This is a genomic window from Lentzea nigeriaca (assembly GCF_016907955.1).
Taxonomy (GTDB): Bacteria; Actinomycetota; Actinomycetes; order Mycobacteriales; family Pseudonocardiaceae; genus Lentzea; species Lentzea nigeriaca.
In genome coordinates, this window is the sequence record NZ_JAFBCX010000001.1 from 171,502 (window position 1) to 1,094,247 (window position 922,746).

Genomic DNA, 922,746 nt, shown 5'->3' on the forward strand with positions numbered 1-922,746 from the left:
GATCGACCGGGTCGTCGTGGTGTGCGAACAGGACGAGCCACCGTTGCCGGGTCTCGGGATCAGGTGCACCAGGGTGTCGGGCCCCGACGAGCTCAACGCGGTGAAGGACGAGCTGACCGCCGAGAGCGTGGTGATCGTGGCACCCGGACCGGGACGACGCGTTGGTGTGGCGGCGTTCCAGGCATCCTGGCTGCTGCTGCGCGTGGCCGCCACGATGGCGCGGTGGGACGGCGGACCACGGCTGTGGTGCGTCACCCGCGGTGTGCTGGAGTCCGAAGAGGACATCGCGCTGAGCCATTCGTCCCTGTGGGGCGTGGGACGCGTGCTGGCGACCGAGCATCCCGACCGGTGGGGCGGGCTCGTCGACCTGCCGCCGCACGACAACAGCGGACTGCTGGACGTCCTGCGCGGTGGCGCGCGGGAGGACATCGTCGCGGTGCGCCACGGCACGGTGCTCACCCCTTCGCTCGTGCCGGCGCCCGCACCGCGGGAGCGCGCCCCGCTCACGTGCCGGCCGGACGGCACCTACCTGGTCACCGGAGGGCTCGGTGCCCTGGGCAGGGAGGTCGCGACGTGGCTCGCGAGCCGGGGCGCGCGCAGGCTCGTGCTCGTCAGCAGGCGGGGCCTCCCGCCGCGGGAGCTGTGGGACGAGGTCGCCGATCCCGAGGACGCGACCCGCATCGAGTGCATCCGGTCGCTGGAGTCGGCCGGTGTCACGGTGCGCACGGTCGCGGTGGACATCACCGACCGGGTGCAGGCGCCGAAGTCGCTGGACTGCGCGGAACTGGGCCTGCCGCCCATCCGCGGCGTCGTGCACGCGGCCGGAGTGCTCGACAGCAGGATGGCCGTCGACGTCGACTCGCCGTCGTTGATCAGGGTCATGCGGCCCAAGGTCGCGGGAGCGTTGCTGCTGCACGAGATGTTCCCGCCGGGCAGCCTCGACTTCTTCGCGCTGTTCTCGTCGGCCGGCCCGCTGCTGGGCCTGCCGGGACAGGCGAGCTACGCGGCGGCCAACGCGTTCCTCGACGCGCTCGCCACCCGCAGACCGGACATGATCAGCTTCGGCTGGACGTCGTGGCGCGGCCTGGGGATGAGCACGAGCGCGGACTCGATCGACGCCGAGCTGCGGGCCCGCGGCACGGCCGCCATCACCGCGCAGGAGGCGTTCGACTGCTGGGACGACCGGGCGTCGGACACCGGCCACGTGGTCGTGCTGCGCACGATCGGGCAACTACCCGGCATGCGCCGGCCGCCGCTGCTGCGCGAGCTCGAAGCACCGGAGGAGGAGCAGGAGCCGGCCGGGCGGCAGTGGACCGACCTGGCGGCCGAGGTGACCGCGGTGATCAGCCGGCAGCTCGGGACCGAACGGCTCGACGTGCACCAGCCGCTGACCGAGCTGGGTGCCGACTCCGTGCTGGTGCAGGCGATCCGGCGCGACCTGGAACACCGGCTGGCGATCAGCCTGCCCGCGAACCTGTTCTGGAGCGCGCCCACGGCACACGCCATCGCCGAACACCTCACGACATTGCTGGAGGATTCCGCATGAAGCGTGACGGAACTGTGCCGTGGCCGCCGGAAGCGGTCAAACGGTACGTGGCGGAAGGATATTGGAGGGGGCGGCCGCTGGGTGACTACGTGTGGGACTGGGCGGAGCGCTCCGGTGACCGGGTCGCGATCGTCGACGGTGACGTCCGGCTGACCTACCGCGAGCTCGCCGAGCACGTCGACGCGCTGGGCGAGAACCTCGTCGGGCTCGGGCTGCGCGACGGCGACAACGTGCTGGTGCAGCTGCCGAACTGCTGGGAGTTCGTCGTGTTCTTCCTGGCGTGCCAGCGGATCGGCGTGGCGCCGGTGCTCGCGTTGCTCGCCCACCGCGAGCACGAGCTCGGTCATCTGGCCGAGCTGGCCGACGTCGCGGCGATCGTGGTGCCCGACCGGTGCGGCGACTTCGACCACCAGGCGCTGGCGGCCACGCTGGCCGCGCGGCGCGACGCCCAGGTGATCGTGCTCGGTGCTGAGGTCCACAGTGGACACGCGTCGCTGCGGTCGTTGTCGCGGCGGCAGGGAGATGCCGAGGAGCGGCGGATCCGGATGATGCGGTACGCGCCGCACTCCGGTGACGTGGCGCTGTTCCTGCTCTCCGGCGGCACGACCGGCGTTCCGAAGATCATCGCGCGGACGCACGACGACTACGAGTACAACGCCAGGCGCAGCGCCGAGGTGTGCGAGTTCGACGAGGACACCGTCTACCTCGTGACCCTGCCGATGGCGCACAACTTCCCGCTGGGTTCGCCGGGGCTGCTCGGCGCGCTGATGCACGGCGGGAGGGTGGTCATGGCTCCCAGCCCGCGGCCGGAGGTGACCTTCGAGCTGATCGAACGCGAGCGCGTGACCACGTCCCCGCTCGTGCCCGCCGTCGCCCAGCGCTGGGTCGAGGCGGCAGCTACGACCACGGCCGATCTCTCCAGCCTGCGCACTGTGCAGATCGGTGGGTCGGTGCTGCCGGAGGGGTTCGCCGCCACGCTGGCCGGCGCGTTGAAGTGCCAGGTGCAGCAGGTCTACGGCATGGCAGAGGGACTGCTGAACTACACCCGGCTCGACGACCCGCCGCACGTTGTCGAGACGACGCAGGGCAGGCCGATCTCCGACGCCGACGAGTACCGGATCGTCGACGAGAACGGCAGGCCTGCCGGTCCGGGCAAACCGGGCGAGCTGCTGACCAGAGGCCCGTACACGCCGCGCGGATACTTCCGGGCACCCGAGCACAACCAGCTCGCGTTCACCCCGGACGGCTGGTACCGCACCGGTGACGTGGTCGTGGTGCACCCGAGCGGCAACTTCGTCGTCCAGGCGCGCATCAAGGACCTGGTGAACCGCGGCGGGGAGAAGGTCTCCGCGCCGGAGGTCGAGGAGCTCGCGATGGAGCTGCCGCAGGTGCGGCAGGCCGCCGTCGTCCCGGTACCCGATCGCGCGCTCGGCGAACGGGTCTGCCTGTGTGTAGTCCTCCACAAAGGGCACCGGCTGGACCTCGCGGACGTCCAGCGGGAGTTCCACGCCCGCGGCGTGGCCAAGTACAAGATCCCGGAACGGCTCGAGGTCGTGCGGGAGCTGCCGTTGACCCCGATCGGCAAGGTGGACAAGAAGATGCTGCTTCAGGTGGTGACGAGCGACCCGCGGCAGCTGGTCGCGGGCGCATGAGCACGACCGCCCGGCAGGGCCTCTCGAACTGGCAGCTCAGGACCGTGCTCGTCGTGCTGCTGTCCGGGCAGCTGCTGTCGGCACTGGACCAGACGATCGTCGGCACGGCGCTGCCGACGATGGTGAGCAGACTCGGTCTGGTCGACGACTTCTCCCTCGTCGTCACGGCCTACCTGCTGACCTCGACGGTGTCGACCGCGTTGTACGGCAAGCTCGCGGACCTCTACGGCGCCAAACCGATGTACCTGGTGTCGATCGGCATCTTCACCGCTGGTTCGGCACTCGTCGGCGCGAGCCAGGACATGACGCAGCTCGTGGCGTTCCGAGCGCTGCAGGGGATCGGCGCGGGCGGGTTGGTGGTGCTCGCGTTCACCATCTCGTCGAGCGTGGTGCCGCCCCGGCAGATCGGCCGCATCCAGGGCCTGGTCGGCGCGATGTACGCGCTGGCGTCGCTGGCCGGCCCGCTGGTGGGCGGCGTGTTCACCGAGTACCTGTCGTGGCGCTGGTGCTTCCTGATCAACGTGCCCATCGGCGTCGCCGCGCTGCTCGCGGTCGGCACGCTGCTGAAGCTGCCGGTGCGCCGGCGCGAGCAGTCGATCGACTACACCGGTGCGGCGCTGCTCACCGCCGGCGTGACGACACTGGTTCTCGCGACCGTGTGGGGCGGCGGCACATACGCGTGGTCGTCACCGATGATCATCGGGCTGCTCGGCACGACCGTCGTTCTCGGCGTGCTGTTCGTCGTCGTGGAACGCCGGGCCCCCGAGCCGCTGGTCCCGCTGAACCTGTTGCGGGATCGCGAGATCGCGGTCGCGATGGTGGTGACTTTCCTGGTCGGTGCCGCGGTGATCGGCGGCTACTTCTTCCTGCCGGTGTACCTCCAGGTGGTGCGGGGCGACGATCCCGTGGCCGCCGGTCTGCAGCTGTTGCCCTTGATGATCGCGGTGATGATCGGATCGGGCGTCAGCGGCTGGCTGATCGCCTCCGTGCTGGGGAGGATGAAGCCGGTCGTCGTGCTGGGCACGGCGATCATGACGGTGGCGACCTGGTTGCTGAGCCTGCTCGACGTGGACACGCCGGTGTGGCAGCTGTGGGGCAGCGAGGCGGTGCTCGGCATCGGCATGGGCATGGTGATCTCGAAGCTGATCGTCGCGGTGCAGAACAGCGTGCCGCGCGAGGACATGGGCACGATCACCGCTCAGGCCGCGTTCTTCCGCACGATCGGCTCGTCGATCGGTGCCGCGGTGTTCGGCGCGGTGATCGCGGCCGCGGTGGGCAGGGGACAGGTGCTCACCACGTCTCCGAGCGAGCTCGCCGCGGCGGGCTTCGCCGACGGGCTCCAGCTCGCGTTCCTGGCCGGTGTGCCGATCATGATCGTCGCGCTGGTGCTCACCCTGTTGCTGCCCAACACGCCCCTGCGCGAGGACGTCAGCCCGTGGGGGGAAGAAAGCCACTCGGAACCCGAAAGCTCTTCTGCGCAAGGGAAGTGAGACATGTCTGTCACCTCGTGGGGCGACAACACCAACGGCCAGCTCGGCGACGGCTCTACCACCGCGCGCCCTCTTTCATCCACTGTGGACGGCCTGGGTGACGTCCGGCAGATCGAGGCCGGCAGCGGCCACGTCGTGGCGGTGCTGCGCGACGGCACCGCGGTCGCGTGGGGCCGCAACATCTTCGGCCAGGTGACCAACGGCACCACCGAGAACCAGACCAGGCCGGTACCTGTGCTGGGGCTGCCCGGCCCGGTGCGGACGGTGTCACTCGGCGGCGGGCACAGCATGTTCCTGCTGGAGGACGGCACCCTGTACGCGAGCGGCGCCGGGTTCTTCGGCTGCCTCGCCGAGGCGAGCAGGCAGGTGAGCCCGGTGCCGGTGCGCATAGAGGGCCTGCCGGGCCCGGTGCGGTCGATCGCGGCGGCCGGCGGCCACAGCCTGGCGTTGCTGGAGGACGGCTCGGTGTGGAGCTGGGGCCGCGACGACTACGGCCAGCTCGGCGACGCCGGTGAGGAGAAGCCCGGCCGGGTGATCCAGGAACACGCGGGCAAGCAGTACCCGTGCCGCTTCGTCCCCGCCCGCGTCGACGGCCTGCCCGAGGTGGCGTCGATCGCGGCCGGCGGCGGCCAGAGCCTCGCCCTGCTGCCCGACGGCACCGTCCTGGCGTGGGGCTTCAACGACTGCGGCCAGCTCGGCGACGGCACCACCACCCACCGCGACACCCCCAGCAAGATCGACGCGCTGAGCGGCGTCACCCAGCTCGCCGGCGGCTACCACCACACGCTGGCCTTGCTGTCCGACGGCACCGTGCGCGGCTTCGGTCTGAACGACCGCGGCCAGCTCGGCAACGGCGAGACCACCAACAGCCCACTGCCCGTCGAGGTCCGCGGCCTGAGCGGCGTGCGGTCGATCGCCGCCGTCGGCGGCGGTTCCGACGCGGAGCCGGGCAACGCGGGCCACAGCATCGCCGTTCGCGAGGACGGCACGGTGTGGGCGTGGGGCTGCAACGACCACGGCGAGCTCGGCGACGGCACCTTCACCAGCCGCTCGGTTCCGGTGCAGGTCAAGGGGTTGAGCGACGTCGTCGCGGTGACGGTCGGAGGCGAGGTGCCGCAGTTCCGGGAGAATCCGGGCGGCGGGTACTCGCTGGCGTTGCGGGGAGGTGCGTGATGGACGTGCACACGTGGCTCACGGACACGGCGATCCCGTTGCCCAGCACCGATGCCGAGGCGGCCGCCGAGCTCGGCCCCCTCGGCGCCCTGATCGGTGACGCTGTCGTCGTCGGCATCGGCCCCTCGACCTACGGCGCCCACGAACAGTTCACCCTGACCGCGGCGGTGATCCGGTACCTGGTGGAACACCACGGGTTCCGCACCGTCGCGACCGAGGAGGACTGGGACGTCGCACTGGCGCTGGACAACTACGTGGTGCGGGGCGAAGGCGACCTCGACGACCTGCTCGCGACGACCGGGATGCCGTGGCGCACAGGAGAAACCCGCGAACTGCTGGAGTGGCTGCGCGACTACAACACCACGCAAGCCGACCCGGTGCGGTTCGTCGGTGTCGGGGTGATCGACACCAGGGCCGAGGTGTACGACCTGGTGAGCGCACACGTCGGCAACGTCGCCACGGAGGAGTTGCCCGCTCTGCTGCGGCACTTCGCGCAGATCCGCCCGATCCGGCCGGATCACGTGCGGTGGTTCTTCACCGAGGCACCGGACCGCGAGGCGCTGGTCGAACACGCCCGTGCCGCGCTGGCGATCGTGGAACGGGTCGCGAAGGCCGACCTGGTCGTCCAGCACGCCCGCCAGATCGTGGCGTTCTACGAGCACTACACCCATCACGTGGTCGAAGACGGGTACCGCGACGAGAAGATGGCGGAGAACCTGCGGTGGTGGCACGACCACACCGGGCACCGCATCGCCTACTGGTCCACCAACGCGCACAGCGTGCGCAGCGAACGGCTCACGATCTCCATTCCCCCCAAGGGAAAGCTGGAGTTCACGCCGACCGGCGCGCACCTGGCCAAGGCGTTCGGCGACCGGTACTTCTCGCTGGGGCTCACGTTCACCGAGGGTGAGGTGATCTCCGGCTGGGGGCTGCCGCCGTTCGGCCGGCGACCGGTCTCCGCGCCGCGCCAGCCCGGCGACTTCGCCGAGACTCCCTTGTCGGCCGTGGATCTCCCGCAGTTCCTGGTGGGGTTGCGCGGTGGTCCGGGTTCCTGGCTCGACGAACCCGCGAAGGCACGGGTGATCGGTTCGATCTACGACCCCGGCCAGCCGCCGGAGGAGTACTGGATGACGGGCGGTTCGCTGGCCGACTGGTTCGACGCCCTCATCCACACCAGGACCGTCACCCCCACCACGGATCTCTAGAGATCCAGGCGCATCAGTTCGCGGCGTGAGGTGATTCCGAGTTTCCGGAACACCTTGCGCAGGTGGTAGTCCACCGTGCGCGGGCTGACGAAGAGCTGCGCGGCCACCTCGCGGTTCGTCGCGCCGAGGCTGACCGAGCGGGCCACCTGCAGCTCCTGCGGGGTGAGCTCCGCGGTGCGGCCCGGTTCCTGGCGGCGGGCGGTCTCGCCGGTGGCGCGCAGTTCGACGCGGGCGCGTTCGGCCCACACGGGCGTGCCGAGGCGGGTGAACGTGTCCATCGCGGACCGCAGGTGCCGGCGCGACTGGGTCCGCCGGCGTTCGCGGCGGAGGAACTCGCCGTACAGCAGTTCGGTGCGGGCGTGGTCGAACGGGCGTTCCGTGGTGGCGTGCAGGCGCAGTGCCTCGGCGTAGTGGGCGTCGGCGGCGTCGGGATCGGTCGCGAGCAGTGCCAGGGTGCGTTCGGCGAGTGCCTGCAGCTCCACCGACGAGACCGTGTCGACCCACGTCAGGTAGCGGTCGAGCAGGCCCGTCGGGGTGAGGCCGGCGCGGACGGCGGCCTCGACGTGGTCGGGGATCGCGCTCACCGCCATCACCGGGCTGCCCGGTTCGGGGCCGGAGCCGTCGAGTTTGGCGAAGACCGCCAGCGCGTCCTCGTGCCGACGGTCGGCGAGCGCCATCAGGCCCAGCGCGCGCTGAGCGGTGTCGGCGACCTTGACCAGGCTGCGGGACACGGCCTCGGTCATCGTCTGCTCGGCCAGCGCGACGGCCTCCGCGGTGCGGCCGCGCAGGCCCGCCAGCATGCTGAGGAACGCCTGGTGCAGCGATGCGCTGTTGCGCCTGCCGGTTTCCACGGCGAGCCGGAACCCCTCGTCCGCGAACGCCTCGGCGGAGGCGAAGCGGCCGCGGCTGATCTCGTCCGGCACGACGTACTCCAGCGTCAGTGCCAGGGTTCCCGCGGCGCCGGCGGCACGGGCGCGGGCGACCGCCTTCTGCCGCAGCCGGGCCGACAGCGCGTACTGGCCGACCGCCCACGCCATGCCGCCCGCGGTGAGCAGCAGCTCCGGGTCCTCGAACCGTTCTGCCTCGGCCAGCAGGTCGGCCACCTCGACGGCCTGCTCGTGGTCCATCCTGGTGCCGATGAACGCGCGCAGCAGCCGCGCCAGCAGCCGATCCGTCTCGTCGGTGAACTGGGGCAGCTGCGCCAGCCGGGAAGCCAGCGCGTCGAGCACCTCCGGCCGCACGGCCGTGTAGGCGGCCTCGCGGGCCAGCGTCACGATCTGCAGTGTCCGGTGCGGATCGGAAGCGGCGAGTGCGGCGGACACGAGCAGCGCGACCGCGTCGGACGGCGAGCCCGCGCGCAGCTCGATGGAACCGCGCAGGTACAACACCTCCGCGGAGTCCTCCACCCGGTCGAGCGAGTCGAGCGCCGACGTCGTGTCACCGCCTCGCCACCACGCGTCGGCCGCGGCGACCAGCCGGCGTTGGGTGTCCTCGGTGGACGGACTGAGTTCGGCGGCCCGTTCCAGCGCGGCGGCGGCCGCGAGGTGGCCGGACCGGCGGATCGCCTGCGCCGCACTGGACTCCAGCGCCGCCGCGACCTCCTCGTCCGGTCCTTCGACGGCCTTGGCGCGGTGCCATGCCCAGCGGTCGGTGCGCTCGGTGTCCGCGTCGGCCAGTGCGCGGTGCGCGGCCAGGCGATCGGCCGCGGCGGCGCCGTGGTAGACCGCCGACCGCATCAACGGGTGCCGGAAGTCCAGGTCGTGCAGGATCTGCCCGGCCTCCGGCGAGTCGAGATGGCGGTCGACGCCGAGCTGCGCCGCCGCCGTGCGCACCAGCTCGCGACCGGCGGGCCCGGCCGCCGCCGCCAGCAGCAGCACCGTGCCGAGTTCGGGGCCGAGCTTGCGGATGCGCGCGAGGAAGACCTGTTCCAGCCGGCTGGCCAGCGGCACCGGTGCCTGCATCACCTCGTGCGGCGAGAGGTCCGCCAGCTCGATCAACGCGAGCGGGTTGCCGCCGGTGCTCGTCACCAGCTGCTCCAGCAGCAGCGGGCTCACCCGGTCGCCGAGCAACGTCCGCGCCGCCGCCAGATCCAGCCCGCCCAGCCGCAGTTCCGGCACACCTGCGGCGTCGATCGTCCTGCCCTCGTCGTCCCGCACCGCCACCAGCAGCGCGATCGACTCGGCCTCCAGCCGCCGCGCCACGAACAGGAAAACGTCCAACGACGCCGCGTCACTCCAATGGGCGTCGTCCACCACGCACAGCACCGGTTGCTCGTCCGCCAGGTCCGACAGCAGCGTCAACGCCGCCATCGACACGAGGAACGGCTGCAGCTCGTCACTGCCGCCGCGACCGAACGCCGCCCCCAGCGCCGCCGCCTGCGGTTCCGGCAGGCGGTCCACCCGGTCCAGCACCGGGGACAGCAGCTGATGCAACGCGGCGTACGCGAACTGCGACTCCGACTCGACGCCCACCACTCGCAGCACCCGCAGGTCGCGAGCCTCCGCGTACGCGCGCCCGAGCAGCGTGGACTTGCCGATGCCCGCCTCGCCGCGCACCACCAGACCGCCGCCGCTGCCGCCTCGAGCGCGGTCGATCAGCCGGTCGATCACGGCCAACTCGGCGTGCCGACCAACGATCATGGTGTGGATCCTAGTAGAGCGTCGCGGCTTGGTTGTGCTCCGTTGAGTCGGGCCGGGGAGTGGGCGGTCTGTGCTCATCGCCGAAAGCCCGGATGGTCGCGCTCTCATGCACGTCGCTGCCGAGATGGCGGTAGAGAAATGCCGACGCAAACGTTTTCTGATCACCCCGACTGCTGCCAACCGTGCACCGCGGCACGCCCCGCCGAGCCCGCCGATTTGCGGTACGGATCCTGGCGACGAGCACTGGCGACTTGCGTGGTGCGATGCCGGTGCCGTCCTCCCTAACGTCTGTGGTGCGCGCAAAGGATGAGGAAGCTCCCGATCACTCCCCCCAGTCGGGGCTTTCCACGTGGGCCAGGGCAGCCACTCGGGTTGGTGACTCCGGCCGCCCTGGCCCGCCGCGCGGGAAGGGAGAATCATGAACCAGGGGAACAAGGTCGTGCCGCCCCCGTTGGAGCGGCACGTACTGGTCGTCGCGGGAGTGGTCGCGCTCGGCGCGATCATGACCGTGCTCGCGACGACGGTCATCAGCGTGGCGATTCGCACGTTCGCCGACGAGTTCGGCGCGCCGCTGGCCACGATCCAGTGGGTGTCGACCGCGTACCTGCTGGCGCTCACGGTCGTGATCCCGTTGACCGGCTGGGCGGCCGACCGGTTCGGGGGCAAGCAGCTGTGGATGTGGTCGCTGGTGCTGTTCCTCGTCGGGTCGTTGCTGTGCGCGCTGGCGTGGTCGGTCGAGAGCCTCATCGTGTTCCGGGTGATCCAGGGGCTCGGCGGTGGCCTGGTGCTGCCGGCCGGGCAGGCGCTGCTCGCGCAGATCGCCGGTCGGGAACGGATCGGCCGTGTGATGAGTCTCGTCGGCATCCCGCTGTTGCTGGGCCCGATCTTCGGCCCGGTCGTGGGTGGCTGGCTGATCGACGCGTTCTCGTGGAGCTGGATCTTCTACATCAACCTGCCGATCGGGCTGATCGCGCTGCCGTTGTCGTGGAAGCTGATCGACGAGACGGCGAAGCGTCCAGCGCAGAACGTCGACCTGCTCGGCCTGGTGTTGCTGTCGCCGAGCCTCGCGTTGCTGGTCTACGGGTTGTCCAACCTGGTGGCGGGTTCGCCGTCGGCCGTGACGATCGGAACGCTCGTCGCCGGTGTCGTGCTGCTCGCGCTCTTCATCGCGCACGCGCTGCGCAAGAGCAACGCGCTGCTCGACCTGAAGTTGTTCGGCGACCGGCAGTTCCGGGCCGCGAACCTGGTCAACGCGCTGTCCGGCGCGTCGATGATCGGCGCGATGTTCGTCCTGCCGCTGTACTACCAGACGTTGCGGGGCGAGTCCGCCCTGATGGCGGGCCTGCTCACGGCACCGCAGGCGATCGGCGCGGCGCTGTCCATGCGCTGGGGCGGCGGCCTGGTCGACAAGGGCCGGGCCGGTGTGTCGGTGCTGTCCGGTGCGGTCCTGATGGCGGTGGGTTACCTGGCCTTCGTCATCCCGGACGCGGACGCGAGCTACGTGCTGCTCTCCGCCGCGTTGTTCGTGGTCGGCGTCGGTGCGGGCCTCACGATCACGCCGGCCATGTCGGCGGCGTACCGGACGCTCGACCAGCGGTCGATGCCGCAGGCCACCGCGCTGCTCAACATCGTGCAGCGCATCGGCGGCCTGCTCGGCACCGCGCTGTTCGCCGTCGTGCTGCAGGCGAACCTCGGCCCGCAGGGCCTGCGCGGCACCGTGACCCCGGAGGCGTTCGCGTACACGTTCTGGCTGCCGCTGGCCTGTGCCGCGCTGGCGCTGCTGCCCGCGCTGGTCCTGCCGAGGTCGCCTGACCGGACGGCTGCGCCGGTGACTAGTTAGCTCGGGCAATGCGCGGCGGGAGGCTGCGGTAGCCGGGATGCACGCCAGGCGTGAGTCCCGCCTCCTCGGCCACCCGCCGCAGCAGTTCGTGCAGCTGCGCGCGTTCCTCGGCGGACAGCGGCGCGACGATCTCCTCCTCGTGCTCCCGCATCACCTCGCGCACCCCGCGCAGCACCTCCTGGCCGCGATCGGTCAGCTCGACGATGCGCACCCGCCGGTCGGTGGGATCCGGCCGGCGCTGGGCGAGGCCCTGCTCCTCGAGCTCGTCGACGAACGTGACCACGCGGCTCGGCTGGATGTCGAAGTGCCGCGCCATCGCCTGCTGGCTGTTGCCGGGCGACTGGGCGATCCAGCGCAGCAGCCCCACCTGCGGAGGACTCACCCCGAGCGCGGCGATGCGCTCGGCGAACCGGTTGGCCGCGTGCGTGCCCAGCTGGGTCAGCAGAAATGCGGCGTTCACGTTCTGTTCCACGACCGAATCATAAACCAGCGATAAAGTACTGCTGGGTGAATGATTCTATGGTATGAACGATATAACGACATGTACGGAACGAGGCAGGGGAAGACATGAGCCAGGAGACCGCCGCGGCCCTGCAGACAGCCGGGTTCGCAGGCCCCGTGTACCTACCGGGCCAGGAGGGCTACGACGCCGCACGGCTGCCGTGGCGGCGCAACCTCGATCCGAAACCGCTGGTGGTGGCGGAGGCGACGAACGCGCACGACGTGCAGATCGCCGTCCGTGTCGCGCGTGAGCTGGGGCTTCCGTTCGGCGTGCAGTCCACCGGGCACGGCGCCGTCGTCCCCGCGGACGACGGGGTGCTGCTCAAGACGTCGCGCATGGCGGACGTGCGGGTCGATCAGGAGCAGCGGACCGTCACGGCCGGGCCGGGCGTCATCTGGAACTCGGTCATCGAGGCCGTCGACCCGCTCGGTCTCGCGCCGCTGTCCGGCGCCATGCCGTGGGTGGGCCTCGCCGGCTACACGCTCGGCGGTGGCACCGGCTGGCTGAGCCGCAAGTTCGGGTTCGCCGCCGACAGCCTGCTGCGCGCGACCGTGGTGACCGCCGACGGCGAGCTTCGCACCGCGTCCGAGAACGAGAACCCGGACCTGTTCTGGGCGTTGCGCGGCGGCAGCGGCAACTTCGGTGTCGTCACGGAACTCGAGCTGCGGCTCTTCCCGGTCGAGCAGGTCTACGCGGGGCTGCTGTACTTCCCGATCGCCAAGGCCACCGACGTGCTCACCCGCTACCGCGAGTGGGCGCTGGAGGAGCCGGACGAGCTCAACACAGGCCTGGTGATGCTGAAGATGCCCGACATCGACCAGATCCCGCCGCCGGTGCGCGGCAAGAAGGTCATCTCGCTGCGGGCGTGCTACATCGGTGACCCGGACGACGGTGACAAGCTGCTGGCCCCGTTGCGCGAGGCGGGCGGTGAGCCGTTGATGGGCGGCCTGCAGACCATGACCTACGGCGGGGTCCGCCGGTTGACCGGCCCGCAGCCGATGCCCCGCGCGTCGCTGGAGCACGTCGACCTGTTCCGCGCGCTCGACGACGAGGTGATCGAGACGATCGTCGGTGCGGCGAGCGGGGACACGCCGTTGTCGGTGGCGGAGATCCGGCACTGGGGCGGCGCGATGGCGCGCGACACCGGTACCCCGGTCGGGCACCGGGACGTGCCGTTCTCGATCGTCGCCGAGATCGACCTGTCCGACGGCACACCGCCGGACGAGGCCAAGTCCTTTCTGGACGGTCTCGGGAACAGCCTGCGGCCGCATGCGACGGGTGGCACGTTCCTCAACTTCATCAACGACCCGGCGCTCACGGAGACGGCGTTCTCGCCGGCCAACTGGCAGCGCCTTCGTGAGGTGAAGAAGACGTACGACCCGTCGAACTTCTTCCACTGCAACCACAACATTCCGCCAGCGTCATGAGCGGCGCGGAGGTGAAGCTGGTCCGGTGGCCCGCCGAGGCGGCCTCCCTCGCGCGCTACCGCCAGATGAACGTGCTGCGCCTGCTCGTCGTCGAGGGCAAGGCCGAACCGCCGATCACCGCCGACGTGAAGGAGGACTGGGTCAGGCCGCCGGTCAGCAGGGCCGATCTGATGGCCCGCATCGCCGCGCTGCGCGCCCGGTCGGACGTGTACGCGGTGCCGCACGTGGATCCGGCCGGGCTGCTGCGCTACGGCTCCCGGTCGGTCACCGTGTCCACGATCGGCGCCGCGTTGCTGGCAAGGCTCGCCGACGACTTCTCCGACCTGGTCGAGCGGGAGGAACTGCTGGACCTGCTGCCCGGCAACGACGGCGACCGCAACGCGCTCGACCTGCAGATCATGCGGCTGCGCCGGCGCATCGGGCCGCTCGGGCTCGGGATCCAGACGGTGCGGGGCCGTGGTTACGTGCTGGTGCCGCTGGAAGGAGCTGCCTGATGGCGACACTCGTCTCGTTCCACGCACATCCGGACGACGAAAGCATCGGCACGGGTGGCGTGTTGCGCAAGGCGTCCGAGGAGGGGCACCGCGTCGTGCTCGTCGTGGCCACGAGCGGCGAGCACGGCGAACTGGTGGAGGGCTTCACCCTGGCCGAGGGTGAGTCGCTGAGCACTCGCCGGGTCCGGGAGACCCACGAGGCCGCCGAGATCCTGGGCGTGCACCGCGTCGTGTTCCTCGGTTATCGCGACTCCGGGATGATGGGCTCGCCGGCCAACGACAACCCTGCCTCGTTCTGGCGGGCGGACGTCGAAGAGGCCGCGGTGGTGCTCGCGGGCATCCTCACCGACGAACGGGCCGACGTGCTGACCGTGTACGACGACAACGGCGGCTACGGCCATCCCGACCACATCCAGGTGCACCGCGTCGGCATGAGGGCAGCGGAGATCGCGGGAACCAAGAAGGTGTACCAGCAGACGATGAACCGCGACCGGATGCGCCGCGGCCGCAAGGCGTTCGCCGCCCGTGCCCGCGAGGCGGGCATCGAGATCCCCGGCGGCGCCGAGAACGACCACGGCGCGTTCGGCAAGCCGGAGGCGGAGATCACCGCCGCGGTGGACGTGAGGCCGTACCTCGCGTACAAGCGGCGCGCCATGCGGGCGCACGCCAGTCAGATCGGCGAGGGGTCGGTCTTCCTGGCGATGCCGGAGGAGGGTTTCCGGTTCGGCTTCGGCACCGAGTGGTTCATCCGGGAGGGGCAGGGACCCGGCATCACCGAGACGGACCTCTTCGAAGGGCTCGGCTAGTGGTGTGTCGCAGCTATCTCTTGGGATGTGACAGTGAGAGTGATGCCGGCAGGCAGCCGCGCTTCGATCATGAAGATCGCGCTCTCATGGCTGCCAGCTGCACGGTTGGCAGTAGTCGGGGTGATCAGCAAACGTTTGCGTCAGCATTTCTCTACCGCCAACTCGGCAGCGACGTACGTGAGAGCGCGACCATCCGGGCTTTCGGTGACGAGCACCGGACCACCCAGCCCCCTGCCCGACTCAACGGAGCACAACCAAGCCGCGACGCTCGGCTAGTGGCGTTGCTCGCAACGGCGCCGGTGGAATTCGCGGTCAGGCGGGCGGATCGTGGTGCTGCCCCACGTCCTCATCCTGGTTGGCTGTGGGCGTGGGGGCGGTGCCGCGAGGCGTCCTGCTGAGCGTGAATTACGCCGCCGACGTTGCGTGACGCGCCACCAACCAGGTCCCCGGCGGAGGGTCCGCTCCGGAAATCCCAGTGATACCGGGACATCTGCCCCACGACGACCGGACTCGCCATCTGCCACGGTGGCAGCAGGAATCGAGGGAGGACGCTAGTGAATCCGGATCGGACGTTGCTCTTCGTCGGGCACCCGACCGAGGCCGTGCGCAAGGCGAAGGCGGTCGGGCTGGACGTGATCCTCCTCCAGCACCCCAGCAAGTTCGAGCAGGAGCAGGCCGAGCTCGCCGAGGCCACGTTCCTCGTCGACTACATGGACTGGTCGATCACCGAACCGCTGGCGGATCTGGCCAGGCAGCGCTGGGGTTTCGCCGCGGCGGTGTCGCTCACCGATCCGGGCCTGGAGGTGACCGGCCGGATCAACGACAAGTACGGCCTCGGTGGCACCGGCTACGAGGTGAGTCACGTGTTGCGCGACAAGTGGGCGATGCGCCGCAGGCTCGCAGAGGCCGGCGCGCGCACGATCGGCGCGGCACCGGTCGCTGGCCGGGACAGCATCCTCGATTTCGGGGAACAGCACGGGTTTCCGTTCATCCTCAAGCCGATCGACCTGGCCGGCGGCTTCGGCGTGCAGCGCGTCGAGAGGCCGGACGACGTCGATCGGGTGTGGGCCGAGGTCGAACGGATGCGGCGGGTCGGCGTGGACCGCGGGCCCGCCGCGTTGTTCACCGTGACGGACTTCCTGATGGAGGAGTACGTCAGCGGTCCCGAGTTCAGCATCGAGTCGTTCAGCTTCCACGGCAACCACATCGTCGTCTCCGTCACCGAGAAGATGATCGACGAGCGGCACTTCGCCGAGCTCGGTCACACGGTGCCGGCGCGTATCGACGCGGACACCGAGCACGCCATCGTCACGGAGGTCGTCGACTTCCTCGACGTGGTGGGGCTGAAGGACGGCCCGAGCCACACCGAGGTGCGCCTCGGGAAGGACGGGCCGGTGGTCATCGAGGGCCACAACCGCATCGGCGGCGACCGGATCATGGACCTGGTGCGGTCCGCGTACGACTTCGACTTCGTCAGCTACTCGGTCGCGTGGCCGTTCGGGCTCGTGCCCGAGCTGACCGAGCGTCCTCCCGCGCGCGGCGGCGCGTGCGTCCGGTTCCTGCACGGACCGGCCGGCACCGTCAAGTCCGTGTCCGGCATCGAGGAGCTGCGGGAACGGCCGGAGGTGATCGCCGCGGACCAGTACGTGCAACCGGGCGCGAAGGTCGGCCCGTTGCGCGACGACTTCGACCGGCTCGGGCTCGTCGCCGTGTCCGGACCTGACAGCGAGGCGGCCGTGCAAGTGTGCGAGGAACTGATCGAGTCCACTGTGGACATCGAGATCGAGGCGTCATGACCGTCGTGATCCTGGACGGCCGCACCGGTCCGCTCGCCCCGTACCACGAGTGGCTGGACGGTCGCGATCTCGTGCTGTTCACCGGTCGCCCGGTGGAACTGGGCGGCTACACCGACATCCGGGTGTTCTTCGACTACGCCACGACCGCGGCGGTGGAGCTGGCGGTGCTGGACCTGGCGGCCCGCACTCCCGTCGAGGCGATCGTCGCCACGTCGTTCACGGACCTCGTGCGGGCCGGAGCGCTGCGCGACCACCTCGGGCTCGACGGACAGGGCCGGGACGCGGCGATCGCGCGGGTCGACCTGGAGGACCAGCGGGTCCGGCTGTGCGCGGCCGGGGTGCCCACCGTCCACTCCGGACCGGTCGAACGCGCGAGCGATCTGCACTGGTACGCGCACAGATGGGGCTATCCGCTGCGGCTACGGCGGCAGCGTGCGGAGGGCTGGCCGGTGGTGGCGCTGCTGGACGACGAACGCGCGGTCACCGAGTTCAGCGCCGCCACGTTCGAGCCGGACCTGTGGCGCAAGCCGGGTCTCGTCGCGGAACCCGTCGTGGCGGGCGAACGGCGCCGGGCGCGTGGTGATCTCGCTCGTGCGGCGCTGGCCGCGTTGCCGGACGACACGGACGGCGTCGTGGAGACCGTGGACGGGCTGGTCGACTTCGTGGGCATCGAGGCGGACCTGCCCAGCGCCGTCCGTGCGCAGGCGGGGCTGGAGGTCGTCCGATGACGGTCGTGATCCTGCACCTGCGCGGTTCGCTGAAGGACGCGCCCTATGACCAATGGCTCGCCGACTACGACGGCGATCTGATCCTGCTGGCCTCGCGCGAGCACATGGACCTGCTCGGCGAGGAACTGCCCGCGGAGCACGGTTACCTGATCGCCGAGACGATCAGCGGCTACCAGGCCAGTGGCGCGGTGGAGGCCCGTGTGCTCCAGCTCGCCCGCGAGCACGACATCAAGTACGTGATCTCGCCCCAGGAACAGGACCTCGACCGCGCCGCACGGCTGCGCGAGATCCTCGACCTGCCCGGCCAGCGCACGGACAGCGTCACGCCGTACCGCGACAAGATCCTGATGAAGCGGACCGTGAGCGCGGCCGGCGTGCCGGTGGCGATCCACCGCGACGTCGAGACCGCGGTCGACCTGGTCGCGTTCGCCGAGGAGCACGGGTTCCCGATCGTGGTGAAACCCAGGGACGGCGCCGGATCGTTCGGCGTGCGGATCCTGCGGTCGCGCGAGGCGCTCGACGACTTCCTCACCGGCGGGCTCGAGCTGTACGGGCCGTTCGGCTCGAACCTGATGGTGGAGAAGTTCGTCTCCGAGACGATGTGCCACGTCGACGGGCTCGTCGTGAACGGCCAGGTCGTCTACATGTGGCCCTCGCGCTACCTCTACGCGCTCGCGGTCTACGAGAAGGACCGCAGCGGCCGGATGGACGTCACGCTCGACCCGGACGACCCGCTCACCCCGCGCCTGGTGGAGCTCACCGAGAAGGTCATCGCCGCGCTGCCGTCACCGCCGGACTTCGCGTTCCACGCGGAGATCTTCCACACTCCCGACGACGAACTGGTGCTCGGCGAGATCGGCTGCCGGTTCGGCGGCGCGGCGCAGCGGCCCATCCAGCGCACCGCGTTCGGGCTCGATCCTGCGGAGTGCTCGATCCGCGCGCAGCTCGGCCTGCCGCTGCCGATCGAGCCGGGTGAACGCTTGCGTCCCAGGACGCTCACCGGTCAGCTCGCGTTGCTCAAGCGGCCGGGCAAGGTGCTCGGCCTGCCCGGCGAGGCGCCGTTCCCGTGGGTGGTGCGCACCCAGCTCTTCGTCCGCCCCGGCACCGTGATGGGGGAACCAGGCTTCGCCGCCGATTTCATGGTCATGTGGGTGATCTCGGCACCGACGCGCGCGGAGAGCGTGCGGCGGATGGAGCAGCTCAAGAAGTGGTTCCTCGACAACCTGGAGCTCGGCGAGGCGGACGGCCCGGTCGACCGGCGCCAGGTCGACTACGCCGGCATGACGGAGGGAACCGGCCGTGGGCACTGACGTGCTGACCTTGCCCGACTCGATCGAGGGCCTCATCGGCAACACCCCGTTGCTGCGGCTGAGGCTTCCCGACGTGCCGGAGACCGTGCGGGTGCTCGCCAAGCTGGAGATGTTCAACCCGCTGTCCAGCGTGAAGGACCGGCCGGCCCTCCACATGCTGCGTGCGGCAGAGGAGTCCGGCGAGCTGGACCCGGCCGGCGGCGTGGTCGTCGAGTACTCCTCCGGCAACACCGGCATCGCGCTCGCCGGCCTGTGCGCGAGCCGCGGTCACCGGTTCATCCTGGTGATGCCGGATAACGCGACCGCCGAACGCAGGCGGATCGTGACCGCGCTGGGCGGCGAGATCGTGCAGACCCCGCACCAGGACGGCCTGCCGGCCGCGATCGCGAAGGCGCAGGAGATCACCGCGGCGACACCCGGTGCGTGGCTCGTCAACCAGGCCTTCAACCACGTCAACACGATCGCGCACTACGAGACCACCGGCCCGGAGATCTGGCAGGCCTGCGGTGGCGACATCGACGTGCTGGTCAGCCCGGTCGGCACCGGCGGCACGCTCACCGGCGTCGCCCGCTACGTCAAGGAGCGCACGGAGCTGCACGTGGTGGCGGTCGAGCCCGCCGCGTCACCGGTGCTGTCCGGCGGCTGCCACAGCCCGCACCGCATTCCCGGCATCGGCCCCGGTTTCGTCGCCGAGGTCACCGACACGGCGTGCATCGACGAGATCGTCACCGTGTCCGATGTGGACGCGGGACTCGCCACCCGCACGCTCGCCGCGACCACCGGGTTGTTCGTCGGGGTGTCGTCCGGTGCTGCCGTGCACGCCGCGCACCTCGTGGCCCGCAGGTTGACCGGCGGCACGATCGTCGCGGTGCTGCCGGACTCAGGGGAGCGTTACCTGTCGATCTGGGAGACGTTGGGGGTGCGGTGATGGGCTTTGTGGCCATGTCACCGGGAGCGGACGAGTGGCGTATGTCCATTCAGGACACATTGGGGGATCCGTGACGGACTTCGCGGCCGCGTTGCGAGCCAGGCAGCCGATGATCGGCACGTGGGTGGTGACCGACAACCCGATCGCCACCGAGAGCATTGCCGGGCTGGGCTTCGACTTCATCTGCGTGGACGGCCAGCACGGCCTCTACGGCGAGGACGGCTGGATCTCGGCGATCACCGCGATCACCGCGGGTGGCTCGTCCGGAATCATCCGGGTGCCCGCCAACGATCCCGCGGTGCTGGGCCGCGCACTCGACTCCGGCGCCGCCGGCGTGGTCGTGCCCATGGTCGACAGTGCGGCGGACGCGGCACGGGCCGCGCACGCCTGCCGGTACGTCCCGCGTGGCGGCCGCAGCTACGGGCCGATGCGCACCGCATTGCGCATGCCCCCGGCCGAGGCCAACGACCGCGTCGCGTGCCTGGTGATGATCGAGACCGCCGAGGCGCTCGCCGACATCGACGCGATCTGTGCGGTGGACGGGCTGGACGGGGTGCTGATCGGCCCGTTCGATCTCACGCTCGCCCTGGGCGGCAAGGGTTTTGGTGATCCCGCGGTGGCGGCGGAGCTCGAGGACGCGCTGGCGGCCGTCGCGGCGGCCGCGGCGCGTGCGGGCATCGCGGCCGGGGTGCACTGCCCGGACGGTGGCACGGCCGCGAAACGGCTCGCCGGCGGCTTCACGTTCGCCATGGTCAGCTGCGACCTGTTGCTGCTGGAGGAGGCCGCGACGTCCCAGTTGCGCCTCGCCCGCAGTTCCTAGAAAGGATTCCATCGTGTCTGGTTTGGACATTCGCAAGATCGGTGGCCGGATCGGCGCCGAGGTCGTCGGCGTGGACATCGCCGCCGGTCTGTCCGACGCCGTCATCGCCGACGTCAACGCCGCACTGCTGGAGCACAAGGCACTGGTCTTCCGCGGCCAGCACCTCGAAGAGGAAGGCCAGCTGGCGTTCGCGTCCCGCTTCGGCCCGCTCACCCAGGCGCATCCGACCGGCATCCCGTCGGTCGACGGTCAGCCGCAGGTGTTGCCGATCGACGGGGACGACCACCGCGCCAACCACTGGCACACCGACTGCACGTTCGTCCGCACGCCACCGAAGGCGAGCACGTTGCGGGCACTGGTCATGCCGTCCTACGGCGGCAACACGCTGATCGCCAACCAGGCAGCGGCGTACCGGGACCTGCCTGCCGAGCTGCGCGACTTCGCCGACACGCTGTGGGCGGTGCACAGCAACGACGCCGGCCAGCCGAAGCTCGACACGGAACGCGCCGACGAGTACCGCAAGATCTTCCTGTCGAAGATCTACCAGACCGCGCACCCGGTGGTGCGCGTCCACCCGGAGTCGGGCGAGCGGAGCCTGTTCATCGGGAGCTTCGCCCAGTCGATCGTCGGCCTGTCGCTCAGCGAGTCGCGTGCGATCCTCGACATGCTGCAGAAGTACGTCACCAGGCCGGAGAACGTGATCCGCGTCCAGTGGACGCCGGGGGACCTGGTGCTGTTCGACAACCGCAACACCCAGCACTACGGCCCGGACGACTACGACGACCAGCCGCGCATGCTGCACCGCGTCACCATCGCCGGTGACGCCCCGGTCGGCGTCAACGGCAAGCAGAGCTACCTGATCCAGGGCGACGACGCGTCGCACTACACCCCGGCGGTGGCATGACGAGTTTCACCGAACGGCTCGCACTCCCGTCGTTCCGCGGCCACGGCGGCCTCGTTGCCGCACTGGCCGTGGACAGCATCGGTACGGGCCTGTTCCTGCCGTTCGGCGTCGTGTACTTCCTCTACACCACGTCGCTGCCGCTGCCGGTGATCGGCGCGGGCCTCACCGCGGCCAGACTGCTCGCGCTCCCGGCCTCGATCGTGGCCGGGCCGCTGATCGACAGGTTCGGCGCCAGGACCGTGCTGGCGGCGGGCAACCTGGTGAGCTGCTTCGCCTTCGCGGGCTATCTGTTGGTGAGCAACACTTGGCAGCTCGTGCTGGCGGCATTCCTCGCGAGCGTCGGCCAGACGACGTTCTGGACCGCCTCCCGCGCGCTGGTCGGCGCGGCCATCCAGCCCGACCAGCGCTCGTCGTGGTTCGCACTCCAGACGATGACCCGCAACGCCGGTTACGGCCTCGGCGGCCTGATCGGTGCCGCCGCCGTCGGTTCCGGCAGCCGCTGGGTGTACCTGGCGTTCGCCGCGGCCAACGCGCTGAGCTTCCTGCTCGCCGCACTCCTGGTGCTGCGCTGGAAGATGCCGGCGGTCGCCACCGCCTCCACCGGCGCGCCACCAGAACGCTCCGGGTACCGCCAGCTCTTCCGCGACCGCGCCCTGCTCCTGGTCACACTGGTGAACCTGGCGTTCGTCATGTGCGCCAACGTGCTGACCGTGCTGCTCGTCGTCTACGTGACGACCGTGCTGCACCAACCAGCCTGGCTGGGCGGCGCGCTGTTCACCGTGAACACGATCATGGTGTCGACGTTGCAGACCATCACCACGCGCAGCGTCCGCAAGGTGAGTCACGCCGGTGTGCTGCGCGCCGCGGCCCTGTGCTGGGCCGCATCCTTCGTGCTGCTGTGGGGTCTGACCGCATTGTCGGGCCTGGTGGTGATCATCGGCCTGTTCGTGGCGATCGTCGTGTTCACGATCGCCGAGATGCTGCAGGACCCGATCATCAACACCCTCGTCGTCGACATCGCGCCCCCGCACCTCACCGGCCGGTACGTCGCGGCCTACCAGCTGTCGTGGAGCGCGGGCAACGCCGTCGCGCCGTTCCTGCTCACCGCTCTGCTCGCGCAGGGAGTCGCGCCGTCCTGGATCGTCATGGTGACCGTCTGCCTGCTCGCGGTGGTGACGATCGGCCGGATCAGGCCGGCGCGCTCGGTCACCGAACCCGCTTCGTGACCCGCTGCCGCGGCAGGTCGGCGGTGGTCTCGTCGGCGGGCAGCCAGGCACGACGGAGGCGCTCGCGGGCCTCATTCACGGACAGGGAGGTAGTGGGCTGCCCGACCGTGTGCTGATACTTGGCGTCATAGGCCCTGGCCCAGACGCCTGCAGCCTGCGGCCGCGGAACCAGTGCCGAGAGGTTGTGGCGGTCACCGGTCCGGGCCGCTCGCGCTCACTCCCCGCGGCGCGCTGTCCGCTGTCGTGCGGAGACTGCGGTGCGCCGCCATCCGCACCGGCGCGTTGACGGAGCCGATGCCGCGGTAGCCGCCGACGCGTTGCGTGACCTCGAAGAACACCCGTGATCCGATCATGGGTGTGGAGAAGTGGAAGAACTCGCCGCCCTCGTCGCGGTCGTAGAGCAGGTCGAACTCCCGCAGCTCCGCGAGCAGCTCCTCGGGCAGGGCCAGCCGCGCTTCGAGATCGTCGTAGTAGTTGTCCGGAATGGACAGTGCCGCGCCACCGCGGGCGCGGAACGCCTTGGCGGTGGCGAAGATGTCGTCCGTGGCGAAGGCGATGTGCTGCGGGTCCGGCACGTGTGGCGCCCACTCGCCGCGCCGCAGCAGCGGCCGGGTGAGCACCAGGTGCACGCCGCCGTTTCCGAGTGAACGGCTGCGCACCAGGCCGAACGGAGCGGCGTACTCGGTGTCGTCACGGGGGCGCAGCCCCAGGACGGACCGGTAGAACAGCGCCACCTCGTCGAACCGGTCGAACGGCTGGGCGAGTGCGATGTGGTCGATGCCGGTCAGTCCGATGCCGTCGTCCTCCGCCTCCACGGTCGGCAGGAACGCTGTCAGCCACTCGTCGCCCTGCGGGCAGAACGCCACGGACAGTCCGTCCGGGTCGGCGACCGCGGTCGTGCCCGTGCCGACGTCCGGAGACAGTTGCGGGGCGAGCAGGGCGACGGCGCGGCGCGCGGACGCCGCCGGATCCGTGCTCTCCAGACCCAGCCCGCTGATCTCGGCGCCGCCCGGGGTGGTGGCGGTGGACGAGACCAGCAGGGTCGCGGCACCCTGCCGCCACATCCGCACCGGGCTGGTGCGGTGGTTGGCATGATGGGTGAAACCCAGCGCTGCCAGGGATTCGGCGACCTCGACCGCGGAGTCGTGGTGCACCGCCAGCCGGGCGAAGGCGGTCGCGGTCAGCCCGGCCGCCGCCGGGAGCACTGAGCTTTCCCCACCGGCGCAACGGTCCTGCAGGTCGAGCAGGGAGCGCATGGCGTCCACGGCCGTGCTGCCGGGATCGGCCTGGCGGTACACGTCGTTGAAGACCTCCAGCGAGATCGGGCCTTGGTAACCGGTGCGCCACACGAGGTTCGTGAAACCGGTCAGGTCGAAGGCGCCCTGGCCGGGGAACAGGCGGTGGTGCCTGCTCCACTGCAGCACGTCCATGTCCAGGTGTGGTGCGTCCGCCAGCTGGACGAAGAACAGCTCGCGCCCCGGCACTTCGGCGATGCCGGTCACGTCCGGGGTTCGTGACAGCACGTGGAAGCTGTCCAGGCACAAGCCGAGTGCGGGGTGGCCGGCTGCGCGCACGATGCGCCAGGAGTGCTCCCAGGTGTTGACGAACCGGCCCCAGGCCAGCGCCTCGTAGGCGATGCGGATGCCGTGCTGTGCCGCCCGGTCGGCCAGCGCGTGCAGTTGCTCGGCGGCGAGATCGTCGTCGTCCAGAGCGTCGGGGGACACCGACGAGCAGACCAGGAGCAGGTCCGCGCCCAGCTCGCCCATGAGCTCGAACTTGCGTTCCGCCCGGCGCAGGTTCGTCGCGAGAACCTGCGGCGGGACGGCTTCGAAGTCGCGGAACGGTTGGTACAGCTCGATCGACAGGCCCAGGTCTGCGCACCGGGCCCGGATCTCCGAGGGTGACCACGGGCTCGCGATGAGGTCGTTCTCGAAGATCTCCACGCCGTCGAACCCGGCCCGTGCCGCGGCGGCGAGCTTCTCCTCGAGGGTTCCGGACAGACAGACGGTGGCGATTGAGCGCAAGGCGGTGCTTCTTCCTCGGTCAGGCGGACACGGCGGTGCGGAGCCGGTCGTACTCCTCGCGGGCCAACGGTTCGGCGGTCTTGACGCCGAGGTCCTCGGTGCGCAGCCGGTAGGTCTCGCGCGCGCTGAACGCGGCGATCGCGGCGATGACCGCGCAGCCGAAGGTGAAGCTGCCGACGATGAGGGGCACGTTCGCTCCGGGCGGCGCGACGACGGCGTAGAGGGTGGGCAGGAACGCCGTGATCGCGGTGCCGAGGTTCTGGGAGACCGCGAACCCGGTGACGCGCGTCTTCGCGGGGAAGAGTTCCTGGTAGAAGGACGGGAAGACCGCGTTGTAGCCCTGGTAGACCATTCCCCACATGAGCATCGCGAGGATGAAGCTGAGGGTGGTGTTGCCCTCGCTGATCGCCCAGAGGTAGGCGTAGGACAGCGCTCCGGAGCTCAGGGCACCGACGATGATGCACGGCCTGCGGCCGATCTTGTCGGACAGGTTGCCGACGAACGGGATGAGCGCCACGGCGACGGCGTTGCCGGCGACGGAGATCCACAGCAGCGTGGTGGTGCTCATGCCCACGCCGTAGGCCTTGCTGGTGGCGTAGGTCGCGCCGAACACCGTCGTGGCGACGGGGACGACGTTCATCAACGCCATGCAGACGACGCGCAGCATGTCGGAGCCGTTCTCCCGCACCGCGAGCACGATCGGCGCCTTCGGGGTGGCGTCGTGCGCCTTCTCCTCCTGGAACACCGGCGTCTCGTCGACCCGGCGCCGGATCACGTAACCGGCCACGACCACCACGACGCTGAGCAGGAACGGGATCCGCCAGCCCCACGACTCGAAGTCCGCCTTCGGCAGGATCGCGGCCAGCGGCAGGAACACCGCGGCGGCGAGGATCTGCCCGGCCTGCACGCCCTGGAGCGCGAAGCTCGCGTAGAAGCCGCGGCGGCCCGGCGGGGCGTGCTCGCCGATCATCGTGCTGGCGCCGGAGATCTCACCGCCGACGGCGAAGCCCTGGATCAGCCGCAGGACCACCAGCAGCGCGGGCGCGAGGACGCCGACCGAGGAGTACGTCGGCAGCAGGGCGACGAGGAAGGTCGACAGGCCCATCATCAGCATGCACAGGATCAGCACGTTCTTGCGTCCGTGCCGATCGCCCCAGTGACCCAGCACGAAGGCGCCGATGGGCCGGGCGACGTAGCCGACGCCGAAGGTGGCGAGCGAGGCGACGATGGCGACGGTCGGGTTGCCCTTGGGGAAGAAGATCGACGGGAACACCAGTGCCGCTGCCTGGGCGTAGATGAAGAAGTCGTAGTACTCCAGCGCACTGCCGAACCACCCGCTCGCGGCGGCTGCGCGCGGCGCTCGTTTCGTGGCGGCGGGCGAGCTCGATGTCGAGGTTTCCACGGGCTTCTCCTTTGAAGCGCGGTCGATGTACCTGTGCTTGTGCGCTATGCGCACGAACGTTTTTGATGCGCATGCGCACGGTAGGTTGCGTTCTGCCTCACAGTCAACAGTTAGAATCCTGGTAGTTGACCATGCGTCCGACGCCCTACCGCACTTCTCGGGGTAGCCGACCAGCTCTCGAGAGTGCAGAATCTAGGGAGATTTGTGCGCATAGTGCTCATGAGTGCGCATGGCGACGAAGGGAAGTGGTGCGGTGAAGGCCGCTGCGTTGGTCAGTCCGGGGCACGTGGAGATCGTCGACATCGAAGAACCGCGCTGCGGCGCGGACGACGTGCTGGTGCGCATGCTCGCCGTCGGCCTGTGCGGGTCCGACCTCACCGTTCACTCGGGCACCAGGACGGTGCCCGCGACGCCGTGGGTGCTCGGCCACGAGGGTGTCGGCGAGGTTGTCGCGGTGGGTGAGCGAGTGCGCGACCGCCGGGTCGGGCAGCGAGTGGCGATCGAACCCAACTACTGCTGCTTCACGTGCCCACCGTGCCGTGCCGGTTTCACCTCGGCGTGCACCGACCGGGTCGTCATCGGGATCAACACACCGGGGTTGCTCGCGGAACGCGTCGCCGTCCCCGCCGAGTTCACCTTTCCCGCCGCCGCGCACGTCACTCTCGCGGACCTCGTCTGCGCCGAACCACTGACCGTGGCACGGGCCGCGATCCGCCGTTCCGGTATCGCGGCGGGGGACTCGTGCCTCGTCGTCGGCACCGGCTCGCAGGGCTTGTTCCTGTGCATGGCACTGTCGGACCTAGGCATCACGCCGCACGTGCTGGAGCCACATGAGGGACGCCGGGACCTCGCCGTGTCATTGGGAGCCGTGGTCGCCGGCGATTCGTCGGCGGGGTTCCGGTTCCTCTTCGAGACCTCCGGCGTGCCGGAAGCCCTGCCCCCTGCCCTGGAACGGCTCGCGCCAGGCGGCACCGCCGTCCTGATCGGCCTCAGCGCCCGGCCGCTGGGCGTCGCGATGTCCGCGGTCGTCTACCGCCAGCTCACCCTCATCGGCTCGCTCATCTACGACCACCCGTCCGACTTCGCCGGCACCGTCGCCGCACTGGAGAACGGCAAGGTCACGCCGTCCCTCGTGCTCGGCGCGGCGTTCGGGTTCGAGGAGACGGGAAACGCCTTCGACGCCGTCCGTTCGACTCCCGGCAAGTGCTGGATCGACCTGACCGCGTGATCAGGCCAGTCCCATCATGTCGGCCTCGATCATCCGGACCGTGCGCAGGATCGCGGGCACGTACTCGCGCTCGACCTCCTGCGGCGTCATCCGGCCCGCGTGCACCGAGACGTTGGCCGCGGCGATCACGGCGCCGGCCCGGTCGCGCACCGGGGCGGCGGCTCCGCGCAGGCCCGCTTCCAGCTCGGCCTCCACCAGGGCCCAGCCCTGCTCCCGCGTCCTGTCGATCTCCTGCCGCAGCGCGTCGACCGAGCGCACCGTGCGGTCGGTCTTGCTCTCCAGGCGCAGCCGTGCCAGGTAGTCCTCGAGCTGCTGCTCCGGCAGACCGGCCAGCAGCACGCGCCCCATCGAGGTCGGATACGCCTCGAACCGGGTGCCGATGTTGATGCGCACCGTCGCGACGCGGGAGCTGGGGATCAGTGCGACGTAGACGATCTCGTCGCCGTCGAGCACGGCGAGCGCCGCGGTCTCGTTCAGATCGCCCGCCAGCTTGCGCAGGTGCGGCAGTGCGATCTCCGGCAGCGACAGGCCGGACAGGTAGGCGTAGCCGAGCTCGAGCACGCGCGGAGTGAGCTGGAAATCGCGTGCTTCCGCCCGCACGTAGCCGAGATCCGCGAGGGTGAGCAGCAGGCGTCGTGCGGTCGCCCGGTCCAGGCCGGTCGCCCGCGCGACGTCCGCGAGCGACTGCGATGGACGATCAGCGCTGAAGGAACGCATCACCGACAGCGCCCGCGCCACCGACTGGACGAAGTGCGGCCCGCGATCCTCTCCGGTCGGCCGCTCGCTTGTGCGCATAGCGCACACTAACACGACAGCTGATCAGATGGCTTCGCTGGCCGTGCGTGAGCAGACCTGTTGGTAGTAGATACGCGCTCGATGATCATGAGTTGGTAGTACTTGCAGACGCCCAACGCCGAGGGCTGCAGCCTGTGCAAACTCCCTGACGACCGGCATTGCGCCTACCCCAGTCCCGCCCAGGCGCTCCCGGTCAGGCTCGGCATCCGGGCGGCCTGGCGGCCCAGCGCGATCGCCGCGGTCCGGACGGCCGGGCCGAGCGAGGAGACGTCCACCTCGCCCAGTCTCGTGCTGATCGACAACCCGGCGATCGGCTTGCCGGTGAGGTACCTGACCGGTGCGGCGGCGCAGGCGACGCCCGGTCCGGATTCCTCTGCCTCGTAAGCGATTCCGGTCTCTCGGATGGTGTCCAGTTCCTCGCGCAGCCGCCCCGCGTCAGTGATCGTGCCCGGCCCCAGCGGGCGCAGCCCGGTCTCGACGACCCGGTCGACGGCCTCGGCGCCGGCGAAGGCCAGCAGCGCCTTGCCGACAGCCGTGGCGTACGCGGGCAGCCGGCCACCGACCCGCGAACCCAGCGGCGGGGCGGTGCGGCTGCGCAGCTTGGTCACGTAGACCACGTCGGTCCCGTCGAGCACGGCGAGGTGCACGGTCTGCCGGGTGGCGCTGCGCAGGTCGGACATGCTGGCCAGGGCCAGCCTGCGCAGCTGCTGCGGTCGGGCGGCACGCTCGCCCAGTTCGAAGAACCGAAGGCCGATCCGGACGTCGTTCCCGGCGGGCTCGAGGAACTTGTACTCGATGAGCTCCCGGACGATGCGTGAGACGGTCGACGTGGCCAGCCCGGTCCGGCGGCCGAGTTCGCGGATACCGAGCCCGTCGTCGTCCGGCCCGAACGCCCCGAAGATCAGCGACACCCGCCCGACCATCGACGGCGGGGTGTCCCGCTCACTGGCACACATGCTAGGGACCCTGCAGGTCAGGGCCGCAGGATGTCAACCGAAGACCAGCCACCCCAGGGAGATCTCACGTGAGCGCACAGCTCGGCCCCGGTGAGCGCGCGGACGCCGCCCGCCTGCTGCTGAAGGCCTACGAAACCGGAGTGCCGGTTCCTCCGCTGACCGCCACCCATCCCGGCCTGACCGTCGAGGACGCCTACGACGTGCAGCTTCGCCAGGTCGCGGAGTGGACCGCGGCGGGGCGGAAGATCGCCGGGCACAAGGTCGGGCTGACCTCCGCGGCGATCCAGCGGCAGCTGGGCGTCGACTCTCCCGACTACGGCCACCTGTTCGCCGACATGTTCCACCTGGACTCGCAGCCGATCCCGGCGGGGGAGTTCCTCAGCCCGCGGATCGAGCCGGAGATCGCCTTCGTGTTGCGCAAGCCGCTGACCGGGCCGGGCGTGACGGTCGCCCACGTGCTCGACGCGATCGCGTACGCGATCGCGTCCCTGGAGATCATCGACTCGCGGATCGAGGACTGGAAGATCACCCTGCCCGACACGATCGCCGACAACGCGTCGTCGGGCGGGGTCGTCCTCGGTGCGACGCCGGTTCCGCTCGACGGGCTCGACCTGCGCACCTGCGGGGTCGTGCTGCGGCGCAACGGCCGGATCGTGCAGACCGGCGCGGGTGGCGCGGTCCTCGGCTCGCCGGTCAACGCCCTGGTCTGGCTGGCCAACACCGTCGGCGCGCTCGGCGTGACGCTCGAAGCCGGTTCGGTCGTGCTGCCAGGGGCGCTGACCGCCGCCGTCGACGTCGGTCCCGGTGACACCGTGACCGCCACCTTCGCCCACCTCGGCAGCGTCACCGCGACGTTCGCCGCACTGTCCGAGGAGGACTGAGATGTCCCGCCCCACCGCCGCGATCGTCGGTCCCGGCAACATCGGCACCGACCTGCTGGTCAAGCTGCAACGCCGCGGGGTGTTCGACGTCCGGTACATGGTCGGCGTCGACCCCGCCTCCGCCGGTCTGGCCCGTGCCCGCGCCCTCGGCGTCGAAGCCAGCGCCGACGGTGTCGACTGGCTGCTCGCCCGCCCGGAGCTGCCTGACTTCGTCTTCGAGGCGACCGCCGCGAAACCGCATTCGGCCAACGCCCCGCGCTACGCCGAGGCGGGCATCCGCGCGATCGACCTGACCCCCGCGGCCGTGGGCCCGTTCGTGTGCCCCGCGGTCAACCTCGGCGCGCACGCGGACGCGCCGAACATCAACATGATCACCTGTGGTGGCCAGGCCACGATTCCCATCGTGCACGCGGTCTCCCGGGTCACCGAGGTGCCCTACGCGGAGATCGTCGCGTCGATCTCGTCCCGCTCGGCCGGACCGGGCACCCGTGCCAACATCGACGAGTTCACCGAGACCACGTCGCACGCCATCGAGTCCGTCGGCGGAGCGGCCAAGGGCAAGGCGATCATCGTCCTGAACCCCGTCGAGCCGCCGCTCGTCATGCGGGACACGGTGTTCTGCGCGATCTCGCCGGACGCGGACCGGGACGCGATCACCGAGTCCATCCACGGGATGGTCGCCGAGGTCCAGGCCTACGTGCCCGGCTACCGGCTCAAGTCCGACCCGCAGTTCGACGACGCCCGCGAGCTGTGGCACGGCCAGGCCAGGGTGGCCGTGTTCCTCGAGGTCGAGGGCAACGGCGACCACCTCCCGCCGTGGGCGGGCAACCTCGACATCATGACCGCCGCCGCGGCCAGGGCGGGCGAGCTGCTCGCCACCGGCGCGGCCCAGCCGAAGGAAGCGGTGTCGCGATGACCGCCGTGCGCCTCACCGACACCACCCTGCGCGACGGCAGTCACGCCGTCCGCCACCAGTTCACGATCCCCCAGGTCCGCGCCGTCGCCGGGGCACTCGACCGGGCCGGGATCGAGGTCATCGAGGTGACCCACGGTGACGGGCTCGCCGGGTCTTCGTTCAACTACGGGTTCTCCCGCGTGCCCGACGTCGAACTGGTCGCCGCCGCGGCCGACGAGGTCACCCGCGCGAAGATCGCCGTCCTGCTGCTGCCCGGCGTCGGGACGGTGGCGGACCTGCGCGAGGCCGTCGCCGCCGGTGCGCGGGTCGCCCGCATCGCGACGCACTGCACCGAGGCCGACGTCAGCATCCAGCACTTCGGCGCGGCCAGGGAACTGGGCCTGGAGACCGTCGGGTTTTTGATGCTGTCGCACCGGAACTCGCCGGAGGGCCTCGCCGGGCAGGCCCGGATCATGGCCGACGCGGGCTGCCAGTGCGTCTACGTGGTCGACTCCGCCGGCGCCCTGCTCCCCGACGACGTCACCGACCGCGTCACCGCGCTGGTGCAGGAACTCGGGGACGACGCGCAGGTCGGCTTCCACGGCCACCAGAACCTGTCGCTGGGGGTGGCGAACTCGATCGCCGCGTACCGGGCGGGCGCCCGCCAGATCGACGGCACCCTGCGCGCTCTCGGTGCCGGGGCGGGGAATTCTCCCACCGAGATCCTGGTGACCGCGTTCGACGCGCTGGGCGTCGAGTCCGGTGTGGACAGTGAGCTGGTCCTCGCCGCCGCGGAGGAGGTGCTCGCGCCGATCGTCCCGCGGATGCCCGTCGCCGACCGTGCCGCGATCGTGCAGGGCCGTTACGGCGTCTACAACTCGTTTCTGCTGCACGCCGAGCACGCCGCCGAGCGGTACGGTGTGCCCGCGTACCAGATCCTCAAGCGGGTCGGCGAGCGCGGTTACGTCGGTGGGCAGGAAGACATGATCATCGACGTGGCGATCGGGCTGCGGGGCGAGCTGGGCGTGAAGGAGAACGCGTGAACTGGGACATCGACACCGCCGCTGCCGTGCTGCTCGAGGCGGAGCGGCAACGGCAGGACCGGGGCCCGCTGACCGACGAGTGGCCGGAACTCGACCTCGGCACGGCCTACCGCGTGCAGAAGCGGCTGATCGAGAAGAAGGTCGAGGCGGGCGAGAAGGTCGTCGGCGTCAAGCTGGGCCTCACCTCCCGCGCCAAGCAGGAGCGGATGGGCATCACCTCGCCGCTGACCGCGGTGCTCACCGACGGCTACGTCCTCGAAGCCGACGTGCCCATCCCGCTCGCCGAACTCATCCACCCGCGGGTCGAGCCCGAGATCGTGTTCGTCATGGGCAAGCGCCTCGAAGGGCCGGGCGTCACCGCGGCCACCGCGCTCGACGCCGTCGAGAGTGTCCACGCCGGACTCGAGATCATCGACTCCCGGTACGTCGACTTCAAGTTCACCCTGCCCGACGTCGTGGCGGACAACGCGTCCTCGGCGCGCTTCCTGGTCGGAGGGAAGGCGTTGTCGCCGAAGAACCTGGACCTCGCGCTGGAAGCCTGCGTGCTCACCGCCAACGGCACTGTCGTCGCCACCGCCACGGGCGCGGCCGTGCAGGGCCACCCGGCGGAAGCGCTCGCACTGGCTGCCAACGCGCTGGCCGCCCGCGGCGAGGCGATCGAAGCCGGGCAGCTCGTGCTGACCGGCGGCCTGACCGACGCGGTGTTCGTCCACGCCGGTGACCAGATCGGCGCGGAGTTCACCAGTCTCGGCTCGGTGTTCGTCACGGCGGCCTGAGCGTGGAAGAGCGGGCACCTGGACGTTCTGTCACCAGCAAGGTGGTCGCTCTTCTCGACGCGTTCGGCCCTGATTCGCCGGAGCTGACCCTCAACGAGCTCAGCGCGCGCACGGGGCTGCCGCTGTCGACCGCGCACCGGCTGGTCACCGAGCTGGTGGAATGGGGCGGGCTCGAGCGGTGCGAGGGGGCCGGGTACCGGATCGGGCTGCGGATGTGGGAGCTCGGCTCGCTCGCTCCGCGCGGCGAGTCGCTGCGCGATGTCGCCCTTCCCATGATGCAGGACCTCTACGAGGGCACCAAGGAGAACGTGCACCTGGCAGTCCGGCAGGACACCCAGGCGCTCTACCTCGACAAGATCCACGGCCCGGACGCGCTCCCGGTCAAGTCCCGGCGCGGCGGCCGGCTTCCCCTGCACGCCACCGGTGTCGGCAAGGTGCTGCTCGCCTACGCGCCGGACGACCTGCGCGCCCGCGTGCTGAGCGGGGAACTGCCCCGGTTCACCCGGCACACCATCGTCGAACCCGGCCGCCTCGCCCGCGTGCTCGACGAAGTCCGGGACACCGGCATGGCGTTCGCCTACGAGGAGCTCACGATCGGCTCGCTGTCGGTCGCCGCGCCCATCCGTGACGCGTCGGGTGAGGTCGTCGCCGCGCTGGATGTCGTTCTGCACACCGCAGGCGGGCGCCCCGACCGGCTGGCGCTCGCGGTCCGGACCGCGGCCATCTCCATCTCCCGGGCCCTGCGTGACCGGCAGGTCAGCCGGCGCGGATGACATCGCGGCGAGCGTTCCCGTTCAGCGGGAACGCGGCCTTCTTCCGAAGCGGTGCCGGCTGTGACAGTAGCCACACCAACGACGGGAAAGGCCAGCGATGACAAGCACTGCCAGCCCCGGGCCCTCGGCGGAACAGCAGGCGGAGATCGACCGTTACCTCGGGACCTACCGCGAGATGGCGGGCTTCGTCCCGCCCCGGATCCAGGCCCGGTTCGAGCGGCTCGGCCGGACGAACCCGGAGCTCCTGCTGGCGCAGGAGAAGGTCCGGAACCTGGTGACCTACACCGAGGTGCTGGACCAGAAAACGGTGCAGCTCATCCTGTTCGCCGTGCTCTCGGTCCAGCTGCGGGACGCGGCGAAGATCCACGGCCACGCCGCGCGGCGGGCCGGTGCGAGCTGGGAGGAGCTCCAGGCCGCGATCGACCTCGCCTACCTGTTCGGTGGCGTGTCGATCGCGAACCACGCACCGTCCATCCTGGACGGTGTCGCGGAGCTGGAGGCCAAGGCGGCGGCGGAAGAGGGGACGACCCGGTGATCGACCACCCGGAACCGGTCTACGACATCGCGCAGCTCGGGCACACCGAGCTCCACACCCCGGACCTCGCGGCATCGGTCGCGTTCTTCACCGAGATCTACGGGCTCACTCTCGTCGGCGAGACGCCAGGGGCCGCGCACCTGCGGGCCTGGAACGACGACGTCCTGTCCTCACTGACTCTCACCGCCCACGACGAACCCGGTCTGGGCCACCTCGCCTGGCGGGCGACGAGCCCTCAGGCGCTGCACCGGCGTGTCGCGGCGCTGGAGGAACACGGCGTGCGGGGTTGGTGGCACGACGGCGACTTCGGGCACGGTGCGGCGTACCGGTTCGTCGGCGTCGGCGGGCATCTCCAGGAGATCTACTTCGACACCGAGAAGTACGTGCCCACCCCGGACACCACACCGGCCCTGCCCAACCAGCCGCAGAAGTTCGCCCCGCGGGGCGCCGCGGCAGCGCACATCGACCACATCAACCTGCTGGTCCCCGATGTCGCCGCGGCCTCGCGCTTCCAGCAGGAGACGCTCGGGTTCAAACTGCGTGAGCGGCTCGTCCCGGCGGGGAGGGACGAGGTCGGCGCCTGGCTGTCGGTCATGACCAAGGCCCACGACCTGGCCCTGACGAAGGAGCCCGCGCCCACACAGGGCCGCCTGCACCACCTCGCCTACTCGGTCCCGGAGACCTCGGACGTGATCCGCGCGGCGGACATCTTCCTCGAGAACGACGTCTTCATCGAGTTCGGCCCCGCCAAGCACTCGCGCACCCAGGGCTTCTTCCTCTACGTCTACGAGCCGGGTGGCAACCGCATCGAGGTCTTCACCGGTGGCATCCACATCTTCTCGCCGGACTTCGAGACCGTCACCTGGGACACGGAGTCGCAGGGCAGGGGGACCGCCTGGGGCATGCCGGTGCCCGAGTCCTTCCACAGCCACGCCACACCCCCGTACGTGCCGGCCGGTGCCGAGGTGACCGCATGACCGGGCTGACGGCGAGCTACGTCACTCTGCACGGGGGAGGGTTCACCGATCCCGCCCGTACCTCGTTCGCCGGCCGTGCGGCCGCGGCAGCGATTGCCGGGTTCACCGGGATCGGGGTGCAGCTCGCGGATCTGGCTCGCACCGGTGGCGCGGCCGTGCTCGGGGATCCGGCGGTGGCCGTCACCGAGGCCGAGTTCCTCGGCGGCTGGGTCCTCGCCGAGGACCTGGAGGTGCCGTCGCCGTCCGAGGAGCTGCTCATCGAGGTGGCCCAGGTCGCCGGGCCGCTTCGGGTCACGTCCGGGGAGTTCGCGGCCGGGCCCGCCGATCCGGGCCGCGCGGCGGAGAGTCTCGCGGTGCTCGCGAACAGGCTCGCGCCGCACGGCATCACCCTTGCCGTCGAGGCCTTCGCCTGGGGCGCGATCTCCGACTACCCGACGGCGCTGGAGATCGTGCGGCGCAGCGGTGCCGCCAATGCCGGGCTCATGATCGATGTCTGGCACTGGTTCGCCACCGGCGCGGACGTCGCTCTGCTCCACGACGTCGACCCGCACGAAATCGCCGGCGTCCAGCTCAACGACGGTCCCCTGACGCGCAGGGACGATCCCGAAATGCTGCACCGGGCACGCACCACGCGGTGGTTGCCCGGCAAGGGCGAACTTCCGGTGCGGGAGCTGGTCGGCGCCCTTCATTCGGCGGCCTACACCGGCCCGTACTCGGTGGAGGTCAACTATCCCGGTTTCCGGGAGCTGCCCGTCGAGGAGGCCGCGCGCCTGGCCCACGACGCCTCGATCGCGATCCTGAACGGCCGCTGAACGGCATTCCCCGCCGAATCGCTCGACACCTCGAACACAAAGGAGTGTTTCGTGTCGCATGCCCAGGAAACCGGAAAACCAGGACAGACACCGGGCAAGGCCGCACTGGCGTCCTTCCTCGGCAGCCTGGTGGAGTACTACGACTTCTTCATCTACGGATCGGCCTCGGCGCTGGTGTTCGGCCGCGTCTTCTTCCCTGGCGCCAGCGCCGCGGCAGGTACGCTGGCCGCACTCGCGACCTTCGCCGTGGCCTACGTCGCCCGCCCGATCGGATCGTTCTTCCTCGGTCACTTCGGCGACCGGATCGGCCGCAAACGAGTCCTGATCTTCACCCTCGCGCTGATGGGTGGCTCGACGTTCGCCATCGGCTGCCTGCCCGGCTACGACACCATCGGCGTGGCCGCGCCGGTCCTGCTCGTGGTCCTGCGGATCGCACAGGGCCTGTCCGCCGCCGGTGAGCAGAGCGGCGCGAGCTCGATGACGCTGGAGCACTCGCCAGAAGGCAGGAGGGCGTTCTTCACCAGCTTCACGCTCTCCGGCACGCAGGCCGGTCTCGTCGTCGCGACGCTCGTGTTCATCCCGGTCGCCGCGCTGCCCGAGTCCGCCCTCTACAGCTGGGGCTGGCGGATCCCGTTCTGGGCCAGCGCGATCATGGTGGTCGTCGCGATGGTCGTGCGCCGGACCCTCGACGAACCGCCCGCCTTCGAGCAGCTCAAGCAGGAGCACGAGGTCGTCAAGTTCCCGCTGGGAGTCTTCGTCCGGCACTACTGGCGGTCGTTCCTGCGGATCGTGCTCTGCCACTTCTACGGCACCATCTCCACCGCCGTCACCGTGTTCGGGCTCGCCTACGCGGTGAACACGTGGCACATCGCGCGGTCGTCGATGCTGTGGACGATCGTGATCGCCAACCTCGTCCAGGTCGCCACGATCCCGATGTGGGCGAAGCTGTCCGACCGGATCGGCCGCCGCCCGGTGTTCGCGGTTGGAGCAGTGGGCTGCGCGGTGTCGGTCTTCGCCTACTTCGCTGCGCTCACCACGTCGAACTGGGTGCTGGTCGCCGCGGCATCGGTGCTGCTCAGCTCGGTCTGCTACGCGGCGCCGAACGCCGTCTGGCCGGCCATGTACGCGGAGATGTTCGACGCAAGGGTCCGCTACACCGGGCTGGCCGTCTCCACCCAGTTCGCCAACCTCGCCCTCGGTTTCCTGCCGTCGGTGGCCGCGATCCTGATCGGCACCGGGACCTATGGCTGGCTGTCGATCGCGGTGCTGCTCGCCACGCTCTGCCTGATCGCCGCCGCGGCCGCGTTCGCCGGCCGGGAGACGGCGCACGTTCCGCTGCGGGAGCTCGGACGTGCTTCCCGCACTTCCGGCCTCACCACGCCCGCGCCGGTCGCGCCCAGCATCCCCTGAGTCCCTTCGGAAAGGTTCCACCATGCGGCACGGCCGTCTCCTGATCATGAACGGTCCGAACCTCAACCTGCTCGGCACCCGCGAGCCAGGGCTCTACGGCGTCGACACCCTCGCCGACGTCGAGCGGATCGCCGGTGGCAGGGCCGAGGAACTCGGCTACGAGGCCGACTTCTTCCAGAGCAACTGGGAGGGCGCGCTGATCGACCGGCTGCACGAGGCACGTGGCGGCACCGATGGCGTCGTCCTCAACCCCGGTGCGTTCACGCACACCTCGGTGGCCCTGCGGGACGCGCTGCTCGCCACTGAGCTGCCGGTCGTCGAGGTGCACATCAGCAATGTGCACAAGAGGGAGGAGTTCCGGCACCGTTCCTACATCTCCGACATCGCCGAAGCCGTCATCGTCGGAGCGGGGATCCGGGGATACGTGTACGGGGTCGAATGCCTCGACCGGGCACTGCGGCTCCACGACGCGAGGAGCGCGGTGTGAACGCCCCGCTGCGAGTCGGTCTGATCGGCCGCGGCATAGGACCGTCCTTCTCGCCCGCGCTCCACGAACGCGAGGCCGCCGCCCTCGGCGTCTCCTATCGGTACCGGCTCTGGGACCTCGATGTCCTCGGCACGACTGCCGAGGACATCCCGAAGCTGCTCCGGCGTGCTCGCGACGAGGGGTATCGCGGGCTCAACATCACCCACCCGTGCAAACAGCTCGTGATCGGGCACCTCGACCGGCTCTCGCCCGATGCCGAGGCGATCGGGGCGGTGAACACCGTCGTTCTCGACGAGGACGGGATGACCGGGCACAACACCGACTGGCAGGGTTTCCGCGAGGGTTTCCTCGAGGGCCTGCCGGAGGTCGCGTGCGAACACGTCGTGCTCCTCGGCGCCGGTGGTGCGGGTGCGGCCGCCGCGCACGCCCTCCTTTCGCTCGGCACGGCCCGCCTCGACGTGCTCGACGTCGAGGCGGGGCGGGCGGATGCTCTCGCCGCCGCGCTCACCGCCCGCTTCGGGAGCGGACGAGCCGTGGCCGGGCACCCAGGCGATGCCGCCAAGCGCCTCCGTTCGGCGGACGGCCTGGTGCATGCGACCCCGACCGGCATGGCGGCACATCCCGGACTGCCACTCGAAGCGCGCCTGCTCCGCCCGGACCTGTGGGTCGCCGAGATCGTCTATATGCCGATGGAAACCGAACTCCTCCGCAACGCCCGCGCCATCGGGGCCCGGCATCTCAGCGGGGGCCGCATGGTCGTCCACCAAGCCGCGGAGGCGATGCGCCTCTTCACCGGTCTGGCACCGGACGCGAGCCGGATGCTCCGTCACCTGGCCGAACTGCTGCGTCGTTGAACGGGTGGGGCAGGTCAGGGTGTGGCTCAACTGGAGGGCTTGGAGCGAAAGCGGAGCACCGCAGGGAGTTGAACGTCGCCGAACGGCGTGCAACGCCACTCAACGGCAGTCAACGGCTTGAGGCGGGCGAGCCGCATCCGGCGTTTCGTGATGAGGAGACGGCGGGTCGGCCGACCTGGGTTGCCCTGTGTACTGTACTGATCACGGTTGGTGGCGTGTGCGGGCGCCCGGTGGGCGAGCTGCATCACACTCGTTTGCCGGCCTTTGAAGTTTCAATTATTTGGCCTGAGGGCTGGATTCGAAGAGTTCGCTGATCGCGGCTGTGGAGCGATCCGGAACTGAGTGGACGGGCCGGCTTCGCGCTTGCAGGAGGGCTCGGGGGTGTCAGCGCCGTGTCAGCGGGGCTGGTGAGGATCGCCCGCATGGATAGCCCCGCCGCCTTCGCACGTCTGCGAGACGATGCTCGCAACTGGACTTTGGTCGGAATGTCGTTGGTGTTCCTGGTCAATCTGCTGATCATGTGGAACACGGAGACCGTTCCCGCGGTCGAGGCCGCACTGCCCGATGTGGACCCTGGTGTGCCTGTCGTGTCGGCGGGTCTGGCGGTGCTGTTGCTGGTGTGTTCGCGTTCGAGCGTGCGGGTTCAGCGCGCTTGAGCGGACCAAGGGAGTACATCACCAGGGAATGGAATTGCAGGGGAGGTGGCCGATGACGGTCGACCACAGCATTTCCCACAGGTCACTCGTCCCGCACATGCCTGGTCGGCGCGCGCCGGTGTTGACGATTCCGGCGTTCGCGGACCTCAAGTACCGGTTGCTGGGGCCGGTTGCGGTGGTTGGGGCTGATGGGCCGGCTCGGCTTGGTGGGCCCAAGCAGCGGACTGTGCTGGCGGCGTTGTTGCTCAACGCCAATCAGGTCGTGTCCGAGGACCAGCTCATCGACCTGTTGTGGGAGGACCGGCCGCCGGCCAGTGCTCGGGGGCAGTTGCAGGTTCGGGTTTGGGAGCTGCGGAAGTTGCTCGGCCGTGAGGTGATCGTGCGGCGCGAGCCCGGGTACCTGATCGAGGTCGGCGCCGGTGAGTTGGACGTCGAGGTTTTCGACGACATCACCAAGGATGCCGGGCGGCTCATCGGGTGTGGCGAGCCGCGCCTCGGCGTTGACCGGCTGCGCGCTGTGCTCGAGTTGTGGCAGGGGCCGCCGTTGGGCGGTACCACCGACATGCTTGTTCGGCGCAGCGGTCAGGTGCTCGCGGAGCAGAGGATGGCGGCGCTTGAGACGTTGTTCGACGCCGAGCTCGCGATCGGGCGGCACACGCACGTGTTGCAGGAGCTGCGTCGGTACGTCAACGAGTACCCGTTCGGGGAGCGGCTGCAGGAACAGCTGATGCTGGCGCTGCAGCGGTCCGGGCGGACGCCGGAGGCGTTGGAGGTTTACCACGAGACCCGCGAGCGTCTCGATGCCGAGCTCGGGGTCGAGCCGGGCAAGCGGCTGCGTGCCATGCACGTGCAGGTGCTTCAGGGTGATGGCGACGAGCCGGAGACCGTTGCCCCGCAGGCGTTCGAGGTCGTCGCACCGCCGCCGCCCGCAGAGCTGCCCCGGGACGTGCGCGGGTTTGCCGGGCGGACCGAGCAGCTGGCGCGGCTGGATCGGCAGCTCGCTTCCTGGGGGGCTGACCGCACGTCGGACGTGTGGGTCGTGCACGGCATTCCCGGTGTCGGCAAGACCGCGTTGGCGCTGCACTGGTCCCATCGCGTGCGGGATCAGTTTCCTGACGGGCAGCTGTACGTGAACCTGCGCGGGTTCGACGCCGACCGCGAGCCCATGGAGCCGACGGTGGCGCTGGCCCAGCTGTTGCGCGCGCTCGGCGTCGACCCGCAACGGGTTCCGGAGGAGGTCGACGCGCAGGCCGGGCTCTACCGGTCGCTGCTCGCGGATCGCCGGGTGTTGCTGGTGCTCGACAACGCGCGGAGCGCCGAGCAAGTGCTGCCGCTGCTGCCGCCCACGGGAACTGTGCTGGTCACCAGCCGGCATCGGCTCGGGCGGCTGGTGGCCGAGCTCGGTGCGTTCTCGCTCGGTCTGGGGCCGCTCACCGACGAGGACTCGCGGGCCCTGCTCGGAGGGCTGCTCGGGCAGGGACGGATGGCCGCCGAGGCTGAGGCCGCGGGCGAGCTCGCGCGGTTGTGCGGGCATCTGCCGCTGGCGCTGCGCATCGCCGCCGCGAACATCGCGACGAGCCCGGACAGCACGGTCGCGGCGATGACCGCGGGCCTGGCCAAGGGCGACCGGCTCAACGAGCTGATCCTCGACGACGCCGACGAGAGCGCGGTGACGCGGGCGTTCGCGGTCTCCTACGAGGCGCTCGCGCCGGAGCTGCGGCGGCTGTTCCGGTTGCTGGGCCTGGTCTCCTGTCCCGACTTCACCGCCTCCGGTGCCGCGGCGCTCACCGGTGACCCGGTCGACGTGGTGGTGCGTCAGCTGCGTCAGCTCGCCGCCGCGCACCTCGTCGAGCAGCACGTGATCGGTCGTTACCGGCTGCACGACCTGTTGCGGGCCTATGCGCTTCGGCAGGCCTGCGCGGACGAGCCGGCCCAGTCGCGGGCCCAGGCGTGGCAGCGGTTCATCGCGCGGTACCTCTCCGGTGCCGACGCGGCCGAGCGCAGGTTCGGCCGCAAGCACGAGACCCGGCTGCCGCGCGAACCCGTCGTGGTGCCGGACAACCCGATCTCCTTCGCGGACTCGGCCGAGGCCGCGGCCTGGCTCGAAGCCGAACACGAGAACCTGTCCGCCGTCGTCACGCAGGCCGTGACCGAAGGGCCGTACCCGGTCGCGTGGTACCTCGCGGACGCCGTGCGCGCGCTGTTCTACCACCGCGGCCGGCGGGTGGAATGGGTCGAACTCGCGACCACGGTCCTGGCCGCCGCGCGCCGGCACCACGTCCCCGCGGTGGAGGCGGTCACGGCGCAGAGCATCGGGCTGGCGTTCGTCCACCGGGAACGCCACGAGCAGGCGATCGAGTGGATGACCGAGGCACTGCGCGTGTTCGAGAAGGTCGACTGGCCGGAGGGCAAGGCCTCCGCGCTCAACGCGTCGGCCATCGCGTTGCGCGTGGCGTGCCGGTTCGACCTGGCGGCCGAGCAGTTCGAGGGTGCGCTGGCGCTGCAACGGTCGTCCGGCCACCGGCTGGGGCAGATGATCGCGCTCAACAACCTCGCCTCGGTGCACCGGCAGCGGAGCGCGCTCGGCGCGGCCCGTGCCTGCCTGGACGAGGCACTGGAGCTCGCGGCCGCCGAGCACTACCAGCTCGGCACGGCCGCGGTGCTCGTCGGGATCGGGCTCGTGCAACGGTTGCAGGACGATCTGCCCGGCGCACGGCGTTCTCTGACCAAGGCGTTCGAGCAGCACCTGGCGCTTTCCCATCCGTACGGCCAAGCTTCGGCGTTGTGCGGGCTGAGCCTCGTGTCGAACGATCTCGGCGACTTCGCGCAGGGGCGCGCACAGGCGTCGCAGGGACTGGAGATCGCCCGCCACGAGCAGAACCGCGAGACCGAGGTCGGGGCGCTCAACGCACTGGCCGCCGCTGAGGCGGCACTCGGCGAGACGGAGTCGGCGGTGCGCCACCAACAGGAAGCCGTCGACGTGGCACGGCACTGGGGTTCGCCCTGGCACGTGGCGGAAGCGCTCTCCGGGATGGCGACGGTTCTAGGCACCCGCGGTGACCACGACGAGGTGCTGCTGGTCGGCGCCGAAGCGTTGCAGCTGGCGCGGAACGACAGGTTGCGGCAGATCGAGGTGCACTGCCTGCTGGCACTGGCGCGGGCGCAGGCGGGTCTGGGCGACCGGGGCGTCGCGCAGGGTCTGTGCGCGGAGGGGCTGACGCTCGCCGAGGGCCTGCCGGCGCTGGAACGCCGTGCCCGGGAGGCGCTCGCACAGTTCTGAGGTCGCGGGAAACGGGGCGGTCCGAGCACGTTCGGGCCGCCCCTTCTCGGCTCTCCGGTACGTCACGGAACGCATCACTTCCGTTGCGAGGAGTCACTTTCAGGTGCGGGGAAGTTGGTGGAAGCGAGCGGCAAGCCGTCCTTCCTAGCTTTCGGAGATACCGAGGGCACAACGGCGAGGAGGGCTCATGCCGCAGGGGATCGCGATCATCGGCCTGTCCTGCCGGCTGCCCTCGGCGGAGGACCCGGCCGGCTTCTGGGCCTTGCTGCGCGACGGTCGTCGCGCGATCGGCGAGCCGCCCACCGGCCGGGCCACCGTCCCCGGTGCGCCACCCGCCGGCTATCTCGACCGGGTCGCCGACTTCGACCCGGCGTTCTTCGGAATCTCGCCGCGAGAGGCCGCCGCGATCGACCCGCAGCAGCGGCTGATGCTCGAACTCGCCTGGGAGGCCGTGGAGAACGCCGGGATCAGGCCGTGCGCGCGGACCGGTGTCTTCATCGGCGCGGCGTCCGACGACTACGCCACCCTGCTCGACCGCGCGGGTGAGGACGCCGTCACGCAGCACTCCATGGCGGGTGTCCGGCGTGGTCTGATCGCGAACCGCGTCTCTTACGCCTTGGGGCTGCGCGGGCCGAGTTTTGTCGTCGACTCCGGGCAGTCGTCGTCGCTGGTCGCCGTGCACCAGGCCGTGGAAAGCCTGCTGCGGGGGGAGTGCGCGGTCGCCGTCGCCGGTGGTGTGCACCTCAACCTCGTGCCGGAGGGCGCAGTCCTGGCCGAACGCTTCGGCGGTCTGTCGCCGGACGGGACCGCTCGCGTCTTCGACTTGCACGCCAACGGATTCGTGCGCGGTGAGGGCGGCGCGGCCGTCGTCCTCAAGCCCCTCGACCAGGCGCTCGCCGACGGTGATCTCGTGCACGCGGTGATCGCGGGCAGTGCGGTGGGCAACGACGGTGGCGGGGCTGGACTCACCGCTCCGGACGCCGACGCACAGGCTGAAGTGCTGCGGCTGGCTTACGACCGCGCCGGGATCTCGCTGCGGGACGTGCAGTACGTCGAGCTGCACGGGACCGGTACCAAGGCCGGTGACCCGATCGAGGCCGCGGCGCTGGGGCAGGTCTTCGGCCGGTCGGTGGTCGTGGGTTCCGCGAAGACGAACGTGGGTCATACCGAGGCTGCTGCTGGTGTCACGGGGCTGGTCAAGGTCGTTCTCGCACTGCGCAACAGGAAGCTGCCGGCCAGCCTCGGGTTCGAGACGCCCAATCCGGTGGTGCGGGATCTGGGGCTGCGGGTGCAGACGACGTTGGCGGACTGGCCTGAACCCGATGCACCGCTCGTCGCGGGCGTTTCGTCGTTCGGCATGGGCGGCACGAACTGCCACGTCGTCGTGCGGGAGGCTCCGGCGAGGGAGCACGCGGCCGCTGCTGTGCCGACCGCGCTTCCCTGGTTGCTGTCGGCTCGCACGCCGGAAGCTCTGCGTGACCAGGCTGCCCGGCTTCGGGCGTCCGAAATGGATGCGGTGAACACCGGGTTCTCCTTGGCGGTGGGCCGGAAGCATCACGAGCACCGGGCTGTTGTCGTCGGTCGCGACCACGAGGCGTTGTCGCGCGGCCTGGACACCCTGGCCGGTGGTGGGCGAGCGCACGAGATCGTCCGCGGCCGGGTTTCCCCGCGCGGCTCGCTCGCGTTCCTGTTCAGCGGTCAGGGCAGCCAGCGTGCCGGGATGGGTGTGGAGCTCGCGTCGGACTTCCCGGTGTTCGCGGAGGCTTTCACCGCCGCGTGCGCGGCGTTCGACGGGCTGCTCGACCGGCCGGTCGCCGAGGTCGTTCGTGAGGACGGAGACGACCTCCACCGCACCGAGTACACCCAGCCCGGCCTGTTCGCCTTCGAGCTGGCTCTCTTCCGGCTGTTCGAGAGTGCCGGGGTGCGGCCGGACTTCGTGGCGGGGCACTCGGTCGGTGAGCTGGTGGCGGCACATGTCGCCGGGGTGTTCTCGCTCTCCGACGCAGCGAAGCTGGTTGCCGCTCGCAGTTCTTTGATGCAGGCGTTGCCCGCCGGCGGCGCGATGGTCGCGGTGGAGGCTGCTGAGGAGGATGTCCGTCCGCTGTTGGGCGACCAGGTTTCGCTTGCCGCGGTGAACGGGCCTGCGGCTGTGGTGCTGTCCGGTGACGAGGACGCGGTCCTTGCCGCTGCGGAGGAACTGGCCGCGCGGGGGCATCGGACCAAGCGGCTCACTGTCAGCCACGCGTTCCACTCCGCCCGGATCGAGCCGATGCTGGCGGAGTTCGGCCGGATCGCCGGTGAAGTGTCCTATTCGGACCCACAGCTGCCTGTGGTGTCGACGGTCACCGGACTTCTCGCGACCGAGCTGGGGACCGCGGGGTACTGGGTGCGTCAGGCCCGTGAGGCCGTCCGGTTCGCCGACGCCGTGCGCACTCTGGAAGCCGGTGGGGTCACGGACTTCGTCGAGATCGGCCCGGGCGGGGTGCTCACCGAGCAGGCCCGCGCGACGGTCACCGGGGCCGAGGTCGTTCCGGCTCAACGCGGTGCCCGGTCCGAGACCGCCGCGCTGTTGCGGGCGTTGGCGGCACTGCACGTGACCGGTCGTGAGGTCGAGTGGGGCGCGGTTTTCGCCGCGTGGCACGGAAACCGGGTGGAACTGCCGACCTACCCGTTCCAGCGGGAGACCTACTGGCTGTCGGACCAGCCGCGGGAGCGCCACGAGGTGCGGGTGGAACCCGCACTCGGCATCAGTGATCTCGTCGGCCAGCTGGACCTCGTCCTCGCCGAGGTCGCGGCCGTCCTCGAGCACCGCTCCCCGACCGACGTCGACCCGGCCAGGACGTTCCGCGACCTGGGCGTCGACTCGCTGACCGGCCTCGAACTGCGCGACCGGCTCGCGGAGGCGACCGGCCGCACGCTCCCGGCGACGCTGCTGTTCGACCACCCCACGCCCGAGGCGGTGGCCGCGCACCTGGTCGGCGAGACCGAGACCGAGGCACCCGTGGTGTCCGGGACGTCGGACGAACCCATTGCCGTGATCGCCATGGCCTGCCGGTTTCCCGGTGATGTCGAGAGCCCTGAGGATCTGTGGCGGCTGGTCGCCGAGGGGCGGGACGCGGTGGGCCCGCCGCCTGCCGACCGAGGCTGGGACAGCGCGGCGGTCCGCGACGGCGGGTTCCTCAGCGGTGCGGCCGAGTTCGATCCCGCGTTCTTCGGCATCAGCCCACGCGAAGCCCTCTCGATGGATCCCCAGCAGCGGCTGGTGCTGCAGGCCGTGTGGGAGGCCTACGAACGCGCCGGCATCCGGCCGGAAACCGTTCGCGGTCACCGTGACGGTGTCTTCCTCGGTGCCACCCAGCACGAATACGGCCCGCGGTTGCACGAGGCCGCCGAGATGTCCGAGGGGCACCTGCTCACCGGTACGACGACGAGCCTGATCTCGGGCCGCGTCGCGCACGTCTTCGGGCTCGAAGGCCCGGCCGTCACCGTGGACACCGCGTGCTCGTCTTCGTTGGTGGCGCTGCACATGGCCGTGCGATCGCTGCGCACGGGGGAGTGCGGGCTCGCGTTCGCCGGTGGTGTGGCCGTGATGTCCGGGCCGGGGATGTTCGTCGAGTTCGCCAAGCAGGGCGGCCTTTCCGACGACGGCCGCTGCCGTGCGTTCTCCGCCGACGCTTCCGGTACCGGCTGGGCGGAAGGCGTGGGTGTCGTGCTGCTGGAGCGGCTGTCCGACGCGCGTCGCCACGGGCATCCCGTGCTGGCAGTGGTCCGCGGCACCGCGGTGAACTCCGACGGCGCGTCCAACGGCCTGACCGCGCCCAGCGGTCCCGCTCAGCGCAAGGTGATCCGCCAGGCCCTGGCCGACGCCGGTCTCACCGCTTCGGACGTCGATGTCGTCGAGGCGCACGGCACCGGGACCGTGCTCGGCGACCCGATCGAGGCGGGAGCTCTGCTCGCGACCTACGGCCAGGACCGGGAGACCCCGCTGTGGCTGGGGTCGCTGAAGTCGAACATCGGGCACGCGCAGGCCGCCGCCGGCATCGGCGGTGTGCTGAAGCTGGTGCTGGCGTTGCGGCACGGTGTCGTGCCGAAGACCTTGCACGCGGAGGTGCCGTCGCCGCACGTGGACTGGTCCGCGGGGGACATCCGGCTGCTGACCGAGCCCGTCGCGTGGCCGGCCGGGGACCGGGTCCGCCGGGCGGCCGTGTCGTCGTTCGGGATCAGCGGTACCAACGCGCACGCGGTGCTGGAGGAGGCACCCGCGGTCGATGCGGGCGCCGCGGCCGGAGACGACCTGGCGCCGTGGCTGCTCAGCGCGAAGACGAAGGACGCACTCGCTGCTCAGGCCCGGCGGCTGCGGGACCACCTGGTCGCCCGACCGGACCTGCCGCTCGCCGGTGTCGCCGTGACGCTGGCCGCGCGGACCCGGTTCGAGCACAGGGCCGGTCTCGTCGCCGCCGATCGCGACGGGTACCTGTCCGCGCTGGAAGCGTTGGCGGAGCGCGGAACCGGCATCGGGCAGGCAACCCATGGCGCACTCGCGTTCCTCTGCACCGGCCAGGGTTCTCAGCGTGCTCGGATGGCGCACGACCTGTACGAGACCTGCCCGCCGTTCGCGGCCGCGCTCGACGACGTGTTCGCCGCGCTCGACCCGCACCTGGACCGTCCACTGCGGACGGTGATGTCCGCGGAGGACTCGGCGCCGCTCGACGACACCCGCTACACCCAGCCCGCGCTCTTCGCCGTCGAGGTGGCGTTGTTCCGGCTGTTCGAGCACTGGGGCGTCCGGCCGGACTTCCTCGCCGGCCACTCGATCGGCGAGCTCGCCGCCGCGCACCTCGCCGGAATCCTCGACCTGGCCGACGCCGCCCGGCTCGTCGCGGCTCGGGGCGCGCTGATGGCCGCGTTGCCGGCCGAGGGCGCGATGACCGCGGTGGAGGCGACCGAGGACGAGGTCGGTCCGCTGCTGAGCGACCAGGTTTCGCTCGCCGCGGTGAACGGGCCGACCTCTGTCGTCGTCGCCGGTGCCGAAGAGGCGGTTACGAGCATTGCCACGCATTTCGCGGAACGCGGTCGCCGGACGCGACGGCTCAACGTCAGCCACGCCTTCCACTCGCCCCTGATGGACGGGATGCTCGACGCGTTCCGCGAGGTCGCCGAGTCGGTCACCTATCGCCCGGCGCGGATCCCGCTGGTGACCGACGGAGATCCCTGCACCGCCGGCCACTGGGTCCGGCACGTGCGCGACACCGTCCGGTTCGCGGCTGCGGTGGGCAACCTGGTCGAGGCAGGCGTCACCACGTTCGTCGAGATCGGTCCGGGCGGCGTGCTGAGCGCGATGGCCAGGGACTGCCTGCCGGAGGGCGACTTCGCGGTCCTTCCGACGTTGTGGGCCGAGCGCGACGACTTCCAGTCCGTGCTCACCGCCTTGGCCGGGGTGGCCGTGCGCGGTGTGGACGTCGACTGGTCGGCGGTTGTGCCAGGGGCTTCTCCTGTCGATCTGCCGACGTACGCGTTCGAACGGCAGCGGTTCTGGCTGCCGCCGCGCTCGTTGCGCGCTGATGTCGCGGCCGCCGGGCTCACTCCGACCGGGCATCCGTTGCTCGGCGGTGGCGCGGAGATCGCGGGTACCGATGGCGTGCTGTTCACCGGTGTGCTGTCCGTGCGGACGCAGCCGTGGCTGGCCGAGCACGTGGTGCTGGGCGCGAACCTGTTGCCCGGCAGCGCGTTCGTGGAGCTGGCGCTGCTCGCGGCCGGGCAGGCGGGCTGCGACCGGCTCGACGAGCTCGTCCAGGAGACGCCGCTCGTGCTGCCCGCCGACGGCCGGGTCCAGCTCCAGGTCGCACTCGGTGCGCCGGACCGGTCCGGCCGGCGCACGATCGTCGTGTCGTCGCGGCCCGACCAGCCTTCGGTGACCGCGGGCTGGACCCGGCACGCGGCCGGGTTCGTCTCGGCCGGCGGCGAGGTGCCGTCGTCCTCGGAGGTCTGGCCGCCCGCGGATGCCGAGCAGGCCGACCTCACCGGTCGGTACGACGAGATCGCCGAGGCCGGGTTCGCCTACGGGCCTGAGTTCCGGTGCCTGCGCGCGCTGTGGCGGCGGGGCGACGAGCTGTTCGCCGAGGTCTCGTTGCCGGAGCATCGCGTGGCCGAGGCCGCGGGCTACGGGCTGCACCCGGCGCTGCTGGACGGTGCGGTGCAGGTCGTCGCGTTCGGCGACCCGGTCGGTGCGGGGCGGATCCCGTTCACCTGGAACGACGTCCGTCTGCACGCCACCGGTGCGAGCACGATCCGCGTCCGGTACACCCCGGTTGCCGATGGCTTCTCTCTGTCCATTGTGGATGCCGCGGGTGCGCCGGTCGCCTCTGTCGGCGCGCTCGTGCTGCGGCCGGTCACGTCTGACCAGTTGACGGCCATGGTCGCCCAGGACGATCTTTACCGGATCACGTGGACGCCGGTGCCCGCTGCGGAAACCTCGTCGGGCTGTGTGGTGACCGCTGACCTCGATGCGCTCGTCGAGGTGCCCGACTTCGTCGCTGTGCGGCCGGAAACCGGCTCCGGTCCGGTGCCGGAGCAGGCGCATGCCGCTGCAGCACACGCGTTGGGGCTTGTCCGCGCGTGGCTCGCCGATCCCCGGTTCTACGGTGCCCGGCTCGTCTTCGTGATCAGCGAGCTCGCGCACGCGACCGTGCGCGGCCTGGTCCGTTCGGCGCAGACCGAGCACCCCGGCCGGTTCGTGCTGCTGGAGACCGAAGATGAGCTGACGCCGGGCGAGATCGCCGCTGCGGCGGCCACCGGCGAACCGGAGGTCGCGCACCGCGACGGTGCGGTGTTCGTGCCGCGGCTCGTCCGGGCCACCGTGCCGGACGTGGCGCCGGCCGCGGACCCGGACGGCATCGTGCTGATCACCGGCGCCACCGGTGGGCTCGGTCGTGAGCTGGCCAGGAGGTTGGCAGGTCAGGGATACCGGCACCTGCTGCTCGTCAGTCGCCGCGGCCGGGCCGACGACCTGGTCGCGGAGTTGGGAGAGAGCGTCACGGTGGCGGCCTGCGACGTCGCCGACCGCGACGCGCTCAAGGCGTTGCTGGACGGGCTTTCGCGCCCGCTGACCGCTGTGGTGCACGTGGCCGGTGTTCTTGCCGACGGTCCTGTGGAAGCACTGTCGGTCGAGCAGCTCGACGACGTGCTGCGGGCCAAGGTGGACGCCGCCTGGCACCTGCACGAGCTGACCTCCGACCTCGCCGAGTTCGTGGTGTTCTCCTCGGTCGCGGGCACCCTGGGCACGGCGGGGCAGGCGAACTACGCGGCCGCCAACACGTTCCTCGACGCGTTGGCGCAACATCGGCGTGCTGCGGGACTTCCGGGCACCGCGCTGGCTTGGGGTCTGTGGGAGACCGCGGGCGGCATGGGTGGCGGGCTCGCCGCCCAGGACCGGATTCGGATGTCCCGCACCGGTGTCGGCGCGCTGCCGACCTCGGACGGACTCGACCTGTTCGACCGGTGCCGTGGTGCCGAGGACGCCGTGCTGGTGCCGTTGCGGCTCGACGAGGCCGGGTTGCGGGCCGCGGGCGCGGTGCCGCCGATGCTGCGGAGTCTCGTCCGCCTGCGCGCGGGCAGCACGAAGGTCCGGACGAGCGGGACGATGTCGCGGGAGGCGCTGACCGAGCTCGTGCGCGGTGAGATCGCGGCCGTGCTGGGGCTCGCGAACCCGGCGGCCACCGCGCCGGACCGCGCGTTCAAGGAGATCGGGTTCGACTCGCTGACCTCGGTCGAGTTCCGCAACCGGCTCGCGGCCGCCACCGGGTTGCGGCTGCCCGTCACGCTGTTGTTCGACCACCCGACCCCTGCCGCGGTGGTGGACCGCCTGCACGAGGAGCTGGCCGGTCCCGCCGAGAGCGCGGACTCCGCCGCGCCAGCCGAGGTCTCCGGCGATCCGATCGCGATCGTCGCCATGGCGTGCCGCTTCCCAGGTGGGGTGACGACTCCGGACGAACTGTGGCGGCTGGTCGTCGACGGCCGGGACGCCATCACCGAGTTCCCCTCCGACCGCGGCTGGGACGTCGAGGCGCTCTACGACGCCGATCCCGACCGCCCCGGCCGCACGTACACGACGCGCGGCGGGTTCCTGCACGACGCGGGCCTGTTCGACGCGGAGTTCTTCGGCATCAGCCCGCGTGAGGCCGTCGCCATGGACCCGCAGCAGCGGCTTTTGCTCGAAACCTCCTGGGAGGCCTTGGAGAACGCGGGGATCGATCCGCACGCCCTGAGGGGCAGCCGCACCGGTGTGTTCGCGGGTGCGATGTACCACGACTACACCGCGCGTCTGGCCCCGCTGCCGGAGGAGGCCGAGGGGTACTCGTTCACCGGCGGTTCCGGCAGCGTCGTCTCCGGTCGCGTCTCCTACACCTTCGGTTTCGAAGGTCCCGCGGTCACGGTCGACACGGCGTGTTCGTCGTCGTTGGTGGCGCTTCACCTGGCCGCACAGGCGTTGCGTGCGGGTGAGTGCTCGCTCGCCCTCGCTGGCGGTGTCGCCGTGATGGCCACGCCGGGCTCGTTCGTCGAGTTCAGCCGTCAGCGTGCGTTGGCGCCGGATGGTCGGTGCAAGCCGTTCGCGGCGGCGGCCGATGGCACCGCCTGGGCGGAAGGTGCCGGAATGGTGCTGCTGGAACGCCTTTCCGACGCGCGCCGCAACGGGCACCCGGTGCTCGCGGTGCTGCGCGGGTCCGCGATCAACTCCGACGGCGCCTCCAACGGCCTCACCGCTCCGAACGGGCCTTCCCAGCAACGCGTGATCCGCCAGGCGCTCGCGGCCGCCGGTCTGTCCACTTCGGACGTCGATGTGGTCGAGGCGCACGGTACCGGCACGCCGCTCGGTGACCCGATCGAGGCACAGGCCCTGCTGGCGACCTACGGCCAGGACCGCTCGGACGGTCCGCTGCTGCTGGGATCGCTCAAGTCGAACATCGGGCACGCCCAGGCCGCCGCCGGTGTCGGCGCGGTCATCAAGATGGTGCAGGCGATGCGGCACGGTGTGCTGCCGAAGACGCTGCACGTCGACGAGCCGTCGCCGCACGTCGACTGGGCCTCGGGCGCGGTGGAGCTGCTGACCTCGAACTCCGGGTGGCCCTCGGTCGCGCGGCCGCGGCGTGCGGCGGTGTCGTCGTTCGGGATCAGCGGCACCAACGCTCACGTGATCCTGGAAGGCGTTCCGGCGCCGGCACCGGCTCCGGTGGTGCAGGAGCCGGTGCCGTGGGTGCTGTCGGCCAGGACCGAAACGGCGCTGCGGGACCGGGCGCGTCAGCTCCTGTCGTTGGCCGACGGCGATGTCGCCGGTGTCGCACGTGCGCTGGTGACGCGGTCGCGGTTCGAGCACCGCGCTGTCGTCGCGGGTGACCTTCGCGCGGGTCTCACCGCGCTGGCCGAGCAGGGCAGTGGTGCGGGGGTGGCTCGGGCCGGTCGGCGGGTCGTGTTCGTGTTCCCCGGTCAGGGCGCGCAATGGGCGGGCATGGGGCGTTCGCTGCTCGGCTCGTCCCCGGTGTTCGCGGCGCGGATGGCGGAGTGCGCGGGCGCGCTCGCGTCCTTTGTGGACTGGAATCTGCTGGACGTGCTCGACGACGCCGACGCGTTGGCTCGGGTGGACGTGGTGCAGCCGGCGTTGTGGGCGATGATGGTGTCGCTGGCCGAGGTGTGGCGTTCGCACGGGGTCGAACCCGCGGCCGTCGTGGGTCACTCCCAGGGCGAGATCGCCGCCGCCGTGGTCGCGGGTGCGCTGTCCGTCGAGGACGGTGCTCGGGTGGTCGCGCTGCGCAGCAAGGCTTTGCTCGCGCTCTCCGGGCGTGGCGGCATGGTGTCCGTTGCCGTTCCGGTGGAGCGGGCTGCCGAGCTGATCGGGCCGTGGGGCGAGCGGCTCTCGGTCGCGGCGGCGAACGGAGCGTCGTCCACCGTGGTGTCCGGTGACGCCGACGCCCTCGACGAGTTGCTGGCCGGTGCCGGTGACGTGCGGATGCGGCGGATCGCCGTCGACTACGCCTCGCACTCGGCGCACGTGGAGCTGATCGAGGACGAGCTGGCCCGCGTGCTGGCACCGGTGCGACCTCGTTCGGCCGCGATCCCGTTCTACTCGACCGTGACGGCCTCGCAGACGGACACCGCGGACCTCGATGCCGCTTACTGGTACCGCAACCTGCGACAGCCGGTCGAGTTCGCGCGCACCACCGAGACGCTGCTGGCCGCTGGCCACGACGTGTTCGTCGAGTGCAGCCCGCACCCGGTGCTCGTCAGCGCGCTCGCCGAGTCGTTCGACGACGTGTCCGACACCGCCGTCGCAGTGGGGACTTTGAAGCGGAACGACGGTGACCTGGCTCGCGTGCTGAACGCCGTCGGCGAGGCACACGTGCACGGTGTGCAGGTCGACTGGGCGTTGCCCGCCGGTCCCGCGGCGGTGCTGCCCGCGTATCCGTTCCAGCGCGAGCGGTTCTGGCTCGACGCTCCGGAGACGGTGCCGGGTGTCACCGGATTGGGGCTCGACGCCGCGGGGCACCCGCTGCTGACCGCGTCGACCCGGCTCGCCGACCCGGACGTCCGGCTGTTCACCGGCAGGCTGTCGTTGCGGACGCTGCCGTGGCTCGGCGACCACGCCGTGCTGGACACACCTTTGTTGCCGGGCACCGCGTTCCTCGATCTCGCCCTGCACGCCGCGCGCGAGGCCGGCCTGGCCGTCGAGGACCTGACCGTCGAGGCGCCGCTCGTGCTGCCGCGTCACGGTGCCGTGCTGGTGCAGGTCACGGTTGCGGAGGGGCGTGAGCTGCGGGTGCACGCCCGTGCCGAGGACGGTGACGCGCCGTGGACCCGGCACGCGTCCGGCACCATCGCCGCCGCGTCGAAGGCTCGACCGTCGCTGGAGTGGCCGCCGGTGGGTGCGGTCGAGGTGGACGTCGAGAAGTTCTACGTCGCCGCGGCCGAGGACGGGTTCGACTACGGGCCCGCGTTCCAGGGGTTGCGGCGGGCGTGGAGGTCTGGGGACTCGGTCTACGCGGAGGTCGAAATCGAGGCTGATGCCGGTGCCTTCGTCGTGCACCCGGCGTTGCTCGATGCCGCTGCTCAGGCTGTCCGGCTGGGTGGGTTCTTCGCTGACGACGCGCCGCGGCTGCCGTTCACCTGGTCTGGCGTGACCGCTCATGGCACTGGTGGTCAGCGGCTGCGCGCGAGGCTTTCGCCCGCGGGGCCGGACACGGTGTCGCTCGCGGTCGACGACGAGCACGGCCGGCCGGTGCTCACCGCGGACGCGTTGACGCTGCGGCCGTTCTCGCCCGCGCAGCTCGCCGCCGGGTCGAACTCGTTGTACCGGCTCGCATGGCAGCCGGTGGAGATCACCGGGGTGCCGTCGCAGGCCGACGTCGTCGTGCCCGCGGGCACTGGTGATGTTCGCGAGGTTCTCCTCGAGCAGCTGGACCACGTGCGCGAGTGGCTGGATCGTCCGGGCGACGAGCGCCTGGTCGTGCTGACGCGCCACGCGACCGGCGATGACGCCACCGACCTCGCTGGCGCGGCGGTGTGGGGGCTGCTGCGGTCGGCACAGGCCGAGCACCCCGGCCGGATCGTCCTGGCCGACCTCGACGACGACCCGCGGTCACTGGAAGCACTGCCGGCCGCTCTCGGTACCGGCGAAGGACAGCTGGCGTTGCGCGCGGGCACGGCCTACATCCCGGCGCTGGCCCGCGCGGAAGTCCGCGCTGCCACCGAACCGTTGCTCGACCCGGATGGGACCGTGCTCATCACCGGAGCACTGGGCACGTTGGGGCGACTCGTCGCGAAGCACCTCGTGCTCGCACACGGCGCCCGGCACCTGCTTCTGCTGAGCCGTCGTGGGGCGGACGCCGAGGGTGCGGCCGGGCTCGTCGCCGAACTCGCGGAACTCGGTGCGGCGGCTCAAGTCGTCGCCGCGGACGCCGCTGACCGCGCACGGCTCGCCGAGGTGATCGCCGGAGTCGAACGTCCGTTGACGTCGGTCGTGCACGCCGCCGGCGTTCTGGCCGACGCGACTTTCACCGCTGTGACGCCGGATCTGCTCGACACCGTGCTGCGGCCGAAGGTCGACGCCGCGCGGCACCTGCACGAGCTCACCGCGGACCTGCCGTTGCGCAGCTTCGTGCTGTTCTCGTCGGTCGCGGGCACCCTCGGCACGGCGGGGCAGGCCAACTACGCGGCGGCCAACGCGTACCTCGACGCGCTGGCACGGCATCGCCGGAACCTCGGCCTGCCCGCCGTGTCGCTGGGCTGGGGGCTGTGGGCGGAGGCCAGCACGATGACCAGCGGGCTCGACCGCACGGACCTCGGGCGGCTGGGGCGCACGGGTGTGCTGCCGTTGTCGAACCGTCAGGGGCTCGACCTGTTCGACGCGGCCTGGGCGGCCGGGGACGCGGTGCTGTTCCCGGTGCGGCTGGAGACGTCCGCGGCGCGGCTCGGTGAGGTTCCGCCGTTGCTGCGCGGGCTGGTGCGCTCGCCGGTGACCGCTGCCAAGAATCAGATCCGGTTGAGCGAGGTGCCCGCGGCCGAGCTGCCGAAGGTGCTGCTGGAGCTGGTGCGCGGCGAGGTCGCGGCGGTGCTCGGGCATCGGGGGACGGCCGCGATCGATCCCGGCCAGCCGTTCGCCGAGATCGGGTTCGACTCGCTGACGGCGGTCGAGCTGCGCAACCGGCTCACCGCGGCGACCGGCGTGCGGTTGCCCGCGACGCTGGTGTTCGACCACCCGACGCCGGCCGCCGTCGCCGCGCACCTGGAGCGCGGGCTGGTGTCCGAACCGGCGCGGCCGGTGGTGCTCGACCACGTGGACCGGCTGGAGGCGGCGCTGGCAGAGTCCACTGTGGACGATGCGGTGCTGGCGGCGGTGGCGGCTCGGCTGGACGCGCTGGGGGCCCGGCTGCGGCGCCCGGAGCCCGTGCCGGACGACCCGGCGCTGCGGCTGCGGACGGCCTCCGCCGACGAACTTCTCGACTTCATCTCCAAGGAGCTGGGCAACCATGGCTGAGCACGACGACCGGGTGCTCGAGAACCTGCGCTGGGTCACCGTCGAACTGCACCAGGCGCGGGAGCGGCTGAAGGCGGCGGAGGAGCCGATCGCGATCATCGGCGCCGGCTGCCGGTACCCCGGCGGCGTCACGACGCCGGAGGACCTGTGGCGGCTGCTCGCCGACGGCACCGACGCGATCACCGAGTTCCCGTCCGACCGAGGCTGGGACGTCGACGCGCTGCACCGGCCGGACGCGCCTGGGCACTCCAGCACCCGCCACGGCGGGTTCCTCGCCGAGCCGGGCGCGTTCGACGCCGGGTTCTTCGGCATCTCCCCGGCCGCGGCCGAGGTCACCGATCCCCAGCACCGCCTGCTGCTCGAAGTCTCGTGGGAGGCGATCGAGCGTGCGGGCATCGACCCGGTGTCGTTGCGCGGCAGCAAGACGGGCGTGTTCGCCGGAACGATGTACCAGGACTACGGCACCGGCGCGGCCGACGCCGACCTCGCCGGCCGGGTGCTGATGGGGACGTCCGGGTCGCTGGCGTCGGGCCGGGTCGCCTACACGTTCGGCTTCGAGGGCCCGGCGCTGACGCTCGACACCGCCTGCTCGTCGTCGCTGGTCGCCGTGCACCTCGCGGTGCAGTCGCTGCGCCGCGGCGAGTGCACGCTCGCGCTCGCGGGCGGGGCGACGGTGCTGGCCACGCCGTCGGTGTTCGTCGAGTTCTCCCGCCAGGGCGGGCTTTCCGCCGACGGGCGCTGCAAGGCGTTCGGCTCCGGAGCGGACGGGACCGGGTTCGCCGAGGGCGCCGGTGTCCTGGTGCTGGAACGGCTTTCGGACGCGATTCGGAACGGGCACCCCGTGCTGGCCGTGGTGCGCGGCTCGGCGGTGAACTCGGACGGCGCGTCGAACGGGCTCACCGCGCCGAACGGTCCGGCCCAGCAGCGGGTCATCGCGGCGGCGCTGGCCGACGCGCGGCTCACTCCGTCCGATGTGGACGCTGTCGAGGCGCACGGCACCGGCACCGCGTTGGGGGACCCGATCGAGGCTCAGGCCCTGTTGGCGGCCTACGGCCAGGACCGGCCATCGCCGTTGTGGCTCGGTTCGGTGAAGTCGAACCTCGGGCACACGCAGGCCGCGGCCGGGGTGGCCGGGCTGTTGAAGATGATTCTGGCTTTGCGTCACGGCGTGCTGCCGAAGACGTTGCACGCCGACGAGCCGTCGCCGCACGTGGACTGGACGGCGGGTGCGGTGTCGCTGCTGACCGAGGCACGGCCGTGGGCTGCGGGGGAGCGGCCGCGTCGTGCCGGGGTGTCCTCGTTCGGTGTCAGCGGCACCAATGCCCACGTCATCCTCGAAGAAGCGCCGGCGGTGGCCGAGGAGTCGTTCGGGCCGGACGACGTCTCCGTGCCCTGGGTGCTCTCCGCCCGGAGTGCGGCCGCGTTGCGCGGGCAGGCGGCTCGTTTGTCCGTTGTGGACGAGCGTGCGGTCGATGTCGCGCATTCGCTGGCTTCGCGGAGCTTGTTCGAGCACCGCGCGGTCGTGCTCGGCCCGGACCGTGCGCTCGCGTCGCTCGCGGCCGGTGAGGAGTCGGCCACCGTCGTCACCGGGGTCGCCGATGCGGGACCGGACGCGGTGTTCGTCTTTCCGGGCCAGGGTTCGCAGTGGGCCGGGATGGGGCGGGAGCTGTTGGATACGTCACCGGTGTTCGCCGCGCGGCTGGTGGAGTGCGCGGCGGCATTGGCGCCGTTCACCGACTTCGACCTGCTGCGCGTGTTGCGTCGTGGCGACGAGCTCGACCGTGTCGACGTCGTGCAGCCCGCCTTGTGGGCGATGATGGTGTCGCTGGCCGCGTTGTGGCAGTCCCACGGTGTTCGCCCGGCGGCTGTGCTCGGGCACAGCCAGGGCGAGATCGCGGCCGCGTGCGTTGCCGGTGCACTGTCCCTTTCGGACGGTGCGCGGGTGGTGGCGCTGCGCAGCCGGGCGTTGGCCGAGCTGTCCGGTCGTGGTGGCATGGTGTCGCTGCGGCTGCCGGTTGACGAGGTGGAAACGCTGCTGGCGGAACGGCCGGGGATCTCGATCGCCGCGATCAACGGGGCCGCGTCTGTCGTCGTTTCCGGGGAACCCGACGCGTTGACCGAGCTGGTCGAGCGGTGCGGTGAGCACGCCAAGCGGATCCCGGTGGACTACGCGTCCCACTCGGCGCAGGTCGACTCGCTGCGGGAGCGGCTGCTGACCGACCTCGCCCCGATCCGGCCGCGCCCGGCCGAGATCCCGTTCGTGTCGACGGTCACCGCCTCGGTCTTCGACACCACCGGGCTGGACGCGCGGTACTGGTTCACCAACCTGCGCGAGCCGGTGCTGTTCGACCGGGCGATGCGGATGCTGGTGGCCGAGGGGCAGACCGCGTTCGTCGAGCTGAGCCCGCATCCCGTGCTGACACCGGGCATGCAACAGACCGCACCGGACGCCGCCGTCGCCGGGGCGTTGCGTCGCGGCGAGGGCGGTCTCACACGGGTTCGGCTGTCGTTGGCCGAGCTCGCGGTGCGCGGGGTCCGCGTCGACTGGTTGCTGCCGGCGGGGCGGCGGATCGACCTGCCCACGTACGCGTTCGACCACCGGAACTACTGGCTGACCACTGCCGGGCCGGCGGCAGGTGCCCAGCCGGAGGTTCAGCAGGACCTGACAGGGCAACGGTCGTTGGTGCAGCTCGTCCGTTCCGCCGCGGCGGCCGTGCTCGGTCACGCGACACCGGAGGACGTCGAGCTCACCGGGTCGTTCCGCGAACTGGGCCTCGACTCCGCGTCGGCCGTCCAGCTGCGCAACCGGCTCGCCGCCGCCACCGGGCTGGAGCTGCCGGTCACGGTGGTGTTCGACCACCCGACGGTGTCCTCGCTGGCCTCGCACCTGCAGGCCGCGCTCTCGGGATCGGCCACCGACCTGGACCGCCACCTCGACGCCGTCGAGTCGGGCCTGCGCGACCTGGACGGCGAGGCCCGCGCCCAGGTGCTGACCAGGCTGCGCACGCTGATCGCGACCGGCTCCGGCACCACGGCTGATCTGGACTCCGCCAGCGCCGACGAGATGTTCGCTCTGCTCGACCAGGAACTGGGTGCCGCGTCGTGACGAACGAAGAGAAGCTCCTGGACTACCTCAAGCGCGCCACCGGCGACCTGCGCGAAGCCCGCGGCCGCGTCCGCGAGCTGGAGGACCAGGCGCACGAGCCCGTCGCCGTCGTCGGCATGAGCTGCCGGTACCCCGGCGGCGTCACGACGCCGGAGGACCTGTGGACGCTCGTTTCCGAGGGACGCGACGCCGTCACGGAGTTCCCTGCCGACCGGGGTTGGGACCTGGAAAGGCTCGATGGTGAGGCGGCCGGGTCCAGCTACGTCCGGCACGGCGGTTTCCTCGACGACGTGGCCGGGTTCGACGCCGAGCTGTTCGGCCTCAGCCCGCGCGAGGCCCTCGCGATGGACCCGCAGCAGCGCCTGCTGCTGGAGGCCGCGTGGGAGGGGTTCGAACGGGCCGGCATCGCCCCGGACTCCGTGCGCGGCAACCGGGTCGGCGTCTTCGTCGGCACCAACGGCCAGGACTACGGCCCACGGCTGCACGAGGCGCCCGAGGAGGTCGAGGGACACCTGCTCACCGGTCTGGCCGCCTCCGTCCTTTCCGGACGGATCGCGTACACCTTCGGGCTGGAGGGCCCTGCGCTCACCGTCGACACCGCATGTTCGGCGTCGCTGGTCGCTGTGCACCTCGCGATCCGGTCGTTGCGCGCGGGGGAGAGCACGCTGGCTTTGGCCGCCGGTGTGTCGGTGATGAGCACTCCCGGCGGGTTCGTGGAGTTCAGCCGTCAGCGCGGGCTCGCACCGGATGGTCGTTGCAAGTCCTTCGGGGCAGGGGCGGACGGCACGGGCTGGGCTGAAGGTGTCGGCGTTCTGGTGCTGGAGCGGCTGTCCGACGCACAGCGCAAAGGTCACACCGTGCTGGCCGTGCTGGCCGGGTCGGCGGTCAACTCCGATGGTGCTTCCAACGGGCTCACGGCTCCCAGCGGTCTGGCACAGCAGCGGGTGATCCGGGCGGCGCTGGCGGACGCCAGGCTGGTTCCGTCCGATGTGGACGCTGTTGAGGCGCACGGCACGGGCACCGTTCTCGGTGATCCGATCGAGGCCGAGGCCCTGCTGGCGACCTACGGGCAGGATCGTCCGGCCCCGCTCTGGCTGGGGTCGCTCAAGTCGAACCTCGGGCACGCCCAGGCCGCGGCCGGTGTCGGCGGGATCATCAAGATGGTCCTCGCGATGCGGGCCGGGGAGCTGCCGCGGACGCTGCACGCCGACGAGCCGTCGCCGCACGTCGACTGGTCCACCGGGTCGGTCTCGCTGCTCACGGAGCCGCGGGCGTGGCCTGCTGGGGACCGGCCACGTCGGGCCGGGGTGTCGTCGTTCGGGGTCAGCGGGACCAACGCGCACGTGATCGTGGAGGAAGCTCCCGTTCTGGTCGATGGTGTCGTGTCGGCTGAGCCGCCCGGTGCTTTGCCGTACTTGCTGTCGGCGAAGTCCCCGGCCGCGCTGCGCGCGCAGGCGAGCAGGTTGTCCGAAATGGACATCGATCCCCTGGACGCGGCCTACTCGTTGGCGACGAGCCGTGCGCACCTCGAACACCGGGCGGTGGTCGTGGCGGGGCCTGACGGACTTCGGGCCGGGCTGAACGCCCTTGCCGCCGATCTGCCTGCCGCTGGTCTTGTGCAGGGCAAGGCTCGTGGCGAGACGAAGCTCGCGTTCCTGTTCACCGGACAGGGTTCGCAGCGTGCGGGGATGGGGCGGGAGCTGTACGCCGCGTTCCCGGTGTTCGCTGCCGCGTTCGACGAGGTGTGCGCGGAGATCGACGCTCGTTGGCGCGATGCGCCGTCGCTCAAGGACGTGGTGTTCGCCGAGTCCGATGCCCTGCTCGACCGCACCGACTACGCGCAGGCCGGCCTGTTCGCGGTCGAGGTGGCCCTCGCGCGGCTCGTCGAGTCGTGGGGTGTTCGCCCCGACGCCGTGGCCGGGCACTCGCTCGGCGAGATCACCGCCGCCCACCTGGCCGGCGTCCTCGGTCTGGCCGACGCGGCGGCCCTCGTGGCCGCGCGAGGCCGGTTGATGGCCGCGCTGCCCGCCGGTGGAGCGATGGCCGCGATCGAGGCGAGCGAAGCCGAGATCGCCTTGCCCGAGGGCGTTGACCTCGCCGCCGTGAACGGGCCGTCCTCGGTCGTCGTTTCCGGTCCCGAGGACGCCGTCGCGGACGTCGTCGCCCACTGGGCCGGCCAGGGTCGCCGGACCAAGCGCCTGGTCACGAGTCACGCCTTCCACTCCGCGGCCGTGGACCCTGTGCTCGCACCGCTGGCGGAAGTGGTGCGAGCGCTGGACTTCCACGCGCCGGCCGTGCCACTCGTGTCGACCCGCACCGGGCACACAGCCGACCTGTCGAACGCCGACCACTGGACCGGACAGATTCGCGGCCCCGTGCGCTTCGCCGAAGCCGTTGCGTCGCTGGAGGACCAGGGGGTCACGGCCTACCTGGAACTCGGGCCCGACGGCGTGCTGACCGCGTTGGCACGGGGGCTCACCGACGCCACCACGGCCGTGGCGATGCGCCCGGACCGGGACGAGGCGACGACACTGCTGACCGCGGTCGCGACCCTGCACACGCACGGAGTTCCGGTCGACTGGGCCGCGTTCTTCACCGGGTCCGGCGCGCGCCGGACCGACCTGCCCACCTACGCCTTCCAGCACGAGCGGTACTGGCTCACGGTGGGGAGCAACGTTCCCACCGCGTCGCGCACGGAGGTTCCCGCGTTGCGGGGGCGGACCCTCGGCGAGCTGACCGAGCTGGTGCGCGCGCAGGCCGCCGCCGTGCTGGGGTACGCGGAGGCGCTCGACGACGACCGCGCGTTCGCCGACCTCGGGTTCGACTCGCTGACCGCCGTCGAGCTGAGTTCCCGGCTGGGCAAGGCGATCGGATCGGCACTGCCGCCCACGCTCGTCTTCGACTACCCGAACCCCGCCGCGCTGGCCGCGTGGCTCGTGGGTGAGGCATCGACGGAGGCGACCGTCGCGCACGCCGGATCGGACGACCCGATCGTCGTCGTCGGCATGGGGTGCCGTTATCCGGGTGGGATCACGTCACCGGCGCGGCTCTGGGAGGTCGTGCGAGACGGCGTCGACGCGATCACGCCGTTCCCCGCGGACCGCGGCTGGGACCTCGACGGGATCCACGACCCGGAGCCCGGCCGGCCGGGCAGGACCTATGTGGCGCACGGTGGTTTTCTCGCCGACGCGGCCGGGTTCGACGCCGCGTTCTTCGGCATCAGCCCGCGTGAGGCGCTGGCGATGGATCCCCAGCAGCGGCTGCTGCTGGAGGTCACCTGGGAGACGTTCGAGCACGCGGGCATCGACCCACGGGCGACGCGCGGAGTCGGCGTGTTCGCCGGCACCGCTTCGCAGGACTACGGACCGCCGCTGCACGAGGCGCCTGAGCACGTCGGGGGCAACCTCGGCACGGGTACGGCGGCCAGCGTGCTGTCCGGGCGGATCGCTTACACCTTCGGGTTCGAAGGGCCGACGCTGACCGTCGACACCGCGTGCTCGTCGTCGCTGGTCGCTCTGCACCTCGCGGCGCAGGCGTTGCGGTCGGGGGAGTGCACGCTCGCGCTCGCGGGTGGCGTGACGGTGATGTCGAGTCCGGGTGCGTTCGTCGAGTTCAGCCGTCAGCGCGGGCTGGCGCCGGACGGGCGGATCAAGTCGTTCTCCGACGCCGCGGACGGCACGGCGTGGGCCGAGGGCGCGGGAATGTTGTTGCTGGAGCGGCTCTCGGACGCACGCAGGCACGGGCATCGGGTACTCGCCGTGGTCGCGGGATCGGCGGTGAACTCCGACGGGGCGTCGAACGGGCTCACCGCGCCGAACGGGCCGTCCCAGCAGCGGGTGATCCGGCATGCGCTGGCCAACGCCGGTCTGTCCACTTCGGACGTGGACGTCGTCGAGGCGCACGGCACCGGAACCGTGCTGGGTGACCCGATCGAGGCGCAGGCCGTGCTCGCGACCTACGGGCAGGACCGGGAGACCCCGCTGTGGCTGGGGTCGCTGAAGTCGAACATCGGGCACGCGCAGGCCGCGTCCGGGGTCGGCGGGATCATCAAGATGATCGAGGCGATGCGCCACGGCGTGCTGCCCAGGACGCTGCACCTCGGCACACCTTCCTCCAAAGTGGACTGGACGGCCGGTGCGGTCGAGCTGCTGACCGAGGCTGTGCCGTGGCCCGAGACCGATGTCCGGCGGGCCGCGGTGTCGTCGTTCGGTGTCAGCGGCACCAATGCGCACGTCATCCTCGAACAGCCGGCGACGACCACGGCGCCGGACCGCGAGTTCGCCGGACCCGTGCCATGGCTGTTGTCGGCGCGCACAGAGGCCGCACTTCGGGCGCAGGCCGAACAGTTGCTGGACGTCGACGCCGACGCGGTGGAGGTCGCACGGACGCTCGCGAACGGGCGGGCGATGTTCGATCACCGGGCCGTGGTCGTCGCGACGAACCGTGAGGAGCGCCTCGCCGGGTTGGCGGCGATCCGTGACGGTCGCGGAGCGATCACCGGAACCGCGGGCTCCGGCCGGACGGCGTTCCTGTTCACCGGCCAGGGTTCTCAGCGCGCGGGGATGGGGCGCGAGCTGTACGAGACGTACCCGGAGTTCGCGGCGGCGTTCGACACCGTGTGCGCGTGCCTCGACCCGCGGGTGCGGGAGGTCGTCTTCGAGGGCGGACCGGAGCTGGACGGCACGGAGTTCGCGCAGCAGGGCATCTTCGCCGTCGAGGTTGCGCTCGTGCGACTGCTCGAAGCCTGGGGCGTGCGTCCGGACGTCGTGCTCGGCCACTCGGTCGGAGAGGTCGCCGCGGCGCACGTCGCCGGAATCTTGAGCGCAGAGGATGCGGCCACGCTGGTCAGCGCGCGTGGACGGTTGATGCAGGCGCTGCCCGCCGGTGGCGTGATGATCGCCGTGCAGGCCGCGGAGGACGAGGTGCTGCCGCTGCCGGAAGGGGTGTCGCTCGCCGCGGTCAACAGCGGGGACGCCGTGGTGCTGTCCGGCGACGAGGACGCGGTCACCCGGCTGGCGTCGAAGTTCGCCAAGACCAAGCGGCTCAACACGAGCCACGCGTTCCACTCGCCGTTGATGGCGCCGATGCTCCCGGACTTCCGGGCCGTGCTCGACGACCTCACGTTCAGCACGCCCACGCTGCCGCTGGTGACCACCGGCGGGACGGCCGACCCGGCGACGGCGGAGTACTGGGCAGGGCAGGTCGAGGCGACCGTCCGGTTCGCGGACGGTGTCGAGGCCCTGCGTGCCGACGGCGTCACGAGGTTCGTCGAGATCGGCCCGGACGCCGTGTTGTCCGCGCTGGTCGACGGTGCCGTGCCGGTGCTGCGGGTGGACCGGTCCGAACCGGAGACGCTGCTCACCGCGCTGGCTCGTCTGCACGTCGAGGGCAAGAGTCCACAGTGGACGAGGATGCTCGGGGAAGCGCGGATCGAGCTGCCGACCTACCCGTTCGAACGCGAGCGGTACTGGCTCGCTCCCGGCACGCCGCCGGCGGCCGACCCGGCGGGAGACCGGTTCTGGGCCGCTGTCCGCGACGGTGACGTCACCGGCCTGGCGGACGCGCTCGCCGTCGACAGCTCCACTGTGGACAGTCTGCTGCCCGCGCTGGCCCGGTGGCGTGCCGAGGCCGACGGCGGGACCACGAACTGGCGCTACCGCGTGACCTGGCAGCCGATCGACGGCCAGGAGGCGCCGCAGGGCAGGTGGCTCGTCGTCGTGCCGGAAGGCGGTGCGGCAGAACAGATCGTCGAGAACTCCACGGTGCTGGAGATGCCCGCCGGGATCAGCCGGGCGGACCTCTCCGCGCTGCTGCCGGAGACCGACGGCGTGCTGTCGCTGCTCACCGACGTCAGCCAGGTGCTCGTGCTCGTCCAGGCACTCGGCGACGCGGGCCGCGAGGCACCGCTGTGGTGCGTGACCCGCAACGCCGTGCAGGTCGAGCCGGGAGAACCGGTCGACCCCGCCGCGGCGGGGATCTGGGGTCTCGGCCGCGTGGTCGGCCTGGAGCATCCGCGCCGCTGGGGAGGGTGCGTCGACCTCGGTGGCGACGTCGATCTGGTGCTCGGCGGTACCGAGGACCAGATCGCGGTGCGGCCGTCCGGGGTGTACGGGCGCCGTCTGCAGCGGGTGTCCGGCTCGAAGAAAGCACGTGACTGGCGGCCCCGCGGCACCGTCCTGATCACCGGCGGCACCGGCGCGCTGGGCGGTCAGGTGGCGAGGCGACTGGCGGCCGGCGGCGCCGAGCACCTGGTGCTCACCAGCCGCCGGGGGCAGGCGGACGCCGGGCTCGTCGACGAGCTCACCGCGCTCGGCGCCCAGGTCACGGTTCGTGCGTGCGACGCCGCTGACCGGGAAGCGCTCGCCTTGCTGCTGAACGAGTTCCCGCCGTCGGCGGTCGTGCACGCGGCTGGAGTCGGCGATCCGGACTACCTGGTGGACACCACGGTCGCCGAGTTCGACCGCGTCCGGTCGGCGAAGGCCGGCGGCGCGATCAACCTCGACAGCCTGCTCGGAGACACCCCGCTCGACGCGTTCGTGCTGTTCTCGTCGATCGCGGCCACCTGGGGCAGTGGCGGCCAGGGTGCCTACTCGGCGGCCAACGCGGCGCTCGACGCCCTCGCCGAGTCCCGCCAGGCCCGCGGCCTGACCGCGACGTCGGTCGCCTGGGGTCCGTGGGCCGGACCTGGCATGGCGGAAGGCGAAGCCGGGGTCCAGATGGCGCGGCGCGGCGTCGCCGGGCTGCCGCCGGAGAAGGCCGTCGCGGAACTCGTCGCGGCCGTCGAGCGGGACGAGCCGGTGGCCGTCGTCGCGGACGTCGACTGGACCCGGTTCGTGCCGGCGTTCACCGCGCAGCGCCCGAGCCCGTTGCTCGGCGACCTGCCCGAGGTGCGCGCAGCGCTGGCGGCGGAGCCGGTGGCCGGTGGCGCGGTCGCCGAGATCCTCGGCACCGCCCAGGGCCCCGAGCTCGACCAGCTGCTGCTCGACATCGTGCGCGGCGAGATCGCCGTGGTGCTGGGGCATTCCGCGCCGGGCTCGGTGGACGTCCACCAGCCGTTGCGCGATCTCGGCCTCGACTCGCTCGCCTCGGTCGAGCTGCGCAACGGCCTGTCCAGGGCGACCGGGCTCGTCCTGCCCAGCACGCTGGTCTTCGACCACCCGACGGCCGCCGCGGTCGCCGCCCACCTCAAGACCCTGGTGGAGCCCGCGACCGACCGCCTCACCGACGACCTGGACCGGCTCGAGACCGGTCTGGCCGCGGCCGGTGCGCAGGACCGCGGCCGCGTCCTCGCCCGCCTCGAAGTCCTGCTCGCCCAGTGGCGTGACGGGGCGGAGAGCGAGTCGATCACCGACCAGCTCGACTCCGCCACCGACGACGAGATGTTCCGGCTGCTCGACACCGAGTTCGGAATCTCCTGATGCGCCAACCGACCCACCGCTTTCCGAGGACCTCCCATGTCGAGTGAAGACAAGCTCCGCTACTTCCTCAAGCGCGTCACGGCCGACCTGCACGACGTGCGGGCCCGGCTGCGCGACGCCGAGGAGAAGGCGGGCGAGCCGATCGCGATCGTCGGCATGGCCTGCCGCTACCCGGGAGGCGCGACGACGCCTGAACGGCTGTGGCAGCTGGTCGCGGACGAGGTCGACGCGATCTCCGAGTTCCCCGTCGACCGCGGCTGGGACACCGCCCGGCTCTACCGCCCCGGTGAGCCCCGACCTGGGCACAGCTATGTGCACCAGGGCGGCTTCCTGCACGAGGCCGCCGACTTCGACCCGGAGTTCTTCGGGATCTCACCACGGGAAGCGCTCGCGATGGACCCGCAGCAGCGGCTGCTGCTGGAGGTCGCGCACGAGGCGTTCGAACGCGCGGGCCTGCCGGTCGACGGTCTGCGCGGCAGCCGCACCGGGGTGTTCGTCGGTGGCATGGCCCAGATCTCCGGTCCGTCGGAGGAACAGATCGAGGCGCTGTCGGGATATCTGCTCACCGGCAGCGCGGCCAGCGTGTTCTCCGGCCGGATCGCCTACACCTTCGGTCTGGAAGGGCCGGCGCTGACCGTCGACACGGCCTGTTCGTCGTCGTTGGTGGCGATGCACCTTGCGGCACAGGCGCTCCGGGCGGGCGAGTGCACGCTCGCCCTCGCCGGCGGGGTCACCGTGATGACGACGCCGGAGGGCTTCGTCGAGTTCAGCCAGCAGGGTGGGCTCGCGGCCGACGGCCGGTGCAAGGCCTTCTCGGACGCCGCCGACGGCACGGCCTGGGGCGAGGGCGTCGGCATGCTCGTCCTGGAAAGGCTTTCCGAGGCCCGCCGGCTCGGTCATCCGGTGCTGGCGGTGCTGCGCGGCTCGGCGGTCAACCAGGACGGGGCATCCAACGGCCTGACGGCGCCGAACGGCTTGGCACAGCAGCGCGTGATCCGTGCGGCACTGGCCAGTGCGAGGTTGGCACCGTCCGATGTGGACGCTGTCGAGGCGCATGGCACCGGCACGACGCTGGGGGACCCCATCGAGGCCGAGGCTCTGCTGGCCACGTACGGGCAGGACCGTGAGCGGCCGCTGTGGCTGGGGTCGTTGAAGTCGAACGTCGGGCACACGCAGGCGGCGGCCGGTGTCGGTGGCGTGATCAAGATGGTCGAGGCGATGCGGCACGGCGTGCTGCCCGCGACCCTGCACGCCGCCGTTCCGTCGTCGCACGTGAACTGGACCTCCGGCCAGGTCCGGCTGCTCACCGAAGCTGTGCCGTGGACGGGGGAGTCCCGGCGCGCCGGGGTGTCGTCGTTCGGTGTGAGCGGGACGAACGCGCACGTGATCATAGAGGCGGCTCCCGTCGAGGACGAGGAGTCGACTTCTGAGCTGCCTGTGGTGCCGTGGGTGTTCTCCGCCCGGACCGGGGAGGCGTTGCGAGACCTCGCCCGAGCGCTCCGCGCCAACCTCGACGACGACCCGGTCGACGTCGGGCGCGCGCTGGTCACCACGCGCTCGGCGCGGGAGCACCGGGCCGTGGTCCTCGATGCCGCCGGGCTCGACGCGGTCGCCGACGGTGTCAGTGAACCGGCGAACCCCGGTGACGTCGTCTTCGTGTTCCCCGGTCAGGGTTCCCAGTGGGCCGGGATGGGGCGTGCGCTCCTGGCGGCCTCTCCGGTGTTCGCGGCGCGGATGGCGGAGTGCGCTGCCGCGCTGGCCTCCTTTGTGGACTGGGATCTGCTGGACGTTCTCGCCGACGAGGAGGCGTTGAGCCGGGTCGACGTGGTGCAGCCCGCGCTGTGGGCCGTGATGGTGTCGCTGGCCGAGGTCTGGCGTTCGCACGGCGTCGAGCCCGCTGCCGTGGTGGGTCACTCCCAGGGTGAGATCGCTGCCGCCGTGGTGGCGGAGGGGCTGTCCCTCGAGGACGGTGCGCGGGTCGTCGCTTTGCGCAGCAAGGCGATTCTGCGGTTGTCCGGTCTGGGTGGCATGGTGTCGTTGGCCGCCTCGGTCGACCGGGCGCGTGAGCTGATCACGCCGTGGGGCTCGCGGATCTCGGTGGCGGCGGTCAACGGTCCTTCGTCGGTCGTGGTGTCAGGCGAGGCCGAGGCACTGGACGAGCTGCTGGCCTCGGTGGAGGTGCGGGCTCGCCGGATCGCGGTCGACTACGCGTCGCACTCCGCCCAGGTCGAGGCGCTGGCCGACGAACTGGCCGAGGTGCTGGCCGACGTCCGGCCGGTGGCCGGGCGGATCCCGTTCGTGTCCGCCGTGACCGGTGAGGTCGTGGACACCGCCGAGCTGGACGCGGTCTACTGGTTCCGCAACCTCCGCGAGCCCGTCCGGTTCGACCGGGCCGTCACGACCCTCCTCGCGAACCGCGCGACCGTCTTCGTCGAGTGCAGCGCTCACCCGGTGCTCACCGTCGGCGTCGAGGAGACGATCGAGCACGTCGGCGCTTCCGCCGCCGCTGTCGGCACCCTCCGTCGTGACGACGGCGGCCTCGACCGGCTGGTCACCTCGCTCGGTGAGGCTTTCGCCCGTGGCGCCGAGGTCGACTGGGCCGGATTCTTCGCCGGTACCGGTAACCGCCGCGTCACCCTGCCGACCTACCCGTTCCAGCGTGAGCGCTACTGGTCGGGGCAGACCGCGGCGCGGGTCCGCACGTCCGTCGACGACCTGAGGCACGAGACGACCTGGCGGCTGGTCGCCGCCGAAACCCCTGCTGTCGCGGGCAGGTGGGTGGTGTGCGGCGCGGACGGTCTCGCCGACGACATCGCGCAGGGGCTCGCGCGCCACGGCGCCGGCGTGATCCGCTCGGCCGAGCCGGGTGATCTGGCCGATGTTCGCGGAGTCCTCCTGGTCGCTCCGACCGGTCGCACTCCGGGCCATCCGGCAGTGCCGGCGGGGTTCGCCGCCGCTCTCGCCGCGGTGCAAGCGCTCGCGGACCACGAGATTCCTTTGTGGACCATCACGTGCGGTGCGGTCTCCACCTCCGGCACCGACCCGGTCACCGACCCCGAGCAGGCCCTCGTCTGGGGTCTCGGCCAGGTGGTGCGCAAGGAGCAGCCCGCCCGCTGGGGTGGGGTCGCGGACCTGCCCGCCGACGCGGACGACGCCACGATCGACCTGTTCCTGGGTGCTCTCACCGGCTCTGAGGACGAACTGGCCGTGCGGCCGGAAGGTGTGTTCGCGCGGCGGCTCGTCCGGTCCGCCGGTGGGCGTGCCCGGCGCAGCTGGCGCCCGGACGGCACTGTCCTGATCACCGGTGGCACCGGCGCACTCGGAGCCCACGTGGCGCGCCGGATGGCCGCCCTGGGAGCGCCGCACCTGCTGCTCGTCAGCCGCAGCGGACCGGATGCCGAGGGTGCCGCCGAACTGGAAGCAGAGCTGACCGCGCTCGGTTCGGGAGTCACGATCGCCGCGTGCGACGCCGCCGACCGGGACGCGCTCGGCGCGGTGATCGCCGCGCTGGACGTGCCGCTGCGGGCGGTGATCCACACCGCCGCGGTCCTCGACGACGCCGTCCTCGACGAGCTGGGCCTCGACCAGGTGAGCCGCGTGCTGCAGGTCAAGGCCGAAGCGGCGGTGGCCCTGCACGAGGTGACCGCCGGTGTGGACCTCGACGCGTTCGTGCTCTTCTCGTCGCTCGCCGGCACGTACGGCGGGGCGGGGCAGGGCAACTACGCGCCGGGCAACGCGTTCCTGGACGCCTTCGCGCGCTACCGCCGTGGCCTGGGACTGCCGGCCACGTCGATCGGCTGGGGGCACTGGGCGGGCGGCGGCATGGCCGACGGCGGCCTGGAGACCCGGCTGCGGCAGCGCGGTGTTCCGCCGATGCCGCCGGAGCTGGCCCTCGACGGCCTGCAGCGCGTCCTCGACCTCGACGACACCGCCGTCGTGGTCGCCGACGTCGACTGGACGGCGGACCTGGTGCCGAGCCCACTGCTCGCCGATCTGCCGGAGCTGCGCGACCGATCCGTGCGTGCGGAGGTCGTCGCCGATCTGACGCCGGGGCGGTTGCTGGAGATCGTCCGCGCCCAGATCGCCGCTGTGCTCGGGTTCGCGGAGCCCGGCCGCATCGATCCCGCCCGTGCCCTGCGCGACCTCGGCTTCGACTCGCTGACCGCGGTCGAGCTGCGGAACCGGCTCGGCGCCGCGGTCGGGCTGAAGCTTCCCGCCACGCTGGTCTTCGACCACCCCAGCCCGGACGCGCTGGTCCGCTACCTCGCGGAGCGCTTCACCGGTGCCACCGCCGGCACCGAGGTCGTCGAGCGGGGTGCGGCCGACGAGCCGATCGCGATCGTGGCGATGAGCTGCCGGTTCCCCGGTGGTGTGCGCTCGCCGGAGGACCTGTGGGAGCTGCTGGCCGCCGGTCGTGACACCGTCGCGCCGTTCCCCTCCGACCGCGGGTGGGACGTCGAGGGTGTCTACGACCCCGATCCCGAGGTGCCGGGCCGTTCCTACGTCCGGCACGGGTCCTTTGTGGACGACGTCACCGGGTTCGACGCGGCGTTCTTCGGGATCTCGCCGCGCGAGGCGCTGGCCATGGACCCGCAGCAGCGGTTGCTGTTGGAGACGTCGTGGGAGGCGTTCGAACGTGCCGGGCTCGACCCGGTGTCGTTGCGCGGCAGTCGTGTCGGAGTGTTCGTCGGCACGAACGGCCAGGACTACGGCACGCTGCTGATGAACGCACGCGAACAGGTCGAGGGCTATCTGGGCACCGGCAGTTCGGCGAGCGTCTTCTCCGGTCGCGTCGCTTACACCTTCGGTTTCGAAGGTCCGGCGGTCACGGTGGACACGGCGTGTTCGTCGTCTTTGGTGGCCCTGCACCTGGCAGCGCAGGCGTTGCGTGCCGGTGAGTGCTCGCTCGCGCTGGCGGGCGGTGTGACGGTGATGTCGACTCCGATCGGGTTCGTCGAGTTCTCACGGCAGCGCGGCCTGGCGGCGGACGGGCGGTGCAAGCCGTTCGCGGACGCCGCCGACGGCACGGCCTGGGGCGAGGGCGCCGGGTTGCTGCTGGTGGAACGGCTGTCCGACGCTCGCCGCCTCGGTCATCCGGTGCTCGCCGTGCTGCGCGGTTCCGCGGTGAACTCCGACGGCGCGTCGAACGGCCTGACTGCGCCGAACGGTCCTTCGCAGCAGCGGGTGATCCGGCAGGCTCTCTCCGCCGCGGGGCTGCGACCGTCCGATGTGGATGCTGTCGAGGCGCACGGCACCGGCACCCGGCTCGGTGATCCGATCGAGGCGCAGGCGATCCTGTCGGTCTACGGGCAGGACCGGGAGTCTCCGGTGTGGCTGGGCTCGGTGAAGTCGAACCTCGGGCACACCCAGGCCGCCGCCGGTGTCGCCGGCGTGATCAAGATGGTGGAGGCGCTGCGGCGCTCGGTGCTGCCGAAGACGTTGCACGTCGACTCGCCGTCGTCTCATGTGGACTGGTCGGCTGGGGATGTCCGGTTGCTGACCGAGGCCGTGCCGTGGCCCGCGGGGGAGCGGGTTCGGCGGGCCGGCGTGTCGTCGTTCGGGATCAGCGGGACCAACTCCCACGTCGTGCTGGAGGAAGCGCCGGTTTCCGAGCCGGCGCCGGTGGAGACGTACTCCGGTCCGGTCGTGCCGTGGCTCGTCTCGGCGCGGTCCGAGGCCGGGTTGCGGGCGCAGGCCGCGCGGTTGCTGGAGTCCGTCGACTCCGATCTGGTCGTGATGGCCAGGACACTCGCCACGGCCAGGGCTTCGCACGACCACCGGGCCGTTGTGCTCGCCGGCGATGCCGACGGGTTCCGGCGCGGGCTGACCGCGTTGGCCGAGGGGCGGTCGGTCGAGGGGGTCGTCCGTCGATCGCCCGGTGGGAAGACGGCGTTCCTGTTCTCGGGTCAGGGATCGCAGCGGGTCGGTATGGGCCGGGAGCTGTACGAGGCGTTCCCGGTTTACGCGGCGGCGTTCGACGCGGTGTGCGAGTTGCTGGATCCGCGGCTTCCGGAGGTGCTGGGTTCGCCGGAGCTGGACCAGACGGAGTTCGCGCAGCAGGCGATCTTCGCGCTCGAGGTCGCTTTGTTCCGGTTGTTCGTGTCCTGGGGTGTGCGGCCGGACTTCGTCGCCGGGCACTCGGTGGGGGAGATCGCGGCGGCACACGTTGCCGGGATCTTGACACTCGAGGATGCGGCTGCGCTGGTTGTCGCGCGCGGGCGGCTCATGCAGGCCTTGCCTCCCGGTGGCGTGATGATCGCGGTGCAGGCCGGTGAGTCCGAGGTGTTGCCGTTGCCGGACGGGGTTTCGCTGGCCGCGGTGAACGGGCCGTCGTCGGTGGTGCTGTCCGGTGAGGCGGACGCTGTTGCCTCGGTGGCCTCGCGGTTCGCCAAGACCAAGCGGCTCAACACGAGCCACGCGTTCCACTCGGCGCTGATGGAACCGATGCTGGACGAGTTCGGTGACGTCGTCGCCGGGCTGACCCACACGGCGCCGGTGTTGCCGTTCGTGTCCACTGTGGAAGCGGACGCGGCGGTCACGCCTTCCTACTGGGTGCGGCAGGTGCGCGAGCCGGTGCGGTTCGCTGACGCCGTCGATCGGTTGCGTGCCTTGGGGGTCACCGAGTTCGTCGAGCTCGGTCCCGACGCGGTGCTGACGCCGATGGTCGAGGAGGCCGTGCCGGCGCTGGCCGCTGGCCGCGCGGACTGCGTCGGCGCACTGGCACATCTGGCTGCGGCCGGGGTGCCGGTCGACTGGCCGCGGGTGTTCGGTCCTGGTCCAGTGCGCACGGATCTGCCGACCTACGCGTTCCAGCACGAGCGGTTCTGGCTGGACGGGGCCGCGGCCGGCGACGTCGACGCGCTCGGTCAGGCCGCCACCGGGCACCCGTTGCTCGGTGCCGCCGTGGAGCTGCCTTCGGGCGGGTGGGTGCTGACCGGCGCGCTGTCGACGCGGACTTCGCCGTGGCTGGCCGGGCACGCTGTGCACGGCACGGTCATCCTGCCCGGTACGGCGTTCGTCGAACTCGCCTTGCGGGCTGGGGCCGAGGTCGGCTGTGCGGTGCTGGAGGAGCTGACCATCGCGGCGCCGCTCGTGTTGTCCGAGACCGTCCGGGTGCAGGTGGCGGTTGTTCCGGTCGACGATGGCCGGCACGAGGTCACGGTCCACTCGCGCGGTGCCGACGACTCGCCGTGGACCCTGCACGCCACCGGCGTGCTGACTGGTTCTCCGCCCGTGGCCGGGGAACTGGGCGAGTGGCCGCCGGTTGGTGCGTCCGAAGTGGACGTCACGGAGCTGTACGCCGGGTTCGAGGACCGGGGGTTCAGGTACGGCTCGGCGTTCCAGGGGCTGACCGCGGCCTGGTTGCTGGACGGGTCGGTGTTCGCCGAGGTGGCGTTGCCCGTCGCCGATCGCGACACGGCGGCTCGGTTCGGACTGCACCCCGCGTTGCTGGATGCCGCGCTGCACGGGCTGGGGCTCGGTGAGCTGTTGCCCGACGACGGGCAGGGGCGGTTGCCGTTCACGTGGTCCGGTGTGGCCCGGTACAGCGAAGGTGCCGCGTCTTTGCGGGTCCGACTGACTCCGGTCGCCGACGACACCGTTGCCCTGACGGTGGCTGATGGTGCCGGGCGGCCGGTTCTGTCCGTGGAGTCGTTGGTGTTGCGGCCGGTGGCGCCGGACCAGTTCGGTGGTGTTAGGGATGCGTTGTTCCACGTCGAGTGGGTTGAGGCTCACGGAGAGGCGGAGATCGAAGCCGTCCTGCATCAGGTCGCTCCCGCCGATGTTCACACGACGACCGCGACCGTGCTCTCCGCGATCCAGTCCTGGCTTGCCACGCCTTCGGACGCCGAGCTGGTGTTCGTCACGCGTGGGGCGGTGGCGGCGGCTGACGGCGATGGCGTGCCTGACTTGGGTGCGGCCGCGGCTTGGGGGCTTGTTCGGTCTGCGCGATCCGAGAACCCCGGTCGGTTCCGCTTGGTGGACATCGACTCGGGCGCGGAGATTCCAGCGCTTCCCGCCGACGAGCCGGAGGTAGCGGTGCGCGGTGGCCGAGTCCTGGTTCCCCGGATCGTCCGGGGAACCACGCCGGGCATCGAGCTCCCGTCCGGCGACTGGCGGCTGGAGGTCACCGCACCCGGCACGGTGGACGGCGTCACGGCCAGGCCGCACCAGGTGCAACCGCTTGCCCCGGGCGAAGTGCGGGTCGCCGTCCGTGCGGCGGGCGTGAACTTCCGCGACGTCCTCAACGCCCTCGGGCGGTACCCCGGCGGCCCGGTGCCGCTCGGTCAGGAAGCGGCCGGTGTGGTGACCGAGGTCGGCGCCGGTGTCACCGGGCTCGTCACGGGGGACCGGGTGTTCGGGCTCTTCCCCGGCACGTTCGGCTCGCACGCGGTCACCGATCACAGGCTCCTCGCACCGATCCCGGCCGGCTGGACGTTCGCACAGGCGGCGACCACGCCGGTCGCGTTCCTCACGGCCTACTACGGCCTGGTCGAACTCGCCGAGCTGAAGCCCGGCGAAACCGTGCTGGTGCACGCGGCCGCCGGTGGTGTCGGCATGGCCGCGGTCCAGCTCGCGCGGCACCTCGGTGCCGAGGTGTGCGCGACCGCGAGCCCCGGCAAGCACGCCGTTGTGCGCGAACTCGGCGTCGAGCACCTGGCTTCGTCGCGCACCCTCGAGTTCGCCGAGCGCTTCGGTCGCGTGGACGTCGTGCTGAACTCGCTCGCGGGCGAGTTCGTGGACGCTTCGCTGTCGTTGCTGGCGGACGGCGGGCGGTTCCTCGAGATGGGCAAGACCGACGTCCGCGAGGTGGCCGGTGTCGACTACCGCGCGTTCGACCTCGCGGAGGCGGGGGCCGAGCGGCTCGGCCGGATGCTCGCGGAAGTGCTGGCGCTGTTCGCCGAAGGGCACCTGCGGCCGTTGCCGGTCGCCGCGTGGGACGTGCGGCAGGCGCCGGCCGCGCTGCGGTTCCTGAGCCAGGCCCGGAACGTCGGAAAGCTCGCGCTGACCGTCCCGCACCGGCCCGACCCAGAAGGCACCGTGCTGATCACCGGCGGTACCGGAGCGTTGGGTGCCGCGCTCGCACGGCACCTGGTCCACCACGGCGCCAGGAGTCTGGTGCTCACCGGTCGCCGTGGTGCCGAGGCTCCCGGCGCGGCCGAGCTGGCCGCGGAACTCACCGCTGCGGGAGCGGAGGTGACGATTGCCGCGTGCGATGTGGCTGATCGTGCCGCGGTGGCCGAGCTGCTGGACGGGCTGGAGCTCACCGCTGTGGTGCACGCGGCGGGTGTGCTGGCGGATGCCACCGTCGACCGGCTCGGCACCGAAGATCTCCAGGCGGTTCTGGGGCCGAAGGCCGATGGCGCGCGTCACCTGCACGAGCTGACGCGCGACGCAGACCTCGCCGCGTTCGTGCTGTTCTCGTCGGTGTCCGGGCTTGCGGGCACGGCGGGGCAGGGTGCTTACGCGGCTGCCAACGCCTACCTCGACGGCCTCGCGCACCAGCGCCGGAAGGCAGGGTTGCCGGCGGTCTCGCTCGCCTGGGGTGCGTGGGACGCGGGCATGGCGGGGACCCTCGGCGAGACGGACCGCCGTCGGATGAGCCGGTCCGGGCTGTTCGCGCTGTCCATTGAGGACGGCTTGGGATTGTTCGACGCGACTGCCACCGAGGCGGGGTTGCTCGTGCCGATGCGCCTCGACCCGGCGGCGCTGCGAGGTGACGACGTGCCGGCGTTACTGCGGGGGCTGGTCAAGGCGAAGCCCAAGCGGGCGGTCGCGCCGTCCGATGCGGCGGACCTGACGCGGCGACTGGCCGGGCGGACGACGGCCGAGCAGGACGCGATCGTGCTGGAGCTGGTGTGCGAGGCGATGGCCGCGGTGCTCGGGCACGCCGACGCCACCGGTGTCGAGCCGGGACGCGGGTTCCTGGAGGTCGGGTTCGACTCGCTGACCGCCGTGGAGCTGCGCAACCGGCTGGCCGCGGCGACCGGGCTGCGGTTGCCGTCGACGCTGGTGTTCGACCACGCCTCGCCCGCGGGCCTCGCGACCTACCTGCGCGGTGAGCTGTCCGGCTCCGCACCGGCCGCGGACCGGCTGCTGTCCGAAGTGGACGGACTGGAGGCGCGGCTGCTGGCCGCCGACCTCGACGACGCCGACCGCGCCGCGCTCGGCGGGCGGCTGCGGACGTTGCTGGCCAAGTGGTCCGGCACCGCCGTGGTCGAAGTCCCGGACAGCCTCGCCACGGCCACCGCGGACGACCTCTTCGACTTCATCGACAACACATTGGGGAACTGACGGTGTCCAACGAGGACCGGCTGGTCGAGTACCTGCGGCGGGTGACCGCCGACCTGCAGCGGACGCGCACGCGCCTGCAGGAGATCGAGTCCGGCGAACCGGAGCCGATCGCCGTCGTCGGCACGAGCTGCCGCTACCCCGGTGGCGTGGCGTCGCCGGACGATCTGTGGGAACTGGTGCGGGACGGCCGTGACGCCGTCACGTCGTTCCCCACCGACCGCGGGTGGGACCTCGCCGCCCTGACCCAGGACCCCGAGGGACGCGGCGCGAGCTACACCGCCGCCGGCGGGTTCCTCGACGACGTCGCCGGGTTCGACGCGGAGTTCTTCGGCATCTCGCCGCGGGCCGCGCTGGCGATGGATCCGCAGCAGCGGCTGTTGCTGGAGTCGTCGTGGGCGTTGTTCGAGGACGCCGGTATCGACCCGGCGAGTCTGGGCGGCGGGCGGACCGGTGTGTTCGTCGGCGCGTCCTCGTCGGGGTACGCGACCGGTTTCCCGGTTGCCCCGGAAGGACTCGAAGGCCACCTGCTGACCGGTAACGCGGGCAGCGTGATCTCCGGGCGGCTCGCGTACCAGTTCGGGCTGGAGGGGCCGGCCGTCACGGTCGACACGGCGTGTTCGTCGTCGCTGGTGGCGTTGCACCTGGCCGCGCAGGCGCTGCGGGCGGGGGAGTGCTCGCTCGCGCTCGCCGGCGGCGTGATGGTGCTCGCGTCGCCGACGTCGTTCGTCGAGTTCAGCCGGCAGCGCGGGCTCGCGGCGGACGGGCGCTGCAAGTCGTTCGCGGCGGCCGCGGACGGCACCGGCTGGGCGGAGGGCGTCGGGCTGGTCCTGCTGGAGAAGCTGTCCGACGCGCAGCGCAACGGCCACGAGATCCTCGCGGTCGTCCGCGGTTCCGCGGTCAACCAGGACGGCGCGAGCAGCGGGCTGACCGCGCCCAACGGCCCTTCGCAGCAACGGGTGATCCGCGACGCGCTCGCCGGTGCCCGCCTCGCACCGTCCGATGTGGACGCCGTCGAGGCGCACGGCACGGGAACCCGGCTCGGTGACCCGATCGAGGCGCAGGCCGTGCTCGCCACGTACGGCGGCGAGCGGCGGGAACCGCTGTGGCTCGGTTCGCTGAAGTCGAACATCGGGCACGCGCAGTCCGCCGCCGGTGTCGGTGGCGTGATCAAGATGATCCAGGCTCTGCGGCACGGCGTGCTGCCGAAGACGCTGCACGTCGACGAGCCGACGCCGCACGTCGACTGGGCGGCCGGCAACGTCCGGCTGCTCACCGAAGCGATGCCGTGGCCGGAGACCGGCCGGCCGCGCCGTGCCGGTGTGTCGTCGTTCGGGATGAGCGGCACGAACGCGCACGTGATCCTGGAGCAGGCTCCGGCCGCCGAACCCTCCGCGGCACCCGTTCTGCCCGTCGTGCCGGTGCTTCTCTCCGCCCGCACGGCATCCGCACTGCGCGAGCAGGCGGAGCGGCTGTCCACAGTGGAGCACGAGCTCCCGGAGCTGGCGGCCGCGATGGCCACGCGCGGCGGGTTGGAGCATCGCGCCGCCGTCGTCGCCGCGGATCGCGACGCGCTGCTGGCCGCGCTGCGCGAGTTCGACGTCATTCAGGGGCAGCCTGGTGGGAAGACCGCTTTCCTGTTCTCCGGTCAGGGTTCGCAGCGGGCCGGCATGGGCCGCGAGCTGTCCGAGGCGTTCCCGGCCTATACGAAGGCGTTCGACGAGGTCTGCGCACACCTGGACCCGCGGCTGAAGGATGTGCTGGATTCACCGGAGCTGGACCGCACGGAGTTCGCGCAGCAGGCGATCTTCGCGCTCGAAGTGGCCTTGTTCCGGTTGCTGGAGTCGTGGGGTGTCCGCCCCGACTTCGTCCTGGGCCACTCGGTGGGCGAGATCGCGGCGGCTCACGTCGCCGGAATCCTGACCCTCCAGGACGCGGCCGCGTTGGTGACCGCGCGCGGGCGGCTCATGGAGGCGTTGCCCGAGGGCGGCGCCATGATCGCGGTGCAGGCCGGTGAGTCCGAGGTTTTGCCGTTGCCGGACGGGGTTTCGCTGGCCGCGGTGAACGGGCCGTCGTCGGTGGTGCTGTCCGGTGAGGCGGACGCCGTCGCCGCGGTGGCGGCGAAGTTCGTGAAGACCAAGCGGCTGAACACGAGCCACGCGTTCCACTCGGCGCTGATGGAACCGATGCTCGCCGAGTTCGCGGCGGCGATCAGCGGGCTGACCTTCGCCGCACCCGTGCTGCCGATCGTGTCCACCGTGGAGGAAGCGGCGGAGTGGAACGCGGACTACTGGGTCCGCCAGGTGCGGCAGCCGGTCCGGTTCCACGACGGCGTCGAACGGCTGCGCGCCCAGGGTGTCACGGTCTTCGCCGAACTCGGCCCCGCCGCGGTGCTCACCCCGCTCGCCGACGGCGCCGTTGCGTTGCTGCGGGCCGACAAGCCCGAACCCGAGACGCTGATCCGCGGCTTGAGCACGTTGCACGTCCGCGGCACCTCCGTCGACTGGCCGGCGTTCTTCGGCGGCACCCGGCGGCTTTCCCTGCCGCACTACCCGTTCGAGCACGAGCGGTTCTGGCTCGCCGCGCCCGCCGCGACCGGTGACGTCGGCGCCGCCGGACTCACCCACCTCGACCACTCGCTGCTGGGCGCCGCGCTGGCTCTCGCCGACGGGGACGGGTTCCTCTGCACCGGCGTCCTCTCGCCGCGCTCGCACCCGTGGCTCGCTGATCACGTCGTGCTCGGCTCGACGCTGGTCCCCGGCACGGCCTTCGTCGAACTGGCCCTGCGCGCGGCGGAACAGGCCGGGTGCGACCGGATCGACGAGCTCACCCTCGAAGCACCGCTGACCCTGCCCGACGGCGGCGCCGAGATCCAGATCGCCGTCGGCGCCCCCGGCTGGGACGGCGCCCGCAGCCTGCGCATCCACGCACGCCCAGCGGGTTCGGCGTTCGACGAGCCGTGGACCAGGCACGCCACCGGCACGGTGTCCGCGGGCAGCCGGTCCGCCGCGGGATCGGCCGAATGGCCGCCCGCGGGAGCCGAAGTCCTGGACGTCGACGACCTCTACGCGCGGTTCGGCGACCGCGGGTTCGACTACGGCCCGGCGTTCCAGGGCCTGCGCGCCGCCTGGCGACGCGGTGCCGAGGTCTTCGCCGAGGTCGAGCTCCCGGACTCCGCCGAACGGTTCGCGCTGCACCCCGCGCTGCTCGACAGCGCGTTGCACGTGATGGCGCTCGGCGTGCTGCCCGACACCGGTGCGGGCCGGGTTCCGTTCAGCTGGACCGGCATCACGGTGCCCGTGCGCGGCCGGTCGGCTCTGCGCGTCCGGATGTCGGCCACCGGACCGGACACCGTCACGCTCACGGCCACCGACCTGACCGGGCAGCAGGTCGTCTCCGTCGAGGGACTGACCGTGCGCCCGGTGGCGGTGCCCCGGCAGTCGCTGTTCGCCGTGGACTGGCCGCAGTCGCCCCCTGGCGGCACGGCCGAGAACATCCGGCCGACGATCCTCGCGGTCGACGGCGGCACCGAACCCGAGGCCACGCACGCCGCGACCGCGCGGGTGCTGGTCGCTCTGCAGGAGTGGCTCGATTCCGAGCCGGCGCCCGACGAACGGCTCGTGGTCGTCACGAGCGGTGCGGTCGCGGTCGAGGACGAGGTCGTCACCGATCTTGCCGGTGCGGCCGTGTGCGGGCTGGTGCGGGCCGCGCAGGCCGAGCACCCCGACCGGTTCCTGTTGGTGGACACCGACGACGTGGCCGGCCTGACGCGGTTCCCGGCGGGGGAGCCGCAGTTCGCGGTTCGCGACGGCCGCACGTTCGTGCCCAGGCTGACCAGGGCCGCCGCGCCCGCCGGTGGTCCGCTGGACTGGGACACGGTGCTGATCACCGGTGGCACCGGCGCGCTCGGGTCGGCCCTCGCCCGGCACCTGCTGAACCGAGGCACCCGGCGGGTCGTCGTCGCCGGCCGCCGGGGCGGGCCTGCCGAACCCGGCGTCGAGGTCGTGGCCTGCGACGTCACCGACCGGGACGCGGTCTCGGCGTTGCTCGGCTCGTTGCCCGGCCTCAGCGCCGTGGTGCACCTGGCCGGCGTGCTCGACGACGGCGTGCTCGGCTCGCTGACGCCGGAGCGGCTCGCCACCGTGTTGCGCCCCAAGGTGGACGCGGTTTGGCTGCTGCACGAGCTGACCCACGACGCCGGTCTGTCGGACTTCGTCGTGTTCTCCTCGGTGGCGGGTGTCTTCGGTGCCGCGGGGCAGGCGAACTACGCCGCCGCCAACGCCTACCTGGACGCGCTGATGGCGCATCGCCGGGCCGGCGGACTGCCCGGCACGGCGATGGCCTGGGGCGCCTGGGAGACCGGCATGGCCGCGAACACGCCACGCGGCGGAGTGACGGCACTGTCCATTGAGGACGGACTCGCGCTGTTCGACGCCGCCCTGGCCGTGGACCGCGCTGTCACCCTGCCGGTCACGCTGGACCTCGCCGCTTTCCGCGCGGGTCCGGTACCGGCGCTGCTGCGCGGCCTCGTGCGACAGACGGCTCGACGTGCGCAGACGGGGTCGGTGTTCGGTGCACGGCTGGCCTCCGTGACCGCGGCCGACCGTGAGGCGCTGTTGCTGGAGCTGGTCCGGACCGAGGCCGCGGCCGTGCTGGGCCACGAGACCGGCGCCCGGATCGACGTGGGCAAGGCGTTCAGCGACATCGGGTTCGACTCGTTGACCGCGGTCGAGCTGCGCAACCGGCTCGCCGAGGCGACCGGGCTCCGGTTGTCGTCGACGCTGGTGTTCGACCACCCCGGCGCGGCGGCGTTGGCCGCACACCTCGGGGCCGAGCTGCTGGGCACCTCGGTCTCCGTCGCTCCGACGACCGTCGTGGCGGCCGACGAGCCCATCGCCATCGTGGGCATGAGCTGCCGGTACCCCGGTGGCGTCACGTCGCCGGACGACCTGTGGCGGCTGGTGGAGGAAGGTCGCGACGGCGTCGGGGAGTTCCCGTCCGATCGCGGCTGGGACGTCGAGTACGACCCGGACCCTGGGCGGTCAGGCACGACCTGCACGCGGGAAGGCGGGTTCCTGTATGACGCGGCGGAGTTCGACGCGGCGTTCTTCGGGATCAGCCCGCGTGAGGCGCTGGCGATGGATCCGCAGCAGCGGTTGTTGCTGGAGTCGTCCTGGGAAGCCTTCGAGAACGCCGGTATCGCTCCCGACTCCCTGCGAGGCAGCCGCACTGGTGTCTTCGCGGGCTTGATGTACCACGACTACGGCGCCCGGCTCACGAGCGCGCCCGCCGACGTGGAGGGGTTCCTGGGGATCGGCAACTCCGGCAGTGTCCTTTCCGGACGGATCGCCTACTCGTTCGGGCTGGAAGGCCCTGCGGTCACTGTTGACACGGCGTGTTCGTCGTCGTTGGTGGCGTTGCACCTGGCGGCGCAGGCGTTGCGTGCCGGGGAGTGCACGTTGGCGCTCGCCGGTGGTGTGACGGTGATGGCGACCCCGGCGACGTTCGTCGAGTTCTCCCGTCAGCGCGGGCTGGCGCCGGACGGGCGGTGCAAGTCGTTCGCCGCTGCCGCCGACGGCACCGGGTGGGGCGAGGGTGTCGGTGTCCTGGTGCTGGAGCGGCTGTCCGACGCCCGGCGCAACGGGCATCGCGTGCTCGCCGTGGTGCGTGGATCCGCGGTGAACTCGGACGGCGCGTCGAACGGCCTGACTGCGCCGAACGGACCTTCGCAGCAGCGGGTCATCCGGGCGGCGTTGGCCACCGCGGGATTGGCGGCGTCCGATGTGGACGTTGTTGAGGCGCACGGTACGGGTACGCGGCTCGGTGACCCGATCGAGGCGCAGGCGGTGCTCGCCACCTACGGCCAGGACCGCGAGACACCGCTGTGGCTCGGTTCGGTGAAGTCGAACCTCGGGCACACCCAGGCCGCGGCCGGTGTCGCGGGTGTGATCAAGATGGTGCAGGCGCTGCGGCACGGTGTGCTGCCCAGGACGTTGCACGTCGACGAGCCGACCCCGCACGTCGACTGGACCGCCGGCGAGGTCCGGCTGCTGACGGAACCCGTCCCGTGGCCAGGCGGTGACCGGGTCCGCCGTGCCGCGGTGTCGTCGTTCGGGATCAGCGGCACCAACGCTCACGTGCTGCTGGAGGAAGCGCCGGACGCGCCCGTTGTGGCGGCCGAACGCACGTTGCCCGCGGTGCCGTGGGTGTTGTCGGCCAAATCGCCGGATGCTTTGCGTGAGCAGGCACGGCGCCTGCTGGCTGCTGCGCCGGACCTGCCGGTGGCTGTGGTGGGGCGGGCGCTGGCCGGGCGTGCGGCGCTGGATCACCGCGCGGCCGTCGTCGGCGCTGACCGTGCAGAACTGCTGGACGGGCTTTCCGCGCTGGCCTTCGGGACCGCCGGTGCCGGTGTCCACACCGGACGCGTTGGTGCCGGCAAGGTCGCGTTCCTGTTCACCGGTCAGGGTTCGCAGCGCGCCGGAATGGGCCGCGAGCTGTACGAGGCGTTCCCGGCTTATGCGTCGGCGTTCGACGCGGTGTGTGCGCGGCTGGATCCGCGGGTGCGCGAGGTCGTGTTCGAGGGGCTTCCCGAACTGGACGGGACGGAGTTCGCGCAGCAGGGGATCTTCGCGGTCGAGGTGGCGCTGGTCCGGTTGCTGGAGTCGTGGGGTGTCCGGCCCGGGCTCGTGGCCGGGCACTCGGTGGGCGAGATCGCCGCGGCGCACGTTGCCGGGATCCTGTCACTCGAGGACGCCGCTTCGCTGGTCAGTGCTCGCGGGCGGTTGATGCAGGCGTTGCCCGGCGGCGGCGTGATGATCGCCGTGCAGGCCGGCGAGTCCGAGGTTTTGCCGTTGCCGGACGGGGTTTCGCTCGCTGCGGTGAACGGGCCGTCGTCGGTGGTGCTGTCCGGTGAGGCGGACGCCGTCGCCGCGGTGGCGGCGAAGTTCGTGAAGACCAAGCGGCTGAACACGAGCCACGCGTTCCACTCGGCGCTGATGGAACCGATGCTGGCCGGGTTCGCGGCGGCGATCGACGGGCTCACGTTCGCGGAGTCCTCGGTGCCGTTCGTGTCCAGTGTGGACGAATCGATCCCGGTTTCGCCGGAGTACTGGGTGCGGCAGGTTCGTGAGCCCGTGCGGTTCGCCGACGCCGTCGCGCGGTTGCGTGCTCTTGGTGTCACCGAGTTCGTCGAGATCGGGCCCGACGCCGTCCTCGCCGCGATGGTCGAGGGCGCCGTTCCGCTGCTGCGGGCAGGGCGTGCGGAGGTGCCCGCGGTGATCGCCGCGCTGGCCAGTCTGCACGTGCGCGGTGCCGAGCCGGACTGGGCCGAGGTGTTCGCGGGTACCGGAGCGGCGCCGGTCGACTTGCCGTCCTACGCCTTCGAGCGCAGCCGGTACTGGCTCGACGCCGTTCCGGCCGCGGACGTGACCTCGCTCGGGCAGTCCGCGCCAGGCCACCCGCTGCTGGGTGCCGCTGTCGAACTGCCGGACGGCGGGGCGGTGTTCACCGGCACGTTGTCGGCCACGTCCTGGCTCGCCGAGCACGAGGTGCTGGGTGAGGTGTTGCTGCCCGGCGCCGCGTTCGCGGAGCTCGCGTTGTGCGCGGGGGCCGAGCTCGGGTGCCCGGTCGTCGAGGAGCTCACCCTTGCTGCGCCGCTGGTGCTGCGAGGTCAGGTTGCGCTGCGGGTGACCGTCGGGCCGCCGGCCGAGGGTCGGCCGGTGGCCGTTCACTCGCGGTTGTCCGATGACTCCTGGGTTCTGCACGCCACCGGTGTGGTGAGTGCTTCCGACGTTTCTGTCGACGACCTGACGGAGTGGCCGCCCGCTGGGGCGGTGGCGGTGCCGGTCGAGGATCTTTACGACCGGGCTGCGGAACAGGGATTTGGTTACGGGCCGGCGTTCCAGGGCGTGCGGGCGGCCTGGCGGGACGGCGAGGCGGTGTTCACCGAGGTCGAGCTGCCCGGGGAACGGGTGGCGGAGGCTGAGGGCTACGGGCTTCATCCGGCGTTGCTCGATGCGGCCTTGCACGGTGTCGGGCTGGGTTCGTTCGTTCCCGCTGGTGCGTTTGTGCCGTTCTCCTGGGCGGGCTTGTCCTTGGCCGCTGCGGGCGCGGCGTCATTGCGGGTTCGGATTCGGCCCGCAGGGCAGGGCTCGGTCGGCTTGACGCTGGCTGATGCGACCGGCCGGGGTGTCGCGAGCGTGCGAACGCTTGCGTTGCGGCCGGTGGCGGTGGATCGGGTGGCGGCGCGGCTGGATGCGTTGCACCGGTTGGAGTGGGTGCCGACGGGGGAGACCGGTGTGCAGCCGCTGGCGGTGGCCGGGCTTGCTGATCTCACCGTCCCGGTGCCCGCTGTCGTGGCGGTCGAGTGGGCTCAGGGCGAGCTGGGTGATGCCGTCACCCGTGCCCTCGATCTGGTCCAGAGCTGGGTCGCCGACGAGCGGTTCGCTCATTCCCGCCTGGTTCTCGTCACCCGCGGCGCCGTCGCCACGCGCCCCGGTGAGGACGTCACCGACCTCCCCGCCGCGGCGGCCCGAGGCCTGCTGCGGACCGCTGCCCAGGAGTACCCGGGCCGGTTCGGCCTGGCGGACCTCGGCCCGGACGACGAGCTCCGCACCCTGCCCGACGAGCCGGAAGCCGCAGTCCGCAACGGAACTGTCCTCGTGCCGAGGCTGGTCCGAGCCGCCGGCGGTGAGCCCACGAGCATCGCCGATCCCGATGGCACCGTCCTGATCACCGGCGGCACGGGTGCGCTCGGCGCCGCCGTCGCACGGCATCTGGCCGAGCAGGGAGCCGGGCACCTGCTGCTCACCTCACGCCGAGGCCTGGAGGCCGAGGGCGCGAAGGCTCTCGTCACCGAACTGGAAGCCGCGGGAACCCAGGTCACCGTGGCGGCCTGCGACGTCGCCGATCGCGGCGAACTCGCCGCATTGCTCGAGAAGGTCCCGGTCACCGCGGTCGTCCACGCGGCCGGTGTGCTCGACGACGGGTTGATCACTGCTCAGGACCCGGCGCGGCTCGCTGCCGTGCTCGGCCCGAAGGCAGACGCGGCAAGGCATCTGCACGAGCTGACGCGCGACGCCGGGTTGACGGCGTTCGTGCTGTTCTCGTCGGTGGCCGGGGCTTTCGGCAGCGCGGGGCAGGCCGGGTACGCGGCCGCGAACGCCTACCTCGACGCCCTGGCCGCTCACCGGGTCGCGAACGGGCTGCCCGCGCGCTCGCTCGCCTGGGGGCCGTGGCTGGAGGGCGGCATGGCGGCCGGGCTCGGAGACGCCGAGCGGCGCGCGATCGAGCGCACCGGGCTGCGGCCGATCGACAGCGAGACCGGCCTGGCCCTGTTCGATGCCGCGCTGGCACACGACGAGCCGGTGCTGTGGCCCGTGCGGCTCGACCACGCGGTGCTGCGCGCTCAGGGGGAGCACCTGCCGGCGATCCTGCGCGGGCTCGTCCGGGTTCCCGTGCGGCGGGCGGCCAAGCGGGTCGCCGACGACCGCAAGGCGTTGCTCGACCTCGTGCGCGCGGAGTCCGCGGCCGTGCTGGGGCACGCGTCGGCCGCCGCGGTCGAGCCGGACCAGGCTTTCAGCGAGATCGGGTTCGACTCGCTGACCGCCGTGGAGCTGCGCAACCGGCTCGACGCGGCCACCGGGCTCCGGCTCGCGGTGACCGTCGTGTTCGACTACGCGACGCCCGCCGCGTTGGCGGAGCACCTCGAAGCCGAGCTGACCGGCGAACGGGCCGACCAGGCGGTGGCGACGACGCGGGCCGTGGACGAGCCCGTCGCGATCGTCGGCATGAGCTGCCGGTACCCCGGTGGCGTCACGTCGCCGGACGACCTCTGGCAGCTCGTTCTCGACGGGCGCGACGCCATCGGGGAGTTCCCCGCCGACCGCGGCTGGGACGTCGAGTACGACCCGGACCCCGAGCGTTCCGGCACTACTTGTGCACGTGAGGGTGGCTTCCTCTACGACGCGGCGGAGTTCGACGCGGCGTTCTTCGGGATCTCGCCGCGTGAGGCACTTGCGATGGATCCGCAGCAGCGACTGCTGCTGGAAGCGTCGTGGGAGGCGTTTGAAAGTGCGGGAATCGACCCTGGTTCCATGCGCGGAAGCCGCACCGGTGTGTTCGCCGGCCAGATGTACCACGACTACGGTGCCCGGCTGACCGACGTGCCGGAAGGGGTCGAGGGGTTCGTCGGCATCGGCAACTCGGGAAGTGTCCTCTCCGGACGCGTGGCCTACTCGTTCGGCCTGGAGGGGCCCGCGGTCACCGTCGACACGGCGTGCTCGTCGTCGCTCGTGACCCTGCACCTCGCCGCGCAGGCGCTGCGGCAGGGCGAGTGCTCGCTGGCTCTGGCCGGTGGTGTGACGGTGATGGCCACGCCGGCGACGTTCGTCGAGTTCTCCCGTCAGCGCGGGCTGGCGCCGGACGGGCGGTGCAAGCCGTTCGCGGCGGCCGCCGACGGCACCGGGTGGTCGGAGGGCGTCGGTGTCCTGGTCCTGGAGCGGTTGTCCGACGCCCTGCGCAACGGGCACCGCGTGTTCGCCGTGGTCAAGGGCTCCGCGATCAACTCCGACGGCGCGTCGAACGGCCTGACCGCGCCGAACGGGCCGTCCCAGCAGCGCGTCATCCGCGCCGCCCTGGCGAACGCCGGGCTCGAACCGTCCGATGTGGACGCTGTCGAGGCGCACGGCACCGGCACCCGGCTCGGTGACCCGATCGAGGCGCAGGCGGTGCTCGCCACCTACGGCCAGGACCGCGAGACACCGCTGTGGCTCGGTTCGGTGAAGTCGAACCTCGGGCACACCCAGGCCGCGGCCGGTGTCGCGGGCGTGATCAAGATGGTGCAGGCGCTGCGGCACGGTGTGCTGCCCAGGACGTTGCACGTCGACGAGCCGACCCCGCACGTCGACTGGACCTCGGGGGACGTCCGGCTCCTCACCGAACCGGTCGAATGGCGCGCAGGGGTCCGGCGGGCCGCCGTGTCGTCGTTCGGCATCAGCGGTACCAACGCTCACGTCATCCTCGAAGCCGTTCCCGAGCCGGTGGACACCGTCGTGCCGACGCACCCGTGCCCGCCCGTCGTTCTCTCGGCCAGGTCACCGGCCGCTCTGCGGGCGCAGGCGACCCGGTTGCGGGAACACCTGATCAGCCGTCCTTCGCTCGAACTCGCTGCCGTCGCCAGGGCTCTGGTCACCGAACGACCGCAGCACGCTCATCGCGCCGTTGTCGTAGGTGACGTGGAGGCGGGGCTGGCGGCGCTCGGCCGTGGTGAGCCCGGTGCCGTGACCGGAGAGGTCGTGCCGGACGGCCGGACCGCGTTCCTCTTCACCGGCCAGGGTTCGCAGCGGCCTGGGATGGGCCGCGAGCTGTACGAGACGTTCCCGGTGTACGCCGAGGCGTTCGACGCCGTCTGCGCGCACCTCGACCCGAGGCTGCGGGTGGTCGTCCTCGACGGCGAGCCGGAGCTGGACACCACCGAGTTCGCGCAACAGGCGATCTTCGCGCTGCAGGTCGCGCTGTTCCGGCTGCTGGAGTCGTGGGGCGTCGAACCGGACGTCGTGCTGGGCCACTCGGTCGGCGAGATCGCGGCCGCGCACGTCGCCGGGGTGCTGAGCCTTCCGGACGCGGCCACGCTGGTCGCCGCTCGGGGACGGCTCATGCAGGCGCTGCCCGCCGGTGGCGCGATGATCGCCGTGCAGGCGTCCGAAGAGGACGTTCTGCCGTTGCCGGACGGTGTCTCACTCGCCGCGGTCAACGGTCCGGACTCCGTCGTGCTGTCCGGTGCGGAAGAGGCGGTCACCGCCTTCGCGGCGGCCTGGGCGACGAAGAAGCGGCTCAACACCAGTCACGCGTTCCATTCCGCGTTGATGGAACCGATGCTCGACGAGTTCCGCGGCGTCGTCGAGGGTTTGACCTTCGCCGAGCCGGTGATCACCCTCCTGTCCACAGTGGAGGACGGCGACCCGGCCACTGCGACGCACTGGGTTCGCCAGGTGCGCGAACCGGTCCGCTTCCACGACGCGCTGCGCGCCGCCGAAGGCGTCACGGACTTCCTGGAGCTCGGCCCGGACGGCGTGCTGACCGCGATGGTCCACGAAGACGTGGAAGCCGTCCCGGTGTTGCGGGCTGGCCGGCCGGAACCGGACACCCTGATCACCGCACTGGCCAGGTTGCACGTGCGGGGACGCCGGGTCGACTGGGCCGCGGGCTTCGGGCCCGGCGGTCACGTGGACCTGCCGACCTACGCGTTCCAGCGGGAGCGGTTCTGGCTCGCCGCCGCCGCGAAGGCCGGTGACGTCACCGCCGCCGGCCTCGTCGCGACCGGTCACCCGCTGCTCGCCGCGGTCGTCCCGCTGGCAGGGGAGGACGGTGCGCTCGGCACGGCGAGGCTTTCGCCGCGGACACACCCGTGGCTCACCGAGCACACCATCGGCGGCACCACGGTGCTGCCGGGGACCGCGCTGGTGGAGCTCGTGCTGCGGACCGCGGCCGAGACCGGCTGCGACGTGGTCAGCGAACTGACCCTGGAAGTGCCGCTCGTGGTGCCGGACCAGGGCGTTCAGCTCCAGGTCACCGTTGGTGCCGGGGAGGACGGGGAACGCCCGGTGCGCGTGCACGCTCGCCGGGACGACACCGAACCGTGGACCCGGCACGCCACGGGCACGGTCGCCGAAGGCTCCAAGCCCGCCGTGGCCCTGACCGAGTGGCCGCCCAGCGGAGCGGAACCCGTGGCAGTGGACGATGTGTACGACGGGTTCGCCTCGGCGGGGATCGCCTACGGCCCCGTGTTCCAAGGTCTGCGGGCTGCTTGGGCCCGTGGCGAGGAGCTCTTCGCGGAGGTCTCGCTGCCCGAGACCACCGCGGGGTTCCTGCTGCACCCGGCGTTGTTCGACGCGGCGCTCCACACGGCCGCGCTGAGGGGCGACCGCACGGCGCAGCTGCCGTTCTCCTGGTCCGGTGTGCACCTCTCGGCACCGGGTGCGACCAGCCTGCGGGTCCGGCTCACCCCGGCGCCGGAGGGCTTCGCGCTGGCTCTGGCCGACGGGACGGGCGCACCGGTCGGAATCGTGGACTCGTTGACCCTGCGGCCTTTCTCGGCCGAGGCGCTCGGGGTGCGGGACGCGCTGTTCCGCGTGGACTGGGTGCCGGTCTCGGTATCCGAGCACACTCAGGACGTCACCTTCCTGCCCGTGCCAGAGGCTGGGGTGCACGAGACCGTCACATCAGTGCTCGAAGCCGTCCGGGAGTGGTTGGCGGGCAACGGGGAACGGCTGATCGTGGTGACTCGCGGCGCGGTCTCGACCCGTCCCGGTGAGGACGTGCCGGACCTGGCCGCCGCGGCGGTGTGGGGCCTGCTGCGCTCCGCCCAGGCCGAGCACCCCGGCCGGCTCGCGTTGCTCGATCTCGACGACCCCGCCGCGGTTCCCGTCGCTGTCGACGAACCGCAGGCGGCGATCCGCTCGGGCAAGGTGCTGACTCCCCGGCTGACTCGTGTCCGGGTCGGGGAGGACACGGTTCCGGCGATCTCGGGAACCGTGCTCGTCACCGGCGGAACCGGAGCGTTGGGTGCCGCTGTCGCCCGGCACTTGGCGGCGAACGGCGCGCAGCACCTGGTGCTCGCCAGCCGCCGGGGTGACGCGGCGCCCGGTGCCGCCGAACTGGCCGAGGAGCTGCGTTCGTGCGGCGCGGAGGTCACGCTCGCCGCGTGCGACCTCGCCGATCGGGACGCGGTGGCCGCGCTGCTGGCCGCGCATCCCGTGACCTCGGTCGTGCACACCGCCGGTGTGCTCGCTGACGGCGTGGTGGAAACGCTGACGCCGCACCAGGTCGAGACCGTGCTGAAGGCCAAGGCCGACGCGGCCTGGTACCTGCACGAGCTGGCCGGTGACCTCGACGAGTTCATCCTGTTCTCGTCGGCCGCCGGCACGCTCGGCACGCCCGGCCAGGCCAACTACGCGGCCGCCAACGCGTTCCTCGACGCGCTGGCCGCCCACCGCCGGGCCGCGGGTCTTCCCGCGCAGTCCCTCGCCTGGGGCCTGTGGGCCGAAGGCATGGGAGACGCGGAGAACCGCGGCGCGGTCAAGGCTCTGTCCACTGAGGACGGGCTGGCCCTGCTCGACGCCTCGCGTGCCGATGGTGGCGTGGCGCTGGTCCCGATGCGGCTCGATCTCACGGTGCGGGGCGAGGTGCCCGCGTTGCTGCGCGGCCTCGTCCGGAGGCCGTCGCGGGCGGCCGTGCCGGATCAGCTGGCGCACCGTCTCGCGGCGGTGCCGGAAGCCGACCGCCACGACCTGCTCGTCGGGTTCGTCCGCACCCAGGTGGCCGCCGTGCTCGGGCACGCCGACCCGGATGCGATCCCCGCCCGGCAGTCGTTCCGCGACCTGGGTTTCGACTCGCTCACCGCGGTCGAGCTGCGCAACCGGATCGGTGCCGCGACCGGGCTGCGGTTGCCCGCGACGCTGGTGTTCAGCTACCCGGACGCGGCCGCGCTCGCCACGCACCTGGAGTCGGAGCTGCACGTCGAACCGGCGGAGCCGGACCTGACCGCGGTGCTCGCCGCCATCGGGGTGGACCGGCTGCGGGCGGCCGGACTGCTCGAACCCCTGCTGCGGCTGGCGGATCCCGATTCCGTCGCCGCACCCGCCGAAGCCTCGATCGACGCCATGGACGTGGACGACCTCGTCTCACTGGCGCTCGACCCCTCCTGACCTGATCGCGGAGACCCAGCATGGCCACCACACCGGACAAGATCGTCGAAGCTCTGCGCGCGTCGCTCAAGGAGAGCGATCGGCTGCGGGAGCTCAACAAGCGCCTCGAGGCGGCGGCGGGGGAACCCATCGCGATCATCGGCATGAGCTGCCGCTACCCCGGTGGCGTCGGCTCGCCGGAGGAGCTGTGGGATCTCGTCGCCCGCGGCGGTGACGCCATCAGCGGTTTCCCGACCAGGCGTGGCTGGGACCTCGACGGCCTGTACGACCCGGACGCCGACGAGCCGGGTAAGGTCTACACCCGCGAGGGCGGGTTCCTGCACGACGCCGACCAGTTCGACCCGGCGTTCTTCGGCATCAGCCCGCGGGACGCGCTCGCCATCGACCCGCAGCAGCGCCTGCTGCTGGAGGTCTCGTACGAGGCGTTCGAACGGGCCGGGCTGACGCTGGACGCGGTGCGCGGCAGTCGCACCGGTGTGTTCTCCGGCGTGATGTACAACGACTACGCGGGCCGGATGTACCGGGTGCCGGAAGGCTTCGAAGGCCTGCTCGGCAACGGCAGCGCGGGCAGCGTCGCGTCCGGCCGGGTCGCCTACACCTTCGGGCTGGAGGGGCCCGCGGTCACGGTGGACACGGCGTGCTCGTCCTCGCTGGTCGCCGTGCACCTGGCCGCGCAGGCGCTGCGCCAGGGCGACTGCACCCTCGCGCTCGCCGGCGGCGTGTCGGTGATGGCGACGCCGTCCGCGCTGGTCGAGTTCAGCCGGCAGCGCGCGTTGGCGCCGGATGGGCGCTGCAAGGCGTTCGCGGCCGCCGCCGACGGCACGAGCTGGGCCGAGGGCGTCGGGGTGCTGTTGCTGGAGCGGCTTTCCGACGCCGAGCGCCTCGGGCATCCGATCCTGGCGGTGGTGCGCGGTACGGCCGTGAACCAGGACGGTGCTTCCAACGGCATGACCGCGCCGAACGGCTTGGCGCAGCAGCGCGTGATCCGTGCCGCGCTGGCGAATGCCGGCCTGACAGCGTCCGATGTGGACGTTGTCGAGGCTCACGGCACGGGTACCTCGCTGGGTGACCCGATCGAGGCCGAGGCGCTGCTGGCGACCTACGGGCAGGGCCGGGAACGGCCGTTGCTGCTCGGGTCGTTGAAGTCGAACATCGGGCACACGCAGGCAGCGGCCGGTGTCGGTGGTGTGATCAAGATGGTCGAGGCGATGCGCCACGACGTGCTGCCGAAGACCTTGCACGTCGATGCGCCCTCGCCGCACGTGGACTGGTCGGCCGGGTCCGTCGAGCTGCTGACGGAAGCCGTGGAGTGGCCTTCGACCGGTTCCTCGCGCCGAGCCGGTGTGTCGTCGTTCGGTGTCAGCGGGACCAACGCACATGTGATCTTGGAGGCGCGGCCGCGGCCCGAAGCAGTGGCCGGCACGGCCTCGGATGTCCCGTGGGTGCTTTCTGCCCGCTCCGAACCGGCTCTGCGCGAGCAGGCGCGCAACCTCCTGTCCCTCGTGGACGGTGATGTCGTGGCCGTCGGCGCCGCGTTGGTCAAGTCCCGTCAGCTGTTCGAGCACAGGGCGGTCGTGGCCGGTGATCTGCGGGCCGGGCTGACCGCGTTGGCCGAGCAGGGCGTGGGTGCCGGGGTGGCCCGCGGTGTGCGCCGGGCCGTGTTCGTGTTCCCCGGTCAGGGGTCGCAGTGGGTCGGCATGGGGCGTGAGCTGCTGGACGCGTCTCCGGTGTTCGCGGCGCGTCTTCGGGAATGCGCCGACGCGCTTTCGTCCTTTGTGGACTGGGACCTGTTCGATGTGCTCGGCGACGCCGATGCGTTGCTGCGGGTCGATGTCGTGCAGCCCGCGTTGTGGGCGGTGATGGTGTCGCTCGCTGAGGTGTGGCGTTCGTACGGTGTCGAGCCTGCGGCTGTGGTGGGTCACTCGCAGGGTGAGATCGCTGCCGCTGTGGTGGCCGGGGGATTGTCCCTTGAGGACGGTGCTCGGGTGGTCGCACTGCGGAGCAAGGCCCTGTCGGCCCTGTCCGGCAAGGGCGGGATGGTTTCGCTCACCGCGTCGCTTCCGCGCGCGGAAGAGGTGATCGCGCCCTGGGGTGAGCGGCTTTCGATCGCCGCGGTCAACGGTGAGTCCTCGGTCGTGGTCTCCGGTGACGCCGACGCACTCGAAGAGCTGCTGGCGCAGGACCTTCCGGTCAAGCGGATCGCCGTCGACTACGCGTCGCACTCCCGCCACGTCGAAGCGGTCGAAGCCGAGCTGCTCGCCGTCCTCGGCTCGATCCGCCCGCGCACCGGTGACGTCCCGTTCTACTCGACGGTGACCGGTGAGGTGCTCGACACCGCCGCACTGGACTCGGCGTACTGGTACCGGAACCTCCGTGAGACCGTCCGGTTCGACCAGGCCGTGGCACAACTTCTCGCCAGCCGTCCGGTGTTCGTGGAGTGCAGTCCGCATCCTGTGCTCGTCACCGGTCTCGACGAGGCCGTCGGCACGCTCCGCCGTGGTGAGGGTGGCCAGTCGCGGCTGCTCACGTCGCTCGGCGCGGTCTTCAGCCAGGGCGTGGCCGTCGACTGGTCCGCCGAGTTCGACGGCGTCGATCCCGCGGGCGTCGAGCTCCCGACCTATCCGTTCCAGCGTTCGGCGTTCTGGCTCGACGCGCCTGCGCCGGTCGGCGATTCCGCTGGTCTGGGCTCGGCCGGCCACCCGATGCTCGACCAGGTCGTCGCGCTCGCCGATGGCGACGGTCACCTGTTCACCGGGCGGCTTTCCCCGCGCTCACACCCGTGGCTGGCTGATCACGTCGTGCGCGGCACCGTCGTGGTGCCCGGCACGGCGCTGCTCGAGCTCGCGGTGCGGGCGGCGCAGGAGACCGGTGGCCGGGCGGTGGAGGACCTGGTCCTGGAGGCACCGCTGGTGCTGCCGGAGGACGGCGCGGTCGAGGTGCAGGTGTCGGTCGGCGCTCCCGACGGCAGCGGGCGGCGTGCGGTCGCGGTGTACAGCCGTGCCGCGGACGACAGCTGGACCCGGCATGCCGGCGGTGTACTCGGTGGTGCGGAGCCGGCGGGCGCGGACCTGCTGATCTGGCCGCCCACCGGCGCCGAACCCCTCGAGGTCGACGGACTGCACGACCGGTTCGCGGCTCAGGGCTTCGCCTACGGGCCGGCGTTTCGTGGCCTGCGGGCGGCTTGGCGACTGGGCGAGGAGATCTACGCCGAGGTCGCGCTGCCTTCCGGCATCGCCGCCGAGGCGGCGCGGTTCGGGCTGCACCCGGCGTTGCTGGACGCGGCGCTGCAGGCCGCGGCGCTCGGTGGTGGCGATCGTGCGCTGATGCCGTTCGCCTGGTCCGGCGCGGTTCTGCGGACCGGTGGCACCGCGGCGGCGCGCGTGCGGATCAGGCCGGCGGGGGAGGACGCGGTGGCGCTGGACGTCGCCGACGCGTCCGGGGTTTCGGTGGCCACCGTGTCGTCGCTGGTGTTGCGGCCTGTGGTGGCACAGCAACTCGTCGCCGACGCATTGTTTCGTCCGGAATGGACGGAGGTGGTGGTGCCGGACACGGCTTCCGGCGTCGACCTCGAACTGGTGCGCGTCACCGGTGATTCGTCCGACGTCGCAGGCAGTGTCCGTGCGGTGCTGGGCCGTGCGCTCGAACTCATCCGCGACCACCTCGCCAAGGACGACGGTCGCCTCGTGTTCGTCACCTCGGGTGCGACGACAGGTGAAGACCTTGCCGCGGCGGCGGTGTGGGGCCTGATCCGCTCGGTCCGCATCGAGCACCCCGACCGGTTCCTGCTCGCCGACACCGACACCGGCGAGACGGCTCCACTCGTCGCGGTCCTGGCCGCGGGAGAGGAGCCGGAAGTCGCGTTGCGCGACGGCTCTGTTTTCGTGCCGCGGCTGGCACGTGTTCAGGTTTCCGACGAAGCGCCTGTGTTCGATGTCAGCGGCACTGTCCTGATCACCGGTGGCACCGGCGCGCTCGGGTCGTTGCTGGCTCGGCATCTGGTCACCGCCCACGGCGCTCGCCGTCTGTTGCTGACGAGCCGCACCGGTGCCGGGCATCCCGACCTGGCAGGGCTCGACGCCGACGTGCGGGTCGTCCAGTGCGATGTCACCGACCGCGACCAGCTCGCGGAACTCGTTGCCGGTGAACAGATCAGTGCTGTCGTGCACGCGGCGGGCGCGCTCGCGGACGGTGTCGTGGAGTCGTTGACGACCGACGACTTCGAGAAGGTCCTGCGGGCCAAGGTGGACGCCGCGCTCGCGCTGGACGAGCTCACCGACGCCGCGACGTTCGTGCTGTTCTCGTCGGCGACCGGCACGTTCGGCAGCGCCGGCCAGAGCGCTTACGCTGCCGCGAACGCCGTGCTCGACGCACTGGCCGTGCGGCGGCGTGGTGCCCAGTCGCTGGCGTGGGGGCTGTGGGCGCGCGGCGGCGGGATGACCGGCGCCATGACTGACATCGACCTGCGGCGGATGACGCGCGCCGGGTTCCCGCCGTTGTCCGACGAGCAGGGGCTCGCGCTGTTCGACACCGCCCGGACGCTGGCCGACGCCGTGCTGGTGCCGGTCAAGCTGAACGTCCCCGCTCTGCGTGAGCAGTCGGTGCCGCCGATGCTGCGCAGGCTCGTCCCGGCACGCGCGGTCGCCGCGGAGGACAGCGGCCTGCGGGCGCGGCTGGCCGGGCTCGACGACGCAGGACGCGAACGTGTGCTCACCGAGATCGTGCGCACCCAGGTCGCGGTGGTGCTCGGCCACGCCGACGTGTCGACAGTGGACACTTCGGTCGCCTTCCGGGAGCTGGGGTTCGACTCGCTGACCGCGGTCGACCTGCGCAACCGGCTGTCGGCGACGACCGGGCTGCGGCTGCCCGCCGCGCTCGTGTTCGACCACCCGACCCCGGCGGCGCTCGCCGCGTTCCTGAAGACCCAGCTCGGTGGTGACGCGGCGGTTCGGCAGGTCGTGGGTGTGACGACCTCGGACGAGCCGATCGCGATCGTCGGGATGAGCTGCCGGTTCCCCGGCGGGGTCGCTACTCCCGAGGACCTCTGGCGGTTGCTCGCCGATGGTGGTGACGCGATCACCGAGTTCCCCGCCGACCGCGGCTGGGACGTCGAGGCGCTGTACGACCCGCAGCCTCGGCCGGGGAAGACCTACGTGCGCGCGGGCGGGTTCCTCGACGGCGCCGCCGACTTCGACCCCGCCTTCTTCGGCATCTCGCCGCGCGAGGCGCTCGCCATGGACCCGCAGCACCGGCTGTTGCTGGAGTCGGCGTGGGAGGCGTTCGAGCGGGCCGGGATCGACCCGGCCACCGTGCGCGGCAGCCGCACCGGCGTGTTCGCCGGCCTGATGTACCACGACTACGGCGCGCGGCTGTCCGGTGGACCTGACGACGTCGAGGGATTTCTCGGCGTCGGCAACTCCGGCAGTGTCGCCTCCGGGCGGATCGCCTACACGCTCGGGCTCGAAGGCCCGGCCGTCACGGTCGACACCGCCTGCTCCTCGTCGCTGGTCGCGCTGCACCTGGCGGTCGGGTCGCTGCGCTCCGGCGAGTGCACCATGGCGCTGGCGGGCGGCGCGACCGTGATGGCGACGCCCGGCACGTTCGTCGAGTTCTCCCAGCAGCGGGGGCTCGCGCGGGACGGCCGCTGCAAGGCGTTCTCCGCCGACGCCGACGGTGCCGGCTGGTCCGAGGGCGTCGGCATGCTGCTGGTGGAACGGCTTTCGGACGCCGAACGCCTCGGGCATCCGATCCTGGCGGTCGTCCGCGGTACGGCGGTGAACCAGGACGGCGCGTCCAACGGCCTCACCGCGCCGAACGGTCCGTCCCAGCAACGCGTCATCCGTGCTGCCCTGGCGAACGCCGGGCTGGCACCGTCCGATGTGGACGTCGTGGAGGCGCACGGCACCGGCACGTCGCTCGGTGACCCGATCGAGGCGGACGCGCTACTGGCCACCTACGGGCAGGACCGGGCACGGCCGCTGCTGCTCGGCTCGGTGAAGTCCAACATCGGGCACGCGCAGGCCGCGGCCGGTGTCGCGGGCGTGGTGAAGATGGTGCTCGCACTGGGCAACGGTGTGGTGCCGCGCACCCTGCACGCCGACACACCTTCTCCGCACGTCGACTGGTCGTCCGGTGCGATCGAGCTGCTGTCGTCGGCGCAGCCGTGGCCGGAGACCGGGCGGGCGCGGCGTGCGGCGGTGTCGTCGTTCGGCATCAGCGGCACCAATGCCCACGTGATCCTCGAAGCCGGTCCTGCTCCTGTGGTGGCGCCGGTGGAACGGACTGTGCCCGCGGTGGTGCCGTGGGTGCTGTCCGCGCGGTCCGAGGAGGCGCTGCGGGCCCAGGCGGCCCAGGTGCCGTCCGGTGAGCCGGTGGACGTCGGGTTCTCGCTGGTCAGCACGCGTGCGCTGTTCGAGCACCGCGCGGTGGTCCTGGGTGGGCACTCGGAGGCGGCGCGGGCTTTCGCCGATGGTGGCGCGCCCGCGGACGTCGTCAGCGGGATCGCCCGGCCTGGCCGGCGGGTCGCGTTCGTGTTCCCCGGTCAGGGGTCGCAGTGGGTCGGCATGGGGCGTGAGCTGCTGGACGCGTCTCCGGTGTTCGCGGCGCGTCTTCGGGAATGCGCCGACGCGCTTTCGTCCTTTGTGGACTGGGACCTGTTCGATGTGCTCGGCGACGCCGATGCGTTGCTGCGGGTAGATGTCGTGCAGCCCGCGTTGTGGGCGGTGATGGTGTCGCTCGCTGAGGTGTGGCGTTCGTACGGTGTTGAGCCTGCGGCTGTGGTGGGTCACTCGCAGGGGGAGATCGCTGCCGCTGTGGTGGCCGGGGGATTGTCCCTCGAGGACGGTGCTCGGGTGGTCGCGTTGCGGAGCAAGGCGATTCTGCGGTTGTCGGGCTCCGGTGGCATGGTGTCGTTGGCGGTCTCTCCGGAACGGGCCGCCGAGTTGATAGCGCCCTGGGGTGGCCGGATTTCCGTGGCGGCGGTCAACGGGCCGTCTTCGGTGGTGGTCTCCGGTGAATCCGGTGCACTGGACGAACTCGTGGCCGCCGCGCAGGACGCACGTGCGCGGCGAATCGCGGTCGACTACGCGTCGCACTCGGCTCAGGTGGAACTGCTGGCCGACGAGCTCGCGGTGTCGCTCGCCGATGTCTCCCCGCTGGCCGGGCGGATCCCGTTCGTGTCCGCGGTCACCGGTGAGGTGCTGGACACCACCGAGCTGGACGCGGGGTACTGGTACCGGAACCTGCGCGAGACCGTGCGTTTCGAGCAGGCCGTTGCCTGGCTGCTGGCGGACGGGCACACGGCGTTCGTCGAGTGCAGTGCGCATCCGGTGCTCGCCGCGGGTGTCGAGGGGACGGCCGACGCCGCGGAGCGCGAGGTCGTGGTGACCGGCACGCTGCGCCGCGACGACGGTGGTGCCGACCGGCTCGCGCGGTCGCTGGCCGAGGCGTTCGTGGCGGGTGTGCCGGTCGACTGGGCGGTGGCTTTCCGGGACACCGGTGCCGTGCGGGTCGGGCTGCCGACCTATCCGTTCCGGCATCGCCGGTTCTGGCCCAGCGAGCCCGAAGTGGCGCAGGGCGCGGCGGATCCGGTCGACGCGCGGTTCTGGACCGCGGTGGAGCGGGACGACCTGGCCTCGCTCGCGGACGACCTGGGGGTCGACGGCGAGCAGAGCGAAGCGCTCGGCGCGGTGTTGCCGGCGCTGTCCTCGTGGCGCCGGCGGCAGCAGGAGAAGTCCACTGTGGACCGGTGGCGGTACCGGGTGACCTGGAGGGCGCTTGCGCCGGCGGCGGTGAGGTTGAGCGGTCGTTGGCTGATGGTGGTGCCGGAGATCGGCGCCGGATGGGCCGAGGCCACGGCGGCGTCGTCGACCGAGGCCGGGGCCGCGGCGGCAGCGTTGGCCGACGGCGGGGCTGGTGTTTCGGCGGCGTCGTCGATCGATGCCGGATGGGCCGATGTCCTCGAGAAGTCGCTGACCCGTCAGGGCGCGGAGGTCGTCCGTCTCACCGTCGACCCGTCCGCCGATCGCGCCGCGCTCGCCGCGCAGCTGGCCGGCCACGGCGTCGCGGGCGTGCTGTCGCTGCTCGCCGGTGCCCGCGGCCGGCACCCCGAGCACCCGGCCGTGCCACTGGCCCACGCCGCGACGGTCACGCTCGTCCAGGCCCTCGGCGACGCCGAGATCGACGCCCCGCTCTGGGTGACCACCTTCGGCGCGCTGAGCACGAGCCCCGCCGACCCCGTCGACGACCCGGAGCAGTCGCTCGTCTGGGGCCTCGGCCCGGTCGTGGGACAGGAACACCCCGGCCGCTGGGGCGGCCTGATCGACCTCGCGACCACCCCGGATCCCGCGGCGGCCGACCGCGTGAGCGCCGTGCTGGCCGCACCCGGCGGGGAGGACCAGCTCGCGGTCCGCGGTGGCGGAGTGCTGGCACGGCGGCTGGCCCACGTGGTCGACGGTGAGGTGAGCGACACCTGGCGCCCGTCCGGAACCGTGCTGGTCACCGGCGGCACCGGTGCTCTCGGTGCGCACGTGGCACGGTGGCTCGCCCGCGGTGGCGCCGAGCACATCGTCCTCACCGGTCGGCGTGGCCTCGAAGCGCCCGGTGCGACGGACCTCGTCGCCGAGCTGGAGGAGCTGAGCAGCGCGGTCACCGTGTCCACTGTGGACCTCGCGGACCGTACGGCTCTCGCGGAGCTCATGGCCGGTCTGCCCGGCGAGCTGACCGCGGTCGTGCACACCGCCGCGGCGCTCGACGACGCCCTCCTCGACGACCTGACCCTCGACCAGGTCGAGCACGTGCTGCGGGTCAAGGCCGAGGCGGCCCTCAACCTGCACGAGCTGACGCGTGACCTCGACCTGAGCGCGTTCGTGCTGTTCTCGTCGTTCGGCGGCATGTTCGGCGCGGCCGGGCAGGGCAACTACGCGCCCGGCAACGCTTTCGTCGACGCACTCGCGCGCCGGCGGCGGGAGGAAGGCCTGCCCGCGACGGCTGTCGTGTGGGGGCACTGGGCCGCGGGCGGGATGGCGACCGGTGCGGTCGAGGAGCGGATGTTCTCCCGCGGCGTCCCGGCGATGGACCCGGACCTGGCGATCGCGGCACTGCAGCGCGTGCTCGACCGCGGCGAGACCAGTGCTGTCGTGGTCGACATCGACTGGGCCCGCGTGGTCGCGGTGTCCGGCACGCCGAGCCCGTTGTTCCGCGAGATCCCCGAGGTGCGCAGGCTTGTCACCGAAGCGGTCGCCGAGCCGGTGAAGGACCTGCTGGGTGTGGTGCGGGCACAGGTCGCGGCGGTGCTCGGGTACGACTCCGGTGGCGACGTCGACGCCGATCGCGCGTTCAAGGACCTCGGGTTCGACTCGGTCACGGCGATCGAGCTGCGCAACCGGCTGCAGGCGGCCACCGGGCTGCGGCTGCCCGCGACGCTGGTGTTCGACTACCCGAGCCCGGAGAACCTGGCGCGTCACCTCACCGCCGAGCTGGGCGGCGAGTCCGAGCAGGTGCAGACCGTCGCCGTCGCGAGCTCGGACGAGCCGATCGCGATCGTCGGGATGAGCTGCCGGTTCCCCGGTGGCGTGCGGTCGCCGGAGGACCTGTGGCGGATGCTGGAGGCCGGCGGCGAGGGGATCAGCCGGTTCCCCTCCGACCGCGGCTGGGACCTCGACGGGCTGTTCGACTCCGACCCGGACGCTCCCGGCAAGTCCTACGTCCGCGAGGGCGGGTTCCTCGACGGCGTCGGCGACTTCGACGCGGCGTTCTTCGGGATCTCGCCGCGTGAGGCGCTGGCCATGGACCCGCAGCAGCGGTTGCTGCTGGAGGCGTCGTGGGAGGCCTTCGAGGCCGCCGGGATCACGCCGGACACGTTGCGCGGCAGCCGGACCGGTGTGTTCGTCGGCGCCGGCACGTCCTCCTACGGTTCGGGACTGGCCGAGCCGCCGGAGGGCACCGAGGGACACCTGCTCACCGGCACCTCGATGAGTGTCGCGGCCGGGCGGCTGGCGTACGTGTACGGCACCGAAGGGCCGGCCGTCACGCTCGACACGGCGTGCTCGTCCTCGTTGGTGGCACTGCACATGGCCGGGCAGTCGTTGCGCACCGGCGAGTCGTCGCTGGCGCTGGCCGGTGGTGTCACGGTGATGGCGTCGCCGGCGCCGTTCGTGTTGTTCAGCCGTCAGCGCGGGCTTGCGAAGGACGGACGTTCCAAGGCGTTCTCCGCCGCCGCGGACGGGATGGGCATGGCCGAGGGCATCGGCATGGTGGTGCTGGAGCGGCTTTCCGACGCGCGGCGCAACGGGCATCCGGTGCTCGCGGTGATCCGCGGCTCGGCGGTCAACTCCGACGGCGCGTCGAACGGCCTCACCGCGCCGAACGGCCCGTCGCAGCAGCGGGTGATCCGCACCGCCCTGGCGAACGCCGGGCTGGCAGCGTCCGATGTGGACGCTGTCGAGGCGCACGGCACGGGCACGTCGCTCGGTGACCCGATCGAGGCGCAGGCGCTGCTGGCCACCTACGGGCAGGACCGGGAAGTCCCGCTGTGGCTGGGATCGGTCAAGTCGAACATCGGGCACACGCAGGCCGCCTCCGGGGTCGCCGGTGTGATCAAGATGGTGCAGGCCCTGCGGCACGAGGTCCTGCCGCGCACGTTGCACGCCGACGAGCGCTCGACGCACATCGACTGGACGGCGGGCTCGGTGGAGCTGCTCACGTCGCAGCAGCCGTGGTCGCGGAACCACAACCCGCGCCGCGCCGGTGTCTCGTCCTTCGGCGTCAGCGGCACCAACGCCCACCTGATCCTGGAGGAGGCCCCGCAACCGGCACCCGCGGCCGAGCCCGTCGCGCCGCCCGCGGTGCCGTGGGTGCTCTCGGCGCGCACCGCCGAGGCGCTGCGGGAACAGGCCGCCAACCTGCTCGCTCTGGAGGAGAACCCGGTCGACGTCGGGTTCTCGCTGGCGACGACGCGGTCGGAGTTCGCGCACCGGGCCGTCGTCATCGGCCGGGACGCCGCCGAACTGCGCGGCCGCCTGGAGGCGCTGGCCGGGCCCGGCGTGACGGAGGGTGTGGCGGGCACTCCGGGGAAGGTCGTGTTCGTCTTCCCCGGCCAGGGTTCCCAGTGGACGGGCATGGCGGCCGACCTGCTCGACGCGTCGCCGGTGTTCGCCGGGCGGATGGCCGAGTGCGCGGCGGCTCTGAGGTCCTATGTGGACTTCGACGTGCTCGGTGTCGTGCGGGAGCGCGAGCCGATCGAACGGGTCGACGTCGTGCAGCCCGTGCTGTGGGCGATCCTCGTGTCGCTGGCAGCGGTCTGGGAGTCGCTCGGGATCAGGCCGGACGCGGTGCTCGGGCACAGTCAGGGCGAGATCGCCGCGGCGTGTGTCGCGGGCGCGTTGTCGCTCGACGACGGCGCGAGGGTCGTGGCCCTGCGCAGCCAGGCGATCCGGGAGCTCGCCGGGCGGGGCGGGATGGTGTCCGTCGCGCTCGGTGCCGATGCGGTGCGGGCGCGGCTCGAGGACTACGTGGACCTGGCGGTCGCCGCGGTCAACGGACCGCAGTCCGTGGTCGTGTCCGGTGGTGCCGACGAGCTGACGCGGTTCTACGAGGCTTGTACGGCCGACCGGGTGCGTGCTCGGCGGATTCCGGTGGACTACGCGTCGCACTCCGCGCACGTCGCTCGCATCGAGGAGCGGGTGCGGGAGTTGCTGGCTCCGGTGTCGCCGGTCGCCGGCCGCGTGCCGCTGTACTCGACGGTGACCGGTGAGCCGATCGACACCACCACGCTCGACGCCGGGTACTGGTACCGGAACCTCCGGCAGACCGTGGAGTTCGAGCAGGCCACGAAGGCGTTGATCGAGGCGGGCCACGGCGTGTTCGTCGAGTGCAGCCCGCACCCGGTGCTGACGACGGCGATCAGCGAGACGGCCGACCGGGCCGAGCGTCAGGTCGTGACCGGCGGCACGCTCCGGCGCGATGCCGGTGGTTACGACCGGGTGCTGCTGTCCGCGGCCGATCTGTACGTGCTCGGCCTGCCGGTCGACTGGGCCGCGGTCTTCGCCGGTACCGGTGCCCGGCGGGTCGGCCTGCCGCTGTACCCGTTCCGGCACCAGCGGTTCTGGATCGACTTCCAGCTGCCCGCGGCGGCGTCGGAGGACGCCGGGTTCTGGGCCGCCGTCGAGAACGGCGACCTGGCCGCTGCGCTCGACGCCGACCCCGAGGCCGTGGCCTCGGTGCTGCCGGCGCTGGCGCGGTGGCGTGCCGACCGCGCAGAGCAGTCCACTGTGGACGCGATGCGGTACGGCGTCGAGTGGGAGGCCGTCGCCGAACCGGTCGCGGGCGAACCTGGACGGTGGCTGGTCGTCACCGCGGACGGTGCCGACGCGGGGCTGGTCGCGGCGTTCGTGGAGCAGGGCTCGGAGGTCGTGACCACCGGCGCCGGTGCGGACCGCGAGCAGTGGGCGGAGCAGCTCCGCACCGACACGTCGTTCGACGGCGTGGTGTCGTTGCTCGCGTTCGACCGGACCGAACTGCGGCCGGGCGTCACGGCAGGCCTCGTGGCGAACCTCGTGCTGTCCCAGGCGTTGACCGACGCCGGGATCACCGCACCGCTGTGGTGCGTGACCAGCGGTGCCGTCAGCGTCGGGGACGACCTGCCGCCGGACCCGGTGCAGGCGCAGACCTGGGGCCTCGGCCGGGTGCTCGGCCTCGAACAGCCGCGGCGCTGGGGCGGGCTGGTCGACCTGCCGGTGGAGCCGGACGCGGAGGCGTTGCGGCGCTGCCACGCGGTGCTCACCGGGGAGTTCACCGAGGACCAGGTCGCCCTGCGCGGCAGCGGGGTCTTCGGCAGGCGGCTCGTTCGTGCCGCGAGGCCGGACGCGACGCCGGCCACCTGGCGGCCGCGCGGCACCGTGCTGGTCACCGGTGCGACCGGTGCGCTCGGCCCGGTGATCGCGCGGAAGCTCGCCGGGGACGGTGCCGAACACCTGGTGCTGACCAGCCGCCGGGGCGACAAGGCCTCGGGAATGGCCGCGCTGACCGCCGAACTCACCGGGGCCGGGGTCGGCGTGACCGTCGCCGCCTGCGACGTCGCCGACCGCGAAGCACTGCGGGCGCTCGTCGAGGAGGTCGAGGCGGAACACGGGCCGATCCGGTCGGTGGTGCACGCCGCCGCGCTGATCAGGCTCACCGCGCTCGCCGAGTCCACTGTGGAGGAGTTCGCGGACATCCTCGCGGCCAAGGTGGCGGGCGCCGCGCACCTCGACGAGCTGTTCGCCGACCGGGACCTCGACGCGTTCGTGCTCTTCTCCTCGATCGCCGGTGTGTGGGGCAGCGGCGACCACGGCGCGTACGCCGCTGGATCCGCCTACCTGGACGCACTCGCCGAGCGGCGCCGGGCAGGCGGCCGCACGGCGACGTCCATCGCCTGGGGCGTCTGGGACGCGCTGCACGTGATGGACGACGGTGTCGTGGTCGAGGACCTGATGGACCTCAACCCGGAGTGGCACGGGCTGTCACCGATGGCCCCCTCGGCCGGTATGCGCGGCATGCAGCGGGCGCTCGACCTCGACGACACCTTCGTGGCCGTCGCCGATGTCGACTGGGCGCGGTTCACCGCCGCGTTCACCTCCGGCCGCCCGAGCCCGCTGCTGAACGGGATCGAGGACGTCCGGCGCCTCGTCGCCGCGGAAGCGGAGGCGGACGCTGCGGCGCTCGGCACGCTCGAGGCGTTGCGGGAGCGGTTGACGGCCATGGGCACGGCGGAACGCAGGCGGACCGTGCTGGACCTCGTGCGCCGCATCGCCGCCACCGTGCTCGGCCATGAGTCACCGGCCGCGCTCGACCCGGCGCAGGCGTTCCAGGACCTCGGGTTCGACTCGCTCACCGCGGTCGACCTGCGCAACCGCCTGGCCACGGCGACCGGCCTGCGGCTGCCGGCCACGCTCGTCTTCGACCACCCGAACGCCCAGGCGCTGGCCGACCACGTGCTCGCCGAGGTCGTGCCGGGCGACCGGGCACCGGGCCTCACGGAGCTCGACCGGCTGGAAGCGGTGCTCGTCGACGGCGTCGACGAGGGCCCCGTCCGCGCGGAACTCGCCCTGCGGCTGGAAACCCTGCTGCGCCGGCTCGGCCCGGCCCAGCCCCTGTCCGAGGACCGCGACCTCGGTTCGGCGACCGACGACGAGCTGTTCGACGTCCTCGACGGCCTGCGCACCCCCTGACCTCTTTCGCACCAAGGAGCACCACCATGGCCACGCCCGATGCGCAGAACGTCGAGAAGCTGCGGGACTACCTCCGCTTCGCCACCACGGACCTGCGCGACACCCGCAAGCGGCTCGCCGATCTCGAAGACCGGGCGCACGAACCGATCGCTGTCGTTGGCACAGGTTGCCGCTATCCCGGCGGGGTACGCTCGGCAGCCGACCTGTGGCGGTTGGTCGCCGAGGGCGGCGACGCGGTCGGCGAGTTCCCCGCCGAGCGCGGCTGGGACGTCGAGGCGCTCTACGACCCGGACCCGGACAGCCAGGGCACCACGTACGCCCGTGGTGGCGGCTTCTACCGCGACGCAGGGAAGTTCGACGCGGGCTTCTTCTCGATCAGCCCGCGTGAGGCGCTGGCGATGGACCCGCAGCAGCGGTTGCTGCTGGAGATCGCCTGGGAGGCCTTCGAGAACGCGGGCATCGACCCGGCGTCGATGCGCGGCGAACCAGCGGGCGTGTTCGTCGGCGGCGGCTTCTCCGACTACGGCGGCCCGATGCAGTCCGCACCCGAGGGCGTCGAGGGCCACCTCGTGACCGGCAAGGCCGGCAGTGTCCTTTCCGGACGGATCGCCTACACGCTCGGCCTCGAAGGGCCCGCGGTCACCATCGACACGGCGTGCTCGTCGTCTTTGGTGGCCCTGCACCTGGCGGTGCAGGCGTTGCGGCGTGGTGAGTGCACGGCGGCGCTCGCCGGTGGTGTGACGGTGATGTCGACGCCGGCCGTGCTGATCGAGTTCAGCCGCCAGCGCGGTGTCGCTCCGGACGGGCGTTGCAAGGCGTTCGCGGCCGCGGCCGACGGCATGGGGCTGGCCGAGGGCGCCGGGGTCGTGCTGCTGGAACGGCTGTCCGACGCGCTTGCCAAGGGGCGGAACGTACTCGCGGTGATCCGCGGCTCCGCGATCAACCAGGACGGGGCGTCCAACGGCCTGTCCGCGCCCAGTGGTCCGGCGCAGCGGCGGGTGATCCGGCTGGCGCTGGCGGACGCGCGGCTCACCCCGGCCGAGGTCGACGTCGTCGAGGCGCACGGCACCGGGACCGAGTTGGGCGACCCGATCGAGGCGCAGGCGTTGCTGGCGACGTACGGCCAGGCGCGGGCGGGTGCGCCGTTGTGGCTCGGATCGGTGAAGTCGAACATCGGGCACGCGCAGGCGGCGTCCGGGGTCGCCGGTGTGATCAAGATGGTCGAGGCGTTGCGGCACGGTGTGTTGCCGCGGACGTTGCACGTCGACGCGCCTTCGCCGCACATCGACTGGGCTTCGGGTGAGGTCGAGCTGCTGACCGAGGCCAAGCCCTGGGCAGTGCCGGACCGGCCGAGGCGGGCCGGGGTGTCGTCGTTCGGGGTGAGCGGGACGAACGCGCACGTGATCCTGGAGGAGGCGCCCGAGGCCGCGGCGAACCCGACATCCGGTGCGGCGGGAGTCGTTCCCTGGGTGCTGTCCGCCAAGACCCAGGCCGCCCTGCGCACCAAGGCCGAGCAACTGGCCGGACTCGACGCCGACCCGGCCGACGTCGGCTTCTCGCTCGCCACCACCAGGACCGCGCTGGAGCAGCGCGCGGTCGTGTTCGGCGGCAGCCGGGACGACCTGCGCCGCGGCCTCGCCGCACTGGCCGCGGGCGAGCCGGACCCCGGGGTCGTCGAGGGCGTGCCGTCCGCCACCGGTGGCGCGGTCTTCGTCTTTCCCGGCCAGGGTTCGCAGTGGACCGGCATGGGCAGGGAACTTCTGGAATCCTCACCGGTGTTCGCCGCGAGGATGCGCGAGTGCGCGGACGCGCTGAAGTCTTTTGTGGACTGGGATCTGCTCGACGTGCTGTCGGACGAGGTCGCGTTGCGGCGAGTGGACGTCGTGCAGCCCGCGATCTGGGCGATGATGGTGTCGCTGGCCTCGGTGTGGCGGGCGCACGGGGTCGAGCCCGCCGCCGTGATCGGCCACTCCCAGGGTGAGATCGCCGCCGCGTGCGTCGCGGGCGCGCTGTCGTTGGAGGACGCCGCGCTCGTGGTCGCCATGCGCAGCCGCGAGCTGGCGAGCCTCGCCGGCGCGGGCGGCATGGTGTCGGTGGCCGCACCCGCGTCGGAAGTGAACGTCCGCATCGCCGGTACCGGGCTGTCGCTCGCCGCGGCGAACGGGGCCAGGTCCGTGGTCGTCTCCGGAACGCCGGACGCGCTGGAAGAGCTCATCAACGGGTGCACGGCGGACGGCATCAGGGCGCGGCGGGTCCCGGTGGACTACGCGTCGCACTCCGGGCAGGTCGAGGCCATCGAGGAACGGCTGCTCGAGGTCCTGGAGCCGGTGCGCCCGCGGGCGGGGGAACTGCCGTTCTACTCGACCGTCACCGGCCGCCCCGCGGACACCAGCCAGCTCGACGCCGGTTACTGGTACTGCAACCTGCGGCAGACCGTCGAGTTCGAGCAGGCGACGAGGGCTTTGCTCGCCGACGGGCACCGCGTGTTCGTCGAGTGCAGTCCGCACCCGGTGCTGACGACGGCGGTGCAGGAGACCGCGGAGGACGCGGACCGCGAGGTCGTCGCCGTCGGGTCGCTGCGGCGCGACGACGGTGGCTCGGAGCGGTTCTCGCGCTCGGTTGCCGAGGCGTTCGTGCGCGGGGTTCCCGTCGACTGGGCGAACGCTTTCGACGGCGCGAACGTCGTCGCGCTGCCGACGTATCCGTTCGAGGGCGAGCACTACTGGCTCCCGGCTTCGACCGGCGTCGCGGACCTCGGTTCCGCGGGTCTCACCGACGCCGGGCACCCGCTGCTCGGTGCGGCGGTCGAGCTTCCGGACGACGGCGGGTTCCTGTTCACCGGACGGCTTTCCCCGAGGTCGCACCCGTGGCTGGCCGAGCACTCCGTCCACGGCACGGTGCTACTGGTGGGCACGGCGTTCGTCGAGCTCGCGTTGCACGGCGCGGCCGAGGCCGGGTGTGCCGAGGTGGAGGAACTCGCTCTCGAAGCACCGCTCGTGCTGCCGCGGGACGGCGCCGTGCAGATTCACCTGACCGTCGGTGCGGCCGCGGAAGACGGTCGCCGGGCCATCGCGCTGCACTCGCGGCCGGAGGACGACCCGCTCGCCGAGTGGACGCGGCACGCGGCCGGGTTCGCGGCGCCGGGGGACACCGGCCCGGCCTCGGGGCTCGTCCTGTGGCCGCCGGTGGACGCCGAACCGGTGCCACTCGACGACGTCTACGGGCGCGCGGCGGAGCGCGGGTTCGAGTACGGGCCGGTGTTCCAGGGGCTGCGGGCGGTGTGGCGGCGTGGCGACGAGGTGTTCGCCGAGGTCGCGTTGCCGCGGGAGCACCACGGTGAAGCCGCGCGGTACGGCGTGCATCCGGCGCTGCTCGACGCGGGTCTGCACGCCATCGCGTTGGGCTCGCTCACCACCGAGGGCACCGGGCGGCTGCCGTTCTCGTGGACCGGGGTGCGGCTGCACGCGGCCGGGGCGACCGCGTTGCGCGTGCGGCTCGTGCAGGCGGGCGAGACGTTGAGCGTCGAGGTCGCCGACGAGTCCGGGTCTCCGGTCGCGGCGGTCGACGCGCTCGTCTCGCGTCCCGTGGTGGCGGGCCAGGTGCGGGCGGCCAGGCGGTCAGGTCCGCTGTTCCGCGTCGACTGGGTGCCGGTGAACGGGACCGCGGCGCAGTCGGACGCCGAGTTCGTCCGCGTCGTCGGGGACGACGTGCGTGCGGTGCTCGGTGCGGTGCTGGCGGAGATCCAGGCATCGCTCCGCGAGGATCGGCGGCTCGTGTTCGTGACGTCCGGTGCGACGGCCGACGAACCCGATGTCGCCGCCGCGGCCGCGTGGGGCCTCGTGCGCTCGGCCCAGGCGGAGCACCCCGAGCGGTTCGTGCTGCTCGATCTCGAACAGCCCGGCGATCCGCTCCCCGCTCTGCCGGCGGACGAGGACCAGCTCTCCGTCCGAAGTGGACGGATCTGGGTGCCGCGACTGGCTCCTGTGCCCGCCGAGGCCGCCGAGCCGTGGACCGTCGAGGGCAGCGTGCTGATCACCGGCGGCACCGGGACGCTCGGCCGGCTCGTCGCGGGGCACCTCGCCCGCAACGGCGCTCGCCGGCTGGTCCTGGTGAGCCGCCGCGGGTACGCCGCGCCCGGTGCCGCGGACGTCGTGTCCGGCCTGACCGAACTCGGCGCGGAGGTCACCGTGGTGGCCTGCGACGTCGCCGACCGCGCGCGGCTCGCCGAGGTTCTCGCCGCGGTGCCGGATCTCGCTGCCGTGGTGCACACAGCGGGTGCGCTCGACGACGGTGTCGTCGAGGCCCTCACACCGGACCGGATCGACTCCGTGCTGCGCGCGAAGGTCGACGCGGCCCTGCACCTGGACGAGCTGACGCGAGAACGTGAACTCTCCGCGTTCGTCCTGTTCTCCTCCGCGGCAGGCACTTTCGGCACGCCGGGCCAGGGCAACTACGCCGCCGCCAACGCCTGCCTCGACGCGCTGGCGCGGCGCCGCAGGGCCGCTGGACTGCCGGCCCAGTCACTCGCCTGGGGCCTGTGGGCCGACACCAGCGAGCTGACCGGAACCCTCGGCCGGACCGGTCAGGACCGGTTGCGCCGCACCGGATCCCGGGCGTTCACCGCCGAGGACGGCCTGGCGGCGTTCGACCTTGCTCTCGCGGTGGGCGAGCCGGTGCTGGTGCCGGTGCAGCTCGACCCGGCGGCGCTGCGCCCGCGGGCCGACCAGGTCGTGCCGCCGTTGCTGCGCGGCCTGGTCCGCACGCCGGTCCGGCGCGGCGCTGCCGGCGGCGACGCCTCGTTGCGCCGCCAGCTGGCAGGCCTGACGCCGGACGAGCGAGACCGGGTCCTGCTCACGCTGGTGCGGGCCCAAGCCGCGGCGGTGCTCGGCCACGCCGGGCCCGGCGTCATCGAACCCGGCCGCGGTTTCCTCGACCTGGGCTTCGACTCGCTGACCGCCGTCGAGCTGCGCAACCGCCTGCAGACCGCCACCGGCCTGCGGCTGCCGGCGACGCTGGTGTTCGACCACCCGACGGCGAACGCGCTCGCGGCGTTTCTCGCGCAGCGGTTCGGCACGGAGGACGGGCCGGCGTTCGCCCCCGCACTGGCCGAGCTCGGCCGCCTCGAAACCCTGCTGTCGCCGTTCGCGGGCGACGGCGCTGCCCGCGCAGCGATCACGTTGCGTCTCAAGGACTTGCTGTCGCAGTGGAGCGACACGACCGTGGCCGACGACATCGACGCGGCCTCGGACGACGAGCTGTTCGGCGTCCTCGACGAGCTGCGGATCTCGTGAGCCACCCCGAACCCAGGAGCGACCGGATGTCGAACGAACAGAAGCTGCGCGACTACCTCAAGCAGGCGGCCAAGGACCTGCGTGAAGCCCGCGGCCGGGTGAACGAGCTCGAGGAACGCGACCACGAGCCGATCGCGATCGTGGGGATGAGCTGCCGCTACCCCGGCGGCGTCTCCTCGCCGGACGACCTGTGGCGGCTGGTCGCCTCCGGTGCCGACGCCATCTCGGACTTCCCGGGCGACCGCGGCTGGACCGCCGACGACGTCTACGACCCGGATCCTGACAAGCCCGGCAAGTCGTACGTGCGGCAGGGCGGGTTCATGTCCGGTGCCGCCGACTTCGACCCCGGCTTCTTCGACATCAGCCCGCGCGAGGCCCTGGCGATGGACCCGCAGCACCGGCTGTTGCTGGAGACGTCGTGGGAAGCGTTCGAGAGCGCCGGGATCGACCCGGCGACCGTGCGCGGTCACAAGATCGGCGTCTACGCGGGCGTGATGTACCAGGACTACGCCGCGCGGCTCACGTCGGTGCCGGAGATCGTCGAGGGCTACCTCGGCAGCGGCAACGCGGGCAGCGTCGCCTCTGGGCGCGTGGCCTACACCTTCGGCTTCGAGGGCCCGGCGATCACCGTCGACACGGCGTGTTCGTCATCGCTGGTGGCGCTCCATCTGGCTGTGCAGTCGCTGCGCCGCGGCGAGACCACCATGGCATTGGCCGGTGGCGTCACGATGATCGTGACCCCGGCCGGGTTCATCGAGTTCAGCCGTCAGCGCGGGCTCGCACCGGACGGCCGCTGCAAGTCGTTCGCCGAGGCGGCCGACGGCACCGCGTGGGCAGAGGGCGCCGGGATGCTGCTGGTGGAACGGCTTTCCGACGCGCGCCGCCTCGGGCACCCCGTGCTCGCCGTGGTCCGCGGTACCGCCGTCAACCAGGACGGCGCCAGCAGTGGGCTGTCCGCGCCGAACGGGCCCGCGCAGCAGCGGGTGATCCGTGCGGCGCTGGAGAACGCGGGTCTGCTTCCGTCCGATGTGGACGCGGTGGAGGCGCACGGCACCGGGACGGTGCTGGGTGATCCGATCGAGGCACAGGCGGTGCTGGCGGCCTACGGGCAGGGCCGTGAGAGGCCGTTGTTGCTGGGGTCGTTGAAGTCGAACATCGGGCACACGCAGGCGGCGGCCGGTGTCGGCGGCGTGATCAAGATGGTCGAGGCCCTGCGCCACGGCGTGTTGCCCAAGACGTTGCACGTCGACTCGCCCTCGCCGCACGTGGACTGGGAAGCGGGCGCCGTCGAGCTGCTCACCGAGGCCGTGGACTGGCCGGAGACCGGTCGCCCGCGCCGTGCCGGGGTGTCGTCGTTCGGTGTCAGCGGCACCAACACGCACGTCGTGCTGGAACAGGCGCCGGACGAGGAGGTTCCGCCGATCGGCGAGTCGCCCGCGGTGTTGCCGTGGGTCCTTTCCGGACGGACCGAGGCCGCCTTGCGCGCTCAGGCCGCGCAGCTGCTGGAAGTCGACGCGGATCCGGTGTCGGTGGCCGCTTCGCTGGCGCTGCACCGGGCCGCTTTCGGTGAACGAGCGGTCGTGCTCGGGGAGAACCGGGACGACCTGGCCGCGGGGTTGCGGGCGATCGCGGCCGGGGAGCCGTCGTCGTCGGTCGTGCGGGACGCGGTCGCGCCGGGCGATGTCGCTTTCCTGTTCACCGGGCAGGGTTCGCAGCGCGCAGGAATGGGACGTGAGCTGTGTGCGGCGTTCCCGGTGTACGCGCGGGCGTTCGACGAGGTCTGCGCCGGCTTCGACCCGCGGGTGCGGGAACTGGTCCTCGACGGCGGGGCGGAGCTCGACCGGACCGAGTTCGCCCAGCCGGCGTTGTTCGCCGTCGAGGTGGGCTTGTTCCGGCTGTTCGAGGCCTGGGGTGTGCGGCCGGGCTTCCTGCTGGGGCACTCGATCGGGGAGATCGCGGCCGCGCACGTCGCCGGGGTGTTCTCTCTGGGGGACGCGCAGAAGCTCGTCTCGGCGCGTGGACGGTTGATGCAGGCGCTGCCCGAGGGCGGCGCGATGGTCGCGGTCCGGGCGAGTGAGGAAGAGGTGCGGGCGGCGCTGACCCCGCGCGTGTCGATCGCCGCCGTCAACGGTCCGCGATCCGTCGTCCTGTCCGGCGAAGCCGACGCGGTGGCGGAGGTCGCGGCCGCGTTCGGGAAGGCCAAGGCGCTCACCACCAGCCACGCGTTCCACTCGGCGCTGATGGACCCGATGCTCGGCGACTTCCGTGCGGCCATCGAGAAGATCTCCTTCGCGGAGCCGCGGATTCCGCTCGTCTCGAACGTGACCGGCGCGCTCGTCACACCCGGCCTGGTCACCGACCCGGACTACTGGGTGCGGCACGTCCGGGAGGCCGTCCGGTTCGCCGACGGCGTCACCGCGTTGCACACCGAGGGCGTCCGCACGTTCCTCGAGCTCGGACCGGACGGCGTGCTGAGCGCGCTCGCCCAGGACTGCCTGCCGGACGGCGCGGCCGTCGCGGCACTGCGCGCCGGACGGTCCGAAGTGCGGTCGGCCGTCGCCGCGCTGGCCCGTCTGCACACGCGGGGCGTCAAGCCGGACTGGGCCGCCTACTTCGAAGGGAGCGGGGCACGTCGCGTCGACCTGCCGACCTACCCCTTCCAGCGCACGAGGTTCTGGCTGGAGGCCACCGGTTCCGGCACGTTCGTCGAGCCCGCCGCGAAGCCGGAACCGCGGCGGGCGGCCCTGCGACTGGGTGGAGGCGAGCGGATTCGCGAGCTGACCGACCTGGTCCGCGGGCACGCCGCCGTCGTGCTCAACCACGAGAACGCCGACGAGGTGCGGGCGGACCGGCCGTTCAAGGAGCTGGGCTTCGACTCGCTCACCGCCGTCGAGCTGCGGACGTCGCTCGCCACCGCGCTCGGCCGCGAACTGCCCGCCACCCTCGTCTTCGACCACCCGACCCCGGCGGCGCTGGCGGCGTTCCTCGACGCCGAACTGTCCGGCGTGGACACCGCGGTCGCCGAAGAGACCATCGTGGCGAGTGATGAACCCATCGCCATCATCGGGATGAGCTGCCGGTATCCGGGCGGGGTGAGCTCGCCGGACGATCTCTGGCGGCTGGTCGCCACCGGCACCGACGCGATCTCGGTGTTCCCCGGCGACCGCGGCTGGGACGTCGACGCGGTGTTCGACCCCGACCTGTCGCGGCCCGGCACGACGTACTCGATCGAGGGCGGGTTCGTCACCGGCGCCGCCGAGTTCGACGCCGGGTTCTTCGGGATCTCGCCCCGCGAGGCGCTGGCGATGGACCCGCAGCAGCGGTTGCTGCTGGAGGCGTCCTGGGAGGCGTTCGACCACGCCGGCGTCGATCCCACGGCCCTGCGCGGCGCGAAGGTCGGCGTGTTCGCCGGGACCTCGGCGCAGGACTACAGCTCGCTGCTCGCCACCATCCCCGCCGAGGCCGAGGGGTACGTCGGCACCGGCACGGCGTCCAGCGTGATCTCCGGCCGGATCGCCTACAGCCTCGGTTTCGAGGGCCCCGCGCTCACCGTGGACACGGCGTGTTCGTCGTCGCTGGTGGCGCTGCACCTGGCCGCACAGGCGCTGCGCAACGGCGAATGCTCGATGGCGCTGGCCGGCGGCGTGACCGTGATGTCGACGCCTGCCGGGTTCATCGAGTTCAGCCGTCAGCGCGGGCTCGCGCCGGACGGGCGTTGCAAGTCGTTCGCCGCGGCCGCCGACGGCGTCGGCTGGTCGGAGGGCGCCGGCATGCTGCTCGTGGAACGGCTGTCCGACGCCCTGCGCAACGGGCACGAGGTCCTCGCCGTGGTGCGGGGTTCGGCGGTGAACCAGGACGGCGCGTCCAACGGTCTCACCGCGCCGAACGGGCCCGCGCAGCAGCGTGTGATCCGAGCCGCGCTGGCCAACGCGAGCCTGGCACCGTCCGATGTGGACGTTGTGGAGGCGCACGGCACCGGCACGGTGCTGGGTGACCCCATCGAGGCGCAGGCGGTCCTGGCGACCTACGGCCAGGATCGTGATCGGCCGTTGTTGCTGGGGTCGTTGAAGTCGAACATCGGGCACACGCAGGCCGCCGCCGGTGTCGCCGGTGTGATCAAGATGGTCGAGGCGATGCGCCACGGCGTGCTGCCCAAGACGCTGCACGTCGACGCGCCTTCACCGCACGTGGACTGGACGGCGGGGTCGGTCGAGCTGCTGACCGAGGCCGTGGACTGGCCGCGGACCGATCAGCCGCGCCGCGCGGGGGTGTCGTCGTTCGGCGTCAGCGGCACCAACGCGCACGTCGTCATCGAGGAGCCGCCCGCGGTCGCCGGCACCCCGGCCGAGTCGTTGCCCGTCCTGCCCTTCGTGGTGTCCGGGCGGGACGCGGAAGGGCTGCGCGCGCAGGCGGCGAAGCTCCGGGACGGGATCGGCCCCGAGCTCGCGCCGGCCGACGTCGCCCACACGCTGGCCACCGGGCGAGCTGCTCTGGAGCACCGGGCCGCTGTGCTCGCGGCGGATCGCGACGAGCTCCTGGACGGCCTCGACGCCTTGGCCGAGGGCCGTCCGCACCGTTCGCTCGTGCAGGGTCCGGCGGTGAGCGGGGGTGTCGCGTTCCTGTTCACCGGCCAGGGTTCCCAGCGCGCCGGGATGGGCCGGGAGCTGTACGAGCAGTCCGCGGTGTACGCGGCGGCGTTCGACGAGGCCTGCGCGCATCTCGACCCGCGGGTGCGGGAGGTCGTGTTCGGCGGTGCCCCGGAGCTGGACGGGACGGAGTTCGCGCAGCAGGGGATCTTCGCGGTCGAGGTCGCGTTGTTCCGCCTGCTGGAGTCGTGGGGCGCGCGGCCGGACGTCGTGCTCGGCCACTCGGTGGGCGAGATCGCGGCGGCGCACGTCGCCGGGATGCTCACGCTCGAGGACGCGGCCACGCTGGTGGCCGCACGGGGCCGGCTGATGCAGGCGCTGCCGGAGGGTGGCGTGATGATCGCCGTGCAGGCGTCGGAAGAGGACGTCCTGCCGTTGCCGGACGGTGTTTCCCTGGCGGCGGTGAACGGTCCGAACGCGGTCGTGCTGTCCGGTGAGGAGAGCGCGGTCACCGAGATCGCCGCCCGGTTCGCGAAGACCAAGCGCCTCAACACGAGCCACGCCTTCCACTCCGCGCTGATGGAACCGATGCTGGCCGAGTTCGCCGCGGCCGTCGACGGGCTCACCCCCGCCGAGCCGGTGATTCCGTTCGTGTCCACAGTGGAGGGACGCGGTGACGGCTCTGTGGCGTACTGGGTGCGGCAGGTCCGCGAGTGCGTCAGGTTCGCCGACGCCGTTGCGGCGGCACGGGAACGCGGTGCGCGGACGTTCGTCGAACTCGGTCCGGACGCCGTGCTCTCGGCGATGGTCGAGGACGCGATCCCGGTCCTGCGCGCCGGTCACGACGAGTTCCGCACCGCGCTCGGCGCGGTGGCGCGGCTGCACGTCCGCGGCGTCACGCCGGACTGGGCCGCGGTGGTGACCGGCAGGCGGGTCGGGCTGCCGACCCAGGCGTTCCGGCGCGACCGGTTCTGGGTGGAGCCGTCGCAGGCGGCGGCGGACGTGACCGCCGCGGGGCTCGCGGCGGCGGAGCACCCGCTGCTCGGCGCGGCCGTCGAGCTGCCGGGTTCCGGCGGTTGTGTGCTGACCGGGTCGCTCTCCGTCAGGACGCACCCGTGGCTCGCCGACCACGCCGTGCAGGGCACCGTGATCCTGCCCGGCACCGCGTTCGTCGAACTGGCGCTGCGCGCCGCCGACGAGGTCGGCTGTGCGGCGATCGAGGAACTGACCCTCGCCGCACCCCTGGTCATCCCGCCTCGGGGCGCGGCACGGGTCCAGGTGGCCGTCGGTGCGGCCGACGACCTGGGCAAGCGGTCGATCACCGTGCACTCGGCCACCGATGACTCCTGGAGCCTGCACGCCACCGGGACGCTCACGCCGGAGGAGCCCGGTCTGGTGGCCGGTCTCGCGGTGTGGCCTCCGGAGGGCGCCGACGTCATCGACGTCGCCAGGCTCTACGACGGCTTGCAGGACAACGGGTTCGGTTACGGTCCGGCCTTCCAGGGGCTGCGGGCGGCCTGGTCGCTCGGCGGCGCCGTCTTCGCCGAGGTCGCGTTGCCGGAGGGACAGCGGGACTCGGCCGGGCGGTTCGGGTTGCACCCGGCCCTGCTCGACGCCGCGCTGCACGCCGTCGGACTCGGCGACTTCGTCAGTGCGAAGGGACACGGACACCTGCCGTTCTCGTGGTCGGGGGTCGCGCTGCGCACGTCCGGTGCGGCGAGCCTGCGGGTCCGGTTGGCGCCGGTCGGGCCGGACACCATCAGCCTGACCGTTGCCGACGGTGCGGGACGGCCGGTCGCCTCGGCCGATTCGCTGTTGTTGAGGGCGATCTCGGCGGCGGGCATCGAGGCTCGGCGGGAACACCACCGGTCGTTGTTCCAGGTGGAGTGGGCGCCTGCTGCTACGGCGACCACTTCCGCGACGACCTGCGTGGTCGTTGGTGACACCGCGTTGGCGGAGGCGTTGCGCGGCGCGGGAGCAGTCGTCACGTCCCACGACACCCTGGCCGATCTCCCGGCCGAGCAGACCCCGGACTTCGTGTTCCTGCCGGTCGTCGGGGGCAACATCCACCAGGTCACCACCGACGTTCTCGCGAGCGTGCTGGACTGGCTCACTCGCCCCGAAGGCCGCCTGGTCGTCGTCACCCGAGGCGCGGAACGGGAGGTCACCGACGTCGCGGCCGCCGCGGCCTGGGGCCTGGTCCGCACGGCTCAGGCCGAGAATCCCGACCGGTTCACGCTCTTCGACCTGGACGGCGAACCCGACGGCGCGGCGATCCTCGCGGCCCTCGGCGGCGGTGAACCGCAGGTGCTGCTGCGCGGCGGCGAGCTGCTCGCCCCTCGGCTGGCACGGGTCGCGGTCCAGGAACCGTCGCCGCGGCTGTGGAACCCCGACGGCACCGTGCTGATCACGGGCGGCACCGGCACCCTCGGCGGCCTGCTGGCCCGCCACCTCGCGGCCCAGGGCGTCCGGCACCTCGTGCTCGCCGGACGCCGCGGTCAGGACACGCCGGGCATCGGTGAGCTCGTGTCCGAACTGGACGCTCTCGGCACGCACACGTCGGTCGTGGCGTGCGACGTGTCCGACCGCGATGCCCTCACGGTGCTCCTGGCCGGCATCCCGGCGGAGCACCCGTTGACCGCGGTCGTGCACACCGCCGGTGTCCTCGACGACGGCGTGCTGGCATCGCTGACCCCGGAGCGGTTCGCGACCGTGCTGCGGCCCAAGGCGGACGCGGCGTGGCACCTGCACGAGCTGACCCGGCACGAGGACCTCGCCGCGTTCGTGATGTTCTCGTCGGCCGCGAGCACGCTCGGCAACGCGGGCCAGGCCAACTACGCCGCGGCGAACGCCGTCCTGGACGCCCTGGCCCGTCATCGGCACGCGCGCGGTCTGCCCGCGACGTCGCTCGCGTGGGGTCTGTGGGAGCAGTCGAGCGGGCTGCTCGGCGAGCTCACCGACGTCGACCGGCGGCGGATGAACCGCGGCGGGTTCGGCGCGCTGGCCTCAAAGGACGCGCTCGCCCTGTTCGACACCGCGCTGGGCCTGACCCAGCCGGTCCTGCTCCCGATGGAGCTGGACATCGCGGCGATGCGGACGCGGATCGGCGGGGGCACCGTGCCGCCGTTGTTCCGCGGGCTGATCCGCGCGGCGAGGCGTCCGTCGGCTGCTCCCACCGACGACGCGCTGCTGGTCGGCGTGCCACCGGAGGAGCACGAGGCGGTGCTGCTCGAGCTGGTCCGGGCGCAGGTCGCGGCCGTGCTGGGACACGCGTCGGGCGACGCGGTCGACCCGGAGCGGGCGTTCAGCGACTTCGGGTTCGACTCGCTCAGCGCGGTCGAGCTGCGCAACAACCTGGCCGCGGCGACGGGACTCCGGCTGCCCGCGACGCTGATCTTCGACTACCCGAACCCCGTGGTTCTCACCGGCTTCCTCCTTTCGGAACTGAGCGAGCCCGCCACGGTGGCCGCCGACCCGGCGCTCACAGCGTTGGCGCAGCTCGAAGCGGGTCTGGCCGCCGCTACCCCCGGCGAAGCGACGCTGACGGTTCTTAGAACCCGTTTGGAAGTGCTGCTTGGAACCCTCTACCCGCAGACCGGTGACCAGGACGGCGCAGTGACCGGTGGAGACCTCGGCACCGCCACGGACGAGGAGCTGTTCGCACTGATCGACCAGGACGTCGAGGTCCGCTGAGCGGCCGTCCGCCGACCCACCGATCCACCCCGAGGAGACGCCCCGCAATGGCGAACGAAGACACCCTCCGCGACTACCTGAAGCGGGCGACGGCAGACCTGCAGCAGACGCGGCAGCGGCTCGGCGCGACGCGCTCGCAGCTGGCCGAGCTCGAGGCGAGGGCCAGGGAACCGATCGCCATCGTCGGGATGAGCTGCCGGTACCCCGGTGGCGTCGCGGACCCCGACGGGCTGTGGGACCTCGTCGACCAGGCTCGGGAGGGCATCACCGAGTTCCCCGACGACCGCGGCTGGGACCTCGGCAAGCTCTACGACCCGGACCCGGACAACCTGGGCACGTACTACGTGCGGGAGAGCGGCTTCCTGCGCGGTGCCGCCGACTTCGACCCGGCTTTCTTCGGCATCTCGCCGAGGGACGCGCTCGCGATGGACCCCCAGCAGCGGCTGCTGCTGGAGCTGTCATGGGAAGCGGTCGAGTCGGCGGGCCTCGCGCCGGCGTCGTTGCGCGGCAGCAGGACCGGTGTGTTCGCGGGTGTGATGTACAACGACTACGCGGCTCGGTTGCAGCCGGTGCCCGATGGTTTCGAGGGATTCATCGGCAACGGCAGCGCCGGCAGCATCGCGTCCGGTCGCGTCGCGTACACGTTCGGGTTCGAGGGCCCGGCGCTCACCATCGACACTGCGTGCTCGTCTTCGTTGGTGGCACTGCATTTGGCCGTTGCCGCACTGCGCCGTGGTGAGTGCAACCTGGCGTTGGCCGGCGGTGTCACCGTGATGTCCACGCCCACCGCGTTCATCGAGTTCAGCCGCGCCAGGGGCCTCGCGCCGGACGGCCGCTGCAAGTCCTTCGCCGCCTCCGCCGACGGCACCAGCTGGGGCGAGGGCGCCGGCATGCTGCTGGTGGAACGGCTCTCCGACGCGCTCGCGCTGGGCCACCCCGTGCTCGCCGTCGTGCGGGGCACCGCGGTGAACCAGGACGGCGCGTCCAACGGCCTCACCGCGCCCAACGGGCCGGCCCAGCAGCGGGTGATCCTCGAAGCGCTCGCGGCCGCGGGACTGGAACCGTCCGAAGTGGACGCGGTGGAGGCGCACGGCACCGGCACGGTGCTGGGCGACCCCATCGAGGCGCAGGCGGTTCTCGCCACGTACGGCCAGAACCGGCCCCTTGGGAAGGATCGGAAACCGGAGCCGCTCTACCTGGGCTCGCTGAAGTCGAACATCGGCCACAGCCAGGCCGCCGCCGGTGTCGGCGGTGTGATCAAGATGGTGCAGGCGATGCGTCGCGGCGTGCTGCCGAAGACCCTGCACGTCGACGAGCCGAACCCGCGGGTCGACTGGACCGCGGGCGCCGTCGAGCTGCTCACCGAGGCCAGGCCGTGGCCGGAGACCGGACGGCCGCGCCGCGCCGGTGTGTCGTCGTTCGGTGTCAGCGGCACCAACACCCACGTCGTCCTCGAACTGCCCGAAGCGGAGGCGCCGGCCGACCGCGTGAGCCCGCCGGTGCTGCCGTTGCTGATCTCGGCACGCAGCCGCGACGCCGTTGCGGCCCAGGCTTCCGCGCTGCTGGACCACCTGGAAGGTGAACCGTCCCTTGTGGACGCCGCTTTCACCACGACGACCCGCGCGCGGCACCCGCACCGCGCGGTCGTGCTCGGCCGCGACCGCGAGGAGCTGCTGGCGGGGCTGGCCGACCTCGCGGCCGGAAAACCCACCGCCGTCACGGAAACGGCCGCGCCGGGCAAGACCGCGTTCCTGTTCTCCGGGCAGGGCGCGCAGTACCAGGGCATGGCCACCGAGCTGTACGAGACCTACCCGGTGTTCCGCGCCGCGCTCGACGCCGCACTGGCCGAGCTCGACCCCGGCGTGCGGACGGCGGTGTTCGACGGCGACCGGATCGACGACACCGAGTTCACCCAGCCCGCGCTGTTTGCCGTCGAGGTGGCGCTGTTCCGGCTCCTCGAGGCCTGGGGCGTGCGGCCGGACTTCCTGCTGGGGCACTCGATCGGCGAGATCGCGGCCGCGCACGTCGCCGGTGTGCTCTCGCTGGCGGACGCGGTCACGCTGGTCACCGCCAGGGGCAGGCTGATGCAGGCGTTGCCCTCGGGTGGCGTGATGATCGCCGTCGCGGCGGCGGAGGGCGAGATCAGCCCGACGCTGCCGGACGACATCGCGATCGCCGCGGTCAACGGGCCGGGCTCGGTGGTGCTCGCCGGTCCTGCCGAGGCGGTCACGGCGGTCGCCGCGGCCTGGGCGGACAAGGGCCGCAAGACCCGCGAGCTCACGACCAGCCACGCGTTCCACTCGCCGCTGATGGCGCCGATGACCGAGGAGTTCCTGACCGCGATCTCGGGTCTTTCCTTCGGCACGCCGGCCATTCCGATCGTGTCCACGGTGACCGGGAAGCCGGTCACCGAGTTCGGCCCGGAGTACTGGGTCGCGCACGTGCTCGCCACCGTCCGGTTCGCGGACGGCGTCGCGACGCTGCACGAGTCGGGCGTGACGACGTTCGTCGAGGTCGGTCCCGGCGGCAGGCTGGCGGCGCTCGTCGGTGAGTGCGTGCCGGACGAGGTCGCGGCCGTTGCGACGCTGCGACCGGAGCGCTCGGAACCGCTGACGTTCGCGGCCGCGGTCGCCCGGCTGCACACCCGTGGCCGTGAGGTGGACTGGGCCGCGTTGTTCGACGGTGCCCGGCGGATTCCGTTGCCGACGTACGCGTTCCAGCGCGAGCGCTACTGGTTGGACGCCAAGGAGACCGACGGCGACGTGGCTGCGGTCGGCCTCGGCGCGACCGGGCATCCGCTGCTCGGTGCCGCGGTGTCCCTCGCCGCCGGTGAGGGCTTCCTGTTCACCGGCGTGCTGTCGCGACGGGCGCACCCGTGGCTCTCCGACCACGCCGTGCTCGGCACGGTGCTGCTGCCGGGGACCGCGATGCTCGAGCTCGCGTTGCGGGCGGGGGAGCAGGCGGGCTGCGACCGCGTCGAGGAACTGACCCTCGAAGCCCCGCTCGTCCTCGGCGACGACGGTGTCCAGGTGCAGCTGTCCGTCGGCGCGCCGGACGCGGACGGCCGCCGGACCGTCAGCCTGCACTCTCGGCCGGAGGACGCCGCGTTCGACGAGCCGTGGGTGCGGCACGCCACCGGTTTCCTGGCTCCGGGGACGGCCCCGGCCGGACCGGACCTGACCGTGTGGCCGCCCGCCGGGGCCGAGCCCGTGCCGGTGGACGGGATCTACGACGCCGTCGAGGCCGCGGGTTTCCACTACGGGCCTGCTTTCCGCGGTCTGCGCGCGGCCTGGCGCAGGGGCGCGGAGGTGTTCGCCGAGGTCTCGCTCGACGAAGAGCACGCCGCCGCGGCGGAGCGGTTCGGTGTGCACCCCGCGCTGCTCGACGCGACCCTGCACGCGGCGGGCCTGGCGTCCGACGAGGCACCTCAGGGGCGGTTGCCGTTCGCGTGGACCGATGTCTCGTTGTTCGCCGCCGGTGCCTCCGCGGTCAGGGTCCGGTTGGTTCCTGCTGGAACCGGTGCCGTGTCGCTGACCCTCGCGGACCCCGCGGGCAAGCCCGTTGCCACGATCGGTTCGCTGGTCTCGCGGCCGGTGGCCGCCGACGCGCTGAACGCCTCCCGGAGTCTGCGTGACGCGCTGTTCCGCCCGGACTGGCAGCCTGCTCCGGCCGGGGACTTCGCCGGAGGAGTCGAGGTGGTGCGACTTCCTTCCGTTGCGGGGGCGGTGCCCTCGCAGGTCCGTGAGACGACCGCAACGACTTTGGAGCGGCTGCAGGACTGGCTGTCCGGTGATCACCCGGCCGATGCCCGGCTCGTGTTCGTGACGCGTGGCGCGGTGGCGGTGCACGACGGCGACGACGTGCCCGACCTGGCCGCGGCCGCCGCGTGGGGCCTCGTGCGGGCAGCGCAGTCGGAGAACCCCGGCCGGTTCGTGCTCCTGGACGTCGACACCGACGACCTCGCCGACGACGTCCTCGCGGCGGCCGCGGCCACCGGCGAGCCTCAACTGGCCTGTCGTGGCGGGGAACTGCGGATGCTGCGACTGGTTCGCGCTGACGAGTCCGATGTGGACGTTTCCCTCGACGGCACCGTGCTGATCACGGGTGGTCTGGGCAGCATCGGTGCGCTGGTCGCCCGGCACCTGGTCGAGCAGGGCGTTCGCCGGCTGGTGCTGACCGGCCGTCGCGGGCTGGACACCCCGGGAGCCGCGGAACTCGTCTCGGAGCTGGACGCTGACGTTTCCGTGGTCGCGTGCGACGTCGCCGACCGGGACGCGCTGTCCGCCGTGCTCGACGGCATCCCCGACCTCACCGCCGTCGTGCACGCGGCGGGTGTGCTCGACGACGGCGTGGTGGAATCGCTGACACCGCAACGGTTCGAAGCCGTGTTCCGGCCCAAGGTCGACGCCGCCTGGGCACTGCACGAGCTGACCCGCGACCGGCCGCTGTCCGCGTTCGTGCTGTTCTCCTCCGCCGCGGGTGTGCTCGGCGGCGCGGGGCAGGGCAACTACGCCGCCGCGAACGCGTTCCTCGACGCGCTGGTGACCCACCGCCGCGCGGCCGGTCTGCCGGGCACCGCGATGGCCTGGGGTGCCTGGGCCACGGGCATGGCCGCGGACCTGGCCGACGCCGACCTGCGCCGGATGAGCCGCGGTGGCATGGTTCCTCTGTCCACGGTGGATGGACTCGCGCTGTTCGACGCCGCCCTGGCGGGTTCCGCGCCGGTGTCGGTTCTGAGCAGGCTCGACCTGGCCGCTCTGGGCAGGCAGGCGGCGGCCGGGATGCTGCCCTGGATGCTGCGCGGCCTGGTCCGCACACCGATGCGGCGCGCGGGCGAAGCGGTCGACGACGCCCTCGCGCTGCGCCTCGCCGGTCTGGACGAACCCGCACGGCGGGAGGTGCTCGCGGACGTGGTGAGCACGCACGTCGCCGCGGTGCTGGGGCACGGTTCGGCCGCCGCGGTGGACCTCGACGGAGCGTTCAAGGACCTCGGGTTCGACTCGCTGACCGCGGTCGAGCTGCGCAACCGCCTCGGTGGCGCGACCGGTCTCCGGCTGCCGGCCACGCTGATCTTCGACTACCCGAGCCCCGCCGCGCTGGTCGAGCACCTCGTCGCGGAACTGGGCGGGGCGGCGGCGCCGGTCACCTCGGCGCAGGTGTCCGCGCCGGTCGACGAGCCCCTGGCGATCATCGGCATGAGCTGCCGTTACCCCGGCGGCGTGAGCTCGCCGGACGAGTTCTGGGACCTGCTCACCGAGGGCCGCGACGGCATCTCGGGGTTCCCGGCCGACCGCGGCTGGGACCTGCCCGACACCGACTTCGTGCCGGAGGGCGGGTTCCTCTACGACGCCGACCGCTTCGACCCGGAGTTCTTCGGCATCTCACCGCGCGAGGCCATGGCCATCGACCCGCAGCACCGGCTGCTGCTGGAGACGGCGTGGGAGTCGTTCGAACACGCGGGCATCGACCCCGTTTCCCTGCGGGGCAGCAGGACCGGTGTCTTCGCCGGCCTGATGTACCACGACTACGTCTCGCGGCTCACCTCCGTGCCCGACGACCTCGCGGGCTACCTCGGCAACGGCAGCGCGGGCAGCGTCGCGTCCGGCCGGGTCGCCTACACCTTCGGGCTGGAGGGGCCCGCGGTCACGATCGACACCGCGTGCTCGTCCTCGCTCGTCGCCCTGCACCTGGCCGCGCAGTCGCTGCGGTCGGGGGAGTGCTCGCTCGCGCTCGTCGGTGGTGTGACCGTGATGTTCACACCGACCGCGTTCCTCGAGTTCAGCCGCCAGGGCGGTCTGTCGGGCAACGGGCGGTGCAAGTCCTTCGCCGCGTCCGCCGACGGCACCGGCTGGGCAGAGGGCGCGGGAATGTTGTTGGTGGAACGGCTTTCCGACGCACGCCGCCACGGCCACCGCGTGCTCGCGGTCGTGCGCGGCACCGCGGTGAACCAGGACGGTGCGTCGAACGGGCTCACCGCGCCGAACGGCCCGGCGCAGCAACGCGTGATCCGCGCCGCGCTGGCCGCCGCCCGGTTGTCCCCGTCCGATGTGGACGCCGTGGAGGCGCACGGCACCGGCACCGCGCTGGGCGACCCGATCGAGGCTCAGGCCCTGCTGGCGACCTACGGCCAGGACCGTGCGGAGGAGCCGTTGTGGCTCGGTTCGGTCAAGTCCAACATCGGGCACACGCAGGCGGCGGCCGGTGTCGCGGGTGTGATCAAGATGGTGCAGGCCATGCGGCACGGTGTGCTGCCGGCGACGCTGCACGTCGACGAGCCGTCGCCGCACGTCGACTGGGCCGCGGGTAGGGTCGAGCTGCTCACCGGCGCTCGGGAGTGGCCGGAGACCGGGCGGCCGCGGCGGGCCGCGGTGTCGTCGTTCGGGGTCAGCGGTACCAACGCGCACGCGATTCTGGAAGAGAGCCCGGACCCGGTCGCGCACAGCCTGGCACGCCCCGCCGCGGTCGTCCCCTGGGTCGTCTCGGCACGGTCCGAGGCCGCCCTGCGCGGCCAGGCCGAGGCGCTGAAGGCCGTGACCGCCGGCCCGGCGGACATCGGCTGGTCCCTGGCGACCACGCGGGCCACCTTCGACCACCGGGCCGTGGTGATCGGCCGCGACGCCGCGCAGTTCACCGCCGGTCTGAACGCCGTGACAGCAGGTGTGCACCCGTTGCGCGGCACGGCGACCCGGCCGGGCAAGGTCGTGTTCGTCTTCCCCGGCCAAGGCTCGCAGTGGCGGAGCATGGCGGCCGAGCTCCTCGACACCTCACCGGTGTTCGCGGGCCGCATGGCCGAGTGCGCCGCCGCGCTGTCGTCCTATGTGGACTTCTCCGTCGTGGACGTGCTGCGCGAGGGACGTGACCTCGGCCGCGTCGACGTGGTCCAGCCGGCGCTGTTCGCGGTGCTGGTGTCGCTGGCAGCGGTCTGGCGCGCTCATGGCGTCGAACCCGCCGCGGTCGTCGGGCACAGTCAGGGTGAGATCGCCGCCGCGGTCGTCGCTGGTGCGCTGTCGCTCGACGACGGCGCCAGGGTGGTCGCCTTGCGCAGCAAGGAGATCCTTGTGCTGAACGGCGGCGGGATGGCCTCGGTGTCGCTGTCGGCGGAGGCGGCGGGGGACCGGTTGACGGAAGGGCTCTCGCTCGCCGCCGTCAACAGCCCGTCCTCGGTGGTCGTCTCGGGAGACGCCGGTCCGCTGGCCGAGCTCGTCGACGCGTGTGTGGCGGACGGCGTGCGCGCCAAGCTGATCCCCGTCGACTACGCCTCGCACTCCGCGCACGTCGACCGCATCCACGAACGCCTCCTCGACGTGCTGGCGCCGATCACGCCGCGCACCTCGGAGATCCCGTTCTGCTCGACCGTCACCGGCGACTTCCTCGACACCACCGCACTCGACGCCGCCTACTGGGCGCGGAACCTGCGGGAGACCGTCGAGTTCGCCGCGGCCACGGAGAAACTGCTCGACTCGGGCCACGGTGTCTTCATCGAATGCAGCCCGCATCCGGTGCTGACGATGGCGATCGAGGAGACGGCGGAGAAGCCGGTCATCGCCGTCGGCACGCTGCGCCGCGAAGACGGTGGGCAGGTGCGGATGCTGACCTCGCTCGCCGAGGCGTACGTCAGGGGTGTGCGGGTCGACTGGACCGAGGCGTTCCACGACGCGCAGCGGGTGGACCTGCCGACCTACGCCTTCCAGCGCGAGCGCTACTGGCTCGAATCGCCTGCGGGAGCAGGAGATCTCGGGTCGGCCGGACTGGAGGCCGCCGACCACCCGCTGCTCGGTGCGGTGGTGGCGCTGCCGGACGGCGGCTACCTCTGCACCGGCGCGTTGTCGCTGCGCACCCACCCGTGGCTCGCCGACCACACGCTGCTCGGCACGGCACTGGTGCCTGGCACCGCGCTGGTCGAGCTCGCGCTCCAGACAGGAGCGCACGCCGGCGTTCCGGTGCTGGAGGACCTGACGCTGGAAGCGCCGATCGTGCTGCCCGCCCAGGGCGGGATCCAGGTGCGGGTGACCGTCGGCGCCGACCGTGCCGTCACCATCCACTCGCGTCCGGCCGGTTCGGAGGAGCCGTGGACGCGCAACGCCGCCGGGCTGCTCGGCACCGGCGAGGCCGCCGGGACGTCGCTGACCGACTGGCCGCCCACCGGTGCCACCGAGGTCGAACTGGACGGCGCGTACGACGCGCTCGCCGAGCGCGGGTTCGGGTACGGGCCGGCGTTCCAGGGCCTGCGGGCGTTGTGGCGGCGCGGCGAGGACATCTTCGCGGAGGTCGCCGTCGAGGCGGCCGACGCGGATCGGTTCGGCCTGCACCCCGCGTTGCTCGACGCCGCTCTGCACGCGGGCATGGTGGCCGGCGACGCGAACGGCGGTGCCCGGATGCCGTTCGCGTGGACCGGTGTGAGCCTGCATGCCGTTGGTGCGGCGGCGATCCGGGTCCGGATCACCCCGGCGGGCGAGGACGGTCTGCAGCTCGACATCACCGACGGCACGGGTGCGCCCGTGCTCACGATCGGGTCGTTGGTGACGCGACCGGTGTCGGCCGAGGCGCTGAACGCACGGCGTGACCCGCTGTTCCGCGTGCAGTGGACGCCGGTGGCCGTCGCCACCGGTGCTGAGTCGGCTGTTCTCTTCGAAGTCACCTCGCCCGACCTCCATGCGGCCACCGCCCAGACTCTCTCGCGGCTGCAGGAGTTCCTGGCGGACAAGGGTTCCGAGCGCCTCGCGGTCGTCACCCGCGGCGCCGTCGCGGCCGTGCCCGGCGAGGACGTCCCCGATCTGGCCGCGGCAGCGGTGTGGGGCCTGGTGCGGTCCGCGCAGACCGAGCACCCCGGCCGCTTCGCGCTGATCGACGCGGAACCCGGGACACCGGAGCAGCTGCTGGCGAGCCTCGCCGCGAGCGACGAACCGCAGACCGCCGTGCGAAACGGGCAGATCCTCGCACCGCGCCTTGCCCGTGCCGCCGGACCGGAGACCGAGGCGGCCGGGTTCGACCCGGCCGGCTCGGTGCTCGTCACCGGCGGAACCGGTCTGCTGGGCGGTCTGGTGGCGAGGCACGTGGCGAACGCCGGCGCCGGGCACCTCGTGCTGACCAGCCGCCGCGGTCGCACCGCGGACGGGGTCGACGAGCTGATCGCGGACCTCGAAGCAGCGGGAGCGAAAGCAACGGTGGTGGAGTGCGACGCGTCCGACCGCGACGCGCTGGCCGAGGTCATCAACGCCATCCCCGCGGAGTTCCCGTTGCACGCCGTGGTCCACGCGGCCGGTGTGCTCGACGACGGAATGCTCGACGGCCTCACCCCGGAGCGGCTGGCCGCGGTGCTCGCGCCCAAGGCCGATGCGGCGTGGCACCTCCACGAGCTGACCCGTGACATCGAGCTGACGGACTTCGTCCTGTTCTCCTCCGCGGCCGGTGTCCTGGGCAACGCGGGACAGGCCGGCTACGCCGCGGCCAACGCCTATCTGGACGCGCTGGCCACGCACCGGCGGGCGGCGGGCCTGTCCGCCACGTCGCTGGCGTGGGGTCTGTGGGACGAGGCCAGCGACCTGACCAAGAACGTCGGCCGGGACAAGGTGAACCGCGCCGGTCTGCGGCCGCTGTCGTCGGAAGAAGGCCTGCGCCTGTTCGACGCCTCCCGCGGGACGGACGAACCGGTGCTGGTGCCGATGCACCTCGACGTCGCCGCACTGCGGGCGCAGTTCGGGGCGGGTGGTGTGCCGCCGTTGCTGCGCAGTCTCGTCCGGCCCGCGGCGCGCAAGGCCGCGACCGCCGAGGACGCCGCGTCACTCGCGGAACGACTGGCGGGGCTCACCGGCGACGCACGCGAAGCCGTGCTGCGGGACGTGGTCCTGACCCAGGTGGCCGGCGTGCTCGGCTTCGCGGGACCGGACGCGATTCCGCACGGTGTCGGCTTCCCGGAGCTGGGCTTCGACTCGCTCACCGCCGTCGAGCTGCGCAACCGGCTGATCGGCCTCACCGGGCTGCGCCTGCCCGCGACGCTCGTGTTCGACCACCCCACGGCGGACGCGCTCGTCTCGTACCTGAGCGGCGAGCTCGTGCCGCGGGAGGAAGTCGCAACGTCCACAGAGGACGCTGTGGAGGAGTTCCAGGAGACCGGCTCCATCCAGCTGCTCTACCGGAAGGCCTGCGACGAGGGGAAGATCGCCGAGGCCGTCGAGTTCATCAAGGCGGCGTCCCGGCTCAGGCCGTCGTTCGACCGCATCGATGAAGTGAAGCAGCTGCCGGAGCCGGTGCGGCTCGCCCGCGGTGACCGGACGCCGGACCTGCTCTGCTTCGCCGCACCCGTCGCGATCACCGGGGCCCAGCAGTACGCGCGGTTCGCCGCCGGGTTCCGCGGCGAACGCGAGGTCACCATGGTGCCCGCACCGGGCTTCCGGCCGGGCGAACTGCTGCCGGCGTCGGTGGAGGCGACCGTCGAACTGCAGGCGGAGCTGGTCTGGAACCGCGCGGGCGGCACGCCGTTCGTGCTGCTCGGCCACTCGTCCGGCGGCTGGCTGGCGCACGCGGTGGCCACCCACCTGGAGCGGCTCGGCTCGCCGCCGGAGGGCATCGTGCTGATGGACACCTACCTGCCGCAGAGCGGGCAGATCGACCGGTTCAAGAGCACCTTCGTGACCAGCGCCCAGGACCGCGAGGAGGCCGTCGGCGGGATCGACGACCTGCGGCTGACCGGCATGGGCTGCTACTTCCGGGTGTTCGCGGACTGGGAGCCGGAGGACACGACCGTGCCGACGTTGTTCGTGCGCGCCACCGAGTCCCTGCAGTCGGTGAGCGGTGAAGGGGAGTCCGGCGACGCCTGGCGGCCGAACTGGACCGCGCCGCACGTCGGCGTGGACACCCCCGGCAACCACTGGTCGATGATGGAAGGTCACGCCGCGGCCAGCGCCGACGCCGTTCGCACGTGGCTCGAACAGCTTTGATGCCAAGGAAGAGGAAGAAGATGACCGAGTTCGTCATGCCCGCGTTCGACCCCGCGCTGCTGCCCCCGTCCGTCCGGTTCGGACTGTCGGACACGCTGCCGTGGCTGGGCCGCATGCGCGCAGCCAACCCGGTGCTGCGCGACCCGTTCGGCATGCACCACGTGTTCACCCACGCGGAGGTCCAGCAGGCGCTGGCCGACCCCGGCACGTTCTCCAGCGACCCGTCGCACGTGATGCCGCAGGCCGCCGCCGAGCTGTCCGCCGGCATGCTCGCGGTGATGGACCCGCCCGCGCACACCAAGGTCCGCCGGATCGCGAGCGCGGCGTTCACCCCGAAGCGCGTCAAGGACCTCAACGAGCGCATCTCGGGCATCGCCGAGGAGCTGCTCGACGCCGCGCCGGAGGACGAGTTCGACTTCGTCACGGCGTTCTCGCAGTACCTGCCGCTGGTCGTGGTCTCGGAGCTGCTCGGCATCCCGAAGACCGACCTGCCGCAGTTCATCACCTGGACCGAGCAGCTGCTCCAGGTCACCGTGCCGAACCCGAACGACGCGGCCGAGATGGACGCCGCCCTGCAGGCCGCCCTGTTCGGCCCGCTCGTGCAGATGCAGCAGTACATGTCCGGCCTGTGCGCCGAGCTGCGCGCGAACCCGCGTGACGGCTTCATCAGCGACCTGCTCCAGGCCGAAGTGGACGGTGAGCGGCTCGCCGACCACGAGGCGGTCAACCTCGCCATCCAGCTGCTGCAGGCAGGGCACATCACGTCGGCGTCGGTGCTGGCCAACTCCGTGCTGAAGCTGGCCGAGAACCCGGAGATCGAGGCCAGGCTGCGCGCCGACCATGCCCTGATCCCCGCCGCGGTCGACGAGGTCCTGCGGTTCACCCCGCCCGTGCCGCGCCTGCAGCGGTTCACCACCAAGGACACCGAGCTCGGCGGCGTGCAGATCCCGGCGAAGAGCATGGTCTTCCTGTCGCTGCTCTCGGCCAACCACGACGAGGCCGAGTTCACCGACCCGGACACGTTCGACATCGACCGCGGCGCCTCCCGCAACCTCACGTTCGGTCACGGCATCCACTACTGCTTCGGCGCGGCGCTGGCCAAGACCGAGGCGAAGCTCGGCCTCGCCGCACTGCTCGACCGCTACAGCGCGATCGAGGTCGTCACCGACGAGCCGGTCGAGTTCTACGAGAGCGAGCTGTTCACGCCGAAGTCGGTCCGCGTCCGGGTGAAGCGGGCGTGACCGGTTCACTGTCCACTGAGGACATCCCTTCGGCGCGGTTCGGCCTCGCGGACCAGCTCGCCTGGCTGCGGCGCATGCGGGAGCGGGGCGAGGTGCACGTCGACGCGTTCGGCAACCACCACGTCTTCTCCTTCGCCGACGTCGAGCGGGTCACCAAGGACCCGGCCACGTTCTCCAGCAACCCGGCCCACGTGCTGCCGGCGGACGTGCCGAACATGACCGAGGGGATGATGCTCGTCACCGACCCGCCGCAGCACGGCAAGCTGCGGCGGCTCGCGGCCCAGGCGTTCACGCCCCGCAAGATGCGCGACCTCGTCCCGCGGGTCGCCGAGATCGCCGACGAGCTGCTGGATCGCGCGCCGGCAGGCGGTTTCGACGCCGTCGAGCACTTCACCGTCGACCTGCCCGCGATCATGATCGCCGAGCTGTTCGGGATCCCCGCCGCCGACGCGGGCGCGTTCCGGACGCTGGTCGAGCAGATCATGGACATCGAACCGCCGAACCTCACGGACTCCGCGGCGGTGCGCGCGGCCGCGGACAACGCGCTGGGCGGCCCGTTCCTCGAACTGATGGGCTACCTGCTGCAGCTGTGCGCACGGCGCCGCGCCGAGTCCGCACCGGGCCTGATCAACGACCTGGTGCGGGCGGAACTGGACGGCCAGCGGCTGACCGACCCCGAGGTCGCCAGCCTGGCGGTGCAGATCCTGCAGGCGGGCCACCTCACCACCGCCGCGGTGCTCGGCCATGCCCTCGTGCTGCTCGCCGAGCACCCGCAGGCGCAGGCGGCCGTCCGGACCGACCGCTCACTGATCCCCGGCGCGGTCGAGGAGGTGCTGCGGTGCCGTCCGCCGTCGACGCGCCTGCAGCGCTACACCACGGCCGACACCGAGATCGCCGGGCACCCGATCCCGGCGGGCGCGGTCGTCGTGCCGTGGATGCTCTCGGCGAACCACGACGACGCCGTGTTCGCCGAACCGGACAGGTTCGACATCCACCGCAGCCCGAACCGGCACCTGACGTTCGGCCACGGCATCCACTTCTGCCTCGGCGCGACGCTCGCCCGCGTGGAGGTGGCCGGCGCGCTGAACGCCCTGTTCGACCGCGTTCCCGTGTGGACGGTCGACGACGTCGTCGAGTACCGGGAATCCCATCTGCTGTTCGCACCGAAGCGGGTCCCGCTGGTCGTCAGCACCACCACAACCGATCGGAGAGATCCGGCATGACCGACACCCTCGACAACACGACCGCGCTGCCGGCTTTCCCGCTGCCGCGCGGCAAGTGCCCGTACCAGCCGCCCGCCGGATACGCGGAGCTGCATCGGACGGCACCGCTGTCCAAGGTGAAGCTCGTCGACGAGAAGACGGCCTGGGTCGTCACCGGCTACGCGGAGGCCCGCTCGCTGCTCGCCGACCCGCGGTTGTCCGCCGCCCGCTCGCACCCGGACTTCCCGAACAACGCCAAGATCATGCCCGGCACGGGCATGCCTCAGCCGGTGCCCGAGGGCGACGCGCTGACGTTCGCGCAGCTCGACGACCCCGAGCACAACGCCCAGCGTCGACTGGTGATCCCGAGCTTCACCATGCGGCAGGCCAAGCTGATGCGTCCGAGGATCCAGCGGATCGTCGACGGGCTGATCGACGGCATGCTGGCCGGCGGCACCAGCGCCGACCTGGTCTCGCAGTTCGCCGTGCCGTTCCCGTCGATGATGATGGCGGAGCTCTTCGGCGTGCCCGAGGAGGACCGCGGGGTCTACACCGAGCACGTCCAGTACCTGGCGACGCGGCCGGACATGATGATCCCGGCGATCTACACCCTGAGCGACTTCTACACGAAGCTCTTCGACCGCAAGCGCGCGGAGCCGGGTGAGGACCTGGCCACGCACATGGTCACGAGCTTCGACGAACGGCCGGGCGAGATCGGCTTCCAGCAGCTGCTGAACTCGGCGATGCTGGTGACGGTGTCCGGCAACGAGTCGACCATGACGATGATCTCGCTGGGCGCGTTCGCCGTCCTGAACAACCCGGCACAGGCGGACATCCTGCGCGAGGACCCGGTCGGCGCCGCACCGCGCGCCGTCGAGGAGCTGCTGCGCTACATCTCCGCGGGCGACATCATCTCGCGCCTCGCCACCGAGGACATCGAGGTGGGCGGCCAGACGATCCGCGCGGGCGAGGGCGTCATCCTGGCCACCCCCGCGGTCAACCGCGACCCCGAGGCCTTCCCGTCGCCGGACGAGCTGGACCTGCGCCGTGACGACAAGACGCACCTGACGTTCGGCCACGGCCCGCACCAGTGCGTGGCCATGAACTTCGCCACCGCCGCCCTGGAGGTCGTCTTCTCGACCCTGTTCGCGCGCCTGCCCGGCCTGCGCCTGGCCGTGCCCGCGGAAGACGTGCCGCCGGGCGGCCTGGGCGTGTACCGCGTGGCCGAGCTGCCGGTGACGTGGTGATGGAGAACGCCTGGTTCCGGCGCTTCCACCCGTCCGCGGCACCCGGCGCACGCCTCGTGTGCCTGCCGCACGCGGGCGGCTCGGCGTCGTTCTACTTCCCGGTGTCCCGAGCCCTGGCCCCGGACGTCGAGGTCCTGGCGGTGCAGTACCCAGGCCGCCAGGACCGCCGCCACGAACCGTTCGTGCCGACCATCGGCGAGCTGGCCGACCAGATCACCGCCCTGCTGCGGCAGGAGTCCTCGCTGCCGACGGCCCTGTTCGGCCACAGCATGGGCGCAATGGTGGCCTACGAGGTGACCAGGCGCCTGGAAGCGGCGGGCGCCGCCCCGGAGGTCCTGTTCGTCTCGGGCCGCCGCGCCCCCGACCGCTACCGCGACGACCGCGTCCACACCCGCTCCGACGAGGGCGTGATCGCCGAGGTCCGCCGTCTGAGCGGCACGGACACCGACCTGCTGGGCGACGAGGAGGTCGTGCGCATGATCCTCCCGGTGCTGCGCAACGACTACCGCGCAGTAGAGACCTACCGCCACGAACCCGGCGCACTGCTCTCGACGCCCGTGGTGGCCTTCACCGGCACCGAGGACCCGGTCGCACCGATGCCGGACGTGGAGGCGTGGACCGAGCACACCACCGGCGGCTTCGAGCTGATCCCGTTGCCCGGCGGGCACTTCTTCCTGACCCGCCACCAGGACGTGCTGCTGCGGACCATCACCGGACGGCTGGCGGGCGCAGTCAGCGCCTGACCACGCCAGGAGGTCCGCTGGCCGCACTGTGCCCTGGCCGGCGGACTTCCGGCAGCCCGAGACCGCGTTCCTCGCTCAGGCAGGTTCTCGTTCTCTCAGTGCCGTCTCGATCGCCTTCACCGCGTCGAGTGCGACGTGCCGGAGCAGGTGGCCGTAGATCTCCGTTGCCGTCGACAAGGTCGAGTGACGCAGTGTCCTGGATGCCATGGCCAAAGGAACTTGCGAGCTGAGCATCGTGGTCGCGACGAGGTGACGCAGGTCGTGCCCATCGAGCCGGACAGCCCTTGGTGTGCGAGGGCACGGACGAACCTTTCTCGACAAGGAGGAAGGTTCGCGGCCACGGCAGCACGATCGACAGAAGCCGATCGTGACCGCTCACCCAGCTGCTCGCAGGTCGTGCTTGTCCAGCCAGGAAACGATGGCGGTGGCGATTGCTTCGGGCTGGTCCTCCGGGGTTTGGTGGCCGGAGGCGAGATCGTGCGCGGCGATGTCGAGACTGGCGATGTTGGCGGCGCACCAGTCGATGAGCTCCGGGGTCATCATCGCGCCGAAGAGGGGCTGGAAGGTGATCAGCAGCTTGGGCACGTCGTTACTGGCCGCGAGCCACTCGTCGTAGCGATCGACCCTGGCCACGACGTCGGCAGGCTCGCCGTCCAGCGGCATCGATCGTGCCCAGCGCAGCAGCGGTCGGCGGCTGGCCGGCGTGGGGTACGGCTTGCGATAGGTTTCGAAGTCCTCATCGGTGAGCCTGGCTGTCATGCTGGGCAGTGACTCGATGAACGCGTTCTGGTCCAGCATCATCGTCTCGCCCACCCCAGGCGTCTTGATCGACCGGAACAGGTCACGGCCGGCCTCCGGGAATTCCTGCCAGGACATCGGCTTCACGATTGTCTCGGTGAACGCGATGCCCCGTACGCGGCCGGGATGGCGTGCGGCCCAGTCGAAGGCGAGCGCGCCGCCCCAGTCATGACCGACCAGTACGACGTCGTCGAGGCCAAGCGCGTCGAACCAGGCGTCCAGATAACGGGCGTGATCGTCGAAGGTGTAGTCGATGTCCGGCTTGCCGGAGTCACCCATGCCGATCAGGTCCGGCGCCAGTCGTCTGCCTGGGTCGCCGACGGCCGACATGATAGGCACCCACCCGTACGACGACGTGGGATTGCCGTGCAGGAAGACGATCGGCGACCCGGTTCCGGTCTCTCGATGGAACATCGTCGAGTCGAGAACATTCTTGGTAGGCATGAGAAATTCCTCTTGTCGCGTTGAGTGAGCGTCAGATGTCGAGACCCAGCGGGCGGTCCATCGCGATCTCGATCAACGGCTTCGCCTTCCCGCGGGTCACTTGACGGCAGCGATCTTGCGCGCCGAACATTCGGCGACCGGCTCAGGCAGGGCGTGTTCCCTGTCGCTCCGGCTACCACGATCATGTTCGCTCTCGAGTCCGAGGTCGTTTTCTGACTCGGCCAATTTACTGTCGAGGAGCTAGTAGGTACCCAGAGGAAAGTATTGGGAACCAGGGTGAAAGTGACCGAGCTCACCGAGATCGATCCCGGAGCAGGCCTGCTCGATCACACCCGTGGTCGACATCGGGTTCGGGCGACAGAGGCCAACGATCAACGACCCCGGAAGGAAGCATCACCAGCAGTAAGGAATGTGTGACGACAGCTGGTTTGCGCTGATGACTGCGCCTGCCTCGCCGTCGGGCGTGCACTGGACTCACCGGGATGATGCGCCGCGTCGGCGAGCATCATGGTCGGGATCTTCCTGATGGTCTCGACCGTGCTGCCGGCGAGGCCGTTCTTGCGGCCGATCCGCGATGACGACCGGATCACCCTGTGCGGCCGCGGCCAGGGTCGCAAGTGGACCAGCGACGACGGGCGGCTCGTGGTCGAGGGCTTCCGCCCGCGCGGTCGCCAGGCGGGTCCGGACGTTCACGGTCACACCGAGATGACGACCTTCGCGCGGGCGTGCTCGATCTCGACGTAGTCGATGGCAGACGCCGTTTCGCTCAGCGGATAGGTGCGGTCGATGATCGGGGTGACCTGACCGGCCTCGATGAGTTCCCGCAGTGCGGCCAGGTTCGTCCAGCTGGGCGTCTCGGAGTGCACGACCACGCGTCGGCGGGCGAACGGCGCCAGCAGCTTCGCCCTGATCACCAAGCCCACCGGGCCGAAGAGGCTGCCGCCGCGGGAGACACCACCGCCGGCGATCATCAGGAGTCCCGACGGGGTCAGCGCACGGCGGAGCGACCGCAGCGAGTGGTTGCCCACCAGGTCGAAAACCACGTCGTACCGTTCGTGGGCGCGCGTGAAGTCCTGCTGCGTGTAGTCGACGACGTGGTCGGCGCCCAGATTCCGGACCATCTCCACGTTTCGCGTGCTGCACACCGCGGTCACGGTGGTACCGAAGGACTTCGCGAGCTGCACGGCGAACGTGCCGACCCCGCCCGACGCTCCGTTGATCAGAACCCGTTGTCCCGGTTGGACCTTCGCGACATCGCGGAGTCCCATGAGCGCGGTGTTGGCCGCGAGCGGGACCGCGGCCGCCTCGCCGAAGGTCAGGTTCACCGGTTTCCGGTCGGCCTGGCCTTCCGGGACGGCCACGTACTCGGCGAACGCGCCTTCGAGCCGGCCGAGGTCGCCGTACACCTCGTCGCCCGGTCGGAACCTCGTGACGTTCCTCCCGACGGCCGTCACCGTGCCCGCGAAGTCCCTGCCCCGGATCCGGCGCTTGGGGCGGCGGATTCCCATCGTCAAGCGGGCGAGGTACGGGTCGCCTCGCATCACGTGCCAGTCCCAGGCGTTGACCGAGGAGGCCCGCACCTCCACCAGCACGTCGTCGTCCCCGGTCACCGGGACGTCCGCGGTCCCGAACTCCAGCACGCCGTACCGGTCCTGCACGATCGCCTTCATCTCTTCTCCTTGAGGTTGAGCCATTCCGCGACGGCGAGGTTGATCACCCAGCCGGCTATCAGCAGCAGTTCGCCGACCAGGGCGCCGGGCGTGCCGACGGCTGCGAACCAGACCGCCGTGACCACCGCCTGGGTGCCCGCCCCGGCGCCGATCGCATAGGCGCGGCGCATCCACGCCTGGTGGGCGATCACGTTCCGGCGGCGGATCGCGGTCAGCCCCAGGACGAGCGAGGTGGCCATGCCCGAGCCGAACACCAGGCGGAAGGCGTTGATCAGGTCGCCACCGGGGTTCGGGAAGAACACCGTCAGCCACAGGCCGGCCAGGGCTGCGACGAGTCCACTGAGGACGACCACGCGTCCGGCGAGCCGATGCCAGGCGCGGCGCCGCAGGCCTGGCACGAACTGGAACGCGCCGAGCACGCAGAACGTGGTCGCGCCCACGATATGCAGCAGGACCGGTACGGGCGCGGCGAAGAACCTGGCGTTCTCCGCCGTGATCCGCGCCCCACCGGTCAATTGTGCGACCCGGAAGGCACCGGCCACCACCGGTACCGCGCTGAGCAGGATGAGCAGGGCCGGTACCCGCCACTGGGGTCTGGGCCGCGTTCGCGTCGTGGTCATGCGCACAGCGTGCCGGTCGGAACCCCTGCGGCTCATCGGAAGTTGGGCCGCGGCCGTGTCGTCCTAAGGTCCGGTGGCGGTGTCGTACTTTCGGCCGGTCTCGTAGGCCCACATGGCGATCTCGACCCGGTTGCGTGCGCCGAGCTTCGTCATCAGGCTGGTGATGTGTGACTTGACCGTGCTGAGCGTGATGTAGAACTCGCCGGCGATCTCGTTGTTGGTCCGTCCTCTGGCGACGGCGGCGAGGATCTGTTCCTCCCGGTCCGTGAGCGGGTCGACGGGTTGCGGCGGCGGCGCGGCGGGCCCGGCGGCGGCGAAGGTCGCCAGCAGGCGCGCGGTGACGCTGGGTGCGATGAGCGCGTCACCGGCCGCGGCCGCGTGTACGGCCTGCGACAGCATGTCGGCGCCCGCGTTCTTGAGCAGGAAACCCAGCGCGCCGGCACGCAGTGCGGCGTAGACGTACTCGTCGAGGTCGAACGTGGTGATGACGACCACGGCGAGCGGGTCCTCGACGCCGGGCCCGGCGAGCCTGCGGGTCGCCTCGATGCCGTCCAGCTCGGGCATCCGGATGTCGAACAGGCACACGTCCGGTCGCAGCCGCCGGGCGAGTTCGACGGCCTCCCGCCCGTCCGCGGCCTGACCGACGACCTCGATGTCGGGTTGTGCGCCGAGAATCATCGCGAGGCCTGTTCGCACGATCTCCTGGTCGTCGGCGACGATCACTTTGATGGTCATCTCGGCAGCACGGCCGTCACGGTCCAGCCCTGTCCCGCGTTCGGACCGGCCTCGCACGTGCCGCCGAGCAGGCTGGCGCGTTCGATCATGCCGACGAGTCCGTACCCCGGTGAGCCGGCGGGGCGGAGCTGGCCGTCGTCGCTCACCCGAAGGCGCACCGCGCTCTCGTCGACCTCGACACGCACCTCGATGCGCGTCGCGTGTTTCGCGTGCCGTCGGGCATTCGTGACCGCCTCCTGCGCGAGGCGGTAAACGGCGGCGCTGACCGGTGACGGCAGACCACCGGCGTCCCCGACGATCGCCACGTCCACCGGCGGCCGGGAACGGGTGGCGAGCCGTTCGAGATCGGCGACGCGGGGGCCGGGGGACAGGTCGGCCTCGGTGCGCAGAAGCCGCACCATGCCACGCATCTCGTCCAGCGCGCTTGCTGCCTCGGCGTCGATGAGGCGCAACGCGTCGACCGCGGCGTGCGGATCCGAGTCCGCCATCGCGATCCCCGCCTGCGCCCGGATGGCCATGGCCGAGACGTGGTGCGCGACCGTGTCGTGCAGGTCGCGGGCCAGTTGTTCCCGCTCGAGCAGCTTCACCTGGTCCAGTTCGCGAGTCCGGGCCCTTGACCGGAACCGGAACGCCGTACCGAGCGCCATCGCGGAACCCAGCACGACAACACCGCCGAGCGCGTCCGTCGGGAGCAGATGACCCAGAGTCGCGGAGAGGCCGATCTTGCCCAGCATGACCCCGACGCCGAGCACCGCCTCGCGCCCGGATCCCCAGCGGAACAGCGCGTACGGCAGCAACACCTGGTGGACCAGCGCGTACTGCTGGGGGAACTCGGTACCCACCACCAGCGACGACAGCTCACACACACCGAACGAGACGACCACCATCAGCAGCGGCCTGGACCGTCGCCACAGCAGCGTCGCCACCAGCCCTGCCGTCACGGCTATGGAGAGCGGCCGCCACTGGAGATCGGGTCGAAGCAGGCCTTCGAGCACCGCGGCCGGCACCAGCACGCCGACCAGCACCCAGTCCCGCCACACCCGCGTCGGCGCAGGGGCGGGCCGGGGTTCCAGCCAGACAGAACGAACAAGGGCGAGCACCCGCCCATGGTAAGAGCAGCCCCACCCTCGCAGATCAGCCGAAAGTACGCAGCAAAGGCCCTGAACTCCCGAGTCTCTCGTCCGGCCCCGGCCAAGGAGGTGTGCTGGGGCCGCCGATTTCCGGAAGCTGAGGTTGATGACGTTGTCGGGCGGCGACGAGCCGTGCGGACAGGACCCGGCCAGTGCGCCGGCACCACCGACCGCGAGGAAGAGCCCGAGTGCCGCGGCGGACAGCCCGAGTTCGCGCACGAACACCACGGGCCGCATCGTGTTGATCATGATGATCGAGATCGTGGTGCACATGCCGGAGGCGAGGTGTGGACGACGACCAGCACCGTCCGCTCGGTGGGCACGGTCCGCCAGCGGGGGACCGTGCGGTTCGAGCGGCACCTTCAGCCACCGGCTTGACGACACGATCTCACTCCCGCGGATGTTCGAACCGGCGCGAGCTCGCGGCGATCGAGCGCGACGCCAGACGAGCGGAACGTCAGCTCGGCACGCTCGCGAAGGTCTCCTCCACCCAGTCGGCGACGAAGTCCCGGACGTATGGCAGGTGGTCCAGTCCGATGTGCTCCGCGCCGCCCTCGGCGCCGGTGAAGATCCGCAGCTCGCGCTTGGGGCTGTTGACCGCCTGGTCGTAGGAGCGGTGTGCGTAGGCGAGAGGGATCTGCCGGTCGTTTTCGCCGTGGCAGATCAGGAACGGCACGGTGATCTTCTCCACGACTCCGTCGAGGTGCACGTCGTCGGCGTAGGTGAGGAAGGAGTCGAGGTCGTCGAAGCCCCACACCCACAGGACGTGTTCCCAGTAGTGGGGGACCGGACGTTCGCCCTCGCGTTCGACGCGGCGGCGCTGCACCGCGCCCCAGTCGTGGTTGGCGCCCCAGGCGACGACGAGCGCCAGGCGCTTCTCGAACGCGGCCGCTCGTGGGGCGTAGTAACCGCCGAGCGACCATCCGGCCAGGCCGATTCGTCGCGGGTCGACGTCGTCGCGGGTCTCCAGGTGGTCGACGCACGCGGCGGCCCACACCTCCGTCTCGATCCGTGACGTCAGGCCGCCCAGGCGCAGCGCCTCGCCGGAGCCGGGGGTGTCGACCATGAGGGTCGAGATGCCGCGTGCGGCGAGCTCGTCGGAGATCCCGGACAGGTAGATGTGCTCCTTCGTGCTGTCCAGGCCGTTCCACATGATCATCACGGGGGCCGGGCCGTGGTCGGCCGCGGGTGCCTTGGTGAAGTAGGCGGGCAATGTGGTGTCCCCGAAGGGGATGGAGACCCGGCTGGTGCGGGGATCCGCCAGAGCGAAGGACTTCTGCATGAGGTCGAGGCAGCGCTCGTAGGTGGTGATGCGGACGGGGGAGGACGCGCTCTGCATGCGTTCGGCCTGCACCAGGTAGTTCGTCGCCCGCGCGTAGAGGCGGCCAGCGTTGCGGGTTCGGCCGGCTTTCTCCGCCGCCTCCGCCTGGCTGACCAGGGTGTCGGCCAGCTGTGTCCACGCATGGAGGAACTCGGCGGTGCCGGCGTCCTCACCGCGTCCGGCCGCCTCGCGGATCGGCCGGCAGGCGCGGTCGACCTCGTCGATCAGGCCGCCGCTGTTGAGCGTTGCCACGACGCTCAGGTTCCACACGTAGTTGCCGGGGAAGTACTCGAACACGGTCGATCCTTTCGTGCGGGTGTCAGGGGCGGAGGGCGTCGCTGATCGACTTCACTCCGCCGTGGGCGGTCAGGCCGCCGTCGACGGGGATCTCGGCGCCGGTGATGAACGAGGCGTCGTCGCTGATCAGGAACACCACCAGCGGCGCGACCTCGTCGGCGGATCCGGTGCGGCCCAACGGTGTCTCGGCGATGTTCGCGTCGCGGAACGCCGGGGACGCCGACGCGGTCATGGGTGTCTCGATGTAGCCGGGATGCACGGCGTTCACGCGGATGCCGCGACCACCGAGCTCCAGGCAGGCGCTTTTCGTCAGTCCTCGCACGGCCCACTTGCTGGTGGTGTAGGCGAGCGGGTAGTGCCCGGTCAGCGCCGCCGCCGAGCCGAGGGTGACGATCGAGCCGCCGGCGCTCATCAGCGGCAGCACGGACTGGACGGCCAGCAGCACGCCGCCGACGTTGATCGCGTGGACGCGGGCGAGGTCCGCCGGATCGAGGTCGCCCAGCCGCGGGCGCAGGGTGATGCCCGCACTGGTGACCAGGCCGTCGATCCGCCCGTACCGCCGGGCGACGTGGGCGGCGAGATCGGACCAGCCGTCCGGGTCGGTGACGTCGAGGCGGTGAAAGTCCACATCGGACTCCTCGGAGGTGCCGAGGTCGACGCCGATCACCTCGGCGCCTTCCGCGACGAGCAGACGTGCCACCGCCGCGCCCAGCCCACGACCGGACCCGGTGACGAGCACGACCTTCCCGACCACCCGGCCGGTCACCGGGCACGCGTCCGGGAACGGGCAGCGCGGACCGGCGGCAGTTCGATCCCCGCGACGACCCGGTTGCGGATGGTCCCGATGCCCTCGACGGTCATCTCGACGACGTCACCTGGCCGCAGCGCAGGCGGGTCCTGCTCGCCGCGCCTGCCCCACAGCTCAGCGAGGCAGCCGCCGTTGCCGCAGGTGCCGGACCCGAGCACGTCGCCCGCGCGGACCCAGGTGCCGCGTGAGGCGTAGGAGACCAGCTCCTCGAACGGCCACCCCATGTTCGACAGCAGGTCGTGGCCGATCTCGACGTCGTTGACCGAGACCCGCATGTTCAGCGCGAGAAACCCTTCCTCGTCGCGGAACGGCTCGAGCTCGTCGGCCGTCACGAGCCACGGGCCGAGCGTGGTGGCGGAGTCCTTTCCCTTGGCCGGGCCGAGGTTCACCTTCATCTCGCGGCGTTGCAGGTCCCTGGCTGACCAGTCGTTGAACACGGTATAGCCGAAGATCGCGTCACGGGCCTGAGCAGGCGTCAGCGAAGACCCGTCGCGGCCGATGACCGCCGCCACCTCCAGTTCGAAGTCGAGCAGTCGCGAGCCTGGTGGTACCGGGACGTCGTCGTGGGCGCCGATCAGGGCGTAGGGGTTGGTGAAGTAGAACGTCGGCGCTTCGTACCACTCCGCGGGTACTCCCGAGCCGCCGGACACGCTGGCGACGACGCCTTCCACGTGCTCCTCGAACGCCACGAAGTCACGGATGGTGGGCGGTGCCAGCGGGGGCAGCAGCCGGGCGCGGCCGAGGGGTGCGGGCGGGCCGGTGAGCGCGGCGGCACCGGCGGCCAGTGCCGCCGGCAGTCCGGCGCGAACGAGGTCGAGGACGGTGGTGCCGGGAGGCAGAGCGTGCAGGCCGTCGTCCGCGACCACACCCGCGTGCACCGAGCCGTCCAGCTCATAGGTGGCGAAACGCATCGGGACTCCTCACACGGGCGGTGCGACGAACAGACCCTTGTCCGGGTCGTTGAACGACTTCTGCGCGACGAACTCGTTCATCGCGTTGGCCGTGCCCCACTGGTCGGAGACCTCGGGCCGGCTGAAGTCGTAGAGGTGCGGGTGCCAGGTGTCCTCGTCGACCAGTTCCAGTTCGGTCGTGTACTCGACGGTGTTGCCGTGCGGGTCGAGGAAGTAGCTGAAGGTGTTGTTGCCCGCCAGGTGCCGGCCGGGACCCCAGATCTTCTCCACCCCTGCCCGCAGCAGACGGCCGGTGCCTCGCATGTACTCGTCGAGGCCGCGCAGCTCGAAGGACGCGTGGTGCAACGACGGGTGCGGGCCGCGGGCGATGGCCATGCTGTGGTGCCATGAGTTCACCCGCATGAACCACATCATCTCGCCCATCCGCGGGTGCATCAGCGTGTCGGACAGGCGGAAACCCAAGTGACGCTCGTAGAACGCGACGGTGCCCTCCGGGTCGGCGGAGTTGACGACCACATGGGACAGTCGCACCGGGACGGGCTCGCCCTCCTCCACCTTGCGGTGCTTGCGGATCGCGACGTCGGCGCTCACCTCGACGGTGCGGCCCTCGTTGTCGAAGAAGCGGAACCCGTAGCCGCCACCGGGAGTCTGCAGCACGCCTGGCTCGCTGACGAGGGTGACACCCGAGACGGCCAGTCGTGCGGCGAGGGTGTCGACGTCGGACGGGCCGGCTGCGCCGAAAGCGATCAGGTCGATCCGCTTGTCGGCGGCCTGGCGCAGCCGGACCACGTACTGCTCCGGCGAGCCTTCCGCTGCCAGGAAGGAGATGCCGGTGTCGCCGTGCTCGGCGGTCAGCCCCCAGGCACCGGTGAAGAAGTCCTGCTGGCGGGCGAGGTCGGGCACGGCGAGGTCGACGTGCCTCAGGTGGGTGATCAGGCGGTCGGTCACGGTGATTCCTCCAGTGCGATCACGCGGGGGTGGACACGAGGCCGGCGATGCGGCGGATGAGACCGGGCGCGTCGCCCTGCTCGCGGTCGAACAGCCACTGGGCGAGCTGGTTCGACGCCGCCACGACCTCTGCGGCGCGGCCGTGGCGGCGCGCGGTGAAGGCGTCCCACAGGGTGTCGTCCAGGGCGTCGCCGTCGATCAGCAGCTCGGTCAGTACCGTCGCGTCCTCCAGTGCCTGGGCACCGCCCTGCGCGAGGGTGGGCGGGCACGAGTGGGCGGCGTCGCCGATCAGCACGACCCGGCCGCGGTGCCACGGCGCCGGGAGCAGGTGGGTCTCGAAGTTGGTGTGGTTCACCCGGCTCGGATCGGTGAGCGCGGACCGGATCTCGTCCCACGGTCCGTGGTACGCGGAGGCGAGCTCACGCACTCTTTCCAGCCGTTGCGCCGGCGTCAGTCCACTGTGGTCGCCCGCGTCCTCGACGACGTAGGCGTAGAGCGAGTCCTCGCCGGTCGGGGTGTACCCGGCGAGGTAGCACGGACCGCCGTAGTACAGGTCGGTGCGGGTCACGCTCGCCGGGCGCGGGCCGAACACGCGCCAGATCCCCATGCCGGTCGGCTTCGGTTCCAGCTCGATACCGACCATCCGGCGGGTCGCCGAACGGATGCCGTCCGCGCCGACCACCAGGTCGTACCGGCTCCTCGAGCCGTCGCTGAGAGTGACGTCGACACCGGTGCCGTCCTGCTCCAGGTTGGTCGCCATGAGCCCGAAACGGGTCTTCACCCCGGTCGCGGCCGCCTGGTCCAGCAGAATCCGCGCCAGCAGCGGGCGGGGCATGCCCACCGTGGCCGGCAGGTCGGGGCCACCGCTGCGCACGTCCGGCAGCTCGACGAGCAGGGTGCCGTCGCGGTCGGGTGCGCGCAGGCCGAGGCTGTCGTACGCGTACCCCGCCCGGCTGACCCGCTCCCACACCCCGAGCCGCCGCAACTCGCGCAAGGCGTTGCCCTGCAACGTGATCCCGGAGCCGATAGCGGCGATGTCGGGCTTGGCCTCGATGAGATCGACGGCCACACCGTGGCGCGCGAGCTGGATCGCCGTGGCCGTTCCGGCGAGACCACCGCCGATCACGAGCACGTTGTTCACCGCGGGCATGAGGACTCCTTCGTCCGTGCGGTCTACTTGACTGCGACCTACTTGACTGCGATGGGGGCGACCGGGGCGCCGACCGCGCCCGTCACCGGCAGCGGGGCGGCGGTCAGCCAGAACTCGTGGACGCCGTCCGCGGCACAGTCCTCGGCTAGCGCGTCGAGGTCCCACATCTCGCCCAGGAACAGGCCGATGTGCGGGATCGCCACCTGGTGCAGCGGCTGGAACGCGCCGTCGAACTCGTTGGGCCTCACCTCGAGGCCCCACGTGTCGGTCGCGATCCCGGCGATCTCGGTGTCGTGCAGCCAGTCCAGCGTGGTGAAGGACAGGCCGGGGGAGTCGCCGCCCGCGTAGTCACCCCAGCCCTCGCGCCTGGCCCTGGTCAGCCGTCCCGTCCGCACCAGCACGAGGTCACCCCGGCCGACCCGCGCACTGGGTCCGTGCGCCGCGATCGTGGCTTCCAGGTGCTCGGCGGTGATGGCGAAACCGTCGGGCAGCTCACCGTCCACTCCGGACACACGTCCGACGTCCAGCAGCACGCCACGCCCGGCGATCAGCCCCGCCGTGGTCTCGATGCCGGTGAACCGGTCGCCCTCGCTGGTCACGACGTCACCGGCACGGCGGCCGTTGTAGGCCAGCCCGTGGTCGAAGATGTGGCCGAGGCCGTCCCACTGCGTCGAGGCCTGCAACGGCATGAAGATCACGTCGTCGGCGCCGCCGATGCCGTGTGGGAAGCCCTGCGTGCCGCGTTCGGCGTCCACGCCGGTGTCGAGCATGGTGTGCACCGGGTTGGTGCGCCGCCGCCAGCCCCGCTGCGGGCCGTTCGCGTCGAACCGTTGGGCCAGCGAGAAACTCGCACCCCTGCGGACGAGCGCCGCGCCTTCCCTGCGCTTGGCGTCGGTGAGGAAGTTCAGGGTGCCCAGGACGTCGTCGGCGCCCCAGCGGCCCCAGTTGGAGCACCGCTTGGCCGCCGCCGCGATCGCGCCCTCGGGATCGTTCCGGTCCATGACCAGACGATCGCGGTCAGCGTGCGCATCAGGGAAGCCGAATTCGTCTATGTGCGGTATCACTGCCATTGATACCGTTGCGGTTGTGAACCTCGCGCGCCTCGACCTGAACCTGCTGGTGGCGCTGGACGCGTTGCTGCAGCAGCGCAGCGTCACCCGTGCCGCCGAGCAGATGGGACTCAGCCAGCCGGCGGTGTCGGCCCAGCTCGCCCGTCTGCGCCGGCACTTCCACGACGACCTGCTGACCAGGGCGGGCAACCAGTACCGGCTCACCCCGCTCGCCATCCAGCTCAAGGAACGTGTGCGGGTGGTGCTGTCCGGTGCGGAGCGGGTGTTCGCCGCCGAACCGGACTTCGACCGGGCGTCGTCGGCCCGCGAGTTCTCTGTGCTGATCAGCGACTACGCGGTGGCGACCCTCGGTTCGGCGGTGGCGGGGCTGCTCGCCGCGGAGGCGCCGCGGAGCAGGCTGCGGATGGTCTCCAACACGACTGCGCTGGTCGACGACGCCCACAGGACGTTGGTCAACGCCGATCTCATGGTCATCCCGCACGGGTTCGTCGAGGACCTGCCCCATCGCGACCTCTACCGCGACGAGTGGGTGTGCCTCGTCGCGGCCGGCAACGACGAGGTGGGTGACGCCCTCACCGTGGCGCAGCTGGCGACCATGCCGTGGGTGGTCACCTACCACGGGCCTACCGCGTACACGCCCGCAGTGCGGCAGATGCGGATGTCGGGCATCGAGCCGCACATCCAGGTGGTCACGGAGACGTTCCTGACCGTGCCGGGTCTGGTCCGCGACACCGGCCGGGTCGCCCTGCTGCAGCGGCGCCTGGCGGACCGCGTGCCTGCCGAGCTCGGCGTGCGCGTGCTGCCGTGCCCGGTCGAGGTCAGCCCGCTGGTGGAGGCCATGTGGTGGCATCCGATGCACGACGACGACCCCGAACATCGTTACCTGCGCGACCTTTTCGTGCGCGCGTCCGCGGTGATGACCGGCGAGGAGATCCACATCGACGGCACGGATAGTCCACTTAGGCAGAAGTGATTTCCCTGGCCGTTCACGGCTGCCGACACTTCGGCGTGACGCAGGTCATCGAGGACCGGCGCCTACCCCCGGAGATGCCCGTGTCGGACCACACGCTTTCAGCGCACCCCGTCGCCGCGTCTGCCCAGAACCCGGCCACCGGCAGACCCGCCGGCAGGGCCCAAGCCGTGGTGCTCCTGCTGTCCAGCTGCCTGTCGGTGCTCGGCGCCGTGCTGCTCGCACCCGTTCTCCCCGCCATCCAGAACGCCTTCGCCGGCACCCCCGGCGTCGCCACACTCACGCCCGTCGTCTTGACCGTGCCCGCCCTCGTCATCGGTCTCACCGCGCCCCTGGCCGGCCGCATCATCGACCGCCTCGGGCGCAAGCGGCTGCTCGTCGGCGCCCTGCTCGTCTACGCCGTCGTCGGCACCGCGCCGCTGTGGCTCGCTTCCCTGCCGCTCATCGTCGCCAGCCGCGTGCTGGTCGGCCTCACCGAGGCCGCGATCATGACCTGCTGCACGACCCTGCTCGCCGACTACTTCCACGGCTCCCAGCGGCAGCGCTACTTCGGGCTCCAGGTCGTGTACACCACCGTCGCGGCGACCGTGTTCTTCGCCGTGGGAGGACTGCTCGGCGCGAACGGGTGGCGCACCCCTTTCTGGCTCTACGCGGTCAGTCTGCCGCTCGCGTTCCTGGCCGCCCGCCACATCTGGCAGCCGCCTGCCCAGCCGCGAGCGAAGCTGCCCGCGCTGCCGTGGCGGACGCTGCTGGTCCCGGTCGGCGTAAGCCTCGTCGGTGGGCTCGTGTTCTACGTCCTCATCGTCGAACTGTCCTATGTGCTCGATCGCATCGGCGTCACGTCCACCGCCACCATCGGCGCGGTCAGCGCCATCGGCTCACTGGCCACCGCGATCGCCGCCGCCGTGTACGCCCGCGTCGCCCGCCTCGGTCCGGCGACCACCGTCCCGGCAGCGTTTGTCCTTTGTGGACTCGGAATCCTCGGCCTCGCACTCGCCGGCACCCTGCCGATCGCCGCCGTCAGCGCGGTGATCGCCGGACTGGGCAACGGCCTGATGCTCCCCGCGCTGCTCACCTGGGCGCTGGGCTCCCTGACCTTCGAACAACGCGGCCGGGGAACGGGAATCTGGACCTCGGCCGTGTTCATCGGCCAATTCGCCTGCCCGCTCGTCGTGCTGGCTCTCGCCGGCGCCCTCGGTGGCCTGTCCGCGGCCTTGCTCGCGGTGGGAGCCGTCGCCCTTTTCGTGGCCCTGGGCGTCCGGGTCCTCCGCATTGCCTGAGGGTGGCTTACCGAAAGCCGTGGACAGGTTCCCGTGGATGAAGCCGGTGCCGGTGTTCCCGTCCGCGACGGGAACACCGGCCGCTGGTCAGCTCCAGGGAGACGCGGTGAGCCAACTGGTGTCCTGGGCCCATGACGTCGTGGAATCCCAGGTGTTGGTACCGCCGTTGCTGGCGATGTAGGCCGTGTAGTTGTAGTGGCGCAGGTACTTCGTCGGGAAGTTGACCGACTGGAACGAGTTGCCGGTGCCGCTGTTGCCCGTGGTGGAGCAGAAGGTGGCGTCCTGTGCGAACGCGCTGCCGCCGTCGTCGGCGTTCAGGTTGAGCTGGTAGTTGTAATGGCGCAGGAACTGGCCGGGCTTGTTCGCGGATTCGAAGGACAGGCAGGAGGTGTTGGCCAGGCCGGCGCGGACGATCCAGGTGGCGTCGGCCTTGTCGGTGGCCGAGCTCGAGGAGTTGATGGAGGAGATGACGACCTTGGTGTCGGCGTCGTTGTGGCGGAGGTAGTGCGAGGTGCAGCAGGGCGCGGTGGTGGCCCGCAGGGAGATCCGGGAGCCGGGGGTCAGTGAGCCGGTGCTGGTCGATCCACTGCTGTAGCCGGCGGCGGTGATGTTGGCCTGGACGGCGTTCTCGGTGGCGTCCGAGGGGTAGCCCGAGGTCATGACGCCTTCGTAGAAGGTGCCGCGGCCGGTGTTGCTGTTGTCGCCGCCGATGCCGAGGATGATCGCGCCTTGCTTCTTCATCGGGTTGTAGCCGCCGACGGTGGGGCGAATGCCGTTGTAGAAGGTGGACAGGCTGCCCGACTGGGCGTTGCCGCCGCGGATGGCCCACTGGTTCGGGCCGCCCTTGAGGGTGGCGGTCAGGAACCGGTGGTTGACAGTCGGGTCGCCCGCGTTGAACCCGCGGTTGACTCCGGAGAACAGGCCGTTCTCCAGGTCGGCCATGACCCACGGGCCGTTGCCGCTGCCCCAGCCCCAGCCCTTGCTGTTGCCGAAGTAGAGAGCCTCCATGGTGCCGTTGCCGTCGTCGTTGCCGGTCGTCTCGGCGTTGCCGTAGTCGAAGCAGCAGCCGCCGTTGTAGTTCGTGCCATCGAAGATCGCGTACATGCCTTCCGGCTGGTCGCCGGTCGCGATGCCGTTGGTGTTGTTGTTGCGGTAGCCGGTGCCGGGGGCGACGTAGACGCCGTAGGCCTTGTGCCCGCCGACGGTGATCGGCGCCTCGAAGGCGTTGGCCAGGTTGTCGTTGCCGCCCTCGGCCGGCCCTGGCCAGTAGCCCCTGAGCGCCTGGGTGAGCTTGTTGCCCTTGCCGGACTGGTCGTAGATGACGGTGATGACGCAACTGGTGCCAGCGCAGAAGGAGTCCTGCGCGGCGGCGTCGGCGACACCTCCGGCGTTCAGCAGGCCGATGTCCTTGGTCGTGTTGTCGGAGGCGCGCTTGATCTGGTACAGCGGGCCGTTGTAGGCCCCGTACAGGGCGCGGGTGGTGCTGTGCGCGGCCACGCAGGGGGTGTTGCCCGCGGCGTAGATGTCGCACGGCCCCTGGGTGGCGGCCTGCGAGGTGGCCGTGGAGGTGAGCAGTCCTGCGGCGAGCGCGGCAGTGGCACCCGCGGCGAGGAGCGCACGCTGGGCGCGGCGCGGTGGATTGATCACGAGAACTCCTTCTCTGTCGAGTCAGCTCGTCACGCGGAAGGTGGCGTCACCGCGGCCGGTCGCGGTGGTGATCGGGTCGAGCTTCAACTCGTAGGCGTAGTGCCGGATGTAGTGATCGGGGTGGTTGTAGGACTGGAAGGAGCTCCACGACGACGACGCCAGCCCTGGAACCTGGCGGAAGGTCGCGTCGGCCTGGAACTGTGCGGTGCCGTCGTAAGGGGCGAGCACGAAGTCGTAGTTCTGGTGCCGCAGGTAGTAGCCGGGGTAGTTGACGGACTGGAACGACACGGCTGAGGAGTCGGCCAGGCCGGGCATGATCCGGAACTGGGAGTCCTGGACAGGGCTGACGTTCGCGTCGATGCGCACGTCGAAGTTGGCGTGGCGGACGAAGCGGTCGGAGAAGTTGAACGACTGCAGGCGGTTGATCGGCCTGCTGACGCCGTACTTGCCCAGTACGCGGCCTTCCTCGGCGGCGGTCAGGCTCATGATCCCGCCGTGGCGCTTGCGGTTGGTGCCGAGCGCGTAGTCCGACACAGTGCGGAAGTTGTTGGTGCTGCCGAGGTTCGCCGACGTGATCGGCATGTACCCGCGGCCGGTCTTGAACTGGTCGAGCCACAGGGCCCACTCGGTGCGGTCGTTGAACTTCATCCACATCGGACCCTCGACCACGTTGCCGCCGGTGGCACCGTTGGAGATGCCCATGTGGGACAGGTCGCCGATCCTCGTCCACGAGCCGAGGATCGAGTTGCTGCCCTCGATGGTGATCTGCCCGTCGGCGGAGGCGCGGTAGTAGCGGAAGCCGCCGACGCTGGTGGGCGACTCGACGATCTGGGTGTCGATGGTGAACTGCGTGCCCGGCCGGTCGATGTAGACGGCCGGCGCGCTGACCGTGCGGAAGTCACGCGTGCGCGTGTAGTAGATCCGGTGCTTCTTGATGCCGTTGAGCGTCGCGTTCGTCGCCCAGTAGACGATGTAGTCGCCCGAGGCCGGGTCGAAGATCGCCTCGGGTGCCCACGCGTCGCCCGCGCCCGGGATGGCACCGGCCACGTTCAGCAGTCGCGGCGCCGACCAGTTCACCAGGTCCGCTGACTCCCAGACGACGAGGGAGGTGCTGCCGCGGTTGACCGCGTCGTCCCACGACTCGCCGCTGCTGGTGTGCAGGTCCGTGGCGATGATCCAGTACTTGTCGCCCGCGGGGGAGCGGACGATCGCGGGGTCGCGCACACCCTTGGTGCCCACAGTGGACAGAAGTACCGGGGCACCGTCGTTCAGGTCGGTCCAGTGCAGGCCGTCCTTGCTGTGGGCGAAGTAGATCTGTTCCCCGATCGTGCCCTCGGTGAAGTGCGCCATGAGGTAACCGGTGAGCGGGTCCGCGGCAGACGCACGGTCCACCCCGACGAGGATGTGGGCGGTGAACAGCAGCAACGCTGCGAGCAGGGCGGAACCCAGGCGTGACAGGGTTCGTTGCACGGTTTTCCTCCTGCGGATCAGAGGGTGGGGACGATCGGGGCGATGGTGCCGTCGGCGTTGAACGTCATGCGGTCGACGGTGACCTCGCGGTTGGTGCCGTTGCCCCCTGGCACGGCGAAGCGGTGGTAGGCGATGTGCCAGGTGTCGGTGCCGGGCACCTGGACCACCGAGTGGTGGCCGGTGCCCTTGATGCCGAGCTCGAGGCGCTTCTGGAGCACGACACCGCGTTTGGTCCACGGTCCGAACGGTGACGGGCCGGTCGCGTAGGCGACCTGGTAGTTCTCGTCACGGGTGTCGTTCTCGGACCACATGAAGTAGTACGTGCCGTTGCGCTTGAACACGAACGAGCCCTCACGGAAGTTCGGTGTGGTGATCGTGCGCACCGCCGCCGGGTCGAACGAGACCATGTCGGCGTTCAGCGGTACGACATGCGCGGCGCCGCTGCCCCAGTACAGATAGGACTGCCCGTTGTCGTCGGTGAACACCGCCGGGTCGATGGCCTGACCGGAGTAGGCGCCTGCCCGGACCAGCGGCTTGCCCAGCGCGTCGCGGAACGGGCCGGTGGGCGAGTCGGACACGGCGACGCCGAGGTGCTTGGCCGTGTCACCGGAGGCGGCACCGCCGCTGAAGTACAGGTAGTAGCGGCCGTTCTTGGCGACGACTGCCGGCGCCCACGCCGAGTTGTCCGCCCAGGACACGTCCGGCCCGTGGTCCAGGATCACGCCGTGGTCGGTCCAGTTGACCAGATCGGTCGAGGAGAACGCCTTGTAGTAGGGGGAGGACCAGCTCGCGTAGCCGTCGGTCGTCGGGTACAGGTAGTACCGGCCGTTGAAGTACGTGATGTGCGGATCGGCGAACAGGCCGGGGATGACCGGTCCCTTCGTGCTCTTCGGTGTCCACGGAGCGGTCAGCCGGAAGGAACTGTCCGCGCGGAACCGCTCGGTGTCCTGGAAGGTCTCCACCCACAGCTCGAAGTCGCGGTGCCGCAGTCGCCGGTCCGGGAAGTTGAACGACACCAACGACACCGAGCCCGCCACCGAACCGTCGGTTGGACAGAACGTCGCGTCTTCGCGGAACACGGGTGTGCCCGTGTTGGCTTCCAGGCGCACGCGCAGGTCCCTGTGGCGCAGGAACATCCCGTTGGCGGCCTGGAACGAGTAGCACGACGGCGACGCAAGACCGTTGACGACGGTGAAAGTGGCGTCCGACTTGGTCTGCGCCGAGCTGCCAGAGGTCACCGGGTCGAGCCGGCCCAGGTAGTCGGCGTGCCGGAGGAACCTGCCGGGGTAGTTCACCGACTCCAGCGACCGCGCCCCGGTGGGCAACGTGGCTGCGGACGCCGACGGTGGCAGGGTGATCGCCGAGGCGAGGACGAGAGAGGACACCGCGAGCAGACGCGCTCGTCGGTCCATGATGTGCTCCGATCTTCGTTGAGCGGGGCGATGGAGATGTTGCAGGGACTGCCGAAGTGAGCGTTAACATCCACTGTTCAGGCGAAGTGCGATGCAACCGCAGCGGGTCTCGACGTGCCGATCGGTGATGCCATGCCTGCTCACTCCCTGCGTCTTTGCAGCGGTAGCTCGGTCGATGGAGGGTTGGGCTCACGGGTCGCCGTGGTCGAGTCAATGGCTGCGGACCAAAATTGTGAGCGCTAACATTCGCTGGCCGAGCTAGATGAAAACATAGCGGCAACTTTCACGTCAATGGCTCGTGCTCATCCGTGCGGCCCTCCGGGGCGTCGTGAGCAAAGGTTTGCCCTGGTAGCTGTGGCGGCGAAGGTCGTACAGGCGGCCGTGCCATCCACCGAGAGCGCCTGTCGTCGTGGAGATTCGAGCCGAAGCTGGCTCTGTTAGCGCTAACAGGCTTGACACGTTTCAGGTGACATGTCCTCGGAATCGAACTGTTGACAACGCGTCAACGTGGAGGTTACCTATACGCCACACCACGATCGGGCACCGACCTGCCACGCAGAGCAAATTGTTAGCGATAACATCCGTTTGATCGGTGGTGAGAGAACTGGTGCGACCCCGACGGAGAGGTTGTCCACGATGCGATGCACCCTGCCGCTCCTCGCACCAGACCGGTCACCGGGCCACTGCCCTGGTGAGAGCAGGGCGGTCGCCTTCTCACTGCTGGTGTCCGCAGAGGTGACACCCAGGTCGGCCGCCCGACGCTGACCGGCACGGCGCCCTCGTGCCCCGAACGCGGAGTCGGGCGCCGGTCTGCCGCCTCCGATCGACACGGACGTCCGTCGTCGATCACTTCATGTTGACGAGCCCAATAGGTGTGCCCGCGGCTGTGCGTGCAGCGGCGGCAGTCGATCCAGGAGCACCATGTCATCCTCAGCCCTGAACCGCCGCAGGCTGCTGCAGGCCGCGGGCGTCGCCGCACTCGCGACCACCGTGCCCGCTCTGGTCCCCTCGTTGACTCCGGTCGCGGGGGCCGCGGTGGTGCCGCCGGTGCGCGACGACATCGGCGTGTCGGCGTTCGCGTTCGACCTCGGCCAGGTCCGGCTGACGCCGAGTCGTTGGCTGGACAACCAGAACCGGACGCTGGAGTACCTGCGGTTCATCGACGTCGACCGGCTGCTGTACAACTTCCGCGCCAACCACCGGCTCTCCACCAACGGCGCGGTGGCCTGCGGTGGCTGGGAGGCCCCGAACTTCGACTTCCGCACCCACAGCAACGGGCACTTCCTCAGCGCGTGGTCCAACGCCTGGGCAGTTCTCGGTGACACCACGTGCCGGGACAAGGCGAACCAGATGGTCGCGGAGCTGGCCAAGTGCCAGGCCAACAACGCCGCGGCGGGCTTCAACACCGGTTACCTGTCGGGGTTTCCGGAGTCGGACTTCGACCTGCTCGAGGCGCGCACGCCCAGAGGTGTGCCGTACTACTGCCTGCACAAGACCTTGGCCGGTCTGCTGGACGTGTGGCGCTACATCGGCAACACCGAGGCACGGGACGTGCTGCTCCGGTTCGCGGGGTGGGTGGACTGGCGCACCGCTCGGCTGAGCACCGCCCAGATGCAGGCCACGCTGCAGACGGAGTTCGGTGGCATGAATGCCGTTCTCACCGACCTGTACCAGCAGACGGGCGACTCCCGGTGGCTGACGGTGGCACAACGGTTCGACCACGCCGTCGTGTTCGATCCGTTGGCCGCCAACGAGGATCGGCTCAATGGTCTGCACGCCAACACCCAGGTGCCCAAGTGGGTCGGTGCGGCCCGCGAGTACAAGGCCACCGGCACCACCCGCTACCACGACATCGCCCGCAACGCGTGGGACATCACGGTCGGCGCGCACACCTACGTGATCGGCGGCAACAGCCAGGCCGAGCACTTCCGCGCCCCGAACGCCATCGCCGGCTACCTGGCCAAGGACTCCGCGGAAGCGTGCAACACCTACAACATGCTCAAGCTGACCAGGGAACTGTGGTTGCTCGACCCGAACCGCGCGTCGTACTTCGACTTCTACGAGCGGGCGCTGCTCAACCACCTGCTGGGCCAGCAGGATCCCGGCAGCAGCCACGGCCACGTCTGCTACTTCACCGCGCTCAACCCCGGCGGCCGCAGGGGCGTGGCGGGCCCCGGGGTGGGCGGCGGCAGCTTCAGCACCGACTACGGCACTTTCTGGTGCTGCCAGGGCACCGCGCTGGAGGTCAACACGCGCCTGGCCGACTCCGTCTACTTCCACAACGGCACCACGCTGACCGTGAACCTGTACACGCCCTCGGTGCTCAACTGGGAGGCCCGTGGGATCACGGTCACCCAGACCACGAGCTTCCCGGTCGGCGACACCACTACGCTGACCGTCACCGGCAGTGTGGGCGGCTCGTGGACCATGCGGTTGCGCATCCCCGCGTGGACCAGTGGCGCGACCGTCAGCGTCAACGGCGTTGCCCAGAACATCGCTGTCACACCAGGCACTTACGCGAGCCTGACCCGGTCGTGGACGTCAGGTGACACCGTCACCGTGCGCCTGCCGATGCGTGTGGTCATGCAGCCCGCCAACGACAACCCCAACGTCGCCGCGATCACCTACGGCCCGGTCGTGTTGTCCGGCAACTACGGCGACACGGTCTTCAACACACTGCCTGCCCTCAAGCCCGCCTCCATCACCCGCACCAGCCCGTCGGCGCTGACGTTCACCGCTTCGGCCGACGGGGCGAACGTCAACCTCGGGCCGTTCTACGACGCCCACGGCTTCAACTACACCGTCTACTGGAACATCGGGAACAGCTCCAACGCCGGCTACCGCCTGTTCAACGCCGCCAGCGGTCTGGTGCTCGGCATCCGCACAATGTCCACGGCGGACGGTGCGGACGCCCTGCAGTGGGGTGACAACGGCACCGCCGACCACAACTGGGAGCTGGTGCCCGACGGCACCTCGGTCCGGCTGCGCAACCTCAACAGCGGCAAGGTTCTGGGCGTGGACAAGATGTCCACCGCGGACAACGCCCGCGTGTTGCAGTGGGCGGACAACGGCACCGCCGACCACCTCTGGACGATCATCGACAACGGCGACGGCACCCACAAACTCCGCAACGCCAACAGCTCCAAGATGCTGGGAATCCTCGACGGTTCCACCGGGCAGGGCGCGCAGGCGGTCCAGGACCCGGACAACGGCAGTGCGGACAACAACTGGCGGTTCGTGCCCACCGGCGCCCGGCGCATCCAGAACATGCGCAGCGGTCTCCTCCTGGGCGTGCAGGGCATGTCCACTTCGGACGGTGGTCTGGTGATCCAGTGGGACGACAACGGCACCGCCGACCACCTGTGGACCGCCGTCCTCGACTCCGACGGCTACTTCCGGCTGCGCAACAGCAACAGCGGCAAGGTTCTCGGCGTCGAAGGCGCGGCCACCGGCAACGGCGCCCGCGTCCAGCAGTGGACCGACGACGGCGCCAACGACCACAAGTGGCGCCTCCGCTACGGCACCGGCGGCTACTTCCGCATCCAGTGCGCCAACGGCGGTCGGGTCCTCGGCGTCAACGGTGCGTCCACCGCGCGAGGCGCGCAAGTGGTGATCTGGGACGACAACGGCACCAACGACCACCTCTGGCGTTTCGTCTGATCCCGTGGGCCGGTCGCCCGATTACCTACCTGGCCAGTCCCACATGGATGCTTGCACTGTCCATGTGGGACTGGCCACCTGGTGCACCTCGAAGTCCATTTAGGACGTATAATTGCGACCCTGCTCTCCGGCGGGACGGCACCGGCGTGGGCGTACTACCTGGTGGCTGTCTCGACGCGCTTTCCGTTGACGGACCGTGCGCCGACAGGGGCCCCGCGGGAGCAGATCAGGCGTCGCGGCCGGCCTTGACCCTCTCGGCGATCGCGTCGTCGAGGGTGACGCGGACCAGCGCGGCGGACAGCCGGGCGAGGTCGCCTTCGTCGACCAGACCTGCCAGGCGTTCCGGTGTGCCGGGGAGTCCGAGTGACCGGGCGCCCTTGAGCGTGCGGCGGTCGAGGTACGGCCGCAGTTCGGGCCAGACCAGCTGGGCTTCCCGGCAGAAGATGTCGGCGCCGACAGGTCCCAGTCGCGGCGTCTTCTGCAGCAGCTTGCGGATTCCGGATGCCTTGCCGTCCGCCTCCTCGCGAAGCCGCCGCAGGTCGCCGCGGTACTCGTCCAGCAGCAGCCTGGCGCCTTCCCCGAGCGCTGTCGCCGTGCTTTCGTCGTACCTCACGTAGTGGGCCCTGCCCAGTGCGTCGACGCGCTGTTGCCAGGTCGTCCCGAGCGTTCGGCGTGCCGTGGTGCAGCCAGCCTTCGCCAGCTCACGGGCCGCGGCCACCGCGATGTCCGCGCGGATCCGCGTCGAGAGCAGCACGCTGAGCACCAGCAGGCGGTACAGCGGCGACGGCGAGTTCGTCAGCCGAATGCCGGCCTCACTCGCGTACGTGCGTCCGGCCTCGTCGAGCAACCGTCGCACGGTGTTCTTGTCGGTGGCCATGAGGTGGGGATACCCCGGCTGTTCGGCGGCTCACCGGACCAGGTGGGACGGCGTGGTTGATCGGTCGGCAGTTGGTCAGACGGCGTGCGGGTAGCTCTGCGGAACCTCGCCGGTCTCCCAGCGAGCGGTGCGGTCGAGTGGTTCGAGGGCGGTGGTCTCGTCGATGTGGATGACGGTGTCGAACTGGTCGGCCAGGCGAGCCTGGAAGTAGTGGCTGACGCGTTCGGTGCGCGGCCGGTAGATCACGCCGATGGCGCGTTCGAGCCGGGCCGAACCGAGGACGTCGGCCGCGCTGGGCGCGGTGGCCAGGTGCAGGAGGAACTCCCTGCGGCCGGTGTCGTGGAACAGTTCCTCGACGCTGCCGGGCAGTGCGGGCCGCACCTGCTTGCGGTCAGCGGGAGCACCCCAGTCGTCGGCCGCGGTGACGGTGCCGGTGTAGGTGGTGAAGCCGATCAGCCGGCTCTCCCCGGGATGGCGTTCACGGACCAGCTGCCCGACGTTGAACTCACCGTGGGCGGAAACCTCGGTCGCCAGGGCGTCGCCGAGGTGGGAGTTGTGCGCCCACACCACGATCTTGGCGGGCTCGCCGCGCTGGGTTTCGAGATGGTCGCTCAGAGCGTCGAGGGTCTCGGCCATGTGCAGATCACGCTGGTTCCACGACGACACGCGGCCGCGGAACATGGTGCGGTAGTAGCGTTCCGCTGCCTGCACCAGCCGGGCGTTGCGCTCGGCGTGGAACGCCTCGTCCTCTGCCAGCAACCCGTCGCGCCTGGCCAGATCATGCGCGTGTCGTTGCAGCTCCAGCAGCTGCTCGACGACCTGCCGTTCGCACTCGTCACCCGCGCCGAACGCGGCTGCGCGTCCGTAGGCCTGCCCGTCGCCACCGTGATGATCCAGGCAGGAATAGCGTTCACGTGCGACGTCGGCGGCCTGCGGGTCGACGGACCGCAGATAGGAGATCACCTCGTCGGCGGAGCGGTGCAGGCTGTACAGGTCGAGGCCGTAGAACCCGGCCTTCTCGCGTTCGGCGACGCGGTCGTTGTGGTCGCGCAGCCAGGCCACGAAGCCGAGCACGTCGGTGTTGCGCCACATCCACGCGGGGAAACGCTCGAACCCCCGCAGTGCCTCCTCGGCGGTGCGGTCGTCACCTCGTGCCCGGACGAAGCGGTTGACGCGGTAGGCGTCCGGCCAGTCCGCTTCGACCGCGACCGCGCGGAAGCCGTGACGTTCGACGAGCTGCCGGGTCATCTCGGCGCGCGCGGCGTAGAACTCGTGCGTGCCGTGCGTGGCTTCCCCGATCAGCACGAGCCGCGCATCGCCCACGATCGCCGACAACGCGTCCTGTGACGGCACGCCGTTCTCGACCGGGACCGCCTCGGCGCGGACCACCTCCGCCGGCGACGCGCCACCCGCACCCGGTCGCGGGCTCGCCAGCAACCGGCGGACCTCCTCGTCGCTGGTCTGGCCGAAGCCCCAGTACGCCTGGGCCACCGCGTAGAACGGTGACGGCGTCGTCGCGCAGACCACCTCGTCGACCTCACGCCGGAACTCCGCGCAGGTGGACGCGGACGCCGCAGGCACCGCGACCACGATGCGCGCGGGCCGCGACGTGCGCACCGCCTGGACCGCGGCGCGCATGCTCGCGCCGGTCGCCAGACCGTCGTCGACCAGAATCACGATCTTGCCGGCCAGGTCGATCGCCGGCCGGTCGTCCCGGTAGGCGCGTTCCCGCCTCGCCAACTCACGTCCCTCGGCCTCTGCGACCTCGTGGATGACGCCGGGAGGCACGTCGTGGCCGCGCACGACGTCGTCGTTGAGTACCGTGACGCCGCCGCCGGCGATGGCGCCCATGGCGAGTTCGGGGTGTCCGGGCAGGCCGAGTTTGCGCACCACGAACACGTCCAGCGGCGCGCCCAGAGCGACGGCCACCTCGTAGGCGACCGGTACACCTCCGCGGGGAAGTCCGAGGACGATCACGCCGTCACGGGCGTCGTAGTGGCCGAGCAGGCCGGCCAGTACCCGGCCCGCGTCGCCGCGGTCGCGAAACAGACGAGCCATACCGACGACTACCCGCCACCCGCGGTGGAAAACGGCACTCACCGAACGGTCGGCGCCAGGTTGTGGAGGAACCAGCCCGCCGCCAGTTCGCTCACCTGCCGCAGCGCGCCGGGTTCCTCGAAGAGATGGGTGGCCGCGGGCACGATCGTCAGCTGGACCTCGGCGTTCATCCGAGCCATGGCCTGCCGGTTCAGCTCGGCCACCTGGTGGTCTCGCTGTCCCACGATCAGCAGGGTCGGCGCCAGGACGGACTCCAGGTGGCCGCCCGCGAGGTCGGGCCGTCCACCCCGGGACACGACCGCCGCGACGTCCTCGGACCGCTGGTCCGCGGCGATGAGCGCGGCAGCGGCGCCGGTGCTGGCACCGAACAGCCCCACTCCGAGCCCGGAGGTGTCCACGTTCTCGACGGTCCAGTCGACGAGAGCGGACACCCGTGCACCAAGCAGCTCGGCGTCGAAGCGGAACCGCCCGGTGCGCGCGTCGACGCGTTCCTCGTCGGCGGTGAGCAGATCGGCGAGCAGCGTGGCGAATCCAGCCTGCTGCAACACGGCGGCGACCTCGCGATTGCGCGGGCTGTGCCTGCTGCTCCCGCTGCCGTGCGCGAACAGCACCGCGGCCCGCGCCGCATCCGGCACCACCAGGTCGGCCTCGAGCTCGACGTCCCCGGCCGGGATGTGCACGCTCCGCAAGGCTCACACCTTGCCGTGGAAGGTGAACTGGACCGTGCCGTCCACGTCCTTGCGCACGTCGAGCATCTTGTCGGTCAGATACAGGGCCGCGGCCGGCTCGATGAACACCTTCGCCCCGGTACTGGCCCTGATCAGCTGGTCGTCCGGACCGGACTGCTCGGTGACCGCGGCCTCCAGCGCGGCACCCGCGTCGGTCTCGGCGGTGATCCGGATGCGCAGTCCCGCGCCTTCGGCGGAACCGGTCAGCTCGTCGATCGCACTGGCCGCAGCGCTGCTGATCTCAAGCATTTCGCTCTCCTTGTTCGGCTCAGCGTTGTGTGGGTACCCGGTACTCGGTTTTCGCACCTTCGGCGTTCGGTACGAACGGATGCCCAACGCCTGCCTGAACGCCTCCCAGGTCAGCGGGCCAGGCGGTCGGCCAGGGCTGTGCCCACCGCGTAACCGCCGGTCAGCGCGGGGCCCAGCGTGCCGCCCGAACCCGGATAGCCCGGCCCGAACACGCCCGCGGAGATGTTGCCGCACGCGTAGAGGCCCGGAATCGCCGTGCCGGACGATGTGAGCACCTCGCCGGACGTGCTGGTGACCGGGCCGCCCTTGGTGCCGAGTGCGCCGGGCACGATGCGCACCGCGTGGAACGGTGGCGTGACGAGTTCGCCGAGGCACGGGTTGCCGGGATGGCGCGGGTCGCCGTAGTAGCGGTCGTGGGAGGTTTCGCCGCGGTGGAAGTCCGGGTCCACGCCGGCGCGGGCGTGGGCGGAGAAGCGGTCGACGGTCTTAGTCAGCTCCGCGGGATCCACGCCGATGGCCTCGGCCAGGGCGGCCGGGGTGGCGGCGCTGGTGAGCCAGGAAGGGGCCGGGTCGCGGGGGGAGGCGGGGCCGACGGGGTAGCTGGTGCGGAACTTCTCGTCGAACACGAGCCACACCGGCAGGTGGGCCGGCTGGTGCCGGTCGGCGTCGAAGTTGAACAGGACCCTGGTGATGTCGTGGTAGTTCACCGCCTCGTTCACGAAACGGCGGCCGTGGCGGTCGACCATGATCGAGCCCGGCAGGCAGCGTTCGCCCACGAGGTGGCGGGTCAGCGGTGCGCCGTCGTACTCCTCGGGCACGCCGTGCAGGGCGGGCACCCACCACGCTTGGCTCATGCGTTCCACGGCGGCGCCCGCGGACATCGCCATGCGGAGGCCGTCGCCGGCGTTCACCGGCGGGCTCACCGGGACCACCGGGACGTCGCCGAGGAACGCGCCTGCCGCCGGGTCCCACTCGAAGCCCCCGTTCGCCAGCACGACGGCACGGCCGGTGAACTCGCGGCCGTCCTCGCAGCGCACGCCAGCCACGGCGTTGTCGTTGTGCAGCAACGACTTGGCGCGCGCCCGCGTGATGAACTCGACCCCTAGGTCGTCGCACGCCGCGACCAGCGCTGCGACCAGTGCCGCGCCCACGGTCAGCACGCCCTCGGCAAGTCGTTGGGCCAGAAGGGAAGCGTCGGGGCCGGTGAAACGGGAGCGGTGGCGCTCGTCGTAGGTCAGCGGCGGGAACTGCGGACCCCTGCGCACCCGCTCGAGCAGGCCGGGGCGTGAGGCGGTGGGGAACGGCTCGTTGTCCAGGCAGCGGCCCACGTCGACGGCGCCGGGCCAGTCGGAGTGGTAGTCCGGGCGGTCGATCGGGAAGAACCGCGCTCCGGTGTGCTCCAGCAGCCAGTCGATCATCTCCGGGGCGGTGCGGACGTAGTGCTCCAGCCGCTCGCGTGCGACGGTGCCTTCCACGACCTGCTCGAGGTACCGCAGCGCGTCCTCGGCGGAGTCGGGCAGGCCGGCTCGCTTCATGACGGAACTGTTCGGGACCCACAGCATGCCGCCGGAGACCGCGGTGGTGCCGCCGAGCACGTCCGAGCGCTCGAGCACGACCGCGGACAGACCGGCCGCCGCTGCCCGCGCGGCGGCGAGCAGACCGGCACCGCCCGAGCCCACGACGACGACGTCGTACCTTTTCTCGCTCACTTGAAACCCTTCCCCGATAACTCGACGGCGGGACCGTATTCGTCACGCCCGCGCGCGGGCAAGGGCAATGATCCGCTACAGCGCATCACTCGAATGGAGCACCCTATTTGTACTCTTGGTGACGGCGGTGCCGTTGCGGGCGGGTTTGTTGATGTCAAGTCGGCGTGCGAGCGAATGTGATGGATCTGGCAATTTCCAGCAATCTATGTGATGTGGAGATGTGGGATCGGCTTGGCCGCACGACTGCGGCGGAAGCGGCGTGCACGCGTGTGTACTGCGACGACGGCACCGTCCGTTGATCTTGTCGAGCCTTGCCGGTGCGAGGCGTCCGGCCAGGAGGTGAAATCTCTGTGTACGCGCAACGACCGGCAATTACTTTTCTGGATCATTGGTTCAGTTGCCAATTCCGGACCACGCGGGTTTACTGGCCAGCGGCCACTGGGGCGGGGTCGGCACGAGGCGGCCCGCGGACGGTGCCCCGAAAACCAACAACTCTGTGGGGGTTGACGCATGCGCTCCGGCGCTTATTCGTCCTCGGCGACGACAGTTGGCTATCAATTGTCCGGAATGGACTTGACGGGTCTTCCGTCCGAGCTCGTAGCGACCGCGCAGGCTGCGGAAACGGCAGGGGTGGACTACCTCGTGCTGCCCGACCGCACGGCCGCGCGGCCGGACGGAGCGAGCCCTCCGACCGCGCTGATCGCCGCAGCCTTCCTGGCCGCGCGCACCGATGAGATCGGGATCGTCGTCACCGCGGCGACGGCCTACCACGAGCCGTACAGCCTGGCACGCCAGGTCGCCTCACTGGACCACATCGGCGCCGGGCGCGTCGGCTGGTTCGCCGACAGCACCACCGATGCGGCCTCCGACGCCAACCACCGGCGTGAGGGCCACGACCCGGCCCGCAACGCCGCGGCACGTGCCCAGGAGTTCGTGCCGTTGGTCCGCGACCTGTGGGACAGCTGGGAAGACGGCGCGTTCGTGCACGAGAAGGACACCGGCAGGTTCGTCGACCCGGCCAGGATCCACGCCGTCGACCACGTCGGAGCGGTGCTCGCGGTGCGCGGGCCGTTGAACGTCATCCGGCCGCCTCAGGGTCAGCCGGTCGTCTTCGCGCGGGCGGCGGACACCCCGGTCGCCGACCACGCCGACGTGCTTGTTTCCGGTGTCCCGCAAGCAGATCACGCCTTCGCGGTCGTGCCGTTCGTCGCCAGGGACGAAGCCGTGGCGCGCGAGCTGCACGCGGCGGCGGGCAGCCCGGCGGGCGACGCGGACAACGCTGTCATCGTCGGCACCCCCGAGCAGGTCGCCGCCCAGCTGAGGCACCCGCACGTCCTGGTGCGGTTCACCACGCGGGGCCAGCTGGCCGCGTTCACCGAACTCGTGCTGCCGTTGCTGGACAGGAGCGCTCCTTCCGGGCCGACGCTGCGCGCGCGGTTCGGCCTGCCGGCAGCACCCAACCGCTTCGCCCCGACCCAGGACAAGGAGCTCACCGGCAATGCCCGCTGACCGCGAACTGCACCTCGGCCTGATGTTCTGGGCCACCGGCACGCATCAGGCCGGCTGGCGGCACCCGGACGCGTGCGCCGACGCGGCCTACGACATCGAGCTCATCCTGGAGGTGAGCCGCACCGCCGAGCGCGCCAAGCTCGACTTCGTGTTCCTCGGTGACCGGCTCGCCTGCGATCCCTCGCTCCAGCACAGCAACCCGGCGCAGATCTCCCGCCTGGAGCCGTTCGCCGCGGCCGCCGCGATCGCCGCCGCCACCACCCACATCGGGGTCGTCGTCACCGCGAACCCGACGTACTCCGACCCGTACGGCGTAGCCCGCAACCTCGCCTCGCTGGACCACATCAGCTCCGGTCGCGCGGCGTGGAACCTGGTCACCGGCGCGGATGCCGCCGCGGCCCTGAACTACAGCCGCGACCAGCACTGGGACACCCAGAAGCGGTACGACTGGGCAGAGGAGACCCTGCTGATCGCCCGCGCGCTGTGGGACGCCGGTGACGAGCCGATCAACCACCGCAGCGAGTACTTCTCGATCGACGGGCCGCTCGACCTGCCGCGCCCGCCGCAGGGCCACATCGTCCTGCTCAACGCGGGCACCTCGGACCAGGCGCGGGAACTGGGCGCGCGGTACGCCGACATGGTCTTCGCGGGTCCGCAGCCGACGCTGGCCAAGCGCAAGGAGTACTACGCGGACATCAAGTCCCGTGCGGCGAAGTACGGCCGCGAGCACCACGTCACGGTGGTGCCCGGCCTCACCCCGATCGTCGCGCCCACCACGGAGGAAGCCGTCGCGCTGCACGACCAGCTGAACTCGCTGATCCTGCTCGACCCCGAGGTCGAGGTCAGCGAGCTGGTGCGGGCAGGCGGCATCGGCGAGGGCTTCAAGCGCAACCTCACCTCGGCCTCCGCCGCGTTCGGCGTCGAGCTGCGCGGCAACGACCTCGACGCCGTGGTGCCGGCGGAAACACTGGCGCGGGTGTCCGACGACGGCCGCAGGCGGCTCGCCGAGATCACCCGGCTCACCCGGCGCACCGCCGACGGGCCGGACCGCATCACCTACGCGGACCTCGTGCACGCCACGCCGCAGCAGCTCTCGCACGTCGTCGTCGGCAACCCCGAGGAGATCGCCGACGAGATCCAGCTCTGGTTCGAGGACGGGATGGCCGACGGGTTCAACATCTACCCGGCGTACGTGCCGGGCTCGGTCACCGCGTTCACCGAGCTCGTGGTGCCCGAACTCCAGCGGCGAGGGCTGTTCCGCAAGGACTACCGGGGCCGCATGCTGCGCGACCACCTCGGCCTGGAGGTGCCGGGCATGCGCTGATGGCTGTCCGGCAGACGCCGATGTCGTCCGTCCACCACACGGCAGCTCCCTGCCGTGGTTCGAGCATGCGTCCACTGTTGGGGGAGACAGTTGTCTGTGCAGCTGCTGCACGAGGAAAGCACGCCCTGGGCCGTCCAGGAGGCCCCGAGCTGCGTCACCGTTCCGATCTCGTTGCTGGGTGAGGCCGACACCCCTCGGCAGACCGGTGTCAACGCCGAGCACGTGCGGGTGCTCAGCGGTGTTGACGACCTGCCACCGATCCTGGTGCACCGCCGCACGATGCGCGTCATCGACGGTGTGCACCGCGTCCAGGCCGCGCTCGCCCGCGGCGAGGACACCATCCAGGTGATGTTCTTCGACGGCGACGAGGCGGCGGCCTTCGTGCTCGCCGTCGAGGCGAACGGCGGGCACGGCCTGCCGCTCACCCTCGCCGACCGCAAGGCCGCCGCCGCACGCATCGTGCGGACCTACCCGGAGTGGTCGGACCGGCGGATCGCCGCTGTCGCGGGCATCTCGCCGAAGACGGCGGGTGCGCTGCGGGCGCGGATGTCAAGTGAGGAAATTCCTCAGTCGCGGGAACGGGTGGGGCTCGACGGACGGGCGCGGCGGGTGGCACCGCCCCGCACCGCACCCGCGCGCACCGCCGAGCCGGAACGGGTGCGGGCGCCGGTACCGCCGCCGGCACAGCCGAAACCACAGCCCGCCGGTCGCACCAACCACGGGGCGGCGATCTACGCGCTGCGGCGCGACCCCTCGCTGCGGTTCAGCGAGAACGGGCGAACGTTGTTGCGGTTGCTGGACCTGCACAGCGTGTCCCAGTCCGGGTGGAGCGGCATCACCGACGCGGTGCCGGCGCACTGCGCTTCCGTGGTCGCGGACCTGGCGCGCGAGTGCGCCGAGGCGTGGCTGCAGTTCGCGGACGCACTGGACGAGAAATCGGCCTAGAACCTCGTTCGCCCGCCGACACGCTGCTCCTGGCGCGTCGGCGGGCGAAGAGGCGTCAAGCGATCAGGCGGTCAGGCGAACCTGGTGAGCCGGAACGGTTCTGCCAGCGGGTCCGGGTCACCGAGCAGCTCGCGCGCCGCGATCTCGCCGAGCAGTGGTGCCAGGGTCAGGCCGCTGTGCGTCGCGATCACGTACACGCCGTCGCGGCCCGGCACCGGGCCGACGATCGGCATCCCGTCGCGCGGCACCGGCCGCACGCCCACGAACACGTTCTCCACCTCGGCGTCCGTCGCACCGGGCAGCACCTCGGGGAGCCGAGCGATCACCTGCCGCGCCAGTGCTTCCCCGTCATCGGACTCGGTGAGCGCGTGGTCGAGGTCGTGGCAGTGCAGCACCAGGCGCCTGCCGGTGTGCGGCCGGATGCTCAGGCCCGGCGCGTGGACGATCCGGGTGACCGGTGCGGAGACCGGCGTGGTGCGCACCAGCAGGCCCCTGGTCAGCCGTTCCGGGGCGCCGGGTGGCAGCAGCGGGAGATCGGGCAGCAGGCCGGCGTTGCCCCGGCCCGCGCAGCACACCACCACGTCGGCGTCACCGCGGACCGCGTCCAGTGACTCGATCCGTTCCCCGACACGCACTTCCACCCCGGCCGCGCGGGCTTTGTCCAGCACGGCGGGCAGCAGCACGTCGCCGAGCACGTGCACGTCGCGCGGGTAGAAGTAGACGGGCCCGGTGACGTTCTCCAGCGCCAGTCCCGGTTCCAGGTCGCGGACGACCTGCTCGGGCGTCATTTCCTCCACCGGGTACCCGAGTTCGCGGTAGCCGTCGGCGATGGCCCGTTGCGCGGCCGCGCTCGCCTCGTCCCTGCCCCAGTGCAGGTTCCCCTGCCCGAACAGCCACCGCTCCGGTGCCGCGACGTCCGCTACCAGCCGCTCCTGCGCCGCCAGCGCCTCGATGCTCAGGTTGTAGTAGTCGGTGTTCTTCTCGTCGATGGCGTTGGCCCAGCCGAAACTGTGCGCTGACAGGGTGTCGAGTGGTTCCTCACGCGACACCACCGTCACCAGGGCGCCCGCCTCGGCGAGCCGCAGCGCGACGCACGCGCCGATCGCCCCCGCGCCGATCACCAGGACCTTCATGCTCTCTCCTTCGCCGACCGCGTCGATGCGGCTCCACGATGGGTGTTCCGGTGTCCGGGACGCAAGAAGTCCTTTGTAGACAAGCCTTTGATGGTTTTCGAGATCGCGTGGTTGACTCGCGGTCGTTGTCAGCAAGCAGAAACCGGTACGAGGGCAGTGGAGGGTCGCTTGAGCAGCCGCAGCGTCCTGTTCGTCAATCTGAGGCGCATCAAGCGCGAGGGCTTCGAGTCACTGGTGGCCGCTCGTCGTCTCGGCTACCGGGTCGTGTTGCTCGGCCGTGCGCTGCCCGAGTTCGCGCAGCCGTTGGTCGACGAGTTCCACCAGGTCGACACCTACGACACCGAGCTCGCGCTGAAGACCGCGCGGGAGATCGCCGCGGCCAACGACATCGCCGGTGTCGTGAACTTCACCGAGATCGACGTCCAGCTCGTCGCGGCGATCGCCGCCGAGCTCGGCCTGCCCGGCATGTCGCAGGAGGCGGCGGTGCGGGCGCGCAACAAGCTCGCGATGAAGGAGGCGCTCACCGGAATCGACGGCGTGCTGCCGAAGTTCGCGCGTGTCGGCGATCTCGACGAGTTGCGTGCCGCCGTCGCCGGCATCGGTTTCCCCTGTGTTGTCAAGCCCACCGGCGCGTCCGGGTCCAAGGGGATCTTCGAGCTGCACTCCGAGGCCGACCTCGAACCCGCGATGGCGGAGTTGCGGCGCATCGCCGACCCCTCGTTCGACGCGGTGTTCCGCCAGTTCGGCGCGGAGTTCATCGTCGAGGAGTACCTGACCGGTGAGGAACTGTCCGTCGAGGGCTTCGTCGCGGCGGGCACCGTGCACCACGTGCTGCTGACCGACAAGGTCACCACCGTTCCGTTCCACCTCGAGGTGTCGCACCGGCTTCCGAGCGTGCTCCCCGCGACCGCGCAGGAACAGATCCGGGCGCGCACGGAGGAAATCGTGCGCGCGCTGGGGTTCGACAACTGCGCGTTCCACCTGGAGGCCAAGTGGGACGGCGAGCGCATGCGGTTCATCGAGGTGGCCGCGCGGCCTGCCGGTGACTACATCGCCTCGCACCTGGTGAAGGCCGCGACCGGCATCGACTTCTTCGCAGGCGTCATCCGGGTCGCGACCGGGGAGCCGTTGGAGCTCACCCCGGACCGCGACCTCCACGCGGGCCTGCGGTTCGTGTTCGCCGAGAGCGCGGGCACGTTCGAGGGGCTCGACGGCGTCACGGAGCTGTTCGAGGAACCGGGGTACGACCACGTGTTCACCGAGGTGCCGCCCGGCACCCAGGTCGCGCTGCCTCCCGCGAACTTCGGCACGCAGCGCGTGGCCGCGGTGTGCGCCAGGGCGAGCGACCGCGCCGGGCTCGACGCGCTGCTCGACACCGCCGGCAAGTCGATCAGGGCCCGGATCGGCTAGCGCCACGCGGACCGAGTACGGGTCGAAGGCCGGCACGACCGGAGCACACGGGAGGGGGAAGCGTGCGGCTGACGTTGCTGGGATGTGGCCGGATGGGGCGCGGGGCGGGTTACGCGCTAGCCCGTGATCCGCGCACGACGTCGATCACGCTCGTCGACCGCGACCACGACCGTGCGGAGGAGCTCGCGAGCTGGCTTTCCGGCCACGCGGCGTGCGCGGTCCGAACCGGGGACACCGACGCGATCGCGGGCAGTGACGCGATCGCGGTCGCCCTGCCGTGGGCGGGGACGCGCGCGGCGATCGAGCTCGCCGCCGCGGCGCAGGTCCCGGTCGCGAGCATCACCCGACCGCCCTACGAGGAATCGTCCACTGTGGACGAGATCGCGCGCGGTGCCGGCATTCCGGTGCTGCTGCCGGTCGGCCTCGAACCAGGACTGACCGAGCTGGCCGCCGCGGACGTCGCGCGCAGGCTGACCGAGCTGACCGGAGGTGTGCGCACGCTGGAGGTGTTCTGCGGCGGCGTGCCCGCCGTTCCGCGCGAGCCGTGGGGCTACACCGCGTTCTTCGGCGGCGAGCTCGCGAACCACCTGCCGATCGCGCAGCGCTCCTCGCTCGCCGTCGAGCACGGCCGGATCGTCCACCACCCGCGTTTCTCCGGGGTGGAGGAACGGTACGTGCCCGGCGTCGGAGTGCTGGAGGCCTATCACGACGGCATGGTGCCGTGGCTCGTCGAGCACCCGGCGCTGCGCGACGCCGACTGCACGCAGAAAACCCTGCGCTGGCCCGGTTTCGCCGACGCCGTCACGGGTCTCGCGAACCTCGGGTTGCTGGACGAGTCACCGGTCGCGGTCGACGGTGTCGCCGTGGCCCCGAAACGCGTCGTCGAACACGTGCTCGCGCCGCAGCTGCGCGCGAAGTCCGACGACGAGGACGTGGTGGTGCTGGAGGTGTGCGGGACCGGCCTGCCTGCCGCGGACGGCAGCACGCTCAGCGTCAAGTCGCTGCTGGTGGATCACGCCGACCGGGACACGGGGCTGGCCGCGATGACCCGCACGACCGGATTCACCCTGGCCGCCGCGGTCGCGCTGCTGGCCGACCGCACGGTCGACGACGCGGGCTGGCTGCGTCCGCACCTGGCGTTGTCGGCCCAGCACTTTGCCCGCATGAAGGCCGACCTGGCCGCTCTCGGCGTGCGGTGGACCGCCGACGGAGAGGGCCGACACACGCCGCCCCGATCACCGCGCGGGGCCGGTCGCATCGAAAGGCACTGACTGATGAGTACCGGACACGACGTCCTGGACGTGGTGGGGATCGGCATCGGACCGGCGAACCTGAGCCTGGCCGCGTTGCTGGCCGGCGAGGGCAGCGGCCTGAAGGTGGCGTTCCTCGACCGGAAGAAGCAGTTCGGCTGGCACTCCGGCCTGATGCTGGCCGACGCGCAGATGCAGGTGCACTACCTCAAGGACCTGGTGACTCCGGTCGACCCGACGAGCCCGTTCTCGTTCCCGGCGTTCCTGGTGGCGACCAAGCGCTTCTACCGCCTGCTCGTCACCGGCCGCACGAAGGTGCCGCGCCGCGAGTTCGAGCAGTACTGCCAGTGGGCGGCGCAGCGGATCCCGAACCTGCGTTTCGGCGTCGAGGTGCGCGAGGTGACGTGGAACGGCGAGCTGTTCGTCGTGCACACCGATCAGGGCGACCTGTTGGCGCGCAACGTGGTCAGCGGCACCGGCCTGGTACCCCGGCTGCCGTCGTTCGTCACGGGGTTCGACCCTGAGGAGGTGTTCCACGCGTCGGCGCTGCTGGACGTGCCGAGGAAGTTCGCCGGGCGCCGCGTCGCGGTCGTCGGCGGCGGGCAGAGCGGTGCCGAGGTCGTGCACCACCTGCTGACCTCACCGGACCGGCCGGAGTCGATCGTGTGGGGCACCTCGCGGCCGAACCTGCTGCCGCTGGACGACAGCCCGTTCGTCGACGAGCTGTTCGTGCCGAACTACAGCCGCTACTTCCACAGCCTGCCGGCCAAGCGCCGGATGGAACTGGTGGAGGAGCAGAAGATGGCGAGCGACGGCGTCTCGGTGAACCTGCTGGAGGCGATCTACCACCGGCTCTACGACCTGGAGATGCTGGACGGCGAGACGCGCCCGTGCCGGCTGCTGCTCGGTCACTCGCTGACCGGGGTGGACAAGACACCGACCGGACTGCTGACGCGGTGGATGCCGGGCGCCGGCGACGAGGTCACCCACGAGACGGACGTCGTCATCTGTGCCACCGGTTACCGGCACGGGCTGCCACGGCCGTTGCACGGCCTGCCCCGGCACCTGCGCGAAGCGATGTGCGGCGACGACGGCGAGATCACCGTGCGGCCGGACTTCAGCCTCGCCTGGGACGGTCCGCAGGACCGGCGGGTGTACGTGCAGAACGCCGCCAGGCACAGCTTCGGTGTCGCCGATCCGAACCTGAGCCTGCTCGCCTGGCGCAGCGCCACCATCGCGAACAGCTTGCTGGGCTACGAGCGCTACGACGTCGGCGAGGTGGGCGCGGTGCTCGACTGGCCCGTGGCCGAGGACTCCGACGTCGCGCTGACACTCTGACCGAACAGGACCAGTTGGATGATCGTCAGTGAAATCCCCCGTGAGCTCGCGGACCTGGCGCGGGCGGACTTCGTGCGCAGTGCCGCCCCGGCATGGGCGGAGCCGGCAGGGGCACCGTTCAACGTGCGCCGGGTGACGTTGCGGCCGGGCGAGATCACCGCGGAGCACAACCACCACGACCTCGAGGTCTGGGTGATGCTCGACGGTGTCGGCGAGGTCGGCTGGGACGGCCGGACCCGCGTGATCACCGCGGGCGACAGCGTCTACCTGCCTCCTCTCGCGCCGCACACGCTGCGCAACCTCTCCGAAGACCGGCCGCTGTCGTTCTTCTCGATGTGGTGGGAGAGCCTGCCAGCGCTCGCCTCTGTCCACACAGGACGCGAGCAGCGGCAGGCCGCCGAGCGGCAGGGTCGTCCGGTGCTGCTGCTGCCGTCGTTCCCCACGCCGAACGGTGAACTGCACCTCGGGCACCTGTCCGGGCCGTTCCTGGGCGCCGACGCGTGCCGGCGAGCGTTGCTGGCGGCGGGGGAGCGGGCACACCTGCTGCTCGGCACCGTCGGGCACCAGAGCCAGGTGTCCGCGGCGGCGCTGGCGGAAGGACTGTCGTTCCACGAGCTCGCCGAACGCAACACCGACGCGATCGTCGAAGGCCTGGCGGCGGCGGGCATCGGCTGGGACGTGTTCGTGCGCCCGTCGGAGCCCGCCTACCCGGCGATGGCGACCTCGGTGTTCGAGACGTTGCGGGACAAGGGAATCCTCGTCCGGCGGACGGAAGAGACGAACTACTGCGAGCCGTGCGGGCGGTTCCTGCTGGAGGCGTTCGTCGCCGGGAGCTGCCCGCACTGCGGGTCGGACCAGACCGCGGGCATCGAGTGTGAGCTGTGCGCGTTGCCCTACAACGACCGCGATCTGGTGGACCCGTCGTGCGCCACCTGTGGTTCCGTCGCGACCCAACGGCCGCTCACCCGGTACTTCCTGCCGCTGGAACCGCTGCGCGACACGCTCACCGGCTATCTGCGCGGCGCGGCGATGCACGGCAGGCTGCGTGCCTACACCGAGCGCGTGCTGGCGAAGCCGTTGCCGGACCTGCCGGTGAGCATCCCGGCCGAGCACGGCATCCCGGTCCACGTCGAGGACGCGGAGGGCCCCGCCGAGCAGCGGATGTACTCCGCGTTCGAGCTGACCGCGCGGTTCCTGGTCGCCCTCGACGCGTTCGCGGGCGGCTGGGAGGCGTATGCGCGGCAGGAGAACCCCCGCACGGTGCTGTTCTTCGGCTTCGACAACGCGTTCCTGCGCGCCTTCGCGTTCCCGGCGGTGCTGGGTGCGTTCACCGACGCGCTGCCGCTGCCCGAAGCGCTGGTGTGCAACGACTTCTACCTGCTCGACGGGGAGAAGTTCTCCACCGGCCGCAAGCACGCGGTGTGGGCACGGCAGGCCGTCACCCCGGCCAACGCCGACCAGCTGCGGCTCTACCTCGCGGCCACCGCGCCGGACGTGCGCAGGCGCGACTTCACCGCTGAGGGCTACGCCGAGTTCGTGACGGACGAGCTGATCGGTACGTGGCAGCGCCGGCTCGACAGCGTCGGCGCACGCGTGGCCGAGAACTTCGGTGGCGTCGCGCCGGAAGCGGGCGGCTGGCACGCCGAGGCCGAACGCTTCTACGGTCAGGTCAAGGAGTTCGCGTCGTCGGCGACGCTGGACTACCTGCCCGGCCGCTTCAAACCACGCGCGGTGATGGCGGGGGCCCGCGCGCTCGTCCGGCACGCCGAGGACTTCGCCGAGGTGAGCGCCGACGCGACCCCCGGCTCCGGCATCGCCCGCACGTGCGTGGCACTCGAGCTGATGGCGGTGCGCACGCTCGCCATGGCCGTCGGGCCGCTGGCCCCCGAATTCGGCAGGCGGATCGCCGCCGCTCTCGGTGAGGACGTCATCGCGCTGGAACCCACGCCGCGCTGGGTGCGACCGGGCGTGGAGATCAAGTTCGCCACCGACCACTTCAGTCCCGACACGACCGTCGCGGGCCGCTGAGCCGTGAACCGGCTGACCAGGGAAAGACAGGAAGGACTATCGTGAGCGCTCCGACCTACGAGTCGATCACCACCGCGTCCAGGGACATGTACGCGCGCGCCAGGGCCGTGCTGCCCGGCGGCAACAGCCGGACCGCCGTGTTCAGCTCGCCGTACCCGATCTACGCGGCGTCGGGCAACGGCAGCCGCGTGGTCGACCTGGACGGCACCGCCCGCATCGACTTCCTCAACAACAGCACCACGCTCGTGCACGGACACGCGCACCCGGAGATCGTCGCCGCGATCGCCGACGCCGCCGCGCGCGGCACCTGCTTCGGCCTGCCGACCGAGTCCGAGGTGCTGTTCGCGGAGGCGCTGTGCTCCCGCAACGAGGCGTTCGAGCAGGCCAGGTTCACCAGTTCCGGCACCGAGGCCGTGATGATGGCCGTGCAGGCCTCCCGTGCCCACACCGGCAAGGCGAAGATCGCCAAGATCGCGGGCGCCTACCACGGCGCGTACGACTCGGTGGCGGTGAACAACGACGGCTCGAACTCGTTGCTCAGCCACAGCCACACCGCGGGCATGCCCGCCGAGGTGATCGCGAACACGATCGTCATCCCGTTCAACGACCCCGAGGGGGCCGTTGAGGTCCTGCGCCGGCACGTGGACGAACTGGCGTGCGTGCTGATCGACCCGGTGCCGTGGCGCATCGGCCTGGTGCCCACCAGCACGGAGTACCTGGCCGCGCTGCGGGCGTTCTGCGACGAGACCGGCGTGCTGCTGGTGTCCGACGAGGTCGGCTCGTTCCGCATCGGCTACGGCGGCGCGATGGGCGCGCTGGGCGCGGTCGCCGACCTGACCGTGATGGGCAAGGTGATCGGCGGCGGCATGCCGATCGGCGCGGTCGCCGGCAAGGCCGAGGTCATGTCCGTGTTCGACCCGAGCAATGGCAAGCCGAAGCTGCCGCACTCCGGTTCCTACAACGCCAACCCGGTGAGCATGACCGCGGGCGTCGCCTCGCTGCGGCTGCTGACCGAGGAACAGATGCGGCGCATCGGTGTGCTCGGCGAGCAGGTGCGCGACGCGATGCGCAAGACGATCGAGGCCAACGACCTCGACTGGCAGGTCAACGGCATGGCGTCGCTGTTCCGGGTGCTCACCGGCACCGTGCCCGGCTCGTCCGCGACCCCGGCGAAGCTCGGCCACCTGCTGTTCCAGTCGTTGCTGGAGAACGGCATCCTCATCGGCGACAGCGGCCTCGGCTGCGTCTCCACCCCGATGATCGAGGCCGACATCGACGAGTTCGGCGCGGCGTTCGACACCGCCGTCACCGCGACCATCGACAGGGCCCGCGCCGAGGGCTGATCGGCCACCACGACCTGGGAGGTAGGAAAGGCATGCGCGACACCGTTTTCGACGCCACCGAGCTGGCGGGCGTGGTGGAGGAGAGGGAAGCGGACATCACCGGCCGCAGCAAGAGACTGTGGCTGGTGCGCGACGACCTGTGCGTCGTGAAGCTCATTCCCAGCCTGCGCAGCTTCACCTACGACCGGGACGAACTGGTCGACGAGACCGGTCCGCTGCGGCTGGACTTCTACGAGAAGGCGGCGGCGCGGTTGTCCGAGGCGGCCGTGGAGTGTGCGTTCCGCGCCCGCCTCGGACCGGACACCTACCTCGCGGACTACCGGCCCCCGCCGCCGTTCGAGGTGATCGTCAAGAACGTGGCGACCGGCTCGACCACGCGCAAGTATCCCGGTCTGTTCCCGGACGGCGAGCCGTTGCCGCGGCCGGTGGTGAAGTTCGACTACCGCGTCGACCCGGAGGACCAGCCGATCGGCGAGGACTACCTGCGGGTGCTCGACCTGCCCGTGGACCTGATGCGCGAGCAGGCCCTGCTGGTCAACGACGTGCTGCGGACGTGGCTGAACCCGTTGCAGCTGTGGGACTTCTGCGTGATCTTCGGCTTCTCCGCCCACGGCGAGATCAGCCTGATCTCGGAGATCTCGCAGGACTGCATGCGGTTGCGTTCCGCCGACGGTTCGCCGCTGGACAAGGACCTGTTCCGCAACGGCGCGTCGCCGGAGGAGCTCGTCGAGCAGTGGAAGAGGGCGTTCGATGGGCTCTGAGTCCCCTGTCGCGCTGGTCACCGGCTCGAACCGGGGCAGCGGGCGTGCCATCGCCGCGCGGCTGCACGAGCGCGGGTACCGGGTTTTCTCGTTGAACCGCACGGTGTCCGGAGAGGACTGGCTGGGTGAGCGGGAGTGTGACCTCGAGAGCCCGGCGTCGCTCGCGTCCGGGGTGGCCGGGGTGCTGGCCGATGCCGGCCGGCTGGACGTGGTGATCGCCAACGCCGTGGACCGCGTGCTGGAGCCGATCGAGAAGATGTCCGAAGCAGACTGGGACCGGCAGCTGGAGATCAACCTGTCCTCGGTGTTCCGGCTGGTGAAGCACGTGCTGCCGGCCTTGCGCCGATCCCGCGGGCTGTTCCTGGTCATGGGCAGCCACGCGGGGTCGCGCTACTTCGAGGGCGGGGCCGCGTACTCCGCCACCAAGGCCGCGCTCAAGGCGTTGGTGGAGACGCTGTTGCTGGAGGAGCGCAACAACGGTGTCCGGGCGTGCCTGGTGGCTCCCGGGGCGATCTCGAACCTCGACGGTGACGAAGCGCCGACCAAGGTCAGCGTCGAATCCGTCGGCACGTGCGTGGCGAGCATCGTCGCGGACTGGCCTGCCGATCTGGTGGTGGGGGAGCTGGAGTTCCGTCCCGCGCTGATGCCGGAGCCGCCGGTGACCGGCATCGACCGTCTGCTGCACGTCTGATGTTCTTCGTCGCCACCGATCTCGACGGCACGCTGCTCACCAGCGACCGGCTGGTCACCGAACGGGCGAAGAGCGCGCTGAAGAAGGTGCGCTCGTCCGGTGGCGTGGTCGTGCTGGTCACCGCGCGGCCGTTGCGCGACGCGATCGCGATCGGCCAGGAGGTCGCGGCGGACTTCCTGGTGTGCTCGGGCGGTGCGGTCCTGTACGACCCGGTGCGCGGCGAGCTGGTCCACGCGACGACCCTCGGCGCGCGCCGGGCGACGGACCTCATGGCGTTGCTGCGCCAGACGTTTCCCGGTATCCGGCTGGGCGTCGACCACCTGGACCGGTGCGACCTCGACCCCGGTTTCCACGTGGGTGCGCCGGGCGTCGCGGACCGGCACGCGCCGCAGCCGTTGCGGCACATCGCCGAACCGGCGGTGAAGCTGATCGCCCAGTCCGACGAGCTGCCGGTCGACCGGCTGGCGCAGGCGATCAGGGCGCTGGCCGGGCCGTCGTACTCGGTGGCCGTGCCGTGCAGCTTCTTCGTCGACGTGCTGCCCGCCGGAGTGCACAAGGCCGCCGGGCTCGCCGAGTTGCGCGGACGGCACGACCGCGTTCTGCGGTCGGTCGCGTTCGGCGACATGCCGTCGGACCTGCCGATGTTGCGGTGGGCGGACATCGCCGTCGCCACGGCGAACGCCCATCCCGCCGTGCTGGCGGTGTGCGACCACGTCACCGCGCATCACGACGCCGACGGCGTCGCCGTCTTCCTGGAAAGCCTGATCAGCACTGGGGGATGAGAAGATGGTCACTCTCGCGCTACCCACCGGATCGTTGCAGGAGCCGACGCTGCGCCTGTTCGAGGCGGCGGGTCTGACCGTGCGCCGCTCGTCACCGCGGGCGTTGCGCGCCCGCATCGACTTTCCCGGCATCGACGGGGTGGTGTTCGGCAAACCCCGAGAGATTCCGGGTTTCGTCGCCGACGGCACCTTCGACCTCGGCCTGACCGGCACGGACTGGATCGAGGAAAGCGGCACGAAAGTCGAGGTGGTGCACGAGTTCCCGTACTCGAAGACCACCGGCACCGGCTGGCGGGTCGTGCTCGCCGTGCCGCTGGACCACCCCGCGCGGACCGCGGCGGAACTGCCCGCCGGCATCCGCGTCGCCTCGGAGTACCCCGCCATCGCGCGGCGCTACTTCGAGGAGGAGCTGGGGCAGGACGCGCGGATCGTGCACTCGTACGGGTCGACGGAGGCGAAGGTGCCCGATCTCGCGGACGCGGTGCTGGAGGTCGTGGAGACCGGGGCGTCGTTGCGGCACAACGATCTGCGTGAGCTGGTGACCGTGCGGCACTGCGGGGTGCAGCTCGTCGCGGGCACGCAGGCGTGGGCGGACCCGGCCGTGCGTGCCGTGGCGGAGAAGGTCGCGATGCTGCTCGAGTCCGCACGGGCGGCGACGGAGAACGCGCTGCTGACCGTGGTGACGCCCGCCGACCGCTGGGACGAGGTGCGGCCGGAGCTGCCGCGGTGCTGGTGGCTGCTCGGCGGCGGTGAGGGAACCGTGGTGGCGCAGGCGACCTGCGAGCTGCAGGGCGTCGCGGAAGCGGTCGCGCGGCTCACGGGGGCGGGCGCGGTACGGGTCGTGGAGACGCCGATGCGCAAGCTGGTCGTGGGGGGGGGGGGGCGGGCGGGGGGGGGGGGGGGGGGGGGCGCCCCCCCCGCGGGCCCCCCCCCCCCCCCCCCCCCCCCACGACGGTCAGCCGCCGAGCAGTTCCTTGCGGCGCAGGTCCGCCTGCTGCCACGCCTGCGGGTTCAGCGCGCTCGGCGGCATCTCGCCATTCAGCGCCCCGAGCAGCTTCGTGGCCGCGGAGAACGCCAGCGCCGTCTTCGTCTGCACGGTGAAGTCCGCGACGTGCGCGCTGAGCACCACGTTGTCCATCGTCAGAAGCGGGCTCGCCGGGTCGAGCGGCTCGTCCTCGTACACGTCCAGCGCGGCGCCGGCGAGATGACCGCTGCGCAGCGCCCGCACCAGGGCGTCGGTGTCCACCACGCGGCCGCGCGAGGTGTTCACGAAGTACGCGCCCCGCTTCATCGCGGCGAAGTTCTCGTCACCGAACATGTGCTCGGTCTCGTCGTTGAGCTCGGGGTGGCAGGTGACGAAGTCGCACTGCGCCAGCATTTCCTTGAGGTCGTCGACCTTGGTCGCGCCGTGCTCCGCCATGACCTCCGCGCTGACGTACGGGTCGTAGCCGAGCACCTTCATGCCGAAGCCGCGCGACGCGCGGTGCGCCATGTTGCTGCCCACGTTGCCGATTCCGATGATGCCGAGCGTGCTGTCCACCAGCTCCACCCGGTGCGTGGTGAGCCTGCGTTCCCAGGCGCCTTCGATGCCGTGCCGCGCCACGGCCGTGAGGTCGCGGCTCACCGAGATCATCAGGCCCAGGGCGTGCTCGGACACCGGGCGGCCGCCGAGGCCGGGGTTGTTCGCGACCACGACACCGGCCTCGGTCGCGGCGGGGATGTCGATGTTGTCCGTACCGCGACCGCTGGACAGCACGGCGACGAGTTTCGGTGCCGCGGCGAGGACTTCCGCGGTGATCTGCGCCGGGTACTTGGCGATCAGGCCGTGTGCGGAGGCCAGCGCCCCGGTCAGTGCCGCGGAATCGTCCGGGTCGACCCGCACGACTTCGGCGTGCTGGGCGATGTGGTCTTCCGCGGCGGGGTCGTAGAGCGAGCCGAGAAGGACGACGGTAGGTCGCATGTGCGGTGGCCTCCGGGAGAAAGTTCTTGTGGTGCAACGCCGTTCAGGGTTGCGAAGCTCGGCCGTGCGCACAAGAGGGTGCAAAGGTGTTGTCCTGGCCCGGTTTCTGTCATGGTTGCGCGTAGTCCACTGCGGTGAGGAAGGTTTTCGATGGCCACCAAGTCCATGAACGAGACTCTGACTCGAGTCGGCAGGGGAACGCCGATGGGCGAGCTGCTGCGCGAGTACTGGATGCCGGTGATGCGGTCCGAGCGCGTCGTCGCGGGTGGTGAGCCCGTCGCCGTCGAGCTGCTCGGCGACCGGTACGTGATCTTCCGCGGCGACGACGGCACGGTTGCCTGCTTCGACGAGGCGTGCCCGCACCGCGGCGCGTCGCTCGCCTTGGCGCGCAACGAGGACTGCGCGCTGCGCTGCATCTACCACGGCTGGAAGTTCACCACGGACGGCCGCACCGTCGAGACGCCCTCCGAGCCGGAGGACGGCGGCCGGTTCGCGTCGAAGGTGAAGCTCAACCACCACCCCGTCGTGGACGCGGGCGGCGTGATCTGGGTCTGGGTGGGAGGGACCGGTCGTGAGCCGAACCCGTTCCCGCGCTTCGCCTTCACCGACCTGCCGTCCTCCCACGTGTTCGGCATCGTGGCGATCCTCGAGTGCAACTGGATGCAGGGGCTCGAAGCGGACATCGACTCAGCGCACGTGTCGCTGCTGCACGAGACCGAGGCCGCGAAGGGTCCGCTGAAGGACCTGCTCGACGACCGCGCACCGCGCGACGAGATCGACAGGACCTCGTGGGGCATCCGGTACGCCGCCATCCGCCAACTGTCTACAGGGGACAGTCTGGTGCGGGTGAAGCCGATGGTCATGCCCTGGTACACCATCGTGCCGGAGCTGCCCAACGGCGACCGCCTCTGGCACGCGTGGGTGCCGATCAACGACCATCGCACCATCTTCTGGTACCTCTGGTACAACGAGGACCAGCCGGTCGACCCCGGCTACTTCGCCGACCAGTTCGGCCTCGACCTCGAGAACATGAACAAGGACAACTTCCGCGAGGGCTACTCGCGGGACAACATGTGGGGTCAGGACCGCGCGGCGATGCGCGCCGGCACCAGTTTCTCCGGTATCACCGGCCTCGCCGCACAGGACATCGCGGTGCAGGAGAGCATGGGCGCGATCGTGGACCGCTCCATCGAGAACCCCGGCAAGAGCGACACCGGTATCGTCCGGGCACGCCACTTCCTGCTCGACGCGATCAAGGACAAGGCGGAGGGCCGCGTGCCGGCCGGGCTCGGTGCGGACATCGACTACCGCAAGATCGCGTCGGCGAACGTCGTGGTGAGCCAAGGGGACGACTGGCGCCACCTGGTGGTGTAGCGCCTGCGCAGTGAGGGGAGAACTGAGATCGTGCTTTCTGCCGTGGTGGGCCTCAACTGGGGCGACGAGGGCAAGGGCAAGATGGTCGACGCGATCACCGGTGACGTCGACTACGTCGTGAGGTACCACGGCGGCGGCAACGCGGGGCACACCGTCGTCGTCGACGAGGGCAAGTTCAGCCTGCACAACCTGCCCAGCAGCGTGTTCCGGCCCGGTGTGGTGAGCGTGCTCGGGCCGGGCATGGTGGTCGACGTGGAGAACTTCGTCGCCGAGGTGGAGTTCGTCGCCGCGAACGGGGCCGACCCGGCGCGGATCCTGGTCGCCGACACCGCGTCGGTGTGCTTCCCGTTCCACCGCGACCTGGACGCGGCCGAGGAGATCAGGCTGGGCAAGGCCGGCTACGGCTCGACGCGGATGGGCATCTCGCCCGGCTACGGCGACCGCGTGATGAAGAAGACCCTGCTGGTGCGGGAGCTCTTCGACACCGAGCACCTCGACGCGCGGCTCGCGTCCGTGCTCGACTGGGCCAACGCGAGGCTGACGACGATCTACGGTGCCACCGAGATCAGGTTCGACGACGTGCGGGAGTGGGTGGACAAGCTCACCGACCGGCTGCGCCCGCACGTGGTGGACGTGACGTCGTTGCTGCGCGAGGCGTTCGACGAGGGCAAGCACGTCCTCGCCGAGGGTCAGCTCGGCGCGTTGAAGGACATCTACTTCGGCATCTACCCGTTCACCACCTCGTCCACCTGTCTCGCGGCGCACGCGCCGGTCGGCATGGGCGTGCCGTGGGCGAAGCTGGACCGGGTGATCGGCGTGTCCAAGGCGTTCTCCAGCTGCGTGGGCGCGGGGCCGTTCGTCAGCGAGTTCGACGAGGAGACCGCGGACCACCTGCGGGAGAAGTGGGGCGAGTACGGCGCGACGACGAACCGCCCGCGCCGGCTCGGCGCGTTCGACGGCGTGGCCACCGCGTACGGCGTGCTGATGCAGGGCGCGGACGAGGTGGCGCTGACGAACCTGGACCAGCTCACCGGCATCGGCGACCTGAAGATCTGCGTCGCCTACGAGTGCGACGGCGTGCGCACGTCGTCGTTCAGCTCCGACCCCAACGTGCTGGAGCGCTCGACGCCGGTCTACGAGACCTTGCCGGGCTGGAACGACGACATCACCGGGGTGCGCTCGTACGACGAGCTGCCCGCCGCCGCACGCGCCTATGTGGAACGGATCGAGCAGCTGCTGGGCGCGCCGGTGCGGTACGTGTCCGTCGGCGCGCACCGCGACGCACTCATCGACAGGGGAAAGGATCTGTGATGCTCGCCGTTCTGGGCGTCAGCGACAAGAGGAACATCGACGTGCTGGCCGGGGGCCTGCTCGACCTCGGCTGGGACGTCGTGGCCACCGAGGGCACGCACCGGCTGTGCGCCGACGCGGGACTGAAGGTCGGCAGGGTGGCGGACCTGGCCGGAGTGCCGACGCTGCTCGGCGGCCGGGTGAAGACGCTCACGGTGTCGGTGATGGCGGGGATCCTCGCCCGTGACACCGAATCCGACGTGGAGGAGCTGGCGCGCTACGACATCACCAGGGTGGATCTCGTGGCGTGCAACTACTACCGGCTGCCCGCCGGCCCGGTGCCGTTCGCGGACTTCCGGGAGAAGGTCGACATCGGCGGGCCGGCGATGCTGCGGGCGGCAGCGAAGAACTGCGCGCACGTGGTCCCGCTGTCCGACCCGGACGACTACGCGGGCGTGCTGGAGCAGCTCGCCGCGGGCGGCGGCACCGCCGAGTCGGTGCCGATGCCGACGCGCTTGGCGTTGGCGGCCAAGGCGTTCCGCATCAGCGCCGACTACGAGGAGGCGGTCGCGGAGCTGTACGCGGCGGCCTCGGCCTAGTAGCGTGTCGCAGCTATCTGCCGCGCTTCGATCATGCAGATCGCGCTCTCACGGCTGCCAACTGCACGGTTGGCAGCAGTCGGGGTGGTCAGCAGACGTTTGCGTCAGCGTTTCTCTACCGCCATCTCGGCAGCGACGTGCATGAGCGCGGCCATCCGGGCTTTCGGTGACGAGCACCAGACCGCCCAGCCCCCAGCCCGGCTCAACGGAGCACAACCAAGCCGCGACGCTCTACTGGAGCCGCGGCCACCGGCTCTGCCCCGTGTCGTGGCGCCCGGTACGACACACCGGCCGCCGCGTTCTGCTGATCAGGGCGCGGCGGGCTCACGGCTACCGGCCCCCGCGCCCACAGCTGGGGCGCGGGGGCCGCGCTGTGCCGCGCGCCGCTGCGGCTGTGTCAGCGCGGTTCGGCCGCGACGGCGGGGCGAGGTGTCATCCTGCCCGGCATCGCGCGAACCGTCCCGGCCGTCACGACGACGGTGATCGCCGGTATGTCGCCGATGCGCATCGCGTCCGCCGCGGTGGCGGCCTGGGAGCCCGCGGGCGCCGCGAGTACCAGCAGGTCCGCTGGCGCGCCGGGACGCACCCGTCCTTCCGGCAGCCGCCACACGTCGGCCACCGTGCCGGTCGCGAGCGACCACGCCACCTGCGGCTCCAGGCCGCCGAGCGCGGTCAGCTCCAGCACCGTCTTCAGCACCGCCAGCGGCATCACACCGAACCCGGACGGCGTGTCCGAGCCGACCACCACGCGGCGCAGCTCGTCGCGGGACGCCGCGTGCTCCACGATGCGCAGCGCCGCCTTGAGGTTGCCGGCCTGCACCACCTGCAACGCCATGTCCGTCTCGGCGAACAGCGCCTCGACCTCCGCGAACGGCAGCGCGGTCGGCCCGCCGTTCGCGTGCCCGCACACGTCCGGCCGCAACGCGAGCAACGCCTTGCCTCCCAGCGAGGCTCCGCCCGCGGCGCTCGCACCACCCGCGTGGCACATCACGGTCAGCCCGGCCTCCCGCGCCCACCGCACGTGATCGACGCCGTCCGTCGGGTCGGTGAACGCGCCGAATCCGTACTTCGCGAGCCGTACCCCGGTGGCGGCGAGCTCCTGGAAGTCCTCTTTGGACAGTGTGGGCTCGATCAGCACGGCGCCCGCCCGCACCCGCATGCCGCCGGGCCGGTACTCGCTGAAGCACCGCTGGGCCGCGATCGCGAGCGCCTTCACCCCGGCCGCGTCGCGTGGTCGTCCCGGCACGTGCACCTCGCCCGCCGACACGGTGGTCGTGATGCCGCCCTGAACGTATCCGGCGAGGTAGTCGACCGCGCGCTGCCGCGGGCTGTAGTCACCGAACGTCACGTGCCCGTGCGAGTCGATGAGGCCCGGCGCGATGGTGCCGCCGCGCAGGTCGATCACCTCCCCGGCGGCGTCGAGCTCGTGCGCCAGCTCGCTCGCCCTTCCCGTGGCGTGGATCAGGCCGTCCCGGCAGACCACGGTGTCCGCGTCGAGCAGCGGTGCCGTGAGATCGCCGGAGAAAACGGTTGCCGCGCCGGTCAGCACGAGCGTGCCCATGCGTCCTCCACATCGGATTTCCCGCTGGTTCCAAGGGAAAACTCCCTCGCACAGGTTTGATAGCATCCAGCGGGTGAGTGCGACAGAGTCCGCCAAGGTCTTGATCTTCGACGCCGACGACACCCTGTGGGAGAACAACGTTCTCTTCGAGCGGGTGATCGACGACTTCCTCGACTGGATCGACCATCCGACGCTGGGCCGCGAGCAGACCCGCAAGGTGCTCGACGACATCGAGGCCGCGAACGCGGTCACGCACGGTTACGGCGCGAAGATGTTGCTGCGCAGCCTCCACGACTGCTTCGAGAAGCTGAACGAGCGGCCGGCCACCGAGCAGGAGCGCGCGAAGATCGACGATCTCGCAGGCAAGCTCGTCCGCCACGAGGTCGAGCTGATCGCGGGCGTCACGGACACGCTCGACGCGTTGCGCGGCCGGTACCGGATGTTGTTGCTCACCAAGGGAGACCTGGAGGAGCAGCAGCGCAAGCTAGACGCCTCCGGTCTCGCGCCGCACTTCGACAGCATCCACATCGTGCCGGAGAAGAACACCGACACCTACCTGGCGCTGATCGCCGAGCAGGGCATCGAGCCCGACACGGCGTGGATGATCGGCAACTCGATGAAGTCCGACGTCGGCCCGGCTCGGGCAGCGGGCATGAACGCGGTCTACATCCCGAACGAGCACACGTGGGTGCTGGAGTTCGACGACTCGGTGAACCGCGAGGACGAGCGGGTGCTGTTCGTCGAGGCGTTCCCGGACCTGCTCAAGCACTTCTGACGCAACGAGAAGCCCGTTCGCCCGGCATCGGGCGAACGGGCTTCCCTTCCGTTCTCAGGCGGCTGCGGCTGGTTCCTTCTCCGGCACGAACAGCCGGTAGCCGATGATGACCATCGCCAGGCAGAACAGCGCGCCCGCGCCCGCGTGCGCCGCCGCGAGGTGCAGGTCGTCCCTGTCCAGCACCGGGCCCACCAGCGCCGCGCCGAGTGAGCTGCCCGCCGCGAAGAGCGTGACCAGCCACGCGAACGCCTCGGTGACCGTGCCGCGCGGCGCGAGGTCGCCGATCAGCCCGAACAGCGACGCGAGCATCGGCGCCAGGAAGAACCCGGTGAGCAGCATCAGCCCTGCCATCGGCAGCGGCGACGGCACGGTCGCGAGCATCCCGTACCCGACCAGCAGCCCGGCCGCGAAGAACACGATCCTGGTCCTCGGCTGGATCCGCCACGGGATCATGCCGTAGATCAGCACACCGACCAGTGACGCGAAGGCGTTCAACGTGAGCAGCGTCGGCGCCCCGCCGAACACCTCGAAGCGCTCGGCGTAGCTCACCACCAGCACGTTCAGCGTGCCGATCGCGACACCCGTGCCGACAGGGGCGAGCAGCAGGATCAGCAGGCCGCGGTGGCGCAGCGGGCCGAGCCAGTGCCGGCGTTCCACCTGCTCCGGCGTCCACCGCCTGGCCGGTGGCGCGGTGGCGAACGTCGCCACGCCCACCAGCGTGAGCAGCGCCTGTGCCCACAACGCGCTCACCGGCGCGAACACCACGAGACACAGCGACACCACGAGCGGACCGAAGACGAACACCAGCTCCTGGGCCGCCGAGTCGACCGCGTAGGCCTTCTCCAGCTCGTCGTCGGCGACGATGCCCGGCCACAGCACGCGAAGGCACGGTTCCAGCGGAGGCGTCAGCGCGCCCGCGAGGATGGCGCCGGCCAGCACCAGCGTGTGGTTGGCGGGAGCGAGCGCGATCGTGATGAATCCGGCGGCCGCGAGCAGGCCGGTCGGCACGAGCACCCGCACCTGACCGACCCGGTCGACGATCCGGCCGATGATCGGGGAGCCGATGGCGGACGAGATGGCGAAGCTGCCCGCGACCAGTCCGATGAACACGTAGTCGGCCCCCGCGTCGCGCAGCGCCAACGGGATCGCGACGGCGGCCATCGCCATCGCGAGCCTGCCGACCCAGCTGCCGAACAGCACGCGGAACACGTGCTGCCTGCGCAGGATGGACCAGTACGTCACCAGAGCCTCCCCAAGTCCTGACGGCGCGTCAAAGTCGTGACTCCGAAGCGTAGCCGACCGCCTCCGGGAAGCGACCGGCCAGCTCGGCCACCCTCTTGCCGATCTCGGCGATCTGGTCGCCCGCGACACCGGTGAACGGGGTCCGGTCGGCGAGCAGCTCGGTGAGCTGCGCGGTGTCCAGCGGGAACCGCTCGTCGGCGCCGAGCGTGGCCAGCAGCGTGTTCTCCCGCCGCCCGTCGCGCAGGGCCGCCGCGGCCTTCAGGGCGTGTTCCTTGATCAGCTCGTGTGCGGTCTCCCTGCCCTGGCCCGCGCGCACCGCCGCGACCAGCAGCTTCGTCGTGGCCAGGAACGGCAGATACCGCTCCAGTTCCGCCTCGATCACCTTCGGCGAGACGAAGAAGCTCTCCAGCACCGACAGCGTGGTCTGCAGCAGCCCGTCGAGCGCGTAGAACGCGTCGGGCAGCGCGACCCTGCGCACCACCGAGCACGACACGTCGCCCTCGTTCCACTGGTCGCCGGCGAGCTCACCGGCCATGGAGGCGTAGCCGCGCAGCACGACCATCAGGCCGTTGATCCGCTCGCAGTTGCGCGGGTTCATCTTGTGCGGCATCGCGGACGAGCCGACCTGGCCCTCCGCGAAGCCCTCCGACGCGAGCTCGTGGCCTGCCATCAGCCGGATCGTCCTCGCCAGTGCCGCGGGACCGGCCGCGATCTGCACCAGCGCGGTGATCACGTCGTAGTCCAGCGAACGCGGATAGACCTGGCCGACGCTCGTGAACCGGCGTTCGAAGCCGAGGAACCCGGCGATCCTCGCCTCCAGCGCGGCGACCTTCTCCCGGTCGCCGCCGAGCAGGTCGAGCATGTCCTGCACGGTGCCGACGGGGCCCTTGATGCCGCGCAACGGGTACCGGCGAAGCAGGTCCTCCAGCCGCTCCACCGCGATCAGGAGCTCCTCGGCGACCGTGGCGAAGCGCTTGCCCAGCGGCATGACCTGGGCCGGCACGTTGTGCGTGCGCGAGGCGATCATGGTGCCCGCGTGCTCGGACGCGAGCTCGGCGAGCCGGGCGAGCACGGTGACGCAGCGCAGCCGGATCAGCTCCAGGCTCTCGCGCACCAGCATCTGCTCGACGTTCTCGGTGAGGTCGCGCGAGGTCATGCCCTTGTGCGCGTGCTCGTGGCCGGCGAGCGCGTTGAACTCCTCCAGCCGCGCCTTCACGTCGTGCAGCGTCACCTGCTCCCGGCGGGTGATCGACGCGAAGTCGACCTGGTCGACCACCGCCTGGTAGTCGGCGATCGCCTCGTCGGGGATGTCGGCGCCCAGCTCGCGCTGTGCGGTCATCACCGCGATCCACAGCCTGCGCTCGGCGATCACCTTGTTGCGCGGCGACCACAGGGCCACCAGCGCCGGTGAGGCGTAACGGGTGGCGAGCACATCGGGCACGGTTTCGTCGTAGACGGTCATATCTTCCTCGGTCACGGGACGAAGCTGGTGGTGATGCCGGTGTTGCAGGCGTTGGTGAACCAGAAGTCGCGCACGAGCCCGCGTTCCTTCAGGTTCTCGGCCCAGCGGGTGGCGGCGGCCGGGTCGCGGGTGAACGCGAAGCACGCGGGGCCGGTGACGCTGAGCGCGATGGCGTCCACCGACTTCTCGGTGCCGCCCTCGTCGAGCAGGTCGATCATCTCCTGACCCTGGAAGCGGATCTGTTCGCGCTTGAAGTGGCTGCGGAAGGTGATCTCGTTGACCGCGTCGCAGAAGCCGTCGTAGTCGTGCTCGGCGATCGCGGGCGCGAGACCCATGAACACGAGCTGCGCGGTGCGGGCGGCCTCGGCAGGCGGGATCGGCGTGACCGACTGGAACCACGCGAGCTCCTCGGTGCCGCCGAGGTGCCTGCCGTTGGTCAGCAGGATCAGGATCGGCCACTCCGGGAACGGCAGCCGCACCACGGGTTTCGGCGGCGGCACGGACTGCGCGAACCGGCTGGGACGCAGGAACTGCTCGGGTGCGCTGTAGAACTCCGGCGGGTTGCGGTGGCCTCCGTCGACGAGGAACCCGCCGCCCGCGGCGAGCCCGGTGCTGGCTCCGGACGTGCGGCCCCTGCCGAGCAGGCCGGACAGCTCCCGCAGGTCTGTCGTGCGGCCGCACAGCACGCTGTACGCGTGGCCGATCGCGAGCAGCGACGACGTCTTCGACCCGAACCCGCTGTGCTGAGGCAGCGGCCTCGTCACCTCGACGTGCGCGCCGGGGCCCTGCCACAGCTCGCGCAGCTTCGTCAGCCCCTTCACGAGGTCGCGGGTGGTCTCCTCCTCGGTGCCGGCCACCTCGATCTCGCCTGCGGGCGTGACCCTGGCCGTGATGCCCGGTTTGCGCACGGCCAGCGCGGCGATTCCGTTGCGGCGCAGCGACTCGCCGTCCAGGTTGATCAACGTGAAGCTCAGCCTGGCGGGAGCGGTGACCTCGACGGCCCAGCCGTCGGGTCCGAACTGCGTGTCGGTGCTCATTTGCCTCGAGTTCCTCCGTCTACAGGCCTGTGCGGTCGCCGAGGTCGGATCCGCACGTCCTCTTGAAGTCTTCGATCGCGGTCGTCAGGCCGGTGAGCGCGGCGCCGTTCCACACCGCGGCCAGCTCCGCGTACACCGCCGCCGCGGCGGCGACGAGCTCCGGGTCCAGGTTCGGCTGCACCGGCCAGTCCTCACGCGGCACGCGGCGGGCGACCAGGTCCTGCACCACTTCCCGCAGGCCGGGATGCAGGTAGCGCAGCAGTTCCTTGCATACCGGCACACCCCGGAAGTAGAAGCGGTTCTCGTCGGGCGTGCCGGCGTGGTCGATGAGAATCGGCTGCCGGTCGCCGTCGTACCCGAACTCCGCCTTGCCGTCCACGAGCGTCAGCCCGACGTCCTGGCAGTGCTCGTCGAGCACCTCGGCGACGCGTTCGGCGAGTCCGGCGAGCTCCGCCAGATCGCTGTCGCTCACCGCGCCGACACGGGCCGCCTCCGCTCGGCTGACGAACCTGTCCGTCTCCTCGTACTTGGTGGTGAACTCCACCATCGGCGTTGCCAGCCAAGGAGCTTCCCGGTACGGCGGCACCGTGCTCGCGTCCAGCGTGCCCTGCCGGGCCCTGCGGTGCACCGACGACTCACGGGGCAGCGCGAGCCGGTAGATCACCTGCAACGGCACGGTGCGGCCAGGACCCGTGGGTCCCTTGGAGCCGTCGGTGTCGATGTCGAGCAGCTGGATGCGGATCGCGTCGTCGGCGACCTGTTCCAGGAAGTGCGTGCGGACACCCGCTTTCTCGAACAACGCGAACGAGCGCACCGCCATCGCGCACGAAGCCGCGCCCTTGCCGGGAATCCGGTCGGCGAGCACGCCGTAGTCGAACACCGAGTAGCGGTCGCTGAACCGCATGATTCCTTCGCCGGGCTTGCCGTGCGCTGGAGGACGGACGACCGTCAAGTCCTTTGTGGACCATTGTTTCACGAATGCCCCCTCGGTGCGTGAACGGATCGGAAGCTAGCACGAGGTTTCTGAACCGACCAGCATCGCGGGAGGGGTGGAAAGCGCTCGCCGATTTGCCTAGGTTTGGGAACCTGTACTGGCGGCGGAAACTGGGGAATGGTTGATGTTCGAGTCTCACCGGCGACCGGTGCTGATCGGCACGGTCGCACTGGACTTCCTGCACGAGGGGCCGCTGGGCAAAGGGCTGCCGCCCGCGACGTTGCGCTGGGGTGGCGTGCTGAACAACGTCGCGTGCGCACTCGGCGCTCGCGGTCGCGACCCGTTGCTCATCACCGCCGACTACACCGGTGAGCTGCGTGGCGCCGTGGCGGCGCACTTGGCTGACAACAACGTCACGTGGGCGCCGGCCGCCGTGCGGTCGCCGTTACCGGTGTTCCACGCCGAGCTGGTCGACGGATCGGTGGCGGACATGCACTTCCTCGGCCAGGAGGCGCTGGACTCGCTCACTCCCGAGGTGCTGGGAGAGCAGCTGGCCGCCGAGCTCACCAAGGCGAGCGTGGTGGTCGCGGCGACCGACGGTGAGATCGACACGCTGGCCTGGCTCGCCGAGGTCACGGGCGACGTGCCGTTCTGGCTGCTGTCGGCGGATCCGCGCGAGGTCGGCAAGCTGGTGCCGCGCGGCCGTCGTGCGGACCTGGTGGCGCTCAACCTGCGTGAGCTGTCCCTGTGGGCACAACGCGACCTGTCCGGCCGCTCGGCGATCGAGGAGGCGGCACGCGAGCTCGCCGGGCCGTCCGGGCACGTGGTCGTCACCCTCGGCGCGGACGGCGCACTCGTGGTCGGGCCGGACCTCCTGGTGCGGCACGAGCTCGACGAGGCACTCGGCGACGTCCTCACCGTGGGCGCGGGTGACGTGCACTTCGCCTGCCTGCTCGACAAGTGGCTGAGCGGCGCCGACTGGGAGTCCGCGGCGGCGGAGGCGGCGGCGCGCACCACGGCGTACCTGAACGCCTTGCAGGACAACGAACACCCGTACGCGAGCCTGCGCGGTGAGAGGGGACCCCTTCCGGCCCGCGGTCGTCTGATCTCCTAGACTCGGTCCGCATGGGGACTGCCGAGCGCACCGCCGCCACGCTGCTGGACGCCTACCGGCCGGCCGACGACACCGAGGCCGCCGACGTGGCGAAGCTCGTCGAACTGATCAAGACGGCCGACGACCCGTGGTCGCGTGCCCTGCCGTTGCACCTCACGTCCTCGGCGCTGGTCGTGCATCCCGCCTCCTGCCGGGTGCTGCTGCGCTGGCACGAGAAGATGGGCGGCTGGCTGCAGATCGGCGGGCACGGCGACCCCGGCGAGACCGACCCGTTCGACGTGGTGCTGCGCGAGGGCAGGGAGGAGACGAACCTCGCCGACCTGCGCCCGTGGCCCACCGCCGAACTGACGCACGTGGTCGTCGTGCCGGTGCCGGAGTCGCCGAAGGAGCCCGCGCACGACCACGCGGACCTGCGCTTCGTGCTCGCCACGGACACGCCGGAGCAGGCGCGGCCGGAGAAGCCGACCGCGCCGCTGAAGTGGCTCACCCTGCCGGAGGCCCTGGAGCTCGTCGCCGAGGACAACCTGCGTGAGACGTTGTCGCGGGTCGAGCGCCTGTTCTGAGCACCTTGCCACAGATCTTGTCCGCAGCCCGCTTGCCGGGCGCGTGGTGAGGTGGAGGAAGTTTCCCTTCCTCCACCTCGCCAGACGGCGAGTCGCGAACACGACTTCCGGCTACCTGCTCAGTGAACCGAGGTCCAGCGCCCCTGGTGCCGCACGAGCGGTGGAACCTCCCGCGCGGACCTGATCTCCACCGGCTCGCCGACGAGTGCCACGTGGTCTCCGACCGCGATGTGCCGCACGGCCCGGCACCTCATGCGAACCGGCGCGTCGAGCAGGTGCGGCACGCCTTCGTCGTCGGGTTTCCACTGCGTGTCCGGCCCGAACCGGTCCGCACCGCTGCGGGCGAACAGCTCGGCCAGGTCGCGCTGGCCGGTGCCGAGCAGGTGCACCGCGAAGAGCGGCGCCGCGCTCAGCGCGGGCCACGCGGACGCCTTCGCACCGATCCACGCCACGACCAGCGGTGGACGCATGCTCGCCGAGCCGAACGAACTCACCGTCAGGCCGACCGGCCCGTCCGCGCCCTCGGCCGTGATGATCGCGACGGCCTGCGGGTGGTGCCGCAGCGCGGACCGCAGCTCGTCGGCGATCACGACGCCACCAGAGCGTTCAGCGCGTCCGCGTCGATCAGGTCGACGAGCGCGGCCGTGAGCTCGTCGTCCTCGACGGCGAGCGCGGACTCGTTGAGGAAGATGCCGCGACCGGGCACCTGACCCCCGAGCTCGACGACCAGCGGCCGCAGGTGTACCTCCACCGCGAGCGCGTGCCGGTCCGACGCCGCGATCTGCAACGGCAGCACCGCCTTGCCGCGCAACCAGTTCGGCGGCGCCTGGTCGAGCACCGCCTTCAGCAGCCCGGTGTAGGTCGCCTTGTACGTAGGGGTCGCCACAATGAGCACGTCCGACCGTGCGAGCTCCTCGAGCACGGCGCGCGTCTTCGCCGAGTCGAACACCTGGTGCGCGAACTCCGCCGCGTCGACGGTCGGTCCGGTGACGGGATCCTTGAGCACCTGCCGCGCCGCCTCGCGCAACGCGAGCGCGGCCCGCAGCGTTCGGGAGGCGGGACGCGGATTTCCTACCAGTACACCGATCGCAGTCATGCTCTCACCTTCCGGCAGCCTGCCGCCTCCGTCGAACTCCGGTCCTCAGTGGACGGTCGCAGGGCAGTGGATCGAGTGCCGCGGAACTGGTCTATCGCATACGATGTGCACAATCCTCGGTGTACCCAGGCCATTTGTTCATTTCGCTGAAACCAACGGGGTGCCCCCGTTGACATAGTGTCTCGTCATCATTGACGAGATTGATCCTTTCATCGGAACGGCTGCCACCTCACTGCCTGCGGCGCAGGGGCTGGCGGCCACTTGGTGGTGGCCGAAAGCGCAGGTCGGCAACACTCACCCCGGCGCGACGTCCCCGCTCGGCATGGTGTCCGCCTGCGCCTACTCCGGTGCCTATCCGACCGGATACGGCCTCTACGCGAAGAACACCGAGGGGCAGCCGGACGAGCTGTTCGACCAGCTGCAGGCGTCCGGTTTCACCCATTTTCAACAGTCCGGTACCGGCGCGATACGCAAGTATTACAACTACGTGCGCGTGACCCCGATGGTGCAGCAGCTCGACGTCCTCGGCCACGCCTGGCCGCTGCACGACGAGACCGCTGAAGCCGGGTACTACGCCGCGACTCTCGACACGGGCATTCGATGTGAGGTCACTGTCGGCGCCAAGGTCGCCGTCCACCGGTACACCTTTCCCGAGCATCGCAGCGCACGGATCGTCATCGACCTGTCCTGCGGCGGGCTGGCCATCGACCTCGGCCGCACCGTGCCGCTGCGGGCGCACGTGGAGAGCCTCGGCAACGGCCGCGCCCAGGGAACGGTGGTCGTCGAAGGCGTGCCGCTGTCGGTGTACATCAAGGTCGACAGTCCGGGCTGGCGGCAGATGCTCTGGCACGACCGCCGGCTGATCGAGGGTGGCACGCGGCTCGACTTCGACCGCATCAGGCAGACCACGTTGCGCCCGTTCGGGATGCTCTACATGGGCCCCACCACCGCCGGGCAGAGCGTCGAGATCCAGATCGGGTTCTCCCTGCGCGGCTGTGAACAGGCCAGGGAGAACCTGTACCGCGAATGCGGTGAGGGAGCGCCGGCGTTCGACACCGTCCGGGCGCGCACCAAGGCCCGGTGGGGCGACCACGTGGGCCGGGTGGAGGTCGAGGGCGGGTCACCCGCCAGGCGGCAGGTGTTCGCGACGGCCCTGTACCACTCCCTGATCAAGCCGTGCTTCGCCGACGACGAGAGCCCGTTCTGGCCGTCGTCCGGGCCGTTCGTGTTCGACATCTGCACGATGTGGGACATCTACAAGACCCAGCTGCCGTTGCTCATGGCCATCTGCCCGGACCGGGCGGTCGATCTCCTGGAGTCGCTGATCCGGGTCTGTGAGGAGGAAGGCAACTTCCCCATCGGATACCGGATGGCTCGTGGCGCGGACAGGTTCTTCCGGCAGGCGAGCGCGCTGGTCCACACCGCGCTGGCCGACGTGCACGCCCTCGGCCTCGGCGACCTGGACTGGACCTGGGCGCTGGTGCACATGTACGACGACCTGCGCCGGATGTACGGCGAGGATTTCTACGAGCACGGCGTCGTGCACCCGATCTCGCACACGCTCGACCTCGCCTACGCCTGCCACTGCACCTCCGGCGTCGCCAGGAGCCTGAACGACGTCCAGCTCGCCGACGACCTCGACGCGCGAAGCCGCCTGTGGTCAGGCGCGTTCGACCCGGACACCGGCCTGCTGGTCGACTCGTCGTTCTACGAAGGCGGCAAATGGAACTACTCGTTCCGGCTGCTGCACGACATGGCCGCGAGAATCGCGATGGTCGGCGGCAACGAGGCTTTCGTCAGCATGCTCGACGCGTTTTTCGGCTACGGCGCCCCGCGCGTGGCGCAGCCCGGCAAGCGGCCCGGCTCGGCGGAGATGTCGGCCGGCTACCTGCTGAACCGGTTCGAGGGGCTGAACAACGAGCCGGACATGGAAGCGCCGTGGTCCTACCACTACGCGGCTCGGCCGGACCGCACGGCCGAGATCGTGCACGCGGCGCTGACCTGGCAGTTCGGCACCGGTCCCGGCGGCCTGCCGGGCAATGACGACTCGGGCGGGCTGAGTTCTTGGTACGTGTGGGCCTCGCTCGGTCTGTTCCCGGTCGCCGGGCAGAACCTGTTCCTCGTCAACGCGCCTGCCTTCAGCCGCGCCACCCTGCACCTCGGGGACCGCGACTTCGTCATCGAGACGCGTGGCCACCGCGAGACGTCCATCAGCTCCGACGGGCTGGAGGAAAACCCGCCGCCGCAGTACGTGCAGTCCGCCCAGCTGGACGGCAAACCACTGGAGGCGGCGCACCTGCGTGCTACCGACGTCCACGCCGGTGGCCGGCTGCTGCTCGAACTAGGCCCGCACCCCTCGGAGTGGGGACGCAAGATCCTGCCGCCATCAGTGTCCGACCCGCTCGGAAAGGGGGCTCGCACATGAACAGGCCAAGCCGTCGTCTCGTCATCGTGGTCCGGGCCGACCCAGTCATCTGCGGTCACTCCGGTGAAGCCCGCAACCTGGCCGAGGTCGCGCTCACCCGCGGCTTCGACGACGTCCGGTTGCTGACCTGGCCGATACCCGTGCTGCAGGCGGCAGGACTGCCGCTCAAGCCGCTGGACCGGATCATGCCCTACAGCGAGGGCATCACCGTGGAGCGGCCGGAGCCGGTCGGCGACTACCGGGTACCCGACGGCCGCTATCTGGCCGGTCTCACGGGACGCCTGGTCGAGCTGCTCGCCGAGCAGGTCCCGACCACGTGCGTGTCGATGTACCTGGCTCCTCACGACGCAGTGGTGCGCGACGCCGTCGACGCGGCCCGCGCGGCCGGCTACGCACCTGACGTCCACACCATCGCGAAGGCGGTCGGCTCGGACGTCACCAACGTGATCCGCTCGTGCCTGCGCGAGGGGCGGTTCGGGGCAGCCGTGGTCCTGTTCACCCGGTTCCTCGCCAACGACCAGGTGATCGCCGTGTCGGAGTACACCAGGCAGGAGATCATCGCCTGCGCGGAGGCTGTCGACGCGCACTGCGGCACCCGGTTCGCCCGCCAGTGCGTGCGCCGGCTGTCGGTCAGCTACCCGCCGATCGACACCTCGGCGTACCTCGACCTCGATCCGGCGCTCGTGGACGCCGCCCTGACGCGACGCGGCCTGGAACGCGACGGGTACGTGTTGTTCCTGTCCAGGGTGACCCGGGCCAAAGGCATCTACGACCTGGTGGACGCGTTCGCCCAGTGCCAGGCGCGGTCACGGCTGAAGCTCGTGATCGCCGGCAACGGCCCCGAACTGGAGCACCTCCAGGCGATCACGCGGCACAACGACCGGATCGTCTTCCTCACCGACGTGGAGGACGAGGAAAAGCCGCTGCTGATGAACGGCTGCGCCGTGTACGCGCTGCCGACCAAGCCCGAACCGGACTTCGTCGAGACCTTCGGCATCGCGCTGACCGAGAAGATGCTCGCTGGCGGCGGGCCGGTGATCACGACCACCACCGGAGGCGTCGGCGAAGCGGTGGGCGGGACGGCCATCATCGTCGAGGCCGGGAACGCGGACCAGATCGCCACTTCGATCGACCGGGTGGTGTTCGACATGTCAGCCGAGGAACGGCAACTCATGGCGGACCGAGCACGCGAGCACGCCCTGTCCTTCGACCGTGTCCGCGTGTTCGACGGCCTCTTCGCCACACCCAACCCGGCTGTCGCCCTGACGGGATGAACCCGTGATCGCCTGCACGCGGTGACTGTTCTCCTTCGTCGGTTGCCGGAACACCACTTGGCGCGGTTGCGCTGACCTCGGGCCGTACCGCGCGCATCGCGTCGCCAACGAGTCGGCCCTGGGACTCCGCGCCGTCGCTGTCGAGCCAGAGCGCGTTGGCCGCGTTCAGGCAGGCTCATGCGTGCAGCGACGAGCGGGGTCGGCAGTTCCTGCCAGCGCAGCTGCTGTTCCAGCCGGCCTGCTCGCAGTGCGGGGGACGTGCCGGCCACCTCGGTCCGATATGGACAGTTCGGATCTGTGCATAGTGGACTCACGGGAGGCGTCGCCGGACGAGCCGGGCGCGGGAAGGATCCCGCGCCGGTCACCGCCAGATGGACCGGTGTTCGGCTGCGTCGCGGACGCGTGCCTGTCTGGGTTCCTATCCCGTCCACATCGGACACTCCGGCCGACCGCTGCCTGGAACGGTGACAAGCGAGCACGAGGTGCCGGTAGGGGGACTACCGGCACCTCGTGGGTGATCACTGACCGATCAGAAGTGGAGCATCCACTGGAAGTCGGCCTGGGCGTTGCTCACGTGGACGTTCTTGCGGGTGCCGTAGGCGAGCGGGTTGTTCCAGTTGTACTCCTCGACGTCGAACGAGCCGTCGGAGTGGACCGCGTTGACGTAGGCGACGTGACCGACCCTGTGAACGTCGTTGACGGCGATGGCGCCGACCTTCGGGGTCTTGTTGACCGTGACGCCGACGCGGCGGGCGGCGTCGTCCCAGGTGCCGGCGTTGCCCCACGTGGTTCCGCCGTAGGAGTTGCTGAAGCTGGGAACACCGAGCCTGCTGGCGATCCGGTAGGCCGCGAAGGCGGTGCAGTTGTTCTGGGCGAACCCGCGGGGACGGCCGTCGTAGTCGTTGGTCGGGCTTTGTGAACCGCCGCCGCCCCCGGTGAGGAACTTGTGGCTGGCGTTGTTGTTCTTCAGCGTGGCGTTGAGATTGCCGGCCGCGCCGGGCGCGAAGTCCTGGTGCGCTCCGCCGAAGTCGCTGTTGAAGTACACCCGCACCGTGTGGCTGGTGCGGTTGCGCACTGATGCCGCGTTGTTCTTCGTGCACACGCCTTTGCCGGCGCCGTCGCCCTTGAACTCGTAGCAGGACGGCTGGGTGGCGCCGAGATCGCTGATCGAGCCGGTGAAGTCGGAGATCGAGCCGGCCTGGTTGCTGTTGTAGTAGTAGCAGAACTCTCCGCTGTCGCAGTCCCCGTCCCGGCTCGCGGCGAACGCGGGCGAGGCGGTGGCGGCCATGAGGGGCGCGACCAGGGCCAGTGCGGCCCCGGCGACGGCGAGCGTCAGGCGTGCGATTTTCACGGGTTTCCCATTTCGTGAGGTGTCAATGATCGGGGTGGCGTCCGGGCTTCCGGTCAGTGCGCGCGCTGGTAGTCCTCCCACGTCTTGATCGGGACGCGGGGACCGTCGTCGGGGCGGCGGTTGCCGAGGCCGTTCATGCCGAGGTAGTAGTCACCGACCTGGTTCTGGGCCTGGGTGGACTGGTCGGTGTCGTTGATCGCCACCGCGTGGATGTGCCACGGCCACTGGCCCTGGGCCGGGCTGCGGACCCAGGCGGCGAAGCCGACCTGGCGCAGCGCACGGGCGACGGCGGTGCGGGTGTCGGCGGACATGCCGTCGACGTTGATGTCCACGACGCCGCCGCCGTCGTGGGTGCCGGCGGAGGTCGGGTCGCCACCGGGGTTGTAGGAGCCCTGATCCAGCTTGAGGCGGCGTCCCAGCACACGCTCGGCCTCGGTCAGCATCGCCTGGGTGCGGGTGTTGACGACGTACCCGTCACGCTGAACCTTCGAGCCCGGCTTGATCACGTGGGAGACCGTGAACCGGCCCTGCCCGAGCGAGGCCAGCGAACTCGCGCCGGGCAGGCCGTTCGCGGCCAGTCCGGTGTATCCGAGCGAACGCTGGTAGGCCGCGTACGCCTTGATGGTCGTGGTTCCGAAGTAGCCGTCGACCCACTGGGCGTCCAGCAGATTGCGTGCCTGGAGTGCCTTCTCGACGGCCAGCACGGAATCCTTGGCGCCAGGGGTCAGCGTGTCGTCGGCGCGCCGGGGATCGATCTGGGCGGCCAGGACGGTGGCTTCCATGTTGACGACGGGCGCGGCGGCAGCCTGCGTCGCGTTCAACGTCAGGCTGCCCAGGACCGCGAAGGTCGCCAGCGCCGTAATGGCGCCCTGGGTCTTCATCTTCGTCTTCATGCGGTGTTTCTTTCCGTTCGGTCAAAGCCTGGCCACGGCCTCGGTCCAGCGCCGGGAATCGTGTGCGTGCGGCTTGTCGTGGAGGTGCGTTTCCCGCGGCCAGGGGTCAGCAGGCCGTCACACCGTTGGACGGTGTGACCGTGTTCTGGCAGTGGGACGGCGCGAGCGCAGTGCCTTGGGACAAGGCTCGGACATGGCGCTGACAAAGCTCTGACAACGATCGCTGCGCCTGACAAAGCTCTGACACGGCGATGCGCAGTTTCGAGGCCTCGCCCGCACTGGCGACCGCTCGTTCGTGTACGGCGCCGCGAGTAGGCTTGGGGGACATGGTGTTCGACTCGGCCCGGTTCGACATGCAGCCCTATGTCGGTTTCGAGATGGATCGCTTCGTCCGGCGGACGTTCTGCAGCTGGGAGGACGCGGGCTGGCGCTCCCTGCTGGTGCAGCGGTTCGAGCACGTCCCGGTCGCGGAGGACCTGGCCTTGCCCGGCGCGGCCGACCTGCACCTGGTGCTCCCGATCTCCGGGCTGGCCGAGATGGAGACGCGGGACGGCGGCCGCGCCGTGCACGATCGGTGGCGTCCTGGCCGGCTCCAGCTGGGCCTCCCGCACCAGGCCACCGTCCGCCGCTACCGCGGGGACGCGGACATGCGCAGCGTCCAGGTGCACATCCCGCGCGACATCGTGGATTCGGCGGTGGCTCGGCTCGGTGGCGACGTTCCGGACTTCGAGGCCATGGCAGCGTCGGTCGGCGGCGACCCGCTGATCGAGGAAATGGTCCGGGCGCTCGGCTCCGCTGGCGCAGCCGATGACCTGTACGCCGAGACCGGGGCCGCTTTCCTGACCATGCACCTGCTGACTCGGCACGGGCGGCTGCGAGCTGACCGGCCCCCGGCTCGGGAGGACGCCCGCGTGCGCGCGGCCGTCGCGTTCCTGCGTGAGCGGCTGGCCGAACCGGTCACGCTGGCCGACGTCGCCGACGAGGTGCACCTGTCGGTCTATCACCTCGTCCGGGTGTTCCGGGCCGCGACCGGACAGACCCCGCACCGGTTCCTCACCGGGCTGCGGGTCGAGGAGGCGAAGCGGTTGCTCCGCGAAACCGATCTGCCGCTGGACCGGATCGCGCCGCGGTGCGGCTTCACCAGTCCCGGCGCCCTCTCGGCCGCGTTCGTGCGCCACACCGGAATCCGCCCGTCGGCCTACCGCAATTCCTGACCGGTACACCGCAATTCCCCGCCTGGGCAGGGGTTCAGGCCCGCCATAGCCTGACTTCATGACCCAGCAGTCCTACGACGTCACCGCCGAATCCGCGGCACCGCCCTCGGCGGTATGGGCACTGTTGCTCGATCCCCACAGCTGGCCGGCCTGGTCCCGCGTCGACGCCCTGGAAACCGCGCAGTCGGCCGGCCTCTCTTCCGACGGCCGGGACGGTGTCGGCGCGGTGCGCGCGTTCCGGACCGGAAAGGTCGTCACCAAGGAACGCATCACCGCGCTGGAGCCGGAACGCCGATTCGCCTACGAGGGCACCGAAAACCCGCAGCTGACCGACTACCGGGCGGAGGTCGAGCTGGAGGAGTTGCCTGGCGGCGGAACGCGGATCCGGTGGCACGGCACCTATTCGGCGCGCTGGGGAATGCGCTGGTTCCTCCGGCGATACCTGCGCCGCTTCATGCGGGACATGGCGGCCGGGCTGGCCGGCCACGCCGCCGGGGTGCGGGCGGCGTGAACCCCTTATGTGTCAAGTAGTGCTGGGACGAAGATGTCCTCGCACGTCAGCAGGCGCTGCGACAGGCCCTGTTCGTGGTGGTAGCGCAGGAACGTGTCCACGGCCGCGCGGTTGGCTTTCACGCCGTAGGGCCACCAGTCGTCCCCGAGCAACCGTTGGTTCTCCGCGAACAGTTCGCTGAACCACGGGGTCATGATGGCCATGTGCTGCTTCACCGCGCCCTCGCGGTACCGGCGGACCGTGATCTCCTTCGCTTCATCGAAGGCCCGGTAGACGGCGGTGAGCAGGTCCGGTCGCGCCGCGAGTTCCTTGCGCACCGCGATGGTGTGCATCATCGGGAAGATGCCGGTCCGCCGGTAGTACGCGCGCTCGACCGTCGGGTAGTCGGGGAACAACCGCGCGACCTTCGGAGATCCGTCGAGCAGCGCCTGCGGAACGTCGACCGAGATCAGGGCGTCGATCTCACCCGACTCGAGCAGCGCCCCCAGCGTCTCGCCGTCGGTGGTGTGCCGGATGTCCACGCCCGGGGGCACCGGCTGGGGGATCCAGTCGAACGACGGCAGCGGGTGGTTGGTACCGCCGACGACCCAGCGGCACTGGTCGGGCGTGACACCGTACTCGTCGGCCAGGATGCCCTTGGGCCAGATGCCGGCGTCGTGGCCGTACAGCGCGAACTCACCGATGGCCCTGCCCGCGAGATCCTGCGGCCCCTCGATGCCGCTGGAGGTGTTGACGAAGATCGCCGAGTGCCGGAAGTTCCGGTTCGGGAAGATCGGCAACGCCAGGAACGGCGGATCATCGAGGTCGAACAGGCGCAGCAGGTAGGTCAGCCCCAGTTCCGCGACATCGAAGTCCCCACGCACCATCCGCTGGAAGAGGTCGGACACCAGCGGTGCCGTCTCGAACGTGGCGTCCACGTCCTCGATGGTCACGGTCCCGTCGAGCAGCGCCGCGGTGTGCTCGTACTGGTAGACGCCGACGGTCAGCTCGGTCATCCGTTCAGTATGGCCAGCCCGGAACGTTGAGGCGAATGCCGTACAGGCCGAAGTTTCCGGTGTTGCCGCCGGCGGACGCGGTACCCGACGTGATGTAGAGGGTTTTCCGGTCAGGGCCGCCGAAGGCGACGTTGGTGGTGTTGCGGCCCGCGGAGATCGTGCCGAGCTGCTTGCCTGCCGGGGAGTACACGTGGACCTTGCCGTCGTTGTAGGAGGCCTGGTACAGGTTTCCCGCGCAGTCAACGGTGCCGCCGTCGCTGCCGTCGAGTGACGCGAAGTCGCCGCGCTGCCCGGTGCTTCCGTCCGCGTTGACGGGATACCGGTAGATCTTGCCGGTCGCGTTGCCGCCGACGTAGAGGGTTCTGCCGTCCGGGGAGAGCTCGATTCCGTTCGGCTGGCGGATCGTGTCGTCGATCAGGGTGACGACACCGTTGGTGACGCGGAAGACGCCGGTCCTGCCCGACATCTGGTCGGGCCGGTTCGCGCGCTGGAAGTTCGGGTCGGTGAAGTAGACCGTTCCGCTCGCGGACACGGTGAGATCGTTGGGAGAGTTGAACATCCGCCCCTGGTAGTTCGCCGCGTTCGTCGTCCGCCGCCCGGTGGCCAGCTCGTACGAGGACACGGTGCGCTGGTCGTGGGTCGCCGCGAGGACGGACGTGCCGTCACGGCTGATCGCCAGGCCGTTGCTGCCCGCGTTCTTGACGAACGTGGTGAACGTGTTCGTCGAGGGGCTGTACCGCAGGATGTCCGAGGGCTGGACGTTCTGCGGGCCGGTGCCGTCGTACATGTTGCTCAGCAACAGGGTTTGCGTCGCCGCGTCCCAGGTCGGGCCCTCCAGGAAGTTGAACCCGTCCTTGATCTTGGTCGCGGTCGGGTTCGGCGAGGGCAGCGGAGTGCCGAACGGCCCGCCGGGGCACGGTCCTTCCGCGGCCGAGGCGCTGGTGACGCTCGCGGTGGCCAGGCCCAGGACGATCGTGGCCGCCGCGATCCTTCGTTGCCGTGCTCCGATGTTCATGCCGGTGCCATCCCTGCTTCCGGTTGGGCTTGTCTCAGGAGCAGCCGATCCGTGACGGTGCCATCACGACATCGTCGAACCAGAGCGTGTCGTCGCCGTTGCCGTAGCTTTCCCAGCCGAGCCGGAAGTTCGCCAGGGCGGGCCGCCATCCGCCGCGCCGCAGCCACTGCGCGTCCACGTCCGGCGTGGGCGTGCCGTCCGCGTGCAGGCCCGACACTTCGGTGCCGTTGAGCCAGGTTCGCAGTTCGGAGCCGGTGATCCCGAACTCCACGCAGGCCCACTGGTTCACCGCCAGCGGGACGCTCTGGGCGACCCCGGCCGGGCTCTGCTCCGGCAGCGTGGCGTCGTCGGACTCGCGGTTCCATTGCAGGGCACGGTTTTGCCCGCCCATGCGCAGGTCCTTGCCGCCGTCATTGGTGTCCTTCATGGCCACGAAGGTCACGTGCGACTCCGGCAGCGCGGTGGTGTGCCGCACGAAGAACCGCACGTACTGGCCGGATGTGCTCATTCCTCTGGACGTCGCGAGGAACACGTGGTTGCAGTAGCCGGCACGGCCGTTGATCCGGACCGACCTGGTGCCGCTGTGCGCCGTCGAGCTGTCGACGGTCGCGGTGCCGGACCCCTGGCAGTTCGGGAACATCAGCGACCAGTCACCGGCCGGCGTCGTCCCTGTCTGGTTCTCGAAGCCGTCGCAGAACGCGCCGCTCGGACAACCGGGTGGTGGCAGTTGTGGTGTCGTCGTGGTTGTTGTCGGTGGCGTGGTCGTTGTCGTCGGCGGGTTGGTGTCGTTGCACCGCACACCGTTGAGTGCGAAGTCCGTTGGTGTGTCGTTGGTGCCCTGGAAGGTCGCCTGGAACCCGAACTGGACGGAAGCGCCGGTGGCGATGCCGCGGTTGAACTCCTGGTTGCGCGCGGTCACGGCCTTGCCGGACTGCGTGACGCCCGCGCTCCAGCTGGACGTGACGCGCTGGTCGCCCGCGAAGGTCCACGTCAGGGTCCAGCCGTCGACGGCAGCGCCGTTGTTGGTCACCTTCACCTGACCGACGAAGCCGTTGTTCCACTGGTCGACGTGGTAGTCGACCACGCACGCGGGAACGTCGGCGGAGACCGGGTTCACGATGATCACCGCTGCTGCCGCGGTCGCGAGTGCGGCCATGGTCAAGGCACCGCTCGTCTTCCAGCGCATGTGCTCTCCTGCGGGCTGGTGAGTTCTGAACACCCCAGGCCGGACCGGCCTGGGGTGCACCTGCGTCAGGCGATCAGCGTTGCAGTGTCAGCACACCCGGCCGGTAGGGCAGCAGGCCGTAGTCGGTGCCGTCGGAGCTGGGGCTGCGGCCCTGGTAGAGGAGCTGGAGGTTGCACGGGTCGATGGTCTTGGTCTGGTCGGGGTTGGTTCGGATCAGGTCGCCGTGGCTGATGTCGTTGGTCCAGGTGGCGCCGCTGTTGGCCTTGCCGGCGAACGGGTTGCTCTCGGTGGCGGCCTGCGGAGTCCACGAGCCGTTCAGGCTGCTGGACGTGAACGAGCGGAAGTAGCGTCCACGTGCGCCCATCGCCTCGACGATCATGAGGTACTGGTTCTGGCCCTGGACCTTGTAGACCTCGACCGCCTCGAAGAGGTTCGCCGTGGTGTCGCTCATGATCGTCGTGTAGTTCGAGCCGAAGTTGCCGGGGAAGTTCCCGATCGGCATGCTCGCGCGGTAGATCTTGCCGTTGTCGCCGGCGAAGAACAGGTACATGGTGGTGTCGTCACCGATGAGCGTCTGGTCGATGGGACCCGTGCCGGAGTTGGGAATGCTTCCGGTGAAGAGCGTCTGCTGCGCCGACCATCCGTTCGCGTTGGTGGGGTCGCTGGAGGTCCGGTAGCTGAAAGCGGTCCCGCCCCACTGGTAGGTGAGCACCCAGATGTTCTTCGGCGCGAAGTAGAACAGCGTCGGTGCGACGGTGCCGCTGTTCATCCCGTTCTGCGGGGCGGAGGCCATGTCGGACCAGTTCGTGAAGGTCCCGAAGTTCATCGAGCCCCACTTCGAGCCGAAGTCGTGCGTCGTCGCGTAGACCAGGTGCTTGCCGTTGTACATGACGTGGGTGAAGTCCTTGAGCGAGACCCAGCCCGACTTCGGGTTCGCCAGCGAGCCGGTCGACGACCAGCGGTACGTCGACGGAAGCGAGCACGTGCCCGGCGGGTTGCTCGTCGTGGTGGTGGGATCCGTCCCGCCGCCGACGCGGACGAGCTGCCACTGCTGGTTCGCGCCACCCCAGTCGCTGTACTGCACGACGTTGCCGCCATCGGCGGTGGAGGCTCCCTGCACCTCGACGGCCTTGTTGCTGTTGCGGTTGATCAGGCGCACGTAGCCGCCGTCGGAGTCGGCGAGGCGGAACTGCTGGTTGGTGCCGTTGTTGTCGCTCCACTGGACGACGCTGGCGCCGTCGGCGGTGGAACGCTGGTAGACGTCGAGGACCTTGCTCGACAGCCGCGACTTCAGCCGGTAGTAGCCGCCGCCGGAGTCGACGAACTGCCACTGCTGCTGGTTGCCGTCGTTGCGGGCCCACTGGGTGATGCGCGCGCCGTCGGTCGTGACGGAGTTGTAGACGTCCAAAGCCTTGCCGCTGTTGCGGTTGACCAACACGTACCAGGCGCTGGTGTCGACGGTCGCCGCCGACACGGGCGCCGCGTTGACGGCCGCCACCAGCCCACCGAGCAGCACGGTGACGGCGGCGGTGAAACCGGCCACACGACGCCTGCGCGTTCGTGGGATGGCGGTAGGTGAGTGGGGGCCTGATCCGGCCATTGGGCGTTCTCCTCTTCGGCGAGGTGGGCGAACCGCGGCACGGGCAATGAACTCACGATTACGTCAGCCGTCGGCAATGCGAGGACTGAAGACGGGCGCACGGACAGACGTGCCACTGCCGCGGGCGCCGATCGCGTCCATCAAACTGTGAAGGATGATCTCGGCGCGGTCAAGACGCAACGAAAAGGCTTCCCGCAGGGCGCTGGAGCGCATTGTGGATTGCTAAAGTTCATGCGAATTCTTTAGCTCGTGCGAGCGGTGGTCGGTCGTGTCTGATCGGTGCCTTGACCAGCGCAGACTGCGTCTGGCTAGCCGTGTGGCAGGGCTCCCCGGGCGGGTGGGTGAACCTCCGGTTCAGGCTGCGGCCGGCGGGCGCTGTCATATACCTGCCTCGCGTGCACGGCGATTCGACAGTCGAATCGAGTGGCAGTTCGATGAATTCGACGAGCGGGCCGTCGGGGGGCGAATTGTTCGCGCGTGGATGCGGAAAACCGCCTCTCGCGCGGCTCAGCGCGAGGATTGCGACCGGGCGACCAGGATGCGCTGCCGCGACGCCTCGTACAGCACCGCCGTGGCCGCGTTCGCCGCGTTGAGGGAGCTCGCGCTGCCGGTCATCGGGATGCTGACGACGTGGTCGCACAGCTCCCGCCACGCGGTGCTGAGGCCTGAGGTCTCGTTGCCGATCAGCAGCAGGGTCGGCTGGGTGAGGTCGAAGTCGAAGATGTCGGCCTCGCCGTGTTCGTCGGTGCCGACGACGACAACGCGGTTGCCCTGGGACCTGTGCCCGTCCAGCCACTGCGTCACCTCGCGGTGCGAAGGCACGCGGACGGCCGGGAGCGAGAACAGGGAACCCGTGCTGGCGCGGACCGACTTCGAGTCGTACACGTCCGCGGCGTGGCCGGTCACGATCAGGCCGTGCGCGCCGAAAGCGTCTGCCGAGCGGATGATCGAACCGATGTTGCCTGGACTGGTCGGGCGGTCGAACAGCACCCCGAGGAAGTCTTTACCTACTCGGATGCGGTCCAGGTCGTCGTCCGGGATCTCCATGACGGCGATGACCTCGGGAGCGGCCTCGTTCTTCTCGCCCAGTTCGGCCAGGAGCTCCGGCTCCATCGCCACCTGCTGGGCGCCCGACGTGCGGAGCAGTTCCCTCGCCCACTGGGACAACGGGCGCTTGGCGTCGAAGAGGAGCGTGCGGATCGGCCAGTCGTGCTCGACCGCGATGGTGATCGGGCGCACGCCCTGGACCAGGAACTCCCGTGCGCGGGTGCGCTTGTTGCGGTTCGTGAGCAAGGACTGCCACTGCTGGAAGCGGGCGTTGCGGGAAGTGATCCGCTGAACCGCAGCCACTGCTCCTCCAGGTGAACCGACGTGCGGCGGCGATCTTATCGTGCTCGCTCATGGTCGGTGGATCACCATCAGGCCGTCGTGGACGCGGTAGGTGACGCGCCAGGGAGACCAACAAGAGGTGCCGGGCACCGGAACATGGCGGTGCGATGATCGAATCGAGTCAGCTCGCCCGAGCGGCGCAGGGCGCGGGAGGTATGTCCGAAATGGAACGACGGGTCGCATTGGTCACCGGCGGAGCTTCGGGCATCGGCGCCGCGACGTGCGTTGCGCTGCACGAGGACGGGTTCGCCGTCGCGGTGCTGGACCGCGACGGCGACGGCGCCGCGGCCACGGCGGAGCGTTGTGGCGAAGCGCTGGCGTTGACCGCGGATCTCCGCGACGAGCAGGCCGTGCGCGAGGCCGTCGCGGACGTGATCGCGTGGCGTGGACGGCTCGACGTGGTGGTCAACGCCGCCGGAGTGCTGCACCGGACCGGTTTGGCCGACACCGACGCCGAAACCTGGGCGAGGGTGCTCGACATCAACCTCACCGGCGCCTTCCGCGTGTGCGAGGCGGCGCAACCCCACCTGCTCGACGGTGCCGAGGACGGAACCAAGAGGATCGTCAACATCGGCTCGTGCGCCGGTGAGATCGGCTACGCCTACCCCGCGTACACCGCCTCGAAAGGCGGGATCATCGCGCTGACCCGGCAACTCGCCGCGGAGCTCGCGCCGCACCGGATCACCGTCAACGTCGTGAATCCGGGGTTCATCCGCACCCCGATCAACGACGACGCCTTCGCCGACCCCGCCCAGGAGCGGCGCGTCGCCGAGCGCATTCCGCTGGGCCGCATGGGGGAGCCCGAGGAGGTGGCCGCGGTGGTCCGCTTCCTCGCCTCGCCGGCGGCCGGGTACATCACCGCCGAGACGATCCGGGTCGACGGCGGCCAGACCGCGATCGGCGCGGTCGCATCCCCGAAATAGGGCAACTCACTTCGCCTGGAACCCGCCGTCGATGTTCAGGATCGTGCCCGCGACGAAGGACGCCTGATCCGACAGCAGCCAGTGGATGCCCGCGGCGATCTCCTGCGGCTTGCCCATGCGGGCCATCGGGTGCATGTCGATGATGGTCTCCTCGTCGTACTGACCGAGCGAGATGGCGCGCGCGATGATGTCGGTCTTGATCGCGCCGGGGGCCACCGCGTTCACCCGGACACCGCGTGAGGAGTACTCGATCCCGGCCGTCTTGGTGAGGCCGACGACGGCGTGCTTGGTGGCCGCGTACGGGCCGCTGTAGGGGATGCCGTTCAGCCCGGCGATGGAGGCGAGGTTGACGATGGCGCCGCCGCGTCCGCTCGCGAGCATCTCCTTGATCTCCCGCTGCAGGCACAGGAACAGGCCCATCACGTTCGTCGAGAGCATCTCCTGGAACTTCACCGGATCCGCGTCGACGATCGAGGCGGTCTCGTGGGCGAGGCCCGCGTTGTTGACCGCGTAGTCCAGGCGGCCGTGTTCGGACAGCACGGAGTCGAACAGGCTCTGGATGCTCTCGGGTGAGTCCATGTCCGCCGCCAGGAACGACGCGCTGCCGCCGTTCGCGGTGACCTCGGCGACCGCGTCCTCGCCAACGTCCTTGCGTCGCCCGCTGATCACGACGTGCACGCCGTCCGCGACCAGAAGCCGTGCGGTCTCCTTGCCGATGCCGGTAGCGCCGCCCGTGATGACCGCAACCTTCTTGTCGGTGCTCATGATGACCTTCCTCGTTGAGTCGTTGTTGCCCTGTGTGCGAGAACGACTGTAAGAGACCGTCGGTCTTTTAACAACAGACCGGCGGTCTTTAGAGACCGGAGTCACTCTCCTCTGGCGTCGCGAAAGTTCTGATCCGCGTGGTCGGTTCGCTAGAGACCGGCAGTCCGGTAACCGGCGCCGGTAGGATGACCGCGTGGCCGAGACGTTCCAGCGCGCCCGCAGCGAGGAGCAGCGCGCGATCCGCCGTTCCACCATCCTCGAGACCGCCTCGGCGATGCTCCGCGAGACGTCGGTCTCCGCCGTGACGCTGAACGAGCTCGCACGCCGTGCGGGCCTCGCCAAGTCGAACGTGCTGAGGTACTTCGAGTCGCGCGAGGCGGTCCTGCTCGACCTGCTGACGTCGGAACTCGACGAGTGGCTGCTGGCCGTCGGGCAGGACCTCGGACGCCTCGGCCGCGCCTCCGTGAACCGCCGCCGAGCACGTGTCGTCGCGGTCGTCGTCGGCAGCCTCGAGCAACGGCCGGTGTTGTGCGACCTGCTCAGCGCCCAGGCCGCCGTCCTCGAACGGAACATCTCGGCCGACGTGGCGGCGCGGTACAAGCGCAACATGATCGACGATCTCAACGTGCTGGCCACGATCGTCAGGGGCCATCTCCCCGAACTCAGCACCGCCGGCGCGCAGCAGTTCGCCGCGACCGTGCTCATGATGGCGGGAGCGGTCTGGACGCACGCGCTTCCGTCCGAGGCGATGAGGGAAGCCTATGCGCGTGATCCGGAGCTGGCGTCCCTCGCGATGAACTTCGCTCAGTCCCTGACGAGCATGCTGGACGCCCTCCTCAGCGGTCTGCTGGCGTCAGCCGCCGGCTAGCAGCTGCCCTCCGCCGAACCGTGAAGCCGGGAGCGCAGGCAATCGGCTGCCCGGTGCTGCGCCTGGATCTCCTGCAACGCGACCTGCAGGGCCTGCTCGTCGAGGTCCATGATCGCGCGCATGCAGTGCGCTCCCGCCGTGCCCGCGGCTTCCACGAACGAGTCCCACCGGTCCTGCATCCACGGGTCGTCGACGCGGAAGAAACCCTGCCCGTCGCGCGCGGCGCGGGTCACCTCGGCGCAGTGGCGTGCGAGTGTGGGCGTTTCGACTTGGCCTTGCACGCGGTCGATGTAGTCGAACAGGTTCGTGGCGGCCATGCCGTAGTTGATGAGCACATTGCGTGCGCCACGGCCGGCCCAGTGCGCGAGGTTCAGGCGTTCGGCGGGTTCGGGCACGGTGGTGTCCGGCGTGCCTCCCCGTGCCACGACGTCGAGTCCGGTGCGCAGGGCGGTCGCCGCGGCAGCGGCCTGGCGGGCCCATGCGAGGCCTGTCTCGACGTTGTCGGTACAGGTCGTTCTGGCACGGCCGGAGCGCGTGACGACGGTCTGCCACAGGGGAACGAGACGGTGGTCGGGCACGCGGAGGAACGCCGCAGCGTCCGTCGCGGCGGCACTGGCGGCATCGCAGGTCGTGGCGCTCATGAGGTGGTCGAGGAGGGTGCGGCCGCCGACCCGGTTCCAGGCCGTGACCTGCATCCGCGTGGTGGCTGCGGAGGGCGTGGCCGTCGATGTGGTCTTCTGGACGAATTCGGGGACATGATCGGACGTCGCCGCACCTGCGATCTCGGCTCCGGCGACGCCCAGCGCGGAGATGGTGAGCACCGCGATGGCCGTGCGGCGCTGACGCACCCGAGCGCGGCGGGGTGCCGTGGCGGCCGGACGCAACCGGCCGAGGCGATGGGCCAGCGCGCGGACTGCGGCGACGGCAACGGCGATCCCGGCAGCGGCGACCAGGCCCGGCGTGATCATCGGTTCCAGCACGGACCAGGACCGGATGAGCGCACCGCAGGCGATGGTGGTCAACGCGGCGATCTGCGCGCCGGCGAGGGTGGTGGCGAGGCGGTGGGTGCTCGGCGCGACGAGTGCGGCGAGCAGCGCCGCAGCGGCGGCCGCGACGAACGTCGTGGCGATGTACGCCAGCTCGTCCAGATCGCGCTCCACGAACGGGGCCACGGTGGCCGCCAGCCCGGCGATCAGGCCGGGCAGCACGACGCGGCGAAGCGCGGGCAGCGGCAGCGCGGGCGGCGGCAGCGCGGGCGGTTCCGGGACGTCGGGGACGGCCTCGTGCACCCAGCGCAGCAGCCCCGGCCTGATCGTCCATGCGAGCAGCGGCACCACCCAGGTCAGCGCCACGGCGACGAGGACAAGAGGCACGTGGTGCAGCGTCGCCAGCAGCGGCACGGTGCTCAGCACGATCCGCGACACTCGACCGGTTCCTGCGCCGGGGAGGCCGCGCTGGAACTCGTCGATCAGGTCGTCCGTGTTCAGCAGCGAGCCGACCACCAGCAGCGGGCCACCGCCGCCGAGCCACCACACGAACCAGGACGACAGCACCACGCCTCCGGCCAAGAGCGCCAGTAGCATCGGCGCCCGCAGCGTGCGTCCACGCCAGGTGCCCGCCCACAGCCGGGCGTTCTGGGCGATCCACCAGGTGAACGCCACCCCGGCCGCCACGAGCACCACCATCGCCCACCACCGGGCGGGCACCCAGTCGTGGTCGACGTGCTGCCCGGCGACCAGTTCCCCGGCCACCAGTCCCAGCCCGAGCCACATCCCGGCCCGCACCCCGGTCGGCCCGCTGATGCCGGTCAGCCGCGCGTGCACCACCGCGCGCCACAACGCGATGCCCGCGACCCCGGTGACGAGCGCGGCCGCGACCAGCGTGATCACCTGGTGCTGCCACCCGTCGTGGATCCGGTACTGCTTGAGGTACTGGAAGGCGGCGTTGTTGATCAGTGCCGCGCCCGCCCCGGTGAGGAACATCGGCAGTGCCCGCACACCGAACAGCGGTGCCGGGTCGTCCAGCGAACTCCGCCGCAGGTCCCAGCGCGGGTGCGTGCGCCACAACTCGGCGAACGCACCGCCGGACGAGCGGTCGGTCGTCTCCCAGCCCCGCCGGTCCGCACCCCATCGCAGCGCGGTGAGGTCGGCGTACACCTCGCGCGTGCGCAGGACATCCGCCCGCGCGAGCAGCACCAGCAAAACCATCACGACCGCGAGCACGACACCGCGGACGAGGCCCGGCAGGTAGGACGACGACAGCGGCGAGGACGGGCCGAACAGCAGCTGCAACACCAGCCACGCGGTGTCGGGCAGCAACGCCAGCGCGAGAAACGTCCGCCACAGCGCGACGGTCGCGTAGGTGAGGGTGATGTCTCGGTTGTGGACGTGTGCCAGCTCGTGCAGTACCACCACCCGGAACCCGCCGGGGTCCTTCTTGCGCTGCACCAGGAGGCCGACGTCCAGGCGCACCACCGGTTTGCGGTCCCGTCCGAACGCGACGGCGCCCTTGGTGGACGTGGCGATCGGGTCGACGACGAACGCGGGCGCCTGGTCGAGCCCGGCGGTGGCCACCAGATCGCGGAGGATCTCGTAGACATCGCTATCTGCGGGTTCGACCTCCGCCAGCGGCACAACGCGCCGCGACTTCCGCGCCCCGATCGCGAAGAACACGATCGCCGCCACCCCGGCCAGCACGACGGGCCCGAGCAACGGCAGCCACCACGCGGGGCGCGGCGCGTACTCGTCGAGGCACGCCTGGAAGGCGTGGGCCTGCTGGGTCGGTCCGCCGGTCAGCGCGGCCAGATCGCCGGCATCCGGGTCCCAGCCGGCGGCCAACCGGCAGGCCCAATCGAGTGACTCGGTGGTGCGGCCGGCGAAGTCCGACGTGAACGCCACCGACGCCACCACGAACAACACCAGCAGCAGCGCGAACCGAACCGTCGTTCCCGGCCCGAGCACCCGTTCGTCGACCCTGGACAACACTATTCCGCATCGCCGAGCGCCAGCCGCGCGATTATGGCGTCGGCGATCTGTGCGCACTGCTCCGGCGTCAGCCCTTGCCGCGCACCGGTTTCCAGCACCTTCTCGCGCAGCTCGGCCATCTGTTCAGGAGTCAGCGCCACCCGCCGCGGTATTGCCTTGCGGCGGAACAACTTCCGCAACCGGTCGGCGATCTTCTCGGCGGCCGTGTCGCCCAACCGCCCGGCGAAGTGCTCGACCGTTATCCACACCACGGGTGTGATCGTCACGAGCAGGTCGCCCAGTCCGAACCCCAGTGGATCACGCGCCGTGCGGGCTCTCTCCAGCCGTCGTGCCGCGACAGCGGGTTTGAGCGCGGCGAGCGCGTTGACGGCAGGCATCTCGTCCGGCGCCAGCTTCTCGACGACATCGCGGACGACATCGGCCACCTCGACGGATTTCACCGGCGACGTCACTGGTTCCACCTCCACGGTGCTCACACACCTCGAACGCCCAGTAGAGCGATCATGTGCAGACGGCAGGGACGAGGCAGGTCGAATGCACCCGAACGGACCAGTGGACCCCAGGCTGGCTACTACCTTGCGATGCAAGGTACCTTGTGTCCGTGACAACAGATGCCCAGTTGCTCGCCCAGCTTCGCCGCGGGGTGATCGAGCACTGCGTGCTGGCCTTGCTGGAACGTGGCCCCCGCTATGGCTTCGACCTGGTCCGCGAGCTCGCCGCGGTCGAGGGTCTGGGCACCAGCGAGGGCACGATCTATCCGCTGCTGTCGCGGCTGCGCAAAGACGGGTTGCTGGAGACCAGCTGGCAGCCGTCGGACCAGGGCCCGCCGCGCCGCTACTACGAGCTGACCGCGCAGGGCCGAACCGCGCTGGAAGTGTTCCACCGTCATTGGCGCAGCTTCCGTGCCGCGGTGGACGAGGTTCTCGAGGGAGACAAATGAACGCCGTGAAGCATTCCGCTGCCGCGGAGTGGCTGGCGCGCTTCGACCGCGCCGCTGCCGCCCTGCCGCAGCCCCGCCGGGGAGAACTGCGGCAGGAGCTGGTCGAACACCTGGACGCGCTGATCGCCGAAGCCGCGTCCGAGGAGGAGCTCGCCGCGGCGGTGGCCCGGCTGGGTGATCCGGCGGAAACCGTTGCCGCGGAAGGCCTCCCGCCGGTGTCGCGGGCCCGCGCCCGTGCCGCCCTCGGCCTTCTGCTGTTGCCGCTGACCGGCCTGCTCTACCTGACCCCGGCGCTGCCGCCCGGTCTGCCCAGCATGGCGCTGATCGTGCTGGCGTCCGTGGTCGTGCTGACCCTGGTGCTGCGTGCGGAGGCCGCGGCGGGCACTCGCGCTCTGGCCGTGCTGGGGGCGCTCGCCCCGCCGCTGGCCGGGCTGGGCGGCATCCTCGACAAGGTGTTCCAGGCCGGGCACCCGTGGAGGAACGAACCCGACGGGTCCCAGTACGTCTGGGCGAGCGACTCCTGGGTGGTGGTGCTCGGCCAGCTGGCGATGCTGCTGCTGGGCCTCGGCCTCCCCGTGCTCGCCGGACTGCGCCTGCGCCGCGCGGAGACGGCGGGTCTGTCCCTCGACGTGCTCGCCCTGCTGCTCACGCCTGCCGTCGGCCTCGCCACCGCGCTGCTGCTGTCCGGCTCCCGCCTGGGCACCTCGGTCGGGACCATGCTCGACGGCCCGCTGCTGGTCGTCGCCCTGGTGTGCGCCGCGACGCTGCTGGCCGCCGGCGGACTGCTGCTCGCCCGGCCAGGACTGGCCGTGCTCACCAAGGCTCTCGTCCTCGCCGCGGTACTGGCCGCGCCGGTCGGTGTGGTGCTGCTGGCCCAGCACGAGACCCGGCTCGCCGGAACGGTGTGGGACGCGGGAGCCGAGCCGCCGCGCGACATCGCAGCCGACCTGACGCGGGCTGTACCCGACTCCGTGCGCGCCCCTGCCCCGGCGTGGGTTCCCGACGACCAGAGCACCCGGCTGGGACTCGGTTTGCTGTTCGTGGTCGTGCTCCCGCTGGCGGCGGCTTGGCGGGTCCGCGGCCGCGAGCTCTGAGTCTTCACGTGGGGGAGTGGCCGCGACCAGATGGCTGGTCGCGGCCCTACCGGCTCCGTCGCGGCTCAGTCGGCGATGCGGCGGATCACGCTGATCGGGCCGATCGAGTCGATGTCGGCGATCTTCACCGGCACGTTCTCGGTGGAGGCGTGCACGGCGCGCACGCTGTCCACCGCCATGGCCACGTGGGACTGGCCGGAGTAGTAGACGATGATGTCGCCGGGCTTGACCTCGCCGCGGCTGACCGCGCGACCCTCCTTGGCCTGTTGGTAGCTGGTGCGGCCGATGGACACGTTCGCGTAGCGGTAGGCGGCCTGGATGAGCGAGGAGCAGTCCCAGGCGTCCGGGCCGGTGGCGCCGTGGACGTACCTGTCGCCGCGCTGCGCCAGCGCGAACTCCAGTGCCTTGCCGGCGGTTCCGGGTGGGGCCTTGATCGGTGACATGTCGCCGGCGTTCTTCAGGGTGTTCCTGGTCGAGGCGCTGAGCGAGTTGTACTGAGTGCGGGCCTCGTTCATCTGCTTCTGCAGGTCGGCGTTCTTCTGGTCGAGTTCGGCGAGCAGCTTCTTCGACGCCTCGGTCGCTTCGTCTGCCGTCCTGGTGGCGGCGTCCGCGGCGGTGACGGCGTCGGTGAGCTTCTTCAGCGCCTCGGCGTTGTCCGCGGCGAGGAGGTTGAGGGCGGACATGCGGTTGAGGAAGTCCTGCTGCGAGTCGCTCACCAGCAGTGCGGAGATCTGGTTGAAGCTCGCGCCCGAGTAGGTGGCCTCGGTGAGGAGGTCCACCTGGCCGCGCAACGAGTTCGCGGCCTGCTGGGCAGTGGCCAGGTCGCCCTTGGCCCTGTCCAGTTCACCCTGCTTGGCGGCGAGGTCGCCCTGCGCCTTCAGCTTGTCCTGGTTGAGCTGGGAGGCCTTCTCGGACAGCTCGTTGTACTTCGCGAGCGCGTCGGCGGCGGAAGGCTGTGCGTTGCCCGGCGTCGCGGGGAGCACGGCCGCGACCACTGCCGCCGTCGTGACGAACGCTCCGCGCACGGCGCGGCGTGAGGGGTGCGACACCACGTCGCGGTCCTCCTTCTTCGTGTGCCTGGCGCACTCAGACGGTGACGCCTCGATCGTTGAGCCAGGGGAGTGGGTTGATCTTCTCGCCGTCCGGGTTCCAGACCTCGAAGTGGAGGTGGGAGCCGGTGGACTCGCCGCGGTTGCCCATGCGGGCGATCTGCTGGCCGGCCTGGACCCGTTGGCCTTCGCGGACGTTGTAGCTGTCGACGTGGCCGTAGACGGTGATGGTGCCGTCGGCGTGCACGAGGCGAACCCATTGGCCGAAGCCGGAAACGGGGCCGGCGTCCTTCACGACGCCGTCGGCGGCAGCGAGGATCGGGGTGCCGATGGGGCCGGCGATGTCGATGCCGCGGTGCATCCTGCCCCAGCGAGCGCCGAAGCTGGACGTGAACTGCCCGACGGCGGGGCACGCGAACTTCGCGCGCCTGGTCTCGGCCTCCGCCGCCTCCCGCCGCGTCGTGATCTGCTGGCTGCGCAGGAGTTTCGCGGCTTCGGCTGCACCTTCCGGCGTCGTGCGGTGAGCCGCGAGGACGTGCGGGGCGTACCGGGTGTCGCCGCCCGTTCCGCTGAACGTCGCCGCGCCGTCGGTGTGGTTCGCGAGCTGGACGTTCCTGCCGTCCTTGGCGGCGGCCTGCAGGGCCTGGCCCACACCCGCCGTGGCGAAAGCGCCCGCTGCGACCGCGGCGACGACGATGCGTCCGCGCAGCGCCGACGGTGGCGGGGGAAGCCGGTGCGCGGGGGTTCGCATGTCGGCGAAGATTCGGGCAGGGTTGTTAAGAACTCGAGTAGATGATGTTCAGGTTTCTTCGCGGGGCAGCCGGATCGTGAACGTCGTGCCCTCGCCCACCTCGCTCGTCACGGTGATCGTTCCCTTGTGCGCCAGGACGTAGTGCTTCGCGATCGCCAGCCCGAGGCCACGTCCGCCGGTGGCGCGAGCGCGGGAACGGTCGGCCCGCCAGAACCGTTCGAACACGTGCGGCAGGTCGTCCGCCGCGATGCCGTGCCCGGTGTCGGAGACGGTGAGCACGACCTCGTCGCCCTCGACGCGGCCGCCGACCGCGACCCTCCCGTCCGCGGGGGTGTGCTGCACGGCGTTGACCACGAGGTTGCGCACCACCTGCCGCAGCCGCACCGGGTCCGCGGTCAGCCGCAGCTCCTGCCCCGCGGGCACGTCGAGGTCGACCTGGTGCGCGGCGGCGATCCCGGCCAGCAGCTCGGCGGCGTCCATCGGTTCCGGATGCAGGCTCAGCGCACCCGCGTCGGCGGCGGCCAGCTCCTGCAGGTCCTCGACCAGCTGCTGCAACACCAGCGTCTCCTGGAGCAGCAGTTCCAGCAGGTCGGCGTCCACCTCGGCGACACCCTCCTGCGCGGCGACCAGCCACCCGCGCATCGTGCCCAGCGGCGTGCGCAGTTCGTGCGACAGGTCGTTCACCATGTTCTTGCGCAACGTCTCCGCCCGCGCGAGGTGCTCGGACATGTCGTTGAACGCCGCCGCGACCTCCGAGACCTCCCAGCGTGCGGTGACCTCCGCCCGCGCTGACAGGTCACCCGTGCGCATCCGCCTGGCCGCCTCGGTGAGCACGGTCAGCGGCCGCAGCACGCGACCGGCCAGCAGGAAGCTCACGGCGATCGCGAACACCAGCACGAGCGACGCGGCCAGCGCGATCTGCGCGACCCCGGCGGCGGGCAGTCCCACCACGGTGTGCCGGACCACCGGTTGCCCGACGAACAGGAACGCGGCCGGGGCCACGTGGGACGTGAGCACCGCGCGCCGGGCAGAGGCCAGGCACTTCTCCTGCACCTGCGTGCCCTCCTCCGACAGCATCTGCAGTGAGCCGTCCGCACCGAGATACACCGGACGGTAGGACGTCCCGTTGCGGGTTTGGCACTGTTTCAGGTGCTCGTTGATCTGCCGCAGCGCACTTTGTTGCGCGGGGCTGTTCAGAGCCAAGGACAGGCAGCCGTCCGTGGCGGGCCAGGAGTACGAGCGCCCGGCCGCGCTCGTCCGGATCTCGGCCGCGACCCCCTGACGGCGGGCGCACGCGGCGTCGTTCTCGGCTTGCGCCTTGGAGATCCGCTGCTCCTCGGCGGTGAGCAGGAACGGCCCCAGTGCGCGCGGGTCGATGCGGTCCTGCGGAGTGTCCGGACTCAGCTCGAGGTCGACGTTGAGCGGATCGACCACCGCGGCCGGCTGGTTGGCCCCCCGCACGTCGTCCGCGTCGAACGTGCCACCGATGGGGGTCCGCTCCGTCGTGGTGAGCTGGATGTGCAACCCGGTCTCGCCACTGAGGTCCTCGAGCAGCGGTGTGATGCCCGACCAGTCCGGGTGCTCGGCCCCGTACCCGAGCACCGCGTCGTAGACGCGGGCCAGCCCCGCCTGCTCGCGACCTTGCTCAGCCCGCAACGTCTGCGTCGTGCTCTGTACCGACAGCCACGCCGTCGCCGCGATCGAACACGCCGACACCAGCACCGTGCCCGCCAGCAACAGCAACCGCAGCCGGCGAGGCCTACCGGCCACGACCACTCCCGTCCGAGATCTTGTACCCGATCCCGTAGACGGTGAGCAGATACGCCGGGGCAGCCGGGTCGGCCTCGATCTTGCGCCGCAGATTGCGCACGTGAACGTCGATCGTGCGCTCGGTGATGAACCCGTCCAGCCCGTACGCGTCCTCGAGCAGCTGCGCCCGGCTGAACACCCGACCCGGCTCGGCGGCCAGCACCGCGAGGATGCGGAACTCGGCAGGCGTGCATGCGACCAGCCGGCCCGCGACCCGCACCTCGTGCCGCATCGGCTCCAGTTCCAGCTCGCCGACCCGCAGCGCCCGCCGCGCGGGAGTGCCGGTCGTGCCGGAACGGCGCAACAACGCCCGCACCCGTGCCATCAGCTCACGCGGGTCGTACGGCTTGGCGAGGTAGTCGTCCGCGCCGAGATCGAACCCGAGCAGCTTGTCGTCGGCCTCCGCCCGTGCGCTGATCACCAGGACCGGCAGGTCCGCGTCCTCGCTGCGAACCGCCCGGCAGACGTCCCAGCCGTCCACGCCCGGCAGCATGAGGTCCAGCACCAGCAGGTCCGGGCGTCGGCCCCGGATCTCGTCGAGCGCCTTGCGTCCGTCGTCCACCAGCAGGAACGAGTGGTTCTCCCGGGCCAGGAAGCGGCCGATCAGTTCCGCCTGTCTCGGTTCGTCTTCTGCCACCAGGACATAGGCGCACATGGCGGCCATGATGCCAGCAGTTCGCTTACGGAGTGCGCGCTCCCGACTGATCGCCGAGTGGGGTTACCCGGACGTTGGCTTGGTCATTTGTGACATGCCGTCGGGTGGCCACGACGCCCTCATGCTCGAGTACTCAGAGGCGGGGCCCGAGGGTGAACCTTGCGTCGTCCACGTGGACGAAGACCGGGTGCCCGACTCGTTCGGCCGGTTCGTCGCCAATCTCGTTTCATGCGAGCGTTTCAGCGATTCCTAGTCAGGTCAGCGCGTCGATAGGTGCGATCGTCACCAGCTCCTTCACCGCACGGGCGAGTCTTTCGTCAAGTGTGACGAACGCGTCCGCTTGGAGCTGGGTCAGGGCGACGTACTCGGCGACGAAGGTGTCGGGCCACCCGAGCTGGTCCGCGACCTTCCAGGCGGTGGCCTGCAGGACGCGGTCGCCGAGCAGCCGGATCCGCAGCCCGCGCAGGTGGTCGAGCCGTCGCTCGGCGTCCTTTTTGGTCATCTCGCCGCGGTGTACTTCTTGGTGCAGAAGGGACAGGGTCTGCGAGCGGAGCAGCGTCGGGGCCAGGAGCTGGTGTTCGGCGTCGATCACGGCCCGGTCCTGGGCCAGGCGGATGGCCACGTCCGGGCCGATCACGTACTTGGTCATGGGAGATCCGCGTTTCAGGCCGTGGCGGCCGCGAGGAGACGGGCGAGTTCGGCCGGCTTGGTGTGCATGGGCCAGTGGCCGGAGTCGATGTCGACGAAGTCGAGGTGCTTGGCCTTGGCGAGCTCGGGCACGTCGCCCGCGTTGATCCACTCCTGGGCCTGGGCCGGGGTGAACTCGGGGCAGACGACCACGGCCGGGACGTCGAAGCGTCGCTCGTCGGTCAGCCGTACGACACCGGTGGCCACGGCCTGGGGGACGGGGAGGGCGGCAGCGGCGAAGGCGCGCTTGGTCTCCTCGTCGAGGTCGGCCGAGTCGGGGCCTTCGAACGGCTCCCAGCCGGGGAAGGGCATGACGCCGTCCCGCAGTTCGAAGAAGTCGGCGTAGGGCTTTCCGTCGCTCGTCGGGAAGCCGCCGATGAAGACCACCTTGGAGATCCTTTCCGGGCGAGCGTCCGCGGCCAGCCAGGCCAGGGTGCACGCGGCCGAGTGCCCCACCACCACGGGTTTGCCGGGGGCGGCGTCCACGGCGGCGAGCACGGCGGCCAGCTGATCGTCGAGTGTGGCGGAGGTGGATCCGTCGCCCTGCCCCGGCAGGGTCAGCGCCACGGGACGGTGGCCGAGCGATCGGAGCGTGGACGCGACATCGGACCAGGCCGATCCGTCGAGCCACAGGCCGGCGATGAGCAGGATGTCCACAGTTCTCCCTCTGCTGCGCGATCAGTGCATCGTCACGCTAGAGCCAATTCCGGACGATCTGCTTCCGGTTCGTTTACCCTGCCCGAGTGTCGAGTGATCTCAGTCCGACCGCGCGGGCACTGCGCGCCCTGGAGATCCTTCAGGCGCGTCCCGGCACGACGGCGGACCAGCTCGCCGAGAGGCTGGGCGTCACGGAGCGTGCGGCGCGCCGGTACGTCGGAATCCTGCGAGAGGCAGGAATTCAGGTCGAGTCGAGCCGCGGCCCGCACGGCGGGTACCGGCTCCGGCGCGGCACGAGGCTGCCGCCGATCGTGTTCACCCAGGCCGAGGCGCTGGGGCTGGTCATGGCGGTGCTCGACGGACAGCCCGCCGCGACCGAGGCCGACGACCCGGTCGGCGAGGCTCTCGGCAAGGTCATCCAGGCGCTACCGGAGAACGTCGGCCGGCAGGCGGCCGTCCTGCGCGAACACGCCAAAGCCGCGCCCGACCGGCACTCGGCGCGCCCGGACGCCTCCATCACCAGCGCGCTCGTCGCCGCCGTCGCGGCCAGGCATCGGGTGCTGATCACGTATCAGAGCGAGGCCGGTGCCGCGTGGAAGGCGGAGGTGGACCCGTGGGCGGTCGTCGTCCGCCACGGACGCTGGTACCTGCTGTGCCATTCCCATCGGGCGGACGCGATCCGCACCTATCGGGTCGACCGTGTTCGCGCGGTAGGGCAGACCGCGCACGAGTTCGAGCCGCCCGGCGATCTCGATCCGGTCGCGCTGCTGGAGGAGCACCTGGGCACGGGCTGGGAGTTCCCCACCCGCGTCGTGTTCCACGCGCCGCCGGCGGAGGTGGCGCCCTGGATCCGCCCGCCCATGGGACGGCTTCAGCCGTTGGGGAACGGGTGCGTACTTGTTGGCAGCACAAGCAATCCGGCGATGTACGCGCAGGAGTGGTTGGCTGCCGTGCCGTTCGACTTCCGCGTCGAGGGCGGAGACGAGCTGCGTGCCGCGGTGGCGGCGGTCGCGACGCGCTTCGCCGCGGCCGTGGTGCCGCAGGACGGGCGTTAGTCAGTTCCCGGCCGGAACCGGTTCACGTCGAGTCTCCAGTTGCGTTCGAGCGAGTGGCCCACCGACGTGGTCAGGTCTGTGCCCGTTGGGGCTTTCGGCGGCTTGGCGCGCCTCTTGTCGTGCGGTACGAACGAATCTCGGCACCGTCATGTGCCGCGAACAGGGGGATTCATGAAGCGAAGAAGGTTGGTTCAGCGCGCCGTTTTTGTGCCCGTGCTGGCCGTCGCGCTGGCGGTGTTCACCGCCGGCTACGCGTCGGCGCAGCCGGTCACCGACGGTTCGGTCGACTTCTCCGGTGATCCAGGGGACTGGATCACCGGCGGTGGTTCCTACAAGTACACCAAGGCGGCGGGCGATGCCCTGACCGTCGAGACCAACGCCAACCGCACGTTCCTCTCGGTGGACATCAACGGTGCGAACGGCGACTGGTGGACCATCTCGCTCGCTGCCCCGAAGGACGACGTTCTGTCCGCGAAGACCTACGAGAAAGCCCAGCGTTACCCGTTCCAGGGCGCCGGACCCGGTCTGAGCCTGAGCGGCAACGGCAGGGGCTGCAACGAGCTGACCGGCTCGTTCACGATCAGGGAGATCTCCTGGGGCCCGCAGGGCTACCTGCACAAGCTCGACGCGAGCTTCGAGCAGCACTGCGAGGGCGGCAGTACAGCCGCACGCGGCAACATCTTCATCAACAACCAGCCGCCGCCGCCCGAGCTGAAGCTCGAGACCACCATCGCGGCCCAGGGCAAGGCGAACACGGTCAACGGCAAGGCGCTGGTGAACGGCACCATCTCGTGCACGACCAACGCCGCAGTGCAGATGACCGGCACCGTCACGCAGGTCAAGAACAACGTGATCATCCGGGGGAACTTCTCGACCAGGGTCGAGTGCAAGGCCGGCGCCCCGGTGGCGTGGAACGCGGCGGCCGACCCGACCGGCACGACGCCGTTCCAGCGGGGCAAGGCCGAGGTCCTGACGCGGTCCACCGCGCAGGACCCGAACTATCCCGGCCAGGCGATCAGCGAGAAGTCCGCCATCGTCGAGCTGAAGCGGTACACGCCTGCCGCGTGACCTGACAGAAGGGGCGGCGACCCGCTGGTCGCCGCCCTCGGCGGCAGGCGCGCCACTCAAGGCGTCTGCCGTTGTGCCGGTCTCGATCGCGTGTCGGAAAGCGCTTACCTGCCACCTGTGATCACCGCCACAGCCGCTCGACGGCAAGGCGCGACAACCCGGTCCACCGGGGCCGCGTTTCCTCCCTTGCGGACCGCGGACGTCCGCCACGGCGTTTGCTCACTGGGGAGTGTTCACTTTGTACAGACAGAAGCGTCGAATCCTGGCCAGCATGATCGCCGCGGGTTCGATGGCGGCGGCGGTGTTCGGTGCCGGACAGCCGGCCGCTGCTTCCACCGACGTGACCGGTGACCGGCCTGCCACCTCCACCGTGGTCGAGGTCTTCACCACGCCGCCCGCGACGCCGGACCAGTACGCCGACGACGTGGCGCAGGCGTTGGAGACGGCCGAGGCGCGTGCCGAGGCCGACCCGGCGGACCTCGCTCCGCCCTACGTCGACTCTGCCACCGGGCGGATCGTCGCGGGTGTTCGTGCCGAGGCCGATTCGACGAAGGTCGCTTATGCGGCGGCCGGTATCGCCGTCAACGCCTCCAATGACGACGACGGGAACGACGATCCGACGCAGGGTGGCGTCGAGTCCGGCAAGACCGAGGAACCCGCGGCGTCGGCCACGAAGTCCGAGCAGGTCGTCATCATCCCGCGGATGTTCTACCCGAGCACGCCGAAGGCCAAGTACAGCCTCGCCGACCTCGACGCCGTGAAGGACGCGGTGCTGGAGTCCGACGTGCCCGGTGTGCAGAACATGTACGCCGCGTCGGTCGATGCCGAGCGCAACCGGGTCGTGGTGCGCACCTCGGCGCTCACCGAGGAGACTCGTACGGCGCTGGCCGGCCGGTTCGGCGCCGACAAGGTCGCGGTGCACCTCACCCCCGGCGCGGACCTGGGCGCCGAGTACAGCCGGGACGACGACGCCAACCCGTTCTTCGGCGGTGCCACCACCAACACCAGTGCGTATACCTGCACGATCGGATTTTCCTGGACGCACGAGGGCGCGAGCTACTTCCTCACCGCCGGGCACTGCACGGGTGCCAACACCGACGTCCGGATGCCGCGCTACGGCAGCCAGAAGGTCGGCAAGGTCGTCAAGGACAACTGGAACAACAACACCGGCTCGGTCAAGCTCAGCGGTCAGTCGTACTACAGCGGTGATCTCTCGCTGGTGAAGATGAACGGCAGCTGGAAGACCGCGGGGAAGATGTACGTCGGCGGAGAGAACTCCAGCACGCACCGGGTGGTCAAGGGAGTCGCGAGCAGGTCGCCGAAGGTAGGCGACAAGTACTGCACGGGCGGCACCACCAGGGGTGAGCTGTGCGGCTGGAAGGTCTCCGACGTCAAGGCGAACGTGCGGTACCGGACCGGCCACCTGGCGCGCAACGTGAACCTGGGCAAGAAGGGCGGCACGTGCACCGCCCCCGGCGACTCCGGTGGCCCGATCTACACGGTCAGCAACGGGAAGATCGTCGCGAAGGGCATCCACAGCGGCGGTGGCAGGGACGGCAGCTGCCTCGAAGTGTTCACCGACGTCCGGTTGGCCGAGAAGGCGTTGCCGGGCATCGTGAAGAAGGGCTGACGAGCTCCGTCCTCAACCGGCGACGAGAACGGCAAGGCGTTCGGGCGCGTCCGCCAGCACGAGGGCGGCCGCGCCCCGCACGCCCGCGCTGTCGCCGAGCGCGCCCGGTACGACGCGCAGTTCGGTGGTGTGCCAGCTCATGGCGTTGCGCTGGACCGCCCGGCGGATGGGCGCCACGAGAACGTCGCCCGCCGCGGCCAGTTCGCCGCCGATGACGACCAGTTCCGGGTTGACGATCGTGACCGCCTGGGCCAGCGCGCGGCCCACCGCGTCGCCTGCGTCCTCGATCGCCCGGATCGCACCGCGGTCGCCGGCGCGCACCAGGTCGATCAGTTCGGCGGTGGAGGCGGGGCCACCGGCGGACAGGAGCCTCGCGATCGCGGCCGGGCTCGCGACGGTTTCCAGGCAACCCCTGTTGCCACAGCGGCAGATCGCGCCGGACGGCTCGACGATGACGTGGCCCAGTTCGCCCGCCAGCCCGCTCGCGCCGAGCAGCAGCCGCCCGTCCGAGATGACGCCGGCGCCGATGCCGGTGGACAGTCTGATGTAGACGACGTCGCCGCACTGCTGCGCGACGCCGTGGCGGTGTTCGGCCAGTACGGCGGCGTTGGCGTCGTTGACCAGCCGCACCGCGAACCCGGTCCGCTCCCGCAGTTCGTCGGTGGGGCGCACGCCGATCCAGCCGGGCATGATGCCCTCGGCCAGCAACGTGCCGTGGCGGTCTATCGGGCACGCGATGCCCATGCCGACGCCCAGGATCCGTTCGGTGGGAACGCCGGTGGCCCGCCGGGCCTGCGCGATCAGGTCCGCGGTCTCGGTGAGCACGGCGGCGGAGTCGTTGTCCACCAACCGGTGCAGGTCGCGGTCCCACACCGGTTCGCCGAACAGGTCGCACAGCACCACCCGGACGTGATCACGGCCGATGTCCACGCCCAGCGCGTAGGCGGCGTTCCGGTTGAGTGACAGGGTTCGCGCCGGTCTGCCGGTGCGCAGGCCTTCCGCCGGGCTCGCGTCCTCGTCGGTCACGATGCCCGCCCGGATCAGGTCGGCGATCACCGAGCCGACGGTCGCGCGGGCGAGACCGGTGCGGCGCATGAGATCGGGCCGCGACAGCCGCCTTGTTCCCGCCAGCGCCTCCAGCACGCGCACCCTGCCGAGGCTGCGCAGGTTCACCGGCGGATCGGGCGTCGGCCGGACAGCGGGCACGGGGCGCGGCATCCGGTCACGGTAGCAGGCCAGTTTGGCCGACTTTGACGTTAAGTGACGCCCGGCAGCCCCCCGAATGGACCTTGCTTACTGTCCAAGACCGGCGAACTCTGTGGTCCGCACCAGCCGCTGCCGCCCAACAGCGTCGAAACGACGAGAGCCACCTGCGATGTCGGAGGTACTCATGTCCCCAGTCCCAACCGGTCGCCGGCGGGGGTGGGCGGGCGTAGTCGCGGTGCTGGTCGCGGCACTGGTGGTGCCCACCGTGCCGGCCAAGGCCGCGAGCGAGCGACCGATCTACCTGGACACCAGGCACACCTTCGCCGAACGGGCCGCCGACCTGGTGTCGCGGATGACGTTGAGCGAGAAGGTGTTGCAGCTGCGCACCAACAGCGCGCCCGCCATCCCGCGGCTGGGCGTCCAGCAGTACACGTACTGGAGTGAAGGCCAGCACGGGCTGAACCTGCTCGGCGCCAACACGAACGACGGCGGGGTGAGCGGCGGCGTGCACGCCACGAGCTTCCCGACCAACTTCGCGAGCTCCATGTCGTGGGACCCCGGCCTGATCTACCAGGCGACGACGGCGATCTCCGACGAGGCCCGCGGCGCGCTGGACAAGTCGCTGTGGGGAGTGGGGCAGAACAACATCGGTCCGGACAAGGCGAACTACGGCTCGCTGACCTACTGGGCTCCGACCGTGAACATGGACCGCGATCCCCGCTGGGGCCGCAACGACGAGGCGTTCGGCGAGGACCCGTACCTGGTCGCGCGGATGGCCGGAGCGTTCGTCAACGGCTACCAGGGCCAGGCACCCGACGGGCGGCCGATGTCGCGGTACCTGAAGGTAGCGGCCACCGCGAAGCACTTCGCGCTCAACGACGTGGAGAACAACCGGCACGCGGACAGCTCGGACACGACCGACGCGAACATCCGTGACTACTACACGGCGCAGTTCCGCAGCCTGATCGAGAACGCGCACGTCTCCGGACTCATGACGTCCTACAACGCGGTCAACGGCACCCCGGCGCCCGCCGACACCTACCTGACGAACGCGCTGGCGCAACGGACCTACGGCTTCAACGGCTACACCACGTCCGACTGCGGTGCCGTCGGCGACGTGTACGCCCCAGGCAGCCACAACTGGGCGCCGCCCGGCTGGACCACGGCCACCGTCAACGGCACGGCCGTCTGGACGAACACCGCGACCGGGGCGAAGGTCTCCGGGGCCGCGGGTGGCCAGGCGTACGCGTTGCGCGCGGGCACCCAGCTCAACTGCACCGGCGCCGAAGCGACCGTCGCCAGCATCCAGGAGGCGATCAACGCCGGAGTGCTCAGCGAGGCCGTCATCGACAACGCGCTGGTGCACGTGTTCACCACGCGCATGCGGACCGGCGAGTTCGACCCGCCGGGCAGCGTGCCCTACACGAAGATCACCAAGGAGGAGATCGAGCACCCGTCGCACCAGGCGCTGGCCGCCAAGATCGCGGCGAACTCGTTGGTGCTGCTGAAGAACGACGCGGTGCCCGGCACGAGCGCCAAGCTGCTGCCCGCCGACCCCGCGAAGCTGAACAACGTCGTGATCGTCGGCGATCTGGCCGGAGTGGTCACCCTGGGCGGCTACTCCGGTGACCCGTCGCTCCAGGTGAGTCCGGTGCAGGGCATCACGTCGGCGATCAAGGCAGCGAACCCCGGCGCCACCGTCACCTTCGACGCCTGCGGCACGTCCACGACGGCGACGACTCCGGCGAACTGCTCGGCGCAGACCCTGGCCGCGATCTCCTCAGCCGACCTGGTGATCGTGTTCGCCGGTACCGACACGAACCTCGCGACCGAGGGCAAGGACCGCACGACCATCGCCATGCCGAGCGCCTACCGGTCGTTGATCGACCAGGTCAAGGCGGTCGGCAACCAGCGGATGGTGCTGGCGATCCAGGCGAACGGCCCGGTGACCGTCGACGACGTGCGGGGCGCCTTCCCCGCCATCGTCTTCAGCGGCTACAACGGGCAGAGCCAGGGCAGCGCGCTCGCCGACGTGGTGCTGGGCAGGCAGAATCCGAGCGGGCACCTGAACTTCACCTGGTACAAGGACGACACACAGCTTCCGGACGTGAAGAACTACGGGCTCACGCCCTCCCAGACCGCCGGTCTCGGCCGCACGTACCAGTACTTCACCGGCACCCCAACGTATCCGTTCGGTCATGGCGGCAGCTACACCACGTTCGCCTACTCGCACGTGACGACGAACGCGCGGACGGCCACCGCGGACGGCCGCGTCACCGTGCACGCCGACGTCACCAACACCGGCTCGGTACCGGGCGCCACCGTGGCCCAGGTGTACGTGGCCACGCCGTTCACCGTGCCCGGCGTGGAACTGCCGCGCAAACGACTGGCGGGCTTCCAGAAGACGGCCGTGCTGAAGCCCGGCCAGACGCAGCACGTCGCGGTGCAGGTGCGGATCAGCGATCTGGCGTTCTGGGACCAGCAGCGGCAGAGGCAGACCGTCTACAACGGACAGTACGTGTTCGGGGTGGGCGCGGACGCCGAGCACGTCGTCACCTCGCGTCCGGTGGCGGTGACGGGGACGATCAAGCCGCAGGTCCGGTACGTCACCGTGCAGCCTCCCCAGACGGTGTTCGCACCCGGCCAGAGCATCGACCTGACCGCCAAGAACCCGTGGATCGCCGACACCACAGGACGTCCCGCCGAGCACGTGGTCGCGGACCGGATCGTCGAGGCCGTCAACAACGACGAGTCGTTCGTCGACCTGACGAAGGCGAACGTCACCTATCGAAGCAGCGACCCGAAGGTGGCCACGGTCAGCAGGACCGGGCAGGTCACCACGGTGGCGCCCGGTGTCGCGACCATCAGCGTCACCGTTGACGGCGTGACCGGCACGACGCCGGTCGTGGTCAAGCAGCCGTTCACGCTCACCGCACCGGAACGGGTCTCACCGGGCTCGGCCTTCACCGCCACCACCACGGTGCCCAACCCGGCGAACGCCCGGCCGTTGCGCGACGTCGCGATGACGCTCACCGCGCCGAGCGGCTGGACCGTCCAGGCCACCACGCCGTCCACCTTCGCCACCGTCGCACCTGGACAGACCGTGCGCACCACCTGGCAGGTGACCGCGCCCGCCACGACGCAACCCGGCAAGTTCGGGGTCTCGGCCCAGGCGACGTTCACGTCCGCCAACGGCCGTGGCACCTCGAGTGACTCGGCGGTCCTGATCCTGCCGCACGCCCCGTACCCCTCGCTGGCGGCGGCTTTCGACAACGTGGGCATCACCGACGACGCCAACACCGCTCCCGGCAACTTCGACGGCGGCGGAGCCAGCTTCTCCGCCCAGGCGCTGGCGAACGCCACGCCCAGTCTCACGCCCGGCGCCACGTTCGTCCACAACGGACTGAAATTCACCTGGCCGAGCTCGCAGCCCGGCACCAAGGACAACGTGGTGGCCGGTGGGGCGGCCGGTGGCCAGATCATCGAGATCTCCGGCTCCGGCAGGACTCTCGGCCTGATCGGCGCCGGTGACTACGGCAGCCCGTCGGGAACCGCGACGGTGACCTACACCGACGGCACCATCCAGTCCCACACCGTCTCCTTCGCCGACTGGTGGGCCAACGCGGCCACCGGTGGCGACATCGTCGCGACCGTTCCCTACCTCAACACCAGCACCGGCAGGCAGAACCAGCAGGTGAGCATGTACTACGCGCCGATTCCGTTGCAGGAGGGCAAAACGGTGAGGTACCTGACTCTGCCGGACATCAGCAACGGTGCGAACAAGGGGGAGGCGGCGATGCACATCTTCGCCATCGCCATCGGCTGACCACCAACGCTCAGTTCCGGTTCCGGTTCCGCCGGCGCACCAGAAACACCAGAAGCACAAGTGCGATCAGCAGCACGAGTGCGCCGGCGGCCGAGAACCACCACAACGACCCGGTCGAGGCGTGCGATGTCGTGGCGTCGGCCAGGTCCGTGCCGGAACCGCCCGTCAGGGCGACGTCGTTGCCGTCGCCGCCGTGGTAGGTGAGCCGGAACGGGCCGACGGCAGCACCTTCGGGCAGGCCGTCGAAAGTACCGCTGACCTGAGCGCTTCCCTGGTTGTCGATGATCACGCCGGGACCGCGCTGCGGGCCCGGTTCGAAGGTGCCGGCGAGCGTCACCGCGCCGGTGACGCTCATCCGGGTCGCGGTCAGCCGTGCGCCGGGCCGCTGGGTGTAGGCGCCGCGCACGGCCAGGCCGTCGGCGTCGACCCTTCCGGCGTTGTCCACCGCGCCCTCCACCGTGCCGGTGGCCCGCAGCGTGCCGGTGGGTTCCACACCGAGTTGCCGCGCCTGCACGGACTTCGTCAGCGCGAGCGTTCCCTCCCGGACGGTCCAGGTCGCGTCCGGGGTGGTGTGCGCACCGGTCAGCGTGAGCGTTTCGGGACCGGTCTTGGCGACACCTTCGGCCGCGGTCAGGGTGCCGCCGAACGTCGTCGCGGCCGCGGCGCGGACGGTCAGAGCGCGGCCCGTCACGGTGCTGCCCTCGGCGCCGGAGAGGTTGTTGACCGTCTGGTCGCCGGCCTTCGCGAGGTCCAGCGTCGCCCCGGCCGCCGGCAGGTCGACCGCGGTGCTGGCGGCGAGGGTGCCGCCGATGACCGCGAGCGTGCCCGCCTTCACCGTGGTCCTGCCGGTGTAGGTGAGGTCGCCGGTCAGGGTGGTGGCGGCCGGGCCGGCCTGGGTCACCGAACCTGTGCCGCTGATCCGGGCGAGTTCGGCGCCCTTCGTGGCGTTCTGCAGGATCAGTTCGCCGTTGTCGACGATCTTGCCGGTCCGCAGCAGCGAACTGTCGCCCTGCGGGCTGCCGTCGCCCAGCCGCAGCGACGCGCCGGCACCGATCGTCGTGTCACCGTCGTAGTTCTGCGGCGCGGTGAAGGTGACCGCGTTGCCGCGGGTGGCCGCGATGACGACGTCGCCGCGGCCGACGTCCGCCATCGTGTCGTGGTACCTGCCGCCGGAGATGGGCGCGTCCAGGGTGACGGGGCCGTTGTAGTCGAACGTCAGCACGCTGCGGGCACCGCGCCCGTCCGCGTGCATGTTGATGTAGACGGTGTTCTCGTTGCCGGGCAGGAAGAAGCGGTTGTGCGTGCCGTCACCCCACGTGACCGTGGCGCCCTCGATGTTGATGCCGCGCTTGTTGTCGCGGTGCGGCACACTGGCGAAGTTCCGGGACGGGTCGCTGAGCGCGGGATCGGAGTCCGATCCGTTGTCCGACCAGCTGTACACGCCCGACATCCGCACCACCCCGGAACCCCAGGTGTGGAAGTTGATGTCGTTGCCGTAGTACTGCGAGTAGATGTCGGCGGCGTCGGTGACGACCTCGCGGTCGGGCGCGTTGTGGATGAACGACCCCTGGTTGACCACCTTGCGCACCTTCGGCATGGAGGTGAGGTAGTGCAGGCTGCCGTAGTCCGCGCCGGTGCCGACGTAGAGCGTGCCCGAGAACGGGTGCGTGCCCGGCAGGTCGATGCCGGGCCAGGTGCCCCTGCGTTGCTTGACGAGGCCGGATCCGCTGATGACGCCCATGTTCACCCGTCGGCGCAAAGCCAGGTCCAGGGTGCCGTCGATCTGGTGGTTGAGCGAGTTCAGCGGCACCTCGGGCGCCTGGGTGACGTGCACGATGGCGCCGTCGTCGCCCGATCCGTCGCCGTACTGGAGAGTTGCGCCGCGTTGGACGATCACGGCGGGCGGGTCGGGGTTGTCGATCGTGGTGACCGGATGGTTGCCGCCCACGGTGACGAGCTTCTGCCGGCGGCGGTTGGCGGGCAGGATGAAATCGCTGTTCTTCAGCAGTACCAACGTGCCGGTGCCACCGACGGTGAAGGTTCCCTCGCCGGTGATCACGCCCGCGTAGGTGGTGACGCCACCGGGGAGCCGCACGATCGCGTCCCCGTTCAACGTGATGTTCCGGTTCGCGCGAATGTCGGCGGTGACGTCCCCGGCACCGGGTTGCGCGACCGCGTTCGGTGCGCCGGTGACCGCGAGGAGGAACGCGGTCACCCCTGCGGACAACCGGTAACCAGCACGCACGCTCGACCTCACGATGTTAGCGATCACATTTTCGGCGCGCTCAGTGTTCGTGGCCGATCCGACCGTGTCAACCGCTGTCTCAACGCGCGCTGTCTCGACACGATGAACGGCGCATTTGTCCACCTCAGGTGAACAAATGCGCCGTTCATCCACATCAGCGCTGAAGTGTCAGCACCGCCGGCCGCCAGGGCAGGGAGTTGTAGGGCTTGCCGTCGGACGCCGGGTCGCGCCCCTGGTAGAGGAGCTGGAGGTTGCAGGGGTCGATCGTCTTCGTCTGGTCTGGGTTGGTGCGCACCAGGTCGCCGTGGCTGACGTCGTTGCTCCAGCTGACGTTGCTGTTGGCCTTGCCGGCGAACGGGTTGCTCTCGGTGTCGGCCTGCGGGGTCCAGGAGCCGTTCAGGCTGGTGGCGGTGAACGAACGGAAGTAGCGTCCGCGCGCGCCGATCGCCTCGACGAGCATGAGGTACTGGTTCTGGTCCTTGACCTTGTAGACCTCGACCGCCTCGAACAGCTTCTCCCGCGTGTCGGTCATGATCGTCGTGTACGACGTGCCGAAGCTGCCGGGGAAGTTCCCGATCGGCATGCTGGAGCGGTAGATGCTGCCGTTGTCACCGGCGAAGAACATGTACATGTTCGAGCCGTCGGCGATCAGCGTCTGGTCGAGAGCACCGCCGCCGGGGATGTTCCCGGAGAAGAGCTCCTGCGGTGCCGACCAGCCGTTGGCGTTGGTCGGGTCGCTCGTGGTGCGGTAGCTGAACGTGGTGGGGCCCCACTGGTAGGTGAGCACCCAGATGTTCTTCGGCGCGAAGTAGAACAGCGTCGGCGCGACGGTGCCGATGTTCATCCCGTTCTGCGGGGCCGAGGCCATGTCCGACCAGTTGGTGAACGTCCCGAAGTTCATCGAGCCGTAATGCTGGCCGGTGTTGTCGACCGTCGAGCCGTAGACCAGGTGCTTGCCGTTGTAGACGACGTTGGTGAAGTCCTTGAGCGAGACCCAGTCGGACTTCGGAGTCGCCAGCGGGCCCGTCGACGACCAGCGGTAGGTCGACGGCAGCTGGCACGCTCCGCCGGGCGGGGCGTCGCCCACGCGGACGAGCTGCCACTGCTGGTTCGAGCCGTTCCAGTCGCCGTACTGCACGACCGCCGCTCCGTCCGCGGTCGACAGGCCGGTCACCTCCACGGCCTTGCCGCTGTTGCGGTTGATCAGCCTGACGTAGCCGCCGTCGGAGTCCGCGAGCCGGAACTGCTGGTTGGTGCCGTTGGAGTCCGTCCACTGCTGGACTTTTCCGCTGTCCGCAGTCGACCAGTTGTCCACGTCGAGCACCTTGCCGGAGTTCTTGGACTTCAACCGGTAGTAGCCGCCCCCGGAATCCACGAACTGCCACTGCTGGTTGGCCGCGTCGTGCCGGGACCATTGCTGGACCGCCGCGCCGTCGGCGGTGGAAGCACTCGCGACGTCCATCGCCTTGCCGCTGTTGCGGTTGACCAGCACGTACCACGCGTTCGTGTCGACGGTCGCCGCCGACGCCGCACCGGTGTCGAACGCGACCGCCGTGGCAGCCGCGACGACGGTCGCGAGCACGGCGCTCAGCGCGGACCTCCACCGGCGGCGCCGGGTGCCGGCCGCACGCCCTCCCAGCGGGACATGGCCCATCGAATCCACAGTGATTCTCCTTCAGGGTCGAGGCCGCATCGGGCCCGGTGTGCGCAACAGGGAGGCCGACCCCGCGCTCTCACGGCCCGATCCGCGAAGAGTGCGTGGACGCCATCAGTCACTTGCGGCATTTCCGTTGTTGCGCAGGACGGCTTTGCCGCTGTTGCAATCGGTGCCCGTAATGTGCCGACGCTTTCCGTCGGCACGCGGTCCTGCTCGGACTGGCAGTGTTAGCGCTAACATGCGAGTCCGCTTCGTGAAGGTGCCAGATTCCTTCCCGGCGTTCAAGGGGTACTGCCCGGTAACACCGGTTCGACCTGCGGTGTTGTCGAATGGCATTCGACAGGGAGCTGTCGATCCGCCGCGTCTCAACGGGTGCCGAGTCGTTGACCGTCTCACGCGCAGGCGGTTACATTGACTGAAATCGCGACGACGGGGAACATCGCGAATAACGTGACTCGAAATGCGCTCCGCGCTTGTCGCGAAAGTCATTCTGTCCACTTGGGGCAATCGAATTCGCGAGTGCCGTATCAGGTGTGCTCCCTGCTGTCCACCCGGTACTGCTCGGTATCTTTTCCACGTGATCTCGAATGTGATCCAGGTCTCCCGGGCCATCACCCGATCGGCCCTAACGACTCAATAACGGCCGCCACGAGACTTGGGCCGCGAAGTCATCTTCGCGATCCGAGGGTGCCTCCGAGCGTCCTGGATTTAACAATGTAAATGGGGGGTGAAAAAATGAAGGTCAAGGTTGCCGAGAAGCAGGACACCGTCCGCACCACCACGCCGTACGTTGCCGGCTGAGGTGAGTCATGAATTGGGGGCCCGAGGGTGCTCGGGCCCCCACTTCCTGCTTGGCCCAGGCGTCTGACCACGCGAAACAGCTGGTGTACGTCCTCGGCCGGGGCGTTGAGGGGGCGGGCCCCTCATGGTACGGTCGCAAACAGGGGCGCGCCGCCGGTCATTGTGCGGTTTTTGGGGGGAAGTTTGTCGAAGATTCATTCATCAGCGGCCGGACGGGTGGCGTCAACGCTCTCGGCGGCCGTCGCAGTCATGGCCCGACAATGCGGCTGAGCGGAAATCCAGCAACTACGGAAAGCGGAGTCCAACAGTGACCGCTCATTACTCTCGCGTCCGCCCCGCGTTGTTCGCCGCGCTGGACGGTGCTCGCAGTCAACTGGATCCGGAAAGCCCGGACGCACCTGTGTTCATTCTGGTGACGTCGCCCGACGGCGCGGGCAAGGCCGACACCGTGCGCGCCTGGCTCGACGCGGCCGACGCGGACCAGGTCGTGTTGCAGGCCAACGGTGACAAGCTGACGCACGGGTACTTCGCCGGCTGGCAGGCGCTGTTCGACCACGCGCTCGCCGACGCGGAGAAGAACGCGCCGGAACTGGTCGCCGCGGCCGAGCAGTCCATCAAGCGCCTTTTCCCCCACCGCGAATCGGCCGCCTTCCAGGTGCCGCGGGATCTCACCGGCGTGGCGAACAGGGACGAGCGGACTCGCTTCTACTTCCACGAGTACCAGGACAAGCTGCTCAACGGGGTCTACGAGTTCCTCGACAGCTACCTGGCCGCCGCGGCCGCGCCCCACACGCTGGTCATCGACAACGCCGAGCGGTTGTCTCCCACCGCGATGCGGATGCTCGACATCGTCGCCCGCCGCCGCACTCTCTGCCGCCGGTTGACGATCGTCCTGCTGGTCAACGGTGAACCCGACATCGTGCTGGCCGAGCACGCGGCCCAGGTCGCTGTGCCGCCGCTGACGAAGAAGGAGGCCCGCGATCTCGTCGCGGCGTGGGGATTCGCGGCTCCGACGGCCAAGCAGTCGGACAACCTGTGGCGGCTCGCCCAGGGGCGGCCCGCGCGCCTGGCCGCGCTGATGCGCTGCACCGGCGAACGCGTGTCCATGCCGGACTACCTCACCTTCGACACTCACGTGGACCTCTACCTCAGCCTGCTCGGCGAGCGCAGCAGGTACGACATGCTGGAGCGCTACATCGGCGACCACTGCGCGGACGACGATCCGATCGCGGTGCGCAACTACGAGACGTTCGACCCCGGCACGAGGGAACGCGTGCACCGCGCGGTGCTGGCCGGCCTGGCGGGTGATCCGGCCGAGGTACTGCACCCCGTGCACCACCTGAGCCTGAACAACGTCTCCGACCAGATGGTGGCACTGGCCCCGCTCTCGATCTCGCTGCAGGAGATCGGCCTCTACGACACGTGGTTCGACCTGTTCTCGCGGTACTGGGCCGACTCGCAGCTGCGCACGCTGCCCGGCGGCGGGCAGGAGCACAACCTGGTCTACCTGCGCATGGCGTTCGTGCTGTACTCGCTGGGGCTGGCGCACGTGTGCATTCCGTACCTCGACGTGTTCTACCAGCACTTCCCGCAGAGTCTCTACACGCCGACGGTGCTCTACTCGCAGAGCATGGCGCACGGCCGGTACCAGGTGCCGCCCGACCTCGTCACCGCGGAACGCTTCGCGCTGCTCAACCTGGAGAAGATCGAGAGCGAGTTCCAGGACCACCCGAAGCACGAGTACATCAAGGTCTTCGCCGAGAACGCGCTGGCCTACATCCGGGCCCGGCAGGGCCGTCTGGACGAGGCTCTCAAGCTGTGCACCGAGGGCATGGACCGGATGCAGAAGATCTACGGCGACGAGAAGTACGCCCTGCACCAGTCGATCCTGGTGTACAACACGGCGCAGATCTACGAGATGGTCAAGGACTTCCCGCGGGCGTACGAGGTCTACCAGCGGACGATCAGCCTCGACCCGAACTACGGCGAGTACGCCAACGACCTGGCCAACATGCTGCAGCGCACCGGCGAGTTCGACGAGGCTCTGGAGTACTACGAGCGCGCCATCAAGCTGTGCCCGCCTTACTACGAGGCACACCTCAACCGGGCCCGGCTGCACGTGCAACGGGGTGACTCGGCGGCGGCCGAACGCGACTTCCGCCGCGTCGTCGAGCTCAAGCCGGCGGAAGCCAGGGCGCATCTGGGTCTCGGGGTGCTCCTGTTCAAGCAGGGCAACCACGCGGAAGCACTGCAGAGCCTGGACGCCGCCGTCTACCACGACCCGAAGAACGCGCAGGCGTGGTCCAACCGCGGTCTCGTGCTGGCCGAGCTCGGCCGCCAGGAGGAGGCCGAGGAGAGCCTGCGCACCGCGGTGAAGGCCGGTCCGAAGCTGGCGGAGGCGTACAACAACCTCGCTCAGGTGTTGTACGCGACCGGCCGGCCGGAGGAGGCCCTGCCGTTCCTCGACGACGCGGTCCGTCTGTCCGACGATCCCGACTACGCCTACAACCGGGCGTTCCTGCGGCTCGAGCTCGGCGACCTGGCCGGCGCCGAGACCGACCTCGACCTCGCCGCCCAGCACGGTGCCGATGCCGATGAACTGTCCGATCTGCGGGCTCAACTGCTCAGCGCGGCGAACGGAACACGTTGACCGACATGGATCAGCCGCGGCAGGACCAGGCGCGGGACCGCTCGCTCCGGGTGCTGCTGTCGGCGTACGCGCTCAGCCAGCTGGGCAACTGGTTGTTCCGCACCGGTGTCGTCTTCTTCGCCTACAACCAGAACAACGGCTCGACCGCGGTGCTCACCACCGCGATCGTGCTGGTGTACCTGCCGATCCTGTTCGGTTCCAGGCTGCTGGCGCCGCTGGCGGACCGGCTGGACACCCGGCGGACGCTGATCGGTCTCGACGCGGTGCGCGCCGTGCTGCTCGCCGTACTGCTGGTGGTCGTCTGGATCGGCGTCGGCTCCACGTCGGCGGCGACCATCGGAGTGATGGCGCTGCTCAGCGTGCTGACGCCGTTCTTCACCGCGTCGCAGACCGCGTATCTGCGGCGGGTGCTGCCGTCCGAGCGCATTCCCGGTGCGCTCGCGTCGGTGTCGCGGATCGACTGGTCGACGTTCGTCCTCGGCACCGCCGCGGCGCCGTTGCTGCTGCAGTTCAGCGATCTGCCGATGCTGATCATCCTGGACATCGTCACGTTCGTCGTCTCCGGTTCGCTGCTGATGCGGCTGATGCTCGCCCCCAAGCCGGCGGACGGTCCCGGCGCCGGCCAGGCCGGTTCGTGGAAGCCACGACTGACCCTGAGCAGCAAGTGGTTGCTGGTCAGCGTGTTCGCCCTCAACGCGGGCGCCGGGCTGATCAACGTCTATCCGAACGTGGTCGCCAGGGACTTCCTCGGCGGTGGCGCAGGCTGGCTGAGCGCGATCAACCTCGCGAACGGTGTCGGTGGCGTGATCGGCGCGACGCTGGCCGGGCGGCTGCGCGAACGCGGCGGGCTGCGGGCCGGGGTGCTGGCCGCCGTGGTCGTCGCGGTGTCGTTGGCGGGGATGACGTTCGTGACGACCGCGTGGATCGCTATCCTGGCCAGCTCGCTGATGTTGCTGGCAGGGCAGGTCTTCGCGGTGACCTTCCAGTCGAGGATCCTGGCCGACGAACCGGTCGCGGTGGCGGGGAGAGTGTCCGGTCTGTTCACCCTGTGCACCTTCGCCGGGGTGACCGCGAGCATGTTGCTGTTCATCGGAATCACCAGCAGCGAGTCGATGCGCGGTTCCTTCACCGCGCTGCTGGTCCTCGCCTCGGTCGTCGCGCTGGTTTCGGCGGTGGTCGGCTTCACCGCCCTGCGCCGCTACGGCGACCGGTCGGCCGACCCCGTCCTGGCCGCTGAACCCGCCCCACTCGACGTACGGAGCGAGCGACTGTGACGCCGATTTATCCACCAGCGCCGCGTGAGTCCGTTGTGGACACCGTGCACGGGCGGCAGATCCCGGATCCCTACCGCTGGCTGGAGGACGCGCAGGCCGCCGCGACCCGGGAATGGGTCGCCGCGCAACGCGTGCTCTGCGAGAGCGTGCTCGACGCGCTTCCCGGACGCGACGCTCTGCGGGACCGGATCACCGAACTGCACGGCACCGGCAGCGTCACCGCCCCGGTCTGGCGCGGCGGGCGGCAGTTCTTCACCCGCCGCCTGCCCCATCAGGAACGCGCGGTCCTGCTGACCGTCGGCGCGTCCGGAGCGGAGCGGGTCCTCATCGACCCGATGGCGCTCGACCCCACCGGCAACACCACGTTGGACTCCTGGCATCCGGACGCGGAAGGTCGCCGGCTGGCCTACAAGATCTCCAGCGGCGGCAGCGAGGAGTCCCTGCTGCACGTGCTCGACGTGGCGACGGGAGAGGTGCTGGAGGGGCCCATCTCGGGCACCCGCCACTCCGCCATCACCTGGATCCCGGGCGGCGACGCGTACTTCTACGTGCGCCAGTTGCCCACCGCGGGCAGGCGGATCTATCTGCACCGCGTCGGCACCGACGCCGATCTCGCCGACGTCCTGGTGTTCGGCGAGGGACTGCCGGACACCGCAGACTTCGGGCTCCTGATCAGTCAGGACGGACGCTGGCTGAGCGTCGGCGTCGCCTCCGGCACGGAGAACCGCAGTGACCTGTGGCTCGGCGACCTCGCGAACGGCCCCGACAAGCCGGAGTTCCGCCCGATCCAGGTCGGCGTGGACGCCGACACCGGCCTGTACATGTGGCGCGACGGCAGGGCGTATTTCTTCACCGACCGGGACGCGCCGCGCTCCAAGCTCTGCGTCGCCGATCCGTCCGATCTGGACCACACGGCCTGGCTCGACCTGGTGCCAGAGGCACCCGACGCGGTGCTCACCGACTTCGCCATTCTGGACGGTCCCGAGCTCGACCGGGCGCGCCTGCTGGTGACGTGGACGCGGCACGCCGTCAACGAGATCACCGTGCACGACCTGAAAACCGGCGATCTGCTCGGCACCGTGCCGACGCCGGGAGTCGGGTCGGTCGGCGGCCTCTTCGAACGGCCGGAAGGCGGCCACGAGGCATGGTTCTCCTACACCGACGCCACCACACCGCGGACGATCCTGCGCTACGACGCCCGCGACGCCACCACGAGCGTGTGGGCGACGGCGCCGGGCCTGGTCGGAGTGCCGGAGGTCCGCAGCTCGCAGGTGAGCTTCTCCTCCGCGGACGGCACGACGGTGCGGATGCAGGTCGTCGAGCCGGTGGACCGGGACGGGCCGCTGCCCGCGATCCTGTTCGGCTACGGCGGTTTCGGCTCGTCCATCGTTCCCGAGTACGACCCGTCGGTGCTCGCCTGGGTCGAGGCGGGCGGGGTCTACGCGATCGCCAACGTGCGCGGCGGTGGTGAGGAAGGCGAGGAGTGGCACCGGGCCGGCATGCGCGAGCACAAGCAGAACGTGTTCGACGACTTCCACGCCGCGGCGCAGGCCCTGATCGACGGCGGCTGGACCACGCCCGCGCAGCTCGGCAGCTACGGCGGCTCCAACGGCGGACTGCTGGTGGGTGCCGCGCTCGTCCAGCGGCCCGATCTCTGCCGGACGGTGGTCTGCGAGGCGCCGCTGCTCGACATGGTGCGGTACGAGCGTTTCGGCCTGGGGCACCTGTGGACCGCCGAGTACGGCACCGCGGACGATCCGGAGCAGCTCGGCTGGTTGCTCGGATACTCGCCGTATCACCACGTGGACTCCGGCGTCGACTATCCGGCCGTGCTGTTCACGGTGTCGGACAACGACTCGCGGGTCGATCCGATGCACGCGCGGAAGATGTGCGCCGCCCTGCAGCACGCGAGCAGCGGCAGCGGTCCGATTCTCCTGCGGGCCGAGGCCGAGGCCGGTCACAAGGGCAGGTCGGCGACGAGAGCGGTGTCGCTGGCCGCCGATACGCTCGCCTTCCTCGCCCAGCACACCGGGCTGAAGCTGCCGAACACCACCTTGGGGCCGCGGTATGAGTGACAAACCGGTCGTCGCGATCGTCGACGCCTACTCCAGCGCGCGCTATCTCGCGCCCGCGTTCCAGGAGCGCGGCTACGACTGCCTGCACGTGCGCAGCGTCGCCGACCCGAACCCGGCCTACGCGCGGAGTTACCGGCCGGACGACTTCGTCGCGGAGATCGTGCACGACGGTGACGTCGAGGTGACGGTCAAGGCCATCGCGCAGTACGCGCCGGTGTGCCTGATCCCCGGCACCGAGAGCGGTGTGGAAATGGCCGACGTCCTCAGCGAAGCGCTCGGCGTGCGGAGCAACGGCACCGAACGCAGCAGTGCGCGCCGGGACAAGCACCGCATGCTGGAAACGGTGCGGGCCGCCGGTGTGCCCACCGCGAGGCAGTTGCTCGCCACCGACCTCGACGCCCTGATGGACTGGTACGGCGACGCCGGCGGCAAGGTCGTGCTGAAGCCGCTGAGCAGCGCCGGCAACGACGGCATCCACTTCTGCGACACCGCGGACGAGGTGCGCGCCGCCTTCCACGCGTTGATCGGCACCGACAGCGCGCTGGGCGAGGAGAACCGGGCCGCACTGGCCCAGGAGTACCTGGTCGGCGGCGAGTACCTGGTGAACACGGTGAGCCTGGACGGTCAGCACCACGTCACCGACATCTGGCGCATGCACCACATGTCCGCCAACGGAGTGCACGACCTCGGTGCCAGCGCCCAGCTGCTGCCCCGGCACGGCGCGGACCAGGACGCCCTCGCCGACTACACCTTCTCGGTGCTCGACGCACTCGGCCTGCGCAACGGTCCCGCGCACAGCGAGGTCAAGCTCACGCCGAACGGCCCCCGTCTGATCGAGACCGCGGCCCGGATGTGCGGTGCGGATCTGCACCTCCCGGTGGCGGCGGCGATCGGGAGCAGCCAGGTGGAGTGGACCGTCGACGCCTACGTCGAGCCGGAGCGTTTCCTCGAGCGGTGGGCGTCGGGCTACGAACTGGTGCGTCACGCCGGGCTGGTCAACATGTCGTGCCCGGCGGAGGGCACGCTGCGCGCATATCCGAAGATGGCGGAACTGCGCGGCATGGACAGCTTCCACGACCTGTTGCTGAACGTGCGGCCCGGTGAGCGCATCCACCGCACGATCGACGACTGGACGTATCCGATGCGCGTCTATCTGGTGCACGAGACGGAATCGGTCGTCCTGCACGACATCATGACCGCTCGTTATCTCGACGGGGACGGCTTCTACGACGTCGAGAGCTGAGTGCACGTACCGATCAGCCTGGGGAAGGGGAGTTCGATGACGCCGGAAACCCTGCGTGATCTTGACGGGGGCGAACACGTCCTGCGGACTCGGGCAGTCCCACACCTCATCGATCACGACGGTCGACGCGAGCCTGCCGATCTTCTCTGACCAGGGTTTTTGGTGTGGTGCAGGACTTGGTCGTCGCTGACCCCCGCGCGGACGGGCGCGGGAGGCGGTGAGAGAATCGCACGAGTGTCGGAACGAACTGGTGACACCCGGAAGGCGGCCGAGGTGCTCCGCGCGGGAGGCCTCGTGGCCTTCCCCACCGAAACCGTGTACGGGCTGGGCGCGAACGCCGAGGACCCGGTCGCGGTCGCGCGCATCTTCGCGGCCAAGGGGCGGCCGCCGTCCCACCCGCTGATCGTCCACATCGGTGGCGCCGAGCAGCTTCCCGACTGGGCCGACGAGGTGCCCGAGACCGCTCGCCTGCTGGCCGAGAGCTTCTGGCCGGGGCCGATGGCGCTGGTGCTCCGCCGTGGCCGTCGGGTGCCGTACGAGACGACCGGTGGCCTGGAGACGGTGGCCGTGCGGGTGCCCGACCATCCCGTTGCCCTCGAGCTGCTGGCTGCGTTCGGCGGGGGTGTGGCGGCGCCGTCGGCCAACCGGTTCGGCTCGGTCAGTCCCACCACCGCCGATCACGTCCGGGCCGAGCTCGGTGACGCCGTCGACTTCGTGCTGGACGGCGGCCCCTGTCAGGTTGGCGTCGAGTCGACGATCGTCGACGTCACCGGGGACGTGCCCGCTGTTCTGCGGCCCGGTGGGGTGACGCGGGAGGACCTGGAGGCGGTGCTGGGGTTCTCGCTCGCGGTGCCCGAGACGAGTCACGTCCGGGTCCCGGGGCAGCATCCGTCGCACTACGCGCCGCGGGCGCGGGTCGTGCTGGTCGAACCCGAGAAGGTCGTGGTCGAGGCGGGGCTCGCGCAGGAGTCGGGGCACCGCGTGGGCGTGTTCCTGCCGCCGGACTTCGACTCGGTCGACGCGCACGCCGTGGTGCGGGTGCCCGAGTCGATGGCCGCGTACGCGCGCGGGTTGTACGGCTATCTGCGCGAGCTCGACCAGCAGGGGTGCGACCTGATCATCGCGTCCCTGCCGGTGGAGGCAGGGCTGGGGCTGGCGATCGCCAACCGGCTGCGGCGCGCGGCCGGACCCCGCGACTGACCGTCTACAGTGGACATCTGCCGTGGTGGGCCGGGCCGGTTCGCTTCAGCAGCCGGGTGGCGAGCACTTCGGTGGCCACGCCGCGGCCGATGGTCAGGCCCGCCTGGTTGCTGAACTCGAAGTGCTGTCCGCCGAACACCCGTGACCTGCCCGCCTCGGCCGCGGCGGCGGAGAAGCTCGAGTAGGTGCGGGACTGGCCGCCCGGTGCGCTGTCGGTGGTGTGGGTGAAGCGGATGTCGTCGGCGCAGAAGAAACCGGCCAGGATGGTGGCCGCGGCGCCGCTGTAGGAGCTGTGCCCTGACGGGTACTCCGGGGATCCGCCGACGCTGCCGGCGCGCGGGACCCAGGCCGGACTCGGCTGCGTCCAAGGGTTTCCGTCGGTGTCCGCCTCGCGGATCGCCGTGGCCGGACGCCAGTGGCGGTAGGTGAACTTCGTGCCGACGGTGGCGACCGTGGTGTCGGCCAGCGTCATCGACAGCAACGCCAGGAGACGCGCCGAGGACGCCAGCGACAGGTCGTGGGACACGGTCAGCGCGATCTTGACCCACTCGCCGGGTGGTTGGGCGGAACCCGTTGGCACCGACCAGAACTGGAAGGTGGCGAGCTTGTCGGGAGCGGGGATCGCGGCGTCGCCCAGGAGCGCGACCTCGGCGGAGGCGGCGGCGTAGTCGAGGCTGTCCAGGGCCGGTGGCGGGCCAGGTATGTACGCGGCGGGGCTGGTGACCGCGAACGGACGGACATTGCGGTACTGCGTGCCGGACCACTCGGCCCGGAACACGCCGGGGCCCGAACCGGCGGGCTGGCTCTGCACCGGCGTGGAGCCGTCGTCGGCGCGGGACGTCACCACGCGTTGGGCGACCTCACGTCCCCAGCGCACGCCCTCGTCCCGGCGGTGGCCAGGGCGCAGAGCGGCCAGGTCGGCTTCCAGTTGCCTGTCGTAGCTGGAAGTTCTGTCGGGATCCAGCCGCACGAGGACGGTGTGTGCCGCGGCGACGGCCGCGGCTCGGGGATCAGCGCCACCAGGGCCTGGGCCGGGCACCATGGCGGGAGTGCGTGCCGGGGTGGTCAGTCCGTTGACCGCGTCGTAGACGGCCACGTTGAGCATCGCGTAGGTGCGGGCCGCGTCGGCGTCGGTGGCACGGGTCGCACGCACCGCGGCCAACGCGAACTCGTTCCACACCCGCACGCCGTCCGACCGCGGCACCGCGTCAGCGGGTGCGCTCAACGCGGCTCCGGTCAGGCCGAGCACCACGACCAGGGCGATCTTCTTCACCGGCCTCGCCTCCCAGGCCCATCGTGTCGTGGTTCCGGCGGGGATGCGACGGCTGATTGAAGCAGCGACGACGGCGAACGTTGCTCCGTTCGAAGCCGGGTCCCGACGGACCCGGCTTCGTCGGGTGATCAGCTGGTGGGACCGGTCCAACCGGCGGTGATCTTGGCGACGCGGACGCGCTGCGGGTGGTCGCCGACGGGCACCGAGACGGTCTTCTGTCCGGTGCCGAAGTCGATCGCCGTGATCTGGTCGGCGCCGCTCTCGGAGATCACGCACTGGCGGCCGTCACCGCTGACCGTGGCCCAGTACGGCTTGGAGGCGGTGACGAGCGGGCCCTGCTGCAGGGTGCCGCGATCGACGACGGTCGCGTAGTCGTCCATGGTCCCGGCGACGCACAGCTTGCTGCCGTCCGGGTTGATGGACAGGCCGTGGTGGCGCGAGTCGTTGACGAACGTGGTGCGGTCGTCGCTCGTGTTCTGGTTCTTCGGGAGGGTCTTCACCTTCGTGATCGCGTCGGTCGCGACGTCGTACTCGAGGAAGCCGTTGAAGAACGACACCTGGAAGTACAGCTTCGAGAAGTCGGGCGAGAACACCGCCGGCCGCACGGCGTTGGACAGGTCACTGCGGCCGAAGGCGTTGAGGCGGCTGCGCATGTCGATGGTCTTGACGACCTGGTAGGTGCTCGCGTCGACGATGGTGATGTGCCGGTCGCCCTTGAGCCAGTCCTGGTCGGGAGCGTCGAAGTTGTTGTTGACCTCGCCGATCGACATGTTCCAGATGTACCGGCCGCCGTTGGTGAAGATGTTCTCGTGCGGCTTGTCCCCGGTCTTGAACGAGCCGAGCTCGCGGCCGGTGTTGATGTCCAGCACGTGCACGGTGTTGGAGGTCGACGCCGAGACGGCGATCTTGGTGCCGTCGGGGGAGACGGCCATGTGGTCGGAGCGGAAGCCCGACACCGGGAAGCGCCACTTGATCTTGCCGGTGGCGAGGTCGATCGACACGACGTCGGCGAAACTCGGCCGCGAGGCGACCATGGCCGTGCCGTCCGGTGTGGCGTACATGTCGTCGACGAACTGGTCGTGGCCCTCGCCGGGGCCCTGCCGGATGCCGAGGAAGAACGCCAGCTTGATCGGGTTGAGGTAGATCTCCGTCAGGCGCTGGGTCTTGTCGGGGATGACGTTGAGGCGGCCGATCCTGGCGAAGTCGCCGGTGGACTTGACGACATCGGCGGTGCCGTCCCAGTTGTTGCCGACGAACATCACCTCGCGCAGCTCGGCCGCCGCGGAGGTGGCCGGTGTGGTGACGCAGGCGGTGAGGATCGTCGCCGCCGCGGCGGCTCGGCTCAGGCGGCGCGTGAAAGCGCTTCCGGAAAGGGTTTTCCGCGCAGGGGCGGACGAGGCGTTCATCGCTGCTTCTCCGTTGAAGTAGGCGCCATGCGAACGGGCGGAACGCGGGACCGGTCCACATCCCGGGAGGGATTGGGCAGGGTCTCCTGGGAGGGACGTGGCCCCAAGGGGTCTTACCTACTGGATAGTAGGCTCGCGTGATGGCGGCCACAAGATCGGTCATCCGCCCCACAGTGGCGGCCGTAGGCCCGCAAGACGTGACGAACACTCTGTTTCTGCTGGTCACAAGCCCTTTGTGCTAGGCCGTTCGAGTGGTGTTACCGACCAATCGCTGTGGTCCGTTCGCGCCTTGTGCTTCGCTCCGTCTGCCGTAGAGCCAGGGGGAAACGCTCTAACGACCCAGGGGGAGTCGTCGTGGCTTCAGCACGTTTGCGCATCGGCGCGTTAGCCGTGATCACGGCTTTGGCAAGCACGCTCCTTGTCCCATCCGCACACGCGGAACCAACACCGGCACCGCCACCACCGGACACCACCACCCAGCCCGCACAGCCGGCTCAGCACCCCGCGGTGACCGAGGACAGACTCGGCGCGCAGGCGACGGCGACGCCTCCGGCGGCACCGGGTGAGCTAGGCCCGATCGATCCCGGCAGGGACGGTTCGCCGAACATCGAGAACGAGCCTTCGAAGGCGCAGCCCATCGCGCCGTTGCCCGCGCTGGACCCCGGACCCGACGGGCGGGTGCCGATCGACCGCGTGCCGATCACGCCGAACCCTCCGGTCACACCGTCCAAACTGGACTTGCCGCTACGGCCGGGTCAGGAGCTCGTCGACGCCACCACGGCCGAGGCGCTGGCCACGCTGGCCAAAGCCGGTCGCACCACACCGGACGGCAAGCCCGTGCTCGACGCGAACGCGCTGCAGCCGCAGGTGCGTTCCGCGCAGGTCGTCGACCCCGGCAGGCGGGCCACGCTGCGGGAGCTGATCGACGCGTTGACGTCGGGCAACCTGCCGCCGCCGTTGCCAGTCGACCCGCTCGCGTTGTTGCAGCAGCTGCCCGACGGCATCCCGAGGATCACCTACCGCGTCTGCTCCGAGTCCGCGACCAAGCAGGTCTCGTGCTCGCTCACCCTTCCGCTCGGTGTGCCCGCTGTCGTCGACGTCACCGGTGACCGCACACCGGACGTGCTGACCGACCTCGTGCCGCTCGCCGCGCCGGGCGACGTCGTCGGCGCGGTCAGGGAGATCGCGAACGTCGAGCGCGAGACCGCGATCGCCACCGACCGGCTCAACGTCGTCAACGAGCTGCTGAAGGACCCGCTCAACGTCATCCTGCACCCCGAGCTGCTGGTCGAGAAGCTGAACCTCGAGAAGTTGTTGCGGGACCTGGGGGACACGCTCCAGGCCAAGATCGAGGCGCTGCTCAACCTGGTGCACCTCGGCCTCGGGTTCGTCAACCTGCGGCTGCCCACCAGCGAGTTCGCCGGACGTGACCTGCCCGCGCACGTGTGGGCCGTCTACGACCTCCCGACGCACAAACGACTTTCCGTCGGCTTCGACGGCTACCGGCGCGGTGCCGGTCTGCCCACGGCCGCGATCGGCGTCTACACCTTCGCGCCGCTGCAGGTGTTGCGCGGCATCTTCGACATCAAGGCGAGCGTGCTGCAGGTCGGTGCGGCGAGCTCGCTCGCGGTGACCGCGGGCCTCGCGAACGTCACCGACGACAACCAGGGCCTGCCCTACGACCCGACCGTGGCGAGCGCGCGGTTCGAGCCCGTGCCGGGTGTCTTCACCGCCCACGCGTTCATCGATCCCGGTGCGAGCGACCGGGATCAGCGCGTGACCGTCGACGCGCAGGTCAGCTCGCGGTCCACACTGGACGTGCAGGTGCTGTCGAACTCCAGCGCCGCCGACAGGTTCGACCAGCTCGTCGTCGACCAGCTGCCGAACAGGGTGTCGGCCGCGCTGATCCGCCCGCGCGACGGCGGCGACGACATCGTCGACTACTCCGCGAGCGACTCGATCAACGACGTGCTCTTCGCCGACTTCGTCTACGCGGGGGAGCAGCTCGACGCGTCCGTCCGCGCCGCGGCGAAGAACCTGCCCACCCAGTGGCGTGGCGCGCTCAACTCGGCGAACGACCGGGTGACGCTCGACTACGACGCCGCCGGTGCACTGTCCAGTTTGGATGTCTCGTTCTTCGACCGATTGCCTGCCATCGTGCTGCGCGGTGCGTTGCGCGAGCTGCCGACCGTCGTCAACGTGGACGCGAACCTGCCGGGCAGGCACGTCCTGTTCGACGCCAACACCCCGCTCGGCTCGGCCGAGGTGTTCGTGTCGAAGGAGCTCGGCGACTACGCGCCGCTGCAGGGCGACCACGCGACGGCGGTGCTGAGCGGGACGAAGCTCGGTGCCAGTGCCCGCGTCACCGGCCTGCGCAAGATCGACGTGTACTTCGACCAGCATCCGCGTGGTGGCACCGAGTTCACGCCGGGCGGTCAGCCGTTCGTCGCGGCCGGGGTGGTGGACGGCAGGCAGAAGGCGCGTCTCGACGTGTCGAACCTGCCTGCCACGCTCGGGTTCGACCTCGACACCGCCGCGCGGCGCGTGCAGTTCAACGCGAGCTCCGTGGTGCAGCGGGTGAAGGCCGCCTACGTCGACACCGCGGCGGGGCCGAGCGCGGTCGCCGCGATCAACGGGCTGCCGCAGACGGTGGACGTGCGCTACGACCTCGGCGACAAGCCGAAGGTGAGCTACCGGGCGTCGAGCGCGGTGCCGAGGGCCGAGCTGTTCGTGAGCCCGCAGGGGGTCGAGCAGCTCGATCCGACCGGCCACCACTACCTCTCGGCCGCGCTCACCGATCTGCCGACCGAGGTCGACGTGCTGGTCGACCTTCCGGCACGGCACCTGGACGGCACGTCGTCGGCGCCGCTCGGCACGATCGCCGCGGTCGCGCGGGTGCCGTTCGCCGGCCGCGACTTCCTCGCCATCGGTGAGCTCACCGATGTTCCCGCCCGGTTCGACGCCGACTTCGCCGACGGCCTCATGCGGTTCCGCGGCCTGTCCGGCGCGCTCGGCGCGGCACGGTTCTCCGTCACGAACCACGGCGGCGCGACCATGCCCGCGGGACAACACGTTTCGGCGCACTACCGCCAGGTCACCGGCGATTTCGACGGCAGCGTCGGCATTCGCGACCTCACGCTCGCCGAGTACGCCCGCGGCCCGGCGAAGCAGGTCGCGAACCTGCAGCTGAACACCGACGGCCAGCCGGTGTTCGTCGACGCCGACGTCGTGCTCGCCGCGAACGGCGCCGACGACACGCGCCTCGCGGTGACGTCCCGCATCGACCACCTGCCGACGAACCTCACGCTCACGATCGATCTCGCCGACGGCAAGCTCACCTACACCGGTGACAGGTCGATCGGACTGCTCGCGGACGTGCACGTCGGCAAGGTCTCCGCGCTGAACGGGCTCGGCGCGCCGTTGTTCGAGAACGGCGTGGCGGTGCGGGCTCGCGGCTGCGCCGAGGGCGCGGGCTGCGCGAAGGACACCACGCCGATCTGCACCCTGTTCGGCCGGTGCCTCGGGCTCGTGGGCACGGTCCGGTTGCCCGGCCTGCCGACCGCGCTCGCGATCGACCTGGTGGGCAAGAAGATCGAGCTCACCGGGTACACCGCCACCGCGCCGCTGACGGCGTACCTGGAGATCAGCGGTCTGCTGGCGAACCTGCCGAGGCTCGAAGGCCAGGTCAGCCTGGACGGGCTGCCGTCCAATGTGGACCTTACCGTCGGCCCGATCACGGTCGACGGCAACCCGGCTCGTGTCGACGTCGGCTACCGCGCGTCGGCGCCGCTCGGGGTGCTGCGGGTCGCGGCCGAGGCCGACACGCAGTCCTCGTTCGGGACGCTGAGGGCGCGGGCGTCGATCGACAAGCTGCCCGCGACCGTGCACGTCGTCGGCACGTTCGACGCGCGCACGACGCTGGGGGTGCACAACTCGGCTCCCATCAACGAGATCACGGCAGCACTGTCCGGAGTGGACGCGGGCTACCTGTCCGCGTCCGCGAACGGCGTGCCGGCTGATCTCGACGTGGTGGTGGACGCCCCGGCGAAGCACTTCGAGTCGTCGGCGTCCGCCGCGCTCGGCGGCATCACGTTCCGCGCGGCGAGGGTGCCGTTCGCCGGACGCGAGTACCAGGCGTTCGCGCAGGCGCTGGACATCCCCGCGAAGATGACGGCGGACTGGGCGGACGGCAACTTCAGGTTCCAGGGCACGTCGGGAGCGATCGGATCGGCGGCGTTCGCGGTGACCAACCACGCGGGCGCGACCGCGCCACGCGGTCAGCACGTCGCCGCGCACTACAACCAGGGCAACGGTGATCTCGACGCCAGCGCCGCGGTCGGCTCGCTGTCGCTGGTCGCCGTGGCGCCCAAGCCGGACGGCGTCGGGTTCGACATGCGTTCCGGCGACGGCACGTTCGCGTTCGACGGCGACTTCCTGCTCGCCGCGGACAACCGGTACACCGCGTTCGGCAAGGTCAGCCTGCCGAGCTCGCTCGACGTGCGCTACGGCGACGGGAAACTGAGCTACCGCACCGACCGCCCGGTCGGCCTGCTCGCCGAGGCCAGGGTCGGCAAGGTGGCGGCGCTCGACGCGATCGGGCAGGTCCCGTTGTACGAGCACGGCATCGCCGCCGAGGCCAGGTCGTGCGCAGGCGCGGGCTGCGCACGTGACGACGGGCCGATCTGCTCGTTGCTGGGCAGGTGCTTCGGCCTGGTGAGCACGGTGTCGTTGCCGGGCCTGCCCACGGTGGTCGAGGTCGACATGGCGGCGAAGAAGATCGACGTCGTCGGCTACCGGCCGCCCGCCGGTGTGCCGCTCAACGCCTACGTGCGCCTCGACGGCCTGTTCGAGGTCGCGCCGTACGCAGCGGCGAAGGCCACCCTGCGCGGCCTGCCGTCGCCGTTCGACCTGCACATCGGGCCGTTCGGGTTCGACCAGACCGATCCGAAGCGGGCACACGACCTACAGGTCCAGTACACCGCGTCCGGTGGCATCGACGTGCTGGAGCTGCGGGCGGAGGCGAACACGACCCAGTACGGGAACCTGCGTGGAGCGGCGGACGTGCACGGCGTGCCGTCGAGCCTGCAGGTGACGGGGGAGTTCGCTGACAACAGCCATGTGCGGGTCGCCGCGAACAGCGCGATCAGCATGGTGAACGCCCACGTGACGGGCATGTACCAGGGTGGGCCCGCGTCCGCGCGTGCCCGGCTCACGGACATCCCCGCCTGCGACGCCGGACCGAACGCGCCCTGCGTCGACGTCGACATCAAGGGCACCGACAACCAGGGCAACGCGCTCAAGGTACCGGTGATCACGGTGGTGTCGGCGGCACCGGGAATGGACGCCGAGGCCTTCGTGCAGGGCAAGTTCGCCGTGGAGAACAACGAGAGCGGTCTGCGGTTCCAGACCAACGACGTGTTCGCGAAGCTCGTCGACCTCGGCGAGAAGGTCAGCGTCACCGTCGCGGAGAACGACCTCGGCACGTTCAGCACGCGGTTGCGCTCCGAACCGGGTCCCACCGGCTCGATGCTCGTCGGCGGAGCGTTCGAGCTCCAGCAGAGGGACCCGTTCCCGATAAAGTCGTTCGAGCAGGACATCGTGTCCTGCATCAGCATCCCGATCCTCACGCTGCACGTGAACGACGGCCACATCCAGGCCCCGAACGTGCGCATCGGCGGCGTGTACGTGGTCGTCGACGGGGTGCGCGACATGACGATCCGGCCGGGCAAGGCCTACGTCGCCCTCGGTGTCGAGGGCACGTACGACCGGTTCAGCATGGTCGCGCCGCAGGTGCGCGCCCAGCTCGACATGGACCTCAGCCTGCGCATCGAGAAGTTCGACCAGCCACTGTTCCCGTTGTACGAGTGGGCGTTCAAGACGAACCCCGACGACGTCTACAGTGGACTGCGCTTCCACGTGTTCGACATGAAGAAGCGGACGAACGCCGAGTTCCAGGTCCTGATCGGCCCGGTACCGGTCGGGGTGTACGCGGACGAGTCGAGTCCCGGCAAGCTGGGCTACCAGATCCCGGCCGATCCGCGCATCTCCGGCATCACGGTGCTGCCGCCGCCGGACCTGGGCGACCCGAACACGCGGAAGTTCGTGTTCAGCATGATGGATCCGGGCAAGGTGGTGAACGGTCAGATGCAGTACCTGGACGGCGAGTCCGCCCAGCTGCTCGACATCGCCGTCTCGCGGGCGTTCAGCCCGTTCCCGGCGGAGGGCGAAAGCGGAGGCGGTCCTTGCTGAGGAAGACCCGTGCGGCGGCGCTGGCACTCGTGCTGGCGTCGCCCGCCGCCGTCACCGCGTGCGGCGGCTGCGGCTACACCCTGAGCGTCGCGCCGGTGACGGCGCGCGGATCGGACTTGAGCCTCACCGCCCGGCTCACGGGTGACGGTCCGGTCGAGGGCGTGAAGATCGAGTTCTCGGCGCTGGGACCCGACGGTGTCGTCCTCGGCACGGTCCCGACGGGCGCCGACGGCGTGGCGAAGCTGGAGTCCCGCAACTCGATCGGGCCGGACTCCGTCAACGGACGTGCGGTGACGGGGTGGACCGAGTACCGCGCCAAGGTGTGGTACCTGCAGGACTCCGACCGGGCGGCCGACGCGGTGTGCGCCGAGCCCGCCACGGCGTCGTTCCGCTACGAGCCCAGCTAGGGTCTCCGGGATGGAGAAGCTGACTCGCGCGGAGATGATCGCGCTGGTGGAGCGGATCATGCAGCCCGACTTCCCCGAGGAGGAGGACGAAACGGCCTTCGACGCGCTGACCCGGTCGACGGGCAACCCGCACGTGTCCAACCTGATCTTCTACCCCGAGCCGGGGAAGGAGAACCTGACCGCGGAGGAGATCGTCGACCTGGCGCTGGCGTACCGGCCCATCGCCCTCTGACGGGAGACGGTCAGCCCGCCAGCGCCTCGGACACCGTGCCGTACAGCTCGATCATCTCGTTCAGCGTGGTCGCCCGCAGCGCTCGCAGCACGCTGCCCGCCGGCGCCACCACCCGCAGCGGCGTGCCCTCGTCGACGCCGCGCGTGTGGTACTCGACCAGCACGGACAGGCCGGACGAGGCCAGGAACGACACGCCGGTCATGTCGAGCACGACCGCTCTGCCCGCCGCCTCGGTGAACACCTCGGCCAGGTGGTCGTGCAGGAGCGGCGCGGTGTAGGAGTCGACCTCGCCGGTGACCCGCAGGATCACCGCGTTCTCGCGCCGCTCGGCCTCCGTCTGCAGTGGTGTCACCCTGCCTCCCGTCGGTCGTCCCCCAGCTTGGCAGGGCGGGCGGCCGTTGTCGATCATCGACGCGCGGGTCAGTCGTCTCTCGGTTTGGGTGCCCAGGCGATGAGGTTCGCGAACATCGCGCCGAGGATCACGACGCCCAGCATGCCGCCCACCACCCAGTGCGCCTCGTCGTTGTCGGCCAGTGCGGCGTCGACGACCTTGCCGATCTCCAGGTCGTAGCGGACCGTCACACGATCGCCGGGGTGGCGGGCCGGTCCGTTCTCCGACAGGGTCGCCACCTGCTTCGTGCCGTCCGGGAGCGGGTACTCGACCTTCACCGAGTAGCTCTTGCCCGACCGCAGGCGTTCCCGCACGGTTCCCTCGGCACTGGCCCAGGACTTCTGCTCGGACGACGACCGGATCACGAACGCCAGGCCCGCGATCGCGCCCACCAGCACGATCCCCGCCACGATCCGGCCTGTGCTCGACTTCAGCGATTTCGCCACCACGCCCCCCTTCGCACACGACATCGCTGTATCGGTCCCGAATGTGACAGCGGGGCACGTGCCGATCGGCACTCCTTGCGGCATGACCTCTGGCGTCCGAAGTGGCCGGTCGGGACTCGGGAACACGGTGGCCTGGCTCCTAGCGTCGGCCGGCGTGACTGACAACTTCTCGTCGAGGTTCGGTGCGGTGTGCGGGGTTCTCCTCGCCTTGTCGATCGGGGTGCCGGGGGCTGTCGAGGCCTTCACCGGCGAAACGGCCGCGACCAGTCTGGTGATCGGGCTGGGGACGGCGTTCGGCGCGCCCGCCGTGGTGGCGTTGCACGGGCGCCAGGCGTACGCGTCGGGGCGGTTCGGGGCGTTCGCGTACGCGGCGAACATGTTGGGGCTGGGATTGTTCACCGGGGTGGCGTTCGCGCTGAACGTGGTGATCTTCTTCCAGGACCAGGTGGCGCCGGTGACGTCGCTCGTGCTGAAGGCGGCGTCGCTGGTGTTCGTGCTGGGCACCGTGCTGTTCGGGGTGTCGATGGTGCGGGCGAAGGTGTTCCCGGCGGTTCCGGCGTGGGGCTACGCGATCGTTTTCACGGTGCTGGCGGTGTTCGCGGCGCTGCCGGACACGCCGTGGTCCGCGCTGGCGCACGTCGCGTGTGCGGCGGTGCTGATCTGGCTGTCCGCGGCCTTGTGGCCACTAGCCTGAGCGGCATGCACACCTGGGTTTCGCTGGTGCTGTGCGCCGCGGTGCTGGTCGCCGGGGTGTACGCCGCGGTGCTGGGGCTCGGCACCACCACGCTGCCGCTGCTGGTCGGTGGGCTGGTGCTGCTCGTGGCGGTGGACGTGATCGAGGCCCGCCGTTACCCGGTACGCACGCCGAAGCCGGTGGCGGCGGCTCTGCTCGCGTCGCGGGCCGCCCTGTACGCAGGCGTGTCCTTTGTGGACGGATCCGGGCTCGCGCGGGTGCTGCTGGTGCTCGTGCCGTTCACCGCGTACTTCGCTTTCGGGCAAACGATTGCGGTGTGGCTGGCCGCCGTGTGCCTGGCGGTGGCGGTGGTGAGCACGCCGCAGTGGTACGCCCACGCGGAGCGGGCGTCGGACCTGGTGATGTTCACCGTCGGGCTGGTGCTCGCGGTCGCGACGGCCGCGGTGGCGGTGCGCGAACGGGACGGGCGGATCCGGTTGCAGGAGTCGCATCGGACGGTGGCGGAGCTGTCGGCGGAGGCGGAACGGGCCAGGGTGGCCAGGGATCTGCACGACGACCTCGGCCACCACCTGACCGCGATCGTGGTGCAGCTGGAGAAGGCCGCCGCGTTCCACGACCACGAACCCGGCACCGCGAAGGCCGCCGTCCTCGACGCCGAGCGGTCGGCGCGGCGTGCGCTGAACGAGGTGCGCGAGTCGGTGCGGTCGCTGCGCTCGTTCCACCTGATCGCCGCTCTGGACGACCTGGTCGCGGGTCAGGACGACGTCACCCTCACCGTCAGCGGCTCACCGGAAGGGCACGACACCGGCGCCCTGCACGCGCTGTACCGGGCCGCGCAGGAGGGCATCACCAACGCGCGCAGGCATTCCGGCGCCACGTCCATCGCGGTCGCGGTCGACCTCGACGCCTCGCCGGTCCGGCTGACCGTGGCCGACGACGGACGTGGCATGGGCACGGCGCCGGAAGGGTTCGGGCTGCTCGGGATGCGGGAACGGGTCGCGCTGGCCGGTGGGCGGGTCGATCTCGCCAGCTCGTCGTCCGGCACGATGCTGACCGTGACGATCCCCGCGGCGAGGACCTGGTGACGCGCGTGCTGGTCGTCGACGACCAGCGGCTGATCCGCGAGGGCATCGCGTCGTTGCTGGGCCTGCAACCCGGCATCGAGGTCGTCGGCACCGCCGCCGACGGGCAGGAAGCCCTGGAGCAGGCGGTGCTGCTGGCGCCGGACGTGGTGCTGATGGACGTGCGGATGCCGGGGATCGACGGGGTCGAGGCCGTGGCGTTGCTGCGTCGTCGTGCTCCGTCCTGCCGGGTGGTCATGCTGACGACGTTCGACGACGAGGATTACGTCGTGCGCTCGCTGCGCGCGGGCGCGACCGGTTATCTGCTCAAGGACCTGCCGTCCCAGGAGCTGGCGGCCGCGGTCAAGCTCGCCGCGGCGGGCGTGGCCCAGTTCGACCCGGCCGCCGCGGCCCGGCTGGCCGCGGTGCTGGACAGGTCCGGTGGGCAGCGCGAACCGTTGACCGTGCGGGAGGTCGAGGTGCTGCGGCTGGTCGCGGCCGGTGCGACGAACCGGGAGATCGCCGAGCGGCTGCACCTGTCGGAGGGCACGGTGAAGAACCACCTCTCCCGGATCCTCGGCAGGCTCGGGTTGCGGGACCGGACCCAGGCCGCCCTCTACGCCCAGTCGCACGGACTGGTGTGACTCAGCGGTCCAGGTACTTCCGCACCCGGTCCGCTGCCGCCTGCGCGTCCGCGATCACGCGTTCGGTGTCACCGACCGCCCTGCCGTTCTTCTTCAGCGCCACGCCGTTCACGAACACCCACTGCACGTTCACCGGCTGCGTGTTGAAGACCAGCTGGCTCGTCCAGTCCACCTTCGGGGCGAAGTTCAGCGCCTGCGCGTCGATCACCTGCAGGTCGGCCTTCTTGCCAGGAGTCAGCGACCCGATCTGCTTCTCCAGTCCCAGCGCTTCCGCTCCGCCCAGCGTCGCCATCCGCAGCACGTCCGCGGGAGTGGGGTAGCGGGCAGGGTCCGCGGACTGCGCCCGTTGCAGGCCGACGGCCGCGCGCATGTCGTTGAACATGTCGGACGTGTCGTTCGTGCCACCGTCCAAGCCGAGGCCCACCCTCAGGTTGCGGGCCTTCATGTCCGGCACCCGCGCGACGCCGGAGGCCAGGCGCATGTTGGACAACGGGTTGTGCGCGATGCGGACGTCGTGCGCCGCGAGCTCGTCCAGTTCCGCGTCCGTCGCGTGGACGACGTGGTTCGCCAGCAGGCCGGGACGCAGCGCTCCTGCCCTGCGCAACACTCCCATCTGGTCGGTCGCCGGATCCGCTTTGGACTCCAGCAGGTGCACGTTCAACGGCACGTCCAGCTCTTCCGAGAGCTTCTCCGCCGCCTCGACGTCCGCCACGTTCCAGCTCGCCGGGTGCGTGCCGATCATCAGGTGCGCCAACGGGCTCCGGTCGATCACATCCTTCTTCACCCGGCGGACCTCCGGTGCGACCCACGAGTCCGCGCTCGCCATGAAGGCGAAGACGAAGCGCTGCTTCGAATCCGTCAGCGCCCGCAGGTTGCCGCGGGCGAAGTCGGGGTTGAACGCGTGCGACCAGTCCGTCACCGTCGTCACACCGGTGGAGATGGAGTCCAATGTGGACAGGCGGGTGCCCGCGTAGGCGTCGGTGCCGTCCACCGGTGAGCCCCGCAGCGGCAGAACGCAGCCGTTGAGCCACCCGTTCAGCTCCTTGTCCGTCGCGCAGCCGCGGATCAGGGACTGCCACAGATGCGTGTGCAGGTCGACGAAGCCGGGCATGACGATCTTGCCCTTGCCGTCGATCACCTTGGCGCCCGCGGCGGACATCCCCTTGCCGACGCTCGCGACGTGGTCGCCTTCGATCAGCACGTCGGCGTCTTCGAGCGTGCCCAGCGCGCTGTCCATCGTGAGCACCATGGACGCGTTGCGGATCAGCGTCCTACCGGTCTCGTTGTCCCTGCCGAGGTGGACGAGGAACACGCTGCCGAGGATCAACGCCAGCGTCAGCGCGAACAGTCGTTTCTCCACACGGGCGACGGTATCGGCAACCGCGCCACGACTCCTACCACTGTTCCGATCCGGCGCAATGGTGCGACTCGACGTGCGGCGGCGGTCCGAGGTGGAGGTCGTCCACGTGGTCTTGTCCTTTTATCGGCTCCTAGCATCAGGTTTCCCTGCATTTCTTGCCTGCAACGGCGGAGGCGATCACATGCGATTGAGGAACGCGTTCCTGGCACTCGCGGCGGCGACGGGCCTGGCCGCGACCGGCTTGACGATGTCGATGGCGGCGGTTCCGGCGCCACAGCCCGGCACCCTCGGCGGCTACGACATCACCGGCACCTACGTCAGCGGCCTGTCGTCCGGCGGCTTCATGGCCAACCAGCTCCACGTCGCGTACTCCGGCCTGTTCCAGGGCGCCGGCATCTTCTCCGCCGGCGCCTACGACTGCGCCCAGAACAACGTGAACACCGCCCTGTACGCGTGCATGGACACCTACCAGCAGCGCAAAACCCCGGCAGAGCTGGAACAACTCACCAGGAACCGGGCGGCGGCCGGCACGCTCGACTCGCCGCAGAACCTGTCCGGCGACCCGGTGTGGCTCTTCCACGGCAGCGCCGACGACACGGTCGACCGCGCGGTGAACGACGACCTCGCCACCTACTACCGCGATTTCGGCGCGAGGGTCGTCTACGACAACACGTCCGCGGCCGGGCACGCCTGGGTCAGCCCGATCGGCCCGAACAGCTGTAACGCCACGTCGTCCCCGTACGTCAACAAATGCGGCACGACGGACCCGGTGAAGGAAATGCTGAGCCACCTGTTCGGCCAGGTGAACGCGGCCGCCTCGACGTTGTCCGGCAAGCTCGTCCAGTTCGACCAGAGCACGTACGTGCCCGGCGGCAACCCGGCGTCGGTGAGCATGGGCCGGGAGGGTTTCGCTTACGTGCCGACGGCGTGCGAGTCTGGGCCCTGCAAGCTGATGGTGACGCTGCACGGCTGCTACCAGTACTACGGCCTCGTCGGCAACGCGTTGATGGACAAGGCTTATCTCAACGAGTACGCCGACACCAACAACATGATCGTGCTCTACCCGCAGGCCACCACGATGGCCGGAAACCCGCGCGGCTGCTGGGACTGGTGGGGCTACCAGTCCGCGCAGTACCCGCTCAAGACGGGCCCGCAGATGACGGCGGTGGTGAACATGGTCAAGGCGATGTCCGGTGCGCAGCCGACCACTCCGCCCACGACGACCACGCCGATCTCGGACTGCGTGACCGCGAGCAACTACGCGCACACCACCGCTGGTCGTGCGTATGCCGTTGCGGGGCAGACCTATGCGATGGGGTCCAACCAGGCGCTCGGGCTGTGGAACACCTTCACCAGCAGCAGCATCCGCCAGAGTTCTCCGAACTACTGGGTGAAGTGCTGAGAAAAGCCCGGACCCTTCTGCCGTTACGTGCGCGCGGGCAGTCTTTTCTGCCCGCACGGTCGTTGCCGTTCACACTGCTGCCCTGAGACGGTCGAGGGGGCGGAACGCACGACAGCTTGGAGACCTCGCATGCGGACTCGGCTGGAGAACCCCGCTGCCCGGCCCGCGCCGCGCACTCCGGCCGTCACGGTATTTCCGGGTGGTCACAGCGTTCTCGAGCTGCAGCGAGCCGCGGGCAACCGCGCGGTCGGCCGGCTCCTGTCCCAGACGGTCCAGCGATGTGGACCTGTTCCGTGCGACTGCACCGACGAGGAGCGGCAGGCCAAGACGGTGCAACGGCAGACCGTGCAACGGCAGCCCGCGCGGCGTCGTCAGTCCACCCCCGTGCTGACGGTGTGCTGGGCCCCGATCGGCATGCTGGGTCTCGGCAGGGTCGGCGGCATGCACGGGATCATCAACGTCGGTGCGCACGGACGCAGGCAGCACCTCGAGGTCGATCCGACGCAGCACCAGGCAGGCTTGCCCCTGCACAGCCATGTCGTGGTCCGCAACGGCTGGCGCACGACCGGCACGTGCACCACGACCGCGATCACCGTCGCCCAGGCCGACGCCATCATGGCGGCCGGTGCCGAGTACGAGGGCGTCGACGTCCGGTACGACCCGGTCAGCGGCCCGAACAGCAACTCGTTCGTGGACTGGACCCTCACCCGAGCAGGCGTCCCGTCGTCCGCGCTCGGCAGCCCGCCGGCGGGTGCGCTGCAGTGGGACTACTACGCGCAACACCCCGGCGAACGCGGCCGGCCACCCGGTGTCGGCCGCCCGGTGGCACCCACGACCGCCTCCTGCACCCGGCGTTTCCGGCCGACCTCGACGATGGCCGGCTACGTCGATCTGCTGCGCCACGCCGAACTCGCCCTGATGGACTGCGGCCGCGCCGGTCTCGAGGACCGGCTCATCCTGCTGAGCGGCATCTACTACGGAACGCTCTGGAGCCGCGACTACGCGACCGAGCACGATCTGGGGCGCAACGCGGGCTTCAGCGTGTACACCGCGCACGTCACCGCCGCTGCCGCGGACGACCCGCGGTTGTGCCTGCGCTGCGGGTTGTTCGAAGCGTTGCGGCAGAGCCAGGACGTCACGGGTCCGGCCGGGCGGGTGGACATGGGACACGTGATCACCGGCCTCAACGCAAGGATGCGCACGGCCTCCCGGTCGGTTCCCCTGCCGCTGCAGGGCGCCACCGGGATGGAGTCCGTCACCTGGGCCGGCGACCTCGGTGGAGCCACCGGACGACTGGCGATGGACCGGGCGACGAACCCTTCGGCGGCTCCCGGCCGCTATTTCCGGGGTACCGACTACGGCGCGTCCAGCAATCTCGAGGGAGACGTCGCCGCGTTCGTCGTCGGCACCGGACGCCCGCGCAGGGTGGAACCTCTCACCGTGCCGACACCGGGCACGGTGGCCGATCTCCTGCAGAGCTACTTCCTGTCCCGCCGGGGCAGCGGCGATCACCACCGCCACTTCCTGGAGCTCTACGGCGCCCAGTTCGACAGCGGCGGCCGCCTCCTGAACCGCGCGGACGTCGAGACCACGTTCGCGGACAAGCTCGCGAGCTTCGGACGCTTCTACGTCGTGCAGCGCTACGGAGTGGCCGCCTGGTCCCGTGCCGCAAGCCTTTCCGACGCCGGCCGCGACGTCGCCCGCGTGTTCGTGGACTGGCTGCTCGACAGGATGAGAGCACGCTGATCCCGTCGCCCAACCGGTCAGTAGTCTCCAGACCCGGAGCTCACCATGAGAGGGTTTGGGCGATGCCTGGCGTGTTCGTCAACTACCGCACCGGAGACGGTGAATGGGCTGCTGCCCTGGTCAAGCGGGAGTTGGGTGCGCGCTTCGGTGCTGACCAGGTGTTCTACGCGAGCCAGTCGATCCGCCTCGGCGAGGACTTCTCCCGCGAGATCCTGAGCGGCCTGCGCCGGTGCGAGGTGCTGCTCGCGATCATCGGGCCACGCTGGTCAGCCGCCGTCGACCGCGAGGGCGTCCGACGACTCGACAAGGCCGACGACTGGGTCCGGCGCGAGATCACCGAGGCCTTCCAGTGCGGGCTGCGCGTCATCCCCGTGCTGATGGACGGCATCGACCCGCTCAGCGAGGCCGACCTGCCGGACCCGCTGAAGCGGCTGGCGCGGTGCCAGTACCTGCGCATCCACCACCGCAGCGACGACCTCGACCTGCCCCGGCTGGTGGACGAGCTGGTCGAGCTGGTGCCGGAACTCGTCACCGCGAAGGCGCCGCCGGTGCCGCGTCCCGACCGCCCGGCCGAGGGCGAGCTGCGCAGCACCGTCACGGAGTTCCGCCAGGCGCTGGCCGAACCCGTGGGCCAGACGGTGAGCGACCGCGTCCGCGCCGCGTCCGCCGCGGCACTCGACCTGCTGGCGGAGACGCGCTACCCCGTCTCCGGTCACCTGGACGAGAACGATCTCCCCGCCGAGCTGGAGAAGCGGCTCACCGGCTACGAGCACGACATGGCGCCGTTGCTGCGGCTCGTCGCCATCGGTGTCCGGTCCGGTGATCGCCGGCACGACGACCTGTGGGTCACGCTGGTCGAGCGGTTCCTGCGCCCGTCGCCACACGACCGCGGCGCGCGGGAAGTGTGGGTGAACGCCTCGGCCTATCCGGCGTTGCTGCTGGTCTACGTGATCGGCGTGGCGGCGGTGGAGGCGGACCGGGAGGACCTCGTCCACCGCCTGCTGTGCCAGACCTCGATCATCGAGGCCGACGGCCGGTCCACTCCGGTGCTGCGTCTTCTGGCTCTGCGCAACGTCGTCGACCCACGGCACGCCGCGGCGCTGCCCGCGTGGGGTGGCGTGCCTCCGCACCAGGCGTTGAGTGTGCAACTGAGGCAAGTGTTGAGCAGGGTGTTCTTCAATGTCGTCGACGGCAGCGCGTTCGAGTGGGCGTTCGCGGACTTTGAGTTCCTGCGCAGCCTGCTGGAGCTGCACGACGGCGCGTTCTCCTCGCTCGGCGAGTTCGCGGTTCGGCTCGACCGGGTCGACGACGTGATCTACGAACGCAACCTGGCGCGCCTCAACGCGGACTCGGCCCTGCTGCGGGCCGGGGCGTTCGGCGGTGATCCCGATCGGGTCGCGGCGGCCTGGCGCGAGCTGCGCCAAGCCACCAGAGCCCGCTACTCGTAGCCGTCATTCGATGTCTTCCAGCAGAACCAGGCTGTAGTACCAGCCGGCGGCGACGGCCAGCACGCCGTGGTTGTACGGGGGCGGTACCGATGCCTCGCCGTGTGCGTTGCTGCCCCAGCCGACCACGGAGCCGTCCGTCTTCAACGCCAGGTTGTGCGTGAAGTTGGTGGCGAACGAAGCGACACCGGCCTGGGCTGCGGGCGGCACCTCGTACTCGTCGTCCGCCGTGCTCACTGCGGCAGGCCATCCGGGTCGGCCCCAGGAGATCACCTTGCCACCCGGCTTCAGGGCCAGGCTGTGGCCCGTGCCGGCGGCGACCGCGGTGACGCCGCTGAGGGCCTCCGCCGGAACGCTCGACTGACCGGCCCAGTTGGCGCCCCAGGCGATGACGGATCCGTCCTCCTTCAACGCCAGGCTGTGGCTGCCGCCGGCGGCGATCGCGGTGACGCCGCTCAGGGCCTGCGGAACGTCCAGCTGACCGGCGAAGTTGTCGCCCCACGCGATGACGGAGCCATCCGCCTTCAATGCCACGTTGTGGACGCCGCCGGCCGCGATCGCGATCACGTCGTGCAAGGCCTGCGGTGGAACGTCCGTCTGGCCGAAGCTGTTGTCGCCCCAGGCGATGACGGAGCCGTTCGCCTTCAGTGCCATGTTGTGGCGGTCGCCGGCGGCGATCGCGGTGACGCCGCTCAGTGCGTCCTCTGGAACGTCAGTCTGACCGGCGGAGTTGTCGCCCCACGCGATGACGGAACCGGCCGCCTTCAACGCCAGGCCGTGCTCGGTCCCGGCATCGATAGCGACCACACCGCTCGAGGCGGTGGGCGGAACCTCCGTCTGGCCCATGTTGTCGAGACCCCACGCCTTGACCGCGCCCCGGGAGACCCTGAGCTGACGGGACGACTGCGCGGTGCGCGTGCCGCTCGTGACGGTGAGGGAGACGGTGTAGACGCCGGGTTCGGCGAACCTGTGGTCGAACTCCGCGGTGTCCGCGGTGATCAGGGGAGTGGTCGTGCCGGGCTTGCTCACGGTCCAACGCCGGCTGTCGAGGCGACCGGTGGTGTCCGCGCTGAGGTGCACCGACTCGCCGATCACCGGCCGTGGCCGTCGGACGTCGATCCGGGTGATGCCAGGAGGCGCCTCCGCCGGGACGACGGTCACCACCGTTTCCGGCTCCACGCTGCTCCCGTTGCCGAGGGTCGCGGTGGCGCGGACGGTGAAGCTGCCCGGTTGCTGCCAGCGGTGACGGACGGTGGCGCCGACCGCCTCCGTTCCGTCGCCGAACGACCAGTGGGTGGTGGCGGTGCCGGCGGGCCGGAGCAGGACGGTCAGTTCGAACTCGTCTCCGACCACACCGCGGTTGCCCGGCCGGACCACGATGGACGCCGTGGCCTCCTGCGCCCGCGGTGGCGGGTTCGGCTGCGGCGTCGAGCTGCTCCGGCCGGGGAGTCCCTGTCCGGGTTGCTGCATCCTGTGGTCGATCTTCGTCGCCTGTGCCAGCGGATCCGGCGCGGGCGTGGCCTCGTCCGCCGTGGGGCCTTCCGTGTACTTGGTGATCGTCTTGACGTCGCCTGCCAGGTCCAGCACCCCGGCCGTGCTGCCGTTCGGGTCGTTGAAGAAGACGATGCCGTCCCTGGCGATCAGCTCGAACCGGACCGGCCGGTCGAACAGCTGGCGCTGCGCGACCATCCTGGAGGTGGCGAGATCGACGATCGTGGCCTGCCCGGTGGAGTGGTCGGGCACCACGGCGTCCCTGCCGACCTCGACCGGGCTGCCGAGCTCCGCACCCGCGGAACTGACCTGCACGGGCTCGGTGCAGCCGGTGTCGAACGCGCACGAGATCAGCTCGCCCCGGCTGCCGGTCGCGATGAGCACCCCGGCCCGGTCGGCGGACCCCGTGATCACCGTCGTGTCGTCGGTGTGTGCGTCGAGCCGCACCGACCGCGCGACCGCACCGGTCTCGGGGTCGAGCAACTCGGCCGTGCCGTGTTCGGAATCCACCAGCACCGGCCGGCCCTTGCTCATCGTCAGGTGACCGCTCCTCGTTGCGGCGGAACGGGTTCGCCGATGTCCCCGGTCCAGCCAGACCAGGTCGCCGGTCGTGTCGTCGATCGCCCACACCCGGCCCTGCTCGTCGACCCCGGCGCTGCCCGGCCTGATCGCCTCCGCCAGCCGTCGCGGTTCGCCTCGCGGCGCGAGCGCCGCCGGGTCGACCACGGCCGTCATTCCACTGTGGACATCGACCACGTGCAGTGCGTCCGGACTGGGCAGCACCACCAGCCCGTCGCTCGCCGGGAGCACCGGCACCGGCGGGGTGGCCCGTTCGGTGGCGCTGTCGACACCGCTCACCCTGCCGGTCTTCCGGTCGAGCACAACGGCTCCGCTGCCCAGCTGGGCGACGGTCAGCTCCGTGCCGGCCTCGGCGACCGGCACGTGGGCCGTCACCTCGGCGGCAGCGCCGTCCACCAGGGTTGCCTCGCCGGTCTGGCCGGACGCCAGCCAGACCGTGCCGGAACGCATGCGCACGTGCGAGGTGTGATAGCCCGGTCCCACCACGAGAACGGCCGCGGTGGTCGCGGCGACGGCGGCGAGGGCGGTCAGGAACCGGGTGCGCCGGGTCAGCCGTGTCATCGGTCAGTCCGTCCCTTCCACGAGGATCAGGCTGAAGTCGTTGCCCGCCGCGACGGCCAGCACGCCGCTGCTTCCTGGCGGTAGCGGGTCCGTGTCGTAGCTGACGAGACCCCATCCGAACGCGGTGCCGTCCGCCTTCACCGCCAAGGCGTGCTGGCGGCTGAGGTCCATCGCGACGACACCGCTGCGCGCTTCCTCCGGCACCCAGGAGGTCTTCTCCTTCCGGCTGCCCCAGCTGATGACCGAGCCGTCTTCCTTCAACGCCAGGCCGACGCTGCCGCCCAGGGCGAGTGCGCGCACGCCACCGGAGATGGTGGGCGGACTTGTTCCCTGAAACGGGCCTTCGCCCCAGACGAAGAGGGAGCCGTCGGCTTTCCGCACCAGACTGGTTCCGTCCCCGGCGGCGATCGCCACCACGCCACTGGACGCCTCCGCAGGGGTTGTCGCCTCCAGACCGGAGCCCCAGGCGACGACGGAGCCGTCCGACTTCAACGCCAGGCTGTGCCAGTACCCGGCGGCGACCGCGACCACACCGTGCCGGGCCTCTTCCGGTACGGCCGATTCCCCGCTGTGGCCGCCCCAGGCGATGACGGAGCCGTCCGCTTTCAACGCCAGGCTGTGCTGGCCGGCGGCAGAGATCGCGATCACGCCGGTGGTCGCCTCTTGAGGCACGTCCAGCTGTCGATCGTCGTTCGCTCCCCATGCGATCACGCGACCGCCGGCTTTCAACGCCACCGCGTGACTTTCCCCAGCGTCGATCGCGATCACGCCGCTCTCGGCCGCCTGCGGAACGTTCATCGGCCAGTCCTCCCGGCTCAGGGCCTTGACGGCGCCTCGCGCCACGGTGAACTGGCGGGACGACTGCGTGGCCTGGGATCCCTTGGTGACGGTGAGCGCGACGGTGTACCGGCCGGGTGTGGCGAACCTGTGGTCGAACCCGGCTGTCCGCGCGGTCACCTCGGGTGCCGGCTGACCTGACCGCGTGACCGTCCACTCCCACCTGTCCGGCTCACGAGTGGTGTCGGCGCTGAAGTGCACCTGCTCGCCGATCACCGGCTTCGGCCGGCTGACGGCGAGTGCGGTGATCCGCGGCGGCGCTCCCCGCGGCACCACGGTCACCGTGGTTTCCGCCTCTGCTCGCCTTCCCGTGCCGAAGGTGGCGGTCGCGCGGACGGTGAAGACACCCGGCTCGAGCCAGGCGTGCCGGACAGAGGAGCCGGAGGCGTCGGTTCCGTCGCCGAACGACCATCGGATCATGGCGTCGGCGGCGTGCTCGACCACGAAGGTCAGCTCGAACTCGTCGCCGGCCACACCGCTGTCGCCGGGCTCGACCACGATGGACGCGGCCGGGCTCGAGACCGTCAGGTCCGGCCGGCTGTTCTGGTGGGGTCGCCCCAGCCCGATCCTCTGCTTCTCCTGGCCGGTCTTCCTCACCTCGTCCGCCCGCACGGACCGGTCGGGTGTCGGTGTGGGCTGGTCCGTGGCAGGGTTCTCGGTGTACTTGGTGATCGTCCGGACTGCGCCCCACAGGTCCAGAACGCCGGCCTTGTTGCCGTTGGGGTCGTTGAAGAAGACGATGCCGTCGCGGGCGATCAGCTCGAACGCGGTCGGCCGCTCGAACAGCGCGCGCTGGGCCACCACGCGCGACGTCGCGAGATCGATGATCGTCGCCTGCCCGGTGGAGTGGTCGGGCACCACCGCGTGATCGTCGACCTCGACCGGTGCACCGAGATCGGCACCCGCGGAACCCACCTTCACGGGTGTGGCGCAGGTCCCGGTGCCGAACGTGCACGAGATCAGCTCGCCGCGGGTGCGCACCGCGATCAGCAACCGGGACCGGTCGGCGGAGCCGCTGACGACGACCGCGTCGCCTGCACGGAGATCCGGCCGCAGGGAACGCAGGACAGCGCCGGTCTCGGGGTCGAGCAGCTCCGCCGTGCCGTGCTCGGGATCCACCAGCGCGGGCAGGCCCTGCGTGATCGAGAGGAGACCGCTCCTGGTCGCCGTGGCACGGGATCGTCGTCGACCCCGGTCCACCCAGACCAGGTCGCCTGTCGTCTCGTCGATCGCCCACACCCGGCCCCGTCCGTCGGCGACGACGCTGCCCGGCCTGACCGCGCCGGCCAGGTGCTCGGGTTCGCCCTTCCGCGCGAGCGTGGCGGGATCGACGGCGGCGACCGCTCCACTGTGGACGTCGACAGCGCGCAGCCCGTCCGGCGAGGGCAGCAGGACCAGGCCGTCGCTCTCCGGGAGCACGGACGCCGGGCCGGAGACCTGTTCGGTCGCGCTGTCGATGCGGCTCAGCGCACCGGTCTTCCCGCTCAGGACGACGGCGGCGCCGTCCTGATGAGTCACGCTCAGCGCGGTGCCCGCGGCGGCGACCGGCACGTGGGCCTTCACCTCGGCGGAAGCACCGTCCACCAGCGTCGCCTCCCCGACAGGGCCGGACGCGAGCCAGACCGCGCCGGAGAGCATTCGCACCTGTGGGGGCTCATAACCCGGCCCCGCCACCAGAACAGCGGCGGCGATCACGGCGACGGCGCCGAGCGCGACCCTGACGTGTGCCGGTTTCATCGGTATCGCCCTGTCTCGAGGCTTTCTCCCGCGTGCCGCCTGCGCCGCGCGACGCTCCACGAGGTCCACAGTGGACGCGGGTCCAGCGCGGCGCGAAGGCGTGCCGCGGACAGGCGACCGGGATAGAGCTCGGCGTTCAGCCGTGCCACCAGTTCCCAGGCCTCGTCGGCGTCGTGACGGTCGAGGTGCTCCGGCGCGTAGATCGCCTTCGTCGCCAGTTCCGCGGTCGCGGCGATCGGGTTCGCCGCGCCGCCGAGGCTGCCGCGCACGTGCTGCGCCACCTCGTGGAACGTGAGTGAGACCGGTGGTGAGACACCGCGTTCGACCAGCCGGTCGAGCTGTTCCTGCCACGCGCCGAGCACCCGCGCCGCGTGATCGGGATCGCGGCGCCGCCGCCTGCGGCGATGAGCCTTGCCGAACACCACGAACCCCGCCGTGAGCAGCACGAGCAGAACCACCGACGGAACCAGCACCAACGTGCCGTTCAGGACGTTGTCCCAGTGGAACCCCCGCTCGTCCGGCGCATCGGCGGGCGGTGAGTCCGCCCGCGGCGCGGGCACCGGCGCGGTGGTCGCCGGGGAGGGCTGCGGCGGGACCACGCGGGGTGCCTCCGGCGGTGGGTTCCGCGTGATCCCGTCATTGGTGCGGGTGGGGTCGTACGCGACCCAGCCGTACCCCGCGAAGTGCACCTCGGGCCACGCGTGGGCGTCGGCGGTGGTGACCTGGAAGACACCGTTCTCGGCGGGGCGCAGGCGATAGCCGACCGCGACCCTCGCCGGATACCCCCACATCCTGGCGATCACCGTGAACGCCGCGGCGTACTGCTCGGCGTACCCGCCGCCCGCGTCCCCTTCCGCCAGCGCGCGGGCGATGGCGGCGTAGGAATGCCCCGGTGGCCGGTTCGGCCGGTGGTCCAGGGTCAGCAGAGCGGCTTCGAGGGAGCGGAGACGGTCGCGGGGAAGGGTGCCGTTCTGTTCCGCCACCGACGCGGCCAGCGTGCGCACCGCTTCCGGAACACCGGCGGGAAGCGGTGGCGAGTGGGTCGTCGTCGTGGTGGCCTGTGCCAGGTCACCGTCCCACACGTAGACCTCGCCGGTGACGTCGTAGCTGAATCCCGCCGAGGTGGGGCCGGTGCTCACCACCACGCCCGAGCCTGGGTCGAACCCGAACCGCCCACGGGTCTCGCCGGGCCCGTCCAACCGGGACGGCCAGCCGATGACCGGCAGGTACGGGCCGGCGAGTCCCTGCAGTTCGATGCGCGCCGTCACCGGCTTGCGGTGCTGGAGTGCGGGGTCGACGGTGAGATGGCTTCCCGCCACGCGGTAGGTGTCGGTAGCGGTCCACGTGGTGCCGTCGAACGTGTCCAGCGCGGCGGTGCGCACCCGGTCGACGGGCATGGCGCCGTCGGGGCCCATCCGCACGGTGAACAACGGGCGGGGCGGGGACTCGTTGAGCTGTTTCTTCAGCAGGGACAGCGGGGTGAGGGCGTCGGTGCTCGCGACCGGTGGGGCGAGCAGGTCACGTGGGTCGAAGCGGTGTCGGCCGGATGCCAGGGGTGACACCTGGCCGCCTGCCACGCCGAACAGCGCGCTGGCGGCGACCGTCGAGCCCACGACGACGAGGGCGACGACCGGTCTGGACGACTGGCGTTCGACGCGGACCGTGCCGTCGCCCGTGTGGCGGTGGGTGCGGATCGCGATCACGACCAGTGCCGCGGCCAGGAACGCGACGGTGGCGAGCAGGTGTCCGCCTGCCTGGTTGCCCACGGCGAAGAGGGCGAACAGGAAACCGGCCAGCGACGGTGCGAGCGGTGCCAGAGCGTTCCGCGTGCGCAGGACGAGCAGAACCGACGAGAACGTCGCGGCCCACACCACCAGGGCCGGTGCCGCGAGCAGTTCGCCCCACGTGTCGGCGGGCGCGGTCACGGTGAGCAGGCGGTTCCAGCTGCCGCGCAGTCCACTGAGGACGGCGGAGGCGTCGCCGCGGAACACGCCGTAGACCATGACCAGGGTCAGCCCCGCGCCCGCCAGGATCGGGGTGACCCAGGCACGCCGGTGGCCCAGCGCGGCCGCCACGCCGCCGGCGAGGCACGCCGCCGCGAGCACGACGAGGTAGTCGTGCGTGGCGAAGAAACGGTGGTACACCAGGGCTCCGGCCGCGGACGCCACCATCGCCGGCACCACCTCGGCGAGCCGGGCGTCCGGGGTGAACCTCCGCCAGGTCATCGCAGCACCAGCCGGTTCCAGCTGGCGGCGAACTGCTCGCTGGTGGGGGCGGCGACCGCGAGCACGCCGCGCGGCCGCGCCGGCAGGGCGGAGTCAGGGGCGACGAGCTGGGCGAGGTTGACCGAGAGGAACCTGTGGCGCAGCCGCATCAGCAGTTGTGCCGCGTCGGTGCCCACGCGGCCGGTGACGACGGTCAGCGCGACGCCCTCCGTGTCGGAGACCACGTCCCGCACGAGGTCGGAAAGACCGGCGAGGCCAGGGTCGGTGGCAGCGCAGTCCACTATGGACAGAAGTTCCAGTGCGGTCTCGCTTGATTCCCTTTCCACACCACGGGTCGTGCGCAGGCGCAGCGGCAGCCCGGATCGTTCGGCGGCGACGCAGAACGACGCGGCGACGCGGACCGCGTCCTCGAACAGCGAGCCGGGGTAGGGCGCGGAGCTGGTGTCCAGCACGACCAGCTGGCGCGGCTCGTCGGGCACCACCACGTGGCGGGTCATGACCGTGCCGGTCCGAGCCGTTGCGCCCCAGTGGATGCGTCGCCAGTCGTCGCCGGGCACGTACTCCCGCAGGCTGTGGAACGCCACGCCGCCCAGGGGAGCGCTGCTGACCGTCTGGCCTTCCGCGTCCTGGGGGCCGCCGGTCGCGATCGTGGCCAGCAGGTGCACGCGGGGGTAGACGTGCACGACCAGCTCACCGCCGCACGGGCGGCCGCGGTGCAGCAGACGCAGCGGGTCGGAGTGCCCGAGCCGCACCGGTGGGATCACGTAGCGCCCGCGGCGGGCGACCGGGAGCGGGTAGCCGACCGTGCAGCTGTGGCCCGCGGCCAGCGCGGGCACCGCGACGGTGGTGCGGTGCCCGCCGACCGTCTCGGCGATCCTCAGCGGAGGGCTGCCGCGCCTGCCCACGTTCGTCACGGTCAGCGTGGCCTGGGCGGCGCCACCGGCGAACACGCGCCTCGGCCGGACCTCCCGCACCACCGTCAGCCGGGGCGTCGCCACCAGCCAGGCCACGGCCACCAGCAGGGCGCCCGCCGCGGCGAGTCCGAGCGTCACCAGTTCGGGATAGTCCGCCCACCCGCCCAGGGCCACGAGGGCCACGGCGGCGCAGGCCATCGCCGCTCCGGATCTGGTCAGCACAGCGCTCACCGGCCTGCCGGTACCGGCGCGGCGGCCAGGACGTCGGTGAGGACGGATTCGGTGGTGTGGCGCTGGATCCGGGCTTCCGGAGTGAGCAGCAGGCGGTGGTTGAGGACCGGGACGGCCACGGCCTTGACGTCGTCGGCGGTCACGTAGGGGCGGCCCGCGGCGAGGGCGTAGGCCTGGGACGCGGTCACCAGGGCGATGCCGCCTCGCGGGCTCACGCCCAGTTCGACGTCGGGGTGGACCCTGGTCGCGCGGACCAGGCGGGCCACGTACTCGCGGAGGTTGTCGGCCACGCGCTGGTCGCGGACCGCGCGGATCATCAGGCGGAGGTCGTCGAGCTCCATCACGGACTTCAGCTCGTCCGGGCGGCGGCGCGTGACGCCGTAGGACAGGACGCTCACCTCGTCGGCGAGGTCCTCCGGGTAGCCGATGCTGACGCGCATCATGAACCTGTCGAGCTGCGCCTCCGGCAGCGCGTAGGTGCCCTGGTGCTCCACCGGGTTCTGGGTGGCGATGCACAGGAACGGGTAGGGCACCGGGATCGGGCGGCCGTCGACGGTCACCTGGCCCTCCGCCATGACCTCGAGCAGCGCGGACTGGGTTTTCGGTGATGCTCGGTTGATCTCGTCGCCGAGCAGGATGTGGGTGAAGACGGGGCCCTGGCGGAACTCGAAGCGCGACCGGCCCTGGTCGTAGACCTGCACGCCGGTCACGTCGGACGGCAGCAGGTCGGGGGTGAACTGGATGCGCTTCACCTCCGCGCCCGCGACCGAGCGGGCGATCGCCTTCGCGAGCGACGTCTTCGCCACGCCCGGTACGTCCTCGATCAGCAGGTGGCCCTCGGCGAGCAGGCACACCAGTGCCAGCCTGACCACCTCGGGCTTGCCGCGGATGAAGTCCTCGACGTTCGCCGCCAGCGCCTCGAACCTGCGCTGGAAGATCGCGGCATCGGACACTTCATCGCCCCCATCGTGCGTACATCAGCAGTCGGTCCGGTCGGTCGTGGTTCAGGCAGGCCCAGATGCCGCGGAGGTCGACGCTGGTGACGCGCTCGAAGTTCTCGACGGGCTCGTCGGCGGCGTCGGTGGGCGGGACCTGGCTGCCTGTCAGTGAATAGGGCTGCGCAGCGCGGCGTTCAGGCGGGGGTGGACCTCGCGGACAGTGGCGTGGTCGCGTTCGCGGCCGAGCAGGCGGGCCAGGCGTTTGAGGTCCTGCCGGACGGTGGCCGAGTCGACCAGGTCGGCGGCGTCGAGGACCTTCGCGGTCAGGGTGCTCGCGTGGTCGATGTCGCCTGCCGCGGCGTAGGCGAGGGCGCGGCGGGCACCGAAGCGCGCATGGGTGCGGTGGGCCGTGTCGGGCACCAGGGACAGCTGCCGGTCCAGCACGTCGGCCGCTTCGCGCGAGCGGCCGAGGTCGTGCAGGCACCAGGCCGCGACCAGGCTGTTCAGGTCGGCGCCGCTCACGGAGGCCGAGCCGATCACCATGCCGTTCGACGTGTCGGCCTTGTCGAGCAACGCGGCGGCGCGGTCGAGCGCGCGCCGGCAGTTGTCGTAGTCGCACGCCAGCGCGTGGCCCTGCGCCTCGCGCAACGCGGCGAGCCCCTGCACCCGCGGCGACGTGCCCGGTGCCGCCTGCGCCCGCTGGGCGAGGTCGATCGTGCCGACGGCGTCGTCGCGGTAGAGCGTGATCAACGCCTGCCTGATCAGCGAGTACGTGGCGAGCTCGGTGTCGCCGGCCGCGGCACCCATCTCGACGGCGTTGCGGGTCCACCACATCGCGGCCCTGTCGTCACCGGCCTCCTGTGCCATCCACCCCGCGTACTCGCTGTAGCGCGCGGCCAGCCCGAGCAGCTCCTCGCGGATCGGCGAGGGCGCGCCGTTCGCCATCCCGCGCAGGGTGTGGGTATGCACCGTGACCATCGGCAGCACCACGCTCGGGCTCGTCGTCTGTCCCAGCTGCCTGACCTGGGTGAACAACGATCGGAACGCCGCCAGCGTGCCGTCGTGGGCCGCTGCCGCCGAGGCACTGCGCGGCGCCCCCAGCGTCAGCCCCAGCAACGAGGCCGCGCCTGTCGCGATCGCCTCCCGCCGAGGCATCGGAACCATCCAGCTCGATCCGTCCGGAGCCATGCTCATCACCCACACTTCGCCGTCGCCATCGGCCGCGACGGCTGCCGGCGGGCTCGCGGGAGCGGGCTGGTCGACCAGACTGGCCAGACGTCCACCGGCTCCGAGTACCGCGTCACAGCGCCGGGCCAGATCAACACCTGGTTGTTTGATGCCAGTCTCGATCTTGCCCAGATAGCCCTTGCTGTAGTGGACCCGCGCCGCGAGGCTCGCCAGCGACAGGCCCGCCGCGGTGCGGAGGCGCCGCAGTTCCACACCAAAGGCATCCGACTGCTCAGCCATGAGTCCCGCCCCCAGCCGCCGCTCCAGGCATCGTGTGCACGGCGGCGGACCCCTCAGTACCGCCGGGCTGAGCCCGGCGACCAGTGAATCGACCGTTGCAGACTACTGAGCCTCCTGGCCGAAGGCCCAGACCCGAAGCGCCGGTGAGGGCTTGTCGTCTGGCTGCACGATCCGAGTCTGGAGGGCCCTCCCGCCGATTCCCAGGCGTCTCCCGTCGCCTGTGCCGGTGGGAGACGGGAGACCCCTGCCATTCCGCGGCAGGTGGCCTGATGCTGGTCTCACGACGGAGACGCCCAGTGCGTCACGGTCGGGTTCTGGGGGGTGGCAGCAGGACCGGGTTCTACCCAGTGGCTCGAGTCCTGCTGCCACAGCACCACGCGAATGAGGGGGAAACGACGTGAACAGGGATTGGACAGGTGCGCCCTCCTGAGGCGCCTTGACCTCGCTCAACCTGTGCGGGCGCTGTGGTCGTCGGGGCGACCACAGCGCCCGTCTCTTTTCGCCCAAGGCCTGAGCTCGGCACGACTCCCACCACTGGGTTCACGCAGGTTGTCACCGCGAATTTACGAATAACTTATGGTGACGGAAAGCGACGATTGGCCCCACTCCGCTCTCCGCTTAGAAGACTCCTCACGTTCTGTCAAGTGCGCGCCAATAACCAGTGCGTTTGTCGGGTTCGGTTCGAGAAAGACCTGTCGGGTCCAGGCCGCCCGCAATGACCTTCCGTGACCGATCTACCTGCGAGAGTGCGTTCGCGCACCACAACACCGGTTCACCGGCTGGGACCGGAACCGGGGGCGGGGGTGTTGCGGTGGTCATCAGACTGAGTAGTCTCTACGGGCCCCCAAGATCATCGCTGTTGATCATCTCGATCGCGCGATGCTATCTTTCCGTCGCCAATTCGCGTGGTCGTGGAGCGTTGTGAAGCTGAAGACCGTGCCTGAGACGAATTACAGGACAATTCGTTCTCGGCTCACCGGTGTCGTGGTGGTTCCCAGCATCGTCCTTCTGGCCATGTGGGCGCTGTTCTCGTCCTATACGGTGTTCGAAGGCCTGTACCTTCAGCTGGTCGCCTCCGGTGTGAAAGAAGCGTCGATTCCCGCTGTCCAGTCGTTCTCGTCGCTGCAGAAGGAACGCGAACTCAGCATGACGAGCCTGAGCCGGCCCGGCTCCGGCACGTCCGCGTTGATCAAGCAGCAGCAGGAGACCGACAAGGACCTGAGCACGATGAAGGCGGCCTTCACCGAGCTCGCCTCCCAGGCGCCGAAGGAGGTCGTCGACGGGATCGGCAAGCTCAACGGGCTGCTCGACCAGCTGCCGCAGCAGCGGGCGGCGCTCGAGGCCGGCACCGCGTCGAAGGCCGAGATCTACCGCTACTACAACAGCGTCCTGGACGCCGGTGCCGCGCTGTTCAACACGCAGGCCCGCATCGTGCCCGACGCCGAGACGGTGCAGGGCGCGCTGGCCGCCGTCCAGTACTTCCAGGCCGCCGACGCGATGTCGCGGTCCGGTTCCGTCGCGGCAGGAGCGCTGGCGGCGGGGAAGTTCACGCCGGAGGAGCACCGCGAGTTCGTCTACCTCGTCGGCGCGTACCGGTCGTCGCTCAACTCGATCGAGCCCTACGCCCTGCAGAACGTGCGCGACCACTACAAGACGATCACCGGCAGCGCCCAGTGGCAGCAGCTGGTGACCTTCGAGAACCGCCTGCTGCAGAACGCGGAACGGCCCATCGGGGCGTCGGTCGGGCTGGCCGACTGGGAGACCGCGAGCCGCGCGGTGTCGAACGAGCTGACCGTGCTGGTGCAGGAGCAGTCCAACGGCGCCGTGAACGTCGCGATGTCCAACGGTGAGAGCAAGTTCACCAGGGTGCTGATCGGCAGTCTGGTCGCCCTCGTCGCGGTGATCGTCGGCATCTACGTCGCCATCCGCATCTCCAGCCGCCTGGTCAACAAGGCGTTGATCGTCCGCCTGAACGCCCTGAAGAGCGACTCGCTCAAGCTCGCGCACGAACGCCTGCCCGACATCGTCGAGCGGTTGCGCGACGGCAAGCACGTCGACGTGGCGCACGAGGTGCCCGCGCTGGACTACGGCAACGACGAGATCGGTCAGGTGGCCGACGCGTTCAACGCCGCGCAGTACACGGCCGTCGCCGCGGCGGTGAAGGAATCGCAGACCCGTGAAGGCGTCAACCGGGTCTTCCTCGACATCGCCCGCCGCAACCAGGGTCTCGTGCACCGGCAGCTGAAGATCCTCGACAAGCTGGAGCGCGAGGAGGAGAACCCCGACCACCTCGACGCGTTCTTCCAGCTCGACCACCTCGCCACCCGCGCGCGGCGCAACGCCGAGAACCTGATCATCCTCACCGGCGAGCAGCCGGGACGGCAGTGGCGCAAGCCGGTGCGCATGCTCGACGTGGTGCGCGCGGCCGTCGCGGAGACCGAGCAGTACGCACGGGTGAAGGTGAACCCGGTGCCCGAGGTGGCTTTGGCCGGCGCCGCCGTCGCGGACGTCATCCACCTGATCGCCGAACTGGTCGACAACGCGACGTCGTTCTCCTCGCCGCGTTCACAGGTCGAGGTGCACAGCAGCGAGGTGCCGCAGGGTCTCGTGATCGAGATCGAGGACCACGGTCTCGGCATCAAGCCGGAGGACCGCGAGCTGCACAACCAGATGCTGGCTGCGCCACCGGACTTCGAGGCCATGCGCCTGCGTGGCGAGTCCCGCCTCGGCCTGTTCGTCGTCGCCCGGCTCGCCGCCCGCCGCCACATCAGGGTCGAGCTGCGCGACTGCCCGTCCGGCGGCACGATCGCGCTGGTGCTCGTCCCGTCCGAGCTGATCGTCGGCGAGGCGGGCGCGGCGGAGTCGGCCGAGTCCGTGCAGATGCCGAAGCCGACGTTCCGGCAGCAGACGCTCGCGCAGGCCAACCGGGCCACCCTCCCGCACGCCGAGGACGTGGTGCTCGACGCGAGGCCCAGCTCGGAGCTGAACGACTTCTGGGCAGGGGCAGGGGGAGGAGTGGGAAACGGCCGGGACTCCCGCCGGGACACCGATCCCGACAGCGGGAGCATCGGCGGCGTGCTGCCCGCACCCGACCTCCCGGCGGGCCCCTGGCCGGCAAACGACCCAAAGGAAGGTGAGGTGCGGCAGGACACCCGGCCGGAGCTGCCCCGCCGCCGGCGCCAGCAGCACCTCGTGCCCCAGCTCGCGAACGACGACCACCGGTCCGTGCCCGATCCCGCCGAGTTCCACTCGGAGGAACGCGCCGAGCGCACTCGCGACGGCATGTCGGCCTTCCAGCGGGGTACGCGTGATGCTCGTGAGGCGGAGGGCGGTGTGGAGCCGTGATGACGCCGAGGAATTCCGTATGTGCTCGCGATGGCGTGACACCGATGAGCACCGTACGCGCTTGCGACGGCATGTCGGCCTTCCAGCAGGGCGCGTGTATGCCCGCAAGGCCGACGGCGCCGTCGAACCGTGACCACACCGACTGACACCGAAAGGGTTATTACGTGGACGACGACCTGACCGGCGGGCACCCCGAGCTCAACTGGTTGCTGGACGACCTCGTCGCCAGAGTGGTCGGCGCGCGGCACGCGGTGGTGCTCTCCGCGGACGGCCTGCTGCTCGCCCGTTCTCCCGAACTGTCCAAAGACGACTCCGACCACCTTTCCGCGATGGCGTCGGCCTTCCAGAGCCTCGCCCGCGGCACCGGACGGCATTTCGGCGGCGGGCAGGTCCGCCAGACCATCGTCGAGATGGAGCGCGCCCACCTCTTCGTCACGGCGGCGGGGCAGGGCGCCTGTCTCGCGGTCGTCGGTGACGAGGACGCCGACATGGGCATGATCGCCTACGAGATGAACATGCTCGTGAAGCGCGTGGGCAGCTACCTGTCGACAGCGCCTCGAACACTCGCCTCGCCGCGGCTCCCCAACGCGCTCGGACTCTCATGAGCACCCGGTCGTCGGACTGGTGGTACGACGAGGCGGCGGGCCCGCTGGTCCGCCCCTACGCCCTGGTGAGCGGCAGGACCAGGCCCACGTGGGGCCGGTTGGACCTCGCGACCCAGGTGCGGTCGATCCGCACGTCGACCGATCCCAGCTCGCTGTCCGTGGAGCACCAGGAGATCATCAGACTGTGCCGCACGCCGCTGTCCGTGGCGGAGGTCGCCGCGTACCTGCACGCACCGCTCGTGGTGGCGAAGGTGCTGCTGAGCGACCTGATCCAGCGCGGTGACGTCATCACCAGCGATCCGTCGCGCCTGGCGACAGGGCCGGACCTGAACCTACTGCAGAAGGTGCTCGATGGTGTCCGTGCGATCTGAGCAGAGAGAAGAACTGCTCGTCCCCTCCTCCGTGAAGATCGTGGTGGCGGGCGGGTTCGGCGTCGGCAAGACGACGTTCGTCGGCGCGGTCAGCGAGATCACGCCGCTGCGCACGGAGGAACTGCTCACCGAGGCCGGTACGGAGATCGACGACCTGGCCGGCGTCGAGGGCAAGAACACGACGACGGTCGCGCTCGACTTCGGCCGCATCACGATCAACCCCGAGGTCGTGCTGTACCTCTTCGGAACGCCGGGCCAGGACCGCTTCTGGTTCATGTGGGACGAGCTGTCGTACGGCGCCATCGGCGCGGTCGTCCTCGTCGACACCCGCAGGCTGGACAGCGGTTTCGGGGCGATCGACTTCTTCGAGCGCCGCGGAATCCCTTTCCTGGTGGCGGTGAACTGCTTCGAGGGCAGCCACTCCTACACCGAACAGGAGCTGCGGCACGCGCTCGACGTCACCGACAACGTGCCGTTGGTGCTGTGCGACGCGCGGGACCGCGAGTCCTGCAAGGCGGTGCTGGCCGGCGTGATCGAGCATGCGATGAGCAAGCTCGACCACGCCGCAATGGCCTAGCGCACCTGTTCCAAACGGCAGCGGAACGGTCGCAGCATGGCGGGTGCCTCGGTGAGCCGGTAACCGGGCACCTGCTCCGGGTTCTTGGCGATCCCCGCGAGCGTCTCGGCCACGTACTCCAGGTGGCTGCGCGTGTAGACGCGTCGCGGGATCGCCAGGCGCACCAGCTCGAACGGTGCCGGCGTGATCAGTTCACCCGACTCGTCGATCTCGCCGAGGTAGAGCGAACCGAGTTCGGCACACCGGATTCCGCCCGCGAGGTACAGCTCTGACGCGAGTGCGTGGCCGGTGAACCGGTGTGGCGGGATGTGCGGCAACAGCTTGCCCGCGTTGAGGTACACCGCGTGCACACCCGTCGGCTGCACACTGTCCACACCGGCCTGACGCGCGCACTCGGCGAGGTAGGCGGTGGCGTCGGCCCGCTCGCGCAGGTACAGCGGGTCGGTGACCTCCATCAGGCCCTGTGCGCACATGTCGAGGTCACGACCGGAAAGCCCGCCGTAGGTGCGGAATCCTTCGGTGGCGATCAGCAGGAGCTCGCACTTCTTGGCCAGCTCCTGGTCGTTGAGCGCCAGCAACCCTCCGATGTGGACGATGCCGTCCTTCTTCAGGCTGGCCACGCAGCCGTCGGCGAGCCGGAACGCGAGCTTCGCGACGTCGCGCGGGCTGTGGCCGCGGTACTTCTCCTCCCGCTGTGTCACGAGCCAGGCGTTCTCGGCGAACCTGGCGGCGTCGAGGATGAACGGCACCCCGTGGCGGCGGCACAACGCGCTGGCGGCCTCGATGTTCGCCATCGAGACCGGTTGCCCGCCACCGCCGTTGTTGGTGATCGTCATGAGCACCAGGCCCACGTCGTCGGGCCCGGTGAGCGCCTCTTCGAGTGCGACGAGGTCGATGTCGCCCTTGAACGGTTCGTCGCTGTCGAGGTCCTTCGCCCGCGGGCACGGCAGGTCCCGCACGACGCCGCCCGCCAGCTCCACGTTGGCGCGCGTCGTGTCGAAGTGCGTGTTGCTGATGGAGATCTGGCCGGGCTTCAGCAGCGCGCTGAACAGGATCCGTTCCGCGGCACGGCCCTGGTGGACCGGGAAGATGTACTCGTACCCGGTCAGCTCCTCGGCCACCGCGCGGAACCGGGAGAACGACCGCGCGCCCGCGTACGTCTCGTCGCCGCGCATGCCGGCCGCCTGCTGCTCGGCGGACAGGGCGCCGGTGCCGGAGTCGCTCAGCAGGTCGATCGTGACGTCGTCCGCGGTGAGGTTGAACTGGTTGTAGCCGCCCTCGGCGTACCGGCGTTCGCGGTAGTCGCGGGTGGTGATGGGAATCGGTTCGACGACCTTGATCCGGTAGGGCTCCACGGACTTGCCTTTCTCAGAGCGACATTGCTTTGGTGCGCGGGGGCGTCACGTCGTACGCCTCGGACGACAGGTAGACCGTCACGCCGGGTCTGGGCGGGCCCAGCCGCAGCGAGACGTGGGCGATCAGCCCGACGCCGTCGGCGAGCGGTCTGCGGACCATGCCGGCCAGCCCCATGACGAACGGCGCGGTGTCCAGCCCGCACCTCGCCATGATCGCGAGGACGCGCTCACACGCCTCCAGGTCGTCCCGCACGTAGTCCCGCACGGGGATGTAGAGCGAGTAGCCGCTCGGCCGGTCGGTGTCGCCGGACATGAACGTGTAGCTGGACATCAGCGGCCGCCGGTCGAACGGTCCGGTGCCGCCACCGGCCAGTGCGACCACGTCCGCCAGGAGCTCGGGGTCGACGCCGGGCGCCGCGGCGGCCGCGCGCATCACGTCCGGTATCTCGGCGGCGTCGTGCGACACGTAGGTCTTCACCCGCGCGCGCTCGGAGTCCATCAGGTCGAGGGCGAAGAACGAGAACCGGTCGAGCCCCTCGCGCCGCAACGCGTGGTCGGCCACCGTCGGATAGGCGGCGCCGAGCCCGAGCCGCCGCAGCGCCTCGCTGACCAGCGAGGTCGCGCTCTCACGGCCACGTACCTCGGGGTTGAGGTAGACCTTGATCGCGGGTGCCGCGTCCCGGTGGACGATCAGCGAGTACCAGAACGCGAACGCTCCCTGCGGGTCCTCCGGCAGGAACAGGTCGCGCACCGCGTCGAACCGCCGCAGGTCGAGCTGGTGCTCGGCGGTCAGCCGGTCGAGCACGCCGAGCGCCGCGGCGAGGTTCGTGCGCGGGTCGGGTTCCTCGGCGAGCGACTCGACGATCATGCGGACGGCGGGCGGTTCGTTTTGAGCCAAAGCCACCGAGAATTCCACAGGCGTGTGGTCGTCGGCGACGAAAGACGGCCAGTGTGGAACTGCGGTGAGCGGCCGCCGACAGCCGGGGCCCAGCGCCTCGGCCAGCAGCTTCATCGATCTCTCTGCGGAATCAGTTAATCCGACCGCGCGGAGCAGGGTCTGCAGTTGCGCAACGGCGAAATCGCGTATTGAGACATCGGGCACGCTCAAGATGGGCTCTCCTGATCGGCCAGTAATCGTGGGCAGGGTGCAATCCGGTTGGGGTGGAATGGCGACATGAATTCTCTCAACCAGCTACATGGCCTGGTCAAGGGCCAGTGGGGTAGCGTGCGGCACTCTGGCCTGTGATGAAGATTGCACTGCACGGCCTATTGACTGAGACCGAATTCGATGATGAGTGAGACATTCCGGGGGTTGTGAATGGTGGCCTAACGTGCGCAATTGCGCGATTGCCCGCACGTGTGCTAGAGAACCGGTTGTTGTAGTTTCAACCACTGCTTATTGTGTGCCAAATGAGTTTGTGGTAGGGCGTGTCGTTCGAATCCGGCTCCGCGGTGCGAACCTGTGTGGCCCTCAATTTCCGGCCGCCGGTCGTTCTCGGGGCGGTGCGGTTGTCTCCGCCGGGTCGACCATCCCGATGGCGGACGCCGCCGGCTCGTCGTGCGGACGAGCAAAGCCTCGTCCTGCCCGGTGGGCGTCTTCTTCCGGTACGGGAGGGTGGCACGGTGATCCGCCGAACGGGGCAGCGCGAGTCCGAGGGTGTCCGAGAACGTCCGACTCGGCTTCCGTTCCCGGTCGCGGCCAGCCAGCGTGGGCGGCGTCCAAGTTGATCAACTGGGAGGAGCGGACCATGAAGCGTTTCGCACAGCTGGCCGGTGAGAAGCTCGTCGGACTGGTGCTGCCGAAGGTCGATGCCGGTGCCTGCGTGCCGGAACACGGGCAGTGTTGCAAGAGGGGCTACCGCTTCAACTGCAACGGCATCTGCTCGTCGGCCAGCAGCAGCTGCCACTGACGTGCCGAGGGTGCCGGCGGGACTTTCCCGCCGGCACCCGCGCATCCGTTGGGGGAGGCCAGAAATGCTCGACCTGTTCGCTCGCGTGGTGCTCGCCGCTGTCTTTCTCGCGGCGGTCGCCGGCAAAGTCCGCACCCGGCAGGGGTTTGCCGAGTTCCGCGACTCCATCGCCGCTCTCGCGCCGTGGCTGCCTGCCCGGCCGCTCGCTCTCGTGGTCCTCACCGGTGAGGCGCTTGCCGTTGTGCTGCTGGCGATTCCCGGCACAAGTCTCGGCTACGCGCTCGCCGTCGCGTTGCTGGCGGCGTTCTGCGGCGGGATCGTTCTCGCGATCCGTAGCGCGAAGTCCGTGCGCTGCAAGTGTTTCGGTGCGGGCGGGGACGTCCTCGGACCCAAGCACCTCGTGCGCAACGCGGCGCTGATCGCCGTCGCCCTCGTCGGCGCGTTCGTGACGCCACCAGCATCCTGGGAGGAACCGATGACCCTGCTCACGATCGCCGTCGTCCTGCTCGCCGTCGTGGTCGCGGTGCACGTGCTGTTCACGTTCGGCCTGGTGGCGAGGGTTCGTGAGCTGCAGGAGCGGTCGGGGCCGCCGCGCAACCAGAACCTGCCGCAGCCCGGCACGGTGATCCCGTCGTTCTCGGTCACCGACACCGACGGGATGTCGTTCACCGAGGCCGACCTCGACGGTCCGGTGCAGGTCGGGTTCTTCTCGGTCGGCTGCGGGCCGTGCCGTTCGCTCACCGACGCGCTGCTGGCCGACCCGCCCGCAGCCCGGTTCGTGTCCGTTGTGGACGGTGACCCGACCGATCCCGAGGCCACCGCCCGGCTCGTGGAGAAGGTCAGCGCGCTGGGACGGGTCGCGGTCATCGGTGCGGACGACCCCGTGTTGTCGGCGTTCGGCGTCATGGCGTACCCGACCCTGCTGCACACGCACGGCGGGGTGGTGACCGCGTCGGGCATCAAGCTGAGCGACTTCGCCGGCGTTCCGGCGCCGGTGGCATGATCCGCAACGCCCTGGCCGCGCTCGCACTGCCGTTCCGGGCCACACCGCTCGTCGCCACCGTCACGCTGGTGCTCACGGTGCTCGCCGGTGCGGCACCGGCGAGCGGCGCCTGGCTGACGATGCTGCTCGTCGACGAGCTCACCTCGGGCACGGCGAGCGCGGGCAGGGCTGCGTTCCTCGCGGTCGCGTCGGCGCTCGTCGGCGGGCTCGCGATCGCGGTGCTGTACCTCGGCGGGCACCTCGGCGAGGTCGTGCACCAACGCGTCACGCTGACCGTGGAGAGCAGGCTGTTCCGGCGGATCGCCACGCTGCCGGGGCTGCGGCAGATCGAGGATCCCGCGTTCCACGACCGCTTGCGGCTCGCCGAGCAGGCGGCGCAGGAGGCACCCGGCACGATCTCGCAGTTCACGCAGGAGCTCGTCAGGTCGGTCGTGCTGCTGGTGAGCTTCACCGGCGCGTTGCTGGTCGTGTGGCCTCCGATGACGTTGCTGCTGCTCGCTTCCGTGGTGACGGCGGTGTTCGCACGGCTCGCCACCGCACGGCGTGAGGCGGCGACGGAAGAAGCGTGGGTGGCGACCGACCGACGGCGCCTTTTCTACCGCGCGCTGCTCACGGATGTGCGGGCGGCCAAGGAGATCCGGCTGTTCGGGCTCGGGGAGTTGTTGCACACCAGGATGATCGGCTCGCTGGCGACGGTGTCGGGCGCACGGCTGGCGGCGGCGCGGCGGGGAACCCTGGTGCAGAGCGCGTTGGCACTGCTCGGGGCCGTCGTGGCCGGCGCGGGAACCGTTGTGGTGGCGGTGAACGTGGTGTCCGGCCGGTCCTCGGTCGGCGATCTCGTGCTGTTCCTGGGCGCGGTCGCGGGCGTGCAGACCGGGCTGTCCGGCGTGGTGCTGCAGCTCGGCGAGGCAGGACGCGCGGTCAAGCTCTTCGGCCACTACCTCGACGTCGTCGACACGCGTGACGACCTGCCGGCGGGAACCCGCACACCCGCCGAGGCGACGATCGAGCTGCGGGACGTCTGGTTCCGCTACTCCGACGACGGCCCGTGGGTGCTGCGCGGCGTGAACCTGACGATTCCCGCGGGTGCGGCCGTCGGCCTGGTCGGCGTGAACGGCGCGGGCAAGAGCACGCTCGTCAAGCTGCTGTGCCGGTTCTACGACCCGCAGCGGGGCACGATCACGTGGGGTGGAACCGACCTCCGCGAGCTGGACGTCGAGGAGCTGCGCAAACGGATCGGCGTGGTGTTCCAGGAGTTCATGACCTACGACCTGACCGCGGCGGAGAACATCGGCATCGGCCAGGTGCGTGATCTCGACGACCGGCCGCGAATCGTTGCGGCCGCTGAGGTGGCGAGGGTCGCGGACACGCTCGAAGCGCTGCCCAACGGCTACGACACGGTCCTGTCCCGAACGCACGCGGACGACGAACGGACGGGCGTCACGTTGTCCGGCGGGCAATGGCAACGGGTCGCGCTGGCACGCTGCCTGATGCGCGGCGATGCCGAGCTGATGATCCTCGACGAGCCCACGTCCGGCCTGGACGCCGAGGGGGAGCACCGCGTCCACGACACGCTGCGGCGGCACGCGGAGGGACGCACCAGGTTGCTGATCTCCCACCGGATGGCGGCACTGCGCGGTGCCGACCTCATCGTCACGTTGGTGGACGGCCGCATCGCCGAACAGGGCAGCCACGACGAGCTGATGGACGCCGACGGCGAATACGCCCGGCTGTTCCGCCTGCAGGCGGACGGATACCAGGATGCGAGGGTCGGTTGATGTGGATCAGGGTGACGGTGCGCGGCAACAGCATGGCGCCGACACTGCACGACGGCCAGAAGCTCGTGGCGCGCAGGCTCCTCCGCCGGAGCCCGCGCCGCCGCGAGGTGATCGTGTTCCGGGTGCCCGACCCCGAGCTGCCGCACCGGATCAAACGCGTCGCGGCCGTCGCCGGTGACGCCGTTCCGGACTGGCTCGCCCCCACGTTGCCCGGCACCCCACACGTGCCGGCCGGTTTCGTGGCCGTGGAGGGCGACAACCCGCGGTCGCAGGACTCCCGTCAGCTGGGACTCATCGACTGCCGCGACATCGTCGGCACCGTGCGCGGCGCCTGAGCGCGTTTGCAGGCCGCCACCCACCGCTGCCGCCAGCCCATCGGGTCGCCACCGCACGCCTGCGCGATCGCCAGAACCGTGTCGAGCTTGGGAAAGCGGCGGCCGGTCAACGCGTCGTGCAACGTGCTGCGGGCACACCCGGTGCGGCGCGCCAGCTCGCGGTAGGACAAGCCGACCAGCAACCGCAGCTCGTCCAGGTCGACGCCCAGCTCTGCCCTGCCCCCTGTGATCATCCAGACTCCTGTGTCGAAGGTCCTCCGTCCCTCTCCTCAGCCCACTGCATGGTTACCCGAGCCCGATCGAATTCGCCACTTTGCTTTTTGCGGCTTCGTTCGGACGGCGCGTGAGCACCAACGGCCCGTCCTCGGTGATCGCCACGGTGTGCTCGGAATGCGCCGTGCGCGACCCGTCCGCGGACCGCAGCGTCCACCCGTCGTCGTCGAAGACGATCCGGTCGGTCGTGGCGGCCAGCCACGGCTCGATGGCGATGGTCAGGCCGGGGCGCAACTTCATGCCGTGCCCGCGCCGCCCGTTGTTCGACACGTGCGGCGCCTCGTGCATGGTCCGCCCGATCCCGTGCCCGCCGAACTCGAGGTTGGGCGTGTACCCGAACTCCGCGGCCACCTCCCCGATCGCCGCCTCGATGTCCCCCATGCGGTTGCCGGGCCGCGCCGCCTCGATCGCGGCCTCCAACGCCACCTCGGTAGCCCGAATGAGGTGCAGATCCTCGTCACGCGGAGTACCGACGATGATCGACACGGCGGAGTCGGCCACCCACCCGTCGACGCTGACGGCGATGTCCATCGTCAGCAGATCCCCGTCCTGCAACACATGGCTCTTCGGCAACCCGTGCAGCACCGCGTCGTTGACCGACAGGCAGATGACGTTGCGGAACGGCCCGCGCCCGAACGAGGGCGAGTAGTCCCAGTAGCACGACTCGGCGCCGCGCTCCTCGATCATCCGGCGCGCGTGGTGCTCCAGGTCGAGCAGGTTCACGCCGACCGCGGCCACCGTCGACAGCTCGTCGAGCAGCTTCCCGACGAAACGACCGGTGACGTGCATGCGCTCGATCTCGGCTGGCGACTTGAGTTCGATCAACGTGTTCCTCCGTAGGCTGGCACCGGTATAACTATACCGGGCCTGTCCTGGAGGCCGCGCGAGCGGCTGAACAACGTCACCTGGGTGGGCGACCTGGTTTGCTTTGACCCGCACCCGTCTCCACAGTGCCGGGCATGAAGCAGGTGCTGCAGCGCAGGATCGACTCGACGTTCGCCCACTACGACGTCAACCGCAACGGGGTCATCGAGCTGGCCGACATCTACGCGCTGGCCGATCGGCTGCTGCGGGCGTTCGGCGAGCCGGCGTCGTCCGAGCGTGGCCGGGAGCTGGTCGACGCCCACGACCGGTTCTGGGAGTTGCTGGTCGAGCACTGCGACGCCGACCGCGACGGGCGGATCGGGCCTGAGGAGTACCGGGCCGCGATGATCTCGACGTTCATCGAGGACGGGTCGTTCGACGCGGACTTCCTCGAGGTCGTCCAGTCGTTGCTGGACATCGCGGACACCAACGGCGACGGGCGGGTCGACGCCGGCGAGTTCGGGGTGTTGCTGAAGGCGCGGGGGCTCAGCGAGGAGGAGTGCGGGCTGGCGTTCGCGCACCTCGACACGGACGGCGACGGGGCCATCAGCGTGCAGGAGTACGTCACCGCGGTGCGGGACTTCTACACCAACCCGGCCGACAACACGCCCGGCAGCTGGCTCTACCCGGCGTCGTTGCAGCTGACGTAGGGGGGAAAGGGGGCAGGGCAGCCCCCTTTCCCCCTCAGGCGCAGCGGAAGCTCGACGCCAGCTTCGGGTCGCCGCCGCGGTACCGCGAGAACCGCGGCAGCGGGCACAGGTCACGAGTCGCGTCGGCCGACGCGCCGGGCAGCACGGCGGGAGCCTTGCCGTGCTCCACCCAGTCGACGAGGGCGCCGAGCGGGTCGACGGGCGCGGCGCCGTTGCCGCCGAAGCAGTGGTCGACGCCGGGGGCGAGGAACAGGCGGTAGAAGTCGTTCACGTAGCCCATGCGCCGCTCCACGTCCTCGCGGTACTTCAGCGTGCCGCCGGGTGGGATGAGCTGGTCGTTGGTGCCGATGAACGTGATCAGCCTGCCACCGGAACGACGGAACGCCGAGAGGTCGGGGTTCGAGGTGCCGATGATGTCGTCGTACTCCCGGACCGACTGCCGGAACAGGTCGCGGTACTGCTGGTAGGTGAGCTTCGAGGTGTCGAAACCTGGCTGCTTGAGCAGGAAGCTCTGCACCCACGCCACGGCCACCGGGAAACCGGGTCCGGGATAGGTGGGCAGCGTGCCCGCGAGCCAGAGTGGGTCGGCGCCCTTCGGCAGGCCCGGCCACAACGGCTCGCCGCGCTCGTCGGTCGGGCCGTTCCAGATCTTGCGCATCACGTCGGCGTCGGCGGTCGTGACGGTGACTTCCTTGCCGTCGCAGACGACGACCTTGCCGACGAGGCGGCGCGGGTCGTAGCCGCAGCGGTCGGGGCGGTCGACGATCTGGTTCCGCACGCCGTCCGACGCGTCGCAGGCCTCCACGGCGGCCTTCCGGAACTCGGCCAGCACGCAGTTGCCGACGATGTGGCCGTCCTGGTTCTGCACGATCTGCGGCCACAGGGTCGCCACCGCGAACCGGGTCCAGTTCACGGCCGGGGCGTTGGCGAGGATGCCGTCGTAGTCGTCCGGGTGGTTCTGCGCCTCGGAGTAGCCCTGGCGGCCGCCCGTCGAGCAGCCGTTCCAGTAGGAGTACGACACCGAACGCCGGTAGTGCTTGCGCACCACGTCCTTGGCGATCACCGACGACTCGTGCACCGACCGCGTCGCGAAGTTGGTGAGCAGCGTCTTGTTCACCTGGCCTGCCGACGTCAACGCCCAGCTGGTGTCGAGGCCCGTCAGCACACCGGCGTCGGTGGTGACGGCGGTGTAGCCGTCCTTCACGGCCTGCACGAGCGGGGCGCCGGTGTCACCGGCGGCGTACGCGCTGCCGCCCACGCCCTGCAGACGGCCCGACCAGCCGGTCTCCGGGAGCGCGACCACGATCTTCACGTGGTCGTCCTGGTGGGTGAGCGTGACGGTGAGCTCGCAGTACGCGGGCACGTCGTGGATCGGTGGTGGTGCGGACAAAGGGGTTTGCGGGAACGTGACGGTCCCGCCCGGACGGCGCACGGCGTCCACGGACTCGATCTTCGCGCCGGCCGGGGCCGTGACCGGCACCGCGGCGCAGGAAGGGCTGCTCGCCGACGCCGGCGCGAGGGGCGCCAAGCCGGTCAGGAGCAGGGTTGTGGCCAACAGCTTCGTCAATCGTCTCACGCGGCGCGACGCTAGGTGCCGTAGCTGAGTCGTCGCGCCCGTCAGGTGACGCTACCCGTGTACGTCACCGTCACCGGACCGGGTGACGGCGCGGGGTGATCGGCTGAGAAACTTCCCGCCATGCGCGAGGTGGGCAACAGACGCTACCGGCTGCTCCGCGAGCTGGGGCGTGGCGGCATGGGGGCCGTGTGGCTCGGCAAGGACACCGTGCTCGGCCGTGACGTCGCGGTCAAGGAGCTGTTGCTGCCGGGCAACGTTCCCGTCGCCGAACGGGTCGTCTACCAGGAGCGGGTGCTGCGCGAGGCCAGGATCGCGAGCCAGCTCAGGGATCCGGCCGTGGTCACCGTGTTCGACCTCATCACGGAGGACGACCAGACGTTCATCGTGATGGAGCTGATCGACGCTCCGACGCTGGACGAGCTGGTCGACCTCGACGGCCCGCTCGACGTCAAGGCCGCGGCCACGCTCGCGCAGCAGCTGCTGAACGCGCTGGAGGCCGCCCACGAGTCCGGTGTCGTGCACCGGGACGTCAAGCCCGGCAACGTGATGGTGCCCGGCAGGGGTACCGCGAAGCTCACCGACTTCGGCATCGCCCAGTCGATCGACGACCCCCGCCTGACCGCGACCGGGACGTTGATCGGCTCGCCCGCCTACATGTCGCCGGAACGTCTCGCGGGCGGGCCGGCGACGCCCGCGTGGGACCTGTGGGCGTTGGGCGCGACGCTCTTCTACGCCGTCGAGGGCAGGGGCGCGTTCGACCGGCCCACCACCTCGGCGACGATCCTCGCGGTGATGAGCGAACGGCCGCAGCCGCGGGTGTCCGGTCCGCTGGGCGAGCTGATCACCGGGCTGCTCGAGCCCGATCCGGAACGCCGGTTGGGTGCCGCGCAGACACATCGGCTGATCGAACGCGCGTTGCACTCCGAGCCCGGAGCCGCGTTGACGCAACAGGTTCCGCCCGCGCCACCGATTCCGTCCGCGCCACCGGTCGTGCTCCCCCCGACCCCTCGCAAACGGCGCCCGATCGCCCTGATCCTCTCGGCGACGCTGACCCCGCTGTTCCTGGTCGGCGCGCTGATCTCGTTGTACCTCACCGTGTTCAAGCCGATGCTGGACAACCTGCAGGCCGGTGACCGGCAGGACGGTCCGGTGAGCACGGTGGCGATGCAACCGGTGCTGACCAGGGGACCGGGCGGCGACCTCGGGGAGGACACGCTGCGCGTGGTGACCAGCAGCGGGTGCCTGACCTGGACCCCGGCCAAGGGCGCCCCGAAGATCGACTCCAAGAACCGGGTCGGCTGCTACGCCGAGCACGACACCGAGTTCCTGTACTCGACCCTCGCGAACACCGAGACCGAGAAGGACGTGCCGTACCCCGGTACCGAGGAGCTGACGAAGATCGGCGGTACCAGGTGCGCGCGCATGTTCCTGTCGGACAAGGTGGCCGGCCAGGACAAGGAGAAGACGCTGCGGTACTGGGTGATCATCCCCACCGCGGAGGCGTGGAAGATGAAGACCGAGAACGGTTACCGCAACTCGGACCGCCTCATCCACTGCTTCGTGGGCAAGGCGGACGGCTCCAAGCTGACCGAACCGATCGTGAAGAGCTGACGGACCTGTCACATCCGCGCGGGCGATTGTGTCTACTCCACAGGAACCCACGAAAGGATCAAGAGAGTGTCCTACCCAGAGAAGGTGTACTTCGGCGAGTCCGGTGAGGTCAGCGCGACCTTCCGCCCGGCGAGCACCCCCGTCGACACCGGCCGGCCCGACAGCGGCATCCACTACCTCGCGACCACCGAGACCACGCGCGGCGAGTTCGGGCTCTACCGGGTCATCATGAAGCCGAGGGCGGGCGGACCGAGTACACACTTCCACCGCACGATCTCGGAGTCGTTCTACGTCCTCGACGGCACCGTGCGCATCTATAACGGCGACCAGTGGATCGACACGAAGCCGGGTGACTTCGTGTACGTGCCGCAGGGCGGTCTGCACGCCTTCCGCAACGACGCCGACGTCTCGGCCGAGATGTTGCTGCTGTTCACGCCGGGCGCGCCGCGCGAGGAGTACTTCGAGAAGCTCGGCACCGTCTCGAAGGACGACCTCACCGCGTTCCGCGAGAAGCACGACTCGTACTTCCTCGACTGAACCCGCACGCGGCGCGCCCTGCACTCAGTCCTTCACGAGGATGGCGGACGCAGGGCACACCGCCGCCGCGTGCCGCACGTCATCCGCGCGGGCCTCCGGTGGGCTTGCGTCCAGCAAATCCACCAGGCCGTCGGAGTCCCGCTGGTCGAACACGTCGTCCGCGGCGAGCACGCACTGCCCGGCGCCGACGCACTTCTCCAGATCCACCTCGACCTTCACAGCGACCTCCACGTCACGGGCAGCTCGGCGACACCACCGGTGAGCGTCGTGCGCACCCGCAGCTCGTCGAGGTCCTTCGCGAGCCGCAGGCCGGGCAGCCGGTGGGCCAGGGCCGCGAACACGACCCGCAGCTCGGTGCGGGCCAGCGAGGCGCCGATGCAGAAGTGGGCGCCGTGGCCGAACCCGAGGTGTGTCCTTTCCGGACGGTCGGGGTTGAACGCCTCGGGGTCGGAGTACACCTCGGCGTCGCGGTTGGCGGCGTTGACGGACAGGACCAGCGCGTCGCCGCGCCGGATGTCCACGCCCGCGATGGAGACGTCCTCGCGGGCGTAGCGCAGCAGGCCGAGGTCGCCGGGCGCGCCGAGCCGCATGATCTCCTCGACCACCGCGTCGACGCGACCGTCCGGATCGGCGACCAGGGCTTCCCAGCGGGACCGCTCGGTGAGCAGGAACAGCACGCCGAGGCCGATGCGGTTGACCGTGGTCTCGTGGCCGGCGAACAGCAGGCCGACGCAGAGCCGCACCATCTCGGCGTAGTCGTACGTCGGGTCCTCGCTCTGGGCGCGGATGAGGTCGGAGATCACGTCCTCGCCGAGCTGCGGGCGCTTGGTCTCGACGAGCCCGATCATGTAGCGGAGGAACTCCTCGCGGGCCTGGTGCGCCTCCTCGCCGATGGTCGTGTTGGCCATGCGCTCGGACAGCCTGCCGAAGAGCTCGTGATCGGACTCCGGCACACCGAGCAGCAGGCAGATCATCGCGACGGGCAACGGGTAGGCGAGCGTGGAGTGCAGGTCGGCGACACCGTCGGGGGACGCGTCGTGCTCGGCGACCAACCGGTCGAGGTAGCCCTCGACCAACCGTCCCATGTGGTCGGACAGCATCCGCATCCGCTTGGCGGAGAACGCGGGCGTGAGCAGGCGCCGCATGCGCGCGTGGTCGGCCTCCTCGGTCTCGAACTCGCCGGTCGGACCGTCCAGCACGGCGGCGGTCGTGATGCGCGAGGCGCGTTCGGGTTCGTGGTGGGAACGGCCGAAGCGCTTGTCGCCCAGCAGGAGGCGGACCTCCTCGTGCCGGGTCACGAGCCAGGCGGGGTCGCCCGCCGGCGTGGTGACGGGGGTGATCGGCGCTTCGCGGCGCAGGACTTCGTAGAGCGGGGCGAGCTCCAGGACGTTCGGCCTGGGCAGCGGCAGCTGGAGTCGTTCGGTGGCAGTGCTCATGGCTCGACCGTAGCGATTAATGGCACTCTCTGCCACTAAATGACCCGGCTGGGTGACGTGATTGAATCGCCCGATGACGGACGTTGTGTCAGAAAAGCCCCGCCGCGGCCGGCCGCCGGTGAGCGCCGAGCAACGTCAGCAGCAGCGCCTGGACATCTCCCGCCACGCGGTGCGGCTCTTCGCCGAACAGGGCGTCGCGGCCACCTCCGGTGAGCAGATCGCCCAGGCCGCCGGCGTCTCCGAGCGCACGTTCTGGCGCTACTTCCCGCAGAAGGAGAGCTGCGTCGAGCCGCTGCTCACCAAGATGATCGACGCCTTCTGCGCGGTGCTGCGCGCCTGGCCGCCCGAGCTCGAGCTTATCGACCACCTGCGCGCGACGTACTCACCGGTGCCGGACACGTCCTCGGACGAGGATGTCGAGTCCGTCCTCGAAGTCGTGCGGATGACCCACCAGGAACCGGCGTTGCGCGCCGCCTACCTCGTGCTCCGCGAACGGGCGGAGGACGCATTGGCGGACGTGCTGGCGAAACGGCTGGACCTGCCGCTCACGGCCGTCGAGGTGAAGATCCAGGCCGCCGCGATGAGCGCCGTGCTCAAGGTGGCCACCGACGACGTCGCCCACGCCTCGGTCGAGGGCGTCACGACGGAGGCCCTGGAGGGACACCGGGAGCAGATGGCGAGCGCGGTCAGCCGGGTGTTGCGCGGCCTGTCGCAGCTGCGGTGATCAGGCGGGGTTCCAGTTCGCGAACGCCCACACGAACACGACCACCAGGACGATCACGACCACCAGACCGGCGGCACCCGCCCAGGCCAGTCCCGCGCCCAGCGACCGCCACGGACGCGGCGTGGCGGCCCTGACCACCACGCCGGCCAGCGCCGAACCGAAGGTGATCCAGAGGAACGTGTAGGCGTACTCGCCGCCCCGCCAGCCGAGCGGCCGCATGAGGTCGTTCAGGAAGGCGAACACGGTCAGCACGAGCAACGCCACCGGGACGGCGAAACCGGCCAGTGCGGCGACCCGGCCGCGGTCGAGTTCGGTCATGCTTCGAGCTTGCGCGCAGCCCGACGGCTCCGGCATCAGTACAACTACGCAGGCTCGGCCTCGCACCGTGGCCCGATGCCACCGCTTCCGGAGGGTTACCGCACTTGCGCCTGCCGAAGTAGCCGCGGCGAACGCGTATCAGGAGCCTCTCCGCACGCCCCTCTGCAGGTTGAGTGCAATTCGCAGCGGGGTAGGGGTGGTCCGGTTGAGCGAGAAGTCGGTGGACCTCGTGCTGGAAGGCGGGGGAGTGAAGGGCATCGCGCTGCTCGGCGCGGTGCTGGTGCTGGCCGATGCGGGCTGTCGGTTCCAGCGGATCGCCGGGACGAGCGCGGGCGCGATAGTGGCGGCATTGGTTGCCGCCTACCAGAAAGAGGGGAAGAACCTGGCGGAGCTCGCCGACGTCATGCGCGACGTGGACTACCGCCGGTTCGCGGACGAGCCCTGGCCGCAGCGGGTGACCGGTGTGGCAGGCGATGCCCTGGCCGCCTTCGTGCACGGCGGATCACACGGCGGTGACTACCTCGTGGAGTGGTTGACGCCGTTGCTCGAGGGCGTCGGCGTGCGCACGTTCGCCGATCTGCGCTGCCCCGACGAAGGTGGTTCGCTGCAGGACCACCAGAAGTACTCGCTCGTGGTGCACGCAAGTGACCTCTCGCGCCGCGCTCTCGTACGCCTTCCTTGGGACTACGCGCTGTACGACCTGAACGCGGACGACCAGAGCGTCGTGGACGCGGTGCGCGCTTCGATGGCGATCCCGTTCTACTTCCGGCCGGTCCACGTCGCGACGCGGCGGGGAACCTGCACGTGGGTCGACGGAGGTCTGCTCGCCAACTTCCCGATCACGGTGTTCGACCGCACCGACGGCGCGGCCCCCAGGTGGCCCACCTGGGGCGTCAAGCTCTCCGGCCGCCCGGTGGCCGGTCAGGACCGGCCCGTCCGCACGGTGCCGGGCATCGCGGTCAACTGCCTGCGGACGCTGACCGGTGACTGGAACCAGTACCGGCTCGACAGCGAGGGCGTCGGCCGCCGGACGATGTTCGTGGACACGATGAACGTCTCGGCCACCGACTTCGGCATCTCCCGCGCCGAGCAGGAGAAGCTGTTCGAGAACGGGCGGCAGGCAGCCCGCGAGTTCCTGGACGTCCAGTCCTCCGCCCGACGGCTCGCGGGGTGATCGACGTGAACGGATCCGCTGTCGCCGGGGACGTCTTCTCCTCGCGGGACGAACGGGGTGGTTTCCGGACACACGCGGCGCTTCTGCTCGTCGTGGTCAACATCGGGCTGCTCGTGGCGGGTGTGGCTTCGTCGTTCTGGTTCTTCGGCGCGAGCATCGGAGTCGCCGGACTCGCGGTCGCGTTGCCTGCCACCAGCCTGTGTACGTTCATCGTGCTCTTCACCGACCACAAGGACATCAGAACCGCGGTCATGGGCGCGTTCACCGTGCTGTACCTGGGTTTCGTCTCGGCGACCTTCAACACCGAGTTCATCACGATGATGAACGACCAGAACGGCTTCGGCCGGCACGTCTACGACAGCTTCAACACGTTCATGCTGGTGATGCTCGGGTTCTACTTCGGTGGCAAGGCAGTCGAACGGGTCATGACCAAACGGCCTGCCGGCAAGTCCAACGATCAGACTGCGGACTGACCGAGTCGGATGATGTGCACACGGTCGCGCAGGGCGTGTGCGACGGAGTCGAAACCCTTCTTCACGTACTCGCCCTGGGCCGCGAACACGGCCTCGGCGTACTTGCCCGTGAACGTCTCGAACGTGTGGTAGCCGCACCGCTGGGGCCCGAGCGGCGTGATCACCTGGTCACGCGTGCCGAGCAGCCCCGGGAACGTGTCGCCGGTGTCGTAGCGCAGCAGGCGCGGCGCGTCGACGACGCGGATGTACTCGCGGCTGACCCACGTGCCCTCGCTCCCGTCCGGCATGGGCAGTGTGAGGTCGATCGGCGAGCCGACGGCCAACGTGGTGTCCACGGCCATGGTGTACGGATTCCACTGTGGATAGTTCGGGTAGTCGATCAGCACGCTCCACACGAACTCGGCGGGCGCGTCGATCTCCACGGTCACCGATGTGATGAGACAGCTCATGCCGGCATGTACTCCCCACCGTTGACGTCGAGCACCGCACCGGTCACCTCGGAAGCCAAGCGGGACAACAGGAACAGCACCGCCCCGGCGCACGCCTCGTCGGTCGGGATGCGGCCGAGCGGGTTGCGCGCGGCGATCTCGTCGTAGACGTCCTGCTCGCTCACCCCGCGCGCGTCCGCGGTGAACTCGAGGTAGAACCGCACCCCCGGTCCGTCCAGCCAGCCCATGATCGCCTGGTTGGCACGGATGCCGTGCTCGCCGAGTTCCAAGGCGAGGAACCGGGTCGCTGTGGCCATCGCTGCCTTCGCCACCGCGTACCCGGCCTCGCCCCGCATCGGCTTGCGGGCCGCCATGGTGCCGATGTTGACGATCGAGCCACCCCCCGCGGCCTGCATGCGCGGCACGACTTCGCGGGTCACGTTCAACGCGCCGAACAGGATGATGTCCATCGACCTGCGGATCGCCTTCTCCGGCGTCTCCAGCAGGTCGAAGAAACCGGGGTGGCCGAACGCCGAGTTGACCAGGCCGGTGATCTTCCCGAACTTCTCGACCGCGGTCGAGACCAGGTTCGCGACCTCCTCCGGCCTGCGGACGTCGCACTGCACACCGACGGCCTCGCCACCTGCCGCCGCGACGTCCTTCTCCACCTGCTTCATCACGTCGGCGGACCGGGCGGCCATCACGACCTTCGCGCCCTCGGCGGCGGCGCGGACGGCGAGCTTCGAGCCCAGGCCGGGGCCGACGCCGGTGATCAGCACGACCTCGTCTTGCAGCATCACAGGTAGACCTCCGAGTAGAAGGTGAAGTCGCGGCGCAGCTGGTCATCGGACAGCCCGAAGTCCCCGGGCGTGTAGGAGTGCGAGCCGTGTCGTTCGGTGCGGTTCTGCGCCAGGTAGGTCTCGAACGCCGCGCCGTCGGCGGGACCGGCGGGCAGGCCCAGCGCGTCGAGCACCCGGCGGGCGACCTCCACGGGTCTGCTGACGGTGTCGGCGAACCGCACGTCCACGAACCGATCGGGACGGGCCTCCCGTGCGGAGGTGAAGTCCTGCAACGTCCTGGCGAACCGGCGCGACCAGTACCGTCCAATGCGGACCGGATCGACGCTGTCGCTGTACTGCGACGACATCGCGCGGACCATCGAGGCGTACGACGGCACGGCGTTGACGGGCGAGCGGTGCGTCATCACGATCTTGCAGTCGGCGAACGTGTCGAACACGGTGCCGACCGCGGTGAGGTGGTGCGGTGACTTGAGCACCCAGGGCCGGTCGCGGCCGGGGTTCTGCCACTGCAACACCTGCAGCCACTCGCGCAGCTCGGCATAGGCCTTCGACTGGTCGGCGGAGCGCAGCCAGTCGCCGTACGTCGGCACCCAGTAGAACGAGTCGTAGCTCATCGACACGAACGTCCGGTCGAGCAGGAGCACGTCCTCCTCCGGCCCGTCCCACACGACCGTGTGCAGGTCGCCGAAGTCGGGGGTGAGCTGTGCGAACATCTCCATGCGCTCCTGGGCGCGGCGTTTGCGCACCGCCGCGTCCTGACCCTCGCCGGGGAACGGGATCGGGTAGGCGACCTCCCACGACAGTGTCGACGTGACCTGGGGCGACGCGGACAACAACCGGTGCAGCAGCGTCGATCCGGTGCGCGGCAGACCGCAGATCTCCGCGGCCACGCGCACTTCCTCCTCCAGCACGGCCGGGTGTTCCCGTTGCAGAGCGCGGAGGCGCAACCGGTCGGCGAGCAACGCGGTCAGCCGGTGCCTGGTCAGCTCGAAGCCCAGCGGTGACAGCGCGGCCTCGGTGTTGAGGCTCGTCACGAGAACGTCGAGCGGCTCCCGGAACCAGTCGTCGCCGAAGTCGGAGAGTCCCGTCTTCGCGCAGGCCTTCTCCATCAGCTCCGGCACGTTCAGCGCGGTCGTCACCGTCATCGCATCTCCTCCAGGGAAACCACGCGGCACTTGGGAATCGGGTGCTCGGTCGCGCCGAGCCAGCGCAGCAACGCGGTGCCCGAGCCGTGCCCGCAGGTGTCGATCCAGTTCGCGACGCCCGGATCCCGTTCCGCGACCACGATCGTGAGCCGGCCGTCGGAGTCCAGGACGGCGGTGTGCTTGTTCACGGTGATTTTCTTGTGACTGTGGTCGAGCGACTCCATCCACCAGTTGTCGAGCTGGAAGTTCCAGTACGGGCAGTCCGGCACGTCGGTCTCGATCACCCACGCCTCGCCCGGCCGCAGCGACCAGTACCCGTGCAGGTAGAAGATCTCCGGGTCGCCGCCCGCGCGCTGGAACATCTCCTGGCCGAAGTCGGGGAGCTCGTTGGGGCGCGCCATGAACGTCCGCGTCCAGTGCGCGAACGTCGCCGCGGTGCCGTGCACCGACAACGCCGCCCGTTGCAGCGCTTTGGCCAGGAACTCAGGGGTGAGCTCAGCGGGTTCGGCGGGGCCGCCGATCTGCTCGATGTGCCACTCGCCGGGCACTTCGGCGGTGCGGTCGAGGTACGTCTGGCGCACCACCAGGCCGGTCGAGTCGGGAGCGAGCGGAAGCCAGTTGGTGCCTTGGCGTTCCGCGCTCGCGATGATCTCCACCGTGCCGTCCGGCGCGATCACCAGGTCGCCGTCGGACAGCTCGCCGGTCGACGCCATCGTGCCGTCCTTGGCGTACCGGTTGGCCTTGGAGCCGATGCTGAAGTACGCGATGCTGCCGCGCGTCCCGGTGATCCGGTAGGTCCTGTCGCCGCGGATGTTCGCCGAGAGGTACACGTTGTCCGGGTTGTCCGCGCCGATCTTCACCAGGTCGAGCTGGTGGAAGCGCGGGAAGTCGGGATCGGCGTTGTCCAGACAGGAGTACAGCATCTCGCGGGTCAGCCGGGCGAGGTAGCGGTAGCCCTCCGCGCGGTCCAGCGGGGTGTCGGGACCGGAGGAGATCACCTCACCGGCCTTCTCGAGCGCCCGGCAGAACTGCGACCACGCCTGATCCGGCACGGAACCCTCCCGAATTTAGAACGTGTTCTAGCTGAACATACCCGATTCTGGACAACGTTCAACAGACTCCGAGCGCACGCAGCCGTGCCACCACGACCTCGGCGGCCTGCTCGGGGCTCAACGCCGTGGTGTCGAGCCGGACCTCGGGGTTCTCCGGTGGTTCGTAGGGCGAGTCGATGCCGGTGAAGTTCGCCAGCTCACCCCGCCGGGCACGGGCGTAGAGGCCCTTGGGGTCGCGCCGCTCGGCGACCTCCAGCGGCGTGTCCACGAAGACCTCGCAGAACTCGTTCTCGCCGACGAGCTCCCTGGCGAGCGTCCGCTCGGCGCGGAACGGCGAGATGAACGAGACCAGCACGATCAGGCCGGCGTCGACCATCAGCGCGGCCACCTCGGCGATGCGCCTGATGTTCTCGACGCGGTCGGCGTCGCTGAACCCGAGGTCGGAGTTCAGCCCGTGCCGCACGTTGTCGCCGTCCAGCAGGAACGTGTGCCTGCCGTCGGCGTGCAGGGCCTTCTCGACCAGGTCGGCGATCGTGGACTTGCCCGCCCCGGACAGCCCGGTCAGCCACACCACGCACGGCCGGTGCCCGTTGCGTGCGATCCGCGCCTGCTTGTCCACGGTCAGCGTCTGCCAGCGCAGGTTCGCCGACCGCAACGCGCAGTCGATCATCCCCGCGCCGACCGTGGCGTTGGTCAGCCGGTCGAGCACCACGAACGAGCCGAGATCGCGGTTGGTGCGGTAGCTCTCGAACGGCACGGGCGTGTCGAAGTGCACGCTGTCGACGCCGATCTCGTTGAGCTGCAACGCCTTCGTGGCGGTGAACCCGACGGTCCTGGCGCCGATCTTGGCCAGGTACTGCCTGCCGGGCAACAGGCCGTTCTCGTTCAGCCACACCAGGTGCGCCTGGAACGCGTCCGCCACACCCGGTGGATCAGCCGCGAACGCCAGCACGTCACCGCGGCTCGCGTCCACATCGTCCGCGAGCACGACCGTGACCGACGATCCCGTTGGCGCTTCCAGGAGATCGCCGTCCATCGTGACGATCCGATCCACAGTGGACTTGCGTCCTCCCGGCAACACCCGGACCTCGTCACCCTGGCGCAGGGTTCCGCGCAGCACCCGCCCGGAGAAGCCGCGGAACGTGGCGTCCGGCCGGTTGACCCACTGCACGAGGAACCGGGACGGGCCGTCCTCCTCGGCGTCGACGACGACCGTCTCCAGCCACTGCAGCAGCGTTTTCCCGTCGTACCACGGAGTCAGCTCGCTGTGGCCGACCACGTTGACGCCCTCGGTCGCCGACATCGGCACGCACGTGATCTCCGCGAAGCCCAGGTCGGCGGCGAACTCCGTGAACTCGAAGCAGACCCTTCCGAACGCCTCCCGCGAATAGCCCAGGAGGTCGAGCTTGTTCACGGCCAGCGCGACGTGCCGAATGCCCAGCAACGACACGATGCGAGCGTGCCGACGAGTTTGGCTGAGCACGCCTTTGCGTGCGTCGAGCAGGATCACCGCGGCATCAGCGGTGGACGCCCCGGTGACCATGTTGCGGGTGTACTGCTCGTGCCCCGGAGTGTCTGCGACGATGAACCGCCGCGCCTCCGTGGCGAAGAACCGGTAGGCGACGTCGATCGTGATGCCCTGCTCGCGTTCCGCCGCCAGCCCGTCCACGAGCAGTGCGAAGTCCAGCTCGCCACCACGCGTGCCGACGCGCTTCGAGTCGGCCTCCAAAGCTGCCAGGTGGTCGGCGTACAGCAGTTTCGACTCGTACAGCAAGCGTCCGATCAGCGTGCTCTTGCCGTCGTCGACGCTGCCGCACGTGATGAACCGCAGAAGTTCCATCAGAAGTAGCCTTCCCGCTTCTTGCGCTCCATCGAGCCGCTCTGGTCGTGGTCGATCAGCCGCCCCTGCCGCTCGGACGTGGTCGCGGCGCGCATCTCCTCGACGATCTCCTGCACGGTCCGCGCCTCGCTGCGCACAGCGCCCGTCAGCGGATAGCAGCCCAGCGTGCGGAACCGGACGAGCTCGTGCCGCGGTGGCTCGGTGAGCGGCATCCGATCGTCGTCCACCATGATCAGCATTCCGTCGCGGTCGACCACGGGCCGCTGAGCCGCGAAGTACAGTGGCACAACAGGAATCCGCTCGCGTTCGACATAGCGCCACACGTCCAGCTCCGTCCAGTTGGACAGCGGGAACACCCTGATGCTCTCGCCGGGCGCGACCCGCGTGTTGTAGAGCCGCCACAGTTCCGGCCGCTGGTTCTTCGGGTCCCACCGGTGCTGCGCGGTCCGGAACGAGAACACCCTTTCCTTGGCACGACTGGCTTCCTCGTCGCGCCGCGCCCCGCCGAACGCGAGGTCGAACCGGTGCTCGTCGAGCGCCTGCCGCAGCCCCTGGGTCTTCCACAGGTCGGTGTGCCGCGCGGAACCGTGGTCGAACGGGTTGATGCCGAGCGCCACGCACTCCGGGTTGCGGTGCACGATCAGCTCCAGCCCGAGCTCGGCCGCCGTCCGGTCACGGAATTCGATCATCTCCCGGAACTTCCACGTGGTGTCCACGTGCAGCAACGGGAACGGTGGCTTCGACGGATGGAAAGCCTTGCGCGCCAAGTGGAGCAGCACCGAGCTGTCCTTGCCGATCGAGTACAGCAGCACCGGTCGCCCGCTCTCCGCGACCGCCTCGCGGAAGATGTCGATGCTGTCGGCTTCGAGCCGGTCGAGGTGGTCCACGCACCGACGGTAGCAACCAAACCGAACAACGTTCAATATGCTTCTGAACGTTGTTCAAAGTAGGATTCCGGGGTGAGCACCGAGCAGACGGCGTGGGGTGACGCGGAGGGCAGGCGGCGGGACATCCTGTCGTCCGCCGAGCTGATCCTCGAACAGAGCGGCTACGCGGGCCTGACCATGCGCGCGATCGCGGTGGGGGCCGGCGTCAGCTCCGGCACCGTGTACCAGTACTTCTCCGGCAAGGAGGACGTGTTCGCGGCGCTGATGGAACGGCGCCTGGAGGAGCTGCAGCGCACGCTCGCGCAGGTCGATCGGAGCCTCGGGATCGCCGGTGTGCTGCGCCGGATCGAACCCCAGGTCACCGAGCTGTGGCGGCGGTTCGGGAGGTCGGCCGCGCAGTGGGAGGCGAAGGTGCTCTCGGGGGGCCGCCGGGGCAAGGAGGTCGCCGGGTCAGCGCAGGACTACCGCAAGACGATCAAGGCGCTCGCGAAGGCGTTGACCGAGACCGCGGCGGCCAGCGGTCAGACGCTCATCGACGACCCGGCGCTGCCGCACTGGGTGTGGGACTCGCTGATCGGGCTCGCGGACGACCTGCTGCTGCAGGGCGCGCGGTCGAACCGCGTCAAGCCCGCGCACCTCGTCGAGTTCGCGACGGCCGCGATCGAGCGGGGCGTCATTTCCCGGTGACGAGCGAGTCCAGCGTGGCACCGGTGTGTTCACCGCAGTGCTTGCGGGACGCGTCGAGCGTGGCCTGCTTGTCGGCCTCGTCCTCCTTGCCGGCCTCCCCGAAGAGCCGCCGCAGCAGCTCGGCCTGTTCGTCGAGGCCGACCCGCAGGAAGTCGCTGCAGGTCGAACGCACGGTGAGCCGGCCGTCCTCCGGCATCAGGTCCACCGGCCCGACGACGAACAGCAGCGCCACGATGATCGCCAGGCCGAACGCGATCACCGCGCCACCCGACGAGCTCTTCCGCGGCGCGAGCCAGTTCTGAGCCTGCTCCACGAACGGGTCCGGCTCGCTCAGCTCGGTGTCGATCCAGAACTCGAGGCTGTCGCCGCCGACCAGGTCGAACTGGACATGACCCGCGGCGAACATGATGCGCACGACCTGTTTGCGCTGGTACGCCCCGGTCCAGAACGGTTCTGGCCGCACGAGTACGAGCCGGTCGGGCAGCAGGAACACCACGTCGCGCTCGCCGCGGGCGAGGCGTTCGGTCTGGCCAGGCTGCACGACGGTGCCCGCCAGCCGTGCCAGTACCTGGTCGTGTTCGTGCTCGTCGAGGGCCGCGGCGGCCGTCGACCACAGATCGGGTTCCACGTCCCTGCTATCGCTCCGGCCGTGGACCTTGGTTAGCCACTGCGGCGATGTTGGTCTTAATGGCTCTCATCACGTGGCTTCGGCACGACCGGAAGGTCGTACCTGCGCCGGATGCTGGTGCCGAGCACGCCGATGTCGGCTCCGTAGACGTGGATCGAGATCGCCACCGAGTCCGAGTGGTTGCAGACCTTGTGGATGTCGCCCGGCGGCACCAGGTACGACGCCACACCCTGTGGCGTCCGGTTCACCTGCAACGGGATCAGCCGGTCGCCCACGAGCCGATAGGTGGTCTCTTCTTCTTCGCCGACGTACGTGCCCACCACACACCACGACACGTGGTCGTGGATGCACGTCTCCTGCCCTGGCAACCAGACCAGGGCGACGACCGAGAAGCTGCCGTCGGGCTCCACGTGCAGGACGTGCTGGCGGTAGTGGTGCGGGTCGGGTTCGCGGTGTGCGGGGTCGAGCAGGTCCTGGTCGGTGAGGTGGCCGGTCAGGGCTCTGGCGACCCGTGCGGCGACGGCGGTGTCGTCACCACCCGAGGTCACGGCGGTGCGGATGTCGCCGACCAGGAGGGCGGCGGTGGGGGAGAGCAAACGAGGCATGGCGGTGACTCCTTCGCTGGGTCACGTGATCAGAAGAGCGCCCGTCAGCGCGACCGCGGCGATCAGGACCGTGGAGAGCAGGCCCAGTACCAGCGCGGGCAGGCCGGAGCGGACGAGGGAACGCAGGCGCACGGCCGTGCCCAGGGCGAACATGCCGGCGGCCAGCAGCAGGTTGTCCACGAACGTCGCGAACGACAGCACCGCCTCCGGCAGCAGACCGGTGGCGCGCACGGCGGCCGCGGCGAGGAACCCGACGACGAACAACGGCACGATCGGCGGCCGGGTGCCCGTGAACTTGCGGCGCTCGGCGATGCTCACCGCGGCGAGCATCGGCGCCAGCAGCACGACCCTGGTCAGCTTCACCGCGACCGCGATGGCGAGCGCTCCGGCGACCGGCCCGGCGGCGGCGACGACCTGCGCGACCTCGTGCACGCTTCCACCGGCCCACACGCCGTACCCGGCGGGGGACAGCCCGGTGAGCGGGTGCAACGCGGGCAGGCTGAACATCGCCACGGTGCCGAAGAGCGTGACGAGGCCGAGCGCCCTGGCGACGTCCTCCTCGTCCTGCTCCCGCACACCGTTCATCGCGGCGACGGCCGACGCGCCGCAGATCGAGAACCCGGTCGCGATCAGCAACGACAGCCCTTCGCCCACACCGAGCACCCGTCCGAGCCAGCGGGTCACGACGAACGTCACCACCACGGCGACGACCGCGAGTGCCAGCACCTCGTACCCGAGCGCCAGCACGTCCCTGACCACCAGCTTCAGCCCGAGCAACACGATGCCGACGCGCAACAGCCGCCGTCCGGCGACCTTGAAGCCGGGCGCGAGCGACGCGGGCAGCCGCACGACGTTGGCCACGACGGCACCCAGCAGGACCGCCACGGTCAACGCGCTGACAGAGGGCAGCACCCAGGCGGCGAACATCGCGACCGCGACACCACCGGCGACCACGGCCAGACCGGGTACCGGTGAGTCGATCGCGCGCGGCGTTGTCCGGATGCTGCCCATGACAGCAACCATCACCCCGCTGGGCTATGCGCAGAAGATGGCCGTTCCTTGGGTGGGTATAAGCCAGCGTTATGTGTCCAGGATGGTCAGCTCGCGGGCGTCGCGGCGGTGGTCCATTGGCCCCCCGTCACGCAGTCGCGGCCGCCGTCACCATCGCGTCCACCGTGGCACGCATGAGCGGCAACCGAATCAGATCCGGCCACGTGTAGAGCGCGGTCTCCCGTTCCGCACTCGATTCCACCTCGACCGTCGTCAGCCCGGGATGCTGCAGGAACGACAACAACAACCGGGGCACCAACGCGACCCCGAGCCCAGCCGTGACCAGACTCTGGATCGCCAGGTTGTCGTCCGTGGAACAGGTGATGTCCGGCGTGAACCCGGCCTCGGCACACGCGTCGTGCAGCGCCCGCTGGCAACGCGGGCACCCGGCGATCCAGCGCTCACCCTCGGTCTCCGCGAGCGACACCCTTCCGCGGCCCGCGAGCCGATGCCCCGCGGGCAGCAGCAACGCGAGCGGCTCCCGCATCAGCGGCACCCGCAGCATCCCGGCGACGGCCGCGTCGTCCTGCGGTTCGCCGTGGTAGCTGAAGCTGATCACCACGTCTGCCGTGCCGCTGCGGAGCAGGGCGAACGAGTCCGGCGGCTCCTCCTCGACCAGTTCGAGCCGCAGCTGAGGGCGTTCCTTCGCGAGGATGGCCGCCGCCACGGGCACGAGCGAGACGTTGGCGCTCGGGAACGCGCAGATGCGGATGGTACCGATGTCGTGCGTCGCGATCGCGCTGATCTGCTGGTGCGTCGCGGCCAGCTGCTCCAGCAACACCGTGCCTCGTTCGGCGAGGATGCGGCCTGCCTCGGTGAGGTTCAGCCCGCGGCCGGTGCGGACGAACAGCGGTCCGCCCACCTGCCGTTCCAGTGCCCGCATCTGCTGGCTGATCGCCGGCTGGGTGCAGTGCAGCTCCCGCGCGGCCGCGCTGAACGAGCCCGTTCTGGCGACGGTCGCGAACATTTCGAGCTGGCGGGTATCGAGCACTTTCGCACCATATGCCTGATCGGCCGTCCGCGATGGACGGCCGATCAGGCGACACGATCTAGAACGTGAGCTTCCAGGAGTTGATGTAGCCCGTGTCGACGGCGGCCACGTCCTGCACCTTCAGCTTCCACGTGCCGTTCGCGACCTCGCTGGAGGCGTTGACCGTGAACGTCTGCACGATGTTGTCGGCGCTGTCGTTGCTGGAGTTCTGCAGCCGGTACGCCGTGCCGTCCGGGGCGATCAGGTCGACGACCAGGTCACCGCGGTAGGTGTGCACGATGTTGACGTCGACCTTGAGCGTGGCCGGGGCGTTGCCCGCCACACCCGTGACCGTGATGGAGCTGGTCACGGCCGCGCCGTTGTCCGGGATGGCGACGTCGGTGGTGTTCTCGAACGACGTGCCGGGCGTGCCGGTGCCGACGGCGGCGAGCGCGTCGACGCGGCCCTCGCCGAAGAAGTTGTTCTTCGCGGTGGTGCCGGAGCAACGGCTGTCGGTGCAGCTCAGGTCGTCGGCCTGGGTGGCGAGCAGCTGACGCAGCTGGGCAGGGGTGGCCGTGGGGTTGGTCGACTTGAGCAGCGCTGCCACACCCGCGACGTGCGGGGAGGCCATCGACGTGCCGGACTTCAGGCCGTACCCGCCGCCGGGGACGGTCGAGTAGACGCTGTCGCCCGGCGCCGCGATGTGGATCTTGTCGGTGCCGTAGTTGGAGAACGACGACTTGCTGTTCGACGAGGTGATCGACGAGACGGTGACGACGCCGGAGGCCTCGGTCGGCATGCTCAGGCACGCGTTGGTGACGGTGCGCTGCACGGCGGTGGAGTCGTTGGGGCTCGTCGAGTCGGTGGTCTTGTTCGCGAGGTTGTAGTTCTCGTTGCCCGCCGCGGCCACGTTCAGCACGCCCTTGCCCTCGGCATAGGCCACGGCCCGCTTCACACCTTCGAGGATGGCGTCCTGGTCGGCGTTGTCCGGGCAGTTGAACAGCCACGGGTCGGTGTAGTAGCTGTTGTTGGTCACCTCGAACCCGCGGTCACCGGCGAAAACCATGGCGCAGATGGTGTTCTCGGCGAAGAAGAACGCGGTATCCGGCTCCGCGATGCGCACCGAGGCGATCTTCACGCCCGGCGCCACACCGACCATGCCGCGCCCGTTCTTGGCCGCCGCGATCGTGCCCGCGACGTGCGTGCCGTGGGTGTCGACGTCCCGCCACGCGCCGGCGCGGGTGTCGAGCTTGCCGTAGGCGCACGACGCGGAGTTGGCCGCGTCGAAGTTCGTCTTGAGGTCGTCGTGCAGGTCGTCGACACCGGTGTCGAGCACGCCGACCGTCACGTTCGCCGAGCCCTGGTTGACCGCCCACGCCTTGTCGGCGCCGATCTGGGTCATGTCCGAGCGCACCGGCTCGCTGGTCGCCGGCGTGGACTGGGGCTTCGCGGCGGGGATCGCCGGGTTGGCCGCGGCGGCGGGGACATCCGATGTGCGGGTGGCACCCACTTTCTGCACACCGGTGACGGTGCGCATGCGGCTCGCGAAGTCAGTGGCACCGGAATGGGCGACGATGACGCCGATCGCGTCGTACGTGGCCCAGACCGTGCCGCTGTTGCTCGTGATCGCCGACGCGGCACCGCTGGTGGCACCCGGCGCCGTGATGACCAGGTACGCGCGTGTGCCCGCGAGAGGCGCCGCGGCGGCGGGGGTGACCGCCGTCAGGACACCGGCGCCCACGGCCGCGGCGATGACCACGGTGCGCAGGCGTGATCGTGAACGCAAGAACACTGTTCCTCCAACACTCCCTAGCGGGCGATGCCCGCGCACGTGCGCGCGGGTGCAGGGGCCCGTCAACGGCATTAGAGGAGGTCAGCCCGGAATCGGGACGCGCCGTCGCGGAAATGCTCCGTTCGGTTCAGGCCGAACGTCGCACGTCAAACGCGTCAGCGGCGGGTGATCAGCCCGACGAAGTGGTTCATGTCGGCCTGCACGCACGGCTCCTCGGCGTGCTTGCCGGTGCACCCCGGCGCCCAGCCGCTGCCGTCGCCGTAGTCGGAGAAGTGGAACGGAATCCCCGCGGCGGTCAGCTGGGAGGCGGTCACCAGTGCCGTCTCCCTGGCCCGGTTCTCGAGCACCGCCTGGATCGGGTTGAGCGTCAGGTCACCGCCGTTACCGGTGTAGAGGGCGACGCCCATGCCGCGCAGCGACGCGACGTGCTGGGCAGGGCTCTGGGCGTTCCACACGCCGTCGAACGGCCAGATCGGCGGGCCGAAGATCGCGTCGGCGCCGACGGTGGGGGAGCCGGAGCCGGGGTTGAGCTCGCTCGCGACGACGGCGGCCCGCACCTCCGAGTTCCGCAGGTCGAGGCCGCCGGAGAAGCTGCCGACGTAGTTGAAGAGGTCGGGGCGGTGCTCGGCGTAGTGGAACGCGCCGAAGCCGCCCATCGAGTGGCCGACGATCGCGCGGCCGTCCCTGGTGGCGATCGTGTTCAGGTTGGCGTCCACGAACGGGATGAGCTGCTCCAGGTGGAACGTCTCCCAGTTCTGCGGGCCGGCGGCGCCGGGGTTGACCCAGTTCGAGTACCAGCCGCGGCCACTGCCGTTGGGCTGCACGGTGATCAGCCCGGCGCCGCGCGTCGCGTTCTCGACGACGCGCTGGTTCCACGCCGCGTCCGGCCGGTCGGGGTGGCCGTGCAGGTAGTACTGCACCGGGTAGCGGGCCGTCCGGTCGTAGTTCTCGGGCAGGGTCACGACGATCGCGTGCCTGCCGAGCTCCTGACCCTCCAGCAGGGTCGGGGCGGGCACCTGGTTCGTGGAGACGCTGAGGACGAACGTGCGCTGCTTGTCGTCGACCCACTTCGGCTGGCTCGTCACCACCAGACCGAACCCGTCGGCGAACTGCGGAGGTGTGGCTTCGGCGGCGCTCGCGGGACTGCACAGTGCCAGGACGGCGATCACCGCGGCGGAAAGTCGGATCATGGCCTTGATCATGGTGCCGGGGCCGGTCGGAGAACAGGCCATTGACCGGCCATTGCTGGCCTGATCAGCGCGGAAGGTGTTCGGAGACCTCGCGCAGCGCGGCTGTGGCCCGCTCCAGCACGTCGGCGGGGATACCCGCCAGCACCTCGTCGTGCGCCTTGCTGTTCGCGATCACGACCTCCTCGGCGAGCGACCGGCCGCGCGGGGTGAGGCGGACGTAGGTGCTGCGGCCGTCGGTCTCGTCCGGCTCGCGCTCGACCAGCCCGCGGCCCACGAGCCGGTTCACCACGTTGCTCGTGCCGCCGGTCGACAGCAGCAGCGAGCGGCTGAGCTCGTTCGCCTTGAGGCGGTACGGCTTTCCACTGCGGCGCAACGCGGCCAGCACGTCGAAGTCCGCGCCGGTGAGGTCGAACCTGGTCACGGTCGCGCGGGTGGCCTCGCCGAGCAGTCCCGACAGCACCATCACGCGCTTGCCGAGCTCCGAGCTCGCGACGAGGGCTTCCGGGAGTTCCGCCCGCCACCTGTCCAGGAGTTCTTCCACGCGATCCGTCACAGGTCAGAGCCTATTGCACACCGTGATAGCTTTTAAGAAAGCTTTCGAGTGAGGGGGATTCGATGGACTTCGTGCTGCGCAACGCGCTGGTGATCGACACCGACCCGGTCGTGGCTCTGCCCGGCACCGACGTGCTGATCACCGACGGCCGGATCGCCGCGGTCGGCGAGGGGCTGACCGCCGGGACGGTGATCGACTGCACCGGCCGGATCGTGCTGCCCGGTTTCGTCGACACGCATCGACACCTGTGGCAGGTGCTGGTGCGGTCGTTCCTGGCCGAGATGTCGCTCGGCGAGTACCTGGAGAAGATCCTGCGGCCGGTGCAGGCGGTGCTCTCCCCGGAGGATCTGGCGATCGGCACCCTCGCCGGCGCTCTCGAATGTCTCGCGTCCGGCATCACGACCGTGCAGGACTACTCGTTCGCGCCGACCTTCGACCACGCCGAGGCGGCCGTGCAGGCGCTGCGCGAGTCGGGCATCCGCGCGATGTACGGCTATGGGCAGCCGGTGTTCGGGCCCGCCTGCTCGGAGGAGGACGTGCGGCGTGGCGCCGGGCTCGGCGGCGGCCTGGTCGACATCGCGCTCGCACCGCTCGGACCGTCCTTTTCGGACATCACCGTGGTCGAGCGGGAATGGCGTCTGGCCAGGTCGCTGGGGTTGCGCGTGGTCACCCACGTCGCCGGGCACGACAACCCGATCTCGGCACTGCGCGACCGCGGCCTGCTCGACGCGAACACCACCTTCGCCCACGGCAACGACCTCGGCGACGACGAGCTGAAGCTGATCGCCGAAGCCGGTGCCGGCCTGTCGCTCGCGCCCGCCGTCGAAGCGGCGATGGGGCACGGCAAGCCGATGGTGCGCCGCACTCGTGCGTTGGGTGTGCCGACCGGTCTCGGTGTGGACTCGGTGACGGTCGTCGCGGGGGACATGTTCTCGTTGATGCGCGCGACCCTGCTCTCCGCGCACCTGAGCGAGGGTGCGCACGTGACGCCCGCGGACGTGCTGCGGATGGCGACGATCGAAGGTGCGGCGGTGATCGGGATGGCGGATCGGGTCGGATCGCTCGGCGTGGGCAAGCAGGCGGATCTGGTGGTGCTGCGGGCTGACGACCTCAACCTGCTCGGCGCTCACGACCCGATCGCCGCGGTGGTCTCGGCCGCACACCCCGGCAACGTCGAGAAGGTGTTCGTGGGTGGTGTGCGGAGTCAGCGGCAGGACGTGCGGCTCCAGCTCGACGGACTCAGCTCGGCGGCGAAGAGCCGCATCAGGCCCGGCAACCGGTAGGTGTCGCCGTCACTCCATTCGGCGAGCCCGAGATCCACCAGGTGGTCCAGCGCCGCCTCGGTCTCCAGCACGTCCGCGCCCAACGCGCCGGCGGCGGTGACGGCGTCACACACCTCGTACCGGCCCAGAAGCCGGAACGCGGAGGCCGCCAGCGGGTCGTCGACGGCACCGAAGGCGGTGGCGCAGGCGGCGCGGACCGACTCGCCGCCGAAGCTGAGCTCGGACAACGGATCGGCGGCCAACCGGCGGGCCAGCCAGGCCAGCGGTCGGGTGGGACGGTGCGCGAGGATCGCGCCCGCGATGTGCAGTGCCAGCGGAACCCCGTGGCAGCACTGGACGATCCTGGCCGCCGCGCCGGGTTCGGCCTCGGCCCTCGGCACCAGTCGGGTCAGCAGCTCCACTCCGTCCACATCGGACAACAGGCCGAGCCTGAGGTGCTCGGCGCCGTCGAGCAGGAGAGGCGCCCGGCTGGTGATCAGCACGGCGCACGGGCCGGTCGCGGGTAGCAGTTCGCGCAGCGGTGCGGGATCGGTCGCGCTGTCGAGCACCACGAGGACCGCCCGGTCCGCGAGTCGTGATCGCAGCAGGGCGGCGGCCTCGTCCGCCGCGTGCGGCACCTCGGACGCACCGAGGTGCCGCAGCAGCCGGTGCGGAACTCTGGTCGCCTGCCGCAGGTCGACGTAGAGCTGGCCGTCGGGGAACATCGGTGCCGCGCGGTGCGCGACCTCCAGTGCCAGCGCGCTCTTGCCGACCCCGAACTGGCCGTGCACCACGGCCACGGCGGGCGTGTTCCCGCACAGCAAGGCCTGCAGCCGTGCCGCTTCGGGTCCGCGACCGGCGAACGAACGGCAGGGCGCGGGAAGCTCCTTCGGTACCGGAGCGGAACAAGCGCGCACGGTCACGGCCGCGGTCAGCCCGGGATCGCGGTCGAGCACGGCCTGGTGCAGCTTCACGAGCTCCGGTGACGGTTCCAGGCCGAGGCGGTCGGCGATCACCCTGCGGTAGTCGGTGTAGACGGCCAGGGCTCCGGCCAGGTCGCCCGACCTGTACAGGGCCGTCACGAGATGCGCTCGCGGCCGTTCCCGCAACGGGTGCTCCGCCACGAACTCGCGCAACGGCGTGATCAGCTCGCGGTGCTCACCGAGGCCCAGCCGCGCGTCGAAGTGGTCCTCCGTCACCGCCAGCCGCAGCTCCTCGACCGGTGCGATCGACGCCGCGAGCGCCTCGCAGCCCGCGAGGTCCTCGAGCACGGCTCCCCGGCACGCGGACAGCGCCTCGCCGAGGTGCCGCGCGGCCGTCGCGTGGTCGCCGCGGGAAAGCGCTGTCCTGCCCGCGTCGGCGCGTTCGGTGAACAGGTGCAGGTCCAGCTCGCCCGGTCGCACAGCGAGCTCGTACCCGGCCTGCCGTCCGGTGATGCGCTGTGCGCCATCGGGAAGCAGCTGACGCAGCCGATTGGCGTACGTGCGCAGGTTCGCCACCGCGGACATCGGCGGCTCGTCGGGCCACAACGTCCTGACCAGCCTGCGGATCGGCACCGTCCGGCCGGGGTTGAGCAGCAGCGTGGCGAGCAGGAGGCGTTGCTTGAGCGAGCCGAGCGCGACCGTCGTGCCGCGGGCGCGCACCTCGAGCCTCCCCAGGACCCTGAACTCGACTGACACGCCGGTGATCCTGACTGTGGCCGCTGACACACCGCCGACACGGCCTACACGCGGCCGTGTATGCGCGCTGGCCGTCGCTGTGTACGCGCCTTTCCTACGTTGGCGCCACCGACGCCACCCGGCGCGGAGGAAGTGAGGGAGCGCGACACATGCGCAAGACGTTGGAGTCGCTGAGCGACAAGCTGCTCGGCCTGTTCGTGGCCAAGGCCGAGGTGGGCGCGGCCTGCCCGCCGGACCCGTACTACAAGCACTGCTACTGCCGTGAGCGCAGCGACTTCCGCCGGCGCTGTTCGACCAACGGCGCGTGCAGGGAAATCTGTGGCCCCTGCGTGGTCTTCCGGACCTGCGGCCCGTGATCAGACGCCGTGAGTGGCGACGCGTCTCGCCACTCACGGCTTCCCGTTCCCTCTAGCTTCGGAGACTTCCCATGTCAGTGCTGACCGCCGCGGTCGTGGTCGTCGGAATCCTGTGCGTGCTGGACCTGCTGCTGAGCTTCGGCATCATCCGGCGGCTGCGCGAGCAGAACGAGGCGCTGCGCGACCTGCGGGAGAAGCAGGCTGCGGCCGAACCGGACATCATGGCGCCCGCCGGTTCCAGGATCGAACTGTCCGATGTGGACGTTTCAGGTGCGCTGGTCGGCTTCTTCTCCCCGAACTGCGAGCCGTGCAAGGAACGCATGCCGCAGTTCGTCGAGTACGCGACCGGCCATCGCGGCAAGGTGATCGCGATCGCCGCCGGAGACGCCGACGAGGTCGCCGACATGGTCGTGCGGCTCGGCGAGGTGGCCGAGGTCGTCGTCGAGGAGATGGGCGGCCCGTTGCACAACGCCTTCGGCACGACCGGCTACCCGGCGGTGTGCCTCGTCGACGACGACGCGACCGTGGTGGCGAGCGGCTGGGAGATGTCCGCGCTGCCGGTCCACGCGACCCGGTGACCAGCGATCTCGGCGCCCGCCGAGTGCTCTCGCTCCTGGTCGGCGCGTTCAGCCTGACGAGGGCGGCCGCACCGGCGGGCACACCCCTGTACGCGGTGCTCTGCCTGCTCGGCGGCGTCGTGCCGCTCGCGGTGGCGTGGTGCACCAAGATCCTGCTGGACGGCCTCGCCGCTGGCGACGGCTGGACGACGCTGGTGCCGTGGGCTGCCGCGCTGGCGTTGACCGGCCTCGTCAGCGGCCTTCTCCCGGTCGCGACGGAGTACCTCAAGCAACGGCTGGACCGTGCCGTGGCGGTGCTGACGATGGACCGCCTGTACCAGGCGATGGGCCGCCTCGCCGGCCTGGCGCGCATGGAGGATCCGCGGTTCCGCGACAAGCTCCAGCTCGCCCAGCAGACCGGCCGCAGCGGTCCCGGCCAGTTCGTCGACGACGGCCTGTGCGCGGTGCAGGCGGCCGTGACGACGGGCGGGTTCCTCGGGACGTTGCTGGTGCTCGACGTGGGCATGGCGGTGATCGTGCTGCTGGCCGCCGTGCCCGCGTTGATCGCGCACCTGCGGCTGAGCAGGGCCAGGGCCGAGGTGCTGTGGTCGATCACCCCGGCCGAGCGCCGCGAGGTGTTCTACGCCGAGCTGCTGTCGAGCCTCGACGCGGCGAAGGAACTGCGGCTGCTCGGCCTCGGCGACCTGTTCCGGCGCCGCATGCTCGTCGAACTGACCGCGGCCCACGCCGTCGTGGAGGGCCAGGACCGCCGTGACGCGCGAGCACGCGGCCTGCTCGCCGGCCTGACCGCGCTGGTGTCCGCGGCCGGGCTGGTGTGGTCGGTGTGGCTCGCCGCGACCGGTTCGCTGTCGATCGGTGACGTCGCGATGTTCGTGGCCGCCGTCGCCGGCGTGCAGGGCGCGTCGCAGAGCCTGGTGCACAACCTCGCCTCCGCACACCACTCGGTGCTGCTGTTCCACCACTACCAGGAGATCGAGTCGCAGTCTCCCGACCTGCCCGTCGCCGTTGCCGCGCAACCGGTTCCGCCGCTGCGCCAGGGCATCGAGCTGCGCAACGTGTGGTTCCGCTACGCCGACGACCAGCCGTGGGTGCTGTGCGGGGTGAACCTGACGATCCCGCACGGCCGCGCCCTGGCGCTGGTCGGCCTGAACGGCGCGGGCAAGTCGACGATCGTCAAACTGCTGTGCCGGTTCTACGACCCGTGCCGCGGCGCGATCCTCTGGGACGGAGTAGATCTGCGTTCGTTCGCTCCCGAGGACCTGCGCGCCCGCATCGGCGCGGTGTTCCAGGACTACATGCGCTACGACCTCAGCGCCGCCGAGAACATCGGACTCGGTGATGTGTCCGCAATGGACGATCGCCCGCGGATCGTGGCGGCGGCTGAGCGCGCTGGTGCGCACAACGCGGTGACGGCGTTGCCCCGCGGCTACGACACGTTGCTGTCGCGCATGTTCTTCGACGAGGCCGACCGTGAGGACCCGGAGACCGGCGTGCTGCTCTCCGGCGGCCAGTGGCAGCGGCTTGCTCTGGCGCGCGCGTTCCTGCGCGACCGCAGGGACCTGATGATCCTCGACGAGCCCAGCTCCGGCCTGGACGCGCAGGCGGAGCACGAGGTGCACAGCAGCCTGCGCATGCACCGCGAGGGCGCGACGAGCGTGCTGATCTCACACCGGCTCGGCACCATCCGGGACGCGGGCGTGATCGCGGTGCTCACCGGCGGCCAGATCTCGGAGCTCGGCACGCACGACGAACTTCTGGCTCTGGGCGGCGACTACGCGCGGCTCTTCCGCCTGCAAGCTTCTGGATACGACGAGGTGGTGGCTGGATGATGTTCGTGTCGCTTGGCGGCGGTCGTTCGCGGTCTTGGCGCCTTCTGGCTTCGAAACATGACGTGGTGGTGGCCCGATGATCTGGCTCGCTGTTCGAGGCCGAGGGCACCGACGAGGAAGTGCGGTGACTCGACTCGGCTTCCGCCCCCGCGTGGTGATGTGCCTGCGGGCTTCGGGACACGATCGGGTGGTGGACGGATGATCTGGCTGGTGGCGGCCGTTGTCGCGGCCCTTGTGGCTTGGGTGCTCGTGCTGCGCAGCCGCTTGCTGGTGGTGACCGTCCGCGGCGTGAGCATGGAACCGACCTACCACTCCGGTGACCGGTTGCTGGTCCGGAAAGCCCGCCTGGACCGCGTCCGCGCGGGCCAGGTCGTGGTCGTGCAGGTGGACAGTTCCACACCGGACGACCCGACCGGCGGCCGCATGGTGAAACGCGCGGTGGCGGTGCCCGGCGATCCGGTGCCGCCGCAGATCCCGGTTCCCGGGCCGCGCGTGCCGGTCGACCGCCTGCTGGTGCTCGGCGACAACCTCGCCCGCAGCAACGACTCCCGGCGACTCGGCTACCTTCCCGCAGCCGCGCTGATCGGCATCGTGCTGCGACCGATCGGACAGAGGTGACTCCCATGCTGACCACAGCCGCTGTCGTCTTGTGCGGGCTCGTCCTGCTGGTCTCCGCGGCGAGCAAGCTACGCAGCAAATCCGACTACGCCGAGTTCGTCGCGTCCGTACCGGCCTTCGGGATTCCGGCCCGCTGGACCCGCCTCTTCGCCGTGCTGACGGTCGTGGCCGAGTCCGCGACCGCCTTGCTGCTGCTCGCATCAGTGTTCACCGGCTACTGGCCAGCCGTCACCGGCCTGGTGCTGGCGGTGGGCCTGTTCGGTGTCCTGACCGCCGTGGTGTGGCGCGCGGTGTCACGGCGGTCCGGCGCGGTGTGCCGGTGCTTCGGGCGTGCCCGCATCACGCTCGCGCACCGGCACATCGTCCGCAACGCGTTCCTCCTGGCAACAGCCGCACTCGGCCTGGTCGCACTGTCCGTTGTGGACGCGACCGCCGATCCCGCCGCCCTGTGGCTGGCAGCGGCCGTCGGGGTGGTGGGCGCGGTGCTGATCGTGCGGTTCGACGACCTCGCCGACCTCGTCGCAGGTCCGGTCTAACCGAGACGCGTTGGGAGGCTTTCGAATCCGCGCAGGATGCGGGTCGGCCGGCGTCGCGCACCGGCCAGCGGTCGCAGGTCCGGGAACCGGTCGAAGATCGACCGCAGCCCGATCTCGCCCTCCATCCGCGCGAGCTGCGCGCCGAGGCAGTAGTGCCGACCGGCACCGAACGACACGTGATCGCGGGCGTTGGACCGCGTGACGTCGAACGCCAGCGGGTTCTCGAACACCTCCGGATCGCGGTTGGCTCCGGCGAGCACGGTGGTGACGAGCTGGCCGCGCCGCACCGGAACGCCGGCGACCGTCGTGTCGCGCGAGCACATGCGGCCGGTCAGCAACACCGGCGGGTCGAAGCGGAGGACCTCGTCGACGGCGTTGCTCCACAGTTCCGGCCGGGCGCGGAGGGTCTCCAGCTGGTCAGGATGCCCGGTCAGCAACGCGATGCCGTTGCCCAGCAGGTTGACCGTGGTCTCGAAGCCCGCGGCGAGCACGAGGCCCGCGGTCGCCTTGAGCTCGCGCTCGGTGAGCCCGACGCCGTCCTCGCGCGCGGTGATGAGGCGGCTCAGCAGGTTGTCGCCGGGGTTCGCGCGCAGGGCGTCGAGGTGTCGGCTCAGCCAGGCGTCGAAGGTGCCCAGGGTGGTTTCGACGCTGCGGAACACGCGCCACGGCAGACCCAGGTCGAGGCTCGGGGCGGCTGCGGCGCCGAGAGCCAGGACGGTCGCGCGTTCCTGCGATGGCACACCGAGGATCTCGCTGATGACGGTCACCGGCAGCAGACCGCAGTAGGTCTCGATGAGGTCGACCGGGTTGGCGGGATCGAGGCCGTCCAGCAGTTCGTCGGCGATCGCCTGCGTGCGCTCGCGGAGCTGTTCCACGGCACGGGCGGTGAAGACGCGCGTGACGAGCTTGCGGTAGCGGGTGTGCGCCGGCGGTTCGACGACGAGCAACGACGGCGGCTGCACGGGATGCGTCACGTCCGTGGCCGACCAGGCGGCGAGCTTGCCGAGGATGCCCGCGCCGAAGCGCGGCCGCGTCGTCACGAACGCGTCGTTGGTGAGGACTTCCTTGACGATCGCGTGCCGGGTCGTGGTGTGGCCGATCTTCGTCGCGGCGAGCGGGCCGCGGCGGCGGATCTCGTCGAACAGCCCGGTGAGGTCGGCGCCCGTGGACGCCTCGACGGTGATGCGGCCCTGTAGATCGCCGCGACGTGCTGCCAGGCGCAGCACCGCCCGCGGCAGCGCGTGGCCGATGCCCCAGCGCACCGCCGGCTTGACGTGCTCCTCAGCCAGAGTTGACCCACTCATCTCCTTCCGCAGCGTTCCTCCTGCACGGCTACGAGTCAAGGGTGGGCCGTCCGGCGGAACGGTATGTCCACTTCGGACCAGCGAGTGGCCTGCCGCGCCATGGAGTTGGCTCGTCGTTGGACGAAATGGTGATGTGACATCCGACGACGCTGCGGTCCACCTCGCCGCGACCCGCCACCCGCACCCGGCGGTGCGCCGCGTGGCCACGAGCAGGTTCCGCGGCGAGAAGGCCCTGCGCCATGCCCGCGAACTGCTGCCCGTGCAGGCGGACGAGGATCACCACATAAAGGCAGGAAGCGTTGGAAAACTAGGCCCGGATGACGGGCACCTCCAACGCCTCCACGATTACGTTGTCCGCATCCGTGACCACCCCGGCGACCTCGCTGAACGGCAGCACCCCGAACCGGGACGCGGTGCCGATCTTCTCCGAGCTCGCCAACACGTACGTGTCCGCGGCCTGGTGGGCGAGCGCGCGCTTCATCGCCGCCTCGTCCGCGTCTCCTGTGGTCAGCCCTGCCTCGGGATGCACGCCCGTGACGCCGAGCAGGAACAGGTCGGCGTGCACGCCCCGCGCGGCCTCCACGGCGGCGGCACCACAGGCGACCATCGAGTGCTTGAACAGCCGGCCACCGATGACGTAGACGTCCACGTTCCGGTGTTCTTCCAACGCGCTGGCGATCGTCGGGCTGTGCGTGACGACCGTGGCTTCCAGGTCGAGCGGCAGCGCGCGCACCACGGCGAGGGTGGTCGTGCCGCCGTCGAGGATCACCGTGGCGCCGGGCTCGATCAACGCCGCTGCTGCTCGTGCGACGCGTTGTTTGCCGTCGACGGACACCTCCTGCCGTGTGGCGTAGTCGGCGATGGCGGGGGATACGGGCAGAGCGCCGCCGTACACGCGTTGGCAGAGGCCCGCCGCCGCGAGGTCGCGCAAGTCGCGGCGGATCGTGTCCTCGGAGATGCCGACTTCGGCGGCGAGGTCCTTGGCGACGATCCGGCCGTCGGTGCGCAGGCGGTCGAGCAGCAGGTCACGGCGTTGGGCAGCGAGCATGCACGTTTCTCCTTGTTTATGTCGAGTGTTGCACGTTATGGTCGCGAGCATGATGATTCTGATCGCGGGGCCCTACCGATCGGGCACCGGGGACGATCCCGAACTGATGGCGCGCAACCTCGAACGACTGGAAGAGGCCGCGTGGCCGATCTTCCGCAGTGGGCACGTGCCGATGATCGGCGAGTGGGTGGCGCTGCCGGTTCTGCGTGGTGCGGGCGGCAGTTCGCCGGTGGACCCGGTCGCCTCGGAGATCATGTACCCGACCGCGGAACGGTTGCTGGAGCACTGCGACGCGGTGCTGCGGCTGCCCGGGGAGTCGACCGGCGCGGACCAGGACGTGCGAATCGCCAGGGAACGCGGGTTGCCGGTGTACGACCGAGTGGAGGACATTCCGGGCTACCGTTCCGCCTGACGAATGGCACGCCCGGCAACCGTTCCCTCACCGGCGCGGACCACGCCGCTCAGGGTTGGAACATCGACGGCCCCACGAACCCTGCGGTGTCCGCCCTTCTGCGCAGCCTGGGCGGCCACGCCGATCACGGGGGAGTGGTCGGCGCAGTTCCGCGACCACGACTACGAACCGCCCTGCTGATGGCCTCAGCCGCGGGCGGCGGCCACGAACTCGCGCATCCTGCCGTGATCCTTGACACCACGGCTCGACTCGATGCCGCTCGACACGTCGACGCCCCACGGCGCGGCCACGCTGATCGCCCCGGCGACGGTGTCCGGCGCCAGCCCGCCCGCCAGCACCCACTTGCCGGTGGGCCGGTTGTCCTCGAGCCGCGTGATGTCCCACTGCTCGCCCGACCCCGCGACGGGCGAGTCGATCAGCAGCAGCTCCTCGCCGAACGCGCCGGTGCGCACGTCGGTGTCCGGGCCCAGCGCGGTGGCCCTGACGAGCTGGAACGGCTGCCCGGCCAGCTCGTCGAAAGCTTCCTTCGGGTAGTCGCCGTGCAGCTGCAGCGCCGCAACCCCGGTCTTGAGCGCCATCTCGCCGGCTTCGGCGGCCGTGATGCCGCGCACGACGGCGACGGTGAGGACGTGCTCCGGAACCTCCGCGACGAGCCTGCGCGCCAGGTCGACGTCGACCTGACGGGGGCTGGTGGTCAGCACGAAACCTACGGCGTCGGCACCGGCTTCGACCGCCACGGCGACATCGGACTCGCTGCGCAGACCGCAGAGCTTCACGAACACATCCCGCATCCTATGCCGCGCGGCTGGATCCCTCGCTGCAGGTGAACCTGGTGTGGGCCGGCCCCGGCCGGGTCGATCGCGAGGAGATCCCCGCGGTGCGGGAGGAGATCGCGTCGTTGATGCGAGATGTCGACACGGTCGGCAAGTTGGTCGAATGACCGGGCGTCGGAGGCGGGAGCACCGGTACGACGCCCGATGCCTCGGCGAGGATCTCGACCTCCGGATGTCGCAGAAGTTCCCTCATACCAAGGAAGACAGGAGACAGCGGCGATCTGCGGCAACCTCGCGGGAACGATCTTCGCGCCACCCGCGTCCAAGGTTTCCCCGTTGAGAGGAAAACCGTTGTACGACGAAGCGTGGCCCGAGTCGGTGGCAGGGTGGGAGCTCGCCCGCCACGGCCACCACGAGAACTACCGCAAGCGCATGGCCAACGGCATCACCGTCTTCGCGAGATGGGACGGCCGTGAGCGCAGCGGCGAGGTCGAGGCCCGCGTCGATCCCACCGGCATCGGCCGCACGCTCACCAGCAGCCGCAAGGTGTTCCGCGACAAGGACGACTTCTGGACCGCCGCCCGCCTCGTCGTGGACATGGCCGCGAACCTGCCGTCGATGCGCATGGGCAACGAAAGCCCGGCGGACTCCGTGCTGTTCGGCGAGGTGGCCGGTCACGTCGAGGCGATCCCCGGCTCCAACGGGGTCCCGGAGGCCGAGTTGACGTTCACGCTGACCGACGGCCGTTCGGTCACGCTCGTCATGAGCGAAGAGCAGGCGGACGCGATGACGTCGAGCATCTACTCGCTCGGCAAGCACGTCTGGTCGGAGTACGAGGACGACGATGAGGACGACGACACCTACGACCCTGAGGACGTCGAGGTGCCGGATGTCAGCGAGGTCGACGCGGGCCCGGACACCGGCCACGAGCTGATAACCGTGCTGGAGGAGCGGTTCGGCGTCACCGAGGACTACCTGATGGCGCACATCGACTGGTCAGCGGTGATCGTCGTCGGCGAGCCCGCGGTCAGCACGCTCCTCGACCGCGCGGACGAGCTGACCGCTGCCATCGCGCCACGCTGGTATCCGAGTGCGGTGGAACGGCCCGGTGAGATCTGGATCGGGCTGCACCGGGTGTTCACGAACTGACCTGTCTCGATCGATCAACGGCAGCTCTATGGAACCGAAGCGGTCGACGTTTGACTTCGGACAGGTCAACCTGCCGGCGCCGGGGGTGTTGTGGCCCTGGTGGCTGGCCGCCACCAGGGCCCCGGAAAGGGAGGCGGTCAGCAGCGCCTGACCCGCACCAGCCCGCGGCTCGACTCCACGATCGCGAAGTTCAGCCGCTCCTGGTCCGCCGACCCGAGCGTCACGCGCACCTCGGCGTTGACGTTGATGTTGCGCGGTGATCCGCACGGCGACCACTGGGTCTCCGCCGCGCTCGGGCGGTAGTAGGTCTGCCAGTCGTCGCTGAACGGGCCGGTGAACGGGTGGTTCACCGCGGCGGTGGGCGACGTGCCCTGCAGATAGGTGCTGACCCGATTGAGGGCCGTCGCGCCTTCCTGCAGGTGTGTGTAGCCCTGGTACGTGGCGCGCGCCAGGCCGTAGGTGTAGCCCTCCGGCACGGACACGCGGATGTTGATCTGGCAGTTCTTGCGCATGTCGGTCGGTGCCGAGCCGCCTCCCGCCCGCGCGAGGAATGTGTGGTAGCCGATCGTGAAGGTTCTGTCGGAGGTCTGCACGTCGGCGTCACCGGCGGGACAGCCGGATCCGTTGACGGTCACGACCTCGAGGGTGGCCGTGGGTTCTTCCTCCGCCGCGTCCGCCGGTGCGAGGACGGACAGAGCTACGAGTGCTGCCGCTGCCGTGTTCAGCATGAGGAACCTCTCCAGGGTGTCCGTGGCGGCGGCCTTCGACGGTAGCCGCGATCCACCTGACGTTTCCCTGACGATTCACAGCGGCGATTCACAGCGGCGATTCACGGCTTGAACGGCAGCAGTTCCTCCTCGACTCCGGGCCGCACGACGACGCACGTGGACTCCGGCACCTCCTGCCAGGCACCGACCAGGTCGGCCAGCGGTTCGGACACGATCAGCCGCGAGTCGTCGGCCACGTTCTGCAGCGCGGGGTTGTCCGGGTACTGGCGCCGCAACGTCGACACGTCGGTGCTGTGGAACAACGTCCGCGACTTGCCGCGGCTCGAATACCGGAACGCCCAGGTCGTCGAGCCGTCCGTGGTCGCGACGGTCATCTGGATCGGGTACTCGACGCCCGCGCGCCTGCCGACCTCCTCGACGAACTCGACCATGCGCGCCATGGCGCCGGGCGGGTCCTGGGAAAGCCCGAAGCTCACCGCGAGGTAGAACATGATCTCGGAGTCCGTCGAGCCCTCGATCAGCGGGAACAGCGCGGGATCGATCGCCAGCGTCAGCTCGCGGCGCACCAGCGGGAACTTCGCGATCAGCCCGTTGTGCATCCACAACCAGTTCTTGTGCCGGAACGGGTGGCAGTTCGACCGCTGCACCGCGCCGCCGGTCGACGCCCGCACGTGCGCGAAGACCCGGTCGACGGTGATCTGCGCAGACAGCTCGCGCAGGTTGCGGTCGTTCCACGCGGGTTCGGTGCTCAGGAACAGACCGGGCGTGCTCGTGCTGCCGTACCAGCCGATGCCGAAGCCGTCCCCGTTCACCGCCGTCGCGCCCAGCTTGGCGTGCTTCGACTGCATGACCAGCGAGTTCTCCGGCGCGTAGAGCAGTTCCTCCAACAGCACCGGCGAACCGGAATACGCGAGCCACCGGCACATGACGACCTCCCTTTGCCCAGCGACTACATGGGAACACGGTCCGTCCGGGAAAGGCGACGTTTGCGGCGGCGCGCCCTCCTCGGGCAGCATGCAGAGCGTGACGGTTCCTCCCGGCGTGCGACCACCGGCCTACTCGCAGCACTTCGAGACGATCGAGACGCGCGTGCCGGCCGAGCGGATCGAGTCGGCCGAGCCCCCTGCGGACCGCGCCGACATCGCCGTGATCGGCCCGATCGCGGCGCTCGTGCTCGCGCTGACGATCTCCACGCTGGTCCTGGAGCACCCGGCCGCGCGCACCGTGGCCGCGGCGCTCGCGACGCTCGGCCTGATCGTCGCCGTCACGCTGATGCTGCTGGCCAAGCGCCCGGAGCGGGGGCGGCACGTGGCGCGCCACGGCACCGAACGCCGGCCGGAGTAGCTCGCGCGAGGCCTGCTCGGGCGTACTTCTAGTCCAGGTCACCGCTCGGCGCGTTGCCGAGTTGGTGGCTGCGGTGCGGAGGATCGCTGAACGTCTACACGGGACCACGCCGATTCGGCCGCGTCGCGCTGGTCGTCTTCGGGGAATCAACTGACAACCAGTTGATCTCCCGCGCGTCCTGACTTGTGGAGAGGTTTCACAAGAAGGGGGCAGGACGTTGGTTGTTGACCGTCGCTCGGTTCTGGCACTGGGCGCGGGTGCCGCGCTGGCCGTTGCGGTGCCCGCGCAGGCACAGGCGTCGTCGATCAGCGGCAAGTTGCGTGACCTGGAACAGCAGCACGCCGCACGTCTGGGCGTGTTCGCCACCGACACGGGCACCGGCCGCACGGTGCTGCACCGGGCGGACGAGCTGTTCCCGATGTGCTCGACCTTCAAGACCCTCGCGGCCGCGGCGATCCTGCGGCGCGACCACGACGGTTCGTTGCTGGGCAAGGTGATCCGCTACACGCAGGACGACGTCACCAAGTCCGGCTACGGCCCGATCACCGGCAAGCCCGAGAACCTCGCGAACGGCATGACCGTCTCGGCCCTGTGCGAGGCGACCATCACCTTCAGCGACAACTGCGCCGCCAACCTGCTGCTGCGCGAACTCGGCGGCCCCACGGTCATCAGCCGCTTCTGCCGCTCGATCGGCGACCCGGTGACGCGCCTCGACCGCTGGGAACCGGAGCTGAACTCGGCGGAGCCGGGCCGAACCACCGACACGACCTCACCGCGCGCCATCGGCCAGAGCTATGCCCGCCTCACGCTGGGCCACGCCCTCAACCGCACCGACGCCGACCAGCTGACGAAGTGGCTGCTGGCCAACACGACCGGCCCGAACCGCATCCGTGCCGGGCTGCCCTCGGCCTGGCGCTGGGGCGACAAGACCGGCACCGGCAAGTACGGCACCACCAACGACGTCGGCATCGCGTTCCCGCCCGGCCGCGCGCCGATCGTGATCGCGGTGCTGTCGACCAAGGCGGTGCAGGACGCCACGGCCGACGAGCCGCTGCTGGCCAAGACCGCGGAGCTGGTGGCCGGGGCGTTCCACTGATCGTGCGGATCAGCCGCCTTGCGGAAGCCGATCGCGCGGACTGGCGTCAGCTGGTCCGCGCGTTCCACAACCACTTCAACGGCGAACTGGCCGATGACGTCTACGACCAGACCTGGCTGCGGCTGCTCGACGGCGCCGAGATCCGCGGGATCGCCGCCCGGCTGGACGGCAGGATCGTCGGCTTCGCGCACTACTACTTCCACACCAGCGTCTGGTCCGCCGGCGACTCCCGCTGCTACCTCCAGGACCTGTTCGTCGATCCGGAAACCCGGCGGCGAGGCATCGCGCGTGCGCTGATCGACTGGGTCGCGAGCGATGCCCGGCAGCACGGCGCCACGCGACTCCATTGGCACACAACGGAAGACAACACCACCGCACGGGCGCTCTACGACAAGCTGACCACGTACAAGGGCTACATCGCCTACGGCTGGAAGCTCTGAATCCCCGGCAGAACGGCTCCTCATCTGGTCAGATGGGCGGCATGAGCACCTGGGGGAGATCACTCGTGCTCGCGTTCGCGCTGCTCGCCACCCTTGTGGCCCCAGCGCACGCGAGCAACCGAATCAGCGTGTCGGCGGCGGAGGTCACGCTCGCACCCGGCGAGAACGCGGCCTCTGTCGGCGTCAGCTGGTCCACCGACGGCAACCAGGCCGTCCAGATCTGGATCCGCGAGACAGGCAAGGCCGCCAAGCTGTGGCGGCAGGAGGTCAACGGCAGCGCCACCTGGCCGTACCTCCGCACCGACACCACCACGACGTTCGAGCTGCGCGGCGGGCCGAACTTCGCGACCTTGCTGGGCACCGCGAGCAGCACGGGACGACCGCCGGGCCGGTTGAGCGCCGACCGCACCCACCTCGCGCTCGCACCGGGCGCGACCGGCACGATCGACCTGGCGTGGGCCACGGCGCTGGGCGACGCGCAGGTGTGGGTGTCGCACAACGGAAGCCCACAGAAGCTGTACGCGCAGGGGCCGTCCGGGAAGGGCCGGATCACCTGGATCAGCCGCGGCACCACCGTGTTCACGCTCTGGGCCGGCGTCAAACAGGACCACCTGCTCGACACCCTCGTCGTCACCGCGGACTCCGGCGCGACGGTCTCGTTCGACCGTCCCGTGGTCAGCCGGAACGAGACCGCCACGGTGCGCTGGACCGGCGGCGAGGCGCGGCTCGTCAACGACGACGGCACCGAGACCGTGCTGAGCGGCGGGTCGGCCGCGATCAGCACGCAGGGCGCGGATCGCAAGGTCGTGCGGATCTACGAGGGCAGCCAGGTCGTCACGCACGCGAGCGTCACGATCCTGCGGGACGGGCGGGGCTGGGCGGGCTTCAACTACCTGCCGGAGCACGAGAAGCGGTACCAGGAGTACCTCGACGACGCGGTGTGGCCGCAGGTGCGCGACCAGGTGGCGCACGACTTCGACGTGATCGCCGCCACCGGCGGCACCGTCGCGAGGATCGTGCTGTGGCCCGAGAAGACCACGGACACGCAGCCCCGCAACCTCGCCGACCTCGCCGGTATCGCTGAGCAGCGCGGCGTCCGGCTCGTCATCGCGTTCGCCAACAGCTGGCTCACGAACCCGAACTGGGACGACAACGGCCCCACGAAGTGGGCCGAGTTCGCGGTCTCCGGCGCGACCTGGATGAACACCTTCATCACCGCTCTCGAACCGACCGACGCGGTCCTGTACTACGACCTGCAGAACGAGACGTCCGGCGTGCGCGGGAACCAGCCGAACCTCCAGAGTGCCTACCTGGCAATGGTGTACGACCGCACGGCGGCGCCGAGGGGCAAGCGCGGCGTCTCGGTGATGCACGCGGCGGTGGACGGTCCGGAGCTCGCCGCCGCGCTCGTGGGCAAGCCGATGGACTTCGTCGACGTCCACGGCTACACCAGTCTCGACGTGCTCGACGGTGCGGTGCGCGGCCTGCGGGAGAAGTTCCCGGTCAGCACGGTGATCGTCGGCGAGATCGGGCAGAGCGCGCCGAACGAGCAGGCGGAGCGCGACCAGGCCGACTACACCAGCAAGACGCTCGACAGCGTGCAGGTGCCGCTCACCATGGCCTGGGAGCTCTACGACGACCCGCGCACGCCACCGCATCCGAACAGCATCGCTTTCGGTTACCTCGCCAGGGATCGCGCGAAGCCGGGTTACGGCGTGCTGTGCTCGCGCTGGAGTCTCGTGTCCGACTGCGGCACCCTCCGCGAGGCCGCCGCTGCGCAGCCGACAACCTTGGAGGTGAGCGCGAACGTCCTGGCACGGCCCGGAATCCTCACGTCCAACGCGGTCCTGCGCGGCGACGGCACAGTCCGGCTCGTGATCACCGAGCTGAACGAGGCAGGCGCCGAGGTGGCCACCACGCTGACCGAACCGGTCGCCGTCGGCAGTGAAGGCCTGAACTACTTGCGGCACAAGCAATCCGACGTGCGGCTGCGCGACGAGACCAAGAACGTGCGCATCACCGTTCGCGCAGAGGGGGCGACGCGCCTGCGGGTGGACGCGCTGACCGCGAGCATCAGGTGACCGGCACCCAGAGCTCGATCACGGTGTGCCGCCGGTAGAACTCGACGAGCGGCCTGGAGGAGTCCCAGGGCCCAGCGGCTTTGAGCTCCTCCATGGCCGGTCCGATCCGCCCGTACAACTCCGGCGGCTCGCCTTCCAGGACCGCGCGCCGGTAGCGCCCGCCGCGCAGCACCCCGACCGCCAGGTCGAACGAGTCGCCGGGCTTGCGCGGCGTGCAGACGGTGTAGGTGCCCGCCGTCTCGTCGATGCGCGCGAACATCTTGCGGCCCTTGAGCCCGACGAGGTTCTCGAACCAGTCCCACGCCTCGCTCATCGCGGTGAGCTCGTCGGCGACGGTGTGTTCGAGCACCTCGACGTCGTCACGAGTGATCAGAGCGGTCACGGAAAGCGCCTTCCGAATCAGGCAGTCGAATACGTCGAACGCGCTCCCGGACCCTAGCCCAACGCGAATTCACCGGCTACCGTGCAACGCGAATCTCGTTCATGTTCGGCAAAGGTGGCGGCGATGCGGCGAGCGGTGCTCCTGACGGTCTTGTTCCTCCTCTCGTTCGTGATCACTCCGGTGCACGCGGAGTCGTTCGACGGCTCCGAGCTCCGGGTGTCGGGCGGGGTGTTCCGCGACGAGCACGGCCGCGAGGTGGTGTTGCGCGGCTTCAACGTCTCCGGCACCGCCAAGCTCGCCGAGTACCGCGGCCTGCCGTTCGCGAACACCGCCGACGCCCGCAAGTCCGCCGTCGCGATGAAGCAGCTGACCGGTGCGAACGCGGTGCGGTTCCTGCTGACGTGGGCGTGGATCGAACCGCAGCGCGGTCAGATCGACCACGCCTACCTCGACGGCGTGACGGCGCAGCTGCGCGCGTTCACCGATCAGGGAATCCGCGTCTACCTCGACTTCCACCAGGACCTGTACTCGCGCTACTTGTTCAACTCCGGCAGCTGGTACACCGGCGACGGCGCCCCGGCTTGGGCGGCAAGCGGTTACCCCAAGGAGTCGTGCGGCCTCTGCTTCCACTGGGGCCAGAACATGAAGAACAACAACGCCGTCACCGCGGCCACCTCCGACTTCTGGCACAACCGCAACGGCGTGCAGGACTCGTTCCTCAACGCGGCGGCCGAGTCGCTCAAGCACGTCAAGAACGCCTTGCCCGCCAACGAGTTCAAGCTCGTCGTCGGTGTCGACCCGCTCAACGAGCCCTACGCGGGCAAGTACGACAGCGGCCAGAACTCGCAGCAGTGGGAGCGCGATCTCCTGATGCCGTTCTACCAGCGCTTCCGCACCAAGATGGACGAGGCGGGCTGGGCGTCGAAGCCCGCGTTCGTGGAACCGCTGGTGTTCTGGAACCAGAACGTGGACTTCTTCGCCGAACCCGGTGGCCTCGCGCTGGTGCCGTCGCTGGGTGAGCGGTTCGTGTTCAACGCGCACTTCTACGACGGCAAGGCGCAGTCCGGGATCCTGATGCCGGGCAAGGCGGGCGACGGTCAGTACACCCAGGCGTTCCGCACGATCCGCGACCGCGCGACCGCGCTCGGCACCACGTCGATCGTCTCCGAGTTCGGCCACCCGGTCTCGGGCAACACGTCCGACAAGACCCCGTCCGTGCTCAAGGCGATCTACCAGGGCCTCGACTCGGCCGCGCAGGGCTCGCGCTGGTGGTCGGCGCCGCGTGGCAGCGCGATCTCGGGCAGCCAGTGGCACTGGGACATCAACTACGGCCGTCACCACGAGCTGATGAACGACAACCCGAACAAGGTCATGACCGACGGTGACGCGATGAACGAGGAGCACTTCTCGGCGGTCAAGCTCGACGCGTCCGGCACCCCGGTGCTCACCGTCGACCGCGCCCTCGTCGACCGCGTCTACCCGCAGGCCGTCGCGGGCACCACGCTCGCGTTCACCTACGAGGACCGCGCTTACCAGACCTGGCAGCAGATCCCGCTGGCCAATGTGCGGACTTTGGTCGGCAACGCACCGTTCGCGGTCATCGTCTGGGACTCCAACGGCGGCACCGCACCGACCGAGCTGCACCTTCCCGAGTCGCTGCGCTCTCCGCTCGTCGTGAGTTCGGCGTCGTCGACGGTCAACGGCGACAAGCTCCTGCTCCGCGGCGGCGCGGGACGGCAGTTCGCGCTGGTCACGGCCGCGTCGGGCGGCAACGTGGCGGCGGCGGAGGCCGAACTGCGGAACTGGTACGTAAGCTGGTGAAGTGCGAACTAGGCCGACCCTGACTTGGTCTCCTTCAGGCCCGTCGCTGCCGCGCACCACCACCCTCACCGACGTGATCCCGATCGTCGACGGCGGCGGCGTGCTGGTGCTCAGCGGCGCGGGCCTGTCCACGGAGTCCGGCATCCCGGACTACCGCGGCGAGGGCGGGTCCCTGCGCAAGCACACCCCGATGACCTACGAGGAGTTCACGACGAGCCCGGCGGGCAGGCAGCGCTACTGGGCCCGCAGCCACGTCGGCTGGCGCACGATCGCCCGCGCACACCCCAACGCGGGCCATCACGCCGTCACCAGGCTGGGCTCGAAGCTGTACGGCGTGATCACCCAGAACGTCGACGGCCTGCACCAGGCCGCGGGCAGCCAGGACGTCGTGGAACTGCACGGCGGCCTCGACCGCGTGATCTGCCTGGACTGCGGGATGCTCTCGCCGCGCGTCGAGCTGGACCGCCGCCTGCGCGAGGCCAACCCGGACTTCGCCGCCACCACCGACGAGATCAACCCGGACGGCGACGTCTTCCTGCCGGAGGACCAGGTCCGCGGCTTCGAGGTCGTCGGCTGCCTGGAGTGCGGCGGCGTTCTCAAGCCGGATGTCGTCTTCTTCGGCGAGAACGTCCCGCGTCCGCGCGTCGAGCAGTGCTACTCGCTCGTCGACAACGCGCGTTCGTTGCTCGTCCTCGGCTCCTCGCTGACGGTCATGTCCGGCCTCCGGTTCGTCCGTCGTGCCGCGGAGTCCGGCATCCCGGTCGTGATCATCAACCGCGGCGAGACGCGTGGCGACGCGTTCGCCTCCATCAGGGTCGACCTGCCGCTGGGCAAATCGCTCACCGAACTGGCGGACACCGTTCTACAGTCCGGGAATGGTGACCTTCCCGGTCGATGACGTCACGCCCGTCACCGATGCCCTGCCGGCCAGCCCGTTCGCCGATCAGTTCCCGGACGCGCTCGTGGTCGGTGGCGGCGCGGAGGTCCTGGCCCCCGACGGTGTCCACCCGCTGCTGAGCGCCGTCTCCAAGGCGTTCGCCGAACACCGTCCACTCGTGCTGAGCCCGGACGCGATCTGGCTGACCATCGCCCGCGGCATCGCACAACACGTGAAGTTGCACGCCGAGGAACTGCGCCGGCTGCTCGTGAGCCACAGCGGCAAGAAGCGCCTGGAAGTCGTCGTCGACGGCCCGATGCCCACCGACGCGCAGTCGTGGGTGCACGTCGTGGAACTGTTCGCGAAGCAGATCGGCGACACGACGTTCGAATGCGACTTCAGCACCAGCACTGACGTCGAACGCCTGGCAGGCCGAGTCGCGCTGATGGACGCCTACTCGCCGTACTACGCCTACTGGCTGATGTGCGTCTGCGGTATCCCGTCGATCACGCTGACCGGCACCGTCGACGACTGGCGCAAGATCCGCGCCCGCGTCGACGACCTGGGCGTTCTCGGCCTGGACAAGTGGGTGCGCTCGCTCGCGCCGATCATGGACGAGTTCGTGAGCGCCGCCTCCGGCACCGTGCGCCGCGAGTTCTGGCAGCGCATCTACAACCCGGCCGACGCGTACGGCGGTGAGATCGTCACGGGCTGGATCACCCGGTTCTACCCCTACCTGGCGATCGACGGCACCAACGGCAAGCCCAATCCCATGCTCGACCTGCGCCTCGGCGAACCCCGCGACCGGACCGACGTCGGCATCAGAACGGAGACGGTCCCCGCCACGCTGTGTCGCGCCACGATCAACGTCAACGATCTCGGCACACTCCGCGTGGTGGCCCTGGACGCGGGCCTGGTCGGGGTCGCCCAGGACGACGACGGCGCGCTCCGCCCGGTGGCCGGATGGGTGCTCGCCGATGCGCCACCGGCCATCGACGAGGTACTCGACCGCCTCGTCGCGGAACACGAGACGACCCCGCCGGTGGAAGGCGACGTGTTCGGACCGTCGGGCGGCGGCGAGGCGATCGCCCTGTACCACCGGATCGGCTCGGCCTCGCTGTTCGGCGGCGCCTGGCGACTGCGCCCGCACACCGAGAGGGCTTCCGTGTGGTCGGGCGACCACTACGCCGAAGAACTGATCGAGCTCGCGGACGGCAGGAGGATCGCCGAGACCGAGGACTCGCACTGGATCGTGCTGCGCGACGGCGACGACCCCGCGACCGTGCCGGTGCTCGGCACGTCCCTGGCGCACCTGCTGGACGCGGCCATGGACTCCGGCGGCGACATCGCGCACCTCGAGGTGAAGAAGCTGGCCGACCTCTAGCCCTGCGACCGGAAGCGGTCCAGCACGCGCCGTTCGCGCTTGGTGGGCCGCCCCGCGCCCCGGTCCCGCCGCGCGATGGGGATGTCCGGTGGTGGCGGGGGAGTGCGGTCGATGAAGCACGTGGCCGCGTCCGCCGCGCCGACCCGTTTCTGGATCACCCGGACGACCTCGACGATCCGGGTCTTGTCGCCGACCCGTGCCCGGACGTGGTCACCCGGCACGACGATCGTGGACGGTTTCGCGGGCTTGTCGTTGATGCGCACGTGACCGCCGCGGCACGCGGCGGCGGCGTCCGGGCGTGTCTTCGTCAGCCGGACCGCCCACAGCCAACGGTCGATGCGCGTGGACTCCACCCCGCCATCATGGCACCCTCTGGAGATCATGAAGACGCTGGCGGTAGCTCTCACCCTCGCCGCATCGCTCACCCCTCTGGGTCCGCTCGGTGATCTCACCGATCTCGCGGTCAAGCGCGTCCAGGTCGCGGACCTGGTGGCAGCGGCCAAGTTCGGCACCACGCAGCCCATCGACGACCCGGCCCGCGAACAGCAGGTGCTCGACACCGTGCGCACCAAGGCCGTGCAGCTGAACCTCGACCCCGAGAACGCGGCACGGTTCTTCCGCGCCCAGATCGAGGCGAACAAGCTGGTGCAGCGCGGCCTCTACGCGCGCTGGACCGAGCATCCCGAGGAGGTGCCGTCGAGGCGCCCCGACCTCGGCACCGAGGTGCGGCCGGTCCTGGACCGCCTCACCACGGACATCCTCGCCGAGCTCAAGGACACCGAGCAGCTCCGCAAGCCCACGCTGAGGTGCGAGATCCACGCGACGATCGCGGAACGGTCGGCGGTCGTGCTGCACCATCTCGACCGGTTGCACGAGGACGCGCTGGCCGAGGCCATGAGCACGGTCTGTTCGAAGTAGACGGTCAGAACCCCGGCAGTGGGTGGGCGCCTTCCGGGCGCAGTCCGTCGAACAGGATCGCGAGGTAGCGCTCCCACAGTTCGGGCGGCGCGTCCGGCAGGTGCTTGACCACGTCCTGCGGCACGCACATCAGCAGCATCACGTCGGTGCCGGTGACATCGGGCCGCAGCGCGCCCTGGGCCCGAGCGCGGTCGACCAGCGCGGTGATCGCCCGCGCCATCCTCTGCTGCGCCTCGGCCACCTCGGAGCCCAGATCTCCGGACAGGAACGACAGGTCGAGCTGCTGCCGTTGCCTCGCCGCGAACCGCATGAACTCCAGCACGGCGGCGCCCGCGTCGTCGGCCTCGGCCAGCTCGGTCGCCAGCTCGGTCAGCCGCGTGATCCGGTCCAGGACGATGGCCGCGACCAGGTCGTCCTTCGTGGGGAAGTGGCGGAACACCGTGCCTTTCCCCAGTCCCGCCCGGCGTGCGATCGCCGACACCGGCGCGTCGACGCCGTGCAGGGCGAACTCCTCGATGGCCGCCGCCAGCAGCAGCGAACGGTTCCTGGCCGCGTCGGCACGCAAAGACACGTCGCCCAGGCTAACAAGTTGACCGCGCGGTCCGCTTCGTGCACGCTAAGGTGACCAAGCGGTCCGTTTAGCAGGGGGAAGTGTGAAAGCAGTTGTCGCGACGGACTACGGTCCGCCGGAGAACTACGTGGTGGCAGACGTCGCGGTGCCGCGGCCAGGACCTGGACAGATTCAGGTCCGCATCGCCGCGGCCTCGATCAACCCGGCCGACGTCGTCCTGCCGGGAGGCCAGTACCGGGAGATGACGCCGCTGGAGTTCCCGCATGTGCCAGGCAACGACTTCGCCGGCACTGTCACCGAGGTCGGCGACGGCGTGACGGCGTTCAAGGTGGGCGACGAGATCTTCGGGCAGGCCGTGCCGCGCGTGCTGAAGGCGATGGCGGGCGCGACCAGGCCGTCGCTCAGCACCGGCTCGCTCGCCGAGTACGCGGTGTTCGAGGCGGACACGCCGTTGCTGGCGCACCGGCCACCAGGCCTGGACGTGGCGGACGCGGCCGCGCTCGCGACGACAGGGCTGACCGCGCGAGCGCTCTTCCTGACAGCGCAACCGAAAGCGGGTGAGACAGCACTGGTCGTCGGCGCGACCGGCGGGGTCGGCACGGCGCTCGTCCCGTTGCTCGCCGCGGCGGGAGTCGACGTCATCGCCACGGCCACCGCGGCGGACGTCGCCCTGCTGCACGACCTCGGCGCCGCGCGCACCATCGGCTACACCGACGCCTACCCGCGAGGGGTGGACGCGGCGTTCAACCTGGCCGTACCCGGTGACCGGCTGACCAGGATCGAGCAGGCCGTTCGCTCCGGCGGCCGCGTACTCACCATCACCTACCCGCTGCCCGCGAAGGAACGGCACGACATCGACCTGGAGTTCGTGCTGGACCTCGACGGTGAACTGGGCGGCATGCGGGAAGTCGCCGAGGCGGCCGCGACCGGTGCGCTGCGCGCGACGATCAGCCGTCGCTACACCCTCGACGAGGGGCCGAGGGCGTGCGCCGACTTCGTTCGTGAACACACGACGGGCAAGCTGGTCATCCTGATGCGACGGGGCTGTCCATTGAGGACTTGAGGCCGAGCATCCTGGCGAGGCCCGACAGTTCGAGCACCCGTGTCACCTGTGCGGACGCGGCGGACAGTCGCAGCCCTCCCGCGGCGGCCGAGGCGCGGGCGTGTCCGCGTACGAGCGCGGACACGCCGCTGGAGTCGCAGAAGGGAACGGCGGAGAGGTCCAGGGCGACGTAGCGGTGACCCTGGTCGAGGAGGCGGTCGAGCCGGGCGAGCAGTCGTTCCGCGCCGGAGGTGTCGAGTTCCCCCGAAACCACGAGGGTGGTGGAGGCAGGCGTCGACTCGGTGACCGTGACAACGAGCATCCCGCAGTGGTACCCGCGCAGCCTGCGGCGAAACGCGGTCTGCTGACCGGTTTTCAAGTTGTCCAGTCAACGACATCAGGAGTTCTCTCGCAGCCGCCGCCGGTGTTCGTGACGCACGCGGGCTACAGCGTGCGTGGGGCGCTGACCGCCGCCAAAGTCGAAGATCTCGAAGCGGGTCCGAGCGTCGGCGTGAAAGGCCTGACCGCCGACGCGCTGGCCGAAAAGATCAATTGGTTCTCGGCGCGAACGCGTACCACGACACAGCTGAGACATAGGCGGGGGAGATGGCGGAACTGCCGGTGTTCGCGAATTTCGGACCATCTCGTATCCACTGGGTGACGACGTTTTGGTTGTGACCAAAACCTTCGACGGTAATTTCGTCCGTCTGGAGACTTGGCTGTGGGGCAGGTGCTTGTTGGGGAGAACAGGTTGCCTGGAAGAGGGGATACAGGGGGATTATATGAAGAGGCACGTACGCGACAGTTTCTTCGTCGTGGGCGAAGGTGTGCTGGAAATCGACGACAGAGGTGAGGCCACCACGCGTCAGCCCTCCACGGCGGAGGAGTTGCGCAGATTCCGGTTCTCGCGACTGGGGCCGAAGGGCCCGCGAACGGACGAGGAGACGCGGGTTGCCCTCGCGACCGCGATCACCTCGAACGTCCCGCAGCCCGACTCGGCGGATCCCGCCGTCCCGGCCGGGTTCACCTACCTCGGTCAGTTCGTCGACCACGACCTCACGATGGACCGGACCGAGTCGCAGCTCGGCCAGGACGTCAACCTCGACGAGCTGATGCAGGGCCGGTCACCGGCGCTGGACCTCGACTCGGTCTACGGCCGCGGTCCGCGCGACAAGGACGACCAGGTCTTCTACGCGGAGGACGGCGTGAAGCTCAAGGTCGGCACCACCACGCCGGTGCCGTTCCCGGACGAGGGCACCAACGTCCCGTTCGAGGGCTTCGACCTGCCGCGCCGCGGCGGGACGGCCGGCACCGCGGCGGATCGGCGGCTCCCGCTGATCCCGGACTCCCGCAACGACGAGAACCTCGTGGTGGCGCAGACGCACCTCGCGTTCATCCGCTTCCACAACCGCGTGGTCGACGAGCTCGCGCTCACCGGCCTCACGGGTGAGCGGCTCTTCCGCGCCGCCAAGGAGCTCGTGGTGCGGCACTACCAGTGGATGCTGAAGACCGACCACCTGCCGCGGATCATCGACCCGGCCATCGTGGACGACGTCTTCACCAACGGCCGCAAGTTCTTCGAGGTGCCCGGCAAGCACCACGGCCGGGACAACACGCCGACGATGCCGATCGAGTTCTCGGTCGCGTCGTACCGCTTCGGCCACAGCCAGGTCCGTGGCGCGTACCAGTGGAACCGCGTGTTCAACTCGACCGGTCCCGGCGGGATCGCGTCGTTGTTCCTGCTGTTCACCTTCACCGGGGTGAGCGGCAACTTCGACCCGAGCTCCGCGACGCCCGCCGACCTCGACGACGTCAACCGGGGCCCGCTGTTCACGTTGCCCAGCAACTGGATCGCGGACTTCCGGCGGCTGTACGACTTCACCGAGGCGGAGCGCGACGACCTGGTTCCGCCCGCCGAGTTCGGTGGCGGCAACGTCACCAAGCGGATCGACACGCTGCTGGTCGACCCGCTGACGCAGCTGCCGGCCGGCACGTTCGGCGGCCGCGGCACGGCGTTCCGGGAGATCGAGCGCAACCTCGCGTTCCGGAACCTGACCAGGGCCTCGATGATGGAGCTCGCCAGCGGGCAGCAGATCGCCGAGCTGTTCGGCGTCGAGCCGCTCACGGCCGAGCAGATCCTGGTCGGCAACGGCGGCGCCGTCGTCGACGGGCTGTCCGAGGAGCAGCAGGCCAGGCTGGTCGAGGCGACCCCGTTGTGGTTTTACATCCTGCGCGAGGCGGAGATCGGCAACGGACGCATGGGCCCGGTCGGCGGGCGGATCACCGCCGAGGTCTTCCACCGCGCGATGGAGGGCAGCCGGATCTCGATCGTGCGCTCGCCGTACTGGCGGCCCACGCTCGGCCCGGACTCCAGCACGTTCCGCATGGTCGACCTGCTGCTGTTCGCCTTCGAGGGCAAGGCCGACCTGCTGAACCCGCTCGGGGACCCGCAGCCGGCGCCCGGCAACTGATCTTCCTCGCTCCTCCTGTCTGGCTGGGTGGTGGCAGTCAGACAGGAGAGGGAGATCGATGTTGCGTCCGGAAACCACACGCCGCGAAAGCACGGAAGAACGCATCACCCGTTTCGCGAGTGACGCGGGAATTCCGCTGCTTCGCATCGGACTGGGGATCGTGTATCTCTGGTTCGGCGTGCTGAAGCTCTTTCCCGGTGGCAGCCCTGCCCAGGATCTCGTCGAACGCACGGTGTCCGCGCTGACGTTCGGGATCATCCACGGGGATTTGGCGAGATTGAGTGCCGCGATCACGGAAATCGGGATCGCACTGGTTCTGCTGAGCTTCCGCGCACCACGACTGTGCGCGGTCCTGCTGATCGGTCACGTCGTGCTGGTGTCGACACCGCTGGTGTTGTTCCCCGGCGAGATGTGGGCCGGTCCGCTGCAGGCGTCCTTCGAAGCCCAGTACATCCTGAAGAACCTGGTGACCGTCGCCGCCGCGGTGGTCATCGCCTCTTCGCACCCGAGGGTGCGATAGCGCGGGAGCCGCTCGACCCCCAGGCCGGGCGGCTCCCGCTGCGGTACGTTGCGGTTCATGGGGGATTCTTTTGCGCCATTGGCGCATCCAGCTTTTCGGTGGCTGCTCACGGCCCGTGTGACGAGCACGGCGGGCAGCTCGATGGCGCAGATCGCGCTCGTGTTCGCGGTGCGGGACGTGACCCAGTCCGTCACGACGCTCGGTGTCGTCGTGGCGACGCGTTCCATCGCGAACCTGGTGTTCCTGCTGTGGGGCGGGGTCGTCGCGGACCGCCTGCCCCGGCAGTTCGTGCTCGTGGGGTCGTCCGCGGTGTCCATGGCGAGCCAGGGTCTGCTCGCCGTCCTGGTGCTGACCGGAAACGTGTCCGTACCCGCGTTCGTCGTGCTTTCGGCGGTCAACGGCATGTCGAGCGCCTTCTCGTTCCCCGCCTCCGCGGCACTGGCCCCACAGACGGTGCCCGCCGACCTGCGGCAGGCGGCCAACGCCCTGCAGCGCCTCGCCCAGAACTCCTCGATGATCGCGGGCGCGTCGCTCGGCGGTCTGCTGATCGCGTTCGCAGGGCCGGGATGGGGCCTGGTCGTCGACGCGGTGTCGTTCGGCCTGGCCGGTCTGGCGTTCTCGTTCGTCCGCGTGCCGGCCACCCGTGTCGCCGCCGAGCACAAGCCGGGCGTGCTGAGCGAGCTGCGGCTCGGCTGGACGGAGTTCATGTCGCGAACCTGGGTGTGGTTCGTCGTCCTGGCGTTCTTCTTCGTCAACGCGGCGTACGCGGGCGGCACGATGGTCCTCGGCCCGGTCATCGCGGACACCGTGATCGGCCGCGAGACGTGGGGTCTGGTGCTGGCCGCCCAGACCGCGGGCATGGTCGTCGGAGCCTTCGTCGCGATGCGCCTGCGCGTGCGGCGCGCGTTGCTGCTCGGCGTGGTGTGCATCGCGGCGTTCGCGGGCCTGCCGCTGGCGCTCGCCCTGCACCCGGCGCCGTGGCTGCTCATGGTCGCCTCGTTCGCCTGCGGCGTCTGCATGGAACTGTTCGGCGTCGCCTGGGAAACCTCGCTGCAGCACCACGTTCCGGCCGAGCGGCTGGCGCGGGTCTACTCCTACGACATGCTCGGGTCGCTGGCGGCGGTACCGCTGGCCCAGCTCGTGGTCGGGCCGGTGTCCGGTGCCGCCGGTGTCACGGCGACCCTGGTCGGTTGTGCGGTGATCCAGCTGGTCGCCACCGCCGCGATGGCCGCCTCGCGGTCGGTGTGGTCGGTCGAGAACGCCCCCTTGGTGCCACAGGGGAAAGCGCTTGCTGGTTAGGATCTCCGCTGCAGAGTACAACCGTGTCAGATCCACTCGACTGGGGAAGTGAATGAAGCTCAAGCGGTTCACCGTGCTGTGCACCGCGCTCACGCTGACAGGTGCCACCGTGGCACCGGCGGTGGCTGCGGAAGACAGCCACCTCAAGCTGGCGGAGCGGCTGCGCGAGGCGATCGTCGCGCAGAACTTCAAGGACGTCATCGACCTGACCCCGCCGGAGTCCACTGTGGCTGCGGCGACGGCCAGGTCGGCAGGACCTCGGGAGAAGTACGACCAGACCCCCGCCGAGCTGATGAAGCGGGCTCAGTCGCGGATGGCGTTGTCGGCGGAGGCGGCGGGCAAGCCGTTGCACCAGACGCCGAACATGGACGCGGCGATCATCGAGCTCGACCCGATCGGCCGGCCGAAGTCAGTGGCGAACGTGCTGCTCAGCCCGCAGTACCCGAACGGCGTCGTCGTGCCGGTCAAGCGTTCCGGTCTGTCGACCGACCAGGTCCGGTACCGCTGGTGGGACGACACCGAATGGGACGTCAACGGTGGCAAGGGCACGCGTGACGTGCTGGCCGGCCGGGAGAACGCGCCGGTCGACTTCTCCTCGCCGTACCCGGCGTCGGTGCTGAAGCTGATGGTGGGCTTCGGTGTGCTGCGCCTGGCGGACCAGGGCAAGGTCAACCTCGACGCGGACTACACCTACGACCCGAACCCGGTGCGCGCGGCGTGCGGCGGACCGTCGGTGAAGAAGATCCGCCAGCACTTCGACGAGATGATCACCAAGTCGCAGAACGAGTCGACCTGCGCGCTGATCAAGATGATCCACGACCTCAACGCGTGGGACGCCGTGAACCAGTCGTTCGTCGACCTCGGCATGCCGACGCTGATGGTCACCGGCACCATTCCCGGCAACGGTGGCCGCTGGATCGGCTCGAACATGAGCGGCCTCGACACCGCGAAGCTCCTGCTGCTCGTCAACGGCGGCCCCGGTGTGCTGTGGACGACCGACAAGGGCAAGCAGATCACCAGGAACGAGCTGTCGACCTCCTCCCGGAAGTTCTTCCAGGAGACGCTGCTCGGCCAGGGCCACAACGAGATGCTGTCCACGCCGAACTGGTGCGGCCGCGACTACCCGGTGCAGGGCCTGCCGCAGCAGGTGCCGTCGCGCTGGATCCAGCCGGACGGCACCGTGAAGGTCGGTGACGCGATCTACGACCGTGACGTCCGCCCGTGCAACGAGGCCGCCGAGGTGACCTTCGCGCACAAGACCGGCTGGGTCGACACCACCGGTTCCGACGCGGGCATCGTGAAGTCGTTCCGCGGCAAGGACAAGCGCAACTACATCGTCGTCGTGTTCTGCAACCTCGGTACCGACTACGTCGACGCCAACCGCCCGGCCGACCCGCCCGGCGTGTACCCCGTGCTGTACACCCAGAAGTACGCGCAGCTCGGCAAGGCGATCGACAACATCATGAAGAACGTGTAGTTCGGCCCGGGCCGCCCCCACTCCGTTGGGGGCGGCCCCTTTTCACACCGCTGCCGTGCCGATCAGCCCGTTGCGCGTCACCTTGCTGGCAAGCTCCTCTTCGGACAGGCCCTCGGTGCCCTCCGGTCGCCGCGGCAACACCATGTACCGCGTCTCCGCGTTCGCGTCCCACACCTGGATCTCGGTGTCGTCCGGCAGCTCGAACCCGAACTGCTTCAGCACCTCACGCGGATGACTCACCACCTTCGACCGGTAGGCCGGACTCTTGTACCAGGTGGGCGACGGCCCGAGCAGCGCGATCGGATAGCAGCTGCACAACGTGCACACGATCACGTTGTGCACCTTCTCGGTGTTCTCCACCACGCGCAGCCGCTGCACCTGCAGCCCACCGCCCATCGACAACCCGATCGCCGGCAACGCCGAGTTCGCGTCGTCGAGCAACCTCGCCTTGAACTCCTCGTCCACCCACGCCCGCGCCACGATCCGAAACCCGTTGGCAGGCGTGGCCTTGTGCGCGAACGCCTCCAGCGCCCGGTCGAGCTCCGCCGAGTCCAGCAGCCCCTTCTCCTCCAGGACCGCTTCCAGCTCTCGCACCCGTGCTGCGATCGGCGAGTCGTCGTGATCGTCACTCATCGCTGAGGTAATCCTCCCAAAGGGACAGTGTCACCGTGTGATCCCCGTGCCCGAACAGTTCCCGCGCGGTGAACCGCACCACGTAAACCGGCTGCGGCCGCTCAACCCCTTGCGCCCTGAGGTCCGCCAGCGGCTGCACCCCATCGCTGTCGACGACGGTGCCCACCCGTCCACGCACGTAGTTCGGCAGCCGCGTGTGGTGATCAGGGTCCACAGTGGACGTTCTCACCCGATCGCCCACCCGGAACCGCTCAGACATGCCCCTTCTCCTCGAGAAGCGTCTGGATCGCCCGGAACCAGTTCTCGTAGTACGACGACTCGTGCGACATCGTCCGCTCCACCGCGTCCCGGAACTCGTCCAGGTTGTAGACTCCGCGCCCGATCAGCGCCCGGTTCATCGCGAACACGTGCGCCTCCCAGTCCGCGTGGAACGCCGGCTCGTCCAGCTCCTCGACCACCGGCCCGAACCCGTCCATCCCTCCGACGTCGTTGATCCTCGGCATCTCACCTCCTGCGCTCGACCAGATTCTGCGCCGCAGCCCCCCACTTCGGAAAGTGGAACTCGAACCCGGCCTCGTTGAGGCGCCCAGGAACGACCCTGCGACTCTTGAGCAGCAACTCGGTGTCACTCCTGATCGCGAACGCCCCGATCTCCGCCATCCACCGCGTCGCGGGCAACCCGACCGGCCTGCCCCAAGCCTCCCGCAGCTCCCGCATGAAATCCTTCTGCGGCAACGGCTCCGGCGCCGCCAGGTTCACCGCCCCCTCAATAGGTTCCCTGATCAGCAACGCGACCGCCCGCACGAAGTCGTCGTCATGAATCCACGACACGTACTGCCGCCCACCCGCAACGGCCCCACCCAGCCCGAGCCGAGCCAGCCACGACAGGTAGTCGAACACCCCACCCCGGTCCGGACTCATCACCATCGCGGCCCGCATCGCGACCTTGCGCGTGCGCGGAGTGTCCGCCCTCTCGAGCTCCGCTTCCCAGTTCTTCGCGATCTCGACGCTGAACGCCCAATATCCCGGCACGCCTTCTTCGTGGCCGCCGATGACCCCGGTCGCCTCGTCGTTGGGCGCATCGAACCGATGCGCATAAATCGTCGCCGTACTCATCTGCAGCCAGACCTTCGGCGGCTTGCCTGCTCGCGCGATCGCCTCCCCGACCACCCGCGCCGACTCGACCCGCGACCGCATCATCTCGTCGAGGTTCTCCCTGGTGTACCGACAGCTCACGCTCCGCCCGGCCAGGTTGATCACCACGTCCGCACCGTCGACCTCCTCGGCCCACGCCCCGATCGTCCGCCCGTCCCAGCGCACCCCGCTGCTCCTGCCGATGACCACCACCTCATGCCCAGCCGCCCCCAACGCCCTGCGCAGCACGCCACCGACCTGACCTGTACCGCCCGGAATCACGATCTTCATCTCGCCCCCTTCGGTGCCGACGCTAGCCCCGCAAAGCTGAGAGTCCGAGTGATGCCGACAGGCAGCCGCGCTTCGATCATGAAGATCGCGCACTCATGGCTGCCACCTGCACGGTTGGTAGCAGTTGGTGTGATCAGCAAACGTTTGCGTCGGCATTTCTCTACCGCCATCTCGGCAGCGACGTGTGTGAGAGCGCGACCATGCGGGCTTTCGGTGACGAGCACCGACTCAACGGAGCACAACCAAGCCGCGACGCTCTACTACAAGTGCATCCCCACACAACTGCCAGTCCCCAACAACAGCCCCTCAAGCCGGATGCCGAGCAATCAACACCATCGCGTCAAGCATCCGCCACCAATCCTGTTCCCCGGCCTCCACCACCGCCCCAACCGCAGCCAACGCAGCCACGACATCCGCCGGATCGGCCCCAATCTCGGCCACCACCCGCCGAAACCGCTCAGTGCGCCGCACCCGTACCAGCGAAGCAGGCACCGGCACAGGCTTCTCCTCCCCATCTCCGAACGAGATCCGCAGCTCGGTCCCCAGCGCACTCGCCAACCGAGCAAGGGCACCGGTAGTCGGATTCCCCCGCCCGTTCTCGAGGTTCGCGATGTACGGCACAGAAAGCCCGGCATCAGCGGCGACCGAGGCGACGGTGCGACCGCTGGCCTGACGAAGAGCGCGAAGCGCAGGTCCGAGTGAGTCCACGACCGCTATCTTGACAGAACACAGCCGAGCTGTCTCTATCTTGTCAGTATGAGTGTTCGGGGGGACTTCCGATTACTGTGGAGCGGACGGACGATCAGCCTGCTCGGTTCGTGGATGCTGGTCGTGGCGGTACCGGCTCACGTGTTCGAGCTGACCGGCTCGGTGTTCGCGACCGGGATGACGCTCGCGGCCGAATACCTGCCGGCGTTGGTGCTCGGTCCGGTGGCCGGGATGCTCGTCGACAGGTGGGACCGAAGGCGGGTGATGATCACGGCCGACCTCTTCCGCGCGGGGGCGGTCGCGGCGATGCTCATCGGCACACCGACCGCGATCTACGCGGCGGTCGTCGCGGAAAGCGTTGGGGCAGTGGCGTTCAGGCCCGCGGCTCAGGCGCACGTCCCGGCTGTGGTGGGCACGGGAACAGCCCTGACCAGAGCCAACTCGTGGAACGCCGTCACCGACGGGGTCGTGCGCTTGGCCGGACCGCTGCTCGGCGGAGTTCTGTTCGCGTGGGCCGGTTTCGAAGTCCTCATAGGACTGGACGTGGCGAGCTACCTGATCTCCGCCGCGGCGATCGCCTGCACGAGAAAAACCTCCGCCCCGAAAGCCGACCGGCAGAAACTCGCGCCAAAAACCTTGGGGCAGCTGGAAAGAGTGCTGCTGCCGCTCACCGGGGTGTTCCTGGCAGCCAACGCCGCACTGAGCGCGTTGCTGGTGCCGTTCGGCATGAGGAACCTCGGCGGCAGCACCCAGGTCGGTGTGGTGTTGTCGGCGCTCGGCGTCGGGTTCCTGGGTGGAGCGGTGCTCGTGCGGTGGTCGGATCGGCTTCAGCTGAGGACTGTGCTGGCGGGCGCGCAGTTGGCGACGGCGGGTGGGTTCGCGGTGCTGTTCAGTGCGCGCGAGCTCGGGATTGCCGCGGCCGCCGCGGTGGTGATCGGGGCGTTCGGGTCGGTCACGGTGGTGGCGCCGCAGACCGCGGTGCAGAGGAGCACGGACAACGATCAGCTCGGTCGGGTCAGTGCGGTTTTTCTGACGGTGGAGGCGGTGGCGACGCTCGTCGGGGCGATCGTCGGGCCTTGGGTGGCGGAGAGTGTTTCGATGCACTTCGCGGCCATGGGCGCGGCTGTGGTCGCGGCGGTGGGGGCTTTGGTCGGCGCTGTGACCGTTCCTCGGGCCTCGCTCCCGGCAAGACGCTCAAACGAACAGGCGGACTTCCATGCGTGAGCCCCATGAGGTGCGACGCCGCGGTCACGGTCCTCAACGGCACCATCAGCGAGATCGACTGGGACGCCTGCGTCGACGAGGTGCTCAGGGCGACACTGGATCGGGGTAACGCGGTGCCGATCACGTCGATGTACCGATGTGCGCATCACCCTCCTCGCCGCCGCCGCCGTGTTCCTGCTCGCCGCCTGCACCTCCACCCCGGAGGCCGCCCCGCAGCAGACCCCCACCACCCCGACCACCGCCGACCAGACCCCTGGCAACGGCCCGAACTGCGCCAACGCCAACTCGTCCGTCGTCGGCAAGGCGCTCGGCCTGCGGTTGCAGGGGCAGCAGGAGTCCGTCGAGAAGACGGTCACGACCTGCACGTACGTCGGCTCGGGCATGCCGGTCGAGGTGCGGTTCACGACGAACGCCACCGCCGCGTCGTTCGCCAAGAGCAAGCCGGAGAAGGCCAAGGCCATCACCGGCTTCCAGGACGAGGCCTACGAGGTCACTGCGGGCGGAGCGGAGACCGCCCAGCACACAGTCGCCGCACGCAAGGGCAAGACCCAGATCGAAGTGATGTCACCGGCGGGCGTGGAGCCCGCGAAGAAGCTGATCACCGATCTGTTCGGCCGGATCTAAACGGGTACGTCGAAGAACGAGCGCACCCGCGCACCCGGCGCGAGCCACGGCCGCAGCAAGTCGTGCGCCCGCTCCGGCTCGCGGTGGAACGACCCGACCCGCACGGCGAAGACCAGGTCGAACCGGCGGTCGCCGAGGTTCATGTCCTCCAGCGACGCGATGAGGAACTCCGCCCTGCCCGACGCCACGTGGACGGCGTTGCGGCGGGTGGCGGCCTCGACCATCTTCGTGGACCGGTCGATCGCCGTGAGCGTGCCGGTGGACAGCAGCTGGCACACCATGGTGGCGGCCACGCCCTGTCCGCAGCCGATCTCCAGCACCCGGTCGCAGGGCTGGATCGCGAGTTGGTCGACCACACCGCGCAGACGCTCGCTCATGGTCCACATGATGCGTCAGCGCGGCGGGCGGGGCCACCACCACGGCCCCGCCGTCGCCAGGTCAGGCCTGTGGCGTGCTGAGGTTGACCATCCAGGCGATGCCGAACTTGTCGGTGAGGTCGCCGTACTCGTCGCCCCACATCTGCTTCTCCAGCGGCGTGCCGATCTTGCCGCCGTCGGCGAGCTGCTCGAAGTACGTGCGCAGCACGGGGTCGTCGCCCGACAGGGAGATCGTCATGGTGTCGCCGGGGTTGTACGACATCCCCGGCGGCGTGTCGGAGGCCATCAGCGTGTAGCCGGCGTCGGTCTCCAACTGGGCGTGCATGATCTGGTCGGCCTGCGGCGAGTCCTGCATGCCGAAGTCGGCGAAGGTGTTGATCGTGAGGTTGCCGCCGAGAACCGACTGGTAGAACTCCATCGCCTGACGCGCGGAGCCGTCGAAGCGCAGGTACGGGTTGAGGCGAGTGGCCACCGGAATCGCTCCTTCGGGAAGAGACGGACCCGCATACTCGCAAACCCTTGGGAGGCCTACAACTTGAACCTGTCCAAGGGGAGTTCTACTCCGTTACTCCGGGATCACCCTGTGCGACCTTGCCCGCGTACACGAGTGTGGCTTCCGGGGTGAGCGGGTGAAATGTTCCGGCGCGGACGTCGCGGTAGGCGCGTTCCAGCGGCGAGCGCTTGAAGAAGGACCGTCCACCCAGGACCTCCATCGCGAGGTTGACGACCTCGACGGCCTCGACGACGGCTTGGCGCTTGGCGAGCATCACCGTGATGAGTGACTGGGCATCGGCCGTGTAGTCGTCGCCCAGCTCCTCGATCGAGCCCATCAACGACCACCACGCGGTGCGCAGCTTGTAGTCCATCAACCCGATCTGCCGCACGGCGCTCTTCGACGTCGACCTCACGGCCACGTCCCGCGCACCCGCCGCGATGCCGAAGTACGTCGCCCCGCACACCGGCGCGAAGTGAACCGTCGCGGCGAAGAGAGGCGCGCCGAACTCCCCGTACGGGCGGCGGGCCGCGATCTTCTCGGCCGGGATGAACACGTCCTCCATCACGACGTCGTGGCTCGCCGTGCCGCGCATGCCGAGCGTGTCCCACGTTTCCTCGATGCGCACGCCGTCGGCGTTGAGGGGCGCGCTGAAGTGCAGCACCTCCTCACCCAGGACCGCTGACGTGGCGACGACGTTCGCCCGCGGCGACTGGCTGCAGAACGCCTTGCGCCCGCACACCAGGAACCCGCCGTCCACCGGCGTCGCCGTCGTCGTGGGCCACAGCCAGTCCGAACCGCCGCTCGTCGCGATGACCAGGCCTTCCTCGGCCACGCGCCGCAGCACGCCTTCCGCGTCCGGGGCTCCCTTGCGGCGGCGATATCCCTGCATCAGCGTCAGGTACAGGTGCATCGTGACGGCGAGGGCGGTCGCGCCGTCGTGCCGGGCGAGCTCGGCCTGCGCGTAGCAGACCTGGCGCATCGTGGCGCCGAGACCGCCCAGCTCCTCGGGTACGGCCAACGCCAGGTAGCCCTCCTCGCGCATCACCTCGTACGCCTCGGTCACGAACGTGGCGTCACGGTCGTGTTCTTGCGCGTGGGCTGACGCGACCTCGCCGATGCGGGCGGCCATTGCCACGAACCTCGTGTCGTCGTGTCTGGTGGCGGTCGGGAACGTGCCGGTCACCCGTGGTGTCTCAAGTGTTGTCATGCGACGAAGGTAAGAACGCGCAAGGCTCGCAGGTAGTTCTGAAAGTGAACCGGACGGCGGTAACGAAACACCCGTCGCGGCGGAGACTTCCGGTGTGAGGACGTGTGCACTGTGCGGTCGAGCGCCTGGAGACGTTCTCGGTGAGCGGAGGTCGGACCGGTGAGGATGTATGCACTGTGCCGTCGAGCGCCCGGAGACGTTCTCGGTGAGCGGAGGTCGGACCGGTGAGGATGTATGCACTGTGCCGTCGAGCGCCCGGAGACGCTGTCGGTGAGCGGAGGTCGGACCCGTGAGGACGTATGCGCAGTACTGCCCGATCGTCCGCGCTGTAGAGGTGCTGGGCGACCGGTGGACGTTGCTGATCGTGCGGGACATGCTCATCGGTGCCTCGCGCTTCAACGAGATCTCCCGCGGCCTGCCGGGCCTCTCCCGCGCCCTGCTGTCCGGGCGGCTCAGGCAGCTCGCGACCGCCGGCCTGGTCGAGCGCACCGGCGACGGCTACGCGCTCACCCCGGCCGGGGAAGCGTTGCGTCCATTGGTGTTCGGCCTCGCCGACTGGGGAGCGCGGTACGCGTTCGGCGACCCGCGCGCCGAGGAGCTCGACCCGGAGCTGCTGATGTGGTGGATGCACGGCCGCATCGACACCGGCACGCTGAGCCGCCGCGCGAACATCGAGATCCGCATCAACGACCGGCGCCGCACGTTCTGGCTCGTCGTCGAACCCGGTGAGGCCTCGGTCTGCTACACCGACCCCGGCCTGGAGGTCGACGCGGTGCTGGCGTCCGACATCGCGACGCTCTACCGCGTGTGGGAGGGCGAGTTCGGCCTGCTCGAAGCCGTGCGCGCGGGCACCGTCGAGCTGACCGGCCCGCGCTGGGTGGTGCGCGGCCTGCCGGACTGGCTGAAGCTCAGCCCGGTCGCCGAGATCGTCAGGGCAGCTCGCGTCCAGTGACCCTCTGACCAGCGCAAACGACCCGAGGCGAAGCTTTTGAAGATTTTCTGGGCTCGTTGTCGATCCGGGGTGGTGGCCGTTCGACGCATCAGTGGAAGGACACGAGAGCCCAGGAGGAAAGCATCATGGCCACCGTTACCGCCACCCAGACCCGCAAGTTCGCCATCGGCCGTTACGCCACGATCGTCACGCGCGTGCTGACCGGTCTGCTGTTCGCCACGACCGGCCTGAACGGGTTCCTGATGTTCATGCCCGCGCCGGATCCGAGCACGATGGCGCCCGAGGGTGTGGCGTTCAGCGGTGCGTTGTTCGCGACCGGGTACATGCTGCAGCTCGCGTCGGGTGTGCAGCTGGTGTCCGGTGTGCTGCTGTTCGTCGGCCGGTACGTCCCGCTGGCACTCGCGATGCTGGCTCCGATGGTCGTGAACATCTTCCTGTTCCACGTCTTCCTGGAGCCGAGCGGCATCGTCATGGCCGTCCTCGTGGTCGCCGCCGAGATCGGGCTGGCGTGGACGTACCGCGACAGGTTCCGCCCGATGCTGCAGGCTCGCTAGACCCCACAAGCGAAATCCCCCGCGGGCACCGTGCCCGCGGGGGATTTTTCGTTGCGCAGCCGGTTTTTCTGCTCGGCATGTCGAAACGGCGGTCGGTGGTTCGACGTAGTTGTGAAGGGAAAATCCTTGGAAGGGAACGGAAATGTCCACCACCCGCTGCGCCACCGTCATCACGCGAGTGCTGGTCCGCAGCCGGTTCGCGCCCGCGGCCCTGACCGCCCTGAACATCCTGCTCGACACCAGCCACCTGGTCACCGCGCTGCTCGTGGCACTGGCCGAGATCGCGGTCGCGCTCGGCTCGCAGCCCAGGACGGCCACCAGCATCAGCCAGACGAGGACCTCGGACCAGTCCTACCGCGCGACGAACGCCGCCAGCAGCGCCTGCACCTCGTAGACGTCGACGCCCTTGCCGAACTGCTTGGAGATCGGCACGTCACTGCTCGACACCCAGATCTTGAGCTCGGCGTCCAGGTCGAAGTGGCCGGCGGTCTCCACCGAGAACTGCGTGATGGCCCGGTACGGCACCGAGTGGTATTCGACCTTCTTGCCCGTCATGCCCTGTTTGTCGACCAGGATCAGCCGCCGGTCGGTGAACAGGAACGAATCGCGCACCAGCTGATATGCCGCGTGGAGCTGTTCCCCCTGCGCCAGCAGCCGTCCGAACTCACTCGCGGCCGCCCTCGGGTCGAGCTTCGACGCGTTCCCCATCATTCCGCTGAGAAGTCCCATACGTCCACGTTTACCAGGCTTTCCGAAAGCTTGTACCCGCCTTGCACTTCTCCTGCCCGGACGCTTCCGCGCGTTACCCGAAAGTGGTTGTCAACAGCCACACGATCGGGAAGGGCACAACGATGCGTAAGCAGATCGCCGGAGTCGCGGCGCTGGCCGGAGTCGCTCTGCTGGTGACCGGGTGCACCGGCAACGCCGCCGAGGCGCCGAAGCAGGACGCGATGCCGACGACCGAGCAGATCAAGGCGCTGTTCGCGGACTGGAACGCTGCCCTCGCCACGGGTGACGCCCAGAAGGTGGCCGACCGTTACGCTCCGAACGCGGTCCTGTTGCCGACGGTGTCGAACAAGGTGCGGTCCAACCGCGCCGAGATCGTCGACTACTTCGAGCACTTCCTGCAGAACAAGCCGAGCGGCACGATCCTCGACTCGCACGTCGCCGTGCTCGACGCCGACGACGCGATCGACGCCGGCACCTACCGGTTCGCGCTGACCAGGGACGGCAAGCCGACCACTGTGGACGCCCGCTACACGTTCGTCTACGAGAAGATCGACGGCAGGTGGCTCATCGTGAACCACCACTCGTCGGCTATGCCGGAGAAAGCGTGATCCGCACGCACAACCCGCCACCGGCCGCGGCGTCCAGCGAGACCGTGCCGCCGTCGTCGGTGACGAGCTGCTTCACGATCGCGAGGCCGAGCCCCGAGCCGCCCTTGCCGGTCAGGCCCTGACCACGCCAGAACCGGTCGAAGGCCCGCGCCCGCTCGGCCTCCGGCAGGCCCGGCCCGGAGTCGATGATCTCCAGCAGCCCCGGCCGGGTGGTGCGGACGAGGATCGTGGCGCCGTCCGGGGACACCTCGAGCGCGTTGGACAGCACGTTGTCCAGCACCTGCTCCAGGTGCCCCGGCGTCGCGAGCACCCGGATGTGGGCCCCCTCGGACACCAACGAAATCGACCGTTCGTCGGCGGCCGCACGCCACGCGGTGAACCGTTCGGCGACGACGTCGAGCACCTGCACCGGTTCGGGGTGGGCGACGTTGGCCTCGGCCCGTGCCAGTGCCAGCAAACCGTTGACCAGTCGGGACATCCGCACAACCTCGGCGGTCGCCATCTCGACGTCCTCGCGGACGTGCGGGTCGTCGACGCCGTCGGCCACGTTGTCCAGCGACAGCCGCAGCGCCGTCAGCGGCGTGCGCAGCTGGTGCGACGCGTCACCGATGAACGCACGCTGCGACCCGACCAGCGTGTCGATCGTCTCGGTCGCGGTGTTCAGCGTCCGCGCCAGCGTGCGGGTCTCCGGCGGACCGGTCTCCTCCGCCCGCGCGGTCAGGTCGCCGTCGCGCAACCGCGCCGCCATCCCGGTCAGCTCCCGCAACGGCCGGGTGACCCGCCGGGCGAGCCACAGCCCGAGGAACGCGGCCACGATCAGCACGCCCACGGCCAGCGCCGCGCGGAATCCCCAGATCTGCCAGAGCCGGTCGACGATGGGACCGTCCGGATAGGACAGCCGGATCGCGCCGACCACCGTGCCGTCGGGTTTCTTGGCCTGCACGACGAGCTTCAGGCCCTCGGAGTCCCAGTGCTTGCCCTCGGGCACGTCAGGACCGAGGACGTCGATGCGGCCGGGCGTCTGCCGTTCGTACGCGTCCACGAGAGCGTTCAACGACCGGATGTCACCGGAAGCGAGCAGCAGGGCGGCGGTCGTGGCCTCCCGGCCCGCGATGTTCTCCGCGTCGCCGTAGAGCTGCTCGTTCAACGTGAACGCCACCGGCACCGTGAACGCCGCGATCGCCACCGTGACCAGCAGCACGTAGCTCCAGACGAGTTGGCGGATCACGTGAGCACCAGCCGGAAGCCCACCCCGCGCACGGTTTCCAGCGACGCCGCGTCACCGAGCTTGCGCCGCAGCACGCCCACGTGCACGTCCAGCGTCTTGGTGGGGCCGAACCAGTTCTCGTCCCACACCGCCTCCATGATCTGCTCGCGGGTGAACACCGCCCCGGGCTCCTCGGCGAGGAACACCAGCAGGTCGAACTCCTTCGGCGTGAGGTCGACCTCGGAGCCGTCGAGGTGCACCCGCCGCCCGCGCCGGTCGATCCGCAACCGCCCGTGCTGCTCGTCCGGCTCAGGTTCGGACCTGGCGGGCTGAACGCGCCGCAGCACCGCGCGCATGCGTGCCACGACCTCCCGCACGCCGAACGGTTTGGTGACGTAGTCGTCGGCGCCGATCTCCAGCCCGACCACCCGGTCGACCTCGTCGGACCGCGCGCTGATCACGATGATCGGCACGTCACCGCGGGCCCGCAGCTCCCGGCACACGTCGAGGCCGTCCATGTCGGGCAGGCCGAGGTCGACCAGCACCAGCGCGAAGTCGCCCGCGTCGAGCGCCTCGGCCCCGGTCCGCACCCACCGCACCTCGAACCCGTACCGCGACAGCCCGCGTGTGAGCGATTCCGCGATCGGCTCGTCGTCCTCCACCAGCAGCACCCGCATGGGCGCAGATCATCGCACCCGCCGGGGTAGAGCGTTCCTCAGCCTGATCCCGCTCCACTCGAGCGAGCTGACCGTGACCGCGTCCCAGAACGGCCACAGGTTCGGCAGCACGCGCAGCGCGATCCCGGCTTCCTCGTGCAGCGCGAAGAGGTCGCCGACCCGTTCCGCCGGTCCCAGCGGCACCACCGGTTCGGTCGCGACCATCGCGACGCCGCGCCCGTCTCCGTCCTCTCCGAACGGCCGGAACGGTCCCGCGTCGAACCGGTACGCGTACAGCTCCACCGTCCGCATGCGCTCCAGCCACCCGTACTCGACGGCGTGCACCCGCGTCCCGCAACCGGGACCGATGATCCGGTCGCGGTCGGCCTCGGACGAACCGCGGATCGTCCACGCCATCACCCGCGGGCACTGCCGGGGGAACCAGTAGTCGGGGGAGCGGCCGTGATCCACCGCCCAGACGTACTCGCCCGGCTGCTGCGCGGTGGCTGCGAGGTGCGGCACGAACGTCTTGATCGTCGGATCCTCCGAAAAGTGCAGTACCTGACCAAGTTCGGGACGCATGTGGTCATACTGGCCCGCATGCGGAGGCTGACGCTCGCGGTTTTGCTGGTCCTCACCGGCTGCTCCTCAGGCACCGGAGACACGGTCGGTTTCGCCGCCGTCGATCTCACGGCCACACCGGAAGTGCTGGCCACGCACAACGACATGCTCGTGGTCGGCACCCGCCCGGCCGACCACCCGGAACTGCTGACCCGTGCGAAGGACGGCACGCTGAGCAACGCCAGGCTGACCCCGGCGACGCCGTACGGCAAGGAAGCCCACTGGTACGGGATCACCTCCGACGGCACCACCATCACCGGTGTCGGCGGCGAACGCGGCGGCGCGCACGGCAACGTCCGATGGAGCGCCTGGACCGGCGACACCCGCCAGATCACCGAGAAACCGCAGGCGTTCAGCACGTTCGGCGGCTACGGCGCGGGCGAGCTGATCGGCCCGGTCCGCACGAAGCAGGGTCCGTTGATCATCGGAACCTGGCAGAGCGACAAGGCGGGCCTCGACATCGCGGTGTGGACCTACGCCGCGGAAACATGGAGCCGCCAGCCGTCCCTCGGCACCGTCCTGGAGAGCTCGCAGGAACTCCTGCGCTTCCCCCTCGCCGTCACCCCGAACGGCGACGGCGCGCTCGTCGTCGGCTGGCAGATCGCCAAGGGAACGGTGAGCGCGGCCGTCTGGCAGTTCGACGGCAAGACCTGGACCACCGCGACGCTGCCGGACGGCGACGCCGCGCTGGCCGCCCGCTGCTGGGACGGCACGTGCCACGTCGTCGGCCGCAGCAAGGGCAAGCTCGCCTGGTGGTCGGGTCCGGAGTGGAAGAAGCTGACCACGCCGGACATCCCCGTCGGCGACGACCAGAACCTCGCGGCGCCCGTGCCCGTCGACGGCACCCCGACGCTGTTCGTCGACCACGACGGGGTCAAGCTGGTGTCCGAAAAGGACGAACGGCCCGCTCGAGGTCCGGCCGGCGCGGTCAAGGCGGCCGAGGTGGCAGGTGGTCAGGTGTTCGTGATCGCGGGCGACCGGCTCTGGCGCCTCACCTAGCGAGCAGCGCCCGCAGCGTCTCCAGCCCGTCCAGCACCGCCTTGCGCTCCGCGGGGGCCGAAGCTTCCAGCGCCTTGGTGAGCCGTCCGTACGGGCCGTCCGCCAGGTCCTGCCTGTACTGCCGCACCGGCGCGGTCACCTGCACCCGCGTGTAACGGCGGTCGTTCGCGTCCTGCTCCCGCGACACCAGCCCGCGCGCCTCCAGCCGGTCGACGATCCCCGACGTCGTGGAGTGCGACAGGCTCAAGCGCCGCGCCAGCTCCGTCACCGTGGCCGGGCCGACCGTCAGCAACGAATGCACCGCGCTGATCTGCGGCGTCGTCAGTCCGCTGCGCGCGCGGTCACCGGTCGGCTCCATTGACGTCGTCAGCAGCTCCTGCCGCAATGCGCGCAAATGCGCCATCACGGCCTCCGCGTCCTGGAAAGCGGTGTTGTCGACCATGACAGAAGTGTACGTTGGATACGACGCGTCGCATACGACGGATCAAGGGGAGTCCACGATGGCGATCAAGCGCGTACCCACACCGGCAGGAGACGAGGCCTGGCTGGTCACCGGCTACGACCAGGTCAAGGCGTTGCTGGCGGACCGCAGGCTCGGCCGCGGCCACGCCGATCCCGACAACGCGCCGAGGTTCGTCGACTCGGTGGTGCTCGGCAGGCCGCACCAGGCCACGGAAGAAGAGGAGAACGAGCGCCACGCCTGGATGCGCAGGATGCTCGCGCCGTCGTTCTCCGCCAGGAACATGGAGTCCCTGCGCCCACGCGTACGGCACCTCGTCGACGGTCTGCTCGACGACCTCGTCACGCTGCCCCAGCCGGCGAACTTCCACGAGGCCGTGTCGTTTCCGCTGCCGGTACTGGTGATCTGCGAGCTGCTCGGCGTCCCGTACGAGGATCGCGAGACGTTCCGGGGCTGGTCAGAGGCCATGAGCACACTGAACAACCCGCAGAAATCCCAGGAAGGCTTCATATGCCTGTGGACCTACATGGGCGAGTTGATCGAACGGAAGAAGAAGGAGCCGGGCGACGACGTCATCACCCGCCTCATCGAAGGCACACCACCCGGTCAGGACGAGTCGATCGCCCAGCTCAGCGCCGGTCTGCTGTTCGCGGGCCACGAGACGACGGTCGCCGCCATCGATCGCGGCGTCATGCTGCTGAGCCTCAACCCCGGCCAGTGGGACGCACTGCGCGAAAACCCCGGGAACATCCCGAACGCCGTCGAGGAGATCCTCCGTCACCGCTCACCGGTGACGACGAGATCAGGTGACTCCGGCATGCCGAGGTACGCGATGTCCGACATCGAGATCGAGGGTGTCCACATCCCGGCAGGTGACCTCGTCCTGCTCGACATCGGTCAGGCCAACCACGACGAGGTCCGCTTCCCGGACCCGGCCGCCTTCACGCCACGCGAGTCCAACCCGCACCTCACGTTCGGCCACGGACCGCGGTTCTGCATCGGCGCCCCGCTCGCCAGGGTCGAGCTGACGGAGGTCTTCACCGCCCTCGTGACCCGCTTCGCGACGTTCGGCCTAGCGGTCGACGTGGCGCAGCTCACCCCCAGGGCGCAACAGCTGGTGGGCGGGGTGGCCGAGCTGCCGGTGCGCTGGACGGCCCCATGACCTGGTCCGCATCGATAAAGTAACCCTGCACGTTCGAGGCGCTCCTCAGCGTGATGCCCGGTTTCGGATCGCATTGCGCTGCTTGTCCCACATCTTCCGGTGATTGCATTCACCCGGATGCGTCATGCGTCGACAGAACTTCACGGTGAATACAGCGATCCGGACGCACAATGGTCACGCTTGGACACACAATTGCCGAGAGTCAACTGTTGATGTGGCTGTTCGCCAGTCCATTCCGCCACGCATGGGTGACTATGTCCCGGTCAGTGGGCCCCTGCGTAATGGTGGGGGTGGGCGGCGGTCCGCCAGATCGGCGGTTAATCTCTTGCACCTCGTCCACTGCAATCCAGTGCGCCGACGTCGCAACCACCGGGGAGAGGACTGAACACGGGTGGCCGGATTTCTGTTGCGGCGGTTGGTCAACTACGTGGTGCTCGCCCTCGTGGCGACGTTCCTCGCGTTCACGTTGGCCTCCGTCACGTTTGACCCGATCGGGTTGTTGCAGCAACGCAACCCACCGCCCCCGGCCGCCTCGATCGAGGCGAAGAAACGAGACCTCCACCTCGACCAGCCGATCCCGCAGCGGTTCGTGACCTGGATGGGCGGAGTGGTGCAGGGCGACTTCGGCCGGACGGTCGCCGACCGCCCGATCACCGACGAGCTCGGCAGGCGCATCGGCGTCAGCCTGCGGCTGTTCCTGCTCGGCATCACGATCGGCATCCTGTTCGGCGTGCTGATCGGTGTCGTGAGCGCGATCAGGCAGTACAAGTTCAGCGACTACTTCGCGACCCTGTTCTCCTTCATATTGCTGTCGACGCCGGTCCTCGTGCTGGGCAACCTGCTCAAGATCGGCGCGCAGAGCGTCAACAACTCGATCGGCAGCAACGTGCTGATCTTCGTCGGCGAGGAGACTCCCGGCTTCCAGGGCAACTGGTTCGAGCACCTGGGCGACCGGATGCAGCACCTGATCCTGCCGACCCTCGCGATCGCGCTCGGCCAGATCGCCTACTACAGCCGCTACCAGCGCTCGTCGATGCTCGACGTGCTGGGCAGCGACTTCCTGCGCACCGCGCAGGCCAAGGGCCTGACCCGGCGCAAGGCATTGATGAAGCACGGCCTGCGGACCGCGCTGATCCCGATGGCGACGCTGTTCGCGTTCGGGTTCGGTCTGCTGGTGGTCGGCGGCACGTTCACCGAGCGGATCTTCACCTGGTACGGCATGGGTGACTGGCTGGTGACCGGCATCTCGGCGCAGGACACGAACATCACGGCCACGGTGACGCTGTTCGTCGCGGTGTGCGTGCTGTTCTCCGGCTGGCTCGCCGACGTGCTGTACGCCGCGCTCGACCCCCGAATCCGTGTGAACTAGGCAAGGTGACGACGTGACCGTGATCCTCAACGAGGGCGACTCCGCGGGAACCGCCGGCGCCGCCCAGGGCAGCCCCGTCGACGCCGCGCCCGAACCGGACAAGGCGATGACGCGTGGCCGGCTGGTGCTCATCCGCTTCATGCGCAACAAGCTCGCGCTGATCGGCCTGATCATCATCGTGGCGATGTACCTGCTGGCGTTCGTCGGCCCGCTGCTGTCGCAGTGGTCCTATGAGGACCGCGACTACAGCGCGTTCCTGCAGCCGCCCTACGCCGACCACATCTTCGGCACCGACAACATCGGTACCGACATGTTCGCGCAGACCATGCGCGGCCTGCAGAAGTCGCTGATCATCGGTTTGCTGGTGGCGCTGATCTCGACCACCGTGGCCGCGATCGTCGGCGCGACGGCCGGCTACTTCCTCGGTGTCGCCGACAAGGCGCTCATGTGGGTGGTCGACCTGCTGCTCGTGCTGCCGTCGTTCCTGATCATCGCCATCCTCAGCCCGTGGTTCCGCGGCAAGTCGTGGTGGCTGCTGGTGCTGATGCTGGCGGCGTTCCAGTGGATGATCACCGCGCGCATCGTGCGCGGCATGACGCTGACGCTGAAGGAACGCGAGTTCGTGAAGGCGGCCCGGTTCATGGGACAGCCCGCCCGCACGATCATCGCCAAGCACATCGTGCCGAACATGGCGTCGCTGCTGATCATCGACGCCACCATCAACGTCGCTTCGGCGGTGCTCGCCGAGACCGGCCTGAGCTACTTCGGGTTCGGCGTCCAGTCTCCCGACGTCTCGCTGGGCACCCTGATCGGCAACTTCGCCACGTCCGCGACGACCTTCCCGTGGCTGTTCCTGTTCCCGGCGGGCTTCCTCGTCGTGTTCGTGCTGGCGGTGAACTGGGTCGGCGACGGACTGCGTGACGCGCTCGACCCGACCTCCACGCGCGTGCGCCGCAAGGAGAAGAAGGACACCAAGGAGAAGGCCGCCTGATGACCAGTTCGGAAATCCTGTTCGACTCGCCGGCCGACCCGGTGGTCGAAGGGCCGGTTCTGCAGGTCGAAGACCTCCACGTGTCGTTCCCCAGCGAGGCAGGGCGCGTGCAGGCCGTGCGCGGCCTGAGCTACGAGGTCTCGCCCGGTGAGGTCCTCGGCATCGTCGGCGAGTCCGGCTCCGGCAAGTCCGTGTCGTCGCTCGCCGTCATGGGCCTGCTGCCCGAGTCCGCCCGCATCAGCGGTTCCATCAAGTTCCAGGGCCGTGAGCTCATCGGCCGCACCGACGCGGAGCTGTCGAAGATCCGCGGCCGGCGCATCTCGATGGTGTTCCAGGACCCGCTGTCCGCGCTCACGCCCGTCTACACCGTCGGCGACCAGATCGCAGAGGCGATCCTGGTGCACCGCGGCGGCGCCGTGTCCAAGCAGGCCGCGAACAAGCGCGCGGTCGAGCTGCTCGACCTCGTCGGCATCCCGAACGCCGCCGAACGCGCCAAGGCGTTCCCGCACGAGTTCTCCGGCGGTATGCGGCAGCGCGCGGTGATCGCGATGGCGATCGCCAACGACCCCGACCTGATCATCGCCGACGAGCCGACGACCGCGCTCGACGTGACGGTGCAGGCCCAGGTGCTGCAGCTGCTCGAGACCGCGCAGGAGGTCACCGGCGCGGGCATCGTGATCATCACCCACGACCTCGGCGTCGTCGCCGGGTTCGCGGACCGGCTGATGGTCATGTACGCGGGCCGCGCCGTCGAGACCGGCAAGGTCGACGAGATCTACCAGCAGCCGCGCATGCCGTACACGCTCGGCCTGCTCGGCTCGATCCCGCGCCTGGACGTCGGCGAGAAGCAGGCGCTCGTCCCGATCGTCGGCCAGCCGCCGTCGCTCACGGACCTTCCCCCAGGATGTCCGTTCGCGCCGCGCTGCCCGATGGTCGTCGACGCCTGCCACACCGCGGAACCGCCGCTGATCGACGTGGACGGCTCCGCCGAGCACAGGGCCGCGTGCATCAGGACCGGTGAGATCGCCGCGACCGAGACCGAGGGTGCCGAGGCGGCCGCCGAGATCTTCGGTGCCGAGGTCATCGAGGAAGCCGAGATCGCCAAGGTGCCGCGCGAGCAGCGCGAGACCGTGCTGGAGCTCGACGGCCTGGTCAAGGAGTACGCGGTCAACAAGGGCGTGGTGTTCAAGCGCCGCGTCGGCACCGTGCACGCCGTGGCCGGCATCTCGTTCGACATCCGCGAGGGCGAGACCCTCGGCCTGGTCGGCGAGTCGGGCTGCGGCAAGACCACGACGCTGATGGAGATCCTCGGTCTCGAGAAGCCCATGGGCGGCGAGATCTCCGTGCTCGGCACCAACGTGTCCTCTTTGGACTCCAAGCGCCGCTTCGAGATCCGGCGCGACATGTCGGTGGTGTTCCAGGACCCGATGGCGTCGCTGGACCCGCGCCTGACGATCAACGACGTCATCGCCGAGCCGATGCAGGTGCACGGTTACAGCAAGGCCGACATCAACCGGCGCGTGCCGGAGCTGATGAAGCTCGTGGGCCTGCGTCCCGAGCAGCTGTCGCGGTATCCGGGCGAGTTCTCCGGCGGCCAGCGGCAGCGCATCGGCATCGCGCGGGCGCTCGCGCTGGAGCCGAAGCTCGTCGTGCTCGACGAGCCGGTGTCCGCTTTGGACGTCTCGATCCAGGCTGGTGTCATCAACCTGCTGGAGGAGCTGAAGTCCAAGCTCGGGCTGGCCTACCTGTTCGTGGCCCACGACCTGTCGGTGGTGCGGCACATCGCGGACCGGGTGGCCGTCATGTACCTGGGGAAGATCATCGAGATCGGCGAGGTGAACCGCGTGTTCGACGCGCCGCGCCACCCGTACACGCAGGCGCTGCTGTCGGCGATCCCGATTCCCGACCCCGTCAAGGAACGCCAGCGGGAGAGGATCATCCTCACCGGCGACCTGCCGAGCCCGGCGAACCCGCCGTCCGGCTGCCGGTTCCGCACCCGCTGCTTCCTGCACGCGTCGCTGCCTCCGGAGAAGCAGCGCGTGTGCATCGAGGTGGAACCACCGCGCGAGGTGCAGGCAGAAGACCACGAGGCCGCCTGCCACTTCGCCCAGATCCGTCAGGTCCTCTGATGCATCCGTCGCCTCAGACGAGACCTGCGAGCACGAAGGAACAGTGTCCCCGGCAACTGGTGTCCGGGCACGAGGGAGGTTCACGACAGTGAGTCGACGTACCAAGGTGGGAGTGACCGCGCTGGTCGCGGTCGCCCTCACGCTTACCGCGTGTGGGGGGCCCAGCAAGACCGACTCCGGCCTGAAGGGCGCGGAGAACACGGTGGGTCAGGCGGACATCAACCCGCAGGACGCCTCCAAGGTCAAGGACGGCGGGGAGTTCCGCTGGCCGGTTGACCAGCTGCCGGACAACTGGAACTACAACCAGCTCGACGGCACCAACGCCGACGGTCGCCGCATGATCGACACGATGATGCCGAACCTGTACAAGCAGCTGGCCGACTCGACGATCGAGATCAACAAGGACTACCTGGAGGACGCGAAGCTCGCCTCCAAGGACCCGCAGGTCCTCGAGTTCAAGATCAACCCGAAGGCCAAGTGGTCGGACGGCACTGCCCTGTCGTGGCAGGACTTCGAGGCCATGTGGAAGTCGCTGAACGGCACCAACAAGGACTACTCGGTCGCCGGCACCACCGGCTACGAGGACATCGAGAAGGTCGAGAAGGGCGCGACCGACCAGGACGTCAAGGTCACGTTCAAGAAGAAGTTCGCCGAGTGGAAGGGCCTGTTCTCGCCCCTCTACCCGAAGTCCATGTCGTCCTCCGTCGAGGAGTTCAACAAGGGCTGGGCTGACAAGCCGAAGGTGACCGCCGGTCCGTTCAAGATCGGCACGATCGACCTCACCGGCAAGGTCGTCACCGTCGTGCGCGACGACGCGTGGTGGGGCGACAAGCCGAAGCTCGACAAGATCACGTTCCGTCAGGTCGACCGTCCCGCCGTCGCGGACGCGCTCGCCAACGGCCAGATCGACTTCTTCGACATCGGCTCCAGCATCGACAACTTCACCAAGGCCCGGTCGATGCAGGGTGTGACGATCCGCCAGGCGATCACGCCGGACTACTCGCACATCACGTTCAACGGCGCGGACTCCTCGATCCTCAAGGACGCCAAGCTCCGTGTCGCGCTGATGCGCGGTATCGACACCAAGACCATCACGCGGGCGCTGCTCGGCCAGATGCTCAAGGGCGACGCGCAGGTCACCGGTAACCACTTCTTCCTGCTGGGCACGAAGGAGTACAAGGACAACTCGTCCATCGCGTCGTTCGACAAGGAAGCCGCGAAGAAGCAGCTCGACGAGCTGGGCTGGAAGCTCGAGGGTGAGACCCGGAAGAAGGATGGCAAGGAACTCGTCATCCGGTACGTCATCCCGACGCCGAACCCCGTCTCCGACCAGATCGCGAAGCTCGTGCAGTCGCAGCTGAAGGAGGTCGGCGCCAAGATCGACATCCAGGCCGTGCCGTCGACCGACTTCTTCAAGCAGTACGTCAACGTCGGCAACTTCGACATGACCGGCTTCCGCTGGCTGTCCTCGGCCACGCCGATCTCGGACGGCAAGGGCATCTACTACCTCGACCCGACCAGCACCAACCAGAACTACGGCCACATCGGTTCCGAGGAGATCAACAAGCTGCTCGACCAGGCCAACGGTGAGCTCGACGACGCCAAGCGCGCCGAGATCACCAACGAGATCGACAAGAAGATCTGGGAGATCGGCCACCAGCTGCCGCTCTACCAGCTGCCCGGCGCGGTCGCGGTGAAGAGCAACGTGGCGAACTTCGGTGCCGTCGCGTTCGCGAACCGCCCGTACGACTACATCCACATGGGCTTCACCTCGTGACGTGTAGTTAGCTGACGAACGGCCCGGCGGGTCCTCCTGCCGGGCCGTTCGTCTCTTCTCTGGAGTTGTGTTGTCGCGTTCCCCGGTTCGTGCGCTGCGCCACGGTGTTCTCGCCACGGCGATCGTGTTGTTCGTCTGCCTCGTCGTCGCGTTCTTCTCGTGGCTGTCCTATTCGGACGATCGAGACCTGTTGTCGTCCATGACCTCGCGCGAGGTCGGCAGCGTCGTGTCGTTCGACGGCGGTGCGGTGCAGGTGCGGTGGCCGTCCGGGTCGGCGCGCGTCCCGTACGAGGACGGCGACCGGATCGTGGGCAAGCAGACGCAGGTGGCGTTCGACCCGTCCGATCCTTCCCGTGCGGTGATTCCCGGTGCGGACCTGTTGCTGGAGACCGATCGCGCGCTGGGCGGCGTGACGTTCTCGATCGCGGTGGCGTTGCTGGTGGTTCTCGCCGGTCTGGTGCGGCTGTTCCTGGCCGTGCGGCCCGCGCGGGCCGAGCCGGTGACGGTGTCGTTGCGGCGGATCCGGCTGCAGTCGGGGCTGATGGTGCGGTCGTGGCTGGAGATCGACGGCCCGGTCGAGCGCTGGCTGCCCGTCTACTACGACCCGGTGCTCGTCACGCTGCCGTCGCCGGTCGACGTCGAACTGCGCGGCGGACGGGTCGCGGTGGCCGACGGCGTGACCATCTACCCGTCGGGTCGTCCGGTGCGGAAGCACCCGCGCGGCCGGCGGGTCGACAACCCCGCGCGGCCCGATCCCGAGACGCGGGCTCCACGCGGCCTGCTCGCCCAGCTGCGGGTGGACGCGGTGTTCCTGGTGCCCGCGCCGATCGTGGGCCTGTTCTGGGCCTACGTGGACGCGAGTGGTTTCACGGGCTGGATCACGGCCACGGTGATCGCCGCCGCGCTGGGCCTGTGGTGGGGTGCGTTCCGGGGCTCCGACCCGTCGTAATGCTTTCGGCCGGATGAGCGACCTCCTTCGATAGGAGGCCGCTATGACCGACGTCACACTGCGCGTCCACGAGGACGGGGCCGACGACGAGCGCATCGAGCAGCTCACGACTTTCCTGCGGGCTGAGCTGCGGGAACTGGTGCCGGTGTCCAGCGTTGCGGGTGAGGCCGCCGAGGGTGCCAAGGCGCTCGACCCCGCCGAGATCGGTGCCGTGCTGACGACCATCTCCCAGTCCACGGTCCTGGCCGCGTTGATCAACGCCGTGTCGTCGTGGCTGGGCCAGCGCCGCGAGCGGTCCGTGACGGTCGAGGCCGACGGCGACACCCTGGAACTGACCGGCGCACCCTCGGACGCCGAGCGGGCCCTGGCCGCGCAATGGCTGGAACGACGCCGCCTCAAGCGCTACGCGTTGATCATCGCGAGCTACGAGTTCACCGATCCCGGCCTGTCCGCGCTGCGCGCCCCCGCCCACGACGCCGCCCGCCTCGGCGAGGTCCTGGCCGACCCGCGCATCGGCGGTTTCGACGTGCGCACCCTGATCAACTCCTCGGCCGCCGAGGTGAACGAGGCCGTCGAGGACTTCTTCGCCGACCGCGAACCGGACGACCTCCTGGTCCTGCACTTCTCCGGCCACGGCGTGAAGGACGAGGCGGGCGAGCTCCACTTCGCCACGTCCGGCACCCGGCTCAACCGCCTGGCCGGCACCGCCGTCTCCGCCGACTTCGTGGCGCGCCGCATGACCCGCTCCCGCTCCCGCCGCATCGTGCTGCTGCTCGACTGCTGCTACTCCGGCGCGTTCGGCCGCGGCATGGTCGCCCGCGCCGGTGGCTCCGTGGGCATCGAGGAACAGTTCGGCGGCAGCGGCCGGGCCGTGATCACCGCCTCCTCGTCCATGGAGTACGCCTTCGAGGGCGCTTCGGTCGCGGACACCTCCGTCGGCGAACCGTCGGTCTTCACCTCGGCCCTGGTGGAAGGCCTGGAATCCGGTGACGCCGACCGCGACCAGGACGGCCACGTGGGCCTCGACGAGCTCTACGAGTACGTCTACGACCGCGTCCGCCGCGTCACCCCGCACCAAACACCCGGCAAGTGGATGCTCGACGTGCGCGGCGACCTGCGCATCGCCCGCCGCGCCCGTCCGGTCTCGGTCCCCGCACCCCTGTCGTCGGACCTGCAGGAAGCCATCGACCACTCGCTGCCCGGGGTGCGGGCGGGGGCGATTCCGTCGCTGGTGCGGATGTTGTCGGTGGCGCACGAGGGGCGGGTGCTGGCCGCGCGGCTCGCGTTGCGGCGGCTGGCGGAGGACGACAGCCGGATGGTGGCGACGGCGGCGGCGAAGGCCCTGGCTGACGACGAGAGCCGGAAGACGGCGGTCCTGGATGAGGAGGCCGGGCGGCGTGGAGCGGCGGTGGTGGCCTCGGGTGAGGGGTCCGGGCGGCGTGGAGCGGTGGGGGCGTTGCGTGAGGAGGCCGGGCGGCCAGGACCGGCAGCGGCCGATCGTGCGGCGGAGAGGCGTGCGGGCGGTCATCCGGCGACGGAGGGGCGCACAACGTCCGGTACGTCACGCGGGCGCGCACCGACCTCGCTGATCGCCGGGCGGGAGGGTGCGGACTCCGCAACCGGTGCGGGCCAGGCTCACGCGGGCGTCCCCCTGGATCGGGAACCCCCGCTTTCCACGGTACTCAGCAGGTCTGACAGTCCGGCCGGGTTCGACCGTCCGGCCGGGTCTGACAATCCGGTGGCGTCCGACGGTCCGGCAGGGACAGCCGTGAGCGGCGAACAGGCGGCCCAGCCTGACGAGCGTGGCAGCGGGCCGAGACGGTCGTTCCTCACCGCGTCGGGAGCAGGCTCGGCCGCGTCGGGAGCGATCCCCAGCCGGGTACCGGACTTCGAAGCGGCGACGTCCGGGCCGATCGCAGCAACACCCGAAGGTGGTTCCGCGATCGGGCCGGTGAGCATCGCGGCCGCGCTGCCCCGCCTGGCCGCGGGCCTGGCGCTCGTCCTCCTCGTGATCGGCCTCATGACAGTCACCGGCGGCCTGACCAACCACCTCGGCGACACCATTCCCAACACCTTGCTGTTCGCCACCGTCTGGCCGTGGGCGCTAGTCGCCACCATGTTCGCGTTGACCTGCCGCGACCACCCGTGGCTGCCCGGCGCCGCCCTCGGTCTGCTGGCGGGCACGACCGGCCTCGTCGGCGGCAGCGGGGCGACCTACCTGCCGTTCCAGCTCGGCATGGCCGCGACGGTGGCGGCCACAGCGCTCCTGGCGAGTCCCTGGTGGCTCGCGGCCGTGAGCGGAGTGCTCGGCGCGGTCGGTGTGCTCGCGGTCGCGGCCTCTGCCGACGCCCTGGAATCGTTCACCGGCGACGCGACGGACCTCACGTTCCTGGCCGTCGCGCTCGCCCTCACCGGTCTCGCTGCCTACCGGATGTGGCGGGCACGGGCCTGGTTCACCGCGATCGCCCCGGCGTTGCTGGTCCTGGACGCGGCCCTGCACCTCACCGGTGTCCCGCTGTTCGTCCTGCACGCGAGCTTCGCGGGCCTGGTCGTGGTCCCGCTGATCGCCACCCTGACCAGCGGCAGGGCGAGGTTCGCCGGCTACGTGACCGTCGCGGCCGGGCTGCTGGTGCGCGCCAACGAGTACGTCGCCGCGTCGGAGCCGACGTTCACCAGCGTCTCCCACGTGGCTCTGCCGCTGGCCGCCGCGATCGCCGCCTACTTCTCCCGTTCGCGCTGAGCCTTGCGCCGCTTGCCCTCGTGCATCGCGACGACCCGCGCGACCGGGATGCCGTGCCCTTCCTCCACCAGGGCGTCGGGCAGGCGTTGCGGCGCGGGCATCAGCGAGGTCCACGGATCGCCGTCGAACCTGCTCTTCACGGTGAAGTCGGCGGGGACGACGTCCTTCAGCGAGTCCCACGGCACCGGGAACGAGATCGGCAGGTCCTCCCGCAACCGCGGGCTGTAGGCGGCGACGACGGTGGCTCCCCAGGCCCGCGTCGAGTCGAGGAACACCTTCCCGCCGCGGTCGTCCCGGATGTACGCGGTGGTGGCCAGGTCGGGGTTGAGCTTCTCCGCCCGTGCCGCCACCGCCCGCGTCGCCGCGGCCACGTCGTCGGGATCGTGCTTCTCCAGCGGCACGAAGATGTGCACGCCCTTGGCGCCGCTGGTCTTCACCGCACCTTCCAGCCCCGCCTGCGCCAAAGCTTCCCTGATCAGGAACGCCGCCCCGACCACGACGTCGAATCCGGCACCCTCCGGCGGGTCGATGTCGAGCACCATGTGCGTCTGGTGATCGCCGAGGAACAACGGCACGTGGTACTCGACCGCGCGTTGGTTCGCGAACCACATCAGCGTCTGCTTGTCGTCGCACAGCGCGTACTTGATCTGCCGGTGCGACGTCTCCGCCCAGACCTCGACCGTCTTGACGAACGACGGCGTGTACTTGGGCACGTTCTTCTGCATGAACGGCTCCTGGCCGCGGAGAACTCGCCACACGGACAGCGGCCGCCCCGCCAGCACCGGCACGAACCGGTCGGCGACGAAGTCCAGGTACTCCACCAGGTCGCCCTTGACCGCGCCACCGAAGAGCGGCTGGTCGAGGCTCGAGAACTTGATCTCACTGCTCATCGGGAACCTCGAGTTCGTCTCGGGCGGCCCACTCCAGCAGCGGCTCGATTCCCCACACCGCGTCGTCGATCCCGGCGTGCAGGTCGCCCAGTTCGGCGTAGCGCTTCGGCACGGTGGCGATGGTGAACTCGCGCGGGTCGACGTCCGGGACCTCGTCCCAGCGGATCGGCGTCGACACCGTGGCCTCGGGGACACCGCGCACCGAGTAGGCCGACGCGATCGTCCGGTCGCGCGTGTTCTGGTTGTAGTCCACGAAAACGAGCGACGGGTCGCGGTCCTTGCGCCACCACGTGGTCTCCACGTCGTCGGGTGCGCGGCGTTCGACCTCGTGCGCGAACGCCAGAGCCGCCTTGCGCACGTCGTGGAACCCGTAGTCGGGCTTGATCCGCACGTAGATGTGCAGGCCTTTGGACCCCGAGGTCTTCGGGAACCCCACCGCGCCGAGCTCGGCCAGCACCTCCTGCACCACGCCCGCGACCCGGCGCACCCGGTCGAACGTGCACGTCGGACCGGGGTCGAGGTCGATGCGCCACTCGTCGGGCTTCTCGGTGTCCGCTGCCCGCGAGTTCCACGGGTGGAACTCCACAGTGGACATCTGCACGGCCCAGATCACGTCGGCGATGTGCGTGACGCAGAGTTCGTCCGCGTGGCGGTTGTAGCGCGGGAAATGCACCCGCACGGTCCGCACCCACGGCGGTGCGCCGTGCGGAAGCCTTTTCTGGTGCACTTTCTCGCCGCTCACGCCCTCGGGGAAGCGGTGCAGCATGCACGGCCGTTCCCGCAGCGCGCGGACGATTCCGTCACCGACGGACAGGTAGTAGTTCGCGAGATCCAGTTTCGTCTCGCCGCGCGCGGGAAAGTAGACGCGGTCGGGGTTGGAGATCCGCACGACGCGGTCCTCCACCTCGAGCTCCACAGCCGGGGACTTGCCCATGCCGTTCAACCTAACCGTTTCCAGGCGTTTCCTCAGCTCGAACGGTGTTTGCATCGACGCCGTGGACGCCGGTCTCTGGTTTCGGCGGTTCTGCGAGGCCCCGGACGGCGCGCCTCGGCTGGTGTGCTTCCCGCACGCGGGTGGCGCGGCGAGCTGGTACCAGCCGTTCGCGCAGGCCTTCCAGGGCCGGGCCGAGCTGAACGCCGTCCAGTACCCCGGCCGGCAGGACCGCAGGTCAGAGCCCCTGATCGACGACATCCGCCGGCTCGCGGACGAGATCGCGCCCCGGCTGACCCGTGACAGGCCGCTGCACCTCCTCGGGCACAGCATGGGTGCGATGATCGCGTTCGAGGTGGCGCTGCGGCACGAACCCGACCACCTGTTCGTCTCGGGGCGGCGCGCGCCGCAGATCGTCCGCGACGACCGCGTGCACCAGCGGGACGACGCCGGCCTCATCGCCGAGGTCAGGAAGCTCGCGGGCACGAACGCGCAAGTGTTCGACGACGAGGAGCTGGTGCGGATGGTGCTGCCCGCCATCCGCGCCGACTACCGGGCCGCGGAGACCTACCGCTACCGCCCTGGACCCCCTCTCGGGTGCCCGCTGACCGCGTTGACCGGCGACGCCGACCCGAAAGCCTCGGTCGACGAGGTGGAGCGGTGGCGGGAACGCACGACCGGGCCGTTCGCGCTGAAGGTGTTCCCCGGCGGCCATTTCTTTCTGTCGGACAACAGAAGTGCCGTTACCGCCGTCGTTTCCGGCGAAACCCCTAGTGCCTGAACCCCTAGTTTTGCAAGGGATTCGGGTCCGTCCCGTTGCGGACCTTAGGGTGATGAGAGGAAACGGGATGACCAAGCGGGCACTGATCACCGGGATCACCGGGCAGGACGGGTCCTACCTCGCCGAGCACCTGCTCAAACAGGGCTACCAGGTGTGGGGGCTCATGAGGGGGCAGGCGAACCCGCGCAAGATGCGGGTGTCCAGGCTGATGTCCGAACTGTCCTTCGTGGACGGTGACCTGATGGACCAGGCGTCACTGGTGTCCGCTGTGGACCTGGTGCAGCCGGACGAGGTCTACAACCTCGGCGCCATCTCGTTCGTGCCGATGTCGTGGCAGCAGGCCGAGCTCGTCACCGAGGTCAACGCCATGGGCGTGCTGCGCGTGCTGGAGGCCATCCGCATCGTCTCCGGCCTGTCCAGCAGCCGCCACAACGGAGCCGCGGCCAAGAACATCCGCTTCTACCAGGCGTCGTCGTCGGAGATGTTCGGCAAGGCGGCCGAGACCCCGCAGCGCGAGACCACGATCTTCCACCCCCGCAGCCCGTACGGGGTGGCGAAGGCCTACGGGCACTTCATCACCCGCAACTACCGCGAGTCGTTCGGCATGTACGCGGTCGGCGGCATCCTGTTCAACCACGAGTCGCCGCGTCGTGGCGCCGAGTTCGTGACCCGCAAGATCTCCCTCGGCGTCGCGAAGATCAAGCTGGGGCTGCAGGACAAGCTGGCGCTCGGCAACCTGGACGCGTTGCGCGACTGGGGTTTCGCCGGCGACTACGTGCGCGCGATGCACCTGATGCTCCAGCAGGACGAGCCGGAGGACTACGTCGTCGGCACCGGCGAGATGCACTCGGTGCGCGACGCCGTGCGCCTCGCGTTCGACCACGTCGGCCTCAACTGGGAGGACCACGTCTACATCGACCCGGTGCTGGTCCGCCCGGCCGAGGTCGAGATCCTCTGCGCCGACACCACCCGCGTGCGCGGTGAGCTGGGCTGGAAGCCCGAGGTCGACTTCTCGTCGCTGATGAAGATGATGGTGGAGGCCGACCTCAAGCACGTCGCCACCGAGCACGAGTACGGCGACCTGCTGGCCGCCGCCAGCTGGTAGTTCCACCTGCCGCGAATCCACAGCCGCTGTAGTTTTGCGGCTGTGGATTCTTTTTCGCTTGCCCTGGGGTCGCTTCTCGAGGCGGTCGGCGAGCTCACCGACTCCGACTTCGCCCAGCCGTCGGGCTGTCCGGGCTGGCTGGTGCGGGACCTGGTGTGCCACTTCGCGATCGACGCGCAGGACGTGCTGATCACCCTGGTGACGCCCACCCCGGACCCGGTGACGCACGACTCGGTGACCTACTGGAAGGTTTCGCACGAGCCGTCCGACGACCCGTTGGCGGCGCTGACCGTCCGGCTCGCCGCGGCCTACGGCGAGCCGTGGATGCTGAAGCACCACGTCGACGACCTGGGCCAGGCGGCGCTGCGGGCGGCTCAGCTGGCCGATCCGACGTTGAAGGTCAGCACGCAGGACATGGTGCTGTGCACGGCCGGCTACCTGGGCGCGTACGTCTGGGAGTGGACGCTGCACCACCTCGACCTGGTCGCACACGTGCCGGGCAAGGCAGGTCCGCCGGCATCGTCGCTGGCCAGGTGCCGCGAGATGCTGGAGCAGATCGCCGGCGCGTTCCCGGCGTCGTGGCCGGACGAGGACGTGCTGCTGGTGGGAACGGGACGGCGCGCCCCGACCGAAGCGGAGCGCGCCGAGCTGGGAGACCTCGCGATCCCGTTCGTCCTGGGCTGAGCACCGGTCCTAGGCCGAGTACAGGCGGGCGTAGAAACCGTTGGCGGCCATGAGTTCCTCGTGCGTGCCGCGTTCCACGACGGCGCCCTGGTCCATCACGACGATGAGGTCGGCGTTGCGGATCGTGGACAGCCGGTGCGCGATCACGAAGCTGGTCCGCCCGGCCCGCAGCGACGTCATGGCCTGCTGGATCAGGACTTCGGTGCGGGTGTCGATCGACGACGTGGCCTCGTCCAGCAGCAGGATCGCCGGCTGGGCGAGGAACGCGCGCGCCAGCGTGATGAGCTGCCGTTCGCCCGCGGACAGCCCGCCGTGCTCCTCGTCGAGCACGGTGTCGTAGCCGTGGGGGAGCGCGCGCACGAACCGGTCCACGCACATCGCCTGCGCGGCCGCGATGATCTCCTCGCGGGTAGCACCGGGTTTGCCGTAGGCGATGTTCTCGGCGATCGTGCCCTCGAACAGCCACGTGTCCTGCGAGACGAGTCCGATGGCCGACCTGAGGTCCTCGCGGGTCATCGCGGTGATGTCGGTGCCGTCCAACAGGATCCGGCCGCCGTCGAGGTCGTGGAACCGCAGCAGGAGGTTGCCCAGCGTCGTCTTGCCCGCGCCGGTGGGCCCGACGATGGCGACGAGCTGCCCCGGCGCCGCCGTGAGCGACAGGTCGTCGATCAGCGGTTTCTCCGGCACGTACCGGAAGGAGACGCGGGAGAACTCGACGTGCCCGCGCACCGGTGAGACGGTGGCGGGTCGGGAGGGTGCCGGCGATTGTTCCGGCTCGTCCAGCAGCTCGAACACCCGCTGCGCGGACGCGATGCCGGACTGGAGCTGGCCGGAGAAGTTCGCGACGTCGATGATCGGTCGGGAGAACATGCCGGAGTACTGGATGAACGCCTGCACGTCACCGATGGACACGCTGCCACTGGCCACTCTCAGCGCGCCGACCACGGCCACCAGCACGTAGTTGAGGTCGGTGATGAACCTGGTCGCGGGCCCGATCAGGCCGGAGATCGCCTGCGCGCTGAACGACGACCGGTACATCGTCTCGTTGCGCTCGGCGAACTCCCGCGCCGCCTGGTCCTGCCGGCCGAACGCGGTGATCAGCGCGTGCCCGCTGTACATCTCCTCGACGTGCGCGTTCAGTGCACCCGTCGACTGCCACTGCTCGGCGAACTTCGGCATGGCGCGCCTGGAGATGTACGCGGCCAGCACCAGCGCGATCGGCACGCAGATCAGCACCAGCACGGCCAGTTCGACGGAGATCACCAGCATGATCGCCAGGACACCGACGACGCTGACGACGCTCGTGAGCATCTGGCCGATCGACAGCTGGACGGTCCGCTGCAGGTTGTCGACGTCGTTGGAGACACGGGACAGCACCTCGCCGCGCGGGTTGCGGTCGAAGTACGCCAGCGGAAGACGGGTGAGCTTCGCGTCGATCTCCTCGCGCAGCCGGTAGACGGCGTGCTGGACGATGTTCGCGACGATCCGGCCCTGCACCAGCATCGACACCGACCCGATCAGGTACAGGCCGAGGATCACGAGCAGCAGCTGGCCGAGCGACGGGAAGTCGACGCCCTGGCCGGGGACGACGTCGACGGTGCTGATGACGTTGGCGAGCGTGTCCTTGCCCTGATCGCGCAGCTGGGCGAGGATCTGCTCCTCGGTGGCGCCGGCGGGCAGGGTGCGGCTGACGAGGCCGGTGAAGATGAGGTCGGTGGCGCGGCCGAGCAGGATCGGGCCGAGCAGGTTGAGCCCGATCGACACGACCGCGAGCAACCCGATCACGACCAGCTTGCCCCGGTACGGCAGCAGCAGCCCGAAGAGGCGTTTGGTGGTGCTGGGTTTACGTTTTTCCGTTGCCTGCGCGGGTGCTTCCGGAGCTGCGAGCAGTGTCATCGGACGGCCCGTCCCACAGGCTGGGAGAGGGCGATCTCCCGGTAGGTCTGGTTGGTGCCGACGAGCTCGGCGTGCGTGCCGGAGCCGACGACCTGGCCGTCCTCCAGCACGATGACGCGTGACGCCGCCTCGACGGTGCTGATCCGCTGGGTGACCAGCAGGATCGTCGCGTCGCCGAGCTCGCGGGCCAGTGCGGCGCGCAGCCGTGCCTCGGTGCCGAGGTCGAGCGCGGAGAAGCAGTCGTCGAGCAGGTAGATCTCGGGGCGCCGCACCAGTGTGCGGGCGATGGCGAGCCGTTGTCTCTGTCCACCTGAGACGTTCGAGCCGCCCTGCGTGATCGGGGCGTCGAGGCCGAGCGGCCGGACGAACTCGGCGGCCTGCGCGATCTCCAGCGCGTGCCACAGCTCGTCGTCGGTGGCGTCTTCCTTGCCGTAGCGGAGGTTCGACGCGATCGTGCCGCTGAACAGGTGTGCCTTCTGGGGCACGTACCCGACGGCCTGGTGCAGTGCCGACGGGTCGAGGTCGCGGATGTCGACACCGTTGATCCGCACCTCACCGCTCGTGACGTCGTAGAGCCTCATGGCGAGCGAGAGCAGTGTCGACTTGCCGCTGCCCGTGCTGCCGAGGACCGCGACCGTGTCGCCGGGCCGTGCCACCAGGTCGACGTCCCGCAGCACCGGTTTTTCCGCGCCGGGGTAGCCGAACGTGGCTTGGCGCAGTTCCAGGTGGCCGCGCGTGTGCATTGCCGTGATCGGCTTCTTCGGTTGCCGGATGCTGGATTCCGCTTGCAGCACCTCGTTGATGCGGTCTGCTGACACGGCCGCGCGCGGGGCTTCGGTGAACACCAGCATCGCCATGATGATCGCGACGATGATCAGCGTGACGTACGACAGCAGCGCGAGCAGTGCGCCGAGCTGCATGGTGCCGTCGTCGATGCGGTGCCCGGAGAACCAGATGATCGCGACCGTCAGCACGTTCATGACGGTCATGACCATCACCGGCAGCGCCGCCATGATCCGCCCGACCCGCAGCGTCGTGCCGTACAGGTCGCGGTTGGTGGTGTCGAAGCGGTCGCGTTCGTGCGGGTCGCGGACGAACGCCCTGATCACCCGTACGCCGGTGATCTGCTCGCGCAGCAGGTGGTTGATGCGGTCCAGGAACCGTTGCATGGCCTCGTAGAACGGCGAGAGCCGCTTCAGCATCAGCGTGAGACCGATGATCACGACGACGACCAGCGCGATCAGGATCGTCGACACCGGCACGTCCTGCGCCAGCGCCAGCGCGACGCCGCCGACGCACATGATGACCGCCGACACCGCGACGTCGGCGGTGGTCAGCACGATGCTCTGGACCTGTCCGACGTCGTTGACCGTCCTGGTGATCAGCGACGGCGCGCCGATCTGGTCGACCTCGCGGGCAGACAGGCTCATGACCTTCCCGAACACCTTCGCGCGCAGATCACGTCCGAGACCCGCGGACAGGCGGGAGCTCAGCAGCATCGCGCCGCTCGCGGTGAGGATCTGCGCCACGGCCACCCCGAGCATGGAGGAGCCGGTGACCCAGATGTAGGCGGCGTCGCCGAGGAGCACCCCGTTGTCGATGATCCGCGCGTTGAGCGTGGGCAGCAGCAGGGTCGCGGCCGTCTGGACCAGCTGCAGTGCCACCAGGAGCAAGAGTGGTCCCCGGTAGGGCCGGAGGTGGGTGTTCAGAAATCCGATGAGCACACGGTCCAGCAGACCGCAGTTTCTTGCGGGCATTCCCTAGCGTCTGTGCTCCTACCGTGGAGGGCATGAGCGAGATCCTGAGCGCCATCGAATCCGACGACGCGGTGGCGCGGGACTTCGAGGCGTTACCGGTGCCCGAGAGCTACCGCGCCGTGGTCGTGGAGGAGAGCGACGCGGAGATGTTCGCGGGCCTGCCGACCCGGGACAAGGATCCGCGGCGGTCGCTGAAGGTCCGTGAGGTGGCGACGCCGGAGCTCGCGCCCGGTGAGGCGCTGGTCGCCGTGATGGCGTCCGCGATCAACTACAACACAGTGTGGACCTCGATCTTCGAGCCGCTGCCCACGTTCGGGTTCCTGCGGCGGCTCGGTGGCAGGCACGATCTGCCGTACCACGTGGTGGGGTCGGACCTCGCCGGTGTCGTGCTGCGCGTCGGCCCCGGTGTGACGGTGTGGAAGCCGGGCGACCGCGTGGTCGCGCACTGTCTGGACGTGCCGCTGGAGCACCCGGACGGCCACAACGACACGATGCTCGACCCGCGGCAGCGGATCTGGGGTTTCGAGACGAACTTCGGCGGTCTGGCCGATCTGGCGCTGGTCAAGGCGAACCAGCTGATGCCGAAGCCCGAGCACCTGACGTGGGAGGAGGCCGCCTCCCCCGGTCTGGTCAACTCCACCGCCTACCGCCAGCTGGTGTCGGTCAACGGCGGCAACATGAAGCAGGGCGACACGGTCCTGATCTGGGGTGCTTCCGGCGGACTCGGTTCCTACGCCACGCAGTTCGCGTTGAACGGCGGCGCGACTCCGGTCTGTGTCGTGTCGTCCCCGGACAAGGCCGAGATCTGCCGGTCGATGGGCGCCGAGCTGATCATCGACCGCTCCGCCGAGGGCTACCGGTTCTGGAAGAACGAGCACGAGCAGGACCCGCGCGAGTGGAAGCGGTTCGGCGCTCGCATTCGCGAGCTGACCGGCGGTGAGGACCCGGACATCGTGTTCGAGCACCCCGGCCGCGAAACGTTCGGCGCCAGCGTTTTCGTCGCGCGCAAGGGCGGCAAGATCGTCACCTGCGCGTCGACGTCCGGTTACCTGCACCAGTACGACAACCGCTACCTGTGGATGAACCTCAAGCACATCATCTCCTCGCACTTCGCGAACTACCGCGAGGCCTGGGAGGCGAACCGGTTGGTGGCCAAGGGGAAGATCCACCCCACACTGTCCAAGGTGTACTCACTCGACGAGACCGGGCAGGCCGCGTTCGACGTGCACCGCAACGCCCACCAGGGCAAGGTCGGAGTGCTGTGCCTGGCACCGTCCGAGGGCCTGGGCGTGCTGGACCACGAGCTGCGCGACAGAAACATCGGCGCGATCAACCGATTCCGCACCTCTCACTGAAGGTTCTCCCGATGACGGAAGAAGTAGTCGCGCCGGCTCCGGCGTGCCCGTTCCCGTTCGCCCGTGACCCGCACCGCCCACTGGACCTTCCGCCGGAGTACGCGCGGCTGCGCGCCGACCGGCCGGTGCAGAAGGTGACGACACCGGCGGGCGACACGGCCTGGCTGGTGTCCAGGTACGCCGATGTGCGTGCTCTTCTCGCGGACACGGACCGGTTCTCCGCCGAGGTGATGAACCCCGGCTACCCGCGGTACCTGTTCCCGGTGGACCCGCAGCCGGGCGCGTTCGTCACGGTCGACCCGCCGGACCACACCCGCTACCGGCGCATGATCATGTCGATGTTCACCAAGAAGAAGGCCGAGGAAGTGCGTCCGTCGGCGCAGAAGCTGGTGGACGAGCGGATCGACGCGATCCTGAAGCTACCGCAGCCGGTCGACCTGGTCACGCACTTCGCGCGCCCCATCCCGTTGACCGTCGTCTGCGAGCTGCTGGGCGTTCCCTACAAGGACCGTCTCGCGTTCGGCCGCTGGATCAACACCCTCGTCGAGACGACGTCGTCGCAGGCCCACCGCAACGCGGCGGCGGGTGCGCTGTTCGGCTACCTGACGAAGCTGGTGGCGCAGAAGGAGAAGGAGCCCACCGACGACGTACTCGGCCGGCTGGTGTCGAACCAGATGGCCGCGGGCGAGCTGAAACGCGAAGAAGCCGTCGTCATCGGCATGATGCTGCTGTCGGCGGGCTACGACACGACGGCGTCGTCGATCGCGTTGAGCATCCTGACGCTGCTGGAGCACCCCGAGCAGCTGGTGAAGCTGCGCGAGAACCCGGGCCTGATCGTCGGTGCCGTGGAGGAGTTGTTACGGCACCAGAACGTCATGCAGTGCGGTGTCGGCCGGGTGGCCAAAGTGGACCTGGAGATCGCCGGCCAGCCGATCAGGGCGGGGGAGGGGATCATCGCGCTGCTGTCCTCCGCGGACCGCGACGAGTCGGTGTACTCCGATGCCGACACGCTCGACATCACGCGGAAGGACTCGACGCCGCTGGCGTTCGGGCACGGCATCCACAGCTGCATCGCGAAGTTCCTGTCCCGCGTGGAACTCCAGGTGGCGCTGCTGACGTTGATCACCCGCATTCCGACGCTCGCATTGGCGAAACCGGCCGACGAGCTGCGTTTCCGGGACGGCGCGATCGTCTACTCGCTGCGGGAGCTCCCGGTCGTCTGGTGAAAACCGGATGCCGGCCGCCCGGAGGGATCCCTACCCTCCGGGCATGGATCTTCGCGAGGAACTCCCGAGTGACGAACAGTCCGTGCGTGACGTCCACCTCCAGGCCTTCGGGCGCGGCCATGCGGTAGGTGATCTGGTCGGCAGCCTGCGGGACACCATCACGCCGCAGAGCGGCCTCTCACTGCTCGCCGAGCTCGACGGGCAGGTCGTCGGGCACGTCATGTTCACCCGCTGCCTGCTCGACGCCCCAGCGCGGCTGGTCGACGTGCAGGTCCTCAGCCCGGTGGGCGTGCTGCCCGAGTTCCAGCGCCGCGGCATCGGCTCGGCGCTGATCAGGCACGGCCTGGAGACCCTGGCGGAGCGGGCCGTTCCCGTCGTCTTCCTCGAGGGAAACCCGGCCTACTACTCGCGCTTCGGCTTCGTCCGCGGTGAGGATCTGGGCTTCCGCAAGCCGTCGCTGCGCATCCCGGACGGCGCTTTCCAAGCCATCACGCTCCCGGCGCACGAGCCGTGGATGACGGGCACGCTGGTCTACTCGGAGCCGTTCTGGAGGCACGACGCGGTCGGTCTCCGCAACCCAGACTAGGCGTATGCCAGGCACTCGGACGCGAGGATTCCTGACAGGTCGCGTCTCGAGATGGGTTGAGGGATGGACAACGAACAGAAGCTCCGGGACTACCTCCGCCGGGCCAGCACGGACCTCCAGCGCACCAAGCGGCGCCTGCAGGACCTCGAAGCGGCCGCGACGGAACCGATCGCCGTCGTCGGCATCGGCTGCCGCTTCCCCGGCGGGGTGCGCAGTCCCGAAGATCTGTGGCGGATGGTCGTCAACGGGGAACACGGCATCCGCGCCTTCCCGACCGACCGCGGCTGGGACCCGGAGATGCTCGCCCTGTCGTCGAGCGACCAGGGCGGCTTCCTCGAAGGCGCGGGCGAGTTCGACGCCGACTTCTTCGGCATCTCGCCGCGCGAGGCCCTGGGCATGAACCCGCAGCAGCGCGTGCTGCTGGAGGTCACCTGGGAGGCCCTGGAACGCGCGGGCATCGACCCGCACGCGCTGAAGGGTTCCGCCACCGCCGTCTTCGCGGGCGCGATGAACCAGGACTACCAGCTCGGCCCCGGCGAGGGCGGCGAGGGCATGGTCCTGCTGGGGTCGTCGAACTCCGTGATCTCGGGCCGCATCTCCTACACCCTCGGCTTCGTCGGCCCGTCCGTCACGCTCGACACTGCCTGTTCTTCTTCTTTGGTGGCAATGCATCTGGCGATGCAGTCACTGCGCGCGGGCGAGTGTTCGCTGGCTTTGGCCGGTGGTGTCACGGTGATGGCCAACCCGGCGACCTTCGTGGAGTTCTCCCGCCAGGGTGGCCTGTCCTCCGACGGCCGCTGCCGCTCGTTCGCCGACTCGGCCGACGGCACGGGCTGGTCCGAGGGCGTCGGCATGCTCGTGCTCGAACGCCTCTCGGACGCCCGACGCAACGGCCACACCGTTCTGGCCGTGCTGCGCGGTTCCGCCGTCAACCAGGACGGCGCCTCCAACGGCCTGACCGCCCCCAACGGCCCGTCACAGCAGCGCGTCATCAAGTCGGCCCTGGTGAACGCCCGCCTGACCAGCGACCAGATCGACGTCGTCGAGGCCCACGGCACCGGCACCGTCCTGGGCGACCCGGTGGAGGCCCAGGCCCTTCTCGCCACCTACGGCCGCACCCGCTCCCCGGAACGCCCCCTGCTGCTCGGCTCCGTCAAGTCGAACATCAGCCACACCCAGGCCGCCGCCGGCGTGGCGGGCGTGATCAAGATGATCATGGCCATCCGCGAGGGAGTGGTCCCGCAGACCCTCGGCGTCGACACCCCGTCCACCCACGTCGACTGGGATTCCGGCGCCGTCCGGCTGGTCACCTCCAACACCCCGTGGCCCGTCACCGGCCAGCCCCGCCGAGCCGCCGTCTCCTCCTTTGGCCTGTCCGGCACGAACGCCCACACCATCATCGAGCAAGCCCCCACCCCCGAACCTGTGGACAACTCGGCCCCTGTGGACAACTCCGCCGCTGCCGATCTTCACCCACAGAATCCGTCAGACCCCCGTGGGACGATTGGAGTGGGGACCTCGTTCTCCCCCCAGGGGGGCCAGGCGGGATCGATTCAGCCGGGCGCGGTGCCGTTCCTGGTGTCGGGCCGGTCGCGTGAGGCGTTGCGCGCGCAGGCCGAGCGATTGCTGTCCGTCGCCGGCACCGAGTCGCTCGACCCGGCAGGCGCGCTCGACCTCGCCTACTCGCTCGCCACCACCCGCGCGTCGTTCGACCACCGCGCCGCGATCGTCGGCGACCTCCGCACCGGCCTCGAAGCTCTCGTGAACGGCACCCCCGCCCCCGGTCTCATCCAGGGCACGGCGGCGCGCGCCAAGCAGGCGTTCCTGTTCACCGGCCAGGGCGCCCAGCGCATCGGCATGGGCCGCGGCCTCCACGCCCGCTTCCCGGTGTTCGCCGAGGCGTTCGACGCGGTCCTGCAGCACCTCGACCCGCAGCTCAAGGACGTGATCTGGGGCGATCGGCCGGAAGTCCTCGACCGGACAGAACACACCCAGCCCGCCCTGTTCGCGATCGAGGTCGCCCTCTACCGCCTCGTCGAGTCGTGGGGTCTCAAGCCCGATTTCGTCGGCGGCCACTCCATCGGCGAGATCGCCGCCGCGCACATCGCCGGTGTGTTCAGCCTGGAAGACGCGGCCACGCTGGTCCGTGAACGCGCCCGCCTCATGCAGGCACTGCCGAGCGGCGGCGTGATGATCGCGATCCAGGCCACCGAGGACGAGATCACGCCGCACCTGACCGACGGCGTCTCCATCGCCGCGATCAACGGTCCCACCAGCATCGTCATCGCCGGTGTTGAACAAGAGGGACGTAGGATCGTTGAACAATTCAACGATCGCAAGACCAGGCAGCTCAGTGTCAGCCACGCCTTCCACTCGCCGCTCATGGAGCCGATGCTCGCGGAGTTCCGGGCCGCACTCGAAGGCCTGACGTTCGAGGCGCCGATCATCCCGCTCATCTCCAACGTCACCGGTGAGCAGGCCCGCGTCGAGCAGATCACGTCGCCCGACTACTGGGTGTCCCACGTCCGCGAAGCCGTCCGGTTCACCGACGGCGTCAAGTGGCTCACCGCCCACGGCGTCACGCGGTTCCTGGAGATCGGCCCGGACGGCATCCTGTCCGCGATGGCGCAGGAAAGCGCCGACCACATCACCGCGATCCCGGTGCTGCGCAAGGACCGCGACGAGGTCGAGACGATCACGTCCGCACTGGCCGGCCTGCACGTCCGCGGCACCAAGGTCGACTGGAACGCGTTCTTCGCGCACACCAGCGCAAAGCGCGTCGACCTGCCCACCTACGCCTTCCAGACGAAGCGCTACTGGCCCAAGGGCGGCGGCACCTTCCACGACCCGCGCGCCGCCGGTCTCGGTGCGGCGCACCACCCGTTGCTCACGGCGACCGTCTCGTTCGCCGACCAGGACGGCGCGCTGCTCACCGGCCGCCTCACCCGCCAAACCCACCCGTGGCTCGTCGATCACGCCGTGCGCGGCACGGTTCTGCTGCCCGGCACGGCCTACCTGGAGCTCGCGATCCGCGCCGGCGACGAGGTCGGCTGCGACCGCGTCGAGGAACTGACGCTGACCGCTCCGCTGGTCGTGCCCGAGAAGGGCGGCGTGCAGGTACAGCTGTGGATCGGCAACGCCGACGCGAACGGCCGCCGCACCGTCAAGATCTACTCGCGTGCCGAGGGTTCCGACGACGAACCGTGGACACAGCACGCGATCGGCGTGCTCGGTGCGCCCGCGCGTGAGGTCGCGTTCGACACCGCGGTGTGGCCGCCTGCCGGCGTCGCTGCCCTGGACGTCGAGGGCTGCTACGAGAACTTCGCCGCGATGGGCTTCGAGTACGGGCCCGTCTTCCAGGGACTGCGCCAGGTCTGGCGTGGTGACGACGGCGTCGTCTACGCCGAGGTCTCGCTGCCGGAAGGTGTCGACCCGGCCGGATTCGGCCTGCACCCGGCACTTCTGGACGCCGCGCTGCACGCCGCGCTCGTCTCGGGCGACGGGGACGCCGGTCTGCCGTTCTCGTGGGAAGGCGTGTCGCTGCACGCGTCCGGCGCGACCACGCTGCGGGTGCGCCTGACCCGGTCCGGCGACAACGCCTACGCCATCGCGGCCGTGGACGGCGCCGGTGCACCGGTCGCGTCGATCGACTCGCTGGTGGTGCGCGCGGTCGCGGCCGAGTCCACTGTGGACCGCGACTCGCTGTTCCAGGTCGACTGGGTGCCGGTGACGGTTCCGGCGGACGGCACCGCGTTCACCGTGCTGGGCGAGGACGTCCTCGGCCTCGGCGGCACGGACACCTCGGACGTGCTCGTCGTTCCGGTGCTCGGCAACGAGGACGTGGTCTCCTCGGTGCACGAACTCACCGAACGCGTTCTCGAACTGCTCCAGGAGGAACGCGACGAGCGGCTCGTTTTCGTGACGAGCAGCCAGGATCTCGCGTCGGCCGCGGTGTGGGGCATGGTGCGGTCGGCGCAGTCCGAGTCGCCGGGCCGGTTCTCGCTGATCGAGCTGGACGGCACTCCCGCATCGCTGGCCGCGTTCGCCACCGCCGTCGGTTCCGAGGAGCCGCAGCTGGCGTTGCGCGACGGCGAGATCTACGCGCCGCGCCTGGCCCGTGCCGAGATCGAGGAGAGCCCGGTCGACTGGGGCGCGAAGGTCCTGATCACCGGTGGTACGGGCGGTCTGGGCAAGGTTGTCGCCCGCCACCTTGTCGCTGAGCACGGCGTCCGCGACCTGGTGCTGGTCAGCCGTAGTGGCACGGGCGACGTGTCAGAGCTGGAAGCGTTGGGCGCCAGCGTCTCCGTCGTCGCGTGCGATGTCGCCGACGCTGGAGCCGTGGCGGATCTGGTTGCCGGGCACGAGTTCTCGGCCGTCGTGCACAGCGCCGGGGTGCTGGACGACGGCGTGATCTCGTCGTTGACGCCGGAACGCCTGCATTCGGTGCTGCGTCCCAAGGTCGACGCGGCCTGGAACCTGGCCCAGGCGCTGCCGGACGTGCCGCTGGTGCTGTTCTCGTCGCTCGCGGGCACGTGGGGCACGGCCGGTCAGGCGAACTACGCGGCAGGCAACCACTTCCTCGACGCGCTGGCCGAGTACCGGCCCAACACCGTGTCCCTGGCGTGGGGTGCGTGGGCGGTCGAGGGCATGCTGTCCGACGCGGACGCCGAACGCATGACGCGTACCGGCATGCCGCCGCTGACCGTCGACCAGGGCCTGGCGCTGTTCGACCGCGCGGTGGCGTCCTCCAGCGCCGCACTGGTTCCTGCCCGCCTCGACCTGGGCACGCTGCGGCAGCGCGGCGACGTGCCGCCGTTGCTGCGCGGCCTGATCCGGATGCGGACACGACGCGCGGCCTCGGGTTCGGAGACCGCGGACACGTTGGTCCGCAGGCTTTCCTGGCTGGGTGCGGAGGAGCGGTCGGACGCGGTGCTGGAACTGGTCCGCGGCCAGGTCGCGGCGGTGCTCGGCCACGCGTCCGGTGCCGAGATCGAGCCCACGCGCCAGTTCCAGGACCTCGGTTTCGACTCGCTGACCGCCGTCGAGCTGCGCAACCAGCTGACCGCGGTGACCGGGCTGAGGCTGCCCGCGACGATGGTGTTCGACTACCCGACACCCGTCGCGCTCGCCTCACACCTGCTGGACGAGCTGTTCGACGCCGACGTCGTCGTGCCGTCCGAGGTCAGGGCCGCCGTCGCGGACGACCCGATCGTGATCGTCGGCATGGGCTGCCGCTACCCGGACGGCATCGGGTCGGCCGACGACCTGTGGCGGCTGGTGTCCGAGGGCGGCGACGCGGTGTCGGGCCTGCCGTCGAACCGCGGCTGGGACCTCGAGAACCTCTACCACCCCGACCCCGACCACCCCGGCACGACCTACTCGCGTTCGGGCGGTTTCCTGCACGACGCCGGCGAGTTCGACGCCGGGTTCTTCGGCATGTCTCCCCGCGAAGCCCTCGGAACCGACTCGCAGCAGCGCATCCTGCTGGAGGTCGTGTGGGAGGCGATCGAACACGCCGGGATCGACCCGGTGTCGTTGCGCGGCACGCAGACCGGTGTGTTCGCGGGCGTCATGTACAACGACTACGGCGCGCGGCTCGGCGGCGGCGACTTCGAGGGCTTCCAGGGCTCCGGCACCTCACCGTCCATTGTGTCCGGACGCGTTTCCTACACGCTCGGCCTGGAAGGCCCAGCGGTCACGGTCGACACGGCGTGTTCGTCCTCTCTGGTCGCCATGCACTGGGCGATGCAGGCTCTGCGCGCGGGGGAGTGCTCGCTCGCGCTGGCCGGTGGTGTGACGGTCATGTCGACGCCGACCGCGCTGATCGAGTTCTCCCGGCAGCGCGGCCTGTCGCCGGACGGCCGCTGCAAGGCGTTCTCCGACTCGGCCGACGGCGTGGGCTGGTCCGAGGGCGCCGGTGTGGTCGTGCTGGAACGCATGTCCGACGCCGTGCGGAACGGGCACCCGATCCTCGCCGTGATCCGCGGCTCGGCGGTGAACCAGGACGGCGCCTCGAACGGCCTGATGGCACCGAACGGTCCGGCACAGCAGCGGGTGATCCGTGCCGCGCTGGCCAACGCCGGTCTGGCTCCGTCCGATGTGGACGCGGTCGAGGCGCACGGCACCGGCACGACGCTGGGCGACCCGATCGAGGCGCAGGCGCTGCTCGCGACCTACGGCCAGAACCGCTCGGAACCGCTGCTGCTCGGCTCGGTGAAGTCGAACATGGGCCACACACAGGCCGCCGCCGGTGTGGCCGGTGTGATCAAGATGGTGCAGGCGATGCGGCACGGCGTGCTGCCGCAGACCCTGCACGTCACCACGGCGTCCTCGCACGTCGACTGGACCGAGGGCGCGGTCGAGCTGCTCACGTCGCCCCGGCCGTGGCCCGCGGTGGACCGGCCGCGCCGTGCGGGTGTCTCGTCGTTCGGCATCTCCGGCACCAACGCCCACGTGATCATCGAGCAGCCGCCCGCTGTCGACGTTCCTGCCTCCGTGTCTTCGGACGGCGTCGTTCCGGTGGTGTTGTCCGGTCGCACCCGGCGTGCTGTGCGGGGTCAGGCCGCGCGGCTGCGCTCGTTCGTCGAGTCTTCTGACGTTTCGTTGCGCGACTTGGCTTTCTCGCTGGCGACGACGCGTTCGGCGTTCGAGCAGCGGGCCGCGGTGGTTGCCGCCGATCGCGAGTCCTTGCTGCGTTCGCTGGGTGCTCTCGCGACGGAGAACGCCGACCCCGCCGTGGTGGAGGGTGGGGTCGCGCCGGGCAAGGTGGCGTTCCTGTTCTCCGGCCAGGGATCCCAGCGCCTGGGCATGGGTCGCGACCTCTACGAGCGGTACCCGGTGTTCGCCTCCGCTCTCGACGAGGTGCTCGAGCGGCTTGCCGTTCGTGACGTGATGTGGGGGTCCTCCGAGGAAGACCTGCAGCAGACCGGCAACGCGCAGCTCGCCCTGTTCGCGTTCGAGGTCGCGCTGTTCCGTCTCGTCCGGTCGTGGGGCGTGAAGGTCAGCGCGGTGATCGGCCACTCGATCGGTGAGATCGCCGCCGCCCACGTCGCCGGTGTGTTCTCCCTCGACGACGCCTGCACGCTCGTCTCCGCGCGCGCCCGGTTGATGCAGGCGCTGCCCGCGGGTGGCGCGATGGTCGCCCTCCAGGCAAGCGAAGCCGAAGTCGCCCCGCTGCTGACCGACGGTGTCTCGATCGCCGCGATCAACGGCCCGGCCTCGGTGACGATCGCCGGTGTTGAACAAGAGGTTCGTCGGATCGTTGAACAATTCAACGACCGCAAGGCGAAGGAACTCGCGGTCTCGCACGCCTTCCACTCACCGCTGGTGGAGCCGATGCTCGACGAGTTCCGCGCGGTCGTCGACGGCCTTTCGTTCAACAATCCCACGATCCCGTTGTTCGCTGGTGGGATTGTTGAACGATCCTCTGATGCGATTGTTCAACAATCCGACTACTGGGTGCGGCACGTCCGGGAGACCGTCCGGTTCCACGACAACGTCGAGGCGGCGCGGGCTGCCGGCGTGACTACGTTCGTGGAGATCGGCCCGGAGGGTGCCCTGTCGGCGCTCGTCGAGGGCGCGATTCCCGTGCTGCGCAAGGATCGTTCGGAAGAGGAGTCGGTCGCGCTGGCGCTGGGCCGCCTGTTCGCGGCGGGCGTGTCCGTGGACTGGAAGACCTACTTCGGCCCCGCCCGCCGGGTGACGCTGCCGACCTACGCGTTCCAGCACGAGTACTACTGGCCGCTGGGTTCCACCGCTCCGGCCGTCACGGACGCGGATCCGGCGGACGCCAAGCTGTGGGCGGCGATCGAACGTGGTGACGCCCGCGAGCTCGCGGCGTTGCTGCGGCTGGGGGAGGAGCAGCGTTCGTCGCTGGACTCGCTGATCCCGGCGCTGTCGTCGTGGCGTGCGGGCAACCAGGAGAAGGCGCTGCTCGACTCGTGGCGGTACCGGGTCCTGTGGGCGCCGGTCCGCGTCACGGGCACGCCGGTGCTGTCCGGCCACATCGTGGTGGTGACGACTCCCGCTGTCGACGCCGAGCCCTACCGCGCGGCGCTCGCGGCTCACGGCGCCGACGTCACGGTCGTCACCTCGGTCGCGGACGTGCCCGTCTGTGATCTCGTGGTCTCGTTGGTGGCGCTGGACGAGTCGCCAGCCTCGGTGCTGACGACCGGCCTGGAACAGTCGATCCTGCTGGTGAAGTCGGTCGAGGCGCCGATCTGGACCGTGACCTCTGGCGCGGTGGCCGCGGAGACCGCGGACTCGGTGCGGTCCGCCGCCCAGGCCGCCGTCTGGGGCTTCGGCCGTGCCGCCGCTCTCGAATACCCGCAGCGCTGGGCCGGTCTGATCGACCTGCCCGAGGTGCTGGACGAGAACTCGTTGCGCCGCTTCGTCTCCTGCGTCGCCGGCCTGAACGGCGAGGACCAGCTGGCCGTCCGCTCGTCCGGTGTCATGGGCCGTCGTCTGGCTCACCGCCCGGTCGACGCGTTGCCGTCCGACTACACCGCCCACGGCACGGTGCTGATCACCGGCGGAACCGGTGGGCTCGGTGCGACGACTGCGCGTTGGCTTGCCGAGCGCGGTGTTTCGGGTCTGGTGCTGACGTCGCGCCGCGGCATGGACGCTCCGGGCGCCGAAGAGTTGAAGGCGTCGCTGGAGGAACTGGGGCCGCGCGTCTCGATCGTGGCTTGCGATGTCGCCGACCGCGAAGCGTTGGCGGCTGTGGTCGCGGACATCCCCGATCTGTCCGGTGTCGTGCACACCGCCGGTGCCGCCCAGCACGCGCCGCTCGAGCTGACGTCGCTGGACGACTTCGCGGAGGTGTTGTCGGCCAAGGTGATCGGCGCCGCGAACCTCGACGCGCTGGTCGGGGAGGTCGACTTCTTCGTGCTGTTCGGCTCGATCGCGGGCGTGTGGGGCAGCGGCGGCCAGGCCGCCTACGGCGCCGCCAACGCCTACTGCGATGCCCTGGCCGAGTCCCGTCGTGCCCGTGGCCACCGGGCGACGTCGATCGCGTGGGGCCCGTGGGCCGAGGTCGGCATGGCCACGCACGAGGCCATGTCCGACAACCTGGCGCGCCGCGGCCTGACGTTCCTGCGGCCCGACCAGGCCGTCGTCGAGCTGAACCGCGCCGTGATGCACGACGACACCTGCGTCACCGTCGTCGACATCGACTGGGACACCTACTTCCCGCTGTTCACGTCGGTCCGCCCCTCCCCGCTGCTGTCGGATCTCCCCGAGGTCAGGGCTTTGACGGTCGTCGAGGAGGTCCGCCGCGACGACTCCGAGTTCGCCCGCAAGCTCCGCTCACTGTCCGAAGAGGACCAGAAGCGCAGGCTGGTCGACCTGGTGCGCGCCGAGGCCGCCGCCACGCTGGGTCACAGCTCGGTCGAGGAGGTGGGGGAGAACCGCGCGTTCCGCGACATCGGCTTCGACTCGCTGACCGCCGTCGAGCTGCGCAAGAAGCTGTCCGACGCCACCGGTCTGCCGTTGCCCGCGACGCTGGTCTTCGACTACCCGACCCCGGCCGTACTGGCCGACCACCTGCTGGCCGAACTGCTCGGCGCCGCCGCGGACCAGGCCGTCTACTCGGCTCAGATCGACTCGGACGAGCCGATCGCGATCGTCGGCATGAGCTGCCGCTTCCCCGGCGAGGCGAACACGCCGGAGGCGTTCTGGGAGATGGTGCTCGCGGGCACGGACGCGATCACGGAGTTCCCGGCGGACCGCGGCTTCGACATGGCGCAGCTGTACGACCCGGACCCCGACCGCCCCGGCACCACCTACACGACCGCCGGCGGCTACCTGCCCGGCGCGGGCGACTTCGACCCGGCGTTCTTCGGCATCTCGCCGCGTGAGGCCACGGGCATGGACCCGCAGCAGCGCCTGCTCCTGGAAACCACCTGGGAGGCCGTCGAACGCGCGGGCATCGACCCGGCGGCGTTGCGCGGCAAGAAGGTCGGCGCGTTCATCGGCTCCTCCTACATCGAGTACGGCGGTGGTGACGGCGGCTCCGAGGGCTACCAGGTCACCGGCACCTCACCGTCGGTGCTGTCCGGCCGCGTCGCCTACGTGTTCGGTTTCGAGGGCCCGGCCGTCACGGTCGACACCGCGTGCTCTTCCTCTTTGGTGGCACTGCATCTGGCGTGCCAGTCGCTGCGCACGGGCGAGTCCGCGTTCGCCGTCGCCGGTGGCGCGACGGTCATGCCGAACCCGAAGCCGCTGATCGCCTTCTCCCGTCAGCACGCCCTGGCCCGTGACGGCCGGTGCAAGTCGTTCTCCGACTCCGCGGACGGCATGATCCTTTCCGAGGGCATCGGCATGCTCCTGCTGATGCGCCAGTCGGATGCGGTGGCTGCCGGCCACCGCGTCCTGGCCGTGATCCGCGGCTCGGCCGTGAACCAGGACGGCGCCTCCAACGGCCTCTCCGCCCCGAACGGCCCGTCGCAGCAACGCGTGATCATGCAGGCGCTCGCCAACTCCGGTGTGACGCCGAACGACATCGACGCCCTCGACGCCCACGGCACCGGCACCTCCCTGGGCGACCCGATCGAGGCCCAGGCCCTGTTCAACACCTACGGGCGCGACCGCGACGCCGACCGCCCACTGCTCCTCGGCTCGGTGAAGTCGAACATCGGCCACACCCAGTCCGCCGCGGGCGTCGCCTCCGTCATCAAGATGGTCATGGCCCTGCGGCACGGCGTCCTGCCCCGCACCCTGCACGCCGCCGAACCCTCGACCCACGTCGACTGGAGCCCCGGCACCATCGCGCTGCTGCAGGACACCACCGCCTGGCCCGACACGGGCCGCGCCCGCCGCTGCGCCGTGTCGTCGTTCGGCATCAGCGGCACCAACGCCCACGTGATCTTGGAGCAGGCCGCGACCGCACCGGAACTGTCGGTGCCGTCTGAGACGATTGGGATGGGGGGTGAATCCCCCCAGGGGGCCGGCGAATCCGTATCGATTCCGTGGCTCGTGTCCGCGAAGTCCGACGCCGCCCTGCGCGCACAGATCGCCGGACTCGCCGCAGTCGACGCGAGCAGCAAGGACATCGCCTACAGCCTCAGCCTCCGCCCGGACTTCGACCACCGCGCGGTCCTCCTCGACGGCGTCGAGATCAGGGGCGTCGCGGACCTCGAGCGCAAGGTCGTGTTCATCTTCCCCGGCCAGGGTTCGCAGTGGGTCGGCATGGGCGCGCAGCTGCTCGACGAGTCCCCGGTGTTCGCCGCCCGCATGGCCGAATGCGCCGCCGCCCTGAAGCCCCACACCGACTGGAACCTCCTCGACGTCATCCGCGGTGCGGGCAGCCTCGACCGCGTCGACGTCGTCCAGCCCGCGAGCTGGGCGATGATGGTGTCGCTCGCCGAGGTCTGGAAGCACTACGGCGTGACGCCCGACGCCGTCATCGGCCACTCCCAGGGCGAAATCGCGGCGGCCGCCGTCTCCGGAGCTCTCAGCCTGGAGGACGCCGCCAAGGTCGTCGCCCTCCGCAGCCAGGCCATCGGCCGCGTCATGTCGGGCCGCGGCAGCATCGTGTCGATCGGTCTGTCGGCGCAGGAAGTCCAGCCACACCTGGAAGAGTGGGGCGACCGGCTCAGCCTCGCCGCCACCAACGGCCCCCGCAGCGTCGCCGTCTCCGGTGACCTGAAGGCGCTGGACGCGTTCTGCGGGAAGCTGATCGAGCACGGTGTCCGCGTCCGCCGCATCGAGGTCGACTATGCCTCGCACTCGGCCCAGGTCGAGGACCTCCGCGACGACATCCTCAGCGACCTCGCGGGCATCACCCCGCTGACCCCGCACACGAAGTTCCTGTCCACGGTCACCGGCGAGTGGAACGACACCACCACCGACGCCGAATACTGGTACACCAACCTCCGCCAGACCGTGCACCTCAACGAAGCCGTCGAGCAGCTCATCGGCAGCGGGCACCAGGTGTTCGTCGAGGTCAGCTCGCACCCGGTCCTCACGCCGGGCGTGCAGGACGCCCTCGAAGGCAGGCGCGGTGTCGTCACCGGCACGCTGCGCCGTGACGTCGGCGGCCTGCACCGCGTCCTGACGAGCCTCGCCGAGGTCTGGGTCCGCGGCGTGCCGGTCCAGTGGCACCTCGACGGCACCCGCGTCGACCTGCCCACCTACCCGTTCCAGCACGAGCGCTTCTGGATCGGCCCGCCCCAGCACCCGGTCGCCGCGCAGGACCCGGCGGACGACGCGTTCTGGCAGGCGGTCGAGCAGTCCGACCTCGCCACCCTCACCCGCAGCCTGCACCTCGACGAGGCCACGCTCGCCGCCGTCCTGCCCGCTCTCACCACCTGGCGGCAGACCAGCCGCGACCAGTCCACAACAGCCTCCTGGCGCTACCGCACCACGTGGAAGCCGTTGCGCGGCCTGGACAACGGCAAGCTCACCGGCACCTGGGCCGTCGTCACCACCGACGCCATCAACGACACCGACGTCGTCAACGCGCTCGGCGACGTGCAGCGCATCGTCCTGGACGCCGACGACGACCGCGCCGCCGTGGCCGCGAAACTCGTCGACGCGGACGGCATCGTCTCACTGCTGCCCACCGACGAACGCCCCGGAACCCTCGGCCTGCCAACAGGTCTGCTGCTCACCGTCAACCTCGTCAACGCACTCGGCGACGCCGGGATCGACGCCAAGGTCTGGAACGTCTCCCGCAACGCCCTGTCCACCGGCCGCGCCGACACCGTCGACCACCCGGTCCAGGTGCAGGCCATCGGCATTGGCTGGACCGCCGCACTGGAGCACCCGCAGCGCTGGGGCGGCTCCATCGACCTGCCGGAGGAGCTCGACCAGCGGGCCGCGCAACGGTTCGTGTCGGCCCTGGTCAACGCGGGCGACGAGGACCAGCTCGCCATCCGCGCGTCCGGCACCCTCGCCCGCCGCGTCGTGCGCGCCCCCTCCCGTCCCGGCACCACGGACTGGACCCCGCGCGGCACCACGATCATCACCGGCGGCACCGGCACGCTCGGCCCGCACGTCGCCCGTTTCTTCGCCCACAAGGGCGCCGAACACCTCGTGCTGACCAGCCGCCGCGGCCTCGACGCGCCCGGCGCCCGTGAACTCGTGGCGGAGCTGGAAGAAATCGGCACAACCACCACGGTCGTCGCGTGTGACATCGCGAAACGCGACGACGTCGAACGCATGCTGAACGACCTGCGTGCGGAAGGCCGTGACATCCGCTCGGTCATCCACACCGCCGCGGTCATCGGCCTGCATTCCATCGACGGGTCCACTGTGGAGGGTCTGAGTGAGATCCTCGCCGCCAAGGTCGACGGCGCCGCCCATCTGGATGCGCTGCTGACCGAGGACCTCGACGCGTTCGTGCTGTTCTCCTCGATCTCCGGCATGTGGGGTTCCGGCAACCACGCCTCCTACGTCGCCGGCAACGCCTTCCTGAACTCCCTGGCCGCCAACCGCCGCGCACGGGGCCTCAGGTGCACCTCGGTGTCGTGGGGCATCTGGTCCGACGACATCGGTCTCGGCCGCGTCGACACCGACCAGATCCGCCGCAGCGGCCTCGAGTTCATGAAGGCACGCCTGGCACTCGCGGGTCTGCAACGAGCGATCGAGGACGACGAGACCGAGATCGCCATCGCCAACATCGCCTGGGACCGCTACTACCCGGTCTTCACCGCGATGCGCCCGACCATGCTCTTCGAGGAACTGCCGGAGGTCCGCGCACTCGCGGTCACCGCCGAGCAGACCACGACCTCCGACGGCTCGGACTTCGCGGCACGGCTGCGTGCTTTGCCGCCCGCCGAACGCGAACAGCAGCTGCTCGACCTCGTCCGTGCCGAAGCCGCCGCCGTGCTGGGCATGGCCTCGACCGACGCCCTGACCGAGCACAGGGCGTTCCGCGAGGTCGGCTTCGACTCGATCACCGCGGTCGACCTGCGCAACAAGCTCGCCGCCGCAACAGGTCTGACGCTGCCCACCACGATGGTGTTCGACCACCCGAGCCCGCTCGCGCTCACCGAGTTCCTGCTCGGCGAGCTCCTCGGCGCCGACGTTCCGGTCGCAACCCAGGTCGTCGCCTCGGCCGTGTCCGACGAACCGATCGCGATCATCGGCATGGCCTGCCGTTACCCCGGCGGCGTCAGTTCCCCGGAAGACCTGTGGAACGTCGTGATGAACGGCGTCGACGCCATCTCCGGCTTCCCGGCGGACCGCGGCTGGGACGGCGACTCCCTCTACAACCCCGACCCGGACGCCCCCGGCGGCGCCTACTCGGTGCAGGGCGGCTTCCTGCACGACGTCGCGAACTTCGACCCCGGCTTCTTCGGCATCAGCCCGCGCGAGGCCCTCTCGATGGACCCGCAACAGCGCCTGCTCCTCGAAACCGCCTGGGAGTCCATCGAACGCGCCGGCATCGACCCGCAGTCGCTCAAGGGAACCCTCACCGGCGCGTTCATCGGCGCCTCCTACCAGGACTACTCCGCCGGCGGCTCCGACCAGCCCGGCGACGAGGGCCACATGATCACCGGCACGCTCTCCAGCGTGCTGTCGGGCCGCGTCTCCTACCTGTTCGGACTCGAAGGCCCCGCGGTCACCCTCGACACGGCCTGCTCGTCGTCACTGGTGGCGCTGCACCTGGCCTGCCAGTCGTTGCGCGACGGAGAAAGCACCCTCGCCCTCGCCGGCGGCGTCTCGGTCATGGCAACCCCAGGTGCCTTCGTGGGCTTCTCCCGCCAGCGCGCCCTCGCGAAGGACGGCCGCTGCAAGGCCTACTCCGATGCCGCCGACGGCATGACCCTCGCCGAGGGTGTCGGCCTCGTGCTGCTGGAACGCCTCTCCGACGCCGTCCGCAACGGCCACCGCGTCCTCGCCGTCGTCCGCGGCTCCGCGGTGAACCAGGACGGCGCCTCCAACGGCCTCACCGCCCCGAACGGCCCGTCGCAGCAACGCGTCATCCGCCAGGCCCTCGCCAACGCCCGCCTCGAACCGTCCGAAGTGGACGCCATCGACGGCCACGGCACCGGCACGGCCCTGGGCGACCCGATCGAGGCCCAAGCCCTGCTCGCCACCTACGGCCAGAACCGCGAACGCCCGCTGCTGCTCGGCTCCGTGAAGTCCAACATCGGCCACACGCAGATGGCCTCCGGCGTCGCCTCCGTCATCAAGATGGTGCTGGCCCTGCGCGCCGGTGTGCTGCCCCGGACCCTCCACGTCGACCAGCCGTCGACCAAGGTCGACTGGTCCTCGGGCTCCATCAAGCTCCTCGCCACCGAGGAACCGTGGCCGGAGACCGGCCACCCGCGCCGCGCCGGCGTCTCCTCGTTCGGCCTCTCCGGCACGAACGCCCACGTGGTGCTCGAAGCGGCCCCGGAATTGTCAGACCCGTCTGAGACGATTGGGATGGGGGGCAGCTCCCCCCAGGGGGCCGGTGAACCCGAATCGATCCAGCCCCGATCGATCCAGCCCGGCGCGGTGCCGGTGCTGCTGTCGGCGCGCGCCGACGAGGCGCTCAGGCAGATCGCGGGCAACCTGATCGAGGTCGACTCGGACCTGGTCGCGCTGGCCGCGAGCCTCGCCACCAAGCGGTCCACGTTCGAGAAGCGCGCGGTCGTCGTCGCGAGCGACCGCGACGAACTCGTGCGCGGCCTGACCGCGTTGCGCGACGGCGAGCCCGACGCGTCCGTCACGCGAGGCCAGACCACGCGCGGCCGCACCGCGTTCCTGTTCACCGGCCAGGGTTCGCAGCGCCTCGGGATGGGCCGTGAGCTCTACGAGCGCTACCCGGTGTTCGCCGACGCGTTCGACGCCGTCTGCGCTCACCTCGACGCGGACCTCGACCGTCCGCTGCGCGACGTCATGTGGGGCGACGACGCGGAAGCTCTCAACCAGACCGGCTACGCGCAGCCCGCGATCTTCGCCGTCGAGGTGGCCCTCTACCGGCTCGTCGAGTCGTGGGGCGTCACGCCCGACTACCTGGCGGGCCACTCCATCGGTGAGATCGCCGCCGCCCACGTGGCGAACGTCCTCAGCCTCGACGACGCGTGCACCCTCATTTCCGCCCGTGCGCGCCTCATACAGGCGTTGCCGACCGGCGGCGCGATGGTCGCCATCCAGGCCACCGAGGCCGAGGTGACACCGCACCTGACGTCCGGCGTGTCGATCGCCGCGATCAACGGGCCGTCCTCGGTGGTGGTCGCGGGTGTTGAACACGAGGTTCGTAGGATTGTTGAACGATTCGACGACCGCAAGTCGAAGCAGCTCGCGGTCAGCCACGCGTTCCACTCGCCGCTGATGGAACCGATGCTCGACGAGTTCCGCCAGGTCGTCGAAGGGCTTTCGTTCACCAATCCGACGATCCCGTTGGTGACTGGTGGGATTGTTCAACAACCCGGCTACTGGGTGCGGCATGTGCGCGACACCGTCAGGTTCGCCGAGGCGGTCAGCCAGCTGGAGAACAAGGGTGTGCGGGCGTTCCTCGAGTTCGGCCCCGACGGCGTGCTCACCGGCATGGCGCAGGACTCGCTCACCGAGGAAGCGGTGCTCGTCCCGGCACTGCGCCGTGACCGCGGCGAGGTCGTCACGCTGCTGACGGCGCTGGCCGGCCTCCACGTCCGCGGCACCACCGTCGACTGGTCCGCGTACTTCGCGGGTGCCCCGGCGGACGTCGAGCTGCCGACGTATCCGTTCCAGCACCAGCGTTTCTGGCCGGAGCCCGTCACGGCGACCGCATCCGGCGGCGACTTCGTCGACGACGAGTTCTGGGCGGCGGTCGAACGCGAGGACTTCGCCGCGCTGGCGCGGTGGCGTTCCCGCAAGCAGCAATCCACAGTGGACTCCTGGCGGTACGCGGTCACCTGGAAGCCGATCACCGCCCAAGCCGCCCTCACAGGCCCGTGGCTGGTGCTCACCAACGACGACGCGTCCGCCCTGATCGACGCGCTGGGCGTCGAGACCGTGGTCGTCGACGCCGCCCACACCCGCCAGGAACTCGCCGAGCAGCTCAAGGGCGACTACGCGGGCGTGCTGTCGCTGCTCGCGCTCAACACCGGCGCCGAGGACGCGCTGGTCCGCACTTCCGTTGTGGTGCAAGCACTCGGCGACGCCGGAGTCGACGCTCCGCTGTGGGTCGCGACGCGCGGCGCGGTGTCGGTCGGCGGCGGCGAGCAGATCACCAATCCCGACCTGGCGACGGTCTGGGGCCTCGGCCGCGTCATCGCGCTGGAGCACCCGCAACGCTGGGGCGGCCTGATCGACCTGCCCGGCACCCTCGACTGGAACACCGCACGCCGCATCCCGGGCGTCCTGGCGGGCACGGGCGAGGACCAGGTGGCGGTGCGCCCGTCCGGCGTCTACGGCCGCCGCCTCGTCCACAGCACGCCGAGCGCGCTGCACCGCGACTACCGGCCGGGCCGCGTACTCGTCACCGGTGGCACGGGCGCGATCGGCCGGCAGGTCGCGCGGTGGCTGCTCGACAACGACGCCGAACAGGTGATCCTCGTCAGCCGCACCGGAACCGCCGACTTCGACGACCCGCGCGTGATCGTCAAGTCCTGCGACGTCGCCGACCGCGACGCACTCGCCGCACTCCTCGCCGAGCACCCGGTGACGTCGGTCTTCCACGCGGCGGGTGTCGTCGAGGACGGCCTCGTCGAGTCGATGGACGCCACATCGTTCACGAACCTGTTGCGCACCAAGGTCCACGCCACGCGCACCCTGCACGAGCTGACGCGGGATCTCGACGCGTTCGTGCTGTTCGCCTCGACCGCGGGCGTCATCGGCGGCGCGGGTCAGGGCAACTACGCCGCGGCCAACGCGTTCCTCGACGCCTTCGCCGAACACCGCCGCCTGCAAGGACTTCCGGCCACCTCGGTGGCGTGGGGCCCGTGGGGTGAGGCCGGTATGGCCGTCGGTGTCGCGGAACGCCTGAAGCGCGGCGGTTTCACACCCATGGAGCCCGCGCTCGCGTTGCAGGCGCTCAAGAAAGCCATCGAACACGGCGACGCGGCCGTCCTGGTCGCGGAGATCGACTGGGAACGGTTCCTGCCCGCACTGGCCGGACTGCGCCCCGCGCCGTTGGTCGGCGACCTGCCCGAGGTCAAACGCTTTCACACCACCGAAAAAGTCGTCGAAGCGGAACAGCCGCAGTTCCGCAGGGCACTCGCGGGCCTGTCGAAGACCGAACGCGACCGCGCGGTCCTGGACCTGGTGCGCGGACAGATCGCCGCGGTTCTCGGCCACGGCAGCGCTTCCGACGTCGACCCGGACCGCGCGTTCCTCGACCTCGGCTTCGACTCGCTGACGACGCTGGAACTGCGCAACCGCCTGCAGGCCGCGACCGAACTGACGCTGCCCGCGTCCCTCCTCTACGACTACCCGACTCCCCACGACCTGACGGACTTCCTGCTGGGCGAGGTCGGCGACGTTCCCGCCGAGGCCGTCGTGGCGCGCGTCGACGACGACCCGATCGCGATCGTCGGCATCGGCTGTCGTTTCCCCGGCGGCGTGACGTCACCGGAAACCTTCTGGGAGCTCGTTTCCTCCGGCGGCGACGGCATCAGCTCGTTCCCGTCCGACCGCGGCTGGGACCTCGCCGCACTCGGCGCCGGTGCGTCGGCGTCACTGGAAGCCGGATTCCTCAGCGGTGTCGCGGACTTCGACGCGCACTTCTTCGGCATCTCGCCGCGGGAAGCGCTCGCGATGGACCCGCAGCAGCGCCTCGTCCTCGAAACCGCCTGGGAAGCCCTCGAACGCACCGGCATCGACCCGCTGTCGTTGAAGGGCAGCACGACCGGCGTGTTCGTCGGCACGAACGGCCAGGACTACGAGAACGTGCTGCGCCGCTCGCTGGACCCCGACATCCAGGGCTACCTCGCCACCGGCAACACCGCGTCGGTGATGTCCGGCCGCCTCTCCTACGTCCTCGGACTGGAAGGCCCCGCGGTCACCATCGACACAGCCTGCTCGTCGTCGTTGGTCGCCATGCACTGGGCGATGCGCGCGCTCCGCTCCGGCGAGTGCTCTCTCGCCCTGGCCGGCGGTGTCAGCGTCATGTCGAGCCCGGACTCGTTCGTCGAGTTCACCACCCAGGGCGGCCTCGCCCCTGACGGCCGCTGCAAGGCTTTCGCCGACGCCGCCGACGGCACGGCGTGGTCCGAGGGCGCGGGCATCCTCGTGCTGGAACGCCTGTCGGACGCGCGACGCAACGGCCACGAGGTGCTTGCTCTGGTGCGTGGCTCGGCCGTCAACTCCGACGGCGCCTCCAACGGTCTGACCGCCCCGAACGGCCCCTCGCAGCAGCGCGTCATCCGCCGCGCTCTCGCCGACGCCGGTCTGTCCGTGACCGACATCGACGCCGTGGAAGCCCACGGCACAGGCACGACGCTGGGCGACCCGATCGAGGCCCAAGCGCTTCTGTCGACGTTCGCCGACCGCTCCGAGCCGCTCTACCTGGGTTCGGTGAAGTCGAACATCGGCCACGCGCAAGCCGCCGCCGGTGTCGCGGGCGTGATCAAGATGGTCGAGGCGATGCGCCACGGCGTGCTGCCCCGCACCCTGCACGTCGACGCCCCGACCAGCCACGTCGACTGGACCTCGGGCCCGGTCTCACTGGTCACCGAGAACACCGCCTGGCCCACCACCGGCCACCCGCGCCGCGCGGGCGTCTCCGCCTTCGGCCTCTCCGGCACCAACGCCCACGTGATCTTGGAAGCCGCGTCGGGGATCCCCCCGATTTCCAGCGTACCGACCGAAACGCCTGCTCAAGCGGCCGCGCCGGAATCTGTGGACAACTCGGCGCCTGTGGACAACCCGGCCGTTGTCGATCTCTCCGCGCCCGCACTGTCGGCGCCGGGTGAGACGATTGGAGTGGGGACCTCGGTCTCCCCCAAGGGGGCTCCCGTCGTTGTCTCGGCGAAGTCCTCCGATGCTCTGCGCGCTCAGATCGATCGTATTCGCGCGGTGGAAGCGAACCAGCTCGACCTGGCGTTCTCGGCGGCGACGACGCGCGCGCAGTTCGCGCATCGGGCGTTGCTGATCGACGGCGCCGAGGTGGTCAGCGGCGTGGCGCGCAAGGCGGGGACGACGGCGTTCCTGTTCACCGGCCAGGGCTCGCAGCGCCTGGGCATGGGCCGCGAGTTGTACGCGCGGTTCGGCGTGTTCCGCGACGCCTTCGACGAGGTCCTGAACCACCTCGACCCGAACCTCAGGAACATCATCTGGGGCGAGGACGCCGAGGCGCTCAACCAGACCGGCAACACCCAGCCGGCGCTGTTCGCGATCGAGGTCGCGCTCGCCAGGCTCGTCCAGAGCCTCGGCGTCGTGCCCGACCACGTCGCCGGCCACTCCATCGGCGAGATCGCGGCCGCCCACATCGCGGGCGTGCTGACCCTCGAAGACGCCGCCACCCTCGTGACGGCCCGCGCGAACCTCATGCAGGCGCTCCCGGCGGGCGGCGCGATGGTCTCCGTCCTCGCCACCGAAGCCGAAGTCGCGAAGCAGATCGGCAAATCGAAGAAGGTGTCGATCGCGGCGGTCAACGGACCTGCGTCCGTCGTCATCTCCGGCGACAAGGCCCAGGTCCAGAAGATCGCCAAGAGGTTCGAGAAGACCAAGCAGCTCACCGTCAGCCACGCGTTCCACTCGCCGCTGATGGACCCGATGCTCGACGACTTCCGCGCGGCCATCAGCACCCTCAGCTTCAGCCCGCCACGCATCCCGATCGCGACCACCGGCGACGTCACCACCGTCGACTACTGGGTCGGCCACGTCCGCGACACCGTCCGCTTCCACGACAACGTCCAGAGCCTCAGCGGCGTCGACACGTTCGTCGAGATCGGCCCGGACGGTCTGCTGGCGGCCATGGTCGACGGTGCCGTTGCGACACAACGCAAGGACCGCGACGAGGTCAGCGCGTTCGGCCTCGCGCTCGGCACGCTCCACGTCCGGGGCGCCGACGTCGACTGGCCTCAGTTCTTCGCGGGCACCGGCGCACAACGCATCGCGTTGCCCACGTATGCGTTCCAGCGCGAACGCTACTGGCCGACGACCACCCCGAAGTCGGTGACCGACGACTGGCTGTACGAGGTCGTGTGGGAGCGGCACAAGGTCAGCACCACCACCGACGGCACCTGGCTCGTCCTCGGCGACGCGTCGGGCTTCGCTGGCGAAACCGTCACCGACCTGGTGCCGGGCGACTACGCCGGTGTCATCTCGGTGGGCGGCACCAGCCCGTTCGAAGTCCTGAACACCTTGCGGCAGAACGACATCACGGCGCCGCTGTGGTGCGTGAGCAGCGAGCCCGCCGTCTGGGGCGAAGGACGCGTCGCCGCACTGGAGCAGCCGGAACGCTGGGGCGGCCTGATCCGCGTCGACACCGACACGTGGGCCGTCCCGCAGGGCGAACAGGAAGTCGCCTTCCACGACGACGGCACGTTCGTCCCGCGCCTGCGCCGCATCGAAGCCACCACACCGTGGACCCCAACCGGCAAGATCCTCCTCGCCGGTGCCGAAGGACCGATGGGTGAGCAGCTCAAGCAGGCATTCGAGAACACCACCGACACGCTGACCGACGACGTCACCGCGGTGATCTACGTCGGCGAACACGCGGGCCTCGAGACCCTGCACCAGCTCGACGAACAGCTGGGCGACCGCGAGCTGGAAGCGTTCGTCGTCTTGGGATCCGTCGCCGGCACGTGGGGCTTCCGCGGCCAGCAGCAGCAAGCCGCCTACTCCGCGATCGTCGAGGAGTTCGCACGGCAACGCCGCAACCGCGGCCTCAAGGCGACTTCCATCGCCTACGCGCCGTGGGAGGGCACGACCGACGAGAGCATGACCACGCACCTGCGGGTGAGCGGCATCCCGGTCCTCGACGCCCCGAACGCCATCACGGCCCTGCGGCAGGCAGTCGCGAGTGGACGGACGAACGTCGTCGTCGCGGACGTCAAGTGGGACACGTTCCAGCAGCCCAACAAGCTGTTCGGCAACTTCGTGCAGACCAAGCCTGAGCCCGCTCTCAAGCAGTCGCTGGCCAAGCTGCCCGACTACGAGCGCCACGGCGCGTTGCTCACCCTCGTCCGCGAGAAGGCGGCCCTCGTCCTCGGCCACAGCGGGACGAACGCCATCGAGCCCGACGTGCCGTTCCGCGACCTCGGCTTCGACTCGCTCACCGCCGTCGACCTGCGCAACCAGCTCCAGGCGGAGTCCGGGCTGCAGCTGAGCGCGACGCTGGTGTTCGACTACCCGACGCCGGACGAGCTCGCCGGACACCTGCTGACCGAACTCCTCGGCGGCGAGGACGAAATCCAGGTCATCACCAGGGCGACGACCGACGAGCCGATCGCGATCGTCGGCATGGCCTGCCGCTACCCCGGTGACGTGCGGTCGCCGGAAGACCTGTGGCAGCTCCTGCTCGACGGACGTGACGCGATCGGCGAGTTCCCTGCGGACCGCGGCTGGGACCTCGCCACACTCTACAGTGGACAGAGCGTCACCCGGCACGGCGGATTCCTCTACGACGTGCCGAACTTCGACCCGGACTTCTTCTCGATCTCGCCACGTGAAGCGCTGGTCATGGACCCGCAGCAGCGCATCGTGCTCGAAACGGCCTGGGAAGCGCTGGAACGCGCGGGCGTCGACCCGGCCACGCTGCGCGGCAGCGTCACCGGTGTGTTCGTCGGCGGTGGCAGCGGCGAATACCGGCCGTCGCCGGAGGAAACCGGCCTGGAATGGCAGACGGCGCAGTCCGCGTCGCTGCTGTCCGGCCGCCTCGCCTACACCTTCGGTCTGCAGGGTCCGACGGTCTCGGTCGACACCGCGTGCTCGTCGTCGCTGGTGTCGCTGCACCTCGCGGCTCAGGCGCTGCGCGCGGGTGAGTGCGAGATGGCGCTCGCCGGCGGTGTCTGCGTGATGTCGACGCCGGTAGGGTTCATCGAGTTCAGTGCCCAGGGCGCGCTCTCGCAGGACGGCCGCTGCAAGGCGTTCTCCGACAACGCCGACGGCACCGGCTGGGCAGAGGGTGTCGGCATGCTGGTGCTCGAACGGCTCTCGGACGCGGTGCGCAACGGCCACGAGGTGCTCGCCGTCGTGCGCGGTTCGGCGATCAACTCCGACGGCGCGTCCAACGGCCTCACCGCCCCGTCCGGACCGGCCCAGCAGCGGGTCATCCGGCAGGCGCTGGCCGCGTCCGGGCTGCGTCCGTCCGATGTGGACGCCGTCGAGGCGCACGGTACCGGCACCAAGCTCGGCGACCCGATCGAGGCCCAGGCGCTGCTCACCGTCTACGGGCAGGACCGCTCGGCGCCCCTGCTGCTCGGCGCGGTCAAGTCGAACATCGGCCACACGCAGGCCGCGTCCGGTGTCGCGGGGGTGATCAAGATGGTGATGGCGATGCGGGCGGGCGAACTGCCGCGCACCCTGCACGCCGAGACGCCGTCCTCGCACGTCGACTGGAGCAGCGGCGCCGTCCAGCTGCTGCAGGAGCGCACCACGTGGCCTTCGGTCGGCCGCGCGCGCCGGGCCGCCGTGTCGTCGTTCGGCGCCAGTGGCACCAACGCCCACGTGATCTTGGAAGGCCCGTCGGGGATCCCCCCGATTTCCAGCGTACCGGATGAAACCGCTGGTCAAGCCGGTGAGAAGCAATCTGTGGACAACTTCGCGCTGCTGCCGGTGCTGGTCTCCGGCCGCACACCTGCCGCGTTGCGCGACCAGGCCGCGCGCCTGCTGGAGGTCGACGCGGACCTGCTGGACATCGCGCGTTCGGCGGCGACCACGCGGGCCTCGTTCGACCAGCGCGCGGTGGTGCTCGCGAGCAGCCGCGAGGAGCTGACCGACGCTCTCGCCGCGATCGCGTCCGACGTGCGCAACCCGCTGGTGGTCAAGGACGAGGTGGCGCGGTCCGGCAAGGTCGCGTTCCTGTTCGCCGGTCAGGGCTCGCAGCGCATCGGCATGGGCCGCGAGCTGCACGCCCGGTTCCCGGTGTTCCGAAGCGCTTTCGACGAGGTCCTCGACCACCTCGACCCGAACCTGCGGACGATCATCTGGGGCGACGACCAGGAAACGCTGAACCTCACCGGAAACACGCAGCCCGCGCTGTTCGCGATCGAGGTCGCGCTGTTCCGCCTCGCCGAGTCGTGGGGCCTCAAGCCGGACTTCCTGGCCGGGCACTCGATCGGCGAGATCGCGGCGGCCCACGTCGCCGGTGTCCTCAGCCTGGAGGACGCGGCGAAGCTCGTGACCGTGCGGTCGGCGCTGATGCAGGCGCTGCCCGAGGGCGGTGCGATGGTCGCGGTGCAGGCCAGCGAGGACGTCGTGCTGCCGCACCTCACCGGCGGTGTGGTGATCGCGGCGGTCAACGGCCCCGAGTCGGTCGTCATCGCCGGACCGGAAGACGCGGTGGTCGCGATCGCGGAACGCTGGAAGGCCAAGCGTTTGCGCGTCTCGCACGCGTTCCACTCGCCACTGATGGACCCGATGCTGGACGAGTTCCGGTCCACTGTGGAGTCGCTGACGTTCGAGCGGCCGCGGATTCCCGTGGTGGCCGAAGGCGACGTGACCGACCCCGAGTACTGGGTCCGGCACGTGCGGGAAGCGGTGCGGTTCGCGGACAACGTGCGGACCCTCACCGATCGCGGCGTCACGACGTTCGTGGAGCTGGGCCCGGACGCGACGCTGTCCGGTCTGGTCGACGGCGGCATTCCGGTGCTGCGCAAGGACCGCGGCGAGGAGCAGTCGATCGTCACGGCGCTCGCCCGCCTGCACACCCGTGGCGTGAAGGTGGACTGGGCCGGGTTCTTCGGCTCCGCCGGCCGCAGGATCACGCTGCCGACGTACGCGTTCCAGCACCAGAGGTTCTGGCCGTCGATCACTCCGGCGAAGCCCGCCGCTCAGACGAGCGACGACGCGGCGTTCTGGGCCGCGGTCGAGGGCGAGGACTTCGGGTCGCTGCAGAACGTGCTGAGCGTCGACACCGACGCGTTGTCGCAGGTGCTGCCCGCGTTGCTGGACTGGCGCAAGCAGCGCACCGACCTCGCGCTGGTCGACAGCTGGCGTCACCGCGTCATCTGGAAACCTCTGGACACCACCAGGTCCGGCGAGCTGACCGGAATGTGGCTCGTGGTGACCGCCGGCGAGGACGACTGGAGCGACGCGGTCGTCGACGCGCTCGGTGTGAGCGTCGTGCGGGTGACGGTGCAGCGGCCGGACCGTGAGGCCATCGCGGCAGAGCTGCGGTCGCTGGGCGGGTCGTTCGCCGGTGTGCTGTCGCTGCTCGGCCGTGCCGACGTGGGGGAGGGGAGTGCGCCGGCCGGCGTGCTGCTGACCGCCGCGCTGATCCAGGCGCTCGGCGACGCGGGCATCACCGCGCCGCTGTGGTGTGCGACCCGTGACGGGGCCGCCGTCAACGGCACGGCGTTCGAGGACCTGACGCAGGCCGCGATCCACGGTCTCGGCCGGGTCGTGACGCTGGAGCACCCGGAACGCTGGGGTGGTCTGGTCGACCTGCCCGCGGTGATCGACGACAGGGTCGCGAACGGCCTCACGTCCGTCCTTTCCGGACTCGACGGCGAGGACCAGGTCGCCGTGCGGTCGAGCGGCCTGTTCGGCCGGCGGCTGGTCGCCGCCCCGGCACCTGTCCCGGCGCAGGACTGGCAGCCGCGCGGCACGGTCCTGATCACCGGCGGCACCGGTGCGCTCGGCGGTCACGTCGCCAGGATGCTGGCCCGCTCAGGAGCCGAGCACCTGGTGCTGGTGAGCCGCAGCGGACCCAAGGCCGACGGCGCTGCCGAGCTGCGGGCCGAACTCGTCGGCATGGGAGTCGGCGTCACGATCGCGGCGTGCGACGTGGCGGACCGGAAGTCGTTGCAGGCGGTGCTTTCCGCGATTCCCGCGCCGTTGACGGCCGTCGTCCACACCGCGGGCGTCATCGACGACGGCGTGCTGGACAAGATGACGCCGGAGCGGTTCGAGGCGGTGTTCCGCAGCAAGGTCACGTCGGCGCTGCTGCTGGACGAACTGACCTCCGACCTCGACGCGTTCGTGCTGTTCTCGTCCGCGTCGTCGTCGGTCGGCAGCCCCGGCCAGGCGAACTACGCGGCGGCCAACGCCATGCTCGACGCACTGGCCGATCGGCGGCGCGGCCACGGTCTCGCGGCGACGTCGATCGCGTGGGGTGCGTGGGGCGGCGGCGGTATGGCCGACACCGCCGACGCGCTCGCCAACGCCAAACGCGCGGGAATCGCTTCGATGGACCCCGTCCTGGCGTGTGTCGCTCTGCGGCAGCTCGTCGGAGAGGGACTGCCCACCGCGGTCGTGGCGGCCGTGGACAAGGGCAGGTTCTCCGGCGGGTTCCGCCCGAACCCGCTGCTCCGCGAGCTCGCCGCCGACGTTCCCGCCGAGGCGCCGACGGCGGACTTCCGGGACACGCTGCTGGCCCTGCCCGTCACGAAACGGTTCGACGAGGTGCTGGAGCTGGTGCGGACACGGGCAGCCGAGGTGCTCGGACAGGCCGACGTCGACGCCGTGCGCCCCGATCGGCCGTTCCGCGACCTCGGGTTCGACTCTCTCGCGGTGGTCGAGCTGCGCAACCAGCTCAACGCCGCCACGGGCCTGTCGCTCGCCTCGACGCTCGTGTTCGACCACCCGTCACCGGCGGAGCTCGCGGAGCACGTGCTGACCGAGCTGATCCCGGACGCCGCTGTAGTCGACTCGGACGAAACGGAGATCCGCGACCTGCTGGCACGGGTGCCTCTGGCGCAGCTGCGGGAGATCGGCGTGCTGGAGCCGTTGCTGCAGCTCATCGGCAGGGGAACCGAGGCGCAGGCCGAAGGTGACATCGACGGGATGAGCGTCGACGACCTGATCCAGGCCGCACTCGACGGCCAGGCGGACTGATCGGTTCCAGGCGGCCGGTCGCCCTCCCGAGGGTGGCCGGCCGCTCGGTTTTTCTGAGGAAATCGCTACCGCTCTGGCTGTTGGAATTGCTGACGGGAAGACCGTGTCCGGCTGGACTGACGGAGCTGATGAATGAGTACCTCCAGCGAGAAGGTTGTCGAGGCTCTCCGCGCCGCGATGAAGGAGGCGGAGCGGCTGCGCAAGCAGAACAGGCAGCTCGTCGCGGCCGCCACCGAACCGATCGCCATCATCGGGATGGCGTGCCGCTTCCCCGGCGGCATCAGCTCGCCGGAGGACCTGTGGGAGCTGGTGTCTTCCGGCCGTGACGCGATCACCGGCTTCCCCGCCGACCGCGGCTGGGACGTCGGCGCGTTGCTCGGCAGCGGCGTCGACGAACGCGGCCACAGCGTCTCGGTGCAGGGCGGCTTCCTGCACGGCATCGCGGACTTCGACCCTGCCTTCTTCGGCATCTCGCCCCGCGAGGCCGTGACGATGGACCCCCAGCAGCGCCTGCTGCTGGAGACGTCCTGGGAGGCCATCGAACGGTCGGGCATCGATCCCTCCTCGTTGCGCGGTTCGCGCACCGGTGTTTTTGTGGGCACCAACGGCCAGGACTACGAACATCTGCTGATCCGCGGCCTCGACGACGCAACAGGTGACGTCGGCACAGGGATCGCGGCCTCTGCCGAGTCCGGTCGCATCTCCTACGCCCTGGGCCTCGAAGGCCCCACGCTGACCGTCGACACGGCCTGCTCTTCTTCTTTGGTGGCAATGCACCTGGCCGTGCACGCGTTGCGCGCGGGAGAGTGCGGTCTGGCGCTCGCCGGTGGTGTGAACGTCATGTGCACGCCCGGCTCCCTGGTCGAGTTCTCACGTCAGGGCGGTCTTGCTCGCAACGGCCGATGCAAGGCTTTCTCCGACGACGCCGATGGCACGGGCTGGTCCGAAGGCGTCGGCGTGCTCGTTCTCGCCCGCTTGTCCGACGCGTTGTCTTCTGGCTACCCGGTTCTGGCCGTGGTGCGCGGCTCCGCCGTCAACTCCGACGGCGCCTCCAACGGCTTCACCGCCCCGAACGGCCGCGCCCAGCAACGCGTCATCCGTGCCGCCCTCGACCGCGCGGGCCTCGCGCCGTCCGATGTGGACGTCGTCGAAGCGCATGGCACCGGCACACCTCTCGGTGACCCCATCGAGGCGCGCAGCCTGCTCGCCACCTACGGTGCCGACCGCTCATCCCCGCTGCTGCTCGGTTCGGTGAAGTCGAACATCGGCCACACCCAGGCCGCCGCCGGTGTCGCCGGCGTCATCAAGATGGTCCAGGCGATGCGGCACGGCGTCGTGCCCGCCACCCTGCACGTCTCCCGCCCGTCCACCCACGTCGACTGGACCGCGGGCTCCGTGGAACTGGCCACCACGGCAGTCTCCTGGCCCTCCTCGGACCGCGCCCCTCGTGCCGCCGTCTCGTCGTTCGGCGTCTCCGGCACCAACGCCCACGTGATCTTGGAAGGCCCGCCCGAGTCGGCTCCCTCCGGCCAGGAATTGTCAGACCCGTCTGAGACGATGGGAGTGGGGACCCGATCCCCCCAGGGGGCCGGCCAATCCGGATCGATTCCGTGGCTGGTGTCGGCGAAGTCGGAGGCCTCTCTCGCGGCGCAGATCGAGCGGGTGCGCGCGCTCGACGGCGACCCGGTGGACATCGGGTTCTCGTTGGCGACCACGCGCGCGTTGTTCGAGCATCGCGCGGTGTTGCTGGACGGTGCCGAGATCGCCACCGGGCTGGCGCGGCGGACCGAGCCGGCATTGCTGTTCTCCGGGCAGGGTGCGCAGCGCGTCGGCATGGGCAAGGGGCTGTACGAGGCGTTCCCGGTCTTCCGCGAGGCGTTCGACGAGGTGCTGCAACACCTCGGCCCCAACCTCCGCGAGGTCATGTGGGGCGACGAGGAGGCGCTGAACCAGACGGGCAACACCCAGCCCGCCCTGTTCGCGTTCGAGGTCGCCCTCTACCGGCTGCTGGAGTCCTTCGGCGTCACCGGCGCGCACGTCACGGGCCACTCGATCGGCGAGATCGCCGCCGCACACGTCGCGGGCGTGTTCAGCCTGGAGGACGCGGCGAAACTCGTCCGAGCACGCGCCACCCTCATGCAGGCACTGCCCGCGGGCGGCGTGATGATCGCACTGCAAGCCACCGAGGACGAGGTCACCCCATACCTGACACCAGGCATCTCGATCGCCGCGGTCAACGGGCCCGACTCGGTCGTCATCGCGGGCGTGGAGACGGAAGCCCGTGCGCTCACAGCGAAGTTCGACGGGCGCAAGACGAAACAGCTGCCCGTCAGCCACGCGTTCCACTCGCCGCTGATGGACCCGATGCTCAACGACTTCCGCGCAGTCGTCAGCGGCATCACGTTCCACAGCCCCGCGATCCCGATGACCGGTGACGTCACGAACCCGGAGTACTGGGTACGCCACGTCCGCGACGCCGTCCGCTTCCACGACGCCGTGACCAGCCTGGGCGACAAGACGTTCTTGGAGGTCGGCCCCGACGGCGTGCTCGCGGCGCTGGTCGACGGCGCCATCCCGGCACAGCGCAAGGACCGCGACGAGCGCACGGCGTTCATCACCGCGCTCGCCCGCCTGCACGTCGCGGGTGTCGCGGTCGACTGGAAACCGTTCTACGCCAACGGTAAACGCGTTGACGTGCCCACCTACGCGTTCCAGCACGACCGCTACTGGCCGTCGGTGTCGGTCAGCGCGGGCGACGCTGCCGGTCTCGGCCTGACCCCGGCCGGCCACCCGCTGCTCGGCGCCGCGATGACGGTCGCTGGCTCCGGCGAGCTGATCCTCACCGGCACGCTGACCAGGACGTCATGGCTCGCCGATCACGTCGTGTTCCCGACGGCGGGTGTGCTGGAGCTGGCGTTCCGCGCCGCCGATCTCACGGGCTACGACCGCGTCGAGGAGCTCACCCAGGTCACGCCGCTGGTGCTGCCGGACAGCGGTGCCGTTCAGGTGCAGTTCCAGGTCGGCCGGGACGGTGGTTTCCGGTTCCACGCACGGCGCGGCGACCAGGAATGGGTCGAGCATGCGCACGGCGTTCTCGGCCGAGAAGTTCCGGCACCGACTCAGAGCACCGAATGGCCACCGAAGGGCGCGACCGTCGTCGACCTCGACGGCTTCTACGACGAAACGCCTTACGGGACGGCGTTCCAGGGCCTGCGCGCGGCGTGGCGGCGGGGCGAGGAGGTGTTCGCCGAGATCGCGTTGCCCGTCGACGCGAAGGGATTCGGTGTTCACCCGGCGTTGCTGGACGCGGCCACCCACGCGGCGGCGTTCCTCGGACTCGAAGGTGTCCCCGCCGACTGGCGCGGTGTCTCCCTCCACGCGGACGGAGCGGAAGTCGTCCGCGTCCGACTGTCCGCTGTGGACGGTGGGATCGCCTTGACCGCGGTCGACGTGACCGGCGAGCCGGTGCTGACGGCCGAGTCCGTGAGCATCGAACCGCTCGGCGAACTGGCGACGCAGAGCCGTGTGAACGGGCTGTTCCGCCTCGACTGGGTGCCCGTCACCTACACGCCCGGCGAGGCGACGCTCGTGCACGTGGCGGGCGAACAGTCACCGGCGTCCGCGCACGTGCTGGCCGCGGAAACGCTTGCCACGCTTCAGACAGCCACCGGGAAGCTGGTCTTCGTCACCCGTGGCGCGGTCACCGGTGACGATGTCGCGGCCGCCGCCGTCTGGGGCTTGGTGCGGTCCGCGCAGACCGAGAACCCCGGCCGTTTCCTGCTCGTGGACCTCGACGACGCCCCCGAGTCGGAGGCGCTGCTGCCTGGCCTCGGCGGGCTGATCGACGCAGGCGAGACCCAGGTGGTCGTGCGGTCGGGCGAGGTGTTCGCGGGCAGGCTGGCTCGCGCCGAGGAAAGCGTTGCGGGGGACTGGGATACGTCCGGAACGGTCCTGATCACCGGCGGAACGGGCGGCCTCGGCGCCGTCATCGCCCGTCACCTCGTCACTCGCGGCCAACGCAAGCTGCTGCTGGTCAGCCGCCGTGGCCTCGACGCGCCCGGCGCCACCGACCTTCGCGACGAGCTGATCGCTTCGGGCGCGGACGTCGAGGTGAAGGCCTGCGACGTCACGGAACGCGCCGCCGTCGCCGAGCTGCTGGACGGCGTGGACCTGACCGCCGTCATCCACACCGCCGGTGTGCTCGACGACGGCGTCATCGGTTCCCTGACGCCCGAACGGCTTTCCGCCGTGATGCGCCCGAAGGTCGACGCCGCGTGGCACCTCCACGAACTCGCCGGCGACGCGCAGCTCGTCCTGTACTCGTCGGTGTCCGGCGTCATGGGCGCCGCCGGACAGGGCAACTACGCCGCCGCCAACGCGTTCCTCGACGCCCTCGCCGCGCATCGCCACGGACTCGGTCTGCCCGCGATCTCGTTGGCCTGGGGCGCCTGGGACACCGGCATGACGTCCACTCTGGACGAAGGCGACCTGCGCCGGATGCCGATGCTGTCGGTCGAACAGGGGCTCGCGCTCTTCGACGCGGCCGTCACGTCCGCCGAACCGCTGCTGGTTCCGCTCGCGTCCGGTGGCGGCACGGCGCAAGGTGACGTTCCCGCGATCATGCGCGGCCTCGTGCGGGCGGGTCGCCGCACGGCCGCACGCGAAGCCGGCGGCGGACTGCTCGTGAAACTCGGCGGCCTGCCCAACGCCGAACGCGTGCGGATCATCGTCGACGTCGTGCGCGCCGAGGCCGCGAAGGTCATCGGCTACGCCAACGCCGACGCGGTGGGCGCCGAGAAGGAGTTCCGCGCACTCGGGTTCGACTCGCTGACCGCGATCGAACTGCGCAACGCCCTCACGGCGGCAACTGGTCTGACGTTGCCCGCGACGTTGATCTTCGACTACCCGACACCGCTCGTCCTGGCCGAACACCTGCTGGCGGAACTGACCGGTGAAGGCGCGGACCTCGACGTGCCGGCGCAGGACGTGGCCGACGCGGACGACCCGATCGTGATCGTCGGCATGGCCTGCCGGTTCCCTGGCGGCGTCAAGAGTCCCGAGGACCTCTGGCGGCTGCTGGCCGACGGCACCGACGCGATCGCGAGCTTCCCGACCGACCGCGGCTGGGAACAGGACGCCCTCGCGGCAGGCGGCACGGTCGAAGGCGGCTTCCTCTACGGCGCGGCGGAGTTCGACCCGGCGTTCTTCGGCATCTCGCCACGTGAGGCACTGGCCATGGACCCGCAGCAGCGCCAGCTGCTCGAGGTCGCCTGGGAGGCCGTCGAACGCGCCGGTATCAACGCCGCGACGCTGCGCGGTTCGAGGACCGGTGTGTTCGTCGGCACGAACGGCCAGGACTACACGAACCTCGTGCTGCGGGCGCGCGGCGACATCGAGGGTCACGCCTCGACGGGCCTCGCCGCCGCGGTGATCTCCGGCCGTCTCTCCTACACGTTCGGCTTCGAGGGCCCCGCGCTCACGGTCGACACCGCGTGTTCCTCGTCGTTGGTGGCGCTGCACCTCGCGGCGCAATCGCTGCGATCCGGTGAATCGTCGCTGGCTCTGGTCGGCGGCGTCACGGTGATGTCCACGCCGATGAACTTCGCCGGCTTCAACGCCCAGGGCGGCCTCGCCGCGGACGCCCGTTGCCGCGCCTTCTCCGACAACGCCGACGGCACCGGCTGGGCCGAGGGTGTCGGCGTGCTCGTCGTCGAACGCCAGTCCGACGCTCTCCGCAACGGCCACCGGGTCCTGGCCGTCGTGCGCGGCTCCGCGGTGAACCAGGACGGCGCCTCCAACGGCCTGACCGCCCCGAACGGCCCCGCGCAGCAACGAGTGATCCGCCAGGCCCTGGCGAACGCCGGTCTGTCCACTTCGGACGTCGACGCCGTCGAGGCGCACGGCACGGGCACGCGTCTCGGTGACCCGATCGAGGCCCAGGCCCTGCTCGCCACCTACGGTCGCGACCGCTCCGGCGCCCCGCTCTACCTGGGCGCGATCAAGTCGAACCTCGGCCACACCCAGGCCGCCGCGGGTGTCGCCGGCGTGATCAAGATGGTGCTGGCGTTCCAGCACGGCCTGCTGCCCCGCACGCTGCACGTCACGGCCCCCTCGTCGCACGTCGACTGGTCCGCGGGCGCCGTCGAGCTCCTCACCTCCAACACCCCGTGGCCCGCCACGGACCGCCCGGCCCGCGCCGGCGTCTCCTCGTTCGGCCTCTCCGGCACGAACGCCCACGTGATTCTCGAGGCGCCAAAACTGTCAGACCTCCCTGAGATGATTGGGATGGGGACCTCGCTCTCCCCCAGAGGGGGGCCAACCGGGATCGATCCAGTCCAGGTCGGCACAGCCCAGATCGATACGCCCGAGATCGATACGCCCGAGATCGATACGCCCGAGATCGATACGCCCGAGATCGATACGCCCGAGATCGATACGCCCAGGATCGGTACGGCGCCATCGATCCCGTGGCTGGTCTCGGCGAAGTCCGCGGCGGCGTTGGAAGCGCAGATCGAGCAGGTTCGCGCGGTTGAAGCTGATCCGCTCGATGTCGGGTACTCGCTGCTGCACCACCGCACGTTGTTCGAGCACCGCGCCGTGCTGGCCGACGGCGAGGTACTGGCCAGTGGTGAGGCGTCGGGGCAGACGCTCGCCATGGTGTTCTCGGGGCAGGGCGCGCAGCGGCTCGGCATGGGGCGGGAGCTGTATGAGCGGTTCCCGGCGTTCGCCAGGGCCCTGGACGAGGTGTTCGAGCACCTCGACGTGCGGTCGGTTATGTGGGGCGACGACCCGGAGGCGCTGAACCAGACCGGCAACACGCAGCCCGCGTTGTTCGCGATCGAGGTCGCGCTCTACCGGCTGGTGGAGTCGTTCGGCGTCACGCCGCGCCTGCTCGCCGGACACTCGATCGGTGAGATCGCGGCCGCCCACGTCGCAGGTGTGCTGAGCCTCGAAGACGCGGCGAAACTCGTCCGAGCACGCGCCGAGCTCATGCAGAACCTGCCCGCGGGTGGCGTGATGATCGCGCTGCAGGCCACCGAGGACGAGGTCACCCCGCACCTGACGCCAGGCGTCTCCATCGCGGCGATCAACGCGGCCGACTCGCTGGTCATCGCCGGTGTGGAAGAGGAGGTGCGGGCGGTTGTCGCGGGCTTCGCCGGCCGCAGGACCAAGCAGCTCGCGGTCAGCCACGCGTTCCACTCGCCGCTGATGGAGCCGATGCTCGACGACTTCCGCGCGGCGATCCGGGACCTCACCTTCACCGAGCCGGCCGTCCCGATCGCGACCACGGGCGATGTCACAGACCCCGAGTACTGGGTCAGCCACGTGTGCGACACGGTCCGGTTCGCCGACAACGTCGCGCGGCTGGAGGAGCAGGGCGCGAACGCGTTCCTGGAGATCGGGCCGGACGGGGTACTGGCGGCACTCGTCGACGGCGCGATCCCGGTGCTGCGCAAGGATCGCGGCGAGCACCGGGCGTTCCTGACGGCCCTCGCGCGGCTTCACGTCAGCGGCGTCCACGTCGAGTGGTCGAGCTATTACCAGGGTGGGCGCGGAGCCGACCTGCCCACTTATCCGTTCCAGCACGAGAGGTTCTGGCCCGAGCCGGCAACGGGTGCGGCGGCAGACCCTGTGGACGCGGCCTTCTGGACCGCTGTCGAACAGGAGGACGTCGCGTCGCTCGCCGCCACGCTCGACCTCGACAGCGAAACGCTCGCGGCAGTGCTGCCCGCGTTGTCGGCGTGGCGGGGCAAGCGCAAGGCACAGTCCACTGTGGAATCGTGGCTGCACAGGGAGAACTGGCAGCCGATCACCGGCCTCACCGCGCAGCCCGGAAAGTGGCTCGTGGTCGGGCCGATCGACGACCTTCTCGTCAACGCTCTCGGCGATGTCACCGTGCTCGCCGCGGACCAGACCGACCGCGAGCACCTGGCCGAGCGGCTCGCGGAGTTCGCGCAGGTGCCGTTCACGGGTGTGATCTCCTCCCTGGCAGCGGGCGAACTCGAGCTGATCACCGGCACCGCCGCGCTGATCCAGGCGCTCGGCGACGCCGGTGTCATGGCACCACTGTGGATGGTGACGCGTGGCGCGGTGTCGACCGGACGCGCGGACGCCGTCGGCAATCCCTGGCAGGCCGGCGTGTGGGGCCTCGGCCGGGTGGCCGCGCTGGAGCACCCGAACCGCTGGGGTGGCCTGATCGACCTGCCCGCCGAGCTGGACGAACGCGTGGCGCAACGGTTCGCGGCCGTCCTGGGCGGCGACGAGGACCAGGTCGCGGTGCGGGCATCCGGGGTGTTCGGGCGGCGGATTCTCGTGGCGCCACGGACATCCCAGGAGTGGCAGCCGAGCGGCAAGATCGTGATCACGGGCGGCACGGGCGCGCTCGGCCAGCACGTCGCACGTGACCTCGTCGCACGCGGCGCGGAGAAGGTCGTGCTGCTCAGCCGTCGCGGCCTGGACGCCCCCGGTGCGGCGGAGATCGTGGCCGAGCTGGGTGTCGAGGTCGTCAAGTGCGACGTCGCGAACCGCGCCGAACTGGCCGAGGTGCTGAAGGACGTCAACGCCGTCGTGCACGCGGCGGGCGTGCTGGACGACGGTGTGCTCGACGGCCTCACCCCGGACCGGTTCACGGACGTCTTCCAGTCCAAGGTCACGTCGGCGTTCCTGCTGGACGAACTCACGCGTGAGCTCGACCTCGACGCGTTCATCCTGTTCTCGTCGGTCGCGGGCGCGATCGGCAACCCCGGGCAGGCCAACTACGCGGCCGCCAACGCCGTGCTCGACGCCATCGCGACGCGGCGCCGTGAGCTGGGACTTGCCGCCACGTCGATCGCGTGGGGTGCGTGGACCGGCGACGGCATGGCGGGAGAGGACCGCGTCGCGCAGACGATCAAGTCCGTCGGTGCCTCCACTTTGGACCCATCGCTCGCGGTCGCCGCGATGCGGGGCGTGGTGGCGGAATCCTCACCGACCGCCGTGATCGCGGACATCCACCAGCCGCAGCTGCTCAGCGCGTTGCTGAGTCTGCGGCCGACCCCTGTGCTGGCCGAGCTTCCCGGCGCCCGTGACGTGCTGGACGAACTGGCCGCCGCGCGGCGCGACAGCGAGTCCGCGGCCACGGAACTGCGTCGTAGCCTGCGCGAACTGCCTGCGGCGGACCGTCTCGGGCCCGTCCTGGACCTGGTGCGCACCCGCGCGGCCGGGGTGCTCGGCCACTCGGGCAAGGACGCCGTCGCGCCGGACAAGGCGTTCCGCGACATCGGGTTCGACTCGCTGACCGCGGTCGAGCTGCGCAACCAGCTCACCGAGATCACCGGCCTCGCACTGCCCGCCGGACTGGTGTTCGACTACCCGTCGCCGCGCGTGCTGGCCGAACACCTGCTCGCCTCGTTGCTGGGTGAGGCAGGCGACGACAGCGACGTGTCGGTCGTGCGGACCACCGACGACATCGCGATCGTCGGCATGGCCTGCCACTTCCCGAACGGCATCGACTCGCCGGAAGACCTGTGGCGCCTGCTGGTCGCGGGCGAGGACGCGATGTCCGACTTCCCCTCCGACCGCGGCTGGGACCTCGCCTCACTGCAGAGCTCGACGCTGCGCGGCGGCTTCCTGACCGGCGTCGCGGACTTCGATCCGGCATTCTTCGGGATCTCGCCCAGGGAAGCACTCGCGATGGACCCGCAGCAGCGCCTCCTGCTGGAGACGTCGTGGGAAGCCGTCGAACGCGCCGGCATCGACCCGTCGTCGCTGCGTGGTTCGCGAACCGGTGTGTTCGTCGGCACGAACGGTCAGGACTACCAGCACGTCGTCATGGCCTCCAACGAAGACCTGGAGGGCCACGCCGGCACCGGACTCGCCGCGTCGGTGATCTCCGGCCGCATCTCCTACACCCTCGGCCTGGAAGGCCCCGCCGTCACGGTCGACACGGCGTGCTCGTCGGCACTGGTGGCGCTGCACCTCGCGGCGCAGGCGCTGCGCGGCGGCGAATGCTCGCTGGCGCTGGCCGGTGGTGTCACGGTGATGGCGACGCCGACGTCGTTCTCGGGCTTCTCGCGGCAGGGCGGGCTCGCACCGGACGGACTGTGCAAGGCGTTCTCCGAGTCCGCCGACGGCACGGGCTGGTCCGAGGGCGTCGGCATCCTCGTCGTGGAGCGGCTATCCGACGCCGTCGCCGCCGGGCACCCGGTGCTCGCGGTGGTGCGCGGCTCGGCGTTCAACCAGGACGGCGCCTCCAACGGTCTCACCGCCCCGAACGGCCCGTCACAGCAACGGGTGATCCGTCAAGCACTTGCGTCGGGCGGGTTGTCACCGTCCGATGTGGACGCTGTCGAGGCGCACGGCACCGGCACCGTGCTGGGCGACCCGATCGAGGCGCAGGCGCTGCTGACCGTGTACGGGCAGGACCGCGTCGACCCGCTGTGGCTCGGCTCGGTGAAGTCGAACCTCGGCCACACGCAGGCGGCGGCCGGAGTCGCGGGCGTGATCAAGATGGTGCTGGCGTTCCAGCACGGCCTGCTGCCGCAGACCCTGCACGTCACGTCACCCTCGTCGCACATCGACTGGTCGGCGGGCGCTGTCTCCCTGCTCACCGCCAACACCCCGTGGCCCGCCGTCGACCGGCCGTGGCGCGCGGGCGTCTCGTCGTTCGGCATCTCCGGCACCAACGCCCACGTGATCCTGGAAGCCGCAACCCCGTCCTCCCGATCTGTGGACAACTCGCGCCCTGTGGACAACCCGGCTGTTGTCGATCTTGCCGACCCGGAACCGTCGGTCGAGCGTGGGACGATTGGAGTGGGGACCTCGGTCTCCCCCTGGGGGGCCCAAGCGGGATCGATTCCGAACGGCGTGGGGGTCCCTGCGAAGTCCGCGGAGTCGGCGGTGTCAGCGGGGTCGGCGGTGCCGTTGGCGGTGTCGGCCAAGTCGGCGGCGTCGTTGCAGGCGCAGGTCGAGCGGATCAGCGCGGTCGAGGCGGCCGAGGTCGACGTCGCGTACTCGCTGGTGAAGTCGCGGGCGTTGTTCGAGCACCGGGCGGTGCTGTTCGACGGCGTCGAGGTCGCTCGCGGGGTCGCGGGGGAGCACACGCTGGCGGTGCTGTTCTCCGGGCAGGGATCGCAGCGGATCGGCATGGGGCGTGAGCTGTACGCGCGGTTCCCGGAGTTCGCGGACGCTTTCGACGACGTGCTCGCACACCTCGATCCGGAGCTGAAGAGCGTCATCTGGGGCGAGGACGAGGAGAAGCTCAACCAGACCGGGTACACGCAGCCGGCGTTGTTCGCGTTCCAGACGGCGCTCTACCGGCTGCTGCAGGCGTTCGGGATCAAGCCCAGCTACCTGGCCGGGCACTCGATCGGTGAGATCGCGGCGGCGCATGTCGCGGGCGTGCTGAGTCTGGAAGATGCCGCGAAGCTCGTCAGTGCGCGCGCGAGCCTGATGCAGGCGTTGCCGCAGACGGGCGCGATGGTCGCCGTGCAGGCGACCGAAGAAGAAGTGAGCAAGCACCTCACCGGCAAGGTGTCGATCGCGGCGATCAACGGGCCGAGCTCGGTCGTGATCGCGGGCGACGAGACAGAGGTCGAGGCCATCGCGAGCCGCTACGAGAAGACCAAACGGCTCAAGGTCAGCCACGCGTTCCACTCGCCGTTGATGGAGCCGATGCTCGACGACTTCCGCACGGCGATCCAGAACCTCGCCTTCACCGAGCCGAAGATCCCGATCAGCGCGACCGGTGACGTCACCGACCCCGAGTACTGGGTCAGCCACGTGCGGGACGCGGTCCGGTTCACCGACAACGTCGCGAAGATCCCGGCTACCAGGTTCCTCGAGGTCGGACCGGACGGCGTGTTGTCCGCACTCGTCGATCAAGCGATTCCCGCACAGCGCAAGAACAAGACCGAGGAAGCCGCACTGGCCACCGCACTCGGCCAGGTCCACGTCGACGGCATCAACGTCGACTGGACGCCGTGGCTCGAGGGCGGGCGGCTCATCGCCCTGCCCACCTACCCGTTCGACCACGAGCGGTTCTGGCCCAAGGCCACCGTCGGCGGGCGCGCGGGAGATCCCGAGGCCTACGGGCTCAGGCCGGGCGGGCATCCGCTGCTCGGTGCGGCGGTCGCCGTCGCGGGCACCGACGAGCTCGTGCTCAGCGGACGCCTCAGCCTCGCGACGCACCCGTGGATCGCCGACCACGTCGTCGGCGGCGCTGTGTTGTTCCCCGGCACCGGATTCCTCGACTTCGCGATCCGCGCGGGCGACATGGTGGGCTGCGACCGCGTCGACGGGCTCACGATCGTCGTGCCGCTGGTGCTGCCCGAACGAGACGCCGTCGCGGTTCAGGTTCGCGTTGGCGCACCGGACGAGCATGGGCGCAGGCCCGTCGGCATCCACTCGCAGTCGCCCGGCTCCGACGAGTGGATCCAGCACGCCGGCGGCACGCTCGCCGAAGGTCCGCACCAGACCGGGTTCGACACCGCGGAGTGGCCGCCCGCACAAGCGGAAGAGCTCGGCCTCGAAAGCTTCTACGAGACGCTCGCAGAGGGCGGGCTGGCCTACGGGCCGATCTTCCGGGGACTGCGGAAGGCGTGGCGGCACGGTGACGAGGTGCTGGTCGAGGTCGCGCTGCCGGACAGCGTCGACGACGCCGCGACGTTCGGCGTGCATCCCGCCCTGCTCGACTCCGCGCTGCACGCCATCACGTTCGTCGACGGGGCAGGCCAAGGACTTCCGTTCGAGTGGAACGGCGTGTCCCTGCACGCCATCGGGCCGTCGCGGCTCCGGGTCCGGCTCAAGCACACCGGTGGCGACGCCGTGGAGGTCACCGCCGTCGACGTCGAGGGCGCACCCGTTCTGTCGGTGAAGTCGCTGGTGGTCAGGACTCCGTCCACGGCAGCGCCCAGCAACCCCGTGCAGGACTCGCTGTTCCGCGTCGACTGGGTGCCGGTACAGGTCGGCGAGGCGACCGAGATCAACGCGCAGGTCGTGGAGCTGACCGGAGGACCGGACGCGGCGGCCGCACACGAGACGACGAAGCGTGTGCTGGAGATTCTGCAGAACGCCGAAGAACGCGTTGTGTTCGTGACACGTGGAGCCGCGGCGATCGGCGACGAACCGATCACCGATCTCGGCGCCGCGGCCGCGTGGGGCCTCGTGCGGTCCGCGCAGGCGGAGAACCCCGGCAGGTTCCTGCTCGTCGACCTGGACGAGCACAGCGACCTGACGCCCGGCATGCTGGTCACGGAGGAACAGCAACTGGTCGTGCGGAACGGCACCGTCCACGCTGGACGGTTGGCGCGCCTGGCTTCCGGGCCGACGCTCGTGCCGCCCGCCGGAACGTCGTGGCGTCTCGACACCACCGCGAAAGGCAGCCTCGACAACCTCGTCCTCGCACCGTGGACGCCGGAACCGTTGCAGGGCAGGCAGGTCCGGGTCGCGATCCGGGCGGCGGGGCTCAACTTCCGCGACGTCCTCAACGCGCTCGGCATGTATCCGGGCGAGGCCGGCTCGTTCGGCGCGGAGGCCGCCGGTGTGGTGGCCGAGGTCGGACCGGACGTCGAGAACCTGAAAGTCGGCGACCCCGTGTTCGGCATGCTGTTCGGCGGTATGGGACCGGTCGGTGTCATCGAAGAGCCCTACCTGACCAGGCTTCCGGACGGCTGGACGTTCGAGCAGGGCGCCTCGGTGCCGCTGGTGTTCCTCACGGCCTACTACGCGTTGATCGAGCTCGGCGACGTGCAGCCGGGGGAGAAGGTGCTCGTCCACGCCGGCGCCGGCGGTGTCGGCATGGCGGCGATCCAGGTCGCCAAGCACCTCGGCGCGGAGGTGTTCGCCACCGCCAGCGAGGGCAAGCAGGACGTGCTGCGCGGGCTCGGCCTCGACGACGACCACATCGGCTACTCCCGCGACACCGGCTTCGAGCAGAAGTTCCCGCAGGTCGACGTCGTGCTGAACGCGTTGACCGGCGAGTTCATCGACGCCTCGCTGCGGCTGCTCGGCGAGGGCGGGCGGTTCCTGGAGATGGGCAAGACCGACCTGCGGGAGGACGTGCCCGGAATCTTCTACCGGCCGTTCGACCTCGGCGAGGCGCACCCCGACCACCTCCAGCGCATGCTCGTCGCGCTCGTGGAACTGTTCCAGGACAACGTCCTGCAGCCGCTGCCGATCTCCGCGTGGGACGTGCGGCGGGCGCGGGACGCGTTCCGGTTCATGAGCCGCGCCAAGCACATCGGCAAGATCGTGATCACCGTGCCGGCGGGCTGGGATCCCGACGGCACGGTGCTGATCACCGGTGGCACGGGCGGCCTCGGTGCCGAGCTCGCACGGCATCTGGTCGGACGTGGCGTCCGGAAGCTGTTGCTGCTCAGCCGTCGCGGGCTCGACTCGCCGGGCGCGGCGGAGCTGGCTCAGCTGGACGCCGACGTGACGATCGCGGCGTGCGATGTCGCTGACCGGGACGCGCTGGCGTCCGTCCTGAGTGGACATGACGTGACGGCCGTCGTGCACACGGCCGGTGTGCTGGACGACGGCGTGATCGCCTCGATGACGCCCGAACGGCTGGAGAAGGTGTTGCGTCCCAAGGTGGACGCCGCCTGGAACCTGCACACGCTGCTGCCGGACGCCCAGTTCGTCCTGTACTCGTCGGTGTCGGGCGTTCTCGGCACGGCCGGTCAGGGCAACTACGCGGCCGGCAACGCGTTCCTCGACGCGCTGGCGCAGCATCGGCGATCGATCGGGCTTCCCGCGGTGTCACTGGCCTGGGGTGCGTGGACGTCCGAGGTCGGCATGACCAGCACGATGGACGCGGCGGCGCTGGAACGGCTGGAGAAGTCCTCGATGCCGCCGATCTCGCTGGAGCACGGGCTCGCGCTGTTCGACGCCGCGATCGGCGTCGACGAACCACTCGTCGTGCCCGCGCGGATCATCACCGGGGCCAGCACGACGATGGTGCCGCCGCTGCTGCGCAACCTCCTGCGCGGCGGCCGCCGGACCGCCGCCCGAACGCAGGGAACCGTTGAGCTGCAGGACGTCCGACCGGCCGAGCGCGTGCGGACGTTGGTGGACCTGGTGCGCGGTGAGGCCGCGGCGGTGCTCGGGCACGCGTCGGCCGACGCGATCGACGCCGATCGCGAGTTCCGGCAGCTGGGCTTCGACTCGCTGACCTCGGTGGAACTGCGCAACCGGCTCGGGACCGCGACCGGGCTCACGCTGCCCGCGACGCTCGTGTTCGACTACCCGACGCCACAAGCGCTGGCGGAGCACCTGATCGCCGAGCTCTTCGGCGGCACCGCCGAGGTCGAGGACTCCGTGCGGGTCTCCGACGAGGCCATCGCGATCGTCGGCATCGCCTGCAGGTTCCCCGGCGGGGTGTCCTCGCCGGAGGACCTGTGGGAGCTGGTCCTGGGCGGGCGCGACGCGATCAGCGGGTTCCCGTCGGACCGCGGCTGGGACGAGAACCTCGTCGGCGACGGCGCCGGGCGGTCCGTCACCGGGCAGGGCGGGTTCATCGAGGGCATCGCGGCGTTCGACCCGGCGTTCTTCGGGATCTCGCCGCGCGAGGCCGTGTCGATGGACCCGCACCAGCGGCTCGTCCTGGAGACGTCATGGGAGGCGCTGGAACGCACGGGCATCGACCCGCTGACGTTGCGCGGGTCGCGGACCGGTGTCTACGTCGGCGCGTCCGGGCAGGACTACGCGCACCTTATGCTCGCGTCCGAGCAGGCGCTGGAGGGCTATTCGGGCACCGGCACCTCGCCGAGCGTGATCGCCGGCCGGCTGTCCTACGCGCTGGGGCTCGAAGGGCCGTCGATGACGATCGACACCGCCTGCTCGTCCGCACTGGTCGCGCTGCACCTGGCCGTGCAGGCGCTGCGCAACGGCGAGTGCTCGCTCGCGCTGGCCGGTGGTGTGCAGGTGATGTCGGCACCTGGTGCGTTCATGGAGTTCTCGCTCCAGGACGGCCTTGCGCGCGACGGCCGTTGTAAGCCGTTCTCGGATTCTGCCGACGGCACCGCATGGTCTGAGGGCATCGGTGTGCTCGTGGTGGAACGTCTGTCCGATGCCGTCGCCGCCGGGCACGACGTTCTTGCCGTCGTGCGTGGCTCCGCGGTCAACCAGGACGGCGCGTCGAACGGCCTGACCGCGCCCAACGGACCGTCGCAGCAGCGGGTGATCCGGCAGGCCCTGGCTTCGGCCGGTCTCAAGTTCGCCGACGTCGACGCGGTGGAGGCGCACGGCACCGGCACGACGCTGGGCGACCCGATCGAGGCGCAGGCGTTGCTGGCGACGTACGGCCAGGACCGCTCCGAACCGCTGCTGCTGGGGTCGATCAAGTCGAACATCGGCCACACGCAGGCCGCCGCCGGTGCCGCCGGCGTGATCAAGATGGTGATGGCGTTGCGGCACGGACTGCTGCCGCGCACGATCAACGTCACCGCACCCACGTCGCACGTCGACTGGACCGCGGGCTCGATCTCGCTGCTGCAGGAGAACACCCCTTGGCCAACGGTGAACCGCGCGCGCAGGGCAGGCGTCTCGTCGTTCGGCATCAGCGGCACGAACGCGCACGTCATCCTCGAGGCCGCCCCGACCGCTCCGGAATTGTCAGACCCGCCTGAGATGATTGGAGTGGGGACCTCGCGTCCCCCCAAGGGGGCCCCGCTCGTTGTTTCGGCGAAGTCCCCCGCTTCGCTGCGCGCCCAGGTCGAACGGATCAAGGCGCTGCGGGCCGACGCGTTCGACGTCGGGTTCTCGCTGGTCAAGAGGTCGCGGTTCGAGCACAGGGCGGTGCTGCTGGACGGGGCCGAGATCGCACAGGGGCAGGCGACCAGGCGCACGCTCGCGGTGCTGTTCTCCGGGCAGGGGTCGCAGCGGCTCGGCATGGGACGGGAGCTGTACGAGAGGTTCCCGGTGTTCCGGCAGGCGCTGGACGCGGTGCTGGAGCACGTCGACGTTCGCGACGTCATGTGGGGCGAGGACGGGCAGGCGCTCGACCAGACCGGCAACACACAGCGGGCGTTGTTCGCCGTCGAGGTCGCGTTGTTCCGGCTCGCCGAGGCGTTCGGTATCGAACCGGACTACGTCGGCGGCCATTCGGTCGGCGAGATCGCGGCCGCGCACGTCGCCGGAGTGCTGAGCCTCGAGGACGCGGCGAAGCTGGTGAACGCACGGGCCACGCTCATGCAGGCGCTCCCCGCCGGCGGGGCCATGATCGCGGTGGAAGCCGCGGAACACGAGGTGGAAACGACCGGCGCGGTGTCGATCGCGGCCATCAACGGGCCGAGGTCGCTGGTGCTCGCCGGTGAGGAGGATGCGGTCCGCCAGATCGCCGACGGGTTCGCGGCCCAGGGGCGCAAGACCAAGCGTTTGGCGGTCAGCCATGCGTTTCACTCGCCGTTGATGGAGCCGATGCTGGACGACTTCCGCGCCGCGGTCACGGCGCTGGAGTTCGCCGCGCCCCGGATTCCCGTGGTGTCCAACGTGACCGGCCGCATCGCGGGCGACGAGCTCGCGCAGCCGGAGTACTGGGTGCGGCACGTGCGGGAGACCGTGCGGTTTGCCGACGGCGTCGCGGCACTGGAAGCGGCGGGCGTCAACGCGTTCCTGGAGATCGGGCCGGACGGGGTGCTGTCGGCGCTCGTCGAAGGCTCGGTTCCCGCGCTGCGCAAGGATCGTGACGAGACCACCGCCTGGCTGACGGCCCTCGCGCGGCTGCACGTGCAGGGCACCGACGTCGACTGGGCGCACGCCTTCGAAGGCACCGGGGCGAAGCGCGTCGACATCCCCACCTACGCGTTCGACCACGGCCACTACTGGCCGACGCCGATGACCCGGGCGGCGGACGCGTCCGGGCTCGGCCTCGGCCCCGCCGACCACCCGCTGCTCGGCGCCGCGATGACCGTGGCGCAGGAAGACGCCGTGGTGTTCACGAACCGGTTGGCGGTGGCGTTCCCGGAGACGGCGTTCGCGGAGATCGCGTTCCGGGCCGCGGACCAGGTCGGCTACGGCACGGTCGAGGAACTCGCGGTCACCGCACCGCTCACGCCCGGCGTGCTGCAGGTGTGGGTCGGCGCACCGGACGACGGGAAGCGCTCCCTGACCGTCTACACGCGACAGAACGACGAGCAGCCGTTCGTCCAGGTCGCGCACGGTGTTCTGGCGGAAGGTGAGTACCGGGCCGAGTTCACGGTCAGCGAGTGGCCGCCGAAGGGCGCGACGGCGATCGGCGAGCAGCTCTGGCAGGCGGGGGACGCCGTGTACGCGGAGGTCACGCTGCCGGAAGGCACCGCGGACGCCCAGTTCTACGGCGTCCACCCGGCACTGCTCGACTGCGCGACCAGGGTCGTCGAGGAAACCCTGGTGCCGGTTCAGTGGCACGGCGTGAGCCTGCACGCGGTCGGCGCCGGCACTCTGCGGATCCGTCTGCGCGACGGCGAGTTCGCCGCGGTCGACACCAACGGTGCACCGGTCGTGTCGGCGCGCAACGTCGTTCTCGGGGCCCCGCTCGCCGCGCAGCAGCACCAGGACTCGCTGTTCCGCCTGGAATGGGTGCCCGCACCGGAAACCCAGCCGGCCGCCGACGTCCGGGAGATCGCGGTCGCGGGCGACGGCGATGTCGTGCGGCAGGCGCACGAACTCGCGGCCACGGCGCTGAAGCTGGTGCAGCAGTCCGACGACCGGCTGGCGTTCGTGACGAGCGGCCTGGCGAGCGCGACCGTCGAAGGCCTCGTCCGCACGGCGCAGTCGGAGAACCCCGGACGTTTCCTGCTCGTCGACACCGACGGCAGCGCGCCGCTGCCGACCGGCCTGCTCGACGCGGGGGAGACCCAGGTCCGCGTCCGTGACGGCCAGAGTTACGTGCCCCGCCTCGCCCGTGTCACCGACACGGTCGAGACGACCGAGTGGGATCCGGACGGCACCGTCCTGATCACCGGCGGCACCGGCGGTCTGGGCGCGGAACTGGCCAGGCACCTCGTGGCGGAGCGCGGTGTCAAGCGGCTGCTGCTGATCTCCCGCCGTGGGGGTGACGCACCGGATGCCGTTGCGCTGCAGGCGGAACTGACCGCGCACGGTGCCGACGTCACGATCGCCGCCTGCGACACCACCGACCTCAAAGCACTCAAGAAGGTCGTGCAGGGCGTCAAACTCACCGCTGTCATCCACACCGCCGGCGTGCTCGACGACGGCATCATCGGATCACTCACGCCGGAGCGGCTGAGCACCGTCCTCAAGCCCAAGGTCGACGGCGCGTGGAACCTCCACGAGGTCACGAAGAAGCAGAAGCTCAAGGCGTTCGTGCTCTACTCGTCGGTGTCGGGTGTGCTTGGCAGCGCGGGCCAGGGCAACTACGCCGCGGCCAACGCCTTCCTCGACGCACTCGCCGAACACCGCCGTGCACAAGGGCTGGTGGCAACGTCACTCGTGTGGGGTCCGTGGGCGCAAACCGGTGGTATGACGGCACAACTGCAGGACGGCGCGATGGACCGCATCGGCCGCACCGGCATGCCACCGTTGTCCGTCCGGCAAGGCATGGCACTGTTCGACGACGCCACCTCCCGCGACGACGCGGTGCTCGTCCTCGCCCGCATCACCACCGGCCGCACCAACGGGCCTGTCGCGGCGGTGCTGCGAGGCCTGGTGCGCGGTGGAAAGCGCGCGGCAGGCAGCGGCGAAGCATCCACTGCGGACTTCACGGCGACGCTGAACGCGTTGCCGGCAGAGGAACGCGCCAAGTACCTCGTCGACCTCGTACGCGGCCACGCGGCGGGCGTCCTCGGGCACTCGTCGCCCGCGGCCATCGACAGCGACAAGCAGTTCCGCGACCTCGGCTTCGACTCGCTGACCGCCGTGGAGCTGCGCAACAGCCTCGCGTCCGCGACCGGCCTGAAGCTGCCCGCGGGGCTGGTGTTCGACTACCCGACGCCGGACGAGCTGGCCGCGTACCTCGCCGGTGAGATGCTCGGCGACGACGCCGGGCCGTCGATCACCGGCGAGCTCGACCGGCTGGAGGCCGCGCTCGCCGCGAGCTCAGCGGAGGACCTGGCGCGCGACGGTGTCGCCGCCCGCCTGCGCAACCTGCTCGCCCAGTACGGCAGCGCCAGGACCGAGGAAGCCGTGAGCGACCGCATCAACTCGGCGAGCGTGGACGACGTGTTCGCCTTCATCGACAACGAACTCGGCCGCCGCACCGAGCGCTGACCCCATTCCAGACAGCAGACGGAAGGTTTCCGGCGATGCCGAACGAAGAGAAGCTCGTTGAGTACCTGAAGTGGGTCACCGCCGATCTCGCCCAGACCCGCCGGCGGCTGGAGGAGGCCGAGTCCGGCAAACACGAACCCGTCGCGATCGTCGGCATCGCCTGCCGCTTCCCCGGCGACGTCCGCTCCTCGGAAGACCTCTGGGACCTGGTCGCGCAGGGCCGTGACGCCATCACGGGCTTCCCGACCGACCGCGGCTGGGACCTCGGCACCCTCGCCGGCGGCACCAGCGCGACGCTGCAGGGGGGATTCCTCTACGACGCAGCCGACTTCGACCCCGGCTTCTTCGGCATCTCGCCCCGCGAGGCCCTCGCCATGGACCCGCAGCAACGACTCCTCCTGCAGACCACGTGGGAAGCCGTCGAGCGCGCGGGCATCGACCCGACGACGTTGCGCGGCTCCCGCACCGGGGTTTTCGTCGGCACCAACGGCCAGGACTACGGCCACGTCCTGATCGCCTCCCAGGAGGACGTCGAGGGCCACGCGGGCATGGGCACCGCCGCCAGCGTCATCTCCGGACGCGTCTCCTACACGTTCGGCTTCGAAGGCCCCGCCGTCACGATCGACACCGCGTGCTCTTCTTCGTTGGTCGCCCTGCACCTCGCTGCTGCTGCGCTGCGCAACGGCGAGTGCTCTCTGGCGGTCGCGGGCGGCGTCACGGTCATGGCGACGTCCTCGAACTTCGCCGGATTCACCCGACAGGGTGGCCTCGCGACTTCGGGCCGTTGCAAAGCGTTCTCGGACGACGCCGACGGCACCGGCTGGTCGGAGGGCATCGGCGTGCTGCTCGTCGAGAAGCTCTCCGACGCCCAACGCAACGGCCACCCGGTGCTCGCCGTCGTCGTCGGCAGCGCGGTCAACCAGGACGGCGCCTCCAACGGCCTCTCTGCCCCGAACGGCCCCGCCCAGCGCGAGGTGATCAAGGCCGCGCTGGCCTCCGCGGGCCTGTCCGCATCCGATGTGGACGCTGTCGAAGCACACGGAACCGGCACCGTGCTGGGAGATCCGATCGAGGCCGAGGCCCTCCTCGCCACCTACGGCCAGGACCGCGCGACCCCGCTGCGGCTCGGCGCGATCAAGTCCAACATCGGCCACACCCAGGCCGCGGCGGGCGTCGCGGGCGTGATCAAGATGGTCGAGGCGCTCCGCCACGACACCCTCCCGCCGACCCTCCACGTCACCGCGCCGTCGTCCCACGTCGACTGGTCCGCGGGCAACGTCAGCCTCCTCACCGAGACCACCCCGTGGCCGCGCGACGGCAAACCCCGCCGGGCAGGCGTGTCCTCCTTCGGGGTGAGCGGCACCAACGCCCACGTGATCATCCAGGAGGCTCCGGCCCCCGACGCCGCGCATGAACGGTCCGCTCACGACCCGACCACGCCAGAACTGTCAGACCCCTCTGCGACGATTGGAGTGGGGACCTCGGTCTCCCCCGGAGGGGGGCCAACCGGGATCGATCCAGCCGGGACCACCGCGGCGGCGGCCCGGCAGGGGGCAGTCGGGCAGGCGGCGTCGATCCGGGGCCTGGCGGGCAGGCACCCGTTCGTCGTCTCGGCGAAGTCGCCGAACGCGTTGAAGGCACGCATCGAGCAGGTCAAGGAGCTCGAAGGCGAGCAGCAGGACATCGCGTACTCGTTGCTCACCACGAGGCCGACGACGTTCGACCACCGCGCGGTGGTGCTCGACGGTGACGTGATCGCGACCGGTGTCGTGGCGCGCAAGCCGGTCGCCGCGTTGTTCTCCGGGCAGGGCGCGCAGCGCGTCGGCATGGGCAAGGAGCTGTACGAGGCGTTCCCTCAGTTCAAAGAAGCCCTCGACGCGGCACTGGAACATCTGCCCGGCGACCTCGAGCAGGTCATGTGGGAGGACGAGGCGAAGCTCGACCAGACCGGCTACACCCAGCCGGCGCTGTTCGCGTTCGAGGTCGCGCTGTACCGGCTGCTGGAGAGCTACGGCTTCAAGGCGGACAAGGTCGCGGGCCACTCCATCGGCGAGATCGCCGCCGCCCACATCGCCGGAGTTCTCAGTCTCGAAGACGCGGCCAAGCTCGTCCGTGAACGTGCGCGCCTCATGCAGGCGCTGCCCGCGGGCGGAGTGATGATCGCGATCGAGGCCACCGAGGACGAGATCACCCCGCATCTCACCGACGGCGTCGCCATCGCCGCGATCAACGGGCCCACGAGCGTCGTCATCGCCGGTGTTGAACAAGAGGCACGTAGGATTGTTGAACGATTCGACGATCGCAAGAGCAAGCAGCTCAGCGTCAGCCACGCGTTCCACTCGCCGCTGATGGAACCCATGCTCGACGACTTCCGTCAGGCCATCCAAGGCATATCGTTCAACAATCCGACGATCCCACTGATCGCTCGTGGGATTGTTCAACAATCCGACTACTGGGTCGGCCACGTCCGCGACACCGTCCGCTTCACCGACAACGTCGAGGAGATCGGCGACGCCACGTTCGTCGAGATCGGCCCGAGCGCCGTCCTGGCCGCCCTCGTCGACCGCGCCATCCCGACGATGCGCAAGGACAAGGACGAGGTCACGGCGTTCATCACCGCACTGGCCAAGCTCTACACCACGGGGACCAAGATCAGCTGGCCTAAGAGCGGCACCAGGATCGACCTGCCCACCTACCCGTTCGACACCGAGCGCTTCTGGCCGCGGAGCACCATGGCGCCAGGCACCCAGCCGAACGCCAGCCGCCCGGCGCTGTACGAGGTCACCTGGGTCAAGTCCGCAGTGGACGCCCAGGTCATGACGGGCGCGCGCTGGGCCATCATCGGCGGCGACGAGTTCGACCTCGCCCACGTCCTGTACGCGGCGGGCCAGTCCGTCAGCGGCTACGGCGAAACCCTCACCGAAGCCGCGCGGCAGGCCACGCCCGACGTGTTCGTCGTGGCGGTGACCGGCGACAACAGCCCGGAAAGCGTGCACGCCGAAACCCAGCGCGCACTGAGCATCCTGCAGGAGGCGAACAAGTTCGAGAACTCGCGAGTCGTCTTCGTCAGCCGGGGCGCGGCGACGGGCGAGGACCTGGCCGCGGCGGCCGTGTGGGGCCTGGTCCGCACCGCCCAGGCCGAGAACCCCGGCCGGTTCCTGCTCGTCGACAGCGACGGCCTCGACGTCTCCGGCGCCCTGCTCACCGAGCTCGTCAACGGCGACGAACCTCAACTCATGGTCCGCGAGGGCAGGATCAAGGTCGCTCGCCTCAACGAACTCCCCGAGAACCCCGAGGCCAGGCACGAGTGGGCCGAGGACGAGACGGTCCTGATCACCGGCGGCACCGGCGGCCTCGGCGCCGAGCTCGCCCGCCACCTCGTCACCCGGCACGGCGTGAAGCACCTGCTGCTCGCCAGCCGCCGCGGCGAGGAGGCACCCGGCGCGCGGAACCTCAAGCGGGAGCTGGAGAACAAGGGCGCCACCGTCACCATCGCGGCCGCCGACGTCACCAACGCCGACGACGTCCAGACCCTCTTCGCCGCCACGGACCACCCCCTCACCACCGTCGTCCACACGGCGGGCGTGCTGGACGACGCCCTCGTCGACGCACTCACCCCCGAGCGCCTCACCAGCGTCCTCACGCCGAAGGTCGACGCCGCGCACCTGCTCGCCCGGCACGACCTGAAACTGCTCGTCCTCTACAGCTCCGTCGCCGGCGTCCTCGGCGCGGCCGGCCAGGGCAACTACGCCGCCGCCAACGCCTACCTGGACGCACTGGCCGCCAGCCGCGAGAACACCATCAGCCTCGCCTGGGGACCGTGGGCGCAGGACGGCGGCATGACCGCGGGCCTCAGCGAAGCCGCCATGGACCGCATCACGCGCTCCGGCATGCCCCCGCTCGCCGCCGAACAGGGCCTCGCGCTGTTCGACGCCGCCCTCGCCGCGAACAAGAACGCCGTCGTCCCCATGCACGTCAACCGCAACCAGCAACGCGTCGCCCCACTGCTGCGCGACGTCGTCGACGAGCAGACACTGCCGCAGCAGAGCCAGATCGCCGCCGTCACGGTCCTCGACCGGTTGCGCGACACCGACCCGGACGAGCGTGCGGACGAGATCCGCGGCCTGGTCATCGGCACCTGCGCCGCCCTCCTCGGCCACAGCGATCCGTCCACAGTGGACCCGGAGAAGAACTTCCTGGAACTGGGCTTCGACTCGCTCATCGCCGTCGAGTTGCGCAACCAGCTCAACGACATGCTCAACCTCAAGCTCCCCGGCAGCGCCGTGTTCGACAGCGGCACCCCCGCGGCACTCGCCACCAGGGTCGACACCGAGCTCGGCACCATCGCCGGGCCCGCCACGAGCAACGGCATGACCGTCAACGCGAACGACACGGTCTTCGGCCTGTTCATGGAGAGCGTCACCAGCGGCAAGGTCGTCGAAGGCCTCAGGATGCTCAAGGCCGTCGCCAACCTGCGCCCCATGTTCGACAGCCCCGCCGAACTCGAGGACCTGCCCGGCCCCGTGACGCTCGCCGACGGCCCCCGGCTCCCGAAACTCGTCTGCGTCAGCGCCCCCGGCGCCACCGCGGGCGTCCATATGTACGCGCGGCTCGCCGCACATCTGCGCGGCAAGCGGCACGTTTCCGCGTTGCCGCTCATCGGTTTCGGCGACGGCGAAGCACTCCCGCGCACCACGGAGGCCGCCGCCAGGTTCGTCGCCGAAAGCATCCTCAACGGCACGGACGGTGATCCGTTCGTCCTGGTTGGACACTCCTCCGGCGGCACCCTCGCCTACTTCGCCGCGGCCGTGCTGGAAGAGACGTGGGGCATCACACCGGAAGCGGTGATCATGCTCGACACCCTGAGCATGAACTACAACTCCAGCGAGGGCATGGACTTCGACGCCGTCACGACGAACTACTTCAACACCATGGACTCGCCCGCGGTGAACATGAACAGCACCCGCCTGTCCGCGATGGCGCACTGGTTCCCGCTCATCATCGACACCGGCCTCCACACGACGGTTCCCAAGCTGCTCATCCGCTGCGCCAACGAGGTCAAGGGCACCGACCTCGTCACCACCGACCAGGACGTCGACGTGCCCGCCGACGAGATCCGCGTCGTCGCCACCGACCACATGGCGATGGTCAAGGAGGACGCGGGTGCCGTCGCGCAGGTGATGGAGGACTGGCTCAGCACCCGTATCGAGAAACTGGAAGGCGTCCGATGACCACATCGCAGGAACTGCCCCTGATCGGGGTCGAACTGCCGTCGATCCTGACGTTCAGCGAACTGCGGCTGCAGTTGCAGGAGCAGGCGCCGGTGTGCCGCATCCGGACGCCCGCGGGAGACGAGGGCTGGCTCGTCACCCGCCACGCCGAGGTGAAGTCGCTGCTGCAGAACAACAAGCTCGGCCGCAGTCACAAGGACCCGGCCACCGCGCCGAGGTTCATGCGCAACCCCATGCTCGACATGCTCGTCACCAGCGACGACATCGAGGTCGAGAAGGAGCGCCACGAGAAGAAACGCGTCCTCTACACCAGGAGCTTCGCCGCCCGCCGCGTCATCGAACGCAAAGAACGCGTCGAGGCCATCGCGAACGCCAAGCTCGACGCCATCATCGCCGCGGGCCCGCCGGTCGACCTGCACGAAGCCTACTCGATGGACTACTCGCAGCAGGCGTTGTGCGACATGGTCGGCATCCCGGAACAGGACCGCCGCCGGCTCCTCGACATGATGGACACCGTCGGCGCGTCCGACCAGCAGCACGCCGAGTCCGGCATGGACCCGCTGTTCGGCTTCGCCGCCGAGATCGGGCAGAAGCGCCGATCGGAGCTCGGCGACGACGTCATCTCCCGTTTCGTCGAAGCCGGCCTGAGCGACGAGGAGATCGGCCTCCACGTCGTCACGCTGCTGTTCACCGGTCTCGCGGGCCTCGCGAGCCACCTCGACTTCGGTGTGCTGCTGTTCCTGCGCAACCCCGACCAGCGCGAGAAGGCCATGGCCGACCCCACGGTCATGGCCCAGGCCGTCGACGAGGTCATGCGTGCCACGATCAGCTCGCCCGTCCTGCCCCGCTACGCCAGCGAGGACATCGAGATCGGCGGCGTCACGATCAAGGAGGGCGACCTCGTGATGCTGGACTTCAGCCTCGCCAACTTCGACCCGCGCGCCTTCGACGACCCGCACCGGTTCGACGTCACCCGAGCGCCCAACCACCACTTCACGTTCGGCCACGGCATGCGGCACTGCACCGGCGCCCCGCTCGTCCGGATCATCCTCGCCGTCGCGTTCACGACCCTGTTCGAACGCCTGCCGACGCTGCGGCTCGCCGTGCCGGAGTCGGAGCTCGAGTCCCACCCCGGCGGCCGCCTCGCCGGTGGCCTGGAGAAGTTCCCGCTCACCTGGTGACAGGCGTCACCTGTCAGCACCGTGTCAGCGCGCGCTGACACGGTGCTCAACCATGGCAACGAAGTTGAAGAGCGTTGTGCTCACCGTGGGCCTGGCCGCCGGTATCGCGCTGCTCGGCGGCACCCCGGCGACCGCGGAGACCGCGCCCGGCTGCTCCCGTGTCACGCAGATCGGCGCGACCAAGATCGTCAAGGACAACCGCGGCAACACCGTCATGTCGGTCAAGCAGTTCCTCGGCTGCGACAAGAACTACGGCTACACCTGGGTGTGGGAGTCGTGGGCGAGCACACATCGCGGCTTCACCGCGGGCGCCGGCCTCTACGTCGAGGGCGTCCTCAAGGGCTACAACGTCGACCCGGCGAACGACCGCGAGGTGTGGTCGGACGGTCTCCACACCGTCGACAAGTGCACCAAGGGTTACGGCGCGGCCGGCCGCGGCGGCGACGTGACCTGGGCGGGCGAGACCGAAAAGCGCTGCTAGGCCTCGTCGGCTTCGAGGCGCGCCTTCTCCCTGAGGCGCGCCTCTTCGGCCTTGAACTCCTTGTAGGTCTCGCGCTCGCGGACCAGCCAGTCCGGGTTCTCGTCCTTGATCGCGTTGATCTGGTCCGTGGTCAGCGCCTCGGTGATGCCCGCGCGCACCAGGCCGGACGTCGAGATGCCGAGCTTCTGCGCGATGAGCTGCTTGGGGTGCGGCCCGTTGCGGCGCAGCTCGCGCAGCCACTCCGGCGGGTTCGCCTGCAGCTCGTTCAGCTCGTCGCGCGACACGACACCCGCCTGGAACTCCTCGGGCGTGGCCTCGAGGTACACGCCCAGTTTCTTGGCGGCGGTGGCGGGCTTCATGGTCTGCTCGGACTTCATAAGCGCCCAGAGTAGTGCCACACAGCGTAACGGCTGCGTCCGGTAGCCTCAGCACGTGACCGGATCGTTCACGCTCGCGTACGTCCCAGGTGTGACGCCGGGCAAGTGGGCACGGGTCTGGCAGGAGCGCCTGCCGGAGACCGAGCTGACCCTCGTACAGGTGACCGTCGCCGAAGCCGCGGCCAGGGTGCGCTCCGGCGAGGCCGACGCCGCGCTGCTCAGGCTGCCCGGCGACCGCGAGGACCTGCACGCCATCCCGCTCTACACCGAGACCACCGTCGTCGTGTTCCCCAAGGACCACGAGTTCGCCGCCGCCGACGAACTGTCCCTTGAGGACCTGAAGGAGCACGTGCTCTGGCAGCCGCTCGACGACACGCTGCAGTGGGACGAACTCCCAGGGCAACCGCCCGTCGAGCGGCCGGAGACCACGGCGGACGCCGTCGAGATCGTGGCCGCCGGGGTCGGGCTGCTGGTCGTGCCGCAGTCGCTGGCCCGCCTGCACCACCGCAAGGACCTCAAGTACGTGGCGCTCGCAGACGCCCCGCAGTCACGGGTGGCGCTCGCGTTCCCGATCCGCGACGAGAACCCCGAGCTGGTCGAGCACATGATCGGCATCGTCCGCGGCCGCACGGTCAACAGCACCCGCGGGCCCGCACCCGAGCCGGTCGAGAAGAAGCAGCCACCCAGGCAGCAGCAGCGGCGAGGTCCCGCGCCCGCGCAGCGGAAACAACCCGCCAAGCGCGCGAAACCCCGCCGCGGCCGTTAGTCGTGCACGGTGATCGCCTGCGCCGGGCAGATGCCACTGGCCGTGCGCGCGGTCGCCTCCGCCTCACCTGACGGCGTGGAGTCGAGCACGGTGACGAACCCGTCGTCGTCCTGGTCGAACACGTCCGGCGCGGCCAGCACGCACTGCGCCGAGCCGATGCACTTGCCGGTGTCCACACTGATCCGAGCCATCGAAGTCCTCCAAGAATTACCAGCGCACAGGTAGCGCGTGGAGTCCGAAGAGGACTCCGTCGTACTTGAACCGCAGCTCCTCCAGCGGCACCGCGACCTCCAGCGTCGGGATCCGCCGGAACAGGCCGCGGTAGGCGACGTCCATCTCCAGCCGCACCAGGTTCTGGCCGAGGCACTGGTGCACGCCGTACCCGAACGCCACGTGTCCCGTGGCCGAGCGGGACGGGTCGAACTCGTGTGGCCGTTCGAACATCTCCGGGTCGTGGTTCGCGCCGGCCACGAGCGGCACGATGCCCTCTCCTGCCCGGACCAGCTGCCCGCCGATCTCGACGTCCTCGATCGCCACGCGCAACGCCACCAGGTCGGCCACCGAGTGGTAGCGCAGCAGCTCCTCGATCATCCGCTCGTCGCCGATCCACTGCTTCTGCTGCAGCAACGTGACGACACCGAGCGAGATGTTGTTCGCCGTCGTCTCGTGCCCCGCGATCAGCAGCAGCATCGAGACGCCGGAAAGCTCCTGGGGCGTCAGCAGACCGCCCTGCAGCAGCCTGCTGATCAGATCGTCACCTGGGCGCTTGGACTTGATCGTGATCAGCCGGTTGATGTAGCGCAACAGATGTTCGGACGCCTTGTCCCGTTCCTCGTCGGTCGACGTCAGCGTCACGAGGACCTTCGTCTTCTCCTCGAAGAAGTCGCGGTCCACTTTGGGCACTCCCAGCAGGGACGAGATCACCAGCGACGGCACCGTCAGGGAGAAGTCCTCGACGAGCTCGGCCGTGTCACCGCGAGCCAGCATCTGGTCGATCGCGCGGTCGACGATCTCCTCGACCGCCGGGCGCAACGACCTGATGCGGCGCACCGTGAACTCGGGGATCAGCGCCTTGCGGAACCTGTTGTGGTCGGGCGGGTCCAGCGACACGAACCAGCCGGGCACCTCGTCGGCGGACGGCGCGCCCACGGTGCGCGACGGACGTGGAAAGCCCTCGTGCGTCGGGTTCGAGCTGATGCGCGGGTCGGTGAGCACCGCGCGCACCTCCTCGTGCCTGGTGACCAGCCACACGGTCTCACCGGACGGCAACGCGGCCTTCACCAGGCCGGGTTTGGTGCGGAACTCCTCGTACTCGGGGGGAGGGAAGGGCGCACCAGGACGGCGCAACATGAAAGGGACCAGTTCGGCGGCGTCAGTGCTCATGTCATCCCTCGTAGAACTGGCGGACTTGCCCCACGATGTAGTCCTGGTCGTCTTCGGTCAGCTCGGTGTGGGTGGGGAGGTACAACCCGTCCTCGGCGAACCGGTTCGCGTTCAGCGACGGCCACACCGGGTCGAGATAGCCGGGCTGCCGGCTCATGGGCTTGAAGAAGAGGCGCGTCTCGATGCCCTTCTCCGCGAGGAACCCCCTGAGCTCCTCACGGCGTTCCGCGCGCAGGTCGTACATCCACAACACGTCACGCGGCGGCATGAGGGTGATCCCTTCGATGCCCCGCAGTCCCTCGTCGTACCGCTTCTCGATCTGTGCGCGCGTCGCGATGATCTCGTCGAGACGTTCCGTCTGGGCGAGCGCGACCGCGGCCTGCAGGTTCGTCATCCGGAAGTTGTAGGCGAGCTTCTTGTGCAGGAAGCTGTGGTCGCGCGTGAACGCCATCCCGCGCAGATGCGCCATCTGCCGCGCCAGGTGCGGATCGTTCGTGAGGCAGACACCGCCCTCGCCGGACGTGATGATCTTGTTGGCGAACAGCGAGAACGCCGCGATGTCACCGGTCGGCTTCACGCCGTGCGCCTCGGCCGAGTCCTCGACCACGCGCAGGTTGTACTCGTAGGCGAGCTCGAGGATCGGCTCCATGTCGCACTGTCTGCCGTAGATGTGCACCGGCATGATCACCTTGGTGCGCGGGGTGATCTTCTCCTCGATCTTCGTCACGTCGATGTTCAGATCGTCCGCGCAGTCGACGAACACGGGCGTCGCACCGGTGTAGGTCACGGCCCACGCGGAGGCGATCATCGTGAACTCCGGCACGATCACCTCGTCGCCGGGACCGACTCCCAACGCGCGCAACGCGAGCGTCAGCGCTGTCGTGCCGGACGAGCAGGCGACGCCGTACTTCACGTTGTTGTAGGCGGCGAAAGCCTCCTCGAACTGCGGCACGTAGGGGCCCTGCGAGGAGATCCAGCCGTCCGTCACGGCCTTCGTCGTGTACTCGAGCTCGTTGCCGCGCAACGAAGGCATCGAAACGGGGTAGCGGTAGCTCATCGTCAACTCACTTCGAGGACAGCGCGGGAAGGGAGAGGATCAGGTCGGCGGCGGTCTTGCGGCCACCGGCGGCGTGCTGCAGCGCGGCGAGACGTTCGGCGTTCTCGCGGAACGCCGGGTCGCCCAGGACGCGGGTGAGCTTGTCCACGACGTCGGCCGGGTCGACGGTGTGCGGCTTGTCCAGCGTCAGCCCGACACCGAAGCTCTCCGCCCGCACGGCCTGGTCGTAGCAGTCGACCCACAGCGGCCGGGACACCATCGGCTTGCCGAAGTAAATGCTTTCCGTGTAGGCGTTTCCGCCCGCGTGCGTGAAGAACAGCTTGACGCTCGGATGCGCCAGCACGTCCAGCTGCGACGGAACCCACGTCTCGATCCGCAGGTTCGGTGGGAGCTGTGCGGGCAGGAACTTCTGCTGGTCGCGCGGCAGCTTCCACAGCACCGAGTGCGTGCCCTCCAGCCGGCGCGCCACCTGGACGAACGCCTCGACCTGGGCGCGGGTCAGCCGGGTGATCGTGCCGAACCCCATGTACACCACGGACTTCTGCGCGTCCAGCCACTCGCCGAGCTCACCGGGCTCCGCCTGCGGCAGCGGCGGCACCAGCGCGCCGACCGTGCGGATCTTCTCCGGGAGGTCGAACGGGTAGTCCATCTCCGGGATCGAGTAGCACAGAACCAGCTCGGACTTCTCGACCCGCGCGAACTGGCCGAGCGCCTCCGGCGAGATGCCGAGCTCGGCGACGACCTTCCCGTTCCGCGCGTTGCGTTCCTTGTTCTCCTTCGAGAACGCGGTCGCGAGGGTGCGCCAGCCGAAGAGCCGGTTGGCCCAGCGCTGCGTCCACGACATGTCCGCGGGCAGGCCGGTGTGCGGGCGCGGGAAGTCCTTCGGCGTGTAGGAAGGGCCGATCGGTACCGCCGACGTCACGAGGTTCGACGGCACGAACGGGTCGCTGAGCACGTACGGGATGCCCTTGGTGATCGCGACCTCGTAGCCGAACATGCACATCGACTCGACGACCATCAGCGCCGGCTGGATCTCGTCGACGAGCTCGGCGAGCCTGCGGTACTTGGGGATCCGCAGCTCCGGCCGATGTGTCTGCTCGATGACGGCTTTGCGCGCCTTGAACCGCGACCGCTGCGTCACCTTCGCGTAGACGTCGTCCGGCCAGGTCACCGACGACATCTCCGGGATCACCTCGCCCAGCGAGAAGAACTCGATCGGCGAGCCGACGGCGGCGGCCTCGACCTCCTCGCGGGCCTTGTCGTCGGTGGCGAACCACAGGTTCTCGACACCGCGGCGCGACAGTTCCTCCGCTAGCACGAGCATCGGGTTGAGCAGGCCGCTCTCCGGCAGGCTGACGAACAGGATCGGCCGCTGGCTCATGGACTTCACCCCTCGGGCTGACACCTAGTGAGAGCGAGCCTGCCGGACGGCGCGGGCGTGTGTCCCGGGTGACGCCCCACCTCCAGGAGAACACCTAGAACCGGCGCGTATCGATTTCATGAGGATGTGTACACCTGCGACGCTCGTGTCCGACTCGTCGTGGCGAGAGGTACATCATCATGACCAGGACGTCCGACAACAGCATCAGCAGGGCGAGGCTCGCGGGACTCATCGAGCGCGACGACCAGTGGGCCTCTCTGGAGACGCTGTTGACGGACTCCCTGTCAGGATCCGGAAGGGTCGCGCTGCTCACCGGTCCGGTGGCGAGCGGGAAGACCGAGCTGCTGCACGCGTTCGGCGAGGCGTCCGGCGTCACCTTCGTGAAGGCGACCTGTTCGGCGTTCGAAAGAGATCTGCCTTTCGGTGTGGTCGGCCAGATCTTCCACCCGCTGGACGTTCCGGCGGAGGTGGGCGAACTCCTCGACGCCGCCGCACGGTCCAGCGACGGCCCTTCGGCACGGCAGCTGCACGCGCTGTGCATCGCGCTGCTGGACCTCACGGCCGAGACACCGCTGGTGATCGGCATCGACGACGTGCAGCACGCCGACTCGTCGTCGATGCACTGGCTGCTCTACCTGATCCGGCGGCTCGGCCAGGCCAAGGTGCTGCTGATGCTGACCGAGACCGCGTCCCCGCGCGCCGCGCACACCCCGCTGCACACCGAACTCCTGCGGCATCCGCACTGCCGGGACGTCGGGCTGGCCCCGCTCGGTGCTCTGGACGAGCTGTTCGAGGCGCCTCGGCACGCCGCGGACGCGATGAGGCTGACAGGCGGCAACCCGTTGCTGGTCCGGTCGCTCCTCGACGACCAGCGGCTGTGCAAGCCGCGCGACGACGGCGGCCTCGTCATCGGCCCCGGCTACCGGCGCGCGCTGGTCAGCTGCCTGCACCGCTGCGACCACCACGTGCTGCCGGTCGCGCGGGCACTGGCCGTGACGGGCGAGAACGCGACGCGCGAGTCGTTGAGCCGCTTGGCCCGTGTCGACGCCGAGGCCGTCGACTCCGCGCTGGACGTGATGAACGAGGCCGGTCTGGTGTCCGACGGCTGGTTCCGCGACCCGGCCGCCCGCGGCGCGGTCCTGGACGATCTGTCCACTCAGGACCGCAAGGAGATGTACCTCGGGGCGGCGCTGCTGCTGCACGACGAGGGCGCGCCCGCGACCGAGGTGGCGCCCTACCTGGTCATGGCCGACCACTCCGAGAACCCGTGGATGGTGCCGGTGTTCGAGGAAGCCGCCGAGCACGCGTTGCGCGACGAGCAGATCGACACGGCGTTGCGGTATCTGGAACTGGCGCATCGGGCGTGCGTCGAGGTGCACGGGCGGGCGGCCATCGCGGCGAAGCTCGTCCGGGTGGAATGGCGCGTCAACCCGTCCGCCGCCGGACGCCGGCTCGGCACGGTGGTGCCGGCGATGCGGGCCGGGCAGCTCTCCGATCGTGACGTGACGTCGCTGGTGCAGCCGATGCTGTGGAACGGCCAGGTCGACGAGGCCACCGAGGCCATGGACCGGGTCCGGCGGTCGTCCGGCAACGGCGTGCGGGCGATGGAGCTGTGGCTGGCCTGCTCGCATCCGACGCTGGCACGGCGTCCCCAGGCGGAGCCGGTGAAGGCGCGGACGGTCAGCCTGACGTCCGGGCCGATGCTGAAAGCGGTCACCGCACTGGCGAACGTGCTGACCTACGGCCCCAACGACGAGTCCGCGACCGATGCCGAGCACGTCCTGCAGGCCGCGCGACCGTCGGACAGCGGGTCGTGGGGGCCGGAGTCGGCGATGCTCGCGTTGCAGGCCCTGGTGTACGCGGACCGGCTCGACGTCGCCGCGCAGTGGTGCGACCGGCTGCTGGAGGAGACGCGGGCCAAGAACCTCGTGGTGGCACAGGCGTTCTTCTCGAGCGTGCGGGCGGAGGTGTCGCTGCGGCGCGGCGATCTCGCCTCGGCGTTCGACCACGCGCAGAACGCGCTGGACCTCATGCCCGCCGGCGGCTGGGGTGTGGCGGTGGGCATGCCGCTGGGCATCCTGATCAACGCCGCCACGAAGCGGGGGCGGCACGAGGAAGCCGCGGCGCTGCTGGAACAACCCGTGCCCGAGGCGATGTTCCAGTCCCGGTACGGGCTGTACTACCTGTACGCGCGCGGCCACCACTACTTGGCCACGTCACGGCACTACGCGGCGCTCGCGGACTTCCTGTCCTGCGGCGAGCTGATGACCTCGTGGGGTGTGGACCAGCCGGGAGTGGTGCCGTGGCGAACCTCGGCAGCGGAAGCCTGGCTGTTGCACGGCGCCAACCGTGACGAGGCCAAGCGGCTGATCAACGAGCAGCTGGCGCGGCTCGGACCGGACGCCTCCCGCACTCGCGGCGTGGCGTTGCGGTTGCTGGCCGCCACCAACCAGCCGCACAACCGGCCGCAGCTGTTACAGGACGCCGTGGCGGTGCTGGAGGAGTACGGGGACCAGTACGAACTCGCCCGCGCTCTCGCCGACCTCTCCAAGGCGCACCAGGCTCTGCGGGAGCACCGGCGGGCGTGGACGGTGGCTCGCCGTGCCTGGCACGTCGCGAACGTCTGCGACGCGGCCGAGCTGTGCGAGGAGTTGTTGCCCTCCAGGGGAAAGGGCGACGCCGAGGACACGCCGGCCGAGGACAAGCCGGTCGATCCCATTGCCACGCTGACGGATGCCGAACGACGGGTGGCGGCGCTGGCGGCCGTGGGATACACGAACCGGGAGATCGCGTCGAAGCTGTACATCACGCCGTCGACGATCGAGCAGCACCTGACGCGGGTGTACCGGAAGCTGAACGTCAAGTACCGCAAGGATCTGCCGGCCGACCTGCACTCGTACCTGCCGAGCACGGCCTGAGTATCCCGGGCACGACTGCGCCGATCTGGCCGCCCGCTCCGCCGGGCGGCGGTGACCTCGGCGAACGCCCGTTGTCAGACCTGCCTGGAGAATGAGAAGCAGGGGTCCCCTGGCCGGGCAGGGCCCCGGCAAAGTCGCCCTGCTGGGCTTGGCGTCTGCAAGTACCACCAACTCTTGATCGAATCGCCGCCAGTTACACCCAACTGGTTCGTCCTCTGGCGGACCTTCGGTGCGCCGGTGCGGCCGATGCACCGCGAGTTGGCGGTGGAAAAGTGCTGGTTGATCTTGAGTTGGTGGTACTTGCAGACGCCGTTGGCGAAGCCGGGAGCGGCTGCCGGAAGCAGGGCCGGTGCCGGTTCGCCAACCTGATGGTTGTGCTCTCACGGACGTGAACAGGCAAGTTGGCTGTAGTTGGGGTGTTCTGACCAGATCAGAGGGGTGTTGCGACGACCTATTGACGCCAAGACGATGTCATCGGCGCTTATCTACAACCAACCTGGTGCGGCCAGCACATCAGAGCGTTTCCGCAGCTTCCTCGAATTGGCGGCCTCGTCGCACCGTCAGGATTCGCCGACGGAGTCCTTGCAGACGCCATCAGCCGGCCGGACACGACTTTGCCGACACCCTGTCCTGGCCGGGGTACCCCTGCGTCAGCGTGGCGGCTCAGAGCAGCGGTAGCTGCGCCTTCAGTTCCCGCACCAGCTGGGGCAGGTCCGCGCGGTCCTGCGCGAACCCGAACACGTAGTAGTCCGGCCGCACCAGCGCCGCCACCTTCCGGTGCCCGGCCAGCCAGGGCAGATACAACCGCTCCACGTCCACGACCTCGTGCGCCCGAGCGATCTTCGGTGGAATCCCGGCGGGCATCACTCGCACCAGGTGCGTCCCCAGCGTCTTGAGGAAGTCGAGCTCGTCCTCACCCAGCGCGTCGTACGGGTCCAGCGTCGTGATCAGGTGCCAGCCGCGTCCGACGACCTCGTCGAACCGGTCCCGCACCGTCCCACGCGCCACCACACCCTGCGGCGACAGTTCGCCGTGCGGCAACGAAATCCCGTCGGCACCCCGCCGAACTACGCCGTCTTCCAGCGCGTAGGCGGACGGAGCGAGATCGACGCCCTCGGGCTTGGCCTGCATGGCGAGCAGGAACGCGTCGCGACGCGCGGCGGCGACGGGGTCGAGCTCGGACACGATCTTGCCCACCTCGATGGACATCTCGATGGTGTGCCGCACCTGCAAGGCGCGTTCGGCCTGGTACGCGTCGAGCAACGTGTCGTCGGCGACGTCCCGCAGCACGAGGTCGAGCTTCCACGCCAGGTTCGCCGCGTCCCGGATGCCCGAACACATGCCCTGCCCGGCGAACGGCGGCATGAGGTGCGCGGAGTCGCCGGCCAGCAGCATCCTGCCGTCGCGCCACCTGTCCGCCATCGCGGCCTGGAACGTGTAGACGATGTTGCGGGTCAGGTCGGCGTTGTCCGGCGTGACGTCGTAGGGCTTGAGCAGCTCCCACATGCGTTCCACAGTGGACAGTTCCTCGATCGACTCGCCGGGTAGCCGCATAAACTCCCACCGTCGGTGCCCGCGGCCGGACGCGACGATCGTGGTGGGCCGGGCCGGGTCGCACACCTGCACGTCGTTGGGGCGGAACGCCCGCTTCTCGTGGAAGACCACGTCGACCAGCAGCCAGTCGTGCTTGAAGTTCAGGTCGATCATCTTCGTGCCCATGACGTCGCGCACGAAGCTGTTCGCGCCGTCGCAGCCGACGACCCACGACGCCGTGACGTCGCCCTCGTGATCAGGTCCGGGGGCGGTCAGCGAGACGTGCGTGCCGTGGTCGGTGATGGCCTCGACCTTGTGCCCGAACAAAGTCGTGATGTTCGGCAGCGTGGCGACGTGCTCGCGCAACGCCTTCTCGAACGTCGGCTGGTGCATGACGGTCGCGATCGGCCAGCCGTCGCGGCCCGGCTCGTACGGTGCCTCGAACGAGAACAGCTCGCGGCCCTCGGCGTTCTGGAACATGTACTGCCCCAGCGGTTCGCCGAGCTCCATCAACTGGGCGCCGATGCCGGCGGAGGCGAACGAACGCGCGGTCTCCCCGTCGAACGCGACGACGCGCGGGAACGGGTACTGGCCGCGGTACTTCTCCAGGATGACGACCCGCCATCCCTTGTGCGCGAGGAGGATGGACAGAACGAGGCCGACCGGGCCGCAGCCCACCACCGCGACGTCCGCGGTGGTGGCTGCAGCCCGGCCGGTCGGCTGCGGTGACGTCATCTGTCTTCCCTGTCTGCGGGTCAGAAAACCGAGTCGATCACTCCGAGTGCCTGAGCGGGGTTCAGCCGTGGGTCGCAGAGGGTCTCGTAGCGCTCGGAGAGAGCCTTCTCGTCGGGGACAGGCCCGCCGACGCACTCCGTCACGTCGGTCGCGGCCATTTCCAGGTGCAAGCCGGCCGCGTGCGCGCCCTCGGTCTCCAGGATGTGTCGGAACGCCGTGGCCTCCTCGATGATATGGCTGACATGTCGAGTCTTTCGCCCAGACTCGGTCGTGACCGTGTTGCCGTGCATGGGATCCGACAGCCACACGACGGGGTGGCCCGCGCGCTGCACGGCCCGCACGATCGGCGGCAGCGCGACGTGGATGTCCTCGCGTCCCATGCGCACGATCAACGTCAGCCGGCCCGGCGTGTGGTGCGGGTCGAGCAGCTGGCACAACCGCACGACGGTCTCCGGGTCCGCGGTCGGGCCGATCTTGCAGCCGATCGGGTTCGCGATCGCCGCGAACATGCTGACGTGCGCGTGGTCGAGCTGGCGGGTGCGTTCACCGATCCACGGGAAGTGCGTCGAGGTGAGGAACTGCTCGCCGGTGCGTTCGTCCGTCCGGATGAGCGCGTTTTCGTAATCCAGCACCAATGCCTCGTGAGCTACCCACGGGCCACCGGACAGTTCCTCGACACTTCCCGTCCAATGGGTGCGCACTTCTCGGATGACGGCGGCCGACGCGTCGTAGGCCATCAGCATTCGTTCGGGGTCGTGCCGCCGGGCCTCATTTTCGGTCTCGAACGAATTGACCAGCTCACCGCGGAACGACGGCAGATCGACCCCGCCCACCGTTTCGAAGTTGTTCGAACGAGGCTTCGCGTACTGGCCCGCCATGCGTCCGAAACGTGCCACCTCCTGGCCGGTGCGTTCCGCCAGCCGGGAAGCGATCGCCTGGATGTTGCGCACCTTTCGGAAAGTTGTCACCGGGTCGGCGTCGGAAAAGGACTCGGCGCAGTCGCCGAGCTGCAGCACACGCGCCTCGCCGAGCGCGGCGAGACCGAGCGCGCGCTTCGCCTCGCGAATTTCGGAATGGGCGACCAGGGGCAGTGCGCCGGACAGTTCGGCCTCGATCAGGTCGTACTCGGGGTGGTGGTGCCAATGGGGCTGCTGCGTCGCGGGCAACGTCATCCACGGGGCGGCGGTCCGGGTGTGCGTGAACTCCGTCAGCTTCACCGTCTGAGGCATTGTTCTCGCTCCTGTAGCTGGTTCCGCTGGACGTTTCAGGCGACGATGCCCTCGATCTCCACGAGGAGATCGGCGCGGCACACGTCGACGTTCAGGTACTGGATGCGAGCGTTCGGGGAGAAACGCTCCTCGCACATCTCGCGCACGGCCGGGATGTCGGAGCGGTGACGGACGTAGACCTTGATGTTGTCGAGGTTCAGCAAGGAATTGCCCTGGACGATCTCGTAACCGGCCAGGTTCTCGTCGGAAATGAGGTGCTCGATGTTGTCCAGCGACAGCTTCACCTGTGCCGCGATGTCGCCGTGGTGCAGCGTCTCGTGCCCGCGGATACTGGCGGTGCCGGCCACGTAGATCTGCCCTGACCTGCGGTCGGTGTGCGTGGTGGCGAGGTAGGTGGCCCGCGCGAACTTGGGCGGGCGCGGGCCGTACTGCCGCGGGTAGTGGTAGGCGGCCATCTGCTTGGAGTTCTCCACCGACGTCAGCGCGGCGGAGCGGGAGGCGAGGAAGTAGAACGCGATCCCGCCGCCCAGCGAGCCGATTCCGGTCGCGCTCGGCACCTCCGAGTCGCCGAAGCAGAAGAGCTCGAACGCCTCCGCGCGGCCCTTGCAGAAGTCCCGGTAGATCTCGAGGCCCTCGGCGTTGTCGGCGTTGATGTCGTTGATGAAGTTCCACATGCGGAAGCAGTTCTTGTAACCGAGGGTGTCCATCAGGTCCAGCGCCGCGACGTAGGCCGCGCGGGTGTCCTCGGTGTAGCGGCCCGTCGGGGCGATGCGGCCGGCGACGAGCAGGTACTCGCCGTCGTGGGCGTAAACGATTCCGTGGTGCTCGCCCGTCTCGACCGGGCGGCTGGTCGTCCACACCTCCGCGAATGCCTCGCCGAGGTCGGCGGCCATGTGCAGGTTCAGCGTCAGAAGGCCATTTTCCACACGCGGGTCCGTGCACTCGGTGGTGTAGTTGACGACTCCGAGAACGTTTTCGGTGGCCGCGATCTCGCTGACTTCGGTCAGGCCGGTGAACACGGAGCCTGGGAGGTCCACCGTCTGCTGCGCCTGAGTCATGGGAATGCCCCTCCGAGGAGTACGTAAAACGTGTGGCGGAAAAGAACCGGCTTTTGTGCGGGCTTCTCTGCCGGGCCGGTGGTCAAAGATTAGCCACCGGTGCTGCTCCGCAAAACTCCTCGACCGGGGGAAAGGACTTCAGGGCGCGAGGATAGGGGGGTCCTAGGGGGGTGCTAGGGGATTTCCTACTTACTGCGCAGATGAGGCCGAGGCTAGCATCGCTCGAGGTGCACGTCGTCGCCGGTAAATAGGGAGCGCTGTCGGGATGTTTCGAACCGAGCTGATCCGGCCGTTGTCCGACCTGCTGCGATACCACGCCGCGAACGCGCAGGAGAAGGTCGCGTTCGCCGACTCGCGGCGCGCGGTCACGTACGCGGAACTGGAGCGGCGGACCCGGCGGCTCGGCGGGCACCTCGCCGGGCTGCGGCTGCAGCCGGGTGACCGGGCCCTGATCTTCCTGGGCAACAGCGTCGACATCATCGAGAGCTACCTCGGCGTCACGCGCGCGAACGGGGTCGCGGTGCCGTTCAACCCGCACTCCGCCGACGCCGAGCTCGCCTACGTGCTCGACGACAGCGGCGCCCGTGTCGTGATCACGGACTTCGCGCACCTCGACCAGGTCCGCAAGCTGCTGCCGGGCCGTCCCTACCTCCAGATCGTGGTCAGCGGCGACGAACCGCTGCCGCGCGGCGACTCCCTTGTGTCGTACCAGGAACTGATGTCGAAGGATCCCGCTGTTCCGGCGCGCGACGACCAGGGCCTCGACGACGTGGCGTTCATGCTCTACACCTCCGGCACCACGGGAAAACCGAAGGGCGTGCTGTCGACCCAGCGCAGCTGCCTGTGGTCCGTCGCCGCCTGCTACGCGCCGGTGATCGGCCTGAACCACGACGACAAGGTGTTGTGGCCCTTGCCGTTGCACCACTCGCTCGCGCACGTGCTGTGTGTCGTCGGCGTCACCGCCGTCGGCGCGACGGCCCGCATTCTCGACGGGTTCGCCGCCGACGAGGTGCTGACCGCGTTGGCAGGCGACGACTACACGTTCCTGTGCGGTGTTCCCGCCATGTACCACCATCTTCTGGAAGTCGCGCGCACACGTGAGGTGTCGTCGAGCGCGCTGACCCGGTGTCTCACCGCGGGTTCGCCGTGCCCGGCGGCGTTGCGCGTCGAGTTCGAGGCGCTGTTCGGGGTCGCGCTGCTCGACGGGTACGGCAGCACCGAGACGTGCGGCCTGATCGCGGTGAACTGGGCGCACGGCACCAGGATTCCCGGCTCGTGCGGCCTGCCGGTGCCGGGCCTCGCGGTGCGGCTGGTCGACCCGGACACCGGCTCGGACGTCGACGCGGAGGCCGAGGGCGAGGTGTGGGTGCGCGGACCGAGTCTCATGGCGGGCTACCACAACCAGCCGGAGGCGACGGCGCAGGCGATGCCGAACGGCTGGTACCGCACCGGTGACCTGGCGCGCCGCGACCTGTACGGCTACCTGACGATCACCGGCCGGGTCAAGGAGCTCATCATCCGCGGCGGCGAGAACATCCACCCCGGCGAGGTGGAGGAGGTGCTGCTGCGCGTGCCCGGTGTCGCGGACGCCGCGGTGGTCGGCAAGCCGCACGACATCCTCGGCGAGGTGCCGATCGCGTTCGTCGTGCCCGGCGAACAGGGCCTCGATCCCGTGCGCCTGTACGACGCCTGCCGCGAGCAGCTGTCGAACTTCAAGGTTCCCGAAGAGCTGTACGAGATCGACCACATCCCGCGCACGACGTCCGGCAAGATCACGCGGCACGTGCTGCTCGACCGCCCGGCCCGGTTGCGGGCCGCGAGTGGTGGGCAGCACGAGTCGTTGCTGCGCATGGACTGGGCGCCGATGCCGTCGGTCCGCACGACCTCGCTCGAACTGGCGAAGCGCTGGGCGGTCGTCGGCCCGGACATGTTCGGCCTGACCGCTTCCCTTGCCTCGTCCGGTGTTCACGTCGCCACCTACCCCGATGCCGCCGCTCTGCACGTGTCCGTTGTGGACGGCGAACCCGCGCCGGACGTGGCGGTGCTGTGCTGCCCCGACGACATGGACACCGGCGGCAAGCTCACCACGGCCGCGCAGGAGGCGTTGCGGAAGGTCGCCGGCGTGCTGCGGACCTGGGTGAACGACGACTGGTTCGCGCACTCCCGGCTCCTCGTGCTGACCCGTGGCGCGGTCGCCGCCGGTGTCGAGGACGTGCGTGATCTCGTGCACGCGCCGGTGTGGGGATTGCTGCGGTCGATGCAGGTCGAGTTCCCGAACCGGTTCACGTTGATCGACATCGACGATCTGCCTTCCTCCACGGGAGTTCTGCCGCTCGCGGTAGCCGCTGATGAGCCGCAGCTCGCGATCCGGTCGGGGATAGCGCTGATGCCGCGGCTCAAGCGGGTGTCGGCGTCGGTCGACAGCGACGAGGTGCTGCGGATCGACCCGAAGCGCACCGTGGTCGTGACAGGCGCGGACGGCACGATGGGTGCCGCGCTGACCAGGCATCTCGTTGCGGCCTATGGCGCACGGCACCTGTTGCTGATCAGCCCGCGCGGCCGTGGGGACACCGCGACCGCGCAGCTCGAGTCGGAGCTGTCCGAGCTGGGGGCACGGGTCGCGGTGGCGGCCTGCGACGTGGCGGACCGCGCCGCGCTGGCCGAGGTGCTGGGCAGGTTGAAACGGCCGATCACCGCAGTGGTGCACAGCGAGGGCGAGCACCCGGCGAAGCCGTCGCTGTCGCGGGACAAGAACGTGTTCCGGTCCGTTGTGGACGGTGCGGTGAACCTGCACCAGCTCACGAAGAGCGGTGACGTGTCCGCGTTCGTCATGCTCTGCACGGTCGCGGGTGCCCTGGGCCTGGTCGGCTCGGGAGAGCAGGCGGCCGCGAACTCGTTCCTCGACGCGCTGGCCCGCTACCGCCGCAAACGCGAGCTCGCCGCGACGTTCCTCGCTGTCGGGTCGACGGACGCGCCGACGACGGCGTCGCGGGTCGGTGAGCTGTCGACGCAGGAGTTCGCCGCGATGTTCGACGTCGCGACCTCGGCGGGGCTGGCGCAGGCCGTGATCATGCGGATCAACAGCGCGGCGTTGCGGGAGCAGACGTCGTCGACCGAGGTGCCCGCGTTGCTGCGCGGCCTGATCGACGTGTCGGCGCGGCTCGCGACGCCGGACGAGCGCGACCTCGCCGCGTTGCGGCAGCGGCTGGTGGCGATGTCGCCGGAGGAACAGGACATCTTCCTGCTCAACCTGGTGCGCACCGAGGTCGCGGGCGTGCTCGGGCTGACCGGTGCGGAGCGGGCGGAGTCGAAGAAGACGTTCCGCGAGCTGGGCCTGACCTCGGTTACGGCCGTTGACCTGCGCAACCGCCTGACGGCGGCGACGGGTCTGCACCTGTCGGCGCCGGTGGCGTTCGACTACCCGACCCCGGCGGTGCTGGCGCGTCATCTGCGCGCCGAACTGCTGGGTGAACGCACTGCCGTAGCGCCGTTGGAGATGGTGCGGGCGGTGCCGGACGAGCCGATCGCGATCATCGGCATCGCCTGCCGGTATCCCGGTGGAGTGGCGTCGCCGGAGGACCTGTGGCGGCTCGTCCTGTCGGGCGCGGACGTCGTGTCGCCGTTTCCGACGGACCGCAACTGGGACCTGGAGAAGCTGTTCGACGGTGCCTCGCACACGCGCTCGGGCGGGTTCCTGCACGACGCCGCCGAGTTCGACGCGGAGTTCTTCGGGATCTCGCCGCGGGAGGCGCTGGCGATGGACCCGCAGCAGCGGTTGCTGCTGGAGGTGTCGTGGGAGGCGCTGGAGCGCGCGGGCATCGACCCGGTGTCGTTGCGTGGCACCAACGGCGGTGTGTTCGCCGGCGTGATGTACCACGACTACGGCGCCGGGCTGCTGGACGCGCCCGCCGGCACCGAGGGTTATTGGACGACCGGCACCGCGGGAAGTGTGGTGTCCGGCCGTGTCGCCTACACGCTGGGCCTGCAGGGGCCGGCCGTCACCGTGGACACGGCTTGTTCTTCGTCGCTGGTCGCGTTGCACTGGGCGGCGCAGTCGTTGCGGTCGGGGGAGTCCTCGATCGCGCTGGCGGGTGGTGTGACGATCATGTCGACGCCGCAGACGTTCGTGGAGTTCTCACGTCAGGGCGGGCTGTCCGCCGACGGCCGCTGCAAGGCCTTCTCCGACTCCGCCGACGGCACGGGCTGGTCAGAGGGCGCCGGTCTCGTGGTGCTGGAGCGGTTGTCCGACGCCCGCCGCAACGGGCACCAGGTGCTGGCGGTGCTGCGGGGGTCGGCGATCAACCAGGACGGCGCGTCGAACGGGTTGACCGCGCCGAACGGCCCGTCGCAGCAACGGGTGATCCGGCAGGCGCTTGCGTCCGCCGGTCTGTCCACTTCGGACGTGGACGTGGTGGAGGCGCACGGCACCGGGACGACGCTGGGTGATCCGATCGAGGCGCAGGCGTTGCTCGCGACCTACGGCCAGGACCGCGACGTGCCGCTGTGGCTGGGATCGGTGAAGTCGAACCTCGGTCACACGCAGGCCGCCGCGGGTGTCGCCGGTGTGATCAAGATGGTGATGGCGTTGCGGCACGGCGTTCTGCCGCGCACGTTGCACGTGACTGAGCCGTCCACGCACGTGGAGTGGGGGACTGGCCGTGTCGAGCTGCTGACGTCGGATCAGCCGTGGCCCGCGGTGTCGCGGGAGAGGCGTGCCGCGGTGTCGGGTTTCGGTGTCTCCGGCACGAACGCGCACGTGATCCTGGAGGAGGCTCCCGAGGTCGAGGTGACACCGGAGGAGCCGACGTCGGTGCTGTCCGTTGTGCCGTGGGTGGTGTCGGCGAAGACTTCTCCCGCGTTGGACGCGCAGCTGGAACGGGTGCGGTCGGTGCAGGCACCCGCTCTCGACGTGGCCGCGTCTCTGGTGTCGACGCGGGCGCAGCTGGAGCACCGCGCTGTCGTGGTGGACGGTGCGGAGATCGCGCGTGGTGTGGCGTCGGAGCGGATGCTGGCCGTGCTGTTCTCCGGGCAGGGCTCGCAGCGGCTCGGCATGGGGCGGGAACTGTACGAGCGGTTCCCGGTGTTCGCGGCCGCGTTCGACGCGGTGCTGGAGCACCTGGACGTCTCGCTGCGGGACGTGATGTGGGGACACGATGCCGATGCGCTGAACGCGACCCGGTACACGCAGCCCGCGTTGTTCGCGATCGAGGTGGCGCTGTTCCGGCTGGTGGAGTCGTTCGGTGTGCGGCCGGACTTCGTCGGCGGCCACTCGATCGGGGAGATCGTCGCCGCACACGTGGCCGGGGTGTTGCCGCTGCAGGACGCGTGCCGGTTGGTGGACGCGCGGGCGCGGTTGATGCAGGCCCTGCCCGCCGGCGGTGCGATGGTCGCGGTGCAGGCGACGGAAGAGGAAGTGCTGCCGCTGCTCGGGCCCGGCGTGTCGCTGGCGGCGGTGAACGGGCCGCGGTCGGTCGTCGTCGCGGGCGCGGAGGACGCGGTGCTGGCGGTCGCCGGCCGGTTCGCGGACCGCAAGACTAAGCGTCTCCCGGTGAGCCATGCGTTTCACTCGCCGTTGATGAACCCGATGCTGGACGACTTCCGCGCGGCCGTCGAGGGCCTGTCGTTCTCCGAGCCGCAGATCCCGGTCGTGTCGAACGTGACCGGGCAGCTCGCCGTGCGCGAGCAGCTGACCTCGCCGGAGTACTGGGTGCGGCACGTGCGTGAGGCCGTGCGGTTCTCCGACGGTGTGCGGGCGCTGGGGCGTCAGGGCGTGTCGGCGTTCCTGGAGCTCGGCCCGGACGGTGTGCTGTCGGCGCTGGTGGCGGAGATGACCGAGACCGGTGCCGTTCCCCTGGACACCGCTGTCGTGCCGGTGTTGCGCCGCGACCGGCCTGAGGAGGTTTCCGCGGTGTCGGCGTTGGCGCGCCTGCACGTCACGGGGGTGTCCGTCGACTGGGCTCGGCTGTTCGAGGGCACCGGAGCGGTGCGGGTCGACCTGCCGACGTACGCGTTCCAGCGTTCGCGGTTCTGGCCGGAGCCCGAGGTTGTGGCCGGCGCGGCGGATCCGCTGGACGCGGCGTTCTGGCAGCTGGTGGAGAACGACGAGCTGGCTTCGGTGCTGGACCTCGATCCCGAGGTGGCGGCGGTGGTCGTGCCCGCGTTGTCGTCGTGGCGGACCCGGCAGCGGTCGCAGTCCGTGGTGGACTCGTGGCGGTTCCGCGAGTCGTGGACGCGGCTGTCCCTGTCGGGTGCTTTCTCCGGATCCTGGCTGGTCGTCGTGCCACCGGGGGAGCAGGACACGTGGACGCGGGACGTCGTCGAGATCCTCGGCGGGGTGGCGGTGCCGTTGGACGAGATCGCCTCTTCGGCCGGTCGTGAGTTCACGGGTGTCGTGTCGCTGCTCGGTGTCGCCGACGACTCGGGTGACGTGCCTTTCCCGTTGTCCGGAACCCTGGAGCTGTTGCAAAGCCTGAGCATTGACGCTCCTCTGTGGACTGTCACGCGCGGTGCCGTGTCGACCGGGTACGGGGACATCGTGACGTCGCCGGTGCAGGCCGCGTTGTGGGGCATGGGCCGGGTGGCGGCGCTGGAGCTGCCGCGCCGGTGGGGTGGGTTGATCGACCTTCCGGGCAGCGTGGACACCCAGATCGCGCAGGGCCTGCAGGCCGCGTTGACGAACTCGCTGGGCGAGGACCAGATCGCGGTGCGCGGCAACGGCGTGTTCGCCCGCCGGCTGGTGCCCGCGCCGCGCGGCGAGCACGGCGAGGACTGGACGCCGTCGGGCACCGTCCTGATCACCGGCGGCACCGGCGCGCTCGGTGGTTTCGTGGCCCGTTCCCTTGCAGCCAGGGGAGCTTCGCACATCGTTCTGACGTCGCGTCGTGGCCCGCTGACGCCCGGCGTCGAGCATCTCGTCGCGCAGCTGGAGGGGTTCGGTGCCGAGGTCTCGGTCGAGGCCTGTGACGTGGCCGATCGCGCCGCGCTTGCGGAGCTGTTGCAGCGGCTGCCTTCCCTGTCGGCGGTCGTGCACTGCGCCGGGATCGACTCCGGTGACGCTCCGCTGACCGAGCTGTCGAGTGATCAGCTGGGGGAGTTGTTGCGCGCCAAGATGGTGTCGGCGCGGAACCTGCACGAGCTGACCTCGGACCTGGACGCGTTCGTGTTGTTCTCCTCAGGAGCGGCGGCGTGGGGCAGCGGTGGCCAGCCCGCGTACTCGACCGCGAACGCCTACCTGGACGGCCTGGCGCAGTTCCGCCGCGGCCAGGGGCAGGTGGCGACGTCCGTGCAGTGGGGCGCGTGGGCCGAGGCGGGCATGGCGAGCGATCCCGAGACCTACGACCAGCTGCGCCGCCACGGCGTGCTGCCGATGGACCCGGAGCTCGCCCTCACGGCGATGGTGCAGGCGGTGTCGGACGGCGACACGGTGCTGACCGTCACCAACACCGACTGGGCCCGTTTCGCGCCCGGTTTCACCGCGTCCCGGCCGTCGCCGCTGCTCTCGTCGATTCCCGAGGTCGCCGCCGCGCTGTCCGCGGAGGCCGATTCGTCCGGCGCAGAGGTGGCGTTGCAGGAGAAGCTCGCCGGCCTGTCGGAGGCGGACCGGTCGCGCGTACTGCTGGACCTGGTGCGTTCGGAGGCCGCCGCCGTGCTGGGCCACGCGGGGGTCGAGTCGATCAACGCCGAGAAAGCGTTCCGCGACCAGGGCTTCGACTCGCTGACCGCCGTGGAGATGCGCGACCGCCTCAAGGCCGCGACGGGCCTGCCCGTGCCGTCGGCCCTGGTCTTCGACTATCCGACGCCGCGCCTGGTCGCCGAGCACCTGCTCGCCGGACTGTCGTCCTCCGTGGACGGTTCCGCGCTGGCCGAGCTCGCCCGCTTCGAAGCCGCGCTGGCCTCGGCCCCCGACACCGACCACGACGCCATCCGGGAGCGCCTGGAGAAGGTGCTGGCGCGCCTGCGCAAGCCCGCGTCCACTTCGGACGACGACATCCGGAACGTCTCCGTCGAGGACCTCCTGACCATCATCGACGACGAGTTGCTCGACCTCTCGTAGAAGCAGTGTTTGCCCGCACGAAATGAGGACGGACCAGTGCAGGAAGAGCAGCAGGACAAGGTTGCCGACTACCTGAGGCGAGTCACGGTCGAGTTGCGCCGGACTCGTGAACGCGTCCTCGAGCTGGAGCAGAAGCACAGCGAGCCCATCGCGATCGTGGGCATGTCGTGCCGCTTCCCCGGCGGGGTGGTCACTCCCGAGCAGCTGTGGGACGTCGTGTCCTCCGAACGCGACGTGGTCTCGCCGTTCCCCTCGGACCGCGGCTGGGACCTGTCGGCATTGCGCGCGGGTGCTTCGCTGGCTTCCGAGGGCGGCTTCCTTTCCGACCTGGCTTCGTTCGACGCCGACTTCTTCGGCATCTCGCCGCGCGAGGCCCTGGGCATGGACCCGCAGCAGCGCATGATGCTGGAGCTCACCTGGGAGGCCCTGGAGCGTTCGGGCCTCGACCCTTCGGCTCTGCGCGGCTCGCCGACCGGCGTCTTCGTCGGCACGAACGGCCAGGACTACGCGGACCTGGTGTCGGTGGACGGCGACGGGCACGCCTCCACCGGCCTCATCGCGTCCGTGCTCTCCGGCCGTCTCTCCTACACGTTCGGCTTCGAAGGTCCCGCGGTCTCCGTCGACACGGCCTGCTCTTCCTCCTCCGTCGCCATGCACCTGGCCATGCAGGCGCTGCGTTCGGGCGAATGCTCTCTCGCTCTGGCCGGCGGCGTCACGATCATGGCCACGCCGCACGCGTTCGTGGAGTTCACACTGCAGCGCGGTCTGGCCGCCGACGGCCGCTGCAAGGCCTTCTCCGACTCCGCCGACGGTGTCGGCTGGTCCGAGGGCGCGGGCATGCTCGTCCTCGAACGCCTCTCCGACGCGGTCGCGAACGGCCACCACGTCCTGGGCCTGCTGCGCGGCTCTGCCGTCAACCAGGACGGCGCCTCGAACGGCCTGACCGCCCCGAACGGCCCGTCGCAGCAACGCGTGATCCGCGCGGCCCTGGCGTCGGCGGGTCTGTCCCCTTCGGACGTCGACGCCGTCGAAGCCCACGGCACCGGCACCACTCTGGGCGACCCGATCGAAGCCGCGGCGCTGATCGCGACCTACGGCCAGGACCGCTCGGTTCCCCTGTACATCGGCTCGATCAAGTCGAACATCGGGCACACGCAGGCAGCGGCGGGCGTGGCCTCGGTGATCAAGGCCGTGCAGGCGATGCGGCACGGCGTCCTGCCGCGCACCCTGCACGTCACGGAGCCGTCCTCCCACGTCGACTGGTCCGCGGGTGCCGTCTCCCTGCTGACCTCCGCCACGCCGTGGCCCGCGGTGGACCGGCCGCGGCGGATCGGCATCTCGTCGTTCGGCGTCTCCGGCACCAACTCGCACCTGATCGTGGAGGCCCCGGCTCCGGCCAGCCGGAATCTGTCAGGCCCGGAATCAGCAGACCCGGAATTGTCAGACCTGCCTGAGATGATTGGGATGGGGGGTGTTTCCCCCCAAGGAGCCGGCCAATCGGGATCGATTCCGAGCATGCCGTCGCCGGACTCGGCCATGCCCATACCGTGGCCGGTGTCGGCCAAGTCGGAGAAGGCGCTGGACGGCCAGATCGCCCGGCTGGCGGACGTGAGCGGCGACCCGAAGGACATCGGCTACTCGCTCTCGTTGCGCGCGCAGTTCGACCATCGCGCCGTGCTCCTCGATGGCGCCGAGATCGCGCGCGGCACCGCCACGGAGAAACCGCTCGCGATGCTGTTCACCGGCCAGGGCTCGCAGCACCTCGGCATGGGCCGCGAACTCTACGAGGCGTTCCCGGCGTTCCGCGAGGCGTTCGACGAGGTCGCCCAGCACCTGGACGTCCGACCAACCATGTGGGGCGACGACCCCGAAGCGCTGAACCAGACCGGCGCCGCGCAGCCCGCGATCTTCGCACTGCAGGTCGCCCTCCACCGTCTCCTGAAGGAGTTCGGCGTCAAGGCCGACCACGTCGCGGGCCACTCGATCGGCGAGATCGCCGCGGCCCACATCGCGGGCGTGTTCAGCCTCGAAGACGCCGCCAAGCTCGTCCGCGAACGCGCCCGCCTCATGCAGGCACTGCCGCGGAACGGCGTGATGATCGCGCTGCAAGCCACCGAAGCCGAAGTCACCCCGCACCTGACCTCCGGCGTGTCGATCGCCGCGATCAACGGGCCGAGCAGCGTCGTCATCGCGGGCGTCGAAGAGGAAGCCCGAGCCGTCATCGCGAGGTTCGACGGCCGCAAGACCAAACAGCTCCCGGTGAGCCACGCCTTCCACTCGCCGCTGATGGACCCGATGCTCGACGACTTCCGTGCGGCCATCGCGGACCTGACCTTCACCGCCCCCACCATTCCCGGCCTGGGCGACGTCGCGAACGCCGAGTACTGGGTCCGCCACGTCCGCGACACCGTCCGCTTCCACGACACCGTGACCGGCCTGGGTGACAAGCGGTTCCTGGAGATCGGCCCCGACGGCGTGCTGTCCGCGCTGGTCGACGGTGGCATCCCGACGCTGCGCAAGGACCGCCCCGAACCCACCGCCTTCCTCACCGCACTCGCCCGACTGCACGTCGAAGGCACCGCCGTCGACTGGACGCCGTTCCACGAGGGCGGCCACCGGATCGACCTGCCGACGTACGCGTTCCAGCGCCAGCGTTTCTGGCCGTCGACCGTGAAGAACGCCGACGCGTCCGGCCTCGGCCTCACCGCCGTCGGTCACCCGCTGCTCGGCGCGGCGGTCGAGCTCGCCGACGGCCAGGGCGTCCTGTTCACCAGCAGACTGTCCAGCGCCACCCAGCCGTGGCTCGCGGACCACGTCGTCGGCGGCCGGACCCTGTTCCCCGGCACGGCTTTCGTCGAACTCGCGTTGCGCGCGGCCGACGAGCTCGGCCTGAACCGCCTCGACGAACTGACGCTGTCGGCACCGCTGGTCCTCAACGATCCGGTGCAGCTCCAGGTCGCGGTGGGCGCGCCCGACGACACCGGACGCCGTTCCATCGCCGTGTACTCACGCCTCGACCCCGACACCCCGTGGCTCGAGCACTGCACCGGCTACCTCGCGTCCGGCCCCCTTCACCCCGAACCCGACACCGCCTGGCCGCCCGCCGGTGCGGAACCGGTTGCGCTGGAAGGATTCTACGACCATCTCGCGGACAACGGTTTCACGTACGGACCGGCGTTCCAGGGCCTGAACGCGGCCTGGAAACTCGGCGACGACATCTACGCCGAGGTCGCCGTCGCCGAGGAGACGGACCGCTACGGCCTGCACCCCGCACTGCTCGACGCCGCCCTGCACGCCGCCGACCTCAGCACGTCCGATGGTGGCATGCCCTTTGCGTGGCAAGGTGTCTCTTTCCACGCCACTGGCGCTTCCGCACTGCGCGTGCGCATCCGCCCCCAAGGGGAGTCGTTCGCGGTCACCGCCACCGATCCCAGCGGCACACCTGTCATCTCCGTCGACTCGCTCGTCACACGCCCGATCTCCACCGACTCGGGCATCACGCGCGAGGCGTTGTTCCACGTGGACTGGACGCCCGTCGCACTGCCCGCAGAGACCGCCGAAGCCGAGGTGGAGCACGTCGTCTCCACCGGCTCGCCGATCGAGTCCGCGCACGCCCTGACCGCGCAGGTCTTGGAGCGCCTCCAACAGTGGATCGCCGACGAACGTCAAGATCGGCTCGCGTTCGTCACCCGTCCCGGCGACCTGGGTGCCGCGGCCGTGTGGGGCCTTGTCCGGTCGGCGCAGACCGAGCACCCCGGCCGGTTCGTGCTGGTCGAGTCCGACGGCGACGTCCCGGCGGAGGTCTTCGCGCTGGACGAGCCGCAGATCCGCCTGCGCGACGGCCAAGCCCTCGTGCCGCGCCTGGCCCGTCTGGCCCCGGCCACCGGATCCTCCTGGCAGGGCAGGGTTCTCATCACCGGCGGCACCGGCGGCCTCGGTCTCGTGATCGCCCGCCACCTCGTCGCCGCGCACGGCGTTCGCGACCTCCTGCTCGTCTCACGCCGCGGTGAGGCCGACGTCACTGAGCTGGAAGCGTTGGGCGCCGACGTGATCGTCGAGGCGTGCGACGCCGCCGACCGCGCGGCACTGGAATCGTTGTTGTCGCGCCACGAGGTCCGCGCCGTCGTGCACACCGCGGGCGTCCTCGACGACGGCATCGTCGAGTCCCTGACGCCCGACCGCGTGGACACGGTGCTGCGCCCCAAGGTCGACGCCGCCTGGCACCTGCACGAGCTGACCGCGGGCCTCGACGCGTTCGTGGTGTTCTCCTCGGTCGCAGGCACGATCGGCACCGCGGGCCAAGCCAACTACGCCGCCGCCAACGCGTTCCTCGACGCCCTGATGGAACACCGCCGCGCGAACGGCCTTCCCGGCACGTCCCTCGCGTGGGGCCCGTGGATCGCGGGCATGTTGTCCGGCGCCGACGCGGAACGCATGGCACGCACCGGAATCCCCGGCATCACCGTCGAGCAGGGCGTCGAGCTCTTCGACGCGGCCGCCGGCACAGGCAACGCCGTCCCGGTCCGCCTCGACCTGCCCGTGCTACGCGCCCGCGGCGACATCCCGCCGATGCTGCGCGGCCTGATCAAGACCCGCCCGCGCCGCGTGGCCGCCGACACCTCGCTGACGAACCGCCTCGCGCGCCTCGACGAGAACGGTCGCCTGGAAGCGTTGCTGGACCTCGTGCGCGGCCAGGTCGCCACCGTCCTCGGCCACGCGGGCACCGACGAGATCGACCCCGGCCGCGCGTTCCAGTCCCTCGGCTTCGACTCGCTGACCGCCGTGGAACTGCGCAACCAGCTCACCACCGTCACGGGCCTGCGCCTGCCCGCGACCCTGATCTTCGACTACCCGAACGCGGGTGTCCTGGCGGGCTACCTCCGCGACGAACTCTTCGGTTCGGACAAGGCGATTCCGTCCACCGAGGTGCGCTCCGCGGTCTCCGACGACCCGATCGTGATCGTCGGCATGGCCTGCCGCTATCCCGGAGGCGTGTCGTCGCCGGAAGACCTGTGGCGCCTGGTCGTCGACGGCGTCGACGCCGTGACGGACTTCCCGGTCAACCGCGGCTGGGACGTCGACGCGCTCTACCACCCGGACCCCGACCACGTCGGCACCTCCTACACCCGCTCGGGCGGCTTCCTGCACGACGCCCCGCTGTTCGACCCGGCGTTCTTCGGCATGTCCCCGCGCGAAGCCCTCTCCACCGACTCGCAGCAGCGCCTCCTGCTGGAAACCGCCTGGGAGTCCCTGGAACGCGCCGGCGTCGACCCGGTCTCGTTGCGCGGCAGCGACACCGGCGTGTTCGCCGGCGTCATGTACACCGACTACTCGGTGGTGATCAGCGGCAGCGAGTTCGAGGGCTACCAGAGCATGGGCAGTGCCGGCACGTTCGCGTCCGGCCGCGTCTCCTACACCTTCGGCTTCGAAGGCCCTGCCGTCACCGTCGACACGGCGTGTTCGTCCTCTTTGGTCGCTCTGCACCTGGCGGCCCAAGCTCTGCGCAACGGCGAATGCTCCCTGGCCCTGGCCGGCGGCGTGACGGTGATGTCGACGCCGTCCACGTTCGTCGAGTTCTCCCGCCAGCGCGGCCTTTCCGCCGACGGCCGCTGCAAGTCCTTCGCCGATGCCGCCGACGGCGTGGGCTGGTCCGAGGGCGTGGGCCTGCTGGTCCTGGAACGCCAGTCCGACGCCCTGCGCAACGGCCACCAGATCCTGGCCGTTGTCCGCGGCTCCGCGATCAACCAGGACGGCGCCTCCAACGGCCTCACCGCCCCGAACGGTCCCTCCCAGCAACGCGTGATCCGCTCGGCCCTCGCCTCCGCGGGCCTGGCGGCGTCCGATGTGGACGTCGTCGAGGCCCACGGCACCGGCACCACGCTGGGCGATCCGATCGAGGCCCAGGCCCTGCTGGCCACCTACGGCCAGGACCGCTCGACCCCGCTGCTGCTCGGCTCCATCAAGTCGAACATCGGCCACTCGCAGGCCGCCGCGGGCGTGGCAGGCGTGATCAAGATGGTCCACGCGATGCGCCACGGCCTGGTCCCCGCGACCCTGCACGTGGACGAACCCTCCACCCACGTGGACTGGGACGCCGGCGACGTCACCCTCGTCACCTCCACCACCGCCTGGCCTTCGGTCTTCCGTCCGCGCCGCGCCGGCATCTCCTCCTTCGGCGTCTCGGGCACCAACGCCCACGTGATCCTCGAGGCCCCGGAATTGTCAGACCTCCCTGAGATGATGGGGATGGGGACCTCGGTCTCCCCCGGAGGGGGCGAGCCGGAATCGATCCAGGCCGGTGTGCCGTGGCTGGTGTCGGCGAAGTCGGCCGCGTCGCTGGACGCGCAGGTCGACCGGGTGCTGGCGGTGGACGGCGACCCGCGCGACATCGGGTACTCACTCGCGTTGAAGACGGTGTTCGACCACCGGGCCGTGGTGCTCGACGGGCAGGTCGTCGCCAAGGGCATGGTGAGCGGGAAGCCGCTCGGCTACGTCTTCTCCGGACAGGGGTCGCAGCGGCTCGGCATGGGGCGGGAGCTGTACGAGGCGTTCCCGGTGTTCGCACGCGCGTTGGACGAGGTGCTGGCGCACCTCGACGTTCGTGACGTCATGTGGGGCGACGACGCCGAGGCGCTGAACCAGACCGGGAACGCGCAACCCGCCATCTTCGCGATCCAGGTCGCGCTGTTCCGTTTGCTCGAGTCGTTCGGCGTGCGGCCCGTAAAGGTCGCCGGGCACTCCATCGGCGAGATCGCTGCCGCTCACGTCGCCGGGGTGCTGACGCTTGAGGATGCCTGTCGGCTCGTTGGCGCGCGGGCGTCGTTGATGCAGGCGTTGCCCGCGGGCGGCGCGATGGTGTCGGTCGTCGCGTCCGAAGAAGAGGTGCGCCCGCATCTGACCGATGGCGTGTCCATCGCTGCGGTCAACGGGCCTCGGTCTGTGGTGATCGCCGGTGTCGAAGAAGAAGTGCTCGCGGTCGCCGCGAGGTGGAAGAACAAGCGCTTGAAGGTGTCGCACGCGTTCCACTCGCCGTTGATGGAGCCGATGCTCGACGACTTCCGCGCGGCGATCGCGGACATCGAGTTCCGCGAGCCGGTTGTCGGAATGTCAACATCCGGACGAGTGGACACCGTCGACTACTGGGTCAACCACGTGCGTGACGTCGTGCGTTTCCACGACAACGTCGCTCGGCTGGGTGACATGACGCTGGTCGAGGTCGGGCCTGACGCGCAGTTGACGGCGATGGTTGACGGGTTGATTCCGACGTTGACGCGCGTCAAGTCTGATGTTGAATCAATGTTGACTGCACTCAGTCAAGTACACGTTGACGGAATCAATGTTGACTGGACGCAGCTGTACACCGGCGGTCGACGGGTCGACGTGCCCACCTACGCGTTCGACCACCAGTCGTTCTGGCCGGAGAACATCGGGAAGTCGGACGTGCGGTCGGCAGGGCTGGGCGCGGTGGAGCACCCGTTGCTCGGCGCCGCGGTCGAGCTGGCCGGGGGAGCGGGCTACCTGTTCACCGCGCGGCTGTCGCGCCGGTCGTGGCTCGCCGACCACACCATCCACGGCGCGGTGCTCGTCCCCGGCGCGGCGCTCGTCGAGCTGGCGTTGCGGGCGGCGGACGAGGTCGGGCTCGACCGCGTCGAGGAGCTGACGCTCGCGGCGCCGCTCGTGCTCCCGCAGACCGGTGGCGTCCAGGTTCAGGTGATCGTCGGAGTCGACGAGAACGGCCGTCGGTCGATCTCCGTCTACTCCCGGCCTGAGACGGCTGTCGACGAGCCGTGGACGGAGCACGCCACGGGTGTGCTCGGGTCCGGGGGGAGTGTCGCCGAGATCGGTGAGTGGCCGCCTCGCGCGGAGGCGATCGATGTCACGGACGCCTACGAGCGGTTCGCGGAGAACGGGTTCGAGTACGGGCCTGCGTTCCAGGGGCTGCGGGCGGCGTGGCGGGACGGCGACACCGTGTTCGCCGAGGTCGCGCTGCCGGAAGGCGTGGCCGCGAGCGGGTTCGGACTGCACCCCGCGCTTCTCGACTCGGCGCTGCACGCGGCGTTGCTCGCCGACGAAGGAGCCGGGTTGCCGTTCTCGTGGGAAGGCGTGTCGCTGCACGCGACCGGTGCGACGGCGTTGCGCGTGAAGCTGGCCCGCGGCGGCAGCAGCATCGCGATCGCCTTGGCGGACACCACTGGGGCTCCGGTCGCGTCGGTGGACGCGTTGATGGTGCGCGAGGTGTCCGCCGAGCAGCTCACGACGGTGGATCTCGATTCGCTGTTCCAGCTCGACTGGGTCGAGGTCGAGGTGCCCGCCGAACCGGCGGCGGACGTCGTGGTGGAGCACGTCGTCGCAGATGGCGAGGTAGTTGAGGCGACGCATGCCCTTGTCGCGCAGGCGTTGGAGCGGCTGCAGGAGTGGATCGCCGACGAACGGCCCGAGAAGCTGGTGTTCGTCACCGGCATGGGGTGCCTGGCGGGCGCGGCGGTGCGTGGTCTGGTGCGGTCGGCGCAGACCGAGCACCCCGGCCGGTTCGGCATCATCGACACCGACTCGGGCGTGCTCGTGCCGCGGGCGTTGGGCATCGACGAGCCCGAGCTGATCATTCGTGACGGCGTGGTGAAGGCCGCGCGGCTCGCGCGGGCGACCGCCGTGCGCCGCGAGGTCACGTGGCAGGGGCCGGTGCTGATCACCGGCGGCACCGGCGGACTGGGTGGCGTCATCGCGAAACACCTCGTCACGCAAGGTGTCGAAGAGCTGGTGCTGGTCAGCAGGCGCGGCGAGAAACCGGAGTGGGCCGACGAGCTGGACGCGCGCGTCACCGTCGCCAAGTGCGATGTCGCGAACCGCGAAGCCGTGCGGAAGCTGCTGAAGAAGCATCCCGTGAAGTCGGTCGTGCACGCCGCCGGTGTGCTGGACGACGGTGTGATCGAGTCGCTTGCTCCGGAGCGTCTCGCGACCGTGTTGCGGCCCAAGGTCGACGCCGCGTGGAACCTGCACGAGCTGTTGCCCGAAGCGAGGATCGTGCTGTTCTCGTCCGTCGCCGGCACGCTCGGCAGCGCGGGCCAGGGCAACTACGCGGCCGCCAACGCGTTCCTCGACGCGCTCGCCCGGCTTCGGCCGAACACCGTGTCGCTGGCCTGGGGCGCCTGGGGAGGCGGCATGGCCGGGCGACTGTCCGAAGTGGACGTCGAACGCATGCGCCGCGCCGGCCTGCCCCCGATCTCGGTGGAGCAGGGCGTCGAGCTGTTCGACGCGGCCGTCGCGCACGGCGGTGCCGCGCTCGCACCGTTCCGGCTCGACCTCGCGGTGCTGCGCGCGAAGGGCGAGGTGCCGCCGGTGCTGCGTGGCCTGGTGCGGACGCGCTCGAAGCGTTCCGCGGCGGGCTCCGACACCGCGGTCACGCTCGTCTCGCGGCTTTCGGCGTTGCCGGAGGCTGATCGGCTGGAGGCGTTGCTCGACGTCGTGCGCACCGAGGTCGCGGGCGTACTCGGCCACGCCGGCGCGCACGCGGTCGACCCGGCGCAGCAGTTCCGCGACCTCGGCTTCGACTCACTGACCGCCGTCGAACTGCGCAACCGCCTCACCGCCGCCACGGGCATCCGCCTGCCCGCGACGTTGATCTTCGACTATCCGACCTCCGGCGCACTGGCCTCCTACCTGCGCGACGAGCTGCTCGGCGGTGTTGCGGCGACACCGAACCTGCCCGCACCCGTGTCCACTCCGGACGACCCGGTCGTGATCGTCGGCATGGCCTGCCGCTATCCCGGTGGCGTCACGACGCCGGAAGAGCTGTGGCAGCTCGTGATCGACGAGGTCGACGCCGTCACCGGGTTCCCGGCCGATCGCGGCTGGGACCTGGAAGGCCTCTACCACCCGGATCCCGACCACATCGGCACCTCGTACACGCGGTGCGGTGGCTTCCTGCACGACGCGGCCGAGTTCGATCCGTCGTTCTTCGGCATGTCGCCGCGAGAGGCGCTGGCGACCGACACCCAGCAGCGCCTGCTGCTCGAAACCGCCTGGGAGGCCCTGGAACGCGCCGGGATCGACCCGACGTCGTTGCGGGGCAGCGCGACCGGTGTGTTCACCGGCCTGATGTACAACGACTACCAGTCCGTCGTCGGTGGCGGCGACATGGAAGGACACCAGGGCCAGGGCAGCGCGGGCAGCGTCGCGTCGGGCCGCGTGTCCTACGTCTTCGGTTTCGAAGGTCCCGCGGTCACCGTCGACACGGCGTGCTCGTCGTCGCTCGTCGCGATGCACTGGGCGATCCAGTCGCTGCGGTCGGGGGAGTGCTCGCTCGCTCTCGCCGGCGGTGCGACGGTGATGTCGACGCCGTCGACGTTCGTCGAGTTCTCCCGGCAGCGCGGTATCTCCGAGGACGGCCGGTCGAAAGCGTTCTCCGACTCCGCCGACGGGGTGGGCTGGGCCGAGGGCATCGGCCAGGTCGTGCTGGAACGCCAGTCCGACGCGCTGCGCAACGGCCACCGCATCCTCGCGGTGATCCGTGGTTCCGCGGTCAACCAGGACGGCGCCTCGAACGGCCTCACCGCACCGAACGGCCCCTCGCAGCAACGAGTCATCCGCGCGGCGCTGGCCTCGGCGGGCCTCGCAGCGTCCGATGTGGACGCTGTCGAGGCGCATGGCACCGGCACCCCGCTCGGCGACCCGATCGAAGCACAGGCCCTGCTCGCGACCTACGGCCAGGACCGCGCCGAACCCCTGCTGCTGGGGTCGGTCAAGTCGAACATCGGCCACTCGCAGGCCGCCGCGGGTGTCGCATCAGTGATCAAGATGGTGCAGGCGCTGCAGCACGGCGTCCTGCCGCGCTCCCTGCACATCACCGAGCCGTCGTCGCACGTCGACTGGGAGGCGGGCTCCGTCGAGCTGCTGACCTCAACGCGGTCGTGGCCTTCGGTGGACCGCCCGCGCCGCGCCGGTGTCTCGTCGTTCGGCGTCTCGGGCACCAACGCCCACGTGATCCTCGAAGCCGCGACCAAGTCCCCGACCCAGGCGGGATCAGGCCAGGCCGGTGATGTGCCGTGGCTGGTGTCGGCGAAGTCGGCCGAGGCGCTGGCGGCCCAGGTCGACCGGGTCAGGGCGGTGGAGGCCGACGCGGTGGACGTCGGGTTCACGCTGGCGGCGCGGGCGACGTTCGACCACCGGGCGGTGATCATCGGCGACGACGTGGTCACCGGCCGGGTCGCGACCGCGGGCAAGACCGTGTTCGTGTTCCCCGGCCAGGGTTCGCAGTGGGCCGGCATGGGGCGCGAGCTGCTGGCGGGCAACGAGGTGTTCGCGCGCCGGATCGCGGAGTGTGATGCGGCGCTGCGGCCCTTCGTCGGCTGGTCGCTGATCGATGTGCTCAGGGATGAGCAACCGCTGGAGCAGGTCGACGTCGTGCAGCCCGTGCTATGGGCGGTCATGGTGTCGTTGGCCGAGGTATGGCGCTCTTACGGGGTTGAGCCGCAGGCCGTTGTCGGGCACTCGCAGGGTGAGATCGCGGCGGCGGCGGTGGCCGGGGCGTTGAGCCTGGCGGACGCGGCGCGTGTGGTGGCGTTGCGGTCGCAGGCCGTCGACGAGGCGTTGTCGCGGCGGGGTGGCATGTTGTCGGTGCCGTTGCCGGTGGACGAGGTCCGGCCGTTGATCGCCCGGTATGAGGACCGCGTGGCGGTGGCCGCGGTGAACGGGCCGCGTGCGACGGTGGTCGCGGGTGAGGTCGAGGCGCTCGCGGAGATCGTGGCCGCCTGCCTCGAACAGGACGTGCGGGCGCGCATGATCGCGGTGGACTACGCCTCGCACACACCGCAGGTCGAGGCGATTCGGGAACGGGTGCTGGCAGACCTCGCGGACATCGAGCCGCGCACGAGCGCGATTCCGTTGTACTCCACGGTGACCGGCGAACCGATCGACACGGCGATCATGGACGCCACCTACTGGTACACGAACCTGCGGCAGACGGTCGAGTTCCAGAAGGCCACGAGTGCGTTGCTGCGGGACGGGTTCCGGTTCTTCGTCGAGCCGAGCGCGCACCCGGTCTTGACGTTCGGCGTTGAGCAAACCGTCGAGGACATCGACGCTGTGGTGCTCGGGACGTTGCGGCGCAACGAAGGCGGTCCCGGGCAGCTGGTCAGGGCGTTGGCGCAGGCGCACGTCAACGGCCTGGAAGTCGCGTGGGACGAGTTCTTCCGCGGCGGGCAGCTGGTCGATCTGCCGACGTATGCGTTCCAGCGGCAACGGTTCTGGCCGGCCGGGGCGAACGACCCGTTGCTCGGCTCACCGGTGAGTGTCGCGGGCAGCGAGGACGTGCTGTTCACGTCGACGTTGTCGACGCGTTCTCATCCGTGGCTCGCGGATCACGCGGTCGGCGGCACGATCCTGATGCCTGGCACGGCGTTCGTCGAACTGGCGATCAGGGCCGGGGACGAGGTCGCGTGCGAGACGCTCGACGAGCTCACGATTTCGGCACCGCTCGTGCTCGACGGGCCGGTGCAGCTGCAGGTCGTGGTGCGGGGCGAGGACGCGAACGGGCGCCGCGCGATCACGATCTACTCGCGCACCCATGACGACGCGCCGTGGACCGAGCACGCTTCCGGCACGCTGTCGACAGGCAGCGCTGCCAGCGACTTCGACGCGACGACCTGGCCGCCGAACGCGGAAAGGGTTGACGTCGAAGGGGCTTACGAGCGGTTCGCGGACATGGGCTTCGAGTACGGGCCCGCGTTCCAGGGACTGCGCGCGGTGTGGCGTGACGGCGACGACGTCTACGCCGAAGTCGCGACGACTGAGAACACCGCGGGCTTCGGGCTGCACCCGGCGTTGCTCGACTCGGCACTGCACGCCGCGCTGCTCGCCAAGGACGGCGCAGGACTGCCGTTCTCGTGGGAAGGCGTGTCGCTGCACGCCACCGGAGCGACGCGGCTGCGGGTCCGGCTGCGCTCCCGCGGTGACGCGATGGAGATCGCGGTCGCCGACACGACCGGACAGCCGGTCGCCACGATCGAGTCGCTCGTCGTGCGGCCCACGTCGCTGCCTCAGAACGAGATCGACCGCGACTCGCTGTTCCGGGTCGAGTGGACGCCGGCCGCGTTGCCTGCTGAGGCAGCGGAGAACGTGGTCGTCGAGCACGTCGTCGGCGACGGCAACGTCATCGAGGCGACGCGGGCGCTGACGTCCCGTGTGCTCGCCAAGCTCCAGGAGTGGATCTCCACCGAACGCCCCGAGCGGCTCGCTTTCGTGACGAGGGAAGGGGATCTCGCCGGTCAGGCGGTGTGGGGCCTGGTGCGGTCGGCGCAGACCGAGCACCCCGGCCGGTTCGTGCTGGCCGACATCGACGACGACGCCCTTCTGGCACAAGCACTCGCCACCGACGAACCACAGGTGCGACTCCGGCGGGGCCAGCTGTTCGCGCCACGGCTGCAGCGCGTTGCGGGAACCCAGGAGATCACGTGGGAAAGCCCGGTGCTGATCACCGGCGGCGGCGGGCTCGGTGGTGTGATCGCGCAGCACCTCGTCGCCGAGCACGGGGTCACCGAGGTCATCCTGGCCAGCCGCAGCGGCCGCAAGCCCGACTGGGAGGTCGACGCGACCGTCAAGGTCGTCAAGTGCGATGTCAGTGACCGCAAGGCGTTGCAGCGCCTGCTGAAGAAGCACCCCGTGAAGTCGGTCGTGCACACCGCGGGCGTGCTGGACGACGGCGTGATCGAGTCGCTGACGCCCGAGCAGCTCGACACCGTGCTGCGGCCCAAGGTCGACGCCGCGTGGCACCTGCACGAGTTGTTGCCGGAAGCCAGGATCGTGCTGTTCTCGTCCGCCGCGGGCATCCTCGGCGGTGCGGGACAGGGCAACTACGCCGCGGCCAACGCGTTCCTCGACGCGCTCGCCCAGCACCGGCCGAACACCGTGTCGCTCGCCTGGGGCACCTGGGAAGCCACGGTCGGCCTGACCGGTTCGCTGACCGACGCGGACAGGGAACGCCTGGTGCGCGCCGGAATGCCGCCGATCACGCCCTCGCAGGGCACCGCGTTGTTCGACGCGGCGGTCGCGTCCGGCGAAGCGGTGCTGCTGCCCGCTCGCCTCGACCTCGCGACGCTACGGGCCCAGGGCGACGTGCCTCCGTTGCTGCGCGGGCTGATCCGGACTCGCACGCGGCGCACGGTGGCCGGTTCCGACGCGGCGACCGGCCTGGCCGCGAAGCTGCGGCCGATGGGTGACGCCGAACGTCTCGACGCGTTGCTCGACCTGATCCGCACGCAGGTGAGCGCGGTGCTGGCGTTGGAGAGCTTCGACGCCGGGCGCGCGTTCCGCGACCTCGGCTTCGACTCGCTCACCGCCGTCGACCTGCGCAACCGTCTCACCGCCGTCACCGGGCTGCGGTTGCCCGCGACCCTCGTGTTCGACTACCCGACCGCCGCGGTGCTGGCGGCGTTCCTGCGTGACGAGCTGTTCGGGGCGGACGGCGGCGATGCCGTTGCCACGCGGGCAGTCTCGGACGACGACCCGATCGTCGTCGTGGGCATGGCGTGCCGGTTCCCCGGTGGTGTGACGACACCAGAAGAACTGTGGCAGCTGGTGCTGGACGGCACGGACGCGATCTCCGAGTTCCCGTCCGACCGCGGCTGGGACCTCGACGCGTTGTTCTCCGGCGACGACATCGGCACCTCGGCGACGCGGCTCGGCGGCTTCCTGCACGACGCGGGCGACTTCGACCCGGCGTTCTTCGGGATGTCGCCACGGGAAGCGCTCGCGACCGACTCGCAGCAGCGCCTGCTGCTGGAGACCGCGTGGGAGGCGTTCGAACGCGCCGGGATCGACCCGATCTCGTTGCGGGGCAGCGACACCGGCGTGTTCGCCGGCGTCATGTACAACGACTACGCGCAGCTGCTCGGCGGCGAGTTCGAGGGCCACCACGGAACCGGGTCGTCGCCGTCGGTCGCGTCGGGACGAGTGTCCTACGTGCTCGGTCTGGAAGGCCCGGCCGTCACGATCGACACGGCCTGCTCGTCGTCGCTCGTGGCGATGCACCTCGCCGTGCAGTCGCTGCGGACGGGAGAGTCGTCGCTGGCACTCGCCGGTGGTGTCGCGGTGATGTCGACGCCAGCGACGTTCGTCGAGATCTCGCGACAGCGCGGTGTGTCCGCGGACGGGCGGTGCAAGGCGTTCTCCGAAGGCGCGGACGGCACCGGTTTCTCCGAAGGCGTCGGTCTGCTCGTGCTGGAACGGCAGTCGGACGCCGTGCGTCACGGCCACAACATTCTCGCGATCGTGAAGGGCACCGCCGTCAACCAGGACGGCGCCTCCAACGGCCTGACCGCGCCCAACGGCCCGTCGCAGCAACGCGTGATCCGCGCCGCCCTGGCCGCGGCGGGACTCGCTCCGTCCGATGTGGACGCCGTGGAGGCGCACGGCACGGGCACCTCGCTGGGCGACCCGATCGAGGCGCAGGCGCTGCTCGCGGTCTACGGGCAGGACCGCGAGGAGCCGCTCTACCTGGGGTCGATCAAGTCGAACATCGGCCACACGCAGTCCGCCGCCGGTGTCGCCGGCGTCATCAAGATGATCATGGCGTTGCGCCACGGCGTGCTGCCGCAGACCTTGCACGTCTCCGCGCCCTCCTCGCACATCGAGTGGGACGCGGGCTCCGTCGAGCTGCTCACCTCGTCACGTGAGTGGCCGTCCGTCTCCCGTGCGCGCCGTGCCGGTGTCTCGTCGTTCGGCATCAGCGGCACCAACGCCCACGTGATTCTCGAGGCTCCGGAATTGTCGGACCTGCCTGAGATGATGGGGATGGGGACCTCGGTCTCCCCCGGAGGGGGCCCAAGCGGGATCGATCCAGCCGGGGTCGGCCCAGCAGGGAACGGCCCAGCAGGGAACGGCCCAGCAGGGAACGGCCCAGCAGGGATCGGCACAGCAGGACCGGTGCCGTTGGTGGTGTCGGCGAAGTCGCCCGCGTCGCTGCGGGCCCAGGTCGAGCGGATCAAGGCCCTCGTCGACGGCGGGCACGACCCGGTGGACGTCGGCTTCTCACTGGCCGCACGCAGCAGGTTCGAGCACCGGGCGGTGATCGTCGGCGACGAGGTCGTCGACGGTGCCGTGGTGGAGGCGGGACCGGGTCCGGTGTTCGTGTTCCCCGGTCAGGGCAGTCAGTGGCCCGGTATGGCCGTGCGGTTGCTCGACGAGGACGAGACGTTCGCCCGGTGGATGGCCGAGGCCGACCGGGCCATCGCGCACCACGTCGGCTGGTCCGTCATCGAGGTGCTCCGGGGCGACGCCGAGCTGCTGGACCGCATCGAGGTCCTCCAGCCCGCGCTGTTCGCGATCATGATCTCGCTCGCCCAGACGTGGCGCGAGAACGGCGTCGAACCGGCGGCGGTCGTCGGCCACTCGCAGGGCGAGATCGCCGCCGCCTACATCGCCGGGGCGCTCAGCCTCGAGCAGGCCGCGAAGATCGTCGTCAAGCGGTCGCAGCTGTTCGCTGACGAGCTCGTCGGCAACGGCGCGGTCGCCAGCATCGCGCTGCCCGCCGAGCAGGTGCGGAAGATGCTGCCGGGCGAACTGGCGATCGCGGGTATCAACAGCCCGCATGCCTGCACGGTCGCCGGAGCGATCCCGGCGCTGGAGAAGTTCGTCGCGAGCTGTGTCGCCGAGGACATCCGGGCCCGCGTCATCGGGTCGACCGTCGCTTCGCACTGCGCCCAGGTCGACCGGCTGCGTGACCGGATCCTGGAGCTGTTCGCGGACATCACGCCGCAGACCGGCAGCGTGCCGTTCTACTCGACCGTCACGGCCGAGCGGATCGACACCGCGAGCCTCGACGCCGAGTACTGGTTCCAGAACGCCCGCCGGCCCGTCAGCTTCGCCAAGACCGTCGAAAAGCTCGTCGAGGACGGCCACCGCGTGCTGATCGAGTCGAGCGCGCACCCCGTGCTGATGCTGCCCGCCCAGCAGACCGCGGAAGCCGTCGGCACCGAGGTCGTCGCGATCGGCTCACTGCGCCGTGACCAGGGCGACCAGCGGCGGTTCACGATCTCGCTCGCCCAGGCGTGGGTCGCGGGACTCGACGTCGACTGGCGTTATCCCGGCGGGCGCAGGATCGCGTTGCCCACGTATCCGTTCGACCGTCAGAGGTTCTGGCCGGAACCGCTGGTCAAGGACACGTCCGATCCGGTCGACGCCGAGTTCTGGGAGCTCGTCGACAACGGCGGGCTCGAGGACATCGGCGTCGGGCAGGACGTCGCGCAAACGCTCGCGCAGTGGCGCAGCCGCCGCAAGTCCGAATCCACAGTGGACACCTGGCGCTACCGCGACCAGTGGACCCCGGTCACCGTCACCGGCACGCCGACCGGCACGTGGCTCGTGGTCACGTCCGGCACGGATGCGCAGGACGTGATCACCGCGCTGAACGCCGTGCACGTCGACGTCGACGAGCGGATCAGCCGGGACGACCTCATCGCACGCCTGCCGGAGACGATCGACGGCGTCATCGCGATGACCGGCCTGCAGGCCACGATCACGCTGGTGCAGGCCCTGGCCGAAGCCGGTGTCAGCGCTCCGGTCTGGGCCGTCACCCGCAAGGCCGTCGCGGTCGGCGACGAGGAGGTCGACCCGGCCCAGACCGCGATCTGGGGTCTCGGTCGCGTCGCCGCACTCGACCTGCCCCGTCGCTGGGGCGGCCTGGTCGACCTGCCCGACACGCTGGACACCAAGGCCGCGCAACGGTTCGCCGCCGCGTTGACCGGCACCGAAGACCAGGTCGCCATCAGGCACAACGGTGTGTTCGCCCGCCGTCTCGTCCGCGCGAACGCCCGCCACAGCCCCGAGTTCGAGGCGTCCGGCACCGTCCTGATCACCGGCGGCACCGGGGCGCTCGGCGGTCACGTCGCCCGCTGGATGGCCGAGGCGGGCGCCGATCATCTCGTGCTCACCAGCCGCCGCGGCCTCGATGCACCAGGTGCGCGCGAACTCAAGGCGGAGCTGGAACAGACCACCCGCGTCACCATCGCGGCCTGCGACGCGGCAGACCGTGCAGCACTGGCAACGCTGCTGGACGGCATCGACGACCTCACCACGGTCGTGCACGCGGCGGGCATCGGCACGGGGGACGCCCCGATCGACGAACTCCGGTACTCCGACGTCACGGCGTTGCTCGACACGAAGATCACCGCCGCTCGGCACCTGCACGAACTCGCACCGCAAGCGCGTTTCATCCTGTTCTCGTCGGGTGCGGCGAGCTGGGGCAGCGGTGGCCAGCCCGCTTACGGGGCGGCCAACGCCTACCTCGACGGCCTCGCCCACCTGCGCAGGTCGCAGGGCCTGAAGGCGACGTCGATCGCGTGGGGCGCGTGGGCGGACGCCGGCATGGCCGCCGATCACGGCATGTATGAGGCGCTGCAGCGGATCGGCATCGGATCGATGCCGCCCGAGCTCGCGATGCGGGTGCTGCGCCAGGCCGTCGCCGACGACGAGACCCAGCTCACCGTCACCAACATCGACTGGGCCAGGTTCGCGCCGAGCTTCACCGCCGAGCGGCCGAGTCCGTTGCTCAACGGCATTCCCGAGGTTCGCGCGGCATTGGCCGAAGAGCCCGTCGAGGAGTCGGAGCTCAAGCAGCGCCTCGCCCGGCTCACCGAGGCCGAACGCGACCGCGCGCTGCTCGACCTGGTCCGTGCCGAGGCCGCGAAGACGCTGGGCTACGCGGAAAGCGACCAGGTTCCGACCGGCAGGGCGTTCCGGGAGCTGGGCTTCGACTCGGTCACGGCGGTCGAGATGCGCAACCGCCTCAAGACCGCGACCGGGCTGGCGCTGCCCGCGACGCTCGTCTTCGACTACCCGACCGCGACCACGCTCTCGCAGCACCTCCGCGACGAGCTGTTCGGTGGGGCGCAACAGATCGAGGCCCGCGCGGCCACGAACGTCACCGGCGATCCGATCGTGATCGTCGGCATCGGCTGCCGTTACCCCGGTGGCGTGACGACGCCGGAAGCGTTGTGGGAGCTCGTGTTCGAGGGCCGTGACGTGATCTCGCGGTTCCCGGCGGACCGCGGCTGGGACATCGAGCGGCTCGCCAGTTCGACCTTCGAGGGCGGATTCCTCGACGCCGTCGCCGACTTCGACGCGGGCTTCTTCGGGATCTCGCCGCGCGAGGCCGTGGTGATGGACCCGCAGCAACGCCTGCTCCTCGAAACGTCGTGGGAGGCCCTGGAACGCGCGGGCATCGACCCGACGACCTTGAAGGGCAGCTCGACCGGCGTCTTCGTCGGCACCACGGGGCAGGACTACGAGTCGCTGCTCAACCGGTCGCTGGAGGAGACCGGCCCGTACGCGACGACCGCGTTCTCCGCTTCCGTGCTGTCCGGCCGCATCTCCTACCTGCTCGGGCTGGAGGGCCCCGCGGTCACGATCGACACGGCGTGCTCGTCGTCACTCGTGGCCATGCACTGGGCCGCGCAGGCGCTGCGCAACGGCGAGTGCGATCTCGCTCTGGCCGGTGGTGTCGCGGTCATGACCACGCCCAACGCCTACTCCGCGTTCACCGCGGCGGGCGGGCTCGCACCGGACGGGCGGTGCAAGGCGTTCGCGGAGGCCGCGGACGGCACCGGCTGGTCCGAGGGCGCCGGTGTGGTGCTGCTCGAACGGTTGTCGGACGCGCGTCGCCACAGCCACGAGGTGCTCGCGGTCCTGCGCGGTTCCGCGATCAACCAGGACGGCGCGTCGAACGGCCTGACCGCGCCGAACGGCCCGTCACAGCAGCGGGTGATCCGGCAGGCGCTGGCGAACGCCGGGTTGCGGCCGTCCGAAGTGGACGCCGTCGAGGCGCACGGCACCGGCACCACGCTGGGCGACCCGATCGAGGCGCAGGCCGTGCTCGCGACGTACGGGCAGAACCGGTCGACGCCGCTGCTGCTCGGGTCCATCAAGTCGAACCTCGGCCACCCGCAGTCGGCGGGTGGTGTCGCCGGCGTGATCAAGATGATCATGGCGCTGCGCAACGGTGTGCTGCCGCAGACCCTCCACGTCGACGCGCCTTCGTCCAATGTGGAGTGGCAGTCGGGCAGCGTCGAGCTGCTGACGGAACGCCGTGACTGGCCGGCGAACGGCCGTCCGCGCCGCGCCGGTGTGTCGTCGTTCGGTGTCTCCGGCACGAACGCGCACGTGATCATCGAGGAAGCGCCCGAGTTCACCGCCGCGGTTCCCGAGGTGACCACCACTGCGTCGGTGGTGCCGCTGGTGGTGTCGGGCAGGTCCGAGGAGGCGCTGGCCGATCAGCTCGCGCGTCTCGGCTCGGTCGAGGCGTCGCAGCTCGACCTCGCCTACTCGCTCGCGGTGTCGCGCAGTGCGTTCGAGCACCGGGTCGTGCTCGTCGACGGTGTCGAGATCGCCAGGGGAGAGGCGGCCGAGCGGGATCTGGCGGTCTTGTTCACGGGCCAGGGGTCGCAGCGGCTCGGCATGGGACGGGACCTGTACGAGCGGTTCCCGGTGTTCGCGGACGCGTTCGACGCCGTGCTCGCCCATCTCGACCCGGCGCTGCGGTCGATCATGTGGGGCGACGACGCGGAGGCGCTCAACCAGACCGGCGCCGCGCAGCCCGCGATCTTCGCGCTGGAGGTCGCGCTGTACCGGCTGGCCGAGTCGTTCGGGATCAAGGCCGGCAGGCTCGCGGGCCACTCGATCGGCGAGATCGCGGCCGCGCACGTCGCGGGTGTGTTCAGCCTGGAGGACGCGTGCACGTTGATCTCCGCGCGCGCCTCGCTGATGCAGGCGTTGCCCGCCGGTGGCGCGATGTTCGCGATCGAGGCGGGCGAGGACGAGGTCACGCCGTTGCTCACCGACGGCGTCTCGATCGCGGCGGTGAACGGGCCTGATGCCGTGGTCATCGCCGGTGCCGAACAAGAGGCTCGCAGGATTGTTGACCAATTCGACGATCGCAGGGTCAAGCAGCTCAAGGTCAGCCACGCCTTCCACTCGCCGCTGATGGAGCCGATGCTGGACGACTTCCGCGCGGCCATCGCCGGAATTTCGTTCAACAATCCGACGATCCCCCTGTTGACTGGTGGGATTGTTCAACAATCAGAGTACTGGGTGCGGCACGTGCGGGAAGCAGTCCGGTTCCACGACACGATGCGCGCGCTCGACGGCAGCACGTTCCTGGAGATCGGCCCGGACGGCGTGCTGTCCGCGATGGTCGGCGGCATCCCGTTGCTGCGCAAGGACCGCGGCGAGGAGCAGGCCTTCGTCACCGGGCTCGCCCGCCTGCACGTCAGCGGCGCGACGGTGAACTGGAGCGCGTTGTTCGAGGGAACGGGCGCGCGACGGGTGGACCTGCCGACCTACGCGTTCCAGCACGAGCGTTACTGGCCGACCGTCCTCGACGTCGCGCCGGTCGACCATACGGCCTCCACTGTGGACTCGTGGCGCCACCGCGAGTCGTGGGAACAGGTCAGTCCGCGTGGCTCGGTTTCCGGCACCTGGCTGGTGCTCGGTGCGGAGGACGACTTCGCGCGCGACGTCGCGGCGGCCGTGGGCGGCACGGTGGTGCAGGAGGTGCCCGCGACGCCGTTCGACGGGATCGTGTCGCTGCTGGCGTTGGACTCCGCTGTGGACGAGAACGGCGTGCCGCACGGTGTGATCGCGACGATGGAGCTGATCCAGTCGTTGGCGCGCAAGGGCGTCAGCGCTCCGGTGTGGGTCGTGACACGAGGCGCGGCGACCAGCGCGACGCAGAGCGCGGTCTGGGGTCTCGGTCGCGTGGCGGCACTGGAACTGCCTGCTCAGTGGGGTGGTTTGGTCGACATCACCGGTGACGTCACGCTGCTGGGCGCGGTGCTGGCCGGTGACGAGACCGAGGTCGAGATCCGTGCCGAGGGCGTGTTCGCGCGACGTTATGACGCCGCCGCGCCTGCCGATGCGATGTGGGAGCCACACGGCACCGTCATCGTCACCGGCGGCACGGGAGCGCTCGGCACGCACGTCGCCCGCGACCTGAAGCAGCGCGGTGTCGAGAAGATCGTGCTGGTCAGCAGGCGCGGTCTCGACGCGCCGGGTGCCGCGGAGCTGCGTGACTCGCTGGGCGCGGAGATCGTGGCGGCCGATGTCGCGGACCGGGCGGCGGTGCGGCGGCTGCTGGAGGAGTATTCGCCGAACGCCATCGTGCACACCGCCGGTGTGCTGAGCGATGGCGTGCTGGAAGGCCTCGCGCCGGAACGGTTCGCGGACGTGTTCCGGTCGAAGGTCGCGTCGGCGCTGGTGCTGGACGAGCTGACGCGGTCGCTGGAGCTGGACGCGTTCGTGCTGTTCTCGTCGGTCGCGGGTGCTCTCGGCAATCCCGGTCAGGCCAACTACGCGGCCGCCAACGCGGTGCTCGACGCGATCGCGCGGGACCGGCGTTCGCTTGGCCTGCCCGCGACGTCGATCGCGTGGGGTGCGTGGGCCGGCGCCGGAATGGCCGAAAGCGTTGACGCACAGGGCATCACGATGCGGCCGGACCTGGCCGTGGAATCGATGTGGCGTGCGGTCGCGGAGGACGCGCCGACCGTCGCCATCGCGATCCTGCCCGAGAAGCCCAAGGCACGGAAGAAGATCACTGTCGGCGGCGACGTGCTGGAGATCGTGCGGACCGCCGTCGCGTCGGTGCTCGGCTACGCCGGCCCGCACGCGGTGGGCGTGGACAAGGAGTTCCGCGACCTCGGGTTCGACTCGCTCACGGCGGTCGAGCTGCGCAACCAGCTGTCGGCGGCGACCGGACGGACGCTGCCCGCGTCCCTGGTCTACGACTACCCGACACCACGCCGTCTCGCCGACCACCTGCGCGGCGGTGCGACTGACTCGTCCGACACCGTCGTGGCGCACAACGACGAACCGATCGCCATCGTCGGCATGGCATGCCGCTTCCCCGGTGACGTGAACACGCCAGAGGAACTGTGGCAGCTGCTGCTCGACGGACGTGACGGCATGGGCGCGTTCCCGGTCGACCGCGACTGGGACGTGGAGTCGGTGCTGTCGACGTCGATCACCCGCGAGGCGGGGTTCCTCACCGGGACCGCGGACTTCGACCCGGCGTTCTTCGGGATCTCACCGCGTGAGGCTCTCGCGATGGACCCGCAGCAGCGGTTCCTGCTGGAGACGACGTGGGAGGCCCTGGAGCGCGTTGGCGTCGATCCTCTCTCGTTGCGCGGTTCGCAGACCGGTGTGTTTGTCGGCACGAACGGCCAGGACTACGCGACTCTGCTGACGTCGTCGGAGGAGGACACCGAGGGACACGCGGCCACGGGTCTCGCGGCTTCGGTGATCTCGGGCCGGCTGTCCTACACGTTCGGCTTCGAGGGGCCCGCGGTCACCGTCGACACGGCGTGCTCCGCCTCTCTCGTCGCCATGCATCTCGCCGTGCAGGCGTTGCGCGGCGGCGAGTGCTCGCTCGCGGTGTCCGGTGGCGCGACGATCATGACGACGCCGCACGCGTTCGCCGAGCTCACACGCCAGGGCGCTCTGGCGGCGAACGGCAGGTCGAAGGCTTTCTCCGACGACGCGGACGGCGCCGGCTGGTCCGAGGGTGTCGGCATGGTCGTGATGGAGCGGCTGTCCGATGCGGTGCGCAACGGGCACCGGGTGCTGGCGGTGATCCGCGGTTCGGCGGTGAACCAGGACGGCGCATCCAACGGCCTGACCGCTCCGAACGGTCCGTCGCAGCAGCGGGTGATTCGTGCTGCTCTCGCGAACGCCGGTCTGTCCGTTGGTGACGTCGACGCCGTTGAGGCGCACGGCACCGGTACGGCCCTGGGTGACCCGATCGAGGCACAGGCCCTGATCAACACCTACGGCGCCGAGCGTTCGACGCCGCTGTGGCTGGGTTCGGTGAAGTCGAACATCGGCCACACCCAGGCGGCCGCCGGTGTGGCGGGCGTGATCAAGATGGTGCTCGCCCTGCAGCACGGCCTGCTCCCGCAGACCCTGCACGTGGCCGCGCCTTCCTCGCACATCGACTGGTCCGCGGGCACGGTCGAGCTGCTGACGTCGGCGCGCGAGTGGCCCGCCACCGGTCAACCGCGCCGGGCCGGTGTCTCGGCGTTCGGCATCTCCGGCACGAACGCGCACATGATCCTCGAGGAGGCTCCCAGCGCCCCGGAATTGTCAGACCTCCCTGAGATGATGGGGATGGGGGGCGAATCCCCCCAGGGGGCCAGCCAATCGGGATCGATTCCGCAGGTGGGGGCGGTGCCGCTGGTCGTGTCGGCGAAGTCGCCGGCGTCGCTGAAGGCTCGGATCGAGCAGGTGCGCGCGCTCGACGCGAACAAGACGGACCTCGGCTTCTCGTTGCTGACGACGCGGTCGGTGTTCGATCACCGTGCGGTGCTCATCGGGGACGAAGAGATCCACGGCGTCGCTCAAGAGAGTGCGCCGGTGTTCATCTTCCCCGGTCAGGGGTCGCAGTGGCACGGCATGGCCGTCGAGTTGCTGGACGAGGACGAGACGTTCGCGCACTGGGTCCGCATGTGTGACGAGGCGATCGGCAAGCTCGTCGGCTGGTCGGTGATCGACGTCCTGCGAGGCGAGGCCGAGCTGCTGGAACGGATCGAGATCCTGCAGCCGACGTTGTTCGCGGTGATGGTGTCGCTGGCTCAGACGTGGCGGCAGAACGGGGTCGAGCCCGCGGCGGTCGTCGGCCACTCCCAGGGTGAGATCGCCGCCGCCTACGTCGCCGGGGCGCTCAGCCTCGACGACGCGGCGAAGATCGTCGTCAAGCGGTCACAGCTGTTCGCGGACGAGCTCGTCGGCAACGGAGCCGTGGCGAGCGTGGCACTGCCCGTCGAGGAAGCACGGCAACTCATCGAGCGGTGGCCGGTGCTGTCCATCGCGGGCATCAACAGCCCCAACGCCTGCACGGTCGCCGGAGCTCTGCGAGAGCTCAACGAGTTCGTGGAGCTGTGCCAGGCCAGGGACATCCGCGCCAGGGTGGTCGCCTCGACGGTCGCCTCGCACGGTCCGCAGGTCGAACCGTTGCGGGAGAAGCTGCTGGACCTCCTCGGCACGATCACGCCGCGTTCGAGCGACATCGCGTTCTACTCGACGGTCACGGCCGACCGCATCGACACCGCGACCCTCGACGCCGGCTACTGGTACGAGAACGCACGCCGGCCCATCGAGTTCGTCGCGATCACCAGGAAGCTGATCGAGGACGGCTACCGCGTGTTCGTCGAGGCGAGCCCGCACCCGGTGCTCACGATGTCCGCGCAGGCCACGGCCGACGCGGACGGCGCGGAACTCGTCACGATCGGCTCACTGCGCCGCGACCAGGGCAACAGCCGCAGGTTCACCACCTCGCTCGCCGAGGCGTGGGTCGCGGGACTCGGCGTCCAATGGCGCTACCCCGGCGGACGCAAGATCGATCTGCCGACGTATCCGTTCAGCCGCAGCAGGTTCTGGCCCAAGGCGGGCGCGAAGACCGTCGCCGCCGGGGACAGCGCGTTCTGGCAGCTCGTCGAGAACGGCGGCCTCACCGAGGCGCTCGGCGTGGACACGAACGACATCCTTCCCGCCCTCAGGGAATGGCGAGCGCGGCAACAGGCCCAGTCCACAGTGGACGGCTGGTGCTATCGCGATTCGTGGCAGCTCCTGCGCGGCGTCCAGGCGACCGGCATCACCGGCACGTGGCTCGCGGCGGTCCCCGAGGAGACCGACGAGTGGACCGAGGCGGTGCTCCGGACGTTCGGCAACGACCTCGTGCGGATCACCGTGCGGCCCGACGCCGAACGCGCACTGCTCGCCACGGAACTGACCGGCATCGAACCGGTCGGTGTGATCTCGTTGCTCGGCACCGAGAACGCGCCGCACCGGGAGTTCACCTCGACGCCGCTCGGTCTCGCGCTGAACGTCCTGCTCCTGCAGGCCCTCGCCGACGCCGGCAGCACCGCGCCGTTCTGGGCCGTCACGAAGCAGGCGATCTCGACCGGCGCCACCGACCACGTCACCAACCCCGGCCAGGTCGCGCTGTGGGGCCTGGGCAGGGTCGCCGCGCTCGACCTGCCTCGCCACTGGGGCGGCCTGGTCGACCTGCCGGAGACGATCGACGGCCAGATCGAGCAGGGCCTGGTCGCGGCGATCACCAACGGCGGCGGCGAGGACCAGCTCGCGGTCCGCGGCACCGGCGTCCACGGCAGGCGGCTCGTCCCGGCCCAGCGCGCACCGAAGCCCACCGAGTGGACGCCGCGCGGCACGGTTCTGATCACCGGCGGCACCGGCGCGCTGGGCGGCCACGTCGCCCGCTGGGTCGCCGGCCGCGGTGCCGAGCACGTGCTGCTCACCAGCCGTCGCGGTGATCAGGCACCGGGAGCGCGGGAACTGCAAGCGGAACTCGAAGCGCTCGGGGCCCGCGTCACCATCGCGGCGTGCGACGTGTCCGACCGGCACAGCCTCAAGTCCGTGATCGACAGCGTTCCCGATCTTCGCGCCGTCGTGCACGCGGCCGGCATCGTCGAGGGCAACGCCTCCACCGACACGCTCGGCATCGACCAGCTGGACCGGTTGCTCAAGGCCAAGATGACGAGTGCCTGGCTGCTGCACGAGCTGACGAGCGACCTGGACGCGTTCATCCTGTTCTCGTCCGGCGCGGCGAGCTGGGGCAGTGGCGCGCAGCCCGCGTACGCGGCCTCCAACGCCTACCTCGACGGCCTCGCGCACTTCCGCCGGGCACAGGGCCTCAAGGCCACCTCGATCGCCTGGGGTGCGTGGGCGGACTCCGGAATGGCGTCGGAGAACGAGGAAGGCGCGGAACAACTGCGCAGGCGCGGCGTCCACACGATGAAACCCGACCTCGCGATCACCGCGCTGCAGCAGGCGGTCGAGGACGGGCACACGTCGCTGACGATCACCAACATGGACTGGGAGAAGTTCGCGCCGAGCTTCACCGCGTCCCGGCCGAGCCCGTTGCTCATGGGCATCCCATCGGTCCAGAAGGCCCTGGCAGAGCCGGAGACGACGGATTCCGGGCTCAAGGAACGGCTGCTGGCGTTGCCGGAAGCCGAACGCGCCAGGACACTGCTCGACCTCGTCCGCACGGAAGCCGCCGCGACACTGGGCTTCGAGAGCGCGGAGGCGTTCGGGCCGGCGAGGGCGTTCCGCGACGTCGGCTTCGACTCCGTGACGGCCGTGGACCTGCGCAACAGGCTCAAGTCGGTCACCGGTGTGGCGCTGCCGGCGACGCTGGTGTTCGACTACCCGACACCCGCGGCGCTGGCCCAGTTCATCCGCACCGAGCTGCTCGGCGAGGCCGCGAGCGCGGACGACGACCCGGAAGCGCACATCCGCGAGACGCTCGCGTCGATCCCGGTCAGCCGCCTGCGCAAGGCCGGTCTGCTGGACCTCGTTCTCCAGCTCGCGCAAGACAGTGGGGAAAACAACAGCGCCGGAGATGTTGTGCTAGCAGCCGAGGCGGAATCGATCGACGACATGGACGGCGAAGCCCTCCTGCGTCTGGCGATCGGGGACGCCATGAACTAGCGGGCGATCCGAGAAGGAAGCGCGATGACCACCTCTGGTGACCAGTACGTCGAGGCTCTGCGGTCGTCACTGAAGGAGATCGACCGGCTGCGCAGGCAGAACCAGCAGCTGATCGCGGCAGCGGTGGAACCGATCGCGATCGTGGGCATCGGGTGCCGGTACCCGGGAGGGGTGTCGTCGCCGGAGGACCTCTGGCAGGTCGTCGCCGAGGGCAGGGACGTGATCGGCGCGTTCCCGACCGACCGCGGCTGGGACGTGTCCGAACTCGACACCGCCACGATCGAAGGTGGCTTCCTCGAAGACCCGGCGTCGTTCGACGCCGGGTTCTTCGGCATCTCACCCCGCGAAGCCGTCGTCATGGACCCGCAGCAGCGGCTCCTGCTCGAAACCGCCTGGGAGGCACTGGAACGCGCCGGGGTGAACGCGCAGTCGTTGCGCGGCACCAAAACCGGCGTGTTCATGGGTACCACATCGCAGGACTACGCCGACCTGCTCTCCCGCTCCGGCGAGGACGTCGGCCTCTACGCCACGACCGCGTTCGCCGCCTCGGTGCTGTCCGGCCGCATCTCCTACCTGCTCGGCCTCGAAGGCCCTGCCGTCACGGTCGACACCGCCTGCTCGTCGTCGCTGGTGGCACTGCACCTCGCCGCCCAGGCCCTGCGTGGCGGCGAGTGCGACCTGGCGCTGGCCGGTGGTGTCGCGGTCATGACGACGCCCGCCGGGTTCGCCGCCTTCACCTCGCAGGGCGGGCTCGCCGGAAACGGGCGCTGCAAGGCGTTCTCCGACGACGCGGACGGCACCGGCTGGTCCGAGGGTGTCGGTGTGCTGGTGCTGAAACGCCTCTCCGACGCGCAGCGCGCCGGCGACAAGATCCTCGCCGTGGTCCGCGGTTCCGCCGTCAACCAGGACGGTGCCTCCAACGGCCTGACCGCGCCGAACGGCCCGTCGCAGCAGCGCGTCATCCGCCAGGCGCTGCAGAACGCCGGTCTCGCACCGTCCGATGTGGACGCCGTCGAGGCGCACGGCACGGGAACGACGCTGGGCGACCCGATCGAGGCGCAGGCGATTCTCTCGGTGTACGGGCAGGATCGCGCCGAGCCGCTCTACCTCGGGTCGATCAAGTCGAACATCGGTCACCCCCAGGGCGCGGCCGGTGTCGCCGGTGTGATCAAGGTCGTCATGGCGTTGCGGAACGGACTGCTGCCCAAGACCCTGCACCTCGGCACGCCGTCCACCCGGGTCGACTGGACCAAGGGCAACGTCTCGCTGCTGCGGGACGCGCGGCCGTGGCCGTCCGTCGAGAGGCCTTGGCGCGCCGGTGTTTCCGCGTTCGGTGTGTCGGGCACGAACGCGCACGTGATCATCGAGCAGGCTCCCGCCTTCGAGTCTCCGTCGGAGGTTTCCGCTCCCGCTGTGCTGCCGTGGGTCTTGTCCGGCCGCACTCCAGGGGCGCTGGAGGAGCAGCGGGTTCGGCTGCAGTCGGTCGTGGATGCCTTGTCGCCACTCGACATCGCGTTCACGCTGGCGACCGCGCGTGCGTCGTTCGAGCAGCGTGCTGTGGTGTTGCCGGACGGCACGGAGCTCGCGCGCGGCGTGGCTGCCGACGAGCACACGCTCGCGTTCCTGTTCTCCGGTCAGGGATCGCAGCGGCTCGGCATGGGGCGTGAGCTCCACGCAAGGTTCCCGGTGTTCGCTTCCGCCTTCGACGAGGTTCTCGCGCACCTCGACCCGTCGTTGCGTTCGGTCATGTGGGGCGACGACGCCGCCGTGCTGAACCAGACCCGCTACACGCAGCCCGCGCTGTTCGCCTTCGAGGTGGCGATGTTCCGGCTGCTGGAGTCGTTCGGCCTGGTGCCGGAGCAGGTGGCGGGGCATTCGATCGGCGAGATCGCGGCCGCGCACGTCGCCGGTGTGCTGTCCCTCGAAGACGCCTGCACGCTGGTGACGGCGCGGGCATCGCTCATGCAGGCGCTCCCCGCGGGCGGCGTCATGATCGCCTTGCAGGCCACCGAGGACGAGATCCTGCCGCATCTCACCGGCGGCGTCTCCATCGCCGCCATCAACGGCCCGCGCTCGGTCGTCATCGCCGGTGTTGAACAGGAGGCTCGTAGGATCGTTGAGCAATTCAACGACAGGAAGGTTCGACAACTCGACGTTTCTCACGCCTTCCACTCGCCGCTGATGGAGCCGATGCTGGACGAGTTCCGCGCGGCCATCGCCGGCATCTCGTTCAACGATCCGACGATCCCGCTGCTGACTCGTGGGGTCGTTCAACAATCCGAGTACTGGGTGCGGCACGTCCGCGACGCCGTGCGCTTCCACGACACGGTGGTCGCGATGGGCGACAAGACCTTCGTGGAGGTCGGCCCGGACGGCGTGCTGGCCGCGATGGTCGACGGCGCGGTGCCCACTTCGCGCAAGGACCGCGGCGAGGAGCTCGCGTTCGTGACGGCCTTGGCGCGCCTGCACGTCGCCGGTGTCCCGGTGGACTGGGCCCGGCTCTTCGAGGGCTCCGGTGCCGTCCGGGCGGACCTGCCGACGTATGCGTTCCAGCGGCAGCGGTTCTGGCCCCGGCCGAAGACGCAGTCCGGTGACGTGCGCGGCGCGGGCCTCGGCTCGGTCGGGCATCCGCTGCTCGGCGCGGCCGTCGAGCTGGCGGGCACGGCGGGGCACCTGTTCACGTCGCGGCTGTCGCTGGCCACCCATCCGTGGCTCGCTGATCACGTGGTGATGGGGCGGGTTCTGTTCGCCGGTACCGCGTTCCTGGAGCTCGCGGTCCGTGCCGCGGACGAGGTGGGATGCGAGCGGGTCGAGGAGCTGACGCTCGCCGCGCCGCTGGTGCTGACGCCCGATGCCGCCGTTCAGGTGCAGGTGTCCGTTGGGGCGGTGGACTCCGAGGGGCGCCGTTCGGTCGCGATCTTCTCGCGGCCAGAGGGAGCTGTTGACGCGCCCTGGCTTCAGCACGCGTCCGGTGTGCTCGGGTCTGGTGCGTCCTCGGTGTCGTTCGACGCTTCCGTGTGGCCGCCCGCTGGTGCCGAACCGGTGGACATCTCCGGTTCCTACGAGCGCTTCACCGGCATGGGCTTCGACTACGGGCCGGTTTTCCAGGGCCTGCAAGCGGTGTGGCGCGGCGGCGACGGCGTCGTGTACGCCGAGGTCGCGTTGCCCGACGGGGTCGACGGGTCGCTGTTCGGGCTGCATCCGGCGTTGCTGGATGCCGGCATGCACGCCGCAGGGTTCGGCGACCTCGGTTCGATCAGCAGGGGCGGGCTCCCGTTCTCCTGGCAGGGCGTCTCACTGCACGCCGCGGGTGCTTCCGCGGTGCGGGTGCGGTTGTCGCGGGGCGAGGACGGCTCGATGGAGATCGCCGTCGCCGACACGACCGGCGCTCCCGTCGCGTCCGTCGAGGCCCTGCAGACGCGGCCGGTTCCCGTGGACGAACTGGGTTCCGGGGTGGAGCGCGACTCGCTGTTCCGCATCGAGTGGGCGCCGGTCGAGCTGCCGGCCGGCTTCGCGGAGCAGACCGTCGCGGTGCTCGGCCCCGACGTGCTGTCGCTGGCCGCGGGACCGGTGGTCGACTCGCTCACCGACGCCGGCCTGACGCTGGTTCCCGTTGTCGGCACCGACGTGCGGGAGACCTGCTCGCGGGTGCTGGCGCTGATCCAGGAGTTCGTGGCGCGACCAGAGGGACGGCTCGCGTTCGTCACGCGCGGTGCGGTGGACGGTGACGACCTCGCCGCGGCCGCCGCACGTGGTCTGGTGCGGTCGGCGCAGTCCGAGCACCCCGGCCGTTTCGTGTTGGTGGACCTGGACTTCTCGGAAGCCTCAGCCGGCGCGGTGCTGCACGCTCTGACGACCGACGAGCCGGTGCTCGCGGTCCGCGACGGCGTCGTTCTCGCGGCCAGGCTGGCCCGAGCAGCCCTGCCCGCCGAGCGGGTGTCGTGGTCCGGTCGCGTGCTGATCACCGGCGGAACCGGCGGTCTCGGCCAGCTGGTGGCCCGGCACCTCGTCGAGGAGCACGGAGTCCGGGAGCTGCTGCTGGTGTCGCGCAGTGGTTCCGCGGACGTGTCGGCGTTGCGCGAGCTGGGTGCTGACGTGATCGTCGAGGCGTGCGACGTCTCCGATCGTCCGGCGCTGGAATCGTTGCTGTCGAGGCATTCCATCGGTGGCGTGGTGCACACCGCCGCGGTGCTCGACGACGGTGTGGTCGAGTCGCTCACCGAGGCACGGCTCGACACCGTGCTGCGTCCCAAGGCCGACGCGGCGTTGCACCTGCACGAGCTTCTCCCTGACGTGCCGTTCGTTTTGTTCTCGTCCGCCGCGAGCACCTTCGGTGGTGCGGGCCAGGCGAACTACGCCGCTGCCAACGCTTTCCTCGACGCTCTGGCCCGCGTGCGCCGTGCGTCCGGGAAGCACGCTGTCGCGCTGGCTTGGGGCGCATGGGAGCAGACGTCGGGCATGACCGCCGCGATGTCCGACGCCGACATGCGGCGCATCGCCCGTTCCGGCATGCCTCCGCTGAAGGTCACAGAGGGGCTGGCCCTGTTCGACGCCGGTGCCGCCGGTTCGGACGCTTTCCTGCTGCCGCTGCGGTTGGATCTCCCGGCGCTGCGGGCTCAGGGCGCGCCGCCGCCGCTGCTGCGTGGCCTGATCAAGACGCCGAAGCGGCTTGCTGCCGCCCAGTCCGTCGCGGCGGAGGGCCTTGCCGCGCAGTTGTCGCGTTTGGGGTCCGACGCGCGCCTGGAGGCGTTGCTGGATCTGGTCGCGGCCGAGGTGGCCGCGGTGCTCGGCCACGGCAACGCGTCCGAAGTGGACCGCACGCGCACGTTCCAGGGCCTCGGTTTCGACTCGCTGACCGCCGTCGAGCTGCGCAACCGCCTCACCGCGTCCACCGGTATCCGCCTCCCGGCCACCCTGATCTTCGACTACCCGACCGCGGGAGCCCTGGCCTCCCACCTGCTGGACGAACTGTTCGGCGCAGACGACTTCGTGCCGGAAGCGGCTTCCGGCGCGGTGTCCGACGACCCGATCGTGATCGTCGGCATGGCCTGCCACTACCCGGGCGGCGTGTCGTCGCCGGAAGACCTGTGGCGCCTGGTGTTCGAGGAACGCGACGGCGTCACCGGGTTCCCCGTGAACCGCGGCTGGGACCTCGACGCGCTCTACGACCCGGACCCGGACGCCGCCGGCAAGACCCACGTGATGCAGGGCGGCTTCCTGCACGACGCCCCGTCGTTCGACCCGGACTTCTTCGGCATGTCGCCGCGCGAGGCCCTGGCCACGGACGTCCAGCACCGCCTGCTCCTGCAGACCGCCTGGGAAGCCTTCGAACGCGCGGGCATCGACCCGGCGTCCGTGCGGGGCTCCAAGACCGGCGTGTTCGCGGGCGTGATGTCCAACGACTACTCGACTCTGGTGTCCGACGACATCTTCGAGGGTTACCAGGGCACCGGCACCGCGCAGAGCGTGCTGTCCGGCCGCGTCGCCTACACCTTCGGCCTCGAAGGCCCCGCCGTCACCGTCGACACGGCTTGCTCGTCCTCGTTGGTCGCTCTGCACCTCGCGGCTTCCGCGCTGCGCAACGGAGAATGCTCGCTGGCCCTCGCCGGTGGTGTCACCGTCATGTCGACGCCGGGCTCCTTCGTGGCCTTCTCGAAGCAGCGCGGCCTGGCGATGGACGGCCGCTGCAAGTCCTTCGCCGACGCCGCCGACGGCACGGGCTGGGGCGAGGGCGTCGGCCTGCTGGTCCTGGAACGCCGATCGGACGCCCTGCGCAACGGTCACACCATCCTGGCCGTCGTGCGCGGCTCCGCCGTCAACCAGGACGGCGCCTCGAACGGCCTCACCGCCCCGAACGGCCCGTCGCAGCAGCGCGTGATCCGCGCGGCCCTCGCCTCGGCAGGCCTGTCCACGACTGACGTCGACGTCGTCGAGGCTCACGGCACGGGCACCACCCTGGGCGATCCGATCGAGGCCCAGGCGCTGCTCGCCGTCTACGGCCAGGACCGCCCGTCGCCGCTCCTCCTGGGCTCCATCAAGTCCAACATCGGCCATACCCAGGCCGCCGCCGGTGTCGCCGGCATCATCAAGATGGTCCACGCGATGCGCCACGGAGTGGTGCCCGCGACCCTGCACGTCGACCAGCCCTCCACCCACATCGACTGGAGCGCGGGCGACGTCTCCCTCGTGACCAGCGCGACGTCGTGGCCTGACGTGTCGCGCCCCCGCCGCGCTGGCGTGTCGTCGTTCGGTGTCTCGGGCACGAACGCCCACGTGATCCTCGAGGCTCCGGAATTGTCGGACCTGCCTGAGATGATGGGGATGGGGGCCTCGGTCTCCCCCGGAGGGGCCCCAACCAGGATCGATCCAGCCGCGATCGACGCCACCGGGATCGACGCCGCCAGGATTGATGTGGCTGGGATTGATGCGGCTGGCATCGATGCGGCGGGCCCGGTTCCCCTGGTCGTGTCGGCGCGGTCGGCTGACTCGCTGGCCGCGCAGGTCGAGCGGATCAAGGCGTGGCCGGGAGATGCGGCGGACATCGCGTTCTCGTTGCTGACCACGCGTGCGTTGTTCGACCACCGGGCCGTGGTGCTCGACGGCGAGGTGCTGGCGAGCGGCGTGGCCAAGGCCGGGGAGCTCGCGTTCCTGTTCAGCGGGCAGGGATCGCAGCGGATCGGCATGGGACGGGAGCTGTACGAGGCGTTCCCGGCGTTCGCCGAAGCGCTCGACGCGGTGCTCGTCCACCTCGACCCGGCCGTTCGCGAGGTCATGTGGGGCGACGACCAGGAGAAGCTGAACCAGACCGGGTACACGCAGCCGGCGCTGTTCGCGTTCCAGGTGGCGCTGTATCGGCTGTTCGAGTTCTACGGCGTGACGCCCGATCACATCGCGGGTCACTCGATCGGGGAAATCGCTGCCGCACACGTTGCCGGGGTCCTGAGCCTGGAGGACGCCTGCCAGCTCGTCACGGCGCGGGCCTCGTTGATGCAGGCGTTGCCCGCCGGTGGCGCCATGGTGTCGGTGGTGGCGTCCGAGAAGAAGGTGCGTGAGTACCTGACCGATGGCGTGTCCATCGCTGCCGTCAACGGGCCACGCTCCGTGGTGATCGCCGGCGTCGAAGAAGAAGTGCTCGCCATCGCCTCGAGGTGGAAGAACAAGCGACTGAAGGTGTCGCACGCGTTCCACTCGCCGTTGATGGAGCCGATGCTCGACGACTTCCGCGCCGCAATCAGCGGACTGACGTTCGCGGCGCCGAATGTCCGAATGTCAACAACCGGACAAGTCGACACCGTCGACTACTGGGTCGACCACGTCCGCGACACCGTCCGGTTCCACGACAACGTCTCGGCGCTGGGTGACGTGAAGTTCGTCGAGGTCGGACCCGACGGCGTGCTGTCCGCGATGGTGGACGGCTGCGTGCCGGCGGTGCGGCGCGATGTTGACGAAGTCAAGTCCATGTTGACGGCATTGAGCCGAATCAATGTTGACGGCGTCAATGTTGATTGGAACAAGTTCTGTCAACATGGCCGCAAGGTCGACCTGCCGACGTACGCGTTCGAGCAGCACCGGTTCTGGCCCGAGGTGTCGACGAAGGCGGACGTCCGGTCGGCCGGGCTCGGCGCGGTCGAACACCCGCTACTCGGCGCCGCCGTCGAGCTCGCAGGGGGAGAGGGCCTGCTGTTCACGAGCAGGCTGTCGCTGCGCACGCACCCGTGGCTGCGGGACCACTCGCTGCACGGCAAGGTGCTGGTGCCCGGAGCGGCACTGGTCGAGCTCGCACTGCGGGCGGCCGACGAGGTGGGCCTCGACCGCGTCGACGAGCTGACCATCGCGGCACCGCTCGTGCTGCCCGACTCGGGTGCCGTTCAGCTGCAGATCAGGGTTGGTACAGAGGGCGACCGCAGGGCGGTGGCGATCCACAGCCGCCCCGAGGACAGCGATCTGCCGTGGACCGAGCACGCCGCCGGTTTCCTGACTGGTGGCACCACGACCGCGGACTTCGACGCTTCCGCGTGGCCGCCGGCCGGGGCCGAGGCAGTGCAGGTCGAGGGTGTCTACGAGCGGTTCGCGGAGCTCGGGTTCGACTACGGGCACGCGTTCCAGGGGCTGCGGGCCGCGTGGAAGCTCGGTGACCAGGTGTTCGCCGAGGTCGAGCTGCCCGAGGACGTGACCGCCGCCGGCTTCGGCATCCACCCCGCGCTGCTGGACGCGGCGCTGCACGCCGTGGCGTTCGCGGATCAGCGGACCGAGGGAGCGGTGCCGTTCTCGTGGGAAAACGTCGCGCTGCACGCGGTGGGCGCGACGGCGCTGCGCGTGCGGCTGCGGACCACCGGCGACAGCTCGATGGAGATCGCCATCGCCGACACCGCCGGTGCGCCGGTGGCGACGGTCGGGTCGCTCGTGACGCGGGCCGTCTCGACGAGCCAGCTCAGCGCGGCGCAGGAGGCGTTGTTCGGGCTGGACTGGGTGCCGATCACGCTCACGGAGGCGGTTCCGGCGGCGCACGTCGTGGAGCACGTGTCGGCGGAAGGCTCGCCGGTCGAGGTCGCGCACGCGGTGACCGCCTCTGTACTCGCCAAGATCCAGGAATGGATTGCCACCGAGCGGGCGGAAAAGCTCGTTTTCGTTACGCGGCAGGGTGATCTGGGTACGTCGGCGGTGTGGGGCCTGGTGCGGGCCGCGCAGTCGGAGCACCCCGGCCGGTTCGCGCTGGTCGAAACCGATGGCGACCTGCCCGACGCGGTGCTGGCGAGCGCGGAGCCGCAGCTGCGGGTGCGGGGCGGTGAGGTGTTCGTGCCGCGTGTCGGCAGGGTCGCGGCTGGAGACAGCGTTGTGCTGGAAGGGCCTGTGCTGATCACCGGCGGCACCGGTGGGCTCGGTCAGGTGATCGCGCGGCATCTCGTTGCCGCGCATGGTGTTCGTGACCTGGTCCTGGTCAGCCGCCGCGGTGAGACTCCGGACTGGGTTGCCGAGCTGGACGCGTCGGTGGCGGTCGTGGCCTGCGATGTCACCGACCGGCACGCCGTCGCGAACCTCTTTGCGGGACACCGGATCCGTTCCGTCGTGCACACCGCCGGCGTGCTCGATGACGGTGTGATCGAGTCGCTCACGCCCGAGCGTCTCGCGAACGTCCTGCGGCCCAAGGTCGATGCCGCGTGGAACCTGCACGAGCTCGCCGGTGATGTGTCCGCGTTCGTCGTGTACTCCTCCGGTGCGGGGATCTTCGGTTCGTCGGGGCAGGGCAACTACGCGGCGGGCAACACGTTCCTCGACGCGTTGGCCGAGTACCGGCGGGCGCAGGGTCTGCCGGGTGTGTCGCTGGCGTGGGGAGCGTGGGCAGGGACGGGCATGCTGTCCGGCGCCGACGCCGAACGCCTCGCCAAGTCGGGAATGCCGCCGATCACGCCCGCGGAAGGCGTGGAACTCTTCGACGCCGCACTGTCTTCCGGTGCGGGTCTGGTGTTGCCGTTGCGGCTCGATCTGCCGGTGTTCCGGGCGCGGGGCGAGGTTCCGGCGGTGCTGCGGGGCCTGGTGAAGGTCCGCGCACGCCGCACGGCTGCTTCGGGCACCTCGTCGTCGCTGGTGCGGAGGCTGGCCGGTCTCGACGACGCAGGGCGTCTGGAAGCGCTTCTCGACCTGGTGCGCGCCGAGGTCGGTGCAGTCCTCGGCCACAGCGGCGGCGAGACGATCGACCCGTCGCGGGCGTTCCAGTCGCTGGGCTTCGACTCGCTGACCGCCGTCGAGCTGCGCAACCGGCTGGGAGAGGTCACCGGGCTGAGGTTGCCCGCGACTCTGACGTTCGACTACCCGACCGCGGCGGTGCTGGCGGGCTTCCTGAAGGACGAGCTGTTCGGCACCGAGTCGCCGGTGTCCGCGCCGCCCGGCCTCGTGTCCACTTCGGACGATCCGATCGTGATCGTCGGCATGGCCTGCCGTTATCCCGGAGGGGTGTCGTCGCCAGAGGACCTGTGGCGGCTGGTGTCCGACGGTGTCGACGCGATCACCGAGTTCCCGGTCAACCGCGGCTGGGACATCGACGGCATCTACCACCCCGACCCCGATCACGCGGGCACGACCTACTCGCTCTCGGGCGGCTTCCTGCACGAGGCGGGTGCGTTCGACCCTGCGTTCTTCGGCATGTCGCCGCGTGAGGCCCTGGCCACGGACTCCCAGCAGCGCCTGTTGCTGGAGACCACCTGGGAGGCGCTGGAGCGCTCCGGGATCGACCCGGTCTCGTTGCGCGGCAGTGCGACCGGTGTCTTCACCGGCGTCATGTACAACGACTATGCGTCCATTCTGGACGGTGCCGACTTCGAGGGACATCAGGGTCAGGGCAGCGCGGGCAGCATCGCTTCGGGCCGTGTGTCCTACACGTTCGGCTTCGAGGGCCCGGCGGTCACTGTCGACACCGCCTGCTCTTCCTCTTTGGTGGCACTGCATCTCGCCGCGCAGGCGCTGCGTTCGGGCGAGTGCTCGCTGGCTGTCGCCGGTGGCGTCACGGTGATGTCGACGCCCACCACCTACGTCGAGTTCTCCCGGCAGCGCGGTCTTTCCGTTGACGGGCGGTGCAAGGCGTTCTCGGACGACGCCGACGGCACCGGCTGGGGCGAGGGTGTCGGCCTGCTGGTGCTGGAGCGTCAGTCCGATGCTCTGCGCAACGGCCACACCGTGCTGGCCGTCGTGCGTGGCTCGGCGGTGAACCAGGACGGTGCTTCCAACGGCCTGACCGCTCCGAACGGCCCGTCGCAGCAACGCGTGATCCGCGCCGCCTTGGCTTCGGCCGGGCTGTCTCCCGCGGATGTCGACGCCGTCGAGGCGCACGGCACCGCCACGAAGCTCGGCGACCCGATCGAGGCGCAGGCACTGCTCGCGGTGTACGGGCAGGATCGCGACGAGCCGCTCTACCTGGGGTCGATCAAGTCGAACATCGGCCACACGCAGGCCGCCGCCGGTGTCGCGGGTGTGATCAAGATGGTGCAGGCGCTGCGCCACGGCGTGCTGCCCCGGACCTTGCACGTCGGCACGCCGACCACACAGGTCGACTGGGAGTCGGGCGCCGTCGAGGTGCTGACGACGTCCCGCGCGTGGCCTTCGGTCTTCCGCGCACGCCGCGCCGGTGTGTCGTCGTTCGGCGTGTCGGGCACGAACGCCCACGTGATTCTCGAGGCTCCGGAATTGTCGGACCTGCCTGAGATGATGGGGATGGGGGCCTCGGTCTCCCCCGGAGGGGGCCCAAGCGGGATCGATCCAGCCGAGGTCGAGGCGGCAGGGGTCGGCGCTGCGGGACCGGTGCCGTTGGTGGTGTCGGCGAAGTCGGCCGGGGCGCTGCGGGGGCAGGTCGAGCGGATCACGGAGTTGGTGGGCAGTGGCGTGTCCGCTGTGGACGTCGGGTTCTCGTTGGCGACCACGCGCTCGTTGTTCGAGCATCGGGCCGTTCTGGTTGACGGTGATGTTGTCGCTGAGGGCGTGGCGACCGGGAAGCCGTTGGCGGTGCTGTTCTCCGGGCAAGGGGCTCAGCGGCTCGGGGCGGGCCGGGAACTGTATGAGGCGTTCCCGGTGTTCGCGGAGGCGCTCGACGCGGCGTTGACGAATCTCGACCCGGTGGTGCGCGAGGTCATGTGGGGTGATGACCAGGAGGCGTTGAACCAGACCGGGTACGCGCAGCCGGCGATCTTCGCGGTTGAGGTGGCGTTGTACCGGTTGCTGGAGTGGTTCGGGTTGAAGCCGGACCATCTGGTCGGGCATTCGATCGGGGAGATCGCGGCGGCTCATGTCGCGGGCGTGCTGAGCCTTGAGGACGCGTGTTTGTTGGTGACGGCGCGGTCGGCGCTCATGCAGGCGTTGCCTGTTGGTGGGGCGATGGTGTCGGTTGTCGCGTCCGAAGAAGAAGTGTTGCCGCATCTGACTGCTGGCGTCTCGATCGCGGCTGTCAACGGGCCGCGTGCCGTGGTGATCGCGGGTGTCGAAGAAGAGGTGCTGGCGGTTGCGGAGCGGTGGAAGCACAAGCGGCTGAAGGTGTCGCACGCGTTCCATTCGCCGTTGATGGAGCCGATGCTCGACGACTTCCGTGAGGCGATCAGCGGGATCGTGTTCCGCGAGCCGGTTGTCGGAATGTCAACATCCGGCGATGTCACCACGGTCGAGTACTGGGTGAACCACGTTCAGGACGCGGTGCGGTTCCACGACAACGTCACGCGATTGGGTGACGCCGTTCTGCTGGAGGTCGGGCCCGACGCGCAGCTGAGCGCGATGGTGGACGGCTCCACGGCGGTGTTGAGGCGTGACCGCGGTGAGGTCGCGTCAATGTTGACTGCACTCGGTCAAGTACATGTTGACGGAATCAACGTTGACTGGACGCGGCTGTACGACGGTGGACGGAAGGTTGATCTGCCCACCTACGCGTTCGAGCACCAGGTGTTCTGGCCGAAGCCGGTGCGCAAGACCGGCGATGTCGGAGCGCTGGGGCTGACCAGGGTCGAGCATCCGCTGCTCGGTGCGGCGGTCGATGTCGCCGGGGCGGACGGGTACCTGTTCACGAGCAGGTTGTCGCTGAGCTCGCACCCGTGGCTCGCGGACCACAGGGTGTTCGGGCAGGTGCTGCTGCCGGGTACGGCATTCCTGGAGCTCGCGGTGCGGGCCGGGGACGAGGTCGGGCTGGATCGCGTCGACGAGCTGACGCTGGCCGCGCCGCTCGTGCTGCCGGAGCAGGGAGCGGTCCGGGTTCAGGTCGCGGTCGGTGTCGAGGAGAACGGGCGGCGCGCGGTCGAGGTGTTCTCGCGGCCGGACGGCGAGGACGTGCCGTGGACGCGGCACGCGACCGGTTTCCTGACCGGTGGGGCCGTTGACAGCGACTTCGATGCGGCGGTGTGGCCGCCACGAGGCGCTGAGGCCGTCGAGATCGGTGTCGCTTACGAGCGGTTCGCGGAGAACGGGTTCGAGTACGGGCCGGTGTTCCAGGGGCTGCGGGCGGTGTGGCGTACGGACAGCGAGGTGTTCGCCGAGGTCGCGCTGCCGGAAGGCGTGGACGGGGGAGCGTTCGGGCTGCACCCGGCGTTGCTCGACGCCGCGCTGCACGCCGGAGGGTTCTTCGACGGGGCCGAGGCGGGGCTGCCGTTCTCGTGGGAAGGCGTGTCGTTGCGCGCCGTCGGTGCGGGTGCGGTCCGGGTTCGGTTGCGGCGCAACGGTGACGCCTGGGTGATCGCGGTCGCGGACGTGACGGGCGCGCCGGTCGCGACGATCGGGTCGCTGGTGACGCGGGCGGTGTCGGGGCAGGTCAGCGCTGTCGAGCGGGACTCGTTGTTCCGGCTCGGCTGGGTGCCGATGTCGCTGCCCGACGCCGGTGCGGCCGCCGTGGTGGTGGAGGAGTTCGTCGGCGACGGCGATGTCGTCGAGCAGACCCATGCTCTGGCCGCACGTGCGCTGGAGCTGGTGCAGCGCTGGATCGCCGAGGAGCGGACCGAGCGGTTGGTGTTCGTGACGCGTCAGGGCGATCTGGCCGCGAGTGCGGTGCACGGTCTGGTTCGGGCCGCGCAGAACGAGCATCCCGGCCGGTTCACGCTCATCGACACCGACGCAGAGGTCACCGAGCAGGTGCTCGCGATCGACGAACCGCAGCTGCGGGTGCGCGGCGGTGAGGTGTTCGCGGCACGGCTCGCGCGGGCCGAGGCGGCGGAGCCCGGCGAGTTCACCGGACCGGTGCTGATCACCGGTGGCACCGGTGGGCTGGGACGCGTGGTAGCCAAGCACCTCGTCGAACGCTACGGCGTCAAGGAACTCGTGCTGGTCAGCCGCACCGGCAAGGCGGACGTGCCCGATTTGGACGCCAAGGTTGCCGTGGTCGCCTGCGATGTCAGCGACCGCAAGGCGTTGCAGAAGGTGTTGAAGAAGCACAAGGTGCGCAGCGTCGTGCACACCGCCGGGGTTCTGGACGACGGCGTGATCGAGTCGCTCACGCCCGAGCGTCTCGCGAAGGTGTTGCGGCCCAAGGTCGACGCCGCGTGGCACCTCCACGAGCTCACGAGGGACCTCGACAAGTTCGTCGTCTTCTCCAGCGCTGCTGGCACGTTCGGCGCTGCCGGGCAGGCGAATTACGCGGCGGGCAACGCGTTCCTCGACGCGCTCGCCGAACACCGCAAGGCCGCCGGGCTTCCCGCGGTGTCGCTGGCGTGGGGTGCGTGGAACCAGACCGGCATGCTGTCGGAGGCCGACGCCGAACGCATGGCTCGGGGAGGCACGCCGCCGTTGTCGGTGGAGCAGGGACTCGCGCTGTTCGACGCGGCGATCTCCGGTGACGACGCGGTGCTGCTGCCGTTGCGCCTCGACCTCGCGACGTTGCGGGGCCACGGCGAGATCCGGCCGTTGTTGCGCGGACTGATCCGGACACGGGCCCGTCGTGCCGCGGCCCAGGCCGACTCCGGGCTCGTCCGGCGGCTCACCGCGATGGCACCGGAAGCACGTCTCGCCGCCCTGCTCGACCTGGTGCGCTCCGAGGTCGCCGCTGTGCTCGGTCACGACGGCGTCGCCGCGGTGGATCCGGCCAAGGCGTTCCAGGATCTCGGGTTCGACTCGCTCACGGCGGTCGACCTGCGCAACCGGCTCACGAACGTCACCGGGCTGCGGCTGCCGAGCACGTTGATCTTCGACTACCCGACGTCGGAGGTGCTCGCCGGTTTCCTGCGTGACGAACTGTTCGGCGCTGATCAGGCGTTGCCCGTGCTGCCCGCGCTGACGTCCACTTCGGACGATCCGATCGTGATCGTCGGCATGGCCTGCCGCTACCCCGGCGGTGTCGCCACGCCGGAACAGTTGTGGGACCTCGTGGTCGACGGTCGCGACGCCATCACCGAGTTCCCGTCCAACCGCGGCTGGGACCTCGACTCGCTCTACCACCCGGACCCGGACCACGTCGGCACCTCGTACACGAAGTCCGGCGGGTTCATCCACGACGCGGACCTGTTCGACCCGGAGTTCTTCGGGATGTCGCCGCGCGAGGCCGTGTCGACCGACGCCCAGCAGCGGCTCCTGCTCGAGGCGTCGTGGGAGGCGTTGGAACGCGCGGGCATCGACCCCGTCGCGTTGAAGGGCAGCCCGACCGGTGTGTTCGCCGGCGTCATGTACAACGACTACTCGTTGCTGCTCGAAGGCGACTCCGAGGGCTACCAGACGACCGGCGGTTCGCCTTCGGTCGTGTCCGGCCGTGTCTCCTACACGTTCGGCTTCGAGGGACCCGCGGTCACTCTCGACACGGCGTGCTCGTCGTCGTTGGTGGCCATGCATTGGGCGATGCAGGCTCTTCGCGCCGGTGAATGCTCTTTGGCGCTCGCCGGTGGTGTGACCGTGCTGGCCTCGCCGGGTGCGTTCATCGGGTTCTCACGGCAGCGCGGGCTCTCGCCGGACGGCCGGTGCAAGGCGTTCTCCGACTCCGCTGATGGAGTCGGTTGGTCCGAGGGTGTCGGTGTCGTCGTGTTGGAGCGTCTGTCCGATGCACGGCGCAACGGCCACACGGTTCTCGCGGTCGTGCGTGGTTCCGCGGTCAACCAGGACGGTGCCTCCAACGGACTCACCGCGCCGAACGGTCCGTCGCAGCAGCGCGTGATCCGGCAGGCGCTGGCGTCGGCGGGTCTGTCCACCGCGGATGTCGACGTCGTCGAGGCGCACGGCACGGGTACGACGCTGGGCGACCCGATCGAGGCCCAGGCGCTGCTGGCCACCTACGGTCAGGACCGCTCGGAGCCGCTGCTGCTCGGTTCGATCAAGTCGAACATCGGCCACACGCAGGCCGCCGCCGGCGTCGCGGGCGTGATCAAGATGGTGCAGGCGCTGCGCCACGGCGTCGTGCCGCAGACGCTGCACATCGACGAGCCGTCGTCCCACGTGGACTGGGAGGCGGGCGCGGTTCGGCTGCTGACCGGCAACGCCGACTGGCCGGTGGTCGAACGTCCTCGCCGTGCCGCTGTCTCGTCGTTCGGTGTCTCGGGCACGAACGCCCACGTGATCCTCGAGGCTCCGGAATTGTCGGACCTGCCTGAGATGATGGGGATGGGGGCCTCGGTCTCTCCCGGAGGGGGTCCAACCGGGATCGATCCAGCTGGGGTCGGTACAGCTGGAGTCGGTACAGCTGGAGTCGGTACAGCTGGAGTCGGTACAGCTGGAGTCGGTACAGCTGGAGTCGGTACAGCCGGAGTCGGTACAGCCGGAGTCGGCACAGCCGGAGTCGGCACAGCCGGAGTCGGCACAGCCGGGATCGACACCGCGGGTTCGGCTTCGCTGGGTGTGGCGGCGCCGCTGGTGGTGTCGGCGAAGTCGCGGGCGTCGTTGAAGGCGCAGGTCGAGCAGATCAACGCGCTTGTGGAGAGCGGCGTTTCCGCGGTGGATGTCGGGTTCTCGTTGGCGACTACGCGCGCGTTGTTCGAGCACCGGGCTGTGGTGTGGAACGGCGTTGAGCTTGCCAGTGGCGTGGTGCGGAACCGGCCGCTTGCCGTGGTGTTCTCCGGGCAGGGGTCGCAGCGGGTCGGGATGGCGCGGGAGCTGTATGAGGCGTTCCCGGTGTTCGCGGAGGCGTTGGACGCCGCGCTCGTCAACCTCGATCCCGGGCTGCGGGAGGTCATGTGGGGTGATGACCAGGAGGCGTTGAACCAGACCGGGTACGCGCAGCCGGCGATCTTCGCGGTTGAGGTTGCGTTGTATCGGTTGCTCGAATGGTTCGGGGTCAAGGCCGCGCGGCTTGCCGGGCATTCGATCGGTGAGATCGCGGCGGCGCACGTGGCCGGGGTGTTGAGCCTTGAGGACGCGTGTTTGTTGGTGACGGCGCGGTCGGCGCTCATGCAGGGGTTGCCTGTTGGTGGGGCGATGGTGTCGGTTGTCGCGTCCGAAGAAGAAGTGTTGCCGCATCTGACTGCGAACGTGTCGATCGCGGCTGTCAACGGGCCGCGGTCGGTGGTGATCGCGGGTGTTGAAGAAGAGGTGCTGGCGGTTGCGGAGCGGTGGAGGCACAAGCGGCTGAAGGTGTCGCACGCGTTCCATTCGCCGTTGATGGAGCCGATGCTCGACGACTTCCGTGAGGCGATCGCGGAGATTCGGTTCGCCGAGCCGGTGGTGCCGATCAGTGCGTCCGGGGATGTCACGACGGCTGAGTACTGGGTGCGGCACGTGCGTGATGCGGTGCGTTTCCACGACAACGTCACTCGGTTGGGTGACATGACGGTGCTCGAGGTCGGGCCTGACGCGCAGTTGACGGCGATGGTTGACGGGTTGATTCCGACGTTGACGCGCGTCAAGTCTGATGTCGAATCAATGTTGACTGCACTCAGTCAAGTACACATTGACGGCGTCAATGTTGACTGGATGCGGTTCTACGAGGGCGGCAAGCGGGTCGAGCTGCCCACCTACCCGTTCAACCGGCAGCGGTACTGGCCGGCGAGTGCGGGGCGGGCGTCGGACGCGTCCGGGCTGGGGCTGGTCGGCGTGGCGCACCCGCTGCTCGGTGCGGCGGTCGAGCTGGCAGAGGGCGAAGGTGTCGTGTTCACCAGCCGGGTGTCGCTGAGCACCCACCCGTGGCTCGCGGACCACGTGATCATGGGACGCACGCTGGTGCCGGCCGCGGTGCTGATCGAGCTCGCGTTGCGGGCCGCGGACGAGGTCGGGCTCGACCGGGTCGACGACCTCACGCTCGCCGCGCCGCTCGTGCTGCCCGAGCGCGGCGCCGTGCAGATTCAGCTGAAAGTGGGAACGGACACCGGCGGGCGCCGGCAGTTCGCGATCCACTCGCGGCCCGAGGACGTGACGGACGTGCCGTGGACGCAGCACGCGACCGGCTTCTTGGCCGCTGGCACGACCAGCAGCCACTTCGAGGCGACGGTCTGGCCGCCTGCCGGTGCCGTGGCGATGGACTACGAGGAGTGCTACGAGCGGTTCGCGGCCGTGGGCTTCGCCTACGGGCACGCGTTCCAGAACCTCAAGGCCGCCTGGCGCGTCGGCGACGAGATCTACGCCGAGCTCGCGCTGCCCGAGGACGTCGACGGCACCGCGTACGGGCTGCACCCGGCGCTGCTCGACTCGGCACTGCACGCGGCGTTGCTGGACGAGACGCTCGACGCGGGGCTGCCGTTCTCGTGGGAGGGCGTGTCGCTGCACGCCACCGGAGCGAGCGAGCTGCGGGTCAGGCTTACTCGCGACGAGGGCGGCATGCGCAGGACGATCGCGCTGGCCGATGTCATGGGAGCGCCGGTCGCCACGGTCGAGGCCGTGGTCGTGCGGGCGGTCAACGCCGAGCAGCTCGGCGAGGCCGGCCAGAGCGAGCTGTTCGGGCTGGACTGGGTGCCGGTCACGCAGGAGGGCGTCGCGGCGCCCGAGTCGGTCGTGGTGCTCGGACCGGACGTGCTCGACCTCGACTACCCCGTTGTCGACTCGATCGCGGACACGGATGCCGGGCTGGTCCTGGTGCCGGTCGTCGGCGGCGACGATGTCCTCGCCAGCACGCACGGCAACACGAGTCGCGTGCTGGAGCTGGTGCAGGAGTGGATCAGCAGCGGCCGGGGCGGCAAGCTCACCTTCGTCACGCGCGGCGCGACGACGGGTGAGGACCTGGGTGCCGCGGCGGTGTGGGGCCTGGTGCGGTCGGCGCAGTCGGAGCACCCACAGCGGTTCGGGCTGATCGACCTGTGCGGCAACAACCTTTCCACTGCGATGGTGTCGGTGGCGTTCGGTGTCGACGAGCCGCAACTGATGGTTCGGGACGGTCAGGTGCTGGCCGCGCGGCTGGCTCGGGTCACGAACGAACCCGCCGAAATCCGGTGGGAGGGCAAAGTTCTCGTCACCGGCGGCACCGGTGGGCTGGGCGCGGTGGTCGCGAAGCACCTCGTCGAGGCGCACGGCGTGCGGGAGCTGCTGCTCGTCAGCCGTCGCGGGCAGGCGGACACCGCGGAGCTGGAAGCGTTCGGAGCTCAGGTCACTGTCGCGGCGTGTGACGTGACCGACCGGGACGCGGTCGCGGAACTTCTTGCGCAGCACGAGGTTCGAGGCGTAGTGCACGCGGCCGGTGTGCTGGACGACTGCGTGATCGAGTCGATGACGCCGGAACGTCTGGCGAAGGTGTTGCAGCCCAAGGTTGACGCTGCTTGGCACTTGCATGAGCTGACGAGCGAGTTGACGGCGTTCGTCGTGTTCTCGTCGGCGGCCGGCGTGTTCGGCAACGCCGGTCAGGCGAACTACGCGGCGGGCAACGCGTTCCTCGATGCCCTTGCGGCGCACCGGAAAGCTCGCGGGCTGCCCGCGACGTCGATGGCGTGGGGCGTGTGGTCCGGGGTCAGCGGCATGACCGGTGAGCTGACCGAGGCCGAAGCCGCGCGGATGACGGCCGCCGGCCTGCCGCCGATCACGGTGCGGCAGGGGCTGGAGCTGTTCGACGCGGCTGTGGCGAGCGGGGCGGCGTTGACCGTTCCGGTGCGGCTGGATCTCCCGACGCTGCGGGCTCGTGGTGCGGTGGCGCCGCTGCTGCAGGGTCTGATCAGGGTCAGGGCGCGGCGTGCGGCCGCGGGCTCGGCCACGGCGTCCGGGCTCGTGCAGAGGCTCGGCGCGATGGACGTCGCGGAACGTCATGCGGCGCTGGTGGATCTGGTGCGCACGCAGGTGTCGTCGGTGCTCGGCCACTCGTCGATCGACGCGGTGGACGCGACGCGGGCGTTCCAGGACCTCGGGTTCGACTCGCTGACGGCTGTGGAGCTGCGCAACCAGCTGACGGAGGCGACCGGGCTGCGGCTGCCGGCGACGCTGGTGTTCGACTACCCGACGGCGATCGCGCTGGCCGATCACCTGCACGCCGAACTGTTCGGCGCGGTGGCGGACGGTGCCGAGCTGCCCGCGCTGGTGTCCACTTCGGACGATCCGATCGTGATCGTGGGCATGGCCTGCCGGTTCCCCGGTGGTGTTTCGTCGCCGGAGGACCTGTGGCGGCTGGTGGTCGACGGCGTGGACGCGATCACGCCGTTCCCGACGAACCGCGGCTGGGACCTCGACTCGTTGTTCCACCCGGATCCCGATCACCTGGGCACGTCCTACGCCCGCGCCGGCGGCTTCCTGCACGACGCGGACCAGTTCGACCCGGCGTTCTTCGGGATGTCGCCGCGCGAGGCGCTCGGCACGGACGGGCAGCAGCGCATCCTGCTGGAGACGACGTGGGAGGCGCTGGAGCGGGCCGGGATCGACCCGACCTCGCTGCGGGGATCGCGGACCGGTGTGTTCGCCGGTGTCATGTACTCGGACTACGCGCAGATCCTCGAGGCCGACTCCGAGGGGCACCAGGGTGCCGGCACGTCACGCTCGGTGGTGTCGGGCCGCGTTTCCTACACCTTCGGGTTCGAGGGGCCGTCGGTGTCGATCGACACGGCGTGTTCGTCGTCGCTGGTCGCGATGCACCTCGCGGCGCAGGCGCTGCGGGCCGGTGAGTGCACGCTCGCGTTGGCCGGTGGTGTGACGGTGATGTCGACGCCGGGGGCGTTCGTCGGGTTCTCGCGGCAGCGTGGGCTTTCGGAGGACGGGCGCTGCAAGGCGTTCTCGGACTCCGCTGACGGCGTCGGCTGGTCCGAGGGTGTCGGTCTGCTGGTGATGGAGCGGCAGTCGGACGCTGTGCGCAACGGCCACACCGTGCTGGCTGTCGTGCGGGGTTCCGCGATCAACCAGGACGGTGCTTCGAACGGGCTGACCGCGCCGAACGGTCCGTCGCAGCAGCGGGTGATCCGGCAGGCGCTCGCGTCGGCCGGACTGTCCACTCAGGACGTCGACGCCGTCGAGGCGCACGGCACCGGAACGACTCTGGGCGACCCGATCGAGGCCCAGGCGCTGCTCGCGACCTATGGGCAGGATCGCTCGGTTCCGCTGCTGCTGGGCGGCATCAAGTCGAACATCGGGCACACGCAGGCGGCGGCCGGTGTCGCCGGTGTGATCAAGATGGTGCAGGCGATGCGGAACGGTGTGGTGCCGCCGACCCTGCACGTCACCGAGCCGTCCACGCACGTCGACTGGAGCGAGGGCGCGGTCGAGCTGGTCACCGAGGCGACGCCGTGGCCCGCGGTGTCGCGGCCGCGGCGGGCCGGTGTCTCGTCGTTCGGTCTGTCCGGCACCAACGCCCACGTGATTCTCGAGGCTCCGGAATTGTCAGACCTGCCTGAGATGATCGGGATGGGGACCTCGGTCTCCCCCGGAGGGGGCCTAGGCGGGATCGATACAGGCGGCGTGGGCGCGGCGGGGATCGGCTCGGCGGGGATCGGCCCGGCTGGGAATGGTCCGGCTGGGATCAACCCGCCTGAGGGCGGGGCGGCGGGCGCTGAGACAGCGGGCGCCGAGGCGGGCGGTTCGCATCCGTTGGGTGTGGCAGTGCCGTTCGTGGTGTCGGCCAAGACGGCGGAGGCGTTGCCGGGGCAGATCGAGCGGGTCAAGGCGGCGGCAGGAGCGCCGGAGGACATCGCCTACTCGTTGCTGACCACGCGCGCGCAGTTCGAGCATCGGGCGGTCGTGCTCGGGGACGAGGTGCTGGCGCAGGGGACCGCGCAGTCGCAGCGGTCGCTCGCGGTGCTGTTCTCCGGGCAGGGGTCGCAGCGCGTGGGCATGGGGCGTGAGCTGTACGAGGCGTTCCCCGTGTTCGCCGAGGCGCTGGACGCCGTGTTGATGTACCTGGACCCGGCGGTCCGGGACGTCATGTGGGGCGAGGACCAGGAGGCGCTGAACCAGACGGGAGTCGCGCAGCCCGCGTTGTTCGCGGTGGAGGTGGCGCTGTACCGGTTGGTCGAGTCGTGGGGCGTCGGGCCGGATCAGGTGGCCGGGCATTCGATCGGGGAGATCGCGGCGGCGCATGTCGCCGGGGTGCTGAGCCTCGAGGACGCGTGCTTGCTGGTCACGGCTCGGTCGGCGCTCATGCAGGCGTTGCCCGCCAGCGGGGCGATGGTGTCGGTGATCGCCTCGGAGGAGGAGGTGACGCCGCACCTCACCGAGCGGGTGTCGATCGCGGCGATCAACGGACCCAAGTCCGTGGTCATCGCGGGTGACGAGGACGAGGTGCTCAGGATCGCCGAGCGGTGGAAGAGCAAGCGGCTCAACGTCAGTCACGCGTTCCACTCGCCGTTGATGGAGCCGATGCTGGACGACTTCCGCGAAGCGCTCGCGGAGGTGGCGTTCAACCAGCCGAGTGTTCCGGTTGTCGCCGGCGGCGACGTCACGACGGTCGAGTACTGGGTCGATCACGTCCGGGACGCGGTGCGGTTCAGCGAGAACGTCGAGAAGTTGCGCGAGCGAGGCGCCACCACGTTCCTCGAGATCGGGCCGGACGGAGTGCTCTCGGCGCTGGTCGAGGGTGCGATTCCGGTGCTGCGCAAGGACAAGGACGAGCGCGTGGCGGCGCTGACCGCGCTGGCCCGGCTGCACGTCGACGGGGTGAAGGTCGACTGGAGCGGGTTCTGCCGTGGTGGTAAGAAGATCGACCTGCCGACCTACGCGTTCGACCGCCAGCGGTACTGGCCCGCGGTGCGGATCGGCGGAGACGATGCGTCCGGGATCGGCATGGTCGCCGTCGGGCACCCGTTGCTCATCGCGGCGGCGGAACTCGCTGATGGGGAAGGGTTCCTGTTCACCAGCAGGCTGGCGTCGCGCACGCATCCATGGATCCGCAACCACACGATCATGGGGCAGGTCATGGTGCCGGGTGCGGCGCTCGTCGAGCTCGCGATGCGGGCAGGGGACGAGGTCGGGCTCGATCGGCTGGAGGAGCTGACGTTGTCGGCGCCGGTGGTGCTGCCGGACCACGGTGGGCTGGCGTTGCAGATGAGGGTGTCCGCGGGCGACGAGCGGCGGACGTTCACGATCCACGCGCGGCCGGACGAGGTTGCCGACGCGCCGTGGACGCAGGTCGCCAGCGGTGTGCTGGGCAAGGGAGAGCAGCGGGTCGAGTTCGATGCTTCCGTGTGGCCGCCACAGGCCGAAGCGGTCGATGTCGAGGGCTGCTACGAAAAGTTCGCCGAGGCCGGGTTCGCTTACGACGGCATGTTCCGCGGACTGCGGGCGGCCTGGAGGGACGGCGACACCACGTATGCCGAGGTGGCGTTGCCCGACGACGTGAACGTGAAGCCGTTCGGGTTGCATCCGGCGTTGCTGGACGCGGCTTTGCACGCCTCGCTGCTCGACGAGAGCGGGACGGCCGGGCTGCCGTTCGCGTGGGAGAACGTGTCTCTGCACGCCACCGGTGCCACGGCGTTGCGGGTCAAGATGACGCGCGACGACAACGGGTTGCGCATCGCGGTGGCCGACCCCGGCGGCAACCCGGTGGCCTCGGTCGAGTCGCTCGTGATGCGGGCGGTCGCCGCGGCGCAACCCGCTGAGCTGGACTCGTTGTTCGCCGTGCGGTGGACGCCTGTCGCGGTGCCGCCGGCCGAGGCGGGCAAGACGGTCAGCGTGCTCGGGCCGGACGTGCTGGGGCTGTCGGTCGGACGGGTCGAGGGTCTGCTTTCGTTGACTGACACGGATGTCGTGCTCGTGCCGGTCGCGGGGGAGCAGAACGCGGAGTCGGTCAGGGCGACGACCCACCGGGCGTTGGAGCTGCTGCAGGAGTGGATCCGGGACGACCGCGACGGGCGGCTCGTGTTCGTCACGCGTGGAGCGGTCGAGGGTGACGACCTGGCCGGTGCGGCGGTGTGGGGACTGGTGCGGAGTGCGCAGACCGAGCACCCCGACCGGTTCGGGCTGATCGACCTGGACGCTGAAGAATCCTCGCTGGCGACGCTCCTCGGTGTGCTGGACCTCGACGAACCGCAGCTGGTGATCCGCGACGGCGAGGCTCGCGCGGCGCGGCTCGGACGGGTCGCTGCCGAAGGCGACGAGGTCGCTTGGGAGAGCCCGGTTCTGGTCACCGGCGGCACCGGCGGGCTGGGCGGGATCGTGGCGCGGCACCTGGTGGAGAACCACGGGGTGACCGAGCTGGTGCTGGTCAGCCGCAGCGGTCAGGCTGACGTCAGTGAGCTGGAGGCGTTGGGAGCTCAGGTTTCCGTTGTCGCCTGCGATGTCGCCGACCGGGCCGCGCTGTGGGAGTTGTTGAAGCAGCACAGGGTTCGGGGCGTGGTGCACGCGGCCGGTGTGCTCGACGACGGTGTGATCGAGTCGCTCACGCCGGAGCGGGTCGACGGTGTGCTGCGCGCCAAGGTCGACGCGGCGCTCAACCTGCACGATCTCGCCACCGAGGCCACGCGGTTCGTGGTGTTCTCGTCGGCGGCAGGGGTGTTCGGCAACGCCGGTCAGGGCAACTACGCCGCCGGAAACGCCTTCCTCGACGCGCTGGCCGCGCACCGGCAGCTCAACGGGTTGCCCGGTGTGTCGTTGGCCTGGGGTGCCTGGGACACCGGCATGCTGCCGGCGGAGGACGCGGAACGGATGCGGCGCTCTGGCATGCCCGCCCTGGACGCGGAGCTGGGCCTGCGGCTGTTCGACGCGGCGGTCGCCGGGGCCGAGCCCGCGGTGGTGCCGGTGCGGCTCGACCTCGGTGCGTTGAAGCAGAACGGTGACGTGAAGCCGTTGCTGCGCGGGCTGATCCGGGTGAAGGCGCGACGGAAGGTCGCCGGATCGGAGACGGCTTCCGGTCTGGTGCAACGACTGTCCGTTATGGACGAGACCGGTCGGCTGGACGCGCTGGTGGACCTGGTGCGCGGCGAGGTGGCGGCGGTGCTCGGTTACGACACGATCGCGGCGGTCGATCCAGTGCGGGCGTTCCAGGAGCTCGGGTTCGACTCGCTCACGGCGGTCGAGCTGCGCAACCGGCTCACCGCCGTCACCGGCCTGAAGCTGCCGGCGACCGTCGTGTTCGACTACCCGTCGTCCGCCCAGCTGGCCTCCTACCTGAAGGACGAGCTGCTCGGGGCCGTGTCCGAGGTGTCGGGCCTGCCCGCGCTCGTGTCCATTTCGGACGATCCGATCGTGATCGTGGGCATGGCGTGCCGTTACCCCGGTGGTGTTTCGTCGCCGGAGGACCTGTGGCGGCTGGTGGTCGACGGCGTGGACGCGATCACGCCGTTCCCGACGAACCGCGGCTGGGACCTCGACACGTTGTTCCACCTGGACCCCGACCACCCCGGCACCTCGTACGTGCGGGCCGGCGGCTTCCTGCACGACGCCGACCTGTTCGACCCCGAGTTCTTCGGGATGTCGCCGCGCGAGGCCGTCGCGACGGACTCGCAGCAGCGGCTCATGCTGGAAACGGCGTGGGAGGCGCTGGAACGGGCGGGCATCGCGCCGGCCTCGTTGCGGGGCAGCTCGACCGGTGTGTTCGCCGGTGTCATGTACAACGACTACACGCAGCTCATCGGCGGTGCGGACAGCGAGGGCTTCGGGTCGACCGGTGCTTCGCCCTCGGTGATCTCCGGGCGGGTGTCGTATGCGCTCGGGCTTGAGGGGCCGTCGGTGTCGATCGACACCGCGTGCTCGTCTTCTCTCGTGGCGCTGCACTGGGCTATGCAGGCTCTTCGGGCTGGTGAGTGCTCGCTGGCGTTGGCTGGCGGTGTGACCGTGATGTCGACGCCGGGCTCGTTCGTCGGATTCTCGCGGCAGCGCGGGTTGTCGGAGGACGGGCGGTGCAAGGCGTTCTCGGATTCCGCCGATGGTGTCGGGTGGTCCGAGGGTGTTGGTCTGCTCGTGCTGGAGCGTCAGTCCGATGCGGTGCGCAACGGCCACACGGTTTTGGCGGTCGTGCGTGGGTCGGCGATCAACCAGGACGGTGCTTCCAACGGTCTGACGGCGCCCAACGGGCCGTCGCAGCAGCGGGTCATTCGTCAGGCCTTGGCCTCTGCCGGGTTGACCGCTGCTGATGTCGATGCCGTTGAGGCGCATGGCACCGGTACTTCTTTGGGTGATCCCATCGAGGCTCAGGCGCTGATGGCGACCTACGGGCAGGACCGTGACGTGCCGCTGCTGCTGGGTGGCATCAAGTCGAACATCGGGCACACGCAGGCTGCTGCCGGTGTCGCGGGCGTCATCAAGATGGTGCAGGCGATGCGGCACGGCGTGTTGCCGCGGACGTTGCACGCTTCGACGCCCTCGTCGCACGTCGACTGGAGCGAGGGTGCGGTCGAACTGCTGCAGGAGAATACGCCGTGGCCTGCGGTGGCGCGGCCGCGGCGGGCGGCGGTGTCGTCGTTCGGCATCTCGGGCACGAACGCCCACGTGATTCTCGAGGCTCCGGAACTGTCAGACCTGCCTGAGATGATTGGGATGGGGGATCGCGCCCCCCTGGGGGCCAGCCAGTCCGGATCGATTCCGTGGGTGGTGTCGGCGCGCTCCGAGGCGGCGCTGGACGGGCAGGTCGAGCAGATCAAGCAGGTCAGTGGGGCGGCCAAGGATGTCGCGTACTCGTTGCTGACCACCAGGACGTTGTTCGACCACCGGGCCGTCGTGCTGGACGGCGAGGTCGTGGCACGAGGAACGGTGAAGAGGAGGCCCACCGCGTTCCTGTTCACCGGGCAAGGAGCGCAGCGGACCGGCATGGGACGGGAGCTGTACGAGGCGTACCCCGTGTTCGCCGAGGCGCTCGACGCCGCGTTGCAGCACCTCGACCCGGCGCTGCGCGAGGTGATGTGGGGCGAGGACCAGGAGGCGCTGAACCAGACCGGGTTCGCGCAGCCGGCGTTGTTCGCCGTCGAGGTGGCGCTGTACCGGCTCTTCGAGTCGTTCGGGGTGAAGCCCGATCGGGTTGCCGGGCACTCGATCGGTGAGGTCGCGGCGGCGCACGTCAGCGGCGTGCTGAGCCTCGAGGACGCCTGCCTGCTGATCACGGCACGGGCCGCGCTCATGCAGAACCTTCCTGCCGGTGGCGCGATGGTGTCGGTCATCGCCTCGGAGGAGGAGGTCACGCCGTACCTGACGGGCAACGTGTCGATCGCGGCGATCAACGGGCCGCGGACCGTCGTGCTGGCGGGCGAGGAGGACGAGGTCCTCAAGATCGCCAAGCAGTGGAAGTACAAGCGGCTCAACGTCAGTCACGCGTTCCACTCGCCGTTGATGGAGCCGATGCTGCAGGACTTCAGGGAGGCGATCGCGGAGATCACCTTCAACGAGCCGCAGATCGCGTTCCAGGCGAGCGGCGACGTCACGACGGTGGACTACTGGGTCGGCCACGTCAGGGACGCCGTGCGGTTCCACGACAACGTCACCGCGCTCGGCGACCGGACGTTCATCGAGATCGGGCCCGACGCGGCGTTGACGCCGTTGGTGGACGGGGCGATTCCCTCGCTCAAGCGGGGACTCAGCGAGGTCACCCAGGTGCTCACCGCGCTCGGGCAGGCGCACGTGGAGGGCGTGAGCGTCGACTGGTCGCCGTTGCTCGGCGGGGCGAAGAAGATCGACCTGCCCACCTATGCGTTCCGCCGGCAGTCGTACTGGCCGAAGGTCGTGGAGGGCACCCGCGACGTCAAGGCGGCCGGGCTGAGCGGGGTCGGGCACCCGCTGCTCGGGGCCGCCGTGCAGCTCGCCGGGCAGGACGGGCACCTGTTCACCAGCCGGATCTCACTCAGGACGCACGCGTGGCTCGCCGACCACGTGATCATGGGACGCGCGTTGGTGCCGGGCGCGGCGCTGGTCGAGGTCGCCCTCAAGGCCGCGGAGGAGCTCGGGCTCGACACGCTGGAAGAGCTCACGATCGCCGCGCCGCTGACGCTGCCCGAGCAGGGTGGGGTCCAGCTGCAGGTCGCGATCAGCGCCGAGGAGAACGAGAAGCGCACCGTCACGATCTACAGCAGGCCCGAGGACACGGATCTGCCGTGGACCGAGAACGCCAGTGGTGTCCTCGGCGGCAGCGACCACCAGGGCGAGCGGCTCGACACCTGGCCCGTCGGCGAACCGATCGAGCTGGAAGGGGTTTACGACAAGTTCGCGGAGATCGGGTTCGGCTACGGCGACACGTTCCGCGGGCTGCAGAAGGCGTGGCGGCACGAGAAAGCGGTGTACGCGGAAGTCGCGCTGCCGGAAGGGGTTGAGCCAGGCACGTTCGGCATCCACCCGGCACTGCTCGACGCGACCCTGCACACCGCGCTGCTCGCCGAAGGTGATCAGGGCGCGGGACTGCCGTTCAGCTGGGAGGGCGTGAAGATCCACGCCACCGGGGCGGGCAGCGTCCGGGTGCGGATGACGCGCGACGAGAGCGGGGCGGTGCGCATCGTCGTCGCCGACCCGCAGGGCAACCCGGTCGCCGAGGTCGAGTCGCTGGTGGTGCGGGCGGTCAACGCCGCGCAGCTCACCGAGAACACCACCCGCGACGCCCTCTTCACGCTCGGCTGGACGCCGATCACCGTGACCGAACCGATCGGCGCGCAGGTGTCGATCGCGGGCACCGACCACTTCGGACTGGTCGACCACCTCGTCGCCGGACGGATCCACGACACGATCGAGACCGCCGACACCGAGGTCGTGCTGACCGAGATCACCGCCTACTCCGACGACGTCGTGGACTCCACGCACGCCGCCGTGTCGGACGCGCTGATCAACGTCCAGGAGTGGATCAACGGCGGGCGCGCGGGAAGGCTCTGGTTCGTCACGAAGAACGCCATCGCGGCCACCGCGGGAGACATCCCGGACCCGGTCGCGGCGGCGGTGTGGGGACTGGTCCGGGTCGCGCAGTCCGAGCACCCCGGCAGCTTCGGGTTGCTCGACCTCGACGACCAGCGCTCCAGCCTCGCCGTGCTGCGCCATGCGGTCAACGCCGACGAACCCCAGGTCGTCCTGCGCGACGGCGAGATCCTCGGCGGCAGGCTGGCGAGGGCGCAGCGCCAGGAGAACGCGATCGAGTACGGCAAGGTCCTCATCACCGGCGGCACGGGCGGCCTCGGCCGGATCATCGCCGGCCACCTCGTCGAGCACCACGGCGTCCAGGACCTCGTCCTGGTCAGCCGCAGCGGCCAGGCGGACGTGGACCTCGACGCGAACGTCACGGTCGTCGCGTGTGACGTCAGCGACCGCGGCGAGCTCGCCGCACTGCTGAGCGACCACAACCCGGCGACGATCATCCACGCGGCGGGCGTGCTCGACGACGCCACGATCGAGTCGCTGACGCTCGACCGCGTCGACCCGGTGCTCCAGCCGAAGGTCGACGCCGCCTGGTACCTGCACGAACTGGCCCCGGACGCCACCCTGGTGTTCTTCAGCAGCGTCGCCGGCACGTTCGGCAACGCGGGCCAGGCCAACTACGCTGCGGGCAACGCCTTCCTCGACGCACTGGCCGCGCATCGCAAGGCGCACAACCAGAAGGCGACGAGCCTGGCCTGGGGTGCCTGGGACACCGGCATGCTGAGCGCCCAGGACGCGGAACGCCTGGCCCGCACCGGCATGCCCGCGATCACACGGGAGCTCGGCACCACCCTCTTCGACGAGGCGATCCAGACCGGGGAAGCACAGACCATCCCGGTCAAGCTCGACTTCGCCGTCCTGCGCAACCACGAGGTCGCACCGCTGCTGCGCGGCCTCGTGCGCACCAGGGCGAAGAAGGCCGTGGCAGGCCAGGAAACCGCGGACTCGCTCGTCAAGCGCCTGACGGGCCTCACCGACCAGGGACGCACGGACGCGCTGCTCGACCTCGTCCTCGGCCAGGTCGCCGAGGTGCTCGGCCACGCAGAGGGCGAGGTGATCGAGGAGGACCGCCAGTTCTCCGACCTCGGCTTCGACTCGCTCACCGCGGTCGAGCTGCGCAACCGCCTCGGCGGCGCGACGGAGCTGCGGCTGCCCGCCACGCTGGTGTTCGACTACCCGACGCCCGCGGACCTGGTGGCACACCTCAAGTCCGAGCTGCTGGCCGACGCGCCGCAGGCCGGGCTGCCGAGCGTGCTCGCCGACCTCGACGCGTTCGAGCAGACGCTGAACGCGGCCAGTGTGGACGACGCGCTGCACCAGCAGATCGCGGGACGCCTCGACGCCCTGCGCACCAGGTGGGCGTCGCTGCGGAACACCGGCACCGAGAAGGACTTCGAGTCGGCTTCCGACGACGAGATGTTCGCCATGCTCGACGAAGAACTCGGCCTCTGAGAAGGAGTGCGGACATGCCACTGGTGATCGGTGTGGTGGGACTCGGCGGCCTCGGCGAAGGCCTCGCCAAGGTCCTGCTCGCGGGCGGCGCCGAGGTGATCGGCGTCGACAGCGATCTCGACGTGCTGGCCCGCGTCCACCACCGGCTGAGCGGACCCCAGCTCAGCCTCGCGACGGAACTGGCCGACCTCAAACGCGCCGACCTCGTCATCGAGGCGCTGCCGGAGGACTTCCTCACCAAGGAAACCGTGCTGCGGCAGCTCGTCGAGCAGTGCGCGCCGGGCACGGTCTTCCTCACCACCACGTCGACGCTGCCGGTGGCGAAGCTGGCCATCGCGTCCGGCGCGCCGGACCGGGTCGTCGGACTGCGCTACTCCATCCCGCCGCCGTACGGGCAGCACGCCGGCCTGATCACCACGGCCATGGCCGCACCGGAGGCGATTCACCTGGCACGCCGAGCTGTTCGGCTGGCCGGCACCGAGATCGTCAGTCTCGCCGGCCGGCCGGCCGAGGCCGCCACCGCGCTGCTCTACGCGTGCATGAACCGCACGATCGCCCTCGCCGACGCCGGCTACGCGACCGTCGAGGACCTCGACACCGCCATGAAACTCGGCTGTGGCCTCAGGTTCGGGCCACTGCACCTGCTCGACCTCATCGGACTCGACACGGTCAGGGCCACTCTCACCACGCTGCACGAGATCACCGGCTCCGACTCCTACCTTCCCTCACCCCTGCTCGACCGCATGGTCGAACGGGGACACCTCGGCCGCAAGACAGGCAAGGGATTCCACCGCTACGACGACCGCGGCGAGATCGTGCCGCCACCCCAGGCCCCCGCCGGCAACGGTGAACCGCGCGAGATCCGCAAAGCCGGAGTCGTCGGCGCCGGGCTGATGGGCCGCGGCATCGCCGAGGTCCTCGTCGTGGCAGGCATTCCGACCACTCTCATCGCCCGCACCGCGGACAAGGCAGAGCAGGCCGCGGACCGGATCCGCTCGTCCCTCACCCGGTTGGTCCACAAAGGACGTATGTCCGAACAGGACAGGCAGGACGTCCTCGCCAGGCTCACCGTCGCGACCGGCTACGACACGCTCGCCGACGCGGACATCGTCATCGAGGCCGTCGCCGAGGACATGGACGTCAAACGCCCTGTGCTGCAAGGCGTCGACGCCGTTCTCAAACCCGGCGCGATCATCGCCACCACCACGTCCAGCCTGTCCGTCACCGACTGCGCCACCGCCACGAGCCGCCCCGCCGACGTGATCGGCCTGCACTTCTTCAACCCCGCCCCCGTCATGAAGCTCGTCGAGATCGTGCGCACCGAACACACCGCCGACGACGTCCACGCCACCGCCCACGCCTTGGTGAAGTGGTTGCGCAAGACCGCCGTCGACTGCGCGGACCGCGTCGGGTTCATCGTCAACCACGTGCTGTTCCCGTATCTGAACGACGCCATCCGCATGCTCGACCGCACCGACGTCACGGTCGAGGAGATCGACACCGCCATCGTCACGGCGTTCCACCACCCGATGGGACCCTTCACCCTCCTCGACACCATTGGCCTCGACGTCTCGCTCGCCATTCTCGAGACCCTCTGCGCCGCTTCGGAGACCAGTGAACCCGCACCCGCCGAGGAACTGCGCCGGCTCGTCGCCGCCGGCCATCTCGGCACCAAAACGGGAAGCGGATTCCGGCTCGCCAACAAAGGAAAGTGAGGGATTCTCCGGACATGGCAGGACGTCGGCACGTCGCGATCTTCGCGAATCCCGCGCAGGGGCAGGCACTTCCCGCGCTCGCGGTCATCGAGGAACTGGTGCGGCGCGGCTACCGCGTCACCTACGCCACCTCGTCGGAGGTCGCCGCCCGCCTGGCGCTCAGCGAGGCGACCGACGGCAGGTGGGACGTCGTGGGCTTCCTCGACGACAGCGTGTCGCCGATCTCCCTGGCCCGCGGGTACTTCGCCGACGACCTGCCCGACCTCGTCGTCTACGACGGCACGGCGGTCGAGGTCGCGAGGGCCGCCGCCGAGACGTGGGACGGCCTGCCCGACGACGACTTCGTCGACGCGCGGTTCGTCGAGTTCCTCACCCGCTTCGGGCTCGCGTTCCTGCCGGAAAAACCCAGCCTCTACCGGGTTGTGCCGGGCCGTGTCGTCGCGTATTAGTTCACTGCGTGGAACCAGCTGAGAACTGCGGACGATTCGTGACCCGCACATTGCGGAATCACCACGCCAGACTTTGACACTTGCCCCGCCGAGTTTGCGGTCCGGTCACCCCGGGCATTTATCCTCAGCGCAGGTCATCTCTTCTAGCCTGAGGCGGTAGGTGGTGGACGAGCAGTCGGGCCCCGTCACCGAGCTGTTCGGTCGTGAGAGCGCGCTCACCACGGTGGCGCACCACACGACCGCCGCTCGGCGCGGCGCGGGCGGGCGGGCCGTGCTGGTGCGCGGCGCCCGCGGCTCCGGCAAGTCCTCCGTGCTGCGCCGGGCTGCCGCCAGTGAGGCGCACGTGGGCACGACCGTGCTGTCCGCGGTCGGCCGCGGCGAACGCAGGCCGCTCGCCGTCGCCCGCAGGCTGCTCGTCGGGCAGGGCGTGATCGTCCCGGAGCTCACCGACCCGTCCCCGGCCGACCTCTACCGCGTCTACCAGGGCATGTGGCGCGATGTCGTGACGCTCGCGGAACGAACACCCGTGTGCCTCGTGCTCGACGATCTCGACGCGTGCGACGCCGCGACCGTGCGGTGGGTGGACTTCCTGGTCCGCAGGCTCGGTGAGGAGCCGATCAGCCTGGTGCTGTCGCACCACGCGCCGCTCGCCGCTGACCTGGCCCGTGCGCACGTCGTCGACCTGCAGCCGCTGACGACACCGCAGGTCGCCGACATGATCTCCACGACCCTGCACTTCCCGCCCGACGACGTGTTCACGAGCCTGTGCCTGCGGCTGTCCGGAGGTATCCCACGGCACCTCACGACGGTGCTCGCGGACATCCGGGCCGCGCGGGCGCTGCGGCAGGAGTCGGTCGAGCTGGTCGCCGCACGAAGGCTGCGCGACCAGCCGGACCACCTGCGCGCGATCGCCACCGCACTGGTCGTCGTGGACTCCGAAGAGCTCGTCGGGCCGCTCGCCGGGGTGTCGGCACGGGTCGCCGAGAGCGGGATTTCCGTTCTGCGGAACGAACATCTGCTCGGTGACGGGCTTCCCGACCACGTCCGCGAGTGGTATCGGGCCGGCATGCTCGACGTGCTGGACCCGGCCGAGATCGCCGACCTGCGGCACCGGGCAGCGCTCGTGCTCGACGAGTCGGGTCACGACGTGCGGGCGGTCGCCGACCAGCTCGTGCATCTGCCCGATGTGGACACTCCGTGGATGTCGCAGGTGCTGCGGGAGGCCGCGGCGGGCGGGAAACCGCAGGACGCCGCCCGTTACCTGCGGCGTCTCGTCGAACTGCACCCGGACGACGTCGAGCTGCGCGTCAACCTCGCCACCGAACTGTCCCGGCACGATCCCGGCGCGGCGTGCGAACACCTCGCCGCCGCGTTCCACCGCACCACCGATCCCGATCTGCGGGCCGCGCTGGCCGTGAAACACGCGCTCACGGGCCGGACGCGCACGTTCCTGCGGCTCGCCAGGGATCCCGCGCTGTCCGGCGACCTGGTGACGCTGCTCGACGCCGTCCAGCTGTCGATCGACCTCGAGGACGTCCACGCGGTGTCGGCGGCCGTCGCCACGGCGGTGCCGCCGCGAGCCGGAGACACGACGGCACAACGCTGTCTGCTCGGTGTCGTCGCGGAGGCCACCATGCGGGGCGGCGGCTCGATGGACGACGCCGTCAGCTACGCGCGAGCCGCGCTCGCGGACTCGGAAGCGCTGACGGACTGGTCGATGCTGTCGGCCGCGACGGTCCTGCGCGTCGCCGGGCGCACCGCGGAAGCGCTGGCCGTGCTGGACCGCGCCGTCGATGCCTTCTCGCACAACGGGGACTCCCTCGCGCACTGCCGATCGCTGGTGCAACGGGCGCTGGTGCACCAGTCCGTCGGCGACCTCGACCTGGCCACCCAGGACGCGTGGGCCGCCGTCCGGACCGTGCGCGAACGAGGCTGGCAGCTGCCGCGCGCGATCGTCCTGCTGGCCTGGTTGTCGTTGCAGACCGGCAACATCCCGCTCGCGGCACGGCTGCTCGACGAGGTGAACGAGGACGACATCCGGCACCTGACACCGGTCCACCGCGAATACCTCCGCACGTGCGGATGGCTGGCCTTCCAGCGCAACGACCTCTCGCTGGCCGCCGACAAGATGGCGGCGTGCGCGACGGTGCTGAAGGCCACCGGGCTCCGCGACCCCAGCACGCTGCCGTCGTGGACCGACATCGCCCAGATCCTCACGCTCGCCGGCCGCGACGCCACCGCCGCCGTGAAGGAGGCCGACCGGCTGGCGAAGGCCTGGCCGTCCAGGGAAGCTGCCGCGTTCTCGTTGCTGGCCAGGGCGTACACCACGGCGGGACTCGGCGCGCTGGACATGGCGAAGGCCGCGTCCGATGGGTTCGCCGCGGTGCCGTCGCTCCTCCAGCAGTCACGAGCGGAGCTGTTGCTGGGCCAGCGGTGGACAGGAGCGGGCGACGCCCGCCGCGCACGGACACACCTGCGGACCGCCGTCGGGCTCGCGCTGCGGGCCGGCAGCAGAACCGCCGCGGACGCGGCCAGGACACTGCTGCTCGGCGTCGGCGGCCGCATGCGCGTTCCCTCCACAGTGGACGGTCTCGCGGTGCTGACCGCCAGCGAGCGCAAGGTCGTCGAGCTCGCCGCGGCCGGCGTCACCAACCGGGCGATCGCCGACCGCCTCTTCGTGACGCTGCGGACCGTCGAGGTCCACCTGACGCGTGCCTACCGCAAGCTCGGGATCTCCGGCCGCACGGAGCTGGCGGACGTCCTGGCCTGGAGATGATCCTGCTCGAACGCGCCGACGAGCTGCGGCGGCTCACCAGGGCGCTGCACCGCGTCCGCGCCGGCCACGGCGACCGGATCGTCATCACCGGACCGCTCGGCTGCGGCAAGTCCGCGCTGCTCGACGCCGTCCGCACCCGCGCGGCCGGCGTCCGCGTCCTCACCGCGCGGTGTTCCGCGCTGGAACAGGACTTCGCGTTCGGCGTCGCCCGCCAGCTGCTCGACCCCGCGCTCGCCAAGGCCGGCGACCGGACCAGGACCCGCTGGTTCGCCGGTCCCGCCGGTCTCGCGCTGCCCGTGTTCTCCGACGACGCCCCCGCCGACCCGGCGTTCGCGGTGGAGGAAGCCGCTGTCAGCGGCCTCACCGCGCTCACCTGGGCGATGGCCGCCGACGAGCCCGTCGTCCTGCTGATCGACGACCTGCACTGGGCAGACGACCCGTCGCTGCGCTGGATCGCCCGGCTCTGGAGAACCCTCGACCGGCAACCGGTCCTGCTCGTCGCGACCACGAGGGACGGTGAACGCTGCCCGTCGCCGCGCACCGAGATCCGGCCGGCACCGTTGTCGCCGCCGGCGATCGCCGAGCTCGTCGGGCACCGCACCGGCCAGACCCCGGACGCCGGGTTCGTCGCCGCCTGCCACGCCGTCACCGGCGGCAACCCGCTGTTCCTGCGCGCGGTGCTGAACCATGTCACCAACCCGACCGCCGACCAGGTCGCGCACGTCCGCGAACTGCGGCCCGCGCGTCTCAAGGAACGGCTCGTGCGCGGCCTCGCCACCCTGCCGGAGCACGCCCAGAACCTCGCCAAGGCCATCGCCACCCTCGGGGACGACGACGAGCTGGCCGGACAGCTCGCCGGTCTGACCCGGCACCAGACCCGCGAGGCCCGGCGGATCCTCGACCAGGCCGGGATCATGACCGGCAGGCCCGCCGTCCGGGACGCGATCGAGGAGTCGATGCCGGTCAGCGAACGCGAGGCCTGGCAGGCGCGCGCCGTGCAGCTGTTGCACGACAACGGCAAACCCGCCGAGCAGGTCGCCGCCCGGCTGCTCGCCGTCACCACCGTCCAGGGCGGATGGGTGATCGACACGCTGGGACGAGCCGCCGCCACGGCGATGCGGCGCGGCGCTCCCGAGGTCGCCGCCCGGTATCTCCGGCGCGCGCTCCGGGACGTCCCGGCGTTCTCCGAGCACCGCGCGCGGCTGCTCGTCGACCTCGCCACCGCCGAACGTTTCTTCGACCCCGCCGCGTCCCTCCGGCACATCTCCTACGCCGTGCCGTTGTTCCGAAGCGTCGAAGACCGGGCGAGAGCACTCGTGCGCCTCGCTCCCACCGCGCTCGGCCAGGCGCCACGGTCGGTCCGTGAGCTCGTCGACCAGGTCGCCGCCGACCTCCGCGGCGACGACGAGCTCGCCTACCGGCTCGAAGCGCGCCAGCGGTATGTGTGGCACGCGAACCCGGCGTTGCTCGCCGACTCCGTCGACCGTCTCCAACAGATCGACGGCGTCACGCCCGGCGCACGCGAACTCCGGATCGTCCTGCTCGACGCGGCCATGCTCAGCGCCCGCCTGCCCGCCCACGAGGTCGCGTCCGTCGCGACCGCGGTGCTGCGCCGTGAACCACCGCACCCTCGGCACGTCCACACCGCGATCCCGTTGCTCATCAGGGTTCTCGCCACCGCGGACGCCGCCCACGAAGCCGCGTCGTGGCTCGGCAGCGCGTTCAGCCAGGCGACGGACACGGCCGACCAGGCGCTGATCCGCGCGCAGCAGGCGTTCGTGCTCATGCACCTGGGCAAACCGGGGGAGGCGCACCAGGCGGTCGAGCACGCCCTCGACCTCGCGGTGCTCGACTGGCGCGGCGACACGACGACCACCGCGATCGGGCTCACCGCCGTCGCCATGGAACTGCGGGACCCCCGGTTGATCGCCAAGATCCTCAGCTCACGCCCCGACCGGGACGACTCGGCCGGCTGCGAAGCGGTGTACCGGATGCTGCACGCGACGGGGGAGACGCTGGCCGGACAGCACGTCCAGGCGCTAGGCCGGTTCCTGGACTGTGGCCGCGTGTTCGACAGCGTCGGCTGGCGCAACCCCGTGCTGCTGCCGTGGTGCATCACCTCGGCCAGGTTGCACGCCCGGCTCGGCGACCTGACCGCCGCCCGTGACGCCGCCGCACAGGCCTGGGACCGCGCGGTCGAGTGGGGTGCGCCGGTCGGCATCGGACGGGCGCTGTACGTGCTGGGCCGCTACACACCAGGCCGCAAAGGCCTGGATCTACTGCATGAGGCCGTTGAGGTGCTGCACGCCAACCCGTTCGAACAAGCCAAGGCACTGCTTCAGCTCGGCGCGCGTGAACGAGCCGATGGCGACCCACAAGCACAACGCCACCTCGAAGAGGCACGCCGGCTCGCGGTGCAATCAGGTGCGGGAAGACTGGCGCGGAGAATCGCGAAGGAACTCGACGGTAATTCGCCGGGAATTCTCGTGGCATTGACCCGCACCGAGTTCAAGGTCGCCGGGCTCGTCGTACGGGGACTCACCAACGCCGAAATCGCGGAAGAGCTCGGCGTGACCTCGCGCGCGATCGAGAAGCACCTCACCAACTCGTTCCGCAAGCTCGGCATCCGCAGGCGGACCGAACTGCCCGCCGCCCTCGCGAGGGCCTACCCGCCGTCACCGTAACACCGGCGACACATCTACGAATTTCTTGTGCGCACTTCCCTCACAGTTGAGCAGGGAGTCGGTTCAGCGGGGTGACGTCTCAATCGGCAGCTCGGGCATCTCCCCAGCTCAACGGCTGATCATCCATCAGGTGAGACATGCCCGAAACGCGCTACCGAAACATGCGGACGGCTCCCCGAACCCCCGGCCCACCCCTACCACAACATTAGGGGCCACCCCTCACACCTCGTTGACCGCGTTCGGCAGATCTTCCTACGATTCACGGTGTCAAGGCGAGAATCCGGAAATAGTCCTAGATCGCCTGACGACGGTTTATTCCCTGCAATCGCGGAACACCGAGTTGACGAGATCGAGAGGGATTCTCTCCCATGCACACCGTTGCCGCTGGTTCTCTCGCACCTGACCACTTCACCGTCGCCACCCCCGTTCCGGACGCCGACGTGTTCCGTTCCCTGCTCGAGCGATCCGGTCTCTGCCTCGCCCGCCTCGACCTCGGGCTGCGCGTCGTCGAGGCCAACGACGACTTCGTGACCCAGTTCGGCCACTCCCGCGACTCGCTGCTCGGCCGCAGCTTCTACGAGCTGCTGCACCCCGGCGTGCACGGCCCGATGCGCAAGCAGTTCGACCGCCTCGTCGAGGGCCGCCGCCAGCGCTTCGTCGAGCACCTCGCCGGCATCGGCCCGCGCCACGCCGTCTTCACCGGCGACATCACCGGCATCGCCGTCCACGACGCGCACGGCGACCTGGTGCAGTTCGTCGTCGTGGTGAACCCGGAGAAGGGCGAGCAGCCCAACGCCGTCGTCGTCGACCGCAACCGCATCCTCACCGAGCTCGACGCCCGCATCCTCGAGGGCATCGCGACCGGCGAGTCGACCGTGCGGCTCGCGTCCCGGCTCTTCCTGTCGCGCCAGGGCGTCGAGTACCACGTCGGCACGATGCTCAAGAAGCTCAAGGCCCCCAACCGCGCCGCGCTCGTCTCCCGCGCCTACAGCCTCGGCGTGCTGAGCGTCGCCAGCTGGCCGCCGCGGGTCTCGGCCGACTACATCAAGTAGGTCGCGCAGCCATGGACGAGGTCCTGGACCGAGCGGCACAGGCCGCCCGCGAGTGGGGCGGCACCAGCCCGGACGACCGGGCCGCGGCCCTCGACGCCGTCGCGAGCGCGCTCGGCCGCGAGACCGACGAACTGGTCGCGCTGGCCGAATGGGAGTGCAGGCTCCCCGGCGACCGGCTGCGCGCGGAGGTGCGGCGCACCACCTTCCAGCTGCGCTCGTTCGCCGAGTACCTGCGCTCCGGCGCGGTCAACGGTGTCGTGATCGACCGCGAGGACGTGAACTGGCCGCCGGGGCCACGACCGGATCTGCGCCGCATGCTGATCCCGCTCGGCCCGGTCGCCGTCTTCGGCTCCACGTCGTACCCGTTCGCGTTCTCCGTGGCGGGCAGCGACACGGCGTCGGCACTGGCCGCGGGCTGCCCGGTCGTGGTGAAGGCGAGCCACAGCTACCCCGATCTCGCCGACCGCACCGCCGAGGTCGTCGAGGAGGTGCTGCCCAAAGGCGTGTTCGCGCTCGTCCACGGCCAGCGCCGCGCCCGTGAGCTCGTGCTCGACCCGCGGATCAAGGCGGTCGCGTTCATCGGCTCGTCCCGCGTCGGCCGCGAACTGCACCATCTCGCCGCCACCCGGCGAGAGCCGATTCCGTTCTACGGCGGCTTCGGCAGCGTGAACCCCGTGTTCGTCACGCCTCGCGCCGCTGCGAAACGCGGCCGGGAGATCGCGCGCGGGTTCGCGCAGGCGTTGTCGCAGCAGAGCGGACAACTGTGCACCAAACCCGGATTGCTCGTCGTACCGGAGGGCTTCGCCGACGACGTCGCCACCGAAGTGCGCGCGCTGCGCGCGGAACCGTTGTTCAACAAGCTCGTGGCCAAGCGCTTCGAGACCGGAGTGGAAGCGCTTGCCGAAGTCCTCGACGTGCTGGTCGAAGGCGGGTCCGGGGCGGGTGGCCACGCGCCGACGTTGTTGCGCACCACCGCCGCCGACATCCTCGCGGGCCACGACGAGGCGTTGAACGAGTGCTTCGGGCCCGTGTCCGTCGTCGCGACCTACCGCGACAGCAACGAACTGCTGGAGCTCGCCGCCGCGTTGCCAGGCCAGCTCACCGCGACCGTGCGGGGAGAGGACGACGACCTCCTGCCCGAGCTGATCGGTGAGCTGACCGGACGTGCCGGCCGCATCGTGTGGAACCAGTGGCCCAACGACATCGCGACCACGCCCGCCATGCACCACGGCGGCCCGTGGCCCGCGACCACCTCCCCGTTCCACACCTCCGTCGGCGTGCGGGCCGTCGAACGGTTCCAGCGTCCCGTGGTGTTCCAAGGGTTTCCCAGCCACTTCCTACCTGAAGTGCTGGAGGACAACCGGTGAGGAAGGTCGGAGAATGCGCGCAGCGGTGGTCGCGGGACTCGGGTCATGGCTCCCGCCGCGAGTGGTCACCAACGACGAGCTGACAGCCAGGCTGGACACCACCGACGAGTGGATCCGGACCCGGATCGGGGTCACCACGAGGCACGTGGTCGAACCCGGGATGGCGACCTCGGACCTCTCGGTCGAGGCCGCGCGGCGGGCCCTGCGGTCGGCCGGGGTGCCGGGCGCGGGAGGGGTGGTCCTCGCGACCACCACCCCCGACCGGCCCTGCCCCGCCACCGCACCGGAGATCGCGTCGCGGCTCGGCCTCGTCGACGTCCCCGCGTTCGACATCGCGGCCGTGTGCACCGGATTCGTGTACGGGCTGGGGGTCGGCGCCGGCCTGATCACGGCCGGGATCGCGGACAGCCTGATCGTGATCGGCGGTGACGCCTACTCCACGATCCTCAACCCGCAGGACCGCACGACGTCCGTGATCTTCGGCGACGGCGCCGGGGCCGTCGTGCTGCGTGCCGGTTCCGCTGACGAGCCCGGCGCGCTCGGGCCGTTCGACCTCGGTTCCGACGGCGAGCTGTCCGACCTGATCACGGTGCCCGCCGGCGGGTCCAGGCAGCGGTCGTCGCGCGACATCGTGCCGCACGGCGACAAGTTCTTCCAGATGGAAGGACGCGAGGTGTTCGCGAACGCGGTCGCACGCATGTCCGCGGCCTCCCGCAACGCGATCAAGCGACAGGGCTGGGTCACGTCCGATGTGGACAAGGTGATCGCCCACCAGGCCAACACGCGGATCCTCGACGCGGTGTCGGCCGAGCTGGAGGTGCCGCGCGACAAGTTCGTCTCCAACATCACCGACGTCGGCAACACCTCGGCCGCCTCAATTCCCCTCGCTCTGGCGCACGGCGTCCGTTCCGGCGAACTCCGACCAGGCCACAAGGTGTTGCTGACCGCGTTCGGCGGTGGCCTCACCTGGGGCGCCACCACCCTGACGTGGCCCACCCTCACTCTCTCCGAGTAACCATGAAAACGATGAAGGGAACCTCCTCCACCTCACGCTCACGTGGAGAAAGGTTCCCTTCATCAACCACCCGAGAGTGGGTTAGGCGGGGATTGGGTTTCGGAGGGGGAGAACGCGGTGGAAGAGGGGGACGGCGACCGCGGCGACCACCACGTGCATGAGCATGAGGGCGATCACGCCGACCGGTGAGGCGCCCGGCAGGAAGAAGACCGGGATGTCGGCGAGGAGTGAGAGCGCAACCACGATCGGCACGAGCTTGCCGAGCGTGCGAGCGGGGTCCTTGGCGCGCTTGCGAATCGACGCCCACGCGAACGCGGCGATGATCACGCCGAGCGCGGTCAGCACGACGTAGCCGCGGGGCAGCAGGCCCTGCACGACGTTCGGATCGGCACCGAGCGCCTGCGCCGCGAAGGACACCGCCGCGTTGCCGATCGACGCGATCACGATGGCGGCGGCGACTCCCAGCACGACCTTGCCCTTGTCGGATTTCCCTCGTGGGCTCGTGTTTCCAGCTGGCATTGCTTCCTCGTTTCGACTGACGGGGTCAACGTGGGGCGGGAACGTGGGGCATGCCGACGCGGACCCGGCGGCTCAGCTGGGCCGGGTCGGTGAGGAAGATGCTCTTGCGCTCGATCGAGATCCAGCCGCGCCGGGCGAAGTCCGAGAGCGTCTTGTTGACGGTGTCGCGGCGCGAGCCGATGTACTGGCCGAGCTCCTCCTGGGTGAGGTCCTCGATCATCAGCAGGGCACCGCGCCGGTCGCTGCCGAAGCGTCCCGCCAGGCGCAGCAACGCCTTCGCGAGGCGGGCTGGGGCGTCCATCTGCACCAGGTCCATGCGCATCTGGTGCGACTCGCGCCGGCGGCGCGCGATGCAGCCCAGCAGCCGTTCGGTGATCTCCGGGCACAACGCCAGCCACTTCACCAGGTCGGCCCGCGCGATGCGGCCCGCGTGGACGTCGGTCAGCGCGACCGTCGTCGACACGGAAGGAGCCGCGTCGAACAGCGTCGGTTCCACCAGGACGTCGCCCGCGCAGTGGAAGTCCAGCACCAGCTCGCGGCCGTCGGAGGAGGTGCAGCACGTCTTGGCCTTGCCCGCCCGCAGGACGAACAGGTCGTCGGTGCGCACGCCCAGGCGCAGCAGCACGTCGCCACGCCTGAACTCGACGGGTTCGAGGGCGCGTGCGAACTGGCGCCACGCCTCGGTGGAGGGTGCGAGGATCGGCGGCCGCGACGGGGCGAGCAGCGCAGGTGCCACTTCGGTCTCCACTTCGTGCGGGCGGCCGGGCGTGCACCCGAAGTTAGGGTGGGCGACACTGGCGTGACGCTGGAAGACGCTGGGGGATTCCCCACGGCCTGTGCTGATTTCCTTCAAGGGTGCGAAAGGGGGAGGGACCCGTGCTCTTCGACGTCGGTCGCCTGCTGCACGAGGAGTTCCTCGCCGTCTACCGCGCGGCCGCCGCCGACGCAGACGGGTGGGAGCACGCTGCCGAGACCGTCGCGCACCGCGTCGGAGCGCGTCTCGTGGCGGCGAAGATCCCCGTCGCACAGGTGGTCGTGGCCTTGCGGTCCACCGACAGGTTGCTCACCGAGACCATGCTGGACGACGGCGGTGACGCCCGTGCGCTGGCCGCGGCGGGCACCGCGCTGGCCGCCGAGCTGATGTCGGTGTTCTGCGCGGACGACGACGGGCTGGCGGACGCGTTGCTCGCCGGGGACACGCCCGACGGCGCCGCTCCCTTCTACACCGTCGTGTCCGTGCGCGGAGCGGTGGCGGACAGGGCGGTAAACGCTTTCCGCAGGCACGGTCCGGTACTCCTGGCGGCATCCGGACATCTTCTGCTGCCCGTGGCCGAGGCGGTCGCGCTGCCGTTGTGCGGGGACGTGCGGGAGGAGCTCGGCGGCGAGGTGTGGTTCTGCCTCGCGGAACGACCCGCCGCGCGCGTTCCGTTGGCGCGCAAGGAGGTCGACGAGATCGACGCGCTGGTCGCCTCGCTCGGGCGGTCGCCCGGCGTGTACCGGATCGACGACATGTTGTTCGAGAGCGCGGTGACCCGGACGCCGGAGGTGCGCGACGAGCTCGGCAAGGTCGTCGCGCCGCTGCTCGCGAACCCCGTCCTCGTCGAGACCGTGCTCGCGTTGCTCGAGGCGGACGGCAACCGGGCGGAAGCTGTCAAGAAGCTGTTCATCCACCGCAGCACCATCGACTACCGGCTGGACCAGATCGAGCACCTCACCGGACTGAGCCCGGTCAACCCTCGTGACCTCGCCGTTCTCGGCACCGCGATCGCCATGAGCCGCACGAACTCGTTGGGCTGAGCGGATCGGGCTGGTCTTCGGCCAACGTTAAGGCTGTCTCAAGCCATCTGTGCCGACTGTCGACAGTTGCCTACCGTTGCGGTGCGACACCGTGAGGCCCTCAGGGAGGCGACGCGTGACCACCGTGCTGGACAGCAGACTGCTCACCGACGTGCTGCGAGACATCCTCAGCCCGTTCGACCTTCCCCCGGTGGAGGACGTTGCGACCCGCCGTCAGCTCGCCAGAACGCTGCTTTCCGGTCGTGACAACGGGTTCGAGGGTCTCGCGCTGGCCTACGCCGTGATCGCGTTCTGCGCGTCCACTGAGGACGACGCGGCCGAGGTGCTGAAGCTGGTGCGGGACAACGACGAGGCGCTCGTCCTCGACGGCGCCCGCGGCGGGTACGTGCTGCTGCCGTGTGCGCAGGACCAGCACGCCGGCCTCGCGCGGGAGCTGCACGGCCGGCTCGGCGGCGAGGTGTGGATGGCGGTCGCCTGGGCTCCCCGGCGCGACCTCGCGACGGCCAGGGCGACGGCCGGGGACGTGCTGCGGATCGCCGCGGGCCGTGCGCCCGGCGTCTACGAGCTGCGCTCGGTGCTCGCGGACTTCGCGGTGCTGCGCCAGCCGCACGTCGCGGAACGGCTGGCCCGCATGATCGAACCCGTGGTCGCGCAGCAGCCGTTGCTGGACGCGTTGCGGGCGTTCATCGCCGAGGACGGCAACCGCGCGGCGGCGGCACGGCGGCTGGACATCCACCGCAGCACCCTGGACCACCGCCTGCGGCTGGTCGAACGGCTCACGGGCTGCCGTCCGACCTCACCGCGCGCGCTGCTGACGCTGAGCGTCGCGCTGACCGCCCACTCGTGCCCGGAAGTACCGCTGCCTCACTGACTCACGTGGTCTGGGCGGCGATCTGCTCGCGGAGACGGTCCTCCTGAGCCTGGATCTCGGGCGTGGTGACGTCCTCGAACGCCTCGGCGCCGTGCACCTGCCGGATCTCGACCTCACCGCTGCGGAACGGCGCCTTCTTCAGCCACTCGACGGCGTCCTGCAGCGACGGCAGCTCCCAGATCCAGAAGCCCGCGATCAGCTCCTTCGTCTCGGCGAACGGGCCGTCGGTGACCGTCGTCGTGCCCTTCGCGTCGAACGCGACCCGCGCGCCCTTCGAGCTCGGGTACAGACCGTCGCCCGCGAGCATCACGCCGGCCTTGACCAGCTCCTCGTTGTAGTTGCCCATCGCGGCCAGCTCCTCGGTCGTGGGCATGACGCCGTTCTCGGAGTCCTCGTTCGCCTTGACGATGACCATGAACCGCATCTCGATCTCCTCAGGTCTGGTGTCCGGTGTCCGTTTCTACTCACGCGTCGATCGGCCCGCCCGGCTTTCGACGAGCTGGGCTCGAATGTGACCGGCGTCACAAGGTTAGTGTGGTCGTATGCGCGAAGACGTCGACTGGATCCTCGAGAACTGCCAGGTCTGGGCCATCGTCGGACTCTCGGACAACCCGTCCCGCGCGGCTCACGGCGTGGCCAGGTTCCTGCAGCAGCGCGGCCGGAAGATCGTGCCGGTGCACCCGGCGGCCGAGACCGTGCACGGCGAGCAGGGCTACGCGACGCTCGCGGACATCCCGTTCCCCGTGGACGTCGTCGATGTGTTCCGCCGCTCCGAACACGCCGGGCGGTTCGCGGACGAGGCCGTCTCGATCGGCGCGAAGGCCGTGTGGTTCCAGCTCGGCGTGGTGGATCGCGAGGCATACCAGCGAACCAAGGCCGCCGGGCTGCGCATGGTCATGGACGTCTGTCCCGCGATCGAGTGGCGCGCCGGTTGACCAAGTAGCTACCCTGCGGTTTGAGGTCTCCGGACGACCTGGGGGTACTGGAGACACCAAGCCTGGGGGGCTTTGTTTCGCATGCTCGTCGACATCAACGTGCTGCAGCTCGCGGACTCGCCGCGACTCGGAGGCTGCAGCGAGGAGTTCGTTCGTTCACTGGCGTCCTCTGGTGCCGATCTCGCGCCGATCGTGGTGCACCGCGGTTCCATGAAGGTCGTCGACGGCGCCCACCGCGTGCGGGCGGCCGCGTTGCGCGGCTACCGGTCCGTCGAGGTCGAGTACGTCGACGGACCGGCGGAGGACGTGTTCGTCCTGTCCGTGTCCCTCAACGTCGCGACGCTGTCCACCGCCGACCGCGAGGCCGCCGCCCGGCGGTTGCTGCGGTCGCGCCCGCAGTGGTCCGACCGGGCCATCGCCGCGTCCACCGGTCTCGCGGCCAAGTCCGTGGGGGTGCTGCGGCGCGCCGTGGGCGGGCGTGCCGCCAACCGGGTGGGCCGGGACGGGAAGGTCCGCCCGGTCAACTCCGCTGCGGGACGGCGGCTGGCCGGGGAGATGATCGAGGCCCGGCCTTCCGCGTCGTTGCGCGACATCGCCCGTGCGGCAGGGGTGTCGCCCGGCACCGTCCGGGACGTGCGGCGGAGGTTGAACGCCGGGCTGGACCCCGTGCCGGAGCGGATGCGGGCCGCCGAGAAGGCCGAGGTCGAGGTGCCCGCGGCGCGAACGGAGGTGCGGGCGCCGGCGGCCACCCTGCCGATCCTGCGGCGCGATCCGTCGCTGCGGTTCAACGAGCACGGCCGGCTGGTGCTGCGGTGGCTCGAGGCGCACGCGGTGTCCTCCGGCGAATGGGCCGCGGTGGTGGACGGCGTTCCGTCGCACTGCCGGGAACTCGTCGCGGACATGGCGCGCGGATGCGCCGAGGTTTGGGCCCAGATGGCCGAAGCGCTCGAACAGGAAAGCCGGCGGCAGGCCGTGTAGTCGTGTGGTCGCTATTCCGCGTCGGGGCTATTTCGCGTTCGGCGGGACACCCGGCTACGAATAGGAGAACAGGATGTCGCTGATTTCCCCGGCCACCTCGCGCCCCACCGCCGGACGCAGACGGGACAACAACCTGCTGAATGCGGTCAGGTCGATGTGCACGGTCGCCGACTGCACCTGACGGATGTCGTCGAGGAGATCGGTGACGAGCTCGCACGCGTGGTCCACGTCGCCCGCCGCGGCGTGGGCCAGTGCACGGCGAAGGCCGAACCGGGTGCGGGCGCGCAGGGCCGTCGGGGCGATCAGCGGCACCTGGGTGTCGAGGATCGCGGCGGCTTCGGCGTGGCGGCCGAGGTCGTGGAACGACCAGGCGCGGGCGACGGCCACCTGGTCGATCAGACTCGTTGTGCCGTAAGGGGATTCCCGCACGGCCTGGTGCAGCTGGGCGGCCCGGTCGAGGGCCTGCTCGCACCGGTCCCCCGCGCCGGCGAGCGCGTAGCCCTGGGCCTCGCGCAGGGCCGCCGCCGACTTCATGGCGGGGGAGTGGGACTGGCCCGCGCGGCGGGCGTAGGACACGGTGCTGTGGGCGTCTCCCCGGTACAGGGCGAACTCGGCGGCACGGACCAGCGACCACGCCTCCAGTTCCCGGTCACCGCCCTTCGCCGCGTACTGGACGGCTCGCCTGGTCATCTCCGCGGCGGACGCGTCGTCACCCCGTTCCTGCTCCATCCACCCCGCGTACTCGGCGTACCGGGCGGCGAGCAGCCACAGACCGCGACCCAGCCCGGGGTCGTCGGCGGAGCGGGCCATGGAGCTCAGGACGTCCACCTGGGGCCGCAGGCTCACGAGGACCACGCCGGGGCTCAGGCGATGTCCCAACGCGCGGTGGTGGTCGAACATCGAGTCGTACGTGCGCAGGGCCGCGTGGTCGCTCGGGATCGGGCGGACCGGAGCGTCGGCGAGCTCGATCAGGCGCCCGCCCGCCCGCAGGACGTCGTCGAGGATCTTCGCCATCTCCGGGTTGGGCCGGACCTGGCCGTTCTCGATCTTGCTCAGGTGGCCCTTGCTGTACGGAACGAGGTCCGTCAACCGGCTGAGTGAGAGCCCGCGCTCGTTGCGCAGGCGGCGAACCTCCTGGGCGAACGTGGGTGACAACGGCTTCACCCCCTCCCCGGTAGTGTGTCCGGGCCCAAACGCCTGGATACCGAATGTCCACTATTTGGCAGGAGATTGACGATCAACTGGAACTAACTGGAGCGGTCGGCGATGGTTCCATGTGAGTCATGGCGATGACGTGCTCCGACGAGGCGGCTGGTGTGGTGATGGTCTGGCAGCGCTTGGCGACCAACGTGGTGCACCGGTCCCCGTGGTTCGAGGTGCGCGCGGACGACGTCGTCAGACCGGATGGCGGACACGGCACCTACACCCACGTGGTGGCACCGGGATCGGTGACGGTCCTGGCGATCCAGGACGACGACCACGTGGTGCTCACCCGGCAGTGGATCTACACGCACGGCGGCACCGAGTGGCGGCTGCCCGGCGGCGCCGTTGACGACGCGGACGCCGACCCGCTGGCCGCGGCACGGCGCGAGCTGGCAGAGGAGACCGGGCTCAGAGCCGAGAAGTGGGAACGGCTCGGCCAGATCCACGGCGCGGACAGCCTCAGCAACCACGTCGACCACATCTTCCTCGCGACCGACCTCACCCAGGGCGAACCCGATCTCGGTCCCGGTGAGGCCGACCTGCGCGTGCGGACGCTGCCGTTCCACCACGCGCTCGACCTCGTCCAGCAGGGCATGCTCCCGCACGCGGGCAGTTCCCACGCGCTGCTCGTGATGGCGCTGCGCCGCACGGCCCAGAAATAGGGTTTCCAGGGGTTTCCTGATTTCGGAGGAAACAGGAAACCCGTTCTCATTCGACTGGCGGAAAGCCACTCTTGGTGCATCGGCGAGAACCTCAGCCCGAAAGCCAGTCAGAATGAGAAGGTGAATTTCTCGATGAGAATGATCTGCTCACTCGTCACCGTCGTGAAGGTTGCCGCGATCTGCCTTTTCGTGGGATTCGTGGTCGGCAGCTTCTTCGCTATCTCGGTGATCTGACCCGACTTCGGACTGCGGTTCTCCCTGATTCACACAAAGGGAGGTGTTCAGTCGTGGAACCGCATTTTGCCGTTGACATGCTGATCGGCTAGGCGCGTGGCGTCCACTGAACGCCGTAGCCGCGGCCCTGACGAGGGTGTGGGAACGACACGTCGATCTCACCGATCTCGTCGACGGGCAGCTTCCGCGGCCAGGGCGTCAGGTCGTCGGTATCCCGTGCCAGGGCCTCCTCGACGGCCCACACCGTCTCGGGCAGGTCCTCCCGGTCGAACCGGACCCTCAGCCGGAACGACTCGCACATCCGCTCCGGCCAGAACACGTAGGTCGGGCGCATCGACTGTCCCCGTGGCACTTTGACCTCGAGTGCGAACTGGTGCGTTTGCCCTGTGTTGAGGGGTCGGGGCAACCGCAGCTTCATGAGGAAGCGCCGCGGGGACGGACGCTCGTGGCCGATGAGCTCGACCCCGTGCAACACCTCCACGTCCAGGTCGCCAGGTGCGCCGTCGGGCGTGGGGGAGGGGATCGTGATGGACCACGCGATCTCGTTGACACCGTCCGTGTCGGCCACAACGGTCCGGCGTTCCGTGCACGCGGGCGTCGGACCGTCCAGCTTCAGCAGCGCGTCGAACTCCTTGACGTGCCACAGTTCCGACGGCGTCACGTGCGCCGTCGACGCCGCCGGCTGCAGCGCCACCTCCACCAGGCGCTGCAGTCCGGCCTCCATCCTCCTGCGCACCGTGCGCGCGCCGCGATCCTGTTGCTTCGCGAGCCACTCGATGCGTTCGTTGAGGAACCGGAACTGCGCTTCCTCGTGCAGTCCGAGCGGTGCCAGAACGGCGTTGCGCACCTCCGCCGGGAAAGCGCGGACCGCGTTCGTCACCCAGTCCCGCAGTTTCGTTCGCACGGCTTCCGCGCCGTCGGACTCCACGATGCCGCACACCTGGCGCAGCGCCGGCCCGACCTGCAGGTCGATTCCCGGAGTCTGCACCCCGCGCCCCCGGCACAACGTGCGCAGTTCTTCCATCAGCTGCTCAGGTGAGACAGGCATCCGTCCTCCGCGCGGAAATGCTTTGCCGGGCATGTCGGGCACACCTCGCCGGACGTTACTCCGGATGCACCGTCCGGGTGAATGTGAATATCGGCGGCCAAAGGGATTGTTCTACACCCCCGGTCAAGATGATCACCGCCGTTCGACTGATGTTCTGACCTGCTGTTTCGCGGTGACGTGCTGGTCACGGACGGTGACTCCCTCCGGTCACCGTCGACCCCGCCGATCTGGAGGTCCATTCGTGCTGCGCACGATATTGTCAGCTTTATCCGCGTTTGCGCTGATCAGCGGCGTTCCTGCCGTCGCTGCCCCGGCGGAGAGCGCTTACCTGCTGCGGTTCCGCACCACCCTGTCCGCGCCTCCAGCTCAAAGGCCTCGGCGTGCGGCTCGGCGCGTTCGTCCAGGACGGCACCAGGCGACCGTGAACGACCTGTCGTCGAAGGTCACCGCGCCCGGCGGCACCGTCTACGGGGGCGACAACGGCCTGATCGAGGCAACTGGTCCACGCCGGGCGGCGTCGCGAACACCGTCGGCACCGTGGAGAACGTGTTCGTCCGGGCACCGGCGGCGGGCACCTGGACGGTCGAGGTCGTCGCGACCGAGGTCAACGTGGACGGTCACGTCGAGACGGCCGCGACCGACGCCGACTACGCGCTGGTCGTGTCGTGAGGGCTATTCGAACCGGGTCGGGTCGCCCGCGCCGTAGCGGATGATCTCGGCCTCACCGCTGGAGAAGTCCACCACCGTGGTGGGCGTGGTGCCGCACTCCCCGGAGTCGATCACCGCGTCCACCACGTGGTCCAGCCGTTCCTTGATCTCCCAGCCCTGCACGAGCGGTTCCGCCTCGTCCGGCAGCAGCAGCGTGGACGTGAGCAGCGGCTCGCCCATCGCCTCCAGCAGCGCCTGCGTCACGACGTGGTCCGGGATGCGCGCGCCCACCGTCTTCTTCTTCGGGTGCATCATGCGGCGCGGCACCTCCTTCGTCGCGGGCAGGATGAACGTGTAGTTGCCCGGCGTGGACGCCTTGATCGCGCGGAACACCGCGTTGTCCACCACCACGAACTGGCCGAGCTGGGCGAAGTTCTCGCACATCAGCGTGAAGTGGTGCTTGTCGTCCAGCTTGCGGATCTCGCGGATCCGGTCGATGCCGTCCTTGTTGCCCAGGCGGCAGCCGAGCGCGTAGCAGGAGTCGGTCGGATACGCGATCAGGCCGTCCTCCTGCAGGATCCGCACGGCCTGGTCGATGGCGCGCTTCTGCGGGTTGACCGGGTGGACGTCGAGGTACTTGGCCATGCCGGGCAGGATATGCCGATCAAGGTTTGAGCAGCACTTTGACCATGCCGTCGGCCTTCTTCTGGAACGTCTCGTACGCCCTGGGCGCGTCCTGCAGCGGCAGCCGGTGCGTGGCGAAGTCGTCCACTCCCAGCGGATCGTCGTCCGTGAGCAGCGGCAGGATCTCCGGAACCCAGCGCCACACGTTGGCCTGGCCCATCCGCAGCTGCAGCTGCTTGTCGAACATCGTCAGCATCGGCATCGGGTCGGCCATGCCGCCGTACACGCCGACGATGGAGATCGTGCCGCCACGCCGGACCATGTCGATCGCGCTGTAGAGCGCGCGGAGGCGGTCGATGCCCGCTTCCTTCATGAACTTCTGCGCCATCGCGTCCGGCAGCAGCCCGGTGAGCTGCTGGGCGATCTTGGCCGCCGGCGCGCCGTGGGCCTCCATGCCGACCGCGTCGATCACCGCGTCCGGGCCGCGTCCGGCGGTGAGGTCCCTGACGACCTCGGTGAGCCGCTTGCCCGCGCCGCGCAGGTCGATCGTCTCGACGCCGCGCGCCTTGGCACGCGCGAGCCGTTCCGGGACGAGGTCGATGCCGATCGCCCTGGCGCCCCGGTGCCGCGCGATCCGGCAGCACATGTCGCCGATCGGGCCGAGACCCAGGACGGCGACGACGCTTCCTTCTTTCACGTTCGCGTACTCGACGGCCTGCCACGCGGTGGGCAGGACATCGCTGAGGTAGACGAACCTGTCGTCCGGAGGCCCCTCCGGAACCTTGATCGGCAGCGTGTTGCCGAACGGCACCCGGAGGTATTCGGCCTGCCCGCCGGGCACCTGGCCGTAGAGCTTCGTGTACCCGAACAGCGCGGCACCGGACCCGTGCTCGCGGACCTGGGTGGTCTCGCACTGGCTCTGCAGACCCTGGTTGCACATCACGCACGAGTTGCACGAGACGTTGAACGGGATCACCACCCGGTCGCCCGGCTTGAGGTTCGTGACCTGCGCACCGACCTCCTCCACGACGCCCATGGGTTCGTGCCCGAGGATGTCGCCCTCGGTGAGGAACGGTCCGAGCACCTCGTACAGGTGCAGGTCCGACCCGCAGATGCCGCTCGACGTGATCTTGACGATGACGTCTTCCGGTTCCTTGAGCGCCGGGTCCGGCACGCTGTCGACCCGGACGTCGCGTTTGCCGTGCCAAGTGACTGCCTTCATGCCCAGTGGCGTTCCCCGTCGCCGCACGTTGATAACCTGGGGAGACTTCTTTCCCCGGTTTTGGAGACCCTCAGCGATGCTCGACCGTGCCGTCGTCGACGCCCTGTTCCCCTCGGACCTGCCCGAGCCGTCCTTCTGGGAGGAGCAGTACCCGCCGCGACAGCTGCCGGAGGGCGCCAAGGTCACCCGCCTGGGCCCGTCGCCGACCGGTTTCCTGCACATCGGCGGCCTGTACGTCGGCATGATCGACCGCGACCTCGCGTCTCACTCCGGCGGCGCCTACATCGTGCGCGTCGAGGACACCGACCAGGCTCGTGAGGTCGAGGGCGCCGTCGAGCAGTTCAACCGCGCGTTCGCCTACTTCGGCATCGAGCCCGACGAGGCCGACACGGTGGGCGCCTACGGCCCGTACCACCAGTCGCAGCGCGAGCAGATCTACCTGACCTACGTGCGCGAGCTGCTGCGCGAGGACAAGGCGTACCTCTGCTTCGCCACGAAGGAAGAGCTCGCGGACATCACCGCGCGCCAGCAGGCCACGAAGCTCCCCACCGGCTACTACGGCCGCTGGGCGATCTGGCGCGACAAGACGGCTTCCGAAGTGCAGGAGGCTCTCGACGCCGGTCGCCCGTACGTCGTCCGCTTCCGCTCGCCGGGCAAGGCGGGGGAGCGCACGTCGTTCGTCGACGCGATCCGGGGTGCGCTGGAGCACGAGGCCAACCGCAACGACGTGGTGATCCTCAAGGCGTCCGACCAGTCGCCGCGCCTGCCCACGTACCACTTCGCGCACGCCGTCGACGACCACCTGATGCGCGTGAACCTGGTGATCCGCGGCGAGGAGTGGATCTCCTCCGTCCCGACCCACCTGCAGCTCTTCGACGCCCTCGGCTTCGAGCGCGTCGAGTACGCCCACATCGCGCCGCTGATGAAGCAGCAGGGCGGCTCCCGCCGCAAGCTCTCCAAGCGCAAGGACCCCGAGGCGTCCGTCGAGTTCTTCATCGAGGCGGGCTTCCCGGCCGAGGCCGTCCAGTACTACCTGCGCGGCCTGGTGAACGCCCGCCTCGCCGACCTCCCGCCGGCCGAGGCCCTGTCGTCCCCGATCTCCCTGGCCGAGTGCGGCGTCGCGGGCCCGCTGGTCGACCTGGTGAAGCTCGAGGACATCGCCGCCGACTACGTGGCCACCCTCTCCGGCGAGGAGATCATCGACCGCATCTCGGCGTGGGCAGCGACCCATGACCCGGACCTGGTCACCGTCCTGTCGACCGAGCGCGACGCGGCCCTGGCGGCCCTGCAGGTCGAGCGCGGCCCCGAGGTCGCGAACCCGCGCAAGGACCTCCGCAAGTGGTCGGACTTCCGCACGGCCTACGGCTTCTTCTTCCCGTCCCTGTTCCCCCTGGTCTCCGACCGCACCGACGAGCGCCTCGGCGGCCTGTCCCCGGACCTGATCGCGGCCTTCGCCGCCGACTTCGCCGACGGCTACGCCGACCTCGAGGACGGCCAGGAGTGGTTCGGCCAGATCCGCGAGCTCGCGGGCAAGCACGGCTTCGCCCCGAACCCCAAGGAGTTCAAGAAGAACCCGGACGCCTACCCCGGCTCCATCAAGGAGGCGGCGCAGCTGATCCGCGTGTCGCTGACCGGCTCGACCCGCAGCCCCGACCTGCACGCCGTCGCCCGCACGCTGGGCAAGGACGAGGTCCTGCGCCGGGTGCGCGCCCTCGCCGGCTGACGTTGCTCCACGCGGCCCCCGTTCCCACGGGAACCGGGGGCCGCGTCGATCCGGCGACGATCCAGCGGCACCGGCGGACGTCCTGGACGCGGATGACCGCCTCATCGCAGAGCGCTTGACCGCCGACTGCTCTGAGCAGCCGCCCGCCTGGCGCCGCGGGAGCCCAGTGGCGATGCGAAGCGAGCCGTGCTGGGCATCGCCGCGCCGTCCAAGCGGTAATTTCCGCAACCTACCAGCACAAGCGCAACCCCGATCGCAATCGTCGCGAAGCGGCGATGTCGAAACCAGCGCTCGTCAAGGCCTGAGCAACCAGGCCGGAACGCGACCCGCTCGCATCGGCGGCCCTCCGCTGACACGTGACGAACCCTCGCAAGCCGACCCGCGGGCCCCGGTACCAACCCGGCCACCGCGAGTCAGCCACCCAGCGTGGCCCAACTGCCCACCCCAGCCACCCAACCGGACCACCGCGCCCCCGCCCAAGCGACGCCCGCACGGGGGCCATGCGGGTTCCGGAACAAAGTCATGAGAGCGTTCCCATTGACGCAGACGTAACACAAAGTTGAGGATCTGCGGCATGCAGTGGAGAAGCACACTCGCCGCAGTGCTGGGGCTGACGCTCGCCGCCAGCGCGACAGCGGCCGCCGCGCCCGGAGCGCCGGAGGCGCAGGGGCCGAAACAGCCGGTCATCGGGCAGCCCAGGACTGAGCACGGGTGTGCCCGCATCGAGAAGTCCTTGCCCACCCTCGGTGACTGGCCCAAGGTCGAGAGCCAGCTGAAGGGTGACCGCAGGGACGAGGCCAGGATCAAGGCCATTCTCAAGGGCATGACGCTGGCCGAGAAGGTCGGTCAGATGACGCAGCCGGAGATCGGCGCGATCACCCCGCAGGACGTCACGACCTACGGGTTCGGGTCGGTGCTCAACGGTGGTGGCAGCTGGCCCGGCGCCAACAAGAAGGCCACGCCGCAGGACTGGCTGAAGCTCGCCGACGCCTACTGGGAGGCGTCGAAGCAGACGCGCACCAAGATCCCCGTCATCTGGGGCATCGATGCGGTGCACGGTAACAACAACGTCTACGGCGCAACGGTGTTCCCGCACAACATCGGTCTCGGCGCCGCGCACGACCCGTGCCTCGTCCGCGAGATCGCCGAGGCGACGGCTGAGCAGATCAGGGTCACGGGCCAGGACTGGGCCTTCTCGCCGACGCTGGCCGTCGTCAGGGACGACCGGTGGGGCAGGACGTACGAAGGCTTCAGCGAGGACCCGCGGATCACGCGCGCCTACGGGTACGAGGCCATCAAGGGCTTGCAGGACAACGCGAAGAGGCGCATCGGCGAGGACGGCGTGATCGCCACCGCCAAGCACTTCATCGGTGACGGCGGCACGACCGGGGGCAAGGACCAAGGGGTCAACGCCAGCACCGAGCAGGAAATGATCAACATTCACGGGCAGGGCTACTACGGGGCGCTGGCCGCGGGTGCGCAGACGGTGATGATCTCGTTCAACAGCTGGACGAACGACGTCATCACCGAGGGCAAGGTGCACGGCAGCAAGTACGTGCAGACCGGCATCCTCAAGGAGAAGATGGGCTTCGACGGGCTGCTCGTCTCCGACTGGAACGGCATCGGGCAGGTCACCGGCTGCACGAACGCCAGCTGCCCGCAGGCCATCAACGCCGGCCTGGACATCATCATGGTGCCCAACGACTGGAAGGCGTTCATCGCCAACACCGTGCAGCAGGTCGAGAGCGGCCAGATTCCGATGGCGCGCATCGACGACGCCGTCACCCGCATCCTGCGCGTCAAGCTGCGCGCGGGCACGTTCGACGCGCCGAAGCCCTCACAACGAGAGCACGCCGGGGAGCAGGAAGCGCTGCTGCACAAGGAACTCGCGCGTAAGGCCGTGCGGGAGTCCGCCGTGCTGCTGAAGAACAACAACCGGATCCTCCCGCTCTCCAAGCGCAGCAAGGTTCTGGTGGTCGGCAAGAGCGCGGACAACATCGGCAACCAGACGGGTGGCTGGACGCTGAGCTGGCAGGGCACCGGCAACACCAACGCCGACTTCCCCAACGCCACCAGCATCCTCAAGGGCATCCAGGACACCCTGGGCGCCGCCAACGTCACGTTCTCCGAGACCGCCGACAACGTCGACCCCGCACAGTTCGACGCCGTCATCGCGGTCATCGGTGAGACGCCGTACGCGGAGGGCGTGGGCGACATCGGCAAGCGGACGCTCGAGACCGCGCGCCTGTACCCCAAGGACCTCGCCGTGCTGGACAAGGTGTCCGGCAAGGGCAAGCCGGTCATCACCGTCTACGTCGGCGGCCGTGCGATGTACATGAACAAGGAGATCAACCGCTCCGACGCGTTCGTGGCCGCGTGGCTGCCCGGAACCGAGGGCCAGGGCATCGCGGACCTGCTGATTCGCGGACGCCACAACGGCTTCACCGGCAAGCTGTCCTACTCGTGGCCGCGCGGCGCCTGCCAGACGCCGCTCAACGACCCGAGCCAGGACCCGCTGTTCAAGCTCGGTTACGGCCTGCGCGACTGGCAGACCGGCAACGTCGGCAAGCTCGACGAGTCGAGCCCCGGCGGCACCTGCTCCGGCGGTGGCGGCGGCGAGGCCACCGAGGACCTGGAGATCTTCAACCGCGCGGACATCGCGCCGTACAAGAGCTACCTCGGCTCACCGGAGAACTGGGGCCTCGAGATCGGCCCTGACGGCCAGGCCTCGCAGGCGAACATCAACGTCGTGCAGTCCGACGTCAACGTGCAGCAGGACGCGCTCAAGACGACGTGGACCGGCGCCGGCCCCGGCCAGGTGTACCTGCAGAGCCCTACCGGCACCGACCTGCGCGGCTACGGCAACGCCAACGCGGCCGTCGAGTTCGACGTGATCGTGCACCAGGCCCCGGCCAACCGCACGGTCATCAGCGCGCACTGCAATTACCCGTGCTCGGCCGAAGTCGATGCCACGCAAGCGTTCCGCGCCCTCCCCATTGGACAGAAGAAGACCGTGAAGGTCGCGGTCAGCTGCTTCGCCGACAAGGGGCTGGACCTGGAGAACGTCAACACTCCGTTCCTGGTCTACACCGACGGCACGTTCCAGGCGTCGTTCGCGAACGTGCGGTGGGTGCCCAAGGCGGGCGCCGATCCGGACGTGCTTCCCTGCAACTAGCCCGAATCTGTGCCTCGCCCGAAACGTGCCCTACCGGCAGACCCGCCGGTAGGGCACGTCCGGGAAGTGCTCCGCCCACTGCTCGGGCGCGAGCGGTGCCGGACGCCGCTCGCACAGCCGCTCCACCGCTCGTTCGACGTCCACCTCCCACCACCGCACTGTCGTGTCGTTGCCACCCGACAACCCGCCGCCCGACCCGAAGATCTGACCGTCAGTCCTCGCAGAAGGCGCCCTGTGGGGGTAGGGCGCCCTCTGCGAGATAGGCCGTGATCTTCTCGGCGACGCACTTCTCGCTCTGGAAGAACCCGGTGTGGCCCTCGCCCCGGTGGGTCAGCAGGTGGCCGCTCCGCAACGTCGACACCAGCGCCACCGAGTCCTGGTACGGCGTGTCCGGGTCGCCGGTGTTGCCGACGACGAGGATCGGCGGTGCCCCCGCCGCCGTGAAAGGACCGGCGTACCGGGACCGCGACACGACGGGCCACTGGGTGCAGGCGGTGGCGTGCGCGTGGTCGTAGTTCGGCACCGCGTACGCCAGCGCCGGACCCGTCAGCGGCGCCACCGCCGACGCGATCGTGAGCCGGGGCTTGAGCTGCCCTCGGGGGAACACCCGGTCCGCGCACTCCACCGCCACGTTGACGGACAGGAAGCCCACGTCCGGCACGGCGAGCAGGGGCCCGGTGCGGTTCTGCGCCTCGGCCAGTCTCGTCGCGAGCTCGGGCCACGCGCGCTTGCCGCCGTCCAGCTCGGACACCACGTTGTACGTCAGTGTGGCGCCGTTGCCGACGAACGTGCCGTCGTCCACTACCGGGTCGGCGTCCAGCTCGTTCTGCAGCTTCACGAACGCCGCCCGCGGGTCGCCGTCACCGAACTCGCACGACGTGGCCACGCACCAGTCGAAGAACCGGCCGAGCGCCGCCTCGACGGCCCGGTACTGGCCCAGGTCGTACTCGTAGGGGTAGTTCGCGTAGGTGTGCGGGTTGTACGCGCCGTCGAGGGCGAGCACGCGGATGTTCTGCGGGAACAGGCTCGCGTAGACCGTGCCGATGTAGCTGCCGTACGAGATGCCGAGGTAGTTGAGCTTCTCGTCGCCGACCGCCTGCCGAAGGAGGTCCATGTCCCGTGCGACGTACTCGGTGCCGATGAACGGCAACAGCTTCGCGCTCTCCCGCTGGCAGGCGTCCGCGAACGCCCTGCCGTTGCGTACGGCGCTCTCGTACGAGTCCTTGCGCGGCCGGGCGGACGCCTCCTGCCAGGCCTTGGCGTACTCGTCCTGCGGCTGACAGGCGAGCGGCTGGCTGCGCCCGACGCCCCGCGGGTCGAACCCGATGATGTCGAACCGGTCGCGCAGCTCGGCGGGCCCGTCGGTGGCGAAGTAGCGCACGGTGCCATCAACACCGCTGCCGGGACCGCCGGGGTTGACGAACAGCGACCCGATCCGCCGGGAGGGGTCCGCGGCGCGCTTGCGCGTCACGCCGAGCTCGATCTTCTCGCCGGACGGGTCGCGATGGTCGAGCGGCACCTCGGCCGTCGCGCACTCGAACCCGTCCGCGCAGTCCGTCCAGGACAGCACCGGCACCGGCGCGTCCGTCGCGTGCGCGGCCGGGGAGCAGCCGGCCACCAGCACGCCGGTCAGGGCCCAGGCCAGGAACTTCACCGTGATGTTCTCCTCAGAAGTCGATCAGGAGAACGCTTTCACGTGTCCTGTCGAGACGCACCCCGCCTTCGGTAGGGCGTTACCCCCCTAGTCGGATACATCGAGGTCGACCGGTTCGCCTCTGATCGCGGTCACCGCACCGCCGGTCTGCGCGGCGAGCCACACCCCGAACCCGTCCGGATCCGTCGTGTGGACCGTGAAGGTGACGTCGTGACCGTACTCGGTGTCCGCGACGCGGTACCCGGCGGCGCGCAACGCGTTCTCCAGCTTGCCCGCCTGGTCGTGGTCCGCGGCCAGCAGCACGGTCTCGTGGCGCTCGCGGGTCAACGTGCCCAGCTCGTCGATCGCCTCCGACACGGCCCGCCCGTAGGCACGGACCAGGCCGCCCGCGCCGAGCTTGATGCCGCCGTAGTACCTGGTCACGACGACAGCGGTGTCGACGAGATCGCGGCGCGTCAGCACCTCCAGCATCGGCACACCGGCCGTGCCCGCGGGTTCGCCGTCGTCGGACGAGCGTTGCGTGTCTCGGGTGCGGAACGCCGTGCAGTTGTGCGTGGCCTGCCAGTGCTCCTTGCGGATCCGCGCGAAGAACTCCGCCGCCTCCTGCTCGGAGGCGACGCGGGCGACGTGGCACAGGAACCGCGACCGCTGGATCTCGATCTCGTGCGTGCCGTCCCGCCTGATCACCTTCACGGCTCGATTGTGCGCCTGCGCTCCGCCTCCAGGAACAGCGCGTCGAGCTCTGCCGGAGGCACCTCCTCGAGCTGCTCGAACGTGCACTGCTCCGGGTCTTTGTCCTGGCGGAACCGCACCAGCCGCGCGGTGTGCCGGAACCGGCCGCCCTGCACGTGCTCATATCGCACCTCGGCCACCCGCGACGGGGCGAGCAGCACGACCTGGAGCTGCTTCTCGGGGTTCCAGCGGCTGTTCATGCCGGGACCGGAGTACGTCGCCCACTCGGCCCAAGGGTGATCGGCGGGATCGAGCAGAGGCTTGAGCTCGTCGACGAGCTCGCGGCGCCGGGCCGCGGTGAAGCTGCTCGCCACACCCACGCTGCGCAGCTCGCCGTCCTGGTAGAGGCCGAGCACCAGCGACCCGACCGTCTCGCCGTCCTTGTGCCACCGGTACCCCGCGACCACGCAGTCGGCGGTGCGCTCGTGCTTCACCTTCCACATCACGCGCCTGTCCGGCTCGTACACGCCGTCGACCGCCTTGACCATCACACCGTCGAAGCCCGCGCCCTCGAACCGGGTGAACCAGTCCCGCGCGACCTCCGGGTCCGTCGTGGACGGTGTCAGGTAGACGCCGGGGATCTCGGTGACGATCTCCTCCAGTCTCGCCCGGCGTTCCCCCAGCGACAGTCCGGTGACGTCCTCGTCGCCGCAGGCCAGCAGGTCGAACGCCACGAACGACGCCGGTGTCTCGACGGAGAGCTTGCGCACCCGTGAGGCGGCGGGGTGCAGGCGCAGCTGCAGGGTGTCGAAGCTCAACCCGTCCGGGGTGACCAGCACGATCTCGCCGTCGACCACGCACCGCGGCGGCAGCGCCTCCTTGAGCAGCTCGACGACTTCGGGGAAGTAGCGCGTGAGCGGCTTGTCGTTGCGCGAGCCCAGTTCCACCTCGTCGCCGTCGCGGAACACGATGCAGCGGAAGCCGTCCCACTTCGGCTCGTACGCGAGACCGTCGCCGCGCGGCAGCTCGGGCACGGACTTGGCGAGCATCGGCTTCACCGGCGGCATCACGGGCAGGTCCACCCACGGACCATAAGCTCAGCGCAACGCCACCGCGAGCTTTTCGAGCTCCCGCACGTCGGCGTCCAGCCCGTCGCCGTCGGGGACGGCCAGCGCGATCGGGCGGCGCAGGGTCACCGCGCCCGACCTCCGCGTCTCCAAGCCCGCCCGCAGCCGGTCGGCGAGAGGCAGCTGCTCCGGCGCCTCGGCGACGTACGGGCTGATCCGCACGAGCCCGTCCCGGCACTCGATCACGCGCCGATAGTAGCGCCGGTGCACGCCCCGCAACGAGAACGCGTCGCGCTTCGACGGCACGCGGTGCAGCGCGTCCTCGGGGAACGACTGGTGCAGCAACGTCCACAGCGGAGCGAGCCGGTGGTAGGCGCGCAGATGCCGCAACCACAACCGCATCGCCGACAACCGCATCGCGGCGATCGGGTAGACGACACCGAGGCAGCACGACAACACGCCGGGCAGCAGGAACCACACCGCGGTGGTCAGCAGCCAGCGGGGGAGCGGCTCGCCGAAGTAGCGGGAGACGTTCGACGCCACGAAGATCGCGTCGGCCGGCACCAGCAGCCCGAGGCCGGTCGAGGTGATCAGCAGGCCCCTGCGCAGCCGCGGTTCGGCGCCGCGGGCGTAGCGGCGGGCCCAGACGAACATCGCCGCGAACCCGTAGAGCAGATAACCGTTGCCCACCCCGTAGAACACGGTGATCGCGAGGACACCGGTCGGCCCGCCGCCCAGCGAGTGCGGCACGAGCGCCGCCGCGACCCGCAGGTCGCCGGGGATCGCGACCACGGCCCACGTCATGGCCGAGATGCCGAGGACCAGCGGCGTGAGCTGGATCAACGCCTGCCTGCGCGCTCGGGTGTCGTCGAGCGCGGAGAAGACGAAGAAGCAGATCAGGCCGTAGACACCGATCTGCAGCATCACGTGCTGGATCAGCTGGCTGACCATCGGGTCGAGCCCGAGGAACCACCTGCCGTCCGCCGCGGCCCTGCCGAACGGGTGCCCGATCGCCCAGCCGGCGACCAGGCCCGTGACGCTGCGCAGCCGCGGGTCGTGCGGGCGGCGCGCGAGCAGGTACAGCATGATCGCGAAGCAGCTCAGGGCGACGATGCCCTGCGTTTCCTTCAGATACTCCACGTCAGAGCCACCCCAGGCGGTCGGCGAGCGAGGAGGCCATGCGCCGGGCCGGGCCCTCCGAGGCGCGCGGCGCGACCTTGTCCAGCACCGAGGCCCATTCGAGGATGATCGTCGCGACCGTCTCGGCCTCGCGCTCGTGCGCGGTGTCGTAGGAGGTGCGCCGCAACGCCCTGCGCACGGCGTCCGGTTCGAGCTCGGCCGGTTCGAGATCGGGGTGGAGGCCCGCGAGCAGGTCGTCGTCCTGCTCGTCGCTCGTGTGGCCGGCCAGCACGTGCCCGAGTTCGTGCAGGATGATGTGGTTCTGGTGCGCCTTCGACGTTTCCCGCTGGTAGAGGATGTAGTCGGCCTTGGCGGTGGCGATCCACACGCCGAACGGGCCGGGCACCGGGATCGGGTGCGCGATCAGCCTGATGGGTTTGCCCCGCTGGTCACCGACGCGGCGGCAAAGCTCCTCGACGTCCAGGGGTGGCTGGATGTCCAGCTCGTTCAGCAGGCGGCGGCACCGCCTGCGCAACTCTCGTTCGGCCACGAGTCATCCTTCGCCGCGCTCGGCCTGTTCCTGTCGGTAGACGACGTCCAGCAGCTCCATCACCAGGCGGCGGCGGTCCGGCGACAACTCGCCCGCGCGCATGGCCATCAGCTGCGCGTCGCTGCCCGCGGCGAGCTCGGTGAGCCGGGTCTGCTCCTGCTGCAACGACTTCAGCTGCTCGTCGACGCGGTCGGTGACCTCGTCGTCGAAGAAGTAGCTCACGGGCACGCCGAAGAAGCCTGCCAGTGCCTGCAGGTGCTTGAACGTCGGGTTGTCCTTCTTGCCCTTGCGCAGCTGCCAGATGTAGCTCTGGGAGATCGTCACGCCGGTGTCCGCGATCGCCGCCGCCACCTGCTCGTTGCTGTACTCCTGGCCGGAACGGGCGGTGTGCACGGCGAAGAGGTGGTTGAGCTTGTCAGCCAGGGACCGTTCCCCCGCCATTGCCGGCTCCCCCCGTTGCGCGCAGTGAGCGTTTCCACCCACGGAAAGGGCTGTCTGGGTGACGGGATTTTCACGAGTTGAAACCCCGCCAATGGTCAACATAGACTCCTGGCGATCCTGTCTCAACTGCGGTGAGGAGGAGCGCGGACATGGCCCTTGCGGAGCGCCAGGGTTCCTTTCACCGGACGGTGATCGACGTCGTCTACCGCACCATGGACCAGCTCGCGCGGACCGACTCGCCGGGCGAGGTCTACGAGCTGCGCGAACAGCTGCGCGCCGCCCTGCCGTGGTGGCGCGGGCTGCTGCGCGTGCACGAGCCGAACGAGCGGCACCGGTGCAGGTCGTGCCGCTCCTGGTACGGGCGGCACCGCGCGTGGCCCTGCCCGGTCTGGCGGGACGCGGTGTCCGCGTTGCACCAGCTCAACGACATGTACGGGTTCCTGGGCGCGTCCCACCCGGCCTCCGTCGTGAGGAGACCGGGGGAACGGGTGACCGTGACCGGGCCGCAGCTCGGCCGCGACGACTAGCAGCGAGTCGCAGCTGTCTCTTGGGATGTGACAGTGAGAGTGATGCCGGCAGGCAGCCGCGTTTCGATCATGAAGATCGCGCTCTCCTGGCTGCCAACTGCACGGTTGGCAGCAGTCAGGGTGATCAGCAAACGTTTGCGTCAGCATTTCCCTACCGCCATCTCGGCGCCGATGTGCATGAGAACGCGACCATCCGGGCTTTCGGAGACGAGCACCAGACCGCCCAGCCCCCTGCCAACGCGTCGGAGCACAACCAAGCCGCGACGCTCTACTAGCTAGCTAGTAGGCCGTCGCGGCTTAGTTGTGTGGTCCGCGATCTTGAGTTGGTTGTAGTTGCGAGCCGAGGCAAACGTTTGCTGATCACGCCACCTACCGCCAACTCATGATCACATCGCCGACACGCCGCGCGACACGCGGACGACCGGCCCATACCAAAGGTTAGAGGCGACGGTCTACTAGCTGTACTGCACAGCGAGGTTGCGAACGGTCCGCCACGTGATCGGATGATCTTGGAATGAGGGAGGGCGTCCGGGCTCGGTGTGGATTGCGACATCTACGACCGGCTAACCAGGAAGCCCTCGATTACTCACGCCAACGCGTCGCTGACCGGGCTGGGCACGCTGCGCCTGGCCCGGTGTGTCGTCGACGATGGCTGGCCGCGGAGCGGTTCCGGGGTTCCCGCGGTGGCTGCACACCTACAATTCACCACCACGATCACACCGCACTCAACGGCCGGCCGCCGGCCGCGTTCCGAACCTCTCAGGTCAGGACAACTAGCCGATCCTGAAGCTCTGCGCCGCCGACCCGTCGCAGGCCGCCTGGATCAGCTGCACGCCGTCGGTGCTGCCGGCCGGTGCGCTCAGGCACTTGCCGGAGTGCCGCGCGGTCAGCGTCGAGTAGCCGTCCGCGCCGGTCGTGACGCGCCACTGCTGGTTGTTCCCGCCCACGTACTCCCACAGGTGGATGCCCGCACCGTCCGAAGTGGACACGTTGCTCACGTCGAGCACCTCGGCCGGGTCGTTGCGGTACTCCAGGCGCGAGTAGCCGTCGCTCGTGGCCACCGCGCGGAAGTTCTGCGCGGTGGTCCCGTTGCAGGAGTACTGCTGGATGACCGTACCGTTCGTGAGGCCCGCGGACCGTGCGTCGACGCACTTGCCGTTGCCCTTGTTGACGAGCGTCTTCCAGCCGGGCTGCGGCTGCGGGGTGCCGCCACCGCCCAGCCACAGCAGGCTGTCGATCAGGAACCTGTTCTGGTCCGAGCTCGCGAAGGTCGAGGACAACGGCCTGTTGTTCGCGTAGTCCATCGCGTTGTGGCCGAAGTTGGCGTAGATCATCTTGAAGTTCTTGTTCGTCCACATGATCGGGTAGTAGCCGCTGCGCCACTGCTGGTTCGGGTCGGTGCCGAGCGGGAAGCTCGACTCGTCGACGCTCGCCAGGATCTGGATGTCGGGGTTCGTGCGCAGGTCACGTGACCAGCTGTACCACTCGCTGACCGAGGAGGTGACCTTCTCGGGCAGGTGCGCGGTCGAGGGGTGCGTGCGGGTCTCGACCTTCAGCGTCGCGGTGGTCGGGCCCCACGTGTTGTTGACGAAGTTTCCCTTTCCCAGGAACGTGTTGTGGTACCACGACCACTCGTTGGCGTTCTGCGTGAACGCCGAGACGTGGAAGCCGAGCCACGCGCCGCCCGCTTCCATGTAGCGCTGGAAGCCCGCGCGCTGGGTGCCGCTCGGCAGGTCGTCGAGGAAGACCACGACCTGGGCCTGGGCCGGGGTGAGGGTGTTCAGCCGGTTCCAGTCCGTCGTGGCCTCGTAGGTGAAGCCGTTCTCCTGCCCGGCGCGGGTCAGCCACGGGTTGGCTTCCTTGACGAACGAGATGTGCGCGAGGTCGTTCGTGCCGTAGTAGAAGCCGAGGACCTTGAACGGGGCCGCCTGGGCCGGGCCGGTGGCCGAGAGGCCGACCGGGAACAGCGTCGCGCCGAGCAAAGCCAGTAGTGTCAACAGTGTTCGAGCCATCCGGGCACACCTCACCATCGCAGGGTTGCGCGCCCGAAGATCAGCGTAGGGATGGTCCAGACCTGTCGGGGACCGGGACGTTCACAGAATTCTTTTGCGCCACAACATGATCCCGCCCAGCACGGCCAGTCCGCCCAGCGCCGCCACCACGGCCGCCAGGCCGAACCTCGTTGTGCTGGACGGCGGTTGTTCGGTGGTCGACGCAACAGGGACGGGTCGCGGAGGGCTCGAGTTCGACGTGGAGGGTGCCGCGGAGCTGGATGTCGGCACCGTCGCCGTAGCAGCCGGCTTCGCTTCGGGTGCGGGAGCAGGAACGGGTGCCGGTGCGGGCGCCGGAGCCGCGGCCGGTGCGGCGATCTCGACGTCCGTGCACGAGTAGTAGGTGTCCGGCGTGTCGGTGTTCTGCCAGACGGTGTAGATGACATGGCGCCCGGTCCGCTTCGGCAGCCGCACCTCGAACTCGTACGAGCCGTTGACCAACGGGGGAGTGGGCACGCTCAGGAACTGCTCCAGATCCGCCCACCGCAGCGCGCGCGTCGGCGAGTAGCCGTCCCTCGTCACGTAGAAGCGGAACGACCCCTGATGCGGGATCGTCGCCCGATAGGTGAAGGCGGTGCTCTTGAGCTTCGTCGCCGGCCACTCCGCGGAGGGCAGGTCGAGCCCGGCGTACTTCGCGATCCCGGCACTGCACAGCTTCCCGTCGGGAACCCTCGCCGCGTCCTGCCCTGCCACGTTCGGGAGCCGGATGTTGTCCCACTCCTTGGACGGCAACCCCGCCTGAATGGCACTGCGGCAGGGCGAGGATGATGCTGTGGTCTGACCGGGCGAGCACAGAAAAGCCCTGCTCGCCGGGTCGGTGGGCGCGCCATGGGCGTGCGCGGGAACCGCGGAGAGCATCATGAGCAGCGTCAGAACGCCCACAAGGCGAAACACGAGCACCTCCCCTGTCTTTCTAGGGGTACGCGTGCAAGACCCGAGTCGTTCACGAAAGATGTATTGCCATGTCCTTCGCTGATGAGGTGTCCGCCGCCGCAGCCAGGCTCGGTGGTGTCGCCCGCACCACACCGCTCGAGGTGAACCAGCGGCTGTCCGAGAGGACCGGCGCGCGGGTGTGGTTCAAGCGCGAGGACCTCCAGGTCGGCCGCTCCTACAAGCTGCGCGGCGCGTTCAACCTGCTGTGCCAGACCGAGTTCGCGGTCGGCGGCGCGGTCTGCGCGTCGGCGGGCAACCACGGCCAGGGCATGGCCTACGCGTGCCGCCGCCTCGGCGTCCCCGGTCGCGTGCACGTCCCCCGCACCACCCCGCGCCAGAAGCGCGACCGCATCTCCGCCCTCGGCCAGGGCATGGTGCAGCTGGTCGTGGACGGCGACACCTACGACGACGCGGCCGCGCTGGCCAAGGAGTACGCGCTGGCCACGGGCGCGACCCTCGTCCCGGCGTTCGACGACCGCCGCACGGTCGCGGGCCAGGGCACCGTCGGCCTGGAGATCGTGCAGCAGCTCGGCGGCGCGCCCGACGTGGTCGTGGTGCCGGTCGGCGGTGGCGGTCTGCTGTCGGGCGTCGGCACGTGGTTCGCCGAGCGCTTCCCTCGCACCCGCGTCATCGGCGTGGAGCCGGCGGGCGCGGCGAGCATGATCGCCGCCATCCAGGCGGGCACCCCGGTGACGCTGCCGGAGGTCGACTCGTTCGTCGACGGAGCCGCCGTGCGCAGGGTGGGCGACGTGACGTTCCCGATGGTTCGCGACAGCGGCGCCGAACTGCTCACCGTGGCCGAGGGTGCGGTGTGCACGGAGATGCTGGAGCTGTACCAGATCGACGGCATCATCGCGGAGCCCGCGGGCGCGCTCGCCTCGGCGGCGTTGCTGGAGGAGATCACCGTTGCGCCCGACTCGACGGTCGTGTGCCTGCTCTCCGGCGGCAACAACGACGTCTCGCGTTACGCCGAGGTCGTCGAGCGGTCGATGATCCACCGCGGCCTCAAGCACTACTTCCTGGTGGAGTTCCCGCAGGAGCCGGGTGCGCTGCGGCGGTTCCTCGACGAGGTGCTGGGCAAGGACGACGACATCGTCCAGTTCGAGTACATCAAGCGCGACAACCGGGAGACCGGCGCCGCGCTGGTGTGCATCGAGCTGGGCCGCCGCGAGGACTACGACCTGCTGTGGGGCCGGATGAAGGAGTCCCCCCTCAAGATCCAGCACGTGGCGCCGGGCACCACCGCGTACCGCTTCCTGATCTGAGCGGCGATCAAGGACTGACACCTTCCCGGAAAGGGGAGATGCCGGGCACGCCTCGCGGAGTGCCCGGCACCGGGATCACGGCTTCGGTGGACAGGTCTTCCACGCGAAGTGGTAGGTCGTCTCGATCGACCCGTCGGTCGAGTCCATCGAGATGAAGCTCGTGACCTTCGTCGGGTCGGACGTGCCCGCCGAGACCCGCAGCTCGGTGTTGATGTTGAAGTTTCTCTTCTCACCACACGGGTGGTAGACGATCGCGGCGAGTTCGTTCGTGTCGGTCGCCTGCCAGTCGTCGCTGAGCGGGCCCTTGTAGTTGTGCTGTCGGTAGGCCGTCTCCGACATGCCCTGGAAGTAGTAGTTGGCCTTCTCCAGGGCCGTGGCGCCGCGTTCGAGGTGCGCGAAGCCGCGGTAGTCGGTGGACGCGATGCCGTAGGTGAAGCCGGACGGCACGTTGACGCGCAGGTTCAGCTGGCAGTTCTTGCGGAAGTCGGTCGGCTTCGCCTGCGGCCCGACCTGCGCCATGAACTCGCTGTAGGTGACGGTGAACGCCTTGTTGTCCGGGCTCACGGCGACCGCGGCCGTGCCGGCCTTACAGCCCGACCCGTTGATGGTCACGACGTCGATCGTGATGATGTCCGGCGGGGGCGTCGTACCGGGTGCGCCTCCGGGCGGAATGATGATCGTCGACATCGCGAGCGCGGCCGCGGCCAGTGTGTTGAGCATGGGGCACCTTTCCGTCTGGGGTTCAACAAAATGAACGGGCGGCGGCAATGGGTGCCTGGATCAGCAGCGCTTCCAGGAGAACTGGTACTTCGTGCTCACGCTGCTGTCCGTCGAATCCATGGTCATGAAGCTCGCGGCCTTCGAGGAGCCCGCGTTCACCCGCAGCTCGGTGTTGATGTTCAGGTGCCGCACTTCACCGCACGGCGCGTAAACGATTTCCGAGACCTGGGCGCGGTCGGTCGCCTGCCAGTTGTCGCTCTTCGGGCCGGAGAAGTTGTGCGAACGGCTCGCGCCCTGCGACATGCCCTGGAAGTAGTAGTTCCCCTTCTCCGTGCTCGTCGCCCCGGCCTGCAGGTGGACGAACCCGCGGTAGTCCGCCTGAGCGATGCCGAACGTGAAGCCCTGCGGATAGGTGACTCTGATGTTGAGCTGGCAGTTCTTGCGGAAGTCTGTCGGCGACGAGCCCTGTCCGGCCTGGGCGAGGTAATCGCTGTAGGTGACTGTGAACGCCGTGCGGTCGTCGGCGGCCGCGACCGCGGCGGTGCCGGCGGGACAGCCGGAACCGTTCACGGTGACCACGTCGATCGTGACGAAATCGGGAACGTCGGGAACTGCGTGCGCGGCGGGCGCGGTGAGAACCGCGGAGACCACTAGGGCAGCAGCCGCCACCATTTTCAGCATGGCCAGCCTTTCTTTCCGGGTGTGTAGTACCGGCGGCGGAAGTCAGACGATATCGGAAACCCTTGTCGAGAAAGGGCCGCCGAATGGGTGACTGAATTGCACGGTAATGGGTTGAGGAAAGCAGGACTAATTGCACGGCCGAAAATTCGGTGCGTGCGCGAACCATGCTCACCCACGATCTGGCGAATTAACCTGACGATTGCCTGACGATCTCGTGGGACTGGTCCGTTCGGGTGATGCGAGGTGGGCGGTCCGCTGCCGTGCGAGATCGAGAAGTGGGACGCGGGTGCCAAGCCGAAGCACGAGTGAGCTGTCGCACCCCTGGGATGAACCACTCCTCGTCATGCGTTGATACTCATGACTTCTTCCGACCTCGATGAGGAGTGCCACTGATGGCTCCCGACCAGCTGACCGTCTACTCGACCTCGTGGTGCGGCTACTGCCGGATCCTGAAGAACCAGCTCGACCGCGAGGGCATCGAGTACGTCGAGATCAACATCGAGGAGACGCCCGGCGCGGCCGACTTCGTGATGAGCGTGAACGGCGGCAACCGCACGGTGCCGACCGTCCACTTCCCGAACGGCTCGGCGCTCACCAACCCGTCGCTGGCCCAGGTCAAGGAACAACTCGCGGCCTAGTCGGAGTGGAGCTGGGCGGTGGTGGAAGCGCCGTCCAGCGCCTCCCGGATGATGTCCGCGTGCCCGCAGTGGTGCGCGGTCTCCCGGAACAGCTGCAGCACGATCTTCCGTACCGACCACGGCTCGGGGTTCGGGTCCCACGGCGCGGACGGCATCTGAACCAGCTTGTCGAGATCGGCTGCGCGCACGGCCTCGTCGGTCGCGCGCCCGGCCTCGACGTAGGCGGCGAGCAGCTCGTCGACCGAGTCGCCGTCCCACGTGTACTGGCTGGTGTCGAACATGCCGTCGGGGATGCCGGGCCGCTCGGTCAGGATGTGCGTGTACGCCCGCTCGCCCTGGGTGAGGTGCTTGAGCACCCCGCCCAGGGTGAGCTCGCTGACCGTGGTGCGCTTCCCGGCGTCGGCCGCGGTGAGGCCCCGCATCGTGATGCGGACCATGCGGCGCTCGTCGTTCAGCATGGACAGCAGTTCGTTGTGCTCCGTGGTCATGGCCGTGAACGCTATGACCGAACTAGGACAGGTCCGGTCCTAATGGTGCGACTCGGAACGCGGCAGCATTCCGCGCCACACCATCAGCAGTACAGGTTCGCTCCTGCGGGAACGCCGAGGATGCCGACGAACTGCTGGTACTTCGTCACGCGGCTCTGGACCTGGGCGGGGTTGCCGCCGTTGCACTCCAGCGATCCGTTGATGCTGCGGATCGTCTCGCCGAACCCGTTGCCGTTGACCATGGCGTTGTGTCCCGTGGTCCAGCCGGGTCCGGTCTGCGTGTTCCAGTACCAGAGGCCCGTCTTCCACGCGACGGCCGCGTCCTGCTCCACCAGCCACGGGTTGGTCAGCAGGGGCAGGCCCAGCGCGTCGCCGGCGTTCTTGTAGTTGACGTTCCACGACAGCTGGATCGGGCCGCGGCCGTAGTAGTTCTGCGCACCGGCGGGGCAGCCGTAGGGCTTGCTGGTGTCGCAGTAGGTTCCCGGCGTGATCTCCCTGATGTAGACGAGGCCGCCGGTCTCGTGCGAGACGTTCGCGAGGAACGCCGCCGCTTCCTGCCTCTTCACCGTGTCGCTGCCCGTCGTCGCGAACGCGGGGTACGCGCTCATCGCCGCCACGAGGCCGCTGTAGGTGTAGAAGCTGTTGCGGGACGGGAACATCTGGTTGAACTGCGCCTCGCTGACGACGAAGCTGCCGCCGCCGCCACCTCCGCCACCGCCGTTGCAGTCGTACGGATCCCAGTACCAGGTGGACACCGTTGGGCTGTAACCGGGATTGTCGTGTTCGGCGATGTAGAAGCTGCCTTCGAACCTGACGATGGAGCCGGCGGTGTACCACTGGCCCTGCACCCAGTCGGTGTAGGTACAGGTGCCGCCGCCGCCTCCGCCGCCGTCACAGTTGTACGGATCCCAGTACCAGGTGGAAACCGTTGGGCTGTAACCGGGATTGTCGTGTTCGGCGATGTAGAAGCTGCCTTCGAATCTCACGATGGAACCTGCGGTGTACCACTGACCCTGCACCCAGTCGGTGTACGTACACGCCTGCGCTGTCACTTCCGCCTGTGAGGATGCGGCCGGTGCGATGACGGCCAACGCCGCCGCCATCACACCTGCCGCGATAGACGCCAAGATGCGTTTTCTCAGCAAGGGTCACCCACTCCTGGAGTCTGCGCGCCCGAGGAATCAAGGATGTGAACAATGCTGAGATTGGCACCAGTGGTCCAGACCAGTCAAGGGTCTAGACCTATTCAGCAGTACAGGTTGCCGCCGGGAGCGACGCCGATGATCCCGGTGAACTGCCGGTACTTCGACACGCGGCTCTCCACCGTGCCGGGGTTCTTGCCGTCGCACTCCAGTGATCCGTTGATGCTGCGGATCGTCTGGCCGAAGCCGCGCGAGTTGACCATCGCGCTGTGCGGGGTCATGGTGCCCGGCCCGTTCTGCGTCATCCAGTACCAGATCGCGGTCTTCCATGAGGTGGTGGCGTTGGTGGCGACCTGGTCGGGGTTCTTCAGCAGGTTGATGCCGAGGTAGTCGCCCGCCGCCTTGTAGTTGAAGTTCCACGACAGCTGGATCGGGCCGCGGCCGTAGTAGGCCCTGGTGCCGGCGGGACAGCCGTAGGGCTTGCTCTCGTCGCAGTAGTCACCGTTCTGGTTGATCTCGCGGATGTACACGAGCCCGCCGGTCTCGTGCGAGACGTTGGCGAGGAACGCCGCGAGCTCCTGCTTCTTGACGGTGTCGCTGCCCTGGTTCGCGAACGAGCCGAACGCGCCCATCGCGGCCTTCAGGCCGCCGTAGGTGTAGAAGCTGTTCCGGGACGGGAACATCCGGTTGAACTGCGCCTCGGTGACGATGAACGGCGCCGCCGTCGCCGGCTGCACGAGCGTGAAGACGCCCAGCACCGCGACGATCAGGGCGGCGGCGCGTGTTCCGAACATGGAGACCAACTCCTCAGAGCATCAGCGCGCCCACTGTGTGTTACCGCTCTCACGGTGGCAGGTGCGGCATGCCGGGCACAAGAGTTGGTCTATACCTTTTAGGAGCCGGAACCGTACGGGCGCGTGATGATCTCCAGCGCGTGGCCGTCCGGGTCGTCCCAGTAGACCCCGCGGCCGCCGTCGTTGCGGTTGATCTGGTTCGGCTGGCTGTGGAACGGGTCGGCCCAGTGGTCGAGGCCGCGCTCCTGGATGCGGCCGAAGATCTGGTCGAACTCCTCCTCGGTCACGAGGAACGCGTAGTGCTGCTCGGCGATCGGCCCCGGGCTGGTCAGGTAGTCGAGCGAGACGCCGTTCGCGACCTCGACGACGAGGAACGGGCCGAAGCGGACCGGCTCCGGCAGGTCGAAGAGCTCGGTGAGGAACCGTGCCGAGCGCTCCTGGTCGGTGGCGTGGACGATGGTGTGGTTGAGCTGTACGGACATGGTTCCTGCTTACTCGCATGTCAGGGAGTTGTCAGCGCGAACGGCGATGATCGCCCCCATGAAGAAGGGGATCATCGCCGTCGCGTTCGTGCTGCTCGGTTTCGTCTTTCCCGGTGTGGCCAACGCGGAGACGCCACCCGGATGCGCGAGCGCGGCGCAGATCGGGTCGACCGCGTACATCCAGTTCCAGGGGAACAACATTGCCTCGGTGAAGCAGTTCGCGGGCTGTGGCCACAACTACTCCTACGTCTACATGTGGGAGAGCTTCCGCAACTCCGGCAAGAACTGGATCACGCAGACCGCGATCGCCGTGTACAGCAGCGCGAGCGACACCACGCCTGACACGCACAAGGGCGGCAACAGCAACCCGAACAACCCCAAGGAGTTGTGGGGCAAGCCCGCCGACACCCTCGACAAGTGCACCGCCGCCTACGGTCTGGTGTACGTCTACCAGTACGACAACTACTCCAAGTACACCGGCAAGCGCTGCTAGTGGAGCGTCGCGGCTTAGTTGTGTGGTCCGCGATCTTGAGTTGGTTGTAGTTGCGAGCCGAGGCAAACGTTTGCTGATCACGCCACCTACCGCCAACTCACGATCACATCGCCGACACGCCGCGCGACACGCGGACGACCGGCCCATACCAAAGGTTAGAGGCGACGGTCTACTAGCTCCTGACGGCTGCCGTGTGGGTGGTCTTGCGGGTCTCATGGTCGACCGCCGACCTCCGATGGGTGTCGGGTCGGCGACGATCAGGCAATACTGCGTTCATGCGGACACTGGTTGTAGCCGGGCTGTTACTGGGTCTAGCAGTCCCCGCACAGGCACAAACAGACGCAGACCCTTCGTCGCTCGTGAATCCCTTCGTGGGAACCCAGAACTTCGGCAACACCTTCCCCGGCGCCTCGGTACCGTTCGGAATGGTGCAGGTCAGCCCTGATACGGGAGGTCAGGGCGGATACGACTACAAAGCCAACTCGATCTACGGTTTCTCACAGACGCACCTGTCGGGCGTGGGCTGCGGAGTCATGGGCGAGCTGCCGGTGATGCCGACAGTCGGGTCCGTTGACAACGTTGACATCAACGCTTACAAGTCGGCGTTCAGCCATTCGGACGAGACCGCCCAGCCCGGTTACTACCGCGTCGGGCTGTCCCGCTACGGGATCAACGCCGAGCTCGGTTCCACTCAGCGGACCGGTTGGCAGCGCTACACGTTCCCCTCTTCCGGGGCTGCCAACGTCCTGTTCAACACCGGACGGTCCAACCAGACGGTGCTCGACTCCGAGATCCACGTCGTCGGTGACCGGACCATCGAGGGCCGGGTGCGCAACGGCCGGTTCTGCGCGGGCAAGGACGAGCACACCATCTACTTCACCGCGTCGTTCGACCGCCCGTTCGCGTCCTTCGGAGCGTGGCGGGGGAGCGTTCCCACGCCAGGCGTTCGCGACGCGGCCGGAACCGGCGGCAACGGCGCTTGGGTCACGTTCGACGCCACGGCCGACCGGGACGTGGTGCTGAAGATCGGCCTGTCCTACACCGGTCTGGAGGGCGCCAGGAAGAACCTCGCGGCGGAGGCTCCTTCGTACGACTTCGACGCGGTGACGGCGGCGGCGAAGGACGTGTGGAAGAAGCAGCTGGACGCCGTGCGGGTGTCCGGCGGCTCACGGGACCGGCAGGTCGCCTTCTACACCGCGCTGTACCACTCGGTGCTGCACCCGAACCTCGCCGGCGACGTCGACGGCAAGTACATGGGCTTCGACGGCCGCGTGCACACTGCGTCCGGCTACACCCCGTACCAGAACTTCTCGCTGTGGGACACCTACCGGCCACAGAACCAGCTGCTGCAGATCCTGGAACCACGCGTGGCGCGTGACGTCGCACTGTCCGTCGTGGCCAGTGGACGTGACGGAGGATGGTTGCCGCGCTGGGCTTTGGCGTCGTCCGAGACCAACATCATGACCGGCGACCCCGTGACGCCGTTCCTGGTCGAGGCCTGGTCGAAGGGCTTGCTGCGCGGGCACGAAGGGGAGACGTACCAGCTGTTGCGCGCCAACGCTTTGTCGCTTCCTCCCGCGGACTCGCCGTACAACGGACGGTCCGGCGTCAAGTACTACTCGGACCGCGGCTACGTCCCGTCCGGCCTGAAGCTCGGGACGGACTGCGCGCACAAGGGCGGCGACAACGACTGCGTGCACCCGGCGTCGGCGACCCTGGAGTACTCGGCGGCGGACGCGTCCCTGGCGTTGATGGCGCGCGGTCTCGGCCATCGCGACGATGCGCGCCTGTTCGCTGATCGTGGCCAGTGGTACCGAAACCTGTGGGACTCCTCGATCGGGCAGTTCCGGCCACGCACGGTCGCCGGCACCTGGCTGACGCCGTACAACCCGGTCGACGCGTCGCACCAGTTCCACGAGGGCGGCGCCTACCAGTACCAGTGGCTGGTCCCGCAGGACCCGGCCGGTCTGGTATCGCTGATGGGCGGCCGCCGTGAGGCCGAGAAACGCCTCGACGCGTTCTTCGCCTACGAGAAGCTCCTGACCGACCCCGCCGGCACCGCCCGGCACGACTGGATCACCGAACCGTACGACTACTACGGCAAACCCACCTACAACCCGAACAACGAACCCGATCTGCTCGCGCCCTACATGTACCTGTGGACGGGCACGCCGTGGAAGGCCGCGACGGTCGTGCGCGCGGCGATGACGTTGTTCACCACCGGCCCGGACGGCATGACCGGCAACGACGACCTGGGCACGATGTCGGCCTGGTACGTCTTCTCCTCGCTCGGCATGTACCCGACGTTCAGCGGCGGCGACTTCCTGGCGCTGTCGTCACCGCAGTTCCCGTCGGCGACCGTCCGAATCGGACAGTACGGCTCGCAGGGTGGCACGCTCGTGGTTTCGGCGCCCGGCGTCTCCGACTCGGCGCGGTACGTGAGCAGCGCCTCGCTGAACGGGCGCGATGTCCGCAAGACGTGGCTGTCGTGGTCTTCGGTGCAGCACGGCGGGAAGCTGGCCTACGACGTGTCTTCGCGGCCTTCGTCCTGGGGCACCGGACGTTCGGACGAGCCGCCGTCGTTGAACGACGGCAACCTCGATGCGCGACGTGCGGTGTCCGCGTCCTTGCGGAACACCGAGATCGTGCTGCCGACGTCGGACTCCGCGCAGTCGCTGACGTTGCAGCTCGACGTGCTGGCGCAGTCGCCGTCCGGGACGACTGTCCGGCCTGTCGTCACGGCGCCTGCCGGGTGGACGGTCAGCGGTGCTCGGCCGGTTGTGATCGCGTCGCGGCATCTGCCCGTGCAGAAGACCGTGCCGTTGACGGTGTCGGTGCCCGCAGGGACGGCTCCTGGCGCGTACGAGGTTGTGGTGAAGGTCGAGTCCGTTGTGGTGAAGGCAGTTGTTGAGGTCAAACCGGCCGCGGTGTGTGCGTTCTCGACGTGTTCGGTCGATGTCGGGCCGGAGCGCAACCACGATGGAACGGCTTCTGTGGCCGAACCGGCTTCCGGCGACTTCGACGGTGGCGGGTGGAGCTACGACGCGGCGTTGCTGCCTGCTGCCGGGCCGGTGACGTGGGGTGGGATCACCTACCAGGCACCGGATCCCACCGGGACCGCCCTGAACTTCGTCGAGGCTCGTGGACAGGGGATGTTGTTGCCTTCGGGGCAGTTCTCGTGGCTGCACGTGGTCGGTGCCTCGCACAACGGGCCGGTGTCGACGTCGTTCACCGTTTGGTACACCGACGGGACCTCGGCCGAGGTGGCTGCTTCGGTGCCGGACTGGGCTGGTGGTGGCCCGGTGGTGTTGGAGATGCCGCATCGGATCAAGGCCGGTCAGGGGGTGGACGGGCCTGCGGTTCGGTTGTTCGGGCAGTCTTTGCGGCTGGATGCGGGGAAGACCGTTCGGTCGGTGACGTTGCCTGATGATCCTCGGGTGGAGTTGTACGCGCTCACGCTCGCCTGATTGTGGTTGCTGGGTGTGCCGGGCTGCTGTTCTCGCGGCTCGGCACACCCAGCTCTGGTCTGAGGCTGGTTCTGAGGGTACGGCGGGAGGTTGGGTTTGGCGGCTTCGCCGACCCGGCACATGCCCTCCTTCGTCGGGCGTGTGCCGGACCGAATTCTGTGGCCGGGTTGCGGGGCGTGGTCGGGTGGCGTGCGGTGGGCGCCGGTTGTGTGAGGGGTCGCCAGAGTGCGGGTTGCGATCCGAAGGTTCCCGTGGGGAGCGCAACCCGGTGCCGGGCGGTGGTCGTGGTTCAGAACGGTGGTGGGTCGTCGAAGACCGGTTCAGGTTCGCGGCGGTAGGTCTTCCCCGCCGGGCTGCGGAACTGGAACGTGCCCGGCATGGGCTGGACGACCTCCCACGCCGTGCGGTGTTTGACCCGGTGGTGATGCTTGCAGAACGGGCCCAGGTTCTCCTGCGAGGTCGGGCCCAGCGGGAACGGCACCGTGTGGTCGAGCTCGGACTGGTGCGCGGGCCGCATGCAGCCGGGGAACCGGCAGGTCCGATCCCGCGCCCACACGAACCGCCGCAACCGCGCCTGAGGCCGGTAGGTGCTGGTCCCGAACTCCAAAGCCTCCCCGGTGACCGGGTCGGTCAGCAGCCGCCGCCAGGTCGCGTCCCCAGCCAGCTCCCGCGCCAGATCGGCGGTGACCGGTCCATACCCGGCGAGTTCGCCGGGCTGCTCGGACAGGCCCATCAGGGTGGCGGCGGACACGGTCACGTACATCTCGACCTTCACCGCGCTGGTCCTGTCCGGCGTGGCCAGCAGCAGGTCGGCCACCACGTCGGCGCGAATCTGGTCCAGGGTGCGGGGGTCGTCGGGGTGCTGCAGGCCGCGGGCGATCGTGTCGACCCGGTCGTAGCACGCCGCGGCCTTCTCCAGCGGCAGATACGCCCACAACCGGGCCATCTGGTCGGGAAGCGGATCAACCCCGGTGCAGCGCTGGGATTTGCGCGTCTCCGCCCGGTCCCGATGCCCGTCGGGGTCGACGCGCATCACCACCCGGCCCGCCAGCCGCCGCACCTGCGCACCGGTCTTGCCGTCGGCCTTGGCCAGCACACTCTCCTCGACCTGCGCCGCCAGATCCGCCGACAACGGCATCGTCGTGTCGTACAGGACACGGGCCTTGTACAGGTCGATCTCCCCCTTCTCCAGGGCGTCCAGCGTGCGCGGCAGCTTCGACGCCAGGTCCAGCGCCAGCGCCATCTGGTTGGCCGTCCAGGCGGAGGTCCAGTGCATCGCGGCGGCGATCTCGGCGTCGAAGAACTCCTCACCCTCACACGCGAGCGCGTACTCGGCGAGGATCCGCAAACCCTGCGCCTGATGATAGGCGACCTGTTTCTCGTGATAGGCGAGAGCATCGAGAACCTCGACGACATCCATACCCCCAATTCTATTCGAGATCAAAAACAGAAAAGGCGGATCAGGGCTACACCATCGAGTGAAAACCGCAGGTCACACACTTCCTACGGCACCGTATACCCGCCATCTCTCTTGACGTCACAAACAAAGCAAAACGACGGAAATTCGGTCCGGCACACGCCCTGCGAAGGAGGGCATGTGCCGAGTCGGCGAAGCCGCAATAGGGTGACGAACGTGAAGAAACTCGGCAGCAGTCAACGCTCCGACGTGTGGGCGGACGGCGACCGCATCATCAAGCACGTGATCGGCGACCAGCAGGCGTTCGAGCGGGAGGTCACCGCGCTGCGGCTGGCCGAACACACCGGCATGGTGCCGCGCGTCCTCGACGTCGACCCGGACACCCGGACGGTCGTGATGGAGCGGCTGCCGTCCCATCCGTTCGACGAGGACTGGGTGATCGACTACGCCCGCGGCCTCGCCCGGCTGCACCAGGCCACGGGTCCCGAGCACGCGGGAACACTGCCGCGCCAGCAGGTTCCAGATCCGGAGCCGTTCCTGCGGTTCGTGCGCGCGCTGGAGGTCGAGGTCGGGGACGCGGAGGCCGAGCTCGCCTTCGCCGACACCGGCAGGTTCGACCTCCTGCACGGCGACCCGTGTCCTGGCAACGACATGTACACCGAAAGCGGGGCCCGGTTCGTCGACCTCGAAGGCGCGATGCTCGGCGACGGTCTCACCGAGCTGGTCTACCTGCGCATGGGTTTTCCGACCTGCGCGACCGTGTCCGAGACGCCGAAGGAGCTGCGGGAAGCGGCCGAGCGGGCGTACTTCGAGGAACGCGGCTGGTCCGAGCCGCTGGAGGACGCCTGCGTGCGGTGGCTCGTGCAGGGGGACGCGCTGGTGCAGCGGGCCGAGCGGGACGGCACGGATCACCTCGCCAGGGTCGTCGACGAGGACTGGTTCTGGTACAGCACGACGGCACGCGGCCGGTTGATGTTCCGGGCGCGGGTGGTGGCCGGGTTCACCGAGACCCACCCCGCGATGAGCGCGCTCGCCCGGCGGTTGCTCGAGCGGATGAACCGGATCTGGGAGCCGCAGCCGATCGACACCCGACGTACGCACATCTCATGACCAGGCGGACAGTTTCAGGCCTGAGGTGAAAGAACGTTCCTCGCCCGTGACGGGGTCCACGAAGGACAACGTGCGGGCGAGGAGCTGCAGGGGCGAGGAGAAGTCGTCGAGCGGGCGTTCCCGCAGTACCGGGTAGAAGTCGTCGTTCACGATCGGCACGCCGAGGCCCGACATGTGCAGGCGCAGCTGGTGGGTGCGGCCGGTCAGTGGCTTCAGGTGGTAGCGGCCCAAGCCGTTCCGATGCTCCACAAGGGACACGTGCGTTTCGGCGTTCGGCTCGCCGTCGACCTCGAAGGCGGTGATGATGCCGCGTTCCTTGATGATCCGCGAGCGCACGACGGTGGGAAGCGTCAGCGATGGTGAGTACGGGGCGATCGCCTCGTACTCCTTGGTGACCAGGCGATCGCGGAACATCGTCTGGTACTTGCCGCGCAGTTCGCGGCGTACCACGAACAGGACCAGTCCGGCGGTGACCCGGTCGAGCCGGTGCGCGGGGGAGAGGTCGGGCAGGCCGAGCGAGTCGCGCAGCTTCACCAGCGCGGTCTGCATGATGTGCTGACCGCGCGGGATCGTGGCCAGGAAGTGGGGCTTGTCGGCGACCACGATGTCGTCGTCCCGGTACACGACACTGACGTCGAACGGGACGGGCACCTCGACGGGCAGGTCGCGGTGGAACCAGATGTAGCTGTCGGGCACGAACGGCGCGTCGAGGCCGAGCGGGCCGGAGACCGACCAGATGCGCTCCTCGCGCAGCATCTCCTCGATCCGCGCCGGAGCCACCCGCGGCAGGCGCTCGACGAGGTGGTCGCGCAGGGACAGCCACGGGCCGTCGGCCGGCAGCTTCAGCCGCGCGGCGTCCAGGCCGTTGCGCTGGGGGAGAGGGGAGGAGGGTTTGCGTCTCATCGCACCCGTCAGTCTAAATGGTCGGAAAAACCGAACGATATCGCTCGAAAACATTCGCTGTACCGAAGAGACCTGGTCAGCGAGGCTGTGGACATGGCGGTCTTCCTGGTCCTCGGTTCGGTCATCTCACTGCAGTTCGGCGCGGCGTTCGCGAGTCAGCTCTTCGGGCAGATCGGAGCGCCAGGAGCGACGGCGCTGAGGCTCGGCATCGCGGCGTTGATGCTGGCGGTGGTGGCGAAGCCGAAGTTCCGGCAGGAGACGGTCGTGCTCGGGCTCACCATGGCCGGCATGAACGGGACGTTCTACCTGGCGCTCGACCGGATCCCGCTCGGGGTGGCGGTGACGATCGAGTTCCTGGGGCCGCTGGGACTCGCGGCGGTGCTGAGTCGCAGAGCCAGGGACTTCGTGTGGGTCGTGCTGGCGCTCGTCGGCGTGGTGATCCTGGGGGTGCGCGAGTACACCGGCGCGCAGCTCGACCTGATCGGTGTGGTGCTCGCGTTGTTCGCGGCCGTGTTCTGGGCCTGCTACGTGCTGGCGGGACGCAAGCTCGCTACGGAAGGGCTGGGCACGGGAGGTCTCGCCGGGGCGAGCCTGATCGCGGCGGCGCTGACGTTGCCGTACGGGCTTTCGACGGCCGGTGCGACGTTGTTCGAACCCAAGGTCCTGATGCTCGGCACGCTCGTGGCGTTGATGGCCTCCGCGATTCCCTACACGCTGGAGATCAGGGCGCTCAAGACGTTGCAGGCCAGCACGTTCGGTGTCGTGCTGGCGCTGGAACCCGCTGCCGCCGCGCTCGCCGGCGCGGTGCTGCTGGGGCAGCACCTGAGCCTGATCTCGTTGTGCGCCATCGCGTTGGTGATCACCGCCGGGGTTGGAGCGGCGCTACGGAAAGCGCCAGCGCCTCGCGAAACGCCCGCACGGCAGGATGCTGACCTCGTCCTGCCCGTGCCGCAGTGAACAGCAGCCGTGACTGCGGGACCGGCAGTTCGTGCAGGTCGACGGTGACCTCGCGGTCGTACCAGATCAGGTCCGGCAGCAGCGCGACCGCGAGGCCGCGTTCCACGAACCGCAGCTTCACGAGCACGTCGGTCGAGGAGAAGCGCACGTCCGGCTCGTAGCCGTTGTGGCGGCACCAGTTCACGTTGAACGTCCGCTGCGGGAAACCGGTGGGTTCCATGATCCACGGGTAGGAGCCGATCTCGGTGACCGGCAGTCCACGCGGGACGGCCAGCCGGATCGGGTCCCGGCACAGCTCCCGGTACTCGAGGTCGGCGAAGCGCGCCTCCGGCTGGTCAGGCCACTCCTCACCGAAGACGAGGTCGAAGTCCCTGGCGTTCAAGGCGGAAAGCGCTTCCGCCGGGTCGAGGACCTGGAACTCGATCCGCAGCGACGGGTGCTCGTCCCGCATGCGGGCGAACGTCGCCGGGATCAACGCCAGTGCCGCGGTCTGGAACGTGGCGACCCGCAGCGTCCCGGTGATCTCGTGCAGCGACGCCGCGACCTCCGACTCGGCCAGTTCGAGCCTGGCCAGCACCTCCTCGGTGTGCCGCACCAGAATTTCGGCCTGCGGGGTGAGCTTCACCCGCCTTCCGACCGGTTCCAGGAGCGGCACGCCGACCTCGGTCTCCAGCAACGACAGCTGCTGTGACACCGACGACGGGCTGTAGTTCAACGCCTGTGCGACGGCCGCGAGCGTGCCCCGTTGGGAAAGCTCGCGCAACAGCCGCAGTCGATGGAGGTCGAACATCAGATCATTATCCGATAAGGTGCCGCTACCGCCCCCTGAGAACGCGTGCTGTCGTCAGCACGCTTTGAGGAGGTATCGGTATGTCCAAACGACTCCGCATCGCCGCGGGGCTCGCTCTGGCGACCGGTCTGCTCGCGGCGGGTTCTCCCGCACTGGCACAGGTGGAATCGGGCCCGTGGACCAGCTACTCGCCGTCGTTCAGCGTGCAGCAACGCGGCTGCGGCACGGTCAGCGACCTCACGTTCCGGCTCACCTGCTCGACCGCGAGCGGAGATCAGCGTGCCGAGCGCCGGTACGCCACGTACACCGGCGGCACGCGGCAGTTCGAGGGCAGCTTCCGGATCACGAGTCTCGGCGGCAGCCGCATCAGTCTCAAGCAGACGTTCAAGGACGACCCCGGTGCGGGTCCGTACTTCATGCTCGCCGTGGAACGCGGCGGCCGGTTGTACGCCGTGCACGGTGGCGACACCATCGCCACGGGAGCGACCGTCGGCACGACCGTGCGCGTGAACACCGTGCACGTCGTCGGCAGCACGCATCGCACCTACATCAACGGCTCGCAGAAGCACTCGGTCTCGAGCTCCGGCGGGAACTTCTACGACAAGTTCGGCGCGTACCGGACCGCGAGCGGCCAGGGACCGGCGACGGTCGTCTGGAGCAACATCCGGTTCTGGCGCAAGTGATCTCCAGGCTCACTCTGGCGGGACTGCTGTTCCTGGCTGCCTGCGGCCAGGAGCGGCAGGACCCCGTGCTGACGTCCGAGCTGACCTCGCCCACCGACGTGACGCTGCACTGGCGTCCGGACGCGGGAGCGGCCGGGCAGGTCGTCGAGTACGCGAACGCGGCCGACGGCGACTACGTGGTCCTGGAGTTCGTCCCGCCGGGCAGGAACTCCTACCGGCATCCGGACCTGATCCCGGAAACCCAGTTCTACTACCGGGTCCGGCCGTTCGCCGGGCCCGCGTCGGCCACTGTGGACATCACGTTGCCGCCGGGTGACGAGGTGCCGGAGGCCGACGGGCACGAGTGGGCGCAACCGCGCAAGGGCGGTGGGGGCACGCATCCGGTGTCGTCACCAGAGGCGGTGCCGGGGAACCTGAAGGCGGAGGTGAAGCACGCCAACGGGATCCTGTTCACGTGGGAGGACCACGCGTCCGACGAGGAGGGGTACCTGATCGAGCTCAAGCCCGCGGGCGCGGCGGACTACCGCGTCGCGGCGCAGCTCGATCCGGACGTCACCTCGTTCGGGCTGGTCACACTCCCAGACGAGAAAACCGCGACGTATCGGGTGCGGCCTTTCCGTTTCGGATCGCCGTCGAACCTGACGCATCAGAAGACGGGGAAGGTCTGAGCGCGTGTCTGGCGCTCCACGTGCTCGCGGCGAACAGTAACGCCGCGAGCACGTAGGGCCACGAGGCGTGTTCGGTGACGGCGAGGCCGATGTCGATCATGGCCAGCAGTCCGAAAACGGCGCTGAGCAGCCACCACGTCAGGTGATCTTCGTGCGCAGGGGAGGTCATGAGGGCCGGGTTACCCCTTTTCGGGCTCCCTCACACCTACTTCTTCCTCTTTTTTCTCGCCGCGGCGTCGCATGAACCCGAAGCCGGGGATGCCGAGGATCGCCTGGCGCATGTCGCTCGTGACCTCGAGCAGCTGGTGCACCTCAGGGCCGACCCTGTCCAGCGTCGCGAGGATCGGCAGGATGTCGTTGGTGAGGTGCTCGGTCAGCACGGGCAGCTCGTCGACGAGCTTGATCGCGGCCTCGACCTCATGCGGCGAGAGCTCCTCCACGAACCGCTTCGCGAGCGGCTGCGCCTGCCTGGCGATCGGCTCGTAGATGCCGATCAGCTCGTTGGCCGTGTGCGCGGTGTGGCCGGCCGTCGCGACGACCTGCGCCGCCCGTTCCGCGACGTCACCCGCGCTGGCCGTGATCGCGCGGACCTCGTCGACCGCCTTCTCCGCGTCCGCCACGACGTGCCCGGTGCGGTCGACCAGCTCGTCCGCCTTCTTCACGATGCCGTCGATGGCGTCGACCGTGCCGCTGACCTTGCGGACGAGCTGCTCGACCTCGCCGATGAGGTTGAGCACGCGGCCGGGTACGGCGGCTGCCGTCGCGGTCGTCTCGATCGCGGTGTTGATCGCGGTGTTGAGCGCCTGCCTGGCCAGTCCCATGCCGGGGATCTCCATACGACCACTTTGCCCTATGTGTTGATCGGTTCGGGGGAACGCCATTCGGAATCCGGAAGTGTCAGACCCCGTCATTACATTCCTTGATGTCGGCCAGTCGGCTGACCGGGCGATCCGGGAACCGTCCACCGTCCGAAGTTGTCAGAGTCGGGGGTTAGCATCCCCGGCGGGCGAGGGAGGCGCACATGGCTTGGTGGCACCGGATCAGACGCATTATCTCCGGTGGAGGGCGGGAGTCGGCGAGTTTCGTCGCGGCACTGCTGGGTGTTCTCGTGCTCGCGGGCGCGGCGCTGGGGCAGGGCATCTCGCGGACGTCGGTGGCGGTGTCCGACGGGCTGACCTGGCTGGGCGACGACCAGCGCGGTGAGGTCGTGCAGATCAACCCGGTGTCGGGCAAGCCGCAGACGCGGCTGCAGATCAGCGGTCCCGACTCGCAGCTGGAGATCGCGCAGGAGGACGGCCGCCTGATCGTGCTGAACCGGCGCACGGGCGAGATCACCGTCATCGACCTGGCGACGCTGCTCGCGTCCGGCAGGCGGCAGGCGCCGCCCGGTGCGTCGAGCAAGGTGCTGGTCGCGAACGGAATGGTGTTCGTCGTCGACCGCGCGTCCGGCACGATCCACACCGCCGATCCGTTGACGCTGGCCGACGTCGGGCAGACGTGGGAGGCCGGTCAGCCGCTGGCCGATGCCGTCGTCGACGAGCGCGGCGTGCTGTGGCTGGTCGATCACGGCGGCACGTTGCGGTCGCTCGACTGGTCCGACGACGAGGAGCGGTTCCGCGAGCGTTCGCAGCGCCAGATCAGCGGTGCGGGGCCGCGCACCGTGCTGGTGCCCCACGACCAGGGCGTCACGCTGATCGGCCTCGACGGCGGTGTCGTCGTGCGCGACGGCACGGGTGAGGACGTGTCGAGGTCGACCGACCGCACCGATGCCGAGGTGATCGCGGCGCAGACCGCGCCGACGGACCTCGTGCCCGCGTCGGTGCCCGACTCGTCCGTCGTCGTGCTCGTCGTCGACGGGCAGGTGCTGCGCGTCGACGTCGGTGCGAGGGGCTGCCCGAAGCCCGGCAGGCCCGCGGTGTTCCGCGACAAGGTCTACGTGCCCTGCAAGGGATCCGGCAAGGTCATCATCCTCGACCGTGGTGGCAGCCGCGGCGGTGACGACGTGAAGACGTCCGGCGGCGCCGACCCCGAGCTGGTGTTCGACGACGGCCGGTTGTTCGTGAACGTGCCGGGTTCCTCGACCGGTGTGCTCGTGGACGCGGACGGTGCGACGCGGTCGTTGACGATCCGCAGCCCGGAGCTGCCGGTGAAGGACCCGGACCGCTCGCCGCCGCCCTCGGTGCCGCCGCCTCCGCCGCCGAACCCGAACGAGCCGACGAAGCCGCCGCGCAACCCGGGTAATTCCGGCAACCCCGGCAACAACAACGGGTCGCCCGATGTGCCGACGCCTCCGTCGTCGTCCACACCGCCGTCTTCCTCAGGCGGATCGGCACCTGCCGCTCCCGCGGGCGTGACGGTGCGGGAGAAGTCGCGCAGCGCCTCGGCGGTGGTCGTGACGGTGAGCTGGAGCGCGGTCTCCTCGACGGATCCGATCGTGGGTTACACCGTGACGGGTTCCGGCTCGTTCAGCGGTGGCTCGGTGTCGGCGCAGTCGGCCGGTACGTCGGCTGACTTGTCGTTGCCGTGCACGGGTTCCACGTTCTGCACGAGCGGCAGGCTGGACGTGACGGTACGTGCGTCGACGGCGACTCAGGCCGGTGCCGCGGGCATGGCGGCGTTCACGGTGACGGCGCCGAACAACCCGCCACCGCCGCAGCCGACGACCACGACGCCGCCGCCGAACAACCCTCCGCCCAACCCGCCCCCGCCCAACCCGACGCCCACGACCACGACGACCACGCCTCCTCCTCCGCCTCCTCCACCACCGCCGTCGTTACCGACCGCTGGTGCCGTGGTGATCACAGGTTTCTCCGGCGGAGTCCGGATGCCGACGCGCCAGGTGAACATGGCGCCACCCGCGGACTGGGCGAACCACAACGGCCGGTGTGAGGTCGTGAACACGACGCAGGGCTACGCGGTCGGCATTCCGTGCAACGCCACCACCGCGCGGATCGACCTGGAGGAAGGCTCGAACCGCATCGTCGTGCGCGCCTACGCGGCGTCCGGCGCAGGGCAGGTCGACTCGGCGGCGAAGACCGTCAACTACATCGCGGACGAGTGCGCGGGCAAGCCGTCGTGCATCCCGCGCGCGGCTCCGGCGGGCGCTGGGACCGCGCCGATGGGCGCGGGTGGACTGGGTTTGCTGGCGGCTGCGTTCCTGCTGCGCATCGGTGTTCGTAGAGAAGAGGACAAGTGATCGACACCGGAGAGGTCTCGGCCTTCCGCGACCTCCACACCCGGCTCGGTGACGCCGTCGAGAGCGCGGTGCGCGGCAAGCGCGACGTGATCGACCTGGTGCTGGTGGCGATGTTCGCGGGCGGCCACGTGCTGCTGGAGGACGTGCCCGGCACCGGCAAGACGACGCTGGCGCGGGCGGTGGCGGGGGCGTTGGGCGGTCTGTCGCGGCGTGTGCAGTTCACGCCGGACCTGCTGCCGTCCGACGTCACGGGCACCTCGGTCTACGACCCGCAGACCGGGCAGATCCGGTTCCGGCCGGGGCCGGTGTTCGCGAACATCGTGCTGGCGGACGAGATCAACCGCGCGGCGGCGAAGACGCAGTCGGCGTTGCTGGAGGTCATGGAGGAGCGGACCGTCACGATCGACGGCGTCGGGCACGCGGTGCCCGACCCGTTCCTCGTGGTGGCGACGCAGAACCCGATCGACCTCGACGGCACCTACCGGTTGCCGGAGGCGCAGCTGGACAGGTTCATGCTGCGCACGTCGATCGGCTATCCGTCGGTGGCCGACGAGCTGGACGTGTTACGTCCCGGCAGCGGCGCGGGCCGGATCGCCGACGTGCGGACGGTGACGTCGCCGCGCGAGGTGAGCGCGTTCAGCGGGCGGTTGTCGTTGCTGCACGTGGCAGATCCGATCCTGCAGTACATCTCGGCCCTGGGCACGGGAACGCGGTCGGACGAGCGGCTGCGCCTCGGCACGTCGACCCGTGGCCTGCGCACGCTCGTGCGGTGCGCGCAGGTGTACGCGGCGTCGAAGGGCAGGCATTTCGTGGTGCCGCAGGACATCCAGGACATCGCGGACCCGGTGCTCGCCCACCGCCTGGTGCTGACGCGGGAGAGCGTGCTGGCGGGCGTGACGACGTCCGAGGTGCTGGCCGACGTGCTCTCGGGCGTGCCGGTGCCCAAGCCCGCGGCGCAATGAGACTCACCCTGCGCGGCACCGGAACCGCGGTGCTGGGCGTGCTGATGCTCGGCGTGGGCCTGTGGTGGCGCTACGCGGGCATGGCGGCGTTCGGCCTCGCCCTGTCCGCCCTGGTGCTCGCCTCGGTCGTCTCGGTGCTGGTCGCGTCACCGCTGACGGTCTCGCGGACAGTGCGCCCGCGCACCGTGCCACGTCTGGCGCGGTGCAGCGGGCGGCTGGAACTGTCCGCGACGGGCAGGTGGCCGGTGGCGCTGGACGCCGTGGACATGGTGGCGGGCGCGCCTTCCGCCGTGGACGTGCCGCTGCTCAAGCCGGGCGTGACCGAAGCGGTCGACTACGCGATCCCGACGCAACGCCGCGGCGTGTTCGACGTCGGCCCGTTGACGTTGCGGCGCAAGGGCTTGGCCGGCCTGGCACAGGCCCGCACGGTGCTCGGCGAGGTGGTGCAGGTGCGGGTCGTGCCCCGCGTGCTGCAGGTGCGGGGCCTGCCGTCCGGTGCCCGCCGAGGCCAGGTGGGCGCCGACGAACGCGTGGAGCGCGGCGGCACGGACCTGGTGGGCCTGCGCGAATACGTGCCAGGCGACGACCTGCGACGCCTGCACTGGGCGACGTCCGCACGCACCGGCACGCTGATGATCCGCGAGGACGCCGACCCCGCGCGTCCGCACCTGGCCGTGCTGCTCGACGACAACTCCGCCTCGTACGAACAGGAACAGCGCTTCGAGGAGGCGGTGGAGGTGGCGGCGTCGCTGGTCACCTCCGCCCTGGAGCAGGGCCATCCGGTGCGCCTGCTGACGTCGTCCGGCGGCACCGACATCGAGGAGACCCAGGACTCCGCGCCGATCCTCGCGGCCCTGGCAGACCTGGAACTGCAGGGCACCGATGGTCGCCCGACCGTACCGGTGCGGGACCTCGACGTGGTCGCCGTGGTCAGCGGCGCGGTCGTGCCCGCGCTGGTGCTGGAGGCGGGGCGGGCCGCGTTCGGCACCGTGCTGGTGGTGGACGAGCAGCGTCCGGTGGGGGCGGTCGGGTCGGTGCTGGTGATCAGCGGTGCTCGGGCGGAGGACCTGGTCGACTCGTGGAACGCGGTGGTGGCGCGGTGAAACGCAGGGGCGTGGAGCCGGGCTGCGAAGCCGGGTGCAGGAGTGTGGAGTTCGGTGGCGGCTCGGCGAAGTCCGGAGCGGCGGCTGAGGTTCTGGCCGCCGAATCCATCGGTCTCGCCCGTGTCCTGGAGGTGGTGGCGGCATGATGAAACACCTCTGGGTGGCCGCTGTCCTCCTCGTCGCCTCCCTCCAGCTGGCCCAGGCCTGGGACGGCGCGTTCGTCTACTTCGGACTCGCGGCCTTCACGGGATTCCTGGCATTGCTGCTGAAACGCCTCGTACCGGCCGGCTTGGCCGCTCTGGCCGTCATGGTCGTGGCGATGGCCGGCGGGTTCTTCGCGGCCCGTGGCGCGTCCCCCGACCGGGACCCGACGTGGGTGCTGCTCGACACCGTGCCCCGGCTGCTCACCGCTGCCCGTCCCGCGCCCGCGACGCCCGAGCTGCTGGTGCCGGGGCTGCTGCTGATCATCGGCGTGTCCACCGCGGCCGTGCTGTCGGTGACCAGGCGGGGGACGGCGTTGTTCGTGCCCGCGCTGGGTGCGGCGGTGCTGTACGTGTCGGCCGCGCTGCTCACCACGGGCCGGGCCGACCGCTATGGCCTGGTGGCGTTGGTGCTGGTCGTGGTGCTGGCGTTGGGCTGGCTGATCATCGACCGGCGCGGGCCCGTGGTGCCGCCCGCGGTGCTGGCGACGGCGCTGGCGGCGTTGACATTGCTGACGGTTGTGTTGCCCACCAACGGTTTTGAGCCGCGGAAGCTGGTCACGCCGCCGGTCACCAACGTGGCCATCGCGAACCCGTTGCCGCAGCTCGCCGCGTGGGCCGCGCAGGGGGAGGCCGAGCTCTTCCGGATGCGTGGGCCCGAGGTGCCGGTGCGGCTGGTGACGCTCAGCCGGTACACGGGCGCGTCGTGGGAGGCGGCCGCGACGTACGGGCCGCTCGGTGTGGTGGACGCGCCGGATCTGCCCACCGGCAGGAAGTTCCAGGACGCGAGTGTCGATCTGCGGATCACCGGGTTGCAGGGCGAGTGGCTGCCCGGTGTGGGGAAGCCGCAGGCGGTGTCGCTGAGCAACGCCATGGTGGATCCGGACACCGGGTCGCTGGTGGTGGCCGACGGGCTCAGGACGGGGCTGAGCTACACGGTTCGCGGTGTCGTCGAGACGCCTGCCGACGCGGATCTGGCCGAGGCCACGGTGCCCGCCGGTGCGACTCGGTACACGGCGTTGCCGCGGTTGCCGTTCACGTTGGCGGAGTACGCGCGGCAGGCGACGGCGAACGCCCGCACGCCGTATGAGAAGGCCGTGGCGCTGGAGCAGGTCGTGCGGCTCAACCGGCGGCCGGACGCCGAGGCGCCGGTCGGGTCGTCGTACGCGCGGCTGGAGACGTTTCTGTTCGGTGCCGCCGGTGAGGCCGGGGCCGGAGCGGGGACGGCCGAGCAGTTCGCGTCGGCCTACGCCGTGCTGGCGCGGGCGGTCGGGTTGCCCACGCGCGTGGTGGTCGGGTTCCAGCCCGTGCCCGAGCAGGGCGGGGAACGGATCGTGCGCGCCGCGGATGCCACGGCCTGGCCGGAGGTGTACTTCAGCGGATGGGGCTGGGTGGCGTTCGATCCCGTGTCCGGCAACGGGAGCGGGCCCAGCGCGGCGTCGAAGCGGGAGGTGCTGAACCGGCTCGCGTCCACGACGGCGAAGCCGACGCCGACGTCGTTGCCCTCGGTGCCGCCGCTGGTGCAGCCGAGCGCCGTGAAGCCCGACGTGGTGGCTGCCCCTGAAGCACCGAAGGGGTTTCCGTTCTGGGTGTTCGCGCCGGTGCTGCTCCTGGTCGTGCTGTACGTGGCACGGACTTCGCGCCGCCTGCGGTGGCGCGCGGCCGGGGCGGTGGGGGCGTGGAACGAGGTGCTGGACTCGTTGCAGCTGGCCGGGTTGAAGCCGCGGCCCAGCCGGACCGTGCCGGACATCGGGCGGGAGTGGGGCGACGCCGGGGTGCGGCTGGCGACGATCGTGGACCAGGCCGCGTTCGCGCCACAGCCGGTGCGTCAGGAGAACGGCTGGCGGCTGGCACGGCAGATCAGGAAAGCGGTGCGGCGCAGGGCTTCCTGGTGGCGCAAGGTGGTGTGGGCGGTCGACCCGCGGCCGCTGTTCCGGCGGTGAGCGTGCTTTCGCAGGCGTCCCCCTGAAAGGTGGACCCCTGATCAACCCGACGATACTCAGGGGGTCTGACAAGATCGTTCAGTTCTTGGCTGCGCAGACCTTGGCCGAGCTGCCTCGTTCACCGTTGTAGCCGAAGGCCGCGATCTGGAAGCAACGGCGGATGCCGCCGCCGTCCTCGATGACGTACTTGGTGCCACCGCCGGTCACCCTGGTCACGGCCTGCGGTTTGGCGCCGGTCACGTCGATCACCACGAACTCGGCCTGGCCTTTGCTCGGGTCAGACCACTCCAGCTCGATCGCCTTGCCCTTGTACTCGGCGCGCTTGAGCACCGGCACGAACTTTGGGTCGGCGTTGGGCGGCGGGCCCGCGTCGGCGGACTCCGACGTCGGCACCGGAATCGTCGTCGTCGTCGTTGTCACCGGCTGCTGGGACTGCCGGTTGTCGGGGCGGTTCAGCAGCAGGCCCGCGAGGACGCCGCCGGTCACCGCCACCACGGCCAGCAGGGCCAGCACACCGCCGCGCTTGTTCTTGCGGACCGGGGCCGTCATCGGTTCGACCGGCGGCACGTCGAGGGTCGGCAGCACGGCCACCTGGCGCGGTGGCGGTGGCACGACGATGTCCTGCTGCCGGTAGGTCAGGTCGGCGAGCCGGCCCTGCCACGAGTTGTCCGGCTCCTCTTCCGGTTCCTCGGCGGGCTTTTCCTCCTCCTCCACCTTGGGGCGGGGGCCGAAGCCGGGCGCCTCGGTGGGGCCGTCCGGGAAGACGGCGGTGCGCTCGCCCAGCATCATCGTCGAGTCCGGGTCCACAATGGACACTGACGGCGCGGTCGAGACCCCCGCGTTCACGGCCATCAGCGCGTCGCGCAGCTCCAGCGCCGAGGCGAAGCGTTCGGCGCGGTCCTTGCGCAGGCAGCGGTTGATCACTGCCACCAGTGAGGCCGGGACGTCGAAGCGGGTCAGGGTGCGGGGTTCGGAACGGGTCACGCGGCCGACGTAGGAGAGCAGCGTGTCCTCGTCCGGGTTGTCCGAGGCGAACGGCGGCTTGCCCTCCAGCAGTGTGAAGAGGGTCGAGCCGAGCGACCAGATGTCGTCGGCGAACGACGGGGTGCCGCCCTCCAGCGTCTGCGGCGCCGCGTGGCGGTAGCTGACCATCTGCAGTGACGCCGAGTGGCCCGCGTCGGCGCCGCGGGCGATGCCGAAGTCGGCGAGGACGTAGGAGGTGGGGAGCACGAGGACGTTCTGCGGCTTCACGTCGCGGTGCAGGATGCCCTGGCCGTGCGCGAACGCGAGCGCGTCGGCCACCGCGATGCCGGCGGAGATGACGTCCGGCACGGGCAACGGGCCCATGGCGCGCAAACGGTCGTGCAGCGAGCCGCGTTCGTAGTACTCCATGACGATGCACGGGCGGCCGTCCGGCAGCGTGCCGGTGTCCAGCACCGTGACGATGTGCGGGTGCTGGCGGCCCAGCTCGACGGTGATGGCCAGCTCGCGGCGGAACCTGGTCAGCGTCTCCGGGTCGGTGACCTGCAGGACCTTCACCGCGACGTCGCGGCCCAGACCGTCCTGGCGCGCCCGGTAGATCGTGCCCTCGCCGCCCTGCGCGATCACGCGGAAACCGCTGTAGCCGGGTAACGCGATCGCAGGTGCGGGCGCGGCGCCCGCGGCGGGCGCCCAGGCCATCAGATCGTCTTCCACCAACGAATCCTATCCCGCTGCGGCCGGCTCACCCCGACGTTCGGCGCAGCCGCGGAATGGGTTCAGTCCTGCCGCACCTTCACCTGGAATCCCAGCGACTGCAGCATTCCCGTGAGCATCACGCGGGTGTTGTCGTCGGCGCGCCTGGGCAACTCCGACTGCTTCGCCGCCTCCGCGAGCTTGGCCTCGGCGGCGAGGTAGAACCGTTGCTGGTCAGGAGGTCCCGCCAGCGCCTGCAGATCGTTGATCAGGCCGCGTTCCTGGCAGAAGACGTACGAGCGGTCGTGGTGCAGGTTCGGTTTGTCCAGCTGCGCCTTGGGCAGCCGCAGCTCCACGGTCTTGCGGTCGGGGGACACGATCAGCCCGTCGTCCTTGATCGAGCCGAGGTCGACGTAGGCGTTGACCGACCCGGCGGCCACGAACAGCGTGCGTTCGCCGGCCAGCGCCGAGGGCACCCACTTCACGTCGTTCTCGATGTCCAGCACGACCTGGAACTCGCCGGACGCGGCGTGGTACTGGCTGAGGTCCCGCACCGACTTGAGCATCGCGGGCTGGCTGCGGTCGATCGACTCGTCACCGGAGGGCTTGAACTGCCCGAAGACGTACACCGCCGCGCCGAGGAGAATGAAGACGGCTGCGACCAGAGCTCCACGCGTCACCCAGCGCCTGTCCACGGCATTGGACTACCCGTGAGGTGATGCGCTCACACGGTCCGTATGGGCTAATCGACCCGTGCGGAATCAGTCATGCGTCCATCTGGTTGGCTTTGGACGAGACTGAAACAACGGTTTTGGAGGCGTGCGGTGCTGGACCCGGAGAACCTGTACGAGGTCGACTCGGAGGTGCCGGACCTGACAGGTGCGGTGCTGCTGCACCACTTCGAGGGCTTCATGGACGCCGGTGCGGCCGGCCGCCTGCTCGCCGAGCACCTGCTCGAAACGCTCGAAAGCCGTGTCGTCGCCCGCTTCGACATCGACAGCCTGATCGACTACCGGTCGCGCCGCCCGCTGATGACCTACGCGACGGACCACTGGGAGGACTACGCCACGCCCGAGCTGGTCGTGCACCTGCTCTGGGACAGCGCGGGCCACCCGTTCCTGCTGCTCACGGGCCTCGAGCCGGATCGCAGCTGGGAGGCGTTCGTACTCGCCGTGCGGTCGTTGATCGACCGGTGGGGCGTGCGCCTGACCGTCGGGTTCCACGGCATCCCGATGGGCGTTCCGCACACGCGCCCGCTGAACGTCATCGGCCACGCGACCAGGCCCGAGCTCGTGTCGGAGTACCAGCCGTTCTTCAACCGCGTGCAGGTGCCGGGCAACGTGTCGGGCCTGCTGGAGTACCGGCTCGGCCAGGCGGGCCACGACGCGATGGGCTTCGCCGCGCAGGTGCCGCACTACCTGGCGCAGTCCCAGTACCCGACCGCCGCCGTGACGCTGCTGGACGCCGTCGCGCGCGCCACCGGTCTCGCGTTGCCGATCGGCTCGCTGATCGACGCGGCCCAGGCCGCCGACGCCGAGATCCACCGCCAGGTGGCGGAGTCGGAAGAAGTAGCCCAGGTGGTGGAAGCGCTCGAGCGGCAGTACGACGCCTTCATCCAGACTGTCGGGAACACCGATCTCCCCAGCGCGGACGAACTGGGGGCCGAGTTCGAACGGTTCCTGGCCGAGCAGCAGCGTCCGCCGGACCACCTGTAGGAGCTTGTGATGGCCACCTGGAACGACGTGCGCCGGATCGCCACCTCCATGCCCGACGTGACGGAGCGGGTGCGAGAGGGCGTCGTCGACTGGAGGGTCAAGGACAAGCTCTTCGTGTGGGAACGGCCGCTGCGCAAAACGGACCTCGCCGCGCTGGGCGCTTCGGCGCCTTCCGGGCCGATCCTGGCCGCACGGGTGCCGGACCTGGGCGCCAAGGAGGCCTTGCTGGCCTCCGACGAGTCGGTCTACTTCACGACGCCGCACTTCCAGGGATATCCGGCGATCCTGGTGCGGCTGGAGCACATCGAGGTGGGGGAGCTGGAAGAGCTGATCGTCGAGGCGTGGCACGCGCGGGCGAGGCGCCGGTAGTGGAATTCCTCTGCTACCACCGGGATCGGCCCGGTTCGTTGCCGTTGCGCGAGAAGCTGATCGAGGAGCACTGGTCCTACATGGACCGGTTCGAACTGATCGCCCGCGGGCCCACTTTCGACGGCGGTGTGCTGACGGGCAGCGTGCACGTCGTCGACGTACCGGATGCGGCTGCGGCTCGTGCGTTCGCGTTCGAGGAGCCCTGCTACCAGGCAGGCGCGTACCGGGACGTGCTGGTGCGCAGGTGGCGCAACGTGCTCGGCCGGACGATGTGGGACTTCCGCGGCGGCCGGGAGGGCGGCGGCCACCTCGTGCTCGGGTTCGGGTCGGGCGAGCCGGTGGACCTCGTTCCCGCGCGCAAGGACGAGCTGATCGCGTACGGGCCGTTGCTGTCCGACGACGGCACGGCGTGGCTCGGCACGGCCGCGCTGGTCAGGTCCACGGATCCGGCGTCGGTGCTGACCGCCGACCTCTACGACGCCGTCGAGGTCCACGCGTGGGAGTTCGGCGGCCGCCGCTGACCTGCCCGTTCGCCGGGCGAGCGGACAGCCTCCGACCTGCCGGGACGGGTCGGAGGCCAGTCATCGGCCTCGGCTACAGGGCGCACGCCCCGACAGCCTCGCCGAACAGAGCACCCCAGGCGTCCTCGATGTGCTCCAACCCGCTGCCGTTGGCGAGGTTCGGGTTCGAACTGCCTTCACCGATCGTCTTGTCGGACCGGACCGTGAAGCCTGCCGGACCGCCGTGCCCGAGCCAGTAGGCCAGGAAGCAATCAGGGTCGACGCCCGGCGGGAAGTCCGGACTGTGGACGAACTCTTCAACCGTCACCGTGATCCACCGACTCGAATGGGTGGCACCGGCATTGCCCTGGTCCGATCTGTTCACGATGTAGCACTCGTGCGCGGAAGCAACGCCGGCTCCCACCATCAACAGCGCGGCCGACATGGCACCGACCGCCAGGCTTCGCTTGAACACGCCGATCCTCCAACTCCCCGACCGTCTCATGTGGATTCATAAGAGTGGAGTACCAAAACGTTACGCCATAAGGGTCATTGGACCCGATGGCTCAGCGTGATGGAACACTTCCCGTACGTAGAACGAGAAGGCACCGTTGCCGGAGGCGGAGTGGCGGTGTCTGTCAGTAGCTGACGAACCGGTAATGCAGGCCGCTGCTGGACTCCTGCCAGTCACCGACGCGGACCGGTTCGCGGTCGATCTTCGGCGCGTACGTGTCACCCTCGAAGGTCTCGAGCACCTCGGTCACCTCGACACGGTCCGCGAACGGCAGTGTCGCCGCGTAGACCGCCGAGCCGCCCATCACCCACAGGTCGCCGGTGACGTCCGCGAGCGCCTTCTCCAGGCTGTCGAACGTCTCGGCGCCTTCCTGGGGCGTCCGGGACAGCACCAGGTTGCGGCGGCCCGGCAGCGGCCGGAAGCGGGGCGGCAGGGACTCCCAGGTGAGGCGGCCCATCAGCACGGCGGCGCCCGCGGTGATCTCCCGGAAGTGCTTCATGTCCTCCGGGATGTGCCACGGGATGGCGTTGTCGCGGCCGATGACGCCGTTGAGAGACTGCGCCCAGATCAGGCCGATCACACCGCCACCGGAGCCTTGATGCCGGGGTGCGGGTCGTAGCCTTCGACCGTGAAGTCCTCGAACCGGTAGTCGAAGAGGCTCGGGACGTCCGCGAGCTTCAGCGTCGGGAACGGGCGCGCCTCGCGGGTCAGCTGCAGTTCGACCTGCTCGACGTGGTTGTCGTAGATGTGGCAGTCGCCGCCGGTCCAGATGAAGTCGCCGACGCCGAGACCCGTCTGGGCGGCGATCATGTGGGTCAGCAGGGCGTAGGAGGCGATGTTGAACGGCACGCCGAGGAACAGGTCCGCGCTGCGCTGGTAGAGCTGGCAGGACAGCTTGCCGTCGGCGACGTAGAACTGGAAGAACGCGTGGCACGGCGGCAGCGCCATCTGCGGGATCTCGCCGACGTTCCAGGCGGACACGATGATCCGGCGGGAGTCGGGGTTCGTCCGCAGAGACTTCAGGACCTCGGCGATCTGGTCGACGTGGCCGCCGTCCGGGGTCGGCCACGAGCGCCACTGCACGCCGTAGATCGGGCCGAGCTCACCGTCCTCGGGCGCCCACTCGTCCCAGATCGTCACGCCGTGGTCCTGGAGCCAGCGCACGTTGCTGTCGCCGCGCAGGAACCACAGCAGCTCGTAGGCGATCGACTTGAAGTGGACCTTCTTGGTGGTGATCAGCGGGAAGCCCGCGGCGAGCGGGTAGCGCAGCTGATGGCCGAAGATCGACCGCGTGCCGGTGCCGGTGCGGTCTTCCTTGTGCACGCCCTCTTTCAGGACGTGCCGGAGCAGGTCTTCGTACTGCGTGTCGGCCATGAGGGTGAGCCTACCCAGTGCCCTGGCCGGCACTAGAAACGTGCGGTGTCCGGCCCGAGTCCGAAGCGCACCATCGAGTAGGTCTCCAGCAGACGGCGCGACACGATCGTGTGCTGGTTCGCGACGTGAGCGTCCCGCAGGCACCGTTGCAGGGCCGACGACGTGAACACCGACGTGCCGCCGCCCACCGCGAACGCCTTCTGAGCCACCTCGGTGGCCTCGGCGGAGGCGAACGTGCAGGCCAGCCGCAACCGGCCCCTCACGGCGTCCGGCGCCTCCGAACCGGCCTCCGCCAGCTCCCAGGCCGCGCTCAGCTCGTCGTCGAGGAAGGCGCGGGCGGCCGAGAGCCGGGCCTCCATCAGAGCGACGTCGATCTGGACGCCGGCCTGCTCGGCGAGGCGTTTCGACGCGTGCTGCGGAGTCTTCTCGACGGCGAGCGCCACGATCTCGTCGACGGCACGCCGCGCGATGCCCAGGCCCACCGAGGCGACGCCGGCGGCGAGGAAGCAGAAGAACGGGAAGCGGGGAAGCGAGCCGGTGGTGCCGGGCGGGGTCACTCCCGGCAGCGCGGTCCGGCCGGCCGGGACGAAGGCGTCGGCGACGGAGAACTCGTGCGAACCGGTGGCGCACAGACCCGAGACGTGCCAGGTGTCGTGGATCGTCACGTCCGCACGCGGGTACACGGCCAGACGCGGGCCGTCCGGTGTGAGGGTTCCGCCGATCACCCACTGGCTGTACGGAACGGCGCTGCCCCAGCCCCAACGGCCGGACACGCGGTAGCCGCCGTCCGCCGCCTCACCACGTCCGATCGGCGCCGCGGTGCCCGCGATCAACGCGCGCGGGTCGCCGAAGATCTCGTCGGCGGCGGCGACCGGCAGGTACCAGGCGAGCGACGACGAGATGGTGGTGGTCATCGCGGTCCAGCCCGTCGAGGCGTCCGAGCACGACAGGTTCTGGATCACGCGGCTCCACTCCGGCAGGCCCATCTCGGCGCCGCCGTAGCGCTTCGGCAGGAGCATCTGGTGCACGCCGTGGTCGATCAAGGCGGTCAGCACCGGTTCGGTGAGGGCGCGCTGCTGTTCGGCCACCGGCGCTTCGGCGCGGATCAGGGCGTGGAGATCCATGTGCGCGATCCTGCCGAGCGGACTACAGCTTGGCGAGCGCCTCAACGAGTGGCTTGAGCTCCGGGGCCGCCGAAGCCTCCTCCAGCGACGCCGCGAGGACCTCGTCATGGGTGGGCCGGGCGAGCGCGAGCAGTTCGTGGCCCTTGTCGGTGACCTCGGTGTAGATGCCGCGGCGGTCCGTGGGGCAGAGGTAGCGGGCGAGCAGGCCACGGTCCTCCAGGCGGGTGACCAGGCGCGTCGTGGCCGACTGGCTGAGCACCACGGCGTTCGACAGCTGGTTCATCCGGAGGTGGAAGCCGTCCTGGCGGTTGAGGACGTCGAGAACGGTGTACTCGCTGACGGAGAGTTCGTGCGCCTTCTGCAGGGCTCGCTCGAGGCGGTCCTCGATGCGCGCGTGCAACGCCGCGAGCGTGCGCCAGCCCTGAGCGCGCGCCTGGACGGCGTCGTCGTCCAGTGACATGGGTCAACCCTTCTCAAATAGACAGCGTCTGCAACTATTGCGTACGCTTGTAATCGTCTTCAGCAAGTCTACCGGGGAGAGACATGGATCTGTCGGGACGTACGGCGCTTGTCACGGGCTCCACCTCCGGCATCGGCTTCGCGACGGCGGAGGCGCTGCTCAAGGCGGGTGCGACGGTCGTCGTCAACGGTCGCAGCCGGGAGCGGGTCGACGAGGCGGTGGCGAAACTCGACGGGGACCTCCCCACCGTCGACGTGCGGGGTGTCGCGGCGGACATCGCGACCGCGCAGGGCGCGGCCGAGCTGATCGAGCAGGTGCCCGACGTGGACGTGCTGGTCAACAACATGGGGATCTACGGCGCGCAGCCGGTGTTCGAGATCGACGACGCCGAGTGGCAGCGGTTCTTCGACACCAACGTCATGTCCGGCGTGCGGCTCTCGCGGCACTACACGCCGCGGATGGTCGAGCGCGGCTGGGGCCGGGTGATCTTCGTGAGCAGCGAGTCGTCCGTCTTCACGCCCACCGAGATGGTCCATTACGGCATGACGAAGACCGCGCAGCTCGCCATCGCGCGCGGCATGGCGCAGGCCGTGAAGGGCACCGGTGTCACGGTGAACTCCGTGCTGCCCGGCCCGACGCTCACGCCGGGCGTCGAGGAGTTCATCCGCGACCGCGTCGGCGACGGCGGCGAGGCGGAGTTCGTCCGCACCGAACGCCCGACCCTGTTGCTGGGCCGTCTGATCCGTCCGCACGAGGTCGCGAACCTCATCACCTACGTCGCGTCGGACCTGTCGTCCGCGACGACCGGAGCCGCGTTGCGCGTCGACGGCGGCACGGCGCCGACGCTGATCCCGTAAGTCAGAAAAGGAAGATTGCTTGTGAACATCGTGAAGCTCAACAACGGCGTCGAGATGCCCCAGCTCGGTTTCGGTGTCTGGCAGGTGCCCGACGCCGAGGCCACGCCCGCGGTCAGCGAGGCGATCAGGGCCGGTTACCGCAGCATCGACACCGCCGCGCTCTACGGCAACGAGGCGGGCACCGGCGCGGCCGTCGCCCAGTCCGGCGTGGCGCGCGAGGAGCTGTTCGTCACGACGAAGCTGTGGAACACCGACCAGGGTCACGACGCGACGCTGCGCGCGTTCGACGAGTCGATGAGCAAGCTGAAGCTCGACGTGCTCGACCTCTACCTGATCCACTGGCCGACGCCCGCCCGCGACCTGTACGTGGACACCTGGAAGACGTTCGTGCAGCTGCAGAAGGAAGGCCGGGTCCGCGCGATCGGCGTCTCCAACTTCCAGCCCGCGCACCTGCGGCGGCTGATCGACGAGACCGGTGTCGTGCCCGCGATCAACCAGGTCGAGCTGCACCCGTACCTGCAGCAGGCCGACCTGCGGGAGTTCCACGCGCGGCACGGCATCCAGACCGAGGCCTGGTCGCCGCTCGGCCAGGGCGGCGAGCTGCTCGGCGACCCGGTCGTCACCGAGATCGCCGCGCGGCACAACCGTTCCGCGGCGCAGGTCGTGCTGCGCTGGCACCTGCAGCTCGGCAACGTCGTGATCCCGAAGTCCGTGACGCCGTCCCGCATCCGGGAGAACATCGCGGTGTTCGACTTCGAGCTGGCCGAGGAGGAGATGGCCGCCCTGTCCACTCTGGACCGCGGCGGTCGCATCGGCCCGAACCCCGACGAGTTCAACCAGGCCTGACGAGAACTACGAAGCCCCGGCCCGCATTCTCGCGGACCGGGGCTTCGCCGGCGACGGGCCTGCCTCCTGCTCCTAGGCCCGCATGACTGTGGCGATCGGGATCCGTGCCGCCCTGATCGCCGGGATGAGACCGCCGAGCACACCGGCGACGAGACCGGCGATCACGCCCGCGACACCCGCCTCCCACGGGAAAGTGGTGCCCTGCAACGACGGGAAGCGGCTGCCGAACATCATCAGCGCGATCTGCAGCCCCGCCGCGCCCGCGCCGATCGCGAGCGCCGCGGTCAGCAGGCCGGTCAGCAGAGTCTCGGCGAGCACGATGCCCGCGAGCAGCATCCGGGACATGCCCACCGCGCGCCGCAGCGCGAACTCCTCGACGCGCTCGCCGACCGTGGCGAGACCGACGTTGAGGATGCCCGCGACGCCGATCAGCAGCACCAGGAACGCCATGCCGAGGAAGATCAGGCGCATGATCTTCAGCTCGGACTCCATGCGCTCCTTGGAGTTCACGACCCGGAACTGCACCTGGTTCTGGTCGACGCCCGCGCCGACGAGCTTGGCCTTCAGCAGCTGCTGCAGGTCGTGCGAACCGGGCTGCATGTACACCTCGAGGCCGGTGCCGCCGCCGCGGAACCTGTCGAGCTCGCTGGTCGCCGCCGCGGCAGGCATCCACGTGCGCAGCTCGTCGAGGCGCAGGTAGACCCGCGGCTGGACGTTGCCGTCCTCCACAACGCCGACGATCTGCGGTGTCACGTGGTGGGTGGCGCCGTCGATCATCATCTCGCCGGGGATGCGGTACTGCCGCAGGCCCTTCGCGGCCTCCTCGTTCAGCACGATCCGCGGGGCGAGCGACGGGGCCGTGGCGAAGTCGAGCCAGGTGCCGGAGACCGGGCGGAACGGCTTGAACGGCCGGATGTCACCGGTCAGCGCGACCATGCTGACCTCGATCGCCTGGCCGTCCGGCTTCTTCTCCTGCGGCTTCTGCTCCTGGCACACACCGGCGGCGTCGCAGTACACCGACGGGCCGCTGTAGTCGCCGCCGCGGTTCGCGTACTCGAACGGCATGCCGCCCTCGTTGATCGGCCGCACGCCCGGCTCGCCGATGATCGCCTTCGAGCTGATCATCGCGACGGCGTCGGTGCGGCCCTTCAGCGTGGCCTCGACGATCCCCGGGGCGCCCTTCTCGCCTGGGATGTAGCCCATCATCGTGCCGTCCTTGCCGGCCTGGAGCTCGACGTCGGTGAGCATCGCGCGTTCGGCGATCTCGGCACCCGCCTGCACGGTCACGACCGCGAGGACGCCGAGGAAGAGGGAGACCATCGACAGGAACGTGCGCAGCTTTCGGGCGCGGATGCCCTGTCCGCCGATGACGAGGGCGGACCGCAGCTTGCCGGAGAACATCAGTTGAACCGCCCGTCGCGCAGCTCCAGCACGCGGCCCATCTTGCGCGCGTGGTCGTGGTCGTGCGTGACCAGCACGAGGCCGCAGCCCTGCCTGGTCGTGCCCAGCAGCACCTCGACGACGAGGTTGCCCGTCTCGGTGTCGAGCGCGCCCGTCGGCTCGTCGGCGAGGATCACGCGCGGCTGCCGCACGAGGGCGCGGGCGATCGCGACGCGCTGCTGCTCACCACCGGAGAGCCTGGCGGGCTTGGACTTCGCGAGGTGCGCGATGCCGACCTGGTCGAGCGCCTCCATCACCTGCTGCTTGCGCTTGCGCCGTGACGACCAGCCCTGGCCGTTCACCAGCGCCATCGCCACGTTCTGCGCCGCGGTGAGGTGCTTGAGCAGGAAGAAGCGCTGGAACACGAACCCGAACTCCGCGCTGCGCAACGCCGCGGCCTTGCGCTCGGGCAGCTTCGTGATGTCGTTGCCGTGCAGCAGGTACTGGCCTTCGTCCGCCCGGTCGAACAGGCCGATGAGGCTCAGCAGCGTCGACTTGCCGGAACCGGAGCGGCCGAGAATCGCGACGCTCTGTCCAGGATGGACGGTGAGGTCCACACCGGACAGGATGGTGCGCGGTTCCTCCTGGCCCTTCAGGACCTTCGTGATGCCGTTGAGCTGCAGCAGCGGTGCCTGGACCTGGATCACTGGCGCCGTCATCACGGTCCCGTCGGCTTCTGCTGGTCGCCGCCCTGCTGCTGACCCTCCGGCAGGTTCGGGCCGGGCACGGCGAGCTCCTCGTCACCGGTGAGGCCGGACTTGACCTCGATGACCTTGCCGTCGGTGAGGCCCAGCGTCACGTCGGTGGTGCGGCGCGAGCCGTCGGGCTGGATGACGTCGACCTTGCCCTTGCCCTGCTGGCCGGCCACCGCCTCGACCGGGACCACCAGCGCCTGCGCCGACTTGCCGGTGGTGACCTCGATCGACGCGGTGGCGCCGTTGATCATCTGCACGTCCGCGGGCGCGGTGCACACGATGCGCAGGCCCGTCGAGGAGCTCGGCTGCTGCGGCTGGTCCGGCTGCTTGGGCTGCTGCGGCTGCTGCGTCTGGCCCGCAGGCGGGGTCTTGGTGTCCGGCGTCTGCGTGGGCTTCTCCGGGATCGTGCCCTGCGGCAGCGCGGCGATGGTGCCGAGCACCGTGCACGGGAACGGGCCGGGGCCGTTCTTGATCTGCACCGTCACGTCGGTGAGCGCGCCGTTGATCTTGTACGCCTGCGCGCCGTCGATGTCACCGACGATGGCGTAGCCGACGTGCTTGGCGGACGCGATCGGCATGCCCGCCGTCACCGTCGCCTTGTCGTCGACGAGCCTGCCGCCGAACGTCGCACCGGCCGGGATCTCGACGTAGTTCGGAGCCCCGTCCTTCCACACCGTCGCGACCCTGGTGGGCTTGGTCGGCGTGCCGTTGGGCGCCTGCAGGTCGAAGTACCGCACCTGGCCGGCGACGGGCGCGGCGAGCCCGAACGTCGGGTTCATCTCGACCTTGCCCGAGATGCTGAGCTTCGTGGTCAGGTCCTGCTTGGTGGGTTTGACCTTGGTCATCGTCGTGCCGCGCGGCGCCAGCTCCGGATTGGTCTTCTCCGAACCTGACGGACTGCACGCCGCCACGGCGACCGTGACCAGCGCGCACAGCGGCGCGAGAACAATTTTGCGCACGAATGTCCCCCATGTCGTTTCAACCAACCTACCGATAAGGACACCGGACGAGACGGGGAGGTTGCATCGGACTTTCGGCCGATGTCGCATCGACCTGGTGGCCACGGGTATCCGGGTGTCGACCGGAAGGAGAAGACCTGTGAATGCGCTTGCCGTGGTAACCGGTGCGTCCAGCGGAATAGGTTACGAACTCGCGAAAGTGCTCGCGGACAACGGCTTCGACGTCGTCGTCGCGGCCGAGGACGAGAGGATCGACGACACGGCCGCACAACTGCGGTTGCGCAGCGGTGGTGTGCACGTCGAACCGGTGCGCACCGACCTGAGGAGTTTCGACGGCGTGGAATCCCTCGTCGCGCGGGTGCGCGCGCTGGGCCGTCCGGTGGACGTGCTCGCGGTGAACGCGGGTGTCGGCGTCGGCGGTGACTTCGTGCGCGACACGTCGCTCGCCGACAACCTGGAGATCGTCGACCTGAACGTTCGCTCGTCCGTGCACCTCGCGCACCGGCTGATCGGCGACATGGTGGACCGCAAGGAGGGCAAGGTGCTCTTCACGTCCTCGGTCGCCGCGACCGCACCCGGCCCGTTCCACTCGGTCTACGCCGCCTCGAAGGCGTTCCTGGCGTCGTTCGGCCAGGGCCTGCGGGAGGAGTTGCGCGACACCGGGGTCAGCGTCACGACGCTGATGCCGGGACCGACCGACACCGAGTTCTTCGACCGCGCGGGCATGCAGGACACCAAGGTCGCCACGGGCGACAAGGACGACCCCGCGCAGGTCGCCCAGCAGGGCTTCGACGCGTTGATGAAGGGCGACGACCACGTGGTAGCGGGTTCGCTGAAGAACAAGGTCCAGGTGATCGCCGGGAAGGTCGCGCCGGATCCGGTGAAGGCGAAGATGATGCGGACGATGACCGAACCCGGTTCAGCCGAGTCGTGACGGGTACTCGCGCGCCATGAGCCAATCGAATCCCATTGAGATCCAGAAGAATCTCGCCGGCGTGGACTACCCGGTGAGCAAACAGCAGCTGATCGACAAGGCCCGCGACAACGGTGCAGGGGACGACGTCCTGGCGTCGCTGGGCAGGATTCCCGACCGGCAGTACGACGGGCCGAACGCCGTGAGCGCGGAGGTTTCCCAGGCGTGAGGCGGATCTGGCAGGCGTACGGCGAGGGCAGGCCGTTGCCCGGCTACCTCCTCGCCATCGGCACCTACGCGGCTCTCGCCGGTGCCGTCTCGGTGGCCGGGCGCCTCGGCGGCGTCCGGCTGCCGGAGCGGTTCTCGTTGCGCGACACCGCGCTCGTCGGGGTGGCGACGCACAAGGCGAGCCGGTTGCTCACCAAGGAGGCGGTGACGAGCCCGCTCAGGGCACCGTTCACCCGCTACGAGGAACCGGCAGGGCACGCGGAGCTCAAGGAGCGGCCCAGGTCGGACGATCCGGCGCGGCACGCGGTCGGCGAGCTGCTCACGTGCCCGTTCTGCGCGGGGGTGTGGATCGCGAGCGGACTGACCGCGGGGCTGGTGTTCGCGCCGCGGGTCACCAGGCTGGTGGCGACGGCGCTCACGGCCGTCGCGGCGTCGGACGCGCTGAACCTCGTGTACGACAAGCTGAAGTCATGACACGTGGCGGCCGCGCCGGCTCCCCTCGTAGGCCTGCTCCCGCAGCACGGCGAGCCAGCGCGGCGCCAGTTCCATGTCCGGCGGCAGGTTGAGCACCGGGTCGAACGCCACGGGGGTCGCCGTGCTCTCGTGAGGGTGCAGCGTCACCTCGGCCACCTCGCGCCAGTCGGCGTCCTTTCGCGCCAGATGGATCGTGAAGCGGCCCGGCAGGTCGCGGTCGTCCGGAACGGCCATGAACCACACCAGTTCGCCGCGGTACCGGTACGGCGCCAGGGTGCCGAGCCGGGCGTCTCGCCACCGCCGCACGAACCTGGGCAGCAACCGCGTTCGCGGGCCTGTGCCGGTGCTCGACAGCAGCAGGTCCCAGTCACCGGACTCGGTGGGCACGCGCAGTGCGATGCCGTGCACGTCCAGTTTTCCCGGCCCGGTGCCCACGCCCTTGGACAGGCGCACGGTCACGGCTGCGTTGGTGGGAAACGGCGCGGTACCGGTCAGCTCACCGGTCATCTGGACGCCGCGCGGATGCAGCGCCCGATCGTGACGCGCCTTCGCGAGCAGGCGGAAGACAGTGGACAGCACATCCCGGTGTACCCGTCGAAAGCGCTGGAAAACCTGGTGTTTCAAGGTCTTCCGGCGGGGGATTCTGCGGTGGTGAGGCTGCTCAGAGCTCCGGGCGTGTACGCGCCCCAGGACGACACCGCGCTTCTCGTCGAGGCGATGCACGCGGCGGCGATTCCGGCCGGCGCACGCGTGCTCGACGTCGGCACCGGCACGGGAGCGCTGGCCATCGCGGCGATCCGGGCCGGAGCCGCCGAGGTGACCGGTGTGGACGTGTCGCGGCGCGCGGTGTGGACCGCGCGGGTCAACGCCGCGCTGCAACGGATGCCGTTGCGGGTGCGGCTGGGCAACGCGCTGGAGGTCGTGGCGGGCGAGCGTTTCGACCTCGTGCTCGCGAACCCGCCGTACGTGCCGGCCGCCAGTCCCTGCGCGGCTCGCGGGCCCGCACGGGCGTGGGACGCGGGGCTGGACGGACGGCAGCTGCTGGACCCGTTGTGCGCCAGGATGTTCGATCTCCTGGTGCCGGGCGGGGTGATGCTGATGGTCCATTCGGCACTGTGTGGGGTGGACAGCACGTTGCGGCAGCTGCGGGACAACGGCCTGAAGGCCTCGGTCGTGCAACGCCGCAACGTGCCGTTCGGGCCCGTCATGAACGGCAGGATCGGTTTTCTGGAGCGGCACGGGCTGATCGAACCCGGTCAGCGACACGAGGAACTGGTGGTGATCCGCGGTGACCGGCCGGAACCGACGCCGGGTGACGATGGTGCCGAACGGGCCGGTGCTCGTTGAGGGACCGGTCGAGCTCGTCACCGACGACGGCGTGACGCACACCAGCGACCGGTTCGTGGTCGCGGTGTGCGCGTGCCGCCGCAGCAAGCGTTACCCGTTCTGCGACACCAGCCACCGCAAACGCGTCCGCAGCGACGACTCGCCGGCCGCCCAGGACGACAGCAGGTGAGCGGCGAGGCGTGCCTCGAGCAGTTCAGTCGCCTGGATGCCGAACACCACGTCCGCCCGCAGCCCCGGATCCTGTTCCAGCAGCGAGCCGATGACGTCACGGCGCATGATCTGCTCGTGCACGGCGTCGGCCTCGATGTGCTCGGTGTAGAACTCGACGCACCGCGGGTCGGCGCCGAGGCGCTGGAGGGCCTGGGCCATCCGCTGGGCGCTCGGGGCGGTGGTGATCTCGGCGGCGGCGAAGTGGCCGACCAGTGCGCCGCGCAGCGACCGGTGCAGGCCGAACAGCGACATCATGTTGACGATCGCGATGGCCGGAGCGGGCACGTCGTCGAGGTAGTGCAGGTACTCCGGCGACATCCCGGCGCCTTCGAGCAGGTCGGCGTAGAGGCGGGAGTGCATGCGGTCGGCCCGGCCACCGCCGAACTCGTCGAACTCCACCGCCACCAGCGCGGCCTTCGCCCTGCCGCGCAGCCGGGGGATGACCCACGCGTGCGGGTCCGCTTCCTTGTGGTGGTACACCGAACGATGCGCGAAGTACTCGCGCATCTCGTCCCAGGTGCCGTTGTCCCGCAGGTGGTGCGACACACCGCTGCCGGGCACGTGCTCCACGAGCAACGCTTCCAGCGCCGCCCCCAGCTCGTCGCCGCCGTCCACATCGGACCGCAGCGCGGCCAGGAACGCGGTTTCGGCGTGGGCGCGGAACTTCAGCAGCTCCGGATCCCACTCCCACGCCGGGTGCACGCCGTCGAAGCCGCAGTAGTGCAGCTCGTACATCGTGTGCAGCGCGATAGTGAGGTCCTCACCGTACGGGTCGGCGTCGGTGAACGGCATCGGGCGGCCGTCCGGCTCACCGCTCAGTGCGGCGACGACGGTCTCGGACAACGGCCCGCGGGGCGAGGGAAGCTTCACCACGCTCTCATACCCGCTGGTCGAGCAGGTCATGCACCAGCGAGAGCTCGCCGCGTTCTGCCAGCGCCGGCGTGACGTGCTCCAGCAGCCGGTCGAGCAGCGCGGTCGCGGGCACCAGGCGTTCCCGCCACGGATCGACGCCGGCACCGTCCAGGCCGTACCGGGAAGCCGTCCAGACGGCCGCTGCGCACACGTCGTCCCGCACCGGGGGCGATTCGTCACCGGCGGCCGCTGTGTGGACGAGAGCGCGCGACAGGGCTGCTTGCAGCACCGCGTCGTCGACGCTGTCCGCCGCGTCCGCCACGCGGAACTCCACGGTCGGCAGCCGCGGTGACAGGCGGGCGAGCCAGAACGACTGCGCGCGGTCCACCAGCGTCCCGCACGCGACCATGCGGGCGACATGCGCGTCGTAGTCGGCGACGCCCGTGAACACCGGTGCGACCCCGGAGCCGGGAAAACGGGACTGCTGGACCATTCGCCAGCTCGCGTAGCCGTTGTCCGGCGAGTTCGCCGACAGCGCCAGCAACGTCGGCAGCCACGGCCTGAGGTGGTTGAGAACGCGCACACCCGTTTCACGGTCGGGCACACCGACGTGGACGTGGCACCCGCAGGCCTCGTAGTGCTCGACCACGCCCGAGTACGTGTCGAGAACGCGGCGGAACCGCGGGTTGTCGCGGGAGACGATCGGCTGCAGCGACGGTTTCACCGGCGTGCCACGGGAAATGATCCTGACGCCGATCTCCTCGGCAGTCTTCGCGAGCGTGGCGCGGGCCTGCCGCAGCGCCTCGCCGAGTTCGGCGACACCGGTGCAGGGCCCGGTCGCGGCCTCCACCTGCGTGGCCGCCAGCTCGGCGTGGAACTTGGTGAGCTCGGTGTCCTGGACGCGCGCCAGCACGGCGTCCGCTCGTACCGAGGTACGTCCGGACGCCGTGTCGACGAGCAGGAACTCTTCTTCTACGCCAACGGTGTCAGCGCACTGCGGCACGCTTGCCAAGCGCGACCCCCAGTCCGATCATGCCGAGGCCGAGGACGAAGTGCAGCCAGTCGTCCGCGCTGTTGAGCGGCACGAAGTTGGCGTCGCTCATCTTGTCGATCACCAGCCCGTACAGCCACAGCACGAGGTAGACCGCGCCGCCGCCGATCAGGAACGCCCGCGCGCCGGCGGCCGTGCGTGCGGCCAGGAAGCCTGCGACGCCGAACAGCAGGTGCACGATGTTGTGCAGGATCGACACCATGAAGATCCCGAGCAGCATCGCACCGGACTCGTGACCGGCGAAGGTCATCTGGTCGTAGTCCGTGGTGATGCCTGGGATGAAACCGAGCACTCCGACCAACGCGAACACTGCCGCTACGACGAGTGCGGCCTGCTGGACCCGCGTGCGGGTGGAGACGTCGACCATCGAACTCACCTCTGGTTTGGTCGTGAACGTGGTCGATCGACGGCTACCCGGCAGAGGTGCCCGCAAACCCGCCGCCGGTATTCGCTCCCACGTGGACGATCGAACGATTCAGCTGCTCAGCGGCTCAACGCCGCCGCGTACGCCGACAGTGACTCCCGGTCCGGCTGACCCGTCTTCGCGATCAGCGACGCCACGTGCTTTTCCACCGTGCGCGGCGAGATGTGCAGGCGGGTGCCGATGGCCTTGTTGCCCATCCGGTCGGCGAGCAGCACGAAGACCTCGAACTCCCGCACCGTGACGCCGTGCCCGCGCAGCTGTTTCGGCACCTGGTCCGTGCCGGTGCGGCGTTGCTGCACCGGCACGCCCGCCTGCCGCAGCAGTCCCCGGCACGCCGACGCCACCGCGGGGACGCCCGCCTGGTGGAAGTGCTCCTCGGCGGCCCGCAGCCACGCCACCGGATCACCCCACTCCGCGGCTTCCCGCGCGATCAGCCGCAGCCCGAGGTGCCGGGCCATCGGGTACGGGGCAGCGGCTTCCTGGGCACGCTCGAACACTTCCAGCGCCTCGGCACACAGGCCGTCGCGGCCGAGCAGGACGGCGTGGGCGAGGTCCGCGAAGTGGCGGTTCCAGCGCATGCCGGCAGCACTCGACTTCGCCAGCACGGCGTAGTCGGACCAGCCGAAGCGGCCGTCCAGCACCGCCAGCAGCACCCGCAGCCCGTGCGTGCCGGAGAGGTGGAACGTGGTGGGGTTCTGCGATTCCTTGGCCTCGGCGAGGTCGAGCTCCCGCACCGCCAGCGCGTGGTCTTCCTCCAGCAGAGCGCAGAACGCGCGCGCAAGCCCGTGGCACAGCGGGATTTCCTGTGCGCCGCCCTTCGCCGCCTCCTCGAACTTCCTGGTGGCGTCATCGGTTTCCTGCCGGTTGCCGCGATGCCCGGCGAGCGTTGCCTTCACCATCAGCAGGTAACGGGTCAGCACGTGGAACTTCAGCCGCCCGGTGGCCTCCAGGCAGCTGTCGATCTCCTTGGCCGCCTGTTCGTAGGCGCCCGTCAGGACGTGTTGCAGCGCCATGATGGCGTTCACGTTGTACGCCACGGTGATCGCACCCGCCCGGCACGCCTCGTCGTGCACGCGGCCGAGAGCGGCCGTGCTGCCCGACTCCAGCCAGTCGTTGCCCGCCAGGCGAACCAGCGCGTAGATGCGCTGGATCGGCATCTGGTGCGCGTCCGCGAGCGCGCGTGCCTTGCCGAAGCACCTGTTGGCCTCGTCGAGGTCCTGTTCGCGCGCGATGATCCCGAGCAGCTGCCACGCCTCGCAGGCGACGTCGGGGAGGTCCGCCCGTGCCGCCGCTTCCGCCGCCTGCCGCGCGAGGCACGCCGCCGCCTCGATCCGGTCGGCGCTCGGGATGTTCAGCGTGAGGTACGCCGAGGTGACGTCCAGCGGCGCGGTCAGCTCGTCCGGCGCGTCCTGGCCGAGCAACGTGCGGGCGATGCGCACCTGCTCCACACCGTCGGTGAACCTGCCCGCGAGGTGGCCGACGCGCGCGAGTCGCGTGTGGAGCTTCGCGCGGCGCACGCTGTTCAGTCCGTGGAGATCCGCGATCTCCCGTTCCAGCTCGAAGGCGCGTTCGAACTCGCCCGTCTCGGCCAGCGCCGGCAGAAGTACGTCGAGGACGTCGGCGCGTGCTTCGCCGGCGAGTAGCCGTTGCGCCCGGTCCAGCAACGTGACGGCCGATCCCGCCGCGCCGGTGCCCAGGGCCCGCGTGCCGGCCTCCGCGAACAGCAGGCCCGCCTCGGCGGGCGAGCCGGCGTCGAACCGGAGCTTCGCGACGAGCGGGCACCAGTCGCCGGTGAGGCCGGGGTGCAGATCCTCGATCGCGTCGGCCGTGCGCCTGGACAGATCCGCGCGTTCGGCAGGCGTCAGCTGGGCGAGCAACGCGTCCGCGGTGAGCGGGTGGCGGAACGCGTACCAGTCGGGCGCGGGCTCGTCGGGTGTCACGAGCTGCGCGGCGACCCCGGCGTGCAGGTGGCTCAGCAGCCCGCGGTCGTCGATGCCGGTGACCCGCTGCACCACGGAGAGCGGGAACCGGTGGCCCAGAACCGCCGCGATGGACAGCACCTCCCGGCCCTGCGGCCCCAGCCGCTCGGTCCGGTGCGCCACACTGCGCACGAACGCGGCGGGCACCGGCAGCTTCAGCTCACCGAGCACCTGCCAGCCCCGTGCACCCGACACGAGCAGGCCGCTGCTCACCATGCCGTGCAGCAGTTCCTCGATGACGAACGGGTTTCCGGCGCTGTCCGTCCACAAGCGAGCGCAGAGCTCTGCCGGGATCTGCTCGCTGTCCAGGCAGGCGGCCGTCATCTGCCGGACCTCCTGCCGGGTCAGCCGGCGCAGGTCGAGCCGGGTCGCCGCGCCGCGCTGCACGATCCGGTGCACGAGCTCCAGCGCGTGGCCGGGCTCGGTGCGAATGGTGGCGAGCAGCAGAACCGGCTGGTCCTCCAGGTTGTCCGCCAGGTACTCGATCACCGCGAGCGTCTCGGCGTCGGCGTCGTGCAGGTCCTCCAGCACGAGCAGGCACGGGGTCTTCCGCGCGACGCTCGCGAGCAGCCGGAGCACCGCTTCCGCCAGCACCACGACGGATTCCGTCGTCGACCGGCTGTCGTGCCACTCGGGGATCAGCGTGCCCAGCACGGGTTTGTAGGGGCCGAGCTCGGCGTCGTCGGGCGGTTCGCCGCGGAACAGGGCGAGCAGCGCTTCCGCGATCGGACGGAACGGCACCATCGGGCCGATGGTCGTGCCGCGCCCCTTGAGCACCCTGATGCCCTTGTCATAGGCCTGGCCCGCCGCGTACCGGGCGAGCCGCGACTTGCCGATGCCGGCCTCACCGGTCAGGAAGATCGCGCCGCCCCGGCCCTCGCGGGTGCGTCCGAGTGCTCCCGCCAGAGCCGTGACCTCTCGATCGCGGCCGACCACGTGGGGCGCTCGGGTCTGCATGGCAGGACCTTAACCGGCAGGTGACGTCGTCCGTGTCGGCTGCTCAGTCGTATTCCTTGGGAAAGCATTCGGCGCGGGGACCGGGTTGATCGCCCGGCCCCGCACGCGGGAAGCTCAGACCACGCTGACGGTGGTTTCCGGCAGGCCGGGTGTGATGGCCGTGAAGGCACCCACCGCGAGGGTCAGCCCGGCCAGGGCGCGTGCTCTCGCACCGGCCGTGGACCTCGGCGTGAGCTCCATCTCCCCGATCACGTGCTCGACCGGTTCAGGCAGGGCGGCCGGGCGGTGCAGGGACTCGTTCATCGAAGGCACTCCTCATGTGTCGTTGACAGGGTCCATCAGCAGGATCGACGGCACCGGAAACCCTTGGCGCAGCAGCCCGTGACCGATGCCGGCGAGACCGGTGAGCAGGCCGGGCGACGGGACACCGCCAGGGGTGGCGCAGCGGGCGCCGTGCTCGTCCAGTGCTCCCAGCAACAGCGCCGTGCGGCGGGTCGCGGCGCCGGGGTGGTGGGCGGACAACGCTTCGACGACGCCCAGTTCGCCGTGGCACAGACTCATGTCCCGCAACGGTTCCGTCGACGCGAGCACGCCACCCGTGCGCTCGTCGTCGCGGGCGAGGGCGACGCCGGCCAGACCGGAGCACCAGCCGGTGTCGGTCGGGTCGATCACGTCGCTCTCGAGGAACGCTCGTCCTGCCACATCAGATGACTCGTCCGACACCGTTGCCGCGTAACGCCGCAAAGCCCATCCGATTCCCGCATGGCCACGGGCGAAGCCATTCGTCCGGCAAATCGCGCCACGTAGGACGGCCGCGTAATGGTCGGCCAGAGCCAAGGAGTCGGGCGTGCCGACGGCGAGCATGGCGGCGAGTGATCCGGCGACACCGTCCACGAAGCTGAGCGACGTGTCCTCCATCGGCATCAACGACACCGCCGTCGAGAGCAGGCCGGGGTCGAGGCCGAGCAACGGCGTCAGGCGCGCCAGGCCGTAACAGATCCCGCCCAGCCCGTGCAGTCCGCCGCCCACCGCCGCGACCAGCTCCGGCGACGCGGCGAAGGACGACAGCAACGACCGCAGCGGCCGGACCGCGTCCCTGGCGAAGTCGAAGTACCGGGCCGCCCCGGTCAGCGCGCCCAGTTCGGCGAGGAACAGCGAGACACCCGTGTAGCCGTTGGACAGACCGGCACCGAGCGGCTGCACGGTCCAATGGCGGTCGTCGATCAGTTCGAGCCCGAGCCAGTTCACCCTGTTCCTGCCCGTCACGGCGTGCGCGAGGATCTGGTCCGCGATCCCGCACGCGGCCACCAGCAGCCGGGCCGGATCCGGGTCGACCGCGGCGACGTGACCGGGCAGCGGGACGCCGCTGCGGTGCGACACGGGCCGCGGCCGGGACGCCAGTGCCGCCGCGATCATCCACTGCTGGTCGTGCCGGTCAACCTCGCTCATCGCCGCGATCTTGCGTTCGACGGCGTGCAGTCCCGGTTCCGGCAGCAGGTCCGGCAACCGGAGCCCGGACGTGGTCCACACGTCGCGTGACCCCGGCCGGCACGTGAACAGCGGCACGTCACCGCGCCACAGGTCGGCGACCTCGAACGGCACCAGCCGGTCGAGCAACGGGTCGTCGGCGACCAGTACCCCGAACGCCAGATCGCGGTCCATCGCGTCGACGAGAACGGTCGGGTGCGTCGACTCGTCGAGCAGCACGGCGTACTGACGCGTCGCACGCGCCACGAACCGCACCTCGTCGTCGGCGCACGCACGGACCAGCCGCAGCAGTTCGTTGCGATGAGCCACGATCGCGTCGTAGCCCGCGCGGAACCCGGCCTGCAGCGAGTCCTGGTAGTCACCGGGCTCGGCGGGCACCCCGCCCAGCACCGGCCGGTTGACCGCCCCCGGCGACTCGCGCGGCCGCCGCACGAGCCGCATCCGGTCCGTTCCCGCGTCGGCCCAGTCGACGACGTCCATCGGCGACGGCACGCCGTGATCACCGCCGACACCGGACACGTCCGCGGCCCCGTTGTCCCCCAGGAGGACGTGGGGGAGCAGCGCCGTGCGGTGCACCGACCGCACCAACGCCAGCGCGGCCGGATCGTCGGACGGCGACGGCGTCGGATGGAACAGCGTCTCCACGTCCACCAGCACCGGCTGGTCACCGCACGCGATCAGGTTCTCGTAGTGCATGTCCGTGCCGTCGACCGCGTAGAGCAGAGCCAGCAACGCCCCCAGCCGCCGGTAGAACTCGGCCACCCCGGCCACGTCCGCGCACGGCTCGTGGCTCACGAACTCGAGCCACCCGTACCCGTCGCGGACCACCAGCCGCGGTGATCGGAGGGTGATTCCGGTTCGCAGGGAAAGCCAGGACTGCTGGGCGGCGAAGTGCACGTGCAGCTCGACCGGGCGCGGCCGGTAGACCAGCCGGGCGCCGGAGGAGAACGCCAGCACCGCGACCGTGCGGCCCTGCTGGTGCGGATCACCGCGGCCGGTCTCGATGGACACCAGCGCACCGGGATCCACGCCGGCGAAGATCGTCCGCACGATCTCGGCGCGGTCGCGGGTGAAGCGCGACGACAGTTCGTGGTGGGCGGAAACGGCCTGCTCGCAGGCCTGTCCGAGCAGCCGGGCCAGCACCGGGTAGCGGGCGAACAACGCCTCCAGGTCCAGGGTGCGCGTGAACGACGTGAACCGCTCCTCACCCGTGTTCCCGGCCAGCGTCCCGCGCGCCCGGTGCAGCTCCAGAACGAGTGTGCGGGCCGCGATCGTCACCAGCCGGCGGCCGAGCTGCTCGGCGAACGCGGCGTCGAACGGTGGCGCGACCTCGGTGCGGGCAGCGTCGATCAGCGGGCGCAACGCGTGGGCGAACGCCGCTGTCCAGCTCTCGCCCGTACTGGTCCGGGCCGGTGAGGTCACCGGCAGAACCTCGCACGTGCGCGCGTGCGACACATGGGGGCTGGGCCCCCAGTTTTGCGCCGGGAAGTGAATATGGGGGACCAGCCCCCATGTTCCGCCGCCCCCGCGGCCCGAGACTCGTGGCGGAGAGGGAGGAAAACGGGCATGAGGGAGTTCGGGGAACTGCTGCGCACGTACCGCATCCGCGTCGGCCTCACCCAGCAGCAGCTGGCCGACTTCGCGATGGTGAGCGTGCGGGCCATCCGCGACCTGGAGTGCGGCCGCACGAGATCGCCGCGAGCCGAGACGATCCGGCTGCTCGCGGACGGCCTCCGGCTCGACGACGACAGCCGCGCGACCCTGCGCGAGGCAGGCGGACGGCCGGTGGGACCGGTGTCGGTGCCACCTCCGGCGCCGTCGTCGGCGATCATGGGCCGCGAGCTCGAGACCGCCGCGCTCGGCGACCTGTTCGCCGACGGCAGGCGGCTGGTGACGATCACCGGCGTCAGCGGCGTGGGCAAGACACGGCTCGCGCTGGAGGTGGTGGGGGAGCTGCACTTCCGGCTCGGCTGGTCGGTGGTCTGGCTGCCGGTCTCGCGCACCCCGGCCATCGACGACGACCAGGACACCGTGCTCGTCACCGACCACGTCCCCGACACCCGGCTGCTGGGGAGCCACCCGAGGCTGCGGATCATCGTGACCGCGCTGGCCCCGACCGGCACGCCCGGCGAACGCGTCTTCCCCCTGGCCCCGCTCGCCGACGACGCTGCGGTGCGCCTGCTCGTGACGAACGTGCGCCGGGTGCGGCCGGCGTTCCGGCAGGAGCCCGCGAACCACGCCGCGCTGATCGGCCTGGTGCACGAGCTCGACGGACTGCCGTCGGCGCTGGAGTTCGCCGCCGGGTGGTTCATGGTCTACTCGCCGCAGCACCTGCTGGAACGGCTGCGGTCCAACCCGCTCGACCCCACCTCGGCACATCTGCGCGACTCGCTGCGGCTCTCGCTGTCCACACTGGACCTGGAGGACCGCGTCGCGCTCGTGCGCCTGGCCGATCGGGGCGAGTGGGACGACGAGGACGCCGTGCGCGCGTTGAGCGTGCGCGGGCTGGTCCGCCGCGCGGGACCCCGATACGAGGTGCTCAACCTCGTGCGCGCGGCGGTCCTGGAGCCTGTGTCAGGGCCACATCTCACTGGGGGTGTGGCCCTGACCTGGCCCTGTTAGAAGCTCGCGGTCAGGCACGCGAGGCGGTCACCGGCCGTGCCCGCCTTGCCGTGCTCGGTGCTGGTGTGCGCGGCGTGGAGGACGACCGCGTTCGCCTCACCCTTGCGGAACTCCCAGTTCACCTTCGCCGTACCGGTCGCGGCGCCCTGGGCGTCGGTGGTGAAGTCGAGCCAGATCTCGTTCGCCGCGTTGGCGTACTTGGGATCCACGCTCGGCGTGACCGGGTCCTTCTCGTTCTGGTAGTGCGGGCCCGAGTCGGCGGGCTTGGCGCCGCACGGCTTGGTGTGCACGTGCGAGCCGTACTTCGTGTTCGGCAGCAGGCCGGACACCTTCAGCTCGACCGTCGTCTGTCCACCTGAGACGGACGAACCGGTGGAGAGCTTGGCGCCCAACGGGATTCGCTGCACGTCGTAGGTGATGCCCTTCGGCTGGTCGCCGGCGGCGGCAGGGCCCGCGACTTCGGTCTCGGCGACCGGCTTGATCTCAGGCGCCTTCGGTGCGGGGGCCTCGCCGGAGCAGGCGGTCAGTCCGGTGAGCAGTGCGGCACCCACGAGGGCCGCGACGGTCGTGCGCATGGTTCTCCTCAAGTCAACTGCGGTCCAGGTTCCCACCCCCTGCACGTCTATCAGCAGGCTGCTGGTTCAGATCAATTGAGACGAGGTCGGCGAAAGCTTTTCCGAATTCCACACAAAGGTGATAGTCGGAGTGAGTGTCCACTTTGTCCGGCGAGCCGTTGGACTCGCTCGCGCGGCGGTCGAGGGAGTTCTCCTCCCAGCCGTGCACCGGGAAACCGAGGTAGTCGGTGCGGCGCCACAGGTTGATCCAGCTCGGGCCCAGCAGCACGGTCAGCCCGTGATCCGGTGTCGTGCCGGGCTTCCGCCGCCACGGGTCGCACGAGAACATCGCTCCCGCACGCACTTCCGGTGTACCGAGCACGGCCGGGCCGAGCAGCTCCGGGAAGATCCGCCCGAAGTACGGCCGCAGCTGCACGCCGTACGTCAGCAGCTGCACCCGGCGCAGATACCCCTCCGGCAACGCGTACAGCGCCGCGACGGCCAGCACGGCGCCCAGGCTGTGCGCGGACAGGACCACGCGGTTCTCCGGCGACTCGTCCAGAAACTCGCGGGTCCGGTCGGCGATCTCCGGCACAGCGCGTTCCGCGTAGCAGGGCGGCGCGAACGGGTGTGCCGTGCGCGGCAGGAAGCACATCAGGTCCCACAGCAGGCCGAGCGGGCGGCGGTTGGTCAGCATTCCCGCGCCCACGAACGAGCCGATCACCGAGACACCGGCGAGACCGGTGACCCAGTCGCCCTTGCCCACCACCCACGTCACGCCCCACCAGCTCGTCCAGGACGGCGCGGCGAACGTCAGGTGACACGTCAGGACCAGCGCGAGCACGCCGAGGGTCGACAGCACCCCGACGACGTTCTCGGCCCGGTGCGTGACCGCGGCGACGTGCCGCACCCGCACGACGAGCACCTCCGCCTCGTCGTCCAGGGCGGAGGGTTTGGCCAGCCGCGTCAGCAACGTCAGCGCCTGCGCGACCATCAGCAGCACCAGCGGAACCAGCGCCACGGCGAAGGCCGCGCTGAACCACGGGTAGAACGACGGCACCCGCAGCCCCGTCCCGATCCAGCCGCGGAACGTCAGCACCAGCACCGTCGACAGCATCACCGACGTGGTCAGCGACAACCCCAGCAGCACACCGGGTCCGGCTCCGCGCCAGGCCTGCCACTCGTCGCCGTGCCGTGGCCGCGCGCGCCACGCGAGCACGACGCCGACCACCGCCGCGCCGATCCAGGCGAGCGGAAACCAGTACGTGGCAACCATGAACGCCACGAACAGCACGAGGAACACCAGCGGGCCCTTGGCGTCGTTGCGCCGCCACGACCACGCCGCCAGCACGGACCCGAGCAGCGCCACCGCCACGACCGGCGGCCCCCACGAGGCGAGCCAGAGCGGCCCGGTGAACTCCGGCTCGATCGCGTAGAGCCCGAACCCGTGGGCCACCAGCACGAGCACGGCCGAGACCACCAGCAACCACGACCACAGGCCGCCCTTCTCGCTCGACGGCACGTCCGGGCAGTCCGTCGTCGTCACGACCACGCGAGCCATGACGACGGCCAGCAGACCACCCGCGAGCACGGTCAGTATCAGGAAGAACGCGTGCTGCGACTGCTGGGCGCTCGTCACCAGCGTCACGACGCAGCAGCCGGCCGCGAGGTGCAGCCGGGTGAGTCTGCGTATCCGCGGGCTGCCCTCCCACATCGACGGCCTGCTGAGCAGCACACCGGGCCGAGGTGCCGGCGGGCGCCGCATCGCCGTCATCTCGTACCTGCTGCGGGACAACGACGTCAGGGCCATCAGACCCAGGAGCAGCAACACCGGGACGGCGGACGCGGCGAGCACCCTGACGTGCCGCGGGGGATCGCCCAGCAGGTCCATGAACTCCGGCAGCCGCTTGCAGGTGGTGCCCGGCAACGAGCACTGGATCGCGTAGAGGTCGATCGCCACCTCGCACACCGCGAGCACCAGCAGCACCGTGAGCCCGAGCCCGAACAGCCGCGTGCTGGCCGCGCCGCGCCCGGCGTTCCACCACACCATCCGCTTCGCGGCCGGGACCGAGTCGTCGGGCAGCTTGCGCGACCAGTAGGCGACGTTCGCGAGCCCGAACGGCAGCAGCAACGCCCAGCCGATGCGGCCCAGCGCGTTCGCGAACGTCGACGGCACCCCGCTGCCCGGCACACCGGGGCTGCTGCGCGCCATACCGCCCCACGAGTACGCCTCGCGCCGCACGTCGTCAGGCACCCGTCCGGGGTGATCCGGTGGCAGTTCGGCGACCTTGTCCGGTTTCGGCCGCCAGAAGCTGCCGAACCTGTCGCCGCGGAACTGCTCCACGGCGTGGTCGGGAAGGGCCAGCATCGCGTCCGGGGGCGTGTTGTTGACCCCGTGGATGCGCAGTTCGAGGGTGCGAGGACTCATCGCCGGGCCTCCCTTTACTCCAGTTGTCGTCGCGAAAACTGCTCTGGTTAGCGGCCGAACGGGTGAAAAAGGTGTATCCGGGCGGTCTGGAAAGCCTCTACTTGGCAAGGAGGCCCCACCATGACCGCAACCGCTCACCCGAACGTCGCAAACTCCGTCGGACTCGCCGAGTTCCTCGCCGCCGCGGGCAGTCTCACCCTGGCGCAGCGCAAACTCATCGTCGACCAGGCGCTGATCCTGCTGGAACACAACTACGCGCACCTGCCGCTCAAAGTCGCCATGCACGCGGTGAACCCCGTGCAAAGACTCAGAGTTCTGAGAGCCAGACTCGAGCGGCAGACCGACGCCACGGCCGAGCCGGAGTGGCAGTTCCACCGCGAGCTGTCGAGCACCTTCCACTCGGTGCGCGACCTGCACACGAACTACCTGTTGCCCGCGCCGTTCGCGGGCAAGATCGCCTTCCTGCCGTTCCAGCTGGAGCGCTGCTTCGCCGCGGACGGCACCGAGCAGTACCTCGTCGCCCGCACGGTCTCCGACTTCGACGGTCTCGCCGTCGGCGCCGAGGTCACGCACTGGAACGGCACGCCGATCGCGCGCGCCGTCGCGTTGAACGGCGCGATCTTCGCGGGCAGCAACACCGCGGCGAACCTCGCCCGCGGCCTGGAGTCGCTCACGTTGCGCCCCTTGGTGATCCAGCTCCCGCCCGACGAGGACTGGGTCGTCGTCACCCACCGCACCGAGAGCGGTGAGTCGCAGGACATCCGCGTCGACTGGCAGGTGACCGACAACCTGCCGCCGATGACCGACGTCGACTCGCTGTCGCCCGCCGCAGCCGCGCAGGGCGTCGACCTGGACTCCGACGAGAAGGCCCGCGCCAAGAAGTTGTTGCACGCCCCCAAGGTCGTGCAGGCGGAGGCGGCCGGTGGTGCCATCGCGATGGCGGCACAGGACGTCCCGACGACCATGCCCGGCGTGTTCCGCGCGCGTCCGGTCACCACGCCGTCCGGCGAGTTCGGGCACCTGCGGATCTTCACGTTCAGCGTCGACGACCCGCAGGCGTTCCTCACGGAGTTCGTGCGGCTCGCGGCTTTGTTGCCGCAGAACGGTCTCATCGTCGACGTGCGCGACAACGGCGGCGGCCACATCTTCGCCGCGGAGTTCCTGCTGCAGACGATGACGCCGCGGCGCATCGACCCGGAACCCGTGCAGTTCCTGAGCACACCGCTGAACCTGCGGATCTGCCGCCGCCACGCGGACAACCCGACCAAGCAGATCGACCTGGGCCCGTGGTTCCCGTCGCTCGACTCGTCGACCGAGACCGGGCAGGCGTTCTCCTGCTCCCACACCATCACGCCGGTCGACGGCGCGAACGCGGTGGGCCAGACCTACCACGGCCCGGTCGTGCTGATCACCGACGCGCGGTGCTACTCCGCCACCGACATCTTCGCCGCGGGCTGGGCCGACCACGAGCTCGGCCCGATCCTGGGCGTGGACGACAACACCGGTGCGGGCGGCGCGAACGTGTGGACCCACGGGCTGCTGATGACGCTGCTGAAGATCCCGGCGCCGGGCGACCCGGAGACGCCGTACAAGCCGTTGCCCAACAAGGCGAACATGCGCGTGTCGATCCGCCGCACGTTGCGGGTCGGCAAGCTCGCCGGCACTCCCGTGGAGGACCTGGGCGTGCGGCCCACGCACGAGCACAAGATCACGCGGGCGGATCTGTTGCAGGGCAACGTTGACCTGCTGGCCCGCGCGGGTTCGCTGCTCGCCGCGATGCCGGTGCGGCGCCTGGGAGTGGCGGTCGCCGGAACGACCGTCTCACTGGACACCGTGAACCTCGACCGGGTGGACATCTACGTCGACGGCCGCCCGGCCACCTCGCTGGACGTGACCGACGGCGCGCACACCGCGACGTTGAGCGCGACCGGAACCGAGGTGCGCGTCGAAGGGTTCGCGGACGGGCAGCTGGTGGCCGCGCGCAAGGTCGCCAGCTGAAGGGGCGGGCGCTGCTGGTGACTCCATGATCAGCAGCGCCCGTTCCTGTTGTGCTACTTCTGTTGTGCCGCTTGGTGTTACTTGGTGAACGTGAAGGCGCGGTCGGTGGCGAGAACCGCCAGCTGCGCCTCGGTGCCCGCCGTCCAGCTCTGGACCCAGACCACCTCACCGTTCGGGCGGAAGTTCCGCGCCTCCACGATGCCGAACCGGTCGTCCTTGGCGAAGACGGTCACGCCGCCCTTGTGGTCGCTCACGGTGCTGGTGCACTTGGCGTACTTCTCGCAGTACTCCTTCGGCGACCACGCGTGCTGGCCCGGCGCGTTGACCTGCGTGTACGTGGTGACGTTCTGGCCCTTGTAGGTGAACGTCACCGTGTTGCCCATGTACTGCATGTCGTCGAACACGCCTGCCGCCTCGCCGCCCCACTGGCTGGGCTCGACGTTCCGCGCGCCCCGGAAGGCACGCGGGTAGGTCTTCTCCTGCCGTGCGCTGAACTCGTCGGCCTGCTTCTGCAGTTCCGCCTTGGTCTTGTGGACCGGCGTGACGTCCTTCGGCGGCCACGGGTAGTCGGCCTGGCCGGCCTGAGCGGACGCGGTGCCCGCGAGACCGACGAGAGCGAGGCCCGTCAGGGCAGCCGCCATTACCTTGCGCATTGATCCCCCAATGGCGAGTTGTTGCTTGCACACAAGGAGACGCCACAAGATCACCGGAGGTTGCACCCGACTTTTCCGCGGTCTACAGCCACCCTCGCCGCATCGCCTGAACCCCGGCCTGGAACCGGGTCTGCGCGCCACAGCGATCCATCAGCTGCCGCACCCGTCGCTGGACGGTGCGCGGAGCCAGTCCCAGTTGCCGTGCGATCGACTCGTCGGTCAGGCCCGCCGCGAGCAGCCCGAGCAGGTTCGGGTCCACATCGGCCGCCGCGGCGTAGATCCCACCTGGACTGAACGGGATTCCCTTGTCCCAGTACAGCTCGAACGTCGACCGCAGCACGTCCAGCAGCGCCGACGGACGGATCAGCAGCACCTTGTCGACCACGTCGCCGTTCGCGACCGGCAGGACCGCGGCGTGCGTGTCGATCACGGCGAGCTTGAACGGCAACGTCGGCGTGACGCGGGCCCGTTCTCCGGCGGCGACCAGTTCGATGATCTCGGTGACACGGCCGGGAAGGTCCACAGCGGACCGGTCGTAGACGACACGCCACTGCACGTCGCGCTGACGGGTCGCGTCCTCCAGGGCGACGTGCTCGCCCAGCGGCGTCACGTACGGTGGCTGGTCGAGCACGCACACCTCTTCGCGGGCGCCGTTCAGCAGTGTGTTCCACAGCTCGCGAACCGCACTGACACCGGTCACGACCTCGACGAACGCGTTGTCGCCCTGCTCCTCGTCGCGGTTGCGCAGGTAGAGCTCCATCAGCGGGCCGACGTCGGCGCGCGCCCGGCGGTTCTGCTCCTCGCGGGCCGCGATGAGGGCCTCCACGGCGAGGTCGGGCGGGACGGCCTGCCACACGTCACCGGGCAGGTGGCGGACGACACCCAGGTCGTGCAGCCGCGACAGCAACTCCGGGGCGACGCCGATCTCTTCGGTGGTACGGCTGCCTCCTGTTACCAGCAGTTCGTATACGGCAGATAGCTCCGGTGAGACGCCCAGGTGTCCGAACACGGCCATATTGTGCGCCATTCAGCGCAATGCCCCTGTCGTGAACACGCCAGTGTCGTTATTCGGACTCCGCTGGACCTGTTTTCGCAGGTGTGGCCCGACTTACGGTCCTCGTCACCTCCGCAGCCGGTTCAGAACCCTGACGCCCTCCACGGCATGCGAAGGCCCTGTGTGGAAGGACCCTGTCTCGTGAACGGATTGCGACGCACGAGCCTGTGCGCCGCGGCAGTTTCCGCCGCCGTGCTCAGCGTTGTCTCACCAGTTGACGCTGCTCCCTCCCCGGTTCAGTCCCAGCCGGACTCGACCCAGGTGAACCGCCCCTTCGAGCGGCTGATCGTCGGCTACAAGCCCGGCACCGCCGAAGCCTCGTCCGACTCCGCTGCCTCGGACGACGTTCGTCAGAAGGGCAAGTCGCTGCACCGCCGCATGGCCAGTGGTGCGGTCGTCGTCGACCTCGGCTCGAAGACCTCGAACGCCGACTCGACCATCCAGGCCTTCAAGGCCGACCCCGATGTCGCCTACGTCGAGCCGGACCTGCTGATGCAGCCGCTGGCCGACCCGAACGACACCGACTACTCCCGGCAGTGGGACCTGTTCGAGGCCACCGCGGGTATGAACGTGCCCGGCGCGTGGTCCAGCTCCACCGGCGCCGGCGTGACCGTCGCCGTGATCGACACCGGCTACGTCGCCCACAGCGACCTGTCGGCCAAGATCGTCGCGGGCTACGACTTCGTGTCGGACGCCTCGCGTGCCCGTGACGGCGGCGGCCGGGACTCCAACCCGGCCGACGAAGGCGACTGGATGAAGGCCGGTGACTGCGGTACGGACGCCAACGGCAACCCGTCCCCGCCGTCGGACCAGAACTCGTCCTGGCACGGCACCCACGTGGCCGGCACGATCGCCGCGTCCACCAACAACAGCAAGGGCATCGCGGGCATCGCCTACGACGCCAAGATCCAGCCGGTGCGCGTGCTCGCGCAGTGCGGTGGCTCGACCTCGGACATCGCCGACGCGATCACCTGGGCGTCCGGCGGCACGGTGAGCGGCGTCCCCGCGAACCCGACGCCCGCCAAGGTCATCAACATGTCGCTGGGCGGTCAGTCGTCCTGCTCGACGACCTACCAGAACGCCATCAACGGCGCGATCAACCGCGGCACCACCGTCGTCGTGGCGGCCGGCAACTCGAACATGAACGCCGCCAACTTCACCCCCGCCAACTGCTCCGGCGTGATCACCGTCGCCGCGACCAGCCGTGAGGGCAACAAGGCGTTCTACTCGAACTACGGCTCGCGCATCGACATCGCGGCGCCCGGCGGCGAAACCCGTCGCGGCACCGACACCCCCGGCACGATCACCACGCCCGAGAACGGCATCTACTCGACGCTGAACAGCGGCGCCACCACCCCCGGCGCCGAGACCTACAAGCCCTACCAGGGCACGTCGATGGCCGCCCCGCACATCGCGGGCCTCGCGGCACTGCTGGCAGCGAAGAAGCCGTCGCTGACCCCGGCCCAGATCAAGGACCTGATCAAGACCAACGCCCGCCCCCTCCCCGGCACCTGCTCGGGCGGCTGCGGCGCCGGTCTCGCGGACGCCGCCAAGACCGTGAACGCCGTCACCACGACTCCGCCGCCCTCCGGTGGCCTGGAGAACACGACCGACGTCGCCATCACGGACCAGGGCACCGTGACGTCCTCGATCACCTCGACCTTGCCGGGCAACGCCTCGGCCACCACCAAGGTCGGCGTGGACATCGTCCACACCTACCGGGGTGACCTGGTGATCGACCTGATCGCACCGGACGGCACCGCCTACCGCCTGAAGAACTCGTCCTCTTCGGACAGTGCCAACAACGTGGTGGCGACCTACACGGTCGACGCCTCGTCCGAGGTCGCGGCGGGCACGTGGAAGCTGCGGGTCCAGGACGTGTACGCCGGTGACACCGGCTACATCAACGCCTGGAACCTGACCCTGCAATAGCTCCACGGGTTCGCCGAGGGGCGGCGCCTTCCAGACCTGGTTCGCTGGGGGAGGCGCCGCCCTTTCACACGATGGTGATGGGCAGCCGGTCCCAGCCGCTCAAACGACCGGCACGCCGTGTTCGATCGTGACTTCCCAGCCGCTGCGAGCGGCGATGAAATGATCCGTCTCGTAAAAGGGCCCACGCAACCACCTACGCAAGGCGACCGTACCCAGCACCCTCACATGCTCACCAGCCGCCGATTCCGCTGCACGATCCGCTCCAAATACCCAGCCACGGCCCGAACAGAGGGCAACCCGAGCACCTCCCGCTGAGCCCGCCGCACCCCACTGCGAACCTCCCCATTCCCCAACGCAAGCCGGCAAGCCGAAGCAACCGCGTCCGCCCCGAATCCCCGCACCCGCACCCCAAGACCAAGCTCACAAACACGATGCGCGTTGTGCATCTGATCGTGCATCAGGGGAAGCACAGCGACCGGCACTCCAGCCCGCATGCCTTCCCGGATCGAGTTGTACCCACCGTGCGTCACCAGCAAATCCGCTGCCTGCAACAACAACGCCTGCGGCAACGACTCGACGAGATGCACGTGAGACGCACCGGACGCCTCAACCGGCAGGCCACCGGTGAGCACCACCGCCTCACAGTCCACAGCAGACAGTCCAGCAACCAGAGTTTCCAGGTGCACCAACGGAGAGTGCCGCAAAACAGCATCCGGTATGGCATCGCAGTCGAAGAGTCGCAACGCCGACTCAGTGGCGAACACCCCACCGGACGTACTCGAAGACGCGACCACGAGCGGCCGAGCGGGATCGAGATCGGACAGCCACTGCGGCAACCGTTCTCCAGCGCTGTGGTGCGAGGGCTGCTGATAGGCGAACGCGCCGGGCATGGGTTGGCGGGCAAAGGAATAGGCGGGAGGCACCGCGTCCAACCGCCCGTACCGGTGGGCCGAGTCGAGCGATTCGTGCAGCGGCAGGCGAAGCTCCGCGCGTCGTTCGTTCAGTGCGTTCAGCAACGTCAGCCGGTCCATGTACTGGCCGACACCGGTAGGCGCTGCCACGTGCGGCACCCCGAGCTGTTCCGCGACCAGCATTCCCGCGAACTCGATGCCCGCGCGCAACACCAGGTGTGGTCGGAAGTCCGCGGCCACGGGCAGCAGAGCTCGCACCGCCGCGGTGATGTGCGGGCCCGCCGCGAACTCGACGATCATCTCGTCGGCGAACGGGTCGTAGTCCGGGGGGAGCGTGAGAACCTCGCCCTGCAACAGGTCGGCCAGCTGGTCGCACACCTCCGGTAGCACGCCGGCGCAGCGGACCGGTTCGCCCGCGAAGCCGCGCAGGACCGAGGCCGGGCCCGCTACCAGCACCTCGTGGCCGAGCTCGGTCAGCATTGTCACGAGGGGGAGCGTTGCGCGCGCGTGGGCAGCCGAGAACGCGACAGTGCACAACACGCGCACGACGAACCTCCCCTGCCGCCAAGGCCCTGGTTCCCCACCGTAGGGAGCGGAGCGGGCGCGGGGGAATGGGGGAGTTCCATTCGCGGGTAACGTCGCGGACATGGCGACACTGGTGACGTTCCACGCGCATCCCGACGACGAGTGCATCGTCACGGGTGGTGTGATGCGGAAGGCGTTCGAGGAGGGGCATCGGGTCGTGCTCGTCGTCGCGACTCGAGGGGAGGCCGGTGAGATCCCGGACTTCCTGGAACCGGGCGAGGAGCTGTGGCAGCGGCGGGTGGAGGAGACGTACGCGGCGGCCGACCTGCTGGGGGTGGCGCGGGTGGAGTTCCTGGGATACCTGGACTCCGGGATGATGGGGGACGAGCTCAACGAGCGGCCGGGATCGTTCTGGACGGCCGACGTCGAGGAGGCCGCGCGCAAGCTCGCCGCGATTCTCCAGGAAGAGAACGCGAAAGCGCTCACGATCTACGACAGCTTCGGCGGGTACGGTCACCCCGACCACATCCAGGTGCACCGGGTGGGCAAGCGGGCCGCGGAGATCGCCGGCACGCCCGCGGTCTACCGGGCGATGGTGAAGGAGTCCGAGTTCCGCGAGGCGATGCGGCGCGCGGGGGAGGCGGAGCCGCCGCCGCTGGGGGAGGACGCCGTGCCGGAGTCGGAGATCAACGTCGGGGTCGACGTCAGCAAGTACCTGGACGTGAAACGGGCCGCGATGCGCGCGCACGCCTCGCAGATCCCCGAGCACTCGTTCTTCCTGGCGCTGGACGACGAGACGTTCGCCCACGTCTTCGACACCGAGTGGTTCATCCGCGAAGGCCACGGCCAGGAGACGACTTTGGACCTCTGAGGAACGCGGGGGCGGTCCGCAGGCCGCCCCCGTTTCCGTGTTGCTCAGCTAGTTCACGCGCTGCGGCGGCGGCGCAGGAACAGCAGGGTGCCGGCACCGGCGCCGACGAGACCCAGACCCGAGAGCAGCAGCCACAGCGGGGACGCGCCGGTCGCCGCGAGCGGCGGTTCCGGCGTGCTGCCACCGGGAGCCGGCGGCGTCACGGAGGACGACGGCGCCTCCGTCGTCGTGGTGGTGGTCTTGGTCGTGGTCTCCGACGGCGGCGTCGACTTCGTCGGCGGTGCCTTCTTGACGCAGGCGGCGGTCTTGTCGAGGGTGATTTCCTTCGTCCAGCCGTTCCGCGCCCCAGGGTCGTCGTAGGCCTTGATCGACACCTTGTACACGTGCTCGGACTTGCCGTCGCTCTCCCAGCCGGTCTCGTTGTGGGAGTCGCCGAACGTGACCTTGTGGTCCTGCTTCACGTCGTCGATGAAGACTTCGAGGGTGTTCTTCTTCTCCGGGCCGTACCACTTGAGGTCCACATTCAACGAGGACTTCTGAGTCTTCTCGTCACACGAGGCCTTCACCACGGGGGTGTGCGCGCTTGCCGGCGTGGCGAGCGCGAGTGAGGCCAGAACCGTGGTGCCAGCCACCACGAACGCGCCGAGAACTCTTCTTGCCAACGGAATTTCTCCTGCTCTGCTTGGTGCATGGCGGATCGAGCACATTTGATTTCATGATCACCCGACCGGGTGAACCGCGCCACGCTAGCAACACTGAGCGGTCGAAAGGTCACTGTCCGGCAACACTTGAATCGTCAATCAGGGAATTTCGTCACTCGTTCGAGGAGGCCGAGCATCCCGGCGACCAGGCGCATCTGCTCCACTCCGCGTACGTCGGCGTCCAGCAGCCGCGGCGAGCAGATCATCACGGCGAGCGCCTGGGCACGGGACAGTGCCACGTTCAATCTGTTACGTGACAAAAGAAAGTCCAGGCCACGGGGTAGGTCCACGGTGGACGACGACGTCATCGACATGATGACCGCGGGTGCTTCCTGGCCCTGGAAGCGGTCCACGGTGCCGACCCGAGTTCCATCGAACCCCGCATCCGCGAGCCGCCGCCGGATCACCCTGACCTGCAGGTTGTACGGCGCCACCACGAGAATGTCCGCATCGGTCAGTTCGCGCGTCTTGTCATTGTCCGTCCACGTGCGACCGACGAGCCGGCGCACGGTGTCGACCACGGCGTCTGCCTCTTCGGTCGACGAGGTGATGTTGTGCCGGTGATCGACCTCACGCAGGTAGATGCCGGGCTCGATGCCCTCGATCGAACGGTGGCGCGCGGTTTCGTGCGAATGGAGCAGTCCGGCGTACGACAGCTCCGACACCGGCTTGCACACCGCGGGGTGCATCCGGCGCGTCTCGGCCAGGAAATAGCCGAGGTGATCAGGGATGACGTCCGCGCCGCCGAGCAGGTGCCCGAGCGCGGACGCGTCCGAGCCCGGCGGGTGCACGCCCTGCACGACCTGGGGCAGCTGCTGCGGATCTCCCAGCAGCACGAGGTTCCGCGCGGCCGTCGCCACCGCCACGGCGTCGGCCAGCGCGAACTGACCGGCCTCGTCGATGATCATCACGTCGAACGGCTGCGCCTTGATCACGGCGTTGGCGAACGTCCACGCGGTGCCGCCGACGAGGTGCCCCCGCGGGTGTTCCTCGCGCCAGCGGGCCAGCGCGCCGTTGTCCTTCGGCTGGTCCCACGGGCAGTCCTCCTCCGGCTTTCCCTTGGGTCGCTTGGCCGTCGGGATGCCCGGATCGACGCTGGACAGCACGTTCTCCACGGCCTTGTGCGAGGTCGACGTCACCGCGACCGTCTTGCCCTGGTCGATCAGATGCTTCACGAGCTTGGTCGCGAGGTAGGTCTTGCCGGCTCCGGGCGGCCCCTGCACCGCGAGCGTGCCGCCGTCGAGCTGGTCGACGGCCTTGAGCACGGCCTGCACGACGTCCGGGTGCTGCGGCAGCGGTTGCGCGGGCGGGGTGCGCAGCAGCAGGTCGATGCCGGGGTTGCGGGGGAGCAGCGGCAGCAGGTGCACGGCCTGTTCAGCCAGCTCCGCGACCGCCTCGTCCTTCGGCGCCGCCGGAACCGGGCTGCCCGGCAGCACCGCGATCGGCAGTTCGGAATGCTCCTGCGCGTTGCTCTCGGTGAGCACCAGCTCGTACGGGTTGTCGTCCGACACCACGGCGTTGCGCGTGACGTTGCCGGGATAGAGGAGCCTGACCTGCTCGTCCTTGCCGAACGGGTGCGGCCGCTCCGGGTCGATCCGTGCGTGCACCTGACGTTTGTGCGTCCTGACCCGCCCGCTCGGCGGCACCCAGTCCTCGGCCCTGAGCGTGATCGGCACCGCGCAGTTCGAGTCGGTCTCCAGATCCGAGATCGGCGCGCTGGCCTGCCGGAAGAAGTCACCCCACGCGGGGCTCGCCTCCCGCCGGTGGTAGCCGACGGTCGCCGCGAACAACGTGTGCCCCTCGGCGATCAGCGGCTCGGTCAGAGCGGCCAGTCGCCGCGCCCGTTCCGCAGCCTTCTCCAGCGCGGCCTCGTCGCGCTCCTCCCTGACCGCCGTCTCGACGCCGTGCTCGCGCTTGATCCTCTCCAGCAGGTCCCGCACGCCTCGGGTGGGAATGTCGTCGTGCAGCAACGGTTTCAGGGCCTGCAGCGTGTACTCCCGAGTGGACACCCGCAGCACCCGGCGGGTCAGCGCGCCCAGGTCGACACAACGGCGCACGAGTTCGTCCACTTCGGACTCTTTGAGGGCCGCGCGCGCCGCCCGGCCGACGAGGTCGTGCGGCGTGAAGTGGTAGACGGTCCCGGTGGGCGTGCGGTCGACGAACTCCGCGAACGTGCCCTCCCAGCCGGGCGTGCGGAACGTGTCGCCGTCGACCTCCAGGAACACGTCGTCCTCGGCGGGTTCCGGCAGGTACTGCAACGCTTCCGGGGCGACGACCTCGTAGGTCGTGACGCCGGTGCGTTCCTGCTGAACCTGCAGCCGGGCCTGCGCGGTCAGCGCGGTGAAGCTCGCGGGCGACAGCGTGGCGGGCCGTTCCTCGGTGGCCGCGAGCGCGTCGATGGTGTCGATGCCGGCTGAAACCAGCTTTCGCCGCTGGTCGGCGCGCAACCCGGCGACGAGCGACAGATCACGGGCCTCCTCGCGGCCCGCGGCGCAGTGGCGGGCGAACCGGCAGCCGGTGCACGCCGCCCTGACGTCACCCCACGACCGCTCCGGCGCTGGTCCCGGCTGAGCCAGCCGCGCCTTGAGTCGACCAAGCAGGGGTGCGAAGTCGGCGATCCGGAACGAGGTGCGCTTGCCGTCGACGAGCAGGTGCGCCCGCTCGGCACCGACCGCCTGCGCGGCCGCCGTCAGGCTCAGCACGGCCAGCGGAGTGGCTTCCTCCGCGGTCGGCTCGTAACCGGACGGCGTGCGGATCAACGTCGCCGAGCAGTGGAAGACACCGTCGAAGAAGACCGCGTTCTCGATGACGTCCTTCCCGGCGCGCATCTCGTCGGCCGTGACGGAGGCCTGAACGCGCAGCTCGGCCGGATCACCCAGCCGATCGGCACGTCCCAGGTAGCTGCGGTGCTCGCACTCGAGCAGGTCGACGAGGTCCGACGGGCTGGCGAGCATGGGAAGTGATGCTAGCCAGCACCCCCGGCGGCACGGGCGAACGACCCGCGTTCATCCCCGTCACGTGGGTCGTCCGCCCGCACCGCCAGGAGCTACACGTTCGCCTCGACCAGCTTCAGCAGGGCCTCGGCGTGGGTGTTCGGATAGTCGTGGGGCCGGAACGGCCGGGTCTGCGCCCGCACCAGCGCCGCCGCGGCCGCCAGCTCGCCGGTGCGGACCTCGGTGTCGCGGTGCAGGAACGGGAAGTGCGGCTCGCGGACCTCGTCCGGCCACAGCAGCGTGTGCAGGACGATCACCCCGTGCTGCGGGCGCAGAGCGGCGAGGGTTTCCTTGCCGCGCAACCCGAACTTGACGATCGCCGCGGTCTTCGTGCGTTCCAGGGTCTCGCGCAGCAGCACGTACGAGCGGACCGAGAGGTCGTCCGGCTCGACGTAGTAGCTGCGGTGCAACGCGATCGGGTCGAGGTCGGTCTGCGGCGCGAACTGCTGGACGTCGATGACGCCGTCCTCGGGGGCCGGCAGGTCGCGCGGGTCGATCTGCACGATCCGGCCGTCCTCGAGCTCGTAGCCGCGGCCGATGTCGTCCGGCGTCAGACGCAGCGAGCACTCGCCGCACACCTGCTGATGCCGGACGCGGCCGCTGTCCTCGCGGTGCACCAGGTGCACCCTGCCGCGGTGTTCAGTCGAGGCGGCCACCAGCCGCACCGTCATCGTCGTCATGCCGAACCGGAGTGCTCCCCGCCACACAGTCCTCATGACAAATGAGTACTCGAACGTGTGGTCGAATAGTCGCTCCGCGTGACGAAAGGACTCGTTCGGGTGCGTCCGACAGGTACCTCGGACGCGTGCGGCGGAAATCCCCTACCAGGGCGCCGGTGCGTAATCCTTGAGGAAGCACCCGTACAGGTCCTCGCCCGCCTCGCCGCGCACGATCGGGTCGTACACCCGCGCGGCCCCGTCCACCAGGTCGAGCGGTGCGTGGAAGCCCTCGTCGGCGAGCCGCATCTTCAACGGGTGCGGGCGCTCGTCGGTGATCCAGCCGGTGTCGACCGCGGTCATCAGGATGCCGTCGCTGGCCAGCATCTCCTCGGCGCTCGTGCGCGTCAACATGTTGAGCGCCGCCTTGGCCATGTTCGTGTGCGGGTGCCCGGAACCCTTGTAGGCGCGGGAGAACTGACCCTCCATCGCGGACACGTTCACCACGTACTTGCGCCGGAAAGCCGACTTCGCCATCGCCGGGCGCAGCCGCGAGATGAGCAGGAACGGCGCCGTCGAGTTGCACAGCTGCACTTCCAGCAGCTCCACCGGGTCGACCTCGTCGACGTTCTGCACCCACGAGTTCGTCGCGGCGGTGTCCGGCACCAGGCCGCCCGCGTCGATGTCCTTCGAGCCCGCCATCAGTGCGAGCGTCGTCACCGAGTGCGCCTCGGGCACCGCCGTGCCCGGCAGGGCGAGCTGGCCGTGGCCGCCGAACGAGATCAGCTCCGGCCTGCGTGCGTCCCCGGTCAGCGCCTCGTGCTCGGCGGCGGCGAGCGGCGCGTAGGCACCGGGGGAGCGGCGCACGGTCTGCGCGGCGTTGTTGATCAGGACGTCCAACGGGCCGTGCGCGGCCACCTCGTCGGCCAGCGCCAGCACCTGGGCCGGGTCGCGCAGGTCGATGCCCACGATCTTGAGCCGGTCGATCCAGTCGGCCGCGTCGGGCATCGAGGCGAACCGGCGGGCGGCGTCCTTGGGGAACCTGGTGGTGATCGTGGTGTGCGCGCCGTCACGCAGCAGGCGCAGCGCGATGTACATGCCGATCTTCGCGCGGCCACCGGTCAGCAGCGCGTTGCGGCCGGTCAGGTCCGTGCGCGCGTCCCGCTTGCTGTGGTTGAACGCGGCACAGGACGGGCAGAGGTTGTGGTAGAAGGCGTCCACCTCGACGAACCGCTGCCGGCACGTGTAGCAGGACCGCGCCCGCAGCAGCGTGCCGGCCGTGGCGCCCTGAGCGTTCGACACGAGCGGCAGGCCCTGCGTCTCGTCGTCGATGCGGTCCGGTGACCCGGTGGCGGTCAGCGCGGTGACGGCCCGGTCGTTGGCCGTGATGGCGGCCTTGCGCTCGGCCTTCCGGAACTTCTTCGCGGCCTTGAAGATCTTCGCGGTGGCCCGGCGGACGCGCACCGCGTCCTCGTGCTCCGCGGGCAGGTCCTCGACCTGGGCAAGCACGCGCAGGCAGACTTCCAGCTCTGCGGGGTCGATCGAGGTCATGAGCAGGCATTTTACGGGTGGAGGGGTGGTGGTCCGATGACCGGGCCCGAACTGCTGGTGCTGTGGGACATCGACAACACGCTGATCTCGGCTCGCGGCTTCGGCAAGCTGATGTACCGCGAGGCGTTCCTGACTGCCTTCGGCAGGGAGCTGAACGGCCCTGTCGACCTGGGCGGACGCACCGAGCTGGACGTCATCGCCGAGATCTTGCGTCAGCACGGGATCGAGCACACGGACGAGGCGTCGCAGCTGCTCGCCAACGCGCTCGCCAACTCGTTCGAGAGCAACAGGGCGGACCTGCCCGGCCACAGCGAGGTGCTGCCGGGCGCCCTGAAGGCGCTCGAACACTTCGCCGACGACCCGCGCGTGCACCAGGGCGTGCTGACCGCGAACCTGCCCAGCGTCGCGCGGATCAAGCTGGAGGCGTTCGGGCTGGCTCACCTCGTCGACTGGGACGTGAGCGCGTTCGGCGACGACCACGCCGACCGCGCGGAGCTGGTGACGTTCGCCCGAGAACGCGCACGGCACATCCGGCCGTTCACCGATGACGAAGTGGTGCTGATCGGTGACACCCCGCACGACGTGCACGCGGCGGTCACCGCGGGCGTGCGGCTGGTGGCCGTCGCCACGGGACGCAGCAGCGGGGAGGACCTCCGCAGGGCCGGTGCGACCGCGGTGCTCGACGACCTCAGCGACCTCGGCGAACTGATCAGGCAGGTGTGGAGCGACGCCGCGCAGGGAAACCGCACGGCATGAACCCCGAAGCACCCGACGCGGACGTGCAGGAGCAGCAGCGCGAAGTCGTGCCGCAGGAGCCACCTGAGACGCCGGACGCACCGCTGGAGGCGAACGAGGCGGACGCCTACGAGCAGCTGCAGGAAGTTCCGCTGGACGACGAGGACCGGGGCTGAACGGGTCTGGTCTGGCATCGATCACGGCGTTATCGTGCGCGGCATGCCCACAGCAGGCGGCCCGACAGTCAAACGGCTGTCCCAGCCGGACGCCGACATCAAACCCAAGGCCCTCGGCTTGCCCCGAGGGCGGACGGTGATCTCGGTCTTCGGCTCCACCCAGGACATCGAGACGGATCTCGCCGCGAAGTTGTTACCGGTGCTCAGATCCGTCGTGGTGACCGCGGCCCGCAACGGCGCGGTGTTCGTCACCGAAGGCACCGACAGAGGCGTTGTCCACTTGCTGGGCATGGCTTTGCAGGCCTGCGAGCAGCGCTGGCCCGTCGTCGTCGGTGTCGCGCCCAGCAGCAAGGTGCACGACCTCACCGAAACCTCCACCAACGGTCAGGTCGCGCTGGAACCCAACCACAGCGTCGCCGTCATCGTCCCCGGTTCGGAGTGGACGGACGCGACACCCGTGCTGTTCCGCACGATCGACGCCGTCCGGCACAAGAAGCCCGTCGTAGCTCTCGTCGTCGGGGGCGAGAGCGAGAAGGAGATCATCGATCACCTCAGCGGCGACAACGCACTGCTGGTGCTCGCCGGCACGGGTGGCCTCGCGGACCGCATCGCCACCGGTGACCTCACCGGGGATCTCGCGGTGCTCGTGCGCAGCGGCAAGATCTTCATCGTCCACGTCGACGAGGGTGCCGGAAAGACGGTCACCGCGCTGGAACGGTTGCTGGGCAAGGAGAAGCCCGTCAAGCCGCCGACGATCTGGCCCAAGGTCCGCTACCGGGCGCCGGAACCGCGGCCGTTGATCGACCCCGGCTTCGTCGTCGCGTACCCGGCGCTCGCGGACGCCATCCACGACGCCAACTCCGTCGTCGCACCGGCGTTCCACGAGCTCGACGCGCAGGCCGAGGTCGAGCAGAACCGCTACCGGCTCATGGCCGTGCTCGCGATCGCGGGCGGGCTGACCACAACGGTGTTCGGCGCGCTGCAGACGTGGCTCAAAGAAACGCCGTGGCCAGGAGTTCTCGTCGTGGCCGGCGGTGCGTTCGCGGCGGCCATCACGATCGTGGCGCGCAAGCGGGAGTCGCTCGACAAGTACCTCACCGCGCGGTCGCGCGCGGAACGGTTGCGGGCGCTGTACTTCGCCCACCTCGCCGCCCCCGCCCCGGCGACGGAGGAGGAGCGGCAGGACAAGGTGGCCGATCTGGAAGCCGCGGTCAGCGACCGCAAGCACGAGGTGGTCAGGACGTGAGTGACAAGCAGAGGCAGGCGCAGTTCGTCGAGGCGTATCTGCGTCACCGCTTCCAGGACCGCCTCGACCACGTCGAACGCGGCCGCAAGCGGTACTCCAGCGCTCGCACGTGGACGGTCGCGATCTCGGCCGCCCTCTTCATCGCCGCGGCCGCCGCCGCGGCCGTGGGGATGGCGGACGGGCCGCGCAGAGCGTTGTGGGGCTTCGCCGCCACGGCGCTGGCCGCACTGGCCACCGCGGTGTCGCTTTTCGAGGCCACGTTCGGATTCCGCCGGCTGGCGCGGGAAAACGCCACCACTTCCGTTGCGCTGCAACGTCTCGCGGTGGACGGCCCCACGCCCGACGACGTGGACGACGAAAGGCTTGTTGCATTCGTGACCGAAGTGGAGTCCGTGCTGCGGTACGGCCGGTGAAGCGAATTCCTGGCAACAATCGATCAAGATTGCGGCCGGGAAAACGCTTTCTGGCATTGCTCGCCGGGGTTGACGCGCTGTGGGTGACCGATTACGGAAAGCACTAGATCTGGTGTTTCGGGCAGCCCGTTGTCATGATGACCTCATCCCCCGATGCGGAAGCAGGCACGACATGACTTGGGCGCGTCCCGCGATCGCCGAGCCGGAAACCGGCACCTTCGCCGAGGCCAAGGCTCTGGAAAAGGAGCACAGCACGATTCAGAACAGCAAGGCGGCACGCACCGTGGCCTGTCACGCCACGGACGCACTCGACTGCGCTGACCTGCTCGAGATGCTGGGACTCAGCGCTGCGGAGGGCAAGGTCCGGGCGTAGCCCCGCGACTGGATCCACCACTCGGCTACCAGCAGGTTCACCACGAACGACAGCCAGTTCGCGGTGGCGAAGACCAGCAGTCCCTCGGCCTGGTCGGCCGGGGACACCAGGGCGCCGAGCGCAAGACTCCACAGCCGGCCGGTCACGGCGGCGCTGGTGAGGGCGAAACCGCGGATCATCCAGATGCGGTGTTCGCCGAACCTGCGCTGCCGTGCGGTCCGCAGCCCGAGGACGGCGCTGACGAACCACAGCGCCGACAGCACCGTCAGCGGCCCCGACGTCGCCAGCCCGTAGAGCGACAGCTGGGCGCACACCAGGCCGAGCAGGGACGACGGCAGCACCGCGCCGAAGTAGACGCGGCCCATCACCCGGTGCACCCGCGGATGCCGGGCACGCAGTCCCGGCCAGAACTGCGAGACACCCGTCAGGATCGCCACCGTTCCGGTGAAGATGTGGGCGACCAGGAGACCGTAGTGAACCGGTCCGTGCAGTGCCGGCCGGGCCTGGCTCATGTCCAGGGTGACGTACGCGCTCGCGGCGAAGATCGTTATCGCGACGCAGACCACTCCGGACACCGCCAACCAGGCGACATACCCCCGAGAAGTTTTCATGCCACAAGGCTGTCAACGACTTCACTCGAACGCGCTGGTGTGCGCCCCCGAGCGAGCGGTGGGGTGCACCCTACTGGGATGATGTGGCTCATGCGGACGGTGGAGATCTCCGAAGAGCCGATCAGGCTAGGGCAGTTCCTCAAGCTGGCTGCGCTGGCCGAGGACGGCGGGCACGCCAAAGAGCTGATCGAGGACGGGGAAGTCCACGTCAACGGCGCTGTCGAACTGCGCCGCGGTGCACAGCTCCGCGACGGCGACGTGGTGGTCGTCGATGGTGACGAAGTACGTATTTCCGTTCGGCGGTAAGGCATTGCTCCGTTCAGCGGTAACTGAATGCATAAGCGCAGACGATCTCACTAGGGTCTGAAGACCTCTTCTGAACGATTCCCGCTCGCCATACGTAACCCTTATGTCCCTTGTGGACATCTGGGAATCGTCTTGCGGGGCCGTGGTTTCCAGACGGTGAGACGCGCGTCACGTCCGATATTCGGGCTGTGGAAGAACTTTTTTCCTGAGCCTGTAACGCGGATGCCGGGGCGGGCGAATCACCGGTTGCGAGCTTCGGGCGCCGAGCCTGAAAGAGGCGTTGCCGAAGGTCGAAGATCCAAGGTCCTCGGGGTGACCTGCGTACGTGCACGTCCGGAATCGCCTGAGCCGGGGAGATCAGAAACGATGAGTGAGCAGGTCCGTGCTGCCCGTGACGTCGACGGGTCGCGCTCCACGCTCAATCCGCTGTCCGAACACAGACAGACACACCCACCAGTCGCCCGCTGGGAGAGTCGCTACCGCTATGCCGTGATCACCGCCGACGTGCTGACCGTTGCCCTGGTCGTCGTCGCCGTCGGTGCGGTCATGAGCATCCGCCACGCCGCGTTCGGCCCGCTTTCCCTTGTCCTGCTGGATTTGCTCACAGTGGTGGTCGTGGTGGGTTCGCTCGCGATCAACCGCGTGTGGACGCCCACGGTGCTCGGTCAGGGGGCCGAGGAGTTCCGAAGACTCGGCCGGGGTTTGTTCGGTGCCGTCGTGGCGCTCGGTCTCGGAGCGCTCGCGGTCGACATCCCCGGCGCCCGCCTGTGGGTCTTCGTCGTAGTACCCGCGATCGCCCTGGTCGCGTTCCCGATGCGCTACCTGTTGCGCCGCCCACTGCATCGCGGCCGCAACGAAGGACGTTTCCTGCTCTCGGTTCTCGCCGCCGGCAACCTGGACACGGTCGAGGACCTCATCCACCGCACCAAGCGCGTAGCCCACCTGGGCTGGCGGGTCGACGCCATCTGCACCATCGACGGCCGCGGCCGCTCCGGCACCGAGGTCGACGGCGTGCCCGTCGTCGGCCAGCTGCGCGAGCTCGCCGACCACGTCCGCCGCGGCGGTTACCGCATCGTGGCCGTGACACCGGACGCCTACTGGACACCACGCCGCCTGCAGCAGCTCGCCTGGGCCCTCGAGGGCTCCGGTGCCGAGATGGTCGTGTCGCCCGGTCTGATGGAGGTCGCGGGACCTCGTCTGCACATGAGCGCCGTGCTCGGCATGCCCCTGCTGCGGGTGAGCGAACCGGCGCTGAGCGGCTTCCGCCGTCTGGTCAAGGACGTCGTCGACCGCGTGGGCGCCTTCCTGCTCCTGGTGCTGCTCGCGCCGCTGATGTTCGCCGTCGCCGCGTTCGTGATGATCGACAGCCGCGGTCCCGTGTTCTACCGCCAGAAGCGGGTCGGCAAGGGCGGCCAGCCGTTCACGATCATCAAGTTCCGCACCATGGTCACGAACGCGGACGCGTTGCGCACCAGGCTCGCCGCGGTCAACGAGGGCCACGGCCTGCTGTTCAAGATGAAGAAGGACCCGCGCATCACCAAGGTCGGCTCGTTCCTGCGCCGCTACTCGATCGACGAGCTGCCGCAGCTCTTCAACGTGCTCGCGGGCAGCATGTCGCTCGTCGGCCCGCGCCCGCCGTTGCCGGAGGAGACCGCGAAGTACTCCTCCGACGTGCGGCGCCGCCTTCTCGTGAAGCCCGGCTTGACCGGTTTGTGGCAGGTGAGCGGACGCAGCGATCTCTCGTGGGAGGAGTCGGTGCGCCTCGACCTGCGCTACGTCGAGGACTGGTCGCTCGCCCTCGACGCCGTGATCTTGTGGAAGACCTTCCACGCCGTCTTCGGCGGCCAGGGGGCCTACTGATGGAGAAGACTCCTGTGATTGGCATTGCCGTCATCGGGGCCGGGTACTGGGGGCCGAACCTCGTTCGCAACGCCCAGGCCACGCCCTCGCTGCGCCTGCGTTACCTGTGCGACCTCGACGTGGAGAAGGCCCGGCGCGTGCTGGGGGAGTACTCGACGGTCCGCGCCACCGCGTCGTTGGACGAAGTTCTCGCCGACCCCGAGGTGCAGGCCGTCGCCATCGCGACACCCGCTGCCACCCACCTGCCCGTCGCCCTGGCCGCGCTGGAGGCGGGCAAGCACGTCCTGGTGGAGAAGCCGCTCGCGGCCAACTTCGAGGACGGCCTGAAGCTCGTGGAGACCGCGGAACAGCGCGGCCTCACGCTGATGCTGGACCACACCTTCGCCTACACCTCGGTCGTGCAGCACCTGCGCGAGATCATCCGCGGTGGCGAGATCGGGGACATCCAGTACATCGACTCGGTGCGCATCAACCTCGGCCTGGTGCAGCCGGACGTGGACGTGTTGTGGGACCTCGCCCCGCACGACCTGTCGATCTTCGAGGCGATCCTGCCCGACGACGTCACGCCGGTGGAGGTCGCGGCGCACGGCTCCGACCCGATCGGCGCGGGCGTCGCGTGCGTCGGCCACTTGACCGTGCGGCTGTCCAACGGGGCGATCACGCACGTGCACGTCAACTGGCTGTCGCCGACCAAGATTCGCACGATGGTCATCGGCGGGTCGCAGCGCACGGTCGTCTGGGACGACAACAACCCGGCGCAGCGACTGTCCATTTACGACCGCGGTGTCGACCGTTCGGAGGAGCAGCAGAAGATCTCCTACCGCACCGGCGACATGGTGGCACCGGCGCTGGTGGAACGCGAGGCGCTGCGCACGATGATGGCGGAGTTCGCCGCGTCCATCACCGAGAAGCGCCCGCCCCTGACCGACGGCCGCGCGGGTCTGCGCGTGCTGGCCGTGCTGGAGGCGGCGTCGGAGTCGCTGCGCTCCGGCGGAGTTTTCGTTCCGGTTCAACAAGTGGAAAGCAAGGTGTCTTGATGTCTGCCCGGAAGGAATTGGGCCAGCCCATCTCGGGGCAGCGCGCACTCGTCACGGGTGGTGCGGGCACGATCGGGTCGTCGGTGGTGGACCAGCTCGTCGAGGCGGGTGCGGCCGAGGTCGTCGTGCTGGACAACTTCGTGCGCGGTCGCCGGGAGAACCTGGCCTCCGCCCTGGAGTCCGGCGTCGTGCGCATCGTCGAGGGCGACATCAACGACAAGGCGCTCGTCCGTGAGCTGACCGAGGGCATGGACCTCGTCTTCCACCTCGCGGCCATCCGGATCACCCAGTGCGCGGAGGAACCGCGCCTCGCGCTGGAGTGCCTGGTAGACGGCACGTTCACGGTCGTCGAGGCCGCTGCTGCCGCCGGCGTGAAGAAGGTCATCGCGTCGTCGTCCGCGTCGGTGTACGGGCTCGCCGAGCAGTTCCCGACCACCGAGCGGCACCACCCGTACAACAACGACACCTTCTACGGCGCCGCGAAGGCGTTCAACGAGGGCATGCTGCGCAGCTTCAAGGCCATGTACGACCTCGACTACGTGGCGCTGCGCTACTTCAACGTGTACGGCCCGCGGATGGACGTCCACGGCCTGTACACCGAGGTGCTCATCCGGTGGATGGAACGCATCGCCGACGGCAAGTCGCCGCTGATCTTCGGTGACGGGGCGCAGACGATGGACTTCGTGCACGTGCACGACATCGCCCGCGCGAACATCCTCGCCGCCAAGGCCCCGGTGACCGACGCGGTCTACAACATCGCGTCCAGCAAGGAGACCTCGCTCAAGGAGCTCGCCCTCGCGTTGCTTGCCGCGATGGACTCCGACCTTCCGCTGGAGCACGGCCCCGAGCGCAAGGTGAACGGCGTGACGCGCCGGCTCGCCGACATCAGCGCCGCGGCCACCGACCTCGGGTGGAAGCCCGAGATCGAGATGGACGGCGGGCTGCGCGACCTGGTCGCGTGGTGGCGCGCCGAGAAGCGGAACGGCTGACCCTCCAGACCGCGGCTGCGGCGCCGCCGACACCCCCAGGTCCGCGCCCGCCGCCAGCCGCACCCCAGTTGGACCGTCTGCAAGTACCACCAACCTGAACTTGGCGGTACTTGCAGACGCCAGAACCACCAAGGAAAAGGTAGAGCTGTGATTCCGGTTATGCGGCCGTTGCTCGGCGAAGAAGAAGCGCTCGCCGCCGCCGAGGCCGTGCGGTCCGGGTGGGTGGCGCAGGGCCCGAGGGTTCGCGAGTTCGAAGAAGCCTTCGCCGCGTCCGTCGGCGCGCAGCACGGTGTGGCCGTGTCGTCCTGCACCACCGGGCTGCACCTCGCCGTGCACCTGCTCGGGGTCGGCCCCGGCGACGAGGTCGTCGTGCCGTCGCTGTCGTTCATCGCGACCGCCAACGCGGTGCGCTACACCGGCGCGACGCCGGTCTTCGCCGACGTCGACGCCGCGACCGGCAACCTCACCGCGTCCACAGTGGAACCGGTGCTCACCGCCAGGACCCGTGCCGTGATGGTCGTGCACCAGGCCGGTGTGCCCGCCGACGTCGACGCCCTCCGGGCGTTGTGCGAGCCCCGCGGCATCCCGGTCATCGAGGACGCGGCGTGTGCCGCCGGCTCGACGTACCAAGGGAAGCCCGTCGGCACCAACGCGTTGCTGGCCGCCTGGTCGTTCCACCCGCGCAAGCTCCTCACCACCGGTGAGGGCGGCATGGTCACAACGGACGACGCCGAGTGGGCCGTTCGGCTCAAGCGGTTGCGGGAGCACGGGATGAGCGTGTCCGCGGCCGACCGGCACAACGGCGGGTCCGCGGTCATCGAGCAGTACCTGGAGACCGCGTTCAACTACCGGATGACCGACATCCAGGCCGCCGTCGGCCTGGTGCAGCTGTCCAAACTGGACGCGATCATCGCCCGTCGCCGTGAGCTGGCCGCGCGGTACCACGAGCTGCTCGCGGACGTTCCCGGCATCACGGCGGTGCGCGACCCGGAATACGGAACGACGAACTACCAGTCGTTCTGGGTCTGGTTGCCGGAAGAAGCACCGGACCGTCAGGAAATCCTCGCCGGTCTTGCCGAACGCGGAGTGTCGGCCCGGCGCGGAATCATGGCGTCACACCTCGAACCCGCCTACGAGGGTCACCCCAGCGCGCCGCTGCCGGTGACGGAGGCCTTCACGGCCAGGACGCTGATTCTCCCGCTGTTCCACGACATGACGAACGACGAACAAGACGTTGTCGTGTCAGCGTTGTCGGAAACTCTTCACACACCCCATCTGACCGTCCGTGGTTGAAAGATAAAGATTCAGCTTGCCGCAGAACATTTTTGTGTTGCCACGTAACGGTTCCAATGACATCGCCGACGTTCGGAGTAGCAGCCCTGTGCTGTCCAGCGTAGTGCGCGGATCACACACGGTAACTCCGTCCGAGAGGTGAAACCCCATGGTGGCTCAGCAGTCGCGTCTCGTGCGAGTGCTTGTGATCACGGCGTTAATCGCATCCACGATGTTCGTCCTTGGCGTGTTCAACGCTCCGAAAGCAAACGCGGCCCCCTGTGACTTCCCGGTCACCAACAAGGTCGCGTGCGAGAACACGCAGACCGGTGCCGACAACTGGCAGGCCCAGTACCGGGACGACGCGATCCTCGGCTACACCACCGACATCAGCTACACACCCGGCCAGACCGTCAGCTTCAAGATGCTGACGTCGGCGTCGTCCTACAAGCTCGACATCTACCGGCTCGGCTGGTACTCGGGCAAGGGCGCGCGGTACATGGGCACGGTCAACCGCAACACCCCGCAGAACCAGCCACCATGTCTGCGGGACGGGCCGACCGCGCTCATCGACTGCGGCAACTGGGCCGTGTCCGTGACGTGGAACATCCCCGCCACCGCGGTGTCCGGCATCTACTACGCGCGCCTGACGCGCAACGACACCGGCGCGGAGAACGAGATCGTGTTCGTCGTCCGCGACGACACGTCCACGTCCAAGATCTTCTTCCAGACCTCCGACGCCACCTGGGTCGCCTACAACCGTTACGGCGGCAACAGCCTCTACTTCGGTGACGGCCCCGGCCAGGGCGGCTCGTCGTACAAGGTCAGCTACAACCGCCCCTACACCGGCGGCGACGGCGACGAGAACTTCATCTTCAACGCCGAGTACCCGATGCTGAGGTTCCTGGAGCGCAACGGGTACGACGTCAGCTACACGACCGACATGGACTCGGCCCGGCGCGGCAACCTGATCAAGAACCACAAGGTGTTCATGGCCGTCGGCCACGACGAGTACTGGTCGAACGAGCAGGTGGCCAACGTGACGGCGGCGCGGGACGCCGGCGTGCACATGGCGTTCCTGACCGGCAACGAGATCTTCTGGAAGACCCGCTGGGAGAAGAGCATCGACTCGTCCCAGACGGACTGGCGCACGATCGCCTGCTTCAAGGAGACCAAGGGCACCCAGAGCGACGGCCTGAACGACTGGACCGGCACGTGGCGCGACCCGCGCTACAGCCCGCCGCAGGACGGCGGCAGGCCGGAGAACGCGTTGCTGGGCAACATGTTCACCGTCAACGGCCGCCGCGAGGACTCGCTGCAGGTGCCGGCCGCGTACGGGAAGATGCGGCTCTGGCGCAACACCGACCTGCAGAACATGGTCTCGGGCACCACGTACACGTTCCAGCCCGGCACGCTGGGCTACGAGTGGAACACCGTGTACGACAACGGGTACCAGCCCGCCGGTGTCGCCCAGCTGTCGCGCACGACGGTGAACCTCGACGGCTACTACGCGCTGAAGAACTACGGCGACGAGTACGGCGGCGGCCCCGAGACGCACGCGATCACCTACTACCGCGCGCCTTCCGGTGCGCTGGTGTTCGGCGCGGGCACCGTCCAGTGGGCGTGGGGCGTGGACGACGAACACGCGTTCCTCACCAACACGCCGACGTCGGACAAGCGGATCAAGCAGGCGACCGTCAACTTCCTCGCGGACATGGGCGTGCAGCCCTACCAGCTGTGGGGAGCCGATCAGCTCGTCATCTCCGGCGCCATCAACGACAACGCCGCACCCGGCGTGCAGATCACGAACCTGCCGACGCAGTCCACGGTCGGCCAGCCGTACACGTTCAGCGGGACCGTGATCGACGCGTCCGGCAAGGTCGCGGGCGTCGAGGTCTCGACCGACGGCGGCACCCGCTGGCACTACGCCGACTGGCAGGCCGGTCAGACGACGTGGAGCTACACCTACACGCCGTCGCAGTCCGGCACCGCGTCGCTGAAGGTGCGCGCGGTCGACGACTCGCTGAACCTGTCCACGCCCGTGCAGGCGACGCCGAACGTGGCCGCCCGCACCTGCCCGTGCGGCATGTTCTCCGGCCAGGAGGTCCCGAAGGTCGTCTCCGCCAACGACACCTCGCAGCTCGAGCTCGGCGTGAAGTGGCGTGCCGCGAGCAACGGCTACGTCCGCGGCGTGAAGTTCTACAAGGGCACCGGCAACACCGGCACGCACACCGGGTCGCTGTGGTCCGCGAACGGCGACCTGCTCGCCTCCGGCACGTTCACCAACGAGTCGCCGACGGGCTGGCAGACGCTGCTGTTCCCGTCGCCGATCGCGGTGACCGCCAACACGACCTACGTGGTCTCGTACTACACGCCGACCGGCCACTTCGCGTACGACACCGGCGGGTTCTTCAACCAGCAGGCGTACATGGAACCCGTCACCGGGCTGAAGTCCGGTGTGGACGGTCCGAACGGCGTGTTCCGCTTCGGCGCCGGGTTCCCGAACAGCTCGTTCGACGACACCAACTACTGGGTCGACGTGGTGTGGGCGGCTGACCCCGGTCCCGACACCCGCGCGCCGATCCAGACCGCGATGTCGCCGGTGTCCAACGCTGGTTCGGTCGCTCTCAACACCACCGTGTCCGGCACGTTCGACGAGAACGTGACGCTGACCTCGGCGCAGGTCACGGTGACCGGCCCGGCCGGTGCCGTCAGCGGCACGAAGACGTTGTCCGCCGACGCCCGCACGGTGACGTTCACGCCGTCGACCCCGCTCGCGGCCGCCACGTCCTACACGGTCACGATGAAGGCCGCGGACGCGTCGAACAACATGTCCACGCAGTCGAACTGGACGTTCACGACCGGATCGCCACGACCGGCGACGTGTCCGTGCACCGTCTGGGACGACTTCGCGGCACCCGCGGTGGTCGACGCCGGTGACACGAGCCAGGTCGAGGTCGGCACCAAGGTCCGCTTCGACGGCAAGGGCGAGGTGCTCGGCGTCCGCTTCTACAAGGGCACCGGCAACACCGGCACGCACACCGGTTCACTGTGGACCTCGTCGGGCCAGCTGCTCGCCCAGGGCACGTTCTCCGGTGAGACCACGTCCGGCTGGCAGAAGCTGATGTTCAACTCGCCGGTCCAGGTGCAGGCGAACACGACCTACGTCGTGTCGTACTACGCGCCGAACGGCCGGTACTCGGTCAGCTCCGGCTACTTCAACGGCCAGGGCGCGGACTACCAGTCGCTGCACGCGATCGCGAACGGCGTGGACGGCGGCAACGGCGTCTACCGCTACGGCAGCGGCGGCGGGTTCCCGAACTCGTCGTACAACGCGACCAACTACTGGGTCGACGTCATCTACCGCAACGGCCTGAACGGCGACACCACGCCGCCGTCGCTGACGAACCGCACGCCGGCCGTCGACGCGACGAACGTGGGTCTGCAGTCCACGCTGACGGCGACGTTCAACGAACCGGTCGACCCGGCGTCGGCGCAGATCTGGCTGACCGATCCCAAGGGCGCCAAGCTGTCCGGCTCGGTCTCGTTGTCGCCCGACCAGAAGACGGTGACGTGGACGCCCGCCGGCAAGCTCGTGCCCGGCACGCGGTACCAGGCGCACATCGGTATCGCCGACGTCAACGGCATCGCGATGCCGACGCCCGCGGAGTGGGGCTTCACGACCACGACCACTCCGACCTGTCCGTGTTCGCTGTTCAGCACGGCCACGGAGCCGACGGTGACGTCGTCCGACGACACCGGCGCGTACGAACTGGGTGTGCGGTTCACGTCGCAGCAGTCCGGCCAGATCACCGGTGTCCGGTTCTACAAGGGCTCCGGCAACACCGGCACGCACACGGGCTCGCTGTGGAGCGCCTCCGGTCAGCGCCTCGCGACCGGCACGTTCAGCGGTGAGACGGCGACCGGCTGGCAGACGCTGACGTTTGCCCAGCCGGTGGTAGTGAGCGCCGGGCAGACCTACACCGCGTCGTACACGACCACCACCGGGCACTACGCGGTGAACGGCGGGTACTTCGCGACCGGTCCGGTGAACTCGGCACCGCTGACGGCACCGCAGGAGCAGAATGGCGTGTTCGTGCCGGGCTCCGGGTTCCCGACGATGACGTACGGCTCCGGCAACTACTGGGTCGACGTCGTCTACCAGCCGAACGCGGACAACGACGCCCCGGTGCTGCAGTCGCACACGCCGCTGTCCGGAGCGTCCGAAGTGGACCTGACGTCGGTGATCACCGCGTCGTTCAACGAGGCCGTCGACCTCAACGGCGCGCAGTTCACGGTCAGCGACCCCGGTGGCGCCCGCATCGCCGGCACGCTGGCGTTGTCGCCGGACGGCAGGATGGTCACGTTCACGCCCGCGGCCAGGCTCGCCGCGTCCACTGTGTACTCGGTGTCGGTGAAGATGTCCGACACGTTCGGCAACGTGATGGCGAACCCGGTCACGTGGTCGTTCACCTCGTCGACGACGCAGACCTGTCCGTGCTCGCTGTTCAGCGCGGCGACCGTGCCGACGGTGACGTCCGCCGACGACACCGGCGCGTACGAGCTGGGCGTGAAGTTCACCTCCACGGCCAACGGCCAGATCACGGCGGTGAAGTTCTACAAGGGTGCGGGCAACACCGGCACCCACACCGGATCGCTCTGGTCCGCGGACGGCACCCGTCTGGCGACCGGCACGTTCTCGAACGAGACCGAGTCGGGCTGGCAGACGCTGACGTTCTCGTCGCCGGTGTCGATCACGGCGGGAACCACTTACGTGGCCTCGTACACGACGACCACGGGTCGCTACGCGGTGAACGCCGGCTACTTCGGCACGGTGACCTCGCCGCCGCTGGGTGCCACGGCGTCGGCGGGTGTGTTCACCGCCGGGTCCGGGTTCCCGACGACGAGCTACAACGGTGGCAACTACTGGGTCGACGTGGTGTTCCAGTGACACCACAGCCATTGCTGCTGATCGGGGCAGGTGGACTCGCCCGCGAGGTGCTCGCGGCGGTCCGCCTTCTCCCGGACGTCTGGAACCCCGTCGGGGCGCTGGACGACACCGCCGCCCTGCACGGCACCCTGATCGACGGGGTGCCCGTGCTGGGCGGGATCTCGCGGCTGGCTGAGCATCCGGACGCGGCCGTCCTGTGTTGTGTGGCGAACGCGCGCCGGCCGCTGTCCCGCTTGTCGTTGGTGTCACGGCTGGGGCTGCCGGACGAGCGATGGGCGACCGTCGTGCATCCGGCGGTCGTCACGTCCGGTGCGACGCTGGGCTGTGGCACGGTTCTGCTGGCGGGTGTCGTGATCACGACCCCGCTGTCGATCGGCCGGCACGTGGTGGCGATGCCCCACGTGCTGATCACCCACGACGACGAGGTGTCGGACGGCGTCACGTTCGCCGGCCGCGCCTCGCTCGGGGGCTCGGTGTTCGTAGGGGAGTCCGCGTACCTGGGACAGGGAGCCATGGTGCGCGAGGGATGCAAAATCGGCGCCGGTGCCGTGGTGGGCATGGGAGCCGTTGTCCTGCAGGACGTTCCGGCAGGAGAGACGTGGGCCGGCGTGCCGGCCCGCCCGTTGCGTGGGGAGAGCGCGTGATCGAGATTCCGCTGGTGGACCTGCGTGCCCAGCACGAGCAGGTGGCCGACGAGGTGGCCGACGGCTGGGCAGAGGTGCTCAAGACGACAGCCTTCATCAACGGCCCGCAGGTCGCCCGGTTCGAGTCGGAGTTCGCCGCCTACCAGGAAGTTCCGCACGCGATCGGTGTCGGCAACGGCACCGACGCGATCGAGCTCGCGTTGCGTGCGCTCGGTGTGGGCCATGGTGACGAGGTCGTGTTGCCCGCCAACACCTTCATCGCCACGGCCGAGGCCGTGGCCCGGTGCGGCGCCACGCCGGTGCTGGTGGACTGCGTGGACGACACGTTGCTGATCGACGCGTCGCAGGTGTCCTCCGCGGTCACTTCGCGCACCAAGGCCGTTGTGCCGGTGCACCTCTACGGTCAGGCGGCGCCGGTCGAGCTGATCACCGGTGTGCCGGTGGTCGAGGACGCCGCGCAGGCCCAGGGTGCGCGCCGCAACGGTGTGGCCGTCGGTGGCCTCGGTGTCGCCGCCGCGACCTCGTTCTACCCCGGCAAGAACCTCGGCGCGTACGGCGACAGCGGTGCGGTGCTCACCACGTCCGACGCGATCGCCGAGTCCGTGAAGCTGCTGCGCGAGCACGGTTCGCCGCGCAAGTACGAGCACCCGGTGCTCGGCTTCAACAGCCGCCTCGACACGCTGCAGGCCGTGGTGCTGTCCGCGAAGCTGCGCCGGCTGGAGGCCTGGAACCAGGCCCGTCGCGCGGCCGCGGCCAGGTACACCGAGATGCTGGCGGACGTCGAGCGCGTGCGGGTTCCCGTGGTGCTGGACGGCAACCTGCCGGTGTGGCACCTCTACGTCGTGCGCGTGCCGGACCGCGACCGCGTGCTGTCCTCGTTGCACGCCGCCGGAATCGGCGCGGGCATCCACTACCCGACGCCGCTGCACAAGACCGGCGCGTTCGGTCACCTGGGCGGCTCGTTCCCGGTCGCCGAGCAGTCCGCCGCGGAGCTGCTGTCGCTACCGTTGTTCCCGGAGATCACCGAGTCGCAGCAGACTCGTGTGGTGGAGGCACTGACGGAGGCCCTGAATGACTGACGCGGCGACGAGCGGTGTGCGCGTGCACCCCCAAGGGCTGTGCGAGTCTTCCGATGTCGGCGACGGCACCCGCGTGTGGGCGTTCGCGCACGTGTTGCCGGGCGCCCGCATCGGCCGTGACTGCAACATCTGCGACGGCGCGTTCGTCGAGTCGCGCGCGGTGCTGGGCGACAACGTGACGGTGAAGAACGGCACGCTGGTGTTCGACGGCGTGACGTGCGAGGACGACGTGTTCCTCGGCCCGAACGTGTTGTTCACCAACGACCTCAGGCCTCGCGCGCACATCAAGAAGACCGGCGACGCCCTGGAGACCACCCTGGTCCGCCGCGGCGCGACGCTCGGCGCGGGCACGGTCGTCGTGTGCGGCACGGAGATCGGCGAGCACGCGTTCGCCGCGGCCGGTTCGGTGATCACACGCTCGGTGCCCGCCCACGCGTTCGTGGCTGGCAACCCGGCGGTCGTGAAGGGATGGGTCTGCGCGTGCGGCGCGCGGCTCTCAGACGATCTCTCGTGCCCGGAATGCGGTTCCAGGCACGAGCAGACCCCGGACGGTCTGAAAGCCGTCTAGAGCATGTGTGAGGCCGCCGCAGCCCCAGCTTCGGCGGCCTTTCCGCTACTCGGGTTCCCACTCCACGAGCCGGTCCAGCACCCGAACGTCGCCGTCCAGCTTCAACGACTCCGGCTGCGTGCGGCCGTAGAACCACAACAGGAAATCGCGGGCCGGGCCGTGCACGGTGGCATCAGGCTCGTCCTCGGTCACGGCGCCGTGCCGCGCACCGCCGGCGTCGAGCCAGATCCGCCACGAACGGCCCTCCGTGACGTGGTAGTCGAGGACAGCGGGTTCGTGCGGCCAGGCGCTCGTCGTGGCGACGCAGGTGGACAGGAACTCGTCGACGCCGTCGAGCGCGATCTCGTCCGGCAGCGGCTGCGGATCGCCCGCGGTGAGCTGCGCGTCGTAGGTGTGCATCGTGATCTCCTGGAGCTGGCGCCGTGCCGCGGCACCGCTGGTCTGCGGTGACTGCGAATCACCCCAGGGGGTCCAGCAACCGCGGTCGGGGCCGGCCGCCTCCAGCGCGTTCAGCAGCTCCCGCGTGGACTCGGCCATCCACGCCACCGCGGCATCGCGCTCCCGCGGGGCGACCGCGGGAGTCCTGGCCGGAGGAGCGGAAGCAGGCCCAGCGGCGACGATGGCGGCCCACTTGCGGCGGCCGTCGCCCAGGTGCTGCACGAGGTCGTACAGCGTCCACTCAGGACAGCTGGGCACCTGCGCGTCGAGGTCGGATGAGGCGACCGCGGCGCAGAACGCGGCGGTTCGCTCGTCGATCAGCCGCAGGAGGTCGGGAAACATCAGTTGCACCGCGGCTGTCTACCACCCCGAGTGGCGGCGCGACAGCGATTTTCAGCCGGCCCTGACCGGAGCCGCCCTGAGCGCGGCGGCCTGCTGCTTGGCGATCCGCAGCAGTGCACCGGAAGCGCCGATCAGCAGGAACGACATCCCGGTCGCCACGCTGAAGCTGAGGATGTCGAACGTCGCGGCGCCCAGCGCGGACGTCAGCATCGCGCCCACCAGGCAGACCGCGAGCCCCCGCACGTTCTCGTCCTTCGACAGCGCACGGGCCCGCAGCGCCGCGAAGATGCCGCCGAGGAACAGCAGCGCGTAGGCGATCAGGCCCAGGTAGCCGTTCTCGATCATCGTCAGCAGGTACTGGTTGTCGAGGATCGTGTACTTCGACGGCAGGAACGTGCCGAACCCGCGGCCCAGCCACGGGTGTTTGGCGATCTCGAGCCACGCGCCGTCGTAGTCCTTGGTGCGGCCCTGGAACGACGGGTCGTCCTCGATGTTGGAGAACATCGACGTCACCGTGCCGAGCAGGCCGGGCACGACGGCCGCCGCGCCACCCAGGAACACCGCGCCCACGCCGAGCAACGGCAGGCCGCGCCGGCGTGGCAGCAGCACGCCGAGCACGATGCCCGTCACCACCAGGCCGATGATCGCCGTGCGCGACAACGAGAGGATCGCCATCAGGCTGAGCAGCGAAAGTGCGCACCACCAGCGGCCCTGCGGCTCGCCGCGGTCGCGTGCCTGGAACACGAAGTGCGCCGCGAACGGCACGCCCAGCACGCACACCAGGCCGAACTCGATGGGGTGGTTCACCGTGCCCGCCGGGCGGAAGAAGATCGACCGCGACTCCAGCGCCGAGTAGCCGTTGTCCTGCACGCGCAGGCCGGGCAGCGTCACGTACGACGCCAGGTCGAGGCCGAGTCCGAACTGGATCAGGCCGATGAACGCGCCGAACGTCAGACAGCCCACCATCACCCGCATCAGGCGGCTCAGCCGTTCCCCGCTGCGGACCGCGTCGCACACGAACACCGCGAGGGCCGCCATCGCCACGATCCTGATCAACGCGGAGTCCGACACCGACAGCTCGTCCGGCGGCAGGTAGCGGCGGGTGGCGATGGCGTACGTCGTGAGGTGCAGGATCACGTACACGGCGAGCAGCGTGCGGACCGCGTTGCGGCCCTTGGCCATCGCGAGGTGGTCGACGAGGTGCGCGGCGAACCACAGCACCGCGAGGCACAGCGCCACGAACAACGCCGGCGGCAGCGTGATCGGGACGAACGCGATGGTGAACCTGGCCGGGACGACGAGCAGGGCCAGGACGTAGAAGATCAGCAGGGTGGCGCCGTCGGCACGCTGCTCGGTCAGTCGTCTTTGGTCGGCCATGCCGGGTCTGGTGGCTTGGGCGCGGGAATGATGACCGTCTTCTGGTGCGCGTTGGGAATGCCCTGGTTCGGTGGCCGGTGCGGGGGCGGCGCGCCGTTGCCCTGCGGCTGCGGCTGCGGCCTGACCGGAGGCGTGGGCGGCGGTGCCGCGGCGTCCTTCTCGGACGGTGCCGCGCCTTCCTTGCGGCGCTTGGCCTTCAGCAGGATCGAGTCGGCGGCGAACGTCGAGGCGATCGTCAGCAGCAGCAACACCACCGTCGCCGCGCCCACGTACCGGACCTTGCCGCCGATCTTCGCCGAGGCCGTCGTCGGCTTCACCAGGATCTGCGCCGTGATGAACGTCTGTTCGGGAGCGTTCAACGCCTTCTGCTGCGACGCGAGCTCCGCCACCGTCTTGTCGAGCACCTTGCCGACGAGGCCTTCCGCCGCCTCCGCCGAGTCCGCCTCGGTCGAGATGAACAGCAGCGGGCCGCCGACGGGGCCGGTGTTCGCCGTGTAGGTCGCCGTGGAGCCCTTGCCCGCCAGTTCCGCCGCCGTCTTCGGGTCGCCGAGGACCTGCGTCAGGATCTGCGCGGTGGTCGTGAGGCTGCCGTCGAACTGCAGCAGCGGGTTGACCTTGACCACGTCCTCCGGCTTGGTCTTCTCCGAGTACCGGCCACCGGCCGCGGGGGAGGTGAGGACCAGCACGCCGCTCGACTCGTACCGCGTGGGCACGGTGATGTAGACGTACAGGGCGAGGACACCGGTGAGCAGCACTGCGGGCAGGGCGATGTACCACCGCCGCCGCAGCACCCGTACGGTTCCCCAGAAATCCATCAAAAACCCCGATCCGCGGCTCGGTCTTGCGAACGCAATGTCCGTAGGGTATCGCCTGCCTGGAAAATCGTGGTGAGCTGCGAACTGTTACAGGCCGTAGCCACGTGGCGATGAGGGAAGGGAATCCAGGAGGCAGCATGCGTGTACGACGACTGACCGTGACCGTCGCGGCCATTCTCGTGGTCATCGGCGGGACAACGGCCTACGTCGTCACGGCCGCCACCGAGGCGAACGATCTGGCGACGAACGAACCGGCGGCGGGCGCGGAGCAGGTGTCGCAGGCCAAGTCCGGCGACCTGCTGTTCGTCGACCTCGCCGGTGGGCAGAACCGTGTCGAGAAGATCGCCGGCGGCGGTGCGCGCACCCCGACCGAGCTCACCTGCCAGCGCTTCTACGCCGCCGGTGGCACGAGCGTGTGCCTCAAGCTCGCCGGTCCCGGCCCGGCCTACGCCGCCGAGATCAGCCGCGACGGCAAGGTCGTGAAGTCCGTCGCACTGCCCGGCATCCCGAGTCGCGCGAAGGTGTCGAGGTCCGGGAACGTGGTGTCCTGGACCAGTTTCGTCAGCGGCGACTCGTACTCGGTGCCCGGCGGGTTCTCCACCAGGACCGGTTTCTTCGACGTCCGCACCGGCGAGACCGTCGAGTCGCTCGAGCACTTCGCCGCCACGGTGGAGGGTGCCGCGCTCACCGCGCGTGACGTCAACTACTGGGGCCTCACAGTCGGTTCCGACGACAGGACCTTCTACGCGACGCTCGCCAGCGGCGGCTTCACGTGGCTCGTGAAGGGTGATCTCGCGGCCAACACCGTCACGTCGTTGCGCCGCGACGCCGAGTGCCCGTCGCTGTCGCCGGACGGCACGAAGGTCGCCTACAAGAAGCGCATCGGCCGCCTCGGCCCGTGGGACCTCGCGGTGCTCGACCTCGCCACCAGCACGGAGAAGCGGCTGCCCGGCACGGCGGGCATCGACGACCAGGCGACGTGGCTGAGCGAGAACGAGCTCGCGTTCGCCGCGGTGCCCAAGGACGCCAAGCTGCCCGCGGTTCACGTCACGCCCGCCGACGGGTCGCAGCCGGCCAAGGTCCTCATCCCGGACGCCACCTCGCCGTCGCCCGTCACGTAGCGAGTTCGCGGCGGAGCACCTTTTCGAGCTCATGGCCTGCCGCATCCCAGGAACGTCCCTCCACACTGGACGCGGCCGCACGGGCGATCGCGTCGAAGTCCGGCGATGTGACCACTTCGGACAAAGCACGCGCCAGCGAGTGCGGGGTGGGTGCCGCGTACCGGACGTGGTCGTTGTCCAGGACTACGCGGTTGAAGTGCGCGTCGTTCACCACGGGAACGCATCCGGCCGCCAGCATCTCGTGTGGCACCAAAGAAACGTTGGTCATCGACAACGACAACCCGGCGAAGCACCGGTTGTAGATGGCGTTCAGCTCGTCGGGCGTGACGAGGCCGTGGTCGACGAACTGCGGCCCGAGCTGCCCGATCCTCTCGCCGTAGACGTGGATCTTCAGGTCCGGGTGCTTCTCCGCGAACACCTCCAGGGCCAGCACGCCGAGCTCGAACGCCCGGCGCGGTGCCTTGCGCCGGGCGTAGAACACGATGCCGTCGCGCTTGTCGTCGCCGAGCCGGTACCTGTCGGCGTCGCAGCCGAAGTCGAAGTGGTCGGCGGGCATGCCGTGCTCGGCGCGGACCTTGTCGGCGAGGAACCGCCCGGCCGTGAAGCCGTGCATGCCCATCCGGTAGGTGTTCTCCGCCAGCGCGTACAGGCCACCGGACGGGTAGAACCACGGCTCGTAGTCCTGCACGAGGTAGAACCTCTTGCCCGCGCACGGGTCGTTGAACGCCGGGTACGCGGTGATCCACGCCGTCGCGAACACAGCGTGGGCGTCGGCCATGCCGTCGGTCACGTCGTGGATCGAGCCCTTGAAGAACGGGAACGCCTCGCGCACCACGGGTTCGAGGTCGGCGACCGCGTTGCCGAACGTCTCGTACAGGTACAGCCGGCACTCGTGGCCGAGCGACTCGAGGTGCCGGATGAGCCGGAACATCGTGGTGTGGCCACCCGATCCCCTGGACGGGGGAGTGGTGACCCAGTTGATCGTGAGCCTGCCGTCGGCCGGGATCGGCGGGATCACCACGGGCCTGCGCGCCTCGACGTCGGCCTTGCGGACGTCCTCCAGCCGCACGGGCAGGTCCTCGCCCTCGGCGCCGAGCCTGCGCGTGGCGGCGGTGAGCACGCGGATGCCGAGCTGTCGCGCGCCCTGCTCGCGGACGATCTTCGTGACCTGTCTCAGTCGTCTCACGCCTCGGTCCTCTTCCGCAGCACGCCAAGGATTTCGTGTCTCATCGGGAACACCACGAGCGCGTAGGCGAGGCACGACACCGTGCCACCGACGAGGATCTGCGGCAGCTCCCCGTCGATCACGTTCCGCACCACGAGCACCACCGCGACCATCAGCACACCACCGAGGAACGGCCGCAGCAGCCGCGCGCCCAGCGCACCCGCGCGCACCCCGTACGGCTTGAACGCGACCAGGTACGCGGGCGTGATGACCAGCACCGCGACGATCACGTGTGCCGCCGCGACACCGCGGATGCCGTCGAGTTTCGCGCCGAGTGCGAGCAACGGCACCAGCGCGCCCAGCCACGCCAGGTGGATCACCAAAATCGCCCGCGACCTCCCGGCGGAGGCCAGGTAGTCGTAGCCGAGCTCCAGCGCGACCCGGACCGCGCCGAGCAGCACGAGCAACGCCAGCGCCGCCGCGGCGGGGGCCCAGCGGTCGCCGTAGACCACCCGGATCAACGGCTCCGCCAGGGCGGCCAGCAGCACGCACGCGGGCACCGTGACGAGCGCCAGGAGCCCCAGCGCGCGGCCGAACGACTTCTGGAACAGCTCGGGGTCCTCACGCACCTTGGAGAACGCGGCCAGCGACACACTTCTGACCGGCGCGGAGAACGCCGACACCGGCCAGCTCGCCAGGTTGAACGCCAGCAGGTAGAAGCCGAGCGGCACGGTGCCGAGCAGGGAGCCGACCACGATGTAGTCGACGTTCATCACGCCGAAGATCAGCAGGCTCGACCCGGCGAGCGGCAGGCCGAACGCCAGCAAGGCGCGCGCCTGCACCGCATTCCAGCCCGGCCGGAACCTGTCCTTGGTGAGCCAGAACATGATGATCGCCGCGGACAGGTTCTGCGCGATCCGCTGCCACGCGAGGCTCCACGCCCCGAACCCCATCAGCGCGAGCACGACGGCGACCGCCGTGCCGCACACGAACGCGGCGGTGTCGGCGTAGAACTTGTGGTCCTGCCGGAAGTTGCGCTGCATCATCGCGCCCGGCACCGCCGTGGCTCCCGCGATGACGAGGGCGACCGACATGAGCTGGATCACGCCGGTCGCTTCCGGTGTGTCCATGGCGTTGGAGAACCACGGCGCGCCGGCGACGCAGATCAACGCCAGCACCGTGCCCGAGGCGAGCGACAGCGTCGTGACGGTCGGTGCCATCTCCTCGACGGGGTCGCTGGTGCGGACCAGTGCGGCGCTCACACCGAGCTCGGACACGCTCAGCACGATGTTGAGCACGACCAGGGCGACCGCGAACACACCGAACTGCTCTGGCGCGATCAGCCGGGCGAGCAGGATGCTGAAGCCGACGGCGGCCAGGCGTTGCAGCAGCGAGTTGATCGCGCTCCACCGGATGGCGCTTCCGACCGAGCCTTCGAGCTGCTGGGTCACCACTCGCCCCGCCACTTCCAGCGCTGCGTCCCGACCCACAGCTTCGCCCGCTTGTAGGCATGCGGCGCAAGGAACAACTGCGTACGACTGAGGAACGCGGGGCTGAACTTCCGGCGCCGCAGCAACGCCTTGTACTCCGGCAGCTCCTCGAGCGCCGGATAGGTCTCGCGGGCGAAGTCGAGCAGCTCCTTCTCGGTGCCGTCGAGCTGGTCGCGGTCGTGCAGCCGGACCGCGCGCCACAGCGCGTCTCCCGCGATCGCCTTGCGCGCCAACGGCTTGAGCCGTGCGGGAAGGCCGGGGTTCTGCTCCAGCACCAGGTCGAACACGTCCCGGCGCTGCTCCAGGTCGGCGAACACCGACTTGAACGTCGTGCGCATCATGGAGTTCTCGTGCACCCGGTAGTACGCGGCGGGCTTGCCGCTGACGTAGCCGATGTCGGAGACGGCCGCGATGCGCAGCCACATCTCGAGGTCGCCCGCGTGCGGCAGGTCTGCCCGGTAGCCGCCGACCTTCTGCTGGATCCTGGTGCGCACCACGACCTCCGGCGAGGAGATCACGTTGCGGCTGCTGCGGAAACGGTTCTCGATCCACTCCTCGCCGCGCCAGACCTTCGACGTCGTCGGCAGCTGCGTGACCTTCGGCAACGCGTCGTGGTCGCTGTAGTAGACGACCCGCCCGTAGACCATGCCCACGTCCGGGTTCTGCTCGAAGATCGCGGCCGCGCGCTGCAACGCTCCCGGCGCCAGCAGGTCGTCCGCGGACAGCAGCACCGTGTAGTCGGCGCTCGCCCACTCCAGCAGGCCCTCGTTGTAGGTGGCGATGTGCCCCTTGTTCACCTCGTGCCTGCGGCCTTCGACGCGCTTGTCCGCCGCCGTCAGCTCGGCCATCACCGCGGGGGTGTCGTCCGACGACGTGTCGTCGATCACAAGCACCCGCACGTCCACACCGGGCTGGTCGAGGACGCTGCGGACACAGGCCGGCAGGAAGTGGGCGTAGTTGTAACAGGGGATCACGACGTCCACTGTGGGAAGCGTTGGCACAACCTGGTTATCGGTATGGCGCCGTTTTCGTTAGCGCCGCAACGTTTTGGGCCCTTCGGACGATGAAGTTGTGACCGGAGTAAGGGGAGTCATGGACCACGTCATCCTGACGCGCTTCAACCTGCCGTCGAAGGGCGCCGAAAGCTACGTCCGGGCAAAGGAAGGATGGCTGACCGAGCGCGTTGCGCTGTTCGAGCGCTATTGCCTGCCATCGGTCCTCGCGCAGACGGACAAACGGACGCGGTGGCTCATCTATTTCGACCCCGAATCACCGAAGTGGCTCAAGGACAAGATCGCCGAACACGGTGACGCGTACACGCCCGTTTACCGCGCGGAGGTTTCGCGGGAAGAGCTGAGATCGGACATCCGGTCGCTCTTCTCCCGCACCGGCGACGAGCTCGTCACCACGAACCTGGACAATGACGACGGCCTGGCCGTCGACTTCGTGGAACGGCTCTGCGCGGCACCCCGCCCGACGACCACGGCGGCGTACTACCTGGTGAACGGCCTGATCAAGTCGCCTGGCGGGCTGTACCACCGGGTGGACCGGCACAACGCGTTCGTCTCGGTCCGCGAGACCTGGGACGAGCCCGTCACGTGCTGGGCGCACTGGCACAACCACATGCACCTGCACTTCCCGGTCGTCGAGCTGGGTGGTGCGCCGGGCTGGCTGCAGGTCGTGCACGGCGGCAACGTCTCGAACCGCACGCGCGGCCGGCTGGTCTCGCCGGAGCCGTACAAGGCGTCGTTCGGTGCCGCGCTGGACGACGTGCCGGCTCCGGACCTGAAGGCCGTCGCGCAGGACCGGCTGGTGGCTCAGCCGATCCGGTTCGTGCGCGACTCCGGCCGGGTGGCCGCGAAGAACACGGCGATGAAGGTGCTCGGCAAGGGCGGCTTCGAGGCCGTCAAGCAGAAGCTGGCTGCTCGCGGTTGATCCCGTAACTCACGACGAGCGTGACGGTGAGTGCTGCGAGCGCCACCGTCACGCCGGTCGTGAAGCTCGCGTACTGCAGCAGCAGTCCAAAAGCGACGGACGAGACGAGACGGCCCAGCGCCTGACCGGTCTGCACGACGGAAAGCCCGGAGGCCCTCAGTGACTCGGGCGCCGACTCGCTGACCTTGGCCGACAGCACGCCGTCCGTGGCCGCGTAGAACAGCCCGTGCAGCAGCAACGTGACCACCGCGACGACCATCCCGCCCTCGGCGACGAACAGCAGCGCGTACACACCGAGCAGCAGGGCGTGCCCGGCGAGGAACATGCGCCAGCGGCCGACGCGGTCCGCGAGTTTCCCGAGCGGCGCGGCGGCCGCGAGGAAGACGACCGCCGTGCCGAGCGGGAGCAGGGGCAGATAGCCGAGCGAGATGCCCGTGGCCTTCTGCACCAGCACGTAGACGAACGCGTCCGACACCGTCGCGAGCCCCAGCAGGCCCGCCGAGATCGTGGTGCGCCGGAAGTTCTGGTCGTTGAGCAGACCGAGCCCCGCCTTGAACGACGGCCGCGGTCCCTTCGGCTGTTCCTTCACCGGGGTGTCCCGCACGAACGAGATCAGCACGATCAGACCGATGACCGCGAACGCCGCGGACACGGCGAAGATCGGCCCCGGCACCATACCGATCTGGGCGAGCAGCAGGAACGTCACCAGCGGCCCGAGCAGGGCGCCGAACGTGTCCATGCTCCGGTGCACTCCGAACGCCGCGCCCAGCCGGTCCTCCGGGGTGGCCAGCGAGATCATCGCGTCGCGCGGCGCCGTGCGGATGCCCTTGCCCGCCCGGTCCGCGGCCATCAGCGCGCCGATGCCGAACGGAGAGGCGCCCACCAGCGGGAAGAACACCTTGGTGGCGGCCGACAGTCCGTACCCGGCCGCCGCGACGGCCTTGGGTTTGCGGAACTTGTCCGAAATGCCGCCGCCGACCAGCCGCAGTACCGCGGTGGCGCCGGTGTAGATGCCGTCCAGCAGGCCGAACTGCGCGTAGCCCAGCTGGAGGGTGAAGAGCAGGTACACCGGCAGGAACGCGGTGATCATCTCCGCCGAGATGTCGGTCAAGAGGCTGACCGTGCCCAGCGCGAAGACCGTGCCCGGCAGCCGTTTGCGGAAGTCCGTTGTGGACGGACGTGACGAGGCGACGTACATGGGCGTCCTACCAGCTCAGTGTCTGGTGCCACACCTCGAGCGACAGCAGCGTCCAGATGCGCGGCTGCTCGTTGCGGTCACCCGAGTCGTGGTCGTCGAGCAGCGCGCGGACCGCCGCCCGGTCGAAGGTCCTGCCCACGAACGACGTGGGGCCGGTCAGCAGGTCGTAGGCCATGTCCCGCAGGCCGTCGCGGAACCAGGCGTCGAGCGGCACCTTGAAGCCCGACTTCGGCCGGTCGACGACGTCGGCGGGCAGGTGCCGGCGCGCGACCTCCTTGACGACCCACTTGGTCGTGCCGCCGCGCACCTTCACGTTGCTGGGCAACGAGAACGCGAGCTCCGCCACCCGGTGGTCGAGGAACGGCGGCCGCAGCTCCAGCGACGCGGCCATCGACATGCGGTCGCCGCGTTCGAGGAGGTTGTCGGCGAGCCAGGTGTGCGAGTCGGCGTAGAGCATGCGGCGCACCGCGTCGCCGCGCCCGTTCTCGTAGGGCGCCAGCACGGACCGCGTCGCAGGCCCACCCAGCAACGCGGCCCGTTCGGCCACGGTGAACGGCGCGAACCAGCCCCGCATGCGTTCGGCGTAGGTGGGTTCGGCGATCGCGCGCACCGCGATGCCCAGCCGTGCCTTGGAGGCCGGGAGAGCCTTTTCGAAGCGCCGCAGAGCAGCGGACGGCAGCGCACCGGCGTACCGGGTGGCCGCGGCGAAGCGGTACTTCGGGTAGCCACCGAAGAGCTCGTCACTGCCTTCGCCGGACAGCACGACCTTCACGTCCCGGCGTGCGAGCTCGGCGAGCCGGAACACCGCCACGTCGGCGGGCTCGGACAGCGGCGCGTCGCGGTGCCAGGAGAGCTTCGCCCAGCTGTCGCGGAAGTCGTCGGCCGTCACGACCACGCTGTGGTGCTCGCTGCCGACGATCCCGGCGACCTTCTCGGCCCAGTGCAGCTCGTCGACGCGGGGATCACCGAAGCCCGCGGAGAACGTGTGCAGCGGGGCACCGTCGCGTTCCCTCGCCACCAGCGCGGTGATCAGCGACGAGTCGACGCCGCCGGACAGGTACGCGCCGACCGGTACGTCCGCGACCAACGCGTCCCGCACCGACGCCGTCAGCGCCTCGTCGACCAGCCGGACGGCCTCTTCCGGTGTCACGGAAAGGATCGGCGACTCGCGTGGCAGCTCCCAGTACGGCTCGGTCCGCACGCGGCCGTCGGCCGACAGGACGAGGTGGTGACCCTGCGGCACCTTCCGCATGCCGCGCACCAGCGTGTGGGGCGCGGGCACCGAGCGGTGCGCCAGGTAGTCGTGCAGCGACTCGTGATCGACCTCGGCCGGGCCGATCGCGGGCAGCAGCGCCTTGATCTCGGACGCGAACGCGAAGAACGAGGAGTCCGCGTAGTAGTACAGCGGCAGGATGCCCAGCCGGTCGCGGAACAGGTGCGTCTCACCGGTCTTCGCGTCGTGGATCGCGTACGCGAACTGGCCGCGCAGCTTCGTGACAGCCGACGGCCCGTGCTGCTCGTACAGCGCCAGCAGCACTTCCGTGTCGCCCTGCGTGTGGAACGGGTACGACAGCTCGGAGCGCAGCTGCCGGTAGTTCAGGATCTCGCCGTTGAACGCGATCTGCGTGGTGCCGGACGCGCCCGCCATCGGCTGCGGCGAGCCGGCCAGGTCGATGATCGAGAGCCGGGTGTGGGCGAAGCCGATCGACCCGTCCGACCAGAACCCGCTGTCGTCCGGGCCGCGGTGGTGCAGCCGCTTCGCCATCTCGGCGAGCAGCTCACGGGAGACGGGCGCGCCGTCGAACCGTCTGACGCCTGCGATTCCGCACATGGGTTACCGCTCCTCCGCGATCTGCATGAGCTCACGGGCTCGCGAGTCCCACGACGCGGTCAGCACGGCCGCGCGCCGCTCGGCCGGGGTCTTCAGGCCGCCGTCCTTGAGCGTCAGGCGGATCTGGTCGACGAAGTCGGCCTCGCCCTTCGCGATCCTGATCACGTCGGAGTAGCGCTCGACCTCGGGGAAGTCCGTCGACACCACGGCCAGGCCCAGGGCCAGGTACTCCTTCATCTTGATCGGGTTGGCGTGCTTGATCCAGTCGTTGTCGAGCCACGGCATCAGCGCCACGTCGAACCCGGATCCGTAGCCCGGAATCTGCTCGTACGAACGGAAGTCCAGCCAGTGCACGTTGGGATACTTGGCGTAACGCTCCATCGAGCAGGTGGCGTCACCGATCAGCACGACCGACGCCTCCGGGAACTCCTGTGCGACCTTCTCGATCAGGTCGAAGTCGACCAGGTAGTCGTCGAGGCTGCCGAAGAACCCGATGCGCGGCCCGGGAATCGACGCGATGTCGGCCGGCAGCTCGTCGCGGCGGGTGAAGTGGTCGACGTCCACGCCGTGGTCGAGGAAGTGCGCGCGCTCACCGGTCAGAGCGGCCTCTTCCTCCTGCAACGCGCGGCTCACGTAGAGCACGGTGTCCGAATTGGACAGCAGCTGGTTCTCCAGCGCGGCGATCGTGCCCTGGTCGGCCTCGGGGAACGCCGAGTGCCGGTCCGACCGGTTGAAGATCAGGCCCTTGTGTCGCATGGGCTCCACGACGTCCCACGCCGTGGGAATCGTGGCGACGACGACCGGCGTGCCCATCCGCAGGAACAGGCACACGAGCCGGACCTGCGTGCGCACCAGCACCGAGTTGAGCCTGCGCAGCCACGGCTTGCCGTAGAACGGCAGGGGAGCGGGCGTCATCACGTAGAAGTTCGGCGTCTGGGGGATCGGCTGCCGCACGAGCATCGCGACGCTCTTGGCCTTGCGCAGGATCCGGCGCAGGAACTGCGTGCTCTTGCCCGGCGACGGCATCCGCAGGCCGATGCTGTTGACCAGCAACACCTTGCGGTGCTTCGCGACCCGGCGCAGCAGCTGGAAGTCGGAGTGCGCCCGGTTGTGGTACCACCAGTCCTGCGCGCTGAAGCACAGGTAGCTCGGCCCCTCCGAGGCCACCTCCTCCGGCCAGGCCCGCATCCGGAACAGGCCCCTCAACGCGGCCCTGTGCTTGGGCGAACGGGCGCGCAGACCCTCGTTCAGCACCACCGCGAGCCACATGAAGAAGGCGGCGAACTTCCCGTGCCGCTCGCGGTGCAGGCGGACCCGGTTCGCGGCCAGCATCGACCACAGCCGGGCGTTCGTGGAGACCTCGCCACCGATGTGCGTGACCACCGCGCGCGGCTCGAACCAGACACCGCCGGCGCGCAGCATGTACTCGACCTCCTCCGAATAGAGGAAGTAGCGCTCGTCCAGAAGGCCCAGTCGCTCAACGGTTTCCCGCTTGATGAACCACGCGCAGCCGGTCGCCCACTCCGCCGGGCGGGCGTGTTCGTAGGCCTTGAGGTCGGTCACCGTCGCACCGAGCCCGATCCGGCCGGCGCGGTAGCCGCCGATCAGGGCCTCGGAGACCGCGGTGCGCAGCTTGGGCTCGCGCCGCAGCGAGAAGTGGGTGAGCCCGTCCACACCGACGATCTTCGGCACGACGATGGGCTTGCCTTCCACCGCACGCAGCGCCTCGATCGCGCCGGGGTGCACGCGGGCGTCCGCGTTGAGCACCAGAACGTCGTGGCCCTCAACGGCTTTGATGCCCAGATTCACGCCCGCGGCGAATCCCGCGTTCACCGGATTGCGGATGATCTGCGCGTCCGGACGAGTGGCGGCGGCCACATTCACGGTGTCATCGGCGGAAGCGTTGTCGACGACGAGGACCTTCACGTCGTCGGGCAGCGAGGTCAGGCATCCCGCGATGACCTGTTCGCTCTGGTAGGTGACGATGACCACCGCGACAGGTGACCGCTCCACAACCGCTCCTCGCTTTTGGGCTTGTGCCCGCTACATCGAGCCGTTTGGAACCTCCGTTACGAGATTCGGAGAACCTGTAACCGTTTTGCCCTCTCGAACGAGAACCAAGGCGTGACGTCATCACCGCACGTGTTGATCATCGTGCAGAACCTCCCCGTGCCGCTGGACCGCCGGGTGTGGCTGGAATGCCGCGCCCTCACCGCCGCGGGCTACGAGGTGTCGGTGATCTGCCCCAAGGGTCCTGGTGATCCCGCTTACCAACTTCTCGACGGAGTGCGCCTCTACAAGTACGCTCCGCCGCCCCAGGCCGAGGGTGCGCTCGGCTACGCGTGGGAGTTCCTGTACTGCTGGGTGCGCACGGCGTTGCTGAGCGTGAAGGTCCGCGCGCGCAGGCGGTTCGACGTCATGCAGGCCTGCAACCCGCCGGACACCTACTGGGCGCTCGCGCTGCTGTGGCGGCTGGGCGGCGTGAAGTTCGTCTTCGACCACCACGACCTCAACCCCGAGGTGTTCCTCTCGCGGTTCGGCGAGCCCAGGGGCGTGGCGGGCAAGCTGCAGTACCGGATCCTGAAGTGGCTGGAGCGCAGGACGTTCCGCACGGCAGACCGGGTGACGTCGACCAACACCTCGTACCAGAAGATCGCGTGGACGCGCGGTTCCGTGCGGCCCGAGCACACCAGCGTCGTGCGCTCCGGCCCGGACACCACCGTGATGCGACCTGTCGAGGGCGTGGACGAACTGCGGCGCGGCGGCAAACATCTGGTGGCGTACCTGGGAATCATGGGGCCGCAGGACGGTGTCGACGGCGTCCTCGAAGTCGCCCGCCGAGTCGTTTTCGACCGCGGCCGCACCGATGTCCGGTTCGCGCTGCTGGGCTTCGGCGACTGCCTGGAAGACCTGAAGAAGCAGGCAGGAGCCTGGGGACTCGACCCGTACGTCGAGTTCACCGGACGCGTCGGGCCCGAACAGATCACCCGTTATCTGTCCACCGCCGCCGCCGGTCTCGGCCCGGATCCGTTGTCGCCTCTGAACGACGTGTCCACTATGAACAAGACCATGGAGTACATGGCCTACGCGCTGCCGGTCGTCACGTACCGGCTGACGGAGACCGTGGTGTCCGCCGGCGAGTGCGCCGTCCTCGTCGAGCCTGGTGACGTCGAGGGGTTCACCACGGCTCTGCTGGATCTGCTGGACGACGCCGAACGCCGCGGGCGCCTCGGTTTCGAGGGCCGCCGCCGCTGTGAGGCCGAGCTCGACTGGCGGCCGCAGGCCGAGAACTACGTGGCGGTGTTCGACGGGCTCACCGGCTTCGCCTCGCGCGGCCCGTTCCCCGACGGCAGGCCGGAGCTCGGACCCGGTACCGACCAGTGGGGCAACAAGATGATCGACGTGAGCGACGACGCCGTGCTCCGCGCGTTCGCCGTGAACCGAACGGGAGAATGATGTTCGTCAGAAGGATCGCGGTCGTCGGCACCGGCTACGTCGGCCTGACCACCGGCGCCTGCCTCGCGTCGCTGGGCCACCGCGTGGTGTGCGCGGACGTCGACGAGACCAAGGTCGAGCGGCTCTCGCGCGGCGAGGTCGACATCCTCGAACCCCGGCTCGCGGACCTCGTCGGCGAGGGCCTCGCGTCCGGCCGGTTGTCGTTCGTGCTCGGCGCCTCGGCCGCGGTGGCCGACGCCGAGGTCGTGTTCCTCTGCGTGCCGACACCCATGGGTGTCGGCGGCATCGCGGACCTGCAGGCCGTCGAGTCCGTTGTGGACGAGACGCGCGACCTGCTGCCGTCCGGGTGCGTGATCGTCAACAAGTCCACGGTGCCGGTGGGAACCTCGATCCGCACCGCCGAGCTGCTGCGCCGCGACGACGTCGCGGTCGTGTCGAACCCCGAGTTCCTGCGCGAGGGTTCGGCCGTGCACGACTTCCTGAACCCGGACCGGATCGTCGTCGGCTGCGACCAGCAGGACGCGGCCGAACGCGTCGCGGCTCTCTACGCACGCCTTGGCGCGCCGACGGTTCTGACCGACGCGGCGTCGGCAGAGATGGTCAAGTACGCGGCGAACTGCTTCCTCGCGATGAAGCTCTCCTACGTCAACGCGGTGGCGGAGCTGTGCGAGCGGCTCGGCGCGAACATCACCGACGTCACCGAGGGCATGGGCTACGACAAGCGCATCGGCCAGGCGTTCCTCAACCCCGGCCCCGGCTGGGGCGGCTCGTGCCTGCCCAAGGACACCCACGCGATGCTCCAGGTCGCGGACGCGGCCGACTTCGAGTTCCGCCTGCTGCGCGCCACGATCGACACCAACGAGCGGCAGCGGCAGCGGATGGTCGAGAAGGTCCGCCTCGCCGTCACCGGCAAGCGCGGCGGCTCGCTGTCCCACGTGCGGCTCGGTCTGCTGGGCCTCACGTTCAAGGCGGGCACGGACGACCTGCGCGACTCGCCCGCGCTCGCCGTGGCGGCGCTGCTGAGGCAGGCCGGTGCCGAGCTCGTCGGCTACGACCCGGCGCTGACCGGCGGCACCGACCTCGGCTCGGTGTCCGTTGTGGACGATCCGTACCAGGCGGCGAAGGACGTCGACGCGCTCGTCGTGCTGACCGAGTGGCCGGACTTCCGCACGCTGGACTGGACACGCCTGGCCGAGACGGTGCGGCAGCCGGTCGTCGTCGACACGCGGAACATCCTGGACCCGGACGTCATCCGCCGGGCGGGCTTCACCTGCACGTCACTGGGCCGCCGGTAGTCCATTTGAGACAATCCCATCAGCCGGATGGGCGGCACGTCGTGGACATGGTCAGCGGTCTCGCGTACCAGGGAAGCGGCCTGCTCGCTCAGGCGAGCTCGCGAACGGTCCGCTGTCCGCGTTGCCGCTCTGACGCCGTGCGGCGGTGGTGAGCGCCCTGCTCACCACCGCGGCAGGTCCGGTCCGTGGTTGGTGATGCCCGCGAAGAGATCGGTCTCCGGCAGCGGCACCCCGGTGGTGTCGAGCGCGCGGAAGTAGTGCTCCAGCAAGGCGAACGGCCCGTGCACCTGCTGGCTCGCGTGACACAGCAACGCCTTGCGCTTCACGTCGGCGACCTCGCTGACATCGATGGTCGTCGACCCCTCCTTGGCCGTCAGGTAGAGCTTGGCCGGGATGCCGGTGCGGTAGACGGCGAGCTTGGCCACCCGGATCACGTGCATGTGGTCGCGGTGCGAGCTGTAGTGCGTCACGACGACCTGGGGCCGGTAGTGCTCGATCAGCGCGGCGAGCCGCCCCGCCGCGGTCTCCACCGGGATCGTGCAGAGCCCGCCCTCCGGAACCTCACCGCCCGGTCCTGAGTCGTGATAGCCCAGCAGTTCCAGGTCCGAGATGCCCAGCGCGTCGCACGCGGCCTGCAGTTCGGCCCTGCGATGCGCCGCCACGGCTTTGGGATGGTGACCGACCTCGCCGGGCACCGCCCCGTTCGGAGCGTCGTCGAACTCGCCGTTGGTGCACGTCACCACCACGGTTCTAGCGCCTTGTCTGGCGTAGTGGGCCAGGGCGCCGCCCGTCGCCGTCGACTCGTCGCCGGGGTGGGCGTGAACGGCCAGCAAGGTTCTCGGTCCGCCGAACTCCACGCGGCCGACCGTACCCGGAAACTATTGTGCGGCCCGTGACCGACTTGCCGTCCGGCCTGAAGCCGCTCGAACTCGCCCAGCACCTCCGCGCCCAGATCGAACGAGGCCACACCTACGCCCGCTCCCGCAAACACCGGTTCCGCTGGAAGTCGGTGACGGTCCGGCTGACCACACTGGTCCTTTCGGCGGCATCGACGATCATCCTCGGCCTGCAGAACCTGGATCCGTGGACGGGCACGGCGTTCTCGCTCGTGGCGGTGGTGACCGTGGTGTCCGCTTTGGAGCCTTTCTTCGCCTGGCGGTCGTTGTGGGTGCTGATGGAGGAGGCCAGCCACAAGTTCCACCGGCTGGAGGACGACCTGAAGTACTACATCGCCGCCACCCCGGCCGAGCAGGTCGATCCCGAACGGCTGCGGGCGATGTTCGAGCAGTACCAGGAGATCTGGGACTCGCTCAGCTCGCGCTGGCTCAAATACCGCGACAACGCCTAGCCACGCCCGCGCACCCGCTCGCGATGAACGGCGCATTTGTTCACGTCAGGTCAGGTGGACAAATGCGCCGTTCATCGGTTGCTACGGCGTGGCCGCGGGCTTGCCCTTCGCGTCCGGTGCGTTGGCGTCCAGGATGTAGTTCTCCTGCCACACCGCCCACTTGTAGCCGACGCCTTCGGCGGTCACGTAGGCCGCGCCCCAGCCGCTGCCGGTGAAGCGGTTGTTGACGGCCTTCATGTTGCGGCCGTACTGGTTGCCGTGGCTCGACTCCAGGCCGAGCTGGTAACCGCCGCCCTCCAGCAGGTTGCCCTCGACGGTGACGTTGTCGATGTCGTCGCCGTAGGTCTGGATGAACAGCGCACCGGTGTCCTGGCCGGTGGAGCAGTCGATGCGGTTGTTGCGGAACGTCAGCGTGCGTCCGGCGTTGCGGTCCAGCGGGAAGTCGCGCACGGTGGCGCCGTCGTTGTGCGCGTCACCGGCCGTGCGCAGGCCGCGGACGTAGTTGCCCTCGGCGAGGCCGTTCAGGGTGGGGCCGGTGTTGTAGAAGCAGATGCCGGAGCCCATGCCGGTGATGTAGTTGCGCTGCAGCGTGCCGACGCCGAGGAACGCGCAGGACTTCGCGATCGTGGAGGCCGACAGCTTCGAGCCGTCGATGTTCGAGTCGCGGATGGTCACCGGGGCGCCGGTGACCTGGCAGGAGTTGCTGCCGCACGGGCCGTTCGTGGTGACCAGCGGGGCCGCCTCGTCGAGCCTGGTGGGGCGGATGCAGGACTTCTCGACGGTGATGTTGCCCGCGAAGAGGACGAGGGGCTGCTCAATGCGCTTGCCGGAGATGACCGTGCCGGCGCCGGGGTTCGCGGGTCCGGTGTAGACGGGCAGGGAGTCGCAGTTCAGCCCGACCGCGGCCAGGCCGGTGTTGGTCTGGGTCAGCTTCCAGCCCGGCGAACCGGCCGGTGCGGGGGTGTGGGGGTTGTTCGGCGGCTTCACAGGGCCGTTGGTGGCGGACGGTGGCGCCGAGCTGGGGGCCGCGGAGCTGCTGCTCGGGGCGGCGGAACTGCTGGACGTGCTGGGCGAGGTGGCGCTCGTGCTCTCCGCCACCGGCTTCGGGTCGCCCGCCTCGGCCGCGGAACAGGCGGCCAAGGCGACGGCACCGGTGGTCAGCAGCACGGCCAATCTCAGTCTCACGCTGGTTCTACCTCCAGGCGCGTTCACGACGGGGGACCGTGAACTCGCTGATTGTGTCGTCGGCCGGTGCGGAATATTTACGGAACTCGTGCGACCGAGTTCGCGCAGGGGCCGTTGAACGGACTGCACATTGCACGGGCCGACCGGAGGAGTCAAGCGGATCTCGTTGTGCCGCAAGGTCATCTTCCGGGCGGACGGGAATACCTCGCGGGGATGAGCTGGCAGATCACGGTTTTATCTCCGAGTCATTCGATTCTTTGATGTGTGAGATCAACGACCGAGGAATGTGGCGCGGCCGGGACCGTCGGTGAGGAAGCTGTGCACGGCCCGTGGCAGATCCTGCGTCTCGAACAACGCGGACGCGATCGTCGTCACGTTGGCGTCGGCCTCCGGAACGCCGCCGTGTTCGAAATGCGCGAGCACCTGTTTGGTCGCGGCGTGCGCCTGCGTCGGCCCGACGGCGAGCGAGAGGGCGAACCGCTCGGCGGCCAGCGCGAAGCCCTCGTCCGGGAACACGCGGTTCACGACGTTCCAGCGCTCCATCGTCGCCGCGTCGTAGAGGTCGCCGGTCATCACGAACTCCTTCGCGCGGCCCACCCCCGCGCGGGCGGCCAGCCGTTGCGTGCCGCCCATCGTCGGCGTCAGGCCCACGACCTTCTCCACCAGGCCGAAGCGCGCGCTCTCGGCCGCGACGATCAGGTCGCATGCCACCGCGAGCTCGAACGCCCAGGTCAGGCACAACGCGTGGGCGGCGAAGACGGTCGGGATCGGCAGCGCGGCGAGCCGTTGCGGCAGCAGGAGCATGCGGTCGAACAACGCCTGTGCGTCCTCGCGGTACTCCTGCGCCGCGAACAGCGACACGTCGACACCGCCGGACACGACCTTGCCGGACGCGTTGACCAGCAACGCCCGCGCGTCGCCCAGTTCGTCGAGGGCGTCGTGGAACTCTGCGTCGAGGTCCAGGGCGTAGAGGTTGAGCGGCGGCGCGTCGATCGTGATGATCGCGAGCTCGTTCTGCCTGGTCAGGTGGATCTTCATCGTGCGGGAACCCTCACAGCCAATCGCGGCGCTTGAACATGACGTACAGGGCGTAGGAAAGCAGGAAGATCCCCAGCGTGGAGGCCCAGAAGCCCCACGGCTGCTGGAATCCGGGATACGGCACGTTCATGCCGTAGTAGCCGGAGATCGCGGTCGGCACCGCGATGATCGCTGCCCAGCTGGTGACCTTCTTCATGATCGAGTTCAGCCGGTTGCCCTGCACCGCCACCTCGGCCTCGCGCAGGTTCGTGACCAGCTCGCGCATCGACTCGGTCAGTTCGGCTGTGAACAGCGCGTGGTCCTTGACGTCGAGGTAGTACGGCATCATCACGTCGTCCACGACGTCGTGCTCGCGGTGCACCAGCGAGCCCAGCACCTCGCGCATCGGCAGCGCGACCCGCCGCAGCTGCACCAGGGCGCGCCGCAGCTGCAGCGCCTTGCGGCCGATGTGCGGTCGCTCCTCGTAGATCCGGTCCTCCAGCGCCTCGATGTCGTCGTCGAGCTCCTCGGCCGCGGTGTAGTGGCCGTCCACGACGTCGTCGAGCAGCCCGTGCAGCAGGAACCCGACGCCGGACGAGGCGAGCGCCGGCGCGCTGTCCCACCGGCGCAGCACGCCCGCGATGTCGTACGACTCGTTCTCCCGGACCGTCACGAGCACGTTGCCGGTGACGAACACGTCGACCTCGCACGTCCTGATCTCGTGTTCCGCGTACGTGACGGCGTGGACCGCGAGGAACAGGTGGGTGGGGTAGCGGTCGACCTTGGGGCGCTGGCGCCCGGTGAACGCGTCCTCGATCGCGAGCTCGTGCAGCCCGAGCTCGTCGCGCAGCAGACCTATCTCGTCCTGGGAGGGCGCGCAGAGGTCGAACCACACGACCGCGGAGGGATCTTGGAGGTGCCGTGCGACGTCGGCGACCGGGAAGTCCCGGTCCAGGAGTTCGCCGTTGCGGTACAAGCGGGTCCGACCCATGGGTGACAACGATACGTAGATCTACTCAGATGTGAGGTTCCAGCCCGAGTTCCCGCTACCCTCGATCCGGTGAAGGTGGACCAACCACAACGCATAGGCGACTACCTGCTGCTGGGCAGGCTTGGTCGTGGTGCCATGGGAACGGTCTACCTGGGACAAGGCTCCGACGGACGGCAGGTCGCCGTCAAGGTCGCCCGTGCCGAGCTCGCCGACGACCCCCGCTTCCGCGAGCGCTTCCGCCGCGAGGTGCAGATGGCCCGCGCGGTCGGGTCGGCGGGCACCGCGGCGGTCGTGGACGCCGACACGCGCGCGCCACGCCCGTGGATGGCGACGGAGTACGTTCCCGGCCCGACGCTGCAGGAGGCGATCGAGCGGCACGGCCCGCTGCCAGAGCACCACCTGCGCCGGCTGGCGGAAGGCCTCGCCGAAGCGCTGACGGCGATCCACCGCGCCGGCCTGGTGCACCGCGACCTCAAGCCGTCCAACGTGCTGCTCGGCGCCGACGGCCCGCGCGTGATCGACTTCGGCATCTCGCGCGCCATGGAACACACCGCGCTGACCGAGACCGGCATGGTCTTCGGCACACCGGGCTTCCTGTCGCCGGAGCAGATCACCGGGCAGGAGGTCGGTTGCCCGTCGGACGTCTTCGCGCTGGGCGCGGTGCTGGTCTACGCGGCCACGGGCAAGGGCCCGTTCGGCGAGGGCCCGACCGCGACGCTGCTCTACCGCGCCGCCCACGGCGAACCGGATCTCGACGGCGTACCGAAGTCGCTGCGCCCGCTGGTGCAGAAGTGCATGCACCGCGACCCGGCCAAACGCCCGGAGCCGGCCGAGGTGACACGCCTGCTCGCCCAGGTCGTGTCGCCGAAGCCGCCGACCACCAAGCTGCCGGCGCCGATGACGCCCGCCGCCGCGACGTTCTCGACGTCGCGGATCGTGCCGTTCGTGTGGGGCATGACGAACCTCGCCGCGGGCCTGCTCGCCGCCGCCATCGCCGATCCGGCCGCCCACGCCAACGGCGCCACGCAGCTGCTGGCGCTGGCCGCGTTCTGCGTGCTGGTCGTGCGCGCGGTGCGGTTCTTCAGCGCCGCCGCCCGCCGCAAGGTCGTCATCGAGGTCAGCCGCGAGGGCATCGCGACGACGCGCAACGGCAAGTTCCACCAGTACTGGTGGTACGAGCTGGCACGGGTGCGCGTGGTGCCGCACAAGAAACGGCCGTGGGTCGTCGTGTGGCTGAAGGACCCGGCGCCGCGCCGGTTCTTCGGCGCGCATCACGGTGGCGTGCGGGTGTTCCCGATCGCGCACGAGCGGAGCCGGCGGCGGCGCGAGCGTGAGATGGCCGAGCTGCGCGCCGCCCTGGCCTGGTACCTGCCGCGCTCCTACGACGGGCGCTGATCAGCGACGCCGTTGGTGTGGGGCGGGTGATGTCGCCCGACGTGCCGCGCCACCCGCGTTCCTACGACGGACGCTGATCAGTCCACTCGTACGTGATGGTCACCGTCTGCGGTGGCATCCCCTGCGGCAACTGAGCGCTCTCGGTCGCGACCTCCTCCGTGCCGGTCACCCGGCCCGTGGCGGGATCGACGAGGAACTGGAGAACGAGGCCGTCGACCGACAGCCTCCCGTTGTTCCAGCGGATCCCGGGAGACTCGGCGAGCTTGCGGTACAGCGCGGCCTTCTCCTCGTTCGTCGTGAACGGCGAGAGCAGCCCCGGCGACGCCGCCAGCAGCTTCTGCTTCGGGTCGGCGGGCAGCGGCGTGGAGATGCTCTCCTCCTTGCACGGGGTGGCCGCGCAGAACGAGGTCCACAGCTGCGGGAAGATCATCGTGCTCAGCTTCTGGTCCGGCCGCGGCTGCGCGCCGGAGATCGGCTGGCGCTGCCCGGTCTCCCTGCGGAAGATGACCACCATCTCGCCCTTCCCGGTGGGCAGCCACACGTCGTACTCGAGCTCGACCAGGGTGCGGCCGACACTCTCGAGGCCGAACGACGCGGCGGTCGCCACCTCCCGGAGCCGGTAGGTGATGTGCTGGTACCTGGCGGCCGGTTGCTCGGCCAGCTCCAGCAGGGTCGCCGCCTCCTGCAGGGACTCGGCCGGGGCGTGCGGCATCGTGGCGGGCGCGTCGCGCTGGGCCGGCCGCAGGAGGACCACGAGCCCGGTGATCATCATCACGGCGACCGCGGCGGCCGCGATGCCGGCCCACCGTGGCGCCCGGCGCACCGGCTTCTCCGTGAAGAGCTGCTCGCGCAACCGGGCCAGCCGCACGTCGTCGGCGCCCCGGACCGGGTACAGCTCGGCGAGGTCGTCGTCCAGCACGTCACGCATGTTCCACTTCCTTCAGCTTGGCGCGCAGGCGGTGCAGGCGGGACCTCGCGGTACCGGCGTTCAGGTCGAGGGCCTCCGCCGCCTCCTGCACGCTCAGCCCGGCCAGCGACACGAGCAGCAGCAGGTCGCGGTCGCTGTCCTGCATCTTCGCGAGCGCACCGGCGATTCGCCGCAGGTGCGAGCGGGCGTCGATCCTGGTCACCACGGTGTGCTCCAGCGTTTCCGCGACACCGAGGTCGACGCCGTAGCGTTCGGCGGTGCGCAACAGCCGGGTCTCGCGTTTGGCGTGGCCCCGCAACAGGTTCGTCGCGATGCCGTAGAGCCAGCCGACGACGCTGCCCTTCTCGGCGTCGTAGGTGTCCTTGGCGCGCATGGCCGCCAGGAACGTCTCGCTGACCAGGTCGTCGGCGACGTCGACGCCCACCCGTCGCGCCAGATATCGGTGCAGCGGCTGGGCGTGCTCGTCGAACAGCTCCGCGAACATCACGCCCCCAGTTGGCTTCTCGCGGCACGGGTGTTGCAGTGACGTGGGTCACAATTCGGTGGACGATCTCCCGATGATGGTCGCATGACCAACTGGACCGTGACCGTCGCCGACGCCGCGCGCTCACCGCTCAACCGTGAGTACAACGCAGAGATGATCAGCCGCTACTGGGGGCGGCCCACGAACGACGCCGAGATCGACGCCTACGAACGCGACGAGCAGGACCACGACGTGCCGGTGTTCCTCGTGATCTCCCGTGATGGCGAGGAGGCGGGATGCCTCGGAATGCGCTTCCTCGGCGACGGGATCGGTGAGCTGACCCGGATGTTCGTGCGGACGCCGTTCCGCGGTCAGGGCGCGGCATCGGTGCTGCTGAAGGCGATGGAGGCGCAAGCGCTCGCCCGCGGCGTGACGACGTTGCGGCTCGACACGCGCAACGATCTCGTCGAGGCGCGGAATCTCTACGCCAAGCACGGTTTCGTCGAGATCGATCGCTACAACGACGCCGAGTACGCCGATCACTGGTTCGAGAAGAGGCTGAAGAGGCTAACGCCCGCTGATCCGGTCGCGATGTCCTGATGGGTCGGGATGACGCGCGCCAGGAGGCATTGAACATGCGGTTGCGTCCACTGGTGGCGGCATTCGCCGTCACCGCGGCACTGGTGGTGACTCCGGCCTCGGCGGCTCCCGCCGGTCGGGTGCTGGGGTACGTCGCCAACAACGGCGGCGGTGTGTCGGTGATCGACACAGCCACGAACACGGTGTCCGAGACGATCGCCGACAGCGGCGGAAACTCGCCGTACATGGCAGCGGTCGCGTTCGACGGAACTCGCGGCTACGTCACGAATTCCGTGCAGAACACGCTCACTGTCATCGACACGCCGACCAACACGGTCGACAAGTCCGTTCCCGTCGGGAAACACCCGGCGGGCGTCGCGGTCGCCCCTGGTGGCGGCTTCGTCTACGTCACGAACTACGACGACGGAACGGTTTCCGTGGTCGACACCGCCACCCTGACGGTCACCGCGACCGTCACCGTCGGCCAGAACCCGGACGGCGTGGTCGTGACCAAGGACGGCACGTCCGTCTACGTCACGCACGACGTCGTGGGCCCGAGCAAGGTCTCGGTCATCGACACCACGGCCAACGCGGTCGTCGCCACGATCAACGTGGGCAGCACGCCCACCGCGGTCGCGGCCTCCGCCGACGGCACCCGGATTTATGTGGTGAACAAGGGTTCTGACGACGTCTCCGCCATCGACGTCGCCGCGCGCACAGTGGTCGGCACCGCGAAGGTCGGCTTCGTGCCGCACGGCATCGCGTTGTCGCCCCACGGAACCCGTGCGTACGTGACGAACAGCGAGTTCGACTCGGTGTCCGTTGTGGACCTGACGGTGATGGCGGAACAGCAGAAGATCTTCGTCGGTGACCGCCCGATCAGCGTCGCCCTGACGCCGGACGGTGCGAGCGCCTACGTCACGAACTTCAACAGCAACACGGTCTCGATCATCGACACGGCGTCCAACACGGTCACCGGCACCATTCCGGTCGGCCAGCGCCCGGTGGGCATCGCGATCAACCTCGTGCCGCCGGCCGCGTCGACGCTCGTGGCAGGTACCGCCCAGCTGCAGGTGCGGCTCCTCGGTTTCACGGTCCGCTCGCTCGACGCGACGCTGACCGAGAAGCACACCGGGGCGCCGGTCGCCGGCAGGACCGTCGTGTTCCGCACGGTCAAGGGCAACCCGCTGTGCACCGCCACGACCAACTCCTCCGGCAAGGCCACGTGCGACGCCCAGGTGTCGCTGGCGGTCGGGCTGTCCACCCTGCTGCAGGGCTTCACGGCCTCGTTCGCGGGCGACAACGAGCACGGTGGCGCTTCGGCGCACGGCTACATCACCTTGCTCTAGTGGAGCGTCGCGGCTTGGTTGTGCTCCGTTGAGGCGGGCCGGGGAGTGGGCGGTCTGGTGCTCGTCACCGAAAGCCCGCGATCTTCATCATCGAAGCGCGGCTGCCTGCCGGCATCACTCTCACTGTCACATCCCAAGAGATAGCTGCGACACGCGACTAGTAGACCGTCGCCTCTAACCTTTGGTATGGGCGGGTCGTCCGCGTGTCGCGCGGCGTGTCGGCGATGTGATCGTGAGTTGGCGGTAGGTGGCGTGATCAGCAAACGTTTGCCTCGGCTCGCAACTACAACCAACTCAAGATCGCGGACCACACAACTAAGCCGCGACGGCCTACTAGTCATCTGAGTTGTCACGGTTGTTACATCCCTTGACTCGGGTGAAACGCCCGGCATAGCGTCCGGGTCAAGGGATGTCTTCCGGTGACCGCCGCCCCGGATCACGAAGGGGAGTATCCGTGGCGGTGCGAGTGTTGGCGCTGGTCGCCCTCATCGCTGGGCTGGTCGTTGTGCCTCCCGCGCAGGCCGGTTCCAGCGGTCCGCAGGCGGTCGTCAGCGCTTCTGGCGGAACCGTCACCCTGGCGGTGACCTTCGGCGGCAAGACGGTCGTGCAGCCATCGCCGGTCGGCATCATGACCGAGCGCGCCGACCTGTCATCAGGCTTGACGCCCGCGGGCAAGTCGAGGCGGGCCATCTTCGAGCGCTACCGCACGACGTCGGGCAAGAAGCTCGACCGGACCGTGCGCGCCACCGAGACGACCTACCGGTTCACGTCCGGGGCCGACGAGCTGCACCTCGTGGTGCGCGAATCCGCCGACGGTGTCGCGTATCGCTACGAGCTGCCGCAGGACACCGGCGCGGTCACGGGTGAGGCCTCGGCGTTCGTGCTGCCCGCGGACTCGACGGCGTGGCTCGCGAAGTTCCGCCGTGACTACGAGAACCCGTTCCTGCGCTACACCACCGGGACCGCCGAGCAGGCCGAGTACATGCATCCCGCGCTGTTCGAGGTCGGCGGCACGTACGCGCTGATCACCGAGTCCGATGTGGACGGCCGCTACTCCGGTGGCCACCTCGTGCACACCGGCGGCGGCAGGTTCGGGCTGAAGCTGTGGGACGAGAAGGTCGCGGTGGCCGGCGCGCTGAAGACGCCGTGGCGCACCATGATCGTGGGCTCGCTGGCCACCGTCACCGAGTCGACGCTCGTGGACGACCTCGCCCCGGCGTCACGGGTGCGGGACACGTCGTGGATCAAGCCCGGTCCGGCGATCTGGTCGTGGCTCGCGGGAGGCCGGACGGTGCAACAGGATCTCGCCAGGCAGAAGGAGTTCGTCGACTACGCGGCCGCGCGCGGCTGGCCGTACGTCGTGGTCGACGCCGGCTGGTACGACGACCCGAACTGGCGGCAGACCAGCTTCCTCCCCGAACTTGTGAGCTACGCCAAGGCGCGCAGGGTCGGCATCCACACGTGGGTGCGGTTCAGCAGCGTCGACACGCCGGAGAAACGCGCGGACTACCTGCCGTGGCTGCGGAAATGGGGCGTGCAGGGCCTGAAGATCGACTTCATGGACTCCGACGGCCAGGAGCGGTACCGCTGGTACGACGAGATCCTGCCGGAGACCGCCCGGATGCACTTCCTGATCAACTTCCACGGTGCCACGCTGCCGCACGGCATCCACCGCACCTGGCCGCACGTCATGACGACCGAGGCGGTGCACGGCGCCGAGAAGTCCAGCGGTGTCACCACCGCGCACCTCACCGCGTTGCCGTTCACCCGCAACGTGGTGGGAGGCATGGACTTCACGCCGGGTGGCTTCCACCGCACCCGCGCCAACACCGACGCCGGTGAGCTCGCGCTGTCGGTGCTGTACGAGTCGGGGATCCAGAATCTCGCCGGACGGCCGGACGCCTACGACGCACGCCCGTTGGCGCGCTGGTTCCTCGAGCAGACGCCGACGGCGTGGGACGAGACGCGGCTGCTTTCCGGTCGCCCAGGAGAAAGCGCGGTGATGGCACGGCGCAGCGACGACCGGTGGTTCGTCGGCGGCGCGATCGCGGGGGAGGCCCGCGTCCTGGACCTGCCCGCGCCCGGCGAGGGCCGTTGGCTGGTCGAGGTCGTGCGCGACGGTGCCGCCGGTCTGGTCAAGGAAACCCATGTCACCGCGGAGAAACTGACCATCCCGGTGGCGAAGGACGGCGGGTTCGCCGCGCTGGTGTGCCACCCGGTCCGCGACACCTGCGCGCGGCCCACGTACGGCCTCCCGGCCACGACCGTTGCCGTCACGCCCGATCAGGTGTCGGTGCAGCCGGGGCAGGCTTTCGAGCTGAGCGGCACGTTCACCAACACGTCGGCCCAGCCGCTGTACGACGTGACGTTCGCGCCGCGGGTGCCCTCGGGCTGGAGCGCCTCCGCCGCGGTGCGTGCGTTCCGGGTGGCGCCGGGGGAGTCGCTGGCCGGCAGGTGGACGGTGACGGTCGGCGCCGGTCCCGTGGCCGGGCTGACCGACGTGCCCGCTGTCGCGCGGTTCCGGCCCCACCGGTTCGGATCCGGTGTCGAGGCGGAGAAGGCGACGCGTGCTCACGTGTGGAAGCCGTTGCCCGCGGGGCAGTCTTATGTGCCGGGCAACGACCGTTCCGTCGAAGGCAGGACCTTGACGACCGGCGGTGTGCGGTTCGGCAGGGGCATCGGCACGACGCCCGGCGACAAGGTCGTCGAACTGGGGGCCTGCACGAGGTTCGACGCCACGGTCGGCGTGGACGACGAGGTCGACGGCCGCGTGGACCGCGCCGCGGGCGTCGGCGGATCTGTCGCCTTCGTCGTCATCGGTGACGGACGGGTGCTCTACGAGAGCCCGCTGCGCAGGTCCGTCGACCCGGCGTTGCCGATCAGCGTGGACGTGGGCGGTGTGCGGTCGTTGACGTTGCGCGTGACCGACGGTGGTGACGGCACCAGCCTCGACAACGCGGTGTGGGGTGACGCGAGGCTGACTTGCGGGCGGTGAGTCATCGACTCATTCGACGGCGTCTTCGATTCATCGACGCGGTTTTCGACGCTGTACCAACGGTTTCCGGCGCTTGACGCTGCCGAGAAGAGCGCCATAAGGTGCCGAGGGTTCTCGGTTCCAGCCGTCGCGAAAACGAGGTCTGATGAAGCCGGCTCGTCTGATCATGACGTTGTTCACCGCCGTGACGTTGTCGGTGCCGCTGGCTTCGACGGCCTCGGCCGCACCCGAGACGGGCGGCCACCACGACACCTTGCGCTGGGCGGCGCCCAGGGGCTTCCACATCGGCAGCGCGGTCGCCGGCGGCGGTCACCACGAGACCCAGCCCTACCCGGACCCGTTCACCTCCGACCGGCCGTACCGCCAGGTGCTGGGCGCCGAGTTCAGCTCGGTGTCGCCGGAGAACCAGATGAAGTGGGAGTACATCCACCCCGAGCGCGACCGGTACAACTTCGGCATGGCGGACGCCATCGTGCGGTTCGCCAAGCAGAACCGGCAGGTCGTCCGCGGCCACACCCTTTTGTGGCACAGCCAGAACCCGGAGTGGCTCGAGAAGGGCGAGTTCACCAAGGACGAGCTGCGCGCGATCCTGCGCGAGCACATCAGGACGGTGGTCGGGCGGTACGCGGGCCGGATCCAGCAGTGGGACGTGGCCAACGAGATCTTCACCGACTCGGGCGCGCTGCGGACCACCGACAACGTCTGGATCCGCGAGCTCGGTCCCGGCATCATCGCGGACGCGTTCCGGTGGGCGCACCAGGCCGACCCCAGGGCGAAGCTGTTCTTCAACGACTACAACGTCGAAAGCGTCAACGCGAAGAGCGACGCCTACTACGCGCTGATCAAGGACCTGCGCGCGGCCGGCGTGCCCGTGCACGGCTTCTCCGTCCAAGGGCACCTCAGCCTGGACTACGGCTTCCCCGGCGACCTGGAGAGCAACCTGAAGCGGTTCGCCGGTCTCGGCCTGCAGACCGCGATCACCGAGGTCGACGTGCGGATGACCCTGCAGGCGGGCGGCGTGCCGACCGAGGCCCAGCTGCGCCAGCAGGCCGACTACTACCAGCGCATGCTCACCGCGTGCCTGAACGTCAGCACCTGCTGCTCGTTCACCATCTGGGGCTTCGTCGACAAGTACTCGTGGGTGCCGGTCTTCTTCCAGGGGCAGGGCGCGGCCACGGTGATGTGGAACGACTTCACCCACAAACCCGCGTACGACGCCTTGCGGTCCACCCTGGCCGGACGCAGGTGACCGGTCCCGGCTTCCCGATTCGGCCGGATGTGTGATTACGTTGAGCCTGTGACTGTGGAACAGGTGGTCCTCCTGGCCGAGGACGGTTCGGCCATCGGGGTCGAGGACAAGGCCGTCGTGCACCACGCGGACACCCCGCTGCACCTGGCGTTTTCCAGCTACGTCTTCGACTCGGCGGGCCGCATCGTCCTCACCCGGCGCGCGCTGCACAAGAAGACGTTCCCCGGCGTGTGGACGAACACCTGCTGCGGTCACCCGCTGCCGGACGAGGACATGGCCCAGGCGGTGCTGCGGCGCCTGCGGGACGAGCTCGGCCTGAAGTGCTCCGAGCCGGAACTGCTGCTGCCGCGCTTCCGCTACCGCGCCGAGATGGACGGGGTCGTCGAGAACGAGATGTGCCCGGTGTTCCGGGTGCTCTCCGACGACGAGCCCGTCCCGAACCCGGACGAGGTCGACTCGGCCGAGCGCGTGCCGTGGGCGGAGTTCGCCCAGTCCGTGCTGGACGGCACGCGTGAGATCTCGCCGTGGGCGAAGCTGCAGGTCGCCGAGCTGGTGAAGCTCGGGCCCGATCCGCTGGCATGGCCTGTCGCGGACCGGGCCGGGCTGCCCAGCGCCGTCAGGCTGGGCTCACCACTCCAGTGAGCCACCGTTCTGGTACTCGATGACACGGGTCTCGAAGAAGTTCTTCTCCTTCTTCAGATCCATCATCTCCGACATCCACGGGAACGGGTTCTCGGTCTGTTCCCACACCGGCTCCAGGCCGAGCTGTGCGCAGCGGCGGTTCGTGATGAACCGCATGTACTGCTCGCACAGCTCGGCGTTGAGCCCGAGGATGCCGTTCGGCATGGTGTCGCGGCCGTAGGCGATCTCCAGCTCGCAGCCCTCGGCGAGCATCGTGCGCACCTCCTTCTGGAACACGTCGTTCCACAGGTGCGGGTTCTCGATCTTGATCTGGTTGACGGCGTCGATGCCGAAGTTCAGGTGGATCGACTCGTCGCGCAGGATGTACTGGTACTGCTCGGCGATGCCGACCATCTTGTTGCGGCGGCCCAAGGACAGGATCTGCGCGAAGCCGGTGTAGAACCACATGCCCTCGAAGACCACGTAGAACGCCACGAGGTCCTTGAGGAACGCCTGGTCGCGGTCCGGCGTGCCGGTCCGGAACTCCGGGTCCTCCAGGTGCTGGGTGTACTGCAACGCCCAGGCGGCCTTGTCCGTGATGGACGGGATCTCCCGGTACATGTTGAACAGCTCGCCCTCGTCGAGGCCGAGTGACTCGCAGATGTACTGGAAGGTGTGCGTGTGCACGGCTTCCTCGAAGGCCTGGCGCAGCAGGTATTGCCGGCACTCGGGGTTGGTCAGGTGCCGGTACACCGCGAGCACGATGTTGTTGGCCACCAACGATTCACTCGTGGCGAAGAAGCCGAGGTTCCGCTTGATCATGCGGCGTTCCTCGTCGGTGAGCCCGTCCGGGGAAGGCGCTGTCTTCCAGAGCATGATGTCGGCCTGCATCGAGACCTCGGTCGGCATCCAGTGGTTGTTGCAGCCGCTGAGGTACTTCTCCCACGCCCAGTGGTACTTGAGCGGCAGCAGCTGGTTGACGTCGGCGCGACAGTTGATCATCGCCTTGTCGTCGACGCTCACACGCGCGGCACCTGCTTCGATGCTCATTACTGGCAAGCCTCACAATCGGGGTCGGTGACGGAGCAGGCGACGGGGGAGACGGCATTGAGCTTGCCGTCGGTGCCCTGCAGCGTGGACTTCTCCACGTGCGTGGCGCTCTGCGTGCGGAGGTAGTAGGTGGTCTTCAGCCCGCGCACCCACGCCAGCTGGTAGAGCTCGTCGAGCTTGCGGCCGCTCGGCGCGGCCAGGTAGAGGTTCAGCGACTGCGCCTGGTCGATCCACTTCTGCCGGCGCGCGCCCGCCTCGATCAGCCACGAGCTGTCGATCTCGAACGCCGTGGCGTACAACGCCTTCAGGTCCGGCGGCACCCTGTCGATCGCGCCGAGGCTGCCGTCGTGCAGCTTCAGGTCCGAGACCATCTGCTCGTCCCACAGCTCGCGCTGCTTCAACGCCCGCACCAGATCGGGGTTGACGACGGTGAAGTCGCCGGACATGTTCGACTTCACGTACACGTTGCGGTACAGCGGCTCGATCGACTGGGTGACGCCGGTGATGTTCGCGATCGTCGCGGTCGGCGCGATGGCCATGACGTTCGAGTTCCTCATGCCCTTGCGGACCTTCTCGCGGATCCTGCGCCAGTCCATCGTGGACTCGCGGTTCTGCTCCAGCTCCCCGGCGTTCCGGTTCCGCGCCAGGATCTCGACGGAGTCGATCGGCAGGATTCCCTGGCTCCACAGCGATCCGTCGAACGATCGGTACGCTCCGCGTTCGGCCGCGAGATCGGCCGACGCCTCGATCGCGTAGTAGCTGATCTCCTCCATGCTCCGGTCCGCGAACTCGACGGCCGCATCGCTCGCCATCGGCGTGCCGAGCGTGAACAGCGCGTCCTGGAAACCCATCAGCCCCAGGCCGACCGGGCGGTGCCGGAGGTTGGAGCTCCGCGCCTCGGGGATCGTGTAGAAGTTCACGTCGATCACGTTGTCGAGCATCCGCACGGCCGTGCGCACGGTCTTCTCCAGCCGTGCGTGGTCGATGCCCTGCTCGGTGACGTGCCGCGCGAGGTTGACGCTGCCGAGGTTGCAGACCGCGACCTCGTCGACCGCGGTGTTCAGGGTGATCTCGGTGCACAGGTTGCTGGAGTGCACGACACCGCTGTGCTGCTGCGGCGACCGAAGATTGCACGGGTCCTTGAACGTGATCCACGGATGACCTGTCTCGAACAGCATGGTCAGCATGCGCCGCCACAGGTCGACGGCCTGGATCCGGCGGAAGACCTTGATCTCGCCGTTGTCGGCCTTCTCCTCGTACGCCCGGTACTTCCGCGCGAAGTCGTCACCGAACGCGTCGTGCAGATCCGGCACCTCGTCGGGCGAGAACAGCGTCCACCGCCCGTTCGCGCGGACGCGGCGCAGGAACTCGTCCGGCACCCAGTTCGCGGTGTTCATGTCGTGGGTGCGGCGGCGCTCGTCGCCGGTGTTCTTGCGCAGGTCGAGGAACTCCTCGACGTCGATGTGCCACGTTTCGAGGTACGCGCAGACGGCGCCCTTCCGTCGGCCACCCTGATTCACTGCTACGGCGGTGTCGTTGGCGACCTTGAGGAACGGCACCACGCCCTGCGACTTGCCGTTGGTGCCCTTGATGTGCGCCCCGATGCCACGCACCGGCGTCCAGTCGTTGCCCAAGCCCCCGGCGAACTTGCTGAGCAGCGCGTTGTTGCTGATGCCATGGAAGATGGCGGCAAGATCATCGTCCACAGTGGTCAGGAAGCACGACGACAGCTGAGGGCGCGTCGTGCCCGAGTTGAACAGCGTCGGTGTCGAGCACATGAAGTCGAACGACGACAGCAGCTCGTAGAACTCGATCGCGCGGGCGTCGCGGTCGTCCTCCTCCAGCGCGAGGCCCATGGCGACGCGCAGGAAGAACGCCTGCGGCAGCTCGTAGCGGCGGCCGTCGTGGTGCAGGAAATAGCGGTCGTACAACGTCTGCAGGCCCAGGAACTGGAAGTTCAGGTCGCGGTCGGGCCGCAGCGCGGCGCCGAGCCTGGCCAGGTCGTAGCCGGCGAGGCGCGGGTCGAGCTGACCGAGCTCGATGCCGTGCCGGACGAACGACGCGAAGTACGACGGGTAGCGCTCGGTCATCTCGGCGTGCGACAGGGGCACACCGCAGGCCTCGGCGCGCAGCTTGTCCAGCAGCAACCGGGCGCTGACGTACGAGTAGTCCGGGTCGTGCTCGACCATCGTGCGGGCGGCCATGATCGGCGCCAGGGCGAGCTCGGCGTCGGTGATGCCGGCGTACAGATTTCGCTTGGTCTCGGCCAGCACCGCCTCGGCCGACGCGTCGGGCAGGTCGGCACACGCTTCGTTGATGACCACTGACAGGCGGTCGGGCACGCTCTCTCCTCGCGAGCTGGCCCGAGGAAAACGCATGCGCACGCCAGCGAGGACACCACTGGTGCACACAGCCGCCCTCCCTCGGGGCACCGTGTCGTGCGCGCAGGCTTGCGCGCACACCGGTGGCAGGTCTTCGGACTCGTGGGCGCCTGACTCGCTCCTACCGGCCGTCGCTTCCCAGGTCTCGAGACCCAGTGCTCAGTTGACGGCTTTCGTTCCCACTCACCGCTGCGGGGCAGTCCTGGACTCGCACCAGGTTCCCTCTTGCCTCACCGGCCCGGTGCTCCGGGCCGGTGAACCACCAGCGCGGCAGATACTACATGTGGTGGTGCGCTCCGGATCACCACACAACATGGGCGTGTCGTCGTCTAGGGTGATCTGCGTGGGTGATCTTCGGCCGCGCGTCGTCGCGGGTGCTTTCGTCAGTGCGGGACTGGCCGCGGCCTCGCTCGGCGTGGGCGCCTCGGCACCCCTGACGTGTGGTGTGCTGGCCGTGTCGGCGGTGCTCGTGATGATCACCACCCGGCGATCAGGCTCACCCCGAGACTGATCATCACGGCCGCGATCACGCCGTCCAGCACCCGCCACGCGCGGGGCTTCGCGAACAGCGGGCTGAGCAACCGCGCCCCGAACCCGAGCGCGACGAACCACGTGACGCTCGCCGTCACCGCGCCGACGCCGAAGAGCCACCGGCCGGCCGCGATCGAGCCGAGCAGCAGCAGCGTGTCCAGGTAGACGTGCGGGTTGAGCCACGTGAGCGCGAGCGCGGTGAGCACGGGCCTGCCGGTCCTCGCGTCCTGGGCGTCCATCGAGGACGGGTGAAATGCCCGCCGCGCGGCCAGGAACCCGTACCCCAGCAGGAAAATCCCGCCCACGATCGCGGCGACCGTGATCGCCTGGGGCCACCTGCGGACGATCGCCCCGAACCCGGCGACGCCGACCGTGACGAGGATGGCGTCCGAGATGGCGCACACGGCGACGACCTTGGCGACCGCGTGTCGTCGAAGTCCCTGGCGCAGCACGAAAGTGTTCTGCGCGCCGATCGCGACGATCAGGGTCATCATGGTGCCGAAGCCGAGCAGCAGGTCAGTCACGTCCACGACGGTAGTGACACCCATCCTGATGAGACCAGCTAAAGGTTCTTACGTACCATTAGCGCTCGTGATGGACCTCGACCTGGTGCGCACGCTGCTCGCGGTGGTCGACGCGGGCACGTTCGACGCCGCCGCCGCAACGTTGCACGTCACGCCTTCCGCTGTGTCGCAACGGATCAAGGCCCTGGAGCAGCGGACCGGCCGCGTGCTGCTGGTGCGCGCCCGCCCGGTGCGGCTGACGCCGTCCGGGGAGGTGCTGGTCCGCTACGGTCGGCAACTGCTCGCTCTGGACCAGGACCTGGACGCGGCCCTCGGCTCGGACGCCGTGGCGCGCGTGCCGATCGCGGTCAACGCGGACTCCCTGGCCACGTGGTTCCTTCCCGCGCTGCAACGGGTTCCGCCGTCGTTGCGGATCTCGTTCGACCTGCACCGCGAGGACCAGGACCACACGACGGCCCTGTTGCGGCAGGGACTCGTGATGGCGGCCGTGACATCTTCCCGCGAGCCGGTCGCGGGCTGCTCGGTGCGGAAGCTGGGCAGCATCCACTACGCCGCGATGGCAACACAGTCCTTTGTGGACAGGTTCGCCGCCGGCCCGGTGAAGTCGTGGCTGCCGGACGCGCCGGTCGTGGTGTTCGACCGCAACGACGACCTGCAGGACCGGTTCGTCCGCACGCTCACCCGCGGCCGCGGCGCCTCGCAGCACCGCCACTACGTGCCCTCGTCCGAGGTGTACGTGCGAGCGATCGTGGCGGGCCTCGGCTGGGGCATGGTGCCGCCGCAGCAGCTCCAGGAGGGCCTGGTCGACCTGGCGCCCGGCAGGACCATCTCGGTGCCGCTGTACTGGCAGCAGTGGAAGCTCGACTCACCGGCGCTGAACGCGGTGGCCCGCGCGGTGGAGGAGGAAGCCGCGGTGGCACTGCGATAGTGGTGTGGCCCGGAATGTCGCCGGGCGAATTCGCGGTCTGCCGGGTGCGTCGTGGTGCCGCCCCCGCGTCCTCATACCGGAGTCGTATGGGCAATGCCAGGGCAGGCTCGCGATGAACGAGGACACAACTCGCCCCGGCACCCTTGAGTTCCTGGCATTGGTCGTATGGGGGCGCGGGGCGGTGCCGCTAGGCGCCCTGCTGAGCGTGCCGACATTCCGGGTCGCACCACAAGAACCTGTCGGAATCCTGGGATCTGCCTGTCGGCTTCCTGAATCCGGGAACCGTGCAGGTCGGGCCCGGCGTTGGGCGATATGTGCTGATTCCTCGACTCGCCGCCGCCGGCGGTTGCTTCGCCGTCGTCGTGACGGTCGCCATGGTCGGTCTGCTCGACCTGACCGTGGGCCCGCTGCACCGCACGATCAGCGAGTACGCGCTGGGCGACTACCGGCCCGTCTTCGACGTCGCCGTGCTGCTGCTGGCCGCCGGTTCCATCGCGATCCTCGCCTCGCTCGTCCACAAGGGGCTGGCGAGGTGGCGGTCGGGCGGGTCGATCGCGCTGATCCTGTGGTCGGTGGGCCTGTCGCTGGTGGTGGCGTTCCCCAAGACGAACTGGGCGATGGGCACGAACCAGCTCAGCGGCAGCATTCACCGGTTCGGGAGCATGATCGCGTTCGTCAGCCTGCCGGTCGCCGTGATCCTGCTGGCGCGGCCGTGGTTGAAGGACCGCGTGTGGGGCCGGCACGCGAAGTTCACCCTGGGGTCCGGTGTGGCCAGCATTGTCGCATTCATGCCGATTCTCTACGCCATTGTGCTGGGCGCGGCTTCGGACGTTCGATGGTGGCGCGTGTTCCCGTTGGGCTACATCGAGAGGATCTTGCTCATCGCCGAGGTAGGCGCTGTGCTTGTCGTCGGGCTGTGGGCGATCGCGGCCAGTAGGGTTGCGCCATGGCGAGTTGGGGAGACCTCGCGGACTATGTCCGCGCCGAGTACGACGTCATCCACGACGAGGACGAGGAGCTGAGGATCCTCATCACCTTCGGTGATGAGGAAGAAGGCGACGACGACCGCACCCAGGTTGTGATCATCGTCCGGGAAGTGCTCGACAAGATGCACGAATGGGTGCAGATCGCCTCCCCGTGCGGCCTCGCGAAGGACGTTGACCTGCGCGAGGTGCTGGAGGAGGTCGGCAGGTCCACGGTGGCGTGCGGCCTCGCGATCATGGGGGAGCACGTCGTGGTGCGGCACTCGTTGCCGTTGTCGCACCTCGACATCCACGAGTTCACCGACCCGCTCCAGCTCCTCGCCGGCACGGCGGACATGCTCGAGGAACAGTTCTGGGGAGGAGACGGGTACTGATGTTCGACTTGTCACCCGCGACGGACCGGCTCGCGGGGTTGGTGCGCGACGTGACGGACGGCGACCTCGCGGCGCCGACCCCGTGTCCCGACTACACGGTCGGCGACCTGCTCGACCACATCAACGGCCTGTCGGTGGCGTTCACCATGGCCGCGCTGAAGACCCCGCTGACCGGCGCGGGCTCCGGCGACGCGTCGCGGCTGCCGTCCGACTTCCGTGAGTCGGTGCCGCAACGGCTGGCCGAGCTCGCGAAGGCCTGGCAGGCGCCGCAGGCGTGGGAGGGCATGACCGCGGCGGGCGGCGTCGACCTGCCCGGCGAGGTCGCGGGCGCGGTGGCGCTGGACGAGATCGTGCTGCACGGCTGGGATCTCGCCCGCGCGACCGGGCGGCCGTTCGACGTCGAGGAGGACCTGCTCCAGGTCGTCTACGGCTTCGTGTCCTCGGTGCCGGCCGACCAGCGTGACGGCAGCCTTTTCGGGCCCGCGGTGGAGGTTGGCTCGAACGCGCCTCTGCTCGACCGTGTCGTGGGACTCAGTGGGCGGAATCCCGCCTGGGGCCTAGGTTAGGCTCTCCTAACGTGAGAGCTATTACGGTGCAGGTTCGGGCGGGCCTGGGCGTCGGACGCCTGTCCGCCGCGGTGGAGTCCCTCGTGGAACTGCATCCCGAACTGTGTCGTTCCGGCTTCGCGCACGTCGAGGTCGTCGACCCCGCCGCCGCCACGGACGCCGCGCTGGCGCGGGCGGAGGCGGGGCTCGACCTCCAGGCGGGAGTGCTGATGCAGGCCGTGTGGCTCGACGCGGGGCCCGATCGCTCCGGGCGGATGGTGCTGGTGCTGCACGACATCGTGGCCGACCGGATGCCGCGCATCCTGCCGTGGCTCGTGCAGGCGTGGAGGCAGCCGGTGCTGGTCAGCTGACGCCTGTTCTGGGTCAAATAGGTGACAGTTCGTGGAAACGCGTGCCGCACCACTCGGTGGTGCCCCAAGGTGTTCGCGTGCCGGGAGACAACGAGAAGTACCTCGCCGACCAGCTGGACCAGGTCTACCGCACGGTCCATCAGGGCGACGTCGACGGGTTCCTGCTCCAGGTCGGTCACGTGCGCAGCGAGAGCGACTCGCAGACCGCCGACACCCTCATGCGGCTGGCCCTCGACCGCCAGGTGAAGGAGTCCAGGAAGAAGATCCGGATCTGGGCCACCATCGCGATCGTCATGGCGGTCGGCGCCGCGATCACCATCGCGGTCACCGTGCCCAAGATGCTGCTCGGCACCCTCACCGACACCGCGACGACCGTCACCCAGACCATGGTGTCCACGGTGCCGATTCCCGTCGCCACGCCGGGCGCGCCGAACTCCTCGGCGGTTCCACCCGTTCCCGCCCCGGACGGGACGAACTTCACCGTGCTGCACGAGCTGACCGACTTCACCCTGGGGCACAAGGGCTGCGACGACAGCAAGCAGGGCACGCTCGACATCGACGAGCTCGCACCCGACTACCGCAAGGCCACGATCACGAACAGCGACTGCTCGGGTGGGTTCGGGCTCTCCTACGCCGGCAAGTACATCGCTCTCCTGGCCTCGCCCGATCAGCCCACGGCGCAGGAGTGCGAGAAGCAGGCGAAGCGCGGATCGAAGACGGATTGGGAGATCGACACGGTGAAACCCGACTTCGCCTTCTGCGTGGTGTCCGAGGCGGGCAACGTCGCGTGGCTCAGGGTCGTCGACAAGGATCCCAAGGGGGAGCTGAAGCTCAAGATCATTGTGTGGAAGCCGGCCAGGCGCTGACGCCCAGCCCTCCGGCGGTCTGCGCCACGAACACGAACTCGCGCCCCGGCCGGTCCGGCGCGTCCCGCACGTCCACGACCTCGAAACCGCACGCCACCAGGCTTTCGGCGATCTCGTCGCGCGACCGGAACCGCAGCGTCGAGTCCGAGGCGAGCACCGAGCCGTCCGGGAACCGGTAGGTGTGGCGGAACGACACGAACGGCAGGCTCACGTCGAGCAGCTCGCGCCGCTCCTCCACCCCGTCCAGCACCCGATGCGTGGTCTCCGCCCAGCCCTCCCAGGCCCGCGCCTCCGGCCGCCGCGTCTCGAAGACCAGGTGCCCGCCGGGCCGCAACGCACCGCGGATGCCGCGCAACGTCAGTTCCCAGTCGTCGCCGAGGAACACCTGCGCCACGTTGCCGGTCATGGTCGCCAGGTCGACCTGGAGTGGAGGCAACGTCGTCGCGTCGCCGTGAATCCAGGTGACCCGCGAAGATTTGGCCCGTGCGATCTCCAGCGACGCCAACGCGGGATCCACCCCGACCACCGAGCGTCCTGACGCCGCCAGCAGCACCGCCAGACAACCGGTACCGCACCCGATATCGAGCACGCTCGCCGCGCCGACCTCGTCCGCGATGCCCGTGTACAGCGCGAGATCGTCGCGAGGTCCGTCGAAAACGTCGTAGATCCGCGCCAGCCGCGGGTCGCTGAAGATCAGGTCAGGCACGCCACATCCTCGGTCCGACGACGAAAGGTCGCAACAGCCCGATCACCTCGCGGTCGGGCCGTCCGTTCAGTTCTTCCTCCGCGACGCGACGGGCGATCCCGGCCAGGAAGTCGGCCACCTGCACGCGCGCGTCGTGCTGCGAGTCCACCAAAGTCAGGCTTTCCAGCTGCGGCGCCAGCTTCTTGAGCTGCCGGATCCGCCCGTCGGTCAACGACAGCTGCTGGTCGTGCACGATCGACACCGGACCGCTCCCCAGGAACTGCCACTGCGCGACAGCACGAAGGATGGCCGGGAACAACGGATCCAGCGTCCCGCGCGGGCCGCGGGCGCGCAGCAGGTCGTTGTAGTGCTCCAGCGGTCCCGTGACGGCACCGAACTCCGCGCGCACCCGCGACGCGAGGAACCGCCGCTTGTCCACGAGCTGCACACGCGCCTTGCCCACCAGGGGACCGGCAGGCCCGAGGAACCACAGCAGCACCCACCGGTTCTTCGTGCGCAGCAGGTGGTTCGCCTTGTACTCCACCGCGGGCGACTTGATCATCGACCGCAGCGAGGCGACGCAGTCCGCGGCCTCCTCGTGCGACATCCGCACGCCGGCGTGGGCGAAGACCGCCGTGACGCCGCCGACGAGCTTCTCGCCCTCGGAACCGGACTCGTCGCAGGCGATCTCCATCAGGACATCCGGAACACGGGACCACGGGTGCGGAAGGGCGGAAGGGCGCCGGCCGGAACCGGGAACGCGTGCTCGCGCCGGATCCGCAGCACATCGCAACAGCCGTCGGTGATCACCGGAATCGGCCCGGCGGACGGGCAGTCGGACGCGCGTTCGAGCAGGTCGACGCCGGGCTGCAGCACCGTGCCGCCGCGCCCGCGCACCGTCACCCTGCCCGCGATGTCCTCGACGGGCACCGTGAACTTGCGGACGAGCGAGGACTTGCCGATACCCGGTGCTCCCCGGAGGAAGACCGGTCGGACGACGGCGACGTGCGGCAGCACCTCCGGACGCTGTGCTGGTGTCACGGTGACTGTGGATCTCATCGCAGGTGAGGATGCCCGACCGGCCCAGTTCCGGTCGCGCGAATTTGTTGACAGCCGCAGTGGTCTGGTGCTGTGATTCAACGCACATAAGATAGGAAAGCTTCTTAACTAAATCGCCGCCACCCTGTTGTTCCCTCACACAGGAGGCACCTGTGGCCAGATCCCTGTTCCTGGTCCTACCAGCAGCGCTGGTGCTCGCCGTCCCTGCCGTCGCGGTCGCCGCCCCGGTCCAGTACCAGGCGGAGGACGCGACGATCTCGAACGGCCTCGTCGAGTCCAACCACTCCGGCTTCACCGGCTCGGGCTTCGTCAACTACGACAACGAGGTCGGCAGCTCCGTCGAGTTCACCGTGTCGTCGCCGAGCGCGGGCCCGGCGACGCTCACGTTCCGGTTCGCCAACGGCACCACAGCGAACCGCCCGATGGACATCACGGTCAACGGCTCGCCGGCGGCGGACGAGCTGTCGTTCCCCGGCACGGGCGCGTGGACCACGTGGCAGACCCGCACCACCACCGTGAACCTGACCGCGGGCACCAACAAGATCAAGGCGACCGCCACGACGTCCAACGGCGGCCCGAACGTCGACCGGCTCGACGTCGAACCCCCGTCCGGCACGCCGGACACCGAGGCCCCCTCGACACCGGGCAACCTGCGCTCCACGGCGCAGACCGCGTCGTCGATCACGCTGGCGTGGGACGCGTCGACGGACAACGTGGGCGTGAGCGGCTACGTGCTGTCCAACGGCCAGACCGCGACCGGCACCACGCACACCGTCACCGGCCTCACGCCGGACACCTCGTACACCTTCACCGTGCAGGCGCGGGACGCGGCGGGGAACCTGTCCGGCGCCTCGAACTCCGTCACGGTGAAGACCACGCCGGGCACCCCCGGCGGCACCAGGCCGCACGACATCAACGGCCTGCTGCGGGTGTGCGGTGTGCAGCTGTGCAACCAGTACGGCAAGCCGATCCAGCTGCGCGGCATGAGCACGCACGGCATCCAGTGGTACCACCAGTGCGCCAAGGCCGCGTGGTGGGACGCGCTGGTGAACGACTGGAACGCGGACTTCATCCGCGTCGCCATGTACATCCAGGAGGACGGCTACGAGACCGACCCCCGCAAGTTCACCGACATGATGCACGGCTACATCGAGGAAGCCACGCGCCGCGGCATCTACGTCCTCGTCGACTGGCACCAGCTCACGCCGGGCGACCCGAACTACAACCTGGCGCGCGCCAAGACGTTCTTCACCGAGATCGCCCAGCGGCACAAGGACAAGACCAACATCATCTACGACATCGCGAACGAGCCGAACAACGTCTCGTGGGCGAAGGTCAAGTCCTACGCCGAGCAGATGATCCCGGTCATCCGCAATATCGACCCGGACAGCCTCATCGTCTCCGGCACGCACGGCTGGTCGACGTTCGGCCACTCCGACGGCGAGGACCCGTCGGTGGTGCTGAACAACAGGGTCAACGCGACCAACTTCATGTACTCGTTCCACTTCTACGCGGCGTCCCACAAGGACGCCTACCTCAGCGTCCTCGACCGGGTGTCGAGCCAGGTCCCGGTGTTCGTGACCGAGTACGGCACGCAGACCTCGTCCGGTGGTGGCGGCAACGACTTCACGATGTCGCAGAAGTACCTGGACCTGATGGCGCAGAAGAAGATCTCCTGGGCCAACTGGAACTACTCCGACGACGAGCTGTCTGGCGCGGTCTTCAAGACCGGCACCTGCGCGGGCAACACGTTCGCGGGAACCGGTGTGCTGAAGCCGGCCGGTGTGTGGGTGCGTGAACGCATCCGCACCCCGGACAACTTCCCGACCAGCTAGTGTTCGATGAAGGGAACCTTCAGCCACCGAGGTGGATGAAGGTTCCCTTCATCAGGTCAGCGGCCAGGTGTGCACGGGTTCGTTGGCGTGCATTAGCTCCACATAGGACCGGAGCATCGTGCGCAACGCGTCCGCCCGGTCCAGGTGCGTGTGGTCGTAGTGCCGGTGGAACTCCCGCGCCTGCCACGTCGCCCCGTTCACGCCGGTGAGACAGCGCTGTTCGATGACGCCCAGTAAACGGTCCCGTTCCGCCGAGTCGACGCCCCAGCGGATCAGACCTTCGTGCGCCAGCGGGAGGAGCCTGCGCAGCACCAGCTCCACCACGGGCACGGTGCCGACACCGGGCCAGTACATCTGAGCGTCCATGCCGTTGCGGGAGGCGGCGTTGAAGTTCTCCTCGGCGGCCTGGAAGCTCATCTGGGACCACAGTGGACGCTCGTCCTCCGCCAGCGCCCGCACCAGGCCGAAGTACAGCGCGGCGTTCGCCAGGGTGTCCACGATCGTGGGCCCGGCGGGCAGCACCCGGTTCTCGACGCGCAGGTGCGGCCGGTCCCGCACCACGTCGTACACCGGGCGGTTCCAGCGGTAGATGGTGCCGTTGTGCAGCTTCAGCTCGCTCAACGCCGGCGTGTCGCCGTGGTCGAGGACGGCGAGCGGGTCCTCCTCGTCGCAGATGGGCAGCAACGCGGGGAAGTACCTGACGTTCTCCTCGAACAGGTCGAAGATCGAGTTGATCCACCGCTCGCCGAACCACACGCGCGGTCGCACGCCCTGGGCCTTGAGCTCGTCACCGCGGGTGTCGGTGGCCTGCTGGAACAACGCGATGCGGGTCTCGCGCCACAGCTCCTTGCCGAGGAAGAACGGCGAGTTCGCGCCGATCGCGACCTGCACGCCCGCGATGGCCTGGGCCGCGTTCCAGTAGGCGGGGAACTGCTCCGGCGACACCTGCAGGTGCAGCTGCGTGCTGGTGCAGGCCGCCTCGGGCACGATCGAGCTGGCCGTGAGGTGCAGCCGTTCGACGCCGTCGATGGAGATCTGCAGGTCCTCGCCCCGCGCGGCCAACACCTGCTCGTTGAGCAGCGCGTACCTGGGGTTGCTCGACAGCTGGTCGGGCGTGACGTGCTTGGAGCGCAGCGTCGGCAGGATGCCGTTGATGACCATGTGCGCGCCGATCGCGCGCGCCTTCTCCTCGGCGGAGTTCAGGCTGCGGCGGACCGTCTCCTCGAACGAGGTGATGCCGCCGCCCGCGAGCCTGCGCGGCGCCACGTTGATCTCGATGTTCCACTGGCCGAGCTCGGTCACGAAGTCCGGGTCGTCGATGACCTCGAGCGCCTCGTGGTTCTTCATCGCCGGGTCGCCGTGCTCGTCGATGAGGTTGATCTCGATCTCCAGGCCGGTCATCGGCCTCTCGAAGTCGAACCGGGCCTCACGCAGCATCCTGGCGAACACGTCGAGGCAGCGCCGGACCTTCGTCCGGTACCGCGTGCGGTCCTCACGGGTGAACTCGTGCTTCGCGACGTCCTCGCCCATGGTTGGCCTCCCGACGCTCGAGGTTCACCCCACCACTGTGCACCATGGTTGATCAATCCGACAGCTGTGCGTCCTGCACGGTGGGAATCGAGGGCGGCCCAGGCCGAGTAGCCGCCGCTACCCGCTCGCGGGCACGGCGATGGAGGTGATCAGGATGTCGCCCTGCACCAGCCAGCGGCCGCTGAACCCGGCGATCGGGGTGTCCGGCAGCAGGATCCGCGAGTAGAACGTGCCGTCCGCCTGCAGCGTGATGTCGGCGTCCTCGAACCCGAGCCAGCGCTGCGTGACCGGGTACCAGGCCTTGTAGGTCGACTCCTTCGCGCTGAACAGGAGCCGGTCCCAGCAGATCTTCGGGTCGTCGACCTTCAGGCCGGGCATCCTGCGCAGCTCCGCCGGGATCGCGATGGCGTTCAGCACGCCGTCCGGTGCGGGACCGTGCGGTTCAGCGTCGATGCCGATAGTCCTGAAGTCGCTGGTCAAGGCCAGTGCCGCGGCGCGGTAGCCGGAGCAGTGGGTGAGGCTGCCGACGACGCCGTCCGGCCACTGCGGCTCCCGCTTCGGGCCCGGCAGGATCGCCGCCGGTGCGACACCGAGGCGCTTCATGGCCTCACGGGCGCACCAGCGGGCCGTGCCGAACTCGAACCTGCGCTTCGGGACGGCGTTGCCGATGAGCGCCTCCTCCTCGGGGAAGAGCTCGACCGGCAGGTCGTCGTCGTACCGCTCCACCGCCGCGATCGGCGGGGGAAGAAGCTGCTCCAGCACCTATGACTCCCGCAGCACGTCGTGCAGCTTCACCTGGGTGGTGCCGCGTGGTTTCCACTCGCGCGGGTAGCCGAGCGAGACCTCGTCGAAGCGCACGCCGTCGTAGTGCGTCGTCCGAGGGATGTGCAGGTGGCCGTAGACCATCTCGACCGCGTTGAACCGCTTGTGCCAGTCGGCGGTCAGCGTCGTGCCGCACCAGAGCGCGAACTCGGGGTAGCGCAGCACGAACGTGGGGTCGCGCACGAGCGGGTAGTGGTTGACGAGCACGGTCGGGCCGCTGACCTGCTCGAGGCGTTCCTCGGTCTCCGCCACCCGTGCGCGGCACCAGGCCTCGCGCGACGGGTACGGGTCGGGGTGCAGGAAGTACTCGTCCGTGCACACCACCCCGGCCTCGTGCGCGATGGCGAGAGCCGATTTCACGTCCGTGGCGCCATGCGGCCGAAAGGAGTAGTCGTAACCAAGGAACAGTGGACACACAGTGACCGGACCTCGCTCGCCGGGGAAAACCACGTACGGATCTTCCGGCGTGATCACGTCGAGGCTCCGGCACAGCTCGACGAGCTGCTTGTAGCGCATCTCGCCGCGGGCCTGGTTCTCGTCGTCCTTCGTGGTCCAGAGCTCGTGGTTACCCGGTGACCAGACGATCTGCGCGAACCTGGGCCGCAGCGTGCGCAGGGTCCACTCGATGTCGGCGAACTTCTCGCCGACGTCGCCGGCGATGATCAGCCAGTCGCCGGGGTCAGGCGAGGCGATCGCGTCCACGACACGGCGGTTGTCCTGGTAGGAGACGTGCAGGTCGCTGGTCGCCAGAAGCTTCACGGTTCGAACGTTATCTCTGACGTCAACGACGAGCGGTCGGTGCCACCCGGTAGTGGGAGCAATGACACGACCGGTTATCCGTTCGTCGCAGACAGTGCGCCACTCGTCTCAACAGGGCAGGCCGTGTATCGCCGCCGCACGTCCGCTCATCGCCTTCTATGGCCTACGTACTTACCGGTTTTCCGGTGGTCTTCCTACTGTGAGCGCTGTCACCTGACGGAAAAGTCCTGGCGGAGGACCACACCATGACCGACTCACAGTTCGCTCGTACCCCGGACCCGCGACTCGCGCGGCAGGTCCCGCCCCGTCAAGTGCCACAGCGGCCCCTTCCCCCGCGCCAGGCCGCGGCCGGCCAGGTGCCGACGCGCTACGGCCAGCCCGTGGACCCGCGCCTCGCGGCCAACCCCTCGTTCCGCCGCACCGTCGGCGCCGAGATCCGCCAGGCCCAGCAGCACTCGGCCTACGCCGTCCCGCAGCGCCGCACCACCGCCGAGGACACGGCACTGGCCACACTGCTCCGCTCCCGTCAGCGCGCCGAGTCCGCCCGCCAGGACACGCGGCCCGTCGACACAGCCCCGCGCCAGGACTCGTGGATGCGCACGTCGTGGCCGGAGAGCGGCAGCGAGGCCGGTCGCGGTGACGTCATCGAGCAACTCTCCTCGCGCCTCGTCAGCCCCACCCTGTGGGCGGTGGTCGAGCCGCTGATCCCGCCCGCCAAGGTCCGCCGCCAGGGCGGTGGCCGCGGCCGCGTGTGCAACCGCTCCGTCTTCACCGCGATCGTCTTCGTGCTCTCGTCGGGCTGCGCGTGGCGGCACCTGCCGGCGTCGTTCGGCGTGACCGTGCCGACCGTGCACCGCCGCTTCCAGGAGTGGACCGACCTGGGCCTGTGGGTCCGCCTGCGCCGTGCCGCGGCGGAGGGCGCCTGCGGCACCGAGGAGATCGACTGGATCCGCGCGGTGCTGGACGCGGCCGACCGCCGGGCCGCGAAGGCGGCCAGCTGACGATCGCTCAGCCCGCGCCGAAGCACACCAGCGGCACGAGCAGGTCCGCCGCGGACGTCCCGGCGAGTGCCTGGGCGGGTCCGGCTCCGGCGACGACCGCGCGGTGGTACTCGGTCATGATCGGCATCACGAGGTCGTCCGGCACGCGGGCGACGCTGGAGACGACGGTCGTCGTGCCCACGTAGAGCATCGCGGCGGTCATCCCGAGGATCTCGTCGCCGGGACGCACGGCGGCCTGCCCGACGTCGCACGCGGACAGCACCACGTGCCGGGGTGGCGTCACCAGGTCCTGCAGGTCGTGCGCGAGCAGCGGGCCGTCGGCGAGGTCGAGGCACGAGAACAGCACGTTGTCCGGCTCGTGGTGGCCGTGCGTGGCGATGTGCGCGACGCCGGCACCGTCCAGCGCCCGCAGCGTCGCCTGCACGGTCGCCTGCTCACCGGCCAGCCGGACACCGCCGGGGTAGATCCGCGCGAGCTCGTTCACCTCGGTCTCGGCGTGTTCCAGGTGCGGGCCGGCCACGAGCAACGCGTCCGTGCCCGGCGCGGCGCTGTCCGTGCGGTGGGCCGTGACCCACGCCGTGGCCGACGGGGCGACCGACACCGCCCGGCCGCGCAGGCTCGGCAGCAGACCCCACGGGATCGCCGCGAGTCCGCCGCAGGGCACCACGACGACGCCGTCGTCCTCGTCCAGCTGCGCCAGCACGGGCGTGAGCAGGAGGTCCTGCAGCTTCCTGAGGTGCCAGTCGGCGGAGTCGCGCAGCACGTCCTCCACGTGCGTGGGCAGCTTCCAGCCCGCGAGCGCGTCGAGGTCGCTGAGCAGGCGCCGGGTGGTCTCCAGCACGACGGGCGTGGACCCGAGCTCGGTCAGCTCCGCCGCGCCGCCGCGGATCACGAGCGCGGCCAGTTGGTCGCCCCTCGCGATGAAGCTGATCAGCACGCGGTTCCCGGCCGCCAGCTCCGCGCGGAGTTCGGGCAACGGCACCTGGCCGGTGCTCTCGCCCGTCCCGTCGCGTTGCCATTCGCGTTCCCGCAGCCGCCGTTCGAGCTGGCCGAGCCTGGCCGTGACGCGCGGATCACGGCCGCCGCGCAGCTCCGTCTCCCGGGAGATGCGGCTGAGCTGCCGGAACTCCGCGAGCTCCTCCCTGGTCTCCTGGTCGGCGGGCGGCCTGACCTGCCGGGCGCGGAAAGCCTGGGCCCGGCACCGTTCCGACCACGTGAACACCCGTGGCGGCGTGCCGGTGCCGAACGCGAGATCCAGTCCCGTCCGCGCCAGCTCGACGCCCAGCGCGGAGGCTCCCGCCCTCATCTCGAGGCTGCCGAACCGCCTGCGGTGCTCGTCCAGCCGCGCGAGCCCTTGCCGCAGATGGGAGAACGCCTCGGCGCGGCGGCCCACCGATGCGTCCAGACCGGCGTTGACCAGCTGGCGCAGGAGCTTGATCTCCAGCGGCACCCCGCTGCCGGGGAACGCGGCCCTGGCCGCCGCGGACCAGGCCGCGTCGACGTCGCCCGCGGCGAGCAGGGCACGGATCGCGAGCAGGTCCGCGGCCGCCGCGTCGGTGCGCAAACCCAGCGCGCGCAACCGATCCGCCACCTGTCGGGCTTTCCCGGCCAGCTGTTTCGGGTTGCGCGAGCGCAGATCGGCGCGCACCGTCGTGAGCTCCGCCAGCGCCGCCCAGGCCGCGTCACCGTGCCCGCGGAACCGGCGGGCCGCCCGTTGCGCCCACGACCGGCCTCCCCGGTGGTCGCCGAGCGCCAGCGCGACCTGGGCGCGGGTCAGTTCCGCCCACGCGTAGTCGATGCTGGGCCGGTCGCGGCGGAACAGGTCGAACGCCGTGCTCATCTCCCGTTCGGCCGCCCCCGCCATGCCCGCCGCGAGCAGGGCCCTGGCCTTGTCCATCGCGACGACCGCCAGGTACCCGGGCCCGTGCACCGCGTACCGCTGCGCCGCGAGGTCGAAAGTCCGCAGTGCCAACGGGATGTCGCCCACGAGGAGATGGCAGTACGCGCTGTCGTGGTCCACTTTGGCCTCGATCAGCTCGAACCCGTGCAGCCGCGCGATGCCCCGGCACCGCCGCAGGTCCTCACGCGCGGGCCGGACGCGGCCGACGCCGAGGTGCAGCGTGGCGCGGTTGAGCAACGCCGACGCCAGGTTGTACCAGTCGCCCGCCTCGGCGAGCAGCGCAACCGCCGCGTCGAGCACGGGCAGCGCCTCGTCGGTGCGACCCGCCCGGTGCAGGATCGTGCCGCGGTTCTGCAGCAGGATGCCCCGGTGCTCGGCGGCGACCAGGCCGTCCGCCTCGTCCAGCAACCGCAGGCCGGCGCTCGTGTCGCCGTGCTCGGCCTCGGCGAACGCGAGGCTGATCAGGACCCGCCCGGTCAGCCACGCGTCACCCGGCAGCACCTGACCCGGCGGCCAGCCGAGCAGCCGCAGCGCGGCACGGAGCCTCCGCGCTCCCGCCGCGGGCCTGCCGCTGTTGGTGATGCCCGCCCCGGCCTCCCGCATCCGCATCACCCTGGCGATCGTCGCAGGGCTGAGCGGTCTGGGGCTGGGAGGTCTGGGGCTGGGAAGTCTGGGGAGGTCGTCCACGCGTCACAGCTCGATCGTGGGAGTGGTGACCGCGACGGTGCCGATGTGGACGGTCAGGTACGCCTTCATGTGCGGCAGCCGGTCCAGGACGAACCGCCCCCGCTCGTCCGACTCGGTCGTCCAGTTCCGGTGCGGCGACCGCAGTTCCACCTCGTGCGCGCCCGGCGGCGTGAGCCAGCCGTCGAGCCGCACCCCGTCCTCACCCGCCTGCAGGCCGATGGTGATCGTCGCACTGGTGCTCTCGAAGCCGAGCAACCTCCTGTCGTCCTCGCCACGGGTGCCGACGGCCAGCAGGCCGGGTGACTCCCGCGCGACCTCCATGTTCAGCTCCTGCACGGCGATCGAGAACCTGATGTCGTCCAGCAGCCCGGCCGGCATCGGGTCGATCGTCTCGTAGACCTCCCGCACGTTGTCCAGCAGCCGGAAGTCGTGGTCGTCCAATGGTTCTGCGGCACCGGGAAAACCGCCGTCGTTCGCGGTGCTCATGGCCACCCTCCGTCGGAGTCGGCGGCGAGTGTCGCCCGCAGCTGCGCCAGACACCGCCCGCGCGTGGGCCCGACACCACCGACGGGCATGCCGAGCTGCCCCGCCAGTTCGGTGTAACTGGGCCGTGGCACGAAGGCCACCACGCGCAACAGTTCCTGACACCGCCGCGACAACGTGCCGACCGCCGCCCAGAGCCGCCGATGCTCGTCGTCGAGCACCACGGTCTCCTCCGGCGTGGCCGACTCGTCGGCCTGGTCGAACCCGTCCACCGGCTCCGTGTCGAGCTCGGCGCGCCGCATCCGCCACGCCTCGCGCTTGGTCGTCGTCACGAGCCACCCCACCACCGCCGCCGGCGTGTGGATGCGCTCGATGTCCTTGAGGAAGTGCAGCCAGGCCATCTGCACCACGTCCTGGCTGCTCGCGCGGTCCAGACCCTGGGCGCGGGCCACCTGCCACAGCACCGGTGTCAGCGTGGCGACGAGCTCGTCCATCCCTTCGCGCCGACCGGCACGGATGTCGAGGAACAGCTCGGCCACACGGTTCCGGCGTTCCTGGAACGTGCTCTGAGGCGCGGTAGCTTCACCCTTGGCCATGGCAGACCTACGTATTCTCGCCGCCGAGCTGTTTGATCACCCTGTTCGCCCGCTCGATGGTATCGCCTACATCGAACGAAGTGTTTTCCTTGTCGTCAAACAACAACTTTGCGAGCTTTCCCGCCACCAATGGAGTAGCGAAAGACGTCCCGCTCCACATGGCAAATCCGCCCAGGTAGTCGTCGCTCTCCATCGACTCCCGGAAGTGGATCGGGTCGTTCTCCGGCAGTCCCCGCGGCCAGGAGAGGCGCTTTTCCACGCGGTAGGCCGCGCTTCTGGCCGCATTCGCGGACTCGGGGAACGTGCTGATGAGAGAAGCACCCCGCGCCCAGCAGGTCACCCACTCCTCGCTGTCGTTGCTGAACAACGACTTGGTGAGGTTGGGGTTCAGCGCACCGACGCTGATCACCGGCGGGGCACCGTTCTTCACCGGATCTTCAGTGGTTCGCTTGGCCAGCGCGGCGGGGTAGAACTCGCGGCTGCTCGCGAAGTTGCCGGCCGACGCCACGACGATCACGCCTCGCTCGCGCAGCCCGTCGATCGCCTTGGTCAGCTCGTCGAGCTCCGCGGTGCCGAAGTCGCCCTCCAGGTAGTTCCCGAGCGACAGCGACACGATGTCGACCATCTTGTCCACCTCGGGGTCTTCCTCCCGCTGGGCGGCGTCCACCCGCTCGGCCAGCTGCTTCAGGGCGTAGGAGATGGTGCCGGAGCTGGCGATGCCGTCGTTGTGCATGACCCTGATCGACAGGACCGTGGCGTCCGGCGCTACCTGCTGGATGAGACCCATGATGAAGGTGGCGTGACCCGCGTGCGTGCTCAGCGCGCCGACCAGCGGCTCGGCCGTGTACGGCTCGTCGTAGGACCCGCCGGGAGCCTCGCCGGGCAGGCTGTTGGCGTCGATGTCGTCCTGCAGGGCCTGGTCGAAGGTGACGAAGGGGCTGGTGTCCGGCAGCGGTGCGTCCAGCCACGCGTTCTTGGCGACTCCGGTGTCCAGCACCGCGATCACCGGGCGACGCAGGCCCTCGTCGCGCACCTCGGTATCGGTTCGCCTCGGCGGCCGCGGCATCTCCAGCATGACCGGTTGCCGCCAATAGCCGAGGTCGTCACCGCTGCTGCCGCCGTACGGGCCTCCGTTGACCGCGCCGGGAACGCCCTGCAGAACACCGGACGCCCCGCCGAGCCCGCCCATCGCCGTTCCGATCAGCAGGTGGTTCAACCCGATGCCGGCGACTTCGTCCTCGGTGAACTCGGACCGCAGCTTCTGCAGTGCTCGCCACGCGTCGACGACGGCGGGCTTCCTCGGGTTGCTCGCGGTCAGCTCGCCCCTGGCGAAGAACCTGTTGTCGTTGGTCTTGTCCGTGATGACCATTCCGGCCTTCTCGTTCAACACCTCGTTGAAGCGGCTCATGTCCGCTCGGCGGTCCATGGGCATCAACAGGTCCGTGGCCCGGTAGATCGTCGGGGTCGGAGGCGGGTAGCCCGGCAGGGCGGTCGCCGTCCTCGGATCGAGGACTCTGGCGTTGTGTCTCAGCAGCACCTCCTCCGGCACGGAGACGATCCCGACGGGTGCGGACACCGGCGCGGGCTTGGGTATGGGCTCGTCGCCGGGCTCCTGGCCGGGCTTCTGCTCGGTCTCGACATGTGCGGGCCGCGGTCCGAAATACCTGATGTCATCTGTCATGCCCGTCCAGGGGCCTGCGGCCCCCGCCGAAATACCGACACCAGGTCACAAAACGAAAACGACGCCACTCACATGCCGTTGATCCCGGCGTGGTACTTCGGCACCCGCACGGTGATCTTCGTGCCGAGCCCGCACGCCGTCTCCACCACCAGCCCGTACTCGTCCCCGTACACCCGTCGCAGCCGCTCGTCGATGTTGCCGAGCCCGATCCCGGCGGACTCGTCGACCTGTCCGGCGAGCGTCCGCCGCAGCTTCTCCGGGTCCATGCCGATGCCGTCGTCCTCGATGGTGATCTGGGCTTCGGCACCGCTGTCGTTGGCGTGGATCTGGATGTGCCCCGGCTCGACCTTGCCCTCCATGCCGTGCCGCACGGCGTTCTCCACCAGCGGCTGCAGGCACAGGAACGGCACGGTCACCGGCAGGACCTCGGGCGCCACCTGCAGGGTGACCTTCAGCCGCTCGCCGAACCTCGCCCGTTCCAGCGCCAGGTACTGGTCGATCGAGCGGAGTTCCTCGGCCAGCGTCGTGAAGTCGCCGTGGCGGCGGAACGAGTAGCGCGTGAAGTCCGCGAAGTCCAGGAGCAACGTGCGGGCGCGCTCCGGGTTCGTGCGCACGTAGGAAGCGATGGCGGACAGCGAGTTGTAGATGAAGTGCGGCGAGATCTGCGCGCGCAACGCGCGGACTTCCGCTTCCACCAGGCGGGTTCGCGACCGGTCCAGCTCGGCGAGCTCCAGCTGGCCCGCGGCCCAGCGCGCCACCTGGTTCGTCGCGCGCACGAGACCGGCGGAGGCCTCGCGCGAGTAGGCGGCGAGGGTTCCGACGACTCTGCCCTCGACGGTGAGCGGGGCGACGACGGCGCAGTTGATGGGGCAGTTCGGCTCGGTGCAGCCGATGTCGTAGGCCTGGGTGCGGCCGGTCAGGAACACGTCCTCGGCCTGCGTCATGGCTTCGGCCGCGTGGTGTTCGGAAACCCCTTCCCACGCAACGACTTCCGTCTCGTCGGTCAACGCGAGGGCCGGGGTGTCGAGCAGGGTGCGCAGGTGGCGGGCGGACTTCTTCGCCGCGTCAGGCACGAGGCCAGCGCGCAGCGGGGGAGCGGCGGACCAGGCCGTGTGCAGTGTCTCGTAGGTGACGCGCTGGGCCTCGGTGGACAGCGACTGCTTGTTGCGCGTGCCGCGCCACAGAACGAGAACGGCCGCTCCGCCGACGATCAGGATCGAGGCGGCGGTGAGGAAGTCCTGCATCTCGCGTCACCTTCTTGTGCCGTGGCCCGGAACCTCACCGGGCCGATTCGCGGTCAGACGGGTGGATCGTGGTGCCGCCCCCAACGCCCTCGTACTGGCAATGCCAGGAACTCGAGGGTGCCGGGGCGAGTGGTGTCCTGCCGGTTGGTTGCCGCGTCCAAGGTGGCCGGGACGGTGGATGAAGGGCTCTTTCCTCCACCCGGCGTGGATGAACGGAACCTTCATCCACGTCACCACGCGCTTGGCGAGGCCTGGTCGCACGGTGCGTGGCAGTGCGGCAGATCCGGTACGCCGAGCGAGGGCGGCGAACCCGACCGCTGGGGGCGGTGCCGCGAGCCGCCCCGCTGAGCGTGACTGTGACCGGCGAGGTCCGGGTCACGGCGCTAGCTTCGCTCGTCGGCCGAGGCAGGGCCGGAGCCGTCCAACCCGAGGTTCTCGGGTGCGTGGAGCTTGACCATCGTCCGCTGCACGCCCGGTGGCACGTGCCGCTGGGTGAGCAGGGAGACGACGTACATGACCGTGAAGCCGAGCGGCACCGTCCACGCGGCAGGACGCGAGAGCAGCACCCCGTACCAGGAGTCGCCGATGTCGGCGAACATCGTGACGAGGCCCGCGGTCAGCGCGGGCACACCGCCCGCCAGCATGCCGGCGATGGCGCCGATCGTCGTTGTCCGCGTCGACCAGATCCCCAGCATCAGCAACGGGCACAACGAGGACGCCGCCACCGCGAACGCCAGGCCGACCATGTCCGCCACGGGCATGCCGGTCGACACGAACGTCATCGCGAGCGGCACGACACCCGCGAGCACCGTGGAGATCCGGAAGCCGCGCACGCCGCCGAGCCGCAGCACGTCCTGTGACAGCACGCCCGCGAGAGACACGACGAGCCCCGACGACGTCGACAGGAACGCCGCGAACGCGCCACCGGCCACCAGGGCGCCGAGCAGCTGGCCGCCGATGCCGTCGATCATGCGGGTCGGCAGCACCAGCACCACGGCGTCGGTCTGACCGGTCATCAGCAGCTCGGGCGTGTACAGGCGACCGAGCGCGCCGTAGAGCGGTGGCATCAGGTAGAAGACCGACAGCAGGCCGAGCACGATCAACGTCGTGCGGCGCGCGGCCGTGCCGTTCGGGTTGGTGTAGAAGCGCACGATCACGTGCGGCAGGCCCATCGTGCCCAGGAACGTCGCGATGATGAGCGAATACACGCCGTACAAAGGAAAATGCTCGCCGCTGGATGCCGGCTGCGCCCACGTCTCGTTGGTGTTGTGGGCCATTGTGGACACATGCGGCACCGCGGCGCCCTCGGGGAAGGTGAACAGCGAGCCCTGCCCGATGCGGTGGTAGCCGTCGGTCAGCACGAGGCCCGAGTTCTCGATGCGCAGGCCGTCGATCTCGCCGGTGCCCTGGATGAAGATGGACGTCTCGGCGTGGATCGTCGTCGGGTTGTGGAACCTGACCTCGGTGTCGTGCGGGAACGCCGGATAGTCCGGCTTGGTCAGCGACTGCGCGCCCTGCACCTGCCAGACGACGATCAGGAACACGATCGGCACGGTGATCGCGGTCAGCTTGAGCCAGTACTGGAATGCCTGCACGAACGTGATCGACCGCATCCCACCGGACATCACGTTCACCGTCACGACCACCGTGACGACGAGCGGGCCCACCCAGTCCGGCGCGCCCGTCACGGTGTTCAGCGTCAGGCCGGCGCCTTCCAGCTGCGGCAGCAGGTACAGCCAGCCGATCGCCAGCGCCAGCACCGACGCGACCCCGCGCACGACGCGGGAGCGGAAGCGGGCCTCGGCGAAGTCCGGCAACGTGTAGGCGCCCGAACGCCGCAGCGGCGCCGCGACCATGGTCAGCAGCACCAGATAGCCGGCCGTGTAGCCGACCGGGAACCACAGCATGTCCGGCCCGTAGGCGAAGATCAGCCCCGCGATGCCGACGAACGAGGCAGCGGACAGGTACTCGCCGCCGATCGCGGACGCGTTCCACCACGGCGACACCGTGCGCGAGGCGACGTAGAAGTCGGACGTGGTGCGGGAAACGCGCAGTCCGTAGGTACCGACCAGGATCGTGCCCAGTGCGACGACCAGCACCGCCGCGATGGCGTAACCACTCGTCATGGACGTTCGACCAGCTCCGCGAACTCGCGTTCACTGCGCTCGGCCTGCCGCACGTAGAACCACCCGGCCAGCAGGAGCATCGGGAACGTGGCCACGCACAGCAGGAACCACGGCAGCCCGAGCCCGAACACCTCCGCCTTGCCGAGGTCCGGCTCGATCGTGAACAGCACGGGCAGGACGCCCAGCGACCCGCACACCACCAGGCACACCGACAGGCCGAGCCGCCGCTGCGCCCGGATGAGCGTGCGCATGTAGACGGCACCGAGCTCGCTCTGCTCGTTGATCTCGCGCGTGCCCGAGTACGGGCGGCGGGCACGCGGTGCCCTCGTGCGAGGGCTCGTCACCACCACACGCTGGGTCGGCTTCGGTTCCGGCCCGTTCTGTATTGGATCATTTCGGGGTGGTGGCCGTGTCACGACCCCAGCCCGTTCCTGGGTTGCGCGACACCGGCGGGCGTGGCCTGGCCGGACACGGGGGCGGGCCGGGCACGCCGCACCAGCAGCTGCCGCAGGTGCCTCGCGTGCCGGCGGCTGACCGGCAGCACCGCGCCGCCGATCGTGACGCTCAGGTGCCCGTCCTCGAGGCGCAGCTCGTCGATGTGGCCGAGCGAGACGAGGTGGCTGCGGTGGATGCGGACGAACCCCGCGCTGCGCCAGCGTTCTTCCAAACCGTTCAACGCCGCGCGGACCAGTCCGCTGCCGGTCGCGGTGTGCAGGCGGGCGTAGTCGCCGTGCGCCTCCACGTACCGGATGTCGGCGAGGCGGATGAACCGCGTGACGCCACCGAGCTCGACGGGGATGACCTCGTCGCCCATCTCCGGCGGCGTGGTGTTGGCCTGCTGCGCCGACCCGGCGGGCAGCGGCTCGGTGGGGGCCTTGGAGTCCCAGACCTCGTGCACGATGCGGTGCACCGACTCGGCGAGCCGTTCCTGGCGCACGGGCTTGAGCAGGTAGTCGAGTGCCTTGAGCTCGAACGCCTCCACCGCCGGCTGCTGGTGTGCCGTCACGAACACGACGGGCGGTGGCTGCGCGAACCGCGACAGCACGCGGGCGAGGTCGAGGCCGTCGAGGCCGGGCATGCGGATGTCGAGGAACACCGCGTCCAGCGGCTGCCCGGCGTCCATCGCGCGGTGCAGCACCCGGAGCGCCTTGGTGGCGTCGGTGACCGCTTCCACGTGTGCGATGCGAGGATCGGAGCGCAACAGGTACACGAGGTCTTCCAGCGCGGGTGCCTCGTCGTCGACGGCGAGCACCCGGAGGGAGCGCTCGAGGCTGCCACGCCGATCAGGCCCCTCGCAGACGGGGCAGGGCAGACCTGAGGTCATTCGAGATCGAGTCCAAACTGTGTACGGCCGATCCTCACGTGGCGGCGATTAGACCACGCTCGGGTCATCGCGCGCCTGGTGAGCCGAGGGCGTCGGATACGCGATCATGCCCGTTCACGGAGGGTGACCCGCTGTGGGGGTCTCGTTGCACGAAGTGTGCACGGCTCGACCCCCTTGCCCTGGAAAGCCCGATCCGGCGCATCATCCGCCAGCGGGAGGAGGCGCGGAAACCCTCCGATCGGGTGTGTCTTGGATACGAGACCGAAACCGTTGTGACACCACGTGCACCGGCCAGGTCACGCGTGCGGCTCGGGTCAGGACTGGCGGAGGGGGCGCGGCTGGGCAGCCAGCGCGTCACCGAGCGTGATCTCCAGCTCGATGAACGACTCCTCGGCGCGGCGGGCGGCGACGCTCACCGACGCCGCGGCGGCCGGTCCGACGAGCCTGCGCGTGGGCGCGCGCAACGCCTGGATCGCCTCGGACCACTGGTTCGAGAGCTTGGCGAGCCCGCTCAACGTGTCGACGAGGTCGTCTGTGTTCTCCGGCGGCGACTCGACGATCTCCGCCAGCCGGTCGCGCAGCGCGTCCAGTGCCGGGTCCACGGAACCCTCCCGTCGTGCCGCGCCGGAGCTGAGTAGTGGTGCGGACATTTCCCCCACTGGGCAACACCATATCTCGAACGCTGTGGTCCAGCGCAATGATGTTGCCCCACCAAGACCACTCGGTCAATCGCGCACCCATTCCGTCTCAACAGGTCCGTCTCAACTGGTGGCGCTCTTATGGTAGGTGCCTGAAATGAACGGCTTTGGACGTTCGGCCTGGTAGGCCAGGTGGCGTCGGAGGTGTTGGGCCGAATCGGTGTGTCCTGCGCCGCATCAATCACCGCATTGCGTTCCCGCTCGGCAGTGCACTGCAGCAAAAGAGTTAATACGTCCGCCGAGTTCAGTCGTTCGGGTTCATACAGGATTTACGAACGGTTCGGCGCGAGTGCCGCGGGAGTCGTACACCGAGCAACTCGAGGTGTGCGGAACCGTCCTGGTCCATCAGTCGGATACCGCACTCGGCCAATCCGGCTCGCACTCTCCCGGGTGACAACTCTCTGCGGGCGGCGAGGAGTCCTGGGCGGCGCGGGCGAGCCTCGCGCACGCTCGTCGCGACCGCGATGCCGCCGAACTCCTCGCGCACGCACCTCGCGCGAGGCGCAGGCAACCATCGGTCGGCGCCCGGTTTGTCACGGTCCGTGATATCCCGGGTGGTTCGGAGCAGCGATGGTTGCCGGGCCGTGCGTGACATTCGAGACGAGGGCGAGCCGCTTTCCCTGACCGCGCACGGTGATCGGGCCGGTCGCGGTGCGCGGTGCGCGACGCGACGATGCCGAAGGCCGTGGAGCGCCTCGACGGCTGAGGACTACAGGCGGCCGACGTCCGTGATGATCACAACCGCCTCGCCCAGCTCGTCCGACGCCGCCAGATCGACCTCCGCGTTGAAGCCCCAGTCCTTGTCCCCGGCCGGGTCCTCGAAGATCTGCCGGCACACCCAGCGTTCGCGCTCGACGTTGATGATCAGGAACGCGGGGCCGCGCGCGTTCGGGCCCGCGCCGATCTCGTCGTGCTCCTCGAAGTACGGCTCCAGGGCGTCCATCCACTCCTTGGCCGTCCAGCCCGACTCGTGGTCGAGCTCGCCGAGGGAGTACCAGTCGCGCTTGGCGGCCAGCTCGACGCGGCGGAACAACGCGTTGCGGACCAGGACGCGGAACGCACGGACGTTGCGGGTGACCGCGGGCGGCAGGTCGACGCGGACCTCCTCGGCAGGAGCGTCCGGGTTCGTGAGCTTCTCCCACTCGTCGATCAGCGACGAGTCGACCTGGCGCACGAGCTCGCCGAGCCACGAGATCAGGTCCTGCAGCTCCTCGGTCTTCGCCTCCTCGGGCACCGTCTGCGACAGCGCCTTGTAGGCGTCGGCGAGGTAGCGCAGCACGAGGCCCTCGGAGCGCGCCAGGCCGTAGAACGACACGTACTCCGTGAACGTCATCGCGCGCTCGTACATGTCGCGGACAACGGCCTTGGGGGACAACGCGTAGTCGCCGACCCAAGGGTGGCCGCGCCGGTAGGTGAGGAACGCGGCCTCCAGCAGCTCGGCGAGCGGCTTCGGGTACGTGACCTCCTCCAGCAGCTCCATCCGCTGGTCGTACTCGATGCCGTCGGCCTTCATCGCGCCGATCGCCTCGCCGCGCGCCTTGTGCTCCTGCGCGCCCAGGATCTGGCGCGGATCGTCCAAAGTGGACTCGATCACCGACAGCACGTCCAGCGCGTAGCCGGGAGCCTCGCGATCCAGCAGCTCGATCGCGGCCAGCGCGAACGGCGACAGCGGCTGGTTCAGCGCGAAGTTGAACTGCAGGTCGACGGTCAGCCGGAAGTCGTCACCGTCGCGCTCGACCACTCCCGCCGCGACGAGTGCCCGGTACATCGCCAACGCACGACGAATGTGCTTGAGCTGCTTCGGCCGGTCCTCGTGGTTGTCCTCCAGCAGGTGCCGCATGGCCGCGAACGCGCCACCGCCGGGACGGCCGATCACGTTGAGCAGCATGGCGTGCGACACCTGGAACGACGACGTCAGCGGCTCGGGCTCGGCGCCGACGAGCCGTTCGAACGTCGTCTCGCTCCACGACACGAAGCCGTCAGGGGCCTTCTTGCGGACCACCTTGCGGCGCTTCTTCGGGTCGTCGCCCGCCTTCGCGAGCGCCTTGATGTTCTCGACCTCGTGCTCGGGTGCCTGCACGACGACCGTGCCCACGGTGTCGTAACCCGCGCGGCCCGCCCGGCCGGCGATCTGGTGGAACTCGCGGGCCTTCAGGATCCGGGTGCGCGTGCCGTCGTACTTCGACAACGCCGTGAAGACGACCGTGCGGATCGGGACGTTGATGCCGACGCCGAGCGTGTCGGTGCCGCAGATGACCTTCAGCAGACCCGCCTGCGCCAGCTGCTCCACGAGCCGCCGGTACTTGGGCAGCATGCCCGCGTGGTGCACGCCGATGCCGTGCCGCACCAGCCGCGACAGCGTCTTGCCGAACCCGGCGCTGAAGCGGAAGTTGCCGATCATGGCGGCGATCGCTTCCTTCTCCTGCTTCGAGCAGACGTTGATGCTCATCAGCGACTGCGCGCGCTCCAGCGCGGCGGCCTGGGTGAAGTGCACGACGTAGATCGGCGCCTCACGGCCGTGCAGCAGGTCCTCGATCGTCTCGTGCAACGGCGTGAGGACGTACTGGAAGTTCAACGGCACCGGGCGCTGCGCCGAACGGACCACCGCCGTCGGGCGGCCGGTGCGCCGGGTCAGGTCCTTCTCGAAGAACGTGACGTCGCCGAGCGTCGCCGACATCAGCAGGAACTGCGCCTGCGGCAGTTCGATCAGCGGCACCTGCCACGCCCAGCCGCGGTCGGGCTCGCTGTAGAAGTGGAACTCGTCCATCACGACCTGGCCGACGTCGGCAGTCGCCCCGTCGCGCAGCGCGATGTTCGCGAGGATCTCCGCCGTGCAGCAGATGATGGGCGCCTGGTCGTTGACGCTGGCGTCGCCGGTCATCATGCCGACGTTCTCCGGCCCGAACACCTCGCACAGCGCGAAGAACTTCTCCGAGACCAGCGCCTTGATCGGCGCGGTGTAGAAGCTGCGCTGGTTGCCGGCCATGGCGGCGAGGTGGGCTCCGATGGCCACCAGGCTCTTGCCGGATCCGGTCGGCGTACTCAGGATGACGTTCGCGCCGGAGACGAGTTCGATGACCGCCTCCTCCTGCGCCGGGTACAGCGCCAGGCCGCGTTCGGCCGCCCAATGGGAGAAGGTGTCGAACAGTTCGTCTTCGTCGGCGATCGAGGTGAGCCGGTCGGTGAGTGCAGTCATCGCAGGTGAACTATAGGTGGTACGCGTACTCGGCGAACTCCCAGTCGGTCACGAACCGCTGGAACCGGGCCACCTCCTCCCACTTGAAGTCCACATAGGACCGCACGAAGTCCTTGCCCAGCACCTCGACCATCGCCGCGTTCTCCTCCAGATAGGCGAGCGCGTCGGGAAGCGTGGCGGGCAGCGTCGGGGCCTTCGACGGGTCGTAGCCGTACCCGGCGGACGGCCGCGGCGGCTCGATCCGGTCGCGAATGCCCAGGTAGGTCGCCGCGATCATGCCCGCGATGCCGAGGTACGGGTTCGCGCTCGCGTCACCGAGACGCAGTTCGAGCCTCGTGGTCTCGCCGCGCTCGGCCGGGACGCGGAGCATCGCGCTGCGGTTGTCGAGACCCCAGTCGATCAACCACGGCGCGAGCGAGTCCGGGCCGAACCGCTTGTAGGAGTTGACCGTCGGGTTGAGCAGCGCGGCCAGGGCGGGGGCGTGCTTGAGGATGCCGCCGATCGCCCAGCGAGCCTCGTCCGAGAGGCCGTGCGACGTGCCCGCCGCCTGGAACGCGTTGCGGCCGTCCTTCTCGTGGCACGACAGGTGCAGGTGGAAGCCGCTGCCGCCGCCGTCGTTGAACGGCTTGGCCATGAACGTGGCGAGCCGGCCCTCCCTGCGCGCGAGCTCCTTGACGCTCGTCTTGAACCGGAACGCGCGATCGGCCGCGTCCATGGCGGGCGAATGGACCAAGTTGATTTCGAACTGCCCACCCGCGTACTCGTGGTTGCCGCCGGTCGTCTGCAGACCCGCCGAACTGAGTGTGCGAAGAGTTCTCAACAGATGACCGTCTGAATCGCCCCTGCGTCCGGTCGCATACACGTTGCCCGGCTCATCGCAGTAGGGCCGCCACCCGTTCGGGCGATCTTCGTCGGGTTCGCAGAGAAAATATTCCAACTCGGGACCGACCACCGGCGACAGGCCCGTCGTCTCGAATATCTCCAGTGCCCGGCGCAGCACCTGCCGCGGCGATTCGTCCACGGGTCTTTCGTCAGCGGGGCTCACGGCGTCGCCGATACACCACGCCACGCCCGGTTCCCACGGAATCGGCAGGAGCGTGTCGAGGTCGGGAACCACGATCACGTCGGGCAGTCCGGCGTCGAGCACACCCCCGTTCTCGGTGGTCTTGCCGCCGGGCGTGGTGTTGTAAACGGCCCGGCAGAACGACAGTCCGCGCTCCGTAACCGCAGGTAGATGCTCCACGAGGACGTCACGCCCGCGGTCGGTGCCCAGCAGGTCGGGGAAGACGACGCGCACCACGTCGATCCCGTCCTCGCCGAGCCGCGACGCGAGTTCTCGTGTCACCTGTTCACCGACCACGTCGAACTACCTTTCCGGCACAGTGTGTCGCTGGCGCGGAGGGGATAACGTTGAGACGCAAACGCTATCGACCCGTCCGTGGAGCAAAGACCAGTCGGTGCTCCGCACTCATCGTCCACCACGGGGCAACAGTCCGTAACTGGACGGGTGACGACTGTCACGAGATCATGCACGATGTGGGATCGTGATCAAAGTGGTTGCGGACCGACTCGCACCACATCACAGACATAGTTCGGAACCGCAAGTATTGTGCCGGGAACACCTGAGCTCGAGCACGGGAGACTTTGAGTTGTCTGGTCACCACACGATTGCCGAGACCGAGAAAGCCGTCCAGGCCAAACTCGGTGCGGTGCCGCTGCATCGCGAGCAGATGGCGGCGGTGTCGAACATCCACCGCGCCGCCACCGCGATCCGCCAGCACCTCGAGAACTCGGTGCTGCGCACCAGCGATCTGACCTGGACCGGCTTCGTCGTGCTCTGGGTCGTGTGGATCTGGGGCGAGATGGAGACGCGCTACGTGGCCGAGGAGGCTGGCATCTCCAAGGGCACCCTGACCGGCGTCGCCAAGACGCTGCAGTCACGGGGCCTGCTGGAGCGCCTCGGCCATCCCACGGACGGGCGCCTGGCGGTTCTGCGGCTCACCCCTGAGGGTGAAGAACTGATGGGCGACCTCTTCCCCAAGTTCAACGAGGAAGAGGTGTTCGTCTCCAACCCGCTCGAGTCGTCCGAGGCCCAGTCGCTGGCCGAGATGCTGCGCCGCATGGTGACGCACCTCGAGGCCAACGGCGAGCAGCGGCGGCTCGACCTGCGCGGAGACACGCCGCTGCCGCCGCGCCGGTCCGGACGACGGGCCAAGCACGGCTGAGCCGCGCGCCCGCCTGGGCGACTCACCGAGGGTGAGTCGCCCATTTCGGCGTTCCCGCCCGCTCCCTGCTTCCGCCGCACGCGGGGGCCTCCCGTCCTCCAGGAGAGTACGAAAGCTCCCCGCGTACTCTCAGAGCAGGCTGAGGACGCGGGTGTGGAGGGTGTCGAGGTAGTCCTCGGACTCCGGCTTCATCAGCACGCTCCGCAGTACCCGCGCACCGTCCGCATCGGCCTCCACCTCGGGGTGCCGCGCCGCGAACGCCGCCTTCGACGCCCGTGCCACGCTCAGGAAGATCGGGTCGAAGGCCGCGTTCATGCCGGTCTCCATCACCCGGTGCGCGGCGGCGTCCACAGCCGACAGCGTCAACGGGGTGGTCCGCGGGAAGTACGTGACGATGTCCAGCTCGGGCTCCTGGTAGAGCTCGAGCTCCTCCGACTCGCGGATCATCGACGCCCACCGCACGGCTGCCCGCCGTCCGGCCGCCAGGACCTCGCCCAGGCCGTCGCGGGTCAGCGGGAGCAGGCGCAGGGTCAGCCAGAGGCCCGCGGCGGCGGCGCCGGCGCGGGAGCATTCCAGGCTGATCTCGCCCAGGTGCATCTCGTCGGACGTGAAGTACGTGTAGGGGGAGTCGTGAAGGTAGAAGCGGCCCACGGACGGGTCGCGGAACAGGACCGCGCCGCAGCCGTAGGGCTGCAGGCCGTGCTTGTGCGGGTCGACGACGACGGAGTCGCACGACCCGATGGCCTCCCACGGCTCGGGCGCCAGGTCTGTGCCCGCCAGCAACGTGAAGAAGCCGCCGTACGCACCGTCCACATGCACCCGTGCGTCGTAGCGGCGTGCGATGTCCAGCACGAGATGCACCGGTTCGATGGCGCCCAATGCGGTGGTTCCCGGAGTCACGACGACGGTCCCGACCTTGCCGCTGCGCAGAAGCTCTTCGAGAGCATCCAGATCCATGCGCCCACGACCGTCCACGGGCACCGGGAAACCCTCGATACCGAGCACACCGCACATGCGTGAGTGCGTGTAGTGAGCCTCGGAGGAGTACGCCACACCACGAGAGGGATGCAGCGAACGGGCCACGAACAATGCTTCCAGGTTCGCGATCGTGCCGCTGGAGGTCAGGTGGCCCAGGTGTTCGGAGGAGTACCCGAACATCGACGCCAGCGAGGACACGACCTCGCGTTCCATCGCGGCGGTGGCGGGGCCGCCGTCCAGGGCGTGGTTGTTCGGGTTGATCAGCATCGCCGACAGGTAGCCCACGACGGCCGCCGGGTGCGGCGGCTTGAGCATCTGGCCGGCGTAACGGGGGTGGAAGAACGGGTAGTTGTCGCGCAGGCGGTCCTGGAGCTCGGCCAGCGCGGAGCCGAAGACCGCCGGGTCGACGTGCAGGGACGAGTGGGGTGTGAAGGCTCCGTACTCGGCTGTCCACTTCTCGTGGTTGGCCAGCGCCTCGTTGAGCCAGTGCTGAAGATCCACCGCACACACCCCACTCGTCCCGCACACACCCGAATGTTCGAATTTGTACGTTACGGCAGACCCCAGCGCGGAGACGAGCCGTTGGCGGCCACATCGCGTGCCGAGACGTCGGGCCGGCTCCCACGACGTGAGACAACAGCCGTCTGACCTCGCCGAAGCGGGATTTCAACAGCCGAACCACGGGTCTTGTAGTCCAACCGGCGGCCCCAGCCGTCGCGCACGTCGATGTCGCCGGTGATGCCATGCTCCAGGACCAGGGGCGCGCCCGCCTCCGAGTGGACCTTCACCCAGTCGGTGCGTCCGCCCGAACGGGAGGCGTCGACCAGGAACGCGCCCTGTGTCCTCAACGAACTGATGGACGCGTCGGCCCAAGTGGACGACACCGACGGGAAGACGCGCACGACGTTGTTGTGCGACTGGACCATCATCTCCAGCACCGCCTGGCCGGACATCAGCGGCGACTCGATCGCGAGGTTGCCGCCCTCGCGGTAGAAGGAGTTCTCGGTCAGCACGGCGTTGGTGCCGACCTGCTTGCGTTCGAGGAAGTAGCGCAGGAACGACAGCGCGTCCTCCGGCCGGCCCATCGCGGAGTACATCGCGGACGCGGCGCCGTAGCTGTAGCCCGCCCACAGCTCGCGGCGCGACGTCCAGAGGTCGACCGTCCGCGTGATCAGCGGGCGGTGCTCCGGCATGTCCCACGTCAGCTCGCGCAGCGGGTAGAACCACAGCAGGTGCGAGAAGTGGCGGTGCGAGTCCTCCAGGGCCTTGTCGCGGCCGATCCGGACGCCGCTCGCGTCCTGCGAGTAGGGCGTCAGGCGGTTCAGCACATCACGCCAGCGCGGGTTCTCCTCGATCGACAGCAGCGTCCTGACGCCCCAGCGGATCAGCGACAGGTCGTAGGTGGTGTCCACGCTGTTCGCGTACTCCGGCGAGCGCGTCTCCGGCAGGTGCAGCTTGCCGTCGGTGCCCTCGACGAGGAACCGGGCGTAGTAGTTGACCGCCTTGGTCAGGATCGGGAACAGGACGTCGGAAAGGATCCGCTCGTCCATCGTGTGCCGGTAGCCCAGCCAGACGTTGTGGCAGGCCCACAGAAGATTGCCCGTGTGGTCGTTCGGCGCCACGCCGGGCACGCCGCAGTAGCGCGGCCCGCAGCGCAGCGTGCGGTCGCCGGGGTGGCAGATCGCGTACGAGTCGCCGTCGCGGTAGGAGGGGTTCACGTTCAGTTCGAGGTTGTGCTCGAACCGCTTCAACGTGCTGGTGACGGCGTCCAGCTCGTGGTGGTTCGAGCCGTTGACCAGCGGGTACGAGATCTGGACGTTGAGGTTCCACCACACGGCCGTCCAGCTGTTGCCCTGCTCGGGGAACCACGGCCCCCACTCCGTGATGACCGGTGCGTCGGCACGGGTGGCGGCGGCCATCTTGTAGAGCTGCAGCCAGTAGAACCGCTGCACCAGCTTGTCCGGCACCGACACCAGCGACTTCGAGTAGTAGGCGTTCCACCAGCGGCGGTGCTGCATCGCCAGCACGTCGAACGGGATCGCGAGCGCCTGACGGACCTCACGGATCGCGTCAGACGTGTGCGTGTCCGCCGGGTGTGTGTACGCCACGTGGGCCGCGAAACGGCCGTCACGGGTCTGCCAGGCCGTCGTGTAGCCGCCGCCCGCGAGCAGCGGCTGCGCGGCGTAGGAGACGCCGTTGGCGGTGCCCAGGGTCGGCGCGGGGTTGGCCGTGTAGTTGGCGGGCCTGCGGATCTGGCGGGTCGTCGCCGACTCCAGCGGCTGGAAACCCCACGTCACGTCACCCTTCACCGACGCGAGGAACGTGCTGCGCGTGTTGTGCACGAGCATCGTGAAGGCGGCGGTGCCCTGCGTGGTGGTCACCGAGCTGGTGAGCTCGGCGTTCCACAGGTCGAGCGTCCAGTCGACCGCGGTGACCGCACCCGCGAAAGCCAGGGTCAGGTACCCGATCGGCAACCGCGACAGGCCGATCGCGGCCTCCCAGTGCTCGCGCTGGTCCTGCACCTCGGAGTGGCTGAGCATGAGCTTCAGCTCGTTCGGCGTGCGTCCCGCGTAGACCTGGACGCCCAGGAAGCCGTTCGCGAGAAACGGGCTGTCGCCCCAGTTCTGGGGCAGCCGCCGCCACTCCATGCGGGCGTCGCGCACGACGTCCCGGTGAACGCTGTGACCCGATGTTTCCGGAAGCGTGGGTGAGGCGACCGCGGTGCCCGTACCGAGCGCAGATGCCCCAACGGCCGCGCCTGTCCCGTACAGAAAGGTTCTACGCGACAGCTCTGTCACTGTTCAGTCCCTCCGTGCCGTGGCGGCGGCGGAAGGGATCTTACGCAGAATTCATCCGATGACTAGGGCGTGACTAGGGCAGCTCGAACCCGACCTCGGTCAACCGGGCCCGCCCCTGCTCGCTGAAAACGTAGTCGTAGAACTTCTTCGACTCGGGTGAACCGGACACCACGGCGATCGGGAACCTCTGGTCCGCGCGCACCGGCACGGAGAAGATCCCGAGGTCCGGCTTCGCGTCCGTGGCGTAGACGAACGCCGAGTCGACGTCGCCCGCCGTCAGCTTCTTGAGCGTGTCCTTGACGTCGTTCCCGACCGCTGCCGGTGTCGCGTCGGCGAGGCCGGCGGCGGTCAGTGCCGCCTTGGTCGCCACGCCGCAGGGCGTCTCCTCCGCGCACATCGCGAACGACGCCCGCGGGTTCGCCTGGGCGGAGAAGCTCTCCAGGGCGCGGACGTTCTTCGGGTTGCCCTGCTTGATCGCGAGCACCAGCCCGGTGACCGCGAACACCTTCGAGTCGTACTTCATGTTGTCGCGGCTCGCGGACGCGAAGACGTCGGCCTCGTCGGCGTGCTTCTCCAGCGCCGAGCCGGCGTCGAAGACGAGCTCGACCTCGATGCCCTGCGACGCCTCGAAGTCCTTGGCGATCTTCGTGAACGACTCGGTGAGCGCCGAGTCCGCGTACACCGTGAGCGGCTTCGGCTCCCGGCGTGGCGGCGGCGCGTCCGCCTTCGGTGCGGACGAGCAGGCCGCGAGCACGGCCACGAGCAGCAGCGGGAATCGCTTCGTCATTTCGGAACCCCCCAGTTCGCGGTCACCCTAGCGAACCGGCCGGGTGCCGTGGCACGAAAGCCGGCTGTGACCACCAACTCGCACTTACCCGAAAATTGTTGTTGCATACAGCTGGCCATAGCGGCCACCCGGCAATTAGCGTGATCAGTCATGTCCCCTGTTGCCATGCACATGAGCGACGGTCTGCTGAACGCGCCGGTCTCGGTCGCCTTCCTCGTCATCGCGGCGGTGGGCGTCGGTTTCGCGCTGGTCAAGGCTCGCGCTGACCTCGACGACCGCACGGCGCCGATGGCGGGGCTGGTGGCCACGTTCATCTTCGCCGTCCAGATGATCAACTTCCCGATCCTGCCCGGCGCGTCGGGACACCTGCTCGGCGGCGCGCTCGCGGCGATCCTGGTCGGCCCGTACGTCGGCGCGCTGTGCGTGACGATCGTGCTGGTCGTGCAGGCGTTGCTGTTCGCGGACGGCGGGCTCACCGCGCTCGGCGCCAACGTCACCAACATGGCGCTGATCGGCACCGCGACCGGGTTTCTCGTCGCCGTCGCCCTGCGCAGGCTGACCGAGCGGGGCAAGGGCGGTCTCGCGGCCGTCGCGTTCGTCTCCGCCTTCGTCAACACCGTGGTCGCCGCGACCGGCTTCGTCGTCGAGTACGCGATCGGGGGCGCGGGCGGTGTGGAGATCGGCAAGGTCGCGCTGCTGATGTGGGGACTGCACGCGTTGATCGGCATCGGTGAAGGGCTGATCACGGCCGTCACCGTCACGTCGGTTGCCTCGATCCGGCCCGACCTCGTCCACCTGCTGCGTGGCAACAACACCGGTTTTGGCAGCAAGCCGCTGGAGGTCCGGTCGTGAAGAAGTTCTTCCTCGGGTTCGCGCTGGTGTCGCTGCTGATCGCGGGCGTGCTGTCGTACTTCGCCTCCGGTGACCCGGACGGCCTCGACAAGACCGTCGAGGACGCGGGCATCGCCGCCCACGCCAGGGAACACCCGCTCGCGGGCAGCACGTTCGCCGACTACGCGCTCGGCGGTGACAGCAGGTTCACGGGCCTCGCGGGTGCGCTGGGCGTCATCGTGGTGCTCGCCCTGTCGTTCGGCCTGTTCTGGTTCCTGCGCAAGAAGTCTCCCCGAAACGATTTGGCGGACAAGTGAGCGGCAGCCACGACGTCCTGCACCACACCGGCGACTCGCCGGTGCACCGGCTCGCGCCCCACGTGAAGATCCTCGTGGCGTTCGGGGCGGTGCTGGGCGTCGTGGCTACGCCACGCACGCTTTTCCCGCTCTTCGGCCTGTACCTGCTGTTGATCGTCGCGGTGTGGACGGTCGCGCGCGTTCCGGTGCTGTGGTTCGTGAAGCGCGCGGTGATCGAGGTGCCGTTCGTGGTGCTCGCGTTCCTGCTGCCGATCTTCGGCACCGATCCGCGCACGGACGTCCTGGGCGTCTCGGTGTCCGTGGAAGGCGCGCTGGCGGGCTGGAACATCCTGGTGAAGGGCACGCTCGGGGTCCTGATCAGCTTGACGCTGGCCGCCACGACGGCGCCCGGCGACCTGCTGAAGGGGTTGCAGGCGCTGAAGGTGCCCGCGCCGCTGATCATGATCGCCACGCTGATGCTGCGCTACGGCGAAGTCGTTGTGGGCGAAGCGAAACGCATGCGTGTCGCCCGCATCTCCCGCGGCGACGATCCGCGCTTCCTGTGGCAGGCGGGGGCCACCGCACGCGCGGTCGGCACACTGTTCATCCGGTCCTACGAACGCGGAGAGAGGGTGCACCTGGCGATGGTGTCGCGAGGCTGGACAGGTGGGGCCGCCGGCTCGGCGACGATCGTCCCGGAGATCCCTTCCGCACCCGCGCTGGAGGTCTCGAAGCTCGCCTTCGCCTACCCCGACGGTCATCAGGCGCTGTTCGGCATCGATCTCCGCGTCGAGCGGGGCGAACGGGTCGCGGTGCTCGGCCCGAACGGCGCGGGCAAGACCACGTTCGCCTTGCACCTCAACGGAGTTCTCTCCGGCGGCAGCGGCACGGTGGCGATCGCGGGGCTCGAGGTCACCAAGAAGAACCTGCGCGAGATCCGGCGCCGCGTCGGCCTCGTGTTCCAGGATCCCGACGACCAGCTGTTCAGCACGACGGTCGCCGAGGACGTGGCGTTCGGGCCGCGCAACTTCGGACTGTCCGATGTGGACGGCCGGGTGCGCGAGGCGTTGAACGCCGTCGGCATGGAGTCCGTCGCGGACCGTTCGCCGCTGCACCTCTCCGGCGGGCAGCGGCGCCGGGTCGCCCTGGCGTCGGTGCTGGCGTGCGACCCGGAGATCCTCGTGCTGGACGAGCCGTCCGCGAACCTCGAACCAGTGGCCCGCCGCGAACTGGCCGAGCTGCTCCTGACGCTGGACCGCACGATGCTGATGGTCACGCACGACCTGCCGTTCGCGCTGCAGCTCTGCCCCCGCAGCGTGCTGATCGACGACGGCGTGGTCGTCGCGGACGGCCCGACCCGCGAGATCCTCGCCGACGCCGACCTGCTCGCCCGGCACCGCCTGGAACTGCCCTACGGCTTCCGGCTCGACTGAAGCCCGCTCACCACGATCTGCAGCAGCACGGAGGGGTTCGCCCCCTCGTGCATGCTCTGCAGCATCCCCTTCATCAGCACCACGAGGTCCGTGGCCGTGACGTCCGCGCGCACCGCACCGGCCTCCTGCGCCCTCGTCAGCAACCCGTCCAACGCCGCGTGGAGGTTCTTGCGCAGGTCGGACGACACGGTGATGGCATCGGACATGTCCCGCTTCACCTCGGCCTCGTCCGCCATCCGGCCGAGGAACGCGAACAGCGCCGCCGCCGGATCGTCCGTGGGTTCGTTCGCCGAAGCGATCAACGCGGCGACCCGTGCCTCCGTCACCGCCTGGAACAGCGCCTGCTTCGTGGGGAAGTGGCGGTAGACCGTGCCGGGTCCGACGCCCGCCCTGACGGCGATCTCGTCCAGCGGAACCTCGTATCCCTGTGCTGCGAACAGTTCCCGTGCCGCATCCAGCACCTTCTCGCGATTCCGCGCGGCGTCGGCCCTCATCGTTGCCAACCGGGGCGTGCGTTCCGTATCGTCATAACCGGGGTCACCGTTCCGATTCTAGAGATGGGGGCACGACACATGGCACGCACGCCCGAACAGATCGTCGAGCACGTCCGCAAGATGGTGGCGGGGGAGGAGACGCACTCGCAGTTCGCCGACCTCTTCGCCGAGGACGGCGTGATGGCGTACCGGTTCCCGACGCACTGGCAGCCGGAGGAGATCAAGGGACGTGAGGAGATCCGCGCGTTCTTCACCAAGGTCCGCGGCGCCGGGGTGCGCGACCGGATCGAGATCCAGAACGTGGAGGCGATCTGCCGCCGCACCGACGACCCGGACGTCGCGGTGTCCGAGATCGTGCACCGCGGCTGGTCGAAGGTGAAGCAGGACTACTACACGTTCACGGCCGTCGCGATCATCCACCTGCGCGACGGCGAGATCGTCCGGTACGACGACTACATGAACCCGCTGCTGCTCGCCGAGTTGCTCGGCATGCCCTACCAGGCAAGCGAATCCGTGGCACAGTCGACGGCATGAGCCTTCCCGACCTGCCCGCGTGGCTGCCGGGGTGGTGCGCGGACCACCTGGGCAGCGGGCCGGTCGGCGTGGTCTACGAGCGGGTGTCGATCTCCTCGGTCTTCGGCCTGAAGCTGGCCGACGGCCGCGAGGTCTACGTGAAGGCACGGGAGGACGACGGCCGCGCCGAGTCGTGCCTCACCGCGCAGGCGGTCCTGGCGGAGCGAGGGCTCCCGTGCCCTCGCCCCGTCACGCCGGTGACGATCGTCGGCACGCTGGCCGTGCACGCCGAGGAGTCGCTGCCCGGCGGCGCGATGCTGCTCGGCGACACACCGGACATCGCCCGGCGCTACGCCGCCGTGTTCGCCAGGCTGATGGCCGCACTGGCGGACGTCGAGGTCGCGCCGCCGCTGCCGAACCCGCGCTGGTCCCGGTGGGACCACACGGGTCCCGGGCTGTGGCCGCCGATCGCCTTCCTGGACGAACGCGACCAGAGCGTGGTGCCCGAGTTCGTCGTCGCCTCGGCCGAACGCGTCCGGAAACGGTTGTTGGCCACCGATCTGCCGTGTGTGCTGGGGCATGCCGACTTCGAGGCCCAGAACCTCCGCTGGCGGGGCCGCGAGGTGTGGGCCGTGCACGACTGGGACAGCCTGGCGTGGCAGCCGGAGGCGGCGCTGGTGGGTGCGGCGGCCGGGGCGTTCGCGAGCGCCTCACCGCCGACACTGGCCCCGATCGAGAGTTCGAAGGCGTTTCTCGAGGCCTACCGGGAACTCCGGGAGTTCAGTCAGGAGGAGTGGGAGGTCGCGTGGGCCGCGAGTCTGTGGGCTGCCGCGCACAACGCCCGGTGGGAGGCACTGCACGGGGACGCGCCGGTGTCGATCGAGGCCGTCCGCGAGCAGGCGGCGGAACGGCTCCGCCGCGCGAACGCGTGACAGGATCGGAGCATGATCGATTCCCGGACGGTCGAGGTCGTCACCGACTGGGTGCAGGGCTGGGCGTTGTCCCGCGGCACCCCGGATCCCGTGCCAGAGCACGACGGCTACCGCATCGACGTCGGCCTGCCCGATCACCGGGTGCGGTACGTCCTGCCCGACCCGGCCTCGGCCGGCCCGCGCGCCGCCGGACTCAGCGAACCCGGCACCTGGCTGAAGGTCTGCGGATCGCCGGAGCAGGTGCGGCTGAGCCCCGAGTGGACGATCGGCGCGCCGGAGCACCTCATGAGCCTCGAACTGGACGCACTCGCGTCCGTCACGCCGCCGGATCCCTACACCGTGGAACTGCACAGCACCGGTGACGTGCACGACGTCGTCGTCCGCGCCGCCGACGGCCAATGCGCGGCGAAGGGACGGGTCGCGGTGCGCGGTCGTGCCGCTGTCATCGACGTGGTGGAGACCGACCCGGCGCACCGCAGGCGCGGGCTCGGCAGCGTCGTCATGGCCGAACTGTGCCGCGCCGCCGCGGACGCGGGTGCGGCGCGTGCCGTGCTGGTCGCCACCGAAGACGGGCGCGCGTTGTACGAGAAGCTCGGCTGGACGGTCGAGTCACCGATCACCGCCGCGCACCTGGCGGCCTAACCAGCCGCGCGACGCCTGCGCTCCGCCAGCACCGCCGCCAGGTAAGGATGCGGGTGCGTGTACTCGACCCGCGGCGACCGCACCGCCGCACCCACGTCGTCGGCCAGCCGCGCGCCCAGCTCCCACCGCGCCTTCTCGCCCAGCTCGTGGTACCGGCTGAGGTACTGCCGGGCGGCCAGCACCAGTTCGTCCGGCAGCTGCGACAGGTCGAGCCCGCGCGCCCAGTCGGCGAGCTGCGGCGGCATGTCCACGAGCTCCACGTCCTGCCGCGGCACCCGCGTGTGGATCACCAGGGTGCCTGCCAGGTAGTCGCCCACCCGCTTGCCCTGCGGCGAGAACAGCGACACGAACAACGCCACCGCACCGGCCAGCCCCAGCGCCCAGAAGTCCACGAAGAACCCGCCCAGCGCGCGCACCAGGGCGTGCCGGAACCGGATCGCGCCGCCGTCGTCGCGGACGACGCGCAGGCCCATCACGAGCTTGCCCAGCGAACGGCCGCGCGTCAGCGTCTCCACCGTGGTCGGGTAGCCGATCAGCACCAGCACGGCGAGGGCGAGCGCCAGCGCGGTCAGCAGCGCGTCGTCGACGTCGAGCGGCATGATCAGGTAGACGAGCAGCAGCAGGAGGACCTGCACGGCCACGTCGAACGCGAACGCGACCGCCCTGCTCGCGAGCTTCGCGGCGCGCAGGTCCAGAACTACGGCTTCACCGGTGACGAGGTCCCCCACGCCGATAGTGTGACTCATCGTGGATCTGGACGTGTTCATCGATCGTCACCGCGCGTCGTGGCAGCGGCTCGAGCAGCTGGTCAAGCGGTCCGGCCGGCTCAGCGGGCCGGAGGCCGACGAGCTGATCGAGCTGTACCAGCGGGTGACGACGCACCTGTCGGTCGTGCGCAGCCAGACCCCGGACCCCGCCACGGTCGAACGGCTGTCGGCGCTGGTCGCCCAGGCGCGCTCGGCGCTGACGGGCACGCACACGCCCGCGTGGCGCGTGGTCACCCGCTTCTTCACGCACCGGCTGCCCGCCGCGATCTACCTCGGCTGGCGCTGGTGGGTGCCGGCGGGCGTGGTGTTCTACCTGGTCAGCGGCATCATGGCGGCCTGGATCGCCTCGAACCCCGACGTGCAGGCCGCCATCGCGGCGCCGGACGAGCTGCGCGACATGACCAAGGTCGGCGGCGGGTACGAGGCCTACTACTCCAGCGAACCGGCCGGGTCGTTCGCGGCGAAGGTGTGGACGAACAACGCCTGGATCTCCGCCGCCTGCCTGCTGCTCGGCGCGCTGCTCGCGATCCCGCCCATCTATCTGCTCTTCATGAACGCCCTCAACCTCGCCGTCGGCGTGGGCCTGATGTTCGGCGCCGGCCGCGGCGGGCTGTTCCTCGGGCTGCTCGCACCGCACGGGCTGCTGGAGCTGACGGCGGTGTTCGTCGCCGCGGGCATCGGCATGCGGCTGGGCTGGCAGGTCATCGACCCGGGCAAACGTACGCGTGCCGCCGCGCTGGCCGCCGAGGGCCGATCGGTGGTGGCCGTGGCGCTCGGGCTCGTCGTGGTGCTGCTCGTGTCCGGTGTGCTCGAAGGGTTCGTGACGCCGTCCGGGTGGCCGACGTGGGCGCGCGTCGGCATCGGGGTGGTCGCCGAGCTCCTGTTCCTGCTGTACGTGTTCGTGATCGGGCGACGGGCCGCGCAGGAGGGCGAGACCGGTGACGTGGACGCGAGCGAACGGGAGGACGTCGCGCCCACGTCGGTTTAGAGCTTGCCCGCCGCCTTCAACGACAGGTAGCGGTCCGCGAGAGCGCGCGGAAGTTCATCGGGCAGCGCGTCCACGACGTCAACGCCGTGCCGTGCGAGCAAGGCGGTGAGACGGCGTCGTTCCGCCAGCGTCCGTTCCGCGGCGGCGGCCGCGTAAACCGACTCCAGATCGCCACGTCCGGCGGCCATCGCGTGCAGGGCCGGATCGGACACCGAGGCGATCAGCAACCGGTGCCGCGCGGCCAGCAGGGGCAGCACCGGCAGCAACCCGTGCTCGATCGACGGCTCCAGCGACGTCAGCAGCACGACCAGCGACCGGCGGCCCGCCCGGCGCAGCACCTCCGCCACCGCACCGCGCGCGTCGAACTCGACCAGCTCCGCCTCCAGCGGCGCCATCGCCTGCACCAGCACGGGAAGCGTCGCCCGCGGCACCGAGGCGCGCACCTTGTGGCTGAACGCCAGGAAGTCGACCTGGTCGCGCGCGTGCGATGCCAAGGCGGACAACAACAACGCCGCGTCCATCGACGTGTCCAGCCGCGGCAGGCCGCCCAGCGCACCCTGCACGCGACCGGCCGCCGTCCGTGCGGTGTCGAGCACGATCGTCACCTGACGGTCGCGTTCCGGCCGCCACGTCCGCACCACGACGTCCGACGACCGCGCCGACGCCCGCCAGTCGATCGACCGCACGTCGTCGCCGATCACGTAGGCCCGCAACGAGTCGAACTCCGTTCCGGCACCACGGATCAACGAGGCCCGCCGGCCGTCCAGCTCGCGCAGGCGTTCCAGCAACGGCGGCAGGTGGCGACGGCTGTGGAACGGCGGCAACGCGCGCACGGTCCACGGCACCACGTGCGACCCCTGCCGCGCCGCGATCCCCAACGGTCCGACGGACCGCACGGTCACGCGATCGGAAACCCGATCTCCACGACGCACGGGCCGCAACTCGAAAGACAAAGTCCGCGAGCCACCAGCGGGCACGTCGACGGCAACCCGATCGGACACCACGCCGGCGGAAGGTGCCCAGGCGTCCCGAAGAACGCCACGCAACCGACGTCCGGGGTTCCGCACGGTCAGCTGCACCGTGCACAGCTCACCCGTGCGCACCGAGGAAGCCCCGGCGCGCACGAAGGTCAACCGCCGAACCCCCGCCGCCAGCACCAAGTCCACGGCAACGCAGATCGCCAGCACCGCGAGCATGAGCAGAATCCCCTGCCACGACGGCAAGAGCAGCCCGACGACGAGAACACCGATGAGCGCGAGCAACCCCGCGCGTCCCGTGAGTGCCACGTCAGCGCGGCACCTGGACCGCGCCGAGCACGCCGTCCAGCACGCCGTCCGTCGTCACGCCCTCCAGCTCGGCCTCCGGACGCAGCTCCAGGCGGTGCCGCAAAGCCGGACGGGCCAACGCCTTCACGTCGTCCGGCGTCACGTAGTCGCGCCCGGACAACCACGCCCACGCCCGCGCCACGGCCAGCAAAGCCGTTGCCCCACGCGGAGAAACACCCAGGCGGACGGCGGGCGACTGCCGCGTCGCCCGGCACACGTCCACGACGTAGGCGATGACCTCGGGCGCCACGGTCAGCGCCCGCACCGCCGCCGAACCCGCCTCCAGGTGCGCCGCACCGGCCACCGGCGACAGCCCCGACAGGTCACGCGGGTCGAACCCGGCCGCGTGCCGCGTCAGCACGTCGATCTCGTGCTCCCGCGCCGGAATCGGCATCGTCACCTTGAGCAGGAACCGGTCCAGCTGCGCCTCGGGCAACGGGTAGGTGCCCTCGTACTCCACCGGGTTCTGCGTCGCCACGACGATGAACGGCGACGGCAGCGGCCGGGTCCTGCCGTCCGCCGACACCTGCCGTTCCTCCATCGCCTCCAGCAGCGCGGCCTGCGTCTTCGGCGGCGTGCGGTTGATCTCGTCGGCCAGCAGCAGGTTCGTGAAGACCGGTCCCTCGCGGAACGAGAACGCCGCGTTGTGCGAGTCGTAGACCAGCGACCCGGTCAGGTCGCCCGGCATCAGGTCCGGCGTGAACTGGACACGGGTCGTCGACAGGTCCAGGGCCCGCGCCATCGCCCGTACCAGCAATGTCTTCGCGACGCCCGGCACACCCTCCAGCAGGACGTGTCCCTTGCACAGCAACGCGAGGATCAACGACGTCACGGCGGAGTCGTTGCCCACCACGGCCTTGCCGATCTCCGTGCGCAACGCCACCAGCGCCGTGCGTGCCTCTTCGGTGGTGACCACTGCCGTCATCCCTTGCGCACCTCGTTCTCCAGAGCGTCCAGCTCGTCGGCCAGCGCGACCAGCCCCCGGTCGTCCACCGGCATATCGTCGTCGTAGAGCAGCGTCCGCACGTCGGCGGCGGAACGCGATGTCCTGCGGGCGATCTCGGCGGACGGGTCCTCGCCGACCGGCAACCCCAGCAGCGGGGCCAGCCGGTCGCGCGCCGCCTGCCGCAGCACCGAGGCGGCGTGCTCGGACGCGTGCGACCGGCGGTACAGCCGAGCCCTGCCCTCCACGGTCTCGGCGGCGCGTACGACGACCGGCAGCGGTTCGGTCACCACCCGGCCCAGCCTGCGCGCCCGCCACAGCGCGATCACCACGGCCGCGATCCCGAGCTGCCACGCGCCGAACTTCCAGCCGTCCGGGATCAGGTCGGTGAACGACTTCTGCTGCGAGCGGTCGGCGGCCGAGGGCATGTACCAGATCAGCCGATCGTGCTGGCCCAGCACCGCGAGCGCCAGCGCGGCGTTGCCTTCCTCGTCGAGGTCGCGGTTGGTGAAGATCGAGCTGAACCCGATCGTCGTGACCGTGCCGGTGCGTACCAGCGTCGAGTCGTAGCACCGTTGCTCGCCGTCGTACACGAACCCACCGGCGGTCGCCTGACCCGCCTTCGCCGCCAGCGGGCACTCCGGCTGCCGGGTCTCGACCTTCAGCCGGCTCTTCCCGGTCGGGGGAGCGAGCAGCACGGTGGCCGCGGCACGACGGCTCAGGTCCGCGAGTCGCTTCGGGTCGATCAGGGTCGGATGCGTCACGAACAGCGTCGCACCCTCCACAGAGGACACATCGTCAGTCGGCTCGACGTGGACGCCGTTGCGCTCCAGCAGTGCGGCGACCGCATGACTGCCCTCCGGCAGGTACGACCGCGGATCGAGCGAACCGCCCTCGCCGCCGCCGCGCAGCAACGTGATCACGACGGCCGCGAACAGGATGATCACGCCGATCAGCACGGGCCCGCGCGCGGCCGTCCAGACCCGGCCCGCGTCGGGGGAGACCGCCGTCATCCGCGCACCTTGTCGTCCACCGCGACCAGCTGCCGGTACCCCTGCTCGGTCGCGGGCCTGCCGCCATACCAGACGTCGTCGAACTGCACGGCCGCGCCGCGCAGGTCTTTCGCCAGCACGGGAAGTGCCTGCCCCGCCTCGATCGCCACCTCGTCCACCGTACGGCCGGCCCGCGGGTCGAGCACCCCGCGCTGCTCCAGCTCCCGCACGACGGCGCGGAACCGTTCGCGCACGGCCTCGGCCAGGTCACCGGCCGCCGCGGCGCGGTCGGCGGCGGCACGGTGCTCCGCAGCGGTCAGCACCGCGTCGAACACCTCACCGCCACGCGACCGCGCGGACCGGGCGGGGCGCCCGGTGCGGAGCCTGAACACGATGATGATGATCACCGCGACCACGACCATGATCGTGATCGCGGTGATGCCGCTCATGCCTCCCGCGCCGGCCAGCAGCTCGCCCAGCCGGTCCAGCACCCACGAAAGGGCCCGCTGGAGCGGGTTCTGGTCGTCGGAGACGTACGCGGGATTGCTCAGCTCCCGTGCGGCCGCCTCACGGGCCTCGTCGCGGTCGAGATCTACCGGTACGTCAGATACCGCCATGTCCCGCGGCCCGCTGGAGTTCGATGTCCATGCCCTCCGCGCGCATCCGGCGGTCGACGTAGACCAGCACGGTCACCGCGGACGTGAACGGCAGCGTGATCGTCGAGGCGATGATCGCGCCGATCGTCGACAGGACCAGCGAGCCCGCGCTCAACGCCGCCGTCGGGTCGCCGGAGAGGCCGCTCGAGACCGCGCCCGCCAGCCCGAACGGGAGGCTGATGATCCAGCTGATCACCCAGCTGATCACCGCGGCGAGCAGCAGGATGCCGAACGTCCGCCACCACGCGCCGTTGACGAGGTTCTTCGAGCGCCCGAACGCCGCGCCGACACCGCAGCGCTCCAGCACCAGCGCGGGCGTGACCAGCGCGAACAGCACCCACACCCAGACACCGGGCGCGATGCACAGGACCAGGCCGACGGTGATCAGGAGGCCGGACAGCAGGGTCGCGCCGAGCAGCGGCAGCAGCCGCGGCTTGAACTCCTCCCAGGCCTGCGCGAACGTCACCGGGCGGCCCAGGACCGCGTGGCCGACGATCACGGTGACGAAGCCCGACAGGAACACCGTGCCGAACAGCACCAGAACGACGCTGAGCAGGCCGCCGGTGATGATGCCGGCGAGGGCACCGGTGAACTGCTCCAGCGCCTGCTCCTGGGTCACCGTGTTCGGGTCCATCGTCGCCACGTTGACGACGTCGTCCAGGAACGGCAGCTGCACCAGCAGACCGACGATCTGGGTGACCGCGGCGACCACCGCGGCCGCGCCGATGATCAGCTTCGGGTACCGCCGCATCGTCGTCACGGCGCCGTCGACGATCTCACCGACAGCGAGCGGACGCAGCGGGATCACGCCGGGCTTGATCGTCGGCTGCGGTCCCGGCGGTGGCGGCGCGTAGTAGCCGGGAGGCGGCTGCGGCGGCTGCTGCGGCTGGTTCGGTTGCTGGTCGGGTGAGGACCAGCCAGGCGTGTCGGTCATCGCGGCTACCCCCGGGTCGTCGTGTGAGCGGCATCCTGCCAGACCGGTGCGCTCGTCACAGCGCGACCGGTGCGGGATCGGATCACGATTCAGCTCGTGTTTCGGCGTGTGGGCGCGCGTGGTAGCCAAAGGGGCAGGAAGGTGGGACGCGTGAACGGACCGGTGCCTCTCGAGCTGACCGCCGACCACGTCGGTTCCTCGACGGTGGTCCAGGTGGCCGGCGAGATCGACCTCGCGACGGCACCCGCGTTCGAGGCGTTCCTGCGCGACCAGCTCGCCCGCACGCGTGCCGTGCTCATGGTCGATCTGTCCGGCGTCGACTACCTGGGATCCGCGGGCCTGAGGGCGTTGCTCGCGGTGCGCGCCGAGTGCGATCGCCGCCGCGTCGACCTCGTCCTCGGCGAGTGCTCGTTCATCGTGCGCCGGGCGTTCGAGGTCAGCGGTCTCACCGGCTGTTTCCTGCGCGGGGAGAGCGAGACGGGTTAGTTCTACTGCTGCTCCATCACCAGGATCGCGCCGTCCGGCTCACCGCCGTTGGTGCGCAGCGAGCTGCACACCACCCGCACGAGGACCTCGCGGCCGCGCCGGTTCACCGCGGAGAGCTTGACCTCCTCCATGAACATGCCGTCGCCCAGCGCCGACCGCACGACCGGGCGCAGCTCGGCCACCGGCAGCCCGATGTCGAGGTTGAGCAGGTGCTCGCCCTCGGCCTCGTCACGCCGCACGCCCCACAGCTCCTCGGCGCCCCGGTTCCACGCCAGCACTCGCATCTGCACGTCGAGCACGATCACCCCGGCTCGCAGCGAGGTCAGTATCGACTCCAGGAAGTCGTTGACCCGGTCCAGCTCGGTGGTCCGCTCGCGCAGCGCTTCGTTGATCGTCTGGAGCTCGTCGTTGGTCGACTGCAGCTCCTCGTTCATCGTCTCCAGCTCCTCGTTGGTCGACTGGAGTTCCTCGTTGGTCGTCTCGAGCTCCTCCACCGTGGACTGCAACTCTTCGTTCGTGGTCTCCAGCTCTTCGTTGGTGGACTGGAGTTCCTCGTAGGCGGATTCCAGCTGCCGGTTGGCGTGCTCGAGGTCCTCCAGCAGCCGGCGCGCCGCCGTCACGTCGTGGAACGCGACCGTGACGCCCAGGATGGTGTTGTCCGCGCCGACGAGCGGGTTGACGTGCACCTCGAACCACAGTGACTCGCTGGGACCGCGCAGCCACTCGACGTCCTTGACCCGCAACGACTTGCGCTCGAGCCGTGCCTGTTCGACGTAGCCGCGCAGCTCCACCGGGCGGTAGGAGATGTCCACGTCGCGCAGCGGCCGGCCGACGTCCTTCACGGAGAGCCCGAACGTGGTCTCCGCCTGCCGGTTGATGAGCGCGACGACGTCCTCCGCCGTCACCACGATCTGGGCCACCGGGCTCGCGGAGAAGGCGTGTTCCCGCAGTTCGTCCATACCGCGCAGGTCCACCCTGCGATCGTGCACCATCGCGTGGGAAACGAAGTGTGCTGGCGTGCCTGCTCCGCCGGCGGCCTTGCGGAAGATGCGCCGCTTGAGGTCGATGGGGTCGAAGATGCGGCTGTGGCTGAGCAGCATCTCGGCCTTGCCGAGGAACAGCACGCCCTTGGGCACCAGCGCGAAGTGGAACCGGCCCAGGATCTTGGCCTGCGTCTCCTGGTTGAAGTACATCAGCGTGTTGCGGCACACCAGGAGGTCTATGCGGGAGATCGGCGCGTCCTGCACCAGGTCGTTGCGGCCGAAGATGACCGAGCGGCGCAGGTCCTTGCGGAAGCTGTAGCGGCCGTTGTGGTGCTCGAAGTACTTGGCGGCGAGCTCCGCCGGGACGGACTGCAGGTCACGCTCGACGTAGCTGGCGTGCCGTGCCTGCGTGAGGGCCTCGTCGTCGACGTCGGTGGCGTAGATCTTGACCTGCTGCCGGAAGCGTTCCGGGCCCATCGCCTCGGCCAGCGCGATCGCGAGGCTGTAGGCCTCCTCCCCGGACGCGCAGCCCGCGCTCCACACCCGGATCGGGTCGTCGGGGCCGCGTTCGGCCAGCAGCGTCGGGATGACCTCTTCACGCAGGTAGGCCCACGCCTCCGGGTCGCGGAAGAACGCGGTGACGTTGATCAGGATCGTGTTGAACAGGACGCTGAACTCGTCGGCGTTGACCTGCAGCTGGTCGATGTAGTCGCCGTAGTCCTCGACACCGATCTGGCTCATGCGATGACGCACGCGCCGCATCAGGCTGGTGCGCTTGTACCCGGTGAAGTCGAATCCGCGCGACTCCTTGAGGTACTGCAGCACCTCTTCGAAGCCCTGGTCGGGGATCGGCTGGCCGTCACTCACACTTCAGAAACTACTCGCCCCCGCGCAGACCGAGGACCGCCCACACCACCTTGCCCCCGTCGGATGACGGCGCACAGCCCCACGCGACGCTGATCCGGTCGACCAGCTGCACGCCACGATGCCCAGGGACGTCCCGGTCCGGCGACTCCAGCCGTGGTGGCGCCGGGCTGCCGTCGTGCACCGCGAGCGACAGGCCGGTGGGACGCAGCTCGACCCTCAGCACCGACTCCGAGTGCGCGTGCTGGACCGCGTTCTCGACCAGCTCGCTCACCACCAGCACCGCGTCGTCGGCGATCCAGGGCAGGCGCCACACCTCGCAGGCCTCCCGCACGACCGCCCTGGCCAGGATCGGTGCGGTCGGCGAGTTGGGCAGCGGCACGCGGCGGAACCTGCGGGCAGGTGGTCGTTCCACGACACCGAGCGCCTCGTGGAGGTTCGCGGCGGTGTGCACGAACCTCGCGACACCGCTCGCGCGCACCTGGTCGCGGTGCGACTCGGTCTCGGTCACGAGCACCAGCGGGAGGTCCGACCACTGCGAGACCTTCATCCACACCGTGGTGAACACCGACAGCATCGCTCTGCTGGGGACCACGAACTCGGGGCCGAGCCTGACGACCAGACCGAGTGGTTCGTCGGCGGCCAGCTTGACCAGCCTGTCGCGCAGGACCGGGTACGAGGCGAGGTCCAGCCTTCCCACGGGGGTCGCGACCACGACGCCCGCGAGGTCCGACGTGTCGACCTTCATGTGCCGGTCTCCTCCCGCACACCGCCCCGCAACAGATACTTGCGGAGTACGTCGGCCGCCGCCAGTGCTTCTTCCTCCTGCCTGACGTACCGCTCGGCCACCAGCTCGCGGCCCGCGTTCTTGGAGACGTCCACCATGCGGTGCGCGAGTGAGGCCTTCTCGTCCAGTGTGCGCAGTGCCGTCCACATCGCGCGCTCCAGGTTGACGCCGTATGCGTCCATGAGTGCGTCCGCCGTCCAGGCGTGTCCGACCAGGCAGCGGTACTGGGCGCTGTCGCCGGGTATCTCCACGAGAGATCCCGCGCAGTCAGGACAGGTGAGTGTTGTCGGGGAACCGATCCTGGGAATGTCGCCGTGCGCTGCGCCGGAGTCGTCTTTGGACACGGCAACCTCCGTGCGAAGTGTGTCGGACGCCGGTTTCACCGCGATCGTGTCCGCGTGCTGTCCGGCGAGGCGGGCGACCAACGGCCCGATCCGGACGACCGGCAGCACGTGGTCCACGACGACGTGCTGCAGCACGCTCTCCGCCATGCCGGGGTAGAGCGCGTCCTCCGGATCCTGCACGACCGTGGTGCCGCCGCGTTGCTTGATGGCCGCCATGCCCGCCGTACCGTCGTCGAGAGCCCCGGACAGGACCACCCCGATCACCGCGGGGCCCCTGGCGAGCGCGGCGGAGCGGAACAGCGTGTTCACGGCCGGCCGATGGCCGTTCTCGGTGGGCCCTCTCGACAGCCGCAGCACATCGTTCTCCACCACGACGTGGTGGTCGGGGCGCGCGACGTAGATGTGCGCGTTGCGCAGTTCCGCGCCGTCTTCGGCTGCCATCGCGGGCAGCGGGCCGCTGCGGGCCAGGATCGCGGGCAACGCCGACGTACCGCCCGCGGGCATGTGCAGGACGACCACCACGGCGGCCGGCAGGTCCTTCGGCACCCCCGCGACCAGGTGCCGCAGAGCCTCGACACCTCCCGCGGAGGCGCCGACGACCACCAGGTCCCTGCGCACCGAAGCTCCTCAACCTCGAGGGTTTCGACTCGGGTACCCGTGGCGCGGGGTCTCACACGATCAGTTCGGCCCTGGCCCTGCCCGGTGTCGTCCTGCGCATGCCGGCCTCGACACACCGCCTGACCACCTGCGGCTGCTCGCGCATCAGCCTGATGCCGCGCCTGACCAGCGTGGGCACCGGCTTGCGGGCCTCGGCGACGTCCCTCGCGAACCGCCGGACGAACGTGACCGGCGGGCTGGGCGCGAGCACGATCGCGTCCTTGAGCACACCGGCGTCCCTCGCACCCTCCACGAGCAGGTCCGCGAACAGCCCCTCCGCGATGAACGCGGGCGCGTCACCCAGCTCGATCGTCTGGGTGCCGACCGCGCGGTCCTCGCTGATCGAGTAGACCGGCGCCTCGACCTTGCCGGTCTCGGACAGCTCGACGACCGCTCGCAGCGCCTTGTCCGCGTCCCACGAACCCACCGCGTCCCAGTCCGCGCGGCCGTGCTCGTCCTTCGGCAGCAGCGGGTCGTCGCCGTCGCGGTAGAAGTCGTCCAGGCGCAGCACGGGCCAGCCGAGGTGGGCGGCGAGGGTCGACTTGCCTGAGCCGGAGGGGCCGGCGAGGAGAACGGCACGGGGGATGGGCACGAGTCGCGATTTTCGCACATGACAAGCCCCTGCTTCACGGGTCTCGATCGCGAGCGCCACGCTCGGGGTGGTTCCTGGTGCCCCGCGGCCCCTGCGCTGGCTCCGCCCGCTCGCGCCTGAGCCCCGGCCCCTCGGCTCGCCTGTCCCTCGGCCCGCCTGCGCCCGCCTGCCCCGGCTCCTTGTGCGCTGGGCTCCGTCGCCCGCGCGCGCCCCCAAGGGTCGCCTCAGCCCCAGGCTGTCGCGGACATCAGCCCGCGAAACAGGCGCTAGGCTCGAACGCATGAGCGAAGGTCTGTTCGACGAGGGCCTCTTCGGCGCGACCGACGAGGAGAAGGCCGAGCGCATCGCGGCCAACGCCCCGCTGGCCGTGCGGATGCGTCCGGCCACGCTGGACGAGGTCGTCGGCCAGGACCACCTGCTCGGCCCCGGCGCGCCGCTGCGCCGTCTGGTGGAGGGCGCCACCCCGGCGTCCGTGATGCTCTACGGGCCTCCCGGCACCGGCAAGACGACCCTGGCGACGCTCGTGTCGAAGGCGACCGGGCGCCGGTTCGTTGCGCTGTCGGCGTTGTCGGCCGGCGTCAAGGAGGTGCGGGCCGTCATCGACGAGGCGCGGCGCCGGCTCGTGCGGTCCGGGGAGTCGACCGTGCTGTTCATCGACGAGGTGCACCGGTTCTCCAAGACCCAGCAGGACGCGTTGCTGGGCGCGGTCGAGGACCGGATCGTGCTGCTGGTCGCGGCCACCACCGAGAACCCGTTCTTCTCCGTGGTGTCGCCGTTGCTGTCGCGGTCCCTGGTGCTGCAGCTCAAGTCGCTGACCGACGACCACGTCCGTACGGTGATCCGCCGCGCGGTCTCGGACGAACGCGGCCTCGGTGGCAAGGTGACGGTGGAGCCGGACGCCGAGGCCCACCTGGTGCGCCTGGCGGGCGGGGACGCGCGCCGGTCGCTGACGGCGCTGGAAGCCGCGGCGGACTCGGCGGCCGCGTCCAACAACGGCGTGATCACGCTGGAGCTGCTGGAGTCCACTGTGGACAAGGCGGCGGTGCGCTACGACCGCGACGGCGACCAGCACTACGACGTGACGTCGGCGTTCATCAAGTCGATCCGCGGCTCGGACGTGGACGCGGCCCTGCACTACCTGGCCCGCATGATCGAGGCGGGAGAGGACCCGAGGTTCATCGCGCGGCGCCTGGTGATCCACGCGAGCGAGGACGTCGGCATGGCCGACCCGACCGCGTTGCAGACCTGTGTCGCCGCGGCCCAGGCCGTGCAGCTCATCGGGTTGCCGGAGTGCGCGCTGAACCTCGCGCAGGCCACGATCCACCTCGCCACCGCACCGAAGTCGAACGCCGTCACCACCGCCATCAACGCGGCCATGTCGGACGTCCGGAAGGGCGCTGTCGGTGCTGTGCCGCCGCATCTGCGTGACGGGCACTACGCGGGAGCGGCGAAACTCGGCAACGCGCAGGGCTACCGGTACCCGCACGACGTTCCGGAGGGCGTGCTGACGCAGCAGTACGCGCCGGACGACCTGGTGGGCCGCGACTACTACGAGCCGACGGGCCGTGGTGCCGAACGCGCGGTGGCCGAGCGCCTGCCCAAGCTGCGCCGGGTGATCAGGGGCGAGTGACGGCCCGCGAACGCCACACGATGTCCCCGTCCCTGCGCACGACCGCGAAGCCTTCGCGCTCGTAGAACGCTCCCGCGCGCACGTTGGCCGCGAAGTGTTCGATGTGGACCTCATCGGTGTCCATCTGCGCGACGAGCGCGTCGATCAGACGCGGTCCGATGCCGTGACCGCGGAAGTCCGGGTGCAGGTAGAGCTTGTAGATGACGTGCTCGGAGTCCGTGGTGGGATCGAGCCGCCCGCGTTGCCCGACGCCGACGATCCTGTCCCGCGCTTCCGCCACCACCATCAGCCCTCTGGTGACGGCCCTGGTGATCTGCGTTTCGGTCCAGAAGCGGAGCTGGTCGCGGGCGGCTTCCTCGCCGATCAAGGGGTGTAGAGCGCCGGGATGTGCTCATCGCCGAACCTGCGGATCGCCACGATGTCGCCGGGCACCGCGTCCCGTATTTCGGTTGAGGGCATCACGCATGATCACCACATGGAACTCGTGCCGCACAACCCTTCCGACGGCGTCTACCCGGCCACCGACGACTACGTGCACGCCATGGAAGTCCGTGGCGCTGAACGGTTGTTGTTCGTCGCGGGCACCATGGGCCTCGACCCGTCCGGCACGCCCGGCGCGGATCTCGCCGAGCAGCTCGACCTGATCTGGGCCAATATCCGCACGATCCTCGCCTCGGCGGGGATGACCGTCGCCAACATCGTCCGCCTCACCAGCTACCTGCGCGACGCGTCGTACGCGGAGGCCAACGCCGCCGCCCGTGTCGCGGCACTCGGCGGCAGGCCGGTGCCGACGACCGCGATCGTCGCCACGACCCTGGTCAGCGACTGGCTGGTGGAGATCGAGGTGGTCGCCGCAGGGTGACCGGGTACGGTCCGGTCGTGTCGAGTGATCGCACGGCCAATGGGGTAGCGATGACCTTGGCTTCCCGCCCACCGCAGCCACCCGCCGTCCGGACGACGACGAGGACCTTGCCGACACCTGGTGCGGCCGCTCATCGGCGAGACGGTCACCATCGGTCCGTTCGCCCGAAAGCGGCTCGTGGTCGTGCACGAGGCCCTGAAGTTGTTCCCGGGCAAGCGTTACTCCCGCGACGAGGAGGCGGAGGTCGCGTAGGTTCGGCGACGTGACGATCAGAGAAGACTTCCTGACCACCGCCCGCATCGCGCTCGATCTCCTGCGCCATCAGAAGGTCACCGAGAACTGGGAGAAGCCGAGCGCGCTGCCCGAGTTCGGCGTCAGCGGCCTCGCCGGCCACATCGGCTACCAGGCCTTGCCCGTCCCGTCGATGATCTCGGCGCCCCTCGGTGACGAACCGGTCGTCGGCCTGATGGAGCACTACGCGCGAGCGAACTGGACCGAGCAGGACGTCGACTCGGAGTTCCACAGCCGCATCCGCGCGGGCGGCGAGAAGATCGCGGAGGAAGGCCAGGACGCGCTGTGCGACCGGTTCGAGCAGACGCTCGACGAGCTCGCGAAGACGTTGCCAGACCTGGACGACCGGCCTGTCCGGATGCCGCACTGGGGTCCGTGGGCGGTGTCGCTGGACGACTACCTCGTGACCCGCCTGATGGAGTTCGTCGTGCACTCCGACGACCTCGCGGTGAGCGTCGGCGTCGACACGCCGGAGTTTCCGCGCCACGTCAACGAGACCGTGATCGACCTGCTGACCCGCATGTCCCTCAACCGCCACAAGGCCGTGGACCTCGTGCGCGCGTTGAGCCGCAAGGAACGCGCACCGCAGGACATCACCGCGTTCTAACGAGGGCACACCATCAGCAGGGCGAGCTTGTTCGGCAGCATGATCTCGTCAGCGACCATGAACCCGCCGGCCTCGAACGACCTGATGGCCCGCTTGTTGCGCACGTCCGGGTCCAGCACGATCCGCGTGCAGTGCGGGTCGGCCGCGAACAGCGCGTCGGTGAGCCGGGGGAGCAGCGACCGCACCAGTCCCTGGTCGGTCATCGCGAGCTCACCGACCGCGAGGTTCAGCCCGAGGTCGTGCGGCCTGGCCTGGTAGCACCCCGCGACGACGTCCCGTGCCGCGCGGTAGACCTCCGCGTAGATCACCGGCCGCCCGTGCCAGCTGATCAGCAACGGCCGGACGTCGTCGCCGCCGAGGTGACCCCGCAGCCGTTCCTCCCACCGCGGCAACGACCAGGCCCGCCGCGCGAACGCCGCCACGTGCGGCGCCTGGTTCCAGCGGTGGATGAGGTGCAGGTCGTAGCCGTCGGACCGGGCCACGCGGGCCTGCCACGGATCCGTGAGCTCCGGGATCGGCGGGGCGCCCGCCGTGGCGTGCTTGCGGTAGGAGTCCAGGTGCGACACCGGCTTCACGAGGCCTCCTGCCCAGGGCGACTTAGGGTTGCCTAACTCCACTGCGCGGGAGCCGCCGGTGTCAAGCAATGTGTGACCGGTATTTCACAGGCGGTGACCGGGTCGAGTCAATGAAGCGGCCCGAATTCGTTTGGACGGCGGCGTAGGTTCGTGACCATGGCCGAGACCCAGCGCGAACCGGTGCCGCGCGTCGACACGGGTGAGCTCGACGTCGCACACGCGTTCCTGAAGTTCCAGCGCCACTGCGTGCTGAAGAAGGCGGAAGGCCTGACCGAGGACCAGCTCCGCAAGCCGCTGGTCGCGAGCGGTACGTCGCTCCTCGGGTTGATCCAGCACCTCACCGAGGCCGAGCGCTTCTGGTTCGACCACCACGTCGGTGGCGCGGACTGGTCCGAAGAGGACGAGCTGGACATGGCGGTGCCCGAGGAACGGAGCGCGGGTGAGGTGATCGAGGCCTATCGCGCGGCGACCGCGGACAGCGACAGGGCCATCGAGGCCGCCGGTGATCCCGAGGCGCTGATGGCGATTCCGACTCCGGACGGCGTGCGGCACACGCTGCGCTGGACCCTCGCCCACATGACCACCGAAACCGCCAGGCACGCGGGCCACGCGGACATCCTCCGGGAGCAGATCGACGGCGTCACCGGACGCTGAAGATCAACTACCGGTGCCGCTCATTTGGCTGTCGGACCCACCCGGTAATCTCACCGGCAATCAAGCCACAACGCCGGTCACCAGGAGGATCCGTGTCGCCAGGGCAGATCGCCGCGTGGGTCGGCGCCGGCGCGTTCGTGCTGGTCGCGCTCGTGGTGGTGTTCGTCGGCATCAAGGCAGCGCGGTTCTTCGACGAGGCCACGATCGCGATGCGCAAGGCGCACGAGAACACCGATCCGTTGTTCAGCGAGGCCAACACGACGCTGACCCACGTGAACACGCAGCTCGAGCGCGTCGACGGCATCACGGCCAACGCACGCGCCGTCACCGGCAACGTCTCCGCGCTCACCAGCCTGTTCACCGCCACGCTCGGCGGGCCGCTGGTCAAGGCCGCCGCGCTGTCCTACGGCGTGAGCAAGGCCGTGAAGGCCCGCCGCAAGGCCGCCGAGCAGCCGAACAAGCACGCCAAGCGCCGCCCGAGGCGAGGTGCGAAATGAGCCGCCTCTTCTGGTTCGGCCTGGGTGCCGCGGCCGGGCTCTTCGTCGCGAAGAAGGCCGCCGAGGTCACAAAGCAGGCGACTCCCGCCGGTATCGGCGCTAACGTGGGTGAAGGCCTGCGTGAGCTCGCCGGCGCGATCGGTTCCTTCGGGGCCGAGGTGCGCGCGGGCATGGCCGAACGGGAACAGGAGTTGCAGGAGACCGTGGAACGTCAGACGGGCTTCACGCCGGGGCGTCGAGCGCCCAGGGCGAACGGCAAGCACTGAAAGACAGCCGTTCGCCACTGTGTCATGCGCTTGGCACAGCGCACGCCCCCGACAAACTCTTGACCAGCAAGGAACTCCCGTGCAGACCCACGAGATCATCAAGCGTTTCCGCGAGCACTTCGAGCGCAACGGGCACAAGTACATCCCGTCCTCGTCGCTCCTGCTCGACGACCCGAACCTGCTGTTCGTCAACGCCGGCATGGTGCCGTTCAAGCCGTACTTCCTCGGCGAGGCCCCGCCGCCCGCCCCGCGGATGACGAGCATCCAGAAGTGCGTGCGCACCCCGGACATCGACGAGGTCGGCAAGACGACGCGCCACCTCACGTTCTTCCAGATGGCCGGCAACTTCTCGATCGGCGACTACTTCAAGGAAGACGCCATCCGCCTCGCCTGGTCGCTCGTGACCGGTTCGGTGGACGAGGGTGGCTACGGCTTCGACCCGGAGCGCATCTGGGTCACCGTCTACAACGACGACGACGAGGCCATCGAGCTGTGGCAGAAGATCGCCGGGCTGCCGACCGAGCGCATCCAGCGCCGTGACGGCAAGGACAACTACTGGGACATGGGCGTGCCCGGTCCCGGCGGCCCCTGCTCGGAGATCTACTTCGACCGCGGCCCGGAGTACGGCAAGGAGGGCGGCCCCGTCGTCGACGAGGACCGCTACCTGGAGATCTGGAACCTGGTCTTCATGCAGGACGTCCGCGGCGAGCTGAGCCCCAAGGAGGGCCACAAGCCGATCGGGTCGCTGCCCGCCAAGAACATCGACACCGGCATGGGCGTCGAGCGCGTCGCCTACCTGCTGCAGGGCGTCGACAACGTCTACGAGACCGACCTGGTCCGCGCCGTCATCAACAAGGCCGAGGAGCTCTCCGGCCGCAAGTACGGCGCTGACGAGACCGACGACGTCCGTTTCCGCGTGATCGCCGACCACGCCCGTTCCGGCGTCATGCTGGTCGGCGACGGGGTCACGCCCGGCAACGAGGCCCGCGGCTACGTGCTGCGCCGCCTGCTGCGCCGCATCGTCCGCTCCGCCCGCCTGCTGGGTGTCACGGAGCCGGTGCTGGTGCAGTTCGCCGAGGTCGTCCGCGACGCCATGGGCCCCGCCTACCCCGAGCTGGTCAGCGGTTTCGCCCGCATCCAGCAGGTGCTCAAGGCCGAGGAGGACACGTTCCTCCGCACGCTCGACGCCGGTTCGCGGATCTTCGAGAACGCCGCCGCCGAGGTGAAGGCCGACGGCCGCGCCACGCTGCCGGGCGACCGCGCCTTCCAGCTGCACGACACGTACGGCTTCCCGATCGACCTGACGCTGGAGATGGCCTCCGAGGCCGGTCTGAGCGTCGACGAGGACGGCTTCCGCAAGCTGATGGCCGAGCAGCGCGCCCGCGCCAAGGCCGACGCCGCCGGCAAGAAGACCGGCCACGGCGACCAGACCGTGTACCGCGAGCTGCTGGAGCAGGGTCCGACCGAGTTCACCGGCTACAGCGAGCTCGCCTCCGAGGCCACGCTGCGCGGCATCGTGCTGAACGGTCAGCGGATCTCCAGCGCCAAGGAAGGCGACATCGTCGAGGTCGTCCTCGACCGGACGCCGCTCTACGCCGAGTCCGGTGGCCAGGAGTCCGACGCCGGCACGATCGTCACGGGCAACGCCGAGCTCGAGGTGCTCGACGTGCAGAAGGTCGCCCGCAAGCTGTGGGTGCACCAGGTGCGCGTCCGGTCCGGCGAGATCAGTGAGGGCGAGCACGTCGAGGCCCGCGTCGACCCGGAGTGGCGCATCGGTGCCCGCCAGGGCCACTCGGGCACGCACGTCGTGCACGCCGCCCTGCGCCAGGTGCTCGGCCCGTCGGCCCTGCAGAGCGGTTCGTACAACAAGCCCGGCTACCTGCGGCTCGACTTCGCCTGGACCGGCGGTCTGTCGAACGAGGCCAAGTCCGAGATCGAAGAGGTCTCGAACCTCGCCGTGCGCAAGGACCTGCCGGTCTCCGTCGTGTACACCGACATGGCCGGCGCCCAGGACATGGGTGCTGTCGCCCTGTTCGGCGAGACCTACGACGAAACGGTGCGCGTCGTCGAGATCGGCGGCCCCTGGTCGCGTGAGCTCTGCGGTGGCACGCACGTCGAGCACTCGTCGCAGATCGGCCCGATCACGCTGCTGGGCGAGTCGTCGGTCGGTTCCGGCGTGCGCCGCCTGGAGGCCTACGTCGGCATCGAGGCCATGCGGTTCCTCGCCAAGGAACGCGCCATCGTGCAGAACCTCTCGGACATGCTGAAGGTCGGCTCCGAAGGCCTGCCCGAGCGGATCGAGTCGCTGGTCGAGCGTCTGAAGACCGCCGAGAAGGAGCTGGAGAAGGTCCGCGCCGCCCAGCTGCTCGGCAACGCCAGCTCGCTCGCCGACAAGGCCCTCGACGTGCGCGGCCTGTCGCTCGTGGCCCTCGGCCTGGAGGGCGTGTCGGGCAACGACCTGCGCACGCTCGGTGGCGAGGTCCGCAACCGCCTGGGCAACAAGCCGGGTGTCGTGGCCCTGTTCTCGGTCGACGGCGACAAGGTGAGCTTCGTGGTCGCCACGACGGCCGCCGCCCGCGACCTGGGCCTGGCCGCCGGCAAGCTCGTCCCGGTGTTCGGCCCGGCCATCGCCGCCCGCGGTGGCGGCAAGCCGGACCTGGCCCAGGGCGGCGGCACGCACCCGGCCGGTGTTCCCGACGCCATCACGGCTCTCACGAACGAACTGGACAAGGTGCTTGAGCAGCGCTGACGTCCCCGGCGTCGACGATCCGGGCCTCGGCAGGAGGCTCGGCGTCGACGTCGGATCGGTTCGAGTGGGAATTTCTCTCAGCGATCCGAGTGCGTTTCTGGCGACTCCGCTGGTTACCCTCCAGCGTGACGAGAAGGGCGGCTCGGACCTCACCGAGCTCGTACGTCTCGTGGCCGAGCATGACGTCGTCGAAATCGTGGTCGGCCTGCCCAAGACACTGGCTGGGCGGCACGGACCGGCAGCGGAAGCGGCGACCGCGTACGCTGCCGCGTTGGCCGGACGGGTCGCTCCCGTTCCGGTCCGGCTCAGCGACGAACGGCTGACGACGGTCGTGGTGAGCCGCGTGCTCGCGCAGCGCGGTGTCAAGGGCAAGAAGCAGCGTGCCGTGGTCGACCAGGCCGCCGCTGTCGAGATCCTGCAGTCGTGGCTGGACGCACGGGCACGTTCTGTGGCCGCCCGAAAGGACGAGGTGTGAGCGACGATCTCGGGTTGTTCACCGACCCCGACGTGGACGAACGACGCCCGCTCAAGCGTGAGCGGGGGCGTGAGAACAGCGCCCGCGCCAAGGCGAAGAAGCGCAAGAAGACGATCATGTGGCTGGTCGTGGCGCTGGTCCTCGCCGTGGGCATGGGCGGTGCCGTCTACGGCTACCGCGAGCTGCGTGGCATCGGTTCGTACGACGACTTCACCGGCAGTGGCGAGACCGACACCATCATCGAGGTCCAGGACGGCGAGGTCATCAGCCAGATCGCCTCGACCCTCTACGACAACGGCGTCGTCGCCTCCGCGCGCGCCTTCATCGAGGCCAGCAAGTCCGACGCCCGTGTGACGTCGGTCCAGCCGGGCTTCTACCTGATGAAGACGAAGATGTCGGGCAAACAGGCAGTGGCCCGCATGATCGACGAGAAGACGCGGGTGCCCGCCGTCCAGATCATCGGCGGCATCAAGCTCACCGACATCAAGGTGGGCGACAAGCTCGTCAAGGGCATCTACTCCCAGCTGGCAGACGCGAGCTGCACGGAGAAGGACGGCGTCAAGAAGTGCCTGACCGCTGACGAGATCAAGGCCGCGGCCGAGCAGACCGACCCGGTGGCCCTCGGCGTCCCCGAGTGGGCGCTCGCCGACGTGAAGAAGGCCGAGCCCCAGTACCGCCTCGAAGGCCTGATCATGCGCGGCGTCTACCAGGTCAAGCCGGGCGTCAGCGCGGTCGAGATGATCCGCAGCGTGATCGTGGCGTCGACGCAGAAGCTGCAGGGCGCCGGCATCCCCGGCGGCACCGCGAACACCGGCTTCCGTCCCTACGAGGTCCTGGTCATCGCCTCGCTGATCGAGAAGGAAGCCATCGAGAAGGACTTCACCAAGGTCTCCCAGGTGATCTACAACCGCCTGAAGGAGCCCATGGCCCTGCAGTTCGACTCGACCATCAACTACAAGAACAACCAGCCCCACATCCGCACCTCGGACGCCGACCGCGCCAAGCCGGGCCCGTACAACACGTACAAGAACCTGGGCCTGCCGCCGACGCCGATCGGTTCGCCGTCCCAGCAGGCCATCGCGGCCGCCCTGAAGCCGGAGGGCGGCAACATCATGTACTTCGTGAAGTGCGAGAAGGACGGCACCTCGTGCTTCTCGGTCACGATCGACGAGCACAACGCGAAGGACCAGAAGGCCCAGAAGGACGGCATCTACTAGTGCGTCGCGCGGCAGTGATCGGCTCGCCGATCGAGCACTCGCTCTCTCCCGTGCTGCACAACGCCGCCTACGCCGCACTGGGCCTGGACTGGGAGTACACGCGCCTGGAGTGCACCGAGGACCGGGTGGCGCCGCTGGTGGCGTCACTCGGCCCGGAGTGGGTCGGCCTCTCGTGCACGATGCCGACGAAGCGCGCCGCTTTGGCCGTCGCGTCCTCGGTGACGTCGCGGGCGGAGGCCGTCGGTGCCGCGAACACGTTGGTGCGCACCGGTTCGGGGTGGCACGCCGACTGCACCGATGTGGACGGCGTCGTGGGAGCGTTGCGGGAGAAGGGGTTCTCCTCCGGCAAGCGCGGTGTCGTGATCGGTGCCGGCGGCACGGCCACGGCTGCGCTGGCGGGGCTCGCCGAGTTGGGGATCTCGTCGGTTTCCCTTGTGGTGCGGGACCCTTCGCGTACTTCGGAGGCGCTGGAGACGGCTTCTCGGGTCGGGGTCGCTGTCGACGTGCTGGCTTTGTCCTCTGTGGACCTCGGTGCGCTGGCCGGCGAGGCCGATGTTCTGGTGTCCACCGTGCCTGCGTCGGCCACCGAGGTGTTGGCTGGTGCTGTTGCTCGGGCGCCGTACGTGTTGGACGTGATCTACCATCCCTGGCCCACGCCGGTGGCTTTGGCGGTGGAGGCCGCGGGGACTCGGTTGGCCACTGGGCTGGACATGTTGCTGCATCAGGCTTTTGGGCAGGTGGAGCTGTTCACCGGGATGGCTGCGCCGCAGGATCTGATGCGGTCTGCTCTGGCTGCCGAGCTGACGGCTCGGGCGTAGCGAGCGCAACCTCTTCGCCGCTCGGGACGTCCTGGGGGCATGACTCCGGTTCAGGTGAACGACTACGACAGCATCGCCGAGGGGTACACGGCCGAGAACGAGACGAGCCTCCTGAACGCGTACTACGAACGGCCCGCGATGCTGGATCTCGCCGGCGACGTGACGGGCCGCCGGATCCTCGACGCCGGCTGCGGCTCGGGCGCCCTGTTCGCCGAGCTGCGCGATCGAGGCGCCATCGTGACCGGCATCGACGCGAGCGCCGGAATGCTGGAGCTGGCCCGAAAGCGGCTGGGCGCCGACGCGGACCTGCGGGTCGGCGACCTGGCCGACCCGCTGCCCTTTCCCGACAACACGTTCGACGACGTCATCGCGTCCCTGGTGCTGCACTACCTGGAGGACTGGGGACCGACACTGGCCGAACTGCGCCGCGTGCTGACCCCTGGCGGCCGGCTCATCGTCTCGGTCGAGCATCCTTTCGCCATCCACCTCATGCAGCGCGCGGCTGGGGACGAGCCCAACTACTTCCAGACCCGCGAACGGACCGAGGAATGGATCATGGGCGGCCAGACCGCTCAGATGAGATTCTGGGACCGTCCGCTGCACGCGATGACCGAAGCGTTCACCGAGGCCGGCTTCCACATGACCATGATCAGCGAACCGCCGCCCGTGCCCGCCGCCCGCGACTTGTTCCCCGAGCTCACCGGCACGCGCTTCCTGGGCTTCCTGTTCTTCGTGCTGCAGGCCGGCAGCGATTCCTGAGCACTCTGGTGCGGCCGCCGGTGGTCCGGTCTCGCGGTCGGCTGCCGGTCCGGTGGAGGGGCCGGACGGCTCGCTTCGCATCGCGGTTTCCCAGGGTTAAGGGCAGTTGAAGCCCGACACCGGCACGTTTTCCACCTTCGCCCGGCTCGCGATTGCCGTGCAGTAGAGCTGGAACTGCGCCATCTTCGACAGCGGGCCCATGTCCTCGGGCAGCACGATCACGTTCGACACCGCGTACACCCGCGAGGAGCTCCCGGGGACATCGGTGGTCAGACCGAGTTTCTTCTCCTCATCGGTGGGTCCGGCCACGAGGAGGTTGATGGCGGTCGCGGTGTCGACGTTTCCGGAGTAGGCGCGGGTTCGGCGGACCAGTTCGTCGTGTTTGGCCGACAGGAGGTACACGGTCAGTTCGTGTGACGAGACGGTGGGGGCCTCCGCACCGCTCAGGATCGGGGTGGGGCGGACTCCGCAGGCCGAGAGGATCACCAGGGCAAGCGCAAGGTGAAGAGGGCGCCGCCGGTGGGCGCGTTGGCCGCTTCGATGGTGCCGCCGTGCAGGCGGGCGTTCTCCCATGCGATCGCCAATCCCAGCCCGCTGCCCTCGGAACGGGAGCGGGCCGTGTCTGCCTTGTAGAAACGGTCGAAGATGTGGGGGAGGGCGTCCGGTGGGATGCCGGGGCCGTTGTCGGAGACCTCGATGACGCCGGGCCGCACCTCCACCCGCACAGGTGCGCCGCCGTGTTTCAGGGCGTTGCCCACGAGGTTCGCGACGATCACGTCGAGGCGGCGGCGGTCCACGCGGCCGGTGATGCCGTCGGGGAGTGAGGCCTGAACCGAGGAGGACCAGCCTCTGGCCGTCAGGGAGTCGCGGACGGCTGTGCTGATGTCCCAGTCGTCCAGCTCCAGGACGTTGCGGCCCTCGTCGAAGCGGGAGATCTCCATCAGGTCGTTGACCAGGCGGGTCAGTTTGCGGGTTTCGGTGGAGACCAGGCGGGCCGCCACCGCGGTGTCTTCGGGGAGGGAGGCGGCGTCTTCGTCCAGGACGGCTGTCACGGCGTTCATCGCGGTCAGCGGGGTTCGGAGCTCGTGGGAGACGTCGGCGACGAAGCGGCGGGAAGCCGCTTGCGAGGACTCCAGTTGTTCGGCGGCGCGGTTGAACGTGCGGGCCAGGTCGGCCAGTTCGTCGGAGCCTCGGTCGTCGACGCGGGTGTCCAGACGGCCGGAGCCGAGGGCGCGGGCCGCGTCGCCCAGGCGGCGGACTGGGCGCAGGACGCCCCTGGCGGTGAAGAGGGCCAAGCCGACGGCCAGGGGGAGCACGAGGCTGACGCCTACCCAGGCTGCGGTGGCGAAGCTGTCGATGGCGCGTTGCGGGCCGTTCAACGTTGTCCACGCCAGCACTTCCACGCCGGTCGGGGTGCCGTCGGCGCGGAGCAGCGGGATGCCGATGACCACGTACGGTTCGATTTGGTCTGTGCGGCGTTGCCAGAGGACCGTTCTGCTCGACCTCAACGCCTCGCGCATTTCCGCCGGGACCGCCACCGAGGGATCGGGGGTGTTACGAGCGCGCATGCCCTGGTACACCACGGTTGCCGAGCCGCGCAGGAAAGTGCCGAAGTCGTCGAGGTCCTGTTGTGCCGGTGGGACGGTCAGGCGCGGGGCGTAGTTGCGGACGTCTTCCACGAGCGGGTTCATGAAGGTGATCTGGGCGTCCTCCAGCAGGAGGTTGCGGGCGGTCGCGTAGGAGGCGCCTGCCGCTGCCACCGCGCCGAGGAGCGTCAGCAGCAGAAAAGCGGCCATCAGACGCGGCTTCAGGCCTCGGAACAACGACCTCATCGCGGGCCGAAGCGATAGCCGAAACCGCGCACCGTGTGGACGTAGCGGGGCTCGGAGGGGACGTCCTCGATCTTGGCGCGCAGGCGTTGGACGCACGCGTCGACGAGGCGGGAGTCGCCCAGGTAGTCGTGTTCCCAGACGGCCTCGAGGATCTGCTGGCGGGTCAGCACGCGGCCGGGGGTGCGGGACAGTTCCAGCAGGAGTTTCAGCTCGGTGGGGGTCAGTGCGACCTTCACGTCGTCCTTCAGCACCTGCAGGCCCGCACGGTCGATCATCAGCGAACCGTGACGCTCCACAGTGGACGGTTCGGAGACGGTTCGGCGCAGCACCGCGCGGATTCGGGCCTCCAGGACCCGCGGTTCGACGGGCTTCACCACGTAGTCGTCAGCGCCTGCCTCCAGGCCCGCCACCACGTCGAAGTCGTCGCCGCGCGCGGTCAGCATGATGATCGGCACCTCGGCCTGCGCGCGCATGCGGCGGCACGTCTCGAAGCCGTCGATGCCCGGCAGCATGATGTCGAGGACGACGATGTCGGGGCGTGACTCGCGCAGGCGCTCCACGCCTTCCTCGCCTGTTGCCGCTGCTCGGACGTCGTGGCCCTGGCGGCGCAGCGCCAAGCCGAGTCCTTCACGCACGGACGGGTCGTCCTCGACCAGCAACACCATCGCCACGAGATCCATTATCGGCAGGCGACAGCGGATACGGCGTTTCTGTAGCGGAACCATGACATGGCGTGGACGTTCCCGTAGACCGGCGCGCGGAGTGTCGTGGGCATGGCCGGAAGCTTGGTGGGATTCCTGTTCACGTACTTCGCGCTGGTGTGGACGTCGTTCGGGCAGAAGGCGGAGAACGCCGCGTTGCCAGAGTTGTCGCTGCAACGTTCGTGGGCGTCCGACGTCGACATGGCGATCCTCGTCGCGGCGGCGCTCGTGATCCTGATAGCGCGAAAGAAGGCGTTTCCGCCGTTGCTGGTGCTCGGAGGGTCGGTGTTGCTGGCGCAGTTGCTGAAGCTCTACGTGCTGGTGCGGCCCGCGCTGGACGACGAAGCGGTGCTGGTGCACAACAGCTTCCCGAGTGGACACACGACCGCTGCGGTGGCCTCGGTGATCGCGGTGACCATGGCCGTGCCCAAGCGGTTCGCCCTCGTGGTGGCGGTGCCCGGCGCGCTCGGGGCCGGTGCGGTGGCCGCGGAGACGGTGTCGCTCGGCTGGCACCGGTTCAGCGACACGCTCGGCGCGGCGCTGCTGGTGTCGACGATCGCGTTCCTGGTGCTGCGCAAGTGGACCGCGGGCCTGGTCGTGCCGCCCGCGCTCGCCGCGGGCGGGGTGTGGCTGATGGTGACGTACCCGCAGGCCACGCCGCCGACGTTGGCCGGCGTCGTGACCGCGGGGGTCGTTCTGCACTTCGGGTGGACCGTGAGTGGTCCTGGCCGTCGGGGCGACCATGACCACTCACGATCCGGGCACGACTCAGTCGTCGTGGTCGGTGGCGATCAGTTCGGCGATGGCGTCCAGAGCGGCGTCCGCTCCGTCCCCGTCGGCGCTGAGCACCACCTCGTCACCGTGCATAGCGCCGAGGGTCATCAGACCCAGCACACTCGCCGCGTCCACGGCTTCGCCGCCGTCCTTGCGGATGGTGACCGTCACCGGCTGGTCGGCGGCGGCCTTCGCCAGCAGTGCGGCCGGTCGGGCGTGCAGTCCGACCTTGCTGGCCACGGTGACCCGTCGCTCGGCCATGATGGTTCCTCCCGGTAGAGCTGGTTGTGCTGGCTACTTCTCGTTCTTCGCGGGCTTCTCGGAGCCGGCGGAGGTGCGCTCGGCCGTGGCGACGACGCTCTCGTCCGCTTCCGGCGACTCGTCGTCCTCGCGACCCGGCGTCTTCAGGTTCCACTTGGTGATGACCCAGCGGAACAGGAAGTAGTACACCACCGCGTAGATCAGGCCGAGGATGATCAGCAGCCACGGCTTGGTCGCGATGTTCCAGTTCAGGATGAAGTCGATCGCACCGGCCGAGAACGAGAAGCCGTCGTGCGCGCCCAGCGCGTTCGAGATCGCGAGCGAGGTGCCGGTCAGCACCGCGTGGATCACGTACAGTGGCCACGCCACGAACATGAACGCGAACTCCAGCGGCTCCGTCACACCGGTGATGAACGCGGTGAGCGCGGCGGAGCCCATGATGCCGCCGATGATCTTGCGCTGGTTCGGCCGCGCGGTGTGCACGATCGCGAGCGCGGCGGCCGGCAGGGCGAACATCAGGATCGGGAAGAAGCCGGTCTGGAACGTGCCGGCGCTCGGGTCGTGCGCGAGGAAGCGCGGGATGTCACCGGTCTTGCCCTCGTAGGTGCCGAACTGGAACCACACGACGTTGTTGACGATGTGGTGCAGGCCGAGCGGGATCAGCAGGCGGTTGACGGTGCCGTAGATGAACGCACCGATGATCGTGCTGCCGGTGACCCACTCGCCGACCGCGGTGAGGCCCGCGCTGAACCACGGGTACACGAGGCCGAGCACGACGCCGAAGAGCACCATGACGCCGGCGACGATGATCGGCACGAACCGGCGGCCGCCGAAGAAGGCCAGGTACGGAGGCAGCTTGATGCGGTGGTATCGCTGCCACAGCAGTGCCGTGGTGATACCGACGATGATGCCGCCGAGCACGCCGTAGTTGATCAGCGCGGGCTTCGCGGCCGGATCCGTCGGCTGGTCGAGGACCAGGGGCGACATGGCCTTGAAGACGCTGGTCAGCACGGTGTAGCCGACGACGGCGGCGAGTGCGGTGGAACCGTCACCGCGCCGGGCGAACCCGACGGCGATGCCGACCGCGAACAACAGGGCGAGGTTGCTGAACAGCGCGTCGCCCGCCGCGCCGATCACCGCGGCGACGGCGTTCCAGCCGAGACCGTCCTTGCCCAGCATGTCCGGCTGGCCGAAGCGGAGCAGGAGACCTGCCGCGGGCAGCACGGCGATCGGCAGCATGAGGCTGCGACCGAAGCGCTGCAACGTGGCGAGACCCTTGATCTGACGACCGCCCACATCTGCGGTGTTGGCGCTCATCGGGTACCTCCCTTGGCGGAGTTCGGTCCGGTCCCCGGGACGGTCCGGTCCAGTTGCATGGTCACCTGGTAGAGATCGCCCCGGTACCAGGAAGTCACGTCTTCACACGGCCGCCCCTGAGAGCTGGCGACCCTTCTGAACACGAGCAGCGGGCTGCCCTTGCGGACGTCGAGCGCCTTGGCCGTCTCGGCGTCGGCGGTCTCGGCCCACACGGTCTGCCTCGCGTGGTCGAGCTGTACCCCGTACTTCGCCGCGAAGAGCTCGTAGAGCGACCCGGTGAGGTCGCACCGGTCGAGCTCGGGCAGCAGGTGCGGGCTGTACCAGCCGGCCTCGAGGGCCAACGGCGCCCCGTCGGCCTTGCGCAGCCGCACGACGCGGTAGGCGTACTCGTCGTCCTCCAGCCCCAGCGAGGCCTTCGAACCCGGAACGGCCTGCCCGCAGCTGATCACCTCGGTGCTGGGCTCGAGCCCGCGCGCCTTCATGTCCGAGGTGAACGAGGCCAGGAAGAGCTGCAGGTCGTAGCGGCGCCGCGCGGTGAACGTGCCGCGCCCCTTGGCCCGCGTCAGCAGGCCCTCCGCGACCAGCTGGCCTACTGCCGCGCGCACTGTGATGCGGGACACTCCGTACCGCTCGGCGAGGTCGCGTTCGGACGGAATGGGCGAGCCGGGGGCGAGGTCGTGCTCGGCGAGCCGGCGCAGGATCTCGCGTAGTTGTGCGTGCTTGGGCTTGGGCCCGTCCACGATCTCGTGCACTCGCTCACCTCCTCGCAGTGGTACTTTCCGGTCTAGACCAGTTGGTGCGGGAGAATGCTCCGCGCACCGAGCGGGTGTCAACCGCTGTTACGGGAACGAGAGGTACGAACGTGGCTGACGACAAGGCGCAGAAGATCATCGACGCGCTGGGCGGCGCGTCCAACATCGTCGAGATCGAGCCGTGCATCACCCGTCTGCGGTGTGAGCTCGAGGACGGTTCCGTCGTGGACGAGAAGGCCCTGAAGGCGTTGGGAGCACACGGAGTCATGCGCTCCGGCAACGTCGTCCAGGTCGTCGTCGGCCCCGAGGCGGACACCATCGCGTCGGACATCGAGGACCTCCTGTGAGCCTCCGCGTCGGCAGCCCCGTGGCCGGTCGGGTGGTCGCGCTCTCCGCGGTGCCGGACCCGGTCTTCTCCCAGGCGATGGTCGGCCCCGGCGTGGCCGTCGAGCCGGTTCGTTCCCGGTCCGACGTGGTCTCCCCGGTCGACGGCACGGTCGTGACGCTGCACCCGCACGCGTTCGTGGTCGCGACCGGCGACGGCGCGGCCGTGCTCGTCCACCTCGGCATCGACACCGTGAAGCGCAAGGGCGAGGGCTTCGAGCTGCACGTGGTCAAGGGCGAGGAGGTGCGCGCCGGTCAGCGCATCGTCACGTGGGACCCGGCCGAGGTCGAGGCTGCCGGCTTCGCGCCGATCTGCCCGGTGATCGCGCTGGACGCCTCCGCCGAGGTGCTCGGCGACGTGTCGCTGGACGTGGACGTGGCGGCGAACGACGCCCTGTTCGACTGGTCTCGCTGACGTTGCCGGACGGTACGCGGGGCCCTTGCGTACGCCAGGAGAGTACGAAAGCTCCCCGCGTACGCCGAGGAGAGTGAAAGCTGTTCGCGTGCGCTGTGGAACGCGAAAGGCTTTTCGCCTGAGTCCGGCAGCGTACGAAGGCTCCCCGCGTGCGTTCGGAGAGTACGAAAGCTCCCCGCGTACTGGGCGCGCACGCGTTGGCGATCTTGTCGGTGGTGCTGGCTGGGTTGGGTTGCGAGGGGATCCCCGGTAGGGGGTACCCCCTGTGTGAGCCTGCCGTGGCACCGGTTCGGGCGTTTTCCCAGCCTGAGCTGAGGCACGGTGGTGCCGTGCGTGAACGGACCGTTCACGACCGGTCGCGATTTGTGCCCGAGTCGTACCGAGCAGGACCGTGGTGCCATGACCACGGTCCTGCTCGCGTCGTTGCTGGCTTCGTTGTGGACGGTCGCCGCCGCCCTGGACGCACCGCCCTCGTCCTACCTGCTGGCCTGGTTCGGCATCGTGCTCGCGCTGACAGACCTGCGGCACCGCCGGTTGCCGGACGCGCTGACCCTCCCGCTGGGCGCCGCGCTGCTGCTCCTGCAGTTCCACAGGCTGGGAGAAGCGGTCGTCTCCGTGCTTCTTTTCGGTGGTGCTCATCTCGCTGTCCGGACGTGGCGCCCGCGCCTGATGGGCGGCGGAGACGTGAAGCTCGCGTTCGGGCTCGGCGCGCCGCTCGCGCTGCCGTCGCTCCTGCCTGCGGCGATCCTGTCCAGTGCGGTCACCCTCGCGCTCGCGGGCATCCGGCGCAGCCGCGGAGTGCCGCACGGTCCGGGGTTGCTGGCCGCCACCTGGGCGTTGACGACGCTGTGAAAGGATTGTGAACGTGCTGCGCTGGATCACCGCTGGAGAGTCACACGGCCCCGCCCTCGTCGCCGTCCTGGAGGGCATGCCCGCCGGTGTCGAGGTGACCACCGACGACCTCGTCGCCCAGCTCGGGCGGCGCAGGCTCGGGTTCGGCCGAAGCCCGCGCATGGGCTTCGAGCAGGACGAGGTCGAGATCCTCGGCGGCGTGCGCCACGGCAAGACGCAGGGCGGCCCGATCGCGGTCACCATCGGCAACTCCGAGTGGCCGAAGTGGCAGACCGTGATGTCCGCCGACCCGGTCGACCCGAGCCTGCTCAAGCCGACCGGCCGCAACGAGGCCCTCACGCGGCCCCGGCCCGGTCACGCCGATCTGCCCGGCATGCAGAAGTTCGGCTTCGACGAGGCACGGCCCGTTCTCGAACGCGCCAGCGCCCGCGAGACCGCGGCCCGCACGGCGCTGGGCACGGTGGCGCGGCAGTTCCTGCAGCAGCTGCTGGGCGTGCGGATCCTGAGCCACGTGGTGTCGATCGGCAAGGCCGAGACGCCCGAGGACAGCGCGCTGCCCACGCCGGACGACCTGGCCGCCATCGACGAGTCGCCGGTGCGCTGCTTCGACCAGCGCGGCACGGACGCGATGGTGGCCGAGGTCGAGGCCGTGAAGGAGGCCGGCGACACGGTCGGCGGCGTCATCGAGGTGCTCGCCTACGGGTTGCCGCCGGGCCTCGGCTCGCACGTGCACTGGGACCGCCGCCTCGACGCGCGCCTGGCCGCCGCCCTGATGGGCGTGCAGGCGATGAAGGGCGTGGAGATCGGCGACGGCTTCACCTCCGCCAAGCGCTGGGGTTCGCAGGCGCACGACGAGATCGACCGCGGCAGCGGCCCGGTCGGCGTGACGCGCCGCTCGAACCGCGCCGGTGGCCTCGAAGGCGGCATCACCAACGGCGAGATCCTCCGTGCGCGCGTGGCGATGAAGCCCATCTCGACCGTCCCACGTGCACTGTCCACTGTGGACGTCCGTACCGGCGAGCCCGCCGTCGCGATCCACCAGCGCTCGGACGTCTGCGCCGTGCCGCGTGCGGGCGTCGTGCTGGAGTCCGTGGTGGCGCTGGTGCTCGCCGAGGCCGCGCTGGAGAAGTTCGGCGGCGACTCGCTCGACGAGACGCGCCGCAACGCCCACGCGTACCTGAAGGCCCTGGAAGCCCGCTGGGAGGGCATGTGAGCCCGAAGTTCGTCGTGGTCGGTCCTCCCGGGGCCGGCAAGACCACGGTCAGCGAACTGCTGGCCAAGCGGCTGGGCCTCGTGTTCCGCGACACCGACGCCGACATCGTCGAGGCCACCGGCAGGGCGATCGGGGACATCTTCACCCAGGACGGCGAACCGGCTTTCCGTGCCATGGAAGAGGAAGCGGTCGCCAAGGCGCTCGCGGAGCACGACGGCGTGCTGGCGCTCGGCGGTGGCGCGATCCTGTCGCAGCGGACCCGTGAGCTGCTCGAGAACCACACGGTCGTGTTCCTGAACGTCGGCATGGCCGAGGGCGTGCGCCGCACCGGGCTGTCGACCGCGCGCCCGATGTTCTCCGGCGTCAACCCGCGCGCCACGTTCAAGGCGTTGCTGGACGCGCGCCTGCCGCTGTACCGCGAGGTTGCGACGATCGAGGTGCTGACCGACGCCCTCGACCCGGAGCAGGTGACCGACGCGGTGATCAAGGGAGCCAGCGAATGACCGAGCCCGTGCGCATCCGAGTCGCCGCGGAGAAGCCCTACGACGTGACGATCGGCCGCGGCCTGCTCGGCGACATCGTGGACCACCTCAAGGGCACCGCGAAGATCGCGATCATCCACCAGCCGACCCTGGCCGCCACGGCCGAGGTTCTGGTCGACGAGCTCAAGGCCGCGGGCGCCGACGCCCACCGCGTCGAGATCCCGGACGCCGAGGACGGCAAGGACCTCGCCGTCGCCGGCTTCTGCTGGGACGTGCTCGGCAAGATCGGCCTGTCGCGTCAGGACGTCGTGGTGGGTCTCGGTGGCGGCGCCGTCACCGACCTCGCGGGCTTCGTCGCCTCCACGTGGATGCGCGGCGTGCGCCTGGTGAACATCCCGACGACGCTGCTCGGCATGGTCGACGCGGCGGTCGGCGGCAAGACCGGCATCAACACCGACGCGGGCAAGAACCTCGTCGGCACGTTCTACGAGCCGGACGCCATCTTCGTCGACCTCGCCACCCTGGAAACGTTGCCGCGCAACGAACTCGTCGCCGGCATGGCCGAGATCGTGAAGGGCGGCTTCATCGCCGACCCGGTGATCCTCGACCTGATCGAGGCCGATCCCCGGGCCGCGTCGGATCCGACCGGTGAGGTGCTCGCCGAGCTGGTCCGCCGCAAGATCCAGATCAAGGCCGACGTGGTGACGAGCGACCTGCGCGAGTCGTCCCTGCGCGAGATCCTCAACTACGGCCACACCCTCGGCCACGCCATCGAACGCCGCGAGCGCTACCGCTGGCGCCACGGCGCCGCCATCAGCGTGGGCCTGGTCTTCGCCGCCGAACTGGCACGCCTGGCAGGCCGCCTCGACGACGAGACCGCGGACCGCCACCGCCGCGTCCTGGAACTGCTCGGCCTGCCGACCTCCTACGACCCGGACGCCCTCCCGCAGCTGATGGAGGGCATGAAGGTCGACAAGAAGAACAAGGCGGGCGTGCTCCGCTTCGTGGTCCTCGACGGCCTCGCCAAGCCGGGCCGCCTGGAGGGCCCGGACCCGGCCCTGATCGCGGCCGCCTACTCCGCGGTCGCCGCCGAGCCGACGCAGGGCTCCGGAAAGGTGCTGCTGTGAAGGTCCTCGTCCTGAACGGCCCGAACCTCGACCGCCTCGGCACCCGCGAGCCGGACGTCTACGGCAGCACGACCTACGCCGACCTGGTGGAGATGTGCGAGGCCGAGGGGCGCGAGCTCGGTTTCGAGGTGGAGGTCCGCCAGACCGCCCACGAGGGCGAGATGGTCGCGTGGCTGCACGAGGCCGCCGACGCCTCGACCCCCGTGGTGCTGAACGGCGCCGCCTGGACGCACTACTCGATCGCGGTGCGCGACGCCTGCTCGCAGCTCACGGCGCCGCTGGTCGAGGTGCACATCTCGAACATCCACCAGCGCGAGGAGTTCCGGCACCACAGCGTCATCTCGGCGATCGCGAACGGCGTGATCGTGGGACTGGGCGTGGAGGGCTACCTCCTGGCGCTGCGCTGGCTCGCGCTCAAGCAGAAGTAGTTCACGCCGCAGGCGCGGCCGTGTCGAGGGATGACGGGATGCTTCACCACGTCGAGCTGTGGGTGCCGGACCTCGCCCGCGCCGAAGCCACGTTCGGCTGGTTGTTCACCGAACTCGGCTGGACCGAGCACCAGCGCTGGAACGCGGGCGTCAGCTGGAAGCTCGACGAGACCTACGTCGTGGTCGAGCAGTCCCCAGCCCTGACAGGTCCACACGATCGGATGAAAGCAGGCCTCAACCACCTCGCCCTGCACGCGGGCACGAGCGACAACGTCGACCGCCTGACCGAAGCGGCTCAGCATCACGGCTGGCACCTGATGTTCGCCGACAAACACCCGTACGCGGGCGGCGAAGATCACTACGCCGCGTTCCTGGAGAACGACGACGGCTTCGAGGTCGAGCTAATCGCGGGCTGAGTCCTTCTGCACGAGGAACCCGCCCAGCAGCATCCCGAGCCCGGCCGGCGCCAGCACCAGCAACGCCGTGAACGCCGCCCCGCCCGTCAGCGCCACCCACAGGGCTTCCTGCCCGGTCTGGTCGACCAGCAACGCCGACCCGATCACGCCCAGGGCACCGGCGAACGGTCCGGCGATCAGCGCGGCGATGAACCACTGCATGCCGCCCGACGGCAGTTCGCGGAGGCGGTCGACCGCGCCCCAGATCACGGCGGCGGCGATGAGCAGGCCGATGGCGATCGGGCGGATCGACGTGGCTTCGGGGCTGCGGACGCCCACGGCTGCCACGCCCGTCTGCACGGCCCCGTGCAGGAGCCCCATCCACAACGCACGCACGAACCAAGGATGCATGCGGACAGCTTAGGACTGGCCGTACGCTGCGAGACATGTCGTCGTACGCCGCACGCCGCACCGCACTGCGCCAGGAGCTCCAGGCCACGGGTCTGGACGCGCTGCTCGTCACGAACCTGCTGAACGTCCGTTATCTGACGGGGTTCACCGGATCGAATGCCGCTGTCCTGATCGACGCGACCGGCGACGACAAGTCGGTGTTCTGCACCGACGGCAGGTATCTCACGCAGTCGGCCAAGCAGGTGCCGGACCTGGAGCGGCTGATCGACCGGCCGTGCGATCTCACGCTCGCGAAGAAGGCCAAGGGCAGGCTCGGGTTCGAGAGCCACCACGTCACCGTCGACGGCCTCGAAGCGCTGAACCAGGCCGCGGAGAAGGCGGAGCTGACGAAGGCGAGCGGGCTGGTCGAGACGTTGCGGCTGGTCAAGGACGAGATTGAGATCGAGGCGCTGCGGATGGCCTGCGCGGCGGCGGACCGGGCGCTGGCGGCGTTGATCGGGCACGGCGGGCTGCGGGCAGGCCGGACCGAGCGTGAGGTCGCGCGCGAGCTGGAGAGCCGCATGCTCGACCACGGTGCCGAGGGGCCGTCGTTCGCCTCGATCGTGGCGTTCGGCGCCAACTCGGCGGTGCCGCACCACTCGCCGACCGACGCGACGCTGCACGTGGGCGACTTCATCAAGCTCGACTTCGGTGCGCTCGTCGACGGCTATCACTCGGACATGACCCGCACGCTCGTGCTCGGCAAGCCCGCCGACTGGCAGGTCGAGCTGTACGACCTGGTCGCGCGGTCGCAGGCGGCCGGACGGAACGCGCTGAAGCCGGACGTGAGGGTGAGCGACGTCGACCACGCGTCGCGCGAGGTGATCGAGAAGGCCGGGCACGGGGAGGAGTTCCTGCACGGCCTCGGGCACGGGGTCGGGCTGGAGATCCACGAGGCACCGGCGTTGTCGAAGGCGGGTGACGGTACACTTTCGGCCGGTATGGCGGTCACCGTCGAGCCCGGCGTCTACTTGTCGGGGCGGGGCGGAGTCCGCATCGAGGACACCCTCGTGGTGCGCGAAAGCGGACCGGAGCTCCTCACCCTGACCACGAAGGAACTCGTGGTCGTCTGACACCTCGTCCAATCACAGGAGAAATTCCACCGTGGCCACCACGAACGACCTGAAGAACGGCCTGGTGCTGAACCTCGACGGCCAGCTGTGGACCGTCACCGCGTTCCAGCACGTCAAGCCCGGCAAGGGTGGCGCCTTCGTGCGCACGACCCTCAAGCACGTGCTGACCGGGAAGGTCGTCGACAAGACCTTCAACGCGGGCACCAAGGTCGAGACCGCCACCGTGGACAAGCGCGGCATGACCTACCTGTACAAGGAAGGCACCGACTTCATCTTCATGGACGGTGACACCTACGACCAGATCCCGGTTCCCTCCGAGACCGTCGGTGACGCCGCGAACTACATGCTCGAGAACCAGGAGGCGGTCGTCGCCACGCACGAGGGCGTGCCGCTGTTCGTCGAGCTCCCGACCTCGGTCGAGCTCGTGATCGAGCACACCGACCCCGGCCTGCAGGGCGACCGCTCCACCGGCGGCACCAAGCCCGCGAAGCTCGAGACCGGCGCCGAGATCCAGGTCCCGCTGTTCGTCACGACCGGCGAGAAGATCAAGGTCGACACCCGCGACGGCCGTTACCTCGGCCGCGTCAGCGACAAGTAATGGGCGCTCGCAGCAAGGCCCGCAAGCGCGCGGTCGACTTCCTCTACGAAGCCGACCTCCTCGGCAGCGACCCCGTGACGCTGCTGGCCTCGCGCGTCGGGTCCCCGGACGTGCCGCCGGTGAACGACTACACGGTGACGCTCGTCGAGGGCGTCACCGCCCACCGCGCGCGCATCGACGACCTCATCTCCGAACACGCCGAGGGCTGGACCCTGCAGCGCATGCCGGCGGTCGACCGCGCGGTCCTGCGCATCGGCCTGTACGAGCTGCTGTGGGCGGCCGACGTGCCGGACGCGGTCGCGATCGACGAGGCCGTGGAACTGGCCAAGGGCCTGTCCACCGACGACTCGCCGCGGTTCGTGAACGGCGTGCTGGGCCGGATCGCGGTGATCGCGGACCAGCTGCGCGCTGTCCTCTAGCTCGACTCCGCACGCCGGGGTTGTGCACTAGCTACGTGCCCAGCCCCGGCGTTCGCCCTCGTCGATCAGGTGCATCGCCGTCTCGTACAGCACCGTCGAGCCCTCTCCGATGGCCGCCTTGCGACTGCGCACGTCGTCCGCGGTGACACCGGGCGTGCGCCACGTTCCGCCCTTGGCCATCCAGTTGAGCAACAGCGGTTGGAACCGGTCCACGGCCTTCGCGAACCGCGCTTCCGGCGTCTCCCGCGCCTCGAACTCGTCCCACAACGCCCGCAGCTCCCGGCCCGAGTCCTCCGGCAGGAGACCGAACAGCTTGTCCGCGGCGGCCTCTTCCCGTTCCACCTGGCTCTTGCCCAGCTCGGTGTCGTAGATCGGCGTGTCGCCCGCGTAGATCTCGACCAGGTCGTGCACCACCACGAGCTTGACCGTGTGGCCGACGTCGATCGGCTCGTCGGCGTACTCCGCCAGCACCATGACCATCAGCGCGAGATGCCACGAGTGTTCGGCGTCGTTCTCGCGCCGGTCGGCGGCCGCGAGTGGGGACGCGCGCAGCACCGTCTTCAGCTTGTCGACCTCGATCAGGAACGTCAGGTGCTCGTGCAGCCGGGAGTCCAGTCCGGACGGCAGCGGCGTGAGATCGGCGAGAAGATCTGTGTCGGAAGTGGTCACCCCGCCAGGATAGGAAGACCGATGACCAGAGCGACCATCTCGTCCAGGCTGGCGGCAGGTTTCGCGGTGCTGTCGGGGCTCGGCTTCGGATTGCCTGCCGTCTATGGCGCCGTGCACTACGCACGGCATGGTGAGGTCTGGCGGTTCATGGGTTTCCCCACCTATGGGCACGGACCGTTCGAGAAGGCAGGCATACCGACCACGGTGCCGCTGCTCGCGGGCTTCGCCGCCGTGTGCGGCGCGGAGGTGATCGCCGGAAGCCTGCTCTGGCGCGGCCGCCGATCCGGCAAGACGCTGGCACTCGCCCTGCTGCCGTTCGAGATCGCGTACTGGGTAGGCTTCGCGTTGCCCGCAGGACCCTTGCTCGGGGCGGGACGTACGATCGCGGTGATCTGTTTTCACCCGAACGAGCCAGTATCGTGTTCCAAGAACACGCCATAGCGTCGGGCACATGGCTTTCAGCACACCCTCCACCGCGTACAGCCGCGATCTCGGCGACGAACTGCGCCGCCTGCGCGAGACCTGCACCGAACTGAACGCCGCCAAGATGGCTGTCCGGCTCGGATGGGACCCGAGCAAGGTCTCCAACCTGGAGCACGGCAAGGCACGGCCCAGCGAGGTCGACCTGGTGCAGTTCCTCACGTTGTGCGGCAAGGATGTCGACTACTTCGAACACTTCAAGCGCCGGTACCGCAACGCCTTCGAGGAATACATCGTGCAGGTGCCCGGCAACCTGCGCACACTCGCGTTGGCTGAGTCCACCGCGACGAAGGTCTTCAGCTACGACGTGCTGACCGTGTCCGGTCTCCTGCAGACGCGGGAGTACGCGGAAGGGGTCTTCCGGCGGTCCGGTTTCGTCGTGGCGGAACGGATCCCGGAACTCGTGCAGATCCGCGCCGACCGCCAGGCGATCCTGCGCAAGCACAACCGGCCGGAGTGCGTGTTCTTTCTCCACGAGTTGGCCCTCCGGCAGCGGTTCGGCGACGACCAGGTCATGGAGGATCAGTATCTCCAGCTGCTGTTCAACGTGCACATGATCCGAATCGTGCCCGCTGACGTCCCCGCGATCTCGGCCGGGCTGATGCTGTTCGAGTTCGACAAGGCGCCGCCCGTCGCTCACCACGACTCCGACCTGGCGAAGCTGTTCGTACAGGATCCGGGTGCCATCGTGCGGACCAGGTTGATCTTCAATCGCCTGGATGAGATCGCCCTGGATGAGCAACAATCGCGGGAGAAGCTGGCGGAGTACGTCAGCGCACCGCGAGAGGAACTCGATGTCCCAGGACCGCACTTGGCGTAAGAGCAGCTACAGCGGTGGCACGGAGGACAGCAGTTGCGTGGAGGTCTCGCTCGCCCACGACGCGCTCGTCCGCGACTCCAAGAACCAGGCCGGTGAGGTGCTGGCGTTCAGCACCTCGGCCTGGCGCACGTTCATCGCGACCGTCTGACTCAGACGGCGGCCAGGAACTCCTCCCACGTGTGGGTGCCGTGGTCGCCGTCCAAGGTCAGGTTCTGCCCGCCGCGGTAGGCCTTCCCGGCCTTGCCCGGCAACCGCACCGGCACGGTGAGCCGACGCTTGCCGACCGTCGTCAGGTAGTCCCGCACGAGCTGCTTCATCTCGTACACGGCAGGCCCGGCCAGGTCCGCCACCTGTCCGGCGGGCTCACCCAGCGCGAGTTCGCCGATCCGCGCGGCCACGTCGCGGACGTCGACCGGCTGCAGTCTCATGCCCGGCACCGGCACGATCGGCAGCTTCGCGAGACCGCGCACCATGGTCAGTGTCAGGTCGTGGAACTGGGCCGCGCGCAGGATCGTGAACGGGATGCCCGACGACTCGACGGCCTTCTCGCAGGCGAGCTTGGTGCGCAACCACGTCAGCGGCACGGTGTCCGCGCCGATCACCGAGATGTAGACGAAGTGGCGCACACCCGCGCAGCCCGCGAGCAGGTTGCGGGTCGCGATGTCGTCGCCCTTCTGCCCGCCCGCCAGGTGCACCACGACGTCGGCGTCGATCTTCGGCACCTCGGTGAGCAGATCGCACACCAGGCCTGAATGCCTGCTCAGCACGATGACCTCAGCGCCGGCCGCGCGCAACGACGGGACCACGTGCTTGCCGAGGGTGCCGGTGCCGCCGGTGACGAGGATCTTCATGATTACCCTCCAATGGGACGCTGTTGCCCGGTCGACCCGGCGGCGCCCGAGAACGTGACACGGTGTGTGCCAGGCCACAGGGGGAAGCTTTGATCGCGGAGTTCGAGCAGGAACGCACCCGGCTGAGGGCGATCGCCCACCGGATGCTCGGGTCGTTCGCGGAGGCCGACGACGCGTTGCAGGAGGCGTGGCTGCGGGTCGACAAGGCCGACACCAGCGAGGTCGAGAACCCGCAGGGCTGGCTCACGACCGTGGTCGCGCGGGTGTGCCTGAACATGTTGCGGGACAGGCGTGAGCACGCGTTCGAGATGCCGGACCCGGTGATCGACATCAGCGAGGAGCCCGAGCACCAGGCCGTCGCCAGGGACGAGGTCGGGCTCGCGATGCTCGTAGTGCTCGACACGCTCAAGCCCGACGAGCGGCTGGCGTTCGTGTTGCACGACATGTTCGCGGTGCCGTTCGACGACATCGCGCCGTTGATCGACAAGACGCCCGCCACCACCCGTCAGCTCGCAAGCAGGGCGCGCAAACGCGTGCAGGACCGGCCGCGGCCGAACGTCGACCTGCCGAAGCAGCGGGAAGTGGTGAACGCGTTCCTCAAGGCGTCGCGTGAAGGGGACCTGGAGGGCCTGGTGTCGGTGCTGCACCCCGACGTGACGCTCAAGGCGGGCGACCTCGAGGTCATCGGCGGGCGGACGGTCGCCGGGCGGGCCAGCACGTTCCGCAAGTACGCCACGATGGCCGACATCCAGCTCGCGCTCATCGGCGGCGAGGCCGGGTTCGTCAGCCGGGTCGACGGCGTGCTGTTCTCGGCGATGGCGTTCACGGTGCGCGACGACAAGATCGTCGCGATTCACGTCATCCAGGACAAAGATCAGCTCGCCGCGCTGGTTTCTTGAGAAAGGGTGACAGGACGGTGTCGCGGACGGGTGCGAACGTCTGCGACATGAAGATCATCGACGAGGACTGCCTCACCGAAACCCTGGAGTTCAACAGCAGGTTCGAGATGCCGGTCGCGCCGCTGGAGGTCCTGCGGCGCAACCGGCTCGGCGGCCACACGCCACCGGTCAGGCTGCCGCAGGGCCAGGACCGGACGGTCGCGGGCGTCAAGGTCAGGGTGTTCATGCCGGACCACATCGACGGCGTGTACCTGCACATTCACGGCGGCGGCTGGTCGTTCGGCTCCGCGGACGGGCAGGACGAGCGGCTGTGGCGGCTCGCCAGGGAAACACGGCTGGCCGTGGTGAGCGTCGAGTACCGGCTGGCTCCGGAGCACCCGTTCCCGGCAGCGCCCGACGACTGCGAGGCCGTCGCGCGGTGGCTCGCCGAGCACGCCGAGGCCGAGTTCGGCACGAGCAGGCTGCTGATCGGCGGCGAGTCGGCCGGTGCTCACCTGAGTGTCCTGACCTTGCTGCGCGTGCCAGGGGTGTTCCGGGCGGCGAACCTCGTGTTCGGTGCTTATGACCTGTCGACGCCGAAAACCGAGAGGCTGCAACGCACCTACGAACTGTTCACACCGGGGATGACCGCCGAGCAACGCCGTGACCCGGCGGTCTCGCCGTTGTTCGCCGACCTGACCGGACTGCCGCCCGCCCGGATCGTCGTCGGCGCCGAGGACCCGTTGCTGGATGACTCGGTGGCCCTGGCCGGACGGTGGCAGGCGCCCGTGGAGTTCGGCGTCGTCGCGGGCGCGATGCACGGCTTCACGCTGCACCCGTTGACGATCACCGAGCGAGACCGGCGCCGCGAGCAGGACTTCTTGGCAGGATCGGTGTTGTGAACCGCACAGCCCGGCTGTACGCGCTGGTGGAGGAGTTGCGCGCGGCGGCGCCGAGGTCGTTGACGGTCGCGACGCTCGCCACCCGGCTCGAAGTCAGCACTCGGACCGTGCAGCGCGACCTGCAGGCGTTGATGGAGACCGGTGTCCCGGTGCGGACCACGCCGGGACGCGGTGGAGGCTGGTCGATCGAACCCGCGATGACCCTGCCGCCGATCCACTTCACCCCGGACGAGGCGGCGGTGCTGGCCGCCGCCCTCGCCGGGGCCGACGGCTCCAAGGCCGCGCGCACGGCGTTCCAGAAGATCGCGGCGGTGCTGAACGGTCCCGCGACGGCCGCGGCCGGTGACCTCGCCGCCCGCATCGTCGCGCTGCCGTCGAGAACGGACGCCCAGGTCAGGGAGGCGGTGCACCAGGCGCTGGCCACGAACACCGTGCTGCGGCTCACCTACAGCGACGCGGCCGGGCAGGACACCGAACGCGTGGTGGAACCCGCGGGGCTGCTCACCACCGACGGCAGGTGGTACCTCATCGCCTGGTGCCGCACGCGCCGAGCAGGAAGGGGTTTCCGGCTGGACCGGATCGCCTCGGCGACGCTCACCGGCGAGCATGCGCAGCGTCACGACCTGAGCGACCTGCTGAGCGGTTCGCTCGGCGCCGGCGCTGCGCGACCGGCCACGCTGGATCCCCTGAATGCAGCAATGGCCCCCTCGACGTCCCCAGGGCGACTAACAGGACGTGAGGGAGCCACTGCTGCAAAAGCGTGAGTGCTCAGTCTTCCTTCGCGGGACGGGCCTCGGGAGGCAGCACACCCCAGTCGATGAGCTGCTCGGTGAGCTCACCCGGCGTCATGTCGTAGATGATCGCGAGTGAGCGCAGGTCCTCGGTGCGGATGGAGAGGACCTTGCCGTTGTAGTCACCGCGCTGCGACTGGATGGTCGCGGCATAGCGGGCCAGCGGGCCGACCTTCTCGACCGGCAACTGCTGGAGCCGTTCGAGATTGATCACGATCTTGGTGGCCGGCTCGGCACCCGACGGCACGCGGCCCTCAGGCAGGAGCTCGGCGACGGGAACCCCGTAGAAGTCGGCCAGTTCGGCCAGCTTCTGCACGGTCACCGCTCGGTCACCGCGCTCGTACGAGCCGACGACCACGGCCTTCCAGCGACCGCCGGACTTCTGCTCGACGCCGTGCAGGGACAGGCCCTGCTGCTGGCGGATAGCGCGGAGCTTGGCCCCCAGCGCCTTGGCGTAGTCGCCCATGTGGCGGTTCTCCGTTCATTCGCCCCGTCAGCAGTACGGCGGTGCTGCGGGGAGGCTTAGATCGATACGCAGAGTAATGATTACTCGCCGTGGTCGACAGGTCAAGCTGATCTCAGGACGAGACGCGCGCCACGCCTGGCACACCACTCGGATGGTTGACCGTCCGTAGGTGATACGGTGCAGGTCAGCCCGGCTGTAACCGGGTGTCCGACGTCCTTTAAGGACCCGTCCAGTGAGGCGGGGAAGGAGGTCCAGCCGTGGCGTCACGTCAACGTGGCGCGACGGATCCGGCCGGGGATCGCGAGATCCTGTCGGCTGGTGATGTCGCGCGCACCGTCGCCCGAATGGCCCATCAGATCATCGAGAAGACCGCTCTCGATGCACCGAGCGCACCCGACGTCGTCTTGATGGGTATTCCCAGCCGGGGAGCCCCTCTCGCGCGCCGTCTGGCCGCTAAGATCGCCGAATTTTCCGGCAGGCAGGTGCACGAAGGCACTCTGGACATCACGCTCTACCGCGACGACCTGCGCAGAGGCCCGACGAGGCCGCTGGAGACGACGAAGCTGCCCGAGGGCGGCATCGACGACAAGCTCGTCGTGCTCGTGGACGACGTCCTGTTCTCCGGCCGCACCATCCGCGCCGCGCTCGACGCCCTGCGCGACCACGGCCGTCCCCGCGCTGTCCAGCTCGCCGTGCTGGTCGACCGCGGGCACCGGGAGCTGCCGATCCGCGCCGACTACGTCGGCAAGAACCTGCCCACGTCCAAGACCGAGGACGTCGTCGTGATGCTCGACGAGTTCGACGGCCGCGACGGAGTGGTGCTGAAGTGAAGCACCTGCTCTCCACCGACGGTCTCGACCGCGACCAGGCCACCGCGATCCTCGACACCGCCGACCGGCTGAAGCAGGCGCTGCTCGGCCGCGAGGTCCGCAAGCTGCCGACGTTGCGCGGCCGCACCGTGATCACGATGTTCTACGAGAACAGCACCCGGACCCGCGTCTCGTTCGAGATCGCGGGCAAGTGGATGTCCGCGGACGTGATCAACGTCAGCAGCTCCGGCTCGAGCGTCAGCAAGGGCGAGTCGCTGCGCGACACCGCGCTGACCCTGCAGGCCGCGGGCGCGGACTGCGTGATCGTGCGGCACCCGGCGTCCGGTGCGGCCCACCGCCTCGCGGGCTGGCTCAAGCACACCAACACGTCCGTGGTGAACGCGGGCGACGGCATGCACGAGCACCCGACGCAGGCGCTGCTCGACGCCGCCACGTTGCGCGACCGGCTCGGCAGCCTCGACGGCCGCCGCGTCGCGATCGTCGGCGACGTCCTGCACAGCCGCGTGGCGCGGTCGAACGTGCACCTGCTGACGGCACTCGGTGCCGAGGTCACGTTGGTCGCCCCACCGACGCTGTTGCCGACGGGCGTGGAGAAGTGGCCGGTCGCGGTCTCGCACTCCATCGACGCCGAGCTCGCGTCGCAGGACGCCGTGATGATGCTGCGAGTCCAGGCCGAGCGCATGACCGGCGGGTTCTTCCCGAGCTCGCGCGAGTACTCGATCGCCTACGGCCTCAACGAACGCCGCCTGAAGCTGCTGCCAGAGCACGCCGTCGTGCTGCACCCCGGCCCGATGCTGCGCGGCATGGAGATCGCCTCCGTCGTCGCCGACAGCCCGCAGGCCGCGATCACCGAACAGGTCCGCAACGGTGTCCACGTGCGCATGGCCGTGCTGTACCACTTGCTCGCCCACGAGGAGGAAAACGCGTGAAACCCTTGCTGCTCAAGGGAGTTAGGCCCTACGGCGAGGGGGAACCGATCGATCTGCTGATCCGCGACGGCGTGATCGCAGAAGGTGCGGACGAAAACGCCGAAGTCATCGAGGGCAACGGAGCGGTCCTGCTGCCCGGATTCGTTGATCTGCACACCCACCTGCGTGAACCCGGTCGTGAAGACACCGAGACCATCGAGACCGGCTCCAGGGCCGCCGCGCTCGGTGGCTACACCGCCGTTTTCGCGATGGCCAACACCGACCCGGTCGCCGACAACGCGGTGATCGTCGAGCACGTCGCCCGCCGCGGCCAGGAGGTCGGCCTCGTCGACGTCCACCCGGTCGGCGCCGTCACCGTCGGCCTCAAGGGGGAGAAGCTCGCCGAGCTCGGCACGATGGCGAACTCCAAGGCCAACGTGCGGGTGTTCTCCGACGACGGCCACTGCGTGCACGACCCGTTGATCATGCGCCGCGCCCTGGAGTACTCGAAGGCACTGGGTGCCGTGATCGCCCAGCACGCCGAGGAACCGCGCCTCACCATCGGCGCCCAGGCGCACGAGGGCGAGAACGCCTCCCGCCTGGGCCTGCAGGGCTGGCCCGCGGCGGCCGAGGAGTCGATCGTCGCCCGCGACTGCATCCTCGCCCAGCAGGTCGGCGCGAAGCTGCACGTCTGCCACGTCAGCACCACCGGCACGGCCGACGTCCTGAAGTGGGCCAAGGCGCGCGGCACGAAGGTGTCCGCCGAGGTCACCCCGCACCACCTGATCCTGACCGACGACCGGCTCGCCACCTACGACCCGGTCAACAAGGTCAACCCGCCGCTGCGCACGCAGGCCGACGTCGACGCGCTGCGCGAGGCGCTCGCCGACGGCACCATCGACTGCGTCGCCACGGACCACGCCCCGCACGCCGTCCAGGACAAGGACTGCGAGTGGTCGGCGGCCAGGCCGGGCATGCTCGGACTGCAGACCGCGCTCGGCATCGTCGTCGAGACGATGGTGAAGACCGGGCTGCTGGACTGGCGCGGCGTCGCTCGGGTGATGAGCGAGAAGCCCGCCGAGATCGCCGGACTGACCGACCAGGGTCGTCCGATCTCCGTCGGCGAGCCCGCGAACCTCGTGCTGGTCGACCCGGACGCGACGTGGACCGTGAACGGCGCGGAGCTCGCGAGCATCGCGGGCAACACCCCGTTCGAGGGCATGGAACTGCCCGGCGCGGTGACGGCGACCATCTTGCGTGGGCGCGTGACCGCGATGGCGGGAAGGATTGCCGAATGACCCGCGTGCTGCTCGTCCTGGTGGTCTTCCTGTTCTTCGCGCTGTGCGTCTACGGCATGTGGCACGGCTGGAAGCGGCGTCAGGCCAAGCAGGCCGGTCTGCCCGCGTTCCCGGCCACGCCCGCGACGCTCGGTGAGCCGAAGCTCGAGACCACGGGCGTCTACATCGGAACGACCAACGCGGGCAACTGGCAGGACCGCATCCAGGTCGGCGACATCGGCCACCGCGCGGAGGCCACGCTGAGCCTCGTGCCGGAGGGCGTCGCGATCGACCGCGTCGGCGCGTCGCCGATCTTCATCCCGGCGGAGTCCATCCGGGACGCACGGACCGACCGCGGCCTCGCCGGGAAGGTCATGTTCAGCGAAGAGGGATTGCTGGTGGTCCAGTGGGAGAACCAGGGCCACCTGTTCGACACCGGGTTCCGCGGTGACGACAAAGCGGTTTATGAGGAATGGGTACAGGCACTCGTGGGAGGCAAGGCGTGACGAACGCGGCATTGGTGCTGGAAGACGGACGTGTCTTCCGCGGTGAGGCGTACGGAGCGACCGGCCGCACACTCGGCGAGGTCGTGTTCTCCACGGCCATGACCGGCTATCAGGAGACCCTGACCGACCCGTCCTACCACCGCCAGATCGTGGTGCAGACCGCGCCGCAGATCGGCAACACCGGCTGGAACGACGAGGACGACGAGTCGTCGAAGATCTGGGTCGCCGGGTACGTGGTCCGCGACCCCGCGCGCACGCCGTCGAACTGGCGGTCCAAGCGGGGCCTGGACGAGGAGCTCGCGAAGCAGGGCGTCGTCGGCATCGCGGGTCTCGACACCCGCACGCTGACCCGTCACATCCGTGAGCAGGGCGCGATGCGCGCCGGTGTCTTCTCCGGCTCGGAGCTGACCGACGACGCGTCGATGGTCGAGCAGGTCAAGGCCTCCGCGCAGATGATCGGCGCGAACCTCGCGGTCGACGTGACCACTTCCCAGCCCTACGTGGTCGAGGCCATCGGCGAGAGGAAGTACACCGTCGCCGCGCTCGACCTGGGCATCAAGTCGAACACCCCGCGGATGATGGCGGCGCGCGGCATCGAGGTGCACGTCCTGCCGTTGACCAGCACGTTCGAGGACATCCTCGCGGTCAGCCCGGACGGGTTGTTCCTCTCGAACGGCCCTGGTGACCCGGCGACGCAGGACCACGCGATCGCGCTGACGAAGGAGGCGCTGGGCCGCAAGCTGCCGCTGTTCGGCATCTGCTTCGGCAACCAGATCCTCGGCCGCGCGGTCGGCCGCGGGACGTACAAGATGCGCTACGGCCACCGCGGCATCAACATCCCGGTGATCGACGTGGCCACCGGCAAGGTCGCCATCACCGCGCAGAACCACGGGTTCGCGCTGGAGGGCACGCCCGGCGAGGAGTTCTCCTCCGAGTTCGGCCGCGCCGTGCTGTCGCACTACTGCCCCAACGACGGCACCGTCGAGGGCGTCCGGCTGCTCGACGCGCCGGCGTTCTCCGTGCAGTACCACCCCGAGGCCGCGGCGGGTCCGCACGACGCCGCGCCCCTGTTCGACGAGTTCGTGACGCTGATGAAGGATGCCCGCTGATGCCGAAGAGGACTGATCTCAAGCACGTTCTGGTCATCGGCTCCGGGCCGATCGTCATCGGTCAGGCATGCGAGTTCGACTACTCCGGCACCCAGGCGTGCCGGGTGCTGCGGGAGGAGGGGATCAGGGTCAGCCTGGTCAACTCCAACCCGGCGACGATCATGACCGACCCCGAGTTCGCCGACGCCACCTACATCGAGCCGATCACGGCCGAGTTCGTGGAGAAGGTCATCGCGCAGGAACGTCCCGACGCGATCCTGGCCACGCTGGGCGGTCAGACCGCGCTCAACACCGCCATCGCGCTGCACGAGCGCGGGGTGCTGGAGAAGTACAACGTCGAGCTGATCGGCGCGAACGTCGACGCGATCCAGCGCGGCGAGGACCGGCAGATCTTCAAGGACCTGGTGCGCAAGATCGGCGCCGAGGTCCCGCGCTCGGCCGTCTGCAACACGATGGACGAGGTGCGCAAGACCGTCGCGGAGCTGGGCCTGCCGGTGGTGATCAGGCCGTCGTTCACCATGGGCGGCCTCGGTTCCGGCATGGCGCACACCGAGGAGGAGCTGGAGCGCCTCGCGGCCATCGGCCTGGAGGAGTCCCCGGTCACCGAGGTGCTCATCGAGGAGAGCGTGCTCGGGTGGAAGGAGTACGAGCTCGAGCTCATGCGCGACCGCAACGACAACGTGGTCGTCATCTGCTCGATCGAGAACATCGACCCGATGGGCGTGCACACGGGCGACTCGGTGACGGTCGCGCCCGCGATGACGCTGACCGACCGCGAGTACCAGCACATGCGCGACGTCGGCATCCAGGTCATCCGCGAGGTCGGCGTCGACACCGGTGGCTGCAACATCCAGTTCGCCATCCACCCCGAGAACGGCCGCATGGTCGTCATCGAGATGAACCCGCGCGTGTCGCGGTCGTCGGCGCTGGCTTCGAAGGCGACCGGCTTCCCGATCGCCAAGATCGCCGCGAAGCTCGCCATCGGCTACACGCTCGACGAGATCACCAACGACATCACGGGGGAGACCCCGGCGTCGTTCGAGCCGACGCTCGACTACGTGGTCGTGAAGGCGCCGCGGTTCGCGTTCGAGAAGTTCCCCGGTGCGGACCCCACGTTGACGACGACGATGAAGTCGGTCGGCGAGGCCATGTCGATCGGTCGCAACTTCGTCGAGGCGCTGGGCAAGGCGCTGCGTTCGCTGGAAACGAAATCGGTCGGTTTCTGGACTCAGCCCGACCCCGAGGGCACTACGCTCGAATCCGTCCTGGCACAACTGAATCGCGGTCACGACGGCCGCCTGTACACGGTCGAACGCGCCCTCCGGCTCGGTGCGTCCATCGAGGACGTTCACAAGGCGTCGGGGATCGACCCGTGGTTCATCGAGCAGATCGCCTGGCTCGGTCAGTTGCGCACGGAGCTTCTCGAGGCTCCCGTGCTCGACGAGCCGTTGCTGCGCAAGGCGAAGCGCGCTGGTCTCTCCGACCGGCAGATCTCCGTGCTGCGGCCGGAGCTCGCCGGTGAGGACGGCGTGCGCGCCCTGCGGCACCGTCTGGGCGTGCGGCCGGTCTACAAGACGGTCGACACGTGCGCGGCGGAGTTCAAGTCCGAGACGCCGTACCACTACTCCGCGTACGAGCTCGACCCTCAGGCCGAGTCGGAGGTGGCCGAGCAGCGGGAGAAGCCGAAGGTGCTGATCCTGGGCTCCGGGCCCAACCGCATCGGGCAGGGAATCGAGTTCGACTACTCGTGCGTGCACGCCGCCATGGCGCTGCGGGAGGCCGGGTACGAGACCGTCATGGTCAACTGCAACCCGGAGACCGTGTCGACCGACTACGACACGTCCGACCGCCTCTACTTCGAGCCGCTGACGTTCGAGGACGTCCTCGAGGTCGTGCACTCCGAGCAGCGCTCCGGTGACGTCGCGGGCGTGATCGTCCAGCTCGGCGGCCAGACGCCGCTGGGCCTGGCGCAGCGCCTGGCCGACGCCGGTGTGCCCGTCGTGGGCACGACGCCCGAGGCGATCCACCTCGCCGAGGACCGCGGCCAGTTCGGCAAGGTGCTGACCGACGCCGGTCTGCCCGCGCCGAAGTTCGGCACGGCCACGTCGTTCGACGAGGCGAAGGAGATCGCGGACGAGATCGGCTACCCGGTCCTCGTGCGACCGTCCTACGTGCTCGGCGGCCGCGGCATGGAGATCGTGTACGACGAGGAGTCGCTGTCGGGCTACATCGCCCGCGCGACCGAGGTGACGCCCGAGCACCCGGTGCTCGTCGACCGCTTCCTCGACGACGCCATCGAGATCGACGTCGACGCGCTGTGCGACGGCGACGAGGTGTTCATCGGCGGTGTGATGGAGCACATCGAGGAAGCCGGTGTGCACTCCGGCGACTCGTCGTGCGCGCTGCCGCCGATCACGCTCGGCGCGTCGGACATCGAGAACGTGCGGAGGTCCACCGAGGCCATCGCGCGCGGCATCGGCGTGAAGGGGCTCCTGAACGTCCAGTACGCGCTCAAGGACGACGTGCTGTACGTCCTGGAGGCGAACCCGCGTGCGTCGCGCACGGTGCCGTTCGTGTCCAAGGCGACCGCGGTCTCGATGGCCAAGGCGGCCTCACGGGTCATGCTCGGTGCCACGATCGCGGAGCTGCGCGAGGAGGGTGTGCTGCCGGCCACCGGCGACGGTGCCCGGCTGCCCGAGCACGCCCCGGTCGCGGTCAAGGAAGCCGTCATGCAGTTCCACCGCTTCCGCACGCCCGAGGGCCACGGCGTCGACTCGCTGCTGGGCCCGGAGATGAAGTCCACCGGCGAGGTCATGGGCATCGACTCGTCGTTCGGCAAGGCGTTCGCCAAGTCGCAGACGGCCTCCTACGGGTCGCTGCCGACGTCGGGCAAGGTCTTCGTCTCGTTCGCGAACCGCGACAAGCGCGCGATGATCTTCCCGGTGAAGCGACTGGCCGACCTGGGCTTCCAGATCCTCGCCACCTCCGGCACCGCGGAGGTGCTCAAGCGCAACGGGATCGACTGCACCGAGGTGCGCAAGCACTTCGAGGGCGACGGCAACGTCGTCGACATGATCCTGGCCGGCGAGATCGACATGATCTTCAACACGCCGTACGGCAACAGCGGGCCGCGTGTGGACGGCTACGAGATCCGCACCGCCGCTGTGGCGAAGGACATCCCGTGCGTCACCACGATCCAGGGCGCTGCCGCGGCCGTGCACGGCATCGAGGCGCTCATCCGGGGTGACATCGGGGTGCAGCCGCTGCAGGCGCTCCAAGCGGCTCTGAGGGAGGGCGCGTGATCTTCGTGCCAGATCATTTTGGGCAGAAGCTCGCGAAAGCCGTTGAGGCGCACGGACCGCTGTGCGTCGGGATCGACCCGCATCCGTCGCTGCTGGACGCCTGGGGCCTCTCCCACACCGCGGAGGGCCTCGAACGGTTCGCTCTGACGGCCGTGGAGGCGTTCGGCGGCAAGGTCGCGATGGTGAAGCCCCAGGCGGCGTTCTTCGAGACCTACGGGTCGCGTGGGGTCGCCGTGCTCGAACGGGTGATCGCCGAGCTGCGCGACTCCGGCACGTTGGTGCTGGTGGACGCCAAGCGCGGCGACATCGGCTCCACGATGGCCGCGTACGCCGAGGCGTACCTGGGTGACGGCTCGCCGCTCGCCGGTGACGCCGTGACGCTGTCTCCCTTCCTCGGCTTCGGCTCGCTGCAGCCCGCGCTGGACACGGCGCGGGCGACCGGCCGCGGGGTGTTCGTGCTGGCGCTCACGTCCAACCCGGAGGGTGCCGAGGTCCAGCGGTCGGTTGCTCCGGACGGGCGAACCGTGGCCCAGACGATCATCGATTTCGCCGCGGCTCGGAATTCCGGCATTTCCCCGTGCGGCGATGTTGGACTCGTCGTGGGTGCCACGATCGGGGAAACGGATGTGGACCTCGCGGGGTTCAACGGCCCGATCCTCGCGCCCGGTTTCGGGGCCCAGGGCGGCTCGGTGGCTGATCTAAAACGGCTCTTCGGGCCCGACATGCGCAACGTTCTTCCGACTTCTTCACGAGATGTTCTCAAGCATGGCCCGGACGTATCGTCGCTGGTCAGCGCCGTGCGGAGGGTTCAGGAGAGCCTCTGAGGGGCGGGCGCGCCACAACTTTTGAGTGTGGCGCGCTCACCTGGGGAAACATGTGTTGGTAGGGTCCAGCCCACCGGCTGCCCCGCTGGTCACCGGCCTCATAGCACACCTAGCGTGTGGGACGAGTCGCCGGTGGCGGTGATCAGGCCGTCGGAGGGTGTTGGTACTACTACCACCCGCCGCATCACTCATGGCCGCTGAAGATTTACCTGACTGGGTCACGTTGTCCCCAGGCAATTGCGGTCGGTACGGTCGCGGCACCGATCCGAAAAGAATCCACACCACGGAGGAAATCGTGGCTCTTCCCCAGCTTACCGAGGAGCAGCGAGCCGCAGCGCTGGAGAAGGCTGCTGCCGCTCGTCGCGCTCGGGCTGAGCTCAAGGAGCGCCTCAAGCGCGGCGGCACGACCCTGACGGACGTGCTCAAGGCCGCCGAGAGCGACGAGGTCCTGGGCAAGATGAAGGTGTCCGCGCTGCTCGAGGCCCTGCCGGGCGTCGGCAAGGTGCGCGCGCAGCAGATCATGGAGCGCCTCGAGATCGCTCCGAGCCGCCGCCTGCGCGGTCTGGGTGACCGCCAGCGCAAGGCCCTGCTCTCCGAGTTCAGCGGAGAGTGAGTGACACCGGGACGGGAGCGGGCTCTGTCCGCTCCCGTCTCACCGTCCTGTCCGGGCCGTCGGGCGTAGGCAAGTCGAGCGTCCTGGCGGAGCTGCGCAAGCAGCAACCCGATGTGTACTTCTCCGTCTCGGCGACCACCAGGAAGCCGAGGCCGGGGGAGGTCGACGGGGTGCACTACCACTTCGTCGACCGAGAGAAGTTCCAGCAGATGATCGACGCAGGCGAGTTCCTCGAACACGCCGAGTTCGCCGGCAACTGCTACGGAACTCCCCGCAAACCGGTCGAGGAAGCACTGGCCGCAGGCAGGCCCGCCCTGCTGGAGATCGAACTGCAGGGGGCGCGGCAGGTCCGCGTGGCCATGCCGGACGCCCAGCTGGTGATGCTGATGCCCCCGTCCTGGGAGCATCTGGTCGGCAGGCTGACCGGCCGTGGCACCGAGGACCCGGCGGTCGTCGAGCACAGGCTCGCCATCGCCCGTGAGGAACTCGCAGCCGAAAAAGAGTTCGACGAGGTCGTCGTGAACGCCGACGTGAAGTCGGCGGCCGCCGACTTGCTATCCTTGATGGTCGGACCACGAATCTCAGGAGTTTGAGAGTGATCACCCACACCGAGCTCGGTCACCTGACCGGTTCTCCGGAGGGCATCACCAACCCGCCGATCGACGACCTGCTGGAGCAGGTGAGCTCGAAGTACGCGTTGGTGATCTACGCCGCGAAGCGTGCCCGCCAGATCAACGACTACTACGCGCAGCTCGGCGAGGGCCTGCTCGAGTACGTCGGCCCGCTCGTCGAGCCGGGCCCGCGTGAGAAGCCCCTCTCGATCGCTCTTCGCGAGATCCACGCGGGTCTCCTCGAGCACACCGAGGGCGAGTGAGCTCCGCGTCCTCTGACGCTGATGCCCCCTCCAAGCCCAGGATCATCCTGGGTGTTGGCGGGGGCATCGCCGCGTACAAGGCCTGTGAGGTCCTGCGCCGCCTGACCGAGTCCGGTCACTCCGTTCGGGTCATCCCCACCGAGGGCGCGCTCAAGTTCGTGGGAGCCGCCACGTTCGAGGCGCTGTCCGGCCAGGTCGTGACCGCCGACCCGTTCGACGACGTGCACGAGGTGCCGCACGTCAAGCTCGGGCAGAACGCCGACCTCGTGGTGGTCGCGCCGGCCACGGCGAACATCATCGCGAAGGCCGCCCACGGCCTCGCCGACGACCTGCTGACGAACACCCTGCTGACCGCGCGCTGCCCGGTCCTGCTGGTCCCCGCGATGCACACCGAGATGTGGGAGCACCCGGCCACCCAGCACAACGTGCAGCTGCTGCGGTCGCGCGGTGTGATCGTCGCCGAACCGGCGAGCGGCCGTCTGACCGGCAAGGACACCGGCAAGGGTCGCCTGCCGGACCCCGCCGAGATCGTCGAACTCGCCCGGCTGCTGCTGGTGCGCGGGGACGCTCTGCGGCGGACACTGGAGGGCGTGCACGTCGCGATCTCCGCCGGCGGTACGCGCGAACCCCTCGATCCGGTGCGCTTCCTCGGGAACCGCTCGTCCGGCAAGCAGGGCTATGCCCTCGCCAGGGTCGCGGCGCAGCGCGGTGCCAGGGTGACGCTGGTCGCGGGCAACACGGCGGACCTCTCGACGCCCGCCGGAGTCGACCTGGTCCGGGTCGGCTCGGCGGTCGAGCTGCGGGAGGTCATGCACAAGGTCGCGGCCGACGCGGACGTGGTCGTGATGGCCGCCGCGGTGGCCGATTTCCGGCCCGTCGCGCTCGCCGGGCACAAGATCAAGAAGACGTCCGCCGACCCCGACCCGATCACGCTGACGAAGAACCCCGACATCCTCGCGGAGCTCGTTTCCGCACGTCGGGAGGGTCAGGTGATCGTCGGGTTCGCCGCGGAGACGGGCGACGAGACGACCTCGGTGCTCGACTACGGGCGGGCGAAGCTGCGCCGCAAGGGCTGCGATCTCCTGGTCGTCAACGCGGTCGGCGACGGCAAGGCGTTCGAGCAGGAGGACAACGCCGGTTGGCTGCTGTCCGCCGACGGCGCCGAGACCCCTATACCGCACGGCTCGAAAGCGCAACTGGCGTCCGTGGTGTGGGACGCGGTTACCGCCCGTTCGACTGATTCTCAATAAGCTCTACCTAAGCTTTCACCGACGTCATGTCCAGCGAACAAGGAGTGTCCGTGAGCCAGCACAGCAGCAGGCTGTTCACCAGTGAGTCGGTGACCGAGGGACACCCCGACAAGATCTGCGACGCGATCAGCGACTCGATCCTCGACGCGCTGCTGGCGAAGGACCCGCGCTCCCGCGTCGCGGTGGAGACGCTGGTCACCACGGGGCAGGTCCATGTCGCGGGTGAGGTCACCACGGAGGCCTACGCCGACATCCCCACGATCGTGCGCGAGAAGATCCTGGAGATCGGCTACGACTCGTCCGCGAAGGGCTTCGACGGCCACTCGTGCGGCGTGAACGTCGCCATCGGCGCGCAGTCGCCGGACATCGCGCAGGGTGTCGACACGGCGTTCGAGAACCGCGTCGAGGGTGCGGCGGACGAGATCGACAAGCAGGGTGCGGGCGACCAGGGCCTGATGTTCGGGTACGCGTGCACCGACACGCCCGAGCTGATGCCGCTGCCGATCGCGCTCGCGCACCGGCTGTCGCGCCGCCTGAGCGCGGTCCGCAAGGACGGCACCGTGCCGTACCTGCGTCCGGACGGCAAGACGCAGGTCACCATCGAGTACGCGGGCGACCAGCCCGTCCGGCTCGACACGGTCGTCATCTCCACCCAGCACGCCGACGGCATCGACCTCGAGAAGCTCCTCGGCGTCGACCTGCGCCAGCACGTCGTGGAGCCCGAGCTCGCCGAGCTGACGCTGGACACCACCAACGTCCGGCTGCTGACGAACCCGACCGGCCGCTTCGTCATCGGTGGCCCGATGGGTGACGCTGGCCTGACCGGCCGCAAGATCATCGTCGACACCTACGGAGGCATGGCCCGTCACGGTGGCGGCGCGTTCTCCGGCAAGGACCCGTCGAAGGTTGACCGCTCCGCCGCGTACGCGATGCGCTGGGTCGCCAAGAACACCGTCGCGGCAGGCCTCGCCACCCGCGTCGAGGTCCAGGTCGCCTACGCGATCGGCAAGGCCGCGCCGGTCGGTCTGTTCGTCGAGACCTTCGGCACCGAGACGGTCGACCCGCAGAAGATCCAGCAGGCCATCACCGAGGTCTTCGACCTCCGCCCGGCCGCGATCATCCGCGACCTCGACCTGCTCCGCCCGATCTACGCCCCGACCGCCGCGTACGGCCACTTCGGCCGCACCGACGTCGACCTGCCCTGGGAGTCGACCGACCGCGCCGACGCCCTGCGCGCTGCCGCCGGCGCCTGATCAGCACCGCTCGAACGGCCCGCTTCCTCACCGGGAGGCGGGCCGTTTCGCGTATCTCCGGCTGCTTCGCGGTCTCCGCAGTGAGTCTGGAATTCCGGCGGGACTCGTCCGCTGCGGCGGCAATGCGGAGTTTCGTGGTTGTCCTCCCTTGCCCGTGTGGTGCCTACGGACTGAAGAGTCGCAACAGAGCGTTGCCCGAACGCTAACCAGAGCGAGCCATGTCGCGTTCCACGACTGGGATCGGCGCCCCGATCTCGGTGCGGATCGCCGCCGCCTGCGTGCGCAGCGACGGGTTCCGCGTAACGTCCGCCAGCGCCTCCAGCACGCTCGCCTCCCGCCAGCGGTCGCCGAGTTCGCGGTGCAGGATGAGGCTGCGTTCCAGCAACGAGCGCGCGGCAGCGGGGTTGCCGGTGCCGTGCTCGACGACGCCGAGCAGGTTGAGCGCCCAGGCGATGCCCTCCTTGAACTCCAGTTCGCCGAACGTGTCCAGCGCTTCGTCCAGCAGTGTCCTGGCTCTGGCCGTCTCGCCCCGGTACCACGCCACCGCGCCCAGGTAGGCGAGCGACGACGTGGCACCACGTCGATCACCCAGACCTCGCAGTGACTTCAGTGATGCCTGAAGATCGGCCTCCGCGACGGCGAGATCACCGGAGAGCCAGGACGTGGCTCCCGCGAGTTGTCGCGCGTAGGCGGCGTTCACCGGGTTCGATGCGCGTGCTGCCTCCTGATAGTGGTGCAACGCCGTTTCGTAGAAGCCGCGCTCCCGTGCGACCGAACCCAACAGCCGGTGCAGCCGTCCGGCCAGCGACGGATCGGCTTCCAGGCCGTCACGGGCGTGCCGGACCGCCTCGCTGTAGTCGCATTCGAGCAACGCCAGCGCTGCTGCGGAAGCCAAAGCCTTGCCGCGCAACGGTCCTGAGCCTCTGAGTGCGATCCTCAGCCACTGGCGGCCCTCGCGGTAGTTGCCGGTGCGGTGCCAGTAGCGGTTCAGCGCGACGGCCAGGCGCAGCACTTTGCCGGTATCGCCGTTCTTCGTGAACCAGTCCATGGTGCGCTGGAGGTTGGCGTGCTCGATCCGCAACTCGTCGAGCAGCGTGCCCGTCGGGTCTGCTTCCGCGCGTTCGGCCAGGTGCAGGAAGAAATCGGCGGCGCGGGCGTGTGCCTCGGAGGGCTGTTCGAGGGCGAACGCGTGGACGGTTTCCAGCATGGAGAAACGGGTTTCGCCGGCTGCCCGGGACACCCGCACGAGGGATTTGGCGACCAGGCCGGTCAGCGCGTCGAGCGTGCCCGTCAGCGCCTCGACCAGGTCGGCGGGGAAACCGCCCGCGCACACGGCGAGATCGGCGAACAGCGTGCGTTCCGAGGACGTCAGCAGGTCGTGGCTCCACGCGATCGCGGCGCGCAACGGCCCGAGCAGGCCGAACCGGTCGCGCAACCGGCGCACGATCTGGGCCGGCGTGAGGACGGAGGTGCGGGCGGCGGCGAGTTCCAGTGCCAGCGGCAGGCCGTCGAGCGCGGCGCACAGCTGGGCGATCGCAGGGGCGTCCGCGTCGGTGTAGTGGTGGGCGGCGCGGTCCAGGAACAGCCTGACGGCGTCGTAGGCGGCCAGTTCGGTCAACGAGCGCGGGACGTCCGGATCTGGCACGGCGAGCGGCGGAACCGCGTAGATCGCCTCGCCGGGGACGTTGAGCGGTTCGCGACTCGTGGCGAGTACTCGCAACTTCGGGTTTCTTTCGGTGAACGCCGCGCACTTCGCTCTGAGGTGTTCGCAGTTGTCCAGCACCAGCAAGGTGTTTCCGAGCGTGCCGAGCTCTCGGGTGGTGATGCCGAACGCCGCGGCGACCGCGTCGCCGACGCAGGTCGCGGACGTCAGATCGACCACTGTGGACGATGGTGAGACGTGCTGGGCCAGGCGCGACTTGCCGCAGCCCGCCGGGCCGGTGAGCGTCACGAGACGCGTCTTTTCGAGTAATCTCACGACGTCCTGCGTCTCGCGCTGCCGTCCGACGAGGCTCGTGCCGGAGCCGGCCGGCGGGCACGCCAGCGCCTCGGCCTCGATCGTGCGCAGTCCCGGCCCGGGATCGACACCGAGCTCGTCGACGAGCACCGTGCGGGCGCGACGGACCGTGCTCAACGCGTCGGCGCGTCGGCCGCCACGTAGTTGTGCCTCGGCGAGCAGCTCCCAGAAACGTTCACGGAGCGGATGGCTCACCACGAGCCGTTCCAGCTGTGCCGTTCCGTAGTCGCCGCGGCTGATCTCTTGCTGCGCCAGCGCTTCCTCAGCCGCGAGCCGTGCCTCGTGCAACCGGGTGATCTCCGCGGACGCCCACTCGAAGACGTGGCAGTCGGCCAGTGGATCGCCGCGCCACAAGGCGAGTGCCGCACGGGGCGAGGGCGCGCGCTCGAAGCGCGTCACGTCCACGTGCGATGGGTCGGTGCGCAAGGCATAGCCCGCACTTGTGGTGACCAGAACGTCCACGAGACCGATGGCGGACAGTGCGCCACGCACGCGCGCGATGTGGCTGTGGAGCGTTCGCAGCGCCGTCGGAGGTGGCTCGGTGCCCCACAACGCGTCGATCAGGCGGGTTGCGGGGAGCACCGATGCCGCGCGCAACGCCAGCAGCGCCAGGAGGGAACGCTGGCGCGTACCGGCGAGGCGCAGCACGCCGCCCGGCCCGGTGACTTCGAGGGGGCCGAGCAGGCGGACGTCGAATGGGTCCACGCACCAGCGGAGTCCTCAGCGAGGACCCTGAATACATCGCAACGGGGTTCGTCACTGGACGCACACGTCGCCGGGACCCTCCGTGCACGTGTCGGTGCCGCCGAGCCCGAACATCCGGTTGGGCCAGGCGTTGCCGGACAACGTGTCGTCGCCCGCGGTGCCGAACACGTCCTGGACGTTCAGGATCTCGTCGATCTCTCCCGGCCTGGACGCCGTACCCGCCGCGAGGTCGATCACCATGCCCTCGGCGTGGTCGCTGAAGTCCGCGCTGTCGCGCATGTTGGGCTTCACGCCGTCGATCTTGTCGTTGCCGTAGCCGCCCTGCAGGAAGTTGCCGCCGCCGTCGGCAGGTGACTCGTCCAGCACGTCGTCGCCGTTGCCGCCGTAGAGCTTGTCGGCGCTGGGACCGCCGGTGATGGTGTCGTCGCCCTCGCCGCCCATCAGGACGTCCGGACCGGAGCCGCCGTGCAGCGAGTCGTCGCCGTCGCCGCCGTGCTGCTCGCTGGGCACGGCGCTGTCGTAGAACACCGTGTCGTCGCGGTCGCCCAGGTAGATGACGATCTTCTGGACCTGCGCGCACTGGACGCGCGAGGCCGACAGGCGCGTGCACCCGGTGCCCGCCCGCATCGTGCCGGCATCGCTGATGGTGGTGCCGGAGACGTGGAGCTGGCTGGCGCGCGCGGGCGCCCCGGTGATGACGAGCCTGCCGGCCTCGACCCGCGCGACCGTGGCGGGTTCCGGTGCGGCGGTGGTGGCGGACGCGACGAGTGCGGCTGCGACGACGAGCTGAAGCATGGTTCCCCCTCTTCGATGATGTGCACGTGACTACGCGGGTGCTGTTGTGGATCTGTTGTGGCGGCCGCATCCGGGCCACAACCGCGCCGGTTTCTCCTTCTCGCCGTCAGTGCAGTTGGGAAAGGGGAGACCATGAGAACCGGCATGGCAGCGCTGCTCGGCGCCGTGATGGCGCTGGCGGTGGTACCGCTGACCGCGGCGGCGCAGGAAGAGCCCGAGCAGGAGATCATCGTCAAGTTCCGGGACGGTGCGTCGAGATCCGACGCGCTGGAGAAGTCGCGGACGCGGGCCGTCGCGGACGCCACGGACGGAGCCGAGGTGCTCGCCTCGCGCGACGCCGCGGAGTCGATCCGGGTGCTGATGGCGCGCGGTGACGTCGAGTACGCCGAGCCGAACATCGTGCTGGAGGCCACCGCAGTACCGAACGACCCGCTGTGGCCGCAGCAGTGGCACTACTGGGAGTCGCCCGGCGGCATCGGGTTGTCGCCCGCCTGGGACCAGGGACCGTCCGGCGCGGGCGTGCGGGTCGCGGTGATCGACACCGGCCGCACCGCGCACCCCGACCTGTCCGCCAACTACATCGGTGGCTACGACTTCATCAGCAACGCGGTCTTCGCCAAGGACGGCAACGGCCGGGACGCCAACCCGACCGACCAGGGCGACTGGCGGCTGGCAGGGCAGTGCGGTCCCGGCTCCCCGGCGCGGCCGTCGAGCTGGCACGGCCTGCACGTCGCGGGCACCGTGGCCGCGTTGCGCAACAACCTGACCGGTGGCACAGGCGTCGCGCCGTTGGCCAAGGTCGTGCCGGTGCGCGTCCTCGGCACGTGCGGCGGCACGCTGGCCGACATCGCGGCGGGCATCGTGTGGGCGGCCGGTGGCGCGGTGCCGGGCGTTCCGGCGAACCCGAACCCGGCCAAGGTGCTGAACCTGTCGCTCGGCGGCCCGTCGGCGGTCTGCCCGGCGACGTTGCAGAACGCGATCAACACCGCGCGCAATGTCCACGGGGCGACCGTCGTCGTCGCCGCGGGTAACGACGCGGCCAACGCCTCCGGCACCACCCCGGCCAACTGCGCGGGAGTGATCACCACGGGTGCCACCGACCGCCAGGCCAACCGCGCGTGGTACTCCAACTTCGGTGCGTCGGTCGAGATCTGCGCGCCGGGCGGCGAGACGTCGCCGGTGGCCGCGAACGGCGTGTTGTCGACGCTGAACAACGGCGTCACGGTGCCCGCCGGATCGATCTACCAGTTCTACCAGGGCACCAGCATGGCGACTCCGCACGTCGCCGGTGTCGTGGCGCTGATGCAGCACGCGCGGGTGCAACACGGCAAGCCGTTGCTGACGCCCGCGCAGGTGCTGTTGCACCTGAAGGCAATGGTGCTGCCGCCTGCCGCTCAGTGCGGCAAGGGACTGCTCGACGCCCAGGGCAGTGTGGCGGCCGCTATCGCCGCGCCCTGACTGTGAGGTGTGAACGAGGCCCCGGTCATCCGGGGCCTTTGTTCATACGTGGGTCGGTTTCGGGACACCTAATGAGACTAGAAACTCGTTCCATGTCGTTCTCTCGTCGTGGGTTCATGGCTGCGGTCGCTGCTGCTGGCGCGGGCACGTTGCTGCCACCGTCGGTGTACGCCGCATTGGCCAATGAACCCCGTGCGGGAGGGTTGCGCGCGATCAAGCACGTCGTGCTGTTGATGCAGGAGAACCGGTCGTTCGACCACTACTACGGAACGCTCCGCGGTGTGCGCGGGTTCTCCGACCGCAACGCGTTGAGGGGTGTGTTCAACCAGTCGGGGGTGCTGCCGTTCCCGGTGCGTGAAGCCGCGTCAGGGCGGGACATCCAGTACATCGGCGACCTCGACCACAGCTGGAACGGCGGGCACGCGGCGTTGCGCGGCGGCTGGAACGACAACTGGGTGCCCGCGAAGACCGCGGCGACGATGGCGTTCTACACGCGGCAGGACCTCCCGTTCCACTACGAGCTTGCCGACACCTTCACGCTGTGCGACGCCTACCACTGCTCGGTGCCGTCCTCCACGTCACCGAACCGCAACTACTGGGTGTCCGGGTACACCGGTTTCGAGCCTTCCGGTTCGCGCGCGACCGGGAACGCGGCCTACAACGAGGACAACCACGCCGGGTACACGTGGAAGACCTACCCGGAACGCCTGGAGGCGGCGGGGAAGTCGTGGCGGGTGTACCAGGAGTGGGACAACTTCCAGGACAACAACCTGGAGTTCTTCGCGCGGTTCAAGGAGATCGCGCGCAAGGTGCTGCCGCCGGGGTTCAAGTCGCTGGACAAGCTGTACGGGACCGGGGATCCGGCGTTGATCGGCGCGATCGATCTTTCGCGGCTTTCTCCCGCCGAGAGGTCCTTGTACGACAGGGGATTGCATCGGGTCAGACCCGGTGGGCTGGGGGAGGCGTTCCGTTCTGACGTCGCCGCCGGCCGGCTTCCCGCCGTGTCGTACCTGGTCCCGTCCTCTGTGGACTCCGAGCATCCCGGTGCGTCATCGCCCGCTGCTTCCGCGTCGATCACGTATCAGGTCCTGGACGCGTTGGCGTCTCATCAGGACGTGTGGGAGTCCACGGTCCTGTTCATCACCTACGACGAGAACGACGGCTTCTACGACCACGTGCCGCCGCCGCGCCCGCCGTTGTCCGTCGTTGACGAGTACGTGGGCGACCGGCCGTTGGGGTTGGGTGCGCGCGTGCCGATGACCGTCGTCTCGCCGTGGTCCGTCGGCGGGTACGTGTGTTCGCAGGTGTTCGACCACACGTCGATGACGCAGTTCCTGGAGAAGTGGACCGGGGTGCGGTCGGAGGAGATCTCCGCGTGGCGCCGGACCGTGTCGGGCGACCTGACCTCGACGTTCGACTTCGAGCATCGCCGTGCATGGCCCGAGGTCGGCGAGCCCGCGCCCGTGCCGCCCGCCACGCCGCGCTGGCGTCCCGCGCCGCCGTCGTCGCAGAAGATGCCCGAACAGGAGCCCGGACGACGACGTGCGCGCGCTCTGCCGTACCAGCCTGACGCGTCGTTGTGCGGGGATTCGCTGGAGATGACGAACTCCGGGTCTGCTTCCGTGCACTTCGCGCTGTATCCCTACTCGGGCCAGTTCCCGGTGCCGCAGCACTTCGACGTCGCGTCGTCGGCTTCCGTGGAGGTCACGGGTGATCACGACCTGGTCCTGCTGGGCCCCAACGGTTTCCGCCGCGAGTTCTCCGGCTCTGCCTCCGACCGTGCGCGAGTGTCGTCGTCGGTGCGCGGCTACAGCCGTGTGCTGACGTTGACGTTCGAGAACTCCGGATCGTCGCCGTTGACGTTCGTGCTGGGGCGGCGGTGGTACGTCGTGAGACCGGGCCATCGGCACGTGATCCCGTGGCTGACCGTGATGAACTCCGGTTGGTACGACCTCACTGTGACGGTGGCGGAGGAGCCACGGTTCCGCCGCCGTTTGTGTGGTCACATCGAGAACGGCCGGGAGTCGATCTCCGGTTAACGTTGCCCGCGTGGAGATCACGGGGGACGAGATCCGGCGGTTGCTGACCGAGGACCAGGATCCCAGGGGTGTGCGCGTGACCGGCTCGCACATCACCGGGGAGCTCGACCTGCAGGACCTGGTGGTGAAGCGGCCGTTGGTGCTGCGCGACTGCACCACCGAGCAGCCGGTACTGCTCAGCCGGGCGCATTTCTCCCAGCTGGACCTGAGGGGCCTCGTCGCCCCGTCGATCCAGGCGCACGGCCTGACGGTGGACCACGACCTGCACCTGAGCGCGGCCCGCCTGAGTGCCGCCGAGTCGGTCGACGCCCGCCAGATGCGCATCGGCGGCAGTGTCTACCTGGACGACGGCTTCCGCGCCGCGGGTTCGGTGATGCTGAGCAGTTCGCGAGTCGCGGGCGTGGTCTCGTGCCGCGGCGCCCGAATCGACTCCACCCTGCACCTGGTCGACGTGCACGTCGGTGATGTGATCTTCCTGTCGCACGGCTGCCAGGTGACGAGCGACGGCGCCCACGCCGCGGTCCGGATGCGCGGCGCCCAGGTAGACGGCCAGATCGTCCTGCGCGGCGGCCGCTTCACCTCGCCGGGCGTCGCGGTCGACCTGCGGCACGTCAAGGTCGGCAAGGACCTCCTCATGCCGTTCGCCGGCATCGAAGGCCAGGTGCAACTCGAAGGCCTCGTCTACGAGGGCCTGCCCCGTGACGCCACAGTGGACGAATGGCTGACCCTGCTGGCCACGCGCACCCCCTACTACTCGACCCAGCCGTGGGTGCAGCTCGCCGCCGCACACTCCGCGGCCGGCCACGAACAGGACGTGCGCCGAATTCGCGTTGCCGCCCAACGCGATCTGCGCCGCCGCGGCCAGCTCTCGCGCTGGGGCCGCACCTGGCACCTGATCCGCGGCCTGACCGTCGGGCACGGCTACCGACCAGCACTGGCGTTGCTGTGGCTGGCCGGGGTCCTCGCGGTGTCGGTGGGCGTGGTCCTGGTGTCGGGCGCGGTGCGGTGCTCGGCGGTCGAACAGGTCGGCTACGCGCTGAACGTGGCAACACCGCTGGTCAAGGTGGACGCGGCCCGCTGCGCGGTCGACGCCACCTCGGCCGGCGGCCGGTTCGTACTCGCCTCGACGTGGCTGCTGCAGATCCTGGCCTGGGCCTTCGCCACCCTGTTCGTGGCGGGCTTCACCGGTTTGGTGAGGCGCAACGCGTGACTGTCGGGGCTGTCTGATACACCAGGAGGCATGAGCGCGAAGACCGGAGCCAGGCGAGGGGAACGAGTCCCCGCGGCCACGCTGCCGGTCGCCCGCATCGTCGTGGACGTCCCCCTGGCCCACCTGGACCGCCCCTTCGACTACGCCGTACCGTCCGAACTGGACGAGACGGCCGTGCCGGGCTGCCGCGTCCGCGTCCGCTTCGCGGGCCAACTCGTCGACGGCTACCTCCTGGAGCGCGCCGAAACCTCCGAGTACGAGAAGAAACTCGCCTTCATCGAAAAGGTCGTCTCTCCCGAACCGGTGCTGGCACCGGAGATCGCCGCCCTGGCCCGCGCCATCGCCGACAGGTACGCGGGCGGCATGATCGACGTCCTGAGGCTCGCGATCCCACCCCGCCACGCCCGAGCGGAAGCGGCCGAGTCCGGCGCCCCGGCTCCGCTGCCCCAGGTCCCGGCCTGGGTGTCCGAGCAGCCCGCCGCGCCACAAGGCCCGGCCGGCGTGCCCGCTGGGTCCTCGGTCGCGGCGTCGCCAGAGGGTTCCGGTGGCGTGCCCGCCGCGCCTGTCGACGAGCCAGTCGCTCCAGCCGCCGAGCAGACCACGCCGGCGACCGAGCCTGCTGTGCGGCCGACAGTGCCTGCCACTCCGCCAACCGCGCCTGCCGCGGCTCCGGCTGCTCCCGCCACCGAGCCGACCGCGCCCGCCGTGCCGCCATCGGCGCCTGTCGTCGAGTCGGCCGCGCCTGCCGCAGCCCCGGCTGCTCCCGTCACCGAGCCGACCGCGCCCGCCGTGCCGCCATCGGCGCCTGTCGCCGAGCCCGCCGCGCCTGCCGCAGCCCCGGCTGCTCCCGCCACCGAGGCCGGCACTTCCGGCGGCTCGGCAGCCCCCACCCGTTCCCAGCTTCCGCCTGTCCCCGCCGACGCCTGGTCGCGCTACCCGCGCGGCCCCAAGTACCTGGAAGCCCTCCGCACCGGCCGTCCCGCCCACGCCGTCTGGCAGGCCCTGCCCTCCGAGGACTGGCCCGCGCGGTTGGCCGAAGCTGCCGCTGCGGTCGCCTCCACCGGGCGGGGTGTCGTCATCGTCGTGCCGGATCACCGTGATCTGGCGCGTGTGTCCGAGGCGTGTGCGAGGCTCATCGAGGGTGTGGTGACGCTGTCGGCCGACCTGGGGCCGTCCGAGCGCTACAAGCGCTGGCTGGCTGTTCGCCGGGGTGTCGCCAGGGTCGTGGTCGGCACTCGCGCCACCGCCTTCGCGCCGGTCAAGGATCCCGGGTTGCTGGTCGTGTGGGACGACGGCGACGATCTCCACGTCGAGCCGCGTTCGCCCTATCCGAACGTGCGCGATGTTCTGGTGCAGCGTGCGCACATGTCCGGTGCGGCGTTGCTGATCGGTGGCTTCGCCCGCACCGCCGAGGCTCAGCTCCTGGTCGAGACGGGCTGGGCCCACGAGATCGTGGCCTCCCGCGAGACCCTGCGGGCCGTGGCGCCGCGCGTCGTGTCGGTGGGCGACAACGAGTGGCAGGACGTCAAGGACCCCGCCGCCCGCACCGCGCGGCTGCCGTCCATCGCCTTCGAGGCGGCGCGGTTCGCCCTGGCCGACTCGCCGGTGCTCATCCAGGTGCCGCGCCGCGGTTACGTGCCCGCCCTCGCCTGCGGGCAGTGCCGGGGGCCTGCGCGATGCCGCCGGTGTGCGGGGCCGCTCGCGTTGCCCGGTGGCACCGAGGACGGGCTGCCCAAGCCCGCGTACTGCCGGTGGTGCGCGGCCACGGAGGCCGCGTTCCGGTGTCCGACGTGCGGCTCGCGCAGGCTGCGAGGGCAGATCATCGGTGCCAGGCGCACGGCCGAGGAGCTGGGGCGGGCGTTTCCCGGGCATCCGGTGCGCACCAGCGGTGCGGACGAGGTGCTCACCAAGGTGCCGGGCAAGCCCTCGCTGGTGGTGGCCACGCCCGGCGCCGAACCCGTGGCCGAGGGCGGTTACGGCGCGGTCCTCCTGCTCGACGGCTGGGCGTTGCTCGGCCGGGCCGACCTGCGGGCCTCCGAGGAGGCGCTGCGGCGGTGGATGACGGCCGCCGGGCTGGTGCGGCCAGGCAACGGGCGGGTGGTCGTGATCGCGGACTCGTCCCTCACGCCGGTGCAGGCCCTGGTGCGCTGGGACCCGGTGTGGCACGCCGCCACCGAGCTCGCGGCGCGGACCGAGCTCGGGTTTCCGCCCGCGGTGCGGATGGCGACGGTCGACGGCACCCCGGACGCGGTGAACGCCCTGCTCGACGAGCTGCGGTTGCCGCCGACCGGCGAGATCCTCGGGCCGGTGCCGCTGGGTGAGGACGAGTCCAGGGAACGGGCGCTGGTCCGCGTCGCCCGCAGCGAAGGCCGTCAGCTGGCCGCCGTCCTGGCCGAGGCCCAGGCCGTGCGGACAGCCCGGAAGGAACAGGAGCTGGTGCGCATCAAGCTCGATCCGCTCGAGGTGCTCTGACCGGGAGTTCAGTTCTCGTAATAGGACCGCAGGTTCGCGATGTGCTCGCGGATGTCGTCGTCGGTGAGCTTCTCGTACTCGAGGTACTCGCTCATGTACGTCATCAGGTCGCCGCGCTCGGGCTGGTCCTCGCTCGCGATCACGTGCGCCGTCGTGCCCGCGACGCCCGCCGGGAACAGCAGGAAGCCGTCGAGGCCCGCCATCGTGTCGAAGGAGGCGTTCTTGGCCTCCCACAGCGCCCAGACGTCCTCCTCGCGCCCGCACTCGGCGAGCAGCAGCGCGGCGAGGACCATCGCCTCGCTCACGCCCCAGCCCTCGCGGTGGGCTGCCGTTTCCTCCGTCAGCAGGTGGCGCAGCAGATCCGCGTCGCCCTCGCGGCGGTCGTGCAGCAGCAACCGCAGGGCGTCCTCGCGGTCGGCCTCGTCGAGAGGGGTGTTCGCGAAATCCGTTCGCAACCGGTCAAGATCGATCACCTCCGCACCTTAGGCCTTTCCCAAGAACTGTTGCCATCCGGTCGCAAGGGAGTAGAAGAGTGCGCATGTTGCGAACGGCTGCCGCATTGACGCTCTCCGTCGTACTGGTCGCCCCTGCTTCCGCAGGTGCGGCGGAACCACCGCCTCGAGTGCCCGAGCAGGTCGGCTGGGGCGGTGCCGTCTCCAGCGTCGACGCCGACGCGTCCCAGATCGGCATCGACGTGCTCCGCCGCGGCGGCAACGCCGTCGACGCGGCCGTCGCCACCGCCGCGGCGCTCGGCGTGACCGACCCGTTCAGCGCGGGCATCGGTGGCGGCGGGTTCTTCGTCTACTACGACGCCCGTACCCAGCGCGTATCCACTTTGGACGGACGCGAGACCGCTCCGCAGTCCGCGACCGACCAGCTCTTCGTGGAGAACGGCAAGCCGCTCCCGTTCGCCGAGGCGATGACGAGCGGTATGTCCGTCGGCGTCCCCGGCACGCCCAAGACGTGGCAGCAGGCCCTGGGCAAGTGGGGCACGCTCAACCTGCGCGAGGCCATGGCGCCGGCGGAAGCGTTGGCACGGCGCGGTTTCGTCGTCGACCAGACGTTCAACTCGCAGATCGCGAACAACGCCGCCCGCTTCGCCGACTTCACCTCGACCCGCGACCTCTACCTGCCCGGCGGACAGCCACCCGCCGTCGGCAGCACGTTCCGCAACCCGCAGCTGGCCGACACCTACCGCGAACTGGCGCGCACCGACCTCGCCTCCCTCTACGGCGGTGCGGTCGGTCACGACCTCGTGAAGACCGTCCAGCAGCCCCCGGTCGTGCCCGGCTCGACCCGCAACGTCCGCCCCGGCGCCATGCAGATCTCGGACCTGGCCCGCTACCAGGTGGAACGCCGCGACCCCACGCACACTCGCTACCGCGGCCTGGACGTCTACGGCATGGCGGCCCCGTCGTCCGGCGGCACCACCGTCGGCGAGGCGCTCAACATCCTCGAGTCGACCGACCTCGCCGAGGTCAACGACGTCGAGTACCTGCACCGCTTCATCGAGTCGACCAAGCTCGCCTTCGCCGACCGCCTCCGCTGGGTGGGCGACCCGGCCTTCACCCGCGTCCCGACCAAGGGCCTGCTCTCCCAGGAGTTCGCCGACTCCCGCGCATGCCTGATCAAGCCCGACGCCGTGCTGCCCGCCCCGCAGCCGGCGGCCGACCCCGACAACCCGCAGGCGTGCGCGGCGACCGCGGGCCTCTCGGCACTGCGTGAGGACGCCGAACGCACCACCCACCTCACCACGGCCGACCGCTGGGGCAACGTCGTCGCCTACACCCTCACCATCGAGGCGGAGGGCGGCAGCGGCATCGTCGTCCCCGGCCGTGGCTTCCTGCTCAACAACGAGCTCACCGACTTCGAGTTCGTCGCCCCGAACGCCGGCGTCCCGCACCCGAACCTGCCGGGCCCCGGCAAGCGCCCGCGTTCGTCCATGGCCCCGACCATCGTCCTCGACCACGGCAGGGTCGTCCTCGCGGTCGGTTCACCGGGCGGCTCCACCATCATCACCACGGTCACCCAGATCCTCACCGGCCGCCTGGACCGCAAGATGTCCCTGCTCAACGCCGTGGCCGCCCCACGCGCCTCCCAGCGCAACGCGGCCACGACCCCGGCAGAGGTCGCGTTCATCGCGGCCGACACGGCCAGGGGCCTGGAGGCCATCGGCCACAAGTTCAGCCAGAACGCCGAAATCGGTGCCGCCACCGGAATCGAACGCGCCTCCGACGGCCGGTGGCGCGCGGTCGCCGAACCGACGCGGCGCGGAGGAGGCGCGGCCCGTGTGGTGAAGGTGGGCTGAGCTACTTGTTGGTGCGGCCGTCGATGCGTTCGCGGATCAGGTCCGCGTGGCCGTTGTGCTGCGCGTACTCCTCGATCATGTGGATGTAGAGCCACCGCAACGAAATCTCGCCCCATTTCGAGTGCATGAAGGTGTCGTTGAGGTCCCGTGCAGCTGCGGCTGCACGGGCCTCGGCCATTTCGGCCACGAGATCGGCGTACTCGGCCTCGGCGCGAGCCGGGTCGAGGTGCTCGAAGGCGGCGTCCCAGTTCGGCGGCACGGCGTAGCGGGGCTCGACGTCCTGACCGTTCAGCCGGATGCGGAACCAGACCCGCTCCACGTCGACCATGTGGCGAATGAGGCCCAGCAGGGTGAGGTTCGACGGGGGAGCGGTGGCCATGGCGAGCTGTTCGCCGGTCAGCCCGGCGCAGTTGTGCAGGAAGGTGGCGCGATGGCGGTCCAGCCACGCCTCCAGCATCGGGCGTTCTGCGCCGAGGAACGGCTCGTGAGGCGGCTTCACTTCCGGTGCGGTCCAAGTCATGAAGGTCATCCTCAGGTAACGCCGCCCATGTAGACGATCTGTTTTCGGCGTTGCGGGCCGTGACGTGCAGGTTCGGTGGGGCCAGCGGCTGGGGACCGCTCGGGAGCTTGACGATGAAGAAGCCGTCGACCACGTCGGTGGTGACGGCCTCGTGCCCACAGGTCGGCGTCCGACAGGGCGTCGTCGGGCACCGCCGCCGCACCCTCCCAGCTTGGTCGCATCAGCCTCGTGACCTGGGGGGTGTCCACCTTCTGGCCGAGTGTTGCACCGGATCTTCCCACCTGGGGCCGACCAGAGCTCGATACCGCGAGCCGATGCGGGCTGACCTGCGCGAACGACCCAGTTGTGGCATGACGACGACGACAGTTACCGGCGCTCCGGCAGCCCACTTCGACTTCCACGCGTTGTTCCGCCCCGTGCTGACGGCGCTGCGGTTCACCGGCCACTTCGTCGTGGCGCTGGTGAGCGTGATCTTCCTCGGCAGCGTGTCCGAGTACTGACCGCGCCCCTCGTAGACTGGCCACCAGTCCACCACGAGGAGCACTGCGTGACCGTCCAACCCATCCGCCTGTTCGGCGATCCGGTGCTGCGCACCCCCGCCGTCGAGGTCACCGACTTCGACAAGGAACTGCGCACCCTGGTCAAGGACCTGTGGGACTCGATGCAAGACGCGGGCGGAGCGGGACTCGCCGCGCCTCAGCTCGGTGTCGGGCTGCGCGTGTTCACCTACCACTGCGACGGCTTCGCGGGACACCTCGTCAACCCGACGTGGGAGGTGGTCGGCGAGGAGATGCAGGACGGCCCCGAGGGCTGCCTGTCCATCCCCGGCATGTCCTGGGACTGCAAGCGCCACCTGCACGTCGTGGCCAAGGGATGGAACATGCACGGCGAGCCGATCGAGGTCGAGGGCACCGAGACGCTGGCCCGCTGCATCCAGCACGAGACGGACCACCTCGACGGCGTGCTGTTCCTCGACCGCCTCGACGCCGAGACCCGCAAGCGCGCCATGAGGGAAATCCGGCAGTCCGAGTGGTTCGACGGTACGGTCCCCACCTTGAAGCAGAGCCCGCACCCACTCTTTGGCAGGTCCAGCTGACCATGCGACTCGTGTTCGCCGGTACGCCCGAGGTCGCACTTCCCTCGCTGCGCGCCTTCATCGACTCTCCCCGCCACGACGTCGTCGCCGTGGTCACCCGCCCCGACGCCCCCTCCGGTCGCGGCCGCAAGCTCGAGCGCTCCCCGGTGGCCGCGCTCGCTGACGCCGCCGGCATCGAGGTGCTGACGCCGGAGAAGGCGGGCGACCCCGAGTTCCTGGATCGCCTGCGCGCTCTGGAACCCGACCTGTGCCCGGTCGTCGCCTACGGCAACCTGCTGCCGCAGCGCACGCTCGACGTCCCGAAGCACGGCTGGGTCAACCTCCACTTCTCCGTGCTGCCCGCATGGCGCGGCGCCGCGCCGGTGCAGGCCGCCGTGCGCAACGGCGACGACATCACGGGCGCCTCGACGTTCCGGATCGTGAAGGAGCTCGACGCCGGCCCGGTCTTCGGCGTGGTGACCGAGAAGGTGCGCGACCGCGACACCTCCGGCGACCTGCTGACCAGGCTGTCCGAGTCCGGTGCCCGGCTTCTGCTGTCCACTGTGGACGGCATCGAGGACGGCACCCTCCGCGCGGTCGAGCAGCCCGCCGACGGCGTCACGTACGCCGCCAAGATCACTGTCGAGGACGCGCGCCTCGACTTCACCGCGCCCGCCGTGGCCGTCGACCGCCTGGCACGCGCCGTGACACCGGAGCCCGGCGCGTGGGCCGAGTTCCGGGGTGAGCGGTTGAAGCTCGGCCCCGTGACGCCGGTGGCCGACGTGACGCTGCCTGCCGGCGAGGTGCTCGTCGAGCGCAAGCGCGTGCTCGTGGGCACGGCGACCACTGCCGTGGCTCTCGGTGAGGTGCAGGCGCAGGGCAAGAAGCGCATGGCCGCCACCGACTGGGCGCGTGGCGTGCGCATCGAGGCGGGGGAGCGGATCGCATGAGCCGCTTTGTGACTCGGGCGCGCGGAATCGCCGCGCCGGCGCTGGCCGGTGCCGGCAGGACGCGGGGCCGTGGTGGAGCGCGGGGGCGCTTGTCGGACGACACGAACTTGGCGCGCGTTGGTCGCGTCGCAGCAGGAGAGTGCATCGCATGACCGGCTACTCGCGAGGAGCCTCCAAGCCGTCCCGTCCGCGCAGGCCGCATCCGCCGCGGCGGCGTACCGGGCCCTCGCGGCCGCCCGTGGAGGACCCGGCGCGCCTTGCCGCGTTGGAGACGTTGCGGGCTGTGCGGCAGCGGGACGCGTACGCGAACCTCGTGTTGCCGCAGCTGTTGCGGGAGCGCCGCATCACCGGCCGTGATGCGGCGCTGGCCACTGAGCTCACCTACGGTGCGGCGCGAGCCCAGGGGCTGCTCGACGCCGTCATCGAGGCGTGCTCGGATCGGCCATTGTCCGAAGTGGACGGTTCGGCGCTCGACGCGTTGCGGCTCGGTGCGTATCAGTTGCTGCGCACCCGGATTCCGTCGCACGCGGCGGTGGCCTCGACCGTCGACCTCGTGCGGGCCGAGCTGGGCTCCGGGATCGCGGGGTTCGTCAACGCCGTGTTGCGCAGGGTTGCCGAGCAGGACGAGGCCGCCTGGGTCGACGAGCTCGCGCCCGACCCGGACACCGACCCGATCGGCAACCTCGCCTTCGCCCACGCTCACCCGCGGTGGATCGCACAGGCGTTCGCGGAGGCCCTCGGCAGCCGGGACGAGCCGTTGAAGCTCGCCCTCGAGGCCGACGACGCGCGGCCTGCCGTGCACCTCGTGGCACGTCCTGGCGAGGTGAGCGCCGACGAGCTCGCCGCCATCGTGGGCGGCGACGTGGCGCCGTACTCGCCTTACGGCGTGCATCTGGAGGCCGGGGCGGGCGACCCGGGCGATCTCGAGCCCGTCCGGGAGCGCCTCGCCCACGTGCAGGACGAGGGCAGCCAGCTGTGCGCTCTGGCCCTCACGCGCGCGCCTCTGGAGGGCACTGACGACCGCTGGCTGGACCTCTGCGCGGGACCCGGCGGCAAGGCCGCGCTGCTCGCCGCACTGGTCGGCCTCGAGGGTGGCGAGCTGATCGCCGTCGAGAAGGCACCCCACCGCGCCGAGCTCGTGCGCAAGATCACCTCAGGCCTGCCGGTGACCGTGCACGTGGCCGACGGCCGCGAGACCGACTTCGTCGAAGGGGCGTTCGACCGCGTCCTGGTCGACGCGCCCTGCACCGGTCTCGGTGCACTGCGCAGGCGCCCGGAGGCGCGGTGGAGGCGCCAGCCCGCCGACGTCGGCACGCTCACGAAGCTGCAGCGCGAGCTGCTCACCGAGGCGTTGCGACTGGTGCGTCCTGGCGGCGTTGTCGGCTATGTCGTGTGCTCACCTCATCTCTCTGAGACCGTCGGGATCGTGACGGACGTCGCGCGGCGGACAGGGGCCGAACTGCTGGACACGCGGGAGCTCTTCCCGGGAGTTCCGGACCTCGGGGAAGGGCCGCACGTCCAGCTCTGGCCCCATCTGCACGGCACCGACGCGATGTTCTGCTCGGTGCTGCGACGCCCTGTTTGAGCGCTCGTGAACGACGGTAGTGGCGGGGTCTGACAGTTCTGCGCGGCCGATGGACGCGGGCGATCCGGGCGGTAACACGGTGGGTGACGTGCACGGCGACATCACCCAGATCCGTGATCCCCACGGTGACGTGCGCCCCGCTCGGCAGTGGCTGAGAGTGGCGGGGGTGCTGGCTGGTGCCCTGATCGTGGTGGTAGTGGCCTCGATCGTGTGGCGAGGGCAGAACCGTCCCGAGCCCGGAACCGGCCGAGCCCGGACCAGCCCTGGCGCTGAGGACGAGGATCACCGAGCCGTGCGGCCACCGGGCCGTGCGCGACAGCGCTGACCAGCCAGGACACGTCGATGGTGCCGTCGCGGCGGTCGTGGCTCAGAACACCGGCACCGCCGAGGTCGTGATCGGCGGGATCCGGGTGGAGCTGATCCGGGTGGAGCTGAAGGGCACTTCCAGGGCGGGCGTGCACGGAACGGGTCCCCTCCTCACCATGTGCACCCGGTGAGGTGCCGGGAGTTCACGATCGGCTTCGACACGAAGACGCCGCGGCTCCGGCCGCAGCCGAGACCCCTGCGGCCGGGGAAGGGAGCGGTCACGTCGACGTTCCCGTACCGCGTGAGCCGAGGTGAACCGGAAGTCCTCGAGATCGGGTCGTCCAGCGAGAACTGCGACTGCCGCTTCGCCCTCGTGGTGAACTGGATCGCTAACGGCGGGCAGAAGTCGACCACGGCAGGCGAATTCCGCGTCGTTCCCCGATGATCGTCCACCCAGGAGCGGCCGCCTAACATCGGCGCCATGACACGTGGGCTGCTCGGACTGGTCGCAAGCGGCTGCGGCGGCGTCGAATCCTGGTTCCGCACGGAACTCGCCGAACCCGCGGCACAACGGGGCTGGCGCCTGGCCATCACCTTCACTCCAACGGTCGTCCCGTGGTTCGAGGAGGCGGGCGAACTGGACAAGCTCCAAGCCCTCACCGACCTGGAGATCCGCTGGACCCCGCGCCTGCCGAGCCAGCCCAAGCCCTACCCGACGCCTGACGCGTTCATCTTCGCCCCCGCCAGCGCGAACTCGGTGGCCAAGCTGGCCCTCGGGATCGGCGACAACCAGGCGTTGACCGCGTTGAACGAGGCCATCGGCGTCGAGAGCTGCAAGGTCGTCGTCATGCCCCAGGCCAACGCGGACAAGCGCCGCCACCCGATGTGGGAGACACATCTGAAGACGCTCGCCGGAGCGGGTGTCGTGGTGGTCACTGACGAGGCTCCCGGCAGCCTGCTCGACCTGCTGGACACCTAGACTTCACCCTTGTGGTCCACACGCCGATGATCGCCCCCAGCATCCTGTCCGCAGACTTCGCGCGGCTCGCCGACGAGCTCGCCGCGGTGCCCACCTCGGACTGGATCCACGTCGACGTCATGGACAACCATTTCGTGCCGAACCTGACGCTCGGCCTGCCCGTGGTGAAGTCGCTGCTCCAGGTGACCGACATCCCGATCGACTGCCACCTCATGATCGAGGACCCGGACCGCTGGGCCATCGGGTACGCCGAAGCGGGCGCGTACAACGTCACGGTGCACGTCGAGGCGGCCGACGACCCGGTGAAGCTGGCCAAGGACCTCAGGGCCGCGGGCGCGAAGGCCGGGCTGAGCATCAAGCCCGGAACGCCGCTGGAACCGTACGTCGACGTGCTCAAGCACTACGACACGTTGCTGGTCATGTCGGTCGAGCCCGGCTTCGGTGGGCAGAAGTTCATGGTCGACGTGCTCGAGAAGGTCAGGACGGCACGCCACCTCGTCGACACCGGGCACCTGAAGCTGCTCGTGGAGATCGACGGCGGCATCAACGCCGACACCATCGAACAGGCCGCGCAGGCCGGGGTGGACTGCTTCGTCGCCGGGTCCGCCGTGTACGACGCCGCCGATCCCGGCAAGGCCGTCGAGGCACTGCGCGCGCAGGCAGCCGGCGCGAGGTGACGCCGGAGGACGCGATGGTGCTCGCCATCGCGGAGAGCGAACGAGTGCGGGGCACCACCAGCCCCAACCCGCCGGTCGGCTGCGTCATCCTGGACGCGCACGGCCACCCGGTCGGCTTCGGCGGTACCCAACCGGTCGGCGGCCCGCACGCCGAGGTCATGGCGCTCAAGGAAGCCGGCACCAAGGCACAGGGCGGCACCGCGATCGTCACCCTCGAGCCGTGTTCGCACTACGGCCGCACGCCGCCGTGTGCCGAAGCGCTCATCGAAGCGGGCATCAAGCACGTCGTCCACGCCGTCACCGATCCCGACCCCAAGGCCGCGGGAGGGGCTCGACGACTCGAAGAAGCAGGCATCACGATCGAGAGTGGCCTTCTGGCGGACAAGGTCAGCAAGGGGCCGCTGCGCGCATGGCTGCACTTCGTCAAGACCGGACGTCCGCACGTCACGTGGAAGTACGCGTCCTCGCTCGACGGCCGGATCGCGGCGCGGGACGGCACCAGCCAGTGGATCAGCTCCGAGACCTCCCGCAGGGAGGTCCACGCCATGCGCGCGAAGCTGGACGCGATCATCGTCGGCACGAACACGGTCCGCAAAGACGACCCGGCGCTGACGGCCAGGGACGACGACGGAATTCCGCTGCCCCATCAGCCGTTGCCCGTGGTCGTGGGTATGAGCGACCTTCCGGACGATGCCAAGCTCCGGCACACCGCGCTGCACGTGCGCACGCACGACCCCGACGAGGTGCTGACCTCGCTCGCCGCTCGCGGCGTCGTGGACGTGCTGCTCGAAGGCGGCGCAACGGTGGCCGGTGCGTTCCTGCGCGCTGGGAGAATCGACCGTGTGCTCGCCTACATCGCGCCCGCACTCCTCGGGGACGGCCCCGCGGTGGTGCTGGACGCGGGCGTGTCAACCATCACTGACGCTGTCCGGTTGACCGTCGAAGACGTCACCATGAGCGGACCGGACTTGCGGATCAGCGCGGTTCCGCAAACTTAGGAGGAGCGGTGTTCACCGGGATCGTCGAGGAACTCGGCCACGTGGTCGCGACGGAGGATCTGCCCGACGCGGCGCGGATCCGCATCGCCGGACCGATCGTGACCAGCGACGCCAAGCACGGCGACTCCATCGCGGTGAACGGCGTCTGCCTCACCGTCGTGGAGGTCGAGAACGACACCTTCACCGCCGACGTGATGCGCGAGACGCTCGTGCGCAGCAGCCTCACGAAGGTCGCCTCCGGCGACCGGGTCAACCTTGAGCGCGCGGCCGCGGTCGGCCAGCGCCTCGGCGGCCACATCGTGCAGGGTCACGTCGACGGCACGGGCACGATTCTCGCGCGGGAGAAGGCGGAGCACTGGGAGATCGTCCACATCGGACTCCCGCCTCACCTCGCCCGCTACGTCGTGGAGAAGGGCTCGATCACGGTCGACGGCGTCTCGCTGACGGTCGTGACCGTCTCCGAGGACCAGTTCACCGTGAGCCTCATCCCCACGACGCTCGAACTCACCACGCTCGGGCACCGGCTGCCCGGCGATCTGGTGAACCTGGAGGTCGACGTGCTGGCCAAGTACGTCGAACGACTGGCCGTCCCGCACCTGCGGGCCATTGCGGGCGAGGAGGCCCAGTGAGCACCGAGTTCGCCGAAATCGAGCGGGCGATCAAGGACATCGCCGCCGGTCGCCCCGTGGTCGTCGTGGACGACGAGGACCGCGAGAACGAGGGTGACCTGATCTTCGCCGCCGAGAAGGCGACGCCGGAGCTGCTCGCCTTCATGGTCCGCTACACGTCCGGCTACATCTGCGTGCCGCTCACCGAGTCCGACTGCGAGCGTCTCGACCTGCCGCCGATGTTCCACACGAACCAGGACGTGCGTGGGACCGCCTACACCGTCACGGTCGACGCGCGCGAGGGCGTCAGCACCGGCATCTCGGCCGCGGACCGCGCCCGCACGATCCGGTTGCTCGCCGACCCGACCTCGAAGGCCAGCGACTTCAACCGTCCTGGCCACGTCGTGCCGTTGCGCGCCAAGGACGGAGGCGTGCTGCGCCGTCCCGGGCACACCGAGGCCGCCATCGACCTCGCGCGCCTGGCCGGGCTGTCTCCCGCCGGCGTGCTCTGCGAGATCGTGTCGCAGAAGGACGAGGGCGACATGGCCCGCCGCGAGGAGCTCGAGGTCTTCGCCGCGGACCACGACCTCGCGCTGATCACGATCGCCGACCTGATCGCGTACCGCCGCCGGGTGGAGACCCAGGTCGAACGAGTCGCGGAGGCACGCATCCCGACCGCGCACGGCGTGTTCACCGCCGTCGGCTTCGACAGCCTGCTCGACGGCATCGAGCACGTCGCGCTGGTCTACGGCGAGATCGGCGACGGCGAGGACGTGCTGGTGCGCGTGCACTCCGAGTGCCTCACCGGTGACGTCTTCGGCTCGCTGCGCTGCGACTGCGGCCCGCAGCTCGACGCGGCCCTGGAAGCCGTTGCGGCACAAGGACGTGGCGTCGTGCTGTACATGCGCGGGCACGAGGGCCGCGGCATCGGCCTGATGCACAAGCTGCAGGCCTACCAGCTGCAGGACGAGGGAGCGGACACCGTCGACGCGAACCTCGCGCTGGGCGTTCCCGCCGACGCCCGCGACTACGGCACGGGCGCGCAGATCCTCGTGGACCTCGGTATCAAGTCCATGCGGCTGCTCACGAACAACCCGGCCAAGCGCGTCGGTCTGGAGGCCGGATACGGTCTGCGTGTGCTCGACCGGGTGCCGCTGCCGATCTCCCCGAACCCGGAGAACCTGCGGTACCTGCGCACCAAGCGCGACCGGATGGGCCACGAGCTGCACCAGCTGGAGCAGTACGAGGCCGTTGTTTCCGCTACGGAGGACCAGGAATGAGTGGCGAGGGCCGTCCAGAGCAGACCCGGCTCGACGGCAAGGGCCTGAGCGTCGCGATCGCGGCGACGCGCTGGCACACCAAGATCACCGACCAGCTCGTCGAGCGTGCCCTCAAGGCCGCCGCGGACGCCGGTTGCGTCGACACGACCGTGGTGCGCGTGGCGGGTGCGATCGAGCTTCCCGTTGTGGTGCAGGAACTCGCGCGCCACCACGACGCGGTCGTCGCGCTGGGCGTGGTGATCCGCGGTGGCACCCCGCACTTCGAGTACGTGTGCGACTCGGTGACCGACGGCCTCACGCGGGTCGCGCTGGACGAGTCGACGCCGGTCGGCAACGGCGTGCTGACGTGCAACACCGAGGAGCAGGCGCTGGCGCGTGCCGGTCTGCCGGACTCGGTGGAGGACAAGGGTTACGAGGCGACCGTGGCCGCGATCGACACGGCTCTGGTGCTGCGCGGGTTGCGGCAGCCGTGGACGGAGAGGGGCTTCGAGTGACGACGGTCGTCTTCCGCCCCAAGAAGATCCGTCGCGTCGCCTGGGCGTGCGCGATCGGCCTGGTCGCCGTCTTCACCGTGGTCGGCGTGCTGCTCGGCAACACCCCGACCGGTGTGATCTTCCAGGTCTCCGACCAGGTCGCGATGGTCGTCCTGGGTTTCCTGCTGGCGGGCGGCGTGCTGCTGCTGACCCGTCCCCGCGTCACCGCCGACGCCTCGGGTGTCGACGTGCGCAACGTCGTGACTTCGCACCACTTCGAGTGGAAGGACGTGCTCTCGGTGAGCTTCCCGGACGGTGCCGCGTGGGCCCGCCTGGAGCTGCCGGAGGACGAGTACATCTCGGTGATGGCCGTGCAGGCCGTGGACCGCGAGAACGCCGTTTCGTCCGTGCGCGCGTTGCGTGAGCTGCACAAGGCGGCGCAGAACCAGCGATGAGTTTCGCCGGCTGAGGGAGTCTGCACGGACATGACACAACTCCTGCGAGTGCAGAACTTCGTGGTCTCGAGTGACGGGATCGCGTGCGGCGAGGACCAGACCCTCGAGAACCCGTTCGGCCTCGACGTCTCGCCCATGGAGCTGTTCGCCTGGGCGGGCGCCACGGCGAGCTGGCCGAACCGCACCGAACCCGGTGGCAGCCGCGGTCTCGACGACTACTTCACGCGGGACTTCACGCACAACATCGGCGCCGAGATCATGGGCCGCAACAAGTTCGGGCCCCAGCGCGGGCCGTGGACCGACCACGAGTGGCAGGGCTGGTGGGGTGCCGAGCCGCCGTTCCACACCCCGGTCTTCGTGCTGACCCACCATCCGCGGCCGTCCTTCACCCTGGGCGAGACCACGTTCCACTTCGTCGGTGGCGACCCGGCCGTGGTGCTCGAGCAGGCGAGGGAGGCCGCACAGGGCAAGGACGTGCGGCTCGGCGGCGGCGTCACGACGATCCGGCAGTTCCTCGACGCCGACCTCGTCGACACGCTGCACGTGGCGGTCTCGCCGCTGAAGCTCGAGTCGGGGCTGCGGCTGTGGCAGACGCCGGACGAGCTGCTCGACCGGTTCCACCTGGACGTGGTGCCGAGCCCGAGCGGCGTGACGCACCACCTGTTCTGGCGCAAATAGGTCAACGGTGCCCGGCCCGGTAGAACATCGAACACGGCTCGGGAACGCGAGGTGCTGACCCTGCGTGTCCCTGACCGACCGGAAGCGGCCAGGTACCTCTAGCGCCAAAGCCCCAGGATCGCGCCCGCCAGTGCGAGTCCGACGATGTGATAGCCCGCGCTGATGGCCGAGAGGGTCTTCGGCGCGGGTTTCGTCATGTCGAAGGTGCCGGTCACGAAGATCACCGGAAGCGTGACGCCGACACCCACGACCAGCCCGAGCAGAATCCCTTTCATGATGTTGTCGGTACCGGAGGCCGCAGCGATCATCGCCGTCGCGAGCGTGGCGACGAAGCAGGTGGCCACCGGCACGGCGTAGATGCCGGCGCCCGCGTTCTCCGGTGGGTTGAGGTCCCAGCCCGAGGACCGCTGCCAGGCCCTGCCGAAGGCGAACTCCGCGTACCACAAGGCACCCAACGCGAAGTACGCGATCGTCGCCACGATCACGGCTAACCAGTTCAGATCGCCGAGCACGCTCAAGCTCATGAGGGTCTCCCGCGGTGATCAGGGTGACTTGGCATCGCGGGGTGGCCGTTCGCCGTTACTGCCAGAGCGCGAGGATGATGCTGGCCAGCAGCAAGCCGGTGAGGTGGTAGCCGGCGCTGATGGCGACGGTGGTCATCGCGGCCGGCTTGGTCGAGTCGAACATGCCCGTGACGGCGAGGACGGCGCCGGACAGTCCGATGCCGACGACGATCGCGAGCACGATGCCCTCGCCGAGGGTGTCCGTGCCGGTGGCCGCGGCGATCATCGCGGTCGCGAGGGTGGCGACGAAGCAGGTGGCCAGCGGCACGGCGTAGATGCCGGCGCCCGCGCCCTCCGGGGCGTTGCCGTCCCAGCCCATGGCTCTCTGCCAGGCCTTGCCGAAGAGGAACTCGGCATACCAGAGCCCGCCCAGTCCGAAGTAGACGATGGTGGCCACGAGGACGGCGAGCCAGTTGAGGTCGCCGAGGACGCTGAAGCTCATGATTCCTCCAGCTTGATCACAGGTGCGGGGAATCGTAGATCCAGTTGTGAGGGGCCGCTCACCGAAACCGGTGGGCGGCCCCAGTGGTCAGCTCACCGCCTTGAGGGCGTCGATCTCACCCGAGCCGTAGAAGCTGTTGTGCGCCGTTCCGCCCTGGCACGTCTGCGGTTCCCCGCTGTTCTGCGGGAAGGCCGCGTAGATCGACGTGTCGGGACACGGCAGCGGGTTGGTCGCCTGCTGGAGCCTGGCGGCCGCGCCCGCGGAGCCGTACTTGCTGACCAGCAGACCCGCGACACCGGCCACGTGGGGACCGGCCATCGAGGTGCCCTGCAGGTAGCAGTACTTCGCGCCGTTGTCGAGGACCTGGCGTGCACACGGCACGTAGCTCGGGTACGTCGACAGCACCCGGCCGTTCGGGGCGGCCGAGGTCAGTTGCAGGCGTGCGTCGCCGCCCGGTGCGGCCACGTCGGCGGTGGAGATGCCATAGCTCGAGTAGTACGACTTGAGCCGCAGGTTGCCCGTCGCGGTCACGCCGACGACACCGGGGACCTCGACCGGGACGACCGAGCACGCGTTGGTGATCTCCCGTTCCTGCTCGCTGCCGGGCGGGAAGTCGGGGCTGATCACGTCGACGCGCGGGTGCGACAGGTCGGTGCTCTCGTTGCCCTCGGACGCCACGACGACCACGCCCTTGGACTGCGCGTACCGGATCGCCCTGCGCTCGGCGTTCCAGATCGCGCGCTGGTCGGCGTCGTTGCGGCAGTTGAACAGCCACGGGTCGGCGAAGTAGCTGTTGTTGGTGACGTGGATGCCGTGCGTGGCGGTCCACATGTACGCGCAGACGACCATCTCCGGGAAGAAGAAGCCGTCGTCGTTGCTCGACTTCACGCCGGCCAGGCGCACGTTCGGCGCCACGCCGACGATGCCGGTGCCGTTCGCGGCCGCGGCGATGGTGCCCGCGGTGTGGGTGCCGTGGCCGACCTGGTCGTTGCCGGGCAGCAACGGCGTCGGCGTGCCACTCGAGCAGTCCGCACTGCGCGACGCGTCGTAGTTCGGCGCGAGGTCGGGGTGCGTGAAGTCGAGGCCGGTGTCCAGCGTGGCCACGACGACCTGCTTGCTGCCTTGCGTGACCTGGTGCGCCTGCGGCACGTTGATCTGGTTCATGTCCCACTGCAGACCGGACAACGAGTCGCCCCACGCGGCGGCCTGGGCGACGTCGGTGCCCTCGTCGCTCTGGTCGGGTGCCACGCGGACGCCGAGGCCGCTGGTGGCCGCGACGCCTTCGACGTTGCCGTTCTGCTTCACCGCGCCCGCGAAACCACTGCTGGCCGACCGGGCGATCACGACACCGATCTGGCTGTAGTTCGCGACAACGGTGCCGCCGGCGCTCGCGATGGTGTTCGCGGCGTTCGACGACGAGGCGCCCTCGCGGTAGAGGACGACGTAGGTGGACTCCGTCGCGGCACCGGCCTGGATCGCCGGGGCGACGCACAGAGCCGCCCCGAGACCGGCGGCGGCCAGCAGTGCTCGTGGACGATTCAACAAATGTCTCACCGCTTCCCGTAGTAAGGATGCTCCCAGGGACATCTGTGCTGGTCAGGAATTTGTTACATCACATGCGATGGGCATTCAGGCGATTACTGCAAGCATAATTCTGTGAATGTGAAAAGGCCGCCCACGGAGAGTGGGCGGCCTTTTCTTAATCGAACTGACTAGCTGCGGACCATCTTGCGCAGCACGTACTGCATGATGCCGCCGTTGCGGTAGTAGTCGGCCTCACCGGGGGTGTCGATGCGGACGACCGCGTCGAACTCGACCTTGGTGCCGTCGGTCTTCGTGGCGACCACGTGGACCGTCGACGGCGTGGTGCCGTTGTTCAGCTCCGTGATGCCGGTGAAGTCGAACGTCTCGGTGCCGTCGAGGCCCAGGGACGCGGCGTTCTCGCCGGCCGGGAACTGCAGCGGCAGCACGCCCATGCCGATGAGGTTCGAGCGGTGGATGCGCTCGAACGACTCGGCGATGACGGCGCGGACGCCGAGCAGCGAGGTGCCCTTGGCCGCCCAGTCGCGCGACGATCCGGAGCCGTACTCCTTGCCGGCGAGGACCACCAGCGGCACACCGGCCTCGGCGTAGGCCACCGACGCGTCGTAGATCGTGGTCTGCGGGGCGTCGGCCTCGAGGAAGTTGCGGGTGAAGCCGCCCTGGACGTCGTCGAGGAGCAGGTTGCGCAGGCGGATGTTCGCGAACGTGCCGCGGATCATCACCTCGTGGTTGCCGCGACGCGAGCCGTAGGAGTTGAAGTCCTTGCGCTCCACGCCGTGCTCGGTGAGGTACTTGCCGGCGGGCGAGTCGGCCTTGATCGAACCGGCGGGGGAGATGTGGTCGGTGGTGACCGAGTCACCCAGCAGCGCCAGGACGCGGGCACCCGAGATCTCGGTGACCGGCTTGGGCTCCATCTCCATGCCCTCGAAGTACGGGGGCTTGCGCACGTAGGTGGACTCGGCGTCCCACTCGAACGTGTTGCCGGTCGGCGTGGGCAGCGACTGCCAGCGCTGGTCGCCCGCGAAGACGTCCGTGTAGCCCTTGGTGAAGCCCTCCGGCGAGATCGAGGTCGAGATGACCTCGGCGATCTCCTGCGGCGACGGCCAGATCTCGCTCAGGTAGACCGGCTTGCCGTCCGAGTCGTGGCCGAGCGGCTCGGTGGTGATGTCCTTGTCCATCGAACCGGCCAGCGCGTACGCCACGACGAGCGGCGGCGACGCGAGGTAGTTCATCTTGATGTCCGGGTTGATCCGGCCCTCGAAGTTGCGGTTGCCGGACAGCACCGAGACGACCGCGAGGTCGCCGGACTGCACGCCCGCCGAGATCTCCTCCTGCAGCGGGCCCGAGTTGCCGATGCAGGTGGTGCAGCCGTAGCCGACCAGGTGGAAGCCGAGCTTCTCCAGGTACGGCATGAGGCCCGCGCGCTCGTAGTAGTCCATGACGACCTTCGAGCCCGGCGCGAGGGTCGTCTTGACCCACGGCTTGCGCTCGAGGCCGCGCTCGACGGCCTTCTTCGCGAGCAGGGCGGCGCCCAGCATCACCGACGGGTTCGAGGTGTTGGTGCACGACGTGATCGCGGCGATCGCGACGGCGCCGTGGTCCAGCTCGAACTCGTTGCCGTCGACGGTGACCTTGACCGGGTTCGAGGGACGGCCCTCGGAGCCCTCGGCGGCGGTCTGGAGGCGCGGGGCTCCGGAGCCGTTGCCACCCTCGTGGATGGCGACCGGGTCGGAGGCGGGGAAGGTCTCGTCGACGGCCTCGTCCACACCGGACAGCTCGGGGGACTCGACGTGCGCGACGTAGTCCTTGAGGGACGCGCGGAACGAGGCCTTGGCGTTGGTGAGCTCGATGCGGTCCTGCGGGCGCTTCGGGCCGGCGATGGACGGGACGACCGTCGCCAGGTCCAGCTCCAGCGTCTCGGAGTACACGGCCTCGCGGGACGGGTCGTGCCAGAGGCCCTGCTCCTTGGCGTAGGCCTCGACGAGCGCGATCTGCTCCTCGGAACGGCCGGTCAGGCGCAGGTAGTCGATGGTCTCGCCGTCGATCGGGAAGATGCCGACCGTGGAGCCGAACTCCGGCGACATGTTGCCGATCGTGGCGCGGTTCGCGAGCGGCACGGCGCCGACGCCCTCGCCGTAGAACTCGACGAACTTGCCGACGACGCCCTGCTTGCGCAGCATCTCGGTGATCGTGAGCACGAGGTCGGTGGCGGTGGCGCCCGCGGGCAGCTCACCGGAGAGCTTGAAGCCCACGACGCGCGGGATCAGCATGGAGACCGGCTGGCCGAGCATCGCGGCCTCGGCCTCGATGCCGCCGACGCCCCAGCCCAGCACACCGATGCCGTTGACCATCGTGGTGTGCGAGTCGGTGCCCACCAGGGTGTCCGGGTACGCCTGGCCGCCCCGGACCATGACGACGCGGGCCAGGTGCTCGATGTTGACCTGGTGCACGATGCCGGTGCCGGGCGGGACGACCTTGAACTCGTCGAACGCGGTCTGGCCCCAGCGCAGGAACTGGTAGCGCTCCTTGTTGCGCTCGTACTCCAGGTCGACGTTCAGCTCGAACGCGTCCGGGCGGCCGAAGATGTCGGCGATGACCGAGTGGTCGATCACGAGCTCGGCGGGCGCGAGCGGGTTCACCTTCTCGGCGTCGCCGCCGAGCTGGGTGACGGCCTCGCGCATGGTGGCGAGGTCGACGACGCAGGGCACACCGGTGAAGTCCTGCATCACGACGCGGGCCGGCGTGAACTGGATCTCGGTGTTGGGCTCGGCGGCCGGGTCCCAGTTGGCGAGAGCGCGCACGTGGTCGGCGGTGATGTTCGCGCCGTCCTCGGTCCGCAGCAGGTTCTCCAGCAGGATCTTCAGGCTGAACGGAAGACGCTCGGCGCCCTCCACGGCGCTCAGCCGGAACACCTCGTACGAGGCGTCGCCGACGTTGAGCGTGCCGCGGGCGCCGAAGCTGTCCTTGCTCGCTGGTGCAGTCACGTGCAACTCCATCTGGTGACAGCGCAGTGGTCAGTTCGGGGTACGGGGAGAGTCTTCCTCAACCGGTCGACCACTGCCCCTCGACCCCAAACAGTACGCGCGTCCTGTTAGCCGCTTCAACCAAGGTTGCCCTAAGTCACGCGGTACTCGCCGGGCGAGCGGCCCATGATCCTCTTGAACGCGGCGCTGAACGCGCTTTCGGTGCGATATCCGACCGCGGCGGCGATCGACGCGACCGTGTCCGTGGTGTCCCTGAGCAGGCGAGAGGCGGCCTGCATGCGCAGGCGCGCCAGGTAGTCGAGCGGCGTCAGACCGACGGTCTCCTTGAACCGCAAGAAGAACGTGGACCGCGACATCGCCGCGACCGCCGCCAGCTCGCCGACGGTCCACGGGTGCCCGAGGTCGTCGTGCAGCGCCTGGAACGCCGGCCCGAGCCGCGGGTGCAGCGACGGGCTCGGCGCGTGATCGCGGAGAACCTGGAGCAGGAGCACCTGGGAGAGCCGGTCGAGGATCGCCTTGCCGCCGTCGACCTCGCTCCTGATCAACGCGATCGTGGCCTGCGCCGTGCCGGTGCGGGCTCGCACGTGGACGACCGGCGGCAGGACGTCGAGCAGTCGCGCGGCTTCCGGATCGCACGTGAAGCCCGCGCCGACCAGCGTCGTGTCGTGGCCTTCCCCGACGGTCGCCCGGTCGCGGGTGGTGCCGTCGTCGTGCCGGTAGTACGGCGCCGCGAACACCGACGGCGTGTCCGGATCACTCGCGATCCGGTACGGCCGCCGCCCCGCGATGACGTAGCAGTCGCCTTCCTCTGCCCAGAAACCCTGCCCGCCGACCGTGATGTGCACGCGGCCGCGCACCACGACCTCGACCCGCAGGTCCAGCCGCCCGACGAAATGCAGCGCCCACCGCCCGCCCGCGTGCAGGGGCGTCGTGACGGCCCAGTTCACGCTCAGCGTCGACAGCACGTGCTCGAGCGGGTTCACCAACCTCGGACTCTCCCGACAGGACAACGGACTCTGGCGACGGTGCCAGTCGATCTTGCCTGGTTAGCGTACGGGCACACCGAAGACGAGGAGATGTGATGGACCGCGGGAACCTGTTGCTCGTGCACGGCGCCTGGCACGGGTCGTGGTGCTGGGACCTGCTGGTCCCCGAGCTGCGGTCGAGGGGCTGGGCCACGTCGGTGGTCGACCTGCCGGGGACCGGTGTGCACGCCGACGCGAAGGCCGTCCGGGACGCGTTGCTGGACGTCGACGGTCCGGTGACGGTGCTGGCGCACTCGTACGGGGGCGTCCCCGTCGCGCAGGTCGCGGCGTCGGTCCACTCGGTCACGGGACTGATCTACCTGGCGGCCCACATGCTCGAACCGGGCGAGAGCGTGGTGTCACCGCTCGGAGGCCCCTGGTACCCGGAGGGCACCGCGGTGCTGGACGTGCCGGAGCAGGCACGGGAGCTGCTCTTCGCGGATGTCCCGGACGAGGTGGCCGAGTGGGCGCTGCGACAGTTGCGGCCGCAGCCCGCGGCCGTGTTCGAGCAGGAGCAGACCGAGGCGGCGTGGCAGCTGTTGCCGACCGCGGCGATCCTCTGCGACGACGACCGGATCCTGCCTCCGGTGTTCGCGCAACGAGCGGCGAAGGCGGAGGTCGTGCGACACCTGCCGGGCGGCCACTCGCCGTTCCTGGCGCGACCGCGGGCGCTCGCCGATCTCGTGTGCGAGATCGCTCAGGGGTAGCCCGGCCGGGGCCGGAGGAGTCGCCGGGCTACCCGCGGAAGGGCGGCGCGGCTACGCGCCGCCGTGTTCCTTGACGACCCGGCGGGCCGAGGCGAAGAGCATGCCGATGTTGACCGACTTGGGGCACACGACGACGGCGACGACGTCCTCGTGGTGGTTGTTGCGGATGAACAGGTGCGTGAGGTTGCTGCTGTTGACCAGGATCTCCTGGAAGTAGTGCTCGGAGCTCGAGATGCCGCGCCGCTCCTTGAAGACGTCTTCGATCATGGTCACCGTGCGGCCCTGGAAGAGGTCCAGCGTGGCCCCGGCGAGCAGGTCGAGCACCTCCGACGGGTGGCTCTCGGTCGTCTCGAACGAGAGCAGCATGCCGGTGGCCATGTCGACGACGCCGGCGGCGAGACAGCCGGGCACCTCCTGCCGCAGGTATCGGACCATCGCGGCCATCTGGTCGGACATGGCTCTGTTGCTCATCTTCGTCATTTCACGTTTCTTTTCAGGCGGCGGTGAGAACGGAGTTGATGCGTTCGATCGCGGGCTGTGACTCCTGGTGGAGCCGGGTCACGTTGAGTCCTTCGTCGCCGAGCACCACCATGAGGGCCAGTGCGCCGACCGCGTACACGGCCATACAGCCGTTGCTGCTGAAGACGACGGTTTGCCGGAATGCTCCCTGACCGGCGACCTCGCTGGTTCGCCTGGCAATTCCGAGATCGGCGGCGGCCAGTGCGGAGATGACCTCGGTGTCGATCCTGTCGGACATGTCCGCCATAATCAGAATGCCGTCGTTCGCGGCGATCAGCGTGTCGGTGATTCCGGTGACTCGTTCGCGCAGACCGTGCAGCTCGGCGGCCAGCACGTCGTGATTCACGGCTTCTTCCTCTCTGTCTGTTTGAACAGCTTCGGTAACAGTTGGCGCCTCAACGACCGGGGCAGCGGGACGTCGTCGCCGTCGTCGCCGGAAACGGGTTCCGGCGGCGGGTTCGGGGGAGGGGGAGGCGGTGTCGGCGGGGGCATCTGCCGTGGCCGCAGCGGCACCGCGAGCGGTGGTCCCGCCGCGATGACCGTCGTGCCCGGCACGATCGTCAGCAGGCCGTCGGCCACCATGCGGCAGGCCTCGATCGTCACGGGGTAGACGCTGCGGCCCGACACGAACGCGATGTCGCGCGTGGTGCGTCTGCCCGTGGCGTGGGCGAGGATCTCTCCGCGCACCGGGCCGAGATCCCGCAGGTGGGAGCCGGGAGCGGGGGCCAGGCGGTCACGGTGGGGCGCCAGCGGGTGCTTCAGCGCCAGCAGCGAGCTGATCCGCCGCGAGGTCTCCTGGAGCAACCGGACCGGGTCGATCGCGCTGTTCATCGCGACGGGGATGTCGAGCGTTCGCGGGGTGAACGTGCAGTCCTCGATGTCGCCCGCGACGATGGTGAACGCCGCGTCCTGCGTGGCCATCATCGCCACGACGTGCAGTTCGGTCTCGCCGATGGTGCCGCGGGTGCCGGTGGTGAGCGCGGCGGTCCACTCGGATTCGCTGATTCGTCCTGTGCGCAACAACAACGCGTCCGGCCCCGGTGAACCCGCGCTCTCCACGCAGATGATGCCGCCATCACGCAGATGAATTCTTCCGCCGGGATTTCCCAGGACGTGCAACGTTCCCGTGGCGCCTGCCGAGCCGCGTCCGGTGAGCGCACCCGCGAGCAGGTCGAAGGAGAATTGCGTACCGGTTTTCAGGGTGTCACCCGCATTCGTCTTACCGAGCCGCACGGTTTCGTTCGCCGCGCTTCTGGGAAGTCATCTTTGTTGCTCGGGTGACGGTTTGTCGCCACTGTTCACTCGATCGTGTGAAAAGCGACCAGATTATATTTATTGGGCATGCATGTGGTGCAACTCAGAGTTTCACGCGGCGAACATGAGAATGATTCCGAAGGTGCCCAGCATCAGTAGTTTCGCGCATTCGAGCACGATGTAGGCGAGATGTGTGCTTGCCCGAGGGGGTGTCCCTCCATCGATGATGATCTGGGCCCTGGCCTCCAGCCGCGGACGCAGCACGACCACCTGAACGGCGAGCGTCACGGCGAGTGCGACCAACAGGACGGTGGCGGCGAGCGGGCGTGGGGCGAGCGAGAACGTGATGGCGGTGGCCGCGGCGAGAACGATCTCCGAGGCGTTGAGCGCGCGGAACACGAGCCTGCCGATGCCGAGACCCAGCGGCAGCGTGATGCCGGGCGCGCGGAACTTCAGCGGCGCCTCTATGGAGATCGCCAGGACCATGCCGAGCCAGATGCACGCCAAAGCGAGCGGAAGAGGTGTCATGGATGGTTATCTTGACGGGGTGCTCCTCGATCAGGTCTCCAAGCGGTACGGGCGCGGGCCCTGGGTGCTGCGCGACCTCACGCTGGAAGTCTCCGGTCCGGTCGTCCTGACCGGGGCCAACGGCACCGGCAAGTCCACGTTGCTCAAGATCGCCGCCGGCGTGCTGAAGCCGACGTCCGGGCGCGTGGTCCGGCCCGCCTCCGTCGGTTATGTGCCGGAGCGGTTTCCTTCGGACGTCAAGATGTCCGCCTCGTCGTACCTGGCGCACATGGGCAGGGTTCGGCGTGCCGCGGCGAACGACGTGCTGGAACGGCTGGGGTTCGTCGGGTCGCTGACGGCGCCGATGTCGGAGCTGTCGAAGGGCAACGCGCAGAAAGTCGCGCTGGCACAAGCGTTTCTGGCTTCCGACGTGCTGGTGCTGGACGAGCCGTGGACGGGTCTCGACCCGGCGGCGTCGGCCGAGCTGGTGTCGCTGCTGGAGGGGCGGACGGCGCTGGTGTCCGACCACGAGGGGCATTTCGCGTCGGCGACGCGGGTGGATCTCGCCGGTGGGCACGTGACGATCGAGCTCAGCCGCGTGGTGGGGCTGGACGCGTTGGAGGCGTTGGAGGGCGTGCGGTCCGTGCTGGCTCGCGGGTCGTCGGCCCGGGTGGTGGTGGCGCCGGACCGCAGTGACCACGTGCTGGCCGAGGCGTTGCGGCTCGGGTGCTCGGTGCGGAGCGTGCGGTGATCTCCCTGGTGCGGTACCTCGCGGCGGACGTCTTCCGCGGGCAGCGGTATCTGGCGCCCGTGATCGTGTTTCTCGGCGTGATGGGCATGTTGTTCTCCAGCGATGCCGGGCAGCCGCTGGAGGCCTACTCGGGGTCGTCCGCGTTGCTGTACCCGATCGCGGCCTGGATGGCCGTTGTGGTGGCGACGTCCGAGGACGCGGTGCGGCGCGAGATCACCGTCGTGTCGGCCGGTGGGTGGTCGCGCGTGCTGACCGCGGCTGCCGTGGTCGCCGTGGCGATCGCGGTGGCGATGGCTCTGGTGGGTGCGGTGTGGCCGGTGGTGACGAACCCGCACCCGTACACGGCCGGCGAGTTTTTTGTCGGACTCGGCGCGCATACTGTGTGTGCGTTGCTCGGCGTTGGTGTGGGATTGATGTTCGCGCGCCCGGTGTTCGACTCCATCGGGCGGACGGTGCTGGCCGTGTTCTCGGTCGTGGTGCTGACGTATCCGCTGGGGCGGGCGACCCCGCTCGGGTGGGTGCTGGACGCGTTGGGGCACAACACGTTCTCGCTGTCCGTGGTGTGGGCCGGCGTCGTCGGTGCCGCGCTGGTGGCCGGTGCGGTCCTCGTGGGTGTACGGCGAGCCTGATGCGCGTCAACGTTCTCGGCCCGCTTCAGGTCGTGGTGGACGGCGCTCCCGTCGAGGTGCGCGGGAAGCGGCTGCGCTGGTTGCTGATCCGCCTGGCGATGGAGCCGGGGCAGGTGGTCGCCGCCGAACGGCTGATCGCGGATCTGTGGCCGGACGAGCCCCCGGTCGACGGCGCCGCGGCGTTGCAGTCGCTGGTGTCGCGGTTGCGGCGCACGGTGGGTGCCGGCGCGGTGTCCTCGCACGCCCTGGGGTACCGGCTGGAGGCCTCGACCGACGTCGAGGAGTTCTGCCGTACCCGCGATGCGGCGTTGTGGCGCGGGGCGGCGTTCGAGGAGGCGCCGTTCGCGGTCGACGAGGCCGTGCGCTTGGCGTTGTTGCGGAACGACTTGGCGGGATTGGAGGCTTTGGCTGCCGCGCACCCGCTGCGCGAGGACGTGCAGGCGCGGTTGATGCTGGCGCTGCACGAAGCAGGGCGTCGATCGGACGCGCTGGAGGTGTTCGCGCGCGTCCGGGCCGCGCTGGCCGACGAACTCGGCGTGGATCCCGGTGAGGCCTTGGCTGCCGCTCACGTGACGGTGTTGCGGGAGCGTTCCTCGCGCGGGAACCTCCCGGCTGCCGTCGGGTCGTTCGTCGGGCGTGACGAGGATCTGGCGCGGCTCGCCGACTTGTTGCGGGACAACCGGTTGGTGACGCTGACCGGGTTCGGCGGGGTGGGCAAGACGCGGCTCGCGCTGAGCCACGCGGCGTCGGTCGCCGAGGCGTGGTTCGTCGAGCTGGACTCCGCCGCCGAGCCGCTGGCCGCGCTGGACGCGGCGCTGGGGCCGAACCCGTTGGCCACACCGGTGTTCTCGCGGCTCGGGTCGTCGCTGGTGGTGCTGGACAACTGCGAGCACGTCGTGGACGCGGCGGCCGCGTTGTGCGTCCGGATGCTGGCCGAGGCGCCGGACGTGCGGGTGCTGGCGACGTCACGGGAGCCGTTGGGGATCCCGGGCGAGGTCGTGCATCCGGTGGCGCCGCTGGATCCCGACCACGCCGTGCGGTTGTTCTCGGCGCGGGTCGGGGCCGCGCTGGACGCCGACGTGGTGCGGCGGGTTTGCGTTGCGCTGGACGGGATTCCGCTCGCCCTGGAGCTGGCGGCGGCACGGGCGCGGTCGCTCTCGGCCGCGCAGCTCGAGGCGCGGGTGGACAGCCGGCTGCGGTTGCTCGATCGCGGATCGCGGACCGGGCCCGCGCGGCACCGGACGTTGCGGGCGGTGATCGACTGGAGCTGGGAGCTGCTGGACGACGCCGAGCGGATGTTGCTCGCGCGGCTCGCGGTTTTTGTGGGCGGGGCGACGGCCGCGGCGGTGCACGAGGTGTGCGGGGCGGGTTTGCGCGGGGGTGAGCCCTCGCTGGGAACTCCTGTGTCCCACCGTGGTCAGCGGGTTCCGGGTGGGCTGGGCAGCGTTGGGGAGGAGCCGTCGGAACCCGGTACTGGTGCCTGGGTTGGCGACCCGGCGCCCGAGGCGGGCGGGGCAGGCTTGCGCAGGGGTACCCCCGAGCTGGGAATCCCTGCGTTTCAACGTACTCAGGACCCTCGACAAGATCGGGAAGGCGTCGAGGGTCAGGCTGCGGCACCCGCTGCCGGTGTTGGGGTTGGAGAGGCCGGGCAGGGCCACGTGGCGTCGGCCGGTCACACCGCGCCTGAGGCGGGCGGGGCGGGCTTGCGCAGGGGTACCCCCTTGCTGGGAACCCCTGCGTTTCAACGTACTCAGGACCACCGACAAGATCAGGATCTCTGGGACACCGAGGACCTGCTGGCGGCGCTCGTCGAGAAGTCGCTGGTGGTGAGGGCGGGGGAGCGGTACCGGTTGCTGGAGACCGTGCGCGAGTACGCGGGGGAGCAGGGGCAGGCCGATCCCGCGAGGCACGCGGCTTACTACGTGGCGCTGGCCGAGCGGAACGAGCCGTTGCTGCGCGGGCCGCGGCAGCTGGAGGCGTTGAAGGTCTTCGATCTGGAGCGGGGCAACCTCGACGCGGCGCAGGCGTGGGCGGTGAGGCACGACCTGCCGATCGCGCGGCGGATGATGGCCGCGCGCACGTGGCATTGGCTGGTCATGACCAAGCGGGTCGAGGAGATCCGGCGGTGGGCGCCGTACCTTCCGGACGACCCGCTGTCGCAGGTTCTCGCCTCGCTCGGCACACCACGGGCCGTGGAGGCGGCGGAGAAGCTCTGGCAGGAGGATGTGCCGACGGCGCTGTGCGCGCTGATGCTGACCAGCGGCCAGGTGTGGGGTCTCACCGAGCTCGCGCAGCGGCTCACCGCGCTGGCCGACCGGCTGGAGCGGTCGCCGGACGAGTGGATGCGGGCGTTCGCGGCCCTCATGAGGGGTGTGGTGGCGGGCGAGTTCAGCGAGGGAGCGGCGCCGCGGGCGGAGGCCGCGTATCGGGAGGCGCTGGACAGGTTCCGTGTGGTGGGCGATCGGTGGGCCGTGGTGTTCGGGCTGTCGTGCCTGGTCATGGTGCTGATCAACCGCGGGGCGTTCGCCGAGGGGTTCCGGGCGGTGTCGGAGGCTCGTCAGGTCGCGGAGGAGCTGGGCGAACCGGAGAGCGTGCTGGTGCCGATGTCGGTGCTGGTGCAGACCGCCCGCCTCAAGATCAGGATCGGGGACCTCGACGGGGCACGCGAGGAGCTGGCCCTGGTGTCGGCGTCGCCGCACGATCTCGATCGGGGGCGGGTCGCGCAGGCCTACGGTGAGGTGGCGTACTTCAACGGTGATTTCGAGCGCGCGGTCGAGCTCTACCAGCAGGCGTTGCACGCCACGGAAGGGTCGCAGGCCGTCCAGTTCCGTGCGACCGTCCACGCCGGACTCGGGCTGGCGCTGACGCGTCTCGGTCATCTCGGCCGGGCCGGCGAGGAACACCGGAAGGCTCTCGACACTGTCAACAGGAGCGTGGACGGGCCTGCGCGCGCGTCGGTGCTGGAGACCTACGCGGACTGGCTGGTCGCCCAGGGCGACCCCCGGAGTGCGGGGGAGGCCCTGGACGAGGCGGAGAGGCTACGCGGCGGCCCGAGCGGCGACCCGGCGGTGGTGCAGCTGCGTGACAGGGTTCGCGCCGAAATAGGCGTCGATCGCTGACCTGCCGATGGCCGCGACGTAGCCGTCCGGGCGCACCAGCACCGGGCCGTCGCTGAGCTCCAGCGTCACGAAGTCGGGGCCGCGCAACAGGTCGAAGATCCGGCCCTGCTCGGTGATCCCGTCGGGCATGCGGTCACCGGGCTGCAGACCTTCGCCGTCGGAAGTCCGGTAGGACAACGACAGCTGCAGCGTCTCGTCGTCGCGCTTCGCGAACGGGTCGCCGGACGTCATGATCTTGGTCGTCAGGCCCAGCAACCACTCCGCGACCGGCTTGCGCTCGGACTCGTAGGTGTCGAGCAACGTCTCCATCGCGAGCTTCCAGCCGAGGTTGTAGGCGTCCTGGATGCCGGTGTTCATGCCCTGCGCGCCCGCGGGGGAGTGCACGTGCGCGGCGTCGCCCGCGAGGAACACCCGGCCGACGCGGAAGCGGTCGACCATGCGGATGTTGGTGCGGTACAACGACGTCCACGTCGCGTCGTGGAGGACCACGTCGTCCAGGCCGGTGCGTTCGCGGACGATCTGCCGGTACAGCTCGAGCGACGGCTCACCCGTTCCGGTCGCCTGGAACTGGAAGAGGTCCGTGCCGGGCAACGGGCACAGCGCGAGGAACCTCTCCATGCCGCCGCCCCAGCAGTGCCAGTAGTCGCGGTCGAGGCCGGAGACCCGGACGTCGCCCACGAGCATCCGCTGGTCCTCCCACGTCTCGCCGACGAACTGCACGCCGAGATGCTTGCGCACGAACGACTTCCCGCCGTCACAACCCACGAGGTACTTGGCGCGCACGGTCTCCGTGCCCAGGACCGCGGTGACCCCGTCGTCGTCCTGGCTGAACGACGTGAGTGGCGTGCCGTACTCGACGGCGCCCGCAGGCAACGCGTCCCGCAGGATCTGCTCGACGCGGAACTGCGGGATGAGCATGGTGCTCGCGTACGGACGGTCGGTCGTGGGGTGCCGATCTTCGTGAACGTCCCACTCCCGCAGCACTTCGCGGCCGTCGTAGACGCGCATCCGCATGTGGAACCGGCCGGACGCGAGGACGGGCTCGATGACGCCGAGGTCGTGGAACACCTCCATCGACCGCGGCTGCAGGCCCTTGCCGCGCGAACCCGCGAACGGCGCGGGCGAGGCGTCGACGATGCGGAACGGAACCCCGCGGCGGGCGAGGTCGAGGGCGAGGGTGAGGCCGGTCGGGCCGGCGCCGATGATCAGAACCTGGGTGTCCATGGCGGCAACACTCCGCCGGTGAACTGCCACGACCCTGTCACCGCGCTGTTGCGGATGACAGGGCCGAGGCTGAGCTGCGAAAACCTACTTCTTGATCAGCTCGATCAGCGCGTCGACGTCCTTGGGCTCGAAGCCGCGGAACACCGTCAGCGCCAGCTCGTAGTAGGAGCGGACCGGGCTCACGTACCACTTGCCGCCGACCTCGGTCGCGACGACGCCGACACCTGTCTTCATGACCGACGCCGCCACCCTGCCGATGACCTCGACCGCCGCGGCCGGGATCTTCCCGCCGCCCTGCTGCTGCATCAGCTGCGTGATCTCGTCGGCGCACAGCTTCTGCGAACCCTGGCCGGGCACGTCGGCCGCGTAGCAGTCACCCTCGCGGACGATCGTGACGGTCTCGCCCTCGGCGGTCACCGACAGCTTCTTGACGGTGACCTGCTTGCCGCCGGTCACGTCCTTGACGTCGGTCTCCAGGGCGTTCAGCTTGGCGCCGGTCGGCTTCATCGTGCCCGCCTGCTCCAGCAGCAGCGGGCCGAGGTCCTGCAGCACACCGGCCTCGTCCGGCGGCAGCAGCGTGACGACCTTCTTCAGGTCACCGTCGAGCGCGGCGGTGACCAGCTGCTTCGCCGCCTCCTGCGCCGAGGCAGCCCCCTGCGGCGCGAAGCCCTGCTGCGGCCACTTCAGCTTCTCCTCCTCGAGGATCGCGTTGGCGATCGTGTAGAAGGCGCTCGGGTACCACTTGTCGCCGACCTTGATCGACGCGATGCCGATCGGCTCGCCGCGCTTCTGGACCTCGGCGGTGATGTCCCAGGTCTCGGTCGTGGACTTGGTCAGGCTGACCTTGTCGCCGATCGCGTCCATCAGCTTGTCGGTCAGCGGGATCTTCGAGACGTCCGAGGTGACCGTGATCTTGCCCTCGACCAGCTTGTTGATGGTGAGGTGGTCGTTGATCTTCTCGGCCTTGGCCTCGTCGAACTTGACGTTCTCGCTCTTGAACTCGACACCGGTGAGCTTGTTCGGGTCGGCATCGGGCTTCAGGATCTCGAGACGCTTCATCTCCTTCGTCATCGAGTCCATGTAGTCCTTCGACAGCGCGGCTTCCGCGGGCGCGAGCGACGCCATGATGCCGACGACGTCACCGCTGCCGAGCTGCTCGATGAGGTTCTTCGCCGCGACGGCCGGGGTGTCCTGGCCCGCGTTCGCCGCCGGGTCGGACTTCTTCAGCGCGAAGAACGTGACAGCGCCGCCCACGAGGAGCAGCACGGCGACGACGGCCGTGATGACCAGGCCTGTGCGCTTCTTCTTCGGCGGCTCGCCGCCCATCGGCGCGTAGCCGTACGGCTGCTGCTCGAAGCCCTGCTGCGGAAAGCCCTGTGGACCCGTCTGCGGGTAGCCCTGCTGCGGAAAGCCCTGCGGGCCCGTCTGCGGGTAGCCCTGCTGCGGGAAACCCTGCGGCTGGCTCTGGGGATAGCCGCCCTGCTGCGGCTGGGGTCCCGTCTGCGGGTAACCACCCTGCTGCGGGTAGCCGCCCTGCTGGGGCTGCTGCCCGTACGGGTTGTTCTGCGGCTGCCACTGGCCACCGCCACCACCTGGGTAGCTCACGGATTCCCTCCCGGAGTTCTCACTGCGCTGCGCCTGTTGGAGGTGAGCACCGTGATCGCCCCCACGATCGTCAGTACGGCACCGGCAAGGGTGACGACCGGTCCGGCGATGCTGATTCCGACCAATGCACCCTTGCTATCCCCTTGGACCGCGGCTAGTAGGGCCACGGTTCCCGCGATCGTGCCAAAGAGAAGGCCCACGCACGCGGCAATTCGACGAAAACGGACCACATACAGAGCCGCGGCGATCATCGCGAGCGGCGTGAGACCCACCCAGACCGACGTGACGACCCCGCCGGCCACCCCGTCCAACCCGGCGAGATCACGCAGCGAAAGCACCTCGTAACTGTCCCTTGTCGTCGATCCGGACTTCAGCCAGGGAAGGAAAGTCCCGGTGATGGAAGTGATCAAGCCCACTGCCGCGATCGCGGCTCCCACTGCGCTGCGCACCGGACTAGTGTGACCCGATGGCCTCGGACGCGTGCACAGCGGCACGGGCGCTGGTCGCGTCCGCGCACCGGATCACCGTGCTGACGGGCGCCGGGATCTCCACCGACTCGGGCATCCCCGACTTCCGCGGTACCGACGGTCTGTGGGCGCGCGACGCCGACGCCGGGCGGGCCGCGTCGATCGACACCTACCTCGCCGATCCCGAGGTGCGCAGGCTCGCGTGGCGGACGCGGCTCGACAGTCCCGTGTGGACCGCGAAGCCCAACTCCGCGCACAAGGCGTTGGTGGAACTGGAACGGTCGGGGCGGCTGCGCACCGTCGTCACCCAGAACATCGACGGCCTGCACCAGAAAGCCGGCTCCGATCCGCATCGCGTGCTGGAGCTGCACGGCACGTTGCACGCGACTGTGTGCCTCTCATGTGGAGCCACGGGCCCGATGCGCGATGCGTTGAAGCGCGTCGCCGAGGGCGAGCCCGAGCCGGATTGCCTGCGCTGCGGGGGAATCCTCAAATCCGCCACGATCTCGTTCGGACAGGAGCTCGACGGCGAGGTGCTGCGGCGTGCCCGGCTCGCGGTGCTGGACTGCGACGTGCTGCTGGTAGCCGGGACGTCGCTGTCGGTGCAGCCCGCGGCAGGCCTCGTGCCGCTCGCGGCACGCGCCGGTGCCCAGGTCATCATCTGCAACGCCGAACCGACGCCGTACGACGCCTTGGCGGCCGTTGTCCTGCACGAACCCGTCGGCGAAGTGCTGCCCGACCTCAGTTCCGTTCCTCCATCCGGGGGAGGCCGGTTCTCGTCCTGGGGAGATCCGAGCACCTGGCCGTAGGGTCGGAACATGCGCGTACCGCTTATCACCACGGACTTCCTGGATCGGGCGTCGTTCGCGTTCGGTGCGACGACCGCGACCATCGACGAACCCGACCAGCCTGCCAAGCCGGTCGAGACGACGACGTATGCGGAGATGGCGACCCGTGTGCGCGCGTGGCAGGCCGGGTTCGACGCACTGGGCATCGGCGAGGGCGAGCGGATCGCCGTCGTCAGCCACAACTCGGCGCGGCTGCTGGAACTGCTGCACGCGGTGCCCGGCAGCGGGCGCATCTGCGTGCCGGTGAACTTCCGCCTGCGCCCCGACGAGGTGAAGTACATCGTCGAGCACAGCGGTGCGTCGGCGTTGTTCGTCGACCCGGAGCTGGAGCTGGACGACGTGGTGGCGCGGCACCGGTTCACGCTCGGCGAGGAGTCGGATTCGCTGCTTCGGTTCGATGTGGAGCCACGGCCGTGGAGCGAGCCCTCGGAGGACGCGACCGCGACCATCAACTACACGTCCGGCACCACCGCACGGCCCAAGGGCGTGCAGCTCACGCACCGCAACATCTGGCTGAACGCCGTCACCTTCGCCATGCACACGCGTGCGTGGGAGGGCGACGTCTACATGCACGTGCTGCCGATGTTCCACTGCAACGGCTGGGGAATGCCGTTCGGCCTCGCCGGTCTGGGCGTGCCGCAGGTGGTGCTGCGCAAGGTTGACGGCGCCGAGATCCTGCGCCGCGTACGCGACCACGGCGTCACGCTGATGTGCGGCGCACCGGCCGTGTGGAACGCCGTGCTCGACGCCGCCCAGTCGTGGGACGGCGAGATCCCCGGCCGTGACCGCGTGCGGATCGTGTGTGCCGGCGCGCCGCCGCCCTCGCGCACGATCCAGCGCGTGACCGAGGAGCTCGGATGGGAGTTCCTGCAGATCTACGGCCTGACCGAGACGGCACCGCTGCTCACCTTCAACCGCGCCCAGCCGGGACCGGCCGGTGAGGAGAAGGCGAAGAAGCAGTCACGGGCGGGCGCTCCGGCGCTGGGCGCGCAGCTGCGGATCTCCGACACCGGTGAGGTGCTCGCGCGGTCGAACGTGGTCATGGAGGGCTACTGGGACAACCCGCAGGCGACCGCCGACGCGATCGAGGACGGCTGGTTCCACACCGGCGACGGCGGCCACTTCGACGACGAGGGCTACCTGACGATCTCCGACCGCAAGAAGGACGTGATCATCACCGGCGGCGAGAACGTCTCGTCCATCGAGGTCGAGGACTGCTTGTTCTCGCACCCGGCCGTCGCCGAGGTCGCGGTCATCGGTGTGCCGGACGAGAAGTGGGGTGAAACGATCAAGGCTTTGGTCGTGCGCTCCGGGGACGTCACCGAGGCCGAGCTGATCAAGCACTGCAAGGAGCGGCTCGCCGGGTACAAGGCGCCGACGTCGATCGAGTTCCGCGACTCGATCCCGCGCACGGCGACCGGCAAGATCCAGAAGTTCAAGCTCCGCGAACCGTACTGGGCTGGGCGGGAGCGAGGAGTCAACTGATATGTAGTGGGCTCCTGTCAAGGGGCAAGGTGAGGCGCCCGCGAGGATGTTCCTGGCGGGCGCCTCGTGCTTCGTCGTGGCGTTGTGGCGGGTGAGCGTGTCGTTGGCGACGCGGATGTGATCACGGGCCGGAGTCAGCCTCGCCTGGATCAGCTCGCCGGTGACGCTGTCGATCGCCGCGGCCGCGACAGATCGCGCGTGCACGTCCAGCCCCACGCTCGTACGCTCGGTAAACACCGGGGCCTCCCACGCATGTCGGATAGGCCGAGCAGGCGGCCCCTGCCCGGCAACCCACGAATCTGCGTGAGCGAGGCCCCGGCCCGCAACCGCTCACCATCAAGCGGTCACGTCATACCGTCTAGCCCATTCCGGCGACACGCCGGACTCCGATCGTCCCAAAAGGACCACCGCCCGTGCTCCACTGTGACACGTGTGGTTGACGGTGCGTTAGTTCCGGATGCGCCAAATGAGTCTGATTGGTCTAATTCGGGCGGAGGTGATGTCCAGTGTTGACACGACTCTCCGCCGTGGTGGTCTTGGCGATGGCCGTCCTCACGGGGACGGCCAGTGCCGTGCCGCCGCCTCCGCCGAACCCGAGCGATGGCGAGATCTCGGCGTCACGGGCAGAGGCCGACGCGAAGGCCGCCCGCGTGGGCGAGCTGACCGGCAAGCTGACCCAGGCCGAGTCACGCCTGCAGGAGCTGCTGGACGACGTCTCCTACAAGCGCGAGCTCGCCAACAAGGCCCGTGTCGACCTGGAGACGGCCATCTCGGAGGCCGAGGCCGCCCGTCGTGAGGCGTCCGCCGCACGCGTTCAGGCCGACGCCGCGGCCAAGGCCGTGGAGGAGAGCCGCCGCGCACTGGACGAGTTCGCGGCGGCTTCCTACGCGCAGGGCAGCACTGTCGGTTCCTTCTCCGCGTACTTCGGGGCCAAGTCGCCGGAGGACCTGCTGGCCCGCGCCCAGCTGCTGGAGGCCGTGTCGGCGTCCGGGCTGAACCAGCTGGAGCAGGTGACCCGCGACCAGGGCACCGCCGCGAACCTCAACGCCGCCGCGCGTGCCGCCGTGCAGAAGGCCGACGCGAAGCAGGCCGCCGCCGACGAGGCGAAGAAGGTCGCGGACCAGGCGCAGCAGGTGGCGGCGGAGGCGCACACGGCTCAGGCCGCCGCCACGGCGCAGCTCCAGTCCGACAAGGACGCTGTCGAACACGAGCTCACCGCGGCGCGCGGTGAGGTCAACGGCCTTGAGGCGCAACGACGTCAGTACGACCAGTGGGTAGAGGACAAGAAGCGCGAAGACGAAGAGAACGCCCGTCGTGCCGCGGCAGCCGCCGCAGCCGCGCAGGCCGCCGTTCCGGCGCGTCCGATCGCCGCGCCGTCCGGGAGTCGCGTGCAGACGGTCATCGACCGGGCGTTGGCTCAACGCGGCGTCATCTACGCGTGGGGTGGTGGCAACTACGACGGCCCCACTTATGGCGTGCGCGATGGCGGCGTCGCGGACTCGTACGGCGACTACCGCAAGATCGGCTTCGACTGCTCGGGGCTGATGATGTACGCGTTCGCGGGCGTCGGTATCTATCTGCCGCACTACAGCGGCTATCAGTACAACTCGGGACCCAAGGTGCCGCTGTCGCAGATGGCGCCGGGAGACATGATCTTCTGGGGACCTGGGGGCGGCACGCACGTGGCGTTGTACCTGGGCGGCGGAATGATGGTCGAAGCGCCGCATTCCGGTGCCACGGTGCGGATTTCGCCCGTGCGGTACGGCGGGATCATGCCGTACGTGACGCGCATGCTGTGAGACCCGGTGGCCCGCCACGAAGGACGGGCCACCCGGAGATTCTCAAGCAGCAGGCAGGGTGAGCGGGCTCGCCTTCGTGTACGCCCGGCGCAGCCAGTTGTGCAGCGGGTGGATCGTCACGCCGTGCGGGCCCCGCACGACGACCTCTTCGAGGCACCAGTGCGAGCTGTCGCCCTTGTTGTCGAACGCGATGGCGAGCGACGTGATCGGGCCGAGGTCGGACAGCGTGAAGTTGTACGTGTCGGTCCGGCCGCGCTCGCGGTCGTCGCCGGGGTTGTCGAGGTTGATCCAGCTGCTGCCGTTCAGACGCACCTCGACTCTCGCGTCGGTGCCCGCGTCCTCGACGTTGCAGGTCCGGACCTCGATGTTGTACTGCGCCGGCGCGGCCTGCGCGGTCGCCATGCCCATGACGGTGGCGAGCGCCGCGGCCGAGATGCCGACGATCGCGCGAGCTGAGTTCCTCATGCTCGGTTCCCCTCTGTGTTGTTCTGCGGTGCGAGGGGAAAGGTGCCAGCGGGCGGTTGCACGACTATGTGGTGATGATGAAATCAGCTGGTGAGCGCGCCGATCGCCATCGCCGCGAGCACGTAGCATGGCACCGCGCTCAGAGATTTCGGACCCAAAGCTGGCCGATGACGTCGTGGCCGAAGCTGTGCTGTGGGGTTTTCTCGATCAGTTCGAAGCCGTGCGCCTCATAGATTTTCCTGGCGGACGTGAGGCCGTCGACCGTCCACAGGACCATGCGTTCGTAGCCGGCGTTGCGGGCGAACTCGACGCACGTCGTGACGAGCTGGTTGCCCGCGCCGTGGCCGCGTGCCTTCGGGTGCACGAGCAGGACGCGGAGCTTGGCCGTCGTGTCGTCTTCCTTCACGCAGAACACGCAGCCGACGCGTTCGCCGTCGAGCTCGGCGATCCAGGCGGCTTCGCGGGCGTCGTCGTGGTCCGCCGCGTAGTCGCCGACGATCTTGGCGACCATGGCCTCGAACGAGGTATCCCAGTCGTGCTCGGCCGCGTAGAGCTCGCCGTGCGCCTGGACCACCCAGCCCAGGTCGCCGGGCTTGCCCAGGGGGCGGATCAGCATGAGGCCTCCACTGACACGAGTGTTTCAGTAATGCGAAGATAGCGCTCATGCCGTCCGCGCGGGAGACCGAACTGCTCGAAGCCGCCTACCGGTACGTGCTCACGCACGGGCTGGCGGACGTGTCGTTGCGTCCGCTGGCGGCGGCCATCGGGTCGAGCACGCGGGTGCTGCTGTACCTGTTCGGTAGTAAGGACGGGCTGGTCAGGGCGTTGCTGGCGCGGGCTCGTGCCGACGAGTTGGCGTCGCTCGCGGACATCGGCACCGGGCCTGGGGTGATGGCGCGGTTGTGGGAGTGGTTGGCCACGCCCGCTCATCGGCCGTTGCTGACGTTGTGGCTGGAGGCCTACGCACGCTCGCTTGTGGAGCCGGACGGGCCGTGGGCGGGTTTTGCGCGCGCGACCGTTGAGGACTGGCTGGAGGTGCTCAAGGCCTCGCAGCCGGTGGAGGTGCGCGACACACCGGAAGGGCTGGCGAGCCGGACGCGGGAGCTCGCGTTGTTGCGCGGTGCGCTGCTGGATCTGCTCGCCACCGGGGACGAGGAACGGGTCAGCGCGGCACTGGCGTGAAGCCGAGGGTGGCGAGGAGGCGTTCCGAGGGCGTGTTGCCGTCGGTGACGCCGGCGAGGACGGGAGCGTCGAGGGCGCGCAGCGACGCCGCGACGACAGCCGTGCCCAGGCCTCGGCCCTGCCACTCCGGATGTGTGGTGACGTAGGCGAGCCAGAAGTCGTTGCCGCTCCTGGAGATCAGTGAGGCGGCCACGATGCCGTTCTCGTCCGCGACGAAGCTCGCGGCCGGCACGGCGGTGGGGCGCCAGCCCTCGATCTCGACGGCGCCGTCGCTGTTGCCGCCGAGGTGTTCGTCGACGGTGCCGGCGTAGGCGCGTTCCATGAGATCGGCGAGAGCGGCGTCGTCCTCGCCGTTGAGAGGGCGGATGTTGTTGTGCCGCAGGCCGGGCACCGGGCCCGGCTCACGGCGGTACACGGTCCGGTTCATCCACTCAGTGTTGTGGATGCGCCGGTTTCGCGTCGAGCGTAAAACCGTTGGCGCACAAAGGGCTCCTCGGCGCCGGGCGGGGTTTCCTCGGCACGCCACGAGAAGCTGTCGGTGGTGAGCTCCGAGAAGATCCAGCGCAGCCGGACGCCGTTCGCGTCGCCTTCGAGGGCGAAGCCGTCCTCGGTCGGCCTGCCGACGAACGGGATCACCCAGCCGCGGCCGGGACCGAGCCAGGTCGACCGGAACGCGCGGAGCTGCGGGTCGTAGAACCGCAGGCTCATTCCCCATTCGCCGTCCGCGTCGGTGCGGCTCGCCCTCGCCGGGCTGATCCACACGTCAGTGAGCGCCCGCCCGTCCAACGCCCAGCCGAAGTGCCACTCGCCGTCGGTGGTGTGGACGGTGCCGTCCTCGCTGAAGTTCTGCACCACCAACGACCAGCTGCCGATCAACGGCTCGAACACGGCCAGGTGCTCGGCGAGTTCGGGGCGGGGCCGGTCCGCCGTGAACACGCTTGCGATCCGCTCGGAGACGTCCATGCCGCCAGGATCCATAAATGACAGTATGCTGTCAAACATGGCCGACCTGGTGACCGACTACCGGCTCCTCATCGCCGAGGTGTACGAGCTCGCCGGACTGAGCCGGCGGATCAGCGAACGGGAGGCTGCCGAGAACGGCACGACCGTCGCGCGCTGGCACATCCTGAGCGTGGTTGCCGAAGAGCCGCTGACGGTTCCCGCGATCGGACGCCGCCTCGGGCTCGTCCGGCAGGCCGTGCAGCGGGTGGCCGACGACCTGGTCGAAGCCGGGCAGCTGCGGGTCGAGCCGAACCCGGCGCACCGCCGGTCGATGCTGTACGCGATCACTCCGGAAGGCACGCGAGTCCTGGAGCGGTTGTGGGCGGCGAGCGAACCGCGGCGGCTCGACACGCTCGCCGGCAGCGCAGTGACGGCCGACGATCTGCGCCACGCCCGCACGACGCTGCGCCACCTCATCGACGCGCTGACACACTGGTGACGTGAAGATCGTGGTGTTCGGCGCGTCCGGCATGGTGGGTCAGAGCGCGTTGCGCGAATGTCTGCTCGACCCCGAGGTCGACTCGGTGGTGACGGTTGGGCGTTCCACGATGGACGTGACCGATGCCAAGCACCGGCACGTCGTGCACGCGGACTTCGGTGACCTGTCGCCCGTCGCCGGTGAGCTGGCCGGCGCCGACGCGTGCTTCTACTGCATGGGCGTGACGTCGGCCGGTCTGTCCGAGGCCGAGTACACGCCCGTGACGCACGACTACGCGCTCGAGGCCGCACGCGTCGTCGGCGGCACGTTCGTGTACATCTCCGGCGAGGGTGCGAACGCCGAGAGCAGCACGATGTGGGCGCGCGTGAAGGGCCGGACCGAGAACGAGCTGCTGGCGCTGGACCGGCCGGTGTTCGTCGTGCGGCCGGGGTTCATCCAGCCGCTGCACGGCATCACGTCGCGGACCCGCATCTACCGCTACGTGTACTCCTGGACGTCGTGGCTCTTCCCACTGCTGCGCCGGGTGGCACCGAAGTACGTCACGAGCACCGAGGCCCTGGGCCGTGCGATGGTCGCGCTGGCCAAGGGCGCGCAGGCTCCGAAGCTGGTGCGCAGCGACGAGATCAACCGGCTGGCTTGAACGCGTCCTCCGTCTTCACGACACCCGCCGTGCGGCCCGGCGCGGTGTGGTTGTCCCAGTAGAGGTTGGTGTGCGCGATGACCTTGTCCGGGGTCGGCGCGCCCCACTCGGACAGGTCCTCGGTGGTGTGCGCGTCGCTCACGAGCAGAGCGTCGTAGCCGCGCACGATCGCGCCGTGCAGGGTCGAGCGGATGCACTCGTCGGTCTGCGCGCCGGAGATCACGAGGCTGCCGATTCCCTTGCCCGCCAGCACTTCCTCGAGGTCGGTGGCCTCGAAGGAGTCGGCGTACGTCTTGTGCACCACCGGTTCGCCCTCGGCGAGCTTCAGCTCTGGCACGAACTGCCAGCGCTCCGAGCCCATGGGCACGTGCTCCGGGTTGCTGTGCTGCACCCACACGACGTCGACGCCCGCCGCGCGGGCCTTCTCGACGAGGGTGGCGACGTTGGCGACGACTTCGTCGCGGTTGTGGGCGTGGTTCACCACGCCGTTCTGGACGTCGATCACGAGCAGTGCGGTGTTGGGGCGGTTCGCCAGAGTCGTCACGCGGGTCACACTATGCCTCGGGTCTGACAATTTTCAGCGCGAGCGCAGGCGGCGCAGCATGCGGGCGTCCTCGAAGCCGACGTTGCGTGCCGCGGTCTCGACGGTGGCGCCCTGCCCGATGAGGTGTTCGGCCCGTTCGACGCGCAACGCCTGCTGGTACTTCAACGGCGTCATGCCTGTTGCCTTGCCGAACAACCGCGTGACTGTCCGTTCGCTGCACCCGACGACAGTGGCCAGCTCTGTGAGCGACAGACGGTCGGTGAGCCGTGACTCGATGACGTCCTGAATGCGGTGCACGGTCTCGTTGATGTGCGAGCGGTGCCGCAGCAGCACGCTGGCCTGCTGGTCGTCGCCGTTCCTGCGCGCGTAGACGACCATCGTGCGCGCGACGCTCGCGGCGGTGGCCGGTCCGTGCCGGGCCGCGACCAGGTTCAACGCCAGGTCGATGCCGCTCGCGATGCCCGCCGACGTCACGACCCGATCGTCCTCCACGAACAGAACATCTCTGACGACCCGTGCGCGCGGATAGCGCCGTTGGAGCTCATCCTGCAGTTCGTGGTGCGTGGTGCAACGGCGGCCATCGAGCAGACCGGCGCGGCCGAGTGCGTCGGCTCCGGCGCACACACTCGCGACCGTGCCGCCGCCTTCGTGGTGCTGCCGGAGCCACGTGAGCGCTCGTGCGCTCAGCGGCCCGGTCCCGACGAGCGCCGGAGACCGCCACCCCGGCACGAACACCAGGTCCTGCGGCGTCAACGACGGCAACTCGGCCGCGGTGCCCAGCGGCACGCCCTGATGGCTGCGCACGGAGTCCGAGTCGCCCACGTACTCCAGCGCGTACCCGCCCACGAGGTCGGCCGCGCTGGAGAACACCTGCGCCGGCCCCGCGAGGTCGAGCAGGTGCACTCCCGGCACGAGCAGAAAAACGACTCTGGTCACGATCCGGTCAGCGTAGCGACATCCGAGATCCGCGCGAACCGGCCCGCCAGCACGGACTCGGTGCGATCGATGATCTCCTCGACGCCGACCATCTTCCCGGTCCTCCAGTGCGGCAGCGGCGTCGTGGCGGTCGCGTCCGTCACGAACGTCATGTCGAACCCGAGGTCCGACCCCACCCGCGTCGTCGTCTCGCAGCACTGCTCGGTCTTGATGCCGCTGACCAGCAGCTCCCTGACACCGCGCATCGTGAGCGTCTGCTGCAGGTTCGTGGTGGTGAACGGGTTGTGCGAGGTCTTGGTGAGGATCGGCTCGTCGTCGAGCGGCTTGAGGCCGTCGATCAGGCGCACGTGGCCCAGGGCGGGGTCGAACACGTCGCCGCTGCCGGGCTCGGAGTGCAGCACCCACACGACGAGGTCGCCGGCGTCCCGGGTCATGTCGACCAGCTGGTTCACCTTGCCCACGATGTCCGGGTTCGACACGTCCGCCCAGTTGGCGCGCTGACGGAACGACTCCTGCACGTCGATGACGATCAATGCTCGCTTCATGACCTCGAGAATCGTCGTTCGGCCGGGGCGGAGACAGGCACTGCCCGGACGTCATGCGGACGGATCTGGTCACCGTGCGAAGATCACCACGTGGACTTACGCGTGCTGGCGGGCGACCCCGCGAACCCGGATCTCGGCGCCGACGTGACGGTGTCGGTGGGACGGGACGACCTCGACGGGTACGCCGTGCCGTTCGTGCGCGTGACGAAGGGCGAGGTGCGCAGAATCCTCGTGGGACACGCACGCACCGATGGACACCACATCGACGTGGTGGCACGGGCGGCCTGGAGCGAGAACGGCGGTTGGCACCGCGAGTCGTGGCCGGGCGACGACCTGTCCGAGCTGCTGAAGCACCCCGCGCACCCGATCCCCGACGACGGCACGAGGGTCGAGGTGGTGTCGAAGGCCATCGCCGAGGGGTCGCGGAACACGGTCGCGGACCTGCGCGGACTGCGCTACGAGATGGAACGGCAGGTCGCGGACCTGTTGGCGCAGCGCAGGAACACCGCGCTGCGGATGGTGATGGCCCAGCTCGTCGAGCTCTCGATCGCGTTCAGCCGCGCCCGCGACCAGGCCCGCGAAACGCTCCGCGAGGTCAGGATCCCCGGTGTCGTGCGGCACTGCGAGGCCATGGACGTCGAGCTGGGCGACGAGGTCACCCGGCTGCAGTCGTTGCTGAGCAGCGTGTCGACGTTCGCCGTCGCCCAGGAAGGCGAGGCGCAGCAGCGGTTCAACATGCTCGCCGCCGCGGCCGCCGCCGGGCTCGGTCTGCCCGCGCTGATCCTGTCGCTCTACGGCGCGGACGCCTACCTGCCGTTCACGTGGGACAAGGCGTGGCGTGCGCTGGGACCGATCGCGTTCGCCCTGACCCTGGCCGCGGGAATCATCCTGCGGCGCATGCCCGGCCGTACCACCTCGAAGCACTACCTGGCGGCGCTAGGACTCATCGCCGGGCTGATCGGCGTGCTGCTGATCGCGGGGTTTCTCGCGCCGGGCTAAAGGGGACGGCGGCCCGCGAACCCCACGTCGGCCCGGTGGTACCACGCCAGCGTCCGGTCGCCCTCCAGCCAGCACAACAGGATCGGTACACCGTCCTTCTCGGACGGGAAGTCGACCAGCAGCGGCGCGAAGCCCTTCAGCTCGGCCCCTGTCTGCTGCACGGCCTCCATGAGCTCGTCCAGCCGTGCCTGCGCCGCCTTGAACTCCGGCAGCCCGCCCAGCGACGACGAGCCGACGGCCAGTTCGGCGGCGTCGGCGCGCAGCCGCACGATCTCGTCCAGCACCGGCAGCAACCGGGCGAGCTCGGCCTGGGCTTCGTCGAGGGTGAACAGTGCCACGACACCAAGGCTGGCACAGTGTGGAGAGTGACGTGGCGTCTGGGTGACCTGAACGTGAACCGGATCGGCTTCGGCGCGATGCGACTGCCGCAGCGGGGAGGCGCGTTCGATCCCGATGCGACACCCCGCGACCGCGGGCAGGCCATCGGGGTGCTGCGGAAGGCCGTCGAGCTCGGCGTCAACCACATCGACACGGCCGCCTTCTACTTCTCTGCCACCAGATCGGCCAACGAACTGATCAACACCGCGCTGTCGCCGTACCCGCCCGATCTCGTGATCGCCACGAAGGTCGGGCCGGGCAGGACGCCGCAGGGGGAGTGGCTGCCGCTCGCCACCCCTCCCCAGCTCCGCGGCCAGGTCGAGGAGAACCTGCGCCAGCTCGGCAGGGACCACCTCGACGTCGTGAACCTGCGGGTGAGCGGGCTCGACGACGTCAGCGCGCACTTCGAGCAGCTCGCGTTGTTGCAGCAGGAAGGGCTCATCCGGCACCTCGGGCTCTCGAACGTGAAACCGCGCCACCTCGACCAGGCGCGGAAGATCGCCGACGTCGTGTGCGTGCAGAACTCCTACGGGCTCGGCCATCACCCCGAGCAGGACGAGTTCGTCGGTGTCTGCCGGGAGCACGGCATCGCGTTCGTGCCGTTCTTCGCCCTGGCCGGCGCGAACAAGGAGGCGGGTTCGCCCGCCGAGGACGACGTGGTCACCGACATCGCCCGCGCGCACGACGCCTCACCCGCCCAGGTCCGTCTCGCCTGGACACTCGCGCAGGGACCGCACGTGCTGGTCATTCCCGGCACCGGAGATCCGGAACACCTGCGGCAGAACATCGAGGCGAGCGACCTCCGGCTCACCACCGAAGAGCTCACCCGCCTCGACGCGCTGCACCTCAACGCTGGCTGATCCGCCGGAACAGCCACACGGCAAGCGGGAAGGCCACCACGAGCAACCCACCCGACCACGCCGGCGCGAGCCATCCGGACGTGACAGGTGAACCGGTCAGCAACGCGCGCACGGTCTCGATCACCGGCGTGACCGGCTGGTGTTCGCTGACCACCCGCAGCCACGGCGGCATGGTCGACACCGGCACGAACGCGCTGCTCAGGTACGGCAGGAACAACATGAAGAAACCGAACATGCTCGCCGACTCCACGGACCGCGCGACCACACCGAACCCGGCCGTGAGCCACGACAGCGCCAGCACGTAGATCAGCAGCAGTCCCATCGCCAGCACCCAGGCGACCGGGGAAGCCGGGGGACGGAAACCCATCAGCAAAGCCGCGAAGACGACCGCCGACGTCGCCACGGCGTTGCGCGCGACCGAGGCGGTGACGTGGCCCGTCAGCACCGCGAAAGCGCTGATCGGCATGGAGCGGAACCGGTCGACCACGCCCCTGCCCATGTCGTCGGCCACCGCCATGGCGGTCGACGAGGCGCCGTACCCGGTGCACAGCACCAGGATCCCGGGCACGACGTAGTTCACATAGGACTCGACCGCGGTGACCGCGCCGCCGAAGACGTAGACGAACAACGCCATCATCATGACCGGCAGTACGATCGACATGATCACCAGGTCGAGGTTGCGCCGGCTCAGCCGGACGCTGCGGCCGACGAGGGTCAGGGTGACGGTCATGCCGCTGCTCCCGTCAGGGTCGTGAACACGTCGTCCAGCGTCGGCCGGTGCGTCGACACGCGGTCGGGCCGCACTCCGGCGGTGAGCAGGTCGTCCAGCACGCGGTGCAGGTGTGTGGCGCTGCCGTCGGACGGCACGCTCACGGTCGGCCCGTCCGTCACCCCGCCGACCAGCACGTGCGCCCGCGCGGCGTCCTCGCACGAGGGGAACGTCAGGTCGAGGCGCGCGCCGCCGACCGAGTTCTTCAACGCGTCCGCGGTCCCGTCCGCGACCACGTTCCCGTTGTCCAGCACCACGATCCGGTCGGCGAGGCGGTCGGCCTCCTCGAGGTACTGGGTCGTGAGGAAGATCGTCACGCCTTCGCGGACGAGGTCGCCGACGGCGTCCCACATCGTCGTGCGGCTGACGGGGTCGAGGCCGGTCGTCGGCTCGTCCAGGAACAGCAGCCGTGGCCGGGCCACGAGGCTCATGGCGAGGTCCAGCCGGCGCCGCAGGCCGCCGGAGTACGTGCGCACCCGCCGGTCCGCGACGTCGGGGAGCTGGAAGCGCTCCAGCAGCTCCGAAGTGCGCACACGCGCCGCTGACCGGCGGAAACGCCGCAACCGCGCGATCATGAGCAGGTTCTCTCGCCCGGTCTGCTCCTCGTCGACGGCCGCGTACTGGCCGGTCAGGCTGATCACGCCGCGCACGGCGGCGGGTGAGCGCACCACGTCGAACCCCGCGATCCTCGCGCTGCCCTCGTCGGGTCGCGTCAACGTGCTCAGGATCCGGATCGTGGTCGTCTTGCCCGCGCCGTTCGGTCCGAGCAGGGCGAGGACCGACCCCTCGGCCACCTTCAGGTCCAGGCCGCTGAGCACGGTGTTCTCGCCGTACCTCTTCGTCAGCCCGGCTGTCTCGACGATCATTGCACCCCCAATTTATGCGTACGTCATACGCAAAACGCGAATGAGCGTATGGCATACGCATCTGTTTGACTAGGGGGATGAAGAGGGGGCGCAAGCCGTCGATCGACGCGGCCGACATCACGCGGGCCGCCATCGCGATCGCGGACGCCGAAGGACTGGCCGCCGTCTCGATGGCTCGTGTCGCGCAGGAGCTGGGCAACGCCACGATGGCGCTCTACCGGCACGTGAAGAGCAAGGACGAGCTGCTCGCGTTGATGAGCGACTCGGCCATGGAGGACCCGCCGGTGCTTCCGGCCGGTGGGTGGCGCGAACGCCTGTGGTTCTGGGCGAAGGCGGTGCTGGAGGGCATCAGCAGGCACCCGTGGTTCCCGCAGATCCCGATCAGCGGGCCGCCGGTCGGCCCGCACAGCCTCGCGTGGTTCGACGCCGGGCTCGGCGCGCTCGACGGCACGCCGCTGGAGCCCGGCGAGAAGGTCGGGGTGGTGATGGGGCTGATGACGTTCGTGCACGGCGAGGCACGCCTGCGGATCGCGCTGACCAGGGGCTTCCAGGAAGACCCCGCCGCCTTCAACGGCCGCTACGGCAAGGTGCTGCGCGAACTCGTGGACGGGAAGAAGATGCCCGCACTGGCCGCGGTCGTCGACGCCGGAGTGTTCGACGTGGACGACCTCTTCGACGTCGAGGACGTGGCCGCGGAGTTCGACTTCGGGCTGCACCTGTTCCTGGAGGGTGTCGCCGCGCACATCGCTTCGAAGGGGTCGGCATGAGCTACGCGGCGATCATCCTCACCGGCGGAAAGGGTGAGCGGCTCGGCGGCGTCGACAAGGCCGCACTGTCCTATCGGGACGCGACGCTGCTCGACCACGTGCTGTCCGTTGTGGACGACGCGAGTCAGGTCGTCGTTGTGGGACCGGAGAAAGACCTTCCCGGCGTCACGTGGGCGCGCGAGGATCCGCCCGGTGGTGGTCCGCTCGCCGGCCTCGCCGCGGGACTGCGCGAGGTCACCGCGGAGTGGGTCGCGGTTCTCGCCGTCGACCAGCCGGGTCTGACCAGGAACACCATCGCGAGGCTGCGCGAGACCGGCCGCAACGCGGTGCTCAAGGACGATCGCACACAGTGGCTGATCGGCGTCTGGAACGCGGCCGATCTGCGCCAGGCACTACCTGAAGATCCACGAAACCAGCCGTTGCGCAAGACTCTGCGGCAGTTGAACCCGGTGGAGGTGTCCGCTTTGCCCGGTGAGGCGCGCGACGTCGACACCCCGGCCGACCTGGACACCCTTCACAGCGGTTGAACAGGCGAAGCGTAAGACTGTTCCACCATCGGTAAACCCTGTTCTGCATGGAGGCCCGCACGTGACCGAGCCCGCCGCCGAGGCAACGCCGAACGCATCGGCGCCCGTCACCCCGGCTCGTGACGCCCAGCTGCTCGAACGCACCGTGTTCGAGGTGAAGCGGGTGATCGTCGGCCAGGACCGGCTCGTCGAGCGGATGCTCGTGGGTCTGCTGGCCAAGGGCCATCTGCTGCTCGAAGGTGTGCCGGGTGTCGCGAAGACGCTCGCGGTCGAGACGTTCGCCCGCGTGGTCGGCGGTTCGTTCTCGCGCGTGCAGTTCACGCCCGACCTGGTGCCCGCCGACATCCTGGGCACCCGCATCTACCGCCAGTCCAGCGAGGCGTTCGACGTCGAGCTGGGTCCCGTCGTCGCGAACTTCGTGCTCGCCGACGAGATCAACCGCGCGCCCGCCAAGGTGCAGTCGGCCATGCTCGAGGTGATGGCCGAACGGCACGTGTCGATCGGCGGCCGGACGTTCCCGATGCCCAACCCGTTCCTGGTGCTGGCGACCCAGAACCCGATCGAGAACGAGGGCGTCTACCCGCTGCCCGAGGCGCAGCGCGACAGGTTCCTGTTCAAGATCCAGGTCGAGTACCCGACCGCCGAGGAAGAGCGCGAGATCGTCTACCGCATGGGCGTCGAGGCGCCGGTGCCGAGCCAGGTCCTCTCGCCCGAGGAGCTGGTGCGCCTGCAGGGCGTGGCGTCGCGCGTCTTCGTCCACCACGCGCTCGTCGACTACGTGGTGCGCCTGGTGATCGCGACCCGCGCGCCCGCCGAGCACGGCCTCACCGACGTCGCCGGCTGGGTCGCCTACGGTGCCTCGCCGCGTGCGTCGCTCGGCATCATCGCCGCCGCCCGTGGCCTCGCGCTGGTCCGCGGCCGCGACTACGTGCTGCCACAGGACGTCGTCGACGTCGTTCCGGACGTGCTGCGCCACCGCCTGGTGCTCTCCTACGACGCGCTGGCCGACGGCGTGCCGATCGACCACATCATCACGCGCGTGCTGCAGATCGTGCCGTTGCCGCAGGTGTCGGCCCGTCCGCAGCAGCCGGTTCCGGCTGGTAGGCAGTGAGCCGCCCAGAAAAGGCAGCCAGGGGAGCAGCCGCCGCCGAGCGCCCCTCGTGGGCGCCGCCCGTGCTGCGAGGCGTCCGCATGGAGGCCGCGCTGCGCATGCTCGAGCTCGACGTCCGGCGCCGCCTCGACGGCCTGCTGCAGGGCAACCACCTCGGCCTCGTGCCGGGGCCGGGCACCGAGCCCGGTGAGGCCAGGACCTACCAGCCCGGCGACGACGTGCGCCGGATGGACTGGGCGGTCACGGCGCGCACGACGGTGCCGCACATCCGCGAGACGGTCGCCGACCGCGAGCTGGAGACGTGGGTGGCGATCGACCTGTCGCCGTCGCTCGACTTCGGCACGGCGGTGTGCGAGAAGCGCGACCTGGCCATCGCCGCGACGGCCGCGGTCGCCCACCTGACGCGCGGCGGCGGCAACCGGATCGGCGCGGCGGTCTCGACGGGCGCGCAGAACATCCGCATCCCGGCCCGCGGCGGTCTCGCCCACGCACGCGGCATGATCCGCAAGATCGCCGAGATGCCGCGCGCCGAAGAGGGCACGCGCGGCGACCTGGCCGCGTTGCTGGAGCAGCTGCGCAGGCCACCGCGGCGGCGCGGCCTGATCGTGGTGATCTCGGACTTTCTCGGCGGAATGGAGTGGCAACGTCCGCTGCGCGCGCTGTCGGCGCGGCACGACATCGTCGCCGTCGAGATCGTCGACCCGCGTGACGTCGACCTGCCCGAGGTCGGCACCGTCGTGCTGGCCGACCCGGAGAGCGGCCGGCAGCGTGAGGTGACGGCGTCCGCGTTGCTGCGCAAGGAGTTCAACGCGGCGGCCGCGGAACATCGCGCTGAAGTCGCGGCAGGGCTCAGGCGCGCGGGCGCCGGGCATCTGGTGCTGCGCACCGACTCCGACTGGATCGCGGACACGGTTCGTTTCGTGGTGGCGCGCAAGCGCCGCTGGTCTGGGGGTGTCGCATGAGCTTCTCGAACTTCGTCGCCCCGGGGTTTTTCTTCCTGCTGATCGGCGTCGCGGCGCTGACCTGCGGATACGTGGCGGTGCAAGGGATCCGCCGCAAGCGGGTGCTGCGGTTCACGAACCTGGAGCTGCTGGAGAAGGTCGCGCCCAAGCGGGACCGCTGGTCGCGGCACGTCCCGGCGGCGTTCCTGCTGGCCGCGCTCGCGCTGCTGACGGTCGCGCTGGCCGGTCCGACGTCCGAGCAGCGGGTGCCGCGCAACCGGGCGACCGTGATGCTCGTGGTCGACGTGTCGCTGTCGATGAAGGCCACGGACGTGAAGCCGTCCCGTCTGGAGGCCGCCCAGGTGGCCGCCAAGTCGTTCGCCGAGGGCCTCACCCCGGGCATCAACCTGGGTCTGATCTCGTTCGCGGGCTCCGCCACCGTGCTGGTGGCGCCGACGACGGACCGAGCCGCGGTCACGCAGTCGATCGACGGGCTGAAGCTCGCCCAGTCGACCGCGACCGGTGACGCGATCATGGCCGCGCTGGCGTCGATCGACTCGTTCGGCAAGGTCGTCGGTGGCGCCGAGGGCCCGCCGCCCGCCCGCATCGTGCTGATGACGGACGGCAAGGAGACGGTCGGCACCCGCAAGGCCTTCGACGCGGCCGAGGACTCGAAGAAGGCCGGCATCCCGATCTCCACGATCTCGTTCGGCACCGAGGACGGCGTGGTCGACATCGAGGGCAGGCAGCAGTCCGTCCCGGTCGACGACGACTCGATGAAGGAGATCGCGAAGCTGTCGGGCGGCGAGTTCTTCAAGGCGGCCTCCGCCGAGGAGCTGCGGCGCGTCTACGACACGCTCGGCGAGCAGATCGGCTACGAGAAGAAGCAGGCGGACGCGTCGAAGCCGTGGCTGTTGCTCGGCACGATGACGGCGATGTTCGCGGCGGCCGCGGCACTGGTCCTCGGTCAGCGCCTGCCGTAGGTCAGCAGCACGACACCGCAGTCGAACGCCCTGGTGCCCTTGAGCGTCAGGGCGTTCGGCTTCTTGAAGAAACGCGTGCCGCCGCCGATCGCCACCGGGTTCAGGTACACGCGGATCTCGTCGATCAGGTCGTGCGCGAAGAACGTCTCCAGCAGGTTGGGGCCGCCGACCATGCTGTCGCCGGGCAGGTTCCTGATCTCGTCGGGGTCGACCTCGCTGCGGGTCTCGCTGTTCCACTCGGTGAACGTCCGCGTGCGGCTGTAGATGATCTTGCGCACGTTCCGCCAGATCGGGGCGAACTCCCGCATCTTCGGCGTGAAGTCGGGGTCGTCCTCGGCGTGCGGCCACGCCTCCAGCATCAGCTCGTGCGTGCGGCGGCCGTCGAGCAGCGCGCTCATCGTCGCCAGGTCGGTGTTGAGGTAGTCGTGCATGTCCTCGCTCATGTGGTGCCAGCTGATGTCGTGACCAGGGCCCTCGAAGAACCCGTCGAGCGAGAGCGACGTCATCGTGATAATCATCTGCGGTCCCTCGATCGGGTTGTGCGGTGGATCGCCAGGGTGTCCGGCGTGGCTGGACAGGTGAAGCGGGCGTTCAAGTATCGCTTCTATCCGACCATGTCGCAGGCTCGTGCCGAGGCGTGGACGCAGCGTGGGGAACGGGTTGGTGCAGCGCTACCTCGGCGATGCTGACCAGCTGGAAACGGACCGAGCAGTTCGCGTTTCTCAACGAAGTGTCCTGTGTGCCGTTGCAGCACGCACTGCGGCTGTTGTGCGAGGGCGCCGGGGTGAAGCCGTTTCCTGCCACCGATTCCGTGGTGGGGATCGACATCGGGCTCGATCATCTCGTGGTGCTCTCGAGCGGAGAAAAGATCGCCAATCCGCGGCACGGGAGGCGAGACGGACCTTGTCTGGCCAAAGCTCAGCGTTGCCTCCCCACGAGGGAGGGGAAGTCAACCGTGGAGCCTCCGGTATTCCGCTGCCGCACCTGGGTGTAGCGGAACTCTGCCCGTGTCGATGAGGCTGCGCACGTCGAGGTACTGCGTGCCGAGCGCCTGTTCCGGCACGAGCTCCGCCGCCTTGGCGACCAGCAGCCGCACGACGGCGCCCGCGTACTCGGTGCTGAGGTCCGGCCGGCACACCAGCAGGTTCGGGGTGCCGATCGTGGGGACGTCGGTGGTCGAGCCGTACACACCCATCCGAACGTCGACGCGTTCGTAGACCTTGCCGTAGTCCTGGCGCAACCGCGGCAGGAAGCCGTCGAGCGGCAGGAGCCTGATGCCGGTGGCCTTGTTGAGCTCCGGGGTGGGGACGCCGCCGGACCACAGCAGAGCGGCGATGTCGCCTGCCTTCAGGGCGTCGATGGCGTTGCGCAACGGGTAGTGCTCTTCCTGGACGCCGAGCGCGAGGCGTTCGCCCTGTAGAGCCGCGCCGGAGCCCGCCGCGCCGAGCGACACCGGTTTGCCGACCAGGTCGGTGGCGGAGCGGTACGGCGAGGAGTCCAGGACCACGAGCTGCAGGTAGTTCTCGTAGACGCGGCCGAGGGCGACGACGCCGGACTCCAGGTGGGCGCTGTCGCTCAGGGTCAGCGCGAGGTCGGCGGTGCCCTTGCGGAGGTGGTCGAGGTTGTCGGCGCTGCCGCCGGTCTCGACGGGGGTGATGGTCAGCGGGCTGGGGGCCAGGCGGGAGATCAGGGCCGCGAAGTCGTAGTAGAAGCCGCCGGGTTCGCCGCCCGCGATCCTGATCGTGCCGGACGGTTCGCTGGTGCCGCAGGCGGTGAGGGCCAGGGCGCCGAGGAGGAACGTGCGTCGCTTCACAGCAGCGGCTCCTTCGGCAGCTCCACGGTGACCACCAGGCCGCCGTCCGTGTGCAGGGTCATCGTGCCGTCGTGCGCTGTCACGATGCGGTCGGCGATCGCGAGGCCCAGGCCGGTGCCGCGCTGCGAGTCGTCGCCGCGCCAGAACCGTTCGGTGGCGCGGGCGATGTCCTCTTCGGACAGCCCGTCGCCGTTGTCGCGCACGATGAGCGTCGCGCGGTCGCAGATCACCGTGATCTCGGAACCGCCGTACTTGATGGCGTTGTCCAGCAACACGTCCAGCACCTGGGCGAGGTCCGACACCGCGCACCGCACCAGGCCGGGTGCCCGGTCGTCGACGGTGATCGTCGCGCCCGCCGAATGAGCTGCCGCGCGCCAGGCGTCGACGCGGTCGTGTGCCACGACCTGGAGGTCCGCCAGTTCCGGTTCGACGCCGCCCGCCGCGCGTTCGGTTGCGGTGCTCTCGGCGGAGGCCAGGGCCAGCAGGCCGTCCAGCAGCGACTCCAGGCGTTCGACCTCGGTCAGCAGCGACCCGTTGGAAGGCAGCATGTCCACTCGCAACCGCAGCGCGGCCATCGGGTTGCGCAGCTGGTGCGAGGCGTCGGCGATCAGCCGTCGTTGCTGGTCGGCGGCCTCGGCCACGGCGTCGGACATGCGGTTGAACGACTCCGACAACGCCCGCAGCTCGGCCGGTCCCGCGGTGTCGGCGACGTGCGTGCGCCGCTGGCCCTCCGCGACGGCCCGGACGCCCCGGTCGAGCTCCTTGAGCGGCCGCAGCAGCCAGCGGGCGACGACGAGGGCGAGCAGCACGCAGGCGCAGGCCGCGAGCAACGTCCCGGCCAGCACGAGCGCCCACCGGCGCGCCACGTCGAGAGCGGCGACGTGTGTCGAGGCACGCATCACCACGGCGCCCGCGACCTTCGTGCCGGTGCCGACGGGACGGGCGAACAGGACGTCGCCGCCGTTCCACGGCAGTACCGTCGGCACGGGGGCGGCGGGCTGGTTGCGCAGTGCCGCGTCGATCTCCGCGGACACGTCGGCGATCGTCATCCCCGCCTCGACGACGGGCTCGCCCGCCGCGTTGACGACCACGACCTCCTCGCCGTAGATCTCGTTGTACCGCAACGCCTCGGACACCACGACGTCGGCGGGCAGGGTGGCGAAGCGGTCGAGGTCGGCGGTGCGGCTGATCACGAACTGCTGGGTGCGCTCGGAGGCGGTGCTCATCAGCAACGGGACGGCGAACGCGGTGACGGCCGAGAGCGAGAAGAGCAGCAGCACCAACAGCAGCCGTTGCCGCATCTATTCACCGAGCCGGTAGCCGAAACCGCGGATCGTGTGCAGCAGGCCCGGCCGGTCGAGCTTGGCGCGCAGCTGCGTGAGGTGGACGTCGAGCGTGCGCGACACCGCCACGAAGGCGTTGCCCCACACCTCGTCCATCAGCTGCTGCCGGCTCACCGCCGTGCCTGGCCTGCGCGCGAGCACCGCCAGCACGTCGAACTCCTTGGTGGTCAACGAGATCTCGCGCCCGCCGACCAGCACCTGACGGCCCTGCAGGTCGATCTCCACATCGGACACGCGCACGACGTCGTCGGGCTCCTGCGACCGGGCCGCACTGCGCCGCGACACCGCGTCGATGCGCGCCAGCAGCTCGGCCAGCCGCACCGGCTTGACCAGGTAGTCGTCCGCGCCCAGCCGCAGCCCGCGCACGACGGTCCGCTCGTCGCCGCGCGCGGTCAGCACCAGCACCGGCACGGGGTCGATCTTGCGGAGCTTGCGCAGCACCTCCAGGCCGTCCTGGTCGGGCAGGCCGAGGTCGAGCAGCACCACGTCCGCGTCGCGGTGGGCGATCAGCGCGTCGGCGCCCCTGCGCACGCGGGCAGGCCGGTGCCCGTTCGCCCGCAGCGCCTCGACCAGGGCGTCGGCGACACCGTCGTCGTCTTCGACCAACAGCACCCGCATTGGAGAAGTATCGCCCCACATGTTCGTTTCGTGCGCGCGGCAACGCGCTTAAGTGACTGTAAAGAACCTACAGCCCAGGTTGTGACGGGCGCGGTGGCGCCGAGATGGTGTCCGGCATGACAGTCGTTGCGGAGAAACGCGCAGAGCGCCGAGTCGTGGCGAACGTGCTGCGCGGATCAGTCGGGAACTTGATCGAGTGGTACGACTGGTACGCGTACACCGCGTTCAGCATCTACTTCGCGGCGGCGTTCTTCCCCAAGGGCGACCAGACCGCGCAGCTGCTCAACACCGCCGCGGTGTTCGCCGTCGGCTTCCTGATGCGCCCGCTGGGTGGCTGGCTGCTCGGCCGTTACGCCGACCGCCACGGCCGCCGCGCGGCGCTGACGTTGTCCGTCACGTTGATGGCGCTGGGCTCGCTGATCATCGCGTTGACGCCGTCGTACGCCACGATCGGTGTGGCCGCGCCGATTCTGCTGGTGCTCGCCCGGTTGCTGCAGGGCCTTTCGGTCGGCGGTGAGTACTCGACCTCCGCGACCTATCTGTCCGAAGTGGCCTCACCGAGGAAACGCGGGTTCTACTCCAGCTTCCAGTACGTGACGCTGACGGCGGGGCAGCTGGTGGCGCTGGGCGTGCAGATCGTGCTGCAGCAGTTCCTGACCAAGCCCGAGATGACCCAGTGGGGCTGGCGGATCGCGTTCGTGATCGGTGCGACCGGCGCGATCATCGTGATGTGGCTGCGGCGCGGCATGGACGAGTCGGAGAACTTCGAGAAGCAGAAGGGCAACACCCAGAAAGGCTCGCTGCGGGCGCTGCTCAAGCACCCCAAGGAGTGCCTGCTCGTCGTGGGGCTGACGCTGGGCGGCACCGTCGCGTTCTACACGTACACGACCTACCTGCAGAAGTTCATGGTGAACACCAGCAAGATCGACGCCGCGATGGTCAGCTGGATCAACTTCGCCGCGCTGCTGGTGTTCGTGGTGCTGCAGCCGATCGCGGGCGCGTTGTCCGACCGGGTCGGCCGCCGTCCGCTGCTGCTCGGGTTCGGCGTGCTGGGCACGCTGGTCACGGTGCCGCTGCTGTCGGCGCTCGCGAAGACGTCCGAGGCGTTCCCCGCGTTCCTGCTGATGCTGGGCGGCCTGGTGATCGTCACCGGCTACACGTCGATCAACGCGATCGTGAAGGCCGAGCTGTTCCCGACGAACATCCGCGCGCTGGGCGTGGGCCTGCCGTACGCGCTGACCGTGGCGATCTTCGGTGGCACGGCCGAGTACGTGGCGCTGTGGTTCAAGCAGGCCGGCCTGGAGTCGGTGTTCTTCTACTACGTCGCCGGATGTGTGCTGATCTCGTTGCTGGTCTACGGGTTCATGCGCGAGACGTCGAAGGACTCGGTCCTGGACAAGGACTGAAAACGACCACGCGGAGGGCGGTCATGCGGCGACCGCCCTCCGCTTCCTCACCTCAGCACCGCTGCTCGGTCACACTGCTGCAGGAGCGGGACAGCGAGATCACGGATGGTCAGCGATTGACCACGTTGAGGCGGGTCGCGAGCACCGTGGCCAGGTGCACCGGTTCGCGGTCGGTGGTGTGGCGGATCTGGGTGCGGCAGCTGAAACCGTCCGCGATCACCAACGCGTCGTCGTTACTTCTGATGGCGGGCAACAGGTCCTGCTCGGCGCACGCGATCGACACGTCGTAGTGGCCCTGCTCGAACCCGAAGTTGCCCGCCAGGCCGCAACATCCCTCGACGATCTTCGGTGCGATCCCGGCCTTGGTCATCGCCTCGCGGTCCGGGTCGAAACCGAGCTCCGCGTACTGGTGGCAATGGGTCTGCACAACGGCCTCTCGTGCGCCTTCCACGGCGGGCAGCTTCGGTGCGACGTGCTCGGCGAACGTGCGGGTGGCGTCGGCGAGCGCGTGCACGGCACGGTCGTTCGAGAGTTTCGGGGCCTCTGTCTTCAGGAACGCCGTGCAGCTCGGTTCCAGCCCGATCACCGGAATGCCCCGGCTCGTCCACGGCAGCAGAGCCCGCGCGGTCCGTTCGACGACACGGCGGGCCTTGGCGAGCTGACCGGTCGAGTGCCACGTCAGTCCACAACAGACGTTCGCGGACGGGAGCTCGACGCGGTTTCCCAGGTGCGCCAGGACGTTCGCGGCGTCGATGCCGATGCCCGGCTCGAAGAAGTTCGTGAACGTGTCCGGGAACAGCAGCACCTCGTCGCCCTCGCCGAGCGGGTGCAGCTGACGGACCAGGGGGGTGGTCGGAGTGGGCAACGAGCGCTCCGGTGTGATGCCCGCGAACCGGCCGAACTTCGCGGTGAACCTGTTGACCAGCCCGTACTTAAGCCACGTCGGCAGCCAGCCCATCGCGTAGTGCGAACGCGGCCGCACGCGTCCCTTGTAGTGCTCGTGCAGGAACTCGGCCTTGTAGCTCGCCATGTCGACGTCGACCGGGCAGTCGCGCTTGCAGCCCTTGCAGCCCAGGCAGAGGTCGAGCGCCTCGGCGACCTCGGGAGACCGCCAGCCGTCCTTGATCACGTCACCGGCGAGCATCTCGAACAGCAGGTGCGCCCGGCCGCGAGTGGAGTGCTTCTCCTCCTTCGTCACCCGGTAGCTCGGGCACATCACGCCGCCCTTGGTGTTCAGGCACTTGCCGACGCCGACGCACCGGCGTGTGTCGCCCGCGAACTCCGCACGCGTCGGAATCCTCGGTGGCGCAACGAGAATCCGCAGGTCGTCGTCGAGCTTCCGCGGTTGCACGATCCGGCCGGGGTTGAGCAGGTTGCCGGGGTCGAACGCGTGCTTGAACTCCTCGAACGCCCTGATCGCCTCCGGCGGGTACATGCGGCTGAGCAGCTCGGACCGCGCCTGGCCGTCGCCGTGCTCGCCGGAGAGGCTGCCGCCGTGGCTCACCACGAGGTCGGCGGCGTCCTCCAGGAACTCCCGGTAGCCCTTCGCCAGGTCGAAGTCGATGCGGACGTGCAGGCAGCCCTCGCCGTAGTGGCCGTAGGTGATGCCGCGCCGACCGTGCCTCGCCAGGAGTTGGTCGAACTCGCGCAGGTAGGTGCCGAGATTTTCCGGCGGGACGGCCGCGTCCTCCCAGCCCGACCAGGCCTCGCCGCCGTCGGGCATCCGCGTCGCGAGCCCCGCGCCGTCCTCACGGATCCGCCACAGCGCCCGCTGGTGCGCGGGGTCGTGGATGATCATCGAGTTCTTGGTGATCTTGGCGACACGCTCGGGGTCGTCCTCGACCTCCACGAACAGCCAGCTGCGGCCCTCCGGCAGGTCGGGGCGGGTGCGCACACCGCGGACCAGCGCTTCGTCGATGCCCTCGACCGCCAGCGCGTCCTCGATCTGGGTGACCTGGTCTGCGGCGTCATAGGTGTCCGCGAAGCCGAGCACGACCAGGATGCGGCGCTCCGGGCGGCGCACCAGCTTCAGGTCCGCGCCCAGCAGCACGACGCACGTGCCCTCGGTACCGACGAGCTGCTGGGTGAGCGTCGGGGCGTCCAGGGCGTACCCGCTGACCCGGCGGCCCAGCCGGGGAAACCAGGCCGGATCGAACGACGGCAACGTCAGCGGTGGGGGAGCGGTGGTGTCGAACGTGCGGCCGTCGACCGTGAGCACGTGCAGGTTCGTGACGTTCTCGCTGGTCTTGCCCCACTTCACCGAATGGGCGCCGCACGCGTTGTTGCCGATCATCCCGCCGATCGTGCAGCGCGAGTGCGTGGACGGATCCGGGCCGAACAAATACTCGCCCGTCAAGGAGTTCACCCGGTCGAGCACCGCGCCGGGCTGGACGCGGGCCGTGTCGCCGTCGACCTCGATCGCGTCCAGGTACCGGCTGAAATCGATCACCAGACCGGTGCCGCACGCGTTGCCCGCGATGGACGTTCCCGCGCCGCGGCTGGTGATCGGCACGCCGTGTTCCGCGGCCAGCGCCACAGCGGCCACTACCGCGTCGGTGGTCCGAGGGCGGATGATCACACGCGGGACGTGCCGGTAGTTCGACGCGTCCGCCGAGTACAGGGCCCGGCTCGCCGGGTCGTCGAGGACGTCGCCGTCCACGTGCCGCCGTAGTTGATCGAGAAAAGCCCGCATCACCCGATCATGCACGTCTGGGTGTGACATGGCTCTGCCGATGCCGGACTACCTGCCGGTAGCCGATAGCCTCACCCGGTCAACCAGCAGCGATCGCAGGGAGAGCTAGTGAGTCGGTCCGTTCTGGTCACCGGAGGCAACCGCGGTATCGGCCTCGCCATCGCGCAGGCCTTCGCCGCGCAGGGCGACAAGGTCGCGGTGACGCACCGCGGGTCCGGCGCTCCCGAAGGCCTGCTCGGCGTGAAATGCGACGTGACGAACTCGGAGGAGATCGACGCGGCGTTCGCGGAGGTCGAGGCCGCGCACGGGCCCGTCGAGGTGCTGGTCTGCAACGCGGGCATCACCCAGGACACGTTGCTGCTGCGCATGAGCGAGGAGCAGTTCACCCAGGTCGTCGACGCGAACCTCACCGGCGCGTTCCGGTTCGCCCAGCGCGCCTCGCGCGGCATGCTGCGCAAGAAGTTCGGCCGCATCATCTTCATCTCGTCCGTCGTGGGTCTCACCGGTGGCCCGGGCCAGGTCAACTACGCCGCGTCCAAGGCGGGCATGGTCGGCATGGCGCGCTCGATCGCGCTGGAGCTCGGCTCGCGCAACATCACCGCGAACGTCGTCGCGCCCGGCTTCATCACCACGGACATGACGGCAGAGCTGCCGGAGGCCGTCCGCGAGGCCGCGCTCAAGCAGATCCCGGCCGGTCGTTACGGTGCAGCCGAGGAGATCGCGCGCGCCGTCACGTTCCTCGCGGCCGACGAGGCGGGCTACATCAACGGTGCCGTGCTGCCGGTCGACGGCGGCCTCGGCATGGGCCACTGAGTTTCCTGTTCTTTCTGCGAAAGGGTTAAGTCAAGTGACCGGACTGCTCGAAGGCAAGCGACTGCTGATCACGGGTGTGATCACCGACGCGTCGATCGCCTTCCACGTCGCACGCGTCGCTCAGGAACAGGGTGCCGAGGTCGTGCTGACCGGGTTCGGCCGGATGAGCCTCGTGCAGCGCATCGCCCAGCGCCTGCCCAAGCCCGCGCCCGTGGTCGAGCTCGACGTGCAGAACCAGGAGCACCTCGACACGCTGGCCGACCGCGTCCGTGAGCACGTCGACGGCCTCGACGGTGTCGTGCACGCCATCGGCTTCGCCCCGCAGAGCTGCCTCGGCGCGCCGTTCATGGACGCGCCGTGGGAGGACGTCTCGGTCGCGATGCACGTGTCGGCGTACTCGTACAAGGCTCTCGTGCAGGCTGTGCGTCCGTTGCTGTCGTACGGGTCCTCGGTCGTGGGCCTCGACTTCGACGCCCGCCAGGCCTGGCCCGCCTACAACTGGATGGGCGCGGCGAAGGCGGCGTTCGAGTCGATCAACCGCTACATGGCGCGCGACCTCGGCCCGGACGGCATCCGCGTGAACCTGATCTCGGCGGGCCCGGTGCGCACCATGGCCGCGAAGTCGATCCCGGGCTTCTCGGAGCTCGAGAAGATGTGGGGCGAGAAGGCCCCGCTGTCGTGGGACGTCGACGACCCGACGCCGGTCGCGAAGTCGGTCTGTGGTCTTTTGTCCGACTGGTTCCCCGCTACCACGGGCTCGATGGTGTTCGTCGACGGAGGCGTGCACTTCCTCGGTCTGTAGTCCGTGATTGGATGGGGCGGTGAGTTTCGATGCGCTGCTCTGGTTGTCGTTCGGCGGCCCAGAGGGTCCTGAGGACGTCCGCCCCTTCCTGGAGAACGTGGTTCGCGGACGTGGCGTGCCGCCGGAGCGGCTGGACGAGGTCGAGGCCCATTACCAGCACTTCGGCGGCGTGTCGCCGATCAACCGCCTGAACCTCGAGGCCATCGAGGCCGTCAAGGCCCGCGGTTTCGAGTTGCCGATCTACTTCGGCAACCGCAACTGGCACCCGATGGTCGAGGACACCGTCGCCCAGATGAAGGCGGACGGTGTTCGGCGCGCGCTGGTGTTCCCGACGAGTGCCTACGGCGGCTACTCCGCGTGCCGGCAGTACGACGAGGACATCGTGCGGGCGCTGCAGGCCGTCCTGGACGGCCCCGAACTGGTGAAGCTGCGCCAGTTCTTCGACCACCCGCTGTTCATCTCGGCCTTCGCCGACGGCGTTCGCGAGGCCGCGAAGACCCTGTCGGGGCAGTACCGCCTCGTCTTCACGGCGCACTCGGTGCCGGTGTCCGCCGACAAGGCCGCCGGCCCGCCGTCCGAGGGCGGCTACCGCTACTCGCGCCAGGTCGTCGAGGCGTCCCGCCTGGTGGCGGCCGAGCTGGGTGTCACCGAGTACGACGTGGTGTGGCAGTCGCGGTCGGGGCCGCCGCAGATCCCGTGGCTCGAGCCCGACATCGTCGACCACATCGACGCGTTGCACGCCAAGGGCGTCACGGGTGTCGTGGTGTGCCCGATCGGGTTCGTGTCCGACCACCTCGAGGTCGTGTGGGACCTCGACACCGAGGCCCGTGACCGGGCCGCCGAGCTCGGCATGGAGTTCGCCCGCGCCGCGACGCCGAACGGCGACCCGCGCTTCGCCGAGCTCGTCGAGGAACTGGTCGCCGAGCACACGTCCGGGGCGCCCGTGCGCAAGCTGTCGTCGTTCGTGGCGGCGGGCTGCACGGTCAACGGCGCGCTGTGTGCGCCGTTGTGTTGCGAACCGGTCAAGAGGCCGGTCCGCGGCTAGACTTCATTTTTCAACGGGCGAAGAATTGGTCGATGACCAGTTCCGCGGCCGTTGAGGTCACCGGGCTCCGGGTCCGCCGGGGCAAGCGTCTGGTCCTGCGGGACGTGAGCTGCACGATCCCGCAGGGCAGTGTCACCGGGCTGCTCGGCCCGTCCGGCTGCGGCAAGACGACCCTGATGCGCTCGATCGTGGGCGTGCAGATCGTCGAGTCGGGCTCGGTGTCGGTACTCGGCTCGCCCGCCGGCAGTGCCGGGCTGCGGCGGCGGATCGGCTACGCGACGCAGAACCCCGCCGTCTACGCCGATCTCACCGTCGAGGAGAACCTCCGCTACTTCTGCTCGGTGCTGCGCGCGCCCCGTTCCGACGTCTCGCGGGTGATCGACGAGGTCGGGCTGGGCACGAACGCGTCGCAGCTCGTGTCGTCGCTGTCCGGCGGTGAGCTGTCGCGGACGAGCCTCGCGGTCGCGTTGCTCGGCACACCTGAACTGTTGGTGCTCGACGAACCGACCGTCGGCCTCGACCCGTTGCTGCGTGACGAGCTCTGGACGTTGTTCCGCACGTTGGCAGCGCGTGGCGTCACGTTGGTGGTGTCCAGCCACGTGATGGACGAGGCCGCCCGCTGCGAGCGGCTGCTGCTGATGCGCGACGGCGCGCTGCTCGCCGACGACACGCCGGGCTCGCTGCTGTCCGAGACCGGCACCGACGACCTGGAGCAGGCCTTCCTGCACCTGGTCAGGGCTAAGGAGGCGGCGTGAACACCTCGATCCTGCTCGCCACGACGGCGCGGATCCTCAACCAGTTCCGCCACGACCGCCGCACCGTCGCGCTGATGATCCTCATGCCGTCGTTGCTGCTGATCCTGCTGCGGTTCGTCTTCAACTCCGAGCAGGCCTTCAGCCGCGCCGCGCCCGCGCTGCTCGCGGTCTTCCCGTTCGCGATCATGTTCATCGTCACGTCGATCACCACGCTGCGCGAACGCACCACGGCGACGCTCGAACGGCTGATGACGATGCCGATCGCCAAGCTGGACCTGCTCTTCGGCTACGCGCTGGCGTTCGGCTTGGTGGCCGTCGTGCAGGTGCTGGTGGCGGTCGGGATCTCGCTCACCTGGCTCGGCCTGTCGATCGGCGGCTCGGTGTGGCTGCTCGTGATCATCGCCGGGCTGGACGCGCTGCTGGGCACGGCGCTCGGCCTCTTCGCGAGTGCCTTCGCGCGCACCGAGTTCCAGGCCGTGCAGTTCATGCCGCTGTTCGTGATGCCGCAGGTGCTGCTGTGCGGGCTGTTCTCGCCGCGCACGCAGATGACGCCCGTGCTGGAGTGGCTGTCCAACGTCATGCCGCTGTCGTACGCCGTCGACGCGCTGACCGCGGTGACGACGTCGTCGGACATCACGGGCGAACTCGTGCAGGACCTCGCGATCGTGGCGGCGTGCGGGCTCCTCGCACTGGTGCTGGGCGCCGTGACGTTGAGGAGGCGCACGCCCTGACGGTCAGTGCGTCCCGGCGCTCGTGTCCGCCAGCACGCGCACGGCCTCGTCGACCGCCGCGCACCGTGCGCGGCGCACGGCCTCCGACACCGGACGCAGCGCATCGGTCCGTGCCGACATCGCCGACGCCGACACCGCGCCACCGGGCGAGTCGGACTTGGCGACGGACAGGATCGCGTCGACCTCGGCGGCCCGCTGCAGCACGCGCAGCGCGCGCGGCGGCATCGCGTCCGGCCACGGCAGCGAGGAGTTCGCGGCGGCCAGCTCGGCGATCTCCTTGCGCACGTTCGGGCGGTGCCTGGCCACGTCGAGGGACGCCATCGCGGCCGTCGCCTCGCGCAGGGCCGCGCCCAGGCCGTGCTCGGCCTCGCTGATCGGGATGTGCTCCAGGCCGTTCGACGACGGCAGGTCGAACACCGTCCACCGCATCACGCCGTCGGCCACGATCTTCGGCACCAGCCCGACGTGCACGGACGGGATCACGAGCGCCTCGCCGGACCGCAGCGCACAGGTCGCGAGCGGTCCCCTGCCGCCGAGGCCGCGCACATCACCCGGCACCGGCAGCACGAGCCGCGCCGAAGTCGCACCCGCGCGCCGCAGGGCGGCCAGCAGCAGGGCGGGGCCCACGGGGGCCTCGTCGGGACCGGGCAGGTCGAGCGCCGTGGCGGTGCCGTCGTCGTCGGCCACCACCTCGTGCTGCTCGGCCCACGTGTGCAGGGCGTCGAGGACGTCGTCGGCGGCGGCCAGGCCGTGCAGCCATCCCGACGTCCACACGACCAGCGTGGCACTCGCACAGGACACGCGACGAGATTACGTGGCCACTATCCGGCTGCCCCACCCGGTGTGCCCGATCCGAGACACCTACTTCGCGGGACCGATGTGCTCTTCCAGCAGCGTCCGGAACGAGGTCAGGTCCTCATCGGACGCGAAAGCCCGGTGCGGCACGGACAGCGACGCCGCGCCCCCGTCGAGCGTCTCCAGCACGAAGCCCTGCCGCGTCTCGGTCCAGCCGGGCAGCTCCTCCCAGACGATCTCCTCACGCACCGCGGTGCCCACGGCCATCCGGAACGACTGGTCGTCCGCGCTGCCCACCACGGTCCGGCTGATCATCTCGTCGGACGAGAAGCGCCACCACACCGCGACCGGCTCCATGAACCCGATGACCAGCGCGCACACCAGGCCGAACACGGCCACGGGGAACAGGTCGTCGCTGAAGCCGATCAGCAGCACCACGGAGAAGCCGCCCAGCACCACCGCGAACCAGGGCGCCCACTTGAACATCGGCACCATCGCGCGCAGGCTGGCCCGCCAGTCCGCCGGCGACGGAGCCCACTTGAAATCCACACTGTTGCTCATATCGCCCTGCATTCTGCTGTACGAGAAGCGGCCTCGCCTGGAGTTGCTCCACATCGACGGGGCCTGGTTCGGTGCGTAGCGTCGTCTGCGTGACCCAGAACCTGGCCCGCACGGCGGGCGAACTGCGCGCCGCCGGGCACCTGCCGCGCGGCGTCAAGACCGAGATCAGGGAGAACCTCCTCGCGGCGCTGCGCGAGGGACGCAACCCGTGGCCCGGCATCGTCGGCTTCGACCGCACGGTGCTCCCGCAGCTGGAACGCGCGCTGCTGGCAGGCCACGACGTCGTCCTGCTCGGCGAACGCGGTCAGGGCAAGACCCGGCTGCTGCGCACGCTGGTGTCCCTGCTCGACGAGTGGACCCCTGTCATCGAAGGCTCCGAGCTGGGCGAACACCCGCTCGAGCCGATCACGCCCGAGTCGCGGCGCCGTGCCGCCGAGCTCGGCGACGACCTGCCCGTGGTGTGGCGGCACCGCGACGAACGCTATGCAGAGAAGCTCGCGACGCCCGACACGTCCGTCGGTGACCTCGTCGGCGACGTCGACCCGGTGAAGGTGGCCGAGGGGCGCAGCTTGGGCGACCCGGAGACGATCCACTACGGCCTGCTCCCGCGCGCCCACCGCGGCATCATCGCCATCAACGAGCTTCCCGACCTGGCCGAACGCATCCAGGTGGCGCTGCTGAACGTGATGGAGGAGCGCGACATCCAGGTCCGCGGCTACACGCTGCGCCTGCCGCTGGACGTGCTGCTCGTCGCCACCGCGAACCCCGAGGACTACACGAACCGCGGCCGCATCATCACGCCGCTGAAGGACCGCTTCGGCGCCGAGGTGCGCACGCACTACCCGTTGGACATCGACGCCGAGGTCGACCTGGTCCGCCAGGAAGCCGACCTCGTCGCCGAGGTGGGCGACCACCTGCTGGAGATCATCGCCCGGTTCGTGCGCCACCTGCGCGAGTCGTCGTCGATCGACCAGCGCTCCGGCGTGTCCGCGCGGTTCGCCGTCGCGGCGGCGGAAACCGTTGCGGCGTCGGCACTTCGCCGGTCCGCGCTGATCGGTGAGACGCCCGCGATCGCCCGCCCGATCGACCTCGAGTCGGTGCCGGACGTGCTGCGCGGCAAGCTCGAGTTCGAGGCGGGGGAGGAGGGCCGCGAGGACGAGGTCCTGGTCCACCTGCTGCGCCGCTCGATCGCCGACACGGCCCGCGCCCGGCTGGCAGGGCTCAACCTGAGGGCGCTGGCCGAGGTCGTCTCCGACGGCCACCCGGTGGCGACGGGCGACCGCGTGCACGCCGGCGACATCCTGGCCGCGCTGCCGGAACTCCCGATCCTGCACGAGGTGGCCGCCCGCCTGGGCGCCGGCCCGAAGGACCCGGTGGGCCGCATCGCCTCGGCCGTGGAACTGGCCCTGGAGTCGCTGTACCTGACCCGCCACCTGGCGAAGGACACCTCCTCCGACGAAGACCGATCGGTGTACGGATGAAATATCGCTACGGACGCTGGAGCGGCGGCGCCGACCCGCTGGCGCCGCCCGTGGACCTGCGCGCGGCCGTGGACGAGCTCGGCCGGGAGATCATGGAGGGCGCGTCGCCCTCGTCGGCTCTGCGTGAGCTGCTGCGGCGTGGTGTCGACGGAACGCGCGGCCTGGACGACCTGACGTCGCGGCTGTGGCAGCGCCGTGCGTCCATCCAGCGCCGGCACCGGTTGGACGGCACGCTGTCCGAGGTGCGCCGGCTGCTGGACGAGGCGCTGGAGGCGGAGCGCCGCGCGTTGTTCCCGGACCCGTCCGACGACGCGCGTTTCCGCGAGGCCCAGCTGGACGCTCTGCCTCCCGGCACCGCCGCGGCCGTGCAGGAACTCTCGTCCTACGACTGGCGTTCCGCCGATGCGCGTGCGGCGTTCGAGCAGATCCGCGACCTGCTCGGCCGTGAACTGCTGGACCAGCGCTTCCAGGGCATGAAGGAAGCTTTGTCCAATGTGGACTCCGAGGACGTTCGCCGGATCCAGCGGATGTTGCGCGACCTGAACTCGTTGCTGGAGGCGCATGCTTCCGGTTCGCCGGACACGCCGCGCCTGTTCGACGAGTTCATGCGCAAGCACGGCGAGTTCTTCCCGGAGAAGCCCCACAACGTCGACGAGCTCATCGACGCGCTGGCCGCCCGTTCCGCGGCCGCACAACGCATGATGAACTCGATGACCGACGCCCAGCGGGCTGAGCTGGCGGCGTTGTCCCAGCAGGCCTTCGGTGGCATCGGCGCTCAGCTGTCCACTTTGGACTCACTGCTGCAGCGGCTGCGCCCCGGCGAGGACTGGACCTCGTCCGCCCGCTTCCGCGGCCAGGATCCGCTGGGCCTCGGCGAAGGCGCGCAGGCGATGGCGGACCTGGCCGAGCTGGACGCGTTGGCCGAACAGCTCTCGCAGTCGTATCCGGGCGCCCGCCTGGAGGACATCGACCTGGAGGCGCTCGAACGCCAGCTGGGCGCGTCCGCCTCGGTCGACGCCCGCCGCCTGGCCGAGCTGGAGAAAGCTCTCCGCCAGCAGAACATCCTGGAGCGCGCGCCGGACGGTTCCCTGCGGCTGACCCCGAAAGCGTTGCGACGCCTGGGCGAAACGGCCCTGCGCGGCGTGGTGGACCAGCTGCGCTCCTCACAGGGCTCCCGCGAGACGGTCTCCGCGGGCGCCGCGGGTGAGCTGATGGGCTCGACCCGCCCGTGGCAGTTCGGCGACACCGAACCGTGGGACGTGCCACGAACCCTGCGCAACGCGGTGCTGCGCTCCGGCTCCATGTCCCTGGACGTCGTGGACTTGGAGGTCTCGGAAACCGAACACCGCACGCGCGCGGCCGTCGCTCTGTGCGTGGACACCTCCTGGTCGATGGTGCAGGACGGCCGATGGGTGCCCATGAAACGCACGGCCCTGGCCCTGCATCACCTCGTGCGCACCCGTTTCCGCACCGACGCCCTCCAACTCGTGACCTTCGGCCGCTACGCGGAGTCCGTGGACATCGGCCAGCTGACGGCCCTGGAAGGCGTGTGGGAGCAGGGCACGAACCTGCACCACGCGTTGCTGCTGGCCGGCCGCCACGTTCGCCGCCACCCCGACGCCCAGCCGGTGGTGCTGGTCGTGACCGACGGCGAACCCACCGCTCACCTGGAGCCCGACGGCGACGCGGAGTTCAACTACCCGCCGCTGCCCCGGACTTTGACCAAGACGCTGAACGAAGTCGACTCGCTGGCTCGGCTCGGGGCGACGATCTCGGTGTTCAAACTGGGCGACGACCCCCGGCTGGCCGCGTTCGTCGACATCGTGGCGCGGCGGGGCGGCGGACGCGTGGTGTCGCCGGACGAGGACGGCCTCGGTGCGGCCGTGGTCAGCGACTACCTGAGGTCGCGGCGCCGCCGCAGGTGAGCTCGCCCGCGCTCACTCGGACGGGTGAAACTTGTCCTGATCTACGCCTGGCGCCGTCTGATAGATGTCACGAATTCATGGTCATCTTTCTCCCGCAGAAAGGCGGAACGCGGGGGCGGGGAGCGGAACGTGAAGGTGTCCGTCCGACGGTTCGTGCTCGCCGCGGCGCTGAGCGGCGTGCCGTCGACCGTGCACGCCCTGGTGACCGGTGACGACCCGGTGCGCGCCACCAGGGCCGCCGGCTCGCTGGTGGGCGGCGGGGCCGGCGCGGGTGTGGTGGTGCATCTCGCGGTGTCGGCGTGGTGGATGTTCGTGCTGCGGCGGCTCCGGGTGCGGGGTGTGGTCGCTGGGGCGGTGGCGGGATTGCTGATCGCGGCGCTCGACCTTGAGGTGATCGGGCGGCGGAACGAGCAGATCCGGGCGCTGCCGAGGGTGCCGCAGTGGCTCGACCACGTGGCGTTCGGGATGCTCGTGGCCGGTCGCGGGCGGAGGTGAGTGGGCGGCCTCGTTCTGGCCGGATCTCGTTCTGGCCGGGCCTTGGTCTGGCCGGGCCGTGGTCTGGCCGGGCGTTGGTCTGGGCGCCGCCGACGGTCGTGTGGCTCAGGGCGGTCACACCTCGTAGAGCGCGGCCAGTCGCGGCAGCCGGGCGGCCAGCTCCTCCCCGTCGTCGAAGTCGAAGTCCCAGTCCGGGTCCAACTCGGGATACCGGATGGTGAACGCGTCCTCCGGCAGCTTCATGCCGGTGGCCAAGAGATGAGCGTCCCAGGCAACGGAAAGCGCGGCCTCGCACTCGAACTCCACCCCGGACTCCGCCGCGGCCTGGACGACCTCCAGCGACGCCAACGAATCGGGGTCGGCCACAGCGGCCTGGTAGACCTCGGCTCCCTGGGTCAGCAGCCAGCCGCGGAAGTAGTCGAAGCCGTCGTCCGAGCAGCCACCGTTCATCACGTAGGCGGCGGCCCACAGCGGGTGGCGGTACGAGTCGGCCATCAGATCCCACAACACCTGCTGGGCGGCGACGATCGAGGCGGGTGGCAAGGCCGCCAGCAGGGTGGTGGCCCGCTCCACCACGGCGCAGCAGTCCGCGGGGTCGGGCACGCCGGCTCTGGCGTCGGCGATCAGGGTCCAGAAGGTGTTCGAGTCCACGTCCGGCAGTTTGGCAGAGGGGTCTGACAATTTCCGGGCCTGACGAACAGCGTCGGCACGATCTAGGTTGGAAACATGATCAGGACTTTGTGGCGTTCGCTCGAAGCCGTGCACGGGATGATCTACTTCGCCCCCGAGGCGCAGAGCCGGTACACCGCGGCCGGGCTGGACCGGCCAGGCGGGTACTTCGCCTCGCGTTCGGCCGCGCTCGGGCACGCCAGTGCCGAGATCGTGGTCTCGACGTTCTACAACTTCAACCCCGCGCTGGTCAGGTCGCGGATTCCGGCCGTGTGGGAGAAGGTCACGCCGGAGCAGATGCTGCGGCTGCGGCGCGAGGCGGCGGACGAGGCACTGAAGAAGGTGCTGCCGGACGACCTCAAGGAGATCACCGAGCTCGCCAGGAAGGCCGCAGAGCGGGCGACGGAGATGCTGCACGGGCGGACGTTGTTCGCCGCGCACGCGAGCCTCGAGTGGCCCGACGAGACGCGTCTGCAGTTGTGGCACGCGCAGACGTTGTTGCGTGAGTTCCGGGGTGACGGGCACCTGGCGGCGTTGCTGCGGCACAACATCACCGGCATCGAGGCGCTCGTGTTGCACGTGGCGGAGGGCGAGTACCCGGCGGAGACGTTGCGCAAGACGCGCGGGTGGTCCGAGGAGGAGTGGGCCGAGACGGTCGAGGACCTGCAGCGCCGCGGCCTCGTCAACGACGAGCACCTCCTGACGGAGGCAGGGCGCGAGCTGCGGCAGGGCATCGAGGACGAGACCGACCGCATGAACGCGCCCGCCTACGACGTGTTGTCGGAGCAGGAGAAGCAGCGTTACGTCGAGCTGGCCCTGCCGTTGAGCAAGGCCGTCGTCGAGTCCGGGCTGGTGCCCTTCCGGCGCTGAGCGATGTCGTAGTCGGCCGGGTCGAAGGTGCGGATGCGGCGCATCATCCGGACCGTCGACCACGGCCACATCGTCGAGTTGCGGCCGTTCGCGTCGAGGTAGTACGAGGTGCAGCCGCCGGCGTTGTAGACGGTGTGCTGCAACGCCTTCTGCACCGACGAGTTGAACTCCGCCTGCACCGAGGGCCGCACGTCCGCGACGGGCCAGTCCCGCGAACGCAACGTGGTCAGCGCCGAGGCGATGTAGCGCAGCTGGGTCTCGATGATCGTGAACGCCGACGAGTGCCCGGTGCCGAGATTGGGGCCCAGCAGCAGGAACAGGTTCGGGAACCCGTGCACGGACGTCCCCAGGTACGCCTGCGGGCTCCCGCGCCACGCCGACGCCAGCGAGACCCCGTCGACGCGCACACGAGACGCGATAGGTGGATCGCTGAAGTGGAAACCGGTCCCGAAGATGATCGTGTCGACCTTGCGCTCCACCCCGTCGGCGCCGATGATCCCGTCCGCCGTGAAGCCCTGAACCGCGTGCGGCACAACGGACACGTTCGGCTGCGCCAGCGCGGGGTAGTAGGTGTTCGACATCAGCAGCCGCTTGCACCCCAGCACGAAGTCGGGTGTCAGCGCCGCACGCAGCGCGGGATCCCGCACCGCCCGCCGCAGATGCAACAACCCGAGCCGCTGCACGACCTTCATCACCGCGGGATGCCGGAACCCGAAGCTGAACAGCTCCAGGAACCCGAACACCACCGAGCGCGGCAGCTTCACCGACGGCTTCGGCAGCACCCAGGGAGCCGTGCGCTGGAACAGGTACAGCTGATCGACCGACGGCTGGATCTCCGGCACGAACTGTACGGCGGACGCACCCGTGCCGACCACGGCCACGCGCCGTCCCGAGAAGTCCCGCCACCGCGCGGAGTGGAACACCTCGCCCTGGAACACCGACGCGTCCAGGGGGATCTTCGGTTCGTGCCACGGACCGGTCGCCGACACCAGGGCCCGTGCGGAGATCACCCCTGAGGTCGTCGTGACCCGCCACCGCGACCCGTCCCAGGCCGCGTCCAGCATCTCGGTGTCGCACTGCGGCACGACGCCGTGCGAAGCCGCCGTCTCCCGCAGGTACTCCAGGATCTCCCGCTGACCCGAGAACGCCGCGCTCCACCGCCGCGGCGCGAACGAGTACGAGTACAGCGCCGACGGGATGTCGCACGCACAGCCCGGATAGACGTTGTCCCGCCACGTCCCGCCCAGAGCCGGCGCCTTCTCGATCACGTGCGCGTCGAATCCGAGTTCGCGCAGCCTGATGGCCGCACCGATGCCCGCTGGTCCCGCTCCGATGACGAGTACGTCCACAGATACCGACGGTATTTCGATACCATGAGCATGTCAACGTATGCTCATCCCATGGCCAGGTTGACGCGCGCCGAAAGCCAGGCGCGCACGAGGACACTGCTGACCGAGACCGCGCAGAAGCTGTTCCTGCGCGACGGCTACCACGCCACGTCGCTCGAGAAGGTCGCCGACGCGGCCGGCTTCTCCAAGGGCGCGGTCTACTCGAACTTCGGCAGCAAGGACGAGCTCTGCCTGGTGGTCCTCGACGCCCTGTACGCCGAGCGCATCACGAAGATCGTGGAGGTCTTCACCAGCGGCACCACCATCGACGAACGGCTCCAGGCCTTCGAGGTCTACGCCGAGACGATGATCGGCGACGCGCCGCGCACCCAGTTCGAGGTCGAGTTCGCCCTGCGGGCGCGCAAGGACCCGAACCTGCGCGCGGAGCTCGCCCGCAGGGACGCGGCGGTCGCCGGAGCGCTCAAGGGGCTCATCGACCAGCAGACCGAGGAGCTCGGCCTGACGCCCGTGCTGCCCACCGAGGACGTCGCCAGAGCGCTGCTGAGCCTCGGCATCGGCCTCGGCGTGCAGCGGTTCGTCGAGGGCGCGCCGCCGATCCGCGTCCTCACCGACACCATGCGGGTGCTACTCGGTGTCGGTCTCCCGCTCCGTTGAGGCCAGCGCCTTCTCCGTCGCCTCGTCCTTGCCGACCCGGTGCCTTCCCGGATGCAGCAACGAGAAGTGCGCCTCCTCGCGCATCCGCTCGACCATGTGCGGGTAGTGCAGCTCGAACGCCGGGCGCTCGGACCGGATCCGCGGCAGTTCCTTGAAGTTGTGCCGCGGCGGGGGAGAGGTCGTGGCCCACTCCAGCGAGTTGCCGTAGCCCCACGGGTCGTCCTGCGGGGCCGGGTCGCCATACCGGTAGGAGCGGAAGACGTTGAACACGAACGGAAGCACGGAGGCGCCGAGCAGGAACGAGCTGATCGTGGAGATCATGTTCAGCGTCGTGAAGCCGTCGGAGGCGAGGTAGTCGGCGTACCGGCGCGGCATGCCCTCGTTGCCCAGCCAGTGCTGGACGAGGAACGTGCCGTGGAAGCCGAGGAACGTCGTCCAGAAGTGCAGCTTGCCCAGCGGCTCGTTGAGCATCCGCCCGGTCATCTTCGGGAACCAGAAGTAGATGCCCGCGTAGGTGGCGAACACGATCGTGCCGAACAGCACGTAGTGGAAGTGCGCCACCACGAAGTACGTGTCGGACACGTGGAAGTCGACGGCGGGCGCGGCCAGCAGGATGCCCGTCAGGCCACCGAAGAGGAACGTCACGAGGAACCCGACGCTGAACAGCATCGGCGTCTCGAACGACAGCTGTCCCTTCCACATCGTGCCGATCCAGTTGAAGAACTTGATGCCGGTCGGCACCGCGATGAGGAACGTCATCAGCGAGAAGAACGGCAGCAGCACGGCACCGGTGGCGTACATGTGGTGCGCCCACACGGCCACGGACAGCATCGCGATCGCCAGTGTCGCGAACACCAGGCCCTTGTAGCCGAACAGCGGTTTCCGGCTGAACACCGGGAAGATCTCGGTCACAATCCCGAAGAACGGCAACGCGACGATGTAGACCTCGGGGTGGCCGAAGAACCAGAACAGGTGCTGCCAGAGGATCACGCCACCGTTGGCCGGGTCGAACACGTGCGCCCCGAGGTGCCGGTCCGCGGCGAGCCCCATCAGCGCGGCGGTCAGGATCGGGAACGCCAGCAGGATCAGGATGGACGTCACCAGGATGTTCCAGGTGAAGACCGGCATCCGGAACATCGTCATGCCGGGCGCCCGCAACGTGATCACGGTCGTGGTCATGTTGACCGCGCCGAGGATCGTGCCGAGGCCGGACACGGCCAGACCCATGATCCACATGTCCGCGCCGACGCCCGGCGCGTGCACGGCGGAGGACAGCGGTGTGTAGGCGAACCAGCCGAAGTCCGCGGCACCGCCCGGCGTCACGAAGCCGAGGACCACGATGATGCCGCCGAACAGGTACAGCCAGTACGAGAAGGCGTTCAGGCGCGGGAACGCGACGTCCGGCGAGCCGATCTGCAGCGGGAGGATGAAGTTCGCGAACCCGAACAGAATCGGCGTCGCGTAGAGCAGCAGCATCACGGTGCCGTGCATGGTGAACAGCTGGTTGAACTGCTCGTTCGACAGGTACTGCAGGCCCGGCCGCGCCAGCTCGCCGCGCATCAGCAGCGCCATCACGCCGCCGATCATGAAGAACGCGAACGACGTGGTCAGGTACATGATCCCGATCTGCTTGGGATCTGTGGTCTTGAACAGCGAGAGGAAGTACGAGCCCTTCGGGCGCACGCGAGCGGCCCCGGGATGGGGTACTACGGGTGTTGGCTTGATAGTCGTCATCGCGCCTCCTCCGTGACCGGAACATCGTCCTCCCGGTCAGACGTCGGGGCAATCCATGACGAGCGCCGCCGACGTCACCGGCACCACCGGAGCACCCGGTGAGATGCCGCTGACCTGCACGTAGTAGGCGCCAGGGGGCAATCCGTCGAATTTGATCGTCATGGTCTCGGAGATCGCCGGGCTGCGCGATTCGACCTGTTTGCCGTTCTCGCTGACCACCGCCACCTTGAGCGCGCGCGGCGTGGTGTCCTTCAGCTCGACGGTGACCTCCAGGTCCTCACCGGCCAGAACCAGGTCGGGCACGCTGACCTGCGGTTCCGTCGCCGTCACGTTGCGCGGGACGATCGTGGTCGAGGTCAGGAACGCCTCCACCATGTCCAGCACGGTCGAGTTGTCCTGCAACGACGTGTGCTGCTCGACCACCCGGTGCAGCGTGTTCGAGGACAGCTGCAGACCTCTGCGCGCGGCCCCGACCATCGGCACCGTGGCGTCGCCGTACAGGTCGTCGCCCTCGTACGTGCGGTAGCAGGTCACCTTGCCGTCGGCGACGCGTGCGGTCGTGGCCGTCGGCTGTTTGCCGCCGAGAATGGCGTAGGTCTGGTCGGCGAACGAGTCGGTCAACGCGCCGTGGAATGCCATCGCGTCCTCGACCATCTTCGTGTCCAGCTCGGGCAACGTCGTCTCGGTCGTCTTGACCAGGCCGTTCGGCGACTCGATGCACGCGTACTCGGGCAGCAGCTGGTGCAGCGACGGCATCGACCTCGCGAACTCGGTCAGGTCGATCGCGAGCGGTCCGAGCCCCTTGCGGACGCCGTTGACCAGCTGGTCCAGCGCCGCCGCCGCACCGCGGAACGGCGTGCCCATCGTGATCAGCTTGTCGGTGCGCTCCGCCATCCCGCACTGCTCGATGCACCACCGCGCGACGAGGCCGCCCATCGAGTGGCACACGAAGCTGACCTTGGCGTTCGCCCCGAGCTTGTCCAACGCCTCGTCGACGCGCCGAGCCAGCAACGCGCCGTTGTAGCGGTTCGACAGCCGCCAGTCGTAGGCGAAGAGCAGCAGGTTGCCCTTCTCGACGGTGTAGCCGAGCGAGTTCACCCGGCGGGTCACCCGGTCGTAGCCCTTCAACGGCGTCCAGATGCCGGGGATGACGTGCAGGTCCGCCATCAACGCCACGGGCTCGATGCCGTCGCCGGGGTGCTCGTCGCCGATCCCCGGCGGGAGCTTCAGCCGCTGCAGGCTGCGGCCGAGGGTGAACACAGCCCGAAGGGCGGCCTTGCCGGACACCTCCCAGACCATGCCGTCTCCGTCGCGCAACGTGCTGCCGAGAATGCCGGGCAGGACGACGACCAGATCGCTCATCTACGACTCCTCGGCAAGCTTGCGGATGAGGGTGAGCAACGTGAGGTTCGCGGGCACCAGGTAGGTCAGCTCGTGGATCCACGCCAGGCGCCGGCCGGCGGCGGGCAACGCGATCCGCGCGTCACCGGCTCTGGCCCGCGCGACCACCCGGTACAGCCCGGCGAGCGGATGCGGCTCCAGCGCCGCCACGGCCTGGGACAGCGCCTGCGGGGACGCGCTCGCCGCCAGGCCGCGCAGGACGTCCGTGGCGCGCTCCGGGCTCTCCAGCGCGTCCAGCACGAGTTCGAGCACGTCCGAGTCGTCGTCGGCCAGCAGCAGCAACGCGTGCGCCGGCCGGTTGTCGCGGACGTTCTTCAGCACTTCCTTGTCCAGCAGCTCGTCCCGTCGCGTGGCGAGCAGCTCGCGACGGCGGGCGGGCGTGGCGTCGACGAACTCGTCCGCGAGGCTCGCCAGCAGCCACGGCCGGTAGGCGAGCGGCACGCCCTGCTGCTGCGCGGCCGTGCGCCGCGACTGGATCGTCTGGGCCTCGATCAGGCTCGTCCCGTACAACGCCTCGGTGATCGCCACGTCGGCGTCGGTCGACAGCAGCTCGGGGTGGTCGAGCAGGACCGCGCGCTCCTCGGCGTACGAGCGGGCGAACACCCACTTCCGCGCGGTCTGCAGCAACGTCCGGTCCACCGTGAGCCAGTCCGGCGTGGTGTCCCAGGGCCAGGGACGGCCGGAGGCGTAGTGGCGGCGGGCGATGTCGTGCACGTCGTGGATCGCCTGCCGGGACTGCCCGACGTGCGTGAGCGCCTGGCAGAGCCACTTCGCCGCCGCCGGGTCCCCCGCCGACGTCGCGGCCGCGCGCAGCATCAGCAGGGTCGCGAGGTGGGGGCCGGTGAAGTGCTTGGTCACCCGGTTCCAGGCCTCGTCGACCATCTCCGGCTGGCGCAGGCCCGCGCAGATCGTGTCGAGCGTGAACAGCGCGGCCGCGAGCGTCGACAACCGGTGCTGGTGCTCGGGCAGCAGGCACACCTCGACCGCCCGCAGCCCGGTCACGAGCGCTTCCTCGGGCTTGCCCGCGTCCCGTTGCCGCCGCATCAGGTTGTGCAGCGCCTGGCCGTGTATGCGCAGGCCGTCGGCGAGGTCCGCGGCCTGTCGTGCGGTCTCGAGCGCCTGCTCCCTGCTGTTGACCATGCTGTAGGCGACGCTCAGGCTCAGCGCCGCGTCGGCGAGCTGCGGGCGGAACGCGGCGTGCCGGCCAAGCGTGCCGCTGATCTCCGCGGCCTGCTGCGTGGTGCGCCCGGCCTCGGCGAGCCTGCCCAGCGTCAGGTGGTCGCGGCTCAGCTCGACCAGCGCGCTGACCAGGTGTGCGAGGAACACGGGGTTCGTCTGCGCGAGGGCGTAGTACAGCTCGACGGCTTGCCTGGAGCGTTGCATCGCCTCGTAGCGACGGCCGGTTTCGCTGCATCGCGCCGCGAGGCACGTCATGGCGCGCGCGAGCGGAGCATCGGTGTCGACGGCGGCCACGGCCTCTCTCGCCGTCGACAACGCCTCGTGCCTACGTCCCAGCATCGCGTAGACATCGCTCAGGTCGACCAACGCGCCACTCAGGTGCGCCGCGTACGTCGGGTTGTCGCCACCGTGCGTCGTCGACTTCGCGATGCGTTGCGCGAGTCGTTTGTGCGTCAGGGTTTCCGCTGTCGTCGGCGTCGACGCGACCAGTTCGCGGTACCGCACCACGGCTTCCTCCGCGGGAGCGACGGCCTGCTGCAGCCGTCCTGCCTCGCGGAACCGCTGGCCGAGCCGGTTGAGCACGAACGCCAGGTCCGCCAGGTACATCCGGGTGGTCGGCACGAGCGTGCGGAAGTGCTCGGCTGCCTCCTCCAGCGGCGGGATGGCCTCGTCGCCACGGCCCCAGTGCGTGAGCTCGCCGGCCGCCGTCGTCGCCGCGAGAGCGATGTCCGGCAACAGCATCTGGTTCAGCACCGCGAGCTCGCGCAGGCCGTCCAACGCCTCGGTGCCCGCGTGCCCGCAGTGCCGCCACGCGTACTTCCACAGGTAGCCCGGCACGTCCGGCGGCACACCGGCCTCCATCCGCTGCCGGTACAGCCCGATCAGCGCGCACGCCACCTTCTCCGCGTCCGGCGCGAACACCGCGTCCCTGCTCGGCGCGAACGGCGGCCGCAGGTGGTCGGCGAACGTCTGGTGTGTCAGCTTGAAGACGGCCGTGCCCTCCTCGCCGTCCTGCACGATGTGGCGGCCCAGCTCGGTGAGGACGGCGGTGATGTGGTCGCGGGTGAACTTCGTGCCGGACAGCGCCTCCGCGACCGCGATCCACTCGGCTTCGGGGAAACCCGCGCCGTAGCTCCACGTCAGCGCCGTCAGCAACGCACGTGCGGACGGTACCTTCGCGAGCTCGCGGTCGAACGCCGCGTCCAGCGAGAGCTTCAGATCCGCGCTGAAATCACTTCCGGCGTCGGCGAGCACCTGGTCGGTGATCATCCACGCGGTCAGGAACGGCAGCTTCGCCAGCTCGTCCACAGTGGACTGCGGTGCGTCCGGGCCGAGCCGGGCGAGCACGTACTCGCGGACGTCGGTCTCGTTGTCGGCCTTGTCGAGGTCCAGCGTCTCGACCGGCGCCAGCTCGGTCAGCAGCGGGGCGCCACCGGCGACGCGGTGTGCCTGGCGGGTCGAGACGATCACGACGGCGTGGTTCGCGAGCTTGGTCAGCAACGAGGTCGCGATCGAGAACGACTCACCACGCGCCTCGTCGAGGCCGTCGATCACCAGCACCGGTGGCGTGGTGAGCGTGCCGACCACACCGACGAGTTCAGCGGCGCCCCGCCGCGGACCCTCGGGCTCCGGGATCAGGCCCGCGCCCACGAGCTGGCGGCTCAGCAGGTCGGCTACGCGGTCGGCGTCCATCGCGCGGGCGTGCACGGCCGCGTCCACCGAGTCCGGGCCGGGGTCGGCGTGCCGGAACGGCGGTCCCGCGGTCAGCAGCAGGTCGCGCTCGGCCGAGTTGGACAGGCTGACGACCCTGCCGACGACGGCGGACTTGCCGGTGCCCGGCGACCCGGTGACCACCCGCAGACCGGCGGCACCGGACTTCACCCAGCCGACGACCTTGTCGACCTGGGCGGTGCGTCCGGCGAACCACGACCGGTTGTCCGCCGAGTCACCACCACGCGCGGCCAGCAGCAGATGCTTCACGACCGTGTCGGCGGCGTAGAGAGGGTTCGGCAGCATCGGCTGCGCGGACCCGTACTGCATGAAGCGCGGCCGTTGGACGTCGCTGTCCCACGCGTTCAGCAATGCCATGCCCACCGCGCCACCGTCCACCAACGCGATGCGATCGCTCCAGCGCCGTGCGTCCTCATCGGCCGTAGGACCGGCACGCAGCAGCTTGCGCAGTTTCCCGCCGAACAAGCCGTCACGGGCTGTTTCGACGCTCGAACACGACACCAGCACACCGGCCCAGTGCACCTGGCCCGCGAGCAGCTCGTCCTGGACGGCGGCGACCGTGCGGACGGCCTCGTCGAGCTGGGCGCCCGAATAGCAGGCGTCGACGATGATGAGCACCTGATGCGCGCCGGACGCGGCACACCACAGCGCGAACTCGTGCAGCATGATGCCGTCGACGACGCCGTCGTTGTCCCTGGCCAGGAGCCTGAGGTTGTTCGCGACGGGGATGGCGTGCCCGCTCCACAACGCCACCAGCGCGCCACCGTCCTGCGGCTGCTTGCGCAGCCCCTTCATGTGCTCGCGGACCTCGGCCTCGGTCGGGTCGGCCAGCGGTTCGCCCTCGTACCCCTTGAGCAGCGCGCGCAGCTCCCGCACGTCGCTCACGGCGTGCTGCAGCGGCTGCACCAGCTCGTAGGAGCCGACGCCGATGCCGACGAACCTGCCTCTGACCCTTTCCCGCATGCGTCACAACCCCCTGCCCGGAGGTCGCCGGCGGGCGGAAGGCGTTACTCGATTAACTCAGTCGGACGAGTCACGTTCGGTAGCGGGACGTGACGGCAGTTCGGCGCTGCTGTTCTTCTCGAGAAACCTCAGCAGCTCCACCGGGAAGGGCAGCACCAGCGTCGAGTTCTTCTCCGCCGCCACCTCGACGATCGTCTGCAGGAGCCGCAGCTGCAGCGCCGCGGGCGTCTCCTCCATCGTCCCGGCGGCCTCGGAGAGCTTCTTGGACGCCTGCAGCTCGCCGTCCGCGGTGATGATGCGGGCGCGGCGTTCGCGTTCGGCCTCCGCCTGCCGGGACATCGAGCGCTTCATGCTCTCCGGCAGCGCCACGTCCTTGATCTCGACCCTGTCGATGTCGATGCCCCACTCCAGCGCGGGCGTGTCGATCATCAGCTCGAGCCCCTGGTTGAGCCGTTCGCGATTGGACAGCAGGTCGTCCAGCTCGCTCTTGCCGATGATCGACCGCAGCGACGTCTGCGCGACCTGCAGCATCGCGAACCGGTAGTCCTCGACGTTGATGATCGCCTTCGCCGGGTCGGACACCCTGAAGTAGACGACGGCGTCCACGCGCACGGTGACGTTGTCGCGCGTGATGCCGTCCTGCGCCGGCACGGGCAGGGTGACGATCTGCATGCTGACCTTCCGCAGAGCGTCCACGCCAGGAACGATCATCGTCAGCCCTGGTCCGCGCACGGCCTGCTGGAGCTTGCCGAACCGGAACACGAGTCCCTGTTCGAACTGCTTGATGACTCTGGCGCTCATCGCAAGCCCGAGAGCGCCGAACGCGGCCAGCCCGCCCAGAATCTCCAGCACCATCTCGCCACCCGCCTTTCGGCACGCGGGGGCCCCACGTACTCCAGGAGAGTACGAAAGCTCCCCGCGTACTCTCAACGGTACGCGTTTACGCACAGGTCAGCGTTGCGTTGGCCCAGTCCGCGTGGTCGTGGGCGTTGCCGTCACCTCCGTCCGTGACCCGGAAGGTCAGCACTGTTGCCCCACTCGTGTCCACGGTGATCGGGAGCGCCGCGCTCTGCCCGGTCAGGATGGGGCTCAGGTAGGCCCGTCGACCGTCCTTCAGGACCTCGAACTGGACGCTGCCGCTGCCGTTCGTCTCGTCGTCGACACCGAGCGTGGCGGTCAGCGTGGTGCACCTGCCGCCGGCGTAGATCCCGAACTCCGACTCCGCGTGCGCGCCGACGCCCCTGTCGGACCTCGCCCCTCGGATGCTGATGGGGTTGCCGTCGCCGCCGGCGTTCTCGCCGTTGCTGCGGTCGCGTTCGAGCGGGCCCCAGCCGTTGCGCTCGCCGAGGAACTCCAGCCCCGACACGGGAGCCTCGCCCCGCGGCGGACGCGGGGTGGCGGTGAAGTCCTTCGTCAGCGTCGTGGTCGCCTTGCCCGCGGTGACCTCGACGAACACCGGCCTGCTGCCGGTCTCTCCGCCATCCCGCCGGATCGTCACCTTGGCGGAGCCGCCGGTGAGGTCGACGGTGGCGGGGGAGACCGACCAGCTCTCGGGCGCGGACAGCGCGGCCGTCGTGGTTGCGGGGCACGGCTGGGTCACGACCAGCTCGGCGTCCACCTGTTCGCCGGGTTCCAGGGCGGTGTCGGCGGCCTTCAACTCGACGGCGGGCGCGCAGTCCACCCGGTTGCCGAGCTTGCCCGTGGCCGCTTCCTGCGGCGTGAGTGGACGCAGCAGCACGGAGTAGGCGTACTCGTTGCCGGCCTCCACCTGATACTGCGGCAACGGCTCGTGGAACGTCTCGCTGACGCCCGTGACGCGATGAGCCGCGTGCAGGGTGGTCCAGCCGTCGTTCTTCTTGAGCGCGAACGGGTACGGCGCCCGGTCCAGATCGTCGTAGCGCGACACCCGGACATCCAGGTCGCCCGCGACGAGCAGGCCCGCGCGGCCGTCGGACAGCGTCGCCCAGCGCGTGTCCGCGTGGTTGCCGAAGTCCTGCGGCTTGTAGTAGTCGTTGAACTCTCTGTCCACAGTCGACTGGTACACGCCGATCGGGTTGCCGGACTTGCGGTCGTCGTAGCTCTCGCCGGGTCCTCGGCCGTACCAGGTGAACCTGCCGAAGCGGTCGGGGACCTTGAGCGTGAATCCGATGCCGGGCAGGTACGCGAGGTCGCGCATCCTGTCCTTCGCCGCGACCCGGTGACCGACGTGGATCTCGCCGTCGCCGGTGATCCGGTAGGTGAAGGTCTGGCCGAACGACGCGTTCTGCACGGCTTGCGCGGTGGATTTCGCCGTGATGACCGTGTCCTGGCCGCTTTGCGCGACGGTGACGCTCGACGGCGTGGTCTGGAGCCGGTCGAGGCCGTTGCGGTACCAGGAGCCATCCTCGCTCATGAACTCGTTGGACAGCGGCGCACGCCAGGCGTCCAGCTCCGGACCGGTCTTCAGCAGTTCGGTGCCGCGCACCCGCATCGACGTGAGCGTGCCTGACCTCTTGCCTACGACGTACCGGAAGTCCTTGCCGGACACCACGACCTCGTTGTCGTCCTGGGTGGTCGTGAGCCTGCCGTTCTGGCCGGGCGTGTGCAGCCCGGCGATCTGCGTGCCGCCCACCGGGAACTGGGCGATGCCGACGTCGTTGCCCCGCCGGTCGGTCGCGCGCACGGTCAGCCAGCGCTCCGTGCTCGCCGTGAAGTCGGGCAACGTGATCGTGCCCGGCTGGAGTGCGCCGCGGTGCTGGGCGATCGTGCGGCCGTTGTCCTGGACCTGCCAGCGCAGTTCGAGGTCGTCGGTACCGCTGAACTGGCGTTCGCTCACGGTCGTCAGTTTGTTGTCCTGGAAGGAGAACCGGATGGGCGAGTGGACCGCCATCAGCTCGGTGGTCTCCGGCTGCGGCCTGCGGTCCGCCCACACCACGCCGTCGACGCCACCGGTGCCCGAGCCGTAGGACTCCTTGCGGCCCTTGTCCTCCAGCTTCTCGAAGTCGAGCGCCAGAACGGCGGACTTCTTCGGGTCCTGGGCGAGCTCGGTATCGGTCAGCGCGCGGTGGTAGACGCGGACCTGGTCGATCGTGCCGTGCGCCATGCGGGTCTGGACGTTCTCCTGCATGGTCTCGGCGTTGCGGCCGATGTTGACGGGCCAGTGCGACCAGTCGATCGTGCCGGTGTAGGCCGTGGTCGCGACCTCCTTGCCGTCGATCAGCAACCGCAGTTTCGTGCCGTCGAACGTGCCGGTGAGGCGGTGCCAGTTGCCGTAGAAGTCGGCGGGGACCTGGGCCTCGACCGTGCGCCAGGTGCCGCTGTGGACGAAGAACTGCAGCGTGGTCCGGTTGGCCATCTTCAGCGCGTACTGGTGGTCGCCCTTGGAGATGACCGTGAAGTCACCGGTCCACTCGGCGGGTTTCACCTGGGCGTCGAGTGTCAGGCCGGTGCTCACCTCGTCGAGCTTGCGGTCGCGGTATACCTCCACGAAGTCGTCGAGTCCGCTGAGCTGCAACGCTTTGCCGTGCGGACCGTCCACCTGCGACGGTTTGCCGGACAGCCACGTCAGGATGCCGTTGGCCTCGTCCGGTGTGGTGTAGAGCGGGAGGGCGATGTTCTGCTCGGCCCAGTCCCAGATGGAGCCGCCCTGCACCTGCGGGTAGGCACGCACGACGTCCCAGAACTCCTTGAAGTTGCCGAGACTGTTGCCCATCGCGTGTGCGTACTCGCCCATGATGATCGGCTTCGTCGTGGTCTTCGCCTTGGCCTCCAGGCCGGCGGGCGACGGGTAGCGCGGACCCCAGACGTCCGCGAACGGCGCGTCACCGTCCGGCGAGTTCGGTTGGTGGTACAGCGGGCGGGAGTCGTTCTTCTTGGCGTACTCGGCCATCGTGTGGTGGGCCTTGCCGAGGCCTGCCTCGTTGCCGGTGTCCCACATGATCACGCTGGGGTGGTTCTTGTCGCGCTGCATCATTGCGACGAACCTGTTCTGGAAAGCGTCCTGCCACTCCGGGCGCTCGGCGAGGCAGTTGGTGGGGCAGCCGTCGTGGTGGTGGGTCTCGATGTCGACCTCGTCGGCGATCATCAGGCCGTTGCGGTCCGCGAGCTCGTAGAAGTACGGGTCGCTCGGGTAGTGCGACGTGCGGACCGCGTTGATGTTGAACCGCTTCATCAGCTCGACGTCTTGTTCCTGGTCGGCGCGGGTGACGTGGCGGCTGCCGTGAACGCTGGTCTCGGCCCGGTTGGTGCCGCGGAAGAGAACACGCTTGCCGTTGATCTTGAGCTGCCGGTCGACGATCTCGATCTCGCGGAACCCGACGGGTTGCCTGGCGGTCTGGACGACCTTGCCGTCCTTCACCAGTTCGACGCGCAGCTCGTAGACGTTCGGGGTCTCGTCGGTCCACTTCAGCGGGTTGCTCACCTTGCCGTCTCTGATGGCGACTTCGCGGCCCTGCGGGTCGAAGAGCCTCGTCCGGACGGTGTGACCCTCCTGCGGGCCGCCGATCTTGACGTCGGTGCTGATCGTGGCGTCGCGATACTGGGCGTCCAGGTCGGTCCTGATGGTGACGTCGCTGATGTACGTCCTGGGCGTCGAGTAGAGCCAGACCTCGCGGAAGATGCCGGAGAACCGCCACTGGTCGTAGTCCTCGAGGTGGGAGCCGGAGCCCCAGCGGTGGACCTGGACCCGCACGGTGTTGTGCCCCGCCTTGAGCTTGCTCGTGACGTCGAACTCGGCGGGCGTGTAGCCGCCCTGGTCGTAGCCGACGTACGTGCCGTTGACCCACACGAAGTAGCCGCTCGTCACGCCCTCGAACCTGAGCAGCGTACGGTCCCAGCTCGCCGGCAGGTCAAACGTCTTCTCGTAGACGCCGGTGGGGTTGACGTCGCGCGGGATCGACGGCGGGTCGTCCGGATACATGTCGGTGGGGATGTTGCGGAACATCGGATGGTCGAGGAAGTCGGTCTGCCACGTGTGCGGCACCTGGACCGTTCGCCAGCCCGTGATCTCGGGCGTGACGTCCTGCGGCCGGTCGAACATCCGCAGGCGCCACTCGCCGTTCAGGCTCAGGCGCTGTTCGGGCTTCAGATCGGGATGCGGAGGCTCCTGGTTCTCTCCCGTCATCCGCGGGTTCTCCAGGTACGCCACCACGTCCAACGGCTCGGCCCGCGCAGGAGCATGGGCGAGTGAGAGCGCTACCACCGTGGCCACGACGACACGAAGCATGCCTTCGGAAGCTAGGGGCGCTCTGACAACGTCGTCAACGAATGTCCGATCTTTCTGTCCTGTCCGTTCGAGGGTGGTCGTCCCAACAGCCGGAAAGTGCACTCCGGTCGGTGGCACGCGTTAGTGTCGGCTGTATGCAGACCTGGTCATCGATTCCTGTGCCGCGGGTTCCGGGGGACCCCCGCCCGCTGCGGCTGTTCGACACGGCTACGGGCGAAGTGCGCCCCACGGCGCCGGGAGACACCGCCAGGTTGTACGTGTGCGGCATCACGCCGTACGACGCGACGCACCTCGGCCACGCCGCCACCTACCTCGCCTTCGACCTCGTCCACCGGGTGTGGCTCGACAACGGTCACAATGTGCACTACGTCCAGAACGTCACCGATGTCGACGACCCGTTGCTGGAGCGCGCCGAACGCGACCAGGACGACTGGGTCGTGCTGGCGATGCGCGAGACGGCCCTGTTCCGCGAGGACATGGAGGCCCTGCGCGTCCTGCCGCCCCAGGACTACGTCGGGATCGTCGAGGCCATCCCCGAGATCGTCGAGGTGGTCGCCAAGCTGGTGGCCGACGGTCACGCCTACCGCGCGGACGACCCCGAGTACCCGGACATCTACTTCTCGCACGACGCCACCGGCCGCTTCGGCTACGAGTCGAACTACTCCGCCGAGCAGATGGCGGAGCTGTTCGCCGAACGCGGCGGCGACCCGGACCGCCCCGGCAAGCGCCACCCGCTCGACGCCCTGCTGTGGCGCATGAAGCGCCCCGGCGAGCCGTCGTGGCCGTCCGAGCTGGGCGAGGGCCGCCCCGGCTGGCACGTCGAGTGCAGCGCCATCGCCCACAACCGCCTCGGCATCGGCTTCGACGTGCAAGGCGGCGGCTCCGACCTGATCTTCCCGCACCACGAGTACTCGGCGGCGCACGCCGAGGCCCAGACCGGCCAGCACCCGTTCGCCCGCCACTACGTGCACGCGGGCATGATCGGCCTCGACGGCGAGAAGATGTCGAAGTCGCGCGGCAACCTGGTCTTCGTCTCGAAGTTGCGCGCCCAGAAGGTCGACCCGAACGCGATCAGGCTGGCCCTGCTGGCAGGCCACTACCGCGCGGACCGCCCGTGGACCCAGTCGCTGCTCGACGAGGCCCTGGAGCGCCTCGCGAAGTGGCGCCGGGCGGCGACGCTGCCGTCCGGGCCGTCCGCTGTGGACACAGTCTCCCGGCTGCGGGACCACCTCGGCAACGACCTCGACACCCCGAAGGCGCTCGCGGCCATCGACGCGTGGGCGGACGAGGCGCTGGCGCACGGCGGCTCGGACACGCACGGCCCGGCGCAGATCCGGACCGCGGTGGACGCGCTGCTGGGCGTCGAGCTCTAGTTCCGAGACCCGGCCCCGCTCACCGGGGCCGGGTCACTCGTGGTTCCAGCCGAACAGCCGGGAGAACACGTCGTGCTGTTCGAGGCTGTGCTCGAGGTGCACCAGCGCGACGAGCTCGGTGAGCTCGGCGATCCCCGCGTCGTCGACACCGGGCAGCTCCTCCGGCTCGACCCGGTGCTCGGTGCACCACCGCAGCACGGCTTCCGGTCCGTTGACCGACGCGACGAACGCGCGCTGCTCGTGGTGCTGCCAGGCCTTCGCGATCTCGTCGAGCATGCCGTCGGCGATCATCCGCGCGGCCCGCACGCGCAGCCGGTCGAGGTGCGCGTGCTCGTCGCCGAGAGGCAGCACCGTCGCCGTGAGCCGGAACGGGAACCGTCCGCGGCAGTCGGCGAACCTGCGCAGCAAGGAGATGGAGCCGCCCTCCACCACCACGTGCTCGTGGGTGCGGCTCAACGCCTCGACTTTGCGCAGGAGCGCGTACGCGGCCTCGTGCACCGGGTAGTCGCCGTCCGGCACCGTCCTGGCGGCCAGGTGGTGGCGGTGGGGGCAGCCGTCCAGCCTGGCGCTGGTGACCGGCAGGTCGAGATAGCACTGGATCCGGTCGGCCACCACGATCGGCGCGCCGTGTTCTTCGGCGATTCTCGCTGCGACGTCCGATTTGCCCGCGCCGGTGGGGCCGGTGACGACATGCACGCAATTCATTGCTCGCTCCTTTGCCGGTGGACCTCCTTCCACTTTCACCCGGAGTCGTCGGCGCGCCACAGTTCTTCAGATTACGTTCAGCCCGGTAGTTACCGCACCGTGAATGTTTTTACCAATTCGCATGCTCTGCTTTACGGAACGCTCGGTATGGCGAACGAGGCATAGGTCACAATGAGTCGGTGATGGAGAAGGCGAGACGCGATCTGGCGCGCATGCGGCGAGTCGGCGGCGGCGTGGCAGGAGCTGCGCTACGAGCGGATCGCGGGCGGCGTGGGTCGGATAGTCGCCGTCGGGCACCGTCCGCTCGGTGAGGTGGTGGCGATCGCCGTCGAGCCGTGCGCTGGTGACGGGCAAATCGATATAGCACTGAATTCGGGCGGCGACGACGACCGGCGCGTTGTGCTCCGCGGCGATTTCCTGGGCGACGCCCGATTTGCCCGCTCCGGTGTGACCGACGACGAGGTGCACGCAATTCATGATGGCTCCCGCGGGCGGACGTGTTCCTTGATCAGACTGTTGGTCCCGTCCGCGTGAAATCGCGGCGACCTCCGCGATCTTCGGAATAAATTTGGTGGTTTGCGGTGACAATTTTGGTGTCGAATGTCCCATTTTGGGCCGCGTTGCGTATTCGCGGGCTATATGGTTGACCTCATGAGAATCGGCGTCTTCTGCGGATCGTCGGCCGGACGTGTGCGGTACCTGGAGGTGGCCGGCGAGGTCGGCCGGACGCTCGCCCGGCGCGGGATCGAGGTCGTCTACGGCGGCGGACGCGTCGGCGCGATGGGCGCGGTCGCCGACGGCGCTCTGGACGCCGGGGGATCGGTCGTCGGGGTGATCCCGGAGAGCATGGTCGCGTGGGAGATCGCGCACGACGGCCTGACCGAACTGCACGTCGTTGACACCATGCACGAGCGCAAGGCGCTGATGGCCGACCTGGCGGACGGGTTCGTCGTGCTGCCGGGCGGCGCGGGCACGATGGACGAGTTCTTCGAGATCTGGACGTGGGCCCAGCTCGAGCTGCACGCCAAGCCGATCGGCCTGCTCAACGTCGACGGGTTCTACGACCCGCTGCTCGCGATGGTCGACCACATGGTGGCCGAGGGGCTTCTCAAGGAGCCGTATCGCGACATGGTGCTCGTGGACGACGACGTGGAGCGTCTGCTGGACCGGTTCGCGGAGTACCGGCCGCCGGCGTACCGGTGGGTGGAGGATGCGCCGCTCGGCTGACGGGCCGCAAAGGAAACCGCCCCCGAGGCGGAAGCACCGGGGGCGGTCTCGTCACTGCCGATCAGCTCAGACGTCGAGCGTCCAGCTGTTCAACGTGCCGCTGTCCAGGGCCGCCGCGTCACGAACCCGCAGCGTCCAGGTGCCGTTGGCGACCTCACTCGAGAGGTCCTTGGTGTAGGTCTCGTTGATGTTGTCGGCCGAGCCGCCGGAGCGGTTGTGCAGGTTGTAGACCGAACCGTCGGGCGCGATCAGGTCCACCACGAGGTCGCCCTTGTAGGTGTGCGTGATCGAGACCTTGACGGTCGAGGTCGCGGACGCGTTGCCCGCGCAGCCCGAGATCACGATGGTGCTGGTGACCGTGGACAGGTCGGGGATGGCGACCGGGGTGGAGTTGGTCTTGGCGTCACAGCCGCCACCAACGGCGTTGACGGTCCACGTGAAGGTCGCGGAACCGGTCTTGCCCGCGGAGTCGGTCACCGTGGCGGTCACCGTGGAGGTGCCCGCCGTGGTCGGCGTGCCGGAGATCGCGCCCGAGGAGGACGCGGACAGGCCGGCCGGGAGACCGGAGACGGACCAGGTGTACGGCGGGGTGCCGCCGGACGCCGACAGCTGCAGCGACACCGGCGAGCCGACCGTGGAGGTCTGGTTGCCGGGGTTCGTCACCGACGGCGTGCCGGGCTGGCCGCCGCCCCACAGCGTGTAGAGCAGCTTGTTCGGCGTGTTCGCGCCGACGTTGCTGATCTTGTCGGGGGTCGAGGCCGCGCTCAGGCCCGCCCAGACCGCGGCCGGGCTGTCGCTCGGGTGCGTGGCGAGCCACAGCGCCGAGGCGCCCGCGACGTGCGGGGTGGCCATCGAGGTGCCGGAGATGTTGTTCGTCGCGGTGTCGTTGGTGTTCCACGACGACACGATGTTCTGACCCGGCGCGTAGATGTCCGTGCAGGAGCCGTAGTTCGAGAACGAGGCGCGCGCGTCGGTGTTGGTCGACGCGTTGACCGTGATCGCCTCGGCCACGCGTGCGGGCGAGGTGCTGCACGCGTCGGTGTTCGAGTTGCCGGACGCGATGGCGTAGGTGACGCCGGACGCGATGGAACGGCGCACGGCCGCGTCCACGTTGTCGTCCGCGCCGCCGCCGAGCGACATGTTCGCGACCGCGGGCTTGACCGCGTTCGCCGTCACCCAGTCGATACCGCTGATGACTCCGGCGTAGGTGCCGGAACCCTGGCAGTTCAGCACCTTGACGGCGACGACCTTCGCGCCCTTGGCCAGGCCGTACTCCGCGCCCGCGATGGTGCCGGCGACGTGCGTGCCGTGGCCGTTGCAGTCGGTGTTGTTGCCGTCTCCGGTGGTGTTGGTGCCCCAGGAGGCGCGGCCGCCGAAGGTCTGGTGCGTGGTGCGCACACCGGTGTCGATGATGTACGCCGTGACGTTCGACGCCGTGGTGTCGTACTGGTAGCTGTTGCTCAGCGGAAGATCCCGCTGGTCAACGCGGTCCAGGCCCCAGGACGGGGGGTTCTGCTGGACGTCCATCGCGTGCACCTGGGCGTCCTGCGACACGGATGCGACCCGCGGGTCCGCAGCCAGTTTGGCCGCCTGCTTCTCGGTCATCTTCACCGAGAAGCCGTTGAGCGCGTGCTGCCACACGGCGCCCAGCTGACCGCCGAACTTGCTCGCCAGCTCCGGGGCGGCGGCCCTCGACGCCGTTCCGGCCTTGAGCGAGACGATGTAGCTGTCCTTGACGGACTCGGCGCGGTTGGCGCCGAGAATGGTTCCCACGTTCTCTTGTGCTGAAGCGGCGGGCACCACAGCGGCGGCCAGACATAGGGCAGCGGCGGCGGTGAGTCCCGTACCCAAGACTCTTCGCATTGCAGGGTTCTCCCTCGTGCAGGGAACAGGGTGATCTGCACGCTAGACCTAAACCGCAGGTCAGAGGGATACGCCGATCTGCGCGAACTGTTGACAGATTTGACACTTCGCCCTGGAGCGAATGTTTCCTCTGAGTTACGGAATAGGCCGGGGGAACGTATTTGATTTCCCTATACCAGCCAGTCGTCGGGTGTCCACCCCTCGATCGACTCTACCGGTCGGTAGGCACGCCGACATAGCGTCGCCCAGACGGAGGAACGAACTGATCGGGCAGTTCGCCGCCTGGGGACGCCATTCAGCCGGTGTCGTGCACGCTGTGTTGCAGCACAGCCGATCTCCTCATCGCGGTTGCCCGGTCCGGCGTTACATCCGGCCCTGCACAACAGAGAACTGAGGAGAAATGCCTATGAAGCGCATGGCTGTCGCTGCAGTCGCCGTGCTGGCGGGTGCCCTCGCGACGACGGCTTCCCCTGCCGCCGTCGCCGCCGAAGGCCCCTCCGCCGACCTGCTCGCCGCGATGCAGCGCGACCTGGGACTGAACCCCCAGCAGGCGGCGGACCGGCTGCGTCAGGAAAGCGCTGCCGCGGTCCTGCAGCACGTCGCCCAGGGCTTCGCGGGTGACGAGTTCGGTGGCGCGTGGTTCGACGCGTCCATCGGCAAGCTCGTCGTCGGCGTGACGGACGCCGCCAAGTCCGACCGGCTGCGCAGGCTCGGCGCCGAGCCCCGCACGGTCGCCCACAAGGCCAGGGACCTCGACGCCGCCAAGGCCAAGCTCGACGCCTCGCCGGCGCCGGCCGAGGTCACCGGCTGGTACGTGGACACCAAGGCCAACGCTGTGACGATCACTGTCAAGCGTGGTCAGGCCGGCGCGGCGACGTCGCTGGTGGAGAAGGCGGGCAGCCTCGCCAGGGTCGTCGAGACCGACGAGGCGCCGCGGGTGTTGAAGGACATCCGCGGTGGCGACGCCTACTACATCAACAACGCCGGTCGGTGCTCCGTCGGCTTCGCGGTGGAGGGCGGGTTCGTGTCCGCCGGCCACTGCGGTTCGCCCGGCGACACCGTGAACGGTGTCGACAGGTCGGCGATGGGGCAGTTCGAGAAGTCGTCCTTCCCAGGCAACGACTACTCGTTCGTCCGCGCCAACTCGGCGTGGACGGCGACGGCCAAGGTGAACCACTACGGAGGCGCCGACGTGGTCGTCTCCGGCAGCACCGAGGCCGCGGTCGGCGCCTCGATCTGCCGTTCCGGCTCGACCACGGGCTGGCACTGCGGCGAGGTCCAGGCGAAGAGCCAGACGGTCAACTACCAGGAGGGCTCGGTCAGCGGTCTGACGCGCACGAACGTGTGCGCGGAGCCCGGTGACTCCGGCGGCTCGTGGGTCAGCGGCACGCAGGCGCAGGGCGTCACCTCGGGTGGCTCCGGCGACTGCACCAGCGGCGGCACGACCTACTTCCAGCCGGTCAACGAGATCCTCTCGGCGTACGGCCTGACGCTCGTCACGGGCTGACGTTCCCGATGAAGGGAACCTTCGTCCACGTGGATGAAGGTTCCCTTCATCGTTCTCACGCTTCGCGCTGTTCGAGCCACTTCTCGCGGTGCGTGCGCCAGCGGTCCAGCATCGAGCCGAGCTCGCTGTGGCAGAACCGGAAGAACTCGCGGGTCTCGTCCAGCCGCGTCCCCGCCTCGGTGGCGGCGCCGAGCGCGTCGACGCCCTCGCCCAGCACCTCGTCGACCATGGCGAGCATCTGGTCCTTGCGAAAAGTCGCCTCGTACCAGACGTTGTCGCGCATCCGGTAGACGTCCCTGCGTGATCCGGGCTCCCGCTCGCGGCTGACGATCTGGACCGTGGTCAGGTAGCGCACCGCGCCCGACACCGCCGCCGGGGAGATCTGCAGCAGGTCGGCGATCTCGGCCGCAGTGAGCCGCCCTGAGTCGGTCGTCAGCAGCGCCGCGAGGATGCGCGCCGGCATGCGTGGCACGCCGGTGTCCGCCAGAATTCCGCCGAAGCGTTCGACGAACTGGCTCACCGCCTGGTGGTCACGCTGCGTAGCTCTCGTCACGGCGGCATCATCCCCTTTCGTCAGCCGATCGGGCAAAATTTACGTACTTCACGAAGTTGTGAAAGAAGTGTAGCTTACCGGCCATGACATCTGCGATATCCGTGTCGGGCCTGGTGAAGACCTTCGGCCCGACGCGTGCACTGGACGACCTCGACCTGGACGTCCAGACCGGTGAGGTGCACGGCTTCCTCGGCCCGAACGGGGCGGGCAAGTCGACGACGATCCGGATCCTCCTCGGCCTGCTGCGTGCCGACTCCGGCACCGCGCGGCTTCTCGGCGGCGACCCGTGGAAGGACACCGCGAGCCTCCACCGCCGCCTCGCCTACGTCCCCGGCGACGTGAACCTCTGGCCCAACCTGACCGGTGGCGAGGTCATCGACCTGCTCGGACGGCTCCGCGGCGGCTTGAACAAGCAGCGCCGTGCGGAGCTCCTGGAGCGCTTCGAACTGGACCCGCGCAAGAAGGGCCGCACCTACTCCAAGGGCAACCGGCAGAAGGTCGCCCTCGTCGCCGCCCTGTCGAGCGACGTCGAACTGCTGATTCTCGACGAGCCGACCTCGGGCCTCGACCCGTTGATGGAGGCCGTCTTCCAGGACTGCATCAACGACGAACGCGAGCGCGGCCGCACCGTGCTGCTGTCGAGCCACATCCTCGCCGAGGTCGAGGCGCTGTGCGACCGGGTCAGCATCATCCGCAACGGCCACTGCGTCGAGACCGGCACGCTCGCCGAGCTGCGGCACCTGACCCGCACGTCGATCTCCGCCGAGCTCGCGGGCCCGCCCAACGGCCTTACCTCGATGGACGGCGTGCACGACCTCGTGGCCGAGGGCAACCGGGTCAGGTTCGAGGTCGACTCGGACAAGCTCGACCTCGTACTCAAGCAGCTCGTGACGTCGGGCGTGCGCACGCTGACCTCGCAGCCGCCCACGCTCGAAGAGCTCTTCCTGCGGCACTACGAGGACGCGAAATGATCGGCACCGCTCTCGTCGGAACTGGGCACCTCGTCCGGCTGGCGCTGCGCCGCGACCGGATCCTGCTGCCCATCTGGATCTTCTTCCTGGTCTTCACCACGCTGTCGACGACGACCGCGCTGGAGCAGGTGTACGGCACCCAGGAGTCCAGGGCGCTGCTCGGCGTCACCGCGAACGCGAACTCCGCGTTCCTCGCGATGCTCGGCCCGCTGCACGACTGGTCGTCGCTGGGCGGCCTGGTGGTCTGGCGCTGGGGCGTCTTCGCTGGGCTGTTCGTCGCGATCATGGCCCTCCTGGTCGTCACCAGGCACACGCGCGCCGAAGAAGAGGCCGGCCGCACGGAGCTGATCGCCGCCACGGTTGTCGGCCGGCACGCGCCGCTGGCGGCCTCGGTGATCGTCGCGGGAGGCGCGAGCCTGCTGATCGGCGTGCTACAGGCCGTCGTGCTGATCGGCAAGGGGCTGGACGCGTCCGGTTCGTTCGCGTTCGGCCTGTCCACGGCTTCGGTGGGCCTGGTGTTCACCGGCGTCAGCGCCTTGACCGCCCAGCTGTCGGAGAACTCGCGCGTGTCCAACGCGATCGCGGGCGGGTTCCTCGGCGTGACCTACCTGTTCCGCGCCGCGGGAGACGCGGCGGGGGAGTCCGGCCCGCAGTGGCTCACCTGGTTCTCGCCGATCGGCTGGACCGAGCACGTCCGGTCGTTCGCGGACAACAGGTTCTGGGTGCTGGGCATCTCGCTGGCCGCCACCGTTCTACTGGTGGGTGTCTCGGCCTACGTCGTGACGCGCAGGGACGTGGGTCTCGGCCTGCTCGCGACCCGGCTCGGGCCTGCTCACGGCAGGATCGGCACGCCGTTCGGACTGGCGTGGCGGCTGCAGAAGGGCTCGCTGATCGGCTGGTCGCTCGCGTTGTTCGTGGTCGGCATGATCTACGGCAGCGTCGCGCAGGCGGTCGGGCAGATGGTCGAGGACAACCCGACGCTCGGCCAGATCGTCTCGAAGATCGGCGGCGCCGACGCGATGATCGACGCGTTCTTCGCGACCATCACGCAGCTGCTGGGCCTGATCACGTCGATCTACCTCGTGCAGGCGGTGCTGCGGCTGCGGTCGGAGGAGACCTCGTTCCGCGCGGAGCCGCTGCTCGCCACGCCGGTCTCGCGCTGGGGCTGGGTGGCGTCGCACGCGGTGTTCGCCCTGGTCGGAGGCGCGATCGTGCTGGCGTTCGCGGGCCTCGGACTCGGACTCGTGCACGGCGTGCAGACCGGCGACGTCGGCACGGTCCTGCCGAAGATGCTCGGCGCCGCGCTCGTCCAGCTCCCGGCGGCGTGGGTCGTCGCGGGCGTGGCCCTGCTGCTGTTCGGGCTGTTCCCGCAGTTCACGGGTGTCAGCTGGGCGGTGGTGTCGGCGTCGCTGGTGATCACGCTGCTCGGCCCGGCGCTGCAGCTGGACCAGTGGGTGCTCGACATCGCGCCGTTCACGCACGTGCCGAAGTACCCGGACATCGTCGCCGGGCCGCTGCTGTGGCTCAGCGGGGTGGCGGTGGTGCTTGTGGCTGCGGGGTTCGCCGGGTTCCGGCGCCGCGACCTGACCACGTGACGATCGCGGGCACCATGATCAGCAGTGCTGCCGGGACGAGGAATCCCAGCAGTGGATGGGACTGGTAGAGGGGGACGAACGCCAGCGGGGCCGCGGCAGCGCCCATGAAGCGCAGTGACTGCACGACACTGACGCTGCCGCCCCTGTTGGCGTTCTCGCTCTGCAGCACCAACGCGTTGATGCTCACCAGCACACCCTGAGCAGCCGCCCCGGTGAGCGCCCACGCGATGACCACGATCGCCGCGACCGGCGACGTGCCGACCGCCACGATGAGACCGCCGCCCAGCGTCGTGCCGACCACGACCGTGGTCGTGGCCCCGTACCGGTCGACGGCCTTGCCGACCTGCCGCGCGGTCAGGAACCCGACAATGCCGAACCCGGTGAGCAGGACCCCGCGCTCACCCGCGCCGAGGCCGAAGACGTCGTCGAGCCGGAACGCGACGAGGAACGACAGCCCGCCCAGGCAGGCCCAGCCGACGAACGCGACCAGGGCAGGCCGCAGCGTGCTCGGCACGAAGGCACTGCGCAGGCTCGCGTCGCGCTCCGGCTCGGTGTCGGTCTGCGGTACGCCCAGCACCGCGAGCCCGACGGCGACGATCGAGATCACCACGAACGCGAGCCGCCAGTCGACCTCGGCGGTGAGCCCGCCTACGAGCGGCGCGGACGTCTGCCCGGCGGCCTGCATCGATCCGAACAGGCCCAGCGCACGGCCGAGCTTCTCCTTCGGCGTCGAGGCGGCGATCACGGCCAGCAGCACCGGCGTGGTGAACGAGTTGGCCGCGCCCTGCAACGCCCGTGAGGCCAGCAGCACCTCGAACGTCCAGGCGCTCGCCGCCAGCGCGGAGGCCACCGCGTAGACGACGTAGCCGATCCGGACCGTCCGTTGTGGACCCCAGCGTTGCGCGAGGGTGCCGGACACGAGCATCAGGACCGCGAACGGCACGAGGTAGAACGTCAGCGTCGAGGCCGCCGCACCCGGTGACCGGCCGAAGGTGTGGCCGATCTCGGGCAGGATCGACGTCGTGACGGCGCCGCCGAACGGCCCCATCACTGCTCCGGCGTACAACCCGGCGCGCGCCAAGCGGCCCACGGACACCTCCGCCGCTCACCCTAGTCGCCGATGGTTGCTGGAGCTAAGTTTTTCTCGCGGCGCAGGACGTGAGGCGATCGGCGAGCGCGCTGACGAGGTCGCGGAGTTCGTCGGGCCGCTCGATGACGAACGGCCGGTCGAGTGCGGCGAGCACACCGGGCACCCAGTCGAGCCGCTCCGCCCGCAGCTCGACGTGCCGCCAGCGCTCGGCCGCGGGCTCGTCCGCATCCAGGCTCGCGACGCTGACCGGGAGGCGGGCGCGGATCTGCTCGACCGTCCCATGGATCCGCAAGGTCACCTCGTGCCGGTACTCGGCCGTGGCGAATCCCGTCACCACACGCTCGGCCGGGTCAGGACCCACCGGCAGGTCGAACGAGCCGGGCAGGGCCCGCGCGTCCGCGATGCGGTCGAGCCGGAAGGTCCGGTCCTCGCCGAGCCGGGCGTCCTCGCCCGTGACGTACCACCGGCCCGCATGGGCGACGATCCCGTACGGGTGCAGCGTGCGTTCGCTGCGCTGTCCGGCACGGTCGGTGTAGCGGATCGAGACCGGCCGGTGATGGCGCACCGCGTCGGCGATCGTGAGCAGGACGGCGGCGTCTGGCGTGTCGACCTCGCCGGGCTGGTCCGTGAAGGCGAGAGCGTCCAGCAGCGTGTCCAGCCGCCGGGCGACGTGCTTCGGCAGCACCCGCCGGATCTTCGCCGACGCCGTCTCGCTCGCCGTGAGCTCCGTCGTCAAACCCGCCCGGCGGCCGGCGACCAGGCCGAGCAGCACGGCCAGCGCCTCGTCGTCGCTCAGCATGAGCGGAGGCAGGCGGTAGGTGGGGGCGAGCCGGTACCCGCCGTAGCGGCCGCGCACCGACTCCACGGGCACGTCGAGGTCGATCAGCTGGTCCACGTACCGGCGCACGGTGCGCCCCTCGACGCCGAGCCGGTCGGCGAGCTCTGCCACCGTCCTGGTGCCGCCCGACTGCAGCAGCTCCAGGAGGGTCAGCACACGGCCGGTGGGTCGGGGCACATCCGCAGCCTAACGCGAATACCGGACCGATTCTGTCCAGTATTTCTCCTAGCCTGCGCCGTGCACGTCTCAGCACAGCGCGAGGAGATACACCGATGGACTTCGTCTCGATCCGCATCATCACCGGCGACGTGGCACGCCTCGTCGAGTTCTACGAGCGAGCCACAGGAGCGCGGGCGGCGTGGGCCACCGAGGACTTCGCCGAACTCAGGATCGGGGGCGCCACCCTCGCGATCGGCGGCACCCGCACCGTCCCGCTGTTCGCCCCCGGCTCCGCCCGCCCAGCGGACAACCACAGCGTGATCACCGAGTTCCTCGTCGACGACGTGGACCTCGTGCACCAGAACCTGAGGAGCTTCGTCACCGACTTCGTCACCGAGCCCACGACGATGCCCTGGGGCAACCGGTCGCTGCTGTTCCGCGACCCCGACGGCAACCTCGTCAACTTCTTCACGCCGGTCACCCCGGCGGCCGTCGAGAAGTTCGCACGCTGAGGCCGCGCACAGCCGCTCACGCGGGAGCCCTGGGCTCCCGCGTGGGGGACGGCGTTGTTCCCGCCAGCTCGGTCAGCCGCCGTTCGAGAAACCGCCGTTCCGCGCCGTCACCGGTGAGCTGGATCGCCCGCCGGAACGCCTCCCGCGCCTCGTCCACCCGCCCCAACCGGCGCAGGAGCTCGGCCCTGGTGGAGTGCAGGTATCGGAAGTCGTCGAGCCCGAGCCCTTCGACGATGCGCAGACCGGCCTCGGGGCCTTCGGACTCGGCGACGGCGATGGCGCGGTCGAGCTCCACGACCGGCGAGCCGGTCAACCGTCCAAGCTGCCCGTACAGGGCCGCGATCTGCGCCCAGTCGCACGGCACCTCGGTGTGCAACGACGCGATGGCGGCCTGCAGCACGTACGGTCCGCGGCCACCGAGGGCCAGCGCCTGGTCGAGCTCGGCGCGACCGGCCGCGATCTGCCCGGTGTCCCACCGCGACCGGTCCTGGTCGGCGAGCAGGACGAGCTCGCCGTCGCCGAACCGAGCCTCGCGCCGGGAGTCGTGCAGCAGCATCAGCGCCAGCAGCCCGCGCACCTCCGGATGGCCCGGCAGCAGTTCGGCGAGCGCGCGTCCGAGCCAGATCGCCTCCGCAGCCAGCTCGTCACGGCCGCCGTAGCCCTCGTTGAAGATCAGGTACACGACGGCGAGAACGGCGTCGAGCCGCTCGTGCAGCAGATGGGGCGGTGGCACACGGAACGGGATCGCCGCCGCCTTGATCTTGCGTTTGGCCCGCACCAGTCGTTGCGCCATGGTGCGTTCCGGGACGAGGAAGGCGCGGGCGATCTCGTCGGTGGTGAGCCCGCCCAGCGCGCGCAGGGTGAGCGCGACCTGCGCCTCCAGCGCGAGGGCGGGGTGACAGCAAGTGAAGATGAGTTCCAGCCGCTCGTCCGGGAACGTGGACGCGTCCATCGGTTCCTCCGCGCGGTCGACGCTGCCGAGCAGGCCGTACTTGGCCGTGCGGACCCGCTCCCGGCGGATGCGGTCAGTCGCCCGGTTCCTGGCCGTCGTGATCAACCAGGCCCGCGGGTTGGCCGGCAGGCCGTCGTGCGGCCACCGGTCGGCGGCCAGCGCGAACGCCTCCTGCGCGGCTTCCTCGGCGAGGTCGAAATCGCCGAGGAAGCCGACCAGGACGGCCAGGACCCGGCCCCACTCCTCGCGGAAGACCTGGTCGAGCCGCGCTACCAATAGACCTCCGACGGCCGGATCTCGACGGCGCCGCCGTAACGGGCAGCCGGGACGCGGGCAGCGACCTCGATCGCCGCGTCGAGGTCGTCGGCCTCCAGGACGAACACGCTGCCCACGGCCTCCTTCATCCCGACGAACGGGCCGTCCGTGGTCAGCGTCCTGCCGCCCTCGACCCGGACGGTGGTCGCGTTCTGCGCCAGGCCCAGCGGCGGCACCGAGGTCACGCCCGGCATCTCGTTGATGCCCTGGTAGTCGGCGTAGACCTGCTTGCGCTCCTCTTCGGACAGCGCCGCCTGCCGCTCCTGCGCGTCGCCTTGGTAGACCAGCATCACGTACTTCAACGCATCCTCCTCAACGGGACTCGGACGCAGTGAGACGAACGGAAGCCGGCGAAATCGACAGGTCCCGCGAACCGGATTTCAGCGAGGACCGGTCGACGGCCAGCCGGGCCCGCGCCCGCGCCGCCGCAGGTACCGCTCGAACTCGGCCGCGATGTCGTCACCGGAGGCCTCGGTGATCTGGATGGCCGCGTCACCGCGTTCCTCCAGCGCACGCACGTAGTTGCGCACGTCCTCGTCCTCGTCCGCCATCTCGGTGACGGTGCGCTCCCACTCCTCGGCCTGCTCCGGCAGCGCGCCGAGCGGGACCTCGATGTCGAGCACCTCCTCCACCCGGTGCAGCAGGGCCAGCGTGGCCTTGGGGGAGGGCGGCTGCGACACGTAGTGCGGCACCGCGGCCCAGAACGAGATCGCCGGGACGCCCGCCTGCACGCACGCGTCCTGGAACACGCCGACGATGCCGGTCGGGCCCTCGTACTTCGAGTGCTCCAGGCCGAACTTCGCGGCGGCGTCCGGGTCGTAGGCGGTGCCCGTGACCGGCACGGGACGGGTGTGCGGCGTGTCCATGAGCAAGGCGCCCAGCGTCACCACGGTCGTCACCCCGAGGGCCTCGATGTGCCCCAGCAGTTCGGCGGCGAACTTGCGCCACCTCATGTTCGGCTCGATGCCGTGCACGAGGATCACGTCCACGGCCGAACCGGGTGGGCGGCACACCGAGAGACGCGTCGTCGGCCAGTCGACCCTTCGAGTCACACCGTCCACCATGCGGACCGTGGGTCGCGTCACCTGGAAGTCGTAGTAGTCGTCCGGGTCGATCTCGGCGAGCGGGGTGGCGTCCCAGGTGAGTTGCAGGTGCTCGATGGCGGTGCTCGCGGCATCGCCCGCGTCGTTCCACCCTTCGAAGGCGCAGACCATGATCGGACTCGTGAGCGGTTTGCGCGGGTTCGAGGGGGTCGGGGATTCCTGGGACGGATCGTTCACGGCGCCAGACTACGGCCTCGCTCGAGCAAGTCATCGTAGGCTTGGCCCATGCGTGATCGCGGAGAGTCGCCGTTCCTGGAAGCGCTGGTGAACCGTGTTGTCGTCGCTGACGGGGCCATGGGCACGATGCTTCAGGCCGCTGACCTCTCTCTGGACGACTTCAGTGGTCTGGAGGGCTGCAACGAGATCCTCAACGTGACCCGGCCGGACGTCGTGAAGGCCGTGCACCGCGGGTATCTCGAGGTCGGCGTGGACGCGGTGGAGACGAACACCTTCGGCGCGAACCTCGCGAACCTCGCCGAGTACGACATCCCGGACCAGATCTTCCACCTGTCCGAACGGGGTGCGGCGCTCGCCCGCGAGGTCGCGGACGAGTTCAGCACGAGTGACCGGCCCCGGTTCGTGCTCGGCAGCGTCGGCCCCGGCACGAAGCTGCCGACGCTCGGGCACGCCCCGTACGCCACGCTGCGTGACGCCTACCAGGAGCAGTGCAAGGGGCTGCTGGTAGGCGGGGTCGACGCGATCATCGTCGAAACGTCGCAGGACCTGCTGCAGACCAAGGCGTCGATCATCGGCGCCAAGCGCGCGATGGCGGCGGAGGGCCGGGTCGTCCCGATCATCGCCCAGGTGACCGTCGAGACGACCGGCACGATGCTGCTGGGCTCGGAGATCGGCGCCGCGCTGACCGCGCTGGAGCCCCTCGGCATCGACCTGATCGGCCTGAACTGCGCCACCGGTCCCGCCGAGATGAGCGAGCACCTGCGGACGCTGTCCAAGCACGCCCGCATCCCGCTGTCGGTGATGCCGAACGCCGGCCTGCCCGAGCTCGGCCCGAACGGCGCGGTCTACCCGCTGTCGCCGGAGGAGCTGGCCCACGCGCTGGCCGGGTTCGTGCGGGAGTTCGGCACGCGGCTCGTCGGCGGCTGCTGCGGCACGACCGCCGAGCACCTGCGGCAGGTCGCCGACGCGGTGAAGGACCTGGGCCCCACGCAGCGGAGGCCGCGCCCGGAGCCCGGTGTGTCCTCTTTGTACCAAGCCGTTCCGTTCAAGCAGGACGCCTCGGTCCTGATGATCGGCGAGCGCACGAACGCCAACGGCTCCAAGGCCTTCCGCGAGGCGATGCTGGCCGAGCGGTGGGAGGACTGCATCGAGATCGCGCGCGACCAGACGCGCGAGGGCGCCCACCTGATCGACCTCTGCATCGACTACGTGGGCCGCGACGGCGAGGCGGACATGCGCGCGCTGGCCTCCCGGCTGGCCACCGCGTCGACGTTGCCGATCATGCTCGACTCGACCGAACCCGCGGTGCTGCAGGCGGGCCTCGAGTGTCTCGGGGGGCGCTGCGCCGTCAACTCGGTGAACTACGAGGACGGCGACGGCCCCGACTCCCGCTTCCAGAAGATCATGCGGCTCGTCTCCGAGCACGGCGCGGCGGTCGTGGCGCTGTGCATCGACGAGGAGGGCCAGGCCCGCACGGCCGAGTGGAAGGTCCGCGTCGCCGTCCGGCTGATCGAGGACCTGACGACGAACTGGGGCATGCGCCGGTCCGACATCATCGTCGACTGCCTGACGTTCCCGATCTCCACCGGCCAGGAGGAGGTCCGCCGCGACGCCATCGAGACGATCGAGGCGATCCGCGAGCTCAAGCGCCGTTATCCCGATGTGCAGACGACCCTGGGACTGTCGAACGTCTCCTTCGGACTCAACCCGGCCGCGCGGCAGGTGCTGAACTCCGTGTTCCTGCACGAGTGCGTGCAGGCAGGCCTCGACACGGCGATCGTGCACGCGTCCAAGATCGTGCCGATGGCCCGCATCCCCGACGAGCAGCGCGCGGTGGCGCTGGACCTGGTCTACGACCGCCGCCGCGTGGGGCCAGAAGGGGTTGAATACGACCCGCTGCAGAAGCTCATGGAGCTGTTCGAGGGCGTCACGACGAAGTCGAACTCCGCGTCGCGTGCCGAGGAACTGGCGGCGCTGCCGTTGTTCGAACGCCTGGAGCGGCGGATCGTCGACGGCGAGCGCAACGGCCTGGAAGCCGATCTCGACGCCGCGCTGGAGCAGCGCCCGGCGTTGCAGATCATCAACGACACGTTGCTGGCGGGCATGAAGACCGTCGGCGAGCTCTTCGGCTCCGGCCAGATGCAGCTGCCGTTCGTGCTGCAGTCCGCCGAGGTCATGAAGTCCGCCGTCGCCCACCTCGAACCGCACATGGAACGCTCGGACGACGGCGGCAAGGGCCGGATCGTGCTCGCCACCGTCAAGGGCGACGTCCACGACATCGGCAAGAACCTCGTCGACATCATCCTGTCCAACAACGGCTACGAGGTCGTGAACATCGGCATCAAGCAGCCGATCAACGCGATCCTCGAGGCCGCGGAGGAACACCGCGCGGACGCGATCGGCATGTCCGGCCTGCTGGTCAAGTCGACCGTGATCATGAAGGAGAACCTCGAGGAGATGAACTCCCGGGGCGTCGCCGCACGGTGGCCGGTCCTGCTGGGCGGCGCGGCGCTGACCCGCGCGTACGTCGAGAACGACCTGACGGAGATGTACTACGGAGACGTTCGCTATGCCCGCGACGCCTTCGAGGGCCTGCGGTTGATGGACGCGATCATGGCAGCCAAGCGCGGTGAGGCGCCGCTCGTGGATCCCGAGGCTGAGGCCAAGGCCGCCGAACGCAAGGCACGCCGCGAACGTTCGCTGCGCATCGCCGCCGCCCGCAAGTCCTCCGCCGAGCCCGAGGAGCCGTTCGCCGGCCGCTCGGACGTGGCGTCCGACAACCCGATCCCGACGCCGCCGTTCTGGGGCAGCCGGGTCGTGAAGGGCATCCCGGTCGCCGACTACTCGGCGCTGCTGGACGAACGTGCGACGTTCATGGGCCAGTGGGGCCTCAAGGGCACGCGCGGCGGCGGCCCGACCTACGAGGAGCTGGTCGAGACCGAGGGACGCCCGCGGCTGCGCTACTGGATGGAACGCCTTGCCACGGAAGGTGTTCTTGCCCACGCCGCCGTGGTCTACGGCTACTTCCCGTGCGTCTCCGACGGCGACGACCTGATCATCCTGGAAGAGCCGTCTGCGGATGCGGCCGAGCGCTTCCGCTTCACTTTTCCGCGCCAGAAAAGGGATCGCCGCCTGTGTCTCGCGGACTTCTGGCGGCCGAAGGAGTCCGGTGAGGTCGACGTCGTCGCGTTCCACCTGGTGACGATGGGTCAGCCGATCGCCGACTACGCCAACGAGCTGTTCGGCAAGAACGCGTATCGTGAGTACCTGGAAGTCCACGGACTGGGGGTCCAGCTCACCGAAGCGCTGGCCGAGTACTGGCACAAGCGGGTTCGCGAGGAGCTCGTGTGGCCGACGGGTGGCACGGTCGCCGCAGAAGACCCCGCCGACGTCGAGGAGTTCTTCAAGCTCGGCTACCGCGGCGCGCGTTACTCGTTCGGCTACGGCGCCTGCCCCGAGATGGAAGACCGCAAGCGCATCGTCGACCTGCTCGACCCGGAACGCATCGGCGTGACCCTGTCCGAGGAGCTCCAGCTGCACCCAGAACAGTCCACCGACGCCTTCGTGGCGCACCACCCGGAGGCGAAGTACTTCAATGTCTGACCTGCAAGCCGTGCTGTGGGACATGGACGGCACGCTGCTGGACTCCGAGAAGCTCTGGGACATCCCGCTCTACGAGTACGCCGAGAAGCTCGGCGGTGTGCTGTCGCTGGAGACCCGCGAACGCATGGTCGGCACCAACGTGCCCACGACCATGCGCCTGCTGTTCGCCGACGTCGGCATCGAGCCCACGGACGCTGACCTGCTCGACGGCGCCGCGTGGATCTCCCGCCGCACCGAGGAGGTCTTCCGCGCCGGCCTGCCGTGGCGTCCGGGTGCTCGGGAGGCGTTGCGGGCGGTGCGATCGTCGGGTGTGCCGATGGCGCTGGTGACATCTACCGAGCGTGGTCTGACCGAGGTCGCGCTGGACACGATCGGGCGGGACCTGTTCGACGTCACGGTGTGCGGCGACGAGGTGGACGGGCTGAACAAGCCGCTGCCGGAGCCGTATTCGAAGGCGGCTCGGTTGCTGGGCGTGGACGCGGCGCGGTGCGTGGCGATCGAGGACTCGCCGACGGGTGTGGCGGCGGCCGTCGCGGCCGGGTGCACCGTTCTGGTGGTGCCGTGCGACGTCGAGGTCGAGGCGGGGGAGCGGCGGATCTTCCGCGACTCGCTGGTGGGTGTCGACCTGGACGTGCTGAAGGCGCTCTAGCCCAGGCGGACCGTGACGTCCAGACCGCGGCCGCGCGGACGCCTCTCCGTGATGGGCGGCGGCGCTCGCCCGCACGATGGACGGCCCGGGGCAAGCGCTGAACGCACCGATGCCGCCTGGACGGGGTGGCCGTACTCGCGGCCACCCCACACCATCAGGCGACTGCCACCTTCGCGGCGGCCTTGGTCCTGCGCGTGGCCGGGTCGATCAGCAGACCGAACACCACGCCGAGACCGACGTAGAGCGTGGCCAGCTGGGCGAGCGAGCTGAGGCGGAACTGCCACAGCACGGCCACCGGCATGTCCGCCGGGATCGTGTCCGGCGGCGCGGGGAACGCGAGCAGCACCACCGCGACGGCCGCGACCACCGCGAGCAGCACCCCGGTGACCCGCACCGGCTGCGACTGCGCCCGCAGCCGCTCGGCGAGCCAGCTCGCACCCCACACGATCACCAGACCGGCCGCCACCACACCGAGGTAGAGCGCGGTCCGGTAGTTCACCGTCTCCGGGTCGCCCACCGCGGGCGGGTTGCCGGGGTACTTCAGCCACGGCAGCAGTGCCACCGCGCCGAACACCGCGGCACCGAGCGCGAGGCTGCGGCTGAACGGCGTGCGGTCGGTGAACCATCGCTTCGACAGCGCGTAGGCCGTGGCGAACACCAGCCCGACCGCGATGCCGACGATGATCACACCGAGCATGCCGCCCACGACCTGGGCGCCGCGGCTGACCAGCTCTTCCTCGCCGTGCGAGTGGCCTTCACCGGCGGCCGGCTCCCTGGCCTCCTCGACCGCGAGCGCGGCCCTGATCGGGATCTCGGTGACCAGCAGCTGCACGAGCGCGGAGACGGCACCGGCGATGCCGCCCGCCGCGATCCCGCGCAGCGCAAGGGACTTGTACGTCGTGATCATGTGCTTGATCTGGAGATCAGATCAGTGGCACGGGACGCCGAGCGCGTGCCGGCCGTCGTGGAAGAACTCGTGCAGCAGCTCCGAGCTCGCACCGAGCGCGAGGCCGTTCTCCTGCAGGACCAGGTAGGTCACGATCAGGCCGAGCAATGCGACGGCGAAGGCCCACTTGGGCACGCGGACGGCGGACAGATGTGCTGCGGGGCTCGTCATGACGGGCTCCTCCATACCTCGTGGAAGGTCAACTCTCCTTGCGGCGCCGCAGCCGGTCTCCTGACTCCCGGATCAACGCTGCCCCCGCGTCTTCCCAGCGCCCTCACGGGTGCCAGTGACGTTCTCGGCGGGGATCGCTTCCCGGTCACAGTGGCGAGGACCGCGCCGGATTCTCACCGGCTTCCCGTCACTGCGGCTGGAGCACCGTAATTTGATCTGGTGCTCAAGCACAACCGGCCATAAGAGTTGTTGCGTTCCTCACTTCACGAGTGGGCAGTCGCCACACTTCCCACCAGCGGCGACGCGGTAGTAAAGGCAGCAGGACCGACGCCGGAACGTGACCTCGCCGGGGAAGCTCAGGAATTCCCCCGCGTGTTCGAACGGCGGCGCGCTCATCAGCTCCATGCCGCGTTCTTCCGCTTCCTCGGCCGTGAGCATGCGTGCGCGGACAACCATTTTGAGCGCGCCCGCGATGTTCGACATCGCGTTGCCCCACAACAATCCGCGCGCCACCGGCGTGACGGTCTGGATCGCCTCCACCACGGGTTCGAGCGCCTCCGCGGCCCGTGGCCCCAGTCGCGGCTGGTCGATGCGGACGCTCAGGCCGTTCGCGCTGTCGTGGTGCCACCACAGGTTTTCCGGCCGCACGTCGATCTGGAGGTTCGCGGCGGTGAGCGGGCTCAGCAACCGGGCGGTGTAGCTGAGGAAGAACAGGCTCGCCGCGACGCGTGGTTCCTCCGCGTTGTACCGGGTCGCGATGGCGTCGATGGTGGTTTTGAGAGCCGGGCCTTCGAGAAGCGCCGTTCCCGGCAGCCACGTTTCGTCCGGGCGGCCCACGTCGAGCGCGAAGAACGGGTTGATGCCGCGCACCCGGCGCAACGCTGCGAGCACTTCGGCGAATTCGGACACGAAGTTCACGCTACTGGGTGTCCATGCAGGACAGATCACGTCCACGGCGTGGGACTGATGCGACCGTGGTGTGGACGGGGGTGTGCGGGATGGGAGGATGTGGAGCCGTGAAGACCTTCGACTCCCTGTTCGCCGAACTGACCGAACGAGCCGCTACCAAGCCGGAGGGTTCCGGCACCGTCGCAGCGCTCGAGGCCGGCGTCCATGCGCAGGGCAAGAAGGTCCTGGAGGAGGCGGGCGAGGTCTGGATCGCCGCCGAGTACGAGTCCGACGAGAAGCTCGCAGAAGAGATCTCGCAGCTGCTGTACCGCCTCCAGGTGATCATGCTGGGCCGCGGCCTCACCCTCGAAGACGTCTACAAGTACCTCTGACGGAGACATTCACATGCTGCGCGTAGCAGTCCCGAACAAGGGCGCGCTCGCCGAACGCGCCTCCGCCATGCTGACCGAGGCCGGCTACCGGCAGCGGCACGAGCCGCGCGACCTGACCGTGCTCGACCCGAACAACGACGTCGAGTTCTTCTTCCTGCGCCCCAAGGACATCGCGATCTACGTGGCGTCCGGCGACCTCGACCTCGGCATCACCGGCCGCGACCTGGCCGCCGACTCGGGCGCCGACGACAACGGCTCTTCCGTCGAGGAGCTCCTGGCTCTCGGCTTCGGCTCGTCGACCTTCCGCTACGCGGGCCCCCGCGGCACCGACTGGAAGGTCTCCGACCTCGAGGGCAAGCGACTCGCCACGGCGTACCCCAAGCTGGTGGGCCGCGACCTCGCCGCCCGTGGTATCAACGCCAAGGTGATCCGCCTCGACGGTGCCGTGGAGATCTCGATCCAGCTCGGCGTGGCCGACCTGATCGCCGACGTCGTGGGCTCCGGCCGCACGCTGCGCCAGCACGACCTGGTGCCGTTCGGCGAGCCGATCTGCGAGTCCGAGGCGGTCCTGATCCACCGCAACGGCTCGGAGCTGACCGCCGCCAAGAAGCAGCTCACGGCCCGTTTGCAGGGCGTCGTGTTCGCGCAGCAGTACCTGATGCTCGACTACGACTGCCCGCGCTCGATCCTCGACGATGCCGTCGCGCTGACCCCCGGCCTGGAATCGCCGACGGTCGCGCCGCTGGCCAACCCGGACTGGGCGGCCGTGCGGGCGATGGTGTCGCGCAAGGATGCGAACCGCGTCATGGACGAGCTGGCCGCGATCGGCGCCAAGGCCGTGCTGGCCTCGGACATCAGGTTCTGCCGCCTGTGATCCTGGAGCACGCCGTCCTGGACGTCCTGCCGGGCCAGGAGACGGACTTCGAGTGGGCGTTCGGCGAGGCGCGGGAGCTGATCTCCGCCTCGCCGGGCTTCCTCGGCCTCGAACTGCTGCGGTGCCTCGAGACGCCCTCGCGGTACCTGCTGCTGGTGCGCTGGGAGTCGGTCGAGGCGCACACGGTCGGCTTCCGCCAGGGGCCGTCGTATGCGCAGTGGTCGTCGCTGCTGCACCGGTTCTACTCGCCGTTCCCGACGGTCGAGCACTACTCGAGCGCGCTGAGCACCTCGGCGTCCGTCGTCTGATCGAACGTCTCGTACCACCGGCTGACCGCCCCGAAGTGCTTCGGCACGAGTACGGCGACCACCGGCGTCCGGAAGGTGCCGAGCGACTCCCGCGCGGCGACCGGCACCGCGAGCGTCAGGCTGCGCGGCTCGTGCCCGGCGATCCAGCGCAGCGCCGCCTTGGCCGTGACCCCCGTGGCCAGACCGTCGTCGACGACGATGACGTCCCGATCGCGGATGTCGAGCGGCGGCCGGTCTCCGCGGTACAGGCTCGTGCGCCTGGCCGCCTCTTCGCGTTCCCGGTCGCACGTGCTCGACAGCTGCTCCTCGGTGAGGTTCAGCGCCCGCAGCACCGCCGGGTCGTAGATGGGTTCGCTGTCGGCCGTGACCGCGCCGACCCCGTACTCGGGATGGCCGGGCGCCCCGATCTTGCGTGCCACCACGACGTCCAGCTCGGCGTCGAGATGGGTGGCGATCTCCTTGGCGACGGGCACCCCGCCGCGCGGCAGACCCAGCACCAGCGGGTCGTGCCAGGCATGGTCCGCGAGCCGCGCGGCCAGGGCGCGGCCCGCCTCCCGCCGGTTCGCGAACCTCTTCACAGTCTCGTTGACGGTACGCCGGTTCGAGTCTCAGCCGAACATCCCGATGACGTCGTGGCCATCGAGATGAAGCCAGCGCTCGTCGCGATGACGGTGAGCCAGAGAAGAACGGTGGCCCGCCGGGGCTCGCCGACGTCCGCAGGGCGTGGTTCCGCCGTCGACGCCGTCGCGGCGCTGGAACTGGTGGATGATTGGGAGTTCTGCGCCCGCGTGGGGGTCGAGCGCGACTTCGCCGTCGCGCTCCGGCCGGCCATGGGCGACATCGCCCACGCCTCACAGTCCGGTTGACGGCACGTCTGTTCCGCCGATTCGACAGCGCCCCGCGAGCGCGTCAGCAAGGCGCTTGTCCCGGAACTCGTACACCGTCCCGATCCGGCGCAGGATTCCCTGCCGGTTGGCGTCCTCGAGAAAGCGGTTCAGCCGCCACGGCAGCCGCCCGATGTAGGCGAGGGCGAGTCTGCTCACCAAGTACCGCGACCACGCCGTGGTCATGGCCATGGCCAGCCCGGCCGAGCCTCCGAACCAGGCACCGGCGGCCGCGACCGTCACTTCGTGATAGCTCTGCGGAGGCACGGTGCCGCTGGAGAACTCGCCGGAGATCCAGGCGAGAACGAAGATCAGCACGACCCCGGCCACGACCGAAGCGCCGATGAAGAAGAGTGAGTCATTTCGTTCCGAGCGGGGGGTCTGGGTGATTCTCTTGTCCGACTGGTGGCGGTGGCGCCGCGAGGCGGGGGACAGGTACCCCGTGATCGGCCAAACCGCCGGGACCTCCGGTGCCGGAGTCAGCGCTGCCGCGGAGATGAGCGCCAGCGAGGTGGACAGCAGGCCGATGATCAGGCCGGGGCCGTTGAGCTGGAGGAGGATCACCAACCCGAGCGGCAGCGTCAGGACGAGCCCGAGAAGCCACAGCAGCAAGCGCTCGAACCGCGGTGGGAGCGCCTTGTGCAGTTGCCACCACCGCAAGGTGGACTCGGGGCGGGTGGCGATGAGCGTGAGCCATCGCCGGGTGCGCCATGAGCCGTAGTCCGGCTCTCCTGGTCGATGACCCCGCGGGTCGAGCGACTCCCTCAGGTAGTTGTCGGTCAGGGCCGCGCTCACCTCGTCGACCGATGTCATGGCGGCCAGTGTCCCGAGGTCGGCGCGGGCGTTGTCGAGGTAGCTGCGTGCGAGCCCGATCATCGCCGGGCTGGCGAGGACACGTGCCAGCGGGGCATCCGGCCGGCGGGAGAGAGCGCTGAGCACCTCATCGGTTCGATGGTCCAGCCTTGCCGTGTTGCTCGACAGGTACCGCAAGGCCTCGTCGAGATCGACAGGCAGCAGTTCGACGACCGAGGTCCTGCTCGGCCGGTAGTCGGTCACGGCCTTGAGGTACTCGTCGGTTCTCCAGGTCGCGATCACGGGGGTCGTGGTGTCGGCGATCTGGCGCCACGCCTGTTCTTTTTCCGGGAACGTCAGATCGTCGTGTCCGTCGATCACCGGTACCACGGCCCCCAGCCGCACCAGCCGCGTCAGGTCACCCACCAGATCCTTGGACGGCCGCAGTGACGGGTTGTTCGCCACGATGGTGCGGACGACCCAGTCGTCGAAGAACTCGGTCGCGGGCCGCCAGGTGCCAGTCGGCATCAGGATCGGGATCGGGCCGTTCTCGTGCGCGAGCAGCCCGCGGGCGAGCAGGAGGGCGGTGACGGACTTTCCGCTGCCCGGCTCACCGAGAATGATCAGCTTTCGGAAAGGGGTCGTCAGGAAGACGTCCGACAACGTCCGGACGGAGCCGGTTAGCCCTTCGGCGGACCACTCGACCGGCAGCCGGGAGGTGTCGTGCGCCTCAACGTCGCTGACGCGCAGGGCGAGATCTTCGGTGGCCTGGACTCGCAGGGTGCTGATCGCGTCGCGGCCCCATGACCACTCACCGACGGAGAGCGGAGGCACCCGAGCGGGTGCGGGCCGGGTGAGCTGGTCGACGAGCTGTCCGGACAGCTTGTCGAGATCGTCGGACCGGACTCTGATCACCGAGCCGGAGTCCCACTCGATCCAGGTGTACGAGCTTCGCACTTCTTCCGCTGTTTCGAGGACGACCAGCTTCGCTCGTTCCCGTTCGGTGGTCCACCGATGCAGGCCCAGGTCCACGTCCACGTCGAAGCCCTGTTGCCTGAGCAGGTACCGCAACTCGCGGGCGCGGCTGCGGGCACCCGCGGTGTCCGCGGAGGTCAGGCAGACCTTGAAGTCGGGCAGGTCTGCCTGTTCCGGTCGTGGCCTGGGGGTCTTGGCGCGCAGGAACAGGGCGAGCAGCTCACGGCGTTTTCCCTCGGATCCGGCTGCCACCAGCGAGCTGACCTCACCGCGGGTGAGGTGGTCGACGAGCCGCTCGGCGGCCGCGAGGATCGTGTTCTCCTGCTGAGGGCGGTCCCCGATGGTCGCGAGGATCTCCTCGTAGGCGTAGTAGCTGCGGTACGGCACCTCGACCTGGCCCCAGTACCGGTCCACGTCGTCCACGTGCCACAGGAAGGCGTCGAAGGCCTGACGCGCGTAGTCGCGGCTGGTTTCGAGCTTGTCGTGTTCGCCGTTCTCCACCCGCATCGGCACGGGCAGGATGCGCAGTTCGTCGAGGCGTTGCCGGGCGATCGAGGCGGCCACCGCGGCCGCACCGTCGATCGACTGGGTGCTCATCGAGAAGCACGTTACGACGGTGTCCGGCAACGCGACGGTGCAGACACCGGCGGTGTCGCTCAGGCCGGTGCGGCTGTCCACGAGGACGTAGTCGTAACGCTCCCGCATGTCGCGCTTGAGCGCCTCGAGGAAACCACCGCCGCCGAGCCGGTCGTAGAAGTTGTCCCAGTCGAACGTGCTGACCAGCGCCGAGTACGAGTCGTCCTGGCGGCCCGCCGGCATCAGGTCGATGGCGCCGCCGCCGCGAAACCCGTGTTCGACCGACATCACGTAGGGCGAGGTGCGGGCGTACCGCACGTGCCAGTCCGGTCCGTCGGATGCCATCGGGTCCATGGCGGCGTTCGCGAACTCCCACATCATGTCGATCACACCGGGCGAACTGCGGAGCGTGCCGTCGGGCAGGAAGGGGTGGAAGTACCGGTGCAGTCCCGGAGCTTCGAGATCCCAGTCGACGACGAGCACGCGCAGGCCGTTGCTGGCGAGGATCCACGCGACGTTCGCGAGGCTCATCGACCTGCCGGTCCCACCCTTGTACGAGTAGAAGGTGACGACGGTGCCCGATCTCACGGTCATCCCTCCGGTCCGATGAGGACCGGACGAGTCGTCGCCCCGCTCTGTCGCACCCGGCGCGCGACGTCGGCGCGGTTCACGATGCGGGCACGTGTGTCGATGAGCGCCCGCTTCAGCTCGTCCTCGAACTTCGCGACGGTGCCGAGGTCCTGCCGCACGGCACGGGACTGGTCGTCGAGCCAGTTGCCGATGCACAGGCGCAACACGTCGCCGGCGTCCACGCCGTTGGAAAGCGTTCGCGGCTCGCCTTCGTCGCCGGGGAACATGATCGTGACGTTGTTGTACCGCCGGGTGTCCAGCAGCGCGAGGAGTTCACGGTAGTCGTCGAGGCCCACGGCCCATGGATCGACGATGAGCACGACGATCTCCCGACGCTGTTGCGCGAGGTCGAGCACGTCGATCAGGTCGCGGCCCGCCGGGACAGGGCCGGAGATCATCCGTTGTTCCACCGCGACGTCCTGCGCCTTCAGCACAACGGGTTCCACACAGTCCGGCACGTACGGGCACCAGTCGTCCCAGCCTTCGCCATATGCGTCGAGCGTGGCCCGCACAGTGCTCATCTGCTCGCAGCTGCCCACCGCGACCACGAAGTTCACCCGCTTCGGTCCGCTGACCGCCGCGGCGGCGGTGGTCGGGACCCGCCGGGCGAACGCGTCCGGCTCGGTCCGCAGGTCCACCCCGTGGAGCTCGCGAGGTGGCGTCCTGCCCGCATCTCGCACCTGGACAGCGAACTTCTCCAGGAACGCCCGATATTCGTCTTTGTGTTTGGCCTGCGTGATCAGCGAACGCAGGCCGGACTCGCGGTAGGTCACCCCGAACTGGTCACGCGTGTCGTGCAGGTATTTGGTCGGGGGAGGCTCGTACTCCGGTGGCAGCCACCACACCGGCAGCACCGATGCCAGCGTTTCGCCCGTCCTGGCCCGGTGCTGCTCCAAGCGTCTGTCGAACCCGTGCCATTCGCTGCCACAGGGTTTGCTGTTGAAATACCAGGGCGAGTAGACGGGGACGAAGACCTTGCAGGTGCCGACCGCCTCGCCGGTCGTCGCTGGCCAGTTCGTGCCGGTGGGCTGGTCGATGTCGAAGAACCCGGTGCTCTCCTTGCGGATGCCCGCGCGCACCGACAGCTCGTTGCACAGGTCGTCGTAGAACTGGCGCAGATAAGGGTCGACGGAGTCATTCCGCGCATAGCTGAAGAAGAAGTACTGCACGGCACCTCGCTCCACAACGCCACCGGTCAGACAGTGGATCGGAGGTCGTGCGCCAATCGTTTCGCGCGAAAGAAAAGTCGGCGCTCGACTGGAATAGGTGCCCTGATCGCCGACCTGTGCGCGCATCGAGGTGCAGACCGTGAACTTCAGGCACAACGTGACGTGCGCGTTCACCAGTGAGCGTGGGCCGTTCGGAGTCGACGAGGTGTTCGGGCCGAACGAACGCAGGCAGACGAGGAACTTCTTCGGCGGTGTGCTGGGGTTCATCGGCTGGTGACCACGAAACTCCACAATGGACGAGCACGTCACACGCCGACGCGGTCAGGCCCGTTCGCGGACGAACAGCGCCTGCGCCGTCGTGCCCACCGGCCCCTCCACGTCGTGCACCACGCTGGTGGCGAGGCCGACGCCGTCCGGGCCGATCGTGGTTCGCGCGTCCAGCCCCACCCACTCGCCGACGGGTTGGCGGTGCAGGTGGACGGTCAGGTCGGTGTTGATGGCGTACCACTTGCGGATGTCCACTCGGGACGAGACGCCGCTCGCCGAGTCCACTACCGAGAACAGGCGCTCCAGCGGCGAGGGCTCGGAGCCTTCTACCACGGCGACGCGCGGGCGGGCCCACACCTGGGCGTCGCCCGGCGTGAAGATGCCGCCCGACACCGACAGCCACTCGACGGCGGCCAGGTAGCCGCCTGACCAGAAGTCGGGGATCTCCATCGGCACGGCCGATGCGGGTGGTGCCATCGGGGCCACGTCGCCGCCCGCCACGGCGGTGGTGTCCGAGCCGACGATGTGCCAGGCGCGAGCGGTCAGCACCACGCGGCCCTCGTGGGACAGTGCGGCCGACAGCAGTTCCACCGAGCGGCCGGGGCGTTCGACCGAAGTGGACACCGTCAGGTCGGCCACCGGCACCGGGCCGAGCACCTCGAACGTCACGCGGGCGAACGTCGGCCGGTGCGCCAGCAGCTCGTGCACCAGCAGGGCGGAGGGTGGGCCCAGGTGCTGGCTGTCCGGGCCCCACGGGCCGACCGTATGGTCGGTGGAGCGGAACGCGTTGTCGCCCAGGGGCAGGTAGAAGGCTGTCATCAGTCGCGGTCCCGGAGGGGTTCGGTGTCGTCCGGCTCCGGCCAGCCGGGGTAGGGAGGCGGGGTGCCGTCGAACGCCGGGCAGAACGCCTTGTGGTCGCAGTAGTCGCACAGGCGGCTCGGGGACGGGCGGAAGTCGCCGGTCGGGGCCGCGCGCATGATCGCCTGCCAGATGGCTTCCAGCGTGCGTTCGAAGCGGGACAGCTCCGACTCGTCCGGTGTGTAGGCGAGGGCCTGGCGATCGGCCAGGTACATCAGGCGCAGCTGGCGGGGGACGACGCCGCGCAGCTTCCACAGCACCAGGGCGTAGAACTTCATCTGGAACAACGCCTTCGCCTCGCCCACCTCGCGGGGCGCGGCGCCGGTCTTGTAGTCCACCACGCGGATCTCACCCGTCGGGGCCACGTCCACGCGGTCGATGTAGCCGCGCAGCAGGACACCGGACGGGAGCTCGGACTCGACCAGCAGTTCGCGCGACTCCGGTTCGAGGCGGCGCGGATCCTCCAGGCCGAAGTAGCCGTCGAGCAGGGCGGAGGCCGAGTCGAGCCACTGCGCTTCCTCGTCGGTGCCCTCGGCCTCGAACAGCGAGGAGAACTCTGGGCGCTCCGCCTTCACCCGCTCCCAGGCGGGCGCGATCATGGCGCGGGCGCGGTCGGGGACGCGTTCGGCGGCGGGCAAAGCGAAGAGATCTTCCAGCACCGCGTGCACCACCGTGCCGCGCACCTGCGCCTTCGTCGGCTTCTCCGGCAGGCGGTCGACCGCGCGGAACCGGTAGAGCAGCGGGCACTGCTTGAAGTCCCCGGCTCGTGACGGGGACAGGGCGGGCCTGCGCAACGTGGTGCTCATGATTGGCACCCTAGGACAGAGGTCTGACAATTCCCGGAAGCGGTACACCGCGAGATCACATCGGTCGCTCTACAGTGCATCCGTGGCCGCGCGGATCAGTGAGCGAGAGGGCGGCCTGCTGCTGTTCCGGGTGGCGGGCATCCCGGTGCTGCTCGCGCCGTCGTGGTGGATCGGGTCGGCGATCGTGGTGGCCTTCTACGCGCCGCTCGTCGACGACCTCGCGCCCGGAACACCACCGGGCGTGGGGCTGCTGCTGGCCGCGCTCTTCGCGGTGTTCCTGGGCCTGAGCGTGCTCGCGCACGAGCTCGGCCACTGCGTCGCGGCGCTGCGGCTCGGCCTGCCGGTGCGCAGACTGCGCCTGTACCTGCTCGGCGGGCTGTCCGAGATCATGCGCACACCCGGCAAACCCAGCCACGAAGGCGTGGTCGCGGGCGCGGGACCCGTCGTGTCCGTGGCGCTGGCGATCGTCTTCGGCGTCGGCGCGTTCGTGATGGAACCCGGCGACGTCCTGTGGGTGCTGGTCTTCCAGGTCGCCGCGGCCAACGTCGCGGTCGCCGTCTTCAACCTCCTGCCCGGACTCCCGCTCGACGGCGGAAGGATCGTCAGGGCAGGCGTGTGGGCCGTGACCGGGCAACGGGCGATGGGCACGCGTGTCGCCGTGGTCGGTGGCTTCGCCGTCGCCATCGCGTTGATGGTGTGGGCGCTCTACGGCGTCGCTGAAGGCACTGAGGACCGATGGCTGCGCTTCGGCGTGTGCGTGCTCACGGCGTGGGTCGTCGTCGCCGGTGCGAAGAGCGAGCTGGCCAGCGAACGCCGCCGCACCTGGCCCGCCGGCGTCACGCTCAACGACCTCATCCGCCCGGTGCTCCAGCTGCCGGCGGAAAGCCCCGTGGCCGACGCCCTGAGCACGTCCGCGGGCCGCGGTGTGGTGCTGGTCAGGGCGGACGGCGTCGCGGCGGGACTGCTCGACACCGAGGCCGCCGAAAGGCTCGCCGCCGCAAGCCCCTTCGCACCCGCGGAACAGGCCGCCGAACCGATCCTGCCCGAGACGGTGCTGCTCGCCGACGAGCCCGGCGAGGAGATCGTCGAACGCGTCCAGGGCACCGCGGCGTGGCAGTTCCTCGTCGTCGATCTGGAGGGTCGTCCGGCCGGTGTGCTGCGCAGGGAGGACCTGCGTGCGGCCATTGAGAAGGGCGTTTGACACCATTGCGCGGTGATTAGCGCAAGTGGCCCGTTCCGTCCGGGCGACCGGGTTCAGCTGACCGACCCCAAGGGGCGGCACTACACCGTTGTCCTCGAACCCGGCAAGGAGTACCACACCCACCGCGGCGCCATCCCGCACGACCTGCTCATCGGGCAGCCGGAGGGGTCCGTGGTGCAGTCGGTGGGCGGCACGAACTTCCTGGCCCTGCGCCCGCTGCTGCCGGACTACGTGCTGTCGATGCCGCGCGGCGCCCAGGTGATCTACCCGAAGGACGCCGCGCAGATCGTCATGTACGGCGACATCTTCCCCGGCGCGCGCGTTCTGGAAGCGGGCGCGGGCTCGGGCGCGTTGTCCTGCTCCCTGCTGCGCGCGGTGGGGGAGAAGGGCAGCGTCCAGTCGTACGAGGTGCGCGACGACCACGCCGTCCACGCGATCCGCAACGTGGAGCAGTTCTTCGGCGAACGCCCTGGCAACTGGTCGATCACCGTCGACGACGTGAAGAACCACGAGGGCGAGGTCGACAGGGTCATCCTCGACATGCTCTCGCCGTGGGAGGTCCTCCCCACGATCGCGAAGAACCTCATTCCCGGTGGCGTCCTGGTCGTGTACGTCGCCACCACCACCCAGCTCTCCACGGTCACGGAGGCGCTGCGGGAGATGACGTGCTGGACCGAGCCCCACGCGTGGGAGACGCTCGTCCGCCCGTGGCACGTCGTGGGTCTCGCGGTGCGGCCGGAGCACCGGATGATCGCGCACACGGCGTTCCTGCTGACGACGCGCAAGCTCGCGGACGGCGTGACGGCGCCGAAGCCGCAGCGCCGGCCCAGCAAGGGCTGACCTCGGCTGGTTCCGACGCGACCACGTTGGTGGCTCCGGCAGTGAGCGCCGAAGCGGGTGTCAGTTCGCAGACGAGGCGTACAGCCCGAGGCCGGAGCGCGGGTTGGGGCTGTCCCACCGCGACCAGGGGATCCAGAGGGTCTCGTATTCTGCGTCGACCCGATCTTCGTCGTCCGTCACGGCGGATCCCCGGAGCAGCTCAACGGACAGCCGGGCGGAAACGCACGAGAGGCCCGCACCAGTTCGAAGCGGTGCGGGCCTCTCGCCGTCAGATCAGTTGGACTCGATCTTCTCGATGCCGCAGACCTTCCAGTCGCCGCCCTCCTTGGACAGCTTGTAGATGATGCTGCCCGAGGAGGTCGTGCCCGGCTTGTTCGGATCCGCGAGACCGGTGAGCTTCTGCGTGAACGTGCCGGTGTCGCCCGACGTCTTCACGTCCGTCACCTTGGCCGTCACGCTCGAGTTCGGCTGACCGGACTGGGGCTTCAGCTTGGGGTACTCCGCGGAGCACACCAGCGCCTTGACGTCTTCCGGCTTGCTGCTGCCCGAGCGAGCACCCTTGAGGACGATCTCGGTGAACTCCTCGGCGACTTCCTTCGCGGCCGAGTCGCCGCCGCTCGACGAGCTCTTCGACGACGGCGTGGTCGGCTTCGTGCTGCCGTTCGTCGGCTGCGAGCTCGTGTTCGTCGACGCCGTGTCGTCGCTCTTCGAGTCCTTGCCGGAGAGCAGCACGGCGGCCGTGATGCCACCGCCGACGAGGACCAGCACGCCGACGACGACGCCGATGATCATGCCGGTGTTGCTCTTCTTCGGCGGCGGGCCGCCGAAGCCGCCGTAGCCGGGCTGTTGGCCGAACCCCGGCTGGGGCTGGCCGAAACCCTGCTGCGGGAAGCCACCGCTCTGCGGGCCCTGCTGGCCGAACGGGTCCTGCTGCGGCTGGCCGTACGGTCCCGGCTGCTGACCGTAACCAGGCTGCTGACCGTACCCAGGCTGCTGGCCGTAGCCCGGCTGCGGCTGGCCGTACGGATTGGGCGGCTGCTGCCCGTAGGGCCCAGGCTGCTGCGGCGGGTACGTCATCGAAACTCCCCCGACATGAATGAGGTTGATCTTCTCGGAACGGCGTTGGATGGGGGGCGGTGGCAAACCGCCCCACAGTCACTTGGTGGTGGGGACCTTGATGTCCTTGGCCAGCGTGCAGAACTTCCAGTCGCCCGAGATCTTCTTGAACTTGTACTCGGTGTCCAGGCTCTGGGTCTGGCCCTGGTAGGACATGGTCATGTTCGCCTTGACCTTCGCCTCGTTACCGGAGACGGAGACGTCCTTCACCGTGAACTTGGTGTCCGGCAGCGGCATGTTCTTCGCCTGCTCGGCCGCCTTGCGCTGCTCGGGCGTGAGCCGCTTCTCGGCTTCCTCGGCCTCGGTGATGACCTCCTGGCAGACCATCGACTTCGCCTTGCTCTGGTCCTTGCGGTAGTCGAGGGAGAAGTACTCCTCGGCGACCTTCTTGACCTCGGCCGCGTCGCCACCGCCGCTGCTGCTGTTGTCGCCCGAGTCGGAAGAGCTCGACGAACTGCTCTTCGAGTCCTTGCCGGAGAGCAGCACGGCGGCCGTGATGCCACCGCCGACGAGCACGAGAACGCCGACGACGACGCCGATGATCATGCCGGTGTTGCTCTTCTTCGGCGGCGGGCCGCCGAAGCCGCCGTAGCCGGGCTGTTGGCCGTACCCCGGCTGGGGCTGGCCGAAGCCCTGCTGCGGGAAGCCTCCGCTCTGCGGGCCCTGCTGGCCGAACGGGTCCTGCTGCGGCTGGCCGTACGGTCCCGGCTGCTGGCCGTAACCAGGTGGCGGCTGCTGGCCGTAACCAGGCTGCTGCTGGCCGTACCCCGGCTGTGGCTGCTGGCCGTAACCCGGCTGCTGCGGCGGCTGCTGCCCGTACGGCCCACCGGGCTGCGGCGGCTGCCCGTAGGGCCCGGGCTGCTGCGGCGGGTAGGTCATCGAAACTCCCCCGATGCGGATGAGGTGATCTTTCAGGTCGACATTCTGGTACGTCGTGGACTAATACGCGGCCGAATGGGGCCTATCGACACGCGCGAGTGGTCATGCACACCATGTGCAGTTGCCATCTGGCCGCGCGAAGGCCCTGTCTGATAACGATTGCGGCAACTCCAGTGCGAAACGAGTGCGATGCACTGCGCTGTCGGGGTGGTGCGCCGGTTGCCGCGGCAGAACCACCCGGTTGGCCGCACGCCCGCCGGTCGCACCGGGTCCGCGCGGAAGCGGGTCCTCCGACGAACGCGGACGGGGTGGGTTGCGGTGTGTCACCACCGATCGGAGCAGCCTGTGGTCCACCTGGTGGGACGACGGCGGATTGCCGCCCGTCGCCGGGCCGCGGGCCGCACGACGCGTGTTCGCGGGTGTCCGACGGTGGTCGCGGAGCGTGGGGACCGGGCGGCCGCCCAGGTGCTCCCATGACCCTCTCCTCGGACTTCTCGCAGGTCGATCGGCGTGTCGCTGGGCGAAACGCCGGTCGTGGTTTCTGGGACGCACCGTAGCGGGTGGACGGTTCCACCTGACACCGAGATGGAGCAGTTGACCTCTGTTGGAGGCGTGACCGTTGCGTCACAAGAGCGAAGATGATGTTGTGGGTACCCCATTTTGTCGGTGATCGCCGGTACCGTAATCGGTACGAACACGGGAGGAGGGTGCCGACATGCAGCACGGTCATCCCGGCAGCCAGCCCGACGAGGGTGGCGAGCTGAACCAGGGCAACAATTCTGCTGAGCTGACAGCGCAGATCAGGTTCCTCGAGGACGAGATCGCGTCGTTGCGTCGCAAGCTGACCGAGTCCCCGCGCCATGTCCGGTTGCTCGAGCAGCGACTGGCGGAGGCGACGGAGCGGGTCAGCCAACTGACCGAGCGAAACACGAAGCTCATAGACACCCTCCGCGAAGCACGAAGCCAGTTGCTCGCGCTGCGTGAGGAGGTCGACCGGCTGGCCCAGCCACCCAGCGGGTACGGCGTCTTCATGGCGCGTTTCGACGACGGGACGGTCGACGTCTTCACGTCCGGCCGGCGGATGCGGGTCGCCGTGTCCCCCGCGGTCGAGCCGGAGAAGCTGTCGTTCGGCCAGTCGGTCCGTCTCAACGAGGCGCTGACCGTCGTCGAGGCCGGTGGGTTCGAGCGGTCGGGTGAGGTCTGCGCACTGCGGGAGGTGCTCGCCGAGGAAGGCGAGGACCAGATCGCCCGCGCGCTGGTCGTCGGCCACGCGGACGAGGAGAGAGTGGTCTGGCTCGCCCAGCCGCTGCTCGACTCGCCGCTGAAGCCCGGCGACTCGCTGCTGGTCGACTCGAAGGCGGGTTTCGCCTACGAGCGGGTCCCCAAGGCCGAGGTCGAGGACCTCGTGCTCGAGGAGGTCCCGGACATCGACTACAGCGACATCGGCGGCCTGTCCCGGCAGATCGAGCAGATCCGCGACGCCGTGGAGCTGCCCTTCCTGCACGCGGACCTCTTCCGCGAGTACGAGCTGCGCCCGCCCAAGGGCGTGCTGCTCTACGGCCCTCCCGGCTGCGGCAAGACGCTCATCGCCAAGGCGGTGGCGAACTCCCTGGCCAAGAAGGTGCGGGAGATCCGCGGCGAGACCGACAAGCAGGCCAAGTCCTACTTCCTCAACATCAAGGGCCCCGAGCTCCTCAACAAGTTCGTCGGCGAGACCGAGCGGCACATCCGCCTGATCTTCCAGCGAGCTCGCGAGAAGGCGTCAGAGGGCACCCCGGTGATCGTGTTCTTCGACGAGATGGACTCGATCTTCCGCACCCGCGGCTCCGGTGTGTCGTCGGACGTCGAGACGACGATCGTGCCCCAGCTCCTCTCCGAGATCGACGGTGTCGAGGGCCTGGAGAACGTCATCGTCATCGGCGCCTCCAACCGCGAGGACATGATCGACCCGGCGATCCTCCGCCCCGGCCGCCTCGACGTGAAGATCAAGATCGAGCGACCGGACGCCGAGGGCGCGAAGGACATCTTCAACAAGTACCTGACGCCGAACCTCCCGCTGCACGCCGACGACCTCGCCGAGTTCGGCGGAGACCCGAAGGCCTGCATCGAGGGCATGGTGCAGCACACCGTGGAGCGCATGTACGAGGAGTCCGAGGAGAACCGCTTCCTGGAGGTCACCTACGCCAACGGTGACAAGGAGGTCCTGTACTTCCGGGACTTCAACTCCGGCGCGATGATCCAGAACATCGTCGACAGGGCCAAGAAGGCGGCGATCAAGTCGCTGCTCGACACCAAGCAGCCCGGCCTCTCGGTCCGGCACCTGCAGGCGGCCATCATCGACGAGTTCGCCGAGAACGAGGACCTGCCGAACACGACGAACCCCGACGACTGGGCACGCATCTCGGGCAAGAAGGGCGAGCGGATCGTCTACATCCGCACGCTCGTCACCGGGAAGAACCAGGAGGCGGGCCGCGCGATCGACACGGCCACGAACACCGGCACCTACCTGTAACACCCAGAGGAAAAGCACCGCACCGAACCGCCCCGGTCGTCTCGGCCGGGGCGGTTCGGCGTCTCAGCCGGTCCGGCGCGCGGCGCGTTCCTCTGCGAGCTGGACGACCGTGGCCAGGGTGGCCCTGGTGAGCTGACTGATCTCGTCACGTTGTTCTTCGAACCGTCGCAGCACGTCGTCGACCTGCGGGTCGGTGTCGTCTGCCAGTCGCCGCGCTCCGGCACGGTGGATCGCGTCGAGCTCGTACTCGTCCTGAGCCGAGCGTTCCTGGATCGCCAGCAGCTTCTCGTACAGCGTCGCGCCACGCCGGCGCATCAACGCGACCAGCAGCAGTGGCAGCATCTCGACGACGATGAACATGCCGGTCACGATCATCGAGGCGGTGGCGACCGTCGGCTCCTGCCTGGCGACCTCGTTCAACGCGCGGAGCTGTTCGAGCAGCCCGACCGGCCGATGGCTGAGCGCTGCCGCGTCCTGTTCCGCCTGGGAGAACGCTGCTTCGTACTGCTCTCCCACGCGGTCGTACTCGGCCCGCGCCCGGTCGTATTCGAAGCGCCGCAGCGAGGTGGCCTGGCCATGGCCAGGTACCCAGGTGCCACAGGTGCCGTCGAGCTCGCACTGGTAGAGCTGCTGGGCCTTGAGCATTGCCTGCCTGGCTTCCTCCACCCTGGCCTGCAGCTGCTGCAAAGCCGGGGTGTCGGACCGGAACGACTGGGCTTCCTGCAACCGGGTCGCTCGGATCTGCTGCTCGATTTCCGGCTGGAACACGCGCAGCATCAAGGGTTGCGCGACGGCGGTGGCGACGAGCGCGGCGATGGCGAAGCCGACCAGCGTGGTCGCCATTGCCCTGCGGAAGCTGTCGAACCGGCGGGTCGCGGACGCGACCAGCGCTCGTTCCAGCGTGGTGATCAGCACCGTCCACATGACCGCTGCCGGTACCGCCAGCACCGTGTCGACTCCGGCGGACGTCAGCACGAGCAGCAGCGACGAGCCTGCCATCAGTGCGGTGGTCAGCACCGCGAAGCCGATGGTGGCGTGGCGGGTGCGGTCGACGTACGACCGGGACGCCAGGTCGTAGTTCACGCCGGCCAGCCACAGCAGGAACCTGTCCGACGCCTTGCGACCGTCACGGGCCCGCTGGACGCGCCGGTCACGCGGTGGCGCTTCCGGTCCGCCGTGCGTGCCGGTGCTGGAACTGGCCCGAAGCCTGTTGATCTGGCTCGCGGTCCCGCCGAAGCGTGCGACGTCGTCCACGAACGAGGAGGACACGACGTGGCCGCTCATGCGACTCGCCGCCCGACGTAGTTCCACCACGACGCGGGTGGAGTGCCCAGGTCGCCGACGGCGATCGCGATGTCGCGAATGATCGCGCCGACACCCGCCGCGGACAGGTCGGCCGGAGCCTCGACGCACACGACGCCGGTCAGCTTCCCTCCCTCGCTCCACACCGGGCAGGCGGCGACGCCGACGAGTGCTTTGGTCCGCATCAGCTCACCCCAGCTCAGCCCGAAGCGGTCCAGGTCGGACCGGGCCCGCCAGGAGTTCGGCCCGCCGCTCTCCGCGGACTTGAAGTAGGACTCCCAGTCGACCGCCAGCAGGTCCTCCTGTTCGTACGCCGTGCCGATCACACCCCGTCCCGGCCGCCACCGGGAACCGAGCTTCGGCCCGCTGCAGAGCCGCAGGCTGTCCACGAGGACCAGCCGGCGCAACCAAGGCACGCCGCGCGCGTGATAGGCGGAGACACCGATGTCTCGCCAGTCCGCCACCGAACTCACGGCCAGCTGGGAGATGCCCGCGCTCAGCACCGCGCGGAGCTCCTGCTCGAACTGCCGTACTCGGGGCATCTGCACGTGATCGACAACCGATCCGAGCACCTCGGCGACGGCCATCGCGACGAGACCTCCGACCGCGAGGTACTGCTCTGCCCGGTGCTGCCCCCAGAACCCGCTGTTCGGCAGGTTGAGCTGGGCCATGGTGGCGACGGCGACGGAGACGGCGCCGACCAGAACCTTCGTCAGTCTGGGAAGCAGCATCGAACCGTCCGTCCGCACTCGTTTGGCACACCGCTCATTTCGCCGGGGTGCGTGCGGCCGTTACCGGAGGTCCACGAGTCCTGATTCGTAGGCGGCGATCACGAGTTGCGCGCGGTCGCGGGCGTGCAGCTTGGCCAGCAGGTTCCCGATGTGCGTCTTGACCGTGCCGGTGCTGACGTGCAGCCGCGCCATGATCTCCGCGTTGGACAGCCCGCGCGCGATCAGCAGCAGCACCTCCTTCTCGCGCTCGGTCAGCCGGTCCAGCCCGGTGACCGCTGGGGAGGAGGGTCGCCGCACGAACTCGGAGATCAGCCGGCGGGTGACCGAGGGCGACAGCAGCGACTCCCCGGCCGCCACGACGCGGATCGCGGCCAGCAGCTCGGCGGGCGGTGTGTCCTTCAGCAGGAAACCCGACGCCCCGGCACGCAACGCGCCGAAGACGTACTCGTCCAGGTCGAACGTCGTCAGGACCAGCACGCGCGGGCCGGAAAGCCGTGTGGTGGCCTCGATGCCGTCCATCTCGGGCATGCGGATGTCCATCAGCACGACGTCTGGCTGCAAAGTAGAAGCGAGCGACACGGCCTCGGCGCCGGTGCCCGCCTCGCCGACGACGCTCAGGTCGGGTTCGTTGTCGATGAGCAGGCGGAAGCTGCCTCGCAGCAGGGCCTGGTCGTCGACGATCAGCACGCGGATCATCGGATCGGCAGCTCCGCCTCGACCCGGAAGCCTCCGGACATGCCTGGTCCCGCGCTGAACGTGCCGTCGTACACCGCCACGCGTTCGCGCATGCCGATCAACCCATGTCCCACGCCAAGCTCCCGCACTCCCGGCCCGTCGTCCGCGACCTCGACGCGCACCGCCGACGACGTCACGTCCACCAGCACCGTGCAGGACGCGGGTGCCGCGTGCTTCACCACGTTCGTCAACGCCTCCTGCACGATCCGGTACGCCGACAGCCCGACTCCTTCCGGAACGGCGGCGTCGCCCCGCACGTCCAGCGAGACGCGCACACCTGCCAGTGACGCCCGGTCGGCCAGCTCGGCCAGGCCGTCGAGTCCGGGAGAGGGCGCCAGGTCGGCGTCGGAGCGCAGGACGCCGAGGAGGCCGCGCATCTCGGTCAGCGCCGCGCGGCTCGTCGACGAGATGACGTCCAGGGCCTCGTAGGCGTGTTCGGGTGAGCGCACGTGTGCGGCGTTGGCGGCCTGCACGGCGATCAGGGACAGGTTGTGCGCCACCACGTCGTGCAGTTCGCGGGCGATGCGCAGGCGTTCGTCGGCCAGCGCCTGCTCGGCCCGCTGGTCGTTTTCCCGCGCCAGGAACGACCGGCGCAGCCGGGTGGTGTAGCCGATCACCCACACGGCGCTGAGCGAGGCTCCCACGGCCAGCAGGTTCTCCGGCTCGCCACCGCCGACGCCGGCGACCGCGACCACCGCGACGACGAGTCCGGTGAGCGACCACGCGCGTGAGCGCTCGACGGCCACGGTGTAGAGCGTGAAACACACGGCCGCGGCCGGAGCGCCGAGCGCCTGGGTCGGCAGCACCTGGCCCATCACCGTGGCGACGGTGGCCGCCGTCGTGACCGCCAGCGCGGGGACGGGCCACCACCGGCGAACGGCGACGGGCAGTGCGACCAGGGCGGTGGAGGGCAGGACGAGCCACCACGGCTGGTCCCGGTGCTCCAGCGTCCCGTAGGCCACGAGCACCGCGATCACCAGCGCGGCCGCCGCGTCGACCAGGTAGAGGTGCAGTCTCGCGATCACGACCACGACGGTAACGAGCCGGGGACCGCGACGCCTCGGACCACGGTCTGATCATCGAGTTCGGCCCGAGGTCCGATCCGCCGAGCCGCGGAACACCCGACGCTCTTCCGCATGATCGAGGTGCGGAACCTGACGAAGAGATACGGGGACACGACGGCGGTCGACGATCTGTCGTTCACCGTCCACCCTGGACTGGTCACGGGCTTCCTGGGGCCCAACGGCGCGGGGAAGTCCACGACGATGCGCATGATCGTGGGGCTGGACCGGCCCACCGGAGGCGAGGCGCTCGTCGACGGCAAGCGCTACCAGGACCTCGGCCAGCCCCTGAGGCACGTCGGGGTGCTGCTCGACCCTGCGGCAGTGCACCACGGCCGCAGGGCGCTCGACCACCTGCGCTGGCTCGCGGCGAGCAACGGGATCGGCCGCGGCCGTGCCGAGGACCTGCTGGAACAGGTCGGCCTGGGAAGCGTGCGGCACAAGCGGATCAGGACCCTGTCGCTCGGCATGAAGCAACGGCTCGGCGTCGCCGCGGCACTGCTCGGCGACCCGCGGGTGCTGATGTTCGACGAACCCGTCAACGGCCTGGACCCCGAAGGCGTGCGGTGGATCCGCGACCTCATGCGCGGCCTCGCGAAGGAGGGCAGGACGGTCTTCGTCTCCAGCCACCTGATGAGCGAGATGGCGCTCACGGCGGACCACGTCGTGATCGTCGCAAGAGGGCAGCTGGTCAAGGAGACGCCCATGGAGACGTTGACGGAGAACGGATCCCTGGAGGACGCCTACCTCGACCTCACCTCGGGGAGGGGACTGTGAGGAACGCGCTCGCCGCCGAGTGGCTGAAGCTGCGGACGGTTCGTGCCCCGTACGGTCTGATCGCCGCCATCGGCCTGATGGTCGCGTTCGGCGCGACGATCTCGTGGCTGCTGGTCCAGGACTACGACACGTCCCCGGCCGCCGAACAGGCCAAGTTCGCCTCCGCCGACGCCAGCGTGGTGATCAACCCGGTCGTGCAGTTCTGCGTCGCCGCGCTCGGCGCGCTCGTCGCCACCTCCGACCCGAGGCTCACCGCGCTGACGGCCGTGCCGGACCGGAAACGCTTGCTGGCGGCCAAAAGCGCGCTCGTCGCCACCACGGCCGTGGTGATCGGCACGGTCGCGCTCGCCCTGAGCATCGGCTCGAGCCGGCTGATCATGGGGGACCGGCCGCCTCCTGTCGCGCCGTGGGACAGCGTCTCCGACGTCCTCCCGTGGGCCGGCGCGGCGGTGCTGTCGATCCTGGTGACCGGTCTGATCGGCCTCGGGCTGGGCCTGGCGCTGCGGTCCACGGCGGTCGCGGTCGTCGTGGTCGGCGTCCTGTTGTGGGGCCTGCCGGCGATCACGCCGATGCTGCCGGAGCCGTGGAACATGGACGTCTCGGGCGTGATGGTCCCGTACCTGGTGTACGAGGTGGCTGGGGTCGTGGAGAACGCGCCGCTGAGCCCGTTGGCCGCAGTGGCCTGTTTGCTCGTCTACGCAGTGGTGACTCTCGGTACGGGAATGGTGACTCTTCTGCGACGAGACGCTTGACTCGCTCTTGGGACAGCCCTAAGGTCGTCTATACCTCTAATCGGTAAGGAAACTTACCTATCTAATCCGCCGCCGGCAGTCCGAGAGGAGACGCTGAATGGCTTGGCAGAAGTCTCTGGTGGCGCTCGCCGCGGCGGCGGTGCTTCCACTGACCGGTGTGACGGCGGCAAGTCCAGCCGCCGCGGCCGCGCTGCCACCGGGTTCGCCCGCGGCGGTCAACGGCCAGCTGAAGGTCTGCGGCGTGAAGCTGTGCAACCAGGCCGGGCAGCAGGTCCAGTTGCGCGGCATGAGCACGCACGGAATCCAGTGGTACTCCCAGTGCGTCAAGAGCGCGTCCCTCGACGCGCTCGCGAACGACTGGAAGGCCGACGTCCTGCGCATCTCGATGTACATCCAGGAGGGTGGTTACGAGACCAACCCCCGCAAGTTCACCGACATGGTGCACCGCTACATCGAGGAAGCCACCAAGCGCGGCATGTACGCGCTGGTCGACTGGCACCAGCTCTCGCCGGGCGACCCGAACTACAACACCTCGCGCGCGAAGACGTTCTTCAAGGAGATCGCGCAGCGTCACAAGGACAAGACGAACATCATCTACGACATCGCCAACGAGCCGAACGGCGTGTCGTGGGCGAAGGTGAAGTCCTACGCGGAGGCCGTCATCCCGACGATCCGCGCCGAGGACCCGGACAGCCTGGTGCTCGTGGGCACGCACGGCTGGTCGACGTTCGGCCTGTCCGACGGCAAGGACATCAACGAGGTGAGCCGCAACAAGGTCAACGCCTCGAACCTGATGTACACGTTCCACTTCTACGCCAAGGACCACAGGGACAGCTACCTCAACGCCCTGAAGACGGTCTCGAGCCAGGTGCCGGTCTTCGTCACCGAGTTCGGCTCGCAGGAGGCCTCCGGTGACGGTCCCAACGACTTCACCATGGCGAACAAGTTCATCACGTTCCTGAACTCCGCCAAGATCTCCTGGACGAACTGGAACTTCTCCGACGACAAGCGCTCGGGCGCGGTGTTCAAGGGCGGTACCTGCTCCGGCACCAGCTTCGCCGGCGAGGGTCCGCTGAAGGAAGCCGGCAAGTGGGTGCGCAACCACATCAGGGCGAACCGGTAGACCGACCCCGGCGGGTCACGTGAGCGGCGGTCCCTCGGGGCCGCCGTTTACGGTTGTGCGCATGGCACAACTCGCGCTCGGTCTCGCCTCCCTCGGTCGTCCCGCCTACATCAACCTCGGCCGCGACGGCGCGTTGCCGGCCGTTCGCGACGTCGACTCGATGCGCGCGCAGTGTCACCGCGTCCTCGACACGGCGTATGGGTTGGGCATCCGGTGGGTGGACGCGGCTCGTTCGTACGGGCTGTCGGAGGACTTCCTGTCGTCGTGGCTGCCGGGCCACGACGACGTGACGATCTCCAGCAAGTGGGGCTACGCCTACACCGCGGACTGGCGGCCCGACGCCGAGGTGCACGAGGTCAAGGAGCACTCGCTCGCGCGCTTCTCCCAGCAGTGGCGGGAAACCCGAAGCCTGCTGCCGCGAGTCGATCTCTACCAGGTGCACTCGCTGACCGTCGACAGCCCGCTGTTCGAGGACAGGGCGCTGCAGGACGCGATGGTCGCGATCGGTGTGCCTGTGGGCTTCTCCACGTCCGGCCCGCGGCAGGCCGACGCCATCCGCAAGGCGCTCGGCCTCGGCATCTTCTCCTCCGTCCAGTCCACTTGGAACGTTCTGGAGACCTCGGCCGGGGAGGCGCTGGCCGAGGCGCACGACGCCGGGCTGCGCGTGATCATCAAGGAGGGTGTGGCCAACGGCCGGCTCGTCGTCGATCCGCCGCAAGCGGTTGCGGCACAGGCGAAAGCGCTGGGCGTCGGGCCGGACGCGGTCGCGCTGGCGGCGATCGCGCGCCGGCCGTGGGTCGACGTCGTGCTGTCCGGCGCGGCGAGCCCCGAGCAGCTGAAGTCCAATGTGGACGCGATGCGGATCGACGTGGACCTGCCGGACCTCGCCGAGCCCGCCGAGCAGTACTGGGCGACGCGCGCCGGGCTCAGCTGGAACTGATTGCCCGATTTCTGACAGATGTCACGGCGAATCCGTGCGGATCATCGCTACCAGCGAGAACACCGCACGATCAGCATTGTCGGCATGACAAAGCTGACTGTGACCGACCCCGACGCCCGCGAGAAGCTGCACATCGCCAAGGTGTTGCTCGGCGGCTACGCGGCCGTGAGCGCGCTGACCCTGCTGGCGATCGTGGTGTTCAGCGGTGACCCCGACATCGTCACCGGCGCGGTGTGGATCCGCGGCTCGATCCTCGCGGTCGCGTCGCTGATCACGTTCGCGCTCGGCGTGTCGATGGAGAACGGCTCGCGCCGCAACTACCGCAGGGTGCGGATCATCGCGCTGGCCCAGGCCGTGGCGGTGGTCGTGATCGAGTCGATCCCCGGCTCGTTCCCGATCTGGTTCAAGATCGCGAACGGGGTGTGCGGCGCGCTGCTGGTCATCGTGGTGCTGATCACGTTCGCCCGCAGCGTGCGCGCCACCTTCGCGGCCTCGTAAGGTCACCGCCGTGGACGACAGGCGCCGGTTGCTGCTCTCGCTCGGCATGCTCTGCTACCCGTTTCTCGCGGCCGCCGGCGTCAACCGGTACGCGCACGGCAGCGGCCTCGTCGTCGGCTACCTGCTGCTGGTGGCCGTCTCCGCCTGCTACCTGGGCATCGTGATCGCCTCGATCCGTTCGGCGTGGCGGGTGTACTGGTCGCTGGTGGCGGCGATGGCAGTGCTGGCGGTGCTGCTCGCGCCGCTGGCCCGCGAGGACGTGCTGATCCTCGCCGCGATGATCGTGCCGTCGACGACGGCACGGGTCGGTGCCCGGACGGCGGCCGCTCTCGTGTTCCTGGGCGCCGCGGCGTGCGTGGTCGTGCCGATGGTGGTGCCCGGCTGGAACGCCGAGGCGAGCTGGTACTTCGCGGTGGCCGTCGTGTTCACCGCGCTGCTCGTGCACGCGTTCAGCCGCACGGCCACGGCCAACCAGCAGTTGCGCGAGGCCCAGGCGGAGGTGGCCAGGCTCGCCTCCGAGGCCGAGCGCAACCGGATCGCCCGCGACCTGCACGACCTGCTCGGCCACTCGCTCACCGCGATCACCGTGAAGAGCGCGCTGGCCAGAAGGCTGGAACCAGCCGCGGCGCGGGCCGAGATGGAGTCGGTGGAGCAGCTGGCCCGTCAGGCGCTGTCCGACGTGCGGGCCGCGGTGTCCGGGTACCAGGACGTCACGCTCGCCGGTGAGCTCGCCAGGGGCCGCGAACTGCTGCGGGCGGCGGGAGTCGCGGCCGACCTGCCCACTGCCGTCGACGCCGTGCCGCCACGGCGTCAGGAACTGTTCGGCTGGGTCGTGCGGGAAGGGGTGACGAACGTCGTGCGGCACGCGCGGGCCGGCCGGTGCACGGTGGAGCTGACCGCGTCCACTGTGGAGGTCCGGGACGACGGAGTGGGCGGCCCGGCCGGCGCGGGGTCCGGTTTGGACGGTCTGCGTGCCAGGGTCGCCGCGGCAGGGGGAGTGCTGACCGCCGGTCCCGCACAGCCGCGCGGGTGGTCGTTGCGGGTGGAGGCGGTATGACGATCAGGCTGCTGCTCGCCGACGACCAGGAGCTGATCCGCCACGCCCTCGGCGTCCTGCTCGACCTCGAACCGGACTTCGAGGTGGTGGCCTCGGTCGGCCGCGGCGACGAGGTCACGGCCGCGGCACTGGCACACCGCCCGGACGTCGCGCTGCTGGACATCGACATGCCGGGGCTGGACGGGCTCGCGGCGGCCGCCGTGCTCACCGCGCAGGTGCCGGAGTGCCGCGTGGTCATCCTGACCACGTTCGGCCGCACCGGTTATCTGCGCAGGGCCATGGAGGCGGGTGCGGTCGGGTTCGTCGTGAAGGACGCGCCGGCCGACGCTCTCGCCGACGCCGTCCGGCGGGTGATGGCCGGCGAGCGGGTCGTGGATCCGACGCTGGCGGCGGCCACGCTGGCGGCGGGCGAGTCGCCGCTCACCGCCCGCGAACGCGACGTGCTCATCGCGGCCCGCTCCAGCGCGACCGTGGCCGAGATCGCCGCCCGGCTGTACCTCGCCGAGGGGACGGTGCGGAACTACCTCTCCGGCGCCACCACGAAGACCGGCACCCGCAACCGGATGGAGGCCCTGAGGGTGGCGGACGAGCGCGGCTGGCTGTAGCTCAGGCCGAACCGGTGCGGCGCAACCACTCCCTGCCGATCGCGCGTCCGTCCGGCACGAGCGGCCAGCCGGGGTCGTCGATCTTGTCGCGCAGCTCGTCCAGGCCCATCCACCCGCCCCAGGCGACCTCCTCCGGCTGGTGGGTGAACGGCCCGTCGCTGTGTGTCTCGTAGACCCAGGCGTGGTAGCGGGTCTGCTCGTCGACGTAGGTGGTCTGGAAGAGGAACGTCACGGGTGCGTCGACCCCGAGCTCCTCCTGGAGCTCGCGCCGGGCGGCGATGTCGGGTGTCTCGCCCGCGTCGATCACGCCACCGGCCGTGTAGTCGTACAGGCCGGGGAAGATGTCCTTGGTGTCGGTGCGGCGGTGGACGTAGATCCGTTCGCCGTCGGTCGAGTGCACCAGGGTGAGGACGCAGCCGTGCCAGAGGTTCTCGGCACGCATTCGTTCGCGGGTCACCTCTCCGATCACGTTCGCGTTCTCGTCGTAGAGGTTGATCATCCCCGTGTCCTCCTGTGGTCGTACGCGAGCTTGCTACCGCAGTCCGACGCCCGCTGATCGCCTTCCTTCCTACCTTCGTGACCGTCGGACGTCACCGAGGAGGATTCGTGTCCACTTCCCTGCGGCTCGGCGTCGCCGAGTTCCGCGCCCGGCCGGGCCGCGCGCTGCTGCCGGGCGTCGCGCTCGTGGTCGGTGTGGCCTGCCTGCTGGCCGCCCTGGTGCTGAGCGACGCGCTCAGCAGGTCGGTCGACGAGGGCGCGCCGCTCACACCGTCCACAGTGGGCCACGTGGTGGACGTCAAACGGCAGCCCTACGACGAGAACACCGTCGAGGCGAACCGCCCGAAGCTCGACGACGCGTTGCTGGCCAAGCTGTCGGCGGTCGGCAGGGCGGTGCCGGTGCAGCAGGCGCACGCGGACCTGCTGGACGCCAACGGCCGTGCCGGGGAGCACCGCGCCGAGGTGGAGGTCCAGCAACCGGACCTCGTGCGCTGGCCGCTGGCCGAGGGCAAGGCACCCGCCGCCGACAACGAGGTCGCCGTCGACAAGATCACCGCCTACGAACGCGGCCTCAAGCCGGGCGACAGGATCAAACTGGCCTCCGCGGACGGCAAGCCGTTCGAGGTCACGGTCAGCGGTGTCATGAAGAAGGGCGGGATGGACTCGCGTCCGATCCTGGTCGCCGGTCCCGACCTCGCGCGCAAGCTCGACCCGCAGCCGGACACCCTGGCGGTGTGGGTGATCGGCGGCTCACGCGAAGCCGTGGCGAAAGCGGCGGGCGCGTCGTACGTCGTGTGGGACCCGGCGCCGGACGCGGACAAGGTCGGTGACGACCTGAAGTTCATCCTGCTGCCGTTCAGCGTGCTCGCGCTGGCGACGGCGGTGTTCGTCGCCGCGGCGACGTTCCGTGCCGTCTACGCACAACGTCAGCGGCAGACGGCGTTGCTGCGGTGCATCGGTGCCCAGCGCGGGCCGTTGGTGCGCAGGAGTCTGTTCGAGGCGTTCGTGACGGGTGCGCTGGCCGGTGTGGGTGGTGCGCTGCTCGGTGGGCCGATGGCGTGGGTGCTGGCCAGGACGTTCGACGTCACGGGCATCTCCGCGCTGTTCGGCGCGGTGCAGCTGAGCCCGGAACTGTTGCCGTCGCTCGGATACGTCGTTCTCGGAGTCGTTGTTGCCGCGCTGTTGAGCGTGATGGCGGCAGTGCGGCCCGCGGTCAACGCTGCGCGCGTGTCACCGTTGGCTGCTCTGCGTGACGCGGAGAACGAGGTGCCACCCCGCTCGGTCCGCCGGCTGCGGCTGGTGTTCGGCCTGCTGTTCACCGGTGGCGCGGCGATGCTGGCCCTGGTGGCGGTCGCGGCCAAGGGCACCGCGGGTGCTCCGCTCGCGGTCACGTTCTCCGCGATCGCCGCGGTGACCGGACTGTTCTGGATCCTCGGCCCGGTGACGGTGCCGTTCATCGCGCGGCTGTTCGGCAAGATCGGCGGCACGCACTGGAAGCTCGCCGGCGCCGAGGTCCGCAGGATGCCGCAGCGGTCAGCCTCGGTGGCGCTGCCGTTGCTGCTGGCCAGCTCGATGGTGACGTTCTTCCTGGTCGTGCTGGGCAGTGCGCAGGAGATGACCTACACGTTCGCCAACGAGAAACGCCCGGACGCGACCGTCGTGGACGCGGGGGAGCGTCCGCTGCGGGTCATTCCCGCGCAGGACGGGGTGGCGGCGAGCGTCGTGCTGCACAAGGCCGAGAACGGGTCCGGCGTGGACCCGGACGAGTTCAAGGCGTGGATGAAGGCGCAGAACGCGGCCGGTGCCGAGCAGCTCGTCGCCGGGACCGCGGTCGTGCCTGAGCACTGGGCGGACCGGCCGTTCGTCGAGAACGACGGGAAGCAGTACAAGGTCGTGGGCACGGTGCCCGGCACGCTCATCGGCTACACGCCGATCATCGGCGGCCTGACCACGGGAGCGGCGGAGAAGGTGCTGGTCGCGCTCAAGCCCGGCGTCGACCCGGCGAGGTTCCGGGCGAACCTGCAGGCCGCACTGCCGAACAACCCGACCGTGATCGTGCGGACGGACGCGGACGAGCGGGCGAACGCGGACCGGTACATGCACCTCGGCACGGTGCTGATGATGGTGCTGCTCGGGCTGTCCGTCGCGGTCGCCGTGACCGGCATCGGCACCGCACTGACGATCTCGGTCCAGGAGCGCCGCAAGGAGCTCGCGCTCAGGCGCGCCCTGGGCGTCACTCGCGGCGGACTGCAGGGCGGAGTCATCGCCGAAGCGGTCATGTTGGCCCTCGTGGGCGTGATCGGTGGTGGCGTGCTCGGGTTCGGTTACGCGGAAATCGCGATCCTGGCGACCGGCCTCGACCTCTCGCTGCCGGGCGCGACGGTGGTGTTGCCGCTGGTCATCGGCGCGCTGGCGGTCGTGGTGCTCGCCGTGGTCGCCGCGTTCGGGCCGTCGAGGGGCGCTTCCCGCATTCGCCCAGCAGCCGGACTGGCGTCCGGATGAATAGGGTGAGGGGAGCTTCAACGCGAAGCTCCCCTCACGCTGTTGTCGGGGTCAGGTCATAAGGTGTTGCGTATGCGGCGGATCATGGGAACCGAGGTCGAGTACGGCATCGCGGTGCCGGGCGACGCGACCGCGAACCCGGTGCTCACTTCGACACAGGTGGTGCTCGCGTACGCGGCGGCGGCGGACATACCACGCGCCAGGCGTGCCAGGTGGGACTACGAGGTGGAGTCGCCGTTGCGCGACGCGCGCGGGTTCGACCTGGGCAGCCCCGGCGGCCACCCCGCCGACTCCGACGTCGAGGACCTCGGCGCGGCCAACGTCATCCTCACCAACGGTGCGCGGCTCTACGTCGACCACGCGCACCCCGAGTACTCCGCGCCCGAGGTCACCAACGCGCGGGACGCGGTGATCTGGGACAAGGCGGGCGAGCGGGTGATGGAGGAGGCCGCGATGAGGGCCGCCACCGTGCCCGGCCAGCCGCGGCTGCAGTTGTACAAGAACAACGTCGACGGCAAGGGCGCGTCGTACGGCACGCACGAGAACTACCTGATGCAGCGGTCGACGCCGTTCACCGCGGTGATCGCCGGCCTGACGCCGTTCTTCGTGTCGCGCCAGGTCGTGACAGGCTCCGGCCGTGTGGGCATCGGCCCGTCCGGCGAGGAGGCGGGCTACCAGCTCTCGCAGCGCTCCGACTACATCGAGGTCGAGGTCGGCCTGGAGACGACGCTCAAGCGCGGCATCATCAACACGCGCGACGAGCCGCACGCGGACGCGGACAAGTACCGCCGCCTGCACGTCATCATCGGCGACGCGAACCTCGCCGAGTACTCGACGTACCTCAAGCTCGGCACCACGTCCATGGTGCTCGACATGATCGAGTCCGGCATGCGGTTCGACGACCTGCGCATGGTCGACCCGGTCCGCGCGGTGCACCAGATCAGCCACGACCCGACGCTCAAGACCAAGGTCGAGCTGACCGGCGGCCGCAAGTTCACCGGCCTCGACGTGCAGTTCGCCTACCACGAGCGCGCCGCCGCCTTCATCGAGAAGGAGGGCATCGGCGACCGCGACGTGCTGCGCGTGTGGGGCGAGGTGCTCGACGCGCTCGCCCGCGACCCCTCCGAGTGCGCCGACCGGCTCGACTGGGTCGCCAAGCTGCGGCTGCTCGAGGGCTACCGGCAGCGCGACGGCCTCGCGTGGGGCTCCGCGCGGCTCAACCTGGTCGACCTGCAGTACTCCGATGTCCGCCTGGACAAGGGCCTCTACAACCGCCTGGTCGCGCGCGGCTCGATGAAGCGCCTGGTCAGCGAGGAGGAGGTGCGCGCGGCCATCACCACCCCGCCCGAGGACACGCGTGCGTACTTCCGCGGCCGGTGCCTGGAGCGCTACCCGACCTCGGTCGCGGCCGCATCCTGGGACTCGGTGATCTTCGATCTCGGTCGGGAATCGCTCGTGCGAATCCCCACGCTCGAGCCGCTTCGAGGCACGAAAGCGCACGTCGGAGCGCTGCTGGAGGCCTCAGACACCGCCGAGCAACTGGTGGACGCACTGACTCGCGGGTGATCGTCTACCCGAGTGGCTCAGGATTTTTGTCGGTGCCGCTAGGTAGTGTTCTTGTCAGGCGAGTGAGCGGGAGGCCGAGATGTCCCAGGAACAGAAGCAGCGCCAGGGTGGTGGCGACGGCGACGACGGTGCCGAGGGCGCTGCCGGAGCAGGTCAGGAACGCCGCGAGAAGCTCGGCGAGGACGTGGACGCGATCCTCGACGAGATCGACGACGTGCTCGAGGAGAACGCGGAGGACTTCGTCCGCGCATACGTGCAGAAGGGTGGTCAGTAGGCCCCTGGCGGCCTGTTGACCATTTCGGGGACGGGAGAACAACCAACACATGGACAACAGCTCGACCGGGCGTTACCCGGCCGCGGCGCTGCCCTCGTCGTACCTGACGCCGGGCTCGTCGTCGTTCACGGACTTCTTGCGGGCGCAGGCACCGGACATGCTGCCTTCCGCCCGGAAGCTCCCGGAGGGGACGATCCAGGCCCCGCACGGGACGACGATCGTCGCGGTCACCTACAAAGGTGGCGTCGTGATCGCCGGTGACCGGCGCGCCACGATGGGCAACGTCATCGCCCAGCGCGACATGAAGAAGGTCTTCGTGACCGACGACCACTCGGCCGTCGGCATCGCGGGCACGGCGGGCATCGCGATCGAGATCGTGCGGCTCTACACGGTCGAACTGCGGCACTACGAGAAGATCGAGGGCGTCTCCCTGTCGCTCGACGGCAAGGCGAACCGCCTCTCGGCGATGATCAGGGGCAACCTCGACGCGGCCATGGCCGGCCTCGCCGTGGTGCCCCTCTTCGCCGGGTACGACACCTCGGCAGCCGACCCGGACCGCGCGGGCCGCATCGTGTCCTACGACGTCACCGGCGGCCGCTACGAGGAGTCGCACGGCTACCAGGCCGTCGGCTCGGGCTCGCTGTTCGCGAAGTCGTCCCTGAAGAAGCTCTACGACCCGGACGCGGACGTCGACACCGCGATCCGCTCGGTCGTCGAGGCTCTCTACGACGCGGCGGACGACGACTCGGCGACGGGTGGCCCGGACCCGGTCCGCCGGCTCTACCCGGTCGTGGTCACCATCAACGGCGCCGACGGTGCCGTCGAGGTCCCCGAGTCCCAGGTCGCCACGGTGGCCGACGCGGTCGTCGAAGGCCGCCGGTCCCGCCCAGCAGGCTGAGTCCCCATCAGGTTCGACGTCAGGAGCACCACCCATGACGATGCCGCTGTACGCATCGGCAGAGCAGGTGATGCGCGACCGCTCCGAGTACGCCCGCAAGGGCATCGCCAGGGGTCGCAGCGTCATCGTGCTCAAGTACGCGGACGGCATTCTGTTCGTCGCGGAAAACCCCTCCAGCACGCTGCACAAGGTCGCCGAGATCTACGACCGCATCGGCTTCGCGGCCGTCGGCCGCTACAGCGAGTTCGAGAACCTCCGCCAGGCGGGCGTCCGGTTCGCCGACCTCCGCGGCTACCAGAACGACCCGCGGGACGTGACCTGCAGGTCACTCGCGAACGTCTACGCCACCACGCTCGGCACCTACTTCACCGAGCAGATCAAGCCGTTCGAGGTCGAGATCTGCGTGGCGGAGGTCGGGGAGTCGTCCGCCTCGGACACGCTGTACCGGTTGACATACGACGGCTCCGTCGTGGAGGAACCGCAGTACATCGTGATGGGTGGCACCGTGGATGCCGCCAACACCGCCTTGAAGGACTCCTTCGCCGACGGGCTGACGCTGGCTGAGGCGGTTCCTGTTGCGGTGAAGGCGTTGTCGGCAGGGTCTCCGTCCACTGGGAACGGTGGGCCCGAGTTGCTTCCCGCCAACAAGCTGGAGATCGCTGTGCTGGAGAGGTCTCGGCCTCGGCGGGCGTTTCGGCGGATTGCCGGGGCGGCTCTGGATTCTCTTCTGCCTGCGCCTACCAAGGGTGGGAAGCCTGTGGAGGATGTTCAGCTGCCTGGGTCTGAGGAGTCGTAGGGTTGTGGCTGGTGCGATTGGCCTCTGGGGTTCGTCCCCGGGGGCCTTTTGCTTCGGGCGCGTGCGCCGGGTGCGTTGGGCTTGCGCTTGCGTGGATGGCCCTGAATGCGAAAGCTTGCTCGGCTTCGCCTTCGCTGATCAGGTTGCGCAGGCGACCAGCAGTGCGGTCAGTTCTGCCGGCTTGCTCAGCTGGGGGCAGTGGCCTGCGGCCAGCTCCACCGGTGCTGCGCCGAGGCGGTCGGCTACCACTCGGCGCATGAACTCCGGGGTGAAGAAGCGGTCCTCTGTGCACAGGATGAAGTGCGTTGGGATCGCTGGCATTGCGTTGAGGGGCCACGGCTTCGCCATGACGGTTTCGGACATGCCCCGTTCGCGTTCTTGCGACTCCGCGGCCAGGTCGGGTGGGACATCGTGCCAGAACTGGTCTTCCAGGCCGCTGTCCGTGTAGCCCGTGTTCGTCCACCAGTCGGCTGGGGGCTCGCCTGGGCGCGGGAGCATGGCCGTCACCAGGATCAGGGCTTTGGCGTTGATCTGGTCGGCCACCAGTGGGGCAACGAAGCCACCGAAGGAGTGGCCCACGACCACCACGTCCGAAGTGGACGGCAGGGCGTCGATCGCCGCGGAGGCCCAGTCGGTCAGGTCCTTCGACTCGTCGGTGGGGAGGTCGGGGGCGATCGCGGTGTGGCCCTTGGCTTGCAGGGCTTCTGCTACCAGGTGCCATGACCAGCCCGAGTCGCCCGCGCCGTGCGCTATCGCGAAGGTTGTCACGGTGGCACCCTAACGGCGTGTGCTGGTGGTTTACCTGAATTCGTGCACGACCTCGATCTGGCCGACGATGTGGGTGTTGAACTCGTCCAGTTCCTCGGCGGGGACCCACAGTTCCAGGATGGTGTTGCCGCCCGCCTGCTGGACCGGGTAGCGCTGGAGGAAGTCGGACTCCACGTGGAACCTGGTCACGTAGCCCACGCCGCTGTGCGGGACGTTCCAGTCTCGGGCGATCTTGATGGCGTAGTCCTCGTTGAGGACGGGGTAGAAGATCGGCTGGTCTGGGAGGCGGGGTGGCCAGGCGCGCCAGCCGGACTGGCTGACCAGTTCCAGTTCCTCCGGGCCGGTGGGGCGCCACAGCACTGTGACCGGGGTTGCCTCGTCGTGAACCACTTGCGGCCCTTCGTGATCAGGTGGGCTGTCATCCTCGCACGAGGCCGGCCTCGCAGTGTTGCAGGCCGTTCAGGGTGGAACACCGGTGTGAGGGAACCTCGTTCACACAGTGGTTATGTCTCTGGCAAACGGTGATGCCCAAACCCGCGTGCGAGCTGGGCGGCGATCAGGAACCCTTGAGGTTGCAACGACCAGGCGGAAGCGTGTTTGGGGGAGACGTGGTCGGGGCCGGGCGAGTGAGTTTGCTGGGGGCGCCGGGGCGTCCTGCGGTGACCGGCGAGCGGGTGGCGGTCAGGGACTACGAGACGGCGGACGAGGCGTCGTGGTTGCGGTGCCGGGTGCTGGCGTTGCTCGCGACGAGCAGCTACGACGATGTGTGGCCGGTAAAGCGCAGGGCCGATCTCGAGTTGGTGGCGCCGGGTGGCGGCGGGATCGTAGGACTGCTCGACGTGTCGGTGCCGGATGTCAACGCTGTCATCGAGACCGTGGCCGTGCACCCGGACCATCAGCGACGGGGTGTCGCGACCGCTCTGCTCGGTGAGGCGGTGCGGCGGCTGGAGCGGTGTGGGGTGCGGACGCTGGAGGTCTCGGTTCGTGAGGACGAACCGGTGCTGAGATGGTTGGCGCGCAACGGGTTCGCGGAGGCTTCGCGTTCTCTGCACGTGTACGCGTCGGAGGACGAGGTCGGCACGGTGCTGAACGCCAAGTACGGGCTGACGCCGGTGGGGGCGTTCCTGCACGCCAGGATCGAGCGGGAGGCCGAGCTGCGGCGACGGTTCGAGCGCGTGCACGTGTGCCGCGGGATGAACAGGGTGCTGGGTTAGGCGCTGATGCCGGTCAGCCGGGCGATGGTGGCGGTGCTCGCGGACCGGACCGGGTGCGGGAGCTGCTGGAGGCGACCCGGCACGGAGACGCGTGTCCGCAGCACCTGCTGGTGCCTGCCGATGATCCGGAGTCGTTCGTGGTGATCGAGGTCGGCTGGCAGTGCCCGTCCCCGGTGGGGGCCGATCTGGGGCCGCTGCTCGTGGGGCTCGCCCAGGAGGGGCGGATGGCGGTCGACGACCTCCCCCTGGTGTGGGAGGAGGTCATCGACGCCTACCTCGAAGGATTGCGGCTGGAAGGCCGTGCGGTGTCACGTGATCAGGTCGTGCTGGGCTGTGACGGGTCGCTGGCGCTGCGCGTTCCACTCGGCACCCGAGTACCTCGTGGAACGCGCCATCGCGCTAGGAGGCGAGCAGCTCCGAGACGCGCGTGCGGACCTCGGGCGAGTCCAGGCCGCGGACCATCACGGTGGTGCGGCGGCGCAGCACGTCGTCCACTTCGGACGCCCACTCGGTGCGGCGCGCGTGCTCGACCTGCGCCCAGATGTCCGGACCGCCCGGGTGGACGCGCTCGAGCAGGGCCGGGTTCTCCAGGCCGAGGGCCACGACCTCGTGCGACGTCGTGCCGTAGTGCGTGGCGAGGTGGCGGACCACGTCGTCGGGCAGCGCGTCCCACGCGGTGTGCAGCACGTCGCCGACCGTGTCGGGCTGGGCCGATCCGGGCAGCGCCACGCCGTCCAGCGGGCCGTCGAACGTGCGGCCGAGCTCGGTGTTCACGCGGGCCAGCACCGTGGCGCCGATCTTGCGGAACGTCGTCCACTTGCCGCCGGCCACGCTGATCATGCCGCCGGAGCCCGCGGTGATCACGGTCTCGCGCTTGGCGTGCGAGGTGTCGCCGGGACCGCCGGGCAGGACGCGCAGGCCCGCGAACGTGTAGGCGATGCGCGAGCGGTCCAGGCCGGTCACCGCGACGCCCGCCTCGGACAGGATCTGGTCGACATCGGCCTCGGTGCAGGCGACCTTCGCCGGGTCGCCCTCGTACGCCTCGTCCGTGGTGCCCAGCAACAGGTGGCCCTCCCACGGGATCGCGAACGACACGCGCACGTCGTCGACCGGGATCGTCAGCGCGGCCTTCCACTCCGACGAGGTCCGCAGCACGAGGTGCGAGCCCTTCGAGAGGCGGATCGACGGGTCGGCGGACGGGTCCTCCATGCGCCGCAGCACGTCGAGCCACGGGCCGGTGGCGTTCACGACGACGCGAGCGTCGACGCCGAACTCGCCGAGCGAGTCCTTCAGGTCGACGCCGGTCACCTTCGCGCCGGTCTTGCGCAGGCCCACGACCGAGATGTGGTTGAGCAGCACGGCACCGGCCTCGGCGGCGGCGCGCGCGGCGGTGATCGCCACGCGGCTGTCGTTCATCTGGTGGTCGTAGTACATCGCGGCACCGCGCAGACCGTCGGCGCGCAGGTCAGGCACCCACTCAGCTGCCCTGCGCGCCGACAGGACCTTCCCCATGCCGTCGCCGAAGCCCGACAGCGCGGAGTACAGCGTCACGCCCGCACCCAGCACGAACCGGCTGTGCGGGCCTCCCTTGTAGACGGGGACGAGGAACGGCAGCGGGCGCACCAGGTGCGGGGCCAGGCGGTCGCCCAGGGCCCGGCGTTCCTTGTGGTTCTCGTGCACCATCGGCACGGCCGACGGGCCCATCGCGAGGTAGCGCAGGCCGCCGTGGACCAGCTTCGACGACGCGGACGACGTCGCGCCCGCGAAGTCACCGCTCTCGACCAGCGCGACGCGGAGGCCGGAGCGGGCCGCGGCCCACGTCGTCGCGATGCCCAGGATGCCGCCGCCGATCACGACGACGTCGAACCTGCCGTGCTGGAGCTCTTCGCGAGCCCGGTCCCGCTGGGAAAGGCCAAAAGAAGGATCAGTCATCGTCCTCGTCCATCCACCCGACGGTCCGCTCGACCGCCTTCTTCCACTTCCGGTAGCCCTTGTCGCGGGCTGCCGGGTCCATCGACGGCTCCCATTCGGCCGCCTTGTGCCAGTTGGCTTTCAGCGCCTCGATCGACGGCCAGTAGCCCACCGCCAGACCGGCCGCGTACGCCGCGCCGAGGCACGTCGTCTCGGCCACGATCGGGCGCACCACCGGCACGTCGAGCACGTCCGAGAGGAACTGCATGAGCAGGTTGTTGGCTGTCATTCCGCCGTCTACCCGCAACGTCGTGAGGTCGACGCCGGAGTCGGCGTTCATCGCGTCCACGACCTCACGCGTCTGCCACGCGGAGGCCTCCAGCACGGCCCGTGCGAGGTGCCCGCGCGAGATGTAGCCCGTCAGGCCCGCGATCACGCCGCGCGCGTCGCTTCGCCAGTGCGGCGCGAAAAGCCCGGAGAACGCCGGCACGAAGTACGCGCCGCCGTTGTCGTCGACCGTGCGGGCGAGCGTCTCGATCTCCGCCGCCGACGAGATCAGGCCGACCTTGTCGCGGAACCACTGCACCAGTGCGCCCGTCACGGCGACCGCGCCCTCCAGCGCGTACGCGGCGGGCTCGTCGCCGATCTTGTAGCCGACGGTGGTCAGGAGCCCGTTCTGCGAGCGCACCGGCTGGTCACCGGTGTTGATCAGCAGGAACGCGCCGGTGCCGTACGTGCACTTGCCTTCTCCGGGCGTGAAGCAGGTCTGGCCGAACAGCGCGGCCTGCTGGTCGCCGAGCGCCGACGCGACGGGCACGCCCTCGTACGTGCCGTAGACCTCGGAGGAGGACCGGATCTCGGGCAGCATCGCGAGCGGGACGTCCATCGCGGACACCGGCTCGGGGTCCCAGTCGAGGGTCTCCAGGTTCATCAGCATGGTGCGCGACGCGTTCGTCACGTCGGTGACGTGGCGGCCGGTCAGGTTCCAGATCAGCCAGGTGTCCATGGTGCCGAACAGGACCTCGCCGCGTTCGGCCTTGGCGCGAAGGCCCTCGACGTTGTCGAGCAGCCACCGCAGCTTCGGGCCGGAGAAGTAGGTGGCGAGCGGCAGGCCGCTGCGTTCGCGGAACCGGTCCTGGTCGCCCAGCTGCTTGATCAGCGCGTCGGTGCGCGTGTCCTGCCAGACGATCGCGTTGTGCACGGGCTCGCCGGTCCGGCGGTCCCAGACGACCGTCGTCTCGCGCTGGTTCGTGATGCCGAACGCGGCGATGTCGGCGTGCGTGAGAGAGGCCTTGGCCAGGGCGTCGCGCACGACGGCCTGCACGTTCGTCCAGATCTCGGTCGCGTCGTGTTCCACCCAGCCGGGCTTGGGGAAGATCTGCCGGTGTTCGCGCTGGGCGACCGACACGATCCCGCCTGACTGGTCGAACACGATGCACCGGGACGACGTCGTGCCCTGGTCGATCGCAGCGATGTAGCTCACCCGTCTGCACCTCTCTGTGCCATTCGACATTGTCGAACGGTGACAGGCTACTACCAGGAGAGCCCTCCGAGCTCCCTGGAAACACTGCGAGCTGCCTCACGTACGTAGGACACGAGTTCGAGCCGTGGCGGCTGATCGGGTGACTCGCACAGCCGCTCGACCGGTCCGGAGATGCCGACGGCGCCCACGACGACGCCGCGCTTGTCGCGGATCGGAGCGGCGACCGAGGCCTCGCCCGCGACGAGTTCGTGCAGGTCGTAGGCCCAGTCACGGTCGCGGACGTCGTTCAGCTGCGTGTGCAGGGCGTCGTCGGTGAGCGTGTGCCGGGTGAACCGCTGCAGCTCGCCGTCCGGCCACTCGCCGAAGGCGACCAGCACCTTGCCGAGCGCGGTCGCGTGCCACGGCAGCAGCGCGCCGGTGTCGAGGGCCTGCCGGCTGTTGTCCGGCCGGAACACGTGATGCACCACGAGCACGTGCTTGCCGTGCATCACGCCGATGCGTACCGCCTCGCGCGCACGCATCGCCAGCGTGTCCGACCAGTTCAACGCCTTGGCGCGCAGCTCGTTGCCGTCGAGGTAGCTCGTGCCGATCTGGAACAGGGCGGCGCCCAGGCGGTACTTGCCGCCCTCCACCTCCTGCTCGACGAACCCGACCTCCTGCAACGTCCGCAGGATGCCGTGCACGGTCGGTTTGGCCAGGTCGAGCGCACGGGAGATCTCGCCGACGCTCAGCTGGTGGGCGCCGCCGTGAGCGAGCAGCTTCAGGACCTCCGCTGCTCGCTGAATGGACTGGATGGGGCCGGGCACAGACGCACTCTACCTGCGGTCGTTCGACAATGTCGAACACCCAAGAGTACGCGGGGAGCTTTCGTACTCCAGGAGCGGACGAAAGGGCCCCGCGTGGCGTCTCAGGGGCGGTAGATGCCGAGAGCGGCGGGGCGGGAGCGGAAGGAGAAGTGGGTGGCCCTCTCTCGTACCTCGCCATCTGTCGCGATGGACACGGGCGCACCGTGCACCTCGACGTTCAACGAGGCGACCTCGAGATGCCGGTACGTGCGCGAGTGCTCCAACGCCCCGAGCAACGCGCCCAGGAAGAACCTCGTCCGTGAGAACTGCCGGTCCGCCCGCACGTACCGCACGTCGAGCAGCCCGTCGTCCAGCCGCGGCCGCATCGTCGGCGCGAACCCCTTCGGCCGGTACGGCCCGTTGCCCACGAACAGCAGCCACACCAGGTGCTTGTCGCCGTCGATGGTCATCTCCAGCGGCTTGGCGCGCTGCAGCACGCGGCCCAGCGCGATCGCCGCCGCGGGCCACTTGCCCCAGCGCTTCTGAAGCTTCTCCCGGATCCGCACCATGTCCGGGTAGCCCCCGAGACTGGCGGTGTTGACGAACCACCGCCCGTTGACCTGCGCCAGGTCGACCCGCACACCGACACCGTCCGCGACCGCCTGCGCCGTGTCGTGCAGACCCGTGATGCCCACATCGCGCGCGAAGTGGTTCAACGTGCCAGAGGGGATGAGCACGAGCGGTAGGTCGCGCTCGGCAGCGATCGCGGCCACGGCGGCAACGGTGCCATCGCCACCGGCGACACCCAGCGCTTTCGCCTCCGGCAGCGAGTCCAGCTCCTCGATCGGCAGGATCTGCGCCTTCGGCCACTCCTCGGCGATCTGCGGCGTCGGATCCGGGCCGATGCCCGAGTGCGGGTTCACCACCACGACCAGCCCGTCGCCCTCCTGCAGCGACGTGAGGTCGGCGTGCTCGTAGGCCGACGCGGGCTCGTTCACGCCGAGGGGCCACCACCGGCGAGTCAGGAAGGCGGCGCCCACACCCACCGCCGCACCCGCCGCGACGTCCGTCGGCCAATGCACGCCCGTGTGGACGCGTGAATAGGCCACGGCAGCCGCGATCGGTGCCACCACCGCGCCTGCTTTGGGTGATTCCAGGGCCACCGCCGTGGCGAAAGCGGCGGCTGACGCGGAGTGACCGGACGGAAACGACGACGATGTCGGCCGGCGCGACAAGCGGCGTTCCACGGCGAGCAGATCAGCGGCGGGCCGCCGTCGCGGAAAAAGTGACTTGCCGACCAGGTTTGCGCTGGCAGAGGCCCCTGCGATGGCCGCGACACCCCGCAGCGCACCCCGCCGGAACGAGCCTTTCCCAGTTGCCAGAATGGCCGCGATGACGAACCACAGCAGACTGTGGTTGGCGGCTTTCGAAAGCCTCTTCAAACCCCTGTCCAGCCTGCTCGGAGGCAGTCCGGCGGAGGAGCTCATGAGCTTCTTGTCGAGAGCGCTGACCCGTTTCCACACCCCACCGACACTAAACCGCAACCGGCGTGCCGCCCGAACGGATCACCCTTCTCCGCCTACAAGTCGCCTACTGTTGAGGTATGCAGCGGCGGATCTTCGGCATTGAGACAGAGTTCGGGGTGACGTGCACCTTCCACGGGCAGCGTCGACTCTCCCCGGACGAGGTCGCGCGGTACTTGTTCCGCCGGGTCGTGTCGTGGGGGCGTTCCTCGAACGTCTTCCTGCGCAACGGTTCTCGGCTCTACCTGGACGTCGGCTCACACCCGGAGTACGCCACGGCCGAGTGCGACGACCTGGCCCAGCTGGTCACCCACGACAAGGCGGGCGAGCGGATCCTCGAGGACCTCCTCGTCGACGCCGAACGGAGACTGGCCGACGAGGGCATCGGCGGCGACATCTTCCTGTTCAAGAACAACACCGACTCCGCGGGCAACTCCTACGGCTGCCACGAGAACTACCTGGTCGCACGGGCCGGCGAGTTCTCCCGCATCGCCGACGTCCTGCTGCCGTTCCTCGTCACGCGCCAGCTGATCTGCGGCGCGGGCAAGGTCCTGCAGACCCCGCGCGGCGCCGTGTACTGCCTCTCCCAGCGCGCCGAGCACATCTGGGAGGGCGTGTCGTCCGCGACCACGCGGTCCCGCCCGATCATCAACACCCGCGACGAGCCGCACGCCGACGCCGAGCGCTACCGGCGCCTGCACGTCATCGTCGGCGACTCGAACATGTCCGAGGTGACGACGCTGCTCAAGGTGGGCAGCGCCAACCTCGTCCTGGAGATGATCGAGCAGGGCGTCCAGTTCCGCGACTTCTCCCTGGACAACCCGATCCGCGCCATCCGCGAGATCTCCCACGACCTGACGGGCCGTCGCACCGTCCGGCTGGCGGGCGGCAAGGAGGCCTCGGCGCTCGACATCCAGCGCGAGTACTACGAGAAGGCCGTCGAGCACGTGGCCAAGCGCTCGCCGGACCCGATGGCGCAGCGCGTCCTCGAACTGTGGGGTCGCACCCTGGACGCCGTCGAGTCGCAGGACCTGACGAAGATCGACCGCGAGATCGACTGGGCCATCAAGAACCGCCTGATGGAGCGGTACATGGCCAAGCACAACATGGACCTGTCCAACCCGCGCATCGCCCAGCTGGACCTCGCCTACCACGACATCCGCCGCGGCCGGGGCGTGTTCGACCTGCTGCAGCGCAAGGGCCAGGTCGAGCGCGTGACCGACGACGGCGAGATCGAGGCCGCCAAGGACACCCCGCCGCAGACCACGCGGGCCAAGCTGCGCGGTGACTTCATCGCCGCCGCGCAGGCCGCCGGGCGTGACTTCACCGTCGACTGGGTGCACCTGAAGCTGAACGACCAGGCCCAGCGGACCGTGCTGTGCAAGGACCCGTTCCGCGCGGTGGACGAACGCGTGGAAAGGCTCATTTCGTCGCTTTAGGCGCTTCACCGGAACTGGCAGAGTGCCGTCGCATGAGGATCATCGCGGCGGCACTCGCCGTTTTCCTGGTTCTTCCCGGAGTCGCCCAAGCCGACTCCTACTGGGAGCTCAAGCCGACCGGCACCGACGCCCGCCTGCGCGGTCTGTCGGCCGTGTCCGGTCAGGTCGCGTGGGTCAGCGGCTCGAAAGGCACGATCCTGCGCACGACGAACGGGGGCCGGTCGTGGGAGTCCGTCGCGCCGCCGGACACCACGACGCTGGACTTCCGCGACATCCAGGCGTTCGACGCGCGCAACGCCGTGGCGTTGTCGATCGGGGAGGGGGAGTCGTCGCGGATCTACCGGACTGCTGACGGCGGGAAGACGTGGCAGGAGTCGTTCCGCAACACCGATCCGAAGGCGTTCTACGACTGTGTGGCGTTCTTCGACCGGTTCCGCGGGCTGGCGTTGAGTGACCCGGTCGACGGTGAGTTCCGGGTGCTGCGGACGTGGGACGGTGGGCGTTCGTGGCACGTCAACGACACCAAGGGCATGCCTGACGCGTTGCCGGGGGAGTTCGCGTTCGCGGCGTCCGGGCAGTGCGTGACCACCCCAGAAATCGATTTGGGTGGCAACCACGCGTGGATCGCCACCGGCGGCGGGGCGAAGGCACGGGTGCTGGAGTCGCGCGACGGTGGCCGGTCGTGGGAGGCGTCGGACGTGCCGTTGCCGAGCGGTGCGGCGGCCGGGGTGTTCGCGGTGGCGTTCAAGACGCCGTGGCGGGGTGTGGCGATCGGGGGCGACTACCTGAAGCCGACGGATCCGACGCCGGCGTTCGCCACCAAGGACTTCCATGGGTGGAAGGCCGGTGCGCAGGCGCCGGTGGGGTACCGGTCCGGCATCGCCTATCGCGGCAACGGGCTCGTGGCTGTCGGGCCGTCGGGCACGGATGTGTCGAAGGACGGCAAGAGCTGGAAGGTCGCTGACACGGGCAGTTTCGACACGGTCGACTGCGTCGGGTTCACGTGCTGGGCGGCAGGGGAGAAGGGCAGGGTCGGCAGGAGCTGACCTCAGGTCTGCCCGGATGGACGTGGCCGCGCACGCCGCCGCCGTGGACGGTGAACGGGTGAGGACGAGGCGCAACGACGAAGAACCGGCGCACGAGACGAGCCACAGGCCACGACCTGCGCCGGACCACGACCTGTTGCGCCTTCAGGCCACCGCGGGCAACCAGGCGACCGTGGCGCACGTCCAGCGTCAGCGCCACGGCGCCGCACCGCGGGTCGGCACCCGGTTCCGGCACCCGGCTGGGGTGCGCAGCCCGCACCGGTCGATCACCGCGGAGTTCGACGGGCAGATGTTCCGCGTGCATGCCGGGAGTACGGCGTTGATGGCGGTGGAGGCGGCGTCCGGTCGCCCGGTGAGCGTCCGCTCGGGTGACGCACGCACGTGCGGCGGAGCGACCAGCGAGTCGTACAAGAACAATCCGCGTTACGTGGGCATCAGCGACTTCGGCCCGATTCCCGAGGGGACGTTCACGTTCCGGGCGGCCGAGTTCGGGCTGTTCGACCGGATGGAACAGCTGCGGATGATCGGCGGCGGCTCGTTCACCGACCCGTTCGGCCAGGCGTTGCACGGCGGCGACTGGGGTGCGGGACGGGCGCCGCTGCACCCCACCCGCGTGGTTCCCGCGCCGCGCGGCTGCGGGAACACCGGGCGCCGCAGTGGGTTCTACCTTCACGGCGGTTCGCTGAGCGGGTCGTCGGGCTGCATCGACATCGGCAACGCCGGCATCACGCAACTGCTGCGGCATCTGGCCGGGTACACGGGCACGGTCACGGTGACCGTCCACTACGCCCATCCCGCGCCCGAGGTCGGACCGCTCGAGCGGGCGATCGGCGGTGCGACGTATCCGGGCCAGCGCGATCCGTCGCTGCTCGATCGCGTCCGAGGTGCGTGGGATCAGCTGCGGGGCAACGAAAGTACCGAACAGTGACGGCACTGGTTTCCAAATGCGGTGGACCGGGGTAGTTCTAGCGCGTGTTCGAGGGATTCTCGTTGCGCCGCATCGATGTCGGCGAGGCCGTGCTGCGAGTGAGGACCGGTGGGGCAGGGCCACCGGTCCTCCTCCTGCACGGCCACCCTCGGACTCATACGACGTGGCACCGCGTCGCGCCGTTGCTCGCCACGGACCACACGGTGGTGTGCCCGGATCTGCGTGGCTACGGCGAGTCCAGCAAGCCCGGCGACTACTCGAAACGGGCCATGGCGCGGGACTTCGTGAACCTGATGAGTGCGTTGGGGCACGAGCGGTTCGCGGTCGTCGGGCACGATCGTGGTGCGGCGGCGGCGATCCGGCTCGCGCTCGACCACCCCGGCCGGGTCACGAGGCTCGCCGTGCTCGACGGGCTGCCGATCGGGGCTCATCTCCAACGCTGCGACGCCCGGTTCGCGCGGGCCTGGTACCACTGGTTCTTCCTGGCGCAGCAGGAGCTCGCCGCGGCGATGATCAACGAGAACCCCGATCTGTTCTACGGCGGGCGGTACCACGACACGCCGCTCGCGATGGGGGTGGAGAACTGGGCGGACTTCCAGCGCGCCATCCACGACCCGGAGACGGTGCTCGCGATGTGCGGCGACTACCGGGCCGGGCTGGAGGTCGATCGTCAGCACGACGACGCCGACCGCGCCGCGAACAGGAAGATCGCGTGTCCCGTGCTCGCGCTGTGGGCGGCCAAGGACGACCTCGGGGACCTTTACGACAACCTTCAGGACTTGTGGGCCGAATGGGCCGATGACGTGCAGGTACGTGCTATCGACTGTGGACACCACATGGCCGAGGAAGCGCCCGTGGAGCTGGTACGGGAGTTGCGCACGCTGCTCTGAACGGACCGTTCACAACAGGTGATGTCAAGGTTTCGAAGCACACGGGGTTAGGGTTTGTCCGTGGCCATCGCACGCGCCGAACGCCTTGTCAACCTGGTGCTGTGCCTGCTGTCGACCCGCCAGTACCTGACAGCGGAGCGCATCCGCGCCATCGTCCCGGGCTATCACGAGGCACCGACGGACGAGGCGTTCTTCCGCATGTTCGAACGCGACAAGTCCGAACTGCGCGACCTCGGCGTGCCGCTGGAGACAGGCAGGCAGTCCAACGCCGAGGGTGCCGAGGACGGGTACCGGATCGCGCGGCGCGACTACGAGCTCGGCGACATCGACCTCGAACCCGACGAGGCCGCCGCGGTGGCGCTGGCCGCACGGCTCTGGGACTCGCCGCAGCTCACGGGTGCCGTGCACGGCGCGTTGATCAAGTTGCGGGCCGCCGGGGTGGACGTCGACCAGGACACGCCCGCCGCCGTCGAGCCCAAGGTCCGGGCCAACGAGCCCGCGTTCCCGCCGCTGCTGCAGGCCGTGCAGGCGGGGCAGGTCGTGACGTTCGGGTACCGCAAGCCGCCGCCGGGCGGGCAGAACGAACGCACGGTCGAGCCGTGGGGCGTGGTCGCGTGGCGCGGCAAGTGGTACCTCGTCGGGTGGGACCGCGACCGCAACGACACGCGCTGCTTCCGGCTGTCCCGTGTCGTCGGTCAGGTGCGCACGGTCGGGAAGCCCGGCGTCGTGAAGGTGCCGGAGGGAACCGACCTGATGAGCCTCATCGCGCGCACGGAGGCCGATCCGCACCACACGGCGCCCGCCAGGATCTGGGTCGCGAAGGGCCGCGCCCAGGGGGTGCGCCGACACGCGAAGATCGTCGAGGAACGCGACGGCGGCGACGTCGTCGAGATCGACCTGAAGTTCCCCGACTCGGCGGCGAAGTGGCTCGCCGGGTTCGGCCCCGACGTCGTGGTGCTGGAGCCGGAGGTGCTGGCCAAGTCGGTCCGCGACCGCCTGCAGGGCGCACTGGAAGGAGCGCGGTGACCGCGTCGAACGAACGGCTGCCGCGGCTGCTCGCACTCGTGCCGTACCTGCTGAACCGTCCCGCCATCACGATCTCCGAGGCCGCCGCCGACTTCGGCATCACGCCCAAGCAGCTGCGCAAGGACCTCGAGCTGCTGTGGATGTGCGGCCTGCCCGGCTACGGGCCCGGTGACCTGATCGACCTGTCCTTCGAGGGTGAGACGATCACGGTCTCGTTCGACGCGGGCATGAACCGGCCGCTGCGGCTCACCGCCGCCGAGGCGTCGTCGCTGCTCGTGGCGCTGCGGGCGCTCTCGGACACGCCCGGCGTCGTCGACACGGACGCGGTGCAGCGCGCGCTGGCCAAGATCGAGTCGGCAGTCGGGAAGGCGCAGCCAGCGGGCATGGTGGTCGGGCTGGGCGCGTTCGAACGTGAGGAGACCGCGGAGATCCGCGCGGCCGTGCAGGACGCCGTGAAGCGCGAACGGGCCGTGCGCATCCGCTACTACTCGCAGTCGCACGACGCGATGAGCGACCGGGTCGTCGATCCGATGCGTCTGCTGCTCGTCGAGGGTCGAGGCTACCTGGAGGCGTGGTGTCGTTCCGCTCTAGGCGTGCGGTTGTTCCGGCTGGACCGGATCGACCAGGTGGAGGTGCTCGACGAGCCGTCCTCACCCCCTCCACATGCGCGGCTGACCGATACATCGGAGGGGTTGTTCCAGCCGCGGGACGATCAGAAGATCGCGGTCCTTCTGCTCGAACCGGACGCGCACTGGGTCGCCGAGTACTACCCGGTCGATCACGCCGCGGAGCTCTCCGACGGCCGCACGCGTGTCCTCATGCGTTACGACGACTCCTCGTGGATGGTCCGCCTGCTCCTCGGACTCGGCGGTGACGTGCACGTGGAGCAGCCGGCCGAGCTCGCGGACGAGGTTGTCCGCCGAGCGGAGGAAGCATTGCAACGGGCAGATCACCTGCTGTCCACCCAAGACGTATAACGTGTGCTCGTGCCGTACACACCGACCCTGGCGCTGATCGTCGCCGGCCTGATCGCGCTGGCCGCGATCTCGGTCCGAGTCATCCGATCCTTGCGTCGATTCGCCAGCGCCCGCACTCTGGTGGGGGACAGGGTCGGCGACGGTGTAGGACTGCTGAAGGCGCGGACGGCCGCGCTGAAGGTGGCCTTCGCCGAACGACGGCGCCGCCCGGAACAGGCCCGTAGCAGGGCGAACCCCGCGTACGATCGTCGTGGCGGGGGAGACAGGAGGATCACCAATGGGTAACCTCGGACCCACCGAGCTGATCATCATCGCAGTGGTGATCATTCTGCTGTTCGGTGCGAAGAAGCTGCCTGACATGGCGCGTTCGCTCGGCCGGTCGGCGAAGATCTTCAAGGCCGAGACGAAGGGCCTGCGTGAGCAGGACGCGGACGACGCGCCGGTTCAGCAGCAGCCCGTGCAGCAGCCCGTTCAGCAGCTGCCGCCGGCTCAGCCGCAGGTCCAGCAGCCTGTTCAGCAGCAGCCGCAGGTCGCGCAGCCGATCGAGCAGACCTCGCAGAACAAGGCCAACAACACCAACTGACCTCCTGGTCCTCTAACTCGTAAGGACGGTCACGGCGGTGGCAAGTCCGTTCCGGTGGTTCGCCGAGCGCCGGGAACGCTCCAAGCGCCGTCGGGGCAACCCCGACGGCACCATGTCGCTCAAAGAGCACCTGTACGAGCTGAGGCACCGTCTCGGCATGGCGATGCTCATCATCGCCATCGGTGCCATCTTCGGCTGGATCTGGTTCGGTGTGCGGCTGGGCCCGATCCCGTCGCTCGGCGAGATCATGACGGGCCCGTACTGCCAGCCGGACCTCGCGCCGTACCGCGTCCAGTTCCCCGGCGAGCAGGGTTGCAAGCTGCTGCAGACCGAGCCGTTCGAGGTCTTCATGATCCGGCTCAAGGTCGGTGCGGCCGCGGGTTCGGTGCTGCTCAGCCCGCTCTGGCTCTACCAGTTCTGGGCGTTCATCACGCCCGGCCTGTACGCGAAGGAGCGCAAGTTCGCGCGCACCTTCGTGTCGTTCGCCGCGGTGCTGTTCGCGGCGGGCGCGGTGCTCGCCTACTGGGTCGTGCCGCAGGGTCTGCAGGTGTTGATCAGCTTCGGTGGCGACAACTTCATCACCGCGCTGACCGGTGAGAAGTACATCTCGTTCATCATCACGATGCTGTTCATCTTCGGCGTGAGCTTCGAGCTGCCGCTGGTCGTGGTGATGCTGAACCGGGCGGGCGTGGTCTCCTACGAGACGCTGGCCAAGTGGCGCCGTGGCCTGCTGATGGGCCTCTTCGTCTTCGCGGCCGTCGCGACGCCGGGCACCGACCCGATCTCGATGGTGGCGCTGGCGCTCGCGCTGTCGTTGCTGTTCGAGATGGCGATCCAGATCGCGCGGGTGCACGACAGGCGCAAGGCCAGGATCCGCGCGGCCGAGGGCTGGGACGCGCTCGACGACAACGAGGCGGCGCCGTTCGACTACACGCCGTCCGACGCGGACGGCAACATGCCCGGTGAGAAGACCTCGGACAACGCCATCGCTTCGGAACCCGCGAAGCGCGTGAACTACGACGACGCCACGTGACGCGAGCGGCCCTGCTGGTCTGCCCGGCGTCGGGCAAGGGGCGGGCGGCCCGGATGGCCGGGTCGACCGCCGCCGCGTTGCGCCCGCACTTCTCGTCGCTGACTCAGCTGGTCGCGCACGACGCGGCAGGCACGCTGGCGATGGCGCGCGAGGCCGTCGAGTCCGGCGTCGACCTGCTGGTCGTGCTCGGCGGTGACGGTGCCGCTCACCTGGGCATCCAGGCGTGCGCGGGCACGTCGGCGGCGCTGGGCGTCGTGCCGGCGGGCACCGGCAACGACCTGGCGGCCGCGATCGGGTCGGCCTCGGTCGACGACGTCGTGTTCGGCACCCGTAAGACGCTGGACCTGGGCCGACTCTCGACGGGCCAGTGGTTCGCGACGGTGCTGTGCGCCGGCTTCGACTCCGCGGTGAACGAACGGGCGAACGCGATGCGCTGGCCCGCTGGTCCGCGCCGCTACGACCTCGCGATCGTGGCCGAGCTGGTGTCGCTGCGCTCGGCGCCCCTGCTCATCACCACGGAGACCGACACGTTCTCGCTGGACGCGACGCTGGTGGCCGTGGGGAACACGCCGAACTACGGCGGCGGTATCCCGGTGTGCCCCACCGCGGACGCGTCGGACGGGCTGTTCGACGTGACGGTCGTGGAGCACGCCAGCCGGTCGATGCTGATGCGCATGTTGCCGACGCTGCGCACGGGCACGCACACCGACCATCCGTTCGTGCGGACGTTCCGCGCGCGTGAGGTGTCGTTGTCCGGTGGCAATGATTGGATCGCTTACGCCGATGGCGAACGCCAGGAGGCACTGCCCGTCTCGGTTCGGACGGTTCCAGGAGCTCTCACAGTCGTGGGTCGCTAATCTTTGGGGCTGTTCGTTCCGCTTTCAGCTTTCGGTGGGGATGCATGGAAACGCTCGAGTTTCAGTCCGAGGCGCGTCAGCTGCTGCAGTTGATGATCCACTCGATCTACTCGAACAAGGACACGTTCCTGCGCGAGCTCGTGTCGAACGCCTCGGACGCACTGGACAAGCTGCGCCTGGAATCGTTCCGCGACAAGGACATGAAGGTCGACATCGACGACCTCCACATCGTGATCGAGTCCGACCCGGCCGAGCGCACGCTGACCGTGCGCGACAACGGCATCGGCATGACGCGCGAGGACGTCGTGCGGCTCATCGGCACGATCGCGAAGTCGGGCACCGCTGAGTTCCTGCGCCAGCTCAAGGACCAGCAGTCGTCGTCCTCGGACCTGATCGGCCAGTTCGGCATCGGCTTCTACTCGTCGTTCATGGTGGCCGACAAGGTCACGCTGGTGACGAAGTACCCGCACGCCGAGAAGGGCGTCCGCTGGGAGTCGACCGGCGAGAGCACGTACACGATCGAGGACGTCGACGACGCGCCGCAGGGCACCTCGGTCACGCTGCACCTCAAGCCGTCCGACGACGAGGACCGCCTGCCCGACTACACCGAGCCGGCGAAGATCCGCGAGATCGTCAAGCGCTACTCGGACTTCATCACCTGGCCCGTGCGCCTGGGCGGCGAGGAGATCAACTCCCGCAAGGCCCTCTGGGCCCGCCCGGCCTCCGAGGTGACGGAGGAGGAGTACGCGGAGTTCTACCGCCACATCAGCCACGACTGGAACGCGCCGCTCGAGACCATCCGCATGCAGGCGGAGGGCACCTTCGAGTACCAGGCCCTGCTGTTCCTGCCGTCGCAGGCGCCGCTGGACCTGTTCATGCGTGACAGCAAGCGCGGCGTCCAGCTCTACGTGAAGCGCGTCTTCGTCATGGACGACTGCGCCGAGCTAATGCCGGAGTACCTGCGCTTCGTGAAGGGCGTGGTCGACGCCGCCGACCTCTCCCTGAACGTGTCGCGCGAGATCCTGCAGCAGGACCGCCAGATCCAGCTGATGCGCCGCCGCCTGGTGAAGAAGGTCCTGTCCTCCATCAAGTCGCTGATGAGCTCGCGCACCGAGGACTACCTGAAGCTGTGGCGGGAAGTCGGCGCGGCGCTGAAGGAGGGCCTGCTCTCCGACTTCGACAACCGCGACGCCATCCTGGAGATCTGCTCGTTCGCCTCGACCCACTCCGAGGACGAACTGACCTCCCTCGCCGACTACGTGTCGCGCATGAAGGAGGGCCAGGAGCACATCTACTTCATGACCGGCGACTCACGCGTCGCGGTGGAGAACTCGCCGCACATGGAAGCGTTGCGCGCCAAGGGTTACGAGGTCCTCATCCTCACCGACCCCATCGACGAGATGTGGGTCGACTCCGTCCCCGCCTTCGACGGCAAGACCTTCCAGTCCGTCGCCAAGGGCCAGGTTGACGTGGAGACGGAAGAGGAGAAGTCCGCCGCCTCGGCCAAGGCGGAGGAGTTCGCCGACCTGCTCTCCTGGATGACCTCGTCGCTCTCCGAGGACGTCAAGGAGGTCCGCCTCTCCTCCCGCCTGACCACATCGCCCGCGTGCGTGGTCGGCGACGCCCACGACATCACTCCGACGCTGGAGAAGATGTACAAGGCGATGGGCCAGGAACTGCCGAAGATCAAGCGAATCCTGGAGCTCAACCCGTCCCACCCGCTGGTGGAGGGCCTGCACAAGGCCTTCGCCGCGGGCGAGCGCGAGTCGCTCGCCGACACGTCCGAGCTGATCTACGGGCTGGCGCTGCTCGCAGAGGGCGGGGAGCTGGCCGACCCGTCGCGGTTCGTGAAGCTGGTGGCGGACCGGGTGCAGCGCACGTTCTGACCGGTGGCCCGGTTCGGTCGCGCTCCAGCGTTGCTTGGGAGCGTTACCGAGCCGGGTCTTTTCATCGCCGCTTCGCGACGATTGCGATTGGCGCTTGACTTCGGGGCCATTGCGAGGCGCTGGTCGGCCTCTAAAAGCCGGGCATAAAGAGCCCGGCCGATCCGAACACGGTAGCACCTAGCACCCAAAGTCAAGCACCAATCGCGAGCGTGCGTGGTTGCGTTAGGCGGTCGGGTTCCGGGAATTACCGCTTCCCGGTTTTGTATTGCCCTGTCCGGCTCGCTTCGCATCACGGTTTCGGGTCTGGCCTCGGCTTCGCCGTTGGCCGTGCGGGGCGGCGGGTCTTTGCGGTTCGCTTCGAATTGCCATAGTGGGATCGGTTCTTGTTTTCGGCTTTGCCGATGGCTGTGCTTTTCGATGCCACTGCTTGCCTGGTGCCAGCGCCTCGCCCGTGTCATCGCTTTGTCGCTGTCGCGCGGGGTTGCCGATGTGCCTGGCCGGGTTGTGGGCATGGTTGTGCCACGGCCGTGGTGGTGCTGCACGGCCGTGGCGGTCGACGTGTGTGGTGGGGTCCGCTCGTGTCCCTCGCGGTCGGGGTTAGGCGGCGGTGTGGAGTTGGTTGTGTCTGGGTCTGCGTTCGGGGTCGAGCCAGGCGGGCGGGTAGAAGACCGGCATGCCGTGTTCGATGGTGACGTCCCAGCCGCTGCGGTGGATCAGGGTGTGGTGGTGGCGGCACAGCAGCACCCCGTTGTCGAGGGAGGTGTCGCCGCCGTCGGCCCAGTGCTGGACATGGTGGGCGTCGCAGTGCTTCGGCGGACGCCCACAACCCGGGAAGGCGCAGCCGTGGTCGCGGGCGACCAGGGCGCGGCGGATGCCGGAGGTGAACAGCCGGGACCGGCGGCCCACGTTGAGCGGCTGGGACCGGCTGCCCAGCACGATCGGGAGGATCCCGGCGCTGCAGGCGAGCTGGCGGACCTGGTCGGCGGGGAGGTGCACGCCGTTGTCCAGCGTCGCCGCCCCGGCCTGCTCGGCCAGGTCGTCGTAGTCCACGGTCACCGTCAGCGCGACGGCTTCGCCGCCGTGTTCGGGCAGCACGTCCGCCCGCAGCGTCAGATCGAGGAGTTCGGCCAGGGCGTCGCCCTGCCGCTCGTCCAGCGTGCGCGGGTCGGGGCCTTCGGCGGTGGTGGGGCGGGGTTTGGCCAGCGGGCCCAGCGCCGCGATCAACGTCGCGCCGGTGACCGGGTCCATCGTCCCGGCGTACTTCACCACCCCGTCCTTGGTCTGGCGCAGCGCCAGCCGGTTACGGGAGCAGGCGGGTTCGGGCTGGGGGTCTGTGGGTTCGGGGTCGTTCTGGAACAACCCGTAGATCAGCTTCTTGCCCAGGGCACGCACCAAAGTGGGCTCGAACTGGCGGGCGTAGTCGACCAGCTGCGCCTCGCGGTCGGCGGGCAGGGTCTGCATCGCCTCGGCGACCACCGCGACGTGGTCGATCGACAGGGCGCCTTCGGCGGCGGCTGTGGCGGTGATCGGGAGCCTTGCGGTGATCTCGCTGCCGGTCGGGGTGATCTCACCGCTCAGCTTCGCGGCCTGTTCGACCCACCGTGTGGCGGTGTTCTTGTCCCAGCGGACCGCGTCGCGCAGCACGAGCGGAAGGTTTTTGTAGCCGAGTTCGGTGGCGGCGCCGCGCCGGTTCAACTCGGCGATTTTCTGCATGACCACATAATCGCGCGCCCGGGATTCCGTCACCTCGTCGACGATGCCGCGCAGCAGCTCGCCGGTGGAGAGGAGGGGAAGGCTGGGGTCGCTCACGTGTTCTAATTTACCGCAAGATCACGTGAATATCGGGGACGAAAATGAACACCATCGAGTGAATCGTCAGATCTGCACTGGCGTGGCGAAGCGAAGCGAGCCGGAAAGGGCTGATGCCGCGCCGTTCAAGCGGTAATTTCCGGAACCTGACCGCACAAACTCAACCACGTACGCACCGCGATTGGTGCTTGACTTTGGGTGCGAGGTGCTACCGTATCCGGATCGGCCGGGCTCTTTATGCCCGGCTTTTTGAGGCCGACCAGCGCCTCGCAAGGGCCCCGAAGTCAAGCGCCAATCGCAATCGTCGCGAAGCGGCGATGAAAAGACCCGGCTCGTCAAAAGGCTTACGCAACCACCTACGCAAGGCAACCGGACCGCACAAGCCGACCCGCGCACGCTGGAACGCCACGGAACCGCCACCGCCAGAGCCCGCACAGGCCCAACGCAAGCCCACCCCGCGAACCCAGCTACCTCAATATCTTCAGTGTTCCCTGAAGTTAATCTATCTCAGCGGCGATTGTCGGTGCGATGTGAAAGCCTGAAGGGGTGTCACGTGCTTCGCGGTCCCCGGCCGAGGCCTACGCCGACTCCCGGCGCAACGCCCAGCGGCCCAAGCTGACCGACTTCGGCTCCGTCATCTCGTTCGAGCTGGACCCGTTCCAGCGCCAGGCCTGCGAGGCGCTGGAGGACGGTCACGGAGTGCTCGTCTGTGCCCCCACCGGTGCCGGCAAGACGGTGGTGGGCGAGTTCGCCGTGCACCTGGCCCTCACCGAGGGCCGCAAGTGCTTCTACACCACGCCGATCAAGGCGCTCAGCAACCAGAAGTTCGCTGACCTCACCGCGCGCTACGGGCCGGAGAGCATCGGGCTGCTGACGGGCGACACGAGTGTCAACGGCGGGGCGCCGGTCGTGGTGATGACCACCGAGGTGCTGCGGAACATGCTGTACTCGGGTTCGTCCACTCTGGACGGACTCGCGTACGTCGTCATGGACGAGGTGCACTACCTCGCGGACCGGTTCCGCGGTCCCGTGTGGGAAGAGGTGATCCTGCACCTGCCGGAGCACGTGCAGGTGGTCGGGTTGTCCGCGACGGTCAGCAACGCCGAGGAGTTCGGCGAGTGGCTGGTCACGGTGCGGGGCGACACGAGTGTTGTGGTCGACGAGCACCGGCCTGTGCCGTTGTGGCAGCACGTGCTGGTGGGCAACCAGATGCTCGACCTGTTCGAGGGGGACGAGACGCACGCGCGGATCAACGCCCAGGTGTTGCGCAAGACCGAGGAGCTGACGCGGTACCACGTGCCGTTCAGTCGCGGGCGCAACCGCAACGGGGGTGGGCGGCCGCCGCGCAGCAGCGGGTTCAAGCCGCCGTCGCGGATCGACATGATCCAGCGGATGGACGCGGCCGGGTTGTTGCCCGCCATCGTGTTCGTGTTCAGCCGGGCCGGGTGTGACGCGGCGGTCGCGCAGACCGCGCGGGCCGGGTTGCGGCTCAACACGCCGGAGGAGACCGAGCAGGTCCGGCGGATCATCGACGAGAAGACACGCGACCTTCCCGAGGCCGATCTCATGGTGCTCGGGTACTGGGAGTGGCGGGAGGCGCTGGAGCGGGGCATCGCGTCGCACCACGCCGGGTTGCTGCCCGCGTTCAAGGAGACGGTCGAGGAGCTGTTCGTCCGCGGGCTGGTCAAGGTCGTGTTCGCGACCGAGACGCTCGCTCTGGGCATCAACATGCCCGCGCGGACGGTCGTGCTCGAGAAGCTCGTCAAGTACAACGGTGAAGCGCACGTCGACCTCACGCCGGGGGAGTACACGCAGCTCACCGGACGTGCGGGGCGTCGTGGCATCGACGTGGAGGGACACGCGGTCGTCGTCTGGCAGCCCGGGATCGACCCCAAGGCGGTCGGCGGGCTCGCCTCCACGCGCACGTACCCGCTTCGGTCGAGCTTCCGGCCCGGCTACAACATGGCCGTCAACCTCGTGCACCAGCTGGGCGCGGCGGCCGCGCGCGAGATCCTCGAGCAGTCGTTCGCGCAGTTCCAGGCCGACAGGTCGGTGGTCGGGCTGGCGCGGCGGATCGAGCGCAACAAGGACGCGCTCGAGGGCTACGCCGAGTCGATGACGTGCCACCTCGGCGACTTCGCGGAGTACGCGTCGCTGCGGCGCAGGGTCGCGGACCGGGAGAAGCAGCTCGCGAAGCAGAACACGAACGCGCGGCGCATCGAGACGGCCAAGTCGCTGGAGCGGCTGCGCAAGGGCGACGTGATCGCGGTGCCGTCCGGTCGGCGCAGCGGCCTCGCGGTCGTCATCGATCCCGGCATCGAGCCGCTGGGCGAGGCGCGGCCGCTGGTCGTCACCGAGGACCGCTGGTCGGGCCGGCTGACGTCGGCGGACTTCCCCGCGCCGGTCGAGGTGCTGGGCCACATCCGGCTGCCGCGGCAGGTGGACGTGCGTTCGCCCAAGTCGCGGCGCGACCTCGCGTCGACGATCCGCAACACCGGGATCGCCGTGCCGTCGCGGGGCCGCAGGAAGGCCACGGCGGACGACGACCCCGAGCTCGCGACGCTGCGCCGGGCCCTGCGTTCGCACCCGTGCCACGGCTGTGACCAGCGCGAGGACCACGCGCGGTGGGGCGAGCGGTACCACCGGCTGCTGGCCGAGACCGAGCAGCTGGAGCGCAAGGTCGCGGCGACCACGCACTCGCTGGCGCGCCAGTTCGACCGCATCCGGGCGTTGCTGCGCGAGCGCGGCTACCTGTCGGAGGCCGACGAGGTGACGCAGGACGGCAAGCGGCTGACCAGGCTCTACAGCGAGTCGGACCTGCTCGCCGCCGAGTGCCTGCGCCACGGCGTGTGGAAGGGCCTCAAGCCGGAGGAGCTGGCGGCCGTCGTGTCGTCGCTGGTCTACGAGGCGCGGCGGGACGGTCCGGTCGAGGCGCGGCTGCCGCAGGGGCCGGTGTCGGACGCGATGCTGGGTACCGTGCGGCTGTGGGCGGAGATCGAGGACGACGAGCGCCGCCACAAGCTGGAGCGCATCACGCGTCAGCCCGATCCGGGGTTCGCGTGGCCGGTGTTCCGGTGGGCGCGCGGCGAGTCGCTCGAGAAGGTGCTCAGCGCGGCCGAGGCGGGCGGCAACGAGCTCGGAGCGGGCGATTTCGTCCGTTGGTGCCGTCAGGTGATCGACCTTTTGGACCAGATCCGTGATGTGGTCGGACGAGAGGACCCAGTCGGCTCGGCCGCGGCGAAGGCGGTCGACGCGCTGCGGCGCGGTGTGGTGGCGATGATGTGACCCCGACATGTGACGAGGGCCTGACAAAGGTTTTGCGAGTCGGAGTAAAGACTGACGTCAACGGTGTGGTTGGATCGCGCCGCAACGTCGTACACACGGAGGTCGACAGATGAGCAGCCCGTACGGACCGTCCGGAGGGAACGATCCGCAGCAGCCCTGGGGCCAGCCGCAGCAGCCCTACGGTGGCGGTTTCCCTCCCGGCACCCCGTCCGGCGGCTTCCCGGCTCAGAACCCCTACGGCCCGCCGCAGCCCCAGCCGGGCCAGCAGCAGCCGTACCCCGGTTTCGATCCGTCGCAGCAGCAGACGCAGCAGTACGGCGTGCCCCAGCAGCCCCAGTCGAACCCGTACGGCACGCCCGTGCAGGGCGACCCGTACGGCCAGCAGACGCAGCAGTACCCCGGTCAGCAGCCCAACCCGTACGGGCAGCAGCCGGGCTTCGGCCCGCCGGTGCCGCAGAAGAAGTCGAGCGCGGCCATCTGGGTAGCCGCGGTCGTCGTCGTGGTGCTCGTCGGTGGCGTGCTGTTCGCCGGTTTCGTGTCGCCCGCCTTCTTCAAGAAGAAGATCTTCGACAACACCGCCGTGCAGACCGGCATCGTCCAGATCCTGAAGGACGAGTACAAGATCTCCGACGTCGGCAGCGCGACCTGCACCGGCGAGAACGAGGTCAAGCCCAACACCTCGTTCGAGTGCAAGGTCCAGGTCGGCGGCAAGGACAAGAAGGTCAAGATCGTCGTCAAGACCGAGGACGGCGAGTACGAGGTGGGCCAGCCCACCGGCTGATCCTCGCAGCGGAAACTCGGGTGCGCCCGCGGTCGTGCGTACGCCACGATCGCGGGCGTGACTGACATCCGCGTACTCGACGACGAGGCGCAGTATCGCGCCCACAGCACGCTGTTCCGCCGCGCGATGCACTGGCCGCCCGCCTCCGACGAGCAGTGGGAGGTGGCCCGGCACTCCTACGAGGCCGGTCGGGTGCTGGCGGCGTTCGAGAACGACGAGATGGTCGGGACGACCGCGTCGTTCGGTTCCTCTCTCGTGGTGCCCGGTGGCTCCGTGGTGCCACACTCCGCCATCTCACGGGTCGGCGTGCGTGCTGACCACACGCGCCGCGGCGTACTGACCTCCCTGATGCGCGAGCAACTCTCGGCGCTTCCCGATCCGGTGGCCACGCTGCGCGCCTCCGAGGGGCGCATCTACGGCCGCTTCGGCTACGGACTCGCGGGACGCGTGCGGTTCGTGGAGATCGACGCGAAACGTGCCGTGATCCCAGGCGAGATGACCGGCCGGGTGCGGATGGTCGACCAGGACACGGCCGACAAGCTGCTTTTGGAGCTGCACGACGCGTTCGGCCTGAACAGGCCAGGGCAGATCTCCCGGTGGCCGGGCTGGTGGGCGAGGGCCCGCGACCGCAAGGGCGAGGCGGAGAACTCGGTCACCATCATCCACAGTGGACCGGACGGCGACGACGGTTTCCTGACCTACAAGGTGTCCACGGAGAAGGACTTCAAACACCGGATGTCCATTGAGGACTTCGAGTGGGCGAACGACGACGCCTGGCGCGACCTGTGGATCGCCGTGCTGCGCCTCGACCTGATCGACCACATCGAGAACGAGGTGTCTCTCGACGACCCGGTGACTCTCTTGTTCGAGGACCCGCGCGTCGTCGTCACCAAGGACGTGTTCGACGAGATCTGGCTGCGACTGGTCGACGTCCCGCGCATGCTCGCGGCCCGCACCTACGGCGCCGCCGAGGCGGTCGTGATCGAGGTGCGCGACAAGTTGCTGCCCGCCAACGACGGCTGCTACCGGGTGTCCCCGGACGGTGCCGAACGCGTCGACGAGCAGGCCGACCTGACGATCCCGGTCGACCTGCTGGGTGCCGTCTACCTCGGCGACACGACGTTCTCGCAGCTCGCGGCAGCCAAGCGGATCGAGGGGACCCGCCTGGCCGACGCCGACGCGTTGTTCGCGGTGGCCCGGAAGCCGTACTGCGGCACGTTCTTCTAGAGCGTTTCGATCACATGGCGTACCGGAGGGTGGAGTCGCCGTAGCCGGCTGCTGTGGCCCAGTGTGCGAGCCAGGTCGAGTACCCGGTGGCGCCGTCGAGCACGTGTGCTTCGGTGCGGCCGGAACCTGTCGGTCCGGTGCCGACGATGACGAGGTCGGCTCGGCTGTCTCCGTTGACGTCGCCGAGGACGAAGCGGTCGGCGGAGTTGCCGTAGCCGGCCGCTGTGGCCCAGTGCGCGAGCCAGGTCGAGTACCCGGTGGCGCCGTCGAGCACGTGTGCCTCGGTGCGGCCGGAACCTGTCGGTCCGGTGCCGACGATGACGAGGTCGGCCCGGCCGTCGCCGTTGACGTCGCCGACGAGGTGGCGGTCGCTGTCCGCGCCGCTGTAGCCGGCTGCGGTGGCCCAGTGTGCGAGCCAGGTCGAGTAGCCGGTCGCGCCGTCGAGCACGTGTGCCTCGGTGCGACCTGATCCAGTGGGGCCGGTGCCGACGATGACGAGGTCGGCTCGGCTGTCTCCGTTGACGTCGCCGAGGAGAAAGCGGTCGGCGGAGTTGCCATAGCCGGCTGCCGTCGCCCAGTGCGCGAGCCAGGTCGAGTACCCGGTGGCACCGTCGAGCACGTGTGCTTCCGTGCGACCTGACCCGGTCGGTCCCGTGCCGACGATCACCAGGTCAGCTCGGCCATCGCCGTTGACGTCGCCGACGAGGTGGCGGTCGCTGTCCGCGCCGCTGTAGCCCGCGGCGGTGGCCCAGTGTGAGTACCAGGTGGAGTAGCCGGTGGCGGCGTCGAGGACGTGCGCCTCCGTCCGGCCGGAACCGGTCGGCCCTGTCGCGACGATGACGAGGTCGGCTCGGCCGTCCCCGCTGACGTCCGGGTTGCGCAGGTCGGCGATGTGCAGGAACGCCTCCGGCCAGCCGTTCGACCTGGTGAGCGTGCGAGCACCGAAAACGCCCGTGTAGCTGCGGTTGTACTCGTGCACCACGACGGTGTTTCCCCCGTCGCGCACCTCGGCGACCATGGCCACGTGCCCGTACCCGCCGCCGTAGTTCGAGCCCCACCAGGCGACGGCACCACGTCTCGGCGTGTCGTCCACGGGCTTGCCGCGGTTGATCGCACCCTGTCGCCAGTCCTTGGCGTGGCCGCTGTTGTTCACCTGGATGCTGCTCCAGTTGAAGCGGATGTCGGTCGTGGATCCGCCGAGTTGCTGGTTGAGCGTCCAGGCGGCGTAGTCGGTGCAGTTGCGGTAGTAGAAGCGCAGCGGCGACAGCTGGTTCATGTTCGCCTGCGGCCACGGGTAGTCGTTGCCCAGTGCGTTCGCTGGAGTGGGCACGAGCAATGTGGCCAGCAGAACCAGCAGCCCGGCCAGGCCCGCCAGTCGTCTTCGGTGTCGAGTTGGAGTCATGCGAACTCCATCGAGCCGGAAAGTCCAGGTGTGACAACGGACATCCCATCCCGGCAGGAATAGTCCTCTGTGGACGCCGAGACGTGTGGCAGCCGGGTGAACGAGATTGCGAATTGCGGGTGGTTCTCCTGGCGACGACGTCGACCACGGGTCTGCGCATAGGAATTCCGGCTGGGCGGTCCGTGTGATCGTGAGCCAGGGCGCTAACCGGCGCGAGTGACTTCGCGACAGGCAACTTGTCGTTCCCGGGAAGAGGAGTCGCTTGTGCGGATCGCTCGTGTTTTGCGAAGACGTCTGGTTCTGCTGGCAGCGCTCGCGGTGGTGCTCGCCGGCCTGATCACACCCATGGCCGCCGCGGTGTCGACCACCCTCTGCACCGGATACCAGGGGTGTGCCGCTGCCGGTCGCGGCAACGGGGACTACGCGGCGAACAGCGGAACCTCCTACTGGGGCATGTACCCCGGTCACAACTGCACCAACTACGCGGCCTACCGCCTCATCCGGAACGGGGCGGACGCGAGTTATCTGCGGGGCTACGGCAACGCGTACCAGTGGGGGTCCCGCGCCGCTCAGTACGGTGTCGCCGTCAACGGCACACCTGCCGTGGGCTCGATCGCGTGGTGGGACTCCAACTCGAACGGTTCGGGCTACTACGGGCACGTCGCGTACGTCGAGGAAGTCGGTCCTGGCTACGTCATCGTCTCGGAGGACAACTACGGCGGCGACTTCCACTGGAAGAAGCTCACGCCGGGCGGCTACTACCCGACGGGTTTCATCCACTTCAAGGACGTCGTCGCGCCGCCGCCCGCGCTGGGCGCTCCCGGTGCGATCACCGCTCTGGTGCACGGGTCGCGGGTGAACCTGTCCTGGGGTGCCGCGGCCGGTGCCGCCGACTACCAGGTCTACCGAGACGGTGTGCTCCTGGCCGCGGTCGGCGGCACCACCTACCTCGACGCGAGGGTCTCGCCAGGACAGTCGTACAACTACGCCGTCGTGGCACGGAACTCCGCGGGCACGTCACCGCCGTCGGCCAAGCGGATCACCACGGGCTTCGAGGCCGCCGACCGGGCCTATCTGCCCACAAAGGACGGTCCGGCGGAGTGCGGGCGGGCAGGCGCGCAGAACTACCAGGCCCTCGTCTGCACCATGCGCACCGCGACGGGCTGGTCGTCGGCGGCGACGGGCGCCGGCGACTGGGGCTACCTCGCTGACCGCACGTGGCTGCCGAACAGGGACGGCAGCGTGTCGTACTGCCGCAGGGTGGGTGACGGTGGACGGGTCATGTGCGACAGGTTCGACGGAACGGCCTGGACGAGCACGACGTCGCCGCAGATCGACGCCGGCTACCCGGAGAACCGGGCGGTGCTGTCGACCAAGGACGGCCCGGCGCTCTGCGGCCGGGCGGGCGGCGACACCTACCAGGCTCTCGTGTGCACGGTGCTGACCTCGTCCGGCTGGCGTTCGGTGACGTCCGGGCCGGGTGACTGGGGCTACTCCGCGGACCGGTCCTGGCTGGTGAACAGGGACGGCACGGTGTCGTACTGCGGCCGCGTCGGGGACGGCGGCCGGGTCCGCTGTGACAGGTTCGACGGCATGGCGTGGTCCAGCTCGATCTCGGGGCAGGTGGACGTGGGTTACCCGGACAACCGCACCTACCTCGCGACGAAGGACGGTCCCGCGTTGTGCGGGCGAGCTGGTGACCCGGGCTACCAGGCGCTGGTCTGCACTGTGCAGACGCCGTCCGGCTGGGTGTCCGTCACGTCGGCGCGCGGCGACTGGGGCTACGCGGACCGCGCGTGGCTCACCAACGCCGACGGCACCGTGTCGTACTGCCGCCGGGTCGGTGACGGTGGACGGGTCATGTGCGACAGGTTCGACGGAACGGCCTGGACGAGCACGACGTCGCCGCAGGTCGACACCGCCTATCCGGACAACCGAGCGTACTTGTCGACGAAGGACGGTCCGGCGTTGTGCGGGCGCGCGGGTGACCAGAACTACCAGGCGCTGGTGTGCACGGTGCTGACGCCCTCCGGCTGGGTGTCGGTGACGACGGGGCGCGGCGACTGGGGCTACGACAGCGATCGGGCCTGGTTGACCGGCAACGACGGCACCGTGTCGTACTGCCGCCGCGTCGGCGCCGGGAGCACCGTGCTGTGCGACAGGTTCGACGGCACCGGCTGGACGTCGGTCTCGTCACCTGCCGTGGACGCCGGCTACCCGGACTCCTTCGTCTGATCGCGGGCCGCGCCTGGCCGGCACACGGTCAGGCGCGGCGCTCCATCGCGTTGACCAGGCGCGGCACCGAGCTGCCCAGACCCCAGCGCTGCGTGAGCTCGCGCAGCCGTTCGGGGTCGGCGGGCACGCGCGGCACCGCGTCGTCGCGATCCAGGACGACGGGGGCGTCCAGCGCCGTCCGCACGACGGTGGGGGCGGCGGCCAGGTAGTCCTCGGCGGCGAGCAGGGCGTTGCGGGCCTTGGTCGTGAGTTTGCGGTCCATCGGATCGCTCACCGCCTTGAGCAGGGCGTCCAGGGAGCCGAACTCGGTGATGAGCTTCGCCGCGGTCTTCTCGCCGATGCCCGCCACGCCCGGCAGGCCGTCGGAGGGGTCGCCGCGCAGGACGGCCATGTCGGCGTAGGCCGAGCCGGCGTTCTCGACCGGGAGCGCGTACTTGGCCGCCAGTTCCGCGGGGCCGAGGACCTCGGCCTTGTTCCAGCCGCGGCCCACGTAGACGACGTGGACGGGGGTGGGTTCGAGGCGTACGACCTGGAACATGTCGCGGTCGCCGGTGACGACCTCGACGGGGGACGTGGCCTCGCGGTGGGCGAGGGCGCCGATCACGTCGTCGGCCTCGTAGCCCGCCGCCTCGCCGGTGCAGATGCCTGCGGCGTCGAGGACGTCGAGGATGATCGGGATCTGCGGCGTGAGGGTGTCGGGCACCTCCTCCTCGCCGTCGACGGCGTCCTCGGCCACGCGGTGGGCCTTGTAGGACGGGAGGGCCTTCACGCGGAACTCCGGGCGCCAGTCGGCGTCCAGGCAGGCGACGAGGCGGCCGGCGCCGCGGTCGGTGATGACGCGGGCGATCGTGTCGACGAAGCCGCGCACGGCGTTCACCGGCGTGCCGTCGGGCGCGGTCATCGAGTCCGGCAGCGCGTAGTACGACCGGAAGTAGAGGCTCGCGGAGTCGAGCAGCACCAGGGGAGAGCTCACAACCCGACAAGCTACTAGGCTTCTGGCCATGGCAACGATCACCGGGCCCATCGACGTGTCCGCGCTGCGTGCGCGGCTTGACCGCGCCACCGCAGCCGCAGAGCAGGCGGGCGTCGACGCCCTCCTCATCTCGCCCGGCTCGGACCTGCGGTACCTGATCGGTGCCGGTGGCGACTCCTTCGAGCGGCTCACCTGCCTCGCGCTGCCCGTCGGCGGCACACCGACGCTCGTCGTGCCGAAGCTCGAACAGCCCGGTTACGCCGCCATCCCGACCGACGAGCTCGGGGTCCAGGTCGTCACGTGGGTCGACGGCGAGGACCCGTACGCGCTGGTCAAGGCCGCGATCAAGGGGAC

The 922,746-nt window shown here is 69.9% G+C and carries 676 protein-coding genes, 12 pseudogenes and 2 riboswitches (2 of these 690 cut by a window edge); of the genes and pseudogenes, 381 read left to right on the plus strand and 307 right to left on the minus strand.

Going from position 1 to position 922,746, the window contains the following annotated elements; all coding sequences use genetic code 11:
- The 5 genes in view from JOD27_RS00675 to JOD27_RS00695 are tightly spaced (at most 3 nt apart) and all read left to right on the plus strand, a layout consistent with a single transcriptional unit that may run on beyond the window.
- Nucleotides 1–1,546, plus strand: partial view of a type I polyketide synthase gene (locus JOD27_RS00675; RefSeq protein WP_307829784.1) — the 3' portion only. The gene continues 3,389 nt to the left of window position 1, outside the view; 1,546 of the gene's 4,935 nt are visible here — the last part of the coding sequence; its start codon lies off the left edge, out of view; its stop codon occupies nt 1,544–1,546.
- Nucleotides 1,543–3,198, plus strand: coding sequence for a (2,3-dihydroxybenzoyl)adenylate synthase (locus JOD27_RS00680; protein WP_204760152.1), 1,656 nt, complete (start codon nt 1,543–1,545; stop codon nt 3,196–3,198). The genes JOD27_RS00675 and JOD27_RS00680 overlap by 4 nt, the downstream gene beginning before the upstream one ends.
- Nucleotides 3,195–4,688 carry an MDR family MFS transporter gene (locus tag JOD27_RS00685; RefSeq protein ID WP_204760153.1) on the plus strand — a complete coding sequence of 498 codons (1,494 nt, stop codon included), beginning with the start codon at nt 3,195–3,197 and terminating at the stop codon, nt 4,686–4,688. The genes JOD27_RS00680 and JOD27_RS00685 overlap by 4 nt, the downstream gene beginning before the upstream one ends.
- 3 nt (nt 4,689–4,691) lie before the next feature.
- Nucleotides 4,692–5,861, plus strand: coding sequence for an RCC1 domain-containing protein (locus JOD27_RS00690; RefSeq protein ID WP_204760154.1), 1,170 nt, complete (start codon nt 4,692–4,694; stop codon nt 5,859–5,861).
- Nucleotides 5,861–7,066 (plus strand): erythromycin esterase family protein, encoded by a 1,206-nt coding sequence (locus tag JOD27_RS00695; RefSeq protein WP_204760155.1) that lies wholly within the window; start codon nt 5,861–5,863, stop codon nt 7,064–7,066. Before JOD27_RS00690 ends, JOD27_RS00695 begins: the two co-directional genes overlap by 1 nt.
- Here JOD27_RS00695 and JOD27_RS00700 read toward each other — a convergent pair.
- Nucleotides 7,063–9,705, minus strand: a complete 2,643-nt coding sequence (locus JOD27_RS00700) for a helix-turn-helix transcriptional regulator (RefSeq protein ID WP_204760156.1) — start codon at nt 9,703–9,705, stop codon at nt 7,063–7,065. The two genes, JOD27_RS00695 and JOD27_RS00700, sit on opposite strands and share 4 nt — an antisense overlap.
- 418 nt (nt 9,706–10,123) lie before the next feature.
- Here JOD27_RS00700 and JOD27_RS00705 point away from each other — a divergent pair, with 418 nt between their 5' ends.
- Complete coding sequence (locus JOD27_RS00705) at nt 10,124–11,545, plus strand: DHA2 family efflux MFS transporter permease subunit (RefSeq protein ID WP_204760157.1); 1,422 nt, start codon at nt 10,124–10,126, stop codon at nt 11,543–11,545.
- Here the strand turns inward: JOD27_RS00705 and JOD27_RS00710 are convergent.
- The gene (locus JOD27_RS00710; RefSeq protein WP_204760158.1) at nt 11,538–12,017 is read right to left on the minus strand and encodes a MarR family winged helix-turn-helix transcriptional regulator; all 480 of its coding nucleotides are present in this window, start codon (nt 12,015–12,017) and stop codon (nt 11,538–11,540) included. The two genes, JOD27_RS00705 and JOD27_RS00710, sit on opposite strands and share 8 nt — an antisense overlap.
- Before the next feature lie 95 nt (nt 12,018–12,112).
- Between JOD27_RS00710 and JOD27_RS00715 the strand changes: the two genes are divergently transcribed.
- The 10 genes from JOD27_RS00715 (at nt 12,113) to JOD27_RS00760 (ending at nt 22,486) form a co-directional block, all read left to right on the plus strand.
- A complete protein-coding gene (locus tag JOD27_RS00715; protein ID WP_204760159.1) occupies nt 12,113–13,474 on the plus strand; it encodes an FAD-binding oxidoreductase in 1,362 nt (453 codons plus the stop codon).
- The gene (locus JOD27_RS00720; protein WP_239566267.1) at nt 13,471–13,968 is read left to right on the plus strand and encodes a helix-turn-helix domain-containing protein; all 498 of its coding nucleotides are present in this window, start codon (nt 13,471–13,473) and stop codon (nt 13,966–13,968) included. Before JOD27_RS00715 ends, JOD27_RS00720 begins: the two co-directional genes overlap by 4 nt.
- Complete coding sequence (locus tag JOD27_RS00725) at nt 13,968–14,774, plus strand: PIG-L family deacetylase (RefSeq protein ID WP_204760160.1); 807 nt, start codon at nt 13,968–13,970, stop codon at nt 14,772–14,774. The genes JOD27_RS00720 and JOD27_RS00725 overlap by 1 nt, the downstream gene beginning before the upstream one ends.
- A 554-nt stretch (nt 14,775–15,328) precedes the next feature.
- Complete coding sequence (locus JOD27_RS00730) at nt 15,329–16,570, plus strand: ATP-grasp domain-containing protein (RefSeq protein WP_204760161.1); 1,242 nt, start codon at nt 15,329–15,331, stop codon at nt 16,568–16,570.
- Entirely contained in the window at nt 16,567–17,298 is a 732-nt protein-coding gene (locus JOD27_RS00735) for an ATP-grasp domain-containing protein (protein WP_204760162.1), read from the plus strand. Before JOD27_RS00730 ends, JOD27_RS00735 begins: the two co-directional genes overlap by 4 nt.
- Nucleotides 17,295–18,608 (plus strand): ATP-grasp domain-containing protein, encoded by a 1,314-nt coding sequence (locus JOD27_RS00740; RefSeq protein ID WP_204760163.1) that lies wholly within the window; start codon nt 17,295–17,297, stop codon nt 18,606–18,608. The genes JOD27_RS00735 and JOD27_RS00740 overlap by 4 nt, the downstream gene beginning before the upstream one ends.
- Nucleotides 18,598–19,536, plus strand: coding sequence for a PLP-dependent cysteine synthase family protein (locus tag JOD27_RS00745; RefSeq protein ID WP_307829785.1), 939 nt, complete (start codon nt 18,598–18,600; stop codon nt 19,534–19,536). Before JOD27_RS00740 ends, JOD27_RS00745 begins: the two co-directional genes overlap by 11 nt.
- Nucleotides 19,537–19,606: 70 nt before the next feature.
- The gene (locus tag JOD27_RS00750; RefSeq protein WP_307829786.1) at nt 19,607–20,356 is read left to right on the plus strand and encodes an HpcH/HpaI aldolase family protein; all 750 of its coding nucleotides are present in this window, start codon (nt 19,607–19,609) and stop codon (nt 20,354–20,356) included.
- A gap of 13 nt (nt 20,357–20,369) precedes the next feature.
- Complete coding sequence (locus JOD27_RS00755) at nt 20,370–21,260, plus strand: TauD/TfdA dioxygenase family protein (protein ID WP_204760164.1); 891 nt, start codon at nt 20,370–20,372, stop codon at nt 21,258–21,260.
- Complete coding sequence (locus tag JOD27_RS00760; RefSeq protein ID WP_204760165.1) at nt 21,257–22,486, plus strand: MFS transporter; 1,230 nt, start codon at nt 21,257–21,259, stop codon at nt 22,484–22,486. The genes JOD27_RS00755 and JOD27_RS00760 overlap by 4 nt, the downstream gene beginning before the upstream one ends.
- A 191-nt stretch (nt 22,487–22,677) precedes the next feature.
- Here JOD27_RS00760 and JOD27_RS00765 read toward each other — a convergent pair whose 3' ends face one another.
- Together JOD27_RS00765 and JOD27_RS00770 are read right to left on the minus strand one after the other, a co-directional pair.
- Nucleotides 22,678–24,510, minus strand: coding sequence for a sugar phosphate isomerase/epimerase and 4-hydroxyphenylpyruvate domain-containing protein (locus JOD27_RS00765; RefSeq protein ID WP_204760166.1), 1,833 nt, complete (start codon nt 24,508–24,510; stop codon nt 22,678–22,680).
- 19 nt (nt 24,511–24,529) lie between these two features.
- Nucleotides 24,530–25,912, minus strand: a complete 1,383-nt coding sequence (locus JOD27_RS00770; protein WP_204760167.1) for an MFS transporter — start codon at nt 25,910–25,912, stop codon at nt 24,530–24,532.
- A gap of 229 nt (nt 25,913–26,141) precedes the next feature.
- Between JOD27_RS00770 and JOD27_RS00775 the strand changes: the two genes are divergently transcribed.
- Complete coding sequence (locus tag JOD27_RS00775) at nt 26,142–27,140, plus strand: zinc-dependent alcohol dehydrogenase (protein WP_204760168.1); 999 nt, start codon at nt 26,142–26,144, stop codon at nt 27,138–27,140.
- Here the strand turns inward: JOD27_RS00775 and JOD27_RS00780 are convergent, their stop codons facing one another.
- Together JOD27_RS00780 and JOD27_RS00785 are read right to left on the minus strand one after the other, a co-directional pair.
- Nucleotides 27,141–27,935: an IclR family transcriptional regulator domain-containing protein gene (locus tag JOD27_RS00780; RefSeq protein WP_204760169.1), complete on the minus strand. Its 795-nt coding sequence runs from the start codon at nt 27,933–27,935 to the stop codon at nt 27,141–27,143.
- Nucleotides 27,936–28,099: 164 nt separating this feature from the next.
- Nucleotides 28,100–28,891, minus strand: coding sequence for an IclR family transcriptional regulator (locus JOD27_RS00785; protein WP_239566268.1), 792 nt, complete (start codon nt 28,889–28,891; stop codon nt 28,100–28,102).
- Between the two features lie 68 nt (nt 28,892–28,959).
- Between JOD27_RS00785 and JOD27_RS00790 the strand changes: the two genes are divergently transcribed.
- The 29 genes and pseudogenes from JOD27_RS00790 (at nt 28,960) to JOD27_RS00915 (ending at nt 133,957) form a co-directional block, all read left to right on the plus strand.
- Nucleotides 28,960–29,772 (plus strand): 2-keto-4-pentenoate hydratase, encoded by an 813-nt coding sequence (locus tag JOD27_RS00790; RefSeq protein ID WP_204760170.1) that lies wholly within the window; start codon nt 28,960–28,962, stop codon nt 29,770–29,772.
- Between the two features lies 1 nt (nt 29,773).
- The gene (locus JOD27_RS00795; protein WP_204760171.1) at nt 29,774–30,688 is read left to right on the plus strand and encodes an acetaldehyde dehydrogenase (acetylating); all 915 of its coding nucleotides are present in this window, start codon (nt 29,774–29,776) and stop codon (nt 30,686–30,688) included.
- Nucleotides 30,685–31,710, plus strand: a complete 1,026-nt coding sequence (dmpG, locus tag JOD27_RS00800; RefSeq protein ID WP_204760172.1) for a 4-hydroxy-2-oxovalerate aldolase — start codon at nt 30,685–30,687, stop codon at nt 31,708–31,710. Before JOD27_RS00795 ends, dmpG begins: the two co-directional genes overlap by 4 nt.
- A complete protein-coding gene (locus JOD27_RS00805) occupies nt 31,707–32,486 on the plus strand; it encodes a 2-keto-4-pentenoate hydratase (RefSeq protein WP_307829791.1) in 780 nt (259 codons plus the stop codon). Before dmpG ends, JOD27_RS00805 begins: the two co-directional genes overlap by 4 nt.
- A 41-nt stretch (nt 32,487–32,527) precedes the next feature.
- Nucleotides 32,528–33,259, plus strand: a complete 732-nt coding sequence (locus tag JOD27_RS00810; protein ID WP_307829793.1) for an IclR family transcriptional regulator — start codon at nt 32,528–32,530, stop codon at nt 33,257–33,259.
- Nucleotides 33,260–33,356: 97 nt separating this feature from the next.
- Nucleotides 33,357–33,794: a carboxymuconolactone decarboxylase family protein gene (locus JOD27_RS00815; protein WP_204760174.1), complete on the plus strand. Its 438-nt coding sequence runs from the start codon at nt 33,357–33,359 to the stop codon at nt 33,792–33,794.
- Nucleotides 33,791–34,771: a VOC family protein gene (locus JOD27_RS46375; RefSeq protein ID WP_204760175.1), complete on the plus strand. Its 981-nt coding sequence runs from the start codon at nt 33,791–33,793 to the stop codon at nt 34,769–34,771. The genes JOD27_RS00815 and JOD27_RS46375 overlap by 4 nt, the downstream gene beginning before the upstream one ends.
- Nucleotides 34,768–35,583 (plus strand): sugar phosphate isomerase/epimerase family protein, encoded by an 816-nt coding sequence (locus JOD27_RS00825; RefSeq protein ID WP_204760176.1) that lies wholly within the window; start codon nt 34,768–34,770, stop codon nt 35,581–35,583. Before JOD27_RS46375 ends, JOD27_RS00825 begins: the two co-directional genes overlap by 4 nt.
- 51 nt (nt 35,584–35,634) lie before the next feature.
- Nucleotides 35,635–36,993: an MFS transporter gene (locus tag JOD27_RS00830; RefSeq protein WP_204760177.1), complete on the plus strand. Its 1,359-nt coding sequence runs from the start codon at nt 35,635–35,637 to the stop codon at nt 36,991–36,993.
- Between the two features lie 22 nt (nt 36,994–37,015).
- A complete protein-coding gene (aroQ, locus tag JOD27_RS00835; protein ID WP_204760178.1) occupies nt 37,016–37,480 on the plus strand; it encodes a type II 3-dehydroquinate dehydratase in 465 nt (154 codons plus the stop codon).
- Nucleotides 37,477–38,334, plus strand: coding sequence for a shikimate dehydrogenase (locus JOD27_RS00840; protein ID WP_307829795.1), 858 nt, complete (start codon nt 37,477–37,479; stop codon nt 38,332–38,334). Before aroQ (JOD27_RS00835) ends, JOD27_RS00840 begins: the two co-directional genes overlap by 4 nt.
- Before the next feature lie 485 nt (nt 38,335–38,819).
- Complete coding sequence (locus tag JOD27_RS00845) at nt 38,820–38,990, plus strand: hypothetical protein (RefSeq protein WP_204760180.1); 171 nt, start codon at nt 38,820–38,822, stop codon at nt 38,988–38,990.
- Between the two features lie 52 nt (nt 38,991–39,042).
- Nucleotides 39,043–42,270, plus strand: a complete 3,228-nt coding sequence (locus tag JOD27_RS00850; RefSeq protein ID WP_204760181.1) for an AfsR/SARP family transcriptional regulator — start codon at nt 39,043–39,045, stop codon at nt 42,268–42,270.
- 187 nt (nt 42,271–42,457) lie between these two features.
- Nucleotides 42,458–55,294 carry a type I polyketide synthase gene (locus JOD27_RS00855; protein WP_204760182.1) on the plus strand — a complete coding sequence of 4,279 codons (12,837 nt, stop codon included), beginning with the start codon at nt 42,458–42,460 and terminating at the stop codon, nt 55,292–55,294.
- A 7-nt stretch (nt 55,295–55,301) separates the two neighbouring features.
- Nucleotides 55,302–58,400, plus strand: a pseudogene (locus JOD27_RS00860) (type I polyketide synthase); the annotation flags it as partial.
- Nucleotides 58,397–58,447: pseudogene (locus tag JOD27_RS47360) on the plus strand (polyketide synthase docking domain-containing protein); the annotation flags it as partial. The pseudogenes JOD27_RS00860 and JOD27_RS47360, both read left to right, overlap by 4 nt.
- A 69-nt stretch (nt 58,448–58,516) precedes the next feature.
- A complete protein-coding gene (locus tag JOD27_RS00865; RefSeq protein WP_504739935.1) occupies nt 58,517–65,818 on the plus strand; it encodes a type I polyketide synthase in 7,302 nt (2,433 codons plus the stop codon).
- A 36-nt stretch (nt 65,819–65,854) separates the two neighbouring features.
- Nucleotides 65,855–65,905 (plus strand): annotated as a pseudogene (locus JOD27_RS47365) (polyketide synthase docking domain-containing protein); the annotation flags it as partial.
- Nucleotides 65,906–65,974: 69 nt separating this feature from the next.
- Nucleotides 65,975–76,111 carry a type I polyketide synthase gene (locus JOD27_RS00870; RefSeq protein WP_443673956.1) on the plus strand — a complete coding sequence of 3,379 codons (10,137 nt, stop codon included), beginning with the start codon at nt 65,975–65,977 and terminating at the stop codon, nt 76,109–76,111.
- A gap of 2 nt (nt 76,112–76,113) precedes the next feature.
- Nucleotides 76,114–90,813, plus strand: a complete 14,700-nt coding sequence (locus JOD27_RS00875) for an SDR family NAD(P)-dependent oxidoreductase (protein ID WP_307829796.1) — start codon at nt 76,114–76,116, stop codon at nt 90,811–90,813.
- Nucleotides 90,814–90,833: 20 nt separating this feature from the next.
- Entirely contained in the window at nt 90,834–105,017 is a 14,184-nt protein-coding gene (locus JOD27_RS00880; RefSeq protein WP_204760186.1) for a type I polyketide synthase, read from the plus strand.
- A 59-nt stretch (nt 105,018–105,076) separates the two neighbouring features.
- Complete coding sequence (locus JOD27_RS00885) at nt 105,077–110,308, plus strand: type I polyketide synthase (RefSeq protein ID WP_372441669.1); 5,232 nt, start codon at nt 105,077–105,079, stop codon at nt 110,306–110,308.
- Nucleotides 110,305–118,587 (plus strand): type I polyketide synthase, encoded by an 8,283-nt coding sequence (locus JOD27_RS00890; protein ID WP_443673954.1) that lies wholly within the window; start codon nt 110,305–110,307, stop codon nt 118,585–118,587. The genes JOD27_RS00885 and JOD27_RS00890 overlap by 4 nt, the downstream gene beginning before the upstream one ends.
- A 59-nt stretch (nt 118,588–118,646) precedes the next feature.
- Nucleotides 118,647–128,645: pseudogene (locus JOD27_RS00895) on the plus strand (SDR family NAD(P)-dependent oxidoreductase); the annotation flags it as partial.
- A 243-nt stretch (nt 128,646–128,888) separates the two neighbouring features.
- A pseudogene (locus JOD27_RS47370) lies at nt 128,889–129,524 on the plus strand (alpha/beta fold hydrolase); the annotation flags it as partial.
- A gap of 20 nt (nt 129,525–129,544) precedes the next feature.
- Complete coding sequence (locus JOD27_RS00900) at nt 129,545–130,765, plus strand: cytochrome P450 (protein ID WP_204760190.1); 1,221 nt, start codon at nt 129,545–129,547, stop codon at nt 130,763–130,765.
- On the plus strand, nt 130,762–131,988 hold the full coding sequence (locus JOD27_RS00905) for a cytochrome P450 (protein ID WP_204760191.1): 1,227 nt from the start codon (nt 130,762–130,764) through the stop codon (nt 131,986–131,988). The genes JOD27_RS00900 and JOD27_RS00905 overlap by 4 nt, the downstream gene beginning before the upstream one ends.
- Nucleotides 131,985–133,214, plus strand: coding sequence for a cytochrome P450 (locus JOD27_RS00910; protein ID WP_204760192.1), 1,230 nt, complete (start codon nt 131,985–131,987; stop codon nt 133,212–133,214). The genes JOD27_RS00905 and JOD27_RS00910 overlap by 4 nt, the downstream gene beginning before the upstream one ends.
- Nucleotides 133,214–133,957: a thioesterase II family protein gene (locus JOD27_RS00915; protein WP_204760193.1), complete on the plus strand. Its 744-nt coding sequence runs from the start codon at nt 133,214–133,216 to the stop codon at nt 133,955–133,957. The genes JOD27_RS00910 and JOD27_RS00915 overlap by 1 nt, the downstream gene beginning before the upstream one ends.
- Before the next feature lie 75 nt (nt 133,958–134,032).
- Here the strand turns inward: JOD27_RS00915 and JOD27_RS45780 are convergent, their stop codons facing one another.
- Complete coding sequence (locus tag JOD27_RS45780) at nt 134,033–134,278, minus strand: tyrosine-type recombinase/integrase (protein WP_275591542.1); 246 nt, start codon at nt 134,276–134,278, stop codon at nt 134,033–134,035.
- 54 nt (nt 134,279–134,332) lie between these two features.
- Nucleotides 134,333–135,205: pseudogene (locus tag JOD27_RS00925) on the minus strand (haloalkane dehalogenase); the annotation flags it as partial.
- Between the two features lie 501 nt (nt 135,206–135,706).
- Here JOD27_RS00925 and JOD27_RS00930 point away from each other — a divergent pair.
- The gene (locus tag JOD27_RS00930; RefSeq protein WP_204760196.1) at nt 135,707–135,943 is read left to right on the plus strand and encodes a hypothetical protein; all 237 of its coding nucleotides are present in this window, start codon (nt 135,707–135,709) and stop codon (nt 135,941–135,943) included.
- On the opposite strand, the gene JOD27_RS00935 is transcribed toward JOD27_RS00930, so the two are convergent.
- From JOD27_RS00935 to JOD27_RS00980, 10 genes are all read right to left on the minus strand, one after another.
- Nucleotides 135,895–136,869, minus strand: a complete 975-nt coding sequence (locus JOD27_RS00935) for an NAD(P)-dependent alcohol dehydrogenase (RefSeq protein WP_204760197.1) — start codon at nt 136,867–136,869, stop codon at nt 135,895–135,897. The genes JOD27_RS00930 and JOD27_RS00935 overlap by 49 nt on opposite strands.
- Nucleotides 136,866–137,489: a DUF2306 domain-containing protein gene (locus JOD27_RS00940; protein WP_204760198.1), complete on the minus strand. Its 624-nt coding sequence runs from the start codon at nt 137,487–137,489 to the stop codon at nt 136,866–136,868. The genes JOD27_RS00935 and JOD27_RS00940 overlap by 4 nt, the downstream gene beginning before the upstream one ends.
- 63 nt (nt 137,490–137,552) lie before the next feature.
- Nucleotides 137,553–138,224, minus strand: a complete 672-nt coding sequence (locus JOD27_RS00945) for a response regulator transcription factor (RefSeq protein ID WP_204760199.1) — start codon at nt 138,222–138,224, stop codon at nt 137,553–137,555.
- Nucleotides 138,221–139,738, minus strand: a complete 1,518-nt coding sequence (locus JOD27_RS00950; RefSeq protein ID WP_307829798.1) for a sensor histidine kinase — start codon at nt 139,736–139,738, stop codon at nt 138,221–138,223. Before JOD27_RS00950 ends, JOD27_RS00945 begins: the two co-directional genes overlap by 4 nt.
- A gap of 73 nt (nt 139,739–139,811) precedes the next feature.
- Nucleotides 139,812–140,972 carry an alpha/beta hydrolase family protein gene (locus JOD27_RS00955; RefSeq protein WP_204760200.1) on the minus strand — a complete coding sequence of 387 codons (1,161 nt, stop codon included), beginning with the start codon at nt 140,970–140,972 and terminating at the stop codon, nt 139,812–139,814.
- Between the two features lie 22 nt (nt 140,973–140,994).
- Entirely contained in the window at nt 140,995–141,738 is a 744-nt protein-coding gene (locus tag JOD27_RS00960) for an SDR family NAD(P)-dependent oxidoreductase (RefSeq protein ID WP_307829800.1), read from the minus strand.
- Nucleotides 141,735–142,691 (minus strand): fumarylacetoacetate hydrolase family protein, encoded by a 957-nt coding sequence (locus JOD27_RS00965; RefSeq protein WP_204760201.1) that lies wholly within the window; start codon nt 142,689–142,691, stop codon nt 141,735–141,737. The genes JOD27_RS00960 and JOD27_RS00965 overlap by 4 nt, the downstream gene beginning before the upstream one ends.
- A 9-nt stretch (nt 142,692–142,700) precedes the next feature.
- A complete protein-coding gene (locus JOD27_RS00970) occupies nt 142,701–143,639 on the minus strand; it encodes a VOC family protein (RefSeq protein WP_204760202.1) in 939 nt (312 codons plus the stop codon).
- Between the two features lie 19 nt (nt 143,640–143,658).
- Nucleotides 143,659–144,789 (minus strand): FAD-dependent oxidoreductase, encoded by a 1,131-nt coding sequence (locus JOD27_RS00975; protein ID WP_204760203.1) that lies wholly within the window; start codon nt 144,787–144,789, stop codon nt 143,659–143,661.
- A gap of 38 nt (nt 144,790–144,827) precedes the next feature.
- A complete protein-coding gene (locus JOD27_RS00980) occupies nt 144,828–145,790 on the minus strand; it encodes a cyclase family protein (protein ID WP_204760204.1) in 963 nt (320 codons plus the stop codon).
- Between the two features lie 85 nt (nt 145,791–145,875).
- On the opposite strand from JOD27_RS00980, the gene JOD27_RS00985 reads away from it, so the two are divergent.
- Both JOD27_RS00985 and JOD27_RS00990 read left to right on the plus strand, forming a co-directional pair.
- On the plus strand, nt 145,876–146,832 hold the full coding sequence (locus tag JOD27_RS00985; RefSeq protein WP_204760205.1) for a LysR family transcriptional regulator: 957 nt from the start codon (nt 145,876–145,878) through the stop codon (nt 146,830–146,832).
- 35 nt (nt 146,833–146,867) lie between these two features.
- Complete coding sequence (locus JOD27_RS00990; protein WP_307829801.1) at nt 146,868–148,109, plus strand: MFS transporter; 1,242 nt, start codon at nt 146,868–146,870, stop codon at nt 148,107–148,109.
- 87 nt (nt 148,110–148,196) lie between these two features.
- Here JOD27_RS00990 and JOD27_RS00995 read toward each other — a convergent pair whose 3' ends face one another.
- The 3 genes from JOD27_RS00995 to JOD27_RS01005 are packed head-to-tail and all read right to left on the minus strand — an operon-like array spanning nt 148,197 to nt 152,638.
- A complete protein-coding gene (locus tag JOD27_RS00995) occupies nt 148,197–149,756 on the minus strand; it encodes an alpha-L-arabinofuranosidase B (RefSeq protein WP_307829802.1) in 1,560 nt (519 codons plus the stop codon).
- A gap of 21 nt (nt 149,757–149,777) precedes the next feature.
- Complete coding sequence (locus JOD27_RS46380) at nt 149,778–151,226, minus strand: glycoside hydrolase family 43 protein (protein ID WP_204760206.1); 1,449 nt, start codon at nt 151,224–151,226, stop codon at nt 149,778–149,780.
- 17 nt (nt 151,227–151,243) lie between these two features.
- A complete protein-coding gene (locus JOD27_RS01005; RefSeq protein ID WP_239566270.1) occupies nt 151,244–152,638 on the minus strand; it encodes a family 43 glycosylhydrolase in 1,395 nt (464 codons plus the stop codon).
- 921 nt (nt 152,639–153,559) lie between these two features.
- Here JOD27_RS01005 and JOD27_RS01015 point away from each other — a divergent pair.
- Nucleotides 153,560–156,298 carry a beta-L-arabinofuranosidase domain-containing protein gene (locus JOD27_RS01015; RefSeq protein WP_204760207.1) on the plus strand — a complete coding sequence of 913 codons (2,739 nt, stop codon included), beginning with the start codon at nt 153,560–153,562 and terminating at the stop codon, nt 156,296–156,298.
- A 226-nt stretch (nt 156,299–156,524) separates the two neighbouring features.
- Here the strand turns inward: JOD27_RS01015 and JOD27_RS01020 are convergent, their stop codons facing one another.
- The 5 genes from JOD27_RS01020 to JOD27_RS01040 form a co-directional block, all read right to left on the minus strand.
- Nucleotides 156,525–157,175, minus strand: coding sequence for an endonuclease (locus JOD27_RS01020; protein ID WP_204760208.1), 651 nt, complete (start codon nt 157,173–157,175; stop codon nt 156,525–156,527).
- A gap of 75 nt (nt 157,176–157,250) precedes the next feature.
- Nucleotides 157,251–159,233, minus strand: coding sequence for an erythromycin esterase family protein (locus JOD27_RS01025; protein WP_204760209.1), 1,983 nt, complete (start codon nt 159,231–159,233; stop codon nt 157,251–157,253).
- Nucleotides 159,234–159,271: 38 nt separating this feature from the next.
- Nucleotides 159,272–159,913 carry a dienelactone hydrolase family protein gene (locus tag JOD27_RS01030; protein WP_307829927.1) on the minus strand — a complete coding sequence of 214 codons (642 nt, stop codon included), beginning with the start codon at nt 159,911–159,913 and terminating at the stop codon, nt 159,272–159,274.
- Nucleotides 159,914–159,925: 12 nt separating this feature from the next.
- Complete coding sequence (locus tag JOD27_RS01035; protein WP_204760211.1) at nt 159,926–160,210, minus strand: iron-sulfur cluster biosynthesis protein; 285 nt, start codon at nt 160,208–160,210, stop codon at nt 159,926–159,928.
- Between the two features lie 110 nt (nt 160,211–160,320).
- Nucleotides 160,321–161,919: an FAD-dependent oxidoreductase gene (locus tag JOD27_RS01040; protein ID WP_204760212.1), complete on the minus strand. Its 1,599-nt coding sequence runs from the start codon at nt 161,917–161,919 to the stop codon at nt 160,321–160,323.
- A 567-nt stretch (nt 161,920–162,486) separates the two neighbouring features.
- On the opposite strand from JOD27_RS01040, the gene JOD27_RS01045 reads away from it, so the two are divergent.
- From JOD27_RS01045 to JOD27_RS01055, 3 genes are all read left to right on the plus strand, one after another.
- Nucleotides 162,487–163,428, plus strand: coding sequence for an LLM class flavin-dependent oxidoreductase (locus JOD27_RS01045; RefSeq protein ID WP_204760213.1), 942 nt, complete (start codon nt 162,487–162,489; stop codon nt 163,426–163,428).
- Nucleotides 163,418–164,752 carry an LLM class flavin-dependent oxidoreductase gene (locus JOD27_RS01050; RefSeq protein WP_204760214.1) on the plus strand — a complete coding sequence of 445 codons (1,335 nt, stop codon included), beginning with the start codon at nt 163,418–163,420 and terminating at the stop codon, nt 164,750–164,752. The genes JOD27_RS01045 and JOD27_RS01050 overlap by 11 nt, the downstream gene beginning before the upstream one ends.
- 96 nt (nt 164,753–164,848) lie before the next feature.
- On the plus strand, nt 164,849–165,697 hold the full coding sequence (locus JOD27_RS01055; RefSeq protein ID WP_307829928.1) for a ParB/RepB/Spo0J family partition protein: 849 nt from the start codon (nt 164,849–164,851) through the stop codon (nt 165,695–165,697).
- A gap of 71 nt (nt 165,698–165,768) precedes the next feature.
- On the opposite strand, the gene JOD27_RS01060 is transcribed toward JOD27_RS01055, so the two are convergent.
- On the minus strand, nt 165,769–166,830 hold the full coding sequence (locus tag JOD27_RS01060; RefSeq protein ID WP_204760215.1) for an NAD(P)/FAD-dependent oxidoreductase: 1,062 nt from the start codon (nt 166,828–166,830) through the stop codon (nt 165,769–165,771).
- Between the two features lie 168 nt (nt 166,831–166,998).
- Here JOD27_RS01060 and JOD27_RS01065 point away from each other — a divergent pair, with 168 nt between their 5' ends.
- The 9 genes and pseudogenes from JOD27_RS01065 to hisG (JOD27_RS47095) all read left to right on the plus strand — a co-directional run.
- On the plus strand, nt 166,999–168,240 hold the full coding sequence (locus tag JOD27_RS01065; RefSeq protein WP_204760216.1) for an ATP-grasp domain-containing protein: 1,242 nt from the start codon (nt 166,999–167,001) through the stop codon (nt 168,238–168,240).
- Between the two features lie 62 nt (nt 168,241–168,302).
- Complete coding sequence (locus JOD27_RS01070) at nt 168,303–169,511, plus strand: saccharopine dehydrogenase family protein (protein ID WP_204760217.1); 1,209 nt, start codon at nt 168,303–168,305, stop codon at nt 169,509–169,511.
- A 3-nt stretch (nt 169,512–169,514) separates the two neighbouring features.
- Nucleotides 169,515–170,828: a lysine N(6)-hydroxylase/L-ornithine N(5)-oxygenase family protein gene (locus JOD27_RS01075; protein ID WP_204760218.1), complete on the plus strand. Its 1,314-nt coding sequence runs from the start codon at nt 169,515–169,517 to the stop codon at nt 170,826–170,828.
- Nucleotides 170,829–170,846: 18 nt separating this feature from the next.
- Nucleotides 170,847–172,856 carry a class I tRNA ligase family protein gene (locus JOD27_RS01080; protein ID WP_204760219.1) on the plus strand — a complete coding sequence of 670 codons (2,010 nt, stop codon included), beginning with the start codon at nt 170,847–170,849 and terminating at the stop codon, nt 172,854–172,856.
- Nucleotides 172,857–172,897: 41 nt separating this feature from the next.
- Nucleotides 172,898–174,199: an aspartate aminotransferase family protein gene (locus JOD27_RS01085; protein WP_204760220.1), complete on the plus strand. Its 1,302-nt coding sequence runs from the start codon at nt 172,898–172,900 to the stop codon at nt 174,197–174,199.
- A 32-nt stretch (nt 174,200–174,231) separates the two neighbouring features.
- Entirely contained in the window at nt 174,232–174,960 is a 729-nt protein-coding gene (locus JOD27_RS01090; protein WP_204760221.1) for a phosphoribosylaminoimidazolesuccinocarboxamide synthase, read from the plus strand.
- Entirely contained in the window at nt 174,950–175,651 is a 702-nt protein-coding gene (locus JOD27_RS01095) for an SDR family oxidoreductase (RefSeq protein ID WP_204760222.1), read from the plus strand. The genes JOD27_RS01090 and JOD27_RS01095 overlap by 11 nt, the downstream gene beginning before the upstream one ends.
- Nucleotides 175,651–176,433 (plus strand): HAD hydrolase family protein, encoded by a 783-nt coding sequence (locus tag JOD27_RS01100; RefSeq protein ID WP_204760223.1) that lies wholly within the window; start codon nt 175,651–175,653, stop codon nt 176,431–176,433. The genes JOD27_RS01095 and JOD27_RS01100 overlap by 1 nt, the downstream gene beginning before the upstream one ends.
- Before the next feature lie 4 nt (nt 176,434–176,437).
- A pseudogene (gene hisG, locus JOD27_RS47095) lies at nt 176,438–176,986 on the plus strand (ATP phosphoribosyltransferase); the annotation flags it as partial.
- A 402-nt stretch (nt 176,987–177,388) separates the two neighbouring features.
- On the opposite strand, the gene JOD27_RS01110 reads toward hisG (JOD27_RS47095), so the two are convergent.
- Nucleotides 177,389–178,393: a hydroxyacid dehydrogenase gene (locus JOD27_RS01110; RefSeq protein WP_204760224.1), complete on the minus strand. Its 1,005-nt coding sequence runs from the start codon at nt 178,391–178,393 to the stop codon at nt 177,389–177,391.
- A 150-nt stretch (nt 178,394–178,543) separates the two neighbouring features.
- Here JOD27_RS01110 and JOD27_RS01115 point away from each other — a divergent pair, with 150 nt between their 5' ends.
- Genes JOD27_RS01115 through JOD27_RS01125 form a run of 3 tightly spaced genes read left to right on the plus strand, consistent with a single transcriptional unit; the run spans nt 178,544 to nt 181,656 of the window.
- Nucleotides 178,544–179,767 carry a Rieske 2Fe-2S domain-containing protein gene (locus tag JOD27_RS01115; protein WP_204760225.1) on the plus strand — a complete coding sequence of 408 codons (1,224 nt, stop codon included), beginning with the start codon at nt 178,544–178,546 and terminating at the stop codon, nt 179,765–179,767.
- 30 nt (nt 179,768–179,797) lie between these two features.
- Entirely contained in the window at nt 179,798–181,078 is a 1,281-nt protein-coding gene (locus JOD27_RS01120; RefSeq protein WP_204760226.1) for an adenylosuccinate synthase, read from the plus strand.
- Nucleotides 181,078–181,656, plus strand: coding sequence for a hypothetical protein (locus tag JOD27_RS01125; RefSeq protein WP_204760227.1), 579 nt, complete (start codon nt 181,078–181,080; stop codon nt 181,654–181,656). Before JOD27_RS01120 ends, JOD27_RS01125 begins: the two co-directional genes overlap by 1 nt.
- A 397-nt stretch (nt 181,657–182,053) precedes the next feature.
- On the opposite strand, the gene JOD27_RS01130 is transcribed toward JOD27_RS01125, so the two are convergent.
- A complete protein-coding gene (locus tag JOD27_RS01130) occupies nt 182,054–183,217 on the minus strand; it encodes an amidohydrolase family protein (RefSeq protein WP_204760228.1) in 1,164 nt (387 codons plus the stop codon).
- Nucleotides 183,218–183,290: 73 nt separating this feature from the next.
- On the opposite strand from JOD27_RS01130, the gene JOD27_RS01135 reads away from it, so the two are divergent.
- Nucleotides 183,291–183,992, plus strand: coding sequence for an HAD family hydrolase (locus tag JOD27_RS01135; protein ID WP_307829804.1), 702 nt, complete (start codon nt 183,291–183,293; stop codon nt 183,990–183,992).
- A gap of 54 nt (nt 183,993–184,046) precedes the next feature.
- Here JOD27_RS01135 and JOD27_RS01140 read toward each other — a convergent pair whose 3' ends face one another.
- Genes JOD27_RS01140 through JOD27_RS01155 form a run of 4 tightly spaced genes read right to left on the minus strand, consistent with a single transcriptional unit; the run spans nt 184,047 to nt 188,709 of the window.
- Nucleotides 184,047–185,234 (minus strand): MFS transporter, encoded by a 1,188-nt coding sequence (locus JOD27_RS01140; RefSeq protein ID WP_204760230.1) that lies wholly within the window; start codon nt 185,232–185,234, stop codon nt 184,047–184,049.
- Nucleotides 185,235–185,262: 28 nt separating this feature from the next.
- Nucleotides 185,263–186,696, minus strand: coding sequence for an adenylosuccinate lyase (gene purB / locus JOD27_RS01145; RefSeq protein WP_204761105.1), 1,434 nt, complete (start codon nt 186,694–186,696; stop codon nt 185,263–185,265).
- An 11-nt stretch (nt 186,697–186,707) separates the two neighbouring features.
- Complete coding sequence (locus tag JOD27_RS01150; RefSeq protein ID WP_204760231.1) at nt 186,708–187,733, minus strand: beta-ribofuranosylaminobenzene 5'-phosphate synthase family protein; 1,026 nt, start codon at nt 187,731–187,733, stop codon at nt 186,708–186,710.
- Between the two features lie 19 nt (nt 187,734–187,752).
- Nucleotides 187,753–188,709, minus strand: coding sequence for a phosphoribosylaminoimidazolesuccinocarboxamide synthase (locus JOD27_RS01155; RefSeq protein ID WP_372441656.1), 957 nt, complete (start codon nt 188,707–188,709; stop codon nt 187,753–187,755).
- 142 nt (nt 188,710–188,851) lie between these two features.
- On the opposite strand from JOD27_RS01155, the gene JOD27_RS01160 reads away from it, so the two are divergent.
- Both JOD27_RS01160 and JOD27_RS01165 read left to right on the plus strand, forming a co-directional pair.
- Complete coding sequence (locus JOD27_RS01160) at nt 188,852–189,781, plus strand: PfkB family carbohydrate kinase (RefSeq protein ID WP_204760233.1); 930 nt, start codon at nt 188,852–188,854, stop codon at nt 189,779–189,781.
- 11 nt (nt 189,782–189,792) lie between these two features.
- The gene (locus tag JOD27_RS01165; protein ID WP_239566273.1) at nt 189,793–190,344 is read left to right on the plus strand and encodes an NUDIX hydrolase; all 552 of its coding nucleotides are present in this window, start codon (nt 189,793–189,795) and stop codon (nt 190,342–190,344) included.
- 119 nt (nt 190,345–190,463) lie between these two features.
- Here JOD27_RS01165 and JOD27_RS01170 read toward each other — a convergent pair whose 3' ends face one another.
- Nucleotides 190,464–190,934: a flavin reductase family protein gene (locus tag JOD27_RS01170; RefSeq protein WP_204760234.1), complete on the minus strand. Its 471-nt coding sequence runs from the start codon at nt 190,932–190,934 to the stop codon at nt 190,464–190,466.
- The gene (locus JOD27_RS01175) at nt 190,931–191,440 is read right to left on the minus strand and encodes an NADPH-dependent FMN reductase (RefSeq protein ID WP_204760235.1); all 510 of its coding nucleotides are present in this window, start codon (nt 191,438–191,440) and stop codon (nt 190,931–190,933) included. The genes JOD27_RS01170 and JOD27_RS01175 overlap by 4 nt, the downstream gene beginning before the upstream one ends.
- 211 nt (nt 191,441–191,651) lie before the next feature.
- Between JOD27_RS01175 and JOD27_RS01180 the strand changes: the two genes are divergently transcribed.
- Both JOD27_RS01180 and JOD27_RS01185 read left to right on the plus strand, forming a co-directional pair.
- Nucleotides 191,652–193,865 carry a glycoside hydrolase domain-containing protein gene (locus JOD27_RS01180; RefSeq protein ID WP_307829929.1) on the plus strand — a complete coding sequence of 738 codons (2,214 nt, stop codon included), beginning with the start codon at nt 191,652–191,654 and terminating at the stop codon, nt 193,863–193,865.
- Nucleotides 193,862–195,139, plus strand: coding sequence for a glycosyltransferase (locus tag JOD27_RS01185; protein WP_204760237.1), 1,278 nt, complete (start codon nt 193,862–193,864; stop codon nt 195,137–195,139). Before JOD27_RS01180 ends, JOD27_RS01185 begins: the two co-directional genes overlap by 4 nt.
- Nucleotides 195,140–195,668: 529 nt before the next feature.
- On the opposite strand, the gene JOD27_RS01190 is transcribed toward JOD27_RS01185, so the two are convergent.
- Both JOD27_RS01190 and JOD27_RS01195 read right to left on the minus strand, forming a co-directional pair.
- Nucleotides 195,669–196,490: a CHAP domain-containing protein gene (locus JOD27_RS01190; protein ID WP_204760238.1), complete on the minus strand. Its 822-nt coding sequence runs from the start codon at nt 196,488–196,490 to the stop codon at nt 195,669–195,671.
- 53 nt (nt 196,491–196,543) lie between these two features.
- Nucleotides 196,544–197,383, minus strand: a complete 840-nt coding sequence (locus JOD27_RS01195) for a peptidoglycan-binding domain-containing protein (protein WP_239566274.1) — start codon at nt 197,381–197,383, stop codon at nt 196,544–196,546.
- A gap of 326 nt (nt 197,384–197,709) precedes the next feature.
- Here JOD27_RS01195 and JOD27_RS01200 point away from each other — a divergent pair, with 326 nt between their 5' ends.
- Together JOD27_RS01200 and JOD27_RS01205 are read left to right on the plus strand one after the other, a co-directional pair.
- Nucleotides 197,710–198,597 (plus strand): helix-turn-helix domain-containing protein, encoded by an 888-nt coding sequence (locus JOD27_RS01200; protein WP_204760239.1) that lies wholly within the window; start codon nt 197,710–197,712, stop codon nt 198,595–198,597.
- A gap of 58 nt (nt 198,598–198,655) precedes the next feature.
- Nucleotides 198,656–199,108, plus strand: a complete 453-nt coding sequence (locus JOD27_RS01205; RefSeq protein ID WP_204760240.1) for an SRPBCC family protein — start codon at nt 198,656–198,658, stop codon at nt 199,106–199,108.
- 5 nt (nt 199,109–199,113) lie between these two features.
- Here JOD27_RS01205 and JOD27_RS01210 read toward each other — a convergent pair whose 3' ends face one another.
- From JOD27_RS01210 to JOD27_RS01230, 5 genes are all read right to left on the minus strand, one after another.
- Complete coding sequence (locus JOD27_RS01210) at nt 199,114–200,103, minus strand: substrate-binding domain-containing protein (RefSeq protein WP_204760241.1); 990 nt, start codon at nt 200,101–200,103, stop codon at nt 199,114–199,116.
- A 4-nt stretch (nt 200,104–200,107) separates the two neighbouring features.
- Nucleotides 200,108–201,118 (minus strand): SMP-30/gluconolactonase/LRE family protein, encoded by a 1,011-nt coding sequence (locus JOD27_RS01215; RefSeq protein WP_204760242.1) that lies wholly within the window; start codon nt 201,116–201,118, stop codon nt 200,108–200,110.
- A gap of 34 nt (nt 201,119–201,152) precedes the next feature.
- Nucleotides 201,153–202,304, minus strand: coding sequence for a cellulose-binding domain-containing protein (locus tag JOD27_RS01220; protein WP_239566275.1), 1,152 nt, complete (start codon nt 202,302–202,304; stop codon nt 201,153–201,155).
- A gap of 73 nt (nt 202,305–202,377) precedes the next feature.
- Nucleotides 202,378–203,904, minus strand: a complete 1,527-nt coding sequence (locus tag JOD27_RS01225) for a non-reducing end alpha-L-arabinofuranosidase family hydrolase (protein WP_204760243.1) — start codon at nt 203,902–203,904, stop codon at nt 202,378–202,380.
- A 507-nt stretch (nt 203,905–204,411) separates the two neighbouring features.
- A complete protein-coding gene (locus JOD27_RS01230) occupies nt 204,412–205,254 on the minus strand; it encodes a TrmH family RNA methyltransferase (protein ID WP_204760244.1) in 843 nt (280 codons plus the stop codon).
- A gap of 146 nt (nt 205,255–205,400) precedes the next feature.
- Here JOD27_RS01230 and JOD27_RS01235 point away from each other — a divergent pair, with 146 nt between their 5' ends.
- On the plus strand, nt 205,401–206,216 hold the full coding sequence (locus JOD27_RS01235; protein WP_204760245.1) for an SDR family NAD(P)-dependent oxidoreductase: 816 nt from the start codon (nt 205,401–205,403) through the stop codon (nt 206,214–206,216).
- Nucleotides 206,217–206,222: 6 nt separating this feature from the next.
- Here JOD27_RS01235 and JOD27_RS01240 read toward each other — a convergent pair whose 3' ends face one another.
- On the minus strand, nt 206,223–206,981 hold the full coding sequence (locus JOD27_RS01240) for an SDR family NAD(P)-dependent oxidoreductase (protein WP_204760246.1): 759 nt from the start codon (nt 206,979–206,981) through the stop codon (nt 206,223–206,225).
- A 193-nt stretch (nt 206,982–207,174) separates the two neighbouring features.
- On the opposite strand from JOD27_RS01240, the gene JOD27_RS01245 reads away from it, so the two are divergent.
- Nucleotides 207,175–207,849, plus strand: coding sequence for a TetR/AcrR family transcriptional regulator (locus tag JOD27_RS01245; RefSeq protein ID WP_307829806.1), 675 nt, complete (start codon nt 207,175–207,177; stop codon nt 207,847–207,849).
- On the opposite strand, the gene JOD27_RS01250 is transcribed toward JOD27_RS01245, so the two are convergent.
- Nucleotides 207,846–210,830 (minus strand): M48 family metalloprotease, encoded by a 2,985-nt coding sequence (locus JOD27_RS01250; protein WP_204760247.1) that lies wholly within the window; start codon nt 210,828–210,830, stop codon nt 207,846–207,848. The two genes, JOD27_RS01245 and JOD27_RS01250, sit on opposite strands and share 4 nt — an antisense overlap.
- A 2-nt stretch (nt 210,831–210,832) precedes the next feature.
- The gene (locus JOD27_RS01255) at nt 210,833–211,285 is read right to left on the minus strand and encodes a hypothetical protein (protein WP_204760248.1); all 453 of its coding nucleotides are present in this window, start codon (nt 211,283–211,285) and stop codon (nt 210,833–210,835) included.
- Nucleotides 211,286–211,434: 149 nt separating this feature from the next.
- Between JOD27_RS01255 and JOD27_RS01260 the strand changes: the two genes are divergently transcribed.
- Nucleotides 211,435–211,773 carry a PadR family transcriptional regulator gene (locus JOD27_RS01260; protein ID WP_204760249.1) on the plus strand — a complete coding sequence of 113 codons (339 nt, stop codon included), beginning with the start codon at nt 211,435–211,437 and terminating at the stop codon, nt 211,771–211,773.
- Entirely contained in the window at nt 211,770–212,867 is a 1,098-nt protein-coding gene (locus JOD27_RS01265; RefSeq protein ID WP_204760250.1) for an HAAS signaling domain-containing protein, read from the plus strand. Before JOD27_RS01260 ends, JOD27_RS01265 begins: the two co-directional genes overlap by 4 nt.
- A 65-nt stretch (nt 212,868–212,932) precedes the next feature.
- Here JOD27_RS01265 and JOD27_RS46385 read toward each other — a convergent pair whose 3' ends face one another.
- The 6 genes from JOD27_RS46385 to JOD27_RS01295 all read right to left on the minus strand — a co-directional run bounded on the left by JOD27_RS46385 (nt 212,933) and on the right by JOD27_RS01295 (nt 218,475).
- Nucleotides 212,933–213,919, minus strand: coding sequence for a C40 family peptidase (locus tag JOD27_RS46385; RefSeq protein ID WP_204760251.1), 987 nt, complete (start codon nt 213,917–213,919; stop codon nt 212,933–212,935).
- Between the two features lie 34 nt (nt 213,920–213,953).
- Nucleotides 213,954–214,667, minus strand: a complete 714-nt coding sequence (locus tag JOD27_RS01275) for a M23 family metallopeptidase (RefSeq protein WP_204760252.1) — start codon at nt 214,665–214,667, stop codon at nt 213,954–213,956.
- A gap of 48 nt (nt 214,668–214,715) precedes the next feature.
- Complete coding sequence (locus JOD27_RS46390) at nt 214,716–216,437, minus strand: sensor histidine kinase (RefSeq protein WP_204760253.1); 1,722 nt, start codon at nt 216,435–216,437, stop codon at nt 214,716–214,718.
- On the minus strand, nt 216,427–217,131 hold the full coding sequence (locus JOD27_RS01285; RefSeq protein ID WP_204760254.1) for a response regulator transcription factor: 705 nt from the start codon (nt 217,129–217,131) through the stop codon (nt 216,427–216,429). The genes JOD27_RS46390 and JOD27_RS01285 overlap by 11 nt, the downstream gene beginning before the upstream one ends.
- A 253-nt stretch (nt 217,132–217,384) precedes the next feature.
- On the minus strand, nt 217,385–217,780 hold the full coding sequence (locus JOD27_RS01290) for a type II toxin-antitoxin system VapC family toxin (RefSeq protein ID WP_204760255.1): 396 nt from the start codon (nt 217,778–217,780) through the stop codon (nt 217,385–217,387).
- A 14-nt stretch (nt 217,781–217,794) separates the two neighbouring features.
- On the minus strand, nt 217,795–218,475 hold the full coding sequence (locus tag JOD27_RS01295; RefSeq protein WP_204760256.1) for an alpha/beta fold hydrolase: 681 nt from the start codon (nt 218,473–218,475) through the stop codon (nt 217,795–217,797).
- Nucleotides 218,476–218,561: 86 nt separating this feature from the next.
- Between JOD27_RS01295 and JOD27_RS01300 the strand changes: the two genes are divergently transcribed.
- The 3 genes from JOD27_RS01300 to JOD27_RS01310 all read left to right on the plus strand — a co-directional run bounded on the left by JOD27_RS01300 (nt 218,562) and on the right by JOD27_RS01310 (nt 222,228).
- Entirely contained in the window at nt 218,562–219,530 is a 969-nt protein-coding gene (locus tag JOD27_RS01300; protein WP_204760257.1) for a helix-turn-helix transcriptional regulator, read from the plus strand.
- Between the two features lie 171 nt (nt 219,531–219,701).
- Entirely contained in the window at nt 219,702–220,598 is an 897-nt protein-coding gene (locus JOD27_RS01305; protein WP_204760258.1) for a hypothetical protein, read from the plus strand.
- Nucleotides 220,599–220,869: 271 nt separating this feature from the next.
- Nucleotides 220,870–222,228: a S1 family peptidase gene (locus tag JOD27_RS01310; RefSeq protein WP_204760259.1), complete on the plus strand. Its 1,359-nt coding sequence runs from the start codon at nt 220,870–220,872 to the stop codon at nt 222,226–222,228.
- A gap of 12 nt (nt 222,229–222,240) precedes the next feature.
- Here the strand turns inward: JOD27_RS01310 and JOD27_RS01315 are convergent, their stop codons facing one another.
- Nucleotides 222,241–223,446, minus strand: a complete 1,206-nt coding sequence (locus tag JOD27_RS01315; RefSeq protein ID WP_204760260.1) for an ROK family transcriptional regulator — start codon at nt 223,444–223,446, stop codon at nt 222,241–222,243.
- 172 nt (nt 223,447–223,618) lie between these two features.
- Here JOD27_RS01315 and JOD27_RS01320 point away from each other — a divergent pair, with 172 nt between their 5' ends.
- Nucleotides 223,619–227,260, plus strand: coding sequence for a glycoside hydrolase family 3 C-terminal domain-containing protein (locus tag JOD27_RS01320; protein WP_204760261.1), 3,642 nt, complete (start codon nt 223,619–223,621; stop codon nt 227,258–227,260).
- Nucleotides 227,261–227,270: 10 nt separating this feature from the next.
- Here the strand turns inward: JOD27_RS01320 and JOD27_RS01325 are convergent, their stop codons facing one another.
- Entirely contained in the window at nt 227,271–229,505 is a 2,235-nt protein-coding gene (locus JOD27_RS01325; RefSeq protein WP_307829807.1) for an autotransporter-associated beta strand repeat-containing protein, read from the minus strand.
- Nucleotides 229,506–229,659: 154 nt separating this feature from the next.
- Nucleotides 229,660–231,159: a non-reducing end alpha-L-arabinofuranosidase family hydrolase gene (locus tag JOD27_RS01330; RefSeq protein WP_204760262.1), complete on the minus strand. Its 1,500-nt coding sequence runs from the start codon at nt 231,157–231,159 to the stop codon at nt 229,660–229,662.
- 1,111 nt (nt 231,160–232,270) lie between these two features.
- Between JOD27_RS01330 and JOD27_RS46395 the strand changes: the two genes are divergently transcribed.
- From JOD27_RS46395 to JOD27_RS01355, 5 genes are all read left to right on the plus strand, one after another.
- A complete protein-coding gene (locus JOD27_RS46395; RefSeq protein ID WP_204760263.1) occupies nt 232,271–234,613 on the plus strand; it encodes a tetratricopeptide repeat protein in 2,343 nt (780 codons plus the stop codon).
- 5 nt (nt 234,614–234,618) lie between these two features.
- Nucleotides 234,619–235,887: an MFS transporter gene (locus tag JOD27_RS01340; RefSeq protein ID WP_204760264.1), complete on the plus strand. Its 1,269-nt coding sequence runs from the start codon at nt 234,619–234,621 to the stop codon at nt 235,885–235,887.
- Complete coding sequence (locus tag JOD27_RS01345; RefSeq protein ID WP_204760265.1) at nt 235,884–237,962, plus strand: prolyl oligopeptidase family serine peptidase; 2,079 nt, start codon at nt 235,884–235,886, stop codon at nt 237,960–237,962. The genes JOD27_RS01340 and JOD27_RS01345 overlap by 4 nt, the downstream gene beginning before the upstream one ends.
- A complete protein-coding gene (locus JOD27_RS01350) occupies nt 237,955–239,205 on the plus strand; it encodes an ATP-grasp domain-containing protein (protein WP_204760266.1) in 1,251 nt (416 codons plus the stop codon). The genes JOD27_RS01345 and JOD27_RS01350 overlap by 8 nt, the downstream gene beginning before the upstream one ends.
- A gap of 234 nt (nt 239,206–239,439) precedes the next feature.
- The gene (locus tag JOD27_RS01355; RefSeq protein ID WP_204760267.1) at nt 239,440–240,405 is read left to right on the plus strand and encodes an L-threonylcarbamoyladenylate synthase; all 966 of its coding nucleotides are present in this window, start codon (nt 239,440–239,442) and stop codon (nt 240,403–240,405) included.
- 4 nt (nt 240,406–240,409) lie between these two features.
- Here JOD27_RS01355 and JOD27_RS45795 read toward each other — a convergent pair whose 3' ends face one another.
- Together JOD27_RS45795 and JOD27_RS01365 are read right to left on the minus strand one after the other, a co-directional pair.
- A complete protein-coding gene (locus JOD27_RS45795; RefSeq protein ID WP_204760268.1) occupies nt 240,410–241,678 on the minus strand; it encodes a vanadium-dependent haloperoxidase in 1,269 nt (422 codons plus the stop codon).
- 128 nt (nt 241,679–241,806) lie between these two features.
- Nucleotides 241,807–243,084, minus strand: coding sequence for a YncE family protein (locus JOD27_RS01365; protein WP_239566277.1), 1,278 nt, complete (start codon nt 243,082–243,084; stop codon nt 241,807–241,809).
- A 507-nt stretch (nt 243,085–243,591) separates the two neighbouring features.
- Between JOD27_RS01365 and JOD27_RS01370 the strand changes: the two genes are divergently transcribed.
- Genes JOD27_RS01370 through JOD27_RS01380 form a run of 3 tightly spaced genes read left to right on the plus strand, consistent with a single transcriptional unit; the run spans nt 243,592 to nt 249,972 of the window.
- Complete coding sequence (locus tag JOD27_RS01370) at nt 243,592–249,333, plus strand: hypothetical protein (RefSeq protein ID WP_204760269.1); 5,742 nt, start codon at nt 243,592–243,594, stop codon at nt 249,331–249,333.
- On the plus strand, nt 249,327–249,740 hold the full coding sequence (locus JOD27_RS01375; RefSeq protein WP_204760270.1) for a hypothetical protein: 414 nt from the start codon (nt 249,327–249,329) through the stop codon (nt 249,738–249,740). Before JOD27_RS01370 ends, JOD27_RS01375 begins: the two co-directional genes overlap by 7 nt.
- 10 nt (nt 249,741–249,750) lie before the next feature.
- Nucleotides 249,751–249,972: a bacteriocin immunity protein gene (locus tag JOD27_RS01380; RefSeq protein WP_204760271.1), complete on the plus strand. Its 222-nt coding sequence runs from the start codon at nt 249,751–249,753 to the stop codon at nt 249,970–249,972.
- Between the two features lie 10 nt (nt 249,973–249,982).
- Here the strand turns inward: JOD27_RS01380 and JOD27_RS01385 are convergent, their stop codons facing one another.
- The gene (locus JOD27_RS01385; protein ID WP_204760272.1) at nt 249,983–250,324 is read right to left on the minus strand and encodes an STAS domain-containing protein; all 342 of its coding nucleotides are present in this window, start codon (nt 250,322–250,324) and stop codon (nt 249,983–249,985) included.
- Between the two features lie 68 nt (nt 250,325–250,392).
- The gene (locus tag JOD27_RS01390; protein ID WP_204760273.1) at nt 250,393–250,809 is read right to left on the minus strand and encodes a DUF3592 domain-containing protein; all 417 of its coding nucleotides are present in this window, start codon (nt 250,807–250,809) and stop codon (nt 250,393–250,395) included.
- Nucleotides 250,810–250,963: 154 nt separating this feature from the next.
- Between JOD27_RS01390 and JOD27_RS01395 the strand changes: the two genes are divergently transcribed.
- From JOD27_RS01395 to JOD27_RS01405, 3 genes are read left to right on the plus strand one after another with little or no spacing between them, the layout of a single operon-like run.
- Nucleotides 250,964–251,503, plus strand: coding sequence for a hypothetical protein (locus JOD27_RS01395; RefSeq protein WP_204760274.1), 540 nt, complete (start codon nt 250,964–250,966; stop codon nt 251,501–251,503).
- A gap of 5 nt (nt 251,504–251,508) precedes the next feature.
- The gene (locus tag JOD27_RS01400; RefSeq protein ID WP_204760275.1) at nt 251,509–252,588 is read left to right on the plus strand and encodes a sensor histidine kinase; all 1,080 of its coding nucleotides are present in this window, start codon (nt 251,509–251,511) and stop codon (nt 252,586–252,588) included.
- Nucleotides 252,585–253,208, plus strand: a complete 624-nt coding sequence (locus tag JOD27_RS01405; RefSeq protein ID WP_372441657.1) for a response regulator — start codon at nt 252,585–252,587, stop codon at nt 253,206–253,208. The genes JOD27_RS01400 and JOD27_RS01405 overlap by 4 nt, the downstream gene beginning before the upstream one ends.
- A 1-nt stretch (nt 253,209) precedes the next feature.
- On the opposite strand, the gene JOD27_RS01410 is transcribed toward JOD27_RS01405, so the two are convergent.
- Nucleotides 253,210–254,568 (minus strand): amidohydrolase family protein, encoded by a 1,359-nt coding sequence (locus tag JOD27_RS01410; RefSeq protein WP_307829808.1) that lies wholly within the window; start codon nt 254,566–254,568, stop codon nt 253,210–253,212.
- Between the two features lie 181 nt (nt 254,569–254,749).
- On the opposite strand from JOD27_RS01410, the gene JOD27_RS01415 reads away from it, so the two are divergent.
- The 3 genes from JOD27_RS01415 to JOD27_RS01425 all read left to right on the plus strand — a co-directional run bounded on the left by JOD27_RS01415 (nt 254,750) and on the right by JOD27_RS01425 (nt 259,164).
- Nucleotides 254,750–255,970, plus strand: a complete 1,221-nt coding sequence (locus tag JOD27_RS01415; RefSeq protein ID WP_204760276.1) for an extracellular catalytic domain type 2 short-chain-length polyhydroxyalkanoate depolymerase — start codon at nt 254,750–254,752, stop codon at nt 255,968–255,970.
- Nucleotides 255,971–256,099: 129 nt separating this feature from the next.
- Nucleotides 256,100–257,716 carry a hypothetical protein gene (locus JOD27_RS01420; protein ID WP_204760277.1) on the plus strand — a complete coding sequence of 539 codons (1,617 nt, stop codon included), beginning with the start codon at nt 256,100–256,102 and terminating at the stop codon, nt 257,714–257,716.
- Between the two features lie 62 nt (nt 257,717–257,778).
- A complete protein-coding gene (locus JOD27_RS01425) occupies nt 257,779–259,164 on the plus strand; it encodes a toll/interleukin-1 receptor domain-containing protein (protein ID WP_204760278.1) in 1,386 nt (461 codons plus the stop codon).
- A gap of 3 nt (nt 259,165–259,167) precedes the next feature.
- On the opposite strand, the gene JOD27_RS01430 is transcribed toward JOD27_RS01425, so the two are convergent.
- From JOD27_RS01430 to JOD27_RS01455, 6 genes are all read right to left on the minus strand, one after another.
- Nucleotides 259,168–261,792, minus strand: coding sequence for a PKD domain-containing protein (locus JOD27_RS01430; protein WP_204760279.1), 2,625 nt, complete (start codon nt 261,790–261,792; stop codon nt 259,168–259,170).
- A gap of 3 nt (nt 261,793–261,795) precedes the next feature.
- Entirely contained in the window at nt 261,796–264,366 is a 2,571-nt protein-coding gene (locus JOD27_RS01435; protein WP_204760280.1) for a PKD domain-containing protein, read from the minus strand.
- Entirely contained in the window at nt 264,363–266,591 is a 2,229-nt protein-coding gene (locus tag JOD27_RS01440; RefSeq protein WP_204760281.1) for a transglutaminase TgpA family protein, read from the minus strand. Before JOD27_RS01440 ends, JOD27_RS01435 begins: the two co-directional genes overlap by 4 nt.
- Nucleotides 266,588–267,736 (minus strand): DUF58 domain-containing protein, encoded by a 1,149-nt coding sequence (locus JOD27_RS01445; protein ID WP_204760282.1) that lies wholly within the window; start codon nt 267,734–267,736, stop codon nt 266,588–266,590. The genes JOD27_RS01440 and JOD27_RS01445 overlap by 4 nt, the downstream gene beginning before the upstream one ends.
- Complete coding sequence (locus JOD27_RS01450) at nt 267,733–268,689, minus strand: AAA family ATPase (protein ID WP_307829810.1); 957 nt, start codon at nt 268,687–268,689, stop codon at nt 267,733–267,735. Before JOD27_RS01450 ends, JOD27_RS01445 begins: the two co-directional genes overlap by 4 nt.
- Before the next feature lie 150 nt (nt 268,690–268,839).
- The gene (locus tag JOD27_RS01455) at nt 268,840–270,141 is read right to left on the minus strand and encodes a helix-turn-helix domain-containing protein (protein WP_204760283.1); all 1,302 of its coding nucleotides are present in this window, start codon (nt 270,139–270,141) and stop codon (nt 268,840–268,842) included.
- 987 nt (nt 270,142–271,128) lie between these two features.
- Between JOD27_RS01455 and JOD27_RS01460 the strand changes: the two genes are divergently transcribed.
- The 4 genes from JOD27_RS01460 (at nt 271,129) to JOD27_RS01475 (ending at nt 275,039) form a co-directional block, all read left to right on the plus strand.
- The gene (locus tag JOD27_RS01460) at nt 271,129–273,486 is read left to right on the plus strand and encodes a sensor histidine kinase (RefSeq protein ID WP_307829811.1); all 2,358 of its coding nucleotides are present in this window, start codon (nt 271,129–271,131) and stop codon (nt 273,484–273,486) included.
- A gap of 164 nt (nt 273,487–273,650) precedes the next feature.
- Nucleotides 273,651–274,091, plus strand: a complete 441-nt coding sequence (locus tag JOD27_RS01465; protein WP_204760285.1) for a roadblock/LC7 domain-containing protein — start codon at nt 273,651–273,653, stop codon at nt 274,089–274,091.
- A complete protein-coding gene (locus JOD27_RS01470; RefSeq protein WP_204760286.1) occupies nt 274,088–274,462 on the plus strand; it encodes a DUF742 domain-containing protein in 375 nt (124 codons plus the stop codon). Before JOD27_RS01465 ends, JOD27_RS01470 begins: the two co-directional genes overlap by 4 nt.
- A complete protein-coding gene (locus JOD27_RS01475) occupies nt 274,443–275,039 on the plus strand; it encodes a GTP-binding protein (RefSeq protein WP_204760287.1) in 597 nt (198 codons plus the stop codon). Before JOD27_RS01470 ends, JOD27_RS01475 begins: the two co-directional genes overlap by 20 nt.
- Here JOD27_RS01475 and JOD27_RS01480 read toward each other — a convergent pair.
- Both JOD27_RS01480 and JOD27_RS01485 read right to left on the minus strand, forming a co-directional pair.
- Nucleotides 275,036–276,394, minus strand: coding sequence for a tryptophanase (locus JOD27_RS01480; protein ID WP_204760288.1), 1,359 nt, complete (start codon nt 276,392–276,394; stop codon nt 275,036–275,038). The two genes, JOD27_RS01475 and JOD27_RS01480, sit on opposite strands and share 4 nt — an antisense overlap.
- Before the next feature lie 13 nt (nt 276,395–276,407).
- The gene (locus JOD27_RS01485; RefSeq protein ID WP_204760289.1) at nt 276,408–277,406 is read right to left on the minus strand and encodes a tryptophan dimethylallyltransferase family protein; all 999 of its coding nucleotides are present in this window, start codon (nt 277,404–277,406) and stop codon (nt 276,408–276,410) included.
- Between the two features lie 736 nt (nt 277,407–278,142).
- On the opposite strand from JOD27_RS01485, the gene JOD27_RS01490 reads away from it, so the two are divergent.
- The 4 genes from JOD27_RS01490 to JOD27_RS01505 all read left to right on the plus strand — a co-directional run bounded on the left by JOD27_RS01490 (nt 278,143) and on the right by JOD27_RS01505 (nt 281,420).
- A complete protein-coding gene (locus JOD27_RS01490; RefSeq protein WP_204760290.1) occupies nt 278,143–278,304 on the plus strand; it encodes a hypothetical protein in 162 nt (53 codons plus the stop codon).
- Nucleotides 278,305–278,368: 64 nt separating this feature from the next.
- Nucleotides 278,369–279,307, plus strand: coding sequence for a TlpA family protein disulfide reductase (locus tag JOD27_RS01495; protein ID WP_204760291.1), 939 nt, complete (start codon nt 278,369–278,371; stop codon nt 279,305–279,307).
- Nucleotides 279,304–281,085, plus strand: coding sequence for an ABC transporter ATP-binding protein (locus JOD27_RS01500; protein ID WP_204760292.1), 1,782 nt, complete (start codon nt 279,304–279,306; stop codon nt 281,083–281,085). Before JOD27_RS01495 ends, JOD27_RS01500 begins: the two co-directional genes overlap by 4 nt.
- Entirely contained in the window at nt 281,085–281,420 is a 336-nt protein-coding gene (locus tag JOD27_RS01505) for a S26 family signal peptidase (protein WP_204760293.1), read from the plus strand. The genes JOD27_RS01500 and JOD27_RS01505 overlap by 1 nt, the downstream gene beginning before the upstream one ends.
- On the opposite strand, the gene JOD27_RS01510 is transcribed toward JOD27_RS01505, so the two are convergent.
- The gene (locus tag JOD27_RS01510) at nt 281,366–281,653 is read right to left on the minus strand and encodes a helix-turn-helix domain-containing protein (protein WP_204760294.1); all 288 of its coding nucleotides are present in this window, start codon (nt 281,651–281,653) and stop codon (nt 281,366–281,368) included. The two genes, JOD27_RS01505 and JOD27_RS01510, sit on opposite strands and share 55 nt — an antisense overlap.
- A gap of 52 nt (nt 281,654–281,705) precedes the next feature.
- Nucleotides 281,706–282,518, minus strand: coding sequence for a type I methionyl aminopeptidase (map, locus tag JOD27_RS01515; protein ID WP_204760295.1), 813 nt, complete (start codon nt 282,516–282,518; stop codon nt 281,706–281,708).
- A gap of 134 nt (nt 282,519–282,652) precedes the next feature.
- Here map and JOD27_RS01520 point away from each other — a divergent pair, with 134 nt between their 5' ends.
- Entirely contained in the window at nt 282,653–283,207 is a 555-nt protein-coding gene (locus JOD27_RS01520; protein WP_204760296.1) for an EF-hand domain-containing protein, read from the plus strand.
- A gap of 34 nt (nt 283,208–283,241) precedes the next feature.
- Here the strand turns inward: JOD27_RS01520 and JOD27_RS01525 are convergent, their stop codons facing one another.
- A complete protein-coding gene (locus tag JOD27_RS01525) occupies nt 283,242–284,783 on the minus strand; it encodes a tannase/feruloyl esterase family alpha/beta hydrolase (RefSeq protein WP_204760297.1) in 1,542 nt (513 codons plus the stop codon).
- Between the two features lie 120 nt (nt 284,784–284,903).
- On the opposite strand from JOD27_RS01525, the gene JOD27_RS01530 reads away from it, so the two are divergent.
- Complete coding sequence (locus JOD27_RS01530; RefSeq protein ID WP_204760298.1) at nt 284,904–286,394, plus strand: serine/threonine-protein kinase; 1,491 nt, start codon at nt 284,904–284,906, stop codon at nt 286,392–286,394.
- A gap of 66 nt (nt 286,395–286,460) precedes the next feature.
- Entirely contained in the window at nt 286,461–286,931 is a 471-nt protein-coding gene (locus JOD27_RS01535; protein ID WP_204760299.1) for a cupin domain-containing protein, read from the plus strand.
- Nucleotides 286,932–286,955: 24 nt separating this feature from the next.
- On the opposite strand, the gene JOD27_RS01540 is transcribed toward JOD27_RS01535, so the two are convergent.
- Both JOD27_RS01540 and JOD27_RS01545 read right to left on the minus strand, forming a co-directional pair.
- Nucleotides 286,956–287,162, minus strand: a complete 207-nt coding sequence (locus tag JOD27_RS01540; protein WP_372441658.1) for a ferredoxin — start codon at nt 287,160–287,162, stop codon at nt 286,956–286,958.
- A complete protein-coding gene (locus JOD27_RS01545) occupies nt 287,147–288,367 on the minus strand; it encodes a cytochrome P450 (protein ID WP_204760300.1) in 1,221 nt (406 codons plus the stop codon). The genes JOD27_RS01540 and JOD27_RS01545 overlap by 16 nt, the downstream gene beginning before the upstream one ends.
- Nucleotides 288,368–288,440: 73 nt before the next feature.
- On the opposite strand from JOD27_RS01545, the gene JOD27_RS01550 reads away from it, so the two are divergent.
- A complete protein-coding gene (locus JOD27_RS01550; protein ID WP_239566279.1) occupies nt 288,441–289,091 on the plus strand; it encodes a TetR family transcriptional regulator in 651 nt (216 codons plus the stop codon).
- On the opposite strand, the gene JOD27_RS01555 is transcribed toward JOD27_RS01550, so the two are convergent.
- On the minus strand, nt 289,092–289,409 hold the full coding sequence (locus JOD27_RS01555; RefSeq protein ID WP_204760301.1) for a hypothetical protein: 318 nt from the start codon (nt 289,407–289,409) through the stop codon (nt 289,092–289,094).
- A gap of 205 nt (nt 289,410–289,614) precedes the next feature.
- Between JOD27_RS01555 and JOD27_RS01560 the strand changes: the two genes are divergently transcribed.
- Both JOD27_RS01560 and JOD27_RS01565 read left to right on the plus strand, forming a co-directional pair.
- On the plus strand, nt 289,615–290,583 hold the full coding sequence (locus JOD27_RS01560; protein ID WP_239566280.1) for a patatin-like phospholipase family protein: 969 nt from the start codon (nt 289,615–289,617) through the stop codon (nt 290,581–290,583).
- A 5-nt stretch (nt 290,584–290,588) separates the two neighbouring features.
- Nucleotides 290,589–291,056: a hypothetical protein gene (locus JOD27_RS01565; RefSeq protein ID WP_204760303.1), complete on the plus strand. Its 468-nt coding sequence runs from the start codon at nt 290,589–290,591 to the stop codon at nt 291,054–291,056.
- Here JOD27_RS01565 and JOD27_RS01570 read toward each other — a convergent pair.
- The 6 genes from JOD27_RS01570 to cysD are packed head-to-tail and all read right to left on the minus strand — an operon-like array spanning nt 291,041 to nt 297,208.
- On the minus strand, nt 291,041–291,505 hold the full coding sequence (locus JOD27_RS01570; RefSeq protein WP_204760304.1) for an SRPBCC domain-containing protein: 465 nt from the start codon (nt 291,503–291,505) through the stop codon (nt 291,041–291,043). The genes JOD27_RS01565 and JOD27_RS01570 overlap by 16 nt on opposite strands.
- Entirely contained in the window at nt 291,502–292,281 is a 780-nt protein-coding gene (locus tag JOD27_RS01575; RefSeq protein WP_204760305.1) for an SDR family oxidoreductase, read from the minus strand. Before JOD27_RS01575 ends, JOD27_RS01570 begins: the two co-directional genes overlap by 4 nt.
- Nucleotides 292,281–293,429: a sulfotransferase family protein gene (locus JOD27_RS01580; RefSeq protein WP_204760306.1), complete on the minus strand. Its 1,149-nt coding sequence runs from the start codon at nt 293,427–293,429 to the stop codon at nt 292,281–292,283. The genes JOD27_RS01575 and JOD27_RS01580 overlap by 1 nt, the downstream gene beginning before the upstream one ends.
- A complete protein-coding gene (locus tag JOD27_RS01585; RefSeq protein WP_204760307.1) occupies nt 293,426–294,481 on the minus strand; it encodes a DUF1214 domain-containing protein in 1,056 nt (351 codons plus the stop codon). The genes JOD27_RS01580 and JOD27_RS01585 overlap by 4 nt, the downstream gene beginning before the upstream one ends.
- A 58-nt stretch (nt 294,482–294,539) precedes the next feature.
- On the minus strand, nt 294,540–296,321 hold the full coding sequence (gene cysC / locus JOD27_RS01590) for an adenylyl-sulfate kinase (RefSeq protein ID WP_204760308.1): 1,782 nt from the start codon (nt 296,319–296,321) through the stop codon (nt 294,540–294,542).
- Nucleotides 296,321–297,208 carry a sulfate adenylyltransferase subunit CysD gene (gene cysD, locus JOD27_RS01595; RefSeq protein ID WP_372441659.1) on the minus strand — a complete coding sequence of 296 codons (888 nt, stop codon included), beginning with the start codon at nt 297,206–297,208 and terminating at the stop codon, nt 296,321–296,323. The genes cysC and cysD overlap by 1 nt, the downstream gene beginning before the upstream one ends.
- 72 nt (nt 297,209–297,280) lie before the next feature.
- Here cysD and JOD27_RS01600 point away from each other — a divergent pair, with 72 nt between their 5' ends.
- A complete protein-coding gene (locus JOD27_RS01600; RefSeq protein WP_204760310.1) occupies nt 297,281–297,895 on the plus strand; it encodes a TetR/AcrR family transcriptional regulator in 615 nt (204 codons plus the stop codon).
- Here the strand turns inward: JOD27_RS01600 and JOD27_RS01605 are convergent.
- The 7 genes from JOD27_RS01605 to JOD27_RS01635 form a co-directional block, all read right to left on the minus strand.
- A complete protein-coding gene (locus tag JOD27_RS01605) occupies nt 297,882–298,523 on the minus strand; it encodes a hypothetical protein (protein ID WP_204760311.1) in 642 nt (213 codons plus the stop codon). The genes JOD27_RS01600 and JOD27_RS01605 overlap by 14 nt on opposite strands.
- A 56-nt stretch (nt 298,524–298,579) precedes the next feature.
- A complete protein-coding gene (locus tag JOD27_RS01610; RefSeq protein WP_204760312.1) occupies nt 298,580–299,128 on the minus strand; it encodes a cysteine dioxygenase family protein in 549 nt (182 codons plus the stop codon).
- Nucleotides 299,129–299,149: 21 nt separating this feature from the next.
- Entirely contained in the window at nt 299,150–300,139 is a 990-nt protein-coding gene (locus JOD27_RS01615; RefSeq protein WP_204760313.1) for a YeiH family protein, read from the minus strand.
- A 127-nt stretch (nt 300,140–300,266) separates the two neighbouring features.
- On the minus strand, nt 300,267–301,169 hold the full coding sequence (locus tag JOD27_RS01620; RefSeq protein ID WP_204760314.1) for a LysR family transcriptional regulator: 903 nt from the start codon (nt 301,167–301,169) through the stop codon (nt 300,267–300,269).
- Between the two features lie 58 nt (nt 301,170–301,227).
- Complete coding sequence (locus JOD27_RS01625) at nt 301,228–302,940, minus strand: S8 family peptidase (RefSeq protein WP_307829819.1); 1,713 nt, start codon at nt 302,938–302,940, stop codon at nt 301,228–301,230.
- Nucleotides 302,941–303,095: 155 nt separating this feature from the next.
- Nucleotides 303,096–304,130: an alpha/beta hydrolase gene (locus JOD27_RS01630; protein ID WP_239566282.1), complete on the minus strand. Its 1,035-nt coding sequence runs from the start codon at nt 304,128–304,130 to the stop codon at nt 303,096–303,098.
- A gap of 64 nt (nt 304,131–304,194) precedes the next feature.
- Entirely contained in the window at nt 304,195–304,683 is a 489-nt protein-coding gene (locus JOD27_RS01635; RefSeq protein WP_204760316.1) for a MarR family winged helix-turn-helix transcriptional regulator, read from the minus strand.
- A 62-nt stretch (nt 304,684–304,745) separates the two neighbouring features.
- Between JOD27_RS01635 and JOD27_RS01640 the strand changes: the two genes are divergently transcribed.
- Entirely contained in the window at nt 304,746–305,966 is a 1,221-nt protein-coding gene (locus JOD27_RS01640) for an amidohydrolase family protein (protein ID WP_204760317.1), read from the plus strand.
- Here the strand turns inward: JOD27_RS01640 and JOD27_RS01645 are convergent.
- Entirely contained in the window at nt 305,888–307,624 is a 1,737-nt protein-coding gene (locus tag JOD27_RS01645; RefSeq protein WP_204760318.1) for an AfsR/SARP family transcriptional regulator, read from the minus strand. The two genes, JOD27_RS01640 and JOD27_RS01645, sit on opposite strands and share 79 nt — an antisense overlap.
- A 149-nt stretch (nt 307,625–307,773) precedes the next feature.
- On the opposite strand from JOD27_RS01645, the gene JOD27_RS01650 reads away from it, so the two are divergent.
- The 5 genes from JOD27_RS01650 to JOD27_RS01670 all read left to right on the plus strand — a co-directional run bounded on the left by JOD27_RS01650 (nt 307,774) and on the right by JOD27_RS01670 (nt 311,541).
- Nucleotides 307,774–307,980 (plus strand): hypothetical protein, encoded by a 207-nt coding sequence (locus JOD27_RS01650; protein ID WP_204760319.1) that lies wholly within the window; start codon nt 307,774–307,776, stop codon nt 307,978–307,980.
- A gap of 71 nt (nt 307,981–308,051) precedes the next feature.
- Complete coding sequence (locus JOD27_RS01655; RefSeq protein WP_204760320.1) at nt 308,052–308,558, plus strand: TlpA family protein disulfide reductase; 507 nt, start codon at nt 308,052–308,054, stop codon at nt 308,556–308,558.
- Entirely contained in the window at nt 308,555–310,387 is a 1,833-nt protein-coding gene (locus JOD27_RS01660; protein ID WP_204760321.1) for an ABC transporter ATP-binding protein, read from the plus strand. The genes JOD27_RS01655 and JOD27_RS01660 overlap by 4 nt, the downstream gene beginning before the upstream one ends.
- A gap of 198 nt (nt 310,388–310,585) precedes the next feature.
- Nucleotides 310,586–311,005, plus strand: coding sequence for a signal peptidase I (lepB, locus tag JOD27_RS01665; RefSeq protein WP_204760322.1), 420 nt, complete (start codon nt 310,586–310,588; stop codon nt 311,003–311,005).
- Between the two features lie 5 nt (nt 311,006–311,010).
- Complete coding sequence (locus JOD27_RS01670; RefSeq protein ID WP_204760323.1) at nt 311,011–311,541, plus strand: MauE/DoxX family redox-associated membrane protein; 531 nt, start codon at nt 311,011–311,013, stop codon at nt 311,539–311,541.
- Here JOD27_RS01670 and JOD27_RS01675 read toward each other — a convergent pair.
- Both JOD27_RS01675 and JOD27_RS01680 read right to left on the minus strand, forming a co-directional pair.
- A complete protein-coding gene (locus tag JOD27_RS01675) occupies nt 311,538–312,845 on the minus strand; it encodes a cytochrome P450 (RefSeq protein ID WP_204760324.1) in 1,308 nt (435 codons plus the stop codon). The genes JOD27_RS01670 and JOD27_RS01675 overlap by 4 nt on opposite strands.
- A 307-nt stretch (nt 312,846–313,152) precedes the next feature.
- Complete coding sequence (locus JOD27_RS01680; protein WP_204760325.1) at nt 313,153–313,893, minus strand: DeoR/GlpR family DNA-binding transcription regulator; 741 nt, start codon at nt 313,891–313,893, stop codon at nt 313,153–313,155.
- A gap of 49 nt (nt 313,894–313,942) precedes the next feature.
- Here JOD27_RS01680 and JOD27_RS01685 point away from each other — a divergent pair, with 49 nt between their 5' ends.
- Complete coding sequence (locus tag JOD27_RS01685; protein WP_239566283.1) at nt 313,943–314,305, plus strand: DUF4406 domain-containing protein; 363 nt, start codon at nt 313,943–313,945, stop codon at nt 314,303–314,305.
- 185 nt (nt 314,306–314,490) lie between these two features.
- On the opposite strand, the gene JOD27_RS01690 is transcribed toward JOD27_RS01685, so the two are convergent.
- Nucleotides 314,491–315,087, minus strand: coding sequence for a phosphoribosylanthranilate isomerase (locus JOD27_RS01690; protein ID WP_204760326.1), 597 nt, complete (start codon nt 315,085–315,087; stop codon nt 314,491–314,493).
- A gap of 342 nt (nt 315,088–315,429) precedes the next feature.
- Here JOD27_RS01690 and JOD27_RS01695 point away from each other — a divergent pair, with 342 nt between their 5' ends.
- Nucleotides 315,430–316,227 carry a hypothetical protein gene (locus JOD27_RS01695; RefSeq protein WP_204760327.1) on the plus strand — a complete coding sequence of 266 codons (798 nt, stop codon included), beginning with the start codon at nt 315,430–315,432 and terminating at the stop codon, nt 316,225–316,227.
- A 137-nt stretch (nt 316,228–316,364) separates the two neighbouring features.
- On the opposite strand, the gene JOD27_RS01700 is transcribed toward JOD27_RS01695, so the two are convergent.
- Nucleotides 316,365–316,955 (minus strand): DUF4360 domain-containing protein, encoded by a 591-nt coding sequence (locus JOD27_RS01700; RefSeq protein WP_204760328.1) that lies wholly within the window; start codon nt 316,953–316,955, stop codon nt 316,365–316,367.
- Between the two features lie 101 nt (nt 316,956–317,056).
- Nucleotides 317,057–317,881 (minus strand): class II glutamine amidotransferase, encoded by an 825-nt coding sequence (locus tag JOD27_RS01705; RefSeq protein ID WP_239566284.1) that lies wholly within the window; start codon nt 317,879–317,881, stop codon nt 317,057–317,059.
- Nucleotides 317,882–317,978: 97 nt separating this feature from the next.
- On the opposite strand from JOD27_RS01705, the gene JOD27_RS01710 reads away from it, so the two are divergent.
- The 4 genes from JOD27_RS01710 to JOD27_RS01725 all read left to right on the plus strand — a co-directional run bounded on the left by JOD27_RS01710 (nt 317,979) and on the right by JOD27_RS01725 (nt 321,916).
- Complete coding sequence (locus JOD27_RS01710; protein WP_204760329.1) at nt 317,979–318,299, plus strand: hypothetical protein; 321 nt, start codon at nt 317,979–317,981, stop codon at nt 318,297–318,299.
- 217 nt (nt 318,300–318,516) lie between these two features.
- Entirely contained in the window at nt 318,517–319,395 is an 879-nt protein-coding gene (bla, locus tag JOD27_RS01715; protein WP_204760330.1) for a class A beta-lactamase, read from the plus strand.
- 2 nt (nt 319,396–319,397) lie between these two features.
- Nucleotides 319,398–319,835, plus strand: coding sequence for a GNAT family N-acetyltransferase (locus JOD27_RS01720; RefSeq protein WP_307829821.1), 438 nt, complete (start codon nt 319,398–319,400; stop codon nt 319,833–319,835).
- A gap of 41 nt (nt 319,836–319,876) precedes the next feature.
- Nucleotides 319,877–321,916: a hypothetical protein gene (locus JOD27_RS01725; RefSeq protein ID WP_204760331.1), complete on the plus strand. Its 2,040-nt coding sequence runs from the start codon at nt 319,877–319,879 to the stop codon at nt 321,914–321,916.
- Here the strand turns inward: JOD27_RS01725 and JOD27_RS01730 are convergent.
- Nucleotides 321,909–322,298, minus strand: coding sequence for a GyrI-like domain-containing protein (locus JOD27_RS01730; RefSeq protein ID WP_204760332.1), 390 nt, complete (start codon nt 322,296–322,298; stop codon nt 321,909–321,911). The genes JOD27_RS01725 and JOD27_RS01730 overlap by 8 nt on opposite strands.
- Before the next feature lie 123 nt (nt 322,299–322,421).
- Between JOD27_RS01730 and JOD27_RS01735 the strand changes: the two genes are divergently transcribed.
- From JOD27_RS01735 to JOD27_RS01745, 3 genes are read left to right on the plus strand one after another with little or no spacing between them, the layout of a single operon-like run.
- Nucleotides 322,422–324,119, plus strand: a complete 1,698-nt coding sequence (locus JOD27_RS01735) for a cellulase family glycosylhydrolase (RefSeq protein ID WP_204760333.1) — start codon at nt 322,422–322,424, stop codon at nt 324,117–324,119.
- A 1-nt stretch (nt 324,120) separates the two neighbouring features.
- Nucleotides 324,121–325,017, plus strand: a complete 897-nt coding sequence (locus tag JOD27_RS01740) for an NAD-dependent protein deacetylase (protein WP_204760334.1) — start codon at nt 324,121–324,123, stop codon at nt 325,015–325,017.
- On the plus strand, nt 324,995–326,380 hold the full coding sequence (locus JOD27_RS01745) for a DUF4419 domain-containing protein (RefSeq protein ID WP_204760335.1): 1,386 nt from the start codon (nt 324,995–324,997) through the stop codon (nt 326,378–326,380). Before JOD27_RS01740 ends, JOD27_RS01745 begins: the two co-directional genes overlap by 23 nt.
- On the opposite strand, the gene JOD27_RS01750 is transcribed toward JOD27_RS01745, so the two are convergent.
- A complete protein-coding gene (locus JOD27_RS01750) occupies nt 326,377–326,733 on the minus strand; it encodes an RNA-binding S4 domain-containing protein (protein ID WP_204760336.1) in 357 nt (118 codons plus the stop codon). The two genes, JOD27_RS01745 and JOD27_RS01750, sit on opposite strands and share 4 nt — an antisense overlap.
- A 28-nt stretch (nt 326,734–326,761) precedes the next feature.
- Here JOD27_RS01750 and JOD27_RS01755 point away from each other — a divergent pair, with 28 nt between their 5' ends.
- Nucleotides 326,762–327,298: a chorismate mutase gene (locus tag JOD27_RS01755; RefSeq protein ID WP_239566286.1), complete on the plus strand. Its 537-nt coding sequence runs from the start codon at nt 326,762–326,764 to the stop codon at nt 327,296–327,298.
- A 4-nt stretch (nt 327,299–327,302) separates the two neighbouring features.
- Here the strand turns inward: JOD27_RS01755 and JOD27_RS01760 are convergent, their stop codons facing one another.
- Nucleotides 327,303–327,869, minus strand: a complete 567-nt coding sequence (locus JOD27_RS01760; RefSeq protein ID WP_307829822.1) for a TetR/AcrR family transcriptional regulator — start codon at nt 327,867–327,869, stop codon at nt 327,303–327,305.
- 82 nt (nt 327,870–327,951) lie between these two features.
- On the opposite strand from JOD27_RS01760, the gene JOD27_RS01765 reads away from it, so the two are divergent.
- Nucleotides 327,952–328,932 carry an NADP-dependent oxidoreductase gene (locus tag JOD27_RS01765; RefSeq protein WP_204760338.1) on the plus strand — a complete coding sequence of 327 codons (981 nt, stop codon included), beginning with the start codon at nt 327,952–327,954 and terminating at the stop codon, nt 328,930–328,932.
- On the opposite strand, the gene JOD27_RS01770 is transcribed toward JOD27_RS01765, so the two are convergent.
- On the minus strand, nt 328,895–329,290 hold the full coding sequence (locus tag JOD27_RS01770) for an STAS domain-containing protein (RefSeq protein WP_204760339.1): 396 nt from the start codon (nt 329,288–329,290) through the stop codon (nt 328,895–328,897). The genes JOD27_RS01765 and JOD27_RS01770 overlap by 38 nt on opposite strands.
- A gap of 403 nt (nt 329,291–329,693) precedes the next feature.
- On the opposite strand from JOD27_RS01770, the gene JOD27_RS01775 reads away from it, so the two are divergent.
- The 4 genes from JOD27_RS01775 to JOD27_RS01790 are packed head-to-tail and all read left to right on the plus strand — an operon-like array spanning nt 329,694 to nt 334,678.
- A complete protein-coding gene (locus JOD27_RS01775) occupies nt 329,694–331,382 on the plus strand; it encodes a peroxidase family protein (protein WP_204760340.1) in 1,689 nt (562 codons plus the stop codon).
- 58 nt (nt 331,383–331,440) lie between these two features.
- Nucleotides 331,441–331,902 (plus strand): DoxX family protein, encoded by a 462-nt coding sequence (locus tag JOD27_RS01780; protein ID WP_204760341.1) that lies wholly within the window; start codon nt 331,441–331,443, stop codon nt 331,900–331,902.
- Nucleotides 331,903–331,959: 57 nt separating this feature from the next.
- Nucleotides 331,960–333,201 (plus strand): MFS transporter, encoded by a 1,242-nt coding sequence (locus tag JOD27_RS01785; RefSeq protein WP_204760342.1) that lies wholly within the window; start codon nt 331,960–331,962, stop codon nt 333,199–333,201.
- Nucleotides 333,202–333,253: 52 nt separating this feature from the next.
- Nucleotides 333,254–334,678, plus strand: coding sequence for a serine hydrolase (locus JOD27_RS01790; RefSeq protein WP_204760343.1), 1,425 nt, complete (start codon nt 333,254–333,256; stop codon nt 334,676–334,678).
- A gap of 42 nt (nt 334,679–334,720) precedes the next feature.
- On the opposite strand, the gene nthA is transcribed toward JOD27_RS01790, so the two are convergent.
- The 5 genes from nthA to JOD27_RS01815 form a co-directional block, all read right to left on the minus strand.
- On the minus strand, nt 334,721–335,311 hold the full coding sequence (gene nthA / locus JOD27_RS01795; protein ID WP_204760344.1) for a nitrile hydratase subunit alpha: 591 nt from the start codon (nt 335,309–335,311) through the stop codon (nt 334,721–334,723).
- A complete protein-coding gene (locus tag JOD27_RS47100; RefSeq protein WP_204760345.1) occupies nt 335,304–335,570 on the minus strand; it encodes an SH3-like domain-containing protein in 267 nt (88 codons plus the stop codon). The genes nthA and JOD27_RS47100 overlap by 8 nt, the downstream gene beginning before the upstream one ends.
- A complete protein-coding gene (locus tag JOD27_RS47105; RefSeq protein ID WP_204760346.1) occupies nt 335,563–335,814 on the minus strand; it encodes an SH3-like domain-containing protein in 252 nt (83 codons plus the stop codon). Before JOD27_RS47105 ends, JOD27_RS47100 begins: the two co-directional genes overlap by 8 nt.
- A 1-nt stretch (nt 335,815) precedes the next feature.
- A complete protein-coding gene (locus JOD27_RS01810) occupies nt 335,816–336,736 on the minus strand; it encodes an epimerase (RefSeq protein WP_204760347.1) in 921 nt (306 codons plus the stop codon).
- A gap of 306 nt (nt 336,737–337,042) precedes the next feature.
- Nucleotides 337,043–337,444, minus strand: a complete 402-nt coding sequence (locus JOD27_RS01815; protein WP_204760348.1) for a helix-turn-helix domain-containing protein — start codon at nt 337,442–337,444, stop codon at nt 337,043–337,045.
- A gap of 48 nt (nt 337,445–337,492) precedes the next feature.
- On the opposite strand from JOD27_RS01815, the gene JOD27_RS01820 reads away from it, so the two are divergent.
- Nucleotides 337,493–338,668, plus strand: a complete 1,176-nt coding sequence (locus JOD27_RS01820; protein WP_204760349.1) for an MFS transporter — start codon at nt 337,493–337,495, stop codon at nt 338,666–338,668.
- A gap of 138 nt (nt 338,669–338,806) precedes the next feature.
- Nucleotides 338,807–339,292, plus strand: coding sequence for a hypothetical protein (locus tag JOD27_RS01825; protein ID WP_204760350.1), 486 nt, complete (start codon nt 338,807–338,809; stop codon nt 339,290–339,292).
- On the opposite strand, the gene JOD27_RS01830 is transcribed toward JOD27_RS01825, so the two are convergent.
- The 3 genes from JOD27_RS01830 to JOD27_RS01840 all read right to left on the minus strand — a co-directional run bounded on the left by JOD27_RS01830 (nt 339,289) and on the right by JOD27_RS01840 (nt 341,372).
- On the minus strand, nt 339,289–339,669 hold the full coding sequence (locus JOD27_RS01830; RefSeq protein ID WP_204760351.1) for a class I SAM-dependent methyltransferase: 381 nt from the start codon (nt 339,667–339,669) through the stop codon (nt 339,289–339,291). The genes JOD27_RS01825 and JOD27_RS01830 overlap by 4 nt on opposite strands.
- 61 nt (nt 339,670–339,730) lie before the next feature.
- A complete protein-coding gene (locus JOD27_RS01835; RefSeq protein ID WP_204760352.1) occupies nt 339,731–340,141 on the minus strand; it encodes a VOC family protein in 411 nt (136 codons plus the stop codon).
- An 85-nt stretch (nt 340,142–340,226) separates the two neighbouring features.
- Nucleotides 340,227–341,372, minus strand: coding sequence for an acyl-CoA dehydrogenase family protein (locus JOD27_RS01840; RefSeq protein ID WP_204760353.1), 1,146 nt, complete (start codon nt 341,370–341,372; stop codon nt 340,227–340,229).
- A gap of 289 nt (nt 341,373–341,661) precedes the next feature.
- Between JOD27_RS01840 and JOD27_RS01845 the strand changes: the two genes are divergently transcribed.
- From JOD27_RS01845 to JOD27_RS01855, 3 genes are all read left to right on the plus strand, one after another.
- Nucleotides 341,662–342,324, plus strand: a complete 663-nt coding sequence (locus JOD27_RS01845) for a winged helix-turn-helix transcriptional regulator (RefSeq protein ID WP_204760354.1) — start codon at nt 341,662–341,664, stop codon at nt 342,322–342,324.
- Nucleotides 342,325–342,449: 125 nt separating this feature from the next.
- Complete coding sequence (locus JOD27_RS01850; RefSeq protein WP_204760355.1) at nt 342,450–342,878, plus strand: hypothetical protein; 429 nt, start codon at nt 342,450–342,452, stop codon at nt 342,876–342,878.
- A gap of 142 nt (nt 342,879–343,020) precedes the next feature.
- A complete protein-coding gene (locus JOD27_RS01855; RefSeq protein WP_204760356.1) occupies nt 343,021–343,272 on the plus strand; it encodes a hypothetical protein in 252 nt (83 codons plus the stop codon).
- On the opposite strand, the gene JOD27_RS01860 is transcribed toward JOD27_RS01855, so the two are convergent.
- Nucleotides 343,230–343,607, minus strand: coding sequence for a PH domain-containing protein (locus JOD27_RS01860; RefSeq protein ID WP_204760357.1), 378 nt, complete (start codon nt 343,605–343,607; stop codon nt 343,230–343,232). The two genes, JOD27_RS01855 and JOD27_RS01860, sit on opposite strands and share 43 nt — an antisense overlap.
- A gap of 122 nt (nt 343,608–343,729) precedes the next feature.
- Here JOD27_RS01860 and JOD27_RS01865 point away from each other — a divergent pair, with 122 nt between their 5' ends.
- On the plus strand, nt 343,730–344,215 hold the full coding sequence (locus tag JOD27_RS01865; RefSeq protein WP_204760358.1) for an SgcJ/EcaC family oxidoreductase: 486 nt from the start codon (nt 343,730–343,732) through the stop codon (nt 344,213–344,215).
- Here the strand turns inward: JOD27_RS01865 and JOD27_RS01870 are convergent.
- The 3 genes from JOD27_RS01870 to JOD27_RS01880 are packed head-to-tail and all read right to left on the minus strand — an operon-like array spanning nt 344,196 to nt 346,660.
- Nucleotides 344,196–345,443: a sensor histidine kinase gene (locus JOD27_RS01870; protein WP_204760359.1), complete on the minus strand. Its 1,248-nt coding sequence runs from the start codon at nt 345,441–345,443 to the stop codon at nt 344,196–344,198. The genes JOD27_RS01865 and JOD27_RS01870 overlap by 20 nt on opposite strands.
- Nucleotides 345,440–346,099 carry a response regulator transcription factor gene (locus tag JOD27_RS01875; RefSeq protein ID WP_204760360.1) on the minus strand — a complete coding sequence of 220 codons (660 nt, stop codon included), beginning with the start codon at nt 346,097–346,099 and terminating at the stop codon, nt 345,440–345,442. Before JOD27_RS01875 ends, JOD27_RS01870 begins: the two co-directional genes overlap by 4 nt.
- A 9-nt stretch (nt 346,100–346,108) precedes the next feature.
- Nucleotides 346,109–346,660 carry a DUF6886 family protein gene (locus tag JOD27_RS01880; protein ID WP_204760361.1) on the minus strand — a complete coding sequence of 184 codons (552 nt, stop codon included), beginning with the start codon at nt 346,658–346,660 and terminating at the stop codon, nt 346,109–346,111.
- An 18-nt stretch (nt 346,661–346,678) separates the two neighbouring features.
- Between JOD27_RS01880 and JOD27_RS01885 the strand changes: the two genes are divergently transcribed.
- The gene (locus tag JOD27_RS01885) at nt 346,679–347,698 is read left to right on the plus strand and encodes a hypothetical protein (RefSeq protein ID WP_204760362.1); all 1,020 of its coding nucleotides are present in this window, start codon (nt 346,679–346,681) and stop codon (nt 347,696–347,698) included.
- On the opposite strand, the gene JOD27_RS01890 is transcribed toward JOD27_RS01885, so the two are convergent.
- The gene (locus JOD27_RS01890) at nt 347,691–348,140 is read right to left on the minus strand and encodes a MarR family winged helix-turn-helix transcriptional regulator (RefSeq protein WP_204760363.1); all 450 of its coding nucleotides are present in this window, start codon (nt 348,138–348,140) and stop codon (nt 347,691–347,693) included. The two genes, JOD27_RS01885 and JOD27_RS01890, sit on opposite strands and share 8 nt — an antisense overlap.
- Nucleotides 348,141–348,198: 58 nt before the next feature.
- On the opposite strand from JOD27_RS01890, the gene JOD27_RS01895 reads away from it, so the two are divergent.
- From JOD27_RS01895 to JOD27_RS01925, 7 genes are all read left to right on the plus strand, one after another.
- Nucleotides 348,199–349,320: a cytochrome P450 gene (locus JOD27_RS01895; protein WP_204760364.1), complete on the plus strand. Its 1,122-nt coding sequence runs from the start codon at nt 348,199–348,201 to the stop codon at nt 349,318–349,320.
- Nucleotides 349,321–349,711: 391 nt separating this feature from the next.
- Nucleotides 349,712–350,689, plus strand: coding sequence for an ABC transporter permease (locus tag JOD27_RS01900; protein ID WP_204760365.1), 978 nt, complete (start codon nt 349,712–349,714; stop codon nt 350,687–350,689).
- A 13-nt stretch (nt 350,690–350,702) separates the two neighbouring features.
- Nucleotides 350,703–351,680 carry an ABC transporter permease gene (locus JOD27_RS01905; protein ID WP_307829824.1) on the plus strand — a complete coding sequence of 326 codons (978 nt, stop codon included), beginning with the start codon at nt 350,703–350,705 and terminating at the stop codon, nt 351,678–351,680.
- Nucleotides 351,680–353,809 (plus strand): ABC transporter ATP-binding protein, encoded by a 2,130-nt coding sequence (locus JOD27_RS01910; RefSeq protein WP_204760366.1) that lies wholly within the window; start codon nt 351,680–351,682, stop codon nt 353,807–353,809. Before JOD27_RS01905 ends, JOD27_RS01910 begins: the two co-directional genes overlap by 1 nt.
- Before the next feature lie 88 nt (nt 353,810–353,897).
- Nucleotides 353,898–355,586: an ABC transporter family substrate-binding protein gene (locus JOD27_RS01915; protein WP_307829825.1), complete on the plus strand. Its 1,689-nt coding sequence runs from the start codon at nt 353,898–353,900 to the stop codon at nt 355,584–355,586.
- Nucleotides 355,587–355,653: 67 nt separating this feature from the next.
- Complete coding sequence (locus JOD27_RS01920; RefSeq protein ID WP_204760367.1) at nt 355,654–356,535, plus strand: hypothetical protein; 882 nt, start codon at nt 355,654–355,656, stop codon at nt 356,533–356,535.
- A gap of 43 nt (nt 356,536–356,578) precedes the next feature.
- Nucleotides 356,579–359,275, plus strand: a complete 2,697-nt coding sequence (locus JOD27_RS01925; RefSeq protein WP_204760368.1) for a caspase family protein — start codon at nt 356,579–356,581, stop codon at nt 359,273–359,275.
- Here JOD27_RS01925 and JOD27_RS01930 read toward each other — a convergent pair.
- Both JOD27_RS01930 and ligD read right to left on the minus strand, forming a co-directional pair.
- The gene (locus JOD27_RS01930) at nt 359,254–360,165 is read right to left on the minus strand and encodes a DNA polymerase domain-containing protein (RefSeq protein ID WP_204760369.1); all 912 of its coding nucleotides are present in this window, start codon (nt 360,163–360,165) and stop codon (nt 359,254–359,256) included. The genes JOD27_RS01925 and JOD27_RS01930 overlap by 22 nt on opposite strands.
- Nucleotides 360,155–361,099 (minus strand): non-homologous end-joining DNA ligase, encoded by a 945-nt coding sequence (gene ligD, locus JOD27_RS01935; RefSeq protein WP_204760370.1) that lies wholly within the window; start codon nt 361,097–361,099, stop codon nt 360,155–360,157. Before ligD ends, JOD27_RS01930 begins: the two co-directional genes overlap by 11 nt.
- A 61-nt stretch (nt 361,100–361,160) precedes the next feature.
- On the opposite strand from ligD, the gene JOD27_RS01940 reads away from it, so the two are divergent.
- The 3 genes from JOD27_RS01940 (at nt 361,161) to JOD27_RS01950 (ending at nt 363,666) form a co-directional block, all read left to right on the plus strand.
- Nucleotides 361,161–361,877 carry a thioesterase II family protein gene (locus JOD27_RS01940; RefSeq protein WP_307829826.1) on the plus strand — a complete coding sequence of 239 codons (717 nt, stop codon included), beginning with the start codon at nt 361,161–361,163 and terminating at the stop codon, nt 361,875–361,877.
- A 67-nt stretch (nt 361,878–361,944) separates the two neighbouring features.
- Complete coding sequence (locus JOD27_RS01945) at nt 361,945–362,982, plus strand: GDP-mannose 4,6-dehydratase (protein ID WP_204760372.1); 1,038 nt, start codon at nt 361,945–361,947, stop codon at nt 362,980–362,982.
- A gap of 42 nt (nt 362,983–363,024) precedes the next feature.
- Nucleotides 363,025–363,666 (plus strand): maleylpyruvate isomerase N-terminal domain-containing protein, encoded by a 642-nt coding sequence (locus tag JOD27_RS01950; protein ID WP_204760373.1) that lies wholly within the window; start codon nt 363,025–363,027, stop codon nt 363,664–363,666.
- Between the two features lie 9 nt (nt 363,667–363,675).
- Here the strand turns inward: JOD27_RS01950 and JOD27_RS01955 are convergent, their stop codons facing one another.
- Entirely contained in the window at nt 363,676–365,562 is a 1,887-nt protein-coding gene (locus JOD27_RS01955; protein WP_204760374.1) for an ABC transporter ATP-binding protein, read from the minus strand.
- Nucleotides 365,559–367,286: an ABC transporter ATP-binding protein gene (locus JOD27_RS01960; protein ID WP_204760375.1), complete on the minus strand. Its 1,728-nt coding sequence runs from the start codon at nt 367,284–367,286 to the stop codon at nt 365,559–365,561. The genes JOD27_RS01955 and JOD27_RS01960 overlap by 4 nt, the downstream gene beginning before the upstream one ends.
- Before the next feature lie 65 nt (nt 367,287–367,351).
- On the opposite strand from JOD27_RS01960, the gene ccrA reads away from it, so the two are divergent.
- From ccrA to JOD27_RS02045, 8 genes are all read left to right on the plus strand, one after another.
- Complete coding sequence (gene ccrA, locus JOD27_RS01965; protein WP_204760376.1) at nt 367,352–368,674, plus strand: crotonyl-CoA carboxylase/reductase; 1,323 nt, start codon at nt 367,352–367,354, stop codon at nt 368,672–368,674.
- A gap of 11 nt (nt 368,675–368,685) precedes the next feature.
- Nucleotides 368,686–369,900: a cytochrome P450 gene (locus tag JOD27_RS01970; protein ID WP_204760377.1), complete on the plus strand. Its 1,215-nt coding sequence runs from the start codon at nt 368,686–368,688 to the stop codon at nt 369,898–369,900.
- A 43-nt stretch (nt 369,901–369,943) separates the two neighbouring features.
- Nucleotides 369,944–370,486 (plus strand): GNAT family N-acetyltransferase, encoded by a 543-nt coding sequence (locus JOD27_RS01975; protein WP_204760378.1) that lies wholly within the window; start codon nt 369,944–369,946, stop codon nt 370,484–370,486.
- A gap of 63 nt (nt 370,487–370,549) precedes the next feature.
- The gene (locus JOD27_RS01980; RefSeq protein WP_275591543.1) at nt 370,550–397,345 is read left to right on the plus strand and encodes a type I polyketide synthase; all 26,796 of its coding nucleotides are present in this window, start codon (nt 370,550–370,552) and stop codon (nt 397,343–397,345) included.
- 132 nt (nt 397,346–397,477) lie between these two features.
- Nucleotides 397,478–417,532, plus strand: a complete 20,055-nt coding sequence (locus tag JOD27_RS44455; protein ID WP_239566288.1) for a type I polyketide synthase — start codon at nt 397,478–397,480, stop codon at nt 417,530–417,532.
- 35 nt (nt 417,533–417,567) lie between these two features.
- Nucleotides 417,568–422,763: an SDR family NAD(P)-dependent oxidoreductase gene (locus JOD27_RS02035; protein WP_204760379.1), complete on the plus strand. Its 5,196-nt coding sequence runs from the start codon at nt 417,568–417,570 to the stop codon at nt 422,761–422,763.
- On the plus strand, nt 422,760–423,944 hold the full coding sequence (locus JOD27_RS02040; RefSeq protein ID WP_204760380.1) for a cytochrome P450: 1,185 nt from the start codon (nt 422,760–422,762) through the stop codon (nt 423,942–423,944). The genes JOD27_RS02035 and JOD27_RS02040 overlap by 4 nt, the downstream gene beginning before the upstream one ends.
- 52 nt (nt 423,945–423,996) lie before the next feature.
- Nucleotides 423,997–424,425 carry a hypothetical protein gene (locus JOD27_RS02045; RefSeq protein ID WP_204760381.1) on the plus strand — a complete coding sequence of 143 codons (429 nt, stop codon included), beginning with the start codon at nt 423,997–423,999 and terminating at the stop codon, nt 424,423–424,425.
- On the opposite strand, the gene JOD27_RS02050 is transcribed toward JOD27_RS02045, so the two are convergent.
- Entirely contained in the window at nt 424,422–424,784 is a 363-nt protein-coding gene (locus JOD27_RS02050; protein ID WP_204761126.1) for a DUF5997 family protein, read from the minus strand. The two genes, JOD27_RS02045 and JOD27_RS02050, sit on opposite strands and share 4 nt — an antisense overlap.
- Before the next feature lie 73 nt (nt 424,785–424,857).
- On the opposite strand from JOD27_RS02050, the gene JOD27_RS02055 reads away from it, so the two are divergent.
- Entirely contained in the window at nt 424,858–425,568 is a 711-nt protein-coding gene (locus JOD27_RS02055; protein ID WP_204760382.1) for a LysR family transcriptional regulator substrate-binding protein, read from the plus strand.
- Here the strand turns inward: JOD27_RS02055 and JOD27_RS02060 are convergent.
- From JOD27_RS02060 to JOD27_RS02075, 4 genes are read right to left on the minus strand one after another with little or no spacing between them, the layout of a single operon-like run.
- The gene (locus JOD27_RS02060; protein WP_204760383.1) at nt 425,565–425,759 is read right to left on the minus strand and encodes a ferredoxin; all 195 of its coding nucleotides are present in this window, start codon (nt 425,757–425,759) and stop codon (nt 425,565–425,567) included. The genes JOD27_RS02055 and JOD27_RS02060 overlap by 4 nt on opposite strands.
- 16 nt (nt 425,760–425,775) lie before the next feature.
- On the minus strand, nt 425,776–426,951 hold the full coding sequence (locus JOD27_RS02065; RefSeq protein ID WP_204760384.1) for a cytochrome P450: 1,176 nt from the start codon (nt 426,949–426,951) through the stop codon (nt 425,776–425,778).
- Between the two features lies 1 nt (nt 426,952).
- Complete coding sequence (locus JOD27_RS02070) at nt 426,953–428,008, minus strand: DegT/DnrJ/EryC1/StrS family aminotransferase (RefSeq protein ID WP_204760385.1); 1,056 nt, start codon at nt 428,006–428,008, stop codon at nt 426,953–426,955.
- A gap of 7 nt (nt 428,009–428,015) precedes the next feature.
- Nucleotides 428,016–429,389, minus strand: coding sequence for a glycosyltransferase (locus JOD27_RS02075; RefSeq protein WP_204760386.1), 1,374 nt, complete (start codon nt 429,387–429,389; stop codon nt 428,016–428,018).
- 179 nt (nt 429,390–429,568) lie between these two features.
- Here JOD27_RS02075 and JOD27_RS02080 point away from each other — a divergent pair, with 179 nt between their 5' ends.
- Nucleotides 429,569–432,307 carry a helix-turn-helix transcriptional regulator gene (locus JOD27_RS02080; protein ID WP_204760387.1) on the plus strand — a complete coding sequence of 913 codons (2,739 nt, stop codon included), beginning with the start codon at nt 429,569–429,571 and terminating at the stop codon, nt 432,305–432,307.
- Nucleotides 432,308–432,970: 663 nt separating this feature from the next.
- On the opposite strand, the gene mhpA is transcribed toward JOD27_RS02080, so the two are convergent.
- The 3 genes from mhpA to JOD27_RS02095 are packed head-to-tail and all read right to left on the minus strand — an operon-like array spanning nt 432,971 to nt 436,862.
- Entirely contained in the window at nt 432,971–434,575 is a 1,605-nt protein-coding gene (gene mhpA / locus JOD27_RS02085) for a bifunctional 3-(3-hydroxy-phenyl)propionate/3-hydroxycinnamic acid hydroxylase MhpA (protein WP_204760388.1), read from the minus strand.
- A 20-nt stretch (nt 434,576–434,595) separates the two neighbouring features.
- Nucleotides 434,596–435,804, minus strand: a complete 1,209-nt coding sequence (locus tag JOD27_RS02090) for a 3-deoxy-7-phosphoheptulonate synthase (protein ID WP_204760389.1) — start codon at nt 435,802–435,804, stop codon at nt 434,596–434,598.
- Nucleotides 435,805–435,839: 35 nt separating this feature from the next.
- Nucleotides 435,840–436,862 carry an FkbO/Hyg5 family chorismatase gene (locus JOD27_RS02095; RefSeq protein ID WP_204760390.1) on the minus strand — a complete coding sequence of 341 codons (1,023 nt, stop codon included), beginning with the start codon at nt 436,860–436,862 and terminating at the stop codon, nt 435,840–435,842.
- Between the two features lie 265 nt (nt 436,863–437,127).
- On the opposite strand from JOD27_RS02095, the gene JOD27_RS02105 reads away from it, so the two are divergent.
- The 10 genes from JOD27_RS02105 to JOD27_RS02310 all read left to right on the plus strand — a co-directional run bounded on the left by JOD27_RS02105 (nt 437,128) and on the right by JOD27_RS02310 (nt 513,501).
- Nucleotides 437,128–444,915, plus strand: a complete 7,788-nt coding sequence (locus JOD27_RS02105) for a type I polyketide synthase (RefSeq protein ID WP_239566289.1) — start codon at nt 437,128–437,130, stop codon at nt 444,913–444,915.
- 36 nt (nt 444,916–444,951) lie between these two features.
- Complete coding sequence (locus JOD27_RS44460; protein WP_307829830.1) at nt 444,952–472,404, plus strand: type I polyketide synthase; 27,453 nt, start codon at nt 444,952–444,954, stop codon at nt 472,402–472,404.
- A gap of 24 nt (nt 472,405–472,428) precedes the next feature.
- Entirely contained in the window at nt 472,429–502,443 is a 30,015-nt protein-coding gene (locus JOD27_RS44465; RefSeq protein WP_239566290.1) for a type I polyketide synthase, read from the plus strand.
- Between the two features lie 14 nt (nt 502,444–502,457).
- Nucleotides 502,458–504,158, plus strand: coding sequence for a 3-hydroxyacyl-CoA dehydrogenase family protein (locus JOD27_RS02280; RefSeq protein WP_204760391.1), 1,701 nt, complete (start codon nt 502,458–502,460; stop codon nt 504,156–504,158).
- A 14-nt stretch (nt 504,159–504,172) separates the two neighbouring features.
- Nucleotides 504,173–504,607: a hypothetical protein gene (locus JOD27_RS02285; protein ID WP_204760392.1), complete on the plus strand. Its 435-nt coding sequence runs from the start codon at nt 504,173–504,175 to the stop codon at nt 504,605–504,607.
- A 163-nt stretch (nt 504,608–504,770) separates the two neighbouring features.
- Nucleotides 504,771–507,383: a helix-turn-helix transcriptional regulator gene (locus JOD27_RS02290; RefSeq protein ID WP_204760393.1), complete on the plus strand. Its 2,613-nt coding sequence runs from the start codon at nt 504,771–504,773 to the stop codon at nt 507,381–507,383.
- On the plus strand, nt 507,380–510,067 hold the full coding sequence (locus JOD27_RS02295; protein WP_204760394.1) for an ATP-binding protein: 2,688 nt from the start codon (nt 507,380–507,382) through the stop codon (nt 510,065–510,067). The genes JOD27_RS02290 and JOD27_RS02295 overlap by 4 nt, the downstream gene beginning before the upstream one ends.
- A 368-nt stretch (nt 510,068–510,435) precedes the next feature.
- Nucleotides 510,436–511,119 carry a helix-turn-helix transcriptional regulator gene (locus tag JOD27_RS02300; RefSeq protein ID WP_204760395.1) on the plus strand — a complete coding sequence of 228 codons (684 nt, stop codon included), beginning with the start codon at nt 510,436–510,438 and terminating at the stop codon, nt 511,117–511,119.
- A gap of 11 nt (nt 511,120–511,130) precedes the next feature.
- Nucleotides 511,131–512,486 carry an aldehyde dehydrogenase family protein gene (locus JOD27_RS02305; protein WP_204760396.1) on the plus strand — a complete coding sequence of 452 codons (1,356 nt, stop codon included), beginning with the start codon at nt 511,131–511,133 and terminating at the stop codon, nt 512,484–512,486.
- Between the two features lie 13 nt (nt 512,487–512,499).
- Complete coding sequence (locus JOD27_RS02310; RefSeq protein ID WP_204760397.1) at nt 512,500–513,501, plus strand: beta-ketoacyl-ACP synthase III; 1,002 nt, start codon at nt 512,500–512,502, stop codon at nt 513,499–513,501.
- 81 nt (nt 513,502–513,582) lie between these two features.
- Here the strand turns inward: JOD27_RS02310 and JOD27_RS02315 are convergent, their stop codons facing one another.
- Nucleotides 513,583–514,020, minus strand: coding sequence for a DUF6069 family protein (locus JOD27_RS02315; RefSeq protein ID WP_204760398.1), 438 nt, complete (start codon nt 514,018–514,020; stop codon nt 513,583–513,585).
- A 25-nt stretch (nt 514,021–514,045) separates the two neighbouring features.
- Nucleotides 514,046–514,756, minus strand: a complete 711-nt coding sequence (locus JOD27_RS02320) for a Crp/Fnr family transcriptional regulator (protein ID WP_204760399.1) — start codon at nt 514,754–514,756, stop codon at nt 514,046–514,048.
- Between the two features lie 140 nt (nt 514,757–514,896).
- Between JOD27_RS02320 and JOD27_RS46400 the strand changes: the two genes are divergently transcribed.
- Both JOD27_RS46400 and JOD27_RS46405 read left to right on the plus strand, forming a co-directional pair.
- Nucleotides 514,897–515,817: a PucR family transcriptional regulator gene (locus JOD27_RS46400; protein ID WP_204760400.1), complete on the plus strand. Its 921-nt coding sequence runs from the start codon at nt 514,897–514,899 to the stop codon at nt 515,815–515,817.
- Between the two features lie 115 nt (nt 515,818–515,932).
- Nucleotides 515,933–516,688 carry a PucR family transcriptional regulator gene (locus JOD27_RS46405; RefSeq protein ID WP_204760401.1) on the plus strand — a complete coding sequence of 252 codons (756 nt, stop codon included), beginning with the start codon at nt 515,933–515,935 and terminating at the stop codon, nt 516,686–516,688.
- Nucleotide 516,689: 1 nt separating this feature from the next.
- Here the strand turns inward: JOD27_RS46405 and JOD27_RS02335 are convergent, their stop codons facing one another.
- Nucleotides 516,690–517,112 carry a YciI family protein gene (locus JOD27_RS02335; RefSeq protein ID WP_204760402.1) on the minus strand — a complete coding sequence of 141 codons (423 nt, stop codon included), beginning with the start codon at nt 517,110–517,112 and terminating at the stop codon, nt 516,690–516,692.
- A gap of 118 nt (nt 517,113–517,230) precedes the next feature.
- On the opposite strand from JOD27_RS02335, the gene JOD27_RS02340 reads away from it, so the two are divergent.
- Together JOD27_RS02340 and JOD27_RS02345 are read left to right on the plus strand one after the other, a co-directional pair.
- Complete coding sequence (locus JOD27_RS02340) at nt 517,231–517,623, plus strand: CoA-binding protein (protein WP_204760403.1); 393 nt, start codon at nt 517,231–517,233, stop codon at nt 517,621–517,623.
- Between the two features lie 81 nt (nt 517,624–517,704).
- Nucleotides 517,705–518,601: a ParB/RepB/Spo0J family partition protein gene (locus JOD27_RS02345; protein ID WP_204760404.1), complete on the plus strand. Its 897-nt coding sequence runs from the start codon at nt 517,705–517,707 to the stop codon at nt 518,599–518,601.
- 54 nt (nt 518,602–518,655) lie between these two features.
- Here the strand turns inward: JOD27_RS02345 and JOD27_RS02350 are convergent, their stop codons facing one another.
- Entirely contained in the window at nt 518,656–519,756 is a 1,101-nt protein-coding gene (locus JOD27_RS02350) for a helix-turn-helix transcriptional regulator (RefSeq protein WP_204760405.1), read from the minus strand.
- A 128-nt stretch (nt 519,757–519,884) separates the two neighbouring features.
- On the opposite strand from JOD27_RS02350, the gene JOD27_RS02355 reads away from it, so the two are divergent.
- Nucleotides 519,885–520,466 carry an NUDIX domain-containing protein gene (locus JOD27_RS02355; RefSeq protein ID WP_239566292.1) on the plus strand — a complete coding sequence of 194 codons (582 nt, stop codon included), beginning with the start codon at nt 519,885–519,887 and terminating at the stop codon, nt 520,464–520,466.
- A 322-nt stretch (nt 520,467–520,788) separates the two neighbouring features.
- Here the strand turns inward: JOD27_RS02355 and JOD27_RS02360 are convergent, their stop codons facing one another.
- On the minus strand, nt 520,789–521,748 hold the full coding sequence (locus tag JOD27_RS02360; protein ID WP_204760406.1) for a hypothetical protein: 960 nt from the start codon (nt 521,746–521,748) through the stop codon (nt 520,789–520,791).
- A 537-nt stretch (nt 521,749–522,285) separates the two neighbouring features.
- Here JOD27_RS02360 and JOD27_RS45805 point away from each other — a divergent pair.
- Complete coding sequence (locus JOD27_RS45805) at nt 522,286–522,417, plus strand: hypothetical protein (RefSeq protein WP_275591544.1); 132 nt, start codon at nt 522,286–522,288, stop codon at nt 522,415–522,417.
- A gap of 3 nt (nt 522,418–522,420) precedes the next feature.
- Here JOD27_RS45805 and JOD27_RS02370 read toward each other — a convergent pair whose 3' ends face one another.
- Together JOD27_RS02370 and JOD27_RS02375 are read right to left on the minus strand one after the other, a co-directional pair.
- Nucleotides 522,421–523,041 (minus strand): L-threonylcarbamoyladenylate synthase, encoded by a 621-nt coding sequence (locus JOD27_RS02370; RefSeq protein ID WP_204760407.1) that lies wholly within the window; start codon nt 523,039–523,041, stop codon nt 522,421–522,423.
- 19 nt (nt 523,042–523,060) lie between these two features.
- Nucleotides 523,061–524,242 (minus strand): zinc-dependent alcohol dehydrogenase, encoded by a 1,182-nt coding sequence (locus JOD27_RS02375; protein WP_204760408.1) that lies wholly within the window; start codon nt 524,240–524,242, stop codon nt 523,061–523,063.
- Nucleotides 524,243–524,318: 76 nt separating this feature from the next.
- Between JOD27_RS02375 and JOD27_RS02380 the strand changes: the two genes are divergently transcribed.
- Nucleotides 524,319–525,965, plus strand: a complete 1,647-nt coding sequence (locus JOD27_RS02380; RefSeq protein WP_204760409.1) for a glutamate--tRNA ligase — start codon at nt 524,319–524,321, stop codon at nt 525,963–525,965.
- A gap of 574 nt (nt 525,966–526,539) precedes the next feature.
- Nucleotides 526,540–529,140: a glycoside hydrolase family 3 protein gene (locus JOD27_RS02385; protein WP_204760410.1), complete on the plus strand. Its 2,601-nt coding sequence runs from the start codon at nt 526,540–526,542 to the stop codon at nt 529,138–529,140.
- Between the two features lie 211 nt (nt 529,141–529,351).
- On the opposite strand, the gene JOD27_RS02390 is transcribed toward JOD27_RS02385, so the two are convergent.
- From JOD27_RS02390 to JOD27_RS02415, 6 genes are all read right to left on the minus strand, one after another.
- Complete coding sequence (locus JOD27_RS02390) at nt 529,352–530,794, minus strand: alpha/beta hydrolase (RefSeq protein ID WP_204760411.1); 1,443 nt, start codon at nt 530,792–530,794, stop codon at nt 529,352–529,354.
- Between the two features lie 87 nt (nt 530,795–530,881).
- Nucleotides 530,882–531,487 carry a YigZ family protein gene (locus JOD27_RS02395; RefSeq protein WP_204760412.1) on the minus strand — a complete coding sequence of 202 codons (606 nt, stop codon included), beginning with the start codon at nt 531,485–531,487 and terminating at the stop codon, nt 530,882–530,884.
- Complete coding sequence (locus tag JOD27_RS02400; protein WP_204760413.1) at nt 531,484–532,548, minus strand: ATP-dependent DNA ligase; 1,065 nt, start codon at nt 532,546–532,548, stop codon at nt 531,484–531,486. Before JOD27_RS02400 ends, JOD27_RS02395 begins: the two co-directional genes overlap by 4 nt.
- 15 nt (nt 532,549–532,563) lie before the next feature.
- On the minus strand, nt 532,564–533,673 hold the full coding sequence (locus JOD27_RS02405) for an MAB_1171c family putative transporter (RefSeq protein ID WP_204760414.1): 1,110 nt from the start codon (nt 533,671–533,673) through the stop codon (nt 532,564–532,566).
- 1 nt (nt 533,674) lies between these two features.
- Nucleotides 533,675–534,202 (minus strand): hypothetical protein, encoded by a 528-nt coding sequence (locus JOD27_RS02410; RefSeq protein WP_204760415.1) that lies wholly within the window; start codon nt 534,200–534,202, stop codon nt 533,675–533,677.
- 3 nt (nt 534,203–534,205) lie between these two features.
- Nucleotides 534,206–534,643, minus strand: a complete 438-nt coding sequence (locus JOD27_RS02415; RefSeq protein ID WP_204760416.1) for a helix-turn-helix domain-containing protein — start codon at nt 534,641–534,643, stop codon at nt 534,206–534,208.
- Nucleotides 534,644–534,792: 149 nt separating this feature from the next.
- On the opposite strand from JOD27_RS02415, the gene JOD27_RS02420 reads away from it, so the two are divergent.
- Together JOD27_RS02420 and JOD27_RS47110 are read left to right on the plus strand one after the other, a co-directional pair.
- Nucleotides 534,793–535,170 carry a hypothetical protein gene (locus JOD27_RS02420; protein WP_204760417.1) on the plus strand — a complete coding sequence of 126 codons (378 nt, stop codon included), beginning with the start codon at nt 534,793–534,795 and terminating at the stop codon, nt 535,168–535,170.
- A gap of 675 nt (nt 535,171–535,845) precedes the next feature.
- Nucleotides 535,846–535,947: pseudogene (locus JOD27_RS47110) on the plus strand (IS481 family transposase); the annotation flags it as partial.
- On the opposite strand, the gene JOD27_RS02425 reads toward JOD27_RS47110, so the two are convergent.
- Nucleotides 535,944–537,182 carry a ThuA domain-containing protein gene (locus JOD27_RS02425; protein ID WP_204760418.1) on the minus strand — a complete coding sequence of 413 codons (1,239 nt, stop codon included), beginning with the start codon at nt 537,180–537,182 and terminating at the stop codon, nt 535,944–535,946. The pseudogene JOD27_RS47110 and the gene JOD27_RS02425 sit on opposite strands and share 4 nt — an antisense overlap.
- Nucleotides 537,183–537,263: 81 nt before the next feature.
- Nucleotides 537,264–538,115 (minus strand): lytic polysaccharide monooxygenase auxiliary activity family 9 protein, encoded by an 852-nt coding sequence (locus JOD27_RS02430; protein ID WP_204760419.1) that lies wholly within the window; start codon nt 538,113–538,115, stop codon nt 537,264–537,266.
- A gap of 68 nt (nt 538,116–538,183) precedes the next feature.
- Here JOD27_RS02430 and ilvA point away from each other — a divergent pair, with 68 nt between their 5' ends.
- Complete coding sequence (gene ilvA, locus JOD27_RS02435; protein WP_204760420.1) at nt 538,184–539,419, plus strand: threonine ammonia-lyase IlvA; 1,236 nt, start codon at nt 538,184–538,186, stop codon at nt 539,417–539,419.
- A gap of 75 nt (nt 539,420–539,494) precedes the next feature.
- Here the strand turns inward: ilvA and JOD27_RS02440 are convergent, their stop codons facing one another.
- Together JOD27_RS02440 and JOD27_RS02445 are read right to left on the minus strand one after the other, a co-directional pair.
- A complete protein-coding gene (locus JOD27_RS02440) occupies nt 539,495–540,139 on the minus strand; it encodes a DUF4360 domain-containing protein (RefSeq protein WP_204760421.1) in 645 nt (214 codons plus the stop codon).
- Nucleotides 540,140–540,199: 60 nt separating this feature from the next.
- The gene (locus JOD27_RS02445; protein ID WP_189253744.1) at nt 540,200–540,820 is read right to left on the minus strand and encodes a DUF4360 domain-containing protein; all 621 of its coding nucleotides are present in this window, start codon (nt 540,818–540,820) and stop codon (nt 540,200–540,202) included.
- A 392-nt stretch (nt 540,821–541,212) separates the two neighbouring features.
- On the opposite strand from JOD27_RS02445, the gene JOD27_RS02450 reads away from it, so the two are divergent.
- Nucleotides 541,213–541,458 (plus strand): mycoredoxin, encoded by a 246-nt coding sequence (locus JOD27_RS02450; protein WP_189253742.1) that lies wholly within the window; start codon nt 541,213–541,215, stop codon nt 541,456–541,458.
- Here the strand turns inward: JOD27_RS02450 and JOD27_RS02455 are convergent.
- From JOD27_RS02455 to JOD27_RS02470, 4 genes are all read right to left on the minus strand, one after another.
- The gene (locus JOD27_RS02455) at nt 541,455–541,946 is read right to left on the minus strand and encodes a DinB family protein (RefSeq protein WP_204760422.1); all 492 of its coding nucleotides are present in this window, start codon (nt 541,944–541,946) and stop codon (nt 541,455–541,457) included. The two genes, JOD27_RS02450 and JOD27_RS02455, sit on opposite strands and share 4 nt — an antisense overlap.
- A gap of 83 nt (nt 541,947–542,029) precedes the next feature.
- Nucleotides 542,030–543,049, minus strand: coding sequence for a chitinase (locus JOD27_RS02460; RefSeq protein WP_204760423.1), 1,020 nt, complete (start codon nt 543,047–543,049; stop codon nt 542,030–542,032).
- 143 nt (nt 543,050–543,192) lie between these two features.
- Entirely contained in the window at nt 543,193–543,882 is a 690-nt protein-coding gene (locus tag JOD27_RS02465) for a chitinase (RefSeq protein WP_204760424.1), read from the minus strand.
- A gap of 98 nt (nt 543,883–543,980) precedes the next feature.
- The gene (locus JOD27_RS02470; RefSeq protein WP_204760425.1) at nt 543,981–544,364 is read right to left on the minus strand and encodes a VOC family protein; all 384 of its coding nucleotides are present in this window, start codon (nt 544,362–544,364) and stop codon (nt 543,981–543,983) included.
- Nucleotides 544,365–544,422: 58 nt separating this feature from the next.
- Here JOD27_RS02470 and JOD27_RS02475 point away from each other — a divergent pair, with 58 nt between their 5' ends.
- Together JOD27_RS02475 and JOD27_RS02480 are read left to right on the plus strand one after the other, a co-directional pair.
- Nucleotides 544,423–544,857, plus strand: a complete 435-nt coding sequence (locus JOD27_RS02475; RefSeq protein WP_204760426.1) for a hypothetical protein — start codon at nt 544,423–544,425, stop codon at nt 544,855–544,857.
- Nucleotides 544,858–545,132: 275 nt separating this feature from the next.
- On the plus strand, nt 545,133–548,324 hold the full coding sequence (locus JOD27_RS02480; protein WP_204760427.1) for a GH92 family glycosyl hydrolase: 3,192 nt from the start codon (nt 545,133–545,135) through the stop codon (nt 548,322–548,324).
- 289 nt (nt 548,325–548,613) lie between these two features.
- Here the strand turns inward: JOD27_RS02480 and JOD27_RS02485 are convergent, their stop codons facing one another.
- Nucleotides 548,614–549,744 carry an HNH endonuclease signature motif containing protein gene (locus JOD27_RS02485; RefSeq protein WP_204760428.1) on the minus strand — a complete coding sequence of 377 codons (1,131 nt, stop codon included), beginning with the start codon at nt 549,742–549,744 and terminating at the stop codon, nt 548,614–548,616.
- Nucleotides 549,745–549,957: 213 nt separating this feature from the next.
- Here JOD27_RS02485 and JOD27_RS02490 point away from each other — a divergent pair, with 213 nt between their 5' ends.
- Complete coding sequence (locus JOD27_RS02490; protein ID WP_204760429.1) at nt 549,958–550,851, plus strand: phosphotransferase family protein; 894 nt, start codon at nt 549,958–549,960, stop codon at nt 550,849–550,851.
- Here JOD27_RS02490 and JOD27_RS02495 read toward each other — a convergent pair.
- Nucleotides 550,846–551,754, minus strand: a complete 909-nt coding sequence (locus JOD27_RS02495; protein WP_204760430.1) for an RluA family pseudouridine synthase — start codon at nt 551,752–551,754, stop codon at nt 550,846–550,848. The genes JOD27_RS02490 and JOD27_RS02495 overlap by 6 nt on opposite strands.
- A gap of 93 nt (nt 551,755–551,847) precedes the next feature.
- On the opposite strand from JOD27_RS02495, the gene JOD27_RS02500 reads away from it, so the two are divergent.
- Nucleotides 551,848–552,711: an EamA family transporter gene (locus JOD27_RS02500; RefSeq protein WP_204760431.1), complete on the plus strand. Its 864-nt coding sequence runs from the start codon at nt 551,848–551,850 to the stop codon at nt 552,709–552,711.
- Here the strand turns inward: JOD27_RS02500 and JOD27_RS02505 are convergent.
- Nucleotides 552,614–553,501 carry a LysR family transcriptional regulator gene (locus tag JOD27_RS02505; RefSeq protein WP_204760432.1) on the minus strand — a complete coding sequence of 296 codons (888 nt, stop codon included), beginning with the start codon at nt 553,499–553,501 and terminating at the stop codon, nt 552,614–552,616. The two genes, JOD27_RS02500 and JOD27_RS02505, sit on opposite strands and share 98 nt — an antisense overlap.
- 80 nt (nt 553,502–553,581) lie before the next feature.
- On the opposite strand from JOD27_RS02505, the gene JOD27_RS02510 reads away from it, so the two are divergent.
- Together JOD27_RS02510 and JOD27_RS02515 are read left to right on the plus strand one after the other, a co-directional pair.
- The gene (locus JOD27_RS02510) at nt 553,582–554,184 is read left to right on the plus strand and encodes a polysaccharide lyase family protein (RefSeq protein WP_204760433.1); all 603 of its coding nucleotides are present in this window, start codon (nt 553,582–553,584) and stop codon (nt 554,182–554,184) included.
- On the plus strand, nt 554,181–554,852 hold the full coding sequence (locus tag JOD27_RS02515) for a fibronectin type III domain-containing protein (RefSeq protein WP_307829832.1): 672 nt from the start codon (nt 554,181–554,183) through the stop codon (nt 554,850–554,852). Before JOD27_RS02510 ends, JOD27_RS02515 begins: the two co-directional genes overlap by 4 nt.
- A gap of 179 nt (nt 554,853–555,031) precedes the next feature.
- Here the strand turns inward: JOD27_RS02515 and JOD27_RS02520 are convergent, their stop codons facing one another.
- Nucleotides 555,032–555,688: a hypothetical protein gene (locus tag JOD27_RS02520; RefSeq protein ID WP_239566293.1), complete on the minus strand. Its 657-nt coding sequence runs from the start codon at nt 555,686–555,688 to the stop codon at nt 555,032–555,034.
- Between the two features lie 185 nt (nt 555,689–555,873).
- Between JOD27_RS02520 and JOD27_RS02525 the strand changes: the two genes are divergently transcribed.
- From JOD27_RS02525 to JOD27_RS02545, 5 genes are read left to right on the plus strand one after another with little or no spacing between them, the layout of a single operon-like run.
- A complete protein-coding gene (locus tag JOD27_RS02525; RefSeq protein ID WP_204760434.1) occupies nt 555,874–558,048 on the plus strand; it encodes an NHL repeat-containing protein in 2,175 nt (724 codons plus the stop codon).
- Nucleotides 558,045–559,010: an AAA family ATPase gene (locus tag JOD27_RS46410; protein ID WP_204760435.1), complete on the plus strand. Its 966-nt coding sequence runs from the start codon at nt 558,045–558,047 to the stop codon at nt 559,008–559,010. Before JOD27_RS02525 ends, JOD27_RS46410 begins: the two co-directional genes overlap by 4 nt.
- Nucleotides 559,007–560,113 (plus strand): DUF58 domain-containing protein, encoded by a 1,107-nt coding sequence (locus tag JOD27_RS02535; RefSeq protein ID WP_239566294.1) that lies wholly within the window; start codon nt 559,007–559,009, stop codon nt 560,111–560,113. Before JOD27_RS46410 ends, JOD27_RS02535 begins: the two co-directional genes overlap by 4 nt.
- A complete protein-coding gene (locus JOD27_RS02540) occupies nt 560,110–560,259 on the plus strand; it encodes a hypothetical protein (RefSeq protein WP_204760436.1) in 150 nt (49 codons plus the stop codon). Before JOD27_RS02535 ends, JOD27_RS02540 begins: the two co-directional genes overlap by 4 nt.
- The gene (locus JOD27_RS02545; protein ID WP_204760437.1) at nt 560,256–562,256 is read left to right on the plus strand and encodes a transglutaminase TgpA family protein; all 2,001 of its coding nucleotides are present in this window, start codon (nt 560,256–560,258) and stop codon (nt 562,254–562,256) included. Before JOD27_RS02540 ends, JOD27_RS02545 begins: the two co-directional genes overlap by 4 nt.
- A gap of 78 nt (nt 562,257–562,334) precedes the next feature.
- Here JOD27_RS02545 and JOD27_RS02550 read toward each other — a convergent pair whose 3' ends face one another.
- Together JOD27_RS02550 and JOD27_RS02555 are read right to left on the minus strand one after the other, a co-directional pair.
- Nucleotides 562,335–563,951: a serine/threonine-protein kinase gene (locus JOD27_RS02550; RefSeq protein WP_204760438.1), complete on the minus strand. Its 1,617-nt coding sequence runs from the start codon at nt 563,949–563,951 to the stop codon at nt 562,335–562,337.
- A gap of 62 nt (nt 563,952–564,013) precedes the next feature.
- Complete coding sequence (locus tag JOD27_RS02555) at nt 564,014–564,625, minus strand: DUF4230 domain-containing protein (RefSeq protein ID WP_204760439.1); 612 nt, start codon at nt 564,623–564,625, stop codon at nt 564,014–564,016.
- A 72-nt stretch (nt 564,626–564,697) separates the two neighbouring features.
- On the opposite strand from JOD27_RS02555, the gene JOD27_RS02560 reads away from it, so the two are divergent.
- The 3 genes from JOD27_RS02560 to JOD27_RS02570 are packed head-to-tail and all read left to right on the plus strand — an operon-like array spanning nt 564,698 to nt 566,535.
- Complete coding sequence (locus JOD27_RS02560) at nt 564,698–565,645, plus strand: proteasome assembly chaperone family protein (protein WP_204760440.1); 948 nt, start codon at nt 564,698–564,700, stop codon at nt 565,643–565,645.
- Nucleotides 565,646–565,654: 9 nt separating this feature from the next.
- Nucleotides 565,655–566,014, plus strand: a complete 360-nt coding sequence (locus JOD27_RS02565; RefSeq protein ID WP_204760441.1) for an MmcQ/YjbR family DNA-binding protein — start codon at nt 565,655–565,657, stop codon at nt 566,012–566,014.
- Nucleotides 565,987–566,535 (plus strand): YciI family protein, encoded by a 549-nt coding sequence (locus JOD27_RS02570; RefSeq protein WP_307829835.1) that lies wholly within the window; start codon nt 565,987–565,989, stop codon nt 566,533–566,535. The genes JOD27_RS02565 and JOD27_RS02570 overlap by 28 nt, the downstream gene beginning before the upstream one ends.
- A gap of 73 nt (nt 566,536–566,608) precedes the next feature.
- Here JOD27_RS02570 and JOD27_RS02575 read toward each other — a convergent pair whose 3' ends face one another.
- The 5 genes from JOD27_RS02575 to JOD27_RS02595 all read right to left on the minus strand — a co-directional run bounded on the left by JOD27_RS02575 (nt 566,609) and on the right by JOD27_RS02595 (nt 569,986).
- Nucleotides 566,609–566,989, minus strand: a complete 381-nt coding sequence (locus tag JOD27_RS02575) for a hypothetical protein (RefSeq protein ID WP_204760442.1) — start codon at nt 566,987–566,989, stop codon at nt 566,609–566,611.
- Nucleotides 566,990–567,152: 163 nt separating this feature from the next.
- On the minus strand, nt 567,153–567,608 hold the full coding sequence (locus JOD27_RS02580) for a dihydrofolate reductase (protein ID WP_204760443.1): 456 nt from the start codon (nt 567,606–567,608) through the stop codon (nt 567,153–567,155).
- Entirely contained in the window at nt 567,605–568,402 is a 798-nt protein-coding gene (locus JOD27_RS02585) for a thymidylate synthase (RefSeq protein ID WP_204760444.1), read from the minus strand. Before JOD27_RS02585 ends, JOD27_RS02580 begins: the two co-directional genes overlap by 4 nt.
- Nucleotides 568,403–568,434: 32 nt before the next feature.
- A complete protein-coding gene (locus tag JOD27_RS02590; protein ID WP_204760445.1) occupies nt 568,435–569,526 on the minus strand; it encodes an acyl-CoA dehydrogenase family protein in 1,092 nt (363 codons plus the stop codon).
- A gap of 22 nt (nt 569,527–569,548) precedes the next feature.
- Nucleotides 569,549–569,986, minus strand: coding sequence for a MarR family winged helix-turn-helix transcriptional regulator (locus tag JOD27_RS02595; RefSeq protein ID WP_204760446.1), 438 nt, complete (start codon nt 569,984–569,986; stop codon nt 569,549–569,551).
- An 83-nt stretch (nt 569,987–570,069) separates the two neighbouring features.
- Between JOD27_RS02595 and JOD27_RS02600 the strand changes: the two genes are divergently transcribed.
- Nucleotides 570,070–570,843 (plus strand): SDR family NAD(P)-dependent oxidoreductase, encoded by a 774-nt coding sequence (locus JOD27_RS02600; protein WP_204760447.1) that lies wholly within the window; start codon nt 570,070–570,072, stop codon nt 570,841–570,843.
- A gap of 54 nt (nt 570,844–570,897) precedes the next feature.
- Entirely contained in the window at nt 570,898–571,689 is a 792-nt protein-coding gene (locus JOD27_RS02605) for an aldo/keto reductase (protein ID WP_204761135.1), read from the plus strand.
- 72 nt (nt 571,690–571,761) lie between these two features.
- Here JOD27_RS02605 and JOD27_RS02610 read toward each other — a convergent pair whose 3' ends face one another.
- From JOD27_RS02610 to JOD27_RS02620, 3 genes are read right to left on the minus strand one after another with little or no spacing between them, the layout of a single operon-like run.
- The gene (locus JOD27_RS02610; protein WP_239566295.1) at nt 571,762–573,090 is read right to left on the minus strand and encodes an ABC transporter permease; all 1,329 of its coding nucleotides are present in this window, start codon (nt 573,088–573,090) and stop codon (nt 571,762–571,764) included.
- Nucleotides 573,090–573,788, minus strand: a complete 699-nt coding sequence (locus JOD27_RS02615) for an ABC transporter ATP-binding protein (RefSeq protein WP_204760448.1) — start codon at nt 573,786–573,788, stop codon at nt 573,090–573,092. Before JOD27_RS02615 ends, JOD27_RS02610 begins: the two co-directional genes overlap by 1 nt.
- Entirely contained in the window at nt 573,788–574,783 is a 996-nt protein-coding gene (locus JOD27_RS02620; RefSeq protein ID WP_204760449.1) for an efflux RND transporter periplasmic adaptor subunit, read from the minus strand. Before JOD27_RS02620 ends, JOD27_RS02615 begins: the two co-directional genes overlap by 1 nt.
- 139 nt (nt 574,784–574,922) lie before the next feature.
- On the opposite strand from JOD27_RS02620, the gene JOD27_RS02625 reads away from it, so the two are divergent.
- Genes JOD27_RS02625 through JOD27_RS02635 form a run of 3 tightly spaced genes read left to right on the plus strand, consistent with a single transcriptional unit; the run spans nt 574,923 to nt 576,398 of the window.
- Nucleotides 574,923–575,717, plus strand: a complete 795-nt coding sequence (locus JOD27_RS02625) for an SDR family NAD(P)-dependent oxidoreductase (RefSeq protein ID WP_204760450.1) — start codon at nt 574,923–574,925, stop codon at nt 575,715–575,717.
- 16 nt (nt 575,718–575,733) lie between these two features.
- A complete protein-coding gene (locus tag JOD27_RS02630; protein ID WP_204760451.1) occupies nt 575,734–575,925 on the plus strand; it encodes a DUF2795 domain-containing protein in 192 nt (63 codons plus the stop codon).
- The gene (locus tag JOD27_RS02635) at nt 575,922–576,398 is read left to right on the plus strand and encodes a DUF1360 domain-containing protein (RefSeq protein WP_204760452.1); all 477 of its coding nucleotides are present in this window, start codon (nt 575,922–575,924) and stop codon (nt 576,396–576,398) included. The genes JOD27_RS02630 and JOD27_RS02635 overlap by 4 nt, the downstream gene beginning before the upstream one ends.
- Here the strand turns inward: JOD27_RS02635 and JOD27_RS02640 are convergent.
- The gene (locus JOD27_RS02640; protein WP_204760453.1) at nt 576,393–576,977 is read right to left on the minus strand and encodes a hypothetical protein; all 585 of its coding nucleotides are present in this window, start codon (nt 576,975–576,977) and stop codon (nt 576,393–576,395) included. The genes JOD27_RS02635 and JOD27_RS02640 overlap by 6 nt on opposite strands.
- A 72-nt stretch (nt 576,978–577,049) precedes the next feature.
- Here JOD27_RS02640 and JOD27_RS02645 point away from each other — a divergent pair, with 72 nt between their 5' ends.
- Nucleotides 577,050–577,745 carry a HemK2/MTQ2 family protein methyltransferase gene (locus JOD27_RS02645; protein WP_204760454.1) on the plus strand — a complete coding sequence of 232 codons (696 nt, stop codon included), beginning with the start codon at nt 577,050–577,052 and terminating at the stop codon, nt 577,743–577,745.
- Nucleotides 577,717–577,914 (plus strand): CDGSH iron-sulfur domain-containing protein, encoded by a 198-nt coding sequence (locus tag JOD27_RS02650; protein ID WP_204761137.1) that lies wholly within the window; start codon nt 577,717–577,719, stop codon nt 577,912–577,914. Before JOD27_RS02645 ends, JOD27_RS02650 begins: the two co-directional genes overlap by 29 nt.
- Here JOD27_RS02650 and JOD27_RS02655 read toward each other — a convergent pair.
- The 6 genes from JOD27_RS02655 to JOD27_RS02680 form a co-directional block, all read right to left on the minus strand.
- The gene (locus JOD27_RS02655) at nt 577,836–578,858 is read right to left on the minus strand and encodes an iron-containing redox enzyme family protein (protein WP_204760455.1); all 1,023 of its coding nucleotides are present in this window, start codon (nt 578,856–578,858) and stop codon (nt 577,836–577,838) included. The genes JOD27_RS02650 and JOD27_RS02655 overlap by 79 nt on opposite strands.
- Nucleotides 578,833–579,810, minus strand: a complete 978-nt coding sequence (locus tag JOD27_RS02660) for a carboxylate-amine ligase (protein ID WP_204760456.1) — start codon at nt 579,808–579,810, stop codon at nt 578,833–578,835. Before JOD27_RS02660 ends, JOD27_RS02655 begins: the two co-directional genes overlap by 26 nt.
- Nucleotides 579,794–580,225, minus strand: a complete 432-nt coding sequence (locus JOD27_RS02665; protein ID WP_204760457.1) for a DUF4383 domain-containing protein — start codon at nt 580,223–580,225, stop codon at nt 579,794–579,796. Before JOD27_RS02665 ends, JOD27_RS02660 begins: the two co-directional genes overlap by 17 nt.
- Before the next feature lie 116 nt (nt 580,226–580,341).
- Nucleotides 580,342–583,218: a helix-turn-helix transcriptional regulator gene (locus JOD27_RS02670; RefSeq protein WP_204760458.1), complete on the minus strand. Its 2,877-nt coding sequence runs from the start codon at nt 583,216–583,218 to the stop codon at nt 580,342–580,344.
- 114 nt (nt 583,219–583,332) lie between these two features.
- Complete coding sequence (locus tag JOD27_RS02675; RefSeq protein ID WP_204760459.1) at nt 583,333–583,521, minus strand: hypothetical protein; 189 nt, start codon at nt 583,519–583,521, stop codon at nt 583,333–583,335.
- Nucleotides 583,522–583,533: 12 nt separating this feature from the next.
- Nucleotides 583,534–586,128: a type 2 lanthipeptide synthetase LanM family protein gene (locus JOD27_RS02680; protein WP_307829837.1), complete on the minus strand. Its 2,595-nt coding sequence runs from the start codon at nt 586,126–586,128 to the stop codon at nt 583,534–583,536.
- A 144-nt stretch (nt 586,129–586,272) separates the two neighbouring features.
- On the opposite strand from JOD27_RS02680, the gene JOD27_RS02685 reads away from it, so the two are divergent.
- Nucleotides 586,273–587,328: a helix-turn-helix domain-containing protein gene (locus tag JOD27_RS02685; RefSeq protein WP_204760460.1), complete on the plus strand. Its 1,056-nt coding sequence runs from the start codon at nt 586,273–586,275 to the stop codon at nt 587,326–587,328.
- Here JOD27_RS02685 and JOD27_RS02690 read toward each other — a convergent pair.
- Both JOD27_RS02690 and JOD27_RS02695 read right to left on the minus strand, forming a co-directional pair.
- Nucleotides 587,325–587,903, minus strand: coding sequence for a superoxide dismutase family protein (locus tag JOD27_RS02690; RefSeq protein ID WP_204760461.1), 579 nt, complete (start codon nt 587,901–587,903; stop codon nt 587,325–587,327). The two genes, JOD27_RS02685 and JOD27_RS02690, sit on opposite strands and share 4 nt — an antisense overlap.
- A gap of 13 nt (nt 587,904–587,916) precedes the next feature.
- Nucleotides 587,917–590,310: a hypothetical protein gene (locus JOD27_RS02695; RefSeq protein ID WP_204760462.1), complete on the minus strand. Its 2,394-nt coding sequence runs from the start codon at nt 590,308–590,310 to the stop codon at nt 587,917–587,919.
- Nucleotides 590,311–590,430: 120 nt separating this feature from the next.
- Between JOD27_RS02695 and JOD27_RS02700 the strand changes: the two genes are divergently transcribed.
- The gene (locus JOD27_RS02700; RefSeq protein WP_204760463.1) at nt 590,431–592,308 is read left to right on the plus strand and encodes a S41 family peptidase; all 1,878 of its coding nucleotides are present in this window, start codon (nt 590,431–590,433) and stop codon (nt 592,306–592,308) included.
- A 77-nt stretch (nt 592,309–592,385) separates the two neighbouring features.
- On the opposite strand, the gene JOD27_RS02705 is transcribed toward JOD27_RS02700, so the two are convergent.
- Both JOD27_RS02705 and JOD27_RS02710 read right to left on the minus strand, forming a co-directional pair.
- Complete coding sequence (locus JOD27_RS02705) at nt 592,386–592,961, minus strand: hypothetical protein (protein ID WP_204760464.1); 576 nt, start codon at nt 592,959–592,961, stop codon at nt 592,386–592,388.
- Between the two features lie 82 nt (nt 592,962–593,043).
- Nucleotides 593,044–593,970, minus strand: coding sequence for a LuxR C-terminal-related transcriptional regulator (locus JOD27_RS02710; protein WP_204760465.1), 927 nt, complete (start codon nt 593,968–593,970; stop codon nt 593,044–593,046).
- Between the two features lie 306 nt (nt 593,971–594,276).
- Here JOD27_RS02710 and JOD27_RS02715 point away from each other — a divergent pair, with 306 nt between their 5' ends.
- Nucleotides 594,277–595,947 carry a S8 family serine peptidase gene (locus JOD27_RS02715; protein WP_204760466.1) on the plus strand — a complete coding sequence of 557 codons (1,671 nt, stop codon included), beginning with the start codon at nt 594,277–594,279 and terminating at the stop codon, nt 595,945–595,947.
- 221 nt (nt 595,948–596,168) lie between these two features.
- On the opposite strand, the gene JOD27_RS02720 is transcribed toward JOD27_RS02715, so the two are convergent.
- Nucleotides 596,169–597,338, minus strand: coding sequence for a glycosyltransferase (locus JOD27_RS02720; RefSeq protein ID WP_239566458.1), 1,170 nt, complete (start codon nt 597,336–597,338; stop codon nt 596,169–596,171).
- A 166-nt stretch (nt 597,339–597,504) separates the two neighbouring features.
- Here JOD27_RS02720 and JOD27_RS02725 point away from each other — a divergent pair, with 166 nt between their 5' ends.
- Nucleotides 597,505–598,254: a PIG-L family deacetylase gene (locus JOD27_RS02725; RefSeq protein ID WP_204760468.1), complete on the plus strand. Its 750-nt coding sequence runs from the start codon at nt 597,505–597,507 to the stop codon at nt 598,252–598,254.
- A 53-nt stretch (nt 598,255–598,307) separates the two neighbouring features.
- On the opposite strand, the gene JOD27_RS02730 is transcribed toward JOD27_RS02725, so the two are convergent.
- From JOD27_RS02730 to JOD27_RS02745, 4 genes are all read right to left on the minus strand, one after another.
- Entirely contained in the window at nt 598,308–598,916 is a 609-nt protein-coding gene (locus JOD27_RS02730) for an LPXTG cell wall anchor domain-containing protein (protein WP_204760469.1), read from the minus strand.
- 134 nt (nt 598,917–599,050) lie between these two features.
- A complete protein-coding gene (locus JOD27_RS02735; protein WP_204760470.1) occupies nt 599,051–601,909 on the minus strand; it encodes a bifunctional RecB family nuclease/DEAD/DEAH box helicase in 2,859 nt (952 codons plus the stop codon).
- A 92-nt stretch (nt 601,910–602,001) separates the two neighbouring features.
- Nucleotides 602,002–602,664: a non-homologous end joining protein Ku gene (gene ku / locus JOD27_RS02740; RefSeq protein WP_189258317.1), complete on the minus strand. Its 663-nt coding sequence runs from the start codon at nt 602,662–602,664 to the stop codon at nt 602,002–602,004.
- A 105-nt stretch (nt 602,665–602,769) separates the two neighbouring features.
- Entirely contained in the window at nt 602,770–604,155 is a 1,386-nt protein-coding gene (locus JOD27_RS02745) for an SDR family NAD(P)-dependent oxidoreductase (RefSeq protein WP_204760471.1), read from the minus strand.
- Between the two features lie 36 nt (nt 604,156–604,191).
- Here JOD27_RS02745 and JOD27_RS02750 point away from each other — a divergent pair, with 36 nt between their 5' ends.
- Genes JOD27_RS02750 through JOD27_RS02765 form a run of 4 tightly spaced genes read left to right on the plus strand, consistent with a single transcriptional unit; the run spans nt 604,192 to nt 606,725 of the window.
- Nucleotides 604,192–604,911: an HAD family hydrolase gene (locus JOD27_RS02750; RefSeq protein WP_204760472.1), complete on the plus strand. Its 720-nt coding sequence runs from the start codon at nt 604,192–604,194 to the stop codon at nt 604,909–604,911.
- Complete coding sequence (locus JOD27_RS02755; RefSeq protein ID WP_204760473.1) at nt 604,908–605,066, plus strand: hypothetical protein; 159 nt, start codon at nt 604,908–604,910, stop codon at nt 605,064–605,066. Before JOD27_RS02750 ends, JOD27_RS02755 begins: the two co-directional genes overlap by 4 nt.
- A gap of 43 nt (nt 605,067–605,109) precedes the next feature.
- Nucleotides 605,110–606,312 carry a TRP family putative cation channel gene (locus tag JOD27_RS02760; RefSeq protein WP_204760474.1) on the plus strand — a complete coding sequence of 401 codons (1,203 nt, stop codon included), beginning with the start codon at nt 605,110–605,112 and terminating at the stop codon, nt 606,310–606,312.
- Nucleotides 606,309–606,725, plus strand: a complete 417-nt coding sequence (locus tag JOD27_RS02765; protein ID WP_204760475.1) for an SLATT domain-containing protein — start codon at nt 606,309–606,311, stop codon at nt 606,723–606,725. The genes JOD27_RS02760 and JOD27_RS02765 overlap by 4 nt, the downstream gene beginning before the upstream one ends.
- Before the next feature lie 291 nt (nt 606,726–607,016).
- Here JOD27_RS02765 and JOD27_RS02770 read toward each other — a convergent pair whose 3' ends face one another.
- A complete protein-coding gene (locus JOD27_RS02770) occupies nt 607,017–607,709 on the minus strand; it encodes a DUF2306 domain-containing protein (protein WP_204760476.1) in 693 nt (230 codons plus the stop codon).
- Nucleotides 607,710–607,799: 90 nt separating this feature from the next.
- On the opposite strand from JOD27_RS02770, the gene JOD27_RS02775 reads away from it, so the two are divergent.
- From JOD27_RS02775 to JOD27_RS02815, 9 genes are all read left to right on the plus strand, one after another.
- Nucleotides 607,800–608,015 carry an RNA-binding S4 domain-containing protein gene (locus JOD27_RS02775; RefSeq protein ID WP_372441661.1) on the plus strand — a complete coding sequence of 72 codons (216 nt, stop codon included), beginning with the start codon at nt 607,800–607,802 and terminating at the stop codon, nt 608,013–608,015.
- Between the two features lie 366 nt (nt 608,016–608,381).
- Nucleotides 608,382–609,875 carry a sugar transferase gene (locus JOD27_RS02780; RefSeq protein WP_204760477.1) on the plus strand — a complete coding sequence of 498 codons (1,494 nt, stop codon included), beginning with the start codon at nt 608,382–608,384 and terminating at the stop codon, nt 609,873–609,875.
- 14 nt (nt 609,876–609,889) lie between these two features.
- Entirely contained in the window at nt 609,890–610,912 is a 1,023-nt protein-coding gene (locus tag JOD27_RS02785) for a Gfo/Idh/MocA family protein (protein ID WP_307829838.1), read from the plus strand.
- Nucleotides 610,912–611,901: an NAD-dependent epimerase/dehydratase family protein gene (locus JOD27_RS02790; RefSeq protein ID WP_204760479.1), complete on the plus strand. Its 990-nt coding sequence runs from the start codon at nt 610,912–610,914 to the stop codon at nt 611,899–611,901. The genes JOD27_RS02785 and JOD27_RS02790 overlap by 1 nt, the downstream gene beginning before the upstream one ends.
- Nucleotides 611,902–612,048: 147 nt before the next feature.
- Nucleotides 612,049–613,194: a DegT/DnrJ/EryC1/StrS family aminotransferase gene (locus tag JOD27_RS02795; protein ID WP_307829839.1), complete on the plus strand. Its 1,146-nt coding sequence runs from the start codon at nt 612,049–612,051 to the stop codon at nt 613,192–613,194.
- Nucleotides 613,195–613,420: 226 nt separating this feature from the next.
- Nucleotides 613,421–618,124, plus strand: coding sequence for a DUF4082 domain-containing protein (locus tag JOD27_RS02800; RefSeq protein ID WP_307829840.1), 4,704 nt, complete (start codon nt 613,421–613,423; stop codon nt 618,122–618,124).
- On the plus strand, nt 618,121–618,768 hold the full coding sequence (locus JOD27_RS02805; RefSeq protein ID WP_204760481.1) for a NeuD/PglB/VioB family sugar acetyltransferase: 648 nt from the start codon (nt 618,121–618,123) through the stop codon (nt 618,766–618,768). The genes JOD27_RS02800 and JOD27_RS02805 overlap by 4 nt, the downstream gene beginning before the upstream one ends.
- Entirely contained in the window at nt 618,765–619,847 is a 1,083-nt protein-coding gene (locus JOD27_RS02810; RefSeq protein ID WP_204760482.1) for a DegT/DnrJ/EryC1/StrS family aminotransferase, read from the plus strand. Before JOD27_RS02805 ends, JOD27_RS02810 begins: the two co-directional genes overlap by 4 nt.
- The gene (locus JOD27_RS02815) at nt 619,840–620,415 is read left to right on the plus strand and encodes an acyltransferase (RefSeq protein ID WP_204760483.1); all 576 of its coding nucleotides are present in this window, start codon (nt 619,840–619,842) and stop codon (nt 620,413–620,415) included. The genes JOD27_RS02810 and JOD27_RS02815 overlap by 8 nt, the downstream gene beginning before the upstream one ends.
- A 45-nt stretch (nt 620,416–620,460) precedes the next feature.
- On the opposite strand, the gene JOD27_RS02820 is transcribed toward JOD27_RS02815, so the two are convergent.
- From JOD27_RS02820 to JOD27_RS02830, 3 genes are read right to left on the minus strand one after another with little or no spacing between them, the layout of a single operon-like run.
- Nucleotides 620,461–621,195 carry a maleylpyruvate isomerase family mycothiol-dependent enzyme gene (locus JOD27_RS02820; protein WP_204760484.1) on the minus strand — a complete coding sequence of 245 codons (735 nt, stop codon included), beginning with the start codon at nt 621,193–621,195 and terminating at the stop codon, nt 620,461–620,463.
- Between the two features lie 51 nt (nt 621,196–621,246).
- Entirely contained in the window at nt 621,247–622,572 is a 1,326-nt protein-coding gene (locus JOD27_RS02825; protein ID WP_204760485.1) for an O-antigen ligase family protein, read from the minus strand.
- Entirely contained in the window at nt 622,551–623,387 is an 837-nt protein-coding gene (locus JOD27_RS02830) for a YveK family protein (RefSeq protein WP_204760486.1), read from the minus strand. Before JOD27_RS02830 ends, JOD27_RS02825 begins: the two co-directional genes overlap by 22 nt.
- 137 nt (nt 623,388–623,524) lie before the next feature.
- Here JOD27_RS02830 and JOD27_RS02835 point away from each other — a divergent pair, with 137 nt between their 5' ends.
- Nucleotides 623,525–624,508: a TolB-like translocation protein gene (locus JOD27_RS02835; RefSeq protein ID WP_204760487.1), complete on the plus strand. Its 984-nt coding sequence runs from the start codon at nt 623,525–623,527 to the stop codon at nt 624,506–624,508.
- Here the strand turns inward: JOD27_RS02835 and JOD27_RS02840 are convergent.
- From JOD27_RS02840 to JOD27_RS02850, 3 genes are read right to left on the minus strand one after another with little or no spacing between them, the layout of a single operon-like run.
- Nucleotides 624,501–625,694: a rhamnosyltransferase WsaF family glycosyltransferase gene (locus JOD27_RS02840; RefSeq protein ID WP_204760488.1), complete on the minus strand. Its 1,194-nt coding sequence runs from the start codon at nt 625,692–625,694 to the stop codon at nt 624,501–624,503. The genes JOD27_RS02835 and JOD27_RS02840 overlap by 8 nt on opposite strands.
- Nucleotides 625,691–627,124: a lipopolysaccharide biosynthesis protein gene (locus JOD27_RS02845; RefSeq protein WP_307829841.1), complete on the minus strand. Its 1,434-nt coding sequence runs from the start codon at nt 627,122–627,124 to the stop codon at nt 625,691–625,693. The genes JOD27_RS02840 and JOD27_RS02845 overlap by 4 nt, the downstream gene beginning before the upstream one ends.
- Nucleotides 627,121–628,146 (minus strand): glycosyltransferase, encoded by a 1,026-nt coding sequence (locus JOD27_RS02850; protein ID WP_307829842.1) that lies wholly within the window; start codon nt 628,144–628,146, stop codon nt 627,121–627,123. The genes JOD27_RS02845 and JOD27_RS02850 overlap by 4 nt, the downstream gene beginning before the upstream one ends.
- Before the next feature lie 109 nt (nt 628,147–628,255).
- Between JOD27_RS02850 and JOD27_RS02855 the strand changes: the two genes are divergently transcribed.
- Nucleotides 628,256–629,098 (plus strand): glycosyltransferase, encoded by an 843-nt coding sequence (locus JOD27_RS02855; protein WP_204760491.1) that lies wholly within the window; start codon nt 628,256–628,258, stop codon nt 629,096–629,098.
- On the opposite strand, the gene JOD27_RS02860 is transcribed toward JOD27_RS02855, so the two are convergent.
- The 3 genes from JOD27_RS02860 to JOD27_RS46415 are packed head-to-tail and all read right to left on the minus strand — an operon-like array spanning nt 629,070 to nt 634,140.
- Nucleotides 629,070–630,296, minus strand: coding sequence for an MFS transporter (locus JOD27_RS02860; protein ID WP_204760492.1), 1,227 nt, complete (start codon nt 630,294–630,296; stop codon nt 629,070–629,072). The genes JOD27_RS02855 and JOD27_RS02860 overlap by 29 nt on opposite strands.
- A gap of 7 nt (nt 630,297–630,303) precedes the next feature.
- Nucleotides 630,304–632,127, minus strand: coding sequence for an asparagine synthase (glutamine-hydrolyzing) (gene asnB / locus JOD27_RS02865; protein ID WP_204760493.1), 1,824 nt, complete (start codon nt 632,125–632,127; stop codon nt 630,304–630,306).
- 3 nt (nt 632,128–632,130) lie between these two features.
- On the minus strand, nt 632,131–634,140 hold the full coding sequence (locus JOD27_RS46415) for a glycosyltransferase (protein ID WP_204760494.1): 2,010 nt from the start codon (nt 634,138–634,140) through the stop codon (nt 632,131–632,133).
- A 111-nt stretch (nt 634,141–634,251) separates the two neighbouring features.
- Here JOD27_RS46415 and JOD27_RS02875 point away from each other — a divergent pair, with 111 nt between their 5' ends.
- Both JOD27_RS02875 and JOD27_RS02880 read left to right on the plus strand, forming a co-directional pair.
- The gene (locus JOD27_RS02875) at nt 634,252–635,583 is read left to right on the plus strand and encodes a glycosyltransferase family 4 protein (protein ID WP_204760495.1); all 1,332 of its coding nucleotides are present in this window, start codon (nt 634,252–634,254) and stop codon (nt 635,581–635,583) included.
- A complete protein-coding gene (locus JOD27_RS02880; protein WP_204760496.1) occupies nt 635,583–636,878 on the plus strand; it encodes a UDP-glucose dehydrogenase family protein in 1,296 nt (431 codons plus the stop codon). Before JOD27_RS02875 ends, JOD27_RS02880 begins: the two co-directional genes overlap by 1 nt.
- A gap of 161 nt (nt 636,879–637,039) precedes the next feature.
- Here the strand turns inward: JOD27_RS02880 and JOD27_RS02885 are convergent, their stop codons facing one another.
- Nucleotides 637,040–637,735 (minus strand): PIG-L deacetylase family protein, encoded by a 696-nt coding sequence (locus JOD27_RS02885; protein ID WP_204760497.1) that lies wholly within the window; start codon nt 637,733–637,735, stop codon nt 637,040–637,042.
- A gap of 35 nt (nt 637,736–637,770) precedes the next feature.
- Between JOD27_RS02885 and JOD27_RS02890 the strand changes: the two genes are divergently transcribed.
- On the plus strand, nt 637,771–638,226 hold the full coding sequence (locus tag JOD27_RS02890) for an SLATT domain-containing protein (RefSeq protein WP_307829843.1): 456 nt from the start codon (nt 637,771–637,773) through the stop codon (nt 638,224–638,226).
- An 81-nt stretch (nt 638,227–638,307) separates the two neighbouring features.
- On the opposite strand, the gene JOD27_RS02895 is transcribed toward JOD27_RS02890, so the two are convergent.
- From JOD27_RS02895 to JOD27_RS02905, 3 genes are all read right to left on the minus strand, one after another.
- Nucleotides 638,308–639,411 carry a right-handed parallel beta-helix repeat-containing protein gene (locus JOD27_RS02895; RefSeq protein WP_204760498.1) on the minus strand — a complete coding sequence of 368 codons (1,104 nt, stop codon included), beginning with the start codon at nt 639,409–639,411 and terminating at the stop codon, nt 638,308–638,310.
- Nucleotides 639,412–639,681: 270 nt separating this feature from the next.
- Nucleotides 639,682–640,449: an enoyl-CoA hydratase/isomerase family protein gene (locus JOD27_RS02900; RefSeq protein ID WP_204760499.1), complete on the minus strand. Its 768-nt coding sequence runs from the start codon at nt 640,447–640,449 to the stop codon at nt 639,682–639,684.
- A gap of 13 nt (nt 640,450–640,462) precedes the next feature.
- Nucleotides 640,463–641,419 (minus strand): magnesium transporter CorA family protein, encoded by a 957-nt coding sequence (locus tag JOD27_RS02905; protein WP_204760500.1) that lies wholly within the window; start codon nt 641,417–641,419, stop codon nt 640,463–640,465.
- A gap of 69 nt (nt 641,420–641,488) precedes the next feature.
- Here JOD27_RS02905 and JOD27_RS02910 point away from each other — a divergent pair, with 69 nt between their 5' ends.
- Nucleotides 641,489–642,814, plus strand: coding sequence for a serine/threonine-protein kinase (locus JOD27_RS02910; RefSeq protein WP_307829844.1), 1,326 nt, complete (start codon nt 641,489–641,491; stop codon nt 642,812–642,814).
- A 61-nt stretch (nt 642,815–642,875) separates the two neighbouring features.
- Here JOD27_RS02910 and JOD27_RS02915 read toward each other — a convergent pair whose 3' ends face one another.
- Entirely contained in the window at nt 642,876–643,742 is an 867-nt protein-coding gene (locus JOD27_RS02915; RefSeq protein WP_204760501.1) for a hypothetical protein, read from the minus strand.
- Nucleotides 643,735–644,226 (minus strand): RNA polymerase sigma factor, encoded by a 492-nt coding sequence (locus JOD27_RS02920; protein ID WP_204760502.1) that lies wholly within the window; start codon nt 644,224–644,226, stop codon nt 643,735–643,737. The genes JOD27_RS02915 and JOD27_RS02920 overlap by 8 nt, the downstream gene beginning before the upstream one ends.
- Before the next feature lie 84 nt (nt 644,227–644,310).
- On the opposite strand from JOD27_RS02920, the gene JOD27_RS02925 reads away from it, so the two are divergent.
- The 5 genes from JOD27_RS02925 (at nt 644,311) to idi (ending at nt 651,019) form a co-directional block, all read left to right on the plus strand.
- Entirely contained in the window at nt 644,311–644,805 is a 495-nt protein-coding gene (locus tag JOD27_RS02925) for a GNAT family N-acetyltransferase (protein WP_204760503.1), read from the plus strand.
- A gap of 35 nt (nt 644,806–644,840) precedes the next feature.
- On the plus strand, nt 644,841–646,133 hold the full coding sequence (locus tag JOD27_RS02930) for a choice-of-anchor I domain-containing protein (protein ID WP_204760504.1): 1,293 nt from the start codon (nt 644,841–644,843) through the stop codon (nt 646,131–646,133).
- Between the two features lie 454 nt (nt 646,134–646,587).
- Nucleotides 646,588–649,128, plus strand: a complete 2,541-nt coding sequence (locus JOD27_RS02935; protein WP_204760505.1) for a glycoside hydrolase family 97 N-terminal domain-containing protein — start codon at nt 646,588–646,590, stop codon at nt 649,126–649,128.
- A gap of 145 nt (nt 649,129–649,273) precedes the next feature.
- Nucleotides 649,274–650,377 carry an endo-1,4-beta-xylanase gene (locus tag JOD27_RS02940; protein WP_204760506.1) on the plus strand — a complete coding sequence of 368 codons (1,104 nt, stop codon included), beginning with the start codon at nt 649,274–649,276 and terminating at the stop codon, nt 650,375–650,377.
- A gap of 54 nt (nt 650,378–650,431) precedes the next feature.
- A complete protein-coding gene (gene idi / locus JOD27_RS02945; protein ID WP_307829931.1) occupies nt 650,432–651,019 on the plus strand; it encodes an isopentenyl-diphosphate Delta-isomerase in 588 nt (195 codons plus the stop codon).
- Here idi and JOD27_RS02950 read toward each other — a convergent pair.
- Together JOD27_RS02950 and JOD27_RS02955 are read right to left on the minus strand one after the other, a co-directional pair.
- Complete coding sequence (locus tag JOD27_RS02950; RefSeq protein ID WP_204760508.1) at nt 651,005–652,048, minus strand: ribonucleotide-diphosphate reductase subunit beta; 1,044 nt, start codon at nt 652,046–652,048, stop codon at nt 651,005–651,007. The two genes, idi and JOD27_RS02950, sit on opposite strands and share 15 nt — an antisense overlap.
- Complete coding sequence (locus tag JOD27_RS02955) at nt 652,048–654,390, minus strand: ribonucleoside-diphosphate reductase subunit alpha (protein WP_372441662.1); 2,343 nt, start codon at nt 654,388–654,390, stop codon at nt 652,048–652,050. Before JOD27_RS02955 ends, JOD27_RS02950 begins: the two co-directional genes overlap by 1 nt.
- A gap of 107 nt (nt 654,391–654,497) precedes the next feature.
- Nucleotides 654,498–654,708: riboswitch (cobalamin riboswitch) on the minus strand.
- A gap of 64 nt (nt 654,709–654,772) precedes the next feature.
- On the opposite strand from JOD27_RS02955, the gene JOD27_RS02960 reads away from it, so the two are divergent.
- On the plus strand, nt 654,773–654,940 hold the full coding sequence (locus JOD27_RS02960; protein ID WP_204760509.1) for a hypothetical protein: 168 nt from the start codon (nt 654,773–654,775) through the stop codon (nt 654,938–654,940).
- Here JOD27_RS02960 and JOD27_RS02965 read toward each other — a convergent pair.
- Nucleotides 654,906–655,508, minus strand: a complete 603-nt coding sequence (locus tag JOD27_RS02965; protein WP_204760510.1) for a LysE/ArgO family amino acid transporter — start codon at nt 655,506–655,508, stop codon at nt 654,906–654,908. The genes JOD27_RS02960 and JOD27_RS02965 overlap by 35 nt on opposite strands.
- Nucleotides 655,509–655,554: 46 nt before the next feature.
- On the opposite strand from JOD27_RS02965, the gene JOD27_RS02970 reads away from it, so the two are divergent.
- From JOD27_RS02970 to JOD27_RS02995, 6 genes are all read left to right on the plus strand, one after another.
- Entirely contained in the window at nt 655,555–656,412 is an 858-nt protein-coding gene (locus tag JOD27_RS02970; RefSeq protein ID WP_204761144.1) for a LysR family transcriptional regulator ArgP, read from the plus strand.
- A gap of 314 nt (nt 656,413–656,726) precedes the next feature.
- Complete coding sequence (locus JOD27_RS02975; RefSeq protein ID WP_307829845.1) at nt 656,727–657,434, plus strand: DUF998 domain-containing protein; 708 nt, start codon at nt 656,727–656,729, stop codon at nt 657,432–657,434.
- On the plus strand, nt 657,359–657,769 hold the full coding sequence (locus JOD27_RS02980) for a type III secretion system chaperone family protein (protein WP_204760511.1): 411 nt from the start codon (nt 657,359–657,361) through the stop codon (nt 657,767–657,769). The genes JOD27_RS02975 and JOD27_RS02980 overlap by 76 nt, the downstream gene beginning before the upstream one ends.
- Nucleotides 657,769–658,335 (plus strand): TIGR03086 family metal-binding protein, encoded by a 567-nt coding sequence (locus JOD27_RS02985; RefSeq protein ID WP_204760512.1) that lies wholly within the window; start codon nt 657,769–657,771, stop codon nt 658,333–658,335. The genes JOD27_RS02980 and JOD27_RS02985 overlap by 1 nt, the downstream gene beginning before the upstream one ends.
- A gap of 11 nt (nt 658,336–658,346) precedes the next feature.
- The gene (locus JOD27_RS02990) at nt 658,347–658,685 is read left to right on the plus strand and encodes a condensation domain-containing protein (protein WP_204760513.1); all 339 of its coding nucleotides are present in this window, start codon (nt 658,347–658,349) and stop codon (nt 658,683–658,685) included.
- A 77-nt stretch (nt 658,686–658,762) separates the two neighbouring features.
- Nucleotides 658,763–659,551: a hypothetical protein gene (locus JOD27_RS02995; RefSeq protein ID WP_204760514.1), complete on the plus strand. Its 789-nt coding sequence runs from the start codon at nt 658,763–658,765 to the stop codon at nt 659,549–659,551.
- On the opposite strand, the gene JOD27_RS03000 is transcribed toward JOD27_RS02995, so the two are convergent.
- The 3 genes from JOD27_RS03000 to JOD27_RS44480 are packed head-to-tail and all read right to left on the minus strand — an operon-like array spanning nt 659,523 to nt 661,295.
- A complete protein-coding gene (locus JOD27_RS03000) occupies nt 659,523–660,257 on the minus strand; it encodes a class I SAM-dependent methyltransferase (protein WP_204760515.1) in 735 nt (244 codons plus the stop codon). The two genes, JOD27_RS02995 and JOD27_RS03000, sit on opposite strands and share 29 nt — an antisense overlap.
- The gene (locus JOD27_RS03005; RefSeq protein WP_204760516.1) at nt 660,250–660,930 is read right to left on the minus strand and encodes a DUF3800 domain-containing protein; all 681 of its coding nucleotides are present in this window, start codon (nt 660,928–660,930) and stop codon (nt 660,250–660,252) included. The genes JOD27_RS03000 and JOD27_RS03005 overlap by 8 nt, the downstream gene beginning before the upstream one ends.
- A complete protein-coding gene (locus JOD27_RS44480; RefSeq protein WP_239566299.1) occupies nt 660,930–661,295 on the minus strand; it encodes a hypothetical protein in 366 nt (121 codons plus the stop codon). The genes JOD27_RS03005 and JOD27_RS44480 overlap by 1 nt, the downstream gene beginning before the upstream one ends.
- 152 nt (nt 661,296–661,447) lie before the next feature.
- Between JOD27_RS44480 and JOD27_RS03020 the strand changes: the two genes are divergently transcribed.
- Nucleotides 661,448–663,130, plus strand: coding sequence for a cellulase family glycosylhydrolase (locus JOD27_RS03020; protein WP_204760517.1), 1,683 nt, complete (start codon nt 661,448–661,450; stop codon nt 663,128–663,130).
- A 51-nt stretch (nt 663,131–663,181) separates the two neighbouring features.
- On the opposite strand, the gene JOD27_RS03025 is transcribed toward JOD27_RS03020, so the two are convergent.
- From JOD27_RS03025 to JOD27_RS03035, 3 genes are all read right to left on the minus strand, one after another.
- Nucleotides 663,182–664,660 (minus strand): glutamate-cysteine ligase family protein, encoded by a 1,479-nt coding sequence (locus JOD27_RS03025; protein ID WP_204760518.1) that lies wholly within the window; start codon nt 664,658–664,660, stop codon nt 663,182–663,184.
- 117 nt (nt 664,661–664,777) lie between these two features.
- Nucleotides 664,778–665,422, minus strand: a complete 645-nt coding sequence (locus JOD27_RS03030) for a 4'-phosphopantetheinyl transferase family protein (protein ID WP_204760519.1) — start codon at nt 665,420–665,422, stop codon at nt 664,778–664,780.
- Nucleotides 665,423–666,241, minus strand: coding sequence for a metallophosphoesterase family protein (locus JOD27_RS03035; protein ID WP_204760520.1), 819 nt, complete (start codon nt 666,239–666,241; stop codon nt 665,423–665,425). It abuts the gene before it with no gap.
- Between the two features lie 593 nt (nt 666,242–666,834).
- Here JOD27_RS03035 and JOD27_RS44485 point away from each other — a divergent pair.
- A pseudogene (locus JOD27_RS44485) lies at nt 666,835–667,239 on the plus strand (transposase); the annotation flags it as partial.
- Nucleotides 667,240–667,249: 10 nt separating this feature from the next.
- Here JOD27_RS44485 and JOD27_RS03045 read toward each other — a convergent pair.
- From JOD27_RS03045 to JOD27_RS03095, 11 genes are all read right to left on the minus strand, one after another.
- The gene (locus JOD27_RS03045; protein ID WP_204760522.1) at nt 667,250–669,745 is read right to left on the minus strand and encodes a CHAT domain-containing protein; all 2,496 of its coding nucleotides are present in this window, start codon (nt 669,743–669,745) and stop codon (nt 667,250–667,252) included.
- A gap of 87 nt (nt 669,746–669,832) precedes the next feature.
- Nucleotides 669,833–670,315 (minus strand): hypothetical protein, encoded by a 483-nt coding sequence (locus tag JOD27_RS03050; RefSeq protein WP_204760523.1) that lies wholly within the window; start codon nt 670,313–670,315, stop codon nt 669,833–669,835.
- Nucleotides 670,312–670,908 (minus strand): RNA polymerase sigma factor, encoded by a 597-nt coding sequence (locus JOD27_RS03055; RefSeq protein ID WP_204760524.1) that lies wholly within the window; start codon nt 670,906–670,908, stop codon nt 670,312–670,314. The genes JOD27_RS03050 and JOD27_RS03055 overlap by 4 nt, the downstream gene beginning before the upstream one ends.
- A gap of 7 nt (nt 670,909–670,915) precedes the next feature.
- The gene (locus JOD27_RS03060; protein ID WP_204760525.1) at nt 670,916–672,589 is read right to left on the minus strand and encodes a S8 family peptidase; all 1,674 of its coding nucleotides are present in this window, start codon (nt 672,587–672,589) and stop codon (nt 670,916–670,918) included.
- Between the two features lie 68 nt (nt 672,590–672,657).
- Nucleotides 672,658–673,833 carry a sensor histidine kinase gene (locus JOD27_RS03065; protein ID WP_204760526.1) on the minus strand — a complete coding sequence of 392 codons (1,176 nt, stop codon included), beginning with the start codon at nt 673,831–673,833 and terminating at the stop codon, nt 672,658–672,660.
- 383 nt (nt 673,834–674,216) lie between these two features.
- On the minus strand, nt 674,217–675,959 hold the full coding sequence (locus tag JOD27_RS03070) for a sodium/solute symporter (RefSeq protein ID WP_204760527.1): 1,743 nt from the start codon (nt 675,957–675,959) through the stop codon (nt 674,217–674,219).
- Nucleotides 675,956–676,303 carry a DUF485 domain-containing protein gene (locus JOD27_RS03075; protein ID WP_239566300.1) on the minus strand — a complete coding sequence of 116 codons (348 nt, stop codon included), beginning with the start codon at nt 676,301–676,303 and terminating at the stop codon, nt 675,956–675,958. Before JOD27_RS03075 ends, JOD27_RS03070 begins: the two co-directional genes overlap by 4 nt.
- Before the next feature lie 68 nt (nt 676,304–676,371).
- Nucleotides 676,372–677,283 (minus strand): LytR/AlgR family response regulator transcription factor, encoded by a 912-nt coding sequence (locus JOD27_RS03080; protein WP_204760528.1) that lies wholly within the window; start codon nt 677,281–677,283, stop codon nt 676,372–676,374.
- Between the two features lie 314 nt (nt 677,284–677,597).
- Nucleotides 677,598–677,885 (minus strand): hypothetical protein, encoded by a 288-nt coding sequence (locus tag JOD27_RS03085; protein WP_204760529.1) that lies wholly within the window; start codon nt 677,883–677,885, stop codon nt 677,598–677,600.
- Between the two features lie 805 nt (nt 677,886–678,690).
- Complete coding sequence (locus JOD27_RS03090; protein ID WP_204760530.1) at nt 678,691–681,177, minus strand: DEAD/DEAH box helicase; 2,487 nt, start codon at nt 681,175–681,177, stop codon at nt 678,691–678,693.
- A 10-nt stretch (nt 681,178–681,187) separates the two neighbouring features.
- Entirely contained in the window at nt 681,188–682,522 is a 1,335-nt protein-coding gene (locus JOD27_RS03095; RefSeq protein ID WP_307829847.1) for a glutamine synthetase family protein, read from the minus strand.
- A 364-nt stretch (nt 682,523–682,886) separates the two neighbouring features.
- Between JOD27_RS03095 and JOD27_RS03100 the strand changes: the two genes are divergently transcribed.
- The gene (locus JOD27_RS03100) at nt 682,887–683,402 is read left to right on the plus strand and encodes a MarR family winged helix-turn-helix transcriptional regulator (RefSeq protein ID WP_307829848.1); all 516 of its coding nucleotides are present in this window, start codon (nt 682,887–682,889) and stop codon (nt 683,400–683,402) included.
- Between the two features lie 129 nt (nt 683,403–683,531).
- Here the strand turns inward: JOD27_RS03100 and JOD27_RS03105 are convergent, their stop codons facing one another.
- The 3 genes from JOD27_RS03105 to JOD27_RS03115 form a co-directional block, all read right to left on the minus strand.
- Entirely contained in the window at nt 683,532–684,881 is a 1,350-nt protein-coding gene (locus JOD27_RS03105) for a pyridoxal phosphate-dependent decarboxylase family protein (protein ID WP_204760532.1), read from the minus strand.
- 50 nt (nt 684,882–684,931) lie between these two features.
- A complete protein-coding gene (locus JOD27_RS03110; protein WP_204760533.1) occupies nt 684,932–687,178 on the minus strand; it encodes a glycosyl hydrolase family 95 catalytic domain-containing protein in 2,247 nt (748 codons plus the stop codon).
- A gap of 73 nt (nt 687,179–687,251) precedes the next feature.
- Nucleotides 687,252–687,965: a molybdate ABC transporter substrate-binding protein gene (locus tag JOD27_RS03115; protein ID WP_204760534.1), complete on the minus strand. Its 714-nt coding sequence runs from the start codon at nt 687,963–687,965 to the stop codon at nt 687,252–687,254.
- Between the two features lie 150 nt (nt 687,966–688,115).
- On the opposite strand from JOD27_RS03115, the gene JOD27_RS03120 reads away from it, so the two are divergent.
- The 4 genes and pseudogenes from JOD27_RS03120 to JOD27_RS44495 all read left to right on the plus strand — a co-directional run bounded on the left by JOD27_RS03120 (nt 688,116) and on the right by JOD27_RS44495 (nt 690,525).
- The gene (locus JOD27_RS03120; protein ID WP_204760535.1) at nt 688,116–688,817 is read left to right on the plus strand and encodes an energy-coupling factor ABC transporter permease; all 702 of its coding nucleotides are present in this window, start codon (nt 688,116–688,118) and stop codon (nt 688,815–688,817) included.
- Nucleotides 688,814–689,113 (plus strand): PDGLE domain-containing protein, encoded by a 300-nt coding sequence (locus tag JOD27_RS03125; RefSeq protein WP_204760536.1) that lies wholly within the window; start codon nt 688,814–688,816, stop codon nt 689,111–689,113. The genes JOD27_RS03120 and JOD27_RS03125 overlap by 4 nt, the downstream gene beginning before the upstream one ends.
- A 41-nt stretch (nt 689,114–689,154) precedes the next feature.
- Nucleotides 689,155–689,748, plus strand: a pseudogene (cbiQ, locus tag JOD27_RS44490) (cobalt ECF transporter T component CbiQ); the annotation flags it as partial.
- Nucleotides 689,737–690,525 (plus strand): energy-coupling factor ABC transporter ATP-binding protein, encoded by a 789-nt coding sequence (locus JOD27_RS44495; RefSeq protein ID WP_239566479.1) that lies wholly within the window; start codon nt 689,737–689,739, stop codon nt 690,523–690,525. The pseudogene cbiQ and the gene JOD27_RS44495, both read left to right, overlap by 12 nt.
- On the opposite strand, the gene JOD27_RS03135 is transcribed toward JOD27_RS44495, so the two are convergent.
- Nucleotides 690,504–691,019 (minus strand): TetR/AcrR family transcriptional regulator, encoded by a 516-nt coding sequence (locus tag JOD27_RS03135; protein WP_204760538.1) that lies wholly within the window; start codon nt 691,017–691,019, stop codon nt 690,504–690,506. The two genes, JOD27_RS44495 and JOD27_RS03135, sit on opposite strands and share 22 nt — an antisense overlap.
- A gap of 63 nt (nt 691,020–691,082) precedes the next feature.
- Here JOD27_RS03135 and JOD27_RS03140 point away from each other — a divergent pair, with 63 nt between their 5' ends.
- From JOD27_RS03140 to JOD27_RS03150, 3 genes are read left to right on the plus strand one after another with little or no spacing between them, the layout of a single operon-like run.
- Nucleotides 691,083–691,553, plus strand: coding sequence for a nuclear transport factor 2 family protein (locus JOD27_RS03140; RefSeq protein ID WP_204760539.1), 471 nt, complete (start codon nt 691,083–691,085; stop codon nt 691,551–691,553).
- On the plus strand, nt 691,550–692,464 hold the full coding sequence (locus JOD27_RS03145; RefSeq protein ID WP_204760540.1) for an aminoglycoside phosphotransferase/kinase family protein: 915 nt from the start codon (nt 691,550–691,552) through the stop codon (nt 692,462–692,464). Before JOD27_RS03140 ends, JOD27_RS03145 begins: the two co-directional genes overlap by 4 nt.
- A gap of 12 nt (nt 692,465–692,476) precedes the next feature.
- Complete coding sequence (locus JOD27_RS03150) at nt 692,477–693,106, plus strand: GNAT family N-acetyltransferase (protein WP_204760541.1); 630 nt, start codon at nt 692,477–692,479, stop codon at nt 693,104–693,106.
- Here the strand turns inward: JOD27_RS03150 and JOD27_RS03155 are convergent.
- Nucleotides 693,103–693,834: an RDD family protein gene (locus JOD27_RS03155; protein WP_307829849.1), complete on the minus strand. Its 732-nt coding sequence runs from the start codon at nt 693,832–693,834 to the stop codon at nt 693,103–693,105. The genes JOD27_RS03150 and JOD27_RS03155 overlap by 4 nt on opposite strands.
- Nucleotides 693,835–693,853: 19 nt before the next feature.
- Between JOD27_RS03155 and JOD27_RS03160 the strand changes: the two genes are divergently transcribed.
- The gene (locus JOD27_RS03160) at nt 693,854–694,861 is read left to right on the plus strand and encodes a stage II sporulation protein M (RefSeq protein WP_204760543.1); all 1,008 of its coding nucleotides are present in this window, start codon (nt 693,854–693,856) and stop codon (nt 694,859–694,861) included.
- Here JOD27_RS03160 and JOD27_RS03165 read toward each other — a convergent pair.
- Genes JOD27_RS03165 through JOD27_RS03185 form a run of 5 tightly spaced genes read right to left on the minus strand, consistent with a single transcriptional unit; the run spans nt 694,858 to nt 699,711 of the window.
- A complete protein-coding gene (locus JOD27_RS03165) occupies nt 694,858–696,147 on the minus strand; it encodes a DUF58 domain-containing protein (RefSeq protein ID WP_204760544.1) in 1,290 nt (429 codons plus the stop codon). The genes JOD27_RS03160 and JOD27_RS03165 overlap by 4 nt on opposite strands.
- Nucleotide 696,148: 1 nt before the next feature.
- On the minus strand, nt 696,149–697,111 hold the full coding sequence (locus JOD27_RS03170; RefSeq protein ID WP_189254007.1) for an AAA family ATPase: 963 nt from the start codon (nt 697,109–697,111) through the stop codon (nt 696,149–696,151).
- A complete protein-coding gene (locus JOD27_RS03175; protein WP_204760545.1) occupies nt 697,108–698,142 on the minus strand; it encodes a DUF4350 domain-containing protein in 1,035 nt (344 codons plus the stop codon). The genes JOD27_RS03170 and JOD27_RS03175 overlap by 4 nt, the downstream gene beginning before the upstream one ends.
- Entirely contained in the window at nt 698,139–698,738 is a 600-nt protein-coding gene (locus JOD27_RS03180; RefSeq protein ID WP_204760546.1) for a DUF4129 domain-containing protein, read from the minus strand. The genes JOD27_RS03175 and JOD27_RS03180 overlap by 4 nt, the downstream gene beginning before the upstream one ends.
- Nucleotides 698,725–699,711, minus strand: a complete 987-nt coding sequence (locus tag JOD27_RS03185; protein WP_204760547.1) for a DUF7847 domain-containing protein — start codon at nt 699,709–699,711, stop codon at nt 698,725–698,727. Before JOD27_RS03185 ends, JOD27_RS03180 begins: the two co-directional genes overlap by 14 nt.
- 150 nt (nt 699,712–699,861) lie before the next feature.
- On the opposite strand from JOD27_RS03185, the gene JOD27_RS03190 reads away from it, so the two are divergent.
- Nucleotides 699,862–700,197 carry an STAS domain-containing protein gene (locus JOD27_RS03190; RefSeq protein ID WP_204760548.1) on the plus strand — a complete coding sequence of 112 codons (336 nt, stop codon included), beginning with the start codon at nt 699,862–699,864 and terminating at the stop codon, nt 700,195–700,197.
- Nucleotides 700,198–700,199: 2 nt separating this feature from the next.
- On the opposite strand, the gene JOD27_RS03195 is transcribed toward JOD27_RS03190, so the two are convergent.
- From JOD27_RS03195 to JOD27_RS03210, 4 genes are read right to left on the minus strand one after another with little or no spacing between them, the layout of a single operon-like run.
- Complete coding sequence (locus JOD27_RS03195) at nt 700,200–702,047, minus strand: CheR family methyltransferase (RefSeq protein WP_204760549.1); 1,848 nt, start codon at nt 702,045–702,047, stop codon at nt 700,200–700,202.
- A 10-nt stretch (nt 702,048–702,057) separates the two neighbouring features.
- The gene (locus JOD27_RS03200; protein WP_204760550.1) at nt 702,058–702,792 is read right to left on the minus strand and encodes an ATP-binding protein; all 735 of its coding nucleotides are present in this window, start codon (nt 702,790–702,792) and stop codon (nt 702,058–702,060) included.
- Nucleotides 702,789–703,793, minus strand: coding sequence for a chemotaxis protein CheB (locus JOD27_RS03205; protein ID WP_204760551.1), 1,005 nt, complete (start codon nt 703,791–703,793; stop codon nt 702,789–702,791). The genes JOD27_RS03200 and JOD27_RS03205 overlap by 4 nt, the downstream gene beginning before the upstream one ends.
- Nucleotides 703,794–703,845: 52 nt before the next feature.
- Nucleotides 703,846–704,424: a uridine kinase family protein gene (locus JOD27_RS03210; protein ID WP_307829850.1), complete on the minus strand. Its 579-nt coding sequence runs from the start codon at nt 704,422–704,424 to the stop codon at nt 703,846–703,848.
- 280 nt (nt 704,425–704,704) lie between these two features.
- Between JOD27_RS03210 and JOD27_RS03215 the strand changes: the two genes are divergently transcribed.
- Nucleotides 704,705–706,054: a replication-associated recombination protein A gene (locus JOD27_RS03215; RefSeq protein ID WP_204760553.1), complete on the plus strand. Its 1,350-nt coding sequence runs from the start codon at nt 704,705–704,707 to the stop codon at nt 706,052–706,054.
- On the opposite strand, the gene JOD27_RS03220 is transcribed toward JOD27_RS03215, so the two are convergent.
- A complete protein-coding gene (locus JOD27_RS03220; RefSeq protein ID WP_307829851.1) occupies nt 706,041–706,421 on the minus strand; it encodes a GNAT family N-acetyltransferase in 381 nt (126 codons plus the stop codon). The genes JOD27_RS03215 and JOD27_RS03220 overlap by 14 nt on opposite strands.
- Before the next feature lie 108 nt (nt 706,422–706,529).
- On the opposite strand from JOD27_RS03220, the gene JOD27_RS03225 reads away from it, so the two are divergent.
- The 3 genes from JOD27_RS03225 to JOD27_RS03230 all read left to right on the plus strand — a co-directional run bounded on the left by JOD27_RS03225 (nt 706,530) and on the right by JOD27_RS03230 (nt 707,814).
- Nucleotides 706,530–706,916 carry a RidA family protein gene (locus tag JOD27_RS03225; protein ID WP_204760554.1) on the plus strand — a complete coding sequence of 129 codons (387 nt, stop codon included), beginning with the start codon at nt 706,530–706,532 and terminating at the stop codon, nt 706,914–706,916.
- A 120-nt stretch (nt 706,917–707,036) separates the two neighbouring features.
- A complete protein-coding gene (locus JOD27_RS45830; RefSeq protein WP_275591545.1) occupies nt 707,037–707,168 on the plus strand; it encodes a hypothetical protein in 132 nt (43 codons plus the stop codon).
- Nucleotides 707,169–707,178: 10 nt separating this feature from the next.
- Nucleotides 707,179–707,814, plus strand: coding sequence for a maleylpyruvate isomerase N-terminal domain-containing protein (locus tag JOD27_RS03230; RefSeq protein ID WP_204760555.1), 636 nt, complete (start codon nt 707,179–707,181; stop codon nt 707,812–707,814).
- Here the strand turns inward: JOD27_RS03230 and JOD27_RS03235 are convergent.
- Nucleotides 707,811–708,389 carry a GNAT family N-acetyltransferase gene (locus JOD27_RS03235; protein ID WP_204760556.1) on the minus strand — a complete coding sequence of 193 codons (579 nt, stop codon included), beginning with the start codon at nt 708,387–708,389 and terminating at the stop codon, nt 707,811–707,813. The genes JOD27_RS03230 and JOD27_RS03235 overlap by 4 nt on opposite strands.
- Before the next feature lie 156 nt (nt 708,390–708,545).
- Here JOD27_RS03235 and JOD27_RS03240 point away from each other — a divergent pair, with 156 nt between their 5' ends.
- The 8 genes from JOD27_RS03240 (at nt 708,546) to JOD27_RS03275 (ending at nt 715,824) form a co-directional block, all read left to right on the plus strand.
- A complete protein-coding gene (locus tag JOD27_RS03240) occupies nt 708,546–709,043 on the plus strand; it encodes a DinB family protein (protein WP_204760557.1) in 498 nt (165 codons plus the stop codon).
- Between the two features lie 92 nt (nt 709,044–709,135).
- Complete coding sequence (locus tag JOD27_RS03245) at nt 709,136–709,540, plus strand: DUF948 domain-containing protein (protein ID WP_204760558.1); 405 nt, start codon at nt 709,136–709,138, stop codon at nt 709,538–709,540.
- Complete coding sequence (locus JOD27_RS03250; protein WP_030471638.1) at nt 709,537–709,806, plus strand: hypothetical protein; 270 nt, start codon at nt 709,537–709,539, stop codon at nt 709,804–709,806. Before JOD27_RS03245 ends, JOD27_RS03250 begins: the two co-directional genes overlap by 4 nt.
- A 79-nt stretch (nt 709,807–709,885) precedes the next feature.
- The gene (alaS, locus tag JOD27_RS03255; protein ID WP_204760559.1) at nt 709,886–712,555 is read left to right on the plus strand and encodes an alanine--tRNA ligase; all 2,670 of its coding nucleotides are present in this window, start codon (nt 709,886–709,888) and stop codon (nt 712,553–712,555) included.
- On the plus strand, nt 712,542–713,030 hold the full coding sequence (gene ruvX, locus JOD27_RS03260; RefSeq protein ID WP_204760560.1) for a Holliday junction resolvase RuvX: 489 nt from the start codon (nt 712,542–712,544) through the stop codon (nt 713,028–713,030). The genes alaS and ruvX overlap by 14 nt, the downstream gene beginning before the upstream one ends.
- Complete coding sequence (gene mltG / locus JOD27_RS03265) at nt 713,027–714,247, plus strand: endolytic transglycosylase MltG (RefSeq protein WP_204760561.1); 1,221 nt, start codon at nt 713,027–713,029, stop codon at nt 714,245–714,247. The genes ruvX and mltG overlap by 4 nt, the downstream gene beginning before the upstream one ends.
- Nucleotides 714,247–715,065, plus strand: coding sequence for a shikimate dehydrogenase (locus JOD27_RS03270; protein WP_307829853.1), 819 nt, complete (start codon nt 714,247–714,249; stop codon nt 715,063–715,065). The genes mltG and JOD27_RS03270 overlap by 1 nt, the downstream gene beginning before the upstream one ends.
- A gap of 39 nt (nt 715,066–715,104) precedes the next feature.
- A complete protein-coding gene (locus tag JOD27_RS03275) occupies nt 715,105–715,824 on the plus strand; it encodes a class I SAM-dependent methyltransferase (protein WP_204760563.1) in 720 nt (239 codons plus the stop codon).
- 96 nt (nt 715,825–715,920) lie between these two features.
- On the opposite strand, the gene JOD27_RS03280 is transcribed toward JOD27_RS03275, so the two are convergent.
- Genes JOD27_RS03280 through JOD27_RS03290 form a run of 3 tightly spaced genes read right to left on the minus strand, consistent with a single transcriptional unit; the run spans nt 715,921 to nt 718,327 of the window.
- Nucleotides 715,921–716,310, minus strand: coding sequence for a hypothetical protein (locus JOD27_RS03280; RefSeq protein WP_204760564.1), 390 nt, complete (start codon nt 716,308–716,310; stop codon nt 715,921–715,923).
- Nucleotides 716,307–717,620, minus strand: a complete 1,314-nt coding sequence (locus tag JOD27_RS03285) for a sensor histidine kinase (RefSeq protein ID WP_372441663.1) — start codon at nt 717,618–717,620, stop codon at nt 716,307–716,309. Before JOD27_RS03285 ends, JOD27_RS03280 begins: the two co-directional genes overlap by 4 nt.
- 32 nt (nt 717,621–717,652) lie before the next feature.
- Nucleotides 717,653–718,327, minus strand: a complete 675-nt coding sequence (locus JOD27_RS03290) for a response regulator (protein WP_204760566.1) — start codon at nt 718,325–718,327, stop codon at nt 717,653–717,655.
- A gap of 231 nt (nt 718,328–718,558) precedes the next feature.
- Between JOD27_RS03290 and JOD27_RS44500 the strand changes: the two are divergent.
- A pseudogene (locus JOD27_RS44500) lies at nt 718,559–718,921 on the plus strand (phosphatase PAP2 family protein); the annotation flags it as partial.
- A gap of 204 nt (nt 718,922–719,125) precedes the next feature.
- Here the strand turns inward: JOD27_RS44500 and JOD27_RS03295 are convergent.
- The 3 genes from JOD27_RS03295 to JOD27_RS03305 are packed head-to-tail and all read right to left on the minus strand — an operon-like array spanning nt 719,126 to nt 721,461.
- Complete coding sequence (locus JOD27_RS03295; protein ID WP_204761148.1) at nt 719,126–719,392, minus strand: HPr family phosphocarrier protein; 267 nt, start codon at nt 719,390–719,392, stop codon at nt 719,126–719,128.
- A 33-nt stretch (nt 719,393–719,425) separates the two neighbouring features.
- Nucleotides 719,426–720,709 (minus strand): PTS transporter subunit EIIC, encoded by a 1,284-nt coding sequence (locus tag JOD27_RS03300; protein ID WP_204760567.1) that lies wholly within the window; start codon nt 720,707–720,709, stop codon nt 719,426–719,428.
- Nucleotides 720,706–721,461 (minus strand): GntR family transcriptional regulator, encoded by a 756-nt coding sequence (locus tag JOD27_RS03305; RefSeq protein ID WP_307829854.1) that lies wholly within the window; start codon nt 721,459–721,461, stop codon nt 720,706–720,708. The genes JOD27_RS03300 and JOD27_RS03305 overlap by 4 nt, the downstream gene beginning before the upstream one ends.
- Before the next feature lie 110 nt (nt 721,462–721,571).
- Between JOD27_RS03305 and JOD27_RS03310 the strand changes: the two genes are divergently transcribed.
- The 8 genes from JOD27_RS03310 (at nt 721,572) to JOD27_RS03345 (ending at nt 726,778) form a co-directional block, all read left to right on the plus strand.
- Nucleotides 721,572–721,808: a PTS sugar transporter subunit IIB gene (locus JOD27_RS03310; protein WP_109641667.1), complete on the plus strand. Its 237-nt coding sequence runs from the start codon at nt 721,572–721,574 to the stop codon at nt 721,806–721,808.
- Nucleotides 721,805–722,260: a PTS sugar transporter subunit IIA gene (locus tag JOD27_RS03315; RefSeq protein ID WP_204760568.1), complete on the plus strand. Its 456-nt coding sequence runs from the start codon at nt 721,805–721,807 to the stop codon at nt 722,258–722,260. The genes JOD27_RS03310 and JOD27_RS03315 overlap by 4 nt, the downstream gene beginning before the upstream one ends.
- A 399-nt stretch (nt 722,261–722,659) precedes the next feature.
- The gene (locus tag JOD27_RS03320) at nt 722,660–723,112 is read left to right on the plus strand and encodes a prepilin peptidase (RefSeq protein ID WP_204760569.1); all 453 of its coding nucleotides are present in this window, start codon (nt 722,660–722,662) and stop codon (nt 723,110–723,112) included.
- A gap of 13 nt (nt 723,113–723,125) precedes the next feature.
- On the plus strand, nt 723,126–724,325 hold the full coding sequence (aroC, locus tag JOD27_RS03325) for a chorismate synthase (protein ID WP_204760570.1): 1,200 nt from the start codon (nt 723,126–723,128) through the stop codon (nt 724,323–724,325).
- Nucleotides 724,322–724,828 (plus strand): shikimate kinase, encoded by a 507-nt coding sequence (locus tag JOD27_RS03330; RefSeq protein ID WP_204760571.1) that lies wholly within the window; start codon nt 724,322–724,324, stop codon nt 724,826–724,828. The genes aroC and JOD27_RS03330 overlap by 4 nt, the downstream gene beginning before the upstream one ends.
- Nucleotides 724,825–725,934, plus strand: a complete 1,110-nt coding sequence (aroB, locus tag JOD27_RS03335; RefSeq protein ID WP_204760572.1) for a 3-dehydroquinate synthase — start codon at nt 724,825–724,827, stop codon at nt 725,932–725,934. The genes JOD27_RS03330 and aroB overlap by 4 nt, the downstream gene beginning before the upstream one ends.
- Nucleotides 725,931–726,362, plus strand: a complete 432-nt coding sequence (gene aroQ, locus JOD27_RS03340) for a type II 3-dehydroquinate dehydratase (protein WP_204760573.1) — start codon at nt 725,931–725,933, stop codon at nt 726,360–726,362. The genes aroB and aroQ (JOD27_RS03340) overlap by 4 nt, the downstream gene beginning before the upstream one ends.
- Before the next feature lie 38 nt (nt 726,363–726,400).
- Complete coding sequence (locus tag JOD27_RS03345) at nt 726,401–726,778, plus strand: VOC family protein (RefSeq protein ID WP_204760574.1); 378 nt, start codon at nt 726,401–726,403, stop codon at nt 726,776–726,778.
- On the opposite strand, the gene JOD27_RS03350 is transcribed toward JOD27_RS03345, so the two are convergent.
- A complete protein-coding gene (locus JOD27_RS03350; protein ID WP_204760575.1) occupies nt 726,764–727,168 on the minus strand; it encodes a B-4DMT family transporter in 405 nt (134 codons plus the stop codon). The genes JOD27_RS03345 and JOD27_RS03350 overlap by 15 nt on opposite strands.
- Before the next feature lie 35 nt (nt 727,169–727,203).
- Here JOD27_RS03350 and JOD27_RS03355 point away from each other — a divergent pair, with 35 nt between their 5' ends.
- Genes JOD27_RS03355 through nusB form a run of 3 tightly spaced genes read left to right on the plus strand, consistent with a single transcriptional unit; the run spans nt 727,204 to nt 729,297 of the window.
- Entirely contained in the window at nt 727,204–728,280 is a 1,077-nt protein-coding gene (locus JOD27_RS03355; RefSeq protein WP_204760576.1) for a M24 family metallopeptidase, read from the plus strand.
- Nucleotides 728,281–728,311: 31 nt separating this feature from the next.
- Nucleotides 728,312–728,878 (plus strand): elongation factor P, encoded by a 567-nt coding sequence (gene efp / locus JOD27_RS03360; protein ID WP_204760577.1) that lies wholly within the window; start codon nt 728,312–728,314, stop codon nt 728,876–728,878.
- On the plus strand, nt 728,878–729,297 hold the full coding sequence (gene nusB, locus JOD27_RS03365; RefSeq protein WP_204760578.1) for a transcription antitermination factor NusB: 420 nt from the start codon (nt 728,878–728,880) through the stop codon (nt 729,295–729,297). The genes efp and nusB overlap by 1 nt, the downstream gene beginning before the upstream one ends.
- Before the next feature lie 27 nt (nt 729,298–729,324).
- Here nusB and JOD27_RS03370 read toward each other — a convergent pair whose 3' ends face one another.
- A complete protein-coding gene (locus JOD27_RS03370) occupies nt 729,325–729,966 on the minus strand; it encodes an HD domain-containing protein (protein WP_307829856.1) in 642 nt (213 codons plus the stop codon).
- Nucleotides 729,967–729,987: 21 nt separating this feature from the next.
- Between JOD27_RS03370 and JOD27_RS03375 the strand changes: the two genes are divergently transcribed.
- From JOD27_RS03375 to JOD27_RS03385, 3 genes are read left to right on the plus strand one after another with little or no spacing between them, the layout of a single operon-like run.
- Nucleotides 729,988–730,407, plus strand: a complete 420-nt coding sequence (locus tag JOD27_RS03375; protein WP_204761200.1) for a hypothetical protein — start codon at nt 729,988–729,990, stop codon at nt 730,405–730,407.
- A 10-nt stretch (nt 730,408–730,417) separates the two neighbouring features.
- Nucleotides 730,418–731,266, plus strand: a complete 849-nt coding sequence (locus JOD27_RS03380; protein ID WP_204760580.1) for a helix-turn-helix domain-containing protein — start codon at nt 730,418–730,420, stop codon at nt 731,264–731,266.
- Nucleotides 731,241–731,414 (plus strand): DUF397 domain-containing protein, encoded by a 174-nt coding sequence (locus JOD27_RS03385; protein WP_204760581.1) that lies wholly within the window; start codon nt 731,241–731,243, stop codon nt 731,412–731,414. The genes JOD27_RS03380 and JOD27_RS03385 overlap by 26 nt, the downstream gene beginning before the upstream one ends.
- A 1-nt stretch (nt 731,415) precedes the next feature.
- On the opposite strand, the gene JOD27_RS03390 is transcribed toward JOD27_RS03385, so the two are convergent.
- Nucleotides 731,416–732,117: an SDR family oxidoreductase gene (locus JOD27_RS03390; RefSeq protein WP_239566303.1), complete on the minus strand. Its 702-nt coding sequence runs from the start codon at nt 732,115–732,117 to the stop codon at nt 731,416–731,418.
- A gap of 89 nt (nt 732,118–732,206) precedes the next feature.
- Between JOD27_RS03390 and JOD27_RS03395 the strand changes: the two genes are divergently transcribed.
- The 3 genes from JOD27_RS03395 to JOD27_RS03405 are packed head-to-tail and all read left to right on the plus strand — an operon-like array spanning nt 732,207 to nt 734,661.
- The gene (locus tag JOD27_RS03395; protein WP_275591546.1) at nt 732,207–733,016 is read left to right on the plus strand and encodes a sigma-70 family RNA polymerase sigma factor; all 810 of its coding nucleotides are present in this window, start codon (nt 732,207–732,209) and stop codon (nt 733,014–733,016) included.
- Nucleotides 733,017–733,063: 47 nt separating this feature from the next.
- Nucleotides 733,064–733,897, plus strand: a complete 834-nt coding sequence (locus JOD27_RS03400) for an alpha/beta hydrolase (protein WP_204760582.1) — start codon at nt 733,064–733,066, stop codon at nt 733,895–733,897.
- Nucleotides 733,894–734,661 (plus strand): helix-turn-helix transcriptional regulator, encoded by a 768-nt coding sequence (locus tag JOD27_RS03405; protein ID WP_204760583.1) that lies wholly within the window; start codon nt 733,894–733,896, stop codon nt 734,659–734,661. Before JOD27_RS03400 ends, JOD27_RS03405 begins: the two co-directional genes overlap by 4 nt.
- A gap of 4 nt (nt 734,662–734,665) precedes the next feature.
- Here JOD27_RS03405 and bldD read toward each other — a convergent pair whose 3' ends face one another.
- Complete coding sequence (gene bldD / locus JOD27_RS03410; protein ID WP_030471611.1) at nt 734,666–735,154, minus strand: transcriptional regulator BldD; 489 nt, start codon at nt 735,152–735,154, stop codon at nt 734,666–734,668.
- Between the two features lie 257 nt (nt 735,155–735,411).
- Between bldD and pyrR the strand changes: the two genes are divergently transcribed.
- From pyrR to metK, 12 genes are all read left to right on the plus strand, one after another.
- The gene (pyrR, locus tag JOD27_RS03415; RefSeq protein WP_204760584.1) at nt 735,412–735,984 is read left to right on the plus strand and encodes a bifunctional pyr operon transcriptional regulator/uracil phosphoribosyltransferase PyrR; all 573 of its coding nucleotides are present in this window, start codon (nt 735,412–735,414) and stop codon (nt 735,982–735,984) included.
- On the plus strand, nt 735,981–736,913 hold the full coding sequence (locus tag JOD27_RS03420; protein WP_204760585.1) for an aspartate carbamoyltransferase catalytic subunit: 933 nt from the start codon (nt 735,981–735,983) through the stop codon (nt 736,911–736,913). The genes pyrR and JOD27_RS03420 overlap by 4 nt, the downstream gene beginning before the upstream one ends.
- Nucleotides 736,910–738,190, plus strand: a complete 1,281-nt coding sequence (locus JOD27_RS03425; protein ID WP_204760586.1) for a dihydroorotase — start codon at nt 736,910–736,912, stop codon at nt 738,188–738,190. Before JOD27_RS03420 ends, JOD27_RS03425 begins: the two co-directional genes overlap by 4 nt.
- The gene (locus JOD27_RS03430) at nt 738,187–738,675 is read left to right on the plus strand and encodes a PH-like domain-containing protein (protein ID WP_204760587.1); all 489 of its coding nucleotides are present in this window, start codon (nt 738,187–738,189) and stop codon (nt 738,673–738,675) included. Before JOD27_RS03425 ends, JOD27_RS03430 begins: the two co-directional genes overlap by 4 nt.
- Nucleotides 738,642–739,784 carry a glutamine-hydrolyzing carbamoyl-phosphate synthase small subunit gene (gene carA / locus JOD27_RS03435; RefSeq protein WP_204760588.1) on the plus strand — a complete coding sequence of 381 codons (1,143 nt, stop codon included), beginning with the start codon at nt 738,642–738,644 and terminating at the stop codon, nt 739,782–739,784. Before JOD27_RS03430 ends, carA begins: the two co-directional genes overlap by 34 nt.
- The gene (gene carB, locus JOD27_RS03440) at nt 739,784–743,086 is read left to right on the plus strand and encodes a carbamoyl-phosphate synthase large subunit (RefSeq protein ID WP_204760589.1); all 3,303 of its coding nucleotides are present in this window, start codon (nt 739,784–739,786) and stop codon (nt 743,084–743,086) included. The genes carA and carB overlap by 1 nt, the downstream gene beginning before the upstream one ends.
- Nucleotides 743,087–743,091: 5 nt before the next feature.
- Nucleotides 743,092–743,910, plus strand: coding sequence for an orotidine-5'-phosphate decarboxylase (gene pyrF, locus JOD27_RS03445; RefSeq protein ID WP_204761152.1), 819 nt, complete (start codon nt 743,092–743,094; stop codon nt 743,908–743,910).
- A 295-nt stretch (nt 743,911–744,205) separates the two neighbouring features.
- Nucleotides 744,206–744,523: an integration host factor, actinobacterial type gene (gene mihF / locus JOD27_RS03450; protein ID WP_030471603.1), complete on the plus strand. Its 318-nt coding sequence runs from the start codon at nt 744,206–744,208 to the stop codon at nt 744,521–744,523.
- Entirely contained in the window at nt 744,520–745,116 is a 597-nt protein-coding gene (gmk, locus tag JOD27_RS03455) for a guanylate kinase (RefSeq protein ID WP_204760590.1), read from the plus strand. The genes mihF and gmk overlap by 4 nt, the downstream gene beginning before the upstream one ends.
- A 2-nt stretch (nt 745,117–745,118) precedes the next feature.
- A complete protein-coding gene (rpoZ, locus tag JOD27_RS03460; protein ID WP_045313812.1) occupies nt 745,119–745,397 on the plus strand; it encodes a DNA-directed RNA polymerase subunit omega in 279 nt (92 codons plus the stop codon).
- Entirely contained in the window at nt 745,394–746,647 is a 1,254-nt protein-coding gene (gene coaBC / locus JOD27_RS03465; RefSeq protein ID WP_307829857.1) for a bifunctional phosphopantothenoylcysteine decarboxylase/phosphopantothenate--cysteine ligase CoaBC, read from the plus strand. Before rpoZ ends, coaBC begins: the two co-directional genes overlap by 4 nt.
- Nucleotides 746,648–746,673: 26 nt before the next feature.
- Nucleotides 746,674–747,900: a methionine adenosyltransferase gene (metK, locus tag JOD27_RS03470; protein ID WP_204760591.1), complete on the plus strand. Its 1,227-nt coding sequence runs from the start codon at nt 746,674–746,676 to the stop codon at nt 747,898–747,900.
- A 202-nt stretch (nt 747,901–748,102) separates the two neighbouring features.
- On the opposite strand, the gene JOD27_RS03475 is transcribed toward metK, so the two are convergent.
- Entirely contained in the window at nt 748,103–750,622 is a 2,520-nt protein-coding gene (locus JOD27_RS03475) for an ATP-binding protein (RefSeq protein WP_204760592.1), read from the minus strand.
- Nucleotides 750,623–750,673: 51 nt separating this feature from the next.
- Complete coding sequence (locus tag JOD27_RS03480; RefSeq protein ID WP_204760593.1) at nt 750,674–751,417, minus strand: calcium-binding protein; 744 nt, start codon at nt 751,415–751,417, stop codon at nt 750,674–750,676.
- A gap of 132 nt (nt 751,418–751,549) precedes the next feature.
- Between JOD27_RS03480 and JOD27_RS03485 the strand changes: the two genes are divergently transcribed.
- The 4 genes from JOD27_RS03485 to JOD27_RS44505 all read left to right on the plus strand — a co-directional run bounded on the left by JOD27_RS03485 (nt 751,550) and on the right by JOD27_RS44505 (nt 758,596).
- Nucleotides 751,550–752,875: a S8 family peptidase gene (locus JOD27_RS03485; RefSeq protein ID WP_204760594.1), complete on the plus strand. Its 1,326-nt coding sequence runs from the start codon at nt 751,550–751,552 to the stop codon at nt 752,873–752,875.
- Between the two features lie 92 nt (nt 752,876–752,967).
- On the plus strand, nt 752,968–754,914 hold the full coding sequence (locus JOD27_RS03490) for a phosphocholine-specific phospholipase C (protein ID WP_204760595.1): 1,947 nt from the start codon (nt 752,968–752,970) through the stop codon (nt 754,912–754,914).
- A gap of 10 nt (nt 754,915–754,924) precedes the next feature.
- Complete coding sequence (locus JOD27_RS03495) at nt 754,925–756,124, plus strand: hypothetical protein (RefSeq protein WP_204760596.1); 1,200 nt, start codon at nt 754,925–754,927, stop codon at nt 756,122–756,124.
- 30 nt (nt 756,125–756,154) lie between these two features.
- A complete protein-coding gene (locus JOD27_RS44505) occupies nt 756,155–758,596 on the plus strand; it encodes a primosomal protein N' family DNA-binding protein (protein ID WP_239566305.1) in 2,442 nt (813 codons plus the stop codon).
- 8 nt (nt 758,597–758,604) lie between these two features.
- Here JOD27_RS44505 and JOD27_RS03510 read toward each other — a convergent pair whose 3' ends face one another.
- Nucleotides 758,605–759,069, minus strand: coding sequence for a hypothetical protein (locus tag JOD27_RS03510; protein WP_204760597.1), 465 nt, complete (start codon nt 759,067–759,069; stop codon nt 758,605–758,607).
- Between the two features lie 65 nt (nt 759,070–759,134).
- On the opposite strand from JOD27_RS03510, the gene ggt reads away from it, so the two are divergent.
- Nucleotides 759,135–760,904 (plus strand): gamma-glutamyltransferase, encoded by a 1,770-nt coding sequence (gene ggt / locus JOD27_RS03515; protein WP_204760598.1) that lies wholly within the window; start codon nt 759,135–759,137, stop codon nt 760,902–760,904.
- Between the two features lies 1 nt (nt 760,905).
- Here ggt and JOD27_RS03520 read toward each other — a convergent pair whose 3' ends face one another.
- On the minus strand, nt 760,906–761,424 hold the full coding sequence (locus JOD27_RS03520) for a DinB family protein (protein ID WP_239566306.1): 519 nt from the start codon (nt 761,422–761,424) through the stop codon (nt 760,906–760,908).
- A 350-nt stretch (nt 761,425–761,774) separates the two neighbouring features.
- Between JOD27_RS03520 and JOD27_RS03525 the strand changes: the two genes are divergently transcribed.
- The 14 genes from JOD27_RS03525 to JOD27_RS03590 all read left to right on the plus strand — a co-directional run bounded on the left by JOD27_RS03525 (nt 761,775) and on the right by JOD27_RS03590 (nt 771,488).
- Nucleotides 761,775–761,924 (plus strand): hypothetical protein, encoded by a 150-nt coding sequence (locus tag JOD27_RS03525; protein WP_204760599.1) that lies wholly within the window; start codon nt 761,775–761,777, stop codon nt 761,922–761,924.
- Nucleotides 761,925–761,971: 47 nt separating this feature from the next.
- A complete protein-coding gene (gene def / locus JOD27_RS03530; RefSeq protein WP_204760600.1) occupies nt 761,972–762,520 on the plus strand; it encodes a peptide deformylase in 549 nt (182 codons plus the stop codon).
- Between the two features lie 2 nt (nt 762,521–762,522).
- The gene (gene fmt / locus JOD27_RS03535) at nt 762,523–763,449 is read left to right on the plus strand and encodes a methionyl-tRNA formyltransferase (RefSeq protein WP_204760601.1); all 927 of its coding nucleotides are present in this window, start codon (nt 762,523–762,525) and stop codon (nt 763,447–763,449) included.
- Between the two features lie 148 nt (nt 763,450–763,597).
- Nucleotides 763,598–765,034: an RsmB/NOP family class I SAM-dependent RNA methyltransferase gene (locus JOD27_RS03540; RefSeq protein WP_204760602.1), complete on the plus strand. Its 1,437-nt coding sequence runs from the start codon at nt 763,598–763,600 to the stop codon at nt 765,032–765,034.
- A 308-nt stretch (nt 765,035–765,342) separates the two neighbouring features.
- Nucleotides 765,343–765,531: a hypothetical protein gene (locus tag JOD27_RS03545; protein WP_204760603.1), complete on the plus strand. Its 189-nt coding sequence runs from the start codon at nt 765,343–765,345 to the stop codon at nt 765,529–765,531.
- Entirely contained in the window at nt 765,528–765,785 is a 258-nt protein-coding gene (locus JOD27_RS03550; RefSeq protein WP_204760604.1) for a hypothetical protein, read from the plus strand. The genes JOD27_RS03545 and JOD27_RS03550 overlap by 4 nt, the downstream gene beginning before the upstream one ends.
- 36 nt (nt 765,786–765,821) lie before the next feature.
- On the plus strand, nt 765,822–766,319 hold the full coding sequence (locus JOD27_RS03555; protein WP_204760605.1) for a flavoprotein: 498 nt from the start codon (nt 765,822–765,824) through the stop codon (nt 766,317–766,319).
- A 26-nt stretch (nt 766,320–766,345) separates the two neighbouring features.
- Nucleotides 766,346–766,996, plus strand: a complete 651-nt coding sequence (rpe, locus tag JOD27_RS03560; RefSeq protein WP_204760606.1) for a ribulose-phosphate 3-epimerase — start codon at nt 766,346–766,348, stop codon at nt 766,994–766,996.
- 14 nt (nt 766,997–767,010) lie between these two features.
- Nucleotides 767,011–767,994 (plus strand): bifunctional diaminohydroxyphosphoribosylaminopyrimidine deaminase/5-amino-6-(5-phosphoribosylamino)uracil reductase RibD, encoded by a 984-nt coding sequence (gene ribD, locus JOD27_RS03565; protein ID WP_204761155.1) that lies wholly within the window; start codon nt 767,011–767,013, stop codon nt 767,992–767,994.
- An 8-nt stretch (nt 767,995–768,002) separates the two neighbouring features.
- Nucleotides 768,003–768,623, plus strand: a complete 621-nt coding sequence (locus JOD27_RS03570; protein WP_204760607.1) for a riboflavin synthase — start codon at nt 768,003–768,005, stop codon at nt 768,621–768,623.
- The gene (locus JOD27_RS03575) at nt 768,620–769,882 is read left to right on the plus strand and encodes a bifunctional 3,4-dihydroxy-2-butanone-4-phosphate synthase/GTP cyclohydrolase II (RefSeq protein ID WP_204760608.1); all 1,263 of its coding nucleotides are present in this window, start codon (nt 768,620–768,622) and stop codon (nt 769,880–769,882) included. The genes JOD27_RS03570 and JOD27_RS03575 overlap by 4 nt, the downstream gene beginning before the upstream one ends.
- Nucleotides 769,879–770,376, plus strand: a complete 498-nt coding sequence (gene ribH, locus JOD27_RS03580) for a 6,7-dimethyl-8-ribityllumazine synthase (RefSeq protein WP_204760609.1) — start codon at nt 769,879–769,881, stop codon at nt 770,374–770,376. Before JOD27_RS03575 ends, ribH begins: the two co-directional genes overlap by 4 nt.
- On the plus strand, nt 770,373–770,810 hold the full coding sequence (locus tag JOD27_RS03585; protein WP_204760610.1) for a PH domain-containing protein: 438 nt from the start codon (nt 770,373–770,375) through the stop codon (nt 770,808–770,810). Before ribH ends, JOD27_RS03585 begins: the two co-directional genes overlap by 4 nt.
- 30 nt (nt 770,811–770,840) lie before the next feature.
- Entirely contained in the window at nt 770,841–771,488 is a 648-nt protein-coding gene (locus JOD27_RS03590) for a dihydrofolate reductase family protein (RefSeq protein WP_204760611.1), read from the plus strand.
- A 98-nt stretch (nt 771,489–771,586) separates the two neighbouring features.
- Here the strand turns inward: JOD27_RS03590 and JOD27_RS03595 are convergent, their stop codons facing one another.
- From JOD27_RS03595 to JOD27_RS03615, 5 genes are all read right to left on the minus strand, one after another.
- On the minus strand, nt 771,587–772,012 hold the full coding sequence (locus tag JOD27_RS03595) for a DUF1761 domain-containing protein (protein WP_204760612.1): 426 nt from the start codon (nt 772,010–772,012) through the stop codon (nt 771,587–771,589).
- A gap of 55 nt (nt 772,013–772,067) precedes the next feature.
- A complete protein-coding gene (locus JOD27_RS03600) occupies nt 772,068–772,493 on the minus strand; it encodes a DUF1761 domain-containing protein (RefSeq protein ID WP_204760613.1) in 426 nt (141 codons plus the stop codon).
- Nucleotides 772,494–772,580: 87 nt separating this feature from the next.
- Entirely contained in the window at nt 772,581–774,035 is a 1,455-nt protein-coding gene (locus JOD27_RS03605) for a S8 family peptidase (protein WP_204760614.1), read from the minus strand.
- Between the two features lie 170 nt (nt 774,036–774,205).
- The gene (locus JOD27_RS03610) at nt 774,206–777,019 is read right to left on the minus strand and encodes an aconitate hydratase (RefSeq protein WP_307829861.1); all 2,814 of its coding nucleotides are present in this window, start codon (nt 777,017–777,019) and stop codon (nt 774,206–774,208) included.
- A gap of 131 nt (nt 777,020–777,150) precedes the next feature.
- Nucleotides 777,151–778,002: an AraC family transcriptional regulator gene (locus JOD27_RS03615; protein ID WP_204760616.1), complete on the minus strand. Its 852-nt coding sequence runs from the start codon at nt 778,000–778,002 to the stop codon at nt 777,151–777,153.
- Nucleotides 778,003–778,100: 98 nt separating this feature from the next.
- Here JOD27_RS03615 and JOD27_RS03620 point away from each other — a divergent pair, with 98 nt between their 5' ends.
- Nucleotides 778,101–778,751, plus strand: coding sequence for an alpha/beta fold hydrolase (locus JOD27_RS03620; RefSeq protein WP_204760617.1), 651 nt, complete (start codon nt 778,101–778,103; stop codon nt 778,749–778,751).
- Nucleotides 778,752–778,802: 51 nt separating this feature from the next.
- Here JOD27_RS03620 and JOD27_RS03625 read toward each other — a convergent pair whose 3' ends face one another.
- From JOD27_RS03625 to JOD27_RS03640, 4 genes are all read right to left on the minus strand, one after another.
- The gene (locus JOD27_RS03625; protein WP_204760618.1) at nt 778,803–779,222 is read right to left on the minus strand and encodes a hypothetical protein; all 420 of its coding nucleotides are present in this window, start codon (nt 779,220–779,222) and stop codon (nt 778,803–778,805) included.
- A gap of 22 nt (nt 779,223–779,244) precedes the next feature.
- A complete protein-coding gene (locus JOD27_RS03630; RefSeq protein WP_204760619.1) occupies nt 779,245–779,616 on the minus strand; it encodes a roadblock/LC7 domain-containing protein in 372 nt (123 codons plus the stop codon).
- Nucleotides 779,613–780,503, minus strand: coding sequence for a hypothetical protein (locus JOD27_RS03635; protein WP_204760620.1), 891 nt, complete (start codon nt 780,501–780,503; stop codon nt 779,613–779,615). The genes JOD27_RS03630 and JOD27_RS03635 overlap by 4 nt, the downstream gene beginning before the upstream one ends.
- A 132-nt stretch (nt 780,504–780,635) precedes the next feature.
- Nucleotides 780,636–781,052 carry a hypothetical protein gene (locus tag JOD27_RS03640; protein WP_204760621.1) on the minus strand — a complete coding sequence of 139 codons (417 nt, stop codon included), beginning with the start codon at nt 781,050–781,052 and terminating at the stop codon, nt 780,636–780,638.
- Here JOD27_RS03640 and JOD27_RS03645 point away from each other — a divergent pair.
- Genes JOD27_RS03645 through JOD27_RS03655 form a run of 3 tightly spaced genes read left to right on the plus strand, consistent with a single transcriptional unit; the run spans nt 781,051 to nt 785,530 of the window.
- On the plus strand, nt 781,051–781,782 hold the full coding sequence (locus JOD27_RS03645; RefSeq protein WP_204760622.1) for an ATP-binding cassette domain-containing protein: 732 nt from the start codon (nt 781,051–781,053) through the stop codon (nt 781,780–781,782). The genes JOD27_RS03640 and JOD27_RS03645 overlap by 2 nt on opposite strands.
- On the plus strand, nt 781,779–782,411 hold the full coding sequence (locus JOD27_RS03650) for a hypothetical protein (RefSeq protein WP_204760623.1): 633 nt from the start codon (nt 781,779–781,781) through the stop codon (nt 782,409–782,411). Before JOD27_RS03645 ends, JOD27_RS03650 begins: the two co-directional genes overlap by 4 nt.
- Nucleotides 782,411–785,530 carry an ATP-binding protein gene (locus JOD27_RS03655; RefSeq protein ID WP_204760624.1) on the plus strand — a complete coding sequence of 1,040 codons (3,120 nt, stop codon included), beginning with the start codon at nt 782,411–782,413 and terminating at the stop codon, nt 785,528–785,530. The genes JOD27_RS03650 and JOD27_RS03655 overlap by 1 nt, the downstream gene beginning before the upstream one ends.
- On the opposite strand, the gene JOD27_RS03660 is transcribed toward JOD27_RS03655, so the two are convergent.
- From JOD27_RS03660 to JOD27_RS03670, 3 genes are all read right to left on the minus strand, one after another.
- Entirely contained in the window at nt 785,450–786,754 is a 1,305-nt protein-coding gene (locus JOD27_RS03660) for an FAD-dependent monooxygenase (protein WP_204760625.1), read from the minus strand. The two genes, JOD27_RS03655 and JOD27_RS03660, sit on opposite strands and share 81 nt — an antisense overlap.
- A gap of 84 nt (nt 786,755–786,838) precedes the next feature.
- Nucleotides 786,839–788,359: a flagellar basal body protein FliL gene (locus JOD27_RS03665; protein WP_204760626.1), complete on the minus strand. Its 1,521-nt coding sequence runs from the start codon at nt 788,357–788,359 to the stop codon at nt 786,839–786,841.
- Nucleotides 788,356–788,808 (minus strand): hypothetical protein, encoded by a 453-nt coding sequence (locus JOD27_RS03670; protein WP_204760627.1) that lies wholly within the window; start codon nt 788,806–788,808, stop codon nt 788,356–788,358. The genes JOD27_RS03665 and JOD27_RS03670 overlap by 4 nt, the downstream gene beginning before the upstream one ends.
- Nucleotides 788,809–788,825: 17 nt before the next feature.
- On the opposite strand from JOD27_RS03670, the gene JOD27_RS03675 reads away from it, so the two are divergent.
- From JOD27_RS03675 to JOD27_RS03685, 3 genes are all read left to right on the plus strand, one after another.
- A complete protein-coding gene (locus tag JOD27_RS03675; RefSeq protein ID WP_204760628.1) occupies nt 788,826–789,635 on the plus strand; it encodes an SIR2 family NAD-dependent protein deacylase in 810 nt (269 codons plus the stop codon).
- A 9-nt stretch (nt 789,636–789,644) separates the two neighbouring features.
- Complete coding sequence (locus tag JOD27_RS03680) at nt 789,645–791,159, plus strand: class I adenylate-forming enzyme family protein (RefSeq protein ID WP_204760629.1); 1,515 nt, start codon at nt 789,645–789,647, stop codon at nt 791,157–791,159.
- Nucleotides 791,160–791,668: 509 nt separating this feature from the next.
- Complete coding sequence (locus JOD27_RS03685) at nt 791,669–792,958, plus strand: NlpC/P60 family protein (protein WP_372441670.1); 1,290 nt, start codon at nt 791,669–791,671, stop codon at nt 792,956–792,958.
- Between the two features lie 42 nt (nt 792,959–793,000).
- Here the strand turns inward: JOD27_RS03685 and JOD27_RS03690 are convergent, their stop codons facing one another.
- Nucleotides 793,001–793,423: a PLAT/LH2 domain-containing protein gene (locus tag JOD27_RS03690; protein WP_204760630.1), complete on the minus strand. Its 423-nt coding sequence runs from the start codon at nt 793,421–793,423 to the stop codon at nt 793,001–793,003.
- 139 nt (nt 793,424–793,562) lie between these two features.
- Nucleotides 793,563–794,039 (minus strand): GNAT family N-acetyltransferase, encoded by a 477-nt coding sequence (locus JOD27_RS03695; RefSeq protein ID WP_204760631.1) that lies wholly within the window; start codon nt 794,037–794,039, stop codon nt 793,563–793,565.
- Nucleotides 794,040–794,086: 47 nt separating this feature from the next.
- On the opposite strand from JOD27_RS03695, the gene JOD27_RS03700 reads away from it, so the two are divergent.
- Nucleotides 794,087–794,605, plus strand: coding sequence for a TetR/AcrR family transcriptional regulator (locus JOD27_RS03700; protein WP_204760632.1), 519 nt, complete (start codon nt 794,087–794,089; stop codon nt 794,603–794,605).
- Here JOD27_RS03700 and JOD27_RS03705 read toward each other — a convergent pair.
- Nucleotides 794,586–795,032: a GNAT family N-acetyltransferase gene (locus JOD27_RS03705; RefSeq protein ID WP_204760633.1), complete on the minus strand. Its 447-nt coding sequence runs from the start codon at nt 795,030–795,032 to the stop codon at nt 794,586–794,588. The genes JOD27_RS03700 and JOD27_RS03705 overlap by 20 nt on opposite strands.
- A complete protein-coding gene (locus tag JOD27_RS03710; protein WP_204760634.1) occupies nt 795,029–795,568 on the minus strand; it encodes a hypothetical protein in 540 nt (179 codons plus the stop codon). Before JOD27_RS03710 ends, JOD27_RS03705 begins: the two co-directional genes overlap by 4 nt.
- A gap of 37 nt (nt 795,569–795,605) precedes the next feature.
- Here JOD27_RS03710 and JOD27_RS03715 point away from each other — a divergent pair, with 37 nt between their 5' ends.
- The gene (locus tag JOD27_RS03715; RefSeq protein ID WP_204760635.1) at nt 795,606–796,046 is read left to right on the plus strand and encodes a MarR family winged helix-turn-helix transcriptional regulator; all 441 of its coding nucleotides are present in this window, start codon (nt 795,606–795,608) and stop codon (nt 796,044–796,046) included.
- Between the two features lies 1 nt (nt 796,047).
- On the plus strand, nt 796,048–796,686 hold the full coding sequence (locus JOD27_RS03720; RefSeq protein ID WP_307829866.1) for a Rossmann-fold NAD(P)-binding domain-containing protein: 639 nt from the start codon (nt 796,048–796,050) through the stop codon (nt 796,684–796,686).
- On the opposite strand, the gene JOD27_RS03725 is transcribed toward JOD27_RS03720, so the two are convergent.
- Genes JOD27_RS03725 through JOD27_RS03735 form a run of 3 tightly spaced genes read right to left on the minus strand, consistent with a single transcriptional unit; the run spans nt 796,670 to nt 798,711 of the window.
- Entirely contained in the window at nt 796,670–797,230 is a 561-nt protein-coding gene (locus tag JOD27_RS03725; RefSeq protein WP_204760636.1) for an isochorismatase family protein, read from the minus strand. The genes JOD27_RS03720 and JOD27_RS03725 overlap by 17 nt on opposite strands.
- Nucleotides 797,231–797,263: 33 nt before the next feature.
- A complete protein-coding gene (locus tag JOD27_RS03730; protein ID WP_204760637.1) occupies nt 797,264–798,166 on the minus strand; it encodes a GlxA family transcriptional regulator in 903 nt (300 codons plus the stop codon).
- On the minus strand, nt 798,163–798,711 hold the full coding sequence (locus JOD27_RS03735; RefSeq protein ID WP_204760638.1) for a cysteine hydrolase family protein: 549 nt from the start codon (nt 798,709–798,711) through the stop codon (nt 798,163–798,165). The genes JOD27_RS03730 and JOD27_RS03735 overlap by 4 nt, the downstream gene beginning before the upstream one ends.
- Before the next feature lie 90 nt (nt 798,712–798,801).
- Between JOD27_RS03735 and JOD27_RS03740 the strand changes: the two genes are divergently transcribed.
- The gene (locus tag JOD27_RS03740) at nt 798,802–799,710 is read left to right on the plus strand and encodes a hypothetical protein (protein WP_204760639.1); all 909 of its coding nucleotides are present in this window, start codon (nt 798,802–798,804) and stop codon (nt 799,708–799,710) included.
- Here JOD27_RS03740 and JOD27_RS03745 read toward each other — a convergent pair.
- The gene (locus JOD27_RS03745) at nt 799,707–800,048 is read right to left on the minus strand and encodes a DUF2203 domain-containing protein (protein ID WP_204760640.1); all 342 of its coding nucleotides are present in this window, start codon (nt 800,046–800,048) and stop codon (nt 799,707–799,709) included. The two genes, JOD27_RS03740 and JOD27_RS03745, sit on opposite strands and share 4 nt — an antisense overlap.
- Nucleotides 800,049–800,075: 27 nt before the next feature.
- On the opposite strand from JOD27_RS03745, the gene JOD27_RS03750 reads away from it, so the two are divergent.
- Nucleotides 800,076–800,948 (plus strand): oxidoreductase, encoded by an 873-nt coding sequence (locus JOD27_RS03750; protein WP_307829867.1) that lies wholly within the window; start codon nt 800,076–800,078, stop codon nt 800,946–800,948.
- Here the strand turns inward: JOD27_RS03750 and JOD27_RS03755 are convergent.
- Both JOD27_RS03755 and JOD27_RS03760 read right to left on the minus strand, forming a co-directional pair.
- Complete coding sequence (locus tag JOD27_RS03755; protein ID WP_204760641.1) at nt 800,935–801,678, minus strand: ABC transporter permease; 744 nt, start codon at nt 801,676–801,678, stop codon at nt 800,935–800,937. The two genes, JOD27_RS03750 and JOD27_RS03755, sit on opposite strands and share 14 nt — an antisense overlap.
- Complete coding sequence (locus JOD27_RS03760) at nt 801,675–802,583, minus strand: ATP-binding cassette domain-containing protein (RefSeq protein ID WP_204760642.1); 909 nt, start codon at nt 802,581–802,583, stop codon at nt 801,675–801,677. Before JOD27_RS03760 ends, JOD27_RS03755 begins: the two co-directional genes overlap by 4 nt.
- Nucleotides 802,584–802,660: 77 nt before the next feature.
- On the opposite strand from JOD27_RS03760, the gene JOD27_RS03765 reads away from it, so the two are divergent.
- From JOD27_RS03765 to JOD27_RS03785, 5 genes are all read left to right on the plus strand, one after another.
- Nucleotides 802,661–803,350: a TetR/AcrR family transcriptional regulator gene (locus tag JOD27_RS03765; RefSeq protein ID WP_204760643.1), complete on the plus strand. Its 690-nt coding sequence runs from the start codon at nt 802,661–802,663 to the stop codon at nt 803,348–803,350.
- A complete protein-coding gene (mobA, locus tag JOD27_RS03770) occupies nt 803,347–803,877 on the plus strand; it encodes a molybdenum cofactor guanylyltransferase (RefSeq protein ID WP_204760644.1) in 531 nt (176 codons plus the stop codon). The genes JOD27_RS03765 and mobA overlap by 4 nt, the downstream gene beginning before the upstream one ends.
- 61 nt (nt 803,878–803,938) lie before the next feature.
- On the plus strand, nt 803,939–804,988 hold the full coding sequence (locus tag JOD27_RS03775; RefSeq protein WP_204760645.1) for an AAA family ATPase: 1,050 nt from the start codon (nt 803,939–803,941) through the stop codon (nt 804,986–804,988).
- 80 nt (nt 804,989–805,068) lie between these two features.
- Nucleotides 805,069–805,950, plus strand: coding sequence for a DUF58 domain-containing protein (locus tag JOD27_RS03780; RefSeq protein ID WP_204761159.1), 882 nt, complete (start codon nt 805,069–805,071; stop codon nt 805,948–805,950).
- On the plus strand, nt 805,947–806,912 hold the full coding sequence (locus JOD27_RS03785) for a VWA domain-containing protein (RefSeq protein ID WP_204760646.1): 966 nt from the start codon (nt 805,947–805,949) through the stop codon (nt 806,910–806,912). The genes JOD27_RS03780 and JOD27_RS03785 overlap by 4 nt, the downstream gene beginning before the upstream one ends.
- Here the strand turns inward: JOD27_RS03785 and JOD27_RS03790 are convergent.
- The 4 genes from JOD27_RS03790 to JOD27_RS03805 all read right to left on the minus strand — a co-directional run bounded on the left by JOD27_RS03790 (nt 806,897) and on the right by JOD27_RS03805 (nt 810,686).
- Nucleotides 806,897–807,430: a dihydrofolate reductase family protein gene (locus tag JOD27_RS03790; RefSeq protein ID WP_204760647.1), complete on the minus strand. Its 534-nt coding sequence runs from the start codon at nt 807,428–807,430 to the stop codon at nt 806,897–806,899. The two genes, JOD27_RS03785 and JOD27_RS03790, sit on opposite strands and share 16 nt — an antisense overlap.
- 431 nt (nt 807,431–807,861) lie before the next feature.
- Nucleotides 807,862–808,725 carry a TAXI family TRAP transporter solute-binding subunit gene (locus JOD27_RS03795; RefSeq protein ID WP_204760648.1) on the minus strand — a complete coding sequence of 288 codons (864 nt, stop codon included), beginning with the start codon at nt 808,723–808,725 and terminating at the stop codon, nt 807,862–807,864.
- Nucleotides 808,722–810,026, minus strand: coding sequence for a sensor histidine kinase (locus JOD27_RS03800; RefSeq protein WP_204760649.1), 1,305 nt, complete (start codon nt 810,024–810,026; stop codon nt 808,722–808,724). The genes JOD27_RS03795 and JOD27_RS03800 overlap by 4 nt, the downstream gene beginning before the upstream one ends.
- Nucleotides 810,027–810,686: a response regulator transcription factor gene (locus JOD27_RS03805; RefSeq protein ID WP_204760650.1), complete on the minus strand. Its 660-nt coding sequence runs from the start codon at nt 810,684–810,686 to the stop codon at nt 810,027–810,029. It abuts the gene before it with no gap.
- Nucleotides 810,687–810,802: 116 nt separating this feature from the next.
- On the opposite strand from JOD27_RS03805, the gene JOD27_RS03810 reads away from it, so the two are divergent.
- Nucleotides 810,803–812,092: an MFS transporter gene (locus tag JOD27_RS03810; RefSeq protein WP_204760651.1), complete on the plus strand. Its 1,290-nt coding sequence runs from the start codon at nt 810,803–810,805 to the stop codon at nt 812,090–812,092.
- Nucleotides 812,093–812,201: 109 nt separating this feature from the next.
- Here the strand turns inward: JOD27_RS03810 and JOD27_RS03815 are convergent, their stop codons facing one another.
- Complete coding sequence (locus tag JOD27_RS03815; protein ID WP_204760652.1) at nt 812,202–814,784, minus strand: FAD-binding and (Fe-S)-binding domain-containing protein; 2,583 nt, start codon at nt 814,782–814,784, stop codon at nt 812,202–812,204.
- Nucleotides 814,785–814,892: 108 nt separating this feature from the next.
- Here JOD27_RS03815 and fabG point away from each other — a divergent pair, with 108 nt between their 5' ends.
- Genes fabG through JOD27_RS03840 form a run of 5 tightly spaced genes read left to right on the plus strand, consistent with a single transcriptional unit; the run spans nt 814,893 to nt 818,930 of the window.
- A complete protein-coding gene (gene fabG / locus JOD27_RS03820; RefSeq protein ID WP_204760653.1) occupies nt 814,893–815,597 on the plus strand; it encodes a beta-ketoacyl-ACP reductase in 705 nt (234 codons plus the stop codon).
- 34 nt (nt 815,598–815,631) lie between these two features.
- The gene (gene fabI, locus JOD27_RS03825) at nt 815,632–816,399 is read left to right on the plus strand and encodes an enoyl-ACP reductase FabI (RefSeq protein WP_204760654.1); all 768 of its coding nucleotides are present in this window, start codon (nt 815,632–815,634) and stop codon (nt 816,397–816,399) included.
- A 19-nt stretch (nt 816,400–816,418) separates the two neighbouring features.
- Complete coding sequence (locus JOD27_RS03830) at nt 816,419–817,444, plus strand: ferrochelatase (RefSeq protein ID WP_204760655.1); 1,026 nt, start codon at nt 816,419–816,421, stop codon at nt 817,442–817,444.
- A gap of 32 nt (nt 817,445–817,476) precedes the next feature.
- A complete protein-coding gene (locus tag JOD27_RS03835; RefSeq protein WP_204760656.1) occupies nt 817,477–818,199 on the plus strand; it encodes an ABC transporter ATP-binding protein in 723 nt (240 codons plus the stop codon).
- Nucleotides 818,196–818,930 carry an ABC transporter permease gene (locus JOD27_RS03840; protein WP_204760657.1) on the plus strand — a complete coding sequence of 245 codons (735 nt, stop codon included), beginning with the start codon at nt 818,196–818,198 and terminating at the stop codon, nt 818,928–818,930. Before JOD27_RS03835 ends, JOD27_RS03840 begins: the two co-directional genes overlap by 4 nt.
- 3 nt (nt 818,931–818,933) lie before the next feature.
- On the opposite strand, the gene JOD27_RS03845 is transcribed toward JOD27_RS03840, so the two are convergent.
- Nucleotides 818,934–819,731, minus strand: coding sequence for an Rv1486c family protein (locus tag JOD27_RS03845; protein ID WP_204760658.1), 798 nt, complete (start codon nt 819,729–819,731; stop codon nt 818,934–818,936).
- A 60-nt stretch (nt 819,732–819,791) separates the two neighbouring features.
- Nucleotides 819,792–820,286, minus strand: a complete 495-nt coding sequence (locus tag JOD27_RS03850; RefSeq protein WP_204760659.1) for a YcxB family protein — start codon at nt 820,284–820,286, stop codon at nt 819,792–819,794.
- An 89-nt stretch (nt 820,287–820,375) separates the two neighbouring features.
- On the opposite strand from JOD27_RS03850, the gene JOD27_RS03855 reads away from it, so the two are divergent.
- From JOD27_RS03855 to JOD27_RS03865, 3 genes are all read left to right on the plus strand, one after another.
- The gene (locus tag JOD27_RS03855; RefSeq protein ID WP_204760660.1) at nt 820,376–821,767 is read left to right on the plus strand and encodes a sigma 54-interacting transcriptional regulator; all 1,392 of its coding nucleotides are present in this window, start codon (nt 820,376–820,378) and stop codon (nt 821,765–821,767) included.
- Nucleotides 821,764–823,692 carry a vWA domain-containing protein gene (locus tag JOD27_RS03860; protein ID WP_204760661.1) on the plus strand — a complete coding sequence of 643 codons (1,929 nt, stop codon included), beginning with the start codon at nt 821,764–821,766 and terminating at the stop codon, nt 823,690–823,692. Before JOD27_RS03855 ends, JOD27_RS03860 begins: the two co-directional genes overlap by 4 nt.
- Before the next feature lie 129 nt (nt 823,693–823,821).
- Nucleotides 823,822–824,187 (plus strand): hypothetical protein, encoded by a 366-nt coding sequence (locus tag JOD27_RS03865; RefSeq protein ID WP_307829868.1) that lies wholly within the window; start codon nt 823,822–823,824, stop codon nt 824,185–824,187.
- A gap of 114 nt (nt 824,188–824,301) precedes the next feature.
- On the opposite strand, the gene JOD27_RS03870 is transcribed toward JOD27_RS03865, so the two are convergent.
- The gene (locus JOD27_RS03870; RefSeq protein WP_204760662.1) at nt 824,302–824,838 is read right to left on the minus strand and encodes a DUF4240 domain-containing protein; all 537 of its coding nucleotides are present in this window, start codon (nt 824,836–824,838) and stop codon (nt 824,302–824,304) included.
- Between the two features lie 75 nt (nt 824,839–824,913).
- Here JOD27_RS03870 and JOD27_RS03875 point away from each other — a divergent pair, with 75 nt between their 5' ends.
- Nucleotides 824,914–825,726, plus strand: coding sequence for an SCO6745 family protein (locus JOD27_RS03875; RefSeq protein WP_204760663.1), 813 nt, complete (start codon nt 824,914–824,916; stop codon nt 825,724–825,726).
- On the opposite strand, the gene JOD27_RS03880 is transcribed toward JOD27_RS03875, so the two are convergent.
- Complete coding sequence (locus JOD27_RS03880; RefSeq protein ID WP_307829869.1) at nt 825,657–827,075, minus strand: flavin-containing monooxygenase; 1,419 nt, start codon at nt 827,073–827,075, stop codon at nt 825,657–825,659. The genes JOD27_RS03875 and JOD27_RS03880 overlap by 70 nt on opposite strands.
- 51 nt (nt 827,076–827,126) lie before the next feature.
- On the opposite strand from JOD27_RS03880, the gene JOD27_RS03885 reads away from it, so the two are divergent.
- Nucleotides 827,127–827,729, plus strand: coding sequence for a TetR/AcrR family transcriptional regulator (locus JOD27_RS03885; protein ID WP_204760664.1), 603 nt, complete (start codon nt 827,127–827,129; stop codon nt 827,727–827,729).
- Here the strand turns inward: JOD27_RS03885 and ctaD are convergent.
- From ctaD to JOD27_RS03910, 5 genes are all read right to left on the minus strand, one after another.
- On the minus strand, nt 827,700–829,463 hold the full coding sequence (gene ctaD / locus JOD27_RS03890) for an aa3-type cytochrome oxidase subunit I (protein ID WP_204760665.1): 1,764 nt from the start codon (nt 829,461–829,463) through the stop codon (nt 827,700–827,702). The genes JOD27_RS03885 and ctaD overlap by 30 nt on opposite strands.
- A gap of 36 nt (nt 829,464–829,499) precedes the next feature.
- Entirely contained in the window at nt 829,500–830,825 is a 1,326-nt protein-coding gene (locus JOD27_RS03895) for an esterase/lipase family protein (protein WP_204760666.1), read from the minus strand.
- Nucleotides 830,826–834,737, minus strand: a complete 3,912-nt coding sequence (locus tag JOD27_RS03900; RefSeq protein WP_204760667.1) for an AAA family ATPase — start codon at nt 834,735–834,737, stop codon at nt 830,826–830,828.
- A 57-nt stretch (nt 834,738–834,794) separates the two neighbouring features.
- Complete coding sequence (locus JOD27_RS03905; RefSeq protein ID WP_204760668.1) at nt 834,795–835,592, minus strand: slipin family protein; 798 nt, start codon at nt 835,590–835,592, stop codon at nt 834,795–834,797.
- 85 nt (nt 835,593–835,677) lie between these two features.
- Nucleotides 835,678–839,940 carry a glycoside hydrolase family 2 TIM barrel-domain containing protein gene (locus JOD27_RS03910; RefSeq protein WP_204760669.1) on the minus strand — a complete coding sequence of 1,421 codons (4,263 nt, stop codon included), beginning with the start codon at nt 839,938–839,940 and terminating at the stop codon, nt 835,678–835,680.
- 134 nt (nt 839,941–840,074) lie between these two features.
- Between JOD27_RS03910 and mshC the strand changes: the two genes are divergently transcribed.
- Nucleotides 840,075–841,313: a cysteine--1-D-myo-inosityl 2-amino-2-deoxy-alpha-D-glucopyranoside ligase gene (gene mshC / locus JOD27_RS03915; protein ID WP_204760670.1), complete on the plus strand. Its 1,239-nt coding sequence runs from the start codon at nt 840,075–840,077 to the stop codon at nt 841,311–841,313.
- 33 nt (nt 841,314–841,346) lie between these two features.
- On the opposite strand, the gene JOD27_RS03920 is transcribed toward mshC, so the two are convergent.
- Both JOD27_RS03920 and JOD27_RS03925 read right to left on the minus strand, forming a co-directional pair.
- Entirely contained in the window at nt 841,347–842,018 is a 672-nt protein-coding gene (locus JOD27_RS03920) for an isopentenyl transferase family protein (protein WP_204760671.1), read from the minus strand.
- 66 nt (nt 842,019–842,084) lie between these two features.
- Nucleotides 842,085–842,486, minus strand: coding sequence for an isopentenyl transferase family protein (locus JOD27_RS03925; protein WP_204760672.1), 402 nt, complete (start codon nt 842,484–842,486; stop codon nt 842,085–842,087).
- A 183-nt stretch (nt 842,487–842,669) separates the two neighbouring features.
- On the opposite strand from JOD27_RS03925, the gene JOD27_RS03930 reads away from it, so the two are divergent.
- The gene (locus JOD27_RS03930) at nt 842,670–843,245 is read left to right on the plus strand and encodes an LOG family protein (RefSeq protein ID WP_204760673.1); all 576 of its coding nucleotides are present in this window, start codon (nt 842,670–842,672) and stop codon (nt 843,243–843,245) included.
- Between the two features lie 66 nt (nt 843,246–843,311).
- Here the strand turns inward: JOD27_RS03930 and JOD27_RS03935 are convergent, their stop codons facing one another.
- The gene (locus tag JOD27_RS03935) at nt 843,312–845,018 is read right to left on the minus strand and encodes a S8 family peptidase (protein WP_307829871.1); all 1,707 of its coding nucleotides are present in this window, start codon (nt 845,016–845,018) and stop codon (nt 843,312–843,314) included.
- A gap of 496 nt (nt 845,019–845,514) precedes the next feature.
- Here JOD27_RS03935 and JOD27_RS03940 point away from each other — a divergent pair, with 496 nt between their 5' ends.
- Nucleotides 845,515–846,615, plus strand: a complete 1,101-nt coding sequence (locus JOD27_RS03940) for a S1 family peptidase (RefSeq protein ID WP_204760675.1) — start codon at nt 845,515–845,517, stop codon at nt 846,613–846,615.
- Nucleotides 846,616–846,670: 55 nt separating this feature from the next.
- On the opposite strand, the gene JOD27_RS03945 is transcribed toward JOD27_RS03940, so the two are convergent.
- Nucleotides 846,671–847,168: a GbsR/MarR family transcriptional regulator gene (locus tag JOD27_RS03945; RefSeq protein ID WP_307829872.1), complete on the minus strand. Its 498-nt coding sequence runs from the start codon at nt 847,166–847,168 to the stop codon at nt 846,671–846,673.
- 83 nt (nt 847,169–847,251) lie between these two features.
- Here JOD27_RS03945 and JOD27_RS03950 point away from each other — a divergent pair, with 83 nt between their 5' ends.
- Nucleotides 847,252–848,139, plus strand: a complete 888-nt coding sequence (locus tag JOD27_RS03950; RefSeq protein ID WP_204760676.1) for an ABC transporter ATP-binding protein — start codon at nt 847,252–847,254, stop codon at nt 848,137–848,139.
- Nucleotides 848,136–849,734: an ABC transporter permease gene (locus JOD27_RS03955; protein ID WP_204760677.1), complete on the plus strand. Its 1,599-nt coding sequence runs from the start codon at nt 848,136–848,138 to the stop codon at nt 849,732–849,734. Before JOD27_RS03950 ends, JOD27_RS03955 begins: the two co-directional genes overlap by 4 nt.
- Here the strand turns inward: JOD27_RS03955 and JOD27_RS03960 are convergent.
- Both JOD27_RS03960 and JOD27_RS03965 read right to left on the minus strand, forming a co-directional pair.
- Nucleotides 849,664–850,824 carry an MFS transporter gene (locus tag JOD27_RS03960; protein ID WP_307829873.1) on the minus strand — a complete coding sequence of 387 codons (1,161 nt, stop codon included), beginning with the start codon at nt 850,822–850,824 and terminating at the stop codon, nt 849,664–849,666. The two genes, JOD27_RS03955 and JOD27_RS03960, sit on opposite strands and share 71 nt — an antisense overlap.
- A gap of 43 nt (nt 850,825–850,867) precedes the next feature.
- Nucleotides 850,868–851,839: a helix-turn-helix transcriptional regulator gene (locus JOD27_RS03965; protein WP_204760678.1), complete on the minus strand. Its 972-nt coding sequence runs from the start codon at nt 851,837–851,839 to the stop codon at nt 850,868–850,870.
- A 95-nt stretch (nt 851,840–851,934) separates the two neighbouring features.
- Between JOD27_RS03965 and JOD27_RS03970 the strand changes: the two genes are divergently transcribed.
- On the plus strand, nt 851,935–852,333 hold the full coding sequence (locus tag JOD27_RS03970; RefSeq protein ID WP_204760679.1) for a VOC family protein: 399 nt from the start codon (nt 851,935–851,937) through the stop codon (nt 852,331–852,333).
- Nucleotides 852,334–852,349: 16 nt separating this feature from the next.
- On the opposite strand, the gene JOD27_RS03975 is transcribed toward JOD27_RS03970, so the two are convergent.
- The 3 genes from JOD27_RS03975 to JOD27_RS03985 form a co-directional block, all read right to left on the minus strand.
- Complete coding sequence (locus JOD27_RS03975) at nt 852,350–853,561, minus strand: RNA polymerase sigma factor (protein WP_204760680.1); 1,212 nt, start codon at nt 853,559–853,561, stop codon at nt 852,350–852,352.
- Nucleotides 853,555–853,893 carry a YciI family protein gene (locus JOD27_RS03980; RefSeq protein WP_307829933.1) on the minus strand — a complete coding sequence of 113 codons (339 nt, stop codon included), beginning with the start codon at nt 853,891–853,893 and terminating at the stop codon, nt 853,555–853,557. The genes JOD27_RS03975 and JOD27_RS03980 overlap by 7 nt, the downstream gene beginning before the upstream one ends.
- 87 nt (nt 853,894–853,980) lie before the next feature.
- Nucleotides 853,981–854,880, minus strand: coding sequence for a PAC2 family protein (locus tag JOD27_RS03985; RefSeq protein WP_204760682.1), 900 nt, complete (start codon nt 854,878–854,880; stop codon nt 853,981–853,983).
- Between the two features lie 48 nt (nt 854,881–854,928).
- On the opposite strand from JOD27_RS03985, the gene metH reads away from it, so the two are divergent.
- Complete coding sequence (gene metH / locus JOD27_RS03990; protein ID WP_204760683.1) at nt 854,929–858,483, plus strand: methionine synthase; 3,555 nt, start codon at nt 854,929–854,931, stop codon at nt 858,481–858,483.
- The gene (locus JOD27_RS03995; RefSeq protein WP_204760684.1) at nt 858,476–859,132 is read left to right on the plus strand and encodes an HAD family hydrolase; all 657 of its coding nucleotides are present in this window, start codon (nt 858,476–858,478) and stop codon (nt 859,130–859,132) included. Before metH ends, JOD27_RS03995 begins: the two co-directional genes overlap by 8 nt.
- Before the next feature lie 154 nt (nt 859,133–859,286).
- Here JOD27_RS03995 and JOD27_RS04000 read toward each other — a convergent pair whose 3' ends face one another.
- The 3 genes from JOD27_RS04000 to JOD27_RS04010 form a co-directional block, all read right to left on the minus strand.
- The gene (locus JOD27_RS04000; RefSeq protein ID WP_204760685.1) at nt 859,287–860,039 is read right to left on the minus strand and encodes a CbtA family protein; all 753 of its coding nucleotides are present in this window, start codon (nt 860,037–860,039) and stop codon (nt 859,287–859,289) included.
- 21 nt (nt 860,040–860,060) lie between these two features.
- Nucleotides 860,061–860,249, minus strand: coding sequence for a CbtB domain-containing protein (locus JOD27_RS04005; RefSeq protein WP_109640378.1), 189 nt, complete (start codon nt 860,247–860,249; stop codon nt 860,061–860,063).
- Between the two features lie 33 nt (nt 860,250–860,282).
- A riboswitch (cobalamin riboswitch) is annotated at nt 860,283–860,465 on the minus strand.
- Nucleotides 860,466–860,507: 42 nt separating this feature from the next.
- The gene (locus JOD27_RS04010) at nt 860,508–861,158 is read right to left on the minus strand and encodes a (2Fe-2S)-binding protein (protein ID WP_204760686.1); all 651 of its coding nucleotides are present in this window, start codon (nt 861,156–861,158) and stop codon (nt 860,508–860,510) included.
- A 107-nt stretch (nt 861,159–861,265) separates the two neighbouring features.
- Between JOD27_RS04010 and JOD27_RS04015 the strand changes: the two genes are divergently transcribed.
- The 3 genes from JOD27_RS04015 to JOD27_RS04025 are packed head-to-tail and all read left to right on the plus strand — an operon-like array spanning nt 861,266 to nt 862,711.
- Nucleotides 861,266–861,529, plus strand: coding sequence for a phosphoribosyl-ATP diphosphatase (locus JOD27_RS04015; protein ID WP_189254156.1), 264 nt, complete (start codon nt 861,266–861,268; stop codon nt 861,527–861,529).
- Nucleotides 861,530–861,542: 13 nt separating this feature from the next.
- Nucleotides 861,543–862,403 carry an ATP phosphoribosyltransferase gene (hisG, locus tag JOD27_RS04020; protein WP_204760687.1) on the plus strand — a complete coding sequence of 287 codons (861 nt, stop codon included), beginning with the start codon at nt 861,543–861,545 and terminating at the stop codon, nt 862,401–862,403.
- Nucleotides 862,400–862,711: an antibiotic biosynthesis monooxygenase family protein gene (locus JOD27_RS04025; protein WP_204760688.1), complete on the plus strand. Its 312-nt coding sequence runs from the start codon at nt 862,400–862,402 to the stop codon at nt 862,709–862,711. The genes hisG (JOD27_RS04020) and JOD27_RS04025 overlap by 4 nt, the downstream gene beginning before the upstream one ends.
- Here the strand turns inward: JOD27_RS04025 and JOD27_RS04030 are convergent.
- Nucleotides 862,672–863,289: a phosphoribosyltransferase gene (locus JOD27_RS04030; RefSeq protein ID WP_204760689.1), complete on the minus strand. Its 618-nt coding sequence runs from the start codon at nt 863,287–863,289 to the stop codon at nt 862,672–862,674. The genes JOD27_RS04025 and JOD27_RS04030 overlap by 40 nt on opposite strands.
- A gap of 54 nt (nt 863,290–863,343) precedes the next feature.
- Between JOD27_RS04030 and JOD27_RS04035 the strand changes: the two genes are divergently transcribed.
- Nucleotides 863,344–863,577 (plus strand): hypothetical protein, encoded by a 234-nt coding sequence (locus tag JOD27_RS04035; protein ID WP_204760690.1) that lies wholly within the window; start codon nt 863,344–863,346, stop codon nt 863,575–863,577.
- On the opposite strand, the gene JOD27_RS04040 is transcribed toward JOD27_RS04035, so the two are convergent.
- Both JOD27_RS04040 and JOD27_RS04045 read right to left on the minus strand, forming a co-directional pair.
- A complete protein-coding gene (locus JOD27_RS04040; RefSeq protein WP_204760691.1) occupies nt 863,563–866,532 on the minus strand; it encodes a KGGVGR-motif variant AAA ATPase in 2,970 nt (989 codons plus the stop codon). The genes JOD27_RS04035 and JOD27_RS04040 overlap by 15 nt on opposite strands.
- A complete protein-coding gene (locus JOD27_RS04045; protein ID WP_204760692.1) occupies nt 866,529–867,752 on the minus strand; it encodes a TIR-like protein FxsC in 1,224 nt (407 codons plus the stop codon). Before JOD27_RS04045 ends, JOD27_RS04040 begins: the two co-directional genes overlap by 4 nt.
- A 124-nt stretch (nt 867,753–867,876) precedes the next feature.
- Between JOD27_RS04045 and JOD27_RS04050 the strand changes: the two genes are divergently transcribed.
- A complete protein-coding gene (locus JOD27_RS04050; protein WP_204760693.1) occupies nt 867,877–868,014 on the plus strand; it encodes a hypothetical protein in 138 nt (45 codons plus the stop codon).
- Nucleotides 868,015–868,058: 44 nt separating this feature from the next.
- On the opposite strand, the gene JOD27_RS04055 is transcribed toward JOD27_RS04050, so the two are convergent.
- Together JOD27_RS04055 and JOD27_RS04060 are read right to left on the minus strand one after the other, a co-directional pair.
- A complete protein-coding gene (locus JOD27_RS04055) occupies nt 868,059–868,826 on the minus strand; it encodes a thioesterase family protein (protein WP_204761164.1) in 768 nt (255 codons plus the stop codon).
- Nucleotides 868,823–869,668: a RecB family exonuclease gene (locus tag JOD27_RS04060; protein ID WP_204760694.1), complete on the minus strand. Its 846-nt coding sequence runs from the start codon at nt 869,666–869,668 to the stop codon at nt 868,823–868,825. Before JOD27_RS04060 ends, JOD27_RS04055 begins: the two co-directional genes overlap by 4 nt.
- 82 nt (nt 869,669–869,750) lie before the next feature.
- Here JOD27_RS04060 and JOD27_RS04065 point away from each other — a divergent pair, with 82 nt between their 5' ends.
- On the plus strand, nt 869,751–870,869 hold the full coding sequence (locus tag JOD27_RS04065; RefSeq protein ID WP_307829878.1) for a site-2 protease family protein: 1,119 nt from the start codon (nt 869,751–869,753) through the stop codon (nt 870,867–870,869).
- A 15-nt stretch (nt 870,870–870,884) separates the two neighbouring features.
- On the plus strand, nt 870,885–871,709 hold the full coding sequence (locus JOD27_RS04070; RefSeq protein ID WP_189254185.1) for a tRNA (adenine-N1)-methyltransferase: 825 nt from the start codon (nt 870,885–870,887) through the stop codon (nt 871,707–871,709).
- 273 nt (nt 871,710–871,982) lie between these two features.
- Here the strand turns inward: JOD27_RS04070 and JOD27_RS04075 are convergent, their stop codons facing one another.
- A complete protein-coding gene (locus JOD27_RS04075) occupies nt 871,983–872,786 on the minus strand; it encodes a hypothetical protein (protein WP_204760696.1) in 804 nt (267 codons plus the stop codon).
- 78 nt (nt 872,787–872,864) lie between these two features.
- Nucleotides 872,865–873,704, minus strand: coding sequence for an Rv0361 family membrane protein (locus JOD27_RS04080; RefSeq protein ID WP_204760697.1), 840 nt, complete (start codon nt 873,702–873,704; stop codon nt 872,865–872,867).
- A 715-nt stretch (nt 873,705–874,419) separates the two neighbouring features.
- On the opposite strand from JOD27_RS04080, the gene arc reads away from it, so the two are divergent.
- Nucleotides 874,420–876,216 carry a proteasome ATPase gene (arc, locus tag JOD27_RS04085; RefSeq protein ID WP_204760698.1) on the plus strand — a complete coding sequence of 599 codons (1,797 nt, stop codon included), beginning with the start codon at nt 874,420–874,422 and terminating at the stop codon, nt 876,214–876,216.
- A 63-nt stretch (nt 876,217–876,279) separates the two neighbouring features.
- On the opposite strand, the gene JOD27_RS04090 is transcribed toward arc, so the two are convergent.
- From JOD27_RS04090 to JOD27_RS04105, 4 genes are read right to left on the minus strand one after another with little or no spacing between them, the layout of a single operon-like run.
- Nucleotides 876,280–877,500, minus strand: a complete 1,221-nt coding sequence (locus JOD27_RS04090) for a DUF4407 domain-containing protein (protein ID WP_204760699.1) — start codon at nt 877,498–877,500, stop codon at nt 876,280–876,282.
- Nucleotides 877,497–878,249 (minus strand): hypothetical protein, encoded by a 753-nt coding sequence (locus JOD27_RS04095; protein WP_204760700.1) that lies wholly within the window; start codon nt 878,247–878,249, stop codon nt 877,497–877,499. The genes JOD27_RS04090 and JOD27_RS04095 overlap by 4 nt, the downstream gene beginning before the upstream one ends.
- Before the next feature lie 60 nt (nt 878,250–878,309).
- Nucleotides 878,310–878,945: a response regulator gene (locus tag JOD27_RS04100; RefSeq protein WP_204760701.1), complete on the minus strand. Its 636-nt coding sequence runs from the start codon at nt 878,943–878,945 to the stop codon at nt 878,310–878,312.
- The gene (locus JOD27_RS04105; protein WP_204760702.1) at nt 878,942–880,009 is read right to left on the minus strand and encodes a sensor histidine kinase; all 1,068 of its coding nucleotides are present in this window, start codon (nt 880,007–880,009) and stop codon (nt 878,942–878,944) included. The genes JOD27_RS04100 and JOD27_RS04105 overlap by 4 nt, the downstream gene beginning before the upstream one ends.
- Nucleotides 880,010–880,120: 111 nt before the next feature.
- Here JOD27_RS04105 and JOD27_RS04110 point away from each other — a divergent pair.
- The 7 genes and pseudogenes from JOD27_RS04110 to JOD27_RS04140 form a co-directional block, all read left to right on the plus strand.
- A pseudogene (locus tag JOD27_RS04110) lies at nt 880,121–880,768 on the plus strand (ABC transporter ATP-binding protein); the annotation flags it as partial.
- A gap of 50 nt (nt 880,769–880,818) precedes the next feature.
- Nucleotides 880,819–881,574 (plus strand): ABC transporter permease, encoded by a 756-nt coding sequence (locus JOD27_RS04115; protein WP_204760704.1) that lies wholly within the window; start codon nt 880,819–880,821, stop codon nt 881,572–881,574.
- Between the two features lie 97 nt (nt 881,575–881,671).
- On the plus strand, nt 881,672–882,697 hold the full coding sequence (locus JOD27_RS04120) for a glycoside hydrolase family 5 protein (RefSeq protein ID WP_204760705.1): 1,026 nt from the start codon (nt 881,672–881,674) through the stop codon (nt 882,695–882,697).
- Between the two features lie 61 nt (nt 882,698–882,758).
- Nucleotides 882,759–883,637: an aldo/keto reductase gene (locus tag JOD27_RS04125; RefSeq protein WP_204760706.1), complete on the plus strand. Its 879-nt coding sequence runs from the start codon at nt 882,759–882,761 to the stop codon at nt 883,635–883,637.
- 84 nt (nt 883,638–883,721) lie between these two features.
- Complete coding sequence (locus tag JOD27_RS04130; protein WP_204760707.1) at nt 883,722–884,135, plus strand: hypothetical protein; 414 nt, start codon at nt 883,722–883,724, stop codon at nt 884,133–884,135.
- A 10-nt stretch (nt 884,136–884,145) separates the two neighbouring features.
- On the plus strand, nt 884,146–885,192 hold the full coding sequence (locus tag JOD27_RS04135) for a sensor histidine kinase (protein ID WP_307829880.1): 1,047 nt from the start codon (nt 884,146–884,148) through the stop codon (nt 885,190–885,192).
- Nucleotides 885,189–885,797, plus strand: coding sequence for a response regulator transcription factor (locus JOD27_RS04140; protein ID WP_204760708.1), 609 nt, complete (start codon nt 885,189–885,191; stop codon nt 885,795–885,797). The genes JOD27_RS04135 and JOD27_RS04140 overlap by 4 nt, the downstream gene beginning before the upstream one ends.
- Nucleotide 885,798: 1 nt before the next feature.
- Here JOD27_RS04140 and JOD27_RS04145 read toward each other — a convergent pair whose 3' ends face one another.
- On the minus strand, nt 885,799–886,296 hold the full coding sequence (locus tag JOD27_RS04145; RefSeq protein WP_204760709.1) for an NUDIX hydrolase: 498 nt from the start codon (nt 886,294–886,296) through the stop codon (nt 885,799–885,801).
- Between the two features lie 107 nt (nt 886,297–886,403).
- Between JOD27_RS04145 and JOD27_RS04150 the strand changes: the two genes are divergently transcribed.
- The 5 genes from JOD27_RS04150 (at nt 886,404) to prcA (ending at nt 892,331) form a co-directional block, all read left to right on the plus strand.
- Complete coding sequence (locus tag JOD27_RS04150) at nt 886,404–888,797, plus strand: FtsX-like permease family protein (RefSeq protein ID WP_204760710.1); 2,394 nt, start codon at nt 886,404–886,406, stop codon at nt 888,795–888,797.
- A 72-nt stretch (nt 888,798–888,869) separates the two neighbouring features.
- Nucleotides 888,870–890,363 (plus strand): depupylase/deamidase Dop, encoded by a 1,494-nt coding sequence (dop, locus tag JOD27_RS04155; protein ID WP_204760711.1) that lies wholly within the window; start codon nt 888,870–888,872, stop codon nt 890,361–890,363.
- Nucleotides 890,364–890,442: 79 nt separating this feature from the next.
- On the plus strand, nt 890,443–890,637 hold the full coding sequence (locus tag JOD27_RS04160) for a ubiquitin-like protein Pup (protein ID WP_109640227.1): 195 nt from the start codon (nt 890,443–890,445) through the stop codon (nt 890,635–890,637).
- Between the two features lie 49 nt (nt 890,638–890,686).
- On the plus strand, nt 890,687–891,535 hold the full coding sequence (prcB, locus tag JOD27_RS04165; RefSeq protein WP_204760712.1) for a proteasome subunit beta: 849 nt from the start codon (nt 890,687–890,689) through the stop codon (nt 891,533–891,535).
- Nucleotides 891,536–891,569: 34 nt separating this feature from the next.
- Nucleotides 891,570–892,331: a proteasome subunit alpha gene (gene prcA / locus JOD27_RS04170; RefSeq protein ID WP_204760713.1), complete on the plus strand. Its 762-nt coding sequence runs from the start codon at nt 891,570–891,572 to the stop codon at nt 892,329–892,331.
- Between the two features lie 138 nt (nt 892,332–892,469).
- Here prcA and JOD27_RS04175 read toward each other — a convergent pair whose 3' ends face one another.
- Both JOD27_RS04175 and JOD27_RS04180 read right to left on the minus strand, forming a co-directional pair.
- Nucleotides 892,470–893,099 (minus strand): alpha/beta fold hydrolase, encoded by a 630-nt coding sequence (locus tag JOD27_RS04175; protein WP_204760714.1) that lies wholly within the window; start codon nt 893,097–893,099, stop codon nt 892,470–892,472.
- Nucleotides 893,100–893,129: 30 nt separating this feature from the next.
- Nucleotides 893,130–893,489, minus strand: a complete 360-nt coding sequence (locus JOD27_RS04180; protein WP_307829881.1) for a hypothetical protein — start codon at nt 893,487–893,489, stop codon at nt 893,130–893,132.
- Nucleotides 893,490–893,725: 236 nt separating this feature from the next.
- Between JOD27_RS04180 and JOD27_RS04185 the strand changes: the two genes are divergently transcribed.
- Nucleotides 893,726–894,313 (plus strand): GNAT family N-acetyltransferase, encoded by a 588-nt coding sequence (locus JOD27_RS04185; protein WP_204760715.1) that lies wholly within the window; start codon nt 893,726–893,728, stop codon nt 894,311–894,313.
- Nucleotides 894,314–894,712: 399 nt separating this feature from the next.
- Here the strand turns inward: JOD27_RS04185 and JOD27_RS04190 are convergent, their stop codons facing one another.
- The 4 genes from JOD27_RS04190 to JOD27_RS04205 all read right to left on the minus strand — a co-directional run bounded on the left by JOD27_RS04190 (nt 894,713) and on the right by JOD27_RS04205 (nt 899,979).
- Nucleotides 894,713–896,245: a glycerol-3-phosphate dehydrogenase/oxidase gene (locus JOD27_RS04190; protein ID WP_204760716.1), complete on the minus strand. Its 1,533-nt coding sequence runs from the start codon at nt 896,243–896,245 to the stop codon at nt 894,713–894,715.
- Nucleotides 896,238–897,737, minus strand: a complete 1,500-nt coding sequence (gene glpK, locus JOD27_RS04195) for a glycerol kinase GlpK (protein WP_204760717.1) — start codon at nt 897,735–897,737, stop codon at nt 896,238–896,240. The genes JOD27_RS04190 and glpK overlap by 8 nt, the downstream gene beginning before the upstream one ends.
- Nucleotides 897,738–897,757: 20 nt before the next feature.
- Entirely contained in the window at nt 897,758–898,513 is a 756-nt protein-coding gene (locus JOD27_RS04200) for an IclR family transcriptional regulator (protein WP_204760718.1), read from the minus strand.
- Nucleotides 898,514–898,614: 101 nt separating this feature from the next.
- A complete protein-coding gene (locus tag JOD27_RS04205) occupies nt 898,615–899,979 on the minus strand; it encodes a bifunctional phosphatase PAP2/diacylglycerol kinase family protein (RefSeq protein WP_204761167.1) in 1,365 nt (454 codons plus the stop codon).
- 116 nt (nt 899,980–900,095) lie between these two features.
- Between JOD27_RS04205 and pafA the strand changes: the two genes are divergently transcribed.
- From pafA to htpG, 11 genes are all read left to right on the plus strand, one after another.
- On the plus strand, nt 900,096–901,454 hold the full coding sequence (gene pafA / locus JOD27_RS04210; protein WP_166046882.1) for a Pup--protein ligase: 1,359 nt from the start codon (nt 900,096–900,098) through the stop codon (nt 901,452–901,454).
- 32 nt (nt 901,455–901,486) lie between these two features.
- Entirely contained in the window at nt 901,487–902,500 is a 1,014-nt protein-coding gene (locus JOD27_RS04215; RefSeq protein WP_204760719.1) for a YCF48-related protein, read from the plus strand.
- A 16-nt stretch (nt 902,501–902,516) separates the two neighbouring features.
- Entirely contained in the window at nt 902,517–903,428 is a 912-nt protein-coding gene (locus tag JOD27_RS04220; protein WP_204760720.1) for a hypothetical protein, read from the plus strand.
- A gap of 44 nt (nt 903,429–903,472) precedes the next feature.
- On the plus strand, nt 903,473–904,318 hold the full coding sequence (locus JOD27_RS04225) for an alpha/beta fold hydrolase (RefSeq protein ID WP_204760721.1): 846 nt from the start codon (nt 903,473–903,475) through the stop codon (nt 904,316–904,318).
- A 60-nt stretch (nt 904,319–904,378) separates the two neighbouring features.
- Complete coding sequence (locus JOD27_RS04230) at nt 904,379–905,344, plus strand: helix-turn-helix transcriptional regulator (protein ID WP_204760722.1); 966 nt, start codon at nt 904,379–904,381, stop codon at nt 905,342–905,344.
- Nucleotides 905,341–906,321, plus strand: coding sequence for a helix-turn-helix transcriptional regulator (locus JOD27_RS04235; protein WP_204760723.1), 981 nt, complete (start codon nt 905,341–905,343; stop codon nt 906,319–906,321). The genes JOD27_RS04230 and JOD27_RS04235 overlap by 4 nt, the downstream gene beginning before the upstream one ends.
- A 9-nt stretch (nt 906,322–906,330) precedes the next feature.
- A complete protein-coding gene (locus JOD27_RS04240; protein ID WP_204760724.1) occupies nt 906,331–906,606 on the plus strand; it encodes a bacteriophage holin in 276 nt (91 codons plus the stop codon).
- A complete protein-coding gene (tatA, locus tag JOD27_RS04245; protein ID WP_204760725.1) occupies nt 906,599–906,904 on the plus strand; it encodes a Sec-independent protein translocase subunit TatA in 306 nt (101 codons plus the stop codon). The genes JOD27_RS04240 and tatA overlap by 8 nt, the downstream gene beginning before the upstream one ends.
- 112 nt (nt 906,905–907,016) lie before the next feature.
- Nucleotides 907,017–907,937, plus strand: a complete 921-nt coding sequence (tatC, locus tag JOD27_RS04250) for a twin-arginine translocase subunit TatC (RefSeq protein WP_204761168.1) — start codon at nt 907,017–907,019, stop codon at nt 907,935–907,937.
- Nucleotides 907,934–908,794, plus strand: a complete 861-nt coding sequence (locus JOD27_RS04255; RefSeq protein ID WP_204760726.1) for a diacylglycerol kinase family protein — start codon at nt 907,934–907,936, stop codon at nt 908,792–908,794. Before tatC ends, JOD27_RS04255 begins: the two co-directional genes overlap by 4 nt.
- Before the next feature lie 44 nt (nt 908,795–908,838).
- Nucleotides 908,839–910,680, plus strand: coding sequence for a molecular chaperone HtpG (gene htpG, locus JOD27_RS04260; protein ID WP_204760727.1), 1,842 nt, complete (start codon nt 908,839–908,841; stop codon nt 910,678–910,680).
- Nucleotides 910,681–911,277: 597 nt separating this feature from the next.
- Here the strand turns inward: htpG and JOD27_RS04265 are convergent.
- A complete protein-coding gene (locus tag JOD27_RS04265) occupies nt 911,278–912,489 on the minus strand; it encodes an HNH endonuclease signature motif containing protein (protein ID WP_204760728.1) in 1,212 nt (403 codons plus the stop codon).
- A gap of 546 nt (nt 912,490–913,035) precedes the next feature.
- On the opposite strand from JOD27_RS04265, the gene JOD27_RS04270 reads away from it, so the two are divergent.
- From JOD27_RS04270 to JOD27_RS04280, 3 genes are all read left to right on the plus strand, one after another.
- Nucleotides 913,036–915,774 carry a DEAD/DEAH box helicase gene (locus tag JOD27_RS04270; protein ID WP_204760729.1) on the plus strand — a complete coding sequence of 913 codons (2,739 nt, stop codon included), beginning with the start codon at nt 913,036–913,038 and terminating at the stop codon, nt 915,772–915,774.
- A gap of 109 nt (nt 915,775–915,883) precedes the next feature.
- Nucleotides 915,884–916,555 carry a DUF4333 domain-containing protein gene (locus tag JOD27_RS04275; protein ID WP_204760730.1) on the plus strand — a complete coding sequence of 224 codons (672 nt, stop codon included), beginning with the start codon at nt 915,884–915,886 and terminating at the stop codon, nt 916,553–916,555.
- A gap of 57 nt (nt 916,556–916,612) precedes the next feature.
- Complete coding sequence (locus JOD27_RS04280) at nt 916,613–917,782, plus strand: GNAT family N-acetyltransferase (RefSeq protein WP_204760731.1); 1,170 nt, start codon at nt 916,613–916,615, stop codon at nt 917,780–917,782.
- Between the two features lie 10 nt (nt 917,783–917,792).
- Here JOD27_RS04280 and JOD27_RS04285 read toward each other — a convergent pair whose 3' ends face one another.
- Nucleotides 917,793–919,184, minus strand: coding sequence for a CHAP domain-containing protein (locus tag JOD27_RS04285; RefSeq protein WP_204760732.1), 1,392 nt, complete (start codon nt 919,182–919,184; stop codon nt 917,793–917,795).
- A gap of 264 nt (nt 919,185–919,448) precedes the next feature.
- Here JOD27_RS04285 and JOD27_RS04290 point away from each other — a divergent pair, with 264 nt between their 5' ends.
- A complete protein-coding gene (locus JOD27_RS04290; RefSeq protein WP_204760733.1) occupies nt 919,449–921,419 on the plus strand; it encodes a CHAP domain-containing protein in 1,971 nt (656 codons plus the stop codon).
- Between the two features lie 28 nt (nt 921,420–921,447).
- Here JOD27_RS04290 and JOD27_RS04295 read toward each other — a convergent pair whose 3' ends face one another.
- Entirely contained in the window at nt 921,448–922,392 is a 945-nt protein-coding gene (locus tag JOD27_RS04295) for a 5'-3' exonuclease (protein WP_204760734.1), read from the minus strand.
- Between the two features lie 28 nt (nt 922,393–922,420).
- Between JOD27_RS04295 and JOD27_RS04300 the strand changes: the two genes are divergently transcribed.
- Nucleotides 922,421–922,746, plus strand: partial view of a M24 family metallopeptidase gene (locus JOD27_RS04300; RefSeq protein WP_204760735.1) — the 5' portion only. It continues 796 nt past the right edge of the window; the window shows 326 of its 1,122 coding nt (coding positions 1–326); the start codon lies at nt 922,421–922,423; the stop codon falls past the right edge of the window.

What these genes read in the sequence shown, in the direction of transcription:
- JOD27_RS00680 (WP_204760152.1), top strand. Translation starts at nt 1,543, where the DNA reads ATGAAGCGTGACGGAACTGTGCCGTGGCCGCCGGAAGCGGTCAAACGG.
- JOD27_RS00685 (WP_204760153.1), top strand. Translation starts at nt 3,195, where the DNA reads ATGAGCACGACCGCCCGGCAGGGCCTCTCGAACTGGCAGCTCAGGACC.
- JOD27_RS00690 (WP_204760154.1), top strand. Translation starts at nt 4,692, where the DNA reads ATGTCTGTCACCTCGTGGGGCGACAACACCAACGGCCAGCTCGGCGAC.
- JOD27_RS00695 (WP_204760155.1), top strand. Translation starts at nt 5,861, where the DNA reads ATGGACGTGCACACGTGGCTCACGGACACGGCGATCCCGTTGCCCAGC.
- JOD27_RS00700 (WP_204760156.1), bottom strand. Translation starts at nt 9,705, where the DNA reads ATGATCGTTGGTCGGCACGCCGAGTTGGCCGTGATCGACCGGCTGATC.
- JOD27_RS00705 (WP_204760157.1), top strand. Translation starts at nt 10,124, where the DNA reads ATGAACCAGGGGAACAAGGTCGTGCCGCCCCCGTTGGAGCGGCACGTA.
- JOD27_RS00715 (WP_204760159.1), top strand. Translation starts at nt 12,113, where the DNA reads ATGAGCCAGGAGACCGCCGCGGCCCTGCAGACAGCCGGGTTCGCAGGC.
- JOD27_RS00720 (WP_239566267.1), top strand. Translation starts at nt 13,471, where the DNA reads ATGAGCGGCGCGGAGGTGAAGCTGGTCCGGTGGCCCGCCGAGGCGGCC.
- JOD27_RS00725 (WP_204760160.1), top strand. Translation starts at nt 13,968, where the DNA reads ATGGCGACACTCGTCTCGTTCCACGCACATCCGGACGACGAAAGCATC.
- JOD27_RS00735 (WP_204760162.1), top strand. Translation starts at nt 16,567, where the DNA reads ATGACCGTCGTGATCCTGGACGGCCGCACCGGTCCGCTCGCCCCGTAC.
- JOD27_RS00740 (WP_204760163.1), top strand. Translation starts at nt 17,295, where the DNA reads ATGACGGTCGTGATCCTGCACCTGCGCGGTTCGCTGAAGGACGCGCCC.
- JOD27_RS00760 (WP_204760165.1), top strand. Translation starts at nt 21,257, where the DNA reads ATGACGAGTTTCACCGAACGGCTCGCACTCCCGTCGTTCCGCGGCCAC.
- JOD27_RS00775 (WP_204760168.1), top strand. Translation starts at nt 26,142, where the DNA reads ATGGCGACGAAGGGAAGTGGTGCGGTGAAGGCCGCTGCGTTGGTCAGT.
- JOD27_RS00780 (WP_204760169.1), bottom strand. Translation starts at nt 27,935, where the DNA reads ATGCGCACAAGCGAGCGGCCGACCGGAGAGGATCGCGGGCCGCACTTC.
- JOD27_RS00785 (WP_239566268.1), bottom strand. Translation starts at nt 28,891, where the DNA reads ATGTGTGCCAGTGAGCGGGACACCCCGCCGTCGATGGTCGGGCGGGTG.
- JOD27_RS00795 (WP_204760171.1), top strand. Translation starts at nt 29,774, where the DNA reads ATGTCCCGCCCCACCGCCGCGATCGTCGGTCCCGGCAACATCGGCACC.
- dmpG (WP_204760172.1), top strand. Translation starts at nt 30,685, where the DNA reads ATGACCGCCGTGCGCCTCACCGACACCACCCTGCGCGACGGCAGTCAC.
- JOD27_RS00815 (WP_204760174.1), top strand. Translation starts at nt 33,357, where the DNA reads ATGACAAGCACTGCCAGCCCCGGGCCCTCGGCGGAACAGCAGGCGGAG.
- JOD27_RS00825 (WP_204760176.1), top strand. Translation starts at nt 34,768, where the DNA reads ATGACCGGGCTGACGGCGAGCTACGTCACTCTGCACGGGGGAGGGTTC.
- aroQ (WP_204760178.1), top strand. Translation starts at nt 37,016, where the DNA reads ATGCGGCACGGCCGTCTCCTGATCATGAACGGTCCGAACCTCAACCTG.
- JOD27_RS00845 (WP_204760180.1), top strand. Translation starts at nt 38,820, where the DNA reads ATGTCGTTGGTGTTCCTGGTCAATCTGCTGATCATGTGGAACACGGAG.
- JOD27_RS00850 (WP_204760181.1), top strand. Translation starts at nt 39,043, where the DNA reads ATGACGGTCGACCACAGCATTTCCCACAGGTCACTCGTCCCGCACATG.
- JOD27_RS00855 (WP_204760182.1), top strand. Translation starts at nt 42,458, where the DNA reads ATGCCGCAGGGGATCGCGATCATCGGCCTGTCCTGCCGGCTGCCCTCG.
- JOD27_RS00865 (WP_504739935.1), top strand. Translation starts at nt 58,517, where the DNA reads ATGAGCTGCCGGTACCCCGGCGGCGTCACGACGCCGGAGGACCTGTGG.
- JOD27_RS00870 (WP_443673956.1), top strand. Translation starts at nt 65,975, where the DNA reads ATGGCCTGCCGCTACCCGGGAGGCGCGACGACGCCTGAACGGCTGTGG.
- JOD27_RS00880 (WP_204760186.1), top strand. Translation starts at nt 90,834, where the DNA reads ATGGCCACCACACCGGACAAGATCGTCGAAGCTCTGCGCGCGTCGCTC.
- JOD27_RS00900 (WP_204760190.1), top strand. Translation starts at nt 129,545, where the DNA reads ATGACCGAGTTCGTCATGCCCGCGTTCGACCCCGCGCTGCTGCCCCCG.
- JOD27_RS00910 (WP_204760192.1), top strand. Translation starts at nt 131,985, where the DNA reads ATGACCGACACCCTCGACAACACGACCGCGCTGCCGGCTTTCCCGCTG.
- JOD27_RS00915 (WP_204760193.1), top strand. Translation starts at nt 133,214, where the DNA reads ATGGAGAACGCCTGGTTCCGGCGCTTCCACCCGTCCGCGGCACCCGGC.
- JOD27_RS00930 (WP_204760196.1), top strand. Translation starts at nt 135,707, where the DNA reads ATGGTCGGGATCTTCCTGATGGTCTCGACCGTGCTGCCGGCGAGGCCG.
- JOD27_RS00935 (WP_204760197.1), bottom strand. Translation starts at nt 136,869, where the DNA reads ATGAAGGCGATCGTGCAGGACCGGTACGGCGTGCTGGAGTTCGGGACC.
- JOD27_RS00940 (WP_204760198.1), bottom strand. Translation starts at nt 137,489, where the DNA reads ATGACCACGACGCGAACGCGGCCCAGACCCCAGTGGCGGGTACCGGCC.
- JOD27_RS00945 (WP_204760199.1), bottom strand. Translation starts at nt 138,224, where the DNA reads ATGACCATCAAAGTGATCGTCGCCGACGACCAGGAGATCGTGCGAACA.
- JOD27_RS00965 (WP_204760201.1), bottom strand. Translation starts at nt 142,691, where the DNA reads ATGCGTTTCGCCACCTATGAGCTGGACGGCTCGGTGCACGCGGGTGTG.
- JOD27_RS00975 (WP_204760203.1), bottom strand. Translation starts at nt 144,789, where the DNA reads ATGCCCGCGGTGAACAACGTGCTCGTGATCGGCGGTGGTCTCGCCGGA.
- JOD27_RS00980 (WP_204760204.1), bottom strand. Translation starts at nt 145,790, where the DNA reads ATGGACCGGAACGATCCCGAGGGCGCGATCGCGGCGGCGGCCAAGCGG.
- JOD27_RS01005 (WP_239566270.1), bottom strand. Translation starts at nt 152,638, where the DNA reads ATGGACCGACGAGCGCGTCTGCTCGCGGTGTCCTCTCTCGTCCTCGCC.
- JOD27_RS01015 (WP_204760207.1), top strand. Translation starts at nt 153,560, where the DNA reads ATGTCATCCTCAGCCCTGAACCGCCGCAGGCTGCTGCAGGCCGCGGGC.
- JOD27_RS01020 (WP_204760208.1), bottom strand. Translation starts at nt 157,175, where the DNA reads ATGGCCACCGACAAGAACACCGTGCGACGGTTGCTCGACGAGGCCGGA.
- JOD27_RS01025 (WP_204760209.1), bottom strand. Translation starts at nt 159,233, where the DNA reads ATGGCTCGTCTGTTTCGCGACCGCGGCGACGCGGGCCGGGTACTGGCC.
- JOD27_RS01035 (WP_204760211.1), bottom strand. Translation starts at nt 160,210, where the DNA reads ATGCTTGAGATCAGCAGCGCTGCGGCCAGTGCGATCGACGAGCTGACC.
- JOD27_RS01045 (WP_204760213.1), top strand. Translation starts at nt 162,487, where the DNA reads ATGGACTTGACGGGTCTTCCGTCCGAGCTCGTAGCGACCGCGCAGGCT.
- JOD27_RS01050 (WP_204760214.1), top strand. Translation starts at nt 163,418, where the DNA reads ATGCCCGCTGACCGCGAACTGCACCTCGGCCTGATGTTCTGGGCCACC.
- JOD27_RS01060 (WP_204760215.1), bottom strand. Translation starts at nt 166,830, where the DNA reads ATGAAGGTCCTGGTGATCGGCGCGGGGGCGATCGGCGCGTGCGTCGCG.
- JOD27_RS01075 (WP_204760218.1), top strand. Translation starts at nt 169,515, where the DNA reads ATGAGTACCGGACACGACGTCCTGGACGTGGTGGGGATCGGCATCGGA.
- JOD27_RS01080 (WP_204760219.1), top strand. Translation starts at nt 170,847, where the DNA reads ATGATCGTCAGTGAAATCCCCCGTGAGCTCGCGGACCTGGCGCGGGCG.
- JOD27_RS01090 (WP_204760221.1), top strand. Translation starts at nt 174,232, where the DNA reads ATGCGCGACACCGTTTTCGACGCCACCGAGCTGGCGGGCGTGGTGGAG.
- JOD27_RS01095 (WP_204760222.1), top strand. Translation starts at nt 174,950, where the DNA reads ATGGGCTCTGAGTCCCCTGTCGCGCTGGTCACCGGCTCGAACCGGGGC.
- JOD27_RS01100 (WP_204760223.1), top strand. Translation starts at nt 175,651, where the DNA reads ATGTTCTTCGTCGCCACCGATCTCGACGGCACGCTGCTCACCAGCGAC.
- JOD27_RS01110 (WP_204760224.1), bottom strand. Translation starts at nt 178,393, where the DNA reads ATGCGACCTACCGTCGTCCTTCTCGGCTCGCTCTACGACCCCGCCGCG.
- JOD27_RS01115 (WP_204760225.1), top strand. Translation starts at nt 178,544, where the DNA reads ATGGCCACCAAGTCCATGAACGAGACTCTGACTCGAGTCGGCAGGGGA.
- JOD27_RS01125 (WP_204760227.1), top strand. Translation starts at nt 181,078, where the DNA reads ATGCTCGCCGTTCTGGGCGTCAGCGACAAGAGGAACATCGACGTGCTG.
- JOD27_RS01130 (WP_204760228.1), bottom strand. Translation starts at nt 183,217, where the DNA reads ATGGGCACGCTCGTGCTGACCGGCGCGGCAACCGTTTTCTCCGGCGAT.
- purB (WP_204761105.1), bottom strand. Translation starts at nt 186,696, where the DNA reads ATGACCGTCTACGACGAAACCGTGCCCGATGTGCTCGCCACCCGTTAC.
- JOD27_RS01150 (WP_204760231.1), bottom strand. Translation starts at nt 187,733, where the DNA reads ATGAGCACCGACACGCAGTTCGGACCCGACGGCTGGGCCGTCGAGGTC.
- JOD27_RS01160 (WP_204760233.1), top strand. Translation starts at nt 188,852, where the DNA reads ATGTTCGAGTCTCACCGGCGACCGGTGCTGATCGGCACGGTCGCACTG.
- JOD27_RS01165 (WP_239566273.1), top strand. Translation starts at nt 189,793, where the DNA reads ATGGGGACTGCCGAGCGCACCGCCGCCACGCTGCTGGACGCCTACCGG.
- JOD27_RS01175 (WP_204760235.1), bottom strand. Translation starts at nt 191,440, where the DNA reads ATGACTGCGATCGGTGTACTGGTAGGAAATCCGCGTCCCGCCTCCCGA.
- JOD27_RS01185 (WP_204760237.1), top strand. Translation starts at nt 193,862, where the DNA reads ATGAACAGGCCAAGCCGTCGTCTCGTCATCGTGGTCCGGGCCGACCCA.
- JOD27_RS01195 (WP_239566274.1), bottom strand. Translation starts at nt 197,383, where the DNA reads ATGAAGACGAAGATGAAGACCCAGGGCGCCATTACGGCGCTGGCGACC.
- JOD27_RS01200 (WP_204760239.1), top strand. Translation starts at nt 197,710, where the DNA reads ATGGTGTTCGACTCGGCCCGGTTCGACATGCAGCCCTATGTCGGTTTC.
- JOD27_RS01205 (WP_204760240.1), top strand. Translation starts at nt 198,656, where the DNA reads ATGACCCAGCAGTCCTACGACGTCACCGCCGAATCCGCGGCACCGCCC.
- JOD27_RS01210 (WP_204760241.1), bottom strand. Translation starts at nt 200,103, where the DNA reads ATGACCGAGCTGACCGTCGGCGTCTACCAGTACGAGCACACCGCGGCG.
- JOD27_RS01215 (WP_204760242.1), bottom strand. Translation starts at nt 201,118, where the DNA reads ATGAACATCGGAGCACGGCAACGAAGGATCGCGGCGGCCACGATCGTC.
- JOD27_RS01220 (WP_239566275.1), bottom strand. Translation starts at nt 202,304, where the DNA reads ATGCGCTGGAAGACGAGCGGTGCCTTGACCATGGCCGCACTCGCGACC.
- JOD27_RS01225 (WP_204760243.1), bottom strand. Translation starts at nt 203,904, where the DNA reads ATGGCCGGATCAGGCCCCCACTCACCTACCGCCATCCCACGAACGCGC.
- JOD27_RS01235 (WP_204760245.1), top strand. Translation starts at nt 205,401, where the DNA reads ATGATCGAATCGAGTCAGCTCGCCCGAGCGGCGCAGGGCGCGGGAGGT.
- JOD27_RS01240 (WP_204760246.1), bottom strand. Translation starts at nt 206,981, where the DNA reads ATGAGCACCGACAAGAAGGTTGCGGTCATCACGGGCGGCGCTACCGGC.
- JOD27_RS01265 (WP_204760250.1), top strand. Translation starts at nt 211,770, where the DNA reads ATGAACGCCGTGAAGCATTCCGCTGCCGCGGAGTGGCTGGCGCGCTTC.
- JOD27_RS01275 (WP_204760252.1), bottom strand. Translation starts at nt 214,667, where the DNA reads ATGCGAACCCCCGCGCACCGGCTTCCCCCGCCACCGTCGGCGCTGCGC.
- JOD27_RS01285 (WP_204760254.1), bottom strand. Translation starts at nt 217,131, where the DNA reads ATGTGCGCCTATGTCCTGGTGGCAGAAGACGAACCGAGACAGGCGGAA.
- JOD27_RS01290 (WP_204760255.1), bottom strand. Translation starts at nt 217,780, where the DNA reads ATGACCAAGTACGTGATCGGCCCGGACGTGGCCATCCGCCTGGCCCAG.
- JOD27_RS01305 (WP_204760258.1), top strand. Translation starts at nt 219,702, where the DNA reads ATGAAGCGAAGAAGGTTGGTTCAGCGCGCCGTTTTTGTGCCCGTGCTG.
- JOD27_RS01310 (WP_204760259.1), top strand. Translation starts at nt 220,870, where the DNA reads ATGATCGCCGCGGGTTCGATGGCGGCGGCGGTGTTCGGTGCCGGACAG.
- JOD27_RS01315 (WP_204760260.1), bottom strand. Translation starts at nt 223,446, where the DNA reads ATGCCGCGCCCCGTGCCCGCTGTCCGGCCGACGCCCGATCCGCCGGTG.
- JOD27_RS01320 (WP_204760261.1), top strand. Translation starts at nt 223,619, where the DNA reads ATGTCCCCAGTCCCAACCGGTCGCCGGCGGGGGTGGGCGGGCGTAGTC.
- JOD27_RS01330 (WP_204760262.1), bottom strand. Translation starts at nt 231,159, where the DNA reads ATGGGCCATGTCCCGCTGGGAGGGCGTGCGGCCGGCACCCGGCGCCGC.
- JOD27_RS01340 (WP_204760264.1), top strand. Translation starts at nt 234,619, where the DNA reads ATGGATCAGCCGCGGCAGGACCAGGCGCGGGACCGCTCGCTCCGGGTG.
- JOD27_RS01350 (WP_204760266.1), top strand. Translation starts at nt 237,955, where the DNA reads ATGAGTGACAAACCGGTCGTCGCGATCGTCGACGCCTACTCCAGCGCG.
- JOD27_RS01365 (WP_239566277.1), bottom strand. Translation starts at nt 243,084, where the DNA reads ATGAACGCCTCGTCCGCCCCTGCGCGGAAAACCCTTTCCGGAAGCGCT.
- JOD27_RS01380 (WP_204760271.1), top strand. Translation starts at nt 249,751, where the DNA reads ATGGAGAAGCTGACTCGCGCGGAGATGATCGCGCTGGTGGAGCGGATC.
- JOD27_RS01400 (WP_204760275.1), top strand. Translation starts at nt 251,509, where the DNA reads ATGCACACCTGGGTTTCGCTGGTGCTGTGCGCCGCGGTGCTGGTCGCC.
- JOD27_RS01415 (WP_204760276.1), top strand. Translation starts at nt 254,750, where the DNA reads ATGCGATTGAGGAACGCGTTCCTGGCACTCGCGGCGGCGACGGGCCTG.
- JOD27_RS01420 (WP_204760277.1), top strand. Translation starts at nt 256,100, where the DNA reads ATGCGGACTCGGCTGGAGAACCCCGCTGCCCGGCCCGCGCCGCGCACT.
- JOD27_RS01425 (WP_204760278.1), top strand. Translation starts at nt 257,779, where the DNA reads ATGCCTGGCGTGTTCGTCAACTACCGCACCGGAGACGGTGAATGGGCT.
- JOD27_RS01430 (WP_204760279.1), bottom strand. Translation starts at nt 261,792, where the DNA reads ATGACACGGCTGACCCGGCGCACCCGGTTCCTGACCGCCCTCGCCGCC.
- JOD27_RS01435 (WP_204760280.1), bottom strand. Translation starts at nt 264,366, where the DNA reads ATGAAACCGGCACACGTCAGGGTCGCGCTCGGCGCCGTCGCCGTGATC.
- JOD27_RS01440 (WP_204760281.1), bottom strand. Translation starts at nt 266,591, where the DNA reads ATGACCTGGCGGAGGTTCACCCCGGACGCCCGGCTCGCCGAGGTGGTG.
- JOD27_RS01455 (WP_204760283.1), bottom strand. Translation starts at nt 270,141, where the DNA reads ATGGCTGAGCAGTCGGATGCCTTTGGTGTGGAACTGCGGCGCCTCCGC.
- JOD27_RS01470 (WP_204760286.1), top strand. Translation starts at nt 274,088, where the DNA reads ATGAGCACCCGGTCGTCGGACTGGTGGTACGACGAGGCGGCGGGCCCG.
- JOD27_RS01475 (WP_204760287.1), top strand. Translation starts at nt 274,443, where the DNA reads ATGGTGTCCGTGCGATCTGAGCAGAGAGAAGAACTGCTCGTCCCCTCC.
- JOD27_RS01485 (WP_204760289.1), bottom strand. Translation starts at nt 277,406, where the DNA reads ATGAAGCTGCTGGCCGAGGCGCTGGGCCCCGGCTGTCGGCGGCCGCTC.
- JOD27_RS01490 (WP_204760290.1), top strand. Translation starts at nt 278,143, where the DNA reads ATGAAGCGTTTCGCACAGCTGGCCGGTGAGAAGCTCGTCGGACTGGTG.
- JOD27_RS01495 (WP_204760291.1), top strand. Translation starts at nt 278,369, where the DNA reads ATGCTCGACCTGTTCGCTCGCGTGGTGCTCGCCGCTGTCTTTCTCGCG.
- JOD27_RS01500 (WP_204760292.1), top strand. Translation starts at nt 279,304, where the DNA reads ATGATCCGCAACGCCCTGGCCGCGCTCGCACTGCCGTTCCGGGCCACA.
- JOD27_RS01505 (WP_204760293.1), top strand. Translation starts at nt 281,085, where the DNA reads ATGTGGATCAGGGTGACGGTGCGCGGCAACAGCATGGCGCCGACACTG.
- JOD27_RS01510 (WP_204760294.1), bottom strand. Translation starts at nt 281,653, where the DNA reads ATGATCACAGGGGGCAGGGCAGAGCTGGGCGTCGACCTGGACGAGCTG.
- JOD27_RS01520 (WP_204760296.1), top strand. Translation starts at nt 282,653, where the DNA reads ATGAAGCAGGTGCTGCAGCGCAGGATCGACTCGACGTTCGCCCACTAC.
- JOD27_RS01530 (WP_204760298.1), top strand. Translation starts at nt 284,904, where the DNA reads ATGCGCGAGGTGGGCAACAGACGCTACCGGCTGCTCCGCGAGCTGGGG.
- JOD27_RS01545 (WP_204760300.1), bottom strand. Translation starts at nt 288,367, where the DNA reads ATGAGCACTGCCACCGAACGACTCCAGCTGCCGCTGCCCAGGCCGAAC.
- JOD27_RS01550 (WP_239566279.1), top strand. Translation starts at nt 288,441, where the DNA reads ATGACGGACGTTGTGTCAGAAAAGCCCCGCCGCGGCCGGCCGCCGGTG.
- JOD27_RS01555 (WP_204760301.1), bottom strand. Translation starts at nt 289,409, where the DNA reads ATGACCGAACTCGACCGCGGCCGGGTCGCCGCACTGGCCGGTTTCGCC.
- JOD27_RS01570 (WP_204760304.1), bottom strand. Translation starts at nt 291,505, where the DNA reads ATGAGCTGTCTCATCACATCGGTGACCGTGGAGATCGACGCGCCCGCC.
- JOD27_RS01575 (WP_204760305.1), bottom strand. Translation starts at nt 292,281, where the DNA reads ATGCTGCAAGACGAGGTCGTGCTGATCACCGGCGTCGGCCCCGGCCTG.
- JOD27_RS01580 (WP_204760306.1), bottom strand. Translation starts at nt 293,429, where the DNA reads ATGACGGTGACGACCGCGCTGAACGTGCCGGAGCTGATGGAGAAGGCC.
- cysC (WP_204760308.1), bottom strand. Translation starts at nt 296,321, where the DNA reads ATGGAACTTCTGCGGTTCATCACGTGCGGCAGCGTCGACGACGGCAAG.
- JOD27_RS01610 (WP_204760312.1), bottom strand. Translation starts at nt 299,128, where the DNA reads ATGCCTCGTTTGCTCTCCCCCACCGCCGCCCTCCTGGTCGGCGACATC.
- JOD27_RS01615 (WP_204760313.1), bottom strand. Translation starts at nt 300,139, where the DNA reads ATGGGCAGCATCCGGACAACGCCGCGCGCGATCGACTCACCGGTACCC.
- JOD27_RS01630 (WP_239566282.1), bottom strand. Translation starts at nt 304,130, where the DNA reads ATGATCCGACTTTCCGCCGCGGTGATCGCCGTCCTGGCACTGTGCAGT.
- JOD27_RS01640 (WP_204760317.1), top strand. Translation starts at nt 304,746, where the DNA reads ATGGACTTCGTGCTGCGCAACGCGCTGGTGATCGACACCGACCCGGTC.
- JOD27_RS01650 (WP_204760319.1), top strand. Translation starts at nt 307,774, where the DNA reads ATGCGCAAGACGTTGGAGTCGCTGAGCGACAAGCTGCTCGGCCTGTTC.
- JOD27_RS01655 (WP_204760320.1), top strand. Translation starts at nt 308,052, where the DNA reads ATGTCAGTGCTGACCGCCGCGGTCGTGGTCGTCGGAATCCTGTGCGTG.
- lepB (WP_204760322.1), top strand. Translation starts at nt 310,586, where the DNA reads ATGATCTGGCTGGTGGCGGCCGTTGTCGCGGCCCTTGTGGCTTGGGTG.
- JOD27_RS01670 (WP_204760323.1), top strand. Translation starts at nt 311,011, where the DNA reads ATGCTGACCACAGCCGCTGTCGTCTTGTGCGGGCTCGTCCTGCTGGTC.
- JOD27_RS01675 (WP_204760324.1), bottom strand. Translation starts at nt 312,845, where the DNA reads ATGAGTGGGTCAACTCTGGCTGAGGAGCACGTCAAGCCGGCGGTGCGC.
- JOD27_RS01680 (WP_204760325.1), bottom strand. Translation starts at nt 313,893, where the DNA reads ATGCTCGCTGCCCAACGCCGTGACCTGCTGCTCGACCGCCTGCGCACC.
- JOD27_RS01685 (WP_239566283.1), top strand. Translation starts at nt 313,943, where the DNA reads ATGATGATTCTGATCGCGGGGCCCTACCGATCGGGCACCGGGGACGAT.
- JOD27_RS01700 (WP_204760328.1), bottom strand. Translation starts at nt 316,955, where the DNA reads ATGCTGAACACGGCAGCGGCAGCACTCGTAGCTCTGTCCGTCCTCGCA.
- JOD27_RS01705 (WP_239566284.1), bottom strand. Translation starts at nt 317,881, where the DNA reads ATGTGCCGGTGGCTCGCGTATTCCGGTTCGCCGGTGCTGTTGGAGGAA.
- JOD27_RS01725 (WP_204760331.1), top strand. Translation starts at nt 319,877, where the DNA reads ATGAGCACCTGGGGGAGATCACTCGTGCTCGCGTTCGCGCTGCTCGCC.
- JOD27_RS01735 (WP_204760333.1), top strand. Translation starts at nt 322,422, where the DNA reads ATGCGGCGAGCGGTGCTCCTGACGGTCTTGTTCCTCCTCTCGTTCGTG.
- JOD27_RS01745 (WP_204760335.1), top strand. Translation starts at nt 324,995, where the DNA reads ATGGTGACCTTCCCGGTCGATGACGTCACGCCCGTCACCGATGCCCTG.
- JOD27_RS01755 (WP_239566286.1), top strand. Translation starts at nt 326,762, where the DNA reads ATGAAGACGCTGGCGGTAGCTCTCACCCTCGCCGCATCGCTCACCCCT.
- JOD27_RS01775 (WP_204760340.1), top strand. Translation starts at nt 329,694, where the DNA reads ATGAAGAGGCACGTACGCGACAGTTTCTTCGTCGTGGGCGAAGGTGTG.
- JOD27_RS01780 (WP_204760341.1), top strand. Translation starts at nt 331,441, where the DNA reads ATGTTGCGTCCGGAAACCACACGCCGCGAAAGCACGGAAGAACGCATC.
- JOD27_RS01785 (WP_204760342.1), top strand. Translation starts at nt 331,960, where the DNA reads ATGGGGGATTCTTTTGCGCCATTGGCGCATCCAGCTTTTCGGTGGCTG.
- JOD27_RS01790 (WP_204760343.1), top strand. Translation starts at nt 333,254, where the DNA reads ATGAAGCTCAAGCGGTTCACCGTGCTGTGCACCGCGCTCACGCTGACA.
- nthA (WP_204760344.1), bottom strand. Translation starts at nt 335,311, where the DNA reads ATGAGTGACGATCACGACGACTCGCCGATCGCAGCACGGGTGCGAGAG.
- JOD27_RS47100 (WP_204760345.1), bottom strand. Translation starts at nt 335,570, where the DNA reads ATGTCTGAGCGGTTCCGGGTGGGCGATCGGGTGAGAACGTCCACTGTG.
- JOD27_RS47105 (WP_204760346.1), bottom strand. Translation starts at nt 335,814, where the DNA reads ATGCCGAGGATCAACGACGTCGGAGGGATGGACGGGTTCGGGCCGGTG.
- JOD27_RS01810 (WP_204760347.1), bottom strand. Translation starts at nt 336,736, where the DNA reads ATGAAGATCGTGATTCCGGGCGGTACAGGTCAGGTCGGTGGCGTGCTG.
- JOD27_RS01820 (WP_204760349.1), top strand. Translation starts at nt 337,493, where the DNA reads ATGAGTGTTCGGGGGGACTTCCGATTACTGTGGAGCGGACGGACGATC.
- JOD27_RS01830 (WP_204760351.1), bottom strand. Translation starts at nt 339,669, where the DNA reads ATGAGCGAGCGTCTGCGCGGTGTGGTCGACCAACTCGCGATCCAGCCC.
- JOD27_RS01840 (WP_204760353.1), bottom strand. Translation starts at nt 341,372, where the DNA reads ATGACAACACTTGAGACACCACGGGTGACCGGCACGTTCCCGACCGCC.
- JOD27_RS01850 (WP_204760355.1), top strand. Translation starts at nt 342,450, where the DNA reads ATGGCCACCGTTACCGCCACCCAGACCCGCAAGTTCGCCATCGGCCGT.
- JOD27_RS01855 (WP_204760356.1), top strand. Translation starts at nt 343,021, where the DNA reads ATGTCCACCACCCGCTGCGCCACCGTCATCACGCGAGTGCTGGTCCGC.
- JOD27_RS01860 (WP_204760357.1), bottom strand. Translation starts at nt 343,607, where the DNA reads ATGGGACTTCTCAGCGGAATGATGGGGAACGCGTCGAAGCTCGACCCG.
- JOD27_RS01865 (WP_204760358.1), top strand. Translation starts at nt 343,730, where the DNA reads ATGCGTAAGCAGATCGCCGGAGTCGCGGCGCTGGCCGGAGTCGCTCTG.
- JOD27_RS01875 (WP_204760360.1), bottom strand. Translation starts at nt 346,099, where the DNA reads ATGCGGGTGCTGCTGGTGGAGGACGACGAGCCGATCGCGGAATCGCTC.
- JOD27_RS01880 (WP_204760361.1), bottom strand. Translation starts at nt 346,660, where the DNA reads ATGCGTCCCGAACTTGGTCAGGTACTGCACTTTTCGGAGGATCCGACG.
- JOD27_RS01885 (WP_204760362.1), top strand. Translation starts at nt 346,679, where the DNA reads ATGCGGAGGCTGACGCTCGCGGTTTTGCTGGTCCTCACCGGCTGCTCC.
- JOD27_RS01890 (WP_204760363.1), bottom strand. Translation starts at nt 348,140, where the DNA reads ATGGTCGACAACACCGCTTTCCAGGACGCGGAGGCCGTGATGGCGCAT.
- JOD27_RS01895 (WP_204760364.1), top strand. Translation starts at nt 348,199, where the DNA reads ATGGCGATCAAGCGCGTACCCACACCGGCAGGAGACGAGGCCTGGCTG.
- JOD27_RS01910 (WP_204760366.1), top strand. Translation starts at nt 351,680, where the DNA reads ATGACCAGTTCGGAAATCCTGTTCGACTCGCCGGCCGACCCGGTGGTC.
- JOD27_RS01925 (WP_204760368.1), top strand. Translation starts at nt 356,579, where the DNA reads ATGACCGACGTCACACTGCGCGTCCACGAGGACGGGGCCGACGACGAG.
- JOD27_RS01930 (WP_204760369.1), bottom strand. Translation starts at nt 360,165, where the DNA reads ATGAGCAGTGAGATCAAGTTCTCGAGCCTCGACCAGCCGCTCTTCGGT.
- ligD (WP_204760370.1), bottom strand. Translation starts at nt 361,099, where the DNA reads ATGGGCAAGTCCCCGGCTGTGGAGCTCGAGGTGGAGGACCGCGTCGTG.
- JOD27_RS01945 (WP_204760372.1), top strand. Translation starts at nt 361,945, where the DNA reads ATGACCAAGCGGGCACTGATCACCGGGATCACCGGGCAGGACGGGTCC.
- JOD27_RS01955 (WP_204760374.1), bottom strand. Translation starts at nt 365,562, where the DNA reads ATGACACTGCTCGCAGCTCCGGAAGCACCCGCGCAGGCAACGGAAAAA.
- ccrA (WP_204760376.1), top strand. Translation starts at nt 367,352, where the DNA reads ATGAGCGAGATCCTGAGCGCCATCGAATCCGACGACGCGGTGGCGCGG.
- JOD27_RS01970 (WP_204760377.1), top strand. Translation starts at nt 368,686, where the DNA reads ATGACGGAAGAAGTAGTCGCGCCGGCTCCGGCGTGCCCGTTCCCGTTC.
- JOD27_RS01975 (WP_204760378.1), top strand. Translation starts at nt 369,944, where the DNA reads ATGGATCTTCGCGAGGAACTCCCGAGTGACGAACAGTCCGTGCGTGAC.
- JOD27_RS01980 (WP_275591543.1), top strand. Translation starts at nt 370,550, where the DNA reads ATGGACAACGAACAGAAGCTCCGGGACTACCTCCGCCGGGCCAGCACG.
- JOD27_RS44455 (WP_239566288.1), top strand. Translation starts at nt 397,478, where the DNA reads ATGAGTACCTCCAGCGAGAAGGTTGTCGAGGCTCTCCGCGCCGCGATG.
- JOD27_RS02035 (WP_204760379.1), top strand. Translation starts at nt 417,568, where the DNA reads ATGCCGAACGAAGAGAAGCTCGTTGAGTACCTGAAGTGGGTCACCGCC.
- JOD27_RS02040 (WP_204760380.1), top strand. Translation starts at nt 422,760, where the DNA reads ATGACCACATCGCAGGAACTGCCCCTGATCGGGGTCGAACTGCCGTCG.
- JOD27_RS02045 (WP_204760381.1), top strand. Translation starts at nt 423,997, where the DNA reads ATGGCAACGAAGTTGAAGAGCGTTGTGCTCACCGTGGGCCTGGCCGCC.
- JOD27_RS02050 (WP_204761126.1), bottom strand. Translation starts at nt 424,784, where the DNA reads ATGAAGCCCGCCACCGCCGCCAAGAAACTGGGCGTGTACCTCGAGGCC.
- JOD27_RS02060 (WP_204760383.1), bottom strand. Translation starts at nt 425,759, where the DNA reads ATGGCTCGGATCAGTGTGGACACCGGCAAGTGCATCGGCTCGGCGCAG.
- JOD27_RS02065 (WP_204760384.1), bottom strand. Translation starts at nt 426,951, where the DNA reads ATGAGCACTGACGCCGCCGAACTGGTCCCTTTCATGTTGCGCCGTCCT.
- JOD27_RS02070 (WP_204760385.1), bottom strand. Translation starts at nt 428,008, where the DNA reads ATGAGCTACCGCTACCCCGTTTCGATGCCTTCGTTGCGCGGCAACGAG.
- JOD27_RS02075 (WP_204760386.1), bottom strand. Translation starts at nt 429,389, where the DNA reads ATGAGCCAGCGGCCGATCCTGTTCGTCAGCCTGCCGGAGAGCGGCCTG.
- JOD27_RS02080 (WP_204760387.1), top strand. Translation starts at nt 429,569, where the DNA reads ATGACCAGGACGTCCGACAACAGCATCAGCAGGGCGAGGCTCGCGGGA.
- mhpA (WP_204760388.1), bottom strand. Translation starts at nt 434,575, where the DNA reads ATGACGTCACCGCAGCCGACCGGCCGGGCTGCAGCCACCACCGCGGAC.
- JOD27_RS02090 (WP_204760389.1), bottom strand. Translation starts at nt 435,804, where the DNA reads ATGCCTCAGACGGTGAAGCTGACGGAGTTCACGCACACCCGGACCGCC.
- JOD27_RS02095 (WP_204760390.1), bottom strand. Translation starts at nt 436,862, where the DNA reads ATGACTCAGGCGCAGCAGACGGTGGACCTCCCAGGCTCCGTGTTCACC.
- JOD27_RS02105 (WP_239566289.1), top strand. Translation starts at nt 437,128, where the DNA reads ATGTTTCGAACCGAGCTGATCCGGCCGTTGTCCGACCTGCTGCGATAC.
- JOD27_RS44465 (WP_239566290.1), top strand. Translation starts at nt 472,429, where the DNA reads ATGACCACCTCTGGTGACCAGTACGTCGAGGCTCTGCGGTCGTCACTG.
- JOD27_RS02280 (WP_204760391.1), top strand. Translation starts at nt 502,458, where the DNA reads ATGCCACTGGTGATCGGTGTGGTGGGACTCGGCGGCCTCGGCGAAGGC.
- JOD27_RS02285 (WP_204760392.1), top strand. Translation starts at nt 504,173, where the DNA reads ATGGCAGGACGTCGGCACGTCGCGATCTTCGCGAATCCCGCGCAGGGG.
- JOD27_RS02295 (WP_204760394.1), top strand. Translation starts at nt 507,380, where the DNA reads ATGATCCTGCTCGAACGCGCCGACGAGCTGCGGCGGCTCACCAGGGCG.
- JOD27_RS02300 (WP_204760395.1), top strand. Translation starts at nt 510,436, where the DNA reads ATGCACACCGTTGCCGCTGGTTCTCTCGCACCTGACCACTTCACCGTC.
- JOD27_RS02305 (WP_204760396.1), top strand. Translation starts at nt 511,131, where the DNA reads ATGGACGAGGTCCTGGACCGAGCGGCACAGGCCGCCCGCGAGTGGGGC.
- JOD27_RS02310 (WP_204760397.1), top strand. Translation starts at nt 512,500, where the DNA reads ATGCGCGCAGCGGTGGTCGCGGGACTCGGGTCATGGCTCCCGCCGCGA.
- JOD27_RS02315 (WP_204760398.1), bottom strand. Translation starts at nt 514,020, where the DNA reads ATGCCAGCTGGAAACACGAGCCCACGAGGGAAATCCGACAAGGGCAAG.
- JOD27_RS02335 (WP_204760402.1), bottom strand. Translation starts at nt 517,112, where the DNA reads ATGCGGTTCATGGTCATCGTCAAGGCGAACGAGGACTCCGAGAACGGC.
- JOD27_RS02340 (WP_204760403.1), top strand. Translation starts at nt 517,231, where the DNA reads ATGCGCGAAGACGTCGACTGGATCCTCGAGAACTGCCAGGTCTGGGCC.
- JOD27_RS02345 (WP_204760404.1), top strand. Translation starts at nt 517,705, where the DNA reads ATGCTCGTCGACATCAACGTGCTGCAGCTCGCGGACTCGCCGCGACTC.
- JOD27_RS02355 (WP_239566292.1), top strand. Translation starts at nt 519,885, where the DNA reads ATGGCGATGACGTGCTCCGACGAGGCGGCTGGTGTGGTGATGGTCTGG.
- JOD27_RS02360 (WP_204760406.1), bottom strand. Translation starts at nt 521,748, where the DNA reads ATGCCTGTCTCACCTGAGCAGCTGATGGAAGAACTGCGCACGTTGTGC.
- JOD27_RS02370 (WP_204760407.1), bottom strand. Translation starts at nt 523,041, where the DNA reads ATGGCCAAGTACCTCGACGTCCACCCGGTCAACCCGCAGAAGCGCGCC.
- JOD27_RS02375 (WP_204760408.1), bottom strand. Translation starts at nt 524,242, where the DNA reads ATGAAGGCAGTCACTTGGCACGGCAAACGCGACGTCCGGGTCGACAGC.
- JOD27_RS02380 (WP_204760409.1), top strand. Translation starts at nt 524,319, where the DNA reads ATGCTCGACCGTGCCGTCGTCGACGCCCTGTTCCCCTCGGACCTGCCC.
- JOD27_RS02385 (WP_204760410.1), top strand. Translation starts at nt 526,540, where the DNA reads ATGCAGTGGAGAAGCACACTCGCCGCAGTGCTGGGGCTGACGCTCGCC.
- JOD27_RS02415 (WP_204760416.1), bottom strand. Translation starts at nt 534,643, where the DNA reads ATGGCGGGGGAACGGTCCCTGGCTGACAAGCTCAACCACCTCTTCGCC.
- JOD27_RS02420 (WP_204760417.1), top strand. Translation starts at nt 534,793, where the DNA reads ATGGCCCTTGCGGAGCGCCAGGGTTCCTTTCACCGGACGGTGATCGAC.
- JOD27_RS02425 (WP_204760418.1), bottom strand. Translation starts at nt 537,182, where the DNA reads ATGGCTCGAACACTGTTGACACTACTGGCTTTGCTCGGCGCGACGCTG.
- ilvA (WP_204760420.1), top strand. Translation starts at nt 538,184, where the DNA reads ATGTCCTTCGCTGATGAGGTGTCCGCCGCCGCAGCCAGGCTCGGTGGT.
- JOD27_RS02440 (WP_204760421.1), bottom strand. Translation starts at nt 540,139, where the DNA reads ATGCTCAACACACTGGCCGCGGCCGCGCTCGCGATGTCGACGATCATC.
- JOD27_RS02445 (WP_189253744.1), bottom strand. Translation starts at nt 540,820, where the DNA reads ATGCTGAAAATGGTGGCGGCTGCTGCCCTAGTGGTCTCCGCGGTTCTC.
- JOD27_RS02450 (WP_189253742.1), top strand. Translation starts at nt 541,213, where the DNA reads ATGGCTCCCGACCAGCTGACCGTCTACTCGACCTCGTGGTGCGGCTAC.
- JOD27_RS02455 (WP_204760422.1), bottom strand. Translation starts at nt 541,946, where the DNA reads ATGACCACGGAGCACAACGAACTGCTGTCCATGCTGAACGACGAGCGC.
- JOD27_RS02460 (WP_204760423.1), bottom strand. Translation starts at nt 543,049, where the DNA reads ATGGCGGCGGCGTTGGCCGTCATCGCACCGGCCGCATCCTCACAGGCG.
- JOD27_RS02465 (WP_204760424.1), bottom strand. Translation starts at nt 543,882, where the DNA reads ATGTTCGGAACACGCGCCGCCGCCCTGATCGTCGCGGTGCTGGGCGTC.
- JOD27_RS02470 (WP_204760425.1), bottom strand. Translation starts at nt 544,364, where the DNA reads ATGTCCGTACAGCTCAACCACACCATCGTCCACGCCACCGACCAGGAG.
- JOD27_RS02475 (WP_204760426.1), top strand. Translation starts at nt 544,423, where the DNA reads ATGAAGAAGGGGATCATCGCCGTCGCGTTCGTGCTGCTCGGTTTCGTC.
- JOD27_RS02480 (WP_204760427.1), top strand. Translation starts at nt 545,133, where the DNA reads ATGCGGACACTGGTTGTAGCCGGGCTGTTACTGGGTCTAGCAGTCCCC.
- JOD27_RS02485 (WP_204760428.1), bottom strand. Translation starts at nt 549,744, where the DNA reads ATGGATGTCGTCGAGGTTCTCGATGCTCTCGCCTATCACGAGAAACAG.
- JOD27_RS02495 (WP_204760430.1), bottom strand. Translation starts at nt 551,754, where the DNA reads ATGAGACGCAAACCCTCCTCCCCTCTCCCCCAGCGCAACGGCCTGGAC.
- JOD27_RS02500 (WP_204760431.1), top strand. Translation starts at nt 551,848, where the DNA reads ATGGCGGTCTTCCTGGTCCTCGGTTCGGTCATCTCACTGCAGTTCGGC.
- JOD27_RS02505 (WP_204760432.1), bottom strand. Translation starts at nt 553,501, where the DNA reads ATGTTCGACCTCCATCGACTGCGGCTGTTGCGCGAGCTTTCCCAACGG.
- JOD27_RS02510 (WP_204760433.1), top strand. Translation starts at nt 553,582, where the DNA reads ATGTCCAAACGACTCCGCATCGCCGCGGGGCTCGCTCTGGCGACCGGT.
- JOD27_RS02520 (WP_239566293.1), bottom strand. Translation starts at nt 555,688, where the DNA reads ATGGAGATCCCCGGCATGGGACTGGCCAGGCAGGCGCTCAACACCGCG.
- JOD27_RS02525 (WP_204760434.1), top strand. Translation starts at nt 555,874, where the DNA reads ATGGCTTGGTGGCACCGGATCAGACGCATTATCTCCGGTGGAGGGCGG.
- JOD27_RS02535 (WP_239566294.1), top strand. Translation starts at nt 559,007, where the DNA reads ATGAGACTCACCCTGCGCGGCACCGGAACCGCGGTGCTGGGCGTGCTG.
- JOD27_RS02545 (WP_204760437.1), top strand. Translation starts at nt 560,256, where the DNA reads ATGATGAAACACCTCTGGGTGGCCGCTGTCCTCCTCGTCGCCTCCCTC.
- JOD27_RS02560 (WP_204760440.1), top strand. Translation starts at nt 564,698, where the DNA reads ATGCGTCCATCTGGTTGGCTTTGGACGAGACTGAAACAACGGTTTTGG.
- JOD27_RS02565 (WP_204760441.1), top strand. Translation starts at nt 565,655, where the DNA reads ATGGCCACCTGGAACGACGTGCGCCGGATCGCCACCTCCATGCCCGAC.
- JOD27_RS02585 (WP_204760444.1), bottom strand. Translation starts at nt 568,402, where the DNA reads ATGGCCGACACGCAGTACGAAGACCTGCTCCGGCACGTCCTGAAAGAG.
- JOD27_RS02590 (WP_204760445.1), bottom strand. Translation starts at nt 569,526, where the DNA reads ATGGATCTCCACGCCCTGATCCGCGCCGAAGCGCCGGTGGCCGAACAG.
- JOD27_RS02595 (WP_204760446.1), bottom strand. Translation starts at nt 569,986, where the DNA reads ATGTCACTGGACGACGACGCCGTCCAGGCGCGCGCTCAGGGCTGGCGC.
- JOD27_RS02600 (WP_204760447.1), top strand. Translation starts at nt 570,070, where the DNA reads ATGGATCTGTCGGGACGTACGGCGCTTGTCACGGGCTCCACCTCCGGC.
- JOD27_RS02605 (WP_204761135.1), top strand. Translation starts at nt 570,898, where the DNA reads ATGCCCCAGCTCGGTTTCGGTGTCTGGCAGGTGCCCGACGCCGAGGCC.
- JOD27_RS02610 (WP_239566295.1), bottom strand. Translation starts at nt 573,090, where the DNA reads ATGTTCTCCGGCAAGCTGCGGTCCGCCCTCGTCATCGGCGGACAGGGC.
- JOD27_RS02615 (WP_204760448.1), bottom strand. Translation starts at nt 573,788, where the DNA reads ATGACGGCGCCAGTGATCCAGGTCCAGGCACCGCTGCTGCAGCTCAAC.
- JOD27_RS02630 (WP_204760451.1), top strand. Translation starts at nt 575,734, where the DNA reads ATGAGCCAATCGAATCCCATTGAGATCCAGAAGAATCTCGCCGGCGTG.
- JOD27_RS02650 (WP_204761137.1), top strand. Translation starts at nt 577,717, where the DNA reads ATGGTGCCGAACGGGCCGGTGCTCGTTGAGGGACCGGTCGAGCTCGTC.
- JOD27_RS02655 (WP_204760455.1), bottom strand. Translation starts at nt 578,858, where the DNA reads ATGACCTGCTCGACCAGCGGGTATGAGAGCGTGGTGAAGCTTCCCTCG.
- JOD27_RS02665 (WP_204760457.1), bottom strand. Translation starts at nt 580,225, where the DNA reads ATGGTCGACGTCTCCACCCGCACGCGGGTCCAGCAGGCCGCACTCGTC.
- JOD27_RS02670 (WP_204760458.1), bottom strand. Translation starts at nt 583,218, where the DNA reads ATGCAGACCCGAGCGCCCCACGTGGTCGGCCGCGATCGAGAGGTCACG.
- JOD27_RS02675 (WP_204760459.1), bottom strand. Translation starts at nt 583,521, where the DNA reads ATGAACGAGTCCCTGCACCGCCCGGCCGCCCTGCCTGAACCGGTCGAG.
- JOD27_RS02685 (WP_204760460.1), top strand. Translation starts at nt 586,273, where the DNA reads ATGAGGGAGTTCGGGGAACTGCTGCGCACGTACCGCATCCGCGTCGGC.
- JOD27_RS02690 (WP_204760461.1), bottom strand. Translation starts at nt 587,903, where the DNA reads ATGCGCACGACCGTCGCGGCCCTCGTGGGTGCCGCACTGCTCACCGGA.
- JOD27_RS02695 (WP_204760462.1), bottom strand. Translation starts at nt 590,310, where the DNA reads ATGAGTCCTCGCACCCTCGAACTGCGCATCCACGGGGTCAACAACACG.
- JOD27_RS02700 (WP_204760463.1), top strand. Translation starts at nt 590,431, where the DNA reads ATGACCGCAACCGCTCACCCGAACGTCGCAAACTCCGTCGGACTCGCC.
- JOD27_RS02705 (WP_204760464.1), bottom strand. Translation starts at nt 592,961, where the DNA reads ATGCGCAAGGTAATGGCGGCTGCCCTGACGGGCCTCGCTCTCGTCGGT.
- JOD27_RS02720 (WP_239566458.1), bottom strand. Translation starts at nt 597,338, where the DNA reads ATGCTGACCGAGCTCGGCCACGAGGTGCTGGTAGCGGGCCCGGCCTCG.
- JOD27_RS02725 (WP_204760468.1), top strand. Translation starts at nt 597,505, where the DNA reads ATGGCGACACTGGTGACGTTCCACGCGCATCCCGACGACGAGTGCATC.
- JOD27_RS02735 (WP_204760470.1), bottom strand. Translation starts at nt 601,909, where the DNA reads ATGCTCGCCAGCCCGTCGGACCTCGTCGACCTGCTCGAGTGCGAGCAC.
- ku (WP_189258317.1), bottom strand. Translation starts at nt 602,664, where the DNA reads ATGAGGACTGTGTGGCGGGGAGCACTCCGGTTCGGCATGACGACGATG.
- JOD27_RS02745 (WP_204760471.1), bottom strand. Translation starts at nt 604,155, where the DNA reads ATGACCTCGATCGACCCCGCAGAGCTGGAAGTCTGCCTGCGCGTGCTT.
- JOD27_RS02750 (WP_204760472.1), top strand. Translation starts at nt 604,192, where the DNA reads ATGACCGGGCCCGAACTGCTGGTGCTGTGGGACATCGACAACACGCTG.
- JOD27_RS02755 (WP_204760473.1), top strand. Translation starts at nt 604,908, where the DNA reads ATGAACCCCGAAGCACCCGACGCGGACGTGCAGGAGCAGCAGCGCGAA.
- JOD27_RS02760 (WP_204760474.1), top strand. Translation starts at nt 605,110, where the DNA reads ATGCCCACAGCAGGCGGCCCGACAGTCAAACGGCTGTCCCAGCCGGAC.
- JOD27_RS02770 (WP_204760476.1), bottom strand. Translation starts at nt 607,709, where the DNA reads ATGAAAACTTCTCGGGGGTATGTCGCCTGGTTGGCGGTGTCCGGAGTG.
- JOD27_RS02775 (WP_372441661.1), top strand. Translation starts at nt 607,800, where the DNA reads ATGCGGACGGTGGAGATCTCCGAAGAGCCGATCAGGCTAGGGCAGTTC.
- JOD27_RS02780 (WP_204760477.1), top strand. Translation starts at nt 608,382, where the DNA reads ATGAGTGAGCAGGTCCGTGCTGCCCGTGACGTCGACGGGTCGCGCTCC.
- JOD27_RS02790 (WP_204760479.1), top strand. Translation starts at nt 610,912, where the DNA reads ATGTCTGCCCGGAAGGAATTGGGCCAGCCCATCTCGGGGCAGCGCGCA.
- JOD27_RS02815 (WP_204760483.1), top strand. Translation starts at nt 619,840, where the DNA reads ATGACTGACGCGGCGACGAGCGGTGTGCGCGTGCACCCCCAAGGGCTG.
- JOD27_RS02820 (WP_204760484.1), bottom strand. Translation starts at nt 621,195, where the DNA reads ATGTTTCCCGACCTCCTGCGGCTGATCGACGAGCGAACCGCCGCGTTC.
- JOD27_RS02825 (WP_204760485.1), bottom strand. Translation starts at nt 622,572, where the DNA reads ATGGCCGACCAAAGACGACTGACCGAGCAGCGTGCCGACGGCGCCACC.
- JOD27_RS02830 (WP_204760486.1), bottom strand. Translation starts at nt 623,387, where the DNA reads ATGGATTTCTGGGGAACCGTACGGGTGCTGCGGCGGCGGTGGTACATC.
- JOD27_RS02835 (WP_204760487.1), top strand. Translation starts at nt 623,525, where the DNA reads ATGCGTGTACGACGACTGACCGTGACCGTCGCGGCCATTCTCGTGGTC.
- JOD27_RS02855 (WP_204760491.1), top strand. Translation starts at nt 628,256, where the DNA reads ATGGACCACGTCATCCTGACGCGCTTCAACCTGCCGTCGAAGGGCGCC.
- JOD27_RS02860 (WP_204760492.1), bottom strand. Translation starts at nt 630,296, where the DNA reads ATGTACGTCGCCTCGTCACGTCCGTCCACAACGGACTTCCGCAAACGG.
- asnB (WP_204760493.1), bottom strand. Translation starts at nt 632,127, where the DNA reads ATGTGCGGAATCGCAGGCGTCAGACGGTTCGACGGCGCGCCCGTCTCC.
- JOD27_RS02880 (WP_204760496.1), top strand. Translation starts at nt 635,583, where the DNA reads ATGTTCGTCAGAAGGATCGCGGTCGTCGGCACCGGCTACGTCGGCCTG.
- JOD27_RS02900 (WP_204760499.1), bottom strand. Translation starts at nt 640,449, where the DNA reads ATGAAGATCCACCTGACCAGGCAGAACGAGCTCGCGATCATCACGATC.
- JOD27_RS02905 (WP_204760500.1), bottom strand. Translation starts at nt 641,419, where the DNA reads ATGGGTCGGACCCGCTTGTACCGCAACGGCGAACTCCTGGACCGGGAC.
- JOD27_RS02915 (WP_204760501.1), bottom strand. Translation starts at nt 643,742, where the DNA reads ATGCGTGACGTGCTGGACGACGACCTCGCCGAGCTGTACCCGGTCCGG.
- JOD27_RS02920 (WP_204760502.1), bottom strand. Translation starts at nt 644,226, where the DNA reads ATGTTCGCGGAGCTGTTCGACGAGCACGCCCAGCCGCTGCACCGATAT.
- JOD27_RS02925 (WP_204760503.1), top strand. Translation starts at nt 644,311, where the DNA reads ATGACCAACTGGACCGTGACCGTCGCCGACGCCGCGCGCTCACCGCTC.
- JOD27_RS02930 (WP_204760504.1), top strand. Translation starts at nt 644,841, where the DNA reads ATGCGGTTGCGTCCACTGGTGGCGGCATTCGCCGTCACCGCGGCACTG.
- JOD27_RS02940 (WP_204760506.1), top strand. Translation starts at nt 649,274, where the DNA reads ATGAAGCCGGCTCGTCTGATCATGACGTTGTTCACCGCCGTGACGTTG.
- JOD27_RS02950 (WP_204760508.1), bottom strand. Translation starts at nt 652,048, where the DNA reads ATGAGCATCGAAGCAGGTGCCGCGCGTGTGAGCGTCGACGACAAGGCG.
- JOD27_RS02965 (WP_204760510.1), bottom strand. Translation starts at nt 655,508, where the DNA reads ATGGGTGTCACTACCGTCGTGGACGTGACTGACCTGCTGCTCGGCTTC.
- JOD27_RS02970 (WP_204761144.1), top strand. Translation starts at nt 655,555, where the DNA reads ATGGACCTCGACCTGGTGCGCACGCTGCTCGCGGTGGTCGACGCGGGC.
- JOD27_RS02980 (WP_204760511.1), top strand. Translation starts at nt 657,359, where the DNA reads ATGGCGAGTTGGGGAGACCTCGCGGACTATGTCCGCGCCGAGTACGAC.
- JOD27_RS02985 (WP_204760512.1), top strand. Translation starts at nt 657,769, where the DNA reads ATGTTCGACTTGTCACCCGCGACGGACCGGCTCGCGGGGTTGGTGCGC.
- JOD27_RS03005 (WP_204760516.1), bottom strand. Translation starts at nt 660,930, where the DNA reads ATGGAGATCGCCTGCGACGAGTCCGGTTCCGAGGGCGAGAAGCTCGTC.
- JOD27_RS44480 (WP_239566299.1), bottom strand. Translation starts at nt 661,295, where the DNA reads ATGAGATCCACAGTCACCGTGACACCAGCACAGCGTCCGGAGGTGCTG.
- JOD27_RS03025 (WP_204760518.1), bottom strand. Translation starts at nt 664,660, where the DNA reads ATGGGCGAGGACGTCGCGAAGCACGAGTTCACCCGTGAGGACCGCACG.
- JOD27_RS03045 (WP_204760522.1), bottom strand. Translation starts at nt 669,745, where the DNA reads ATGCGGGAGGCCGGGGCGGGCATCACCAACAGCGGCAGGCCCGCGGCG.
- JOD27_RS03050 (WP_204760523.1), bottom strand. Translation starts at nt 670,315, where the DNA reads ATGAGCACCGCGAACGACGGCGGTTTTCCCGGTGCCGCAGAACCATTG.
- JOD27_RS03055 (WP_204760524.1), bottom strand. Translation starts at nt 670,908, where the DNA reads ATGGCCAAGGGTGAAGCTACCGCGCCTCAGAGCACGTTCCAGGAACGC.
- JOD27_RS03060 (WP_204760525.1), bottom strand. Translation starts at nt 672,589, where the DNA reads ATGACAGATGACATCAGGTATTTCGGACCGCGGCCCGCACATGTCGAG.
- JOD27_RS03065 (WP_204760526.1), bottom strand. Translation starts at nt 673,833, where the DNA reads ATGCAGGACTTCCTCACCGCCGCCTCGATCCTGATCGTCGGCGGAGCG.
- JOD27_RS03070 (WP_204760527.1), bottom strand. Translation starts at nt 675,959, where the DNA reads ATGACGAGTGGTTACGCCATCGCGGCGGTGCTGGTCGTCGCACTGGGC.
- JOD27_RS03080 (WP_204760528.1), bottom strand. Translation starts at nt 677,283, where the DNA reads ATGACCTCAGGTCTGCCCTGCCCCGTCTGCGAGGGGCCTGATCGGCGT.
- JOD27_RS03090 (WP_204760530.1), bottom strand. Translation starts at nt 681,177, where the DNA reads ATGACTGCACTCACCGACCGGCTCACCTCGATCGCCGACGAAGACGAA.
- JOD27_RS03115 (WP_204760534.1), bottom strand. Translation starts at nt 687,965, where the DNA reads ATGACGAAGCGATTCCCGCTGCTGCTCGTGGCCGTGCTCGCGGCCTGC.
- JOD27_RS03120 (WP_204760535.1), top strand. Translation starts at nt 688,116, where the DNA reads ATGTCCCCTGTTGCCATGCACATGAGCGACGGTCTGCTGAACGCGCCG.
- JOD27_RS44495 (WP_239566479.1), top strand. Translation starts at nt 689,737, where the DNA reads ATGGTGTCGCGAGGCTGGACAGGTGGGGCCGCCGGCTCGGCGACGATC.
- JOD27_RS03135 (WP_204760538.1), bottom strand. Translation starts at nt 691,019, where the DNA reads ATGAGGGCCGACGCCGCGCGGAATCGCGAGAAGGTGCTGGATGCGGCA.
- JOD27_RS03140 (WP_204760539.1), top strand. Translation starts at nt 691,083, where the DNA reads ATGGGGGCACGACACATGGCACGCACGCCCGAACAGATCGTCGAGCAC.
- JOD27_RS03145 (WP_204760540.1), top strand. Translation starts at nt 691,550, where the DNA reads ATGAGCCTTCCCGACCTGCCCGCGTGGCTGCCGGGGTGGTGCGCGGAC.
- JOD27_RS03150 (WP_204760541.1), top strand. Translation starts at nt 692,477, where the DNA reads ATGATCGATTCCCGGACGGTCGAGGTCGTCACCGACTGGGTGCAGGGC.
- JOD27_RS03170 (WP_189254007.1), bottom strand. Translation starts at nt 697,111, where the DNA reads ATGACGGCAGTGGTCACCACCGAAGAGGCACGCACGGCGCTGGTGGCG.
- JOD27_RS03175 (WP_204760545.1), bottom strand. Translation starts at nt 698,142, where the DNA reads ATGACGGCGGTCTCCCCCGACGCGGGCCGGGTCTGGACGGCCGCGCGC.
- JOD27_RS03180 (WP_204760546.1), bottom strand. Translation starts at nt 698,738, where the DNA reads ATGGCGGTATCTGACGTACCGGTAGATCTCGACCGCGACGAGGCCCGT.
- JOD27_RS03185 (WP_204760547.1), bottom strand. Translation starts at nt 699,711, where the DNA reads ATGACCGACACGCCTGGCTGGTCCTCACCCGACCAGCAACCGAACCAG.
- JOD27_RS03200 (WP_204760550.1), bottom strand. Translation starts at nt 702,792, where the DNA reads ATGAAGGTCGACACGTCGGACCTCGCGGGCGTCGTGGTCGCGACCCCC.
- JOD27_RS03215 (WP_204760553.1), top strand. Translation starts at nt 704,705, where the DNA reads ATGAGCGAAGGTCTGTTCGACGAGGGCCTCTTCGGCGCGACCGACGAG.
- JOD27_RS03225 (WP_204760554.1), top strand. Translation starts at nt 706,530, where the DNA reads ATGGAACTCGTGCCGCACAACCCTTCCGACGGCGTCTACCCGGCCACC.
- JOD27_RS03240 (WP_204760557.1), top strand. Translation starts at nt 708,546, where the DNA reads ATGGCCGAGACCCAGCGCGAACCGGTGCCGCGCGTCGACACGGGTGAG.
- JOD27_RS03250 (WP_030471638.1), top strand. Translation starts at nt 709,537, where the DNA reads ATGAGCCGCCTCTTCTGGTTCGGCCTGGGTGCCGCGGCCGGGCTCTTC.
- JOD27_RS03275 (WP_204760563.1), top strand. Translation starts at nt 715,105, where the DNA reads ATGACTCCGGTTCAGGTGAACGACTACGACAGCATCGCCGAGGGGTAC.
- JOD27_RS03285 (WP_372441663.1), bottom strand. Translation starts at nt 717,620, where the DNA reads ATGGCCGCTTTTCTGCTGCTGACGCTCCTCGGCGCGGTGGCAGCGGCA.
- JOD27_RS03295 (WP_204761148.1), bottom strand. Translation starts at nt 719,392, where the DNA reads ATGGCCGAGCGACGGGTCACCGTGGCCAGCAAGGTCGGACTGCACGCC.
- JOD27_RS03300 (WP_204760567.1), bottom strand. Translation starts at nt 720,709, where the DNA reads ATGAGCGCCAACACCGCAGATGTGGGCGGTCGTCAGATCAAGGGTCTC.
- JOD27_RS03320 (WP_204760569.1), top strand. Translation starts at nt 722,660, where the DNA reads ATGACCACGGTCCTGCTCGCGTCGTTGCTGGCTTCGTTGTGGACGGTC.
- aroB (WP_204760572.1), top strand. Translation starts at nt 724,825, where the DNA reads ATGACCGAGCCCGTGCGCATCCGAGTCGCCGCGGAGAAGCCCTACGAC.
- JOD27_RS03345 (WP_204760574.1), top strand. Translation starts at nt 726,401, where the DNA reads ATGCTTCACCACGTCGAGCTGTGGGTGCCGGACCTCGCCCGCGCCGAA.
- JOD27_RS03350 (WP_204760575.1), bottom strand. Translation starts at nt 727,168, where the DNA reads ATGCATCCTTGGTTCGTGCGTGCGTTGTGGATGGGGCTCCTGCACGGG.
- JOD27_RS03355 (WP_204760576.1), top strand. Translation starts at nt 727,204, where the DNA reads ATGTCGTCGTACGCCGCACGCCGCACCGCACTGCGCCAGGAGCTCCAG.
- nusB (WP_204760578.1), top strand. Translation starts at nt 728,878, where the DNA reads ATGGGCGCTCGCAGCAAGGCCCGCAAGCGCGCGGTCGACTTCCTCTAC.
- JOD27_RS03375 (WP_204761200.1), top strand. Translation starts at nt 729,988, where the DNA reads ATGACCAGAGCGACCATCTCGTCCAGGCTGGCGGCAGGTTTCGCGGTG.
- JOD27_RS03380 (WP_204760580.1), top strand. Translation starts at nt 730,418, where the DNA reads ATGGCTTTCAGCACACCCTCCACCGCGTACAGCCGCGATCTCGGCGAC.
- JOD27_RS03385 (WP_204760581.1), top strand. Translation starts at nt 731,241, where the DNA reads ATGTCCCAGGACCGCACTTGGCGTAAGAGCAGCTACAGCGGTGGCACG.
- JOD27_RS03390 (WP_239566303.1), bottom strand. Translation starts at nt 732,117, where the DNA reads ATGAAGATCCTCGTCACCGGCGGCACCGGCACCCTCGGCAAGCACGTG.
- JOD27_RS03400 (WP_204760582.1), top strand. Translation starts at nt 733,064, where the DNA reads ATGAAGATCATCGACGAGGACTGCCTCACCGAAACCCTGGAGTTCAAC.
- bldD (WP_030471611.1), bottom strand. Translation starts at nt 735,154, where the DNA reads ATGGGCGACTACGCCAAGGCGCTGGGGGCCAAGCTCCGCGCTATCCGC.
- JOD27_RS03430 (WP_204760587.1), top strand. Translation starts at nt 738,187, where the DNA reads ATGACCCGCGTGCTGCTCGTCCTGGTGGTCTTCCTGTTCTTCGCGCTG.
- carA (WP_204760588.1), top strand. Translation starts at nt 738,642, where the DNA reads ATGGGTACAGGCACTCGTGGGAGGCAAGGCGTGACGAACGCGGCATTG.
- carB (WP_204760589.1), top strand. Translation starts at nt 739,784, where the DNA reads ATGCCGAAGAGGACTGATCTCAAGCACGTTCTGGTCATCGGCTCCGGG.
- metK (WP_204760591.1), top strand. Translation starts at nt 746,674, where the DNA reads ATGTCCAGCGAACAAGGAGTGTCCGTGAGCCAGCACAGCAGCAGGCTG.
- JOD27_RS03480 (WP_204760593.1), bottom strand. Translation starts at nt 751,417, where the DNA reads ATGCTTCAGCTCGTCGTCGCAGCCGCACTCGTCGCGTCCGCCACCACC.
- JOD27_RS03485 (WP_204760594.1), top strand. Translation starts at nt 751,550, where the DNA reads ATGAGAACCGGCATGGCAGCGCTGCTCGGCGCCGTGATGGCGCTGGCG.
- JOD27_RS03490 (WP_204760595.1), top strand. Translation starts at nt 752,968, where the DNA reads ATGTCGTTCTCTCGTCGTGGGTTCATGGCTGCGGTCGCTGCTGCTGGC.
- JOD27_RS44505 (WP_239566305.1), top strand. Translation starts at nt 756,155, where the DNA reads ATGAGCGCGAAGACCGGAGCCAGGCGAGGGGAACGAGTCCCCGCGGCC.
- ggt (WP_204760598.1), top strand. Translation starts at nt 759,135, where the DNA reads ATGTTGCGAACGGCTGCCGCATTGACGCTCTCCGTCGTACTGGTCGCC.
- JOD27_RS03520 (WP_239566306.1), bottom strand. Translation starts at nt 761,424, where the DNA reads ATGACTTGGACCGCACCGGAAGTGAAGCCGCCTCACGAGCCGTTCCTC.
- JOD27_RS03525 (WP_204760599.1), top strand. Translation starts at nt 761,775, where the DNA reads ATGACGACGACGACAGTTACCGGCGCTCCGGCAGCCCACTTCGACTTC.
- fmt (WP_204760601.1), top strand. Translation starts at nt 762,523, where the DNA reads ATGCGACTCGTGTTCGCCGGTACGCCCGAGGTCGCACTTCCCTCGCTG.
- JOD27_RS03540 (WP_204760602.1), top strand. Translation starts at nt 763,598, where the DNA reads ATGACCGGCTACTCGCGAGGAGCCTCCAAGCCGTCCCGTCCGCGCAGG.
- JOD27_RS03555 (WP_204760605.1), top strand. Translation starts at nt 765,822, where the DNA reads ATGACACGTGGGCTGCTCGGACTGGTCGCAAGCGGCTGCGGCGGCGTC.
- rpe (WP_204760606.1), top strand. Translation starts at nt 766,346, where the DNA reads ATGATCGCCCCCAGCATCCTGTCCGCAGACTTCGCGCGGCTCGCCGAC.
- ribD (WP_204761155.1), top strand. Translation starts at nt 767,011, where the DNA reads ATGGTGCTCGCCATCGCGGAGAGCGAACGAGTGCGGGGCACCACCAGC.
- ribH (WP_204760609.1), top strand. Translation starts at nt 769,879, where the DNA reads ATGAGTGGCGAGGGCCGTCCAGAGCAGACCCGGCTCGACGGCAAGGGC.
- JOD27_RS03590 (WP_204760611.1), top strand. Translation starts at nt 770,841, where the DNA reads ATGACACAACTCCTGCGAGTGCAGAACTTCGTGGTCTCGAGTGACGGG.
- JOD27_RS03595 (WP_204760612.1), bottom strand. Translation starts at nt 772,012, where the DNA reads ATGAGCTTGAGCGTGCTCGGCGATCTGAACTGGTTAGCCGTGATCGTG.
- JOD27_RS03600 (WP_204760613.1), bottom strand. Translation starts at nt 772,493, where the DNA reads ATGAGCTTCAGCGTCCTCGGCGACCTCAACTGGCTCGCCGTCCTCGTG.
- JOD27_RS03620 (WP_204760617.1), top strand. Translation starts at nt 778,101, where the DNA reads ATGGACCGCGGGAACCTGTTGCTCGTGCACGGCGCCTGGCACGGGTCG.
- JOD27_RS03625 (WP_204760618.1), bottom strand. Translation starts at nt 779,222, where the DNA reads ATGAGCAACAGAGCCATGTCCGACCAGATGGCCGCGATGGTCCGATAC.
- JOD27_RS03645 (WP_204760622.1), top strand. Translation starts at nt 781,051, where the DNA reads ATGGATGGTTATCTTGACGGGGTGCTCCTCGATCAGGTCTCCAAGCGG.
- JOD27_RS03640 (WP_204760621.1), bottom strand. Translation starts at nt 781,052, where the DNA reads ATGACACCTCTTCCGCTCGCTTTGGCGTGCATCTGGCTCGGCATGGTC.
- JOD27_RS03655 (WP_204760624.1), top strand. Translation starts at nt 782,411, where the DNA reads ATGCGCGTCAACGTTCTCGGCCCGCTTCAGGTCGTGGTGGACGGCGCT.
- JOD27_RS03660 (WP_204760625.1), bottom strand. Translation starts at nt 786,754, where the DNA reads ATGGACACCCAGGTTCTGATCATCGGCGCCGGCCCGACCGGCCTCACC.
- JOD27_RS03675 (WP_204760628.1), top strand. Translation starts at nt 788,826, where the DNA reads ATGGCCTCGGACGCGTGCACAGCGGCACGGGCGCTGGTCGCGTCCGCG.
- JOD27_RS03680 (WP_204760629.1), top strand. Translation starts at nt 789,645, where the DNA reads ATGCGCGTACCGCTTATCACCACGGACTTCCTGGATCGGGCGTCGTTC.
- JOD27_RS03690 (WP_204760630.1), bottom strand. Translation starts at nt 793,423, where the DNA reads ATGAGGAACTCAGCTCGCGCGATCGTCGGCATCTCGGCCGCGGCGCTC.
- JOD27_RS03695 (WP_204760631.1), bottom strand. Translation starts at nt 794,039, where the DNA reads ATGCTGATCCGCCCCCTGGGCAAGCCCGGCGACCTGGGCTGGGTGGTC.
- JOD27_RS03700 (WP_204760632.1), top strand. Translation starts at nt 794,087, where the DNA reads ATGCCGTCCGCGCGGGAGACCGAACTGCTCGAAGCCGCCTACCGGTAC.
- JOD27_RS03705 (WP_204760633.1), bottom strand. Translation starts at nt 795,032, where the DNA reads ATGAACCGGACCGTGTACCGCCGTGAGCCGGGCCCGGTGCCCGGCCTG.
- JOD27_RS03710 (WP_204760634.1), bottom strand. Translation starts at nt 795,568, where the DNA reads ATGGACGTCTCCGAGCGGATCGCAAGCGTGTTCACGGCGGACCGGCCC.
- JOD27_RS03715 (WP_204760635.1), top strand. Translation starts at nt 795,606, where the DNA reads ATGGCCGACCTGGTGACCGACTACCGGCTCCTCATCGCCGAGGTGTAC.
- JOD27_RS03735 (WP_204760638.1), bottom strand. Translation starts at nt 798,711, where the DNA reads ATGAAGCGAGCATTGATCGTCATCGACGTGCAGGAGTCGTTCCGTCAG.
- JOD27_RS03755 (WP_204760641.1), bottom strand. Translation starts at nt 801,678, where the DNA reads ATGACCGTCACCCTGACCCTCGTCGGCCGCAGCGTCCGGCTGAGCCGG.
- JOD27_RS03760 (WP_204760642.1), bottom strand. Translation starts at nt 802,583, where the DNA reads ATGATCGTCGAGACAGCCGGGCTGACGAAGAGGTACGGCGAGAACACC.
- JOD27_RS03765 (WP_204760643.1), top strand. Translation starts at nt 802,661, where the DNA reads ATGAAGAGGGGGCGCAAGCCGTCGATCGACGCGGCCGACATCACGCGG.
- mobA (WP_204760644.1), top strand. Translation starts at nt 803,347, where the DNA reads ATGAGCTACGCGGCGATCATCCTCACCGGCGGAAAGGGTGAGCGGCTC.
- JOD27_RS03780 (WP_204761159.1), top strand. Translation starts at nt 805,069, where the DNA reads ATGGAGGCCGCGCTGCGCATGCTCGAGCTCGACGTCCGGCGCCGCCTC.
- JOD27_RS03785 (WP_204760646.1), top strand. Translation starts at nt 805,947, where the DNA reads ATGAGCTTCTCGAACTTCGTCGCCCCGGGGTTTTTCTTCCTGCTGATC.
- JOD27_RS03790 (WP_204760647.1), bottom strand. Translation starts at nt 807,430, where the DNA reads ATGATTATCACGATGACGTCGCTCTCGCTCGACGGGTTCTTCGAGGGC.
- JOD27_RS03800 (WP_204760649.1), bottom strand. Translation starts at nt 810,026, where the DNA reads ATGCGGCAACGGCTGCTGTTGGTGCTGCTGCTCTTCTCGCTCTCGGCC.
- JOD27_RS03805 (WP_204760650.1), bottom strand. Translation starts at nt 810,686, where the DNA reads ATGCGGGTGCTGTTGGTCGAAGACGACGACGGTGTCGCCGACGCCCTG.
- JOD27_RS03810 (WP_204760651.1), top strand. Translation starts at nt 810,803, where the DNA reads ATGACAGTCGTTGCGGAGAAACGCGCAGAGCGCCGAGTCGTGGCGAAC.
- JOD27_RS03815 (WP_204760652.1), bottom strand. Translation starts at nt 814,784, where the DNA reads ATGCGGGCTTTTCTCGATCAACTACGGCGGCACGTGGACGGCGACGTC.
- JOD27_RS03835 (WP_204760656.1), top strand. Translation starts at nt 817,477, where the DNA reads ATGACCAGTTCCGCGGCCGTTGAGGTCACCGGGCTCCGGGTCCGCCGG.
- JOD27_RS03850 (WP_204760659.1), bottom strand. Translation starts at nt 820,286, where the DNA reads ATGAGCAACAGTGTGGATTTCAAGTGGGCTCCGTCGCCGGCGGACTGG.
- JOD27_RS03860 (WP_204760661.1), top strand. Translation starts at nt 821,764, where the DNA reads ATGAAATATCGCTACGGACGCTGGAGCGGCGGCGCCGACCCGCTGGCG.
- JOD27_RS03875 (WP_204760663.1), top strand. Translation starts at nt 824,914, where the DNA reads ATGATCAGGACTTTGTGGCGTTCGCTCGAAGCCGTGCACGGGATGATC.
- JOD27_RS03885 (WP_204760664.1), top strand. Translation starts at nt 827,127, where the DNA reads ATGGCCAGGTTGACGCGCGCCGAAAGCCAGGCGCGCACGAGGACACTG.
- ctaD (WP_204760665.1), bottom strand. Translation starts at nt 829,463, where the DNA reads ATGACGACTATCAAGCCAACACCCGTAGTACCCCATCCCGGGGCCGCT.
- JOD27_RS03895 (WP_204760666.1), bottom strand. Translation starts at nt 830,825, where the DNA reads ATGAGCGATCTGGTCGTCGTCCTGCCCGGCATTCTCGGCAGCACGTTG.
- JOD27_RS03900 (WP_204760667.1), bottom strand. Translation starts at nt 834,737, where the DNA reads ATGCGGGAAAGGGTCAGAGGCAGGTTCGTCGGCATCGGCGTCGGCTCC.
- JOD27_RS03905 (WP_204760668.1), bottom strand. Translation starts at nt 835,592, where the DNA reads ATGGTGCTGGAGATTCTGGGCGGGCTGGCCGCGTTCGGCGCTCTCGGG.
- JOD27_RS03910 (WP_204760669.1), bottom strand. Translation starts at nt 839,940, where the DNA reads ATGCTTCGTGTCGTCGTGGCCACGGTGGTAGCGCTCTCACTCGCCCAT.
- mshC (WP_204760670.1), top strand. Translation starts at nt 840,075, where the DNA reads ATGCAGACCTGGTCATCGATTCCTGTGCCGCGGGTTCCGGGGGACCCC.
- JOD27_RS03920 (WP_204760671.1), bottom strand. Translation starts at nt 842,018, where the DNA reads ATGAATTGCGTGCATGTCGTCACCGGCCCCACCGGCGCGGGCAAATCG.
- JOD27_RS03930 (WP_204760673.1), top strand. Translation starts at nt 842,670, where the DNA reads ATGAGAATCGGCGTCTTCTGCGGATCGTCGGCCGGACGTGTGCGGTAC.
- JOD27_RS03940 (WP_204760675.1), top strand. Translation starts at nt 845,515, where the DNA reads ATGAAGCGCATGGCTGTCGCTGCAGTCGCCGTGCTGGCGGGTGCCCTC.
- JOD27_RS03950 (WP_204760676.1), top strand. Translation starts at nt 847,252, where the DNA reads ATGACATCTGCGATATCCGTGTCGGGCCTGGTGAAGACCTTCGGCCCG.
- JOD27_RS03955 (WP_204760677.1), top strand. Translation starts at nt 848,136, where the DNA reads ATGATCGGCACCGCTCTCGTCGGAACTGGGCACCTCGTCCGGCTGGCG.
- JOD27_RS03970 (WP_204760679.1), top strand. Translation starts at nt 851,935, where the DNA reads ATGGACTTCGTCTCGATCCGCATCATCACCGGCGACGTGGCACGCCTC.
- metH (WP_204760683.1), top strand. Translation starts at nt 854,929, where the DNA reads ATGCGTGATCGCGGAGAGTCGCCGTTCCTGGAAGCGCTGGTGAACCGT.
- JOD27_RS03995 (WP_204760684.1), top strand. Translation starts at nt 858,476, where the DNA reads ATGTCTGACCTGCAAGCCGTGCTGTGGGACATGGACGGCACGCTGCTG.
- JOD27_RS04000 (WP_204760685.1), bottom strand. Translation starts at nt 860,039, where the DNA reads ATGATCACGACGTACAAGTCCCTTGCGCTGCGCGGGATCGCGGCGGGC.
- JOD27_RS04005 (WP_109640378.1), bottom strand. Translation starts at nt 860,249, where the DNA reads ATGACGAGCCCCGCAGCACATCTGTCCGCCGTCCGCGTGCCCAAGTGG.
- hisG (WP_204760687.1), top strand. Translation starts at nt 861,543, where the DNA reads ATGCTGCGCGTAGCAGTCCCGAACAAGGGCGCGCTCGCCGAACGCGCC.
- JOD27_RS04040 (WP_204760691.1), bottom strand. Translation starts at nt 866,532, where the DNA reads ATGACCGTGAGATCGGGCACCGTCGTCACCTTCTACTCGTACAAGGGT.
- JOD27_RS04060 (WP_204760694.1), bottom strand. Translation starts at nt 869,668, where the DNA reads ATGAGCACCACGTTGCGCAGGCCCGCCCTGTCCCCGTCACGAGCCGGG.
- JOD27_RS04075 (WP_204760696.1), bottom strand. Translation starts at nt 872,786, where the DNA reads ATGACGTACCCGCCGCAGCAGCCTGGGCCCTACGGGCAGCAGCCGCCC.
- JOD27_RS04080 (WP_204760697.1), bottom strand. Translation starts at nt 873,704, where the DNA reads ATGACCTACCCGCCGCAGCAGCCCGGGCCCTACGGGCAGCCGCCGCAG.
- arc (WP_204760698.1), top strand. Translation starts at nt 874,420, where the DNA reads ATGCAGCACGGTCATCCCGGCAGCCAGCCCGACGAGGGTGGCGAGCTG.
- JOD27_RS04090 (WP_204760699.1), bottom strand. Translation starts at nt 877,500, where the DNA reads ATGAGCGGCCACGTCGTGTCCTCCTCGTTCGTGGACGACGTCGCACGC.
- JOD27_RS04095 (WP_204760700.1), bottom strand. Translation starts at nt 878,249, where the DNA reads ATGCTGCTTCCCAGACTGACGAAGGTTCTGGTCGGCGCCGTCTCCGTC.
- JOD27_RS04100 (WP_204760701.1), bottom strand. Translation starts at nt 878,945, where the DNA reads ATGATCCGCGTGCTGATCGTCGACGACCAGGCCCTGCTGCGAGGCAGC.
- JOD27_RS04120 (WP_204760705.1), top strand. Translation starts at nt 881,672, where the DNA reads ATGGCTTGGCAGAAGTCTCTGGTGGCGCTCGCCGCGGCGGCGGTGCTT.
- JOD27_RS04125 (WP_204760706.1), top strand. Translation starts at nt 882,759, where the DNA reads ATGGCACAACTCGCGCTCGGTCTCGCCTCCCTCGGTCGTCCCGCCTAC.
- JOD27_RS04130 (WP_204760707.1), top strand. Translation starts at nt 883,722, where the DNA reads ATGACAAAGCTGACTGTGACCGACCCCGACGCCCGCGAGAAGCTGCAC.
- JOD27_RS04140 (WP_204760708.1), top strand. Translation starts at nt 885,189, where the DNA reads ATGACGATCAGGCTGCTGCTCGCCGACGACCAGGAGCTGATCCGCCAC.
- JOD27_RS04145 (WP_204760709.1), bottom strand. Translation starts at nt 886,296, where the DNA reads ATGATCAACCTCTACGACGAGAACGCGAACGTGATCGGAGAGGTGACC.
- dop (WP_204760711.1), top strand. Translation starts at nt 888,870, where the DNA reads ATGCGGCGGATCATGGGAACCGAGGTCGAGTACGGCATCGCGGTGCCG.
- JOD27_RS04160 (WP_109640227.1), top strand. Translation starts at nt 890,443, where the DNA reads ATGTCCCAGGAACAGAAGCAGCGCCAGGGTGGTGGCGACGGCGACGAC.
- prcB (WP_204760712.1), top strand. Translation starts at nt 890,687, where the DNA reads ATGGACAACAGCTCGACCGGGCGTTACCCGGCCGCGGCGCTGCCCTCG.
- prcA (WP_204760713.1), top strand. Translation starts at nt 891,570, where the DNA reads ATGACGATGCCGCTGTACGCATCGGCAGAGCAGGTGATGCGCGACCGC.
- JOD27_RS04190 (WP_204760716.1), bottom strand. Translation starts at nt 896,245, where the DNA reads ATGACTGATCCTTCTTTTGGCCTTTCCCAGCGGGACCGGGCTCGCGAA.
- glpK (WP_204760717.1), bottom strand. Translation starts at nt 897,737, where the DNA reads ATGTCGAATGGCACAGAGAGGTGCAGACGGGTGAGCTACATCGCTGCG.
- JOD27_RS04205 (WP_204761167.1), bottom strand. Translation starts at nt 899,979, where the DNA reads ATGAGCTCCTCCGCCGGACTGCCTCCGAGCAGGCTGGACAGGGGTTTG.
- pafA (WP_166046882.1), top strand. Translation starts at nt 900,096, where the DNA reads ATGCAGCGGCGGATCTTCGGCATTGAGACAGAGTTCGGGGTGACGTGC.
- JOD27_RS04215 (WP_204760719.1), top strand. Translation starts at nt 901,487, where the DNA reads ATGAGGATCATCGCGGCGGCACTCGCCGTTTTCCTGGTTCTTCCCGGA.
- JOD27_RS04220 (WP_204760720.1), top strand. Translation starts at nt 902,517, where the DNA reads ATGGACGTGGCCGCGCACGCCGCCGCCGTGGACGGTGAACGGGTGAGG.
- tatA (WP_204760725.1), top strand. Translation starts at nt 906,599, where the DNA reads ATGGGTAACCTCGGACCCACCGAGCTGATCATCATCGCAGTGGTGATC.
- tatC (WP_204761168.1), top strand. Translation starts at nt 907,017, where the DNA reads ATGTCGCTCAAAGAGCACCTGTACGAGCTGAGGCACCGTCTCGGCATG.
- htpG (WP_204760727.1), top strand. Translation starts at nt 908,839, where the DNA reads ATGGAAACGCTCGAGTTTCAGTCCGAGGCGCGTCAGCTGCTGCAGTTG.
- JOD27_RS04275 (WP_204760730.1), top strand. Translation starts at nt 915,884, where the DNA reads ATGAGCAGCCCGTACGGACCGTCCGGAGGGAACGATCCGCAGCAGCCC.
- JOD27_RS04285 (WP_204760732.1), bottom strand. Translation starts at nt 919,184, where the DNA reads ATGACTCCAACTCGACACCGAAGACGACTGGCGGGCCTGGCCGGGCTG.